The sequence below is a fragment of the Streptomyces sp. GL_140 genome (genome assembly GCF_057834465.1).
The window spans coordinates 3,095,709-3,997,954 of the sequence record NZ_CM174404.1 but is presented as its reverse complement, the minus strand read 5'-3'; the positions used below and the strand labels follow the sequence as shown (position 1 = coordinate 3,997,954).

The following is a 902,246-nucleotide window of genomic DNA, read 5'->3' as shown; positions in this document are numbered from 1 at the left end:
ATGGACTCCTCGACCTCCAGGCGGACCGGCGGGCCGAAGCGGCGCCGCATGAGCTCCTTCTCCAGGGCCTGCAGGAGGTTCTCGGCGTCGTCCTCCTCGACCTCCAGGTCCTCGTTGCGGGTCACGCGGAACATGTGGTGCGCGAGCACCTCCATGCCGGGGAACAGCTCCTCCAGGTGCGCGGCGATGACGTCCTCCAGCGGGACGTAGCGCTGCGGGGAGGCCTCGAGGAAGCGGGAGAGGAGCGGCGGGACCTTGACCCGGGCGAAGTGGCGGTGGCCGCTGACGGGGTTGCGCACGACGACGGCCAGGTTCAGGGAGAGGCCGGAGATGTACGGGAACGGGTGCGCGGGGTCCACGGCCAGCGGGGTGAGCACCGGGAAGATCTGGTTGCGGAACAGCGTGAAGAGGCGCGCCTGCTCCTTCTCGGTGAGGTCGTTCCACCGGATGAGGTGGACGCCTTCCTCGGCGAGCTGGGGGGAGATGTCCTGCTGGAAGCAGGCGGCGTGGCGGGCCATGAGCTCACGGGAGCGGGTCCAGATCTGGTCCAGCACCTCGCGGGGCTGCAGCCCCGAGGCCGAGCGGGTGGCGACGCCGGTCGCGATGCGGCGCTTGAGGCCGGCGACGCGGACCATGAAGAACTCGTCGAGGTTGCTCGCGAAGATCGCCAGGAAGTTCGCGCGCTCCAGGAGCGGCGTCGTCGGGTCCTCGGCGAGCTCCAGGACGCGCTCGTTGAAGGCCAGCCAGCTGCGTTCCCGGTCGAGGAAGCGGCCCGCGGGCAGCTCGCCGCCGTCCTTGTCGTCGTAGGCGTCCAGGTCCGCGTCGAGATCCGGTTCCAGATCGACGTGCGGGCGGTGGGCGGCTATGGAACCGAGGCGGGCGTGGGCGCCGCTGGCGGCGCGCGCGGCTACGGCCTCGGGGGTGGCGGCCGCCGCGGCCACGGAGGCGGAGACGTCCGCGGCCGTGGGTGCGGACGGTGATGCGAACGTGTGCGACGGGTGCTGGGCGGGGACGTCGGTGGGGCCTGCGCTGGGCTTGTGGCTCATGACTCCATTCTTCCGCGCACGCGGGAGGACAGGCGCGTCGGAAGTGTCGGCTGTCAGTCGGAGTCGGGGCTGCATGCGATCAGCTTCGCCAGCGCGCATTAATGCCTGGTTAATGGCGTATGGCTTCCGGGGGCCGGGCGGACGGCTGCGCGGGTCGGCTGCGCCGTGCGGGTGATGGGTGAGCCCGGGCTGCGTCCCCGGACCGGGGGCTCCGCCCGAGGACCTGGGGCTCGCCCCGGACCCCGCGCCTCAAACTCCCCCAGACTTCGTCCGGGGGGACCCCCTGACGGGGCTGGATTTTGGCGGGGCCGGAGTGCCATCAGCCCCGCCAGGGGTCAGCTCTCCGTGCGGTACATCAGGTCGATCTCGTGGGTGGTGAAGCCGAGGCCCGCGTAGACGGCCAGGGCCGCCGGGTTGTCGGCGTCCACGTAGAGCATGGCGGTGGGGAGGCCGGCGGCCGCGAGGTGGTGCAGGCCGATCGCGGTGAGGGCCTTGCCCAGGCCGCCGCCCTGCGCGCCGGGGCGCACGCCGACCACGTAGACCTCGCCGAGCTGCTGCTCGGCGTGCACCTTCGTCCAGTGGAAGCCGACGAGTTCGCCGTCGCGTTCGGCGAGGAAGAAGCCCTTGGCGTCGAACCAGGGCTGCGCGATCCGGTCGTTGAGGTCCCGCTGGGTGAGCGAGCCCTGCTCGGGGTGGTGGGCGAAGGCGGCGGCGTTGACGGCGAGCCAGGCGGCGTCGTCGGCCCCGGGCACGAAGGTGCGTACGGTCACGCCCGCGGGCAGGACCGGCTCCGGCAGCGGAGCCGCGTCCGTACCGGCCCCGCCGAGCGGGCGGCGCAGCTGGCGCAGCTCGCGGAACAGGGTCAGGCCGAGGACCTGCGCGAGGTGGCGGGCGGCGGACTTGCCGCCGTGGGCCCAGACCCGGATCCGCTTGCCGGAGGCGGCCAGCAGGGCCGTGCCCAGCGCCCGGCCGTGGCCGCGGCCGCGCATCGAGGGGTGGACGACCAGCTCGGCGGCGGGCGCCTCCACCGGGTCGGTGTCCTCCAGTTGCCCGTATCCGGCGAGCCGGCCCTTCTCGGTGAGCAGGAAGTGCCGGATCCCCTCGCGCGCTCCGCCGCGCAGCTGGAGGCGGCCCTGTTCGGACACGGCGGTGGTGGCGTCGGTGCGGGCCGCGTCCGCGATCAGGGCGAGGACGGCGTCGGCCTGCTCCTCCGTCAGCTCGTCGAGGGTCTGGATCTGCCGTCCCGGCTCCAGGGCCGTTGCTGCGTCGTCAGTCATGGGGCGAGCCTACGACTCTTGCATGTAACCAGCTCGATACCCCGTACCCCCTGTCGCGCTACGCGCGTTGACAATAGGCTGCGGCGAACCTCCCAAGTCGTATCGCTGTCCACAAAGGGGAACAAATGTCAGCGACGCCACAACGGCACCGCCGAGCCCGCCGGTTGACCCTCACCGCTCTCGCCGTCACGGCGGCGGCCGGTGCGATGGTCGCCGCCGCACTGCCGGCCGGTGCCGCGAGTGGTGGCGGTGCAGGCTCCGACCACGGCCGCACCGTCGACGTGCAGATGCTGTCCTTCAACGACCTCCACGGCACCCTGGAGCCCCCGCAGGGCTCCTCCGGCAACGTGACCGAGCGTCAGGCCGACGGCACCACCAAAGCCATACCCGCAGGCGGTGTCGAGTACCTGGCGACCGGCCTGCGCGAGGCCCGCAAGGGTCACCCGTACTCCGTCACCGCGGCGGCCGGCGACATGATCGGCGCCAGCCCGATGCTGTCCGGCCTCTTCCACGACGAGCCGACCATCGAGGCGCTCAACGACCTCAAGCTGGACGTCACCAGCGTGGGCAACCACGAGTTCGACGAGGGCAAGACCGAACTGCGCCGCATGCAGTACGGCGGCTGCCACCCGGTCGAGGGCTGCTTCGAGTACGGCAAGACCTTCGAGGGCGCCGACTTCAAGTACCTCGCCGCGAACGTGGTGGACGAGAAGACCAAGCGCCCGATGATGAACCCCACCTTCATCTGGAAGAAGGGGGACGTGAAGATCGGCTTCATCGGCGTCACCCTGGAGGGCACTCCCGACGTCGTGACCGCCGACGGGGTCAAGGGCCTCAAGTTCGGCGACGAGGTCGAGACGATCAACAAGTACGCCGAGCAGCTGAACAAGCAGGGCGTGAAGTCGATCGTGGCGCTGATCCACGAGGGCGGTCTGCCCGCGAGCGGCGCGTACAACTACGACTGCAACGTGCCGGGCGCAGGCGCCGGGATCTCCGGTGCCATCGTCGACATCGCGAAGAACGTCTCGCCGAAGGTCGACGCCCTGGTCACCGGCCACACGCACCAGGCGTACGCGTGCAACATCCCCGACCCGGCGGGCAACCCGCGCACGGTCACCTCGGCCGCCTCGTACGGCCGGCTGTTCACGGACACCACGCTCACGTACGACCGCAAGACCAAGGACATCGTCCGTACGCCGGTCACCTCGCCGAAGCCGGTGCAGAAGGTCGTCACCCGCGACCAGCCCAAGGCTCCGGACCTGACCGCGCTGATCCAGCGGTGGAACGCGCTGGCCGCGCCGATCGCGAACCGTCCGATGGGCTACATCTCCGCCGACATCCCGGGCCGCGGCTCGGAGTCCTACGAGAAGCCGCTCGGCGACGTGATCGCCGACGCGCAGCTCGAGGCGCTGTCCCCGGCCGCCAAGGGCGGTGCGCAGCTCGCCATCATGAACCCGGGCGGCATCCGTGCCGACCTCGCCTACAAGGCGGCGGGCAGTGAGGGCGACGGCGTGGTGACGTACGGCGAGTCGTACACGGTCCAGCCGTTCACCAACATGATGAACATCGTGGACCTGACCGGCGCCCAGCTGATCACCGCGCTGCAGCAGCAGGTCAGCGGCCCGGTCAACGGCCCGAACCCGAAGATCCTGCAGATCTCCAAGGGCTTCACCTACACCCTGGACACCACGAAGGCGGGCGCGGACCGCATCGTCGTGGACTCGGTGAAGCTGGGCGGTGTGCCGATCGACCCGGCGAAGACCTACCGCGTCGCGATGAACGAGTTCCTCGCGGGCGGCGGTGACGGCTTCACCGTCCTGAAGGAGCACAAGAACAAGCTGGTGGGCGCGTCCGACCTGGACTGCTTCAACGCCTACCTGGCCGGTCACTCCTCGGCGGCGGCGCCGCTGGCTCCGCCGGTGGCGGACCGGATCACCGTCATCAAGTAGGTAGTACGTCAGTACGTCAGTACGCGCGAGGGGCGGTGGGCCGTGACGGCCCACCGCCCCTTCGGCGTTCCCGGTGGCCGTCAGTGGTCGGCCAGGAACGTCCGGATGGCGCCGTGGAAGCCCGCCGGGTCGGTGAACGGCAGGAAGTGCTCGCCCTCCAGGGGCGTGTACGAGGCCCCGGGCCGCTTGGCGACCATCGCGTCGGCCTGCGCCTGCGGGAGCGAGGTGCTGCGGGTGCCGTGGATCAGCAGCGCCGGGCAGGTGCCGGCGAGCCAGGCGGCCCAGTGGTCGCCGCGGCAGGCCTCGACGGAGTCGAGCATGTCCTGCGGGTTGAACGGCAGCCGCCAGCCCCCGTCGGGGAGCGGGCGCAGGGCCTGAGCCACGAACTGGGAGCCCACCGGCCCGGCCGCGTCGAGGAGTTCCTCGCGGGTGGGCGCGGTGTAGCGCATGGCCCGGAGGAACTCCATCCACCCGCCGTCCGCGGGGTCGATCTCCACGGCGGCCTCGGCGTTGACGAGCACCGAGATCCGGTCGGGGTGGGCGGCCGCCAGGTGGACGGCGTTGAGCCCGCCGAGGGAGTAGCCGAGGAGGGCGACGGGGGCGTCCAGGCCGAGGTGGTCGAGGAGCGCGACGGCGTCGGAGACGTAGCCGGCCCGGTCGTAGTCGGCGGCGCGGTCGGAGTCCCCGTGGCCGCGCTGGTCGGGGGCGATGACCCGCCAGTCGTCGCCCAGGGCCTCGGCGAGGCCGGCGAAGGCGAGGCCTTCGGACATGCCCCCGTGCAGTGCGAGCAGGGGACGGCCGGGGCCGCCGAAGTCCAGGTACGACAGCGTGCGGCCTTCGATGGTCAGCGTGTGGCGCATGGTTCGGCTCTCCCCTGCTCGTCCTGCGGGGACTGTGTGTCCCGCGGTGTCTGATCCGAGCCTGCCAGGATTTGGGCAAGCGCGCAATACGAATGTCTTGGGCAGTTGCCCAAGAGGGGGCGCGGCTACGATCCCGGCATGGGAAATCGCGAGGACCTGCTGGCCGGAGCGCGCCGCTGCCTGGAGGAGAAGGGCTACCTGCGCACCACCGTGCGCGACATCGCCTCGGCGTCGGAGGTGAGCATGGCCGCGATCGGCTACCACTTCGGCTCGCGCGAGGCGCTGCTCAACCTCGCCCTCTTCGCCGCCATGGACGAGTGGGCCGCCGGGTCCGGGCGGCTCGCCGGCGAGGGGGACAGCACCGAGGAGCGGTACGCCGACATGTGGGACCGCAAGATCCGGGACTTCGGCGACATGCGCTGGCTCTGGATCGCCTCCGTCGAGGCCTTCGTCCACGCGCAGTCCTCGCCCGAGCTGCTCGCGATCCTCGCCGAGGGTCAGCGCCAGTCCCGGCGCATGGTGGCCGCGCAGCTGCGCGGGGTCCCCGAGAGCGAGGTCGCGGAGGAGGACGTACGGGCCCTCGGCTCGGTGCACATCGCCCTGCTGACCGGGGTGATGGTGCAGGCACTGACGGACCCGGAGCGGGCGCCGGCGGGGCGCGAACTGGCCCAAGGGCTGCGCACGATGGTGGAGTTGCTCGAGAGATAAGCGTTACCGACGGGTAGTGAACGCGGGTTCCGCACGCCATACTCCCTTCCCATCACCGGGTCGGCAAAGGGGCGGGCATGGCACTGGATCGTCGGGCATTTCTGGTCGGGGCGATGGCGGCGGGCGCGGCGGCGGGACTCGCCGCGGCGGCGGCCCCGGCCTCCGCGAGCACCCTGGGAACCCAGGACTGGATGGCGGGGATCGGCGACGGGACCGCACTGCAGCGGATGACCATCCCCGGCACCCACGACTCCGGCGCCACCCGGGGCGGGCTCTACGTCGCCTGCCAGAACACCTCGATCGCGCAGCAGCTCGACTCCGGGATCCGGTTCCTCGACGTCCGCTGCCGGGTGACCGGCGGATCGTTCGCGATCCACCACGCCGCGTACTACCAGAACCTGATGTTCGGCGACGTCCTGGTCGCCTGCTGGAACTTCCTCGCCGCGCACCCCTCCGAGACCGTGCTGATGCGGCTCAAGCAGGAGTACTCCGAGGAGAGCGACGCCACCTTCCGCGGCGTCTTCGACGACTACCTCGACAACCGGGGCTGGCGGCCACTGTTCAAGATCGCCGACTCGGTGCCCACCCTCGGACAGGCCCGCGGCAAGGTGCTGCTGCTCCCCGACAACGGCGGGCTGCCCGGCGGTCTGCGCTACGGAGACGGCAACGTCTTCGACGTCCAGGACGACTACATGGCCGAGCCCTTCGGCAAGCGGGGGAAGATCGAGGGACAGTTCCGCCGGGCGGTGTCCCAGCCGGGGAAGTTCTTCATGAACTACACCAGCACCGCCGCGGCCCTGCCGCCGCGCTGGAACTCCGACCGGCTCAATCCGCAGGTGCACTCCTTCGTGGACGGCTCGGAGCTGGCCGGCCGGACCGGGCTCGGGATCGTCCCGATGGACTTCCCCAACACCCGCTCCGGACTGGTCGCCTCACTGATCCGGCACAACTGACGGCTGCCCGGGCGGCGGGGTCGGCGCGCCCGGGATGCGGAGCACCGCCTCCGTGCCCGGCCCGCCGTCCCGCGGGGCGCGCAGCTCGGCCGTGCCGCCCGCGCGCAGCACCGTACGGGCCACGATGGACAGGCCGAGGCCGCTGCCGGGCAGGGCGCGGGCCGACGGGGAGCGCCAGAACCGCTCGAAGACGTGCGGGAGGTCGTCGGCCGGGATGCCGGGCCCGTGGTCCCGTACGGTCAGCTCGCCCGCGCACAGCGAGACCACGACCGTGCTGCCCGGCGGGCTGAACTTCACCGCGTTGTCCAGGACGTTGACGACCGCCCGCTCCAGGGCCGCCGCCTCTCCGCGTACGTACCAGGGCGCCATGTCCGAGCGGAACTCCAGCTCCGGACCGCGCAGCCGGGCCCGGGACAGCGCCGCGCCCACGATGTCGTGCAGTGCCACCACGCCCAGCGGACCGGGAGCGGCCGCATCCGGACGCGAAAGCTCCTGGAGGTCGCCGATGAGCGCGGCCAGCTCCGTCATCTGCGCCTTGACCGAGGCCAGCAGCTCCTTGCGGTCCTGGGGCGGGATGGCCCGGCCGGTCTCCTCGCTGCGCGCCAGCAGCTCGATGTTGGTGCGCAGCGAGGTGAGCGGGGTCCGCAGTTCGTGCCCGGCGTCCGCGATCAGCTGGGCCTGGCGCTCCTGGGAGGAGGCGAGGGCGGCCGTCATCGAGTTGAAGGACCGCGACAGGCGGGCGATCTCGTCGTCGCCCTCGTCGGGGATCCGTACGGTCAGGTCCTCGGTGCGGGCGATGTGCTCGACGGCGCCGGTCAGTTCGTCGACCGGGCGCAGCCCCGTACGGGCCACCCACAGGCCGGCCGCGCCCGCGCCGACGATGCCGATGCCGGAGACGAGGAGCAGCACCCAGGCCAGGGTCGACAGGGGCTTGTCGATGTCGGCGAGGGGCTTGGCGACCGAGATCCCGAAGATCGGGGCGCCCTCCCTGACCCGCGCGGGCTGGGTGTAGACGCGCATCTCCACGCCATCGGCGGTCGTCACGTCGTGCAGGGCGGCGGTGTGGAGGCCCGCGGCGATCTGCTTGTCCAGCGTGGTCACCGGCAGGGTCGCCGGACCGCTCACCCAGCAGTGGCTGCCGTCCGCCGTGACGATCTGTACGGACGCGTTGAGTTTGCTCGCGATCTCCTGGCCGGGCTGGGCGGTCTGGCCGTTCTGCGAGGGTGCCTTCTCCGGGCACGGGCGGTTGTCGCGGATGACGCTCGCCACCTGCGCCCCCGCGTCCGCGGACATCAGGGACTGGTCCAGCTGGTCGCGCAGCTGCGCCCGCACCATCACCCAGGACACGGCGGCGACGGCCGCGACGGCAAGTGCCACCGCGACCGTGACCAGCAGGGCCAGGCGCGAGCGCAGCGCCAGCCCGCGGAATCTGGCGGCGGGGCTCACTCCGGACCGCCGGGGTGGTCACCGGCTCCGGCGGCGCGCAGGACGTATCCCACCCCGCGCACGGTGTGGACCAGGCGGGGCTCGCCCCCGGCCTCGGTCTTGCGGCGCAGGTACATCACGTACACGTCCAGGGAGTTGGAGCTGGGCTCGAAGTCGAAGCCCCACACGGTCTTGAGGATCTGCTCGCGGGTCAGGACCTGGCGCGGGTGCGCGAGGAACATCTCCAGCAGGGTGAATTCGGTACGGGTCAGCTCCACCTGGCGCCCGGCGCGGGTGACCTCGCGGGTGGCGAGGTCCATGCGCAGGTCGCCGAAGGCCAGCGCGTCGGCGTCCGACGGGGAGCCGTCCCCGGCGGAGGGGGCGGCGTACGAGCTGCGGCGCAGCAGTGCGCGCACCCGCGCGAAGAGCTCGTCCAGCTCGAAGGGCTTGACCAGGTAGTCGTCGGCGCCCGCGTCGAGTCCGGTGACGCGGTCGCCGACCGTGTCGCGGGCGGTCAGCATCAGGACGGGCGTGGTGCTGCCCGCGGCGCGCAGTCGGCGGGCGGCCGTCAGACCGTCCATGCGGGGCATCTGGATGTCGAGGACGATCAGGTCCGGGGCGTACGAGGCCGCCTTGTCGAGGGCGTCGAGCCCGTCGACGGCGGTCTGCACGCCGTATCCCTCGAAGGCGAGGCTGCGGCGCAGGGCTTCGCGTACGGCCGGCTCGTCGTCGACGACGAGGATGCGCTGCGGTTCGCCTTCGGTGCTCATGTCGCTCTCCCCCGGGGGTGGTGGTCGGTCCTACCAGGCTCGCACGGGCGCCCCTAGTAGGAGGTTCCGAAGCCGTTGGCGGCGCCGCCGGAGTCGCTGTTGCCGCCGCTGTCGCCCGCGCCGCCGGAGCCGCCGTTGCGCAGGGAGGACAGGTCGGCCTTGATGGTGTTGACCGGGATGGCGAACCCGAGGCCGACGCTGCCGGCGGAGCCGCTGCCGCTGGAGGGGGAGTAGATCGCGGAGGGCATTCCGACGATCTCGCCGTTCATGTTGACGAGGGCGCCGCCGGAGTTGCCGGGGTTGAGGGAGGCGTCCGTCTGGATCGCCTTGTACGAGGTGGTGTTGGAGCCGGTGTTCCCGTTGAACTGCTGGCCGCCGTAGGAGAACGGGAAGCCGCCCTGGGGGGACTGCTGCTGCTCGGACTTCGGGACGTTCACCTCGCGGCCCAGGGCGGAGACGATGCCGCTGGTGACCGTGCCGGTGAGGCGGTCGGGGGAGCCGATGGCGACGACCTCGTCGCCGACCTTGAGGCCGTCGGAGTCGCCGAGCTTGGCGGGCTTGAGGTCCTTGGCGCCCTCGACCTTGATGAGGGCCAGGTCCTTGTCCGGGTCCGTGCCGACGACCTTGGCGCTGTACTTCTTGCCGTCGCTCATCGTCACCTGGACCTTGGTGGCGCCGTCGACGACGTGGTTGTTGGTGACGATCTCGCCGGAGGCGGTGATCACTATGCCGGAGCCGGTGCCCTGGCCGGAGGAGGTGCTGGTGTCGATGCGGACGACCGAGGGGCTGACGTTCTCGGCGACACCGGCGACGGTGCCGTTGCTCGACTGGGAGATGGTGCTGCCGTTGACGCCGCCTCCGGTGCCGTTGGTGTTGGCCAGGAACTGCTGCACGGCGGCGGCCGTTCCACCGCCGACCACGGCGGCTGCCAGGGCGACGGCGGCGAGGAGGGCGACGGGACGCTTGGCCTTCCTGCGGTCGGGACCCTGCGGGGCCGCTGCCGGCGCTTCGCCCCAGGTGGCCCAGGAGCCGTTGCCGCCGCCCGCGGCGCCGGGGCCGGGCTGGGGGTCACCGGTCCGGGGGACGGTCTCGCCCTGGATCACGGGAGGCGTGTGCGCCTCGTGCCAGCCCGGGGCGGGGGCCGGGGGGTAGACGGGCGGCGGGGGGTACGAGGCCTCCTGGGCCAGCCGGTCACGTCCGCGCTGCCAGTCCTCGCCGAAGGGGGCGGGCTGCTGGTGGCGGTCGTCCTGGGGGTACTCGCCTTCGCGGCGGATGTTCTCGGTCATGGGTACGACTCTGTCGGCGGATCATGAGAGCTTCCTGAGTCCCCGCTGAGAAGCCCGACAGAACCGCGTATGCCCGAAATAAGCCTGGGTCGCGCCCGTACCCCGGTTGTACCTCGCCCGTGCCTCGCCCGTACCCCGGCCGAGCCTCGGACGACAGGTCCTAGCGGCAGCCGCAGGACCGGCGGATGACCAGGGCCGAGGGGAACTGCTTCAGGCGCTCGCGGCGGGAGCCCGCCACGCGCAGGCCGTCGTCCAGGACGAGGTCCACCGCCGCGCGGGCCATCGCCGGGCGGTCCGAGGCGACCGTGGTCAGGGGCGGGTCCGTGAGGGCCGCCTCCTTCACGTCGTCGAAGCCGGCGACCGCGAGCTGCTCGGGGACGTCGATGCGCAGCTCGCGCGCGGCCCGCAGCACACCGATCGCCTGGTCGTCCGTGGCGCAGAAGATCGCCGTCGGCCGGTCGGGCCGGGCCAGGACCTCCAGGGCGACCTTGTACGCGTCGTAGCGGTTGTACGGGGCCTCGATGATCCGGCCCTCGGTGGAGCGGCCGGACTCCTGCATGGCCCGGCGCCAGCCCTCGACGTGGTCGGCCACCGGGTCGCCCACGGAGGGGGTGTTCTCGATGCCGCCGATGCAGGCGACGTACTCGTGCCCGTGCTCCAGGAGGTGGCGGGTGGCGAGCTGCGCTCCGCCGATGTCGTCCGTGACGACCGCGACGTCGTCGATGGCCTCGGGGCGCTCGTGGAGGAGGACGACCCGGGCGTCCCAGGCCTCGATCTCGCTGGCCGCCTGCTCGCTCATGCCCTGGCTGACCAGGATCAGTCCGGAGACCCGCATCCCGAGGAAGGCCCGCAGGTAGTGGACCTCGCGCTCGGTGCGGTAGTCGGAGTTCCCGACCAGCACCATCTTTCCGCGCTCGGCGGCGGCCTGCTCGACCGCGTGCGCCATTTCCGCGAAGAACGGCTGACGGGCATCGGGGACGATCATGCCTATGAGGTCGGTGCGCCGTGAGGCCATCGCCTGGGCGACCCGGTCCGGGCGGTAGCCCAGATCCTTGATCGCGGCGAGGACACGCTCGCGCGTGGCCGGGGCAACCGGCCGGGGTCCGTTGTTGATCACGTAGCTCACGACGGCGGTAGAAGTACCCGCAAGTCGTGCCACGTCATCCCGCGTCACCTTGGCCACGCGCGGAAGTCTACGCGGGGTGACCTACCTCTGGGCAGGGCGTCCGGAGGAGGTCATTCCCACAGGGGTTCCCACGCCCGCCCTAGTCCATCCGGGTGAGCGCGGCCGCCGCCTGTGCCGCTGCCTCCGCCGCCGCCTTCGTGGCCGCCTGGGCCGCCGCCTCCGCCGCGGCCCGCTCGACCTTCTCCGGGGTGACGAAGCGGTAGCCGACGTTGCGGACGGTACCGATCAGCGACTCGTGCTCGGGCCCGAGTTTCGCGCGCAGACGCCGTACGTGCACGTCCACGGTCCGGGTGCCGCCGAAGTAGTCGTAGCCCCAGACCTCCTGGAGCAGCTGGGCTCGGGTGAAGACCCGGCCCGGGTGCTGCGCGAGGTACTTGAGCAGCTCGAACTCCTTGAAGGTGAGGTCCAGGACCCGCCCCTTCAGCTTCGCCGAGTACGTGGCCTCGTCGACCGACAGGTCACCGTTGCGGATCTCCATCGGGGAGTCGTCCGAGCCGAGCTGCTGGCGTCCGGTGGCCAGGCGCAGCCGCGCCTCGACCTCGGCCGGTCCGGCGGTGTCGAGGAGGACGTCGTCGATGCCCCAGTCGGCGGTGACGGCCGCGAGGCCGCCCTCGGTGACGACGAGGATCAGCGGGCAGCCCGGTCCCGTGGAGCGGAGCAGCTGGCAGAGCGAGCGCACCTGCGGAAGGTCGCGCCGACCGTCCACGAGGATCACGTCGGCGCCCGGGGTGTCCACGAGGGCGGGGCCCTCCGCGGGCGCCACCCGGACGGAGTGGAGCAGCAGGCCGAGTGCGGGCAGCACCTCGGTCGACGGCTGTAGGGCATTGGTCAGGAGCAGGAGTGAGCTCATGCCCTACCACCTGCCCCGTTCTGGCGGTGGTGCGCGTGCGTGTGCGCATGCACGGTTCGCTGGTCCATCACGTCGGTTCCTCCTCGGTCCCGTCGAGGACTTTCGCGGCACTGCTTCGTACGACTTGCCGGCATCCGCCCGGTCCCCGCGCCCTGAGGCCCGGATGGGTGCCACTGTTCCCGGTTGTTCTTCTCGGTTGTTCTCGGTCCGTTCAACGTGCCGAAAGCACAAAAGGACCCGGGGGCTACGTTGCCCGGATCCTCTCGGCGTCAGAATAGCCCACTGCCCCTGGCGGGGCCGAGGCTTCGACGGTCGTCTCTTCTGTGGTTCGCGCCACCCGGGGGGCTGGATATGGGCCGGTTTCACCGGATCGGTGGACGTCCTGCGGGCTGCCTGGGCGCACGCCGGGCGCGCGGAGGCACGCCGGGATCGCGGGCGCGAGGGTTCATGATGGAGGCCTACGGCAGAGCGCCGACGAGAGGAGCGTGCAGTGGCAACCGGAACCATCCGCTACTGGGCGGCGGCGAAGTCCGCGGCCAAGACGGCGGAGGAGCCGTACTCGGCGCGGACCCTCGCCGAGGCGCTCGACGCCGTGCGGGAACGCCATCCCGGTGAACTCACCCGGGTCCTGCTGCGCTGCTCCTTCCTCGTGAACGAAGAACCGGTGGGCAAGCGCCCGCACGATTCCGTCGAGCTGACCGAGGGGGGCACCGTCGAGGTGCTCCCGCCGTTCGCGGGCGGGTGAGCGGAGTCTCATGAGCACGCCCGAAGAACAGCAGCAGCAGCAACAGCAGCAGCAGTACCAGGAGCACCACCACCAGCAGCAGGAGCCGGATCCGTACGGGACCCAGACCTGGCAGTCCCAGACGTGGGACACCTCGTACCAGCCGGTGCAGGCCCCGCTGGACGGCGTACCGGCCCAGTACCCGGTGGCCCCCGAGGGCTGGTTCCGCGAGGAGCCGCAGGCCCAGGCCGGGGCGGCGGGGGCCGAGTGGCCGCAGCAGGCCCAGCGGCAGCAGGCTCAGCCGCAGCAGCCCTACGCGGATCCCTACGCCGCTCCCGCCTACCTGCAGACGGCCGCCCCCGACCACTGGTTCCGCCCGGAGCCGCAGGTCCCCGCGGCGGCGGCGCAGCCGCTGCAGGCACAGCCGCAGCAGCAGTGGGGCGAGACCGCGTACCTGCCCCCGTACCCCGGTCCGGCCGACCCGGCGCAGGTCCAGGCGCAGCCGCATGCCCCGGCCCCGGCTCCGGAGTGGACGGACCAGACCGCGTACCTGCCGCCGCAGGCGGAAGCCGGAGCCCCGGCCCCGGATCTCGTCGTGGATCCGGCCGGAGCCCCGGCCGGCGAGGAGCCCGCCTACTCCCCGCCCACCCTGGCCGGCAATACGCTCCGCGCCGTCGACCCCGCCCAGGCCCGCGCCGAAGGCCGCTCGCCGATCATTGACCCCGGCCCGCAGGCGGCCATACTGACCGCCGCCCTGGGCCTGGTCCTCGCCGTGGCCGCCGCCTTGGGCAGGCCGGCCCTGCTCGCGCCGCTGATCGCCCTCCAGGGCCTCACCGCGGGCGGCTGGTTCCGGCTCAACGGCATGTGGCCGGCCCGCCAGGGCATCGCGCTCGCCTTCGCCGGAGCCCTGGTCGCCGACGCGGCCGTGCTCGCGGTGGACGAGGCGAACGGGCCCGGCGCGATCATCGGCACCCTCGGCGCCTGGGTGCTGCTCACGCTGGTCCTCCAGCTGCGCAGCCAGGCCGATCCGGACGAACGGATGTACGGGCTGATGGCCTCGGTGGCCTCGGCCGCGCTGGCCATCGTCTGTGCCGGATACCTCGCGGCGGGCGGGGCCGCCGCGACCGTGGGCGCGGCCGCCGTTGCGGTGGCCGTCTTCGCCCGTGCGCTCCCGCTGCCCACCGCGCCCTCGGTCGGCGTCTCACTGGCCGCCGCGGCCGGTGCGGGCATCGCGGTGGGCGGTCTGACCTCCATCGGGGCCGGCGGTGCGCTGATCGGCCTGGCGGCCGGGGTGTGCGCGCTGATCGGGCTGCGCGTGGCGGCGTACGACTACCCGTCGAAGTTCGTCCACATGACGGCCGGTGTCGCGCTGCCGCTGGCCGCGGCGGCTCCGGCGGTCTACCTGATCGGCCGGGTGGTGGGCTGACGGCGGCCTGAGGTCAGTGGCACGTCAGGCACTGGACGCACCTCACGGCTCGCTGACGGGCGGCATGGTCCACTGGGCCCCACGGACCAACTATCTGGGGGGTGGGCGCGTGCGTGTCCTGCGTGTCGTTCTGGTTGTCGGAGTGCTGCTGGGCGGGCTGTTCGTGGGGCTGGACCGGTGGGCCGCCGGCTATGCCGAGAACCGGATGGCGGAGCGGATCCAGGCCCGCGAGGGCGGGCTGCCGGGCGTGCGCGTGGACATCCAGGGGTTCCCGTTCCTGACCCAGGCGCTCGCCCACGACCTGGACGAGGTCGACCTGAAGGTGTCCGACCTCGGGGTGACCACCGCGGAGGGCCGCCGGACGAGCCTGTCGGACCTGCGGATCGCCTTCCACGGGGTGAGGCTGAACGGCGACTACAGCGGCGGCACCGCCAGGACCGCCGAGGGATCCGCGCTGCTCACCTACCAGGCCCTGACCCTGGCCGCACAGCCCGGCGTGACCCTCGCCTACGGCGGGGCGCCGGGCAAGATGAAGGTCACCGCGACGTTCGACTTCCTCGGCCGGAAGGTCACCCGCAGCGTGGTGTCGACGGTCTCCCTGGTGGACGCGAAGGACGGGAAGGGCGGCAAGACCGTCCGGGTGCGCGCGGACGAGGTGCCGGGCGAGGGGCTCCCGGGCATCGAGACGGCGGTGCGCAAGCTGACGGACTTCGACCGGCGGCTCGACAGTGGACTGACCGCCGGCATCCAGCTGACCGCGCTGACCTCCGACGAGGCCGGTGTGCACCTCACTCTGGGCGGTAAGAACCTGGCGCTGGCCGGATAGTGAGACGCGGGGGTCCGTTCCGCAGATGGGACGGGCCTTGCGGGGCTCCGCGGGGGCGTCCCGGAGGCCGCGCCGAATCATCTGATCCCACTATGCGGACGATCCTGTCTCGGAATATGACACGGCGGTGACAGGGCGGCCGATTCGTCCCTACGATCCATGGCTATGAAGCATCAGCAGGCGGACCTCACGAAGCGACGGGCAGTAGACCTGTGTCGCGTCGCCGCCATGCTCTGTCGATCCATGTGACGTGTGAGCGCATCCCGCTCCATAGCCGGACGACAGCCTTCCGATTTCCCGTGTGACCACTCCTGCCTCCCGCCCTCCTGAAGCCTCCCCGCAACAGGATGCGCTTGGGCACCCGGAAACACGCCCCAGCACCACCAGCACCACCCCGCCGCACACTGCCCCGGAGGAGAACACCATGAGCCGCAGCGACGTCCTCGTAGACGCCGACTGGGTCGAGGCCCACCTGAACGACGCCGACGTCGTCATCGTCGAGGTGGACGAGGACACGTCCGCGTACGACAAGAACCACATCACCAACGCCGTCCGGATCGACTGGAAGCGCGACCTCCAGGACCCGGTCCGCCGTGACTTCGTGGACCAGGAGGGCTTCGAGAAGCTCCTCTCCGCCAAGGGCATCTCCAACGACGACACCGTCGTCCTCTACGGCGGCAACAACAACTGGTTCGCGTCCTACGCCTACTGGTACTTCAAGCTCTACGGCCACCAGGACGTCCGCCTGCTCGACGGCGGCCGCAAGAAGTGGGAGCTCGACTCCCGCGACCTGGTCGACGGCACCGAGGTCCCGAACCGCCCGGCCACCGAGTACAAGGCCAAGGCCCAGGACACCTCGATCCGCGCCTTCCGTGACGACGCGGTCGCCGCGATCGGCACGAAGAACCTGGTCGACGTCCGCTCGCCCGACGAGTTCTCCGGCAAGCTGCTCGCGCCGGCGCACCTCCCGCAGGAGCAGTCGCAGCGTCCGGGTCACATCCCGAGCGCCCGCAACATCCCGTGGTCGAAGAACGCCAACGACGACGGCACCTTCAAGTCCGACGAGGAGCTCACCGCCCTCTACCAGGCCGAGCAGGTCGACCTGGCGAAGGACACCATCGCGTACTGCCGCATCGGTGAGCGCTCCGCGCTCACCTGGTTCGTGCTGCACGAGCTCCTGGGCCAGGAGAACGTCAAGAACTACGACGGCTCGTGGACCGAGTACGGCTCCCTGGTCGGCGTGCCGATCGAGCTCGGCGCCAACAAGTAGTTCTGGTCAACAGGCATTCCGGGCACGCGACGCCCCGTAGTCATCCCTCTCTAGGACAGGACAGAGAACATGTGTGGAGCACAGATCGGCGGGCCCGACCTCTCGACGCTCAAGCCCGGTGAGACGGCCATCCAGGGCCAGGTCACGCAGAACGGCGAGCCGGTGTCCGGCTACGTCCGCCTGCTGGACTCGACCGGCGAGTTCACCGCAGAGGTCCCGACCTCGGCGACCGGCCAGTTCCGCTTCTACGCGGCCGAGGGTTCCTGGACGCTGCGCGCCCTGATCCCCGGCGCCCAGGCGGACCGCGCCGTGGTCGTCGCCGAGACCGGCGGCGTGACGGACGTGGCGATCGCGGTCTGAACACCGCACCTGCGTGACCGCGTGACGGTACGACCGGCCGGAGGGCCGCATCCCAGGGGGTTGGACGCCACTGTGGGGATGCGGCCCTCCGTGCCGTTCCGGGGCCTTCGCAGAGTCCGACTTCGGTCCTACTCTGAAGACATGTACGCCCGGCGCCACCGTGCCTACTTCCTGCTCATGGGCGGATGCCTGTTCCTCTTCGTCTCCGCCTGGGCCTTCGTGCGCCTCTGGTCGGTCGAGGCCGCCGTGGCGATGTGCGTGGTCGCCATGGTCATTCCGCCGGTCGCCGCGATCGTCGCGAACCGGCACGGTCCGGACGACCGGTGGTGGGACGACCCCTCGGGCGATCCGAAGTCCGACGAGTGGTGGGACGAACTGGATGGAAAGCGGCATCCAGAGGACTGAAACCTCGTCGAGATAAAAATGTAATAAGCATGCGTACAACATCTCCCCACGCCAAGGTGTCCTCTGTGTGCGCGGTGAACCGATCGCGCCTCCAGTCCTGTGGGGGGACTTCTTTTGGAACATGAACAGACCCTTCCTGAGCAGCAGAAAGCGGAGGAGACCGCCCCGGAACAGGGCGCTCCGGACGCTGTCCAGGCCGGTCCCCGCCGCCGTCGAGGCGGCCGCACGGTCCTCCTGATCGCGGGCGCGGCCGTCCTCGGCGTCCTGGCGGGCACGATCGCCGGTTACGCGATCCAGTACGACCGCGAACCGACGCCGCTGGCGCCGCTGGCGCAGGCACACCTGGACTCCCCGAAGGCCCTTGCGCCGGACGACGCCACCACGAACAAGACGATCAATGCGAACCGTTGGCACAAGTCGGACGACGACCTCACGAAGCTGCTGATCGAGGCGCCGGGCGGGGCGAAGAAGGAGGGTTCGGGGTACGGAACCCTGGACGGCCTCGCACTCGACTTCAAGAAGCCGGACGGCGCGCTGCACGACTTCGCCAGGTCGAAGGTCCGCCGTGTCGCGGAGGTCTCCTGGTCGGAGGACGACAGGAACTTCGTCGACGTGCGGCTGCTCCAGTTCGACGACCGCAACGCGGCGGACGACTACCAGAAGGACCAGTCCTCCTACATGCCGTCGAAGGAGTACGCGGGCAACGCGGGCGTACCCATCGAGGGCCTGCCCGCCGACCTCGGACACCTGTGGGTGTACTCGGAGGCGACGGAGGAGCCGGGGTACCTGCCCCTTCGCAGCGCCCGGGCGATCGCCCGGCGCGGCGACATCGTGCTGGAAGTGCACTACGCGAACAACCGGGGCAAGATCGCCGAAGGCGACGTCATGGAGCTTGCCAAGCGACAGCTGGAGCGACTGTGACCGAGCCGCAGAACGACGTGAACCCGGTTCCGGCCGAGGTGCCCGCCCCGGAAACCGAGGTGGTTGCCGAGGCTCCGGCCGAGGCGACCGCCGCCGAGACCGGTCCGAAGCCCGCCCGCAAGGTCAGCCGTAAGGCGCTCGCCCTGGTCGCCGGTACGGTGGCCGCCGCCGCCCTCGTGGGCGGCGGGGTCTGGGCGTCCGCCGCGATCGCCGACGCGGACCGCAGCGCACCGACCGCCTACTGGGTCCCGGCCGGCCAGCGGGTGGAGAACCGGCCCGAGCCCGACTCCGCCCCCCCGAACGCCCTGTCCGGCAAGCTCCTGCCCGTGCCGCCCCTGTTCACCCTCGGCCCGGACCTCGGGCCCGACGGCAACAACTTCTTCGTCTCCGGGGACAACGCCGTCGAGGGCTTCAAGGAGTCCCGGGACAGCATGTCCAGCTCGGAGCGCAAGAAGCGCGACGAGATGCTCAGCGGGCTGAAGCTCAAGGGTCTGGCCGGCCGCAGCTACACCAAGCACCAGGGTGCCTGGATCGCCGAGGTCCGGATCATGCAGGCCGACCCGAAGGCCGTCGGGAGCTTCTCCGACATCACCAAGAAGTTCATGGAGTTCAGCGGCGACAAGCGCGAGGCTCCCAAGGTGGACGGGTTCCCGGACGCCAAGTGCTCGCTGCTGGCGATCGGCAAAGAGGGCGAGGAGAAGATCGACTCGATCGACTGCGTGGCCGTCGAGGGCGATGTGCTGGTCACCTTCCGCGCCTACGGGCCCAAGCCCTTCAGCACCTCCGACGCCGTCTCGTTCTTCAAGAACCAGATGGACCACCTGAAGTCCCCCGGGGAGTCCGTGTGACCGAGCAGAACATCGCCGAAGCCGTGGTGCCCACCCAGGCGGCTGCTCCGGCGGAGGAGATCCAGGACTCCGTGCCAGAGCAGTCGGCGGCCCCGGCCGACCCGGCGGCCCCGGCCGCCGAAGGCCCCGCGGACGCGGACGCGCCGGCGAATCCGTACGCCGCCCCGGCAGGGCTGCCGGCAGCGCCCAAGGACCGTCGCAAGCTGTTCGCCGCGCTGCGCTGGACCGCCGCCGTGCTCGTCTTCGCCGCCGTCGGCACGGGGGTCGCGTACGGGGTCACCCAGCCCGAGCGCACCGACATCCCGGGCCTGTCCACCAAGGACGACGGCCGTTGGGCCTACCCGACGCTGTCCAAGCCGACGCTGCCGCCGGGCGCGGGCGTGCCGTTCGCGAAGGACAACCCGGACGCCATCCACTACGCCGGGCTCACCCAGCTGCTCCTGCCCCCGCCCGCCGGTGCCGGGCCCGACTCCGATCTGAAGCTGGAGAAGGACGAGGCGGTGACGGTGGACACCTTCCTCGCGGAGTACGAGCCCTCGCTGCGCGAGGAGATGAAGACGGACTTCCAGAACGAGGGGCTGCGCCAGATCGTCGCCCGCGGCTGGATCACCCCGGACGGCACGCGTACGCGCGTCTACCTGCTGCGCTTCCACTCGTCCGGCTTCGCGAACGCCTTCAAGGGGTGCGCCGGCTCCACGAAGCTGAACGGCGTCAAGATGCTGGAGCCCGACCCGGCGTGGCGAACGGCCGAGTCCAAGGAGGGCCGGAAGCCCGTGATCTCGGACTACACCCGCGCGAACGAGCGCCCCAGCGGCGTGAAGCTCTACCAGGAGCGCAAGCCCGTGGGTGACGAGGAGACCAGGATCGGCTGCATCCTGTCCGGTGACGTCCGGGCCGTCGTCCTGCAGACCCGCAAGGGCGAAGCGGCCGTTGTCCCGTTCCACCAGACGGTGATCCTCCAGGAGCAGCTGCTCGGCTGAGCGACCCCGCGCGCGCGAGCGTGCGTACGGGCCACCTCACACTGTGCGCCGGTCCCCAGGCCAGTAGGCTTGGGGACCGGCCCCGTAATGCCGCCAACACACTCCGAGGAGCACCCCGTGCTTGAGGCAGTCTTCACTTCCCTGCTGGTCCTGGTCTGCGTCGGCGTTCTCGCCTTCTCCGGACTGGCCGTGAAGAAGCTGTACCAGGGCCAGCGCTGATCCTCTGATCGGCCGCCGCCCGCCCCGGATACCGGAACCCCTCCCAGAGATCGCCTGAGCCGCCAATGATCCAGATCCCGTCCGACCTGAACCCGAGCCTCGTCCCCCTCGCCTTCCTCCTCGGCAACTGGGAAGGCGCAGGAGTCTTCGACTTCCCCGGTGAGGAGAAGTGCAACTTCGGCCAGGAAGTGGTCTTCAGCCACGACGGCCGGGACTTCCTGGAGTACCACTCGCACAGCTGGGTCCTCGACGCCGAGGGCAACAAGGTGCGGCCGCTGGAGTCCGAGTCCGGCTACTGGCGCATCGACAGCCAGCGCAAGGTCGAGATCGTCATGGTCCGCGACCAGGGCGTGGTCGAGATCTGGTACGGCGACCTCGCCGACCAGAAGCCGCAGATCGACGTCGTCACCGACGCGGTTGCGCGTACCGCCTCCTCCCGGCCGCACAGCGGCGGCAAGCGGCTCTACGGCTACGTCAAGGGCGACCTGATGTGGGTCGGCGAGAAGGCCACCCCGGAGGTGGAGCTGCGCCCGTACAAGTCGGCCCAGCTGAAGAAGGTCGTCACCCCGGAAGAGGTCGCCGAGATGGCGCGCAACCTTCCGGACATGCCGGACGACGGCATCGCCTTCTTCCGCTAGACCGCGCTTGGACCGCGCTCGAACGGACGGGAGCCCCCGGCAGCCTTCGCTGCCGGGGGCTCCCGCGCGCGTGTGGGGTCGCGCGACGGCCGGCCGGTCAGCCGGTGATCGCGACCGGGCCGTCCCAGGCGTTGCGGTCGACGGTCAGGGTGACGCCGCCGAAGGTCTCGCGCTGGTTGACCTGGTACTGGTGGCCGCGCCGGTGGCCGGAGAAGAGGCCGCCGGAGTACGGCCAGCTCCCGGTGGTGTCGGCGGCGCCGTCGTACTTGGCGTACCAGAGGGCCTCGGGCAGATCGGCCTCGCCGCGTTCGGCCGCCTTGGCGATGCCGGCGGCGCTGGAGGAGGCGAACCCGTAGAAGCCGGGACGGTAGGCCTTCGCCTTCACGGCCCGGTCGAAGGCCTTGGTGTAGGTGAGCACCGCATCCGCGCAGGCGGTGTCGGCCGTGTTGTACGCCTCCACGTCCAGGTACAGGGTGCTGCCCGCCCGCATGCCCAGCGCGGAGGCCTTGGCGGCCGCGTCCGCGCCGTCGGCCGCGCCCAGCGACTGCGCGGTGGCCACGGTGATCTTCTCCGGGCTGGAGCCGGTCTGGCACGGCGGCTGCGCGCCGACGTAGAGCGGGATCAGCTTCCAGCCGGAGGCGCTGACCGTGCTCACCCAGGAGGCGGTGAGCTGCGGCTGCGCGCAGCCGCGGTTCTTGCCGCCGACGTAGACGGCGACGGCCCCGTACGGGGAGGTGCCGCGCCAGGCGTTCATCGTGGAGGCGGGCGGCGCGGTGCAGGTGTCGAAGGCCAGGCCGGTGAAGACGCCGCCCGAGGAGGCGCCGGCCGGGGCGCCCGCCGGGGTGTTCGCGCCCGGGGCCTTCGAGCCGCCGGGCGCGGGCGCGGAGGCGGTGCCCGACGCGGACGCGGAGGGGGAGGCCGAAGCCGAGGCCGAGGGGGAGCCGGACCCGGACGGGGAGGGGGAGGCCGAAGCCGTCCCCGGGGCGGAGGCGGCGGCCGAGGCGGCGCCGGAGGCCGGTCCGTCCGCCGCGGCGGGGGTACGGGGGTCATCGGCGGGCTTGCCGCAGCCGCTCAGCAGCAGGGCACCCGCGGCGAGGACGGGCAGGACGGTGAGGAGACGCTGACGGGGAAGGGGCACGGAGTTCCTTGCCGGGCAGGGAAAGGGAGCGGGAACAGGAACATGAAAAGAGGAGCGGGAGCAGGACCTGGAACAGGACCGGGAGCGGGGCCCCGGAAGGGCCGAGCTCCTGAAGATCGCGACGCATGCCTATCATCCGATCCGCACGCGCGGACAGTTGGGGTGACCCGGGCCGAGGCCTACACTGGGCGGGTGGCGACCACCGACAGCAGCGACAGCACGACCGGCGCGGTCGGCAAGGCCGGCGCGGCCGAATCGGACGGCATCTCCGGGGCCGAGGGCGGCGACTGGAAGAGCGATCTGCGCCAGCGCGGATACCGGCTGACCCCGCAGCGCCAGCTCGTGCTCGAAGCCGTGGACGCCCTGGAGCACGCCACCCCGGACGAGATCCTCGCCGAGGTGCGCAAGACGGCCTCCGGGGTCAACATCTCCACGGTCTACCGCACGCTGGAGCTCCTGGAGGAGCTGAAGCTGGTCTCGCACGCCCACCTGGGACACGGGGCCCCCACCTACCACCTCGCCGACCGGCACCACCACATCCACCTGGTCTGCCGCGACTGCACCGGCGTCATCGAGGCGGACGTGGACATCGCCGCCGAGTTCACGGCCAAACTCCGCGACACCTTCGGCTTCGAGACCGACATGAAGCACTTCGCGATCTTCGGCCTCTGCAAGAAGTGCGCCGCCAAGCACCACGACGCGGCTGCCTGAGGCGGTACCGGCTCCTCCGCGAGGAACGTCCCCTCCATGAGGGACGCCCCTCCGCGCAAGACGGCCTGGGAGCTCCGGCGGGCAGGGTCGTAGGCTGGTGGCATGACCAGCAGCCCCTTGCTCCATCTCCCCGGCGCCGTACAGGCCGAAGGCCGCGACGAGGGCGTCGCCGCCCACTACGGCGAGCTGTACGGCGAACAGCGCACCCTCGCCGACGGCCGCGGCTTCGTGGACCTCTCGCACCGCGGGGTCGTCACCGTCACCGGCCCGGACCGGCTCAGCTGGCTGCACCTGCTGATCACTCAGCACGTCACCGAGCTTCCGGCGGGCCAGGCCACCGAGGCCCTGATCCTCTCCGCGAACGGCCACATCGAGCACGCGCTCTACCTCGTCGACGACGGTACGACGACGTGGATGCACGTCGAGCCCGGCACCCAGGAGGCGCTCATCGGCTACCTGGAGGCGATGAAGTTCTTCTACCGCGTCGAAGTCGCCGACGCCACGGCCGAGTTCGCCGTCGTGTACCTGCCGGCCGGAGCCATTGCCGAGGTGCCCAAGGAACTGGCCGTGCGCGAGACCGCGTACGGCCGTGACGTCTTCCTGCCTCGCGCCGAGCTGGAGGCCTTCGCCGCCGCCAACGGTCCGGCCGTCGGACTGCTCGCCTACGAAGCCCTGCGCGTCGAGGCGCACCGGCCGCGGCTCGGTCTGGAGACCGACCACCGAACCATCCCGCACGAGTTGGGCTGGATCGGCACCGCCGTGCACCTCCAGAAGGGCTGCTACCGCGGCCAGGAGACGGTGGCCCGCGTCCACAACCTGGGGAAGCCGCCGCGCCGCCTGGTCTTCCTGCACCTGGACGGCTCCGAGGTGCTGCTCCCGGCGCACGGAACGCCCGTACGGCTGGCCGCGGACGGCGAGGAGGGCCGCCAGCTGGGCTTCGTGACCACCGCGGTCCGCCACCACGAGCTCGGGCCGATCGCGCTCGCGCTGGTCAAGCGGAACGTTCCGGTGGACGCGCCGCTGCTGGTCGGCAAGACGGCCGCCGCGCAGGAGGTCGTCGTAGCGCCGTAGCCCCGTAGCGCTAGATGTCGATGACGATGGTGAACGGGCCGTGGTTGGTCAGCGAGACGCGCATGTCCGCGCCGAACCGGCCCGTCTCCACCGTCGCGCCCAGCGCCCGAAGTTGAGCCACGACCTCGTCCACGAGCGGCTCGGCGACCGGGCCGGGCGCGGCCGCGTTCCAGGTGGGGCGGCGGCCCTTGCGGGCGTCTCCGTAGAGGGTGAACTGGGAGATCACCAGCAGTGGCGCGTTGACGTCGCTGCAGGATTTCTCCGCCTCCAGGATCCGCACCGACCACAGTTTGCGCGCCAGCAGCGCCGCCTTCTCCGGGGTGTCGTCATGGGTCACCCCCACCAGGACGCACAGCCCCTCTCCGACGATCTCCCCGACGGTCTCGCCGGCCACCACGACGCTCGCGCCGTCCACCCTCTGCACCACTGCTCGCATGCCACCTGTGTACCAGCCTTGCACCGTCTCTAGCGATGTCGGCTGGTATCGGCCGAATCACCGTGCGCCGGACTGGCCGGCTGTCTCCCCGAACGGTCTTGGGAGACGGGGAACAGCGCGAGCTGGTCGCCTGGGTCCCGGCAGGTGCCACCTGGCCGACGCCGGATGATCACTTACGGCCGTACTGATGTTCTTCACTGGAACTGACGTCTCTGTGAAGTCAGGCGTGCCCTGCCTGACCGCCGATCACCCGTACGAGGTATCCGAAGGCCAACCAGAGGTAGAACGAATCAACCGTTGGCCCGTCCGGGGCCGATCGGGTGGAGTGGGACTGCATCGGCACCACGGAGAGTGGCACGATGCACGCAGGCGGTGCCACCAGCACCGGTCGAGGGGACGGATACGAACGTATGAAAATCTCTGGTACCTCCGCACCTGCACCCGCTGAACCCGCTGCATCCGCTGTGCCCGCCGCGCCTGCCGTGGCCGCCGGGTCCGCGGCGGCATCCGCCGATGTGCCGGTGCCGCGCCCGCCCACGCAGCGCACGGGCGCGGGCGCGGGAACGGGCTCCGCAACGGGAACGGGCGCCGGATCCGGCCCCGGCACCGGCCCCGGCACCGGCCCCGGCTCCGGAGAGGTCGTGGCTACGCCGAACACCGCGCTCGGTCTGCCGGAGCTGCGCGCGCTGCGCCGTGACGCGCAGCGCGACGAGGCCGACCTGAGTTACGTACGGCGCCTGCTCCAGGGCCGCATCGACATCCTGCGCGCCGAGCTGGCCCGGCGTACGGATCCCGAGGCGCCGGTGGTGGACCGTCTGTCGGAGATCCTCGCGGACGCCCCGTCCAGCCGCAGCGCCTCCGCCAGGCACGTCACGCTGGGCACCCCGCACGGGGAGGAGTACCGGCTGCTGGCCGCCGAGATGCTGTCCAACATCGAGCTGTCGGACCTCGGGGCCCGCACCGACGAGGAGCTCCACGAGGGCCTGGCCCGGCTGGTGCGCTACGAACAGCAGGTCTCGCGGCGCCGCCAGCAGCTCCAGCGCACGGTCGACGACTGCAGCACGGAGATCACCCGGCGCTACCGGGACGGCGAGGCGCAGGTGGACGACCTGCTCGCCTGAGAGGGCAAGAGGGCGAGAGGGCGAGAGGGCGGAAATCCGGGCGACGCGGCCGGGTCCGCCGATTAGCGTGGCCTGTTATGAGTGCTGACGTCCGGCCCATCACCGAATCCGAAGTCTCCGACTGGCTGGGGGCGATGAACACGGGGTTCCTGCGCCCCGGTCGCCCGACCGCCGAAGATGTTGCCCAGTGCATCGCCTACGAGGACCTCGCCCGGTCCCTGGGCGCCTTCGACCCCGTGACCGGCCGGTGCGTGGCCACCTTCCGGTCCTTCCCGCAGGAACTGACGGTGCCGGGTGGGGCGTTGCTCCCGGTGAGCGCCGTCTCGAACGTGACCGTGCTGCCCACGCACCGCCGTCAGCGGCTGCTGACCCGGATGATGGCCACCGAACTGGCCGAGGCCAAGGCGCGCGGCGACGCGGCGGCGATCCTGATCGCCGCCGAGTACCCGATCTACGGGCGGTACGGGTACGGGCCCGCGACCTCCGTCTCGGAATGGGAGATCGACGTACCGCGCACCGGACTCGCGGGTGCGGGTGCGGGTGCGGGCGCGGGCGGGCGGATCGACATGGTGGACCTGGCCGAGGTACGGGAGGTGGGCCCGGCGCTGCACGAGCGGCTGCGCGCGGCCACGCCCGGCGCGATCCGCCGCGATGCGCGCTGGTGGCGGCTGGCCACGGGGGCCGAGGAGTGGTCCCACAACCCGTACAAGGCCACGTTCCACGCGGTGTACCGGACGGCGGGGGGCGAGGTGGCCGGGCTGGCCACGTACTCCACCGACGAGAACTGGACGGACGGCAAGGTCCCGCTCAACACCGTGCAGGTCAGGAACTTCCTGGCCGTCACCCCGGAGGCGGAGCGGGCGTTGTGGCACTTCCTGTGCTCCATCGACTGGGTGCTCAAGGTCCGCACCGGCTTCCGCGCCCCCGACGACCTCGTGGCCCGGCTGCTGCCCGACGTGCGCGCCGCCCGGCTGGTGACGGCCGCGGACTGGCTGTGGGTACGGCTGCTGGACGTCGAACGGGCCCTCGGCGCCAGGACCTACGCCGTGGCGGGGAGCCTCGTACTGGAGGTCACCGACCGGGCCGGCCTGGCGGACGGCCGCTACCGGTTGGACGCGGGCGCGGGGGACTGCGTACGGACCCAGGAGCCGGCCGACCTGCGCCTCGACGTGAGCACGCTGGGGGCGCTGTACCTCGGCGAGGAGTCGGCGGTGCGGCTGGCGGCGCTCGGCGAGATCACCGATCTCGGGGGGTCGGCCGGGGCGCTGGAGCTGGCGGACGCGATGTTCCGTACGCCGCGCCGTCCGTGGTGCCCGGACATCTTCTGAGCCGGCGGCGCGGGCGGGGACCGAGACTTGTGGGGGGATACGAAGCCACGGAGGCAATGGGCGAGATGGCAACACTGGTGGAACTCCTGCGCGCGGCCGGCTGCGTCTTCGCGGAGGAGGAGGCGGAGCTGCTGACGGCTGCCGCCGAGGACGAGGCGCACCTGGCCGGGCTGGTGGCCCGGCGGGTGGCGGGGGAGCCGCTGGAGCACGTCGTCGGCTGGGCGGAGTTCTGCGGGCTGCGCATGGAGGTCGGCGAGGGCGCCTTCGTACCGCGCAGGCGCAGCGAGTTCCTGGCCATGGAGGCGGTGGCGCTGGCCCGCCCCGGTGCGGTGGTCGTGGACCTGTGCTGCGGGGTCGGTGCCCTGGGCGCGGCGGTGGCCGCGCAGGTGCCGGGGGCCGAACTGCACTCGGCGGACATCGACCCGGCCGCGCTCGCCTACGCCCGCCGCAACGTGGCCCCGTACGGCGGGCAGGTCTGGGAGGGCGACCTGTACTCCCCGCTTCCCGCCTCGCTCCGGGGGCGGGTGGACATCCTGGTGGTCAACGCCCCGTACGTGCCGACCTCCGAGATCGGCCTGCTTCCGGCGGAGGCCCGCGAGCACGAACCGTCCGTCTCCCTGGACGGCGGCACGGACGGCCTGGACATCCACCGCCGGGTGGCGGCGGGCGCCCTGCCCTGGCTCGCCCCGGGCGGCCGGCTCCTGATCGAGACGAGCACCCGCCAGTCCCCGGTGACGGCGTCGGCACTGTCGGCGCAGGGCCTGTCGGTACGGGCGGTGACCTCGGAGGAGTATTACGCGACGGTGGTCATCGCGACGGCGTAGCGGGTGTCCCGCCACGGGCACGGATTCCAGGAGACGACTTGATCAGCGAGTACCAGCAGGAGCTGCGCGAGCGCTACACCGGGGCCGACGTGATGGAGGCCCCGGAGCCCTGGGAGCCGGTGCTGGACCGGAGGACCCCTGTCGGGGGGCTGCTCGGCATCGGCTTCGCGGTCCATCCCGACAGCGGGCGCGACCTCGTCATGGTCGTGTCGCGTGACGGCCACGGACTCTTCGACGCGGTCAGTGGCGAGAAGATCGCCCGTGATCGGGATCCCGACCCGGACACCAGCACCCCCGACGCCTCGCCCGACCTCACCTGCCCCGGGCTCGGCCCGGTCGAGGGCGCCCGGGTCCGCATCGCGGGGCTCTTCGGCGGCGGGTTGCACAGCACCACGCCGGACGGCTGGACCCTTGACGTCGTCAGCCCCGAGTGGCCCCACGACCGCGTGATCCTCTCCACCGACGGCAGGGCGCACCGAGGACCGGCGGGAGGCACGTGGTGGCACGTCTTCCACTCCGAGTACTCGGAACTCCGCGCCGTCGGCTTCTCCCCCTCCGGCCGCACCCTGGCGGTCGCCACCAGCAGCGACCTCACGCTCTGGACCCGCCCCGGGTTCGATCTCGACGACTCCGACGACTGAGGCGTGGGAGCTATTGCAAGCAGCTGCTTGCAATAGTTAGCAAGGTGCGGCAGGATCGTGGCATGGCATCGCTCAACGTCGGAAACCTCGGCGAATACCTGCGTGAGCAGCGGCGGCAGGCGCAGCTTTCGCTGCGGCAGCTCGCCGATGCGGCGGGGGTGTCGAATCCGTACCTCAGCCAGATCGAGCGCGGGCTGCGCAAGCCGAGCGCGGACATCCTGCAGCAGCTCGCCAAGGCGCTGCGGATCTCCGCGGAGACGCTGTACGTGCAGGCCGGGATCCTGGACGAGCGGGACCGGGACGAGGTGGAGACGAGGGCCGCGATCCTCGCCGACCCGTCGATCAACGAGCAGCAGAAGAACGTGCTGCTCCAGGTCTACGAGTCCTTCCGCAAGGAGAACGCCGCCGAGGCGGAGGCACGGACCGAGGCGCAGGCCGAGGCCGGGGCCGCTGCCGGAGCAGACGCCGACGCCGATGCCGATTCGCATGCAGAGACGCACCATACGAACTGAGACTGTGATCCGGGAGGACCAGCACATGGCCATCGCCGATGACCTGAAGAAGACCCTCACCGACCCGACCCCGCTCTACTTCGCCGCCGGCACCGCCGACCTCGCCGTGCAGCAGGCCAAAAAGGTGCCCGGTCTCATCGAGCAGCTGCGCGCCGAGGCCCCCGGCCGCATCGAGGCCGTGCGCAACACCGACCCGAAGGTCGTGCAGGAGAAGGCCAAGGAGGCCCAGGAGGCGGTCAGCGCCAAGGTCGCCGAGGTGCTCGGATCGATCGACCCGAAGAAGCTCGGGGAGACCGCCCAGGACCTGGCGCTGCGCGGTGTCGGCGTGGCCGCCGAGTACGCGGTCAAGGCCAAGGAGGCCTACGACAAGGTCGCCGAGCACGGCGAGCAGGCCGTACGGGCCTGGCGCGGCGAGGTCTCCGAGGAGATCGTCGACATCGCGGTCGTCGTGGAGCCGGAGCCGCAGACGCAGACCGCGCCGGAGGGCGAGGTGGCGGCCGAGCCGGCCGCCGCCGAGCAGCCCGCGGCGAAGAAGCCCGCCGCGCGCAAGGCCACGGCCAAGAAGGCCGCCGCCTCGGCGGACGAGAGCTGAGAACACCGTGGCGGACCGGACACCCGAGGGGTGTCCGGTCCGTCGGTGTTTGCGAAGAGGGCTCTGCCGGTAGCGTGGAGGCAAGGCGGCATCCGGCAACAGGCTGCGGCGTGCAGCGTGAGAAGGCGGTCAGGCGATGTTGATGAACGGGTTCGACAGCGGAGTGCTCCCGCTGCTCGGGTACGCCATGCTCGGGCTTGCCGTCGCGGCCTTCGTGCTCGCGCTGATGGCGCGCGAGGACGCGTACCGTGCCGCCGACAAGCAGACCAAGACCTTCTGGCTGGTCATCCTCGGCATCACCGTCGTCGTGGACTTCTTCCTCGGAATGCTCTTCCTGCAGATCGCCGGGCTCGTCGCGAGCATCGTGTTCTTCGTCGACGTGCGCCCCGCCCTCAAGCAGGTCTCGGGCGGCGGTGGCGGGCGGCGCAGCGGTGGCAGCAGCAGCGACGGGCCGTACGGGCCCTACAACGGCGGACGGTAGACGTCTCAGGCTTCGCTGCGTGAGAGCAGGACGACGGCCACGTCGTCCGTCAGTTCCCCGCCGTTGAGGCGGCGGGCCTCGGTGACCGAGGCTTCCAGCAGGCCTTCGCCGCTGAGCCCGGAGTCCAGGTGGCGGTTGATCATCTCGACCATGCCGTCCTGCCCGAGGCGTTCCTTGCCGACGCCGATCCGGCCCTCGATCAGCCCGTCGGTGTAGAGCATCAGGCTCCACGAGCCGCCCAGCTCCACCTGGCGGCGGGGCCAGCGGGCCCGGGGCAGCAGACCGAGCGCCGGGCCGCTGTCCTCGTACGGGAGCAGTCGCGCGGCCCGGCCCGGCCGGGATATCAGGGGCGCCGGATGTCCCGCCAGGCACAGGCCCGCGCGGCGGCCGTCCGGGGCAATGTCCACCGTGCACAGGGTCGCGAAGATCTCCTCGTTGGGGCGCTCGACTTCGAGCACCTCCTGGAGGGTCGCCAGCAGGTCGTCGCCGCACAGCCCGGCCAGGGTCAGCGCGCGCCAGGCGATGCGCAGCTCGACGCCGAGGGCGGCCTCGTCGGGGCCGTGGCCGCAGACGTCGCCGATCATCGCGTGGACGGTGCCGTCGGGGGTGCGGACGGTGTCGTAGAAGTCCCCGCCGAGCAGGGCGCGGCTGCGGCCGGGGCGGTAGCGGGCGGCGAAGCGGAGGTCGGAGCCCTCCAGGAGCGGGTGCGGGAGCAGGCCGCGCTCCAGGCGGGCGTTCTCCTGGGCCCGAAGTTTCGATTCTGCGAGCTTGTACTGGGCGATGTCGGCCCGCTTGCGCTCCACCGCGTACCGGATGGCGCGGCTGAGGAGCCGGCCGTCGAGCTCGTCGCGGAAGAGGAAGTCCTGGGCCCCTACGCGTACGGCCTCCGCGGCGCGCTCCGCGTCCTCCTCGGAGGTGAGGACCAGGACGGCGTGCCGGGGCGCGATGCGGAGCACCTGGCGGAGGGCGGCGAGGGGATCGACCGGGGCGCTGCCGGAGCCGGAGCCCGAGCCGGTGGCGCTGTGGGGGAGGGCGAGGTCGAGGAGGACGCAGTTCACGTCGGGCGTGAGCAGGCGGGTGGCCTCGGTGAGGTTGCGGGCGCTGCGCAGCCGGATGCGGTGGCCGTCGACGTCGAGGATCTCGGGGACGGTGAGGCCGCCGGCGGGGTCGTCCTCGATCACCAGCAGGGTGAGGGAGGCCTGGCCGTAGAGGCTGCCGGTGCCGGGGCCCGTTTCGGTGGGCGGGGTGTCCCTCTGCCGCGGCACGGGTGCGGGCGTGGGTACGGGTGCGGGCATCGTCTCCGGTTCCTTCCCGACCCTTGGGGTGCGCTCGTCCGGCGACCCTAGCGGGCGGGGTGGTGCGAGCGGAATGGCGGGCCCGGTGCGTGGCTCTGTCATATGCGGTTATCGCGGGGGAAAGTCCGCGTGGCCGAATGACCAACGTCACGGCGGCGGCGCCGGGCGTCCCGCCCAGCGAGACGGGCTCGCGGCCTCGAGCGCCGGACGAGCCGGAGACGGGCTCCGCCCGGGCTGAAGGCAGTGTCCCGGGGCCGCCCCGGCACCGCCCCGGGCCCCGGGGCGGCGGGTGGGGTTGCGGGCCCCGGTGGGGGCTACGCGTCCGGGCGGACCACGGCCTTGATGGGCATGGAGCCCGCGCCCGCCATGGTGACGTTGCGGCCGGGGCGGGGGGCGTGGATGATCGCGCCGTCGCCGATGTACATGCCCACGTGGGTCGCGTCGTCGAAGTAGATGATCAGGTCACCCGGGCGCATGTCCTTGATCGCCACCTTCGGCAGCCGCAGCTGTTCCTGCGAGGTGCGCGGGATCGCCTTGCCCGCCGCCAGCCAGGCCTGCGAGGTCAGGCCGGAGCAGTCGAAGGACTGCGGGCCCTGCGCGCCCCACACGTACGGCTTGCCGATCTGCGCGACCGCGAAGGCCACGGCCTTCTTGCCGGCCTCGGAGGTGGGTGCGCCCGTGGCGTCCTTCAGCGCGCCCGAGGACAGCCACTGCGTCTGCGCCTTGTACTGGGCTTCCATCTCCAGCTGGAGCAGCTTGGCCTTCTGTTCGGCCTCCAGCTTGCTCTCCAGCTCCTCCGCGGCCTTGATCTTCTGCTCGATCTCCTTCTTGGAGGCCTCCTGCTTGACCCGGTTGGCCTCCAGCGTCTCCCAGTGCGCGCTCGCGTCCTTCGCGTACTGCTGCAAGTCGCTCTGGGTCCGGTTCAGTTCGGAGAGCAGGTCGGAGGTGGCCTTCTCGCCCTGGCGCAGCCGGTCCGCCCCGTCCAGGAACTGCACCGGGTTGTTGCTCAGGGCCAGCTGCGCGCTCGGCGGCAGCCCGCCCGAGCGGTACTGGGCGCGGGCGGCCGCGCCCGCACGGCTCTTGAGCGTCTCGATGCGGTCGTTGCCGGCGACGACCAGCTTCGCGATCTCGACGATCTTCGCGGACTGGGTCCTGGTCTCGCTCTCCGCGAGGTTGTAGGCGTCCGTGGCGGAGCCGGCCGCGCGATAGAGGTCCTCTATCTCCTTGCGGACCTGCTCCAGGGACTTGCCCGTCTGCGGCTCAGGTGCCGCGAACGCCGTGCCGACCGCGAGGCCGGGCGCGGTCAGCAGTGCCATCGCGCACAGCAGAGTGAGGGCGATCGAACCCCGCCGCTGCTTCCTCATGGTCCCCCCAGGCACCGAATGACTAATCGTCAGTAACTTGTCACTGCCTTCGGGATGGTGCCATGAGTCGGTGAATTCCAACACCCTTGTGGATATCCACCCGATCCGTCCCCGTCATCCCCCGGACACCACGGACCCCGGCGGGACCCCCACAGGCTTCCCACACCCACCCACACGCTCTCATCCCACTGGCCTCAACGCCTCCCACCGCACCGTGAGTTCCCCCTGACGCCACCGAACCGGGCCGTCCGCGAGCGGCCAGTCCCCGGACAGCGCCCGCGCCGTGCGGATCCAGCGCTGCCGCGCCCCGTAGGAGGCGTACGGCGCGGCGGCCGCCCACGCCCGGTCGAAGTCGCGCAGGAACGCGTGCACCGGCTCGCCCGGAACGTTCCGGTGGATCAGTGCCTTCGGCAGCCGTTCCGCCAGGTCCGAGGGGCGCTCCAGGGAGCCGAGCCGGGTCGCGAAGGTCACCGTGCGCGCCCCCTCGGGCCCCAGTGCGACCCAGACGTGGCGCCGCCCGATCTCGTCACAGGTCCCCTCGACCAGCAGTCCGTCGGGGGAGAGCCGGGAACACAGTCGCTCCCAGACCTCCTCGACCTGCTGCTCGTCGTACTGGCGCAGTACGTTCGCCGCGCGGATCAGCGCCGGCCGGACCCCGCCCTCCAGCGGCACCTCGAAGCCGCCGTGCCGGAAACTCAAGCCCTCCCGCTCGTACGGCTTCGCGCCCGCGACCCGCGCCGGTTCGATCTCGATGCCGACCACCCGCACCCGCGGAGCCGCCTCCCGCAGCCGCGCCAGCAGTTCCACCGCGGTCCAGGGCGCGGCCCCGTAGCCCAGGTCCACCGCCACGGGCGCGTCCGCGCGGCGCAGTACCGCCCCGTGCGTGGCCGCGATCCAGCGGTCCATGCGGCGCAGGCGGTTGGGGTTCGTCGTGCCGCGCGTCACCGTGCCGACGGGGCGGCGCGGGGGAGGGGAAGCGGGCGGGGTGGAGCGGGAGGCCATGTGCAGAGCGTAAGCGGAGCGCTCCGGCCCGATAAATATCCGGCAAACGGAACAGGAAAAACGCCGTCCCCGGAATGCGGGACGCCGCCATCCGGGTTGCACTCCTAGAAGAGCGCCGACCGCGCTCCCCGCGTCATGCCGTCCGAGCGAGAGGAACTGCTCCCTTGAGTCAGTACGTGTCCCGCCTCGGCGGCAGCATCGGCGGCCGGCTCGCCGCGGCCGCGGGCCGCTCCGCCACCCGTCACGACCCGCCGCGCCTGCGCCTGCCGGCCGCCGTCGGCGGCCACCGCAAGCCGCGCCGCGTCGCGATGCTCAGCGTGCACACCTCGCCGCTGCACCAGCCCGGCACGGGCGACGCCGGCGGCATGAACGTGTACATCGTCGAGCTCGCCAAGCGCCTCGCCGCGATCAACATCGAGGTCGAGATCTTCACCCGGGCCACCACCGGCGGCCTGCCGCCCGTGGTCGAGCTCGCGCCCGGAGTCCTCGTACGGCACGTGGACGCGGGCCCGTACGAGGGCCTCGCCAAGGAGGAGCTGCCGGCCCAGCTGTGCGCCTTCACCCACGGCGTGATGCAGGCGTGGGCCCGCCACCGCCCCGGCTACTACGACCTCGTCCACTCCCACTACTGGCTCTCCGGCCACGTCGGCTGGCTCGCCGCCGAACGCTGGGGCGTCCCGCTCGTGCACGCCATGCACACCATGGCCAAGGTCAAGAACGCCGCGCTCGCCGAGGGCGACACCCCCGAGCCCGCCGCCCGCGTCATCGGCGAGACGCAGATCGTGTCCGCCGCAGACCGCCTCATCGCCAACACCGCGGAGGAGGCCGACGAGCTCGTCCGTTACTACGAGGCCGACCCAGGCAAGGTCGCCGTCGTCCACCCCGGCGTCAACCTCGACCGCTTCACCGTCGCCGACGGCCGCGCCGCCGCCCGCGCCCGCCTCGGGCTGCCCATGGACGCCGTCATCCCGCTCTTCGCGGGCCGCATCCAGCCGCTCAAGGCCCCCGACATCCTGCTGCGCGCCGTCGCCGAGCTGGTGGACCGGGACCCGGCCCTGCGCGGCCGGCTGTTCGTACCCGTCGTGGGCGGGCCCAGCGGCAGCGGGCTCGCGAAGCCGGAGGGGCTGCAGAAGCTCGCGGCCAAGCTCGGCATCGCCGACCTCGTGCACTTCCACCCGCCGGTGGCGCAGGACGCGCTCGCGGACTGGTTCCGGGCGGCGTCCGTGCTGGTCATGCCTTCCTACAGCGAGTCCTTCGGGCTCGTCGCCATAGAGGCCCAGGCCACCGGCACCCCGGTGCTGGCCGCCGCCGTCGGCGGGCTGCCGGTCGCCGTCAACGACGGAGTGACGGGCATCCTCGTACCCGGGCACGATCCGGTGGACTACGCCCGCGAGCTACGGCGCTTCGTGCAGGAGCCCGACCTCTCGGACCGGATGGGCGCGGCGGCGGCGCGGCACGCGCAGTTCTTCGGCTGGGACACCGCCGCGAGCGGCACGGCGGACGTCTACACCGCGGCGATGCACGATCACCGCCGTCACGTACGCTCCCACCATGGCTGACGCTGAAACCGACCCCGCCGCGATCGTCGAGGCGGCCCTGACCGGCGCGGAACTGAGCTGGGAGAGCCCCTCGCCGGGCTCCTACGTCGTCCAGCTCCCCGGCACCCGCAAGCTCAGCACGACCTGCTCGCTCAAGGTCGGCAAGCACTCCCTGTCGGTCAACGCCTTCGTGATCCGCCACCCCGACGAGAACGAGGCGGGCGTCCACCGCTGGCTGCTGGAGCGCAACCTCAAGCTCTACGGCCTGTCCTACGCGGTCGACGCGCTCGGCGACATCTACCTGACGGCCCGCCTCCCCCTGTCCGTGATCACCCCGGACGACCTGGACCGGCTGCTCGGCACCGTCCTGGAAGCGGCGGACGGCGCCTTCAACACCCTGCTGGAGCTGGGCTTCGCGAGCGCGATCCGCCGCGAGTACGAATGGCGGGTCTCGCGCGGCGAGTCCACGCGCAACCTGGACGCCTTCAAGAACCTGACGCAGCCGACGGCGTGACCGGCGCGGCGGGGGCGGCGGGCGCGGCGGGGGCCACGCCCCCGGACCCCTGCGCCTCGAACCTCGGCGGAGCCGGATGTGCCGGGAGCGCCCGCATCAGCAGCCAGTAGCCCAGCGCGGCAACGGTCCCCAGCACCGCCGTCGAGCCCCAGAGCCAGGCCGCGCCCAAGTGCTCGATCGCGAAGCCCGCCAGCAGCGGGGCGACCAGCGAGGCCACCGCCCAGGACATCGTGTACATGCCCTGGTAGCGGCCGCGCCCGTGCAGCGGGGAGAGCCGCGCGACCAGGCCCATCTGGGTCGGCGAGTTGACGATCTCGGCCAGCGTCCACACGCAGACGGTCAGGGCCAGGCTCCACACCGAACCGCCGAAGGCGGTCAGCCCGAACCCGTACCCGGCGAGCAGCGCCGAGATGACCAGCAGCTTCTGCGGATCGCGGTGCTCGATGAAACGGGTGACCGGGATCTGCAGGAGCACGATCAGCACGCCGTTGACCCCGATGACCAGGCCGTAGTCGGCGGTGGAGAAACCGGCCGCCCCCATCGCGAGCGGCAGCCCGAAGGACCCCTGCATGAAGATCAGCGAGATCAGGAACGACAGCCCGACCACGCCCATGAACCGCCCGTCGCGCAGCACCGTACCGAGCCCGACCTCCGGCTCGGCGGCGGCCTCCTCCGCGGCGGTCCGCACCGGCCGCGACTCGGGCAGCTTGACGTACACGAGCACCGCGCACACCAGGGTCAGGGCGGCCTCGCCGAGGAACCCGGCCAGGTAGCTGTACTCGGCGACGAAGCCCGCCACCATCGCGCTGACGGCGAACCCGAGGTTGATGGCCCAGTAGTTCAGCGCGAAGGCCCGTACCTGGTCCTCGGGGCGGACGATGTCCGCCATCATCGCCTGCACCGCCGGGCGCGAGGCGTTCGAGGTGACGCCGACCAGCAGGGCCACCGCCGCGATCGCCGCCGGATGCTCCATGAACCCGAGCAGCGCCACCGACAAGGCGGTCGAGGCCTGCGCCGCCATCAGCGTGGGACGGCGGCCCAGCCGGTCCGTCAGTACGCCCGCGACGAGCGAGGACACCACACCGCCGAGGCCGTGGAGCGCCACCACAAGTCCTACGAACGAGGCCGAATAGCCCCGTTCCAAGGTCAGGTACAAAGTCATGAACGTCGCGACGAAGGCCCCGAGCCGGTTGACCAGCGTGCTCGTCCACAGCCACCAGAACTCGCGTGGCAGGCCCGACACGCTCTCGCGAGCGGCCCGCCTCAAACTGGCAACGGACATAAGGAGTCCCCCCGGAAATGTAAGTGTCCCTCTGGCTATTCGGACCCTACGGATGGGTGCTCTCCAGGGCCACTGGATTGACGGCCACCGTCAATCGGGACCTTCCGCGCGCCGTACACACCGCGCGCGAGCGGCCGGGCGCGTCCATTAGGCTCGTACGCATGGCCGACGCACCGTACAAGCTCATCCTCCTCCGCCACGGCGAGAGCGAATGGAACGCGAAGAACCTGTTCACCGGCTGGGTGGACGTCAATCTCAACGAGAAGGGTGAGAAGGAGGCGGTCCGTGGCGGTGAGCTGCTCAAGGACGCCGGCCTGCTCCCCGACGTCGTGCACACCTCGCTCCAGAAGCGCGCGATCCGCACCGCGCAGATGGCGCTCGAGGCCGCCGACCGTCACTGGATCCCCGTCCACCGCTCCTGGCGCCTGAACGAGCGCCACTACGGCGCCCTGCAGGGCAAGGACAAGGCCCAGACCCTCGCCGAGTTCGGCGAGGAGCAGTTCATGCTGTGGCGCCGCTCGTACGACACCCCGCCGCCGGCGCTCGAGGACGGTACGGAGTTCTCGCAGTCCGAGGACCCGCGCTACGCCTCGATCCCGCCGGAGCTGCGCCCGCGGACCGAGTGCCTCAAGGACGTCGTCGTCCGCATGCTCCCGTACTGGTACGACGCGATCGTCCCGGACCTCCTCGACGGCCGCACCGTCCTGGTCGCCGCGCACGGCAACTCCCTGCGCGCCCTGGTCAAGCACCTCGACGGCGTCTCCGACGCGGACATCGCGGGCCTGAACATCCCGACCGGCATCCCGCTCTCCTACGAGCTGGACGCCGACTTCAAGCCCCTCAACCCGGGCGGCACCTACCTCGACCCGGACGCCGCGGCGGCCGCCATCGAGGCCGTCAAGAACCAGGGCAAGAAGAAGTAGCAAAAGCGATCACGCCCCCGACCTGCGCTCATGGCGCCGATCGGGGGCTTTTTCGTGGCCCGGGCCCACGGGGGGTGTGGCGCGGTGCAACCCCACCGGCAATGGCAGTGGTAGCGGGAACAACAACAGCGTGAGCGGGAACGACAACGGGGACATCGGGAACAACAACGGCTAGGCACGCATGGCGTTTTGCCGTCGCCAAGGGGGCTTGTGGCCGGGCCCCCGGCGTGGTCGGGTGGCGGGGTGGAAGCCATCATCGCCAGTGCGATAGCCGTCCTCGGGACGCTGCTCGGGTCGGGGGTCACCTTCGCGTTCCAGCAGCGCGTTGCCGAGCGGGGGCACGAGTTCACCCGGTCGGAGAAGCTGCGCCAGGAACGGCTCGACGCCTACACCTCGTACGCCGGGGCGCTCGTGAACTTCCGGCGCACCCTCGTCCACCTGTGGTTCTGCACGTACCAGCAGCCGTACGGGGGGTACGAGGACCCGGTCGTGGTCAACGCGCGCTCCCACGACCTGCGCTCCGAAGCCCAAGAGGCCCTGTTCCGGCTGCAGATGCTCACCGGCGACGAGGCGCTGAGCGCGCGGGCGCAGGCGCTGTTCTCCGAGATCGGGGTCGTGCACAGGACGGACAGCCGGGAGGAGTTCGAGATCCGCCGCGGCTCCACCCGAGAGGGCATCCGCGACCTCGTCGCCGCCGCCAAGCGGCAGCTCTGAGACGACCTGGCGCTCGGCGATCCTGCACGGACGGACGGATGGACGGATCGCGAAGGGCCCCGGCCGACGTGTGTCGGGCGGGGCCCATCGGGGTGCGTCGAGCCGGGCGGAGGCGGTCAGCCGCCGCACTGGCAGGGGGCGCCGGACTGGCAGCCGCAGCCGCAGCCCGAGCCGCAGCCGCAGGCCGCCAGCAGCGGGAGCCGCAGGACTTCCGTCGGCTGGGGCTGTGCTTCCGCTGCCGGCGTGATGGGGACGGGGGAATCGGGCATGGATCCTCCTCGTAGGCGTTGTGCCTTCGACCTCATTCATGCCCAGCCGACCCCGTGCGTCAACGGCGCATTGGGGGCTCGTTGTCGATCCGGCCCCCGCCGCGCCTCAGACGCCTTCGACCTGCGTCGGAGGCTGGAGCTCGTCCGCGTGCTCACCCGTCACCAGGTAGACGACGCGCTTGGCGACGGATACCGCGTGGTCCGCGAAGCGCTCGTAGTAGCGGCCCAGCAGCGTCACGTCGACCGCCGTCTCGATGCCGTGCTTCCAGCGGTCGTCCATCAGGTGCTGGAACAGCGTGCGGTGCAGCTGGTCCATCTCGTCGTCGTCCTGCTCCAGCTGGAGCGCCAGGTCGACGTCCTTCGTGATGATGACCTCGGCGGCCTTCGCCATCAGGCGCTGTGCCAGCTGCCCCATCTCCAGGATGGTGGCGTGCAGGTCGCGCGGGACCGCGGTGTCCGGGAAGCGCAGCCGGGCGAGCTTGGCCACGTGCTGCGCCAGGTCGCCGGAGCGCTCCAGGTCGGCGCTCATGCGCAGCGAGGTGACGACGATGCGCAGGTCGGTGGCGACCGGCTGCTGGCGTGCGAGCAGCGCGATGGCACGGGCCTCCAGGTCGTGCTGGAGGTCGTCGACCTTCTGGTCCGCGGCGATGACGCTCTCGGCGAGCTTCAGGTCGGCGTCGAGCATGGAGGTCGTGGCCCGCCCGATGGCGGAACCGACCAGCCGGGCCATCTCGACCAGGCCTTCTCCGATCGAGTCCAGTTCCTCGTGGTACGCGTCACGCATGTCTCGTGTCCCTCTCTCGACCTACTACTGCGGTACTGCCCGGTACTGCCCGGGGCGGCCTCTTGGCCGTTCTCTCTTCGGATCGGGCCTGACCGGCAGGATCCGACAGAGACGGCCTGGCCCCACGTTTACACGTTCACCCTCCAACGCGACCGACTCCGGCATCACAAGTGAATCAACCCCGTCGTCAGGGTGAACTCTGGGCGACGACTGTTCGAGCTGCCACCCGATCGGCTGTGGAAGTGTCGTTGTGCCTGCTTAACCTGGAGTCATGGACGTGAACGCGGCGGTCGCCGCAGCTGCAGCGATTGCCGGTCTTTGTACCGGCGTCATCGCGATGCTGGCGTTCCGCTGGAGCGAGCGCGACCAAGCCCGCCCCACCCGGAGCTCCATGCGCCCCGACATCAATGCGGTGCTCCCACCAGGTGTGGACACCGTGCTTTCCGTACTGCGCTCGTCCGCCGTGGTCCTCGACGAGGGCGACGCGGTGGTCAAGGCCAGCTCGGCGGCATACGCCCTCGGACTGGTCCGCGGCGGGAAGCTGGCCGTGGAACCCATGCTCCACATGGCCCGCGACACCCGTCGCGACGGGGAGATACGCCAGGTCGAGCTGGACCTGCCCCGGCGCGGCACCGGCCGCGGCGAAGCCCTCGCCGTCTCGGCGCGCGTCGCACCGCTCGGCTCCCGCCTGGTGCTCCTCCTGGTCGAGGACCTCACCGAGGCCCGCCGCATCGAGGCCGTGCGCCGCGACTTCGTCGCCAACGTGTCGCACGAGCTCAAGACCCCGGTGGGCGCGATCTCGCTGCTCTCCGAGGCCGTCATGGACGCCTCCGACGACCCCGAAGCGGTCCACCGCTTCGCCGGCCGCATGCAGATCGAGGCCACCCGCCTGATCAACCTCGTACAGGAGCTCATCGACCTCTCCCGGGTACAGAACGACGACCCCCTGGAGGACGCCGAGCCGGTACGGGTGGACACGCTCGTGGCCGAAGCCATAGACCGCTGCCGCCACACGGCGTCGGCCAAACAGATCACCATGGCCTCCGGCGGCACCGCCGACCTGCGGGTATGGGGAAACCGGGGGCAGCTCGCGGCCGCCCTCGGAAACCTGGTCGAGAACGCCGTCAACTACAGCCCCGCCCGCACCCGCGTCGGCATCGCCGCGCGCCGGGTCACCGCGCCGGGTGGAGACTTGATCGAGATAGCCGTGACCGACCAGGGCATCGGCATCCCGGAAAAGGACCGCGAGCGCATCTTCGAACGCTTCTACCGTGTGGACCCGGCCCGCTCCCGTGCCACGGGAGGAACCGGCCTGGGCCTCGCGATCGTGAAGCACGTAGCGGCTTCGCACGGCGGGGAGGTGTCGGTATGGAGCTCGGAGGGCCAGGGCTCCACGTTCACCCTGCGACTCCCCGAAGCGGCCGCGCCGGCCCCGGCGACGGCTCCCGCACCTGCTCACCCCCAGCTCGAACCTCAAACCGCACCAGCCATTCCTGCCCCGGAGGTCCTTCCGTGACCCGAGTGCTCGTCGTCGAGGATGAGGAATCCTTCAGCGACGCCCTGTCCTACATGCTCCGCAAGGAGGGCTTCGAGGTCGCGATCGCCGCGACCGGGCCCGACGGGCTCGACGAGTTCGAGCGCAATGGCGCCGACCTCGTCCTCCTCGACCTGATGCTCCCCGGCCTGCCCGGCACGGAGGTCTGCCGACAGCTGCGCGGCCGCTCCAACGTCCCCGTCATCATGGTGACCGCCAAGGACAGCGAGATCGACAAGGTCGTCGGTCTGGAGATAGGAGCCGACGACTACGTCACGAAGCCCTTCTCCTCGCGGGAGCTGGTCGCCCGCATCCGCGCGGTCCTGCGCCGCCGCGGCGAGCCCGAAGAGGTCACCCCGGCCGCGCTGGAGGCCGGACCCGTACGGATGGACGTCGACCGCCACGTGGTCACCGTCGCCGGCGCCAAGGTGGACCTCCCGCTCAAGGAGTTCGACCTGCTGGAGATGCTGCTGCGCAACGCGGGCCGCGTACTGACCCGCATGCAGCTCATCGACCGGGTCTGGGGCGCCGACTACGTCGGTGACACCAAGACCCTCGACGTCCACGTGAAGCGCCTGCGCGCCAAGATCGAGCCCGACCCGGGAGCCCCGCGCTACCTGGTCACGGTCCGCGGCCTCGGCTACAAGTTCGAGCCGTAAACCGCTGGGCCCCGGAAGTGACCTACGGGAACGGCCCCCGTCCGCTCGATGCGGACGGGGGCCGTTCCCGTGTTCGTTCCTGCTGCCGTTCCTCTACGTTCCTCCGCGCTCGGTCAGTGACCGGCGCTGGAGGACGGGGACCCCGACGGGGTGCCCGCGGGGGAGCCGGAGGGAGAGGGAGAGCCGGAGGCGCTGCCCGACGGGGTGGTCGAGGGCGAGCCCGAGGGGCTGCCGGACGGGGTGGTGCCCGCAGCGGGGGCCGCGGTCGGGCCGAAGCCCGCGTACATGCCGACGGCCGGGACGACGAAGGCCTGGAGCTCCACGTCACCCGCGGTGCTCAGCTGGAAGGAGACCTTCTGTACGTTGCCGTCCTCGACGGCCTCGCGGCCGCTCGTGATGGAGGCCGAGGCGTTGCCCTTGCCACCCAGGACGACGGAGCCGCCGGCCGGGACGACGACCTTGGACGCGCCGCTCGCGGGCGTCAGCACGATGGGGCTCTTGCCACCCTTGAGGGTGATGGCGTCGAGGGTCTGGTCCTTGGTGCCGCTGTTGAAGAGGGTCGCCGAGACGGCGGCCGGGCCCTTCTTGTCTTTCTTGTCCTTGTTCTCCTGGGTGATCACCAGGACGTTCTGGATCTTGATGTCGCCCTTGGTGACGGCGGCATTGTCCGGCTTGACCTGGAGAGTCTGCGCGTCGTGGCCCGCACCGCACGCGGCCAGCGAGGCGATCGAGAACACGACGGCGGTGGCGGCGAGGGCGCCGCGTCGAAGGCTGCGGCTCACGGCGGAGGCATCTCCTTGGACGTACGAAGCGGAAGGGTGGACGCTCGGAGCAGCCGAAGTAAAGCCGCTCTAAGGGTGTGTCAGCGGGCTTAGGTTACCGAGCCGCCGCCCCGCCCCCGCACCCGACCCTCCGCAGTAAGGAGGCGGCCCTGTCCGGGCGACACCCCGGCCCCGCCGCGCGCGGACGATCAGTGGCCGATCACCGGTGGATCGCCGGTGGATCATCGACCGGATCGGCGACCCGATCGCCGTGCTGATCATCGACCGGATCGTCGTGCGGATCCGTCGGGCGATCTTCCATTCGGATAAGGGCCGCCGACGCCCCGTTGATCAATTCCGGGATTCCCTCGAACAGCACTTGGTGATCAAATTGCGGATTGGGCCGGAACGGGACCGTACGGGTGGCCACCAGTCGAACGGAGTAGTTCGGTTTCCGGCCCCGGAAACCGGCAAAACAGGACGTACATCACACTGGCGGGACCCTTGGGCAGGTGTAACGTAGCCGTTTCGCCCGGTCCGCACAGACCCTCCGACCTGCGAATACCCCCTTCCGGAAGCCTCTCGCAGCACGTTCCTGTCGGTGTTGTCAAGCCCCGAGATGTGCCCTGACCTGCGAAAACGCCATTCATAACAGTCAGTTCTCGTGTTACCCTGGATAGCCACGGAAGGGGTACCTGTCACATGACGTTCAAGGTTGGCGACACCGTGGTCTATCCCCATCACGGGGCCGCGCTGATCGAGGCTATCGAAACTCGCCAGATCAAAGGCGTGGACAAGACCTACTTGGTGCTCAAGGTCGCTCAGGGTGACCTGACCGTTCGCGTACCTGCGGACAACGCGGAGTTCGTGGGCGTTCGCGACGTAGTCGGCCAGGACGGGCTGGACCGGGTCTTCGAGGTGCTTCGCGCACCGTACGCAGAAGAGCCGACGAACTGGTCCCGGCGCTACAAGGCAAATCTGGAAAAGCTCGCTTCTGGCGATGTCATCAAGGTCGCCGAAGTTGTGCGTGACCTGTGGCGTCGTGAGCGTGAGCGCGGGCTTTCCGCGGGTGAGAAGCGCATGCTCGCGAAGGCGCGTCAGATCCTGGTGAGCGAGCTCGCGCTCGCCGAGAACACCAACGAGGACAAGGCCGAGGCCCTCCTCGACGAGGTGCTCGCGTCCTGACGCGATCGCCCGTACGTGTGGTCGTACACAGTTGTGCCGCGGTGCCCGATGACAAGGTGACTTGTTGCCGGGCGCTGCGGCATGTCTGGACCCATATCGGCATCCGGACTCATACCCATACCCACAGTCATACCCACGCCCACGCCCGTCTTCGGACGCGTACCGGTACTGGTGTGCCGGGTCCGGTCGGCCGCCTCGACCGGTCGTCACGGAAGGGGCGAGGGGCGTCGCACCCGGCACCCTTGAGGCCATACCCATGTCGGCCGAAGTCACAAACCTGGCTCGGAGCTACTGATGTCTGACGAATCGCGCCCCCACCGCACCGCCGCGGTGATCCCGGCCGCCGGACGCGGGGTCCGCCTCGGCCCCGGCGCCCCCAAGGCGCTGCGGACCCTGGGCGGCATTCCCATGCTCATCCATGCGGTCCGCGCCATGGCGCGCTCCCGCGCGGTCTCCCTCGTCGTCGTCGTGGCCCCGCCCGACGGCACCGCGGAGGTGCGCCGCCTCCTGGACGAGCACGCCCTGCCCGAGCGCACCGAGATCCTGGTGGTCCCCGGCGGGGAAACCCGGCAGGAGTCCGTACGCGCCGGCCTGGAGGCCCTCCCGGCGGACGTCACCGCCGTCCTCATCCACGACGCGGCCCGCCCGCTCGTCCCCGTGGACACCGTCGACTCCGTCGTCGAGGCCGTCCGCGACGGCGCGCCCGCCGTCGTACCGGCCCTGCCGCTGGCCGACACCGTCAAGGAGGTCGAACCCGGCCCGCCGGGCGAGCCCGAGCCGGTCGTCGCCACCCCCGTCCGCGCCCGGCTGCGCGCCGTCCAGACCCCGCAGGGCTTCGACCGGGTCACCCTGGTGCGCGCGCACGAGAAGCTCGCCGCCGCCGCGGCCGACGGCCAGGGCGCCACGGACGACGCCGGGATGGTGGAGCAGCTCGGAGTCACCGTCCTGGTCGTTCCCGGCCACGAAGAGGCCTTCAAGGTCACCCGCCCGCTCGACCTGGTCCTCGCCGAGGCCGTACTCGCCCGCCGGAGGGCCACCGATGTCTACTGACCACGCCGCCCCCCTCATCCCGCTCGTCGGCATCGGCACCGATGTCCACGCCTTCGAGACCGGCCGCGAGCTGTGGTGCGCCGGCCTGCTCTGGGAGGGCGAGGACGGGCTGGCCGGGCACTCCGACGGGGACGTCGCCGCGCACGCCGCCTGCGACGCGCTCTTCTCCGCCGCCGGCGTGGGCGACCTGGGCGCGCACTTCGGCACCTCGCGCCCCGAGTGGTCCGGTGCCGCCGGGGTCACCCTGCTGGCCGAGGCCGCCCGGATCGTGCGCGCCGAGGGCTTCGAGATCGGCAACATCGCGATCCAGGTGATCGGCGTGCGCCCCAAGATCGGCAAGCGGCGCGAAGAGGCGCAGAAGGCGCTCGCCGCCGCGGCGGGCGCTCCCGTGTCGGTCTCCGGCACCACCACCGACGGACTGGGCCTCACGGGCCGCGCCGAAGGCCTGGCAGCCATCGCCACGGCCCTGGTGTACCGGACGAACCGGGCCTAGTACCCCGTACGGGGGTCGCTCCCGCGGCCCTTCCGCAAACAAAGCGGGCCCCGCGTACCGAAAGGGTCGCGGGGCACTGCTACAGGCCCACTACCCTGGATGCCGTGACTATTCGCCTGTACGACACCAGCGCCCGGCAGATCCGTGACTTCGTCCCGCTCGTTCCGGGCTGCGTCTCGATCTACCTCTGTGGCGCCACCGTGCAGGCGGCACCGCACATCGGGCACGTCCGCTCGTACCTGAACTTCGACATCGCGCGCCGCTGGTTCACCTACCGCGGCCTCGACGTCACCTTCATCCGCAACGTCACCGACATCGACGACAAGATCATCGCGAAGTCGGAGGACCAGGGTCGTCCCTGGTGGTCCATCGGCTACGAGAACGAGCGCGCCTTCAACGACGGCTACAACGCGCTGGGCTGCCTCCCGCCCACGTACGAGCCCCGCGCCACCGGCCACGTGCCCGAGATGATCGAGATGATGCGCGGCCTCGTCGAGCGCGGTCACGCGTACGAGGCCGACGGCAGCGTCTACTTCGACGTCCGTTCCTTCCCCGACTACCTGGAGCTCTCGAACCAGAACGTCGACGACCTGCGCCAGCCCGACGAGGGCGTCGCGGGCAAGCGCGACCCGCGCGACTTCGCGATGTGGAAGGCCTCCAAGCCCGGCGAGCCCGACTGGGAGACCCCGTGGGGCCGCGGCCGTCCCGGCTGGCACCTGGAGTGCTCCGCGATGGCGCACAAGTACCTCGGCAGCGCCTTCGACATCCACGGCGGCGGGCTCGACCTGATCTTCCCGCACCACGAGAACGAGATCGCCCAGGCCAAGGCCTACGGCGACGAGTTCGCGAGGTACTGGATGCACAACGCCTGGGTCACCCTCTCCGGCGAGAAGATGTCGAAGTCGCTCGGCAACTCCGTCCTGGTCTCCGAGATGCTCAAGGTCTGGCGCCCGATCGTGCTGCGCTACTACCTCGGCACCCCGCACTACCGCTCGATGATCGAGTACAGCGAGGACTCGCTGCGCGAGGCGGAATCCGGCTTCGCGCGCATCGAGGGCTTCATCCAGCGCGTCATCGAGAAGGCCGGCAAGACGGTCGAGCCGGCCGCCGAGGTGCCGCCCGCCTTCGCCGAGGCCATGGACGACGACATGGGCGTCCCGCAGGCGCTCGCGATCATCCACACCACCGTCCGTCAGGGCAACAGCGCACTCGCCGCCGACGACAAGGACGCCGCGATCGCGCGTCTGGCGGAGGTACGGGCCATGCTGGGCGTCCTCGGCCTCGACCCCCTCGACCCGCACTGGGCGGGCGAGGCGGACCGCGGGGAAGACCTCCACGGCGCCGTGGACACCCTCGTACGCCTGGTCCTGGAGCAGCGCGAGTCCGCTCGCGAGCGCAAGGACTGGGCCACCGCCGACGCCATCCGCGACCAGCTCCAGCAGTCGGGCCTGGTCATCGAGGACAGCCCCACCGGACCCCGCTGGACGCTCGGCCCCCGCTGAGCCCACGGAGCGTCCCTCTGGAGCATTCAGATTGGGCCGTCCGGCGTTCCGGGCGGCACACTCTTCATACGTACATATCGCAGCACCAACGAAACAGGTAGAGGTCATGGCCGGGAACAGCCAGCGCAGGAACCGCCGCACGTCCAATAAGAAGGGCGCGACGGTTGGCAGCGGTGGCCAGCGGCGCAGGGGCCTCGAAGGCAAGGGCCCCACGCCCAAGGCCGAGGACCGCAAGAAGCACAAGGCCAACCGCATCAGCAACGCCATGGCCCGCCAGGCTGCCAAGCGCCGTCCGGCGCCGCGCCGCGGCGGCCCCAAGGGCACCAGCGAGATGGTCGTGGGCCGCAACCCGGTCTTCGAGGCGCTGCGCGACGGCGTACCGGCCACCACCCTCTACGTCCAGCAGTTCATCGACAACGACGAGCGCGTCCGCGAGGCCCTCCAGCTCGCGGCCGAGCGCGGCAACATCAACCTGATGGAAGCCCCGCGCCCCGAGCTCGACCGCCTGACCAACGGGCTGAACCACCAGGGCCTGGTCCTCCAGGTCCCGCCGTACGAGTACGCGCTCCCGGACGAGCTCACCGCCGCCGCGTACGACAACGGCGAGGACCCGCTCATCGTCGCCCTCGACGGGATCACCGACCCGCGCAACCTGGGCGCGATCATCCGCTCCGTCTCCGCCTTCGGCGGCCACGGCGTGGTCGTCCCCGAGCGCCGCGCCGCCAGCATGACCGCCGGCGCCTGGAAGTCCTCGGCCGGCACCGCCGCCCGTACCCCGGTCTCGCGCGTCACCAACCTGACCCGTGCCATCCAGGACTACAAGAAGGAAGGCATCACCATCGTCGGCCTCGCCGCCGAAGGTACCCACGAGGTGCACGAGCTGGAGGCGCTGGGCGGCCCCGTCGTCATCGTCGTCGGCTCCGAGGGCAAGGGCCTCGGCCGCCTCGTCGGCGAGAACTGCGACTACCTGGTCCGCATCCCGATGCCGGGCGGCGCCGAGTCGCTCAACGCCGGTGTCGCCGCGGGCGTCGTCCTCTACGAGGCCGCCCGCCGCCGCGCCACTCGCGGTCGCGTCTGAGCCGCTTGATCCACTTGGCTCACAGGACGTGACCCGTGAGCGTGCCACCCCGCCCCTTCCGGGCGGGGTGGCTTGATTTGACGGGTCTCGGACACATCCCTGAAGTCAAGGCAGTGTCCTAAACACTCATCACTCGGTTAGATGAGTGTGGACACCAGAACGCCAGGGTTCGACGACCAGCCCGCGCTGAGCATGGTCAAGGTGCCGTGCGACCCCGCACAGGTCATCGTCAACCACGCCAGCTTCCGCGTGCGGCTCGCACCAAGCCCGAGCGCGCGTCCCAAGCCCGCAGGCATCCCCGGCCTCGCCCCCGCGCTCGGAGGGGCCCTCGCGGCCGTCGGAGCCGGCGCGGGACGCCGCCGCCCGGTCGTCTGGAGCGGCAAGTCCGCCCCCGGCGACGCGGCGGCCAGCGCCGCCATGGGAGGCCTGCTCCAGGCCGTACGCGAGCACGGACGCGGCCACGACGACTACGACGGCGGAGCGACCCAGGTCATCCCGCGCATCGACCTCGCCCACGACCTCGCCGAAGACACCCTCGCCACGCCGACCGTCATCGGCCAGCGCAACTACGGCGACCCGGACGAGACCCGCATCCAGCCCGCGGTCCGGGACCTCTCCCCGGAGGCCTACGAGGCCTACGGGGCCGCGCTCGCCGAAGGCTCCGGACCCGGCTCGGACACCCGCCGGGCACCGGGCGACGCACGCGCGCAGGCCCAGTACTACCCCGGCCGCCGGATGAACCTCGGTGTCGTGCTGCTCCCGCTGCGCGTCTTCCTCGGCTTCATCTCCATCTACGCGGGCATGGGCAAGCTGTGCGACCCCGTCTACTTCGACGGCGGCGAACGCGGTTCCATGGTCACCTGGCTCCAGACCCTGCACCCCTGGGCGCTGGCCGAGCCGCTGCGCGACTTCGCGCTCGCGCACCCCGTGGGCGCCGGACTCAGCGTGGCCTTCCTCCAGGTGATCGTCGGCGTCCTGACGGTCTTCGGCCTGTGGCAGCGGTTCGCGGCCTGCTTCGGCGCGCTGCTCTCCGCCGCGCTGCTGATGACCGTCAGCTGGAAGACCGTGCCCGCCTACGACGCGCCCGACATCATCTACCTCGCCGCCTGGAGCCCCCTGATCATCGCGGGGGCCCCGGTGTACTCGCTGGACGGGCGGCTCGCGGGCGAGGCCTGGCGCACGCTGGGCCCCCGTACCGAGGTCTGGCGGCTGCGGCGGCGCGTACTGCGGCGCGGGGCCGTCATGGCCACCGTGGTCTGCGGACTCACGCTGCTCGTCGGCTCGCTCCTCGGCGGAGCCGTCCGCTCCACCACCGTGGTCACCGTGCCCGGCCCCGGCCAGGCCCCGAGCAACTACCTTCCCGGGCGGCCGCTGCCGCGCACCCCGCAGCAGCAGCCGACGCAGACCGGCCCCTCGAAGCCGACCGCGAAGCCCTCGGCCGCGGCCTCCTCGCCGGCCGCCAAGCCGGGCCGCGGCGCGACCGGTTCGGCCACCCCCGGAGCCTCCGGCTCCCAGGCGCCCTCCGCGACCAAGGGCGCAGGCGGCCAGAGCAGCCCGCGGAGCACGCCCCGCCAGTCCACCCCGCAGAAGCCCCCGGCCTCCTCGGGGACGGGCAGCGGCGGATCCTCCGGCGGGGCCGGGGACACACCGCCGAAGAAGCCCGGTCTGGTCGGCGGCCTCCTCGGCTGACCGGCGGCACGGACGGCACCACGGCACCACGGCACCACGGCACCACGAGGAGGGCCCGGCACGCGAACCGCGTGCCGGGCCCTCCTGCGTACGCCCTGAGGAGACGGCCTAGAGGCCGCTCTGCGCGGCCAACTCCCTTGCGGCCTCGGTCAGGTCCTTCGCCGTGTCGATCGCCCGCCAGTAGGCCCCCTGGGGCAGCGGGAAGCCCGCCAGCCGCCGCTCCCGCGCCAGACGCGGGAACGTCGTCCGCTCGTGGTCCCCGAAGTCGGGCAGCAGCGCGGCGAATTCGGGCCCGAAGACGTACACCCCGGCATTGACCGGATACGGGGACTGCGGCGCCTCGATGAAGTCCAGGACGTGCCCGTACTCGTTGATCTCCACCACCCCCCGGGGATCTCCACAATCGGCTTGGGGCGGTCGTCCGTGTACGGCCGCAGCCGCGCCCCCTGGCCACCCGCCAGGACCACTGCCTGGGTCGGAGAAGCCGGGAACGCGGCTGCGTGCGGGCGAGCAGGGGACGCGGAGTCGACCGGATCGCTCATGTCGATGTGCGGTGCGTTGCGGTGCGGTACGCGGCTGCGTGCGGCGGCCGTCAGCCCATGGAGGCGACGCCGGACGCGTACGCGGTGTCGCACACCGGCCGCGCGAACGACTGCGCCTTCGTGGGCCCGTAGGCGTCCACGGCCGCCCGTCCCAGGGCGCGCGCGATCCCCACGCAGTGCTCGGCCAGCGAAGGCCGCCGGTCGACCTCCTGCTGGAGGTGGGTCAGTACGTCACCGGGCTGCTCGCCCTGCTGGATCTCGCTCACCAGCTTGTCGCGCAGCACGTCCTGCGCGGGACGGGGCTTCGCGGGGACGGAGACGTCCTCGGCGGACGCGGTCAGGATCTGGGAGGGGGTGTTGTCCGCCCAGGGGACCATGGTGACCGCGAGGGTCCCGGACAGGACCAGGACGACGGGCAGGACCAGGGCGAGGGATCGGCCGATACGGCGGGCAGTGTGGGTCACGAGGGCGAGAGTAGCGCTCGGTGAAGATTTGGCGACATTTAGTCACCCGGTCGGGGGATGGTTCGACGTGGCTTTTCGAATTAAGGGTTGACGCTTGGGGCCGAATGGCCCGATCTGTCGGAAGTTGCGGACCTCCGGAACCTCCGTAACTCACCCCGAAGGGGCGCCCCTTGACGGGACGCCCCTTCGGGCCGGTCCAACGGCTGGACCGGAAGGATCACTTGGAGAGGCGGGCACCGGAGGACGTCGAGAAGACGTGGATCTCGTCGGCGCGCGGGACGACGTGCAGCGTCGAGCCCTTCTCGGGCACCTGGCGGCCGTTCACGCGCACCACGATGTCCTGCGAGCCCTCGGAGTGCGAGGTCGAACCGTAGACGTACCCGTCGGCGCCGAGCTCCTCCACCACGTTCACGGTGATGACCAGGCCGCCCGTGTCGCTGAGGTCGAAGTGCTCGGGGCGCACGCCGACCGTGACCGTGCGGTCGCCCGCGTCGGCGGCGGCGGTCAGCGCCTCGCGCGACACCGGGACGACGCTGTCGCCGAACTTCACGCCGCCGTCGGTGATCGGGACCTCGACCAGGTTCATGGCCGGGGAGCCGATGAAGCCGGCGACGAAGAGGTTCGCGGGGCGGTCGTACATGTTGCGCGGGGTGTCGACCTGCTGCAGCAGACCGTCCTTGAGGACCGCGACGCGGTCGCCCATCGTCATCGCCTCGACCTGGTCGTGGGTGACGTAGACGGTGGTGATCCCCAGGTCGCGCTGGAGCGCGGCGATCTGGGTGCGCGTCGACACGCGGAGCTTGGCGTCCAGGTTCGACAGCGGCTCGTCCATGAGGAACACCTGCGGCTTGCGGACGATCGCGCGACCCATCGCGACGCGCTGGCGCTGGCCGCCGGAGAGCGCCTTCGGCTTGCGGTCGAGGTACTGGGTCAGGTCCAGCATCTTCGCCGCGTCCTCCACCTTCTTGCGGATGGTGGCCTTGTCCTCGCCGGCGATCTTGAGCGCGAAGCCCATGTTGTCGGCGACGGACATGTGCGGGTAGAGCGCGTAGTTCTGGAACACCATCGCGATGTCCCGGTCCTTGGGCGGCAGGTGCGTGACGTCGCGGTCACCGATGCGGATCGCACCGCCGTTGACGTCCTCCAGGCCGGCGAGCATGCGCAGCGAGGTGGACTTGCCGCAGCCGGAGGGGCCGACGAGGACGAGGAACTCGCCGTCCGCGATCTCCAGCTCCAGCTGGTCGACGGCGGGCTTGTCGCCGCCCGGGTACAGACGGGTCGCCTTGTCGAAAGTGACAGAAGCCATGGTGATGAATCCCTTCTACCGGCAGGAACGTGCCGGACGATCCGAGTGGAAGGTCTAGTCCAGTGGCCTGGACTCCGCCCGACGCTACCGGGCCGCGCCCCTCCTGTCAGTACCCGGACGGGGGTGACTTCCCCGACCTCCCCCCGACCGCCCCCGGATCCCCGTGGACGGCTGTCAGTGGCGGCTGCTTGGATCGCGCCCATGACCATCTACGACCTGACCCGCGCCCTGCCCGACATCGAGACCCTGCGCGACCGTTGCCGGGCGATGGCGGCCCTGGAACTGGTGATCAGCGGCAACCAGGACGGTGGCTACTTCTCCTACGACCCCGCGTGGGGCGAGGGGGAGGAGGCGGCGTTCATGGAGAACGGCTCGGGCGACGAGTACGCGATCGTCTTCACGGCGGACGGGGTCTTCGGACGCGGCTTCGCCCACGAATCGGCCATGAGTCCGTGGGGGATCGAGGAGGATGCCCTCTGGCCCGGACTGGCCGAGGGCATCCCGGAGGCCTTCCGCCCCTTCCTGACGGAGCCCTCCTTCTGCGTGGAGGAGGGACTGCTCCAGGCGACGGCCGTCTTCTGGCGCGAGACCGGGGACACCGCCTGGCGGACCGGCAAGGTCGACTTCCCGGAGGGCGACGGCTACGCGGACGGCGTGGACGAGCTCTTCGAGGTCCTCGCGGCGGGCACGCCGCAGGCCTACCGCGCCTTCGCCGAGGGCTACTACGAGTCGGACCTCCCGCTGGAGGCGATCGAGCACATCTGGTCCCTGCGGCCCCTCACCCAGGCCGTCGTCGACGCCCTCAACCCGGGCCTCCCGCTGAAAGCGGTGGCCCCGCGGCTGGCGCGGGCGGGGTATCCGGAGGCCGGCCCCTCGGCGTAGAACGAACTGACGCACGAGGAGTTCCGGGGCCGGAAAGTCTTCGCTGTGGCGTCTGGCGGCTGTGTAGAGTGAAGGCGATTCTGTGCGATGCGCAGCGTCACCTGTGCCCCCTTAGCTCAGTCCGGCCAGAGCACCGCTCTTGTAAAGCGTAGGTCGTCGGTTCGAATCCGACAGGGGGCCCCATTCCAGGTCGGAAGCTTGCCGGCCAAGGGAATTCGTACGGAAGCAGAAGGCCCCGGGTGATCGCCCGGGGCCTTTCGCGTGCCGTCAGCTACGGCCCGAGATGCGGTCTGCCAGGCGGGCCAGGGGTGTTGTGGTCGGGGTGTGGGTGGTGGATTCGCGGCGGTCGGCCTCGCGGTAGGCGGCGTAGAGGGCCTGGACGCCGAGCCAGCGGAAGGGCTCCGGCTCCCAGCGGCGGACCCGGTGGTTGACCCAGGGGAGGCCGGTGAGGTCGGTCCTGTCGCCCAGGACCAGGTCCCGGAGGGTTCGGGCCGCGAGGTTGGAGGTGGCCACGCCGGAGCCCACGTAGCCGCCGGCCCAGCCGAGGCCCGTCGTGGAGTCCAGGGTGACCGTGGCGCACCAGTCGCGGGGGACGCCCAGGACGCCCGACCAGGCGTGGGTGATCTCCACGCCCGTGAGGGCCGGGAAGAAGGACTCCAGGAGGTGGGTGAGGGCGGCGATCGTGGCGGGCTGGGTGCGGCCGTCGTTGTCGGTGCGGGAGCCGTAGCGGTACGGGACTCCGCGGCCGCCGATGGCGATGCGGTCGTCGGCGGTGCGCTGCGCGTACATGTAGGCGTGGGCCATGTCGCCGAGGGTTTCGGCGCCGGACCAGTTGAGCTGGGACCAGACCTCCGGGGGGAGGGGGGCGGTGGCGATCATCGAGGAGTTCATGGGGAGCCATGAGCGCTTCTGGCCCTTGAGGGCGGCGGTGAAGCCCTCGGTGCAGCGCAGTACGTACGGGGCGCGGACCGTGCCGTAGGGGGTGATGGCGCGGCGCGGGGCGATCTCGGTGACCGGGGTGGATTCGTGGATGACCACGCCGAGGCGTTCGCAGGCGGCCGCGAGTCCCTTGACGAGCTTCAGGGGGTGGATGCGGGCTCCGTGCGGGGTCCAGCTGGCTCCGACGGCGTCGGTGACGTTGATGCGGGCGCGGGCGTCGGTGGCGTCGTAGAGCTCGCGGTCCGTTTCGCCGAAGGCGAGTTCGGCGGCGTGGAAGGCCTTGAGGCGGGTCAGCTGGGCGGGGGTGCGGGCGACTTCGAGGACTCCGCCGCGGTGGATGTCGGCGTGGATGTCCTCCTTGGCGGCGACGTCGATGACTTCGGTGACGGTCTCGTTCATGGCGTGCTGGAGGCGCTGGGCGGCCTGGTGGCCGTGGAGGGCGGCGTAGCGGTCGCGGCCGGCGATTCCGTTGTAGAGCCAGCCGCCGTTGCGGCCGGAGGCCCCGTAGCCGCAGAACTTCTGTTCCAGGACGGTGACGCGCAGGTCGGGGGCGGCGGTCTTGAGGTAGTAGGCGGTCCACAGGCCGGTGTAGCCGCCGCCGACGATGACGACGTCGGCGGTGGCGTCCCCGGTGAGGGGGGTGCGGGGTGGGTGGTCGGTGGCGGTCTCGTCCGTCGCGTACCAGAAGGAAATTCCGCCGTTGATGGTCATGGGGGAGTTGGTACACCTCGTTTCGCAGGGGTGTCCAGGGTCGTGATGTCGGGTTTTGAGGTGCGAGGGGTGGCCGAATGGCTGATGTGGGGGAGGGGGTTCCGTCTTTAGGGTGAGGCGGGGATTTTGTTGCGGTTTGGGCGAGAGGTGCGGTTCGTATGGTGCGGGTTGTGGTGGCGGGACGCCTGGTCGCGGCGGTCGCGTCGGTGGCGCTGCTGGGCGGGGCGGTCATCGGCTGCGGGTCGGGTTCGGGGTCCGGGTCCGGCGACGGGGCGTCCGCGGTGGCCACCGACGTGCAGGTGCGGACCAGCCCGATCGCCGACCGGCTCGCGAAGCTGCCCGCCGCGGTCGACGGGAGCAAGGTCGTGGTGGGCAGGCCGGACGCGCCGTGCACCGTGCAGGTGCTGGTGGACCCGAAGTGCGGCTACTGCGCGAAGTTCGAGGAGACCGGCGGCGAATCGCTGCTGAGGCTCGCGGACGCCGGGAAGGTGAAGATCGAGTACCTGCTGGCGTCGTTCCTGGACCGGGGCGGGCAGAGCGGTTCGGTCAGGGCGGTGAACGCGCTGCGCGCGTCGGTGGATGCAGGGAAGTTCGCGGAGTACCACGCTGCGGTCTTCGCGAGCCAGCCGAAGGGGAGGTTCACCGACGAGGTGCTGTTGAAGATCGCGGACGCGGTGCCGGGCCTGCGCGGGGCGGAGTTCGACAAGGCGGTGGAGGACCAGAAGTACAAGGAGTGGGTCGGCGAGGCCGAGAAGGGCTTCGAGGCGACGGGGGCGCAGGGCACTCCGTTGGTGCTGGTGGAGGGGAAGCCGGTCGGGGCGAAGGACGGGTCGATGTTCGACGCGAAGGCGTTCGCGGAGGCGCTGAAGGGTGCCGGGGCGGGGGCTTCGTAGGCTCGGTGCATGGGCATGGGTGACGGCGGGGTCGGTGGGGTCGGCGGCGACGGCGGTCGCGGCGGGGTCGGCTTGAGCGGCCGGATTCCGGAGGGGTTGCTGCGGGCGCAGCTCGACGGCGACGGCTCGGCCGGGCGGGAGTTCGTCGACGGGCTGCCCGCGCGGGTGGCGTCGTTCCTGGAGCGGTGGGAGCTGCGGACCACGGGCCCCGGGATGCACGGGGTGACGGCGCTGGTGCTGCCGGTGGAACGGGCGGACGGGACGGCGGCCGCGCTGAAGCTGCCCGCGCTCGACGAGGAGAACGCGGGGGAGGCGCTCGCGCTGCGCGCGTGGGCCGGGGAGGGCTGCGTACGGCTGCTGGAGGCGGACGCGGCCACCGGGACCCTGTTGCTGGAACGCCTCGACGAGGGGCGGCCCCTGTCGGCGCTGGCGGTACGGGACTCACGGCGCGCGGTGGCGGTCGTCGGGGAGCTGCTGGCCCGGCTGACGGCGGTGCCGGCACCGGCCGGGCTGCGGCGGCTGGGGGACATCGCGGCCGGGATGCTGGAGGAGGTGCCGGGGGCGCTCGCGCAGGTGGCGGACGGGCGGGCGCGGAGGCTGGTCGCGGACTGCGCGGCGGCGCTCGCGGAGGTGGTGGGGGAGCCGGGGGACCGGCTGCTGCACTGGGACCTGCACTACGACAACGTGCTGGCGGGCGGCGGTGCTGGGGGCGGTGGGGACGACCGTACCGGCCGTTCGGGGTGGCTGGCGATCGATCCGAAGCCGCTGTCGGGCGATCCGGGGTTCGATCTGCTGCCCGCGCTGGTGAACAACTTCCGGGCACGGGAAGTGCGGTGGCGCTTCGATCTGCTGGCGGAAGCGGTGGGGGCCGATCGCGAACGGGCGCGGGCGTGGACGCTGGCACGGGTGCTGCAGAACTGCCTGTGGGACGTGGAGGGCGGGGACCAGCCCGCGGAGCGGCAGTTGGTGATCGCGGAGTCGCTGCGGGCGTAGAGCCGGTGGCGGGGCGGCGGCGCGGGACCGGACGAACCCTCCGGGCCGGGGCGGCTCGTAGGGTGCGGGCATGATCCGTAATGCTGTCGTCAGCGACATCCCCGTCATCCACGCCATGATCCGCGAGCTCGCGGACTACGAGAAGGTGCCGCACGAGGCGCGCGCCACCGAGGAGCAGTTGCGGGAGGCGCTGTTCGGGGAGCGGCCCGCGGCGTTCGCGCACATCGCGCAGACGCCGGAGGGCGAGGCCGTCGGTTTCTCGTTGTGGTTCCTCAGCTTCTCGACGTGGCGCGGGGTGCACGGCATCTACCTGGAGGACCTGTACGTACGCCCCGGCGTGCGCGGCGGCGGCCACGGGAAGGCGCTGCTGCGGGAGTTGGCGCGGATCTGCGTGGAGCGGGGCTACGAGCGGCTGGAGTGGTCGGTCCTGAAGTGGAACGAGCCGACGATCGCCTTCTACGAGGCCCTGGGCGCGCGGCCGCAGGACGAGTGGTCGGTGTACCGGCTGACGGACGGGGCGTTGGCCGAGCTGGGGACGCCCTAGGGATTCCCTAGGGCTCCAGGACGACCTTTCCGGTGGTGGCGCGGTTCTCCAGGTCGTGGTGGGCGGTGGCGGCCTCGGCGAGGGGGTAGCGCTGGAGGGCGGGGCGCAGGCGGCCGGCGGCGGCTTCGGCGAGGGCGCGGGTTTCGAGGGTGCGCATCGGGTCGTCGCCGCCGGCGCGCTGGAGCATGGCGGGGCCGAGGACGTTGTGCGTGGTGATGCCGCGGGCGTCCAGGGCGGCCCGGTCGGCGTCGGTGAGCGGGATCGGGCCGCCGGACCAGCCGAAGACGAGGTGGAGGGCGCTGTCGGCGAGGAGGTCGAGCGCGGTGCGGGCCACGGGTCCGCCGACGGAGTCGAAGAGGACGGTGGCGCCGCCGGGGTGGTGGGCGCGGACGGTGTCGGCCCAGTCGGGGCGGGTGTAGTCGACGGCGAGGTCGGCGCCGTTGGCGGCGGCGAGGGCGGCTTTGGCGGGGCCGCCGGCGAGGGCGACCACGGTGGCTCCGGCGTTCTTCGCGTACTGGACGAGCAGGGTGCCGATGCCGCCCGCGGCGGCGGGGACGAGGACGGTGGAGCCGGGGCCGAGGTCGGTGAACTGGAGGATCCCGAGGGTGGTGCGGCCGGTGCCGATCATGGCGACGGCGCCGGCGGGGTCGAGGCCCGCCGGGATGGCGTGGAGCCGGTCGGCGTCGGCGACGGCGTACTCGGCGTAGCCGCCGGGGGCGAATCCGAGGTGGACGACGACGGGGGCGCCGAGCCAGGCGGGGTCGGTGCCGGGGCCGAGGGCTTCCACGGTCCCGGCGACTTCGCGGCCGGGGACGGTCGGCAGCTCGGGGAGGCGGGCCATGGGAGACGCCTGGACGCCGCTCCGGAGCATGGTGTCGAGCAGGTGGACCCCGGCGGCGGCCACGGCGATGCGGACCTGGCCGGGGGCGGGGACGGGGAGCGGCGCGGGCTCGTAGGTGAGGTTCTCGGCGGGGCCGAAGGCGTGGAGCCGGACGGCGTGCATCTCGGCGGGAGCGGCGGGGGCTTCGGCGGCGGGCGCGGGGGTGGTGGTCATGCGGCCAGCCTGTTACCTCAAGTGGGGTTGAGGTCAAGGGGGTGCGGGGTGTGCGCCCGTGAGCCTGTCAGTGGGGTGGTCCAGGATGGGGGAATGGCGCGAAAAGGGCAGGAGCAGGGTGTGAAGGCGGCGCGGCGGCCGGAGGTTCGGCTGCCGGAGCTGAGCGCGTGGGAGGGCGGTGAGCTGGAGCCGGACGGGGACTACGACGGGCTGGAGCTCGTCGACGCGGACCTGGTGGGCCAGGACGGGGTCGGGGCCCGGTTCATGGACTGCGCCCTACGGCGCTGCGCGCTGGACGAGACCGGCCTGTCGAAGGCGCGGTTCCTGGACTCGGTCCTGGAGGGGGTCCGGGGCGTGGGGACCGACCTGTCGGGGGCTTCGCTGCGGGACGTGGAACTGCTGGAGGCCCGGCTGGGCGGGGTGCAGCTGCACGGGGCGGTGCTGGAGCGGGTCCTGGTGCGCGGGGGAAAGATCGACTATCTGAATCTGCGTACGGCGCGGCTCAAGGACGTGGTCTTCGAGGGGTGCGTCCTGGTGGAGCCGGACTTTGCGGGGGCGGTGCTGGAGCGGGTGGAGTTCCGGGACTGCACGCTGCGCGGGGCCGATTTCACGGGGGCGCGGCTGGCGGACGTGGACCTGCGGGGGGTGGCGGAGCTGGGCATCGCGCGGGGGGTGGAGGCGCTGGCGGGTGCGGTGATCAGCCCGACGCAGCTCTTCGAGCTGGCACCGGCGATGGCGGCGCAGCTGGGAGTGCGGGTGGTGGCGTAGGCGAGACGGGACGACACGGGGCCGGGCGGGACCGGGCGGGGCCGGGCGGGGCCGGGCGGGGCCGGGCGGGGCCGGGATCGGCCCGGCGGCTATGCCGGGACGCGGGGGAAGCGGGACTGGAGGGTCCAGATGACCGGGTTGTCGCCGAGGCCCTCGTGCATGTCGATGAGGTCCGCGATCAGGTCGTGGAGGAAATCCCGGGCTTCGCGGCGCAGCAGGCGGTGGCTGAAGGTCAGCGGGTCCTCCTCCGCCGGCATCCAGTCGGCCTCGACGTCGACCCAGCCGAAGCGGCGCTCGAAGAGCATGCGGTCGCTGGACTCGGTGAAATCGAGCTCGGCGTACTGCCGGTTGGCGGAGCGGCTGCCGCGCGGGTCCTGGTCCAGCTGCTCGACGATGTCGCAGAGCGCCCAGGCGAAGTCCAGTACGGGCACCCATCCCCAGGCTGTGGACACTTCCCGGTCCTTGACGGTGTCGGCGAGGTAGACGTCACCGCAGAACAGGTCGTGGCGCAGCGAGTGGACGTCCGCCGAGCGGTAGTCGGTCTGCGGGGGGTCGGGGAAGCGCCGGGAGAGGGAGTAGCCGATGTCGAGCACGTACCCGATGGTGTCACGCCCCCGGCGGTCCGCCGCCCCGGCGGTCCTCCGCCCCGGCGGTCCCCTCGCACCGGTGACCGGTTCGACCAGTTCGACCGGTCGTGACCGTCGGCCGGGTTGTCAGGGGAGGAGGCGCTGTTCCTTGGCCACGGCCACGGCGCCCGCGCGGGTGTCGACGCCGAGCTTGTCGTAGATGCGGCCCAGGTGGGTCTTGACCGTGGCTTCGCTGATGAACAGGGTGCGGGCGATGTCGCGGTTGCCGAGGCCCCGGGCCAGCTGGCCGAGGATGTCGAGTTCACGGTCCGTCAGGGTGGGGCGGGTCCCGCGCATGTGGGCCATCACGCGGCTGGCCACGGGCGGGGAGAGGGTGGTGCGGCCCTGCGCCGCCGAGTGGATGGCGGAGAAGAGCTCCTCGGGGCGCTCGGCCTTCAGGAGGTAGCCCGTGGCGCCCGCGCCGATGGCCCGGGTGATGTCCGCGTCCGTGTCGTAGGTGGTCAGGACCAGGACGTGGGGCGGGTTCTTTCCCGCGGTGATGCGGCGCGTGGCCTCGACCCCGTCGATGCCCTCGCCGAGCTGGAGGTCCATCAGGACCACGTCCGGGCGGAGCTTCGCCGCGAGTGCGACCGCCTCCTCGCCGCTGCCGGCCTCGCCGAGGACCTCGATGTCCGGTTCGCTGCCGAGCAGGGCGAGCAGGCCGGCGCGGACCACCACGTGGTCGTCGCACAGGAGGATCGTGGTCATGGTGTGGGCTCCAGGGGGATCGAGGCCGAGAGGACGGTGCCTTCGCCCGGGGTGGATTCGATGGTCAGGGTGCCGCCGAGCTGGCGGACGCGGGCGCGCATCGCGGGGAGGCCGTGGCCCCGGTTCTCCGCACCGGGTCCGGGCCCGGGTCCGGGTCCTGTTCCGTCTCCGATTGTGAAGCCGTGGCCGTCGTCCGCGATGTCCAGGACCACCTGGTCGCCCAGGAAGCTCAGGGTGATGGCGGCGGTACCGGCCTGCGCGTGTTCCCGTACGTTCGCCAGCGCGCCCTGCGCGATGCGCAGCAGGGCCGACTCCGCGCGGTCGGGCAGCGGTACCGGGGTGCCCTCCAGGTGGAAGCGGACCTCGATGTCGGGGCCCGCGCCCAGTGCGCGCAGGGCGTCGGCGAGGCCCGCGCCGTCGGCGAGTTCGCGGGGCGCGAGGTCGTGGACGAGCCGGCGGGCCTCGGCGAGGCCGCGGGCGGTGATGTCGGTGGCGGTACGGACGTGCGCGCGGGCGGTGGCGGGGTCCGAGTCCCAGGTGCGGTCGGCGGCCTGGAGCAGCATCTGCTGACTGGACAGGTGCTGGGCCAGGGTGTCGTGGATCTCCATGGACAGGCGCTGGCGCTCGGCGAGGGTGCCTTCGCGGCGTTCGGTGGCGGCGAGTTCCCGGCGGGTGCGGATCAGGTCGTCGATCAGCGTGCGCTGGGCCTGCGCCTGGCGCTCCATGTGGATGAACACGGCCGTCGCGAGCGCGGCGACGGCCGGCGGGGCGAGGAGCAGGTTGGGATCGAAGGGCTCACCGGCTCCGGTGCGGGCGGCCAGCTGGAGCTGGGCGGCCACGACGAACACCGTCAGCAGCGCGACGAGGACCACGGCCGCGCGGGGCGGCAGGGTGCGCAGCGCGGTGTAGAAGAGCGGCACGGCGCACCAGGCGAAGCTCGGCGCGAGGACGACGAGGACCACCCAGACGGCGACGACCAGGCCGAGCCAGATGAGTCGGCGCAGGGTGGGGGCGGCGGTGCCGAGGGCGGGGCCGAGGACGTAGAGCAGGGCCAGGGTGATGCCGAGGGCGAGGATCCAGGGGGTGCGGGGCTCGCCGGGGTGGCGCAGGAGGAAGCGGGCGACGGAGGCGCCGAGGAGGAGGAAGAAGGTGGTGTGCATGATCGTGGACAGCGCGCGGGTGTCCCGGTCCCGGTGGGGCGGGGGCCCTTGGCGTTGGCCTTGGCCTTGGGTGGGCGTGGGGGGCGCGCTGGTCACGGGGTGCTCCTGGGGGTGGTGCGGTGGTTCCATGGTGCCGGGTGCTGTGCGGCTCGGGTGGGGGCCGCTGCGCGGGGCCGCCCCCTACCTACCCTTCCACCGTTCCCAGGGCTGCGCCCTGACCCGTGAAACCCGGGCTGCGCCCCGGACCCCGGTCCTCAAACGCCGGACGGCTGGAAGGCAGGACGTCGGACCGCCTGGCCAGGAAAGCCTTCGGAGGAGCCGTGCCGCATCAGCCGATCGGTTGACCCCGGGGTCAACCGGTGCGGTGGCCGTTGGGAGCCGGTACGGGGACGGGTGGGCGGGGGTTGCGGGGAGAGGGTTGGAACACGGCAGGACACGGCAGGACCGCCCGCCGAACCGACGTTCACAGGAGCAGCAGACATGAACACCCGCACCCGCGTTCTCACCGGTACCGCTCTCGCCGTGGCGCTCGGCGCCGGCACCTTCGGAGCCGTCAGCGCCACCGCCGCGCCCGCTCCGGCGGCTGCCGCCGCGAAGAAGGACGGCGACCGCAACTTCACCACCTCCACGCACCTCACCATCGACGCCGCCACCCGCGCCGCCCAGGCCGCGCTGGAGGCCGCCGAGAAGGAGAACCAGAAGGTGACCGTCGCGGTCGTCGACCGCAACGGGAACACCATCGTGACCCTGCGCGGTGACGGCGCGGGCCCGCAGTCCTACGAGTCGGCGCAGCGCAAGGCCTTCACCGCCGTGTCCTGGAACGCCCCGACCTCCGTGCTCGCGGGCCGCCTCGCGCAGGCCCCGAACCTGAAGGACATCCCCGGCACCCTCTTCCTCGCGGGCGGCACCCCGGTGCAGGCCAAGGGCGCCCCGGTCGCGGGCATCGGCGTGGCCGGCGCCCCGAGCGGCGACCTGGACGAGAAGTTCGCCAAGGCCGGCGCCGACGCGCTCGACAAGTAGGTTCCCAATAGCCCCTCTAGTAGCGGGCAAGTAGGGTCGAGAGCGTGTATCCGCGCTCTCGCTCCCGTCTCGCCGGCTCCGCCGCCGCCGCCCTGATCGCCCTCACCGTGGGCTGTACGGGCAGCACCGTGCAGGGGAGTCCGGGTGCGTCGGGGGTGCGCGATCCGTTCTTCCCGAAGGCCGGCAACGGCGGCTACCAGGTCGATCACTACGACCTGGACTTCGACTACGACCCCGCCACCGGGAAGATGGACGCCACGGCCGTCATCACCGCGCGCGCCGAGCAGGGGCTCAGTTCCTTCAACCTCGACTTCAGCGGGCTCGACGTCGAGGGCGTCACCGTGGGCGGTGTCGGGGCCCGTTTCAACCGGACCGGCAGGGAACTGACGGTGCGCCCCGCGAAGGACGTCAAGCGGGGCGAGGTCTTCCGTACGGAGATCGACTACTCCGGCGAGCCCAAGCCCATCACCGATCCCGACGGCTCCCAGGAGGGCTGGATCCAAACCGCGGACGGGGACGGCGCGGTCGGCGTCGGCGAGCCGGTCGGGTCGATGGCCTGGTTTCCGGGCAACCACCACCCGAGCGACAAGGCCACGTACGACATCACGGTCACCGTGCCCAAGGGGTACGAGGCCGTGTCCAACGGGGAGTTGACCTCCCGGAGCGAGGACGCCGACGGGCGGACGGTGTTCGCGTGGCACAGCCCGGAGCCGATGGCGAGCTATCTGGCGACGGTGGCCGTGGGGAAGTTCGCGGTGACCACCGGCAAGACCGCCTCCGGGATCCCCGTCTACAACGCGGTGGCGCCCAAGGAGGCGGCGGCGAGTGCGCCCGTGCTCGCGCGGCTGCCGGAGATGGTGGAGTGGGGCAGCGCCAGGTTCGGCCCGTACCCCTTCTCCACGACGGGGGCGATCGTGCTGCCCAAGGGCACGCTCGGCTACGCGCTGGAGACGCAGAACCGGCCCGTCCTCTCGGGGGCGCCCGTCGGCAAGGACGGCGAGTCGCTGGTCCTGCACGAGCTGGCCCACCAGTGGTTCGGGGACTCGGTGTCCCCGAAGTCCTGGAAGGACATGTGGCTCAACGAGGGGTTCGCGACCTACGCCGAGTGGCTGTGGTCCGAGGACCACGGCGGGCCCACCGCGCAGGAGCGGTTCCAGGCCTTCGTCGACGGCGACACCGATGTGGACAAGGACGCCGACTCCGACTGGGACGCCTTCCCGCCGGCCAACCCGCCCGGAGCCAAGGAGATCTCCGAGGCTCCTGTGTACGCGCGCGGGGCGATGGTCCTGCAGCGGATCCGGCAGGAGGTCGGCGACGAGAAGTTCTTCGCCCTGGTGCGCGGCTGGGCCGCCGACCACCGGCACGCGAACGCGAACACGGCCGACTTCACGGCCTACGCGCAGGAGAAGACGGGCCACGACCTGAAGAAGGTCTGGGACGTCTGGCTGTACGGGACGGAGCGGCTCAAGGCCCGTAGGCCCGGATAGATCTGGGTAGGCCCGGAAGGCCCGGACAGGCCTCCTGGGCCGGGTGTTCTGCGGCTACGGCGCCTCGAGCGGCTTGCGCAGGACCGTGCACGGGCGGCCCGCCTCGCGGTCGACGGCCTCACGCAGGGGGACGTAGCCCTGGGCCCGCCAGAACGCGAGGCCCTTGGTGTTTCCCTCCAGTACGGCGATCCGTACGCCCGCGCGCCCGGCGGCGCGGAAGCGGTCCTCGATCAGGTCGGCCATGGCGCGCCCGTGGCCCGCGCGGTGCGCGGTGGCGTCGATGAGCAGCAGGCCGATCCACGGGTCCGGGTCCGGGTCCTCGGAGGCGGGGGCCGGGTGATGGGCCAGGGTGGCCGCGAGGCCTACGAGGCGGCCGGCCGAGCGGGCGAGGAGGACTTCGGCGCCGTCGTGGGCGAGCTCGTCGGCGAGGGAGGCCGCCACCTGTTCGACCGTGATGCGGCCGGGGTCGGGGAAGTCGCCGCTGAGCTCGAAGAACGCGTGGTTGGTCGCGTAGAGCGAGGCGATTTCGGTCAGGACCGGGCCCGGTAGGGCGCCGTCCTCGGTGGGGACGAGCGGGAGGATGATCACCCGTCGAACGGTAGCGAAGCCCCCTCCCCGGACGGCCGGGAGGGGGCTTCGGCTGCGCTGACGTCATCCGGGGCCGGACGGGGTCGGGCCGGGGCCCGACGCCGTCCTACGCGGACTCGGCGGTCGCTCGGACTCAGACGTTGACGCCGAAGTCCTGGGCGATGCCGGTCAGGCCCGAGGCGTAGCCCTGGCCCACGGCGCGGAACTTCCACTCCGCGCCGTTGCGGTAGAGCTCGCCGAAGACCATGGCGGTCTCGGTCGCCGCGTCCTCGGAGAGGTCGTAGCGGGCGATCTCGGCGCCGCCGGCCTGGTTCACGACGCGGATGTACGCGTTGCGGACCTGGCCGAAGTTCTGGCTGCGGGTCTCGGCGTCGTAGATGGAGACCGGGAAGACGATCTTGTCCACGTCGGCCGGGAGGCCGGCGAGGTTGACGTTGATCGACTCGTCGTCGCCCGAGCCCTCGCCGGTGCGGTTGTCACCGGTGTGGACGATGGTCTGGTCCGGGGTGGACTTGTTGTTGAAGAAGACGAAGTGGCCGTCGGAGACGACCTTGCCCATGGGGTTGACCGCGATGGCCGACGCGTCGAGGTCGAAGTCGACACCCGTCGTGGTGCGTACGTCCCAGCCGAGGCCGACCGTGACGGCCGCGAGGCCCGGGGCCTCCTTGCTGAGCGAGACGTTTCCGCCCTTGGAGAGGCTTACTGCCATGGTGACTGGTGTCCCTTCCTAGTCTCACGTGATGCCGCACTTGGTCCCGCTCGCCCTGCGTGCCGACGGCCGCCTTGCCGATGGCCGACTTGTCGCTTGACCGCGAGATTGCCCAAGTTACCGCTGACCTCCATAACGCCGGGAGGGGGCCGGTAGGTTCCGGATCCGCGAAATACGCGTGACGCGGGGTGGCGGGGGACGGATCATAGGGGGCATGTCCGGTCCCCATGTCATCCGCGGTTCTGTCGTGCTCCCCGAGGGCGAGCTCGCCTGGCGCTTCTCGCGGTCCTCGGGTCCGGGCGGCCAGCACGTGAACACCTCCGACTCGCGCGTCGAGCTGCTCTTCGACCTCGGGGCGACCAAGTCGCTGCCGGAGGTGTGGAAGGAGCGCGCGCTGGAGCGGCTGGCTTCGCGGCTGGTCGACGGGGTCGTGACGGTACGGGCCTCCGAGCACCGCTCGCAGCTGCGCAACCGGGAGATGGCGCTGGTCCGGCTGACCTCGCTGCTGGCGGAGGCGACGGCGCCGCCGCCGAAGGCGCGGCGGGCGACGAAGATCCCCCGGGGGATCAACGAGCGGCGGCTGCGCGAGAAGAAGGCCCGCGGCGAGACGAAGCGGGGCCGCACCGCCCGCGACTGGTAGGCACCCCCTAAGGGGCCAGGTGGCGGTAGCGCCCCCGGAAGTACGTCAGCGGCGGGGAGTCGGGCGAGGGCTGGGCCGCGGCCAGGACGCGGCCGATGACCAGGGTGTGGTCCCCGGCCTCGACGCGGTTCTCGGTACGGCACTCCAGGGTGGCCAGCGCCCCCGTCAGGAGCGGGGCTCCGGAGATCTCGCCGCGTACGTACGGCAGGTCGGCGAAGAGCAGGCGGTCGCTGATGCGGCCCTTCATCGAGAACCTGCCCGCGATCTGGAGCTGGTGGTCGGAGAGCACCGAGACCGACCACAGCGGCTGCTCCGCCAGGAGGTCGTCCATCCGGGAGCCCTCGCGCAGGCTGACCAGGACCAGCGGCGGGTCCATGGACACGGACATGAAGGCGGTCGCCGTCATGCCGACGTCCTCGCCGCGCGGGCCGCCCGCTCCCAGTGCGGGCTCGTGCGCGGTGATCAGGCACACGCCGGCGGCCAGTCGGGACATCGCGGCCCGGAATTCGTCGTTGCTCACCCCCTCAGGATGGGGTGCGGGGACGGAAAGCGTTGTCGTGGGGGTCGTGTTCGGCACGTTCCGGACGCTACTGTCGCCCTCCCGCTCGGCACATCGGGCTGTGGTCCGAGCCGCGTCCCCGCCCCGCGGCCTAGGTCCGGGCGTAGGCTTTGCTCGCGGGAACGAATCCGCGAACGAACCGGCGGGCGACCGGCGGGCGACCGGCGCACGGGCGTCGGCGGGCCGCGCCCGGACGGCGTACGGGCCCCGGCGGCGGGCGGTGACGGGGGGAGCGCTCCCAGTGCGACGAGGGTGCGGAACAGGTCATGCGGGACACCTATATTCATCTCATGTGACTTGAGTCACAGAGGGCAAGATTTGTTGACCCTGTGTACCTGCCGCACAGCTCACTGTGATTCAGTGGACGGGACACCGCAACGAAACGCCGATGACATACCTGGAGTTGCTGTCGAGGTCTCGGGGAGAGCGAGCAATGGAGACCGAGTCGGAGCCGTACGTCCGTCTTGCGACCCTGCGGCAGCTGCACCAAGTGGTGGCCGAGCTCAATACGGCCAGGAGCCTGGCTGACACCCTGCAGACCGTCGTGGACGGCATCGTCCTGGGACTCGGCTACGAACTCGCCTGCGTCAACCTCGTACGCCCCGACGGTGACCTCGTCGTCGCCGCCTTCGCGGGCGACCCCGCCGCCGAAGCCCTGATCACCGGACGGGTCGGCTCGCGCGCCTCCTGGGAACGCCGCCTGACGATGGGTGAGGACTGGGACGGGCTCCGCTTCATCCCGCACACCGAGGGCTGGGTCCTCGTCGAGGACGACGTGCCCCAGTGGCACACCGAGGGCCCCGACCCGCGGTTCGAGGACGAATGGCACCCCGAGGACCGGCTCTACGCCCCCATGTACGCCTCCGGCGGCGAGCTGCTCGGCGTGGTCTCCGTGGACCGGCCGCGCAACGGCCGGCGGCCCGGCGCGTGGGGGCGCGAGGCGCTCCAGATGTACGCCTTCCAGGCTGCGATTGCCATCAGCAACGCCCGGCTGCGCGCGAACATGCAGCGGGCGCTGGTGCGGCTGGAGCGTGAACAGCAGGCGCTGCGCGCGAGTGAAGAGTCGTTCCGCCAGGCCTTCGAGTACGCGCCCAGCGGCATGGCCATCGCCGAGATGGGCGGCGACCAGCACGGCCGGCTGCTGCGCACCAACGACGCGCTGTGCCGGCTCCTGGGGCGGCCCGCCTCCGTGCTGCGCCGGTACTCCTTCTCGGACCTGGTCCACCCCGAGGACATCGGCACCCTGCTGCGCACCTCCGCCGAGGGCGGCCGGGCGGAGCTGCGGCTCGGGCGGCGCGACGGCACCTATGTATGGGTCTCGCTGCGCAATTCCGTGGTCGCGGACGCCGCCGACGGGCCCCGGTTCCTCCTCACCCACGTCGAGGACATCGAGGAGCGCAAGCGGCACGAGCTCCAGCTCGCCCACCGGGCCAGCCACGACTCCCTGACCGGCCTGCCCAACAGTGCCGAGCTGCGCTCCCGGCTCGGGGCCCGGCTGTGCCGCCGGCCGCAGTCCGTGCGCGCCACCGCCGTGGAGGCCCTGGACGCCGCCTTCGAGGCGCGGCCCGCCGCGGACGGCGGCTCCGGCGAGCACGGCTTCCGGCCCGACGGCTTCCCCGACCCCTTCGAGTTTCCCGGCGGGCCGGGCGCTCCCGGTGGGCAGGGCGGTCCCGGTTCGGCCGGCCCGGGCCCGTACGAGCACCACGTGCACACCGTCGCGCCCGCGACCGACATCGACGACGGTACGAAGGGGCTCGCGGTGCTCTTCTGCGACCTCGACGGCTTCAAGTCGATCAACGACCGGTTCGGGCACCACACCGGCGACGCTGTGCTCATCGAGGTGGCCCGGCGCCTGACGACCGGCGTCAGGGACGGTGACACGGTCGCCCGGCTGGGTGGTGACGAATTCGTCGTCCTCGCCGACGGCCTGGGCGCGGCCGACGCCGCCGACCTCGCCGTACGGCTGCGCAACGCGATCATCCCGCCGATCCGGGTGGACGGCCGCGCGGTCCGGGTGGGGGCCAGTTTCGGGATCGGCTGGGCCAGCTGCGGGATGTCCGCGGACGAGGTCCTGCGCTCCGCCGACCAGCGGATGTACATCGAGAAGCGCTCCCGCTCGAAGGCACACCGCCGGGCCGGGTAAGCTCTCTGGCCGCTCGTGGGCGCACCTGTTCGGGGTAGGCTCCCCGGGGTCGAAAGGAGTGACCTGCGATGACGACGCCTGCCAACCACGGCTCGAACAACGGGGCGAACAAGCCCGAGGACGACGACCCGTTCGGCTACCTCTACGAGGACGGCCAGGCCGCGGGGGCCACCCCGCCCGGGCAGGGCGGCGGATACGGCTACCCGGGACCCACGGTCGGCGGGCAGCCGGGCGTGCCCCGGACCTCGTACAACCAGGTGCGCACGGTCGGTGACCGGCCCTACGGCGGCCAGCGCGGTCCCCTTCCGTACCAGCAGGGTCCTCAGCAGCCTCCGGCCTACCAGGCCCAGTACCAGTCCCCCGAGGCGCTCCAGGCGGGCGGCTACGGCGTTCCCTCGCAGGGGCAGCCGCCGCAGCAGTACACGCAGTCCGTCCCGCTGCCGGGCGAGGGCCACGGCGGCGGTCACGGCAGTGGCGGCGGGTCCAGCCGCAGGGGCATGCTCATCGCCGCCGTCGCGGTGGTCGCCGCGGTCGTGATCGGCATCGGCGCGGCCCTGGTCTTCGGCGAGAAGGGCGACAAGGACAAGGACAAGAACAACGCGAACCCCGCCCAGAGCCAGTCCCCGCCCCCGGCCAAGCCCTCGGGCCAGCCGAGCGGCTCCGCCTCCCCGGTCGCCGAGCTGCCGAAGGGCGACGCGGGCGGTGCGGGCATGGTGATCTCCGGCGGCGCGACGCTGCAGAACGCGGTGCAGGGCGCGAAGAGCGCGGGCGGCCAGTACGTCGGCAACTTCAACCAGCCGGGCGCGGCGGTGACCTGGACCCTGGACGTGCCCAAGGCGGGCACCTACCGCTTCTACGTGCAGTTCGGCATCCCCGGTGAGGACGCGAACGGCACCCTCACGGTGAACGGCAAGGCCAACAGCTCGCCGCTGAGCATGCGCAACTTCGCGGGTTCCCCGAAGGGTGACTGGGAGAAGGGCTGGCAGTCCACCTGGGGCCAGGTGACCCTCAACCAGGGCAGCAACACGATCAAGCTGTCGTGCGAGACGGGCAACAAGTGCCAGTTCAACATCGACCAGTTCTGGCTCCAGCAGGGCTGATCCGCCGACCCCGCTACGCGGACGTCACCTTCACCGACCCCCGTACCTCCTCGTAGGTGCGGGGGTCGAACTCTCCCGCCGCGGGGGCCCGGACGGTGGCCGCCGAGAGGGCGACCGCGCGGATCAGGCGGTCCGGCCAGTCCAGGCCTTCGACGAGGCCGGAGAGCAGGCCCGCGACCGCGGAGTCCCCGGCGCCGGTGGGGTTGCCCGCCAGGGTGCGGGGCGGGGCGGCCTGCCAGCTGCCGTCGGGGGTGGCGGCGAGGATTCCGGCCGGGCCGAGCGAGGTGATCACCGCGTGGGCTCCGCGGCGGCGGGCATCCCGGGTGGCGGGCAGTGCGTCCCGGGATCCGGTCAGCTCGGCGAGCTCGGCGGCGTTCGGTTTGATCATCTCGGGGCGGGCGGCGACCCCGCGGCGCAGGGCTTCGCCACTGGTGTCGAGGAGTACGGGCACCGCGGCCGCGCGGGCCGCCCGTACGAGGACGGCGTAGGCCCCGACGGGCACGCCGGGGGGCAGGCTGCCGCACAGGGCCACCGCGCGGGCGCCGCCCGCCAGCAGGGCCTCGTAGCCCTCCAGGAACGCCGACCACTCGGCGGAGGTGATCAGCGGGCCCGGTTCGTTGAACTGCGTGGTGTCGCCGGAGGCCTCGTCGGCCACCGCGAGGGTGCGCCGGGTGGTTCCGGCGCAGGGGACCAGGGCGTCGCGCACCCCGGGGGAGGCGGCGAGCAGTTCGCGCACGACGGCGCCGGTGGGGCCGCCCGCGAAGCCGGTGGCGGTCACCTCGTGGCCGAGCGCGGCGAGGACGCGGGCGACGTTGAGGCCCTTGCCGCCCGGCCGTTCGGCGACGTCGGTGACGCGGTGGGAGGTGTGCGCGTGCAGGCGCGGTACGCGGTAGGTGACGTCGAGCGCGGTGTTGAGCGTCACGGTAAGGATCATGGCAGGCCCCGGTCTCGGTGTGTGCCGACAGCTTCCAGGCCGATGCGCCTCCCGAACAAGGGAGCGGCCGGCCCGGTGTCGGGGCCGACCGCTCTTCTCAGCGCTGCGCCGCTGCGGGGCGGACGATCCATTCGCCGCGCCGCATGACGCCCTTGACGTCGAAGGCGGCGTCGAGGACGACGAGGTCCGCGTACTTGCCGGGCTCCAGCGAGCCGACCTGGTCGTAGAGGCCGATCAGCTTGGCCGGGTTGACGGAGATCGCCTGGACCACGGATTCGACGGGGAGCCCGTCGAGGGTGACGGACCGCTTGAAGGCGGTGTCCAGGGTGAGGGTGGAACCGGCGATGGAGCCGCCCTCGACCAGGCGGGCCACGCCCTGCTTGACCTCGACCTCCAGCGGGCCGAGGTGGTAGATCCCGTCGCCGAAGCCGGCCGCGTCCATCGCGTCGGTGATCAGCGCCACGCGGTGCGCGCCCGCGTGGTGGAAGGCCAGCTCCAGCATGGCCGGGTGCAGGTGGGTGCCGTCGTTGATCAGCTCGACGGTGACCCGCTCGTCCTCCAGCAGCGCCGCGATCGGGCCCGGGGCGCGGTGTTCCATGCCCGGCATCGCGTTGTAGAGGTGGGTGGCCACGGTCGCGCCCGCGTCGATGGCCTGGAGCGTCTGCTCGTAGGTGGAGTCCGTGTGGCCGATCGCGGCGATGACCCCGTGCTCGGCCAGCAGCCGTACGGAGTCCAGGCCGCCCGGGAGCTCGGTGGCCAGGGTGAACATGCGGGCGGCGCCATGGGCGGCGTCGACCAGCTTGCGGACCTCGGCCGGGTCGGGGTCGCGCAGGAGGTCCTCCTTGTGCGCGCCCTTGCGGCAGGGGTTGATGAAGGGGCCCTCGAAGTGGATGCCCGCGATGTCGCCCTGCTGGGTGAGCTCGGCGAGGAGTCCGGCGCGGCGGGCCAGTTCGTCGAGGTCGCCGGTGACGGTGGAGGCGACCAGGGTGGTGGTGCCGTGCTCGCGGTGGGTCCGTACGCCCTTGAGGACGTCCTCGGCCGTGCCGGAGGTGAAGGAGGCGCCGCCGCCGCCGTGGTTGTGCATGTCGACGAAGCCGGGGACGATCCAGTGTCCGGACAGGTCGAGGACGTCGGCGTTCTCGTGGGCGCTGCCGGCGATGCGCTCGCCGTCGACGATGACGCGCCCGCCCTTCACGGTGCCGGTGGGCAGTACCACGTCGGCGCCGGAGAGAACGGTGCTGCGGCCCACATGTGCGCTTCCGGACATCAGGCAGGTACCTCCGTGGCGAGTAGATCCCAGGCGAGCAGCCCTGCGCCCAGGCATCCGGCGGTGTCCCCGAGGGCCGCCGGAACGATGTGGGGGAGCCGCTGGAACGTCACGCGTTCCTCCACGGCCGTCCGTAGTGGTGTGAACAAGGTTTCCCCCGCCTCGGCCAGCCCGCCACCGATGATGAGCGTGCGGGGGTCCAGCAGGGTGATCGCCGTGACCAGGCCGTCGGCCAGCGCGCCGATGGCCGAGAGCCAGACCTCGCGCGCGCGGGCGTCGCCGGATTCGACGGCCTTGGCACAGTCCGCGGCGTCCGCCTCGGGGTCGCCGGAGGCGGCCGCCCAGGCCCGGCTGACGGCCGAGGCGGAGGCGAGGGTCTCCAGGCAGCCGCGCTGGCCGCAGCCGCACTCGGGGCCGCCGGGGCGGACCACGATGTGGCCGATCTCGCCCGCGTAGCCGTGCGCGCCGGCTTCGATGCGCCCGGCGATGCCGATGGCGCCGGCGATGCCGGTGCCGAGGGGGACGAACAGGAAGCGGTCGGCGCCGCGGCCCGCGCCGATGCGTCCTTCGGCGAGTCCGCCCGTGCGGACGTCGTGGCCGAGGGCCACCGGGATGCCGCCGAGGCGTCTGCCGAGGAGCTCGCGCATCGGGACGTCGCGCCAGCCCAGGTTCGCCGCGTAGACGGCGATCCCGTTCTCGGCGTCGACGATGCCGGGGACCGCGACACCGGCCGCGGAGGCGGCGGTGGCGAAGCGGCTGCGGCCGAGGTCGAGGAGCTCGGCGGCGAACTCCTGGATCGTCTCGACGACGGCTTCGGCGCCCCGCTCGCGGCCGGTGGCACGGCGCGCCTCGTGGAGCAGGGTGCCGTCCGCCGCGACGAGGGCGGCCTTCATCCCAGTGCCGCCCACATCGAGGGCGATGACGTGTTTCACGGGTTTCACGGGTGACAGTCTCGCGTGCTCGGAGGGGAAAGGTCTAGTCCACTGAGGGGGATTGTTGAGTGGCCATACAAATTCGGGACCTTGGTCGCGCACAGGGGCTCCCGCGCGGGACGTGCGCACGTTCGGGGCCGGATGCCGACGGGCCGGGAGGGTGGTGTAGACCTTTATCTGAATCGTACGGAACAACCTGGGGTGGAACGAGAACTGTGAAGGCCCGAACTGTGCAGACCCGAAAGCTGAACCTGGCCGCGTCCGGCGTCGCACTGTGCCTGACCGCCATGACGCTGACGGGCTGCGGAGCTCTGTCGGGCGTCACGGGGAACAACGAGGTCACCCTGCGGGTCGTGGCGGCCGATTACGGAGACAATCCGGCGAACTCCTCCAAGGGCTACTGGAAGGACCTCGCGGCGGCCTTCGAGAAGACCCACTCCGGCATCAAGGTCGAGGTCGACGTCCTGTCCTGGTCCGACGTGGATGCCAAGGTCGCCGAAATGGTCAAGGACGGAAAGGCCCCCGACATCGCCCAGATCGGCGCCTACGCCGACTACGCGGCCGAGGGCAAGCTCTACTCCGCCGACGAACTGCTCTCCGTCAAGACCGAGGCCGACTTCCTCGCCCCGCTCGCCGACGCGGGCAAGGTCAAGCGCGTCCAGTACGGAATGCCCTTCGTGGCCAGCACGCGGCTGATGTTCTACAACGAGAAGCTGCTCACCGACGCCGGGGTCATCGCCAAGGACGCCAAGGGCCCCTGGCAGCCCAAGAGCTGGGCGGACCTGGAAGCGGCCGCCAAGAAGCTCAAGGCGGCCGGTGTCCCGACCCCCTTCGCGCTGCCCCTGGGCCGCGAGGAGGCGCAGGCCGAGACCATGCAGTGGATGCTCGCGGGCGGCGGCGGTTACAGCGACAACGAAGAGCAGTACTCGATCGACTCCGCGGACAACATCAAGACCTTCGAGTTCCTGCGCGACAAGCTCGTCGGACAGGGCCTGACCGGCCCCGTGGCGCCGGCCAAGCTCGACCGGCAGGCCGCCTTCGACTCCTTCACGCGCGGCGAGGTCGGCATGCTCAACGGCCACCCGACGCTGATCAAGCAGGCCGCCGCCAAGGGCATCAAGTACGGCATGACCCCCATGCCGACCGCCGACGGCGCCGAGCACTCCACGATGGGCGTCGCCGACTGGGTGATGGCCTTCAAGAACGGCCACCCCAAGGAGGCCGGACGGTTCCTGGACTTCCTGTACGAGCCGAACAACCAGACCGCCTTCACCGAGAAGTACGACCTCCTCCCCGTCACCACCAGCGGCTTCCGCGAGACGGACGCCACCACGGGGGCCACGTCGGCGCAGCTGAAGACCTTCCTGCACGCGCTGCCGAACGCACGGCTCTACCCGGTGGGCAAGAAGTCCTGGTCGACGGTGAGCGAGGACATCAAGAAGAACATCGGCGCGACCGTGCAGCCGGGCGGACAGCCGGCCAAGGTGCTCGGCGACATCGCGGACGCGGGGCGCAAGGCGGACCCGCGCTGAGCGGGCGGGGTACGGGGCCGGCGCGCGGGCCGCTGTCGGTGGGCGGCGTTAATCTGGCCGTATGACGGACGAGGAGCGGCCGGCGGCCGGGCCGGCCGGTCTGAGCGCCGAGGAAGCGGCGGTGCTCGCCTACGAAGGCCGGACCTGGCCCGGACCCGGGGCCAAGGAGCGGGCCATACGGGAAGGGCTGGGAATGCCTCCGGTCCGGTACTACCAGCTGCTCAACGCGCTGATGGACGACCCCCGCGCCCTGCGGCACGCACCGGGCACCGTCAACCGGCTGCGGCGCATCCGCGAAGCCCAGCGGGCCAGGCGGTAGCGGAGGACCGAGCGGTGGTCCACGCGGCATAGCCGTGGCCCGGCGGGGCCGTTAGGGTCGAGCACATGGGGAGCCATCCGCACGACTTGCCGATGCCCGTCACCGCCGCCGGACGCGAGGGACTCGAAGCCCTCCTCCGCACACCGCGCCGCTCCGTCGTCGCCCTCGACTTCGACGGAACCCTCGCCGAGATCGTCCCCGACCCGGACCAGGCGCGGGCCCACCCCGACGCCGTCGCCGCGCTCTCCGCGCTCGCCCCCGAAGTCGGGTCGGTCGCGGTGGTCACCGGCCGGCCGGCCGGGGTCGCCGTCCGCTACGGGGGCTTCGCCGGGGTCCCCGGGCTGGAGCACCTGGTCGTCCTCGGACACTACGGAGCCGAGCGGTGGGACGCCGTGACCGGCATCGTCCACGCCCCCGCGGAGCATCCGGGAGTGGCGGCCGTACGGGCCGAGCTGCCGGGGTTCCTCGACGCGATCGGCGCCTGGCGCGGGACGTGGATCGAGGAGAAGGGCCAGGCCCTCGCCGTCCACACCCGCCGGGCGCAGGATCCCGAAGGAGCCTTCGCGGCCCTGCGCGAGCCCCTGGCGGGCCTCGCCGCCCGGCACGGACTGATGGTCGAGCCGGGGCGGGCCGTGCTCGAACTGCGGCCGCCGGGGATGGACAAGGGCGTCGCCCTGACCGAGTACCTCGCGGAGGTCGGAGCCTCGGCCGTCATGTACGCCGGGGACGACCTCGGCGATCTGGCGGCCTACTCGGCCGTGGAGAAGCTCCGGGCGGACGGCCTGCCGGGGCTGCTGGTGTGCAGTGGATCCGCGGAGGTCCCCGAACTGGCCGCCCGGGCCGACCTGATCCTGTCCGGCCCCGGAGAGGTCGTGGCCTTCCTCGCCGCCCTTGCTGCCGCCGTCGCCGCCTGACGGGTGGAGGTCCCTGCGGGGTCTGGGGCGGAGCCCCAGGGCTCGGCTCAGCCGCGCACCGCGTCCAGCTGGGCCGCGAGCCACTGCGCCGGCGGCAGCGCCGTCGCCGCCGCGGCCAGGCGCTTCGTACGGTCCGCACGCTCCGCCGCCGGCATGGACAGGGCCGTGTGCAGCGCCTCCGCCGTCTCCGTGACGTCGTACGGATTCACGGTCAGGGCATCCCCGCGGAGCTCCTCGTACGCCCCCGCCCCCGTGGACAGGACCAGCACGCAGCCGGCCTCCGAGACCACCGGGATCTCCTTCGCCACCAGGTTCATCCCGTCCCGCACCGGATTGACCAGCGCCACGTCCGCCAGCCGGTACGCCGCCAGGGAGCGTGCGAAGTCGTCCTCGACGGAGACCAGGACCGGCTGCCACCCGGCCGTCCCGAACTCCGCGTTGACCGCCGCCGCCAGCTCGCGCACCGACTCCGTGTACGCCCGGTACACCGCCAGGTCCTGCCGGGACGGATAGGCGGAGGCCAGGTGCACCACCCGCTCCCGCCACTCGGGGTGGGTCGTCAGCAGCTCCCGGTAGGCCAGGAGCCCCCGCAGGACGTTCTTCGACAGCTCCGTGCGGTCCACGCGGACGATCGTCCGCAGCCCGCCGACGTCCGCCCGCAGCGCGGCCAGCTTGTCGTCCACCTCCGGCCGGTGCGCCAGGTCCCGCAGCTCGTCGCCGTCCACCCCCAGGGGGAACACCGCCACCGGCGCCGCCGCCCCGGCCGAGTCCGTGAACTCCCGGGCCCACTCCGCGGTGTGGAAGCCCACCAGGTCCGCGCCGAGCATGCCGCCCAGCAGCTGCTCGCGGATGTCCGACGGGAGCAGGTCCAGGTACTGCTTCGAGGCCCACGGCGTGTGCGTGAAGTGGCTGATCCTCAGGTCCGGGCGCAGCTCGCGCAACTGCCCCGGGGCCAGCGCGAGATGGTAGTCCTGGATCAGGACCGCCGCCCCCTCGGCGGCCTCCTCGGCCAGGGCCTCGGCGAAGGACCGGTTGTAGGCGACGTAGGAGTCCCAGCGGCGCCGGAACTCCGCGTCGAAGACCGGCTCGCGCGGGATGTCGTACAGGTGGTGGTGGAGGAACCACAGCACCGAGTTCGCGATCCCGTTGTACGCGTCGTCGTAGACCTGCGGATCGATCGCGAGCATCCGTACGCCCGGCTCGGCCACGCCCCGCCGTACCGCCTCCCGGTCCGCTTCCGACAGCGCCGCGCAGACCCACAGCGCCTCCGGCTGCTCGGCCAGGGCCGCGGAGAGGCCGGAGACGAGACCGCCCCCGCCCCGGCGGGCACTGAGCGTGCCTTCCGGGCCGAGGGCGTACGAGAGCGGGCCGCGGTTCGCGGCGACGAGCACCTGGGAAGCCATGCGGCGAACCTAGCCCGCCCCGCCCCCGGTCAAACTTCAGATCCCGCGTGTCCGGCGAACCGAGACGAAGGCCACGGCGCCGAGGACCGTCAGGGTGGCGGCCGCGCTGCCCATCAGCCAGAGCTGACGGCCCTGCGAGCCCGTGCTCGCCAGGTTTCCGCCCCCGGAGCCGGGCCCATTCGAGCCGAGCCGGTAATCGCGATTGGGGCGGTTTCCCCGGTTACGCCACGCGACGCCGTGCGTACTCCTCGATGTCCCGCATCGGCGGCCGTTCTTCGGTGTCCACCGCGTAGGTGTGGGGCACGAATCCCTCCGGGCCGCGCTCGAACTGCGTCAGCTCCGGCCGCACGAGGTGCCCGCGCGAGAGCCTCAGCAGCGCCGTCCGGTAGATCGCCGCGGCCATCCGCCCCAGCGCCAGGCCGTCCTGGTGGCGGTGGAGCCGTACGCCCACGTCCACCTGGGCCAGCGCGTCCAGCCCGACCGTGTGCAGCGCGTCCACCAGCAGGCCCAGTTCCACGCCGTACCCGACCGGGAACGGCAGCCGCTCCAGCAGGTCGCGGCGTACCGCGTACTCGCCGCCCAGCGGCTGGACGAAGCCGGCCAGCTGCGGCCAGTGCAGGTTGAGCAGGGGGCGGGCCACCAGCTCCGTCACCCGGCCCCCCTGCTCGGCTCCGGAGGAGGGTCCGGCGTGCTGCGGGTCCAGCGGGCGGTCGTACATGGCCTTGACGAAGCACACCTCCGGATCGGTGAGCAGCGGGCCCACGATCCCGGACACGAAGGCGGAGGAGAAGTCCCGCAGGTCGGCGTCCACGAAGCAGACGACGTCCCCGCTCGTGGCCAGCAGCGAACGCCACAGCACCTCCCCCTTGCCGGGCAGGGCCGGCAGCCGCGGCAGGATCTCGTCGCGGTGCACCACGCGGGCCCCCGCCTTGGCCGCCACTTCCGCCGTCCGGTCGGTGGAGCCCGAGTCGACGACGATCAGTTCGTCGACCAGGGGCGTTCCCGGCCCGTCCATCAGATCGCGCCGGATCACCTCGACGATGGCCCCGACCGTGGCTTCCTCGTTCAGCGCGGGCAGCACCACGCTGACCGTCGTACCGGCTGCCCGTTTGGCGGAAAGCAGCTGGTCGAGCGGTCGGTCGGCGGCGGACCAGGAGCGGGCCGAAAGCCAGCGCTCCACCTCTTCCAGCACCTTCGGAACTCCTCTGTCGGTCGGCGGGGCACGAGTGGAACACCAGCGGAACACAGGCAGAACGCCGTAGCTTTCCACCGAAATGTGATCCATCTCGCCGTTCGGACGGCTGTCTCAACCGCCCGGGGCTTCGGTTACAGTCTTGAACAACGCAAAGGTCCACCGCATGCCGGGGGGCCTCGCGAACAAACGCCCGGGCGCGCCACAGAGCGTGTCGCCCGGTGCCATACCGCTCATCCAGAGGGGCAGAGGGACACGGCCCGTTGAAGCCCCGGCAACCCTCCAGTCGGTTCTCGCGATCGCTCACGCAGCGACTCAGCGAGGTCCCCGGCTAGGGAAGGTGCCAATTCCGTCTCATGACGACGTTCGTCATGGGGAAGATGAGGAGAAAGGGCCTCGCCATCATGGCTGCACAGACTGCCGACACCTCTGCCGGAACCTCCAACACCGGCGCCTCTGTCGATCTCGGTCCCGCCACCGGGCTTTCCTGCCGGGAATGCGGCACCCGCTTCGAGCTCGGCCCGATCTTCGCCTGTGTGGAGTGTTTCGGACCGCTCGAAGTCGCGTACGACCTGCCCCTCGGTGACCCTGAGGCGCTGCGCGCCGCGATCGAGGCCGGCCCCGACAACATCTGGCGCTACGCGCCGCTGCTGCCCGTCCCCGCGGACGTGGCCTCCAAGCCCAGCCTGAACCCGGGCTTCACCAAGCTCGTGGACGCGGCGAACCTGGCCAAGGAGCTGGGCTTCACCGGCAAGCTGTACGTCAAGGACGACTCCGGCAACCCGACGCACTCCTTCAAGGACCGCGTCGTGGCCATCGCCGTCGAGGCCGCCCGCGCCTTCGGCTTCACCACCCTCTCCTGCTCCTCCACGGGCAACCTGGCCGGCGCCGTGGGCGCCGCGGCCGCGCGTGCCGGTTTCCGCTCCTGCGTGTTCATCCCGCACGACCTGGAGCAGGGCAAGGTCGTCATGGCCGGCGTCTACGGTGGCGACCTGGTCGGCATCGAGGGCAACTACGACGACGTCAACCGCTTCTGCTCCGAGCTCATCGGTGACCCGCTGGGCGAGGGCTGGGGCTTCGTCAACGTCAACCTGCGCCCGTACTACGGCGAGGGTTCCAAGACCCTGGCCTACGAGATCTGCGAGCAGCTCGGCTGGCAGCTGCCCGACCAGATCGTCATCCCGATCGCGTCCGGCTCGCAGCTGACGAAGATCGACAAGGGTCTGCAGGAGCTGATCAAGCTCGGCCTCGTCGAGGACAAGCCCTACAAGATCTTCGGCGCCCAGGCCGAGGGCTGCTCGCCCGTCTCGACCGCCTTCAAGGCCGGTCACGACGTGGTCCGCCCGCAGAAGCCGAACACCATCGCCAAGTCGCTGGCCATCGGCAACCCGGCGGACGGCCCGTACGTCCTGGACATCGCGCGCCGCACCGGCGGGTACGTCGAGGACGTCAACGACGAGCAGGTCGTCGAGGCCATCAAGCTCCTGGCGCAGACCGAGGGCATCTTCGCCGAGACCGCGGGCGGCGTGACCGTCGGCGTGACGAAGAAGCTCGTCGAGAACGGGCAGCTGGACCCCTCGCTGACCACCGTGATCCTGAACACCGGAGACGGCCTCAAGACCCTTGAGGCAGTGGCCGAGGGCGGCGGCCAGACGGCCACCATCCGCCCGAGCCTGGACGCGTTCCGCGCCGCCAACCTGGCCTGATCTCTCTCCCTGTACACCGGAAAGGCAGTAGCGCCATGAGCGTCAACGTCCGCATCCCCACCATCCTGCGCACCTACACCGGCGGCAAGGCCGAGGTCTCCGCCGAGGGCGCGACCCTCGCCGAGGTCATCGAGTCCCTGGAGAAGAGCCACCCGGGCATCGCTGCGCGAGTCCTGGACGACCAGGGCAAGCTCCGCCGCTTCGTCAACGTCTACGTGAACGACGACGACGTGCGCTTCGAAGGCGGGCTGCAGGCGGCCACGCCGGACGGCGCCGGCGTTTCGATCATTCCCGCCGTCGCGGGCGGCTGCTGACCTTCCGGTCGGCGGCGTCGCCTCTCCCCGTAGAGGTGCGCAAACCCTGAATTGCCCCCTCCGCTAATAAGCGGAGGGGGCAATTCTGTTGGATTGAGCACGGTAGAGTTGGGGAAGTCCCCACCGCTGCTCTTGCCCGCCGCATATGAGCGGGCCGCGGGAGGGTTGACATTGAGTCAACATGCAAGTGCGCTATGGGTCGTTGGCGTGGTTTGTCCGGCCCGAGTTGCCCTGGAATATTCCGGGTTTTCACCCTATTTCAATCTTTTGCCGTGTCCAGATTTCTCGTCGGAATGACCTGTTGCAGACAGCAGCGGTGCGGATACATTCAGCCCCGGTCGAGGCGTTCCGGCGCAAGTTCTGACCCGGGACCGCGAAGTGCGGTCCTGCGCAAGGGCCAGTAATAGGGGAGTTAGGCATGGCTCAGGGCACCGTCAAGTGGTTCAACGCGGAGAAGGGCTACGGCTTCATCGCGGTCGACGGTGGTGCGGATGTGTTCGTCCACTACAGCGCCATCCAGATGGACGGGTACCGCACCCTTGAAGAGGGTCAGCGGGTCGAGTTCGAGATCTCGCAGGGCCAGAAGGGTCCGCAGGCGGACATGGTCAAGCTCGCCGTCGGCTAGTCCGGGCGCGACCGACCACCGACACGGCGTACGACTGCAACTGCATACATACGAGGTACGTACGAGGGGCCCACATCCTGGACACGGGATGCGGGCCCCTCGTGCGTGGGGTGCTCGTGGGCCCTGCGGTGTCCGGGTGTTCACCTGCGTTTCCTCGAAGCCGCTTGCACTCGGGGGTGCCGAGTGCTAATCATTGGCGTTAGCACTCTCCTAGTGAGAGTGCTACCTAAACGAGGACCGGGTCAGTGAGGCCCGCAGGGTCCGGCGGGAAGAAACCGCCGGGCACGCAGGCCGTCCGTCGCGGGCGCGGGCGCGGTCCGGGAGCAATCCACCGCTGTCCGGGAGGACCACTTCAGATGGCCAAGATCATTGCGTTCAACGAGGAGGCCCGGCGCGGTCTCGAGCGAGGCATGAACCAGCTCGCCGACGCCGTCAAGGTCACCCTTGGCCCCAAGGGTCGCAACGTCGTCCTTGAGAAGAAGTGGGGCGCCCCCACGATCACCAACGATGGTGTCTCCATCGCCAAGGAGATCGAGCTCGAGGACCCGTACGAGAAGATCGGCGCCGAGCTGGTCAAGGAAGTCGCCAAGAAGACGGACGACGTCGCCGGCGACGGTACGACCACCGCCACCGTTCTCGCCCAGGCGCTCGTCCGCGAGGGCCTGCGCAACGTGGCCGCCGGTGCGAACCCGATGGCCCTCAAGCGTGGTATCGAGAAGGCCGTCGAGGCCGTCTCCGCCGCCCTGCTTTCCCAGGCCAAGGATGTCGAGACCAAGGAGCAGATCGCTTCTACGGCCTCCATCTCCGCCGCTGACACCCAGATCGGCGAGCTCATCGCCGAGGCCATGGACAAGGTCGGCAAGGAAGGCGTCATCACCGTCGAGGAGTCCCAGACCTTCGGGCTGGAGCTTGAGCTCACCGAGGGCATGCGCTTCGACAAGGGCTACATCTCGGCGTACTTCGCCACCGACATGGAGCGCATGGAGTCGTCCCTCGACGACCCGTACATCCTGATCGTCAACTCCAAGATCGGCTCGGTCAAGGACCTGCTGCCGCTCCTGGAGAAGGTCATGCAGTCCGGCAAGCCGCTGCTGATCATCGCCGAGGACGTCGAGGGCGAGGCCCTGTCGACCCTGGTCGTCAACAAGATCCGCGGCACCTTCAAGTCCGTCGCCGTCAAGGCTCCGGGCTTCGGCGACCGCCGCAAGGCCATGCTCGGCGACATCGCCATCCTCACGGGCGGCACGGTCATCTCCGAGGAGGTCGGCCTCAAGCTCGAGAACGCCGGTCTCGACCTCCTGGGCCGCGCCCGCAAGGTCGTCATCACCAAGGACGAGACCACCATCGTCGACGGTGCCGGTGACAGCGACCAGGTCGCCGGTCGCGTGAACCAGATCCGCGCCGAGATCGAGAACTCCGACTCGGACTACGACCGCGAGAAGCTCCAGGAGCGCCTCGCGAAGCTGGCCGGCGGCGTGGCCGTCATCAAGGCCGGCGCCGCGACCGAGGTCGAGCTCAAGGAGCGCAAGCACCGCATCGAGGACGCCGTTCGCAACGCGAAGGCGGCCGTCGAAGAGGGCATCGTCGCCGGTGGCGGCGTGGCCCTGCTGCAGGCCTCCTCGGTCTTCGAGAAGCTCGAGCTCACGGGCGACGAGGCGACCGGCGCCAACGCCGTGCGCCTGGCGCTCGAGGCCCCGCTCAAGCAGATCGCCGTCAACGGTGGTCTCGAGGGTGGCGTCGTCGTGGAGAAGGTCCGCAACCTGCCCATCGGTCACGGCCTGAACGCCGCGACCGGCGAGTACGTCGACATGATCGCCGAGGGCATCATCGACCCGGCGAAGGTCACCCGCTCTGCCCTGCAGAACGCGGCGTCGATCGCGGCCCTCTTCCTCACCACCGAGGCCGTCATCGCCGACAAGCCCGAGAAGGCCGGCGCCGCTGCCGGCGGCGGCATGCCGGGCGGTGACATGGACTTCTGATCGACCCCGGTCGATCGGCTGTTCTCGTACCGAGGGCGGCACCCCTTCTTCGCGAAGGGGTGCCGCCCTCGGGCGTTTCACGGCGTCCCTGCCGACGGCCTCGCGCACGGCCTTGCACACGATGGCCTTCGCGGTCACCGCCCGTTGTCGAGCTCGGCGCGCCACGAGGCCGCCCTGCCGAGGGCGCCGAGCACTCCCAGCAGCGCTGCGAGCCCGACCGCGAAGAGGGCCGCGAAGCACAGCCCCCAGGCATGGAGGTCCTGGGGCCTCTGCGACTCCACCTCGCCCCGGGGGTCGTAGACCAGCCGCAGCTCCTCGCCCGCCTCCGCGATCTTCCGTTCCCTGGTCAGCTGGGCCGGAGCGCCCGGCGGGCAGTCGAGCCGGTGGTCGTACTTGGTGGTGTGGCTGAGGTTCTGGCCGTCGGGGGTGAAGGTGGAGTCCGTCTCGACGCGGGAGACCACCTCCCTGACCGTGCAGGTGACCTCGACTCCCCGCTCCCGCAGCACCAGGTCGTCCACGCCCATCAGGGCGATGAAAACGCCGACGACCGCGGGCAGCCCGGCCAGGACGGCGAGGGCGGAGCCCCCGCGCTCGCCCACGGCGAAGCAGTACAGGGCGAGGCCCGACAGGGGCAGGAGGAGCCCGAAGAGGGCCACCCACCCGTCGCCCCACCATCCGTCGCCCAGCCACCCGCTCGCCCCCGCCCACCCGGCCGCGAGCGCCGTCCCGGCGGCGAGCGACGGCACCCCCGCTGCGGTCACCACCGACCCCAGGGACCGCCACCACTCCCCTGTCGGACTCTTCGCGTCACTTGCGTCACGCATCCCCATCCCGATCCCCCCTCGTTCCCCTCTCCTGCTTCCGGGGGCTTACACGCCGGGGAGGGCCGGACGGTTGACCGCTGGCCTCGTAAGACGTTTTGTCTTACGCTGGTGCCATGGCTGACACCGTGACGATCCGCACCGACTCGGAGACCGAGCACGCCCTGGCCGTACTCACCCAGGACGGCAGTTCGCGATCCGTCGCCATAAGAGCGGCCGTGCTGGAAGCGGCGCTGCGCAAGGAGCGCGCCGCGGCCCTGCGGCGTGCGGTGCTGCGGATGCCGCTGGGTGAACCCGACGGCACCGACATTGCGGCGGAGCTCTCCCGAAGTCGGGAGGAAGAACGCTGATGATCTACCTCGACTCCGCCGCGATCGTGAAGCTGGTCCACGCGGAATCCGAGTCGCAGGCACTGCGCGACTGGCTCGACGAAAGGGCGGGGACCGGATGGATCAGTTCGGCGCTCGCGGAGGTGGAGTCCTTCCGGGCACTGGCCCGCTATGCCCCGCAAGCCGCTGTGCGGCTCCACCTCGTGCTGGATCTGATCGAACTGATTGACCTCGATCCCGGCGTCCGCATCCTGGCCCAGACAGTCCGTCCGGCCACCGTTCGAAGCCTCGACGCCATCCACGTGGCGACAGCGCTCGGCATCGGTGCGCGATTGACCTCGTTCGTCACCTACGACAAGCGGCTTGCGGACGCCGCCCGTGATGCGGGACTGCCCGTCGACACACCCGCCTGACCTGGTTGACTGGCGGTATGACTGACGGGAGCGACGTGTTCATCAAGATCTGCGGGCTGCGGACCCCGGGGGACGTCGAGGTGGCCGTGGCCGCCGGGGCCGATGCCGTCGGGTTCGTCTTCGCGCCCGGGAGCCCCCGTACCGTCGATGCCGCCACCGCGCGGGAGCTCGTCGCCGGGGTGCCGGACGGGGTGCTGACCGTCGGGGTGTTCCGGGGGCAGTCCGTGGAGGAGGTGCGGCGCCTCGCCGAGGAGAGCGGGGTGGGCTCCGTACAGCTGCACGGGGACGAGGGGCCCGAGTTCTACGAGGAGCTGCGCGCCCCCGGCCGGACGCTGATCCGGGCCACGGCCCGCGCCGTGGCCGCCGTAGGGGAGTACGGGGAGGACCTGCTCCTGATCGACGCCCCCGACCCCGGCTCCGGCAAGCCGTGGAACTGGGCTTCGCCGGAGTTCACCGCGCCCGCGGGCCGGTGGCTGCTGGCGGGCGGGCTGACCCCGGCCAGTGTGCGCGAGGCGGTCGAGGTCACCGGAGCGTGGGGCGTGGACGTGTCCAGCGGGGTGGAGCGGGAGCGGGGCGTGAAGTCCCCGGAGCTGATCAGGGCCTTCATCGAGGCCGTCAGGGGCGCCAGGGGCTGAGCGCCGGACCGGGGCGGCGCGCGGCCGCGGGTGTGGATTCGCTGCGCCGTCCGGCCGCCTGTGCGAGGTGTCGCGGCGGGTCGGGGCCGTCCGGGGTGGTCGGCTGTGCGGCGGCGGAAAACGCCACTGGTCGACATCGAAAGGTGGTACCCGGTGAAGCGAGCCCGTTTCCTCGCCGCGGTCGTCCCGTCCCTGCTGGTGGCCGCGCTCGGCGGCGCCGCCGCGACCGCGCCGGCTTCGGCCGCGCCGCTGCCGAAGCCGAAGCACGAGGTCCCGCACTGCGTCACGGACGAGGGCGACCTCAACGTGCTCTACCAGGTGAAGGAGCGGATCATCGGTCCGGCCGCCTGTCGCGAGACCTACGCGAAGGAGAAGTGGGTCAGGATCGCGCCGGGCTGGAGCACGGCGTCCAGCGGTGCGGGGGCCGTCTATCCCGACGGCTACACGCCGTCCCGTCCCAATCCGATCGACGACTTCAACTCCAAGTTCGTCAGCGCCACGTACATCCTCGACAGGGGTACGCCGCAGGAGCAGAGCTTCACGTACAAGAAGAAGCAGATCCTGCGCACCGGGCTGACCGGCCCCGACGGCCTTCCGTACTCGATCGCGATCTCGCCGCCGTTCAAGGCGCCGGAGCTCGGCACGCACACCACCACCGTCCTCTTCACCCTGAGCGCGGACCACTGCGACGGCTTCGGGACGGTCGTGGACGAGAACTGCCTGCCCGGCGGCACCTTCCCGTACACGGGCAACACCCTCTTCACGGTGGTTCCGAAGCCCGACAACTAGGAGGGCCGGGCGCGCGGGAGCGGGGCGAAGGGCGTGCCACAGGGGTCTTCGGTCCCACCGGCGATGGACGTAGGTCCCTGTCGGTGGGCCTTCCGCCCCGGCGACACTTCGAATCATGGACACTCTGGATTCGGTGATCGTCAATGTGAACGATCATCTCTGGACCTACCTGCTGATTCCGCTGGTGGTCGGTGCGGGCCTGTACTTCACGGTTCGCTCCCGGGGTGTGCAGCTGCGCCTGCTTCCGGAGATGTTCCGGGTACTGAAGGAGAAGACCCCGCAGCGTGCGGACGGCCGCAAGCAGGTCTCGTCCTTCGGGGCGTTCACCATCTCCGCCGCCGCGCGCGTGGGCACCGGCAACATCGCGGGCGTCGCCGCCGCCATCACCCTGGGCGGCGCGGGTGCCGTCTTCTGGATGTGGATGATGGCGCTGATCGGCGCGGCCTCCGCCTTCGTGGAGTCGGCCCTCGCCCAGCTCTACAAGGTGCGTAATTCCAGCGGTGCCTACCGCGGCGGCCCGGCGTACTACATGCAGCGCGCGCTGCGTAAACGGTGGCTCGGGGTGCTCTTTGCGGTGACGATCACCGTCACCTTCGGCTTCGTCTTCAACGCGGTGCAGGCCAACACCATCACCGCCGTGGCCGCCGGCTCGCTGGCGGACGCGGACGGATCGAACTGGTTCGGCCCCTCGCTCGGCGTGCTGCTGGCCGCCCTGCTGGGCCTGGCCGTGTTCGGCGGGGTCAAGCGGATCTCCTCGGTCACCACCGTCCTGGTCCCGGTGATGGCGATCGTCTACCTGCTGCTCGGCGTCGCGGTGGTCCTGCTCAACATCACCGAGTTCCCCCGGGTCGTCGCGGACATCGTCGGCGGTGCCTTCGGCTTCCGCGAGCTCGCGGCGGGCGGTATCGGCGCGGCCATCCAGCAGGGGATCCGGCGCGGCATGTTCTCCAACGAGGCGGGCCTCGGCTCGGCCCCGAACGCGGGAGCCGCCGCCGAGGTCTCGCACCCGGTCAAGCAGGGCCTCGTACAGTCCCTGGGTGTCTTCTTCGACACCCTCCTCGTGTGCACGATGACCGCCTTCATCGTCCTGGTCACCAACCCGGAGCTGTCCGGCCGCCAGGGCGCGGACCTGACGCAGACGGCGCTGAGCGACACGCTGGGCTCGTGGGCCGGGCACCTGCTCACGGTCGTGGTCTTCATGCTGGCCTTCAGCAGCATGATCGGGAACTACTACTACGGCGAGACGAACATCCAGTTCATCACCCGCAAGCGGTGGGTCCTGCCGGGATACCGGGCGCTGGTCCTGGCGGCGGTCGTGCTGGGCTCGCTCGGCTCGGTGTCGGTCGTCTGGAACCTGGCGGACGTGTTCATGGGCGTCATGGCCCTGATCAACCTCGCCGCGATCATCCCGTTGTCGGCCATCGCCTTCCGCCTCCTGGACGACTACCTCGCGCAGCGCCGGGCGGGCCTGGAGCCGGTCTTCACCCGCGACCGGATGCCGGACCTGAAGGGTGTTCAGTGCTGGGACCCGGTCCGCACGACGGTTCCGGCGGCGGCGGGGCGGCGCTGACCCGCGGCGGCCGTCCGGTGGCTACGCCGGCGGCTGGGCGGGTGAGGACCCCCGCCGGGAGGACGCGCGCTGTGCCAGCAGGAGCAGCGTCGTCGGTATGAGGCCGAGCGGGAAGCCGGAGGGTTCCAGGATCCAGGCGCCGAGGAGGACCCACGCCCCCACGGTCCAGCCCAGGTAGCGCGGGATCTCCTGGCCGGTGCGGGCCATCCGTGCCACGAGCAGTCCGAGCAGGATCAGCGGGACGGCGAAGCTGCCGGGCAGGGCCCAGAACTCGGCCATGGAGGCGGCGTTGGCGGGGTCCTTGATGGCGGCTTCGCCGTGCAGTCCGCCGCCGATCCAGTCGCCCCATCTGGGCCAGGTCTTGGCGGTGAAGGCGGCGATGTGCGCGACGCCGATCGCCACGCTGGTGCGCCCGGCCCAGATGGTCAGGGTGCGGGCGCGGGCCGTACCGGCGGATGCGGGCGCAGTTACGAGACTGATAGTTTCGATACTCATAGTTCCGTATGATGGACCCGTGCAGCCTTCGAAGCAACCCCCCGGCCGACCGCGGGACAGCCGCGTGGACGACGCGATCCGTGACGCGGTAAGGGAGTTGGTGGCCGATGTCGGATACGCCGCGCTGACCATGGACGCCGTGGCCGCCAGGGCACGCGTCGGCAAGGCCGCCATCTACCGCCGCCACGCCTCCCGCGGCGAACTGGTCTTCTCCGCGCTCGTGCACGGGAGGGAACCGCAGCCATTGGCGGACACGGGCACGCTGCGCGGGGACCTCACTGCGCTCGCCGACCTGATCCTGGGGATCTTCTCCGACCCGGTCGCCGCCGCCGCGACCCCGGGCCTGCTCGCCGACGTGAAGCAGCAGCCCGAGATCGCCGCCCGCTTCCAGGAGACCTTCATCGCCGAGGAGCGCGCCCTGGTGACGGAACTCCTGGAACGGGCCTTCGTACGCGGCGAACTGGCCGTACGGCCGGATCCCGCGCTGGTCCATGCCGCCGTGCTGGGCACCGTCTTCGCCTGGGTGTTCCTCCTGGAACAACCCCCCGGCCCGGACCTCGCACCGCGCATCGCCGCGATGGCCTTGGCGGCGTGCGAGGCGGCCCTGTAGGCGGCCTTGTGGGCGGCCCCTCGTGGGCGGCCTTGTGGCGGCCGGCTCAGAAGCCCCCGAAGCCGGCGGTCCGGCCGTCCTCCTCGACGGATTCCACCATGCCCGGCATCGCGCGCAGGGCCGCGACCTGGGCGGGGCTGAGCGGGGCGGCGAAGCCGTGCAGGGCGGTGCGGTAGACGTGGACCGGGGTGACGCCGACCAGCCGGGCCACGGCGGCCGGGTCCTGGTCCCGGCGCACGGTGACGATGTACGGGGCGTGGTCGGCGGGGACGGCGTAGGGTACGGGCTCGGGTACGGAGGTGGCCGCGGCCGCGGACGCGGGCATTACGGCGACGGCGGCGGCCAGTGCGGCGACGGCCACGGGCAGCAGGGCTCGGATCGGTCGGGTGCGCATGCAGCGAGGCCATCACGCGCGGCGCCGCAGGTCAAAGAGGTCTGCGGGTGTGGCGGGGGCACGGGGAGCGCACCGGCCGTGCGCCCCCTGAGGGGGATGTGGGCCGTACGGGTGATCTTGCCGGGGCGGCCCCGGATCGTGCGGGCCGTGCGGGCCGGGACACGGCCCTGAGGGCAGAAGGGAGTAACCCTTTCTGCAGTGTGCCGGACGTCCGTGTCGACGGTACGACCGGTTGATCGGCCGGGTTAGGACGGCGGTTCAAGATCCTTCGGGGTGGCACCGATGGAACTGAGGGCCGCCCCCGCCGAGGCCCTATCGCCGCGGGGGCGGCTCACCCATGCCGACCCTCGACCCCGTCAGGGAGTTCCTTCCATGCGCCTGTTTGCACGTGTGGCAACCGCCGCCGTCATCGCCCTCACCCCGGTGGCCGCCGGTACGGCTTCGGCCGCCGCTCCGGAGCCGACACCGGCACCGCTGCACGCCGCCGCCAACCCGGTGCCGGGCAAGTACATCGTGACCCTGGAGAAGGGGGTGGACGCGGCGAAGGCCGCTCAGAAGCTCGGCCTCTCACCGTCGTTCGTCTACGGCTCGGCCCTGAACGGCTTCGCGGTCCCGCTGACACCGCTCCAGCTGACGATCGTCCGCAACAGCCTGGGGGTGAAGTCGGTGGAGGAGGACGCCAAGGTGATGTCCGCGCCGATGCCGGCCTCCACGAGCGGGACCCGGGCCCCGTCCTCCTCCTGGGGACTGGACCGGATCAATCAGAAGCAGCTGCCGCTCGACAACCAATTCTCGACGGAGGGGAACGGCGCGGGCGTGACCGCGTACATCCTCGACACCGGCATCGACTACGCGCACGAGGAGTTCGGCGGGCGCGCCACCTTCGGCTACGACGCCGTCAGCGCCCTGGCGAAGGGGCAGGACTGCAACGGGCACGGCACGCACGTCGCCGGCACGGTCGGCGGCAAGACCTACGGGGTGGCGCGCAAGGTCAGCCTGGTCAGCGTCCGGGTGCTCGGCTGCGACGGCAGCGGGGAGATTTCGGGGATCATCGCCGGCCTGGACTGGGTGGCCAAGAACGCCAAGCAGCCCGCCGTCCTCAACGGCTCCCTGGGCGGAGACAAGTCCGAGGCCGTGAACAACGCCGCGAACGCGGTGAGCGACGCGGGTGTCCTGCCGGTCATCGCGGCGGGCAACTCTTCGATCGACGCCTGCAGGGTCTCCCCGGCCTCGGCAAGCAGGGTGCTGACGGTGGCGGCGAGCAACCAGTGGGACGAGGAGACCGACTTCTCCAACTTCGGCCGGTGCGTCTCCGTCTACGCACCCGGCCAGGCCATCGTCTCGGCGAAGCTCGGCGGGGGCTCCATCGCCCTGAACGGCACCTCCATGGCCGCCCCGCACGTGGCCGGAGTCGCCGCCCTCTACAAGGCGGCGCACCCCAAGGCCGACCCGTCTGAAATCGCCTCTTTCGTCGACACCGAAGCCACCAAGGACGTCCTGACCAACGTCAGCCCGGCCACTCCGAACCACCTCCTCTTCACCGGCGGTCTCTGACCGGTCGGAGGGTCGCGACGAAGACGGCCCGGGCCCGCACGCGGAAGACCGCGTGCGGGCCTTCGGGCCTGTCCGGGCTACCTCTCAGGGGGATCTCAGGGGTGGGTACCCGATGTGGCTCGGGGTCCCTTCGCCGTAGCGTCATCGACATGATCACCTCGCGAACCGCCTTCATCGCAGCGCCTGTTCTGATGGGTGCCTACGGCGTCATCCGCATCGTCGACGGTCTCGACGGCAGCCGCGGGCCGGGTCTCGCGTGGAGTCTGGGCCACCTGTGCTTCCTCGGTGCGATCGCCTTCTTCGTCCAGGGCTTCGTGGCGATGCGAAGAGCCGTGGCCGGCGGCCGGCTGTCGACCGTGGGCCTGTGGGCCGGCGTGGCGGGAGCGGTCGCCGTGGCCGGGCAGTTCGCCATTGACCTCGTGGTCGGCTTCCTGTCGGCGGACCGGGAGGCCATGAACGTCCTGTTCGACCGCGTCCAGGCGATACCCGGCATGCTTCCGGTGTTCTACGACTTCGGCCCGCTGCTGTTCTTCGTCGGCCAGCTGATCCTGGTCTCCCAGCTCGCCAAGCGCCGCGTCCTCAAGCCGTGGGCCCCCTTCCTGGTCCTCGTCGACACCACCCTGCCCTTCGCCGACAAGGACCTCATACCGCTCGGAGCCGTCCTCCTCCTGGTCTCCTTCGCCCCGCTCTACCGCAGCGCCCCGGACGCCGCCGTCGCCGGTACGCCTGCCGCGAAGGCGCTGGTCTAGGACTCGGTGGGGGATCGGACCGAGCCCCGCGATCCGACCGGGTGAGGGAGGAGCGATTCTGCTCGGCGCGGCGGGAGTTGGCACGCGACGGGCGCCGGTGGTTCGGGTATCCAGAAGGCTCCCACCGCCGAATCCGGAAGGCCGCGATGAGACTCACCCGCCCCGCCCTGCTGGCTGCCACCGCGCTCCTGGCCCTCTACGGGCCGACGGCCACGGCGCAGGGACAGCACGGTCCGCTCCCCGACCCCGCCGTCCCGAAGGCCGCGGAAACCGTGACCTACGTCACCGGTGACCCGGTGTACATTCCGGCCGAGTACCCCGCCGTTCTGCACACGGCCAGGGCCAATTGCCCATCCGGTCAGGTGCCCACCGGGGGAGGTATGACCACCTACGGGAACAGGTTCAGCTTCTCCATCACCAGCTCCTACGCGCAGGGAGGCAGCTGGATCGTCACCGGTAGGAGCAACGAGTCCCTGCTGAGGGACGGGAGCATCGCGGCGACGGTGGTCTGTTCGCCGGCTGCCCACCACCAGGTCTTCGGCGGCCGCGTCACGCTGGAGAGGGGGCAGGTCGTCACCCTCCACCAGCCGTGCCCCAGCGGTGAGGTGCCCACGGGAGGAGGGGGCAGGGGCGACGCGGAACGAGTGGCCATCCAGAGTTCGCTTCCCGCCCTCAACACGTGGGAGGTCAGCTATTGGAACGACACCGGGCAGACCCACACGGTGGAGCCCTTCGTCGTCTGCTCGACCGCGCCCCACCATGCGGTCGCCGGACGCGCGGGCTCGATTACGAGGGGCGGCAGCGGAACCTCTCAGGTCCAGTGCCCGGACGGACAACAGGTCACCGGTGGCGGAGGATTCAGCAAGAACGACACCGAGATCATCCTGACGAGCTTCGAGGGCAATGGCTGGCGTGCCACCAGCGCCGGCTTTTCGCCCGACGTCCAGCAGGTGACCGCCTTCGCGGTGTGCACCGGCAGCTGAGCGGTCTCGGGTAGGTTCGGCCGCCTCGTTCCCGACCGAGAGCGACTGCCATGAGTCACCTTCCCCCGGACCCGACAGTGCTCCACCCGTTTCCCGACCAGCCGCGCGTGGTCCTGTTGAAGCCGCTGGTGACCTCGCCGCTGATCGAGATCGGGGAGTACTCGTACTACGACGACCCGGATGATCCGACCGCCTTCGAGACCCGCAACGTGCTCTACCACTACGGGCCGGAGCGGTTGGTCATCGGGAAGTTCTGCGCGCTGGGCACCGGGGTGCGGTTCATCATGAACGGGGCCAACCACCGGATGGACGGCCCCTCCACGTTCCCCTTCCCCATCATGGGCGGCGCCTGGGCCGAGCACTTCGACCTGCTCACCGGCCTGCCGGGCAGGGGAGACACGGTCGTCGGCAACGACGTCTGGTTCGGCTACGGGACGATGGTCATGCCCGGAGTGCGGATCGGGCACGGCGCGATCATCGCTTCGGGTGCCGTGGTCGTGGACGACGTCCCCGACTACGGCATCGTCGGCGGCAACCCGGCCCGACTCGTCCGCACCCGCTACGACGAGGACCAGATCGCCCGCCTGCTCGCCCTCGCCTGGTGGGACTGGCCGACGGATCACCTCACGGAGCATGTCCGGGCCGTCATGTCCGGCAGCGTCGATGACCTCGAAGCGGCCGCCCCGCGGTCCTGACCCGGGCCGCCGGCTAGGGCTCTTGGCGCGGAGCGCCCGTGAGGGGCGGAGGGAACCGGTCCGGGGGGTGGGCGGTGAGCCTGCTGCATACGACGGCCTGGTGGAGCGCGTCCGCCGCGGTCCTCGGGCGATGCTGGACCACGGCGGTCCTCCAGCTGTCCGTCCTGCCGTTGTCGGCGCTCTGGATCGCCTCGTTCGACACCTATTACAAGTGATCCCGCGCAGGGGTCCGTCAGTGGCGCGTCGCAGGTCAACTGCTCCAGCGGGCCACGATGGCGTGATCGACACGGAAGAGGGCGTCGCACTCCGCGCAGTACGCACTGCCGAAGACGTAGGTCAGCTTGCTCGCGACTTCGTGCTGGCCATCGGCGAGAGCACGCGCGTGAAGCCGGTTGGCCGTTCCTTCCAAGGAGGAGGGGTCTGCGGGCCGCAACTCCCCACGGTGCCCAGCGGCCCCGTTCATGTAGAAGCCGTCGGCCGTCGAGAAGTAGCCGTACTCGCCGAACACCACGAAGTTCTCGGCCTCACACACTGGGCAGGGAACCTCGAACTCCTCACCGCTGAGACCGTGCAGCTCCTCCCCCCACACCTCGACTCCCTCGAAGGCCAGCAGGGCTTCCAGCAGTTCCACGTAGCGATCCGGACTGCCGTTCAGCGACGGATGGCGCAGTGCCCGCTCCACCAGCTCGATCAGCTCGGTGATCTCGGCGGCGTAGGCATCCTTTGGATCAGGAGTCCCGTAGGGCCGGTCGGTGGCGGCGACGATGGAAGCGGCCAGCAGCAAGGGCATGGTTTGGCCTGCGGCCGTCAACTGGCGCGCCTTCTCGGCGAGCGCGGGCAGGGCGGCGTAGCTCGCGGGGTAGACCGTTCCTTGGTGGCACAGGCGGGACCAGAGCTCGTTCCACGCGGGACCCTCCGGGTCGGGCCCTGCTGCCTCCAGGAGGCCGGGCACGTCTTCGGCGGTGCCGTAGGCATGGCTGAGTCGAGACCAGTCCGTCATGGGGCTGATCAAAGCAGACGCTTCCAGAATCAAGGACCGCGCCCGGCCACGGCCGATCGGGCCCCGCCGGTGATCCGAACGAGACTGCCTAGCCGAGGGCGGCGACGAAGGTTGTCCAGGCGGCGCCACGGAAGATGAGGTGGGGGCCGTCGGGGACCTTGGAGTCGCGGACGGGGACGAGGTCGGGGTGGCCGTCGGAGACTTCCAGGCAGTTGCCGCCGTCTCCGGCGCTGTGGGTGGACTTCCGCCAGGTGGCCATCTCCAGGCAGCTGCCGCCGCTGCCGTCGCTGTAGCTGGACTTGTGCCAAGTGGCCGCCGACAGGTCGTACTCAGGCTGGTGCGTCATGCTCGTACCCCTCCGCCACGGACTCGATCAGGGCCAGCGATTGCGCGGGAGGCAGCGCACCGGCCGTGAGGAGATCGTAAGTCAGGAAGTGACGCGAGACCGTGGCCGGATCGTCGAACAACTGGCCCGTTCCGTTGCCTTGGACGTAGGCGAGGGTGGGGGCGTCCTCGAAGGACATCAGCTGAAGAGAACCGCCCATGGCAGCGTGGGCACCCGCGCGGAACGGGATGACCTGGACGATGATTCGGTGCGCCCGGATGAGGGACGCGATGTGGCGAAGGGCCTCCGCCATCACGGCTGAGCCGCCGACCTCACAGCGCAGCACCGCTTCGCCGAACACGGCCCACAACAATGGTGTTGTTGGATCGGAGAGGAGGAACGCTCGCGCGAGCCGGTTCGTGACCAGCTCATCGATCTCCGGCTCCGGCGCAGTCGGTTGGTAGGCGCGACAGACGGTCCGCGCATAAGCCTCGGTCTGGAGCAGGCCGGGGACGGTCAACGGCGCGTACTCCCGGATGGCCTTCGCCAAGGCTTCGGCCTCGGCGGCAGCCGCGAAGTGGTCCGGGTACTTGGACTTGGCGGCCGCCTCGCAGTTGCGGACGAAGAAGCCGCCCGTGTTGAGGATTTCGTCCAGCTGGCGCGCGAAGTCGAGGTGCATGCGGCGCGTGCCCGCTTCGAGCTGGCCGATGAACGAGCCGCTGACGAAGAGCGGTTCGCCGAGTTCGGCCTGGCTGAGGCCGGCGCGCTCGCGCGCCACGCGTAGTTCGGCGCCGAGCAGGGCGCGGGGTGAGGTGGAGGGGTCGAGGTTCTTACCTGCCATGGCAACTCCCTGGCCAACACGTGCGGTTGTTGCGGTGTCCGCATTGAAAGGCTAGCCAGTCGGTCGCCACTCTGAGTGCCGAAGCTGATTACTCAGAGCGAAAGGTGACATGTCATGGTGCTCACGCCCAAGGAGCGGATGCAGGCGGCCGAGGAGGCCGTGGGGCAGCTGAAGGCGGCCCTGACGGATGTGGGGGTGGTGTTCCCCTCGCTCGGGGTGGACGGGGTCTCGGCCGCGGGGTCGTACGGGCTCCCGCTGGTCGACCTGGGGCGCTGCAACCTCGACACCGCGCTCCGGCTGGCCGCCGTGCTCCACGAGCGGGCCCACCCCTGACCGGCGGATCGAGGGCGGGCCACGGTCGGGTGGGGGTCAGACCTTCACGGCGGCGAGGCGCTTGCCGCAGAGCGCGGCGAGGTCCTCCGGGTCGGAGGTGAGGACGGTGACGGGACCGGGCGCCGCGAGTGCGGTGGCGGCGAGCATCGCGTCGATGGCGTACTTGTGCCCGTGCAGGCCGGCCTCGCGGAGCAGGGCGGTGGCGGCGAGGGCGATCTCCTCCGTGACCGGTTGGACCACCACCCGGGAAAGCGCCCACTTGAGGGTGGGCATGTTGATCTGCGGATGCACCACCTCGGCGAGGGTGACGGTGCTGGTGATGACGCGCACGTCCCGAGCGAAGGCTGCCGCCAGCCATGCCACGGTTTCGCGGTCGCGGGAGATGTATTTCGCGAGGCCCTCGCTGTCAAGGACGAGGGTGCCGGCGGGCGTGGCCTTCCGGGATGTCATGCGGCGTTCCGCCTCTTCTCGGTATTGGCCGGTGCCTCTTCCCGTGCACGCACAAGGAAGTCGGCCTTCTCCCTGATCTCCTCCGCAGTGATCGGGCCGATCTCCGCCTCTGCCACGGCGATGAGCTCGGCGAGCCTGTCCCGTTCGATCTGGCGGGCCACGGCAGCGGTGACGTAGGCGGAGAGGCCGGACGGGCCGGCCAGGGCGCGAGCGGCCTCGGCGATCTCGCGGGGCATCGAGACGGAGTACTTCTGGGTGGGCTCGCTCATGCCACCACTGTGTTCGGTGTGTGGTGCGAAGGAGTACATACGCATAGGTCTACGGCATATGCGTACACCTGGGGCGGCATCGCGCGGCAGTTAGCTCGATGGTGTGACGGTCTCTCCGCTCAGTCCGTGCGCAGCCGGGCGTGGAGGTGTTCGTCGTGCCAGCCGTCCGCGTGGAGGAGGGCTCCGCGCATGGTGCCCTCGAGGGGGTAGCCGGCCTTCAGGGCGACGCGGCAGGAGGCCGGGTTGGCCACCGAGTGGGTGATGCGGACGCGGTGCAGGCCCAGTTCGCCGAAGGCCCAGCGGGTCACCGCGGACACGCCCTCGGTCATGGCTCCGGCGCCCCGCCTGGCCGGTAGCAGCCAGTACATGATCTCGGCGCTGCCGCCGCGCAGGTCGATGTCGGCGAGGCCGATCAGGCCGACCGCCACCGCGTCCTCGGCAGGGGCCACGGCCCAGACCGCCGCCTGTTCGGTGTGCCAGCGCTCGCGCCAGCGGGCGATGCGGGTGACGGCCCGGTCCTCGGTCAGGCGGTCCGGGCGGTTCCAGTGGCGGATGTCCGGATCGGCGTACGAGGCCACGAGCGCGGGGGCGTCGTAGGGCTCCCAGGGGCGCAGCAGCAGCCCGCCGGGCAGGGCGTACGTCGGCTGGGCGAGTGCGGCCATCCGGCCCGCGGGGACGACGGCCGGTATCGAGTCGGTCATCGGTTCAGGATGCCGTCCGGTCGGCGGGGCCGTTGCGGTGACCCTCAGCGACACATATCCGGTGAAAGGTCACAGTCAGCGACAAATCGCACCCTTCTCCCTACTGTCTGGTCGGGCACCGAGTGAATGGATGAAGAGATGAGACGACGGCTTTCGGCGATCGCCGCGGCCGGTCTGGCCGCGATCCTCGCGCTGGGCTGCGGCACGACCTCCACCGCGAGCACGAACCCGGACGGAGGCAAGGGCGGCAAGGGCCTGTGCGCCCCGGGCGTCCCGATCGGTCCGGAGGGCCAGAAGTTCTACGATCCGCCGTCGCCGCTGCCCGAGGGCGATCACGGTGATCTGATCTGGGCCCGTCGCGTCGATGCTCCCGACGGTGCGCGCGCCTGCCGGATCCTCTACTTGTCGAAGCTCCAGAGCGGCACCCCCGTGGCCGTCTCCGGCATCGTGGCCTGGCCCGACGCCCCCGCGCCCAGGCACGGGCGCAACGTGGTGGCCTGGGCCCACGGGACCGTGGGCGGACCGCGCCAGTGCGCGCCCTCCGCGGTGCCGAACCCGGCCACCGACCTGGTGGGTTACTACACCTACGACAGCCCGTGGGGCATCGACGTCGGCGTGCCGGCACTGACGCAGTTCCTCGGTTCCGGCGACATCGTGGTCGGCACCGACTACCAGGGCCTGGGCACCCCGGGCGTGCACCAGTACACGGTCGCCGTCACGGAGACCAACAACGTCCTGGACTCGGTCCGCGCGGCCCGACAGATCGCCGACGCCCACGCGAACGACAAGGCGGCCGTCCTCGGCTGGTCGCAGGGCGGCGGCGCGGCGACCTTCATCGCCCAGAACTACAAGCAGTACACCCCGGAGACCAAGCTGGTCGGCATCGCGGCGCTGGCGCCCGCGGCCGACCTGGGCCCGGACTTCCGAGGCCTGGTGCTGCCCGGCCCGACGTCCCCCACCTCGCCGTCCCACAACGCGGCGCTGCGCGTCAACGTCTACCGGGGCTTCCTCGCGGCCTACCCCGGGCTGAAGGCCGAGGACGTGCTGAAGACGGCCGGTCTGGAGGCGCTGCGCGGTGACGGGGTGATGTGCATCGAGCACCTCGCCGACGTGATCCAGGAGAACGTGGGCAACGCCGGGCAGCTCGACACCCTGTTCCAGCCGCTGTCGGTGGTGCCGGAGGTCTGGCACCAGCGCTTCCACGAGAACACCCCGGGCTATGTCGCCTCGGTGGCGCCGATCCTGGTGATGCAGGGGACGGCGGACACCGTCATCAACCCGAACTCCACCGACGAGTACGTGAAGCGGGCCTGCCGCTTCAACAAGCCCGTCGTGTACACGAAGTACCAGGGCGCGACGCACCAGACGATCCCGAACGTCGCGGAGTCGGAGTACCTGAGCTGGATCGCGGACCGCTTCGCGGGCCGTCCCGCTCCGTCCAACTGCGCCTGACACGAGGCGATCCGCACAGGAAGGCTCCGGGCCGGTGGACCACACCGGCCGGGAGCCTTCCTGCGTACGGGGGCGCGTGCCCGCCGGTCAGCGGCCCACGGGCACCGGCGCCGGGCCGGCGGGCTCGGCCGAGGAGGCCGGGGGCGCGGATACGGGCTGCTCGGCGGCTGCGGCGTCGCCGTCCGGGTCGGAGTTGAAGTCGGTCAGCATCTGCTTCGTGAAGCCGAAGAAGTAGGTGGCGGCGAAGCCGACCAGGTAGCCGACGGCCAGGCCGCCCGCGTAGATGGCGATGGTCATCCCCATGCCCGACTTGCCGTCGAGGAGCGGGAACAGGGCCCAGCCCGAGGGGCCGATGGCGGTGGAGCCGAAGGCGGTGCCGAGCTGGTTGAAGAGGCCGACGAAGGCTCCGCCCGCCGCGCCGCCGATGCAGGCGGTGATGAAGGGGCGGCCCAGGGGGAGGGAGACGCCGTAGATGAGGGGCTCGCCCACGCCCAGGAAGCCGGCCGGGAGGGCGGACTTGATGGTGGCGCGGATCGAGCGGTTGCGCGGGAGCTTGCAGTAGACGGCGATGGCCGCGCCGACCTGGCCCGCGCCCGCCATGGCGAGGATGGGGAGCAGGACGGTGTAGCCGGTCTGCTCGATCAGGGTGGTGTGGATGGGGATCAGGGCCTGGTGCAGGCCCAGCATCACCAGCGGGAGGAAGAGGCCGCCGAGGACCAGGCCGGCGAAGGCGCCGCCGGTGGCGAGCAGCCAGGTGGCGAAGGTGCCGATGGCGGAGGAGACCTCACCGGCTACGAACATCAGGCCGAAGATCGTGACCAGGCCGGAGACGAGGACGGTGAGGGTGGGGGTGACCAGGACGTCCAGGGCCTCCGGGACCCACTTGCGGCACCACTTCTCCACCTGGACGGCGAGCAGGGCCGCCGCGAGGGCGCCCAGGACGCCGCCCTGGCCGGGGGAGAGGTGCTGGCCGAAGGCGTCGATCTTCGCCACGCCGGGGAAGACGATGATGGCGGCTACGGCGCCGCCGAGGATCGCCGTGCCGCCGAACTCCTTGGCCGTGTTGTAGCCGACGAAGACCGCGATCAGGGACATGAAGCCGGAGGCGATAGCGGCCAGCGCCGGGACGACGGCGGGCAGCCAGCCCATGTTGGTGATGAACCCGTTGAGGCCGGCGATGATGCCGCAGCCGATCAGGGCGGGGATCAGCGGGACGAAGATGTTCGCGATGCGGCGCAGGAACAGCTTGAAGGGGGTGGAGTTCTTCGCCTTCTGGGCGTCCTTGATCGCCGCGCCCTGGGCGGCCAGTCCGTCCGCGGTGACGGAGTGACTGGCGGGGCCGGCCGGGCCGGTGGAGGCGTCCGAGCGGCCTTCCGCGACCAGGGCCTCGAACTCGGGCGTGACGCGGGCGACGGTGCCCGGTCCCAGCACGATCTGGTAGGTGTCGTCCTCGACCACGCCCATGACGGCGGGCACGGCCTTGAGGGCCTCGTCCTGGACCAGCGAGCGGTCCCGCAGGGTGATGCGCAGGCGCGTCATGCAGTGCGCGATGGAGAGGATGTTGTCCGGACCGCCGACCAGAGGAAGGATCGCGGCGGCTGTGGCGCGGTTCTTGTCAGTGGACATCGTGGTGTTCGCCTTGCTGCTTGGGGTCAGCGGGAGGTCAGCGGGAGGTCTGGGTGAGGGCGGCCCGGAGGTGGCCCTTGGAGGCGGTGAGCAGTTCGCCGGCGGTGGGGCCGTCGACTCCGCCGAGGATGACGAGGATGGCCTGCTTGACCTCGCCGTCGGACGCGGTGAGCGCGGCCTCGATCTCCTCGTCCGGGGCGCCGGTGGCGAGGGAGACGATGCGGCGGGCGCGGGCGCGCAGCTTCTCGTTGGAGGAGCGCATGTCGACCATGAGGTTCCCGTAGGTCTTGCCCAGGCGGATCATCGTGAGGGTCGAGATGAGGTTGAGCACGAGCTTCTGCGCGGTGCCGGCCTTCAACCGGGTCGAGCCGGTGAGGAGTTCGGGGCCCACGACGACCTCGATGCCGTGGTCGGCGGCCGCGGCAAGCGCGGAACCGGCGTTGCAGGACAGGCCCACAGTGAGCGCGCCGCGTCCGCGGGCGAACTCGACGGCGCCGATCGCGTACGGGGTGCGGCCGGAGGCGGAGATGCCGATGACGGTGTCCTCGGCGGTCAGGGCCAGCGCGGTCAGGTCCTCGGCGGCCAGCTCCTTGGAGTCCTCGGCGCCTTCGACGGCCTTGACCATGGCGGAGGGGCCGCCCGCGATCAGGCCGACGACCTCGGAGGGGTCGGTGTTGAAGGTGGGCGGGCACTCGCTGGCGTCCAGGACCCCCATCCGGCCGGCGGTGCCGGCGCCCGCGTAGATCAGCCGTCCGCCGCGGGCCATCCGCTCGGCGATCCCGTCGATGGCGGCGGCGATCGTCTCCAGCTCCCCGGCGACGGCGGCGGGGACGGTCGCGTCCTCGGCGTTCATCAGGCGGGCGATCTCGAGGGTGGACAGCCGGTCGATCTCGGCCAGCTCGGGGCGGAAGGCCTCGGTGGTCAAGGTGGCGAGCTGGGCGCGGAGTTCGGCGTACGCGGTCATGAGTGGGGGCTCCTGAACTGCTAGCGGGTGGTGCTGGTGCGCTTGGAGGTGGGTACGGGGGTGTGGTGGCGGGGCGCGAGCGCCTCGTACGAGGCTGCGAGCGCGGGCGCGGCGGTCTCGTAGGTCTGCTGGGCGACGCCGACGAAGAGGCAGTCGACTACGAGCAGCTGGCTGGTGCGGCTCGACATGGCGGCCGGGCGCAGCTGGGTCTCGCGGGCGGCGGAGGTGGCCAGCACGAGGTCGGCGTAGTGGACGACGGGGGAGTTCGCCCGGGCCGTGAGAGCGAGGGTGGTGGCGCCGTGCTCGAAGGCGATCCGCAGGGGTTCGATGACGTCGCCGGTGCCGCCGGAGTGCGTGATGGCGATGGCGACGTCGCCGGGGCGCAGCAGGACGGCGGTGGTGACGGCCAGGTGCGGGTCGTTGTGCGCGTGGGCGATGAGGCCGATGCGCGACAGCTTCTGGGCGAGGTCCTGGGCGACGAGGCCCGAGGCGCCGACTCCGTAGATCTCGATGCGGCGGGCGTCCGCGAGGGCGGAGACGGCCGAGGCGAGGGCGGTGACGTCGAGGCCGGCGGCGGTGTCGGTGAGGGTCTGCGCTTCCTCGTGGGCCAGCTTGGCGACCACGTCCGCGAGGGAGTCGTCGACGGCTATGTCCACGGTGACCGCCGGGGCCGCGCCGGACTCCTGCTGGGCGGCGAGCGCGGCGAGCGCCAGGCGCAGGTCGCGGTAGCCGGGGTAGCCCAGGAGGCGGGCGGTGCGCACGACGGTGGCCTCGCTGGTGCCGGTGCGGGCGGCGAGGCCGGAGACGGTGAGCGCGGCGCACCCGGCGGGGTCTTCGGCGACGGTCTCGGCCACGGCCTGCATGGAGCGGGTCATCGAGGGGCCGAGGCTGCGGACGCGGGCCCGCAGGGCGGCGGGGACGGGGACGGGGACGGTTACGTCCGCACCCTCGCTGAAGGTTTCTTTCACGTTCTTGCTCACGCTTGAAATCTATTTTCAGCGGGGTGGGGGCGTCAAGACGCCATCAGTCACCGGCGCAAGAGGACCTTCGCCACTTGGGCCGTCCGGGTCCACAATGTCTCCATGGACCACGCGACCCCCCTGGAACAGGCGCTGCACGCCGCACGCGCCCTCGTACTCGCCGATCTCGTCGCGGGCGAGGTCGCCGAAGCCGATGTCGTCTCCCTCGTCGAGAACTCGGTCACGCATCGCCGGTGGTGGGTGGAGCAGTGGCCGGAGGGTGTCGACTACCTCGCCGGACTCGTCGCCCAGGACGTGAAGGACGCGCTGCTGCAGAAGTACGGGCGCTGGCCGCTGTGCCCGGTCTGCAACCACGGCGAGCCGCACGCGCTGGACGTCGAGCCCGAGCTCGGACCGGACCCGATGTGGGTGTGCTCGGAAGCCGGCGTGCGGGTGGCGCCGGTGGGCGGACTCGGACCCGTCTTCGCGGGCGGCTTCGCCACCGGGTACGACGAATGAGCCGCCGGGGAGCCCGGGCGCGGCGGACGAGCCGCCGGTGAGGGTGTACATCGACCCGCCCGACTGGCCGGGTCACGGCCGCATGTGGTCGCACCTGGTCAGCGATGTCTCGTACGAGGAGCTGCACGCCTTCGCGGCCTCGATCGGCTGCCCGGAGCGGGCCTTCGAGCGGGACCACTACGACGTGCCCTCGCACCGCTACGAGGACGCGGTGGGCGCGGGCGCGATCGAGATAGGCAGCAAGGAACTGGTCCGGCGGCTGACGGCGGCCGGGCTGCGCAGACCTAAGGGGCGGCCGGCGCCTTAGCGGTGCCGGGGGCCTCGGGGGTCTTCGGGGCGCAGACCAGCACGGTGATCTGTGCGACGGCGCCGATCAGGACCACGCCCTGCAGGGTCACGAGGTTGCCGAAGGCGACGGACGCCACGAAGGCGGGGACCGCGGCGGTGTGCACGGCGAGCACGGTCCGGAGCAGCCGGCCGCCCGCGTTCCATGTCCGCCGGGATTCTCCCGAGGGGCGCCACAGGGTCCAGGTGACGAAGGCGGCGACCAGGCACCCGACCGCCACCGCGGGCCACGGCAGGTGCAGCGGGGCAGTGGCCCCCGCGCCGATTCCGTATCGGGCCAGGTTCAGGGCGCCGAAGGCGGTGACGGCCGGTCCGGTCGCGCAGAAGAGGCCGCCGATCAGGCGCATCCTCTTGATCCGCACCTCCCGGGGCAGCGCGAGAGGAGACGGGGTCCGGCGGCGGCCCGACCGTTCCTGCATGTCCAGGAACTGCCCGGCCGTGCCCCGGAAGTCCGTAGCCAGGGCCAGTCCCGTCCCGCTCGCCAGGAGCCCCCACCCCAGCAGGAACAGTCCCGGGCCCTCGCCGACTCCCATGACCCCGTCTCACCTCTTCCGCGTCCGGCCCCCCGCCGGACGGGCTCACGCTAGGCCCCCGGCGGGGTCGCCCGGCATGCCGGGAACCGGCAGTCTCAGCGGTCGGCGGGCTGCCGGGTTCCGGCCACACCAGTCGTCGCGGCATCCGCCGAGGACGCCACGACGCGGGTCGCGGCCGGCCCCGTACGAGGCCTCGTGCGCCGGTCCAGGCGCAGGGCTACGAGGCCCAGGCCGATGGCGGTGACGGTCATGGCGCCGCCCGCCCAGGCGGTGGCGGAGAAGCCGTAGCCGGCGTCGATGACGGTGCCGCCGAGCCAGGGGCCGCCGGTGTTGCCGAGGTTGAACGCGGCCGTGGTCGTGGCTCCGGCCAGGGTCGGGGCGGCGCCCGCGACGTTGAACATGCGGGCGTTGAGCGCCGGGGCGGTGAAGAACGCCGAGAAGCCGAGGAGGAAGGACAGGGCGATCGCGGCCGCTGCGGTGGAGGCCAGCAGGGCGAGGGCCGCCAGGAAGACGGTGGAGGCGGTGATGCCCCACAGCATCACGCCGAAGAGGTTCGCGTCGGCGATCCGCCCGCCCAGGGTGGTGCCCAGCAGCGCGCCCACCCCGAAGAGGCCCAGGATCCACGGCACCCAGCCGGAATCCAGCCCGGCCACGTCCGTGAGCAGCGGGGACAGGTAGCTGAAGGCGCAGAAGACGCCGCCCGCGGCGAGCGCGGTGACACCGATCGACAGCCAGACCTGGCGGTCGCGGTAGATCCGCAGCTCGCGGGAGAGCGTCGGCTTCTCGTCGGGCAGCGGGATCTTCGGGATCAGGGTGAGGATGCCGGCGAGGGCGATGGCGGAGGCCGCGGCGACGGCCCAGAACGCGGAGCGCCAGCCGAACTGCTCGCCGAGGAACGCGCCGGCCGGGACGCCCAGCACGTTGGCGATGGAGAGGCCGCCGATCATGACCGCCATGGCGCGGGCGCGCTGGTGCTGCTCGACCATGGCGATGGCCACGGCCGCCCCCACGGCCCAGAAGCCGGCGCAGGCGAGCGCGGAGACGATGCGGGAGGCGAAGAGCAGCTCGTAGGAGGGGGCCAGCGCGCCCGCGACCTGCCCGAGGCCGAAGAGGCTGATGAGGGAGACCAGCGTGGTGCGGCGGGGCAGCCGCAGCGTGGCCACGGCCAGCAGCGGCGCACCGACCACCATGCCGATGGCGAAGGCCGATATGAGCAGGCCCGCCTGGGGAATGGTGACGCCCATGTCCTCGGCGATGGGTGGCAGGAGCCCAGAGAGCATGAACTCGCTGGTTCCGAGTGCGAAGACGGAGAGGCCGAGGATGTAGACGGCAACGGGCATGCGGGTGCGTTCGGCTGCTACGGGCATGAACTACACCAACCACGCAGAAACGTTTCACATTCCCTGGGCGCGCCTTGCCCCTACGCGAGCTCCGCCAGCTCGGCGGCCAGGTTCGCGCGGGCCGGGGCCTCCCAGTGCGCGGCCCCGTAGGGGGTGCGGAAGAGACGCGGCAGGTCCAGCAGCTGGCGCAGGACGCCGGCGCGGCCCTCGCGGAAGGCCTCGTCGGGGACGAAGGCGTACTCGGAGCGCACGGCCGCGGCGTACGCGGCGTAGGCGTCCGGGGCCCCGGCCAGGACCCCGAGGTCCGCGTCGCACAGCACCTCGCCGTTGGTGTCCCCGGGCGCGGGGTCGTGGGTGACGGTGAGCCGGACCAGGCGGGCCGTCTCGGCGGTGCGCGCCGCGTCGACGCCGAGCTCGGGCAGGGCGCGCTCGGCGAGGGCGGCGCTGCGCTCCTCGTTCTCGGAGCGGTCGGGGCGGTAGACCGCGTCGTGGAACCAGGCCGCGAGTTCCACGGCGGCGAGGTCCTCGGCGTGCGGGGCGAGTACGTCGATCCGTGCGAGTACGTCGGCCAGGTGCGCGGTGGTGTGGTACCTGCGCTGCGGCTCCGCCCAGGCGGCGAGGAGCCGGTCGGCGTAGGGGCCGGGATCGCGGTCGGCGCCGGCGGCGGTGGCGGTCGCGTGCCAGCGGGTGCGGAGGCCGAGGGCGCTGCCCTGCGTGTCGGAGGTCATGCGGACATTGTGGTGGTGGCGTGATTGTGCTGGTGAAGGGTGGGCGAAGGCCCGTACCCTGAATATTGGACTAGACCTATTTTCCATACTGGCCCGGAAGGGTCATACGAGCAGTTATCCGAAGGATGGGATTACATGAGCAACCGTGCGCTCCTGGAGGTGATCGCCCTCGACGTGGAGGACGCGGTCGCGGCCCAGGCCGGTGGGGCGGACCGACTCGAGCTGGTCACCGACATGGCCGCCGACGGGCTGACCCCGCCGCGCGAGACCTTCGCGGCGATCAGGGCGTCGGTCGACATCTCCCTGCGCGTGATGCTCCGCAAGGCCGACGGCTTCTCGGTGGGCACCGCCGAGGACCTGGACCGGCTGCTCACGGAGGTACGGGCGCTGCGCGCGGAGGGGGCGGACCAGTTCGTCCTCGGCTTCCTGAACCCGGACGGCAGCCCCGACCTGGCCGCCGTCGAGCCGATCGTGGCGGAGCTCGGCGGCTGCGGATGGACCTTCCACCGGGCGATCGACCGGGCGGCCGACCGCGACCAGCTCCGCAAGGCGCTGGCGGACCTGCCCGGCCTGGACACCTACCTGACGGCGGGCGCCGCGGGCGGGGTCGACGAGGGCCTGCCGGTGCTTCTGGCGGAGGCGGCGCGGTCCGCGGCCGCGGAGCCCGGCTACGAGCCGCGGATCCTGGTCGGCGGAGGGCTGGCCCTGTCCCACCTGCCGGTGCTGCGCGAAGCGGGCATCGACGCCTTCCACATCGGCGGCGCGGCCCGTCCCTCCGGGTGGGACCGTCCGGTCTCGGCTGCCGCCGTCGCGGACTGGCGTTCCGCCCTGTCCTGACCTGCGGCGCCGTTGCCGGGGCCAGCCCCCGGACCCCCGCGCCTCAAACTCCCCCAGCTACCGCTGGGAGGTGCCCCCGGGCGGGGCTGGATTGCCCGTAGGGCAATTTCAGCCCCGCCGGCGTTTGAGGCAGGGGGCACCCCCAGCGGTAGCTGGGGGAGGGTCTGGGCGGAGCCCAGGGAACGGTGGAAGGGCGGGTAGGGGACAGGCCCCGCAGGGTCAGGTCAGTGCCGCCGGCAAAGGGGCCGAGTGGAGGAGGGTCAGACCCGACACGGCTCGGGTCAGGCAGACGTACAGCCGCCGCAGCCCCGTGCGTTCGTCGGGCTCGCCCGAGACCACCGCCGCAGGCTCGTCCAGGACGACGTAGTCGTACTCCAGACCCTTCGCGAGCGACGCCGGCACCAGCGTCAGACGGGACTCCGCCGTCGTCTCCTCGCCGGGCGAGAGGTACGGCAGCCCCGCCGCCGCCAGGGCCTCCGCCAGCTCCGGGATCCGCGCGTCCGCCGCGATCAGCCCGATCGAGCCCTCGTACGCGAGCGAGGACCGGCAGGCCTCCACGGCCGCGGCCGTGGAATCCGCGACGGGCGAGACGACCAGGGAACCCGGCGTCTCACGGACCGAGGAGACCGGGGCCAGGCCCGGGGAGATCGAGGGGAGCAGGCGGGAGGCGTAGGCGATCACCTCGCGCGGTACGCGGAAGCCCGCCGTCAGCTCCTCCAGCACCGCCGCCGGCTTGCCGAGGTGTTCCAGCGCCTCGTCCCAGCTGCGCGTCGCCCACGGGGTCGTGCCCTGGGCGAGGTCGCCGAGGATCGTCGCCGAGCCCGTCGTGCAGCGGCGGCCGACCGCCCGGTACTGCATCGGCGACAGGTCCTGCGCCTCGTCGAGGACGACGTGGCCGAGCGAGTGCGTGCGCTCGACCAGGTCGCCGGCCTCGTCGATGAGGACCAGGTCGGCGGCCGACCACTTCGCCGACTTCACGCTGCGGAACGGCTTCTGCCACAGGAGGAGCTTCTGCTCGTCCTCGGAGAGGATCCCGTCTGCGTGCGCCGCCAGGAACTCCGGGTCGGAGAGGAGGCGCAGCACCAGCTTTGCCGGTTCCACCAGCGGCCAGACGGTCTTGACCAGGGCCTTCACGGCGGCGTTGCGGGCCACCGCGTCCTGGACGCGGTCGTCGGGGGCCTCGCCCGCCTGTTCCATCCGGACCAGGACGGTGTGCGCGATCCGCTGCGGGAGGGCGTCGCGGGCGGCTCCGTAGCGGATGTCGCGGTCCTGGAGCTCCGCGACGATCTCGGCGATCTCGTACGCCGGCACCCGCCAGCGCCGAGATCCGCGGACCACCATGAGGGGCTCGGCCGGCTCGGTGACGTGGGAGTGGACCGCGCGGCGCAGGACCTGCGCCATCCGGGCGTCGCCCTTGACCACGGCGGTTTCGGCGGTGTCCGTGCCGCGCACCTCCAGGTCCGGGCGGGCCACCAGGTCGTCGACGGTCGCCTGCTTGACCTCCAGCTCGCCCAGGGCGGGCAGGACCTGCTCGATGTAGTGCAGGAAGGAACGGTTCGGCCCGATCACCAGGGTGCCGGTGCGGGCCAGGCGGTCGCGGTGCGCGTAGAGGAGGTAGGCGACACGGTGCAGGCCGACGGCCGTCTTGCCGGTGCCGGGGCCGCCCTGCACGCAGACGGAACCGGACAGCCCGGACCGGACGATCTCGTCCTGCTCGGGCTGGATCGTGGCGACGATGTCGCGCATGGGGCCCACGCGCGGGCGCTCGATCTCCTGCTGGAGCAGCTTGCTCACGGTGGCGGCCGCCTCCGCCAGGTCCGAGAGGTGCTCGTCCTCGTACGCGGTCAGCTCGCCGCCCGTGTAACCGAAGCGGCGGCGCAGCGAGACGTCCTGCGGATCGGCTTTGGAGGCCCGGTAGAAGGGCTGGGAGACGGGCGCGCGCCAGTCGATCACCATCGGGTCGCCGTCGGCGTCGTGGACGTGGCGGCGGCCGATGTAGAACTGCTCGCCCTCCGCGCCTTCGGCGAGCTCGGCGCCGGGTGCGTGCAGGTAGTTGAGGCGGCCGAAGAAGAGCGGGGTGTGGGAGAGATCGGCGAGGGCCTTGATGCGGTCGTCGATCTGGGCCTGGAGCACGATGGCGTTGACCCAGTTCGCGGTGACGTCGCGGATGTCCAGGGCCTCCACGTCCTCGCGCATCGCGCGGAGCGCGGAGCGGGAGGAGGCGAGGTGGGCCCGCTCCCGGGCCAGGGGGTCGGTGGCGGCGGTGCCGTCTGCGTCGGCGCTGAGGGGATTGCTGTGGGGATCGGCCGGTACGTGGGCGTGGGCGTGCGCGGGCACGGAACTGCCTCCTGCTGCTGGCTGCTGCTGCGAGTGACTGCGTGATGCGGACGAACGGGCCCGCCGGTTTCCGTCCGGAGGGCGGCTCTCCCCGATGAGGCAGCGGGAGGCGGCAAGAGCGGAGATTGTAGTCATCGCGGAGGCGGCACGCGAATGCATAACGCGCGGCGATCCGGAACGGCCGGGAGGCGAAAGTCCCTCCGGTCCGGGCCCCCGTACGGGTGTCGACCGGGGGACGTCCTCCTTCGGACAGAGCCCTTAGGGGGAGGCATGGGCCGGGAGTATTAGGCGGCGCGCCCCGAGGTTCAGCCCCCAGGGCGATGTGGTGCGCCCGGCGAAAACGCACCATGAATACATGAGCACCGCAACCTTCACCCCGATCCAGGGCCGCCGCGCTCGCGGCGCCACCGCCACCTCCGTCACCCGTCCGCGCCACAGCGTCGGCGGCGTCTTCCGCGCCGCCAAGGTCTTCGCGGCGGCAGCCGTGAGCGTCGTCGTCCTCGGCGAGTACGCCGAGGACGCGGGCGTCATACGCCGCTGACCCGCGTCCCGGCTGCCCCGCGAGCCCGTCAGTCCGTTGCCAGCAGCTCGTCCGCGTCCATGATCCGGTAGGCGTAGCCCTGTTCGGCCAGGAAGCGCTGGCGGTGCGCGGCGAAGTCCTGATCGATGGTGTCGCGGGCGACGACCGAGTAGAAGCGGGCCTCGTGGCCGTCCGCCTTCGGGCGCAGGACGCGGCCCAGACGCTGGGCCTCCTCCTGGCGGGAGCCGAAGGTGCCGGACACCTGGATGGCGACCGTGGCCTCGGGCAGGTCGATCGAGAAGTTCGCGACCTTCGAGACGACGAGCACGCTGATCTCGCCCTCGCGGAAGGCGTTGAAGAGCTTCTCGCGCTGCGCGTTGGAGGTCTCGCCCTTGATGACCGGCGCGTTCAGGTGCTCGCCGAGCTCGTCGAGCTGGTCGATGTACTGCCCGATGACCAGGGTCTGCTCGCCCGCGTGCTTGGCGACGAGCGCCTCGGTGACCTTGCGCTTGGTCGCCGTCGTCGCGCAGAAGCGGTACTTCTCCTCCGTCTCGGCGGTCGCGTACGCGAGCCGCTCCGACTCGGTGAGGTTGACCCGGACCTCGACGCAGTCCGCCGGCGCGATGTAGCCCTGCGCCTCGATCTCCTTCCACGGGGCGTCGAACCGCTTCGGGCCGATCAGCGAGAACACGTCCGACTCGCGGCCGTCCTCGCGCACCAGCGTCGCGGTCAGGCCGAGCCGCCGCCGCGCCTGGAGGTCGGCGGTGAACTTGAACACCGGCGCCGGCAGCAGGTGCACCTCGTCGTAGAGGATCAGACCCCAGTCCCGGGAGTCGAAGAGCTCCAGGTGCGGGTAGATGCCCTTCCGCTTCGTCGTCAGGACCTGGTACGTGGCGATGGTGACGGGCCGGATCTCCTTGCGAGTGCCGGAGTACTCGCCGATCTCCTCCTCCGTCAGCGAGGTCCGCTTGATCAGCTCGTGCTTCCACTGGCGGGCGGAGACGGTGTTCGTGACCAGGATCAGCGTGGTCGCCTTGGCCTTCGCCATCGCGCCGGCGCCGACCAGGGTCTTGCCGGCGCCGCAGGGCAGCACGACCACGCCGGAGCCGCCGTGCCAGAAGCCCTCGACGGCCTGCTGCTGGTAGGGGCGCAGCGCCCAGCCGTCCTCGTTCAGATCGATCGGGTGCGCTTCGCCGTCCACGTATCCGGCGAGGTCCTCGGCGGGCCAGCCCAGCTTGAGCAGGGTCTGCTTGATCTGGCCGCGCTCGGAGGGGTGCACGGCCACGGTGTCGGCGTCGAGCCGCGCACCGACGAGCGGGGCGATCCGCTTGGACCGCAGGATCTCCTCCAGGACCGGCCGGTCGGTGCTGGTCAGGACCAGCCCGTGGACGGGGTGCTTGGAGAGGGTCAGGCGGCCGTAGCGGGCCATGGTTTCGGCGACGTCGACCAGCAGCGCGTGCGGGACGGGATACCGGGAGAACTCCACGAGCGCGTCGACGACCTGCTCGGCGTCGTGGCCGGCGGCGCGGGCGTTCCACAGGCCGAGGGGGGTGATCCGGTACGTGTGGATGTGCTCGGGAGCGCGCTCCAGCTCGGCGAAGGGCGCGATGGCCCGGCGCGCGGCTCCGGAGAGCTCGTGGTCGATCTCGAGGAGCAGCGTCTTGTCGCTCTGGACGATGAGGGGCCCGTTCACGCACGTCCCTTTCCGGCATGGGAGGACCGCCCGGACGCGGACGGCCAAACCTCCAGTCTGCCGCATCGCTCCGCTGGGTGGTGGGTTCTGGGGTGTACGGCGCTTCGGAGCCCGGTCGGCGCCGAGGGCGATCGGGTGCGGTGCCGTTGCCGGGGCTCCGCCCCGGACCCCGCGCCTCAAACGCCGGCGGGGTTGAAATCAAACGCCGGCGGGGCTGATTTCGCCGGTCGTGAAGGCGAGGATTTCAGGGGCGGCCTCGCGCAGGGTCGGGAAGTGGCGGTGGGCGCCGTCCGCAGGGGTGGGGCTGTTGACGGACCAGACCGTCATGCCGGCCCGGAGCCCAGACCGGATGCCCGACGGGGCGTCCTCGACGACCAGACACTGCTCGGGGGCGGCGCCCAGCAGTCGCGCGCCCAGCAGGTACGGGACCGGCGAGGGCTTGCCCTCGGTGACGCGGGCCGCGTCCACCAGGACCGGTGGGACCGGCAGGCCGGTGCGGTCGAAGCGGCCGCGCACGCGGTGTTCGTAGTTCGAGGTGACCAGCCCCCAGCTGCCCGCGGGCAGGGCCGCCAGCAGCTCGGCCGCGCCGTCGAAGGCCTCGTAGACCCCGGTGCGGACGTCCTCGTCCTCCAGCTCGTGGAAGGCGGCCAGGCACGCCCGGGGATCCCGGTCCGGGGCCACGGCGGCGAAGGTCTCCATCGGGCGGGTCCGCAGCGCGACCTCGTACACCGCGTCCGGGTCCAGGCCGTACCGGGCGGCCCAGGTCGCCCAGACCCGGCGCTGGTTGGCGAGGGCGTCGACGAGGGTGCCGTCCACGTCGAAGAGGACGTACCGGGTGGGGGCGGTTGCGGTGGGTGTGCCGGTGGTCATCGGTGGATCATGCCAGGCCCCCGTAGGGTCGCCGCATGAGCACTGATCAACAGGATTTCGTACCGGCGGCGGACGTCTTCGAGGTGCCTGCCCGGCTCGTGGGGGAGGGTTTCTGGCTGGAGCCCCTGGGACCTCAGCACAACGAGGGGGACCTCGCCGCCTGGAGCGGGAGCATCGCGCACGTGCGCGCGACTCCCGGATTCCTCGGGAACTGGCCTCCGCTGGAGGGGATGAGCGCGGAGGCGAACCTCGCCGACCTGGTGCGCCACGCGGGGGACTTCGCCGCCCGGCGCGGATTCACGTACAGCGTGCTGGAGGGGGAGGCGGCCGAGGTCGTCGGATGCCTCTACATCTACCCGGCGAAGGCGGATCCGGAGCGGGTGCACGTCACTTCCTGGGTGCGCGCCGACCGGGCGGCGCTGGACAAGGCCGTGTACGAGGCCGTCACGAACTGGCTCGCCGAGGTCTGGCCGTTCGCGCCGGAGCGGATCGACTACGCGGCCAGGTGAGACGGCAGCGGGGAACACGAAGGCGCGGGGGCCCGGCACATGGTGTGCCGGGCCCCCGCGCCTTCGTCGAAGGGCGGGACTAGCCGCTAGCCGCTAGCCGCGGACGGCCTTGCGGCGGCGGGCGCCGAGCCAGGCGGCAGCGCCGCCGAGGGCGACGAGGGCAGCGGCCAGGCCGGTGTACAGGCCGGTGTTGGAGTCCGAGCCGGTGTGCGCGAGGGAGCCGGTCGCGGCAGGGGTGTTGGCCTTGGTGGGGGTCGCCGTGGCCACCGGGGTGGTGGTCGCGGAGCCGGTCGGGGCCGGGGTGGTGGGCGCGGGGGAGGTGGGGGCGGGGGTGGTCGGGGCCGGCGTGGTGGTCTTCGGGGTGAAGTGGACCTTCTGCGCGGCACCGCCGAACTGGAAGGTGTTGCCCTCGGCGAGACCGATCTTCGTGGTCAGCAGGACCGAGACGGCCTTGTTGGCGGGCGTCTTCGGGCCGAGCTTGACCTGCAGGCGTACGACGCGCTCGCCGGAGGCGGCGCCGAAGCCCTTCGCGATGACCGGCAGCCGACGGTCGCCGTTGCCGCCCGTCAGGTCCTTCCACGCGCCGTCGACCTTGATGCGCGTCTGGACGTCGGCGCTGACCGGGGTTCCGTCCGGGTTGTTCACGGTGTCCACGTCGAGGTACGTGTTGAGGGCGGTGCTGAACTCGCCGTCGCCGGTGACCTGGTAGTGGACGTTCAGCTCCTTGCAGGCGGAGCCGTCGGTGCCCTGGCAGTCGGTGACGCCGTCGAACCAGTTCTTCAGCTCGCCGGGCTTGGTCTGCGGGCTCGTCTTGAAGGCCAGGGAGGAGTGGCCGTCCTTGGCGATCTCGTCCGAGAGGGCCCCTGCCTTCACGGTGAAGTCACCGTCGACGGTCGGGTAGTTCTTGTCGAGCCCGATCGTGAACTTCCAGACCATCTTGCCGCCGGCCGGGATCTCGAAGGCCCCGGCGGGCTTGCCGGCCGGGAAGAACAGGCCCTGCCAGCCGCCGTCCTGCGTCAGGACGTGGGACTCGGTCGCCGGGGCGTCCACCGCTTCGACCTTGTAGACCACGTCGGTCCGCTGGAGCGGGCTGCCGCCGGTGTGGTCGAGGAGCATCCACGGGTGGTAGGGGGCGGCCTTGCCCGTCGGGTTGCTGACCGTCAGCTCGAAGGTCTCGGTCGCACCGCCGCGGGTCAGCGGGCCGCTCGGCACCGGCGCGCTCATCGCGGTCTTCAGCACCGGCGCGCTGTCCTCGGCGGCGTGGGCCGACAGCGGCATCAGGACGGTACCGGCGATGGCGGCGACGACGACGGCGGCGGAGGTGTTGCGCAGGGCGGCGGTGCGAGCGGACATGGTGGACTCCCCCAGGAATCAACGAGATCAGACGGCAGTGGCGGCCGAGAGGGCCGGGGTTGGCCCGAGAGGGCCGAGGGATGGCCCGAGTGGGCCGAGAGGCAGAGCGGAGGCCGAGCGAGGTGGCCGGAGGCGAACTCCGGTCCGGTGGTGCGGGTTTCGCTGGCGGTCCGGTTCTTTTCCCCCCGGTCGCTGCTGCGATGAATGAATCTTCACACAGATCACATCTCTGATCCGTCGTCGGAATGTCACCGCCTTGCAACAGGCCCAGCAGCCCGTTCCGTGCGCTCTGACCTGCGATAACGGAATCATCTCGACCTGTTTCCACCCCGCGCCCCGGCCCGCCGGACGTCACGGGAACCGGCTACGCGACCGGGTGCTCCGGCGGCCCCGCCGGGTAGGGGGTTTCGGCCGGGAGCAGGGCGCGTGCCGCCTCCGTTTCGCCGGACCGGACCAGGGCGTGGATCTCCCGCGCCAGCGGGGTCACATCACGGATGGAGACGGTCCACTCGTCGGCGTAGGCCCGCGAGGCCGTTCCGGACAGCCCCAGTTGGAGCGATCGGTACGGCAGCGCGTTGAGGCGCAGATCGCGCTCCGGGTCCCACTGGACGCGGACGGGGGAGGTGCGCAGTGCCTGCTTCCAGGCCCCCTGGTCGGGGTGCACGTCCGGGTCGTAGTGGGACAGGCAGGCCTCGCGCACCGCCGCGTCGAAGCCGGCGCGGGTGATCTCGACGGCCAGCACCGTCTCCTGGTCGGCCTTGGAGGCCCAGCCGCAGCGGTACATCATCCACAGGAACGAGGGCTTGATCCACGTCATCCGCTCCCGCTTCCAGGCGGCCGGGAAGCGGCCGTCCCGGGCGGCGGGGAGCCCGAGGTGGGGGCCGTAGGCCTGGTAGACGGTGATGGTGCTGTCGGTGTGGGACGCGCGGATCTGACGCTGCGGGGTCGCTCCGGACAGGTATTCGGACATGCGCCCAGGGTGCGGGGCCCGCGTGCCCCGAAGCCAGTGGATTTGGCCCTTCACACCCTCGTGCACCCCTCAGACCTGGTCCTCCGCCAGTTCGGCGACCCCCGTGATCCGGTGCAGCGCGTACGTCCGTACCTCGTCCGCCGTGTGGTCGTACCCGGTGACGAAGCCGCCCTCCACCCGCACCGGGGCGATGACCCGCTGGCTCGCCGCCCCGTCGGCGTTGACGTAGCCGATCCAGACCGCCGAGCCGATCATCGCGGCCGCCTGCACGGTGGCCAGGGTCTCCGCCGCGCTCGTGCGCGGGAGCTCGCCCGGGCCCCCCGAGGACGCCGCGGCGGGCTCCTTGCGGACCGCAGTCGCCGCCGCGTCGCCCGCGCGGATGGCCCGTACGGCCGCCCCCAGCAGCGTCGCGTCCGGCACCGGCGGCCCGTCCGGGACCGGTACGGGCGCCGAGCGGGCCGGGGTGCGGTGGGCGTCGGCGCGCGCCACCAGGACGTCGCCGGTACGGGACTCCGCGGCCGGGGCGTACCCCATGGCCCGCAACCCGTCGAGCAGCGCGCCCGGTTCGGCCTGCGCGGCCAGCACCGTGGGGGCGAGGCGGCGCAGGCCCAGGCCCGCCGAACGCTTGTCGGCCATGATCTCGCCCAGCATGCTGTCGTCGTCGCAGCGCACGTACGAGGAGGCCGAACCGACCCGCAGGTGGCCGTGGCGCCGGGCGACGTCGTCGATGAGGTACGACAGCGGCTGCGGCACCGGGGTGCGGCTGTGCTCGGTCAGGAAGGACTGCAGGTCGACGGCGGTGTGGCCGGCGTCCAGCGCCCGGCGGACCGACCCGGGCGTGAACCGGTACACCGTGGCCCCGCCCTTGGACTCCACGTCCGCCAGGACCGCCAGGACCTCGGCGAGCGGGCGGCGCAGCGGTCCCGGGGCCACCGCCGTCAGGTCGGCCTGGAGCAGTACGTGGTCCACCGGCTCGGGCAGCAACGGAGCCAGCAGCGGCGCGGGTTCGCGGCCCTCCAGCAGGGCGCGGCCGTGCGCGGACAGCGCGCCCCGGCCGGTGACGCCGAGGACCTCGGCCTCGGTCAGGGCCCAGTTGGCGAGGCGGGCGCGCAGCTCGCTCGTACCGCGCACCGGGCGCTCCCACGCGAGGCGGGCCTGGAGCGCGGCGGTGTCCGGGGCGCCGCCTTCGGGGAGGTCGGCCAGCAGGCGCAGGACCCGGCGGCGCACCTCGGGGGCGGCGGAACGGTCCAGGTCCGAGCCCAGGACCGACAACGTACGGCCCTTCGCGTCCTGTTCGCCGGCCAGCCCCGCGGTCCGGGTCGCGGACAGCCAGGCCGCCGCCAGTACCGACCAGCGTTCGGCGGGCGGCAGATCGCACCAGCCGTCGAAGGCCGGGGTCGGGGCGTAGCGTTCGTCGGCCTCGCCGTCGCTGGCCAGCAGCCCGGCCGCGTAGGCGAGTTCGATCCAGAACGCCGCCGAGCGCTCGTCGGTGTCCAGGGCCGCCGCGGTCCGCTTCAGGTCGCGCACGGAGAGCCCGCCCGCCCGGAGCACCGCCGGGCCGGTGTACTCCCAAGACTTCACCAGTTCCTCGACGGTAGACAGCGCCGCCAGCGCCTGGCCGGCCGCGTTGGCGTCCACAAGCTGTGGACGGTGCTCGCGCAGCGCGGGAACGGCCGGCGCCTGCGGCTCCGTCAGCCGGTGCGCGAGCCCGCCGCGCAGGTACAGCGCCACCTCGCGCGGCAGCACGACCGTGCGCGCCGAGGCCGGCAGCAGCAGACCCCGGTCGCGCAGCCAGCGCACCGGAGGCGTCGGATTCGGGGTCACCTCCCCGTACGGCGGCCCCCACACGAGCCGGCCCAGCACCTGATGGGCCTCCGCCGGAGCCTCGTCGAGCAGCGCGGACATCCGCTCCGGATCCGTGAACAGGCCCGTCAGCGCGGTCACCGCCGACACCGGGTCGTGCGTGGCCGTCAGCCCGGCCGCCGCCACGATCTCCTGGACCCGGGTCGGCGACATGCCCGCGGTGGCCTCGGCGACGGTGGGACCCAGCCCGGTGGGGGAGGGGCGGGACGCCGAGGGGGCGAGCAACTCGCGGGCGGTGCGCACCAGGCGCAGCCGGTCCTCGTCGCCCCACACGAGGGCCTGGTCGCGCAAGGTGGCCAGGGCACGAGGGAGCTCGGCGCCGGCCCCGTTGTCCTGCCCGGAGGTGGTCCCCGTGTCCCCGCTGAGCAGGGCTTCCAGCACCGGGTACGGGCACGGCTCCGGAGCCACCGCGAGAGCCTCGGCCGTCTGCAGCGCGAACCGGTCCAGGCGGTCCAGGGCGCGCACCACCGAGGCGCGGGTCCCGGCCCGCGTCGCCAGCTGCGTCACGTCCCCCGGCACCGGGCTCAGCAGGTCGGGACGGGCGCGCAGCAGGGCGGCGAGCCCGTCGTCCTCGCGGGCGCGCAGTGCTTCGGCGAGGGAGCGCGGAGCGCTTCCCGCGGTGCTCGGGTCAGGCACGGTCGTCGCCTCCTGGTCGCGTCGGCCGGTCAGTCGGCCGGTCCCCATCCGGTCAACGGTATCCGCTGAGCCCTGCCCGGCTCCACGGGCGCACGCGCTACCTTCGGGGCAGTGGTCCGGGAGGAGCGCGGGAGGAGCCGGGGCGTGGGGATCGAGAGCGACCATCTGGTCTACGAATATCTGAGCCGGGTCGGGGACTTGGCGCAGCGCAGGCACCTGTCCTCGGGCGACCGGATGCGGCTGGTTTCGGGGCTGCGGGACGAAATCGACCGGCGCCGGGCGAAGTACGAACCGGAGACCCCGGCGGCGGTACGCCGCATCCTGGAGCGGATCGGCACGCCGGAGGAGGTCCTGGACACCCTGTCGCAGCGGCCGGCCGCGCCGGGGCCCGCCCCCGCCGCGGACCCCGGGCCGGCCGTCCCCACCCAGCGCGAGCCCGGCCGCCTGCGCCGCAGACAGGCGCCACCGCCCGACCCGGAGCCGGCCCGGCCCGCGCCGCCGCACCTGGCCGGCCTCGACGAGCTCGGCGCGGGCGAGAAGATGGAACCCGACTGGTGGCGGGTCGCGCCGGGCGCGCCGGGCACGTCGGTGGAGGGCTTCGCGGGCGGGATCGAGATCCCGGAGCTGTTCAAGGAGCCGGAACCGGACGAGGCGGAGAAGGACCCGGCCGCCGCCCCGGACGCGGCCCCGGGGCAGGCCGCCGAACGCCCGACCCTCGTACGGTTCCTGCGCGAGCGGCGGCGCGCCGCGAAGGCCGAGGCCGCCGCCGTGGTGGACCCCCCGGCCGCGGCGCGGCCGAAGCCGCACCTGTTCCTGCTGCTCGCCGCGATCGCGCTGGCCGCGGGCGCGGTCTCCGGCTACTGGCTGCTGCTCGCCGCGGGCTGGCTGCTCGCGTACGCCTCGCGGGTGCTGGGTCCTGCGGAGCGCAAGCTGGTCGTCTTCGGCTTGCCGGGGGCCGTGTTCGCGACGGCCGTGGTGTGGGTGTGGGGGCGGCTCGAGGGTAAGTGGGGGGCGCCGCTCGCGGACGGGGCGATGGGCGGGGCCTTCCACGACATGTGGCCGTGGCTGGCGCGGGGTGCGGCTGTCGCTTCCGCGGTGTACCTCGTCTGGCGCTCGCGGCGCCGGGGCTGACCGGGCCCGGGCTGCGCCCGGGTCAGGGGCCCGCCGACCAAGGGGCCGACGGGATGATCAAGGGGGAGCCCGTCACCGGGTCGGGGATGACGATCGAGTCGAGGCCGAAGACCTCGCGGACCAGGCTGGCGGTCACGACCTCCGCCGGGGGGCCTTCGGCGACCACGCGGCCCGATTTCATCGCCACCAGGTGGTCCGCGTACCGCGCGGCCTGGTTGAGGTCGTGCAGGACCGCGACCACCGTGCGGCCGCGGTCGTGGTTGAGGCGGCGGACCAGGTCCAGGACCTCCACCTGGTGCGCGATGTCCAGGAAGGTGGTCGGCTCGTCGAGCAGCAGGATGTCCGTGTCCTGGGCGAGGGCCATCGCGATCCAGACCCGCTGGCGCTGACCGCCCGACAGCGCGTCCACGGGGCGGTCCGCCAGGTCCGAGACCGAGGTCCGGGCCATCGCGTCCACGACGGCCTTCTCGTCCGCCTCGGACCACTGCTGCCACCAGTGCTGGTGCGGCTGGCGCCCCCGGGCCACCAGGTCGGCGACCGTGATCGCCTCGGGCGCCACCGGCGACTGCGGGAGCAGTCCGATGGTCCGGGCGATCCGCCGGGTCGGGAGGGAGGCGAGGGCCTCGCCGTCCAGGACCACCGCGCCCGCGCTCGGCCGCAGCAGGCGGCCCAGCGCCCGTAGCGTCGTCGACTTGCCGCACGCGTTCGGGCCGACGATCACCGTCACCCGGCCGTCCGGCACGGACAGCTCCAGGTCCTCCACGACGACCCGGTCCTCGTACGCGAGCGTCAGCCCGTGGGCGGACAGCCGGCTCGGATCGCGGCTCAAGACTTGCCTCCAGTGCGGCTGCGCATGATCAGCCAGATCAGGTACGGGGCCCCGACGGCGGCCGTCAGGACGCCCACCGGGAGTTCGGTCGGGGAGAGGAGCCTGCGGGCGAGCAGGTCGCCGAGGACGACGACCACCGCGCCCGTCAGGGCCGAGCAGAGCAGCGGGATCTGGGCCGTCCGGGTCATCCGGCGGGCGATCTGCGGGGCCAGGAGGGCCACGAAGTCCACGGGTCCCGCCGCGCCCGTGGCCACCGAGGCCAGGACCACGCCGAGGGCCACGAGTCCCAGGCGGACCCGGCCCAGGCGGACGCCGAGGGCCGTCGCCGTGTCGTCGTCGAGCGAGACCGTGCGCTGGGCGCGGGCCGCCCACAGGATGCCGGGCAGGAGGGCGAGCATGATCCAGGCCAGGGGAGCGGCCACGTCCCAGCCGCGGCCGTTGAGGGAGCCCGTCATCCAGATCTGCGCCTGCTGGGCCACCAGGTAGTCGCCCTTGGTCATCAGCAGGGTCGTCACCGACCGCAGGGCGATGGCGAAGCCGATGCCGATGAGGACGAACCGCGTCGCGTGCAGGCCGCCCCGCCACGCGAAGACGTACACGAGCGCGGCCGCGACGATGCCGCCGAGCACCGAGAGGTACGGGAGCACCGAGTACGAGGTGACGCCGAAGGTCAGCGCCGCCACCGTGACGGCGCTCGCGCCCTGGCTGATGCCGATGATGTCGGGTGAGGCGAGCGGGTTGCGGGCGACGGTCTGGATCAGCGCGCCCGCGACCCCGAAGGCCAGGCCCACCAGCAGGCCCACCGTCATCCGGGGCAGCCTCAGCGTGCCGACGACCAGTTCCTCGGGCGAGGACTGCCCGAGCAGCACCTTGACGACCTCCGTCGGCGCGACGAAGGACTCGCCGACGCACAGGTAGGCGACGCAAGCCCCGGCCAGCAGCGCGGCGAGGGACACCGCCACGACGGCGGCCCGGCGGTGCAGGAGGAAGGAGCCCCGGCCCGGCCGGACCAGGGAGTACCCCGCGGGGACCGTGCTCATGCCGCCACCGCCCTGCGGCGGACCAGCGCGACCAGGAAGGGCACCCCGATGAGCGCGGTCATCACCCCGGCCGGGACCTCGCCGGGCGGCATCACGATCCGCCCGAGCACGTCGGCGACGAGCAGCATCACCGGCCCGATGAGCGCCGCCATCGGCAGCACCCACCGGTGGTCGCTGCCGACGACGGCCCGCGCGATGTGCGGTACGGCCAGCCCGACGAAGGCGATCGGCCCGGCCGCCGCGACCCCGGCGCCCGTGAGGACGGTGGCCCCGAGGCCGCCGACGATCCGTACGGCGGCCACGTTCTGCCCGAGCCCCTTGGCCACGTCCTCGCCGAGCGCGAGCGCGTCCAGGCCGCGCGCCACCGACATCACGAGCACGGCGCCGACGAGGAGGAAGGGCCAGATCTGGTGCACGACGGTGAAATCGCGGCCCGCGACCGAGCCGACCTGCCAGAACCTGAACTCGTCGAGCGTCGAGGCCTTCGTCGTGAGGACGCCCATGGTGACCGACACCAGCAGGGCGTTGATCGCGGCCCCGGCCAGTGCCAGTTTCACCGGCGTCGCGCCGCCGCGTCCGCTGGAGGCGACGGCGTACACGGCGACCGAGGCGAAGGCGGCGCCCGCGAAGGCGAACCACACGTAGCCGCTCAGCGTGTGCACCCCCGCGAACGCGATGGCGCAGACGACCGCGACCCCGGCTCCCTGGCTGATGCCGAGGATGCCGGGGTCGGCGATCGGGTTGCGGGTGATGCCCTGGAGCGCGGTTCCGGCCAGCGCGAGGGCCGCGCCGACCATCAGGGCTATGAGGGTGCGCGGTACCCGCAGGGCGCGCACGACCTCGGCGTTCGGTCCGCTCGCGCCGCGGAACAGTGCGTCGAAGACCTCGCCCGGTCCGATGGCGCGGGCGCCGACCGCGAGACTGAGGAGCACCGCGCACAGCAGGGCGGCGATGCCGGCCGCCGTCCACGCGATACGACGGGCCGTCACGGCGCGCCGGGTGGCGGTGGGGGCCGCGGGGGCCGGAGCCGCGGGGCCGGGGGCCGCAGGATCGGGAGCCGCAGGGTCGGGGGCCGTTGAGACGGGGACTGACATGTCACCAAATTTCACTGTCTGGTAAGGCGAGGCTAAGTCTACGTTCCCGTCCGCTGTGCCCGTCTCGGCACAATGGACGCATGAACCCCGAGACGCAGCTGACCGTCGGATTCGACCTCGACATGACCCTCATCGACTCCCGGCCGGGCATCAAGGCCGCCTTCCAGGCGCTTTCGGCGGAGACGGGCACGTTCATCGACGCCGACGAGGTCGTCACGCGCCTCGGTCCGCCGCTGGACACGGAGCTCGCGTACTGGTTCCCGGAGGCGGAGATCCCCGCCATGGCCGACCGCTTCCGGGAGATCTATCCCACACACGCCATCGAGCCGACCCCGGCGATGCCCGGCGCCCGCGAGGCGGTCCTGGCGGTCCAGGCGCTCGGTGGCCGCGCGATCGTCGTCACCGCCAAGTACGAGCCCAACGCCCGTCTGCACCTGGAGCACCTGGGCATAGAGCCCGACGCGGTCATCGGCTGGCTGTGGGCGGAGGCCAAGGCGGGCGCCCTGCGCGAGTACAACGCCCAGGTCTACGTCGGCGACCACGTCGGCGACGTACGGGGGGCCCGCGCGGCCGGGGCGGTGTCGGTGACGGTCCCGACCGGCCCGTGCCCGGAGCCCGAACTGCGCGAGGCGGGCGCCGACGTGGTGCTGGCGGACCTCACGGAGCTCCCGGCCTGGCTGGCGGAGTACGCCCGCACGCGCACCGCGTAGCGCGGTACACGGGCAGGACGGGCAGCACGGGATTTACGGGGCCGCGTACCCCGGAGGCACTACGCCTGTGACGCTCGGGCGGCCCTGCGCTGCGCCGAGGCCGAGCGGACCACGCCCGCCGCCGAGATGGCGAAGCCGACGCCCATGAGCATGCACACGGCCCACGCGTACGAGGGGAACGGCCGGGTGTGCAGGAACAGCGGAGCCATCGTGGCGAGGGTGGCCGCGGCACCGAGGATGAAGACGATGCCGCCGGCCTTGACGAGCGCGTCGCCGGGGCGGGCCGCGTCGGGGTCGGTGTGTGCGGACCCGGGCTGAGGAGTAACAGTCACTCGACCAGGGTAGTTCCCTGGCCCGGTCGGCCCCGACGCTCACAGGAGCAATGGGAATGCGTGTCCACCGGAACCAGTGAGCGGTCCAGTGGGAGAGCACCCGAGCGAGGCGCGATCCATACCGGCCAGCGCCACTGGCCGGTATGGGTGGGGCGGCTTGACGAAGGGTAGATAGCTGGAGAGGCTTCGGGCAATGGCAGGCATGAGCAAGTGCTAGATAGCCTGACCTGCGAGAACAGTGGCTTGGCTGACTGGTGGAATGGGGTGCGTGCTTTGCCTACCGGCAAGGTCAAGTGGTTCAACAGTGAGAAGGGCTTCGGCTTTCTCTCCCGCGACGACGGCGGCGACGTCTTCGTCCACTCGTCGGTACTGCCCGACGGCGTGGACGCGCTCAAGCCCGGCCAGCGGGTCGAGTTCGGAGTCGTTGCCGGTCAACGCGGTGACCAGGCACTTTCGGTGATCGTCCTGGATCCGGCGCCCTCCGTGGCGGCCGCGCAGCGGCGCAAGCCGGACGAGCTCGCCTCCATCGTGCAGGACCTCACGACCCTGTTGGAGAACGTCACGCAGCAGCTGGAGCGGGGCCGTTACCCCGACAAGGCGTCCGGTTCGAAGATCGCCGGCATGCTGCGCGCGGTCGCCGACCAGATGGACGTCTGAGCGGCGGATACGACGGTGCCCCGCCTCCCGGAAGGGCGGCGGGGCGCTTCCATTGCTACGGGAAGGCCAGCGCGTCGGGCGCAATGGCCGGAACCAATCCCTCCGCTGCCGCCCTGGTGAGCAGCCCGCGCACCGCCGCGTACCCGGCGTCGCCGAGGTCGGCGGTGAACTCGTTGACGTACAGCCCGATGTGCTGGTCGGCGACGGCCGGGTCCAGCTCCTGCGCGTGCGCCCGTACGTACGGACGCGAGGCCTCCGGGTCGTCCCAGGCCATCCGGACCGAGGCGCGGGCCGACTCGGCGAGGGCGCGCAGGGCGTCCGCGCCCAGCGAGCGCTTGGCGATGATCGCGCCGAGCGGGATCGGCAGGCCGGTCGTGGACTCCCAGTGCTCGCCCATGTCGGCCAGACAGTGCAGCCCGTAGTCCTGATAGGTGAACCGGGCCTCGTGGATGACCAGTCCGGCGTCCACGCGGCCGTCGCGCACGGCCGGCATGATCTCGTGGAACGGCAGCACGACCACCTTGCCCACGCCCTCGGGCGGCAGCACGTCGGCGGCCCACAGCCGGAACAGCAGGTAGGCGGTGGAGCGTTCGCTGGGGACCGCGATCGTCTTGCCGGTCAGGTCCACGCCCGGCTCGCGGGTCAGGACGAGTGGTCCGCAGCCGCGTCCGAGCGCGCCGCCGCAGGGGAGTAGCGCGTACTTCTCCAGCACCCACGGCAGGACGGCGTAGGACACCTTCAGCACGTCCAGCTCGCCGCGCTCGGCCATGCCGTTGGTGATGTCGATGTCCGCGAAGGTCACGTCGAGGGCGGGCGCCCCCGGGACCCGGCCGTGGGCCCAGGCGTCGAAGACGAAGGTGTCGTTCGGGCAGGGCGAGTACGCGATCCGGACGGGGCGATCGGAGGATGAGGGGTCTACGGGGCTTGCGGGGTCTGCGGAGCTTGCGGGGTCTGCGGGGTTCACGCGGGTCCTCCCCCGGAGGTGGTGGTGAGCAGTACGGGTCCCAGTACGCGGAAGCCTTCGCCCAGGGCCGCCAGCGCGTCACCGATCCGCCAGGCGGCACGGTCGCGGGGGCCGACGGCGTTGGAGACGGCACGCACCTCCAGGACCGGCAGCCCGTGCGCGGCGGCCGCCTCCGCGACCCCGAAGCCCTCCATGGCCTCGGCCCCGGCCAGCGGGTGCGCGGCGGCGAGTTCGGCCGCGCGGGCGGCGGTGCCGGTGACGGTGGAGACGGTCAGGACGGGCGCGAGCAGCGCCCCGGTCGCCTCGGCGGCGCGGGCGGCGAGCTCTGCGGGAGGCAGGTGCACGCTGCGGCCGAAGCCCAGTTCCGAGACGGGGAGGAATCCTTGCGGGGTTTCGGCGCCCAGGTCGGCGGCGACGATCGCGTCGGCGACGACCAGGGAGCCGAGCGGGGCGGCGGGCGCGAACCCGCCGCCGATGCCGGCGGAGACGACGAGGCCGTAGCCGTCCGGGCCCGCCGCGAGCGCCAGGGCGGTCGCGGTCCCGGCGGCCGCGGCGGCCGGACCGACTCCGGCGACGAGGACGTCGAAGGCTCCCCGGTGGTGGATGAGGTAGCCACCGGGGAGAGTGCGCGGCCCCGGACCGGGGGTGTGGTCCGGACGAGGGGTGGGCCCGGACAGGCCGGCGACGACGGAGTCCGCCTCCGCCGCCACCGCGGTCACGATGAGCGCGCGCACAGTGGGTACGCGACTAGTTCTTGAGCTTGAGGCTGAACGCCCAGACGGCGAGCGGCTTGCCGTCCTCGCCGACCTGGACGATGTTCAGCTTCTTCGAGGCCGGAGCCTCGCCCTGGCCGCCCGTCGAGAAGACGTCGGCGCCGGGGAAGCTGCGGTAGGTGTTGGAGGAGGGCTCGGTGATGGGCTGCCCGTCGAGGACGGCCTGCCACTTCTTGCCGTCCTTGACGACGTCCGGCTCGACGCCGAGACGGAGGGTGTCGCCGCGCCCGTACTCGACGGTCTTGGCGCCCTTGAGGTCGGTGAAGCACTCCTGGACCTTGTCCGCCGTGAGCTCCTTGCCGTCGTGGCAGGCGGCTTCGGCGGACACCGACGAGGTGCCGACCGTCACGGTCGCCAGCGGCGTCGGCTTGTCACAGGCGGAGAGGAGGAGGAGCCCGGCGGAAACGGCTCCGAGGGCCGCGACGCTGCGGCGGGCCCTACCCGAGAAAAGCGGTGCGGTCATGAGCCGAAGGCTATCGGGCCCGTACGCTGCGCTGCTGCACGGGGTCCTACGGTGCGGCGCCGTGGCGCGAGCGGCCCCGGCTGCGCCGGGCCTTCCGGGGCTCCGCCCCGGACCCCGCGCCTCAAACGCCGGCGGGGCTGAAAGGTCGCCTCAAGCACCCCCAGCTACCGCTGGGAGGTGCCCCCGGGCGGGGCTGGATTTACGCCACCCGGGGTCGGGAGGAGCTGTGCTGGTGGCGGGGGGAGGCGAGGAAGCCACGTAGGGCCATCGTCGTGCCCAGGGCCACCACCGCCGCGGCGACGGACATGCCCAGGACGCCGTTCAGGGGGAGGGCGATGCCGATCGAGCCGCCCAGCACCCAGGCCACCTGGAGCAGGGTCTCCGAACGGGCGAAGGCCGACGTACGGACGGCCTCCGGCACGTCGCGCTGGATCATCGCGTCCAGCGAGAGCTTGGCGAGGGCCTGGCAGAAACCGGCCGTGGCGCCCAGGACGGCCATGAGGACCCCGCTGAAGAACACCGCCGCCACGATCGCGACCCCGAGGGTCAGGCACAGTACGGCGGCGATGATCGCCTCCGGCGCCCTGGCCCGCAGCCACGCGCCCACCGCGGTCCCGCACGCGTTGCCGACGCCCGCCGAGACTCCGACGATGCCGAGCGAGACCGCCGCGCTCTGCCCGGCGAGCGGGTGCTCGCGCAGCAGGAACGCCAGGAAGAAGATCAGGAATCCGGACAGGCCGCGCATCGACGCGTTCGCCAGCAGCCCGCACAGCACCGGCCGGCTCACCGTCCGCAGCCCCGGCCGCTTCGAGTGCGCCTCGTGCGTGGACAGCCGGGCACGGCGTTCGCCCTTGGCCTCGTCCACCTTGTGCGGCAGCGTGAACGCCGCGAAGGTGCCCCAGATGAAGATCGCGCACGCCCCGTAGAGCGGCCACGGTGGCCCGATCGTGTGCAGTGCGGCACCCACCGGGGCCGCCGCGCCCGTGGCCAGCAGCCCGGCCAGCGTGACCCGGGAGTTCGCCTTGACCAGGGAGAACTTGGGCGGCAGGAGCCGGGGGACCACGGCGCTGCGCACGACCCCGTACGCCTTGGAGGCGACGAGCACGCCCAGCGCCGCCGGGTACAGCTCCAGGCCGCCCGTGGCCACCGCGCCCGACATCATCACCGCCAGCAGGGCCCGGGTGAGCATCGCGCCGGCCATCGCGGCACGCCGCCCGTGCGGCAGCCTGTCCAGCAGCGGGCCGATGACCGGGGCCAGGAGAGTGAAGGGGGCCATGGTGATGGCGAGGTAGAGGGCCACCCGGCCGCGTGCCTCGTCCGTGGGAACGGAGAAGAAGACGGTGGAGGCGAGCGCGACTGTGATCATCACATCGCCGGCGCCGTTGATCGCGTGCAGCTCGATCAGCTTGCCGAGGCCCGATTCACCCGCCCCGTGCGCGTGCGTGGCCCGCCGGATCCCGCGCGCCGTACCGGTGAAGGGGAGGTGCAGGGCACGCCCCAAGGCCCGGCCGGCCCGCCTGGCCGGTCCCGAGCCGTCGTCGGACGACCGTACGGGTGCCACGGCCCCATAGTGCCCCACTTGCCTCCTCCGGACCCTTCCCGGCGCGTTGCGCGGAGATGGCCGGTAGTGGGGTTGTCCGCGAATCGGACCTTGCATGTGGGCCCAGGGCGCCGGAGGAGGTAGCGTGCGTAGCGCGCCACCGGCGGCTGCTCCTGGCCGCGCGCCTCTTCGCGATCCCGCAGAATGGATCGCAGGTAGGTGCGCCCTGGAACCCGATCGGGCGCGGACGTCGACGCGGCCCTCTGGTCCGCTCCGCCCGCGCTACGTAGGGACAGCCGACGGGTCGTTGTGGACGACAAGTACGGACGGCGCACTCGTGAGACGGCGTAGGAGAGAACGAGACCTGTGAGTGCTGCGACGACGCGAAGCCGTACCCCCGACCGCCAGTGCGTCGAGGCGGTAGACCTCGCCCGCGCGGCGGCCGAAGAGGCCGCCGCCCCCGGAGTGGTGGGCGAACACCTTGCCGCGATCTCGGAGGGTGACAGGGTCGTCACGCACTTCTTCGAGTGCAAGGACCCGGCCTACCGGGGCTGGCGCTGGGCCGTGACGGTGACACGTGCCTCCCGCGCGAAGAACGTCACCCTCGACGAAACGGTGCTGCTCCCCGGCGACGAGGCCCTGCTGGCCCCCGAGTGGGTGCCGTGGAGCGAGCGGCTGCGGCCGGGCGACATGGGTCCTGGGGACCTGCTCCCCACGGACGCCGAGGACCTGCGCCTGGAGGCGGGCTGGTCGGGCGAGGACGCCCCGCCGCCGAACTCCGTGGTCTCCTCGGAGATGGCCGAGCTCGTCGAGGCGGAGGACGCCGACGTCACGGACCGCGCGGTGGTCCCGGTACGGGGTTCCATCACCTCGGTGGCCGAAGAACTCGGCATGCGCCGTGCGCGCGTCCTGTCCCGCTACGGGCTCCACAGCGCGGCCGACCGCTGGGACGAGTCCTTCGGCGCGAAGACCCCGATGGCGCAGGCGGCGCCGGCCTCGTGCGTCTCCTGCGGCTTCCTCGTCGCGATCGGCGGCTCGCTGGGCCAGGCCTTCGGTATCTGCGCCAACGAGTTCGGCCCGGCCGACGGCCGCCTGGTCTCCCTGTCCTACGGCTGCGGCGGCCACTCGGAGGCCGCGGTCATGCCGAAGCCCCTGCGCCCCGCCCCGCCGGTCCTCGACTCCATGGCCGCGGACGAGTTCCTCCTGCGCCCCGCCCCCGACTCGGGCTCGGTCCCGCTGGCGGAGGACGACGTCCTGGCGGACCTGGGCCACTCGTAGAAGTCCGGCCCCGCCCCGATCCAGCCTCGCCCGGGGGCACCTCCCAGCGGTAGCTGGGGGAGTTTGAGGCGCGGGGTCCGGGGCGGAGCTCCGGGGAACGGGCGAAGGGCGCGAGCAGCTGGAACGGCAGCTGGAGACGGCGACGGGCTGGGGGCGCTACGGGGAGCTGTACGGGTACCTCGCGGACGGCGAGGAGTACCGGCTCGACGAGGACGCGCAGGTCCCGTAGGCCCCGTAACCTTCGTGGCCCTCGCAACGGGACCGGGCGGCCCGTACTGTCGGCACATGGGGGAATCGGACATGGTGGGATTGGACGGCCGGGTCACCGGGACGGTGGGGCCGGGGCTGGTCGGCGAGGTCATCGTGCGGATCCGGGGCGGGGCCGAGCACTTCCTCGCCTACCTCGCGCCGGGTACGGGCAGTGAGCGGCTCGCCGTGGGGACGGTGGTGACGGTGGTCGAATACCTGCCGCCGCGCACCGTGTACGTGATGGCCGCGTACGACCACTGAGGGGGCTCAGAGGGCCCCGCGACCTCCTTGTATCAAGACGGCGACAAGATTCGGCCGACCTCTTCACGCCGCCCTGACACAGGCGCACACTCGCCTGGTCGGTGGCGGACGCCACCGTGAAAAAGGGGGAGTTGCCGATGTCTGTCGGCGTATTGGCGGCCGTCGTCGTCGCCGCGATCGTGGCTGCGATCGGTCTGTTCAAGCTCATGTGGCGGGTGGCCGAGCCCAACGAGGCACTGGTCATCTCCGGCTCCACGCACAAGACGGAGGGCCTCGGGGAGGGGATGGGGTTCCGGATCGTCACCGGGCGCGGAACCTTCGTGCTCCCCGGCGTGCAGGCCGTCCGGAAGCTGTCCCTGGACCTCAACGAGACGGAACTGCTCGTCGACTGCGTGACCCACCAGGGGATCCCGCTGCGGGTCAAGGGCGTGGTCATCTTCAAGGTCGGCGACGACTTCGTGTCCATCGCGAACGCGGCGCGCCGCTTCCTGGACCAGCAGAAGATGATGCCCGAGCGGGTGCACATCGTCTTCGCGGGCCATCTGCGGTCGATCGTCGGCGGGTTGACGGTCGAGGACATGATCCGCGACCGCGAGAAGCTGACCGGGCAGACCCGGCTGGCGTGCGGCAGCGAGATGGAGAAGCTCGGCCTGATCGTCGACTCGCTGCAGATCCACGAGATCGAGGACCCGACGGGCTACATCAAGAACCTGGCGATGCCGCACGCGGCCGCCGTCCAGCGGGACGCGCGGATCGCGCAGGCCGACGCCAACCTGCGGGCCACCGAGGCCGAACAGGCCGCCTTCGCCCGGATGTCGGAGGCGACGCGGGACAGCGAGATCCTCCAGGCCGGCTACCAGGCGGAGCGCGACAAGGCGGCCGCCACCGCCCGGCAGGCGGGCCCGCTCTCCGAAGCGGCGGCGCGCCAGGAGGTCGTGGTCCAGGAGACCCGGGTCGCGGAACTGGAGGCGCACCGGCGCGAGCAGCAGCTCCAGGCGGACGTGCGCAAGCCCGCGGACGCGGCGGCGTACGAGGTCAGGACCCGGGCCGAGGCGGACCGCGACGCCCGCATCTCGGCGGCGCAGGCCCGCGCGAAGGAGACCGAGCTCGCGGCGGCCGCGGAGGCCACCCGGGTGACGACGGCGGCCACGGCCGACGCGCAGGCCACGGAGGCCCGGGGTCTGGCGGCCGCGACGGCCACCCGCGCGACCGGTGAGGCCGAGGCGGCGGCGACGCAGGCCAGGGGCCTCGCGGAGGCGGCGTCGGCGAAGGCGAAGGGCCTCGCGGAGGCGGACGCCATCAAGGCGCGGGCCGCCGCGCTGGCGGAGAACCAGGAAGCGGTGGTCGCGCAGCAGCTCGCCGAGAACTGGCCGGCGATCGTGGAAGCGGGCGCGGCGGCCTTCGGCAACGTGGAGCACATGGTCCTGCTGAACGGCGCCGAAGGCATGTCGGACATGTTCGCCAAGGCCCTGACCATGGGCGGCACCGGCCTGGGCCTGGCCCGCCAGCTCCTGTCGTCGATGTCCCCGCCGGTGCCGCAAGTCCAGCAGGCCCAGCAGGCCCCCGCGACCACCCCGGTCAACGGAGCCTCGGCGACGACCTCCCAGCAGATCCCGATCCAGGAGTCGTAGGCGTCAGCCCTTGGGCGGGCGGCGGCGCAGGATGCGCTTGGCCGCCAGGGTCAAGGCCGTGGCGGCGACCAGAACGAAGGCACCCTTCGTGAAGTCGCCGCCCCGGGAGGACGGCGGGGCGGCCGTCCCCGCGCCCGGTGCGGTCGGGGAGTCCGGGGAGGGGGACGCGGACGGCGTCTTCCCCCCGGACGGCGGCCGGGGCACCGGGACCGCCACGACGCGGCTGTTCACGCCCTCCGCGCCGAACATCAGCGTCGATCCGTCCGCCGAGTACGTGACCGACTCCGCCTGGCCCTGCCACGGCGCGGCCACCGCCTCGCCCTCTCCCGACGGGCGGCCGTCCTTCCACGGGTAGGTCTTCGCCCACAAGTAGCCCCGCAGCGTGAGGTGGCCGCCGTCCGGGGAGAAGGCGCCGTCCGTGACCCACGGGACGTCACCGATCCGGCGGAAGGTGTTCGTACCGGAGGCGGAGAGGGTTTCGGGGCCCTCGTAGAGGCCGCCCGCGCGCTCGTCCTTGCTCGCGATGTACACCCGGCCCGTGACCGGATGGACCATCAGCGCCTCCGCGTTGCGCGGCCCGTCCGCGTACTTCACCGTGAACTGCTCGGCCTTGAGGGTGACGTCCGCGAGGGTCTTCGGCTCCGGGAACCGGTAGATCCACACGTGGTCCCAGGCGCCGCCGAGGTTGTCCCCGATGTCGCCGACGTACAGCTGCCCGTCCGGTCCCAGCGAGATCGCCTCGATGTCCCGGGGCTTGCCGACGCCCGTCATCGTGACCCGCGCGACCGTCCTGCCCGTCGCCGAGTCCACGGCGTAGACGTACGGACCGTCGTCGCTGTCGTTGTGCGTCCAGTACACCCCCGGATGGATCCGGCTGGCCGCAAGCCCGCTCGACTCCTTGATCCGCGGATCGGTGATCGTGAACCCGGAGGGGGAAGGGGCGGGGGCCGGGGAGCCCGCGGCGCCCGCCGCGGGGGCGGCCAGCAGGGCGAGGGCCGCCGCCGCGGGAACCGCGGAGGCAACGGCAACGGCAACGGCGGCGGTCGAAGGCAGCAGGCGGCGCAGGCGCATGCCCCTACCCTGCCAGCCCGGCCCGGCCGCCCGGACCCGCGTGTCCGGCATCACAGGGGTCACCGCCGCGTGATCCGCGATGATGACCGGATGCGTTTCATGTTCGTCGGTGATTCCATGACCATCGGCCGCGCCGGCGACTACACCTGGCGCTACCGGATGTGGCAGCACCTGGGCGCGACCTTCGGCGGCCCGTACGAGATCGTCGGCCCGCGCAGCGAGCTGTACGACACCTTCGCCGACGCGCCCACCAGCCATGAATACGCCGACCCCGGCTTCCCGGCCGACGCCCGCCGGCACCTGGCCGGATGGGGCGAGGGCTGGCAGCACATGGCGCCGCTCATCGGGCCCGCCGTGCGCACCGCCCGGGCCGACGTGCTGCTCGTCTCCCTCGGCCTCATCGACCTCGGCTTCTACACCGGCGCCGAGGACACCGCCGCCAACGCCCGCCGCTTCATCGCCGAGGCGCGCGCCGCCCGGCCCGCCGTCCGGATGGTCCTGCTCCCCGTCATCCCCAACGTCCGGGCCCAGGACGACGTTCCCTTCGCGGCGCAGGTCGAGCTGTTCAACGAGCTCCTCGCGAAGGCGGTCGCCGACCTGTCGACCACCGCGTCGCCGATCCTGCTGGCCGCGCGACCGGACTCGTACGAGATCCACCACGACACCTACGACGGCACCCACCCCAACGCCTCCGGCGAGCACCGCCTCGCGGGCGAGTTCGCGGCGGTCCTGCACCAGGCCTGGGGCATCGGCGGCCCGTACCGGCCCCGCAGCGACACGTAACGCGCCCTTCACGAACGGGTCTTGCTTCGAGTGCACTCCAGGCAGTTGGCTAGTGCCCCATGAAGTACACGCAGCTCGGACGCACCGGTCTCAAGGTCAGCCGACTCGTCCTCGGCACGATGAACTTCGGCCCCCAGACCGGGGAGTCGGAAAGCCACGCGCTCATGGATGCGGCCCTCGACGCCGGAATCAACTACTTCGACACCGCGAATGTGTATGGGTGGGGTGAGAACAAGGGCCGTACCGAAGAGATCATCGGCACCTGGTTCGCACAGGGCGGCGGCCGTCGCGAGAAGACGGTCCTCGCCACCAAGGTCTACGGGAACATGGCCGCCGAAGGCGACCCGTGGCCCAACTACGACCGCCTGTCGGCGCTGAACATCCGGCGGGCCGTCGATGCGAGCCTCAAGCGGCTGAACACCGACTACATCGACGTCTATCAATTCCATCACGTCGACCGCCGGACGCCCTTCGAGGAGATCTGGCAGGCCATCGACGTCCTGATCCAGCAGGGCAAGATCCTCTACGCCGGGTCCTCGAACTTCCCCGGCTGGAAGATCGCCCAGGCCAACGAGGCCGCGGCGCGCAGCGGGCGGCTCGGCCTCGTCAGCGAGCAGTGCCTCTACAACCTCGCCGAGCGGCGCGCGGAGCTGGAGATCATCCCGGCCGCCGAGGAGTACGGGCTCGGGGTCATCCCGTGGTCCCCGCTGCACGGGGGGCTGCTGGGCGGGGCGATCCGCAAGTCGGCGCAGTCGGGGCGGACGGCCACGGGCCGGTCGGCGGACGCGCTCGCGAACAGTTCGGTACGGGCGCAGGTGCAGGCGTACGAGGACCTGCTGGACAAGCACGGTCTGGAGCCCGGCGAGGTCGCCCTGGCCTGGCTGCTGACCCGTCCCGGGGTCACTGGGCCGATCGTCGGGCCGCGTACGGCGGAGCAGCTCGCGTCCGCGCTGCGGGCGGTCGAGCTGGAGCTGGGCGAGGAGGTGCTGGCCGGGCTCGACGAGGTCTTCCCCGGGCCGGGACCGGCGCCGGAGGCGTTCGCCTGGTAGCCGGGGTCCAGGGCTCGGGGCCCGGGGCTGCAGGGCTTCCGGGCTACTGGCCTACGACCGCGGCCACTGCGACGACGACGAACATCAGCACGAGCACACCGGCCATGACGCGGTTTCTGGTCTTGGGATCCACCCGTCGAGCCTAACGCGACCGGGCCCGCCCTTCGGACGGAGGGGCGGGCCCGGTGGCGTTGGGGGCTCATCCGCCCAGGTCCCAGGCGCCGACGGTCTCGTAGCGGGGCTGCTCGCCGGGGACGCCGCTGGTGGGCAGGTTGCTGCGGACCAGGCTGAGGGTGGTGACCCGCCAGGGGGTGCCCTCGAAGGGGGCGAGGCGGTCCACGTACGGGCGCACGTCGTCCGTCTCCTCCCGGATCCGTCCCAGGGTGAGGTGGGGCGTGTACCGGTGGTGCTGCTCCATCGGGACCCCGGCCCGCCGGGCCGCGGCGTCGGCCCGCTCGGCGAGCATCCGCAGGGAGTCGAGGTCCCCGGCGGCCCCGGCCCACAGGGCGCGGTGGCCGAAGTGGCCGGAGCCGTGGAGCCGGAGCGTGAAGGGCCCGGAGCGGGCGGCGGCCCGGGCGAGGCGGGCGTGCAGTTCCGGTAGCAGCCCGTCCTGGACCTCGCCCATGAAGGCCAGCGTGAAGTGCCAGCCTGCTTCCGCGGTCCAGCGGAGCCGGTCGTTGCGGAGTCCGCGCACGGCCTCGGCCAGCTCCGCGACGGCCGCCTCGGGCGGGATGACGGCTGCGAACAGTCTCATGTGCCGAGCCTAGCGAGGTCGCCTGCGTGCGGCGCCGTTGCCGGGGGCCAGCCCCCGGACCCCCGCGCCTCAATCGCCGACGAGGCTGGATTTCGCCTCAGGCCGCCGCGACCAGTTCGCGCTCTCGCGCCGCCGGGACGAACGTCACGCCGTGGCGGTTCACGCTGAGGCGGAGGTTGCCGATCCGGGAGAGGACGAGGCCGATCGCGAGAGCCGCGGCCAGGGAGACCGCGCCGCCCGCGGCCATGCCGATCCGGGCTCCGTAGGTGTCCGTGATCCACCCGACCAGGGGTGCGCCGATCGGGGTGCCGCCGGTGAAGACCATCATGAAGAGCGCCATCACCCGGCCCCGCATCTCCGGGTCCGTGGCCATCTGCACGCTGGAGTTCGCGGTGACGTTGACCGTCAGCCCGAACATGCCGATCGGCACGAGCAGCGCCGCGAACAGCCAGAAGCCGGGTACGAAGGCGGTGACGAGCAGGAGCACCGAGAAGAGCGCCGCCGCCGCGACCAGGAGGCGCAGCCGGGAGTGGCCCCTGCGGGCCGCCAGCAGTGCGCCCGCCAGGGAGCCGGCCGCGATCAGGGTGTTGAACAGGCCGTAGGTCCCCGCGTCCCCGTGGAACACGTGGCTGACGAAGGCCGACAGCCAGATCGGGAAGTTGAAGCCGAAGGTGCCGATGAAGCCGACCAGCACGATCGGCCAGATCAGCTCGGGGCGGCCGGCGACGTAGCGCAGACCCTCCCGCAGCTGACCCTTGGCGCGCGGCTGGACCTCGACCGGGTGCAGTTCGTTCGTCCGCATCAGCAGCAGGCCGATGATCGGGGCGGCGAAGGACAGGCCGTTCAGCAGGAAGGCCCAGCCGGAGCCGACGGCGGTGATGAGGACACCGGCCAGTGCGGGGCCCACCAGCCGTGCGGACTGGAAGTTGGCCGAATTCAGACTGACGGCGTTGGCCACCTGGTCCTTGCCGACCATCTCGGAGACGAAGGTCTGCCGGGCCGGGTTGTCCACGACGGTGACCAGCCCGAGCAGGAAGGCGGCCAGGTAGACGTGCCAGACCTGGACGTGGCCGGCGAGGGTGAGGACGGCGAGCGCGATACCGGTGAGGCCCATCGCGGCCTGCGTGCAGAGCAGCAGCGGCCGCTTGGGGAGCCGGTCGGCGAGTACGCCTCCGTAGAGGCCGAACAGCATCATCGGCAGGAACTGCAGCGCGATGGTGATGCCCACCGCGGAGGCGGAGCCGGTCAGCGACAGGACCAGCCAGTCCTGGGCGATGCGCTGCATCCAGGTGCCGGTGTTCGAGACGACCTGGCCCGTGGCGAAGAGCCGGTAGTTGCGGATCTTCAGCGAGCTGAACATCGAGTTCCTGGCGGAGCCCGACGCGCGCGTAGTGGTGGATGTATGGCCGGGGGCGGAGTCTGCTCCGGGTCCCGTACTCAAAAGGGTTCGCCTCCTGGCGTCGTTCCTATAGGTGCGCGAGCTTGTCCAGGACGGGTGCGGCCTCGCGCAGCTTGGCCCATTCGTCCTCGGTCAGCTCGGCCGCGAGCCCGGCCAGGAAGGCGTTGCGCTTGCGACGGCTCTCTTCGAGCATCGCCTCGGCCTCCTCCGTCTGGCGGACCACCTTCTGGCGGCGGTCGTCGGGGTGCGGTTCCAGCGTGACCAGACCCTTGGCCTCCAGCAGCGCCACGATGCGGGTCATCGACGGGGGCTGCACGTGCTCGCGCCGGGCCAGCTCACCGGGGGTGGCGTGGCCGCAGCGGGCGAGGGTGCCGAGGACCGACATCTCGGTCGGGCTCAGCGATTCGTCGACGCGCTGGTGCTTGAGGCGCCGGCCCAGCCGCATGACGGCGGAGCGGAGGTCGTTCACGGCAACGGCATCGTCGCCATGGGAAAGGTCAGACATGTCTTTAGAATAACTCATTACTCTCCCTAAAGAACACTGGGTATCCCTCGCCCCACCCGTCCCCGTTCGCCCGCCCGCCCCGCCCGTCGCACGTCCGCTGCCTCGTGCGCCGCTCGACCCGCACCTTCCAGTCACTCGTAAGGGTGAGACCGTTCCGGAAAGTGACACGCGTCCGTGCCCTGTGCCCCGACCCTTTCGGCATGGGGACACATGTGTTCAGCATGCGTATAGACGGGGAGCTGCTCGACAGGCTCCGGACTCATGCCGCCAAACGCGGAATGAGCGTCCAGGACTATGTGGTCCGGACGCTCATTCGCGACGACTTCGACGAGCGCTTCAAGGCGGCCGTCGACGAGACGGAGAAGTTCTACGGGCTCACGTGAGCCCGGCTCCTCCTGGTTCCGCGTTCCGCGGGGGCTACGTGAGGCCGAGGGCCGGCATCGCGTAGTAGAAGACGAACACCGCCGACACCACGTACATGGCCACGGGGACCTCGCGGCCCCGGCCGGTGGCCAGCCGCAGGACGCAGAAGCTCACGAAGCCGATGCCGATGCCGTTGGTGATCGAGTACGTGAAGGGCATCATCACCATGGCCAGGAAGGCCGGGACGGCGATGGTGAAGTCGTTCCAGTCGATGTCCCTGATCGAGCCGGCCAGGATCAGGAAGCCGACCGCGATGAGCGCGGGGGTGGCGGCCTGGGACGGGACCATGGTGGCGATCGGGGTCAGGAAGAGCGCCACGGCGAAGAGGCTGCCCGTCACCACGTTCGCCAGGCCGGTACGGGCGCCTTCGCCGACGCCCGCCGTGGACTCCACGAAGCAGGTGGTGGCCGAGGAGGAGGTCGCGCCGCCCGCGGCGACGGCCATGCCGTCCACGAACAGCACCCGGTTGATGCCGGGGAAGGAACCGTCCGGCTTCGTCAGCTTCGCCTCGTCGCCGACGCCCAGGATGGTTCCCATGGCGTCGAAGAAGCAGGACAGCAGCACGGTGAAGACGAAGAGGATGCCGGTCAGCACGCCGACCTTGCCGAAGCCGCCGAACAGGCTGACCTGACCGACGAGCCCGAAGTCGGGCGCGGCCACCGGGTTGCCCGGCCATTCCGGGACGGTCAGGCCCCAGGCCTGGTCCGGGAGCTTGGTGATCAGCTGTACGGCCACGGCGGCGACGGTCATGGCCACGATGGAGATCAGGATCGCGCCGGGCGTCTTGCGGATGATCAGGCTCAGCGTCAGCAGCACGCCGACCACGAAGATCAGTACGGGCCAGCCGTGCAGGTGCCCGTTGCCGCCGAGCTGGAGCGGGACCGTGGTGTGCGCGAGGTCCGGGATGCGGGAGACGAAGCCCGAGTCGACCAGGCCGATCAGCATGATGAACAGGCCGATGCCGATCGCGATGCCCTTGCGCAGGCCGAGCGGGACGGCGTTCATGACCCGCTCGCGCAGACCGGTGGCGACCAGCAGCATCACCACGAAGCCGGCCAGGACCACCATGCCCATGGCGTCCGGCCAGCTCATCCGGGGGGCGAGCTGGAGGGCTACGACGGTGTTGACGCCGAGGCCGGCCGCCAGCGCGATCGGGACGTTGCCGATGACGCCCATCAGGAGGGTGGTGAAGGCGGCCGTCAGGACGGTGGCCGTGACGAGCTGGCCGCCGTCGAGCTGGTGCCCGTACATGTCCTTCGCGCTGCCCAGGATGATCGGGTTGAGCACGATGATGTAGGCCATCGCGAAGAACGTGGCGAAGCCGCCGCGGACCTCGCGGCCGATGGTCGAGCCGCGCTCGGAGATCTTGAAGTAGCGGTCCACGGGGGCGGACGTGCTCATGGGGACCTGGTTCTCGTTGGTGATTCGTACGACGAAATTGGGACATGCTCAAGCCATTTCAGTATGAACACATGAACGAAGAGGCGTCTATCTCCGCGCGTAGACCATGGGCTGAGCGGCCTAGACTTGTCCCCATGGCGAAATGGACTGCGCAGCACGAGGCCCCCGAGCCCCTGGAGGGTCCGATCGTCGGGACCGTCATGGGCGGCACGATCCTGTGGTTCGCACTCTTCGTGGTCCAGCTCCCCTTCTACGGATGGTTCGCCGACCGGGACCTGCTCTGGTGGGTCTGGACCTGCGCGGCCGGCGGGGTCCTCGGCCTGATCGGCCTCTGGTACGTACGCGGCCGCGACGCGGCGCTGAAGCGGCACGCCCTTGCGCTGGCCGCGCGGGACGAAGGCGACCAGTCGGACCCGGCCGCCCAGGCGGGCTAGCCGCCCGTCGCTCGGCCGCGGGCCGGCGGTGGCCGGTCGCGCAGTTCCCCGCGCCCCTGGCCGGGTGCGCCCCGCCCGCGCACACCCCGGCAACGGCGCCGCACGTGCCCGGTCCCGGCCGAAGGGGCTACCAGGGGACGATTCCGGTCATCCCGAAGTCGGATCTTCGGACTGCTCGGCGGGTGAACGATTGAATCGCCCTTTACCGTCGAAAGCATGACGCAGCGGGCGAACACCGAATCAGACGCACCGGAGCCGGGTGGTGGCGGCAGCGGTAGCGGCGCGGCCGCCGGGCTCGCCATCGACGCGGGGTCCGAGCTCGACCCCGTACACCCCGTCAAGCCGCCCGCGCCGCGGTTCAAGGCCGGCGGGCTGACCACCGCCGAAGTCGCCGAGCGCGTGGCGCGCGGAGCCGTCAACGACGTCCCCGTACGGTCCTCCCGCTCCCTCTCGGAGATCGTCCGGGCCAACGTCTTCACCCGGTTCAACGCCATCATCGGCGTCCTCTGGGCGATCATGCTGTTCGTCGCGCCCATCCAGGACAGCCTCTTCGGCTTCGTGATCATCGCGAACACCGGAATCGGCATCATCCAGGAGCTGCGCGCCAAGAAGACCCTCGACGGGCTCGCCGTCATCGGCGAGGCCAAACCCAGCGTCCGCCGCGACGGCAGGACCGCCGAGATCTCCACCTCCGAGATCGTCCTCGGCGACGTCATCGAGCTCGGCCCCGGCGACAAGGTCGTCGTCGACGGACTCGTGGGCGAGGCCGAAGGCCTGGAGATCGACGAGTCCCTGCTCACCGGCGAGGCCGACCCGGTCCTGAAGAAGCCCGGCGACCCGGTCATGTCCGGCTCGTTCGTCGTCGCCGGCGGCGGCGCCTTCACCGCCACCAAGGTCGGCCGCCAGGCCTACGCCGCCCAGCTGGCCGAAGAGGCCTCCCGGTTCACGCTCGTCCACTCCGAGCTGCGCACCGGCATCTCCACCATCCTCAAGTACGTCACCTGGATGATGATCCCGACCTCCATCGGCCTCATCGTCAGCCAGCTGCTCGTCAAGGACAAGAACTTCAAGGACGCCATCGCCCGGACCGTCGGCGGCATCGTCCCGATGATCCCCGAAGGCCTCGTACTCCTCACCTCCGTGGCCTTCGCCATCGGCGTCATCCGGCTCGGCCGCAAGCAGTGCCTGGTCCAGGAGCTGCCCGCCATCGAAGGCCTCGCCCGCGTCGACGTGGTCTGCCTCGACAAGACCGGCACCCTCACCGAGGGCGGCATGGACGTCACCGAGTGCCGCCCGCTCGGCGGCGCGGACGCCGAGTACGTCAAGAAGGTGCTCGGCGCGCTCGGCGAGAGCGACCCGCGCCCCAACGCCAGCCTCCAGGCGATCATCGACGCCTACCCGGACAGCGCCGAATGGCGCTGCACCGAGTCCCTCCCCTTCTCCTCCGCCCGCAAGTACAGCGGCGCCAGCTTCAGCGAGGGCGACGGCGAGAACAACACCTGGCTGCTCGGCGCCCCCGACGTGCTGCTCCCCGCCGGGGACCCGGCCCTGGACGAGATCAACGAGCTCAACGAACAGGGCCTACGGGTGCTCCTGCTGGGCCGCACCGCCCGCGAACTCGACGACGAGGCCGTGGCCACCGGGGTCAAGCCGACCGCCCTGGTCGTCCTGGAGCAGCGGCTGCGCCCCGACGCCTCCGACACGCTGCGCTACTTCGAGGAGCAGGGCGTCCAGACGAAGGTCATCTCCGGGGACAACGCGGTCTCGGTCGGCGCGGTCGCCGGGAAGCTGGGACTGCCGGGCGCGCAGAACACGGTGGATGCCCGCACGCTCCCCACCGACCAGGCCGAGATGGCCAGGGTCCTAGACGAGAACTCCGTCTTCGGCCGCGTCACCCCGCAGCAGAAGCGGGACATGGTCGCCGCCCTCCAGTCCAAGGGCCACACGGTCGCCATGACCGGCGACGGCGTCAACGACGTCCTGGCCCTGAAGGACGCCGACATCGGCGTCTCGATGGGCTCGGGCTCGGAGGCCACCCGGGCCGTGGCCCAGATCGTCCTCCTCAACAACAGCTTCTCCACCCTCCCCTCGGTGGTCGCCGAGGGCCGCCGGGTCATCGGCAACATCACCCGCGTCGCCACCCTCTTCCTCACGAAGACGGTCTACTCGGTGCTGCTGGCCATCCTGGTGGTCTGCTCCCAGGTCGAGTACCCGTTCCTGCCGCGCCACCTGACGCTGCTGTCCACCCTGACCATCGGCATCCCGGCCTTCTTCCTGGCCCTCGCGCCGAACAAGGAGCGGGCCAAGCCGCACTTCGTGAAACGCGTGATGCGGTACGCGATCCCGGGCGGCGCCATCGCGGCCGTGGCCACCTTCGTGACCTACCTCCTCGCCCGCCACCACTACACCGGCCCGGACGCCCTCAAGGCCGAGACCAGCGCGGCGACGCTGGCGCTGTTCCTGACCTCCATGTGGGTCCTGGCGATCATCGCCCGCCCGTACACGTGGTGGCGGGTCGCCCTGGTCGGCGCGATGGGCGGAGCCTTCCTGATCGTCCTCGTCGTGCCGTGGCTCCAGGACTTCTTCCAGCTCAAGCTGAAGGGCGCGGTGATGCCGTGGACCGCCGTCGGCATCGCGGCCCTCGCGTCGATGCTGATCGAATTCACCTTCCGGTGGGTGAACCGGAAGTTCCCGGCGTGAACGTGGGCCGTTCGGGTTCACCTCGGAGGGGGATGGACGCGCGGTTCACGGGGTGGCCATACTTGTTATATGGCTACGAAGAAGATCACGATCACCGTGCCTGAGGAACTCTTGGAGTCCATCCGCTCCCGGGTGGACGCGCGCGGGGTGTCGGCGTACATCACGGAAGCCGCGGTGCGGATGGATGCGGTGGACAAGCTGGGTGAGCTGTCGGCCGGCCTCCAGGAGGAGTACGGCGCCCTGACCGACGAGGAACTCCGCGCGGCGGACGAATGGCTCGCCGCCATCGACGCCAAGCACGACGAGCTCACGGCCGGAGCGAGAGCCGGAGCGGGAGTCGAGGTGAAGCACGAAGCCGGACGGGAGGCGGCATGACTCCGCGTTCCAAGGCCGGCGACCTGCTGAGGCCGAGGCTGTTCGTCTTCGACTCCGAGGCCCTGTCAAGGGCGGTACGTGGGGACCGGGCCTTCCTCGGCCTGGTGAACAAGGCCTGGGAACGACGGGCGCCGGTCGTCACCTCGGGCCTCACTACGCTGGAGGCCTGGGATCCGCGGCCGGGCAAGGCGCCGAGGCTCTGGGACTGGTCCCTCTCGCGCATCGAGATCGTCCACGCCGACGGCGAGATCGTCGACAGCGCCCGCTCCCTGCTCACCGAGGCCGGTCTGCACGGCCACAAGTACGCCATCGACGCGGTCCTGGCTGCCGTCGCGGTGGCCGGGGCCAGGCGGGGCAGCCAGGTGACCGTGTTCACCTCCGACGCGGACGGCCTGGAACGGCTCCTGGCGGGGAACCCCGTGGTGATCGAGTCCATCTGACGCCTTCACGCGGCGTCCTCACGCCGCCAGGTCGTGGGGGTCCCGCTCCGCACGGGCGGCGATGCGGGTGCGCATGCCCAGCATCGCCGCCGCCGCGAGCAGTCCGCCCAGCAGGGCGCCCCACCACAGGACCGCCGGGCCGACGGCGGTGTAGACGGTGACGCCGAGCGTCAGGGCCGCGAAGCGGGAGACGCCCCAGGTCCAGGAGAAGGCGCCCTGGTAGCGGCCGCGGGCTTCGGCCGGGGCCAGGTTCGCGACGAGCGAGGCGGCGATGCCCGCGACGACGACCTCGCCGAGCGACCAGACCGCCACCGAGACCGCGTACGTGGCGACGGAGTCGGCCACACCGGTCAGCGCCACCCCGCCGGCGATCAGCACGCCGCCCGCCGCCTGCACCCGTAGCGGCGGAAGTCCGGCCAGCCGGGCGGACACGAACGGCTGGAGGCCCACCACGAGCACGGCGTTGACCGCCGCCAGGGCTCCGTAGACGGCCGGCGAGTGGCCGCTGTCGCGGACGGCGAGGGGGAGCGCGACCTCGGTCAGCGAGTACACGAACAGCTGGACGCCGAACAGCGGGAGCAGCAGGAGCAGCAGCCGGTCGCGCAGGACGACCCCGTAGCCCATGCCCGTCTCCTTCTGCGCGGCGGTGCGGGCCGGTTCGCGCAGCCGGACCGCGACGACGGCCGCGTAGACGAGGGCCGTGCCCGCATCGACGGCGAAGAGCAGCCAGTAGCCGTGGGCGGCCAGGAACCCGCCGAGCACACCGGCGACGGCCGTGCCGATGTTGACCCCCCAGTTGAACAGGGCGTACGCCCGCTGCCGCCATCCGCTGTCCACCGCGTCGGCCAGCATCGCGAACGCGGCGGGACCCACGATCGCCCCGGCCGCGCTGAGCAGCAGCGCCGCCGCGGCCATCGTCCACACGCCCGGGGCCAGGAACAGCGCGCCCTGGGCGAAGGCCGAGCCGACCAGCCCGATCAGCATGGTGGGGCGGCGGCCGATCCGGTCGGCGAGGGATCCGCCCAGGACGGGGCCGAGCAGGTTGCCCGCTCCGAGCGCGCCGAGGACGTACGAGGTCTCGGCCCCGGTGACTCCCCGGTCGGCGAGCAGGAACACCAGGAAGGGGGTGACGAGATGGCCGAGCCGGTTGACGATCGTTCCGGCGAAGAGGGTCCAGACGGTGGACGGGAGACCGCGGAAGGTGGAGGGCATGGGTGGAGCCTGCGCCCTGGTCCCACTCGGGTCCTATTGATTAAGCTGAGGCCGAATCCAACACTGCCACGGGGGGCAAGTACGTGGAGTACGCGCTGAGTTTCACCGCGACGGACCTGGCCCAGACCCGGTTCGCGGTCTCCCCGATGTGGGAGGTCGTCACCAGCTTCCGGCTGCTGCGCGAGGAGACCGATCCGCCGCTGCACCGCCGCTGGGCCGCGCAGGTACGGCCCCGGCTGGAGCGCGCGGGCCTGGACCGCGGATGGTTGGCCGCCCTGATCCCGGGCGAGGGCTACCTCGCGGACTTCCTCAACCCGACCCCGGCCGGCCCCTTCCTCGAACTCCCCGCCGAGCTGGAGGCCATCCGCCGCAGCACCCCGGAACAGGTGCGGGCCGACCTGGCGAAGCTGGTGCAGAAGTCGACCCGTCCGGCGCCCCGCCTGCGGCTGCTCCACGAGGAACCCGAAGCGGTACTGGAGAAGGTCACCGCCGAGATCGAGACGTACTGGGAGCTCGCGCTCGCCCCGTACTGGCCGCGCATCCGCCAGGTGCTGGAGGCGGATGTGTTCCACCGGGCCCGGCAGGTCGCCGAACACGGCTCGGCGCACGTACTCAACGAGCTCCACGAGAGCGTCAGTTGGGATGCCGGGACCCTGCGCATGGTGCGCCGGCAGTGCTCGATGAGCCGCGCCGACGTCGGATCCGGGCTGCTGCTGGTGCCCTCGGCCTTCGCCTGGCCGCGCGTGCTGACCCGCTCGGTGGCACCCGACCCGCCCCAACTCGCCTACCCGGCGCGGGGGATCGGCGCCCTGTGGGAACCCCGGGCCGCCGAGGCCTCCGACGCGGTCGCCGCGGTCCTCGGCCGCTCCCGGGCCCTGCTGCTGGCCGAGCTCGACGTACCGGCCTCGACCACGCAGCTGGCCCGCCACAGCGGCCTCTCCACCGCCGCCGTCTCCCAGCACCTCGTGGCCCTGCGCAACGCGGGCCTGGTCACCGCCCACCGGAACGGCCGCTCGGTGCTGTACGCGCGCACGGCGATCGCGGACGCGCTGCTCGCGCCGGCGGGGGTCGGTACGGCTTAGGCCGACCGCTCAAATGTCAGTGCGATTCGGTAACTCTTGTGGGACATTACGGCTGGCCAACAGCCGTATTCCAGGGGGGATCCACCGCATGACACCCGTTCGCGCACTATCCGGGGCCGCTCTTGCCCTGGTGCTCGGCCTTGCGGCCGCGTCGCCGGCGGCCGCCGCCGGGGACCCGGCGGCGCCCAAGGTCACCTCGCCCCGCACGAGCCCCACTCCCGGCTTCGCCGGTGAGGACCGCTACTCCGCCTGCGACACCAACCCGTACTCCGGGGCCGGAGCGGGCTGGGTCGGCAACGGCGACATCACCTTCCGTGCCACCCCGGTTGCCGCGCAGGCCGGGTCGCTCGACATGACGTTCCAGCTCTGGGACACCTCGTACGGCGGCAAGCGGACCGACCAGGCCTCCTCGGCCGTCTCGGGCTCCGAGTCCAGCACGTACTTCCGCGGCGACCGGTTCACGGACGGCGGCCAGTACGCATGGCGTGCCCGCGCCACCAACGGGAAGCTGACCGGCGCGTACACGGCCTGGTGCTACTTCCGCGTGGACCACACCCGGCCGACCGCCGAGATCACCACGGACGATTCCCCCAAGAAGGTCGGGGAGGAGGCCACCTTCACGTTGAAGGGCACCGACGCCGGATCGGGGTTCGCCTGCGCCCGTTGGCAGACGAGCCCGGACTTCGGCGTCGGCTGGCGCTGCTCGGACGAGGCCACCGACTCCCATGTCGTGCGTCTGACGGACGGCTCGCTCGACATCAAGGTCAAGCCCGCCACCTGGGGCAGCCAGTCCGTCTACCTCCAGACGATGGACAACGCGGGCAACATCTCCGACGCCAACCTCACGTACTACGCGCAGGAGAACTCCACCCCCGCCGTCTTCGGAGACATCGACTCCGACGGCAAGCCGGACGTCCTCGTCCCGGACGCGGCCGGCAACCTCCGCAAGCCGGGCGCGAACCCGTTGGACACCGCCAACGCGCGCGCCGCTTCCGCCCCGGGCGGCAGCGGGAGCTGGGCGGGCGTCCAGTACGCCCACCGCGGCACGCTGAGCGAGCAGCGGGTGGACGACCTCCTGGCCCATGCCCCCGGCGGCAACTACCTCTATCTCTTCACCAACGACGGCTCCGGTCTGTTCACGGAGCAGAGCGCGAGGCTCGTCCGCAAGCCCAGGACCTGCCAGAACGCGGCGCTCGAGACCATCGCGTGCACGGAGTACGGCTTCGGCAGCGACTGGTCGAAGGTCACCCGGATCGCGGCGTACGGCTCGCCCGTGGGTGACAGCGCGGTCAACGGGATCCTGCCCCGCACCTCGGTACTGTTCGTCGAGAACGGCCGCCTGTGGCTGGTGAAGCGGGGCGGTGTCGGTCTGAGTTCCTCGGCCACGCTCATCTCGGGCAATGACACCCGCTGGGACGGCTACGACCTCGTCACCCCGGGCTCGGCCCAGGGCACGGACTTCCCCACCGTCTGGGCCCGTTCCCAGGCCGACGGCACGATCCGTGCCGTCACCATCGCGGGCACCCCGGACGCCCCGGACTTCTCCGCCTTCGCCGACCCGTCCGCCGGACCGGTCCTGACGACCCTGTCCCCGGCCGACCACCCGCGCGTCGGTTCCGACGGCGACCTCACCGGTGACGGCCTCCCGGACCTCTGGTCCGCCGACGCCTCCGGCAAGGTCACGGTGTTCCCGGGCACGGGCACGGCGACTCCGCACCCGACGGTCACCGGTTTCGGCCCGGCTGCCTGATCCACTCCCGGTAGTCGAGAAGCATCCTCCGGCGCCCCTCCAAAGGGGCGCCGGAGGCGTTTTCTCAGTCGAACCAGCGGTCCCGGGCCAGTTCCGCCGTGCGGGACGGGTCCTCCAGGAGGGCCGCCACCTCGAAGCGGCGGGGCCACTGGCCCGCCGCCCAGGCCAGGGCTGCCGCGACGCCCTCCAAGGTGGCGGCGTGCAGGGTGCCGTCCGGGGTGCGGCGCCAGTCGAGTTCGATGCCGCCCGCCAGGAGTTCCTCGTGCTCCACGTAGCTCGTCGGGGTGGCCGGGCCGAGGAGGCCCAGGACCGACTCGGGGACCTCGTGCTCCTCGCCGTCCGTGGTGACCTCGGCCTCCACCGTCTCCGAGAGGCGGCGCACCTGGAACAGTTCGGCCAGGTCGGCGGCGCGGGAAGGGGCCACGGGCAGCAGCGGGAGGCCGGTCGTCAGGGGGAGCAGGTCGGGGGCGTCCGCGATCACCGCGTCGGCCGCGTCCACCACGACGACCTCGCCGTCCACGACCGCGCGCAGCTCGTCGGGGAGGGTGACCTGCTCGGGATCCAGCTCGGCCAGCGCCCCGTAGAGGGCGTGCAGCTGGCGGCCGCCGACCTCGCGCTCCGGGTCGGCGAGCCGGGCCAGGAGCTCGGCCGCGCCGCCGGGCTCGGACAGGAGGGAGGCGACGGAGGTGCGTACGCCGAGTGCCCGCAGGACCTGCTCGTCCTCGAAGCCGGTGGCGTCCGCCGGGGTGTACAGGCCGGCCAGCAGCGGGTCCCCGCCCGCCGCGCGCAGACCGGCCGGGCGGCGGCCGTCGAGGACCGGGTGGTCGCGCAGCCACCAGGCGGTGTAGGAGCGCACGGAGCGCGTGGTGCCGTCCGGGAGGAGGATGCGGACGGGCTGGGTGAGGGCGTCGCGCAGCGGGGGCTGGGCCAGCATGGCCAGGGCCTGGGGCCAGCAGTCGTCGTCGACCAGGTCGAGGTCCCGTACGGCCACCAGTTCCGTGGCCACCGGCGGGACCGGGGTGTCGGGGAGCTGGTCCAGGAGGTCCTCGCACCACACGTCGACCGCGTCGAGCAGCCCGGCGTCGTCGGGTTCGGCGAAGTCCCCGTCGCGGGGCTCCAGTTCGTCCGGATCCAGGACCACGTCGGTGGCGCGGACCAGCTGGAAGGTGGCCAGGACCCCGACGGCCGTGAGGGTGTCGGCGTCCCAGCGGGCCACCAGGTCGGCGTCCACGTACGGGACTTCGTCCTCGCGGATGACGGAGGCGAGCGGGGAGCCGGGGAGCAGGAGTTCGCCGGCCGGGGTCAGTTCCCCGTCCTCGTCGGGCAGGGCGAGCGCGCCCAGCCACGGCTCGTCGCCGGGCGAGAGCTCGGCGCCCCGCACCAGCCCCAGCACGATGTCGGCGAGTTCGTCGGCGTCGAGGGCGTCCTCGTCCCAGATCTCCCCGGCGTCCAGGGAGCCCGATACGGCCGCCCGTACCTGCGGGGTCGTCAGCACGGCGCGCGGGGAGGCCGGGAGCGCGCCGAGCTTCTCCAGCAGCGGGTGCGCCGCGTCGGGGTGGGCCACCTTCAGGCCGAGCCGGGCCAGGCTCGCGGTGTCGACCCCTTCGGGGATGTCCGCGCCGGGCAGCAGGATGTGCCGGGGGCCGATGGCGGTGCGCCCGTCGGCCAGCGGCACCGGGAGGCCGGAGAGCCGGTCCGGGTCCACGCCCGCGAGGCTGTCGTAGAGCCGGTGCCACCAGTCGGGGGTCCGCTCGATGCCCGCGATCCGCTCGATGGCGTCGCCCAGCGGCAGCCGGCCCACTCCCAGGGTGCGCAGCTCGGAGCGGCGCTCCAGGCCGGCGGGGAGCAGGGTCGGGAGCACCTCGGCGAGGACCCGTACGGTGTCGGTGCCGGCGCCTTCCACCACCTCGGCCTCGAAGGGCCGCAGGGCGCTGCGCACGCCGAATTCCTCCGGGTCCTCGGCGGGGGCGGCGGGAGCGAGGAACGCAGTGCGGGGCAGCCGCTTGAGCACGGCTGCGCGCAGGGCCCCGTCGAGCTCGCCCTTGCCGAGCGGGCCGGGTACGAGGTCCACGAGCGCGGTGGTCACCGGGTCCCAGGAGCCGAGCAGTTCGGCGTAGGCGTCGGCCGCGCGTTCCACCAGGAAGTCGGTCAGGGGCCCCGGTGCGGGGTGGCGCCGGGCGGTGTCCAGCGGCAGGGTCGCGATGAGCAGGGCGGGGATGCCGAGGGGTTCGTCGGTCGGGGTCGGCGCGTGCACGACGGGCGCGGTGGCGGGGCGGACCGGGGCGCCCTCGGAGTCCACGGGGACGGCCCAGGACACGGCCCAGGCGGGCCGCAGGCGTTCCTCTACGGGGCGGTCGGCGAGCAAGGCCTTGTCGATGGGGCCGGAGTGACGGACGGTACGCCAGCGGTTCGTGCCGTCACCCGTACCGGAGCCGGTGCCGGAGCCCGTACCGGAGCCGGAGTCCTGGATGACGGTGTACGGGCCTTCGACGCGGCGCGTCAGCGTCCGTACGCCCCCGGCCGGAGTGTCCACGACGACCTCGGCCAGTCCGGGCAGGGTCAGCAGCAGGGCGTCGTCCACGGCGGCGAGCAGCCGCTGCACCAGGTCCTCGGCGGCGGCGTCGCGCAGCGGGAGGACGACGACGGTGTCGTAGCCGTCGGGAGCGGTTCCCTCGGCGGGCAACGGGAGCCGCAGCAGCGGGACGTGGCCGTCGCGGCGGCGCAGCTCGTCGCCGAGGCCGGGGCTGCCGACGGCCGCGCCGCGGGCCAGTTCGCCGGCCTCGGCCAGGGACCAGCGGACTCCGCCGTGCCGGCCGAGGACGGCGGGCTCGTCGCTGACGGCCAGGACGGCGGCGAAGCCGACACCGAAGCGGCCGACGCTGCCGGCGCTGTCGTCCCGCTTGGCGGAGGCGCGCAGGGTGGACAGCGACTCCACGCCGGTGGCGTCCAGCGGGGCACCGGTGTTGGCGGCGGCGAGCACCGCGTGGCCGCCCTCGCCGGAGTGCAGCGTGAGCCGTAGCCGGCCGGGGACGCCGGCGCGGGCGGCCGCGTCGGCGGCGTTCTGCGCGAGCTCGACCACCAGCCGGTCCCGGTAGCCGCCGAGGGCCAGGTCCTCCTCGGCGTTGGCGTCCTCGCGGAAACGGGCCGGGCCCGCACCCCAGGCGTCGAGCACCCCGCGCCGCAGCCGGGCCGTGCCGAAGGGGTCGATGCCACCCTGGGCCGCCGTCACTCGCACGTTCACGCCGCTGCCTCCAAGCCGTACCGCTCTGTCCCGCATTCACGGAATGCCGGATGCGGAGGCCCTGAAGGTATCGCGTGCGGGTGCGCCCGACGCCACGAGGCCGTTGGCGTCGCACCTCAGGCACACTTCATGGGTCGGAATCGCTCAACGTATGAGGTGCCCATGATTACGCTCACCAAGGAAGACGGCCCCGCGGACCTGGGTGGCGTGACCCATCTGTCCATCGGAGTCTCCTGGGACCCCACCGCGGGCAGCAGCGGCGGCCTGATGGGCAAGTTCAAGCGCAAGACCGGAACCGACCTCGACCTCATCGCGATCGCCATGCAGGGGGCGGACCCGGTCCGCCTGGCGGGTCTCGACTCCCTGGACCCGATGGGCAACGGTTCGCTGCTCCACAGCGGGGACAACCAGACCGGGCACGGCGAGGGCGACGACGAGACGGTGACCGTCGAGTTCGCCCGGATACCGGGCAACGTCACGTCCATCGTCTTCGTCGCCGCCGCGTACAAGAAGGGCAGTTCGTTCCAGAACGCGCGCAACATCAGCTTCAAGGTGTACGACGCGACGGGCGGCAGCAGCCAGCAGGTCGCCGACATCTGGCCGAGCCTGCTCGGCACCGACAACGGCTGCGCCGTGGCCAAGGCGATCCGGGACGGGTCCGGCTGGAAGCTGCAGGTCATCAACCAGACCGGCAAGATCAAGCCGGGCGACGAGCAGGCCCTGATGCGCTTCGCGATCAGCAAGTGACGATTCTCGCCCCATATGTTGGGGCGATTCCCTTTAGCTCGCGTGGGCGGGCGCCGGGGCTTCACGCGTCCGCCGCCGGCGGGTGGCCGGGACTCGCACCGTTCTGGTGCTGCGCGTGCTGTTGATGTCCGAGCCACCCTCCCCCACACTCCGTCCGGGAGGTGCCCCCGGGCGGGCTCGGGCCTCGATCTCGACCGAGGCGTTGTGGTCGGCGTCGTCCTCGTACCCGCAGCGAGTGCACGCGAACAGCCGACCGCATCCCTTGCGGGATTCGGGATCGACCTGACCGCACTTGGCACAGGTCTGGGAGGTGTGGAAGGGCTGGACGGCGACTAGTACGGACCCGTACATACGCGTCTTGTACTCCAGCTGCCGCCTACGTTCGCCGGGCGTGTTGTCGAGGATCGACCGGGTGAGCCCGGCCTTCGCCCGGACGTTCTTCCCCGGTGCTGCGATGGTGCCCTTCTCTGACTTGGTCATGTTCTTCACGCGCAGGTCCTCGATGCCGATCAGGCCGTGGCTCTTGGCGAGGCCGGTGGTGAGTTTGTGCGTGACGTGCCAGCCAATGCCGTCCCGGGAGACGGTGGCGTTACGGATCGTGCCCCCGATGGAGCGGGAGAGCCGGAACCGCATCCAGCCGATCTTCGGCAGACGGACCTCGGCCCACTTGCGGTTCAGTTTGCGGACCTCGACCGCCTGACCGGGAAACGGGATCGACAGGCGATGCCCGCGCTTCCTTCTTGCCGGAAAACGGGCCGGGTGTTCAATGCTCCAGAAGTTGTCGTACGCCCGGTCCAGATGACGAAGGATCTGCTGTCCCGTCTGGGCGGGCAGGTCACCGATCCAGTCGAGATCCGCACGGGCGGCCGTCAAGTGGCTGCACTGCTCGGTCGACCGGAGGGTATATCGGCGCTGCTCCCACAAATACGCCCGTTGTTCCAGCGCCACGTTCCACAGAGCACGCGCCGTATGACCCCACCTGGTCAGGGCCTCGCCCTGAACCTCGGTGGGGTAAGCACGGTATCTGCGCCCAGAGTCCGCCTTCATGCCCGCGATCGTGCCGACAGGTAACGATCGGCATGGGTCAGATCCCTAAAAATCATTGATTCTGGCTTCATTTGCGCATGCTTATGCTCTTCATGGCGAAATGTCGACCCAATGTGTACATCGATGCGGATCCCAAGCCGATGGGATTAGTTCAGGAAGAGGGAAATCTCGGGAACGAGGAACCCGTGTGCACGAAGTGGGCGGTCAAGCACGGCACATCCCGCTGGCTTCCGGGGCCGCCGGGCTATTCCTGGCCGACGAGGTGGGCGAAGACGACGACGTTGGCGTCCCAGTGGCGGTCCTTCGTGAGGCTGCCGCCGCAGGTGATGACGCGCAGCTCCGCCTTGCCGTGGGTGTCCCCGTAGACCTTGTCGGTCGGGAACTGGTCCTTCTTGAAGGTGTCGACCGAGTCCACGGCGAAGACGGCGGTGGAGCCGTCGTCGCGGTGGATCTCGATCTTCTCGTCCTTCTTCAGCTTCTTGAGGTTGTAGAAGACGGCCTCGGGTTCCTGGGGGGTGTCCATGTGCCCGACTACGGCGGCCGCGCCCTTCTCCCCGGGGGTCGGGCCGTCCTTGTACCAGGCCGCGTCCTTCGGCTTCGCGAAGTCCGGTTCCTGCATGACGCCCTGGGCGTCGAGCCCGACGGTGTCGAGCGGGGCGTCGACCTTGATGTCGGGGATCACGATGCGGTCCGGGACGGAAGGCTTGAGCACCGAGGCGGGCTTGGCGTCCGCCGGGTTGTTCTTGACCTCGCCGCCGCCGGAGGAGCAGGCGCTCACGAGGACCGCGGTGAGGACGGACGCGCCCGCCAGGGCGGCCACGCGCACGGCGCGGCCGCTCCGGCTGGGGGCGAGGTCCTGGGTGGACTGCTCAGCCATTGTCTGCGGCGTCCGAGGGGACCCAGCCGAGGGGGGCCTGGCCGGTGTTCACGGAACCCTTGGGGGTCTTGTGCTTGCTCGGGTCGAGCGGGGCGGGCTTCGGCTTCGGGTTGTCCGTGGCGTCGGTGGAGAACTTCACGGTGTCGAACTCCTTGCCGCCCGCGAAGGCGTGGACGCCGTAGTAGCCGGACTTGACGTCCTTGGAGACGACCGCGGTGCCGGTCCAGACGCCCTTGCCGTCGTTCTTCAGGCTGATCTGGCCGCCGAAGGCGTCGGACTTGATGAACGCGCTCTTCTCGTTCGGCGCCGTCTTGATGGTGACCTGGATCTTGTCGCCGGGCTTGCCGTGGTCCTTGGACAGGCTGAGGGTGGACTCGGTCGGCTTGGGGGCGTCGGCCTTGACGGTCAGCTCCGCGGTGGCCTGGAGCTTCTTGCCGTCGGGGCCCGTGCCGGTGAGGGAGACGCCGTAGTTGCCGGCGGGCACGTCGGCGACCTTGGCGGTGGCGCCGCGGCCGTCGGTCATCTTGACGTCGTTCAGGGCCTTGGAGGAGATGGACAGGTTGCTCGAGCCGTCCGGGACCTCCATCGAGAGCTGGATGGAGTCGCCCGTTTTGGCGGTGGAGGTCGAGAGCTTCAGGGCCACCGGGGCCGCCTCGGCGCCGGCAGCGGCCTTCGACGCGGTCGGGGTGGAGCCGGCGGCGAACGCGGCGGTGGGGACCGCCAGGGCCATCGACGAGGCGAGGGCGATCGCCGAGAGGGTGAGTGCCTTGCGCATGGGTTCCTCCTGAACGGGCCGGGGGTTTTTCCCGGCACACCAGACATGAGGGACATCCTGGGGTGGTTGGTCGCCGCCCTCCCGGGCGGCGGGAAGGGACCCTGCCGAAGGTCCCGGCGGATAAAACCGCAGGCCGCGACGGCGGCCGGGATATCCAATTTGCGGCATCTTTGCCCTGATTTTTGGGACCAAGGTCCCGGGATCCGGGGCCGATCGCCGCCCCGAGTCCTTCAGGGCCTCTTCAGGACCTCTTCGGGACTTCTTCAGAACCTCGCGGGCAACGCGGAAGCCCCCGGTGACGGGATGTCACCGGGGGCTTCGGAGCGTGTGGGTCGGTCGTCGGTCAGAGGTTCTCGATGACGTAGTCCACGCACGCGGTCAGCGCCTGGACGTCCGCCGGGTCGATCGCCGGGAACATCGCGATACGGAGCTGGTTGCGGCCGAGCTTGCGGTACGGCTCGGTGTCCACGATGCCGTTGGCGCGCAGCACCTTGGCGACCGCCGCCGCGTCGATGTCGTCCGAGAAGTCGATCGTGCCGATGACGGCGGAACGCTTGGCGGCGTCCGTGACGAACGGGTTCGCGTACTTCGACGCCTCCGCCCAGCCGTACAGGTTGGCCGCGCTGGCCGCCGTACGACCGGTCGTGAACTCCAGGCCGCCCTGGCTGTTCATCCACTCCAGCTGCTGGTTCAGCAGGAAGAGGGTGGAGAGCGCCGGGGTGTTGTAGGTCTGGTTCTTCAGGGAGTTGTCGATCGCCGTCGGCAGCGAGAAGAACTCCGGGATGTGCCGGCCGGAGGCGTGCACACGGGCCGCGCGCTCCAGGGCCGCCGGGGAGAACGCCGCCAGCCACAGGCCGCCTTCGGAGGCGAAGGACTTCTGCGGGGCGAAGTAGTAGACGTCGGTCTCGGTGATGTCCACTGGCAGACCGCCGGCGCCCGAGGTCGCGTCCACCAGAACGAGCGAACCCTCGTCCGCGCCCGCGACGCGCTTGATCGGCGCCGCGACACCCGTGGAGGTCTCGTTGTGCGTGTACGCGTAGACGTCCACGCCCGCCTCCGCCACCGGGTCCGGGTGCGTGCCCGGGTCCGAGGAGATCACGGACGGCGCGTCCAGCCACGGCGCGGACTTCGCGGCCGAGGCGAACTTGGAGGAGAACTCGCCGAAGGTGAGGTGCTGCGACTTCCGCTCGATGAGACCGGCGGTCGCGATGTCCCAGAAGGCGGTGGAGCCGCCGTTGCCCAGGATCACCTCGTAGCCCTCGGGGAGGGAGAAGAGGTCCCGGAGTCCCTGGCGCACCGAGCCGACCAGGTTCTTGACCGGGGCCTGGCGGTGGGAGGTTCCGAGCAGGGAGGTACCGGTGGCGGCCAGGGCGTCGAGCGCCTCGGTCCGCACCTTGGAGGGGCCCGCGCCGAAGCGTCCGTCGGCGGGCTTGATGTCAGCGGGAATCTGGATCTCAGCCACGGGCCGAGCGTATCCGGTCGGAGTCCGCGCTTTGGAGGCGCGTCCACCGGATGAGACGCGCGGGCGCGGTGGGAGGGTGTCGGGTGTGACGTCACCCGGTGAACACGTGCGAACACTCGAACGGACATTGCGGGCGAACCTGCGCGGAGAGATCGACTTCGGAGCCGCCGCGCGGGCCCTGACCACCATGGACGCATCGAACTACCGCCGGGTCCCGGTCGGGGTGGTCTCCCCGCGCGATGCCGACGACGTGGCCGCGGCCCTCGCCGTGTGCGCCGGGGCCGGCGTCCCGGTCGTCCCGCGCGGCGGCGGCACCTCCATCGCGGGCCAGGCCACGGGGGTCGGGGTGGTCCTGGACCTGACCCGCCACATGAACGCCCTCGTATCGCTGGACCCCGCCTCCCGGACCGCCGTGGTCCAGCCCGGACTGGTCCTCGACCGGCTGCGGGACGCGGCGCGCCCGCACGGGCTGACCTTCGGGCCCGACCCGTCCACGCACTCCCGCTGCACCCTCGGCGGCATGATCGGCAACAACGCCTGCGGGGCCCACTCGGTGGCCTGGGGAACCACCGCCGACAACGTGGCCGAACTGGCCGTGACGGCGTACGGGGGCGCCCGCTACCGGCTGGCCACGGGCTGGGCGGGAACCCCGCCGGGCCTGCGGGAACTGGTGGCCGGACACCTCTCCGTCCTGCGGACGGGCATGGCCGGCGGCCCGGCCGACGGCTTCTCGCGGCGGATCTCCGGCTACGGGGGCCTCGACGCGCTGCTCCCCGAGCGGGGTGTGCAGGCCGCTCGGGCGTTCTGCGGCAGCGAGGGCACGCTCGGGGTGGTGACGCAGGCGGTGGTGCGCCTCGTGGAGGCCCCGCGCGCGCCGGTGCTCGCGGTGCTCGGGTACGCCGACGAGGGCGCGGCGGCGGACGCGGCGGCGGGCCTGGTGTCCGGGGACGGCCCGTCCGGCGGACCGCTGACGGTGGAGGGCATGGCGGCCGACCTGGTGGGCCCGGCCGCGGGCGGCCTGCCCCGGGGCGGCGCGTGGCTGTTCGTGGAGATGCGGGACGAGGCCGCCGGCCGCGCGCTCCTACGGGGCGCCGACGCGCTCGACTCCCTCCTCGTCACCGACCCGGCGGGGCAGCGGGCGCTGTGGCGGATCCGCGAGGACGCGGCGGGCACTGCCACCCGGATGCCCGACGGGACGATGGCTTGGCCCGGCTGGGAGGACTGCGCCGTCCCGCCGGCCCGGCTCGGCGCCTACCTGCGGGAATTCCGCGCGCTGCTGGCGGAGCACGGGCTGCGCGGGTCCCCGTACGGCCACTTCGGGGAGGGCTGCGTCCACGTCCGGATCGACTTCGACCTGATGACGGCCCCGGGCGTGGCCCGCTTCCGGGCCTTCTCCTCGGCCCTGGCCGATCTCGTTGTCGCGCACGGCGGCTCCCTGTCGGGCGAACACGGGGACGGGCAGGCCCGCGCGGAGCTGCTGCCCCGGATGTACGACCCCTCGGTGATCTCCCTCTTCGAGGCCTACAAGGCCGTCTGGGACCCGGCGGGCGGCATGAACCCGGCGATCCTGGTCCACCCCGCCCGGCTGGACGAGAACCTCCGGTTCGCGGTGCTGGCCGGTGGTCCGGCGGGTGGTCCGGCCGGGGCGGGTCCGGACGGTGGTCCGGCCGCCGGGGGGCTGGCCGAAGGGGTGGCCGGCTGCGTGGGCGTGGCGAAGTGCCGGTCCCTGGACACCGGCGGGCCGGGGGTGATGTGCCCGTCTTACCGGGCCACGGGCGAGGAGCGGCACTCCACGCGCGGCCGGGCCCGGCTGCTGCACGAGATGCTGGCCGGGGAGATCGTGACGGACGGCTGGCGTTCGGCCGAGGTCGCCGAGGCGCTGGATCTCTGCCTGGGCTGCAAGGGCTGCCGCAGCGACTGCCCGGTGGGCGTGGACATGGCCTCGTACAAGGCGGAGTTCCTCCACCACCACTGGTCCGGCCGGCTGCGCCCGCTGTCCCACTACGCCCTGGGCGGGCTCCCGGCGTGGCTGCGCGCGATCTCCGCGGCGCGGCTGACCGGTCCGGCGAACCTCGCGGCCCGCTTCCTGCGCATCCCGGGCCTGGAACGGGCCCGGCCCCTGCCGGCGCTGGCCGCGGAGTCCTTCAGGCGAGGGTGGCGCGGGGCAGGCCGCCCGCAGGGCACCGCCCGGACCGTCACGCTGTGGCCGGACACGTTCACGGAGTACCTGACCCCCGAGGTCGGACACGCGGCCGTCCGCGTGCTGCGCGCCGCCGGACTGGAGCCCGTCCTCCCCGCCGCGCCCGTCTGCTGCGCGCTGACCTACGTCTCCACCGGCCGCCTCGACCGGGCCCGCAAGGTCCTGCGGCGGACGCTGGACGCCGTGGATGCCGCAGGTGACCCGGGCGGGCCGGTTGTGGTCCTCGAACCGAGCTGCGCGGCGGCCCTGCGGACCGACCTTCCCGCCCTCCTCCCGGACGACCCGCGCGCGCACCGCCTCGCCGCGGCCGTCCGTACCTTCGCCGAGACCCTGGAGGAGTACGCCCCGCACTGGCGGCCGCCCCGCCTCGACCGGCCGGTCGTCGGCCAGAACCACTGCCACCAGCACGCGGTCCTCGGCGACGGGCCGGACCGCCGGCTGCGCGAACGCGCCGGGCTGACGGGCGAGCTGACCGGCGGCTGCTGCGGTCTCGCGGGGAACTTCGGCTTCGAGCCGGGCCACCACGAGGTCTCGGTCGCCTGCGCCGAGGAGCAGCTCCTGCCCTCGCTGCGGGCGGCCCCGCCGGGCGCGCAGGTGCTGGCGGACGGGTTCTCCTGCCGGACCCAGATCGCGCAGCTGGCCGGCGGCCGGGCCCGGCACCTGGCGGAGGTTCTGGCGGAGGGGCTGGTGGACGGGGCCGTCGACAGTCCCGTGGACGGGCCGGTGGGGGCGGGTCCGGAAGCGGAGCCGGAGGTACCGCCGAGCCGGATGTAAGGCAAAACACGCGAGCACGGTCCTTACGAACCGCCTAATCTGGATAAATGCCCGTACCGACGTCCCCTGCCTCCCCGCCCACGGCCGCGCCCGCAACCGGCCCGACCCCCGACGCCGCCGCCACCTCCGGCTCCGGGCCCGCGCCCGGGTCGGTGCGGGCCCGTTTCGGCCCGGTCGCCCTGGTGGTCACGGCGGGCGTCTCGGTGCAGTTCGGTGCCGCCCTCGCGGTCATGATCATGCCCAGGGCGGGTGCGGCGGGCGTGGTCACCCTGCGGCTCGCGGCGGCCGCGCTGGTGCTGCTGCTCGTCTGCCGGCCCAAGGTGCGCGGCTACTCCCGCTCGGACTGGACCACCGTGTGGTGGTTCGGCGTGACCATGGCCGGCATGAACGGCCTCTTCTACCAGGCCATCGACCGCATCCCGCTCGGCCCCGCCGTGACGCTGGAGGTGCTGGGCCCGCTGGTGCTGTCCGTGGTGGTCTCCCGGCGGCTGATGAACCTGCTGTGGGCGGGGCTGGCCCTGGCCGGCGTCGTGCTCCTGTCCACCCACGGCGGAGGCGGCTTCGGCGGCCTCGACCCGCTGGGCGCGGCGTTCGCGCTCGGAGCGGGCGGCATGTGGGCGGCGTACATCGTCTTCAGCGCCCGCACGGGCCGCCGCTTCCCGCAGGCCGACGGGCTGGCCCTGGCGATGGCTGTGGCGGCCGTACTGTCCCTCCCGCTCGGAGTGATCGAGGCGGGCTCGGACCTGCTGAGGCCGAGCACGCTGGCGCTGGGGGTGGGCGTGGCGGTGCTGTCCTCCGTGCTGCCGTACACGCTGGAACTGCTGGCCCTGCGCAGGCTGCCGGCGCCGACCTTCGCGATCCTGATGAGCCTCGAACCGGCGATTGCCGCGACGGCGGGCTTCCTGGTGCTGAGCCAGGCGCTGTCGGCGCTCGACGCGGCGGCGATCGCGCTGGTCATCGCGGCGAGCATGGGCGCGGTGCGCTCGCAGGCCCGGCGGTGACGGGCGGGGCCGTCGGGGACTATCTGGCGGGGGTTCCGCAGGCCCGCCGGGAGGCGCTGACGCGGCTGCGGGAGCTGTGCGTGGCGGAGCTGACGGGCTTCGAGGAGGTCATCGCGTACGGGATGCCGGCGTATGTGCGGGGCGGCGTGGGTGCCGGTGGCGCGGAGTTCGCGTGGGCGAGTCAGAAGCAGTACATCTCGGTCTACCTGATGCGCACCGAGCTCCGCGAGGCTTTCGCGGAGCGTCTCGCGCGGCACGACATGGGCAAGAGCTGCCTGCGGTTCCGTCGGGTGGACGGCATGGACTGGGACCTCTTGCGCGACCTGGTCCGGGCCACGGCCCAACTGCCACCGGGCCCGGCCTGCGGCTGAGGCCGGTGCCGGTGCGGCTGACGTCGGTGCGGCTTGGTCGTGTCTGACGGTTCTGCGTGGGGAAGGAGCGGCGTCCGGTGCGTCGAGAGTGCGTGCCGGGCGCCGCGACGCCGCGCAGAGCCGTCAGACACGGCCTAGCCCCGGATGGCGCCGTCGGGCGCTGCGATCACGACCACGTCCGCGTGCTGGACGTTGGCCGTTGCGGGCGGCGTCTCGTCCGGGAAGTCCTGACCCCAGCCACTGGCCATGACCGCGGCCAACGCGAGCGCACTCAGCGCCGCCACGGCGAAGTACATCCGAGGTGTCGTCATGCGCGGAGCATTGCAGAGGGCTCCCGCCGGAGGGAAGGGTTCGCGCAGGCCGTTCCGCGGACCCCGGATCAGGCGTACCGCGCGCCCATCGCGGCCACCGTCGCCGCGATCCGTTCGCGCAGCGACGGCGGGGCGAGGACTTCCGCCTCCGCGCCGAGCCCGAGGAACAGCGCCTGCGCGTGCGCGTGGGACTCGATCGGCAGCACCGCCCGCGTCCACCCGGCCCGTTCGGGATCCGGAGTGCCGACGGCGGCCAGGGCCTTGGCCTGGGCGCCGGTCAGCAGGGCCGCCCCGCGCGCGGAGACCCGCACCTCCGCCTCCTGCGGATGCAGCCGCTCGTGGAACTCCTCCTGGGTCCGGCGCCAGTGCGCGGCCAGCTCGAAGCCCTCGGGGAGCTCGCACTCCTGCGCCGTCTCCCGTACCGCGAGGATCTGGTCCACCCGGTACGTGTACGGCCGCCCGGGGTCCGTGGGCTGCCCCGGGACCGCGGGCTGCCCCGGGACCGTGGATTGCGTCGGGACCTCGGATTGCGCCGTGCCCGCCACCAGGTACCAGCGCCCCGCCTTCAGGACGAGCCCGTACGGGGCCAGCCGCCGGTCCACCTCGTGGGGGGCCTTCCAGCGGCGGTAGCGGACCTCGACGACCCGTCCCCGCCACACCGCGTCGGCGATCCGCCCCAGGTGCGGGGTCTCCTCCTGTTCCGCGTACCAGCCCGGTGCGTCCAGGTGGAACCGCAGCCGCATCCGGTCGGCCTGCGCGCGCAGCTCCGTAGGGAGCGCGGCCCGGAGTTTCAGCTGGGCGGTCGACAGGGCCCGGCCGAGCCCCAGTTCGGCGGCGGGGCCCGGCATTCCGGTGAGGAAGAGGGCTTCGGCCTCGCCCGGGACCAGGCCGGTGAGGCGGGTCCGGTAGCCGTCGAGGAGCTGGTAGCCGCCGCTGTGGCCCGCGTCGCCGTAGAGCGGGACGCCGGCCGCGGCCAGGGCGTCCGCGTCGCGGTAGACCGTGCGCACGGAGACCTCCAGCTCCTCGGCGAGCTCGGCGGCGGTCATCCGGCCCCGGGTCTGGAGGAGGAGAAGGATCGAGATCAACCGGCTGGACTTCACTGACACAGGATGTCAGTGGAGTGCTCCTACGGTTCCCCCATCAGCAACGAGACGGACGACTTGGGGAGCCCGCACGTGAACGACTTCGACTTCTTCCTCGGCGACTGGGACGTCGCGAACCGCCGGCTCGCCGACTTCCTCGACCCGGACAGCGGATGGGAGGAGTTCCCGGGGACCTCCAGCGCCACCCGCCACTTCGGTGGCGCCGCGAATGTGGACGAGATTGATTTCCCCACGAAGGGCTCCGGCGGCATGACCCTGCGCCTCTACGATCCCCAGCTCGATCAGTGGACCCTCAACTGGGCGAGCCGCCGGACCGGGACGCTCTTCCCGCCCGTCGCCGGCCGGTTCGACGCGGCCACGGGCCTGGGGGTGTTCGAGGGGGAGGACACCTACGACGGCAGGGCGGTCCTGGTGCGCTTCGTGTGGTCGCGGACGGACACGGGCTCCCCGCGCTGGGAGCAGTTCTTCTCCGCCGACGAGGGCGCCGGTTGGGTCCACAACTGGACGATGGACTTCACTCGCCGGGTCGCCGGGTAGCAGCCGGATCCCACCACGTCAGAGCAGGCCGAGCACCTCGGTCAGTGCCTGCGGACGCCGGTCCACCGGCAGGTGCTCGACCGGCTGGAACCGGCAGCCCAGGGTGGTGGCCCCGGCGTCGGCGACGCGGTCGTCGCCGACCATGAGTACGTCGGCGGGTGCCAGGCCGAGCGCGTCGCAGGCGGCCCGGAACAGCCGGGAGTCGGGCTTCTGGACCCCGTGTTCGAAGGAGAGCAGGTAGGCGTCGACGAGGTGGTCGAGGCCGTGGGCGCGGAACACGGGGCGCAGGTCCCAGCCGATGTTGCTGACGACGGCGACCGGGATGCCGCGCTCGCGCAGGGCGGCGAGCGTGCGGGCCGTGTCGGGGTAGGGCCGCCAGGCCTCGGGGGTGCGGTGGCGGTCGTACAGGGCCTCGTACAGGGCTTCGTGCGAGGCCTCCTGCTGGGCTTCCTGCTGGGTCTCCTGAAGGGCGTCCCGCAGGGCCGGCTCCGCCCGGGGCAGTTCCACCTGGCGGGCGAGGGCGGTGTAGACGGCGCGGTGCTGCTCGTCGCTCAGGTCCCGCTCCTGCCACAGGGCGGCCAGGTGGGGCGGCATCCGGCGGGGATTGGCGCCGCCGGGCAGGGCTCCGGCCTCCTCCAGGCGGGCGGCGCAGGCGAGGAGTTCGGCCTCGGGCACGTCGATTGCGGCCTCCGCCAGCACGGCGCGGAGCCAGTCCTCGGTGGGTTCGATGCGGAAGAGGGTTCCGGAGAAGTCGAACATCACGCCCTTGATCATGTGCTCGATCCTCGTGCCGACGCCGCTCCCGCGCAAGGGTGCGTGGGGTGGGTCCCAAGTTGCCGCAGCGGGCAGTGGGTTGAGGCGGCCCCGGTCGGGTGGGAGTGGTTCCAGAAAATAATGCAAGCACGCTTGATTGTTTTCTCGGCTCCTGGCACGCTTCCCCCACGCCGAGAAGGGGAGCGCACCCGTGCCCGATCCGTCCGCTGTCGCCGTCTTCGTCGATCTTCGCGAGGAGGGTCGTGAACTCGACGCCCTCGTCGCGGAGTTGCCTCCGCCGGGCTGGGCGAAGCCCACGCCCGCACCCGGCTGGAGCATCGCCCACCAGATCGCCCACCTGCACTGGACCGACCGGGCCGCGCTGCTCTCCCTCACCGATGCCGCCGCCTTCTCCGGCATGGTCGAGGAGGCGCTGAAGGCCCCCGACTCCTTCGTCGACGCGGGCGCCGAGGAGGGCGCCGCACTGGCGCCCGCCGAGCTGCTGGCCCGCTGGCGGGCCGGTCGCACTGCCCTGGACGAGGCCCTCGCGGCCGCTTCGCCCGAAGCCAGGTTCCCCTGGTACGGGCCGCCGATGAAGGCCGCGTCGATGGCGAGCGCCCGCCTGATGGAGAGCTGGGCGCACGGCCAGGACGTGGCCGACGCGCTCGGCGTGCGCCGCGCCGCGACGGACCGGCTGCGGCACGTGGCACGGATCGGGGTGCGGGCGCGCGACTACGCGTACGCGGTACGGGGGCTGTCGGCGCCCGTGGGGGAGTTCCGGGTCGAGCTGACGCCCCCGGAGGGGTCGGCGTCCTCCGAGGCGTGGACGTACGGGCCCGCGGACGCGCCCCAGCGCATCACCGGCCCGGCGCTGGACTTCTGCCTGCTGGTGACCCAGCGGGCGCACCGTGCCGACCTGGCCCTGACGGCGACCGGCCCCGACGCCGACCGCTGGCTCGACATCGCCCAGGCCTTCGCGGGCCCGGCGGGTCCGGGCCGCGAGCCGGGGTCCGCCCGATGACGCAGACGCCCGGCAGCCCCAGCACCGGCCGCCCCGCCCGGCAGCCCGGCAGGCCGCTGCTGATCGGCAACGCGTCCGGCTTCTACGGGGACCGCTTCGGCGCGCTCCGCGAGATGCTGACCGGCGGCCCGCTCGACGTGGTCACCGGGGACTACCTGGCCGAGCTCACCATGCTGATCCTCGGCCGGGACCGTCTGAAGAACCCGGACCTCGGCTATGCCAAGACCTTCCTGCGCCAGTTGGAGGAGGGCCTGGGCCTCGCGCACGAGCGGGGCGTACGGATCGTCGCGAACGCGGGCGGACTGAACCCGGCGGGACTGGCCGGGGCCGTAAGGGCGCTGGCCGCGAAGCTGTCCCTGCCCGTCTCGGTCGCGCACGTGGACGGCGACGACCTGATGCGGGCGGGAGCGGGCGAAGGCGCAGGAGCGGGCGGGTACGGGGGGAGCGGCGCTCTCACCGCGAACGCCTATCTCGGCGGCGCCGGCATCGCCGCCTGCCTGCGCGCGGGCGCGGACGTGGTGGTGACCGGCCGGGTCACGGACGCGGCGCTGGTGAGCGGTCCGGCGGCCTGGTGGTTCGACTGGTCGCCGCAGGACCACGACCGGCTCGCGGGTGCGGTGGTGGCCGGCCACGTACTGGAGTGCGGGACGCAGGCGACGGGCGGGAACTACGCCTTCTTCACCCGCCACGACGTTTCCCGCCCCGGGTTCCCGCTGGCGGAGATCGCCCAGGACGGCTCTTCGGTGATCACGAAGCACCCGGGGACGGGCGGGGCCGTGACGGTCGGCACGGTCACGGCGCAACTGCTCTACGAGACCCAGGGCGTGCGCTACCTCGGCCCGGACGTGACGGCCCGCCTGGACACCGTCCGGCTGTCCGGGGCCGGTCCGGACCGGGTCGCCGTGTCGGGCGTACGGGGCGAGGCGCCGCCGGAGCACCTGAAGGTGGGTGTGACCCGGATCGGCGGCTGGCGCAACGAGGTCGTCTTCGTGCTGACGGGCCTGGACATCGAGGCCAAGGCGGCGCTGGTCCGGACCCAGCTGGAGCCGCTCCTCTCCGGCGTGGCCTCCGTCGCCTGGACCTTGTCCCGGACGGACCACGAGGACGCGCCGACGGAGGAGACGGCCAGCGCGCTGCTGCGGCTGGTGGTCCGCGACCCGGACCCCGACCGGGTGGGCCGCGGGCTCACCTCGGCGGCGATCGAGCTGGCGCTGGGCAGCTACCCGGGCTTCCACGTCACCGCCCCGCCGGGACCGGCTCAGCCCTACGGGGTCTTCGCCTCGGACCTCGTCCCCGCCGCCTCGGTCCCCCACACGGCGGTCCTCCCGGACGGCACCCGCCTGGATCTTCAAGCCCCGTCGGCCTTCGAGGCGCGGGGGCCCGGGGGCGGAGCCCCCGAAGGGGTCGGGGCGGAGCCCCGGCCCGGGGGTCCGGGGGCCGTGCCCCCGGTTTCGGGAAGGGGCGGGGTGGGGGGGAGCCCCGCAGGGCCCACCACCCGCGCCCCCCTCGGGGCACTGGCCGGGGCCCGCAGCGGCGACAAGGGCGGGGACGCCAACGTCGGAGTGTGGGTCGAGACCGACGCCGCCTGGAGCTGGCTCCGCGACACCCTCACCGTCGAGACCTTCCGGGCGCTGCTCCCCGAGACGGCCGCACTGGAAGTGACGCGGCACGTGCTGGCGAACCTCCGCGCCCTGAACTTCACAATCACCGGCGTCCTCGGCGACGGCGTCGCCTCCGGCCACCGCTTCGACCCCCAGGCCAAGGCCCTCGGCGAGTGGCTCCGAGCCCGTCACCTCGACATCCCCGTCCACCTGCTGCGCGAAGCCGCGCTTACCGAAGCCGAAGCCCCGCTCCGGGAAGCCGGGACACCGCTCCCTGAGACCGACCCGGAGGGGACCCCGTGACCCGCCTCAAGACCGCCGTCGACCCGCTCGCCCCCGAGCACGCGCAGGCCCGTAGCGCTGCCCTGGAGCGGATCGCCGAGCTCGACGCAGCACACGGGGCGGCCCTCCAGGGGGGCGGGGAGAAGTACACCGCCCGTCACAAGGGCCGGGGCAAGCTCCTGGCCCGGGAGCGGGTCGAGCTGCTGCTCGATCCGGACACCCCCTTCCTGGAGCTGTCCCCGCTGGCCGCCTGGGGCAGCGACTACCCGGTCGGCGCCTCCATGGTCACCGGCATCGGGACCGTCGAGGGCGTCGAATGCCTGGTCACCGCCAACGATCCGACCGTGCGCGGCGGGGCGAGCAACCCGTGGACGCTCAAGAAGGCCCTGCGGGCCAACGAGATCGCCCGCCAGAACAGGCTCCCCTGCATCAGCCTCGTCGAGTCCGGCGGCGCCGATCTCCCCTCCCAGAAGGAGATCTTCATCCCGGGCGGCGCGATCTTCCGCGACATCACCCGGCTCTCGGCGGAGGGCATCCCCACCGTCGCCGTGGTCTTCGGCAACTCCACCGCCGGGGGCGCGTACATCCCCGGCATGTCCGACCACACCATCATGATCAAGGACCGTTCCAAGGTGTTCCTCGGCGGTCCGCCGCTGGTCAAGATGGCCACCGGCGAGGAGAGCGACGACGAGTCCCTCGGCGGGGCCGACATGCACGCCCGGACCTCGGGCCTCGCCGACTACTACGCCCTCGACGAGTACGACGCCATCCGCCAGGCCCGCCGGGTCGTCGCCCGCCTCAACCACCGCAAGGCCCACCCCGATCCGGTCAGGGCGCAGGAGCCGTTGCACGATCCCGAGGAGCTCCTCGGCATCGTCCCGGCCGACCTGAAGACCCCCTTCGACCCCCGCGAGGTCATCGCCCGCATCGTCGACGCCTCAGACTTCGACGAGTTCAAGCCCCTCTACGGCACCAGCCTGGTCACCGGCTGGGCCACCCTCCACGGCTATCCGGTCGGCATCCTCGCCAACGCCCAGGGGGTGCTGTTCAGCGCGGAGTCGCAGAAGGCCGCCCAGTTCATCCAGCTCGCCAACCAGCGCGACATCCCGCTCCTCTTCCTCCACAACACCACCGGCTACATGGTCGGCAAGGAGTACGAGCAGGGCGGCATCATCAAGCACGGCTCGATGATGATCAACGCGGTCTCCAACTCCCGCGTCCCCCACCTGTCCGTCCTGATCGGTGCCAGCTACGGAGCCGGCCACTACGGCATGTGCGGCCGCGCCTACGAGCCCCGCTTCCTCTTCGCCTGGCCCAGCGCCAAGTCCGCCGTCATGGGGCCCGCGCAGCTTGCGGGGGTGCTGTCCATCGTCTCCCGGCAGTCCGCCGCCGCGAAGGGCCTGCCCTACGACGAGGAGGCCGACGCGGGCATGCGCGCCTTCGTGGAGGCCCAGATCGAGTCGGAGTCCCTTCCGATGTTCCTCTCCGGGCGGCTGTACGACGACGGGGTCATCGACCCGCGCGACACCCGCACGATCCTCGGCCTGTGCCTGTCGGCCGTCCACAACGCCCCCGTCGAGGGCGCCCGTGGCGGCTTCGGCGTCTTCCGGATGTGAGCCCGCACATGACCCTGCCCCTGCCCCTGACCTTGCCCCTGACCCTGAGGGCCGTCCTCGTCGCGAACCGCGGCGAGATCGCCGTCCGCGTCTTCCGCACCGCCCGCACGCTCGGCCTGGCCACCGTCGCCGTCCACTCCGACCCCGACTCCGACGCCCTGCACGTCCGCGCGGCCGACTCCGCCGTACGGCTGCCCGGCGCCGCTCCCGCCGACACCTACCTGCGCGGAGACCTGGTCATCAAGGCCGCCCTCGCGGCGGGCGCCGACGCGGTCCACCCCGGCTACGGGTTCCTCTCCGAGAACGCCGACTTCGCCCGCGAGGTCCAGGCCGCCGGGCTGGTCTGGATCGGTCCGCCACCCGCCGCCATCGAGGCCATGGCGTCCAAGACCCGGGCCAAGGAGCTGATGCGCGCCGCCGGGGTCCCGCTCCTGGACCCGGTCGACCCGCAGCAGGCCACCTCCGCCGACCTCCCGCTGCTCCTGAAGGCGGCGGCCGGCGGCGGCGGCCGCGGGATGCGGGTCGTGCGTGACCTGGACGCGCTCAAGGAGGAACTGGAGGCGGCCTCCGCCGAGGCCCGTTCCGCCTTCGGCGACGGCGAGGTCTTCGCGGAGCCCTACGTGGAGCGGGGCCGTCACGTCGAGGTGCAGATCCTCGCCGACTCCCACGGCACCGTCTGGGCGCTCGGCACCCGTGACTGTTCCCTCCAACGGCGCCACCAGAAGGTCATCGAGGAGGCCCCGGCGCCCGCCCTGCCCGAGACCCTGCGCGCGAGCCTGCACGAGGCGGCCGTGGCCGCCGCGCGCGCGGTCTCGTACCAGGGCGCGGGCACCGTGGAGTTCCTCGTCACCGCCGACGGGCGTCCGTACTTCCTGGAGATGAACACCCGCCTCCAGGTGGAACACCCCGTCACCGAAGCCGTCTTCGGGCTCGACCTCGTCGCGCTCCAGCTGCGGATCGCCGAGGGCGCGGCCCTGCCGCTGACCCCGCCGCAGGCCTCGGGCCATGCCGTCGAAGCCCGGCTGTACGCCGAGGATCCCGCCCTGGACTGGCGCCCGCAGACCGGGGTACTGCACACCCTCGCCGTCCCCGGAGAGGTCCGGGTGGACACCGGCTTCGCCGACGGGGACACCGTCTCCGTCCACTACGACCCGATGCTCGCCAAGGTCGTCGCCCACGCACCGACCCGGGCCGAGGCCGTCCGCGCCCTCGCCTCGGCCCTCGCCGGAGCCCGGATCCACGGGGTCACCACCAACCGCGAACTCCTCGTGCGGTCCCTGCGGCACCCGGAGTTCGAGGCCGCACGCCTGGACACCGGGTTCTACGAGCGTCACCTGGGCGCCCTCACCGAAGCCGACCCCGAGGACCCGGCGCCCGCCCTGTCCGCCCTGGCCGCGGCCCTCGCGGAGGCGGCCCCCGCCCCGGACGCCCAGCTCGCCCTGCGGCTCGGCGGCTGGCGCAACCTGCGCTCCCAGCCGCAGAGCCGCCGGTACGCGGTCGGCGGGACGGAGCACGAGGTCCGCTATCACCCGGCCCGCAGCGGGCCACCGGAACTCGTGGACCGGCCCGGGGTCCGGGTCCTGGCCGCCACGCCGGAGCTCGTCACCCTCGAAGTCGAGGGCGTCCGACGGATGTTCCACGTGAAACACAATTCGAACACCCCCGGGGCCTGGGTCGGGGCCGGGGCCGAGGTCTACGTGGACTCGGTGCTCGGCGCCCACACCCTGACCCCCGTACCCCGGTTCGCCGACCCCCAGGACCGCACCGAACCGGGATCCCTGCTCGCCCCCATGCCCGGCACCGTCGTCCGTGTCGCCGAGGGCCTGGCCCCCGGCAGCCCGGTCACCGCCGGGCAGCCCCTGCTCTGGCTGGAGGCGATGAAGATGGAACACCGCATCCTCGCGCCCGCCTCCGGCACGCTCACCGCGCTCCACGCCGTCACCGGCCAACAGGTCGAATTCGGCGCCCTGCTCGCCGTCGTCCAGGAGGAACCGCCCGCATGAGCAACACCGTTGTCGAATCGGAAGAGCACCAGGCCCTGCGCGCCGCCGTCGCCGCCCTCGGGCAGCGCTACGGCCGCGACTACCTCGCGCGCGTCGCCCGCGAGGGCCGCCACCCCGACGAGCTGTGGGCGGACGCCGCCAAGCTCGGCTACCTCGGGGTCAACCTCCCCGAGGAGTACGGCGGCGGAGGCGGCGGCATCGCCGAACTGTCCATCGTCCTGGAGGAGCTCGGCGCCGCCGGCTGTCCCCTCCTCATGATGGTGGTCTCGCCCGCCATCTGCGGCACGGTCATCGCCCGCTTCGGCACCGAGGACCAGAAGCAGACCTGGCTCCCCGGCCTCGCCGACGGCACCCGCACCATGGCCTTCGGCATCACCGAACCCGACGCCGGATCCAACTCCCACCGCATCACCACCACGGCCCGCCGTGACGGCGACGACTGGATCCTGACCGGCCGCAAGGTCTTCATCTCCGGCGTGGACATCGCCGACGCCACCCTCATCGTCGGCCGCACCGAAGACGCTAGAACAGGCCGGCTCAAGCCGTGCCTGTTCATCGTCCCGCGCGACGCCCCCGGCTTCTCCCGCTCCGTCATAGACATGGAGCTCCAGGCCGCGGAGAAGCAGTTCGAGCTGGTCCTGGAAGACGTACGGCTGCCCTCCTCCGCCCTGGTCGGGGACGAGGACGCGGGCCTCCTCCAGCTCTTCGCCGGCCTCAACCCCGAGCGCGTCATGACCGCCGCCTTCGCCATCGGCATGGGCCGCTACGCGCTGGCCAGGGCGGTGGACTACGCCAAGACCCGCCAGGTGTGGAAGGACCCCATCGGCGCCCACCAGGCCGTCGCCCACCCGCTCGCGGCCTCCCACATCGAGCTGGAACTCGCCCGCCTGATGATGCAGAAGGCGGCCCGCCTCTACGACGCGGGCGACGACATGGCTGCGGGCGAGGCCGCGAACATGGCGAAGTACGCCGCCGCCGAGGCCTGCGTGAAGGCGGTGGACCAGTCCGTCCACACCCTGGGCGGCAACGGCCTCACCCGCGAGTACGGCCTGGCGGCCCTGATCGTCGCCTCCAGGGTTGCCCGGATCGCCCCGGTGAGCCGCGAGATGATCCTCAACTTCGTCTCCCACCAGACCCTGGGCCTGCCGAAGTCGTACTAGCCGAGCCGGGCCCGGGCTGCGCCCGTTTCCTGGGGCTCCGCCCCGGACCCCGCGCCTCAAACTCCCCCAGCTACCGCTGGGAGGTGCCCCCGGGCGAGGCTGGATCTTTCAGCCCGTCCGGCGATTGAGGACCGGGTCCGGGCAGCGCCCGGGGAACGGTGGAAGGGCGGGTCGGGGACAAGGCCCCGCGCAGCGGCCCCCCGAAGCCCCGCCGCAGGCGACCCGCATACCCTCCCCGGAGGGGATACCGACCGACCGAACCCCCCTCCGGAGGAAACATGACCCCACTGGTCCACGCCGCGCGAGCGACCGGCACAGCCACGCTCACCCTCGACTCCCCGGCCAACCGCAACGCCCTCTCCGCCGACCTCGTCCGAGAGCTCCGCGCGGCCCTCGCGGAAGCGGCCGGCGATCCGGCCGCGGCGGCGGTGGTCCTCACCCACACCGGCAACACCTTCTGCGCCGGCGCCGACCTCAAGTCGCCCTGCGACCCGGCCGACTTCCTGGCCCTGCTCCGCGAGATCGCCGAACTCCCCAAGCCCGTCGTCGCCCGCGTCACCGGACACGTCCGCGCGGGTGGCCTCGGGCTGCTCGGGGTCTGCGACATCGCCGCCGCCGGGCACGAGTCCACGTACGCCTTCACCGAGACCCACCTCGGGGTGGTCCCGGCCGTCATCTCCGCGCCGCTGCTGCCCCGCCTGGACCCGCGCGCCGCCGCCCGCTACTTCCTGACCGCCGAGGCCTTCGACGCGGCGGAAGCCACCCGGATCGGCCTGCTCACCCTGCACGGCGAGGACGTCGACAAGGTCCTGGCCCCCGTACTCGAAGGCCTGCGCAAGGCCGGCCCCGAAGCCCTGGCCGCGACGAAGCGGCTGGTCACGGCCCCGGTGCGGGCCGCCCTGGAACGGGACGGCGCCGCGCTCGCCGAACTGTCCGCCCGTCACTTCGGCTCCGCCGAGGCCCGCGAGGGCATCACCGCCCGCTTCGAGCGCCGGGACCCGTCGTGGCTCCGGTGACCGCGGTGACCGCGGTGGGCGCCCCGAGCGGCCCCAAGCAGGCCCGCAGCCGGATCACCCGCCGCCACCTGCTGGAGGCGGCCGTCTCCTGCCTGGCCGAACAGGGCTGGGCCGGTTCCACCGTCGCCGTGGTCGCCGAGCGCGCCGGAGTCTCGCGGGGGGCCGCCCAGCACCACTTCCGTACCCGGGAAGAGCTGTTCACGGCGGCCGTCGAGTACATGGCCGAGGAACGCTCCACCGCCCTGCGGGACCTGTTCCCGCACGGCGCGGCCGAGGCCGACCGCGCCGACGTGGTCGCGGCGCTCGTCGACATGTACACCGGCCCGATGTTCCGCGCCGCCCTCCAGCTGTGGGTCGCGGCCTCCCACGAGGAGCAGCTGCGCCCCCGCGTCGCCGAGCTGGAGGCCCGGGTGGGCCGCGAGACCCACCGCATCGCCGTGGAACTCCTGGGCGCGGACGAGTCCGTACCCGGCGTACGGGAGACCGTGCAGGGCCTGCTGGACATGGCCCGCGGCCTGGGCCTGGCCAACGTCATCACCGACGACACCGCCCGCCGGGCCCGCGTGGTCGCCCAGTGGGCCCGGATCCTGGACGCGGTACTGGCCTGAGGCTCGGCCGACCCGGGAACGCGGCGGGCGCCGCACCCCGGGTGGGATGCGGCGCCCCGTGCTCGCGGCGGCCCTGTGCGGTGGCAGCCGGTGAATCGGTGAATCGGTGAATCGGCGGATCCGTCGGCCGGATCTGCCGGACCGGCCGGATCAGGCGGTCTCGGCCATGTCCGCGTAGCCCGCGATCTCGCGCGGGTTGCGCTGGGCCGGGCCGGTGTAGCGGGCCGACGGACGGACCAGGCGGCCCGTGCGCTTCTGCTCCAGGATGTGCGCCGACCAGCCGGCGGTACGGGCGCACGTGAACATCGAGGTGAACATGTGCGCCGGGACCTCCGCGAAGTCCAGCATGATCGCGGCCCAGAACTCCACGTTGGTCGCGAGCACCCGGTCGGGGCGGCGCGCGTGCAGCTCCTCCAGGGCGGCCTTCTCCAGCGCGGCGGCCACCTCGTAGCGCGGGGCGTCCAGTTCCTTGGCCGTGCGCCGCAGCACGCGGGCGCGCGGGTCCTCGGCACGGTAGACCCGGTGGCCGAAGCCCATCAGCCGCTCGCCCTTGTCGAGGGCCTTCTTCACGTAGGCCACGGCGTCGCCGGTGCGTTCGATCTCCTCGATCATGCCGAGGACGCGGGACGGTGCCCCGCCGTGCAGCGGTCCGGACATGGCGCCGACCGCGCCCGACAGGGCCGCGGCGACGTCCGCGCCGGTGGAGGCGATGACCCGCGCGGTGAAGGTGGAGGCGTTCATGCCGTGCTCGGCGGCCGAGGTCCAGTACGCGTCGACGGCCTTGACGTGCTTGGGGTCCGGCTCGCCCCGCCAGCGGATCATGAACCGCTCGACGACGGATCCGGCCTTGTCGATCTCGCTCTGCGGGACCATCGGCCGGCCCTGGCCGCGGGCGGACTGGGCCACGTAGGACAGGGCCATCACGGCCGCGCGCGCCAGGTCGTCGCGGGCGGTCTGCTCGTCGATGTCCAGCAGCGGTTTCAGACCCCACACCGGGGCGAGCATGGCGAGCGCCGACTGCACGTCCACGCGGATGTCACCGGAGTGCACAGGGATCGGGAAGGGTTCGGCGGCCGGCAGGCCGGGGTTGAAAGCACCGTCGACCAGCAGACCCCAGACGTTCCCGAAGGAGACGTGGCCCACGAGGTCTTCGATGTCGATGCCCCGGTAGCGCAGAGACCCACCTTCCTTGTCGGGTTCGGCGATCTCCGTCTCGAACGCGACGACTCCTTCGAGCCCGGGTACGAAGTCGGACATCAGGCGGCTCCTCAGATAGTGCGAACACGCGCGGCTCCCGGCGTGATTCGCGGTCCGGCGCGGTCATCCCCGTTGATGCCCGGCACGGCCGATGGTCACCCGTACGGGACCGTCGGACCGGCCCCAAGATTTTGTCCGTTCCCCATGGTGCGGGGAAGCGTGACATCCGGCACACTCCCGGCGGCCCTGCTGGTGCAGGATGGCCGCGTGACCGATCAGCACCTTGACCCCGCCGTCATGCGCAAGCAGTACCGCTCCCACCTCGTCGCCGAGGAGGGCCTCGCCGAGGACCCCATGGGCCAGTTTGCCCACTGGTTCCAGGATGCGGCCGAAGCGCACGTTTTCGAACCCAACGCGATGGTCGTGTCGACCGCGACCCCCGACGGCCGTCCCAGCTCCCGCACGGTGCTGCTGAAGCAGTTCGACGAGCGCGGCTTCGTCTTCTTCACCAACTACGGCTCCCGCAAGGGCCGCGAAATCGCCGCGAACCCCTTCGTCTCCCTGCTGTTCCCCTGGCACCCCATCGCCCGCCAGGTCATCGTGACCGGCACGGCCTCCCGCATCGGCCGCGACGAGACGGCGGCGTACTTCCGCTCCCGCCCGCACGGCTCCCAGCTGGGCGCCTGGGCGAGCGACCAGTCCCGCGTCATCGGCTCCCGCGCGGAGCTCGACCGGCGGTACGCCGAGCTGGAGGCGCGCTACCCGGAGGGCGAGCAGGTCCCGGTCCCGCCGGAGTGGGGCGGCGTGCGGGTGGTCCCCGACGCGGTGGAGTTCTGGCAGGGCCACGAGAACCGGCTGCACGACCGTCTGAAGTACGTCCTGGACGGGGAGACGTGGCGCGTGGAGCGGCTCTGTCCGTGAGGCGGTCGTGAAACGAGGCGGCCCTGAAGCGAAGCGGTCTTGAAACGCAGACGACCCGCGAGCTCGGGTTTCCCCCCTGCAGTGGGGGAAGCCGGCCGGACGTACCGGCGAGCTCGCGGGTCGGGTGACTGCTTGGGATTGGCGCCGGCGACTCCGCCTGGCACCGCACTGGGTGCGTGCGACAGCGGGCGCTTTAGCCCGCAGCCACCTCACGCGTCCGGTTTCCGTACATTGCGGCAACCACCTCCCTTCTCGTGTACGGCAGAGCCTACGACTCCCTCCCGGGGCCCTCAAGCCATTTATTCGGGGCAGTTCCGGGGCGTCCACAGCGGGACATTCCGGGACGATAGCGAGAAGCGGGTGTGGGGTGCGTCACGTTCCAGTTCAATGACGTGACGTGCCGCACACGCGAACACCTGCAGGGGGCCCAGGTGACTGCTTCCGGACGTAACGAGACCGCCGACGATCTGCTCGCAGCGCTGCTCGACGGGATGGACGCCGCCCTGTGCGCGTTCGACGCCGAGGGCGTGATCACCCACTGGAACCGCGAGGCCGAGCGGATCCTGGGGTGGTCGGCGGCGGAAGCCGTGGGGCGCAAGGGGTTCGCGGGGTGGGCCGTACGGGCCGCCGACGCGCACGACGTGCAGGACAGGCTCATGGCCGCCCAGGACGTGCCGGGCCGGCAGGTGCACGAGTTCGCCCTGCTCACCAAGGACGGCGGGCGGATCCTCGTACGCACCCAGTCCGCCGGGGTGCCCGGCGCGGACGGGAAACCGGCCGGGGTGTACTGCGCCTTCAGCGAGGTGCACGCGCAGATCGACCTGGAGCGCTCCATCGCGCTGAGCGAATCGCTGATGGACGACGCCTCCTGGGGCGTGGTCCTCGTCGACGTGGACCTGCGCCCGGCGGTCGTCAACGCGCACGCGGCCCGCGCCTTCGGCTCCGGCCGCACCGCGCTGCTCGGGCGGCCGCTGGGAGAGCTGCTGGCGCAGGGCGTGGAGGAGCTGGAAGGGGCCCTGCAGCACGTACTGGCCGAGGGCGCGCCCCCGGCCCCCGTGGAGCTGTGGGTGTCCGTACGCGGCGCCGAGGGCGAACGGCGGCGGTGCTGGCGGTGCGGGTTCCTGCGCCTCGGGTCGCCGCTCGCGGAGGAACCCGTACCGCTCGGGGTCGCCCTGCTGTTCCAGGACGTCACCGAGGCCCGGCAGGCGCAGCTGGACACCGCGCAGCTGCGGTTCCGCTCCCACCAGCTGTACCGGGCCGGGCGGGCCGCCGCGGAGTGCGAGGACCCGGCGGAGGCGGCGGCGGTACGGCTGGAGTTCGCCCTGGCGGGCTTCGCCGAGCACGCGCTGCTCGACGTACTCGAATCACCCGACGGGAGCGCACGGGCCCGGCTGCTGCGCTGGGCGGCGTCCCCGCCCGGGTTGCCGGGGCTGCCGGAGCCCGGGGTGATCCCGGTGCCCTACGAGGACGGGCACCCGGCGTTCCAGGCGCTGGACCGGGCCGGGTCGGTGCGGGCCAGCGCGCCGCGCGGGGAGGCCGACGCCGAGTGGGCGGGCGCCCGGCGCTGGCCGGAGGGCGCGGCGCACGCCCTGTGCGCGGTGCTGCGCAGCCGGGGGCGGAGCCTGGGGACCCTGACCTTCCTGCGCGGGGCTTCGCGGGCCGCCTTCGAACGGGCGGACGCGGCGTACGCGGAGGAGGTCGCGGCCCGGGTCGCGGCGGACCTGGACCTGGCGGCGGGCCGCACGGGGCACCGCCCGGCCCCGTAGCGCGCAGTGGGGCCCGGCGGGGCTCGGCGGCGCTGCGGGGCTCAGTGGTGCTTCGCGGCTCAGTGGCGGAAGAAGATCCGGTCGCCGTACTCCTGCATGACGCGGCCGTTCCACTCGTGGCCGCCGTCGACATTGCCCGAGCGCAGCAGCGGCGGCTCCACCCCGCGGGCGGCGAGCTCGCCGGCCGCGGCGGCCATGACCGCCTGCATGATCGCGCTGGTCACGACGGTGGAGGCGGGTGCGAAGGGGGCCTCGATGCCGTCGAGGGTCAGCTCGGCGTCGCCGACCGCGATCTTGCTGTCGAGGACGATGTCGCAGTGGTCCTTGAGGAAGGTGCCGGAGACGTGCCGGGACTTGGTCCCGGTCGCGTACGCCACCGAGGTCACGCCGATGACCTTGAGGCCGATCGCGCGGGCGTTCATGGCCATCTCGACCGGCAGGGCGTTGCGCCCGGAGAGGGAGATGATCACCAGGACGTCGCCGTCGGAGGCCGGGCTGCTGTCCAGGACCGCCCCGGCGAGGCCGTCGACGCGCTCCAGGGCGCTGCCGAGGGTGGCGGGCATGACGTCGATGCCGGCGGTGCCGGGGACGGCGAGGAAGTTCATCAGGGCAAGTCCGCCGGCCCGGTAGACGACGTCCTGGGCGGGGAGCGAGGAGTGCCCGGCGCCGAAGGCGAAGAGCTTGTTCCCGGCGGCCACGGCATCGGCGATGACCGTGCCGGCCTCGCCGATGCGCGCGGACTCCTCGTCCCGTACCCGCTCCAGCAGGCCGATCGCGGCGTCGAAGAACTGACCGGCCAGCTTGCTCTCGCTCATACGCCGATGGCCTTCCGGGGTGGGAGTTGGGTGAGGTTGTCGTCCGTGTCCGCCGCTCACCGTGCGGTCTGGACCAAGGGCCTGTCAATACGAGCGTCAATCCAAGGGACGAAAGGCCCGGTGGGGGGTGTAATGAGACCCGTGGGACGGCTCCGGGGAGACGTCTGGATCGGGCCTTGACCGTCGGCACGGGACGGTTGTCGGCGTGATGCGTCAGAATTGGGTGCAGGGCCAGCGCACGATATCCGAGGGGCACGAATGTCCGGACTGATCGATACCACGGAGATGTATCTCCGCACCATCCTCGAGCTGGAAGAGGAAGGTGTGGTCCCCATGCGCGCCCGCATCGCCGAGAGGCTCGACCAGAGCGGCCCGACGGTGAGCCAGACGGTGGCGCGGATGGAGCGCGACGGGCTGGTGGCCGTCGCGAGCGACCGGCACCTGGAACTGACGGAGGAGGGGCGGCGGCTGGCGACGCGCGTGATGCGCAAGCACCGGCTCGCGGAGTGTCTGCTCGTCGACGTCATCGGCCTCGAGTGGGAGCAGGTGCACGCGGAGGCCTGCCGCTGGGAGCACGTGATGAGCGAGGCGGTGGAGCGGCGGGTGCTGGAGCTGCTGCGTCACCCGACCGAGTCGCCGTACGGCAACCCGATCCCCGGGCTGGAAGAGCTGGGCGAGAAGGCCGAGGCGGACCCGTTCCTGGGGGAAGGGATGGTCAGCCTGGCCGAGCTGGACCCGGGCGTCGAGGGCAAGACCGTCGTCATCCGCCGGATCGGGGAGCCGATCCAGACGGACGCGCAGCTGATGTACACGCTGCGCCGGGCGGGCGTGCAGCCCGGCTCGGTGGTCAGCGTGACCGAGTCGCCGGGCGGCGTGCTGGTCGGCAGCGGGGGCGAGGCCGCGGAGCTGGAGGCGGACGTCGCCTCCCACGTGTTCGTGGCCAAGCGCTGACGCGCTGACGCGCTGACTTGCTGACGCTTCGGCGTACAGGAGCACCCGCGCATCCGGGGCACTGGCGCATCGACGGATTGACGCACGGGCGTTCGTTTCCATCCCCCGCAAGGGTGGGACGACTGGTGTGGAGCGGTGGTGGATAGGTATGGATGGTCCCGGCGCCTTGCGGCGCCGGGACCAGTCCTCCCCTGTTTGACCTGGAGCCCCGAGCTCTCAAGGTCATCCCCTTCGGACCGTCTTCCCCGAGCGGCCCGCCTCCCTGTTGAAAGGATCTCCATCGGCAGCGGCGGCCAATCCTTGAGCAAGGTCACTCGAAAGAGCGGTGTTGTCGGCGGGAACCCGGTTTTCGAATACGGGTTCGATACTGTGGCCGGGAGCGAAGGGGGTGCATCTGCGGTGGTACAGCGCTTCGATGTGACAGGGGCCGACGGCGTGCGCCTGGCGGCCTGGGAATTCCAGCAACCGGCCGCGGGGCCGCCCGGGGCCCGGCAGTCCGTCACGCAGCCGTCGGGCGAGCCCGCCGCGCTGTTACTCCACGGATTGATGGGCCGCGCGTTCCACTGGGCGGGCACCGCCCGCTGGCTCTCCGCGGGCCGCCGCGTCGTGGCCCTCGACCAGCGCGGCCACGGCCAGAGCGAGCACCCGCCGGCCGGCCCGGACAGCGCGACCCGCTACGGCCGCGAGGCCTTCGTGGCCGATGCCGAGGCCGTCATCGAGCAGCTCGGACTGGCCCCGGTGACCCTGATCGGCCACTCCATGGGCGCCCTCACCGCCTGGCAGGTCGCGGCCCGGAGCCCCGACCTCGTAGCGGCGCTGGTCATCTGCGACATGCGGGCTTCCGCGCTCGGGGAGGCCTCGCAGCAGGAGTGGGAGGAGTGGTTCAGCCACTGGCCGCTGCCGTTCCCGACGCAGGACGCCGCCCGCCGCTGGTTCGGCGAGGACGACCCCCGGGTGGAGCGCCCGGATCCGGGGCGCGGGCAGTTCTTCGCCGAGGTGATGCACGAGGCCGACGACGGCTGGCGCCCGGTGTTCTCGCGCCGTCAGATGCTGACCGCGCGGGAGACCTGGGTGCACGACGCGCACTGGGAGGAGCTCGCCCAGGTCCGCTGCCCGACGCTGGTGGTCCGCGGCCTGGACGGCGAGCTGGGCCGCGCGGAGGCCCAGGAGATGGTCCGCGTCCTCCCGGCGGGCCAGTACGCGGAGATCCCCGACGCCGGCCACTACCTCCACTACGACCAGCCGACGGCCTGGCGCGAGGCGGTGGAGCCGTTCCTGGAGGGCATCAAGGCGTCGGCGTAGCCGCCGGGGCCGGGGCTGCCCACCAGGGCGATGTCGTCCGCCCCCCGATGTCCCGCCCGGCTGCCGCGCGGCCCGGCAATCAACCGATCGGCCGCCGGGTCTCCTCGCGCACCTTGAGGGTGGTCTCGGCGACCTTGCCGAGATCGACCGCCCCGGGGCTCTGCCGCAAGGTCTCGGCGCTGACGACTGCGACCGCGGCGCCGGTGTTCTCGTCCGCCCAGGCGCACATCGGCACGGTGGCCCCGGAGCCGTCCTGTGTCATGGTCAGCACCTGGCAGGTCACCGTGATGCCCGAGCCGACGGGCGTGATGTCCCTGGCGGGGGCCGCCAAGGTCGCGCCTTTGCCGCCCGCGGCGCCGGCCAACAACTGGTGCCGGATCCTCTCCGGGTCCTTGAACTGGCCGTACATCCCCGAGACGGCGATGGCGCCCAGCCCTGACGTGGAGTCGGACGTGTACTGGCCGACGGCCGGCTCCGGGTTGCGGACCGTCGAGTCGTAACTGCCCTTCAGCGCTTCCTTGGCCCGGGTCTGCGACTGATCCTCGGTCAGCTCGAACTTGCCGGCCAGCATGGTCTTCGGCAGGACGAGCCGGTACTCGGCCTCGGGGAAGCCGGCTCCGGTCGTCTCGGACCCGGCCCCGATCACCCGGGACACCACGAAGAGCCCCACCAGCGAGGCGGCGACGATCCCGATCACCATGCCGGTCCGGTTCTTCTTGCGCGGCGGCTGCCCCATCGGCGGCCGGCCCCATGCTCCTTGATCCGGGTACGAGGACTGCGGCGGGTAAGACTGCTGCGGGAGGTGCGGTTGTTCCTGCGGATACGGCGAGGGCTGCGGGGCGTACTGCCGGCCGCCGTAGCGATCCGGGGGCTGCGGTGGCCCGTACGGGCCGGGGGGCTGATGAGGCGATGGCATGGTCATGACCGAAACGCTACGTCAGCCCCGCGCGGCCCCGGGGCGCTCACGCTGGCCGGGGTCCGGGAGTAGGGGGCGGTCCCCCTACTCCGTGCCGGGGAGCCAGCCGCGCTGGACCGCGCGGACGCCGAACTCGAAGCGGCTCGCGGCGCCGAGCTGTTCCATCAGGCCGTTGGCCAGGCGGCGGGCCGTGCGGGGCGAGACCGCGAGCCGCTTGGCGATCGCCTCGTCGGTCAGGCCCTGCGCCAGGAGCCGGATCACGGTGGTCTCCTGGGGGCTGAGCCCGTCCTCGTGCCGCTCCTCCGAGGTGCCGCCGAGGGGCTGCGCGGCGGACCAGACGTTCTCGAAGAGCGCGCACAGGGCCGTCAGGGTGCCCTGGCCGGTCAGGACCACCGCGCCCGCCGCGCTGTCGTCGCTGCTGACCGGGATGACGGCGGTGGTCCGGTCGAAGATCATCAGCCGGGTGGGCAGGTCGGGGGCGGTACGTACCTCGCCGCCGAGCTCGCCCAGCCAGGTCGCGTAGGCCACGGTGGTCTGGCTGTTGCGCACGCTGTCCTGGAACAGGGACCGCATCCGTACCCCGCGGTCCAGCAGCGCCAGGTCGCTCGCCTTCGAGGCCTCCAGGCTCTCGGGGCGGTGGCCCCCGCCGGGGGCGAACGTCATCAGGTCGTGCTGGACCCCGTGCGCCAGGCCGGTGATCCGGGTCCGGATCTCGTCCAGGCCCACCAGCTGCTCGATGCCCGGGCCGGAGGCGGCCGGGCTCAGGTCGGCGAACTCCGAGATCAGCTGGGCTGCGGCCGCGCGCGAAGCCTCGATGCGCAGCTGCTGGGCCGCGAGCTCCGCCTGCTGGCGGGCCATCAGGATCTCCATGCCGACCTCGGGCGGCACGGCGCGGAGCTCTCCCGCCTGTTCGTAGGACGGCCGGATCAGGGCCAGCTCGCTGAGCAGGTCCAGGCTGCGCCGGATCTCTGCTTCGGACGTGCCGATCTGGTCGGCGAGCGCGCGTACTCCGTCTCGCGGGCGCGCGAGCATGGTGCGGTAAACAGCCTCTGCGGTCGCGTCGAGGCCAAGAGTTGCCAGCACAGCGGTTCCCCCCGTGTACACCCATGGTCAAGGCACGCTGATCATCGCACGGGGTGTCCGGAACCGGGCAGGGCGTTCCCGCCTGGACGGTTCCGGCCAAGGCCCCAACCGTCCACCTTCATGCTATTTGCCCGATGTGAAGTGTTCGGAAGGGTGGCGTCCATGTATCTCATCCACGCCGCCCTCCGTGCTCCGTCGGCCGGCGCGCAACTCCCCCCGCACGCAGGGGAACTCGTCCGCGCCTTCGCCGATGCGGATGCCGAATCCCACGCCCGTGCCCATGCCGACCGCCCGGGCGGTGGGGGCGCCTGTGGTCCGGTGGAGCACGTTTCCGCGCATCCGCGCGCGCTGCCGGGTCCGACCCTCGGCGTGTATCTGATCGCGGACAGCCTTGTCGAGGCGGAACGGCGTACGGAGGCGCTCTGCCGCCGCGCCTTCGAGGAGGTACCGGCGCTACGGGGCTGGACGGTCGGGCGTGTCGGCGTACCTCTGGTGACGCCGTACTACGAGCGGCTCCTGATGGCCACTTCCGGACTCCCTGGACGGAACGGTCCAGGTCCGGTTCCGTCCACCTGAAAGCCCTTCCACCGACCGTGAGCTGCGACGAAAGTAGTGATCGCCGGAAGGGAACACCGCCCGAAGGCAACACCGGAGGAAACGTCACCGCGGGACGTGAGACCGGAAAAGGCCAGTCATCCCAGCTCTCGAAAAGGACCACTCCCATGCTTCGCACTCGCCTCGCCAAGGCCGCCGCGGTCGCTTCCCTCGCCTTCGCCGTCGCCGCCGTCGCCCCGGCAGTCGCCGCCCACACCACCGGCACCTCCGACACCCGGGTCACCGCCACCACCGTCTGGGAGACCGCCCCGGTCGGCAAGAACACCACCGTCTGGGAGACCGCCCCGGTCGGCAAGAACACCACCGTCTGGGAGTAGCCGGCCCCACCGCCGGGGGAGCAGCGCCCACAGCGCCACCCCGCAGCGGCCCACAAACTTCAGCACGACCCGCACGACCCGCACGACCCGCACGACCCGCACGACCCGCACGACCCGCACGACCCGCACCACCCGCAGGCCCCGCACCACCACAGCACCGCCTGGCTGACGTACCGCCAGAGCCCGCCCGTCGCACCACCCCGCGCGCCACATCCACGGCCCGACAGCTGCTCCTGCAGGGCAGCCGTCCACCGGCCCCGACCGGCGCGCCCCCAATCTTCGGCCCTCACCAGGCCCAGCTGCGCATCCCGCAGCGCCACCACACTTCCTTTCACGCCATCAGGAGCTTCAGCATGTCCAGCACCGTCAAGACCATCGCCATCCGCATCGCCTCCACCTCCGCCCTGGCGGCGACCGCGTTCACCATGGCGGTGGTCACCCCGGCCAGCGCCTCGCCGCTGACCGACGGAATCTCCTCCACCGCCCGTGCCGAGAACGGCAACGGAGCCTGTGCACACGGTGGTTACGACGGCGGCCCCAACCAGACCAACAGCTGCAGCGGCGGCGTCACGGCCCACGCCTGGTGTGCCGACTTCGCCGGCTGGGTCTGGTCCCGCAACGGAGTCACCGGCCTGTCGAGCCTGGACGACCGGGCGGCGAGCTTCATGGACTACGGCAAGAAGTACGGGACGGTCTCCAGCACCCCGCACGTCGGCGACGCGGTCGTCTTCAACTACAACGGCAGCAACTACGCCGACCACGTAGCCCTGGTGACCGGGATCTCCGGGAACACGGTCACCCTCACCGGCGGCAACCAGGGCAACCGGCCGGGCCACGTCAGCACCGCTTCCACCACCAGCTGGCACGTGGGTGAGAAGCCCTGGGGTTCCAACGGCCAGACGATCAGCGGCTACGTCTCCCCGGCCGGCAGCTCGACGCCGTCCCTGCCGAACCCGGCCTCGCTGGCCGACGGCACGCTCGTGAAGTCGGCGAGCGGCCCGTCCGTCAAGGTGATGATCAAGGGGGCCGGTCTCGCGGTGGCGGGCTCCGACGTCACTCCTGACAAGTACGACCTGAGCAAGGTCGTCACGGTGGACGACCAGGCCTTCCGGTCCCTGTCGAGCGCCCCGCCGGCCGGCACCGTGGTCCACGACCTCGCCGGAGGCGTGGACAAGTACGTGATCATCGGCGACGCCGCGCTGAAGATCGGTGGCGCCGACTGGGTCGCCGGCGGCTACAACACCCGTGCCGACATGGGCGTTCCGACCTCATGGCTGAAGGACGCGGCGCAGCGCACGGTGGCGACCGGCATCGTCGTGATGGACCAGTCGGGCACCGACCCGTCCCGCTACGTCATGGTCGCCGGTTCGGCGCTGCACATCTCGGGCTCCGAGTGGACGGCCGACAACTACGACGAGCAGACCCTGATGGGCGTTCCGGCCGAGTGGCTGAAGGGTGCGGTCGCCAAGCCCCTGCAGTCGGGCACGGTCGTCATGGACCAGTCGGGCACCGACCCGTCCCGCTACGTCATGGTGGGCGGCACGCCGGTGCACATCTCGGCCTCCGAGTGGACCGGTGTCGGCTTCGACAAGCTGTCCCTGATGGGTGTTCCGGGTGAGTGGCTGGGCTCGACGGTGAACAAGCAGGTCGCCAACGGCACGATCGTCAAGGACGCCTCGGGTGCCTCCGCCTCGGTCTACGTGATGGCCGGCGGCGTGGCCGCTCCGCTGACCAACGCCGACTTCATCGGCTTCGGTTACGACCAGCGTCCGATCGACGGTGCTCCCGCCGAGTGGCTGAACTCGGCCGTGACCAAGGCGGCTCCGGCCAACGGCACGATGATCAAGTCTGCGGAGAGCGCCACCGTGTGGCAGATCGTGGGCGGCAAGAAGCGGGCGATGGCGGGCTCCGAGTTCGGCGCCGGGAAGCTCAGCTTCGACGACGTGGTGAACGTCTCCAGCGCCTTCACCGCGAAGTTCCCGACCGTCTGAGACCGGTCCGCACCACCGCTGAGCGCCACTGCTGACTACCAGCACCGAGCGCCGGCGAGCGAGCTCCACCACTGAGCACCACCACTGAGCCGCCCGGCCCGAACCGGCCGGGCGGCTCGGTCCCGCCGCCCGCTCCGGCCGGCGTTCCCGGCGCTCCACCGCCGACACCCAGACCTGCTGCCCTAGGGAATCCCGATGCGCTCCGCCGCCGCCCGCAAGAAGTCCGCACTCGCCACCGCCACGGTCACCGCCGCGACCGCCCTGCTGGCCCTGGCCGCCCCGCTCCTCGCGAGCACCCCGGCCTCGGCCGCTTCCGTCGCCACGTGGGACAAGGTCGCGCAGTGCGAGGCCAGCGGCAACTGGCAGATCGTCGACTCGACCGGTCAGTACTTCGGCGGTCTCCAGATATCGATGCCGACCTGGCGTGCCTACGGCGGTACGCAGTACGCCGACCGGGCGGACCACGCCACCAAGCAGCAGCAGATCCTGATCGGTGAGAAGATCCTGGCCGGTCAGGGCCAGGGCGCCTGGCCCAACTGCGGCCCCAAGTACAACCTCGGCGCCGACCACGCGGACCCGTACCCGACCGGTCCGAGCTACCCGGCCCCCTCCACGCTGGCCAACGGCACTCTGGTGAAGTCGCCGAACGGTCCGGACGTGCGGGTGATGGTCGCCGGAGCCGGTGTCCCGGTGGCGGGTTCGGACGTGACCCCGGACCACTACGACCTGGGCAAGGTCGTGCTCATCGACAACAACGCCTTCAACGGTCTGGCCAGTGCCCCGCCGGCCGGCACGGTGGTCCACGACCAGGCCGGCGGCGCCAGCCGCTACGTGATCATCGACGGAGCCGCGCTGGCGATCTCCGGATCGGACTGGACCGAGGACGGCTACAACACCCGCACCGACTACGGGGTTCCCTCCGCCTGGCTGCAGGCCGCGGCGCAGCGGACCGTGTCGACCGGCCGCGTGGTGATGGACCAGACCGGCAACGACCCGTCCCGCTACGTGATCGTCAACGGTACGGCGCTGCACATCTCGGCCGCCGAATGGACCGCCAACGGGTACAGCCAGCAGGCCCTGATGGGAGTTCCGACCGACTGGCTGGCCTCCGCGGCCGCCAAGCAGATGCCCAACGGCTCGATCGTCAAGGAGGTCTCGGGCGCCGACTCCACCGTCTACGTGATGGCGGGCGGGGTGGCGGTCCCCCTGACCAACGCGGACTTCACCGGCTTCGGCTACGACAAGCGCGCGCTGCTCGGTACCCCGGGCGGGTGGCTGGCCGCGGCCGCCGCCAAGGCCGCACCGGCCAACGGCACGATGCTGCTCTCGCCGAACAGCAACACCGTGTGGGAGATCGTGAACGGCAAGAAGCGGGCCATGGCGGGCTCCGAGTTCGGCCCCGGCAAGCGCAGCTTCGACGACGTGGTCAGCGTCGGCAACGCCTTCACCGCGAAGTTCCCGACCCTCTGAGGCCTGCCGGCCCGAGCCCCTCGCTCCCGCTGTTCCGCTTCCTCCCCTCGCAGCCGCAGCCGCAGTAGCCGCTGCCCCCTCCTGCGTCCGAACCTCCAAGGAATCGACCATGCGCCCCTCCGCCCGTAGGAACTCCTCCCGCACCGTGACCGTCGCCGCCATGGTCGCCCTCGCCGCCCCGCTCCTGTTGACCACCAATGCTTCCGCCGCTTCCATATCGACCTGGGACAAGGTGGCCCAGTGCGAGGCCGGCGGGAACTGGTCGATCAACACCGGCAACAGCTACTACGGCGGCCTGCAGATTTCGATGTCGACCTGGAAGGCCTACGGCGGCACGCAGTACGCCGCCCGCCCCGACCAGGCGAGCAAGCAGCAGCAGATCCTGACCGGCGAGAAGATCCTGGCCGGTCAGGGCCAGGGCGCCTGGCCGACCTGCGGTCCGGCCGCCGGTCTGGGCGCCGACCACGCGAACCCGTACCCCTCCACCCCGGCCCCCGCCGTCGGCATGAAGGCCCAGGTGCTGGTCAACGGCGGCGGCGCGATCTACCACGGCCTGCGCAACTCCGACGGCACCTGGACGGGCTTCGGGAACATCGCGAGCCAGGCCGGTGACATCGGCACCGTCGGCTCCGTCGCGGACGCCGGTCTCAACGGTGACACCCATGTGGTGGCGGTCGGCGGCAACGGGCACATCTACCACACCATCCGCCTGGCGAACGGCAGTTGGGGCGCCTTCGGGGACGTGAACGCCGCCGCCGGGGCGCTGGGTCCGGTCACGAAGGTGTCGGCGGTGACGATCGGCACGGACGTGAACGTCCTCGCGGTGGCCGACGGGAAGCTGAACCATTCGGTACGTCACTTCGACGGCTCCTGGACCCCGTTCGGCGACGTCTCCGCCGAGGCGGGCACGCTGCCCGCTCCGGTGACCAGCGCCGCAGAGGCCTCGGTGAACGGGCAGCTCCAGGTGGTGGCGGTGGCCGGCGGCCGCGTCTACCACTCGATCCGCAGCTCGGGCGGTACGTGGTCCCCCTGGGGCGACGTCTACACGGCGGCCGGCAACGCAGGGACGGCCTCCGACGTCGCGGTGGCCGGCACCGGCTCGGACATGCAGATCATCGTGACCTCGAACAACGGCGCCAAGCAGTTCCACGGCGCCCGCCTCGGCGACGGCACCTGGGTGCCGCTGGCCGACCTGACCGCCACCCTGGGCAGCTTCACCGCGACCGGGGTGAGCGCCGCGGCCGTCGACGGTGAGCTGCAGGCCACCTTCGTCACCACGGACAACCGGATCCTGCACACGATCCGCCGGGTCAACGGCACCTGGACCGGCGCCGGTTCCATCAACCTCACCGGCGTCAACGGCAACCACTACGCGGCCAGCATCACCGGGACCCTGTGATGGGACGACTCCGCCTGATCGGGATGGGGCTGATCGCCGCCACCGTCCTCGCCCCGCTCGTGGGCTGCTCGAACGCGGCGGCCCCGGCAGCCGCCCCCGGAGCGGCCCGCCCCGCAGCCGCGGTGGCCTCCGTCCCCGCGAGCCCCGCATCCACGCCCGCCGCCTCTGCCCCCGCTGGGTCCGCGCCGTCCGCGCCGTCCGCGCCGTCCGCGCCGGCCGCCACGGCCGACGCGTCGCGGGCACCGCAGGAGCCGCAGGCCGCGAAGGGATCCGCCGCACCGGCCGCCGAGGTGCCCCAAGGGCCCGACACGGCACGGGCCGCGGCCGCCCTGCCCGTGGAGGCCGTGCTCACCGGACTGCCGGAGAGCCTGCGCACCGGGTCCGGAGCGACCGAGTTCAGTGTGGTCCTCACCAACCGGACCGCCACGGCCTACCCCTCGCTCGCCCCGATGCTCGTCCTCACCGACGGCTCCGGCCAGGCACTCAAGGCCACCCTCGAACGGTTCGACCCCGAGTCCGCCGGCTGGAAGGCGATCCGGGTGCCCGGCCCGGGAACCGTGCCGATCGGCTCGGCGGGCGCCACCCCGTACACCCTCCCGGCCCACGGAACCCTGACGGTCAAGTACCGGATCGCGGTTCCCGCGGGAGTCCCGAGTCTCCGGGCCGGTGCCTCGTTCTACGCGATCGGCGCCGACGGCGGCCAGATCGGCCTCACCGACGGGGTCCTGCCCGTCACCGGGGCCTGACGCCCCTCCCGGACCCGGTCCGTCGAACGGGCCGGGCCACCAGCACTTCGCACCACCCCGCCGCGGCCGGAAGTTGCCGCCCTTCTTCCTCGACAGCACTCCGAAGGATCGATTCGCCATGCCCAAGACCGCCCTGCGCGCCTCCTCCACCGCCGTCGCCGCCCTCGTACTCGGTGCGGGCCTGACCGTCCTTGCCCCCTCCGCCCAAGCCGCCACCGGTGCGGACATCGTGGCCACCATGCGGGGGCAGCTGGGCAGCGACGCCTGCGGCAACGGCGGCGCCGGCTACTACGCCCCGGGGACCAACCAGACCCGTAGCTGCTCCGGCGGCAGTGAGGCCCACGCCTGGTGCGCCGACTTCGCCGGCTGGGCCTGGTCCCGCAACGGCGTGCAGAACCTCGGCCCCCTGAACGACCTGGCCAACTCCTTCCAGACGTACGCCAAGAACAACTACGGCGGCCTGTCCTCCACCCCGCACGTCGGTGACGCGGTCTTCTTCCACCCCAAGAGCCAGGGCACGGGCTTCACCACCTACGACCACGTCGCGATCGTCAGCGCCGTCCACGCCAACGGCACGATCGACTGGATCGGCGGCAACCAGGGCGGCGACGGCGGCCGGGTCACCGAGAACAAGAACATGCCGGGCTCGGTCGGCGCCGTGGAGTGGACGGCCGGCGGCTACAACGTCAACCTCATGGGCTTCGCCAGCCCCTACGGTGCCTCGACCCCGGCCCCCGCCGAGGGCATGAAGGCCCAGGTAGTGGTCAACGGCGGCGGCGCGATCTTCCACGGCCTGCGCAAGTCGGACGGCACCTGGACGGGCTTCGGGAACATCGCGAGCCAGGCCGGTGACATCGGCACCGTCGGCTCCGTCGCGGACGCCGGTCTCAACGGTGACACCCACGTGGTTGCGGTCGGCGGCAACGGGCACGTCTACCACACCATCCGCCTGGCGAACGGGACATGGGGCGCCTTCGGCGACGTCAACGCGGCCGCCGGCACCCTCACCGACGTCACCAAGCTCTCCGCCGTGACCATCGGCACCGAGCTCAACGTCCTCGCGGTGGCCAACGGTGGCCTCTTCCACTCGGTACGCCACTTCGACGGCTCCTGGACCGCCTTCGGCGACGTCATGGCGGAGGCGGGCACCCTGCCCGCTCCGGTGACCAGTGCCTCCGAGGCCTCGGTCAACGGTCAGCTCCAGGTCGCCGTGGTCGCCGGAGGCCGGGTCTACCACTCGCTGCGCAGCAACGACGGCAACTGGACCCCGTGGGGCGACGTCTACACGGCGGCGGGCAACGCGGGTGTGGCCTCCGACGTGGCCGTGGCCGGAACCGGTACCGACATGCAGATCGTCGTGACCGCGAACAACGGCGCCAAGCAGTTCCACGCGGCCCGCATGGCGGACGGGAACTGGACGCCGCTGACCGACCTGACCAGCGTGCTGGGGAGCAGCTTCACCGCGACCGGGGTCTCCGTCGCGGCCGTGGACAACGAGCTCCAGACCACCTTCGTCACGACCGACAACCGCATCCTGCACACGATCCGCCGGGTCAACGGCACCTGGACCGGCGCCGGTGCCATCAACCTCACCGGCGTCACCGGCAACCACTACGGCGCCAGCATCACCGGCACCCTCTGACCGGTTCCGCCCCCGCACGCCGACGGCCTCCGCTCCCCACCGGGAACGGAGGCCGTCGGCCGTGGAAGTGCGGGGGTCAGCCCTTGCTGACCGCCGCCAGGATCTCCGGGAGCCTGCGGGCCACCGTCGGGGCCGCCAGGCGCAGGCCCGCCCAGGTGGCCAGCGTGCCCCAGGCCGCGCCCAGGAGGAGCAGGAGCCACCCGGCGGAGGCGTGCTCCGGACCGTGGAGGACGACGGTCAGGACGATCACCGGGGAGCAGATCAGCGCCGAGGCGAACAGGCCGCCGAAGATGCCCATCCACGCCAGGGCGCCCTGGCCCGGGGCGACGTTCTTGAAGGCGCCGTCCGTCGGGATCGAGTACGGGAAGCGGGCCGAGGCCAGGGCTCCCGTGCAGAGCATCGAGCCGAGCAGGGCCAGTGCGAGACCCAGGGCGGAGGGCAGCCCCGGCCAGTCGCCCACCAGGGCGGCCGTCACCGCCGCGACCACGGCCGTGTAGGGGACGGTGATCAGGGCGAGGGCCAGGGCGCGGGCGCGCAGCTCCTCGTACGCGTCGCGCGGGCTCGAAATGGTCTGCGCGACCATCCAGAAGGCCGAGGTGTCCTGCCCGAACTGGTTGTACATCTGGACGCCGATCATGCCCGAGCCGAAGCAGGCCAGGTACACCGAGCCGGTGCCCTGCACGGCGTTGGCGACCGGGATGATCAGGCCGATGGCCAGGGCCGAGACCCAGGCCGCCTTGGTCTTGGGATCGCGGACTATGTAGCGCAGTGAGCGCTGCATGGTGGCGCCCGTACGGTCGTCGGGGAGCAGGGACCACAGGCCGCCGCCGGCGTCCGCGCCCCGTTCCCGCTTCGGCTTGGCCGCCGCGATGGTCGAACCGTCCGGGGTGACCATGAGCTTGGTCAGGCTGCGCTCCCAGAACCGGAGCAGCAGGGCCAGGGCCGCGAGGGTGACCAGCAGCTGGCCCGCCGCGATCCCGTACGAGCCCTCGCTCGCGGAGTCCACCATGCCGATGGCGGAGGCGGGCGGCAGCCAGCGGACGATCTCCTCGGCGGGCTGGAGCTGTTCCAGTCCGCCGCTCTGGAACAGCCGCTGGCCGGCGAAGTTGGCCACCTGCGCGCCCACCGCGATCAGCAGGCCGCTGAGCAGGGCGAGGTCGCGCCCCTTGCGACTGGTCAGGAGCCGTACGTTGGCCGTGGCCACCGCTCGGGCGAGCGCGACGCAGCCGAGCAGCAGGAGCGGCACCGCCAGTACGGCGGCCACCGCGCCGGCCGCGCCGTGCGCGAGGGCGATGGCCGAGCCGACGGCCAGGCACAGGGTGAACAGCGGTCCGATCCCGACGAGGGAGGAGACCAGCAGGGCCCGTACGAGCGGACGCGGGCGCAGCGGGAGCATGACCAGCCGGCTCGGGTCGAGCGTCTCGTCCCCGGTCGGGAAGAAGAGCGGCATGAAGGTCCAGCTCAGGGCGAGGACCGCCGCCAGCAGGACGACCACGGCGCTCGCGTGCTCGTTGCCGCGCAGCAGGGCGAGGCTGAGCGTCACGAAGAAGGCCGCGACGAGGGCGAAGGCGAGGGCGCCGAAGTAGGCGGCCTTGCGCTTGGAGGAGCCCTTGAGGCCGTTCTTCAGCAGCGAGAGCTTGAGCCGGACGAAGATCGGGGTGAGGGAGACCGGCGCGGTCCCCGCGGGCGCGGGCGCGGACGGCGCGGTCGTGGCCGTGCTCATCGCCGGACCGCCCCGTTGCCGCCGCCGAGCCAGTCCAGGGACTCGCCGGTGGCCCGGCCCTGCGCCCCGACCAGTTCGAGGAACGCGGCCTGCAGCGAGGGCGCGTCGCCCCGTACGGAGGCCAGCGGGCCCGCGGCCCTGATCCGGCCGGCGGCCATGACGGCCACCCAGTCGCACAGGGACTCGACGAGCTCCATGACGTGCGAGGAGAAGACGACCGTGGCTCCGGAGGAGGTGTAACGTTCCAGCACTCCGCGGATGGTCTGCGCGGACACCGGGTCCACTCCCTCGAACGGCTCGTCGAGGAAGAGGACTTCGGGGTTGTGCAGCAGCGCCGCGGCCAGACCGATCTTCTTCCGCATGCCCGTCGAGTAGTCGACGATCAGCTTGTTCTGCGAACCGGCCAGGTCCAGGATCTCCAGCAGCTGCGTGGCGCGGCTGTCCGTCTCCTTGCCCGGCAGCCCCCGCAGCCGGCCCATGTAGCCGAGCAGTTCCCGCCCGGAGAGGCGCTCGAAGAGCCGCAGCCCCTCCGGCAGGACGCCGATGCGGGACTTGACCTCGACCGGGTCCGCCCACACGTCGTGCCCGGCGACGAACACGCGCCCCATGTCGGGGCGCAGGAGTCCGGTCACCATCGAGAGCGTCGTCGTCTTGCCCGCGCCGTTCGGGCCGACCAGCCCGATGAACTGACCGGCGGGCAGCTCCAGATCGACCCCCGCCACGGCCACCTGCTCGCCGAACCGCTTCCACAAACCCTCTACCCGCACGGCGGCCGCGGCCGGCGGCGCGGTTCGCGCGCCGCCACCCACCGCGTCCGCCCCGCCTGCCGCGTCCGCCCCACCGACTGCGTCCGCCCCGCCCGTCGCAACGCCCTGGTCCGGCATGCGCCTGCCTCTCGTTCTGTTCCCCGTGGTCCTGCTTTCCTCACGATAGGAGGAGGGGTAGAGGGCGGAGCAGTTACTTATGTCATCAGTTCCCGGTGGAAAATGTCCCGCCGGGTCCCGCCGGATCCCTCGGATGTTGCGCCGGGGTCCTTCAGGCGCCCCGCCGTGCCCGCTCCGCCGCCGCCTCGCGACCGCAGGCGTACGCCAGCGCGTCGATCAGCTCCTCCACGTCCGGCAGCCATCGGTTCGCGGCCGTCGGCGCCTGCGCCCACTGCACCGAGCCGCGCCCGCCGATGCGGGTCGGTGGCGCGGCCACGTACTCGCCCTCGCCCCGGGCGGCCAGGTCGAGTTGGGCCGGCTGCCAGCCGAGCTTGCGCAGCAGGTCGGGGACCTTCGCGCCGGCGCCGGGCAGGACGAAGAACAGCATCCGGCCGGCCGGGGTGGCGATCACCGGGCCCAGGGTGCGCTGCATGCGCTGGAGCCGGGCCAGCGCCAGGAACCCGGCCGCGTCCGGCACGTCGAGGGCGTCGAAGGTCCGGCCGGTCGGCAGCAGGATGGAGGCCTTCGCATTCCTGCCCCAGACCCGCCGCACCTGCACGGCACTGCCCGAGGCCTGCGAGGCCCAGTCCTTCCCCGCCGCGTGCGCACCCGGCGCAGGGCAGTCCGCCGCCGAGCACGAGCACTGCTCCCGCCCGTCGGCGGACTCCAGCCAGGTGCCGGCGAAGACATCCCAGTGCCGTTCTTCCGCGTACCGCACGGCATGGTCCAGCAGCGGCTCGCTGCGCTGGAGGGGGATGGGCGCGGTCTCCGTGACTCCGATGGTCTCTTCCACGTGCAACACAACTCTTGGGGTCAGCGGGGGTTACGGGCGTAAACCCGACGGGGCCCGGAGCATCGATCCTGCATGCGGGGCGCATAGGTGCATCGGAGGGGGCGCGTAGGAGACCGGGGCGCCGGAGATGGGTAGCGACAGGACGCAATGGGGAAGATTCCCCGCACATCAGGCGGGAAGTGATCATTCCAACGATCATCCGCGGCTTCTGGGGGTTTTCATGGCAGCCAGGCCTCTCGTCGCCCGCCAGCCGAACGAACGGCTGCAGGCGCTCATCCAGGAAGCCGGGTGCTCCAATGCCGGGCTCGCCCGGCGCGTCAACATGTGCGGGGCCGAGCACGGTCTCGACCTTCGCTACGACAAGACCTCCGTGGCCCGCTGGCTGCGCGGACAACAGCCGCGCGGCCGGGCCCCGGGAATCATCGCGGAGGCGCTCGGCCGCAAACTCGGCCGGACCGTCACCATCGACGAGATCGGCATGGCCAACGGCAAGAACCTCGCCTCCGGCGTAGGCCTGCAGTTCTCCCCGACCGTCATCGGCGCCATCGAGCAGGTCTGCGAGCTGTGGCGCAGCGACGTGGGCCGGCGCGACTTCCTGTCCGGGTCGAGCGTGGCCTCCTCCGCGCTCGTGGAGCCGAGCCGCGACTGGCTGATCACCGGCGCCGACGCGCAGATCGCGCGCAGCGGCGGCTCGCGGGTCGGGATGTCCGACGTGGAGGCCGTCCAGGCCACCACCGAGGCGCTGAAGGAACTGGACCACCGCTTCGGGAGCGGGCACGTGCGGCCGGTGGTCGTGCACTACCTCAACTCGGTGGTCTCCGGACTGATCGGAGGCTCGTACCGGGAACCGGTGGGGCGCGCCCTCTTCGCGGCGGTCGCCCGCCTCACCGAGCTCGCCGGCTACATGGCGGTGGACACGGGCCAGCCGGGCCTGGCCCAGCGCTACTACATCCAGGCGCTGCGCCTGGCACAGGCGGCCGGCGACCGGGCGTACGGGGGCTACGTACTGGCGGCCTCCATGAGCCACCTGGCGGCCGAGCTGGGCAATCCGCGGGAGATCGCGCAGCTGGCGAGGGCGGCGCAGGAGGGTACGCGCGGACAGGTGACGCCCCGGGTGGAGTCGATGTTCTACGCGGCCGAGGCGCGCGGGCACGCACTGCTGGGCGACAGCCGGGCGACGGCGGTGCTGTCCTCGCGGGCGGTGACCGCGCTGGAGCGGGCCGAGCCGGAATCGGGCGACGACCCGGTGTGGATCCGCCACTTCGACCAGGCGTACCTGGCCGACGAGCTGGCCCACTGCCACCGGGACCTGGGCCAGGCGGACGCGGCGGCGAAGCGGGCGGAGGAGGCCCTACGTGACCTCCCGGCGACCAAGGCGCGCCGCCGGGCCATCGGCATGCTGCTGCTCGCGGCCGCGCGGGTGCAGCAACGGGAGATCGAGGCGGCCTGTCAGACGGCCGCGCAGGCGGCGGAGGCCCTGTCGGGGCTCCGCTCGACCCGGGGGGCGGTGTACCTGGAGGACTTCAGGACCCGCGTGGAGCCGTACCGGGAGGAGCCGGCGGTACGGGAATTCGGGGCCCGGCTGGAGACGGTGTCCTGAGCCGGGGCCACCGGGGGCGGCCGACGTGATGCCGGCCGCCCCGTACGGCGTCGCCGCGGGCCCGGAGTCTCGCCCCGCGGTGACGCCCGCGTCTCAGTGGCCGAAGAAGAAGCCCTGGAACGTGTCGCGGTCCCAGCTCTTCTCCTTCTCGCTGGTGGAGCCGTAGATCGGGCCGAAGTGGGCCGGGACGCCGGCGAAGGACGAGCCCTGCGAGCGCTCGCCCCCGCGCGAACCGGTGGACTGCACGAGGGCGCCGCCGTCGTCGGCCAGCGCGGCCGAGGCGCCGCCGAGCAGGATGCCCGCGGCGAGGACGGAGGCGGTCAGGGCGGAACGCATGCGCATGAGAACTCCTATGGATTCCAGGACGACGCGACGAAAAGGTGCGCGTCGGCAAGTCCAACGCCACGCAAGATCCCGGGAAACGCAGCGTCACTCCACTGGCCCGCTGGAGACCGTTACTACGTCACGTTGAGTGAAGGGCCGGGGTGGGGGAGGGCCCCCGGCGGTGGTGCCCCCTGGGGGTCCCCCCGGACGAAGTCTGGGGGATCGGTCCGGGGATGGCCTGACGGGGAATGGGCGTGACCGGGTAGCGTGAGCCGACGTTCCGAAGGTTCGGAGAGGTCGGAGAGGGAGTCCCGGTGACGGAGAGCGGACAGGGCGGCAGCCCACAGGCAGGCGGCCCGTGGGGCCCGCCGATGCCGGCGCAGCCGCCCGCGCAGCCCGACGCGGAGCAGCCGGAGCACCCGAACGGCCGCCCGGCGCAGGACCGGACCCCGTACGGCCAGTCCCCGCAGGGGCAGTTCCCGTACGGCCAGCCCCAGCAGGGCCAGCCCGCGTACGGCCAGTCCGCGCAGGGCCAGCCCGCGTACGGCCAGCCCCAGCAGCCCCAGCCCGCGTACGGACAGCCCCAGCAGGGCGGGCCCGCCTACGGCTACCCCGCACCGGACGGTCCCGCAGCCGGGGGGCCCGGCTACGGCTACCCGCCGCAGGGGCACGTGGTGGGCCCCGGTTACGAGGGGCCCGGTGACCCGCACGGCTACGGCTATCCGCCGCTGCCCGAGGCCGTCACGCAGTACATACCGCCGGTTCCGGCCGCGCCTTCCCACGAGGAGGCCGCGACGCAGTTCATCGCACCGGTTCCGGCCGCGCCTTCCCACGAGGAGGCCGCGACGCAGTTCATCGCACCGGTTCCGGCCGCGCCCTCGCACCAGGAGGCCGCGACCCAGTACATCCCGCCCGTTCCGGCCGCCCCCGTCGATCCGGCCGCCGGGTTCGACGGGCTCTTCCGGGGCGACACCCAGCACCTGCCGCCCGTACAGGAGCCGGTGCTCCGCCAGCAGCCCCCGCCGCGGCCCTACCCGCCGCAGCAGCACCAGCCGCGCCCGCCGTACCAGCAGCACCGGCAGCCGCAGCCGCCCCAACAGGGCTATCCGCAGCAGCAGTTCCAGCAGCAGCCGCACCAGTCGTATCCGCCGCCCCAGCCGCCCCGCGAGCCCGCGCCGGCCCCGCGTCGGGTCTCGCCCGGGATCATCGCGGCCGTCGTCGTCGGTCTGGCCGTCGCCGGGCTCGGCGTCGGGGCGGTGCTCAGCGACGACAAGGCGCAGAACAACGACCCCGGTGCCACCACCACCTCCACCCCCACCGGCAAGGGCTCTCCGGCCGCGGCCGGAGAGGCACCGCTCGATCCGGCCCAGCCCCAGGCCGTACAGCTGGACAAGCTGCTCGCCGACAGCAACGACAGCCGTGCCTCGGTGATCAAGGCCGTCGACGACATCAAGGGCTGCAGCAACCTCGATCAGGCGGCCACCGACCTGCGCGACGCGGCCCGGCAGCGCGAGGAGCTGGTGACCCGGCTCCAGGAGCTCAAGGTGGACCAGCTCCCGGACAACGCGAAGCTGACGGCGGCGCTCACCCAGGCCTGGAAGTCCTCCGCGCAGGCGGACAACAGCTACGCGGCCTGGGCGGACGACCTCAAGGGCGACAGCGACAAGTGCAAGGACGGCAAGGCGAAGTCCACCGGGAACGCCGCGGACGGCAACAAGGCCAGTGGTGACGCCACCAAGGCCAAGGAGTCGGCGTCGGGCATCTGGAACGCGATCGCCGGCAAGTACAGCCTCACCAAGCGGGACAAGAGCCAGCTCTGAGCCGCCGGTCCGGGCCGGGCCGTCCCCGGCCCGGCCGCGAGGCCCCGTACCAGGGCTTAGTTCGACCGCGGGGCCTGTTCCAGGGTCGGGGTCATGTCCATGGACTGCTCGCCCTGCTGGGCCACGAGGCGGCCCTGCTGGACCACCTGGAAGGTGACCCGGCCGTTGACCATGCGGGGGAAGCCCGCGACGGCGCGCATGTCCTGGTAGCGCCAGCTGAGGTCGGGGGTGAGGCCGCCGGTCTTGATGGGCTCGGCCCCGTTGAGCTTCTGCGAGAGCTTGCGGGCGGTGATCTGCTCGTCGTCCTTGAACCGCTTCACCGCCTCGCCGAGCACGGTGTACGCGATCCACGTGGTCTGGGCGCCGCTGTCGTCGATGTCGACGGTGTCGTCGCCGAAGGCCTGCTCGGTGACCACCCGCTGCATCGGAGCCCAGAGGGGGTCGGAGGCCACCGGGTACCAACTGGTCACGTACGCGCCCTCGAAGGGGCTGTCCTTGCCTCCCGTGCGGTCCACCAGGGCCTGGCTGACCGAGCCGAGCACCGAGGAGATCTGCGGCTTGCGGTTCTGGGCGTCGGCGCGGCGGAAGGCGTCGAAGAACGTCTCGGTGCGCTCGCCGAGCACGGCCGCCACGCACCCCTTCTCCTTGCCGCCGTCCTTCGCGTTGGTGGCTCCACCCTTCGAAGGCGCGGACGGAGAGGAGTCGATCAGTGCCTCGCGGGCCTGCGGGGCGAAGTCCGCGGAGTCCTCGGCGGCCCGGATGTCGCTGGCCTCGGCCATCTGGTTGGCCTTGAGGCCGGCGTTGAGCTGGACCGGCAGGGCGTCGCCCGCGAGGGTGTCGGGGCGGACGAGGGCGACCTTGGCGCAGGCGCGGCCGAGCTGGTGGCCGGCGCCGGCGAGCAGGACGGGCTGGCCGCCGTTGACGGGGTAGGACAGCGGGGACTGGAACTCCTCGGAGGAGACCCCGTACCCGCCGATGAACGGGATGCCCTCGGTCTCCAGCGGGGCCATGAAGGCGCGTCCGTGCTGGCTGTACGAGCCGACGACGGCGACGGCCTTCTCGGCGATCGCCTTGCGGGCGCAGTCGGCGGCGCCGCTGGGGGTGTTGTGCTCGTTGCAGGTCAGGACGCGGAGCTTGTGGCCGTTGATGCCGCCCTTGGCGTTGACCCAGCGTTCGTAGGCCTTGGCCATGCCGGGCATGCCGGGCATGTTGGTCGCCTTGGTGCCCTCCGGTGCGAAGGTCATGACGGTGAGCGTGGAGCCGGTGCCCCCGGAGCCCCCCGTGCCTCCGGGGAGCACCCCGCAGCCGGCGACGAGACACGCTCCCAGCGCCGTGGTCAGAAGGGAGCGGGAGAGGGTTGCTGCGCGTCGCCGGGTGGTCATGTGCATGCACCATTCCGCGCCGCGGGTAACTGAAGAGTGAGGTGTGCACAACATCGGGTGACGCCGAGGTGAATTACGGGTAACCCCTGTACGGGGGGCCGGCGCGGGGCGCGCACAGGCGCTGCAAGATCACGCAAGACGGGAACGTACGATCGAAAGCGTGACATTCGCCCAAGGTTCGAAGAACTCTTCCCGCCGCGGTGGCCGCTCCTCCACCATGGGCGGCATGCCCCTCAACGACATGCCGTGGTGGCGCTGGCGCAGCAACGTGCGCTCGGCGCTGCACATGCTTTCCGACCCCGCCTTCCAGGAGGACACCTGGCTGGCCGGCACCGAGGGGTACGGGGACGTCACCGACGCCGTGTACCGGCTCGTCGAGGACACCTGGCTCGACAGCTGGTCCGCGGAGAAGTACGTCGGCACGATCTTCCGCGACTCGCAGGAGGCGGCTGTGGTCGACCTCGCCGTGCTGCGGGTGCTGCGGATCATGCACCAGATAGGCCCCGACGCCCCCGTCTCCGGCTACCTGGAGCACCATGCCTGGCCGGAGGCGGTACGGGCCGCGCGCGAGGCCCACGTACGGCTCGCGCTGGCGGACGGGGAGGACCCGGACGCGCGGCCGTGCTCGCTGGACGTCCTGAGGATCCTCACGCGCGCGGTGTGAGCGGCGGAATGTGAAAGGCTACGGGGTCATGAGCGATGACCTGCAGCCGCAGACCCCGGCCCCCCAGCAGTACGTACTGACCCTCTCCTGCCCCGACAAGCAGGGCATCGTCCACGCGGTGTCCAGCTACCTCTTCATGACCGGGTGCAACATCGAGGACAGCCGGCAGTTCGGCGACCGTGACACAGGTCTCTTCTTCATGCGGGTCCACTTCACCGCTGACGACCCGGTGACCGTGGAGAAGCTGCGGGCCAGCTTCGCCGCGATCGGCGACTCCTTCCGGATGGACTGGCAGATCCACCGCTCCGACGAGCGCATGCGGATCGTGCTGATGGTCTCCAAGTTCGGGCACTGCCTCAACGACCTGCTCTTCCGCACCCGGATCGGCGCCCTGCCCGTGGACATCGCCGCGGTGGTCTCGAACCACACCGAATTCGAGGAACTGGTCGGCTCGTACGGGATCCCGTTCGTGCACGTCCCGGTGACCAAGGAGACGAAGGCGGCGGCCGAGGCGCAGGTCCTGGAGCTGGTGCGCTCCGAGAAGGTCGAGCTCGTCGTCCTCGCCCGCTACATGCAGGTCCTGTCGGACACCTTCTGCAAGGAACTCAGCGGGCGGATCATCAACATCCACCACTCGTTCCTGCCGAGCTTCAAGGGCGCGAAGCCGTACCACCAGGCGCACGCGCGGGGCGTGAAGCTGATCGGCGCGACCGCGCACTACGTGACCGCGGACCTGGACGAGGGCCCGATCATCGAGCAGGAAGTGGAACGGGTGGGCCACGAGGTCACCCCGGAGCAGCTGGTGGCGATCGGCCGCGACGTGGAGTGCCAGGCGCTGGCGCGCGCGGTGAAGTGGCACAGCGAGCACCGCGTCCTCCTCAACGGCACCCGCACGGTCGTCTTCGCGTAGACGCCCCCCGGCGCCTCCCCGCGCGGGGAGGCACCGAAGCCGGGCGGGTCCTACAGCCGGCTCAGGGAGGCGGCCGCGAAGAGGACGTCGCGGATTGCCTCGCGGTCGCCGTTCTGGCCGACCGCCGCGTCCTCCGGCGAGATGTGGCCCGCCGCGAGCTGGCAGAACTCGAAGCCGTCCAGGGCGATCCGGGCCACCGTGTGGTCCGCCGAGGGCTTGGCCGCCGGGGAGTCCAGCGCGATGTCCCAGCCGCCTCCGCCCGCGCCCTCGATCTCCAGGTGCAGGGTGCGGCCCGGGGCTCCCGCCGCGACCAGTCCGCGCGCGGGCGAGGCCAGCCCCGCGCGCCGGCGTCCGGCCAGGGCCTCCGGGAGGAGGCGCGCCGCCAGGTCGATCATGCGGTGCAGGTGGGGCGCGGAGGGCAGCTCGTACGGGTAGTCCACCGCCTCCGCGATGTCCACGGCGTGGACCCAGCACTCGAAGGCCCGCTCCAGGAACGCGTCCCCGAGGGGGAGCGCGAAGGGGCCGTAGCTGACCGACAGTTCACCGACCCCGCGGCCCGCGAAGGACACCGTGCGGACCAGGGTGTGGCCCTGCTCCCGCCACGGCTCGCGGACCCGCCGGGTGGTCGGGTACGGGGACGCCTCCCAGAAGTGCTCCGTGCGGTCGGTCGGGTTGCCGCCCGGCGGTGCGTCCGGGCCCAGCGGGTCGTCGAGCCCCAGCGCGGCCGCGACCAGCCCGTCCACCGACAGGAGGTGCCCGATGACCCCGGCCACCGTGGTCCGGCGGGACTGGCGCCGTTCCTCCTCGAACCACTTGAGCCGGACCGGGGTGTGCCACTCCGAGTCCCCGAAGTCCCGCAGCAGCGCGTCGAGTCGCGCCGTCTCGGTGTCGTACGGGCTCGCCCACACCGGCACCGGGATGCGGGCCGGCCGTTTGCCGAGGCAGTCCTCCAGCACCCGCGAGCGCAGCAGCGGCTTGAGGTCGAGGCTCTCCTCCGGGTGCAGCAGGCCCACGGCGTCGCGCAGCCGCAGCGCCTCCTCGGCGCAGGGCGCGCACTCGGTGAGGTGGTCCTCCACGGCCTGGGTCTCCTCCGCGGAACACGCGGCCAGGGCCCAGGCGCCGAGCAGGGACTTCAGCACGGCGTGGGTGGGCGGGGGAGGCGCGGGCACGGCCTCGGGAGCGGGCGCCGGTGCGGGCGTGGGCTCCGAGTACGCCGTGGGCAGCGGGTACTCGGTGTGCTCGTCGTGCTCCTCGGCCTCCGGGATCTCGGTGCGGTCGGGGTGGTCATGGAGGCCGCGCAGGTCGTCGAGGTGATCGAGGTCGTCCGCCGCCTCGCGCGGGCCCGGTATGCGCGCCGGACCGTCGGCGCCCGTGGGCCGCTCGTACTCGTCTTCGGCGTCGTAGGGGCTGCTCATCAGGGCGTTCCATATCCGGAGGCGGAGGGGCCGGGTCCGTGCGGGACGGTCTCGTCCCGGGGAAGGGCATTGGCCGTCGACAGGAGTTGCAGGCCGAGCCGCAGCCGGCGCCGTGCCTCGTCCTCACTGATCTGGAGGTCGGCGGCGGCCTGTCGGTAGTCGCGGCGCTTGAAGTAGGCGAGTTCGAGCGCGGCCCGCAGCGGCGCGGGCATGGAGGTGACGATGAAGTCGGCGCGGGCGGCCGCGTTGGCGCTGCGCACCTTCTGCTCCAGCTCCTCGCGGGAGCCGCGGCCCAGCTCGGCCTGGCGCAGGCGCGCCACGGCCTGGCCCTGGGTGATGCGGGCGACCCAGGAACGCATGGAGCCCTGCTTGGGGTCGTAGGCGTCCGGGTTCTCCCAGATGTAGCCGAAGACCTCGCGGGTGATCCGGTCTGCGGCCTTCTCGTCCCCGAGGACCCGGTGGGCGAGGCTGTGCACGAGCGAGGCGAAGCGGTCGTACAGTTCCCCGAGCGCCGCGGCCTCGCCGCGTGCCAGCCGCTGTTGCATACGGCGGTCCCAGCGCGGTGGAACGTCCTTCGGCATCGTGCCCCCTGCCGGATCCCCGGAATCGCAGCCGTGTGTCGACCACTCGAATGTAGTGGGCACTCAGCCATGTGCGCCCGTTTTGAGGGAAGGTCGCCCCGGAAGTGGGACCTCCGTGGTAGAGGCGTGGCGTTTTGCGAACCGTGGTGCGCGGGGCCCCGGATGGGCACACGCGTACGCGCCCCGCCGCGCTCCTCGTGCGCTGGTTCGATGCGGCCACCTGCTTGCACGCTTCGCTTAACGCGCAGGCCACGTAGGCCGTACGCTCCTGGCTTGTCTTGATCTGAACCCACCGCACACGTGAAGGCGGAACCACGAATATGGACAGCGCAGAATACGAGCGCAAGATCGCCGCCCGATTCGCCACCTTCGACCAGGACGGGAGCGGCTATATCGACCGGGAGGACTTCAGTACCGCCGCCAAGGCGGTGCTGGCCGAATTCGCCGTGGCGGCCCGCTCCGACAAGGGGCAGGAAGTCTTCGCGGGCGCGGAGGCCTTCTGGCAGGGCATGGCCGGAATCGCGGACGTCGACGGCGACCAGCGGGTGACGCGCGAGGAGTTCATCACGGGTGCGGCGAAGCGGCTGCGGGACAACCCGCAGCGGTTCGCGGAGATCGCCCGGCCGTTCCTGCGGGCGGTGATCGCGGTGGCCCACGGCGACGGCGAGGGCATTGACGCCACCCCGGAGGCGGCGGCCCGCGTGCTGCGCGTGCTGGGCACCCCTGAGGAACTGGCGGGCCCGCTCTCCGTGGCCCTGGACGCCGACGGCGACGGCCGCATCACGGAGGACGAGATCCTGACGGCCTTCGCCGGCTACTGCGGCGTGGCGGCCCCGGACGCGTGACGCCTGCGCCGCGGGGCGCCGCGGGGCGTACGAGGCTTCGTGCGCCCCGGCGTGCCGCGTCCGGCCCGCCTACGCGGGGTCCGGGGGCGTCGGTTCGGGCTGGGCGTGGAGGATGTCGCGGGCCTGGTCGGCGGCCCGGGTGATGCTTTCGGAGACGAAGTCGACGAAGCGGGCGATGTTCTCCAGGCGGACGGCGGCCGGGGTCTCGGGGCCCAGGACGCCCACGCCCTGCCGGGCGATCTCGGCGAGCTGGGCGGTGCCCCGGGCGCTGGAGATCATCGACTGGTACCAGACGTCGTTGTCCACGACGTAGCGCTCGCGGCGGCGTTCGTCGCGTTCCCGGCGGACCAGGTCCTGGCCTTCGAGGAAGGTGATCGCCTTGGAGACGGACGCCGGGCTGACCTGGAGGCGCTGGACGAGTTCGGACGCGGTGAGGCTGCCGGAGTCGCTGGTGTAGAGGCAGGTCAGGACCCGGGCCATCATCTTGGGCGTCCCGGACTGTATGAGGACGGTGGTGAACAGTTCCTCGTACGCGCGCACCGCCTCGGCGTCGCGCCCGTGGGGCTGCGCGGGCGCCGCGGGGTTGCGGGGCGCTGCCGGAACACGGCGCTGGGCGCGGCGTTCGGTGGCGCGGTGGGCCAGGTCGGCGCGGTAGGCGGTGGGGCCGCCGTTGCGCATCACCTCGCGCGTGACGGTCGAAGTGGGGCGCTCCAGCCGCCTGGCGATCTCCGCGTAGGCGAGGCCGTCGGCCAGCCCCAGCGCGATCTGCTGGCGTTCGGGCTGGGTGAGCCTGCCTCCCGGCATCGCGATCTCCTCCGTGGTGGTTCCTTGATCCCTGACGCCTCCAGCGTAGCGTTCGCTATTGGATAAATGCAACGAAGGGCGGTCCGCCCCGCGCCCGGGGCGGGGTTACGCGTACCGCTCGCGCAGCTTGTACTTGAGGACCTTGCGCAGGGCGTCGTTGCGGGGCAGGGCCTCCACCAGCTCCAGCTGTTCCGGGAGCTTGTGGGTGGACAGGCCCTGCGCGCGCAGGTGGGCCGTCAGCTCGGGCAGGGTCAGCGGGGCGGCGCCCGCGGGCTGTTCGACCACCGCGCAGACGCGTTCGCCGCGCTCGGGGTCCGGCAGGCCGATGACCGCGACGTCGGTTATCGCGGGGAGCTCGTGGAGCAGGTCCTCGATCTCCTTGGCCGAGATGTTCTCGCCCTTGCGGATGATGACGTCCTTGCTGCGGCCGGTCAGGACCAGGTAGCCGTCCGGGGTGAGGTGGCCGAGGTCGCCGGTGATCAGGTAGCCGTCGGCGTCGAAGGTGCCGGTGTTCTGCGCGCGGTCCAGGTAGCCCTGGCAGACCGCTTCGCCGCGCAGCCGGACCTCTCCGTCCGTGCCCGCCGGCAAGGGTGTGCCCGCCGCCGTGGTGATGCGGATGGACATGCCGGCCGGGGGGCGGCCCTCGGTGGTCGCCAGGTTCTGCGCCGTGTCGTCCGGGGCGCCCATGGTGATCATCGGGACTTCGGTCATGCCGTAGCCGTGGGTGAGCTGGCAGCCCAGTTCGCGGACGACCGCGTGGTAGATCTCCGGGGGCTTGGGGGCGCCGCCGCCCGCCAGGAGGCGCAGGGACGGGATGAGGGGGGTGTCCGGGGCCTTGCGCTGTTCCGTCAGGAACATGGAGTAGAAGGCCGTGGAGCCGCCGGCCACCGTGACCCCGTGGCGGCGGTAGCCGTCCAGTGCGTCGGGCATCGCGAACTTCTCGAACAGGACCGCGGGGAACCCGTAGAGCAGCAGCATCACCGTGTAGTCGGGGCCGGCGATGTGGGCGAAGGGGAAGGCCATCGAGCCCACGTCGGCCGGGGTCAGGTGCAGGGCGTGGGCCAGGCAGGAGCCGCCCGCGATGAGGGAGCGGTCGGTGTGCAGGACGCCCTTGGGGTCCGATGTGGTGCCCGAGGTCCAGTAGATCCAGCGGACGGAGGTGCCGTCCGACGGGGGTGCGGGAAGTACGGCCGGGTCCCCGGCCGGGAGGGCGTCGTAGGCCTCGAAGACGCCCCGGGCGCCGAGGCGTTCCGCCATCGCCGTGTGGTCGAAGCCGCGCCAGGTGCCGGGCGAGGCGAAGAACTCCGCCTTCGACTCGCGGAGCGCGAAGCCGACCTCGCGGTCCCGGTAGAAGGGGATGACCGGGGTCTGGACGGCGCCGATGCGGGCCAGGGCGATCGAGAGCAGGACGGTCTCGATACGGGTGGGGAGCTGCCAGGCGACGACCGTGCCGGGGCGCACGCCCATGTCGTACAGGCCCGCCGCGACCTCCTCGGAGCGGGTGCGCAGCTCCCCGAAGGTCAGCCGGCGGTCGTGGGCGGGGTCCTCGGCGGCCTCGATGAGGACGGGGGCGTCGGGGGTCAGGGCCGCCCGGCGTTCGATCAGGTCCCAGAGGGTGGGGGAGCGGCTCAGATCGATCGCCGTGTCCGTTGCGTCCGTCGTGTCGGGCATTCCAGACCCCTCCCCTTAGCTGACGGTCAGTCAGATCCAGCGCAGAGCGTAGAGCGCGGACGCTTGTCGGTCCAGGGGTGGCGAGGCTAGCTTGGTTCCAGATTTCTGACGCACCATCAGATTCGGCGTCATCGGATTCGGCACCATCGGATTCATTCGGCTTGCGGCGAGGGGACATCATGGAACTGCCTCGGATCATCAGCGTCGACGACCACGTCATCGAACCGGCCCACCTGTTCGACGTGTGGCTGCCGGCCAAGTACCGCGACCGCGGCCCCAAGGCGCTCACCGCCGGCATCGGCGAGCTCGCCTACACCGGCGGCAAGTACCAGATCACCATGGACCCCGACGGCCCGCCCACCGACTGGTGGATCTACGAGGACCTGAAGTTCCCGTACAAGCGCAACATCGCCGCCGTCGGCTTCGACCGTGACGACATGACCCTGGAAGGCATCACCCGCGAGGAGATGCGGCGCGGCTGCTGGGACCCCAAGGCCCGGCTGCTCGACATGGACCTCAACCACGTCGAGGCCTCCCTGTGCTTCCCGACCTTCCCGCGCTTCTGCGGGCAGACCTTCGCCGAAGCCCACGACAAGGAGGTCGCCCTGGCCTGCGTGCGCGCGTACAACGACTGGATGGTCGAGGAGTGGTGCGGCGACAGCGGCGGCCGGCTGATCCCGCTGTGCATCATCCCGCTCTGGGACATCGACCTGGCCGTCGCCGAGATCCGGCGCAACGCCGCGCGCGGGGTGCGGGCGGTGACCTTCTCAGAGATCCCCACCTACCTGGGACTGCCGTCCATCCACTCCGGGTACTGGGACCCCTTCTTCGCCGTCTGCCAGGAGACCGGCACCGTCGTCAACATGCACATCGGCTCCAGCTCCCAGATGCCCGCCGCGTCCCCCGACGCGCCGCCCGCCGTCCAGGCCGCGCTCAGCTTCAACAACGCCATGGCCTCGATGATGGACTTCCTCTTCAGTGGGGTCCTGGTGAAGTTCCCGACGCTCAAACTCGCCTACAGCGAAGGCCAGATGGGCTGGATCCCCTACGCCCTGGAGCGCGCCGACGACGTGTGGCAGGAGCACCGCGCCTGGGGCGGGGTCAAGGACCTGATCCCCGAGCCGCCGTCCACCTACTACTACCGGCAGATGTTCGCCTGCTTCTTCCGCGACAAGCACGGCATCGCCTCGCTGGACGTCGTCGGACGCGACAACGCGACCTTCGAGACCGACTACCCGCACGTGGACTCGACCTTCCCGCACACCAAGGAGGTCGCCCTCGACCACGTCAAGGGACTCGACGAGGAGACCATCTACAAGCTGATGCGCGGCAACGCCATCCGGATGCTGGGCCTGGACTTCGACCGCGACCGGCGGACGGGGCGGTAGCGCCGGTGGACCTCACCTACACCGAGGAGGAACAGGAGTTCCGGGCCCGGCTGCGCGCCTGGCTCGGCAAGGTGCTCCCCGAGCTCCCCGCCAAGCCGTCCCCCGACGACTGGCCCGGCCGGCGCGCGTACGACGCGGGCTGGCAGCGCCGCCTGTACGACGCCGGGTACGCCGGGCTGCACTGGCCCGTGGACGCGGGCGGCCGCGGGGCCACCCCGACGCAGCACCTGATCTTCCTGGAGGAGACCGAACGCGCCGGAGCCCCGTACGTCGGCGCGAACTTCGTCGGGCTGCTGCACGCCGGGCCGACCATCGCCGCCGAGGGCACCGCCGAACAGCGGGCACGCTGGCTGCCGCCCGTACTGAGCGGGGACGAGGTGTGGTGCCAGGGCTTCAGCGAACCGGACGCCGGCTCCGACCTGGCCTCCCTGCGCACCCGCGCCGTCCGCGACGGCGACGAGTACGTGATCACCGGCTCCAAGATCTGGACCTCGCACGCGGAGGTCGCCGACTGGTGCGAGCTGCTGGTGCGCACCGAACCCATCGGCGCGAGCACCCCCAAGCACCGCGGGATCTCCTGGCTCGCCATGCCGATGGACGCGCCGGGGGTCAGCGTCCGGCCGCTGCGGACCCTCGCCGGGTCCACCGAGTTCGCGGAAATGTTCCTCGACGAGGTACGGGTCCCGGTCGCCAACCGGGTCGGCGCCGAGAACGACGGCTGGCGCGTCACGATGGTGACCCTGTCCTTCGAACGCGGCACGGCCTTCGTGGGCGAGGTCGTCGCCTGCCGGCGCACCCTGGGCGAGCTGGCGCGCACCGCGAGGGCCAACGGCCGCTGGGACGATCCCGTACTGCGCCGCAGGCTCGGGCGGCTCTACGGGGAGTTCGGCGCCCTGTGGCGGCTCACCCAGTGGAACGTCAGCGAGTCGGAGCGCTCCGGCGGCGTCCCCGGCATCGGCGGCAGCGTCTTCAAACTGGCCTACTCGCACGCCCGCCAGGAGCTGTACGACACCGCCGCCGAGGTACTGGGGGCCCAGTCCCTCTCCCTGGAGGAGGAATGGACCCTGGACCGGCTCTCGTCCCTGTCCTACACGATCGCCGCGGGCACCTCGCAGATCCAGCAGAACATCGTCGCCGAGCGGATCCTCGGCCTCCCGAAGGGCAGGTGAGCGTCCCGTGGACTTCCAGCCGACGCAGGACCAGCGGGACCTGCGCGCAGGCGTACGGGACCTCCTGGCGGGCCGGTACGGGCGCGAGGCGCTGCGCGCTTCGGTCGACCGGGCGGCCGCCACCGGCCGGTCCGTGGACCGCGAGCTGTGGCGGGAGCTCGGCGCGGCCGGGTTCTTCGCGCTGCGGCTGCCGGAGAGCGAGGGCGGGGTCGGCCTGGGGCTGCCGGAGGCGGTCCTCGTCTTCGAGGAGGCCGGGCGGGCGCTGCTGCCAGGCCCGCTGGTCGCCACCCACCTGGCCGCCGGGATCGTGCCGGGGGCCTCGGAGGGGGAGGCGGTGGTGACGGCCTTCGACCTCGACCTCGACAAGTGGCTGGTGACCCACTTGGACGAGGCCGACGCGGTGCTCGGGTTGCCGCCCGGACCGCGGACCGGGCAGCCGGTGCGGTCGGCGGATCCACTCACACCGCTGGCGACGGCGACCTTGGAGCTGCACATCGAGGCGAGCTACAACGTCGTGGACGACCTGGACCGCCGCCAGGAGGGGGCCCTGCTGACGGCGGCGCTCCAGCTCGGCAGTGCGCTGCGCACGGTCGAGATGGCGGTGCGCTACGCCAAGGAGCGCGAGCAGTTCGGGCAGCCGATCGGGGCGTTCCAGGCGGTCAAGCACCTGTGCGCGCAGATGCTGGTGCGCGCCGAGGTGGCCCGTACGGCGGTGTACGCGGCCGCGGTCACGGAGGATCCGTCGGAGGTGGCGGCGGCCAAGCTGCTGGCCGACGAGGCGGCCGTGCGCAACGCCCGGGACTGCCTGCAGGTGCACGGCGGGATGGGCTTCACCTGGGAGGCGGACGTGCACCTGCACCTGAAGCGGGCGTGGGTGCGGGCGCGGCAGTGGCAGACGGCCGACGACGCGGAGGAGGCGCTGGCGGAGGACCTGCTGGCCGCGGTGTAGGGCGGACGCGGGCGTACCGGGGCCGAGGGCGCAGCCGTGCGTCCGGCCCGCCCCGAGGACCGGGGCGGGCCGGAGGCGCGAGTGCGGCGGATCAGTTGTTCTGGGTGGCGTCCGAGTCCGCCTCGGCCGCCGCGCTCTCGGCGTCGTCCATCTTCTGTTGCATGTCCTTGACCGTGGCGTCGTCCGAGCCGCTCACGGAAGCCTTCTTGCCGGCCCCGGCCCCGGCCCCGGACCCGGCGCCCGGCACGCAGCCGGTGACCAGCAGGGCCGCGGCGGTGGCCAGGACGGCGAGACCGGCGGCGGCGCGGCGGGGGAGGGTCACTTGGAGGTTCCCTTGGCGCCCTGCGCGGAGCACCAGGTGCTGACGGCCTTCAGGTCCTCCTGCCGCTTCTGGAGCGTGGGCAGCAGGCTCTTGCGGTAGGTCAGGCGGTCGTTCAGATAGGTGTGGATCTCGGTGTGGCCGGCGGTCTGGGCGTTCGCGACGCGCTGCTCCAGGCGCGCGACGGAGCCGGGGACGGTGGCGTCGCCGTTCAGCCGCTTGACCGCGGCGCCGATGCGCTCCTCGGTCTTCGGCAGCCGCTTGCAGATCGACTCGGCGCCGTCGCCCTTCGGCGCGGACTTGGGAGCCTTGGCGGCCTGGGACGCGGCGGGCGCGGGCGAGGCGGAATCGGCCTGCGCGGGGACGGCGGCGAACAGGGCGCCGACCAGTGCGAGGGCGCCGATCGCGGCGGCGGTCCTACGGTTTCGGAGCATGGCTCAATCTCCTTCGGTGCGAGCGGGCCGACGCACGGGAGGCCGACCGGGCAGGACAGTAGGCCGTGTCTTTGTGGAAACTTTGTGAGTCCGCCGCAGTCCGCCGGAAGCCGGAATCCTCACGGGCGTCCGGTCGGCCGCGGCTCGGCCGCCCGGCCCTCAGCCGCCGCGGGAGATCCAGTCGCGGCGCGCGGGCAGCCGCAGGGTCGGGGCGTCCGCCTCGGGCAGGGGCAGGCGGACCTCGAAGCGGGTGCCGGCGCCGCCGGGCGGTGTGCCGATGACGACCGTGCCCCGGTGCAGCGCCACCTGCTGTGCCACCAGCGTCAGCCCGAGCCCGGACCCAGGGCTGCCGGGGCGGTGGTGGAACCGCCGGAAGACGGCCTCGCGCTCCTCGGGCGCAATGCCGGGGCCCGTGTCGTCCACGGTGAGCACCGCGTGCCCGCCCTCGGCGCTCAGCCGCACCGAGACGGAGGCCGGCCCCTCCGGCGGGCGGCCGTGCACCACCGCATTGCCGAGCAGGTTGGCGAGCAGGATGCGCAGCCCCGCATCCCAGCCGAAGACCCGTAGTTCCGCGGGCAGTTCCACCTCCATCCGGGCCTCGGGACGGCGCCGGGCGCTCTCGGCGGCCACCGCGTCCACCAGCTCGGACAGGTCGAGCGGGGCGAAGGCCGACACCTCCACCAGGTCGCCCCGGGCGAGCAGCTGCAGGGCGGTGAGCAGGTCCAGCAGCCGGGCGTGGTCCTGCTGCAGGTCCCCTACGATCTCGGCCCTCTCGGCGGCGGAGAGGCCGGGATGGGCCGCCAGGACGTCCAGGTCGGTCCGCATGCTCATCAGCGGGGTGCGGAGCTCGTGCGAGGCGGCCGAGGAGAAGGACCGGGCGGTTTCCAGCGCCTGCGCGGTGCGGGCGCCCTGCTCCTCGTAGCGGGCGAGCAACTGGGATATGGCGGAAGACAGTTCGTCCACCTCCGTGATGTTCGCCGGTGCGCTCGCGAAGGCGGCCGCGCCCGCGCCCGGGTCGAGCTCGGCGGCCCGGCGGCTGAGCCTGCGCACCGAAGCGGTGGCGCGACCGGCCAGCCCGTACGCGAGCAGCCCGGAGACCGGCGCCGCCAGCAGGGCGACGAGCAGCACCCGGCGGCGTACGGCGACCACCTGGGGGTCGGCGGCCGAGGCCGGGGCGGACAGCCGCAGCGTGCCCGGTACCGGCCCGGTCACCGGGACGGTCAGCACCCGCCATGCCCGCCCCTTGGAGCGGACCGTGAGCGGCCCGTCCGGAGTCGGCTGGGGCAGCCGTACCGTGTCGGGGGGCTGCGGGCCGCCCTCCAGGACGACGGATCCGTCCGCCGAAAGGACGCGGATACCGGCGTCGAGGGCGTCGCCGAGGACCTTGCGGTGCTGGTTCTGCTCGACCTTCGGCCTGCCGTTGCGGTCGGCCGAGAGCAGCGTCCTGACGTCCGGCAGCACGGCGGAGGCCCTGTCCTGGAGCCGGGCGTCCTGCTGCTGGTGCAGATCGCGGCTGACCAGCCCGAGCACGAGCAGGCCCGCGGCGAGCACCAGCAGCGGCACCACCACGGTCACCGAGAGCGCCATGCGGGTGGCGAGCTTCACGACCCGCCCTCCCCGGCCCCGGGGACGCGCAGGACGAAGCCGACGCCGCGCACGGTGTGGATCAGGCGCGGGCGCCCGCCCTCCTCCAGCTTCCGGCGCAGATAGCTGACGAAGGTGTCCACGGCGTCGCTGCGCACCTCGAAGTCGTACCCCCACACCCGGTCCAGCAGTTGGTCCCGGGTCAGGACGATGCCCGCGTTGCGCACGAGCTGGACGAGGAGCTCGAACTCGCGCCGGGTGAGACGGAGGTCGGCTTCCCCGTGGCGGACCTGGCGGCTGGCCTCGTCGATCACGAGCGGTCCGGCACGCAGTACGCCGGTGGGCGGAGCCTGTGCGGGCCTGCGCCGCAGGAGCGCGTGCAGGCGCAGGACCAGCTCCTCCAGGGCGAACGGTTTGACCAGGTAGTCGTCGGCCCCGGCCTGGAGTCCGGCGATCCGGTCCGCGACCTCGTCGAGGGCCGACAGGATCAGGACGGGGGTCTCGTCCCCGTGGGCGCGCAGGCCGCGGCAGACCTCGGTGCCGCTCAGGCCGGGCATCGAGACGTCCAGTACGAGGACGTCCGGGGCCGGGCGGGTCCGGTCGGCCAGCAGGGCGAGCGCGCCGGGCCCGTCCTCGGCGAGCACCACGGTGAAGCCGCTGAGCCGCAGGCCGCGCTCCAGGGAGCGGCGGATGGCGGCGTCGTCGTCGGCGACCAGGACCCGTCCGGTGGATGTGCCGTCGGTCATGGTGACTGCCCTCCTTGCGCGCGGCCCGTCGCGGGTCGGGCAGACCCTCTCACGGCTGCCCGAAGGGTCGGAAGGCGGGGGTCGGCAGGGGGTGGCGGGCGCCGTGACCCTTTGTGGCGAGAAGGCTCGCGGGGTACGGGAGGAACGACGCGGGACGCATGTCCGATTACAGAGAGTTGATATCGGTTTGTGTCCTTCGCCCGACCGAATGCGGCCCGGAGACGGGGAGCGGCTCCGGTACGCTCCCGGGAATGCGAGCGGTTGAGCGGCGCGAGCGCCGCACAGTATGCACCACGCCCGGTGCTTCACGCTGGAATATGCCCGAAGCGCTTGTTCTGGTGACTGTATGTCAACCATGCTGCTACGCACGGGGGTCACGGTCGGTGATCCCGTCCTGTCGCGAGGCGAAGTGTCCGCCGGTTCGGATGGTGTGAGCGGTGCAGGTGCTTCAGGTACAGCTGGAGGTAGGACCGGACCCCGCCGAGGTCGGCCGGGCCCGCCGATGGGCCCGCTCGCGGCTGGCGGGCTCGGGCATAGGGGATGACGAGCCGCTCGCCGAGACGCTGATCCTGCTGATCTCCGAGCTGGTCACCAACGCCGTCGTGCACACCGGCTGTCCGGCCGTGCTGCGCATGCTGTTCGGGGAGCCGGGCGTGCGGGTCGAGGTCGCCGACGCGAGCGACCGGGCGCCGGCCAGGCGGCAGGCCGCCGGGGACGACACGGGCGGCCGCGGCCTGGAGCTGGTGGACGGGCTGGCGGACCGCTGGGGCTGGCAGCCCGAGGGTGCCGGGAAGCGGATCTGGTGCGAGGTGGACCGCGCGGAGAAGGCCGAAGCCGACCGGGTCCCGGACGCGGTGCAAACTCGTGGGCCGAACCGGGAACCGCGCGTGTACCTCTAACGAGGTGTTGACGGTTCGTCAACTGTTGATCAGTCTTGTGTTGAGCGATTCGTCGCGAGGGGACGCCAAGGGTCCTTGCCTTGACGAGTGCGGGTCGTGGGGTGGCGGCTGCCGTGCCGCGCTCGGGGCGTGCACGAACGTACGCCGCCACCCGTAGTACACCTCACCCCAGCATGGCCAGGTATTCGTTCGGCGCCTGGGGACCCACCAGGTTCCGCATGCCGAGCTGGCGGAGGCAGTGGTAGGCGAGGTCGACCGAGTCGTAGACGTGGTGGGCGATCAGGGCCAGTTGCTTGAGCTGCTCGTCGGTCATGGACTCGGGGTGCCCGAAGTCGCGGACGTACACGACGTCGGCTTCGAGGAGTTGGTGCCGGGCCTGCCGGAAGTCACCGCCGAAGATCACGGGGGCGATCGGCCAGCGCTTGACCGCCGCGAAGGCGTGCGGGATGAATCCCTGATCGCGCAGTTCCCGGTCCACGTCGCCGAACACGGGCTGGTTCTCGTACAGCGGGACGAAGGAGACCTCCGCGTGCACGGCCACGGCCTCGGCCAGCTTCTGCCGGCCGCCCTGGAAGACCATCAGCTCGGATCCCTGGACGTCGATCTTCAGCAGGTCGAAGGCGTCGACCGCTTCGACGTCGTCCAGCCGCCGGGTGGCGATCTGGACCTCTTCCTTGACGTGGCCCCACTCGGTGAAGCCGTTGAAGAGCCCGAGCCTGTTCGGGTCGGGGCGGAAGAGGCTGGTCATGCCGGGGATGTCGGTGACGAAGAGGGTGTGGACGGCGCCGTCGCCGAGGGCGTCGGGCAGGTAGGTCTCGTGGGGTCCCTTGCGCCGCTGCAGCTCGTCCAGGGCCTCGGGCTGGGGCTCGAACCCCGTCACCTTGCACAAGCCCGCCTTCAGCATGCCCAGGTACGGCGGGTCCCCGTCGATCGGGTTGGCGCCGACATCGACCACATGCGTCGGCCGGACCGGTTGGATCAGGTCGAGCAGGGGTGACGCGGGGCGGGGCGATGCGGTGACGGTCATGGACGCTCTCCGGTGTTGACGTGGCGATGCTCCCCAGCCGGGCAGTCTTCCGCAGCGGGGGTCGATCGGCGCTCAGGCGCGACGCGGCGCGAAGTCGAGGTTCCCCGAGACCCGGTCGCGCTCACCGTCGGGCACCCCGCCCTCCTCGAGGAGGCGTTCGCAGCATTCCAGCGACTCCCGGTACTCGCCGACCCAGTACGCGGCGATCGCGAGTCCGTCGAGGGCGCGCCAGTCGTGCCACGCGAACTCGACGAACAGGATGTCGTCCGGGCGGGGGATCTGCACCGCCCGCCGGGTGAACAGGTACGCGAGGGGCCAGCGGCTTTCGAGGCGGCAGAGGCGGGCCAGGTCGCCGAGCGCCTCGGCGCGCGAGGGACGGCTCTCGTGTGCGCACGGATACCGGTCCAGCACCTCGGTCGGCGGCCGCCCGAGGCTCGACGCCAGCCGTGCGGCGTACACCCGGGAGCAGTACGCCTCCTCCACCCAGCCGCCCATGGCCGCCCGGCGGTCGCAGGCGGCGAGGGCCTTCTCCGGTTCTCCCGCGTCGCGCAGGTACTTCGTGCGCCGGCCGCCAGTGGACTCCGGATGGTCGGGGCCTCGTTCTTGACGATCATGTTCAGGCAGACGGTCGGCTTCACCGCGGCGCCCTCCTTCAAGCGGGTCGCCGGTGACGTTGGGGACCGCGGTGGCCGATGGAGCGGCGGCACGCCGCGGTGACGCGCAGTAGTCGTCAACGCATCCGTTGGTGGGGCTTATATAGGCCAATATGTTGATTCGGGAACCCGGGGGCTCAAGGTGCTCGGAGCGTCGTCCGTAGCTGTCAACGACGTCGTTCGTACTCGAGGCCGGGGCAGGCTGATCCGTCCCGGCTCGACCTCTGTTCCGAGGAGTGCTGCACATGAGTCGTGAGCAAAGGGCCAAATCGCGGCTTGGCCCCGTCCCCGCCAATCGGGCCTGGATCAGGGGAGGTGCCCTGGCTTCGCTCTCCCTCGTGCTCATGGGCCTGGCCTCTCCCGTGAGCGCGGCGGCCGGTCCGGCGGCCTCGCCCGTGAGCACCGTCGCCCGCCCGGGTGGCGGAGGCGGCGACTGCGGGCCGCACGGCAGTCCGCATCACGATCGGCCCTTGCACGACCGGCTGCTGGACAAGCAGCGGGGCGGGGGTGGGGGCGACGACGACGGCCGCGGTGACGACTGGGGCGACGGCGACGGGCACGACAAGTGCAAGGGCGCCACGGGTCCCACGGGCCCGACCGGCCCCACGGGTCCGCGCGGGCCGAAGGGTGACACGGGTGCCACCGGAGCTACCGGCGCCACAGGTGCTACCGGCGCCACTGGGGCCACGGGTGCTACCGGAGCCAACGGGTGTGGCAACGGCATCGGCTCGATCCTCCCCAACAGCACCGAGGAATTCTCCGTCTTCCTGATCAACGGGGTCGCCTACGCGGGTCACCGCGACGACCCGCAGACGGGGAACTACAAGCGCGAGGACCTCACCAATCCCGCGCAGAACCCCGGCTACCCCGACCCCAGCACCGTCTGCGCGGCCACCATTTCGTCCCTGGGGCGGGTGACGAACTTCAAGGTGCTGACCACGAGCGGGGACACGTACGAGCTCCAGTGCGACTCCAACGGGGTGACTCTCGACTGCGGCAGCCCCACCCCCGTGACGGCCAACAAGCCCTGGAAGGCTGTCACCATCCAGCCGGTGGCCAGCGGGCCGCTGCTGGCCAGGAACGCGAAGCCCCAGCCGCAGAGCCGCTTGACGTTGCCGAAGAAGGTCCCGTCGAAGGGCAACAAGCACGGCCCCCAGCATCCGAAGGGGTAACCCCGTCGGAAGCGACACCGTGACCCGACAGTGAACCAAGCGGCCCGGAGCGCCGCCGGACTCCAGTCCGGCCGGCGCCCCGGGCCGCCGCTGTTCGGGGCCGGGCCGCATCAGGGTGAGGGACGGATACCCGACGGCGCGTACCCGCACCATCGCGGTCAGAGGATGGCGACCGGGGCCACCGGGGTGCCCACCGCGCCCACGAAGGGCTCGGGCATGGCGGAGAGGAGGAATGAGTAGCGGGATTCTTCTGCACAGGCTGTGGACAACTTTTCGAGATTCCAGTTCTGGCCCTGGTGCATGCCCATCTCCACCAGGTCCAGCGCGTGCACCGGAAGCCACAGGTTCTCGATCTCCGGCGGGAAGATCTCGAAGGTCAGCGTGTCGTTCGCGACGGCCGCCACGTCCCGGGCGTGGAACCACTCGGGGGTGCGGACGGACAGGCCGGGCGACGGATAACCGTAGCCGTGTTTGTCGCCCGCCAGGTACACCTGCACCTGTCCGGTGCGCACCAGCACGATGTCGCCCGCCCGGACGGTGACCCCGCCGAACTCCTCCGCCTCCGCCAGGTCCTCAGGCGTCACCGCGTGGCCGCCGGGGAGCCGGTCCAGGCCCTTCGCGCGGGCCACGTCCAGCAGGACGCCGCGCGAGACGATGTGCCCGGCCTTGTCGATGCCGCTGAACTCGGCGCGGCCGTGGGCGGTGATCGAGGACGCCGGACGGCCGTTGTAGATCCTGCCCGAGTGCGAGACGTGCGTGAGGGCGTCCCAGTGGGTGCCGGCCTGGAGGCCGAAGGTCACCGCGTCGTCGCTGCATGCCACCGTGCCCGGCCCGAAGAGCTCCTGGTTGATCTGCACCATCGTGTGCAGCGGGTTGATCCGGCCCGGGATCATCCCGGACTGCACCCCGTCCTCCTTGAGGGGGAGCGCCAGCGCGATGCGGCGCCCGGTGCGTATCTCGGCCGCGGCGGCCCGTACGACCTCGTCGGTGACGAGGTTGAGGGTGCCGATCTCGTCGTCGGCGCCCCAGCGGCCCCAGTTGTTGATGCGCTTGGCGATGTCGTGGAACTCGGCCGGCATGCCCATGGATCTGATCAGCTCCTCGCGTTGAGAGAGACGTTGGGAGAGACGTTCGCGACAGTCCCCGGAGTGAACTAGGGCTTGTGCTCCTGCATCTGACTGCCCATAGAATCTAACGGTCCGTCAGAAAACGCGGGAAGGGGCCGGACATGGGGAACTTCTTGACAGGCAAAGTCGTCGCCGTCACGGGCGCCGGCCGGGGCATCGGAAGGGCCGTGGCACTCGCCGCGGCCGCCGAGGGTGCCAAGGTCGTCGTCAACGACTACGGCGTGGGCATCGCGGGCGGGGAACCGACCAGCGAGATCGCCGAATCCGTGGTGAAGGAGATCATCGCGGCGGGCGGCGAAGCGGTCGCCGTCGCCGACGACATCTCGACCATGGCGGGCGGCCAGCGCATCGTGGACACCGCGCTCGCCCAGTACGGGCGCATCGACGGAGTCGTGTGCGTCGCGGGCAACCTGCGCGAGCGGATGCTGTTCAACATGTCCGAGGAGGAGTGGGACCCGGTGATCGCCACCCACCTCAAGGGCACCTTCACCGTCTTCCGGGCCGCCTCGGCCGTCATGCGGCGGCAGGGCTCCGGCACGCTGATCGGTTTCACCAGCGGCAACCACCAGGGCTCGGTGGCCCAGGCCAACTACAGCGCGGCCAAGGGCGGGATCATCTCGCTCGTACGGTCGGCTGCGCTCGGCCTGGCCAAGTACGGGGTCACCTCCAACGCCGTGGCGCCCGTCGCCCGGACCCGGATGTCGGCCAACGTGCCCATGGAGCTCAAGGAGATCGGCGAGCCCGAGGACGTGGCGGCCCTCGTCACCTACCTGCTCTCCGACCGGGCCGTCGCCGTCGGCGGGGAGAAGATCACCGGGCAGGTCTACACGATCGCAGGCCCGAAGATCGCCGTCTGGGCCCAGCCGCGCGAACTGCGCGCCGGGTACGCCGAGGGCTCCTGGACCCCCGAGAAGATCGCCGACTTCCTGCCCGGGACGGTCGGCACCGACCCGATGCCGATGCTCGCCCAGCTGGAGGCCATGGCCAAGGCGGCGGCCGCCAAGGACCGCCCCAACGCGTAATCCCTGGCCGGGCGTTCTGGCCGCGCGTTCTGGTTGGGGATCGGCACGTACGCGTGCCAAGGCGCGAGAGACCGGCCGCAGCGGCCGGACAGGACCCGAAGGGGGTACCGACCGTGGACTTCAGCTTCGGCGAGGAGGACGAGGAGCTGCGCGGCCAGGCCCGTTCCTGGCTGGCGGAGCACCTCGTGGGTCCGTACGGGGCAGCCATCGGCCTCGGCGGGCCCGGCAGCGAGCACGAGGGGGTCGAGGTCCGGCGCGCCTGGGAGCGCGAGCTGGGCGCCGGCGGCTGGATCGGCCAGGGCTGGGCGACGGAGGGGACCGGCGGGACCGGCGGGAGCCGCGGGGCGTACGGCAACCGGCGGCTCTCCCTCACCGGCCAGGTGGTGTGGGCCGAGGAGTACGCGGCCGCCCGCGCCCCGGCCCGGGTCGGCCACATCGGCGAGAACCTCCTCGCGCCGACGCTGATCGCCTACGGCACCCCGGAGCAGCAGGCCCGCTTCCTCCCCGGCATCGCCCGCGGCGAGGAACTGTGGTGCCAGGGGTACTCCGAACCCGGCGCCGGATCCGACCTGGCGGGGATCCGCACGACCGCGGTGCGGGACCCGGCCGACGGGCTCCACCGGGTCACCGGACAGAAGATCTGGACCTCCCTGGCCCAGGACGCCGACTGGTGCTTCGTCCTGGCCCGCACCGAGCCCGGCTCCCGGCGCCACCGGGGGTTGTCCTTCCTGCTCGTACGGATGGACCAGCCGGGGAAGGCCGAAGTCAGGCCGATCCGGCAGATGTCGGGGACCTCCGAGTTCAACGAGGTCTTCTTCGACGGGGCCGTCGCCGCCGAGGTCGTGGGCGGTGAGGGCAGCGGCTGGTCCGTGGCCATGGGCCTGCTCGCGCTGGAGCGGGGCGTCTCCACGCTCGTCCAGCAGATCGGCTTCGCGGCGGAGCTGGAGCGGGTGGTCGCGGCGTACGCGGCCAGGTGTGGAGCAGGGGCCGGAGCAGGGGCCGGGACCGCGGGCGACCCCGTCCTGCGCGAACGCCTCGTACGGCAGTGGGCCGAGCTGCGCACCATGCGGTGGAACGCGCTGCGCACGCTCGGCTCCACCGGTGACCCGGGCGCGCCCAGCGTGGCGAAGCTGCTGTGGGGCGGCTGGCACCGGCGGCTCGGCGAGCTGGCGGTGGAGGTCCGTGGCGCCGTGGCCACGGCAGGGCCGGGGGACTGGGAGCAGGGGACCCCGTACGAACTCGGACTCGACGAGGAGCAGCGGCTGTTCCTGTTCACCCGCGCCGACACGATCTACGGCGGCTCGGACGAGATCCAGCGCAACATCATCGCCGAGCGCGTGCTCGGCCTGCCTAAGGAGTCCAGGTGAGAGGCGTCGTATTCGACGGCAAGCAGGCCCAGGTGGTCGACGATCTGGAGATCCGGGACCCGGGGCCGGGAGAGGTGCTGGTCGCGATAGCGGCGGCCGGCCTGTGCCACAGCGACCTTTCGGTGATCGACGGGACGATCCCCTTCCCGCCGCCGGTGGTTCTCGGGCACGAGGGCGCGGGCGTGGTCGAGGCGGTCGGGTCCGGGGTCACGCACGTGGTGGCGGGGGACCACGTATCGCTGTCGACGCTCGCCAACTGCGGCGCGTGCGCGGACTGCGACAGGGGCCGCCCGACCATGTGCCGCAAGGCGATCGGGATGCCGGGGCAGCCGTTCTCGCGGGGCGGGAAGCCGCTCTACCAGTTCGCCTCGAACTCGGCCTTCGCCGAGCGGACCATCGTCAAGGCCGTGCAGGCGGTGAAGATCCCCAAGGACATCCCGCTGACCTCGGCGGCGCTGATCGGCTGCGGGGTGCTCACGGGTGTGGGCGCCGTGCTGAACCGGGCGAAGGTGGACCGCGGCGAGACGGTGGTCGTCATCGGCACGGGCGGCATCGGGCTGAACGTCCTGCAGGGCGCGCGGATCGCGGGCGCGACCACCATCGTGGCCATCGACGCGAACCCGGCGAAGGAGGCGGTGGCCCGGCAGTTCGGCGCCACGCACTTCATCGACGCCTCGGCGGTGGCGGACTCCTCGGCGGCAGTGAAGGAGATCCTGCCCACGGGCGCGGACCACGCCTTCGAGTGCGTCGGCAGCGTCAAGCTGATCCGCCAGGCCATCGACCTGTTGGACCGGCACGGGCAGGCGATCCTGCTCGGCGTGCCCGGCTTCAAGGAGGAGGCCTCCTTCCAGGTCTCGTCCATGTACCTGGACAAGACGATCATGGGCTGCCGGTACGGGTCCTCGCGTCCGCAGCGGGACATCGCCCTCTACGCGGAGCTCTACCGGCAGGGCAGGCTGCTGCTCGACGAGCTGGTGACGGAGCTCTACCCGGTCGAGGACTTCGCCAAGGCCGTGGACGACGCGCACCACGGGCGCGTGGCGCGAGGAGTGCTCACGTTCTGACGCCGGAGCGGAGCGGAATGCGGGAGGGCCCCGGCCGCATCGGCCGGGGCCCTCCCGTGTCTGGCGCGGGCGGTACGGGGCGCGCCCTGCCCCGCCCCGCCGCGTCCCGGCGTCAGTCGGCGAAGCGGCCGAAGCGGCCCTTGTGGAAGAGGAGCGGGTCGCCCTCGCCGGCCGCGCCCATGGCCTCGACCTTGCCCACGACGATGAGGTGGTCCCCGCCCGTGTGCACGGCGTGGATCCGGCAGTCGATCCACGCGGGCACCGCGTCGAGCTGGGGCGATCCGGTCGCGGGGGCGGGCGAGTGGGCCACTCCGGCGAACTTGTCGGCGCCGCTGATGGCGAACGAGCGGCACAGCTCGCCCTGTTCGGCGCCCAGGACGTTGACGCAGAACACCCCGGCGCGCGCGATGCGGGGCCAGGTGGTCGACGTACGGGCCACCATGAAGGTGACCAGCGGCGGGTCCAGGGAGAGCGAGGCGAAGGACTGGCAGGCGAAGCCGGCCGGACCGTCCTCGCCCTCGCCGGGCGGTGCGGTGATGATCGTGACCCCGCTGGCGAAGTTCCCCAGTACGGCCCGGAATTCGGCTGGGCTGACGGGCGCGCGTTCGTCCTCGCCCACGGCCCGCAGATCGGGGCGCGGCAATGCGTCGACGGACTCGGCCCCGGGCTCCGCGGCGGCCGCGGAGGTGGGGGAGCCGACTGACCTGAGGTATCGGACGACGGTGGCCGCCATCCCTGCGTGTCCCATCACATCAACGATTGAAGCTGACGGTGCGTCAGATGGGAAGAGCGGTGTAGGGTCCGCATCAATTGAACGTGTTCAGGAACGCTCGGGGGGCTTGCTGTGTGGAACCGCATGCGCAAAACGGGGCAGGTGAGCCCCGGGGGGCCGCGGCGGCTCAGGCCACCGGACGGCTGGATCTCCCTCGCGCCCGGCGCCGAAACGGCCTTCGCGGCGCAGTGCGCGATCGGCGGGCTCCTCTGGATGGTCACCATCGACCTCCGCGACGACTACGACGCGGGCTACGGCGGCGGGCTCGCCATCGTCGGGCTGCTCTGCATGCTCGTCTTCACTCCGCCCATCCTGTTCCTGTACGGATGGCTGCACGCCTGGCTGTTCGCCGTGCCGGTGATGCTGCTGTCCGACGCCCTGGGCGTACGCACCCGGGTCCCCGCGCCCAGGTGGGCCCTGCCCGCGCTCGTCCTGCTCTCCGCCGCGTACGCGGCGCCGCCGGCCGCACTCGGAGCCCCGTACGTCGCCACGTGCGTCTCGATCGCCGTCATCGGGGCGATCCCGACCGGCGTGGCGGTGTGCGCGCGCATGCGGCAGTGGCCAAAGGCCAAGGTGCGCAAGCGGGTGCTGATCGCGACGGGAGTCGCGGTTCCGCTCATCATCGGCGGTGCCGTCGCCGGCTCCGCGACCGGTCTGATACCCGGATACCGCCCGCCGGTCCTGGAACGGGCCGACCTGGTCGGCGAGTGGACCGGCGACGGCACCCGGCTGGTGCTCGGCGAGGACGGCAAGGTGACGGCGCGGGAGCTGCCCGTGGAGATCTGGGGCAAGCCGGAGGCGGGTAGCTGTACGGGCACCGGTACGTGGAAGGAGCTGGCCGCGGTCGGCTCCTACCGGGCCGGAGTCTCCCTCACGATCCCCGACTGCAAGGGCGCCGAGATGAACTGGTCCGTGGCGGGGACGGACCAGGACCCGGAACTCTTCGTCCTCATGGGGGACCCGGACAGCGGGGACCTGCGGATCCTGCACAAGCGGTGACGGCGTACGCGGCCGGGTGCCCGCGCCCCCGGCGGGCCCTGCTGCTGTCCAGGCCGCTGCCGCTATCGGCCCAGGTACTTGGGGGTGCGGCGCTCCACGAAGCTCGCGACTCCCTCGTTCGCGTCGGCCGTGGTCATGTTGATCTCCTGGGCGGTGGCCTCGGCGGCGAACGCGGACGCCCGGCCGCCGTCCAGGGAGGCGTTGACCAGCTGCTTCGTCATCGCGATGGCCCGGGTCGGGCCCTGCGCGAGTCGCTCGGCCCACTCCCGGGCGGTGTCCTCCAACGCCTCCGCCGCAACCACCTTGTTGACCAGGCCGAGGCGTTCGGCCTCCGCCGCGGGGACGGCGTCGCCGAAGAACATCAGCTCCTTCGCCTTCTGCGGACCGACCAGGCGGGGCAGCAGGTACGCGCCGCCGCCGTCCGGGACCAGCCCCCGTCGGACGAACACCTCGATGAAACGGGCCGGTTCGGCGGCGATGACCAGATCGCAGGCCAGCGCGAGGTGCGCGCCGATCCCGGCGGCCGTGCCGTTCACGGCGGCGATGACCGGCTTCTCGCAGTCGAGCACGGCGGTGATCAGGCGCTGCGCGCCCAGCCGGATCATGCGGGCCACGTCTCCGGCGACGCGCTCCCCTGTTGCCGGTGCCCCGCGCAGGTCGGCGCCCGCGCAGAACCCCTTGCCGGTGGCGGTGATGACGACCGCCCGCACGGCGGGGTCGGCGGTGGCCTGGCCGAGCAGGGCGATGACGCGCTCGCGCTGGTCCCAGGTGACGGCGTTCATCGCCTCGGGGCGGTTGAGGGTGATCCAGGAGACGCCGTTGTCGGTGCGGTGGAGGACTTCGTCCTCGGGGACGCTGGGCATGGGCTGAACTCCCCTTCGGGGTTGGGGTGGGCGTGCGGGTGCGTGGCCGGGCGCGGCGCCCGTTCCCGGGGGCGCCGCCCCCGGACCCCCGCGCCTCAAACGCCGGCGGGGCTGGATTCGGGCAATTTCAGCCCCGCCGGCGTTTGAGGCGCGGGGTCTGGGGCGGAGCCCCAGGGAACGGGCTGCGGTCAGCGACAAATGGCCAGCGCGTCCAGGGCAACCGCGCCCTGACCCCTCGGGAGGACCATCAAGGGGTTGATGTCCAGCTCGGAGAGCTCGTCGCCCAGTTCCATCGCCATCCGCTGGACCCGGAGGATGACCTCCACCAGCGCGTCGACGTCGGCCGGGGGCGCACCCCGTACGCCCTCCAGCAGCGGATGCCCGCGCAGCTCCGTCAGCATCGCCCGCGCCTGGTCCTCGCCGAACGGCGGGACCCGGACCGCCGCGTCGTGGAGCACCTCCACGAGTACGCCGCCCAGCCCGACCGTCACCGTCGGTCCGAAGAGTTCGTCCTGGGTGACCCCGACGACCATTTCGACGCCCTTCTCCACCATCTGGCACACGAGGATCCCGTCCAGCGGGACGTTCTCGTAGCGCGCGATGTCGGTCAGCTCCCGGTAGGCGTCGCGGATCTGGCTCGCCGAGGTCAGGCCGATCTTGACCAGCCCGAGCTCCGTCTTGTGCGCGAGCTGCGGGCCCGAGGCCTTCATGACCACGGGGTAGCCCACCAGCCCGGCCGCCCGTACGGCGGCTGCCGCGCTGGTCACCAGCTGCTCCCGGGGCACCCGTATCCCGTAGGCCCGCAGGAGCTGCTTCGCCGAGTGCTCGCTGAGCTGCTGGCCGGGGCGCATGAGCGCCTGGGCCTTGCGGAAGGACGGGGACAGGGTGCGCGGGGCCTCCTCGAAGGGGGAGCGGTAGGCGGCGGTGAAGCGGTGGTGGCCGAGGTAGGCGCGGACGGCGGTGATGCAGTTGCCGAAGGTGCGGAAGGTCGCCACGCGCGAGGATCCGAGGAGGGTGGTGCGGTAGGCCTCCTCGGTGCCGACCGGGGAGCCCCAGATGACGCAGATCAGCTTGTCGCTCTGCTCGGCCGCGTCCACCAGGTCCTGCGCGAGCTTGTCGCTCATGGGCGGGAAGGGGCCGGTGATCGGGCAGATCAGGACGCCTACGGAGGGGTCGGCGAGGATCGCGTCGATGATCTTGCGGCCGCGCCAGTCGCCGACGGGGTGGCCGCCGTTGTCGATGGGGTTGGAGACGCCCAGGTACTCCGGGATCCACTGGTGCAGCTCGTCCTGCTTGGCCTGGGAGAGGGCGGGGAGGGTGAGGCCCGCCTCCGTCGCCAGGTCGGAGAAGTGGGCGCCGGTGCCGCCGGAGATGGAGTAGACGACGACCCCGTCGGCGAGCGGCTTGCGGGCCCGCGCGAGGAGGGCGGCGGTGTCCTGGAGCTCGTCGAGCCCGTCCACCCGGATGACGCCGAACTGGCGCATGGCGGCGTCGACGACGGTGTCCGCGCCGGTCAGCTTCCCGGTGTGGGAGGCGGCCATCCGGGCGCCGGTCTCGGTGCGGCCGACCTTGACGGCGACGACGGGGACGCCGTTGCGCGCGGCCCGGTCGGCGGCCAGGAGGAACTGGCGGCCGTCCTTGAGGCCTTCGACGTAGCAGGCGATGGCTCCGACCTCGGGCTGCTCGGCGAAGTAGGAGATGAAGTCGGAGGTTTCGAGGTCGGCCTCGTTGCCCGTCGGAGCCCAGTGGGAGAGGCGGATGCCGAGCTCCTGGAGGGTGTAGACGGGCCGGCCCTGATGGCCGGACTGGGTGATCAGGGCGATGGCCGGGCCGTCGAGGTCGTCCCGGAACTTCTCGAAGGCGTTGAGGTTCGTGTTGGGGCCGAGCAGGCGCAGCCCCGAGCGCCGGACGGCCGCGCCGAGGCGGGCCTGCGCGGCGGCGCCCTCGTCGCCGGTCTCGGCGAAGCCGGAGGCGAAGGCGACGGCGAACTTCACCTTGGCCTCGGCCAGTTGCTCGATGACGGGCAGCGGGTCGGCGATGAGGAGGACGGCGAGGTCCACCTGCTCGGGCAGGTCGGCGACGGAGGCGACGCACGGCAGTCCGAACACGGTGGCGCGGGTGGGGTGGACGGGGTGGAGCCGGGCACCGACGCGCTCCGCCCAGGCGATGAGCTGCCGGGTGATCCCGGTGTTCGGCCGCCCCTCGGCGTCCGAGGCCCCGATGACGGCCACGGACTCGGGCCGGAAGAACCGGTCCAGGTCGGGGGCGTCGGAGTGCAGGGGCCGACCACTGACGTCCAGCGCGACCGTGTCCTCGGCGGAGGGGGCCGCCGTGGAGTGGACAGCCGTCCTGGGGCTCTCCCCACAGGCCTCGACACGTGCGCGGAAGTCGGTGGTGAGGGTGCCGTGAGTAGATCCAAGCATCGTTCCGCCCGCCTCCTGCTCGATGAACCTCGATGAATCTCGAAGGGTCCCAATAACTGACGTGTAGTCAGATTACTGAACTGACGCGCCGTCAGGAACAGGGATGCGCAGGAAAGGTCGTGGAGGTGGTGTGTGGAACGGTCATGGAGGGATGGTGGAGGGGTCGTGGAGCGCTCCGGGGAGCGCCCCCGGGGCCGTCAGCGAACGGTCTCAGATGCCCCCGGGCCCGGTCCAGACCAGTATCGGCCGAGGCTGGGAGCCCGCCCGCGCCCGCCCGCGCACTGCGGATGTGCGGACCGGCTCGGCCCGTGGGCGCCGAGCCCTGCCGGGTCCGGCGGTTGCCGGACGGGCCCCCGCCGGGTCTAGGCGCGCTGGGCGCGGGCCACGGCCTTCGCGATCTTCTCGGCGTCCAGTGCCAGTTCGCGGAACATGCCGCTGATGGGGTTGGTGAAGCCGGTGAAGTAGAGCCCCGGGGCGTGGGGAGCGGTGCGGGCGCCGTGGGTGCGGGGGCGGCCGCGGTCGTCCAGTACGTCGAGGTGGCCGACCAGGCCCTCCAGGGACCGGCGGTAGCCGGTGGCGGCGATCACCGCGTCCGGGGTGATGCGGGAGCCGTCCGCGAGGACCACCTCGGCGCCGTCGAATGAGGCGACCGCGGCGACCGGCTCCACCCGCCCGGTGCGCACCGCGTCGATCAGGCCGACGTCCTGGACCGGGATCGAGCCCTGCTTGACCCGGCTGTACAGGCCGGCGGTGGGGCGCGGGAGCCCGTACGAGGACAGGTCCGGGACCGAGGCCTTGCCGACGATCGCGCCGAGCCGGTCGACGAGCCCGACGGGAAGCCTCCGTACGAGGATCCCGGTGCGCTGGGCCGGCCAGCCGGCGGTGGAGCGGCGCAGGATGTGCGGGGCCGTGCGCACGGCGAGCCGGACCCGGGCGGCGCCGCCGTCCGCGAGGTCGACGGCTATCTCGGCGCCGGTGTTGCCGACGCCGACGACGAGTACGTCCCGCCCGGCGTAGGGGGCGGGGTTGCGGTAGTCGGCGGCGTGCGCGAGCGCGCCCCCGTGCGTGTCCCCGTACGCGTCCCGGCCGGGCCAGTCCGGGATCACGGGCGTGTGGTTGAACCCGGTGGCGATCACGACGGCCCCGGCGGTCATGACGCGGCCGCCGGTGGCGTGCAGGGTCCAGCCGGTCGCCTGGGGGCCCTGGGTAGCCTCGGCGCCCGTGGCGCCCTCGGCGGGGCCGGCCGGCTCGATGCGGGTCACCTCGACGCCGGTGACGAGTTCCAGGTCGTGGAACTCGGCGTACTTCTCCAGGTACCGCACCACGTTCTCGCGCGCGACCCAGCGTCCGAACCGGCGCGGCATGGCCAGGCCGGGCAGGGCGGAGAGGCGGCGCGTGGTGTGCAGGTGCAGCCGGTCGTAGTGCCGCCGCCAGGAAGCGCCGACCGATTCGGACTTCTCCACGATCACCACGCGGACCCCGCGGGCGCGCAGCGCGGCGGCGACGGCGAGGCCGCCGGGGCCGGCGCCGATCACGTAGACCGGGCGGGGCTGGGTGGACATGTCGGGTGCTGTGGGGACTCCGGGCATGAAGTGTGAGCGTATCGCCGTGGGCGGTCGGTGGGTCTCGGACGAGGAGGGAATCGATTGCGGATCGATCACGGAGGCCTTGTGCGATGGGGCGCGATCCGCTGAACTGACGGAGTGTCAGGTGTGGGGCGGAGTGCGCGTGCGCGTCCGGCGCCCCGTCGGGTGCGGTGCGAAGGAGCTGTGTTGTGGGTACGGGTTCGGGTACGGGTGCTGCGGCCACGGGTGGTGCGGTGCGTTACGACTTGCCGGAGATCGATGACTTCACCCGGCCCTACTGGGACGCGGCGGCGGAGGGCCGGCTGCTGCTGAGGCGCTGCGGGGAGTGCGGGAAGGCGCACCACTACCCGCGGGAGTTCTGCCCGGCCTGCTGGGCGGGCGAGGACCGGGTGGCCTGGGAGACGGCGAGCGGCCGGGCCACGCTCTACACCTGGTCGGTGATCCACCGCAACGACCTGCCGCCGTTCGGGGAACGGACCCCGTACGTGGCGGCGGTGGTGGACCTGGCGGAGGGGCCCCGGATGATGACCGAGGTCGTGGGCGCGCAGGGCGACGACCTGCGGGTGGGCATGGACCTGGGGGTGACATTCCGCGAGGCCGCGGAGGGGGTCTGGGTGGCGGTGTTCGAGGTGGCGGAGCCGGCCGGGGCGGGCGCGGGGTCGGCGGCCTGACGGCTCTCCGCCGAGGCCGGGGCCGGGGCCGGGATCGCCCCCGCCCCCGCCCCCGGCCCCGCCTCCGACCCCCGGGTCGCCCTAAGGCCAGAGCAGGTGGCGGGTCCAGGGGGACCCCGGGGTGCGGACGTAGTGCAGGCGGGTGTGGCGGCGGGTCGCGTCTCCCTGGAAGAACTCGATCCCGATGGGGCGCAGGACGTACCGGGTCCAGGTCGGAGCCGGGGCGTCCGGCTCCGCGCCCGCCCGGTCCCAGGCCGCCGCCGAGGCCGTGGCCAGTTCCTCCGGGGAGGACAGCACCTCGCTCTGCCGGCCCGTCAGGGCCGCCGCCAGTGCTCCGCGCGAGCGGACGGCGAGGTCGGCCCGGCTCTCCACCGCGTCGCATGCGGTGACCCGCCCCCGGATGCGGATCTGCCGGGCCACGGCCGGCCAGTAGAACCCCAGCGCGGCCTCCGGCTGCGCGGCCAGCTGCCTGCCCTTGGCGCTGGTGGAGTGCGAGGCGAAGTGCCAGCCGCGCTCGTCGGCTTCGTGGAGCATCAGCGTGCGCACGTCGGGCCGCCCGTCGGCGTCCACCGTCGCCAGGCTCATCGTGTGCGGCTCGGGCTGCCCCGCCTTCGCGGCGTGCGTGAACCACTCCCGGAAGAGCGCCAGCGGCTCCTCCGGCGCAGTGGTCGTGTCGAAGGCGGGCAGCGGACCGTCCCAGACGCGCAGCGAGTGCAGCGTCGCGTGGAACTCGTCGGAGGGGCCTGCGGTTTCGTCATTACCCAATGTGCTCGTCATGGGCCAATCGAACACCAACCGCGTACTTCGTTTTTCAGGTGTCGCCCAGCCCGATGCACTTGGACCGCTGGGGGATGTCCCGCACGGCCCTGTCGATGACGACCAGCGCGTCCCCGGCGAGGAGGTCGCCCTCCACCACGACAGGCCGCGCTCCGTCCACGACGACTGCCCGATCATCCCGCAGTGCGGCCGCGCCCGTTCGCGGAGGCCTCAGTCGCGGCCCAGGATGATCGTGCCCGAGGAGCAGAACCAGCCGCCGGTGCCCGAGGCGAGGGCGACTCGGGGGAGTGCGCCACCGGGTTTGCGGACCTGGCCCGCGCCCGCCTCGCCGCGGAGTTGGCGTACGGCTTCGACCAGCAGGAACAGGCCGCGCATGCCGGGGTGGCAGGCGGACAGGCCGCCGCCGTCGGTGTTGACCGGGAGTTCGCCGTCCCGGAGCAGGCGGCCCTTCTCCACGAAGGCGCCGCCCTCGCCCTTGGCACAGAAGCCCAGGTCCTCCAGGGTCACCAGCGTCATGTAGGTGAAGGCGTCGTAGATCTCGGCCAGGTCCACGTCCGCCGGAGTCAGGCCGGCGCGGGCGAAGGCCCGGCGGCCGGAAACCGCCGCCGGGGAGACCGTGAAGTCCTCCCACTCCGACATCGTGGTGTGGGAGACGGAGGTCCCCGAGCCCAGGATCCAGACCGGCTCCTTCGCCGTGTCCGGTACGTAGTCCTCCGCGGCGAGCAGCACCGCGCAGCCCCCGTCCGAGCGGATGCAGCAGTTCAGCTTGGTGAAGGGGTCCGCGATCATGTCGGAGGACAGGACGTCGTCGACCGTGATGGGGTCGCGGAACATCGCGTCCGGGTTGGTGGCGGCGTTCGCCCGCGCCTGGACGGCCACTTCGGCGAGCTGCTCCAGCGTCGTGCCGTACTCGTGCATGTGGCGGCGTGCGGCCATCGCGTACTTGGAGACCAGCGTGTGCCCGTACGGGACCTCGAACTGCAGCGGTCCCCGTGCGCCGAAGGAGAGGTTCGAGGTCCGGCGGCGGGCCTTGATGTCGGCGCGCGCGGTGGACCCGTAGACGAGCAGGACCGCGTTGGCGTGGCCGGCCGCGATCGCGTCGGCGGCGTGGGCGGCCATGACCTCCCAGGTGGAGCCGCCGACCGAGGTGGAGTCGACCCAGGTGGGGCGCAGGCCGAGGTACTCGGAGACCTCGACGGGGGCGAGGATGCCGAGCCCGGCCGAGGCGACCCCGTCGATCACCGAGCGGTCGAGGCCGGAGTCGGCCAGGGCGCGGCGCGCGGCCTGCGCGTGCAGTGCGTACGGGGTGGGGCCGTCGACCCGGCCGCAGTCCGAGAGGGCGACGCCGACGACGGCGACCCGGCGGCGGGGCCGGGCCTGAGGGCCGGCGGCGACGGAGTTGGTGGCGGAGGCGGCGGCTGAGACGGAGAGGGGTCCAGGCATGGAGCTGACGGTACAGCTGACGTACCGTCAGATGCTAGAGGTGCCCTCAGGTGCCCTCAGGTGCCCTCAGGTGCCCTCAGGTCCCTCAGGTGTCGTCGGTCCGTGGTTGCCGCCCGGCTTTCGACTCTGCCAGCCCCTGTCCATCTGTCCCGGTGGCACCTAACATGACGGCCCGTCAGATACGGGGAGGAGCCCGACGATGGATGCCGCCTTCACCGCGGAGCAGGACGAGATGCGCCGCACCCTGCGCGAGATCCTGGGCAAGCGCTGTGGCCCGGACGAGGTCAAGGTCGCCGTCCGCACCGCCGCCGGACACGACCACGAGCTGTGGCAGCAGCTCGCCCGGCAGCTCGGACTGCCCGGGATCGCCGTGGCCGAAGAGTACGGGGGAGTCGGCTGCACCCCCGCCGACCTGGCCCTGGCCTGCGAGGAGACCGGACGGGTGCTGCTGCCCTCGCCGCTCCTGGCCACCGCCGTGCTCGCCGCGCCGCTGGTCACCGCCCTGGGCAGCGCCGCCCAGCGCTCCGCCCTGCTGCCGCCGCTCGCGGCCGGCGGGCTCACCGCCACCCTCGCCGTACCCGGCCCGGCCCTGGCCACCGCCCTCGCGCTCACGGGTGACAACGCCCAGGGCGAGTGGGCCGGCGGCGGCCGCGCCGGCGGGGTGCAGGCCCGCGCGGTCGACGGCGGCTGGCGGCTGTACGGGGAGGTCACCCAGGTGCTCGACGGGCACAGCGCCTCGCTGCTGCTGGTCGCCGCGCACACGGGAGGGTTCGCCCGCAGCCGCACCCTGCTGTTCCTCGTACGGGAGGACGCACCCGGACTCGTCCGCTCGCGCCAGACCACCCTCGACGAGACCCGCCCGCAGGGGCGGATCCAACTGAGGGAGGTCGAAGCCGAGTTGCTTGGGGAGGGCGACGGCAGCGGCGACGTGCTCGCCGCGCTCGCCGCCGCCGGGCGCGGCGCCGCCACCGTACTGGCCGCCGAGGCCGTCGGCGCGGCCGGGCAGGCGCTGGCGCGCACCGTGGACTACGTACGGCAGCGCGAGCAGTTCGGCCGGGCCATCGGCTCGTTCCAGGCGGTCAAGCACCGCCTCGCCGACCTCTACGTACAGGTCCAGGCGGCCAGGTCCGCCGCCTACTACGCCGCCTGGGACCCGGAGCAGGGACCGCTAGCCCTCGCGCAGGCCCTGGAGGCCCTGCGGACCACCGCGGGCGAGGCGATCCAGCTGCACGGCGGCATCGGCTTCACCTGGGAACACGACGCCCACCTCTACTTCAAGCGGGCGGCCGCCGACGAACTGCTCTTCGGCCCCGTCCACCGGCTGCGCGCCCACGCCGCGGACGCCGCCGGACTGTTCGCCCCCGCCCCGCGCAACGAAGAGAAGAAGGTGGCCGTCTGATGGCTGCGACTCCCGGCGTCGGCGTCAAGCTGATGCAGAAGGTCTCCTCGACCATGCTGTTCGCCAAGATCGCACCGCACTTCATCCCCGCCATGGACAAGGCGGTGCACAAACTGACCCGTGGCAAGGTCATCCTCAGCGCCCAGATGCTCCCCGGCGTGATCCTGACCGCCAAGGGGGCCAAGACGGGCGAACCACGGGTCACCCCGCTCGCGTGCATGCCCGAGCAGGACGGCGTGACCTGGCTGCTGATCGGCTCCAATTTCGGGCGCCCCGGACACCCGGCATGGACCGGGAACCTGCTCAAGAATCCGGACGCGGACGTGAGCTGGAAGGGGCAGGACATTGCCGTACGCGCCCGCCTGCTGGCAGGTGAGGAGCGCGAGGCGGCATGGCGGGCGGCGCTGAAGTTCTGGCCGCCGTACGCGACGTACCAGGCGCGCATCGAGCGCGAGATCCGGTTGTTCCGCCTGGAGCGTCGCTGATCGCGGCGGAGGACCGGTGGAGCCACGGGCCGGTTGGGCACGAGGCGTGGTGAAGACGGCGGGCCCTGTGGTCAGGGTCCGCCGTTACTTCGTCGGCTTCTTGCCCGTGATGCCGAGGTGGACCAGGAGGGCCAGGTTCGGCCGCAGTTCGGCCTGCTTGACGCCCCAGGTCTGGAAGCCCTTCTGGTGCGAGGCGACCGCGGCCAGCATGGCGACCAGTGAACCGGCCATCGCGGCGGGGCTGACGTCCTTGTCGACCTTGCCCTTGGCCTGGAGCTCCTTCATCGACTCCGTGAGGGAGTTGGTGACGGAATTGAGGATCTTCATGCGGATCTTGTAGAACCGCTTGTCGCCCTCGGCCGCGCCCAGGTCGACGACCCGCAGGATGGCGTCGTTGCGCCGCCAGAAGTCCAGGAAGCCCTCGACGAGTTCCTCGGCCGCCGCCCAGCCCGCCTTGCCGACCCACGCCCGGCCCTCGACCAACGAGGTGAGCTGCGCACCCTCGTTGGCCATGTGCTCGGCGATCTCCAGGACGGCGCCCTCGACGTCCGGGAAGTACTGGTAGAAGGTCGCGGGGGAGGTACCGGCCTTGCGGGCGACGTCGATCACTTTGACGTCGCGGTACGGCGAGGAGCTGAGCATCTCGCTGAGGCAGTCGAGCAGCTTCTGCCTCGTCGCCTGACCGCGCCGGCCGGCAACGCGGCCGTCGACGGTACGTACTTGTCCTGTCATGCCGTCAGCTTACCGAGGGGTGATCGGCGCGCGATTCGGCCGCCTGCAAATGGGGTTACGGGGCTCCTGGCCTGGGCGTACGTACATCCTGTCGCGGCCGGGCAGTGGATTTCGGCCGGTCGGGCCCTCCGGGCGCGGCGTCCGACTTCAGGCCCTATCCCCCGAATAGTCTTATCAACAGGCTGTGGACAAGTTTTCGGGCACATCATGATCCGGAGGACATGGCTGGCGAGTACGGCGGAGGGCACACACCCTCGCACAACGGAAGGAACCGGGCTCATGGCCGCATTCGCGGAAGGCGCACCCTGCTGGGTCGACGCCTCCCTGCCGGACGTCGAGGCGGGCAAGCGCTTCTACGGTGAGCTCTTCGGGTGGACCTTCGCCGACAGTGCGGGAGCCGAGTACGGCCACTACACCCAGGCCTACAGCCGCGGCCGCAACGTCGCCGCCCTCGCGCCCAAGCCCGACGGCCGGATGCCGACCGTCTGGGGGGTCTACCTCTACACGACCGACGCGTACGCCTGCGCGCAGCGCATCCGCGCCGCCGGCGGCCAGATGGTGATGGACCCGATGCCGGTCGGCCCCTACGGGACCGCCGCGCTGGCCGCAGACCCCGGCGGGGCCGTCTTCGGGCTGTGGCAGGCCGGCACCCACCACGGTTTCGAGGCCCAGCAGGAGCCGTACACGTACTGCTGGACCGAGGTCTACACCCGCGCCCGCGACGCCGTCGACGTGTTCTACGCCAAGGTCTTCGGCTACGTCCCGCAGGACGAGGGCGGCGCGGACGGCGCCGAGGAGCCCGGCGGCTCCGAGTACCGCCTCTGGTCCCCGCCCGGCAGCCCGCCCGGGCCCGCCGGCGCCGTGCTGGGCCGCAGCCTCATCACCGACGCCTTCCCCGCCATCATGCCCGCGCACTACCTCGCGTACTTCGCCGTCCCGGACTGCGACCAGTCCGTCGCCATGGTCCAGCGCCTCGGCGGCCGGGTCACCGCGGACCCCTTCGACACCCCGTACGGGCGGATCGCCGTCGTCGCGGACAACCAGGGGGCGGTCTTCGGCCTGCTGTCGGAGCAGCGGACCCGACCGGGGGCGTAGGCCCGTCCCTTTCGGCCGCGCGGCGGCCCGCGCAGCCCCGTACTCCTTCCCGCGCAGTCCCCTACGCCTTCCCGCCCGGCCCCCTGCCCCCTCCCCCCCCGTGACCCCGTACCGCGCCGCGCGCGCGAACCAGTGCACGTGCCCGGGGCCGGACCAGGCTCGGGCCTGACAGAATCGGGGTTGCGCGACCGCGGGCGGCGCCCGTGGCGGGACGCTGCACGGGCCGACCGCCGCGTGCTGGCAGGAAGCGGGCCCGAGAGGGAGCCCGTACGGGGATGGGTGTGGAGGCGAGTGGTGGAGCAGCTGACGCAGCACGACCCGAGACGGATCGGCCCCTTCGAGGTGCTGGGACGGCTCGGCGCCGGCGGCATGGGGCTGGTCTATCTCGCCCGGTCGGCGTCCGGACGGCGGGTCGCGATCAAGACGGTCCGCACCGAGCTCGCCGAGGACCAGCTGTTCCGCGTGCGCTTCACCCGCGAGGTGGAGGCCGCCCGCGCCGTCTCCGGCTTCTACACCGCGGCCGTGGTCGACGCCGACCCGCGCGCGGCGGTGCCGTGGCTGGCGACCGCGTACGTACCGGCGCCCTCGCTGGAGGAGATCGTCCACGAGTGCGGGCCCATGCCCGCCCAGGCCGTACGGTGGCTCGCCGCCGGCATCGCCGAGGCCCTGCAGTCCATTCACGGTGCCGGCCTGGTCCACCGCGACCTGAAGCCTTCGAACGTGCTCGTCGTCGAGGACGGCCCGCGCGTGATCGACTTCGGCATCGCCAGCGGGGTCTCCAACACCCGCCTGACCATGACGAACGTCGCCGTCGGCACACCCGCCTACATGTCGCCCGAGCAGGCCAAGGACTCGCGCAGCGTCAAGGGCGCCAGCGACGTCTTCTCGCTCGGCTCGACGCTGGTCTTCGCCGCCACCGGGCACCCGCCGTACCACGGGGCGAACCCGGTGGAGACGGTGTTCATGCTGCTGCGCGAGGGCCCCAACCTGGAGGGCCTGCCCGAGGAGCTGCGCCCGCTCATCGAGTCCTGCATGCAGATGGACGCGACCCTGCGGCCCACCCCGGCCGACCTCCAGGCGCAGCTGGCCCCGCACCTCTTCGAGGGCGGCGACGAGAGCGGCACCGCCTCGGCATGGCTGCCCCCCAGGGCCGTCGCGATGATCGAGGCCCGCCGGGCGGGCCACCGCAACGCCGCAGCCGCGGCGGCTGCGGCCGCCGCTGCGGCGGCTTCGGCGGCGGCCTCCGCGGCCTCCGCCGTCTCCTCCGCGCCGGTGGTGCCCGGTCCCGCCCAGGCCCCCGCCTTCGCGCCCGCCGCCGGTCACGCGGCCGGTCACGCCGCCGGGCCCGTCACGCACCGCCGTGAGCGCGGCGCCGACGCCTGGACGGACCCGCGGACCGGCCAGGCCGTCCCGCAGCGGCCCGAACACCCCCCGATGCCCGCCTCCGGCGAGTCCGTGCGCCTGGGCGGCTCCCCGGTACCGATCGGCCCCGGCCCCCACGCCTCCGTCTCCGCACCCGCGGCCCACGCCGCCGCGGCGGACTCGGCGACCGGCTGGATCCGCCCGCCCGGCGGCGGCTCGGCGGTCGGCCCGGCGCCCGTACCGCCCCTGCCGTCGTCGGCGGGGTCCGCGGGAGCCGCTTCCGTGCCCGGTCCCGGACCGGCCCCGGACAGCGGCCGCTGGCGGCCCTGGCGGTTCCGCATGTCCAACGAGGTCTGGGGCACCCCGACCGTCGCCGGCGAGCTGCTCTACGTCACCTCCTTCGAGGTCCACGCCCTGGACGTGGCCAGCGGCCGCCGCCAGTTCAAGACCCGTGACGTCGCCTGGTCCATGGCCGTCGCCGACGGCCGCATCCACGCCTCCGACGGCCCCTCCCTCTACGCCCTGGACGCCGTCGACGGCTCCGAACGGTGGCGGCTGTCCACCGACGCCTGGGTGTACGCGCTGCGCGCCGAACGGGGCACCGTGGTCACCGCCACGCGCGGAGGCGGCGTACAGGCCTGGGAGGCCTCGAGCGGGCAGAAGCTGTGGGAGCTCACGGGCGCCCAGATCGACTTCGAGACCACCGAGGCGGCCCCCGTCCTGCACGACGGCACGGTCTACGTGTGGCAGGACGCCCGGCTGCGCGCCCTGGACGCCCGCTCCGGCCGCGAGTCCTGGTCGTACCCGATCGGCGACGCGGGCTCCTGCGGAAGCGTGCCCGTACGCGTCACCCCGGCGCCCGACGGCAACGTCTACGTCTGCGCCGGCACCCGGGTCCTGTCCATCGACCGGGCGTCCGGCCGGGTCCGCTGGCACTTCGAGGCCCCCGCGGTCTTCCTGGCGCCCCCGGCCTTCGCCCCCGGCGCGGCCGTCACGGGCGGCGGCGTCTACCTCGCCGACTACCTGGGCACCGTCTACGCCCTCGACGCGGCCACCGGCACCGACCGCTGGCGCATCACCACCGAGCCCCGCCAGTCGGCCGACCCGGTCCTGGTCGCGGCGGGCAACGTCCACCTGGGCGCGGGCAGCGCGCTGTACACGCTCGACGCAGTCACCGGCACCCCGAAGTGGCGGTTCGCCGCGGGCGGCGAGATCACCGGCGCCCCGGCGGTCGCGGACGGCCGGGTCCACTTCGGCTCCGCCGACCACTGCCTGTACACCCTGGACGCGGCGGGCGGCCAGCTCCGCTGGAAGCTGGCCACCGGCGGGGAGATCACCGGAGCCCCGGTGGCGGAGGCGGGCGTGGTCTACGCGTGCAGCAAGGACCGCTGCGTCTACGCCCTCGACGCCGCCAAGGGCACGGGCACCCGTACGGGCGGCTGAGCTGCGGCGGGGCCGCCCTTACGGCCCCGCTGGGGCGTGCGGCGCACCGGGAGTGACAGGATGGACCCCATGAGCAACGTTTACTTCGACATCACCATCGACGGCGAGGCCGCTGGCCGCATCGTCTTCAACCTCTTCGACGAGGTCGTCCCGAAGACCGCCGACAACTTCCGTCAGCTGGCCACCGGCCAGAACGGCTTCGGCTACGCGGGCTCCGGCTTCCACCGCGTCATCCCGCAGTTCATGCTGCAGGGCGGTGACTTCACCAACCACAACGGCACGGGTGGCAAGAGCATCTACGGCGAGAAGTTCGCCGACGAGAACTTCCAGCTGAAGCACGACCGCCCGTTCCTGCTGTCGATGGCGAACGCCGGCCGCAACACCAACGGCTCGCAGTTCTTCATCACCACCGTCCTGACCCCGTGGCTCGACGGCAAGCACGTCGTCTTCGGCGAGGTCGTCGAGGGCACGGACCTGGTCCAGAAGATCGAGGCCCTGGGCAGCCAGTCCGGCGCCACCCGCGCCAAGATCGAGATCGCCGCTTCCGGCGTCGTCGAGGCCTGATCCCCACACCGCCCAACGGCTGGCCGGCCCCGCCCCCTCAGGGGGGCCGGGGCCGCCGTCATGTCCGGCGTCTCGTCGCCGTGAGCCCTCACCGGTGTTTGTAGGATGACCTGCGAATTTGGGCAATCGGGATCAGGGCCACGGGGGCACTACGGCATGACGACCTTTGACACGGAGTGGGCGGCGCTCAAACAGCAGACCGCGCTCGGGGCGCAGATGCACCTGGCGAGCGCGGCCGCCACGCCCGACGGCGGTGGCGGCGGTGACCTGACCTCCGACAAGGCGGTCTGGAACCGCGCGAGCCAGGACCTCGCAGGTCTGGCCGGGAACATCAGGACGGCCCTGACCGCACTGGAGGAGGGGCAGAAGGGCGCCGCACTCTCCGGCGTGCAGAGCGCCGCGGCCCAGCAGGAGCTCCACCAGTCCTGGAAGACGTACCTCGACGGCCTGGCGGGCAAGTGCACCGGGCTCCAGGGGCCGCTGGAGAAGGCCGGCCAGGGCCAGTACGCCAACGACGAGGCCATCAAGGGCGGCTTCGCCCAGATCGGCGCCCAGTACAAGGACACGCCCGCCACCGGGGGCCGGTGAGCCTGAACCATGGACTACGCAGCACTGGCGGCGCTCAAGCCGTCCGAATTCACCGAAGCTGCCGACGGCTACAAGGCCGTCGGCAGCATGGCCGACCAGGCCTACGGAGACACCGAAGGACAGATATCGGCGAGACTGCGGGCCGGCCTCTCGGGGGAGGCCGTGGACGCGGCGCTGGGATCGCTCCGGGACCTGGCGAAGAACTTCCACTACACGCAGGTCGAATGCGGCCTCGTGGCCACGGCGCTCAGGGCGCTCGCCGCCGCGCTGACCGAGGCGAAGAAGAAGCTGGAAGCCGCCCTGGAGGACGCCGAGCACGCCAAGTTCTCGGTGGGGGCGGACGGGTCGGTGAGCTTCCCGCCCGGCGGAACGGAGAAGGACGGCAGGCTCCCGGACGGCGGGACGGTCTCCGGCAGCGCGAAGGGCAAGCCCTCCGGCCAGGTGATCGACCCCACGCGTGACGCCAACGACCTGTCCGCCGCCCTGGAACGGCAGGCGGCGAACATCCACCCCAACCCGAACTTCGGCAGGGCGGTGGAGATCGCCGACCGCATCGCCCAGGCCGTCGCCGAGGCCACCGAGGCCGACAACCTGTGGGCGCCCAAGCTTCGGGGGCTCAAGGCGGACGACGACCTGGTCGTCTCCGACCAGGACTGGACCGACGCGCAGGGCGACACCGCCGATGTCCGCAGCGGCGCGAAGGACTACCTGGACCACATCAAGGCCCCGCCGAAGGGCGACGACCCCAAGGCGAACGCCGACTGGTGGAACGGCCTGTCGGCGGACGACAAGTCCGCCTACCTCTCCTTGAACGCGGCGCAGGTGGGCGCCCTGGACGGGCTGCCCTCCGTCATCCGTGACGAGGCCAACCGCAACGTGCTGTCGGAGACGCAGGCCGAGTACCGGATCCGGCTGAACGGCATACCGCCGCAACCGCAGAAGTACCTCCCCTCGGGACAGACCTACCCGGCGGCGACGCTCAACCCCGCCTGGTCGGAGTGGGACAAGAAGTACGCCAAGGACAAGGAGTCCCTGGAGAAGAACCTCAAGGGCATGGACGCCATCCAGGCCCGCTTCGACTCGACGGGCAAGGAAGGGCTGCCGGAGGCCTACCTGCTCGGCTTCGACACCAAGGGCGGCGGCCGGGCCATCGTGGCCAACGGAAACCCGGACACGGCGGCCCACACGGCGGTGTTCGTCCCGGGCACGTTCACCAACATCACGAAGTCCGAGGACTACATCCACCACATGGGCGAGCTGTGGAAGGAGACCCACGCCAAGATCCCCGGCCAGAACGTCTCCACCATCACCTGGATCGGGTACGAGGCCCCGCAGAGCCTCGTACCGGAGGCGATGGAGAAGCACTTCGCCGAGGAAGCGGCGCCCGACCTGAACCGGTTCATGCAGGGCCTGGAGAACGTCCAGGGCGGCGACGCCGCCAGCCACACCACGATCATCGGCCACAGCTACGGCAGCACCGTCCTCGGCGCGGCCTCCAACGCGGGCGACCTGAGAGCCGACGACATCATCGCGGTGGGCAGCCCCGGCATGCTCGTCGAGCACGCCAAGGACCTCGACGCCGGCGAGGGCCACGTATGGTCCCAGGCTGCCGGCACGATCCAGGACCAGGTGCCGTTCGCCGGCAAGGTCGCAGGCCTCGGCGGCGACACCGACTGGTGGGAGGAAATGCTGCCGTTCGGAACGGTGTGGGGGTCGAACGTGCCCTCCGACGAGGATTTCGGAGCCAATATCATGGCAAATGACGCCGATAGTCATACCGACTATTGGAGGGACCACTCCTTGAGCATCCAGAACCAGGCGAGCGTGGTCGCCGGCGAATACGGCCAGGTCCAGAGTGGCTGAGGCGCGGGGTGCGGCCGGTAGCCGCAGGGTCTCCGGAATCAGGGCGCTGGCCCTGGCTGTCGTCATCGCGTCGCTGTCGGTGCTGTCTGTGGGGTGTTCGAACATGAAGGAAATCAATTACACGCCGGTCCGGATGGACCCCGACCCGGCACGCAAGAAGGCGAAGATGGTGGCCAGCCGCCTTCTGGAGATGACCGGGGTCAAGGGCAAGGTGACCGAGCCGGGCCCGAGCATCTCGCGGTGCAGGGAGTACGGAGACGACCTGTTCTCCACGTCGCACCCGTGGTCGGTGTACGGCCTCACCGGTGAGCAGGTTGACACCGGCATGGCGAACCTGCGCAAGGGGCTCAACGAGAACGGCTGGAAGATCACCAAGGACGGCAAGGCCAACAGCAAGGCCCAGGATCCGGAGATCTACGCCGAGAACAACGACGAGCAGTTCGCCGTGCACGTCACCGGCATCAAGCAGACGGCGCACGGAGACACCATGCTCCTCTTCTCGGTCGTCTCGAAGTGCTACCGCGCGTCCTCCGCCGCCTCCCTCGACGGCGAGTACTGAGCCGAGCGGGCTACGAGTGGTCCCCGGGCGGGGCCGGGGGCCAGGGCTCGGGTTCCTCGGTGACCAGCGGCGCCGGCTCCGGCTCCGGGGCCGGCGTGCGGTCGCGGCGGCGGGGGCGGCCGCTCATGACGACCGCCGCCAGCAGCAGGAGCGCGCCCGCGCCGAAGGCGCTGGCGAGGCCGTCGCCGAGGCCGAGGCCGTCGCCGCCGACCGAGAGGCTGCCCGCTTCCTGGGCCTGGCGGACCATCCAGAGCACGGCGAAGCCGAGGACGACGACCCCCGAGAGGGCCATCAGCAGCCTTGAGCGCAGCAGGATCGCGCCGAGGGTGAGCAGGGCGGCGAAGACGAACGGAAGCAGCAGCGAGCCCAGCAGGTCGGCCTTGGTGTCGGTGATCCCGGCGGCGGTGAAGAGCTCCTGGACGCGGTAGTCGCGTCCGTGGCGGCCGTCGTACCAGGCGCGGAAGGGGCTCCAGACGGCGGCCGTCGCCCCGACCAGACCCATCAGTGATCCGAGTGCGTTGCGGAACATGCCCGGCCCTCCGACGTGGGGATCTGCGGATCTGGTCTTGATCCCGACGCTACGCCCGGCTCCCGCGGCCCGCGATCCGGAAGAGGCGCTCCGGAGGGTCCGGCGAGGGTGCTCTAGACGGCCGGGAACACCCGCACCACCGGGGGCTCCGCCAGCAGGGACGCCGTGCGGGACAGGGCCTGTTCGAGGTGGGGGGAGGCGAGGTGGGTCTGCCAGGACTCCGGGTCCGCCCATTCCTCCAGGATCAGCCAGGCGCCGGGCGCCGCCGGGTCCTCGTAGGGCCGGTAGGAGATGTTGCCCGGTTCGGCACGGGTCGGGGCGACCAGGGCCAGGGCCTGGGCGCGGACCGCCGCCTCCAGGCCCGGGCGGGCCTGGAGGCGGGCGATCGCCGTCACGGACACGTCCGACGCCACCCCCGTAGCCGACGGGGCGGTGTCCGCTCCGGAGCTCATCGCGAGGCCGCCGCGGTGGCCGCCGCCGCCTTTGCCTTCAGGGCGCTCAGCAGGTTCCGTACGAGGTCGACGGTGGTCTCGTCGGTGAGGTTGCCGCTTTCGTCGAAGCGCTCGTAGGAGCGGAACACCTGCACCTCGGGCTTGACGACCACGTCGCTGTCCGTCCACACGAACACCTGGCGCAGGGCCAGCTGCGCCCGCACGGTGCCGAAGTTGGTCGGCGCCGCGCCCAGGATCGCGACGGGCTTGCGGTGCAGCGGCAGGCCCTCCTGCTTGGTCCAGTCGGTGCTGACCCAGTCGATGGCGTTCTTGAGGGTGCCGGGGATCGAGTAGTTGAACTCCGGGGTGGCGATGAGCAGGCCGTCGGCCTCGGTGATGCGCCGGCGCAGTTCGGTGACGGCGGCCGGGCGGTCCTGCGGGTTGTCGAGGTCCTGGTCGTACGGGGGGATGTCGCGCAGGCCCTCGTAGATCTCGATGTCGAGTCCGCCGGGCTGGTGCTTGCGGGCGGCGTGCAGCAGGGCGGTGTTGTGCGAGTCGGCGCGCAGGCTGCCGGAGATGGCCAGGATCTTGAAGTCCGCGGATTCCACGGACGTTTCGGCGGAAATTTCGGCAGACATGGGTCCCCCCTCGGGACGTGGTGCCGGCTGCCGCCCGGTGCGGCTTCCGACGAGCATCACACTAAACCGTGTAGTTCAGTTACCGCAACTACACCGTTTGGTTTAGTTCGGGGCTAGGGTGGTCCGCATGCCCATTCCGGCCCCTCCCAAGCGGCGCGCCATCGCCGACGCCGCCTACGCCGAGTTCCTCGCCGGCGGCTACAGCGCCGCCTCCGTGGACGCCATCGCCGCCCGCGCGGGCGTCTCCAAGCCGACCGTGTACAAGCACTTCGGCAGCAAGGAGCGGCTCTTCCTCGAAGTCGTCGGCGCGATCCTCGGCGCCGCCTACGCCGACCTGGAACCCTGCCCCGCGACCCTGGCCGCCGCCCCCGACCTGCGGTCCGCCCTCGTGGAGGTGCAGTACCGCTGGGCGCGCCGGCTCGTCTCCGCCGAGCTGATGTCGCTGCGCCGCCTCGTCATCGGAGAGGTCGAGCGCTTCCCGCAGCTGGGCCGGCTCTGGTACGAGCGCAGTCGCGCGGCCATCGACACCCCGCTGGCGGCCGCCGTCGAGGCGCTCGGCGCCCGCGGAGCGCTCGTCGTGCCGGACGTGGAGCTCGCCGTCCGGCAGCTCGTCGCGCTGACGGTGTCGGTGCCGCAGCTGGCCCGGACCTTCAACCCCGACCCCGATCCCGGCCGCGCGCCCACGGAAGCGGAGCTGCGGGCCGTCGTGGCCGGGGGAGTCGAGGTGTTCCTCGCCCACTACGGGGCCGAGGGCGCCCGGCCGGCCCCCTGACACGGCCCTGATAGCGTGCCGCAGTTGTTCCACGGGGGAGGGAGTGGCCATGCGGGTCACAGCGCGGCGTGTCCGGTTCACGGCGGTTTTGGCGGGAGTGGTGCTCGCACTGACCGGCTTCTCGTCTTCGGGCGGCAGTCACGGCAAGAGCAACAGCGGCGGCGGGGGCGGCTGTTCCAGCTCGAAGTCGAAGGGCACCCACAGCACGCGGACGAACTACGGCAGCACCAATGGCAGTACCAGCGGCACCACCGGTGGCGGAAGCGGTGGCGGCACCGCGACGCCGACCGCCACCCCCTCGCCGACGGCCGTGCCCGCCCGGGGCCGGATCATCGGCTGCGCGGGGCCGGACAAGCCGTACGCCGTCGTCGAGGTCACCTCGCTGCTGACCACTGACCGGCTGATCTCCGTATCGGTGACCTTCAAGAACGCAGGGGGATCCCGCGTGGAGCAGACCATCGCGCCGACCAACCTCAAGAAGGGCGGGACCGTCCAGGTCAAGGTCCTGATGACGAACCCGGCACGGGCCGCCGACGTACGGGACTGCGAGCTCGGCCCCATTTCCTAGGTCGGGCGGGCGGCCGGAAACCGCGCGGCCCGCCCGCCCCAACGCGGACCTCACCGCACCCGCGGCTCCGCCGCCGTCCCGCGGCGCCCCGCGAACAGCTCCGCCTGTCGCTCCGGGGTGAGGTTCCCCAGCGCCACCAGGCCCGGGGCCTGCGACAGGGCCTGCTGGAGTGCGGCCTGCTTCGCAGCCCACAGGGACCGTACGGTGCCCTGCACGGCCTCCGTCGGGAAGCCTGCCAGGGTCTCGGCGGCGCGCAGGGCCGCCGGGAGCAGTGCGTCCGGTCCGGCCAGCTCGGAGACCAGGCCGATCTCGTACGCCCGCCGGGCCGAGAGGCGTTCCGCCGTGCCCATCAGGGACATCCGGGCGGCCTCGCCGAAGGGCATGCGCTGGGCCATGTAGATGGCCTCGTAGGCGCTGACCATGCCGTAGCTGGTGTGCGGGTCGAAGTACGTCGCCGTGTCCGAGGAGACGATGAACTCCGACTCGCCCAGCAGGTAGAACGCCCCGCCGCAGGCCATGCCGTTGACGGCGGCGACCACGGGCTTCCACAGGTCGTTCGCCTTGGGGCCGATGGCGACGAGGGGGTCGTCCATCGAGAAGGGCGAGGACGGCTGCGGCACCGAGACGCCCCGGTCGATGCCGGTGCAGAAGGCCGCCCGCCCCGCGCCCGTCAGCACGATCGCCCGGACCTCGTCCTCGAAGCGGAACTCCCGCCACACCGAAGCCAGTTCGGCGGCAGTCTCCAGGTCGATCGCGTTGTGCTTGCGCTCCCGGTCGAGCGTGACGACGGCGACCCCGGTGGCCTTGTCCCGCTCCACCCGCAGTCCCGGGGCCCGGTCGGCCGTCACGACTTCTCCAGGATCCAGCGCGGGACGGCCACCCCGCCCGTCTCGGTGAAGACCACCTGGACCCGGGCGCCGATGCGCAGCCGCGCCGGGTCCACGGAGTCCAGCGGGGCGTCGGCCGAGGCCACGAGGTTTCCGACGAGCCGGATGTGGGGGGCGTCGGCGAGCTCCACGAGGATCACGTTGTACGGGGCCTGCGCGGCGTAGGCGGGCAGCAGGGGCGGGTGGGGCCGCACGTAGGACCAGATGCGGCCCCGGCCGCTCATGAGCCGCCACTCGGACTCGAAGGACTTGCAGTGCGGGCAGCAGGGGCGGGGCGGGAAGCGGAGTTTGCCGCAGGCGGGCTCGGCGCAGGCCTGGACGCGGAGTTCGCCCTGCGCGGCGTACTCCCAGAAGGGGGCGCCGTCCTCGTCGGGGACGGGGATGAGGAGTTCGTCCGTGGTCGCGGTGGTCGTCGTCATGGTCGGCAGCTCCTCAGGCTCGCAGCAGGATCGCGGACGTCGGGACGCCTTCGCCCGCCGTCACCAGGCAGGTCGAGGCGTCGGGCACCTGGGCGGTGGAGACGCCGCGCAGCTGCTTGACCCCCTCGTTGATCAGGTTGAAGCCGTGGACGTAGGCCTCGCTGAGGCCGCCGCCGCCGGTGTTGATGGGCAGTCGGCCGCCCATCTCCAGGGCTCCGCCCTCGGTGAAGGCGGCGCCCTCGCCGCGCCCGCAGAAGCCGTAGCCCTCCAGGGAGAGCGGGATCAGGGGGGTGAAGGCGTCGTAGATCTGGGCGACGTCCACGTCCTCGGGGCCGAAGTCGGCCTGCTTCCACAGGTGTCGGGCGGCGGTCCAGGCCGGTCCCGACAGCGGGTCGTCGTTCCAGTAGTTGACCATGCCGTGGTGCTGGGAGGGCAGGCCCTGGGCGACGGAGTGGACGTAGACGGGCTTCTGGCGGCAGTCGCGGGCGCGCTCGGCGCTGACGATGACGCAGGCCAGCGCCCCGTCGGTCTCCAGGCAGTTGTCGAAGAGGCAGAGCGGGTCGCTGATCATGCGCGAGGTCATGTACATCTCGCGGGTCAGCGGCCGGTCGTACATCATGGCGGCCGGGTTCTCGTTGGCCCGGTTGCGGCAGGCCATCGCGACGTTGAAGAGGTGGTCGCGGGTGGCCCCGTACTCGTGCATGTAGCGGCGGGCCAGCATCCCGATCTCGTCGGCGGGGCGCAGCAGCCCGAAGGGGCGCGTCCACTGGCCGGGGGTGGGGAGCTGGACGGCCGTGTTCTTCCACGGGCGGGGGCCGGAGCCGCGCTTGCGCGAGCGCCAGGCGACGCCGACGCTCGCCTGGCCGGTGGCTATGGCCGCGGCCAGGTGGCCGACGGTGGCGCAGGAACCGCCGCCGCCGTAGCCGATCTTGGAGAAGAAGGTGACGTCGCCCGCGCCGATGGCTTTGGCGACCTCGACCTCGTCGGTCTCCTCCATCGTGTAGGAGGAGAAGGCATCGACCTCTGAGGGTTCGATGCCGGCGTCGGCGAGCGCCGACAATATGGCCCGGCAGGCCAATTCCTTTTCGGACTGCGGCAGTTGTTTGGCAAAGGCGGTCTGCCCGATGCCGACTATCGCCGTAGCGTCCTTGAGCGTTGCCGCCATCGCCACCTCCGGGGTGCACCAGTACTGACAGCCGCGAAGGCTACAGCTAATCTGACGGATAGTCAGCTACTGGTGTTGCAGGGAGGGGCGGGCGATGGACGAGGTCGAGGGCGCGGTCGTGGTCACAGGTGCTGTCGGTTACGGGGCCGAGGGCCTGGACGGGCACCGGGCCGAGGGCCCGGGGGCCGGCGCCGAATCCGGCGAAGGCGGCCCTGGCGGGCTGCCGTGGTCCAGCATCGGCGCCCTCGTACGCGATGCCGCCGTCCGCCACGCCACCCGCGAAGCCGTGGTCGACGGCCGCGTCCGCATCGACTACGCGCAGCTCGGCGAGCGCGTCGAGCGGGCCGCCGCCGCCTGCATGGCCGCCGGGATCGAACCGGGGGACCGGGTCGCCGTCTGGGCGCCCAACACCCTCGACTGGATCGTCTCCGCCCTCGGCGCGGTCTCCGCGGGGGCCGTGCTCGTGCCCCTCAACACGCGTTTCAAGGGCACCGAGGCCGCATACGTCCTCCAGCGCAGCCGCGCCCGGCTCCTCTTCGTCACCGGCACCTTCCTCGGCACCTCCTACGTGGCCTCCCTGCGCCGCGCCGCCGCCGAAGGCCCCGGCACCGGGCCGCTGCCCGGCCTGCCCCACCTGGAACAGGTGGTCGTCCTGTCCGAGGACGCCCCGGACTCCTTCCGCACCTGGAAGGAGTTCCTGACCGCCGGGGACTCCGTACCGGCCGAGGCCGTCCGCGCCCGCACGCAGGCCGTTCCCGCCACCGCGCCCTCGGACATCATCTTCACCTCGGGCACCACCGGCAGCCCCAAGGGCGCCGTGATCACCCACGCCCAGTCCCTGCGCTGCTACGACGTGTGGAGCGAGCTCGCCGGCCTGCGCGAGGGCGACCGCTACCTGATCGTGAACCCCTTCTTCCACACCTTCGGCTACAAGGCCGGCATCATCGCCTGCCTGATGCGCGGGGCCACGATGGTCCCCCAGCCCGTCTTCAACGTGGACACCGTCCTCGCCAACGTCGCCGCCGAGCGGATCTCCGTGCTCCCCGGCCCGCCCACCCTCCACCAGTCCCTCCTGGACCACCCCCAGCGCGACAACCACGACCTCTCCGCCCTGCGCCTGGTCGTCACCGGCGCCGCCGTCGTCCCGCTCCAGCTCGTCGAACGGCTCCGCAGCGAACTGCACATCGCCACCGTGCTCACCGCCTACGGGCTCTCCGAGGCCAGTGGAGTCGTCACCATGTGCCGCCGCGGCGACCCGGCGGAGGTCATCTCGGCCACCTCCGGGCGGGCCATCCCCGGCACGGAGCTCCGTATCGCCGGACCCGACGGGGAAGCCCTGGCCACGGGCCGGGCCGGCGAGGTGTGGGTGCGCGGCTACAACGTCATGCAGGGCTACTTCGAGGACCCCGCCGAGACCGCCGAGGCCGTCACCCCCGAGGGCTGGCTGCGCACGGGGGACGTCGGGGTCCTCGACACCGCCGGGAACCTGCGGATCACCGACCGGATCAAGGACATGTTCATCGTCGGCGGCTTCAACGCCTACCCCGCCGAGATCGAGCAGCTCATCGGCCTCCACCCGGACATCGCCGACATCGCGGTGGTCGGCATCCCCGACGCCCGCCTCGGCGAGGTCGGCAAGGCCTACGCGGTCCGCCGCCCGGGCGCGGTCCTCACCGCCGACGACCTGATCGCGTGGTCGCGCCGCGAGATGGCCAACTACAAGGTCCCGCGCGAGGTGGAGTTCGTCACCGAACTCCCGCGCAACGCCAGCGGCAAGATCCTCAAACGCGAACTCCGGGCCCGCTGAGGCCTAGCCGCAGCCCTTGCAAGTGCCCGCGGTGGGGCTGCGGAAGGCGCGATCGCATTTCGTGCAGGTCTGGAAAGGATCCGGCGTTCTCGCCTAGGACGGGCCCAGCCGGGGCGCCTTCTCGATCGCCATGCCGTCGGTTCCTCGGAAGTTCCTGATGTGACACCCGCCGCGCGGAAGTCGGTGGGCGTGGGGTAGAACAGCGCTCCATGCGGCAGAGCGGGGGGAGTTCCGTGGCGGGACGGGCGGAGAAGGACCGGGCGGGCGGCGGACCGGCGGGGCGCGGGGCCGGCGACGGGGAGTCGGAGAGGGGGCTGCCGGGGATCCTGCGGATCGGGCTGGGGCTGGTCGCCGCCTTGTGCTGCGGGCTGGTGTTCGCCGTGTGGCTGCCGGCCGACGCCCGGCGCGAGGCGGACTTCGCGGCGGCCCGGCCGTGCGCCGCCGGGATGGAGGCCGGGGTCGCGGCCGGGGAGCGGGCGGACTGTCTGCTCGGGCTTCCCGCCACCGTCGAGGGGGTGACGGCCAGGAAGACCGCGGGTTCGCGCGCCTGGGTGACCCTGCCCGCCACTCCCGGCCGGACCCTCGGGCTCGATTTCAAGGATTCGGGGCCGCTGCTCTACCGGCTGCGGCCCGGGGACCGGGTGACCGTCACCTTCTGGCGGGGCGAGGCCGTGGGGCTGGAGCGGGACGGGTCGCGGCTGAGGAGCGCTGCCGCGCCCCGCCGAGAGGGGCAGATCACGGCGGGCATCGGCACGCTCGCGGGTCTGATGGCCGTCCTGGGGCTGGGCACGGGGATCTCGGTCCTGCGGTCGGCCGGGCGTCGCCGGGACGGCCGTCCCGACCCGCTGCTGTCGGCGGCGAAGCCGCTGAGCCTGATCGCGATGCTGGTCTGCGCGGCCGTGGCGGCCGTCGCCCTCCAGCTGGGCGCCCCGTCGTGGATCGTGCCCGCCGCCGCCGTGCCGGTCGTGGCGGCGGCGGCCCAGGCGTTGCGCTGGAGGTGCCTGCGCGAAGGGTGGAGGGGGTGACGGCCTCAGGAGGTCGCCCGCCCCGCCTCCCCGCGCCGCGCCAGGACCAGGCGCCAGCGGGGGCTGCCGTCCGGGCGGTGGCCGAAGTGGGGGAGGGGGACGGTTTCCACGGTGAAGCCGGCCGCCCGCAGGTCGGTGCGGACCCCGCCCAGCGGGAAGGTCCGGTAGTACATGACGAACGTCGGCCGCCGGACGGCGTTGCGCACCCGCATCGCCGCGTCGAAGCCCGTCACCGCCCACCAGGCCGGGTGGCTGGGCGGGATCGGGGCGCCGATGGGGAAGGCGAAGACCCCGCCGGGGCGCAGGGACCCGTGGATCCCGGAGAAGAGGGCCGGCCGCTCGGCCGGGAGGAAGTGGCCGAAGGCGCCGAAGCTGACCGCCAGGTCGTACGAGTTCCCGAGCGCGGCCGGGAGCGCCCGCGCGTCGGCCCGTAGGAAGTCGACGTCGGGGTGGGCGCGGCCGGCCTCCGCCAGCATCCCCGTGCTCAGGTCCACCCCGGTCACCCGGTCCCGGCACAGCCGCCGCAGCATCCCGATCCCGGCACCCGTGCCGCAGCACACGTCGAGCCCGGAGCCGAAGGGGCCCTCGCGGCCCGCGAGGGTCTCCTCGACCGCGTCGAGCATCCGGTCGGGGGTCCGGAAGGGGGTCCGGTCGAACTTGGGTGCCAGCAGGTCGTAGCCCCGCTCGATCGAGGACAGGGCCTGTACGGCCAGTTCGCGGAGGGTCGGGCCCTGGGAGGTGAACACACGGGCAGCCTAGTAAGCGGGAGGTGTTGTGGCGGGCATTTCGGGACCTTCAGCCCCGGGCAAAAAGGGCATCGCGTGACGTATGCTTCAGTGAGACATTTTGCTAATCCATGAGGAAGTCGTGACGAGTGCCATAGGGAACGAGGTGCCGGTCCAGCGCGTCGGCAGGAGCTCTACGGCCGGAAGCGCACTGGAGAAGACCTTGAGGGTCACGGAGGCGCTGACCGCCTTCGGAGGGCCCCACCGGCTCGCCGAACTGGCCGCGGCCTCCGGAGTACCCAAGTCCAGCACCTACCGGATCCTGGTCTCCCTCGTCGAGCAGGGCTACGCCGTCACCGACGGAGAAGGCAGCTACGGCATCGGCCTGCGCCTGCGCACCCTCGCCTCCCGGATCTCCGCCGACCGGTCCGAGGGCATCGTCGAACTGCTGGAGTTCCTCCAGAAGTGCACCGGCCAGGCCGTCCACCTGGCGCTGCGCAGCGACAACGCGCTCACCTACATCCGCAAGGTGGACAGCGGGCAGCCCTTCCGGAGCTCCTCGCGCGTCGGCACGCGGGCCCCCCTGCACGCCACCGCCATCGGCAAGGCCGTCCTCGCCCACCTGCCGCCCGCGGAGGTCGAAGGGATCGTCCGGGCCACCGGCATGCCCGCGGTGACCCGGCACACACTCACCGAGCGGGAGCTCCTCGCGGACGAACTGGCGGCGGTCCGGGCACGCGGCTACGCCGTCGACGACGAGGAGAGCGAGCGCTCCGTACGCTGCCTCGGCGTGGCGGTCTTCAACCGCGCCGGAGTGCCGGTGGGCGGGGTCAGTCTGACCACCGCCACGTTCCTGACCTCGCGGGAGGAGCTGGAGCGGTTCCTGCCGGCGCTGCTGGAGGCCGCACGGGGCGTGGAACGACTGCTCAGGCTGGGTTGATCGGGCCGGACCGATCCGGCCCGCCGATCCGGGCCCGCTGATCCAGGCATGGAAATGCGGCGGCCGCGGTGGTCCCCCTCCTGGCCACCGCGGCCGCCGTCCCCCGTACCCCCCCATTGGGTCCCCCGGTACCCCCGTACCCCCCTGGGTCCCCCGTGGTCATGTGCCGCCGTTAAGGCAGCGTGCCGGTCGCGTGGTTGTCGAGCGTCACGATCTGCTCGTCCGCCGAGGAGACGGCCGCGTCCGGTGCCGCCGCGAGCGGTTCGCCCGTGGCGTGGTTGTCCAGCGGCTTCATTTCGATGCCGGTGGCGTGGTTGTCCATCGGCTTGAGGTCGCCGTCGTTCGGCAGGACGTTCTCGTTCGTCGTCATCACGCGCTCCTGAAGGTGGATTGGACCCGTTCGGCGATTCCCCCGCGGACCGCCGAACGGGCGGTCCAGACGACCCGCTCGCCTCCCCCGACGCGACGAGTCGATGCACTTACTCTGAACCGGGGCGATAAACGAACGATGAACGCCTCATTCAGCGGCCGGCCGAGCCGGACTCAGGCCGCGATCTCGGCCGCCAGCAGCGCCCGTACCTCGGCCAGTTCGGACGAGCCCAGCTGCACGAAGACCACCTCGGCGTCCCGCCAGCACACCCGCGCCCGGTCCCGCTGCCCCAGCCGCCGCAGCGCCCGGCCCAGGACCATCAGCACGCACGCCCGCCGCCACTCGCCGCCCATCACGCGCAGCGCGACGGCCTGTTCGGCGTGCGCGGCCGCCAGCGTGGCCCGGCCGGCCAACAGGTGGACCTCCGCCAGTCTGAAGTGGGTGATGCCCTCCCACAGCGGCTGGCGGTTGTCGTGGAACAGCGCCAGCGCGGCCGTCAGCTGTACGAGCGCCTCGGTGGTCAGGCCCGCCTGGGTGAGGGCGATGCCCAGCGCGTAGCGGCCGTTGGCCAGGCGCAGGGTGAGCCCCATCCGGTCGTAGATGGCGATGCCCTGCTGGGCGAGGTCGATGGCGCTGGTGAGCCGGCCCAGCTCCACGTGGATGCGGGAGAGGTTGCACAGGGCGCTGGCCTCGCCCACGTAGTTGGCGTCGGCCCGGAAGTTGGCGATGGCCTCCAGCAGGTAGCGCTCGCCGTCCTTGTAGCGGCCCTCGTAGAGGGCGATGATCCCGCGGTCGTTGGGCGCCCAGCAGCTGGGCAGCGGGTCCCCGGCGGCCCGGGCGAGCAGCGTGGCCTGGCGGGCCTCGTCGTCGGCCTCGGCGAACCGGCCCGCGACCAGGTGGGTGTTGGTGAGCGTGGTCCGGGCCCGGCCCTCGGCGTGCGGGTCCTTCGCGGCCTGCGCGGCCTCGCACAGGGCGCTCGCGGCCCACTCGTACTGTTTGGAGTTGGCGCCCGACTCGGCGAGGTCCTTGGCCGCCCACAGCAGGTCCACGGCCCGGCGCAGTACGTCCGCCCGCCCGGTGGTGCGCACGGCGGCCTGCCGGACGCACGCGAGCAGCGGGTCGGCTTCGGCGTACAGCCAGTCCTGGGCGGCGTGCGGCTCGGTGAAGACCAGCCCGGGGTAGCGGGTGGCGGCCAGGTGGGCGACGAGCCGGTCGCCGGGGCGCTCCAGGCCGTACACCCCGCCCGCGGTGGCGAGGTAGAAGTCGAGCAGCCGGTCGAGGGCGGCCTCGCGCTCGCTCGGGGGCTGCTCGTCGCGTTCGGCGCACGCACGCGCGTAGAGGCGTACGAGGTCGTGGAAGCGGTAGCGGCCGGGCGCGGCCGATTCGAGGAGGGAGCAGTCGACGAGGGCCTCCAGGAGGTCCTCGGTCTCGTGCTCCGGCAGGCCCGTGACGGCGGCGGCCGCCGCGAGGGAGATGTCCGGCCCGTCGGCGAGCCCCAGGAGGCGGAAGGCGCGCTGCTGCGCGGGCTCCAGCTGCCCGTAGCCGAGCTCGAAGGTGGCCTTGACGGCGAGGTCACCGGCCTGGAGCTCGTCCAGGCGGCGCCGCTCGTCGGCCAGCTTGGCGGCGAGGACCGAGACGGTCCAGGTGCGGCGGGCGGCGAGGCGGGACGCGGCGATGCGGATGGCGAGCGGCAGGAACCCGCAGGCGCCGACCACGTCGAAGGCGGCCTGGCGCTCGGCGCCGACCCGCTCGGCCCCGACGATCCGGGTGAACAGCTGCAGGGCCTCCTCGGGGCTCATCACGTCGAGGTCGACGAGATGGGCGCCGGCCAGACCGGCCATGCGGACCCGGCTGGTGACGAGTGCGGCGCAGCCGGCGGTGCCGGGCAACAGCGGGCGGACCTGGGCGGCGTCGCGGGCGTTGTCGAGGAGGACCAGCACGCGGCGGCCGTCGAGGGTGGAGCGGTAGAGCGCGGCCCTCTCGGCGGGCGAGTCGGGGATCGCGGTGTCGGGGGTGCCGAGCGCCCGCAGGAAGGCGCCGAGGACGGCCTCGGGCTCGGCGGGGCGGGCCTCGGTGCCCTGGAGGTCGACGTAGAGCTGCCCGTCGGGGAAGTGCGGGCGCGCGGCGTGCGCGACGTGCACGGCAAGGGTGGTCTTGCCGACCCCGCCGATGCCCGCGAGCGCGGAGACGGCCATGACCTGGCCGTCGACGCTGGAGAGGATCTCGCCGAGTTCCTGGACGAAGCTGGCACGGCCGGTGAAGTCGGCGACGGTGGCGGGCAATTGAGCGGGCCTTACATGTACGGGTGCGGCCGCCGGGGCCGGATCCCCGGCGTGGGCGAGTTCGGCGTCGGCGCGCAGGATGCGCTGCTGGAGGGCGGCGAGTTCGGGGCAGGGGTCGACGCCGAGCTCGTCCGCGAGGAGCCGGCGGGTGTCGGCGTAGACGGCGAGGGCCTCGGCCTGGCGTCCGCTGCGGTACAGGGCGAGCATCAGCAGTTCGCGCAGCCGCTCGCGCAGCGGGTGCGCGGCGGTGAGGGCGGTCAGCTCGGAGACGGCCTCGGCGTGGTGGCCGAGCTCCAGGTCGAGGTCCAGGCGGGTCTCCAGCAGCTGGAGGCGCCACTCGGCGAGCCGGGTGCGCTCGGTGTCGGCATGCGGTCCGGGTACGCCGGCCAGCGGTTCCCCGTCCCACAGGTTCAGCGCGCGGGCCAGCAGCGTACGGGCGAGCGCGCGGTCCCCCTTCTCACCGCGCGCGGCCTCGGCGTCGGCGGCCAGCGCGCGGGCGATGCCCAGGTCGAGGGACTCGGGGTGGGGCAGGCGGATCGCGTAGCCGCCGGCGTCGCTGACGAGGAGGCCGGGGTCGAGGATCTTGCGCAGGCGGGAGGCGTAGGTACGGATGGTGGCGAGCGCCTGCTGCGGCGGGTCCTCGCCCCAGATGGCGTCGATCAGCTCGGGCGCGGTGGCGGTGCGCCCGTCCCGGAGCAGCAGCACGGCGAGCAGCGCCCGCTGCTGCGGGGTCCCGGAGGGCAGCACCTCGGGCCCGCGCCAGGCGCGGATGGGCCCGAGCACGGCGAAGCGGTTGCCGCCGGGGGCGGCGGCGGGGTCGTCCCCCGGTGCGGGCGGTGCGGGCTGCGCGGGGGCTTCGGCGGCGGATCCCGCTCCGGATCGCGCGGGGGCTCCGGATTCCGTGGTGGTGGCACCCGCTCCGGCCTGCGCGGCGGCAGCTCCGGACCCGGTCGAGGCCTCGGATCCGGCCTCGGATCCGGTCGTGGCCCCGGCGCCGGTCCCGGCTCCGGTTCCGGCCTCGACTCCCGCTCCCGCAGCTGCGGTTGCGGCCACGGGGCGGTTCCGCTGGTGCGGGATGGCCGGTATGCCGTCCATCTGGCGTCCCCCCTGCCTTCCGTAGGTGTAATGGTCAGTCTGCCCTGTGTAGCGCGTACACGTCAGTCCGAAGTGGACCCAGTCCGGTCGGATCCGGATCCAGACGTCGCACACAGCGCGTCCAACTAGCTGACGGTTCGTCAGATTGGCGCTACCGTGTGGGCATGGAGACCTTCCCGAAGATCATCTCGGTGGACGACCACACGGTTGAGCCCCCCAACGTCTGGCGGGACCGGCTCCCGTCCAAGTACCACGACGTCGGCCCCCGCGTCGTCCGCGCCCCCCTGAAGGAAATGACCTTCCTCGGCGGCAAGTTCGCACCCGTCATGGGCGCCAAGGGCGACGACGGCCCCATAGGCGACTGGTGGGTGTACGAGGACCTGCACCGACCCCTCACCCGCCTCGACACGGCCGTCGGCTACGACCGCGACGAGATCAAGCTCGAAGTCATCACGTACGAGCAGATGCGCCCGGGATCCTTCTCGGTTCCCGACCGGCTCGCCGACATGGACGTCAACCACGTCCAGTCGGCCCTGTGCTTCCCGACCTTCCCGCGCTTCTGCGGCCAGACCTTCACCGAGGCCAAGGACCGCGAGCTCGGCCTGCTCGGCGTGCGCGCGTACAACGACTGGATGGTGGAGGAGTGGTGCGGGCCCGAGGCGAACGGCCGCCTCATCCCGCTCACCCTGATCCCGCTCTGGGACGCCCGGCTCGCCGCGGCCGAGGTCCGCCGCAACGCGGCCCGCGGCGTACGCGCCGTCGCCTTCTCCGAGATCCCGCCCCACCTGGGGCTCCCGTCCATCCACACGGACGAGTGGGACCCCTTCCTGGAGGCGTGCAACGAGACCGGCACGGTCATCGCCATGCACATCGGCTCCTCCTCGCGGATGCCGTCCACCTCGGCCGACGCCCCGCCGGCCGTCGGCTCCACCATCACCTTCGCCAACTGCTGCTTCTCGATGGTGGACTGGCTGATGAGCGGCAAGTTCGAGAGGTTCCCCAACCTCAAGATCATGTACGCGGAGGGCCAGATCGGCTGGATCCCGTACATCCTGGAGCGCGCCAACGTGGTCTGGGAGGAGAACCGCGGCTGGGGCGGCGTCGCCGACAAGGTGCTGCGCCCGCCGTCGGAGCTCTTCGCGGAGCACGTCTTCGGCTGCTTCTTCGACGACGCCTTCGGCCTGAAGAACCTGGACTCGATCGGCGTGGCCAACGTCCTCTACGAGACCGACTACCCCCACTCGGACTCCACGTGGCCCAAGTCCCGCGAGGTCGGCGAGTCCCAGATGGGCCACCTGGCCCCGGACGTGGTGGACCGCATCGTGCGCGGCAACGCGATCGACCTGCTGGGCCTGACCCCGGAAGGCCTCTGGCCGGGGGCGTAGCCGGTACGCGCGTCAGCCCCGGCCGGCCGGCCGGGGCTGACGGGTGCGACTGCCGCCGTGTTCCGGGTTCCGGGTTCCGGCACGGATCTTGGTTCAGCAGGAGATCGCGGATCCGTCCAGCGCGGATTCCACGGTCACGGTGAACTCCCTCGGCCCGCCGGCCCCCACCCGGAGCAGAGCGGGCTCGCCGGCTATCTCCTTGTGGAAGCACATGCCGAGGCGGGTCCGGAACCTGTCCGGGGCTTCCGCCCGGGTGCCGGCCGCTTTCCATCCGTCCTGCGTCGCGATGTCCCAGTAGTGGGTGGCCAGCGTCCGGGCGTCCACGTCGTGGGTGTACACGCTGTCCGCGGAGACCCATGCATCGCCGCTGTCGTCCATGCACTCCACCCCGGTTCGTTCCGCCACGGGCGTCGTACCGGCCGCGACGGGCGCCGCGGCCGAGACCTGAGCCATGCGCTCAACCGCCTTGTTCTCCCCGCACGAGCCTTCCGCCCCGTAGAAGAGCACGTACACGGACCCGGCCACCAGGGCGAGGCCGGTCAGGCAGCCGATGGTGACGGCCAGACCCAGAAACAGCCCGCGATGCGGGGAATGCGCCGTAGTCAAGGGTTACCTTCCTCTTCCGTCCGCAGGTAGCCCTTGATGATGCAGGGATGTACGGAGGAGTAGAGGTTCGCCCGGAACCGGCCCGAGCGGTACCACCTCGGCCGGGTCGGCCGGGATGCGTCTTGCGGTGGCCGCCGCGCGCAAGGCATGCTTCGCCACAGCAAAGTGGGGGAGGGGTGTCTGTGGTGGACAAGCGGACCGTGGTGACCGCGGTGTTGTGCGGGATAGCGGCGCTGGGTGCGTCAGCGGCGATGACGAAGGTGGTGCCCGCGGCGGACGACAAGGCCGCCGTGCATGCGAAAGCGGCACCCCCGACCACGTCTTCCACCGCCCGCCCGTCGCAATCGCAATCGTCGAAGCGGCCTCAGTTGTCCGGCACTCCGAGTCCGCGACCGACCGCTTCCCAGCCCAAGCCGGGCGACCCCGTGTCCTTCGCCGGGGCGCTGTTCGAGGGCGAAGTGACCGGGGATCACTTCTGTACGGCCACCGTCGTGCACAGCCCCGGACGGAATCTGATCGTCACCGCGGGCCACTGCCTGCTCGCGGGCCGGGTCGGCGCAGGCGGTGCGATCTTCGCACCCGCGTACGCCGACGGAAAGGCCCCCTACGGCACCTGGAAGATCGAGGAGGTCTTCGAGGACACCCAGTGGGCCGACGACACGAACGACGACTACGACCTGGCCTTCGCCCGCCTCGCCCCCGACGCCTCGGGCCGCAACATCGAGGACGTCACCGGCGCCGCCGTCCTCGACACCTCCGGCCGCTCCGGCGAGGAGGTCACGGTGACCGGCTACCCGGCCGACCGCAAGGTCGCGCGCACCTGCACGTCCCGCGCGATCCGCGACACCCCGACGGAACAGCGCTTCGACTGCGCGGACTTCCCCGGCGGCACGAGCGGCAGCGCGTGGATCGCCGCCGACGGGAAGATCATCGGCATCCTGACGGGCGGCGACACGGACGACGTCTCGACGAGCACGATCCTGAACGACTACGCGGCCAAGCTGTACGCACGGGCCACGGGCGCGGCCGGCGGGCCGCCCGCCCGGTGACCACCGTGCTCGTACTCGCGGAGCTGGCGGGGGTCCAGGTGCGCATGCCGGAGCCGACCGACTCGCTGGAGGGACGCCGGGACCTCCAGGTCCCGCTCCTCGACCCCTACGGGTCCCAGTGCGAGGACCGGCTGCGCACGGCCGCCCGGGAGCTGTCCCGCGCGATGCCCCGCTGAGCGGGTGCTCCGGCAGGGTCCCGCCCCCTGTCCCGTAGGGCGGCAGTTCAGGCGAGCAGCCCCAAGTGCACGGGTTCGGCGGGGGCTTCGTCGAGCAGCTGGGCCAGCCGCGGGGGCCACAGGGGCTCGCCCAGCGTGGCGAGGTTCCGCCGGGAGAGCCAGCGCCAGTGGGCCTCGGGGTACTCCGGGACGGGGTCGCGCAGCGGCCCGGTGGTGACGTAGATGTGCTCGTGCTGCCGCACGGGAGTGCCCTGGTACGTGAAGTCGTGCTCCCAGGTGCACAGCAGCCGCTGCGGTTCCAGATCGGTCCACCCGGTCTCTTCCCGCAACTCCCGCCGCACGCACTCCTCGGGAGTCTCCCCGGGGTCGATCCCCCCGCCCGGCGGCAACCAGTGGATGCCGACCTCTACGTTGTTCTCCCGGAACAGAAACACCGACCCGGCGGGATTGACGACGACAATTCTTGCGGCCTGCCGTGGAGTTCGCATCAGACCAGCGTACGACGGGGGCTGCGGCGACGGGAGTGGTTTGGAGGGGGGTGGGGGTGGTGCGGTCGGGCGGGGGCTGCGTTCGTGGGTGGGGTCGGGAGTTGGCTCGGGCTGCGGGTGGTTCGGTGGCTTCGGCAGTCCCTGGGGGCGTCCCTCCAGTCCAGTGTCGTTCCGGGCCGGGCCGGTCCCTCAAGGGCGCTCCCTTCGGTCGCGTCGCTGCGCGATGGCCTGCGGCCACCCTTGACCGACCGTCCCGTCCCGGAATGCCACAAGACTTCCGGGATCCCCCCGGGGGATGGCCGGGGGGTGTGAGGGGGAGGGACGGCCGTGGTCAGGGAGGTGCGGGGGCGGTCCCGCCGGTCAGCCGACGTCCGGACGGCCGGGAGGGGCCGCCTGGACAGGGTTGGGGGCGCCGGGGAGTTCGGGACATCCACCCGACACCGATCGAGGACCCTTCCCGAGGCCGTCGCCCGCCAACCCGCACGTGAGGACGATCAGATGACCCTCCCATGCCCTGAGGCGCGACAGATCGCTACGCACTGCCGCTCGGCATAGCGACCGGCCGCCGTCTGGGGCTGGACATAGGCCGCCAACGGTCTTGGGGGCGGCTGACGTCGAATAGCGACGATCAGACCGTCCGCAGGAGCGGCGACGACCAGATGTCCGTGGGGGACGACGATCGGACCGTCCGTGGGGACAATCGGTGGCCTTCCGTGTGTCGAGGGACACGATATGGGGGGCTCACGAGGGCCTGCTGCTCGGAGAGCAGGGGCGGGGGGACGGGACTTCTCAGGTCAGCGGTTGTCGGTGGGGCTCAGCAGTGTGGCGGCTGCGGTGACGAAGGCCACGGATGCTTCCTTGGCCTCGTGGCGCCGGGCGTCCAACTCCGCGCGGTCGGTGGCCTTGCGCAGCGCGTATGTGGCATCGGCGGCCAGTTGGGCAGGCCCGGTCAGTCCGGGGACCAGGACCCGAAGACGGACGTGGGGAGCAGTGATCGCCGCCCGAGTGTCGTGGGACCTCGTCTGGGCCTCCAACTGATGCTCGGCACCTGCCTCGGTCAAAGCCAGACGCTCCCGGTGGAACATCGCCGAGCGGTGCGCGTCCAGGGCAGCCGCGAAGGCGGTGACGGCGCCGAGCTGGTCCTCACGGTGACGGTCGGCGCGCTCCTCAACACGTGTGGTCCGCGCCATCCGGTGCTGCAGGAGTCTGGCGGTCAGGGCGCCGGCGAGCGTGCCGAGCACGGCAACGATCGAAGGCCATATGGACGTCAACTGTCCTGTCCTCTCCGGTGGTCGGTATCAAGACCCATGGTCACCCACAGCGGCCCGACCCACACCCGTGAGACCCCAGACGTCCCGCAGTCGCTATGCCGAGTGGCAGTGCGTAGCGATCTGTCGCGCCTCAGGGCATGGGAGGGTCATCTGATCGTCCTCACGTGCGGGTTGGCGGGCGACGGCCTCGGGAAGGGTCCTCGATCGGTGTCGGGTGGATGTCCCGAACTCCCCGGCGCCCCCAACCCTGTCCAGGCGGCCCCTCCCGGCCGTCCGGGCGTCGGCTGACCGGCGGGACCGCCCCCGCACCTCCCTGACCACGGCCGTCCCTCCCCCTCACACCCCCCGGCCATCCCCCGGGGGGATCCCGGAAGTCTTGTGGCATTCCGGGACGGGACGGTCGGTCAAGGGTGGCCGCAGGCCATCGCGTAGCGACGCGACCGAAGGGAGCGCCCTTGAGGGACCGGCCCGGCCCGGAACGACACTGGACTGGAGGGACGCCCCCAGGGACTGCCGAAGCCACCGAACCACCCGCAGCCCAAGCCAACCCCACACCCCCACACCCCCGCCCCCTACCCCGCCTGCAGCGCCAGCGTCGGCGACAGCCTCGCCGCGCGCACCGCCGGGTAGAGGCCTGCCACCGTGCCGATGGCCAGGGTGGCGGCGAAGCCGCCTGTGACGGCCCAGACGGGGACCACCCAGGGGAGGTCGCCGGCCTGGGCGTAGACCGCCGTGGCTGCGCCGCCGAGGACGATTCCGGCCAGGCCGCCGAGGCCGGACAGGAGGAGGGACTCCGTGACGAACTGGATGCGGATCTGTCCCTTGGTCGCGCCGAGGGAGCGGCGCAGGCCGATCTCGTGGCGGCGTTCCAGGACCGAGATGATCATCGTGTTGGCCACTCCGACCCCGCCGACCAGCAGCGCGATGCCGCCCAGGCCGAGCAGGAGGGTGCTGAAGGCGCCCTCGGTGGCCGCCTTGGCCTGCAGAGCCGCCGACGGGTCCGTCACCGAGACCGCGCTCGGGTTCTGGGGGTTGGCCGTCTGGGCGATGAGGTCGCGTACCGCCTTCACGCGGTCGTCGGCCGAACGCTCGTAGACGGACGTCGGGTGGCCGTCGAAGCCCAGGAGGCTCTGCGCGGCCTCCCATCCGATCAGCGCCGAGCGCTCGATCTCCGGGGCCAGCGGGATGGGGTCCAGGATGCCGATGACCGTGAAGTACTGGCCGCCTATGAAGACCTGTCCGCCCGGCTCCGTGATGCCGAGGCGCTCGGCGGAGACGTGCCCGAGCACCACGGACGGGTAGCGGCCCGTCGCGTCGTTGAGCCAGCCGCCGCTGCGCATCTGTGCGCGCAGGGTCTTCAGCAGGTCGCCCTGGGCCGCCTTGAGGGCGATGCCGCCGGTTTCCGCCTTGGGGATGTTCTCGGAGCGGCGGACCGACTCCTTGACGTCTCCCGTCACGCCGACCGATTCCACCCCGTCGATCCGGGCGATCATGCCGGGGGCGTCCTTCGGCAGCTTGGTGTCCTGTCCCGAGAACATGCTCTGGCCGGGCGTCGCGACCATCATGTTCGTGCCGAGCTTGTCCAGTTCCTGGAGCAGCTTGGCCTGGCTGGACGAGGAGATCCCGACCACCGCGATCATCGTCGCGATGCCGATCGCGATCCCGAGCGCCGACAGGAACACCCGCATGGGGCGCGAGCGCAGCCCGGCCGAGCCGACGTGGAACACGTCGCGGGGGGTGAGCCGGGGCGGGACCAGCTTGAGGGCGCGCAGCTTCGTACGCGTGCGGGTGCCCATCAGGCGGCTCCCGCCGTGTTCCACACGTCCGCCACGATCTCGCCGTCGCGGATGCGGACCTGGCGGGGCAGGCCGGCCGCGATCTCGATGTCGTGGGTGATCACGGCGATGGTGGCCCCGTCCTGGTTGAGCTCGTGCAGCAGTTCCATCACCGATTCGCCGGACGCCGTGTCCAGCGCGCCCGTCGGTTCGTCGGCGAGCAGCAGGTCCGGTTCGCCCGCGACCGCGCGGGCGATCGCCACGCGCTGCTTCTGTCCTCCGGACAGTTCGTGCGGCCGGTGGTCCATGCGGTCGCCGAGACCGACCCGTTCCAGCGCCCGCTCCGCCCGGCGGCCGCGCTCGGCGCGGGAGAGGCCGGAGTAGAGCAGGCCCTCGGCGACGTTGGCCCGGGCGCTGATGCCCGGTACCAGGTGGAAGGACTGGAAGACGAAGCCGACGTGGCGGGAGCGCAGGGCCGACAGGGCGCGGTCGGAAAGGCTTGCGATCTCGTACCCGGCGATGGCCACGCGGCCGGCGGTGGGGCGGTCCAGCGTCCCGACGATGTGCAGCAGGGTGGACTTTCCCGATCCCGACGGGCCGACGATGGCGAGGAGTTCGCCGTTCATGACGGTGAGGTCCACGCCGCGCAGGGCCGCGACCCCGCCGGGGTACTCCTTGGTGACGCCGGTCAGTTCGACCACCGCGCGGGCGTACCGGGCTTCGCGGGGCTCGGGGGGTTCCGGCACTGCCGGGAACTGCTCGGTGTCGCTCATGACTTGGGGACTCCCACGTGCATGCCCTCCTTGAGGGCATCCCCCTTCACCTCGACCCGGCCGTTGCCGAACATGCCCAGCTCGACCTTGACCTCGCGCACCTTGCCGTCCTCGACGACCTGTACGCCGAATCCGCCGCCGGCCAGCGCGAGGAGCGCGTTGACCGGTACGGAGAGCACGCCCTTGCGGGTCTCGCCCGTCAGGTTCACCGAGACCGGGGACTGGTCGGGGCCCTTGGCGGCGGTGGCGTTGTCGAGGGTGACCTCGACCTCCACCTTCGGCTTCTTGCCGTCGCCACCGCCACCGCCACCGCCACCGCCCGCGGTCGGGTCGTCGGTGGTGGCGGTACTGCCCACCGATTCGATCTTGCCGTTGGCGGTGGCGCCGCCCGGCAGGCTCACGGTCACCGGGTCACCGGTCTTGACGGTGCCCGCCTTGGCCACGTCAAGCTGGAAGCGGACCGTGCGCTCGGTGCCGGTCAGCGTCAGTACGGGCTTGCCCGCGGCCGCCTCGTCGCCGACCGCCATGTCGTTCTTCTGCACCCGCTGCGGTCCGGAGGCGAAGGCGATGTCCTCCTTGCCGATCTCGCCGGTTTCCTTCATCTTGTGGGACTTCTGCCAGCGCTTGACCCCGGTGGCGGTGCCTTCGGTGAAGTTGCCGTCGGAGGGGTCCAGGCCGACGCCGAAGCCGAGGGCCTGGAGGTTGCGCTTGAGCTGCTTGACGTCCTCGCCCTTGTCCCCGGTCTTCAGGGTCCGGTACATGGGGGTGGTGCCGTACATGAGGTGCACCGGCTTGCCGTTGATCTCGTAGAGCTTGCCGTCGCGCTCGACGGCGGAGCCCGAGGGGGCGACCCAGGTCAGGGTCGCGGAGCCGGATCCGGAGCCCGCGCCCGTCCCCGCCGTGCCCGTGCCCGCTGCATTGAGCTTGTGTTCCTGCGCGTACCCGAGTGTCCCCTCCACCTTGAGCCCGGAGCTCAGGTCACCGCGCGTGACCGGCGCCGTCGCGTCCGGCAGACCGCCCGCGTGCTGCTTCCCGGTGTCCTTGCCGTCCGTCCCGGCCTGCGCAACGACCACGTACCCGCTGCCGGTGACGGCGAGGACGGCGGCCAGCGAGCTCAGGAGCCATTTCCCACGCTTGTTCACTGGTCAGCGCTGCACTTGTTCAGCTGCTTCTCGAAGGCGTCCTTGTCGACGCCCTTGGGTATCGACGTCGCGCCCCGCATGGGCCCGTTGACGTCCGGGTCCGGGACGTCGAAGCCGTGCTCACGCATGCACTTCGCCGACTTCAGGATCGCGTCCTTGGCCGCCTGCGAGATCCCGCCGCCGGAGCCCGGCCCCTTCATCCCGCACTTTTCCATGGCCTTCTTCAGCACCTCCTGGTCCGCGCCGTCGCCCAGGGTCATGCCGCGAGGGTCCTCGCCGGGCTTCGGGTCGGGGGCGTCGACGCCGTTGTCGCGCAGGCATTTACGCATCTTGAGGGCGTTGTCTGCGTCCGCACCACTGCCGCCGCCGTTGTTGCCCGCCGAGTTCGAGGAGTCCTTCTTCTCGTCCTTCTTTCCGTCCGAGCCGCCGGCACCGTCCGTGCACGCGGTGACGAAGAGGGTCAGGCCCGTGAGGAGCGCGGCCGTGGTCATAGTCGTGGTTCGCTTCATGCGACAGAGGTTGAGGGAGAAGGGGATTTCGCCTCTCTAAGCCCCCGCGCTTACGACGAGGAAATGTCCCCTTCCGGTAAAGAGGAGGGCATGCGAGTTCTGGTGGTGGAGGACGAGGAGTTCCTCCGGGAGATGATCGCCGAGGGGCTGCGCCGCGACGCGCTGGCCGTCGACGAGGCGAGCGACGGCCTGGAGGCCTTGCAGCGCCTGCGCCTGGGGGCCTACGACGTCCTCGTCATCGACCGTGACCTGCCGGGCCTGCACGGGGACGAGGTCTGCCGCCAGGTGGTGCGCGAGCGGCTCCTGACCCGCGTCCTGATGCTGACGGCGTCCGGGTCCGTACGGGAACGGGTGGAGGGCCTGGGCCTCGGCGCCGACGACTACCTCACCAAACCCTTCGCCTACGACGAGCTCCTCGCCCGTGTCCTGGCGCTGGGGCGGCGCGCCCAGCCGGCCCTGCCGCCCGTCCTGGAGGGGGCCGGGGTGGCCGTGGACACCGCGCGGCGCAGCGCGACCCGCGACGGGCGGCGGCTCGCGCTCTCGCGCAAGGAGTTCGCGGTGCTGGAGGCGCTGCTGCGGGCCGAGGGCGCGGTGCTGAGCAGCGACGACCTGATCGAGCAGGTGTGGGAGGAGGACACCTCCTACAGCACCAACGCGGTGCGGGTGACCCTCAGCAAGTTGCGCGCCAAGCTGGGCGAGCCGGCGCTGATCGAGACGGTGCCGGGGGCCGGGTACCGGATCGGCCGGAGTGGGAGCGGAAGCGGAAGCGGGAGCGGTGGTCCGCGATGAGAGCAGTGCTCCACTCCGAGCGCGCCCGTCTCACCGTCGTCTACGGCTCGCTGCTCCTCCTGGCAGGCGGCGGCCTCATCACCGTCATCAACATCCTCCTCCGCAGGGGCCTCTACCCCCGCATCAACGGCGCCGTCGCGACCACTGTCCTCGACACAGGTGTCACCGGGGCCGAGGGCGAGAGGTTGGCCGTCCCCGCCCTGCCGGCCGCCGTCGAGCGCGGCGCCGCGACCCGCGACCAGATCGCCAAGTGGCAGGCCACCAAGCAGCTCTCCGCCGCCGTCCAGGAGGCCACTTACCACGAGCTGCTCACCGTCTCCCTGGTCGCCCTCGCCATCTTCGCCGTCCTGTCCATGTGGCTGGCCTGGTGGATGGCGGGCCGCGTGCTGCGCCCCGTCGGCGTGATCACCGAGACCGCCCGCCGTCTCTCCGGCGCCAACCTCCACGAGCGGATCGACCTCAAGGCCCCGCCCGGCGAACTCAAGCGCCTCGCCGACACCTTCGACGGGATGCTCGACCGGATGGAGGGCCTGGTCGGGGCGCAGCGCCGGTTCGCCGCCAATGCAGCCCACGAGCTGCGCACCCCGCTCGCCGTCCAGCGCGCCGCCGCCGAGATCGGGCTGGCCGGGGACCCACCGCCGGAGAAGGTGGCCCGGATCCGGGACAAGCTCATCGGCGTCGCGGAGTCCAGCGAGCACCTCATCGAGTCCCTGCTGCTGCTGGCCGTCTCCGAAGAGGGCCTGGAGTCGGCGGAGCCGGTGGACCTGGCGGACCTGGCGGGGGCCGAGGCGTCCGCGGCCGAAGAGTCCGCCAGCGGGGAGTCCGTGGGAGGGGAGTCCGTCCACGGGGAGGACGGTCCCGCCTCCGCCCCCGCCCTGACCGTCGTACGGGAGCTCGCGCCGGTGACCGTCACCGGCGACCGGACCCTGCTCGGCCACCTGGTGCGGAACCTGCTCGCCAATGCAGTACGTCACAACCGCGCGGGCGGCAGCCTGTTCGTGGCGACCTCCGCCGACCGGGTGCTGACGGTCTCCAACACCGGCCCGGTGATCGAGCCGACGGAGGTTCCGCAGCTGCTGGAGCCGTTCCGGCGGCGGGGCGAAAGGCTCCACACCGCAGGTGAGGGCGCCGGGTTGGGGCTTTCGATCGTCGCCTCCATCGCGCGGGCGCACGGTGCGGAGCTGGCCGCCGAGGCCAATCCCGGGCCGGGCGGCGGGCTGACGGTCCGGGTCCGTTTTCCCGAGGTGCTGCGGGTCGGGGAAACGCCAGGGAGGCGGACCAGCTGATCAAAGTGAAGATCGGCTGTGTACGGTCGGGACAATGAGCAAGCACGCCCGAGCCCGCTCCCATTCGCCCCGACAGGACGGCCAGGACCGCCCGGACCGCCAGGAGCGTCCGTCCCGCATCGCCGGACGGTCCCGCCCCACCGGCACGCGACGCGCCCCCCGGGGCTCCCGCGCCACCTCCGGCGACGCCCGCGCACCGCGTTCGACGCGCCCCCTCGCGGCGGTGGCCGCGCTGGGCCTGCTCGGCTTCGGCGCGGGCTGGGTGTACATCGCCCAGGAGCCCCCGGCCAACGCCGCGGCGGCCCGGGTCGGCGCCGCCGACGCCGACGCCCGCCCGTCGGGCACCGACCGCGCGGCGCGCGGAGCCGAGCGCGACGGCCTCCAGGGCCTGACCGGGATAAGCGAGCAGACCCGGGCGAAGATCCCCGCCGACGCCCGCCAGCTCATCCTGGTCACGGGCAAGGCGAAGGACTCCTCGGAATCCACGGCTGCCCTGTACACGCGGGCTTCAGCCGGGGCCGACTGGGCGAAGAGCGCGAGCTGGCCCGCGCGCAACGGCGCCAAGGGCTGGTCCACGGAGCGCACGTACGGGGACCTGACCTCCCCGCAGGGAGTGTTCGCGCTCACCGACGCGGGCGGGCTGCTGCCGAAGCCGCCGGGCACGAAGTTCCCGTACGACCAGGACGAATCCTTCGTGGCGACGGGCCGCGGAGTGAACGGCGAGTCCCTGCGGGGTTCCTTCGACTATGTCGTCGCCGTCGACTTCAACCGCCGCACGGGGGTGACCCCGCTCGACCCGACGAAGCCGGAGGGCGAGACGAAGGGCGGCAACATCTGGCTCCACGTGGACCACGACGGCCCTTCCCAGGGCTGCGTGGGCATCCCGAAGGAAGCGATGAAGAAGGTCCTGGAGACCCTCGACCCGGCGGCGAAGCCGGTCATAGTGATGGGCCCGCAGGGCTTCTGAGGGCGCCGGAATCCACAGCACCGTCCGCCCGGCCCGCCGGGTCGCGGGCCAGCAGGGCGACGTACGCGAGGTCGAAGACGGCGCACAGCAGGCCCAGGCCGAGGATGAACGGCGCGTCCTCCAGGACTCCGAAGAGGAAGGTCGGCGCGAGCGTGCCGAGCCATTTGGCGACGGCGATGACCAGGGACTGTCCGCGCCGGCCGCGCCGGCCCGCGTAGAGGGCGATGAACAGCCCGGACATCAGCAGGTTCTGCAGGAACGCCGAGTAGCGGCTCGCCTCGTGGGTGCCGAAGTGGGCGACGAAGAGCCACTGCACGGCGAAGGCGCTCGCGAACACGAGCACGCTCCAGACGGCGAACGCCGGCCGGGTCACGAAGCCCGGCAGCTCGGCCCGCCCGTAGCGCAGGTACGTGTACACGATGACGACGTCGGCGACGGCCCACACCACGTTCACGACGGCCTGGGCCGTGACTCCGGAGTTGTGGAACTCGTAGAAGGCGTAGGTGGTTTCCCACGCGAAGTTCAGCGCGAGCGCCGCGACCGGCATCGCGTACGTCCGGTCCCGCAACCCCACCCGGATCGCCTCGACGTACACGACCGTCCAAGCCAACCCGCTGACCAGCGTCAAAAAGAGATCCACGCGCGCACCCTAGCGGCCGGCCCCGCGCTCGCACAGAGGACGAGGAACAACAGGTGTGCGAGCCAAAACTCGCCGGGGCTATGATCCGCTGATTCGAATCCGTGTTTCAGAGGGGCGCAGTCTTCCGCGGGCCCTTTGAGAACGCGGGTGTTCCGCACACATCCGGGGGGATTCTTTGAACTTTTCCGTTCCGCGCGCCCTTCGCGGCGCGCTCGTCGCCGCCGCCACGGCGCTCGCCACCACCGCCGGCCTGCTCGGCGGTGCCTCGTCCGCCCAGGCGGCGGGCGGGTACGAACGCTGCGCCTGGGGCTCGGTCTGCGTGTTCAGCGGGCCCGTCGGCACCGGGGACATGATGGTCGTCACGAGCAGCATGCCCAGCCTCGGTGCCTGGGACAACCGCATCAGCTCGCTCGCCAACTACAGCGACTACACGGTCTGCGTCAGCCCGGATCCCGACTTCGGCTGGCTCGGCGCCGTCCACTACTACACCGGCAGGGTGTCCTTCGACGAGAGCACGCGTCCGGACCTGGACAAGGCCGTCAGCTCGATCCAACTCCTGCCGAACGCGGAGGACTGCGGCACCTTCTCCACCTACCCGAACTGGTGGTCCGGCCAGGAACCGGCTGCGCGCCCCGCGTCCTCGGACGCCGAGGCCGCCTTCGGTGACTTCGACGGCCTCGGCCGCACCGACGTGCTCGGCCGCAACCGGTACGGCATGTTGTGGGCCGTGATCGGGGAGGACCGGGCCAAGACCCACCGCATCGGCACCGGCTGGGACGAGATGACCCAGCTCGTGCGCCACGGCGACTACAACGGGGACGGCAAGGAGGACGTGTTCGCCCGGGACAAGGGCGGCGCCCTGTGGTTCTACCCGGGTACCGGCTCGGGCCTCGGCGATCGGGTCGGCCTCGGTGGCGGCTGGAACGGGATGCGGGACCTGGCCGCGGCCGGGGACCTCACCGGTGACGGCAAGCGGGACCTGCTCGCCGTCGACACCGCCGGTGTGCTGTGGATGTACCCGGGCAACGGCAAGGGGTCCTTCGGTGAGCGTGCGAGCCTCGGCGGCGGCTGGGGCGTGATGAACGAGCTCGTGGGTGCCGGCGACCTGAACTCCGACCATCTCTCCGACCTCGTGGTCCGTGACACCTCCGGGCGGCTGTGGCTCTACCCGGGCAACGGCCGCGGCGCCTTCGGCGACCGCCTCCTGATCGGAACCGGCGGCTGGAACGGCCTCGCGGAACTGGCGGGGGTCGGCGACTACGACGGCGACGGTCACCCCGACCTCCTGGCGCACTCGCCCCGGGACAACTACCTGCTCCTGTACCCCGGGACGGGTGCGAAGGACGGCCACCTCGGCGATTCGAGGGTCATCGGCGGCGCCTCGGACGCGCACCTCGTCTTCTGAGCCCGCGGCCCGTGCCGAGGTCCCGGCTCCTTGCGGGCCGGGGCCCGGCCGTCCGGTTCTCACCCAACCCATCCAGTCCTCGGACTCCTCGGACTTCAGTACAGAACGGAACTCCTTCCCCATGACGCGACCCGGTTCCCGAACCCGACCGCGCGCCCTGCGGCGCGCCCTCGCCACGGCCGTCGCCACGGCCGCCTCGCTGGCCGCCCTGGTCACCGCCGCGCCCACCGCCGCCGCGGTCGACAACTCCCAGCGCTGCCCGGCGAACACGTTCTGCGTCTTCGAGGGCGGCAACTTCACGGGCGAGATGCGGACCTACTCGACCCCGCAGGCCGGGCTCGGCTCCTTCGACAACAAGATCTCGTCGCTGGTCAACAACAGCGGCCTGTACGCGACCGCGAACCTGGACGCGGACTACGGCGGCGGCTACCTCCTGGTGACCCCGCACAACGGGGCCATCGACCTGTCGGGCTCCATCCTGGACACGTACCAAAACTCGATCAGTTCCATCCGGATCGCCACCACCTACCAGGAGGCCGTCCAGGGCATTGCGTACATGGAATGGGTGGCGTGGCCCGAACGGCCGCGGCCCGCGCCGGTCCCGGCCGTCGCGGACTTCGCCGACCTCAACAACGACCGGATCGCCGACCTCCTCGAGCGTGCCGAGGACGGCCGCCTGTGGTTCCTGCCCGGGATCAGGGACGCCCAGGGGCATGCGCCGGGCAGGCTGCTCGGCGGCGGCTGGGACGCCATGACCCAGCTGGTGCGCCACGGCGACTACAACGGGGACGGCAAGGAGGACCTCTACGCCCGCGACACGGCCGGCCAGCTGTGGTTCTACCCGGGTCTCGGCACCGGCGGCTTCGGCAATCGGCTGGGTCTGGGCGGCGGCTGGAACACCATGCGCGAGATCAGCGCGGCCGGTGACCTGACGGGCGACGGGCGCGGCGATCTGCTGGCCCGCGACACGGGCGGCACGCTGTGGATGTACCCGGGTCTCGCCAACGGCGCCTTCGGCAACCGGTTGAACCTGGGCGGCGGCTGGAACAGCATGACCCAGCTCGTCTCGCCCGGTGACCTGAACGGCGACGGCCGGGCCGACCTGCTGGCCCGGGACGACTCGCGGCAGCTGTGGCTCTACCCGGGCAACGGCTCGGGCAGCTTCGGCGACCGCAAGCTGCTGCCCTACGCCTGGCCGTCGGACTCCCAGATCGTGGCCACCGGCGACGCCAACAGCGACGGCATCGTCGACCTGATGCGGCCCATCGGCTTCCAGGCCTTCGTGTACCCGGGCACCGGAACCGGCGGCCTGCGCGCCCCGGAGGCCAACATGGGCTGGGACACGTCCGCCGGCGTTTACGTCTTCTGACCCTCCCCCGGGGCTGCGGCCCCGACCGTTGCGACCCCGCGCCCTGGGCGCGGGGTCGCACGTCTTTCCGGCCCCCCTCTCGGTGACGGGAACCAGAACGGCTCCGACCGTCGCGGGCCCTGCCCTCGGTAGCCCCCCCGCAACACTCGGCCGGGTGAACCGCGCCCACCCCTTGCCTGACGACCCGTCAGCTACGACGATGGCCCCCGGCACCGGTATGACGAATCGGCAGACGAGGACGAGGCGGGTACGGCCCATGGCGCGCGTGTTTCCGGAGGGACGACTGGTCTACGGGATGCAGCTCCCTATCCAGTCGCAGAGCACCATCTACGCCGAGCCCTGGGAGGCGACCGCCGGGGCGGCCGATCTCGCGGCCGTCGCGCGGGCGGCCGACCGGGCCGGTTTCGGCTACGTCGCCACCTGCGACCACGTCGCGATCCCGCGGCGGATGGCCGGCCCGATGAGCACCATCTGGTACGACCCGGTGGCCACCCTCTCCTTCCTGGCCGGGATCACCGAGAACGTCCGGCTGCTGAGCCACGTCGCGATCCTCGGCCTGCGCCACCCGCTGCTCAGCGCCAAGCAGTACGCCACCGTCGACCACCTCTCCGGCGGCCGGCTGATCCTTGGCGTCGGGGCCGGTCACGTGCAGGAGGAGTTCGAGGTCCTCGGCGTGGACTTCGCGCGCCGCGGGGCCGTCCTCGACGAGACCCTCGACGCCCTGCGCGCGGCCCTCGGGCCGGAGGAGTACCCGGAGTTCGAGGGCGAGTTGTTCTCCTTCAAGGACCTCGGTCAGCTGCCCCGGCCCACCCAGGCCCGGATCCCCGTCTGGGTCGGCGGCTCCTCGCCGGCCGCCGTCCGCCGGGCGGCCCGGCGGGGCGACGGCTGGCTCCCGCAGGGGGACCCCCGGGACAGGCTCCCGGCGCAGATCGCCCGCATCAAGGAGCTGCGCGCCGAGGCCGGGGTCACCGACCCCATCGAGTTCGGCGCGATCACCGAGGCGCTCTACGTCGGCGAGCCCGGCTGGGACACCGGCCGCCGGACCCTGACCGGCAAGGCGGAGGCGCTCGCCGAGTCGCTGCGCGAGTACAAGGCGCTCGGCATCGACCAGATCCAGGTGCGCTTCCGCAACCGCGACCGGGCCGAACTCATCGACCAGATCACCGCTTTCGGGTCCGAAGTGGGACCCCTCCTCAACGACTAGGAGCTACGGGTATGGGCAAGCTGGACGGGCGCGTCGTCATCATCACCGGTGCGGCGCGCGGCCAGGGCGAACAGGAGGCCCGGCTCTTCGCGACCGAGGGCGCCAAGGTGCTCCTGGGTGACGTGCTGGACGAGCAGGGGGCGGCGGTCGCCAAGGACATCGGCGAGGACCGGGCCCGGTACGTTCGGATGGACGTGAGCCGGGAGGAGGACTGGGCGGCCGCCGTAGCGGCGGCGAAGGAGGCCTTCGGTCCCGTCAACGGTCTGGTCAACAACGCGGGGATCCTGCGCTTCAACGAGCTGACCGCGACCCCGCTGGAGGAGTTCCAGCAGGTGATCCAGGTCAACCAGGTCGGCGCCTTCCTCGGCATCAAGTCGGTGGCCCCCGAGATCGAGGCGGCCGGCGGCGGCACCATCGTCAACACCTCCTCGTACACGGGCCTGACGGGCATGGCGTACGTGGGCACGTACGCGGCGACCAAGGCGGCGATCCTGGGCCTGACCCGGGTGGCCGCGCTGGAGCTGGCCGCGAAGAACATCCGGGTCAACGCGATGTGCCCGGGGGCCGTGGACACCGCGATGGCGACCCCCGGGAACACGAATCCGGCGGAACTGCCCCAGGAGGCGCGCGACGCCATGGCGGAGCTCTACCAGCGCGTCGTGCCGATGGGCCGGGTGGGGCAGCCGGAGGAGATCGCGAAGCTGGCGCTGTTCCTGACCAGCGAGGACTCCTCGTACATCACGGGTCAGCCCTTCGTGATCGACGGCGGCTGGATGGCCGGCGTCAGCATCCTCTAGCCCGACTCCGCCGTATCTGATGGAGCGTCAGGTATTGACGCTCCCGCCCCCGCGATGGAACAGTCGTGACATCGAATCTGACGCAACGTCAGAAACAGAAGGACGGTGAACCCCCTTGGAATTCGGGCTCTTTGTGCAGGGATACGTGCCTGAGGCGCGGTCCAAGGTCGACCCCGAGGCAGAGCACAAGGCGCTGATCGAGGAGACCGAGTACGTCATTCAGGCGGACAAGTCCAACTTCAAGTACGCCTGGGCCTCCGAGCACCACTTCCTGGAGGAGTACTCGCACCTTTCGGCGAACGAGGTGTTCCTCGGGTACCTCGCTCACGCCACCGAGCGCATCCACCTCGGCTCCGGCATCTTCAACCCCCTCGCCCCGGTCAACCACCCGGTCAAGGTGGCCGAGAAGGTCGCCATGCTCGACCACCTCTCCAAGGGGCGCTTCGAGTTCGGCACCGGCCGCGGAGCCGGCAGCCACGAGATCCTCGGCTTCCTTCCCGGCATCGAGGACATGAACGGCACCAAGGAGATCTGGGAAGAGACCATCGCCGAGTTCCCCAAGATGTTCCTCCAGGAGGAGTACGAGGGGTTCCAGGGCAAGCACTGGTCGCTTCCGCCGCGGAAGATCTTCCCCAAGCCGTACGGCAAGGCCCACCCGGCCATGTGGTACGCCGCCGGCTCCCCGGCCTCGTACGCCATGGCGGCCAAGAAGGGCCTGGGCGTCCTCGGCTTCAGCGTCCAGAAGGTCTCCGACATGGCCTGGGTGCTGGACCAGTACAAGACCGCGATCCAGGAGGCGAAGGCCATCGGCGCCTTCGTCAACGACAACGTCATGGTCACCTCGACCGCGATCTGCGCCGAGACCCACGACAAGGCCGTCGAGATCGCCGTCAACGCCAACATGAACCGCTTCCAGTCGCTGGTCTTCCGCTACCACGACACCTTCCCGCGGCCCGAGATCATCCCCGAGTGGCCCGAGATCCTCCCCGAGTACAACGCGGAGATCGTTGAGCTCCTGATCGAGGAAGAGCTGCTCATCTGCGGCGACCCCTCCGAAGTCCGCGCCCAGTGCAAGCGGTGGGAGGAGGCCGGCGCCGACCAGCTCTCCTTCGGCCTGCCGACCGGGGTCAGCTACGAGGACACGATGACCACCATCAAGCTCATCGGTGAGCACGTGATCCCGCACATCGACACCGACCCGGTGCACCGCACCACGCGTTTCCGTGAGGCGTCGGGCTCCTGAGGAACGGGGGCGGCGTCTTCCCGGACCGCCGCCCCGCACCGGCCCCGGCCGGAGTCACGCCGTGGCTGCGGCCAGCCCGGCGGGCTCCGGCCCGGGCATGCGGGGGCTCCGCCCCCGCACCCCCGCGCCTCAAACGCCGGCGGGGCTGGAATTTCCAGCCCACCGGCGTTTACGCGCGGGCTGACGCCGGCCAAGTCCAGCCCCGCCGGCGATTGAGGCGCGGGGTCTGGGGTGACGCCCCAGGACGCGGCGCGCAACTCGAACCACCGGCAGAAGGGACGTCATGCTCGACCACCTGATCAAGGGCGCCACCGTCGTGGACGGGACAGGAGCCGCGGCCCGCGTGGCCGACGTGGGGATACGCGACGGCCGGATAGCCGTCATAGCCCCGCCGGGAACCGTCACCGAAGAGGCCATGAGCAGCGAGGACGCCACCGGCCTCGTACTCACCCCCGGCTTCATCGACCCCCACACGCACTACGACGCCCAGCTGTTCTGGGACCCGTACGCGACCCCCTCCATGAACCACGGCGTGACCACCGTCGCGGGCGGCAACTGCGGATTCACCCTGGCCCCCCTCAACCCGGCCCGCCCCGAGGACGCCGACTACACCCGCCGGATGATGAGCAAGGTCGAGGGCATGGCCCTCAAGGCGCTGGAGGAAGGCGTCGACTGGACCTGGTCCACCTTCGGCGAGTACCTCGACGCGCTCGACGGCCGCATCGCCGTCAACGCCGGCTTCATGGTCGGCCACTGCGCCCTGCGCCGGCACGTGATGGGCGAGGACGCCGTCGGCGGCCAACCCAGCGAAGAGCAGATGCAGCAGATGCTCGACCTCTTCCACGACGCCATGAACGCCGGCGCCTGGGGCCTGTCGACCACCCAGTCCTCCACCCACTCCGACGGCGCCGGAGCCCCCGTGGCCTCCCGGCACGCCGAGCCCGCCGAGCTCCTCGCCCTCTCCAAGGCGGTCTCCGAACACGAGGGCACCCAGCTCGAAGCCATCGTCGCGGGCTGCCTCGACCAGTTCGCGGACGAGGAGATCGACCTCTTCGTCGAGATGAGCGCGGCCGCCGGCCGCCCCCTGAACTGGAACGTGCTCACCATCGACGCCTCCGTCCCCGAGCGCGTGCCGCGCCAGCTCGTCCCGAGCGAGCGCGCCCGCAAGGCCGGCGGCCGCATCGTCGCGCTGACCATGCCGATCCTGACCCCCATGAACATGTCGCTGGGCACGTTCTGCGCGCTCAACCTCATCCCCGGCTGGGGCGACGTCCTCGGACTGCCCGTCCCGGAGCGGATCGCGAAACTGCGCGACGCCGACGTACGGGCCGAGATGCTGCGCCGCGCCGACAGCAAGGAGGCCGGGGTCTTCCGGCGCCTCGCCAACTTCGGGCGCTACGTCATCGGCGACACCTACAGCGAGGCGAACGAGGGCCTCTCGGGCCGCGTGGTCAACGACATCGCAGCCGAGCGCGGCCAGGACGCCTTCCACTGCCTGGTCGAGATCTGCGCCAACGACGACCTGCGCACGGTGCTCTGGCCCATGCCCACCGACAACGACCCGGCCAGCTGGGAGCTGCGCGCCGAAACCTGGCAGCACGAGGACGTCATGCTCGGCGGCTCCGACGCGGGCGCGCACCTGGACCGCATGTGCGGGGCCCCGTACACGACCCGCTTCCTCGGCGACTGCCTGCGCGGCCGCAAGCTGGTGCCGCTGGAGCAGGCGGTACGGATGCTCACGGACGACCCGGCCCAGCTGTTCGGGCTGCGCGAGCGCGGCCGGATCACCGAGGGGTACCACGCGGACCTGGTGCTCTTCGACCCGGAGCGGATCGAGGCCGGGCCGGCGACGCTCGTGCACGACCTGCCCGGGGACAGCCCGAGGCTGGACGCGCGGGCGATCGGCATGGTGTCCGTACGCGTCAACGGCGTGGAGACCATCCGCGACGACGAGATCACGGGGGCGATCCCCGGGATCGTGCTCCGTTCGGGCCGGGACACGAGGACGGTGAGCACCAGGTGACCACTCAGGACGATCCGCAGAAGCTCTACATCGGCGGCGAGTGGGTCGAGCCGGCCGGCGGGCACTACGAGGTGGTCAACCCGGCCGACGAGTCCGTGGTCGGCCTGGCCCCCGAGGCCACGCGCGGCCAGGTCGAGGACGCGGCGCGCGCCGCGGCCCAGGCCTTCGAGAGCTGGTCCCGTACGAAGCCGGAGGAGCGGGCCGCGATCCTGGACCGGGCCGCGGACATCATCCAGCGCGAGTACGAGCCGTGGGCGGCGCTCGCCCAGGCCGAGACGGGCGCCACGACGGGGATCGCCCGCGGCATGCAGGTCGGTGTCGGGGTGACCCGCTTCCGGCGGTACGCGAAGGGCGCGCTGGAGCCGGTCGAGCGCGGGCTGCCGCCCCAGGTCACCGACGCGGGCCCGATGGGCGCGGCGAGCGTGCTGGGCGCCCTGGAGATCCGCCAGCCGGTCGGGGTCGTCACCTGCATCACCTCGTACAACAACCCGTGGGCGAATCCGGCGGGCAAGGTGGCCCCGGCGCTGGCCATGGGCAACACGGTGGTGGTCAAGCCGGCCCCGCAGGACCCGCTGTCGGTGTTCAGGATGGCCGAGGCCCTGCACGAGGCCGGGGTCCCGGCAGGCGTGGTCAACGTGGTCTCCGGCACCTCGGTGGAGGTCGGCGAGGCGGCCGTGGACTCACCCGACGTGGACATGGTGTCCTTCACCGGCTCCACGGGCGTCGGGCAGCGCATCGCCGAGGTCTGCGGCCGGACGATGAAGCGGCAGCTGATGGAGCTCGGCGGCAAGGGTGCGGCGATCGTCCTCGCGGACGCCGACCTGGACGCGGCGGTGATGGGGATCGGCACCACCTTCTCCTTCTACTCCGGGCAGATCTGCACGGCTCCGACCCGGGTGATCGTGCACCGCTCGGTGTACGAGCAGCTGGTGGAGAAGCTGACGGGCTACCTGGCCTTCATGAAGGTCGGCGACCCGACGGTGCGCGGCACGGTGGTGGGCCCCGTCATCTCGGCGGCGCACCGGGACCGCGTGGAGTCGTACGTCGAGCTGGGGAAGAAGGAGGGCGCGCGGATCGCCTTCGGCGGCGAGCGCCCGGTGGTCGGTACGGAGGGGAAGGGCTTCTACGTGGCCCCCACGCTCCTTGTCGACTGCACGAACGACATGCGGGTGGTCCGGGAGGAGATCTTCGGCCCGGTCGTCGTGGTGGTCCCCTTCGACGGAGCCGCCGGAGACGACGAGGAGGCGGTGGCGCTGGCCAATGACAGCGACTTCGGCCTGCTCAGCTACGTCTGGTCCGGGGACGCGGCGCGCGCCTTCCGGGTGGCGCGGCGGCTGCGGGCCGGCGGGGTGGGCGTGAACACCATCGGGCGCAACATGGAGGCGCCGTTCGGCGGCTTCAAGCGCTCGGGGGTGGGGCGGGACGTGGGGTCGTACGCGCTGCATGCCTACAGCGAGATGCAGTCGATCGTCTGGACCGGCTGACACGGCCAAAGTCACACGGGAAAGTTTTTAAACGCCCAAAACGGGCAAGGCTGCGGTTTCCGCATACCGGAATGGAATGTCCGATCCCGTATGAACAGTGGGTCGATGCCCGAGGAAACCTTTCATTGCGAGTTCGTGAAGTCTCTCGACCTCAAGATGTGAAGGTCATCCGGGTTGTGGATATTCGGACTTAGGTCCTCCGGATGTGGAAACCGCAGCATCTAACGTCCTGACTCATGACACAGCTGGACGTTCGGCCCGAGGTCGGAGACACGGTAGGCGGCGGGACCCCCGAGGGCGACGTCCGCGGCAAGGGGCTCGGCAAGGGCTCCGTCGGCCTGGTGGGAAGCGCCGTCATCGGCATCTCCACCGTCGCCCCCGTCTACTGCCTGACCTCGACGCTGGGCTCCACCGCCGGCGAGGTCGGCGTCCAGATGCCGGCCGTCTTCCTGGCCGGCTTCCTGCCGATGCTGCTGGTCGCCTTCGCGTACCGCGAGCTCAACAAGGCCGTGCCGGACTGCGGCACCTCCTTCACCTGGACCGTGAAGGCCTTCGGCCCGCGGATCGGCTGGATGTGCGGCTGGGGCCTGGTGATCGCCACGATCATCGTGCTCTCCAACCTGGCCGGCGTCGCCACCTCCTACTTCTGGCTGCTGGCCGGCGAGATCACGAGCAACCCGGCGATCTCCGCCCTGGACGACAACAAGCTCGTCCACATCGCCACCTGCCTCACCCTCATCGCGGCCGCGACCGCCATCAGCTACCGCGGCATGACGGCCACCAAGGGCGTCCAGTACACCCTGGTCGGCCTCCAGCTCGCCGTCCTCGCCATCTTCGTCACCATGGCCTTCCAGAAGGCCTCGGCGGGCACCTTCGACACCGGCCTGGACTTCTCCTGGCAGTGGATGAACCCCTTCGCGGTCGAGTCGATGGCGGCCTTCACCGCCGGACTCTCGCTGTCGATCTTCATGTACTGGGGCTGGGACGCCTGCCTCGCCACCAACGAGGAGACCACCGGCTCCGCCAAGACCCCCGGCCGCGCCTCGCTCATCGCGATGGTCGTCCTCGTCGGCTCCTACCTGGCCACCGGCATCGCCGCCCAGATGGCCGTCGGCTCCGGCACGGCCGGCTTCGGCCTCGGCAACCCGGAGACCTCCGGCAACGTCTTCGCCGCCCTCGCCGGCCCCGTGATGGGCCCGATGCTCGGCATCCTGCTCTTCGTCGCCGTCCTCGCCTCGGCCACGGCCTCCCTGCAGACCACCTTCATCCCGGTGGCGCGCACCGTCCTGGCCATGTCCACCTACGAGGCGCTGCCGCCCTCGTACGCGAAGGTCCACCCGAAGTTCAAGACCCCCGGCCGGGCCACCGTCATGGCGGGCGTCGCCACCGGAGCCTTCTACACCGTGATGACCCTGGTCAGCGAGAACGTCCTGACCGACACGATCTTCGCGCTCGGCCTGATGATCTGCTTCTACTACTCGCTGACGGCCTTCGCCTGCGCCTGGTTCTTCCGCGGCGACCTGCGCAAGTCCACCCGCGACCTGTTCTTCAAGGGCGTCTTCCCCGTCCTGGGCGGCCTGCTCCTGGCCTCGGTCTTCTTCAAGACCCTCTACGACGCCTGGAACCCGGCCTACGGCTCCGGCTCCACCATCCCCGGCCTCGGCGTCGGCAGCGTCTTCGTCATCGGCGTCGGCCTCCTCGCCCTCGGCGTGGTCGTCATGTTCGTCACCGAACGCCGCAACCCGGCCTTCTTCCGCGGCGAGGTCCTCACGAAGTCCACCCCGGCCCTGGTGGTCGAGGACTGACACCGGACGCTCCACGCACCCCCGCCGTGTCATCCCCGCGGCGGAGGCGGTGACCGGGACGCGGCGGGGTCGTTGGGTCGGGCATGAACGCCATCAAGCGCAGCCTTGCCGCTCTGGTCCTGACCGGGGGAGCGGCCCTGGCCCTGACTCCCGCCGTCGCGTACGCCGCCGACGAGCCCGACATCCAGGGGCCCCCGATCACCCAGCGCGTCAGCGACATCGTGGACCACCCCGGGGGCGCCGTGAAGGACGCGAAGACGGCGGTGGAGGTCACCGCCACGGCCGCCGGGACCGCCTCGAAGGCGACCGACGCCTCGCTCTCCGGAGCCGGTACGGCGATCACCGCCGGGCTGCCGAAGGCCCCGAAGGTGCGCGGGGCCTGAGGCGGGACGGGGCCCGAGGCGGAACGGGGCCCGAGGCCGTCCGGGGCTGGAGTCGGACGGGGCTCCGGCCGCCCCGGCCGGGGGTTCGCGCTGATCTACGGGAGGGCCGTCCGGGCGGTGCGGTCGTTGATCAGCTCATGATCCTCTGGCTGCTCAATCACCTCAGCACCTTTCTGCTCGGCGTCGTCCTCGTCGGCGGCTTCGTCTCCCTCGCGATCCTCGGCAGCCTGGCCGCCCGCCGCCGCTTCCCGCACCTGGCGGGCGGCGAGCACAACGAGATGGTCGGAGTCGCCCTCGGCATGTTCGGCGCGATCTACGGCATCATCCTGGCCTTCGTCGTCGTCACCCTGTGGACCCAGCTGGAGAACACCCAGACCATCGTCGCCACCGAGGCCACCGACCTGGCCCTGGTGGTCCGCAGCGCCGATGCCTTCCCGTCGGCCGACCGCGACCGCATGGACCGCGCGGTGGGCGACTACGTCCATGCCGTCGTCGAAATCCAGTGGCCCCTCATGCGCGAGGGGCGGCCCAGCTACGAGGCCACTGCCGAGCAGACGCACGCCCTGTACACGGCCCTGCAGTCCTTCGAGCCCGCCGGTCCTCGGAGCGAGACCTTCTACGGGGAGGCCGCCGGCCGCCTGAACGACGTCGCGGCGCAGCGCCGGGCGCGGGTGACGATGGCCGAGTCCTCGCTGCCGATGCTGCTCCAAGTGCTCGTCTACGGCGGCGCGCTGGTGATCCTCCCGCTCACCTTCCTCTTCGGCCTGCGGAGCCTGAGGATGCAGCTGCTGTTCGTCTCGGCGGTGGCCGGACTGATCGGCTTCAGCCTGCTGCTGGTGATGGCGCTCGACCGCCCCTTCGCGGGCGACCTGGCCGTGAGCCCGGCCCCGTACAAGGAGGCGGCCCTGGCGCAGTTCTGGCGCTGAGGCCTCGCGGGGGCGGCGCGGGGCGGGCGGGTGGTCCCCCGCGCGAAAATGGGTTTCCGTACCCGTCGGGGCGCGGGGACCATGGGTGGATGGTGTCCACTGACCGCTTGCTCGCCTTCGCCGCCATGTCGCTGCTGCTCATCGTGATCCCCGGGCCCAGCGTGCTCTTCGTCATCGGACGGGCACTGTCCCAGGGGCGCCGGGCCGTCCTGACCACGGTGGCGGGCAATACCGCCGGGGCGTACGTGCTGGTCGTCGCCGTGGCCTTCGGGGTGGGCGCGGTGGTGGAACGTTCCCTCCTCGTCTTCACCGCGCTGAAGCTCGCGGGCGCCGCGTACCTGGTCTACCTGGGCTTCAAGGCGTTCCGCGCACGCCACTCCCTGCGGGCCGAGTTCGGCGGGGAGGGGGCCTCGTACGGGACCTGGCGGTCGCTGTGGGAGGGGTTCGCCGTCGGGGTGGCCAACCCCAAGACCATCGTGTTCTTCGCCGCGGTCCTCCCGCAGTTCGTGGAGCGCGACAAGGGGCACGTCACGGCGCAGATGCTCCTCCTGGGGCTGGTCTTCAACGCCATCGCTGTGGTCTGCGACAGCACCTGGGGCCTGGTAGCCGCGACCGCCCGCGGCTGGTTCGCGCGCTCGCCGCGACGACTGGCCATGGTCGGCGGCGCGGGCGGACTGGCGATGATCGGTCTCGGCGTCACGGTGGCGGCGACGGGGCGCAAGGACTGAGACTGGGGGCGTGCGGGCCTGGTTTCCGTAAGGCCTGAAGGTCTGAACGACCGGTTGAAACAGGGGGATTCATGCACGCCCGCCTACTTCGTTTATGTGCCGCGACGGTGGCTGTCAGCGCCGTCACGGCCTTCCTCACCGGCTGTTCCGCCCAGCCCGAATCCTCCGCGCCGAAGACGCACGTGAGCTTCAAACCCGCGCCGAGCGCCCCGGCGACGCCGGAACCCACGAGCACCGGCAGCGCCGTGATCCAGTGGTACGGGACCGGCGGCGTCGACCTGCTCAACAGCCTGATCACCTCGACGCGGCACGTCCACGGCGCCCACGAGGAGCACGCGGTGTTCATCGACTTCGCGGACGTGTCCAAGGACCTCAAGGCCGCCCGCGCCCACGGTCCCGTCCCCGACGCGCAGGCACAGAAGGCCTGGTGGGGCGCGCTCGACCGGATCGACGCGGCCACGACCGCGATCCTGGTGCACTCGGGTCTGAGCCTCCAGGACGTTCCGGCGGGCACGGCGGTCCAGTCGGAGGACGAAGCCTGGGAGGGCCTCGGCCTGGCCCTGAAGGACCTCAAGGACACCGAGACCCGCCTGCACGAACTGGGCTGCCTCCCCAAGGGGAAGCCCTGGGGGTAGGGCGGAGTGGGCGGGGTGGGCGGACTGGGCGGGGTGGCGGAGTGGAGCCGGGCCTAGGCGGCTTCGGCGGCCCGTTCCGCGAGGAAGTCCTCCCAGGTCCGCTTGGCGACCAGGGCACCTTCGAGGGTGAGGTTGTCGGCGGCGCGGTAGGCGCGGCCGACCTTGCCCGGAATGCGTACGGGGAGCCTGGGGCGGCGCTTGCCCGCGGCCCTGAGGTGCTCGCGGCTCAGGTCGCCCAACGCGAAGACCTCGGGCCCGACGAGGTCGGGCACGCGGCCCTGCGGCGCGCCGAGGGCCAGCTCGACGAGGCGCGCGGCCACGTCGCGGGAGTCGACGGGCTGGAACCGCAGACCGCCCGGGACGGGGACGACGGGCAGCTTGGCCATCGTCGACACGGCGGTCAGGACGAACTCGTGGAACTGGGCGGCGCGCAGCGTCGTCCACGGCACCCCCGACTCGGCCACTGCCAGTTCGGCGCCGTACTTCGCCTTGAAGTACCCGATGGGCAGCCGGTCCGCCGCGACGACCGAGATGTACACGAGGTGGCGGACACCCGCCCGCGCGGCGGCCCGCGCCAGGTTCCCGGTCGCGACGTCGTCGCCCTTCGCTGCGCCCGCGAGGTGCAGGACCACCTCCACGCCCTCCAGGGCGGGGGCGATCCCTTCCTCTTCGCGCAGGTCGCAGGCCACGTACTCGATGCCCGGCTCGGACTCACGGGCGTGGCGGGTGAGCACCCGCACCTGGTGGCCGGCCCGGCGCAGGAGGGGGACGACCTGGCTGCCGAGGGTGCCGGTGCCGCCGGTGACGAGGATCGGGGTGGTGGGGGTGGTGGGGGTGTTGGGGGTGGTCGGGGTGGCCGGCGTGGTCATGACTGCTCCCTCATCCGTTCGGATATTCGTTCGCGTGCGTGCGATCGGTGATCTACTTCCTTGACCCTTGGGGAGGAAGGAACGTGACAGTGGACGACCAAGATCTTCTGGCTGCCCGGTTCGAGGAGCACCGATCGCACCTGCGGGCCGTCGCCTACCGCATGCTCGGCTCCCTCGGCGAGGCCGAGGACGCGGTCCAGGAGGGTTGGCTGCGCCTGAGCCGCACCGACGTCGGTGAGGTGGAGAACCTCGGCGGCTGGCTGACGACCGTCGTGGCCCGCCTGTGCCTGAATGTGCTGCGCTCGCGCGAGACGCGGCGCGAGGATCCCCTCGACATCCGGATGCCCGACCCGGTCATCGCGCGCGAGGACGCCATCGACCCCGAGCAGGAGGTCATGCTGGCCGACTCGGTCGGCCTCGCGCTCCTGGTCGTACTCGAATCCCTCGCACCGGCGGAGCGCCTGGCGTTCGTCCTGCACGACATGTTCGCCGTGCCCTTCGACGAGATCGCCCCGATGATCGACAAGACCCCCGTGGCCACCCGCCAGCTCGCCAGCCGGGCCCGCCGCAGGGTCCAGGGCCAGGCCACGGCTCCGGACCCCGACCTCACCCGCCAGCGGGAGGCCGTCAACGCCTTCTTCGCGGCCACGCGCGAGGGGGACTTCGGCGCCCTGGTCGCCATCCTCCACCCGGACGTCGTCCTGCGCGCCGACGGCCGCCTCGGACAAACCCGCCGGACGGTCGTCCTCAACGGCGCCCAGTCCGTGGCCTCCCAGGCCGCCGGCTACCGCAGCATGGCCCCGTTCGTGGTCCCCGCGCTCATCAACGGCGCGGCGGGTGTGGTGGTGATCGTCAAGGGCAAGCTGATGTCGGTCATGGCGTTCACGGTCACGGGCGGCTGCGTGGTGGCCATCGACGTCATCACGGACCCGGAGCGCCTGGCGGGGTACGACGTGTCGGGGGTGGTGGGGGGAGTGTGAGGGTGATCGGGGGTGGGGTCGGGGGTGGGGTCGGGCTGCGGGTGGGTGTGTGGCTTCGACGGTCCCTGGGGGCGTCCCTCACGCGGTCGCCGAAGGCCTCGTAGCGGGTTTGGACGAGTTCCTGGGCTGCGTTCAGGCCCAGGCCGTGTGCGCGGCCGGCCTGCCAGAGCGTGTGGACCGCGTACATCCGGCGGCCCTGGAGGACGTACCCGTCGACCTGGCGGTGGATGTCCTCGGGGAGGCTCTCCCACCAGCCGGTCCAGTCGATGGTGCTGTCGGGCTTGTGGGTCATGCCGTGGCCTCCGGGACGAAGAGGCTGACCCGGTAGGTGGTGGGGGCGACCAGGCGCCCGCAGAACATGTCTATCCGCAGCCGGTTCAGGTCGGTGACGGCGCCCTCGGCCTGCAGGCGGAGGACGTGTGCCTTCAGTTCCGCGTGGTTCTCCGTGGAGAAGAGCGGTTCCCAGCGGCCCGGCGTGTCCGCCAGCCGTCGGTGGGCCCGTTCCCTGCTGCGTTTGCGCTTGCGCTGTCCCGGCATGGGGGGATTCTCGGGGGGCGGGCAGCCCCGTAGCCACTGAGTTTCTCTGGGTGGCGCTCGGGGCGTGTGCATTTGGTGGTCCGGGTTGGATGGATTTGCCACCCAGCCCGGACCGTGAATTCAATTGTTGTCTTTTGTATTAGTGTCAGTGGTTGTGGTGATGGTGGTGATGGTGGTGGTAGCTGTAGCAGTAGTCCCAGCTGTAGTAGCAGTAGTCCCAGTCGTAGTCGTGATGGTGGTGCCCGTCATGACTGGGGGCCATCGTGCTGATGGTGCTGGTGGGCGCTACCGCCGGTGCGGCGAAGGCGTTGGAGGGCAGTAGTGCGCCTGCTGCGGCTAGACCGGCCGAGGCCGTGAGGACGGCGAGGCGCCGTGTGAGGGATGAATAAGTCATTTGAATTCGCCTCCAGCGGGAAAGGAGAAAGAAGGAAGGACGTCGGATCGCTTGCTCTGTGTGATCCGATACCTCAATTAGGCCCGCTGGAGCGCAGTGCGTCATGCCCCTGATATTCGGGACTTGACAAATCCCGAGTGTCGTCGTCAGAGGTACTGCGCGAAGTCGTCCAGGACGCGGAGGATCTCCGGTTCGGTCTCCGAGGGGAGCTGGAGGACGACCTCCTCGATGCCCAGGTCCGCGTAGTGGGTCATCTTGCCCGGGGTGGGCTGGACGGCGTACGGGACCACCTGGAGGGACTTGGGGTCGCGGCCCGCCGCCTCCCAGACCTGGCGCAGGGCGGGCATGGATTCCGTCAGGCCGCCGCCGCCGATCGGGAGCCAGCCGTCGGTGTGGTCGGCGATCGCGGCGAAGAGCTTCGGGCCGGCCTGGCCGCCGATCAGGGTGCGGGGGCCGTACAGGGGGGCGCCCGGGGCGAGTTCGCGCGGGGACTGGACCGGCTTGGGGTGGGCCGAGCTGGCCTGGACCGAGGAGAACTGGCCCACGTACGCCGTGGGTTCGGGGGCCCACAGGGCGCGCATCAGCGCCATGCGGTCGCGGACCAGTTCGCGACGGGTGCGCCACTCGACCCCGTGGTCGGCGGCCTCCTCGACGTTCCAGCCGTAGCCGATGCCGAGGGTGACGCGGCCGCCGGACAGGTGGTCGAGGGTCGCGACCTGCTTCGCGAGGCCGATGGGGTCGTGCTGGGCGACGAGGGTGATGCCGGTGCCGAGCTGGAGCCGCTCGGTCACGGCGGAGGCCTGGCCCAGGGCCACGAAGGGGTCCAGCGTGCGCCCGTACATCTCGGGGAGTTCGCCGCCCATGGGCGCGGCCGTGGCGCGGCTGACCGGGATGTGGGTGTGCTCCGGGAGGTAGAGGCCGGAGAAGCCGCGCTCTTCGAGGGCGCGGGCGAGACGTACGGGAGAGATGGTGCGATCGGTGAGGAAGACGGTCGTGGCGATCCGCATGTGTGCTGACACCTCCGTGACGTGGGACGGCCAAGGTACGGCCTCGCGCGTGCGGAGGGCAGGGGCGTGCGTCGGCCATGGCGGGGCCGGCCGTCACCCCCGCGGGTAGCGCGCCAGCCAGCCCGGGGAGGAGAGTGCCGGGCCGTGCAGGGCGGGGCCCTGGGTCATCTCCAGGGCGAAGTCGTCGGCGAGTTCCAGGATGGTGGCGCGGCCTTCGAGCTCCGCGAGCCAGGCCGCCGGGAGGGCGGTCTCGCCGTGCTGGGCGCCGAGCAGGGCACCGCACAGGGCGCCCGTGGCGGTGGAGGCCCCGCCGTGGTTCACGGCGAGGCGCAGGCCGTGTGCCAGGTTCTCGGCGACCAGGGCGCAGTACACGGCGACCGCGAGGGCGTCCTCGGCGCCGTGCCCGTCACCGGTGGACAGGGCCTCGACGGTCATCGGCGACGGGGCGCCGAGGGTGACGGCCCCCACCGCGCGCTGCAGGGCGTCGGTGACGGCCTGGTGGCCGGGGCGGGTGCCGAGCAGGCCGAGGGCGCGCTGGACGGCGGTGTCGAGGGATTCGCCGCGGGTCAGGCCGTGGACGATGACGGCGAGGGCCCCGGCGGAGAGGTATGCGGTGGGGTGCCCGTGGCTCTGCGCGGCGCATTCGACGGAGAGCTGGAGGACGAGGGACGGTTCCCAGCCGACCAGCAGCCCGAAGGGTGCGGAGCGGGCCGCGGCGGCCGCGTCCCGGGCGGCGGGGTTCTTGGGCTGTTCCAGGGTTCCGAGGACCCCGTCGGCGAATCCGGTGAGGCAGGAGCGGTCGGGGGCGCGGCGGGCGTAGAGCCATTCCTCCTGCGCGAGCCAGCCGTTGTCCTTGCGGCGCTCGTCGGGACCCCAGTCGTGCTGGGTGGCCGCCCAGCGCAGGTACGCGCGGTGGACGTCGGTCGGCGGGTGCCAGGCGCCGGTGTCCCGGCGCACGTGGGCCCTTATCAGCCCGTCCACGGTGAACAGGGCGAGCTGGGTGGCGGCGGTGACCCTGCCGGGGCGGCCGTCGTCGGGGCCGTGGCCGGGGGCGGAGGCAGGGGTCGGCGCGGGCTCGGTGAGGCCGGCCGGGCCGTAGGCCTCCCGGATGGCATCGAGGGAGAGTCCGGCCGCGGGTGCTCCGAGTGCGTCGCCCAGGGCGGAGCCCAGGAGGGCGCCGCGGACGCGGCTGCGGAAGTCCTGCTGCTCGGCGCGGCCCCACAGCGCGGCGGTGACGGAGGCGCCGGGGGCGGGGGCGGCGCTGCGCGGTGGGATCGGCGCCGGAGAGGGGGTCTCCGAGGGGGGTCCGGGCATGGCCGTGAGCGGCTCGGCCGCCTCACCGGCCAGGCTCTGCTGTTCCCCGGACGTGTCCGTCGCCGTGTCCATCGATCCCCCTGGCCTGCCCGCGCATGCTCTGGCGCGCACTGTAGTGGACAGGCTTGATCGGATCCGGAAGTAGTCGGTCATGCGGCCCGTATGTGCGCCCACAACGGCCGGAATCCGACTGGACGGCCAGGCCGTCTTCAGATCACCTTCGGGTCGCGCCGGCGGTGCGACCGGCGGCGAGACGGGCTGGTGGCACGTTTTGCCACTCGCCTTGTGGTCGGTCGGTCTCGGCCATGCCGTGTTCACGTTGCGTTATCCGTGGGCCAACAGCCTCATGGACATGAAGAAGGCACTGCTCGCCGCGACCGTCGTCGCCTCCACGCTCACCGCCGCCCTGGTCGCGGCCCCCGCCGCCAACGCCGCCTCCGGGTGGGACCTCCCCTGGGCCGGGCAGCACCACGGCAACTCCTCCGTCCCCTTCACCGAGGCCACCGTCACCGCGGGCGCCGACGGTTCGTACACGCTGAAGTGGAGCGCCAAGGGCACCAAGCGCGTCGAGATCAAGGCGAACGGCAAGGTCGTCGCCAAGGGCGGCGCCCAGGGTCAGGCCGTGGTCACGGGGCTGCCCGCCGCCGACCGTCAGTGGTTCGACTTCAAGCCCCAGCGCGGCGAGGGACTGCGCCTGGCCGACCGGCTGATCAAGCTGGAGGGCACCGCCAACTTCCGTGACGCGGGCGGCTACCGCACCACCAACGGCCAGTGGGTCAAGATGGGCGAGATCTACCGCTCCGACGCCCTCAACAAGCTGACCGACAACGACCTCGCCAAGCTCCAGCGCCTGCGGGTCAAGACGATCTTCGACCTCCGCATGGAGAGCGAGCGCACCAAGGACGCCGACAAGGTCCCGGCGGGCGCCAAGTACGTCGTCGCCGACGTCTTCGCGGGCTCCGGGTCCTTCCAGGCCATGCCGAAGTCGCCCGACGAGGCCGTCAAGGCCATGGTCGACGCCGAGAAGGCCATGGTCTCCGGCGAGGGCGGCAAGAAGGCCTATACCCAGGTCTTCGAGGGCATGGAGCGAGACCGCGACCGCGCCGTCCTCTTCCACTGCACCGCGGGCAAGGACCGCACCGGCTGGGCCAACGCCTCCCTGCTGACCGCCCTCGGCGTGCCGAACGAGACCGTGATGGCCGACTACCTGGCCAGCAACGACTACCGCAAGGCCGCCAACGACGCGATCCTCTCGCACCTGCCGGCCGCCCAGGCAGCCGTCTACAAGCCGATGCTCGACGTCCGCCCCGAGTACCTCAACGCCGGGTACGACGAGGTCAAGGCCAAGTACGGCACCTTCGACAACTACCTCAAGACCGGTCTGGGCATCGACGCCCGCGAGCTGAAGCAGCTGAAGAAGGACCTGCTGGTCGGCTGAGCCCGACCCGTGAACGCGTGAGCCCGGCCGGTGAGTTCCCCGGCCGGGCTCACGCACGCGCCTCAGTCCAGGACCGGCAGCAGCTCCGGCAGGTGTCCGTCCGAGGCGCGTGCCGCGTCCTGCCGCTCCTGCGGGACCTCCCGGTAGAGCGTCGTACGGGCCTTCGCGGGCCGGCCGGCCGCCTCGGCGACTGCGATCAGGTCCCGCACCGACTTGTACGAGCCGTAACTGGAGCCCGCCATCCGCGAGATGGTCTCCTCCATCAGCGTCCCGCCCAGGTCGTTGGCGCCCGAGCGCAGCATCTCGGCCGCGCCCTCCGAGCCCAGCTTCACCCAGCTGGTCTGGATGTTGGTGATGTGCGGGTGCAGGAGGATCCGGGCCATCGCAGTGACCGCCCGGTTGTCGCGCACGGTCGGGCCGGGGCGGGCGATGCCCGCCAGGTACACGGGTGCGTTGGTGTGGATGAACGGGAGCGTCACGAACTCCGTGAAGCCCTCCACGCCCTTCTCCCGCGCCGCCCGCTGCATGCCGGCCAGCGTGCGGAAGTGGCCCAGCCAGTGCCGGGGCTGGTCCACGTGCCCGTACATCATGGTCGAGGAGGACCGGATGCCCAGCTCGTGCGCCGTCGAGACCACGTCGATCCAGTCGGCCGTCGGCAGCTTGCCCTTGGTCAGCACCCAGCGGACCTCGTCGTCCAGGATCTCCGCCGCCGTGCCCGGAATGGAGTCCAGGCCGGCCTCCTTGGCCGCCGTCAGCCAGTCCCGTACCGACATCCCGGTGCGCGTGGCGCCGTTGACCACCTCCATCGGGGAGAAGGCGTGCACGTGCATGCCGGGCACCCGCTCCTTGACCGCGCGCGCGATGTCGAAGTAGGCCGTCCCGGGCAGGTCCGGGTGGATGCCGCCCTGCATGCACACCTCCACCGCGCCCACGTCCCAGGCCTGCGCGGCCCGGTCCGCGACCTGGTCGAGGGAGAGGGTGTACGCGTCCGCGTCCGTGCGGCGCTGCGCGAAGGCGCAGAAACGGCAGCCGGTGTAGCAGACGTTGGTGAAGTTGATGTTGCGCGTGACGATGTAGGTGACGTCCTCGCCGACCACCGATTTGCGCAGGTCGTCGGCGACCTTGCAGAGCGCGTCCAGCGCCGGGCCGTCCGCGTGCAGCAGGGCCAGGGCCTGGTCGTCGGTGAGCTTCGTCGGATCGTCGGCGGCCTGCGCCAGCGCCTCCCGTACGTCCGTGTCGATGCGCTGCGGCACCATCCCGGGCGCAGCGGCCTCGCGCAGGGCCTCCCAGTCGCCGTAGACCTCGTCGAAGTCCTCGCGGCGGTCGCCGGTACGGCCCTGCGTGTCGATGGTGGTGTGCAGGTCGGTGCGCCCGTACGCGGTGAACCCCTCGTCCGGTTCCTGCCAGGGCCGGCCCTGCACGGTCGCGGACTCGTCCGCCAGGCCCGTCTCCCCGTCGGCCAGCGCGCGCACGTGCGGCAGCAGCCGGGGGTCCAGCCAGGGCTCGCCTCGGCGCAGGAACTCCGGGTAGATCGTCAGGCGTTCGCGCAGCTCGAACCCGGCGGCGGCGGTCCGCGCGGCCAGTTCCTCGATGTGCGGCCAGGGGCGCTCGGGGTTCACGTGGTCGGGGGTGAGCGGGGAGACCCCGCCCCAGTCGTCGATGCCGGCGCCGACGATCAGCGCGTACTCGGAGTCCACGAGGTTCGGCGGAGCCTGGATGCGGGCCGAGGGGCCGAGGAGGTGGCGGGCCACCGCGATGGCCGCCGCCAGCTCCTCCAGCTCGGCATCGGGCATCGCGCGCATGGCCGTGTCCGGCTTGGCGCGGAAGTTCTGGACGATGACTTCCTGGATGCCGTGGTAGCTGCGCTGGATCCGGCGCAGCTCGAAGAAGGCGTCCGCGCGCTCCTCGTAGGACTCGCCGATGCCGATCAGCACCCCGGTGGTGAAGGGGACGTTGGAGCGGCCCGCGTCCTCCAGGACGCGCAGCCGGACCGCCGGCTCCTTGTCGGGGGAGCCGTGGTGCGGGCCGCCGGGCTCGGACCACAGGCGGGTGGCGGTGGTCTCCAGCATCATCCCCATGGACGGGGCCACGGGCTTGAGGCGCTGGAGATCCGACCAGGACAGCACGCCGGGGTTGAGGTGGGGGAGCAGGCCCGTCTCCTCCAGGACGCGGATGGCCATGGCGCGCACGTAGGCGAGGGTGTCGTCGTAGCCGTGCGCGTCGAGCCACTCGCGGGCCTCGGGCCAGCGGTCCTCGGGCCGGTCCCCGAGCGTGAACAGGGCTTCCTTGCAGCCCATCGCCGCGCCCTTGCGGGCGATGTCGAGGACCTCGTCGGGGGAGAGGTACATCCCGTGGCCGTCGCGGCGGAGCTTGCCCGGGACGGTGACGAAGGTGCAGTAGTGGCACTTGTCGCGGCAGAGCCGGGTGAGGGGGATGAAGACCTTGCGCGAGTACGTGATGACGCCGGGGCGGCCGGCGGCTTCGAGTCCGGAGTCCCGCACCCGGGCGGCGGAGGCGGCGAGGTCCCTCAGGTCCTGGCCGCGCGCCTGCAGGAGTACGGCCGCCTCGGTCGCGTCGAGCGCGACGCCGTCGCGGGCGCGGCGGAGCGCGCGGCGCATCGAGTTCTCGGTCGGAGCGTCACTCGGAGTGGTCATGGGCCGAGCATACGATCCGCCCGGCAGGGCACGGAGGGGCTCATCGCATCAGCTCACCGGCGTTGACCAGCAGGGACTGGCCGGTTATCGCCCGCGCCCGGTCGGAGGCGAGGAACACGGCGGCGTCGGCGACGTCCCCGTCGGTGGCCAGGTCCGGCAGCGCCATGCGGTCGGTGAGCCGCGCGTGGACCTCGGCTTCGGGGACGCCCTCGGTGTGCGCGGTGAAGGTGACGAAGGCCTGCACCGGGGGCCCCCACATCCAGCCGGGGAGCACGGTGTTGACGCGGATGCGGTGCGGGCCGAGTTCGCGGGCCATGGAGTACATCGCGGAGGTCAGGGCGCCCTTGGAGGCGGCGTAGGCGGCCTGCTGGACCTCGTTGGGCGAGGCGATGGCGGACTGCGTGCCGATGATGACGACGGAGCCGCCGGCGGCCTTGAGGGCGGGCAGGCAGGCGCGGGTCATGCGCAGGGTGCCGAGCAGGTTGACGTCGAGGATCTGCTGCCAGGTGCCGAAGTCGGCGTCTTCGAGGCCGCCGAAGTACGAGTCCCAGGCGGCGACGTGGACGACGGCGTCGACCCCGCCGAAGCGCTCCTGCGCGAGGGCGGCGAGGGCCTCGCACTGGCGCTCGTCGGAGATGTCGGTCGGCAGGTACGCGGTGTGCGTGCCGTCGGGGTCGATCTCGGCGGCGGACTTGGCGAGGTTCGCCTCGGTCCGCGCCCCGAGCACGGCGTTGCCGCCGTCGCGGACGACGGTGGCGGCCACCTGGTGGCCGAGCCCGGCGCCTACTCCCGAGACGATGACGGTCTTGCCTTGCAGCAGCGGCGACATGGGCTGGCCTCCCGACGACTCTGATCTGACGGGGCGTCAGGCTACGGGCCGGGGCGCGGGGAGGGAAGGGGCGGGACCGGGTGCGTGGCCGGGCGCGTGGCCGGGCGCGGCGCCGTTGCCGGGGACCAGCCCCCGGACCCCCGCGCCTCAACCTCCCCCAGCTACCGCTGGGAGGGGCCCCCGGGCGGGGCTGGATTTCCCAACCCCCGGCGGCCACGTGCAGGCCGACGTCGGCCAAATCCGGCCCCCGCAGGGTCGCCTACCCCGCCAGGCGGGAAAGGCCCTCCGCGATCTCCTCCGGGGTGTGCGTCGTGAACGACAGGCGCAGGGTGCGGGGGTCCGGGGTTCCGGCGTAGAAGGGGGCTCCGGGGACGAAGGCGACGCCTCGGGCGGTCGCCTCGCGGAGCAGGGTCGTCGCGTCGTGGCCTTCCGGCAGCCGGGCCCAGATGAACATGCCGCCCTCCGGGTGGTTCCACGTGGAGCCCGGCGGGAGGGCGGAGCCCAGGCCCGTCAGGAGTGCGTCCCGCCGTATCCGGTACGCGTCCCGGACCCGGGTCACGTGCGCGTCCAGGTCGGCCGTCCGCAGGTACTGCGCCGCCGCCAGCTGGTCCACCGTCGAGGTGTGCAGGTCCGCCGCCTGCTTCGCGAGCACCGCCGCACGCAGCAGGGCCGCCGGGGCGCGCAGCCAGCCCAGCCGCAGCCCGGGGGCCATCACCTTGGAGAAGCTGCCGAGCAGGGCCGTGCGGTCCTCCGCTCCCGGGTGCGCGGCGAGCCAGGGGACGTCGGAGCCCTCGTAGCGCAGGTCCCCGTACGGGTCGTCCTCCAGGAGCCACAGTCCGAGGCGGGCGGCCGTCTCCGCGACCGCCTTGCGGCGGGCGGCGGGGAGGGTGCGGCCGGTCGGGTTCTGGAAGGTGGGAACGGTGTAGAGCAGCTTGGGGCGTTCGCGCGCGACGAGTTCCTCCAGCGCGTCCGGGAGGATGCCCTCGTCGTCGCACGGCACGGGGACCAGACGGGCGCCGGCGAGGGTGAACCCCTGGAGCGCGGCCAGGTAGGTCGGGTTCTCGACCAGCACGGTGTCGCCCGGCTCGATCAGCGCGGTGGTGATCAGGCCGAGCCCCTGTTGCGAGCCGGTGGTGATCAGGAGCTCGTCCGCGCCGGTGACGAGCCCGCGCCGGGTGAGCCGGGCCGCCACCGTGGCGCGCAGTTCGGGGGAGCCCTCGGTGGTGGAGTACTGGAGCGCGCGGTCGGCGGAGTGCGCGAAGGCGGCGTCGAACGCGGCGCGCAGGCCCTCGCCGTCGAAGAGCTCGGGCGCGGGCAGGCCGCCGGCGAAGGAGATCATGCCGGGCCGGGAGGTGACGGCCAGGATCTCGCGGATGGCGGAGGGGGCGGTCGTGCGGACCCGGGCGGCGAGGGCGGGCGGCGGGGCGCATGCGGGCGCGGAGACGGGGACGGGGACGGAGGGGGGCAGGGGCACGGGGGCTCCTTCGGGAGGCGGATGCGCGCATCGTAGTACCAGGAAGATGTAGACGGCACCTATGTATCGGATGCTGAACTGCCGGACGGGCAAAGGTCGATCGACCGCCGTCCGGGGGCTCCCCATCTGACGTCTCCTCAGCTAGACCGTTCCCATGACAGCAGACGAGCGGAACACCCGGGCCGACGACTACGCCGAGCTCGCCTCGGTCGGCCCCTACGGAGTCCACCCCGGCCATGCGCTGATCACCATGGTCGAACCGCACCCGGGGCACGAGTTCGCGTACAACCGCTGGTACGAGGACGACCACTACTACGCCGGCGCCATGGCCATGCCCTGGATGTACGCGGGCCGCCGCTGGGTCGCGACCCGGGACCTCCAGGAGCTGCGCTATCCGGAGAAGTCGGCGGTGGCCCAGCCGGTCGGTGCCGGGTGCTACATCTCCACGTACTGGGTCACCGAGGGCCGCTACGACGAGCACATGAAGTGGACCGTCGGCATCAACAAGCGGCTCAACCGCGACGGCCGGGTCTACCAGGACCGCACCCACGTCTTCACCGCGTTCCAGGACCACGAGGCCACCGTCTACCGCGACGGCGCCGCGGGCCCCCGCGACTTCCACGCCCTCGACCACCCCTACGGCGGGCTCGTGGTCCAGGTCGTCGACGCGGACGGGCCCGAGCAGCGGGCCGAGCTGCTGGAGTGGCTGCGCTCGCGCGCCCTGCCGAAGCGGCTGGCCGGCTCCCCGGCCGCGATGGTCACGGTCTTCCGGCCGACGCCACTGCCGGGCGACCGGATGACGTACGTGAAGCAGGTCGAGGGGGTCGACACCCGGCTGACGCTGCTGTGGTTCCTGGAGGCCGATCCGCGCACCTGCTGGGACCGGTTCCGGGGGCTGGACACGGAGGTCGCGGAGGCAGGGCTGGGGCGGGTGGAGCTGGTGGCGCCGTTCATCCCGACGGTGCCGGGGACCGATCGGTACGTGGACCAGCTGCGGTAGCCGGCGGTTCGTGGCCTGTGGTCCGTGGCCCGTGCGCCGACGTCGTCCGTCCTCGCTGATGCGAGGGCGCGAGGGCGTGAGGTGTGCGGGCATGGCCGAGCCCCCTCGGCCAGGACGGCGGGCCAGTCGAGAGGGCTCCAGTCAGTACTGCGTTTGGTGCTTGTGGCGCTTTTCGTCGTCTGTCGGCTGGGAACTTCGCTTCGACGTTCAGACGAGGCGACCCAGTCGGCCCTCGGTCACATCCGTGACGAAGGAGGTCCAGGAGCCGGGCGCGAAGGTGAGGGACGGGCCGTCCTGCACCTTCGAGTCGCGGACCGCGATGGCCTCCATGACGGGGGACTTGACCTCGACGCAGGCGCCGTTGGCGGAGTACGAGGACTTGGTCCAGTTTTCCGTAGCACCCTGACGAATAGCCATGTTTCTCTCCGGTTCAGCGAGTAGTTCAGCTGTCTGCCAGCCAATTTTCCGGCTGACGTGATCGACGCTACCCGCAGCGCCCCAAGTGCGTTGGGGGCGTTCACCCGACCGAGTGGCATATCCCAGTCAGGTCTTTTGTGGCCGGGGAGTGACGGTGTACCGTGCCGCCCCTTTGTGGAACCTCACTTCCTCTTGCCCGCGAACTCCTCGATGATCTCCGAGATGAACTGCCGGGTCTGTTCCACATTGAGGGCCTGAGCACGCAGATGTTCGTACATCACGCTGTATTTCTGGACGTCGTTGGCCTTTTCCAGGTACAGGTCGCTCGTCACGCCCTCGATGTACACCACGGTCGAGTCCGACGCGTCCGGGAATTCCAGAATGGCGTACTGGCCGTTGACGCCCGGATGGGCACCCATCGAGAACGGCATCACCTGCACCGTGACGTGAGGCTTCTCCGACTGGTCTATCAAGTACTCGAGCTGATGCATCATGAGCTGCGGATCGCCCACCTGCCGCTGCAGGGCCGCCTGGTCGATGACCGCCCACAGGCGCAGCGGCCCGAGGTCGGGGTTGTTGTTCTCGGTCTCGGAGAGCCGCTTCTGGCGGTGCATCCGGACCTGGACCCGCTTGTCCACGTCGGCCGGAGTGGTCTCCGGCCAGGCGCCGCGGACGAGGGCCTGGGCGTACTCCGGGGTCTGGAGCAGTCCCGGGATCACCAGGGGCTCGTAGGTGCGCAGGCTGGCGGCGTCGGTCTCCAGGCCGATGTAGACGCTGTACGGGATGTCGCCGAAGGCGTGCCACCAGCCCTGCTGGCGCGAATCCTTGGCCATCTGCATCAGGGAGTCGACGAGCCGCCGGTCCTCGACCTCGTAGACGTCGCACAGGTCGCGGACGTCACGCTGGCTGATGGAACGCCGGCCGTTCTCCAGCCGACTGATCTTCGACTGGGAGACGAGCAGGCGTTCGGCGACCTGCTCGGCCGTCATGCCCTTGTCCTCGCGGAGTTTGCGCAACTCCATGCCCAGTCGGCGGCGTCGGACGGTGGGATTGACATTGGACGCCACGTGAACGGCACCTCCGCCTTCTTCTTTCGCTGTCTCTCTGCGTGTCTGATGGTGAGCAGACTGCCACCGAAGCGTGCGACCTCGCTGGGGAACGCCGGGAAAGCAAACGCGCGGGGCGGCGGAGCCGGTATTCCGGCTCCGCCGCCCCGCGCGTTGTGCCCTGCTTGTCCAGCCCGTAGAGCGCGTTCCGACCGGTGGATCAGTGCGCGGCCGCGCGGGCCATCGCACCGGTCCGGCGCGGCTGCAGCGGAACGGCTGCCGCCGTGGCCCGAGCGGGCTGGGCCGGTGCGCGGTCACGGCGTGGCTGTGCGGCCACACCGTTCTGGACGTCCATGACGGCATGCGCCACCAGTCCGCCCATCGGGTCGTGCCGGATCAGGTCCCGCAGTCGGGACCTGGACGACCGCCCCTCGTTGCCGGGGTACAGGTGCTTGCCGAGTCCGACCGCGTGGGCCAGTGCGGCAAGCGCCGCGGTCCGCGGGTCCGGCGGTACACCGGTGCGGATCGCACTGTCCAGCCGGCCACGGATCTCCCGGCTGATTGCCGTGTCGGTCGCCTGGTAGCGAGTCGTCGGCAACACCCCGCACATCTGGCCCGCGACGGCATGGACCATGCCGCAGCGCTCCAAATGAGCGAGGTAAATCTGACGGAGCCCCAGTCGGGGTCCGCCAATCCAGTGGACGGCCCGAACCGGGCTGCCGCGCCTGCGCAGCAACTCCAGTGCGGAGTCCAGTGTCGGATCTCCTGTCGGCCGTGGCATCACCACGGCGATACGATCCCCATCAGGGGCTATCCGTCCTGCCAGAGCCAGCTCCACTAGCTGTGCCCCGGCCAGGCCGAGGTCGAGCGACTGCGGCTGCGCCGTGGTACCCGTGGCCGGGTCCAAGGCGAGCAGCAAAAGCTCCTCCGGAATCGTTCTGCGGCTCTTGCCCATCCATGCCTCCCCGCGTGGATGAGTGACAGGGTGACGCCTCTCACATTCATCTGTCGAGAGCGCCTGGCCGCTTTGTGGGGGAACCATCAGCTATGTCGTTCTCGTCTAGCACGTGGGCGATGCCCCCGAGACGGGACACTGTTAGACATTCGGACAGCCGGACGTGATGGCGATCGAGGAGGAACTGGTGGCGGGCGAGTCCCCCGACAAGTCGGTTGATGAAGGAACGTCGGGGGCGACGGAGTCCTCAAACGGGCATGACCCGAGGGTGTCGGTGTTCCGGCCCAGGGATCCCGAGGACGGGTCCGCGGCGCGCCGCGGCGACGGCCGCGGGGGCGACTCCGACGCCGAATCCGGTTCGGATTCTGGTTCGGATTCCGACTCGGGCTCCGACTCGGGCTCCGGCGCCGACTCCCGCTCCGGCCGGGATCCGCTGAGGGAGGCCGTCGCCGCGTGGGTCGCCACCGCGGAACCTTCCGAGGGCGAGCCGGACGAGGTCGCGCCGGGAGGGGAGACCGAGGTCTTCAAGGCCCTGCCGGAGGAAGCCGCGATCGAGGGCGGGGCTTCGGCCGCTGCCGCCGCGGGTTCGGGCTCGGGTACGGATTCCGCTTCGCGTCGTGAGGGCGGCCGGTCGGCTGCTTCGGACGAGGCGTCGGTGGCCCGCTCGGCCGCGTCCGCCCCGGGTGGGTCCGCCGCCTCGGATGCCGGTCCGCGGGCCGCGGCCGCCGAGCCCGCGGCCCGGCCGTCGGCTGCTCCGGCTGCGGATTCCGCTTCGGGGGACGGCGACCGTACGGCCGTGTTCCGTGCCGTGGCGCGTCCTGCTGCTGCGGCCACTGCTGCCGCGGGTTCCGATTCCGCCGCTGATTCCGCTTCTGCTGCCGCGCCCGCCCCGGCTTCGGGGACCCGGGGCGCGGGTTCCGCCGTGCGTTCCGGTGCGGGCTCCGAAGCTTCGGACGCCGGGTCGGACGACAGCGACCGCACCGCGGTGTTCCGCACCGTGAAGCCTCCGACTGCCGGTTCCGCTTCGGTACGCGAGGGCGGTCAGGGTGGTCAGGACGGCGAATCCGCTTCCCGGTCCGCGGCCCCGTCGAAGCCCGCGGCCACCCCGAGCGCCCCCGAGTCCTCGGGCTCCGCTGCCGCGAAGGCGGCCTCGGCTGCCCCCGCGGCCCCGGCCGAAGCCGCCGAGCCCGCCGACAGTGAGCGGACCGCCGTGTTCCGCGCTGTGAAGCCTCCGGTTCCGGCTCCGGCTGCCGATGGGCCGGCCGACAGTGACCGGACCGCCGCGTTCCGGGCCGTGAAGCCCGCCGCCCCGGCTGCTCCGGCTGCTCCGGCTGCTCCGGCCGAGCCCGCCGACAGTGAGCGCACTGCCGTGTTCCGGGCCGTGAAGCCTCCGGCTCCCGCCCCGGCCCCCGCGGCCGACGAGCCCGTCGACAGCGAGCGGACCGCCGTGTTCCGCGCGATCAAGCCCGGCGCCGCCAGGCCCGGTACCTCGAAGGAGGTTCCGCCCGGCGCCGTCGGCGGGGAGCGCGCGAGCAAGTTCGTACCGCTGCGGACCGACGAGGGGGCGGAGCGCTCCGCCACCGGGCAGGCGTCGAAGACGGCGCCCCCCGCCACCCCGGCCGCATCAGCGGCCCCTGTTCCGGCACCGGCACCGGCGGCCCCCCGGGCCTCCGCTCCAGCCCCGGCTCCCGCCCCGGCCCCCGCCCCCGCCGCGAAGATGTCGCCCGAGCGGACCACGCAGCAGCCGCTGCCGCCCAAGCCGCCGCTCGACATGCTGGCGGACCTCACCAACAACCCGCCCCCGCCGCCGAGCGCGGCCCGGACCGCCCTGCGGCGGTTCAAGATCTATGCCCCGGTCGTCCTGCTCCTGGCGGTCGTCCTCGCCGTCGTGCAGCTGGTGCGCCCGCTGCCCCAGCCGACGCTGAAGATGACCGCGAAGAACTCGTACACCTTCGAGGGCGCGGCCCCGGCCCTGCCGTGGCCCAAGGAGGGCCAGGCCTACATGGCCGCGGCCGGTCTCGGGCCCGTCGGCTCCTTCGGGGACCAGAAGCCCGTCGCGATCGGCAGTGTCGCGAAGGCCATGACGGCGTACGTCATCCTCAAGGACTTCCCCATGAAGAAGGGGGAGAAGGGCGAGATGATCCCCGTCGACAAGACGGCGGTCGACGACGGCAAGAAGGAGACCGAGGGCGAGTCCACGGTCAACAACTTGAAGGAGGGCGACAAGATCTCGCAGTACGACGCCCTCGCCGCGATCATGATCCCGTCCGCCAACAACGTCGCGCGGCTGCTCGCGCGCTGGGACGGCGGGCCGGAGGCGTTCGTCAAGAAGATGAACGACACCGCCAGGGACCTCGGGATGACCAATACGACGTACACGGACCCCTCGGGACTGGACGCCACCACGGTCAGCACCGCCGAGGACCAGGTCAAGCTCGGCCTCAAGCTCGTCGAGATGCCGGAACTGATCGCGATCACCAAGCTGCCGAACTGGGTCGACCCCTCGGGCAAGTCCTGGCGGAACTACAACACCCTCGTCCCCTTCAACGGCGCGATCGGCCTCAAGACCGGTTCGACCACGAAGGCAGGCGGCAACCTGCTCTTCGCCGCCGAGAAGAAGGTCGGCAAGACCAACCAGCTGATCGTCGGCGCGGTGCTCGGCCAGCACGGCGTGCCCATCCTCGACACGGCGATCGGGGCGAGCAAGGACGTCATGCTCGCCACGCAGAAGGCGCTGACGGCCGCGACCGTGGTCAAGAAGGGCGATGTCGTCGGCTACGTGGACGACGGGCTCGGCGGCCGCGTCCCGGTCGTGGCCACCGCCGACGTGGAGGCGGTCGGCTGGCCGGCGCTCAACGTCGCGATCAAGATGGGCGACGACGCCGCCAAGATCCCGCAGACCGCGAAGGCGGGTTCGGAGATCGGCGTGCTGACGGTCGGCGAGGGCGCCAGCCAGGTGAAGGTGCCGGTGGCCCTCCAGAGCGACCTCAGCGCGCCCGGCATCGGCAAGAAGCTGACGCGCGTCGGCTGACCCGTCCGTGCCCACCCGCCCGCCGCCACCGGGCGCGCGTCCGGGTGCGTGCGCGGGATTCGGGTGCGGAGTGATCCGGCGTCCCGGGGCAACCCCGGGACGCCGGACCGCGTCTACGGACCGAAGAGCGGACCGCAGACTCATCGTGTTGGGGAGTACGTCGGCGTGACCATCGCTGAGCGGCCGGAACAGGGCCGGGAGCAGGGCCGGGACGGCCATGGCGACAGCCAGGGCCAGGATCAGGGACGGGCCGAGAGCCCGGGCCCCGGCGACGGCCCGCTCCGCCGCGCCCTCTCCCTGGCGCGCCGGCATCCCGTCGCCGTGGCCACCGGGCTGGCCGCGCTGCTGCACGTGGTCTGGTTCTTCGCCATCGCCAACAGCGGCGGCGACCTCGCCGCGCAGGACGCCTGGGCCGAGTTCGTGGGCCGTCATCCCGACTCGGCGTACAACCTCGCCTGGTACGGCGGCATGCACCCGGTCTCGTACAGCGTGGTCTCGCCGTACGTGATGCACGTGCTCGGCGTCCGGACCACGATGATGATCGCCGGCACGGTCTCGGCCGGGCTGCTGGCGCTGATCCTGACCCGCTGCCGCCGGGCCGTGCGCGAGCCGCTGTGGCCCGCCCTGGCCGGGGTGTACGGGCTGTTCTGCAACGCCCTGTCGGGCCGCGTCACCTTCGGGCTCGGCGTGATGTTCGCACTCGGGGCCGTCGCCGCCGTCTTCTGCTGGCCCCGAAAATGGGCCGCGCGGCGCTGGGCGAAGGCCGCCGTGGCGGCTCCGCTGGCGGGGATCGCCACCGCCTCCAGCCCGGTCGCCGGGCTCTTCCTCGGGGTGATCGCGGCCGCGCTGTTCCTGAACAAGAGGCGCCCGGGCGCGTACGCGCTGGGGCTGGCCCCGGCGGCGGTGGTCGGGCTGTCGGCGTGGCTGTTCCCGTTCTCCGGGACGCAGCCGATGAAGCTGCTCTCGGCGGCGCTGCCGTTCGGGTGCGCGCTGGCCGCGCTGTTCCTCGTACCGAAGGGCTGGAGGACGGTGCGCACCGCCTCCGCGATCTACGCCCTCGGCGTGGCGCTGACCTGGGCGATCGACTCCCAGGTCGGCTCGAACGTGACCCGGCTGGCGATGCTGTTCGGCGGGGCGGTGCTGCTCGCCGCGCTCCCGTACGCCGGTGCTCCGCGCTCGCGCCACTGGTACGGGGTGCTGCTGGCCCTCACCGGAGTCACCGCCTGGATCACCGTCAACAGCGTCACCGACATCGTCCGCACCACCCCGCAGGCCTCCTGGAGCCGCGAGCTGGCCCCGCTGGTGGACCAGCTCCAGAAGGCGGGCGCCGACCGGGGCCGGGTGGAGGTGGTCCCGGCGAGCAGCCACCGCGAGTCCTCCGCCTTCCCGGCGTACGTGAACCTCGCGCGCGGCTGGAACCGCCAGGCCGACCTGGAGCGCAATCCGCTCTTCTACGACGACACCCTGGACGCCGACAGCTACCGCGACTGGCTGGAGCGCTGGGCCGTGCACTACGTGGTGCTGCCCAGCGACAAACCCGATGAGGGCGGCAAGGACGAGGAGAAGCTCGTGCGCGAGGGGCTCCCGTACCTCCAGCAGGTGTGGGGCGACGCGAACTGGCAGCTCTTCAAGGTCATGAACCCGACGGACCTGGTCGCCGGACCGGCGACGGTGGTACGGGCGAGCGCGGACCAGCTGGTCATCGACGTGAAGCAGCCCGGCCGGGTGCTGGTGCGGATTCCGCACTCGCCGTGGCTGGGGCTGGTGGACGCCGCGGGCAAGCCGGTGGAGCCGCCGCAGGAGACGGAGGCGTCGAAGGAGGCGGCCAAGGCGGCGAAGACGGCGAAGGAGACCAAGGGGGCGAAGGAAGGATCCGCCTCTCCCGCGGCCTCGTCCGCGGCCTCGTCCGGGTCCGCCGGGTCTTCCGGGTCTTCCGGGTCCTCCTCCGAACCGAAGCAGGGGGTGCCGAAGGTGTTCGCGAACACGGCCGGGTGCCTGTTCAAGGCGCCGCCGGACGCCACCGGGGACGTGTGGACGGAGCTGCTGGCGCCGGCGCCGGGGGAGTACCGGGTGGCGGCGAAGTACCAGCTGCCGCGGGGGACGCCGTGCCCCGAAGAACTGATCTACGAGGTGCTGGGCCCGGCGGAGCGACCGACTCCGCCTCGACCTTGATCAAGACATCTTTTACATACGGTCCGGGTGCGTTGGTCCGTATTTCTGCATACGATCCCAGTAGTCCGATCGAGTGTCCCGAGTCTTTTAGGGAGTTGACGGCGGGATGAGCAAAGAGCAGAAGCAGGACGTCCGGGCGGTTTTGGCGAAGGCCCTTGATGCACCCAGCCCGCCGCGCGGGCAGGCGCACGGGTTCGACCGCGAGCTCCGGAGCAAGGTCAAGGGCGGAGCGCACACGAAGGCGGCGCTCAAGCGCGCCGGGACCCCACAGGGTGACCGCATCGGCGAGCGCAGCCGGGGCCTGAGCTAGACCAGCCGTCGTCAGTCGTCAGTCGAAAGCCCTTCCGGCCTGGGCCGGAAGGGCTTTCGCGTGTGCGGGAGAAGGCGGAATTGATTGCACTTTCATTCAAATGAGGGCCCTTAACGGCTTCGCGGGAAAGCGTCCCGATAGCCGTTACATTGCCGAGTGATTACCTAAACATGACCCTCGTAACGTCTTGTTCGTCGCCGGGACTGACCACCCGACCGGGTGGTCAGTCCGGACCGAGACCGCAGGCGACGCCGACCCGAGGGGAACCACCCATGCGCGCAACCTTCCGCACCGCCGCCGTCGCCGCAGGTGCCATCACCGCCCTGGCACTGCCGACCGCCCAGGCCTTCGCGGCCGACGCCCCGACTCCGACCAGCCCCTCCACGGACACGGCGAAGCCGGCGGAGGACAAGCCGGAGACGAAGCCGGAGACGAAGCCGGAGGTCGAGTCGGAGACCAAGCGGGAGGACGCGGGGACGCAGCAGCTGAGCGACGGCTGGTACGCCAAGGTCTTCAAGCACGTCAGCAACGGCCTGACGGCGGACCTGAAGATCAAGGGCTACGAGGCGGAGATCCACCCCGCCAAGGGCGCCCTCCAGGCCACCCTCAAGGCCTTCGGCAAGGCGGACTCCGCGAAGGTGGGCGAGTACGCCTTCACCCTGTCGGCGGACGGCAAGGTCACCTCCAAGAAGGACGCGCCGAAGCCGAAGCCGACGCCGACGCCGGTGGACAACAAGGTCTCGGGCATCTCCGTAGGCGGTGGCACGATGGCCGATCTGACGAACAAGGCCGGCGAGGGCCCCAAGGCTGTACTGAAGGTCGGTCCCAAGGACGCCGCGGACGGCACCAAGGCCGGCACGGTCATGGCCACCCTGACCGCGAAGAGCCCGCGTGCCGAGAACAACGGTCAGAAGTTCGAGATCGTGAAGGCCGGCAGCGCCAAGCCGCAGCTGAAGGTCACGCTGGAGGGCAAGGCCAAGTACTACGACTTCCCGGCGGTCAACAAGGGCACCGGGAACAAGCCCACCACGCCCACCACGCCCACCACGCCGGCCAAGCCCACGACGCCCACCACCCCCGCCAAGCCCACCATCCCCAAGGGCGGCGTCCGCGCCGGCGCCGAGGGCGTCGAGTCCAACGGCGGCGAGGGCACGCTCCTGATCGCGGGCGGCGCCGGCCTGGCGGCCACGGGCGCGGCCGGCCTCGGCTTCGCGATGCTCCGCCGCCACCGCACGGACGGCTGAGGCCGCCGCCGCGCCGGACGGCGTACATCCCGAATCCCCTCCAGTCGCCCACCTCTGCGCCTCTGCACCTCTCTGCCCCGGAGTACGACATGACCCGCACCGCCACTCCCCCCGCCCGCCGCAGGGTCGTCGCCTCCACCGTCCTCACGCTCGCCGTCACCGGCTTCGGCGTCGGCTCGCTCACCGCCTGCGGCGGTGGCCCGAAGCTGGCCCCGGACCCCGAGGTCGGCAGCACGGCGACCGCCCGTGCGCCCGCCGCGGACACGACGCCCACCCTGCCGAAGTCGAAGCCGACCGGTATGAAGATCGACTCGGCGGGTGTGGACGCGAAGAAGATGGTGGACCTCAAGGTGGACCCGGCGAGCGGTGAGCTCGGCGTGCCGGACGCCGAAACGGACGCGAACAACCCCGGCTGGTGGACCGAGGGCGTCACCCCGGGCGAGAAGGGCACGGCCGTCCTCGTCGCGCACTTCGACACGAAGTACGGCCCGGCCCTGATGAAGAACGTCAAGAAGATCAAGCTCGGCGATGTCATCGAGGTGTCGCGGGAGGACGGGAAGACGGCGAAGTTCAAGATCCGCGAGATCGAGGACGTCGACAAGAAGAAATTCCCGACGGACAAGGTCTACGGGGATACGAACCGCTCCGAGCTGCGCCTGCTGACCTGCGGCGGCGAGCTGAAGGACGGCCACCGCACCAACAACGTCATCTTCTACGCCGACCTGGCGGCGTGAGCCCCGGGGACGGTGCGGCGGCGGGCCGGCGGGCTCCTCGGCGGAGCCCGCCGCCCGCCCCTCTCGGATGGCGCATTACGGTGATCTGACCGGAAGGCGACCGGGACGAGCCGATCGAGCTGCGCGTCCGCCGGATCCGGGACGGCCGCATTCAGGGGATCATGAACGACACCCACCGCACCATCAGCGCCGAGCCCGCAGGGGCACAGGAGGGACGAGACAAGGGACGAGGCAAGGGACTGGGCAAGGGACGAGGCAAGGGTCGAGTCCAGGCCGGGCACCCCCGCCGACTGGGCCTCCCGGCCTGGACCGCCACGCTCACCTGGAAGGCCGCGGTCTTCATCACCCTCATGTGCTGCGGCCTGGCGGCGCTGCTCGGCACCCTCGTCCACGACGCGATGACCCGCCAGACCGTCGGCGTCGCGCGCGAGCGCGCGCTGGCCAAACTCGACCGGGTCACCGACCTCTACGAGAGCGGCGCGAGCACCCCGCGGGGCGAGGGCGTCCGCGCGGACGGCGTGCCGCCGGAGCTGCGCGCGCTGGCGGCGACCGGCAAGCGCGGCACCGCCGTCGGCGAGCACCGCGGCCGGGCCGCGATGTGGGCCGCGGGCCCCGCCGACCGGAACCAGGTCATCGCGGCGGCCGTGGACTACAGCGGCAGCGAGAGGACCATCGCCGACCTGAACCGGGCCATCCTCGGCTCCTCGGCGCTGGCCATCGGCGGCACCCTGCTGATCGGCGCGTTCGGCGTCACCCGGATCACGCGGCGCCTGCACCAGACAGCGCAGGTGGCCCGCCGGATCAGCGCGGGCGACCTGGACGCCCGCGTGAACGGTTCCCCGCGCGGCAAGGACGAGGTCGCGGCCGTCTCGAGCGCCCTGGACACCATGGCCGCCTCCCTCCAGCGCAAGCTGGAGTCGGAGCGACGCTTCACGGCGGACGTGGCCCACGAGCTGCGCACCCCGCTGACCGGCCTGAACGCGGCCGCCGAACTCCTGCCGCCGGGCCGCCCGGCCGAGCTGGTACGCGACCGGGTGCAGGCGATGCGCTCGCTGACGGAGGATCTGCTGGAGATCTCCCGGCTGGATACGCGCAGCGAGCGGGTGGAACTGGACTCGTACGACCTGCCCGCCCTGGCGGCCCGGGCGATCAGCGCGGCATCGCCCGCCGACCGGACCCCTCCCACCTCACTGGTCATAGCGTCCACGGCCCTCCGGGTGGAGACGGACAGGCGCCGCCTGGAACGCATCCTCGGCAACCTGATCGCGAACGCCCACAAACACGGCGCGGCGCCGGTCACGGTAACGGTGGACGGCCGCACCCTCACCGTCACGGACGCCGGTCCGGGCTACCCGGAGTACCTCCTGACGAGCGGCCCGCAACGCTTCCGCACGGAGGGCATGAACAAGGGCCACGGCCTGGGCCTGACCATCGCCGAGGGCCAGGCCCGCACCCTGGGCGCGACCCTCACCTTCACCAACCCACCCCCGGGCGGCGCCCAGGCCCGCCTCACCCTCCCGGACTCCCCGACCCACCCCGCGAACCCGTAGCGACCCGCCCCAACACGGCCGGTCCTGCCACCAAACAAAACCGCACCCCCGGGGAAACCCCAGGGGTGCGGTGCGTTCTGTGCCCTCGGCAGGATTCGAACCTGCGACACCCGCTTTAGGAGAGCCGTGCTCTATCCCCTGAGCTACGAAGGCGGGAGTTTGGTCTGCGTCGGCAATCACCTTACCCGATAGGCCTGGTGAGCATCTACGGGCTGCATTCCCCCAGGTCAGGGCGCGTGTGATGGGTGTGAGCGGGAGCCTTCGCCTTCCTGTTCCTGCCCTCGCCTTCCCTGTCTTTCCTTGATCTTCCTTCCCCTTCTGTCCCCCTTCTGTCCCCCGCCGTCCCCCGGTTCTGTCCCCCATCTGTCCCCCCGGTTCTTGTCCAGCATGGCTGTTCACCGTGGCTCTGGGCGACGTATCCGCAGGTGGGAGGCAATTCTCCACAGTGCTGACGACCGCAATCAGTTCCCGATCCTGAGGCGATGAGCAGGCGATGTGCATCTCAGGCGGGGAGGATCATGCGCTGGAGGCGTACGTCCCACGTGCACTCGCGGTAGAGCCGGTTCAGGTCGTACGCCGCGTCTTCGTCGTCGGCGTTGCAGGGCTCGGAGCCGTTGGTGCCGTCGCGGTAGTAGAAGCCGTACTCCTCGCACTCCTCATCGCCGGGCCAGCGTCCAGACCAGAGCGTGAGGCAGCCGGTCCCAGGGTGGTTGCAGTCTCGGCGCTGGCGTCCGGTGAGGGCGCATTGCGCGAGGGTGCACCGGTCGGTGTGGAGGTGGCCGGGGTGTGCGTGGCACTTCGGGCAGGTGTTGCTCTGGGGGTTGGTGGACGGCTCGGGCTCGGGCGTCGGGTCGAGCTGGAGCCGGCCGAGCCAGAGTGCTTGGAGGTGCTGGTCGAGTTCGCGGCCGTCGGCGACGGAGTGGATGTCGAGGGTGCGGTGGAGGAGTTCGCGGAGGTGGATGGCGGGGAGTTGGCTGAGGGCCCAGTGGAGGGTGAGGCTTCCGTCCTTGTGGCGGGTGATCCATCGGGTGCGGGCGCGCCAGGACACCTTGAGTTCGATGTCGGGTTTCGTGGTGAGTTGCGTGATCCGGGGGCCGTGATTTTTCAGCCATTCTCGGGTCTCGTTGGCGTAGAGGTTGATGAGGGTTCGGCGGGCATCGTCCTCGTTTGTCGCGGCGTGGTGGCGGAGGTCGAGGGTGGGGCCGAGGTCGGGGTGGGTGTAGGCGATGGCGGCGCTGGCTCCGGGCTCCTGCCGGGTGATGCGGAGGGTGTGGGGACGGCCGAAGAAGGGGAAGGTTTCGCCGTTCTTGATGGTCTTGGTCGGGTTGTCGGGTGTGGTCTCGCAGAGGTGGGTGAGCTGGCGGTATATCCAGCGGCGTCGGCGGTTGACGAGCTCGTGGGCTTCTTCGTCGGTGGTGGTGTCGGGGCCTCGGACGATGATGTTGCCGGTGCTGGCTACGTCGAGTTCGAGGGTGGTTCGGTTGCTGGTGCGGATGGTGACGGAGACGCCGTTGATGTTGATGGTGCGTTCCTTCAAATAGGTCATTGCGCATCTTCCGGTTGCGGTGGGTTTTGGTGAGGGTTTGTGGTGGCGCCCCTCCCGTTCATATCTGAATTCTACTATGAATGGGAGGGGGGTCAACTGGGCTTGAGGAACGCCTTCCCCTACCTGCTTCTCGCCGTTGCTTCGGCTTCGGCGAGGCGCGCACGCGCCGCCTTCAGTGCACGTCGGGTCTCCGCGAGCTTGGCTGCCCTCCGTATCTCGAGGTCCCGGAGTCTGGCCACCTGCCTCTCGCAGTGCTCCAGGTGCGCCGCGTCGATGACGGCGCCGGGCCTGTGCGGCGAAGGGGCCCTCCGCGGGTTGACAGTCGAACCCCTCAGCTCCGCGAACTCCATGAACTCGACCTCCACCACGTACTTGGTTCGGCGGGTCCTTGGACCTGTCTCCAGGACGAGCTTGGGGAAGTCGGAGTGCCGGGCGGCCCAGTTGCTGACTGCCGACCGGGTCACCCCGGCGAGCTTGGCGCCGGCCGCGAGGTGGATGAGTTCCTTCTCCCTGCCCTGGAACTCAGGCCGGTGCCAGGTCGTGGGCATGGTGCTGTCCGTGGTGTTCGGGTTCTCGTTCACGGTCTGCCTTCGGGTGTGCGCCCGGCGGCGGCCTCGATGAGGCCGCCGCCGGGGATGTGGGGGAGGGGTTCTACTTGGACTTCTTCGGGCGGGGCTTGTACTTCTCGATGCCCTCCGCCAGGACCTCGGTCTCGACCTCGCTCAGCTTGTAGCCCTGCTCCTTGAGGAAGGACAGCCAGGTCACCGTGTCCTGATCGATGTGGCGCCACGCACCGTCGTGCATGACCTCGCTCTCGAACATCGCTGCCACCTGGGCCAGCAGCAGGCGCCAGCGCCGCGTCTTCGCCGTGGTGGCGATCACCGGCCCGTACGGGTTGGCCACACGGTCCCAGTGGCTGAGCCCTTCGTTCGGGTCCGCCATGTTGAGGAAGGAGCTGATCAGATCCGTCTTCGGGCGGGATGCCGCCCGGCCGTAGTTGGCGGAGGTCCCCGTGATCGTGGACAGGATCAGCACCCACGTCGCGTCGTTGGCCTCGCCGCCGGCCGCGCAGAGCTGGCCGATGTACTCGCGGCGCACGTCGCGGGCCGTCCTCCACGCCTTGTTGTAGCGCCGCACCCTGCGGACGGCCTCCAGCATCTCCGGCGTCGACTTGGGGGCCTTCGCCGCTGCGGACTCGGAGTCGGTGAGTTCGTGGTCGTACCGCTTCCAGTCCGTGCACAGCCACTCCACCTCGGTGTCGCCGGGGACCAAGGCGACCGCGTGGCCGGGGCACTCCTGGTGCAGTTCGGCCGTCATGGTGTTGCCGATGTCGCTGACGAGGTCGCTGAGGCGGCGCGAGGTGCCGTGCTCGCGGTTCGCGTTCCAGGCGACGATCGGGATGCCCTGGGCCTTGAAGTCCTCGACGAGGCGGGCCCGCTCCTCCTCGTCCTTCTGCTTCTGGCGGAGCTCGGCGAGGGCGTGTGCCCAGTGGCCGCGTGAGGAGTCACCTGCCTCCGTGTCCTTCCTCTTGGCGCCCTTGAGGGTGGTCAGGGCTCCCCCGAGGGTCTCGACGGAGTGGTAGTCGGCCATCTCCACCAGGTCGAAGGCGGCGGCGTTGGCTTCGCGCAGCGCGCGGTCGCTGAGCTTGGCGGCCTGCGGGGCGGCGGCGACCTCCTCGGGCTTGATGCCCAGGGCGCGGGCGGCACGCTTCTTGCGCAGCTTGCCGACCGGCATGAGGGACAGCTGTTCTGCGGCGTCGAGGACATCGAGGGCGGTCGCCTGGCGGCGGTGGACGTTCTCGATGACGGACAGGGCCAGGGCCTCGTCGTCCACGTCGCGCAGGTCCTCGCGGACGATGGCCGGCACGAGGCGGATCGGCTGTCCCGCTTCTATGGCTCGCTCGGCGGCGATGATCGCAGCCTTCATGCGGCGCTGGCCGAAGACGACGCCGAGGGCGCCGTCCTGCGCGCCGGTCTGCGGGCGCAGCAGCAGGGGGGCGTTGACGCCGAACTCCACGATGGAGTCGATGAGTGCCTGGTCGGGCTCGGTGCCGTTGTCGTCCTCGCCTCGGGTCTTGCGGTGGTTGAAGGGGTCGATCACCAGCTCGCGGGGGTCGTACCAGCCGAAGTGGCCTTCGTAGGCGGCGATGGTGGTCGGGGTGGTGGGCTCGATCGCGGTAGCGGTCATGGTCTTCGTCCTTACGGGTGGGGGTGCGGGCGGGGTCGCCGCCCGCACCGGTGGGGTCTTGTCAGGCGCTGGTGGTCGTCGTGCGGGTCGTGGCGCGCTTGGTGACCCTGGGGGCCCCGGCGGCCTTGGCCGTGCGGCGCACGGTGGTGGGCTTCGCTGCTGTGGCTGCCTTCTTCGGCTTGGCCGCGGGGGCCTTCCTGGGCTTCGCGGCGGGCGGGGCCGTGGGCGTGGTGTCGGCGGGCGGGTCGCTCGGTTCGGCGGTCTCGTCGACGGTCGGGGTGTCCTGCGCGGGCTCGCTGCCGGCCGGGGCCTGTTCGGTGTCCGCGTCCGGCGGCGGGTGGGGGGTTCCGCTCTGCTGGAGCTTGGGGCGGTGGCCGTCGAGGGCGGGGAGCAGGCGGTTCTCGATGGCCTTGAGGAGGGTGTCGCTGGTGGCTTCGGAGTCGCTGAAGACGGCTCCCGCGTTGTAGGTGGGCTGGCCTTCCATGTGCAGGGAGGTCTGGGCGCCGACGCCGTCCCACAGCCGTCGGACGCTGATGGTGTGGCCTGCGGTGTGGTCGAAGCTGATGGCTTCGGCGTCGGTGGTGTCGTCGGACTTCGACCAGGTGTCGCCGAGCCGGGTGGCGATCAGGTCGCCCAGGATGTAGAGGTCGACGAGGGACAGGCGGGGTGCGGTGTCGGTGCTCATGTGGGCTTCTCCAAAGGGTGGTTGGTCTAGTGGGGCTGGCAGGCTGCGCGGATGGTCTCGGCGGCGCCGTGGGGCAGGCCGATGAGGGCCCCGGCGGCCGTGTATCCGGCGAAGACGACCTCGCCCTGTATCAAGTGCGGGAGCGGTGCGGCGAGTTCGTCCACGGCGCGGGCGGCGTGGAGGTTGGGTTCCTGCCAGTCGCGGTGGGCGCGGGCCAGGATCACGATGTCGGGGGCGGTGGGCTGGCGGATGAAGTCGACGGCCTGGATGTTGTCCAGGAGGGCGCGGCCGATGATCCGGATCTGCTGGCTGTGTACGGTGCCGATGTCCAGCTCGCGGATGTTGCCGTTGAGGTCGATCCGCAGTGCGATCTCCGGTCCGGTCACGGTGTGCTCCTCCTGGTTGTGGCTGGTGGCTTCCCCCTCAGCTCATACCTAAATTCTACTATGTGTAAGGGGGGTGTCAACCACATCACCGCAGGTCAGAGGTGGGGTGGCTAGGTCATGCACCAGCCGGAATCGCAGCCGACATCCATCGGCAGCTCCTCCTGCGCCGCCGTCACCGCCTCCGCCAGAGGGCGGCCGGTCCGCGTCAGGAACACCGGATCGCGATCCAGGGCGGCCCGCCGGGCGATCAGCGTCTCCTCCAGCTCGCAGGCGCGCTCGAACAGCACCGGCCGGTCCCGGAGCAGCTCCGACCAGCCCGCCAGAGACTTCAGCGGACAGAACCAGCACGCCGACTTCGACGGAAGTTCGAGACCCTCGTCGGCAATGACGGACAGGCAGTCCACCCGGCGCATCCGCAGGTCCAGCAGGGGGTAGGTGATCCGCTCGTACTTCTCGACGTGCCGGTTCGAAGCCCGGCTGATCTCGTCCAGGGAGATCCCGATCCCCACCTCCGCGGGCGTACCCGGGCCGGCGCCGCGCTCGCGCAGCCACCTGCCCGTCACCGAGATCTTGAAATCCTTGGTGCACGAGCGAGTGCCCGGGGCCCCGTTCGACATCCGCACGGGGATCGGCAGGGACCGCGAGCCCGGCCGCATCAGCCGCCCCCACAACGTCTCACGCCGCCCCGAACGCGCGACCCGATCCAGGACATGCAGGTCGAGGCCGTGCGCACGGGCGTACGGGGCGGCGACCCTCTCCACGTAGTCGAGCGTGCGCGGGTCCTCGCTGTCCGCGCCGACGTTGGCGAAGAGGAAGGTGCGGTGCGGGATCTGACGGCGGGCCGCAAGGACCATCAGCCCCATGCTTTGGGCGCCTCCACCGAAGCTGATCGCCTTCACGCTGCCACGACCTGCTCGAACAGCTGCTGCGTCCGCCGGATCCCGGCGATGATGCGGGCCTTGCCCAGTATCTCGTCTCGGTGGGATATCACGGCGCGGGCCTGGGCCTGGGCGTCCTCGACGGCGCGCGGGTTCACCAGAGCGTCATCGCAGGCCACGGTCACCCGCATGCCCATGCCCCAGACGATCATGTTGACGGCCGCGCAGGCGGCGGCGATCTTGTCGATGTCGACCATCGACCACTGGAAGTCGGCCGGGTCGAAGCCGAGGCGGCGAAGCCGCTGGGCGGCCGCGCGCAGCAGGCCGCCACTCCCGCCGGCCGGGTCGTGGATGTGCTGGCCCGTCTCCGGCTTCTTCGACTCCATCGACACCGACACCACCACCTCGGCCAGCCCGTCGGCCACCGTCGGTGGGGTGTGGTACTCGCCGAGGCCCTGCTGGGCGCTGTTGCTGCGCAGCAGCATCATCACGTGCGACAGGGTGTCGGTGTGGGTCCGCTCGTACGGGTCGGCATGCCCGGTCAGATCGAGGATGCCACCCTTCAGGGCGGCTTGCGTGACGGCCCGGACGGCGTAGATGCGGTGTTCGTCGACCGCCCTTCCGTCGTTGAGCCACTCGTGGAGGATGCGGGCCCGCTCGATGAGATCGGGCCGGTGTGCCCAGTGCTGCGCCCAGATCTGGCGGTACATCTCGACCAGCTCGCCGCCGTTCAGGGCGAGGATCTGCGCCTTGAGGTCCGGTCCGGCGGAGTCCTTCTGCCGTACAAGGGCGAGAGCGGCCACGAGCCCGATCGGAACGGCGATGTCCGGGCCGCCGTGTGCCCGGTTCCACGCCCCGGTGACGGCCTCACCGAGCGCGAACGCCTTGGCGTGGAGATCGTGCGTCCCCGCGGGCCTCGGCCTGCGCTCGGACCGAAGTGGCGGAGTCGCGACCGAGGTTGCGGCGGGAGCGGGCCGCGGAGCCGGGGCCGGTCTGGCCGCGAAGGTTCGGGGTACCGGCGAGGGCTCGGGCTCAGCGTTCGCGAAGAGATCCAGTTGCAGGGACACGGCTTCTCCTTGGTGAGGGGGTGCTGAAACGGGGCGACCCGCCCCGCCGGGGAGGCGGGGCGGGTCGGGAGCCGGAAGGGGGTCCCTCCAACCCATATCTAAATTCTACTATGAATGAGGGGAGGGTCAACCTCCCCGAAATGGGCTCGGGCAGGTCAGCCCTCGTCGACCCAGACCATTCCGTACGGGGTCTGCCGCAGCATCGACATCGCCGCCTTGTGGATGTCCTCCTGCATGGCCACCCAGTTCACCGCGCCGAAGGTGTCGCGGTACGCCTCGACCTCCCACTGCTGCGGGGAGCCGTTGAGGCTGGCCATGATCTCCGGGAGGCCATCGCCGTGTCCGATCAGCCGCTCACGGAACTCCGCGTGCGCGTCCGTCAGTAGCTCCCTCCATGCCTCGTCACGGGGGCCGCGCCCGAGGTCGGCGCCGGAGGTCCAGCCTTGGAAGGCTGATACCGCACCGACCTCCCGCAGGGCCGCCCACGCAACCGCCCTCTCCTTCGAGCGGAGGACCGGCACGTACGTCAGCTCGTACAGCTGCGCCTGCGGCCAGTCGTCGCCGGGCGAGGTCGTGCTCGCGGCGTCGTGCGGCGCCGCCGCCTCCGAGCGCGCCCAGCCGCGGGCGCCCATGCGGCGAGCGGGCACGATGCTGCGCCACTCCAGAGAGGTGTCCGGCTTGCGGAAGCGGGCGCGCCATACGCCTCCCGTCGGCGCAGTGTCCCGGCCGGCGCCGCTCACCGCCCACCCTCCAGGAGGGTGATCTTCGCGTCGAGCTGCGTCTTCCACCGCTGGAACGCTGCCGGGTCGCAGGTGCGCAGCTGCTCCATCAGTAGCACGGCCCTGGCGGCGTGGGTGCTGCGCTCCCGTGGGGTCGCCGGCACGTGAACCACTTCACCCTGGCGTCCGGAGGGCCACGAGGGGACCTCGGAGTCCGGAGCGGCCATGGCCACACGCCAGTTCAGGTTGGCCTCCAGGAGCCCAGGTGTCTGGGAGGTGATCGGCTCTGCCTCCATCGCGTTGAGGAAGTCCGAGTGCGCGGGCATCTCGAGGACGGGTCCGCCCGCGCAGTTGCCGGGCATCTCCACCCACACGCGCTGGCCGTATGCCGGATCCGGCGCGACCTCCAGTACGTATCGGTTGTAGGCCAGCCACGTGCCGCAGGTGGTGGACAGGTACAGGACGCTCACGCGGTCGCCCATCTTGTACGGGGTCATGTGATTGCTCTCGGGTCGGGGCGGGTCAGGAGCGGGGGAAGGCCCTCAGCGCGGCACGGCCGCGCCGGGCTGTGGCCGGGCAGGGGCCGAGCAGGGGCCGAGCAGGTGTTCCGTGAGCGCGACGGCCTTCGCCTGCTCGCCGTCGTTGTGGGCGAGGAGCAGCAGGTGGGCGGCAGCGAAGAACTCCTGCGCGGTGGTGGCGTGGCGGACGCGGCAGGTGCAGGAGCCGCTGTCAGTCGAGGTGAGGGCTTCCAGGAGGCGAGGGAACTCGGTCCTCGGGGCGCACCCGGAGTGCCTGCCCGGCGGCTGGGCTCGCCGCAGGTGGCTGTAGAAGCGGACGCCCTGCCAGCCGCACAGCATGCATGCCACGGGCCAGTTCACGTCGGACCCTGGGTATCCCCCCAGCGGGGCCCATCCCAGGGCGTCGATACGGGCAAGGGCCAGCGCGGCGGAGGTCACGTTGCGCGGGCTGGGCGGGAGTTCGAAGAGGTGGGCGTTCAGGTAGTCGGTATCGGGCATGCGCGTCTCCCCGGAGTGGATGTATGGAGGGCGGCGAGGGGGTGGTTGAAGGGCCACCCCCTTGCCTTATATCGGAATTCTACTATGCATGGGGTGAGGGTCAAGCCAGCTCAACCCACCGGGCAGCCCCCTACGTGACCGGCTGCTCCGCGGCCGCCGGGGCGGGCTCGATGGCCCGCACGATGCCGCCGCCCCGGTAGACGGCCCAACTGCTCCGGAAGGCGTATCCGTGCTCGATCAGCAGCTCGGCGATCTGGGATTGCAGCGTTCCCGACCACTCGGGTGCGATGCACGCCGGGTCCACCGGTCCCGGGATGGTCACCGGCGGATGATCCTTGTGCGGCTGGCCACGGCCGTTGAGCCACGTGACCGTCCCCACGCGCGAACCCGGCCTGCATTCGAGCTTGATCCGCTTCGGGGCCGCCGGGCCACTGCGCTGCTTCGGCTTCTTCGCCTTCGCCGCCGCCTGCGCCTCGCGGATGAGGCCGGCCGGGGCCGCCTCCGAGGCTTCGCGGGCGGACTTCGTGCCCGGCACCACGCCGTCCGCGAGGAAGGCGCGCATCGCCTCGCCTGGGCATCGCCCCCGCACCTGCGTGTAGTCCGCCGAATGCGACCCGACCCGACCGCCGTCGAACGTGGCGTCCTCCAAGGTCATCACCCGCTTGGGGGCCAGCCGCAAGTTCCAGGCGACCGACAGGGTCTTCGGGTTGACCCTCTTCACCTCGTACCAGGAGTTGAGGTAGAGCACGAAGTCACCGGGCGCGAAGTCGTCGGGCTCCCAGAGCTTCACCCCGTCGGCCTTCGCCTTCTCGATCACCTCTTCCCAGTGGGCGATCTCCTCCTTCAGGTCCCGGACGTACCGGGAGTGCCGGTCGCCCGAGTCCCACCCCTTCTCGGCGGCTTCCGTGTGGTGCCGAGCCTGCTGGCGCAGGTCGGCACGCAGCTTCTCCAGCCGCCGCAGGGTGCGCTGCGGGTTGTTCCGGTGCGCCTTGAAACTCTCGGCCGCCCGGGTGCGGTCGGCCCAGTAGCCGGCCCGGTCGGCCTCGGCTATCCCGGCCCGCATGTTGCTGTCGATCCGCGCAGCGTCCCGGCGGGCGGGACCCTCCCCGGAGTAGCCGACGGGGATGGGCTGGCCGAATGGGATCCGCCTTGCGATCTGGCGGGCCGCATCGAGTCGGGCTTCAGCGGAGAGGCTGGCGCGGTCCGCGCGGTCACCGAACCTGTCGGCGCGTTCATCGGCGCGGTCCTCGCGGTCGGCCTCGGCCTCCTTGAAGGTGCGCCGCGTGTCCTCGTCGATCTCGACCGTGACCTCGTGACCGGCCTCGCGGAGCGCGGCGGCCGCGCCGTTGATGCGCCAGGTGTCGGCCTCCTTGTCCCGGGAGTGGCGGATGTAGAGGCTGCCGAGGGAACGGGAGAACCAGAAGCCGTGGGGCCTGACGATCTCGAAGATGCCGTCTCCCTTCCGAGAACCACTGAGGAGCACGCCCTTCGCGGCGTGTATGAGAGATCGTGATGGTCACGATGAAGTTCCTTCCGATCGGATCTGGGTGAGTCGGCCGACGGGGTGCCAGCCGGCGTAGAGGATGTGGATGACGGGGTCGTCCGCGGCGAGCTCGCACAGAGTTCCCCAGTGGTGGGTCTGGACCTCGGTCACGAAGAAGGCCACGGTGTCCCCGGCCTGGTCACGGACGTTCTCACCGTCCTCTTGGCGCAGCCACACGCGGGACCCGGCGTTCATACTGGCCACCCGTCGGACATGTGGACCGCGAGGGTCAGGGTTGCGACGAGCGATATCTCCAAGTCGTCCCGGTCGAAGGCGAGTGACTGGGCGACCAGGAAGTGCGGGCCAATGTGGTGCGCGAAGTGGGCCCGCTCGGTCATGCCGGCCCGAGCTGCTGCGTCCGCGGCCTCTGCCAGGTATGAGGCGTAGCGCAGGGCATCGTCCTCGGCCTCACCGAGGAACGCACCGCGGGCCTCCCACGCTGCCTGGAGGAGCAGCGTCCGGCGCGTCTCCGGCCCGGCGTGCTGCCACAGCTCCAGCAGCCCGCCGTCCTTCGCGAGCTCAAGAGGCGTACGGCGTTCGGCGGGTACGCGCAGGAGCGTAGCGGCCGTGATCAAGGCGGTGCGGGTCACGTAGAGGTCGAACATCTCTGGCTCCATCCGGGGTTGTAGGTGCGGGCGGCCCGCAGGCATCGCGCCGGTCACTGATCGAAGGGGATGAGTGCGGTCATCGCCAGGGACAGCTGGTGGGAGACCTCGAGGTCGGGGCCGAAGGCGAGGAGATGAGCCAGGAACATGGCCTCGTGCTTCGTCTCTACGAAGTCCTCGGCGCTTCCGTCCGGGTTGGCTGCGGCCCAGGCCCGTGCGGCGGAGGTCAGGGCGTCCGCGAGAAGGGACTCATCGGTGCCGTCCTGCATGATTTCGGCGGAACGGGCCGACCAGCTGATCAGGAGCAGGACGGTCTGGCGATCCTCCGGGGACAGCCCCCACCAGGCCATCCGCATCTGCGGAACCTCGGCGAGCAGCCGGTGGGCGTTGGGGTGCGGGCTGGCTGCCAGGTTCCGGGCCGTGTTGCGGAGCTGTTCAAGGAGTACGGCGGTCATGGGGCTACTCGATTCCGGGAGTGACGGGCGTGGTGTCGGCGAGCTGGCCCTTCGGTGGCCCAGCGGGGTGAGGATCATCGGCGGGCGCCGCCGCGTGCGCGGGACGGGTGTACGAGGCGGGCCGCGGCCATCAGGTTTTCGGCCTCGCACCGACGGCCGAGCTGGAGGAGCGCGCCGACTTCGAACATCGTCAGCCAGCTGCAGGCCGGTATCGCGGCGGCGAACTCCTCGTAGTCCTGGCCGTGCTTGCGGCCCGGCCGGCGTGACCAGGCGCGGCGGGCGACGGTGTGCGCCAGGGAGGCGGCGCTCTGGGTCTGCGCGTTGCTCAGGTTCAGCGTTGCGATGATCTCCGCCGTCCCGAGGAGCGGCAGGTGCTTGAAGGACATGTGGTTCTTCCGAGTCCGAGAGGTGTGGGCGGCGCGCCCGTGCGGGCGCGCCGAGGGGTTCAGTCGTTGGCCCAGCCGAAGAACAGCCAGCCGTTCTCGGCGCTGGACGTGGTGACCGGCAGAGCTCCCGCCGGTCCCCACTTGTCGTCGATGCGGGGGTCGTTGGCGGAGATGAGTTCCATCGCCCAGCCGATGGCGTAGGCCTCGGAGCGGCGGACGTCATCGATGACGACGTAGTGGTCCTTCTCGGCGATGGAACCGCTACAGCCCCCGGAGCCGTGCTCGTGCAGGGCTTCGTTGCGGGTCTTCATGAAGGCCTTGGCTACGTCGTCTCCGGTGACGACGTCGAAGAAGGTGATGGCGCCCATCGGGGTCTCCAGGTGGTGTGGCGGGTGGCGGCATGGCGCGGCCCGCCCCGGTGGCGGGGCGGGCCGGGGAGAGGTGCGCTCAGCGGATACGGACGCGGCTGCGGTTGGTGCGCATCGGGCTCGCCGGGCGGCACAGGGCCGGGGCAGGAGCGCGGCGGACCTCGGCCAGCAGCCGATCGACCGGGTTCAGGACGGGTGCCGGGGCCCGCGACTGCTTCGTCGAGCACCTCGATGCGGATGGTCGGGAACTGCTGGCTCCAGCGGCTCATCGCCTCGCCGTCGGCTTCGTCCAGCCCGGCGGCCACGGCGAACTCCGCCCACTGGACCGCCATGTTGACCGAGGCCCAGGTGAGCGCGATTTCCGCCTGCTGCTCGGTGATGGCGTAGTTGTGGGCGACGTGCAGGACGGCGATCGGGTCGGGGATCGGGATGCTGTTCACGGGTTTCCTTCCGGCTGGTCTTCGGACGGGGCTTCCCCCCTCCTTATATCTGAATTCTACTATCTCTAGAGAGGGTGTCAACACAAAGCCGCAGGTCACAGGCCCGATGTGTCGACGCTAGGCTGCGGCTGGCGCTACCTTGCGGGCGCTGAGTGCGCCCCGCTTGCGGATCGTGGCGGCCCCCGCCGCGCGGGACTCTGCACGCTGCGCTGTGACGCGGCACTGCCCGCAGAGCGGCTCGCCGTTGCGCCGGTGCCCCTTGACGCCGCTGCTCTCCCCGCACACGCCGGCCCGCGAGGGCAGCCCCTTCGGGAGCGCCGGCGCCGACGCCGCCGAGGCGACGACCCTTCCGTTGATCCACACCCGCGCGGAGCACACGCCATCGAACTGCGATCCCTGCGGCCGAACCCGGTCGTAGCACTCGGCCAGTACCGGGCAGCCCAAGCAGGTGCGCACCAGGGGCTCGGTGAGCTCGCCCAGCTCCTTGGCGGACTTGCGGGTGGCGGGAGGGTCGAAGACGAACTCCTCGACGCCGACGCACGGCGCCAGTTCCATCCAGGACGTCGTGGCGGTCGAATTGATCACGGCTGGCACCTTCTCGGCGGGCGGGCGGGGCGGGTGGGTCAGAACAGGGCGGGCTGGGGGTGCGGCGCGGGCGTAATGGCCTCCCTGGCCGCCGACGCCCTCAGGGCCAGGCGGGCGGCGGTGCGCGACCACGGCTGGTAGGCGAGGGCCCGCCACACCTCCGCGTCCCGGAAGGGGACCGGCCCGCGGTGGTAGGCCCGCTCGTGCGCTGCCTCGTCGTCCACGGCCTGGCGCAGTGCTCCGTAGCGCACGGGAGTCAGGCGCTGGTCGATCAGCTCGGAGACGTCGACCCAGGCCACGAGGCCCGACCTGATCCCCGCGGGCGCCTCGACCTCGTAGGTGAAGCCGCGCGGCGCCCGGGTCCAGGTGCACAGGGCTCCCGCCTCCGGCTCGCCGGGCACGCGGCGCATCCGTAGCCGCCGGCCGGGGTCCAGGAGCTGCTGCTCACCCCACTGGGCGCGCTGGTAGTTGTACGGCAGGTCCACGAACGCGGCGAGCTGTGCCGGAGTGAAGAAGTCCCGGACTGCCATCCGGATGTCGTCACCGGTGAGCGCCGTGCCGACAGCCGGGGCGGCGACGGGAGGCTTCATGAAACTACTCCAAGTGATGTGTAGTGGCCTATTTTTAGGCCACTACACGCGGTTGAAAGGTCAGGCGTACTGGAGCAGGCGGGAATCGGCGAACTCCTGCTCCCGTACCTGCTCAAGCACGGCCGTCAGTGCGAAACTGACCTGCCAGGGCATCGCGGTCATCGACAGTCCGAGTCGGGGCCGGCGGTCGGTGAACTCCTGCACGGAGACCAGCGTCCACCCCTGCGCCCCCTGCTGCTTCTGTGCTGTGACCTGGAAGTGGTCGACGTAGAGGTGGATCGTCGGCCGCCGGGTGGAGCTCTTGACGTGGATCTCCCAAGAGCGGGTCAGGGCGTCCACCAGGTACTCCGGTGCCACGGTGGCGCGGCCCTGGCTGATCTGAGGCTGGTTCATGCGTTCTCTCCAAGAGGTATCGCGGGCCCCTCCCGCGTTATCTAAATTCTACTATGCGGGGTAGGGGTGTCAATCAGGCGACGGCGTCAGGATACAGAAAGATCGTGGCCTATTTCTTGTTCCGGGGGTTCACCGAAGCCGAGGCCTCCTTCGCTGCCCGCGACCGCACACGGATCTCCGCGATCGCATCCCTGGCCACCGACGACAACGGCGCCCCGTCGGAACGGACTTCGTTCAGCACCTTCTCGTCCCGGGCCCGCTCCCGCGCACGAGCAGCCTCCTTCTTCGCCCGCTCCTCATCCGCCCGCTGCTGACGAGGGCTCGTCCCGCAGCCACGGCAGGACCGCCCCCCGCCCTCCGGATGCGCCGAGCACCGCCCCGGCTCCTGCGGCGCTGCCGGGGTCTCTTCTGCTGCGGCAGCGGGCTCCCCAGCAGCGCCAGCTGCGGGGGTTGGGGGGTTCTTCTTTGAGTACTTGCTCTGGTTACTACCTATAACCCCGGGCGAACCAGCGGCCGAAGAACCAGACCCCGGGGAACCGAACCCCGAAAACCCGGTTTCGGTGCCGACCTCGCCCCCAGCCCCCGGCCCGGCCGGACTCGGCCCCGCCGGAGCAGGGCCCCCGGCCTTCCGCCGGCGTGCCGCCCGCCGCTGCTCCGCCTCCCGGAACTCCTCCGCGGCCCACTCCTGCGCCTGGTCGTAGACCTCGGTGACCCGATGGAACGTGCCGTCCGCCAGGCGCTCGGTCACCACCCGGTAGTACCCGGCATCCCGCAACTCCCGCAGCGCCGTCCTGACCGCCTCGATGCCCTCCTTGCCAGCCTTCGAGATCCGATCGGCGGCAACCTTCCAAGAGTCCGGCTTGGCCAGCAGGTACGCCAGGATGCCCCGGGCCCGGAAACTCAACCGCGCATCCTCGAGCGTGGCCGTCGGCAGCACGGTGTACCCGGTGCTGAGGTGGCGGCGAAGAATGGTCACGGGGAGCCTCCAAGGGCATATGAGCGGTGTAGCTGGGTGCGTTGGGGTCATCGGCCGCCCCGCACGCGCGAGGCAGCCAGGGGTGCCATCAGGCGGCCGGACGGGCCTTGGAGACCTTGATCGACCGGGGCGACTTCTTGCCCGGCGCCTTGCGCATCGGCACCGTCATGCCGGCGCGGCGCATGATCCGGACCATCGCCTCCTGGTCGGGGACCATGGGCACGGCAAGGTCGGCGTCCTCGAACGCGCCGACCATCGCCTCGACGTCGGCCTCTTCCTTGTCCTTGCCGCCCTCCCACCCGAGATGGTTGGGCCCGTAGTTGCCCTCCGGCGAGTCGTCGACCATCGCGCGGACGAGCTTCTTCACCTTCTCCGCCTCCCTGCCGCGCTCGCGGGCACGGACGTAGCGGTCCAGGGCCTTCGCCCGGTCCTCGTCGTCGTGAATGAGCAGGGTCTGCGCTGGAGTCCCCGGGGCCGCGTCGGGCCAGCACGCGGAGAGGAACGCGCAGTTGTCGCAGATCGCGGACAGCTGAGGCCCGTCATGGTCACGGCGCAGCTCCTCCGGAGCCGGGGCCTCGATCACCCGGTCCACCCACCAGCGCGCCTCCGCCGCCAACCACTGGTCGAACGGGAACTCCTCGACGTGCTCCTCGCCCGTGTCCCGGTTGACGAACCGGAAGCGGATCCGCTCGACCTGTACCGGCCCGAGCCGGTGCAGGTACCGCTGACCGGGGATGTCCGCGAAGCCCACCGTGCACAGCAGGCTCGCGTACAGCAGGACCTGCCGCATCTCGGCGGCCGTCGGCCCGAACCGCACCACCCGGTCCCAGATCCGGCCCGACTTCGTCTTCACGTCCTCGACCGTCAGTTCCGCGGCGGCAACCCTCGGCCGGTGCCGCTTCGGCAGGCGCCCGGCGGTCGCCGCGTCCAGCTGCACGACGTCGATGTGCCCGCGGATCGTGTCGTCCTGGACCGTCCGCTCCACCAGCCACCCGTACTCACGCCGCGCGTCCTCCAGTAGGCCCGTGTGGATGTACGTGCCGAGGATCGCGGTCTTCTTGTCGGGGGTGTTGGTCCGGGCAGTGCCCGCCAGGATGTAGCCGGCCCGCCGCATGCAGATCGTGTCCGACGCCCCCAGCTGGGTCTGTACCGACCGGGGCCGGCGTGCATCGGCGGCGTGCGCGGCCTCCCAGATGGAAACCTGCGAGCGGGCGCGGGGCCTTATGGCCGTTGTGGTCATGAAAGAGCTCCAAGAGGTGCGCCGGGCCCGCCCATCGAGGCGGGCCCGGCGAAGCGAGGTAGGGGAGGGGATCAGGCGGCTTCGTGTTCGTCGAAGGCCGTTCCCGGCGGCGGCTCCTCGCCGTCCTCGGCTGCGGCAGCCCGCAGGCGCGCGGCATCGCTCGTCGGGTCCACGAGGGGCTTCGGGTTCTGCAACGCGACGGCCTTCTGCTCGATGGAGGCCCGGATCACCAAGACCTCTTCGCGGCTGAGGTTCTCGTTCCCCTCGATCTGCTTCCACAGCTTCTTCAGCTCGCCCACGCCGGCAGCGGCCGCCTCGTTGACCTTCGGCAGCCACGCCTGCGCGAGGTCACCCGTCAGTTCGGGTGTCGCCCTCGGCTGGTTGTGGATCGCGCAGCCCATCCACCCGAACACCAGCTGCTCGATGGTCAGGTCCGGCGCGTTCTTCGGCTCCCCGCCTCGCGGCACCTCGAACTTCAGGGAGCGAGCGCCGATGATCTGGGGGTCCTCGTTGCGGCGCAGCCGAACCCAGACCGTCGAGTCGAAGGCGAGGGACTTGTGGCCCTCGACCCGCCAGTCCTTGGTACGGGGGATCGGGTCGCCGTTGCCGTCGACGGCAGTGACCTCCTTGCCGCGTGCCAGAAGGATCACAATGCCCGGCATGGTGCGGACGAGGTACATCACCTTGTTCCACCGCTCGGCGGCGTCGTTCCACAGGTTCATGGACGGCTTGACCTCGGCGTCCGGGTCCTTCCGCAGCTTGTTCTGGCCCGAGATCGAGCGCCTGGCCCGCTCGTTGGTCCAGTTCACGAGCATCCGCCACAGCATCGACACCGAGTCGATGACGAGGACCACCGGCTTCTCCTTCGCGGCGGCCGCCCGCTTCGCCTCGGCGTGCACGGCCTCGATCTGGCCGAGGATGTCGCGGTAGCTGCCGTTGTGGTCGATGAGCAGGTAGTCCGCGCCGGGCACGTTCACGTACTCGTCGGCGGTGTCCTCGCCGAGCTCCAGCCAGTACGCCTGTCCGGTCTTCTTGGATCCGGTGAACGTGGCGGCCGTGTGGCTCTTGCCTGCCTTCTCCTCGCCTTCGAGGAGGATCACCGGCCAGGGGATGACACCGGTGGGCTTTCGGGTGCGGAGCTTGGGGACGGGCTGGGTGGGCATGAACTACTCCAAGAGATGTTATGTGTAGTGGCCTATTTCAGGCGCTGCGCAGGCCTCGGGTCTCGAAGACCGACGACCATTCGGGGTGCCGCTCAAGCAGCAGGCGGGCGTAGCGGGACCGGAAGTCGTTGTTCAGCTTCCAGACGTCGCCCCTGGTAGCCCTGCCGTACTCGTAACGCAGGACCTCGAAGAGCATTCCGATACCGACCCGCCTCAGGCCTCGGTCGACGCAGTCGGCGGTCATGGCTTCCAGCTTCCCGAGGATCCAGGGGTTGAGCTGGTGGAACGCCTCGAAGCGGTCCTGGATGCTCAGCGGTTCGCCGGCCCGGTCCGGGTGGCGCAGCGGCGCCATCGGCAATTCGAGCTGCATGGAAGTCATGAACTTTCCCCCTCTTGTAAGTAGTGGCCTATTTCTACGTCACTCCGGCGTGGTGGATCAACCGCATCGCCCTGCCTATATCGCAATTCTACTACTCGTGAGGGGGGTGTCAATCAACACCCGGAGAGCCGAGACGCCCGGCCGCCAGCGCAGGCTGAGCGGCAGCCTGCGGATGCGAGCCCGAACAAATGCCGCAATGCTGGATCCGCCGATATCCGTAAGGAGAGCCGCCATGTCGATGCTCGACAAGCTCAAGGGCCTGCTCAAGGGCCACGAGGACACAGCCCGGCAGGGCGTAGAGAAGGCTGGAGACGCCTTCGACGCGAAGACCCAGAACAAGTACCAGGGTCAGACCGACATGGTTCAGCAGAAACTCAACGAGCAGCTCGGCACGGACAAGCCCGAAGGGCGCCCGCCGCAGGCGTAAGGCAACGAGAACCGCCCTCGCCGGTCCCGCAGGACGCGACGAGGGCGGCCGGCCGCGACGACGGCGAGACGCCTACGCCTCGGAGTCCTCCGCCACGGCCTTCTTCCCGCGCGCCTTGAACGACGACCCCGGACCTTCGTACGTGCCGGTCCGCAGCCGCTCCGCGACCGACTCGTTCAACTTCCACTCCCCAGGGCTGCGGCGGGCCTCCGCGGAAACCTTCACCGTGTGCTCCGCGCCGGCGAGCACCGTGTCCAGCAGCCACAGCGACGACCCCGACAGCGAGTAGTCCGCCGCCGGCAACTGGCCGCGCGCACTCGTCCGCGCCGCCTGGCTCACCTTGACCTGGCTCACGCCGAACAGCTCCGCGTACTCCTGCGCGCCGACCAGAGGCGGCAGCTCCGCAGCCTTCATCGGCTTCGACGTCGCACCCTGCTCCTCGATGAGCTTCTCCAGCAGGCCCTGATCCAGCTGCCGGCCACGGCTCCCCGGCGGAAGCGCCAGGTCGATCACCAGGCCGCCCGGCCAGTACGGCTTGCCCGAGACGATCACCGCGTCCTCATACGAGAGCACCCCGCCAGGAACCCACCGGTCACTCACGGCCGTAGGGGCGATGCCGTACACCTTGGCGATCTCCTTGCGGCCCAATACCAGCGGCTTCGCCACGACAACCCCACCTCTCTCCCGAATCTTCCATAGCAGAATACGGGTAAAGAGGTCGGGCTGCACACGGGCCCCGGAAGCGTCCCCGCCGGGCCGTTAGACTGGGGATCACACTTTCCAAGAGGTGTACGGAAACGCCCCCGCCAATCAGCCGATGCTCGGGGGTTTTTCCGTATCCGGCGCCACGAGCCGCGCGACCGGGACGCCCAGGCACTGGACGTATCCTCTTCTGCCCGTTTCCATCGAGCGGCAGCGACCCGCTACGACACCTCATGCTCCAGGTAACAGGCCGTCCCCGTCCGCCGGGCATAGGCCACCGCGCACAGCCGCCGGTAGCCGGCCGAACCCATGGCACGCCCCCAGCCCGACAGAGGGAGAACCTTCAACTCGCTGTGCTCGTCGGGGTCGAGCACGATGCTGCCGATCTGCTCATCAGTGAGCCGCCCGCCATCGAAGACGAACCCGATCTTGTTGAGGGTCCAGTCGCCCAGCGGGGGAAGGAAATGCACCGCCAGGAGCTTCGGATCACCGCCGAAGGTGAGACCGGTCTCCTCCAGTGCCTCGCGCTGGGCACACTGCCAGGGGGTCTCCCCTTCATCCTGGTTGCCACCCGGCCATTGCCAGACCTCAGGATTCCGGGCCGCACGTAACTGGATCGGCCGGTCCCGCTCGTCGGTCACGAAGAAACAGGCGTACGCGGTCGCCTTCGGGAGCGTGGCGATGTACTCCTCCGGCGGGAGCCAGACGCCGCTCACGGCGCCTCCACAGAGACCGCGTCATCGAAGGTCGGCTGCTGAGGCAGGAACCGGCTCGACTTCTCCGCGATCTGACCGGCGAAGTAGTCAGCCGCGTCCGGGCGCATCCGTGCGAGCGCGACCAACGCCGTGATCGCCGTGTCCGCCACCTCGGCCTGCACGTCCTCCCACGAATGCGACTGCCCCTTGCACGGATTGGTCCCCCGAACACCTACGACGGCCTGGGCCGCCTCCCCGAACTCCTCCCCGATCTTGAGGACCTGCAAAGTCCACTGCTCCTCGATGGGCAAGGACCGCCCGGAGTCACTGGCCTCGAAGGTGGCGGCCAGCTCGGTGATCGTCTTCCACAGATCCTGCATGCGTTCCTCGTCTCGTTCGGGGTGGGACAGAGTCAGGTGCGGCGGTGCCGGCCGCGTCCAGCGCGCAGCGGCAGCGGGCTGTAGCCGGGGACGACGACAGCATCGGCTGGAGCGGTCGGGTCGACGACCCGTCGCGCAGCGGCGTAGTCGGGGGCGATCGTGACCGGCTCCCAGGCGAACCCATCCCAGCATTCGATGGCCCTCGGAGCCTCGGGCTGAACGTGGCCACCGCGGGCCGGACCATCGGTCAGGGAAACCGCTCGCAGCTCGCCGACCTTGCGTCTGCGGCCCTCTCGGCGGGCTGCCCACACCTCCAGCGGTTCATCGGCCGGATCGGGGAAGTCGAAGGCCATTGCGGTGCTCCTTACTCAGTGCGCTCTGCTGTTCTGGCTGGTCAGAATGTAGGAACGGGCCATGGCGAAGGGCTCGCCCGGCCGGATTCCACCCGATCGAGGCCGAGGCCTTCCGACGCGCCGCTATATGAGGCTGGGGAGAACTCCGGGCGCCCACCGGCCGAGCCAGAATGCGGCGACGGATGACGAGGAGAGACCCTCGGTCGATCCGTCATGGGGGATGAGCTCGGTGGGGGCGATGTACCCCTCGCCTGGATCGAGACGTATACGGAAACACCGCATCGCGCCCCCTGAGGCCATGAGCGCGCGCACGTCATCGGTGTGGGGATAGCGGTTGCGGTAGTCGGTGTGGACCGCCCGGCATACCTCCTGGGCGTCGAGGTCCCCGAGCAGGATGTACCGGGGGCCGGGCCCGAGGTTCAGGCAGAGCCGCCGCCGGCCAGTGGCCTTGTCGGCGTAGGAGAGCCTGTCCCAGTTGTCGAGGTGAATGCCGATGAGACGGCCCACTTCGTAGTTGTCCGTGGTGGTGACCATGTCCGGCCACGCCGGGGCCTGGCCCAAGTGCAGGGCCTCCGGATCACCCAGCGGACCCGCAAGATCCTCCAGGGCGCTGCCGCCGTCGAGGTGTGGTGGACGGACGATCTCCACGATCCTCTCCGGAGCCGTCGAGGCATCCACGGACAAGGCGCGAGTGAGGTCATCCGTGAGGGGGCTCCATGCCCCGTCTGGAACGACGGCACCGTCCTCGTAGCGTGCATCCGCGCGCGCGATGCGGACCTGCGCGTGCTGGCACCGTGCGCGTAGGGCAACGGGATCACGGAACGCGATATTCAGGGGCATGGTGTGGGTCCTTCAGAGCAACGGGTCACAGGTCGCCGCGGATCGGATCGCCGTAACTGACCTCTAGGTCGGCCATGAGAGCCCGGGTGAGTTCGTCGGCTTGGGCAGGCGTGATGAGGACCTTGTTCAGGTGGGCGGCCCCCGCGACCTGGGAGAGGTCGCTGCCACGAAGATCCAGACCGGTATAGCGGCCCTTCCCGAAATCGGTCGATCGCAGCGAGCAGCTGTGGATTGCTGCCCGCGTCAGGTCGCACTCCGTGAAGGTGGCCTCATCGAGGCTGCACTCGGAGAACGCGACAGGGCCCGCCGCGCGAACCTTCTCGAAGGTGCCGTAGTCGAGCCGGCACTTCTCGAACACGACGTTCTCAAGGCTCAGCCCGCCAAGCATCCCGCCCATGATCTTGCAGTCACGGAACACGACGCGGCTGAGCTTGCTGTCCCGCCACTGGAGCGAGGACAGGTCGCATCCGACGAACTCGACTCCGTTGACCCGAACATCGTCGAAGACGACCCGCTCCGCGCGTAGCCCGCTGATACGGCCGGTGATCAGCTGTGTCGACGCCAGCTCCAGGGAACGGACGTTGACGCCCATGTACTGGAAGTCCTGGACGATGCCGCGGCCGGCTTCCAGAGCGGCCACGTTGGTCAGGTACAGGCCGGGCTCTTCGAGATTGGGCAAGGTCACCGTGGTGTGACCGAAGGTGCGGCTCTCCATCGGGATGCTCCGTTCGTTCGGGCTGGGTGGGCCGCCAGACGGTGGCCCACCCAGTCGGTTCTACTTCTTGTTCCAGTTGTCCCAGGTCGCCTTGTTGTCGAAGGCCGGCGTGTTGTTCACCCAGGTCGGCCTGTTGTCGAACTTCGCGCAGGGCGGGAGCGGAGCCAGGGATATGAGCTCAAGGAAGCCCTCGGAGAGCTCGGTGACGCGGTCAGTGAGTGAGGGCGCGGGAGCGGACATGACGGGTGATCCCTTCGAAGAGTGCGATCTTGGAAGACGTGCAGTACCGGGTGCGACCGCCGTCGAGGCGGTGATCGTGTTCGAAGTACCGGTTCGCCGCGTGGCCTCCACCGCAGAACGCGAAGTACGGGCAGGCTGCGCGGCAGGAGTCGACCCCTGCCCACAACTCCATCAACCAAGGCGTACGAGCCTCGGCTTCGGCCAGCAGCACGTGCAGTGGATCGCTCAGGACGTTGCCGGTGGTGAAGTCACCGAAGCGTGCGTCCTGGTAGCCGGCGAGTTCCGGCGACAGGAGTACGACACCGCCGTCATAGGCCACGGTTGGGAGGGGGTCCCACACCACGGTGGTGCTGCCGGCGTGGTCGCCACGGTTCAGTACCGTGCGGGCGAAGTCCAGAACCCGGGTCACCTCCCTCACCGGAATGCTCGGGCTGGCCTGCCAGGCGGAGGCCAGTGCTTCCCAGAACCGGACCACCTCCTCGGCGTCCCGCTCCTCCGTGAGGTTGGCGCCCTCCTGCTCCTCGATATTGACACCGACGGACGTGCAGCCCAGGTCCGCGAAGAACTCGTAGAACTCTCCGGCAAGGGCAGCGTCAGGCTCGGAGACGACCGCGATGGCCGAGAAGGGGATGCCGTGGCGCTGCAGCCGCTCGATGCCCCGCATGATCACGTTGAAAGCGGGGTGTCCGGCACTGGTGACCCGCTGGGTGTTCATGTGGGCGGGGCCGTCGATGCTCACGCCGACGCTCATGTCGTGCTCGATCAGGAACTCGCACCAGGCGTCATCGATCAGGGCGCCGTTGGTCTGAACGGTGTGCTTCACCCCCTGGAATGGAGCCATGAGCGCGGCCAGATGATCGCGGCCCGCCGCCAGGGGTTCCCCGCCGTGCCAGACCACCTCGAAGGCAGCGTTCGATCCCGCCCACGGGTTCACGGACCGGGCGACGGACTCCGCCACCGAGACGGGCATGAGGTGCTTGGTCTTCCGGAATGGCAGATAGCAGTAGGAGCAGTCGAGGGGAAGGCACTGGGTTGTGGGCTGCATGATCACCGCGCCCGGCGTCGCGGCCAGCCGCGTCACTGGTGGTCCTGGATCCAGTGGGCCAGCTGGTACGCGACCGCGGGCGAGCAGCTGCCCAGGTCGACGTAGAGCCGGCCCTCGGTGCTGCGTGTGCTGTGGATCGAGGGCAAGTCGATGCCGATTGAACTCAACGCTTCTGTCAGGGAGTCGGCCGCGTTGCCGGAGATGGTGTCTTCCAACGACGAGGGGGCGTCCTTCGTGCCCACGCGATCACCACCGATCTTGATGGGAGCTGTTTGGGGTGGTGACAGCATGGTGAGGTGGGGGCCGCGGGCTCAAGAAATTTGCAGGGGCTTGCAGCCGGTCATTCAAGTGCGTTGATCGCCTCGGTGATCAACGCGCGAGCTGCCTTGCCGTAGACGGCGATCCGGGCGAGCTCCGAGAAGATCCTGGCGTAGGTGGCCACTTCGGTCGGCTGGACCAACGTCACCTCGGCGGAGGCCAGTTCAATGACGACGCGCTCCCCGTCGTACACCCAGAATCCCTCGTTGGGCCACATCACCCGCTGCGCGCCCATCGGGATCACGCCCAGGCTGACCTGCTGCCACAGCGAGACGGTCATCAGGTGCCCGAGCTGGGCGGCCATGGTCTCTGTGTCCCCGAAGCGGGCTCGGAGCGCGGTCTCCTCCACCACGATGCCGAACTGGCGCCCGGCATCCCGAAGGACGGCGGCCTTGCGGACAGCACGCACCTCGGCGGCTTGCTCGGCATCATCAGGGATGTTCCAGAAATCGATGATCCGGCCCATGAGGGCCCGCGCGTAGGCGGGTGTCTGGAGAAGGCCAGGCACCACGCCCGGCTCGTAGATACGGAAGTGACGGGTGCGCTCGTAGCGTGGCAGAGCAGCCTCCTGCACCGGGGCGAGACCGTCACCGAAGACGCGCCGCCACTCCACGTACATCTCTTCAATGCTGCTCGCTGTCGCCAGCAGATCCGCGTAGTCCTCCGGGGCTCCGCAGTACTCCGCGTAGGTGAGCAGGTCTTCCTCGGTCGGCGACGACACAGCGGTCTCGAGTCGGGAGACCTTCGACTCGCTCCAGCCGGCACGGGCCGCGAAGGCCCGTGCCGTCTTGAAGCCGCCCGCTCGGCGCAACTCGCGCAGGCGCGCCCCCAGGCTCCGACGGGCCTCATCTACTGCGGGGAATGGGGACGCGGCCATGGGAGGAGGGCTAGCTGGGCTTGTAGTCGGCGTGCGGGACCGCACGCTCCCACACGGCTTCGAACGAGCGGCGGCAGAGGTCCAAGACCACAGGATCGGTGGTCAGCTCCCGCCACTCCGGCTTGATCGTCCCGTCGCCGGCGAAGTGCTGAACGAGGACCTGGGAATCGTCGAAGATCCAGAAGTCGTTGCCCGGGAAGCCGATGCCCGTGGTGTTGCGGCGCGACAACCACCGAATGTCCTCACCCGCGGACACGTTGGCGTCGGAGATGAAGTGCTCCCAGCGGATGTAGTCGCTCTCGGGGGTGCAGAACAAGCGGGCTCTTCGGATAGCCACCCCACGAGCGGTGGTCTCCCGCACCAAGCTCAGCCAGGCCTGAAAGTCTTCGTCATCGGCAAGGAGATCTTCCCGCGAGCCGTCCCGCCACGCATCGAATGCGGGATCGGGCATGTAGGCATCCCGCATCTCCAGATGGACGGCGGAGTGCTGAGCGGAGGCCAGGAGCTCCCTAAACGTCGGCGGCGCCACGATCCTCCTTCTCGAAGAAGGCCACCATCCTGCGGGGCAGCTCGATCACGTCCTCGTGATCGGGAAGGGAGAGCTGGGCACGCCTCTCGGTGTCCAGGACCTTCCGGCCCTGCACCATGTAGGTGTCGCGCTCTTTGTCCAGGTAGATCGTGGGGCTGTCGCTCGCCTCGGGGCTCTTGCCACGGTCTTCCTGCTCGAAGAAGGCCACCATCCTGCGGGGTAGCTCGATCACGTCCTCCTGGTCGGGCAGCCCGAACTGGGCCCGCCATTCGGTGTCCAGGACCTTCCAGCCCTGCACCACGTAGGTGTCGCGCTCGTCGTCCAGGTAGATCGTGGGGCTGTCGCCCGTCTTGCTCTCGGGGTCCTTGCCAAGCATGCGCAGAGCCATGGTGCCCTCCTCGCTCGGGGTGCTGCCGGGTCACTCGGGTGAAATCCTTGCACTGAACTCACCTGTAACGCACGAAAATTGCGCCAGTTTGCAGGCGGCGGCATTTCGCCGAAAACGGACACGACTGGGCCCCGCTGCAGAACAAGCGCAGCGGGGCCCAGTCGGACGGCTCCTACATCGCAGAGGCGCCGGCGAGCTCCCGAGCTACCGCTTCGAGCCCGAGCGAGTTGGCACCCTTGACCAGGACCACGTCACCGGGCCGCAGCAGACGCTGGATCTCCTCGACCAGCGGCACACCCTGGTCGGCCTTCGAGGCGGTGAGTCCCGCGGCCTGCATCGCAGCCAGCATCCGATCCATGTGGGTGCGGCCGATGCCGATCACCTCGGCCGGACCGAGACGGACCACGTGCTCGGCCACCTTGTCGTGCCAGGCGTCCGCCTCGTCGCCCAGCTCCGCCATCTCCCCAAGGACCGCGACTTTCCGGCGAGTCGGCCCGGCGATGTCCCCGAGGGCGACGAGCGCGGCGACAACGGATTCCGGGCTGGCGTTGAAGGCGTCGTTGATGACGGTGACCCCGTCCGCCCGCGTGGTGACCTCCATGCGGCCGCCGCTGGAGATCTCCGCTTCGCGGAGCCCCTGGGCGATACGGTCCGCAGGGATTCCGGCTGCGATGGCGGTGGCAGCGGCAGCCAGGGCGTTCAGCACGTTGTGCCGGCCGTGGACCCGCAGGTCGATCCGACGCCGCGTACCTCCGTGGACGAGCACGAAGTGCGGGCGCCCGTCGAGCTGGACACCGACCTGCTCCGCGCGGACATCGCAGTCCTCACCGAACCCGAAGGTGATGACCGTAGCCTCGGTGTCCCCAGCCATTCCGAGTACGAGGGGGTCATCCCCGTTGAGGACGGCGATCCCGTGCGCGGGCAGGGCCCGGACGATCTCGGCCTTCGCGTCGGCGATGACCTCGCGGGAACCGAACTCCCCGATGTGCGCGGAGCCCACCCCGAGCACGGTGGCGATGGACGGCCGGGCGACATCGCACAGGCTGTCGATGTGTCCGAGGCCGCGAGCGCCCATCTCCAGCAGGAGGTACCGGCTGTCCTTCTCGACCCTGGAGACGGTGATGGGGAAGCCGATCTCGTTGTTGAACGAACGAGGCGTCGCCACGGTGGGGCCGTCCAGCTCCAGGATGGACTTCAGCAGGTCCTTGGTGCTGGTCTTGCCCGCCGACCCGGTCAGCCCGATAACCGTGCCGGTGTAGGCGTCGGCCACACGCTTGGCGATCTGGGACATCGCGGCCAGTACATCCGGTACCACGAGGGCAGGAGCGCCGACGGGGCGGTCCGCGAGGACGGCGACAGCGCCGGCCTTCACAGCCTGCGCGGCGAAGTCGTGCCCGTCGAGCGTCTTGCCCTTGAGGCAGCAGAACAGGCTGCCGGGCGTGATCTCGCGGGAGTCGAATACCAGCGGCCCGGTGATGTGACTGCTGTGATCGTCAACGACGTCGAGGTGCCCGTTGGTGACGAGGGCGGCGATTTCCAGAGAGAGGGGGATCACGGGTGCTCCTACTGTGCGGGGCCCAGGACGACCCCCCGTCCGGCGAAGAACCGGCCGAGGTCCCTCCTCGGGACCTGGTGGAACTGCTGTGACTGCTCCGGGAACCCGGAGGGGTTGTGGATCGCGATGTGGTCGGGACCGGCGCCGACGGCGAGCACCAGGTGTCCGCCGCGCTGTGCCGGGCTGGGGTCGAGGGTTCGGATGGTCTTGTGCACGGAGAGCAGCACCAGGCGCCCGCGGGATACCTCGGCGTCCACCTCCTCGACCGACAGCTGGGGCCTGGCCTCGGCGAACAGGCCCCAGCGGGAGGCCACCCACGCGGCGAACGGTGCGTAGATCAGCCCGTGCACCTGATCGCCGTCGCGTACGTACGCTCCGGCATCAAGGGCCTCACGGACCAGCGGCACCGACGCGGGCACAGGCTGCCCGAAGTGCCCGAGCGCCATCCGTAGGCACGCCATGCCGCACATCCGAGGCGCCCAGAAGGCGTACTCCTCGGCCGTGTCGGCGCCGGATGACTCCCACAGTGGATCATCGGCAGCCGAAGTGGTGCCCGAGACGAACTCGGGCACCAGGGCCGACGACTCCCACTGGGAGAAGTAGGGGACATGGTGGGTCGTGGCAGCGGTCATGCCCCCACTCTGCCGCCGTCAGGGAACGTACGAGACCTTCGTGAACGCCGTGTCCAGCACTGCCTTGATCAGCTGGACGTACGAGACGCCGGCCGCAGCGGCCATCGTGGCCAGGTTCCCGGCCTCGCTGAGCCCCGGAACGGTGTTCACCTCCAGCACCGGGCAGCGGCCGTCCTCGCCGATCAGGAAGTCCACCCTGCTCACCCCGTGCGCCCCGATCAGCCGGTGTACCTGCAGCGCGGTCTCCACCACCCGCTGCTCCACTTGCTCCGGCAGCTCGGCCGGGCACGTCTCGTGGCGAAGGCCCCGGTCGTGCTTGGCCTCGTAGTCGTAGAACGCTCGATCCGTCTCGCAGGTCAGCAGAGGCAGCACGACGGGGCCGCCCTGGTCGAGGATGCCGACCGTGCACGGGATGCCGTCGATGTACTCCTCGACCATGTACTCGGCGTACGGCTGGTCGCGCCGCGCCCGCAGCAGCTCCGCCAGCTCCTCCGCGGTGCGGGCGATGCCGGCGCCGAGGCTTCCCCCGCCGCCCGCGGGCTTCACGAACACCGGATAGCCGAGGTTCAGCTCGACCGTCGTCAGGGTGGTCTCCACAGAGTGCTCCGTCAGCACCGTGATGGACTTGGGGGTGTCGATGTTCCGGGCCGCGAGCAGGGTCTTGAACGTCGGCTTGTGCATGCCGAGCGCGGAGGCCAGGACACCCGAGCCGGTGTACGGGATACCGAGCTGTTCCAGGAGGCCCTGAATCTTGCCGTCCTCACCGCCGAGCCCGTGGCAGGCGAGCAAGGCGACGTCGATGCGTTCCCGCAGACCTGCGCCGAGCTCGCGAACGTCGCCCAGGTCGATCATCTCGGCCCTCATGCCGGCGCCCGACAGCGCCTTGAACACGGCCTCGGCGCTCGCGATGGACCCGGGCCGCTCGGGAGAGTCTCCGCCGTACAGGACACCGATCCGGCCCCCGTAGTGGGAATGGTCAGACATGTACGCTCCTCGTGATTGGGGTGCTGCTCCGATCGGAGGCGTCCCGGCCCGGTGCCGTGCCCGCGTACGCGGTGGAAGGCTGAGCGGGCCGCATACCCGCGCCGGGACGCCGTGGATGCCCCTTACGGGGCTGACTGCTGGACGGTCTGTTCGTAGGCCGTGAGGTGCCCCATCGCCCACGCACGCTTGATCGCGTACGCAGGCCTGCCCGTAGCGTCCAGGGCGGCCAGAAGATCGCCGTACGTCTCGCGCAGGCGCCACTCCGTCCATCTCACCTGCGCCTGCATGTCCACGACCGTCAGCCCCTCCGCCAGGTAGCCAAGTACGAGGACCTGCTCCTCGGACAGCGGCACGGGCGGTTCGGGGTTGGGCCTGGACAGCTGACCCGACGCATAGGCCTGGTGGACCAAAGCGGTGGTGCGCACCGAGCCCGTCTTGAGCCGGGCGAACTTCAACCGGGACTGGACCGTCCCGGGCCTGACGGACAGGCGACGGGCTATCGCCTGGATCTTCAGTCCCTCGGCCGCCAGACTCACCGTCTGGACTTCGCGCTCGGTCAACCCGAACTGTGTAGAAGGACGCGCTGTGCCCGTCATGCCGCCCCGTCCAGAACGACACGTTTCGGCGAGGCGATGATCTGTCCGTCGGGCAGAAGCATCGCGGCGTCGTCGTCGAATTTCACGACGCCGTTGCACAGAAGGTTCCAGCCCTGTTCGGGGTGCGCGGACACGATCTGCGCCTCTCCCCGGTTGCTGTCCTCAGCCCGCGGACACGGGGGAGAGTGAGGACAGGCCGGGGGTGGGAGCTGATCCACAAGAACGCCTTTCTGGCTGAAGGCTGCCCTGGGGCAGCGGGGGATGAGGGTGTCGGCGCAGGTCCGTCGCACCCGTGCTGCCGGTCTCAGGGGGCGAGGGTCAGCAGACGCAGGGCAACCCAGACGACGACGTACCCCGAGTAGAGGGCCATCGCGCATGAGGTGCCCGGTCCGAAGCCCGAGCGGTCCAGAATCCGAAAGGGATGTCGGACCGCGACCCGGAGCCGGGGAAGCCTCTTCGTTGGTGAGCGCCGGGCTCCCTGAAGAAGGGCAGCACCGTCAGAAGTTGGGCTGTGGCGTAAGGACACGTCAGGCGTCCGGCGTCGGGCTGGCTTCCGACCGCGGGCGTCGCTTGTACGTGGACCACGGGCCGGGCTCACTGGCCGGCCGCATCTGTCCTGTCTGGGGTTGCTCATCAGCCTGTGCGAAATGCGGCATGGGCTGGAGATCCTGCGCTCTGGCCCATGCGGTTCGTGGGCTACGGACCTCTAATCGTCCGGAGTGCGCGGAGGGCCGTAAGTCGTCGTCGTCAACCTCAAACACTCTGTCTCTCCTTGGAGATGGGGAAGGTGCACCAGGTGGTGGTGCCGTCTTGGCTGAACCCGAGCTTGCCGCCGGTGCTGCGGACCGTCTGAAGCACGATCCGCATTCCCCGTCCCCTCTCGGACGAGGGGTCTGCCGTGCGGACACGGGGGAGCTCCGAACTCCCGTCGCCGACGGCCAGCCGGAGGAGATCACTCTCGACACCGAGGCGGAACGTGATGACGGGGCCGCATCCGTAGCGCAGAGCGTTCGTCACCAGCTCGGAGGTCACCAGCTCCAGCGAGTCGATCAGGTCCTCCTGGCTGGCCAGCCGGAGCCACGCCTTGCACAGGAGGCGGGCGCGTCGGGGGAACATCGCGTCCACGTCGTCCACGGCGCCGGAACCCGCCCGTCTGCCACGGACCTTGAACTCAAGGTCAATGGCGCTCGGGAACAGGCGTCCTGTGCTCGTCGCCGGGTTCTCGTCGGGGGTATTGCGAAACGGCATGCCGCACCTCGTCTTGGTCGGTCGCGGTTCCGGGCAGCACGCGGCCCTGAGCTGCTGGAGGGCGCGCCACACACCGAGGTCACGCTGAGTCGATTCACTCGAACCCAACGTGCTCAACGGGGAACAGCATGGCAGCGCAACGGCTACGGTGGAAGCCTCTTCGCAGAATTCTGTGAGACTCCTTTCGTCTTCGAACTTCCGTGCACACACAGGCAGTTGCAGCTAATCGCGGAACATTCCGCGAAATGGCGGAAGGCGCGTTGCGCAGCTCGAATGTCCGCCGTCAGACTGTGAGGCGACACGTAGGGGAGGGTGATCGTGAACGACCTCAGCTCGACGGCTGGTACAGGGGCTTCAGAGGGGCCCGTCATCGAGTCCGCTTCGCCCGCGCTCTGCCGAGTGCAGCTGGGCGTGGAACTGCGGGCCGCACGTACATCGGCTGGGAAGTCCGCATCCGAAGTGGCCCGCCACTTCTCCTGGGCGCCCTCGAAGCTCACACGGCTCGAAACGGCGGACAACGGGATAGTCGAGCCCGCCGATGTCGCCGCCCTGTGCGCGCTGTACGCAGTCCCGCCGGAGAAGGCCGCCGAGCTCGGCGGCTACGCAACGGTGACCAAGACCAAAAAGGACTGGTGGCAGCGCCAGGACGTGCGGGACGTCATCCAGCCCGGATTCAAGGCGTACTTGGGGCTGGAAGCCATCGCCGATCGTCTGATCAGCTACGAGTCCGAATACGTGCCCGGCCTGCTCCAGACCAAGGAGTACGTCCGGGCGATCATGGGACGGGCCAACGAGGGGCAGCCGGCCGATCAGCTTGATCTCAAGATCGCAGTCCGCATCACCCGGCAGGAAGTCCTCCGTCGCCAGGCCTCGCCGCCCGAGTTCACCGCGATCATCAACGAGGCTGTCCTCCGGCGACGGGTCGGCGGCCGGGACGTCATGCGGGCCCAACTTGCGTACATCGCCGAGGTCGCTGAGAGCATGCCTCACGTGAAGGTCCAAGTCATCCCGTTCGAACTCGGGGCTCACCCGGGGATGAACGGCAGCTTCACGTTCATGAAGTTCAGACAGCCGCTCAAGTCGATTGTCTACATGGAGAGTCTGGCCGGCGCCGGGGTATCCCGGCGTGACCAGGACGTACGCAAGTACGAAGCCGCAGTCCGTGACCTGCAAGCCATCGCCCCAGGGTATGAGGACTCCCTGGGCATGATCAGAAACGCCTGTAAGGAGTACTGATGTCCATCCGTGCCGACGAGCTGTCCGTCGACTGGTTCTCGTCCAGCTACAGCAACGACCAGGGGGGCAACTGCGTGCAGGGAGGCCGCTGCAACAACGGCGACATGGCCGTCCGGGACTCCAAGGTGCCGAACGGAGACGCCTTCCGCTTCCAGCCCGCGGCCTGGCTGCCCTTCATCGAGCACGTGAAGCGCGCCGGCTAACCCACAGCGTCCACGCCTACGACTGGGCCGCCCTCCTCAAAACAGGTGGGGAGGGCGGCCCCGGTCAACTCTGGACTGCGTTCCAGCCTGCGGCAACCGTTCACGACGTCCCGGCCGTGGTGTCGGGTAGACCGCCGAGGTGACCCTTGAAGATCGCGCTCATCGACTCCGGAATCGGCCTTCTCGCGGCAGCAGCTGCTGTAAGGCGCTTACGGCCCGACGCCGACCTGATCCTCTCCTCCGACCCGGACGGCATGCCCTGGGGGCCACGGACCGCCTCCGACCTCCGGCAGAGGGTCCTGGAAGCCGCCCATGCAGCCGCAGCCCATAGCCCAGATGCTCTGGTCATCGCCTGCAACACCGCCACGGTGCACGCGCTGTCCGCCGTGAAGGCGGCACTCGAACCGGCGATCCCCGTCATCGGGACGGTACCCGCGGTGAAGACCGCGGTCGCGACTGGTGGACCCGTCGCGATCTGGGCCACACCAGCAACCACCGGCAGCAGATACCAAACCGCCCTGATCCACCTGCACGCAGCTGGAGTTCAGGTCACCCAGATCGCCTGCCCGGGACTCGCGGACGCAGTCCAGCACGCCGACTCGTCCGCCATCCAGGAGGCGGTAGCCGACGCCTCCCGGCGAACACCAGCCGGTGTCACCGACGTGGTCCTCGGCTGCACCCACTACCAGCTCGTCGCCAACCAGATCCGAGCATCCCTACGGCGCCCCTCCCTCGTCACCCCGATCCTGCGCGGCTCTGCCGACGCGGTCGCCGCCCAGGCCCTGCGCCGCCTGAACGGGCGACCCGGCTCGGCCGCCGCCGGAGCAGGCCGCCTGACCGTGCTGCTCAGCGGCCGCCAGTCGCCGCTTCCCGCCGCCGCCCTCGCCTACCCCGCCGGCGCCTACATCTCGACACCGGCCCACGCCTGAGGAAGCGGCGAGGCCCCCGGAATCCCGAGGGCCTCGCCTTGATCAGTCGTCCACGACGGTCAGCTGTCCGCCGCCCGGACTGGTGCTCGTGGGCGGATCACTGCGGTACAGCCAGTTCGGCAGCAGGTTGTGCACGACGGGCAGCGCCATCACCCGGGTGACGGCACCGGCCACCGCGAGGGCGACAGCGACGCCCGCAGCGGTCTGAGGAATGCCCGCTGCGTCCACGATCAGCGGGAAGCCCGCCGCCAGACCCAGAAAGGTCTGGAACACCGTACGGATCGTTCTCTGGTTCGCATCGAACGCGGTGCGCGACTTGGTCACTTCGGTACCTTCAGCTTCTGGCCGGGGTGGATCACGTAGGGGGAGAGAATGTCGTTCTCGCGCGCCAGGGCGAGCCAGTTCACGCCGAGCTGCTGTCCGATGCCGGACAGGGTGTCACCGCTGCGAACGGTGTAGAGGTCGGAGCCCCCACCGGGCGACCCCGCGAGGCGTCCGGCGATGCGCTGGCGCAGGCCCGACATGGCGAAGCCCTTCGGGTCGACCTTGCCGGGCTGCCACTCCTTGTGCCCGATCACGCTGGCCGCTCCCCACTTGTGGGCACGGCAGATCGCGGCGGAGACCTTCTCGATGGCCTCCAGCTGCGCCCCCGGCCAGGGATCCGCGCCGTCGCCGAGGTTCTCGCACTCGAAGCCGTAGAAGGCGGTGTTGCCATCGGCGTCTGCTTCGTTCGCCGCCGGCAGTGCCCGTTCCGCGATCACTGCGGCCAAAACGTCGGAGTCGCCGGCCCCGGCATGATTCGCCCGGCCGTTGCCGACCAGGTAGACGGTGCCGTCCTTGGCGATGACACCGTGGCAGAGCGGACCCGGGAGGCCCGAGTAGCCGTTCTCGCAGATGCTGACCGTGTTCGCGGTGCCGGACGTCACCGTGTGGTGGATCATGACGCCGCGGACGGGCCCCCAAGGCCCCTTGTGGTTCCGGTTGTGGGTGCGCCAACCGGGGCGCTCGACGACGCGCACGCCCTCAGCGCGCAGTGCCGCCACGAGTGCATCAGCACTCAGAGGTGTAGCCATGTTCGAATCTCGGATTCTCCCGCGCCCAAGATCAAAGAAGGTAGGCGGAGCCCGCGTCAGCGAGCCGTGCCCTGCGTGACCAGCCACAGCTGGAGCACCATCAGCAGCAGCGGCGCCACGAACGACGAGAGCACCAGGCGGCGAGTTGCCGCCGCCTGCGCCTGGTCCTCGCGGCGCTGCTGCTCCGCCCGCTCGGCAACCTGGTCGTGCTCGCCGCGGAGTCCAGCAAGAGCCGCCTCGACGGCTCCGATGCGCTGCTCTGTCGCCCGCTGGTCAGCCCGGTACACGTCCTGGGTAACCACCTGGTCGAGCCGTGCCGCCAGATGGGCAAGGTCTCCACGCAGGTCCTCACGGAGCTGCGAGACCGCGCGGTGCAGCTCCCACAGCGTCGGTTCTGCGCTCGGCGGCACGGACACGGACATCACTCCTGACGGCCCCGCGCGCCTGAAGTCGATCGTACGTGCGCCGGCAGGACGCCCCTGGCGCTGACGCCCAGGGGCGGGCCCAGAGATGCTCCTGCGGCCCGCACCGCCGCTACTTCACGTACGTGACCTTCAGCTGCGGCGGGTACCCCTGGCCGACGCCGTGAGCACGTCCGTAGTACGTGCTGTCCGTGCTGTTCGGGTCCAGAGCGATCCCTCTCCACTTCGTCTCGTCGAAGACGGCCGTGATGTCGATCCACCGGCCTTCGTTGCGGCGAAACGACACGCTCATCGCCTCGCCGTCGCTGCTGAAGCTCCCCGGCCGCGCGCCGTGGCTGTGTGCCTTGATGACCGCCGTACCGCCGTCCGCGTAGTACCAGTGCTCGAAGTACACGTACAGCTGGACCTTCTCGATCTTGGCGCCGCTCAGGTCGGTGCTCAGCGATGCCGGGAAACCGACGAGCGAGGCGGTCAGACCGTTGGTGCTCGAGTAGTAACCCTGGAGCATCTGGCTCCCGTGATAGCTGCTGTACCCGCCCCGGTTGGTGTAAGTACCCGACCATGCCGCGCTGTACGTCTTCTCGTACCGCTGGGTCGCGGGCTTCGTCGGCTCCGTTCCGCCACCGGCACCACCGCGGTTGAATTCGCCGGTGTTCGCGATGGCCCGGCCGACGTCCTCGACGTACATCGTCGCCGGGAACCCGCCGCCCCCGAAGAGGGCGACGGTCCCGCCCGTCGCTCCCCACCGCCACATGAAGGTGCTGAGGAGACGGTGAACACCGGCACCCAGGGCGGCACCGGAGGCCATCAGCTCAAGGCGTAGCCGCTGCCATCCGCCACCTGCCGGGACCACGTTGCTCTGGAGCTGCTTCGAGGTGACGGTCGGGGCCGCAGTCCCGCCGTCACGGAGGAGCAGCAACAGCTCGCCTCCGCCAGCGGAAGGATCCGCGTAGGCGTCGACGACGATGCGGTACTGCCGGTCCGCTTGGAGACGGACGGGCAGCTCGATGTAGCCGGTCTCCGTATCCATGGCAGCTTGCACCCCGGCGGTCGTCGTGTGCACGGCGATGATGCCGCGCGCCAAGTCGGAGAGCTGCGTCTCCAGCTTCTCGCCGTTGACGGAGAGCACGCCAGCAACGGACAAGTCGTTGAACGCACCGTGCCCGTCCTGGTTGATCGTGGCCACGGGGACGCCGTCGTTGGCGATCGTGAGGTACTGCGGCCTCCCAGTGACCAGCGAGATCGATTCCTCACCGTCCTGGTCGTACAGCCGCAGCCCTTCGGGGCTGATCTCGGCACGGGCACCGGAGCTCGTGGACGACAGCACCAGCCGGATCACCACGTTGTCGAACGTGACCGTGCCAGCCGTCGCATCGTTGACCGCGACCCGCATACGGCCCGTGACGGTCTGAGCTGGGGCAACCAAGTTGGCGTTGCCGGACATGAACAGCCAGCCCTTGCCCGCCGCACCGCTCGCGCTGCCCACCGTGCTGTAGCCCAGCGTCGCGCCGGCCGCATCCTCCCAGCGGACGTACACCGTCGCGTTCCTGCCCACCCAGTCCGCGCTGATCTGGTAGTCGGCGGCCGCCCAGATCCGCATGCCGGGCATCGCGGCGAACTGCCCCAGGGTGTGCGGGCGGTCCGTCGGCGTGGCCGCCGTGCAGTCGACGCGCAGAGCCTTCGGGGTGTCCCGGCCGGGGGTAACGATGCTCCAGAAGGCGGTGGTGCCGACCCGCTTCAACGCGACGTCGCCCTCGAAGCTGGCATCCGCCACCAGGTTGCCGTCGACACCCAGCGCGATCTTGTCGGCCGAGATCGACCCTGCCTTGACGTGGATGGCCTCAACCGCTCCGGCGGCGATGGCCGATGCCGTCACCGAGTTCACGGCCAGCTTCTCCGCCGTAATAGCCAGCGCGGCCACCTTGTCCGCAGTGATGGAGGAGGCGGCGATCTTCTCCGCCGTCACCGTCAACGCCGCGAGCTTGTCCGTGGTGATCGAACCCGAGAACACCTTCGGCGAGGTGATCGCCCCGTCCGCGATCTGCACGCCGGCCACGATCGGCCGGACGCAGGCGTTGTCCCACCACAACGTTCCCGCCGTGCTGGCGCCGGACTCGACCCGCGCACGAGCACGGACCGCGCCGTCCGGTGCCGTGACGGTGGCTGACAAACGGGCCCACTGCCCGCGCACCGGGCTTGTCGTGCGGGCCTTGCTGTAGCTGAGGATCTTCCCGTCCGCGGCCTCCCACCGCATGTGGAAACTGACCTCCGCTCCCGCCCAGTCCTCGGAGGCGAAGTAGTCGCTGGCCAGGTAGAGCTGATCTCCAGGGGTGGCCGGGAGCAGAGTGAGGTCCACCGCGCGGTACACGGCTGTCGCGGACACGGCGTCGATGCGCAGCGACGCAGAGGACCCGTTCCCGCGGGTCTTGTCCTGGGTCGCGTAGGGGATGGCCGCCGTCAGGGCCACGGTCGGGGCGCCCTCGAAGGATGGGTCCGCGAGGATGTTCGCGGTGCCGACCACGGTCAGCTTGTCCGTGGTGATCGCGCCAGCGACGACGTGCCCGGCAGAAACCGTGGCGGCCTGGAGCTCCCGGCCGCTGATCGTGTCCGCGGCGACCTTGCCCGCCGTCACCGAATCCGTCGCGAGGGCGCCCGTCGTCACCGATCCGGCAACGAGGTTGCTGCTGTCGACGATGCCCGTCTTGAGGATCTCGACAGTGACCGCGTCCACCTGCATGATCCCGGTCGAGCTGTTCGAACCCGTCGGGGTGGACTCGTAGTTGAGGAAGAGGAGCGGCACGAGGAAGCGCACCTGGTCGTGGAGCTTGCCCGGGGCCCGCGGGTCCGGGCAAACCCCTGCCGTTCCGGTCACCCCGGCCGGCGCACGGCCGCGCAGATAGCCGGTGAACACCTGCCACCCCGAACCGGCGTCCAAGGGCGTCCGGGATGCCGCGCAGTAGTAGTGGGTGCCCGTCGAGTTGGCTCCGGTCCGGTTCACCATCGTGGTGCCGTCCGCTGCGAACCCCATCACGCCCACGTACAGGTCGTCGGTCCCCGACGCGGATGGACTGGTCGTCCGTACTCGCGCTGACACCCGGTAGAGGGTGTCGGGGTCGTACGGGATCGGAGTGGTCCCGCGCACCACGGCGTAGCCGCTGGCCTGCCCGACAGTCCGCCCGGTCGGGGCATCCGGGACACCCGTCAAGAACTCCCACTTGGCCCCGGCCCCCACCGCGACCTGAGCCCACGCGGCCGGGTCACCGAGCGCATCCACGTAGTGCTGGGTGATGCCGTCGGCCAAGGTGCCACCGATCGCGTTCAGGGTGACGGCGCCCGAGCCGATCTTGTCGCCGGTCACCGACGCCTTCGCGAGCTTCGCCGCCAACACAGCACCGTCCGCGAGCGCGGCCGTCTTCACCGCACCGACCGCGATCTTCGTGTCGGTCACGGCCTTCTCGGCGAGCTTGACCTCCGACACGATCCCGTCGAGGAGGTCCTGCCCCACGGCCTGGCGTGCCTCCGCGATCCGCGCAGCGGAGACCGGGCCGGGAATGCCGGCGGTCGTGAGCGCCACGAGCCGGACATGGCGGGGCACGTAGTCGCTGACCGCGACCGTCACCGTCGCCCCCGACGCGCCCTCGATCGTCGCCGCCGGATTCCGGACATCTACCTGCTCGTCGGCCGACAGCAGGAGATGCACCTGGACCCGGCCCAAGTTCAGCGGCGGGGCCGTCGCATCGGTGAACCCGCCATCCCAGCCGATCCGCAGTCCACCCAGCACGGGTACGACCTGCGGGACGGTGGGAGTCGGCGGAGGAGGACCGTTGAACGTTGCGACGCCGGTCGTCCCGTCGAACTGCACGCCGACCGTCCCCGTCAGGACACCTTCCTCGTCGTACACCTCGATCGCACCCGCCTCCAACGAGGAGTACGCCAGGCTCGACGTGCGGGCCTGCCCGGTGAGCCTGCGCTCAACATCCGCGAGCCGGGCGGCGATCTGTTCCAGATGGTTCGCCACATCAGCCCCCGTAGACGAATCGGTCAGCGCGAGCCAGCGACAGCGTGACCCGCTCTCCGTCGTCCCCCTGGGGAGGCCGGATCCGCCAGCCGGTGATCCGGCACCAGCCGACCCAGTTCACCCACTGGTCATGGATCCGGACCCGTACGTCGTCGCCGACCTGCCACGACCCGACGGGCGCCGACGGATGGTCGACGATCTGGATCTCGTGGACCTCGCCGAGAGCCTGCCGGGCGATGCGCTCACGGCGGGCCCGCGTAGCGAGACGGTCGTTGCCCTTCTCCGCGGGTATCTCGAGGATCCGTTCCATGCGCAGGCGCCCGTTACGCACGGCGTCGATGGCACGCCGACGCCCCCGGCCCTCGCCGGCACCGAGCGCGATGATCACCTGCGCGTACTCGTCCCCGTCGTACGTCACCGGCGCGACCGCAGAGATGTTCGCCCCGGTCGCGAACATGATGTCGGTACGCCGGGTCCCCAGGCGCGGCCACCCAAGACGGATCTGCCCGGCCGGACGGCCCTCCGAGAAGACGGTGTCCTCCGTCCACTCCGGGCCGCCCTCGATCTTCGTCATGTCCTCCACGACATCGCCCAGCACAGGGGCCTCCCACCAATCGACCTTGTACGGCTCCGCGGGCGTGCCCACCTTCGTGCGGCTCGTCGACGGGTCGACCAGCACGTTGAGATCGCCATCCGGCTGGCTCTGCGCGTAGGCCCACACATCGCGGATGACCTGGCAGGCATCCGCGTGGACGTAGGGGCCGCGCCCGTCGAGCTGCCCGTGCACGTCATGCCGGCGGTGAAGGTAGGAGCCCCAGCCGCCCGCCTCGATAGGGAACTTGTCGCCCTCCGGCTCGGCCCTCCAGATCAGCCCGCCCCACAGCACGGTGTCGTCGCGCTCCACCGTCAGCACGGTGTTCGCGGGGCTGATGGTGGAGCCCACCAGGTTCTGGAACGGAACGGGGACCTCGCCCGACAGGTCACCGGGCTCCGACAGGCCGGGCCCGAACTCGACACCGGACAGCGGAAGATCATGGACGAGCACAGCGCCGCTCAGGGCATCGTGGACTCGGTAGCGGTAGGCGGGCATGGTCAGATGCCTTCCTCGAACTCCAGGTCAGCGATGACCGTGGTGACGACGTCGGCCTGTAGGGAGCCCGCGTTGTCCTTCGTGAGGAAGACCAGGCCCTGGAGCCGCTGGGTGGTGCCCCGGATGTCGGCGGGGATGTCGATGGTGTCCGCGGCGATGGCGTTGATGCGGACGGATCCGTCCCCGTGGGTACTGCCGTCGTCGATCATGATCGACTGGCCCTGGATACCGCCTAGCCGGAACGCGGTGGAGCCCCAGATGCTCCCCATGACCTGGAGGCCGGAGATCGTCATGACGATGCGGGCGCGTCGGGCCCACGTGGGGACGCGTATGTCGAAGCGGGAGGCCGGCGGCCAGTCGGCCCAGGTGCCCGAGTTCCCCTGCCAGTTCTGATCCGCGCCCGGCGAAGCGGTGTGCAGCTGCCGCTCCCGCCTCGGGTTCGCGATGGTGCGCACATCCTTGATCATCGAGTCGGTGACGACCTTGGCGTTCGCCGGGAGGTCGATCCTGGCGAGCGCGACGGCCGTCATCCCGGCCGGCGGCTTCACCGTGTTCGCCGCCACGTTGGAGATCACGTGGAAGTACCCGATGTCGTCCTTCTCCGGGTTCCGCACTCCCTCGTACTCGGGGTCCTCGACGCGCAGCACGAGAAGGTCCGAGCGGCCCGAGACCCCGGTCGGCGCGATCGGCACGCTCTGGGAGCCCACGTTGTACTGCGTGTAGCTGCCCTGCCCCCACGCCATGGCGCCGCGGATGACCGCCGAGCCGTCACCGACGCGGACACCGATACCCGGCGTCGCGAGCTGGGTGACGCGCAGGTCGTCCGTCTCGGTGATGCCCTGAGCGCCGTGACTCAGGTCCCTCACCATCATGCGGAAAGCGCGGGCCGCGTGCGTGCCGCCGTGGACGAGGAGAGGGGGGTTGATCAGTGTCATGAGCAGGGAGTCCTTCAGGAGGTGGTTACAGGGATTTGAAGGCGGCCCGCCACGTCACCGACAGGCGGGAGGCCGAGGAGTAGCCGCGCGCGGTCCACCACAGCTCGGTGGAGCCCACCGGGATCTGGAAGCGGTCCAGCCGGGAGTCCGTCGACATGCCCACGGCGACGTTCTCGGTGCCGTTGCGCAGCGCCCATCGCGTCCCGGGCCGGGTCTCGATGTCGATGTACTCGCCGGTGGTCAGCGACACGGACAGCTGGAGGAGCTGGCTCGTCTTCGGTATGTAGATGCGGGGGTCGATGCACGGGCCGGTGATCCGCAGGGTCGGCCACGCCGGGAGGGTCCCGTCGTTACGGACCCAGCCGCGCCGCTCGTCCGGCAGCGAGATACCCGTGTTCAGCGGAGCGACCAGCGGCGCCTTCAGCCCGCCGAGGTCCTGCCGGGACAGCGACAGCCTCAGCGCGGACGTCGTATCCGCGTAGAAGCGGGGGTCGACGGCCACAAACTCGATATCCAGGGGGATCCAGCCGACAGCCGCGTTCTCCCACGACGGATCCACCCGGCGCAGTCGGCCGAAAAGGACGCGCGTCTCACGACCAGGCCACTTGATCCGCAGCGGCATCACGGCGCCCGGCGCCGTACGGGCAGCGGCAGCATCCGCGAGTTCTTGCAGGTCGGAGAGGATCTCCACGCCGGCCGCCGGGTCCCCGGGCGTCTTGATGCCGCAGTCGATACGGATCGTCCGGGCCTCGTACCAGTCGGTGCCCGCCCACGCCCCGTCCGCGCCCGGCCGTGGCACGACATCACCACGTACCGGGGCCCGGCCCAGGCCCTCGATCTCCGCCATGGGCACGCGCGTGCCGTACCCGATGACGACACCACCCAGCTCCACCTGGAAGTCTTTCAGCACGGCGGTCATCGCAGCCCCCCGCGCTGCGCCCGCCGCAGCTGGTACGCCATGGACGCAGCGATGTCGTTCGCGGAGGCCGGGCTGTTCGCTACGTGGATGGTCTGCGTACCGATCGCGGGCGACTGCTGCACCACGACGATCTGCGCGCGGCCACTTCCTGCATCCACGAGCTTGCGCGGTACCAGCCCATAGCCGAACTTCCCTGCGGTCGCACCGAGTACGGCTGTAGCTCTGCCTCGCTTCGCCGCAGCAAGCGGGATGTACGACTCGCCACCGGTCTCGGGCTCCGCGAACTTGATCAGCCCCCGGGACGCCCCGGCGCCGCCGTAGACACCCGGCTCCCAGATACCGCCGTTCGCGTAGGCCAGTCCCCGGTTCGCCTTCACCAGGTCCGAGAGGAACCGCTCGCCTCGAGCCCCTGTGCTCCGCAGCTGGGACGACGCCAGGTTCGCGACCTCGATCAGACGGTCCTCACCGAGCCCGGTCACGTCCGCGACATCGTGAATGCCACGGCCGGCACCGAGCGCACCGATCAGCTTCACCAGGTCGGTCAGCTGCTCCCCGTCCAGAGACTTGCCCGCAGCCTTCGCCGCCTCGTTCGCCTTCTCCGCCTTGCCGTGGTCGCGTACCGCCTCCTGCGCGAGGGCTTCCGCGCTCGCATCGTTCTGCTGCGCCAGCCGCTCCGCGAGCGCACCGAAGCCGTTCGTCGCCAGCTGGGTCAGGGCGCTCTGGAAGGAGGCGTTGTCCTTCGCCGCGTTCTTGAGCTGCGCCGTGTAGTCGGCCAGGCTCCCGCGGGCCGTCGCCGACAGCTGCTTGAGCTGTTCAGCCATGTCCTGCACGTAGGCGGTCGAGCCGGTGGCCATCTTCCGGGTCAGCTCAACGCCATCAGCCCCCATGTCCTCCAACGCCTTGGCCACGTCCGTGCCGGCCCGCTGGGCGACGGTGGTCAGGTTGGAGCGCCACGCCTGCGCCGTTGACACCGAGCTCCGCAGGTTCGACTCGAACAGGCCGAGGTCGAAGACTTCCTTGTCGCCCTTCTTCTTCTGCGACTTGGACACCACATCGCTGATGGAGAACCCGCCCCCGCCGAGAGGCTGGTACGACCAGTCGGACAGCCCGCCGGACGCGTTGTAGGTGACCTCACCGCCGAACCGGCGCGCCACCTGGTCGAGGATCGCCTTCGAGCGGGCCCGCTTACCGGACGCGAAGGGGATGTACGCCTCGCCCTGGGTCTCGTCTTCCGCCCACACCCGCCACTCACCGCCGCGAGCGATCTGCGCGACGTGGTTCTCCCGGACACCACCGGAGGCGTACGTGAGGATGCCGCCGCTCGCAAACTGGTAGCCATCGATGTACGGGCCCGGCTGCCGCGAGGTCCTCCAGATGTCGTTGTGGACGGTGGTCACGGTCACGGTGCGCCCGTAGATGCCGTTGATGGCGCCCTGGATGGTCGCGGCCCCGCTCGTCGCCGACCCGGTCGGCACGGTCACCGACACGTTCTTGCTGCCCGGCACCGCCTCGATGGAGAAACCGAGGTTCAGCAGCTCCTGGCGTGCGACGTCGGTCGGCGCGCTCACGATGACGGACTTGCCGCCGGGGACACCCGCGATGGCCGTCTTGACGTTCTCCAGGCTCGCGATCGTCTCCGCCGTCGACGACGACACCGCGACATGCTTCGCCCCGGGCGTCTGGCTGATCTTGGAGATCAGCGCGTCCAGGTCGGTGCGCGCCAAGTCGGTCGGCGCGGTCACCTGCACCCGCCGGTCCTTCAGGTCGGTGATGGAGAACCCGAGCTTCTTCAGGTCCTCGCGCGCCTCGTTCGACAGCGTCGCGATGGTCACCGTCTTGTTGTCGGGTGTCGCCTTCAGCGCCTGCTGCACGGCGATCAGCTCCGCCATCGACGCATCCATGCCGGCGGTCTGGAGGAGGATCGACACCTGCTCGGGCACCAGGCCCGCCGCATCGGCCAGCTTCCCCGCCTGCTCGGCCGACAGCCCGAAGCCCTTAGCCGTCGAGATCGCAGAATCACGCGCGGACTGCATCTGCTTCTGCGCCGCCTGGAGGGCTTCCGGGACGCTCTTCCCGTTGGCCTCCGCGAACTGGTACGCCGCCAGGGCCGCGTCCGCCGAGTTCGTCGACAGCCCTTGCAGTACATCGAACAGCTTCTGCCCGTTGCGCGTCACCGTGGACAGCGAACCGTCCATGTTCAGCAGGACCTTGCCGTACCCCTCAGCGTGGTCGACGCCGCCCTTCAGCGCATCGGACGCGTCCAGGACGCTGCGGTTCAGGCGGGCTTCGGCCGCCGACAGGTTCACCGACCCGCCGGCCAGGATGTTCAAGGCGTCGTGCAGGGCTCGGGCCCGGGTATCCGCATCGGCCGTACTGTCCGAGAGGCGGCGCATCGCGTCGGAGAACTTCCCGAACGGGCCCACGCTGTCGGCGGCGGACTTGGCGCCCGAGCCGGTCGCGTCCGCGAGGTTCTTGGCGTCCTTCACGGCCTGCGACATCTCGCCCTTGACCGACCCCAACGCCTCGGCGGCCTTCGCGTAGGCGACACCCTGCTGCGTGTAGGTGTACTGACCGCCACCAGAGGTGACGATCAACTCGCGGTTGGCGTCGGCGGTGCTCTGCAAGCTCTTCTGGAGGGCGTTGAGTCCGCCGTCCTGCCCGAGGTAGGCGTTGGTGAGCTGCCGGGCGTTGACCCCGGCCTTCTCCATCACGTCGACCAGGCGTGCCTTGCCGTCGAAGACCTTCGCGTCCATGACAGCCTGCGCGGCGGCCCCGCGGACGCTGTCGGTGATCGCACCGTTGGACTCCCGCAGTGCCTGGGACAGGCCGCTGATCCGCTGCTGGTGATCGGCGGCAGCCTGCGCGGCCTTCTGCTGGGAGGAGGCCAGCATGGACAAGCCGATACCGGCTGCGGCGATGGCGACACCCCACGGGCCGCCGAGCGCACCCATCAGCCCGCGGGCGGCGCCGCCCAGCCCGACGCCGATCGACCTGGCCAGACCGGATGCCGGACCCTCGGCGGCCCGGAACGCGGCGCTCATCTGCCCGACGATCGGGATGCGGGTCTGGAGCACGGCGAGGGCCGAGCCGATACGGCCCACGGACTGGCCTTGGGCGGCGGCGAGCGTGGACTGCACGCGCATCTGTTCGCCCCACGACCGGTACGCGCCGACAACCGGCCCCGACACCGTTCCAGCGAGGCGGGTCATCGTCGGAGCGACCCGGCTGGCCATCATCATCGCGATGATCGCGGTCTGTACCGGGCCCGGTAGCGCGGAGAACCCGCGCACCAGCCAGGCCACCACCTCACCGATCGGCTTGAGCGCACCGGACACGTACGAGGCCGCGCTGCTCGTCAGGTTCAGGGCGGTGACGATGATGTCCAGGGCGGTCGCCCCGGCCCCGCTCTCGCTCGCCACGTCGGACAGCGCGTCCGCGACTGGTTCGAGGCCCTGGCCCAGGTTCCTGAAGATGTCGAGAGCGGCCCGGCCGGCGTTGACCACCACGTTGATCGCCGAAGCGAGCGCGTCGAAGGCCAGGTTCTTCACCGGAGCCCCGAGGCTGCCGAGAACATCACGGACCTCGGCCAGCCCGCTCGCGGCAGCCTTCGACGCGGACGGCCTCGCCAGGGTGTAGAGGTCGTGGAGGTAGTCCAAGGCACCGGCGACGGCCGGAGTGCCCGAGCCGAGAACCTTCGTCGTCAGGCGGGTCAGCTTCTCCAGCGCGGGCGCGGCCGCCGTGTAGAGGACCTGCCCGCTGTTCTTCGCCTGGCTCTTCAACTGGTTGAGGGCACCGGCGAGGCCCTTGGTCTGGGAGGCGGCGATCTCACCGGCCGCACCGGTACGGCCGATCGCCGTCCGCATCTGGTCGAAGCTCTCGACACCCTGATGGGCGAGGGCCATCGCACCCTGGAGTGCAGGCTTACCCACGACCTTCGAGAGGGAGGCTGCGAAGTCCTTTGGGCTAAGCCGGTGCTGAGCCTTCTCGAACCCGTCGACGACGTCCCGCAGGCCCTTGAAGTTGCCCTGCGCGTCCCAGGCCTCGATACCCAGCTCGGACAGGCCCTCCTTCATCCGCTTGGTCGGCGCCGCCAAGTTCGTGAAGATGCCCCGCAGGGACGTTCCTGCCTTCGAGCCGAGGATGCCCGACCTGGCGAGCATCGCGACTGCCGACGCGGTGTCTTCCAGCGAGACCCCCAACTGCGCAGCAATGGGGCCCGTGTACGACATCGCGTAGTAGATGTCCTGGAGCCCACCGGAGGCCGCGTTCGCGCCGGCCGCAAGGACGTCAGCGGCTCGGCCCGCGTTGTTCGAGCTGAGACCGAATTGGTCCATGACGTCACCGAGATACCGGGCGGCGTCGGCAGCGGACAGATTGTCGGCTGCGGCGAGCTGCATCGCCGCCCGAGCGTTCGCGATGGACGACGTGGAGGTCTGGCCCGCCTTCGCGAGCTCCAGCATCGCGTCCGCGGCCTTCGAGGCCGAAGTGCCGGGGATCTTGAGGTCGGAGCCAAGCTCACGGGCCTTGGCCGCGGCCATGACCATCTCCTGGCCGGAGGCGTTCGTGACCGCGCCCCACTTCTGGATGGCGCGCTGGTACTCGTTGCCCTCCCGGGCGATCTCCGCGAGACCGGCGACGATGCCGCCACCGGCCACCAGGCTCCGCAGGTGGTGCGCCTCCTGCCGGGCCCCGATGAGCCCCCGCCGCAGCTGGCGCATCGACGCGTCGCCATCCGAACCGGCCTGCCGAAGAGCACGCCGTGCACCATCGGCATCGGTGGAGATCCCGCGCAGCCCGGCGGAGCCGGAGCCGACACGGCCAAGGGTGCGGTGGAGCGAATCGACATCACGGCCGAGGGACCGCAGCGCGCCGGAGGCGCCACGGATGCTGGACAGCAGTTGCGCCGCGTCGGCGCGCATCTGCACGCTGAGCGTGTAGCTCGACACCTGGCCGGTGCCCTTACTCCCCGCGCGCCTACCTCGTGCGCCCCACCGCCCCCAAGCGGTGCGTGCGGGCCGCTAACGGCCCGCACGTCCAACTCAGTCCACCGTAGTGCTCCCGGCCGCACGGTCCCCGGCCTGCGCCTCGGCAGCAGCGCGGGGGATCAGCCCGATCCGTACGCCGTACCCGTCCGGCCCGTCCGGTACCTGCTGCTGCTCCGTGGCGATCAGCTCACAGCCCACGCACCGGACCGTCGTGCTCACGTACGCGTGCCGGTCACCACCCGCCTCCTCGTCCCACTCCGCGCCCCGCGTGCCGCACTGCTCGCACACGCTGCGCCGGTACGCCTCATAGGCCAGCGCCTTCGCCCGATCGCCCTCCGACCAGCGGCCGTCTCCGGCGCCGAGGAAGAACGAGTGCGAGATCCGGTACCGGTCGCACACCTCCAGCTCGGCCCGGAGCTGACCGTCAGCGATCAGCCTTTTCCCAGCTCCGTGACCGTCGACCGGTTGATCTGCTGCGCCTGCCAGGCCGCCGCGAACAGGGCGTTGGACTCCGCGATCGGCCAGCTGTCCAGGAGCTCCCGGGCGTCCTCCACGGTCAGGCCCTCCACCACCTGGCCGTCCTCATCCCGCTCGATGTGCGCGGCGGCCACCAGCGCCGGCGGGAAGCTCTCCGGGTTCCAGGCATCACCGGTCTCCGCCTGGTCCTCCGTCGGAGGGTTCTGCCGGATCAGCCCGTCGAGGACCGGACGCGGCAGAGCCCTGAACACGAGCCGATCCGACACCTCGTCGTAAGCGGCCTGCGCCGCGACCAGCTCGGCCTGCGCCGCCTCAAGTTCGGCCTGCTCACCGCCCGTCTCCGCATCAGCCATGCGCAGACGGGCCAGGTTCAGCTTCGCCTGGTCGAGACGCTTCTGCGCGGCCACGTCGTCGCACAGCTGGAGGACCTGCTCCGGGAGCTGTCGGGCGCGGAGACGGGCGAGCTTGCTGGCCCAGTGGGCGTCACGGGCAACAGCGGGCTCGGGCGGAGCGGGGGACGTGGTGGTGCCAGACATCAGAGGTGTCTCCAAGGAGAGAAGGGGAGAGGGGCCCGGCCGGGCCTGCGTCGAGCGCACGCCAACAACGGATGGGGCGCAGGGACGCGGCAGGCCCGGCCGGGAGGTCACGGGGTACCGGGCAGCGTCTTCGGGCCGGCGGGCGGCACCACGGCGTCCTGGAGCGGCTTCTCCGTGATCGAGAACGCGACCGTGAACTTGGCGGCCTCGTTGTCGACGGAGTACTGCGGGGACCGGGAGCCGATCCGCACCGGGAAGACGTCCATGGACCGGCTGCCGGGGATGTCGCCCTTGCGGAGGATCACCACCCAGCCGGTCGAGTCCTTCGTCAGGAGCTGCTCGACCTCGTCGGCGACCTTGTCCTCGTAGAACCCGAGGGAGGAGTCGTCCGCCTGATCAGTGCCGGGGATCTTCGACTCGAACGTCGAGCCCAGATCTGGAGTCTCGATCGCCTGGTTCGACAGCGACCAGCCGTCGATCGCCGCGATGGCGTTCGTCAGGTCGGTACCGGCGGTCAGCTCCGCCCGAGTAGGAAGGTTGCCAAGGTCTTTGACGGCCTTAAGCCACAGGATGCGCGTGATGCCGCGCCGCGAGTATTTCTGGATCTGCAAGGGTCTGCTGTCCGATTCCGGGACGGCAGCCGGACACGAGGGAGGCCCCGTCCCTCGACGTCTGCCGGGGAACCGACCCACCCCGAGAGGGGGGTGGGCGTCCGCGCGGGGACCTCCGCGGTGAGGAAAGAGCCAGACTCAGCCGAACTCGGCGAGCCGAAGCCACTGCACGTAGATCAACATACCGTCGTCAAGAGCCGGGGGTAGTGGCGCGCTTCGGCGCCAACGTCATGAACGCTTCATTTGTGTCGGCGACGGCTGAACGAATCTGGTTCACAAGCGGGGCGGAATCCATCCGAGGTAAACCAGGCGGCGATGGCTCCCGGGATCCTTTAGGACCCGGGAGCCATCGCCGCCTGGGTGTTGGTACGTGTTCGCATGCAACTAGAAGGAGCGGAGCCGGAGCTGAAGCTGGCAGCCGCCGAAGCGGTCGTCGGTGTCGATGTCAATCGTCACTGCGCGGTCGTTGCCCACAGGACTGGGGAAGCCAGGGGAGGGGAGGGCATTTCCGCACTGGCCGCGGTTGCCATCTGAGGAGTAATCGACGTCGATTCCCATGCCGATGGGGCTCGACAGGGCGAAGGTGAGATGGCATCCGCCCGGTCGGTTGTCGGTGTCGATCCGGATGCTCGGGCCGAAGGCCCGGGATGTCCGCTGGATCGGCATTTGGTGTGTGCCCTGGTTTCCGCACTGGGCGGCGTTCCCGCCGGGGCTGGACTGGAAGCGGTAAGTGATGGACGTGCCCGCGAAATAGTTGTCCGGGTCGTAGATACCGAAGGCGAGTCGGCAACCGCCCGGGCGCGAGTCGGTGTCGAAGCGGATCGCTTCGGTCCAGTCCCGATCGAATACCCACTGCTCCCCTGTTCTTCCACCGCACTGGCCGGCGTTGCCGTCGGCGTTGAACTGGATGCCGATCTGCGCGGGGTGGACGAGGAGCTGTGTGCCGGCCTGCGCGTGAGGCGCTGGGAGAATGGTGACCGCCGCTGCCGTTGCGACAACTGCGGAAAGCCCCATCACCTTTCGCGTGATGCGCTTCATGTGATCGATTCCTTTCGGCGTGGGGGCAAGATCCGCCCGAAGCGCAGGATTCCGGTGATGTGGACACTCCAAACCCAAACACGTAAGCAAAGACGGGCATCCCACCTGGATGGTCCAGTAGTCAGACTTCTCCCTCGGCCCCTACATCTGAGCCGTCCGCACCCGATTCAGCACCCCAAAAAATCGTGTACGCCCGCGCGTGCCGCTGCTCAACCTCACGCCGTCCATGTTCGGCGGTCCCGACGGATGTCGAGGGTGGCGCAGTGGAAGGAGCCCCCCAGGGCCTGGACGTTGCGGAAGGGGGAGGGCAGGGGTGTGAAGCCGAGCGAGGTCAGCAGGTTCTGGAGCTTCTCGTCCTGGGCTTCGACGAGGACGTGCTGGTCGTCGACGACGAGGAGGTTGATGCTCAGCCACGCGCTCGTCATGTATCGCGGCGGGGGTCCGGTGTTCGGTTCGGGCCGTGGCGCGGGTACCAGTTCCCACCCCTCCAGCGGCGTGCCGCGCATCGTGTCCGGGGTGATGCGGTCCGGGTTGTAGAGGGCGAGTCCCTCGCGCAGTGGGCACAGGGTCGCGTCGATGTGCATGGCGTGGGGATCGTCGGGCTGCAGCAGATGCACGCGGGTGTCGGGTCCGAGCCGCGCGCGCAGGTGGTCGATGCCGGAGCGGTTGGTGACGTGGCTGAGCTGGCCCACGATGGTGCTGGGTCCCAGGCGCAGGAAGTCGGCGGCGTCCCATGCGGGTCTGCCTTCACCGATCACCCATCGTGACCCGGGTTCGCGCGGTCCGGTCTCCAGGAGGTCCATGCCGAGGTCGACGTCGGCCGGCAGCCAGCGTGCGCCTGCCTGCCGCCACCGCTGGATCAGCGGCCAGTAGGCGAGCAGTTCGTGCTGGCGGCTGCGCCAGGCCATGGGGGCTTCGATGATGCGGTCGCCCATCACGAGCAGGCTGTCGCGGGGCATGGTCGCGCAGTACCCGCCGAGCCCCTCCCAGGGGACGCGCTGCGGGCGGTGGACGCGGCAGTCCATGGACTCCAGTAGTTCCGCCAGCGACTGGAGTTCCTGCTCCGCGGCTTCGGTGATCCATACCGGGAACGGGTGCCCGGGCCGGAACTCGTCCCAGTGCTCGCGCGGCATGGTGGCCTCGATCATGCGGCGGTCCTCGTCGGGGAACATCGCCCCGTACGCGGTGCCGACCACCACCTCCCGCAGAGGACTCCATTCATCGCACGCGTCCACCACCGCCACGGGCACTCCCGTCCACTCAGCCCCTTGCGAAGGACCGTACGTAGACCCCGGGTGCGGCAGGTCAGGACACGCCGCGGCGGCCGACCCTGACCGCGAAGGAAGTCGGCGTAGCACCGTACCCGCCTCCGCGGGCACACAGCGGCGTTGTCACAGGAATTGTGCTGATGGGGGCAGGGTCTGGGTGACGCGCCACAGACTGCGGGGCAGGTCGCCTTCCTCGAAGGGATGGACCTCCTCCAGGGTCCAGGCATCGGCGAGCGCGTCGACCAGGTGGCGGGGGAAGAAGTGCACGGCGAACCCGCCGCGCTCGTAGATGTCGTCGCCGCGGGCGATGCCGGTGCCGTAGTGGGCGTCGCCGGTGTGCCGGACGGTGTAGACGAACATGCCGCCCGGCCGCAGCACGCGGCGGACCTCGTTCACCAGTCTGATGATCTCCTGGGTGGACAGGGCCATGCACAGCAGCATGTGCGCGAAGACCGCGTCCACGCACTCGTCCGGGAACGGGAGGGGCCCGCGCGCATCGTGGACGGCTGTGGTGACCCGTGCGGCGACGCCCTGCTCCCGGGCGGCCTTCTCCAGTTGCTCCAGGCCGGTGGCGCTGAAGTCGGTGGCCAGGACGGTGAACCCCGCACCGGCGAAGTGGAGAGCGTCACGGCCGTGGCCGGCGCCGAGTTCCAAGATGTCCTTCGCCCCAGCCGCCCGGAAGAGCGCGGTGGCGTGGAGCGCGGGCGCTGAGGGTTGTCCGCCATACATACCGGGATGGGCGGTATAGGTGCTCTGCCAGTGGCGGCGCTGTGCGTCCGCCAGATCCTGGTCGCTGTCCTTCATGGACCCTGCTTCCCTTCGTGGTCCCGGGCGGGTTCCGGTGTCGCCGCAGGTCTGGCCGGTGGTGCGGGTCAGTGCCTGCCGCAGCTGCTCTGGGCTGGGGAGACCGCGGAAGCCGTCGGGTGTCCGGTACACCCGGCACACCAGCCCCGCCGGACGGCCGGGCTCGGCGAACGGATCGTGCCCGTCGATGAGGAAGGTCGGAGAGCCGGTGAAGCCGGTCCTCTCCGCCTGATCCTGGTCGGTGATCACACGCGTGGTGGCCTCGACGCCGTCCAGGCCGAGTCCGGCGAGCACCTGGCGCATGAGGACTATGGCGGGCCCGGCGTGGGGGCAGTCCGGTACGACCAAGACCTCGACGTTCATGTCTCCAGGATCCCGCACATCGGACCCTCCGGGCGCCGCCTACTGCCGGGCCAGGGCTTCAACGTGTCGGCAGGGGTGCCGCGCACGCCCAAGCGCACGCGCTCGACATGGTAGCGGGCCCGGTCGAGGAGTCCGGCGACGTGATGGTCGTAGAGGGTGTACGGATAGGCGTGGATGGCCGGGGTGGTGGATGGACGAGCCCGGCCGACCAGGCCACCATCACTGGCGATCCGCTGCCGGTTGCCAGGGAGGCGGGCGACGAGGTGTTCGTCGGCACGCTGAACGGCACCGGAACCCTGCGGGTGCGGGTCGAGGGGGACCCTTCCGATTCGGTCATCGCCCGGACCGTGGCGATGGTTGCCGCGGCGTCCGAGACGAGTGATCAGCCCCGCCCGCAGCTGGCTCGATGTCGACGGGCCGTCCATGAATAGGGTCCGGCAGGGGATTTCCCCGGACAGGGAATGCGACCGAAGCGTGAGGTTGGAGTCCTGTACCTCCTGTCGGTGACCGCGGTGCCTCCGCGGCCCCGTTCAGGCCCTACGGGTGGCCGACGGCTCGAGGGTGAACGACCCGCCGGTGTGGAAGAGGTCCAGCAGCCGGGCCAGAACGGATGGGACGGCGCGCAGCCGCAGGTCGGCGCCGTGCGTCTTGGCGAGGCGGGCTGCGGCCAGCAGCGCGCCGAGTCCGGCGCAGTCGCAGAACGTCATACAGGAGAGGTCGACGGTCGTCCGCGTGTAGGTGGTGAGGGCCTGGTGGAGGGCGTCGCACAGGTCCGGGGCGGTGGCCACGTCCAGCTCCCCGGCCACTGTCACTTCGCAGACGCCGGGCCCGCGGCGGCGGACCTCGACGTGGAACGCGTCGGACACGGGCGCCCCCTCACTGTGATGGTGCGCCTTTGCTTCAAGGAAACCGCGGGGAGTGGCGCGATGTCCACCATGGCGGCCGAGCGACCTGTGGGCCGGGGCGGGTGTCGTCGGGCGGTCATACGGGTACCACCCACGCGGCGCCGGCAGTGAAGGAGGCGGGCTCATGGCTCATATGGTGACGGAAGCCGAGCGGGCGGCCCAGCGCCGCGTCGTCGGTGTCGTGCGGATCTCCGGTGTGCTGTCACGCGGCGGCCTCGCAGTGTGGCGCGAGTACGACGCCGGGGAGTCGAAGACCTCCGCGGCGGAGCTGTCGCAGGACCTGGACCTGCTGGGCGTGGAGTACGAGACCGTGATCGCCTTTCAGCCACCGCGCCCCGGTGAAGTCAGCCGCCGCAAGGGCCACGAAGTACGGGTCCCGTTCGCCGAGCTGCGCAAGCTGGTGCGCTGGGTGCCCTCCCTCCAGCAGCCGATCGACGAGCTGCCCGCCGAGACGCCGGGCTTCACCTTCACCTACTTCGAACCCGCGGTGTCGGGGATGGCTCTGATGGTGCTGTCTTCCCTCGCCGCCGGATGGTCGGCCTGGACGGCCCGGCAGGCCGATGCGATGGGCCTGCTGTGCGCGCGGTGCGGCTTCGACCTCCGCACACGCGGCACCGGCCATCGCCTCGCGTACAACATCCCCGACCGGCCGGAGAGCATGCGTCTGCTGTGCGGGACCTGCTGCGGCGACGGGCTGGGAGACCTGGAGTGACTCGCCGGGATCGGGAGGCCGACCTGAGCGGCCACATCCGGCCGCGGCAACGCTCGCGCCGGAGTCGCCTTGCCTGCCGAACGACAGGGGACTCCATCGACTCCGCCCCTGACGGACGGCCGTCCTCATGTGGAGCGACGTACTCGTACGTAGGCAGCGCATCGCGTGGCGAGGGGAACTCACCATGCGGTGAGGAGGCCGAGGTAGGGGAAGGTGAGCAGCAAGTCGGTGCAGGGGCCACTCTTTCTCGGATCATGTTCGCCGTGTCGGCGACGGATGAACTCGGCCGACGCCGACACGCCGAGCCGGATCCAGATTGCGAGTGTCGCGAGGGAAACGGTGCCGAGGCGTAGGCGCGTAGAAAGATTGGTGTCTGTCGTGCCTGCGGCTGCCTCTACTTGTATTCGACTGCTTCGGCGAGTTCGAAGATGACGCCGTGGGGGTCGAAGACAAGGGATACCTTCTGGCCCCACGGCCGGACGGTCGGCGCCTTGGCGCTGGTGGCACCGGCCTTGATGGCCTTGTGGTAGGCCGCTTCGGCATCATCGACCTCCAGGCCGATGCGGAAGCCGTTGGGCTGGCCCGGGGCCGTGAAGTCCTCGATCTTGCTCCAGTGCTCGATGCTCAGGAGCACCCCGGTCTCCAACGAGCCTGTCGCACCATCGCTCAGCACGGTAAAGGTGCCGTCCGGGTCCGAGAACGCCTCGCCCAGTCCGAAGGCTTCCTTGTAGAACTTCACCGCCGCGCCGACATCGTCAACCATGATCGTCGTACCTGCGTATCGCATGCGCGTCCTCACTCGGGGAGTGTTTGCTCTCAGCTGATGCCATCAAAACCTCTAGCGGCTGTGAGGGGTGCGCGACACTCCGCGCGATTGCGGCGGGGACCAGGCGCGGCGCGTCCGGCGCGTGAGCGGCTCCGAGTGCCGCCGTACGTGGGATTGTGGCGGGATGTTCGAGACGACCAGCACGCTGCCCGGGCAGATGCGACTGATCTGGATTGGTGACGCCCAGGACGGGAGCGGGCGCCGCCAGATCTTCGCTGACACCGTCAGCCGCTGCACCTGGACCAGTCCCGCCACCTGGGACACCTCCGGCCACCTCCTCGTGCGCAGCACCCTGGGCCAAGAAGCCCAAGCCGACCGGCCTCTCATCTCCGGGGTCATCTCCCGGGACACGGACGGCAGCGAAACCCTGCGCAGCGTCAGCGGCCACACCGTCCACCTCGATGGTGCCGGCGGTGTACGCGTCGACACCCCCGACGGGATGCGTGACGTCCCCCTCGTCGGCGTGTTCTTCATCCACGACCCCGAAGGCACCGCCAGCCACCGCACCGCCCCCTGACTGACCCGCCCAGCACAGTCGCTGTGGCCAGATGAGCGGCTCCCGAGGGTGTGCGTCTCGCGAAGTCGCGGGCCGTGCAGGGATCGCGTACGAGGTCGCGCCGTAGAGCGGGTTGGGGGATGCCGGATCTCAGCAGTCGAGCGACCCGGTCATTCACCCTGTGGGATGAATCCCGGGCAAAGCGGGGCCCCCGGGCGGAAGGCGCCGGAGATGCCCGGGGAGTCGGGCACGGATACGGCGGTGGTTACTCCGCTTCGGAGCTTGTCCCGCAGCGACCTCGGACCCGTGCCTGCGCAGACGATCTGTTCATGCGCAGGGGAAGGTGCGGGCGGCGGAGTCCGCCGTGTTGCGGTAGGTGCGGTATTGATCTCGTACGAGGGCGATGGCGGTTTTGAGGGGGAAGATGTCGTGGGTGACGAGTTGTTCGTCGTTGTCGGCTCCGACGGGGTGCCAGTAGACGCCGTCGGCGGTGATGGTGACCTCGGGGATCAGGGTTTCCACGGTGAGTTCCAGGCCCTCGTCGGCGGCGCCCTGGTGGGCGAGGGGGCGGACGACTTGGTTGTCGCGGTCGATGCCGAGTGCGTCGAGGAAGGATCTGAGCTCAGTCTCCTCGGACCGGTCGTCGGTGGTGAGGGTGGCGGCCACCCGTACGGTGAAGCCCTCGCCGAGGGCGGTGCGGATGCCGGCGACGGCTTTGGTCCAGGTGCCTTTGCCGCGGTGGGAGTCGTGCAGGGCGGGGGTGGCGGAGTCGAGGCTGATCTGGAGGGTGAGCCGGTCGCGGGGCATGGCCTGGAGGATCTGGAGGCGGCGTCCGCGGAAGAGCATGCCGTTGGTGAGGAGGGTGGTGGGCAGTGCGGCGGTGCAGGCGGTGACGATCTCGTCGAGGTCCGGCAGGATGAAGGGTTCGCCGCCGGTGAGGAGGATTTCGGTGACTCCGGCGGCCGGGGCGGCCTTCGCGATCGCCTTCACCCGGTCCACGCCCAGGGCCCGCCGGTCGGCCCGGGGTGAGGAGCGGGCGCAGCAGTAGTCGCAGGCGAGGTTGCAGTCGAAGTTGGTGTAGAGCCACAGGCGGGCTCCGGGGCGGCGGGCCGGGGGCAGGATGGCGATCGGGTCGGGTGGGCGGCCCCTGCGGACGGTGATGGTGGTTTCGTCGGCGGTGATGAGGGTGTTGCCGGTGCGTTCGCACCAGGTGGCGGCGACTGCCACCTGGTCGGGTGTGGTGATGGGGAGCGTGACGGTGTCGCCTTCCGCTGTGGCGGAGAGCTTCTCGACCAGGTCGAGGATCACCATCGCGATGCGATCTCCTGTTCTTTGACCGCCTGGAAGAGGTCGGTGTAGCCGTCGAGTTGGGGGCGTACCCAGCGGTGGAGGCCTTCCAGTTCCAGGATCCTGCGGTGCTCGGGATCGTTCCAGTCCATGGCCAGCAGGTGGGAGGTCCAGGCCTCGGCCCGTCCGGCGTCGAGGGTGTCGAGTGCGGTGAAGTTGCAATGACAGTAGGCGGGGCTGGTCCAGAACGCTTCCAGGGCGCCCGGCATCAGCTCGTCCCGCCCGATGGAATCCCAGGTGGTGATGCCGATCGCGGCGGCATCCGCGTCACCGTCGAGGACGGCCCGGATGGCGTCGAGTTCACTGCGTCCGGTGTCGCCGTGTTTCCCGAGGTCGGAATCGATGCGCAGGAGCTCCACGTCCCCCTCGGCGATGCCTTCGCGTCGCAGGTAGTGCAGGGGCAGGATCGCCGCCTGGGCGGAGTCGCGGCTGCCCAGGGCGAGGGTTTGGCCTTTGAGGTCGCCGGGGCCGCGCAGCCCGGCCCCGGCCCGGCAGACGAGGTAGCTGCGGAAGGCGAGGTCGGTGTCACGCATGGCCAGCGCGCGGGCGTGGCCGTCGGTCTGCAGGACGGTCCGTACCCAGGCCAGGTTGGTGTTCCACGCGATGTCGATGCTTCCGGCGAGCAGTGCGTCGACCTGACGGCCGTAGTTGGAGAACAGCACGAAGTCCATGCCGGCCGGGGCCGCGCGGTAGTAGTCGCGGATGCCTTCCCAGATGGGAACGACGTTGGGGGTGTAGGCCACCGCTCCTACCACCAGCGGTTCCATGGCGGTCTCCTCACTGGTTCAGCAGTGGTTCAGCCGAATACCGGCTGGCCGGTGATGGCCTTTCCGTAGAAGTCGTACAGGACGTCCGCGGTGGGGGCCATGACGTGGCCGGCGCGGGCGTCACGGAAGTGTCGTTCGATGGCCAGGTGCTGGGAGAACGCGGCGCCGCCGCACACCCGCATGGCGTCGTCGGTGACGGTCAGGGCGGTGTCGTTGGCCAGTGCCTTGACGCCCAGGACGTAGAGCGGGGTCTGCTCGTCGGGTGCGGCGATGCTGGCCGCCGCGGCGTTCAGGTAGGCGTTCGCGGCTTCCAGCTGGAGCGACATGCGGGCCAGGCGGGCACGGATGGTGGGCAGCTCGGCGAGGGTCTGGCCGGTGTGCTGGAGCCTCGCGCCGCTGGTGTGGTGGACGGCCGCGTTCAGGGCGGCCCGCGCCATGCCCAGGGAGACCGCGGCGTTGCCCAGATTGAACCAGGGCATGACCGTCTCCGTCATCAGGGCGAGCCCGGCGCCGGGCTCGCCGAGGCGCGCGGTGTCAGGGACTGTCATGTCGAACCGCATCGGCGCTGAGGCGTTGCCGCGTAGGCCCAGGCCGTGGAACGAACCGGTGACCGCCACGCCCGGGGCGCCCGCTTCGATGGCGTACAAGTCGACGGTTCCCGCCTCGTCGGCCGACAGCACCGACGCGATGTACACCTGCGCGTGCCCGGCGGAGGTCACCCAGCTCTTGTCGGCGGTGAACCGGGCCTCCTGGCCGCCGTTGCGCTTGGCCTGGGAGATCGGCGCCCAGAAGTGCGAGCGGGAGCCGGGCTCGCTGAACGCCAGCGTGGCCAACACCCCGCCCGTGGCCAGGTCGCGCGGCAGTTCGGGCAGTCCGGGCGGAGGTGCCGCCAGTACCGTCATGGCACCACTGACATGCATCAGGTAGACCATGGCCGTCGATCCGCAGACGCCCGCCAGCTCGGCCGTGACCTGGGCGAACTCCGCAGGGCCGGCTCCCAGCCCGCCCTCCTGCTCGGGCAGGGTCAGACCCAGCAGGCCGGACGTGCCGAGCGCCTCAACGGCTTCCGTGGGGAACCGGGCGTCGGAGTCGACGGCCGACGCGTGCTCCGAGGCGGTGGCAAGGACGGGCTGCAACAGACCGTCGACGTTCATACGCGATCGCCCCTTCCAGCGGGCAGGTGCGGGGTGGCGCGGCTGGCAGGCGCCTCCGTGAGGCCGAGGGCGAGCAGGCCCACGGCGAAACCGAGCATCAGGGCCACGGTGGAACCGTCGCCCCCGAGCAGGTTCGCACCGGTCCAGGAGATCTGCACCAGCACCAGGGCAGCGGCCGCCAGGAAACCCGCCCCGGCCAGGACAATCAGCGACCGCACCCCCGAGAGCCCGGCCGACACGGCCACGGCGGCCAGGAGGAGCAGCACCAGTACCCCCGTCCCGCCCAGGGCAACGAGCCCCCAGGGCGGGCCATCGGCGATGGCCAGGACACTGCTCGCCGCTGCGCCCACGCCCAGGCCGGCGGCCGTCCCTCCGATCGCGGAGCGCGCAGTCCGCATGGCAACCTCTTCCCTCGTTCAGGATGCCGTGAGCAGCAGCCGCGACAGTTTTCCGCCGCGCTGGCGCCACACGGGACGCAGGGCGCCGTCCACGCCGTATGCGCGTCCGGCCGCGGTGGCCAGCAGCGCCAGGTGGGCGACGTACATGAGGAAGTACGACCAGAACCATTCATTCGGGGTGTTCAGCACGGAGAACGTGATGGCGGTCGTCTGGACCAGACCGACCAGCGCCCAGAAGCGGGTGGCCAGGCCCACCAGCAGGAACGCGCCCAGGCAGGCCTCGATCGCGAAGGCGCCCCAGGCGAACACCGCGAAATTCGGAATGATCACATGCTCGACCAGCCACGCCCACGGGGCGAAAACCTCGTGGTCGACCCCTTTGAGGGTCCACGCGTACAGATCTTGCGGAGGGGAGGAATTGTTCCCGAAGCCCGGCGGGTGCTTCCACGTAAGGTTCTGGATCCACAGCAGAGCGACCGCGACCCGGCATACAGCCAGCAGCACGCGCGAGAGGCGGGACGAGCCCAGTGGCTCCGGCCCCGGCGGTGAGGACCTGTTCGTGACGGCCATGCGCAACGACCTCTGATCTTGCTCCACGAAGTCAAGGAATCATCTGCCGTACATCCATCCACTCACGCCGGCACGAGCACGGCAAGCCGCAAGATATTACACACCTCGAACAGTACGAGTTTGACCAGCTCGGAGCCGCGGAGGGCATGGCGCCTACGCACCCCATGTCGGGTTCGGTGCGTACGGTGAGGACGTGACCGACTCGAACCCAGCGGCGGTGGACGTCGTGCTGCCCTGCCTGGACGAAGCCCGCGCCCTGCCCTGGGTGCTGGAGCGCATCCCGCCCACCTGGCGCGCCATCGTCGTCGACAACGGCTCCCGTGACGGCTCTGCTGCCATCGCCTCCGCGCTCGGCGCTATCGTCGTACACGAGCCGGAGCGAGGGTTCGGCGCCGCCTGCCACGCGGGGCTGCTCGCGGCGCAGGCGGAGTTCGTCTGCTTCTGCGACTGCGACGCCTCACTGGACCCCGCACTGCTACCCGCCCTCGTGCAAGCTGTGTCGGACGGAGGGGCGGACCTGGTGCTGGGGCGCCGCCGTCCGCAGGGGCATCGGGCGTGGCCTGTTCACGCGCGGGCCGCGAACCTGGTCCTTTCCCGGATGCTGCGCCGGCGTACCGGGCTGCGGCTGCACGATCTGGGGCCGATGCGCGCCGCCCGTCGTGAGCTGCTGCTCGGCCTGGGCCTCACCGACCGGCGCAGCGGCTATCCGCTCCAGATGGTCGTACGCGCGGCCGACGCGGGCTGGCGGGTCAGTGAGGTCGATGTCCCGTATCGGCCGCGGGCCGGGAAGTCGAAGGTCACCGGGACCTGGCGGGGTACCTGGCACGCGGTGCACGACATGCGCGCGGTGCTCTCGCAGCCCGCGCTGACCGTCCCGGCACCTGGCGGAGCGGGTGGTGCGCGGTGACCACGATGCTCATCCTGGCCAAGGAACCGGTACCCGGGCGGGTCAAGACCCGACTCACCCCGCGATACACGCCCCAGCAGGCGGCGGTCTTGGCCCAGGCGATGCTCACCGACTCCCTCGAAGCCATGCTCGCGGCACCCGTGCGGAGGCGTCTGCTGGTCCTGGAAGGCAGGTCGGGCCCCTGGCTGCCGCCCGGCATCGAGGTGGTGCCACAGGGCCAGGGCCGACTGGACGAACGGCTGGCCGCCGCCTTCGGACTCTGCACCGGTCCGGCCGTGCTCATCGGCATGGACACCCCGCAGGTCACCCCCGCCATCCTCGCCCCCGCGCTCGCCGAGAACGCATGGCAGGGCTGCGACGCGTGGTTCGGCCCAGCGATGGACGGCGGCTTCTGGGCGCTGGGCCTCGCCGAACCCGATCCGGCACTGCTGCGCGGGGTGCCGATGGACGTCCCCGACACCGGCGCCCTGCAATGCCGACGGCTCACCGAGGCCGGTCTGACCGTGCGCGATCTATGCGTACTGCGGGATGTCGACACCGCCGCCGACGCACAGGCGGTGGCCGCGGAAGCGCCACACACCCACTTCGCCGCGGCCATGAGACGGCTGGCGCGGGATGCGCGGTGATGCTGGGCCGGTGATCGGAGCGCGTACCGTCCGTACTTCTGGCCGGGATGGACTCTGCGACGCGCCGCTTGAACCACCATCTGCGGAAAGTGCGACCCCGGCTTGGCGGCCGGACTTTGCTGGACCAGAACGCTCCGACGACCTGGCCAGAACCCTCGCGGACCAGGTGCGATATGTCAGCTGCTTGCCGTCGGCGGCGTCAACGTGCTTGAAACGCGTGCTGCTCACCTGCCGCACCGTAGCCCCCAGCCGCCTACCCCTGAAGCCCTCGCGCCGGGCACCCGTGCCACCGAATGGGGGCCGCCTTGATCCCTTTCGGGGGAACCTGCCGGACATTATCAAGCTGTACGGGCAGATGTGCCGAGACTGGGAATGAAGGGATCGTGCGGCGCTGGGCACACTAGTGCGTCAACCAGTGGATGACCCGATACGCCGGGTCGCCCTGCTCAGCGGCATGAGCGGGGCGGCCCGGTTCCGCCTTGGCCCAGACGGGCTTCCTGACGAGTACCCGTCATGTCCACGGTCGCGGCTGGAAACCGGTGTGGTGCCGTGTTTGGGGGACGGCACCACACCACCACCGGTACGACGCCCGGCTCCGCTCTACGCTCCGGTGCGATCGGGGTCGTGGACGAAGAAGACTCCGACCAGGGGTACGTCCCTCATTCCGTCCGGGGTGTCAATGCGAGTACCACCGGCGCCGTCCAGGTGCATGTGACCGCAGATGGTGCGTAGCCTCTCCCGGCCGTGGTCGAAGACCACACCCTTCGCCAGCGGCTCGGCGCCGTCGGCCCAATGACCAGCCGCGTCGCAAACCAGCTGCCGCTCGGAGCCGTCGCCGGGATCCGGGTGCGTCCAGATGCGCGTGCTGACCATGTCGTGGAACACGTGCCGCCGCCCGCTACAGTCTTCCGCGTCACCAATCTCAGACTAGGCGCATCCGCCCGGACAGGGCACCGTGCAGGCCAAATGGCCCCACCTCGGCCGCACTGCGCGCTCAGCTGCATGGCACCACCCTTCATCCTCACCGCGGACCTGGTCAGAGCAGGTGCCGCGTGATAGTGAAGCGCCCGGTCGTGACGCTCGGCGTTCAAAGGAGCGTGGCCACCTGGTCGTGGTAATCACGGGCCGCTGCCGTGTCGCGGTACGGGCCGAGGCGGCGTTCGAAGGCGTGGACATAGTCCACAGCCCGTGCGGACCGCATCTCGGCCGCCTGCCGGGCAGCCGTCGCGCCCAGAGCGCAGGCCTGCTCCAGATCTCCCAGGCCCAGGCGGGCGGTGGCGAGAACCAACCGTGACAGGAGGCGGCTTCGTGCGTATCCCGGGGCCCGTAGTCGCAGGGAACGTTCCGCCTGCTGGACGCAGGCCCGGTACTGGTGCAGATCTCGGTGGCAGTGCGCGAACTCTCCTGCGAGCTGACCCTCGTCGTAGAAGCGGGCCCAGTACGGTACTTCGTCCCCTGGCCGCACCGCACTCAGCGCCCGTTCCGCCCGCACCATCGACGCCGCGCAAGCCCGGGCATCGCCGCAGGCAGCATGCCCGCGGGCCTCGGCCGAATGCCACATGGCCTGCACAACAGGCTGCGCGCCGGCGCCGGCACCGACGCCCTGCTGGGCTACACGGGCCAGCTGCACCGCCTCGCGGCCGTGACCAAGGTACGTAGCCTGACTGCTCATCGTCACCAGGACGTAGCAGCCGTATACCCGGTCACCGGCCGCCTGCGCGAAACGCAGCGCCTGGACGAAGTACCTTTGTGCGAGGCCATGGGCGGCCGTGTCGTAAGCAGTCCAGCCCGCCAGACGAGTCAGATCGGCCACGGCGCCGAACAGCCGCCTGCCCGTCACCTCACCGTAGGTGCCGCGCAGCAGCGGCTCGGCCTCATGGGCCAGATAACTCACCAGCGCCTGCCGCGCGTGCCCACCTCCATAGGCCTGGTCGAGTGCATGGAAGAGGTCACCGGCCGAGCGCAGCGCCGTGACGTCCCCGCCCATGACCCTCGGCCACGCTGCGCGGCCGGAATGCTGCTGAACGGGGACGGAAGGCTTCCCCTGGGCGGGAACCTGGAGTCCTGCGGGCCGGGCCGGGTCTCCGCGGCCCACGGGCTCGTTGGCCCGGCCGATCAGCCAGTCCCGGCTGGGCACCACCAGCCCGGCCGGCGTGAAAGCGATCTTCGCCAGCGCGGTGTTGCCGCCCGAGTCCTTGCTCCACAATCCGCTCGCGATGTCGATGGCCTGCTCATGAGTCTCCGCGAACTCCAAGCCTGCATATACGGGAGAACACACGCCAAAGCCCAAGGCCTGGGCCGACACGCTCCGGCCCAGGCGCCGAGTGAGCACCTCCACGATCAAGGCCGGGGTGGCACCACGCGGCTGCTGCCCACGCAGCCACCTGGTGACCGAGGTCTTGTCGTACCGCAGATCCAGACCATGCTCCCGGCCAAGCTGACCGACCCGGCGAGCAAGCTCGGCGTTGGAGAATCCAGCTTCCCCGATCAGCCCCGCGAGAAGCCAGTTGACCACACGCTCCGCAGGCCCTTCCGCCATCAGCTCCGCTCCACGGTCTCCTGCCTGAGAGGACCGGAGTCCCAGCCCCTGTGAACGGTGCGAATGTAGCGGCCGACACCCTCTCAATGCACCCATTGCCCGGGGTTCACCCCATCGTGCGAAGCATCCCCACACCGGACGCAGTTGGGGCTTCGTCCACCGCATCCTTGCCCAATCCGGGATCACCCTGCGCGGACGTGGCGGCGCCACCCGCATGCAGCCCGGCGCGTGAGCCGCCTCAGGGCACCAGCACGTGGGATCGTGATGGCATGTTCGAGACGACCAACCCCTTGCCCGGGCATCTGCGACTGATCTGGGTCGGTAACGCCGACGACGACAGCGGGCGCCGCCAGGTTTTCTCCGACACGATCAGCCGCTGCACCTGGACGAATCCTGCCACTTGGGACACCTCCGGCCGGCTCCTAGTACGCAGCGCCCTCGGACAGCAAGCCCATGTATCGGCACCGCTGGAGTCCGGGGTTGTCTCCCGCAACGGCGACGGCAGCGAGAGTTTGCGCAGCACCTGCGGCCACCTCCTGCACCTCGACGGCCGCGGCTCCGCCATCGTCGACACCCCCGACGGCATCCAGGACGCCCCCGTCACCGGCGTCTTCTTCATCCACGACCCCGAACGCACCGCCGCCCGCCGCACCGGCGTACGCGGCTAACGGCAGACCTCGGGCCCCCGCTCGCGCTCGGCGCGATGGCTACCCCCTTGCCGTGGCGGCGGCGATGCAAAGAGCCGACTACCCTCCCTTGATGCCTCGAACCACCGAATAAATCGAATCGGTCCATGACCCGTTTCGAATCTTCCGACCAAGGGCCAGGGTTAGGGCGGCAAGGCACAGAGCGTCCGGCTGCGCGATCAGCCCGCTACCCCGGCTTGGCTGTGAGGGCGTCGACCTCACCGACCAGGTCTTGCCCTAGCGATATATGCACAGGAAGCCTGGTTCAGCTTGGCCTCGGTGTAGGACAAGCTGCATGCGGGCGTCGTCTCGCTGTTCAGGATCTCCTACTTGTGGATCAGTCGGCTCGATGCACTGAGCTGGTACCGATGCACCTGTGTCACTATGTCGCCGGCAGCTGCCGGATCGACACCACCATCGAAAGTAAGCAACCGAGCCCATACTGCGACTCCCGGCACATCTAGGGGCTGTTCCCACCCGCCGACCAAGGTGCGTCTGAGGAACGCTCGTCGTATCCGGTCGGCCAGCCACTCGACCTGGTCGGTGCGGGCGGCGACGATCGTCACCTGGTAGGTGAGGTGGGCGTCCTCGGAGGCGTCGGAGAACGGCGCGCCGTCCACGACCCCGCCCAGTGGGTAGAGGACGCTGTACGGGAGCGGCGCCGGTTTGCCGTCCATTAGCGGAAGTCCCCCGACTCCGCAGGGCCGACCGGTCGCCGCGGCGAGCATCGTGCGGACGGCGGCCGTCATGGGGGCGCGGTCGATCACTCGGTGTCCCGGGTGAAGTAGGCGGCGGCCGGCCCCTCGATGCTGAGGACTCCGTACCGGCACAGCCCGAGCGCGTCCCACTCGCTCAGGCCCGGGGTGGTGATGACCGACAGGGAGCGTTCGCCGTCCACGTCCAGGACCTCGGCAACGACGATGGCGCGGGACAGGATGCCCCGCTCGTGTCCGCCCAGAACCTCGGTCAGCACCATCTCCACGTCGGCGGCCAGATCGGTCACAGGGCACGCTCCACCGCAGCACCCAGGATTCGGGCTACGACCGGCCCGGACGCTTCGACAGCAGGACCGACGTGAGGGAACGGGGGCTGTGAGTACCGGCGGCCGAGGCTGTCCGTCCCGACGAACCCGTACTCCAGCCTCCGCGCCTGCGGAGCACCCGAGCCGATCTGCGCGACGAACACGGCGCCGGCCGCCGTCACCTCGGACTGCCACGAAGCCCGGTACCGGCCGGTGATCACCCTCGGACCGGGACGGCCGGACGCGCGCTGCCGGATCGACGCCACCAGCAGCGCCGCACTCACGCGGGCCGCAGCCTCCGACTCCGACCGCAGAGCCAGCCCCTTCTGATCGAAGAGGGCCGCGAGCGCCGCCGGATGGTTGAACGAACCCTTCCCCCGACTCACTGGGCACCCCGGTTGCGCTGCTCGAGCCACACGGTCCGCAGGACCGGGAACGACGACACCTCTCCGAGGGTGGTCACCTCGTACGTACGGCCCTCCGCCTGCCGGTCACGAGCCTGGACCACCAGCACTACGTCGTGGTCCTCCAGCTCCGGCGCCGACAGCGGCAGCAGCAGCTTGTACCCGGCCCGGATCTCCTCGACCCACGCCCCGTCCCGGCCCTGGCTGCGGATCTTCTCTTGCTGCGGATACAGCCCGGCGTTCCCGTCGTAGACCACCAGTGGCGGCCTGTCGATCAGCTGGCCGGTCTTCGGGTCGAGGACCTGCTCACCGACATCACGCGTCACCTTCACCGTGTCCGGCATCAGGTGCCGCTCCGCGAAGCGGGCAACCCCAGCCTGATCAAGCACTGAGGGCCCACTCCCGGAGCTGTGCCAGCAGCCCGCGGGTCAGCTCACCAGGCCGGCCATCAAGGTCATCGCGGTTCAGCACGGCCTCGTCGAGCTTCTGCGAGTCCACGGCGTCGAGGAAGCCGATCACGACGTGCCTCAGGTCGGACGGCTCGGCCATCACCTCCGCCAGACCGTCGAAGCCCATGCCCTCCCAGCCCGGAGTCAGGTACAGCGTGATCTCGGGACCCTCGTCCACGGTCTGCGTGATCCGGTAGGCCTCCACCGCCCCCGCCACGTCCTGCCCATCGACCTCGATGACGGCCGACTCATCAGGACGGGCAGCTATTCGGACACGGCGGGGCTCATCGAAAACGCTCATGATTTGGAGCGTAGGTGTGCGAACGGGGCGCCCGCGGTCCCCTCTCCAGGCGGTCTCGCTGACCTCGTGGACCGTCTCGTTCGGTGCCGTAGCGTGAGGCACGTCCATTAATCAAAGCTGGCTGCTGTGCTTATCGGACCCGAGTGTCCCGCCCCTCTTCAGGGGGTGGGACACCGCCGTTTTCGCCCCGGGGGGCCGTGGACGCCCTGCCCGTTTCCTCTTCTGCCCGTTACGCCGTCTCGGCGGACCGGACGGCGTTCAGGATGCGGTGGGCCCCAGCGTCAGCGAGCTCCGTTGCAAGGGCCTTGCCGAGGGATTCCGGGTCCGAGGCCGGACCGCGACGCCAGAGGTCGACTTGATCCGTTCCATCAAGAGATGTGACCTGCCCGTGGAGCAGCAGGGACCGGTCTGGTTGGGTCTCTGCGTATGCGCCAACGGGGACGTTGCACCCTCCGTGCAGCTCTGCGAGGAGCGCCCGTTCCGCCCGGACCTCCGCGTCCACGTCCGGATTGCCCACGGTCCGGAGAGCGTCCTGCAGCGCGGTGCTGTCCGCACGCACCTGAATGCCAAGGGCACCTTGCCCAGGGCTCGGTGGGCACAGGTCGAGGGGGAGCAGCTCCGTGATCTCGTGTTCCAGCCCGAGCCGGTTCAGGCCGGCGGCCGCAAGCACCACGGCGTCCAGGGCCATGGTGCGAAGCATCCGGAGGCGGGGCGGCACGTTCCCCCGGATCGGGACGATCAGAGCAGGCCGTAGGGCGAGGAGCTGGCCTTGTCGCCGAGGCGATCCGGTCCCGACGCGTGCGCCCACGGGCAGCCCAGCCAGCGTCGATCCGCACAGGGCATCCCGCGGGTCTTCGCGCCCCGGCGGTGGCAGGAGCATCAGGCCCGGAGCCATGATGGTGGGCACGTCCTTGAGGGAGTGGACGACGAAGTCGACCTCGCCGCGGGCAAGGGCGGCCTCCTGGTGGGAGCTGAACGCCGAGCCTCCGCTCTGCGCGGAGACCTCGGGCAGCGGGGACTTCCTGTCGTGGTCGCCGTCCTCGGTGATCACCCGCTGTACGAACTCGATGTCGGGGAACCGGGTCCGCAGCAGGCCGATGTATCCGCGTACCTGGGCCTTCGCCAGGGCACTGCCGCGCGATCCAACGATGTAGGTCACCACCGTGTCCACCAACTTCCGATGCTGGAGCGAAGGTTCACCAGGCTATGAGCGGCCGCGTAGTGCCTATGCAGACAGCTGGTCGGGAAGGGGCCCAAGGCTCCCGCTGCGGGGCTCTTGCTCGGGCCGTGGCCGGTCAGCGACGGGGGCGCGCGACGAGCGGGATGCTCAGGATCACGTCCGCCACCCCCACCGGTCCGTCGTCGGGTGCGGTCTGTGAGCTGAGCTGGGCAAGGCGGCGCTCCAACGCGGCCACGTTCGAGGCGTGGTCGATGGTCGCGACCCCGTTCACGGTCACCCGTAGGGGTTCTGCGAGCAGCGCGGCGATCCGTGCGTGAAGCACCTCGTCGGCGACGGCACGTGCCGAGCCGAGGCGCTCGTACCGTTGGGCCAGGTCGACGGGATCGGTGTCGGGGCCGAGCTGGGCCGTCAGCCAGTGAAGGACATCGGTGTGCACGAAGCTCCTGTCCGTACGTAGGAGGCGGGGAGGAGCGGTGTGCTCCTCCCCGCCGGGGTCAGGCTGAGGGCGCGCCCTTACGGGCGGGCTTCGCCTTCGGTGGCTCGCCGTTCTCCCAGCAGCTCGGGTTGGTGATCTGCTCGGCGATGTCCGGGTCCGTGACCTCCGTGCCGGCGGTCAGTACGAGCGGGACGCGCTCCACTGGGTCCAGGACGTGCACGGTCGCGGTCAGGACCCCGAGGGCGTGGACGGCCGCGCTCACAGGACGGTCGCGGTGATGTGGCAGTCCGGTGCGGCCAGTACCGGCATGGCGACGGCGGCGCCCTTCGTCCAGATCTGCACGGGGTCGTCCTGAGCACCGCGGGTGATGATGATGCCGGGGGCCTCCTCCCGTTCGATCTGCGCGCCGGTGCCGCGGGACAGGGCCAGGGATTCGGCGGTCGTGCCGTACTGGGTCTGTCCCCACTTGGCACGATCCGGCGGAAGCAGAATCCACTTGTCCTCGGGCAGCACGCGCTTGGACACGTCGTCCTGCCAGACCTGTGCCTTGTAGAGGGTGATCGGCGGGAGCCCGTATGTGCCGCGCACGCTGTTGACCTGCTCGGGGGTCAGGACCGACGTCGGGGTCTGCGTGCCGGACGGGGTGCCGTGGTACGCGGCCCGGTAGGAGCCGTTCCCCGCGAGGTGGGACCACGCCCTTCGGGAAGTGAGGACCATCTCCGGGGCCGGGGCGCCGATCGAGTCGAGGTAGTCGATCCAGCGCAGCTCGTCCGCGAGCGGGTCGGACGTCGGATCGCTCCAGGGCTTGGGCGCGGTCGGCATGTTCGCTGCCGGGACTCCGTAGTCGACTTCGACGGTCAGTCCGTTCTCGCCGGCGAGGGAGAACTTGCCGTCGAGGAGCACGTCACCGGCGGCCAGCTCCAGGCGGGAACGGATAGCTTCGACATGCCGTTCAACATCGTCGTAGAGCAGCTCGACAAGCCGGTCTTCGTCGGCGCCGCGCGCCGCGTCCAGGAGGAGCTGTTCCATCTCGCCGACCAGGAGCTTCTGGCCGAGCGCGGGCAGGGTGCCCTCAGTCTGCGTGGCTTCGGCCTGGCGCTTCGCGAACGGGACGCTCGTGTCGTACGCCCGGTAGGAGGCGGTGTTGACGCGGCGCTTGGAGTTCCGGATACGCCACTTCACGTCCTGGACCTGCGTCTCCGCGAACACGGTCTGCGTCAGGAGGAAGTCGCCCGGGTTGGGGATTGAGCGCGCGTACACGGTGAGGTCCGCGACGGACACGCCCTTGAGGAGGTCGCTGATGCTCATCAGTTCACCGCCAGGAAGCGGAGCTGAGCGCCTGCCGGGTTCGCGGCGATCTTCGACGGATCAATGCCGCCGGGGATCTTCGCTGTCTTCACCGTGCCGTGCCAGAGCAGGGCGGCCGGGACCTTCACGGTGCCCGGGGTGAACGCGGCCTCCGCGTAGACGAGGCCGGCGAGGACCTGACGGCCGTCGGTGGCCGCAGGGTCGTAGGCGCCGTACAGGCCGGACGCGGTGATCCGGCCGACGGGCACGCCGGACCGCACGAAGCCGTGCGGGGCCGTCGCGGTCGGCTCGGAGTAGTGGGTGCTCTTGGTGAGCTTGGCCAGGTCGAGGGTGATCGTCTCGGTGGAGTCGGTGCCGTGACGGGATGCAAGCCAGTCCCGGTCAGCGGTCACGGTCACAGAGGTCGTGTACGGCTGTATCAAGCCGCTGTCTCCTGTAATGCTGGAGGCGACACGCACACACCGGAGTTGGCGGAGCGGTCCACGAGGAGAGAGCGGGGCGTGGTCCCCGCAGCGGGCAGCTGTCGCTGCGCGCGGGCTACGAAGCCGGGGGCAGGATGCCGCGGCGCCGTGCCATCGCGAGACCGGCAGAACCGGGCTTGCTGGTCTGGCCACCCGGGCGGGGCGGCGGCACGGACGCGGGAGATCCGCCCGGCGCCGGCGGGATCGCCCCGGGGGTCTTCGGGACGGTGGTGAACAGCTCGGGGCGCCGGTCGCGAAGGTCGCTCGCGGCCTGGGCCACGGCCGTGTCGTCCGCGTCGTCCGAGACGCGCAGCAGGGCCACGGCGTCGTTGAGGTCTTCGCCCGTCGCACCGAGTCCGGCCAGGGTGGCCCGGCGTGCGGCGTCCCGCTCGCGGGTGCTCGCTGCCGCCTCACGCTGGATGGCGGCTGCCTCGCGGGCGTCGAGGTCCTGCTCGCGGCGCTGGGCTTCGGTGAGCTGCGCCTGTTCGGCTTCGCGCTGCTGGGCGATGAACCGCTCCAGCTCGCCGGCCGAGGTGAAGCCCAGCTTCTCGACGAGTGCACGGGCGCCGGATCGCTGCCCCTGGTCCTTCTCGCGGGCCATCAGCTGCTGAAGCTGCTGCTGGTCGAAGGACACCTTCACCGCCGCGTTGGACGGGTCTTCGGAGGAGGCACCAAGGATCGGGAAGATGGGGCGGCCGTTGCGGCGGTAGCCGAGGACGGCACCGGGATTGGGCATGGTGCGGGACATCAGGACGTGCAGCTCCTCGACGTCCCCGCGCCATCAGCGAGTCTACGGATGCCAGCGGGACGCCCTGCGGCTTCCTCGATACCCCTCACCTGGAATGATCAACACGACTATCCAGGTGGGGGGCATCGTGGAAGAGATCGACGGCGTATCGCTCGAGAAGACGACGGCGGTCGACCGGCGGCCGAAGAAGGCGTGGTTGGCCGCCGGGGCCGTAGTGGTCCTGGTGGTGGGCGGGGGCCTGTGGCTGTGGCAGCCGTGGGTGGACCGCACACCGTTCACCGCGTATACGGCCGCGCTGCAAGAGGCCCAGTACACAGTCCCCGGGTCCTCGCCCGGGTCCTGTGTACGGACGGCTGCATCCGAGGAAGAGCGCATCATCTTCGACGAGGACGGCAAACGTCTCGCAGTCGGGCGGGACCCGAGGGAAGGCCGGCTGCTGGGGCCGGAGTTCGGTGAGTTCGCGGGCGACTGCCTGTTCGTCTCCCGCATCGACAACGTCCCCGGTGGGAAGGGGACCTACGTGACGCAGTGGGGCGGAGGCACGAAGCATGAGGTCTCCGAAGAGGACATGCGCGAGTCGGCGGAAGCCCAGACGGAGCGGTTCAAGACGAAGCGGAAGTCGGACTTCAAGACCCCTCCGGAGAACTAGAGTCCTCGTCGTCGTCCCCCGGTTGGGCCGATCGGGATCCGGCTGGTGGCGTCTTCTCCCGCCGTACGGTGATCCGTTCCACCTCCTCGCGGGCATCCTCGATCGGGTAGCCGGCGTCCTGCAACATCCGTACGCCGGTCTCCAGGCTCAGCACACTGGCTCCGACACCGCGCACCACCTCGTCCAGGACGGCACTGCGGTCCGTAGGCGTGTGCGGCCCGAAGGCCAGGCGCACCGGCAGGCTTTCACCGGCGGGCCAGCCCTCCGCCTGCCCGGCCTGGTGGAGCCTCTGCACCATCTTGAACAGCAGCCCGTACTTGTGCGCGCGGGCCAGGCGCATCGCGTCGACCAAGGAGTCCAGTGGACCCAGGGACAACTGGAGGGCGTACCCACTGGGGACGTCGGAAGGGTCGACCGTGCCCAGGCTGACGGCGGGGAGACGTGCGTTGACGGCCGCCCTCTCCCGGATTTCCTCCACGCGGGCCCGGAGTTCCGCCAGCTGCCCGGAGGTGTCCAGGACATCCATGCGCCCGCCGTCGGCCAACTGGAAGATCGTGCCCGGCTCCACCGACAACGGGCGGGGCCTGCCCGTGACCCGGTCCACCTCGGCGCGCGCGCCGGCCAGACCGATGATCGGGGCGCCGGTCGTCGCCGAAGCGCGCGCCGAGTCGGTGTCCGTTTCCGCGAGTTCGTCCAGCACCTGCATCACGGGGGCCAGCGACGACTGCCCGAAGTGCTCCCCGTCGGCCACGGTGTTACTGATGTGGATGATCGGCAGGAAGTCCAAGCGCAGGTCTAGACGGTGCAGGACCTCCCCGTCCGAGCGGGTCCGGAACCGGGCCTTGTCCAACGGCAGGTCATCGAGGCTCTGCCCGTGGCGCAGGTCATCGAGGTCCCACTCTGCGTCGGTGAGGAAGCAGGCGGTGCTGGAGGGCCGCTCCGCCCACGGGTAGGTCCGCTCGATGATCCCGCTGTCCGCACGGAACACGTCACCGGTCTCCAGCAGCCACCCGCCCGCCCCATCGGCTACCAGGTCACGGCCGGTCCGCCCGGCGTCCGGTGGCGTGCTGCGCGTCGCCGCCGTGATCGGCCCCAGCTCATAGGTGATGCGCCGGATCCGCGCGTTCACCCCGTGCTCGGCGTCCTCGGGTATCTCCCAGGCCAGATGGACCCGCCGCGGGTAGTCGCCCGGATCCGCGTCCTCATCCAGCACGGGGAAGTAGAACCCGGGGTCGAAGGTCCGCAGCCGCACCCTCCCCTTGTCCGGGTCCCAGGCCAGCAGGTACACCGCGTCCCCGAGCAGCACCGCCTTGCGCTCAGCGGCCTGCATGCGCAGCGGCAGGAGCTCCTTCTCCGCCCAGCCCCGCAACAGCAGCTGCACGGCGGCCGCGGACTGCGCCTGCGGGTCGGGCTCGTCGGTCCCGGCGTGCTCGGCGCCCGCGACCACGATCTGCTGGGACTTGCCGAGGAGGTGGGCGAGCGCGGTATCGACGAACACGGCGGCGTCACCGAACTCGCGCCGCTCGGCGCCGGCCTCGTTGCCGGTGAGGACGGCCAGCTCCCCAGCCTGATTCGCGTCGTACGCCGCGAGGATCTTGTACGCGGCCAGCCGACGCAGAGCATCACGGGGAACCCATGTCGCCTGTACCTGAGGTGCGAGGGACCGATGAGGGTGGCCGCCGCTGGCGGCCGTCATCATCGGCTTGTAGTTCAGCCACGACCAGGCATCGGACACGAAAGTGCGCAGGCCCACGAGAAGATCACCCTCGACAGCCCCACGCCGCCTTCAGCGTAGGGGAGCGAACAGCGCGCACCTGATCCGCTCGCCTCGCCCCGAGACCTGCTGTGTGACGGCGGCCCGGGACGAGGGTGCGGTGGACCTGTCGGGCGCAGGGTAGATGTCAGTGAGTTGCAGAGATATGGCAGTGGCCGGATGGTCCAGGGTGGGCGCAGCCTCGGCCGCTCTGCACCGTCCCGGAAACGAGGGCGATTCCGGGACGGCTGCCCGCCACGTCGCTCGGAGCGCGGAAGCCGTCCCGGAACCGGCCGACACGACGGAGAAGCGGAACGGGTAGGCGGGACGTGCCGCTCCGAGCAGACAGGCTCCGACGTCATCGACATCGACGATTTCGATCCCCACTGACACCCGTCATGCCGCCGACTGCTGACCCGCCACCTCCGACCGGCTCGCCCGGGCTCTACTGCGTCGCGCGCTCTGGAGAACCGCCGGTCAGATCCCGAAGAGCCAGACTGGCGCCACGATAGGACCCCAGCAGACCCAGGAACGCGATGACGGCGTATATCCAAGGCCAGGCACCGTCGAATTGATTGATGATCACGATGGTTGTGAACACCTGGGCAACCGCGATTGCGATGTTGCCCAGCAGCCGCAGCAGCGGATGCACCTTCATACCTAGACCCCCCACTCCCACACCAATGACATTGGCACAGTAGACGGTCCCTCGCGGACCTCAACGGGTGGCAGACCCCACTGACATCGCTCTGTCATCCGACAGGACCACGGCCGCTGTGTCCGGGTGGCCGGGCCCTACCACTCCACACCACCGCCTTCGTGTCGGCTCGCGCCACACCGCCCACAGTCCGGGTGGCCACCCTTTCGGGCGGCCCCTTGGGCGGCACCAGCTCATCGGCGCCCGGTGAGCCTTCCGTCCTGGTAGCCGGATGATGTGGCGCCGCTGCGCTGCGGGTCAGCGAGCTCGGTCATGGCGTGCACGGCGGCGTCCATCCGGTCGGGGGAGTCCATGCCGGCGACCCAGGTCACCATCTGCTGCTCCAGCTGCGGCCACTGCCCGACGTGGTGGACGCGTCCCTGCTCGTACAGCTGGGCGATGGGCTCGGCCCTCAACCTTTTGCCGTGCTTCGCGGTGACCGGGAGCACGGCGGGCATCAGCATGTTCTCCGTGCGCTGCTCGCGCTGAAGTTCCTGCCACGCCTGGTGGAGGATCTGTTTCGACATGTCGCCGCCGTAGTTGGCCTCCACCACGATCGCGTCCGCCCGCAGCTCGATCGCGAGGACGCACGCCTCCCGGCCCCAGGCGTCGGCTCCACGGTTCCCGGACCGGTCGTCCAGGAGATACATGTGGCCCTCGGCGTCGCGGGCCGCCGCGACGATGCCGGTCTCGTCGCCCACGGCGGACTCGCCCCCGGCAGGGTCGACTGCCACAACGATTCTGCTGAGGTCGATGCCGCGTAGCTGCGCGGCGCTGATCCGGTTGCCGGTGATCCACGCCCAGTCCCAGACTCCGCCGTCCTGCGGCCGGGGCTGCTGCTGGTAGAGGCTCCACCAGACGCGTTCACCGACAGAGCGTCGGATCTCCGCGAGCGCGGCTTCGTCATACCGCTCCGGCCAGAGCGGGCCGCCGACCCGGCGCCCGAGGGCGTCGTCATCGGACAGAGCGAGCGCGGGCAGGTCGATGACGGTCCAGCGGTTGCCTTCGTCGGCCAGGACCCGCCCGGCGAGGTCGTCCTCGTCCCAGCGGGTCTGGATGAGGATGACGGAGCCGCCAGGCTCGATACGGGTCAGGAGGACGGCCTGCCACCACTCCCACAACCGGCGGCGCATCGTCGGGCTCGACGCCTCCGCGGCGTCCTTGATCGGGTCGTCGACCACCGCCAGGTGGGCGCCCTTACCGGTCAGGCCACCGCCGACGCCGGCCATGACGGCGCCGCCCTCGGTCCCCAGCAGGTCGAAGCGGTTCGCCGCCGAGGAGCCCGGCCGCAGCGAGATGCCGATCTGCGGCCCGTAGGTGAGGATCGCGTCACGGATCCACCGGCCGTGGTCGTCGGCCAGGTCGGAGGAGTAGGACGCGATCATCACCCGGTGCTCCGGACGCCGCCGCAGGTACCACAGCGGCGCCCACCGGGCGGCCCTTCGGCTCTTGCCGTGCCGGGGAGGCATCGTGAGGAGCAGCTTCGTCGGGACGCCGGCCGCGACCCGTTCGAAGGCAGCGTCGATCAGCCCCAGGTGCGGGGCTTGCATCTCCCGCCCCTCGGTGAGGACGGAAGCCATCGCCCCCGGGGAGCGATCCATCGCCATGTCCCGCTCGATACGGGCGAGCTGGGCACGGAGCTGTGGTGTGGAGGCGGCGGCTATCTCACGGCGGCGCGGCGCGGGAAGCGACCGGTACAGCTGGAGGACCGCAGCCTCATCAGCCCTGGCCACCATCGCCCGGGTCGCCCGCCAGAGCAATTAGCCGCTGAAGCTCTTCCAGCCCCGCGGTCTCCACCTGCACCGCACCGCCGTCCGGTCCCGACACCTCAGTGCGCACCGGCCGGTTGAGGCCCAAGAGGTGGCTGCTGCGCTCGATAATCCGCACGGCGCGGTCGACGGCCTGGAGGTCGCCGTTACGGATCGCGGACCGGTAGACGCCGAAGAACAGCCGCTCCAGCCGTTCCACCATCAGCTTGCGGAGCTCGTCCGCGCTGTCGTCCAGCGCGGTGCTGCGTTCGGTCAGCGCCCTGGACACGTCCTTGCAGGCGAGCTCGATCAGTCGGGAGTCGGTAGGGGGCTCGTCGCCCCGCTTGTACGTGTCGATGCCGTACCCCTGCGGGTAGGCGACGCCATCGGAGTTGATCGACGGATCGGCGGCGAGTTTCCGCCCAATGGTCAGCCAGTCGACGCCGGCCAGTTTCAAATCAATGGCGTCCGCGCGGCGTTGAGTGATTGCAGCACGCACGGCCCGAGTGGGGCGGCCCATGAACACAACTCCAGGGCCCCGCGCCACCCTCCCATGATCCTGTAGCGAAGGGTGCCGCCCAGCGGTGTGGCGCGGCCCGCCCCGCGTCCAGGTGCTTGTGGCGGACGCGGGGCCGGGCTCGGAAGGGCTAGCCCTGGGCCAGGGTCCACTTCGTGAGGCGGTCCACGATGTCGAGAAGGGAGCGGCGCGGTCCGTCCGCGATGAAGGCGAACACGAAGAAGGAGGGGATGAGGGCGATCACGACGAACAGGGCCGGGATGATGCGTACGACGATCGTCAGGAAGTCGACGACGGCGCGGAGCGTCTTGGCCTGGGCGAGTACGTCAACAAGGCGGTCGAACAAGGTGTCTCCTCAGTTACGAGTCGGGGCGAGCAACCTGGCTTCCGTCCTGAGGGCATACTTCTCCCTCAGTTCGGGGACTGCCGTCTCCGGCAGAACGTCCAAGTCCCTAACCGCCCCGCTGACCCGAACTGCGTGAGTCAGCGGCAGGCTAGAAATCGCCCGCGTCGAGGCACCTGCGCCACCCTTCCTGACCGCCGTGGCCCTGAGGCTTGTTTCATCGCCAGACATGCGTCTGGCGGCCCGGGAACGATAGCGGGCCGCCAGACTGCTAGACAAGAGGTCGATCAAGCCACTGGCTGAACAGTGTCGGTTGAATCACTGGAAGGCGAGCTGCTCGGAGCCGTCTCCCGGCTCCGGCCGGGGCGGCTTCTCGGGAGCGTCGGGGACCTCCCTGTGCTGTCGAAGCCACCAGCCAAATTGCCAATTCCGACACGTCCTATACAGCCGCGCATGCCTCATCGGCGCGGTGCCAGGGATGGACTGTTCACCCCATCCAGTAATAGGCCTGGCATTGGTCAGCTGCACGCCCAGACCCGGAACGAGTGCGTCACCCTCCCAAGACGCGCCGGGTGCGTACTCGAAGGCCAGGTGAGCGTTGCGGCTCCAGTCCCACGGGAGGGGCAGCGCACACAGGTACCAGGCGACCGGAGGTGAATCCGCCGGCAGCAGCAGGGTCTGCCGCTCCAGCCGGCGATCCACCTTCGGCCTGTCGCACTCGGCGAACGTCTTCAGGCAGTGCTGCGTGAGGTCGAGCTGACGTATCCCGGCCAGCCACATAATGCCGTACTTGTCGCGTGATTCTATTTCTACGCGAACCCTCTTGAGGTCCGCCCCCGATTTCATCTACTACCCCTCCATTTGGCTATTCCTATCCTTGATCAATTCTATCAGAATTTCCACGATTCCCTCATGTTTATCGTGCCGGAAGTCGTTGGGGTAGGGCATATTGAATTCATTCCGAAATGCCTCCTCGTATTCCTCGATGGGGAACGGGCGCGGCTTGCGGCAGACGGCCTTGACCGTGGCCCGCGTGGTGTCGCTCAGCTCCACCTCCTCGAAATATCGGGACAGGAGGCCCCGCAGCGACTCCGGGGTGTGGTACCGGATCCGCTGCCACTTCCCGCGCACGAACCGCATGTCAACGCTGTGCTCGTCCAGGAACGCGAGACGTGTGGAATCCCGGCTGATGGAGTGCTCGGAGTTCTCGTACGCCTTCTCCCGCTCCAGGTTTCGGGTGCCGATGCACACCTGCCCGTCGGCCGCGCAGAGCGCGTTCACGGTGAGCAGCACCCAGTGCTGGTATTCGAGGCTGGTGGTCGCGTTGATCACCGAGTCCAGAACGACGACCTCGTACAACCCGCCCTCTCGAAGCTCCCGTTCGATCCCGCGGATCATGGACACGATCCCGCGGACGTCCAGGCTGTACTTGCCCTTGAGCGTCCGGTACGGCTCGTAGTCCTGGACCCGGTAGCCCTGTGCGCGCAGGTGCTTCGCGTAGTCACCGTGCCCGGCCCCGAAGTCCACGACCCGATGCGAGGTTGTGAGCCACGGCAGGACCAGCCTCTCCCAGACCTCCGACTTGTAGCGGACCTTGTCCGCCTTCGCCTTCGAGGAGTGCTCGCGGAGCCGGTTCGGCTGAACGATGTGCTGATTCCAGACGGGGGCCTGCTCCTCCAGCCCCGTCCAGTCGTAGACGCCGTACTCGCCCGTCAGGTCCTCGACCAGCTGGCCGGCATCGAAGGAGGCCACGGTCCACGCGAGGATGTCGAACCGCTGCGCCTTCGCGACCGCCGCATACTCCGCGTTCAGCACGACACGACCCTGGTCATCGATGACGACAGACCCCCACGGGCCGTGAGCGGCGGTCATGAAGCCGATGGCCTGCTGGAACGGGAGGTTGCGGGAGGCGATGACCTCGATGCTCTGCCACGGAATCCAGCACCACTGGCCGATCGGTCCGGCCTCCGCGTAGACGACGCTGCTCTCGGTCTCGACGCGGTTGTGCAGGAGGTTGAACTTGATCTCGTCCTGGAGGCGGACTTTCTGGGGAAGAATCATCGCGGGCACGGTGGTCTGCCCGATCGCCTTCAGCCCCTTGGTTCTCTGGTGACCAGCGACCAGTGTCCCGTCGGCGTTGAGGATGACCGGCTTGACCACGCCGTGGCGGCGCAGTGACCCCTGGAGTCGGACGAACGAACTCTCCGAGAGACGGCGCGGGTTGTAGTCGGCCGGGCGGAGCTTATCCAGCGGGTAGGCGGGATCGAACCGTACGTCGAGGGGATTCACGCGGCGTTCTCCTCGCTGGCGTGGTGCTCCTCGTTGAGGACGTGCCAGCCGAACCCGAGGTCGGAGTCCTGCTCGTCCACGTACCGCTTGTAGATCGCGTTGAGGAACTCCACCTCGTCCTGCGTGATCCGCACACGGGTGGATGACCACTGGAGGTACCCCCACTGGAGGTAGTCGACGGTCGCGGCGGCCCCCGTGCCGGCGCCGTCGCTCGGCAGCTCGATCGGCGCGGGCAGCGAGGTGTCGTCCAAGAGGTCGTCCAGCTGCTCCTGGTCGTAGCCAGTCCCCTCCAAGTCCGGGAGGTCGGTGAGGATGTCCGCGAGGAGGGCGGTGTCGTACCCGGCCAGGTCACTGGTCCGGTTGTCGACGATGACGATCTTCGCGGCCGTGGCCTCGTCTACGTCCAGCCAGGTGACCGCGATGTCATCCCAGCCGAGCTTCCGGGCGGCCTTCGCCGTGTGGTTGCCCGCGAGGATCTCGTTCGGGCGCCCGGTGTGTGTACCGCGGTTGACCACGATCGGCTTGTACTGGCCGTGAGTGGACAGGGACTTCCCGATGGCGTCCAGATCGCCGGTGCGCGGGTTGCGGTAGTAGGGGGCCAGGTCCGCGAGGGGGACGGCTAGCGTCGCGAGCGAGTCGGGGATGCGGGGTGCAGCAGGGGACACGAGGGCTCCAGCCCCCGCGCCCTCCTACGAGCGTAAGTGATCAGAGGCGGCGCGGCCGTAGAGCTGTCGCCTACCCGTCGTGGCTCGGCTCACCCGGGCACGTGGGACGGGGTTCTGTACCAATGCTCTGCTCCGTGGGAACCTGGGGCAACGTTCCTCCCTCCCTGCCAGGAGATTCATCCCATGACCCGCGCTTCCCGGACCGGGCCGATTTCGCCGCTCTTCGCCTTCGGCGCCGTCCTGACTGCGGCCGGAGCGGCGATGTACGTGCTGCCCGGTCCAGGCACGCCGCTGCTGGCTGTCGGGGCGCTCGTACTGGCGGCAGCGGCTGCTGCGTGGGTTTCTGCCCGGCACCGGTGATCATGCGGTCCGTGACGCAGATGCCGACCTGCTGCACGCTCCAGACTGCGGCGATCGGCGTCTGCATGCTGGGCTGGCCGGACTCCGAAATCTGAGCGCGGTCCTCAGCGGGTTGTGGAGGTGCGGGCTGCACGTCGTTCGCGGATGCGGCGGCGCAGCCAGTGGGCTGCTTCGCCGAGGGATATGAGGAGGGCGGCGCTGGCGGCGCATGCCACCAGGGAGGCTGGTGTGTCCCGGATTTTGCCTCCGCCCCACAGGAGGATGGTGAGCCCCGCCCACCACAGGGCGAGCGAGATCGCTTCTGTACGCCAGTTCGGCATCTGAAGGGTGCTCCATTCTCAGTCCGAAGGCAGGGGCGGGGCTGTTAGGCGAAGGCGAAGTAGCGCAGCCACAGGTAGAGAGCCGAGACCCCGATCGTGACGGCGGTGACGACGAGCCCGTACTTGGTGAACTGCCAGAAGGTGATCGGGGTCCGGTTGCGTTCGGCGATGCCGAGGACGACGACGTTGGCGGAGGCGCCGATGGCGGTGGCGTTGCCGCCGAGGTCGGCGCCGAGGGCCAGTGCCCACCACATGACGTGGTCGGGGTCGCCGCCCATGCTGGTGACGAGCTCGCTGGTGATGGGGGCCATAGTGGCGACGTAGGGGATGTTGTCGACTATCCCCGACAGGACGGCGGAGCCGCCCAGCAGCAGCATGGAGCCGCCCAGCTCGGCGCCGCCGATGGCGTCCGCGAGGGCGCTGGCGAGATCGCCGATGACGCCGACCTCGATCAGCGCGCCGACCATGACGAACAGGCCCGCGAAGAACGCGAGGGTGGGCCACTCCACCTCGCCCAGCACCTCGCCCGTCTCGACCTTGGAGATCGCGATGAGCAGGCCGGCGCCGAGCAGGGCGACGACGCTGGGTTCGTAGTGCAGGACGGGGTGGAGGACGAATCCGGCGACGACGAGGGCGAGGACGCCCAGGCCCTGGGCGAGGAGTCGCGGCTCGGTGATGGCCTCGCGTTCGCGGAGCTCCATGATGTCGGCGGCGCGCTTCTCGTCGTAGACGAAGTACTTGGCGAACATGACCCGGCACAGCAGCACCAGGACTGCGGTGAGGACCGCGGCCAGCGGGGCGAGGTGGACCAGGAAGTCGTTGAAGGTGAGGCCGGCCCGGCTGGCGATGATGATGTTGGGCGGGTCGCCGACGAGGGTGGCGGTGCCGCCGATGTTCGAGGCGAACACCTCGGCGAGCAGGAACGGCATCGCTGGCAGCTTCAGCCGGTCGCACACCAGCAGGGTGACGGGGGCGACCAGCAGCACGGTGGTGACGTTGTCCAGCAGGGCGGAGGCGACCGCGGTGATGATGACCAGCATGGCCATGACGCGGAAGGGGCGGGCTTTGGCCTTCTTCACCGACCAGATGGCCAGGTACTCGAAGAGCCCGGTGCGCTTGAGGACGCCGACGATCATCATCATGCCGAGGAGCAGGAAGATGACGTTCCAGTCGATGCCGGTCTTGTCGGAGTGGAAGGCGGCGATGTCGTCGGTGGCGCCGATGGCCAGCATCAAGGCGGCGCCGCCCAAGGCGGCGGCGACGCGGTGGACCCACTCGGTGATGATCAGGACGTAGACGCCGGCGAAGACGGCGATCGCGGCCCAGCTCTGCCAGCCGCTCACGCCTGACCGCCCACTGCGAGAAGGTGCCGCATCAGCCCGGCCGCCGAAACCACCCCGAGGAGCCGGCCCCTGTCGCCGTCGTGTTCGACGACCGCGACCAGCGGGACGTGGGTGCGGGCCATGGCGGCCGCGATCTGCATCGTCCCCGCGTCCGGACCGACGTACGGCGGCTTGAACGTACGGGCGGGCAGCCACTGGGCGACCGTCTTGCCCGCGAGGGCCTCGGTCATCGCTTCGGCGTGCCGCTCGTCGATGACCGCGGCGAGCAGCGGGTCCTCCATCACGTACTCGGGGACGAGCTGGCGGACCAGCTGGGAGCCGGGGACGGCCGCGTACGGAGTGCCGTCGGTGTCCAGGACCAGCAGCGCGGGCAGATTCTGTTCGGCCAGCAGACGGATGGCGTCCACAGCCGGGGCGTCGGTCGTCACGTGCGGGTAGGGCTCGGCAAGATCACGGGCGGGCATGACGCTTCTCCTGGTCGGGTGCACTGCTCGGGGCGGGAAGAGTGGACGGCGTCGGTGCAGGCTCCTCGCTCGGGATGCCGGCGAGGTCGTCGACGCGGAAGAGCCGGGCGATCGGCACGTCGGTGCTGGAGTGGGCGATGATCGAGAAGGCGATGCAGACGGCGATCAGCGTGTACGCCGCCTCGCCCTGGGGAATCCCGGCCTGGAGCACGAGCAGGCCGTAGACGACGGACGCGAAACCCTTGGGCCCGAACCAGGCGGCGACCAGCTTCTCCCGCCGCTCGATCCGCGCCCCCAGCAGCGACACCAAGAACGAGGCCGGGCGGATCAGAACGATCGCCAGCACCACCGCCACGTACCCGCCCACCGGCAGATCCCCGAAGAGCGCCGGGGTCAGCAGCGCGCCGAAGACGAGGAGGGCGGCGAACTTGGCCAGCTCCGTGAGCATCTCGCCGAGCGGTTCGAAGTGGGTCTTCGCCTCGGGCGAGATGGAGGCGAGGACGGCGCCTGCGGAGAACGCGGCCAGGTAGGGGTTGGCGTGGGTGAGGTGGCACAGCCCGTACAGGATGATCCCGGTCGCCAGTGGCAGCAGCGGCTGGAGCTTCGGCTCCGCGCCGAGCAGTCGCAGCCGCACCAGTCCCGCGACTGCCAGTGGCAGCACGATCCCGAAAACCAGCCCCAGGCCGAGCTCCAGGGCGATCGTGCCGATGGATGCCTGCGCGTGTCCGGAGGTGGGTCGGGCGGCGGCGATCAGGATCAGTACGACCGGGAGGGCGAGGCCGTCGTTGATTCCGCTCTCCACGTTCAGCAGCTGCCGCAGCTTCGCGGGAACTTCCCGCCGTCCCACGATGGCGGAGGCGAACACCGGGTCGGTGGGTGCGAGGACCGCGCCGACGAGGAAAGAGGTCGTCCAGTCCAGGCCGACGAGGTAGTGAGTGATCAGCGCCATGCCGGCCATCGCGAGGGGCATACCCAGCCCGAGCGCGCGGGCCGGGTTCTTCCAGTTCTGCCGCAGTTTCGGGAAGGAGACGTGCATGCCGTCGGTGAAGAGCACGGCGAAGAGGGCCAGATCGGCGGTGACCGAAACGATCTCGCTGTCCGCTGTGATGTGGATCAGCCCGAGGAACCCGTCACTGACCAGGGCCCCTCCGAGCAGGAAGAGGAGGGAGGTCGAAAGGACGGTGCGGGCGGCGAGCCCGGACAGCAGCACGGCGACCAACAAGGCCACACCGAAGACAGCGACGAGCACCATGGCAGAATCCCCGATCCGCGAAGAGAGTTATCCCCTGTTCGCCGACCAGGCTTCCCGGCACACCGCCAGCTACTTTATACATTCCTTACGCGTCTTTGACAGATCTCTGACGGCAGTCCCACAGGCCCAGATCTTGCCGGACTCCGGCATGAACCCGTCAGACGGGCGGGGTCTATCGTGGGCGTTCGCACTAGAGAGGTACCAGTGAACGGAAACCCGGCCTACCACGCCATCGCCCTCGCAGCGGCCACCCTGCTTATCCTTCCCGTCCCCGCGGCAATCCTCGCCGGCTGGACGCCGTCCAAGTGGCCGACGCGAGCCGCCGCCCTGCCGTACGCCTGGGCCCTGCTGTGCATCTACGCCCTCGCACCCCTGAACGCCATCCCCAGGATGCTGGACGCTCCCTACCCGGCGGTGACGGCCTGCACCGCGGCCGGCATGGTGTTCAGCGCGGCAGCGGTTGCCTGCCTCCTGCGGGCGGCATGGGTCTCCCGGCGCGCGACACCGATGGGCGGCTGATCGCGATGCCCGCAGTCAGAGCCGCCACCTGGGTGCGACACCAGGTCACCGAGTTCCGCATCGCGTGCGCCCTGTCCATGGTCGGCATTCTCACCACGCTGGTGGGACTCGCTCTGTACTCCATCCCCCGCGCCGGATTCCCGCCGGTTGTCATCGGTCTCTCGTGCCTCACCACGGGCCTGGTGATGCTGGGCTCGGGTGCCAGAGACCGCTGACCGCGGTAGGCGGGACGGCCTGTTCAAAGACCGGCCTCCACGGGGGCAATGCGCCTTGCGACGCTGCTCCGCACCCACCTCAGTCGCACATCTAGTGCCACCGTGACCCTGGCCGGCCGTCGTCTGACCGAAGTCCCCCGGCGTCCTCCTCTTCGTCGGCCCCGACCGGCCAGCAGGAGAGTGCTCTGAATGCCCGCCAGCGGCGCTCTTCGCGTCCTAGTCTGGAGGCATGATTCCTGATTTTGTGTCAGATCTACGGAATGTAGTCGGCTCCGACTGGCCGTTGTGGCTGCCAGGGGTGGTCGGAGTGGTCATCGACGAGGAGCAGAGGGTGCTCCTGCAACAGCGGTCTGCCGCGGGGCTGTGGACACCGTTGAGCGGGATCCTGGAGCCCGGCGAAGATCCGGCCGCCGCGGTAGTGCGTGAGGCGGCGGAGGAGACCGGTGTGCGGGTGGTGGTGGAGCGCCTGGTGGCGGTGACATCATCCCCGCAGGTGCGGCACAGCAACGGTCACGTGGCGCAATACTTCGAGGTCGTGTTCGCCTGCCGTCCGGTAGAGGCGGGCCAGGCGCCCAGAGTTGGTGATGACGAGTCCTACAAGGTCGCCTGGTGGCCGTTGGACGCCTTGCCGCCGATGTCCGATCGGATGCGGGAACTCATCGAGCTGGTCGGCAAGAATGAGCCTCATGCCTGGTTCGCTCCGGCACCGTGACCACGCACCGAAGCTCCACGACGGCGGGACGGAGCTGGGCCGGTCAGGCGGGAACGGCTCCCGTGCGGACGGCGAACTCGCGCAGGCCCTGCACACGTGCCGGGCTGTAGAGCAGGCTCGACGTCAGCGCCCGCAGCGCCGGACGGCATACCTCCTGGGCCGCCTCCTCCTCGACGCGGCGCAGAGCGGCGAATGCGTCCTCACCGTTGCCGAGCGCGTGCCACATGCGGGCCGTGTCCGTCCACGCGCGGGCGCGGCGTTCGGCGGTCGGCATGAGGTCGATGTTCAGGTCCCACGCGATCTCCACGCCCTCGTCCGGGGTGCCGAGGGTGGTGTGAACGCCGATGCGGTAGACGGCGGCTTGGGTCTTGGTGGCATCGACGGTGAAGAGACCGCTGGGAGCCGCCTGCGGGCGGCGCTCGACGGTCTCATCGGCCTCGTCGAGCAGAGCGAGCGCGGTTGTCCGGTCGCCTCCAGCGGCTGCCGAGTACGCCGCGGTCAGCAGCAAAGTGGTCCGTACGGCTCCGGTGCGCCCTTCGGCAGGGTCGAGCACGGCTGCTTCGGTGGTGAGGAAGCGGACGGCGGAGGAGCAGCTCCCGGAGCGGCGCATGGTGATCGCGAGGACGCGGGCGGCTTCCCCGACGGGGACGGGCATCCCGCTAGCCCGGGCAGCGGCCAGAGCGCGATCGGCAGCGACCCATGCGGCGTCGGAATGCTGCTTCGCGGCGAGTTCGGAGGCCAGGACGTAGGCGCGGGCGAGGATGGCGTTGGCCTGTTGACGGGCCCGGCCGGCGGACGCGTCCCTAGTCGCCTCCGCGGCGGAGAGCAGGCCGGGCAGCGAGTTGCCAAGGTCGTTGTAGCGGGCGGCGGTGAACGCCTCGCGCGCGGAGGCTGTCTGGTCGGCCAGCACCCGCAGCGGCGCGGGGCCGGCGGGCGGGAGCCGGAACAGCACGTCGTCGAGGTCCGGGACTGCGGTGGGCGAGGCAGCCGCCGTGCCCGTGCCGACGACGGCGGCCGACGCTCCGGCAGCGAGCGCCCCCAGCAGGTTCCTGCGACGCATCGCGTCCTCCTCGTCCGACATCGGTAGGGTCCCCACGGTAGCGATCACCGGGCCCGTGGGGGCATGGAACCCGCTGACCTGCTCAGGTGGGATATGGAGCACCCGGGCTAAGAGCAGGCAGGTGTCGAGGTCCACGCGCATCCGGTTGCCCTCGATCCGCGAGATGGCCGACGCCGAGTAGCCGACGGCCCGGGCGACATCAACCTGCTTCAGCCGTAAGGCATGGCGGGCGCTGCGAAAGACGGCGCCCAGGTCGTTCGCGTTGGGGCCCATTGGTACCTCCTGCGCACCGGCGGCGACGCACGAGCGTAGCGCCTTGCACGGCACGGCAACAGGGCGTCTGAGTAGACCCGTTCCTTCTCGCACATGGTGTGCGGATGACGCTCCCCGTGTGCGGGAGAGCCCGGAGTCGCTCCCGGACGGCCCGGTGAGCGGGACGGTTGCGGCAGCAGACAGACGGCACAGGGACCGTTTCGCTGCTCACCTCCGCGGAGGCATCGTTGAAGGTCTTGATCACCGGCGGCGCCGGCTTCATCGGCTCAGCCCTCACCCAGGCCCTGCGCAGCGCCGGGCACACGGTCACCCCGCTCGACAACCTGTCGGTCATCTCCCGGCGCACGAACCCGCAGGGCCTCGAGATCCGGGACGTACGGTCGCTGACCGCACAGGACCTGGACCGTGTGGACACGGTCGTACACCTGGCCGCGCTCAAGTCCGTCCCGGCCTCGTTCGAGGTCGGCGGGTTCGAGCACAACGTGTCCACCGACCGGCACCTGCTCCACACCTTCACCCAGTCGGCCGCGAGGCGGCTACTGCTGGCCTCCTCCTGCGAGGTCTACGGCGAGCAGGCCGGCCCGCTCGCCGAGACCGCGCCGTATGCCCCCCGTTCCCCGTACGCGGCGGGCAAGGTGGCCACCGAGCAGCTGGCCGACATCTACCGGCCGATCCTGGGGGAGGGCCGCCAGGTCGGCGTGGTGAGGTTCTTCAACACCTACGGCCCGGACGAGGGCCCCGACGCCGTTGTCCCCGCCTTCCTCGATGCCGTCGCCGAGGACCGTCCGCTGACGATCGAAGGTGACGGCACGCAGGCCCGGGACCTGACGCACATCGACGACGCGGTCACCATGCTCACCCGCATCCTGGACGCCCCCGAGCTGCTGCCCGTCGTCAACTGCGGCTCCGGCGAATCCGTTTCCGTCCTCGACCTCGCCCGCGCGATCATCCATGGCGTCGGCCACGGCACCATCACCCACACCGCCCCGCGCATCAACGAGATCGCCTCGTTTGCCTCCGACCAGACCTTGTTCACCCGCACCTACGGGCCCGTCTCCCGCAGGCCCCTGAACGAGGCCCTGACCCTCACCGCCGAGAGCCGCTCGCGCACCCTGACGGCGGCCGCAGGCGCCCGGTGAACACCACTGGCTAGTCCGCACTGCCCGGGGCCCGGCCCGCTCGCCGGGCCGGGCCCCGGTGCCCCTCCGCCCACACCCACGGGAAGGGAATCCGTGAACGATCAGACCGTCCTGCCGCCCCCGCCCCGCACCGACGCCCGCGCCATCCGCATCACCGGCGGCCACCGCCTGGAGGGCAACGTCTCCGTCCAGGGCAGCAAGAACGTCGCCCTCCACCTGTACGCCACCAGCCAGCTCACCGACGAACCGCTGGTTCTGACCGGGATCCCGCACATCCTGGACACCCAGGTCTGCGCGGAGATCCTCACCCGCACCGGCACCACGGCCCAGATCATCGGCGACCGCTTCGAGGTCACTCCAGCCGCCGCCTGGCACCCCGTCATCCCGGACCAGTTGGGCGGGCGCATCCGCACGACCGCCATCATGGCCGCCGGTCTCCTCGCCCAGGCCGGCGAGGTTCGTTTCCCCCTGCCGGGCGGTGACGCCTTCTGCCACCGCCTCATCGACCGGCACCTGGCCGCCATGAAGGCCGCCGGGGCCATCCTGGACGTCACCCGCACCCACGTAGAGGCCCGCCTGCCCGGCCGGGGCCCGGCCCCGTTCACCACCGACGTGATGACGGAGAAGTGGGGACCGAGCCTGGGGGCCACGGTCACCGCGATGCTGCTGGCCGCCCGCGCCCGCGGTACCTCCACCATCCTCAACCACAACGCCGAACCAGAAGTCCAGGCGACCGCCGCGCTGCTCGCGGCCGGCGGAGTCGGCATCACGTGGGAGGGCACCACCGCCCTCCGCGTCACCGGCACCGACCGCATCACCGGCGGCACCGTCGAGGTCCCGCCGGACAGGCTGGAGGCCGCCACGCTCGCCCTGGCCGCAGCCATCACCGGGGGAACCGTCCACCTCGACAACATCCCCGTCGCCGCGTTTCCCGCTGCCTTGGTGTCCATGCTTGCCGCGGCCGGAATCGAGCTGGTCCCGTCGCACGGCGGCACCCTCGCCCGGTGCCCCGCCGGCCCCCAACCCGTGCAGACGGTCACCGCCTCCGCCACCGCCTCCGACGTCCAGCCCCAGCTGACCGCATTCCTCACCCAGGCCTGCGGCACCTCCCGCATCGAGGAACGGATCTACACCTCACGGGCCACCCACGTCAGCCCGCTGCGCGCGTTCGGCGCCGCCGTCACCGCCGACGGTCCGACCATCACCGTGCACGGCCCGTCTCCCCTCACCGCAGCCCGCGTGGCCGGCCAGGACATCCGGGCCGCCGCCGCCCTCGTGATCGCCGCCCTCGCGGCCAAAGGCACCTCGACCCTCGGCGGCATCTACCATCTGGACCGCGGTTACGGTGACCTGCTGCCCAAGCTCGTGGTGCTCGGAGCCACGTTGGAGGTTGTACTGGAGTAGGAAGGCGAGGCAGCTGAATTTCGCCGCGCACTCCGGCGCCTTCAGGATGCGGACCACTGCCCCGCCCTGGGTATGAGCGTGCCCCGCCGACGGGGGGCTTGGCGGGGCACAGACCGATCGTATCGGGCGAGTCCGACTCTTCCCGTTTCTGGTCTGATTACGGTCTATCTGTGGCCCCGAGTTCCGTGGGGTGACGGTCCCCGTGGCCATCGACAGCTCGACTGGCCGTCGCCGACACAGGGATCACGGTCCGGAAGCGGTCTCTTCCCGTGACTCCTCGGGAGGCGGTGCCACTCCCGGGCCGCCGGGCGTCGGGTTCAAGCGGAGCCACGCCGCCAGCGCGGCCTGGAGGTCCGTGACCTCGCGATGGGTGAGAGCTTCGCCGCTGGGGCCCACATGAAGGCGTACGCCTTGAGCGGTGATCTTCCACCCGACGGTGCGCCGAGCCGGTGAGCTGATGGCAGAACCGCGGGCAAGTACTCGCAGCGCCTCACTGGCTCGGGACGGGAGAGGCGGCAACGCCGGTCCTCCAGGAACCAGATGCAGGGGGCGTGAGGGAATGCCGACGGCCGTGTAGAAGGCGCGGAGCGCGTCATCGAGTGAGTTTGGGGCTGAGGGAGCGAGGCCGACGAACTCTTGCACCAGCTCCGGGTGCGCGGGCGGTGCGTTCGGCCCGTACGGATAGGAGTGCAGGGGGTATTCGTTGCTCTCCAACTGCACGCAGGCGGGTGAGACGAGTACGCGGCTGTAGCCCTGACTGACCAGGGTTCTGTGGATCTTTCGCAGCTTCTTGGCCTGCGAGGGCACCGGATGAGGGTCCACGTAGGGAGGCGCGTCGGGCCTGGTGGGCTTGGGCGCCAGGCCCATCGGTCCGTTGCAGCGGTGCAGGACGCCGGCCTCGGTCAGCACGACGGTCGCCTGTCGACCTCGCTCGTCGCAGCCGAGACGGAATCCGACCACGGTCGTGCCCATGGGCTCTCCCTTGATGGTGCTCGCGGTGGATCCGAGTCTGCCAGCCGCAAGCTGAGCGGGCGAGGCATTCCGCTCACCCGTCGACCCAGGCCACGTACAGGGGTTGGCCAGGTGAGCGAGCTCCTGCTCCTCACGGCCTAGCCACGGTGGAGTGGCCCCGCGGTCAGAGCGGAAGGCTGCGGGCCTGTGTGTTGGAGAGGCTTCTCACGCCGCGACGACCCATGCCAGGGCGCGGGCTTCTCGCCGAAGCTCGACCAAGGCGGCGTAGGAGTGGCCGGGCTCGGTCCAGTAGGGGTGGGAGTACAGGTCGCGGAGCGCCTGGACGAGCTCGTGCCGTAGGGCGGTGGCTCCGCGGATCGGAGGCTGCTGGGCCAGGGCCGCGTAGGTCCGGATCACGTGGATCTGGGCCGCTAGAAGATCATCGGGAAAGGTGGTTCGCGCCATGCCGAAATTAGGCCACCTGTTCGATTTCACGCGCAAGTCGATCTCGGGCTTCACGGCCTGGAGCATTTGTTCGGGCGGACGCCCATGCGGGGTGTCGGCCATGGTGCGACGCCGGGGAGGGCCCGAGTTGCCCGGCCGTCACAGCTTAGGCGCGACGCGGCCGGTGCGGCGTCGTTGTTCCGCTGTGAACATCGACTCGAATCAGGAGGGTCTCATCCGCATTGAGATCACTGCGGCGGACTTCGACGCCGCCCAGGCGGCAGCGGAGCGGATCTCCACGCTCTGGCTCTCCAGCTCGACTCCGCCCCGGAGGGTCCCGGGCGAGGAGGGAGTCCACGTGACCGTCCACGCGGACATGGAGCGCAGCGCGGCGGAGGGCGGCTACCTTGAGCCACCCCCCGCCGGGGACTACGTCATGGGTTGAGTGCCCACCCCGGGGATCGAACCCGGAACTCTGCGGCCGATATCCCTGGGGCCGGTACCGCGCACCTCTGCCAGTTGGGTCAGGTGGGCCTGAACGATGGATCTAGGTTGCCGTGGCGTGGGGGCCGACGTATCGCGCCCAGACGTCCGTGCCCTGCGACCGTGCTTCGTAGGCGCCCGCCGGGCGGAACGAGGAGTGCAGGCCGGCGCGGATGCGGTAGGCGAGGTTCGCCGCCCGGCTGGTCGAGTCGCGTGCGTCCACGTGTGCCCACTCGCCGTGGCGGTCTCGCAGCGACTTCGCGGCGGTGTCGGCGTCCGAGTTCCGGGAGGGCATGGGCTCGAAGCGGGCGTGCATCAGCGGGTAGCTCCGTTCACGTAGGGCGCCTCGGCGAGCTGGCGAATGCGGGCGGCCGTAGCCCACTGGCTGTCGGAGAGGTCCTCGCACAGCCGGTTGGCGAGTGCCGCGATCTCCGAGAGGGCCTGCTCCATGGCGGGGGCAAGGGCGGGGACCGGCCGGCTGTGGATGGAGCCTCGGGAGGCCGCGGGGGTGTAGGGCATCAGGCGGTCCATCAGCGGTTGTTGCAGCGGCAGGTGTTGGTGATGACGTTGAACCAGCTGTCGCAGGAGTTGCACCAGGTCGAGCCGGGGGCCGGGGCGGAATCGGGGTCGTGGTCCATGGTGCTCTTCCTGGTCAGAACGTGTCGGGGAGGGTGGCGCGCGGGCCGTTGGGCGCCAGGGTGGTGACGATGAGCGCGAGGTCGCGTGGTCGCCACAGGGCGGCTTCGAAGCCGCAGGCCGCCAGGTGTGTCAGCCACTCGCGTTGGGCCGGGCGAACCTTGCCGGTGTCGGTCTTCAGCTCGACGAACAGAGTGCGTCGGGTCAGTGGGTGTCCGTACACCTCGTCGGGCCAACCAGCATCGCTTCGCCGCGAGTTGTGCGTGTGGTAGGCGAGGGCCCAGCCGCGGAGCTGAGCCAGCTCCCTCACGCGGCGGCGGAACTGTTCTTCGGTCACAGCGTGCTCGGGGTTGGCCGGTAGGTCCAGTTCGATATCGCTGCCTCGAGGACGGCGCAGTGCTCGGCGGCCTTCGGGTCCGGCTGCGGCGTGTAGACGAGTGCCGGCGGCCGGGGGTTGGTCCGGCGGTGCCGGTCCTTGAGGACCGCTTCGACGGTGTACCGCTCGCTGACGAGTTCTGCGAGGGGGTGCCCGTACTGCTCCATGGCCTGTGCCTCTTCGAGGTCGTCGTAGGTCGTGGTCGTAGGCATCTGCTTCTCCGTGGGTGTGGCCGGGACCCGCAGTGGGGGCGGGTCCCGGCCGGAGGGGGTGGCTCGTATCTGACGAGCCGGTCCGGGCGGGCTGGGCGCGGGGTGTCGCTGCCCGTCCGGAGGTGGGTGGGTATCGGGCCGTGCCTGTGGCCTGATGTGCAGGACCGTAACACGATTTTGTGTAGTGGCCTATTTTCTGCGCGTCAGTCGACTTCGATCACGTCGCCCGGGTCGTAGAACTGTGGCTTGCTCAGGCCGCTCCAGGTGACGGCCACCAGGCGCTCGCCGGTGAAGGGATCCGTGGCGTGACCGGAGACCTCGCCGAGCAGGTGGGAGAGGCCGTTGGGCCCGGTGCGGGCCGGGGTGACGACGGTGCCGACTTCGTACTCCACGTGGTTCACCCCTTCTGTTCGCGGGTGTTGGCGATGAGGTCCAGGCCGCGGCCCCATTCGGCGGTGACGGGCTCCTGGAAGGAGAAGCCGCCTCCCTGCCCTTCGAGGTCGGTGGCGGTCCAGTCGCCGGGGCCGCCGGCGCCGGGCCGTTCGAAGTGCTGGACATCGCCCGAGCCGAGTGTGATGGCCAGGCGCAGGCCGCCGGATCCGGTCGGTGTGACGCCGAACCGACTGCCGGTCGTGAGGGCTTCCTGCGTGAGGGTGTCGCCCAGTTTCATGGAAATCTCCTGAATGGGTAGTGGCCTATTTTGCGGTCAGTGGAGGGCGCCGAAGCCGTCGCAGAGGCTGCACGTGTCGTCGGTGGCGGGGTTTACGCCGTCGTCGCATGCCGGGCAGTCGAGGCGGCGTCCGATGCCGTGGCACTCGGCGCACTCGCGGTCGACCTCGTGGGGTCCGTGCAGGTAGGTCTCTGTGCCTGACCCTTCGCAGCTGTCGCACTCGGGTGCGTCCCTGTCGTAGACGTCGGCGCAGCTGATCGGGGTGTACGCGGGCACGAAGGGCTCCTCTCTGCGTGAGGCGCTCACCGCCTCCCTGATACCTATATTCTACTATCTATCTGGGGGGTGTCCAGCTTCATCACCGCCCAAGCCGCATACCGGCGCACGTACTTCAGCAGTGCCGAGCCCACGCCGTCGACCCGCTCGCTAGTCCACTGCGATCCGGACAGGCCCAGGCGAACCACATGTGCGCGTTGAGGCTCAGCCGCCGGAACGCTCACGGGTTTGGGTAGCGGCGTGCGGCTGGGGCCTACGGCTGTGCGGGGGTGAGGATGGTGCAGATGTCGTCCGCGTCGCAGACGGCGGGGTCGGTGGCGGCGGCGCGGTCCGCCAGGGTCCGCAGTGCGTCGCGGGTGGCGGCGAGGTCGGCCATGCGCCGGTCGATGTCGTCCAGGTGCTCGTGGATGAGGCCGGTGACGTGGGCGCAGGGGGCGTGGCCGTCGTCGCGCAGGGCGAGGACCGAGCGGATCTCGGCGAGGGTGAGGCCGGCGCGCTGGGCGTCGCGAACGAACCCGAGCCGGGTCACCGTGTGCTCGGGGTAGTCGCGGTATCCGCCCGGGGTGCGCGGGGGTGCGGGCAGGAGGCCGCTGTCCTCGTAGAAGCGGAGGGTTTTGGTCGTCAGCCCGGTGCGGGCGGCGAGGTCGCCGATGCGCATACCTCCAGGGTAGCCCTTGACCTTCCAGCGCACTGGAAGGTCTAGCCTCGGGGTGCAGACAACGAACAGCGGTACGGAGGTCCGGTCAGTATGAAGATCACGGTGTTGACGGTGGCGGACTGCCCTAACGCCCAGCCCGCGCTGGATCTGGTCACCGCCGTGCTGGGTGGGCGAGAAGCTCAGATCGAACTGGTCGAGGTGGCTGATGAGGCCGAGGCCGCCCGGCTGGGTATGTGCGGGTCGCCGACGATCCTGATCGACGGTGCGGACCCGTTCGCGCAGCCCGGGGCGACACCGAGCCTGTCCTGCCGCCTCTATCGGGATGCCGACGGCACCGTATCCGGCGTACCCGGCCAGGCCGCCCTGCACCAGGCCCTCGCCGGCACCGCCGCACCCGGCCAGGAGGCTGAGGCCTCGGACTGCTGCACGCCCAAGACGCCAGCGGCTCTGGATGTGGTCGGCCGGGCCGGCCGCGGGCGCCGGGCGCCCGCCGAGCGCGGTCTTCGCGCGGTCCACCAGCAGATCCTGCGCCACTTCGCAGCCACCGGAACCGCCCCCGGCACGCGGACGCTCCAGCCGGTGGCGGCCGAGGCCGGACGGAGCGCGACCGACGTGCTCGCCGAGCTTGCGGCGGAGGACTTCCTCACCCTGGACGAGGCCGGGAACATCCGTGCCGCGTACCCCTTCTCCGCCACCCCCACCCGTCACCGGGTCCGCCTCGAAGACGGCACGGAGGTGTGGTCGATGTGCGCCATCGACGCCCTGGGCATCCCCGCGATGCTCGGCCAGGACGCGACCATCTCCTCCACCGACCCGGTGACCGGCGACCCGATCACCGTGACCAGCACCGACGGCCTCATCCAGTGGGAACCGGCGAGCACCGTGGTCTTCGTCGGGCAGCGCCCCGGAGGCGGCCCCGCGGCCTCCGCATGCTGCGACGCCCTGAACTTCTTCACCAGCGCCGGCAACGCCGGGACCTGGACCAGCCAGCACGCAGACGTCCCCGGCCACGTTGTCGACCAGCCGGAAGCCGAGCACATCGGCAAGCAGACCTTCGGCCCGCTCCTCACCCCCTGAACACCGCCAACAGCGTGGGTCTCAGGACAGAGATTCAGGGTGCCTGCCGTTCTCGTGAACATCGACCTCGGCCCATCACGAGTGCCTCCCGTAGACGTGAACAACCGCCGTCGTCGTCACTCGTGAACAAAGCCAGGGGGCGGGCAGAAAGATCGGCATCAGAACAGTTTCTCCTGTCCTTCGGTCTCCCCCGGATTCGACCGGGTCGGCCGTGCTGCTCTCGTCGGGGGCTCCTCACCGAAAAGGGCCTGTGTCCCGTGCCGGTCCGGCGCGGCATAGATCCGTCCGGGCCCGGTGCCGACCGGCAACGTGATCGGGGCTCCGGCGTCGAAGTCGCCATGGTTCATGGCCGTCCAGTCCTGGCCTGCGGCCGGCTGCATGGTCAAGGTAGTCTCCTTCGCTTCCCTGGCGGCGCATGCCGCTGAAGAGGACGGTGGGCTACGAGGTCTTCGGGCGGTGGGTGAAGGGCTGGAGGCCCGAAGCGACGGTGAGCACGACGCACACGTACTCCTCGCGCCGATGGAACAGGGCGGCGATCGGTGCGGGCGACCAGCCCTCTGAGGCGAGGCTGAGGATCATCCCGGAGGCGGCGCGCGACGACATGACCGGAGGGCGGAGGCAGGCGTCCGTGTCGACCTGTGCGAGGCGGCTGGTCAGCTGCGGGCTCCAGCCCTGCCGGGTCAGGCGCTCCAGCATGGCGGCGGCTCCGGCCGGCTGCGGGTGAGGCGGGAACATCGTCTTGTCTCCCAAGGGGTCGGTGGTTCGAGGTGCGGGTGCTGATCGGCTGGGGGAGGCGGGGCGGGGCCCGCAGGCCCCGCCCCTGCTCGCCATCAGGCGGCGGCCGTCTCCGGCTCGCCGGTCTCCGTGGCCTCGGGGTTGACCGCGATCAGCTCAGCGGCCTCGGCGTGCGCCTTGGCCTGCTTGAGCTGCCAGCGGGCCTTCGTCAGGGAGTCGGCCACCCGGTCGAGCTGGTCCAGGCGGGCGCCGACCTGACCCTCAAGGGCCTGCGCCAGCTTGATCGGGTCGGTCTTGGCGATCTCGTCGAGCATCGCGCGGACCTGCTCGATCTTGTCGAGCGTGCCCTTGGTCTTCTTCTGGGTGGCGGCGCGCTGCTCGCGCTGCTCGTCGGTCAGGTCCTCCGTGATCATCAGGACGGCCTGGTCCTGCTGCTGCTTCATGGCGAAGGCGAAGTGCACGATCTCGTTGTCCGCCTTGAACTCCCCGCGAGTGAACTTGCCGAGGAGTGCCCCCTGGTTGGCGAGGCTGAGCGCGGCGATCTGTACGGCGGCTGCCGTGCCGATCGCGCCGTCCTGTACGAGCTTCTGGAACTCGATGCGCAGGTCCAGCAGTGCGAGGCGGAGCTTGACGTAGGCGGTGGTCTTGCCGAAGTCGGCGGCCACCGTGGCGATGGTGGCGCCGTCTTCCTCGTCCAGGATTCGCTGGTAGCCGTTGGCCTCCTCGAAGGGGGTCATGTCCTCGCGGTTGACGTTCTCCGACATGGACCGCTTGAAGCGGCGCAGCTCGTTCTTCTCCGAGATGATGCTGACCTTGACGGTGGACTTGCCGAGCGAGGTCAGGGCGCGGAAGCGGCGCTCGCCCGAGATGATCTGGTAGCCGCCCTTCTCGTTGTCGGGGGCGACCTCGATCGGGGAGATCTGGCCGTAGGCCTCGATGGAGGTGGCGAGCTCGCGGATGGCCTCCTCGTTGAAGTACTCGCGGGGCTGGTTCGGGTTGGGGCGGACCTGGGTCATCTTCACGGTGCGGTAGGTCATTTCGGGCTCCAAGAGGTGTTTGGCTTTGGGCTTCCCTACCCTTGCTTATACCTGAATTCTACTATGTCCGAGGGAGGTGTCCAGCCCCCGAAGGTCAGGGTGGAGTGACCTAGGCCACATCGGAGGGGGCTCGTGAGCTGGGAAAACGCCGAGGGGCGCCGGATCTCTCCGGCGCCCCTCGGTTTCCCTCCTCATGCCGCGAGCGCGCGACCCCCGTCCACGCGCTCACGCCACTGCCGCACCTCAGGCGGCGCACCCGCCATCAGTGCGGAGGCGCACTGAACGTGCAGCGGGCAGGCGGAGCACAGGGCTTTCGCGGCCCGGCCGGCTCCCGCCCTGCGCCCCACGTCACGGCAGGCAGCTTCACTCCAGGCGATCGGCATCGCCAGGAGGTCGTCCTCGTAGTCGAGATGGCCCAGCAGGCGCAGCGCGTCCGAGGCGTTGCCCAGTGGGCCGTCGGCCCCGCCCGGTCGCGGCTGCTGCGACAGCGCGATGATGCGCTGTACGTCGATCACGAGTCCCCCAAAGTCGTTCGAGGCGCGCGAGGTTTCGCCTCGGCCGCCCCGTGCCCCAGCGCGCCATGTCCCCGGCGTGCCGTTGATCGTGTGCTGCCCGCAGCCCGGCGGGATCTGCCGCCGGCCAGCAGGCGAATGCGCGTTCCGGCCCGCCCGTGCGGGCTGCTTGTGGCGGCCGCGGTGCACAGGTGTGGGCAGGAGTCGAAGAAGAAGTTGCGGCGCGAGGCCCCGGAGGCACGGGGCCGCGGATGCCGCCTTTGGCCTCAGTCCCGTAAAGCGGCGTCGGGCGTTGGTTCCTGCACGTTCTCTCCGGGGTCGAGTCCAGGCCCGAGGCCCGGACGAGTGCGGTTTCACCCCTGGTCAGTGGAGCGCCGCACGGTGGAGCGTACGAAGCGGAAGCCCCTGGGCGAGGTCGTCAGAACATACGCAGTCCACTCCCAGGCATGTCAAATCAACAAGACATGGACTGGGGGCGGGCTGGTCAGCCGCGTAAAGCGGACGAGATAGGATCTCGGTTTCCGGTAAGCGACAGCCCCGAGGGGCGAGGAGTAGTGATAGAAGCCATGGGCGACCGCGCTCACATTGGCGAAGGCTTCATGGCCCGGAGGCTCGCTCACCTGATCGCGGAGCTGCACCCAGCCGGGCGGGGCCCGTATACGCCCCGGGAGATCGAGGACCTCATCAAGAAGTCGGCCGGGCCGGGCGATCCGACGGTGACGCACGCCACCATCGCGAACATCCGCACCGGCAAGGTCACCAACCCCAGCCTCGACTCGATGCGGGCGCTCGCGAAGTTCTTCGGTGTCTCGACCAGCTACTTCGTGGACGAAGAAGTGGCGGAGGCCACCGACCGCCGGATGCGCGAGATCAAGGAAGGCGTCGAGCTCGCGAAGGCCAGCGACGACCTCGCCGAGGTCCTGGAAGACGGCCACGTCCGGGCCATCGCATTCCGCCTGCGAGGCCTGTCGGCCAAGACCCTCAAGGGGATTCAGGGGATGGTCGAGGGCGCCCGCGATCTTGAAGGACTCCCCGTTGTCGACGAGAAGCCCGGCCGCAGGCGCAAGAAGTGATCTTGCCTGAAGGGCTCGCCGTCTCACCGTCTATTTCACCCAGTGAAATACGTTCAGTGGTCCAGTCCAATGGCGATATCCTTGCGCACGACGCCGAGGAAATTCCCGGCTCTGTCAGCAGGCGCCCGGGGAGGTCCGGCCAGTGCAGGCCGGAAAGCGGGGGCGCGAACCATGTGGTGGAAGCGGCTGGAGAGCGCGACGGGTGACCCGCTCAAGAAGCTCGTTGCCCGCCTGAGCATCCCCACCCCCTTCGACCTCGAAGCGTTCTGCGAAGCCGTCGCCGAAGACCGCGGCCGCCCCCTGTTCCTCCAGCAGCTCGACGATTCGAACCCGGACCTGCCGTGCGGCCTGTGGATGAGCCTCGACGCCTTCGACCTGGTCTTCTACCAGCCGGCGGCCAGCGCCATCCTTCGCAGGCAGATCGTCCTCCACGAGATTTCACACATGCTGCTCGGCCACGTCGGCCCGCACTTCGACACGCTGAGCGGCCTCGAAGGCGACGGTGAACTGCCCGCCGGATTCCCTGCGAACCCGTTCGCCGCCCACACGGAGAAGTTCGGACGCAGCGAACCCGACCTGCCGGTCTCCGAGTTCATGCGCGCCCATGCTGCCCGTGTACGCGCCCAGCTCGCCGAGACAACGGCACAGGACGAGGAATTGGGGATTTCCCCCAGCGCAATGGCCGCCCTCCTCGGCCGAACGAAATACTCCGGGCCGCAGGAATCAGATGCGGAGACCTTGGCCACTCTCATTCACGAGAAGGCCAGCCGCACCGAGGCGCGGTCACGGACGACCGAAGGCGCAGACGTTCTCGAACGTCTCAGCGACGCCTTCGGACACCCCACCCAGTAAGAAAGTCTGACCCATCAAAACCGCAGTTGTCCTAGCCCTTTGGCTTGTTGCCGCCTGGCGCCTGCCCGCCGCCATCCGAGTCCAGCGACAGCGGCCCCTGTGGGCCGCGTTCACGTCCGTCGCCGTCGCCTGCACCATCGCCCGCCCCGCGGTGAAGCGGGTCGTCATCGAACCCCTCGGGATCACCAACCTGGCCACGCTGCTGCAACACGCAGTCGGCATAGCCGGGTCGACGTTCGTCCTCATCTTCGTCATCGCGATGGCCAGACCAGCCGCTCTGGCCCGAGGCCGGTGGCCCCTGTACGGGATCGCCGCCGCGAGCATCGTGCTGCTCGCCACCCTCTTCACCCTCACCCCGAGGCCGGAAGAGGTCCACAACTTCTTCGAGGCCAACCTCGGACACCCCACCGGAACCGCCTACTGCATGGTCTTCCTCGGCTATCTGGCCGTCGCGATGTCCATCTCCAGCTGGCTCTTCTGGTCCTACAGCCGCCACGCAGCCGGCGCACCCCTGCGCACGGGCCTGCGCCTCCTGGGCGCCGGTACCGCGTTCGGAGCCCTCTACACGCTGTGGCGCATCGCGCACATGGCCACCCGGCTCGCCGGCACCGAGTTCGTCACCGACGACGACACCACCCAAACGATCGCGGACCTCGTCGAGTACCTCGCGATCCTGCTGATCGTCCTCGGCAACTCCGTCCCCGCTGCCGGAGTCCTGTGGAGGTCGGTCACCTACCGCCGGGCACTGCGCCAGGTCGAACCGCTGTGGACAGCCCTAACCGAGGTCGTCCCCGACGTCGTTCTCAACGACCCCGTCGGCCGGAGCCCTCGTCTGCGCCTTCACCGCCGACTCATCGAGATCTGGGACGTGGTCCTGGTCCTGCGTGCCTACGTGCCAGCACAGACCCTCGACGCCGCACAGACGGCGACGGCCGGCGTCCCCGCCCCGAGGCGCGATGCCTACGCCGATGGCCTGTGGGTGCGAGCAGCGTGGGCGGCGAAGCTCCGCGGCGCCAGCCCCGTCTGCGAGTCGGTCCCCAAGGTGAACCACATGGACGACGAAGACACCGACTTCGACGCCGAGGTCCGCTCGATGCTCGTCATGGCCGCCGCGTACCGCAGCCCCGCAGCTGCGGAGTTCGCCCGCAACCACCAGGAGATCCCTGCATGACCACCACCACCGCACCCGGCGCGGAGGCATCAGTCGCGAAGCAGGTCACCGATGTCCTGGAACCGCGCACCTGGATTCTGGCCGTCACCGTCCTGATGGGCTGGTACGCCGACCGGCTTGCGGGAATCGGCTGGGGCCTGGTCGCGGGCTTCTTCTGCGGCGTTGTCCCCATCCTGTGGATCAAGTGGGGGGAGCGGCGCGGTCACTGGGGCGACCGGCATGTCCGGCGCCGCCAGGACCGCCTCGTCGTCATCCCCGGGATCATCGTCTCGGTGATCGTCTGCATCTCCGGGATGCTCGTCCTGAACGCGCCGGAGGAGATGACCGCGCTCATCTTCGCGATGCTCGCCACGCTCGTGGCGATCCTCGCCATCACGACCGTGTGGAAGATCAGCGTGCACACGGCCGTATCCAGCGGGGCCGTCGTCATGCTGGCACTGGCCTACGGTCCGTGGACGCTGTCCGCGTTCGCCTTGGTGGTCCTCGTCGGCTGGTCGCGCGTCCGTCTCCGCGATCACACCCTCGCCCAAGTGCTGGCCGGCGCGGCCCTGGGCGCCGCTGTTGCTGGGCCGGTCTTCGCGGCTATGAGCTGACGCAGCGCGTGCAGAGGGGCCCCGATCAGCCCAGGTTGGGGCCCCTCTGTACGTAGTGGCCGCAGTCAGCTGGTGGACGTCCGCCAGTCGATCCGGATGCGGCTGTGCGGGTCGTGGTTGCGGCCGCCGCCGGAAGCCAGCACGTGCACCTTCGTCACCGACAGCATCACCAGACCGCGCTGCGAAGCGCGCGGCGCCGAATTCCACCAGGCCACGATGTCGTTCACGTCGGAGAGCGGAACCTTGGTGAGCTGCCCCAGGAACCGAACGCGAACGAGGCTGGCCTTGAGGTCTTCCTTCGTAGCCTGCTCCGCGGCCTTGTACGCCTGGGGGACCATGGACTTCCGCATGGACTTGAGCGCCGCAAAACGATCCTCGGCTCCGTCGATGTGCTCGCGGAGGCGGGCCAGTTCCTCGCGGGCATCTTCCTGGAGACGCAGGAGCTTCGCGTGGACTCCTGGCCGCAGGAGGTCCGCGAGGACCTGCTCAGCCACGGCGGGCTCGAGGCGGTCCGCGTTCATGCGGACCTTGCCGCAGGAGGGACGGGTCCCGGTGGGGGGCAGGCAGCGGTATCCCGGTCCTGCGTCGGCGTTGACCCGGGCCCCCGACATGTCGTAGCCGCATTCGCCGCAGTCCGAGAGCCCATGGGTGAGCAGGTACTCGTAGGAGTCCCGGCGCGGTGCCGGCTGGGCCTGACGCTCCTTGAAGCGCGCCATGAGGCGGTGGTATTCGCCCGGGGCCAGCACGGTTTCCCCGAAGCCTTCGATGGGGTTCCCGTCCGCGTCCAGCCCTGCCATCTTCGGGTGGGACAGCGTGCGGACTAGGGTCTCGCCGCGCCAGAGCCCACCGGTAGAGGTGCGCCCTCCCTGGTCGTTGACCCAGGTGGCGATGGAGTTCTGCGACATCTGCGGGTCGGTCGGGAAGAACCGGGAAGCCGCCTGCCGCAGGTACGCCGCTTCGTCGGAGTTGAGCCCCCCGCCGCTGGCGTAGCCGGACAGCCGTCCCATATGTCTCAATCCCTCGCGTGATGATCGCGTGCAGATGAGTAGCCGCTCACCTGTCTAATAGGCCAATGTACGTGTTGCTTAACGTTCGAACAGTCCGTTGTCGGGCCTGTTCATGGGCGGTACACGAAAGCCACAGGTAGAAGGGTCGAAAGGTTGCCCTGCTGTGGCGTACCTCACAATGTTTCACCAGTGTGAACGTACAGCAGGCGAATTATTCGAACACGCAGGTCGGAACTGCCGACACCACGAAGCCCGCCACCTCGACACGAGGGGCGGGCTTCGGGGAAATAGGTCAACGCACAGAGATCAGTGGCGAACGCCAAGCAGCTCCCACAGCGAGGCGGTCGCCACCTTCGAGGTCGACCCCAGCGCGATGACCTGAACAGGGAACTCCCCGGACTTGATCAGCTTGTACGCCGTGTCCTTGCCGATCGACAAGGCGCGGGCCGCAGTAGTCACGTTCACCATCGGCGGCAGCTCCAGCAGCTCCGCCATGGTCATCGCCCCGCGCCGCTCCCGGCCCCCCGGAAGCTCCTGCGCGACAGATGCAGATGAGGACATAGGTGGTCACATCCCTCTTCCCCGCGCCACCTGACCGGAAGCATACGGTGCCCAAGGAGGCGTCCCCTTCGGTACAGAAAGATCAGGACACGTAAGGACAGCCCAGCTCAGAGGGGGAACCGTGTTCAAGGGGAGCACCTACAAGCGGTGCAAGTGCACCGAGCCCAAGCTCGACGCCGTCGGCGAGCCGATGTTCAAGGCGAACGGCGAACCCGCCACGCGCGAGATGGGATCCGACTGTCCCGACCTCAAGAAGAAGGACCACGGCTCCTGGTACTACTACGTCAACCTCTCCGAGTTCCCCGGCACGGGTAACCGCCGGCCGCGCAAGGGCGGCTACCTCACGAGCAAGGCCGCCGCGAAGGATGCCCAGAAGCTGTGGGATGAGGCCAGCGACGGCATAGACATCGAGTCCAAGGAGACCGCGCAGCAGTTCCTGCTCCGCTGGCACGAGACCCGGGTCGACCTCAAGGAGAGCACCCGGGAGGACCACCACGACTTCATCCACCGCCTTTACATCCCCGCCTTCGGTGATGTGCCCATGCGCGACCTGCGCACCAGACACATCCAGGCGATGTTCAAGGGCATTTGGGACTTCAACGAGGTCAAGGCAGCCAACCGCGTGGCCGCCATCCTCGCGAAGTCCGAGGTCGACGAAGCACACCAGGCCTGGAAGCAGGCCCCCAAGCCTCGACCGCCCCACCTGCGTGAGCGGTGGGATGCCGCCCGTACCGCCCTCAAGGAGGCGTACGCGAAGCCCCGTCAGGACACCGGGCCCGGCCGGCAGGAGAAGTTCCTCCAGTGCCTCTCCGGTGCGATGGCGTCTGCCGTCCGCGAGAAGCTGATCACGGAGAACTGGTGTGACGCGGTCATCATCCCCACGTACGAGAAGCCCGACCCGCTCGTGTGGACACCCGAACGGGTCGCACGCTGGCGGGAGACCGGGGAAGTTCCCGGCCCCGTCATGGTCTGGACGCCGGAGCTGACCGGCGAATTCCTCGACCTGGCCGTCGACCACACCATGTACGTCATGTGGCACTGGATGACGTTCCGAGGCCCCCGCCGCGGCGAAGCCGCCGGCCTGCCCTGGACGGAAGTGGACCTCGACCAGGGCTACGCCAACCTGGTCGAGACGCTGGCCGTTCGCTCCTCGTACGAGACCTACGCCGAGACCCCCAAGAGCCGAGCCAGCCGCCGTACGGTCACCTTCGACTCCATCACCCTGACGCTCCTCGCCGCCTGGCGCGAAGTGCAGAAGGGCCAGCGCGAGCGGTGGGAACTCAAGCGCGCGCAGTGGAAGGCCGACAACCCCGACAAGCCCCAGAAGTACGGCCCGTTCTTCGACTCGGGGAAGGTCTTCACCATGGAGGACGGCCGGCCCTGGAACCCCAAGCACGTGAGCCAGACCTTCGAACGGTTCCTTGAGCGCCACGACCTGCCGCCTATCCGGCTGCACGACCTTCGGCACTGCGCCGCGTCCCTCTCGCTGATCGCAGGCCTGAGTATGAAGGCGATCCAGCTGCTCCTGGGGCACGCCAGCTTCAGCCTCACCGCGGACACGTACACCTCGCTCATGCCGCAATTCGACAAGGCGAACGCCGACGCCACGGTGTCCGTCGTCCCGCGTGCCCAGACCTCAGCTGCGGCGAGCCCCGGCGGGGGAGAGCCCCAGCCCGAGACCCCGCCCCAGGAAGAGCCGTCCGCCGACCCGACGCCCCACCTGGTGCTCATCACCAGCTCATCGGACGTAGAGGGCCAGGAGATCGCCGCCTAGCGCGCTGTCCCCCATCTGTCCCCCGGGAAGGCCGAAGGGCCCTTGGATTCAAGATCCAAGGGCCCTTCTCGGCACTCAAACGCCTGTGACCAGGCGTTTCTCTGTGCCCTCGGCAGGATTCGAACCTGCGACACCCGCTTTAGGAGAGCGGTGCTCTATCCCCTGAGCTACGAAGGCGGGGGCTTGTCGGAGGCGTTGTCGGAAATCCCAGGGGGATCGCGCGAGCTGCCTCGACAAACATGCTGGTCAGATGACGTGCGCACACCCGGGTAGAGATGCCCTCGCGGACACTTTTCCGGGCACACGCCTGGTAGTCGTCTGACCGCTGACAGCCTAGCGGATCGTGCTGGGAGTGGTCGCATGGATTGCCGTGGGAGCGGGTCCGAGGTGAAGGTGTGGTCGTGACCTGGTGTTTCTGGGTGTCTGGGGTGGTGGGTGAGGAAGTCGTGGGCGCCGCGCGGGTGTGGGAGGGCTGCTGGGGGTCCTGAAGCGCCGCCCGGCCGCTGCGAGCGGCAGGTGACATCGTCGAACGATCGTTTCCGTGAGTTGCGCGAGCTCCTGCGCTCCTATGCGGTGACCGGCTACGTCTTCGATGACGCGGAGGACCGGCGCAGGGTTGCGCTCAGCGCCCACCTCAGGCAAGCCGCGCTCGATCCCGCGCGTGCGGCCGAGGCGGCGGCGGAGGTCGACGACCTTCTCGGGACAGGCCTGTTCAACGGTGGGATCGCGGATGACGTCGACCTCTTGCCGCACATCAACCCGCCTCACGGGGAGACGGTGGAGAGCTGTCTTGCCGTGATCGGCAGGCACCTCCGGCAGTTCCTCGCGGAGCCGGAGGCCCCCGCCCAGTCGCCCCCTCGAACCGCGCGGGAATGGAGAGAGCGGTTTCCCGGACTCCGGCACCTGCTGGCGGCGGACTCCATCAGGACTTCTCGTTGGAGTACTCCTCGCACAGGGAGGCTCTGGACGACTACGTCTCGGACGCTTCGGCAGGTGAGCAGCGGGTCGCCCGTTGTGCGAGGGACTCGCGCACCCCCGGTCGGTTCCGGGGGTGCGGGGGTCTCAGTGGTGGGACTGGGCGGCCTCGCGCAGGGAGGTTGGGCGCATGTCGGTCCAGGTGGCCTCGACGTGGTCAAGGCACTCCTGTCGGGAGGCGTCGGACAGGGTGGCGTTCCACCCGGCCGGGATCTCGGCGAACGCGGGCCAGATGGAGTGCTGGCCCTCCGCGTTGACCAGGACCGAGAAGGTGCCGTCGGCGTCCTCGAAGGGGTTCGTAGCCATGTCGGGCTGCCTCTGCAATCTGTATGGAGCGGGTGTGCCGGACGGCGTGGAGGACAACTCTCCGGGACCGCTCCATGTTTCTTGTGTGATGGCCCTATACACGCTGATTGAACGCACGCGGCAGGATGTCGCGTGCACTTGCACGGTTGCGAACGCGTTGTGGATCTTCGTTGATTCTGGGTGGCCGGAAGCTCACAATGGATAGTCTGCTCCGGGGGGGAGCCGCGGGGGGAGCGGGGAATCGACGTGCGCCAGATCGACTTCAGGCTGCTCGGTCCACTGGACGTGCAGGTGGAGGGCCAGCCGGTCCAGCTCGGCGGCGGCCGTCGGCGCACGGTGCTGGCCATGCTCCTGATCACCCCGGGGCGGATCGTCTCCGTCGATTCGCTCATCGAAGCCGTGTGGGGCGAGGAGCCCCCGGCGACCGCGCGCAACCAGATCGCGATCTGCGTCACCGCACTGCGCAAGATCTTCCGTGCCTCGGCCGGCGCCGACGACCTGATCGTCACCTCCCACCCCGGCTACATCCTCGACCCCGACGGCCACCGTATCGACCTCCTGGAAATGGAGGCGAGCGTGCAGAAGGCCCGCGAACTGGCCCGGGCGGGCGAGGCAGTCGAGGCGAATGCCCTCTACAAGGAAGTGCTCGCCACCTGGCGCGGACCCGCTCTGGAAGGGGTCGGGGGCGGGCTCGTCGACCACGAGGCGGCCCGGCTGGAGGAGCTCCGGCTGGAACTGCGCGAGGAGCGGGGCGGACTCCAACTCCAGAGCGGCCAGCACAGGTCGCTGATCGCGGATCTGACGGCGCTGGTGCGCGAGCACCCCCTGCGCGAGCGGGCCCGGGCCCACCTGATGCTCGCCCAGTACCGGGCGGGCCGCCGGGCCGAGGCCCTGGAGGTCTTCCGCGAAGGCCGTCAGGCGCTCGTCTCGGAACTGGGCATCGAGCCCAGCGCCGAGCTGCGGGAACTGCACGAGCTCGTCCTGCGGGATTCCGGCGATTCCGCCCCGGCCGCGGAGCCACCGCAGGCACCGGCCCCGGCAGCGCGGTCGATTCCCAGCCAGCTGCCCGCGGGGGTCGCCGCCTTCACTGGTCGCATAGGCGAACTCGCACTCCTCGACGGTCTGCTGGATCGCTGCGGTCCGGGCGAGGAGGACAGCCCGCTCGCCGTCGCGGCCATGTCGGGCATCGGCGGGGTCGGCAAGAGCGCGCTCGCCGTGCACTGGGCCAACGAGGTCTCGTCCCGTTTCCCCGACGGCCAGCTCTTCGCGGACCTGCGCGGCTACGACGAGTCGGATTCGCCCCTCGCTCCGGCGGCGGTCCTCGACCGGTTCCTGCGCGCGCTCGGCGTCCCGGGGCCGCAGATTCCCGCCGACCAGCAGGAACGGGCCGCGCTGTACCGCTCGCTGCTGGACGGTCGGCGGATGCTGATCGTCCTGGACAACGCGAGGACGTTCGCACAGGTCAAGCCCCTCCTGCCGGGCCGCGGCCGGTCCTGCGTGCTGATCACCAGCCGGGACACCGTCGACGACGTCACCGGCCACTACCGCGTACGGCGCATCGACCTGAACGTCCTCACGCAGGACGAGGCCACCGCCATGCTGGGCGCGATCGCCGGCCAGGAGCGGATCACGGCCGACCCCGAGGCGGCCGCCCAGCTCGGGACCCTGTGCGACCGACTGCCCCTGGCCCTGCGGATCGCGGGCGCCCGCCTCGCCGCGAAGCCCCATTGGTCGCTGCGCCGCCTGATCAAACGCCTGGAGGACCAGCGCCGGCGCCTCGACGAACTCAGCCCCGCCGAGGGCGGCGTCCGCGCCAGCTTCCACCTCAGCTACCGCGACCTGCCCACGGCCACGGCCACGATGTACCGGAGACTCGGCCTGCTGGCCGTCCCCGACTTCGCCGCCTGGGTCGGGGCGGTCGTACTGGACACCGACCCCCTGGAGGCCGAGGACCTCATCGAGGAACTCGTCGACGCGCAACTGCTCGAGGTGGCCTCCGCCCGGCCCGGCGAACCGCCCCGCTACCGCTTCCAGGCCCTCCTGAGGCTCTTCGCCTGGGAACGGGCCCAGGAGGAGGACACTGCCGAGGAGCGGCACAGTGTCCTGGACCGCGCGCTCGACGGTTGGCTCTCGTTGTCCTGGGCCGCGTACCAGCGCCTGTATGGCGGTGAGTTCGCCTCGCTGGACGGTGTTCCGGAGCCGAGCCTTCCGCAACTCCTGGTCGAGGAGCTCCTGACCGATCCGATGGAGTGGATGAAGTCGGAGCACAGCGCGATCCTCGACGTGGTCCGGCAGGCCTCCGAGGCGGACTTCCCGCGGCAGGTGTGGCAGCTGGCGCTCCTGGCCGCCTCGCTCCAGGAGTCCCACAGCTACCTGGAGGAGTGGGAGGAGTCCTCCGGACGGGCCCTGGCCGCGGCCCGGCGGGCAGGGGACCGTCAGGGCGAAGCGGCGATGCGGCGCTCGCTCGGCTCGCTCGCCATGTACCAGCGCCGCCACGAGGACGCGGACGGGCAGCTCGCGTCCGCCGCGGAGATCTTCGAGGAGATCGGCGACACGGCCGGACTGGCCCTGACCCGGCGGCAGATCGCCCGACGCGCGCTGCTCCAGGGAGATCTGGAGCAGGCCGTCTGGAACGGCGAGGCCGCGCTGGCCGGTTTCCGCGAGGTGGGCGACATGGCGGGCGAGGCGCACAGCCTGGGGACGCTCGGCCAGATCGAACTGGCACGCGGCGCCCTCGACCGCAGCCTGGACCTGTCCGCGCAGGCACTGGAGTGCAGCCGCAGGGCCGGGCTCGTGCGCGGGCTGGCCCAGAGCGCGCACCGGCTCGCCGACACCCTGATGCATGCGGGACGCCTCGAGGACGCGTCGCACGCCGGGCACGAGGCGCTGGCCATCGTCAAGGAGCACGGCGACCGCAACGGGGAGGCGCACATCCTGCTCCTGCTGGGTGAGGTCCTCTGGCGTCAGGGAGTCCCGGACGAGGCCGAGCGGGTGCTCCTGGAGGCGGAGGATCTGGCCGACGACCTCGACGACACGTTTCTGCATGCGAAGGTCGAGGCCGCCCTCGGCTGCGCCTACCTGCTGGCCGGGCGGAGCGGCGCGCCGGAGCTGTTCCGGCGGGCGATCGCCGTGTTCGCCGAATTCCAGGCGCGACAGCAGTGGGAGCGTGCCGAACGGCTGCTCGGCGCGCTGTCGACGGACGCCCCGCCTTACGGTCTCGACCCGGCCGAACTCCAGAGGCTGGCCGCCCTCCACTGAGCCCCGCGCCCTCCACTGACCCCGCGCTCTCCACGCGTGCCTCGCCCGTAACGCGGCGTCCCCGTAACGCGGCGTTCCCGTAACGCGGCGTTCCCGTAACGCGGCGTTCCCCGCACCCTGGCGCGGGTGCGGGGAACGGGGCCGTGCGGGGCCGCCTGCCGGGTCCGGGCAGGCGGGCGGGTCCGGCAGGCGAGCGGGTCCGGTCAGCCCCAGGTCTCGCTGGCGGGGGTGACCGGGGCGACGGTCACCGTCGGGGCCGGCGTCCCGTCGGCCTGAGCGGTGTGGCCCGGGGTCGTTCCCGTGCCGGCGGTCAGCAGGACGACGCCCAGGGCGAGGGTGCTGAGGGCAGCGGCAAGGAAAGTGCGGGTGTTGCTGAGCATTGTGGTTCCCCCTGTGTAAAGCTGCATTCGCATATTACTTGTGAGTCACTTATTCGGTTCGGGTGACTCCGCTGATCGGCGGTCCGTCCCGGGGTGACGAGTAGAACGTTAGGGAGCGCCCCTGTCGACCCGATGTTGTTTCGATTTCCCTCCCGGGGAAATCGGATCGAAAAGGCGCCAAAAGATGGCCGAACTACGCTCCTGAGTGCGTTCGTCATGGAACTCACAACGGGGGACAACATGGAATTCCGGCTGCTAGGTCCGGTCGAAGCGAGGCGGGAGGGCGTCGCGGCGGCGCTCTCCGGGTCGAAGATCCACACCGTGCTCGCGGCGCTGCTCCTGGCCCGTGGCCGGGTGGTCTCCGATGCGCGACTGAGCCAGTTGCTGTGGGGCTGGTCGCCGCCGGCCACGCTGAACTCGCAGATTTACACCTACGTGTCCCGGTTGCGCAAGCTCCTCGGACCCGAAATCGAGATCGAGCGGCAGCAGCCCGGATACGTCCTGCGGGCCGGGAGCAGCCGACTGGACTTCATCGAATTCGAGCGCCTCGACGAGCTCGGCCGCGACGCCCTGCGCCGGCAGAACTACGAGGCCGCCGGAGCCTTTCTGCGGGAGGCACTGGACCTCTGGCGGGGCCCCGCTCTGGCGAACGTTACGGAATTCCTCTCGGAAGTCGAGATTCCGCAATTGGAGGCCGCCCGTGCGACCGCGCTGGAGAACCGGATCGAGGCCGACCTCGCGCTCGGCCGGCACCAGGAGGTCAGTGCCGAACTGACCGGCCTGGTGACCCGCCACCCGGAGCGCGAGAGGCTCCGCGCCCACCTGATGCTGGCGCTCTACCGCTCGGGCCGCCAGTCCGACGCCCTGCGCGTCTACCACCAGGGCCGCAAGGTCCTCGCAGACGAGCTGGGCGTCGACCCGGGCGCCGAGCTCGAAGCCGCCTACCAGATCGTGCTGTGCGGCGAGCGGGCCCCGGCGCCCGCCGCCCCGGCACCCGCCATGCTGCCGTCCGACACCGCCGTCTTCACCGGGCGCGACGCCGAACTGGAGGCTTTCCACGCCCTGTTGCGCCCCGCCACGGCCCGTGATGCCTGGCGCCCCCGCCGCTTCCTGATCACCGGCATGGCCGGCGTCGGCAAGAGCGCCCTGGCCGTCCGTGCCGCGCACGCCGGCGCCGCGTACTTCCCCGACGGCCAGCTCTACGCCGACCTGCGCGCGACGGACGGCACCCCCAAGGACCCCTGCGACATCCTGCTGCGGCTGCTGCGCGCCCTCGGCGAGACCGGCCTCGACCGGGAGAGCCCGATCGCCGACGACCTCGACGAACTGGTGCGCCTCTACCGCACCCGCACCGCGGGCAAGCGCCTGCTGCTGGTCCTCGACAACGCCTCCGGGGACCTCCAGCTCGCCCCGCTCCTGCCCGGAAGCCCCGACATCGTGGTCCTCATCACCGCGCAGACCCCTCTGACGGAAGCGGCGGGCGCGCACACCACCACGCTCGCCCCCCTCGACGAGGACACCGCCGGGCAACTGCTGTCCAACACGGCCGGCCCCGATCGGACCGCCTCCGACCTGGAGGCCGTCCGGGAGATCGCCGCGTACTGCGGCGGCCTGCCGCTCGCACTGCGCGTCGCGGGTGCCTGGCTCGCCGCCCGCCCGCACTGGTCGCCGGGCCGCCTGGCCCGCCGGCTCTCCGACCCCCGCACCCGGCTCCTCGAACTGCGCTTCGCGGACCTCGACGTACGCAGCTCCCTGCACCGGTCCGTCGACCGGATCGACCCGGAGACCCGCGGCTTCCTCGGACGGCTCTCGCTCCTCGGCCCCGGGCCCTTCGACGCCGCCACCGTCGCGGCGGCCGTCGGGCTGAGCGAAGGGGCCGCCGAGGAGCGGCTGGAGCGCCTGGTGGACGCCTCGCTCCTCGACCTGTGCGGCGTCGGCCGGCAGGGACTGCCTGCGTACGGGCTGCACCCCCTGGTACGGCTGCTCCTGCTGAACCCCTTCGCGGAAGCCCCCGTACAGCCGGGCCTGCCCCAGGCCGCCTGAGTCCCCTCAACCCCGTCCCGCGCACCGAACCGCTTCTCGCAAAGGCGAGCCCACCATGCTCACGCGCCAATCCGCCGCAGTGGCCGCTCCCGTCCGGCCGTTCGCCGACGGCGCGGCCGAACTGTGGCTCGGCACCGCCGGCCCCCGTCTCGACCCGGCCGACCTCGCCATCCTGTCCGCCTCCGAACGCAACCGCGTGCACCTGCTGCGCGACCAGGCGGCGCTCTCGTACGCCTCCGCACACGCAGGTGCCCGCCGGATCCTCGCCGGGCACCTGGGCACCCACCCGGCCGACATCCGCTTCGGCCGGACCCTGTGCCCGGATTGCGCGGACCCCGCGCACGGGCCGCCGAGCGTGACGTGGCCGACGACCCGGCTGACCTTCAACCTGTCGCGCTGCGACGGCTACTGGCTGCTCGGGATCGGCGAGGGCCGGCCGGTCGGCGTCGACCTGGAGGCCAACCCCCGGGTCGACCCCGACCTGACCGCGCCGCTCGCCTTCACCGCCCGCGAGCTGGCCCACCTGCGCAGCAGCCCCGACCCGCTCACCCGGCGCGAGGTGTTCCTGCGCTGCTGGACCCGGAAGGAGGCCGTCGTGAAGGCGGTCGGCATCGGACTCGCCGCCGACCTGACCCGCATCGAGGTCCACCCCGGCACCCCCGGCCCGGTGCTCGTCCGCTACGGACTGCCACCGGGGCCCGATCACTGGCTCTTGCAGGAACCCGACTTCGGAACCGGCGTGTACGCGGCCATCGCCCGCACCGCCTCCTCCACCGGCCCCGTCCGGGCCCTGCGCTACGGACTCGACCCGCTGCCCGGCGCCGATGCGCCCCATGGACTTGGAGCGACACCATGACCCCCGCCCCGCCGACGGCCGCCCGTGACGGCCGCCAGGACAGCGGCCCGGCCCCCGCCTCGATCAGTTCGCTGATCGCCCGAAACGCCGCCCTCACCCCGGACGCGGTGGCCGTCGTCGACGGCGCGCGCACCCTTGGCTACGCGGCCCTCGACGCCCACGCCAACCGGCTCGCCCACCACCTCATCGCCTGCGGGGTACGGCCCGACGACCCCGTCGGCGTCTGCCTCTACCGGGGAGCCGACCTGGTGGTGGCCCTGCTCGCCGTGTGGCGGGCCGGTGCCTGCTACGTGCCCCACGACCCGGACCTGCCGCCGCGCCGGCTCGCCCGCCAGCTGCGGGCCACCGGTACCCGTGTGGTGCTCGCCGAGACCGCGGCCGCCGGGGCCGTGGCCGCGGCGGGCGCCCGGGCGGTCGTCCCGGACGCCATCCGCGCCGTCCTGGACATGCTGCCCGGCACCCCGCCCGACCGGACCTGCGACCCGGCCGGGGCGGCGTACGTCGTGCACACCTCGGGGCGGGACCGGGAACCGCGCAACGTCGTCGTCAGCCACGCCGGCATCACCAACCGGGTCGCCTGGTCGGTGGACACCTTCAGGCTGGGCCCCGCCGACCGGATGCTCCAGAAGACCACCACCACCTTCGACGCGCACTGCTGGGAGGTGTTCGCGCCGCTGGTCTCCGGCGGTGTCCTGGTGCTCGCGCCCATCGGTGTCGAGAGCGACCCGGCCGCCCTCGCGGCCGCCGTGCGCGCCCACCGGATCACCGTCCTCCAAGTCGTCCCGCCCGTACTGCGGCTGCTGGTCGAGGAACCCGCCCTGGCCGGCTGCGAGGCGCTGCGCCTGGTGCTCTCGGCGGGCGAACCGCTCCACGCCGAGCTGGTCCAGCGGCTCCTGGGAAGGGTGCGGGCCGAGGTGTGGAACGCGTACGGCACCGCGGCCTGCTCGATCGATGTGACCGCCCACCGGGTCGACCCGGCCCAGCGCACCGGTCCGGTGCCCATAGGGCGGCCGTTGCCCGGCGTACGGACCGTGGTGACGGGGGCCGACGGCCGCCCGGTCACCGCCGGCGAGCCCGGCGAACTGCTCGTCGGAGGCGTCGGGGTGGCCCGCGGATACCTCGGCGAACCGGCCCTGACCGCAGCCTCGTTCGTACCCGACCCGCAGGCCCTCGACGGTTCGCGTCTCTACCGGACCGGGGACCGGGTGAGGCTGCGGCCCGACGGCGCCCTGGAGTTCCTCGGGCGGATCGCCGAGCACGTCACCGTGGACGGGACGCGCATCGACCCGGCCTGCGTGGAGCAGGCGCTGCTCGCGCACCCCGGTGTCGGGAACGCCGCCGTCACCACCTACGAGGCACCGGACGGGGAGATCCGGCTCGCGGCGCACGTGGCGGCCCGGCCCGGACTGCGGCTGCCCGAGCTCCAGGCCTTCCTGGCGGAACGGCTGCGGCCGCAGGAGGCGCCGAGCGCGTTCATGCTGCTCGACAGCCTTCCGCTGTCCCCGACCGGCAAGGTGGACCGGCGCGCCCTTCCGTTGCCCGGTTCCCCGGGCGCCGACGGCCGGCCCGCGCACCGGGCACCGCTCACGCCGGCGGAACGCGCGGTGGCGGCGGCCTGGCACGAGGTGCTGCCGGTGGACACGGTCGGACTGGACGACGACTTCTTCGGTCTGGGTGGCAGCTCGCTCCAGCTCACGAAGCTGGTGTCGCGCCTCCAGCCGCTGGCCGGGCGCGAGATCCGGCTGCGCGACTTCATCCGCGCGACCACCCTCGCCGCACAGGCGGAACTGCTGGTGTGAACGTCCGCGCACGCCGTCGGCCGGGTGCACCTCCCCGAAGGGGGGCACCCGGCCGGGAGTGCGGGCGCGGCGGGCCGCGACGGTTCAGACCGCTACGGGCGCGGGGGTGGCCACCGGTGCCACGAACGGCTGCGCCAGCGCCAGGTAGTGCGCGGACGACACCGCCACCGAAAGGTCCAGCCGGGCCGCGTTGAAGAAGATCTCCTCGTGCTCCAGCAGGCCGACGTCCACGACGAGTTCGAGGTCCGGATGGAAACTGAACGGCACGATCGATCCGCTGACGCACCCGGAGAGGCTCTCGGCGATCTCCCGGGACGCGAAGGCGGCTTCCGTGCCCTCGAACAGCTCCTGGACCGAGGCCATGTCGACCCGCCGGTCGCCGGGCACCACGACGAGGACGTACCGGCGTCTTCGGCGGCCCGTCCCCACCCTGACCACCAGGCACTTGGCGGCCTGTTCGAGGGGGTGGCCGCGGAGCTCGGAGGCGAGGTCGGTACGGCCCTCGGGGGCGTGCCGGATCAGCCGGTAGGGAATGCGGGCGCCTTCGAGCAGGGCCAGGAGCCGGCGCGAGGTGTCGGCGGGGGCCACGGTGTCGTGCGTCATCATCGGCCCGTCCGTTCCGCGGCCGCGGTGGCCGAGCGGACGGTCCAGCTCCGGTCGGCGCCGACCGAGGCGGCGGCGCGGCCCAGCGCGGACGGCGGTACCGGGGAGTCCACGCACAGCCCGGCGAGCGCGGTGGTGCCCGTGGCGTCCCGGGCGACCTGCATGGCGGCGATGTTCACGCCCTCGTCCGCGAACTCGCCGCCGATCAGGCCGACGGCGCCCGGCCGGTCCGGGTAGCGCAGGAAGGCCAGGTCCCCGGCGAGGGGCAGCTCCAGGTCGTAGCCGAGGACTTCGATCAGCTTCTCCTGGCGGCGTACGCCCGCCAGGGTGCCCGAGACGGTGACCACGCGCCCGTCGGGGAAGACCCCGCGCAGGGTGACGGCCGAGCGGTGGCTGTCGCCGCCCGCGTGGGTGGTGAGCTTCGAGGTCAGACCGCGTTCCAGCGCGATCAGCGGGGCGTTGACCTGGCTGACGGGACCGCCGAGCACCTCCAGCACCCCCTTGAGCGCCGAGAGTTCCAGTGCGGCGGCCTCCTGCGTGGCGATCTCGCCGTGCAGCTGGACCTCCAGCTGGGCGGGAACCCCGTCGGCTGCCCGGGTGAAGAGGCGGCCGAGCCGTTCGGTCAGGGGCAGCCAGGGGCGTACCTCCTCGGAGACCCGGCCGCCGCGCACGTTCACGGCGTCGGGGACGTGCCGGCCTTCCAGCGCCAGGCGCACCGAGTGGGCCGCGGCGATGCCCGCCTTCTCCTGCGCCTCGTCGGTCGAAGCCCCCAGGTGCGGGGTGACCACGACGTTGTCGAGGGTGAACAGCGGCGAGTCGACGCACGGTTCGGTGGCGTACACGTCGAGGCCGGCGCCCGCGACGCGGCCCTCCTTCAGGGCCGCGTACAGCTCGTTCTCGTCGACGATGCCGCCGCGCGCGGCGTTGACGATCCGTACGCCCGGCTTGACCTTGCGCAGAGCCTCGAAGCCGATCAGGCCGGTGGTCTCCGGGGTGCGCGGCAGGTGGACGGTGAGGAAGTCGGCCTGGACGAGGAGCTCGTCGAGGGTGAGCAGGCGGACGCCGACGGCGGCGGCGCCCGCGGCGGTCACGTACGGGTCGTAGGCGGCGACGTCCATGCCGAAGGCGGCCATCCGCTGGGCGACCAGGGTGCCGATGCGGCCGAGGCCGACCACGCCGAGGACCTTGCCGTTGAGTTCGACGCCGGACCAGCGGTTGCGCTGCCAGGAGCCGGTCTTCAGGGCCGCGTCGGCCTGCGGGATGTTGCGGGCGACGGCGAGCAGCAGGCCGACGGCCAGTTCGGCGGCGCTGGTGATGTTCGAGGTGGGGGCGTTGGCCACCAGGACACCGGCCTCGGTGGCGGCCTGGATGTCGACGTTGTCGAGGCCCACGCCGGCGCGGGCGATGACCTTCAGACGGGGTGCGGCTGCCAGGGCCTCGCGGTTCATCAGGGTGGCGCTGCGCACCAGGACGGCGTCGGCGTCGGCGAGCGCGGGCAGCAGGGCTGCGCGGTCGGCGCCGTCGACCCGGCGGATCTCGACGTCCCAGCCGAGGGCTTCCACGGTGGCCGGGGAGAGCTCTTCGGCGAGCAGGACGACGGGGCGCGGGGTGCGTGCGGCGGGGGCGGGGGAACGGGTCACGGTTCTGGCCTCTCGGATGGGTGGGGTGGGGGAGTACGGAGCCTGCTGCCGGGTTGGGCCCGGGCGGTCAGTAGCCGCCCCACTGGACGAGGAGCTGGGATCGCTCCGCCTCGTCCATCAGGTCGACGCGGTGCACGGGGGTCGTCGGGTCGTCGGCGAAGGCCCGTAGGACCGTGGCGGTGCGGTCGAGGTACTTCTTCGCCTCGTCGGGCCCGTGGGTGTCGGGGCGGTGTCCGAGGCGCAGGGTGAGCCCGCCGCCGGAGGCCGGTACGGCCACCAGGCGCAGCGGGTAGTGCGTGGCGTCGTCGACCCCGATCCCGGCGAGCCGGGGAGAGGCGAGGCCGCCGGAAAGGGCGTCGAGGTCGAGCGGGTAGTTGACGAGCATCGTGGTGGTGTCGAACAGCTGGGTGCCGGTGGCGAGCTGCTGGATCCGGCCGAGCCCGGTGTGGTGGTGGTCGATGAGTTCGACCTGCTCGTCCTGGAGCCGTGTCATCAGGTCGAGGAGGGTCCCCTGGCCGGGAACCCGGACCCGTACGGGCAGGGTGTTGACGAAGAGCCCCACCATGCGGTCCATGCCGGGGAGTCCGGTGGGCCGGCCGGACACCGTGGTGCCGAACACGACGTCGTCGCGGCCGGTGGCGCGGGACAGGACGACGGCCCAGGCCCCCTGCACCAGGGTGTTGAGGGTGAGGCCGTGGCGCCGGGCCGCCCCGTCGAGGCGGCCGAGCAGGCTCGGGGAGAGTTCCTCGGTGACGGTCTCCTGGAGGACCGCGGCGCGGTCGACGGCGTCGGGGGCGACGAGCAGCGGCCCGGGGGATCCGTCGAGGTGTGCGGCCCACGCGGCCTCGGCGGCGGTCGTGTCCTGTTCGGCGAGCCATTCCAGGTGTGCCGAGTGCGGTACGGGCCGGGGCAGGGCGCTTTCGTCGCCGCGGGCCCAGAGCGTGAACAGTTCCTCGACGAGGACCGGTGTCGACCAGCCGTCCCAGGCGATGTGGTGCCCGGTGAGGATCAGCCGGTGGTGGCCGGGGCCGAACCGCAGCAGGGTGAGGCGGAGCAGCGGCGGACGGGTGAGGTCGAACCGGCGGGCCCGCTCGTGGGCGGCCAGCGCGTCGGCGGCCGCCTCCCGCTCCTCCTCGGGGAGCGCGCCGAGGTCCGACTCCGACCAGGGCAGGGCGACTTCGCGGTGGACCACCTGGGCGGGGGCGCTCAGTCCCTCGTGGTGGAATCCGGCCCGCAGCCCGGTGTGCCGTGCGACCAGGCGTTCCCCGGCCCGCAGCAGCGCGGCCGCGTCGAGCGGTCCTTCGAGGTCGATGCGGACCTGGGTGGTGTAGACGTCGAGGCCGTCCGCGGCCTCGGCGGCGTGGAAGAGGAAGCCCTCCTGGAGGGGGGTGACGGGCAGGATGTCCGCGGGGTGCGGTGCGGCCGCTTCCAGCTTCTCGATGTCGGCCTGGGTGAGGGCGACGAGCGGCAGGTCGCTGGGGGTGCGTCCGCCGGCTCCGGGCTGCCCGGCGAGTGCGGCGAGGGACTTCAGTTCGGCGGTCCACAGCCGGGTGAACCGGTCGGTCTCCTCCTCGGTGAAGAGCCCTTCGGGGGTGGTCCACACCGCGTGCAGTTCGGGTCCGGCGGCGGTGTCCTGGGCGAGCACGTGCAGTTCGACCGCGTACGGGGTGACCATGGCGGGGTCGGCACCGTGCGGCAGTGCCCCGGCGGGCAGGACCCGCCATCCGGCGCCCGGCGCCGCGGAGTCGTCGCCGATGCGCCCCAGGTAGTTGAAGAGCACCTCGGCGTGCGGTGCGGGACCGGAGCCGGCGGGGGCGCGCAGCCGCTCCTTGACGTGCTTGAGGGTGTCGGGCAGGGTTCCGGCGGCCGGGTCGAGGACTACGGGGCGGACGTCGGTGAACCAGCCGACGGTACGGGAGAGGTCCTGGGTCTCCGCGGTGTCGCGGCCGTGGCCCTCGACGTCGATGACGACCGGGCCCCGGTGCCCGCCCTGGTGCCCGCCGCGGTGGCCGCGCCAGGCGTCGACGGCCCGGGCGAGGGCGGTGACCAGGAGGTCGTCGGGGCGTCCGTGGAAGGCTGCCGGCACGGTGCCGAGCAGGTCCTCGGCGAGGGCGGAGGGCACGACCAGCCGGGTGTGCCGGGCGGTGGCGAAGGTGTCCCGGGCGGGGTCCGGGTGGCGGGCGCCGAGCGGGGATCCGTCCCCGGGCCTGGCGCGGGGGTGCTCCGGGGCGGGGCCTTCGGCCCGGCTGCGGGCCCAGGTGCGGTACGAGGTCGGAACCGGGCGGAGCGCTGCCGGACGGCCCTCGGCCAGGGCGGCGGCGGCCTCCGCCAGGTCGGGCAGGAGGATCCGCCACGACACTCCGTCGACCACCAGGTGGTGGGCCGCGAGGAGGAGTTCGTCGGGTTCGCCGTCCGGGGTGACCAGGCGTACGGCGCACAGCATCGCGCCCCGCTCCGGGTCCAGGCGGGACCGGGCGGCCTCGGCCGCGGCCGTGACGACCTGCGTGCGGCGTGCCGCGTCACGGGCCGGGACCTCGGCGCGCAGGAGCAGGGCCGGGGCCGCTTGGGGGGATCCGGCGGCGGGGACCGTGAAGTGCGCCCCGTCCTGGCCGCGCACCAGGGTGGCGCGCAGCAGGTCGTGCCGGTCGAGGACGGCCGCGAGGGCCGCGGTGAGGGTGCGGTCGTCGATTCCGGCGGGCAGTTCCACCAGGACGGCCTGGTGGAATCCGGCGATCTCCGTTCCGGTTCCGAGGAGTTCCCGGCCGAGGGGGCTCAGGGGGGCACGGCCGAGCCCGGCGTCGGGAGCCTCCCGCGGGGCTTCGGAGGAGGCCTCCCGGGCGGCTGCGGCGAGGGCCGCGGCGGTGCGCAGCCGGAACACCTCGCGGGCGCTGACGACGAGGCCCGCGGCACGGGCCCGGGAGACGACCTCCATCGCGAGGATGGAGTCGCCGCCCAGGGCGAAGAAGGAGTCCTCCGCGCCGACGGCGGTGAGTCCGAGCACTTCGGCGAAAGCGGTCGTGAAGACCTGTTCGCGCCCGGTGGCGGCGGTGCGTCCGGTGGCGGCGGCCGGCGTCCCGGGGGCGGGCAGGGCCTTGCGGTCGGCCTTGCCGTTCGGGGTGAGCGGCAGCGCGTCGAGCACGACGATCGCCGAGGGCACCATGAACTCGGGCAGCAGGTCGGCCAGTTCGGCGCGGGCGGCTTCGACGTCCAGGGCCGCCCCGCCCACGACGTAGCCCACCAGCCGCTGGGTTCCGGGACGGTCCTCGCGGACCACGACGACCGCCTGCTCCACGCCGGCCAGGCCCGTCAGTGCGGTTTCGACCTCGCCCAGTTCGATGCGCAGGCCCCGCAGCTTGACCTGGTGGTCGGTGCGTCCCACGTAGTCCAGGACACCGTCCTCCCGCCACCGTACGAGGTCACCGGTGCGGTACATGGGCGTCCCGGGCGCTCCGAAGGGGTCGGCGACGAAGCGCTCGGCCGTCAGCCCGGGCCGGCCCACGTAGCCGCGTGCCAGGCCGGTGCCGGCCAGATACAGCTCGCCCGCCACTCCCACCGGCACGGGACGCAGACCGCCGTCCAGCACGTAGACCCGGGTGTTGGTGATCGGGGCGCCGATCGGCACGGACCGGGCGCCCGGCTCGGGACGGCATTCCCAGGCGGTGACGTCGACGGACGCCTCGGTGGGCCCGTACAGGTTGTGCAGCCCGACCCCGGGCAGTACGTCGTGGAAGCGCAGCTGCTGGTCGAGGGGGAGTGCCTCGCCGCTGCACACCACGCGCCGCAGTCCGGTGCAGCGGCTCGCGGCGGGATCGCGGAGGAAGGCGGCGAGCATCGACGGGACGAAGTGCACGGTGGTGATGCGGTGGTGCTCGATCAGGGCGGCGAGATGCTCGGCGTCCTTGTGGGCCTCCGGCGGAGCGACGACCAGGGCGGCGCCTTCGAGGAGCGGCCAGAAGAACTCCCACACGGAGACGTCGAAGCCGGCCGGGGTCTTCTGGAGCACCCGGTCGGCCGCCGTGAGCCGGTAGCGGTCCTGCATCCACGTGAGCCGGTTGACGATGCCGCGGTGCGGGACGGCGACGCCCTTGGGGCGTCCGGTGGACCCGGACGTGAAGATCACGTACGCGGTGTCGTCGAGGGTGGCCGCGGGAAGGCCGTCCGCCGCGGGCCGGGTCCGGGACGGTCCCGTCGGCCCGGCCAGGTCGAGGGTGTCGAGGTGGCGGACCGGCAGGCCGGTGACGGGCAGCCGGCCGGCGACGGCGCCGGTGGTGAGGACCGCGACCGGGCGGCCGTCCTCGAGCAGCTGGGCGATGCGCCCGGCCGGATAGTCCGGGTCGACGGGCAGGTAGGCGGCCCCGGCCTTGAGGACGGCGTACAGGGCGACGACGAGCTCGGCGCACCGCGGCACCGCGACCGCCACGGTCCGGTCGGGTCCGGCTCCGTCGGCGATCAGGATCCTGGCGAGCCGGTTGGCCCGGAGGTCGAGTTCGCGGTAGGTGAGGGTGGTGTCGCCGAAGACGACGGCGGTGGCGTCGGGGGTCCGGTCGGCCTGCTCCTCGAAGCGGGCGATGAGCGTGGCGGTCGGTTGGGGCCCCGCGGTGTCGTTCCACCCGGAGAGCACACGGCCGCGTTCATCGTCGGAGAGGACCTCGATGCGGCCCGTGGGGCGGTCGGGGTCGGCGGCGACGGCTTCCAGGATCCGTACGAGCCGCTCCAGGAGGGTGGCGGCCTCGGCGGCGCCGATCACGTCGGTGCGGTGGCCCAGGCGGAGTTCGAGACCGTCGCCGGGGGTCACGGCGAGCCTCAGCGGGTAGTGCGTGGAGTCGGCGATGCCATGGCCGGTGAGGCGCAGGCCGGCGCGCGAGAGGAGGCCGTCGAAGGCCGTGTGGTCGAGGGGGAAGTTCTGGAAGACGGTGGTGGTGTCGAAGAGGGTGTCGTGCCCGGCGGCCCGCTGGACGTGTGTGAGGCCGAGGTGATGGTGGTCGAGGAGGTCGGCCTGTTCGGCCTGGACCCGGGCGAGCGCGGCGAGCACGGGCTCGTCCTCGTGGATCCGGATCCGGACCGGGAGGGTGTTCAGGAGCATCCCGATGATCCGCTCCGAGCCCGGGAGCCCGGCGGGACGGCCCGAGACCGTTCCGCCGAAGACGACGTCGTCGCGGCCGGTGAGCCGGGCGAGGAGCAGCCCCCAGGCGAACTGGACCACGGTGTTGGCGGTGATCCCGTGCGGGCGGCCGTGCGCGGCGATCCGGTCGGCGACGGCCGCGGGGAGCACCGCGCGGACCTCTTCCTGCGGGGCGGGCGGCAGGTCGGCCGCCTGCGGGGCGTAGCGGGTGGGCTCCGGAAGCCCTTCCAGGGCGGTGGCCCACGCCTTCTCGGCGCCGTGCCGGTCCTGGGCGCGCTGCCAGGCGAGGAAGGCGCGGTAGGGGACGGGCGGGAGCAGGGCCGCCGCGGGGCCGTCGGCGTACAGCGCGAACAGTTCGCCGAGCAGCAGCGGGACCGACCAGCCGTCCCACAGGATGTGGTGGGCGGTCAGCACCAGCCGGTGGCGTCCGCCACCGAATCCGAGCAGGGCGAAGCGCAGCAGCGGGGGCCGGGCGAGGTCGAAGCCCCGGGAGCGCTGCACGGCGGCGATCCGGACCGCTTCGTCCTCACCGCCGGCGCGTTCGGTGAGGTCGAACTCCTCCCAGGCGAGCGGGACGTGCCGGTGGACCAGCTGTACGGGGCGCTTGAGGCCCTTGTGCCGGAACGCGGCGCGCAGGCCGCTGTGGCGGGCGGTCAGCCGTTCGGCGGCGGCGCGCAGCCGGGCCGGGTCCAGGGGGCCTTCGAGGTCGAGGCGTATCTGGGTGGCGTACACGTCCACCGAACCGGTGGCCTCGGCGTCGGCGGCGTTGAGGAGGAAGCCCTCCTGGAGCGGGGAGAGCGGGAGCAGCTCCTCGACACCGGGTGGCAGGGAGCGGGTGGCGCGGGGCGCGGGCGAGGCGGTGGACGTGGCGGTGGGCGGGGTCGGTGTCATGTCAGCGGCCCGCTTCCAGGGCGAAGCCCCCGGCGATGTCGTCGGTGAGGCCCTCGGCGAGGCCGTCGGTGTGCTCGTCGGCGAACTCGTCGGCGAACTCGGCTTCCAGGAGTGCCAGTTCGTCGTCGTCGAGTTCGATGAGGGGCTCGTCGGAGAGCGGCAGCTCCTCGGTGACCTCCAGCGCGGAGTCGGCGAGCGCGGCGACGGTGCGCAGCAGGAAGACGTCCCGGGCGCTGATCACCAGCCCGGCCTCGCGGACCCGGGCCACCAGCTGCAGGGCCGTGATGGAGTCTCCGCCCAGGTTGAAGAAGGATTCCTCGGCGTCGGACGCGGTGATGCCGAGGACCTGCCGGAAGGCGTCCGCCAGGATCTCCTCGCGGGGTCCGTCGGGGGCCCGGCCCGCGGCGGACGGGACGATCTCGGGAGCGGGCAGCGCGTTGCGGTCGACCTTGCCGTTCGGGGTGAGCGGCAGCTCGTCGAGGACCACGATCGCGGACGGGACCATGAACTCCGGCAGGCCGACGGCCAGTCGGCCGCGCAGCTCCTCGCCGCTGACTCCGCGGGCGGCGACGTAGCCGACCAGCCGGCGGGCGCCGGGACGGTCCTCGCGGACGACGACGATGGTCTGCGCGACGCCGTCGAGGGCCATCAGCGCGGCCTCGATCTCACCGGGTTCGATGCGGAAGCCGCGCACCTTGACCTGGTGGTCGGTGCGTCCCACGTACTCCAGGGCCCCGTCGCTGCGGCGACGCACCAGGTCACCGGTCCGGTACATGCGCGTACCGGGCGTCCCGAAGGGGTCGGCGACGAACCGCTCGGCCGTCAGACCGGGACGGCGTACGTAGCCGCGCGCCAGACCGGCGCCCGCCAGGTACAGCTCGCCGGCGACACCGACGGGGACGGGCCGCAGCACACCGTCGAGGACGTAGGCCCGCATGTTGTCGAGGGGGGTGCCGATCGGCGGGACGTCGTCGACGGTGTCGAGCGGGAAGTGGGTGGCGTACGTGGTGGTCTCGGTCGGTCCGTAGACGTGCGCGAGGGCGAGCGAGGGGCAGGCTTCGCGCACGCGCCGCATGGCGGCCGGGGTGGCGGCTTCGCCGCCGGTCAGGACGGTGCGCAGGGGCGCGAACGCGGCGGGATCCTCCATCGCGATGAGGTTGAACAGGGCGGTGGTGAGGAAGACGCCGGTCAGGCCGTGGCGGGTGGCGAGTGCGCGCAGGCCGGACGCGTCCAGTCCGGCCGCCGGTGCGACGACGACCTGTCCGCCGGAGAGCAGGGGGACCCAGATCTCGTAGGTGGACGCGTCGAAGGCGTGCGGGGAGTGCATCAGCAGGCGCTCGTGGGCGCCGCCGAGCCAGCGGCGGTCCGCGGCGAACGCGGCGACGTCGCGGTGGGAGACGGCGACGCCCTTGGGCACTCCGGTCGAACCGGAGGTGTAGATCACGTACGCCAGCTGGGCCGGTTCTACGGGGATGCCGGGGTTGCCGGGGTCGGCGTCGGCGGCGGTGTCGCCCACCCGCAGGACGACGGCTCCCGCCGCGAAGCCCAGTGCGTCGTCGTCCCGGTCGGTGAGCAGGACGGGAGCCGCGGTGTCCTGGAGGACCAGGGCCATGCGCTCCGGCGGGTAGCCGGCGTGCAGGGGTACGTAGGCGCCGCCGGACTTGACGACGGCGAGGGTCGCCACGACGACGTCGGGGGAGCGTTCCAGGAGCATCGCGACGGGGGTCTCCGCGCGGACGCCCAGGGCGGTCAGCCGGTGGGCGAGGGCGTTGGCCCGGGCGTTGAGCTCGCGGTAGGTGAGCGTGGTGTCCCCGGCGGCGACGGCCACGGCGTCGGGGGTGGTGGCGGCCCGGCGCTCGAAGAGGACGGCGAGGTTCTCGTCCGGGACCGGGTGGGCGGTGTCGTTGCAGCCGTCGACGAGCCCGGCCAGCGTGGTGGCGGACATCAGGTCGATCCCGGCGATCGGGCGCTCGGGGTCGGCGGTGACCTCCTGCAGGAAGTGCAGGAACCACTCCTGGCACGCGGCGACGTCGGCGTCGGTGTAGCGCTCCGGATTCCCGTCGAAGTCGATCTTGAGGCCGGTGCCGTCGCCCCGGTCGTACAGGGCTATGGACAGGTCGTCGACCGGGCCGAGGCCGAGGTTGGTTATGTCGGCGCGGCTTCCCGCGAAGGTCAGCTCGTAGTCGAACGCCATGATGTTGACGACCGGACCCATCAGGCTGCCCTCGCTGCCGGTCAGGCCGAGGTCGCGGCGCAGGTCCTCGTAGCGGGCCCGCTGGTGCTTGAGGGCCGCACGGGCCTCCGCGGTGACCCGGGGCATCAGCTCGCGCATGGACTCGCCGGGAGCCACTTCGATGCGCAGCGGCACCACGTTCGAGGCGAGCTGCGGGGTGCGGCGGATCGCGGGGGTGGTGCGACCGGTGACGGGCAGGCCGACGACGACCTCGCGCCGGCCGGTGGCGCGGTGCAGGAAGGCGGCGGTGGCGGCGACGGCGAACAGCGGCCAGCGGGTGCGGCAGCTGCGCGCCGCGGCGGCGAGGCGGTCGGCGTGGTCCTGGGACAGCCTGCTGGTGCGGCGCACCCGTACGGCGCGCGGCGCGGTGGCGGGACCGCCGGAGAGCAGGTCGCTCAGGAGGGCGGGGGCCGGCATCCCGGCGAGCCGCTCCATCCAGAACTCTCGGTCGGTGGCGGCGAGTTCGTCCGCACGGTAGGCGGCGTCCTCGGCGAGGGTCTCGGTGAGCGGCGCGAACGGCTCCAGGCCGTCCGCGACCGGGGTCCCGGTGACGAGCTCGGTGTAGGTGGCGGCGAGTCTGCGGGAGATCTGCGCTCCGCCGAAGCCGTCGATGAGGATGTGGTGGACGCGCTGGTAGTAGACGAAGCGGGCGTCGGCGACGCGGAAGAGCGCGAAGGTGCTGATGCCGCCGGCGGCCAGGTCGATGGGCCGCTCCATGTCGTCGTCGATCCACGCGCGGGCGGAACCGAAGGGGTCGGCCTCGGTGCGCAGGTCGAAGTAGGGGAGCGGGGGCAGCGGACCGTCGTCGACGAACTGCCAGAGGGTGCCGTCGGCGTCGGGGGCGACGCGCCGGACCCGCAGGGTCTCGGTCTCGGTGAGCAGCAGGTGCCAGGCGGCTTCCATCAGCCGGGGGTCGATCCCGCCGGCGATGTCGAAGAACTCGGCGATGTTGTAGGCGAAGCCGGTGCGGTCGAGTCCGTGCGCGAACCAGACGCCGGTCTGCGGCACCGACAGCGGAAGCCGCCGGAAGGGGGCGGACGGGGCGGAAGGAAGGCGGTTCACGGGCGGGTCCCCCTGTCGGCGGGTGCGGTGCGGGCCGTCGCGGCGACGGTCCCGGGAATTCGGTCGGCGAGCCGGCCGCTGAGCAGGTCCATGAGCGGCCCGGCGGCGGACTCCAGGTAGAAGTGGCCTCCCGGCAGGGTGCGGACCTCGTGTCCGGCGACCGTGTGCCGGGCCCATTGCGCGGCGTCCTCGGTGGTGCAGGAGGGGTCGCTGTCGCCGGTGATGACGGTGACCGGGCAGGTCAGCGGCGCGCGCTCGACGAAGCGGTACTCCTCGATCATCCGGAAGTCCCCGCGCAGCACGGGCAGGGTCAGCTCGCGCAGCGCCGGGTCCTCCAGCAGCGTGGCGCCCACGCCGCCGAGGGCCCGTACGTACTCCAGTGCGTCCTCGTCGCCGCGGAAGCGCAGCACCCGGCTCATGTCCACGTGCGGGGCCTTGCGGGCCGACACGAACAGCCGGACGGGCAGCCCCGGGTGGGTGGCGCGCAACCGGCGCGCGGTCTCGAATGCGACGGTGCCGCCCATGCTGTGGCCGAAGAACGCCGCGGGCTTGTCGAGGCGGGGCAGGAGGGCCCGGGTGATGTCGGCGGCGAGCGCGTCGAGGCCGTCGGGGAGCGGCTCGGCGTAGCGGTCCTGGCGGCCGGGGTACTGGACGGCGACCAGTTCGATCTCCGGCGGGGCGAGCCGGGCCAACTCGCGGAAGGTGCTGGCCGCGCCGCCCGCGTGCGGGAAGCAGAACAGCCGCAGCCCGGCGGCCGGCCGAGGTGCGAACACCCGGAACCAGTCGGCGCCGGTGGCGGTCTGGACAACAGTCATGAGCGCGGCAACTCCCTGCACGTGAGCGGTGGTTCGGAGGGGCAGATCCGCCGCCGGTGGACAGTGCCCGGCGCAACGGCGAAGCCCCGGACGGGATTCCGTCCGGGGCTTCACTCTGCCGGGAGTGCCTATATTTTTCCGTTACGCACCCCGCGGGGGGATTGGGGGGACGTACGGTACGGGCCTTCCCGGAGTCTCGATGAACCGCCGTGCGAGCACGGCCGGTTGCTACGCGCCGGTGACCGTGACGTCGCCGCCCTCGCTGTGCGCCTTGACCTTGTTGGCGGAGGCGTCGTCGACGGTGACGTCGACCTTGCGGTTGCCGCCGGCCGTGCTGGCGTCGACGGCGTACGGGCCCTTGGGGAGCTTGACGGTCACGTTGCCGCCGGCGCTCTCGGCGTTGACGCTGAGGGGCGCCGAGCCGAACGACACGTCGACGTTGCCGCCGCCGGTCCTGGCCAGGACGGTGCCGCCGAGGCCGGTGCCGGTGACGTTGCCGCCGCCCGTGCTGGCGTCGACCTGGACACCGGCGGGCACCTCGACGCGGTAGACGACGGAGCACTTGGAGGCGGAGCCCCCGCAGGCGCTCCCCTTGAGGACGAGCTTCCCGCCCGAGACGGAGTGCTCGGTCTTCGGCTTGGCGTCGCTGTACTCCAGCGTCTCGGTCACCTTGACCGCGGTGCCGGAGCCGCTGACGATCTCGATGTCGCCGCCGCGGTTGTCGATGGTGACGGCGGTGACCTTCTCGGTCACCTCGTACGACTGCTTGGTGCTGTCGGCGGAGCCGCCGACGCCCCCCGACCCGTCGCAGCCGGTGGTCACGACCGCCGCGGCCGCCACGGCCACCGCGCACACGACGAACTTCTTGAGGCTCCTGCTGTAAGTACTCACGAGGATCTACCTTTCATCCTTGCTGCGGGTGACCGGCTGTGCGGGCGACCGACTGTGCGGGGGACTTGCCGGGTGCGTGATCGACTAGCTGCGTACGGAGGCGAGTGCGGTGGGCGCCGCCTGCTCCGGGGTCTGCTGCCCGGCGGTGGGGGCCTGCGTCGGGACGGCGCCCGCGGGCCGCTTGCCCCAGGCGCGGTCGCCCAGGAGGGTCAGCGCGGCCGGCAGGAGCAGGCCGCGGACGATGGTCGCGTCGATGGCGATGGCGGCGGCCATGCCGACGCCGAGCATCTTGTACTCGATGCCGGACATCGTGGCGAAGAGCGCGAAGACCGAGATCATGACGACCGCGGCGCTGGTGACGACACCGGCGCTGGAGCCCACCCCGCTGACCACGGCGTCCTTGGCGCTGTCACCGCGCTGCCACAGCTCGCGGACCCGGCTGAGGATGAAGACGTGGTAGTCCATGCTCAGGCCGAAGAGGATCACGAACATGAAGAGCGGGAGCCAGCTGACGATGCCGCCGTAGGAGTCGAAGCCCAGCAGGCCGCCGAGGCCGCCGTTCTGGAAGCCGAGGACCACCAGGCCGTACGCCGCCCCGATGGACAGCAGGTTCAGCAGGATGGAGACGACCGCGACGGCCGGGGCGCGGAAGGCCAGGGTGAGCACGATCAGGGCGAGGACCAGGACGAAGCCGAACACCCAGGGGGCGCGGCCGCTGAGCACCGACGCGAAGTCGTGCTGTCCGGCGATCTGGCCCGTCACGGCGTAGTGGAGGCCGTCGGTGCCCTTGAAGGCCTTGGGCAGGGCGTCGTCGCGGAGGGTCTTGAGCGCGTCGGTGGAGACCTTGTCGGTGCCCGAACCGGCCAGCGGGACCTTGATGACCAGGGCCTCTCCCACCTTGTGGGTGGAGATCTGCTCACCGAGGGAGGGGCTGGCGGCGGCCTGGCGGCGCAGTTCGGCGACGGCCGAGTCGGCCCGGCCGGTGGTGGCGCCCTCGCCCCAGACGACGACCGAGGCGGGGGCGGGGCCGCCGGGGAACGCCTCCTGGATGCGGACGCCGGCGTCGACGGCTTCGATGGAGCGGGGCAGGGAGCGGGTCTGGCCCGGGTCGGAGAGCTTCATGCCGAGGGCGGGGGCGGCCAGTGCGAGCAGCAGGACCACGGCGGTCCCGCCCATCAGCAGCGGCCTGCGCACCACGCCGCGGGCGATGGAGGTCCAGGTGCGGGACTCGGTGGCGGTGGTGCGGCGGCGGCCGAGGAAGGGGATGCGCAGGGAGTCGATGCGGTGGCCGAGCAGGGCGATGGTGGCGGGCAGCACCGTGACCGAGCCGAGCACGGCGAGGCCGACCACCAGGACGGTGCCGACGGCCATGCCGTTGAAGACGTCGATCCCGGTGATGAAGAGGCCCGCGACGGAGAGCATCACGGTGAGGCCGGAGATGACGACCGCGTGGCCCGAGGTGCGGGCGCTGGCTTCCAGGGCTTCCAGGGCGCTGCGGCCGGCCGCCCGCTCCTCGCGCTCACGGCGCAGGTAGAAGAGCGAGTAGTCGACGCCGACGGCCATGCCGATGAGCAGCACCACGGAGGAGACCGTGCTGTTGGCGGGGATGACGTTGCCCACGACGCCGAGCAGGCCGAGGGCGGCGAGCACCGAGGTGACCGCGAGCAGCACCGGGATGCCGGCGGCGACCAGGGCGCCGAACACCACGAGCAGGATGATCAGGGTGACCGGGAGCGAGGTGATCTCGGCCTTGGCCAGGTCGCTGTCGGCGGCGTCGTTGACGGCCGTCTGCAGCGAGAGGTCGCCGGCCTCGGCGATCCGTACCTCCGGGTGGGCGGCCTTGGTCTTCGCGACGGCGGCGAGGGCCGACTCGAAGTGCGCGTCGACCGAGTCCTCGGGACCGGCGACGGTGAAGCCGACGAGCGCCGAGTGGCCGTCCTTGGAGACCTGCTCCGCACCCTCGGCGCCGAGCGGCGAAGCCACGTCCGTGACGGCCGTGCCGGCTGCCTTCAGGTTGTCGACGAGGTCCTGCGCGGCCTTCTGGAGCGCGGGGTCGTCGGCGAACTTGGCGGAGGTCCGGTCGAGCGCCTCGATGAGGACGGACTCCTGGTAGGGCTCCTCGACGTTCTGCTCGCGGATGACCTTCTGGGCCCGGCCGGACTCGCCCGGGTCCGAGGTCTGGGCGCCGGATCCGGCGGCGCCGCCGATCAGTACGGAGAGCACCACCAGCAGGAGCCACCCCCCGATGGTCTTCTTGGCGTTGCGGGCGGACCAGCCCGCGACGCGCACGGTCAGTGGCTTACGGGCCTCCCCCCGGGACGGTGTGGGGGGTGTGGTGCTCGGCATGAGATGGTCTCCTATGCATGGGAGTGCATTTGCGGTGGCGACCGCACGCCGCCCGGGTCACGGCCTTCGGTTCCTAGGCCTTGCCGTGACGCGGAAGCAGCTGTGCGGGACTGCGTGGATTCCCTTGCCCGGGCCGTGCCGCGGGGCGGATGTCCGTCCGTCGGTGGCACGGCCCCGGCACGCAGGGGGTCGGGAAGGGTCCGGAGGGACCTATTCGATCTCGCGCATCATCTTTTCCATCGAGGCGATGGAGCGACGCGCCTGGGTGAGTTCCTCGGACATGTGGCGGTGCAGGCCCACGTTCTCCTCGAGGAGCTGGGCGTACTTCGCCGCGAGACGGCGGTACTCGTCCTCGCGGGCGGCCAGCATGCGAGCCCGCCAGGTGGCGGCGATCTGCCAGACGATCACGATCAGCAGCAGGAAGACGCCTCCTGCGGCGATGAGCCCCGTCGCGTCGCCGCTCCAGGGGTCCGCAGCCAGCGTCACCGTCTCGTGCCCGTTCACTTCGCTCCCTCGGTGGTGTTCTTGGACTCGTCCCGGTCGGTCAGGGTCCGGGCCGCTTCGGCCAGGGTCTGGGGGGTCAGGTGCAGGACGAAGGGGGTGACTTCGAAGTACTTCACGGCCTTACCGCTTTCCGACAGTTCGAGCACGCCGGCCACGAGTCCTGCGGCTTCGAGGCGTTGCAGGTGCATGTGGAGCAGCGGGCGGCTCATCCCCATCTCGCGGGCGAGCCGGCTGACGTAGTTGCGTCCCTCGGACAGTGCTCCGATGACACGCATCCGATGTGGATTTCCGAGCGCCGCCAGCATCTGCAACACCTCATCACCCGTCAGGGTCGGGAATGATTCCATCGCGACCTCTTTCATGTGTAAGAGAATCATGACAGGTGCCGGAGCTACCTGTCAATCATTCCTTACACATGTCAGTTCTCTTCTGGCCGTCACCCTTCTGTCCCCATGCCGAAGCACCGGACGGCTGAGGAATCGTCCGGTGCTCCGACTGTGCCGAGGGGGTCTATATCGCTTCGATATTCGCCCGGGCCCGGGCCCGGGCCGGGCCCGGGCCGGGATCAGGCCGGGGACCCCTTCTCCTCGACCCGCCCCATGCCGCGCACCGCGGGTGCCGCGAAGGCGGCCAGGGCCAGCAGGGCCATGCCGGCGGCCGCGGCCAGCACGCTCCAGTACGTGCCCACCACCGCGAGCAGGAAGCCGCCGGCGAGCGCGCCGAGCGAGTTCATGCCGGAGCCGAAGAGCCCGAAGACGCTCATGGCGCGTCCCTGCATCTCGTCCGGGGTGATCCTGACCTGGTGCACCCCGGCGGCCACGTTCAGCAGGGCCCCCGCCCAGCTCGTGCCGGCGCACAGCGCGCCCAGCACCACGGGGCTCCCGGTCAGCGCGATCCCGGCCATCAGGCCCGCCCACACCATCAGCGCTCCGATCAACAGCGCCGGGAGCGGCAGCCGCTTCATGAACCAGGACGCGGTCAGCGCCCCCGCGATCCCGCCGACACCTTCGATCACACCGATCACCGCCATGTACGCCGGGGGATACCCGCCCTCCTTGACGATCAGCACCAGCGCCAGGTTCAGCACCTGGAAGAGCAGGTTGCTGCCGCCCACGATGACGATCGCGACCCGCATGAAGCGCTGGCGCCACACCCAGGCGATGCCCTCGCCGATCTCCGCCCGCACCGACCGCCGTTCCTGCGCCTCCCTGGCGTCCTGGAACGACTTGGGGATCAGCAGCAGGGTCACCAGCGCGAAGAGGTGGGTGAGGGCGGCGACGCCGAACGGCAGCCAGCGGAAGGCCTGGAACAGCACCGCCCCGGTCGGCTGCCCCAGCAGTCCGGCCGCCTGGCCGCGCGCCTCGTTCTGCGACAGCGCCGCCGACAGGTGGTCCTCGTGCACGACGTGGCGCACCGCGGCCCGCTCGGCGAGCTTGTAGAAGATTACCGCGGCGCCCTCCAGGAACGCCGCGGCCATCACGTGGGGCACCGACAGCATCCCGAACCAGAGCGCGACCGCGAGGCTGCCCATCGAGGCCAGGCCGACCGCGTCGCACACCACCATCAGCCGCCGCCGGTCCCAGCGGTCCACCAGCGCACCCGCGGGCAGCAGCAGGAACAACTGCGGCAGCAGGGCCGCGGAGCCGACCAGGCCCGCGCTCGCGGGCGAGCCGGTGTACCAGAGCATCAGCAGGGGGTACGCGGAGACCGCGGCCCGCACACCGAACTGGGACAGTCCGGCGCCCGTCCACAGCAGCAGGAAGTCGCGGTTGCGCCGCAGCGGCGGGGGCCGCTCCTCGGCCGGAGCGGCAGCGGAAGCGGCCTCGGGCTGGTCCAGGAGGGTCATCGGGACGCCACCGCGGTGAGGGCGTGGGCATCCGGGACGCTGTCGGCGGGGCCCGTGCGGCACCACTCCAGGACGGCCATCGCGCTGTGCATCTTGTTCTCCGCCTGGTCGAAGGCGATGCTGTGCGGCCCGTCGAGGACCTCGGCGGTCACCTCCTCGCCACGGTGCGCGGGCAGGTCGTGGAGGAACACCGCACCCGGGTTGGTCCTCCACAGGTCGGCCCCGACCCGGAAGGGCAGGAACGCCTCGCGCCACCGCGGGTCCTCCTTGGAGGTGCCCGTGGTCTGCCAGCGCGAGGTGTAGACGACGTCGAAGCCCTCCGCCGGATCGGCGGTGTCGTGCCGCTCGGTCACCGACGAGCCCGTGCGCGCCGCCTGGTCCTGAGCCCGGCGCAGGACGGAGGGCTCCAGCCCGTATCCCCGGGGGGTCCGCAGTTCCAGCGTCGTGCCGGTGTAGCGGCTCAGGCCGAGGGCGAGCGCGGCGGCCGTGTTGTTGCCCTCGCCTAGGTAGAGCACCCGAAGACCGTCGACGCGGCCGAACCTGACCAGCAGTGTCGTCAGGTCGGTGAGCCCCTGGGTGGGGTGCTCGTCCGCGCTCATCGCGTTGATCACCGACATCCGCTGCTGCGCCGCCCAGCCGCGCAGTTCGGCGGGGTCGCCCGCGGTCCGGGCGACGAGCACGTCCAGCATCCGGGAGAACACCCGGCCGGTGTCCTCGGTGGTCTCGCCGGTGTTGAGCTGGAGGTCGTCGGGCCCGTAGGAGACGATCTGGCCGCCGAGGCGCAGCGCACCCGCCGAGAAGGCGGTACGGGTACGGGTGGAGGTCTTGCGGAAGTGAATGCCGGTGACGGTGCCGGCCAGCGGGCTGCCGTGGGCGGTGCCGGTGCTGAACGCGGCGCCGCGCGCGACGATCGCGCGGAGCTCGGCGTCGGAGAGGTCGTCGAGGGAGATGAGGTGCCGAGGGGTCACGGTGTGCTCCTGGGTGCGTCGAGGGGCGCCGGGCCCGGCAGGCGCGGCCATGCCGGGCCCGGCGTCGAGTAGGAAGGGCGTACGGGCGGGAACCGCCGGGTCAGTCGGCGTCCACGGCGGCGGCGAGCGCCTTGACGACGTGCTCGCCCGCGTCCCCGTTGGTCAGGACGACCAGGCCGGAGCCCGAGGCGAGCCGGGTCACGGAGACCCCGTGGAAGCCGGTCGGGGTGCCACCGTGGCCGAACTCGGTCCCGGAAGCGGTGGTGTCGACGACCGTGCCCAGGCCGTAGAAGGAGTCCCGGAACGGCGTGAGGAGTTCGGCCGCCGTCTCCCGGCGCAGCAGGGCGAGCGGCCTGCCGAGCGCCGAGCGGCGGATCTCCAGGGCGAGCCGGGCGAGGTCGGGCGCCGTGGACCAGAGCCCGGCGGCCGCCGCGTCGGGGCGGATCCGGCGGCCGCCCTCGATCGGCCGTCCTTCGGAGTCGTGGCCGGTCGCGAAGGTGGTCGTGCGGCCCGAACCGGACGGGAAGTCCTGGTCGAAGCTGCTGTCCCGCATGCCGACCGGGTCGAGCACCAGGGTCCGCATCAGCTGGTGGAACGGCTCGCCGGTGACGTCCACCATGGCCTGCTGGAGCACCGAGTAGTGCACGTTGGCCTTCCGGAAGACCGTGCCGGGGACCAGGTCGCGGTCCACCGGGGAGGTCGTCGCGGGCCCGCTGCCATGCAGCAGGTCGAGCAGGCTCGGCACCGCAGCCCCGGGCACGAAGCCCTTGCCGGGCGTCGGCGTGAGTCCGGCGAGGTGTCCGAGCAACTGCCGGACCGTCACCGCGCCTTCGCCCTCGGGCACCCGCCAGCCGCGCAGGTAGGCGTTGACGTCCTCGTCGAGGGCGAGCACCCCGTCCTCGACGAGCCGCAGCACACCGACGGCGGTGACGTGCTTGCTCAGCGAGCCGACCTGGAAGGCGGTGTCCGGCCTGACCGCGACACCCTGCCCCGCATCGCCGTACGCCTCGGCGGCGATCAACTCGCCGCCGCTCAGGACGGCGACGCTGACCCCGGGAACCCGGTACCGCTCCATCACGTCCGTCGGCGCCACGAGCCGGCCCACCGGGGCGGCCGGAGCGGTGGCGGTCACCGGGGCCGCCACGGCCGGCGGGGCGGCGGCGAGCGCCTCGTCGACGGCGGCCGAGAGCTCGGCCAGCGTCTCGTGCTGGTAGAGCATGAACAGCGAGACCGGCAGCCCGGCCGCGCGGGCGGCGGCGACCACCTGGATCACCAGGATGGAGTGCCCTCCCCGGACGAAGAAGCTGTCCGTGGCACTGATCCGCTCCACGCCGAGCACCTTCGCCCAGATGCCCGCGAGCACCGACTCGGTCCCGTCGGCCGGGGCGACGAACTCGCCCTCGCCGTCGGTCTCCTCCGGATCCGGCAGGGCCTTGCGGTCGACCTTGCCGTTCGCGTTCAGCGGCATCGAGTCGAGGACCGTGAAGGTCGCCGGGACCATGTACTCGGGCAGCCCGGCCGCGCAGTACCGCTCCAGCGCCGAGGTCTCGAGCGCCGTGTCCAGCACGACGTAAGCGGCGAGCCGTACGTCGCCCGGGGCGTGCACGCGGCCGGTGACGTACGCGGCGCGGACCTCCGGGTGGGACAGCAGCACGGCCTGGACCTCCCCGGTCTCGACCCGGTAGCCGCGGATCTTGACCTGGTCGTCGATGCGGCCGAGGAACTCGACCGTCCCGTCGGCCAGCCACCGCGCCAGGTCGCCGGTGCGGTAGATCCGGGCGCCCGCCGGCCCGTACGGGTCCGGCAGGAACTTCTCCGCGGTCAGGCCGGGCTGGCGGACGTAGCCGCGGGCCACGCCCGTACCGCCCACGTACAGCTCTCCGAGGACCCCGACCGGCACCCGGCTCATCTGCGGATCGAGGACCCGCAGCACCATGCCGGGCAGCGGGCGCCCGATCGGCACCACCTCGGCGGTGACCGGCCCGGTCAGCGGCAGGATGCTGGCGCCGACCGAAGTCTCGGTCGGGCCGTACTCGTTGACGAGCCGGTCCGCACCGAGCATCGCGGCCCAGCGCTCGGCGAGCTCGCCCGGCAGGGCCTCCCCCGCGACGACCACCACCGAGGCCAGCGAGCGGGCCTGCTCCTCGTCGATCTGGTGCGAAAGGACCTGCAGGTGCCCCGGCGTGAGCTTGAGGAAGCCGAACGGGGCGTACTCGACCAGCCGCGCCCCCAGCTCCGACAGGTCCAGGTCCTGCGGCAGCAGCACCACCCGCTCGCCGGCCAGCAGCGGAGCCCACAGGTTCGGCACCACCAGGTCGAAGGCGACCGAGGAGAACACCGCGCCACCGCCGGCGCCCGCGCCCACCAGCTCGGCCACGGCCCAGCCCAGGTGGTTGGCCAGCCCCCGGTGCGGGACGGCGACGCCCTTGGGGCGGCCCGTCGAACCGGAGGTGTAGATCACGTACGCGATCCGGTCGGGGTCTCCCGGCACGCCGGACGGCGCGTCCGGGCGGGCGGCGACGGCGTCGGCGTCGGCCGCCAGGTCCACCACCGTGACACCGGCTGCGAACCGGTCGGCGTGGGCGGTGGTGGTGACGGCGACGGTGGCACCCGCGTCGTCGAGCATCGCGGCGACCCGGGCCTCGGGGAATCCGGGGTCGAGCGGGATGTAGGCCGCTCCCGCCTTCCACACGCCGAGCAGAGCGGCGTGCAGGTCGGGACCCCGGTCCAGGAGGACGGCGACCGGCGACTCGGGTCGGACCCCGGCGGCGAGGAGGTGGTGCGCGATCCGGTTGGCACGCGCCTCCAGCTCGGCGTAGGTCAGGGTGAACCCGTCCCCGGTGACCGCGACGGCGTCCGGGGTACGGGCGGCCTGGGCGGTGAACGCCTCGTGCACGGGGCCGTCGGCGGTGGCGCCCCGGGGAGCGTTCTCCCCGGCCGCGACCAGGGCGGTCTCGGCGGGCGGCAGGCAGCCTCCGCGGGCGTCGCCGTCCGCACCGCCCGCCATCTCCACCAGGACCTGGCGGTACAGGGCGGCGATCCGACCGGCGGCGGCCCGCCCGACGACGCGGGGGGCGCAGCGCAGCTGGAGCCGCCCGGGAGCGGTGCCGACGGAGAAACCGAACTCGTTGGAGCTGGCCCCGGTGCTGGCGTCCGCGTCCACGGACGTCCCGGTGGACTCCTGTCCGGCGGAGGCCGCCGTGAAGTCCTGGTAGCTGAAGTAGACCTCGATCAGTCGGCCGCCGTCCCCGAACTCCCGCTGGATGGCCGGCATCGGGAAGTGCCGGTGCGGCCAGCCCGCGAGTTCGGCGGCGAAGGTCTGCTCGACGAGCTCGCGCCAGGTGCGGGCTCCGGCCGTGTGTCCGAGCGGCTGGATGTTGAGGTACATGCCGGCCAGCCGGTCGGCTCCCACGGCCTCGGGCCGCGTGTGGGCGGTGAGACCGGTGAGGAAGGAACGCTCGGGGGTGAGCAGGCTGAGGGCCTTGAGGTGGGCGGCCAGCAGCACCGACTTCAGCGGTACCCGGGCCTGCTCGGCGAGCCGCTCCAGGCCGTCCGCCAGGTCGGCGTGGACGACGTCGACGAGGTACATCCCCCCGTCGGCGTCCGGGCCGGTCTCGCCCCAGCCGGTCGGCAGGGCGAACCGCTCGTGCCCGGCGACGACGGCCTGCCAGTGGGCACGGTCCTCGGCCGAACCGAGGGCCCGGACCTCCTCGGCGACGGTGTCGGCGAAGCGGACGGCGGGGGCGTCGTACGGGGGAAGGTTCCCGGCCAGGGCCCCGTCGTACAGCGCGAGCAGCTCGGTGAGCAGGGCGCCCAGGCTCCAGCCGTCCAGGATCACGTGGGAGTTCACGGCGGTGAGCTGTCGGCTGCCGTCCGCGCACAGGTGGACGGTCAGGTCGAGCAGCGGCGCCGCGTGCGGGTCCAGGGCGCGACGGTGGCGCTCGTCGACGTACGCCCCGATGGCGGCGGTCGTCTCCTCCTCGGTGGCTCCGGTCAGGTCGACCGTCCGCACCGGCAGTGCGGCCGTCGCGTGAACCAGTTGCAGCGGCACCCCGTACGTCTCGATGTCGACGCCGGTGCGCAGCACCTCGTGACGGGCGACGAGCTCGTCCAGGGCCCGCTGGAACGCGGCCCGGTCGAAGTCCCGGCCGTCACGCACCCGCAGGCTGGTGACGAGGTGGTAGTCGGGGTACTCGGCCGCCGACATCATCTCGATCTGCATGCCGAGCTGGTTCTGGGTGAGCGGGTAGGCGTCCACCACCCCCGCGGGCAGTAGGGCCCGGTCCTCGTCCGTGATCTGGGCGAACCGTGCGACGGGCGCCGGAGCCCCGGCGGACGCGCCGCCGGCCCGTCCGGTCAGCAGCGCGGCGAGGTCCGCGAGGACCGGCCGCTCCATCAGGTCGCGCACGCTCAGTTCGTGTCCGGCGTCCCGCAGGGTACCGACGACGAGCACGGCACGGATGGAGTCGCCGCCGAGGTCGAAGAAGTTGTCGCCGGTCCCGGCCCGGTCGACGCCGAGGACGGACCGGTAGACGGCCGCGACCTCGTGCTCGACCGGGGTACGGGGTGCGGTGTACGCGGCCGCCGCGCGGAGGGCACCGCCCTCCTCCGGGGTGGGCAGGGCGCGCTTGTCGAGCTTGCCGTTGGTGGTGAGGGGGATCTTGTCCAGGGGTACGAAGGCGGCGGGGACCATGTAGTCGGGCAGGGCGAGGGCGAGTGAGGTGCGGATTTCGGTGACGGGGAGGTCGGTCGTGGTTTCGGTGGGTACGAGGTAGGCGACGAGGCGTTTGTCGCCGGGGGTGTCCTCGCGGACGATGACGACGGCCTGGGCGATGGAGGGTTCGGCGGCGAGTGCGGTGGCGATTTCGCCGAGTTCGATGCGGTAGCCGCGGATCTTGACCTGGTCGTCGATGCGGCCGATGAATTCGAGGCTGCCGTCTTCGCGGCGTCGGGCGAGGTCGCCGCTGCGGTACATGCGGCTGCCGGCGGGTCCGTAGGGGTTGGGTACGAAGCGTTCGGCGGTCAGGTCCGGGCGTCCCAGGTAGCCTCGGGCCACTGCCGGGCCCGCCACGTGGATCTCACCCTCGGTCCCCACGGGCACTTCCCGGCCGTCCTGGTCGAGCAGGTGGACGGTGAGGTCGGAGAGCGGACGGCCGACGGGGTTGCCCGCGCCGGGCGCGAAGTCCCGCTTGGTGAGCCGGTGGTAGGTGGTGTGGACGGTGGTCTCGGTGATCCCGTACATGTTGACCAGAGAGGTGCGGCCGAGACCGAGCTTGTCGGTCCACGGCTTGAGGTCGGCGACCTCCAGCTTCTCGCCGGCGAAGACGACGGCGCGCAGGCTCAGTTGCTTGATGCGGGGGTCGCCGTCGGCGGCGGCCGTGACGAGGGAGCGGAAGGCGGTCGGTGTCTGGGAGAGCACCGACACCTCTTCCTCGACGAGGAGGTCGAGGAACTCTTCGGGGCTGCGGGTGACGGCCTGGGGGACGACGACCAGGCGGCCGCCGTGGGCGAGGGCGCCCCACATTTCGAAGACGGACACGTCGAAGGCGTAGGAGTGGGCCATCGACCAGACGTCGGAGTCGTCGAATCCGTAGTGTTCCTGGGCGGTTTCCAGCAGGCGCACGACGTTGGTGTGGGTGAGGACGACGCCCTTGGGCTTTCCGGTGGAGCCCGAGGTGTAGATCGTGTAGATCACGTTGTCCGGGTCGCCGGTGCGGACCGGGTTGTCGGTGGGGGCCGTGGCCAGTGCGGTCAGCGTCCGGGTGTCGTCGAGGACGATCACCGGTCCGGTGTGGACCGTGGAGAGCTCCGGCAGGAGTGCGGAGGTCGTCACGACCGTCTTTGCGCCGGCGTCGCCGATGACGAAGCCCAGGCGTTCCATCGGGTTGGCCGGGTCGAGCGGCAGGTAGCCCGCGCCGGACTTGAGGACGCCCAGCAGGGTGGGGATCAGGTCTCCGCCACGCTCCAGGTGTACGCCCACCAGGTCTTCGGGGCCCACGCCGGCCGCACGCAGTACGTGCGCCAGGCGGTTGGCCCGCTCGTTGACCTCCGCGTACGACAGCGTCACGTCACCCGCGACCACCGCCACCGTGTCCGGCGTCTCGGTCACCCGTGCCTCGAACAACTCGTGCGCGAGGGAACCGGGGGAGAGCTCGTCCTGGGGCGTGGCCCCGGTCGTGAGCTCGGTGTCCAGGCCTGCCGCGAGGGACTCCAGGACCTCGCGGTACATCGCCGCCAGCCGCTCCCCGTTCTCGCGGGTGATCAGGCCGGTGTCGCTGTGGATGCCGATCTTGCGGTCGCCGTGGGCGTGGACGGACAGCCCGAACTCCGTGGGTGCCTCGCTGATCCCGGTCGTGGTGTCGACCAGGTCGGCGTCGGTCTGGTGGAAGTCGATGTAGTTGAAGTGGACGTCGAGCAGACGCTGCCGTCCGCCCCAGGCCCGCTGGATGGCGGGCAGCGGGTACCGGCGGTGGGCCCAGGTCTCGGTCTCCCGGCGGAACACCGCGCCGATCACCTCGCGCCAGGTACGGGCTCCCTTGGTGTGCGGGAACGGCAGCGTGTTGAGGTGCATGCCGATCACGCGGTCCGCGCCGACCGCCTCGGGCCGCGCGTGGAAGACGACGCCGGTGTGGAAGGCGGTGGCCTCGGTGAGCCGGCCCATGACCTCCAGGTGGGCGGCGAGCAGGAGGGTCTTCAGCGGTACGTCCGCCTCGGCGGCCCGTTCCCGCAGCGGGCCGGCCAGCGCGTCCAGCGGGACGTCGATCCCGTACGGCTCCGGGGAGCCGGCCGGGTCGCCGGCCCAGTCGGCGGGCGGGGCCAGGCGTGCGTGCTCCTTGACGACCCGCTCCCAGTGGGCGCGGTCGGCCGTGCTGTCCAGCGAGTCGAGCTCGCCGGCGACGAAGTCGGCGAAGCGGACCGGCGGGGCCTGGTAGGGAGCGGACTCGCCCGAGTCGCGCAGTTCCCGGTAGGCGTTCACAAGCTCCATCTCCAGGGTGTGCTGGCTCCAGCCCTCCACGATCACGTGGGACTGGGTCAGGGTCAGCCACCACGCCTCGTCGCTCTCCAGGTGGACGGAGAGGCGAAGCAGTGGGGCGGTGCGGAAGTCGAACAGGTCGGCGCGTTCGGCGGCGACGTGGGCGAGCAGTTCCCGCTCGCCGTCCACCTGGCCGATGCCCCGCAGATCGTGGATCCGGACGGGTACCTCGGCCGTCGCGTGGACCACCTGCATCGGTACCGCGTAGCCCGTGATGTGCACCGAGGTGCGCAGTACGTCGTGGCGGCCGGTGACGGTGCGGACGGCGGCCCGCAGTGCGTCGGCGTCGAAGGGGCGGTCGTCGCGGATCCTCTTGGAGACCACCGTGTGGTAGCTGTTGCGGCCGTTCTCCGAGAGCAGCTCGGCGACCATGCCGAGCTGGACCTGGCCGAGCGGGTAGGCGTCGACGGCGTCGGCGGGCAACAGCGCCCGGTCCGCGTCACCGATCAGGGCGAACGGGCGGACGGCAGCCGTCGGTGTCGTCAACGGCGCCCTCGAGGAGGCGAGTGCGGCCAGTGCCGCGACCGTGCGGTGCTCGAACACGTCGCGCACCGAGACGTCGTAGCCGCGGCCGCGCAGGGCGCCGACGACGGTGACGGCCCGGATCGAGTCGCCGCCCCGGTCGAAGAAGCCGTCCCGGGAACCGATCCGGCGTACGGCCAGGGCCTGTTCCCAGACCTCGGCGACGGCACGCTCGGCGTCGGTGGCGGGCTCGACGTACGCCGCGTCGGCGTCCGCGTCCGCTTCGGGGGCGGGCAGGCCGCGCCGGTCGACCTTGCCGTTCGGGGTGAGCGGCAGGGCCTCCAGGGTCACGTAGGCCCCGGGGACCATGGCGGGCGGCAGCTGGTCGGCGAGCTCCGCGCGGAGCGCGGACACGTCCAGGGCCCCGCCCTCGGCGGGCACCAGGTAGGCGACCAGGAGCTGGCTTCCGGGGACGTCCTCGCGGACGATCGCGGCGGCGTCGGCGACCTCGGGCCGGTCGACGAGGACGGCCTCGATCTCGCCGAGCTCGATGCGCTGGCCACGGATCTTGACCTGGTGGTCGACGCGGCCGAGGAACTCGACGTCGCCCCCGCGGCTCCAGGCGACGACGTCGCCGGTCCGGTAGAGGCGGGAGCCCGCGGGACCGTACGGGTCGGGTACGAACCGCTCGGCGGTGAGGCCCGGCCGGCCTCCGTAGCCGCGGGCCACGCCGACACCGCCCGCGTACAGCTCGCCGGGCACGCCGACCGGCACCGGGGCGAGGTGCTCGTCCAGGACGTAGAGGCGGAAGTTGCGGACCGGCTTGCCGATGGTGACGCGGGTGTCGCCGATCTCGTCCCCGATGCGGATCAGCGCGTGGGTGATGTCGTCGGAGCACTCGGTCGGGCCGTAGGCGTTGACCATCGGGACGTGCGGGAAGCGGTCGAACCAGCGGCGGCACAGGTCCGGCGGAAGTGCCTCGCCCGTCACCACCATCCAGCGCAGGCAGGGGAGTTCGACGTCCAGCGCGCCCGCGTCCATCGCGTCGAGCGCGGCGCGCAGCAGGGACGGCACGACCTCCAGGACGGTGATCCGCTCCTCGGCGGTCCGAGGGAACAGCGACAGCGGGTCGAGCGAGGTGTCCGCGTCGGTCACCCTCACCAGGCCGCCGACGACGAACGCGGCGAGCATCTGCCACACCGAGATGTCGAAGGCCATCGACGCGTTCTGCACGATGCTGTCGGAGCCGGTGAGCTCCAGGTCCTCGACCTTGGCGAGCAGGTGGTTGGCCATGCCGTGCCGGTGGACGTGGACGCCCTTGGGGCGGCCCGTGGAGCCCGAGGTGTAGATGACGTACGCGAGGTCGTCGGGGTGGGCGGTCTCCGGGAGGTTGTCGCCACCCTGCGCGGCCCACGCGGCCGGTTCGTCCAGCAGCACCGCCGGGGCGTCGATCCCGGCGAGGCCCTCGGCGAGCGAGCGCTGGGTCAGCAGGACCTTCACGTCCGCGTCGGCGGCCATGAAGGCGAGCCGCGACGCCGGGTAGGCCGGGTCGAGCGGCAGGTAGGCGCCGCCCGCCTTGAGCACCGCGAGGACCGCGAGGACCGTGGTCGGGGAGCGGTCGGCGCTGATGCCGACCACGGTGTCCGGACCCACGCCGAGGTCGCGCAGGTGCCGGGCCAGCCGGTTGGCCTCCGCGTTGGCGGCGGCGTACCCGAGCACCGTGGTGCCGTCGGAGAGCGCCGGACGACCGGGCTGCTCGGCGGCGAACCGCTCGAACTCCCGCTCGACGCTGATCCACGAAGGGGTCCGGGCCGTGTCCGTCCAGGAGTCGAGGAGGGCGGTGTCCTCCTCGGCGAGGAGGGTGGCGCGGGCGTCGCCCTCGGCATCGGCCGCCATGGCTTCCAGGACGGCGCGGTACATCGCGGCCAGCCGACCGGCCGCGTCACGGGCCAGCACGCTGGTGCTGGTCTTCAGGGTGAGGCCGCCCCCGGAGGTCGAGACCTCCAGGGCGAACTCGGTGGAGCCCGAACCGAGCCCGGCGGCCAGGTCCAGCTGCTCGCCGTCCAGGTTGTGGAAGTCCTGGTAGTTGAAGATCACCTCGACGAGGCGGCCCGCCGTTCCGGCGGTGCGCTGGATCTCGGGGAGCGGGAACCGGCGGTGCGGCCAGAGCGCGACCTCGCGGTCGAAGACCTGGCGCACCAGCTCCCGCCAGGTGCGGGCGGTACGGGAGTGCGGGAACGGCAGGGTGTTGACGTACATGCCGTACACCCGGTCGGAGCCCAGGACTTCGGTGCGGGTGTCGCAGATCAGCCCGGTGTGGAAGGCGGGTTCGTCGGTGAGCTGGCCGAGCACCTTCAGGTGTGCGGCGAGCAGCACGCTCTTGACGGAGACGCCGGCCCTGGTCGCGAAGGCCCGCAGGGGCGCCTCCAGGTCCATGAGCGGCACGGTGACGGCGAAGTCCTCGGGGGCACCCGTACGGTCCGCCCAGTCGGCGGGCAGCACGAACGGCGTGTGGCCGTGCACCACGTCCTGCCAGTGGGCCCGGTCCTCGGCGGACTCCAGCGAGGCCAGTTCCGCGGCGACGCTGTCGGCGAAGCGGACCTCGGGCGCCTGGTGCGCCTCGGGCTCGCGGCCCTCGGCGTACGCCCGGTAGCAGGCGAGGAGCTCCATCAGCATCGCGTGCTGGGACCAGCCCTCGGTGATCATGTGGGACTGGGTGAGCCCCAGCCACCAGCCGTCGGCCGTGACGTGCGCCGCGACCCGCAGCTGCGGGGCGACCGCCGGGTCGAGCAGCTCGGCCCGCTCGGCCGCCTGGTGGGCGCGCAGCGCCGCGTCGACGCCGGCCCCGTCCAGCGTGCCCCAGTCGTGGACGCTGACGGGGGCATCGACGACGGAGTGCACCAGCTGGAGCGGCCTGGAGGCGGTGGACAGGTCGAAGGAGGTCCGCAGCACCTCGTGCCGCGAGGTGACGGTACGGACCGCCGAGCGCAGGGCATCCGCGTCGAAGGGCCGCTCGTCGCGGACCTTGTAGCTCGCGGTGGAGTGGTAGGCGGCGTCGGTGGTCGCCGTCATCTCCACGAGCATGCCGGTCTGCACCTGCGTCAGCGGGTACGCGTCGACGACACCGGCGGGCAGCAGCGCCCGGTCGGACTCGCCGATCAGCGCGAACGGCGCGGTCGCGCGGAACGCCTCGACAGGGGTGGTCCGGCCGCTGACCAGCTCGGCGACCGAGGCGATGGTGCGGCGCTCGAAGACGTCCCGGACGGTGACGTCCAGACCGGCCGCACGGATCGCGCCGACCAGCGCGACCGCCCGGATGGAGTCGCCGCCGAGGTCGAAGAACGCGTCGTCGACGCCCACGGAGTCCAGGCCGAGGACATCGGCCCAGATCAGTGCGAGCTGCTGCTCCTGCGGGGTGCGGGGGGCCACCGATCCGGCGGCCGCCGAGAGGTCGCCCCGGTCGGGGGCGGGCAGGGCGCGCTTGTCGAGCTTGCCGTTGGTGGTGAGCGGGATCCGGTCCAGGGTCACGAAGGCGGCCGGGACCATGTAGTCGGGCAGGCTGAGGCCGAGGCTGCCGCGCAGCGCGCGCGGCTCGGCGAGGCCGGTCTCGGCGGGCACCACGTAGGCGACGAGGCGCTTGTCGCCGGGGGTGTCCTCGCGGACCACGACGACGGCCTGGGCGACAGAAGGCTCGGCGGCGAGTGCGGTGGCGATTTCGCCGAGTTCGATGCGGTAGCCGCGGATCTTGACCTGGTCGTCGATGCGGCCCAGGACCTCCAGGCTGCCGTCCGCGAGCCGCTTGGCGACGTCGCCGCTGCGGTACATGCGGCTGCCGGCGGGTCCGAAGGGATTCGGTACGAACCGCTCCGCGGTCAGGTCCGGGCGTCCCAGGTAGCCCCGTGCCACTCCCGGGCCCGCCACGTGGATCTCACCGGGTACACCGACCGGGACCGGCTGGCCCTCGGAATCGAGCAGGAGCACCGCGAGATCGGCGAGGGGGTGCCCGACCCGGCTGGCGGCCGGGCGGGCCAGGTCCTCCTGGTCCAGGGGGTGGTAGGTGGTGTGGACGGTGGTCTCGGTGATCCCGTACATGTTGACGAGGACCGGGGAGTCGACACCCATGAGGTCGGTCCACGGCTTGAGGTCGGCGACCTCCAGCTTCTCGCCGGCGAAGACGACGGCGCGCAGAGCGAGTTCACGCATGCGCGGGTCCTCGGCAGCGGCGAACGCGACCAGGGGCCGGAAGGCGGTCGGTGTCTGGGAGAGCACCGACACCTCCTGCTCGACGAGGAGGTCGAGGAACTCTTCGGGGCTGCGGGTGACGGCCTGGGGGACGACGACCAGGCGGCCGCCGTGGGCGAGGGCGCCCCACATTTCGAAGACGGACACGTCGAAGGCGTAGGAGTGGGCCATCGACCAGACGTCGGAGTCGTCGAATCCGTAGTGTTCCTGGGCGGTTTCCAGCAGGCGCACGACGTTGGTGTGGGTGAGGACGACGCCCTTGGGCTTTCCGGTGGAGCCCGAGGTGTAGATCGTGTAGATCACGTTGTCCGGGTCGCCGGTGCGGACCGGGTTGTCGGTGGGGGCCGTGGCCAGTGCGGTCAGCGTCCGGGTGTCGTCGAGGACGATCACCGGTCCGGTGTGGACCGTGGAGAGCTCCGGCAGGAGTGCGGAGGTCGTCACGACCGTCTTTGCGCCGGCGTCGCCGATGACGAAGCCCAGGCGTTCCATCGGGTTGGCCGGGTCGAGCGGCAGGTAGCCCGCGCCGGACTTGAGGACGCCCAGCAGGGTGGGGATCAGGTCTCCGCCACGCTCCAGGTGCACACCCACCAGGTCTTCGGGGCCCACGTCGGCCGCACGCAGTACGTGCGCCAGGCGGTTGGCCCGCTCGTTGACCTCCGCGTACGACAGCGTCACGTCACCCGAGACCACCGCTACGGCGTCCGGCGTCTCGGTCACCCGTGCCTCGAACAACTCGTGGGCGAGGGAGGTCGCTTCGGGGCCCTGGGTGCGGGCGCCGGACACGACCAGGTCGTACTCGCCGGCCGGCAGGCGCACCCGGTGGGCGTCGCCGCCGATGCCTTCGATGGCCATGGCCTCCAGGACCGCGCGGTACATGCCGGAGATCCGCTCGGCGTGCCGGGCCGACAGGACGTGCGAACTCGCCCGGAGGCTGAGGAAGCCCCCGATGGTGGTGACGCCGAGGCCGAATTCGGTGGAGCTGCTGTTGATTCCGTTGCCCTCGTCGACCACCTGGTCGTCGCCGACCAGGTGGAAGTCCAGGTAGACGAAGTAGACGTCGATCAGGCGGCGCCCGGCGGACTGGATGGCCGGCAGCGGGAAGTTGCGGTGCTGCCAGGCGGCCACCTCACCGGCGAACGCCTGCTTGGCCAGGCCGCCCCAGGTCCCGGCGGACCGGTCGTGGCCGTGCGGCATGGTGTTGAGGTACATGCCCAGCAGCCGGTCGGAGCCCGGCACCTCGGGCCGCGAGTGGCCCACGAGCCCGGTGAAGAAGCGCTCCTCGTCGGTCAGCTGCGACATCACCTTCAGATGGGCGGCGTGCAGCACCGCCTTCAGCGGCACTCCCGCCTTCGCGGCGAGCCCGCGCAGTGCGGGCTCCAGGTCGCGGAAGGAGAACCCCGCGCCCACGGTCCGGGCGGGTGCGGTGCGGTCGCCGTGCCAGTCGGCGGGCAGTACGAACGGGGCGTGGGTGTCCACGACGCCCTGCCAGTACGCGCGGTCGTCCGCGTCCTCCAGGGACGCCAGCTCGGCCGCGATGGTGTCGGCGAACCGCACGGCCGGCGCCGTGTACGGGGCCGGCTCCTCGCCGGCGCGCAGCGCCCGGTACACCTCGACCAGCTCGTTGAGCAGGGTGTGGTAGCTCCAACCCTCCAGCATGGCATGGCTCTTGGTGAAGGTGATGCGCCAGGCGTCGTCGCTCTGGACGTGGGCGAAGATCCGCAGCAACGGCGCGGGCGAGGCCATGTCGAAGAGCGTGGCCCGCTCCACGGCGGCGAACTCGGTCAGCTCGCCTTCCAGCTGTTCCGGGGAGAGGTGGCGTACGTCGGACCAGGCGAGCGGGATCGCGACCTCGGCGTGCACCAGCTGGAGCGGCAGGCTGTAGCCCGTCAGGTCCACCGAGGTGCGCAGTATGTCGTGGCGGGCGCCCACGATGCGGACCGCCGCCTCCAGGGCGGTGGGGTCGAAGGGCGCGTCGTCGCGGACGAGGAACGACGTCAGGTCGTGGTAGTTGTTGCGGCCGTCGGAGGCCAGGGTCTCGACGAGCATGCCGGTCTGGTTCTGCGACAGCGGGTAGGCGTCGTGGAGCCCGGCCGGGAGCAGCTCCAGATCGGCTTCGCCGAGCAGCGAGAACGGGGCGACGGCGCTGATCGCGGTGGTGGGCGCGGGGCGCCCGGTGCCGGACTCGCAGAGCGCGGCGACGGTGGCCTTCTCGAACACCTCGCGCACCCCGACCTCGAACCCGGCCTGGCGCAGCGCGCCGACCAGGGCGACGGCACGGATGGAGTCGCCGCCCAGCTGGAAGAAGCTGTCGAGGACGCCGACCCGCTCCAGACCCAGCTGCTCGGCCCACACCGCCGCCATGCGCTCCTCGGCGGGGGTCCGCGGGGCGACGTGGGTGGCGGCCGCGAGGGCGTTCGCGTCGGGAGCGGGCAGGGCGCGGACATCGAGCTTGCCGTTGGCGGTGAGCGGGATGTGCTCCAGGGCCAGGTAGGAGGCGGGCAGCAGGTACGGCGGCAGCCGGTGGGCGGCGTAGGCCTCCAGTTCGGCGTGCGGCGGCAGGGCGCCGTCGGAGACGACGTAGGCGACGAGCTGCTTGCCGGTGGGGGCCTCGTGGACGATCACCCGGGCCTCGAGGACCGCCGGGTGGCCGGTGAGCACGGCTTCGATCTCACCGGGTTCGACGCGGTAGCCGCGGATCTTGACCTGGCCGTCGATGCGGCCGAGGAAGTCGACCGCACCGTCGTCGAGGACCCTGGCCAGGTCGCCCGTGCGGTACAGACGGGCGCCGGACGGGCCGAACGGGTCGGGAAGGAAGACCGACGCGGTCAGGGCGGGACGGCCGGCGTAGCCCCGGGCCACGCCGGGGCCGCCCACGTACAGCTCGCCGGTGCCACCGGCCGGGACGGGCTGGAGGTTCTCGTCCAGGACGTACATGGTGGTGCCCGGGAGCGGGCGGCCGACGGGGACGATCTCGGAGGGCTGCGGGCCGGTGACGTCGTGGACGCAGTTGCCGACCGTGATCTCGGTCGGGCCGTACTCGTTGACGACGCGGCCGCCGCGGACCAGATCGACCCAGTGCTCGGCGACCCGGCTGCGCAGGGACTCGCCGCCGACGACGAGGACCGGCGCGAGACCGTGCGCACGGTCCCCCTCGAACTGCCTGCCGAGCATCTCCAGGTGACCGGGGGTCAGCTTGAGGAAGCCGAACGGGCCGGAATCGACCAGCCAGTCGCCGAGCTCGGACAGGTCGCGTTCGGAGCCGAACAGGTGCAGGGCTCCACCGGTGGCCAGCGGCGCGTACAGGGTGGGAACGACGAGGTCGAAGGCGACGGAGGAGAACAGCGCGGTGTCACCGGATCCACCGCCGAGGTAGTCGGCCACCGCGAAGTCCAGGTAGCCGGCGAGCGAGCGGTGGGTGATCTGGACGCCCTTGGGGCGGCCCGTCGAACCCGAGGTGTAGATGACGTACGCGAGCCGGTCCGGATCGGCCCCGGGCAGCTCGGTGCCCGCGGCGTCCGGAGCACCGTCGGCGTCGATGTCGGCGTCGGTGCCCTCGGCGAGGAGGATCCGGCCGCCGAAGTCCGTGACGAGGCCTGCGTGCCCGGCCTGAGTGACGACCGCGGGGCAGCCCGCGTCGGCCACGACGGTCGCGATGCGATCGGCCGGCCAGGAGGGGTCCATCGGGAGGTAGGCGGCGCCCGCCCGCCAGATGGCGAGGAGGGTCACCGGCAGATCGGCCGTCCGGTCCAGGAGTACGCCGACGACGGACTCGGGACCCGCACCGGCCGCGCGGATGCGGCGGGCGAGCGCCTCCGAACGGGACCACAGCCCCGCGTAGTCCAGGGCTCCGTTGGTGTCCCGTACGGCGACGGACCCGGGGGTACGGGCCGCGGTGGCCGCGACCGCGTCGAGGGCCGTGCGGAAGGCCGGCACGGTGGCCGGGCCCCGAGCGGCGCCGAGCAGGGCGGCCCGCTCTCCCTCGGGCAGGAAGGTGCGTACGGCGTCGCCGTCCGGGTCGGCCGCCATGGCTTCCAGGACCGCGCGGTACATCGCGGCGAGACGCTCGGCGTTCGCCGGGGTGACGGCGCGGGTGTCGGCGGTGAGGATGACGTGCCCGGCGCGCGAGGAGACGCTGAGCGGGAACTCGGTGGGGCTGTCGTCGATACCGGCGAGCTCGTCGACCAGGTCGGTGTCGATCTGCCGGAAGTCCTGGTAGTTGAAGTAGACGTCCATCAGGCGTCCGGAGCCGCCCCATTCGCGCTGCACGGCGGGCAGCGGGAACCGGCGGTGGCCCCACAGTCCGACCTCGGCCGCGAAGGTGCGGCCTACCAGCTCGCGCCAGGTGCGGGAGCCCTTGGTGTGCGGGAACGGCAGGGTGTTGAGGTACATGCCGTAGACGCGGTCGGCGCCGGTCTCCTCCGGGCGGGCGTCGCAGACCAGACCGGTGTGGAAGGACGGCTCGTGGGTGAGCTGGCCCAGCACCTTGAGGTGGGCGGCGATCATCACGCTCTTGAGGGAGGCGTCGGCGGCCGCGGCGAGGGCGCGCAGGCCGGGCTCCAGGTCCTGCCAGGAGATCCCGGTCTGGAAGGTGATGTGGGCGGCCTCGGGATCGCCCCAGGTGGCGGGCAGGGTGAACTTGGCATGGTCGGCGGTGACCCCGGCCCAGTAGGCGCGGTCGGACTCCGAGCCGAGTGCGGTGAGTTCGCCCGCGATGAAGTCGGCGAAGCGCAGCGTGGGCAGTGCTTCCAGCGCCGGGTCGCGTCCGTCCCGTACGGCCTGGTAGGTCGTGAGGAGCTCCATGAGGAGCGAGTGGTGGCTCCAGCCCTCCAGGATCGGGTGGCATTCGGTGACCGAGATCCACCAGCCGCCGTCGTCCGTGGGGTGGGCGTGGAAGCGCATGAGCGACGGCACGGCCAGGTCGAAGAGACGGGCCCGCTCGGCGACGGTGAACGCGCGCAGCGCGGCCTGCACCTCCTCGGCTGTGCGCCCCGTCAGATCGGTGCTGGTGATGGGGAGTTCGGCCGTCGTGTGCACCAGCTGAAGGGGCTGCGAGTAGGACGACAGGTCGATGGAGGTGCGCAGCACCTCGTGACGGGCCGTGACGATGCGGCCGGCCTCGGCGAGCGCCTCCGGGGAGAAGGCGTGCTCGTCGCGGATCCGGAAGGTGGAGACGTTGTGGTAGTGGTTGCGGCCGTCGTCCATCAGCATCTCGATGACCATGCCGAGCTGGTTCTGACCCAGCGGGTAGGCGTCAGCGACACCCTGGGGCAGCAGCGCCCGGTCCTCCTCGCCGATCAGCTCGAAGGGCGCGACACGGTGTTCGGCGTCGGCCGCGACGGCGGGCCGTCCGGTGGCCAGCTCGGTCAGGCGGGCGACGGTACGGCAGTCGAAGACGTCGCGGACCGCGACCTCGAAGCCGGCCTCGCGCAACTCTCCGACCAGGGCCACGGCACGGATGGAGTCGCCGCCCAGCACGAAGAAGCTGTCGTGGACGCCGACCTGCGCGACACCGAGTACGGAACGCCAGACGGCGGCGACGGACTCCTCCTCGGCGGTGCGCGGCGCGGTGTACTCACCCGCGGCGCGCAGCTGTGCGTTGCCGTCCGGGGTGGGCAGGGCGCGCTTGTCGAGCTTGCCGTTGGTGGTGAGGGGGATCTTGTCCAGGGGTACGAAGGCGGCGGGGACCATGTAGTCGGGCAGGGCGAGGGCGAGTGAGGTGCGGATTTCGGTGACGGGGAGGTCGGTCGTGGTTTCGGTGGGTACGAGGTAGGCGACGAGGCGTTTGTCGCCGGGGGTGTCCTCGCGGACGATGACGACGGCCTGGGCGATGGAGGGTTCGGCGGCGAGTGCGGTGGCGATTTCGCCGAGTTCGATGCGGTAGCCGCGGATCTTGACCTGGTCGTCGATGCGGCCGATGAATTCGAGGCTGCCGTCTTCGCGGCGTCGGGCGAGGTCGCCGCTGCGGTACATGCGGCTGCCGGCGGGTCCGTAGGGGTTGGGTACGAAGCGTTCGGCGGTCAGGTCCGGGCGTCCCAGGTAGCCTCGGGCCACTCCCGGGCCCGCCACGTGGATCTCACCGGGTACGCCGACCGGCGCGAGCGAACCGGACGGGTCCAGCAGATAGACCGAAAGGTCGCTGAGCGGGTAGCCCACGCGATTCGCAGCCAGACCGTCAACGTCCTGCTCCTCGACCTCGTAGTAGGTGGTGTGGACGGTGGTCTCGGTGATCCCGTACATGTTGACGAGGACCGGGGCGTCGACACCCATGAGGTCGGTCCACGGCTTGAGGTCGGCGACCTCCAGCTTCTCGCCGGCGAAGACGACGGCGCGCAGAGCGAGTTCACGCATGCGCGGGTCCTCGGCAGCGGCGAACGCGACCAGGGGCCGGAAGGCGGTCGGTGTCTGGGAGAGCACCGACACCTCCTGCTCGACGAGGAGGTCGAGGAACTCTTCGGGGCTGCGGGTGACGGCCTGGGGGACGACGACCAGGCGGCCGCCGTGGGCGAGGGCGCCCCACATTTCGAAGACGGACACGTCGAAGGCGTAGGAGTGGGCCATCGACCAGACGTCGGAGTCGTCGAATCCGTAGTGTTCCTGGGCGGTTTCCAGCAGGCGCACGACGTTGGTGTGGGTGAGGACGACGCCCTTGGGCTTTCCGGTGGAGCCCGAGGTGTAGATCGTGTAGATCACGTTGTCCGGGACGCTGACCCGGACCGGGTTGTCGGTGGGGGCCGTGGCCAGTGCGGTCAGCGTCTGGGCGTCGTCGAGTACGACGACTGGGCCCGAGTGGACCGTGGAGAGCTCCGGCAGGAGTGCGGAGGTCGTCACGACCGTCTTTGCGCCGGCGTCGCCGATGACGAAGCCCAGGCGTTCCATCGGGTTGGCCGGGTCGAGCGGCAGGTAGCCCGCGCCGGACTTGAGGACGCCCAGCAGGGTGGGGATCAGGTCTCCGCCACGCTCCAGGTGCACACCCACGAGGTCTTCGGGGCCCACGCCGGCCGCACGCAGTACGTGCGCCAGGCGGTTGGCGCGCTCGTTGACCTCCGCGTACGACAGCGAGATGTCACCCGCGACCACCGCCACCGTGTCCGGCGCCTCGGTCACCCGTGCCTCGAACAACTCGTGCGCGAGGGAGGCGACGGGTGCGACCGGGCGGTGACCGTCGAGGGCTCCGGTGACGATCGCGCGCTCGGCGTCGTCCAGGATGTCGAGGGTCGCGAGGGGGATCCGGGGGGTGTTCAGCGCCTGGTCGAGGAGGCGTACGAAGTTGCCCGCCATGCGACGGACGGTGGTCCGGTCGAAGAGGGCGGTGGCGTACTGGAAGCCCGCCTTGAAGGAGCCGTCGGGCAGTTCCTGCACCTGGAGGGTGAGGTCGCACTTGGCGATGCCGTCGCTCTCGCCGAAGGGCTCGGCGCGCAGGCCGGGCAGCGCGAAGGAGTCCAGCCTCCACTCGTGGAGCGTGAAGGCGACCTGGTAGAGGGGGGTACGGGACTGGTCGCGCTCCGGCTGCAGATCGTCGACCAGCTGGGCGAACGGCACCTGCTGGTGGTCGAACGCGTCGAGGATGTGCCGGCGTCCGGCCTCCAGAAGTCCGCCGAAGGTGGCCTTCTCGTCCCAGTCGGCCCGCATCACCAGGGTGTTGATGCCGTAGCCGATGAGCTGCTGGAGTTCGGGGCGGGTCCGGCCGGAGACGACGGTGCCGACGGGCACGTCCCGCTTGCCGGTGTAGCGGCCGATCAGCACCTGGAAGGCCGTGAGCAGCACGGTGAACGGGGTGGTGTCGTGGCTCAGGGCGGCCTCGCGCACCCGGTCGGCGAAGCCGTCGGGCAGCTCGAAGTACAGGTCGGCGCCCGCGTGGTCGCGGACGGCCGGGCGGGGCCGGTCGGTGGGCAGGTCGGTGGCCTCGACGCCGGTGAGGCGCTCGCGCCAGTAGGCGAGGTGCGTTTCGGCGGCGGGGCCCGCGAGTTCGCGGCGCTGCCAGGCGGCGTAGTCGGCGTACTGGAGGGTGAGCGGAGCCTGGACGGCCTCGTCTCCGGCGGTGAACGACGCGTAGAGGGCGCTCAGTTCGCCGCCGAAGACGCGCGTGGACCAGGCGTCGCAGGCGATGTGGTGGAAGACGAAGGCCAGGACGTGGTCGTCGTCGGCGAGTCGCAGCAGGGTGGCGCGGACCGGCCACTCGGTAGCCAGGTCGAACCCGGTGGCGAGCTGTTCGCGCAGCACCTCGGTGGCCCGCTGCTCGCGCCGGTCGGCGGGCACGTCGGTCAGCGAGAACAGCGGCAGCGGCACGGGGCGGGAGCCGGGCGCGTCCACGACCTGGACCGGGCGGCCCTGCTCGAAGGCGTAGCGGGTGCGCAGGATCTCGTGGCGGGCGGTGATCCGCTCGAAGGCCCGCTCGAGGGCGGCGGCGTCGAGGGTGCCGCGCAGTCGCAGGACGAGCGGTACGAGGTATTCGGTGGACTCCGGCTCCAGCCGGTTCAGGAACCACATCTGCTGCTGGCCGTGGCTGAGCTCCAGCGGGGCCGTGCGGTCGGCGCGGGGGACGTCGTCGCGGCGGGCGGTACGACGGCCGGCCAGGCGGCTGCGCAGCAGCTCTTCGCGGAGCGAGGCGCCCGCGGACGTCTGCGGGGCCTGGGGGGTGGTGGTTGCTTCCTCGGTGCTCATGCGTTCTGCTCCTTCAGCAGCAGCGGGTCCGCCATCACTTCGGAGTCGGACATCTCGTCGATCTCCGCGCGGATCGAGTCCTCGATCGTCTGTGCCAGGTCGGCGACGGTCGGGCCCTCGAACACGGCGCGTACGGGCAGGGTGATGTCGAAGTCGGTCTGGATCGCCGCGATCAGCCGGATCGCGAGGATGGAGTTGCCGCCGGCGTGGAAGAAGCTCTCGTCCAGTCCGGCCTCGATCCCGCACGCGTCGCGCCAGATCTCCTGGATCCGTTCCTCCACGGCGCTCGCCGGGCGGGTGCGCGGGGCGGGTACGGACGCGGCGGGGTCGGGCAGGGCGCGCCGGTCGACCTTGCCGTTGGGGTTGAGGGGGATGCGTTCCAGCTCGGTGAAGGTGCCCGGAACCATGTACGGGGGCAGCAGCAGCGAGCTGTGGGCGGCGAGCGAGGCCGCGTCGGCCTTCGCGGCCGCGGACGCGGGGGTGAAGTACGCGGCGAGCCGGACCTGGGCGCCGGTGCCGACGGCGACGACCACGGCGTCCGCGACGCCCGGGTGGTCCAGGAGGGCGGCACGGATCTCGCCGGTCTCGACCCGGTAGCCGCGGATCTTGACCTGGTCATCGGTGCGGCCGAGGAACTCGACGGCGCCGCCGTGGAGCCAGCGCGCCACGTCACCGGTCCGGTACAGGCGGCTTCCGGCGGGGCCGTCCGGGTCCGGCAGGAACTTCTCGGCAGTGAGCGCGGGCCGGCCCACGTAGCCGCGGGCGACACCGGTGCCGCCGACGTACAGCTCTCCGACCGCGCCGACGGGAACGGGGCGCATCCGCTCGTCGAGGACCCGCATGACCATGCCGGGCAGGGGGTTGCCGATCGGAACGATGCCGGGACCGGTGGTGGTGGGCACGGGGTGGGTGCTGGTGCCCACGGACGCTTCGGTGGGGCCGTACTCGTTGATCAGCCGTCCGCCGTCGCCGAGCAGCGCGGCCCAGTTGGCGGCCAGTGAACCGTCGAGGGCCTCGCCCGCGACGACCACGACCGGTGCCAGGGTGGCGGCCTGCCGTTCGCTCAGCTGCTGGGCCAGTACGTCGAGGTGGCCGGGGGTCAGCTTGAGGAAGGCGAACGGGGCGTGCGCGGCGAGGTGCGCGCCGAGCTCCGAGAGGTCGAGGTCCTGCGGCAGGAGCAGGACCCGCCGGCCCGTGAGCAGCGGCGCCCACAGGTTGGGGACGACGAGGTCGAAGGCGACCGAGGAGAAGACCGCGCTGCCGCCGGGGCCGGCGGTCGCCAGCTCGGCCACCGCCCAGTTCAGGTGGTTGACGAGACCGCCGTGGGTGACGGCGACGCCCTTGGGACGGCCGGTGGAGCCGGAGGTGTAGATGATGTAGGCGAGGTCGTCGAGGTGGGGGTCGAGCGGCGGGGTCCAGGGTTCCTGGGCCTCGATGGCCGCGGCCTCCGCTCCGTCGATCAGGACGGTCGTACCGTCGAAGCCCTCCACGGCGCGGGCGCTGTGGGTGACGAGCACCCGGGCGTCGGCGTCGGCGAGCATGCCGGTGACCCGGTCCGACGGGAAGGCCGGATCGATCGGTACGTAGGCCGCGCCCGTCTGCCAGACGGCGAGCAGGGTGGCGTGCAGGTCCGCGCCCCGGTCGAGCAGGACGCCGACGGTGGCGCCCCGGCGGACGCCGACGGAGGCCAGGTAGCGGGCGGTCCGGGCGGCGCGGGCGGCCAGTTCGCGGTAGGTGAGCGCGAAGCCTTCGCCCTCGACGGCGACCGCGTGCGGGGTGCGCACGGCCTGCGCGGCGAACAGCTGCGGGGTGGACATGAAGGGCGCGGGGCCTTCGTTGGTGCCCCAGCGCGTCAGTTCGGCGCGCTCCGCGGGGGTGAGCAGGTCGAGGGCGCCGAGCGCGGTGCGAGGGGCGGCCGCGGCGGCGGCGAGCAGGGTGGTCAGCCCGGAGGCGAGGCGGGCCGCGGTGGCCTCCTCGTACAGGCTGGTCGCGTACTCGAGGCCGCCGACCAGGGTGCCGTCCCCGGCGGGGCGCAGCAGCAGCGTGAGGTCGGTGTGGGTGATCCGCCACAGCTTGCGGACCGTCTCGGTGTCGCCGTCGACGGTGCCGTTGAAGTCCTCGCCGTGCAGGTCGAAGGCGGCCTGGTAGAGCGGGGTGCGGGAGAGGTCGCGGTCGGGGACCAGCTCGTCGACCAGCAGGTCGAACGGCAGGTCCTGGTGGGCGAAGGCCTCGCGGGCGGCGGCGGCGACGCGGGCGACCGCGTCGCGGAAGGCGAGGCCGGCGTCCAGGGAGCAGCGCAGCACCACGTTGTTGAGGAAGAAGCCGACGACTCCGTCGAGTTCGGGCCGGTCGCGGCCCGCCACGGGGGTGCCGACCGGCAGGTCCCACTGGCCGCTGTGCCGGGCGAGGACGGTGGCGTAGGCCGTGAGCAGGACGGTGAAGCGGGTCGTGCCGTGGTCCCGGGCGATGGCGTCGACGGCGCGCAGGGTCGGGGCGTCGACGGTGATCGGGGTGATGCCGCCGCGGCCGTCGCGGACGGCGGGGCGCGGGTGGTCGGTGGGCAGGGCCAGGGGCTGGTGTCCGTCGAGGACGGCCCGCCAGTGGTCGAGTTCGCGGCGCACCACGGCGTCGGTGAGCTGCTCGCGCTGCCAGACCGCGAAGTCGGCGTACTGGACTGCCAGTTGGGGCAGGCTCGGGGTGTCGCCGGCCCGCAGGGCGGTGAGGATCCGGTGGAACTCCTGCTCCAGGACGGCGGTCGACCAGCCGTCGGTGGTGATGTGGTGCATGGCGACGGCGAGCAGGCGGGTGCCGTCGTCGAGAGTGACGAGGGCCGCGCGCAGCAGGGTGCCGCCGGCGAGGTCGAAGCCGGTGCCGAGCAACTCGGCCAGTACGGCGGGCAGTCCGTCGCGGTCGGTGGAGATCTCCCGGACCGCCACGGTCGTGGGGGCCTCGATGAACTGGCGGGGCTCGCCGTCGGTCTCCGCGTAGCGGGTGCGCAGGGCCTCGTGGCGGGCGACCAGGGTGTCGAGGGCCGTGCCGACGAGGGCGGGGGCGGTACCGGCCGGGATCTTCAGCAGGAGGCCGGCGACCCATTCGGGGCTGGCCGTGTGCATCCGGTCCATGAACCACAGGCGGCGCTGCCCGAACGAGAGCGGCAGACCGCCGTCGCGCCGGACCGGCCTGATCGGCGCGGCGTCCGTACCGGCGGACGCGGTGACCAGGGCCGCGTGGTCGGCGAGGGTGGGGGCGCCGAGCAGGGCGCGCAGCGGGATGTCGTGGCCCGTCGCGGCGCGCAGCCGGGCGGCGACGCGGGTGAGCTGGAGCGAGGTTCCGCCGAGGCGGAAGAAGTCGGCGGAGGTGGTGAACGGGCCGGAGCCCAGGACGTCCTGCCAGATCTCGGCGACCAGCAGCTCGGTGTCGCCGGCGGGGGTCCGGCCACCGGGCTCGGCGACCGCGTCGGGGGAGGGCAGGGCCCGGCGGTCGATCTTGCCGGTCGGGCCGAGCGGGAAGGCGTCCAGCGCGACGAGGGCGGCCGGGACGTGGGTGCTGGGCAGCCGCTCCAGGAGGTGGCCCCGCAGCTCGGTCTCGGTGAGGGGGCCGCGGGTCACGTAGTAGCCGGCGAGGCGCTTGGTGCCGTCCGCGGCGGTATACGCGCGGACCACGGCGCCGGCGACGGCCGGGTGCGCGGACAGCTGCGCCTCGACCTCGGCGGGCTCGATGCGCACGCCGTTGACCTTGACCTGGTCGTCGATGCGGCCGAGGTACTCCAGGACTCCGTCGGCCCGCCAGCTGACGCGGTCGCCGGTGCGGTAGAGGCGGCTGCCGTCCTTGGCGTACGGGTCGGGCACGAAGGACGCGGCGGTCTGGCCGGGGCGCCCGAGGTAGCCGCGGGCCACGCCGACGCCGCCCGCGAGGAGCTCACCGGGCACGCCGATGCCGACCGGGCTGCCGGAGGCGTCGACGACGAGGACGCGCATCTTCTCGATGGGGCGGCCGATCGGCACCGGGCCGGTCAGCTGGGCGGGGTCGAAGCGGTGCGCGGTGACGTCGATGGAGCACTCGGTGGGCCCGTAGGTGTTCCACAGTTCGGCCCCGGTCAGCGCGCGCAGCTGCTGGGCCAGTTCGGCGTGCAGGGGCTCGCCCGCGCAGAAGACGAGGCGCAGGGCGCCGCACTCCTGCCAGCCGTCCTCGGCGACGAGCAGCCGCAGGACGGACGGCACCACCTGGAGGACGGTGATCCGGTCCTCGCCGACGGCGCGGACCAGGGCGGCGGGGTCGCGCTCGGCGCCGACGGGGGCGAGGACCACGGTCGCGCCGGCGACGAGGGGGGCGAAGACCTCCCAGACGTGCGCGTCGAAGACCAGGGCGGTCTTCTGCAGCACCCGGTCGGCGGCGGACAGGCCGTGCAGGCGGACGGTCCAGCCGACGCGGTTGGCGATGCCGGCGTGGCTGACCACGACGCCCTTGGGGGTGCCGGTGGAGCCGGAGGTGTGGATGACGTAGGCGGCGTCGGCGCCATCGGTGCCGGTGACGGGGGCCGTGGCGGGCTGCCCGGCGAGTTCGGCGGTGAGGTCCTCGGCGACGACGGGGTGGGCTCCCGCGGCGGTGACGGCCTCGGCGCCCGCGGACCCGGTGAGCACCAGGCGGGTGCCGGAGGCGGCGATCAGCGCGGCCGTCCGGGAGTCCGGCGCTTCGGTGTCCAGGGGCAAGTAGGCGGCACCGGCCCGCCAGACGGCCAGGAGGCCGACCACCAGGTCGAGGCCGCGGGCGAGCCGGACGCCGACCGGGAGGTCGGGTCCGGCGCCCTGCGCCCTCAGCAGGTGGGCGAGCCGGTTGCTGCGGGCGTCGAGCTCCGCGTACGTCATCCGCTGCCGACCGTGCTCCACGGCGATCGCTTCCGGAGTCTGCGAAGCCCGACGGCCGACGAGCACGGGAATGAGCTGGGCGGCATCGGCCGATGCGTCCGTCCGTGACTCGGGAAACATGGAGGGTGTGCTCCTCGTGTGTGAGTGAGTGATCGACAGGCGGTGTGGCGGGCGGAGCCCGGTGGTGCTCGGTGCTGCTCGGTACCGGTGCGGACCGACGGTCAGGCGGTGGCCATACGGCGGCGCAGGCTGGCCGGGCGGAGGTCCGTCCAGACCTCCTCGATGTGGGCCAGGCACTCCTCGCGGGTGCCCTCGGTGCCCTCGGCGTGCCAGCCGGCGGGCAGGTCGCGGTCGGCCCACCAGATCGAGTACTGCTCCTCGTCGTTGAGCACGACGCGGTAGGTGGTGGCGGATTCGTGCTGCTCGGACACGCGGTTCTCCTGGTCTCGGGTGTGGGGCGCCGCTACGTGGCGCTATGCGTTGGCCAGTTTTCGATCCGGGCCCATACCGGCCCTATACGACGGCGGAACGTGGGCAGCGGGGCCCGCCGGATGGAGGTCTTCCACCGGGTGGGCCCCGCTGAGGGGGTACTGGCTGTGAGGTTGTCGCGGGCTCCGGCGGGCCGGTGCGGGCGTCAGTCGGACATCGCGACCAGGATCCGGCGCGGCCCGGTGAAGGGGCGTCGGCCGTGGCCGACGAGCAGGTTGTCGATCAGCATGAGGTCGCCCTCCTGCCAGTCGCAGTTCACCGCGTGCTCCAGGCCGCGGTCGCGGACCTGCAGGACGTACTCGTCGGGGATGGGGCTGCCGTCCGCGAAGGTCACGGACTGCGGGAGCTCGTCGGCCGGCATGATCTGGGCCAGTGCCTTGGCCGTCTCGTCGCCCAGGGATGCCGGGTGCCACTGGTCGGACTGGTTGAACCAGACCTCGGTTCCGGTCACGGGGTGGCGGACCGTGGAGTGCTGGAGCTGGCTGATCTTCAGGCTGTCGCCCGGTCCCCAGCTCCAGTCCGCGCCGGCCTCCTTCAGGAAGACGTCGACCTCGCCGCGGTCCTCGGTCTCGAAGGTGTCCTGCCAGCTCTTGCCCAGCCCACGGCCGCCGTGCAGGTTCTGCGTGTAGCGCACGCCGTCCCTGAACGCCTCGCGGACCTCGGGGTCGAGGGACTCCAGCCACAGGGCGGCGTCGACGACCGGAGTGGCTCCGCCGGTCTCGGGTGCGACCGCGCAGTAGAAGGCGAGGCGGGTCGGCCAGGCGTGGGCGTAGGACATCTCGTTGTGCATCGAGATGGTGTACTCCTGCGGGTACTCCGTGGAGGTGTACACGTTCGCGCCGACCTTGGTGCGCGGCGAGTTGCCGTGCACGTAGGCGAGGCGGCGGGGCAGCAGCCGGTCGAGGACCGGGTCGAGCCCGTCGGCCGGGACGTGGAACCCGCGGAAGACCACGGCCTTCTCGCGGACCAGCAGCGCGGCCAGGTCGATGGAGTCGAGGTACTCCGCGAGCGCCTCGGCGGTGGCGGCGACGCCCGCGTCGGCCGGGGTCACTTCAAACGGGGACCAGCCGTTTCGGTCGGTCATGATGGTGGTTCCTGTGCCTCTCGGTTGCGTATGGTCAGGGATGCCGGGCGGCTCCGGGCCGGCGGACGGCTCCGGCTCAGCGGGCGGCGGGTGCGGCCAGGCGCTGCTGGTAGTAGAGGCTCCCGAAGAAGCTGCTCCAGTAGCCGCTGAGGTAGAGGGACCCGTCGGCGGTGGTCTTGAGCGAGCTCACGTAGGCGATCGAGGAGTCGAACCCCGTGACGGTCTCCCACGCGGTACCGGTCCAGCGGAGCAGCTTGGGGGTGAAGGTTCCGCCGGCGTAGACCTTCCCGTCGTACGTGGCGAAGGTGCTGACCCAGCCCTCGGTGGAGGGCAGGTCCCGGTGGGTCCACTTCGTGCCGTCCCAGTGGATGACGTAGGCACCCTTGGTGACGGTCTGCTGCTTGTCGTTCAGGGCCCGGCCGGCCACCCAGACGTCGTTGGGACCGTTGCTGTGGACGGTGTCGAGGAAGGTCTTGGCGTTGACGGTCGCCGGTACGGGCACCTCGGTCCAGGCGGTGCCGTCGTAGTGCAGCGCGAGCCCCTGGGTCTGCGAGCCCGTGTTCTTGTTGCCCACGGCCCAGATGTCACTGTCCGAACGGACGCTCAGGCCGGAGAGCATGCCGTCGAACTGGGTGAACTTGGTGGTCTTCCAGGCCGTGCCGTCCCAGTGGGTCACCGTGGGGTACCAGCCGGTCGTGGTGTCCGACCTGGTCTGGCCGACGCCCCACACGCTGGTGCGGCTGACGGCCTTGGCGTCGAAGACGTCGAGGTTCTGGCCCGGGCTGAGGTTCCCCGACCAGGTGGTGCCGTCGTAGTGGTTGGTCTGGAAGGCACCCGAGGACTTGCGCCCCATGGTCCACAGGTCGCCGGGGCCGGTGCCCGCCTGGACCCCCAGGGCCGCGTCGGCGGGCGGGGTCAGCTGCTTCCAGGTGGTGCCGGTCCTCTGCCAGAGCTTCGTCGAGGAGTTGCAGTCGTCGCAGCCCTGCTGGAAGGTCCTGGCGAAGGCGTTCTGGGCGTCGAACGGCAGGATCGACGCGGTCTTCTGGTCGATCGGCTGGGACAGCGTCTCCCAGGCCGGCGCGGTCGCGGCGTTCGCCGGGGCGACGGCCAGGGCGACGCCGGTCACGGCGATGAGCGCGGTCGTCCGCAGCGCGCGGACGGCATTCTTGATCATGTGTTCTCCGTTGTCGTGGTACGGGACTGAAGGCGCCGGCCCCGCGTCGTGCCCCGGCCGACCCGCCGGGGCACGAACGGGCTCACGGCAGGAACCCCTCGATCTCCACGCCGAGGCCCTTTTCGCGGGCTGTGGTCAGCACGTCGTCGGCGAGCGCGATGTCCAGGACCCCGAGGCCGAACGGTGCGTAGACGACCGTGCGTCCGGGGACGGGCGTGAACGCCTCCTCGTCCAGGAGGATTTCGCCGATCGTGGGGTCCACGAAGGCGCGGTGACCCGCGAGCTGTTCGGCCAGGTGCAGAGAGGTGCGCTCGCGCAGGGCGTGGTCGATGTCGTCGACGATGTTGTGCACGTCGAGGAGCGACTCGGGCAACAGGTCGCGCAGCGAGATGTGCAGGACGACGGTGCCCGGCGTTGCGGCCCGTACGTCCAGGTGCGGTTCGATCGCCGAGGTGGCCACCGACACCAGGCCGTGCGCGGCGAGGGCTTCCTGCGCGGTGGCGGCGGTGGCCACCGAGAGTTCCGGTGCGACCTCGGCGACCTGGGCCGTGAACTGGGCGGTCCGTTCGGGCGAACTGTCGTGGAGGGTCACGGTCTTCAGCCCGGGGATTGCGGCGCGTACGTGGCGCAGGATCTCCAGGTTGATGACGCCGCAGCCGATGAGTGCCAGGCCGTCGGGGCGGTGGTCGCGGGTGAGGAGTTCGGCGGCGAGGGCCGCGCTGGCCGCGGTGCGTGCGGCGGAGATGAGTGAGCCCTCCACCAGTGCTTCGGGGCGGCCGGTCTCGAGGGAGTTGAGGATGATCGCGGCGTTGGCGCGCTGGATGCCGCGGTCGATGTTGGCGGGGAAGGACGAGATCCATTTCATGCCCGCGGCCGGCTTCGCTCCGCCCCGGTAGGCCGGCAGGCCGATGATGCGGTTGCGGGGCTGCCCGGGGAAGCGCAGGAATATGGAGTGCGGCACGGCGGTGTCGCCCTGCGCGTGAATGCGGTAGGCGTCCGCGACGGCTGCGATGTTCTCGAGTTCGCGGCCGTCGAGGATTTCCCCGACTTCGGAGTGCCGGATGATGAGCATGACGGGGTTCAGTCCTTCCAGAGGTGCGCGATCTCACCGAAATTTCGGTGGACCCACGCGTCGGAATAGATCGTGTCGAGGTAGCGGTCGCCTCCGTCGGGGAAGACGAGCGCCACGTTCGAGCCGGCCGGGATCTCGTCCTTGAACCGGGTCAGGGCGGCGACGGTCGCGCCCGAGGAGCCGCCGGCCAGGACCGCCTCGCGGTGGACGAGGCGGCGGCAGGCCACCACGCAGTCCAGGTCGGAGACGTGGACGACCCGGTCCGCGGCGGTCGGGTCCATCAGGGCGGGCACCACGGAGGCCCCGTGTCCGGGAATGAGCCGACGGGTCGACTCCAGGCCGAAGATGGCGCTGCCCTCGGCGTCCACCGCCACGACGACGGTGTCCATGCCCTGCTTGCGAATGTGGTCGGCGCAACCGCGCAGCGTCCCGAAGGTGCTGACCGAGCAGAACAGGTAGTCCACCCGGCCGTCCAGGGCGCGTGCTATCTCGCCCATGGTGTTCTCGTGCGCACGCGGATTGAGCAGGTTGGCGTACTGATTGGGCCAGAACGCGTTCGGCGTCTGTGCGACGAGCTCCCGGACCCGGCGCAGCCGCACCGGCAGGTACTCGCCGGTCAGCTCGTCGCGTTCGGTCACCACTTCGATCTCGGCGCCGTAGGCGCGCAGGATCGCGAGGTTCTGCTCCGTGGTCTTCCCGTCGACCACGCACACGAACCGGAACCCGAAGTAGCGGCACATCTGGGCGAGCCCGACCGCCAGGTTCCCCGAGCTGGACTCGACGACCACGGAACGGCCGGGCACCAGTTCACCGCTCTTGATGGCACTGCTCAGCATGCTGAGACCCGAACGGTCCTTGATACTGCCGCCCGGATTGAATCTCTCAACTTTAGCGAAAACCCGGGACTCAAAACCCGGAAGGAGCCTCTCCAATTCTATGAGCGGGGTGTTTCCCACGGTCGACAGAATTCCTGAGAAAGGTGGCTCCGACACGACTGTCACCTCCGAACATTAATCTCGTCGAATGCTCGACGTACTAACGTGGATTCTGAATGCACTGACTATCCGGCAGCTATATTGCAAGAGTTTCCTGGTCGTTTTTACCGGCTATCGGCCGGATATCGCGCCGATGAACCCCTGACGTGTCCGATGCGCTCCAGGGTGCCGTCGGCCCGCCACCGGGCCAGGTCGCCCGTGCGGTACATCCGGGACCCGGGACGCGGCGCGTGGGGATCGGCGAGGAACCGCTCGGCCGTGAGCCCCGGCCGGTTGGCGTACCCGTCCGCGAGGCCGCCGCCCGCCAGGTACAGCTCGCCCGTCGAACCGGGCGGTACGGGCCTCAGCCACCGGTCGAGCACGTAACAGCGGGCATTGCTGACGGGCTGCCCGATCGGCAGCGGTCCTCCGTCCCGCCCGTCCTGGGGCCCGACCGGGTGACAGGTGGCCGTCATGGTCGACTCGACGGGCCCGTACTGGTTCACCAGTTGCCAGTCCGAGCCGACCGAGGCGGCCTGCCCCACCTGCGCGGAGGTCAGCTCCCCGCCGCTGACCACGCCGGTCCGCAGCCATGTGGAGGGGACGCCGTCCTCGCCGGCCGCGTCGCGTGCGGCGCCGGCGAGTGCGTTCAGCGTCGTCGGATCCAGCGCGGGCAGCACGGTCACCCGGTGCTGTCGCAGCAGCGCGAACAGCGCGGCCGGATCGTGGGCGTGCTCCGCCTCCGGGACGACGAGGGCGGCTCCCGCCGTCAACGGCCCGAACAGGTCCCGCACGGAGGCGTCCGAGGAGAGGGGGGCCAGGCTGAGCACCGTGTCGTCGGCGCCGAGCCCCGTCAGGTCGTGCAGGTGCGACAGGTATCCCGTGACCGCCTCGTGCCGGACGCTCACGCACTGCGGGCGACCGGCGGCCCCCGGGACCGGGATGACGAACGCGGGACGGCGCGGGGCGTCCCCCGGTCCGACGGGGTTGGTCCCGGGCAGCCCTGCCGTGTCCCCGACGTCCCCGGCCGTCTCCAGGTGCAGCACGCAGGCGACGTCCGTCGGCTCGGACGCGGTGCGCCCGGCCGGGTCCCGGGGATCGGCCGGCAGGCAGGCGGCCCCCGACTTCAGGACCGCGAGCAGCGCCACGACCCGCTCCACCGAGCGGGGCAGTGACACCGCGACGACGGTGTGCGCTCCGGCGCCCCGGTCGATGAGCCGGTGCGCGAGGCGGTTGGCCCGCGCGTTCAGCTCGGCGTAGGTGACGCGTTCGTCCCCGTGGATCAGTGCGATCCGGTTGGGCGTGGTGACGCTCTGGCTCTCGAAGAGTCCGTGCACGGTCGCCGGGACCAGATCGACGGCGGTGTCGTTCCACTCCTCCAGCACCGTGCGCCGCTCGTCGCCGCCCATCAGTTCGTGGGTGTGGAGCGGGAGTCCGGGACGCTCGACCACGGCTTCGAGGAGACGGACGAGGCGTGCCCCGAGGAGGTCGGCGCCGACCTGGTCGAGGAGGTCGCCGCTGTACTCGAGGGTCCCGTCCAGACCGCCGTCGGCGGATTCGCGGACGACGAACGCCAGGCCGGACGCCGCCGCCGGCCTGGGCAGGGGCTCCGCCGACGAGGACACGTGCGGAAGGTCGAGGACCGGGTCCGCGTCGTGCGGGAAGTCCAACGTCGCCCGGAACAAGGGGGGACGGCCCGACGGGCCGTCCGGACAGAGCGCCTCCACCAGCCGCTCGAACGGCACGTCCTGATGCGCGAGCGCCCTCAGGTCCGTCTCCCGTACCCGGCCCAGCAGTTCCCGGAACGAAGGGTCCCCCGACAGGTCGTTGCGCAGGACGAGCGTGTTCTCGAAGAGCCCCACCAGGCCGTCCAGCGCCACGTCGGTGCGCCCCGCGACCCGGGTACCGATCAGGACGTCCTCACCCGCACCGAGCCGGGAGAGCAGCCCCGCCAACGCGGCCTGCACCACCATGAACAGGGTCGTGTCCGACTCCCGGGCCAGCCCCCGCAGCCCCCGGAGCAGCCCCGCGGGGACCCACCAGGAGGAGGACCCCACCACCTGGTCGGCCACGGCGGACCGGGGCCGGTCGGCAGGCAGCACCGGCCCGGCCGGGATGCCGGTCAGGGCGGAGGTCCAGTGGCCGAGCTGCCGGGAGATCAGGCTGTCCGGGTCCGCTTCGTCGCCCAGCAGCTCGCGCTGCCACAGCACGTAGTCCGCGTACTGGACACGCAGCGGCTCCCACCGCGGCGCCTCACGCTCCACACGGCTGCGGTAGGCGGTCGACAGGTCGGCGCAGAGGGGGACCAACGACCGGCCGTCGCACGCGAAGCGGTGGACCGTGAGCAGCAGGACGTGTTCGGTCGGCGCGATCACGAACAACACGGCCCCCAGCGGGAGACGGTCCTCCGGGCCGAAAGGACGGGAGACGGCGGCGAGCAGGCGTTGCGCGAGATCCTCCTCGGTGGCCGACGCCCGGGTCAGCCCCGGCCGGGCCCCGGCCAGCACCCGCTGCGCCGGCTCCCCGTCACGGACATCGAGCACGGTGCGCAGGCTCTCGTGGCGGGCGACCACGTCGGCGAGCGCCGCCTCCAGCGCGTGCACGTCGAGGAGTCCGCTCAGCCGGACCGCGAGCGGCGTGCGGGACGCCGCCCCGGCGCCCTCCGTGCGGTCCGGGGACCACAGGTGCCGCTGGGCGCGGGACAGCGGGAGCGCCCGCGGCCGGTCGTACGCGGTGAGCTCGGGCCGGTCCTCGGCGGCGGCCCCCCGGATGCGCCCGGCCAGCGCGGCGACCGTGGGCGCCTCGAAGACGGCGCCGAGGGGGAGTTCGTTGCCGAGCACGGACCGGATGCGGCTGACGAGCCGGGTCGCGTGGAGGGAGTGTCCCCCGAGGGCGAAGAAGTCCTCGTCGATGCCGAGGGGTCCGTCGATGCCGAGGACCTGGGCGAACAGACCGCACAGGAGCTCCTCGTCCGGGGTGCGGGGGCCGCGCCCCGGACCCCGCGCCGCGTCCGGCGCGGGCAGCGCCTCCCGGTCCAGCTCGCCGTTCGGGGTCAGCGGCAGCGCTTCCACCCGGACGACGGCCGAGGGCACCATGTGCTCGGGCAGTCGTTCGCCGAGCCCGGACGTGTCCGGGACGGCGCCCGCCCCGGCGACCACGTAGCCCACCAGCCGGCCCTCCCGGGCCACCACCGCGGCCTGGGCCACGCCCGGAGACGCTGCCAGCACGGCCTGCACTTCGGCGGGCTCCACCCGTCGGCCGCGGATCTTCACCTGGTCGTCGAGCCTCCCCAGGAACACCAGCTCACCGAGGGTGTCCCAGGCGGCCACGTCACCCGTGCGGTACATCCGCGTACCGGCCGGGCCGTAGGGGTCGGGCAGGAAGGCGGAGGCCGTGAGGCCGGGCCGCCCGGCGTACCCGTGCGCCAGTTGCGCGCCCGCGAGGTAGAGCTCGCCCGGCGTTCCGGGCGGTACGGGGCGCAGGCCGGAGTCGAGGACGTAGACCCGGGTGTTCCAGACGGGACGGCCGATCGGCACCACGGGGGAGCCCGGCCAGCACTCGGCGTGGGTGACGTCGACGGACGCCTCGGTCGGGCCGTACAGGTTGTGCAGCGCGACGCCCGGCAGCACCTCGAAGAACGCGTCCCGCACCTCCACCGGCAGCGCTTCGCCGGAACAGATCACCCGCCGCAGCGATCCGCAGCCGAGGGCGTCGGGCCCGCGCAGGAACATCCGCAGCGCCGAGGGCGCGAAGTGCGCGGTCGTCACCCCGTACCGCTGGACGACCCGCGCCAGGTGTGCCGGATCCTCGTGGCGCCCCGGCTCGGCCACCACCAGGACCGCGCCCTGCCCCAGCGTCCAGAACAGTTCCCACACCGACACGTCGACATCGGCCGGCGCCTTGTGCAGCACCCGGTCGTCGGACGTGAGCCGGTACGCGTGCTGCATCCAGGCCAGCCGGTTCACCACGCCCGAATGCGGGATGACCACGCCCTTCGGCCGTCCCGTCGACCCCGACGTGTAGATCACGTACGCGGCGGTCTGCGGGTCCACCAGCGCCTCGGGATCGGATCCCGGCAGGCCGGCCGCCACGGAGGCGACCGTCGAGGCGTCCACGGTGAACGCGGCGTGCGCGTCCTCCCGGATGAACTCCCGGCGCCGCGCCGGATGGTCCGGATCCATCGGCAGGCAGGCGGCCCCCGCCTTCAGCACGCCCAGCAACGCCGCGACCATCTCGACCGACCGCGGCAGCACCACTGCCACCACGTCACCCGGCCCGACCCCCGCGGCGATCAATCCGTGCGCGATCCGGTTCGCCCACGTGTTCAGCTCCCCGTACGGGACCACGCTCTCCCCGAACACCACCGCGTCCGCCTGCGGCGTCCGGGCCGCTTGGTCCTCGAACAGGCCGTGCACCGTCCCCGGGGCCACCTCGACCCCGGTGTCGTTCCACTCCTCCAGCAGCCGGACCCGCTCACCGGGCAGGAGGACGGGGACGTCGGCGACGGGTGCCTCGGGGTCGGCGGCGAAGGCCGTGAGGAAGGCCGCGAACCGGCCCAGGTGGCTGTCCACGTCGGCCTGGGCGTAGCGGGACGGGTTGGCGGTGAGGCGGAGTTGGAGACCGCCGGGCACCGGGTGCGCCGCGAACTCCATGTCTTCGACGGGGCCCGAGGCCAACCGGTGGGCGATGCCCGTGGTGCCGGCGAAGGAGATGTCCGGGCCGGAGCCCATGACGTCGACCACCGGCCCGAACTGCCGGCCCGCGGGGTCCGCGCCGGTGGCCCGGAGGTCGCGCAGGAGATCCTCGCAGCGATACCGCTGGTGGTGCAGCGCCTGCCGGGTCTCGTCCCGGACGTGCTGGACGAGGGAGCGGACGGTCGTAGCGCGCCCCGTCCGCACGCGCAGCGGCAGGATGTTCGCGGTCGTGCCCGGAGTCCGCTCCTCGGCAGCCGTGGCCCGGTTGGCCACGGGCAGGCTGAGCAGGATGTCGTCCCGGCCGGTCATCCGGTGCAGGTAGGCGGCGACCGCGGCGACGAGCACCGTGGACCACTCGGCGCGGGCCGCCCGGGCGGTGAACCGGAGCCGGTCCAGGCACTCCTGGGGAATGTGCCGGGCGCCGCGTACGAGGTCGCGGGGGCCCGGAGCACGGGAGGCCGGGACCGTTCCCGCGGGGCCGTGGGCGGCGGTGAGGGCTCCGGAGAGGGTGACGGGCCTGGGGCGGTCCGCGAGGTACGCGGTCCAGTGCGCGCGGTCGGCGGTGTGCTGGGCGGAGGAGGAGTAGGCCTGCTCGGCCGCGTGGAGTGCGGCGAGCGGCAACAGGGTTCCCGCGGTGGGGTCTTGGCCTTCGCGAAGTGCGGTGTAGAGCTCGGCGGTACGGCGCAGCAGGAGGGCGGTGCCGTGGCCGTCGAGGACCAGGTGGTGGGCGCGCTGGTAGTAGAAGTGCCGGTCGGGCGCGACGCGGAGCAGCGCGAAGGCGAAGAGGGGGTCCCGGACCGCGTCCGTGGCGAGCGCGAGATCGGCCCGCATCCAGGCACGGGCAGCCGCCTCGTCGGCGACGTCCACGACCGGCAGGGTCCAGTCGGCGGGCGGGCCGAGACGTTGCCAGGGCCCGGCCCCCGGTCCCGTGGCCGGATCCTCTTCCGGCGCGGCCTGCGCTGCCGTCGGAGCCGGGAACCGCAGCCGCAGGGCCTCGGTCTCGGCGACGGTGCGGCGGGCGGCTTCCCGGAAGTCGGGGAGGTCGAGCGGGCCCCGCAGATCGGTGCAGAGGCCGACGTTGCAGTGCTGTCCCGGTGTGCCGAGCTGGAGACCGAACCAGATGCCGGACTGGCCCGCCAGGAGCGGGAGCCGGCCGGGGTGGGTCGGGATGGGGCGGGGCATCGATGACTCCGTCTCGGAACGGCGCGCGCGGGGAGGAGGGGAGGCCGGGCACGGTCGTGGGACCGTGCCCGCGCACCCGTGGCGGGGCGGCCCCGGAACGGGCCCGAGGGCCGTTCCGGAGCCGCCCCGGAGCCGTCCGTCAGCCGGCGGCAGGCGCCGCGAGCTTGGCGGCGTAGGTGGAGTAGCCGAAGAGGTCCATGGTGCGACCCGCCAGCCACAGGGTGCCGTTGGTCGCGGTGGTCAGCCGGACACCGTCCGCCGCGTAGTCGACGGGGCCGGTGACCTTCTCCCAGGCCGTCCCGTTGAAGCGGACGAGGCCCCCGTCGACGCTGGAGTTCACCCCGGCGTGCACCTTGCCCCCGTAGAAGGCCAGGTCGTTCACCTGCTCGGTGCCGGAAACGGTGATGTCCTGACGGGTCCACTTGACGCCGTCCCAGTGCAGGGCCGTGGTACCGCCCGCGACCCACACGTCACCGGAGCCCCGGGCGACGATGCTGGTGAAGCTCCCGGTCAGACCGGCGGGGGTGGCGACCTCCTTCCAGGTGGCGCCGTCGTACTTGACGACGTACGGACGGCACTTGGTGCCGGCCGCGTCGGTGCAGGTCTTTCCGGCCGCCCAGATGTCGGTGGCGGAGTTGACGTGCAGGGTGTTCAGCCGGGAACTGCCACCGGCGGCCTGCGGAAGCGCGGTGGTCGTCCACGCGGACCCGTTCCAGTGCCCGACGACGGCCGGGTTGGACGTGGCGGTTGCGGTGCGCGACTCACCGACGGCCCATGCGTCGTTGGCCGAAAGGGCCTGGATGTCGGCGAAGTCGACGCTGGCGTCGGCCGGGTTGCGCTTCTCCCAGGCGGTGCCGTTCCAGTGGCTGACGGACAGGGGCGCCTGGTACGGCTTGCCGAGCACCCAGAAGTCACTGGCGGACGTGGCGGCCCAGCCGTTGTTGTCCGGGCGGTCCTTCTCGTAGGGCAGCTGCTTCCAGGTGGTGCCCTGGCGCACCCAGTAACGGGCGACCTCCGCGTCACCGCTCTGGCGGCCCCAGATGGTCTTGCCGAAGGCGACGGTGCCGTCGCCGACCGGCAGCACGTCGTAGAGGGCGCCCTCCGTGACGGGCGCGCCCACCTGCTCCCAGGTGGGCGCGGCCTGCGCCAGGCCGGCCGTGAGCGCGAGGGCGGCCGCGCCGGAGACGGTTACGACGGCTGCCCTGCTGCGCAGCCCGAGACTTCCGTACGTGAACGTACGCTTCACAAGAACTCCTGGTGTCAAAAGAGAAGGGCCGGAGCGGTTTGGCCCCGGCCTCAATACGGCTCGCACGCGCACCGCCGCGCCGTGGGGGGGCGTAGCGGTGGCGCCGGAACGCTTGGAACACGTCGGTCATTTCCGACGCACCGCCCCAGACTCCGGGGCGCCCATATATTCCTTCTCTAGGTCCGCGGCCGATGGCCGCGGCGCCAGGCTGCGCAAGCGGATCGGGCCGGCGCGTCGGGCGGTTCGGGGGAGCTGTCGGCGGTCAGCCGGGCAGCCGGTCAGCTCAGCAGGCGGGCCCGAAGGGCGGTCGTCGTGGCCGGGGTGATGCCGACGCGGTGCGCGAGGTAGGCCTCGACCGAGCCGTGGAGGGTGGTGAGGTCCGCGAGGGTCAGGCGGAGGATTTCGGCCGGGGCGCGGCCGTAGGCGGGCCAGCGCATGGTGCGGCCGGGGTTGGCGGCGTGCCAGTCGGCCGTCAGGCGGGCGGTGGCCAGCTCGGTCAGGGCGAAGTCGTCGAGCACCTGCTGCTCGTCGACGCCGAGCAGGGTCAGGACGAGGGCGGCGATCAGGCCGGTGCGGTCCTTGCCGGAGGTGCAGTGGAAGACCGCCGGTCCGGGGCCTTCGGCGATCAGCTCGATCGCGGCGCGGATCTCCTCCACCCCGTCCTCGGCGACCTCGGCGAACCGGTCGGCGAGGAACCGCCAGGGGTCCAGGTCCGGGTCGATCTCGGCCTGGTCATAAGGCCGGTGCTCGATGCTCAGGTTGGCGTACGTGAACCGCTCGGGCTCCGGTATCCGGCCCTTGGCCTCGATCTCCCACGGGTAGCGCAGGTCGATGACGGTACGGATGCCGAGGCCGAGGAAGCGGTCCCAGTCGGAGCCCTCCAGCTTGCCGAGCGAGTCCGCCCGGTAGAGGACGCCCCGGGCGACGGTGGCGCCCTCGGCCGTGCGATAGCCCCCGAGATCACGGAAGTTGTGGAGCCGGTCGAACTCGATGTGCCGGGTCATGGGCGGATCCCCCTTGGCTTGAACCGATGTGCTGTGGTGATCCACATTCAATACATCGCGCCGGATCCAGGCCAGGACCGGCCACGATCGGCCGGAAGCCTCCCCTCCGAGCGGTCCCGCTGGGACACTGCGCCGGGTGGACTCGTACGCGGGCTCGGGCCCGGACTCGGTGAACAACAGCATCTCCGGCGGGAACTTCTACGGCCCGGTCATCATGGGCCGCGACACCCATGTGCCCGAGCATGGCCTCATGGCCGCGCCCGTACCCCGCATGCTGCCCTTCGGCCCCGACGGGTTCGTCGACCGCGAGGTTCCGCGCGCCCGCCTGGACGAGCTGCTCGCCGGGAGCGCCGGCCGGTCCGCCCCGCTGCTGGTGCTGCTGCACGGCACGCTGGGCGTCGGCAAGACCGGGCTGGCGCTGCACTGGGGCCAGGAGCGCCGGGAGGACTTCCCCGGCGGGGTCTTCTACGCCGACCTGACCCCGCAGGGGCTCGGCCGCCCGGTGGAAGCGGACGCCGTGCTGGAGACTTTACTCGGGCAACTGCGCATCCCCGTCGCCGAGATGCCCGCCTCGGAGGCGGCGCTGGCGGCCCGGTTCCGCAGCCTCACCGCGGAGCGGCCCGCCCTGGTGGTCCTCGACGGGGTCCCCAGCGCCGCCGCCGTCCGGCACCTGCTGCCCGGACATCCCGCGAGCATGGTGCTGATGACCAGCCAGTTCCGCCTCGGAGCCTTCGGCAGGGACTTCGAGGGCCGGCTGCCGGTGCGGCTGCCCGTCCCGGCGCTGGACGAGGAGGCGTGCGCCGCGCTGTTCCGTGCCGTCGTGGGGGAGGACGTGGCCTCCTCGGACGCACTGCGTACGGTGCTGCGCGCCTCGGCCGGGCTGCCGTACGTGGTCCGCATCGCGGCCGCGCACGCGGCGGACCCGGTGAGCGGCGGAGTCGAGGAACTGGCCGCCCGGATCGGGCGGGAGAACATCCTGGAGGTGCTCGACGTGCCGGGACACCAGGACGGGACCGGGGACGGGGACCCGTACGGGGACGCGGACCCGGACCGCGGCCAGGAGTCCGCCCGCCGGGTCTTCGACCTGGCCCACGAGCACCTGGACCCGCGGCTGCGCGCCGGGTTCCGGCTGCTCGGGCTGCACCCCACCCCGGAGTTCCCGGCCGCCTTCCTCGAAGCCCTGGCTCCCGGGACCCTGCGCGGACTCCACGACGCCGGGCTGCTGGACCCCGCCGCGCCCGGCCGGTTCCGGATGAACGGGGTCCTGCACGGCCGTGCCGGGACCCTGGCCGCGGCCGACCCCGCAGCACGCGGCGAGGATCTGGAGCGGGTGATCGACTGGTACCTGCGCCGGGCGGCCGCCGCGGAACGGATGATCTCCCCGCGCTGGCGGGCCGGCGAGCTGTTCCCCGACCCGGACCCCGACCGCGGCTCCGGCCCCGACGGAGCCCCCGGCCCCTTCGCCACCAGGGCCGCGGCGATCAGCGCCCTGGAGGCCGACCGGCACACCCTGGCCGCCCTCGCCGAGCTCCGCGAGACCGGCCCCGCCCGGCTCTGCCTGCTGGCCCAGGCCGTCCACGCGATGTTCCTCGACCGGGGCCACCACACCCTGTGGATCCGCATCGCCCGCCTCGCGCAGGAGGCCGCCGCCGACACCGGGGACGGGCTGATGCTCGCCCGGATGCACTACGAGTTGGCCTTCGCCCTGGGCGACCGCGGCGCGGCCGAGGACCTGGAGGAGGCGCGGCTGCACTACGACGCCGCCCGCGAGAGCGCCCGCCGGATCGGCCACGAGCGCACCGAGTCCTCCGCGCTGGAGGGCCTCGGCCGGATCGCGGTCGCCCAGGGCCGGCCGCGGGCCGCCGCGGAACTGTACGCGCAGGCCCTCACCGCCCTCGGCGCGGTGGAACATCCGCGCGGCCGGGCCCTGTTGGAGTATCACCAGGGCAACGCGGCGGCGGCCGCAGGACAGTACGACCGGGCCGCCCGCCACCTCGCTACGGCACTGCGCGCGTTCGAGGCGTTGAAGGACGAGGCCAACGTGGCCAAGACCCGGCTGCGCTCGGCCGCGGCCCTCCTCGCCGCGGGCCGCCCCCAGGAGGCGGCCGGCCCCCTGGATCAGGCGCTGGAGGCCTTCGCCGAGGGGACCATCAACCGGGCCGACGCCGTCCTCGTACGAGGAGACCTGCGCGCGGCCCTCGGCGACCCGGAAGCCGCCCGGGCCGACTGGCAGGCGGCCCTGGCCGCCTACGAGTCACTGCGGAGCATCCGGGCCGAGGAGGCCCGGATCCGCCTGGCCCGCATCCCGGACCAGGGCGAGCCGCGCCACTGAGACCACCCCGCCGACCCGGATCCCGAACTCGCCCTCCACATCAATGCCTTCGCCGAGCAGCGCGACCAGCACCGACCCGGCCAGCGCGGGCTCCGCGCCGCCCGACACCGTGAACTCCCGCCCGTCGCGCAGCCGCAGCCGCCCGCCGGACACCACCAGTGCGCAGTGGGAGTTCCGGGCGAACACCGCCGCCGGATCCGCACCCGGCCGCGCGATCAGCACGTCGGCGAGCCCACGCAGCCGGGCATCGGGCTCGGCGGCATCGGCGGTGACGTGCGCGTCGGGGCCGAGGTGGGCGGTCATCCGGCCCTGGAGCTCGGCCGGATGGCGGCGGACCCGGACCTCCTGATCCCCGTTGGCCCGGTCCCCGATGGCGGTGGAGACGTAGGACGCCGGGACCAGCGGGCTCGGCAGGCCGGCGGGCCCGGGCAGCGGCACCGGCCGGGCCACGACGGGGAACTCCGGTTCGGGCAGCCCCAGATGGCGGTAGCAGAGGGTGCGCAGCAGGGCGGCCGCCCGCCCGGCCCGCGAGGTCAGGCGGGCCGCGGCCCCAGGCAGGGCGCGGGCCCCGGCGAGCTGCGCGGCCAGCGGCCGGCCCGGATCGAGGCGCGGCAGGGCGCCGCCGAGCCAGGCCATGGCGGACCCGGCGGCGACGGCGGAGTCGTCGAAGGCGGCCAGCACTCCGGGGATCCCGCGCGCGGCGGCGTACAGGCTCAGCGACCCGTGGTCGCCGAGGTAGACGTCGGCGGCGCACAGCGCGGCCTTCCAGCCCTGCCCGGCGGGCGGCGGCAGGATCAGCCCGGCCCGCAGGGCGCGCGCCAGCCACCTGCGGATCTGGTTCTCCCCGTGGACGTACCAGGCATTGGGGTGGACGGCGGCGACGACGCGGAATTCATCGGAGGGCAATTCGGCGAGGGCGCGTTCGACGAGCGCGATATCGGTGCCGATGAGGGAATGCGGGCCCCAGGTGGAGGCGGCCAGCAGGAGTTTCTGCTCGGGCCCGATTCCGAAGGCCGCCCGGTAATCGGCGCGGAAGGGGTCGGAGGCGTCGAGTTCGTCGGCCACCGGATCGCCCACGACGTGGGCGTACGGGAGCGCTTCGGGGCAGTCGCGGCCCAGGCGGGAGAGCTGTTCCTCGTGCGAGAGGACGATGACGGACGGGACGACCTCACCGTCGTGGAGCAGCCACTCGGCAGTCAGCCCGAAAGCCCCGGCTCCGACCCCTGCCCCGGATTCCGGATTCCGGATTCCGGATTCCGGATTCTTGCTGAGCTTTTTATTGTATCCAGCCCCGTGCGGGGCGCCAATGAGCGGTGCGGAAATGTCCTCCAGATTCCCGCCGCGGCTGGTGCTCACCGCCAGATCGAACCGCTCCTTCAGGGCGCTCTCCCACGGCAGGAAGAACAGCCCGTGCGCGGAGACGAATTCCGCGATCCCGTCCTCGAAGGCCGAGGACCCGGTGCACGTGAACACCACCCGCACCCGGGGGTCCGCCTCGAAGACCTGGAGCACGTCGAGGAGCCGGGTCGCGGAAGTGACGTTGTGGATGACGCCGAGGACCGTGCGTTCGGCCGGCACCGTGAGCCACCGCCGGGCCGGAAGGCCGCGCTCCGTCCGCACCCGCACCACCACTGCCTTCCCGATCCGCTCGCGCCGCACGCCAGCCTACGGCTAGCGTGCGGACATGGATGTTGCGGCACTGGTGACGGCGGGTGCGACCACGATCGTCGGGTTGATGGTCTCGGACGCGTGGAGTTACGCGGGCGGCCGCTTCGCCCGCCTCCTCGGGCGGACGGACGACACGGCGCGGACCGAGGCGGACAGGGGTCTGCGGACCTCCCGCGCCGAGCTCCTGCTGGCCCGCGCGGACGGCGACGAGGCGGCGCTCGCCCAGGTCGAGGAGGGCTGGCGGGACCGGCTGCGGCTGGCCCTGGAGGCCGACCCGGAGGCCGTGCGCGAGCTCACCGAGCTGCTCGACGAGGTGAACCCGGGCTGGCGCGAGGGGGCTTCGGGTTCCGTGGTCCAGAACACCATCACCGGCGGGACCTTCAACGGCACGGTCGTCCAGGGCGGGGACTTCGGGTCCGTCAACCTCGGCTGAGGCTCACGCCCCCATCGGTGCGTGCGGCTCCACGACGATCCCGACCTCCACGGAGGCGGCCGGCGGCAGCGCTATTGCGGCCGGGGGAAGAGGATGACCGGCTTGATCATGCCCGGCTCCCCGGCGGCGAGCCGGGCGAAGGCCTCCCCGACACGGTGGAAGGGGAATTCGTGGGTGGTGATCACCGTCGGGTCCACCAGCCCGTCCTCGATCAGGTGCAGCGCCCGCGCCAGCCGCGCACCACTGCTCCGGGGCGGCCGGCAGCGGGCGTACGTGATCCTCCCGCCCTCGGCTAGGCCCTCGCGGGCCGCCGACGCGGCGGCGGGCGCGGGGCTCGCCATGATCGCGCGGTCGGCGCCGCGGCCGCCCGTCAGTTCCAGGATCCGCTCGGCGGTGTCCTCGTAGGCCGGGTCGATCACCACGTCCGCCCCGAACCGCAGGGCGAGCCGCTGCCGCTTCATCTCCGGCTCGACCGCGATGACCCGGGCGCCGCGCAGCCGGCCGGCCGCGATGGTCGCGCTGAGCCCTACGGCGCCCTGCCCGAAGACGACGACGGTGCCTCCGGCGGGCGGCCCGGCCTCTTCGGCGGCGGCGAAGCCGGTGGGGAGCGCGCCGGCCGCGTAGAGGGCCTGGTGGTCGGTGACGGTGCGGGGGAGCGGGACCAGTCCGGCTCCGGCCGCCGGGGCGCGGAAGAACTCGGCGAGCCTGCCGTGGCCCTCCACGCCGACGCGCCGGTCGACGAAGGAGGGGCAGACCCCGGGGCCCACCGCCGCGACGACGCCGACGGCCTCGTGGCCGAGCCCGATGGGGGCCGCGGCGGCGGTGTGCCCGTCCCAGGCGCAGATGAGTGCGGCCGTGGTGCGCACGAGGACCTCGCCCGGCCCCGGCTCGGGGACGGGCCGCTCGACGACGGCGGGTGGTACGCCGGTCCGGGGCAGCGCGAAGGCCTTCAAGGGGTCTCCTGTACTTCGTGACGCGGCTGGTCCTGCAAGCTTCACCGGACGACCGCGGTCCCGCGGGGGGCCGTAGGTCGCGAGACGCCGGGCCGAGCGACTCGAACTGACGCCGCTTCGGTCCCGGGGCGCCCCTTTGCGGCGGGACGCCCTGTCACAGAGCGGCGGGGCGCCCCGTCACGGGCGGGTGACCCGGACCTGGTAGCCGCCGTTGCGCAGTTCGCCGACGACGGAGATGCTGATGCCCGCCTTCTCGTCGTTGAAGGTCTCGCCCGGCTTGAACGGCGCGTCGGAGAGTTCCGCGTGGACGTTGGGCCGCCGGGTGCAGCCGCCGCTGGCGGCGGCGCTGTCGGAGACGGTGACCGGTCCGCGGCCGGTGTCCACCTCGGAGTCGACCTTGTATATGAGGACGCCGGGCTTGCAGACGGCCTCGTCGTTCCCGGCCCGGGTGCGCACCTCCACCGCGTAGCCCGCGCTGTCCGAGACGGGGACGAACGCCAGCTTGGTGCCGCCCTCGGTGGCGAGCGGGGACAGTATGTGGTCGCTGACCCCGGACTTCCCGGCGCAGCTGATCTGGGAGCTGTCGAGCCAGCCCAGCTTCCACTTGTGCCAGCCGAGCAGGTCGTTGTTGGCGCCCCAGTCCTCGCTCATGACGTCCCAGTGCCCGACGGTGCCCCCGCCGTCGGCGGTGTACAGGTCGGGCAGGCCGAAGACGTGCCCGTTCTCGTGGGGGAGCACGCGGTAGCCCGTCTCGCGGAAGGAGCCGGAGCCGTCGTCCTGGCGGCTGTAGATGAAGGAGGTGTTGGCGAGCGGAACGCCGTCGGCCATCGGGGCCTCGCTGTTGCCCGAGAAGGTGACGGAGAGGACGGTGTCGAGGGCGGAGGGCCCGGCGTTCGGCGTGACCAGAATGTTGATCAAGTCATACTTGGAGAAATCGACCTCGGCGTCGGCGGCCTTCACTATGTGTTCGACGAGCTGGCGGTAGCCGGACTCGTACGCGGACCCGCGCTCTATCCCGTACGACGCGAACGGCATCGGCATCCGCAGCCAGTTCCGGATCGGAGCCTCGGCCCGGTAGGTGAGCCGCCCGTAGGAGCTGGTGCGGAACCAGTCCGAGGTCTGCGGGAAGAATTCCGCCAGCCGGTCCACGGCCGCACCCTCGCCCTTGGCGTCGGGGAAGTCGATCATCAGGTTCAGCGCCCGGACCTCGCCGGTCGAGCGCGCGTAGCCGGGCGGGGTCGGCAGCCCCTCGGACATCTGGACACCCATCGCACCGGCGATCCGGCAGGGCGCGAGCGCCGACTCGACGCTCGTCGCGGCCACCGGGCCGGCGGCGGAGTTGCCGCGGTTGGCTATGCCGGTGCTGGCGGTCGCCGTGACCCCGAGGGCCAGCGCGGTGATGCCGATGTAGACGCCGGCTCGGTTCGGCTTGCGTATCCGGTGGCGCGTCTGCGGCATGGCGATCGGCCTTCGGGTCCGCGGCAGCCGGCCGGGTCCGGTCTGCGCTCTGTTCGATCACCCTCCGACGGCTGGGGCGTACTCGCGCGTCGGAAGAGGCCAAACGGGAGTGATGGGCCTGGGGTGATGTGACTCAGGTCACACTGGAGAGTGAAATAACCGGGGACGTTCTCCCCGTTTGAACGAGAGTCCCCACGAACCGGGGAGCTGCTCCCCGTTTCGAGCAGGCTTACGCGTCACCGTGCCGAGGAGGCCCCGGATGAAGAGCCCCGCCACCACCGCTCCGGCGGCCCTGCCCGTGCCGGGACCGGAGGCGGCTCTGGACCTCTCGGCACCCGTGTCCTGCGGGGGGTCCCCGGCGCTCCCCGCGCACCCGGTCCCGCGGCCGCGCGCCGATGCGGTCCGCAACCGGGAGCGCATCCTGGCCGCCGCGCGCGAGGTGCTCGTGGAATTCGGCCCGACCGCCCCCCTCGACGAGATCGCCCGCCGGGCCGGCGTCGGCAATGCCACGCTCTACCGGCACTTCCCCGACCGGCCCGCGCTCATCCACCACGTCGTGGTCTTCGTGATGGACCGGGTCACGGAGCTGGCCAACGATTCGCTGGCCGAGGAGCCGGACGCCTTCGCCGCGCTCTGCCGCTTCACGCACGGGGCGGCGGACGAGCGGATCGGCGCCCTGTGCCCCATGCTCTCCAGCGACTTCGACCGGGAGCACCCCGAACTGCTCGCCTCCCGCAGTGCTTTGGAGGAGGCGGTGGAAACCCTGATGGCCGTCGGCCAGTCCACCGGGCTGCTGCGCGCCGACATAGGCGTGGGCGATCTGATGATCGCACTGTCCCAGCTCAGCCGCCCCCTGCCCGGCACCGCCTGCTTCGACACGGACGTCTTCGTCCACCGTCATCTGCAGCTGTTCCTGGACGGGTTGAGGGCCCCGGCCCGCTCCGTCCTGCCGGGTACCGCGACCACGCTGGCCGACCTGAGGCGGAAAACCATGTGACGCCCCGGGTCGCACCCGCTAGCGTCGAAAACCCGGCTCAAAGCCGCACAGACTTCGCTTCCTTCTTGATTTAAATACATTTCAGGCTTTTTCAGTCATCTCGTACCACGAAGTGGGTATCCCCATGTCAAAAACAGCCGCGAATCCGCCGCTGGCTGGCGCTGCCGACCCCAGTCGCTGGAAGGCCCTGGTCTTCATCGCCCTGGCGCAGCTGATGGTCGTCCTCGACGCCACCATCGTGAACATCGCCCTGCCGTCCGCCCAGGCCGACCTCGGCATCTCGGACGGCAACCGCCAGTGGGTCATCACCGCGTACGCGCTGGCCTTCGGCGGACTGCTCCTCTTCGGCGGCCGCATCGCCGACAAGTGGGGCCGCAAGAACGCCTTCATCGTCGGCCTGATCGGTTTCGCCCTGGCCTCCGCGCTGGGCGGCGCCGCCCAGGGTGAGGCCATGATGCTCGGCGCCCGCGCCCTGCAGGGTGCCTTCGGCGCGCTGCTCGCGCCCGCCGCGCTCTCGCTGCTGGCCGTCATGTTCACCGACGCCAAGGAGCGGGCCAAGGCCTTCGGCATCTACGGTGCGATCGCCGGTGGCGGTGGCGCCGTGGGTCTGATCCTCGGCGGGTTCCTCACCGAATACCTCAACTGGCGCTGGACGTTCTTCGTCAACATCCCGTTCGCGATCATCGCCGCCGTCGGCGCCTGGATGATCATTCGCGAGCCGGCCGGCGGCCGCAACCGCGCGCCGCTCGACATCCCCGGCGTGGTCCTGTCCACGACCGGCCTGGTCGCCCTGGTCTACGGGTTCACCCGCGCCGAGTCGGCCGGCTGGTCGGACGGCCTGACCGTCGGCATGTTCATCGCCTCGGTGGTGCTGCTCGCCTCGTTCGTCTTCGTCGAGTCCCGTACGGCCTCCCCGCTGCTGCCGCTGCGCGTCCTGCTGGAGCGCAACCGCGGCGGTGTCTACCTCTCGCTGGGCCTCGCCGTCATCTCGATGTTCGGCCTGTTCCTCTTCCTCACCTACTACCTCCAGGTCGTGAAGGGCTTCTCGCCCGTCAAGACCGGCTTCGCCTTCCTCCCGATGATCGCGGGCATGATCACCGGCTCCACGCAGATCGGCGCCCGCCTGATGACGCGGGTTCCCCCGCGCCTGCTGATGGGTCCCGGCTTCATGGTCGCCGCCGCCGGCATGCTGCTGCTGACGCAGCTGGAGGTCGGCTCCTCCTACCCGGCGCTGATCCTGCCGGCGCAGCTGCTGCTGGGTCTCGGCATGGGTACGGCGTTCATGCCCGCCATGTCCCTGGCCACGTACGGGGTCAACCCGGCCGACGCGGGTGTCGCCTCCGCGATGGTCAACACCTCGCAGCAGGTGGGCGGCGCGATCGGCACCGCCCTGCTGAACACGATCGCCGCCTCGGCGACGACTGCGTACCTGACCGACCACGCGGCCGAGGCCGCGGCGGGCGGTCCGGCGGCGAAGCTGATCCAGGCCCAGGCCATGGTCGAGGGCTACGCCTCGGCGATCTGGTGGGCGGTCGGCATCCTGGTCGCCAGCTCCCTCATCGCCCTGACCTTGATCACCACGGGCCGTCCCGGCGCGGGTGGCCCGGTCGCCAAGGGCGAGGGCGCGGAAGCCGACGTACCGGTTCCGGTGATCGCCCACTGACCCGCGGGGCCCCGGCTCCGGGGTAGCGGGAATGACTGACGACCCCGCATTGTTCAAATTTGAACGATGCGGGGTTAGTCTTTGTGTGGCGGCCCGCCGTGACGATCCAGGAGCCCCTGATGACGACCTCTGAACCCCGGACCCCCGCACCCGGTGCCTCCGGTGGATCCACGGCCCGGATGCCCGCGCTCTACCTGAGCCACGGAGCCCCGCCCCTGGCCGACGACCCGGTCTGGCCCGGTGAACTGGCCGCCTGGTCCGCCACCCTGCCCCGCCCCCGTGCCGTCCTGATGGTCTCCGCGCACTGGGAAGAGGCCCCGCTCGCCCTCGGCGCCACGCGGCAGGTCCCGCTGGTCCACGACTTCTGGGGCTTCCCCGAGCACTACTACCGGGTCCGCTACGAGGCTCCGGGCGCCCCCGAGCTGGCAGCGGCCGTGCGGGGGCTGCTGAAGGCCCCGGGCACCCCGGTCCAGGACATCCCCGACCGGGGGCTCGACCACGGCGCGTACGTCCCGCTCGTGGAGATGTTCCCGGAGGCCGACGTCCCGGTCCTCCAGATATCCATGCCGACGCTGGACCCCCGCCGCCTGATGGAGATCGGCCGCAGGCTCGCGCCGCTGCGCGACGAAGGGGTCCTGATCGTGGGCAGCGGCTTCTTCACCCACAACCTGGCCGCCCTGCGTCACACCGGGCCGGGCGTGCCCGCCTGGTCGGCGGAGTTCGACGACTGGGGCCGCGAAGCGCTGGCCGGCGCCGACGTCGACGCCCTGCTCGACTTCGAGACCAAGTCCCCGGCCGGCCGCCTGGCGCACCCGCGCACGGAGCACTTCGCGCCGCTGTTCGTCACCCTGGGGGCCGCGGAATCCGAGCTGGCCACGGCCGCCACCCCGGTGGAGGGCTTCTGGATGGGCCTCTCGAAGCGGTCTCTGCAATTTGGTTAGGGGGGCTACGGGGCCTGCGGAGCCCGGGGACGCGGACGCGGGTCGGCTGTGGTGCCCGAGCGGATCGGCGTACGCGCCCGAGTCGGTGGTCCTTGCCGTCCGCGACGGCCTCGACGGCCCCCCGGCCTACCTCCCGGCCCCGCGCCCGGCGGCCGAAGCCCTGGCCGGGCTGGAGCCCGGGGTCGAACCGCGCCGCCTGCTGCGCCTGGCCTCCCACTGCGTCCCGCACTGCCTCAACCGCGAGGCCGACACCTGCACCCTGGCCACCCGCCTGACCTCGCCCCCGCCGCAGGTCGCCGCGGTCCCCGCCTGCCACCTGCGCCCGTCCTGCAAATGGTGGACCCAGTCGGGCCCACCCGCCTGCCACGCCTGCCCCCAGGTCGCTACCCGCCACCCCGCCCCGGCCCGGTGACGTCCTCCCCGATGGCGAAGCCCTTGGCGGGACCGGTCGGGATGGTGACGGTGGTGCCGTAGGCCGTCCGGACCTCGTCGTCGTAGACGGCCTGATCCGTATCGGGGGCGGTGAGCACGGTCACGATGCCGTGGTCGTCGTAGTCGTCGATCAGGATGTAGACCGGGATTCCGGCGCGGGCGTACGCCCGCCGCTTGCGGACCCGGTCACGGGAGGTGCTCTTGTGACCGGGGGAGACGACCTCGACGACAAGCTCTACGGCCGAGGCCTTGACGCCGATGCCGTCGTCGGTGACGTGCTCCGGGGTGGCCTTCGGCGTTACGAACACGTCCGGAATCCAGACATTGCGACCATGGATGACGTTCATGTCCTGCCGGGCTACGTACCCGCTCCCAGCTAGGAAGACCACAAGGCTGTCACGCAGCTCGTTCGCGGTCTCGCCGTGTGAATGGCGACCGGTCGGCGACACTTCGATGGACCCCTCGATGATCTCGGCACGGAAGCCCTCGGGGAGTCGCTCGACTGCAGCTTGCCATGCGAGCCACAGGGCCTCGTCCAGATCGGAATCGGGTGTGTCGGCCTCTGTGGCCTCGTGGGCGAGAGCGGTCATGGGTGCAGCACCTCCTCCTCAAGTGTGGGCGTCACCGACCAGGTGGCACAAGCGACGCTCCGACGCTAAGCGGCGCGGCCCATGCCGCGGGGATATGCCTCAGCTTCACCCGGACGGGTGGCCGCCGGGCGTCGCGAATGCCCTAGTCGTGACGAATCCGGCGGTTCGATCGCCAGTTCAGGCAACCAGAAGTCGGCTCGGGCCGTCTTCATGGTGGGAGTGCAGCCATGGGCGGCGCTGTTCCGGAGTGAAAGCGGCCGTGCCGAATGTGACGGCGGTCTCACGGACGTAGTCGTCGCACCGGTCCGAGAGGTCCTCCGGATCGGCCTTGATTCCGGGCCTGACCTGCACCTCTTCGAGCTCTGACGGCATCGCGGATCCTCACGGATCGGTTGGTGGCGGCGCAGGATACTGCAAGATCTCGAAAACGAGGAGGCGGTGTGGGAATTCTGTCCCGATTCCAGTCGTTGTTTCCTTCGGAAGCGGGCACTCGGGAGAGTGTCCAGGCAGCCGCACCACCGCGACAGAACTCATCGCAAGGGAGCACGCATGGCAACCCGCGCCGTCGCCCGTCGTCAGTCCACGAGCAGCGCTCGCGCAGTGGGCGGGGAGATCGCCGACCGCGACCTGGTCGGCATGTACCTCGACGAGATAGCGCGCACCCCGCTGCTCGACGCCGCCAAGGAAGTCGAGCTCTCGCAGATCATCGAGGCGGGCGTGTACGCCCAGCAGATCCTCGACGGAGCGATTGAGCGCAAGGGCCGTACGCCCTCCCGGGAAGAGCTGGAAGCACTGGCCGCCGAAGGTGAGCGCGCCAAGGAAGTCTTCATCCGCTCCAACCTCCGCCTGGTCGTCGCCGTCGCCCGCCGCTACCCGCGCAGCGGCCTGCCGCTCCTCGACCTCATCCAGGAGGGCAACGCCGGCCTGGTGCGCGCGGTCGAGAAGTTCGACTACGCCAAGGGCTTCAAGTTCTCCACGTACGCCACGTGGTGGATCCGCCAGGCCATCACCCGCTCGATCGCCGACCAGTCCCGCACCATCCGGCTCCCCGTCCACCTGGTGGAGGAGCTCGGCCGGATCCGCCGGGTGCAGCGCGAGTTCAACCGCGAGAAGGGCCGGGACCCGGAGCACGCGGAGATCGCCGCCGAGCTGGACTCGACGGAGAAGCGCGTGGGCGACGTCCTGGACTGGGCGCGCGACCCGGTCAGCCTGAACATGTCGGTGGACGAAGACGGCGACACGCAGTTCGGCGACCTGCTGGAAGACACCTCGGCCATCTCCCCCGAGCAGTCGGTCATGTCCTTGCTGCGCAGCGAGGAGCTGGAGGACCTGCTGGGGAAGCTCGACCAGAGAACCGCCTCGATCATCAAGATGCGTTACGGCATCGAGGACGGCCGGGAGCGTACCCTGACAGAGGTGGGCAAGCAGCACGGCCTGACGCGTGAGCGGATCCGCCAGATCGAGAAGCACGCCCTGCTGGAACTCAAGCGGATGGCGCGCGACACCGGCTTCGACGCGGTGGCCTGACCGGCCCCCGACGCAGCCCCGCATACGAGCCCCCGGCGCCTATCCCCCCCAGGCGCCGGGGGCTCCCTCGTGCCGCAGGGCACCCGCTACGGGCCCGCCGCCCCCGTCAGCCGCGCACCCAGCACCCGCGCCGCCTCCGCCAGGACCGCCGGCCCGTGCACGGTGAACGCCACCCCCGTCAGCGCCAGCCGCGCCGCCAGCCACTCGGGAGCATCCGAGGACTCGAACCGTATCCGCACCCCGGCCCCGGGCTCCGTCCTCGGGCCGGACGGCACCGCGTGCTCCCGCAGCCATTCCGGCAGCGCCTCGTGGGGCTCGGCGAAGGTGACGTCCACCCGGTGGGTCTCCCGGCCGCGCAGGCCCCGGCGGACGAACTCCGCCGCGTCCATCGGAAGCTCCCGCCCCGTGAACCTCGTCCCGGTCCCGGTCGGCTCCCCGACCCGGTCCACCCGGAAGGTCCGCCAGTCCTCGCGCTCCATGTCGTACGCCACGAGGTACCAGCGGCTCCCAGTGCTGACCAGCCGGTACGGCTCGACCAGCCGGCGCGAGGCCGCACCGTCCCGCGCCCGGTAGGCGAACCGCAGCCGTTCCGGACCCGCCACCGCCGACGCGATCGCCGTCAGCGTCCGGGGGTCCACGCTCGCGCCGTCCCCCCGGGTCACGGCGACCGTCGCCGACTGCAGCGCGCTCACCCGGTGCCGAAGCCGCCCCGGCAGGACTTGTTCCAGCTTCGCGAGGGCCCGTACGGACGCCTCCTCCACGCCCTCGATCGCATGCCCGGCCCCCGCCCGCAGGCCCACCGCGATCGCCACCGCCTCCTCGTCGTCCAGCAGCAGCGGAGGCATCGCGGCTCCCGCGACCAGGCGGTAGCCGCCCTCCGCGCCGAGCGTGGCCTCCACCGGGTATCCCAGTTCCCGCAGCCGGTCGATGTCGCGCCGGATGGTGCGGGCGCTCACCCGCAGCCGCTGCGCCAGCTCGCTCCCCGGCCACTCGCGCGGGGTCTGGAGGAGGGAGAGCAGGCTGAGCAGCCGGGCCGGGGTGTCGGTCATGGATTCAAGGTTGCCAGCCAAATAGGACACCAACTGACCTAGATGCCGTCTAAGTTTGTACTCATGAGCACCGAGACGACCCAGTCATCGCCCGAAGGAAAGAACGGGCCCGCACAAGAAGAGCGGACCGACACCCCCGCAGAGACCAGCTCTCCCGCCGACCGCCGCCGCTGGCTGGCGCTCGCCATCGTGATGACCGCGTCCTTCATGGACCTGGTCGACGTCACGATCGTCAACATCGCGATACCCAGCATGCGCCAGGACTTCGGCGCCTCGACCAGCGCGATCCAGTGGATCACCGCGGGCTACGCGCTCGCCTTCGCCGCCGGCCTGATCACGGGCGGCCGTCTCGGTGACATCTACGGCCGCAAGCGCCTCTTCCTCGTCGGCGTCGCCGGCTTCACCATCGCCTCGCTGCTCTGCGGCATCGCGGCCGACCCCGCGATGCTCGTCGCCTCCCGCCTCCTCCAGGGCGGCATGGCGGCCATGATGGTCCCGCAGGTGCTCGCGATCATCCACGTCACCTTCCCGCCGCACGAGCGCGGCAAGGTCTTCGGCATGTTCGGTGCGATCGTCGGCCTCGGCGCGGTCTCGGGTCCGATGCTCGGCGCGCTGCTCACCGAGTGGAACCTCTTCGGCCTCGAATGGCGCACGATCTTCCTGATCAACCTGCCCGTCGGCATCGCGGCCGTGATCCTGGGCCGCAAGTTCATCTCCGAGTCCAAGGCCCCCAAGGCCCTGCGACTGGACCTGGTCGGTGTCGTGCTCGCCACCCTCGCCCTGGTGATGCTGATCTTCCCGCTCACCAACGGTCGCGAGAACGACTGGCCCGTGTGGGGCTTCGTGAGCATGATCGCCTCGCCCGTGGTCTTCGCCGTCTTCATCGCCTACGAGAAGCACAAGATCCGCAAGGACGGTTCCCCGCTCGTCGAGCTCTCCCTCTTCGAGATCAAGAGCTTCGCCGGCGGCATCACGGTCCAGCTGGCCTTCGGCCTGGCGACCGGCATCTTCTTCCTGGTCTGGACGCTGTACATGCAGATGGGCCTCGGCTGGACGCCGCTGCACGCCGGCAGTACCGGCATCCCCTTTTCCATCGCCGTCTCCGTCGCCGCCGGCCTCTCGGTCGAGAAGCTCGTCCCGCGCTTCGGCCGCAAGGTGCTCCAGGCCGGTGCGCTGGTCATGGCCGCGGGCGTACTCCTCTACATCTGGGAGGCCCAGCGCTACGGCATGGAGATCGTCTCCTGGCAGATGGCCGCCCCGCTGGTGGTCATGGGCGTCGGCATGGGTCTGATCGTCGCCCCGCTGAACGACACCATCCTGTCCGAGGTGCCGCGCGAGCACGCCGGTTCGGCGTCCGGCCTGATCAACACCACCGGCCAGATGGGCAACGCACTGGGCCTGGCCCTCACCTCCGTGGTCTTCTTCGGGCTGATCGACGACGACATGGTCCTCGGGCTGCCGTACGTCGAGGCCTTCCACAGCGCGCTGTGGTGGGTCGTGGCCGTCCTGGTCGTGATCTTCGCCGTGATGTTCGTGCTGCCGCGCAGGGCGATCCCGATCGATGAGCGCGAGGGCGGCCGGGCGCACAACGCGGAGTCCGCCGGCGGGTCCCCGGAGCGGGCCCCGGTCGGGTAGTCGATCCTCCGCGCTCCTGACGGGCATGTCCGCTTCTGTTGGCGGACATGCCCGTTTGTTTTGTTTCTGGGCCGAAACGGGCGTACGGTGGGGGGCAATCCACAGAGTCGGGCATTGAACGGATCTGAAACCACATGTACGCACCGGAGCGCCAGCAGGAGATCCTCCGCCTCGCCCGCGAGGCGGGCCGGGTCGACGTCCTGTCCCTGGCCGACCAGTTCCAGGTCACCGCCGAGACCGTGCGCCGCGACCTCAAGGCCCTGGACCGGGCCGGGCTCGTCCGCCGGGTGCACGGCGGTGCCATACCGGCCGGACGCCTCGACTTCGAGCCGGACCTCACCGAGCGCGAGGCCACCGCCGCCGACGAGAAGGACCGCATCGCGGCCGCCGCCCTCGCCGAACTCCCCGACGGCGGCAGCATCGTCCTCGACGCGGGCAGCACCGTGGCCCGCCTCGCGGCCGCGATCCCGGTGGACACCGCCCTCACCGTCGTCACCCACGCCCTGCCCGTCGCCGCCCGGCTCGCCGACCACACCGGCATCGACCTCCACCTCGTCGGAGGCCGGGTCCGCCACCGCACCCGGGCCGCCGTCGACGCCTGGGCGCTGCGCGCGTACGCCGAGATCCGCGCCGACGTCCTCTTCCTCGCGACCAACGGATTCAGCGCCGAGGGCGGTCTGACCACCCCCGACCTCGCCGAGGCCGCCGTCAAGCGGGCCGCGATCGCCGCCGCCCGCCGGGTCGTGCTCCTCGCCGACTCCGCGAAGGCCGGCCAGGAGCACTTCGCCCGCTTCGGCACCTTCTCGGACGTGGACCTCCTCATCACGGACCCGGGGCTCGACCCCGCTCAGAAGGCGGCGATCGAGGCCGCCGGTACGGAAGTTGTGCTCGTATGATCCTCACCGTCACCCCCAACCCCTCCCTCGACCGGACCTACGAGGTCCCCTCGCTCGACCGCGGTGAGGTACTGCGCGCCACCGGCGACCGGGTCGACCCCGGGGGCAAGGGGGTCAACGTCTCCCGGGCGGTGGCCGCCGCGGGCGTCCGTACGACGGCGGTCCTGCCCCTCGGCGGTGCGCCGGGCTCGCTGATCGCCGAACTCCTCGCCGCCCAGGGCGTGGACGTCACGGCGGTCTCCGTCGCCGGCCAGACCCGTTCCAACATCTCGCTCGCCGAACCGGACGGCACCCTCACCAAGATCAACGCGGCCGGCCCGGAACTGACCCCCGAGGAATCGGCGCTCCTCCTGGAGACGGTCCGCACCTGCTCGGGCGGCGCCGCCTGGATCGCCTGCTGCGGCAGCCTCCCGCGCGGCCTGCGGCCCGAGTGGTACGCCGAACTCGTCGCCCGCGCCCACGAAGCGGGCGCCCGGATCGCCCTGGACACCTCCGGCCCGGCGCTGCTCGCGGCGCTGCCGGCCCGCCCGGACGTGATCAAGCCGAACGCCTCGGAACTCGCGGCGGCGGTGGGGCGGCCCCTGGCCACCCTCGGCGACGTGCTCAAGGCCGCGGAGGAACTGCGCGAGCTGGGCGCGGGCGCGGTCCTGGCCTCCCTCGGCGCGGACGGCCAGCTCCTGGTCTGCGCGGAGGGCGCGTACTACGGCACGGCGGCCGTCTCCTCGGTCCGCAGCAACGTCGGCGCGGGCGACGCCTCCCTCGCCGGCTTCCTGATCGCGGGAGGTACGGGGCCCGAGGCCCTCGCCTCCGCCCTGGCCCACGGCGCGGCCGCGGTCCAGCTCCCCGGCAGCGCGATGCCGGCCCCCTCGGATCTGCGGCCCGAAGCGGTCCGCATCACCCAGGACCTGCCCCTGGACCTCCCTCTGTCCGAAATGAGCGATGAGCGATGAGCGAGATGATGCAGTGCCCTCTGCTGGCCGAACTGGTCGACCTCGATCTGTCCGCCGATTCCAAGGAGGGGGCGGCACGTGCCCTCGCCGAACGGATGGTGACCCTCGGCCGGGTCACGGACCTGGACGGCTTCCTGGCGGACGTCGCGGCGCGTGAGGCCCAGATGCCGACCGGCCTGGAGGGCGGGATAGGCATCCCGCACTGCCGCAGCGCCCATGTCTCGGCCCCCACCCTGGCCTTCGGCCGGGCCCCCGCCGGGGTGGACTTCGGCGCCCCGGACGGCCCGGCGGACCTGATCTTCCTGATCGCGGCCCCCGCGGGCGCGGACGACGCCCACCTGTCGATCCTGTCCTCCCTGGCCCGCCGCCTGATGCGGGCCGACTTCGTCGAAGCCCTGCGTTCTGTTGAAACCCCGGCCGAGGCCGCCGCCCTCGTCGCGGGCGAGCCCAAGGCTGCTGCCGCAGCACCTCATGCCGGGTCCGAGGCCGCTGCGCGGGGCTCTTCCCCCACCCCGCCCCTTCCCGAAACCGGGGCTGCGCCCCGGACCCCGACAGCTTCAGCCTCGTCGGCGATTGAGGCGCGGGTCCGGGCGGAGCCCGGTTCGGGAAGGGGCGGGGTGGGGGACAGCCCCGCAGGGCAGCCGTTCCGGGTGGTCGCCGTCACCTCCTGCCCCACCGGGATCGCCCACACCTACATGGCCGCCGAGGCGCTCACGCAGGCCGCGCAAGCCGAGGGAATCGAGCTCACGGTCGAGACCCAGGGCTCCGCAGGCTTCACCCGCCTGACGGCAGAAGCCATCGCCACCGCCGACGCCGTCGTCTTCGCCCACGACGTCCCGGTCAGGGAACGGGCCCGCTTCGCCGGGAAGCCCACCGTGGACGTCGGCGTCAAGGCGGGCATCAACCGCCCCGCCGAACTCCTGGCGGAGGCCCGCGACAAGGCCGCCCGCGGGGACGTCTCCGATCACGCGCAGACCCCCGTCGAGGCGGCCGGGGAGGAGAGCGACGGCTACGGCGCCAAGCTCCGTACCTGGCTGATGTCCGGCGTCAGCTACATGGTCCCCTTCGTGGCCGCCGGCGGGCTCCTCATCGCCCTCGCCTTCGCCATCGGCGGGTACGAGATCAACACCGCACCCTCCGTCGCCGACCACTTCGTCTGGACCGAGGCGGCCAGCTGGGCCGCGTTGCTCTTCCAGACCGGCGGTCTCGCCTTCGGCTTCCTCGTCCCCGTCCTGGCCGGCTACATCGCCTACGGCATGGCCGACCGGCCGGGCCTGGTCCCCGGATTCGTCGGCGGCGCCGTAGCCCTCACCATCAACGCCGGGTTCCTCGGCGGCCTGATCGCCGGTCTCATCGCGGGCGGCACCGTCCTCGCCGTCCAGAAGCTGAAGATCCCCACAGCCCTGCGCGGCATCATGCCCGTGGTCGTGCTGCCGCTCATCGGCTCCGCCGTCACCGGCTTCCTGATGTTCCTGGTGGTCGGCAAGCCCATCGCCTCGCTCCAGCAGGCCCTCACCGACTGGCTGTCCGGGCTCTCCGGCGCCAACGCGATCATCCTCGGCGTCATCCTCGGACTGATGATGTGCTTCGACCTCGGCGGCCCGCTCAACAAGGTCGCGTACGCCTTCGCCATCGGCGGCCTCGCCACCCCCAACGAGGGCAGCCTCAAGGTCATGGCCGCCGTGATGGCCGCCGGCATGGTGCCGCCGCTCGCGATGGCGCTGGCCACCACCGTCCGCGGCCGGCTCTTCTCCAGGACCGAGCGCGAGAACGGCAAGGCCGCCTGGTTCCTCGGGGCCTCCTTCATCAGCGAGGGCGCCATCCCGTTCGCCGCGGCCGACCCGCTGCGCGTGATCCCCGCCTCCATGGTCGGCGGCGCGGTCACCGGAGCCCTCTCGATGGCCTTCGAGTGCACCCTGCGGGCCCCGCACGGCGGCATCTTCGTGATCCCGCTGATCGGGAACCCGCTCCTCTACCTGATCGCCATCGCCGCCGGTACGGCCACCACCGCCGGTCTGGTCATCCTCCTCAAGGGCATGCGCAGGCAGGCCGAGACCGCCGACCCCGCCCCGCAGACCCCGGCCGAGGAGCCCGCGAAGGTGGCCGTAGCCGCCTAGTAGGACCCGGGTCGTCTCACCGAAGCGGCTGCGCGCGGAGCTTCATCGCTCCGCGCGCGGCCGCTTCGGTCTCGTACACCTCGCACATGTGCCGCCCGTCCGGGGTCGCCGTGTGCTCCACCTCCCACAGGCTGAACTCGCCTCCGTCCAGCAGGATGAAGGCGTGCTCGTACAGGCTGAAGCCGGCGTCCCGCCCGTCCGCCAGGTACTGCCGGGTGCCGAACGCCTGGGTGATCCGGTGCGCGTAGGCCGTCCGCAGCAGCAGCGCCACCGCGGCTCCCGGCCGGTCCGGGTTCTCCGCGCGGCGCAGGACCCGGCGGGCGTGGTCCGCGGACTCCTCCACCGCGTACTCGCGGTGCCGCTGGGCCGGGGTCGGGTTCGCGAACAGGGCGCTGAGCACCGCGATGTCGCTCTCCGGCTCCTCCTCGGCGAGCGCATCCGTCAGGCCCCACGCCACCGCCGAGGGAGCCTCGTCGAACAGCCGGGCCACGGCCAGGCATATCTCGGCCCGGCTCGCGAAGAGTTCGTAGCGGACCGCCCGGCTGCCCTCGGGGCGGTGCGCAAGCTCCCACAGAGCCACTGAATCGCCGTCGGCCAGCAGATAGGTGTACCGCCGGATCTCCCGCCACTGTCCCGCCGCCGCCGGGCCGTTGCGGGTGGTGTGGAGCGAGGAGCTGTGCGCGAGCGCGGTGGTGAGGCGCTCGGCCAACCGGTCGGGAAGGTCGAAGGAGTTGAGGGCGCGGCCCAGGAGTCGATCGAGGTGGGCCTCGGTTGTCTCGTACGGATCGCTCAAGGTGGGTCTCCAGGCCGTCGCAGCTTGTCACTTCGAGGGAGCTCAACGTAGCCCCTGGGTCTGACATCACGTCCGGGGTTCGGTAAAACGTCCGGGAAGCATCAGGGGTTCCCGCCACCCCTTGGGGTCAACCTCCGTGCAGATGGGCATGGTTGGAGCCGGTATCGGGTGGAAGGCGGGACTATGGGCCGCATGGCAACGAATACCGTAGGCGTCCCCCGTCAGCAAGGGCAGCCGCATCGCAACGACGCCGGACCGCCCGCCGCCCCCCGCGCGCTGGCCTGGCTGCTGGTGCTCACCGGGGCCGCAGGGGTGCTGGCCTCCTGGGTCATCACCCTCGACAAGTTCCTGCTGCTGGAGAACCCGGACTTCAAGCCGGCCTGCAGCCTCAATCCCGTCGTCTCCTGCGGCAGCGTGATGAAGAGCGCCCAGGCGGCGGCCTTCGGCTTCCCCAACCCGATGCTGGGGCTGGCCACCTACGGGGCGGTCGTCTGCATCGGCGCGGGCCTGCTGGCCGGCGCCCGCCACCACGGCTGGTTCTGGCTGGGACTGAACGCCGGCACCCTCTTCGGAGTCGGCTTCTGCTCCTGGCTGATGGTCCAGTCGCTCTACGAGATCAACGCGCTCTGCCTGTGGTGCTGCCTGACCTGGGTGGCCACCCTGGTGATGTTCTGGGCGGTCACCGCGTACACGGTCCGTACGGGCATCCTCCCCGCACCCGCCCCCGTACGGGCCTTCTTCGCCGAGTTCGGCTGGGCCCCGCCCGCCCTGCACACCGGAGTGATCGGGATGCTGATCCTGACCCGGTGGTGGGAGTTCTGGACGGGCTGAGGGCGCCGGAGGCACCGGCGGACGCGCGAGGGCCCCGGCAGCTGGAAGCTGCCGGGGCCCTCGTCACATCTCACCGCGTTCTTCGACCGCGTCGCTCCACGGGCGCCAGGTGCCCGGACCTCAAAAGGGGAGCGGAGATCAGCTGCCCGCGGAGGCGTTGCCGGACAGGACCGGGATGTTGTCCAGGATGTGCGAGAGCGGCTCGTCGCCCTTGGCCTGGGTGGAGTTCTCGGTGCACTGCTGGTTCTGCGGGTTGGACAGGACGCTGATGTCCTGGACGCCCACGTTGGCGATGACGGCGAGGATCGACTGGGCGTTGATCTTGGCCGGCAGGCCGATGCAGGGCTTGTTCAGGGTGCCCTGGACGACGCCGAGCTGCGGGCTCATGTCGCCGTGGGTCTTCTGGTTGCCGTAGATCTGCTGGGCACCGTTTCCGTTGACGGTGTTGATCCCGTTGTCGTTGCCGATGGCCATGGCCGGGGCCGCGACAGCAGCGCCCGCGCCGACGGCGGCGGCGGTGACCGCGGCAGCAGTCATGATCTTCTTAAGCATCTTGATCCTTTTCTCGCACGAGTGCCCGCTAGTGGAGCGCCCTGATCAACTGCCCGCACGGAGGGTTGGTTCCGCTGCTTCACTCAAACGGCCTGCGGGCCGCCGGGTTTTCCCCGGGCCGGGCGGGCCGCCCCCGGACAGGTGCGCGAAGCCCGTACGCAGCCCGGAACGGGGCCCGGAAGCGGGCGCTCCTGTTGCGGTGCGTAGAACGTGTTCGCACGGTGGGTAAGGAGGCGGATCGCTCGGGTCCGTTTTCGCACGACCACCGAAGGAACACCCATGCACCGCACCAAGGCCTCCCGCATCCGCGTCCTCGTCCCGTCGGCCCTCGCGGTCGTCATACTCACCGGCGCGGCCGCCCCCGCGGGCGCCGCCGAAGGTGCCGGTGCCGCCACGGAACGAGTGGCGGCCGCCGAGGAACTGATCAGCGAGAAGGTGGCGGCCGCCGGCCCCATCGACGACATCCTCGCGCAGGTGAGCAAGATCCTGGCGGACCTGACCAAGAGCCTGGGCACCCTGCTCCCGGGGATCAAGATCCCCGAGATCAAGCTGCCCGCCCTGCCCGCCCTGCCCGCCCTGCCGGCCCTGCCGGGGATCCCGGACATCAAGTTGCCGGAGATCCCCGCGATCCCCGGGCTTCCGGACATCCCCAAGATCCCCGACATCCCCAGCATCCCGGCCCTCCCGGTCTCCGATCCGGTCGGAGCGGTGCCGGCGGTGCCTGCCGTACCGGCTGTGCCTGCCGTACCGGCGGTGCCGGGCGTGTCCAAGGTTCCGGCGGCGGCTCCGGCCGTGCCGGGGGCCCAGGTCAAGCTGCCGATGGGCATGGTGCCCAAGCTCCCCGACTTCCGCTGGTAGGAGGCGGGGAATCGAATACGGACCCGCACGTGGTTACGACTATTGGGCTGAACAGGTCTGATCGCGTGCGGAACCGTGTCGTCTGGGGAGGTGGACCGTTTCGCTCGATGTGAGCCTCGGAACCGGGGCGGAACATCGAAGAGAAGGTGCACTTCCCATGAACACTGCCAAGAAGGCCGCCCTGGTCCTGGCCACCGCTGGTCTCGCCGCGGCCGGTGCCGCCGGCTCCGCTATGGCCGACTCGTCGGCCGAGGGCGCGGCCGTGGGTTCCCCCGGTGTCCTCTCGGGCAACCTGGCTCAGGTCCCGGTCCACGTCCCGATCAACGTCTGCGGCAACTCCGTCAACGTGATCGGTGCGCTGAACCCGGCGTTCGGCAACACCTGCGTCAACGACTGACGTCAGACGCGTCAAGCGACTGTGGGCGCCCCGGCCTTCGCCGGTGGCGCCCACAGTCGTTTCCGCGGTTCGCGCGGCCCTCCCCGTTCTCACGGGGAGTCGGAGCCGCCCCGTCAGTGGCCGTTGGCGCCGCCGTTGAGCTTCACGCCGCCCAGCAGCGGGGACGCCTGGGTGGCCCCGTTCGCGAGGTGCATGACCTCGCCCGGTGCGTTGTTGCGGACCTCGTTGACCTTCTGGACGGTGGACACGACCTTCTGGACGCTCTCGCCCTGCTCCGCCATCCCGTTGGCCAGGGTGTTGGGGAGCGACTCCGAGACGGGGTTCACCGCGCCCAGCACCTCGGTCAGCCCGCTCGTCGCGCTCATGGGGACGGCCGGCGCCTCCGAGGCGAACGCGGGGGCGGCGCCGAGGGCGGCGACGGAGCCGACGACTGCAGCGGCGACCTTCGAGAGCTTCATTATCAAGTCCTTTATCCGGGGGCGGCCAGTGGCGACCGTCGCGCCACTTTCGCCCTGGTTAACGATTCCCCGCCGCTACGGAAACGCGGAACCGAACACGGCAACGGCCGGAGAGTCCGACAAGGGACTTTCCGGCCGATATTTATTCCGATTACCAGTATTGCCGTCAGGCGATACGGGACCTCCGGTAGAGAATGGCGCCGCCCAGGATCAGGGCCGAGGCGAGAGCCGCCGCGGCGCCGGACTGCCCGGCGCCGGTCGCGGCCAGCTGCGCCGTTTCCCGCGCGGTGGCGTGGACCGGCGCCGGCTGCGCCGCGGCAGACGGGGTCACGGGTGCCGGAGCCGGTGCAGGGGCCGGTGCGACGGGTGCCGGAGCCGGGAGCAGGTGGACGGGCAGGTCACCCGCCGGGGCTGCCGGGGGCTGGTCGGCGGGCGGGACCTCCTGCTGGGCGGGCGCCGGGTGCTCCATGACCTGGCTTCCGTGCGGCGGCATCGGCGCGGGCGCCTCCTGCGTGACGGGGGCCGGGGCGGGGAGCGTGTGCGGCGCCTCCGCCACGGGGGCGGGCGCGGGCGCGGGGGCCGGGACCGGGGCGGGAGCCGGGAGCGGCTGGGGAGCCTCCTGAACCGGTGCCGGGACGGGCGCCGGAGCGGGGGCCGGTGCCGGAGCAGGCTGCGGTGCGGGCGCCTCCTGTACGGGGGCGGGCGCCGGTGCCGGCTGTGGCGCGGGCTGCGGCCTGGGCAGCGGCTTGGGAGCCGAGTGCTCCGCCGGGTGCTCCGCCTCGGGCTTCGGCTTCGGCGCCGGGGGCGCGTGGTGCGGAGCCGGCGCGGGGCCGGCGGGTGCTCGGCGTGCTGCTGCGGCCGGGGCGCCGGGTGCTCCGGCGCGGGGTGGTCGTCGCACTCCTCCTCGCCGCCCTGCGTGCCCGATTCGCCGTAGCCACCGCTGTCGTGCCGCGGGGCCCGCTCCTCGGGGCCACGGTCGCCGTAGCCGCCCTGCGCGTGCTGTTCTTCGGGGCCGCGCTCTCCGTAGCCGCCCTCGTCGCGGTGGCGCCCGGGCCCGCGCGACTCGCGCTCGTCGCGCTCGTCGAGGTAACGCTCGAATTCCTCCGCCTGCTCAGGGCTGAGGTAGCGCCCGTAGTCGTACCCGGCGTCGGAGCCGGTCGTGGTGGCGCAGTTGTTGCCCATCGCGGGGTTGAGGCCCGCTCCGGCGTCCACGGTGTTGCCGCACACGTTGGGTGCGAAGGTGATCGGTACCGAGACGCTGTTGCCGGCCAGCACACCCGGTGAATGCGAAGCCTCGGCCATGGCTCCGGGGTGCGCGTAGGCCGCGCCGGTCGCGATCGACAGCAGGCTCGACGCCGCGGCTGCGGTGAGCACCCCCTTGCCCAGTACCTGTCGGCTCAGTACCTGTCGCATGGGTCCTTCCCTGTCTACCGGCTCAGCCGCCGGTGCTGAATCGAAGGTGGCCCCGGAGTGCACCGCCGTGCACTCCGAGGCCACCCCGAGGAGGTCTGCCCTTTCGGGCAAAAGCGCTTCGTCAGTTGTTGACGCAGGTGTTGCCGAACGCGGGGTTCAGCAGCGCGATCACGTTGACGGTGTTGCCGCAGACGTTGACCGGGACGTGCACCGGGACCTGGAGCAGGTTGCCCGACAGGACACCCGGGGAGCCGACGGCCTTGCCGTCGGCCACGGAGTCGGCCATGGCGGGGGAGGCGGCACCGGCGGCCATCAGAATGCCGGCGGCCAGCACCACTGCCTTCTTGTACGTCATTTGTTTTCGATTCCTTCCCGCAGAGGCGTATCCACTGCAGAAATAACAACGAGTGGATCCGGAAAAAGAAACCGGGTGTTTTTGCGGGCCGCGCGCCAATTCACTCAGATGCTCGCGCGTCCTGAATTCTGACCCGATTTCGACGGATCTCCATTCGGGCCCCGGCATGCGGCGAGGCCGCCGCGACCCGAAGGTGCGACGGCCTCGCTGGCGCGGTGCGCGGGGTGCTGTCAGCTGCCCGCGGAGGCGTTGCCGGACAGGACCGGGATGTTGTCCAGGATGTGCGAGAGGGCCTCGTCGCCCTTGGCCTGGGTGGAGTTCTCGGTGCACTGCTGGTTCTGCGGGCTGGACAGGACCGGGATGTCCTGGATGCCGACGTTGACCGCGGACAGGACGGACTGGACGTTGGCCTTGGCCGGCAGGGCGATGCAGGGCTTGTTGAGGGAGCCCTGGATGAGCGCCATCTGCGGGCTCATGTTGCCGTACGTGGCCTGGTTGCCGTAGATCTGCGAGGCGCCGTTGCCGTTCACGGTGTTGATGCCGTTGTCGTTGCCGACGGCCATGGCCTGCGGGGCCATGGCGGCACCCAGTCCGACGAACGAGGCGGCAACCGCTGCGCCGGCCGCAAACTTCTTGATCATGATGGTCCCTTTTTTGCAGGATTGCCCGGTACTCAAGCACCCGGATCAACGGTCCAACCGCACTTCGGGTTGCGTCTCTTCACTCGGATGCCGAAGTTTCGGGCGGCACGGTTGACGTCAGTGGTTGACGCAGGTGTTGCCGAACGCGGGGTTCAGCAGGGCGATCACGTTGACCGTGTTGCCGCAGACGTTCACCGGGACGTCGACCGGGACCTGGAGCAGGTTGCCGCTCAGGACGCCGGGGGACTCCCCGGTGAAGCCGTTCGCCGTCGCGCCGTCACCGCCGTGCGCGGAGGCGAGGCCCGCGCCGCCCATCAGCATCGCGGCACTTGCGACCGCCATGGTGGTGCCGCGCACCAGCCTCTTCTTCATCTCTGTTTTTCCTTTCGATCTCGAACAGTCTTGCAAGCCATAACGACCTCCCTGCTCAGAGGGTGCGTGCTTTCGCCCAAAAGGCCGTATGCGCGAGTCCGGCGTGATTTCCCGCCTGAGTTCTGACAAAGTTCACTCCTGTTTTGTCCCCCTGATCGAAAATGGAGACAGGGTCATGGGTTCCTCCCGCAGAATCCTCGGCACGCTCGGTCTGCTGTCCTGCCTCACGCTTTCGGTGAACGTGCCCGTGGCGGGAGCCGCGGCCCCGCCGGGGGTGCGAGCTCCGCTGGTCAAGGAATCACCGAGGCTCGCTTTCACTCAGCGTTACCAGGCGGTGCAGCACGGCGGCCTGGTGCGGGCCTCCAACTCCTCCATCGGCTGCCGCAAGGAGGAGAGCCCGCAGGCCGAGCCCTGCGCCGAGATCAACAAGGGCGCCGCCGGGACCAACGGCGACTTCGAGATGTTCTACGACGAGGTCGACAAGGACCCGGACACCTACAACTCGACCCGGGCCGAGCTCAAGATCCCGCAGGGCGCGAAGGTCTCGTACGCGCGTCTGTACTGGGGCGGGAACCTGCGCGTCGGCGAGCAGAAGCCGCCGGAGGACAACGGCCGGGTGCTCGTCGCCGAGCCGGGCGGCGCGTACCGGGAAGTGCTGGCCGACACGGTCATCGGGCACCACACCGACGAGGGCAGCGACGCCTACCAGGCCTCCGCCGATGTGACCCCGCAGGTCCGCAAGGGCGGGGCCGGGATGTGGACGGTGGCCCAGCTGAACATCGCCATGGGGCACTCGCAGACGGGTGCCTGGGGCGGCTGGACGCTGGTGGTCGCCTACGAGCACCCGCGGGAGCCGGTACGGAGGGTCTCGGTCTGGGACGGCTTCGAGCAGCTGACCGCGGGCGCCGGCGAGGCGGCGGGCGAGACGGTGGAGGTCGCCGGTCTCAACGCCGCGCCCGGGGCTTCGGGGCGGGTCGGGGTGGTCGGGTACGACGGGGACCGCGGGGCCCTGGGGGACTCACTCACGGTGACCGCCGACAGTGGCCGCCGGATCAGCCTCAGCGATGGTGAAAATCCTTTTAATGATGTTATGAATTCCACGATCACGGAATTTGGGCATCACTCGTTCGTGCGACAGCCCGAACATATGAATAATCTCGGATATGACGCGGACGTGTTCGATCTGAGTCCCGCCCTGTCCGGTGGCGCCCGCAGCCTGACCTTCGGGTTCACGGGCGAAAGCCAGGGTCATTTCCTCGGTGTGCTCTTCGTTCAGACAGACGCGCGCCGCTGAACGCAGGAGACCGCTCCACGTGCCGAAACAGCCTTCTTCTCCCTCACCTTCCCCCTCAGCTTCACCGTCCCCTTCACCGTCCTCCTCCCCTTCACCGTCCTCCGGCCGGGCGGTGACCGTGCTGCACCTCGTCCAGCCCGTGGACGGCGGGGTCGCCCGCGTCGTGGTCGACCTCGTCCGCGCCCAGTCCGCCGCCGGGCTGCGGACCGTCGTGGGCTGCCCGCGCGGCGGACAGCTCGCCGAAGCCGCCCGCGCCGCCGGGGCCGAGGTGCTCACCTGGCGCGCCGGACGGGCCCCCGGGCCGGGGCTCGCCGCCGAAGTGCTCGGCGCCCGACGGGTGATCGGCCGGGTCCGGCCCGACATCCTGCACGCCCACAGCGCCAAGGCCGGGCTCGCGGGGCGGCTCGCCGTGCGCGGCGCCGTCCCGACCGTGTTCCAGCCGCACGCCTGGTCCTTCGACGCCGTAGGCGGGGCCACCGCCGCGCTCGCCCTGCGCTGGGAGCGGTTCGGGGCCCGCTGGGCCGACCGGGTGCTCTGCGTCAGCGAGGCCGAACGCCGGACCGGGGAGTCCGAGGGGATCGCCGCCCGCTGGTCGGTGATCCGCAACGGCGTCGACCTCGACCACTTCCGGCCCGGCGGCCCGGACCCGGTGCGCGACAGGGCCGGGGCGCGCGCCGAACTGCCTTGGCCCGCAGCCTTCCAGGGCGACGGGCCGCTCGCCGTCTGCGTCGGCCGGATCTGCCTGCAGAAGGGCCAGGACATCCTGCTGCGGGCCTGGCCGGAGCTGCTCGGAGCCGTCCCCGGAGCCCGTCTCGCACTGGTCGGGGACGGCCCCGACATGGAACGGCTGCGCCGCGCGGCCCCGCCCGGAGTGCACTTCGCGGGAGCCGCCCGCGACATCCGACCGTGGCTTCGGGCCGCCGATCTCGTTGTACTGCCGTCGCGGTGGGAAGGCATGGCGCTCGCCCCGCTCGAAGCCATGGCCTGTGGCCGCCCGGTCCTGGTCTCCGACGTCAGCGGTGCCCGGGAGAGCCTGCCCCCGGGGCAGGGGCGGTTGTGCCTGGTGGAGCCGGAGGACCCGACGGCGCTGGCCAAGGCCCTCGTGGGGCTGCTGGCCGAGCCGCGGCTGCTCGCCGAACTCGGCGAGCAGGCACAGCGGCACGCGCGGATGGAATTCGACGTGCGGCGGACCACGGACGCGGTCACCGGTCTGTACCACGAACTGCTGGGCAGGCCCCGGCCCTTGAACCAGGAGCGCATCAGCCGATGACGATGGACAGCGCACCCGCCCGGCACACCGGGCAGGGCGGCCCGGGGCCCGCCGGAAGCAGTACCGGCACCAGCACGGCCGGCACCACCAAGGCCGGCACCACCCTGGCCGACACCACCGCGGGCATCACCCCGGCGAGCATCACCTCCGCGAGCGCCGCCACGGTCGGCGCGGGTTCCGGCGCCACCGCCGGATCGGGCGCCACCGCCGTCCGCCGCACCGTGACCGCCATCCACCCGCCGCGCGGGCCCCAGGCCGACCAGGCCCGGACGGCCGTCCGGTCGCGGCGGGTCCGCCGCCGCGACGGGGTCCTGCCGCCGCTGACCGCCGACGCCCTGGCGGTCCTGGCGACCGCCGCCGCCCTCCCCGGGCTGGAGCCGGCCCGGGCGGCAGCCGGGCCGGCCGCCGCCCCGCTGCTCGCCCTGCTGCCCGTACTGCTGGCCGCGCTGCACGCGCAGGCCGGCCTGTACCGGCCGCGGTTCGCCCCCTCCGCGTTCCTCGAACTGCCCGCGCTGGCCGGGCGGGCCGCCGTCCTGTGGTGCGGGGCCGCCGCCGCGCTCGCCGCCTTCGCCCCGCGCGCCGCCCTGAGCTGGGCGGCGCTGCTCGCGGCGGTCTGCCTCCAGGCCGTACTGGCCTGCGCGGGACGCGGGTTCGTCAACCAGCTCCGCCGCCGCTCCCGCATCCGCCGGCCCGCCTCCACGCTCGTGGTCGGACCCGTCGCCGGAGCCGGAGCGGTCGCCGCGGCCCTGCACGGCCGCCCCGAGTACGGGCTGCGCCCCGTGGGGCTCGCCGACACCGGACCCGCCGAGGACGGGGGCGCGGGCGTCCACGTACTCGACACCCACGAGGACATCCGCCGGGCCGTCATCCAGAACTCCGTGCGCCACGCGGTCTTCACCCGCCCGCCCGAGGCCGACGAACGCACCGCCTCCCTGGTCCGGCTCTTCCACGACCACGGCTGCCGTCTCTGGCTCGCCGACCCGGCCGGCACCGCCAAGGTCACCGGCATGCGCGTCGCACAACCGGCCGACCAGCTGTGGGGGTACGCCGTCCAGCCGCTGCTGCCGCGTCCCGCCCGGCCGGTGGAGCGGTACGCGAAGCGGGTCATCGACTCCTCGCTGGCCGCGCTCGCGCTGCTGGCCGCGGCGCCCGTGATGGGCGTCTGCGCACTGGCCGTACGGATTTCCGACGGCCCGGGGGTGATCTTCCGGCAGGAGCGGGTCGGCCTCTACGGGCGCCCCTTCACCCTGCTGAAGTTCCGTACCCTGCGCGCCGACGCGCACGAGTCCGCCACCCGCTGGACGGTGGCCGGCGACTGCCGGATGAGCCCGATCGGATCCTTCCTGCGCAAGTCCTCGCTGGACGAGCTGCCACAGCTGTGGAACGTGGTCCGGGGTGACATGAGCCTGGTCGGCCCGCGCCCCGAACGGCCTTTCTTCGTCGCCAAGTTCAGCACCGTCCACCCCGGATACGAGGCCCGTCACCGGATGCCGGTCGGCATCACCGGCCTCGCCCAGATCAACGGCCTGCGCGGAGACACCTCCATCGAGGACCGGGCCCGCTTCGACAACCACTACATCGACACCTGGTCGCTGTGGCAGGACCTGTGGATCCTGACCCGCACCGCGGCCTCCTTCTTCCGCTTCCGGCTTGGGGGCAGCTGAGCATGAGCCTTGCCGTGCACCACTCATGGGGACGCCCGGACCTCGGGACCCTGCTGCGCCGCCACTGGCCGCTGCTGCCGCTGGCCGGGACCGTACTGGCCCTGCTCGTTCCGGTGCCGGCGGGTGACGCGACCGCCTCCGGGAAGGTCGGCCCGGCCGACGCCGCCTCGCTGCTGCTCGTGCTCGTCTGCGCGATCCAGGTCCTACGGGGCCGGGTGCGGCCCCTGACCCCGCTCGGGGTGCTGGTCCTGGGCCTGCCCGCCGTCGGGCTCGCCGTCTCGACCGTGACCGCCGGGGACCCCTACGCGGCCCTGCCCGGCTTCGTGCGCTACCTCCAGGTGTTCGTGCTGGTCCCGGCGGCGATCGTGCTGCTGGTGCGCGACGCGGGGGAGTTCCGGCTGGCCTCCGGGTGCTTCGTGGTGCTGGGGCTGATGCAGGGCGCGGTCGGCGTGGTGCAGTTCGCCACCCACACCGGGGCCTCGTACCAGGGCGAGGACATCCGCGCCGTGGGCACCTTCGGCCCCGGTGACGTGATGGGCATGGCCACGGTCGTCGCCTACGGACTGGTCGTCGCCACGGCCGCGGCGCTCGCCCCGGGGCTCCCGGCGCGGGTGCGCAGGCTCTCCGGCGCGGCCGCGCTCGCGCTGGCACTGCCGCTGGTGCTCTCGTTCAGCCGGGGCGCGTGGATCGCGACCTTCGCCGCTGCCGTCCTGGTGATGGGGCTGGCAGGGATCCGGCGGGCCCTGAAGGTGCTGCTCGCGCTGGCCGCGGTGGGCGTGGTGCTGGTGGGCGGGCTCGGGGTCGGCTCCGAGATGGTCGCGGAGCGGCTGACCTCGATCACCCAGGTCTCCGACGCCCCCGACCAGTCGGTGACCGACCGCTACACGATGTGGGCCGCCGCCGAGTCGATGTGGCGCGAGCGGCCTGCGGTGGGCGTCGGCCTGAAGGGCTTCCCGGCCAACCGGGACGCCCACTCCGGTCTGGCGCTCTCCTCGGGCAGCGACACCGCCGGCGCCGGCCAGGCCTTCATCCGCCAGCCGCTGCTGTCCCCGCACAACATGTACCTGCTGGTGCTGAGCGAGCAGGGGCTGATCGGACTGCTCGCGCTGGCCGGCGGCTGGGTGGCGCTGCTGGTGGCGGGCCTGCGCAGGTGCGTGGCCGGCGGACCGGCCCTGCGGGACTGCGGACTGGTGGCCACCGGCCTCCTCGTGTGGCAGCTGACCGACTTCCTCTACGCGGACATCGGCGGCCCGTCGACCGTCCTGACCGGAGTGATCATCGGCCTGGCCGCCTGGTGGGCACTGTCCTCCGGCACCGCCGGGGACGTGGTCGAGCCCGCCCCGGGCTCCGGACCGGGGCGCCGCGCCCCTGAGGGTGCGGCCGGCCGGTGACGGACACGACGCCCTGGCGGCGGCCCGCAGCCGCGGCGACCGAGGTCGCCGCGGCTGCGGGCCGTCCGCCGCACCCGCCGGCTCCGACCCTTCCGGCCCCCGCCCCGCCGCCGGCCGGCCCCGCCGATGCCGCCGCGGGCCCCGCGCCGACCCGCTCGGCGATCGGCGGCGCGGGGAGCGGACTGGCCAAGGCGGCCGCAGTCACCGCCGGACTGACCGCCGCCGGGGCGGTGTTCGGACTGGTGCGGGACCAGACCATCGCGCACCTCTTCGGCGCCGGGCACGACAGCGACGCCTTCCTGATCTCCTGGACCGTCCCCGAGATGGCCTCGACGCTGCTGATCGAGGACGCCATGGCGCTGCTGATGGTGCCCGCCTTCAGCCACGCCCTGGCCCGCCGGGCCGCCAGCCGGGCCGGGCTCACCCGCAAGGAGGCCCGCGCGCAGGACCCCGTACGGCTGCTCGTCGGGGCGACCCTGCCCCGGCTGGCCGTGCTGCTGGCCGCCGTGGCCTCCGTGCTCATCGTCGCCGCGCCCCTCGTCGTGGGGATCCTCGCACCCGGGCTGCCCGATCCCGATCTCGCCGTCGAATGCACCCGGATGACCGCCCTGACCGTGCTGTCCTTCGGGGTCGCCGGATACTTCAGCGCCGCCCTGCGGGCGCACCGGTCCTTCGTGCCGCCCGCCGCGATCTACGTGTCGTACAACGTGGGGATCATCGGCACCATGGTCGCCCTGCACGCCCTGTGGGGGGTGCGCGCCGCCGCCGCGGGGGTGGCCGTCGGCGGGATGCTGATGGCGCTGGTCCAACTGCCCGCCTTCATCCGCAACGTGGGCTTCGGCCCGCCCCGCGCCAAGGGCGCCCCGCGCAGCCAGCGGGACCGTGACCGGCCGACGCTGATCGCCTTCGGGGTCATCGCCCCGGTCATCTTCTTCGCCGTCTTCCGGCAGTCGCAGGTCCTGGTCGAGCGGTTCCTCGCCGCCTCGCTGCCCCCCGGCGCCATCTCGCACCTGAACTACGCGCAGAAGGTCGCGCAGATGCCGATGGTGCTGTCCCTGATGATCTGCACCGTCACCTTCCCCGTCGTCGCCCAGGCCATGGCCGGCGGGGAGCGGGAGAAGGCCCGGCGGCGGGTCGAACAGGACCTGGCGCTGGCCTCGCTCGCCGTGCTCATGGGGACCGCGCTCGTCATCGGGTACGCGCCCCAGATCATCCAGGTGCTCTTCGAGCGCGGGGCCTTCAGCCACCAGGACACCCTCGCCACCGCTTCCGTCATGCGGGTCTACGGCCTCGGGTTGCTCGGCCACTGCCTCGTCGGGGCGCTGTCCCGGCCCTTCTTCTCGACCGCCCGGCCCACCTGGTTCCCGGCGCTCGCGATGGGCGCCGGCCTCCTCGTCAACATCGTCGCCGGAGCCTTCGCCGTCAGCTGGTGGGGCACCTACGGGATCGCCGCCGCCAACGCGGCCGGGATCTCCACCACCGCCGTGCTCCTGCTCACCGGACTCGGTACGCGGATCATCGCCATCCAGGTCCGCCGGGTCGCCATCAGCATCGGACGGCTCTCCGTCGCGGCCTTCGCGGCCTGCGCCACCGGCTGGATCGCCGGGCCGATGATCCCCGACCCGCTGGTCAGCGCCGTGCTCGGCTGCCTGCTCGTCCCTGCCATGTTCGGGGCCACCGGCATGGCCATACGGGCTCTGGAAGTCACCGCCCTGCCCGGCCAGATCGCCCAGCTCACCGCTCAGCTCACCTCCCAGCTCACCCAGAGGTTCCGCAATGTCCGCTGACACCGAAACGGCGCCCCCCGCCGCAGTGGTCCCCCCGCGCCGGGCCGCGTCCCCGTGGGTCCTGATGTACCACTCCGTCGCCGAGTTCACCGATCCCGCCGAGGACCCGTACGGCATCACCGTCACCCCGCACGCACTGGAGGTCCAGCTGCTGTGGCTGCGCGCCCGCGGCCTGCGCGGGGTGTCCGTCGGCGAGCTGCTCCGGGCCCGCTCGGCCGGGCACGGCGCCGGGCTGGTCGGCCTGACCTTCGACGACGGCTACACCGACTTCCTGACCCGCGCGCTGCCGCTGCTGCGCCGCTACGACTGCACCGCCACCCTCTTCGTCCTGCCGGGGCGGCTCGGCGTCGACAACGTGTGGGACCCGCTCGGCCCCCGCAAGTCCCTGCTCACCGCCGAGGGCATCCGCGAAGTCGCCGCCGCCGGCCAGGAGATCGGCTCGCACGGGCTGCTGCACCAGGACCTCACCGCCGCCCCGGACGACGTGCTCCACCAGGAGCTGCGCGGCAGCCGCGAGCTGATCCGGGAGCTCACCGGAACCATGCCCGCCGGGTTCTGCTACCCGTACGGGCACCTCGACGCCCGGGTCGTCGCCGCCACCCGGGACGCCGGGTACGGGTACGCCTGCGCGATCTCCCCCGGACGGCTGGCCGGGCCGCACGCGATGCCCCGTACGCACATCAGCCAGGCCGACGGCGGCCCGCGGCTGCGCGTCAAGCAGGCCCGCCACCAGGTCCGCGAGCTGCGGCGGGCGGTGCACTGGTGAGCCCGCGCAAGATGCTGCACATCATCACGGGCCTGGGCGTCGGCGGGGCCGAACAGCAACTGCGCCTGCTGCTGCGGCACATGCCGATGCAGTGCGACGTCCTGACGCTGACCAACCCGGGTCCGGTGGCGGAAGGGCTGCGCGCCGACGGGGTCCGGGTCGTCCACCTCGGGATGCGCGGCAACCGTGACCTCGGGGCGCTGCCGAGGATGGCCAGGTTCATCCGGCGGGGCCACTACGACCTCGTGCACACCCACCTCTACCGGGCCTGCGTGTACGGGCGCTTCGCGGCCCGCCTCGCGGGCGTGGGCCGCACGGTGGCCACCGAACACTCCCTGGGGGACGGCGAGATCGAGGGCCGCCCGCTGTCGCCCGGGGTCCGGGCGCTGTACCTGGCGAGCGAACGGCTCGGTGCGGCCACGGTGGCCGTGTCGGACACGGTGGCGGCCCGGCTGGAGGCCTGGGGCGTACCGGCCGCGCGGGTCCACGTGGTGCCGAACGGGATCGAAGCGGTGCGGTTCCGCTTCGACGAGGGCGTACGCCGGGCCGCCCGGGCCCGGACCGGGCTGCCCGAGCGGGCGTTCGTCGTCGGCGGGGTCGGGCGGCTGGTTCCCGGCAAGCGCTTCGACGTCCTGGTCCGCGCGGTGGCGGCGCTGCCGGGCGCACACCTGCTGCTCGCCGGGGACGGGCCGGAGCGGGCGACGCTGCGCCGGCTGGCCGCGGACCTGGGGGCGCAGAGCCGGATCCACCTGCTGGGGGAGCGGGATCCGCTGGGCGACAGCACGGACGGGCGCACGCCCGGGATCCCGGCGCTGCTCGCCGCGATGGACGTCTTCGTGTCCCCGTCGCGGGAGGAGGCGTTCGGGCTGGCCGTCGTGGAAGCCCTGGCGGCCGGCCTGCCCGTCCTACACGTCACCTGCCCGGCGATCGACGACCTCCCGGCGGCGCAGGCGCCGGGGGCGCGGCGGATCGGCACGGGCACCGAGGAACTCGTCGCGGCGCTGCGGGGGCACATGGAGGCGGGCGTGCGCAGGCTGCCGCCGCCCGCGGTGGTGCGGCGGTACGACATCGCACGGAGCGCGGCGCAGCTGCTGTCCGTGTACGAGCTCGCGATGGCCGCTCCGCCGTCCAAGGCGCCGGCCTCCGCGCTCCGGACTCCCCCGGCCGCCGCCGGGAGGGACCCCCTGGCGGGTTCCGTGCAACAGGGGAGGCCCGCGCAGCCGGGGCGGCCCGCCGGGTCCGGTTGATCCACCCACGTCGCTCCACCCGCGTCGGTCCGCCCACGTTGGTCCACCCACCCCGAAGGGCCCCCGCAGCGGGGGTCCCAGAGCACTCCCACCCCTTCAGGAAGGCACGCACATGGCCGACACCGCCGATCAGAAGAAGTCCACCCGCCGTCGCCGGGCACGGCTGGCGCCGCCGCCCGCCTGGTGGCCCTTGCCGGCCGCCGCGCTGCTGGGGCTGGCCGCGGGCGGGGCGTACGGGGTCCTCAAGGCGCCCGAGTACGCCGCCACCAGCTACGTCGTCGCCGTCCCGAACGAGACCACCGAGCCGGCCACCGCGCTGGGCTTCGCCCAGGCCTACGCCCGCATCGCCACCAGCAGCTCGACCCTCGCCTACGCGCAGCCCCGTGCGGGCATCGGCGTGCAGCAGCTGCGCACGCAGGTCCGCGCCGAAACCTCCCCCGAGTCCCCGATGATCGCCATCACGGGGACCTCGAAGAGCGCGAGCGGGGCCGCCGACATCGCGAACGCGGTCGCCGACGCCCTGTCGCTGAGCAGCAACCAGGCCGCCAAGAACACCGGTGTGCAGCTGCTGCTGTTCAGCCAGGCCGTCGCGCCGTCCGACCCGGCCTCCGCGTCCGCCCCCCTCAGCGGAGCCGTCGGGCTGTGCGCGGGCGGGCTGCTGGGCGGGCTGTGGCTGCTGGCCCGGCCGGCGCGGCGCAGGACGCGGGAAGAGGCGGCGGACGCCGTGGTCCCCGTCGTCTCGGGGGAGTTCGCCTCGCTGCCCGCGCAGGGTGACCACAGCGAGACCAAGGAGAAGGAGTCCGTCCGATGACGTCGGGCTCCGCGGGTGCCCTGTCGGTGACGCTCTGCCGCGATCCCCGGCAGTTCGCCGCGCTGGAAGAGCCGTGGAACCGGCTCGTGCGCAGCTGTCCCACCGCCACCCCGTTCCAGAGCCACGCCTGGCTCCACTCCTGGTGGCTTTCCTACGGCAAGGACGGCCGGCTGCGGATCGTGCTCGTGCGGCGCGGGGAGGAGCTGGTCGGCGCGGCCGCGCTGATGCTCGTACACCGGCCGCTGCCGCTGCTGGTCCCGCTCGGCGGGGGCATCACCGACTACTTCGACGTGCTCGTGGCCGCGGAACACCGCGACCAGGTCGTCCCGGCGCTGGCCAACGGCCTGCACCGGGCCGCCCGGGGCGCGGTCGTCGACCTGCGCGAGGTGCGGCCCGGGGCGGCCGCCGAGGCGCTCTGCGAGGCCTGGCCCGGGGTCACCGCCAAGCTCGCCGACTCCACCTGCATGGAGCTGCCGGCCATGCCGTTCGACGAGCTCGTCAAGCGGATGCCGGCCTCCAGCGCGCAGCGGGTGCGGGCCAAGCTCCGCAAGACCGACGCGGCCGGGATCGAGGAGCACGAGGTCTCCGAGCAGGAGGTACCGCGTGCCGTACGGACGCTGCTGCGGCTGCACGAGAAGCAGTGGCGCGGCCGTGGGGTGACCCCCGAGCACCTCAAGCCGCGGTTCGCCGAGCACCTGACCCGGGCGACCCGGCGGATGGTGCGGGCCGGGGAAGGGCGGCTGGCCGAGTTCCGGCTCGACGGAAAGGTGGTGGCCGCCAACCTCACCCTGCTGTCGGGTGCGTTGAGCGGCGGCTACCTCTACGGGGCCGACCCGGACCTGCGGGACCGCAAGGTCGACGTGGCCACGCTGCTGCTGCGCTACGAGACCGGCCGGGCGCACGCCGAAGGCCGCCCGGTGGTGAGCTTCCTGCGCGGCGACGAACCGTACAAGAACCACTGGCGGCCGACGACGGTGGTCAACCAGCGCTTCCTGCTGGCCACCTCGGCGCTCGCGCCCCTGCTGCGACTGCACGAGTCGCAGCTGACGGGGCGCGAGCGGGCGGTGGACGCGCTGCGGGAGGCGTTGCCGGCCGCCAGGGACTGGCGGGCGCGGCTCAACGAACTGCGGGTCCGATGACCCGACCGCCTCGTCTAGAAGGGCCAGTAGCCGGAGTCCTTGCCCCAGTCGAGCTTGACGCAGACCGACTGCTTGCCGACCAGCTTGGAGAGCCATTCGCCGAAGTTGAGCGGCACGCACCACTGCTTGCTGTTGACGGGCGGCTTCGTCGGAACGGTCGGCTGGGGCTTCGGCACGACCGGCGACGGCACCGGGGACGGGACGACGGGGTCGGGCTTGGGCACCACGGGAGCGGGGCTGGCGCTGGGGCTCGGCTCCACCGGGGCCTGCGGACTCGGGACGACCGGGCTGACCTCGGGGGCCGGGACGACCGGGCTCGGCACGACGGGGCCGGGGACGACCGGGCCCGGGTCCACCGGGCTCGGCGCGACGGGGCTCGGTACGACGGGGCTGGGGCTCGGTACGACCGGGACCGGGATCTCCGGGCTGGGTACGACCGGGCTGGGTACGACCGGGCTCGGGGCGACCGGGCCCGGCACCTCGGGCGACGGGACCAGCGGGCTCGGGAGGACGACCGGCGGCGGGGTGACGACCGGCGGGGTAACGACCGGCGGGGTGACGACCGGGGTCGGGACCTCCGGCGTGGGGATCTGCGGGGTCGGGATCTGCGGGGTCGGCACCACGGGCGTGGGGACCACCGGGGTCGGCACGACCGGGGTCGGGACCACGGGTGTCGGGATCACCGGCGTCGGGATCACCGGGCCGGGCTTCTGCGGGGTCAGCGCCTCACGGAAGGCCTTGGTCGACTCCGGGTTCTGCTTGCACTGCCAGACGCCGTGCGGGCAGTAGTCGGTGATGGTGTGGTAGAGCGGCTTCTGCTGCTCGATCCACTTGAGCATGCGCCGCACGTACTCCGGGTTGTCCCCGTTGCGGTACAGGCCCCACTCCGGGTACGAGATCTGCTTGCCGTGTGCTTTCGCGAAGTCGACGTGCTGCTGGAGCCCGTACGGCTGGCTGATCTGGTCGTCGAAGGTGCGGCCGGGAGCCTGGTCGTACGAATCCATCCCGACGATGTCGACCACGTCGTCGCCCGGGTAGCACTTGGTCCAGCCGATCGCGTCCGTGCCGCGGTTCGGGGTGAAATCGAACTTGAACTCCTGGCCGGGCACGGAGCGCATCGCGTTGACGACCCGCTTCCAGTACGCCTTCCAGTTCTCCGGGTCGGGCCCGCACCGGTGGGTGTACGTGGTGCCGTTCATCTCCCAGCCGAGCACGATCACCGTGTCCGGGACGCCCAGCGACACCAGCCGCTCGGCCAGCTTCTTGAAGTGCCGGTCGTACTGGCCGTCCGCGCCGGCCCGGATCAGCTGGGCCACCTGGTAGTCCGGGAGCCGGGCCTCGTTGCGCTCCTGCATGGGCACGTTGAGGACGAACATCCGGTCGTCCTTGGCCTGGCGCCATTCGGCCCAGTCCGTCAGGAAACTGACGTTGCCTTCGATGCCGGCCCACTGGTCACCGGGCAGATAGGTGTGCCCGACCCGGATCTCCTTGCCGCCCAGCCAGTGCGACAGGAACGGGATCCGGGCCACTCCCGGCGGCCCGTAGTCGAGATAGGCGCCCATGGCGATGTCGGAGCCCGTGCTCTGGTCATCGGGGGCCGCGAGGCCGGCCCCGGTGGCCAGCAGCCCGGCCGTGACAGTACCGATGCAGGTGCTCGCCAGTCGGCGGCGTGGTCTGGGCATGGCGTCTCCCGAGCTTTCCTGAACCGGTGTGCTTACCAAAGACGTTAGACATCAGATCTGACGAATGGCCTGTCCGGTGACGTCCGCATAGGCCATTCGCAGCTGCGCACCCTCCCCGCTTGGTCCGACTAGGTGAAAGACACCGTTTCCATGCACGCGCATCCCAACCAAGTGCCCGCAGTTCTGCTCAGACTCGATCGGAATCCGTTCCACCACGGAACCCTCGGCGCCGTCAGATCCCTCGGGCGCAAGGGCGTGGAGGTCCATGCCGTCGTCGAAGCCGGGGGAGGTCCCATGGGGCGTTCGCGCTATCTGCACGCCGTGCACGCCGGGCCGTCCGAGGGCCTGGACCCCGAGGCGCCCGAAGCGCTGCTGGAGTGCCTGACCGGGGTGTCCGAGCGGATCGGCCGCCCGGCGGTGCTCTTCGCGATGGACGATCTGAGCGCGATCGCGGTGTCCCGGGCCGCCCCGATGCTGATGGACCGTTTCCGGATTCCCCATCAGCCGGACAACCTGCCCGCACGGGTGGCGGACAAGGCCGAGCTGTCCCGGCTGTGCGCCCGCTGGGACATCCCGCACCCCGAGACGGTGATCCCGGCGAGCGGGGCCGAGGCGGCGGAGGCGGCGTGGCGGCTGGGGCTGCCGGTGATCGCCAAGTGGAGCCGGCCCTGGCTGCTGCCCTCGGGCACCGACCTGCGCAGCACCACCCTGGTCCACGCGGCCGCCGAGGCCCGGCGGCTCTACGAGCGCTCGGACGAGGCGGGCAGCCGGCTGTTGCTCCAGCGGTTCCTGCCGGCCGGTCCGGACACCGACTGGTTCTTCCACGGCGCGTTCGGCCGGGGCGGGCACCCGCTGATCACCGGGTCCGGCCGCAAGGAGATGTCCTGGCCGGTGCGGACGGGGCTGACGGCGGTCGGGCGGTGGCTGCCGGATCCGGCGGTCGAGGAGGCGGGGCTGCGGCTCGCCGAGCGGCTGGCCTACCAGGGAATCCTGGACCTGGACTTCCGCCGGGACGAGCGGGGCGTCTTCCGGCTGGTGGACTTCAACCCCCGGCCGGGGGCGCAGTTCAGGCTGTTCACGGACTCGGCCGGGCTGGACGTGGTGCAGGCGATGTACCTGGACCTGACGGGGCAGCGGGTCCCGGAGCCCTCAGGCGGCCCGGGCCGGATCTTCGTGGCGGAGAACTACGCCCTGCTGTCGGCCGTCCGTTCCCGCTCGCTCCCGCGCCGCCCGCCGGCCGCGCCCGCCGCCGTGCCCGCGGCCGTCGCCACGTCCGGTACCGGGTCCGCGGACTGCGCCGCGGCGGAGCCGGGCCGGGCCGTACGGGCGCTGCCGCGCCGGGAGCGGGTCCGGGTGGAGGCGGCCTGGTTCGCCGCCGACGACATGAGGCCCTTCCTCGCGATGCTCGCCGCGTTCCTTGGGCGGGGCGCGGGCAAGGCCGCGCGGGTGCTGCGCGGGGTCCCCGAGCAGGGGCGCCGCCGGGCCAGGGAGGTGGTCCGGGCACCGCGCCAGCGCGCCCGCGGCCTGCCCCCGGCCGCGTCCGGCGGACCGGGGACCTCCCGGCCCGCCCCGCCCGAGGCCTCGGCGGAGCCGGACGAGCTGGTGACGCGGTGAGGGGATGACGGTGAGGGGATGACGGGGTGACGGGGTGACGGGGTGACGGGGTGACGGGGTGACCCTCCCGGGACCGGATCCCCGGATCCCGGGGCGCAGGAGGTGGTGGACGAACGATGGGACTGGAGGGACAGCGTTGAATCCTCCCCGCCCTAAAGGGTGGGGATTCCTGGCTCACGTCGGCTGTGGACCTGCGGTCCGTCAGCTCTTGCACGATCGGCACCAGCCGGGTTGAGACCAGCCCGGACCAGCATCACGTGTGCGGAGTTCTTGTCCCTCGGGGACACGGTTCTGCACGCGGTGCAGGTGTAGGTACGTTCTGAGAGAGGTAGTGCGTGCTTGGTTCTCGCTCCGCACTGCGCGCAGTCCATGGTGGTGTGCGCGGGGTGGACAAGGTGCACGATGCGCCCGTGCTTGCGCGCCATGGCGATCAGTTCGCGCTTCGCCGCACCGATTGCGGCGTCGGCGGCCTTGCGGGCCATGGTCGACTTGGTGAGGAACTTCGGGCGGAAGTCCTCCACCGCGACAGCGTCATGATCGCGGACCACGGCTTTGGCCCACTTGCGGGCGGCGTCCTGGCGTTGCCGGGCCACCTTCTTGTGCAGCTTGGCCGTCAGCTTCTGCGCCGCCCGGTATCCCCTCGATCCAGGCTTGCCCTTCGCCGGTTTCCGCCGGGCCATCATCCGCTGATAGTGGGTAAGCCCGGTAGCGGCCTTCTTCCCGTGCTCGGCGTGCGGGAGGTCGTGGGCGTCGCTGGTGGTGGTCGTGGTCTCCTTCACACCCCAGTCGATCCCGATCACCGCGCCCGTCTCCGGGAGGGGCTGGGGTTTGGTGGGGGCCTCGGTCAGCATCTTGTCCAGCCGGGCCGGACCGCACTTCTCCTCCTCGACGTGAGCCTTCTTCGACCGAGCGGCGCATTCGTTCCAGACCCACCGGCACCGTGCCCACTCACCCAGCAACTCGGTCCGGGCGGTAGACGACATGCGAAGCCGGTAAGTGAACCGGGCATGCCCGGTCTCTTCCTTCTCCTGAGATGTCGTCATGCGAGCAACCTAACCGAGCCCACTGACAACGCCAGAAAGCACAGGTCACCACAGATGCGCAGAGAACTCCGGCGCTCCGCACCTACGTTGACGGGACCGATTCCTCCCCGGTCTGACGCCCGGAGCATCCTTGGAGAGATCAGGTGACACGGCTGGACGACCTCGTGGTGATCGGAGCGGGCCCGTACGGGCTGTCGATCGCCGCCCACGCCGCGGGCGCGGGGCTCGGGGTGCGGGTGCTCGGGCGGCCCATGGCCTCCTGGCGGGATCACATGCCCGAGGGCATGTACCTGAAGTCGGAGCCGTGGTCCTCCAACCTGTCGGCGCCCGGCGGGCGTTACACCCTCGCCGAGTACTGCGAAGGCCGCGGGATCGCCGCCGAACACGGAACTCCGCTGCCCATCGGGACGTTCAGTGCGTACGGGCTCTGGTTCGCCCGGCACGCCGCACCCCCGGTGGAGGAGGCGACCGTCACCGAAGTCACCCCGCAGGGCGACGGGTTCCGCGTCCGTACCGCCGAGGGTCCGCCCCTGCTCGCCCGGACGGTGGTGCTGGCCGTGGGGGTCATGCCGTTCGTCCGGTACCCCGAGGCGCTGCGGGACCTGCCCGCCACCCACTACTCCCACAGCAGCGGCCACCGCGACCTGACCCGCTTCGCCGGCCGCGAGGTCGCCGTGCTCGGCGCCGGGCAGGCGGCCCTGGAGACCGCCGCGCTGCTCGCCGAGAGCGGAGCCCGGCCGTGCCTGGTGGCCCGGCGGCCCCGGCTGAACTGGAACGCCGTGCCGCAGCCACTGCGCCGGCCCCCGCTGCGGTCCCTGCGGTCTCCGCACAGCGGCCTGGGCACCGGCTGGCGCAGCTGGGCCTGGGCGGAGCTGCCCGGGGCGGTGCGCAGGCTGCCCGCGCCCACCCGGGAGCGGATCGCGGCCACCGCGCTGGGTCCGGCCGGAGCCTGGTGGCTGCGCGAGCGCTTCGAGCGGCGGGTCCCCGTACTCCTGGGGCACCACCTGCACCGGGCGGTCCCCGCCGGGGAGCGGACCCGGCTGGGGCTGACCACGGAGGCCGGGGAGTCCGTCGTGCTGGACACCGCCCACGTGATCGCGGCGACCGGATTCGCCCCGGCCCTGGACCGCCTGGAGCTGCTCGACGCGGGGCTGCGGGCCGCGCTGGCCACCGTGGGGGAGAGCGGGACCCCGGAGCTGAGCGCCGGTTTCGAGTCCTCGTGGCCCGGCCTGTTCTTCGCGGGGCTGCTGACGGCTCCCTCATTCGGCCCTTCCATGCGATTCGTACACGGCGCCGGGTTCACGGCGGGGAGACTGGTGGCAGGAGTCCGCAAGCGCTTGGGCACCCGGGGCCCGCTGGCGGGTTCCACCGGTGCGCCGAGAACCGACCGGGCTCCGGCTGCCGGGCACAGAGCGTGAGAGCCAGTCACACAAAGCGAGAGGTGTCGCGATGGGCGCTGAGCGAGCACAGGGCCGCGGCTGGGTGAGGATTCCCGCCAGCCGCGGGGAACAGCCCGCCGCGCCGAGGCCGGCGCCCCCGCGGCCTGCGTACGGGCAGCCCCCGTACGGGCAGGCCGCGCACGGGCCGCAGCCGCCTTCCGGGTACGCGCAGGCCCCGTACCCGGGCGCCCCGCACCCGCAGGCCCCGTACGACCCCACGACGATCTACCTCTCGCTCGTCAAGCGCTGGCGGGAGGCCGGACGGACCCTTCCGGGGCATCCTGACGAGGAGTGGGAGCGGCTCATTTCACAGCCGTGCTGGCCCGGCCGTTAGGTGGTGTGAGTCTCGTGGCAGCGGCGGAGCGACGTGATCGCAGACCGGGCGGGAAGAGCCCGGGAAGCCCCCGTACCGGGCCGGGCGAACGGCTCGCGCTCAACGGCATGGGCAGTTTCGAATGGGACCTCACCGACGGGACCCTGGTGCTGGACGAGGCCGGGATGACGGTCTTCGACCTGGAACCGGCGGAGTTCGACAACACCCCCGAGGGCCTGGGGCTGCGGATCCCGGCCGACGACGCCGCGCGGCTGGGGGACACCGTGCTGGCGGTGCTGGACGCCGGCGAGGAGTCGTACGGCCAGTACTTCACGGTGCAGCGGCGCGACGGCCGCGACCAGTGGACGCACACCCAGGGCCGGGTGATCCGGGACGAGGACGGGCGGCCCCTGCGGATCCTCGGCATCGTCCGGGACGCGACGGCCGAGCTGGCCCACCTGAACACGCTGCGGAAGCTGGAATCGGCCCGCGCCCAGCAGGCCACCATCGTGCAGCGGACCACCGAGGCCCTGTCGCGGGCGGTGACGGTCGACGACGTGACGGCCACCCTGACGGGCGCGGGCGCCCTTGAACGGCTCGGCGCGGAGGGTCTCGCGCTCGGGCTGGTCGAGGGCGGCACCATGAAGATCATCGCGCTGAGCGGGGAGTCCCTGGAGATCCTCAGCGAGCGCAAGTTCACCCGACTGGACGGTTCGCTGCCGCTGTCCCAGGCGGTGCTCACCAGGAAGGCACGTTTCGTCACCTCGCTCACCGAGCTCTCCGAAGAGTTCCCGCTGCTCTCCGACTACCTGCGCCGCATCCACTACGACGCGGCCGCCTACCTGCCGCTCATCGCGCAGGCCAAGGCCATCGGCGGGCTGGTGCTCTTCTACCGGCGGCGCACCGAGTTCAGCCCCGAGGAAAAGAACCTCTGCCTCGGCCTGGCCGGCATCGTCGCCCAGTCGCTCCAGCGGGCGCTCCTCTTCGACCAGGAGCGCGAGTTCGCCACCATGCTCCAGGCCGCCATGCTGCCCCGCCGGATCCCCGAGATCAGCGGCGGGGAGATCGCCGTGCGCTACCACTCCGCCTGGAGCGGGCGCGAGGTCGGCGGGGACTGGTACGACGTGATCGCGCTGCCCCGCGACCGCGTCGGGATCGTGGTGGGCGACGTACAGGGCCACGACACGCACGCCGCCGCCATCATGGGTCAGCTCCGCATCGCGCTGCGCGCGTACGCGGGCGAGGGCCATCCGCCGTCCACGGTGCTGGCGCGGGCCTCGCGGTTCCTCGCCGAGCTGGACACCGAACGGTTCGCCACCTGCATGTACGCGCAGGTGGACCTGGAGACCGGCGGGGTACGAGCAGTCCGCGCGGGCCACCTCGGACCGCTGATCCGGCACACGGACGGGCGAACCGGCTGGCCCAACGTGCGCGGCGGCCTGCCGCTCGGTCTGGCCACGATCTTCGAGCAGGAGGAGTTCCCCGAGACCCGGCTCGACCTGGTCCCCGGAGAGACGCTCGTGCTGTGCACCGACGGGCTCGTGGAGGAGCCAGGCACTGCGATCACCCAGGGCATGGAAGCCCTCGCCCACGCGGTCCGCAGCGGCCCCCAGGGCGCCGGGGCGCTCGCCGACCACCTCTCCGACCGGCTCTGGGAGCGCTGGGGCTCCGGCGACGACGTGGCCCTGCTGGTGCTGCGCCGGGCGCCCGACCCGGGCACCCACCGGGCCCCGCGCATCCACCAGTACGTCCACCAGGCGGACCCCGAAGGGCTCTCGGAGGCCCGCTACGCCCTGCGGCAGGCGCTGCGCGACTGGGGCATGCCCGAACTCGCCGACGACGTGGAGCTGGCGGCGGGAGAGCTGCTGGTCAACGCCCTGCTGCACACCGACGGCGGGGCGGTGCTGACGATGGAGGTACTGCCCGAACCGGTCCGGCGGATCCGGCTCTGGGTCAAGGACCGCTCCAGCGTCTGGCCGCGCCGGCGCACCCCGGGCGAGTCGGCGACCACGGGGCGCGGGCTGCTCCTGGTGGACGCGCTGGCCACGCACTGGGGAGTGGAGTCCCGGGGCGACGGCAAGGCCGTGTGGTGCGAGTTCGACGTCGCGGGTCGCGCCGCCCGCAGCGCGTCGTGACCGGGCACACACGCCGAGTTGTGGAGCCCGCGGAGCGGGGTGATGATGCGGACCATGGAACGGATTCTGTGGATTTCGCCGTGCGCCGTCTGAGCAAGGGCGCGGTGACGGGCGCTCTGGCGCTGCTGCTGTTCGCCGCCGGGGCGCCGAAGGTGGTGGACTGGACGACCGGGCGTCCGCACGCGGACCCCGGGTGCCAGACGGTGGCCTTCATGTCGATGACGGGCGAGGCGCCCGCCTGCCGCTGACGCCCGGGTCCGGGTAGCGGCGGCTACCGGACGGGGCGTCCTCGCGCACTCGGGCGGCTACCGGTGGTCGATCACCGTGACCGGGTGGCTGTCCCGCGCGATCGTGTCGATCGACCGCGGCAGCAGTCCGCCGCCGAAGTGGAGCTCCTGCAGCTGGGCTTCGGCCATCGCCTCGCCCGCGTGCACGTTCGGGGTGAACCGGAGAGTGCCGTCGGCGGCCCACTCGTGCTCGACGCCGTCGCACACGGCGTCGCCGGCGCCGATGCTCAGACGGACGTCGTCCTGGACCACGGTCGCCTTGATCTGAACCGCTCCGGAGAGTGACGGGTCGGTGCAGTGGTAGGCCCCGAAAAGGTGGATCGTTCCGTCCTCGGCGATGTGAGCTTCCGAAGATACGTAAATTCCATTGCCGAACTGAGCGGCATTTGCCGGGGCGGTGAATACCGCCGTGGCGCCCAGTGCGGCGAGTGCGGCCAAGGCCATGCGGGGGCCGGTCGCGGCCATCGTTCCTCCAGTTGGACGGGGGTTGCAAGGGGTTGCGGAATTCCGACGGAACGCATTGTGCTGGCATATGGGGCGCCATGTGTTCCGCGTGCTCGTGTCGGTGTGTGCAATTCCCCGCTCGGGCGCGTGAGACTGGCCGGAATACGTCCCCGAAGATCCCCGAAGGGATCCCGCATGCGTCAGCCCGCCCCGCGCTCCGCCCGCACCGCCGGCTCCGCCCGGCGCCACTCGCGACCCGCCGCCCCCTCCACGGCCGGCCCCGCCGCCCGCCCCGTCCGCGGGCTCGCCGCCGCCCTCCTCCCGCTCCTGCTGTTCGGCGCCACGGGCTGCTCCGGCACCTCCGAGGGCGGTGCGCTGGCCCCGGCCGCGGTGTCCGCCGTGCCGGTGGACGACGGAGCGCCCGGCATCGGGGAGGATCCCGGGGCGGAACGCGAAGGAGTGGCGAGGGCTGCCACGAAGGACGCCCATGTGGGTGACTCCGTACGGGTCGACGGGCGACAGGTCGGCCGTCACCTCCAGGCGGTCCTCAACGCCTACGTGGACCCGGCGGTCACCGTCGAGAAGAACTTCGCCCCGGCGGCCGGCAAGCGCTGGGTGGCCGCCTCGATGTCGTTCGTCAACGTGGGCGGGGCCTCGTACGGGGCCCTCGGGCGCATGTGGGCGCTCGACAGCGCAGGTAGGCGCCACAAGGTGGTGCCGACCGGGGAGCTCACCACCGGCAAACCGCTCGTCTTCGATTCCCTGGAGGTGGGTGAGCGGGCCGAAGGATGGGTGGTGTTCGAAATCCCGGAAAACGCTCGGATCGTGCGGCTCCAGTACCAGGACGCGAACATCCAGGCGAATTCCGGAGGTGGATTCTGGGCGGTCTAGCCCGGCCGGGTGAAACGCGGTGAAAAGGGCGGCTGGGAGACCACTAAGGTGCGGCGCATGACTTCTACCCAAGCCGAAATCGACCGCTCCCAGCTCGGCACCCTTTCGGTGCTGGCGTGGATCGGCGATCCCTCCGAAGGCCACGACCTCCCCTACCTCATCGCCTACACCCTCGGTGACGGTCCCGGAGGACGCGAGGCGAGCGAGGCCGCCGCGCGCGGGCTGCTGGAGGAGGGCGGCCTGCCCATCGGCGACGTGGTCCTGGACGGCCGTGACCCGGTCCGGAAGTTCCCCGTGCAGGTCCTGCTGGAGGGGAACCAGGTCGCGCTCACGCTGCCCGGGATGAATGCCCGGTGCACCGCCCCGGACGAGTGGGTCGCCGCAGCCGACGAGGGCGGCCAGGTCTACTTCCTCTTCGCCACGCGCGCCTGGCCCGAGGCGGCGCCCGGCGCCCCCGTCGCACCGGAGGTGCTCCAGGCGTTCGCGGGCGACCCCGAAGTGCTCAACAGCTGCGCCCACTTCCTGCTCCAGGTGACCCGCCTGAAGCGGTAGTGGCGCACCCCGACCCGGCCGCCGGGCTCCCAGCCTGCCCGGTGGCCGGTCCGCGCCTTCGGACCTAGGGCCGTTCGAAGGCGAAGCGCAGGGAGCGGACCCGGTTGTCGAAGTTGGATCCGGCCAGGTCCGGCAGTCCGACCGCGCGCAGTGCGACGGGACGGGTCAGCAGCTCGCGGAAGAGTGCCTTCATCTCCACCCGGGCCAGGTGCGCGCCCAGGCAGAAGTGCGGCCCGCCGCCGCCGAAGCCCAGGTGGGGGTTGGGGGAGCGGGTGAGGTCGAAGGCGTCCGGGTCGGGGAAGACGGCCTCGTCGCGGTTGGCGGAGGCGTAGTACAGCACCACCTTGTCGCCGGAGGTGAACAGGTGCCCGCCCAGGGTGTGTTCGGCGGCGACCGTCCGGCGGAACTGGATGATGGGCGTGGAGTGGCGGATCATCTCGTCCACCGCGCCGTCCGCGTACTTCTCGAAGTCGCCCAGCAGCAGGTCGCGTTGGTCCGGGTGGTCGGTCAGCAGGGTCAGCCCGTGGGTGATGGCGTTGCGGGTGGTCTCCACCCCGGCGACCATCAACAGGGAGAAGAAGGCGCCGAGCTGGCGCGCTCCGAGCGCCTGTCCGTCCACGTTGGCCGTGACCAGGGCCGAGATCAGGTCGTCCGTCGGGTTCTTGCGCCTCTCCCGCCCGATGCCCGCCACCATCCGCTGCATCCGGGCCAGCGCCCGCAGCCCGCGTCCGGGCATCCGCAGCCGGGCCGCGATGCCCCGCTCCACGCCGATGTTCTCGGAGGCGTGGTTGACGCGGTCGGCGATCTCGGCGCGGTAGCGCTCCGGGATGCCCATCATGTTGCAGATGACCTCCAGGGGCAGCCGGGAGGCCACCGCCGAGACGAACTCGTCGGGCGAGCCTTCCAGTACGTCGTCCACGATGCGGGCCGCCACCGCGTGGATGTCCTCCTCGGCCGCCGCCAGCAGCCGGGGCGTGAAGGCCCGCTGCACGATCTTGCGCAGCTGCGCGTGGTCGGCGCCGTCCAGGTTGACCATCGAGTCCCCGAACAGCGCCCGCACCCACCGGGCCGGCTCGGGCGTGGTCACCCCGGGCGCGCTGGCGAACACCTTGGGCAGCCGGCTCGCCTCCTGGACGTCCGCGTGGCGCACCAGGGCCCAGTGCCCGGTGTTCTTCCCCTCGGGGACGAACACCGGGGAGTCGAGGGCCCGTAGGCGGGCGAAGGCGGCCAGGCGGTGGGCGGGGGGCGCCTGCCAGAACGCCGGATCGGCCAGTTCCCTGCCGGGGTCGTGGCCGGGGCGTTGTGCGGGGAGTGTCATGGCCTGGAAACGGTCCCGGGGGCGGCGGAGTGACGGTTCGGTGCGGCACCGTTGCCGGGGGCCGGCCCCCGGACCCCCGCGCCTCAAACGCCGGCGGGGCTGGATTTCGCTGCGGCCAGGGTCATGCCGACCGCCACCGTCGCCGCCGCCAGCAGGCCCGCGTACAGGACGGCGTAGGAGCCGGCCCAGGTGCAGGCGAGCACCACGAGGGCGGAGACCGGCAGGGTCAGTTGCTGGGCGAGGCCCCGCTTGAAGTGGCGGGAGTGCAGCAGCCAGACCATCAGCAGGAAGAGCGCCGACGGGACGGTGACGGCCGCGTTCGCGGCGAGCTGCGAGACGTGCGCCTTGCCCACCGCGTGCTCGACCGCGACCTCGATGCCCGCGCCGATCGCCGCACCCGAGCCGAAGATCAGCAGGTGCCCGTAGCCCCAGGGGATCGCCTCGCGGTTGGAGGTCAGCCGCTCGTGCATGGGCACGGCGAAGTAGATCCACCAGGCGGCGAAGACGATCAGCAGCCCGCCGGCGGCGATGGGCAGCAGTTGGCCCAGGGCCTCGTGCTCGTCGATGGCGGACTTCACTGCCACGGTGCTCGCGGAGATCGTCTCGCCGAGCACGATGATCGTGAACAGGCCGTAGCGCTCCACGATGTGGTGGGCGTGCCACGGCGTCTGGTGACCCCGCTCGGCCACCACCGGTACGAGCAGTTCCGCGGCGGCCACGATCAGGAACAGCCAACGCTTGGCGTCGTCCGGGGCGAACAGCAGCGCCACCCAGCCGGCCTGGCAGACGACCAGCCCGGCCGCGTACTTCAGGGCCGCGGTGCGGGCCTCGCCGCTCTCGCCGGATGCGGCCCGGAGCCACTGGGCGGTGAGCGCGACGCGCATGATCAGGTAGCCGATGACGGCCACCGTCCAGTCGTTCTTGTCGAACGCGGAGCCCACGCCCGCCGCGTAGACGAGCACGCCGGCGATCTGGACGAGCGTCGCGATCCGGTACGGCACGTCGTCGCAGTCGTAGGCGGAGGCGAACCACGTGAAGTTCATCCACGCCCACCACACGCCGAAGAAGACGAAGAAGTAGCCGATCACACCGGTGCCGGGATGTCCCTCGGCCAGGGCGTGCACGAGCCGGGCGCCCGCCTGCGCGATCGCGACGACGAAACACAGGTCGAAGAACAGCTCCAGCGGGGTCGAGGCGCGATGGCCCTCGTCCCGGCTGCGGGCGGTCATGGGTACGTAAGCCAGAGCCATACCGCCCAGGACAGCAGCCCTCCGGGGCTCAGCAGGCGAGGCGCGCGGCCCTCAGCGCCCGTGTGCCCCGGGCGGACTCGTAGCGGCTCAGCACCAGCCGGGCCAGGCGCGGATGGTCGGCCAGCGGCTCCGAGACCGTCCAGGCGCCCGAGCCGTTCAGGGCGTGCGTGAAGCGGCCCGGGGCCAGCAGGTGCGCCGCGACCGCGATCCGGCGGTGCCCGGCGGCCTGGAGGAGGGCCAGCGCCTCGGCGACGGTGGGACCGGCCGAGGTGAGGTAGGCGGGGAGAACCGGGACGGGGTCGGGGCCGCTGTCGTACTCCAGCAGGGCGGCCAGCTGGGCCGCGCAGGCCTGCGTACCCGCATTGCCGCCGGGTCGGGAGGAGCCGGCGCTGGCCACGACCACCGCGTCGGCCCGGGTGTAGGGGCCGCGTCGGCGCTCGGCGTCGCGCAGGCGGCTGTGCAGGGCGCGGGCGACGTCGCGCTCTCCGCTGAGGCCCTCGGTGAGCACGCAGCCGGTGCCCTCCAGGACGGCGGGGATGTCGACGCGGCGGTGGAAGCCGTCGCCGAGGAGCAGCGGGACGACCACCGAGCGCGGGTGTTCCCGTACGACCTCGGCGAGGGAAGGGCGCTGCACGTCGAGGTGGCCGACGAGCGCGTGGACCCCGCTGACGGCCTCGATGGCGGCGGTCAGGCGGGCGATGGTCGCGGCGGCGGCCGGGGCCGCGCTGCCGTGGACGGCGAGTACGAGCATGTGGTCTGCCTCCCTGGTCCCTCGTTCCACGCTAGGCGGGCCGCGGGCCGCGGGGACCCCGGCCAAGGGCCCCTGTCGCAGGTCGGAGGTCCTGTGCGAAAGAGGCCCGTCTCCCCGGCCCGAGGGGCCCTTTTCGGTCGTCCGGAGCTGTGGGGCGGACCTACCGTCGAAAGGTCGGAATGTATGTACGCGTGACCTCCTTGCCCGGCCTTTCCGGGCGCCGAGGAGCGCGCGGCGCAGGGACACGGAGTGAGACCCATGGGGCAGACGCTGGTTGTCATCGGCCACGGCATGGTGGGACACCGCCTGCTGGAGGCGCTCGCCGAGCGCGACGCGCTCGCCGACCCCGCCGGCCCGGAGCGCGGTGGCTGGCAGGTCACGGTCCTCGCGGAGGAGGAGCGCCCGGCCTACGACCGTGTGCACCTGTCCGCGGCGTTCACCGGCTCCACCGGCGCGGAGCTCTCCCTGGTCGAGCCCGGCTTCCTGGAGAAGTACGGCATCGACCTGCGGCTCGGCGACCCGGCCGAACTGGTCGACACCGCCGCCCGCACCGTCACCGCCCGCTCCGGGCAGGTCTTCTCCTACGACGCACTGGTGCTGGCGACCGGCTCCTACCCCTTCGTGCCTCCCATCGACGGCGCCGACGCTGAAGGCTGCTTCACGTACCGCACGCTCGACGACGTCGAAGCCCTGACCGCCTACGCCGCCGACGGCGCGGCCCGCACCGGTGTGGTCATCGGCGGCGGGCTCCTCGGCCTGGAGGCGGCGGGCGCGCTGCGCACGCTCGGACTGACCACGCACGTCGTGGAGTTCGCTCCGCGGCTGATGCCGCTCCAGGTCGACGACGGCGGCGCGGCCGCCCTGCGGGCCACCATCGAGTCCATGGGCGTGGCCGTGCACACCGGCGTCGGCGCGGCCGGGGTGCAGATCCACCCCGACGGGCGGGCGCAGGCGCTGCGGCTGACCAACGGCGAGGAGATCAGCTCCGACGTCGTGGTCTTCTCCGCCGGTGTGCGCCCGCGCGACCGCCTCGCCCGCGAGTGCGGCCTGGCGGTCGGCGACCGCGGCGGGGTCGTCGTGGACGGCCACTGCCGTACCAGCGACCCCTACGTCTACGCGATCGGCGAGTGCGCGCAGACCGTCGACGGCAAGGTGTACGGGCTGGTCGCGCCCGGCTACCAGATGGCCGAGACGGTCGCCGAGGCCCTCGCGGGAGCCGGCGAGCTGACCTTCACCGGAGCCGACACCTCCACCAAGCTCAAGCTGATGGGCGCCGACGTGGCCTCCTTCGGCGACCCGTTCGCCCCCGAGGGCCGCGACGGGGCCGTCTCGGTGGTCTTCTCCGACGCCCGCGAAGGCGTGTACAAGAAGCTGCTGCTCGGCCCCGACGGCTCCCTCCTCGGCGGGATCCTGGTCGGCGACGCGGAGGCGTACGGCTCGCTGAAGCCGCACGCGGGCCGCCGGCTGCCGGCTCCGCCGGAGGCCTTCATCCTTCCGTCGACCGAAGGCGTGGCACTGCCCGGCGCGGACGCGCTGCCCGACGAAGCGGTGGTGTGCAGCTGCCACAACATCACCAAGGGGCGGGTGCGCGAAGCGGTCGTCGCGGAGTCCCTCACCGACATCGGCGGCATCAAGAAGTGCACCAAGGCGGGCACGGGCTGCGGCGGCTGCATCGGCACGCTGCAGGCGGTCCTGGACGCCGAACTGGCCGCGGCCGGCATCGAGAAGCCGCGCGGGCTGTGCGAGCACTTCACCCTGACCCGGGCGGAGATCTACGAGAAGATCCGCACCGAGCGCATCCGCAGCTTCAGCGAGCTGCTGGAGACCTACGGCGAGGGCGGCGAGGGCTGCGCCGTCTGCAAGCCGGTCGTCGCGAACGTGCTCGGCACCCTCGCCCCGGACCTCGGCCTCGGGCACATCCTGGCGGGCGAGCAGGCGGCCCTGCAGGACTCCAACGACCTCTTCCTCGCCAACCTCCAGAAGGACGGCACCTACTCGGTGATCCCGCGCGTCGCGGGCGGGGAGATCACGGCCGAGCAGGTCATCGCGCTGGGCGAGGTGGCCCGGGACTACGGCCTCTACACGAAGATCACCGGCGCGCAGCGGATCGGCCTCTTCGGGGTCCACAAGGAGCAGCTGCCCGACATCTGGCGGCGGCTCGGCGGGGCCGGCTTCGAATCCGGACAGGCCTACGGCAAGTCCCTGCGCGCGGTGAAGTCCTGCGTGGGAGCCCGCTTCTGCCGCTTCGGGCAGGGCGACTCGATCCAGCTCGCCATCGACCTGGAGCTGCGCTACCGGGGTCTGCGCACCCCGCACAAGTTCAAGGGCGGCGTCTCCGGCTGCCTGCGCGAGTGCGCGGAGGCGCGGGGCAAGGACATCGGCGTCATCGCCACCGCCAACGGCTGGAACCTGTACGTCGGCGGCAACGGCGGCGCGACCCCGCGCCACGCCGACCTGCTGGCCTCGGACCTGAACACGGCCGAACTCTTCGCGCTGCTCGACCGGTTCCTCATGTACTACATCCGCACGGGCGAGCGCCTGGAGCGCAGCGCGGCCTGGCTGGAGCGGCTCGGTGGCGCCGCGGCCGGGATGGAGCACCTCAGGGAGGTGCTGATCGAGGACTCGCTCGGGATCTGCGCGGAACTGGAGGCGCAGATGGAGCGCCACGTAACGGCGTACGAGGACGAGTGGGCGGCGGTCCTGGAGGACCCGGCGGCGCTGGAGCGCTTCGGGACCGTGGACTTCGGGGCGTCCGGGGCCGTGGGCGCGTCGGTCGCGGACTCGCTGGAGCCGGGCCGCGGGCGCACGGCGGTGCTGCCCGACGGCACGCAGGCCGCGGTCTTCAAGGACCGAGCCGGCGAGGTCTACGCGGTGGGCAACCGGGACCCCTTCTCGGGCGCCGATGTCATCGCCAACGGGATCATGGGCTCGCGCGACGGAGTGCCGGTCGTGGCCTCGCCGATGCACAAGCAGGTCTTCGACCTGCGGACGGGCGTCTGCCTGGACGACCCCGAGGTGTCCCTGCCGCTGGTGGAGCTCGCGCCTTAAGGCTCTGCGGGCACCGTACCAACGTCGTGTGGGCGGCGGGACTTTGTCCTGTCGTCCACACGACGTTGTCCCCTGACGGGAGGCGCCCCCGCAGGCGGACCCTAAGAAGGTCAGGACTCGCAGCTTCATTCTTCTCAACTCCTCCGAACGTTCAGGACATGTCATGAGTTCCGCCAAGCAGGACGTGCGCTCGGCGACCAGCCGAGTGCAGGCGCCCGATCCGGCGCAGTACCGCCCCGGCCGCACCATCACGGAGTGGACGCCCGAGGATCCGTCCTTCTGGCAGTCCACCGGCAAGAAGGTCGCCACCCGCAACCTGTGGATCGCGGTGCCGGCCCTGCTGGTGGCCTTCGTGGTCTGGCAGGTCTGGAGCATCACGGCGACCAACCTGAAGGACGTCGGCTTCGGCTTCTCGCAGTCGCAGCTGTTCTGGCTGACGGCCGTCCCCGGCATCACCGGCGGAACCGCCCGCATCTTCTACACCTTCATCGGCCCGATGATCGGCCAGCGCCGCTTCACGGCGGTCTCCACCGTCGTGCTGATCGTGCCGCTGCTGTGGCTGGGCTTCGCGGTGCAGAACCCGGACACCTCCTACGGCACGATGGTCGCCATCGCCGCGCTCTGCGGCATCGGCGGCGCCAACTTCTCCTCCTCCCTGGCCAACATCGGCTTCTTCTACCCGAAGCAGGAGAAGGGCAACGCGACCGGCATCAACGGCGGCCTGGGCAACCTGGGCGTCTCGGTGGTCCAGCTGCTCACCCCGATCCTGATCACCACCTCGGTCCTGGCGATCGGCGCGGGCCAGAAGAAGGCCAACGGCTCGGAGATCTACCTCCAGAACGCCGCCTTCGTCTGGGTCCCGGTCCTGATCGTGCTGGCCGCCGTCGCGTGGTTCGGCCAGAACGACCTGAAGGTCGCCTCCACCCCCTTCAGCCAGCAGAAGATCATCTTCAAGCGCAAGCACAACTGGCTGATGACCTGGCTCTACGTCGGCACCTTCGGCTCCTTCATCGGTTTCGCGGCGGCGCTCCCGCTGCTGATCAAGACCACCTTCCCGGCGTACTCCGTGGCCACCTACGCCTGGATGGGCCCGGCGCTCGGCGCGCTTTCCCGCTGGGCCGGCGGCTGGATCGCGGACAAGTTCGGCGGAGCGCGGGTGACGATCCTGTCCTTCGTGGGCATGGCTGCCTCGATCATCGGTGTCATCACCTTCCTCCCAGCCGGTTCCGACCAGGGTTCTTTCCAGGGCTTCTTCCTCTGCTTCCTGTCGGCGTTCTTCTTCTCGGGCATCGGCAACGGCTCGACCTTCCGCCAGATCCCGGTCATCTTCCGCGGCCAGCACCTGGCCGGTCTGACGGAGGGCACCCCGGAGTACGCGAAGGGCCTCAAGCAGGCCGAGATCGAGTCCGGCGCGGTGACCGGCTTCACCGCGGCCATTGCCGCCTACGGTTTCTTCTTCATCCCGGCGATGTTCGCCAACTTCGCCGTGACCAGCGCGATGTGGGGCTTCGTCGCCTTCTACGCCAGCTGTGTCGTCGTGGCCTGGTGGTTCTACGCCCGCCCCGGCGCGGAGGCGCCCAGCTAGTCGGTAGCCCTGGCCGGGCCGGCCCGGGTGTGGTTCGGGACCTCCGCTCCAGCGGAACCCGACCCCGCCCGGGCTTCTCGGGGCCCGGCCCCCTTGGGGGCTGCGCCCCGCCCCCGACCCGGCCCGGCCGCGGCTCCCTCCCCAACCTCCCGCAGATTCTTGTGAAAGTTTTCACAAGCACACGAAGGACCTTTGACCTGCTCAAAGTGCCAGGTCAGCGGGGATGGGGGAGGGTTGGGTCCGGGGATCGCGGGACCTTCGGGCTCCAGCTCGGGACCAACGCGGCGCCAAATGATCGATCAAAAGGCGTGCAATGGATACAAGCAATGAGGCGACTGAAGAAGGTGCGGGCGATGACTGCCACCCCTGCGGAAACCACGAAGAACGGCGAGGCCTGGAACGGCTTCAAGGGCGGTCTGTGGCGTGACGCCATCGACGTCCGCGACTTCATCCAGCAGAACTACACGCCGTACGAGGGTGACGACACCTTCCTCGCCGGCCCCACCGAGCGCACCACCGCCGTGTGGAAGGCGATCACGGACAAGTTCCCGGAGGAGCGCGAGAAGGGCGTCTACGACGTCGCGTACGACATCCCGTCGACGATCACCGCGCACGGCCCCGGTTACATCGACCGCGACAAGGACCTGATCGTCGGCCTCCAGACGGACGCCCCGCTCAAGCGCGCGATCATGCCCTACGGCGGCTGGCGCATGGTCGCCGGCGCCCTGGAGACCTACGGCTACCCGGTCTCCGACGACCTGGAGAAGGTCTTCACGGAGTACCGCAAGACCCACAACGCCGGTGTCTTCGACGCGTACACCCCCGACATCCGCGCAGCCCGCAAGGCAGGCATCGTGACCGGTCTGCCGGACGCGTACGGCCGCGGCCGCATCATCGGCGACTACCGCCGCGTGTCCCTCTACGGTGTGGACCGCCTCATCGCCTTCAAGAAGGAGGAGAAGGAGGAGATCAACTCCCTTCCCGCGGGCAACCGCTCGCTGGAGGAGACGATCCGCCTGCGCGAGGAGCTCTCCGAGCAGATCCGCGCCCTCGCCGAGCTCAAGGCGATGGCCGCCTCCTACGGCTACGACATCTCCGGCCCGGCCACCACCGGCCGCGAGGCCATCCAGTGGCTGTACTTCGCGTACCTGGCCGCCGTGAAGGAGCAGAACGGCGCGGCCATGTCGCTGGGCCGCACCTCCACCTTCATCGACGTCTACCTCCAGCGCGACATCGAGGCCGGCATCCTCACCGAGGAGCAGGCCCAGGAGCTGGTCGACGACTTCATCATCAAGCTCCGCATCGTGCGCTTCCTGCGCACCCCGGAGTACGACGAGCTCTTCTCCGGCGACCCCACCTGGGTCACCGAGTCGATCGCCGGCATGGGTGAGGACGGCCGTCCGCTGGTCACCAAGACCTCGTTCCGCTACCTCCACACCCTCTACAACCTCGGCCCGGCCCCCGAGCCGAACATGACGGTCTTCTGGTCGCCCCAGCTGCCGCAGGGCTTCAAGGAGTTCTGCGCCCGGGTCTCGATCGACACCTCCTCGGTGCAGTACGAGTCCGACGAGCTGATGCGCCCGCGCTTCGGTGACGACACGGCCATCGCCTGCTGCGTCTCGGCGATGCCCGTCGGCAAGCAGATGCAGTACTTCGGCGCCCGCGTGAACGTCGCCAAGACCCTGCTCTACGGGATCAACGGCGGTCGGGACGAGAAGTCCAGCGCCCAGGTCGGCCCCTCGACCGGTGCGATCACCTCCGACGTGCTGGACTACGACGAGGTCATGGTCAAGTTCGACGAGCAGATGGAGTGGCTCGCCGACACGTACGTCCACGCGCTGAACGTCATCCACTACATGCACGACAAGTACGCGTACGAGCGCATTGAGATGGCGCTCCACGACCGCGACGTGCGCCGCACCATGGCCTGTGGCATCGCCGGCCTCTCGGTCGCCGCCGACTCGCTGTCCGCCATCAAGTACGCCAAGGTCACCGCCGTGCGCGACGAGACCGGACTCGTCACCGACTACACCATCGAGGGCGACTACCCGGCCTACGGCAACAACGACGACCGGGTCGACTCGATCGCCGTCTGGCTGGTCGAGGAGTTCATGAAGAAGGTGCGCAAGCACCCGACCTACCGCAACTCCGAGCACACCCAGTCCGTGCTGACCATCACCTCGAACGTGGTCTACGGCAAGAAGACCGGCAACACGCCGGACGGACGCCGCGCCGGCGAGCCGTTCTCCCCGGGTGCCAACCCGATGAACGGCCGCGACACCCACGGCTACGTCACCTCGGCGCTGTCGGTCGCCAAGCTCCCCTACGAGGACGCCGAGGACGGCATCTCGCTGACCAACACCGTCACCCCCGACGGCCTGGGCCGCACCCCCGAGGAGCGGATCAAGAACCTGGCGGGCGTCCTCGACGGCTACATGGCGGTCGACGGTTTCCACATGAACGTGAACGTGCTCAACCGCGACACGCTCATGGACGCCATGGAGCACCCGGAGAACTACCCGCAGCTGACCATCCGGGTCAGCGGTTACGCGGTCAACTTCGTCCGCCTCACGCGCGCTCAGCAGCTCGACGTGCTGAACCGCACCTTCCACGGCTCTCTCTGACCTTCGGGAGAGCCCCACGAACCGCGCGGCCCGGGGCCGGCCCTCACCCGGCCCCGGGACCGCGCGTCACCAGATCAGTCAGCGGAATCTGGAAGCTGGAGCACCTGCCATGACCGTCCTCTTCGGTACGAGCCTTCCCATCGGCCACGCCAACGCCATCAGCGTGAGCGCGGGCCAGACTCCCGCCGCCGCCGCGACCCAGCGGCCGAGCGAGGGCACGGTGCACTCCTGGGACCTGTCGACCGGGGTCGACGGCCCGGGGACCCGGTTCGTGACCTTCCTGTCCGGCTGCCCGCTGACCTGCCTGTACTGCCACAACCCCGACACCATGCGGATGCGCAACGGGAAGCGCACCTCGGCCGACGACGTCATCGCCGAGGCCCGCAAGTACACCAAGTTCATCTCCGCCTCCGGGGGCGGCGCCACCATCTCGGGCGGCGAGCCGCTGCTCCAGCCGGTGTTCGCGGGCGAGCTGCTGCACCGGATGAAGAACGACCTCGGGCTGCACACCGCCCTGGACACCTCGGGCTTCCTGGGGGCCCGCGCCACCGACGCGCTGCTGCGCGACGTGGACCTGGTCCTGCTGGACATCAAGTCCTGGGACCGGGAGACGTACAAGAAGGTGACCAGCCGGCCCCTGGAGCCCACCCTGGACTTCGCCCGCCGTCTCGCCGACCTCGGCAAGGAGGTGCACCTGCGCTTCGTGCTGGTGCCGGGGCTGACCGACGCCCGGGAGAACATCGAGGGCGTCGCCGCCTTCGCGGGCACCCTCGGCAACGTCTCCCGGGTGGACGTACTGCCCTTCCACAAGCTGGGCGAGAGCAAGTGGGAGGCGCTGGACATGAAGTTCACCCTCCACGACACGCCGTCGCCGACTGCCGGACAGGTCGCCGAAGCGAAGGCGATCTTCGCCGCGCAGGGGCTGAACGCGGTCTGAGCCGTCGGGGCGGAAGGGGCGCAAGGGGCCCTCTGCCACCCGTAGGGGCCCGCGCCCGTACGGTGCACCCGAAAGCCCGACAAAACGGGCTAAAACTGTACAGGCCACCTAGCGTGGTGCTGTGCCCGAGCCCTCAGATGTCATCGATGCCGCGCCGCCTCCCTCGGTGCCCGAGACCCCGCCGCCGGCCGGGCGGTCCGTGACCGCACGGGCCACCCTGGCCGGCACCGTCGTCTCGCTCCTGCTCATCCTCGCGATCGTGCTTGGCAGCCGGCTGCTGCGCGACTTCGACTCCGCACTGCTGCCCTACGCCGTGGCCACCGTCTTCCTGGCCTTCGGCGTGGCCTACCGCTACACCGTGTGGGTCTCGGCTCCCGGGGCGCGCCGCCTCTTCAAGAAGGGCTTCGGCAGCTTCTTCTCGGTCGAGAACTTCCGCAAGGCACCCACCGCCCTGCCGAAGATGATCGCCACCTACCTCGGATTCCAGAAGTTCCTCGGTGCCCGCTCGCGGCCCCGCTGGATCGCCCACCAGCTCATGTTCTGGGGCTGCCTGCTCGCAGCGGCGATCACCTTCCCGCTGACCTGGGGCTGGTTCACCTTCACCGGGGACAGCGCCACGGGGCCCGGATACGAGATGCGGATCTGGGGCATCAAGGTCCTCGGCTTCAACTCGCTGAACATCCTGGGCTGGCTGATGTTCCACGGCCTGGACATCGCGGCCGTCCTCGTCATCCCCGGCGCCACGTACTTCCTGTGGCGGCGGATGAAGGACCGCGGCGCCATCACCGGCCAGCGCTTCGCCTATGACCTGCTGCCGCTGATCTGCCTGATCGTGATCTCCGTGACCGGTCTGCTGCTGACCTTCTCGTCGATCTTCCTGCACGGCGGCGGATACGAGTTCCTCGCGATCCTGCACATGGTGTCGGTGGTGTTCACCCTCATCTACATCCCGTTCGGGAAGTTCTTCCACATCGTGCAGCGCCCGGCCGCCGTCGGCATGCAGGTCTTCAAGTACACCTCCCGGCAGGGCGAGGAGCCCTTCGCCTGCAAGCGCTGCGGAGAGGCCATCGACACGGCCCCGTACGTGGAGAACCTGCGCGGCACCATGAAGGACCTGAAGCTCGACTTCGACGCCTTCGTCGAATACTGCCCGCGCTGCAAGAGGTTGCTGCGCGGCAGCGTCTACCTGGCCCATGTCAAGAAGGGCTTCAATTGAAACCTCCCGCTCCCGGAGGAGGGGATTCCTGGCTCACGTCGCCTGGTCGGACCAGCGGCCCGTCAGGTCTTCCACGATCAGCGCCAGCCGGGTTGAGACCAGCCCGGGGAGCAGCAATGCAAAGGGTGATCCGCGTGCTTGGTTCTCGCTACGCACCGCCCGCAAACCAAGCTACCCGCTTCTGTCGTGGCGCGAGCCCGTTTCCTGAAGACGGCGCAATTCTCCGGAGGCCCAAGTGACCGCGACGGACCCCGACAAGGCCGCGTCCCGGCCCGTACCCATCTCCATCGACCCCTCCATCGCCCCGCCCGGCACCCGCAACTTCCGCGACGCAGGCGGCATCCCGGCCGACAAGTGGCACGCCGACCAGAACGGCGAGACCCTCGTCCCCACCCACTGCTGCTTCTGCGGAGTGCAGTGCGGGATGTACCTGCGCGTCGACAAGGGCGGCAAGGTCTTCGGCGTGGAGCCGCGCAACCACGACATCAACCGGATGCGGCTGTGCCCCAAGGGCATCAACGCCTACCAGCAGGTCAACCACCCCGACCGGCTGACCGCTCCGCTGATGCGGCGCTCGCGCGACGAGGAGTTCAAGGAGTGCTCCTGGGACGAGGCGCTGGACTTCACCGTCTCCGAGGTCCGCCGCATCCAGGCCGAGTACGGCAACGACGCCTTCGGGCTGCTCGGCGGGGCCAGCCTCTTCTCCGAGAAGACCTACCTGGTCGGCAAGTTCGCCCGGGTCGCGCTGAAGACCAAGCACGTCGACTACAACGGCCGCCTGTGCATGGTCAGCGCCGCCGGGGCCAACAAGCTGGCCTTCGGCATCGACCGGGCCGGCAACCCCTTCTCCGACATCCTCCTCTCCGACTGCCTGCTCATCGCCGGGTCCAACGTGGGGGAGTGCTTCCCCGTGATGACCCAGTACCTGTGGGGCGCACGGGACCGGGGAGCCACCCTGATCGTGATCGACCCGCGCGAGACGGCCGTCGCCCGCACCGCCGACATCCATGTCGCGCTCAAGCCCGGCACCGACTCGGCCTTCTTCAACGCCGTGCTCAACGTGGTCATCGACCAGGGGCTCACCGACGAGGCCTACCTCGCCGCCAACACCACCGGCTGGGAAGAGGTCAAGAAGACCGTCGCCGAGTACCCGCCCTCCCGCTCCGCCGAGATCTGCGGGATCCCGGCCTCCCAGATCGTCCAGGTGGCACGCGTCTTCGCGGGCGCGGACAGGGCCATGGCCTGGCACGCCCGGGGCATCGAGCACCACTCCCAGGGCGTCGAGAACTGCCTGTCCGTCATCAACCTGTGCGTGGCCACCGGCAACATCGGCAAGCCCGGCGCCGGCTACGGCACCATCACCGGCCAGGGCAACGGTCAGGGCGGCCGCGAACACGGCCAGAAGTCCGACCTCCTGCCCGGCGGCCGCTCCATCACCAACCCGGAGCACCGCAAGCAGATCTGCCAGATCTGGGGCATCGAGGAGTCCGAACTCCCCGGCGCCGGCACCTCCATGATGGAGATGGTCTGGCAGATGCAGCGCAAGGAGATCCGCGGGCTCATCGGCATCTGCAACAACCCCTTCGTCTCGCTCCCCAACTACGCGGTGGTCAAGGACGGCTACGACACCGCCGAGTTCCACGCCCAGTTCGACTTCTTCCTCTCCGAGACCGCGGCCAACGCGCACGTGGTCTTCCCCGTCACCACCTGGGCCGAGGACGAGGGCGTGATGGCCAACGCCGAGGCCCGCGTGGTCAAGCACAACAAGGCCCAGGAACCCCCGGCCGGGGTGCGCACCGACACCTGGGTCATCTGCGAGCTCGCCCGCCGGCTCGGCGCCGGGCAGCACTTCGACTTCCCCGGCTCCCGCGAGGTGTTCGAGGAGCTGCGCATCGCCTCCGCCGGAACGGTCAACGACTACTACGGCATCACCTACGACCGCCTGGACGAGACCGGCGGGATCGTCTGGCCCTGCCCGTCCACCGAGCACCCCGGCACGCCCCGGCTGTTCGAGGACGGCAAGAGCTACCACGCCGACGGCAAGATCCACATGCAGGTCGTGGAATGGCATCCGCCCATGGACGCCTACACCGAGGAGTTCCCCCTCTCCCTCACCACCGGCCGCACCGTCGCGCACTTCCTCTCGGGCAACCAGACCCGGCGCCTGGGCGCCCTCGTCGAGCAGACCCCCCGACCCTGGGTGGAGGTCCACCCCTCGCACGGGTTCAGGAACGGAGACCCGGTCCGGGTGGTCACCCGCCGCGGCAGCGAGGTCTTCCCGGCCCTGGTCACCGAGGCCATCCGCCCCGACACGGTCTTCATCCCGTACCACTGGCCCGTCCCGACGGCCGCGAACGCCTTGACCATCGACGCCCTCGACCCCCGCTCGAAGATCCCCGAGTACAAGGTCTGCGCCGCCCGGATCGAGGCCGCCGAGCGGGTGGACGAGGTCCCCGCGCCGCCCACCGCACCGGGCCACGAGGCCTATCCGGAGGCCCAGGTCTCCCGCACCGACCCCCTGCCCCCCACGTCCCCGCAGGGCCGTGGCACGGCGGAGAGGAGCTGACCCGCCATGATGGGCCGCACGATCTTCATCGACCCGGGTCGCTGCATCGGCTGCCAGGCCTGCGTCTCGGCCTGCCGGGAGTGCGATTCGCACCGCGGCAAGTCGATGATCCATCTGGACTACACCGACCCCGGCATCTCCGTCGCCTCCCTTCCGTCCGTCTGCATGCACTGCGAGGACCCGGTTGCGCCCTGCGCCGAGGTCTGTCCCGCCGACGCGATCCTGGTGACCGCCGACGGAGTGGTCCAGCAGGCCGACACCACCCGCTGCATCGGCTGCTCCAACTGCGTCAACGCCTGCCCCTTCGGCATCCCGAAGATCGACCTCCAGGCGAAGCTGCAGATGAAGTGCAACCTCTGCTACGACCGCACCGCCTACGGCCTCGCCCCCATGTGCGCGACCGTCTGCCCGACCGGCGCCCTCTTCTACGGAACCCTCGAAGAGCTCCAGGCGGAGCGCCCCGGGGTCCAGGTCGCCGACTCCTTCGTCTTCGGCGACGTGGTCGTCCAGACCGGCGTGGCCATGGTCGTGCCGGCCGACAAGGTCCAGTGGCCCGTGCCCGGCGGCCTGCCCGTCGTCGAGATCAACGGAAGGGACGTCCGATGAGCGTCACCGAACAGCCCCCTCCGCATCCAGGCTCGGGCCCCGACGACGGCGCCGCTGCCGACGCGGCGGTCGCGCAGCTGCGAGACCGGATCAGCGCGGACTCCCTCACCACCCGCCGCGACTACCTGCGGATCGTCGCCACCGTCTCCGGTGGCCTGGCCATCGGCGGTGTCGGGGTCGCGGCCGGCATCCTGCACCGGCACGGCGACAGCGAGCACCTGCCCAACCCGAAGAAGGTCACCGACCAGCTGGCACCCGGCCAGTCCGTGGCCTTCCGCTTCCCCGGCGAGGACGACCGGGCGCTGGCCGTGCGGCTCGCGGACGGCTCCCTCGTGGGCTACTCCGCCGTCTGCACCCACCTGGCCTGCGGCGTGCTGTGGCGCGAGGACCGGGGCGCCGACGGGGAGCTGTACTGCCCCTGCCACGAGGGCGTCTTCGATGCCCGCACCGGCGAGGTGACGGCCGGCCCGCCACCTCGTCCGCTGCCCAGGATCTTCCTGACCGAGCAGGCCGACGGCAGCGTCTGGGCCGTCGCCACCGCCCGGTCGGGAGAGCCGGCCAAGGAAGCACTGTGCCGGCAGTTCAGCGAATCCCGCCCGGACGAGGCCGCCCGCCTGGGCTGCCCCGGGGCGGGCCGCGCCGGAGCCCCCGAGAGGCGGCCCACATGAGTGATGCACGCCTGCCGCCCCGGCCGGAGTACCACCCGGGCAGCGCCCAACCACGGCTCAACCGGCCGGTGCACGAGCGGTACCCCCAGATCCGCTCCACCAGCGGGTACGGGGACCCCCGGATCCGGCACACGGGCCCGGGCCCGGGAGCGGGCACCGAGCAGGAGCCCGAGCGCTCCTCGAAGCTCAACGCGCGTCTGGCACTGGCCCTCACCGTCGTGATCGGCCAGCTCTGGGCGCTGACGGTGACCGTCAACGAGTGGATGAAGGGAAACACCGGCACGGCCTGGTGGGGGGCGGGATTCCTGATCCTGTCCTTCCTCGCCGTGATCGGACTGTGGCTCCTCGACCCGAAGGACCGATGACCATGTCGATACCCACGCCGACCCCGTCGCCTCCGCGCAGCCACCGGGCGGAGACCTACAAACCCGGGGCCACCATCGCCGACTGGCGGCCCGAGGACGAGAGCTTCTGGCAGTCCACGGGCCACCGGGTCGCCCAGCGCAACCTCTGGGTCTCGATCCCCGCGCTGATGCTGGGATTCGTGGTCTGGCAGGTCTGGTCCGTGACCGTGGTCAAGCTGAACGACGTCGGCTTCGACTTCTCGAAGTCGCAGCTGTTCTGGCTGACCGCCATCCCCGGCATCACGGGCGGCACCTTCCGGATCCTGTACACCTTCATCGGGCCGATCTTCGGCGAACGGAAGTTCACCGCGTTCAGCACGATCATCCTGGTCGTGCCGATGCTGTGGCTGGGCTTCGCGCTCCAGAAGAGCAGCACCCCGTACTGGGAGCTGGCGCTGATCGCGGCCGTCTGCGGAATCGGCGGCGCGAACTTCGCCTCCTCGATGGCCAACATCGGCTTCTTCTTCCCCAAGCGGGAGAAGGGCAGCGCCAACGGCCTCAACGGCGGCCTCGGCAACCTCGGCGTGAGCGTGGTCCAGCTGGTCGCCCCGCTGGTGATCACCGCCGCCGTCCTGGGCGCCCCCGCGGGCGGCCCGCAGCACGACGGGAAGAAGAACACCGACATCTGGCTGCAGAACGGCGCCTTCCTCTGGGTGCCGCTGCTGGTCATCATGGCGCTGGCCGCCTGGTTTCTGATGAACGACCTCAAGGTGGCGGCGGCCCCCTTCAGCCAGCAGAAGATCATCTTCAAGCGCAAGCACAACTGGCTGATGACCTGGCTCTACGTGGGCACCTTCGGGTCCTTCATCGGCTTCGCCGCCGGTCTGCCCCTGCTGATCAAGAACAACTTCGAGGCGCAGGGCTACCAGGCCACCACCTACGCCTGGATCGGCCCGTTCATCGGGGCGCTCACGCGCTGGGGCGGCGGCTGGCTCTCGGACAAGATCGGCGGGGCCAGGGTCACGATCCTGTCCTTCGTCGGTATGGCGGCGGCCCTGGTCGTGGTGATCTTCGCGCTGCCGGCCGGCGGCCAGGAGGGCAACTTCTGGGCCTTCTACGTCGGCTTCCTGGTGGCCTTCGCCTTCTCCGGCCTGGGCAACGGCTCGACCTTCCGGCAGATCCCGGTCATCTTCCGGGACCACCACATGAAGGCGGCCGAGGGCCAGGGCCCCGAGGTACAGGCCGCGGCGCTGAAGCAGTCGGAGATGGAGGCGGGCGCCGTCACAGGCTTCTCCTCGGCCATCGCCGCCTACGGCTTCTTCTTCATCCCCGCGATGTTCGCGGCCATGGCCGTCACCAACGCCCTGTGGATCTTCATCGGCTTCTACGTCACCTGCCTGGTGGTGTGCTGGTGGTTCTACGCCCGCAAGGGCGCCGAGGCCCCGAGCTGATCGGGACCGGTGGCGGGGGCGGCCGTACCCTGGAGGCATGAGTGACGCCCCCGCCACCGACCCGCAGGATTCCCCGGCCGCGCAGGATGCACCGGCCCCGCAGGGCCCGAAGCCCACCAAGCCGAAGCCGCGGCTGGTCTTCGACGACCCGCTGGACCAGCAGTCCTCGGACGACACCGACCGCGGCTGGGGCGAGCGGCCCCCCGCCGGCGGGAGCGCGGCCGACCTGGCCCGCTTCCTCGACGAGAAGCCGCCGCACCACGTCTGATCCGTCCGGCCCGCTAGACCCGCGGCCCGTAGCCGCCGGGGACGTTGGTGCCACCGCCCGCGCCGCGCTGGGCGACCAGCTCGTCCCGGATCTCCTTGAGGACCACCAGCTCGGTGATCTCCATGGTCTCCTGGATGCCTTCCTTCGCCCGGCGGCGCTGCTCCACCTTGGCGAGGTACTTCGCCATCGGCAGCACCATAAGGAAGTAGACGACCGCGGCGGTGATCAGGAAGCTGAGCGTCGCGTTCAGCACCGAGCCCCACATGATGTTGACGCCGATGGGGTCCCCCTTCGGGTCGACGCCGCAAGGGCCCTTCAGGCACGAGGAGTAGACATCCAGGTTCTTCGTCCCGATGGCGCCCACCAGCGGGCTGATGATCCCCTTCACCACGGAGTTCACGATGTTCGTGAACGCGGCACCGATGACCACGGCGACCGCCAGGTCGACCACGTTGCCGCGCATCAGGAAGGCCTTGAAGCCTGCCAGGACGCTCTCCTTCTTCTTCTCGCTCACCGCTGAGCCTTTCTTCGAGTGTGCCGAACATGGAGCCAACGGTTCCGAAAGCTACGGCAGTCCGGGCCAGGCATGTCCAATCGACGCCCACCTTTAGGTGACTTGACAGTGCATTTGTGCGATTCAACACAGAGTCACCGCCAGTCGGGATACAGTGCCCGCCCCCACCAGGTCCCGCGCGGTCTCCCGGGGCACGGACAGGACCACCAGGGCCCCGTCGTCCCCAACGCCCTTCTCGGGGGCGGGCACTTCGGCCACTCGGGCCCCTGCGGCCACCACTCGGGGCGGTCCGCCGCGCTCCGCCGCGACCACGTCCACGTGGTCGCCGGGCCGCAGCAGTCGCACCGTCGCCGCGTCGGCGATCCGCACCGGCGCCGACACCATCCGCACCGGCGCCCGGGGCGCCGCCTGCCGGGAGGCCCGCACCTCGGGCGGCGCGGAGCCCCGCGAGGCCTGGGCATCGGTTCCGCCCACCGCCAGCGCGGCCGCGGCGACGGCCAGCCCGGCCGCGGCGCCACGCCGCCGACGCCGCACGGCCCTGCGCAACCGGTCTCCGCCCCGACCCACCCGGAGCGGAGGGAAGGGCGGTACGGAGCGCGCGGGGGGACACATAGCGGAAAGGGGGCGGGAAGGGCTCGGGGACGGGGTGCGGGAGGGATCGGGGGACGGGGTACGGGACTTCGCGGTCATGACGCCACCACCAGACGCAGTGAGATCCGATGCCCGGACCCGGCGCCCGGACACCCCTCACGATCCACCGCCCCGCCGGATCCCGCTCCGCCCTGTGCACGGTCCCCAGCTTGTGGATATCGCCGTCACCCACAGGAGTTGTGCACAGGGGTTACGCACAGGTCGCAGGACCTACCCGCCGCCGCGATCCGCCGCAGCGCCGCCACCGGATCCGGGGCCCGCGTCACCGACCGCCCCACCACGACGTGCGAGGCCCCGGCCGCAAAGGCGCCCCATGGCGTCCCGGCACGGACCTCGCCGTCGGCCTTCCCGCCCGGCCGCCCTCCACGGCAGCCATTGTGCGGGCCCGCGGCGAGGCCCATGGGCCCGTGGTGCGGCCCGCGGTGTGGCCCGTGGTGCGGGTCAGCGCCCCGCCGGCACCTGGCAGGACTCGGAGAAGCCCTGGCTGGTCAGGCCGAAGGCGCTGTTGACGCGCGAGCGCAGATTCTCGAGCGCGACCATGGCGGTCAGCTCGACGAAGGCGGCCTCGCCGAGGCGGGAGACGAGTTCGGCGGCGAGCTCGTCGGTGACGGTGGGCTCGGTCTCGGTCATGGCCTCGGCATACTCCATGACCAGCAGCTCGAGATCCGTGTACACCTCCCGGGACTCGCGCCACACCGGGACCTTCTCGGCCTTCTCGGGAGCCAGCCCGATCTTGCCGCCCTCCCAGTAGCCGAAGTCCATGCACCACGAGCAGTTGATCCGGGAGGCCGTGGCCATCACCGCGAGGTGCTTCAGCCCGGCGTCGAGGGCGTTCCACTTCGCCACGCGCTGTTCGAGGAGGGCGTAGGAGAGGAGGACGCGGGGGTTGTGCCCGTACGCCTGGCCGGGCTCCAGCACCTTGCCGTAGGTGCGGCGCGAGTACCAGGAGCCGAAGCGGTTGAAGAGGGTGCTGGGCGGGGTGAGGGAGATGCGGGCCATGGCTGGTGCCTCCTGGATCGGACGGTCGGTCTCGGCGGTTGGTCGCCCTTCACCAGCTGAGACCGGACAGCCCCGCGGAATGTGACACCAGCCGACGACCGACTTGCCGAAGCCGACCGCCCGCCCCGCCTACGGCAGCTCGATGCCCAGGTCCCAGCCGTCGTGCGCGTGCGTGCACAGGCAGTCGCGGGATTCCGTCGGGGGCAGGGCGGCCACCGCGTCGAAGAGGACCTCGCGCAGCCGGCCGACGTTCTCGCCGAAGACCTTCAGGACCTCCGTGTGGGAGACCCCCTCGCCCGTCTCGGCGCCCGCGTCGAGGTCCGTGACCAGGGCCATCGAGGTGTAGCAGAGCCCCATCTCGCGCGCGAGCACCGCCTCCGGGTGGCCGGTCATACCGACGACCGACCAGCCGGCCGCCGCATGCCACTGCGATTCGGCGCGGGTGGAGAAGCGGGGGCCCTCGATGACGACCATGGTGCCGCCGTCCACCGGCTCCCAGGAGCGGCCGCGCGCGGCCGCCAGGGCCACGGACCGGCCGACCGGGCAGTAGGGGTCGGCGAAGGTGGTGTGCACGACGTTGGGGACGGATCCGCCGGGGAGAGGCTCGCCGTCGAAGAAGGTCTGCGCACGGGACTTCGTACGGTCGACCAGCTGGTCGGGGACGAGCAGCGTGCCCGGACCGTACTCGGGGCGCAGGCCGCCGACCGCGCACGGGCCCAGCACCTGGCGGACGCCGACCGAGCGCAGGGCCCACAGGTTGGCCCGGTAGTTGATCTTGTGCGGGGGCACTGTGTGGCTGCGCCCGTGCCGGGGCAGGAACGCCACGGTCCGGCCCGCCAGCTCGCCCAGGTACAAGGAGTCGCTCGGGGGTCCGTAGGGGGTCTCGACCTGGATCTCGGAGACGTCCTCCAGGAAGGAGTAGAAGCCCGACCCGCCGATGACACCGATCTCTGCATTCGCCATGCGACCCACCCTAAAGGGGGACAGCGGGACGGGTCCCGTCCCGGGGGACCCGGGCGGGCATGCCGAAGGCCCCGGGTCCGGAAGGACGACGGGGCCTCGGGTGAAGCGCGTGAAGCCGTGGTCAGGCGGCCGAGGTGCTCGACGACGAGGAAGAACTCGACGAGGAGGACGAGGACGAGCTCGCCGAGGACGAGGGCGAGGACGTCGACGAGGACGCGGCCGGGGTGGCGGCCGACGTCGACGCGGGCTTCGAGGCAGGGGTGCTGCTCGACGAGGCGCCGCGGCTGTCGTTCCGGTAGAAACCGGAGCCCTTGAAGACGATGCCGACCGCGGAGAACACCTTCTTCAGGCGTCCGTCACAGCTCGGGCACACGGTCAGTGCGTCATCGGTGAACTTCTGCACGGCCTCAAGGCCCTCACCGCACTCGGTGCACTGGTACTGGTAGGTCGGCACGAATTTCCTCCTGGCACTCTGACTCAATGAGTGCTAACGACGCTCCATGGTGACGTATTCCGGCGGATCAGTCCACCGTCACCGGCACGCGGTGACCCAGACCACGCTCGTTCACACCCGCGGAGGGTGCCTTCGAGGCGGCCGGGGCGGCTGCCTGGGCGGCAGCCGGCCTGGACGAGCTGACGATCCGGCTCGGGGCCTTCGGAGCCAGCTTCGCACGCAGCGTCAACAGGATGGTCAGCGCGAGTGCGGTGGCCACCAGCGGCACGAGGAAGCCGTACGAGGACCCGTGGGCGTCCGTCAGGCGCCCGGCCAGGGTCACGGCGCCGGCCTGCCCGAAGGCGACCGCTCCGGTGAGCCAGGTGAAGGCCTCGGTGCGCGAGGTGGCCGGGATCAGCTGCTCGATCATGGTGTAGCCGGTGATCAGCGCGGGGGCGATGCACAGTCCGACGACCAGGCCGAGCGCGCCGAGCAGGATCATCGAGTGGGCGGCCCACAGGACCGAGGCGGCCGCGGTGAGGCCGATGTAGCCGAGGATCAGGCGGCGGCGCGGGCCGATCTTCCAGGAGATCGCACCGCAGGCGATGCCCGCGATCATGTTGCCCGTGGCGAAGACGCCGTAGAGCAGGCCGTTGGCGCCGGGGTTGCCGATCTCCTCGGAGAAGGCGGCGAGCGACACCTGCATGCCGCCGAAGACGGCGCCGATGCCGATGAAGGCGATGATCAGGACGCGCAGCCCGTGGAAGGACAGGGCCGAGGCGTGCTTCTCGCCGTTCGCCGGACGGGCGACGGGCTTGGGCTGCGTGGCGCGCCGGGCGGCGAAGAGCAGGCCGCCGATCAGGGTCAGCGCGGCCTCGGTGACCAGGCCCGCGGCCGGGTTGATGCCGGTGCACAGCGCGGTGGCGAGCACCGGGCCGACGACGAAGGTGAACTCGTCGGTGACGGACTCGAACGCGGCGGCCGTGGGCAGCAGCGGGGAGCCCTCGAGCTTGGCCGCCCAGCGGGACCGGACCATGGGGCCGACCTGCGGAACGGAGGCACCGGCGGGGACGGCCGCCAGTGCGAGCGCCCAGACGGGCGCACCCAGCAGCGCGAACGCCGCCAGGGAGCTGACTGCGGTGGCGTGCGCGAGGGCCACCGGGACCAGTACGGCGCTCTGGCCGTGGCGGTCGATGAGCTTGCCCATGACGGGAGCGAAGAGCGCCATGGAGATGCCGGTCACGGCGGCGACGATGCCGGCGCTGCCGTAGGAGCCGGTGGTGTGCTGGACGAGCAGCAGGATGCTGATCGTCAGCATGCCGAAGGGGAGACGCGCGGCGAATCCCGGGAGAACGAAGCCGAGGGCGCCGGGCGTGCGCAGGAGCTGCCCGTAGCCGGGTCGGGTGGGCTTGGCGGACTTGTCGGTCGTGACCGCGGATGTCACGGCCTGGCCTTTCCGCTGCCTGGTAGAACTCCCCGTCTGCGGACGATGCACCGCCTTGTGAGCGATCGCACCCGTACATGTGGGAGCCCCGAGAGCTGTCCTCTTGCGCCGAACCGAGTGATACCTGGGCACCCACTGCGGGAGGGAGCCACGGCCGCTTTGCGGTCGCGCCAGCTCTGCGTCAGGCAGAGTTGGTTCGATGTGTTGTGCCTTTATCGTACAGGTAGATCGGCTTCCACGCCCTGTGATTCGGGCTACAGGGCGTGTCTTCACCTGCGATTAACTGGAACTTCGCATTCAAGCCATGGTTAAAGCGGGGTAAATCCAGACATAGAGCGTCGAAGATGGCCGAATTAGAGTGTTGCTCTAACTTTTGGTGCCGTCCCCGCCGGTCCCCAGCCACCCCGCCAGCTTGCCGCCGCGGGCCACCGCCCGAAGCCGCGCCTCCGCCGCGTCCCGTACCGGATCCGTGGCCACCACCAGCAGCTCGTCCCCGCGCCGCAGCACGGTCGACGGAGCCGGTACGAAGCTCTTCGCGTCCCGTACGACCAGCGTGACCGAGGCCCCCGGCGGCAGCCGCAGCTCGCTCACCTCCACGCCGTGCATGCGCGAGGCCGGCGGGATCGCGAAGGACAGCAGGTGCCCGCGCAGCTTCTCCAGCGGCGCCGATTCGATCCCCAGGTCGGAGGCGGTCTCGTCGCTGTCGCCGAGCTTCAGCTTGCCCGCCAGCCAGGGCAGGGTCGGGCCCTGGATCAGGGTGTAGACGACGACCAGGATGAAGACGATGTTGAAGACGCGCTCGCTGCCCTCGATCCCGGTCACCATCGGGATGGTCGCCAGGATGATGGGTACGGCGCCGCGCAGGCCGGCCCACGACATCAGGGCCTGCTCCTGCCAGGGGAGCCGGAACGGCAGCAGCGAGACGAAGACCTCCAGCGGCCGCGCCACCATGGTCAGGACCAGCCCGATGGTGACCGCCGGCCAGAAGTCCCCGGCCAGCTCGTGCGGGGTGACCAGCAGGCCGAGCAGGACGAACATGCCGATCTGGGCGATCCAGCCGAGCCCGTCCGCGAAGCCGCGGGTGGCCGGCCAGTGCGGCAGCTTGGCGTTGCCGAGGACCATCGCCGCCAGGTACACGGCGAGGAAGCCGGAGCCGTGGGCCATCGCGCCGGCCGCGTAGGCCGTGATGGCGATCGCCATGACCGCGATCGGGTAGAGACCGGAGGCGGGCAGGGCCACGTGCCGCAGCCCGTAGGAGCCCAGGAAGCCCACGGTCAGGCCGATGGCCGCGCCGATCGTCAGCTCCAGGGCGATCTTGCCGATGAGGACGTACCACTCGTCGACCGGACCGACGGTGGCGAAGGCCACGACCAGGATGACCACGGGTGCGTCGTTGAAGCCGGACTCGGCCTCCAGGACGCCCGTCACCCGGGAGGGGAGCGGGACCTTGCGCAGGACCGAGAAGACGGCCGCCGCGTCGGTCGAGGAGACGACCGCGCCGATCAGCAGGGCCTGGCGCCATTCGAGTCCGACCAGGTAGTGCGCGCCCGCCGCGGTCACGCTCACGCTGACGGCGACGCCGACCAGCGACAGCACGATCGCGGCCGGCAGGGCCGGCTTGATCTCTTTCCACTTGGTGCCCAGACCACCCTCGGCGAGGATCACGACGAGTGCGGCGTAGCCGATCACCTGGGTCAGCTCGGCGTTGTCGAATACGACGTTGCCTATGCCGTCCTGGCCTATCGCTATGCCTATGCCGAGGTAGATGAGCAGGCTGGGGAGGCCGCTGCGCGAAGAGATGCGTACCGCCGCGACGGCGACGAGCAGCACGAGCGAGCAGACCAGCAGTAGCTCGTTGAGCGTGTGGACAGTCAGCGGGCGGCCCTTTCCTCGACGTGCCTGGCGATGGCGGACCAACGATCGCGTCGGATGGATCGACGGATCGTTCCGGCACGGGCACGGACGGCAAGTACTTCGTTACCTTACCTAATCTTTGACGCGCCCTTTACTCGATAACCACATTGTGAAACGTCGAGGGGGCCCTGTCCTCATGACCTTGACCCCTGGCGGATCAACGCACCCGGTCCTGCGCCTATGGTTGCTCCCAGCACTCCCAGGACCACCCTGCCCCTCGAAGGACAGCGATGCCCGCCAACGAAACCGCCCCTTCCGCCAAGAAGAAGGGACGACGCGCCCGTCTGATCGTGCTCGTCCTGGTCCTGGGGCTCCTCGCGGGCTTCGGCTACGGGGGGTACTGGACCCTGGACAGCGTGCGTGGCTCGTTCCCGCAGACCACCGGCTCCCTCAAGGTCCCCGGCCTTGCCGCGGCCGTGGACGTCAAGCGCGACTCCCACGGAATCCCGCAGCTCTACGCCGACTCCGACGAGGACCTCTTCCGTGCGCAGGGCTTCGTGCACGCGCAGGACCGGTTCTGGGAGATGGACGTACGCCGCCACATGACCTCGGGCCGGCTCTCCGAGATGTTCGGCGCCGGACAGGTCGAGACCGACGCCTTCCTGCGCACGCTCGGCTGGCGCCAGGTCGCGCAGCAGGAGTACGACACCAAGCTCTCGCCTGAGACGAAGAAGAACCTCCAGGCCTACGCCGACGGGGTCAACTCGTACCTCAAGGGGAAGTCCGGCAAGGACCTCTCCGTCGAGCACGCCGCCCTCAAGCTGAGCGACGACTACCAGCCCGAGCAGTGGACCCCGGTCGACTCGGTGGCCTGGCTCAAGGCGATGGCGTGGGACCTGCGCGGCAACATGCAGGACGAGATCGACCGCGCGCTGATGACGGGCAAGCTCTCGCCGGCGCAGATCGACGACCTCTACCCGCCGTACCCCTTCGACCGGAACAAGCCGATCGTCGAGGGCGGCTCGGTCACGGGCGGGAAGTACGCACCCGGGACGGGCTCCAGCAGCTCCACGGGCTCCGGCGGCCAGGGCAGCGCCGTCGGCTCACAGGCCTCCGCCCGGTCCGGCGCGGACGCCACCGGCGCGGACGCCACCGCCGAGCCGACCGGCCTGACGGGCAACGCCTCCGCCCAGGGCGCGACCGTGGGTCTGCGCACCCACCTGAGCGCGCTGGCCGACACCCTCGACCAGATCCCCGCGATCCTCGGCCCGGCCGGCAGCGGCATCGGATCGAACTCCTGGGTCGTCTCGGGCAAGTACACGACCACCGGCAAGCCGCTGCTCGCGAACGACCCGCACCTGTCCCCGCAGCTTCCCTCGGTCTGGTACCAGATGGGTCTGCACTGCCGCACGGTCTCGGCCTCCTGCCAGTACGACGTGGCCGGCTACACCTTCTCCGGCATGCCCGGCGTGGTCATCGGCCACAACGCCGACATCGCCTGGGGCATGACGAACCTCGGCGCCGACGTCACCGACCTCTACCTGGAGCAGGTCCGGCCCGAGGGCTACGTCTACGACAACAAGGTGCTCCCCTTCACCACCCGCGAAGAGGTCATCAAGATCGCGGGCGGCGGTGAGAAGAAGATCACGGTCCGCAGCACCAACAACGGTCCGCTGATCTCCGACCGCAGCAGCGAGATCGCCTCGGTCGGCGTCCGGGCCCCCGTCGCCAGTGCCGCCCCCGACCGCGGCAACGGCTACGGGGTCGCCCTGCGCTGGACCGCGCTGGACCCCGGCAAGTCGATGGACGCGGTCTTCAAGCTCGACCGGGCCAAGGACTTCGCGGGCTTCCGCGCCGCGGCCCGCGACTTCGAGGTCCCGTCCCAGAACCTGATCTACGCCGACAACAAGGGCGCCACCGGCAACATCGGCTACCAGGCACCCGGCCGCGTCCCGGTCCGCGGTGCGGGCGACGGCCGCATGCCGGCGCCCGGCTGGGACTCGAAGTACGCCTGGAAGAGCTTCATCCCGCAGGACGAGATGCCGTACGACTCCAACCCGGCCCGCGGATTCATCGTGACCGCGAACCAGGCCGTGGTCGAGACCGGCACCGGCGCGGGCAAGTACCCGAACCTGCTGACCACCGACTGGGGCTACGGCGCCCGCAGCCAGCGGATCAACGACCTCATCGAGGCGAAGATCAAGGACAGCGGCAAGATCTCCACCGATGACATGCGCACCATGCAGATGGACAACAGCAGCGAGATCGCCGCGCTGCTGACCCCGATGCTGGCCAAGATCAACGTCTCGGACCCGGACGTCCGTTCCGCGCAGAAGCTCCTGGAGGGCTGGAACTACACCCAGGAGAACGACTCGGCGGCCGCCGCCTACTTCAACGCGGTCTGGCGCAACATCCTCAAGCTGGCCTTCGGCGACAAGATGCCCAAGGAGCTGCGCGTCGAGGGCAGCTGCATGAACGTTCCCGAGCAGACGACCGGGCCGGCCGACGACCTCGCCAAGATGGTCCGCGAGTGCGGTACGCGCGGCGCCGACTCGGCGCAGCCGGACGGTGGCGACCGCTGGTTCGAGGTGGTCCGCCGACTGGTCAAGGACGAGAACTCCAAGTGGTGGCAGGCGCCCGCCGTCGGCCGCAACGTGGCGGCCACCACCAACCGCGACCAGCTCTTTGCGCGGGCCATGAAGGACGCCCGCTGGGAGCTCACCGCCAAGCTCGGCAAGGACCAGTCCACCTGGAGCTGGGGCCGGCTGCACCAGCTGATGCTGAAGAACCAGACGATCGGCTCCGAGGGCCCCGGCTACATGCAGTGGCTCCTCAACCGGGGCCCGTGGAACCTGGGCGGCGGCGAGGCCACCGTCAACGCGACCGGCTGGAACGCCTCCAGCGGGTACGGGGTCACCTGGGTGCCCTCGATGCGGATGGTCGTGAACCTCAACGACCTCGACAAGTCCCGCTGGATCAACCTGACGGGCGCCTCGGGGCACGCCTACCACTCCCACTACACGGACCAGACGACCATGTGGGCCAAGGGCGAACTGCTGGACTGGCCCTTCGGCAAGGAGGCCGTGGACAAGGCCACGGTCGAGACGCTGCAGCTGACGCCGTAGCCGATGCCGTAGCTCAAAAGCGCACCACCCCCGACGGGGTGGCCACCGCCCGCACGGGGTGGTCGTGCGGTTCCTCCGGGACCCGCGCGACCACCTCGTTGTCGTAGAGGAGCACCACCAGCGCGGGATGCGCCCCGGCGCGCTCCAGCCGCTCCAGCACGCGGTCGTACGAGCCTCCGCCCCGCCCGAGGCGCATTCCGCGCCGGTCCACGGCCAGTCCGGGGAGCAGCACGGCGTCGGCGCCGGTCACCGCGTCGGGCCCCAGGCGCGGACCGGCGGGCTCCAGGAGGGTCATCTTCCCCGGGTTCGCGGCCTCGGCCAGGCTCCCGGGGCCCTCGTACAGGGCCCAGTCGAGGTCGTTGCCGGGCAGCAGGACGGGCAGCAGCACCCGCTTTCCGGCCGTGCGCAGCGCGTCGAGCAGTTCGCGGGTGCCGGGTTCGGTTCCGATGGAGACGTACGCCGCCACCGTGTGCGCGTCGGACAGTTCGGGCAGTTCACGGGCGGAGCGGGAGAGCGCGCGTGCCGACGTACGAAGACTGTCGGGGGACAAGGCGCGGCGGGCGGCGAGGAGTTCCCGGCGCAGGGCCGATTTGGCGGCCGACGGTGCGGGCCGGGGCTCGGGCGACGGTGCGGGCGGCTGGTTCTCTACCACGCTGGCTTGTACCTCTCTCTGTTGGTACATACCTGATCATGTTCACCTGAATCTCATCTCCGGCAATCCGTTACCGACTATCGTTCGGCCATGACTCTGTTGCCCCCCGTGATCAAAAAGGCCGTCATTCCGGCCGCGGGACTCGGTACTCGATTCCTCCCCGCAACCAAGGCGACGCCCAAGGAAATGCTCCCGGTGGTGGACAAGCCGGCGATCCAGTACGTGGTCGAGGAAGCCGTTTCGGCAGGCCTGGACGACGTGCTGATGATCACGGGGCGTAACAAGCGTGCTCTGGAAGACCACTTCGACCGGAACTACGAGCTGGAGTCCGCGCTCATCGCCAAGGGCGACGACGACCGGCTGAAGAAGGTCCAGGAATCCAGCGACCTGGCCACCATGCACTACGTCCGCCAGGGCGACCCGCGCGGCCTCGGCCACGCCGTGCTGTGCGCCGAGCCGCACGTGGGCACCGAGCCCTTCGCCGTCCTCCTGGGCGACGACCTCATCGACCCGCGCGACCCGCTGCTGCGTCAGATGGTGGAGATCCAGCAGCGCACCGGCGGCACCGTCATCGCGCTGATGGAGGTCGAGCGGTCCCAGGTGCACCTCTACGGCTGCGCCGCCGTCGAGCCCACCGACGAGGACGGGGTGGTCCGCGTCACGGGTCTCGTGGAGAAGCCGGACGCGGCGGACGCGCCCAGCAACTTCGCCGTGATCGGACGCTACGTCCTCAATCCGGCGATCTTCGGCATACTGCGGGAGACCGAGCCGGGCCGCGGCGGAGAGATCCAGCTCACCGACGCCCTGCAGAAGCTGGCCGCCGACGAGAGCGTCGGGGGCCCGGTGCACGGCGTGGTCTTCCGGGGCCGCCGCTACGACACCGGGGACCGCGGGGACTACCTGCGGGCCATCGTCCGACTCGCCTGCGAGCGCGAGGACCTGGGCCCGGAGTTCCGCACCTGGCTTCACCATTACGTCACGGAGGAGATGTAGCACCTTGAGCAAGCCCGACGCACCGCAGGATCCTCGACCGGCCGGCGAGCACCAGCGCCTCTGGTCGGTGGACGAGCACCTCGCGGACGTCCTCGCCACCGTCCGGCCGCTGGAGCCCATCGAGCTCCAGCTGCTGGACGCCCAGGGCTGTGTCCTGGTCGAGGACGTCACCGTGCCCGTCGCCCTCCCGCCCTTCGACAACAGCTCGATGGACGGCTACGCCGTCCGGACCGCCGACGTCCAGGGCGCGAGCGAGGAGTTCCCCGCGGTGCTGACGGTCATCGGGGACGTGGCGGCCGGCAGCGGAGACCTGCCGACCGTCGGCCCAGGCCAGGCGGCCCGCATCATGACCGGCGCCCCGCTGCCGCCCGGCGCCGAAGCCGTCGTACCGGTCGAGTGGACGGATGGCGGTACGGGCGGGGGCGCGGCCTCGGGGATGACCCCGGCCAGCGAGTCGCCCGAGGGCGCCGCCGGCGAGGTACGGGTCCACCGCGCCGCCGAGGCGCGGGCGCACGTCCGCTCGTGCGGAAGCGACGTACAGGCCGGGGACCTCGCGCTCGCCGCGGGCACCGTGCTCGGCCCGCCGCAGATCGCCCTGCTGGCCGCCATCGGGCGGGCCACCGTACGGGTGCGCCCGCGCCCGCGCGTCGTCGTGATGTCCACCGGCAGCGAACTGGTCCAGCCCGGCGAGGCGCTGACGTCCGGCACGATCTACGACTCCAACAGCTTCGCGCTGGCCGCCGCCGCGCGGGACGCCGGTGCCATCGCCTACCGCGTCGGCGCGGTCGCCGACGACGCCGAGACCCTGCGCTCCACGATCGAGGACCAGCTCATCCGGGCCGACCTCCTGGTCACCACGGGCGGGGTCAGCGTCGGCGCGTACGACGTGGTCAAGGAGGCGCTCACGGAGCTCTCCACCGGGGACGAGGGCGTGGACGGCGCCGGAATCGACTTCCGCAAGCTCGCCATGCAGCCCGGCAAGCCGCAGGGGTTCGGCACCATCGGCCCCGACCACACCCCCCTTCTGGCCCTGCCCGGAAACCCGGTGTCCTCGTACGTCTCCTTCGAGCTGTTCGTGCGCCCCGCGATCCGCGCCCTGATGGGCCTGCCCGCCTCCGAGGTCAGCCGGCCGAGCGTGCGCGCGGTCCTGAAGGCCGACAAGGCGCTCGGCTCCCCGGCCGGCCGCCGGCAGTTCCTGCGCGGCAAGTACGACGCCGCGAGCGGCACGGTCAGCCCGGTCGGCGGATCGGGCTCGCACCTGATCGCCGCGCTGGCGCACGCCGACTCCCTGATGGTCGTACCGGAGGACGTCACTTCGGTGGAGCCCGGGTCCGAGCTCGAAGTGGTCCTGCTCGGCTGAGGTCCGGTGGATGCGGGTAGCGTGTTGCACCACACAGGCCCTTGCGGGGCCCGGACGGGAGCGGCACGCACTTATGGCAGCGATCTCCCGGGGGGAAACCCCCGGACCCCCTGAGCAGAGCGGCGCCGGCGGCGCCGGTGGCACCAAGCTGACGCACATCGACGAGGCCGGTGCGGCGCGGATGGTCGACGTCTCGGAGAAGGCCGTCACGACGCGGACGGCACGGGCCAGCGGACGCGTGCTCGTCTCCCCGCGGGTGATCGAGCTGCTGCGCGGTGAGGGCGTTCCCAAGGGCGACGCCCTCGCCACCGCGCGGATCGCCGGAATCATGGGCGCGAAGAGGACCCCCGACCTGATTCCGCTGTGCCACCCGCTGGCGGTCTCCGGCGTGAAGGTGGACCTGACGGTCGCCGACGACGCCGTCGAGATCCTCGCGACCGTCAAGACGGCCGACCGTACGGGCGTCGAGATGGAGGCGCTGACCGCCGTCGCGGTTGCCGGGCTCACCGTCATCGACATGGTGAAGGCCGTCGACAAGGGCGCGGTCATCACCGACGTGCGGGTCGAGGAGAAGACGGGCGGCAAGTCCGGCGACTGGGCGCGCTCGTGAACCCCCCGCGCGGCGGCGAGGTCCACAGCCACAGCCACGGGCCCGAGTCTGCTTCCGTCTCGGCGGCGTCGGCACCGGCACCGGCGGCAGGGCCCGAGCTGCGCGCGCTGGTGGTCACCGCCTCCAATCGGGCCTCGGCCGGCGTGTACGAGGACAGGGGCGGCCCGGTGCTCGCCGAGGGGCTGCGCTCGCTCGGCTTCGCCGTGGACGGCCCGCGCGTGGTGCCCGACGGGGATCCCGTCGAGGCGGCCCTGCGCGAGGGCGTGGCCGCCGGGTACGACGTCATCCTCACCACCGGCGGAACAGGCATCTCGCCGACCGACCGGACCCCGGACGCCACCGCCCGGGTGCTGGACTACGAGATCCCGGGCATCCCGCAGGCCGTGCGGGCCGAGTCCCTGGCGAAGGTGCCGACCGCGGCGCTGTCGCGGGGCCTGGCGGGCGTGGCGGGCCGCACCCTGATCGTGAACCTGCCGGGTTCCACGGGCGGGGTCCGCGACGGGATCGCGGTGCTGTCCCGGGTGCTGCTCCACGCCGTCGACCAGATCCGGGGCGGCGACCATCAGGCGCCCCCCGGCAGACCCTCCGGGAGCACGAGCTGAACGGCCCCACCTGGCCGGTGGTGCTGGCGGACGGCGATGTCACGCTCCGGCCGATAAAGCTGCGGGACCAGGCCGCATGGCGCGAGGTCAACCGGCGCAACCGCGACTGGCTGCGCCCGTGGGAGGCCACGATCCCGCCGCCCGCGCCCTGGGGCCCGGTGGTCCAGCGGCCGACGTACCGCCAGATGGTCCGCCATCTGCGGGCGGAGGCGAACGCGGGGCGCATGCTGCCGTTCGTCATCGAGTACCAGGGGCGCCTGGTGGGCCAGCTGACGGTCGCCGGGATCACCTGGGGCTCTATGTGCGCGGGCCACGTCGGCTACTGGGTGGACCGCGAGGTGGCGGGCCGCGGGGTGATGCCCACGGCGGTCGCGCTCGCGGTGGACCACTGCTTCGCGAAGGTCGGGCTGCACCGGATCGAGGTCTGCATCCGGCCGGAGAACGGTCCCAGCCGTCGGGTGGTGGAGAAGCTCGGTTTTCGCGAGGAGGGGCTGAGGCCGCGCTATCTGCACATCGACGGCGCGTGGCGGGACCACCTCGTCTACGCGCTGACGGTGGAGGAGGTGCGGGAGGGGCTGCTGCACCGCTGGCACCGGGAGCGCCATCCGCACGGCCAGGGCCACGGTCCTGGGGCGCAGCCCTAATGGCGTAATCCTGGGAATCCGATATTTGTTCGAATTCCTTCACTCGGTGACCGATTCGCCCATAACCTGATCCGAAGAATCACAAAAAAAGTCCGTGATATCAGTGAGATCGCGCGACACGCCGTCCCAATTGGCGGATCCCCCCGGCCGTACCCCTCTACGGTGTGGGGTGTGAGCAGCAGCGGCCTCATCTACGCAGTCATTGTCGGGGCCTGGGCCGCCTACTTGGTGCCCATGTGGCTCCGGAGGCAGGACGAGCTGAACGAAGCCCGTCCGACGGAACGCTTCTCCACCGCCATCCGGCTGCTTTCCGGCCGGGCGGGAATGGAGCGCCGTTACGTCAAGGGCCTGCGTGAGCGCGGTGACGAGGAGGCGGGACCCCAGCCCCCCGCGGACCCGGACGCAGCGACGGAAACGGTGAATTCCGTGGACGCCGACGACGTCCGGGCCGTCGTCGTGCCCCCGCCGACCCGCGTCGAGCCGAAAGTGACCGCCTCCGAGCGGGCCGACCGTGCGGAGCGGGCCCGCCGCGAGCAGCGACTCGTCGTCCTGGCCCGCCGTCGGCGCACCACGGCGCTCCTCTTCCTGATCTTCACCCTCGGCGCGGTCGTCGCCGCCGTCGGCGGACTCCAGTACCTGTGGGCCCCTGCCGTCCCCGCCCTGCTGCTGAGCACGTACATCGTGCACCTGCGGGTCCAGGAGCGACGGCGCTACGAGTTCACCATGGACCGGCGGCGCGCCGAAGCGGCCGCCCGCCGGCTCTGCGAGAACCGGCAGCGGCGCCGGCCCGCCGAGGACGCTTCCGCGGCGGGCTCCGACCCGGACCCCGCGCCACCCGTCTCCCCGCAGGAGGCCGGCCGGCGCGCCCTGGTCGAGCAGACGGACCACGCCGAGTGGGTGGACCAGCAGCGCGAGCGCGGCCCGGCCCGCGGTGACAGCTGGGAGCCCGTACCGGTCCCGCTGCCGACGTACGTGACGGCTCCCGTCGCCCCCCGCGCCACCGGCGGCCCCGCGACCCCGGACCCCTGGAGCGCGACCCGCTCCAGCACGGCCGAGCCGACGGAACCCCGCCTGCGCGCCCAGCCCGCCGCCCCCCAGCAGTCCCGCCCGCGAGCCCGCGACGCGGCGCGCACTCCGCTGTTCGACCAGTACGAGGGCGACGAGCGCCCGCGCGCCGCGAACGAATGATCGATGACCTGCGCGGACGCTCCCCGATACCGGTTTTGGAGCACCCGCGCGGGGATGCTAATGTTTCACACGTCGCAAGGGCCTGTGGCGCAGTCTGGTAGCGCACCTCGTTCGCATCGAGGGGGTCTGGGGTTCAAATCCCCACAGGTCCACAAACGACAGTTCACGGGTTGCTCCCGAGAACGTCATGAGATCCCGCTCAGCCGAAAGGCTGGGCGGGATCTCGGCGTTTGGGGGAGCGTCCGAGCAACTGCGCGTGGGCCGCGCCCACCTGACGCAGAAGAGTCCGCCGCCGTCGCCGGTGACCGCGTTCGTGGGGTGCGGAAGGCCCGGTGGGCCGGCCGGGTGGGCCGGTAGGGCCTGCCCGGCCGGATGGATGCGGTCAGGCGGGGAGGAGGGGCTTGGTCATGCAGCGGCTGGAGTCGTGGAAGCGGTAGTGACCGAACTTCTCCGACAGGGCGTAGCCCGAGGACAGGTACAGGGCGATGGCCTCCGGCTGTTGGTCGCCCGTCTCCAGGGCCATGCGGGTCCGGCCGGCCGCGCGGGCGTCGGCTTCCAGCTCGGCGAGGATGCGGCGGGCCAGGCCGAGGCCGCGGGCCTCCGGGACCACGTACATGCGCTTGAGCTCGGCGTCGCCGTCCGCGTAGCCCTCGTCGTTCGCGTCCTGGCTGCGCCAGCCGCCGCTGGCCACCGGTGTGCCCTTTGCGTCGTAAGCGAGGAGGTAGAGACCCCTCGGTGGAGTGAACATCGCCGGGTCGAGGTATGTGACATCGCCCTCGCCGTCGTAGCGCTCCTGGTACTCGGCCTGCACTTGGTCGTTGAGCTTGACCGCGTCCGGGTGGTCGTACGACACGGCGCGGAGCTGGATCCCCTGAGACATTCGAACATCGTACGGAACCCTCCCGCTATGGTGCAGGGATGCTCACTGTGACCTCCGTGAATGTGAATGGGATCCGCGCCGCCGCCAAGAAGGGGTTCTCCCCGTGGCTCGCCGGATCGGACGCCGACGTCGTCTGCCTGCAGGAAGTGCGGGCCGAGGAGGGGCAGATTCCGGAGGAGGTGCGGGCGCCCGAGGGGTGGCACACCGTGTTCGCGCCGGCCGCCGCCAAGGGACGGGCCGGGGTCGCGCTGTACACGCGCCGGGAGCCCGAGCGGGTGCAGGTCGGATTCGGGAGCGAGGAGTTCGACGACTCCGGGCGGTACCTGGAGATCGACCTGCCCGGTGTGACCGTGGCCAGCCTCTACCTGCCCTCCGGCGAGGCCGGGACCGAGAAGCAGGACGAGAAGTACCGGTTCATGGGTGAATTCCTCACCTACCTGCGGGAGCTCAAGGTGCGGGCCGCCGCGGACGGCCGCGAGGTCGTGGTCTGCGGTGACTGGAACATCTGCCACCAGGAAGCCGACCTGAAGAACTGGAAGACCAACCGCAAGAACGCCGGCTTCCTGCCCGAGGAGCGCGAGTGGCTCGGCGAGGTCTACGACTCCGCGGGGTACGTGGACGTCGTGCGCGCCCTGCACCCCGACACCGAGGGACCGTACTCCTGGTGGTCCTACCGCGGGCGGGCCTTCGACAACGACGCCGGCTGGCGCATCGACCTCCAGGTCGCGACGCCGGGGCTGGCGGCCAAGGCCGTGAAGGCCTTCGTGGAGCGGGCCGAGACGCACCCCGAGCGCTGGTCCGACCACGCGCCGGTGACCGTGGTCTACGAACTCGGTTCCTGAGCCGGGCCGGGGCCCTGGGCCCGCTGCTGTGACGGCGGGCGCAGACGGTCCATCGCCATCGTGAGCTCGGCCTCGACCACGCTCTTCGCCAGGGGGCGCAGGCGCACGACCGCCTCCTCGGAGATGTGCGTGGAGATGAGCTCGGTGAACAGGGCCGCCATCGCGTCCGCGTGCTCGCGCACCCGGCGGCCCGTCTCCAGGACGGCGGACAGCGGTACGCCCTCGCTGACCAGTGCCGAGGAGACGTCCAGCAGTCGGCGGCTGACGTGGACGATCTCCTCGCCGTCGGCGGCCAGGTAGCCGAGGTCGAGCGCGGCCGCCAGGTTCTCCGGGGTGACCTCGCCCTCGAAGTAGTCGGCGAGGGTCTCGGGCGAGAGCCGGACCGGGGTCTCCTCCGACCAGCCGATGCCGAGCAGCTCGCCGAGCTGGCCGACGTCGCGGCCGTTCTCGAAGGCGACGGTCAGCTCGGCTATGCCGCCGAGGGTGTGGCCGCGTTCCAGCAGGGCGGAGATGGTGCGCAGCCGGGCCAGGTGGTGGTCGTCGTACCAGGCGAGGCGGCCCTCGCGGCGGGGCGGCGGCAGGAGCTTGCGCTCCCGGTAGAAGCGCAGGGTGCGTACGGGTATGCCGGCGGCCTCGGCCAGCTCCTCGGTGCGGTATTCGCGCACTGTGTTCCTTGCTTCCGTCGTACGTGCTGTGTCCTGCGTCGCGTTGTCCGGCACGTGCGCAGCCTAGGGCGTACCCGCAGTAACTTTCCTGGCGCGACCCCTACCCATGAGTACGGGGCTGCTCTACTCTCCCGATTGTGCCAGTGATTGCTGGCAGCGTTGGCATCCGAAGGCGGCGGGCATGGGCGGTGGCATGGACGGGCGCGAGCACGTACGAGTGGCGGTGATCGGCTCCGGGTTCGGCGGGCTGGGCGCCGCCGTGCGGCTTCGGCGGGAGGGGATCACCGACTTCGTCGTCCTGGAGCGCGCGGACTCCGTCGGCGGCACCTGGCGCGACAACAACTACCCCGGGTGCGCCTGCGACGTGCCCTCCCACCTCTACTCCTTCTCCTTCGCGCCCAACCCCGACTGGCCGCGGACCTTCTCCGGGCAGCCCGCCATCCGGGAGTACCTGGAGCACGTGGCCGACACCTTCGGACTGCGCCGCCACATCCGGCTGAACCACGAAGTCCGGATGATGCGCTGGGACGCCGAGGAGATGCGCTGGGACATCGAGACCTCGGGCGGGGAGTTCACCGCCGACGTGGTCGTCTCCGCCACCGGGCCGCTGTCCGACCCGAAGATGCCGGAGATCCCCGGGCTCTCCGGCTTCCCCGGCAAGGTCTTCCACTCCGCCCGCTGGGACCACGACTACGACCTGCGCGGCAAGCGCGTCGCCATGATCGGTACGGGCGCCTCCGCCATCCAGATCGTCCCCGCCATCGCGCCCGACGTGGAGCGGCTCACCCTGTTCCAGCGGACCCCGCCGTGGGTGATGCCGCGCACCGACCGGGCGATCACCGCCGTCGAGCGCTGGCTCCACCGCCAGCTGCCCTTCACCCGGGCGGCGCGCCGCGGGCTGCTGTGGGGGATCCGCGAGCTCCAGGTCAGCGCCTTCACCAAGCGGCCGAACCAGCTCGGGCTGATCGAGTCCCTGGCCAAGGCCAACATGGCGCGCTCCATCAAGGACCCGGAGCTGCGGGCCAAGCTGACGCCCTCGTACCGGATCGGCTGCAAGCGGATCCTGCTCTCCAGCGAGTACTACCCGGCGCTCGCCCGGCCCAATGTGGACGTGGTCGCCTCCGGGCTCAAGGAGATCCGGGGCTCCGTGCTGGTCGCCGCGGACGGGACCGAGACAGAGGCCGACGCGATCGTCTTCGGCACCGGCTTCCACGTCACGGACATGCCGATCGCCGACCGGGTGGTGGGCGCGGACGGCAAGACCCTCGCGGAGGTCTGGAAGGACGGGATGCAGTCGCTGCGCGGGGCCACCGCGGCGGGCTTCCCGAACTGGATGACGATCATCGGGCCGAACACCGGGCTCGGGAACAGCTCGATGATCCTGATGATCGAGTCGCAGCTCAACTACATGGCGGACTACATGCGGCAGCTCGACGTCCTCGGTGGAAGCAGCCTGGGGGGACGGGTCGCCCTCGCCGCCAGGCCGTCGGCCGTGAACGCGTGGAACCGGCAGGTGCAGGCCCGCATGGAACGGACGGTGTGGAACACCGGCGGCTGCACCAGCTGGTACCTGGACGCGCAGGGTCGCAACACGACCGTCTGGCCGGGGACCACCGGGGCGTTCCGCCGGGAGACGCTGGGCGTGGACCTGGCGGAGTACGAGGTCGTGCGCCATCGGGAGCGCGTGCCGGTGGTTGCCGCCGGCGGGGCGAAGCGGGGTCGCGCCAAGTCGGCGGGTGCGGCACCGCTGCCGGGGGCTCTGCCCCCGGGCCCCCGCGCCTCAAACGCCGGTGAGGCTGGAATTGCCGAGGCCGGCGTGACCGAAGGGGGTGTCGCGTGAGTCGGCTGACGCATGTGGTCGCCGGGCCCTACGCTCCGCCCGTCGCCCGTCGGGAGCTGGTCGCCACCTCCGACGACGGCTCGCGGCTGCACGTGGAGGTGCACGGGGAGGACGGGGCTCCGGCCGTCGTGTTCGCGCACGGGTGGACCTGTTCCACCGCCTTCTGGGCCGCGCAGATACGGGCCCTGGCGGGCGGCCACCGGGTCATCGCCTACGACCAGCGCGGCCACGGGCGCAGCCCCGCCGCCGCCCGGTACTCCACCACCGCCCTCGCCGACGACCTGGTCGCCGTCCTGCGGGCCACCCTCGCCCCCGGTGAGAAGGCCGTCGTCGCGGGCCACTCCATGGGCGGAATGACCGTGATGGCGGCCGCCGGCCGGCCGGAGTTCGCCGAGCACGCCGCGGCCGCGCTGCTGTGCAGCACCGGCAGCGGCCGTCTCGTCGAGGAATCGCTGGTCCTGCCGCTGCGGCCCGGCCGCGCGAGGACCCGTATCACCGGGGCGGTCCTCGGATCCCGGGCGCCGCTCGGGCCCGTCACCCCCGTGGCCCGCAAGGTGCTGAAGTACGCCACGATGGGCCCCGGCTCGGCGCCCGGGAAGGTCGAGGCCTGCGCCCGCATCGTCCACGCCTGCCCCACGAAGGTGCGCCACGCCTGGTCCGAGGTGCTGGCCGGGCTGGACCTCGACGCGAACCTGGCCGCGCTGACCGTGCCCACGGCCGTCATCGGCGGCAAGAGCGACCGGCTGACGCCGATCGTGCACGCCCGGGGGCTGGCGGCCGCGCTGCCGAACTGCGTGGGGCTGACCGAGCTGACCGGGATGGGGCACATGACCCCGATCGAGGCGCCGGAAGCCGTCACCGAGGCCGTGCGCGAGCTGGCCGCCCTGTACCTGCCCACCCCGCAGAAGGAGAAGACGCCGTGAGCGCTCGCAGGAGTCTGGAAGGCCAGGTCGCCGTCGTCACCGGCGCGGCCCGGGGAGTCGGCGAGCTGCTGGCCCGCAAGCTGTCGGCGCGCGGTGCGAAGGTGGCCCTCGTCGGTCTGGAGCCGGAGGCCCTCAAGGAGGTCTCCGAGCGGCTGCACACCGACAGCGACCACTGGTACGCCGACGTCACCGACCACGAGGCCATGGCCCGGGTCGCGCAGGAGGTCAAGCAGCGCTTCGGCAAGGTGGACATCGTCGTCGCCAACGCGGGCGTGGCCTCCGGCGGGCCGTTCGCGGACTCCGACCCCGACGCCTGGCGCCGGGTCATCGAGGTCAACCTCATCGGCGGCGCCGTCACCGCCCGCGCCTTCCTGCCGGTGCTGATGGAGAGCCGCGGCTACTTCCTCCAGATCGCCTCGCTCGCCGCGATCACCCCGGCGCCCATGATGACCGCCTACTGTGCCTCCAAGTCGGGGGTCGAGGCCTTCGCCCACTGCCTGCGCGCCGAGGTCGGCTACAAGGGGGTCAAGGTCGGCGTCGGCTACCTGTCCTGGACCGACACCGACATGGTCCGCGGCGCCGACCGGGACGAGGTCATGCGCGAGCTGCGCCAGCGGCTGCCGTGGCCCTCGAACCAGACCTATCCGCTGGGGCCGGCCGTCGACCGGATCGTGGCGGGCATCGAGCGGCGCTCAGCGCACGTGTACGCGCAGTGGTGGCTTCGCGGCATGCAGGGGGTCCGCGGCTACCTGCCCGGGATCATCTCGTCAGTCGGACAGCGCGAGATGAAGCGGTTCGAACCGCGACTGGCCAGTGTTTCCAAGGGGCTTGTGGGGGCCGGCGGGGCGGCGGACGAGCAGGAGCGCACTCGGAGCCGCTGATCGTAATGCGAGGAATGTCCGGTTGTGTAAGCCTGGTCGAGGCCTCATACCCGCACACCCCTTCAGGAGTGAACAAGCATGGGCATCAAGGACCAGTTCCAGGACAAGGCGAACCAGCTCGCGGAGAAGGCGAAGGCCGCGGCGGCCGGTCGGCAGGACGAGGCGTCCGAGCGCGCCGCGCAGGCTGCCGATCAGGTCGAGGACAAGGCCCGCGACACGTTCGACGAGAATTTCGACAAGTAGGTCCTACCGAAATATCGAAGCACCGAAGCACCGAATTGCCGGATTTGCTGAAGCGCTGAGGGGCGCGACCCGCCGTTCCCGGGTCGCGCCCCTTCCGCACGTCCTGCGCAATCACCGCTACGGGATCACCGCGGCGGCAGCTTCGGCCGCCGCCGGTCCGGTACGTCCGTGTAGCCGGGGGGCACCGCCGCCGGGTCCTGTTCCAGCAGCTCCAGCGCCAGGTGCACGGCGTCGTCCAGCTGCGCGTGCCGTCCCTCCGCCCAGTCGAGCGGGGTGCGCAGGACCGGCAGGTCCGGTTCCACGCCCTGGTTCTCGACCGACCAGCCGTACTCGGGGAACCAGGCCGCGTTCATCGGCACCGTGATCACCGTGCCGTCGCCGAGGGTGTGCCGGCCGGTCATGCCGACCACCCCGCCCCAGGTGCGCTGGCCGACGACCGGGCCGAGCCCCAGTAGCTTGAAGGCCGCGGTGATCATGTCCCCGTCGGAGGAGGTCGCCTCGTCGGCCAGCGCCACGATCGGGCCCCGGGGCGCGTTGGAGGCGTAGGAGACCGGCTGCGCGTTGCGGGTCAGGTCCCAGCCGAGGATCGAGCGGGTCAGCTTCTCGATCACCAGCTCGCTGATGTGCCCGCCCGCGTTGCCGCGTACGTCCACGATCAGGGCCGGCTTCGACATCTCGGCCCGCAGGTCGCGGTTGAACTGCGCCCAGCCGGAGCCGCCCATGTCGGGGATGTGCAGGTAGCCGCACTTGCCCTCGCTGACCTTGCGGACGACCGCGCGGCGCTTGGCCACCCAGTCCTGGTAGCGCAGCGGCCGTTCGTCGATCAGCGGCACGATCGCGACCCGGCGGGAGCGGCCCTGCCCCTCGGCGGGTTCGAAGGTGAGCTCCACGGTGGTGCCGCCCGCCGCCGACAGCAGCGGGTACGGGCCGGCCACCGGGTCCACGGGCCGGCCGTCGACGTGGGTGAGGACGGCGCCCTCCCGGATGCCGGTGCCCGCGAGCGGGGAGCGGGCCTTGGAGTCGGAGGACTCGCCGGGCAGGATCCGGGCGACGACCCAGGTCCCGTCGCGGGGGACGAGGTTGACGCCGAGGAGGCCGATGGCCCGCTGGTAGTGCGGCGGCCCCTCGTTGCGGCGCGCGGGGGAGACGTAGGCGTGCGAGGTGCCGAGCTCGCCGAGGACCTCGCGCATCAGGTCGGCGAACTCGTCGGGGGAGGCGACCCGTTCGACGAGGGAGCGGTACTGGCGCAGCACCCCGTCCCAGTCGATCCCGCACATCCCGGGCTCCCAGAAGTACGCGCGGATGAGCCGCCCGGCCTCCTCGAAGGCCTGGCGCCATTCGGCCGCCGGATCCACCTCGTGCAGGATCCGCCGCAGGTCCAGGTAGACGGTGGAGTCGCTGTCGCCGGACTCGGTGGCGGGGACCGCCCGCAGGTCCCCGTCGTCGTTGACGACGAGCCGGGTGCCGTCCCCGCTGACGGCGAACCAGTCCAGCCCGGAGGCCAGTTCCGTCTTACGGGCCTTCGTGATGTCGAAGTGCTCCAGCGTGGGCTTGCCGCTGGTGTCGGCCGGGTTGGCGAAGGTCTCGCCGAGCGCGCCCGAGATCGGCCAGCGCAGCCACACCAGCCCGCCGCCGCTCACCGGGTACAGGGCCGAGTACTTGGACGCCGCCACCGGGAAGGGGGTCACCCGGCTCTCCAGACCCTCCACCTCCACGGTGACCGTGCCGTCGCCCGAATCGCCCTCGGTCGGGTCGAGTCCGCCCGCCGCCGGGCGGCCGTCGGGGGTGAACGCGAAGGGAGAGGGGGTCGCCGAGGAGAGCGGCACCAGGTACGGGCGGCAGCCCAGTGGGAAGGACAGGTCGCCGGTGTGCACGTCGTAGACAGGGTCGAAACCGCGCCAGGAGAGAAAGGCGAGGTAGCGGCCGTCCCGGGTGAAGACCGGGTTCTCGTCGTCGAAGCGGCCGTTGGTGACGTCCACGATCGTGTGCTCGCCCGGTCCCGTGATCCGGGCCATCTTGATCTGGCGCAGGGAGCGTCCGATGCCCGGGTGCGACCAGGTCAGCCAGCAGCCGTCGGGGGAGAAGGCGAGGTCGGTGACGGGCCCGTTGTCGGACCGGATCAGCTCGCTGGCCTCCCCGTTGGACTCTTCGGTCGCGTCGATGAGCAGCAGTCGTCCGTCGTTGGAGGCGATCGCGAGCCGTTCCCCGTCCGGATCGGAGAGCAGCTCCAGTACGCGGCCCAGCTCGCCCGAGGCCAGCCGGCGCGGCTCCCGGTCCCCGGAGGCCCGGGGCAGGTAGGCGATCTCGATCGCGTCCTCGCCCTCGGCGTCCGTCACGTACGCCACCTGCCCGCCGCTGCCCAGCATCTCGGGCAGCCGGACCCGTACGCCCGGGGTGTCGGCGATGGTGCGGGCGGGGCCGTCGCGGTGCGTGAGCCAGTACAGGCTGCCGCGGACGACGACGGCGCTGGCCCGCCCGGTGGCGTCCACGGAGAGCGAGTCGACGTGGCTGGCGGCCGGGACCTGGTAGGTGCGGCGTCCGGCGCGGGGGCCGCCCAGGCGGACCTCCAGCTTGCGCGGGGAGGCGTCCGGCGCCAGGGAGTCGACGATCCACAGGTCGCCCGCGCACTGGTAGACGATCCGGGAGCCGTCGCTGGAGGCGTGCCGGGCGTAGAACTGCTCGTGGTCGGTGTGCCGGCGCAGGTCGGTGCCGTCGGGCAGGCAGGAGTAGAGGTTGCCGATGCCCTCGTGGTCGGAGAGGAAGGCGATCCGGCCCGCCACGAACATCGGGGAGTCCAGGTGTCCCTCGATGCCCTCCAGCAGCCGCTCGCCGTGCAGCCACAGCCGCCCGGTGGCGCCGCCGCGGTAGCGCTTCCAGGCGGCCGGCTCGTGCGGGGGCTTGCCGGTCAGCAGCAGGGTGCGCCGCTCTCCCGCCCCCTCCCCGTCGCGGGCGTCCTCGTGGACCGCGATGTCGGAGACGGGCCCCCAGGGGAGCCGGCCGCCGGGGCTGCCGTCGGTGGGCAGGCTGTAGGCCCAGGAGTAGTAGGAGAAGGGCTGGGCGTGGGAGGAGACGGCCAGGATGTCGCTGCGGCCGTCCTTGTCGGGCGGGGTCCAGCCGCAGACCCGGGTGTCGGTGGAGCCCCAGTAGCTGAGCCGGCGGGCCGGGCCGCCCTCGACGGGGGCGAGGTGGATCTCGGGGTCCAGGCTGCGCCAGGTGGTGAAGGCGATGTGCTTGCCGTCGGGGGAGAACCGGGGGTGGCCCACCCGGGTCCGGTCGACGGTGATCCGCCAGGCCCGGCCGGCGGGCTCTCCGGGAGGAACCAGGGGCGCCACCCAGAGGTCGTCCTCGGTGGCGAAGCACAGCAGATCGTCGTGGATATGGGGGAACCGGAGGTACGCCGCGTCGTGACTCACCCCCCAATGCTTTCCGCGGGGAGGGGGGCTGGCAACTCGTACAGGTGATCCATGGGGGTGTCGGGGCGGCTCCCGGAGTGACCGACACCACTGCCGAAGCGAAACGGAACGGTTTCGTTTCGCTTGCCTCGGGGGTATCGTCTTACGAGTACGAAACGGTTTCGTTCGGATGGGCAAGGTCGGGAGGAGACGCCGAGATGGTCGAAGAGGTCATGTCGCGCCGCAGCCGGATCACCCCCGAGCGGGAAGCCGAACTCCACGGGGCGGTCCTCGACCTCCTGCGCGAGGTCGGCTACGAGGCGCTGACCATGGACGCGGTCGCCGCCCGTACGAAGTCCAGCAAGGCCACCCTCTACCGCCAGTGGGGGAGCAAGCCCGAGCTGGTCGCCAAGGCCCTGCGCTGCACCCAGCCGGTCTCCCTCCGGGAGATCGACACGGGCAGCATCCGCGGGGACTTCGCCGTCATGGTCGAGAACTCCGACGACGCCCAGATGGCGAAGGACACCGCGCTGATGCGGGGTCTGACCCATGCGGTCCACGAGAGCCCGGAGCTCCACAAGGCGCTGCGGGAACTGCTGGTCGACCCGGAGATCACCGGTCTTCACGCGATGCTCCAGCGGGCGGTGGACCGGGGAGAGATCGCCGCGGGCTGTCCGGCCCTGGCGTTCGTACCGCACATGCTCATCGGGGCGTTCATCGCGCTCCCGCTCATCGAGGACCGGTCCGTCGACCGGCGTTTCCTCGGTGACTTCATCGACGCCGTGGTCTTCCCCGCTCTCGGCGTCTGATCTCCCCACACCGTCCGGTCCCCACACCGTCCGGCCGAGCTGTCCCCGCGCTCGATTCCTGCTGCCTCTGACACGCCGCTCTCGTCGTCGGACCGGCATTCCATGCCCTGATCCATCCCACGACCCGAACGGGAGAACCACCGACGTGGCCACCTTCCTCTACCGACTCGGCAGGGGTGCCTTCCGGCGCCGCCGATTCGTCGCCCTCGTCTGGGTGGCGCTGCTGTTCGTCGCCGGTTTCGGCGCGGCTTCGGCTTCCGCACCCACCTCAGGCTCGTTCTCGATACCCGGCACGGAGGCCCAGAAGGCCTTCGACCTGCTGGACCAGCGCTTCCCGGGGATGTCCGCCGACGGCGCCACCGCCCGCATCGTCATCAAGGCCCCGGCGGGCGAGAAGATCGACTCACCGGCCCCCAAGGCCCAGGTCGAGAAGATCGTCACCGACCTGAAGGACGGTGCCGGCAAGGACCAGGTCTCCTCGGTCGCCGACCCGTACGAGGCGAAGGCCGTGAGCCAGGACGGCTCCACCGCCTACATCAGCGTCAAGTACAAGGTCAGCGGCATGGAGCTGACCGACCCGACCCGCGAAGCCCTCAAGGGATCCGGTACCGAGGCCAAGGCCGCCGGGCTGAACGTCCAGATCGGCGGAGACGCCCTGATGACGGCCCCCGAGACGGGATCCGGCGAGATCGTCGGCATCGTCATCGCCGCGATCGTCCTCGTCATCACCTTCGGCTCGCTGATCGCGGCCGGACTGCCGCTGCTGACCGCGCTGATCGGCGTGGGCATCGGCGTCTCCACCGTCACCGCGCTCGCCAACGTGCTGGACCTCGGCTCCACCACCTCCACCCTCGCGATGATGATCGGCCTCGCGGTCGGCATCGACTACGCGCTCTTCATCGTCTCCCGCTACCGCGCGGAGCTCGCCGAGGGCCGTGAGCGCGAGGAGGCCGCCGGCCGTGCCGCCGGAACTGCCGGTTCCGCCGTGGTCTTCGCCGGTCTGACCGTGGTCATCGCCCTCGTGGGCCTGGCCGTCGTCAACATCCCGATGCTGACCAAGATGGGCTTCGCCGCCGCCGGCACCGTGGTCATCGCCGTCCTCGTCGCCCTGACGCTGGTCCCGGCCATCCTCGGGTTCGCGGGCAAGAAGGTCCTGCCCGCCGGCGCGAAGAGCAAGCTGTTCGGCAAGGGCCGACCGGCCCCCGCCGAGGGCTCCGAGGCCAAGCCCAACGGTGGCACCCGCTGGGCCCGCTTCATCCTGCGCCGCCCCGTCATGGTGCTCCTGGCCGGTGTGATCGGCCTGGGCGTCATCGCGATCCCGGCGAGCAAGCTGGAGATGGGGCTGCCGGACGACGGCGCGCAGCCGGTGTCCACCTCGCAGCGCCAGGCGTACGACATGCTCTCCGACGGCTTCGGTCCCGGCTTCAACGGCCCGCTGATGGTGGTCGTGGACGGGGACAAGGCGCTCGCCGACAGGACGGTCGACCGGATCAAGGGTCTGGACGGCGTGGTCGCGGTGACCCCGCCGCAGCTCAACAAGGCCGGGGACGCCGCCGTCATCACGGTCATCCCGAAGGACCGTCCGTCCTCCGTGGAGACCGAGAACCTGGTCCACGAGATCCGCGCGGGCAGCGGCGACGACGTCCTCGTCACCGGCGCTACCGCGATGAACATCGACTTCTCGCAGAAGATGAACGACGCGCTGGTGCCCTACCTGGCACTCGTCGTCGGCCTCGCCTTCCTGCTCCTGATGCTCGTCTTCCGCTCGATCCTGGTTCCGCTCAAGGCGGCCCTCGGCTTCCTGCTCTCGGTGGTCGCCGCCCTCGGCGCCGTCGTAGCGGTCTTCCAGTGGGGCTGGCTCGGCTCGCTCTTCGGGGTGGAGCAGACCGGTCCGATCATGTCGATGATGCCGATCTTCATGGTGGGCGTCGTCTTCGGTCTGGCCATGGACTACGAGGTCTTCCTGGTCACCCGCATGCGTGAGGCGTACGTCCACGGCGAGCGGCCGGGTCAGGCCGTCGTGACCGGGTTCCAGTACAGCGCCCGGGTGGTCGTGGCGGCGGCCGTCATCATGATCGCGGTGTTCTCGGGCTTCATCGGGGCCAGCGAGCAGATGATCAAGATGATCGGCTTCGGTCTGGCCGTCGCGGTCTTCTTCGACGCCTTCGTCGTCCGGATGACCATCGTCCCGGCCGTCCTGGCACTGCTCGGCCACAAGGCCTGGTGGCTGCCGAAGTGGCTCGACCGGATCCTGCCGAACGTGGACGTAGAGGGCGAGAGCCTGCGCAAGCACCTCGGGGAGTCCTCCGACGGCTCCGACGGCTCCGACGGCTCGGGCAAGGACCGCGAGCTGGTCAACGTCTGACCCACCCGCACACAGGACCGGCCCCGCACCCGAGAGGTGCGGGGCCGGTCCCGTTCGGGCGGGTTGGGCCTAACGGGTGGCCGAGGCCGTGGCGGTGGGCACCGCCTCGGGCGCGGGGGCGTACGTGCGGCGCAGGAAGCGGCGCAGTGCGGCGATGTCGAACTGCACCACCGCGACGCCCTCGGGGGAGTGGAACTCGACCACGGCCTGGACCCGCCCGCAGGGCCAGACGCGTACGTCGCCGGTCCCGGTCGGAGCCTGCAGGCCGGCCTCCAGGAGGGCGCGGGGGAAGACCCACTCGTTGTCGGTGCCCTCGGGGGAGAGGTCGGCGGGGAACACGATCCGCACGGCCAGGGGTTCGGCGGGGACGAAGCGCAGCGCGACCGGGATGGTCCGGTAGAGCGGATCGTCGGTGATCACGCGGGCCCGCACCCGCTCCTCCACGAAGGTCGCGGTCGCGGGCGGATTCTCGGCGGTGGCTGACATCGACAAGACTCCTCGAATCGGAACATATGCGTCCGTATTTCCCCCCAAGCCTCGCACATTCCCACGAATCCGCGCGGACCTATTTGTGGCGCCACCGCTCTTGCCAACGATTCGCAATTGGGCACTATCCTTGAACGGTTAAAGATTTTGCCGGTTCAAGATCGGGTTCAAGATCGGTTCAGGAACCGCCGGACCGCAGGAAGCGGAGCAAAACCATGCATGTGCCCGACGGCTTCATCGATGCCCCCGTCTCCGTAGCCGCAGGTGTCGTCGCCGCCGGAGCCGTGGCGGTCAGCCTCCGCGGCGCCCGCCGCGAACTCGACGACCGGACCGCTCCGCTCGCGGGCCTCGTCGCCGCGTTCATCTTCGCCGTGCAGATGCTGAACTTCCCCGTCGCCGGCGGCACCAGCGGCCACCTCCTGGGAGGCGCGCTCGCCGCGATCCTCGTCGGCCCCTACACGGGCGTGCTGTGCGTGTCCGTGGTCCTGCTCATGCAGGGCGTTCTCTTCGCCGACGGCGGCCTGACCGCCCTCGGCGTCAACGTCACGAACATGGGCGTCGTGACCGTGGTCGTCGCCTACGCCGTCTTCCGCGGGCTCCTGAAGCTGCTGCCCGACACCCGCCGCTCGGTGACCGTCGCCGCCTTCGCCGGAGCCCTGCTCTCGGTCCCCGGCGCCGCCGCCATGTTCACCCTCTTCTACGCCCTCGGCGGCACCGCCGACGTGCCCACCAGCAAGGTCTTCGGCGCCATGGTCGGCGTCCACGTCCTCATCGGCATCGGAGAGGCCGTCATCACCGCCGCCACCGTCGGCGCCGTGATCGCCGTGCGCCCCGACCTGGTCCACGGCGCCCGCGGCCTGTCCGCTCCGCTGAAGCTGCGCATCGGCGGCGAACTGGTCGACGCGCCGGTCGCCGCCGCGCCGGCCGCCCCCGTCGGCCTGGCCGCCCGCTCCACGAAGCCCGTGTGGATCACCGGCCTGGTCACCGCCCTGGTCCTGGCCGGCTTCGTCTCCTTCTACGCCTCCTCCAGCCCCGACGGACTGGAGAAGGTCGCCGCCGACAAGGGCATCGACCGCAACGCCACCGAGCACGCCTCCGCCGACTCCCCGCTCGCCGACTACAGCGTCAAGGACGTCTCCGACGCCCGACTCTCCGGCGGCCTCGCCGGAGTCATCGGCGTCGGCGCCACCGTCCTCGTCGGCACCGGGATCTTCTGGACCGTGCGGCGCCGCCGCAGCGCCGACCTGACGGCCGCCTCCACCTCCGTACCGGTCGCCTGACATGGGCGCGGGCCACGCCCACAAGCTCTACCGGGCCGGGCACTCGCCGGTCCACGACCTGCCGCCGCACTGCAAGCTGGCCGCGACCTTCGCCTTCGTGGTGGTCGTCGTCTCCACCCCGCGCGAGGCGATGTGGGCCTTCGGGGTGTACGCCGTCCTCATCGCGGCCGTCGCGGCCGCGGCCCGGATCCCGGCCGGCTTCATGCTGCGCCGGCTCCTGATCGAGGTGCCCTTCGTCGCCTTCGCCGTCCTGATGCCCTTCGTGGCCCAGGGCGAGCGGGTGCAGTTCCTCGGCATGTCGCTCAGCGTCTCCGGCCTCTGGGGCGCCTGGAACGTCCTGGCCAAGGGCACCCTCGGCGTGGCCGCCTCGGTACTCCTGGCCTCCACCACCGAACTGCGGGCCCTGCTGCTGGGCCTGCAGCGGCTCAAGCTGCCGCCGCTGCTCGTCCAGATCGCCTCCTTCATGATCCGGTACGGCGACGTGATCACCGACGAGCTGCGCCGGATGTCCATCGCGCGGCGCTCCCGCGGATTCGAGGCGCGCGGGATCCGGCACTGGGGGGTCCTCGCCAAGACGGCCGGAGCCCTGTTCATCCGCTCCTACGAGCGCGGCGAGCGGGTCTACCTCGCGATGGTCAGCCGCGGCTACGCCGGATCCATGCCGGTGATCGACGAACTCGCGGCCACCCGCGCCCAGTGGGCGTGCGCGGCCGTGCTCCCGGTGACGGCGCTCGCCGTCTGCCTGATGGGCTGGACCCTGTGAACGTGTCTGATGGGATGGACCCCGTGAACGCACCCTCTCTGCACGTCTCCGGCCTCGCCTACGCCTACCCCGACGGCCACCAGGCCCTCTTCGGGGTGGACCTGACCGTCGGACAGGGCGAGCGGGTGGCGCTGCTCGGACCCAACGGCGCCGGCAAGACCACCCTCGTGCTGCACCTCAACGGCATCCTGAGCGGTGGCGTCGGCACCGTGTCCGTGGCGGGGCTGCCCGTGGAGAAGCGCAACCTCGCGGAGATCCGCCGCCGGGTCGGGATCGTCTTCCAGGACCCCGACGACCAGCTCTTCATGCCGACCGTCCGGGAGGACGTGGCATTCGGCCCGGCCGCCGCCGGGATGCGCGGCGCCGAGCTGGAGGAGCGGGTGCGCGAGGCCCTGGACCTGGTCGGCATGGCCGCCTTCGCGGACCGGCCCCCGCACCACCTGTCCTTCGGACAGCGCCGCCGGGTCGCGGTGGCGACCGTACTGGCCATGCGGCCCGAGATCCTGGTCCTGGACGAGCCGTCCTCCAACCTCGACCCGGCCTCGCGGCGGGAGCTCGCGGACATCCTGCGCTCCCTCGAAGTGACGGTGCTGATGGTCACGCACGACCTGCCGTACGCGCTGGAGCTCTGCCCGCGCGCGGTCATCCTCAGCGAGGGCACCCTCGTGGCGGACGGCCGGACGCAGGACCTGTTGTGCGACGAGAAGCTGATGCACGCGCACCGGCTGGAGCTGCCCTTCGGCTTCGACCCGCGCACGCCCCTCTTGACGCGCCCCTCGCACTGATCGGCGCCGGCGCGCCTCTCAGGCTTCGGGGGACCCGGGAAGCAGGGCCGTCCGGTGGACGTTGCATCCTGACGTAGGCGCCGCCGGGGCGTCGCGTGCAGGGTGCTGGGAGTCAGACGTGGAAGTCCACGGGACGGTGGCGGAGGGCTTCGAGCCCGTCAGGGACGCGTTCGTGCGCAACTTCCAGGTGCTCGGGGACCGGGGCGCGGCCGTGTCCGTGTACCGGGACGGGCGCAAGGTCGTGGACCTGTGGGGCGGTACCAAGGACGCGAACGGCACGGAGCCGTGGGCCGAGGACACCGCGCAGATCGTCCGCTCCGCGACCAAGGGCGTGGCCGCCGCCGTACCGCTGCTGCTCCAGCAGCGCGGACTGCTCGACCTGGACGCGCCGGTGGGTGCGTACTGGCCGGAGTTCAAGGCCGGCGGCAAGGAGCGGGCCCGGGTCCGGGACCTGCTCGCGCACCGGGCGGGGGTTCCGGCCCTGGACCGCGGACTGACGGTGGCCGAGGCCGCCGACGGGGTCTCGGGACCGCGCGCGGTCGCGGCCCAGCAGGCCTTCTGGGAGCCCGGCACCGAGCACGGCTACCACGCGCAGACCTTCAGCTGGCTGCTGAACGAGCTCGTGCTGCGGGCGACCGGCCGCTCCCTGGCGGGCATCCTGGCCGAGGAGATCGCGGAACCGCTGGGCCTGGACTTCTGGATCGGCCTGCCGGAGACGGAGGCCCACCGGGTGGGCCGGGTGGCACCCGTCGATCCGCCGGAGGGCGCCGGCACGTTCAGGACCAGGCCGAGGCGAAACGTTTCCGAGGCCTACGCCGATCCGGACTCCCTCACCCGCCGCGCCTTCGCGGCCATCGACCCCCTGCCCGACGAGAACGACCCCGCCTACCGCGGGGCCGAGCTGCCGGCCTCGGCAGGCATCGGCACGGCCCGCGCGCTGGCCCGCTTCTACGCCGCCACCATCGGGGTGGTGGAGGACGGTGCGCGGATCTTCACCCCGGCCACCACCGCACTCGCCGCCAAGGAGTTCTCCTCCGGCCCGGACCGGGTGCTGGTGGTCAACACGCGCTTCGGACCCGGCTACATGCTGCACGGCCCCGCCTCGCCCCTGCTGTCCCCGGCCTCCTTCGGGCACCCCGGGCGCGGCGGCTCGCTCGCCTTCGCGGACCCGGAGGCCGGCATCGGCTTCGGCTACGTCACCAACGCCCACGCGAAGTCGGTCACCGCCGACCCGCGCGCCCAGGCCCTGGTCCGCGCCCTGCGCACGGCGCTGTAGCCGGGCAAATGCCTCGCCCGGGCCGGGGCGCCGCGCTAGCGTGCCCGCATGACCACGACCATGCACCCGCGTTTCGCCGAAGCCCTCGCCGAGCTGGGGCTCGAACCGGACGTACGCACCTTCCCCGACGGCACCCGGACCGCCGCCGACGCGGCGGCCGCGATCGGCTGCGAGCTCAGCCAGATCGTGAAGTCGCTGATCTTCGCGGCGGACGGGGTCCCCGTGCTGGTGCTGATGGACGGGGCCTCGCGGGTGGACGTGGAGGCGGTCCGCAAGGAGCTCGGCGCGACCGCGGTGACCAGGGCCGACGCGGCGCTGGTCCGGGAGACCACCGGCTACGCCATCGGCGGCGTACCGCCCTTCGGGCACCGCACCCGCACCCGGGTCCTGGCCGACCGGTCCCTGCTGGCCCACACGCAGGTGTGGGCGGCCGCCGGGACCCCGCACACGGTGTTCCCGATGGCCCCGCGCGAGCTGATCGCGCACGCGGGGGCCGTACTGGCCGACGTACGGGAAGGCTGACGAGGGCGGCCTGCGCGTCGCCGCGTCGACCGGCCGCCGCGTCGACCCGCCTCCGCGTCAGCCCGCGTTCAGGACCGTCGCCACGATCGGGCCCGCCGCGTCGCCGCCGTGGCCGCCGCCCTCGACCATCGCGGCGGCCGCCAGGTCACCGCTGAACCCGGTGAACCAGCTGTCCGGGTTCTGTGCGCCGTCGACCTCCGCCGAGCCGGTCTTGGCCCCCTTGTCGGAGCCGCCGACCGCGGACATCGCGCCCCGCGCCGTACCGCTGGTCGCCGTCAGCTTCATCATCCGCACGAGCTGGGCCGTCACCGACGGCTTCATCGCCCGGGAGGCCTTGGCGAGCTCGCGGTCGTCCATGGAGGCCCTGACGACCACCGGCTGACGGAACACCCCGGTCCGGGCGGTCGCCGTGATCGAGGCCATGGTCAGCGGGTTCATCTGGATCTGGCCCTGGCCGATGTACGCGGCGGCCGCGGCCGCACCGGTGGCGTCCGGGACCTTGCCGTCCACGGTGGCCACCCCGACCTTCCATTCGACGCCGATGCCGAAGACCTCCCGGGCCTCCTTCGGCAGCGCGCCGTCGTCGTTGACGGGCTTGATCTGCTTGATGAAGGCGGTGTTGCAGGACTGGGCGAAGCTCGTCGCGAAGGTCTCGTTGTCGAGCTTGAAGCCGTTCAGGTTCTTGAAGGTCCGGCCTCCCCACGACACCTCGGCCGGGCATTCGGCGACCTTGTCCGCCGAGACCAGGCCCCGGTCCAGCAGCATCGCCGAGGTCACGATCTTCATCGTGGAGCCGGGTGCCCGGCCGCCGCTGATGGAGGCGGAGAAGCCGTCCGACCGGTGGTCGGCGATGGCCAGGACGTTCCCGGTGCTGGGCTGGACGGCGACCACCGAGGCCTGCGGGAACTTCAGGACGGCCTTCTCGGCCGCCGCCTGCACATCGGCGTCCAGGACGGTCTCGATCCGCCCCGGGGTGCCTTCGACCAGCGTCAGCAGGGACCGGCGGGGTGCGTCCGCGGCGGCCGGCTGGATCCACAGCTCGGCGCCGCCCTTGCCGCCCAGCTTCGCCCCGTACTTCTGGCGCAGGTCGTCCAGGACCTTGCGCAGCGAGGGGTACTTCTCGGCCGTCAGCTCCTTGCCGTTGCGGTCGACGGCCTGGACGGGCGGGCTCGCCGGGGCACCCGCGCGCAGCTTCTCGTCCTTCTGGAGCTGCGGGTGGAGCACCGAGGGCTGCCAGTCGACCAGCGGCTTGCCGCTGGTGTTGCCCCGTACGACGGTGAGCTTGGACTCGTAGGCGAGGGGCTTGGTGACCCCCTCGTACGTCACCTCGGCGGCGACGGAGTACGCGATCGTGGTCCCGGTCTGGGCGCCGGGGGTGACCGCGACCTTGGACACGTAGGCCGCGGTCCTGAACTCGCCCAGGGCTCCCTGGGCGACCGCCGGGTTGTTCGTCAGGTCGGCGCCCGCCCTGGCGTCCCCGGCCGACCAGGCGGCGAAGAAGGCCTTGGCCGTCTCCGCCGCCTCCTTGTCCGTGATCGGCCCGGTGCCCTTCCCGGGCACCGGGGCTCCGGACGCGCTCGTGCTCTTCGCTTCGTCCGCGCCGTCGCCCCCGACCAGCGCGTACATCCCGTATCCGGCTCCGCCCACCATCGCGAGGAACACCCCGCCGACGATGGCCCCCTTCGCCGCCCCGTTCATTGCCGCATCCCCGTCCCCCATGCCCCGTACCTCGGTCCCAGGTCGCTGAACGCGTTCAAGGAACCTTTGGTTCGGACCTTACTCGGAGGCACTGACAGTTCGCCGGGCCGTTATCGGACCGGAACACCCGCCGGGACGGAGCCGGACCCGCGGATTCAGACCCAGGTGTCCAGCCACATCCGGTTTCTCCAGGAGTCCATCGGGATGGACTGGCCGGTGTAGATCGGCCAGAAATAGATGAAGTTCCAGATGATCAGGAGCACCAGGACCCCCGCACCCACCGCGCCCAGGGCGCGGCGGCGTTCCGAGGAGCCGGCCGGGCCCAGGAGGGCGCCGATCATCATGGCCACCGCCAGGCAGAGGTAGGGGACGAAGAGCACCGCGTAGAAGAAGAAGATGGTCCGCTCCTGGTAGTTGAACCAGGGCAGCAGGCCCGCGCCGAGGGCGCACGCGATCGCGCCCGCCCGCCAGTCGCGGCGGAAGATCCACCGCCACAGCACGTACAGCAGCGCGAAGCAGCCGGCCCACCACAGCAGCGGGGTGCCCAGCGCCAGGACCTCGCGGGCGCACTTGGCGGTCTCCGTGGCCGGGCAGCCGTCCGTGCCCGGGGCGGGGGACTCGTAGAAGAAGGAGACGGGGCGGCCGAGGACCAGCCAGCTCCACGGGTTGGACTCGTAGGTGTGGCCGGAGGTCAGGCCCACGTGGAACTTGTAGACCTCGGTCTCGTAGTGCCACAGGCTCCGCAGCCACTCCGGGACGAAGGACCACGAGCTGTGCTGGTCGTTCTTGGCGGCCCAGTCGCGGAAGTAGCCGCCCTTGCCGTTGTCGGGGGAGAGGATCCAGCCGAGCCACGAGGCCAGGTAGACGGCGATCGCCACCGGGACCGTGGAGAGGAAGCCGGGCAGCGCGTCGCGGCGCAGCATCGCCGTGTACGGGGCCCCCGCGCCCGCGGTGCGGCGCGCGGCCGCGTCCCACAGGACGGTCAGGACCCCGAAGAAGGCCAGCACGATCAGGCCGTTCCACTTGGTGCCGAAGGCCAGTCCCAGGCAGACCCCGGCCAGCAGCCGGTACGGGCGCCAGCCCAGCCGCAGCGTCCGCGCGATCCCCGCGTCGGGGCGGATCCGCCCTTCCTCGTCCACCGGGAGCGCCGCCGCGAGCCGGGCCCGCGCCTTGTCCCGGTCGACGAGCAGCGAACCGAAGGCCGCCAGCACGAAGAAGCTCAGGACCAGGTCGAGCAGCGCGTTGCGGCTCATCACCAGGTGCAGGCCGTCCACCGCGAGGAGGAGGCCGGCCAGGCAGCCGAGGAAGGTGGAGCGGAACAGCCGCCGGCCGATCCGGCAGAGCAGCAGCACGGACAGGGTGCCGAGCAGGGCGGTCATGAACCGCCAGCCGAAGGGGTCGAAGCCGAACATCCACTCGCCGAGACCGATCACCCACTTGCCGACCGGCGGGTGCACGACGTACCCCGGGTCCAGGGGCAGGGGCACCCCGTCCGGGTTGGCGAGGATCGACTTGTCGATGTCCTTGGGCCAGTTGGCCTCGTAGCCCTGCTGGATCGTGGCCCAGGCGTCCTTGGCGTAGTACGTCTCGTCGAATATCACCGCCTTCGGGCTCCCCAGGTGGGCGAACCGCAGCGCCCCGGCGACCAGCGCCACCAGCACCGGCCCGGCCCACGCCAGCACCCTCTGCCAGATCGCGGCGGCGGCCGGGGAGACGCCCAGGGTCGCCCACAGCTGGGCGGACGGCCGGGCGTACGTGGGCACCAGCCGGGTGCCCACGTCCGAGCGCTCGGCCGCCCCGGCGGGAGGCACGTACCCGAAGCCGCGCAGCCGGCGCAGCCAGGCGGACGGCCGGTCGGAGGGTCCTGATCCCGGGTCGGGGTCGGACCCCGCCGGTGAGGCGGGCGGGGCCCCCGCGGGGCTGGGCGGCGGCGTCGCGGTACTGGTCACCGGGTCATCGTAGGGAACGAGGCTGTGCCAGACCCAGGGGGACGGGAGCGTCGGGGTGAGCCGGGTGGGACGGCTGAGAGGATGGGGCGGTGACCACTGACCTGCCCCGCGCCTCCGAAGCCCGCTCCGAACCCCTTTCCGGGGCTCCTTCCGAAGCCTCCGCCGAAGCGGACCGGGCGGCCCTTGCGGCGGCTGCCGGGGCCGAGGCCGTTCCCGCGGCGGGCCGGACGGTCGCCTCCGGTGTGCCCGGGGCCGGTGTGCTCGTCCTCGCCGGGACGCCCATCGGAGACCTCGCCGACGCCCCGCCGCGGCTCGCCACCGAGCTGCTGGCGGCCGACGTGATCGCCGCCGAGGACACCCGGCGGCTGCGCAGGCTGACCCAGGGGCTCGGTGTGTACACCACCGGGCGCGTCCTTTCCTACTTCGAGGGCAACGAGTCCGCGCGCACGCCCGAGCTCGTCGAGGCCCTGGAGGCCGGCAAGCGCGTCGTGCTGGTGACCGACGCCGGCATGCCCTCGGTCTCCGACCCCGGCTACCGGCTGGTGGCCGCCGCCGTGGAGAAGGACATCAAGGTCACGGCCGTGCCCGGCCCCTCCGCCGTTCTCACCGCGCTCGCCCTGTCCGGGCTGCCGGTCGACCGCTTCTGCTTCGAGGGCTTCCTGCCGCGCAAGGCCGGCGAACGCCTGAGCCGCCTCCGCGAGGTCGGGGCGGAGCGCCGCACCCTCGTCTACTTCGAGGCACCGCACCGGCTCGACGACACCCTGGCCGCGATGGCCGAGGTCTTCGGCGCCGAGCGCCGCGCCGCCGTCTGCCGCGAGCTGACCAAGACGTACGAGGAGGTCAAGCGCGGCGGCCTCGGCGAGCTGGCCGCCTGGGCCGCCGAAGGGGTGCGCGGGGAAATCACCGTGGTCGTCGAGGGCGCGCCGGAGGCGGCCCCCGGAGACGTGGACGCCGAGGAGCTGGTGAACCGGGTGCGGGTGCGCGAGGAGGCGGGCGAGCGACGCAAGGAGGCCATCGCGGCGGTCGCCCTGGAGGCTGGAGTACCCAAGCGCGAGGTCTTCGACGCGGTGGTCGCGGCAAAGAATGCGGCTCAAAAGGTGCCGTAGGTCGGTAAAGAGCTAACCTGAAAAGCAAAGCTCAGACCGCGCACCGGGCACTTTTGGCATGAGTCGCCCAAAGACCGTCCAACAGTCGACAGGGCCTGATGCGCTCCCGCCCGAAGAGGCGTCCACTGGCTATGCACCAGTGGAACAAGAGGAGCTGGCATGAGTGAGATCGCCGAACCCCCGGTACCCGTCGCCGCACCCACCGCAACCGCCGTACCCACCGCGACCTCTTCCGCCGTGACGACCGTGCACGAGGCGTACGCCTTCGCCTGCATGAAGTGCGGATACGGCTGGGAGCAGGGGTACGAGATAGAGCACCACGTCGACGGCCTGGGACACCCGTTCATCGTCTACACCGTGAACGGGGAGCGGGTTCCGTCACCGCTGTCCAACCCGACCTGCATGAACTGCGGCGGACACGTCGTGCGGATCATGCGGGAGGGACAGGTCAAGTCGGTGCTCGGCATGATCGACAAGCTCTACCACCACCATGCCGCCCCCGGCATCGCCGGACCGGTGCCCGCGGGCTACGAGTCCCCCAAGGCCCCGAAGCAGCGCAAGGCCGCCCCGGCGCACGCGAGCCCCGGACCGGTCCCGATGGAACGGCACGGGCTGATGGCCCGGCTCCTCGGACTCTTCCGCCGCTCCGGCGCGGGCTCGTAGGACCGGGCGCCCGGAGGGGCCGAGCCCCGCGGCCGCGGCCGGTCATAAGATCGGCCGTATGAGCCGTAGTACGTCGAACGACGCGCCGCCCCCGCTGCCCGAACCGCTCCGGGTGGCGGTCGCCGACTCCCACACCCACCTGGACATGCAGTCCGGCACCGTCGAGGAAGGCCTGGCCAAGGCCGCCTCCGTCGGCGTGACCACCGTCGTGCAGGTCGGCTGCGACGTGAAGGGCTCCCGCTGGGCGGCCGAGACCGCCGCCGCCCACGAGAACGTCCACGCGGCCGTGGCCCTGCACCCCAACGAAGCCCCCCGCATCGTCCACGGGGACCCGGACGGCTGGTCCCGCCAGGGCGCCCGGCAGGGCGGCGGGGAGGCCACCCTCGACGAGGCGCTCGCCGAGATCGAGGCCCTCGCGCAGCTGGCGCACGTGAAGGCGGTCGGCGAGACCGGGCTCGACTTCTTCCGGACCGGACCGGAGGGAATGGCCGCGCAGGAGCGCTCCTTCCGCGCCCACATCGAGATCGCCAAGCGCCGGGGCAAGGCCCTGGTCATCCACGACCGCGAGGCCCACGCGGACGTGCTGCGCGTGCTGCGCGAGGAGGGCGCGCCCGAGCGGACCGTCTTCCACTGCTACTCCGGGGACGCCGAGATGGCCCGCGAATGCGCGGCCGCCGGGTACTACATGTCCTTCGCGGGAACCGTCACCTTCAAGAACGCCCAGCCGCTGCGCGACGCCCTCGCGGTCGCCCCGCTGGAGCTGGTCCTCGTGGAGACCGACGCCCCCTACCTGACCCCGGCCCCCTACCGCGGACGGCCCAACGCCCCGTACCTCATTCCGCTGACGGTCCGGGCGATGGCCGAGGTACGCGGCCTCGACGAGGACGCCATGGCCACGGCCCTGGCCTCGAACACGGCACGCGCTTTCGACTACTGAGCCCGCTTCCGGACCCGCCCCGACCCCCTCACCCGTTCGCCACAGTGCGTAGCTGTCCCGCTTTGTTGCGTGACATCCGCTCCGCTAGGGTGCCGTGCCCGAAGCAGCGGGACGGACCAGGGGAGCGAGCGTCATGAGCGATACCCGAGAGGCCTGGCCGGCCGGCGGACGCGATCCCTGGGCTCCGGATCCGGACCAGGACCCGGGAGCCGACGGCGTCGTCGGCTGGGCCGACGCGATGGCCGCCCAGGCCGGGACCGCGCCGCTCGCGCAGCCGGGCACGGCCGAACCCTCCCTGGCCTGGGCGCCGGACCAGCACTCGGACCGGTACGTCGACCGGTACGTCGACCCGTACGGGAATCCCTACGCGGAGGCGGCCCCGGACCCGCACCCCGAACCCCGCCCGGGGTCCGCGCCGGAGCCCGGGGTGCCCGCCCCGCGGGGAGGCTCGCGGCGGCGCAGGACGCCCGGGGCCGGTCCCGGGACCGGAGCCGACGCCGGGGCGGGCGGCGGCTCCGCGACCCCCGGAGCCACCGGCCGACGACGGCGCGCCGGAGCCGCGGCCCCGCGGACCGCCCCCGAAGCCGCCGCATCCACCGCACCCGTGCCGGGAATCGCCCCACCCCCGGAGCCCGCCACCGGGCCCGGCCCGGGACCAGTACCGGGATCCGGACCTGGACCAGTACCGGGTCCCGGCACCGGGCGACGCAGGGGCGGACTCGACACGGTGCCCGCCCCGGCGGGACCCGGACCCGGACCCGGACCCGGCACCGGTGGCGGACCGGGTCCCGGCAGCGGGCGGCGCCGGGCCGCCGGCGAAGCGGTGATCGCCCCGGCGGGCCCCGGACGGCGGCGGGGAACGGACCGCGACCGGCGGCGACGGCAGGCCGGCACGGTCGGGGCCTCCCGCGAGAGCTGGCGGCGGATCGTGCCACAGGCCCTGGTCGTGGCCTTCCTGGCGGGCGGCACCACCGCCTTCGTCGCCGCCGACAAGGAGGTGCGCCTCACCGTGGACGGGGTCCCGCAGACCCTGCACACCTTCGCCGGCGACGTGGACACGCTGCTCGCCGCCCAACGCCTCGGCGTCGGCCCCCACGACCTCGTAGCCCCGGCCGGGAGAACGGCCCTCGACGACGGGGACGAGATCGTCGTCCGCTACGGCCGCCCGCTGCGGCTCACCCTCGACGGGCAGCGCCGCGAGGTGTGGACCACCGCCCGCACCGTCGACGGCGCCCTGCACCAGCTCGGGGTCCGCGCCGAAGGCGCCTACCTCTCGGCCCCCCGCACCGCCCCCGTCCCCCGCGCGGGCCTGGACCTCGCCGTCCGCACCGAACGCAGCATCACCTTCATGGCCGACGGCCGCGAGAACACCATCCGCACCAACGCCGCCACCATCCAGGAAGCCCTGGACCAGGCCGGGATCACCCTCCACGGCGAGGACACCACCTCCGTGCCCCCCGGCGCCTACCCCCGCGACGGCCAGACCGTCACCGTGCTCCGCATCACCGGCACCCGCGAAGTCCGCGAGGAACGCATCCCTTACGAGACCGAGACGGTCAAGGACCCCACCCTCTTCGCCGGCACCGAAGTCGTCGAACGCGCCGGGCGGCCCGGGGCGCGCAGGGTCACGTACGGCCTGCGCACCGTCAACGGCGTCCGCCAGAAGCCCCGCAGGCTCGCCGAGGAGACCGTCCGCGAGCCCGTCACCCAGCTCGTCAAGGTCGGCACCAAGCAGCTGCCGGACTCCGTCCAGGGCGCGGACGGCCTCGACTGGGGCGCGCTGGCCCAGTGCGAATCCGGCGGCCGGCCAGGCGCCACCGACGCGTCGGGGACCTACGGGGGGCTGTACCAGTTCGACGTCCAGACCTGGCAGTCCCTCGGCGGCAGCGGCCGCCCCCAGGACGCCACCGGCCAGGAACAGACGTACCGCGCGAAGAAGCTCTACGTGCAGCGGGGGGCGAGTCCGTGGCCTGCTTGCGGCCGTACCCTTTATCGGTGAGCACCGCAGAGCAGCAGCCCGAGCCCGACCAGCCCGAGACCCCCACCGCCCTCCTCGGTGCGGCCGACATCCGGGAGCTGGCCGCCGTACTCGGCGTACGGCCGACGAAGCAGAAGGGCCAGAACTTCGTCATCGACGCCAACACGGTGCGCCGCATCGTGCGCACCGCCGGGGTGCGGCCCGACGACGTGGTCGTCGAGGTCGGTCCCGGCCTCGGCTCGCTGACGCTCGCGCTGCTGGAGGCCGCCGACCGGGTGGTCGCCGTGGAGATCGACGACATCCTGGCCGCCGCGCTGCCCGCCACCATCGAAGCGCGCATGCCCGAGCGCAAGGACCGCTTCGCACTGGTCCACTCCGACGCGATGCTGGTGAAGGAACTGCCCGGCCCGGCGCCCACCGCGCTCGTCGCGAACCTCCCCTACAACGTGGCCGTGCCGGTGCTGCTCACCATGCTCGACCGCTTCCCGAGCATCGAGCGGACGCTGGTGATGGTGCAGGCGGAGGTCGCCGACCGGCTCGCCGCCAAGCCCGGCAACAAGGTCTACGGAGTCCCCTCGGTCAAGGCCAACTGGTACGCCGACGTCAAGCGGGCCGGGTCCATCGGCCGCAACGTCTTCTGGCCCGCGCCGAACGTCGACTCCGGTCTCGTCTCGCTGGTGCGCCGTGCCGAGCCGGTCAAGACCACCGCCACCAAGTCCGAGGTCTTCGCCGTGGTCGACGCGGCCTTCGCACAGCGCCGCAAGGGCCTGCGCGCCGCGCTGGCCGGCTGGGCCGGCTCCGCGGCGGGCGCCGAGGCCGCACTCATCGCGGCCGGGATCGCCCCGCTGGCGCGCGGCGAGTCCCTGACCGTCGAGGAGTTCGCGGCGATCGCCGAGCACAAGCCGCCGGCGGAGAGGCCGGCCCTGTGAGCAGCACGGTCACCGTACGGGTCCCCGCGAAGGTCAACGTCCAGCTGGCGGTGGGCGCGGCGCGGCCCGACGGCTTCCACGACCTGGCCAACGTCTTCCTCGCGGTGTCGCTGTACGACGAGGTGACGGCGGCCCCGGCCGCCGCGCTGACGGTGAGCTGCGCGGGCCCGGACGCGGACCAGGTCCCGTTGGACCGCACCAACCTCGCGGCCCGGGCGGCGGAGATCCTGGCGGCGAGGAACGGCCTGGCCCCGGACGTCCACCTGCACATCGAGAAGCGGATCCCGGTCGCGGGCGGCATGGCGGGCGGCAGTGCGGACGGGGCGGCCGCCCTCCTCGCCTGCGACGCGCTCTGGGGTCTCAAGACCCCGGCCGAGGAGCTCCTGGCCATCTGCGCGGAGCTCGGCAGCGACGTGCCGTTCAGCCTGGTCGGCGGGGCGGCGCTGGGCACCGGGCGCGGGGAGATCCTGACCCCGGTGGCGGCCGGCGCCTTCCACTGGGTGTTCGCGGTCGCCGACGGCGGTCTCTCCACCCCGGCGGTGTTCCGCGAGTTCGACCGTCTCACCGCCGGTACGCAGGTCCCCGCCCCCGAAGCCTCCCCGGCCCTCCTCGCGGCCCTGGCCGGGGGCGACCCGGACGCGCTGGCCGCCACCCTGGCCAACGGCCTCCAGGCCGCGGCCCTTTCGCTGCGCCCGCAGCTGGCCGACACCCTGGCCGCGGGCACGGACGCGGGAGCCCTGGCCGGCCTGGTCTCCGGCTCGGGCCCCACGACGGCCTTCCTGGTCCGCGACGCGGAGTCGGCGGCGAAGGTGGCGGCGGCCCTCGAAGCCTCCGGCACCTGCCGCAGCACGCACGCGGCGAGCAGCCCGGCCCCGGGCGCGACCCTGCTCTGAGCATTCTCAGCCCCGCCGCGCCCTTCCCGCCCCGCCGGCGTTTGAGGCGCGGGTCCGGGGCGGAGCCCCGGGGAACGGCGGAAGGGTGGGGAGGGGGGGGCAGGCCCGCGCAGCGGCACCCCGCGGCCCGGGCAGGGAGAAAGGCCCGGCTACTCACCTCGGAGTGAGTAGCAGCACCCTGTCGCCGCCGCGGCCCAAGCGGGACCGTAGGCCCCATGGGAGCCAGCGCAAGCGAAATCGCCGCAGCCACGCCCGCCGCACGGGACCGGTACGTCGACCTGCTCAGGGTCGCCTCGCTCGGGACCGTGATCGCCGGGCACTGGCTGATGGCCGCCGTCGCCACGGACGGCATGGGCAACCTGCTCGCGATCGTGCCGCCGCTCCAGGTGCTCACCTGGGGGCTGCAGGTCATGCCGGTCTTCTTCTTCGTCGGAGGGTTCTCGCACGCCCTCTCCTACCGCTCCCTCGCCCGCCGCACCGAAGGGCCCGTCTACGCCGCCTTCCTGCGGGCCCGGCTCCGCCGGCTGCTGCGCCCCACCCTCGTCTTCGTCGCCGCCTGGACGGCGTTCGCGCTCGCCGTGCAGCTGCTGGGCGGCGGCACCGGGCGGCTGTCGGGGGCCGCGCTGCGACTGGTCACGCAGCCGTTGTGGTTCATCGGGATCTACCTCGCGATGGTCGCCTTCACCCCGCCCCTGCTCACGCTCCACCAGAAGTACGGGTGGGGTGCGTTCGGCGCCCTGGCCGGGGCCGCCGCCCTCGTCGACCTGCTGCGGTTCGCGGGCGGGGTCCCGTACGCGGAGTTCCTGAACTTCGCCTTCGTCTGGCTCGCCGTCCACCAGCTCGGCTTCCTGCGCGCCGACGGCCGCATCCGCCGCCCCGGCGCCCTCGCCGCCGCCGGACTGGCCGGGGCCGTCGCGCTCGTGGCGTACGGGCCCTACCCGCTCTCCATGGTCGGGATGCCCGGCGAGAAGGTCTCCAACATGGCCCCGCCCACCCTCGCCCTGCTCGCGCACGGGATCTGGCTCGTGGGGGCGGTGGAACTGCTCAAGGCCCCCGCGAGCGCCTGGCTGGCCCGGCCCCGCGTCTGGCGCCGGGTGGTCGCCGCCAACGGGGTCGCCATGACCGCCTTCCTCTGGCACCTCACCGCGATGCTCGCCGTCTACGCGGCCCAGCTCGGCCTCGGGCTCCGGCTGCCCGAGCCCGCCGGAGCCCTCTGGTGGGCCGAGGTCCCGGTGCGGTTCGCGGCCGCCGCCGCGCTGACCGGCGTACTCGTGGCCCTCTTCCGCCGCTTCGAAGCCCCGCCCGCGAGCCCCGGCCCGGACACCGCCACCGCCACCACCACCGGCAGCGGTACGGGCAGGCCCGCCACCGGCTCCGGCCCCCGCGCCGCCCTGGGGACCGCCCTCTGCCTGCTCGGGATCCTGGGCCTGTCCTCGACCGGCCTCGGCGGGCTCCTGCACGGCCACAGCGCCACACTGATCGCGGTCCCCGTCACCGCCCCGGCGGCGATCGCGATGGCACTCGGCGGCTGGCTCCTGGTCGAACGTTCCGGCACTTCCCGGAAGGTTAGGCTGGGGGGCTGATCCACCCCCCTTCCCTGGAGCGCTCCTGATGGCCGTCAACCTGGTCAATGTCGAGGCAGTCAGCAAGGTGTACGGAACCCGTACCCTGCTCGACGGCATCTCCCTCGGCGTATCCGAGGGGGACCGGATCGGTGTCGTCGGCCGCAACGGCGACGGCAAGACCACCCTCATCCGGATGCTCGCCAAACTGGAGGAACCGGACACCGGCCGGGTCACCCAGTCGGGCGGACTGCGCATGGGCGTCCTCACCCAGCACGACTCCCTGGACCCCAAGGCCACCGTCCGGCACGAGATCATCGGGGACATGGCCGACCACGAGTGGGCCGGCAACGCCAAGATCCGCGACGTGCTGACCGGGCTCTTCGGCGGGCTGGACCTGCCCGGCTTCGGCCAGGGCCTCGACACCGTCATCGGCCCGCTCTCCGGTGGCGAGCGCCGCCGCATCGCGCTGGCCCAGCTGCTCATCGCCGACCAGGACCTCCTCGTACTCGACGAGCCCACCAACCACCTGGACGTCGAGGGCATCTCCTGGCTGGCCAAGCACCTCCAGGAACGCCGCTCCGCGCTCGTCTGCGTCACCCACGACCGGTGGTTCCTCGACCAGGTCTGCACCCGCATGTGGGACGTGCAGCGCGGTGACGTCCACGAGTACGAGGGCGGCTACAGCGACTACGTCTTCGCCCGCGCCGAGCGGGACCGCATCGCCGCGACCGAGGAGTCCAAGCGGCAGAACCTGATGCGCAAGGAGCTGGCCTGGCTGCGCCGCGGTGCCCCGGCCCGGACCTCCAAGCCGCGCTACCGCATCGAGGCCGCCAACGAGCTGATCGCCGACGTGCCGCCGCCGCGCGACAAGTCCGCGCTGATGAAGTTCGCCAACGCCCGCCTCGGCAAGACGGTGTTCGACCTGGAGGACGTGACCGTCCAGGCCGGCCCCAAGACCCTGCTCAAGCACCTCACCTGGCACCTCGGCCCCGGCGACCGCGTGGGTCTCGTCGGCGTCAACGGAGCCGGCAAGACCTCCCTGCTGCGCGCCCTCGGCGAGGCCGCCCGCACCCAGGGCGACGTCCAGCCCGCCGCCGGCACCGTGACCGTCGGCAAGACGGTCAAGCTGGCCTACCTCTCCCAGGAGGTCGGCGAACTCGACCCGTCCCTGCGGGTCCTGGAGGCCGTGCAGCGCGTGCGTGACCGGGTCGACCTCGGCCAGGGCCGCGAGATGACGGCGGGCCAGCTGTGCGAGCAGTTCGGTTTCACCAAGGAGAAGCAGTGGACCCCGGTCGGCGACCTCTCCGGTGGTGAGCGGCGCCGGCTGCAGATCCTGCGGCTGCTGATGGACGAGCCCAACGTCCTCTTCCTCGACGAGCCCACCAACGACCTCGACATCGAGACCCTGACCCAGCTGGAGGACCTCCTCGACGGCTGGCCCGGGTCGATGATCGTGATCTCGCACGACCGGTTCTTCATCGAGCGCACCACCGACACGGTGATGGCCCTGCTCGGCGACGCGAGCCTGCGGATGCTGCCGCGCGGCCTCGACGAGTACCTGGAGCGCCGTCAGAAGATGATCGAGGCGGCCTCCCCGGCTCCCGCCGCGGGTTCCGCCGCCAAGTCCTCCTCCTCCGGGGACTCCCGCGCCGCGAAGAAGGAACTGCAGAAGATCGAGCGGCAGCTCAACAAGATGTCGGACCGCGAGAGCAGCCTGCACGCCCAGATCGCGGAGAACTCCACCGACTTCGACAAGGTGGCCAAGCTCGACGCGGAACTGCGGGAACTCATCTCGAACCGGGACGAGTTGGAGATGCGCTGGCTGGAGCTCGCCGAGGAGGCGTAGATTCCGCCCCCGCACGCCCCAACTGGCCGGATAACGGCGGCATCACGGGCCGGTCCTCCCTTGGGAACGGGGGGTGACCGGCCCGGCGCTTTTCTCGCCGTCAGTGATAGAAAGGTCATCCTCCGACCACCCGAAGCCGAAGGTATGCGCTGATGACCGAGCCGCCCCAGCCGCCGAACCAGCCGCCGACACCTTCCGGTTACGGGCACCTGCCCGGACCGCCGCAGCCCGGTTACGGATATCCGCCTCAGCAGGGCGAGAACCCCTACGCCCAGCAGGCGCCGCAGGGCCCGTACGGCCAGCAGCCGCCCCAGCCGCCGCAGGGCCCGTACGGCGCGCAGCCCCCCGGCGGCCACGGCTTTCCGCCGCCGCCCCCCGGCATGCCTCCGATGCCGCCCGCCCAGCCGGGCCCGCCCTCCGCGCAGCACAAGAAGCGCAACGCGGTGATCGCGGCGGCCGTGGCAGGCGTGCTCCTCCTGGGCGCCGGCGGCTGGTTCGTCCTCAAGGGCGACGGCAAGAGCAAGGACCACCCCGTCGCGCAGGACACCACGGCGCCCGCCGACGACAAGGCCTCGCCGTCCCCCTCCGTGGACAAGGGCGACGGCAGCGGCAACGGCAGCGGCGAGCAGGACCTCAACGCCGGGCGCAAGCCGGGCGAGGACAAGGTCCTCTGGCTCAAGACCAGCAAGATCGACGGTCCGGGTGCCGGCGTGGACGCCAAGGGCCAGTGGATCGTCGGCGACACCGTCGTCAAGACCGTCTGGAAGACGGTCACCGGCTACTCGGTCGCGGACGGCAAGGAGAAGTGGAGCCTGACCCTGCCCACCGCGATCTGCGCGGTCACCGACGGCATGACCGCGGAGGGCAGGACCGTCGTCATGTACAAGGACGGCGAGTCCAGCAGCGCCACCTGCAACCAGATGCGGATGATCGACCTGAAGGCCGGCAAGGAGGGGTGGTCGCACGAGGTTCCCAAGGAGGGCCTCTTCGACATCTTCACCACCCCCGACCTCGCCCTCACCGGGGACGCCCTCGTGGTCAACCGGATGGGCATGAGCAGTGTCTTCAAGGTCAGCACCGGGGACAAGCTCTTCGACAACAAGCGTGACGAGGGCTGCCAGCCCGGCGACTTCGTCGCCGCCAACGGCAAGATGCTCGCCGTCGCCACCTGCCAGGACGCCGACAAGACCGTCGAGGTCATGGACGCGAGCCCGGCCACCGGCAAGAACAGCTGGATCTACAAGCTCCCCAAGGGCTTCGACGTCAAGACCGTCTACTCGCTCGACCCGATCGTCCTGGACATCGGCAACAGCGCGAAGGAACGCTCCATCGTGGTCCTGGGACCCGACGGGAAGCAGCGCGCCACCGTCGCCGGCGACGGCAGCTTCCCGGTCGGCTGCGGTGGCCTCTTCGGCGGTGCCTTCGGCCGCGGCCTGCAGAGCTGCGGTTCCTCCTACGTGGACGCGAACACCCTCTACCTGCCGACCTCGTCGGATCCGGGCAAGGCGAACGAGATCGTCGCCTTCGACCTGACCAGCGGCAAGGAGAAGTGGCGCACCCCGGCCGGTGAGGGCCGCACCATCACCCCGCTCAAGGCCGCGGACGGCCAGGTGGTCGTCTACCGCAAGGCGGAGAGCGAGAAGGGCGGCGAGGTCCTCACGATCCCGGCCGCCGGCGGCACCCCCAAGGTGGTCCTGCGCAACCCCTCCGGGGCCTCCGCCCCCGTCGAGAGCTCCTTCTTCGCCCCCAAGGTGGCCTACGCGGACGGACGGCTCTTCCTCTCCGTCGACCACCTCACGGCACAGAACAAGGACGAGAAGTTCCTGATGGTCTTCGGCAAGTGAGCGATTCCCCAGCGAACTAGTCCGCCGAGACGCCCACCGAGAGGCAGTAGACCCCCCGATGAGTACCCCGAGTACCCCGCCGCCCCCCAACCAGCCGCCGTCCGGCGGTTTCGGCGCGCCCCAGGACCCCCGGCAGGGCGGCTTCGGGGCCACCCCGCCGGTGCCCCCCGTACCGCCGGCCGCGCCTGCGGCGCCCCCGCAGCCGCCGACGGTCCCGGCCGGGCAGTCCACCGTCCCGGCCGGGCAGCCCGCGTCTCCCGCCGAGCCCGCGTACGGGTATCCGCAGGCGGCCTACGGCTACCCGCAGGAGCAGCAGCAGCCCGCCACGGCGCCCATGTACGCGGCCCAGCCCGCGGCCGGATCCGGCGCGGGCCCCGGCGGCGGCAACGAGGTCCGGACCCAGCTGATGATCGTCGGCGCGGCCGTCCTGGCCATCGTCCTCATCGTCGCGGGCGGCTTCTGGTACTCCTCCGACGACGGCAAGGACAGTGGCCCGACGCCCACCGCCGACGGCACGGCCAGTCCCGGTAGCGACAAGCCGGGCGCCGGCGGCAGCGAGAAGGTGCCCGCCAGTCCCAAGTCCAAGACGCTGGTCAACCTCCCGATGCCGGCCTCGGACGACATCGTGGAGATCCCGGGCTCATGGGTGACCGACTCCACGTACGTCAAATCGGACGTGGCCAAGGTGGTCGGCTACAACCTCACCGACGGCGCCAAGAAGTGGGAGACCCCGCTCAAGGGGAACGTCTGCGGCGCCAGCCGCTTCGCCTCCGAGGACAAGGCCGCGATCCTCTTCGACGAGGCCCTGCCGACGGCGGACAAGAAGTACCAGCCCTGCAACCAGATCGGCGTCGTCGACCTGATCAGCGGCAAGCTCGTGTGGTCCGCCACCGCCAAGTCCCAGACCGGCGGCGACAAGCCCCTCAAATTCAACGAGATCACCGTCAGTGGCCAGACCGTGGCCGCGGGCGGCACGGACGGCGGCGCCGCCTGGAACCTCGCCGACGGCAAGCCCCTGTGGGCGCCCAAGCCCGACTCCGAAGGCTGCGAGGACCTCGGCTACGGCGGCGGCCCCGCCCTCGCCGTGATCCGCCGGTGCGGCCAGTACCCGAACTACACGATGTACGCCCAGGCCCTCGACGCGGCCACGGGCGCGCAGAAGTCCTCGTACAAGCTCTCCGCCGGCATCGAGTACGCCCAGATCGTCTCCACCAAGCCGCTGGTCGTCGCCGCGAACATCAACAACACCGCCAAGAACGCCTCGGGCGTCAGCGACCTCTTCGTCGTCGACGACGGGGGCCAGCTGAAGTCGCACATCGCGCTCACCTCGGGCAACTACGCACCCAAGTGCGGCCCCACAGAGGTCGAGGTCTGCAGCCACATGATCGTCGGCAACGGGAAGCTCTACCTGCCGACCGAGGACCACAAGGGCAAGGCCGAATACGGCGACACCAACGAGATCGTCTCGTTCGACCTCGACACCGGCAAGCAGACCGCCGACCGCGCCGACGCGGGCGAGCGCTACTCGATGATCCCGCTGCGCATGGACGGGTCGAACCTCATCGCCTACAAGGTCCCGCCCTACGACGGCGGCGGCCAGATCGTCTCGATCGACGGCAAGACGATGAAGGAGACCCTCCTCCTGCAGAATCCGGCCACCAAGGAATCGCAGCGCGCCGAGACCCAGTACGTGCCGGACAGCGCCGAGTACCGCTACCACAACGGCAAGCTCTTCATCGCCCGCACGGCCGTGATGAGCAAGTCCACGAGCAGCACCGACCCGTACTACTCCTTCGTCTCCTTCACCGCGAGCTGACCGGGCGACACCACCCCGTCGAACGCTTCGGAAGCCCCCGGAAGGTCCGTCCTTCCGGGGGCTTCTGTGCGGTATCCGCACCACACCGTCGAACAAGCGTGTAGCTTGCCGGGTCAGAAGGGTCGGGGGTGGGTGCCTCAATGGGCGTACGGGTCATGGTGGTCGACGAGCACCGGCTACTGGCCGAGGCGCTCGCCTCGGCCCTGAAACTGCGCGGCCACCGGGTCCTGGCGGCAGCCGCCCCGGCGGCGGGCGCCGCCGAACTGGTCATCAGCCGGGCTCCGGAGGTCTGCCTGCTGGGCACCGCCACCCCCGCCGAGCCGGGGGTCTTCGAGCCGATCGTGCGGATCAAGCGGGAGCGTCCGCAGATCGCCGTGGTCGTCCTCGGGCCGGTGCCGAGCCCGCGCGGCATCGCGGCGGCCTTCGCCGCGGGCGCCTCCGGGTACGTGCGCCACGACGAGCGCATCGAGGGCGTGGAGCGGGCCCTGGCCAAGGCCAGGGCGGGTGAAGTGGCCATCGCCCCGCAGCTGTTGCAGGGGGCGTTCGCCGAACTCCTCAACCCCTCGGCCCAGCCCGACGACGAGGGCGGCAGGCTGCTGCGGCTGCTCACCCCGCGGGAGGTGGAGGTCCTGGTCCGGGTCGCGGAGGGCGAGGACACCCGGCTCATCGCCGCGGGCATGGCCATCGCGCCGAGCACCGCGCGCACGCACGTACAGCGGGTGCTGATGAAGCTGGGCGTGGGCTCGCGGCTGGAGGCGGCCGCGCTGGCCGCCCGTACCGGGCTGCTGGACCGGGCCGTACTGCCGCGCCCCGGGGCCGCTTCGCTCTGATGCGGTCCGCGGATTTCCCCGGCGGGGCGCGATCGGGTATGCCGGTACCCAGCATGCGCACGGTGCATGCGGTCCCCGGCGAGAGGCAGTAGGCACGTGAGCGAGACGGCGTCTTCCAAGTACCTGGTCACCGGCGGAGCCGGATACGTGGGCGGCGTGGTCGCCGCCCACCTCCTGGAGGCGGGCCACGAGGTCACGGTCCTCGACGACCTGTCCACCGGATTCCGCGAAGGGGTGCCGGCAGGCGCCGCGTTCATCGAGGGCCGGGTCCAGGACGCGGCCGAGTACCTGGACCCCTCCTACGACGCGGTGCTGCACTTCGCGGCCTCCTCGCAGGTCGGCGAGTCGGTGGTGAACCCCGGCAAGTACTGGGCGAACAACGTCGGCGGCACCATGGCCCTGCTGGCCGCGATGCGCGATGCGGGCGTGGCCAGGCTGGTGTTCTCCTCCACCGCCGCGACCTACGGGGAGCCGGGCGGCGACGGCCCCCTGACCGAGTCCTCGGTCACCGCGCCGACCAACCCGTACGGGGCTTCGAAGCTGGCCGTCGACCACATGATCGCGGGGGAGTGCGTGGCCCACGGCCTCGCGGCGGTGTCCCTGCGCTACTTCAACGTGGCCGGGGCCTACGGGGAGTTCGGCGAGCGCCACGACCCCGAGTCGCACCTGATCCCGCTGGTCCTGCAAGTGGCCCTGGGCGAGCGGGAGGCGATCTCGGTGTTCGGGGACGACTACCCGACCCCCGACGGCACCTGTGTGCGCGACTACATCCACGTCGCCGACCTGGCGGAGGCCCACCTGGCCGCCCTGCGGGTCGCGGCCTCCGGGGAGCACCTGGTGTGCAACCTCGGCAACGGCAGCGGGTTTTCGGTCCGCGAGGTCGTCGAGACCGTCCGCAAGGTCACCGGCAAGGAGATCCCCGAGGTCCTGGCCCCGCGCCGGGCCGGCGACCCGGCGGTGCTCGTCGCCTCCGCCAGGACGGCCCACGAGCGCCTCGGATGGACCCCGAGCCGCTCGGACCTCACCGGGATCGTGACGGACGCCTGGGACTTCCTGCGCGCCCACCGCTCCCGAACCAGCTGACCCCGTACGAGGCTTCGGGCACCCGTTGCCCGCACGCCCCCGTGCCTGCGCTTCTTCCGGCGTGGGCGCGGGGGCGTGCACATGTTCGTGGTGCGCCGTGGGCGGGCGCTCTGCGCGGGCGCCCGGCGTGCACACGCCGGGTGAAATGCTCCCCGTGCAACTGCCCGTGGCACACCCCGGTCCGGAATGCCTCTTACGGGCTCCGGAGGCAGTCGATTTCAAGCCACCGCAAAGCCCCCCTGGGGATGCCCCGCAGGAAAATCCCTTGGAAAACTTCTGCAATTCGGCCAACTGCGAGCCACCCCGGGCCTACGCTGATGCGTGACACCGGTGGGGGCCGGTGTTGATTCAGGGGTCGAGACAAGTCGGGTACGACGTCCGGTCCGGGGTAGTGCAGATATGTCACGGCGGCGGCCGCGGCGACTGCGGATCACCCGGTCCGGGCGCCGTACCCGCAGCTGTCCGTTCCCCGACCCTTGGGGGTTTTATGGTCCGTATCCGGGTACTCGTGGTCGACGATCACCGCATCTTCGCCGAATCTCTCGCCGCCGCACTCGCGGCCGAGCCGGACGTGGACGTGTCCGCGGCCGGCAGTGGCCCTGCCGCGCTGCGCTGCCTCGAACGCGCCGTCACCGAGGGCCGCCGCTTCGACGTGGTCCTGGTCGACGCAGACCTCGCCGCCGTCGCCGGAGCCGTCCCGAGCCAGCGGGAGGCCGGTTCCGGGCCGCCACCCGGCGCCGACGGGATCGCGCTGGTGGCGGGCGTGCGGGTCTCGCACCCCGGGGTCCGGGCGGTGGTCCTCGCCGAGCGCGACGACCCCCGCCGGGCCGCCCTCGCACTCCAGGCAGGGGCCTCCGGGTGGGTGGCGAAGGACTGCTCGCTCTCGCGGCTCCTCGCCGTTATCCGCGGAGTCCTGCGCGAGGAGACGCACCTTCCGCCCGCGCTGCTCACCGGAGTGCTCCGTGAACTGACGGCCGCACGAAAGCACCGTACGGACAGCGAGCGGCTCGTGGAGTCCCTGACTCCGCGGGAGCACGAGGTGCTGCGCTGCATGGTGGCGGGGCTGGGCCGCAAGGACGTGGCCGCGCGGCTGTTCCTCTCCCCCCACACCGTCCGCACCCACATGCAGAACGTGCTGGGAAAGCTCGGTGTCCACTCCACGCTCGCGGCGGTGGCCCTGGCCAGACGGGCCGGCGTACGCCCCGCGGACCTGCCGGGACTGCCCGCTCTGCCGGGACCGGCGCTAGCCGGGGAGGTTGTCGAACGGAGCGGTCAACTGGCGTAGCAGCGCGGCGAGATCGCCGCGCTGGGTACGCGAGAGCTGGGCCAGGATCGCCCGCTCCTGGGCCAGCAGCCCGGCGAGCGCCTGGTCGGCGCGGTCGCGGCCCTCGGGGGTGAGGCGGACCAGGACCCCGCGCCGGTCGCTGGGGTCGGGCAGCCGCTCGACGAGGCCCTTCTTGGCCAGCCGGTCGATGCGGTTGGTCATGGTGCCGGAGGTGACCAGGGTTTGGGTCAGCAGCTGGCCGGGCGAGAGCTGGTAGGGCGCGCCCGCGCGCCGCAGCGAGGTCAAGACATCGAACTCCCACGGCTCCAGGCCGTGCTCGGAGAAAGCCAGCCTGCGGGCGCGGTCGAGGTGGCGCGCGAGCCTGCTGACGCGGCTGAGCACCTCGAGTGGTTCCACGTCGAGGTCAGGGCGTTCCCGCCGCCATGCCGCGACCAGTCGGTCGACCTCGTCCTCCATGCCGATCAGTGTAAAGGGTCTGTCGACATGAAGTCTCTTCAAATCGAGTATCTCGATATCATGTATCTTGACGTCAAGATATATTCTCGGCGACCATGGGGCATGGAGGGGGCCGGAGCGGCTTCCGCATCCGACCGCATTGCCAGCAAGGAGGCTCGAACATGCATTCCGACACCGCAGCCACCGGCGTGCCCACGGCACCCACAGCACCCACGTGGGACCCACAGCAATACCTCCGGCACGCCGGCCACCGGGCCCGCCCCTTCCTCGATCTCCTGAACCGCATACCGGAGCTCCCCTCGAAGCCCGCCCGGATCGCCGACCTCGGCTGCGGCCCCGGCAACGTCACCGCGCTCATCGCCGACCGCTGGCCCGAAGCCCACATCACCGGATACGACCTCTCTCCTGAGATGCTCCACCGCGCGAGTGCCGAGTACGCGGGCCCCACCGGCGGAGGCGGCGTCCTCGACTTCCGCCACGGAGACCTGGCCGACTGGCTCCCCGAGGAGCCCTACGACCTGATCGTCTCCAACGCCGCCCTCCAGTGGGTCCCGGGCCACCCGGGATCCTTCGCCGCCTGGACCAACGGACTGCGCCCCGGAGGCACCTTCGCCTTCCAGATCCCCGGCAACTTCACCGCCCCCAGCCACCGGATCCTCGCCGAGCTGTGCGACACCCCGCGCTGGCGGGCCCGGCTCGCCGGACACGGGGCCCGCTACATCCACATCCTCGAACCGGCCGGATACCTGGAGCGGTTCACCGAACTCGGCTGCACCGCCGACGTCTGGGAAACCACCTACCACCAGCTGCTCGAAGGCACCGACCCGGTACTGGACTGGGTCAAGGGCACCGCGCTGCGGCCCGTGCTGACCGCACTGGGCGACGACCGCGAAGCGGTGGACGCCTTCCTGGAGGAGTACCGCACCCTGCTGCGCCACGCCTACCCGCCGGGCCCGCGCGGCACCGTCTTCCCGTTCCGGCGCATCTTCGCCGTAGCCCGCAAGGGGGCCTGACCATGCTCGCCGCAGTGGACCACGTACAGCTCGCCGCGCCGCCCGGCTCGGAGGACCGGCTGCGCGCCTACTACACCGACGTGCTCGGCATGACCGAGCTGCCCAAGCCGCCGGCGCTCGCGGCCCGTGGCGGCTGCTGGTTCGCCGCCGGGCCCGTCCAGCTCCACCTCGGCGTGGAGGAGGACTTCCGCCCCGCCCGCAAGGCCCACCCGGGCCTCAGGGTCACCGGCATCGAGGCGTACGCGAGCAGACTGGAGGAACGCGGCGCCGAGGTCGTCTGGGACCACGACCTCCCGGGCCACCGCCGCTTCTACTCCGAGGACCCGGTCGGGAACAGGCTGGAGTTCCTCGAACCGCACAGCCCGGAGCCCCGCGCGGGCTGAACCCCCGCACCTACGACGGCGCCCCGCCACCGGAGATCCGGTGACGGGGCGCCGTCGTAGGTGCGGGACCGACTAGTGCAGTTCCACGTAGGCGTTCCAGCCGCCACCGAGGGCGATGCGGCTCCCGAAGGTGTTCATGCCCTTCAGGCCCGACGCCTTGTACAGGTACGCGCTGCCGGAGGAGTCGACGGCCACGATGTCGGTGAGACCGTCACCGGTGATGTCGCCGACCGCGGCCAGCTTGCCCATGCCGTTCCAGCCGGTGCCGGCCTTGATGCGGTCACCGAAGCTGTTGCTGCCGTTGCCCGGGTAGACCCACAGCGTGCCGTCGTTGCCGCGGGCGATCAGGTCGGCGCGGCCGTCGCCGGTCACGTCGCCGGCGCCGAAGAGCTTGTTGTAGATGTCCCAGCCGCCGCCGAGGCGGATGCGGTCGCGGAACTGGTAGCCGTTGCCGATGCTCGGGTAGAGCCACAGCACGTTCGACTTGTCGCGGGCCAGCAGGTCACCGAGGCCGTCGCCGTTGATGTCGCCCACGCCGACGAGGGAGTTGTAGATGTCCCAGCCGCCACCGACGAGGTTGTTGTCGCTGTAGAGCTGGCCACCACCCCAGAAGAGCCAGTTGCCGGTGTTCTGGCGGCCGAAGGAGGACGCCACGGCCATGCCGACCTGGTCCACCGGCGCTTCGCCGCTCGACAGGATGTTCTGTCGGTCGGAGAAGCCGCCGTCCATCTTGCCGAAGTAGGCGAAGACGGCGCCGTCGCCGGTGCGGGCGAGGAGCTCGGAGCGGCCGTGCGCGGGCACGCCGCCCTGGCCGGCGAACAGGTTGGTGTACTGCCAGCCGGTGCCCATCGCGAAGCGGTCACCGAAGCCGTTGGCGCCGTTCGCGGCGTAGGCCCACATCTTGCCGGTGGAGTCGCGGCCCGTGAGCCAGGTGGCGCCCTGGGTGGAGGTGAGCAGCTGGAACTGGTTGTACATGTTCCAGCCGCCGCCGAGGGAGACGCGGTCGCCGAAGCTGTTGCTGCCGTTGCCCGGGTAGACGAACAGGCCGCCCTCCGCGGAGGTCACCAGGAGGTCGGGCTTGCCGTCGGCGTTGAAGTCGCCGCCGCCGAGGATCTGGGAGTAGATGTCCCAGCCGCTGCCGAGGGAGATCCGGTCGCCGTAGGGGCTGCGCGAATCGGCCGTGCCGTTGCCCGGGTACAGGTACATGGCGCCGTTGGGCGTGCGGGCCAGCAGGTCCGCGTTGCCGTCGCCGGTCACATCGCCGACACCGGTGACCTTGTTGTAGATGTTCCAGCCGCCGCCGAACCAGCCGGTGCGCGAGGCGCTGTACTTGCCCGCCGTCAGCAGCGCCAGCTGGCCGTCGACGGAGAGCGTCAGGAGCTCCGGGTGCCCGTCGTGGTCGAGGTCGCCGGGCGTGATGACGTCCTTGAAGTCCTCGTCGTACTTGGAGCCGGCGGCGGCGCCCGCGACGACGAACTCCGGGTCCGTGGCGTCGTTGAAGGTCTTCAGGTACGTCTTGCCGTTGAGACCGCGGTACAGGATGTCCTGATTGCCGTCCATGTCGACGTCGAGCAGCGGCGTGATCGCGGCGGCCGCCGCGCCCGCCACGCCCTCGGCGCTGCGCTGCAGGTTCTTGGCCTTGGGCGCGGGGGCCTTCGGCCGGACGCCCGTCGGGCGTTCGATGGTCGCCGGCCGCTCGGCCTTCGGGGCGGGGACCGGCTTTTCGGCGGCCGAGACCGGACCGGAAAGGATCATGCCCGCCGCAAGGGCGAGGGCGGTGCAGGCCGCGATGCGGCCGGAGCGCGTGGAGCGCATGAAAGACAAGAGGTCTCCCTGGTAAAAATTCAGGCGAAACCGGGCTGAACGCACTCGTCACGGCGCGCGGAGGTACTGCGCTGCACGTGGGACGGCATTCCCCCCCGGGAAGTAAACGAAGACTACCTGTGTGGCGCGTGTTGCCCTAGCGATTAAGGACGCGATTTTGATCGCGTTCAGAACGCAGTGGTGCCCGGGTCTCCCGACCCGGGCACCAGGTGCACCGTCCCTGCTCACGCAGCGCGAGCGGGCGAGTGGGTTCAGCTCTTGCGGTGGCCCACCAGCCGGGGCTTCGCCTCCAGGTTCTCCAGCCCGTGCCAGGCCAGGTTCACCAGGTGCGCCGCCACCTCCGCCTTCTTCGGCCGACGCGTCTCCAGCCACCACTGCCCGGTCAGCGCCACCATCCCGACCAGCGCCTGCGCGTACAGCGGGGCCAGCTTCGGGTCGAAGCCGCGGGCCTTGAACTCCAGGCCCAGGATGTCCTCGACCTGGGTGGCGATATCGCTGATCAGCGAGGCGAACGTACCCGTCGACTGGGCCACCGGGGAGTCCCGGACCAGGATCCGGAAACCGTCCGTGTAGTTCTCGATGTAGTCCAGCAGGGCGAATGCCGCCTGCTCCAGGAGCTCCCGCGGATGCCCGGCCGTCAGCGCACCCGTCACCCCGTCCAGCAGCTGGCGCATCTCCCGGTCCACGACGACCGCGTAGAGGCCCTCCTTGCCGCCGAAGTGCTCGTAGACCACCGGCTTGGACACCCCGGCCTTGGCCGCGATCTCCTCCACCGACGTGCCCTCGAAGCCCTTCTCGGCGAACAGGATGCGGCCGATGTCCAGCAGTTGCTGGCGCCGCTCCGCGCCCGTCATCCGGACCCGGCGGGACCGCCTGGGCTTGTCGCTGCTGGAACTGCTGCCGTCGATCGCCACGCCCCCCATCATGCCGCGTTCGACGTCTCTTCCTTGCGCCGGGCGTCGATGCGCTCCTCGGACGGCCAGCGCACGTCGGACGCCCAGCCCAGCTGTTCGAACCAACGGATCAGCCGCGCGCTGGAGTCGACCTGGCCGCGCAGCACACCGTGCCGGGCCGAGGTCGGGTCGGCGTGGTGCAGGTTGTGCCAGGACTCGCCGCAGGACAGCACCGCCAGCCACCAGACGTTCCCGGAGCGGTCACGGGACTTGAACGGGCGCTTGCCCACGGCGTGGCAGATCGAGTTGATCGACCACGTCACGTGGTGCAGCAGGGCGACCCGCACCAGGGAGCCCCAGAAGAACGCGGTGAAGGCGCCCCACCAGGACATCGTCACCAGGCCGCCCACGACCGGCGGGATCGCCAGCGAGAAGATCGTCCACCAGACGAAGTCGCGCGAGATGCGGCGGATCGCCGGGTCCTTGATCAGGTCCGGGGCGTACTTCTGCTGGTTGGTCTGCTCCTCGTCGAAGAGCCACCCGATGTGCGCCCACCACAGGCCCTTCATCAGGGCCGGCACCGTCTCGCCGAAGCGCCACGGCGAATGCGGGTCGCCCTCGTGGTCGGAGTACTTGTGGTGCTTGCGGTGATCGGCCACCCAGCGCACCAGCGGACCCTCCACCGCCATCGAGCCCATGACCGCCAGCGCGATCCGCAGCGGCCGCTTCGCCTTGAAGGAGCCGTGCGTGAAGTAGCGGTGGAAGCCGATGGTGATGCCGTGGCAGGCCAGGAAGTACATGAAGACCATCAGGCCCACGTCCAGCCAGCTCACCCCCCAGCCCCAGGCCAGCGGGATCGCGCCGAGCAGGGCGACGAAGGGAACGGTGATGAACAGCAGCAGCGCCAGCTGCTCGACGGACCTCTTGCTCTCACCGCCCAGGGTCGCGGAGGGCGCGGACGCGTCGGAGGGCGCCGAGGCACCCTCGATCACGTCGGGACTGATGGTCATGGGGTCCCCTGAGGGTGAGGAGTCGGGAGGCGCGCCGCCCGGCCACGATCCCTACGGACCCGTAACCTACGGCAACGTAAGTATGGCAAAGGTCCTGCCCGCGGCAAGAGGAGCGCGCCCGCCGCCGTGTCCCGCGGCCCGGGCGCCACGGGGCCCCCGGGCCCGTCGCCGCGGGCCCTTCGGCCCCACCTGCCCCACCCGCACCGCGGTGCCGTCCCGCCTGATGACACATATACCGAGGCACGAGGACCGGACACCTATCCTGGTGTCGTCGGACAGCGCGGTCCGCACGGGCAGCCCGAGCTGCGCATCAGGAGCGGCGATGCCGCGCACAGCCCCGGAGCCCACCTCCCAGTAGCGCTCGAAAACACTGCAAGGAGCCGCACCTGTGAGCAGTGCCGACCAGGCCCCCTCCACCGAGGCCCTCTCGAACACCGCCGTCGCAGCCGCCAACGCCGAGCTGCGCGCCGACATCCGCCGCCTCGGCGACCTCCTCGGCGAGACCATCGTCCGCCAGGAGGGCCAAGACCTCCTCGACCTGGTCGAACGCGTCCGGGCCCTCACCCGCACCGACGGCATCGCCGCGGCCGCGCTGCTCGGCGACACCGACCTGCAGACCGCCGCCAAGCTGGTGCGCGCCTTCTCCACCTACTTCCACCTCGCCAACGTCACCGAGCAGGTGCACCGCGGCAAGGAGCTGCGCGCCCACCGCGCCGCCGAAGGCGGCCTGCTGGCCCGCACGGCCGACATGCTCAAGGACGCCGACCCCGACCACCTGCGCGAGACGGTCAAGAACCTCAACGTCCGCCCGGTCTTCACCGCGCACCCCACCGAGGCGGCCCGCCGCAGCGTCCTGAACAAGCTGCGCCGCATCGCCGCGCTGCTGGAGGAGCCCGTCGCGGGCGCCGGCGAACGCCGCCGCCACGACCTGCGCCTCGCCGAGAACATCGACCTCGTCTGGCAGACCGACGAGCTGCGCGTGGTCCGCCCCGAGCCCGCCGACGAGGCCCGCAACGCCATCTACTACCTCGACGAGCTGCATGCCGGCGCCGTCGGCGACGTACTCGAGGACCTCGCCGCGGAGCTCCAGCGGGTCGGCATCGAGATCCCCGCCGGCACCCGCCCGCTCACCTTCGGCACCTGGATCGGCGGCGACCGCGACGGCAACCCCAACGTCACCCCCGAGGTGACCCGGGACGTCCTGATCCTCCAGCACGAGCACGGCATCACCGACGCGCTGGAACTCATCGACTTCCTGCGCGGACTGCTGTCGAACTCCATCCGCTACACCGGCGCCACCGAGGAACTCCTCACCTCCCTCCAGGCCGACCTGGAGCGCCTCCCCGAGATCAGCCCGCGCTACAAGCGGCTGAACGCCGAGGAGCCGTACCGCCTCAAGGCCACCTGCATCCGCCAGAAGCTCGTCAACACCCGCGAGCGCCTCGCCAAGGGCACCCCGCACGAGGAAGGCCGCGACTACCTCGGCACCGCCGAGCTGCTCACCGACCTCACCCTCATCCAGACCTCCCTGCGCGAACACCGCGGCGCTCTCTTCGCCGACGGCCGCATGGACCGCACCATCCGCACGCTGGCCGCCTTCGGCCTCCAGCTCGCCACCATGGACGTGCGCGAGCACGCGGACGCCCACCACCACGCGCTCGGCCAGCTCTTCGACCGGCTCGGCGAGGAGTCCTGGCGCTACGCCGACATGCCCCGCGACTACCGCGGCAAGCTGCTCGCCAAGGAGCTGCGCTCGCGCCGCCCGCTGGCGCCCACCCCGGCACCGCTCGACGCCGCCGGGCAGAAGACCCTCGGCGTCTTCGGCGCCATCAAGGACGCCTTCGAGAAGTTCGGCCCCGAGGTCATCGAGTCCTACATCATCTCGATGTGCCAGGGCGCCGACGACGTCTTCGCCGCGGCCGTCCTGGCCCGCGAGGCCGGCCTCATCGACCTGCACGGCGGCTGGGCCAAGATCGGCATCGTCCCGCTCCTGGAGACCACCGACGAGCTCAAGGCCGCCGACGTCATCCTCGACGAGATGCTTGCCGACCCCTCCTACCGGCGCCTCGTCTCGCTGCGCGGCGACGTCCAGGAGGTCATGCTCGGCTACTCCGACTCCTCCAAGTTCGGCGGCATCACCACCTCCCAGTGGGAGATCCACCGCGCCCAGCGCCGACTGCGCGACGTGGCCCACCGCTACGGCGTGCGCTTGCGCCTCTTCCACGGCCGCGGCGGCACCGTCGGCCGCGGTGGCGGCCCCTCGCACGACGCGATCCTCGCGCAGCCCTGGGGCACCCTGGAGGGCGAGATCAAGGTCACCGAGCAGGGCGAGGTCATCTCCGACAAGTACCTCGTGCCCTCGCTGGCCCGCGAGAACCTGGAGCTGACCGTCGCGGCGACCCTCCAGGCCTCCGCCCTGCACACCGCGCCCCGGCAGTCCGACGAGGACCTGGCCCGCTGGGACGAGGCCATGGACACCGTCTCGGACGCGGCGCACAACGCGTACCGCGCGCTCGTCGAGGACCCGGACCTGCCGGCGTACTTCTTCGCCGCCACCCCGGTGGACCAGCTCGCCGACCTGCACCTGGGCTCCCGCCCCTCGCGCCGCCCCGACTCGGGCGCGGGCCTCGACGGCCTGCGCGCCATCCCGTGGGTCTTCGGCTGGACCCAGTCCCGCCAGATCGTCCCCGGCTGGTACGGGGTCGGGTCGGGCCTCAAGGCCCTGCGCGAGGCGGGCCGGGGCGACGCGCTGGCCGAGATGGGCGAGCGCTGGCACTTCTTCCGCAACTTCCTCTCCAACGTCGAGATGACGCTGGCCAAGACGGATCTGCGGATCGCCCGCCACTACGTCGACACCCTCGTGCCCGAGGAGCTCAAGCACGTCTTCGCCCGCATCGAGGCCGAGCACGAGCTCACCGTCCGCGAGGTCCTGCGGATCACCGGGGGCGAGAAGCTCCTCGACTCCAACCCGGTGCTCCAGCAGACCTTCTCGGTCCGCGACGCCTACCTGGACCCGATCTCCTACCTCCAGGTCTCCCTGCTGGCCCGCCAGCGGGCGGCCGCCGAGCGCGGCGAGGAAGCGGACCCGATCCTGTCGCGGGCCCTGCTCCTGACCGTCAACGGTGTCGCGGCGGGCCTGCGCAACACCGGCTGACGTCCGGACGTACATGAGTGAGGGGCCCGTGCACCATCCGGTGCACGGGCCCCTCACTCATTCGCCCACGGATCAGCTGTTGTAGGTGGACTGGGCGCGCTCCAGGCCCTCCTGGATCAGGCACTCCACGGCGTCCGCCGACCGGTCCACGAACCAGTCCAGTTCCTTGCGCTCCGTGGAGGAGAAGTCCTTCAGCACGAAGTCCGCGACCTGCATGCGGCCGGGCGGGCGGCCGATGCCGCAGCGGACCCGGTGGTAGTCCGGGCCCATGGACTTCGTCATCGACTTCAGACCGTTGTGGCCGTTGTCCCCGCCGCCCAGCTTCAGGCGCAGCGTCGGGTAGTCGATGTCCAGCTCGTCGTGGACGGCGATGATCCGGTCGAGCGGAACCTTGTAGAAGTCCCGCAGCGCCGTCACCGGGCCGCCGGACAGGTTCATGAACGACATGGGCTTGGCCAGCACCACCCGCCGGTTCAGGGGTCCCGGCGGGCCCATGCGGCCCTCCACCACCTGTGCGCGGGCCTTGTGCGCCTTGAACTTCCCGCGCATCCGCTCCGCCAGCAGGTCGGCCACCATGAAACCGATGTTGTGGCGGTTGCCTGCGTACTCCGCACCCGGGTTCCCGAGCCCCACGATCAGCCAGGGCGCCGCGTCGTCCGACATCAAAAGCTCCTTATACGAAGACGACCGCCGTCCCGCTCCAGTGGAGCCGGACGGCGGTCGTTCAGCAAGTGCTGAGGGGGAGAGGCGAGACTCAGGCCTCGGAACCCTCGGCGGCCGGCTCCTCGCCCTGCGGGGCGACGACCTGGAGGACGGCGAGCTCGCCGTCGACGGCCAGCGTGGTGCCGACCGGGAGGACCAGGTCCTTGGCGTGCACGGTGGCGCCGGCCTCGAGGCCCGCGATGGAGACGGTGACCTCGGTCGGGATGTTGGTGGCCTCGGCCTCGACCGAGATCGTGTTCTGGAGGGTCTCCAGCATGTTGTTGCCCGCGGCCAGGTCGCCCTCGGTGACGATCGCGACGTCGACGGTGACCTTCTCGCCCTTCTTGACGATCAGGTAGTCGACGTGGGAGATCGAGCGCTTCAGCGGGTGCTTCTGAACGGCCTTCGGGATGACCAGCTCGGTGCCGCCGTCCACGATGTCCAGGGAGATCAGGACGTTGGCGGTGCGGAGCGCCAGCTGCAGGCCGTGGCCCTCGACGTCGACGTGCTTCGGCTCGGTGCCGTGGCCGTAGATGACGCCGGGAACCATGCCGTCGCGGCGGGCCTGGCGGGCGGCGCCCTTGCCGAACTGGGTGCGGGTCTTCGCGGAAAGCTTGATCTCGGACATGCTCACTCCTCGTGGGGTGACGGAAATGGACGATAGTCACCCGGCCGGAACACGGCCTGCTACGAAGAGCGCGTCGATAACGGAGCACCGGAACCCGTTCGAAAACAGGTACGGCCTCCCTCGCCGAGCAACTCAAGGAGTGTACCCGGCGGGGAGGCCGTACCCAAAAAGGATCTAGCGAGGAGCGGCTGCTCCCACCGCTGTTCCTACTGCTGCTCTTCGAACAGGCTGGTGACCGAGCCGTCCTCGAAGACCTCGCGCACCGCGCGGGCGATCATCGGGGCGATGGACAGCACCGTGATCTTGTCGAGCTCCAGGTCGGACGGGTCCGGCAGGGTGTTCGTGAACACGAACTCGCTGACCTTGGAGTTCTTCAGGCGGTCGGCGGCCGGGCCCGACAGGATGCCGTGCGTGGCCGTCACGATGACGTCCTCCGCGCCGTGCGCGAAGAGCGCGTCGGCCGCGGCGCAGATGGTGCCACCCGTGTCGATCATGTCGTCGACCAGGACGCAGACGCGGCCCTTGACCTCACCGACGACCTCGTGGACGGTCACCTGGTTGGCGACGTCCTTGTCGCGGCGCTTGTGGACGATCGCCAGCGGCGCGTCCAGGCGGTCGCACCAGCGGTCGGCCACGCGCACGCGGCCGGCGTCCGGGGAGACGATCGTCAGCTTGGCGCGGTCGACCTTGGCACCGACGTAGTCCGCGAGGACCGACAGGGCCGAAAGGTGGTCGACCGGGCCGTCGAAGAAGCCCTGGATCTGGTCCGTGTGCAGGTCGACCGTCAGGATGCGGTCGGCGCCCGCGGTCTTGAGCAGGTCGGCGACCAGACGGGCCGAGATCGGCTCGCGGCCCTTGTGCTTCTTGTCCTGGCGGGCGTACCCGTAGGACGGGACGATCACGGTGATGGAGCGTGCCGACGCGCGCTTGAGCGCGTCGATCATGATCAGCTGCTCCATGATCCACTTGTTGATCGGAGCCGTGTGGCTCTGGATCAGGAAGCAGTCCGCGCCGCGAGCCGACTCCTGGAAGCGTACGTAGATCTCGCCGTTCGCGAAGTCGAAAGCCTTGGTCGGCACGAGGCCGACACCGAGCTGGTGCGCGACCTCCTCGGCCAGCTCGGGGTGGGCGCGGCCGGAGAAGAGCATCAGCTTCTTCTCGCCGGTCGTCTTGATCCCGGTCACAGCACTGTCTCCTCAGACGTGGGAAAGCTGCTCGCCCCCGTGTGCGTCCGTCCCGCACACGGTGAGCCAGCCGAATTGCGTGCACCTATCACGGTACGCCGTCTCGGGCGTAGCCGTTTCCGGTCAGTTCACCTCAGCGTTCGTCGGAGTCCTCGTGGACCGCCGACTGAGCCGCTGTCGCGGCGGCACTTCCCGGACGCTTGCGGGCCACCCAGCCCTCGATATTCCGCTGCTGGCCACGGGCCACGGCCAGTGCGCCGGGCGGCACATCCTTGGTGATCACGGACCCGGCGGCCGTGTAGGCGCCGTCCCCGATCGTGACGGGAGCCACAAACATGTTGTCCGAACCCGTCTTGCAGTGTGAGCCGACGGTCGTGTGGTGCTTGTGTTCACCGTCGTAATTCACGAAGACGCTGGCCGCGCCGATGTTCGTGTACTCGCCGATCGTCGCGTCGCCGACGTAACTGAGGTGCGGGACCTTGGTGCCCTCGCCGATCGTGGCGTTCTTCATCTCCACGTACGTACCGGCCTTGGCCTTCGCGCCGAGGTTCGTGCCCGGACGCAGGTACGCGAAGGGACCCACGGTCGCCGACTCGCCGACGACGGCGGTGTCGGCCACCGTGTTGTCCACACGGGCCCGCGGGCCGACGCGCGTGTCCGTCAGGCGGCTGTTCGGGCCGACCTCGGCCTCTTCGGCGACGTGGGTGGTGCCCAGGAGCTGGGTGCCCGGGTGGACGACGGCGTCGCGGCCGAAGGTCACGGTCACGTCGACGAGCGTGCTGGCCGGGTCGACGATCGTCACGCCGGCGAGCATCGCGCGCTCCAGCAGGCGGGCGTTGAGCAGCGCGCGGGCCTCGGCGAGCTGGACCCGGTTGTTGATCCCCAGGATCTGCCGGTGGTCCGCGCCCACGGCGGCGCCGACGCGGTGGCCGGCCTCGCGCAGGATGCCGAGCACGTCGGTGAGGTACTCCTCGCCCTGGCTGTTGTCGGTGCGGACCTTGCCGAGGGCGTCCGCGAGGAGGGTGCCGTCGAAGGCGAAGACCCCGGAGTTGATCTCGCGGATCGCCCGCTGGGCGTCGGTGGCGTCCTTGTGCTCGACGATGGCGGTGACCGCGCCGTCCGCGCCGCGGACGATGCGGCCGTAACCGGTGGAGTCCGGGACCTCGGCGGTCAGCACGGTGACGGCGTTGCCGTCGGCCTCGTGCGTCGCCGTCAGTGCGGCCAGGGTCTCGCCGGTCAGCAGCGGGGTGTCGCCGCAGACGACGACCACGGTGCCGGCGGGCTCGCCGCCCAGCTCTTCGAGGGCCATCCGGACTGCGTGCCCGGTGCCGTTCTGCTCGTACTGGACCGCGGTGCGGACGTCGGCGTCGATGGCGGCGAGGTGCGCGGTGACCTGCTCGCGGGCGTGGCCGACGACCACGACGAGGTGGGTGGGGTCCAGTTCGCGGGAGGCGGCGACTACGTGACCGACGAGCGAGCGCCCGCTGATCTCGTGCAGAACCTTGGGTGTGGCCGACTTCATGCGGGTGCCTTCACCCGCTGCGAGTACGACGACGGCTGCCGGGCGGTTGGCGCTCACGGGTGTGCCCTTCGGCTTCGGGTGGTGGACCCGTGAAGGATACCGGTGGGTCAGGACCCGGAAACGAGGCCGGGTCCCGACTGGAGCAGTCGGGACCCGTACCGGCCAAGCTCCCCCGTCAGGACTCGAACCCGAACTTAAGGCACCAAAAGCCTCAGTGCTGCCAATTACACCACAGGGGAGTGCTATTTCAACCAAATAGGACATTAAGTCCTCGTGGTTGGTTTTGACGGCTCCTACTATGCCGCACTGGACGCCATCAGTGCGACGGTACAAATCAGAGCCCTCGAGGACACGCACCGAGAGGCAACCACGTTGCGTGTCGCCCATGTTCCCCCGGTCCGGGGAAGGCGTCCGGGCCGGGCGGCCGGCCGGACGATCGTACGTGCGAGCGCCGGCGGCGCGCTGGAATTTCGGTCGCCGGTGTGGTGGGGGCCCTGCGTACGCTGGACCGCATGACCAGTACGGGGGATGCAGTGGAAGGCCGCGCTGGGCCGCCTTTGTGGTGGGCGCGGCGGCGGGATGCCGTGGAGGACGTGCTGCTCGGCGGGGTGTCCGCCGTCGAGTGCGCCTGGGAAGGGGTCGGGTTCGCGCACGAGGCGGGGATCCCGGTCTTCGCCGGGGTGCTGTTCGGGTTCGGGGTCGGGGCCACGCTCGTACTGCGGCGGCGCTGGCCGATCGCCGTGGTGCTGGTCGGGATCGCCGTGTCGCCCGCGGCCATGGGGTTCCTGCTCGGCGTGGTCGGGCTGTACACGCTCGCCACCTCCGAGGTGCCCCGGCGGATCACCGCGATCCTGGCGTCGATGTCGCTGGCCGCGATCTTCGTGGTGATGTACATGCGGACCCGCGGGGACGAGGGGGCCGGTCACACCCTGGTCATCGTGCTGTCCGTGTTCGTGGCGGTGGCGCTGACCGTGCCGCCGGCGCTGCTCGGGCTGTACACGGCGGCCCGCAGGCGGCTGATGGAGAGCCTGCACGAGCGCGCGGACTCGCTGGAGCGGGAGCTGTCGCTGCTCGCGGACCGGGCGGAGGAGCGGGCCGAGTGGGCCCGTACGGAGGAGCGGACGCGGATCGCCCGGGAGATGCACGACGTGGTCGCGCACCGGGTGTCGCTGATGGTGGTGCACGCGGCGGCGCTGCAGGCGATCGCGCTCAAGGACCCGGCGAAGGCCGTGAAGAACGCCGCGCTGGTCGGGGACATGGGCCGCCAGGCGCTGACCGAGCTGCGGGAGATGCTCGGCGTGCTGCGGGCGGAGGCGCCGAAGCCGGTGGCCGTGACCGCGCCGGTGGCCCTGGTGGGGAGTTTTGACGACGGGCCGACGCTGGCGGAGCTGGAAGCGCTGGTCGGTCAGTCGCGGGCGGCCGGGATGGCCGTGGAGCTGGATGTACGGGGCGAGTGCGCGGCCGCGTACGCGGCGGAGGTGGAGCAGACGGCGTACCGGGTGGTCCAGGAGGCGCTGACCAACTGCCACAAGCACGCTCCGGGCGCCCGGGTCGTCGTACGGCTGGCGCACCGGGAGGGCGAGGTCGCCATGCAGGTGGAGAACGGGCCGTGCGACGGCAAGGCCGACGAGCCGGGGCTGCCGAGCGGCGGCAACGGACTGGTCGGGATGCGGGAGCGGGTCCTCGGCCTGGGCGGGGTCTTCGTGTCCGGCCCGACGGACGGCGGCGGCTTCAAGGTCTCGGCGGTCCTGCCGAGCGACAGGGGGTAGCGGGGAGGGCCCGGGATCCGGTGGCGCAGCCGATCCCGTCGGGGACCACTGCTGCGACGGGGATCCGAGGGGGACCTCTTCCGGATGGAGGAGGGGCGGTATCCGGAAGCCGGGGAGCGGCTTCCGGAGCTGGGGGGTCAGGCCGTCGTCAGGCGGGTCGGCTGGAGGCCGGTCAGGAGGAGCGTGAGGGCCTCGTCGAGGCCGGCTCCGAGGTACCAGTCGCCGGTGTGGTCCACGCAGTAGACCCGGCCCTCGCGGTCGATGGCGAGGTGTGACCCCCCTCCGGTCAGGTGCGTGTCGGCCTCGACGCCGAGCGGGCAGAGCTGGGTGGAGAGGGCGCGGCCGAGGTCCGCGAAGGTGCGGGCCATGTGGAGGCCCGTGAGGGGGTCCAGCCGTATCGCGGTGGGAGCGATCTGGCGGCCGGGGCCCGGGGCGGTGACGGTGAGGTTCCCGAACTCCGCCCAGGCTTCGACGGCCGCCGGGAAGACCGTGTGGCGGTGCCCGGCGGGGGTGGTGTGGTCGCGCAGGGCGTCGGCCCAGTACTCGGCCTGCTTGATGTCCCAGCGGCCCGGCTCCCAGCCGGCCGAGCGCAGGGCGGAGTCCACGGCGACCGGGAAGCGGGCGGCCGAGGAGCGGTCGTAGGAAGCGGAGGTGGCGGTCATGGTGGCTACTCGGGGTGGGTGAGGTCGACGGGGCGTACGCCGAAGTGGGCGAGGAGGGCCTCGCAGGAGCGGCAGGGAGGTGCGTAGCTGCCGTGGAGCGGGTCGCCGTCCTCGCGGATGCGGCGGGCGGTGATCTTGGAGTGCTTGAGGGAGCGGCGGGCCTCGCTCGGGGTGAGCGGCTTGCGCGAGGCGCGCTTGCTGCGGGAGCCCTCGACGGCGGCGAGGTGGCGGGAGAGCAGGATCGCCTCCGGACATCGGCCGGTGAAGCGTTCGCGCTGGCCGCTGGTGAGGGTGTCGAGGAAGTCCTGGACGAGGGCGTGCAGTACGGGGGGCAGGTCGGCCTTGCCGGCGGTGCCGGTGAGGGTCTCGCCGCGTACGGACAGGGCGGCGGCCACGGTGGGCAGGATGCCGTCGCGGCGGAAGCGGAGCGAGGGCACGACGGGACGGCCGTCGCCGCCGCCCCAGCGAAGGCGGGGGTCGCCGGGGCCCTGGGCGGACCCGGTGACAGGCCCGGCGGCGGGCCCGCTGCCGCTGCCGGTTCCGGTGCCGTGGCCGGTGGTGGCTCCGGCCGGGTGGCCGGTGGGGTTGCCCTGTGTCGGTATGGACAGGGGGTCGACGGTGCCCTTGGGGCCAACGGTTCCCGGGTGTCCGGGGGTTCCCGTGGCTCCCGATCCGGCGTCGGACGGTTCTGTGCGTGTTGCCGTGTTCTGCATGGTTGCGCTTTCCCTCCCGTGGCCGCGGTGGTGGCCGCTGTCGCGCACGCCCCCGTGCCGTGGGGACAGCCTGTCAAATGTCACCTGACATGTGGAAGCGGGGTCGAATATTCGTATCAATTCGGATCTTCCCGGCTGCCTGGCCGGTGCCCCGCTCGCGGGCGGTTGATGCCCTTGCCGGAGCACATAGGCTGTGGTGAACCAGCCAGATCCAGCAGGGGGCTACCGCCATGACGACAGGTCGGCTCGGGCATCAGGCCGCGCCACCCAACGCCGCTTATTCGGGGCAGGTCGTGCATTTCCCGGACCCCGTCCGGGCCGCTCGCCATCCCCACGGAGTCCGCATCGACGCGAACGGGCATCCCGACTTCGCGCCCTACGCGCGTGCGGCGGTGGAGATCGCCGATCCGCCCGAGGGCTTCGGCGTGGACGAGCTCCGCCTGACGGACTGCGTGTCCGCGAACGCCGCGATGCGGGCGACCGGCCACGAACTGTGGGACACGGTCGGCCCGGTGGCGACCCCGCACGGCTGGACCTGGCACCACGTGTCCGGCACCCGCCGGATGGAACTGGTTCCGGTGGAGGTCAAGGCGCTGCTGCGGCACCACGCTGGCCTGGCCACGGCCGCGGTGGACCACGAGAAGCGCGGCACACGGCCGTTGCAGGAGGTCCGCCCGGTGCACCTGGGGCTGCCCAAGACGGTGGTCTCGGTCTCCGAGCAGCAGGTGCAGGGGGTCGAGGAGGACCTCGGCTACCGGCTTCCGGAGGCCTACCGCTCGTTCCTGAAGGCGGCAGGCGGCTGCGCGCCCGTGGGTGCGGGGCTGGACGTGGAGCTCGGCCTGCTGGTGGACCAGCCGTTCTTCACGGTGCGCGAGGAGGCGGCGGTCAACGACCTCGTCTACGTCAACAAGTGCCTGCGGGACCACCTCACGAAGGACTACCTCTGCGTGGCCTTCGCGCAGGGCGGGCTCGTCGCGGTGAAGGTGCGTGACGGGAGCTCGGCGGGTGCCGTCGGTTCGGTGTGGTTCTCCCCGTACGACGACGCCCGCGACCAGGACGGCTGGTCGGTCCAGGAGCGCGTGGAGCGATTGCTGCTGCCGTGCGGTACGGATTTCGACGCCTTTCTGGAGCGGCTGGCGGGCAATCCGCCGGAGCTGGAAACGGTGGCCGGTCTGATGGTGGACGGCGGATTCGCACGCTCGGTTCCCGTGGCCGGATCGGTTCCGGCGGCGGGTTCCGCGCCGGAAGAGGGGTGACGGCGCGATGGTGACGTTTGCGCAGGCGCAGGAGCGCGCCGAGGAGTGGATCAACGGGGACGTTCCCGCGTACCAGCACCGCGAGGTGCGGGTGCGGGAGTTCGGGCTCGGTTTCGTGGTGTGGGCGGAGGACCGCCCGGCCGGTCCCGTGTCCGGCGGCGGCCGGCAGCGGCTGGTCATCGCGCGGGACAGCGGGGAGGTGACCCTCTGGCCGGGACTGCCGGTGGGTGAGGTGATCCGCCGCTACGAGGAGGAGTACGGGGCTTCGGCCGCGCCGGCCGAGGCTTCGGTTCCGGTGCCGCGGATCGACTCGGAGCAGACCTCGTTCATGCTGAGCCCGCCGGAGTGGCTCCAGGAGGCCGCGGACCGGGCGGGCATCCCGCCGGCGGCCCCTGCGGCCCCTGCGGCTCCGGCGACCCCTGCGGCGCCGGCCGCTCCGGCCGCGCCGGTCGGTTCCGGGGCCGCCGCGGAGCCGGTGCCGTTGCGGCGCGGGGGCGAGGTCCCCTACGAGCCGACCGCCAACGAAGGGGTGCCGGCCGGTGCCACGCCCTGGGCCGGGACCGACGTGAACGCCGACGACTCGGTGTCCGTGCCGCTGCCCGCGACGGTGTTCGCGCCGCCGCTGTCCGGGTCGGACCTGGAGGACGCCCCGCCGTCCTCCGGGGTGGGCCCGGAGGCCAGGACCACGCTGATGCCCCGGGGCAGCGAGCTGCCCAAGACGGCCGTGGCCACGCCCGCGCTGGACCTGGGGGCGGGTGCGCCGGCCGCGGGGCCGGGACCGGTTCCGCCGTCGAATCAGGCTCCGGCTCAGGCTCCCGCTCAGGCGCAGGCCCAGGCCCAGGCGCAGCCTCCGGCTCCCGGTTCGCCGTCCGGTGACATCGCCGACGCGCCGACGAGCAAGGCCCGGATCAACCGGTCCGCGGCCGCGCCCGTGACGCCGCCGGGTCCGCCCGGTGCGCCGGGTGGCGGGTCCGAGCAGCCTTCGTACGCCGCCACCATGCTCGCGGGCCCGAACGGCCCGCAGCAGCCGACGCCCCCGGGTCCGCCCGGTGCTCCCGGTGCTCCGGGTGCGTCCGGTGCCGGGCTGGACCATGCCGCGACGATGCTGGCCGGTCCGGCCGTGACCGGCCGGCCGCCCGCGCCTCCCGGCCCGCCCGGTGCTCCCGGTGGGTCCGGCGGGGGCGGAGCCTCGTACGCCGCCACCATGCTGGCGGCCCCCGGTGGCCCGCAGCAGCCCGGCCCGCCCGGTCCTCCCGGGGCGCCCGGCGCCGGTCAGCCGCCCGCGCCCCCCGGCCCGCCCGGTGCTCCGGGTGCCGGGCTGGACCATGCCGCGACGATGCTGGCCGGTCCCGCCGTGACCGGTCAGCCGCCCGCGGCTCCCGGCCCGCCGGGGGTTCCCGGTGCTCCCGGTGGCGGAGCGCACCACGCCGCGACCATGCTCGCGGGTCCCGGCGTACCCCAGCCGCCCGGCCCGCCCGGTCCCGCACCGCAGGCCCCCGTGGCGCAGGCGTCCGCCCCGGCCCCCGGGGTGCCCACGGTCGGTCCCGGCTACCAGGCCGTACTGCGCTACCGCGCGCCCGACGGCTCCGAGCAGCAGCTCATCCGCCGCTCCGCGCCCGGTACCCCGCACCCGGAGTGGCAGATCCTGTACGAGCTGCGCGCGATGAACGTGCCTCCGCAGCAGGTGCTGGAGCTGCACACCGAGCTGGCCTCGTGCGAGCTGCCCGGCGGTTACTGCGCCCGCATGATCCGGGAGACCTGGCCGCAGGTCCGGATCACGAGCGTGGCCCCGTACGGGACCGACCACGCGGGCCGGCAGCAGGGCATGCGGCACCTGCTGACCCATCAGGGCGAACTGCACCAGGTGGCGGACGGTCCGGCGCGTCCCGCGCCGGTCCGCGCGCCGCTGCCGCAGGTGCCGTTGCAGCCGGCGATCCCGCTGGACGCGATCGCGCAGGAGCTGACGGGGGCCTTCGGGCCGCAGGGCGTCTTCCGCTTCGAGCAGCGCGCGGTGTCCCGCCAGGGTGTGCCGGAGATCGTGGCGCAGACGCTGATGTGGTCCGGACTGCCGGTCGATTTCGGGCCGTTCTTCTGGGCGCAGGCCGTACCGGGTGCCCCGCTGCCGACGCTGGCCGAAATGGCGGCGCAGCGGCAGGTGCAGCCGGCCTCGGACGCGGGCTCCTACCTCGTGGTCGGCAGCGACTTCGGCAAGGCGCTGTGCGTGCAGTACGGGACCGCGCACATCGTCGCGGTGCCGGTGGAGGCCGGTCCGGGCGGTGCGCCGGTGCCGCCGCAGTTCGTGAACTCCTCGCTGCCGCAGTTCGTGCGCTCGCTGGCGATGCTCGGCCACATGTGGCGGCTGCGCCAGCACCTGACGCCGGAGCAGGCGGGCCGCTGGACCGTTGATTTCCAGGCGAATCTGGCCGGGCTCGACAGTGCCGCGCTGGCTTCCCCGGAGAACTGGTGGTCGGTCCTGCTGGAGCAGATGTGGGACGGACTTCTCTAATCGTCTCCCGCTGCCGCTGATCGCGCGGTGATCACTCGCTGATCCGGATGGCCGGGTTGGGACCCTCGAACAGGGTCCCGGCCCGGCCATTCGGGCTTCTGCCACCAAATGACGCATCCTTGACAGGAACCCCCGCGAGAGAGGCGCTTCCAGGATGAGTGCACCCTTTACGACCGTGCGCGGTCGCGGCTACCGCATGGAAGAGGTGGACCGGTACCTCGCGCGGCTGTCGGGGAGCCGGGACGAGGCCTGGGAGCGGGTGGCCCGGCTGACCGTGCTGGCCCGGCAGATGGAGGCGGAGGCGGAGCGGCTGGGCGCCGAGGTGGCCGCGCTGGCCCCGCAGACGTACGACGAGCTCAGCGAGCGCGCCCGCCGGATCCTGCTGCTGGCCGAGGAGGAGTCCGAGACGCTGCGGCTGGACGCGCGCGCGGACGCGCTGGCCGCGGCCGGAGCCGCCGAGGCGCATGCCGACCGGGTGGCCGAGCTGGCGCGCACGGACGCGGACGCGGTGCGCGAGCAGACCGAGGTCCGGGCCCGGCAGGGACTGCTGCGCGCGGGGCGCGAGGCGGACGACGCGCGGGCGGAGGCCCGGGACGACGCGGCGGCGTGGCGGGCGGACGCGCAGGCGGGGCTGGCCGAGATGCGGCGCCGGTCGGACGCGCTGCTCGCGGAGCGCGAGCAGGAACACACGGAGCGGTGGGACGCGGCGGAACGGGAACTGGCGGCTCGGGAGGCGGAGCTGGAGGCCCGGCACGCGGAGCTGGAGCGCTACGCGGAGTCCCGGCTGGCGGAGGCGAAGCGCGGGTTCGCGCAGACGCAGGAGGCCGCGCGGCACGGTCAGGAGGACGCGGAGGCCAGGGGCCGGGAGCTGATCGCCGAGGCCCGGGTGCAGGAGGAGCGGGTCGGCCGGGAGACGGACCGGATCCTGCGCGAGCACGCGGAGTCCCAGGAGGAGATGCGGGCCCACATGAACCACGTCCGCTCCAGCCTCGCGGCCCTGACGGGCCGGGCTCCGGCCGAGGGCTGAGCCACCCAGGTCACCCCGGTCGTCCCGGTCGCTCCGCCCAGGTCCCCCCGACCGGTTCCGCGCGGCTACGGGGCGGGCTTGTGGCGGGCGTAGTAGCGGGCCACCCGGGCGCGGTTTCCGCAGATCGAGGCCACGCACCAGCGGCGTCGCGGATGTGCCGGAAGGAACAGCAGCACGCACTCCGCGCCCTCGCACTGGCGGACCTCCCCGATCCGCCCTCCGAGCAGCAGCTCCGCCACCGACTCCGCCAGCTCCGCCGCGAGCCTGCGGGCGGCGGGCACCCCGGGCGCGCGGACGGCGGTGGCCGTCAGCCCGGCCTCGGGGGTCCAGGCGAGCTCCCGGTGCGAGGGGGCGGCGGCCAGCGCGGAGTTCAGGGTGCGCATCGCCCCCGCCGGGGGCTCGGCGCCGGCGCGGGCCGCGGTCAGGGCCGCGCGCGCCGCCTCCCGTACGGAGTGGACGGCGGCGACCTCCGCCGCGCCCACCGGCGCGAGCCCGCTCAGACGGCCCCGCTGGGTCTCCAGCCAGTCCGCCAGCCCCGCCGGGTCCGCGACGAGGTCCCCGATCGCGGTGTCGGTGTTGAGGAGGTCCAGGGCGAGGGGTTCGCCGGTGAGGGGGAAAGTCGCTGTCATGGTTCCACTCTAGCTCCGACTAATGGGTGAGACGACTCTTGACCCGTTAGCGATCTCCAGTGACACTAATGGAAACAACGCCCCTGGAGGAATGTGATGACTGTCGTGCCCGCCATCCGCCACCGCATCGCCGACGTTGCCGGAGTCCAGGTCGCCTACCGCGAGAGCGGACCGGCGGACGGCCCCGTCCTGCTCCTCCTGCACGGCTTCCCGACCTCCTCGCACCAGTTCGCCCGGCTGATGGACGCCCTCGGCTCCACCCCGTACCGGCTCATAGCCCCGGACTACCCCGGCTTCGGCCGCACCCGGGCCCCGGACGGGTTCACGTACACCTTCGACCGGCTCGCGGACATCGTCGAGGGCTTCACCGACGCCCTCGCCCTGGAGAGCTACGCCCTCTACGTCTTCGACTTCGGCGCCCCCGTCGGCCTGCGCCTCGCCGAGCGCCGGCCGGACCGGGTGACAGGCCTGATCGTGCAGAACGGCAACGCGTACGAGGAGGGCCTCTCCGACATGGCCCGGGAGTTCTCCGGGCTGCGCCGCGACGTGCCGGGCAACGAGGAGCAGGTGCGGGGGCTGTTCGGCGAGGACGGCACCCGGTTCCAGTACGAGGCGGGCGTCGCCGACACCTCCCTGATCAACCCGGACAACTGGACGCTCGACGTCCACTACCTGAGCCTGCCCGGCCGCGCCGACGCCCAGGCCGACCTCGCCTTCGACTACCACTCGAACTTCGCCCACTACCCGGCCTGGCAGGCCTGGCTCCGGACGGCGGGCGTCGCGGTCCTCGTGGTCTGGGGCGAGGGTGACCCCTTCTTCCTGCCCGCGGGGGCGAAGGCGTACCAGCAGGACGTGCCGGACGCCGAGGTGCACCTCTTCGAGGGCGCCGGGCACTTCGCGCTGGAGACGCACCTCGCGGAGATCGCCCCGCTGATCGAGGGCTTCCTGGCGAAGCTGGGCTGAGCCCCGCCCGCGGTGGGCGGCCGGCTCGGCGTGTGGGCGGCCGCCTCAGCCGGCGCCGGCCGCCTCGTGCCGGAAGGGGTCGCTGCGCAGCCCCCTGGCGGTGCTCACCACCACGGTGAAGGCGGTCGGCGGCGGGGTCGGCAGGGAGGCCGTCAGGGCGGCGCCGGACGCGTCGACGGAGGTGTCGGCAGCCGGGAGCGGTACGGAGTCCAGTTCAACGCGCGGATCGCCGCCGAAGCCGCCGCCCCCGACGAGCAACTGCCCGTCGGCGACCGTGACGCGGGTGATGACGGGATTGGCCCGGGTCGCCATCTTGTTGACCAGGTAGGCCCCGGCCGGGGCTCCCGTCAGCGCCCACATCTGCTCCGGGAGCCTGGGCAGTCCGCCGCCGACGTCCGTCACGAAGAACGCCACCACGTAGAGCATCGTGACCGCGCTCAGGGCGACGTACTGCAGGTCGACCAGGTCGGTGCGCCCGCCGTCGTTCGAGATCAGGTCGTGCAGCGGGCGCCGCCCGGCGTCCTTGGGCGCGGGCTTGGCCATGCTGCCGTTCTCCACGCGCACGCCGACCACCGCCTTCGCCCCGATCATGGCGGCGTACGGGCCCCCGAGCAGCGGGAGGTAGACGCTCGTCAGCGAGGACAGGGGGCCTTCGGGGCCCTGGAACCAGCCGACTCCGCCGCCCGCGGTGAGCCCGTAGGCGAGGATCGCCAGGAGCAGCCAGACCAGGATCACCGTCCAGGCCAGGGCCAGGGTGGTCGAGGTGGACAGGCGGCCGTCGCGGCCGGTGACGAAACCGGGGTGCCGGACCAGCCGCAGGGTGACGGGGCCGGTGACGGCGGCGAGTAACGCGAGGGCGAAGAGCGCGGAAAACAAGGTGTCCCCCCAGGGAGTGTGTCTCCGCAGAGGGTTACCCGTTCGGTCGGTTCATGACAAGTCATCCACGCGTCCCCGCGCCGCGCACCCGCCCGTCCTCCTCCCGCCCGCTCCCGTCCTACTCGCGGAGTTCCGGCAGGACCGGGAACCTGCGCGGCGCCAGCAGCAGCAGCACCAGCGCCGAGGCGACCGCCGCCAGTGACGCGCCGAGGAAGATGTGGTCCCCGGCGGCGTCCACCGCTCGCCGCAGGTAGTCGGTGGCGTCCGCGGGGATCAGGCCCGGCTGGGCCAGGGCCTTGGACACGTCGTCCAGGTGCGAGGGGAGTCCGGCCACCGGGGCGTCCGTCAGCCGGCCGGTGATGGTGGCGTTGGCGACGGCCCCGAGCAGGGCCGCTCCGATGCTCTGGCCGACGTTGCGGCAGAACAGCACCGAAGCGGTGGTGGTTCCGCGCTCCGCCCAGCCCACCGTGGACTGGACCCCGACGATCAGCGGGAGCTGGAAGAGGCCGAGGGCCCCGCCCAGCAGGAACATGATCAGCGCGGGCTGCCAGGGGGCGGCGGGGTAGGGGAGCAGGGTGAAGGAGAAGAGTATGACGGCGGCCAGCGAGACCCCGACGGCGGCGCTGTTGCGGAAGCCGATCCGACGGTAGACGTGCTGGGCGAAGGCGGCGCTGATGGGCCAGCTCAGGGTCATCGCGGAGGTGACCAGGCCGGCGCTGGTGGGGCCGAGGCCGAGCACGGTCTGCGCGTACGTCGGCATGAACACCATCGGGGCGACCATCAGCAGGCCGAGCGCCGCCATGGCGAGGTTGACGGCGGCGATGGTGCGCCGGCGCCACACCCAGCCGGGCAGGATCGGTTCTGCGGCCCGCCGTTCGATCCGGACGACCAGTGCGCCGAGGGCCGCGCTCGCCCCCAGCAGCCCCAGCGAGGGCGCGGACAGCCAGGGCCAGGCGACGCCGCCCTGGACGAGGGCGAAGAGCAGCAGCCCGCCGCAGGCGAAGACGCCGAGGGCGCCGGCCCAGTCGACGGGGCCCCGGCGGCCCGGGGCGCGGTGGGGCTCGGCCAGGTGACGGCTGATGATCCACAGGGCGGCGGCCGCCGGCGGGAGGTTGATCAGGAAGATCCAGCGCCAGTCGGCGTACGAGGCGATGAGCCCGCCGAGCGCCGGGCCGGCCAGTGCGGAGGTGGCCCACACCACGGACATCCGGGCCTGGATGCGCGGGCGGTCCTTGAGCGGGTAGAGGTCGGCGGCCAGGGTCTGGACGGTCCCTTGCAGGGCGCCGCCGCCGAGGCCCTGGAGGATCCGGAAGGCGATGAGGGCGGCCATGTTCCAGGCGCCCGCGCACAGCAGCGAGCCGAGGAGGAACAGGCTGATGCCGAAGAGCAGGACGGGCTTGCGGCCGTAGGTGTCGGAGAACTTGCCGTAGACGGGCAGGGTGACGGTTCCGGCGAGGATGTAGCCGGAGAAGATCCAGGAGAAGACGGCGAAGCCGCCGAGGTCGCCGACGATCTGCGGGACGGCGGTGGAGACGATGGCCCCGTCCAGGGCGACGAGCCCCATCGTCAGCATGAGCGCGGCGACGACGGCGGTACGGGGCCGAGCGGGCGCCCGGCCCTCGGACGCGCCGGCCCCGGCCCGGGGTATGCCGTCGGCCGGGCCGTCGACGCCGCCGTCGGTACTCGCGCCCGTGCTCTCCCCTGAGGCCATGACCTGTCCTTCCCCCGTACGTACCTGCGCAGATACCTTCTCACCGCCCCGCGACGGGCCGGCATCCCCCAGGCCGCGTCCTCCGGAAGGCCGAGAACCCCTAGGGGTTGCTCCTCACAAGGAGCCAGGGACGCTTCGTCCCGGCGGATGAGGAAGTCCGGCGCACGCGGCCTTTAACTGGTTTCTACGGGGACGGGGAGTCCGGGGGGTAGGGCTAGCACCCCTATCAATACGGCGCTTGGCACCAGCGCGCCAGAGCCCCCCGCCCGGACAGACTTCAAGAGCAAAGAATCGCAACGATCGAGGGGGACACACCGTGACAACGGCTATGACCGAAACCAGGCACGGGGGCACTGGAGGGCATGGAGCCGTCGCGGCGCGGGCGCGGCAGGTCGTCAAGGCCTACGGCTCCGGCGAGACCCGGGTGACCGCCCTCGATTGTGTGGACGTGGACATCCAGGCGGGCCAGTTCACCGCGATCATGGGGCCCTCGGGCTCCGGCAAGTCCACGCTGATGCACTGCCTCGCCGGCCTGGACACGGTGACCAGCGGCCAGATCTTCCTGGACGAAACCGAGATCACCGGCCTCAAGGACAAGAAGCTCACGCAGCTGCGCCGCGACCGGATCGGCTTCATCTTCCAGGCCTTCAACCTGCTGCCGACGCTCAACGCCCTGGAGAACATCACGCTCCCCATGGACATCGCGGGCCGCAAGGCCGATGCGGAGTGGCTGAACCGGGTCGTGGAGACGGTGGGCCTGGCGGGGCGCCTCAAGCACCGGCCGACCGAGCTGTCCGGCGGTCAGCAGCAGCGCGTGGCCGTCGCCCGTGCCCTGGCCGCCCGCCCGCAGATCATCTTCGGTGACGAGCCGACCGGAAACCTGGACTCCCGGGCCGGCGCCGAGGTGCTCGGCTTCCTGCGCCGCTCGGTCGACGAGCTGGGCCAGACCATCGTGATGGTCACCCACGACCCGGTCGCCGCCTCCTACGCCGACCGCGTCATCTTCCTCGCCGACGGCCGGATCGTGGACGAGCTGCTCGCACCCACCGCCGACCAGGTCCTGGACCGCATGAAGGACTTCGACGCGCGCGGGCGGACGTCATGACCGTCATGAAGACCGCGCGACGCAACTTCTTCGCGCACAAGGGGCGGATGGCGCTCTCCGCCGTCGCCGTCATGCTCTCCGTCGCCTTCGTCTGCGGCACCCTGGTGTTCACCGACACCATGAACACCACCTTCGACAAGCTGTTCGCGGTCACCGGGTCCGATGTCACGGTGACTCCGAAGAAGGTCGAGACCAGCGGTGAGACCGCGAACACCGGCCGGCCCGAGACGCTGTCCGCCTCGGTCGTCGCGCAGGTGAAGAAGGCCGAAGGCGTGAAGTCCGTCGAGGGCGGCGTCACGTCGATGGCCGTCACCGTCGTCAACTCCAAGAACGAGAACCTCGGTTCCACCACCGGCGCCCCGACCTTCGCGGGCAACTGGACCGAGAACGAACTGAAGTCGATGAAGATCATCGAAGGGCAGGCCCCGCGCGGCCCCACCGACGTGATGATCGACGGCGACACCGCGAAGAAGCACCACCTCAAGCTGGGTGACGACATCCGCACCATCGCCGTCACCGGCGACATCCGCTCCAAGATCACCGGCATTGCCGCCTTCGCCGTGACCAACCCGGGTGCGACCGTCGTCTACTTCGACACCGCCACCGCTCAGCAGAAGCTGCTCGGTTCCCCCGACGCCTTCTCGCTCGTCAACGTCACCGCCAAGGACGGGGTGAGCGACGAGCAGCTCAAGCAGAACATCGCTTCGGCCGTCGGGGCGGACACGTACAAACTGCAGACCGCCAAGGAAGCCGCGGACGCCAACCGCAAGGACATGTCCTTCCTCGACATCATGAAGTGGGTGATGCTCGGCTTCGCCGGGATCGCCTTCCTCGTCGGCATCTTCCTGATCTTCAACACCTTCTCGATGCTGGTCGCCCAGCGCACCCGTGAGATCGGCCTGATGCGCGCCATCGGGGCCGACAGCGGCCAGGTGCTCAAGTCCGTGGTCGTCGAAGCCCTTCTGCTCGGGATCGTCGGTTCGGCCCTCGGGGTCGGGGCAGGCATCGGCCTGGCCGTCGGCCTGATGAAGCTGATGGGCCAGATGGGCATGAACCTGTCCACCGACGACCTGACCATCGCCTGGACCACCCCGGTCGCCGGCATGGTCCTCGGCGTCATCGTGACGGTGGTCTCCGCCTACATCCCGGCCCGCCGGGCCGGCAAGGTCTCCCCGATGGCCGCCCTGCGCGAGGTCGGCACCCCCGGGGACAGGAAGGCCGGCCGGGTCCGGGCCGCCCTCGGTCTGGTGCTCACCGGCATCGGCGCCGCCGGCCTGTTCCTCGCCGCGACCGCCGACAAGGCGGGCACCGGCGCCCTGTGGCTCGCCCTGGGCGTCCTGTTCACCCTCATCGGCTTCATCGTGATCGGCCCGCTCCTCGCGGGTGTCGTGGTCCGGGCCCTGTCGGCCCCGGTGCTGCGGCCCTTCGGGTCCATCGGCCGGCTCGCCGAGCGCAACGCCCTGCGCAACCCGCGCCGTACCGGCGCCACCGCCGCCGCGCTGATGATCGGCCTCGCACTGGTCGCCTGCCTGTCGGTGGTCGGGTCCTCGATGGTGGCCTCCGCCACCGAGGAGCTCGACAAGTCGGTCGGCGCGGACTACATCGTCCAGTCGCAGGCCCAGCAGCCGGTCGTACCGCAGGCAGAGGAGGCCATCCGCAAGACCCAGGGGCTGGACCACGTCACGGCCTACCGGGAGGTGGACGTCAAGATCACGGCCCCCGACGGCACCACCGCGCAGGACGGACTCGGCGTCCAGGAGGCGACGTACGCCAAGGACATCCGGCGCAAGATGATCGCCGGGGAGCACGCGGCGGCGTACGGGCCGGGCGCGATGTCGGTCGGCTCGGAGTACGCCACCCAGCACCACGTCAAGCTCGGTGACGAGCTGACGGTCGCCTTCACCGGCGGCAAGACCGCCAAGCTCAAGGTCGCGGCGATCACCAGCGACGAGGGCGGCATCGACAAGGGCATGAAGTACACCAGCCTCGCCGTCGCCGAGGCGAACCTCCCGGCCGACAAGATGCCGATGCCGTTCATGCTGCTGGCCAGCGCGAAGGACGGCCAGCAGGACGCCGCGTACAAGGCGGTCAAGGCGGCGCTGGCCGAGTACCCCCAGTACACGGCGCAGAACCAGACCGACTACAAGCAGGCCCTGAAGGACCAGGTCGGCCAGTTGCTGAACGTGGTCTACGCACTCCTCGCCCTCGCGATCATCGTCGCGATCCTCGGAGTCGTGAACACCCTGGCCCTCTCGGTGGTCGAGCGGACCCGCGAGATCGGCCTGATGCGCGCCATCGGCCTCTCCCGCCGCCAGCTGCGCCGCATGATCCGCCTGGAGTCGGTGGTCATCGCCCTCTTCGGAGCGCTGCTGGGCCTCGGCCTGGGCATGGGCTGGGGCGCCACCGCCCACCAGCTCCTCGCGCTCCAGGGCATGAAGGTCCTGGAAATCCCCTGGCCGACGATCCTCGGAGTCTTCGCGGGCTCCGCCCTGGTCGGCCTGCTCGCCGCGCTCTTCCCGGCCTTCCGGGCGGGCCGGATGAACGTCCTGAACGCGATCGCCAGCGAGTAGCAGTGAGTAGCTAGGCGGTCGTACGGGGGAAACGCACCGGCCCCGGTCCACCCATTCGGGCGGACCGGGGCCGGTGTCGTGAGGCCGATCCCTCGCGCGAGTGACACACCCGCGTCGTAGGGTGGGAACCCCCGGCCCGTGAGACGTGTCGGGTCCTTCGCGTTGCCGCTCCACGGCACCTCACCGGATGGAAAGCCGCCTTCATGAGCCTGCACGGACTGCTCGACGCCGTCACCCGGGACCCCGCACTCGCCGAGGCGGTCACCGCGGCCGGGGACGGCAACCGCATGCACGTGGACCTTGTCGGCCCGGCCGCCGCGCGGCCCTTCGTCATCGCCGCGCTGGCCGCCCGTACCGAGCGCACCGTCCTCGCGGTCACCGCCACCGGCCGGGAGGCCGAGGACCTGGCGGCCGCGCTGCGCAGTCTTCTGCCGCCGGACGAGGTGGCGGAGTACCCCTCCTGGGAGACGCTGCCCCACGAACGGCTCTCGCCGCGCAGCGACACCGTGGGCCGCCGCATCGCCGTACTGCGCCGGCTCGCGCACCCGAGCAAGGACGATCCGGCGGCGGGCCCCGTCTCGGTGGTCGTCGCGCCGATCCGCTCAGTACTCCAGCCGCAGGTCAAGGGGTTGGGCGACCTGGTTCCGGTGAGCCTGCGGCAGGGCGAGAGCGTGGACCTGGGCGAGGTGACGCACGCGCTGGCCGCGGCCGCGTACGCCCGCGTCGAGCTCGTCGAGAAGCGCGGCGAGTTCGCCGTGCGCGGCGGGATCCTCGACGTGTTCCCGCCCACCGAGGAGCACCCGCTGCGCGTGGAGTTCTGGGGCGACGAGGTCGAGGAGATCCGCTACTTCAAGGTCGCCGACCAGCGGTCCCTGGAGATCGCCCAGCACGGCCTGTGGGCCCCGCCCTGCCGCGAGCTGCTCCTGACCGACGAGGTGCGGGAGCGGGCCGCGGCCCTCGCCGAGCGCCACCCCGAGCTCGGCGAACTGCTCAACAAGATCGCCGAGGGGATCGCGGTCGAGGGCATGGAATCCCTCGCGCCGGTCCTGGTCGACGACATGGAGCTGCTGATCGACGTCCTGCCCGCCGGGTCGATGGCCGTGGTGTGCGACCCCGAGCGGGTCCGCACGCGCGCTTCCGACCTGGTGGCCACGAGCCAGGAGTTCCTGATGGCCTCCTGGGCGGCCACCGCCGGCGGCGGCGAGGCCCCCATCGACGTGGGCGCGGCCTCGCTGCGCGGGATCGCCGACGTACGGGAGCACGCGCGCGAGCTCGGCATGATGTGGTGGTCGGTGTCCCCGTTCGCCGCCGACGCGCAGGGGTTGGTCGGCAGCGACACCCTCACCCTGGGCATGCGCGCCCCGGAGGCCTACCGCGGCGACACCGCCCGCGCCCTCGCCGACACCAAGGCCTGGATCGCCGACGGCTGGCACACCGTCTACCTCACCGAGGGCCACGGCCCGGCCGCCCGTACCGTCGAGGTGCTCGGCGGAGAGGGGATCGCGGCCAGGCTGGAGGCGAACCTGGACGCCCTGGAGCCCTCCCTGGTCCACGTCTCGTGCGGCTCCCTCGACAACGGCTTCGTGGCCCCGGACCTCAAGCTCGCCGTCCTCACCGAGACCGATCTGACCGGCCAGCGCACCGCCACCAAGGACCTCGGCCGGATGCCGACCCGGCGCCGCAAGACGATCGACCCCCTCACCCTGGAGGTCGGCGACTACATCGTCCACGAGCAGCACGGCGTCGGCCGGTACGTGGAGATGGTGCAGCGCACCGTGCAGGGCGCCACCCGCGAGTACCTCCTGGTGGAGTACGCCCCGGCCAAGCGCGGGCAGCCCGGGGACCGCCTCTACATCCCCACCGACCAGCTGGAGCAGGTCACCAAGTACGTCGGCGGCGAGGCCCCGACCCTGCACCGGCTCGGCGGCGCCGACTGGACCAAGACCAAGGCGCGCGCGAAGAAGGCCGTCAAGGAGATCGCCGCCGACCTGATCAAGCTCTACAGCGCCCGGATGGCCGCCCCCGGCCACACCTTCGGCCCCGACACCCCCTGGCAGCGGGAGCTGGAGGACGCCTTCCCGTACGCGGAGACGCCCGACCAGCTCACCACCATCGCCGAGGTCAAGGAGGACATGGAGAAGTCGGTCCCCATGGACCGCCTGATCTGCGGCGACGTCGGCTACGGAAAGACGGAGATCGCGGTCCGCGCCGCCTTCAAGGCCGTCCAGGACGGCAAGCAGGTCGCCGTCCTCGTCCCCACCACCCTGCTGGTGCAGCAGCACTTCGGGACCTTCTCCGAGCGGTACGCGCAGTTCCCCGTCAAGGTGAAGGCGCTGTCCCGCTTCCAGAGCGACAGCGAGTCCAAGGCGACCCTGGAGGGGCTGCGCGAGGGCTCCGTCGACATCGTCATCGGTACGCACCGGCTGTTCTCGCAGGAGACCAAGTTCAAGGACCTGGGTCTGGTCATCGTCGACGAGGAGCAGCGGTTCGGCGTGGAGCACAAGGAGCAGCTGAAGAAGCTGCGTGCCAACGTCGACGTCCTGACCATGTCGGCGACCCCGATCCCGCGCACCCTGGAGATGGCGGTCACCGGCATCCGCGAGATGTCCACGATCACCACTCCGCCCGAGGAGCGCCACCCGGTCCTGACCTTCGTCGGCCCCTACGAGGAGAAGCAGATCGGCGCCGCGATCCGCCGCGAGCTGCTCCGCGAGGGCCAGTGCTTCTACATCCACAACCGGGTCGAGTCCATCGACCGGGCGGCCGCCAAGCTGCGTGAGATCGTGCCCGAGGCGCGGATCGCGACGGCGCACGGCCAGATGTCCGAACAGGCCCTGGAACAGGTCGTGGTGGACTTCTGGGAGAAGAAGTTCGACGTCCTCGTCTCGACGACGATCGTCGAGTCGGGCATCGACATCTCCAACGCCAACACCCTCATCGTCGAGCGCGGCGACAACTTCGGCCTCTCCCAGCTCCACCAGCTGCGCGGCCGCGTGGGCCGGGGCCGCGAGCGCGGGTACGCATACTTCCTCTACCCGCCGGAGAAGCCGCTGACCGAGACCGCCCACGAGCGGCTCGCGACGATCGCCCAGCACACCGAGATGGGCGCCGGCATGTACGTGGCGATGAAGGACCTGGAGATCCGCGGCGCGGGCAATCTGCTCGGCGGCGAGCAGTCCGGCCACATCGCGGGCGTCGGCTTCGACCTGTACATCCGCATGGTCGGCGAGGCCGTGGCCGACTACCGGGCGGCGATCGAGGGCGGGCCGGAGGAGGAGCCGCCGCTCGAGGTCAAGATCGAGCTGCCGGTCGACGCGCACGTCCCGCACGACTACGCGCCGGGCGAGCGGCTGCGGCTGCAGGCGTACCGCTCCATCGCGGCGGCCAACTCCGAAGAGGACGTCAAGGCGGTGCGCGAGGAGCTCACCGACCGCTACGGCAAGCTGCCGGAGCCGGTGGAGAACCTGCTGCTGGTGGCCGGGCTGCGGATGCTCGCCCGCGCCTGCGGGGTCGGCGACATCACCCTCCAGGGCCCCAATATCCGCTTCGGGCCGGTGGAGTTGCGCGAATCCCAGGAGCTGCGCCTGAAGCGGCTCTACCCGGGCTCCGTGCTCAAGCCGGCCGCCTCGCAGGTGCTGATCCCGCGGCCGAAGACGGCGCGGGTGGGCGGGAAGCCGCTGGTCGGGCGGGAACTGCTGGGCTGGACCGGGGAGTTCCTCGCCACGATCCTCGGCTCCTAGCCCCGTGTGCGGCGGCGGCCGCGGCGGGGGGCCTCTACTGGTCCCCGGCCGCGGCCGTTCGCGTTCCCGCCGGGCCTACTTGTTCGGGTCGTCGTCGATGCCGAGCTTGCCCTCCATCTGCTGCTGGGCCTTGTCGACCTGGTCGGCGTACTTGTTGCCGGTCTTCTCGTTGACCTCGGCTTCGAGGTTGTCCGAGACTTCCTTGGCCTTCGCCTTGCCCTGGTCCTTGAACCTGTCGAAAATCCCCATGCGGAGGGCTCCTTCCGTGATCCCTTTTTGCGACGCTACGCGCCCTTTGCGCCATTCGCGCGCCGAGGGACCGCGGCAGGGACCGGAGCCCGTGGGGCGACTGGGGTCAGGGGCCGGCTACGAGCCTTCTCCGGCACCGGCCTTCGAGAGGTCCAGGACGTCCGCGCCGGCCGGGGGAGCGGGTTACGCCTTCTTCCAGTCCTGGCAGTCCTGGGTCTTGAAGTAGCCGTCGCCGGGTGCGATCGTCACGATGGCCTGGCCGGTGGGGTTCTCGTTCGCGATGATCGAGTCGGCGCTGCCCGAGGCGTCCTTGGTGCGCTCCCAGTAGCAGCCGGTGCCGCCCTCGGTGGAGCCGGCGGACTTGTAGGTGCCCGGGGCGATGTCCACGCCGACCTTGAGCATCCCGGCCTTGCCCGCGGCCTCGGCCTTGGGGGTTCCGGTGGCCTTGGGGTCCACGGCCTTCCAGTCCTGGCAGTCCTGGGTCTTGAAGATCTTGTCGCTGGCCTCGATGGTGACGTACGTGGACCCGACCGCGTTCTCGTTGTCGAGGATCGAGTCGGCCTCGCCCGAGGCGTCCTTGGCCCGCTCCCAGTAGCAGTTGGCCTGCTCGCCGTTGCCGGTGGAGCGGTAGGTGCCGGGCTGGATGTCGGAGCCGACCTTGTAGGTGCCGCCGCCGCGGACGGTCGTCTTGTCGGCCGGGGCCGCGGGGGCGCTGCTCGCGCCGGCCGGCTTCGACGGGGCGGCGTCACCGGACTTGGCGGTGTCGGCGCCGTTGCAGGCGGTGAGCGTCACGAGCGCGAGGACCGCGCCGAGGCCCGTCAGCGCCTTGTGCCGGGCGGTCCAACTCGTGCGCGAGGTTTGGGACATGGGTGGCTCCTGCCTTCGTCGGGGCGGCTCTGGCTGTGCGGTGTGATCATCAGAACAGAGCTTGTGAACCGAGTCAACGAGTTTGTGAGAGATTGCTAAATTCACACTGTGAAGGAGGCTGTCGTGGATGTGGCGCCGGTAGGCTCGCGCGCATGCCGGAACAGACCCCCACCTCCCCGGATTCCACCGCCCCGGAAATCACCGCCGCCGAGATCGCCCGCCTCGCCGGAGTCGGTCGCGCCGCCGTGAGCAACTGGCGCCGTCGGCACACCGACTTCCCCAAGCCCGTCGGCGGCACCGAGACCAGCCCCTCCTTCGCCCTCACCGAAGTGACGGACTGGCTGCGGGCGCAGGGCAAGCTCGCCGAGGTCCCGCTGCGCGAGCGCGTCTGGCAGCACGTGGTCGCCCACTCCGGCGGCTCCGTCGCCGCGCTCGTCAAAGCGGGGGGCGCGCTGCTCCTCGTACGCGAGCGGCCCCGGGAATGGCTGGAGCTGACGGCCGTCTCCGACGAGCGGATGGCCGCCCTGCTGCCGGCCGCCCTCGACCGGGTGCTCGGCCTGCGGCTCGGCACCGGGCACCCGCTCGGCCAGGACCACCCGCTCGGCCAGGACCGCCCCCTCGGTGCCGAAGGCGCGCCCGGCGCCGGGCACCCGCTCGGTGCCACCGGTCCGCTGCGGCCCGAGGCGATGCCCTTCCTGCGGGCCGCCGGGGAGCTGGCCGCCGAACTCGGAGCGCGCGGAGCCTTCGAGTTCCTGCTCGGCCGCCACCTCGAAGCCAACCCCCGCCAGTACACGCTCACCCCGGACGGCCTCGCCGGGCTGATGGCCGCCCTCGCCGGGCCGGCCTCCCGGACCGTCCTCGACCCGGCCTGCGGCACCGGCACCCTGCTGCGGGCCGTCCCCGGAGCCACCGCCCGCTACGCGCAGGACAGTTCGCCCGAACTCGCAGCCCTCGCCGCGCTGCGCCTCGCCCTGCACGGCGACGCCCTGGTCCGGGCGGCCGCCGCCGACAGCCTGCGCGCCGACGCCTTCGCACGCCCCGCCGCGGAACCGGTCGACGCCGTGCTCTGCCATCCCCCGTTCAACGAACGCAACTGGGGGCACGAGGAACTCGCCTACGACCCCCGCTGGGAGTACGGCTTCCCGGCCCGCGCCGAATCCGAACTCGCCTGGATCCAGCACGCCCTGTCCCACCTGCGCGAGGGCGGCACCGCCGTACTGCTCATGCCGCCCGCCGTCGCCGCCCGCCGCTCCGGCCGCCGCATCCGCGCCGACCTGCTGCGCCGGGGCGCGCTGCGGGCGGTCGTGGCACTCCCGGCGGGCGCCGCACCGCCGTACGGGATCCCGCTCCACCTGTGGGTCCTGCGGCGGCCCTCCCCGTACGGGGCGCCACCCTCGGGCCTGCTCCTCGTGGACACCGCCGGGCTCGCCGCCGAGGGGCAGGGCCGGGCCGACTGGCCCGCCGTGCACGGGGTCGTGGAGGAGACCTGGACGGCGTACGACCGCGGCGGCGAGACCCCGGACGTCCCCGGCGTCAGCCGCGTCGTCCCCGTGATCGACCTCCTCGACGACGACGTGGACCTGACCCCGGCCCGCCACCTGCCGCCGCCGACGGCCGGCACCGGCGTGGCCGAACTGGCCGCCGTACGCGAGCGGCTCGACGAGACGCTCGGCCGCGCGGCCCGGCTCACCCCGCCGCCCCCGCCCCCCGCCGTACCCGCCCGGCCGGGCGGGCCCACGGCCCGGCTGCCGCTCACCACCGTCGGCGAACTCGCCCGCGCCGGAGCCCTGGTGCTGCACGCGGGCACCGGCAGCGGATCCGGACCGGCCCCCGTGCTCACCGAGCACGACGTGGCCACGGGGACCGGGCCCTCCGGGATCCTGGTGGTCGCCGCGGACGAGCCGCTGCTCACCGCCGCCGGCGACGTGGTCGTCCCGCTCACCGGCGGGGCGGGCGCGGCCCGCGTCGTCGAAGCGGCCACCGCGGGCGCGGCGCTCGGCCGGGGCCTGCACCTGCTGCGGCCCGATCCGGCCGCGCTCGACCCCTGGTTCCTGGCCGGATTCCTGCGCGGCACCGCCAACAACCGCCGCGCCAGCAGCCACGCCTCCACCACGACACGGCTCGACGTGCGCAGGCTCCAACTGCCCCGGCTGCCCCTGGCCGAGCAGGAGGTCTACGGGGCGCGGTTCCGGGCGCTCGCCGAGTTCGAGGACGCGCTGCGGCTGGCGGCGAGGCTCGGGGAGCAGCTCGTACAGGGTTTGTACGACGGGCTGTCGGACGGCACGGTGCGGCCCGGGTAAGGGCCCGGCCGCGACCGTGCAACGGTTGGGTGCATCAGCTCACTTCCGGCCGGAAACGCTGTATACGCTCAGACCCGGAACACATCCCCGCACGGCTCGTCAGGAGTATCGATGCACGGCCCCGGCATCCCGCCGCAGCACAGTCAGCAGCCCGGCACCGACTCCACGGTGGTGCTGCGCGTGCTGTTCGCGCTGCTGCCCGTCCTGAGCTGCGGGTTCCTCGCGTGGGGCACGATGCTGCGGCTCGCGCTGATCACCCGCAGGCCCCGGGACTGGTGGCTGATGGGCGGCTCCCTGGCGGCCGAGTTCCTCTGGGTGCTGCTGAGCGGGCTCGACCAGACCCCCGACAACAGCGGCTGGCAGGCCAACCTGGGCGCCGCCGGCACGATCGTGACCGGCGTCGGCGTCGCGGTGTACTTCCTCGTGGCCGACATCCGTCACCACGCGGAGGCCCGCACGGCGCCGCCCGCGCCCTGGTACCCGGCGCCGCCCGCGCAGTACGCACCGCCGCAGCAGCAGGGTCCGGCGTACGGGTACCCGCCCGCGCCCCGGCAGGCCCCGGCGCCCGCCGCGCAGCCGGCCCCCGAGCCCGCCCCGGCTCCGGCCCCCGCCCCGCCGCGCATCGGGCAGGTCCGCGCCGAACTCGACGAGCTCAGCGAACTGCTCCGCAAGCAGCCGCCGCAGCCGGGAGGTCCGCAGCCGGGCACCCCGTATCCGGGCGCCCCGCGCCACGAGGACCCCCGCGACGACCGCGGCCCGCGCCCGTGACGGACCGCCTCATCGGAGACCGCTACCAGCTCGCCACCATCCTGGGCCAGGGCGGCATGGGCCAGGTCTGGACCGCCTACGACCGCCGCCTGGACCGCCGCGTCGCGGTCAAACTGCTGCGCCCCGACAAGGTGGCGGGCCCCGGTTCCGTGGCCGATGAGCTGCGCCGCCGCTTCGTGCGCGAATGCCGGGTCACGGCGCAGGTGGACCACCCCGGGCTGGTCACCGTGCACGACGCGGGCAGCGACGGCGACGAGCTGTACCTGGTCATGGGGTACGTGGAGGGCTCCGACCTCGCCGACCACCTGGCCGAGCACGATCCGTACCCGTGGCCGTGGGCGGTCTCGGTGATCGCGCAGCTGTGCTCGGTGCTGTCGGCCGTGCACGCGGTGCCGATCGTGCACCGGGACCTCAAGCCGCGCAACGTGATGATCCGCCCGGACGGGACCGTACTCGTCCTGGACCTGGGCGTCGCCTCGGTCATGGACACCGACACCACCCGCCTCACCAGCACCGGGTCCCCGATCGGCAGCCCCGCCTACATGGCCCCCGAGCAGGCCATGGGCGGAGCCGTCGGCCCGCACACCGACCTCTACGCCCTCGGCGTGGTGCTCTACGAGCTCCTGTCCGGCAACGTGCCCTTCGCCGGGTCCACCGCCCTCGGGGTGCTCCACCGCCACCTGTACGAACCCCCGCTCCCGGTGCGCCGACTGCGCCCCGAGGTCCCGCAACAGCTCGAAGCGGTCCTGCTGCGCCTCCTGGCGAAGGATCCGCAGGACCGGCCCGCCTCCGCGCAGGAGGTGTACGCGGCCCTCGCGCCGCTGCTGCCCCACCACGGCTCGGGCGCCCCCAGCGGCCCGCTCGACCCGACCCGCCCCTTCCTGCGCCCGCAGGCCCCTTGGCCCGACCGCGCCACGGTGATCCCTCCGCGGCCCTCCACCCCGCCCGCGCCGGTGCGGCCCGATGTCCCGGCCGCCGTGGAGGAGGCGAAGAAGCTCCTCGACCAGGGGCGGCTCACCCAGGCCGTGGACATCCTCGGCGGCATCCTCCCGGCGGCGGCCGAGCAGCACGGCGAACACTCGACGGTGGTCCGCTCCCTGCGCAAGCAGTACGCGGCCACGTTGATGGACGACGGCCAGTACCGCCGGGCCCTGCCCGAACTGCGCCGCCTCGCGGAGGAGTTCCCGGGCGGGGACCCGCGCTCACTGCGCTTCCGCTACGACGCGGCCCAGTGCCTGGAACAGCTCGGCGAACCGGCGGCGGCCCTCGCCGAGTACCGCTCGCTGCTCCCGCTCTTCGAGAACCACTACGCGAACCCGGACCCGGGCCTGCCCCTGGAGGTCCGCCGCCGGATAGCGCACCTGTTGCTCTCCCTCGGTGACCGCCCGGGTGCCCACGACACCCTGTCCCGCCTCCTCTTCGACGCGGAGCGCCTCCACGGCCCGTCCCACCCCTTCCCCGTGGAGGTCCGCCGGACCCTCCAGTGGCTGGGTCAGGTCCGCTGACGCGCGAGGGACGCCCCCGCCCGGCGCCGTGAGACCAGGAACAGGCCCGCCAGGGTCAGCAGCGCGACAGCCGCCGCCATAGCGCCCGGCACCAGCCCCGGGGGCCGGAACGAGCAGGTCAGGGTGGTGGTTCCGGGGGTCACCGGGGCCGCGACCAGGCCCAGGTACGAGGTGGCCGGGCGGCCGTCGCAGGTCCAGCCGGCGATGGCGGGTGCGGCGAGGACCGCCGTGCCCGTGGTGCCCGGCGGGAGCGTGGCGCGGATCCCCGAGGAGCCGACCCGGACGGATGCGGCCCCCGAGGTGCGCAGGGCGGCGACCGCCTCGCGTAGGCGGGTGCGGTCCAGGCAGGACAGCTGCCGGCGGGCCGGGGCGGCCCCGTCGAAGACCAGCTCCGAGGAGCGGCCGTGCGAGACGCCCATCGGCTGCAGGGCGGCCCGGTTGCGCGGCGGGTTCGCGTTCAGCCGGAAGGCCGGGCCGTCCGCCAGACGGGCCTTCGCGTTGTACTCCGGAGCCCACAGGAAGGCCTCCGTGCCCGCGCGGCAGACACCGGGGGAGAGCGGGTCCTCGTAGACCCGGGCGCCCAGCAGCAGTTCCTGGTTGGCGAAGGGCGAGGCCCCGTAGGACGGGAGCGGGCCCGGCGGGCGGACCGTGACCAGCGGCGGGACCTCCTCGCGCACGATCGTGCCGTCCGGCCGCAGCCGGGCGCCGACCGCGAAGACGGCGTCCGTCACCGGGTTGTCGAGGCTCTGCACGTTGCGGCCGCGCGAGGTCCAGCCGGCCCCGAGGGCCACCATGGTCCGGGTGAACAGGTCCGGCGTGTGGCTGCTGTAGTACGCCCCGCCCTCGCCGCCCAGCAGCATCGGGTCGTTGCCCGTCAGCGCGGGCCGTCCCGCGTCGGTGCGGTACGCCGGCCAGCCCTCGGCACCCGCCAGGGCGTCGGCGCGGGCGGTGTGGGCCCGGCCCCAGGACGGGTAGTCGTCCAGGCCCGCCAGCTTGCCCTTCTCCCCGTACGCGGTGGTCGCGGCCGCCTGGGCGAGCAGGATCAGCACCAGCGCACCCGCCGCGGGCACGGCGAGGCGGGGCCTGCGCAGCGCCCACCAGGCGGTCGCCGCCAGAGCCAGCCCGCCGCCGAACAGGCCGAGCCCCCAGGCCGTGGCCAGCGCGCTGCCGCTCGCCGCCAGGGCCACGCAGGCCAGGACGGCCGCGCCGCTCGCCAGGGCCCGGGGCCCCGGCACTCCCGCCGAGAGCCCCGCCCAGGCGGCGATCACCACGATCCCGGCCAGGACGAAGGTCTGCCGGTACGCGCTGCCGTTCGGCGTCGCGAACAGGTGCCAGGCCAGGTGCGTCGGCTTCCACTGCATCGACAGCAGCACCAGGAGCACCAGCCCCGCCCACCACAGCCGGGTCCGCCCCGCCACGGCCCGGTGGAACGGCAGGGCCGCCACCAGCAGCAGAGTCCCCGTACCGACGAACAGGGCGGGGGAGGAGAAGGAATAGGTCGCGGGCAGCAGCCGGGCCAGCAGGTCCTCGGTCGACACCGGCCGGAACGGCTTGAACCATCCCGGATAGGCCTGCTTCGAACTGAGGAAGAGGGGAAGGAGGACCGGCGCGGACAGGGCGACGCCCAGCACGGTGGCCAGAGCGGCCCGCGCGAGGACCCGTAGCCGGTCCCCGAACCCCTCCCGGACGAGCACCACCCGCACCAGCAGCACCAGGACCGCGCCCAGCGTCGCCATGTAGGCGGTGTAGAAGTTCGCCGTCCAGCAGACCGCGACGACGAGCGCCGCCGCCGTCGGGCGGCGCGAGCGCAGCGCCCATTCACCCGTCAGACACAGGAGCGGGAAGGCGATCAGCCCGTCCAGCCACATCGGGTTGTACGAGGCCTCGATCACCGACCAGCCGCACAGCGCGTACGAGGCCCCGAGCAGCCCCGCCGCCCACCACGGGCCGCGCCGCTGGGTGCGCAGCAGCCAGGCCATCGCCGCCCCCGCGGCCATCGTCTTGAGCACGACGACCACGTACACCGCGAGGTCGATGTCCTGGCGCGGGAAGAGCGCCACCAGCGGCGCGAAGGGACTGGCCAGATAGGTCCCGAAATCGGGCAGGAAGCTGGTCCCGTACCCGGACTGCCAGTTCAGCAGCAGTCCGCCCCCGGCGCGCCCGTGCAGCAGGTCCCACAGATGGGCGTGGAAGGGGACGAACTGGTTGCCGAGGTCGTTGATGCTGCGATGGCGCGGCCCGTACGGGAAGACGCGCGCGACGGCGTCCCCGGCGCACACGGCCACCGCCGGGATCAGGGCGGCGAGCGCCGAGCCCAGCAGACTCGCGCGGCGCGGCGAACGGTGCGATGAGCGGTTCGGTGAGCGGTGCGGTGTCGACATGGTGGGCCGACCTTGACAGCGCTGGAGGACCGAAGGATGACCGCCGGGTGAACGCGAACCCCAACACCCCCGGAATCGTTGGTCGAACCGGTGGCTCTGACCACCCGGACTGCATAACATCGATCACCGCACGGCCCTTGTGCACCGACGCACAATCTCCCGGCCCTGGAGGCTCCTTTGCACCGTCGCACAGCGCTCTCCGTCTCCGCCGCCCTGCTCCTGGCGGCCCCACTGCTGTCCGCGTGCTCGGGCCAAGCCCGTCCCGGCACCGCGGCCGTGATCGGCGGCGAACGGATCACCACCTCCGCGGTCCAGGCCCAGGTGAACGACGTCCGCGCCGCACAGAACCGTTCCGAACACACCTCCGAGCTCATCGCGGCCGTCCCGCAGCTGGACCGGGTCAAGCTCAGCGGGATGCTCCAGAGCCGGATCCTCGACCGGATGGCCGAGGACGCCGGGATCACCGTCACCCCCAAGGAGCTCCAGGAGGAGCGCAGGACGTTCGAGAACGACAAGGGCGTCGAGGCGTTCGAGTCGACGCTCCTCCAGAAGTTCGCCATCGCCCCGGACCAGATCGACCGCTGGGCCACCGACCAGGTGCTCTTCACCAAGCTCAACGCCAAGTACGGGCAGGGCAACCTCGCCGAGCCCGCCTCCAAGGCCGCGAGCAAGCTGGGCATCGTGGTCAACCCGCGCTACGGGGTCTGGGACCCGCAGAAGGTCTCGATCGGCGACTCCGTGACCCCGTGGATCACCCAGGTCACCCGGCCCGAGCAGCCCCCGGCCGGCGCCTAGGCGGTTCTCCCGGGAAGGTAGGTTCGGAGGGTGACTGACGACGTACCCTCCGAGCCGGCCGATCCCACCGCCGACACCAGCGCCGAGACCGGGTCCACCGGTCGCATCGTGCTGCTGACCACCAGCCACCGGGTCGCCCCCGGCGTGCTGTCCTGGCCGGCCTGGCAGACCCTGCACGCCGCGAACCGGGTGCTGTGCGCCGACCCGGATCACGTACAGCTGCCCTACCTGCGCGAAGCGGGCGTCGAGGTCGAGCACGGGACCCCGGACGCGCAGTCGCTGATCGAGGACTGCGCCGGCGGGCGCACCGTCGTCGTGGTCCTGAGCGGCGAGGGCGACCGGCGGCTCACCGACGGGCTGGCCCGCTTCGCCGGGTCGGGCCGGGTGGCCATGCCGGACCTGGAACTGCTGCCGGGCTCGTACGATCTGCCCGGCGCGCGGCTGCTCGACCTCGTCCAGGTCATGGACCGGGTCCGCCGCGAATGCCCCTGGACCTCCCAGCAGACCCACGAGGGACTGGTGAAGTACGCCATCGAGGAGGCGTACGAGCTGGTCGAGGCCATCGAGGACGGGGACCGCGAGGAGCTGCGCGAGGAGCTCGGCGACGTCCTGCTCCAGGTGGTCTTCCACGCGCGCATCGCGGAGGAGGGCGGTCCGGGCGAGGAGGACGAGCCGTTCTCCATCGACGACGTGGCCGGAGCCCTGGTGGAGAAGCTGATCCACCGCCACCCGCACGTCTTCGCGGACGCCGAGGCGAAGACCGCGGAGGACGTCAACGCGCACTGGCAGCGCACCAAGCAGGTGGAGAAGCAGCGGGAGTCGGTGACCGACGGGATCCCGCTGGGGCAGCCCGGTCTCGCGCTCGCGGCCAAGCTCGCCGGCCGGGTCCGGGCCAACGGTGTGGACGTGGAACTCCCCCGCGGCGAGGGCATCGGGTACGAGCTGCTCGAACTGGCGGCGCGCGCCGAGGCGGCGGGCACCGACCCCGAGACCGCGCTGCGCGCGGCGGCCCGGGCCTACCGGGACGCGATCCGGGCCGCCGAGGGCGTCGGCGAGTAGCCCTCGGCAGGAACGGCCGCGCTCGGCCCGATCGGGACCTGCGCTCAGTAGGTTCGGGGCGCACGGCCCGAGGGGTTGTGCCAGTGCGGGTCGGGCCGGTTCAGGAACCACTCCCCGAAGCCCATCGGCCGGCCCCCGTTGCCGTGGCCCTTGCCGCCGGCGGGTACGGAGTCGTAGAAGATCCGGTCGGTGCGGGCGCCGAGCTCCTCCAGGAGGTACGAGGTCTCGTCGATGAACTGCGCGGGACCACTGAGGTAGACGTCCTGGTCGGGCCAGAGCCCCCGGTTGCTCAGCGCGGTCGCGAGCCGGTCGGTGGCCTGGTTGCGGTGCTGCCCGGGGGCGGGGGTGATGTAGGTGACGCTCAGCCAGTCGCGGACGGCCGCGTACTCGTCGATGAGGGGGCGGTCGTAGAGGTGCGCGGCGTCCCGGGCGACGACGAAGAGCCGCGCGTCCTGATCGGGGGGATGCTCCGCCAGGTCCTCCAGCATGGCGCGGACCGGCGCCCAGCCGGTGCCGGCCGCTATGAAGCTCACCGGGCGGTCCTCGCGGCGGAAGGTCAGCTGCCCGCCGGCCGCGCCCAGCCTCAGCATGTCGCCGGGCTGCGCCTCGTGGACCAGGGAGGTACTGAGGCGGCCGCCCTCGATCCGGCTGACGTGCAGGTCGACCGTCCCGTCGGGGCGGGGCGCGTTGCCGATGGAGTACGTGCGCCAGGTCGTCGGGACCCGGTCGCTGCTCACGCTCACGTACTGGCCCGGCAGATAGGGGAGCCGGGCGTGCGGGCGCAGCGTCAGGACGGCTATGTCCTGCCCGTACTGCAGGTGGCGCACGATCTCGGCGTCCCACCAGGGCGGATCCTCGCTGGAGGCGGCGCCGGCCATCATCGCGTCGGCGATGACCTGGTAGGCCTCGCTCCAGGCCTTTTCGACCGGCGGGGTCCAGGCCTCGCCGGAGGTTTCGGCGAGCGCGGCGAGCAGGCTGGCGCCCACGGCCGCGTAGTGCTCGGGGCCCGCCAGGAACTTGCGGTGGTCGCGGCCGAGGTCGCGTAGATAGGGGAGGAGTGTTTCGTCCTCCAGGTGCGCGATCACATGGGTGAGCGCGGCGAAGAGCCGGTCCCGCTGACGCTCCATGTCCTCGAAGGAGGCCGGGAAGAGCTCACGGACTCCGGGGTTGTGCCAGAACAGGTGGGAGTAGAAGAACTTGACCGCGTGCTCGGCCCGTCTCTCCACCACCGCAAAGCTGCTTTTCAAGATCCTCACATCCACAAAACCGAAAGTAGGAATGCCGGAGAACGTGAGGTCAAGCCAAGGCCGATCTGCGGACAGCCGCGACGAATAACCCATATGGGGTGATGGGCGGCGGGCGGGATACGGTCTTCGGGTGCACGAGCAGACCCCAGAAGCCCCTGCGGCCCCCGCCGCCCCCTCTGATTCCCAGACCGGACCGACGGGACCGACCGGACCGACCGGACCGACCCTGTTCGACTGGGAGTTCGCGACCGACCCGTACCCGGCCTACGCCTGGCTGCGCGAGCACGCTCCCGTGCACCGCACCAAACTCCCCAGCGGGGTCGAGGCATGGCTGGTCACCCGGTACGCCGACGCCCGCCAGGCCCTCGCCGACCAGCGGCTCAGCAAGAACCCGTCCCACCACGAGGGATCGGCCCACGCCAAGGGCAGGACCGGGATCCCGGGGGAGCGCAAGGCGGAGCTGATGACGCACCTGCTCAACATCGACCCGCCGGACCACACCCGACTGCGGCGCCTGGTGTCCAAGGCGTTCACCCCGCGCAGGGTCGCCGAGTTCGCGCCGAGGGTCCAGGAGATCACCGACCAGCTCATCGAGCGGTTCGCGGAGAAGGGGGAGGCCGACCTCATCCACGAGTTCGCCTTCCCGCTCCCCATCTACGCCATCTGCGAGATGCTCGGCGTGCCGCGCGAGGACCAGGACGACTTCCGCGACTGGGCCGGGATGATGATCCGGCACGGCGGTGGTCCGCGCGGCGGGGTCGCGCGCTCGGTGAAGCAGATGCGGACCTACCTCGGCGAGCTCATCCACCGCAAGCGCGACGACCTCGGCGACGATCTGATCTCCGATCTGATCCGCGCCAGCGACCACGGGGACCACCTGACGGAGTCCGAGGCCACTGCCATGGCTTTCATCCTCTTGTTCGCAGGTTTTGAAACTACGGTCAATCTGATCGGCAACGGTGTCCACTCCCTCTTCATGAACCCGGACCAGCGCGAGCGCCTCCAGGCCTCCCTCGCGGCCGGTGAGAGCGCCCTGCTGGCCACCGGGGTCGAGGAACTGCTCCGCTACGACGGTCCCGTGGAGCTGGCCACCTGGCGGTTCGCCACCGAGTCCTTCGTCCTCGGCGGTCAGGACATCGCGGCGGGCGATCCGGTGCTGGTGGTCCTCGCGGCCGCCGACCGCGACCCCGAGCGCTTCGCCGAGCCGGACGCCCTCGACCTGTCGCGGACCGACAACCAGCACCTCGGATACGGGCACGGGATCCACTACTGCGTCGGCGCGCCGCTCGCCCGACTCGAAGGCCAGACCGCGCTCGCGACGCTGCTGACACGTCTGCCCGATCTGGAACTCGCCGTGCCTGCCGGTGAGCTGCGGTGGCGCGGGGGGCTCATCATGCGCGGGCTGCGCACGCTTCCGGTCCGGTTCACCCCCCAAAACGCCTGAAACCCCCATGACCGGAAGTCAGTAGCCGTCTGAACTTGTGACAGGCGTTCGAAGGCCGCTAGGTTCTGCCGTTACCCCGCCGTTATGCGAAAGGTGCAGCCTCATGCGTTCCGGGAACGGCCGCCACAGACGCCCCCGACAGGTGCCCGCACTTGTCGTCACCGCCGGAGTCGCCGGCTCCGCGCTCGCCCTGCCGCTGCTTGCGGCCACCGGTGCGAGTGCCGCCGAGACCTCCACCTGGGACAAGGTCGCCGAGTGCGAGAGCGGTGGCACCTGGAGCGCGAACTTCGGCAGCGGCGCTTACGGCGGGCTGCAGTTCACCCAGGAGCAGTGGAAGAACGCCGGCGGGCTCGACTTCGCCGAGCGCCCCGACCTCGCCAGCCGGTCCCAGCAGATCGCGGTGGGCGAGCGGGTCCTGGCCTCCCAGGGCCCGCAGGCGTGGCCCCTGTGCGCGGCGCCGGCCGGGCTCTCGCAGCAGGGTCCCGCGGCCGAGGTGGACCCGGGCCTGCCCGGAGGCGGTGACGCCGCCTCGCACTCCGTGTCCCGCCCGGACGGCAAGATCCCGTACCTCGGGACGCCCCGGCCCTCCACGGACTTCGGGGCCCCGACCCCCGCGGCCCCGACTCCGACCCCCTCCCCTTCGGGCACGCCGTCCTTCCTGCTGCCCGACTACCCGCTGCCCGTCATGCCGCTGCCGGAGCCGCCGACGACGACTCCGGGGCTCCCGGGCGACCCGACGGCGCCCGTGACGCCCACGGACCCGACGGCCCCCACCGTCCCGACCTCGCCGTCCACGGACCCGACCGCACCCGTGACGCCCACGGATCCGACGTCTCCCGCGCACCCGGCCGACCCGGCGGCGCCCACGACGCCGGCCGTCCCCGCCGATCCGGCGGCGCCCGCCCCGACCGCCGACCCGACCGTCCCGGCGACCCCGGGAGCCACCACGGACCCGGCCGCCCCGGCTGCCGGTGCCGGTAAGCACCGCGGCCCGGCCGCGGTTGAGGCGCCCGTCACGTCTGATGCCGCGTCGGACCCCGCGTACACGGTGAAGGAGGGCGACAGCCTTGCCACCATCGCGGACGCCAACGGAGTGAAGGGCGGCTGGAACGCGCTCTACAAGGCCAACGAGCAGGTCATCGGCGAGGACGCCAACCTGATCAAGCCCGGCCAGAACCTGGATCTAACGCACGAATAGCGACACTTGGGGCGCCCGGAACCACCTGATTGTCCGTTTTCCGTAAGTGAGACATGTGTCTCTTCCGGTCAACTGGCGTGTCCGGTCCGGAGGGTTCCGCAAACCCCGTCCTCACCTGCGCAAACGCCCCTGTGGAGAGCGCAAGTAGGCACCGTTTCTCCCCGATGTCCCTCGTTGAACATCGGGGGGAGACCTGTCTACCTTCTGAATCGCTCGCCACCGCGGGCTCCTTCGACCGCATCGCCGAATCCTGCCGGCGGACGGAGGGAACACTCGTCGCGCAAGCGCCGAAGGCAGGAGCGGGGGAACCAAGGTAGGCGCCGGAACCGGCCGTTGAGAGACGGTCACGGAACCGGCTAGGGGTTAAGACAGGCGCTAGGTCGCCTGGCCGGGCACTCACTCGCCCGAACCCGACAGCTCACCTCGAAGGCGTCGGTGAGGAGAACTCCATGCTGCTTTCCGCCAAGGGCAAGCACCGCCGCGGCTCCAAGGCCGTTCGGCTCGTCACGCTGGCCGGCGTCGCCGGTGTCGCCGTCGCGGCTCCGCTGATGGCCGCGGGCACCGCTTCCGCCGCGACCGCTTCCGAGTGGGACCGCGTCGCTTCCTGTGAGTCCGGTGGCAACTGGGCCATCAACACGGGCAACGGCTACTACGGCGGCCTGCAGTTCTCGTCGTCCACGTGGGCCGCGTACGGCGGCAAGGCGTACGCCGCGCAGGCCAACCAGGCTTCCAAGTCCCAGCAGATAGCCATCGCCGAGAAGGTCCTCAAGGGCCAGGGCAAGGGCGCCTGGCCGTCCTGCGGCGTCGGCCTGTCGAACGGCGCCTACACCGGTGGCGGCTCGACCGAGACCGCCCCGAAGAAGACCGAGACGAAGAAGCAGGAGAAGAAGGCCGAGCCGAAGAAGGAGACCAAGCGCTCCGAGGCCTCGACCACCAACCGCTCCGAGCGTCCGGCCGCCACCTCCAAGCCGAAGACCGAGGCCCCCAAGACCGGCAACGGCTCCTACGAGGTCAAGTCCGGCGACACGCTGGGCACCATCGCCGAGGCGAACAACGTCTCCGGCGGCTGGGAGAAGCTCTTCGAGCTCAACAAGGACATCGTCTCGGACGCCGACCTGATCTTCCCGGGTCAGAAGCTGAAGCTCAGCTGAACCTTGCGGCAACAGCCGCGGTAGCGTCCGCAACACGCAGAATTCCCACCGCCCGGCGCGTACCCCCCACGCGCCGGGCGGTGCTGCGTGCCGGGCCCATCGCCCGGCGGCAGGCCCGGCGCGCCCCCCGAGGAAGAGCCCTATGTCCTGTAAGGGGGGTATTCGGGCCCTTTTTCGTCCCACAGCCCGGTTGATCGGGTCGCCGACCGCCCGGAGCCGGTTAGGCTCTAGGCGGCAAGGCCATCCCACGGCCTGACATGCCACCGCACACTCAGCGTCACATCCCAGAAGGAGATGCTCGTGCCGTCCATCGACGTCGTCGTAGCCCGGGAAATCCTGGACTCCCGAGGCAACCCCACGGTCGAGGTCGAGGTGGGCCTCGACGATGGCAGCACCGGCCGTGCTGCTGTTCCGTCCGGCGCCTCCACCGGAGCGTTCGAAGCCGTAGAGCTCCGTGACGGTGACCCCAACCGCTACATGGGCAAGGGTGTCGAGAAGGCCGTCCTCGCCGTCATCGAGCAGCTCGGCCCGGAGCTCGTCGGCTACGACGCCACCGAGCAGCGCCTGATCGACCAGGCGATGATCGACCTGGACGCCACCGAGAACAAGGGCTCCCTCGGCGCCAACGCCATCCTCGGTGTCTCCCTCGCCGTCGCGCACGCCGCGTCCGAGGCCTCCGACCTCCCGCTCTTCCGCTACCTGGGCGGTCCGAACGCGCACCTGCTGCCCGTTCCGATGATGAACATCCTCAACGGTGGGTCGCACGCCGACTCCAACGTCGACATCCAGGAGTTCATGATCGCCCCGATCGGCGCGGAGTCCTTCTCCGAGGCCCTTCGCTGGGGTGCCGAGGTCTACCACACCCTCAAGAAGGTCCTGCACACCAAGGGCCTCTCCACGGGTCTGGGCGACGAGGGCGGCTTCGCGCCGAACCTGGAGTCCAACCGCGCCGCGCTCGACCTCATCGTCGAGGCCATCAAGCAGGCCGGTTACGTCCCGGGCACCCAGATCGCGCTCGCGCTCGACGTGGCCGCGTCCGAGTTCTACAAGGACGGCAACTACGAGTTCGAGGGCAAGTCCCGCTCGGCCGCCGAGATGACCGACTACTACGCCGAGCTCGTCGAGGCGTACCCGCTCGTGTCCATCGAGGACCCGCTGTTCGAGGACGACTGGGCCGGCTGGAAGACCCTCACCGACCGCCTGGGCTCCAAGGTCCAGATCGTCGGCGACGACCTCTTCGTCACCAACCCGGAGCGCCTCGCCCGTGGTATCGAAGAGGGCTCGGCCAACGCCCTGCTCGTCAAGGTGAACCAGATCGGCTCGCTCACCGAGACGCTGGACGCCGTCGAGATGGCCCAGCGCAACGGCTTCAAGTGCATGATGTCGCACCGCTCCGGCGAGACCGAGGACGTCACCATCGCCGACCTCGCGGTCGCCGTGAACTGCGGCCAGATCAAGACCGGCGCCCCGGCCCGCTCGGACCGCGTCGCCAAGTACAACCAGCTGCTGCGTATCGAGGAGATCCTCGACGACGCCGCGGTGTACGCGGGCCGCAGCGCGTTCCCGCGCTTCAAGGGCTGAACGGTCCTTTAGGGGCGCAAGCCTCCCTACGTCCCCGCACTCGGTCCCGTACCGTGTGCGGGGACGTATTGCGTAGTGCGTATATAGGGGAGGCGGATCAATGGCCGAGAACCGGGACCGGTTCGCCACGTTCTCGACCGCGACCAGGCTCAAGCAGCTGGGCGAGCGGACCGCGGCGCACGTCTACCGCTCGCAGTCCCGCCGCCAGGTCCGCCGCAGCCGGCTCACCGGCCGGGCCGCCCTGCTCGTCCTGGTCCTCTGTACCCTGGTCGTCGCCCTCGCGTATCCGATGCGCCAGTACGTGTCCCAGCGCTCGGAGATCGCGGAGCAGCAGAAGGCCGCCGTCTCCGCGCGGGACCGGCTGGAGAGGCTGCGCGACGAGAAGGCCCGCTGGCAGGACAACGCGTACGCGGAACAGCAGGCGCGCAAGCACCTGCACTTCGTCCGGCCGGGCGAGATCAGCTACATCATGAACGACCCCGCGGCCGAGGCGGCCGAGCACCGCCGCAGCGGACAGGCCGCCACCGACCGGCCCTGGTACTCCAACGTCTGGGACGGCGTCGACAAGGCCGACCGCCCGGGCGACTGAGTCCCACCCATCCACGATTACGAAAAGACTTCCTCCAGGCATGCAGACCCCCCCGCCCCAGACCGACCGGACCGAGCCGACCGCCGCCGACATCGAGGCGTTCCAGCAGCAGCTCGGCCGCCCGCCGCGCGGGCTGCGCGCCATCGCGCACCGCTGCCCCTGCGGGCAGCCGGACGTGGTGGAGACCGCCCCCCGGCTCCCCGACGGCACGCCCTTCCCGACGCTGTACTACTTGACCTGCCCGCGCGCCGCCGGTGCGATCGGCACGCTGGAAGCCAACGGCGTGATGAAGCAGATGCAGGCCAGGCTGGCCGAGGACCCGGAGCTGGCCGCCGCCTACCGGGCCGCCCACGAGGACTACATCACCCGCCGCGACGCCATCGAGGTGCTCGAGGGCTTCCCGAGCGCCGGCGGCATGCCGGACCGGGTGAAGTGCCTGCACGTCCTGGTCGGCCACTCGCTGGCCGCGGGTCCGGGCGTGAACCCGTTCGGCGACGAGGCCCTGGCGATGCTGCCCGAGTGGTGGGCCAAGGGTGCCTGCGTCACCCCGTGCGCCGAGAAGTCGGAGCCGCAGGCGTGAGGCGCGTCGCGGCCGTCGACTGCGGTACGAACTCCATCCGCCTCCTCGTCGCCGACCTGGACCCCGCGACCGGGGAGTTCACCGAACTGGACCGCCGGATGACCGTCGTCCGCCTCGGCCAGGGCGTGGACAAGACGGGCCGGCTGGCCCCTGAGGCGCTGGAGCGCACCTTCGCTGCCTGCCGCGAGTACGCGGCGGTCATCAAGGAGCTCGGTGCCGAGCGCGTGCGCTTCGTGGCCACCTCGGCCTCCCGGGACGCCGAGAACCGGGACGAGTTCGTGCGGGGCGTGCTGGACATCCTGGGCGTGGAGCCCGAGGTGATCTCCGGTGACCAGGAGGCCGAGTTCTCCTTCACCGGCGCCACGAAGGAGCTGAAGGGCACCGACCACCTGGAGAAGCCCTTCCTGGTGGTGGACATCGGCGGCGGCTCCACCGAGTTCGTGGTCGGCGAGGAGCACGTCCGGGCCGCCCGGTCCGTGGACGTCGGCTGCGTGCGGATGACCGAGCGCCACCTGGTGGCCGCCGACGGCACGGTCACCGACCCGCCGTCCGAGGCGCAGGTCGCCGCCATACGGTCCGACATCGAGGCGGCGCTGGACCTGGCCGCCCAGAGCGTTCCGCTGGCCGAGGCGCGCACCCTGGTCGGCCTGGCCGGTTCGGTGACCACGGTCGCCGCGATCGCGCTGGGACTGTCGGAGTACGACTCCGCGGCGATCCACCACGCGCGGATCTCCTACGGGACGGTCCGCGAGGTCAGCGAGCGGATGCTGAGCCTGACGCACGCCGAGCGCGCTGCGATCCCGGTGATGCACCCGGGCCGCGTGGACGTGATCGGGGCGGGCGCCCTGGTCCTCCTGGCCGTCATGGAGCGGATCGGCGCCACGGAGGTCGTGGTCTCGGAGCACGACATCCTCGACGGCATCGCCTGGTCGGTCGGCTGACGGGAGTGCCCGAGGGCCCTTTCGGGGGCCTTGCGGAGGCCTTTGGTCCCGTCGTCCACATGAACTTCGTGAAGTTCTTCACAAGGAAAAGATGCCCGCGAGGGCTCTTGAGGCGCCTTTTGGGTGACCCGGGGGCCCTCCGGGCCTTCTTTTTGTGAGCGTTCGTGTGAATGGCGGCCGCCGCGGGGGTCCGTCGGTAGGTATCGACGAACCCGGTGGTCTACTCCGCTTAAGGGGCTGGAGGCCAGTTCAGGCCTGGTGTTCAACGACTCCCGTTACGCCCTGGTTCCCGCCGCACGCCATGACCTCGGTCACGTGGGCGGCGGAGTGTAGCAGAGGGTCTCCAGGCCCTTGTGAAGGGGCTCACGAGCGTCACCCCTTGGGGTGCTGGATACTCGTTCCATGAGCACCACGGAGCGTCCCAGGATCCTCGTTGTAGGAGGTGGGTACGTAGGCCTGTACGCAGCCAAGCGCATCATGAAGAAGATGCGCTACGGCGAGGCGACCGTCACGGTCGTCGACCCGCGCTCGTACATGACCTACCAGCCCTTCCTCCCCGAAGTGGCCGCAGGCAGCATCTCGCCTCGGCACGTAGTCGTCCCGTTGCGACGCGTGCTTCCCAAGGCTGAGGTTCTCACCGGCCGGGTCACCAGCATCGACCAGGACCGCAAGGTCGCCGTCGTCACGCCGCTCGTCGGCGAGGCGTACGAGCTGCCTTTCGACTACCTGGTGATCGCGCTCGGCGCCATCTCCCGCACCTTCCCGATCCCCGGCCTCGCCGAACAGGGCATCGGCATGAAGGGCGTCGAAGAGGGCATCGGCCTGCGCAACCACGTCCTTGAGCAGCTGGACAAGGCCGAGTCCACGACGGACGAGGACGTCCGCCGCAAGGCCCTCACCTTCGTCTTCGTCGGCGGCGGCTTCGCCGGCGCGGAGACCATAGGCGAGGTCGAGGACATGGCCCGCGACGCCGCGAAGTACTACACCAGCATCAAGCGCGAGGACATGCGCTTCATCCTGGTCGACGCGGCCGACAAGATCCTTCCCGAGGTCGGGCCCAAGCTCGGCACCTGGGGCAAGGAGCACCTCGAGTCCCGCGGCATCGAGATCTACCTCAACACCTCCATGGACTCCTGCGTGGACGGCCACGTGGTGCTGAAGAACGGCCTCGAGGTCGACTCCAACACCCTGGTGTGGACCGCGGGCGTCAAGCCCAACCCGGTGCTGGCCCGCTACGGCCTGCCGCTGGGCCCGCGCGGTCACGTGGACGCCGAGCCGACCCTCCAGGTCAAGGGCACGGACTACATCTGGACCGCCGGCGACAACGCCCAGGTGCCGGACCTCGCCGCCCGCAAGGCCGGCGTGGAGAACGCCTGGTGCCCGCCGAACGCCCAGCACGCGCTGCGCCAGGCCAAGGTCCTCGGCGACAACGTCATCTCGGGCATGCGGGGCTTCCCGCAGGCCGAGTACTCGCACTCCAACAAGGGTGCGGTGGCGGGCCTCGGCCTCCACAAGGGCGTCGCGATGATCGTCATGGGCAAGATGAAGATCAAGCTCAAGGGCCGGCTCGCCTGGTACATGCACCGTGGCTACCACGGCATGGCCATGCCGACCTGGAACCGCAAGATCCGCGTCTTCGCCGACTGGACCCTCGGCATGTTCCTCAAGCGCGAAGTCGTCTCCCTCGGTGCCCTGGAGACCCCCCGCGAGGAGTTCTACGAGGCCGCCAAGCCGGCTCCGGCCGCCGCCGCTGCCCCGGCCGAGAAGGCCAAGGCCTCCTGACCGGGTTCGGCCGAACTCCCCCAGCGTGACCCCGAAGGGGCCGCCCGCCATCCGTGGTGCGGGCGGCCCCTTCGGCGTGTCCGGCGGATTGTCCGGACCCGAGGTGGGGTAGAGCCTTGGGTCGGACCGTTTTCGGAGGTGTGTGCCATGACCGACGCCGCGCCGCGGCTGGCCGCTGTGGCCGAGACCCTGCTCGGCGCCCCCCTGCCCGTGCGCGTCAGGGCCTGGGACGGCAGTGAAGCGGGGTCGCCCGCCGGCCCCGTACTCGTCTTCCACCGTCGCCGCGCCCTGCGCCGCCTGCTGTGGAAGCCGGGCGAACTGGGGCTGGCCCGGGCCTGGGTGTCCGGGGACATGACGGTGGAGGGCGATCTGTTCGCCCTCCTGGACCGGGTGGCGCCGCTGCTGTGGGAGCGCAGCCGCCCCCCGGGCGAGGAACCGCGGCCCGAGGCCTCCGCCGGGAGGCTCGCGCTGCTGCGCGATCCCGCGGCGCGCGCCGCCGTACGGGACCTCGTGGGTCTCGCGCGGCCGTGGCGGGCACCCGCCCCGCCGCCCGAGGAGGCGCTCCGGCGCGGCGGGCCGCGCCACACCAAGGTCCGCGACCGTGCGGCCATCAGCCACCACTACGACGTGGGCAACGAGTTCTACGCCCACGTCCTGGGCCCCTCGATGGTGTACTCCTGCGCCTACTGGAGCCCCGGCGGCACCCTGGAGGAGGCCCAGCGCGACAAGCTCGACCTGGTCTGCCGCAAGCTCGCCCTCAAGCCGGGGGACCGGCTCCTGGACGTCGGCTGCGGCTGGGGCTCGATGGCCCTGCACGCGGCCCGCGAGTACGGGGCCAGGGTCACCGGGATCACGCTCTCGCGCGAGCAGGCCGCGTTCGCCCGCAAGCGGGTCGCCGAGGAGGGGCTGGCGGACCTGATCGACATCCGGGTCCAGGACTACCGCGACGTCAAGGACGGCCCGTACGAGGCCATTTCCTCCATCGGCATGGCCGAGCACGTGGGTTCCGACCGCTACCGGGCCTACGCCCGCACCCTGTACGGGCTGCTGCGGCCCGGCGGACGGCTGCTGAACCACCAGATCGCCCGCCGCCCGGAGCAGGACGAAGAGGCCTACCGGATCAACGAGTTCATAGACGCCTACGTTTTCCCCGACGGGGAGCTCTCCCCGCTCGGCACCACCGTCGGCGAACTGGAGCGGGCCGGCTTCGAGGTCCGCGACGTGGAGGCGCTGCGCGAGCACTACGCGCTCACCCTGCGGGCCTGGGTGACACGGCTGGAGGAGCACTGGGAGGAGGCGGTCCGGCTCACCTCGCCGGGCCGGGCCCGGGTCTGGAAGCTCTACATGGCCGCTTCGGCCCTCGGCTTCGAGCACAACCGGCTCGGGGTCAACCAGGTGCTCGCCGTGCGCACCGAGGGGCCGGGCCGGGCGGACTCCGGGATGCCGCTGCGCGCCCGCGAGTGGCCGGCGCAGCCGGGCCCGTGACGACGAAGGGCCCCGCGGCCGCCTCTCGGCGGCCGCGGGGCCCTTCGTTCGTGCCCTGTGCTACTCGGTCTTGATGGCGGTCAGCATGTTCAGCCGGGCCGCGCTGCGGGCGGGCCACATGGCCGCCAGGGCACCGACGATGCCGGCCAGCAGCATGAAGATCGCGATCCGGTCGAAGGGGATGACCAGGGCGTAGTGCGGGATCGAGGTCTTGATGGCCTCGCCGACGGCCCAGGCGATGAAGGTGCCGAGGGCCACGCCGATCACCGCACCGAAGAGCGAGATCACGATGGCCTCCAGGCGGATCATGTTCTTGACCCGGCCCCGGTCCAGGCCGATCGCCCGCAGCATGCCGATCTCCTGGGTCCGCTCGTAGACGGACATCGCCAGGGTGTTGACCACGCCGAGCACCGAGATGATCAGCGCCATGGCGAGCAGGCCGTACATGATGTTCAGGGCGGTGTTGATCATGCCGCCCATGTCGTTGCGGATGTCCTGCTGGGTGGCGAAGGTGATCGCCGGGTTCTTGCCGAGGGCGTCGACGAGGGTCTGCTGGGCCTTGGCGGAGGCGCCGGCGTCCATCTTGACGTAGACCTCGCGCAGGTCCGGCTTCTCGCTGTGCTGGGAGAGGACCTTGTAGTCGATCACGTAGGGGAAGAGCATGCCCTCCATGTCCTTGTAGATCGCGCCGACCTTCAGGTCCGCCTTCTTGTTGTCCGTGAAGGTGGCCTTCAGGGTGGAGCCGACGGAAAGGCCCTGCTTTTTCGCGGTCTTCTCGGAGACCAGCAGTTCGCCCTTGGCAAGGCTGCTGAGCTGCCCGCTGAGCACGTCGACGTTGAGGAGTTCGCCGATGGTGGCCGGGTTGACGCCGGAGACGGTGAGGTAGTCCCTGCCGTCACCGATCCGGATGTCGCCGAGCTGCTGCGGGGAGGCCGCCTTGACGCCCGGGGTCTTCTCCAGGGCCGGGAGCACGGAGGGGTCCAGGCCGCCGAAGCTCTCGCCCATGGCGATCTTGTAGTCGGCCTTGAGGTTGTCCGTGGTCCCGCGGTCGACGGACTTGCCCATCGTGATGCCGAGCACCGACAGAGCGGTGACCAGGCTCAGGCCGATGGCCAGCGAAGCGGCGGTGACGGCGGTGCGGCGCGGGTTGCGGACCGCGTTCTGCGCGGCCAGCTTGCCGGCCACGCCGAACACCTTCGTCAGCATCGGGCGGACGGCCGCGATGACCGGGCGCGAGAGGGCCGGCAGCAGGATGATGATGCCGATCATCGTGAAGAAGGCGCCGGCACCGATCAGCACCTTGCCGTTCTCGCCGGCCAGGGCGCCGCCCAGGATGCCGAGCAGGCCGAGCAGGGTGCTCCCGCCGCCGATGCTGTTGCGCAGCACCAGGGACTTCGCGGTGGCCGGGAGGTGGGCGCTGCCCATGGCGGCGACCGGGGCGATCCGGGAGGTGCGGATGGCCGGGACCAGGGCGGCGATCACCGTGACGAAGACGCCGATGGCGATCGCGGCGAGGATGGTGGTGGGGGCGACGACGAGCGGACCGGCCGGGATCTTGGCGCCGAAGGCGCCGATCGCGGAGCGCATGCCGACGGCCAGACCGATGCCGGCCACCAGGCCGATGGCGGAGGAGATCACGCCGACGACCAGGGCCTCGGCCAGGACCGAGTTCTGGACCTGACCGCGGTTGGCACCGATGGCGCGCAGCAGGGCCAGTTCCTTCGTGCGCTGGGCGACCAGCATGGTGAAGGTGTTGTAGATCAGGAACACGCCGACGAAGAGCGAGATCAGCGCGAAGACCATGAGCATCTGGTTCATGTTGCTCATGCCGCGCTCGATGTTCTTGGCCTGCTCGGCCGCGAGCACCGCGCCGGTCTGGGCCTTGGCGTCCTTGCCGACGAGCGGCTTGATATCGGCGAGCAGCTGGTCGGCACTGGTGCCGGCCTTGGCGCTGACCGACAGCTCGCTGTAGAAGCCGGGCTCCAGGTAGAGCTGCTGGGCGGTCGGGGTGTCGAACAGGACGAGCGAGCCGCCCGCGTTGACCGCGCCGTCCTCGGTGGTGAAGACGCCGGTGAGGGTGTACTCCTTGGCCGGGCGGTTGTCGGCCACCCGGACCTTGTCGCCGACCTGGTACTTGCCGCGCTTGGCCGTCTCCTTGTCGAGGGCGATCTCGCCGGCCTTGGCCGGGCCGTTGCCCTCGGTGAAGGTGTAGCGGGGGTCCTTGCCGTCCTTGAGCGGGACGAAGTTGGCGCCGGTGTTGGACCAGCCGTTGCCGATCAGCTTGCCGTCCTGGTCGCCCACGGCGGCGAAGCCGTGCACGCGGCCGGAGGCGATGTCGACCCCGCCCAGGGCCTTGACCTTGTCGAGGGTCTGCTGGCTGATGCCCGGCTCGCCCTCCTTGTCGCCCTCGTCGTTGCGGGGGGCGCCGTAGGGGGTGACCGAGACGGCCACGCCGGCGAAGCTCTTGGCGGACTGGTCCGACATCGCCTTGCCGACGGTGTCGGTGAAGACGAGGGTGCCGGAGACGAAGGAGACGCCGAGGACGACGGCGAGCACCGTCATCAGCAGTCGGGCCTTGTGCGCGAGCACGTTGCGCAGGGCGGTACGGAACATGGTGGAGGAGTCCAGGGGTAAGGGGTCAGCGGGACGGACGTCTGCGAGGGGGAGACGTCCCTCAGCTGGTGCGGCCCTTGGCGTCGAAGGCCTTCATGCGGTCGAGCACGCCGTCGGCGGTCGGGTGCAGCATCTCGTCGACGATGCGGCCGTCGGCCAGGAAGATGACGCGGTCCGCGTAGGAGGCGGCGGCCGGGTCGTGGGTGACCATCACGACGGTCTGGCCGAGTTCGCGTACGGAGTTGCGCAGGAAGCCGAGGACCTCTGCGCCCGAGCGGGAGTCGAGGTTTCCGGTCGGCTCGTCACCGAAGATGATCTCCGGGCGCGAGGCCAGGGCGCGGGCCACCGCCACGCGCTGCTGCTGGCCGCCGGAGAGCTGGGTGGGCCGGTGGCTCAGGCGCTCGGAGAGGCCGATCATGCTGATCACCGAGTCCAGCCACTGCCGGTCGGGCTTGCGGCCCGCGATGTCCATGGGGAGCGTGATGTTCTCCAGGGCGGTCAGCGTCGGCAGCAGGTTGAAGGCCTGGAAGATGAAGCCGATCTTGTCCCGGCGCAGCTGCGTGAGCTGCTTGTCCTTGAGGGTGGACAGCTCGGTCTCGCCGATCCGCACGGACCCTGCGGAGAAGGTGTCCAGGCCGGCCACGCAGTGCATCAGCGTGGACTTGCCGGAGCCCGATGGGCCCATGATCGCGGTGAACTGTCCTTGGGCGAAGTCGACCGAGACGTTGTCCAGGGCGACCACCTGGGTCTCGCCCTGGCCGTACACCTTGGAGAGGCCGGTGGCGCGCGCGGCGACGGCCTGGGAGGTGTGCGGGGCGTAGTTCATGGTGGTCACGGGGGCGACTCCTGACGGGAACTGGGCCTGCGGACCGGGCTCACGGTCCGCGGTTCTGCGGGACCCTTCCATCGTCGTGGCGGCCATTGCGTTCCGGATCAGCCGTGATGCCCGTTCTACGGCCCACTGGAGTCTGACCGCGCGGGGGCCGGTCTCCTCCTCTGGTATGACGGCCGACTGCCCGGAGTAGGGGGGAGGGGTCCGGTGGCGGCCGCGGGCGAGGGGGGGTGGCGCACGGGGTGGCGCGGGCCGACGAAATCCCGTCAATCCCACGGCGGGCATGATCGACGCGGAGAGGGTGTCGACCGTGCGTTCTGTGCGCTGACGCCCCATCAATCACCAATAAAATCAGACAACATCGTCCGAACTCCCAGGTGGGGGCCCAAGTGCTCCGGATAGACTCGCCGGCAGGGTTTCAGGGCTGTTCCCAGGGGGGCCGCTACGCCCTGCCCGGATGGTGGAATGCAGACACGGCGAGCTTAAACCTCGCTGACCTTCGGGTCGTGCCGGTTCAAGTCCGGCTTCGGGCACGAGGACGTACCGCGGGGTGCGGACATGCGGACGGCGGGGGCGCCCGATGGCCCCCGCCGTTCTGTTTCCTGGCCCCGCAGGCTCTCGCCGGGTCCGACCGTGGCCCGGACCGGACCCCGTTTCCGGATCCGCCTCGTGTTCCGCTCACCGCGCGCTCACCCGTGCGTTTCCCGGGCCCGTGACGAGGGCGTCCCGGAAAATCCTCCTAGAGCAGTAGGGCGATTCCTTTGCTACCGCATTACTCTTGAGACCAAGGCCGCGCACGGTGGCCACGGAGGAGTGAGATGAGGAGCAGCAACCCGGTCTTCTCGCGACGGGGGTTCAGCCGCGACAACGGTGCTTATGCGGGCTTCGGCACGCAGCAGCCCCAGGCCGGGACCACGACCAACCCGTACGCGACCAACCCCTACGCGACCGACCCGTCCACGGGTATGCCGCAGGCGCCGGTCCGCGGAAACGCGATGACCATCGACGACGTCGTGAGCCGTACGGCCATGACGCTCGGCACGGTCATCCTGACGGCGGTCATCTCCTGGATCGCGCTGCCCGTCGACCAGGCCAACCTGAAGACCTCGTACGGCATCGCCATCGGCGCCGCCCTCATCGCCTTCGTCTTCGCGATGGTCCAGTCGTTCAAGGCCAAGCCCGTCCCGGCGCTGATCCTGGCCTACGCGGCGTTCGAGGGTGTCTTCCTCGGCGTCATCAGCTCGGCCACCAGCACCTACCTCGGCCCGGGCACGGTCATCCAGGCCGTGATGGGCACGATGTGCGTCTTCGCCGGCGTGCTGATCGCCTACAAGATGCGCTGGATCAACGTGAACCGGCGCTTCGTCGGCTTCGTGATGGCCGCCGCCATGGGCTTCATGCTCCTGATGGCCGTCAACCTGCTGTTCTCGATCTTCGGTGGCGGCGACGGCCTCGGCTTCCGCAGCGGTGGCCTCGGCATCCTCTTCGGTGTCATCGGCATCATCCTCGGTGCCTGCTTCCTCGCCCTGGACTTCAAGCAGGTCGAGGACGGCGTGACCTACGGCGCCCCGCGCGAGGAGTCCTGGCTGGCGGCCTTCGGCCTCACCATGACCCTGGTGTGGATCTACATGGAGATGCTGCGCCTGATCTCCATCCTCAAGGGCGACTGACCCCGTACCCGTTGAGCTGAGGAAGGCCCCGCGAGCACACGCTCGCGGGGCCTTCCCGCATGTCGGGGGTCAGGGGTAGGAGACAAAGGGGGTCGGAGACCGGGACAGGGGCAGGGGCTCGCTCAGCCGAATCTGCGGGCGGCCCTGCGCAGGTCGTACTCGTGGATGATCGCCTTGGCCTGGCCGTACGAGAGTTCGTGCGCGCCGCGCAGCCAGCTGACCTTCTCCTCGAACCGGATGAGGGAGGGGCCCTCGTCCACGGTACGGAGCCAGTCGGAGAGTTCACGACCGGTGGTCTCGGGAATTCTGTCGATCATGTTGCGGTGTGTCTGCTCGGAGAACTCTACGGACATGGGCGCCTCCGGAGGTATCGCCGTGCTGCTCTCTTCACGCCACCGTGCCGGAGAGTTCGCCCGTTGGCAATGGTGCCGGGGCGGCGCGTAAGGTCGGCCGGGTGCTCGATACCTCACCCCTGACCGCCGCCGTGGAGCGCTTCGCCGACCGGCTCCGGGCCGCACCGCAGAGCCGGCTGCGGCAGGGAGCCGCCGAGGCGGCCCTGGAACTGGCCCGGGAGCTCTCCGTACGGGCCCAACGGCTGGAGCACGCCGCCGCGGGCGGCGGGGAGGCCGTGGGGGCGGCTCCGGCGCGTCTGATGCCGGACGCCGGGATGTTCGTCGTGGGCGACCAGGTGGCCGTGGCCGGACTGGACCTCGCCGAGGCGCTGCGCGCCGTGGGAGCGGTGTCGGGCCCGGACGGCGCGAAGGCCCCGTCCGGGATGCTGGACGAGGCCGTGCGACTGGTGGAGCAGGCGGAAGTCAGAGCGATGCGATGACGCGGTCCGCGAGGATGTAGACGTTGCTGTCCGGGTCCTCGGAGTCACCGCAGGAGAAGGTCAGGGCGTAGGCGCCGGAGATGCCCGAACCGCCCAGCAGGACCGGAGCGCTGCCCGAGCGCAGGGCGTCGGCCAGGCGCTCCGCGGTCTCCCGGTGTCCGGGGGTCATGCAGAGCGTGGTGCCGTCGGTGAAGACGTACACGTCCAGGGTGCCCAGCGGGCCGGGGCGGACGTCCGCGAGGGCCGTACGGGCCTGCGCGAGCTCCTCCAGGCGGCTGACGGTGCGCTCGTGGTCGGCGCCGGGGTACGAGGCCTGGACCGGCACGAAGTCGGGGTGCGAGGGGTGGCGTCGGCGGGCTGCGGCCAGCTCGGGCGAATCCTCCGGGTACTCTCCCCCAGTCTCCGACTGGGAGGTGCCCCCTACGAGGTCCTCGCCGAGGAGCGGCTCCAGACCGACCATGTCCACCTGCCGGGGCAGGAACACGGGGCTGTCGTCGCCGAGGCCGCTCAGCCCGCCCAGCAGGGAGGGTGCGTCGGCCGCGTCACGGGCCTCCTGGGCGGCCCAGAAGGCGCGTGCCTCGGCGAGCTCGCGCTCGCGCTCCTCGGCAAGGGCCTCGGCGACGGCGGCTCGTATCTCGGCTGCGGGGGACTCCACGGCGCTGCGGGCGTGCGGGACGGTGGCACTGCGGGGGTGGGCCGAGACGACCAGCTCACCGCGCAGGGCCGTGACCTGCTTGCGCAGGCCGTGGACGGCGTGCAGCGCAGCAGCGCCGACGGCCGTGGCAGCGGCCGTGGTCAGCAGTAGGGCAAGAGACATGGCGCTCACTGACTAACTCCTGATTGATTCGATCCCCCGACTTCCTACATCAGCTTGTCCTGACCTGGGAATGGCTGGCAGTGCATTACGTCATGAATTGGACAGGTCTTTCGTCCCGGTGTACCTACGGGAACCAGCTCTGACCTGCGGAAACAATGATCCCCCAGGAGTAAGGTCACATCCTGGGGGACATTTGGTCACAGAATGGCCGCGACAGGATTAGATTCGGTGTCAGTACGGCGTATGGGATCAAGCGGATCCCGTACGGCGCCTGGCATCGGACCTTGATCCCCGTCGTTGCCGGTCAGCTCAGGCGCTCGATGACCATCGCCATGCCCTGGCCGCCGCCGACGCACATCGTTTCCAGGCCGAACTGCTTGTCGTGGAACTGCAGGCTGTTGATCAGCGTGCCGGTGATGCGCGCGCCGGTCATCCCGAAGGGGTGACCCACGGCGATGGCCCCGCCGTTGACGTTCACCTTGTCGAGGGGGATCTCCAGATCCCGGTAGGACGGGATGACCTGGGCCGCGAAGGCCTCGTTGATCTCGAACAGGTCGATGTCGCCGACGGTCAGGCCCGCACGCTTCAGCGCCTGCCTGGAGGCCTCGACCGGGCCCAGGCCCATGATCTCGGGGGAGAGGCCGGTGACGCCGGTGGAGACGATCCGGGCCAGCGGGGTCAGGCCCAGCTCGCGGGCCTTGGTGTCGCTCATGATGACCAGCGCGGCCGCGCCGTCGTTGAGCGGGCAGCAGTTGCCGGCGGTGACCAGGCCGTCGGGGCGGAAGACGGGCTTGAGGCCCTCGACGCCCTCGAGCGTGACCCCGGCGCGCGGGCCGTCGTCCGTGGAGACGACCGTGCCGTCCGGGGTGGTGATCGGGGTGATCTCGCGGGCCCAGAAGCCGTTCTTGATGGCTTCCTCGGCCAGGTTCTGCGAGCGGACGCCGAACTCGTCCATGTCGCGCCGGGTCACGCCCTTGAGGCGGGCCAGGTTCTCGGCGGTCTGGCCCATCGAGATGTAGGCGTCGGGTACCAGGCCGTCCTCGCGCGGGTCGCGCCAGGAAGAGCCCTCGGTCCCGGCGACGGCGGCCGTACGGGCCTCCGCGTCGGCGAAGAGCGGGTTGTGGGTGTCGGGCCAGGAGTCGGAGTTGCCCTTGGTGAACCGCGAGACCGTCTCGACGCCGGCCGAGATGAAGACGTCGCCCTCGCCCGCCTTGATGGCGTGCAGCGCCATGCGGGAGGTCTGGAGGGAGGAGGAGCAGTAGCGGGTGATCGTGGTGCCGGGCAGGAAGTCCATGCCCATCTGCACGGCCACGATGCGGGCGAGGTTGTTGCCCTGCTCGCCGCCGGGCAGGCCGCAGCCCAGCATCAGGTCCTCGATCAGACGCGGGTCCAGCTCGGGGATCTTGGCCAGGGCGGCCTGGATGACCGTGGCGGTCAGGTCGTCGGGCCGGACGTCCTTGAGGGATCCCTTGAAGGCACGGCCGATCGGCGACCGGGCGGTGGAAACGATGACTGCTTCGGGCATCGGGGCTCCAAGGGAGGTGGTGTCGTACCGGGACCGCATGCGAAGTTACCGCCCCGTACCGTCGAGGTCACTGCCCTTGCGATGTGACTCCGGTCGCTCTGGCCGTGCCCCCGGCCACCTCGCCCGTCCCTCCAGTCTGCTCCCCGTGCCCCGTCGGCCGCCCGCTCGGCTCCGTGAGGTCCTCGCCCGGCACCTGACGCCTGCGGCGGTGCTTGAGCAGGGCCCAGGGCCCGCGAGCGCCCGTCACTTCCGTACCGGCCTGTCCCGCGGCGGCCGAGGCGGCCTTGGCCACCGGGAGCATGTCCTCGTTGCGCGACACGTCCAGGCGGTCCGACTCGGGCCAGACGCCCAGCGCCGCGCACAGGGTGGGCAGCACGGCCATCGCGGCGGTCGCGTACCCCTCCGCCGACGGGTGGTAGGAGTCCGGTCCGAACATCTCGCGCGGGTTCGCGGCGAACTCCGCCCCCATCAGGTCGCCGATCGAGACGGTACGGGCGCCCAGCGCGAGGACGCCGATCGTCTGGGCGGCGGCCAGCTGGCGCGAGACCCGGCGGGCCAGCCACCGCAGCGGCTGGTAGACCGGCTCGATGGTGCCGAGGTCCGGACAGGTGCCGACCACGACCTCGGAGCCCGCGAGCCGCAGCCGGCGGACGGCCGAGGTCAGGAGCCGCACCGACTGGGTCGGCGGCATCCGCCGGGTCACGTCGTTGGCGCCGATGATGATCACGCACACGTCGGGGTCCGGCCCGTCGCCGTCCAGCAGCAGCCCCACCTGCCGGTCGAGGTCGTCGGACATGGCACCGGACAGCGCCACGTTGCGCAGCTCCACGGGCCGCTCGGCCACCGCCGCCAGTCCCGAGGCCAGCAGGGCGCCCGGAGTCTGTCTCGCCCGCCGCACGCCCAGGCCGGCGGCCGTGGAGTCGCCCAGGATGCCGAGCAGCAGCGGGCCCGGACTCAGCTCGGGGCCGCCGAACTCGCCCCCGTACAGTCCGTCCGCGCGCGGCGGATCGGGCAGTCCGGTGCCGACCGTCCGCTTCGCGAACTGCATTTCCGCCACGACCAGACCCACGGCGGCAACCCCGACGAGCCCGAGCCCGCCGCCGCCGTACGCCGCGCCCGCCGCGATCCGGCGGGCCGTCCTCGCCCTTGACACCCTCAGGCCACCTCCTCGGCACCCGGTCCTGTTGACCTTCCTGCCCCGTACGCGAGGTCGGCCAATCCCTTTCCGCATACTCTGGCCGAGCCTCCCGGAGAACCCGTGGAGTCCCCTCCTTGGAGAACATGGTGCAATTCCACGACTCGATGATCAGCCTCGTCGGCAACACCCCGCTGGTGAAGCTCAACCGTGTGACAGAAGGCCTGCAGGCCACAGTCCTTGCCAAGGTCGAGTACTTCAATCCCGGCGGATCCGTGAAGGACCGGATCGCCGTCAGGATGATCGAAGCCGCCGAGAAGAGCGGAGCACTCAAGCCCGGCGGGACCATCGTGGAGCCGACGAGCGGCAACACGGGTGTAGGACTCGCCATCGTGGCCCAGCAGAAGGGCTACAAGTGCATCTTCGTCTGTCCTGACAAGGTCTCGACCGACAAGATCAACGTGATGCGCGCGTACGGCGCCGAGGTCGTGGTCTGCCCGACCGCCGTCGACCCCGAGCACCCGGACTCGTACTACAACGTGTCCGACCGTCTCGCGCGCGAGCCCGGCGCCTGGAAGCCCGACCAGTACAGCAACCCGAACAACCCGCGTTCCCACTACGAGACCACCGGTCCCGAGCTGTGGGAGCAGACGGACGGGAAGATCACCCACTTCGTGGCCGGCGTCGGCACGGGCGGCACGATCTCGGGCACCGGCGGCTACCTCAAGGAGGTGTCCGGCGGCAAGGTCAAGGTCATCGGCGCCGACCCCGAGGGCTCGGTCTACTCCGGCGGCTCGGGCCGCCCGTACCTCGTCGAGGGTGTCGGCGAGGACTTCTGGCCGACCGCCTACGACCGCAACGTGACGGACGAGATCATCGCGGTGTCCGACAAGGACTCCTTCCAGATGACCCGTCGCCTGGCGAAGGAGGAGGGCCTCCTCGTCGGCGGTTCCTGCGGCATGGCGGTCGTCGCCGCGCTGCGGGCGGCCGAGAGCCTGGGCCCGGACGACGTGGTCGTCGTCCTGCTCCCGGACAGCGGTCGCGGATACATCAGCAAGATCTTCAACGACGAGTGGATGGCCGGGCACGGCTTCCTGGAGGACGCGGGCCCGTCGGCCCGCATCCGTGACGTCCTCGCGGACAAGGCGGGCGGCATCCCGTCCCTCGTCCACATGCACCCCGAGGAGACCGTCGGCGAGGCCATCGAGGTGCTGCGCGAGTACGGCGTCTCGCAGATGCCGATCGTCAAGCCGGGCGCCGGTCACCCCGACGTGATGGCGGCCGAGGTCATCGGCTCGGTGGTCGAGAAGGAGTTGCTGGCGGCGCTGTTCGCCCAGCGCGCCTCCCTCGGCGACCCGCTGGAGAAGCACATGTCCCCGCCGCTCCCGCAGGTCGGCTCCGGCGAGCCGGTCTCCGAACTGATGGCGGTCCTCGGCGAGGCCGACGCGGCGATCGTGCTGGTCGAGGGCAAGCCGACGGGTGTGGTGAGCCGTCAGGACCTGCTGGCCTTCCTCGCGAAGTCCGCGAAGTAGCGCGAAGCGGTACGGGGGCCCGTGCCTTGGCGGACGCACAAACGGTACGGGCCCGACACGTAGCGGCAGCACCGGCTTAACACGGCTGGGGCACAGTGGTGGTTGTCGGCAGGGAAGCCCGGGGAACCGGGACCCGGCCGGTGCCACGAACGGCGTTGGCGCACTTCCGGAGCGGCTCCCGGACCGCGTGGACGCCACGGACGCGGACGGCCCTGACCCGGCCGTGTCCTTCGCGGGGACCGCCGTCGTCCCGCCCCCGGGCGACCGGGGTGCGGCGGTCCCCGCGACAAACTCAGTCCTGCGGGTCCGGCCCGCGCCGCCCCAGGGGCTTCGAGGCGTGGACGAAGTTGACTCCCACGATGCCGAGCCAGGTCACGATCAGGCCGGGCAGGTGGGCCTGGACCGCGCCGATCGCCGAGAGCGGGATCGCCAGCACCAGGGTGACGATCGCGAACCCGAAGCGTTCCCCGAAGCCGCCCGCCTGCGACTGCGCCGGGTGCCGGGGACCACGGGCAGCGGCCAGGCGGTCTTCCGCCAGCCGCCGCCGGACCTGGGTGTCGACCTTCTCCACGAACGAATCCACCAGCGCGGCCTCGTACTCGGGCCCGAGCTCACGTCGGGCCTCCAAGGTGGCGGCGAGTTCCTTCTTCAGCTCCTGGGACTCCATGCGCCCACGGTAGGAACCCGCGCCCTCGGGGGCACTGGGGCTAGCCCCCGTATTCGGATCGGCCGACCGGGCACCGGGCGGTCAGCCGACCGGGCCCTGCGCCCGCCGCAGGGCGCGCACCGGGCGCACCACGAGCAGCGCGAGCGCGCAGCCGAGGCCGATCACCGAACCGGCCAGCAGGAAGCGGTGGAGGCCGAAGAGCTGCGCCGCGGGCCCCGCGAGGACCTGGCCGAGGGGGATGGCGAGGATCGAGCCGGCGATCTCGTAGGCCGTCACCCGGTTGAGCCGGTCCTCGGGTATCTGCGTCTGCACGGTGGTGGCCCACTGGACCCCCCAGAACGCCCAGCCGACGCCGCTCACCGCGTACATGAGCATGAGCACCGGCAGGGCGGGCACCAGCGCCGCGGCCAGGGGCATCATCGGGAAGAGGCACATCGCGATCCCGCCGCCGAACAGCGGCCGGGCCGGCCGGACGCGGATCGCGACGAGCCCGCCGAGCATGCAGCCGGCCCCGAACGCGCCCTCCGCGTACCCGAAGGCCGCCTTGCCGTGCTCGGCGATGACGGAGGCCGCGCCGAGCGGGGTGAGCGGGCCCCATACGAACACTCCGAGCACCCACCAGATCAGGATGACCGTCCACAGCCAGGACCGGGAGCGGAACTCCACCCAGCCGGTGCGCAGGTTCGCGAGCGTGGAAGCCGACCGGTCCACCTCGTAGGGCGGCAGCCGCAGCGCCAGCAGGCACAGCCCGCTGACCGCGAAGGTGGCCGCGTCGACCGCGAACACCCAGGCAGTCGAGGTGACCGAGACGAGGATTCCGGCGAGCGCCGGCCCGGCCATCGTGGACATCCCCTCGCTGACCCGCAGGACCCCGTTGGCCTTCTGCGGATCGGCGGCGACCTGGGGGACCAGGCCGTTGACCCCCGGCTGGAACATCGCGGTCGCGATCCCGCCGAGCGCCGAGCCGCCGATGACGAACCACAGGGTGGGGTGGCCGAGCCAGAGGTACCCGGCGAACGAGCCCTGGATCAGGAAGCGGGCCGCGTCCGCGCCGATCATCAGCGGCTTGGGGTGGAACCGGTCCGCGAACACCCCGCCGAAGACGACGAAGAGCGCGAAGGCCCCCATCCACGCGCCGAGCACGTACCCGAGGCCGCTGACTCCGTAGCCGAGCGAGAGCATCGCGACCGCCATGGCGACGGGCATCATCGTGTCGCCCGCCATGGACACGATGCGGGCGGTGAAGTAGAGGCCGAAGTTCCTGGTCCACAAGTGGCCGCGGGGGGTGGGTGGAGCGGAGACGGACGAGAGCATGGGGGCAGCCAATTCGGTTGGATTGATGGGCTGTTGACCGAATGGGACCTCTTGTGCGCCGCCCCCGCCGGCCTCTCAGGACTACGGCTTCGCGCGGCGGCCGGTCAAACGATTTGATCCCGGCCCCGGGGGCTGTCCGGGCGCCCGCCCCGGTGGTCTCGGATCGCGGGCGCGGGTTGCCGTCCTGCATAACCGCATGCAGAGTGCTCCGTGACTGAATATCTCGCCGGGGACGTACGGGACGGAGGGGAACGGGATGAGTGAGAGCCCTGCAGCGCGGCTGCAGAAGCTGTTCGAGGGGCACCGGCTGACGCCGACCCAGCGGCGCATCGCGCACTGCATGGTGCGCGGGGCCGCGGAGGTGCCGTTCCTGTCGAGCGTGGAGCTCGCCGAGCTGGCCGGCGTGAGTCAGCCGTCGGTGACCCGGTTCGCGGTGGCCCTCGGCTTCGACGGCTACCCCGCGCTGCGCAGGCACCTGCGGGAGGTGGCCCCCGCGGGGCGGGCCGGGGGCGGGCCCGAGGACACGTACAACGAGTACCAGCAGGCGGTCCAGGGCGAGATCGAGAACCTGCGGCAGCTGTCGGCGATGCTCGCCGACCCGGCGCCGGTCCAGGAGGCGGGGCGGCTGCTGGCCGCGTCGAGCCCGCTGCCCGTACTGGGGCTGCGGGCGGCGTCCTCGCAGGCGCGCGGGTTCGCGTACTTCGCCGCGAAGGTCCATCCGGACGTGCGGCTGCTCGACGAGGGCGGCTCGATGCTCGCCGACCGGATCGACGCGGCCCGCGCCGCCGGCGCCTCGGCCCTCCTGTGCTTCGCGCTGCCCCGCCACCCCAAGGAGGTCGCGGAGGCCCTGGAGCACGGGCGGGCGGCCGGGCTGACGGTGGTGACGGTGGCCGATTCGGCCTTCGCTCCGGTGGCCGGGCATTCGGACCTGCTGATCCCGGCGCCGGTGGGGACCGGGCTGGCCTTCGACACCGCGTGCGCGCCGATGCTGCTGGGGCGGGTGCTGCTGGAGGCGATGGCCGACGCGCTGCCCGACGCACAGGCGCGGCTGGAGGCCTTCGACGCGAGGGCCGCGGCGCGGGGCCTGTTCGTGGAGTAGCCCGGCGGGCCGTCCGCCGGGGTCAGAGCAGGGCGTCCGGGGTGGCCGCGCCGGCTTCGGCGGCGATCGCCGACAGGGGCTGCGCGGCCCGCACCGGGGCGAAGCGGACCCCGCCCGGCTCGCTCACCGTGAATCCGAAGACCGCCGGGCGCGGCAGGCTGTTGTAGCCGTAGTGCGCCGTGAAGGCGTACGCGCCCGTGTCGGGAACGGCGATCAGGTCGCCGGGGGACAGCAGGGGGAGCTCCCGGGCGGTGGCCAGGAGGTCGCCCGCGAAGCAGGCGGGTCCGGCGATGTCCTGGGGGACCGGGGGGCCCGTCAGGGGGGCGCCCTTGGCGTCGTAGGGCAGGATCCGCAGCGGCCAGGCCGCCGGGGCGTAGACCGTACGGGTGGCCACCTGGACCCCGGCGTGGGTCAGGGCGATGGCGCGGCCGCCGGTGGTCTTCGTGTACTCCACGCGCGACAGCACCAGCCCGTGCTTCGCCACCAGCGACCGCCCGAACTCCGTGACCAGGCCGTACGCGCCCGAGAAGAGCCCGGGGACGGCGGCGCGCAGGGCGCTCACGTAGTCGGCGTGGCTCGGCGTGACCTCGTCCGAGCCGAAGTTCACCGGCAGGCCGCCGCCGATGTCCAGGGTGTCCACCTGCCGCCGTCCGGCGGTGGCGTTGATCTCCTCGGCCAGGGCGTGCAGCTCCCGTACGCCTTCGGCGATCAGCGCGAGGGGGACGCCCTGGGAGCCCGAGTGGATGTGCAGCCGGGTGAGCCAGGGCCGGTCCGCGAAGGCCCCTAGGAGCCATTGCCGCGCGCCCGGATCGCGCAGGGCGATGCCGAACTTCGAGGTGGTCGTGGCGGTGGAGAGGGCGTCGATGGCGCCCGCGCCGGTCTGCGGGTTGATCCGGATTCCGAGGGGGGAGCGGGTCGGCGCCGCGGCCACCAGCGCGTCCAGGCGGTGCAGCTCCTGGGGGTTGTCCGCGTTGACGGCGATGCCGAGGGAGAGGGCCTCGCGCAGCTCGGCGGGGGTCTTGGCGGGTGAGTCCAGGACGGTGCGCTCCGGCGGGACCCCGGCGGCGCGGGCCAGGGCCAGCTCGCCGGCGCTGGCGACCTCGCAGCCGATCCCGGCGTCGTCGAGCAGCCGCAGGACGGGGACGAGCGGGGCGGCTTTGACGGCGAAGGCGTGCAGGACCGGGGTGCCGGGGGCGACGGCGGCCGCGAAGGCCTCCTTCAGGGCGGCGGCGGAGTCGCGGATGCCGGCGGTGTCCAGCAGGCAGACGAGGGAGGGGTCGGGGCCGAGGTCCGGAGCGGGCCCGATCAGGCCCTGTTCCACGGCGGCCCTGACGGCCTGGTTCCGCCGTGCGGCAGCTGTCGAGGGGGTCGGGGTCGTGTGGTGCGTACGCGGGGCGTCGGCCATGTTCTTCATCCCATCACCCGGCGCGGCGGGCCGCAGCTGTTGACTGAATCTATTCAGGGAGTGAGACTGTGAATGGATTGACCAACACCGGAGGAGGCACCGCCATGTCAGGACCCCGCCCCGTACGTGCCGCACGAGGTACCGACCTGAGCACCCTGGGATGGCAGCAGGAGGCCGCGCTGCGGATGCTCCAGAACAACCTCGATCCCGAGGTCGCCGAGCACCCCGACAAGCTCGTCGTCTACGGCGGCACCGGCAAGGCCGCCCGCGACTGGCGCTCGTACGACGCGATGGTGCGCACCCTGCAGACGCTCAAGCAGGACGAGACGATGCTCGTCCAGTCCGGCCGTCCGGTCGGCGTGATGCAGACGCACGAGTGGGCGCCGCGCGTGCTGCTCGCCAATTCCAACCTGGTCGGCGACTGGGCGAACTGGGAGGAGTTCCGCCGTCTGGAGAACCTGGGCCTGACCATGTACGGCCAGATGACGGCCGGTTCGTGGATCTACATCGGCACCCAGGGCATCCTCCAGGGCACCTACGAGACCTTCGCGGCCGTCGCGGCCAAGAAGTTCAACGGGACCCTGGCCGGCACCATCACCCTCACCGCCGGCCTCGGCGGCATGGGCGGCGCCCAGCCGCTGGCCGTCACGATGAACGACGGCGTCGCGATCTGCATCGACGTCGACCCGCGCGCCATCGACCGCCGCATCGAGCACCGCTACCTCGACGTCAAGGCCAACGACCTGCGCCACGCGCTGCAGCTCGCCGTCGAGGCGCGCGACGCCCGCAAGCCGCTCTCCATCGGCCTCCTCGGCAACGCCGCCGACCTGCTCCCGCAGATGCTGGCCGAGGGCGCGCCGATCGACATCGTGACGGACCAGACCTCCGCGCACGACCCCCTCGCGTACCTGCCGACCGGCGTCGACTTCGACGACATGGCGGACTACGCGGCCAAGGACCCGGCCGGGTTCACCACCCGCGCCCGCGAGTCGATGGCCAGGCACGTCGAGGCCATGGTCGGCTTCATGGACGCGGGCGCCGAGGTCTTCGACTACGGCAACTCCATCCGCGGCGAGGCCCAGCTCGCGGGCTACGAGCGCGCGTTCGCCTTCCCCGGCTTCGTCCCGGCCTACATCCGCCCGCTGTTCTGCGAGGGCAAGGGCCCCTTCCGCTGGGCGGCGCTCTCCGGCGAGGCCTCGGACATCCACAAGACCGACAAGGCGATGCTGGAGCTGTTCCCGGAGAACGAGTCCCTGCACCGCTGGATCAAGATGGCCGGCGAGCGCGTCCACTTCCAGGGCCTGCCGGCGCGCATCTGCTGGCTGGGCTACGGCGAGCGCGACAAGGCCGGCGAGCGCTTCAACGAGATGGTGGCCGACGGCACCCTCGCCGCGCCGCTGGTCATCGGCCGCGACCACCTCGACTGCGGCTCGGTGGCCTCCCCGTACCGCGAGACCGAGGCCATGCTGGACGGCTCCGACGCGATCGCCGACTGGCCGCTGCTCAACGCCATGGTCAACGTGGCCTCCGGCGCCTCCTGGGTCTCCATCCACCACGGCGGCGGCGTCGGCATGGGCCGCTCGATCCACGCCGGCCAGGTCACCGTCGCCGACGGCACCAAGCTCGCGGGCGAGAAGATCCGCCGCGTGCTGACCAACGACCCGGGCATGGGCGTCATCCGCCACGTCGACGCCGGCTACGACATCGCCGAGACGGTCGCGGACGAGCGCGGCGTGCGCATCCCGATGCGCGAGGGTGACCAGGCGTGACACCTTCAGCCTTGCCAGGGGGTCCCCCCGGACGAAGTCTGGGGGAGTTTGAGGCGCGGGGGTCCGGGGGCGGAGCCCCCGGGAACGGCGGAAGGGAGGGGCGGGGAGAAAGCAGCTCGTTCCACAGCATGTGGGCCGACCTCGCGCCCATCGGCCGCAACACCGACTCCGGCGGGTACCGCCGCTACGCCTGGACCGGCGCAGACGCCGACTGCCGGACCTGGTTCCAGGCGGAAGCCGAAAGGCGCGGGCTCGCGTACGAGGTCGACCGCAACGGCAACCAGTGGGCCTGGCTCGGCGACCCCCTCGCGGGGGACGCCGTGGTCACCGGCTCCCACCTGGACTCCGTACCCGACGGCGGGGCCTTCGACGGCCCCCTCGGAGTGGTGTCCTCCTTCGCGGCCCTGGACGAACTCCGCGGGAGGGGAGCGGAGTTCTCCAGGCCGCTGGCCATCACCAACTTCGGTGACGAGGAAGGGGCCCGCTTCGGGCTGGCCTGCGTCGGCTCCCGGCTGGCCGCCGGGCAGCTGACCAAGGAGAAGGCGTACGAGCTCCGCGACGCCGACGGCATCGGGCTGCCCGAGGCCATGGAGTCCGCCGGGTACGACCCCGAGACCATCGGCGCCGACCCCGAACGCCTCGCCCGCATCGGCGCCTTCGTCGAACTGCACGTGGAACAGGGCCGCGCCCTGGACCTGTCCGGGGACCGCGTCGGCATCGCCTCCGCGATCTGGCCGCACGGCCGCTGGCGCTTCGACTTCCACGGCGAGGCCAACCACGCGGGCACCACCCGCCTGGTGGACCGCCGCGACCCGATGATCACCTACGCGCAGACCGTGCTCGCGGCCCGCGCCGAGGCGGCCCTCGCCGGGGCCGTGGCCACCTTCGGGAAGATCTCCGTGGAGCCCAACGGGGTCAACGCCATCCCCTCGCTCGTCCGCGGCTGGCTCGACTCCCGCGCGGCCGACCAGGCCACCCTCGACACGGTCGTGACCGCCGTCGAGAAGGCCGCCCGCGAGAGCGCCGACCGGGACGGGATCGACCTGGACATCGTCCGGGAGTCCTTCACCCCGGTCGTCGAGTTCGAGCACGCCCTGCGCGACGAGATGAACCGGATCCTGGGCGGGGCCGTCCCGGTCCTGGGCACCGGCGCCGGACACGACGCGGGAATCCTCTCCGCGGCCGTCCCGACGGCGATGCTGTTCGTGCGCAACCCCACCGGCGTCTCCCACTCCCCGCGGGAGTTCGCCGCCGAGGACGACTGCGTGGCTGGTGTGCTCGCGCTGGCCGACGTACTGGAAGGACTGGCCTGCCGGTGAAGACGTACTGGTTGGAACACGCCTGGCTCGGCACGCACGTCGAGCCGGGCGTAGCCCTGGACGTTTCGGCGGACGGGCGGATCGCCGCCCTGCGCACCGGGGCCGAGGCCCCGCCCCCGGGCGCGGAGATCCTGCGCGGACTCACCGTCCCCGGCCTGGCCAACGCGCACAGCCACGCCTTCCACCGGGCCCTGCGCTCCCTGGTCCAGGTGGGCTCGGGCACCTTCTGGACCTGGCGCGAGTTCATGTACCAGGTCGCCCAGAACCTCACCCCCGAGCGCTACTTCGCGCTCGCCCGCGCCGTCTACGCGGAGATGGCGCTGGCCGGCATCACGGCCGTCGGCGAGTTCCACTACGTCCACCACGCCCCCGGCGGAACCCCCTACGCCGACCCCAACGCCATGGGCGAGGCGCTGATCGAGGCCGCCGCCGAGGCCGGCATCCGGATCACTCTCCTGGACACCGCGTACCTCTCGGCGGGCTTCGGACAGGCCCCCAACGCCCACCAGCTCCGCTTCTCCGACGGGACCGCGGACGCCTGGGCCGACCGGGTCTCGGCTCTCAAGCCCCGCGAACACGCCCTGATCGGCGCCGCGATCCACTCGGTCCGCGCCGTGCCGGCCGGGCAGCTCGCCACCGTGGCCCGCTGGGCCGAGGAGCGCCGCGCCCCGCTGCACGTCCACCTCTCGGAGCAGACCGCCGAGAACGAGGCCTGCCTGGCCGCCCACGGCCGCACCCCGACGCAGCTGCTCGCCGACCACGGAGTGCTCGGCCCGCGCACCACGGGCGTCCACAACACCCACCTCACGGACGCGGACATCTCCCTCCTGGGCGGCACCACCACCGGCACCTGCATGTGCCCCACCACCGAACGCGACCTCGCCGACGGCATCGGCCCGGCCGTACGCCTCCAGCGCGCGGGCAGCCCGCTCTCGCTCGGCAGCGACAGCCACGCCGTGATCGACCTGCTCGAAGAGGCCCGCGCGATGGAGCTGAACGAGCGGCTCAGCAGCCGCACGCGCGGGCACTGGACGGCCAACGCGCTGCTCACGGCCGCCACGGCCGACGGCCACGCGGCGCTCGGATGGTCCGCCGCGGGCCGCCTGGAGACGGGCGCGCTCGCGGACTTCACCACGGTCGCACTGGACTCCGTACGCACGGTCGGCCCGGTGCCGCGGCTGGGCGCGGAGACCGCCGTCTTCGCCGCGACGGCCTCCGACATCCGGCACACGGTGGTCGGCGGCCGCCACATCGTCCGCGACGGTGCCCACACCCTGGTCGCCGACGTCCCGTCGGCCCTGGCCGAGTCCATCGCCGCCCTCCGCTCCTGACCGTGCCGCCTGCGGCGGGCCACTCGACCACCCGAGGAACCATGACCACCACCGTCATCACCAACATCGGCAGCCTCGTCACCAACGACCCCGCCCTCGGCGACGGCACCCCCCTCGGCCTCGTCGAGAACGCGGCCGTGGTCATCGACGGCGAGACCATCGCCTGGGTCGGCCCGGCCGACAAGGCCCCGGCCGCGGACGAGATCTACGACGCGCACGGCCGCGCCGTGATCCCCGGCTTCGTCGACTCCCACTCCCACCTGGTCTTCGCGGGCGACCGCACGGCCGAGTTCAACGCCCGGATGTCCGGCCGCAGCTACTCCGCCGGAGGCATCCGCACCACGGTCGCCGCCACCCGCGCCGCCTCCGACGCCGAGCTCGAGGCCAATCTGCTGCGCCACCTCGACGAGGCCCGCCGCCAGGGCACCACCACCTTCGAGACCAAGTCCGGCTACGGACTCACCGTCGCCGACGAGGCCCGCGCGCTGCGGATCGCCGCCGCGCACACCGAGGAGGTCACCTACCTCGGCGCGCACATCGTCTCCCCGGACTACGCCGCGGACCCGGCCGCCTACGTATCGCTCGTCACCGGCGAGATGCTGACCGCCTGCGCCCCGTACGCCCGCTGGGTGGACGTCTTCTGCGAGAAGGGCGCCTTCGACGGGGACCAGGCCCGCGCCATCCTGACCGCCGGCGCGGCCGCCGGGCTCATCCCGCGCATCCACGCCAACCAGCTCTCCCACGGCCCCGGCGTACAGCTCGCCGTCGAGCTCGAGGCCGCCTCCGCCGACCACTGCACCCACCTCACCGACGCCGACGTGGACGCACTGGGCCAGGCCTCGGCCACCACCGTCGCCACCCTGCTGCCCGGCGCCGAGTTCTCCACGCGCGCCCAGTGGCCCGACGCCCGCCGCCTGCTCGCCGCGGGCGCCACCGTCGCGCTGTCCACGGACTGCAACCCGGGTTCCTCCTACACGAGTTCCATGCCGTTCTGCATCGCCCTCGCCGTCCGCGACATGGGGATGACCCCGGACGAGGCCCTGTGGTCCGCCACCGCCGGCGGCGCCCGCGCCCTGCGCCGCGGCGACATCGGGACCGTGACCCCCGGCGCCCGCGCGGACCTGGCGCTGCTCGACGCCCCCAGCCACGTCCACCTCGCCTACCGGCCGGGTGTTCCGCTGGTCTCCGGGGTCTGGCAGAAGGGCCGCAAGTTGGCTTGAACCAGCCTGAATCAGGACGGCGTCGGCGCGGCTTCAGGGCCGTTGATCCGGCGCCGTCCTTTGTCTTCCCTCCGTAAGGCCCCCGGCGTACCTTGAGCCACCAATCTGATGTGCCGTCAGTAACTTATGGCCATGGTTCGAGGGGAAGACGAAGGTGTCCGACCGGAAACGCTCCACCGCGCTAGCGCTTGCCTCCGCGCTGGCGGGAACGGCGGTACTGCTCGCCGCCCCCACCGCGCAAGCGGCAGTGATAGACGTCAACTACAACTGCGAGACCCCCATCGGCCCGAAGTCGGCGGTCTCGCCCATCGACATCAAGGCCGTCAAGGAAGGAAACGGCTACAAGCTGACGATGTCCTTCCAGAAGGGCGTCTCCTCCAGCCCCGTCGAACTGGGCAAGGGCGCGATGACCCCCAGCGCCGTGATCCTCGTGGGCGGGGCCGAAAAAGTCTCCGTGCCGGTCTCCGGCGCACCCAACTCCGAGGCCCTTCCGCCCAACACGCCCATCAAGATCAGTGACCTCTCGGGCACCTACACGCCCAAGAAGTCGGGCAAGGTCACCTTCACGGCCGGTGTCCTCACCATCAAGGCGATGGGCACGACCACCACCTGCACGCCCGGAAACAGCCCGGGGCCCTCCCTCGAACTCGACGTGACGGCCCCCGGCGGCGACGCCTCGTCCACCACCACCGGTGGCGGCAGCGGCGGGGCCTCCCTCCCGCAGACCGGCCCCGAGGACTCCGCCATCGCGCTGGGCACCCTCGGAGCCACCGTCCTGCTCTCCGGCGCCGCCGGCGTGCTCTGGCTGACCCGGCGCGGCCAGCGGGCCCGGTCCTGAACGGAGCACCCCCGGTCATGCCCGTGCTCCACACCCTGAGAAGGGCCGGCGTGCTCCTCCTCGCCGCCGCCGCGCTCCACGGCGCGGCGGCGGTGGCGGCGCCCCCGGCCGCCGCCGACGAGCCCGGCTGGACCGCCGAGCCCGTCACGGGCACCGGAGCCGCACCGAAGGCGGCCGGTGCGGCGAGCGCACCGGCCGCACGCCCGTACTTCTACCTCGCGGGCACCTCCGGCACGGTGCTGGAGGACCGCCTCAGCCTGGCCAACACCAGCGACCAGGAGCACACCGTCACCTTGCGCGGGGCCGACGCCTACAACACGGCGGGCGGCGCCTTCGCCGTGCGCCCGGCCCTGGAGTCGACCGGCGCGGGCTCCTGGATCAGCTTCGGCGCGAGCGCCACGGTCAAGATCCCCGCGCACACCCGCGCCGTGGTCCCCTTCGCCGTCACCGTGCCGCCCGGCGCACCGCCCGGCGACCACCCGGCCGCCGTGGTCGCCACCGAGGCCGGCCACGAAGTGGGCGTACGGGTCCACCTGCGGGTCGGCGGACCGGCGCTCGCGGCGCTGACCGTGGAGGACGTCTCCGTACGGGGCGAGGGCGCGGCCTCCACCATCGCCTACACCCTGGTCAACCGCGGCAACGTGACGCTCACCCCCGAGCTCTCCATCGACGCGGCGGGCACCTTCGGCAAGGTCGCGGGCCGCAGCGCCCACACCCTGCCCGTCGAGGTGCTGCCCGGCCAGCGGGTCGAGCTGAGCGAACCCTGGCCCGGAGCACCGGTCTTCGACCGGGTCGCCCTCACCGTCACCGTCACCGCCCCCGGTGGCGCCCGCGCCACGGGCCGCGCCTCGGCGTGGTTCCTGCCCTGGGGGATCGCGGGCCGGACCGGCCTCGGTCTGCTCGGCCTCGGCGGGACCACCGCGGCCGCGCTGCTCCTCGTACGCAAGCGGCGGATCCGGGGCGGGAGCGGCGCCGCGGCGCCGCACGGGAGCGCCGTACCCGACCAGTCCTCAGCACCGGAACACGAGTTGACGGGAGCAACCAGGTGAGAGCCAAGGCCGGCGGGACGCACGGCGGGAGGATCAGGGCCCTCGCCGCGGCGGGGCTCGGAGGGCTGTTGGGACTGTCGGTGTGCGCACTGACGCTGTTCCCGGCGGCCGCGGCCGTCGCGGACGACGCGCCCAAGCCCGCGGTGGCGCTCTCGCTCAAGGAGGTCGCCAAGGGCACCCAGATATCGGTGACGGGCACCGGCTGGCGGGCCAAGACCATGGTGATGCTGCTGGTCTGCGGGCAGAACATGATCGGCGGCACCAACAGCTGCGCCAACGCCGACGGCATCGCCGTCTCGGTCGCCGACGACGGGCACTTCTCCGCGCAGCTCCCGGTGACGGCCCCGCCCAAGCCCTGCCCGTGCGTGGTCAACGTGACCTCGGTCAACGGCGACCAGTCCACCGTCGCCGCCCCCTTGAAGATCACCGACCACCCGGTGGCCGACCTGCCCGCCGAGGGCGGCACCGCCCGCCTCGCCATGCTCACCGGGGTCCAGCTCAAGGGCGAGGACGGGGTCCTGACCTGGTTCGGAGCCCCGCCCAGCCGCAAGTTCACGGTCACCGTCGGCAATCTGGGGTCCGCCCCGGTCAAGGACCCGGTCTTCCAACTCGGCACCGCCCACGGGGTCTTCGCACCCCTGTGGGAGGAAGTCCGCTGGAAGGGCACCATCCCGCCCGGCGGCAAGGCGGAAGTCTCCCTGAACACCTCCCTGTCGGCGGGCGCCCACGGCGACTACACGGTCTCCCTCAAGTACGGGGAGACGGTCCTGGCCACGCAGCCCTGGGGAGTGGACCGCCCGTACGGGGTGCTGCTGTTCTGGGGCCTGCTGCTGATCGTGATCCCCGGCGGGATCTTCCGCATCGGCATGGCCGTCGTCGACAGGGCTCGCCCCCGCGACTCCTCCGGCGGCCGACACCGCGGCCGGCGCCTGCCCGACCCGGGCGCGGCCGTGACCGCCCGGCTGCCGCGGATCCCGGCGGTACGGGGGCCCGCGCGAGGCCCCGTACGGGGTTCCGCGCCGCTGCGCCCCGAACCGGCGGCCGAACCCCCCGAGACCACCACGGCGGCACTGCCGTGGTTCACCCCGGACGAAGCACCGGGGACACCGGCACCACAGCCAACCGCACCACCGACAACCGCACCACAGACGTCCGCACCGTCTGAGAACCGTTCGACGACGAAGGGACAAGCGTGAAGACCCAACGGAGGGTGAGCGCGGCCGCGGTCGCGCTGCTGCTCGGCGGCGCGGGCATCGCCATGGGGGCCACGCCCGCCCAGGCGGACGTGATCGACGTCCAGTACAAGTGCAAGACGCCCATCGGGGACAAGGAGGCGGTGTCGCCGATCGACATCAAGGGCGTCAAGGAGGGCAGCGGCTACAAGCTGACGATGTCCTTCCAGAAGGGCGTCTCCTCCAGCCCCATCGAGCTCGGCACGGGCGCGATGACGCCCAGCGCCGTGATCGTCCTGGGCGGCGCCGAGACCGGTTCCGTGGCGGTCTCCGGCCCGGCCAACTCCGCACCGATCCCCGCCAACACCCCCATCAAGATCAGTGACCTCTCGGGCACCTACACGCCCAAGAAGTCGGGCAAGGTCACCTTCACGGCCGGTGTCCTGACGATCAAGGCGATGGGCACGACCACCACCTGCACCCCGGGCAACAACCCCGGACCCTCCCTCTCGCTCGACGTGACGGCGGGCGGCGGCACCACCCCGCCGCCGACCAGCCCGCCGCCGACCTCGGCGCCGCCCACGAGCCCGCCGCCCACCTCGGCTCCGCCGACCTCGCCGCCGCCCACCAGTTCCTCGCCCTCGCCCTCGGCCTCGCCCACCGGCAGCGGCCAGACGGACTTCCCGGGCCAGACCGTCGACGTCTCCTTCGACTGCGGGGCCTACATGCCCAACGGTCCCCTCAAGGGCAAGGTGACGATCAACGCGAAGAAGAGCGGGGGCAGCTTCGCACTGACCGTCACGACCGCCAAGGGCGTGATGAACAGCCCCGCGGACCTGCCGGCCGGGGCCCTGAAGCCCTCGATGGACATCAAGCTGGGAGGCGCCGACAGCGGCACGGTCAAGGTCGCGGGTCCCGGCAACGCCGAGGCCGTCAAGGCCGGCAGCCCGGTCAGCCTCAGTGACATGACGGGCACCTACAAGCCCGGCAAGACCGGAAAGACCACGCTGACCCCTGACAAGCTGACGATCGACGTGGTCATGGCCCCGGGTGCGACGCCGATCGTGGTGCCCTGCGTCGCGAGCGGCAGCTCCGTCTCGCTCACCCTCGACACCACGGCGCAGGAGGGCGGCTCCGGGACCTCGGGAACCTCCGGGACTTCGGGCAGCACCTCGGGCGGCCTCGCCCAGACCGGCGCCGAGGACAGCGGCATCAAGGCCCTGGGCCTGGTCGCCGGCACGGTGATCCTGCTCGGTGCCGCGGTGTTCACGTTCACCCCGTGGCGCCGCCTGCGCGGGCACCGCTGACCGACCGGAGGTCGTGAGCACGGCGCACAGGGCGGTGTGCGTTCCGCTCCCGAGAGGGGCGGGACGCACACCGTCTTTGTGTGAGAAAGATCGACATCAAGTCAATTGTGGCGTGAAACGGCGCATGTCGCATTAATTTCTTGTCGCCGATCCGCACGGTGGATAGATTTCCCTATGTCGATCAAGCGCGGGTTCTGACTAAACCCGAGTATTCCGGATCGGCTTTTTGTAAAATCGGGGAATTGGGAAATCGTATGAAGCTGAAATTTGCGGTTGCGGCCCTGGCCGCCGCCTCGGCCCTGAGCGTGCTCGGCGCGCCGGCGGCCTTCGCGGCTCCCGCCGGCGGGATCGACGGTGGTTGCAAGGCGACCGCAGACATGGACGGCCTGGGTCGCCCGAACGTCACGTCCAGGTGCTCCGGGCGCTTCGTCCCCGGTGCCCAGCACCGCGCGAAGATCATCTGTGACACGGTGCAGGGCGCCCGCGAGCACGTCGTGCGCCGGACCTACTACAGCGGCTGGACCTCCACCGGCGGGGCCGCCAAGGTCGGTTGCGGATTCAAGTCCTTCCTCGTCGGATTCGATTCCGAGGTGCGGGGCACCTGATTTGCCGGTGAACCTCCGGAGGTCGGCGCGATGTCGCAATTCCGGGGTCCGGTGACAGGTCGATATGCGTGCGGCCGGGTGTACGCGGAATTTCGTGCGGGCCGCGGGGAAAAGGGACGGCCCGGCACGCCGAATGGCGTGCCGGGCCGTCGCCCTGTGAGGGGGTGCGTCAGTGCACGCCGCCCATGAGGGGCTGGACCTTCCGGCGGTACATGTAGATCGCGACACCCGCGAGCACGGCGAGCGCGCCCTGGCTGGCGAACCAGCCCTGGGAATCGGTCGGGGCACCGAGCAGCTGGAGCAGCGCGATGGTGGAGTCGCCGGCGGTGACGGCGAGGAAGAAGACGCCCATCATCTGGGAGCCGTACTTCTGCGGCGCCAGCTTGGTGGTCAGCGACAGGCCGACGGGGGAGAGGGTGAGCTCGCCGACGGTCTGGATGAAGTAGACGCCGACCAGCCACATCGGGCTGACCTTGGTGTCACCGGTGGCCACACCCTGGGCCAGCATCATGACACCGAAGGAGACGCCGATCATGACCAGGGCGAAGGAGAACTTCGACAGCGTGGTCGGCTCCTTGGAGCGGCGGGCGAGGGCCACCCACAGCATGGCGAACACCGGGGCGAGGGCCATCACGAACAGCGGGTTGAGCGACTGGTACCAGCTCTCCGGGAAGTTGAAGCCGAACAGCGTGCTGTCCGTCTTGTCCTTCGCGAACAGGGCCAGCGTGGAGCCGGTCTGGTCGTAGATCGCCCAGAAGATCGCGGCGGCGGCGAAGAACCACACGTACGCCGACATGCGGGAGCGCTCGACGGTGGTGAGGTCCTTGTCGCGCTTGATCCGCAGGATCGCCCAGGCCGGAAGAACCAGGCCGGCGATGGTCAGCGGCCACAGGGCGTAGTTGATCGTGAAGATGCCGGCCAGGCCGATGATCGCGTAGGCGGCGGCGGCGACGCCGAGCCAGATCAGGCCCTTCTTGACGACCGAGGACTTCTCGGCGGCGCTCAGCGGGCTCGGAACCTGGTTCGAGATCGGGTTCAGGTGGCGGAAGCCGAAGAAGTAGAAGGCGAGGCCCAGGGCCATGCCGACACCGGCCATGGCGAAGCCGATGTGCCAGTTGACCTCCTGGCCGACCCAGCCGATGGTCAGCGGGGCGACGAAGGCACCGAGGTTGATGCCCATGTAGAAGATCGTGAAGCCACCGTCGCGGCGCGGGTCGTTCTTGTCCTTGTACAGCTGGCCGACCATCGTGGAGATGTTGGCCTTGAGCACGCCGGAACCGGCGGCGATGAGCGCCAGACCGATGAAGAACGAGATGGTCGAGGGCACCGCCAGCAGGAAGTGACCCGTCATGATCACGACACCCGCGACGGCCACGGCCTTGCGGGCACCCCACACGCGGTCGCCGAGCCAGCCGCCCGGGAGGGCGAGCAGGTAGACCATCGCGTTGTAGACGGAGTAGATCGCGACCGCGGTCGCGTCGTTCATTCCGAGGCCACCGTCGGCGACGTTGGTGGCGAGGAAGAGCACGAGCAGCGCGCGCATGCCGTAGAAGCTGTAGCGCTCCCACATCTCCGTCATGAAGAGGAAGGCGAGGCCGCTGGGGTGGCCGAGGAAGGTCTTCTCGGTGGCGGTACCGGCCGAGTCCTTCGTCAGGCTGGAAGCCATGGTCGATCCTTGCTTGCTCGGGACGCGTGGCTTCTTGAGCTCATCAGCGCCCGGTGAGGGGTGGCCGGTACCGGCAGCGGGTGTCCCGCCCCCCACGCCCGGGGGGTCTCGCTCCGCGGGGGCGAAGGCGAAGGAACATCCGTAACCGGGATCCACGCCCCGCCGCGCTTCATCGCGCGGGGGGCCCGGCCCATAGGTCATTCACTGTCATCTGGCCCGGAACGGGCAGTGCGACAACAATGCCTGCCCGATCAGGGCAGAAATAGATACCTTCGGCTGGTTTTGGCTCGAAAGTCTCTGAGGTAGTGCATCAGGCGTCTCGACACCATACGACACGACAGTGGCGCATATGAAAGTACTTGAGATATGGATCACAGGTTACGGCGGAACCAACTGGGTACATTCGAAGGCCGTTAGTAGTCGATAAGGCCAGATCGGCAGGGGTGTTCGGGCGGGCCCCTGCTTTCCCCCGCCGCGGACTACCATCACCCACATGACGCGTGTACTGCTCGCCGAGGACGACGCATCCATCTCGGAACCCCTGGCCCGCGCCCTGCGCCGGGAAGGGTACGAGGTCGAGGTCCGGGAGGACGGCCCCACCGCCCTGGACGCGGGACTGCAGGGCGGCGTCGATCTCGTCGTCCTCGATCTCGGTCTGCCGGGAATGGACGGCCTGGAGGTCGCCCGCCGGCTGCGCGCCGAGGGCCACGGCTTCCCCATCCTGGTCCTGACCGCCCGTGCCGACGAGGTCGACACGGTCGTCGGCCTGGACGCCGGCGCCGACGACTACGTGACCAAACCCTTCCGCCTGGCCGAGCTGCTCGCCCGGGTGCGGGCCCTGCTGCGGCGCGGCGCCAACGAGGCCTCCCAGCCCCCCGCCACCCACGGCGTGCGCATCGACGTCGAATCGCACCGCGCGTGGATGGGGGAGGAGGAGCTCCAGCTCACGGCCAAGGAGTTCGACCTGCTGCGGGTCCTGGTCCGCGACGCCGGCCGGGTCGTCACCCGCGACCAGCTGATGCGCGAGGTCTGGGACACCACCTGGTGGTCCTCCACCAAGACCCTCGACATGCACATCTCCTGGCTGCGCAAGAAGCTCGGAGACGACGCCGCCAACCCCCGCTACATCGCCACCGTCCGGGGAGTCGGCTTCCGCTTCGAGAAGAGCTGAGCGGCTTCCCGGCCACGGCGGCGGCGGCTTCGCGCACCCGGGTTAGGGCATGCTTTTCGGCATGCGCCGCCGCCTGATCAACTCCACGCTCGCCGTGGTGCTCGTCGTCATCGCCGTCTTCGGCATCTCCCTCGTCATCGTGGAGACCCGGACCATCACCAGCAGCGCCCAGGACCGCATCGAGTCCGAGGCGCTGCGGATGGTCGGCATGGTCGGAACCGACGTCCTGGAGAAGAAGCCGGTCGACGCCGACGCGCTCGCCGCACAGCTCGACGCCGGCCGGTACGCCCGGATCACGATCCCGGGCCGGCCGGTCCTCGAGGTCGGCCAGCGCCCCGCCGACAGCGTCATCCGGGGCACCGCCCGCGGGGACCAGGGCGAGGTGGTCGTCGTCGAGGAGTCCCGCTCCACGGTCACCAAGGAGGTCGGGCGGACCCTGGCCGTGGTGGGAGCCGTGGCCCTGCTCGCCGTCGTGGCGGCCGTCCTGCTCGCCGTGCGCCAGGCCAACCGGCTGGCCTCCCCGCTCACCGACCTCGCCGAGACGGCCGAGCGCCTCGGATCGGGCGACCCGCGCCCCCGGCACAAGCGCTACGGGGTCCCCGAGCTGGACCGGGTCGCGGACGTACTGGACTCCAGCGCCGAGCGGATCGGGCGGATGCTGACCGCCGAGCGGCGCCTGGCCGCGGACGCCTCGCACCAGCTGAGGACCCCGCTGACGGCCCTGTCGATGCGGCTGGAGGAGATCACCGTCACCGACGACCTGGAGACCGTGCGGGAGGAGGCGACGATCGCCCTGACCCAGGTGGAGCGGCTCACGGACGTGGTGGAGCGGCTGCTGACGAACTCCAGGGACCCCCGTACCGGCTCCGCGGTCCCCTTCGACCTCGACGAGGTCGTCAAACAGCAGGTGGAGGAGTGGCGCCCGGCCTACCGCAGTGCCGGACGGGCCATCGTGCGCTCCGGGAAGACCGGCATGCGGGCCGTGGGCACCCCGGGCGCGGTCTCGCAGGTCCTGGCGACCCTGGTCGAGAACTCCCTCATGCACGGAGGCGGCACCGTGGCCCTGCGGACCCGCGTGATCGGTAACCAGGCGGTCCTGGAGGTCACGGACGAGGGACCGGGGGTTCCGCCGGACCTCGGCAACCGGATCTTCGAGCGGGCCATCAGCGGCCGCAACTCCACCGGGATCGGCCTCGCGGTGGCCCGGGACCTCGCGGAGGCGGACGGCGGCCGCCTGGAGCTGCTCCAGACCCAGCCGCCGGTGTTCGCACTGTTCCTCAGCCGCACCGCGCCGGAACGCACCGAACCGCCGCAGACGGTCCGCTGAGGGACGCGGGACGGGGGACTGGGTCCGCGGTCCGGGACCTCAGTTCGCGGCGGTCTCCGGCGTCCGCGCCGGCACCTCGACCTGGCTGTCGCGCTGCTCGACCACCAGCGAGGCGGGCGCGGCCGCGGGCAGGGCCTGGAAGACCCAGGTCCGGTAGGACCAGAAGCGGAACACGGTGCCGAGTCCGATGCCCGCGAACTTGAAGAAGTTCGAGGCCAGCGGCCCGTCCCAGCCGAAGCCGTAGGTGGCCGCGAACAGGATGCCGTTCTCTATGACCAGGCCGATCGCGCTGAACGCGACGAACAGGCCCAGCTCCCGGGTGCGCCCGGGTCCGGTCCGGTCGGCGCGGTCCCGGTAGGCGAAGTAGCGGAAGCCCAGGTAGTTCGTGCCGATGGCCACCAGCGTGGCTATCACGCTCGCGCGCACGACCTGGAGGTCGGTGAGGTGGCGGATCAGGTTGAAGACACCCAGGTTGACCAGGACGCCGAGCCCGCCGACGGCCCCGAACCGGGCGACCTCGCGTACGAGCGAGCGCACGCGGCCGAGCGCGGAACTGTTCTCCGGCTTGCTCATATGAGGCTTCAGTCCTGTCCCTCGGGCCCCCCGTATGAGGCATCAAGCTTTCTCGACGGCCCCCATGCTAAGTGTCGCCCCACTGGCCCGTCTGCGCCTTCGGGCACCGTGCGACACACGGCACACCCGGCCCGCCCACCGGCGTGTACCGGCCGGGGTCACGTCCATATGGCGGAATACCGCCGGATACTCTGGAGGGGTGACGTTCCCGGTAGTCGGTATGGTCGGCGGCGGACAGCTCGCCCGCATGACCCACGAGGCGGGCATCCCCCTCGGCATCAGATTCAAGATCCTCAGTGACACCCCACAGGACTCGGCGGCCCAGGTCGTGAGCGATGTCGTCATCGGCGACTATCGCGACCTGGAGACGTTGCGCGCCTTCGCGCGCGGCTGTGACGTGATCACTTTCGACCACGAACACGTACCCATCGAGCACCTGCGGGCCCTGGAAGCGGACGGCATCCCCGTCCGACCGGGGCCCGACGCATTGGTGCACGCGGCGGACAAGGGGGTGATGCGTGCCCGCCTCGACGAGATCGGCGCGCCGAGCCCCCGCCACCGGATCGTGAGCGATCCGGCGGACGCGGCGGCCTTCGCGCAGGAGGTCGGCGGTTTCCCCGTCATCCTCAAGACGGTGCGCGGCGGGTACGACGGCAAGGGCGTGTGGTTCGTCCGCACGCAGGAGGACGCCGAGGCCCCGTTCAAGGCGGGCGTCCCGGTCCTGGCCGAGGAGAAGGTGGACTACGTCCGCGAGCTCGCGGCCAACATCGTCCGCTCCCCGCACGGCCAGGCGGTGGCCTATCCGGTCGTGGAGTCCGTCCAGGTGGACGGGGTCTGCGACACGGTGATCGCCCCGGCTCCCAACCTCTCCGAGGAACTGGCCGGCGAGGCCCAGGCCCTGGCCCTGCGGATCGCCAAGGAGCTCGGGGTCACCGGGCACCTGGCCGTGGAGCTCTTCGAGACCTCCGACGGCCGGATCCTGGTCAACGAACTGGCCATGCGCCCGCACAACAGCGGCCACTGGACCCAGGACGGTGCCATCACCTCCCAGTTCGCCAACCACGTCCGCGCCGTCCTGGACCTCCCCCTCGGCGACCCGCGCCCGCGCGCCCGCTGGACGGTCATGGCGAACGTGCTCGGCGGGGACTACCCCGACATGTACGCGGCGTACCTGCACTGCATGGCGCACGACCCCCAGCTGAAGATCCACATGTACGGCAAGGACGTGAAACAAGGCCGCAAGGTCGGCCACGTCAACACCTACGGCGACGACCTTGACGATGTGCTGGAGCGCGCACGTCACGCAGCCGGCTACCTCAGAGGAACCATCCAAGAATGAGCACCTCCGCAGCAGCTCCCGTCATCGGCATCGTCATGGGGTCGGACTCCGACTGGCCCGTCATGGAGGCCGCCGCCCAGGCCCTCGACGAGTTCGAGATCCCCTACGAGGTGGACGTGGTCTCGGCCCACCGGATGCCGCGCGAGATGATCGCGTACGGGGACCGGGCCGCCGAGCGCGGGCTGAAGGCGATCATCGCGGGTGCGGGCGGCGCCGCGCACCTGCCCGGGATGCTCGCCTCCGTCACCCCGCTGCCGGTCATCGGCGTGCCCGTCCCGCTGAAGTACCTGGACGGCATGGACTCGCTCATGTCGATCGTCCAGATGCCCGCCGGGATCCCCGTCGCCACCGTCTCCATCGCCGGTGCCCGCAACGCCGGCCTGCTGGCCGTGCGCATGCTGGCCGCCCACGACCCGGAGCTGCAGGGCCGCATGCGCGAGTTCCTGCAGGACCTCAACGACCAGGCCACCGAGAAGGGCAAGCGGCTGCGTACGAAGATCGCGGGCCAGGAGTCCTTCGGGTTCGGACGGTGAGCCCGGTCAACGCGACGGACCGGCTCGCGCAGGCGCGCGAGCTGCTCAGCGCGTACCCGGTCGTCGACGGGCACAACGACCTGCCGTGGGCGCTGCGCAACCAGGTCCGCTACGACCTGGACCGCCGCGACATCGCGGCCGACCAGTCCGCGTTCCTGCACACCGACATCCCCCGGCTGCGGGCCGGCGGGGTCGGCGCGCAGTTCTGGTCCGTCTACGTGCGCTCCGACTACGCGGGCGACGAGGCGGTCAGCGCCACCCTGGAGCAGATCGACGTCGTCGACCAGCTGATCGCGCGTTACCCGCGGGATCTGGTGCGGGCGCTGACGGCCGACGACATGGAGGCGGCCCGCGCCGACGGCCGGATCGCCTCGCTGATGGGCGCCGAGGGCGGGCACTCCATCAACAACTCGCTCGCCACTCTGCGCGCCCTGCACCGGCTGGGCGTGCGGTACATGACGCTCACGCACAACGACACCATCGACTGGGCGGATTCGGCGACCGACGAGCCCCGGCACGGCGGCCTGAGCGAGTTCGGCCGCGAGGTCGTCCGCGAGATGAACCGCGTGGGCATGCTCGTCGACCTCTCGCACGTCGCCGCGACGACGATGCGCGACGCCGTCGAAGTCTCGGTGGCGCCCGTGGTGTTCTCGCACTCCTCCGCGCGCGCGATCTGCGACCACGTGCGCAACGTCCCCGACGACGTGCTGGCGCTGCTGCCCGCCAACGGCGGGGTCGCGATGGCCACCTTCGTGCCCAAGTTCATCCTCCCGGCGGCCGTCGAGTGGACCCTGGCCGCGGACGAGAACCTGCGCGCGCACGGGTTCCACGCCCTCGACACCACCCCCGAGGCGATGACCGTGCACCGGGCCTTCGAGGAGGCGCGCCCGCGCCCGGTGGCCACGGCCGCCACGGTCGCCGACCACCTGGACCACATGCGCGAGGTGGCCGGGGTCGACCACGTCGGCATCGGCGGGGACTACGACGGCACCGCCTTCACCCCGGCCGGGCTCGACGACGTGGCCGGGTACCCGAACCTGATCGCCGAGCTGCTGACCCGCGGCTGGTCCAAGGCCGACCTGGCCAAGCTGACCTGGTCGAACGCGGTACGGGTGCTGCGCGACGCCGAAGCGGTGGCGCGCGAGCAGTCGGCCTCCCGCGGGCCGTCCAACGCGGTGCTCACGGCTCCGTAGCCCCTCGCGGCGACCGGGCTTCGAGCCCGCCCGACGGATGCGGCGACCTGGTGCGACCTGCCGGTTACACCCGAACGCCACATCCGTCGGGCGCCCGCGGCGTCCCACGTGTCACGGTGGCACCATCTCCCTGCTTCTCTCCCCGCTGCTTTCCGTACGAGCACAGCCGCCGAGACCGGAGCGACCGCCATGGCCGACCTGCAGGATGAACCGCACGCGAGCCCGGTGACCCCCGTGGGTCCGGGCTCCCTCGGAGCCGAGGACACCCCCGCCGCGCTGATGCTCAGCGCCCTGGACCGGGCCGCCGCGCTGTTGTCCGTCCACCCCGTCGCGGACGGGTGCAACACCCTCGTCTGGACCTTGCGCCAGAGCCCGTACCACGACATCGAAACCTCCGACACGGGCGTGGACACCGACATCCCGCGGCTGCGCGCCGGGGGCGTGGGCGCCCAGTTCTGGTCGCTGCTCGTGCCGCCGGGCAAGGAGCGCGGGGCGCGCGGGTCGGAGGCCGCCGACCAGGTGGTGTCCGACACCCTCGAACAGATCGACGTGGCGCTCGCCCTGATGCGCCGCTATCCCGACAGCCTCTGCCTCGCGCTGAACGCCGACGACCTGGCCGACGCCCGCAACCGCGGCCGCATCGCCTCGTTCCTGGGCCCCGTGCCCGGCAGTACGCTGACGGACTCGCTCGGTGCGCTGCGCGCCTTCCACGCGCTGGGCGTACGGATCCTCGCGCCGGCCGGAGCGCCCTGGGCCGTGGAGGGGCTGACCGCCTTCGGCCACGAGGTGGTCAAGGAGACGAACCGGCTGGCGATGCTGCTGGACCTCACCGGCTGCCCGCCGGCCGCGGCCTGCCAGCTCGCAGCGGCCTCCAAATCGCCGGTGATCATCTCGCACACGGCGGCGGCCGCGCTCAATCCGCACCCGGACAACGTGACCGACGAGGTGCTGCTCGCGCTGCGCGCGGCGAACGGCCTGGCGATGGTCACCTTCGACACCGCGCTGACCGGGGACTCCCTGCACGCGGTGGCGGACCACGTCGAGCACGTACGAGCCGTCGCGGGCCCGCACTGCGTGGGCCTGGGCGCCGGCTTCGGCGCCGAGCCGGGCATCCCCCGGCCGACGGGCCTGACGGATCCCTCGGGCTATCCGCGGCTGATCGCGGAGCTGCTGGAGCGGGGCTGGCCCGAGACCGACCTGGCGCTGCTGACCTGGGGCAATGCCCAGCGGGTGGTGCGCGACGCGGAGTTCACCGCCCGCGCCGCGCAGCACCGTAGAACGCCCTAGGCGGGGCCACCGTCCTAGACCCGCGCCGGAACCCCGGGCTTGGCTGCGGCCGGGGCCGGGGTCACGGCCGTCGGCCCGGGTTCCGGGAGGCGGGTGACGGAGGCCTTCCACAGCCGGACGCAGGACAGGACGGCGGCCCAGGCCAGCAGTCCGTTGCGCAGGCACAGCAGGACGGTGCCGACGAGGGTGCCCGGCAGGATCTGCGAGCCGTAGGTCAGCGGGTAGATCACCGTGCTGAGCGCGGTGGCGGCGACGATCAGCCAGGCGACCGGGCGCTGCGTGGTGTGCCGGCAGGTCAGGCAGACCGCGGCGAGCCCGACGAGCCAGATCAGGTACTGCGGGCTGAGGACCCGGCTGGTGATGGTGAACACGAGGATGGCGCAGAGCGCGGCGTCCAGCGGGGTCGCGGTCGACCAGCGGCGGGCCTTGACCCGCCACAGCAGCAGCCAGCCGAAGCCGGTGACGGTCAGCGCCACGGAGAACAGGGCCACGCTGGAGACGTACGGGCCCAGGTACTCGTAGGCGCCGTAGCGGATCTCGGTCTTCCCCGACCAGGCGCCGACGAGCTTGCCGAACATCAGGGCGGAGCCGCCGAGGGACTCGACCTGGATGCCGCGGTTGCCCTGGTTGTCCAGGAAGCCGAGGGTGTCGCGGAAGAACAGCGCGAGGACGGCGAGCAGCGCGGCCGCGGCCGCCACGGCGGCGACGACCGCGTCGCGGGTGGTGCGTCCGCGCGGGGTGCCGATCAGGGTGAGCAGCGGCCACACCTTCACGAGGGCGCCGATGCCGGCCAGGACGCCGCCGAGCTTGCGGCGGAAGCGCAGGCACAGCAGCGAGCCGACGGCGAGCAGGGTGACCTGGAGGTCGTAGCGCCCGAAGGGCAGTGAGAGCAGCAGCGGCAGCGAGGCCAGCCAGAGCACGGCGCCGGCCATGCTGCCGTCGGAGCGGCGGGCGGCGCGGACCAGTCCGACGGCGATCAGGGCGTCGCAGACGACCGTCAGTGCGACGAAGGCCTGGAAGTAGCTGAGGAAGGGGAGCAGGTCGGGCGAGAGGAAGACGGCCGCCGCGGCCGGCGGGTACTGCCACATGACGTCGTTGTGCGGCATCGTCCCCGTGACGAGGACGTCGTACCAGTTGTTGTAGGTCCGGGTGATCTCCACGCGCACCGAGGAGGTGCCGTGCAGGTTCACCACCAGCAGGACCACCATCAGGGTCCGGGTGGCCAGCCAGAATCCCGCCATGGCCAGGTGGCCCCGGCGGGTCCGGAGGACTGAGTCGATGTGTCCCCGACCGGCACGCGGGGCCGCCCCCGGCGCGCCTGCCGTTGGGCGGACAGGGCTTCTCGTGCTCGTACTGGTCATCGGCGGTGAGTCTAGCGACGCATCCCGTGAGCCCCGGGTGGGTCGTGCCAACAATCAGGTGACGGGATGTGAAACCGCGCATTCCACAATGAAGTGGATCAAGCGCGGGGGCGTCCCATGGCCCGGTAGGTCCAGCCGGCCGCGCGCCAGAGCTCGGGGTCCAGCGCGTTGCGGCCGTCGAGGATGAGGCGGTCGGTGACGGCCTCGCCCAGGGCGGCGGGGTCGAGGTCGCGGAACTCGCGCCATTCGGTGAGGTGGAGGACGACCTCGGCGCCCCGGGCGGCGGCGATCGCGGAGTCGGCGTAGCCGAGGGTGGGGAAGACCCGGCGGGCGTTGTCCATGCCCTTGGGGTCGTAGACGGTGACCTGTCCGCCCTGGAGGTGGATCTGCCCGGCCACGTTGAGGGCGGGGGAGTCGCGGACGTCGTCGGAGTCCGGCTTGAAGGTGGCGCCGAGCACCGCGACCCGCTTGCCGAGGAACGAGCCGCCGACGGCTTCGCGGGCCAGCTCGACCATGTGCCCGCGGCGGCGCATGTTGATGGAGTCGACCTCGCGCAGGAAGGTCAGGGCCTGGTCGGCGCCGAGTTCTCCGGCGCGTGCCATGAACGCCCGGATGTCCTTGGGCAGGCAGCCGCCGCCGAAGCCGATGCCGGCGCGCAGGAACTTCTTCCCGATGCGCTCGTCGTGGCCGATGGCCTCGGCCAGCTTCACGACGTCGCCGCCGGCCGCCTCGCAGACCTCGGCCATGGCGTTGATGAAGGAGATCTTCGTGGCGAGGAAGGAGTTGGCGGCCGTCTTGACGAGTTCGGAGGTGGGGAAGTCGGTGACGACCAGGGGGGTGCCCTCGCCCATGGGGGTCGCGTAGACCTCCCGCAGGAGCTTCTCGGCGCGCTCGCCGTGGACGCCGATGACGATCCGGTCGGGGTGCAGGGTGTCCTGCACGGCGTAGCCCTCGCGCAGGAACTCCGGGTTCCAGGCGAGTTCGATCTCCTCGCCGGCCGGGGCGAGCGCGGCGAGCTTCGCGGCGAGCCGCTCGGCGGAGCCGACGGGCACGGTGGACTTGCCGACGACCAGGGCGGGCCGGGTCAGGTGCGGGGCGAGCGATTCCACGGCGGCGTCGACGTAACTCATGTCGCAGGCGTACTCGCCGTGCTTCTGCGGGGTGTTCACGCAGACGAAGTGGACGTCGCCGTCGAAGGCGCCGAGCTCCTCCCACGAGGTGGTGAAGTGCAGCCGGCCCGTGGAGCCCGGCAGTCCGGCCACGTGCGCGGCCAGCAGCTCCTCCAGTCCCGGTTCGTACATCGGTACGCGGCCCGCGGCCAGCATCTCGATCTTCTCCGGCAACACGTCCAGCCCGAGTACCTCGAAGCCCAGCTCCGCCATCGCCGCGGCGTGGGTCGCGCCGAGGTATCCGGTGCCGATCACTGTGATCTTCAGGGGGGCCATGCGTGCTCCTGGTGGTGCGGGGCCGTATGCGGCAACCGAGCATAGTCGGGCCCGTGACCGGGGATGCATTCCGCCGACGGACCTCCGTCGTCCCAGCTGTCACGCAACTCACGTGCGACGCCCATGTCGCGCTCGAGGGCCGGACACTAAGCTTGGGTTACTTAACGGTAGTTAGCATCACGCACCACCTGGGGAGTGAGAGATCTTGGCGGGTTCTGCCGACTTCGACCTGTACCGCCCGGCCGAGGAGCACGACATGCTCCGCGAGTCCGTCCGCGCGCTCGCCGAGGCGAAGATCATGCCCTTCGCAGCGGCGGTCGACGAGGAGTCCCGTTTCCCGCAGGAAGCCCTCGACGCCCTCGTGGCCAGCGACCTGCACGCCGTGCACGTGCCCGAGAGCTACGGCGGCGCGGGCGCCGACGCCCTCGCGACCGTGATCGTGATCGAGGAAGTGGCCCGCGTCTGCGCCTCCTCCTCCCTCATCCCGGCCGTCAACAAGCTCGGCTCGCTCCCGGTGATCCTCTCCGGTTCCGAAGAGCTGAAGGCCAAGTACCTCGGCCCGCTGGCCAAGGGCGACGCGATGTTCTCCTACGCGCTCTCCGAGCCCGACGCGGGCTCCGACGCGGCCGGCATGAAGACCCGCGCGGTGCGCGACGGGGACTTCTGGGTCCTCAACGGCGTCAAGCGCTGGATCACCAACGCGGGCGTCTCCGAGTACTACACGGTCATGGCCGTCACGGACCCGGAGAAGCGCTCCAAGGGCATCTCCGCCTTCGTGGTCGAGAAGTCGGACGAGGGCGTCTCCTTCGGCGCCCCCGAGAAGAAGCTCGGCATCAAGGGCTCCCCGACGCGCGAGGTCTACCTCGACAACGTGCGCATCCCGGCGGACCGCATGATCGGCGCCGAGGGCACCGGCTTCGCCACCGCGATGAAGACCCTGGACCACACCCGCATCACCATCGCGGCCCAGGCGCTCGGCATCGCCCAGGGCGCCCTGGACTACGCCAAGGGGTACGTCCAGGAGCGCAAGCAGTTCGGCAAGCCGATCGGCGACTTCCAGGGCGTGCAGTTCATGCTCGCGGACATGGCCATGAAGATCGAGGCCGCCCGCCAGCTGACCTACGCGGCCGCCGCCCGCTCGGAGCGCGTCTCCGGCGGAGGCCCCCACGAGGACCTCACCTTCTTCGGCGCCGCCGCCAAGTGCTTCGCCTCGGACGTGGCCATGGAGGTCACCACCGACGCGGTCCAGCTGCTCGGCGGCTACGGCTACACGCGGGACTACCCGGTGGAGCGCATGATGCGCGACGCGAAGATCACGCAGATCTACGAGGGCACCAACCAGGTCCAGCGGATCGTAATGGCACGGAACCTGCCGTAACCGACCCAGTCGCAGAAGGCGGTCCCGAATGGGGCCGCCTCCTGCCGCTCCGGGTCCCGGTGATGGGCTAGCTTGGGACCTCGTACGCCCGGAACCGGTTGGGGAGAATGTTCATGACGGAAGCGATCCTGCTGGTCGGCGGGCAGGGCACGCGACTGCGCCCCGTCACGGTGAACACGCCGAAGCCGATGGTCCCCACCGCAGGCGTTCCCTTCCTCGCCCACCAGATCGCACGCGCGGCCGCCGCCGGTGTCACCCACATCGTGATGGCGACCTGCTACCTCGCCGAGGTCTTCGAGCCCTACTTCGGCGACGGATCCGACTTCGGCGTCCACCTGGAATACGTGGTCGAGGACGAGCCCCTGGGCACCGGCGGCGCCATCCGCAACGCGGCCCGGCTGCTCACCGGCGGACCGGACTCCCCGGTCCTCGTCTTCAACGGCGACATCCTCACCGGCCTGGACATCGCCGGTCTCGTCGAATCCCACAAGGCGGCCGACGCCGACGTCTCCCTGCACCTGGTGCGGGTCGAGGACCCGCGCGCCTTCGGTCTGGTCCCCACCGACGCCCACGGGCGGGTGCTGGCCTTCACCGAGAAGCCGCAGACCCCCGAAGAGATCATCACCGACCAGATCAACGCCGGCTGCTACGTCTTCCGCCGCAGCGTCATCGATTCCATCCCGGCCGACCGGGCCGTCTCCGTGGAGCGCGAGACCTTCCCCGGCCTGCTGGCCTCCGGGGCCAATTTGCACGGGGTCACCGAGAACTCGTACTGGATGGACCTCGGCAAGCCGGAGGCGATCATCCAGGCCTCCGCCGACCTGGTCCGCGGAGTCGTCTCCTCCCCGGCCGTCCCCGGACGGCGCGGCGAGTTCCTCGTGCTGCCCGGAGCGCAGGTCGCGGCCGGGGCCAAGCTGTCGGGAGGCACCGTCGTGGGCGCCGGCGCCCGCGTCGGGGCGGGTGCGGTCCTCCAGGGCTGCATCCTGCTGGAGGACGCGGTCGTGGGCCCCGACGCGCAGCTGAGCGCCAGCCTGATCGGCGCCGGCGCCTCGGTGGGCGCGCGGACCGTGCTGGACGCGGTCGTCATCGGCGACGGCGCCGTCGTGGGGGCCGACAACGAGCTCCGCGCGGGCGCCCGGGTCTGGTGCGGGGCGCAGCTGCCCGATGCCGCGATCCGCTTCTCCCCGGACGCCTGATCCCGGGTCCGGGGAGCCGGTGGGCGGGCCCGTCCGCGGTCAGTTGCCGCGGACGGTGACCTTCTCGTCCTTCTGGATCTGCTGCACCAGCTGCTGCACCTTCGCTTTGTCCCAGACGAGGTTGCCGCCGCGCTGCCCGGAGATCGGCATGTTCATGGAGACGCCGTCACCGCTGCTGATGCCCTTCATGGCGAAGAACATCTGACCCATGTCCCACAGCGACATGTCCTTGTCCACGATCAGCGTGTCCAGGCCTGCGCCCAGCACCGGGTACAGCGTGAACGGGTTGAGGACCGTGGAGGGGGTCGCCGCCTGGCTCGCCAGCGCCGACAGGAACTTCTGCTGGTTCTTCGTCCGCTGCAGGTCCGACTCGGCGAAGGCGTAGCGGGTGCGCACGTAGGCCAGCGACTGCTCGCCGTTGAGCGTCTGGGTGCCCTCCTTGAAGTCGGCCCCCGACTTCTCGTCCTTGAACCCCTTCTCGATGTTCAGCTCCACCCCGCCCAGCGCGTCCACGATGTTCGCGAAGCCGGCGAAGCCGATCTCCGCGTAGTGGTCGATGCGCAGGCCGGTGTTGAACTCCACCGTCCGCACCAGCAACTCCGGGCCGTCCTCGGCGTACGCCGCGTTCAGCTTGGTCCGCTTGCCCGTGCCCGCGAACTTCTTGCCCGACTCCGAGCCGACGAAGGAGGGGATCTCCACGTCCGAGTCGCGCGGCAGGGAGACCATCGTGTTCCCGCTGGAGCACTTCGCCAGGATCATCATCGAGTCGGTCCGCTTGCCCTCGGCCGAGCCCGTGTGGAGCTTCTTCTTCTCCTCGTCGGACATGCCCTCGCGGCTGTCGGAGCCCACGATCAGGTAGGTCGTGCAGTCGCCCTCCTTCGGGCGCTCGATGACCTTGGAGAGGTCCACCTCGCGGCGCACGTTGGAGTCGGCCCAGAAGTAGGTGCCGATGCCCGTCACGAGCAGGCCCGAGACCAGCACGATCGAGCCGATCTTGATCCGCTTGCGCCAGTCGGGAGCCGTTCCCGCCGGACCGCCGGAGCCGCCCGGACCGCCGGTGCGTCTGCGCGGCCCGGTGGGCGGCTGCTGGCCGCTGCCGCCGCCGTAGACCTGCCCGGTGTTGTAACCGCTGTCGTAGCCGTCGCTGCCGCTGCCGTACGAGCCGTCCTGCTGCGCGGGGACGTACGGGGGCCGGGCCGGGCCGCCGGGTCCGGCGGGCGGGGGTACGGGAGGCTGCGCCGGGCGGCGCGGCGGCTGCTGGCCCCGCTGGGCCTGCGGTGCCTGCTGCCCGGCGGGCCGGGGCTGCTGGGCAGGCCGCTGGACGTGCCGCATCCGCTGCGGACCTTCCGGCTGCGCCTGTCCGCTGCCGCGCCCGTACCCGTCATCGCGGCGGCCGCGCTGGTCCTGCTCGCCGCTCCACCCGTCCCAGTCACTCATGTGCCCAAGAATGCCTGGCCGGGCGTGTCGCCGAACAGTCCGGGAGGGTGTTCGTACCGGTGCTGTTGCAGAGCTGATGCCTCGGCGGCGCACTTAAGGTGGCTGTATGACAGAGATACCGGGCGAGTCGGCGGGCAAGCCGATCTCGGCTTCCCGCACCACCCTCAGCCACATCATGACCGCCAACGACACCAACCTCCTCGGTACCGTGCACGGCGGTGTGATCATGAAGCTGGTGGACGATGCCGCCGGCGCCGTGGCCGGCCGCCATTCCGGCGGCCCGGCGGTCACCGCGTCCATGGACGAGATGGCCTTCCTCGCCCCCGTCCGGGTCGGCGACCTGGTCCACGTGAAGGCGCAGTGCAACTGGACGGGCCGCTCCTCCATGGAGATCGGCGTACGCGTCCTCGCCGAGCGGTGGAACGAGTCCACCCCCGCCACCCAGGTCGGCAGCGCCTACCTGGTCTTCACCGCCGTCGACTCCGAGGGCAAGCCCCGCCAGGTCCCGCCGGTCCTCCCGGAGACCGAGCAGGACGAGCGCCGCTACCAGGAGGCCCAGATCCGCCGCACCCACCGCCTGGCCCGACGCCAGGCGATCATGGAACTGCGCGAGCAGCGCGCGGCCCAGGGCTTCGACGAACTCTGACGCACCCGCGGCGGGCGGATCCCGCCACCGCCTCCGCCCGCCCTACTTCGCGCAGACGACCTGGTCGCCGGTGACCACGCCGAACTCGCCCTGGTACGGGTCCTCCGCGCGCACCGCAACCACCTTGCGGTAGTCCGCGCCCGCGATGACCACCACGGTCTTGCCCTGGCCGGGAACGGCCCGCAGCTCGCTGCCGGGGAGCGCGGTGGCCACCGAACGGGCCGTGCGGTCCCAGCGCGGGTCGTACGTGATCACCGTGCGCTTGACCTCGCGGCTCGCGCCGGTCCCCGGAGCTCCGGTGGTGTCGAAACCGGTGGCGCGCAGCGCCGAGTCCACCCGGGTGCCCAGCCCGTCGATCCGGGTGCCGTTCTCCACCTGCACCCGGACCTGCTGCGGAGCCACGTCCACCGGTACTGCCGGCTGCTGGCGGACGGGCCGGCCCGGGGCCGGGGCCGGGGCCAGCGGCCGGTCCTCGCGCAGCGCCTCGAAGAGCTTCGCGGCCTTCGCCTCGTCCCACTTCACGGTGGAGCCGAGTCCCTTGACCGGGAAGGAGGCGTCGCCGACGGGTACCGAGGCGAACTCCGAGGAGGAGGGCGTGAAGTCGCGCATCGCCTGCCCGAGCGCCAGCATCTGCTCCGATCCGAAGCCCTTGTCGGCCCGCACCGACCCGAGCAGGGTGGAGCTGACCTCCTTGAACTTGACCGGGTTGAGCAGCACCCCGCCGTGGGTGGCCTGCTTGATCAGGGCGGCGATGAACCGCTGCTGGCGCTGCATGCGGCCGAGGTCCGAGGCCCCGTCCACATGGCGCGAGCGCACGTACTGCAGTGCCTGGCCGCCGCTCAGCCGGTGGGTGCCGGGGAGCAGGTCGAGGCCGGTGTTGGGGTCGTGCATGGTCTTGACGGTGCAGATCTCCACGCCGCCCATGGCGTCGACCGTCTTCATGAAGCTGGTGAAGTCCACCTCCAGGTAGTGGTCGATCTTCACCCGGGTCATGTTTTCGACGGTGCGCACGGTCAGGTTGGGACCGCCCTCGGCGTAGGCGGCGTTGAGCTTCACGGGGTGCGGCCCGTGCTGCTTCCCGCTGGACTCGTCCCGGTGCGCGGGCAGCTCCACGTAGCTGTCGCGGGGGAGGCTGATGACGCTGGCCCGGGTCCGGTCCGCCGAGAGGTGGACCAGCATGACGGTGTCCGTGCAGTGGCAGGGCGCCCCGCCCAGGCGGTACTCGCGCTTCTCGTCCGCGGTGATCTTCTCGCGGCCGTCGGTGCCGACGAGCAGGAAGTTCACCCCGTGCCCGGCCTGGGGGCGGTTCTTCATGTCCTTGAAGGGGTCCACCCGCTGGATGCCGGTGTCCAGCCCGGTCATCACGGCGTGCCCGAGCGCGCCGGAGCCCAGCACCACCACCGACAGCCCGGCCGCGAGCCGGACCCCCCAGCGGGGCTTGTCCGCCCGGCGGGGCTCCCGCCGCGCGCGCTGCGTCGGCCGGGCGGGCCGGGTGGGACGGTGCGGCTCGGGCACGGGGGAAACCTCCGCGGGGTCAGCGGTTCGGGTCGATCCGGAAGCTCACATTCGGCTGATTCGTCAGAACAGTAGGCCCATACGATCAACCTCTGTCCTTACCGCTCATCCGCCGCGCACCCGTTTCCCCCGTACGCGGTAACGTGACACCGATACCCGACCTTGAAGGACCACATGCCCGTCCAGCAGCCCGCAGTTTCGGTGATCATGCCGGTGCTCAACGAGGAGCGTCACCTGCGCGACTCGGTCCGCCACATCCTCGGCCAGGAGTACGCCGGGGAGATGGAGGTGGTGATCGCGCTGGGGCCGTCCACGGACCGCACCGACGAGATCGCGGCCGAGCTCGTACGGGAGACGGCGTCCAATGCGCGCGCCCGTGTCCACACCGTGCCGAACCCCACCGGCCGGACCCCCGCGGCTCTGAACGCCGCGATCAAGGCCTCGCGCCACCCGATCGTGGTGCGCGTGGACGGCCACGGCATGCTCTCCCCGAACTACATCGCCACCGCGGTCCGCCTCCTGGAGGAGACCGGCGCGCAGAACGTCGGCGGCATCATGCACGCCGAGGGCGAGAACCCCTGGGAGGACGCCGTCGCCGCCGCGATGACTTCGAAGATCGGCGTCGGCAACGCGGCCTTCCACACCGGGGGCGCCGCCGGCCCCGCCGACACGGTCTACCTCGGCGTCTTCCGCCGCGAGGCCCTGGAGCGCGCGGGCGGCTACAACGAGGAGTTCATCCGCGCCCAGGACTGGGAGCTGAACTTCCGGATCCGCGAGGCCGGCGGGCTCATCTGGTTCTCGCCCGAGCTCAAGGTCCAGTACCGGCCGAGGCCCTCCGTGCGGGCGCTGGCCAAGCAGTACAAGGACTACGGGCGCTGGCGGCACGTGGTGGCCCGCTACCACTCGGGCTCCATCAACCTGCGCTACCTCGCCCCGCCGACCGCCGTCTGCGCGATCGCGGCCGGAGTGGTCGTGGGCGCGGCCGTCACCCCGTGGGCCTTCGTGATCCCGGCCGGCTACCTCGCGGCGATCACCGCAGGATCCGTCCCGGCAGGCAAGGGGCTCTCGCTCAAGGCCCGCGCGCAGATCCCCGCCGCCCTGGCGACCATGCACCTGTGCTGGGGCTTCGGCTTCCTGACCAGCCCGCGCTCGCTCGCCGCCAAGGTGATCGCGAGCCGTCGGCCGTCGGTGAGCCGGGACCCCAGCGAGGTCTGAGCCCTCCGTACACGAGAAAGGGGTGACCCGGTCCGCCCGGACCGGGTCACCCCTTTCGCATGACGCGCGGCGTCTCAGCTCACCAGCGGTAGGGCTTGTAGATGTCCATGCAGCTGGTGTCCGTGCCGTTGAGGACCTCGGCCGACTCCGGGACCGCTCCGGCATCGGGCGCCGCCTGCTGCGGGTAGACGTTGCCCTCCCGCCAGTCCGCGCCCACCACGACGGTGATCCTGGTGGTCCCGGCGGCCTTCTGCACCGAGCTCGCCGGAATCCCGAGGGCAGCCGCCACGCCCTGCGCGTCGGCCTCCTGGGCGTCCGTGGCGTAGCGGACGATCGTGGTCTTCTCCGGGCTGAGCGCGCTGTCCGCCTTGGCCAGCGCGAACCCCTTGGTCGCGAGCTGTCCGGCGACGACCGTGGCCCGCCTGGGCGCCGGGGCGGCTCCGACTCCGGTGCCGTTGACCACCTGCACGGCGACCTTCGACGGGTCGGTGGCCGGGGCCTTGGAGGGCTCGGGGGACGGGGAGGCGCTCGCACCGGGCTTGGCGCCCTCGGCCGGGTCGCCGTTGGAGTCCATGGCGACGTCCTTGCGGAGCATCGTCCACATCTTCTCGGCGTCGGCGGGGTTCACGACCAGACGGTTCTTGTCCGAGGGGGCCTCCAGCACCGGGATCGTGGCCATCGTGATGCGGTTGACCGGTACGTCCTTGAGCAGCAGGGCGAGGTCGAGGAGCTTCTTGACCGACCCGATCTCCTCCGACACCTTCAGCGACTTCGTCGCCGCCTCCGCCAGGCCGGTGAGGCGGGGGATGTCGGTGAAGGCGTTCTGGCTCTTGAGCCCGCGCATCATCGAGTTCATGTACATGTGCTGGGCCTTGGCCCGGCCCATGTCGCTGCCGAAGGCGTGCCGGGTGCGCAGCCACTGGAGCGCCTGCTCGCCCTGGATCTTGGTGGTGCCCGCCTTCAGCTTGAGGCCGGAACCGCCGGTCCCCGACCCCGGCTCCGACTGGTCGAAGACGTTCTGGTTGACGCAGACGTCGACGCCGCCGATCGCGTCGGCCATCTTCACGACACCGGCGAAGTCGATCATCATCCAGTGGTCGATGTAGACGTTGGTCAACTTCTCCCAGGTGGCCAGGGTGCAGCCGGGACCCCCGCGCGCGAGGCTCTCGTTGATCATCATCTTGGTGGCTTTGTACTTGTCGCCCGTCTTGGGGTCGGTGCACTCCGGGATGTCAACGAGGGTGTCGCGCGGAACGGAGGTGACCGAGGCGTTCTTCCGGTCCGCGGAGACGTGGATCAGCATCTGCACGTCGGCCCGCGCGGGGCCGCCGATGTTGTCCCAGCCCCCGCCGAGCTTCGCGTTCTCCTCGTCGCGGATGTCGGAGCCGAGCATCAGGATGTTGATCGGGCGCCGGCCCGCCGCGTCGGCCTCGCCCCTGGCGACCCCGCTGTCACCGCTCAGGCGCTGGCCGCTGCGGATGTTCGCGTTGAGGTGGCGGTAGTAGAGGTAACCGCCCGCCGCCGTGCCGAGTATGAGCAGCGCCACGACGGAGGCCACCCAGCGCAGCACGCGACGCTTGCCGCGCCGGGTCGAACGCTTCCCGCCGCCGCGGTGGCGGCGGGAAGACCCGTTCCGCGGTGGGGGCACGGATCCGCTCGCGGCCGGACGGCCGCCGGATATGCCTTCGTCGGCCTGGGCCGACGACCCCTCCCCTTGCACGCTGCTGTGCCTCACACGTCCCCCCTCAAGATCAGTCTGTGTCGGCGTTACTGTCCGGTACGACAGTCCCGAAATGCTATGTGGTGCTCGGGGGCGGCCCGGTGGCCGCCCCCGCCGGTCACTTGGCGCAGACCGACTTGTCCGCCTCGACCCGCTGGATGTCCTCGGGCGCCTTCTGCGGAGCCGTCATGGAAACACCCGGCCCCTTGAAGTCCGCGCCGAGGGTCAGCTTCATCGGAGTTTTGGCCGCGGCATCGGCCGTGCCCATCTTCAGCGCCGTCGCGGGAAGCCCCATCATGTCGGCCAACGCACGGGCCTGGTCGGCCTGGTTGGGCGCGTACTCCAGCTGCGTGGTGTCCACCTTGGCGGGCGCGTTGCCCAGGTTGGCGGACTTCAGGACCTTCTTGGTGTTCTGCAGCCAGGTCAGCGTGGAGGAAGCGGAACCGGCCGGCCCGCCGCCGTTGTAGACGTCCACCCGGACGTCCTTGGCCTCGGCCCGGGGCCCCTGCATGAGCGCGTCCAGCTTGGCCTTCGCCTCCGTGCCGGCCGCGTCCTGCGCCGCCTGCTCCTTCTTCTCGACCTCCGTCAGCGAGACGTCCCCCCGGATCATCTGCAGCAGCGGCTCGGCCTGCCCCTGATTGACCACCACGGTGGCCTTCTCGTTGGCCGGCTCCGCCGGGTTGTCGAGAACCGGAAGGGTGGTGAAGGTGATGTTCTTGAGGTCGATGTCCTTCAACTCACCCGCAAGATCGGTGAGTTTGCCGATCGACCCTATTCCCGAGTCGACGCTCAGGGATTTGGTGGCCGCCTCGGCGAGGGAGAAGAACTTCTGCGGACTGGTCAGCGTCTGCTTCGACTTCATTTCCCGCATCATCGAACTCAGGAACTGCTGCTGGGTCTTGATGCGGTCGAGGTCGCTCCGCTGGCCGAAGGCGTGCCGGGTCCGTACGAAGGCCAGCGCGTCCTCGCCCGCCAGCCGGTGCTCGCCCGCCGACAGCTTGAGCTTGGAGTCCTTGTCGTCCACGGCCTTGTCCAGGCAGACCGGCACTCCACCGACCGCGGTGCTCAGGTTCTTCACCGCGTTGAAGTCGGCCATCATGAAGTGGTCGACCTGGATTCCGGTGAGCTCCCTGACCGTGCGCATCGTGCAGCCCGGGTCGCGGCCGTCCTGCCCGAGGCTGGTGTTGAAGCGGGCGCCGCGCGCACCGGCGATGTTCTTCGTCGAGCCGTCCGGCTGCTTCGTGGGACAGGTCGGCACGGTGGTGATCAGGTCGCGCGGAATGGACAGCGCCGTGGCGTTGGAGCGGTCCTTCGAGACGTGGAAGAGGATCGTGGTGTCGGCATGGCCGACGCTGCCCGCGTCCCCGTACCCCTCGTTGCCCGCGCCGCTGCGCTTGTCGGTGCCGATGACCAGGATGTTGATCGGCTGGTCCTTCTTGAAGCCGCCGCTCGTGCCGGCGCTGCCGACGTCGGTGACCTTGAGGTTGCCGTTCAGGTGGTCGTAGTAGAGGTACCCGGCGATCGAACCGGCGACCAGCACGAACGCCAGGGTCCCGCCGGCGATGACCAGGATCTTCTTGTGCCGTCCGCCGCCGCCGCCCTTGCGGGGCCGTCCGCCGCGTCGGCCTCCGCCGGGCGGGAGGTCACCGCGGCGCGGTCCGGGAACCGCGGGGGAGGCGGGGGCGCCGGGGGTTCTGCGCGGTGTGGAGCCGGGCGCGCGCCGCTGCCCGGGCGCTTGCGGAGCGGATTGCTCCAGTCGCAGCTCGTAGTTGCCGGTGCGGGGGTTGAGCACCCACTGGTCTGCGGGGTCGATCTCTTCGGCCCGGCCACGGCTTTGCGCATCCACGGTTTGCTCGAATCCTCCGTCGGTGCTTCGCGACGCGCCTCCCCTTGGGCGCCCGGTCAACGGTCCGGCTGCTGGTGCGCGGCCTCTGCACTGGCCGGGCACCGGATCGCTCACCTTATCCGGACAGCTCCGTCGCAAACCATGCTGGTGATGAATTCCACGCCCTTACAACGGGGCAATCGCCCCAACAAGCTCGGCCTCGCCACCGGCTTTTGGGATTGCTTTACCGGCAGTCGGCCACGCCCGCGGTGGTTCCCGTGAAGGTGGGGACGGGCGTGGGGGTGTCCGTGGTTCCCTCGCCTTCGGCCTTTGCGGAAGCATCCGGGATCGCCTTCCCGTCCGTTCCGCTCTCCGCGGCCCGGTCGCTCCCAGGAGTGGACTCCGGTGTTGACGGGGACGTCGGCCGGGGCGTGGGCTCGGGCGGCGCGATGCTCAGCGGCTCGTCCGCCCGCAGCCGCTTGAACAGCTGGCTCGCGTCGGGCTGGCGCAGTTCGTCCCGGTTCGCGTCGGCGTAGTACGGCCTGCGCGGCACGGTGAGGAACTTGATCTGCTCGGTCGGGATGTCACGCACGCCCCGTACGAGTTCGTACAGTCCGCGCAGCGAGGCCAGCCCCGGGTCCGTGGTCACCGAGGAGGTGGCGGCGTCCAGCAGCGGATAGAGCCTCCCGGGATTGAGCAGCACCCCGTTGCTCTGCACCTTCTTCACGAGGGAGCCGAGGAACAGCTGCTGGCGCTCCATGCGCTCGGTGTCGCTGCCGTTGCCCAGGCTGTAGCGGGCCCGTACGAAGCCCAGGGCCTGGTCGCCCTCCAGGGTCTGCCGTCCGGCCGGCAGCTTCAGTTCGGCCTCCGGGTCGTCCACCGGCCGTTTCAGGCAGACCTCCACCCCGCCGACGGCGTCGACCATCTTCGTGAACCCGCTGAAGTCCACCACAATGTGGTGATCGACCCGGATTCCCGTCATGGCCTCTACCGTGCGGATCGTGCAGGCCGCCCCGCCCCACTCGAACGCCCAGTTGAACTGGGCGAACTGCTCCGTCGTACGGTTCCCGTCCGGCTTCAGGCAGCCGGGCACCTCCGCCATCAGGTCCCGCGGTATCGACACCGCCGTCAGGCTTTTGCGGTCCGCCGCCAGGTGCAGCAGGATCGTGGTGTCCGAGCGCTGGGTCCCCTCGTCCTGCCCGTAGCGGGAGTTGCCCTTGCCGGAGCGCGAGTCCGAGCCGATCAGCAGGATGTTCTGCGCGCCGCCCGCCACGTGGACCGGACGCTCCCGGTCGTAGCGCCGCAGTTCGGCAGCGGCGGAGGTGTCCTCGGTGATGTTCCCGTCGAGCTTGGAGTAGATCCACCAGCCGCCGACGGCCCCGGCGAGGACGAACAGGGACGCCCCGATCCCGGTCCAGCGCAGCAGCCGGCGCCTGCGGCCGTTCGGAGGCTTCGCACTGCCTCCGGCCGCTTCGGTGCCGTCCGGTATGCCCGCGCTGTCCGTCACTCGCGTCCGTCCCCTCACCCGTCCCGGGAGGCCGTACGGGTGAGTACGGCCTGTGCCGATCCTGCCCCCGGGTAGCCGAAGCGGCCCGGGGACAGGGCCCTGTACAGGGCCATGTGGGTGACAAATTGCCCGCTGGAGCCGTTGGGCGGTGTGGGTGACGGGGTGCGGCCGTACCGGTGGGACGGGTCGGGACGGCCCGAAACTTCCGTCGGTCAGACGGTGTGGGTGACGCGCTCGCTCTCGATCCGCTGCGCCAGCCCCTCGGCCGCCAGCCGGTCCAGGTTCCGGCACAGCACCACGGAGGCGCCGGCGGCCAGAGCCGTGTAGAGCCCGGCGGAGAGCCCCTCCCAGCCGTCGTAGCCGAGCCCGGTCAGCACCCGCGAACCCTCCCCGAGGCCGAGCTTCGCCGCGTCCTCGCGGGCCCGCTCGCAGATCCGGGCGTACGAGAGCTCCTCGCCGCCGACCACCAGGCCGGGCCCGTCCGCGTCCACCGGCTGGAACGGCGCGAACCGGTCGCCCTGTCCCGGCACCTCCACGGCGTAGTCCGCGAACCCGGCCGGCGGCTGCGGGAAGCGCCCGCCCAGCGGCCGCAGCGCGAGCGCGACCCGCTCGCCGGAGCAGGCCAGGGCCGCGTCGAGGGTGTCCGGCCCCGAGACGACGAGGTCCGCGTCGGCCGGATCCCCGCCCACCTCGGCGACAACCCCGACCGAGGCGCAGGCGAGCAGCCACACCGCGCTCTGCCAGTGCGCCGGCAGCAGCAGGGCCAGCCGGTCGCCGGGCTCCGCGCCCAGGTCGCCCTGGAGCAGATTGGCGGTCTTGGCCACCCAATTGGCGAAGGTGGCGACGGACAATTCGACGCGCTCGCCCGTGGCATCGTCGTAGAAGGTGACGAGCGGGCGTCCGGGATCGGCGGCGAGCGCGGATCGCAGCAGGTCGGCAGGGGTGCGGTCAGTGGCGTTCACGTCCCAGAGCCTACGCGGCACCGGGCCGCCGCATCCTCCGTACGGAGGCGGCAAGGTCGCCCGTACGGAGGAGCGGTACGGGGCCTTCATCAGACGGAGCGTCAGTTCTCGGATGGCGAGCGCCGCCGGGAGTCCCCAGCATCCTTTTCATGCGTGGATTCCTTGCTTCCTCGATCGGCGTCGCGACCGCTGCCGTACTGGCCCTGCCGCTCGCGCTCCCCACTACGGCCCTTGCGGCCGCGGCGGTGCCCCCGGCCGCCCAGGCCGCCGCCGGGTCCACCCAGTCGGTGCCGCTCGTCCCCCTGGGACCCGCGGCGGACCGCACCCCCGGCGTCCCCGGAATGAGCGCCTCGCCCCGCCTGCCCGAGACGCAGGGCCTGGCCGCCCGTGACGCCAGGAACTTCTCGCTCGTCGGCGTGGTCTGGAACGACGCGAGCACCCGGCTCGAAGGCAGCGTCCAGGTCCGTACCCGCTCCGCGACCACCGCGGCCTGGTCCGACTGGCAGGACGTCGAGACCCACAACGACGAACACGCCGCCGACCCGGGCACGGTCGAACACGGCTCCGGCCGCGTCCGCGGCAGCACCGCCCCGCTCTGGGTCGGCGCCTCGGACGGCATCCAGGTCCGGGTCCAGGCGCCGAGCGGCACCCTGACCAAGCTTCCGCGGGGCATGCGGATCGAACTCGTCAACCCCGGGGACACCTCCGGCCGACCGGCGACGGACGCCAAGAACGGCGCGGCACCCGAGTCGGCGCCCGCGCCGGCCCCGGCGGCGGGCCCGGCGCCGGGCCCGGCGGGAGAAGGCGACGGCAAGGGCGAGCTGCCGCTGCTCCCCGGCATGACCATGGAGATGACGGAGTCCTCCTCCGCCAACGTCCCCATGGCCCCCCTCGGCGCCAACGAGATCGCCGCCCTCAACAAGGCCGACTCCACCGCCGACGCAGTCCTCGCCGACAGCTCCCTGAACGCCGCCGCGCGCCCCTTCATCGGCCCGCGCCCGCGCATCGTCACCCGCAAGGGCTGGGGCGCGGACGAGAGCCTGCGCGAACGGGGCTTCGTCTACACCAACACGGTCAAGGCCGCCTTCGTCCACCACACCGCCTCCGGCAACGGCTACGCCTGCAAGGACGCACCGGCGGTGCTGCGCAGCCTCTACCGCTACCACGTGGTCAGCGAGGGCTGGCGGGACATCGGCTACAACTTCGCCGTCGACAAGTGCGGCACGGTCTACGAGGGCCGGGCAGGCGGAGTCGCCAAGGCGGTGATGGGCGCCCACACCATGGGGTTCAACACGGACAGCATGGGCGTCGCGGTGATCGGCACCTTCACCGACACGGCCCCGCCGAAGGCGGCCGTCAACGCGGTGGCCCGCCTCACCGCCTGGAAGCTCGGCCTCTTCGGAGCGGACCCCCGCGGGAAGACCACCCTGCGCTCGGGCGGCGGCAACCGCTACCCGAAGGGCACCAACGTCCGCCTCAACGTCATCTCCGGCCACCGCGACGGCTTCGCCACGGAATGCCCGGGCCGCCTGCTCTACGGCCAACTCCCGCCGACCCGCGCCTCGTCGGCGAAGCTCCAGGGCCGCTAGGGCCTTCAGAGCCTGCCGATGTCCCCCCGGGGCATCCGGGGGGTGCGCCGGGCCGGGACAACGGACGGGCCGGCCAGGAGGATCAGGCGGGCCGCCCGGTGGCGCTGGCCGGCGTACGGGGCGAGAAGCTCCAGCATGACGGCGTCGTCGGCGTCCCGGTCCCCGGCCAGGGCGTAGCCGACGATGCCCGGCAGGTGCAGGTCGCCGGTGGTGACGGCGTCGGCGTGGCCGTTGCTGCGCTGGAGGGTCTCGGCGGAGGTCCACGGCCCGATGCCGGGAACGGCCTGGAGCCGCGCGGTGGCGGCGGGCAGGTCCATGGCGGCGGCCTCTTCGAGGCGGGCGGCGACGCGGGCGGCGCGCACGATCGTGGCGGAACGCTTGGAGTCCACGCCGGCCTTGTGCCAGTCCCAGGAGGGGATCATCGCCCAGGTGCGGGGCGTCGGCGGGACGTGGAGGCCGTGGCCCGGGCCGTGGTCCGGGCCGGGGGCGGGTTCGCCGTACTGGAGGACCAGGCGCCGCCAGGCGCGGTACGCCTCGTCGGTGGTGACCTTCTGCTCCAGGATCACCGGGATCAGGGACTCCAGGACCAGCCCGGTCCGGGTCAGCCGCAGACCCGGGCGGCGGCGGTGACTGGCGTGCAGGAGCTTGTGGCGGGGTACGAAGGCGGCCGGATCGTCGGCGGCGCCGAGCAGCTCGGGAAGCCGGTCGAGCACCCAGTCGGCGCCCGGCCCCCAGGCCTCGGCGAGCACCTCCCCGCCCTGCGCGGCCACCCGGAGGGTCGCGGGACCGGCGGGGGTGCGGGTGGCCCGCCAGATCGCGCCGGGCGCGGTCCGGAAGGTCGGGTCGGCGGGCCCCCGCCGGAGCGGCCCGAGGACGAGCCCCAGATCGACGGGCCCGGGCGGACTCCACACCCGGCTCCTGGCCGTGCCGGTGCCCGTGCCGGTGCCCGTGCCCGTGCCGGTAGCCGGGTCCTGCTCCTGCTGCTGTCCGGCGGCCGGGGGTACGTCAGTGCGGCCGCCGCGGATCGCGGTGCGGTCAAGGGGATCGAAGCGGCCGGCCATGCCTCGAGCGTAGCCCTGCGGGGCTGGTCCCCTACCCATCCCCCAGACTCCGTCCGGGGGGACCCCCAGTTCCACCGTTCCCCGGGCTCTGCCCGGACCCGTCCTCCGGGCTGCGCCCGGCCCACACGGAGCGCCCGGCTCACGACCTGCCGGGGCCGCGCCCCGAGGCCCGGCGAAGGCCCGCAGCAGCGGGGCAGAGGTCAGCGGACTTCGATGAAGTCCGCCGTCCGGCGGTCGGCGCGCTCCGGTGCGGGTGACGCGGGGTGGCCTACCGCCACCGCGCCCATCGGGTCCCAGTCCTCCGGCAGGCCCAGGACCTTGCGCACCACGTCGCGGCAGAACATCGTCGAGGACACCCACGCCGAGCCCAGCCGTTCCCCGGCCAGCGCGACGAGGAAGTTCTGCACGCCCGCGCCCATGGCCACGACGAACATCTCCCGCTCCGCCGCGTCCCGCCGCGCGTGCCCGTAGTCGTGCGCGCCGTCCGTCACCATGCACGGCACCACCAGGTACGGCGCGGCCCGCAGGACGTCGCCCCGCCGGACCCGCTTGGCGATGGACTCCTCGGACCGGCCGTCGCGCCGCAGGTCCGCGATCCACGCGTCCCGCATCGCGTCGAGGAGCTCCAGCCTGGACCTCTCGGACTCCAGCAGGACGAAACGCCACGGCGTCGTGTGGTGCGGAGCCGGGGCCGTCACGGCCGCCGCGACCGCCCGGCGGACCGCGCCCGGGTCCACCGGCTCGGACGTGAAGGCCCTTACGGTGCGGCGCTGGGTCACGGCCTCGCGCACCGCCTCCGAGGTGCCCAGCCGGAACATGTCGTCCGCGGGGGAGCGGACCAGGTCCGCCGCCGAGGTGCCCTCGCCGAGCACGTGCGCGAGGCCCCGTACGACTGCGACCGGCAGCCCCTCGGACTTCCCCTTGACCAGGTCGCCCGCGGCGGCCAGCTCGTCGGCGGTGGCCACGATCGTCGCGCTCAGCGGGTTCCCGTGGGCGTCGGTGCCCCCGCGCAGGTCGTCGAGGACCCGTACGCCCGCCGCGCCGATCGCCACGTCCGTGAGTCCGGTGCGCCACGGCCGCCCGAAGGTGTCCGTCACGATCACGCCCACGTCCACGCCGAGCGACTCCCGCAGCCCGGCCCGGATCGCGGCGGCCGAGGCGTCGGGGTCCTCGGGCAGCAGCAGGACGGTGCCGGAGGGGGTGTTCGAGGCGTCGACCCCGGCCGCGGCCATGACCAGGCCCTGCCGGTTCTCCACGATCCGCAGGGGGCCCCGGCGCGCGACGACCCGTACGGTCTCGGCGTCGATCGCGGCCTCGCGCGAATCGGCGCGGACGATCCGGCCCTCCGCCTTGGAGACGATCTTCGAGGTGACGAGCAGGACGTCCCCGTCGCGCAGGGCGGGCCCGGCGGTCGCGATCAGCTCCGCCAGGTCGTCGCCGGGCCGCACCTCCGGGATCCCGCCGAGCGCCCGCACCTCGTACGAGGGACCGTGCGTGCGGGGAGCGTGCGGGGCGGTCACCGGGAGGCCTCCGCCAGTTCCAGCGCGGCCCGCGCCATGGCGGCCGTGGCCTCCAGGTCGGTCATCATCAGCGGAACCGCCCGGCAGGTGATGCCGGCCGCCTCCACCTCCGCGACGGCGTCCGCGTCGGCGGTGTCCACGAGCCAGGCGTCGAGCAGCCCGGTGCCGTAGTGCAGGGCGACGGCGGCGGCGGTGGACTCGACGCCGACGGCGGCGAGCACCTTGTCGGCCATCCCGCGCACGGGAGCGCCCCCGACGATGGGGGAGAGGCCCACGACGGGCGCCTCGGCGGCGGCCACGGCCTCGCGGATCCCGGGCACGGCGAGGATGGTGCCGACCGAGACCACGGGGTTGGACGGCGGGAAGACGATCACGTCGGCGGCCGCGATGGCCTCCAGTACGCCGGGTGCGGGCTTGGCCTGCTCGGCGCCCACGGGGACGACGGCCTCGGCGTCCACGGCCGCGCGCATCCGCACCCAGTACTCCTGGAAGTGGATGACCCTGCGCTCGCCGGTGTCGGCGTCGGTGATCGCGACGTGGGTCTCGACCCGGTCGTCGGACATGGGGAGCAGCCGGACGCCGGGCTGCCAGCGGTCGCACAGGGCTTCGGTGACGGCGCTGAGCGGGTAGCCCGCGCCGAGCATCTGCGTGCGGACGATGTGGGTGGCGAAGTCCCGGTCGCCGAGGCCGAACCAGCTGGGGCCGACCCCGTACGCCGCGAGTTCCTCCTTGACGGTGAAGGACTCCTCGGTACGGCCCCAGCCCTGGTCCTCGTTGATGCCACCGCCGAGGGTGTACATCACCGTGTCCAGATCGGGGCACACCTTGAGCCCGAACAGGTGAATGTCGTCACCGGTGTTGCCGATGACCGTGATGTCCGCGTCGGGAACCGCCGACTTGAGTCCGCGGAGGAAACGGGCGCCGCCGATGCCGCCGGCCAGAACAACAATGCGCATGCAACGCAGTCTGTCAGGCCGCTCCGAGCGGGCCGCGCTCCGGTCAGACCGAGACGGTCTGCGGCCGGGCCTGGGAGCAGTTGTGCATCGGCATTTGGGTCAGACCGGGGAAGTACACGTGCAGGCTGACCGCGCCTTCGAGGCCGTCGTTGGCGACCTCGTGGGCGTAGCCGGGGGCGAAGACGCGCTGGGAGCCGGCGCGCAGGGTGAGCGGACCGCGGGCGGTGTGCTCGGTGAGCTCCCCGTCCAGGACGGTCAGCACGCCGGAGGACGGGCCGTGGTCGTGCAGGCCGCTGCCCTGGCCGGGGACCCAGCTGAGCAGCCAGACCTCGTAGCCGGGGCCCGTGCGCAGCCGGTGGTACCAGCGGGTGGTGGCGTCGTAGCGGACCAGGTGCTCCCACTGGGAGCGGTCCTCGGCGATGGAGCGGGCGAGGCCCACGAACTCGGCGACGGTCGCCGGGTGCTCGGGGGCGGGTCGCAGGAGGTGCTGGACGGAGAGGATGTCGCCGGCGATCTGGAGGTCGCTCTCGACCATCGCGGGAGCGGCGGGAGCGGTGGGGGTGGCCGTGCGGGGAGCCGTGGTGGGGGCGTGGCTCAGGGTGCTGGTGGAGTTCATCGGGGGGTTCCTCGACGGATGTCAGGCGCGCGGGCAGTTGCTGTGGGGGGCTGGGCTGGAGCTCAGCGGAGCCGGAGCTCCGTGGGCATCAACAGCTGCAACAGCAACAGCGAACCTGGGCAGCGCACAGGAACCCACGAATGGGGGTCCGGGTGGCGGCTGCGGGCGCTGACATGGCAACTAGGAGACCGGCTGGAGGGTCGGACTGTCAACCCAATGTCCGATTTGGTAGAAAAGTTTCACCTCATCCGGTTACCGTGCCCGGAGAAAGGTTTGTGCACTCCCCATCAGGGGATGTGGCGCTGCAAGTCGTGCCGTGCATGACGTGGCCGTCTCAAACCTGTCAAGAGGTGTGATGTCGCCCTGTGGCTGAAATGTGATCTACGCCGCGTCTTCGGCTGGATCGGAACCACACCACAGGGTGACGCGTCGACTACGGGGGAGGAGGTGCCGCGCGTGATGCATGTGGCAAGTGTCACGATTTTTGGCGATATGAACACTTTCTGCATAGGCTTGGTTCCGCAGAGTGAATAAGGGGCCCAATAGCAGATCTCGGCTTGACTGCGCCGGAGCCCCACACTTGTAATTTCACTCGTGTCGTTACGTAGCGATGAGTAACGGCAACACCACGGGGACGCACAGACAGAGCGAGGGGCGCACATGACCGAGCTGGTTCAGGAACTGCTGGTCGAGGAGGCGGACGAAGAGCTCGGATGGCAGGAGCGAGCTCTCTGCGCCCAGACCGACCCCGAGTCCTTCTTTCCGGAGAAGGGCGGCTCGACCCGCGAGGCGAAGAAGGTCTGCCTCGCGTGCGAAGTCCGCTCCGAATGCCTTGAGTACGCACTCGCCAACGACGAGCGATTCGGCATCTGGGGCGGCCTGTCCGAGCGCGAGCGCCGGCGTCTGAAGAAGGCCGCCGTCTGAAACGCCCTCGGCGCGCGGCGATCGGCGCCCACGGCACCACGTACGACATATCCGACGACCCGAACGACGGCATATCGACCGGCACCTCCACCGGCATGGCCGACCGTGCACGCGGCAGTACGCACCGCCGTACGCATAGCGGCACAAATGGCAGTACAACGAACAGCACGGCAAGCAGTACGACGAGCAGAGCAAACGGTCCGCCTCCCGCACCTTCCCCGCAGGAGGCGGACCGACTTGTTCCCAGCCGTTAGTGTGGGGCGCTGTCCAGCAGCCTCCGAGGGCACTACACCCCCGGACCCCCGGCCGGAGGGCCCGTACCGCGATGTCCCTGCACAGCCAGTCGAGCGCCTCCCACCAGGCTGCCGCCGCACCAGAGTTCCCCCGGCACGTCGTCACCGCGGTCCTCGTCGCCCACGACGGCTCCCGCTGGCTGCCCCGGACCCTCGCGGGCCTCCTCGGTCAGGAGCGCCCCGCCCAGAACCACATCGCCGCGGACACCGGCAGCGCCGACGACTCCGCGCGCCTGCTCGGCGAGGCCTTCGGCGACGAACGCGTCCTGCACCTCGCCCGCCGCACCGGCTTCGGCGCCGCGGTCGAGGAAGCGGCCCGCACCGCCGGCACCCTGAGCCCCGAGGACCTCCCGTACCTCAAGCGCCCCTCCGGCTGGGATCCCGTCAGCCGCACCTGGCGCGACGACAACTACGACCTCCCCGAACTGCCCCACGGCGAACCCGTCCAGTGGCTCTGGCTGCTCCACGACGACTGCGCACCCGAGCCCGACGCCCTCGCCGAACTCCTGCGCGTCGCCGAGGAGAACCCCGACGCCGCCGTCATCGGCCCCAAACTGCGCGGCTGGTACGACAAGAAGCAGCTCCTCGAAGTCGGCGTCACCATCGCCCGAAGCGGCCGCCGCTGGACCGGCCTCGACCGCCGCGAACAGGACCAGGGCCAGCACGACCAGGTCCAGCCCGTCCTCTCCGTCTCCACCGCCGGCATGCTGGTGCGCCGCGACGTGTACGACGCCCTCGGCGGCTTCGACCGCCGACTGCCCCTCATGCGCGACGACGTCGACCTGTGCTGGCGGGCCCAGAGCGCCGGCCACGCCGTCCTCATCGCCCCCGACGCCGTCGTCCGGCACGCCGAGGCCTCCGCCCGCGAACGCCGCACCGTCGACTGCGCGGGACGCACCACCGCCAGCCCGCACCGCGTGGACAAGGCCGGCGCCGTCTACACGATGCTGGCCAACAGCTCCGGCCGCGCCCTCCCGTACGTCCTGCTCCGCGTCCTCGTCGGCACCCTCCTGCGCGCCCTCGCCTACCTCGTGGGCAAGGCACCCGGACAGGCCGTCGACGAGATCACCGGCCTCCTCGCCACCCTGCTCCGCCCCGGCCGCATCCTCGCCGCCCGCAAGGCCCGGCGCCGTCCCGCCGTCCCCGCCAAGGAACTTCGCCCCCTCTTCCCGCCGCCCGGCGCCACCCTGCGCGCCAACGCCGAACAGCTCGCGGGCTACTTCGGCGCCGACCGCGACACCGACAGCAGCAACGCGGGCCGGCACGGCGGAGCCGTCGAATCCGGACCCGGCGGGGACGACGCCGACTACCTGGAGATCGAACAGTTCGCGCGCATCAAGCGGATCGCCCGCAAGCCCGCGCCCGTCCTCTTCGGCCTCCTCCTGCTCGTCTCCGTCGTCGCCTGCCGCTCCCTCCTGGGCAGCGGCTCCCTCATGGGCGGCGCCCTGCTCCCCGCCCCCGGCAGCGGATTCGCCCTCTGGCACGTCTACGCCGACGACTGGCAGCCCGTCGGCATCGGCACCACCACCGGCGCACCCCCCTACCTCGCGGTCCTCGGAGCCCTCTCCATCCTGCTCCTAGGCTCCACCAACGCCGCCCTGACGCTGCTCCTGGTCTGCTCCGTCCCGCTCGCCGGACTCAGCGCCTACTTCGCCTCCCGGCCCCTCGTGGAATCCCGGCTGCTGCGCGCCTGGGCCGCCGTCGCCTACGCCTTCCTGCCCGCCGTCACCGGAGCCCTCGCGGGCGGCCGCCTGGGCACCGCAGTCCTGGCGATCCTGCTCCCGCTCATCGCCCGCTCCGCCGTCTCCGCCTTCGGGTTCGCCGGCGCGACCGGTGGCGACGGCCCCGGCGGCAGCTGGCGTTCGGCCTGGACCTACACCCTCCTGCTGACCCTGGCCACCGCCTTCACCCCCGTCGTCTGGCCGCTCGCCGCCGTACTCGGAGCAGTCGGCCTGGTCCTGCGCCGCGCGCACTGGAAGACGTACGGACCGCGCCTCCTCGCGATGCTCGCCGTCCCGATCCTGGCCCTCGCGCCCTGGTCGCTGGGCCTGTTCCTGCACCCCACCCGCTTCCTGGACGAGGCCGGACTGTCCTACGGAGCCGGCTCGGCCACCGCCCTGGACCTGCTCGGCATCAGCCCCGGCGGACCCCGCACCGCCGGCGGGCTGATCCTCATCGGCATCGTGCTCGCCGCCCTGGGCGCCCTGCTGCGCACCGACCGGCAGTTCGCCGTCCGCACCGCCTGGGCCACCGCGCTCGCCGCGCTGGTCCTGGCCGTCCTCGTCAACCGCACCACCTGGGCCGGCCCCGCCACCCTCGTCTACGGACTCGCCCTGCTGGCCGCCGCCGCCGTCGGCGCCGACGGAGCCAAGGAACGCGTCGCCGCCCGCAGCTTCGGCTGGCGCCAGCCGCTCGCCGCCCTCATCGCGCTCGCCGCCGCCGCCGGACCCCTGATCGGCGCGGCCGGCTGGATGCTCAGCGGCGCCGCCGGACCGCTGGAGCGCCGCGACCCCGTACAGGTCCCCGCCTTCGTCGCCGAAGAGAGCGGCACCCGCGACCAGGCCCGCACCCTGGTCATCGGCGCCACCTCGCCCGCCGCCCTCTCCTACAGCCTCGTCCGCGGCTCCGGCGGCCGCCTGGGCGACGCCGAACTCGCCGCCCGGGCGGGCAGCGACCCCCGCCTCGACAAGGTCGTCTCCAGCCTCGTCGCCGGATCCGGCGCCGACCAGAGCGACCAGCTCGGCGGCTTCGCCATCCGCTACGTCCTGGTCCGCGACGGAGCGCCGCAGGAGATCGGCCGCGTCCTCGACGCCACCCCCGGCCTCAGTCGCCTCAGCAAGCTCGAAGGCAGCGCCCTGTGGCGCGTGGACCGGCAGGTCGCCAGGGCCGTCATCGTGTCCGCCAAGCCCGGCGAGGCGCCGATCCCCGTCGCCTCCGGCCCCGTCGAAGCCCACACCAAGATCCCGGCGGGCGAGGCCGGCCGCACCCTGCGCATCGCCGACGAGGCGGCCCCCGGCTGGGAGGCCACCCTCGACGGCAAGCCCCTCAAGGCCAAGACGCTGGACGGCTGGGCCCAGGGCTTCGAACTCCCCGCCTCCGGCGGCCGTCTCGACCTCGTCCACCAGGACGCCCTCACCCGGACCGCCTGGCACTGGGCGCAGGGCCTGCTCGCCCTCGTGCTCCTGGTCATGGCCCTCCCGGGCCGCCGCACCAGCCTCGACGACGACCTCCCCGAGGAGGAGACCGCGCCGGCCGAGGAGGCCGGCGAGGGCCGCCGCGCCCGCCGGCTGCGCGAGCAGTCCGAGGCGGAGGCCGAAGCCCCCGCCGAGGCGGCCGTCGCGGCCGACCCGTACGTGCAGATCCCGCAGCAGCAGGCCTACGGGGACGACGCGTACGCCTACCAGCAGGCCTACGGGGACCAGGACGGCTACGCCTACGGCCGCCAGGAACCGGAGCAGCAGGCCCCGCACCAGCCCCCGCACCAGCCCCAGTACGAGCAGTACGGCCAGCCGTACCCGTACCAGCAGCATCCCCAGCAGTACGGGGACCAGCCGCAGTACGGGGACCAGCAGCCCTACCAGGAACCGCAGCAGCAGCAGTACGAGCAGTACCCGTACGAGCCGTACGACACCTATGGACAGCAGCACGACGGACAGCACGACGGACAGCACGTCCCGCGTCCGGACGGGAGCCCCCAGCAGTGAAGCAGCGCGTACCCCTGACGCTCGCCGCCGTGACGGCCGCGCTGGCCGCCGTCACCGGCCTGGCCACCCTCGTCGCGCCCGCCGCGGACGGCGCCCCGGCCGCTTCCGGCAAGGCCCCGGCCAGGATGCCGGTGGAGCGCTCCCTGCTGGTGTGCCCCGCACCCAGCACCTCCGACATCGCCGAGACCGTGTACACCTCGATCACCCCGGGCGCGGCCGCCGCCGGCGGCAAGGGCACCGCCCGGCTGCTCGGCGCCACCAAGGACGCCAAGCCGGTACTGGAGCTCAAGGAGCCCGGAAAGCCCGTCGGTGCCAAGGCCTCCGGCGCCGAGGCCCCCGCGCTCACCGGCACCGCCGACGGCTACCTGGCCCCGGGCTGGACCGCGCAGCAGACCACCGTGGTCTCCGTGGGCCGTACCCGCGGACTCCTCGGCACCGGCTGCACCGTGCCCGCCACCGACTTCTGGTTCCCCGCGGTGAGCACCGCCAAGGGGCGCGAGGACTACGTGCACCTCACCAACCCCGACGACAACGCCGCCGTGGTGGACATCAAGCTCTACGGCCCCGACGGCGTGGTCAAGGCCGAGGCGGGCACCAGCGAGAACATCCGGATCGACCCCAAGTCCAGCAAGGCCATCTCGCTGGCCTCCCTCGCCCCCGGCGTACAGCTCGCGGACGTCACCGCGCACGTGACCACCCGCGCAGGCCGGGTCGGGGCCACCACCCAGGTGGGCGAGGAGGGCGTCGGCTCCGACTGGCTGCCCGCCTCCGTCGACCCGGCGGGCACGCTGGTCATGCCGGGCATCCCGGCGGACGCCACCGACGTGCGGCTGGTCGTCTTCGCCCCCGGCGAGGAGGACGCGGACCTCAGGATCCGGCTCGCCGGAGCCACCGGCTCCATCAGCCCGGCGGGCAACGAGGAGATCCACGTCAAGGCCGGGATGACCGCGAGCGTGGACCTCAAGGACGTCACTCGCGGCGAACCGGGCTCCCTCGTGCTGTCCCCGTCCGAAGGCAAGAAGCCCGTCCCCGTGGTGGCGGCGCTGCGAGTGGTCCGCGGCAGCGGCGCCAAGCAGGACCTCGGCTTCATCCAGGCCGCCGCCCCGGTGGGCGCCCGGGCGACCGTGGCCGACAATCGCACCGACGAGAACGCGACGGTGCTCTCGCTGACGGCGACCGGATCCGACGCGAAGGTCAAGGTGACGGCCTCGCCGGGTACGGAGGGCGGCGAGCCGGCCGCCCAGGAGGTCACCGTCAAGGCGGGCACGACCCAGAAGGTGACGCTCGCCCCGGCGGGCGGCAAGGGCTCCTATGCGCTGACGGTGGAGACCGTCTCCGGCGGCCCGGTCCACGCGTCCCGCACCCTGACGCTGACGCGCGACGGGACCCCGATGTTCACCGTCCAGACCGCCTCGGACGACCATGCGACGGTCTCGGTCCCCAAGGCCCGGCAGGACCTGTCGGTCCTCACGGACTGAGCGGCTCCGCAAGGCCCGCCCGCGGCCCCGTACCGTGGAGGGCATGAGCTTCGAAGACATACTCGGCGACGTCATGTCCACCAGCGACCGGTTCGGACACCGCCAGCACGTGCACCTCACCTGGCTGGCCGTCCGCCGCCACGGCGTACCCGCGGCGGCCGGGCTCGTCGCAGAGGGCATCCAGCGCACGGCCACCGCGGCCGGCGCCCCGCAGAAGTACCACGCGACGATGACCCGCGCCTGGGTCGAGCTCGTCGGCCACGCGGCCCGGGACGCGCGGACCACCGACGCGACCGACGCCACCGGTTTCGACGCCTTCGCCGACCGCCACCCCGACCTGCTCGACAAGGACCTGCTGTCCCGGTACTACCGCCCCGAGACCCTGGCGGCCGGCAAGGAGACCTGGGTGGAGCCCGACCTGGCACCCTTCCCCGGCCGGAACAGCCCGACGGCAGAGATGGTTTAGTCCTGCCCGTACCTCGGGTCCACCGTCTCGGGGGACAGGCCCAGCAGCTCCGCCACCTGCTCCACCACGATCTCGTGCACGAGCATCGCCTTCTCGTCCCGCGTCTTCGTGCGGATCTCCACCGGCCTCCGGAACACCACGATGCGCGCCGGCCGCCCGTCGCCCGCCTCGGCCAGGCCCCCCAGCGGCACCGCCTCGTCGTTCCAGCCGACGTCCGCGCCGCCCGGCGGGCCGGGGACGTCACCGACCATGAACTCCACGTCCGCCAGCTGAGGCCAGCGCCGCTCCAGCCGCTCCACGGAGTCCCGTACGAGGTCTCCGAAGAGCTCCGCCCGGCTCGCCGACAGCGGCACCTGCGGAGGGGCCACCGGCCCGCGCATCCCGCGCCCGTGCCGGTCGCGCCGCCGCACCCGCGGTTCGCCACCGGCGGCCCGGGCGTCGGGAAGGGGCGGGGGAAGGGGAGGCAGGGTGCTGTCCGTCACCCCCGCAGGGTAGCCCGCACACCCCCGCCGGAGCGGGGGTGATCAGCCGACACGGGGGAGCGGCCGGGGGGAGAGTCGTCGCGGCCCGGTCAAGAGTGCGGTACCGTCCAACGTCGTGAGCCTTGTACGTCGCTGTTCGCGCACTGCGTGCGGCCGCCCTGCCGTCGCGACACTGACGTACGTCTACGCCGATTCGACCGCAGTTCTCGGCCCGCTCGCCACCTACGCCGAACCCCACTGCTACGACCTGTGCGCCGAGCATTCGGAGCGCATGACCGCCCCCCGCGGCTGGGACGTCGTACGTCTCACCGACGGATCCCCGCCCTCGCGCCCCACCGGCGACGACCTCGAAGCGCTCGCCAACGCCGTACGCGAAGCCGCCCGCCCTCCGGAGCGCGCGGCCGAATCCCGGGGCGGCACGGGCCAGGGCGGATCCACGACGGGCGAGACCCGACGAGGACACCTGCGGGTCCTGCGCTCGCCCGACTCCTGAGCCCCTCCCGCGACTGTTCGGATCGTCCGACTGGCGGCCAGGTGTCCACGGTAGGTTTGCCCCACCGCACATCACCCCCTCAGGAGGGCAGGCAGTGGCCACCGATCTATCGAACATCGTCAAGGCGTACGACGTACGAGGCGTCGTGCCGGACGAGTGGGACGAGCCCCTGGCCGAGCTGTTCGGTGCCGCGTTCGTCGAGGTCACCGGCGCGACCGCGATCGTCATCGGCCACGACATGCGGCCCTCCTCGCCCGCCCTGTCAGCCGCCTTCGCCCGCGGCGCCGCCGCCCGCGGCGTGGACGTCACCCTGATCGGGCTGTGCTCCACCGACCAGCTGTACTACGCCTCCGGCAAGCTGAACCTGCCCGGCGCGATGTTCACGGCCTCCCACAACCCGGCCCGGTACAACGGCATCAAGCTCTGCCGCGCCGGCGCCGCCCCGGTCGGCCAGGACACCGGCCTCTCCACCATCCGCGAGCTCGCGGAGAAGTGGAGCGACGAAGGCGCCCCCGCCGTGCCCGCCGGAACCGTCCCGGGCACCGTCACCGAGCAGGACACCCTCACCGGCTACGCCGAGCACCTCAAGGGCCTGGTGGACCTCTCCGCCATCCGCCCCCTCAAGGTCGTGGTCGACGCGGGCAACGGCATGGGCGGCCACACCGTCCCCACCGTCTTCGAGGGCCTCCCGCTGGACCTCGTCCCCATGTACTTCGAACTGGACGGGACCTTCCCCAACCACGAGGCCAACCCCCTCGACCCGAAGAACATCGTCGACCTCCAGGCCCGCGTGAAGGCCGAGGGCGCCGACCTCGGCATCGCCTTCGACGGCGACGCCGACCGCTGCTTCATCGTCGACGAGCGCGGCGAGGGCGTCTCCCCGTCCGCCGTCACCGCCCTGGTCGCCGCCCGCGAGCTGGCCCGCAACGGCGGCACGGGCACCGTGATCCACAACCTGATCACCTCCTGGTCCGTGCCCGAGGTCGTCCGCGAACACGGCGGCACCCCGGTCCGCACCCGCGTCGGCCACTCCTTCATCAAGGAGGAGATGGCCAAGAGCGGCGCCATCTTCGGCGGCGAGCACTCCGCGCACTACTACTTCAAGGACTTCTGGAACGCGGACACCGGCATGCTCGCCGCGCTCCACGTCCTCGCGGCCCTCGGCGGCCAGGACGGCTCCCTCTCCGCCCTGGTCTCCTCCTACGACCGCTACGCGGGCTCGGGCGAGATCAACTCCACCGTCGCCGACCAGGCGGGCCGCCTGGCCGCCGTCAAGCAGACGTACGGGGGCCACCAGGACGTCACCCTGGACGAACTGGACGGCCTTACGGTGACCAGCACCGACTGGTGGTTCAACGTGCGCGCCTCCAACACCGAGCCGCTGCTGCGTCTGAACGTCGAAGCCCGCGACTCCGCCACCCTCGCCAAGGTCCGCGACGAGGTCCTGGCCCTCATCCGCGCCTGAAAACCCCACGAAGGGCCCAAAGTCCGGGCCCGAAGGCCGTACCGCCGGGCCGCGCGCAGCGCGCCCCGGCGGTACGCTGACCTGGCCCAATCCACGTGTTCGAAGGGAAGCCCCCGATGCCGCTCGAAGCCGGCCTGCTGGAGATCCTCGCCTGCCCCGCCTGCCACTCGCCCCTCGAGGACAAGTCGGCCGACGCGGAGGCCCCCGAGCTGATCTGCACCGGAGGCCGGGAATGCGGCCTCGCCTACCCGGTCCGCGACGGCATTCCGGTGCTCCTGGTCGACGAGGCGCGCCGACCGGCCTGAGGCTGCCACAGCCATCCCGCGCAAACGCTGAGACTGGTTCCGTCACCACCCTGGTTCCATCACCACTGGTCACGTCACAGACATAGCCGGAGGCCGCCAATGCTCGACGAGTCGCTCCTCGACGCACCGGACGATCTCGCCCGCGCCGACCGCCGCGGTCTGCTCCGCGGCGCCGCCGACGCCGGCGCCCGGGTGCGCACCGCGGCCCGGCACGCCAGCGAGGCGGGCCTCGCCGACCTGCGCCCCGACGGCCGCCCCCGCGCGGTCCTCATCGCCGGGTCCGGCACCGCCGCCACCGGGGTCGCCGACCTGCTCGGAGCGCTCGCCGGAGCCTCCGCGCCCGTCATCAGGCTCCACCCCACCGGCGTCGCCCACGCCGCCGGGGCCCTGCGCTGGACCCTGCCCGGCTGGGCCGGTCCCGTCGACCTGCTGCTCATCGCCACCACCGACGGGACCGAGCCCGGCCTCGCCGTCCTCGCGGAGCAGGCCTACCGGCGCGGCTCCACCGTCGTCGCCGTGGCCCCCGAGCGCTCCCCGCTCAGCGAAGCGGTGGACGGCGCGCACGGGCTCCTCGTACCGATGGCGAAGGCCCCGTACCAGGAGTACGACGAGTCCGCCGCGGCCGGACCCGGCGCCCTGTGGGCCCTGCTCACCCCGCTGCTGGTGCTCCTGGACCGGGTCGGCCTGATCGCCGCCGCCCCCGGCACCCTGGAGGCCGTCGCCGACCGGCTCGACCGCACCGCCGCCCGGTGCGGCCCCGCCATCGCCACCTACTCCAACCCGGCCAAGACCCTCGCCTCCGAGCTCGCCGACTCCCTCCCGCTCATCTGGAGCGAGGGCATCGGAGCCGGACCGGCGGGACGCCGGTTCGCCGCCACCCTCGCCGAGCTCGCCGGCCGCCCCGCACTGGCCGCCGACCTCCCCGAGGCCCTGCCGGCCCACGGAGTCCTGCTCGCCGGCTCCTTCGCCGCCGGCGCCGATCCCGAAGACTTCTTCCGCGACCGAGTGGAAGAACCGCAGGCCCTTCGCGCACGCATCGTCCTGCTGCGCGACCGGCCCGCAGGCGGACTGACAGCCGCCCCTGCCGCACGAGAGCTCGCCCTCAGCCACGACACGGCCATCAGCGAGCTCGAACCGGAGGAGGGCACCGAGCTGGAACAGCTCGCCGAACTCCTCGCCGTCACGGATTTCGCCACCGCCTACCTGGCGCTGGCCTCCGGGGGACACAGCTGAGGCACGCCCGCGTGCCTCTCTCACCCAGGAAAGACGACCGATGGACCGCCTCACGAACACGATCCGCCCCTACGCCTGGGGATCCACCACCGCGATCCCGCGGCTCCTCGGAGTCGAGCCGACCGGTGAGCCCCAGGCCGAGATGTGGATGGGCGCCCACCCCGGCGCACCCTCCCGCCTCGACCGGGGCGCCGGCGAGACCACCCTTTCGGACGTCATCGCTGCCGACCCCGAGCGCGAGCTGGGAGCCGCGGCCGTGGCCAAGTTCGGCCCTCGGCTGCCCTTCCTCCTCAAGCTCCTCGCGGCGGGCGCCCCGCTCTCCCTCCAGGTCCACCCCGACCTGGCACAGGCCAAGGCGGGCTACGAGGACGAGGAGCGGCGTGGCGTCCCGATCGACGCCGGCCACCGCAACTACAAGGACCCCAACCACAAGCCCGAGATGATCTGCGCGATCACCCCCTTCGACGGGCTCTGCGGGTTCCGCCCGCCACTGGAGGCCGCCGCCCTCCTGGAGGGCCTGGGAGTCGACTCCCTGAAGCCCTACGCCGACCTCCTGCGGGCCCACCCCGAGGAGGCGGCCCTGCGCGAGGTGCTCACCGCCATACTGACCGCCGACCGCACCGAGATGGCCCGTACGGTCACCGAGACGGCGGCCGCTGCGGCCCGGCTCGCGGGCCCGTACGCCCCGTACGCCACACTCGTCCACGACTACCCGGGCGACCCGGGCGTGATCGCGGCAATGCTGCTCAACCACGTCCGACTCCAGCCCGGCGAAGCCATGTTCCTCGGCGCCGGAGTCCCGCACGCCTACATCGACGGCCTCGGCGTCGAACTGCTCGCCAACTCCGACAACGTGCTGCGCGCCGGGCTCACCCCCAAGCACGTGGACGTTCCGGAGCTGCTGAAGGTGGTCGTCTTCGAGCCCAGCGACCCGGGAGTGATGCGCCCCGAGGGCAACGGCGAAGAGGTCTACGAGACCCCCATCGACGAGTTCCGCCTCTCCCGCTTCGTCCTGGCACCCGGCGGCACCCCCCGGGTGCTCCCCGACACCGCCCCGCAGATCCTGCTGTGCACGGCCGGCTCCCCGAAGGTCACCTCCCCGATGTCCGGCGAACTGACGCTGGCCCCGGGGGAGTCGGTGTTCGTCCCGGCGGGCGAAAAGGCCGAACTGTCCCAAACCGGTACCGTCTTCCGTGCCACAGTGGTGGTCTGACGTACCGTCCCTCTCGGTGGCTGTGAGAATCTGCGGCCGTAGCGCGGCGTCCCGGACCGGGGCGCCGCACCGAGGAAGGGACACATCGCAACCATGAGCGCGTCGGGCGGTACCAAGGCGATCGTGGCGGCACTCGCCGCCAACCTCGCCATCGCTGTAGCCAAGTTCGTGGCCTGGTTCTTCAGCGGCTCCTCGTCGATGCTCGCGGAAGGCGTCCACTCGCTCGCGGACTCCGGCAACCAGGGCCTGCTGCTGCTCGGCGGCAAGAAGGCCCAGCGCGAGGCGACGCCGGAACACCCCTTCGGGTACGGGCGCGAGCGCTACATCTACGCCTTCCTCGTCTCCATCGTGCTGTTCACCGTCGGTGGCATGTTCGCCATCTACGAGGGCTACGAGAAGATCCACGACCCGCACGAGATCACGCACTGGTACTGGCCGGTCGGCGTCCTCGTCTTCGCGATCGTCGCGGAGTCCTTCTCCTTCCGCACCGCGATCAAGGAGTCGAACGAGATCCGCGGCAGCCTCTCGTGGAGCCAGTTCATCAAGCGCGCCAAGGCCCCCGAGCTCCCCGTAGTCCTCCTGGAGGACTTCGGCGCCCTCATCGGCCTGATCCTCGCCCTCGCGGGCGTCGGCCTCGCCCTGGCGACCGGCAACGGCGTCTGGGACGGCATCGGCACCCTGTGCATCGGCGTGCTGCTCATCGCCATCGCCATCGTGCTCGCCGCCGAGACCAAGTCCCTGCTGCTCGGCGAGGCCGCCGGCACCGAGGAGATCGACAAGATCAAAGCCGCCGTCGTCGACGGCGACGTCGTGACCGCCGTCATCCACATGCGCACCCTGCACCTGGGTCCCGAGGAGCTCCTCGTCGCCGCGAAGATCGCCGTCCAGAGCGACGACACGGCGACCGAGGTGGCCAACGCCATCAACGCCGCCGAGGCCCGCATCCGCGCGGCGGTCCCGATCGCCCGCGTGATCTACCTGGAGCCGGACATCTACAACGCCGAGGCCGCGGCGAAGGGCACCAACCCGGGCAACTGAACCCGCGCCGGCCCGCGCCGGATACGACGAGGCCCCCCGCGAAGGCGCAGGGGGCCTCGTCGTGCGCTGTACTGGCCCGGTCAGTCGTTCGCGGCCTCGTGCGATCAGGCCATCCGTACGGGCCCGGCGCCCACTGCGGCCTCCGCCGCCCGCCGCCGCGCCACCAGCGAGCCGACTCCGAGACCGCCCCCCACGAGGAGGACCACGAACCCCAGGACGGCCGTCACCGGGGCCACCGACACCATCGCCGGGGCCCTGGCGGCGACTCCCCGCACGGCTGAAACGGGCAGGGTTCCGTGGTCCCCGTCGTAGACCATCAGGGAGGAGTCGAGGCTGTTCGCCCGGTTGTCGCCCATCACGAAGATCCGTCCCTCGGGCACCGTGACGTCGAAGGCCGCGATCGCCGGTACGGCCGGGTCGTTGAGGTACGGCTCGACGAGCGGCTCTGCGTTCAGCTTCAGTGCGGCATCGCCCTTGGCCCAGGAGACGTGGTCGCCGCCCACCGCGATCACCCGTTTGAGGAGGTCCCCGTCGGCCTGCCACCCCGGCGGCGCCGTGACGAGCACGGGGTCCCCGCGCCACACCTTCTCCGGGACGACCGGCGCGATCCACAAGGTGTCACCGCGGTGATAGGCCGGTGCCATTGCCTCCGAGGGGATCGTCCCCCTCGTGTACCCGTCGCCCCCGAAGTACACGATCATGACGCTGGCGCCCGCGTAGAGCACCGGGCCGAGCACCATCAGGACCACGGCCCAGATCCCTCTTCGCCGCCCCGGCCCGCCCCGATTCCGCCCCATGTCCGTGCCCCTCGCTCAAAGCCCTGTCCGGCCGGCGAAGCGTACGCACAGCCGTCGGGCCCCGTACCACCGAGGTTGGGGTACGGGGCCCGACGGCTCGTGCGAGGGTGCCGGGCGGCTACTGGATCTCGCGCAGCACGTCCAGGATCGCGGCCTCGTCGGGCGCGGACTGCAGGCGCTCCCGGAAGCCGGTGTCCATCAGCTTGCGCGACAGCAGCGCCAGGATCCGCAGGTGCTCGTCCCCGGCGGCCGCCTCCGGCACCGAGATCATGAACACCAGCCGGGCCTTCGTCCCGTCGAGCGCGCCCCACTCGATGCCCTCGTCGGACCGGGCGAAGCCCACGGTCGGGCGGGTCACCGCGTCCGTCTTGGCGTGCGGGATCGCGATCGATTCACCGAGACCCGTCGTGCCCTGCGCCTCCCGGGCGAGCGCGACGCGTACGAGCTCGTCCACGTCGCGGACGTTGCCGGTGGTGGCCAGCATCTCCGCCATCTCGCGGATCGCGGCGCCCTTGGAGCCGGAGGCCAGCTCGGTCTTGACGGTCTGCTCGGTCAGGTACCCGGACAGCACCTCCGGCTTCCCGGCCCCGGGAGCGGTGGCCGCGGCCGGGGCCCGGCCCCGTACGGCCGTACCGGCGCCCGCACCCGTACCGGCGCCCACTGCGGCCCCGACCAGGGCCGGCTCCGGCGCGAGCACCGACGGACCGGCCGAGGCGGTTTCCCGGCGCTGCTTGAACTCGATCAGCGCGTTGGTGGTCAGCGCCGTCACGACGGCACCGGCGGCGATGGCGACGAAGAACATCGCGACTCCGCTGATCGCACCGAAAAGCGACACGATCGGACCACCGTGCGGCACGGAGTCCTGGACCCCGGCCACACCGGCGATCGCACCGGCCACCGCGCCACCGAGCATGTTCGCCGGGATGACCTGGGCCGGCCTGGCGGCCGCGAAGGGGATCGCTCCCTCGGAGATTCCGAAGAAGCCCATGAACAGGGCGGCGAGGCCGGTCTCCCGCTCCTCGTCGCTGTAGAGCTTGCGGCGCAGCAGCGTGGCCAGGCCCTGGCCGAGCGGCATGACCGGGATGGCCGCCGCGGCCATGCCCATGACGTGGTTGTTGGTCCCGATGAGGCCGACCGCGACGAGGAACGCGGTCTTGTTGACCGGACCGCCCATGTCGAAGGCGATCATCAGGCCGATGATGGTGCCGAGCACGATCGCGCTGGACCCGGTCATCCCGTTCAGCCAGCTGGTCAGGTGCGTGAACAGCCAGGAGATGGGCTGCCCGATCACGTAGATGTAGACCAGGCCCAGGGCCAGCGTCGACAGGATCGGGATCACGATGATCGGCATGATCGGCTGGATGACCTTGGGGACCTTGACCTTCTTGATCCACACGACCAGATAGCCGGCGAGGAAGCCCGTCGCGATCGCGCCCAGGAAGCCCGCGTTCGCCTCGGCCCCGTAGATGTTCACGGCGTCGGCGGCGAGGAAGCCGCCGATCATGCCGGGTACGAGGGCCGGCCGGTCACCCAGCGCGTAGGCGATGTAGCCGGAGAAGATCGGCAGCATCAGCTTGAAGCCGGTCACGCCCAGGGCGTTCACGTAGAACCAGAAGGTTCCCGGGGGAATGACCAGTCCGCCCTTGGCGTCCGCGTGCCCGCCCAGGGACAGCGACACGGCGAGCAGCAGACCGCCCACGACCACGAAGGGGATCATGTGGGAGACGCCGTTCATCAGCGCCTTGTAAGCCTGGCTGCGCTGCCTGCCGCCACCGGCCCCGCCACCGCCCGGCGCCGCCGAGCTCCCGGCCTGCACCGGTGCGCTGCGCACGCGCTCGAAGAGTTCCTCCGGCTTGTGGATGCCGTCGGCCACGCCCGTGGACAGGACCCGCTTGCCCGCGAAACGCGCGAGGTCCACTTCCTTGTCGGCTGCGATGATGACGCCGTCCGCCTCCCTGACATCGTTGTCAGTGAGTACGTTCTCGGCCCCGATCGAGCCCTGCGTCTCCACCTTCATGGAGATGCCGAGGCGGTCGGCGGCCTGCTGGAGCTTCTCAGCGGCCATGTAGGTGTGCGCGATCCCCGTGGGGCACGCGGTAACGGCCACCAACTTCACGGGCTCGCGCCCGCTCGTGCCCCCGTTGCCAGGAGGGCCTGCCGGACTGGTCACTGAAATCTCCTCACGCCATCGTGCTGCGGACCGTGCTCACGACCCGGCCCACCGGCATCGTCCAACACCGCTGGGGTGGAGTAAAAGTCCGAAAGGCCCTGAAGTGCTCCGCTGGAAGGCCTGAACCCGGGACACTGCACGGAGCAAGATTCCATAAGCCTTGCTCCGCCGATCGGTGTAGATTCGTCATCAGTGTCAGGCGTCGCTGCTGATGGCGGTCGGGCGGTCCTTCGGGGCCGGCCGAGGGGAGAGAGGACCCCCGACGGACTGAGCGCCGTGTACGTCGTCCCCCACGGACGGTGTACTGCTCAGCCGTACCCACCCTCTCGACTCCCCAGGAGCAGCTTCCACATGACTGCCGCACCCACCGACTTCAAGGTCGCCGATCTCTCCCTCGCCGTTTTCGGCCGCAAGGAGATCACCCTCGCCGAGCACGAGATGCCCGGCCTGATGTCGATCCGCGCCGAGTACGCCAAGACCCAGCCCCTGGCCGGCGCCCGCATCACCGGCTCGCTGCACATGACCGTGCAGACCGCAGTCCTCATCGAGACCCTCGTCGCCCTCGGCGCCGACGTCCGCTGGGCCTCCTGCAACATCTTCTCCACCCAGGACCACGCGGCCGCCGCCATCGCCGTCGGCCCGAACGGCACCGTGGACAACCCGCAGGGCGTCCCCGTCTTCGCCTGGAAGGGCGAGACGCTGGAAGAGTACTGGTGGTGCACCGAGCAGGCGCTGACCTGGCCGAACACCCCCACCGGCGGCCCGAACATGATCCTCGACGACGGTGGCGACGCCACCCTCCTGGTCCACAAGGGCGTCGAGTTCGAGAAGGTCGGCGCGGCCCCGGACCCGGCCACGGCCGACTCCGAGGAGTACGCCCACATCCTCACGCTCCTCAACCGCACCCTGGGCGAGTCCCCGCAGAAGTGGACGCAGCTCGCGTCCGAGATCCGCGGCGTGACCGAGGAGACCACCACCGGTGTCCACCGTCTCTACGAGATGATGGCCGAGGGTTCCCTGCTCTTCCCGGCGATCAACGTGAACGACGCCGTGACCAAGTCGAAGTTCGACAACAAGTACGGCTGCCGCCACTCCCTGATCGACGGCATCAACCGCGCCACTGACGTCCTCATCGGCGGCAAGACCGCCGTGGTCTGCGGTTACGGCGACGTCGGCAAGGGTTCCGCCGAGTCCCTGCGCGGCCAGGGCGCCCGCGTGATCATCACCGAGATCGACCCGATCTGCGCGCTCCAGGCGGCCATGGACGGCTACCAGGTCGCCACGCTCGACGACGTCGTGGAGACCGCGGACATCTTCATCACGACCACGGGCAACAAGGACATCATCATGGCCTCCGACATGGCCAAGATGAAGCACCAAGCGATCGTGGGCAACATCGGCCACTTCGACAACGAGATCGACATGGCCGGTCTCGCGAAGATCGAGGGCATCGTCAAGGACGAGGTCAAGCCGCAGGTCCACACCTGGAAGTTCCCCGACGGCAAGGTCCTGATCGTGCTCTCCGAGGGCCGTCTGCTGAACCTGGGCAACGCGACGGGTCACCCGTCCTTCGTGATGTCGAACTCCTTCGCGGACCAGACCCTGGCCCAGATCGAGCTCTTCACCAAGCAGGCCGAGTACCCGACCGACGTCTACGTGCTCCCCAAGCACCTCGACGAGAAGGTCGCCCGACTCCACCTCGACGCCCTCGGCGTCAAGCTCACCACCCTGCGCCCCGAGCAGGCCGCCTACATCGGCGTCCCGGTCGAGGGCCCGTACAAGGCCGACCACTACCGCTACTGAGCCCACCGGATCCCCGAGGATCCCGAGCGGCACACCGCGCGAAGCAGGCCCCCGGCACCACGCCGGGGGCCTGCCCCGTACCCGCTCCGAACACCAAGGAACCCGCCCCGATGCCCCGCGGCCGCTACTCGCTCCACGACACCCACGACCACACCCCCCTCGGCGAGGAGCACTTCCACTGCGCCCCGGGCCCCTCCGGCTGGCGCTACGTGTCCCAGCTCACCGCGCCCGACGGCGCCCACCGGGGCTCCGTGGACCTGGCCATCGACGAACTCGGCCGCCCCATCCGCCTCGAAGCCAACGCATCGAGCTGGCAGGTCCGCGGCGCCGCCATCGACGGCGTCACCTGGGTCCGCACCGACCCCCTGGGCGCCGAAGCCACCGAAGGCAACGTCCGGGCCCCCGGATTCACCGGCACCTCCCCGGCCTTCCTCATCGCCACGACCCGGCTGCTGCGCCTCACCCCGGGCGCCCCCGCCACCCGGGTCCGCCTCGTCGCCCTGACCGACCCCGTCCTGGCACCCCGTACGGTCGACCAGGCCTGGGCCCTGCTGCGCCGCGCCGAGCACGCCACCGACAGCGGACCGCTCCTGGTCGACGAATACCAGGTCAGCGCCCTGGACACCGGCGAGGTCCACACCGTCCACATCGCCGGGGACGTGGTCCTCTCGGCCCCTGGCATCGAACTCGAACACCTGGAAACCCCGCCCTCGACCTTCGAGGACTAGTTCCGCATCGGCTCAGGCGGGCGGCGCGAACCCGGTGGCACGCGGCGGCTGTGCCCCTACGGGTGCCACCGCGGCCACGACGGGCGCCGACGGCGCCGCCACGGGCACGCCGGGTGCGACCGGCATCCCGCCGTATGGCGCGGGAGCGACCGCCGGCGCAGGCGCGTACACCGGGACCTGCGGCTGCGCCCGGACACCGGCGGCGGAGAAGGCCCGCGCCGCATCCCGCGACTGCCGCTCGTGCACCACCGCCATCAGGAACGCGGCGGCCGGCACCCCGACGGGCGCGGGCGCCCCCGTACGCGCCACGAGATCGTCCGCCAGCCGCGCCGCCATCGCCGCGCCCATCTGCGGATCCAGCTGGTTCATCCGCGTCAGGTACTGCCGGATCGCCAGCCACAGACCGTCCGGCACCCCCGACAGGTCCAGCCCGCCGAACCGCCCGGCCAGCCACGGCGGCGGCGGAGGCACCGGCATCACCCGGGCCCCGGGCACCCGCTCCCGGATGACCAGGGTTCCCGCGAAGACGTCGCCGAGGCGCCGCCCCCGCGCGGAGCACAGCGAGGCGATGCAGGCCACGGCCCCGAAGAACATGTACAGCTCGACGACCCCCATGGCACCGCGCACCAGCGCGTGCCGGAAGCGGATCGGCCCGCCGTCATCGCGCACCACGCGCAGCCCGCAGGCGAGCTTGCCCAGCGAGCGCCCGTGGCTCAGTGTCTCCACCGCGATCGGCACGCCGACGAGGACGAGGATGAACGAGGACACGGCCACGGCCGCCTGGGCCGCGTCGTCCAGCGAGGCGGTGGCGAAGGCCAGCCCGACGGTGATCAGCAGGTAGCCGACGACGTAGACGGCCATGTCCAACATGATCGCCAGCGCCCGACTCGGCAGCCTCGCGGGCCGAAGCCCCAGGACAACCGCGTCCCCCGTCACCAGATTGCTCACCGGTACACACACCCTTCACCCGACCTGCCCCGCCCCTTTGGCATCCAGTCTGCCAAGCTGACGAAGGAAGAAGTAGGAAAATCAGGGGCCGTCCATCAGAGCACCAGGGGCAGGGGAGCGCCAACCGCATGGATCTCGACGTCTTCGTGGCAGCGCACCAGGCCGAGTGGGCCCGTCTGGAGCAGCTCCTGGGCCGGGGCCGCCGCCTCACGGGCGAGGAGGCGGACGAGCTCGTCGCGCTCTACCAGCGGACCTCCACCCACCTCTCCCTGATCCAGTCCAGCACCCCGGACCCCATGCTCACGGGCCGCCTGACCCAGCTCGTGGCCCGTGCCCGCGCCACGGTGACGGGCGCCCGCCGGGGAGGCTGGCGCGACGCGGCCCGCTTCTTCACAGCCGGCTTCCCGGCCGCCGTCTACGTCAGCCGCCGCTGGTGGATACCCACGGCACTGATCTCCACGGTGGTCGGTGTCCTGGTCGGCTGGTGGATCGCCACCCACCCGGAGATCCAGAGCGCCATCGGCGCCCCCGAGGACCTCAAGGTCATGACGAAGCCGGGCGGCGAGTACGAGACGTACTACTCCAGCCACCCCGCGGCCTCCTTCGCGGCCCAGGTCTGGACGAACAACGCGCAGGCAGCGGCGATGTGCCTGGTCTTCGGAGCCTTCCTGGGCCTGCCCGTGCTCTTCATCCTGTGGCAGAACATGGTGAACCTCGGGGTGGGCATCGGCCTGATGTCCTCCGCCGACCGCCTCGACGTCTTCCTCGGGCTGATCCTCCCGCACGGCCTGCTGGAGCTGACCGCGGTCTTCGTCGCGGCCGGTACGGGCCTGCGCCTGGGCTGGACGGTCATCGACCCGGGCCTGCGCACCCGCCGGGTGGCCCTGGCGGAACAGGGCCGCGCCGCTCTGGGCATGGCCATGGGCCTGACGGTGGTCCTGTTCGTCTCGGGCCTGATCGAAGGCTTCGTCACCCCCTCCGGCCTGCCCACCTGGGCCCGCATCGCCATCGGCGTGGCGGCCGAGGCGGCCTTCCTGCTCTACGTCTACGTCCTGGGCGGCCGCGCGGCCCGCGCGGGCGAGGTGGGAGACGTGGAGCTCGCCGACCGGGCGGCGACTCTCCCCACCGCGGCGTGATGTGCGTTCGACCCCTCTGAGCTGCTAGTCTCTCCCCCTGTCCCGCAAAGACCGTTGACACGGACCGCGCGGGGAGGTAGATTCGAACGGTTGCCTCGAACTGGACAAGTTCGGCAGCGATGGTTTAAAGTCTTTCTCGCCCCCCGGAATTGAATTCCAAGAGGGCACACTCGACTCTCCTTTCAGGAAATCGAAGCCGGGAAATCCGGTGGAAAGCTTCTGATAGAGTCGGACTCGCCGGAAAGGGAAAAAGCGCGAAAGCGCAAAACCTGGAGGGCGGAAAACAAGCGAGACTGACTCTGATAGAGTCGGAAACGCAAGAACAACGAAGGAAGCGCCCGGAGGAAAGCCCGAGAGGGTGAGTACAAAGGAAGCGTCCGTTCCTTGAGAACTCAACAGCGTGCCAAAAATCAACGCCAAAAAGTTGATACCCCGTCCACCTCGGTGGATGAGGTTCCTTTGAAAAAGACCTGTGAGGTCGCGGTTCTGCCGTGATGCTTGCAGGCAATTACACAGCGAGGACGCAGTGGACGGTCGGTCTTATTCCGACATGACTGTCCCGCTCTAAGTGCGTGTGCACCCGATTACGGGTAAACATTCATGGAGAGTTTGATCCTGGCTCAGGACGAACGCTGGCGGCGTGCTTAACACATGCAAGTCGAACGATGAAGCCCTTCGGGGTGGATTAGTGGCGAACGGGTGAGTAACACGTGGGCAATCTGCCCTTCACTCTGGGACAAGCCCTGGAAACGGGGTCTAATACCGGATAACACTCCTGCCTGCATGGGCGGGGGTTAAAAGCTCCGGCGGTGAAGGATGAGCCCGCGGCCTATCAGCTTGTTGGTGGGGTAATGGCCCACCAAGGCGACGACGGGTAGCCGGCCTGAGAGGGCGACCGGCCACACTGGGACTGAGACACGGCCCAGACTCCTACGGGAGGCAGCAGTGGGGAATATTGCACAATGGGCGAAAGCCTGATGCAGCGACGCCGCGTGAGGGATGACGGCCTTCGGGTTGTAAACCTCTTTCAGCAGGGAAGAAGCGAAAGTGACGGTACCTGCAGAAGAAGCGCCGGCTAACTACGTGCCAGCAGCCGCGGTAATACGTAGGGCGCAAGCGTTGTCCGGAATTATTGGGCGTAAAGAGCTCGTAGGCGGCTTGTCACGTCGGATGTGAAAGCCCGAGGCTTAACCTCGGGTCTGCATTCGATACGGGCTAGCTAGAGTGTGGTAGGGGAGATCGGAATTCCTGGTGTAGCGGTGAAATGCGCAGATATCAGGAGGAACACCGGTGGCGAAGGCGGATCTCTGGGCCATTACTGACGCTGAGGAGCGAAAGCGTGGGGAGCGAACAGGATTAGATACCCTGGTAGTCCACGCCGTAAACGTTGGGAACTAGGTGTTGGCGACATTCCACGTCGTCGGTGCCGCAGCTAACGCATTAAGTTCCCCGCCTGGGGAGTACGGCCGCAAGGCTAAAACTCAAAGGAATTGACGGGGGCCCGCACAAGCAGCGGAGCATGTGGCTTAATTCGACGCAACGCGAAGAACCTTACCAAGGCTTGACATATACCGGAAAGCATTAGAGATAGTGCCCCCCTTGTGGTCGGTATACAGGTGGTGCATGGCTGTCGTCAGCTCGTGTCGTGAGATGTTGGGTTAAGTCCCGCAACGAGCGCAACCCTTGTCCTGTGTTGCCAGCATGCCCTTCGGGGTGATGGGGACTCACAGGAGACCGCCGGGGTCAACTCGGAGGAAGGTGGGGACGACGTCAAGTCATCATGCCCCTTATGTCTTGGGCTGCACACGTGCTACAATGGCCGGTACAATGAGCTGCGATACCGTGAGGTGGAGCGAATCTCAAAAAGCCGGTCTCAGTTCGGATTGGGGTCTGCAACTCGACCCCATGAAGTCGGAGTTGCTAGTAATCGCAGATCAGCATTGCTGCGGTGAATACGTTCCCGGGCCTTGTACACACCGCCCGTCACGTCACGAAAGTCGGTAACACCCGAAGCCGGTGGCCCAACCCGTAAGGGAGGGAGCTGTCGAAGGTGGGACTGGCGATTGGGACGAAGTCGTAACAAGGTAGCCGTACCGGAAGGTGCGGCTGGATCACCTCCTTTCTAAGGAGCACAGTACCGATTGCAGACAAACGTTCTGCACGGTCAGCTCAGGGTGGAACGTTGATTAGTTGGCACCAGATGATCTGATGGTTCTCAAGTACTGCTTCGGCGTGGAAAGAGGATTCGGAAGAGGTCTGGTGCTTGGCACGTTGTTGGGTATCTGAGGGTACGGCCGTAAGGTCTTATCTTCTGCGATGCCGGCCCCAGTGAACTCGTCAGCTTGTCTGGCGGGGTGGTGGGTGGCTGGTCGTTGCTTGAGAACTACACAGTGGACGCGAGCATCTGTGGCCAAGTTTTTAAGGGCGCACGGTGGATGCCTTGGCACCAGGAACCGATGAAGGACGTGAGAGGCCGCGATAGGCCCCGGGGAGCTGCCAACTGAGCTTTGATCCGGGGGTGTCCGAATGGGGAAACCCGGCAGTCGTCATGGGCTGTCACCCACTGCTGAACACATAGGCAGTGTGGAGGGAACGCGGGGAAGTGAAACATCTCAGTACCCGCAGGAAGAGAAAACAACCGTGATTCCGGGAGTAGTGGCGAGCGAAACCGGATCAGGCCAAACCGTATGCGTGTGATACCCGGCAGGGGTTGCGCATGCGGGGTTGTGGGAATTCTTTTGATCGGTCTGCCGGCCGGTCGGCGAGTCAGAAACCGTTGATGTAGTCGAAGGACATGCGAAAGGTCCGGCGTAGAGGGTAAGACCCCCGTAGACGAAACATCAGCGGCTTGCTTAAGAATCTCCCAAGTAGCACGGGGCCCGAGAAATCCCGTGTGAATCTGGCGGGACCACCCGCTAAGCCTAAATATTCCCTGGTGACCGATAGCGGATAGTACCGTGAGGGAATGGTGAAAAGTACCGCGGGAGCGGAGTGAAATAGTACCTGAAACCGTGTGCCTACAAGCCGTGGGAGCGTCGCCGTTATTCTTCGGAATAACGGTCGTGACTGCGTGCCTTTTGAAGAATGAGCCTGCGAGTTAGCGGTGTGTAGCGAGGTTAACCCGTGTGGGGAAGCCGTAGCGAAAGCGAGTCCGAATAGGGCGATTGAGTTGCACGCTCTAGACCCGAAGCGGAGTGATCTAGCCATGGGCAGGTTGAAGCGGAGGTAAGACTTCGTGGAGGACCGAACCCACCAGGGTTGAAAACCTGGGGGATGACCTGTGGTTAGGGGTGAAAGGCCAATCAAACTCCGTGATAGCTGGTTCTCCCCGAAATGCATTTAGGTGCAGCGTCACGTGTTTCTTGCCGGAGGTAGAGCACTGGATAGGCGATGGGCCCTACCGGGTTACTGACCTTAGCCAAACTCCGAATGCCGGTAAGTGAGAGCGTGGCAGTGAGACTGTGGGGGATAAGCTCCATGGTCGAGAGGGAAACAGCCCAGAGCATCGACTAAGGCCCCTAAGCGTACGCTAAGTGGGAAAGGATGTGGAGTCGCAGAGACAACCAGGAGGTTGGCTTAGAAGCAGCCACCCTTGAAAGAGTGCGTAATAGCTCACTGGTCAAGTGATTCCGCGCCGACAATGTAGCGGGGCTCAAGCGTACCGCCGAAGTCGTGTCATTGCAGCAATAGGGCCAACGCCCGCTGTGATGGGTAGGGGAGCGTCGTGTGCCGGGTGAAGCAGCAGCGGAAGCTAGTTGTGGACGGTTCACGAGTGAGAATGCAGGCATGAGTAGCGATACACACGTGAGAAACGTGTGCGCCGATTGACTAAGGGTTCCTGGGTCAAGCTGATCTGCCCAGGGTAAGTCGGGACCTAAGGCGAGGCCGACAGGCGTAGTCGATGGACAACCGGTTGATATTCCGGTACCCGCTTTGAAACGCCCAATATCGAATCAGGCGATGCTAAGTCCGTGAAGCCGTTCCGGACCCTTCGGGGAAAGGAAAGTGGTGGAGCCGACGAACCAGACTTGTAGTAGGTAAGCGATGGGGTGACGCAGGAAGGTAGTCCAGCCCGGGCGGTGGTAGTCCCGGGGTAAGGGTGTAGGCCGAGGGGTAGGCAAATCCGTCCCTCATATAAGGCTGAGACCTGATGCCGAGCCGATTGTGGTGAAGTGGATGATCCTATGCTGTCGAGAAAAGCCTCTAGCGAGTTTCATGGCGGCCCGTACCCTAAACCGACTCAGGTGGTCAGGTAGAGAATACCGAGGCGTTCGGGTGAACTATGGTTAAGGAACTCGGCAAAATGCCCCCGTAACTTCGGGAGAAGGGGGGCCATCACTGGTGAAGGAACTTGCTTCCTGAGCTGGGGGTGGCCGCAGAGACCAGCGAGAAGCGACTGTTTACTAAAAACACAGGTCCGTGCGAAGCCGTAAGGCGATGTATACGGACTGACGCCTGCCCGGTGCTGGAACGTTAAGGGGACCGGTTAGTCACATTTCGGTGTGGCGAAGCTGAGAACTTAAGCGCCAGTAAACGGCGGTGGTAACTATAACCATCCTAAGGTAGCGAAATTCCTTGTCGGGTAAGTTCCGACCTGCACGAATGGCGTAACGACTTCTCGACTGTCTCAACCATAGGCCCGGTGAAATTGCACTACGAGTAAAGATGCTCGTTTCGCGCAGCAGGACGGAAAGACCCCGGGACCTTTACTATAGTTTGATATTGGTGTTCGGTTCGGCTTGTGTAGGATAGGTGGGAGACTTTGAAGCTGTGACGCCAGTCATGGTGGAGTCGCCGTTGAAATACCACTCTGGTCGTGCTGGATGTCTAACCTCGGTCCGTGATCCGGATCAGGGACAGTGTCTGATGGGTAGTTTAACTGGGGCGGTTGCCTCCCAAAAAGTAACGGAGGCGCCCAAAGGTTCCCTCAGCCTGGTTGGCAATCAGGTGTTGAGTGTAAGTGCACAAGGGAGCTTGACTGTGAGACCGACGGGTCGAGCAGGGACGAAAGTCGGGACTAGTGATCCGGCGGTGGCTTGTGGAAGCGCCGTCGCTCAACGGATAAAAGGTACCCCGGGGATAACAGGCTGATCTTCCCCAAGAGTCCATATCGACGGGATGGTTTGGCACCTCGATGTCGGCTCGTCGCATCCTGGGGCTGGAGTCGGTCCCAAGGGTTGGGCTGTTCGCCCATTAAAGCGGTACGCGAGCTGGGTTTAGAACGTCGTGAGACAGTTCGGTCCCTATCCGCTGTGCGCGTAGGAATATTGAGAAGGGCTGTCCCTAGTACGAGAGGACCGGGACGGACGAACCTCTGGTGTGCCAGTTGTCCTGCCAAGGGCATGGCTGGTTGGCTACGTTCGGGAGGGATAACCGCTGAAAGCATCTAAGCGGGAAGCCTGCTTCAAGATGAGTATTCCCACCTCCTTGAGAGGGTAAGGCTCCCAGTAGACGACTGGGTTGATAGGCCAGATGTGGAAGCCCGGTAACGGGTGGAGCTGACTGGTACTAATAGGCCGAGGGCTTGTCCTCAGTTGCTCGCGTCCACTGTGTTAGTTCTGAAGTAACGAACTGTGTTCATATCCGGTTGGTTAACTTCATAGTGTTTCGGTGGTCATAGCGTTAGGGAAACGCCCGGTTTACATTCCGAACCCGGAAGCTAAGCCTTTCAGCGCCGATGGTACTGCAGGGGGGACCCTGTGGGAGAGTAGGACGCCGCCGAACAATCATTGTAGAAAGCCCCGTACCAGGGAACTGGTACGGGGCTTTTCTGCGTTTACGGGGCCGGTCCGTTGAGGACTGGGCCGGGGCCTACCAGTCGGCGGGGTAGCTCTTGAGGCTGCTCGTGTCGAGCGTCCACTGGCCGGCGACGACGGTGTCCCCGAAGGAGTACGGGACCTTCTTGCGGTAACGGATGCCGTCGGGCCCTTCCGAGGGGTCGCTGTGCACGGTGGCGCTCCTCTTGTCCTTGCGGGGGTCCACCACTACGTAGAGCGGGACACCCATCCTCGGACAGTCGTGAAGCTTGTCTCGGATGTCGGTGAGGGAATTCGTACGCGAGACGACCTCGACCACCGTCAGGACATCACGTGAGTTGACAACCTTCGCCGTGTCGTCGGTGTCTTCCTCGGCGATGACCATGAGGTCGGGGACCTTGGTCAGGCCTGTCACCGGATCGCCCATGTTCGTGTCGTTGAGGGCCACGACCTCGGGTGTCTGGGCCTCGATCTGGCGGCGTAGCCGCACCACGTTCAGCCCGTGGGGAGCCGTGGGGCTCATCATCGTGAGGAAGATCTGGCCGTCGGTGGTCTGCACCTTCCAGTGGTCTTCCTGGTGCTCGGCCAGCTCCGCGAGCTGCTCCGCGAAGTCGTGCATGCGGCGCATCTGCTCCGCGGTGAGGTCAGCCATGGTGTCCTCCTGGTGGGTACCCGACCAGCGTATCCAGTCGGGCACCCGCTAGAGGCGGCCCGCGGCCTTGAGGGCCAGGTAGGCGTCGGCCAGGGCGGGGGCCAGGGTTTCCGGGGTGGCGTCGACCACGTGGACGCCGTGGCGGGAGAGCTGGTCCGCCGTGCGGCGGCGGGCCGACTGGGACTGGGTGGCGGCGGCCGCTTCGTAGACCGCTTCGATCGTGCCGCGGGACGTGCTCATCCCCGCGATGTGCGGGTCGGCGACCGAGGCCAGCAGGACGGTGTGGCGCTGCGTGAGGCGGGGGAGGACCGGCAGGAGGCCCTCTTCCACGGCGGCCGCGTCCAGGCTCGTCAGGAGGACCACCAGGGAGCGGCGCGGGGCGCTGCGCAGGATGGTGGAGACCAGGTTGCGGGAGTCGGTCTCGACGAGCTCCGGTTCCAGGGTGGCCATGGCGTTGACGAAAGCCGGGAGGGTGTCGGCGGCCGAGCGGGCCTGGATCTGGGCGCGGGTGCGGCGGTCGTGGGCCAGCAGGTCCACGCGGTCGCCGGCGCGGGTGGCCAGGGCCGTCAGGAGCAGGGCCGCGTCCATCGCCGAGTCCAGGCGGGGGGCGTCGCCGACGCGGCCGGCCGAGGTGCGGCCGGTGTCGAGGCAGATGAGGATGTGGCGGTCCCGTTCGGGACGCCAGGTGCGGACGGCCACCTTCTGCTGGCGGGCGGTGGCCCGCCAGTCGATGGAACGGGTGTCGTCGCCGGGTACGTAGTCGCGCAGGCTGTCGAACTCCGTGCCCTCACCGCGCGTCAGGACGCTGGTACGGCCGTCGAGTTCGCGCAGTCGGGCGAGGCGGGACGGGAGGTGCTTGCGGCTCGCGAAGGGCGGCAGGACGCGGACCGTCCACGGGACGGTGTGGTTGCCCTGGCGGGCCAGGAGGCCGAGCGGGCCGTACGAGCGGATCGTGACGCGGTCGGCCGTGCGGTCGCCGCGGCGGGTGGGCCGCAGGCGGGTGGTCAGGCGGCGGCGTTCGCCCGCGGGGATCGTCAACGCGTGGCGCGAGGCGTCGACTTCGGTGCCGGGCACCCAGCTGCTGGGGGGCCAGGCGTCGCGGATCCGGGCGCGCAGGAGGCGCGGGGAGGGGTTGGTGATGGTCAGGTGGACGTCGGCGGACTCGCCGAGGCGCACGGAGGTGTCGCCGGAACGGGCCGGCCGGAGTGTGCGGACGGGCGCCGCGAGGGCGTAGTCGACCGCGCAGGCCAGGGCGAGGGGGGCGTTGACCGCCAGGATCCCCGTCCAGCTCGGTTCGAGGAGGCCGACGGGGAGGCTGCCGAGGGCCGCCAGGAGGGCGGCGCGTCCGGTGAAGGCCATCAGCGCGGTACGGGGACGTGGGAGAGGATCGCGGTGATGACCGCGTCGGCAGTGACGCCCTCCATCTCGGCCTCGGGGCGCAGCTGGACGCGGTGGCGCAGGGTGGGCAGGGCCAGGGCCTTGACGTCGTCGGGGGTGACGTAGTCGCGTCCCACCAGCCAGGCCCAGGCGCGGGCGGTGGCCAGCAGGGCGGTCGCGCCGCGGGGGGAGACGCCGAGGGTGAGGGACGGCGAATCGCGGGTGGCGCGGCAGATGTCGACGACGTACGCGGTGATCTCGGGGGAGACGCTGGTGGCCTCGACGGCCTTGCGGGCGGCTTCGAGTTCGGCGACGCCCGCGACGGGGCGGATGCCGGCGGAGTGCAGGTCGCGCGGGTTGAACCCGGCGGCGTGGCGGGTCAGTACGCCGATCTCGTCCTCGCGGGAGGGCAGGGGGACGGTGAGCTTCAGGAGGAAGCGGTCCAGCTGGGCCTCGGGGAGGGGGTACGTGCCCTCGTACTCGACCGGGTTCATCGTGGCGGCGACGAGGAACGGCTCGGGGAGCTTGCGGGGGGTGCCGTCGACGGTGACCTGGCGCTCCTCCATCGCTTCGAGGAGGGAGGACTGGGTCTTCGGGGGCGTGCGGTTGATCTCGTCCGCGAGGAGGAGGTTGGTGAAGACCGGGCCGTTCTGGAAGGAGAACTCGGCGGTGCGGGCGTCGTAGACCAGCGACCCGGTGACGTCGCTCGGCATCAGGTCGGGGGTGAACTGGACGCGCTTGGTGTCCAGTTCGAGGGAGGCGGCGAGGGCCCGCACGAGGAGGGTCTTCGCCACGCCGGGGACGCCTTCGAGGAGGACGTGGCCGCGGCACAGGAGCGCTACGACGAGACCGGTGACGGCGGAGTCCTGGCCGACCACGGCCTTTCCGATCTCGGTGCGGAGCGACTCCAGAGCGGAGCGGGCGCTGTCCGTGGTGGCCGTCATGAGGTGCGGACCTCTCTTTCGAGGGCGTCGAGTTGGTCGGCGAGCGCGATGAGCGCCGCGTCGGTGGTGGGGGTGGTGCCGAAGAGCAGGGAGTCGAGCTCGTGCGAGCCGTCGGTGAGGCGGGCGGAGACGGCGGGCACCAGGGAGAGGGGGGCGTGCGCCTGGGACGCCGGTACGCCGACCAGCGCGGCCAGGCGTTCGCGGGTGGCGGCGCGCAGCACGGTGGCGGCCCGGTCGCGGGCTCCGGCCTTGTGGTAGAGGCGGGCGCGGCCCTGGGTGGCCTCGGATGCGGGGACGAGGACGGGCAGCCGTTCGGTGACGAGCGGGCCGAGGCGGCGGGCGCGCCAGAGGCCGGCGACGGCGGCGGCCAGGAAGAGCTGGAGCAGGGCCCAGCTCCAGCCGGCGGGGATCAGGTCGAGGAAGCTCTTGTCCTGGGCCCCGGCGTCGTCCGGGTCGGAGTCGGCGAGCGAGGGCATGTACCAGACCAGGTGGGGCCGGGTGCCGAGGAGTTGGAGGGCGAGGGAGGCGTTGCCCTCCTTGGCCAGGGTGTTGTTGAGGAGGATGCGCTCGGAGCCGATGAGGACGGTGTCCCCGCCGCTGGTGGCGGTGGGCAGGACCAGGAGCGTGGGGTGGCCGTCGACGGGGTAACAGGCGGTGGCCTTGGGGGTGTCGGTGGTGTAGCGGTAGCCGCCGCCGGTGGTGGCGCGGCCCGCGGAGACGGCGGCGGGCAGTGCGCAGCCCGGTACGAGGTCGGTTGCCTTGTCCGGCCCGCCGGACCGGGAGCGGGTGCCGGGCGCCAGGGCGGGGAGGCTGAGGGTGCTCGGGGCGAGCAGTACGGTGCGGCCGCCCGAGAGGTCCATGGCGGACCGGATGACGCGGAGCCGGCTGTCTTCGAGCAGGTCGGGGTCAGTGACCAGCAGGGTGGTGTCGGGTCCGGCCGCGTCGGCGGCCTCGTCGGCGGTGGTCACGACGCGGGTGTCGATTCCGCGGTCCCGCAGCAGCTCGGCCACGGCCTGGCTGCCGAAGGGGTCGGGGGAGCGGGGGTCGAGGTACCCGTGCCGGGCGCCGGAGTTCAGGGCGGCCAGGACCAGCCCGGCGGTGAGCAGCACGGCGAGCGCGATGAGGAAGCCGCGGGCGCGGGTCCACGCGATGCCGGGGGTGAGGGCCGGGGCGGCGGTCGTCGCGTCCTTCGCCGCGGCCTCGGCGGCCGTGCCCGTAGGGGCTGCGGCCGGGTCGGGGGCGGCTGCGGAGGCTTCGGCCCAGGGGGTCGCGGCGGGCGGGACGCTGGGGTCCTGGGGGCGGGTCATGGGGTGGGGCCTGTCAGGAGCGGCTTCGTGCGGATCAGGTCCAGGTCCAGGTCGCGCAGCGTGGCGTACATGGTTTCGTTGGCCGGGCGTGCGCCGTAGGTGACCTCGTCGAACGTGCGGGCCGCGGCGCGCAGGGCGGCTTCGTGGGCCGGGAGGGACACGGCGGCTTCGGCGGCCGCCTCGTCGGCCGTGCGGCCCGGCCGGGGGTCCAGGAGTGTGCGCTCCTCCAGGGAGCGGACGACGGCGCGCATGCGCTCCTGGACGGCTTCGTTCCAGCGGCCCTCGGAGGCCAGTGCGTCGGCGGTCGTGCGGTGGTCGGCCGAGCTGCGGATGCCTTCGTCGAAGAGGGCGCCCGCGGCGGTGGCGGCCCGCTTCGGGGCGCCGAGCCGCCACCACAGTGCGGCGACGACGAGGACGGCGAACACGGCGACGGCCACCAGGCCCAGGGTTCCGCCCGGGGTCGAGGCCGAGGCGTGGTCGAAGAGGCTCCCGACGCGGTCCCAGAACCAGTCCAGGGCGCGCTGGAACAGCCCCGGGTCGTTCTGGTGGTACATCGGCTTGGACAGCTCCTGTGCGGCCGCCTCGCGGGCGGCGTCACGGCCGGCCGTGACCGGTGGCGCTGTCGGTGCCGATGGTGATGCGGCCGCCGTCGTGGCCGTTGTCGTCGCTGCGAGCAGGCCCCCCGTGCCCCTCATCCCCGGTCAGCCCCCGGTGGGCGGCGCCGCGGCGCCCGTGCCGTAGTTCTCGATGCCGGCCGCCCGTGCGAGCTCCAGGTCGAGGGCTTCGCGCCGGATGCGCTGGTCGACGTAGAGCAGGACGGTGACGCCCGATTGCATCGGCAGGGTGATCGTCAGGGCGATGAGCCCGCCGATGCCGGTGAGGATCAGGTAGCCCCAGCTCATGACGCCGGTGCCGTTGGAGAGGCCTTCGAGGCCGCCGCCGAACAGGCCCGCGCCCAGCAGCGTCAGCGGCAGGACGATGATCCCCGCGACGATGCTCGTGATGATGGAGGTGACGATGGTGATGCCGAGGACGCGCCACCAGGAGCCCTTGACCAGCTTCGAGGAGCGGGTCAGCGACTTGAGGATCGTGGTCTTCTCCAGCATCAGCGCGGGCGAGGCCAGGGTGAAGCGGATCCCCAGCCATACCGCCAGCCCGAGGGCCACGAGGGCGCCGAGGACGCCGAAGCCCCAGCTCTGGGCGAGGACGCCGGGCAGGATCAGTACGGCGAACAGGAGTGCGCCGCCGACACCCAGGAGCAGGGTCAGGCCCAGCAGCCTCGGCAGCTGGGAGCGGGACTCGCGCCAGGCGGTGCCCACCGAGGAGGACTGGCCCAGTACGGCGCGGCTGTAGACCATCGTGAGCATCGCGGTGGCGAGGATGGTCCCGACGAGCTGGAGGAAGCCGTTCGCGAGGCTCACCGCCATGCCGGAGCCGATCGCGTTGAGCTGGTCGCGCAGGGGCGCTGCGCTCGACGGGTCGAGGTTGACCCCGCTGAACGCGAACTTCTGTGTGAGAACGGTGGCGACCTGTACGACGACGGCCACGACCAGGGTGATCGGAAGCACCGCACGCCAGTGCTTGCGCATGGTGGTGACGGCGCCGTCCAGGATCTCGCCCAGGCCCAGCGGGCGCAGCGGGATCACACCGGGCTTCGCCGCCGGGACGTGGTTGCCCCAGTGGCCGGGGTGACCGCCGGGGGCGGGCGGCGGGTAGCCGCCGCCGGGACCACTGCCGTACGAGCCCCAGCCCTGCTGGGGCTGCGGCGGTACGGGCGGCTGCTGACCGGGCTGCGGTGGCGGGTTCTGGCCTGCGGCCGGGCTCGACCACTGGCCGGGCGGCGGCTGCTCGGCGGACCACTTGGGGTCGCCACCGGAAGGCTGCGCGGGTGGCTGCGTACCGTGGGAGCCCTCACCGTCGGACGGGGAGGATCCGGGCGTAGCCCAGCCCGGAGAGTCGTTCATCGTCGCTCCTTCACGTGCACTGCATGGTGCGGGGCGCTTGGTCCGGCTGCCATCGTGCCATGTGACAACCTCGAACGGACCAGGTGTCCCCTGGATCCCGGGCCGTCCGCACCTTCTGTTGTCGTGCGGATCCGGGGCACACTGGGCGCCTTGATCTCCAAGCAGAACCCCACGTGGACACCCGCGTGGAAGTCCATGCGGAAACGCACGCAGGTCCGAGGGGCGATTTCCAGCCCCTTTGGCTGTGGGACAGCTCACCGCCAGGTAACGATTAGCTAATGGGATGATGTCAACCATGAAGGGACGCGTCCTTGTCGTCGACGACGACACCGCGCTGGCCGAGATGCTCGGCATTGTGCTGCGGGGAGAAGGTTTCGAGCCGTCGTTCGTAGCGGACGGTGACAAGGCACTGGCTGCCTTCCGGGAGGCGAAGCCGGATCTGGTCCTGCTCGACCTCATGCTGCCCGGACGGGACGGCATAGAGGTGTGCAGGCTGATCCGCGCCGAGTCCGGCGTACCGATCGTCATGCTCACCGCCAAGAGCGACACCGTGGACGTGGTGGTGGGCCTGGAATCCGGGGCCGACGACTACATCGTCAAGCCGTTCAAGCCGAAGGAGCTGGTGGCCCGCATCCGTGCCCGCCTGCGCCGCTCGGAAGAGCCGGCCCCCGAGCAGCTGGCCATCGGTGACCTGGTCATCGACGTGGCCGGGCACTCGGTCAAGCGGGAGGGCGCCTCCATCGCGCTGACCCCGCTCGAATTCGACCTGCTGGTCGCGCTCGCCCGCAAGCCCTGGCAGGTCTTCACCCGCGAGGTGCTGCTGGAACAGGTCTGGGGCTACCGCCACGCGGCGGACACCCGCCTGGTCAACGTGCACGTCCAGCGACTGCGCTCCAAGGTCGAGAAGGACCCGGAGCGCCCCGAGATCGTCGTGACGGTGCGCGGTGTCGGCTACAAGGCCGGACCCAGCTGAGATGCAGCCCGGCAAGCCCCGGGGCGGCTCCCGCTGGGGAGCGCTGCGGGGCGGCCGGCAGCTCCGTCCCGACGCGGTCGCAGCGCCCGGCAGCCCCGTGCTGCGGCTGTTCGTACGACTCGTACGCCGGCCGCTGCTCCCGGCTGTCCGGCTCTGGCGGCGCAACATCCAGCTCCGGGTGGTCGCCGCCACCCTCCTGATCTCGCTCGCCGTGGTCCTCGCCCTCGGCTTCGTCGTCATCGCCCAGGTCAGCAAGGGTCTCCTCGACGCGAAGGAGGAGGCCGCGCAGAGCCAGGCCGCGGGCGGGTTCGCGGTCGCACAGGAGAAGGCGAACACGCCCTACACGGTGGACGGAACCGACGCTTCCGACAACAAGGTCGGCCGTGACGCCAGCACCTGGATGAACTCCCTCGTCAAACAGCTCGCCAGCGGCGGGCAGAGCGCCTTCGAGGTCGCGGCCCTCGGCGCGGGCACCGGCACCGGCGAGGAGCAGCCCCCCGGCCGCGGCGCGCTCGGCGTCCGCGGAGCCCGTGCCTCCGGCAACGTGGACCCGTCCGCCAGCGTCCCCGCGGACCTGCGCCGGGCCGTCAACCACGCCACCGGCGCCTTCAAGACCTTCTCCCAGGTCCGCTACACCCCCGGAGCCGGCTCCAAGGCCCCCGAGCCCGCGCTCGTGGTGGGCAAGCGCCTCACCGACATCAACGGCGACCCGTACGACCTGTACTACCTGTTCCCGCTGACCCAGGAGGAGGAGTCCCTCAACCTGGTCAAGGTCACCATCGCCACCGCCGGGCTCTTCGTCGTGGTCCTCCTCGGCGGCATCGCCTGGCTCGTCGTGCGCCAGGTCGTCACCCCCGTCCGGATGGCCGCCGGAATCGCCGAGCGGCTCTCCGCCGGGCGGCTCCAGGAGCGGATGAAGGTCACCGGCGAGGACGACATCGCCCGACTGGGTGAAGCCTTCAACAAGATGGCCCAGAACCTCCAGAACAAAATCCAGCAGCTGGAGGACCTCTCCCGGCTGCAGCGCCGCTTCGTCTCCGACGTCTCCCACGAGCTGCGCACCCCGCTGACCACGGTCCGGATGGCCGCGGACGTCATCCACGACGCCCGCGTCGACTTCGACCCGATCACGGCGCGCTCCGCCGAACTGCTCGCCGGACAGCTCGACCGCTTCGAGTCGCTCCTCGCCGACCTGCTGGAGATCAGCCGCTTCGACGCGGGCGCCGCCGCCCTGGAGGCGGAGCCGATCGACCTGCGCGACGTCGTGCGCCGCGTCATCGACGCCGCCGAACCCCTCGCCGAACACAAGAACACCCGGATCCGCGTCCTCGGCGACACCCAGCCGGTGATAGCCGAGGCCGACGCCCGGCGCGTGGAGCGGGTCCTGCGCAACCTCGTCGTCAACGCCGTCGAGCACGGCGAGGGCCGCGACGTGGTGATCCGGCTCGCCTCGGCGGGCGGGGCCGTTGCCGTGGCCGTACGGGACTACGGAGTCGGGCTCAAGCCCGGCGAGGCCACCCGCGTCTTCAACCGCTTCTGGCGGGCCGACCCGGCGCGGGCGCGCACGACCGGCGGTACGGGCCTGGGCCTGTCCATCGCCGTCGAGGACGCCAGGCTGCACGGAGGCTGGCTCCAGGCGTGGGGCGAGCCCGGCGGCGGCTCCCAGTTCCGCCTGACCCTGCCGCGCACCGCCGACGAGCCGCTGCGCGGATCGCCGATCCCGCTGGAACCCGAGGACTCCAGGGCCAACCGGGCCAGGGCCGCCGCGGAGGGCTCGCTGGCCCCCGAGGCGTCCCGGGAACCCGCGGGCCGGCCCGACCGGTCCTCGATCCCGCCGCGCTCCCCGGTGGCCGGAGCCGTGCCGGTGCCGGCCGATCCGACGGCGCTGCCGGGCAACGGGGCGCGGGTCGTGACCCGGCCCGCAGAGCAGCAGCCGTCGGCGGGCGGAGCGCGGGGCGGGACGCCGGGAGCAGCAGACCGAGAGGGTGGATCGCGTGGAGCCGGTGGGTCGAATGGGCGCTGAACCGGGGACCCGGGCGGACCGGACGGGCAGCGGCCCGACGGGCAGTGCCCGGACGGGCAGGGGCGTGCCGCGCTCGCTGCGGGCCTACGCCTTCGCCACCGCCGGGCTGCTGCTGGCCGGCTGCGCCTCGATGCCCGACCACGGCGAGATCCGGCCCGTGCAGGTCTCGCAGGGCGTCGACTCGCAGGTCCGCGTCTTCGGCGTGCCGCCGGCCGACCGGGCCAGCTCGCAGGAGATCGTCGACGGCTTCCTGGAGGCCATGACCAGCGACGATCCGCAGCTCCAGACCGCCCGCAAGTACCTCACCGAGGAAGCCGCGAAGAACTGGAAGCCCGGCGCGGCCATCACCGTGCTCTCGGCCGGCCTCGACCGGTTCTCCGTACAGGGCGAGAAGGACCCCGCCGCGACCCGGTTCAAGGTCACCGGCAAGATGCTGGCCACCGTGGACGAGCGCAGCGCGTACCAGCCCGAGACCGGCGGCAAGCGCTACGAGGAGTTCCTCCAGCTCACGCAGGAGAACAAGCAGTGGCGGATCGCGACCCCGCCCAGCAGCCTGGTCCTGAGCGAGTCCGACTTCCAGCGCATCTACATGCCGGTCAACAAGTACTACTTCGCGGGCGGCACGCTCGTCGCCGACCCCGTCTACGTGCGTCAGCGCAGCGACCCCGACTCCCGGATGGACCCCACCACCCAGACCGTCAAATCGCTGCTCGCCGGCCCGTCCAAGTGGCTCGGGCCCGTGGTCACCTCCAGCTTCCCCACCGGTACGGAGCTGCGCGAAGGCACCAAGTCCCTTTCGTACGACGGCCAGAACACGCTGCGCGTACCGCTGAACGGCAAGGCCGACAACGTCGCGCAGCCGCAGTGCCAGAAGATGGCCACCCAACTCCTGTACACCGTCAAGGATCTGACGGGTTCGAGGGTCGACCGGGTCGAACTGCTGCGCTCCGACGGGAAGTCCTCGCTGTGCGGGGTCACCGAGGCCGCGGCCGCCGTGGTCGCCAACCGGCCGCTCTCGCCGGGTCACCAGTACTACGTGGACAACGAGGGCCGGCTCCAGCGGATGAGCCTGGACCCCAACCGGGAGGAGCAGCAGGACCCGCCGGCCCCGGTCCCCGGTCCGCTCTCCGGGAACCCGCCCTTCAAGGTCGGTTCCGCCGCCATCACCTACGACGAGAAGCGCGCCGCGGTCGTCTCCGAGGACGCGCACGGGCTGTACGTGGTCAACCTGACCACCGCAGGCCCCATGCCGCAGCCGCTGCTGACCGCCAAGGGCTCCAAGCCGGCCGGGTTCACCGCGCCCTCGTGGGACGCGGCCGGGGATCTGTGGATCGCCGACCAGGACGACCAGAACCCGACGCTGTGGCGGCTGCCCGGCGGCTCCGGGACCCCGGAGAAGGTGGCGGTGTCGGGGCTCGACGGCGGCCGGATCACCGCGCTGAAGACCTCGCCCGACGGGGTGCGGATCGCTCTGCTGGTGCAGAAGGAGAGCCGCAAGACCCTCTTCATCGGGCGGATCGAACGGCCCGACGGCAAGAGCGACGGTTCGGCGGTCTCGGTGCGCGAGCTGCGCCCGGCCGCCCCGCAGCTGGCCGACGTGACGGCGATGAGCTGGGCGCCGCGCGGCCGGCTGCTGGTGGTGGGCCGCGAGAGCGGCGGGGTCGTGCAGGCGCGGTACATGCTGGCCGACGGCTCGATGGTCGGGGCCGGTCTGCCGGGTGCGACCGGGCTGGAGGCGGTCGCGGCGAGCGAGGACGAGAAGAAGCCGGTGGTCGCGTTCTCGGGCGAGGACGGGATCGTGTGGCTGCCGCCGGGGGCGCAGTGGCGCACGGTGGCGGCGGGCGGCAAGGCCCCGGTCTACCCGGGCTGACCTGCCCTTTCCCCCGGATGTGACGGTGCCGCCCCCAGTTGTCCACAGGGGTGGCTCCGTGCTGCCCCCGCCCGGCAGAGTGGACCCATGCGGCAGCGGTGGCGGGCACTGACCGGAGGGCCGGCGGTGGAGCCGGTGGCAGGCCGCGCGGCGGGTCTCGCGGTAGGCCTCGCGCGGGGACTCGTGTCGGAGCTGGCCGGGCTGGTCCTGCCGGTCGACTGCGCGGGCTGCGGCGCCGTCCGGGTGGCGCTGTGCGGAGCCTGCCTCTCGGCGCTCAGCGGGGCCGGGACGGGCCCCGTACGCCCGTCTCCCAGCCCCGCCGGGCTGCCCGTGGTGCATGGGGCAGCCGTGTACGAGGGGGCCGTACGGGCCGTCGTGCTGGCCCACAAGGAGCGCGGCGCGCTCCCGCTGGCCGCCGCCCTGGGCACGGCCCTGGCGTCGGCGGTACGGGCGGGCGGGGCGGGGACGGGCGGGCCGGGGGAAGTGGCCCTGGTTCCCGTGCCCTCCGCGCGGCACCGGATCCGGGCGCGCGGCCACGATCCGGCGCACCGGATCGCGCTGGCCGCCTCGGCGCGGCTGCGGCGGGCGGGGGTGCCCGCGCGCGTGGCCCCCGTACTGCGGTTGCGGCGGGCCGTGGCCGACCAGGCGGGCCTGGGGGCACTGGAACGCCGGGAGAACCTCGCGGGGGCCCTGGAGGCCCGGCACGGCGCCGGACGGGTGACGGCCGGGGCGGCCCGGATCGTCGTCGTGGACGACCTCGTGACCACCGGAGCCACCCTGGCGGAGGCGGCGCGTGCGCTGCGCGCGGCCGGGATCGGCCCCCTGGGCGGGGCCGCGGTGGTGGCCGCCGGGGCGGACGCCTTCGTACGCGCGGGCCCCTGGAGGCCCGGCCGGGCGGGGCCGGACGAGGTGGGACAGGAGCGGGCGAATCGGGTCCGCAACTCGGACAGAGCAAAAAACTTGTGAATAGATTTGGAACTGGCGGGGAAGGCGCATCGTTGCAGGTAGTAAGAGGGAACGGCCACCTGAACGGAGGTACGTTCCGGTAGCGGGTGCCGACAACCGGCATAGAGGGATATGTTCGGTTGTAAGGAATTGGCGAGCCTGGGGCCCCACGCATCGGAGTGCACGTTCCGAGCGTTCGTACGTTTCGGAACCTTTCGTGTCAGAGGTTGTCCCTCGACTCCGAAGTCGGTGGGGTGTAGACCTTGCCGATGGGGGAGGAGGAGGTGGAAGTCGCCAAGTCCGAGGCTCCGGTGTTCACCGGAGTCTGGTGCGAAAGGGAGACGCTTCGCCCCTGGGGCGGAGCTATCCGGGAACGGAGTTCTGCGTGGACATCGTCGTCAAGGGCCGTAAGACCGAGGTGCCCGACCGGTTCCGCAAGCACGTGGCCGAGAAGCTGAATCCGGAGCGGATCCAGAAGCTCGACGCCAAGGTGATCAGCTTGGACGTCGAGGTGTCCAAGGAGCACAACCCGCGCCAGGCCGACCGTTCCGACCGCGTGGAGATCACCCTGCGTTCGCGGGGCCCGGTGATTCGTGCCGAGGCCGCCGCCGCCGACCCGTACGCGGCGCTCGACCTCGCTCAGGACAAGCTGGAGGCCCGGCTGCGCAAGCAGCACGACAAGCGCCACACCCGTCGCGGCAGCGGACGGCTCTCGGCGGCCGAAGTGGCCGACGTGGTGCCGAACGCCGCGACCCTGAACGGCAACGGCGAGCCGGTCAACGGCGAGAAGGCGGACGCGATCCCGACCACCCGGATCGGATCGCTGGAGGTGCAGGGCGAAGGCCCGCTCATCGTCCGCGAGAAGACCCACTCGGCCGCACCCATGTCGCTCGACCAGGCCCTGTACGAGATGGAACTGGTCGGCCACGACTTCTACCTGTTCGTCGACTCCGACACCAAGATGCCCAGCGTCGTCTACCGGCGCCACGGCTACGACTACGGCGTGATCCACCTCGACTCCTCCGACGCCGCCTCCAGCTCCGGTGAGCTCAACGGCGCGGGAGCGGGCGGCGCGCTCGGCGGCTGACGCCGCGTACTTACGGATGTCCGTGCGGTGCCCCCGCGTTCGCTTCGGCGGGCCCGGGGGCACCCGTCTGAGCGGATGGCCGGGAATCACCGGCCTGTAATCGTCTGCCCCCACCCGGTTACCTGGGCATGGAATCATGTCGGGCAGTCAGCCGACGGCCGCTCCCGTCGGATTGACCCAGCAGCTCAGCACATGCGGTGCAGGGGGAGGAACGATGGCGGACAGCTTCGGGCCGGGGCGCGTCGACGACGGTGCGGGCTGCCGTGAGGAAGACCGGGCCAAAGAGCCGATCCGGGTGCTCGTGGTCGACGACCACGCGCTGTTCCGGCGAGGGCTGGAGATCGTCCTCGCGCAGGAGGAGGACATCCAGGTCGTCGGCGAGGCCGGCGACGGCGCGGAGGCGGTGGACAAGGCCGCGGACCTGCTGCCGGACATCGTGCTGATGGACGTGCGGATGCCGCGGCGCGGCGGGATCGAGGCGTGCACTTCGATCAAGGAGGTGGCGCCCTCCGCGAAGATCATCATGCTGACGATCAGCGACGAGGAGGCGGACCTCTACGACGCGATCAAGGCCGGCGCGACGGGGTACCTCCTGAAGGAGATCTCCACGGACGAGGTCGCCACGGCGATCCGGGCGGTGGCCGACGGGCAGTCGCAGATCAGCCCGTCGATGGCGTCGAAGCTGCTGACGGAGTTCAAGTCGATGATCCAGCGGACCGACGAGCGGCGGCTGGTGCCGGCGCCGAGGCTGACGGACCGGGAGCTGGAAGTCCTCAAGCTCGTCGCCACCGGAATGAACAACCGTGACATCGCCAAGGAGTTGTTCATCTCCGAGAACACGGTGAAGAACCACGTGCGCAACATCCTGGAGAAGCTTCAGCTGCACTCCAGGATGGAGGCCGTGGTCTACGCGATGCGGGAGAAGATCCTGGAGATCCGGTAGCGGACCCCGCCCGGTCCCCGGGCCGTCCCGGTCAGAGGGAGGCCAGCTCCGAGGAGACGGCCGCGGCCTGCGCGGGAGTCTGCGCCCGGTCGATGCGGACCGCGTCGCACCCGACCCAGGACGCCGCCTCCCGGAGGGCTTCCGCCATGGGGCGGGCAGCCTTCGGGCCGGTCAGGGAGAGCTGGCGGGCCACCAGAGTGGTGCCCTCGCGGGCCGGGTCCACCCGGCCCTGGAGACGGCCGCCGGCCAGCAGCGGCATCGCGAAGTAGCCGTGGATCCGCTTCGGCTTGGGGACGTACGCCTCCAGCCGGTGCGTGAAGTCGAAGATCCGCTCCGTGCGCGGCCGGTCCCACACCAGGGAGTCGAAGGGGGAGAGCAGGGTCGTGCGGTGGCGGCCGCGCGGCGCCGAGGAGAGGGCCGCGGGGTCGGCCCAGGCCGGCTTCCCCCAGCCCTCCACCTCCACCGGGACCAGACCGGAATCGGCGACGACCTCGTCGAACTGCGCGCCCGACAGCCGGTGGTAGTCCGCGATGTCGGAGCGCGTGCCGACGCCCAGGGACTGTCCCGCCAGGGCCACCAGGCGGCGCATGCACTCGCGGTCGTCCAGGTCGTCGTGGAGGAGGTGGTCGGGGACGGCGCGCTCCGGGAGGTCGTAGACCCGCTTCCAGCCCCGCCGTTCGGTGCAGACGACCTCACCGATGTCGAGGAGCCATTCGACCGCGATCTTCGTCTCGGACCATTCGAACCACTCGCCGCCGTTCTTGGCGCCGCCCAGCTCGGTGGAGGTGAGCGGGCCCTCGGCGGCGAGACGGTCCAGGACGGTCTTCGTCGAGCGGTCCTTGTCCTCCAGGACGTGCCAGCGGCGGCCGCGCGCCTTGCGGGCCCGGCGGCGGAAGGCGAAGTGCGGCCATTCCTCGATGGGCAGGATGCAGGCCGCGTGCGACCAGTACTCGAAGGCGTGCTGGTCCGACCAGTACGCGGCTTCGACGGCGGAGCGGCCGACCGCGCCCAGGCGCGCGTACGGGATGAGCTCGTGGGAGCGGGCCAGTACGGAGATCGTGTCGAGCTGGACGGCGCCGAGGTGCCGCAGGACCCCGCGCACCCCGCCGCGCCGGTCGGGCGCCCCCATGAACCCCTGTGCGCGCAGCGCGATCCGGCGGGCCTCGTCGGCGGAGAGCGGCAGGGGCGAAGGTGTGGCGGTCGTCATGACCGCACCCTAGACGCGCCCACTGACAGCCGACGGCGACGGCGAGGGGGACGGCGACGGCTGTGCCGACGGGTGCGGCAGGTACGGCAGGCGGCCCGGCAGGGACAGGTCCGAGGGCAGCAGGGCGCCCGTCCAGCAGTCCCGCAGGGTCCCGCGGTGCTCCATGCCCGCGCGCGTGACGCCTTCGACGACGAAGCCGGCCCTCTCCGCGACCGCGCGGGAGGCCTGGTTGCCGACGGCGGCCCGCCAGATCATCCGGACGCAGCCGACCTCGGTGAAGGCCCAGCGCGCGACGGCGGGCAGGGCCTCGCGCAGGTAGCCGCGGCCGCGGTGTTCCGCGACGGCCCAGTAGCCGACCTCGTGGGCGTACGGGCCGTTCGGGGCGAGGCCGATGGTTGCGACGAGCGGGCCGTCGGCGCCGAGGCGGACCGCGAAGTTGTACTCGGAGTCGTCCTGCCACCCGCCCGGGACCCTGGTCACGTAGGCCTCGGCGTCGGTGCGCCCGTACGGGACCGGTACGGAGATGTAGCGCTGGATGAGCGGGTCCTGGCACGCCGCGTGGACCTCGTCGATGTCCGAGGGGACGTGCGGGCGAAGTATCAGGCGGTCCGTGGTCAGGGTGATCGGGTCCATGCGAGGGATTCTTCCGCCGCGCGACACCCCCGGCGAACGGTTTTCGGCAAGAGGGGCGGGCAAGAGGGGCTGCTCACACCGGCACCTTCGGAGCCCCCCGCACGTTCTCATTCCGGGCAGTCCTGCCCCGCGCAGAGTGCGGGCCTCCCGACGCGACCGCGTCCTCGCTTACGATGGCCGTTGCGGTGGGGCCCACCCTCCGTGCCCGTGTACGAACCAGTGCCAGGCCCGACCGGCAAGGAGACAAACCTCGGTGTCCGTCTTCAACAAGCTCATGCGTGCAGGCGAAGGCAAGATCCTCAAAAAACTGCACCGCATTGCGGACCAGGTCAACTCCATCGAAGAGGACTTCGTCAACCTCTCCGACGCCGACTTGCGTGCGCTCACGGACGAGTACAAGCAGCGTTACCAGGACGGCGAGAGCCTGGACGACCTGCTGCCCGAGGCCTTCGCTACGGTCCGCGAGGCCGCCAAGCGCGTCCTCGGCCAGCGCCACTACGACGTCCAGATCATGGGCGGCGCCGCCCTGCACCTCGGCTACGTGGCCGAGATGAAGACCGGTGAGGGCAAGACCCTCGTCGGTACCCTCCCGGCGTACCTGAACGCGCTGTCCGGCAAGGGCGTCCACCTGATCACGGTGAACGACTACCTCGCCGAGCGCGACTCCGAGATGATGGGCCGGGTCCACAAGTTCCTCGGCCTCGAGGTCGGCTGCATCCTGGCGAACATGTCTCCGGCCCAGCGCCGTGAGCAGTACGCCAACGACATCACGTACGGAACGAACAACGAGTTCGGCTTCGACTACCTCCGCGACAACATGGCGTGGTCCCAGGACGAGCTCGTCCAGCGCGGCCACAACTTCGCCGTGGTCGACGAGGTCGACTCGATCCTCGTCGACGAGGCCCGTACCCCGCTGATCATCTCGGGCCCGGCCGACCAGGCCACGAAGTGGTACGCCGACTTCGCGAAGCTGGTCACCCGCCTGACCAAGGGCGAGGCCGGCCAGCCGCTCAAGGGCATCGAGGAGACCGGCGACTACGAGGTCGACGAGAAGAAGCGCACCGTCGCCATCCACGAGACCGGTGTCGCCAAGGTCGAGGACTGGCTCGGCATCGAGAACCTCTACGAGTCGGTGAACACCCCGCTCGTCGGCTACCTGAACAACGCCATCAAGGCGAAGGAACTGTTCAAGGCAGACAAGGACTACGTCGTCATCGACGGCGAGGTCATGATCGTCGACGAGCACACCGGCCGCATCCTCGCCGGCCGCCGCTACAACGAGGGCATGCACCAGGCGATCGAGGCGAAGGAAGGGGTGGACATCAAGGACGAGAACCAGACCCTCGCCACGATCACCCTCCAGAACTTCTTCCGCCTGTACTCGAAGCTCTCGGGCATGACCGGTACGGCCATGACCGAGGCCGCGGAGTTCCACCAGATCTACAAGCTCGGCGTCGTCCCGATCCCGACCAACCGCGACATGGTCCGCAAGGACCAGGCGGACCTGATCTACCGCACCGAGGTCGCGAAGTTCTCCGCCGTCGTCGACGACATCGCGGAGAAGCACGAGAAGGGCCAGCCGATCCTGGTCGGCACCACCTCGGTCGAGAAGTCCGAGTACCTCTCGCAGCAGCTCTCCAAGCGGGGCATCCCGCACGAGGTGCTGAACGCGAAGCAGCACGAGCGCGAGGCCTCGATCGTCGCCCAGGCCGGCCGCCGCGGCGCCGTCACGGTCGCCACGAACATGGCCGGCCGCGGTACCGACATCAAGCTCGGCGGCAACCCGGACGACCTCGCCGAGGCGGAGCTGCGCCAGCGCGGCCTGGACCCGGAGGAGCACATCGAGGAGTGGGCGCACGCCCTTCCCGAGGCGCTCACGCGGGCCGAGGCGGCCGTGAAGGCGGAGTTCGAGGAGGTCAAGGAGCTCGGCGGGCTGTACGTGCTGGGCACCGAGCGCCACGAGTCCCGCCGCATCGACAACCAGCTGCGCGGCCGCTCCGGCCGTCAGGGCGACCCGGGCGAGTCCCGCTTCTACCTGTCGCTGGGCGACGACCTGATGCGTCTGTTCAAGGCGCAGATGGTCGAGCGCGTCATGTCGATGGCGAACGTGCCGGATGACGTGCCGATCGAGAACAAGATGGTCACCCGTGCCATCGCCTCGGCCCAGTCGCAGGTGGAGACCCAGAACTTCGAGACGCGCAAGAACGTCCTGAAGTACGACGAGGTCCTCAACAACCAGCGCACGGTCATCTACGCCGAGCGGCGCCGGGTGCTGGAGGGCGAGGACCTCCAGGACCAGATCCGTCACATGATGGACGACACGATCGACGCCTACATCACGGCCGAGACGGTCGAGGGCTTCGCCGAGGAGTGGGACCTGGACCGGCTGTGGAGCGCCTTCGGGCAGCTCTACCCGATCAAGGTCACCGTCGAGGAGCTGGAGGACGCGGCGGGCGACCGCGCGGGCATCACCGCCGAGTTCATCGCGGAGTCCGTCAAGGACGACATCCACGAGCAGTACGCGGCGCGCGAGAGCACGCTCGGCTCCGACATCATGCGCGAGCTGGAGCGCCGCGTGGTGCTGTCGGTGCTGGACCGCAAGTGGCGTGAGCACCTCTACGAGATGGACTACCTGCAGGAGGGCATCGGCCTGCGGGCGATGGCCCAGAAGGACCCGCTGGTCGAGTACCAGCGCGAGGGCTTCGACATGTTCAACGCCATGCAGGAAGGCATCAAGGAGGAGTCCGTCGGCTACCTGTTCAACCTGGAGGTCCAGGTCGAGCAGCAGGTCGAGGAGGTCCCGGTGGCGGACGCCGCGGGTCCGTCCCTGGCCAAGCCGGAGATCCGGGCGAAGGGCCTGGACGCTCCGCAGCGGCCGGACCGGCTGCACTTCTCCGCTCCATCGGTGGACGGGGAGGGCGGGGTCGTCGAGGGTGACTTCGAGTCGGAGGCCGGGGACGACGAGGCCGGGATGACGCGGGCGGAGCGCCGCAAGGCGGCGAAGGCCGCGGGCGGCCGCCGCCGCAAGAAGTAACTCGCGCAGTGACCGCCCCGCCGTTCGCGGCGGGCCGGCCGGGGCCGGGCACCACGTCTTCGTACGTGGGGTCCGGCCCCGGCCGTTTTCGGCGGCGCACCGCCGCACGGGCGGCGGCCCCGGGCGCGGCCTCACGGGCGCGGGCCGCGCAGCTCGACGGCCGCGCAGCGCCAGCGCAGGTCGGGTCCCTGTTCCAGGCGGAAGGCCAGCGCGGTGAGACGGTCGCCCGTCGCGATGCGGGCGAAGGCCTCGATGACCCCGGGGCCGGGGGTGAAGCGGCCGCACTGGCGGACCACGGGGCGCGGGCGGCCCCGGAGGGGGCCCGCGGAGGCCGCGGCAGCTGCGGGGTCCGGGGCGGCCGACGGGTCCGACAGGGCAGATGCGTCCGCGGTGTCCGCGGCGGCCGGGGAAGCCAGGGTGATCAGCTGGTCGTAGGCGGGGCCGACGGTGTGGCCCATGAGCGAGTGGACCGGGCGGAGCCCGCTGAGCACCGCGAGCAGCCGGTCGGCGAACCAGTGGTGCGGGCCCCGGTGGATCGCCGCGGGCGGCCGTCGCTGATCGTGCCTGCCGGGCGGTCGGCCGGGGTTCCTGCCGGTGGCGTTCCTCCCGGGCCTGTCGGGCTTGCCGGGCTTTGCGGTCCCGCTGGTCCTGGCGCTCATGAAGGCCGTCCCCGAGGTGTCCGGGCCCGGTGCGGTACCGGGCGGTAACTTGGTAGGGAGACTTCTACGGTCCCGCGAACACGTTCCGCAACGGCCCCGCTCCGCCGGCGCGGACCCGGGCCGCCTTCACCTATCCGTGGTGCGCGGCCGCCGCCCCCGTGCTCCCCGGGCCGCCCCGCGGGGAGCGAAGCTGACGGCCCCCGCCCGCGCCCCGGCACCCCGAAGGGGGACGGACCCGTCACCGGACGGAGTCCCGTCGGGGAGCGGCCGTATCCTGAAGGCGTTTTCCGACTACCGAAAGCAGCCGGCCATGCGCGTGTACGTCCCCCTGACCCTTCCCGGGCTCGCCGAGGCGCACGAGGCGGGTGAGCTTGGTCCGGCTCCGTTGCGGGCGTACGCCGTCACCCCCGGCCTGCGCGAGTGGTACGTGTCGGACGACATCGAGGAGCTGGAGTACGCCGCCCTGGGCCGGGCCGCCGCCGCCAGCCTGCGGATGCTCGCCGAGGACGGGACCGCGCCGCGCAAGCGGGTCGTGGTCGCCGTGGACGTGGACGACAAGGCCGCCACCGCGACCCCCGGGGTCGACGAGGCCACCCTCGGTCAGGTGGCCCTCGCCGGGGCCGTACGGCTCGCCGTGGCCGCCGCCGTGCATGTGGACGCCCCGGAGGCCCTGGAGGACGTGACGGCGGCCGCGCAGGCCCTCGCGGCCGCCGACCTGGGCGACGAGGACGCACAGTTCACCGTGGACGGCGCCGAGGACCACGAGCTGCTCTGGTTCGGGGTCCAGGAGATCGCGGGGCTGCTGAAGTGAGAGGGCAGACCCCCCACATCGTCTGGGACTGGAACGGCACCCTCCTCCACGACATCGACGCCGTCATAGGGGCGACCAACGCCTCCTTCGCCGAGTTCGGCTTCGAGCCGATCACCTTGGAGACGTACCGCGAGCTGTACGTCGTACCGGTCCCGAAGTTCTACGAGCGCATCATGGGACGGCTCCCCACGGACGACGAGTGGGCCGTCATGGACGAGACCTTCCACCGCCACTACTGGGCCGCCGCCGATGCCGCCGGGCTCGCCGAAGGGGCCGGGGAGCTGCTGCGCGACTGGCAGGCCGAGGGACTCACGCAGTCCCTGCTGTCCCTCGCGCCCCACGACAAGCTCGTCCCGCTCGTCCGGGCGCACGGCATCGACCGGCACTTCCTGCGCGTCGACGGCCGCATCGGGCCCTCCCACACCACCAAGGCGGGACACCTCGTACGCCACCTTCAGGCCCTGGAGGGGACGGGGGTGACGGCCGGGCGTACGGTGCTCATCGGAGACGCCGTGGACGACGCGCTGGCCGCCGCGCACGTGGGCGCGCGGGCCGTTCTGTACACGGGCGGTTCGCACAGCCGCAGCAGTCTGGAATCAGCCGGTGTGCCCGTCGTGGACACCCTGGCGGAGGCCGTACGGGCTGCTCGCGAGTCGGCTGATTAGCCACTTGCACGCACGGATGGGCGCGTCGCTGTCCAGAGTGTCAAAGTTCCACCCCCGGATTTGTACACATACAGCTCATGACGAGTTGGGGGTGGGGCGAGATAGCCTGGTACCCGTGATCAGCGCGATAGTCCTCGGAGGCACTGAAGCCTCCGGCCAGCGCCCGGCGCACGACCGTGCCCGGGCCATCGCTGATCCCCGCTGCCGGGACCTCCTGCCGATCATGGCCGATTCTCTCCCAGGCGGTTTTCTCGACGACATAGCGTCGATCCCGAACGGACCACGACACCCCGCCTCGCGGCGCTATGTCATTCCTTCCTTCACCTACGTCACGCAATGGCGCGCGACAGGAGCCAGAGGACATGCAGACCAAGCTGGACGAAGCAAAGGCCGAGCTGCTCGTGCGGGCGGCCCGGGTAGCTGAGAACAGCCCGGCCGGGGGGCTACTTCCGACTGGGTCCGAGCAAGGGGAGCGTCCTGACCGTCCTGATCAGGACACGATGCTCGCGTACCTCCAGCGCTACTACCTGCACACCGCCCCCGAGGACCTTCTGGACCGGGATCCGGTCGATGTGTTCGGGGCGGCGCTCTCGCACTACCGGATCGCGGAGATCCGCCCGCAGGGCACCGCGAACGTGCGGGTGCACACGCCCACGGTGGAGGAGAACGGCTGGACCTCCAGCCACTCCGTCGTCGAGGTGGTCACCGACGACATGCCGTTCCTGGTCGACAGCGTCACCAACGAGCTGTCCCGCCAGGGCCGCGGCATCCACGTCGTGATCCACCCGCAGGTGGTCGTCCGCCGCGACGTCACCGGCAAGCTGATCGAGATCCTCGGCCCCGACTGCGACGCGCACGGCCCGCGCACCGCGCGCCCCCACGACTCCCTCGTCGAGTCCTGGATCCACGTGGAGATCGACCGCGAGACCGACCGCGCGGACCTGAAGCAGATCACCGGCGATCTGCTGCGCGTCCTGTCCGACGTGCGCGAGTCCGTCGAGGACTGGGAGAAGATGCGCGACGCCGCGCTGCGCGTCGCGGAGGAGCTGCCCGACGAGCCGACCGCGCCCGACCTGCGCGAGTACGAGCTCGAAGAGGCCCGCGAGCTGCTGCGCTGGCTGGCCGACGACCACTTCACCTTCCTCGGCTACCGCGAGTACAACCTCGTCGACGGCGACTCCCTGTCCGCGGTGCCCGGCACCGGCCTCGGCATCCTGCGCTCCGACCCGCTGCACAGCGGCAAGGAGGACGGCCACCCCGTCTCGCCCTCCTTCAACCGGCTGCCGGCCGATGCCCGCGCCAAGGCCCGCGAGCACCGCCTGCTGGTGCTGACCAAGGCCAACAGCCGCTCCACCGTGCACCGTCCCTCGTACCTCGACTACGTGGGCGTGAAGAAGTTCGACGCCGAGGGCAACGTCGTCGGCGAGCGCCGCTTCCTCGGCCTGTTCTCCTCCGCCGCGTACACCGAGTCGGTGCGCCGCGTCCCGGTCATCCGCCGCAAGGTCGCCGAGGTCCTCGCGGGCGCCGGCTTCGCGCCGTCCAGCCACGACGGCCGCGACCTGCTGCAGATCCTGGAGACCTACCCGCGCGACGAGCTGTTCCAGACCCCGGTCGACCAGCTCCAGGCCATCGCCACCTCGGTCCTGTACCTCCAGGAACGTCGCCGGCTGCGGCTGTACCTGCGCCAGGACGAGTACGGGCGCTACTACTCCGCGCTCGTCTACCTGCCCCGCGACCGCTACACCACCGGTGTGCGGCTGCGCCTGATCGCGATCCTGCAGGAGGAGCTCGACGGCATCAGCGTCGACTTCACCGCCTGGAACACCGAGTCGATCCTCTCCCGCATCCACTTCGTCGTCCGCGTCCCGCAGGGCACGGAACTGCCGGTGCTCACCGACGCCGACGTCGACCGCATCGAGGGCCGTCTGGTCGAGGCCGCCCGCTCCTGGGCGGACGGGTTCGGCGAGGCCCTGGTGGCCGAGCTGGGCGAGGAGCGCGCCGCCGAGCTGCTGCGCAAGTACGGCACCTCCTTCCCCGAGGGCTACAAGGCCGACCACTCGCCGCGCGCGGCCGTGGCCGACCTGTGCCACCTGGAGCGGCTGTCCGCGAGCGACCGCGAGTTCGCGCTGTCGCTGTACGAGCCGGTCGGCGCGGGCCCCGGCGAGCGCCGTTTCAAGATCTACCGCACGGGTGAGCAGGTCTCCCTGTCCGCGGTCCTGCCGGTCCTGCAGCGCCTGGGCGTCGAGGTCACCGACGAGCGGCCGTACGAGCTGCGCTGCACCGACCGTACGAACGCGTGGATCTACGACTTCGGCCTGCGGATGCCGCTCTCGAACGGCAACGGGGACTCCTACCTCGGCGACGACGCCCGCGAGCGGTTCCAGGACGCCTTCGCGGCGGTCTGGCAGGGCGACGCCGAGAACGACAACTTCAACACCCTGGTGCTGGGCGCCGGACTCACCTGGCGCCAGGCCGTCGTGCTGCGCGCGTACGCCAAGTACCTGCGCCAGGCCGGTGCCACCTTCAGCCAGGACTACATGGAGGACACCCTCCGCAACAACGTCCACACCACCCGGCTGCTGGTCTCGCTCTTCGAGGCGCGGATGTCGCCCGGCCGCCAGTCGGCGGGCAGCGAGCTCGTGGACGCGATGCTGGAGGAGCTGGACGGGGCCCTGGACCAGGTCGCCTCGCTGGACGAGGACCGGATCCTGCGGTCCTTCCTCACCCTCATCAAGGCGACGCTGCGCACCAACTTCTTCCAGTTGAACGACGCGGGCGAGCAGCACAGCTACGTGTCGATGAAGTTCGACCCGCAGGCCATCCCGGACCTGCCGGCGCCGCGCCCGGCCTTCGAGATCTGGGTGTACTCCCCGCGCGTCGAGGGCGTCCACCTGCGCTTCGGCAAGGTCGCCCGAGGCGGCCTGCGCTGGTCCGACCGGCGCGAGGACTTCCGTACGGAGATCCTCGGCCTGGTCAAGGCGCAGATGGTCAAGAACACCGTGATCGTGCCGGTCGGCGCCAAGGGCGGCTTCGTCGCCAAGAACCTGCCGGACCCCTCGGTGGACCGCGACGCGTGGCTGGCCGAGGGCATCGCCTCGTACAAGATCTTCATCTCGGCGCTGCTGGACATCACCGACAACATGGTCGGCGGCGAGGTCGTGCCGCCCAAGGGCGTGGTCCGCCACGACGAGGACGACACCTACCTCGTCGTCGCCGCGGACAAGGGCACCGCCACCTTCTCCGACATCGCCAACGGTGTCGCGGAGGACTACGGGTTCTGGCTGGGCGACGCCTTCGCCTCCGGCGGCAGCGCCGGCTACGACCACAAGGGCATGGGCATCACCGCCCGCGGCGCCTGGGAGTCCGTCAAGCGGCACTTCCGCGAGCTCGGGCACGACACCCAGACGCAGGACTTCACGGTCGTCGGCGTCGGCGACATGTCCGGTGACGTCTTCGGCAACGGCATGCTGCTCTCCGAGCACATCCGCCTGGTCGCCGCCTTCGACCACCGGCACATCTTCATCGACCCGAACCCGGACGCGGCGACCTCGTACGCCGAGCGCCGGCGCCTGTTCGAGCTGCCGCGCTCCTCGTGGGCGGACTACGACACCGCGCTGCTCTCGCAGGGCGGCGGGATCCACCCGCGCAGCGCGAAGGCCATCCCGATCAACGCGCAGATCCGCGCGGCCCTCGGCATCGAGTCGGGCATCAACAAGATGACCCCGGCCGATCTGATGCAGGCCATCCTCAAGGCCCCCGTGGACCTGCTGTGGAACGGCGGCATCGGTACGTACGTCAAGGCGACGGCCGAGACGCACGCGGACGTCGGCGACAAGGCCAACGACGCCATCCGCGTCAACGGCTCCGACGTGTGGGCCAAGGTCATCGGCGAGGGCGGCAACCTGGGTCTGACCCAGCTCGGCCGCATCGAGTTCGCCCGCAGCGGCGCCGGCGGCGAGGGCGGCAAGATCAACACCGACGCCATCGACAACAGTGCGGGCGTGGACACCTCCGACCACGAGGTGAACATCAAGATCCTGCTGAACTCGGTCGTCGCCGACGGGGACCTGACCGTCAAGCAGCGCAACAAGTTCCTCGCCGAGATGACCGACGAGGTCGGCCGGCTGGTCCTGCGCAACAACTACGCGCAGAACGTGGCCCTGGCCAACGGCGCGGCCCAGGCGCCCAGCCTGCTCCACGCCCAGCAGCGCTTCATGCGCCGCCTGGGCAAGGACGGACTGCTCGACCGGGCGCTGGAGTTCCTGCCCAACGACCGGCAGATCCGCGAGCTGCTCAACAACGGCCGGGGCCTGACCCAGCCCGAGCTCGCCGTCCTGTTCGCCTACACCAAGATCACGGTGGCGGACGAGCTCATCCACACCGAGCTGCCGGACGACCCGTACCTCGCCCGCCTGCTGCACGCCTACTTCCCCGCCGCACTGCTCGGGAAATTCCCGGACCAGGTCGACGGGCACGCGCTGCGCCGCGAGATCATCACCACCGTGCTGGTCAACGACACCGTCAACAGCGGTGGCTCGACCTTCCTGCACCGCCTGCGCGAGGAGACCGGAGCCTCCCTGGAGGAGATCGTCCGGGCGCAGCTCGCGGCCCGCGAGATCTTCGGCCTGGCCGGGGTGTGGGACGCGGTCGAGGCCCTCGACAACGAGGTCGCCGCCGATGTCCAGACCCGGGTGCGACTGCACTCGCGGCGCCTGGTCGAGCGCGGTACCCGCTGGCTGCTGAACAACCGGCCGCAGCCGCTCCAGATCACCGAGACCATCGAGTTCTTCGCCGAGCGGGTGGAGAAGGTCTGGTCGGAGCTGCCGAAGCTGGTGCGCGGCGCGGACCTGGAGTGGTACGAGGCGGTCCGGGCCGAGCTGATCGGCGAGGGCGTGCCGGAGGAGCTGGCGGCCAAGGTGGCCGGCTTCTCGTCCGCCTTCCCGACGCTGGACATCGTCGCGATCTCGGACCGTACGGGCGTGGAGCCGCTGGCCGTGGCCGAGGTGTACTACGACCTCGCCGACCGCCTGGACATCACCCAACTGATGGACCGGATCATCGACCTGCCGCGGGCCGACCGCTGGCAGTCCATGGCCCGCGCCTCCATCCGCGAGGACCTGTTCTCGGCGCACGCGTCGCTGACCGCCGACGTGCTGTCGGTGGGCAACGGCACTTCGACTCCCGAGGAGCGCTTCAAGGCGTGGGAGGAGAAGAACGCGGCGATCATCGGGCGGGCCCGGACGACCCTGGACGAGATCCAGGGCTCGGACGACTTCGACCTGGCGAACCTGTCGGTGGCGATGCGGACGATGCGGTCGCTGCTGCGGGCGCACACGTAGCCCTGGTTCTGCTGAACGGGCCGGGCCCGGGACCTTCGTGGTCCCGGGCCCGGCCCGTTCGTGTTGTGGCGCGGCGCCGTTGCCGGGGCTCTGCCCCCGGACCCCTGCGCCTCAAACTCCCCCAGCTACCGCTGGGAGGGGCCCCCGGGCGGGGCTGGATCTTGTCAGCGCTTGTTGGTGAATTCCTCGTACGCGTCGCAGACCTCTTCCGAGGGGCCGTCCATGCGCAGGACGCCGGACTCCAGCCAGATGGCCCGGTCGCAGGTCTCGCGGACCGTGCCGATGCCGTGGGAGACGAGGAAGACCGTGCCGGCGTGTTCGCGCAGCTCCTCGATGCGGGCCTTGCTGCGCCGCTGGAAGGCGGCGTCGCCGGTGGCCAGGGCCTCGTCGATCATCAGGACGTCGTGGTCCTTGGCGGCGGCGATGGAGAACCGCAGCCGGGCGCCCATGCCCGAGGAGTACGTGCGCATGGGCAGCGAGATGAACTCGCCCTTCTCGTTGATCCCGGAGAAGTCGACGATGTCCTGGTAGCGCTCGCGGATCTGTTGCTTGGACATGCCCATCGCGAGTCCGCCGAGGACCACGTTGCGCTCGCCGGTCAGGTCGTTCATCAGGGCGGCGTTCACGCCGAGCAGCGACGGCTGGCCGTGCGAGAAGATCCGGCCGGAGGCCACCGGCTGGAGGCCGGCGATGGCGGACAGCAGGGTGGACTTGCCGGAGCCGTTGGTGCCGATCAGGCCGATGGCCTCGCCCTTGTACGCGGTGAAGCTGACGCCCTTGACGGCGTGGACCTCCTTGATGCCCGGGGCGGACTTGCGGGAGAAGATCCGGCTCAGGGCCGCGGTGGCCCCGCCCTTGCGGCCGCCCGAGCCCTGCACCTTGTAGATCACGTGGACCTCGTCGGCGATGACGGTCGGGATGCGTGGGCCGGGGGTCCGCGGGGTGCGGGTCGGGGTGGTGCGGATTGCGGTTGCGGTGTCAGCCACGGCCGTACTCCTCCTCAGCCTTCCAGAAGAAAATGAACCCGCCGACGCCGACGACCAGGGCCCAGCCGAGCGCGATCAGCCACACGTGGTGCGGGAGCTGGTTCGACTTGTAGGTGTCGATGAACGCGAAGCGCATCAGGTCGATGTAGACGGCCGCGGGGTTGGTCTTCAGGGCCGTGGAGACCCAGTGCGGCAGGTGGTCGGTGCGGAGCATCGCGTCGATGGACCACATGACGCCCGAGGCGTACATCCAGGTCCGAAGGATGAACGGCATCAGCTGGCTGACGTCGGGGCTCTTCGCGCCGATCCTCGCCATGATCATGGCGCAGCCCGCGCAGAAGCAGGCCATGAGGAAGAGGGCCGGGAGGGCCAGCAGCCAGTGCGGGGAGGGGGTCTGGCCGAAGATCATCAGCAGGATGACCAGTGCGCCCATCGTCACGAGCAGCTGTTGGAAGAGCTGCACGACGGTGGACAGGGGCAGGGAGGCGCGCGGGAAGTGCAGGGCGCGCACCAGGCCGAGGTTGCTCTGGACGGCGCGGGTGGAGGCGTTGACGCAGCTGCCGATGAAGTCCCAGACGAAGACGCCGGTGATCAGGAACGGCAGGTAGTTCGGCACGCCGTGGCTGGCGTGCATGACGATGCCGAAGATGAAGTAGTAGACGGCCGCGTTCAGCAGCGGGGTCATCAGGTGCCAGAGCTGGCCCATGCTGGCCTGGCTGTACGTGGCGTGCATCCGGGCCGTGGCGAGCGCGGTCACGAAGTGGCGCCGGCCCCAGAGCTGCCCGACGTAGGAGGAGAGCGGGGGGCGGGCGCCGCTGAGGGTCAGGTCGTGGGCCGCCGCCAGTTCGGCGATCGGGTCCGGGGCCTGGGCCTTGTTCCTGGTCTGCCTGCTCTTGGGCGGGGCCGGGGGCGCGGTGGTCACAGTCACGTGGGTCGCTTTCGACGGGGTCGGGGCGTCGCTGGCGATGGGACGTTGCGATGGGACGGGTCCGTATCGTCGCTACGCCGAGGTTAGGACGTGGACCGTCGAAACGCAACCGTATCGTCGTCGAGGGTTATGCTCTGCACATGACCAATGAGCCTGCTGCCCCCGCCCCCCGCAGAGCCCCCGCCGGGGCCGCCGTTCTGCGCGAGGACGTGACGGAGGCGATCCGGGCGGCCGTGGTCGAGGAACTGGCGACGGTCGGCTTCGCCCGGATGTCGATCGAGGGCATCGCGCGGCGGGCGGGCGTGGGGAAGACGGCCGTCTACCGCCGCTGGAAGTCCAAGCTGCACCTGGTCCTGGACCTGGTGGGGGCGTTCGCGGTGGACGGACTTCCGGTGCCGTCGACGGGAACGCTCTACGGGGACGTACGGGCGCTGCTGGAAGTGATGTCCCACGTGCTGCGGCACCCGGTGGCCTCGGCGGTCATCCCCGACCTGCTGGTGGAGGCGGCGCGCAACCCCGAGATCGCCGACGCGGTACGGGGGGCGCTGCTGGAGGGGCAGCGGCGGATGGCCGAGGGGATCATCTCGGAGGCGGTCTCGCGGGGCGAGCTGCCGGTGGGGGTGGATTCGGGGAGGGCGCTGGATCTGGCGATCGGGCCGCTGTACTGGCGGCTGGTGGTTGTGCGGGACGGGGTCCCGGGGGGGTATCTCGACGACCTGGCCAGGTCGGTGGTCGCGGGCCTGACGGCGGGGCCCGCCTGATCGCCTGCGGCGCCGTTGCCGGGGGCCAGCCCCCGGACCCCCGCTCCTCAAACGCCGGAGGGGCTGGATTTGGTCGGCGTTTGAGGGTCTGGGCAGAGCCCAGGGAACGGTGGAAGGGCGGGGCGGGGACAAGCCCCGCAGGGCAGGGGTTACGGCCAGCGGCCCGAGGTCAGGTGGGCCAGGGTGGGTTCCGGGGCGGGGGAGGGAGCTGCGGGGGTCGGGCGGCGGTCTTCCAGGGGGACGATGGGGGACGCGGGCTGGCTCAGGAAGACGCGCCGCACCACGCGTTCCGCCGCGTGGCCGTCGTCGTGCGTGCAGAACCTGGTCCGGAACGACGCGCGCAGCTGCGCGGAGCGCGAGCCCTGCCAGTGGCCCGTCGCGAAGATGTCCACCAGCTCGTCCTCGGTGCGGGCGATCGCGCCCGGCGGGAAGGCCCGGAGGTCGAAGTACGTGCCGCGCGAGGCCTCGTACGCCTCCCAGTCGTCCGCGTGGATCACGATCGGGCGGTCCAGCGAGGCGTAGTCGAACATCAGCGACGAGTAGTCCGTCACCAACGCGTCCGAGGCCAGGCAGAGTTCCTCCACCGAAGGGTGGGAGGAGACGTCCAGCAGGCGGGGGTGGGGCTCGGGGGAAGGCGCGCCCGCGTACGTCAGGTGGGTGCGGGTCAGGATCGTGTAGCGCGGGCCCAGGTCGCGCAGGATCCGCTCGAAGTCCAGGTGGTCGGGGCGGCTGCGGCGGTAGTCGCGGTGCGTGGGCGCGTACAGGATGGCCGTCGAGCCCGGCGGGATGCCGAGGCGTTCGCGCAGTTCGAGGACGTCCGCCTGGGTGGCCCGCTGGAAGACGTCGTTGCGCGGGTAGCCGTATTCGAGCGTGGTGTACGAGGACGGGACCGCCTTCTCCCAGACGAGGGTGGAGTGGCGGTTCGCGGAGAGCAGGTAGTCCCACTGGTCCGCGCCCCGGAGGAGGCCCGCGAAGTCCGTGGTCGGGGTGGCGGCCGGGCGGTCCTGGAGGTCGAGGCCGACCCGCTTGAGCGGGGTGCCGTGCTGCGTCTGGAGGAGGATCTGGCCGGGGCGCTTGACCAGCGTGCGCTCGAAGTTGACGTTCGTGACCAGGTACGTGGCGCGGGCCAGCGCCGTCCAGTACGCCCTCGAACCCGGACGCAGGGGGACGGTTTCGCGGGGCAGGGTCGAGGCGTGCGCCGGATCGCAGATCCAGGCCGTCCGCATGCGCGGGGCGAGTTCGCGCAGCTTGGCCTCGATGGCCGCCGGGTTGCAGGCGTAACCGCCGTGCCAGTACGCGGAGAAGACCGCCAGCTCCGGGCGCAGCGGCAGCAGGCGCTGGGCCCTGTAGTGGAGGCGCAGCGCGGATTCGCGCAGGCCCCGGCCCAGCGTGACGCCCGCGCCGGCCGCCGCGAGCGAGGCGGCGCGCAGCGAGGACAGCAGGCGGTACGTGCGCCGCGCGCCCGCCCGCATCAGGAGGTGGCGGACCCGGTCGGTGCGGCTCAGGGACAGCGGGCGCGGCCCGGGGACCCGGTAGCGGCGCAGCAGGGCGCTCGCCCTGGTGAAGAACTCGGCGCGGGCGGCGCGCGGGAGCCGGCGCGGGTCCGCGTACAGGGTGCAGAAGTGCTCGGCCATCCGCCGGTGCACGGCGGGCCGCCAGCGCTCCAGTTCGGGGCGGGTGGCGAGATAGCCGAAGACGCGGTCGTACTGGTCGAAGATGTCGAGGTGGCGGCGGGTGGACGTGGTCAGGATCGAGCCCGTGCGGCGCTGGCGGTAGTGCACGCAGACCCGGTCCAGGACGGCGACGGACTCCGCCGCGAGGAGCGCGGGGTAGGTCCAGGGGGTGTCCTCGTAGAAGCCGGGCGGGAAGGCGAGGCCCTCGCGCTCCGCGTACTCGCGGCGGTAGGTCTTGTTCCAGACCACCATCAGCATGCCGAGCAGCGCCGGGCGGTCGGCGAGGCGGAAGCTGGCCGGGCCCTCCTCGGAGAGGCGGTGGGAGAGGCTGTTGCGGACCAGCTCGCCCGTCCAGAAGGTGCGCGCGTAGTCGTAGACCAGGACGTCCGGGGAGCCGGTGGCCTTGAGCCGGTCGGTGATGGCCTGCAGGGCGCCGGGGGCGAGGGTGTCGTCGCCGTCGAGGAAGACCAGGTAGTCGCCGGTGGCCCGGGCCAGGCCCGCGTTGCGGGCCGGCCCGAGGCCGAGGTTGTGCGCCAGGTGCACGGCGGTGACCCGGGGGTCCCGGGCCGCGTAGTCGTCGATGATCGAACCGCAGGCGTCCGGGGAGGCGTCGTCGACCGCGATCAGTTCGAGATCCGGGTACGACTGGGTCAGGACCGAGTCCAGACTCTCCTGGAGGTACGCCTGGACCTTGTACGCGGGCACGATGACGCTGAACCGGGGCACGGCACATCCAGGGGTCGGCGCGGGCATATTGCCCAGGAACCCCTGGCGTGGCGATCGGGTTACGCGGGGTGTGGCATTCGGGTTACGCAGCGTCAACCGGGCACGTCAGCATCATGATCCAGGGGGGAGTGCGGGGCTATTTGACCGCTCCGGCCATCACCCCCGAGGTGAACTGCCGCTGGAAGGCGAAGAAGACGAGGAGCGGCACCACCATCGACAGGAACGCGCCGGGCGCGAGCACGTCGATGTTGTTGCCGAACTGCCGGACCTGTTGCTGGAGGGCGACCGTGACCGGCGGGTGCTCGGAGTCGGCGAAGACCAGCGCGACCAGCATGTCGTTCCACACCCACAGGAACTGGAAGATGCCCAGCGAGGCGATCGCCGGACCGCCCAGCGGCAGCACCACCCGTGCGAACAGCCGCAGTTCGCCCGCCCCGTCGAGCCGGGCCGCCTCCAGCAGCTCGCGCGGGATCTCCGCGAAGAAGTTGCGCAGAAGGAACACCGCGAACGGCAGCCCGAAGGCGGTGTGGAAGAGCACCACCCCGGCGGTGGTCTCGAACAGCCCGATGGAGCCGAAGAGTTCGGAGACCGGGATCAGCGCCACCTGGACGGGTACGACGAGCAGCCCGACCACGATCAGGAACAGCCAGTCCCGGCCGGGGAACTCCAGCCAGGCGAAGGCGTATCCGGCGAGCGCCCCCAGCGTCAGGACCAGCAAGGTCGCCGGGACGGCGATGGACGCGGTGCTGAGCAGGGAGCCGGTGATGGTCTCGTTGGCCAGCAGCCGCTCGTAGTTCCCGGCCGTCAGCCGGGAAGGCGCGGTCAGCGCCTGCCACCAGCCGCCGCGGTTCAGTTCGGCGGGGGAGAGGAAGGAGGAGATCAGCAGGCCGAGTGTGGGCAGTAGCCAGAACAGGGCCGTCAGGACGAGGAAGACGCGCAGCGCGCCGCCGGCCGCGCGGGCCGCGATGCGGGACGTGGTACTGGGCGTGGTGCGGGACCTGGCGCGGGACGTGGTGCTGGGACGGCTTCGGCTTCGGAGAGTGCTCATCGGCGGGCCTCCCGGCGGATCCTGCGGATGTTGTAGGCCATGACGGGAAGCACCAGCACCAGCAGCAGGACCGCGATCGCGGAACCGAGTCCCGGATCCGCGTCGGTGCCGAAGGAGGTCCGGTACAGCTGGAGCGCGAGGACGTCGGCGTCGTCCTGCACCGCGCCCGGCGCGATCACGAACACCAGGTCGAAGACCTTCATGACGTTGATGACCAGCGTGACGAGTACCACCGCCAGGACGGGCCCCAGCAGCGGCACGGTGATCCGCCGGAACACCTGCCACTCGCTCGCCCCGTCCACCCGCGCCGCCTCCAGCAGCTCGCGCGGCAGGGCGGCCAGCCCCGCCCCGATGAGCACCATCGCGAACCCGGCCCACATCCACACGTAGGCCCCGATGACCGCCGGGGTCACCAGCGTCGGGCCGAGCCACTCCACGCCCCCGTACGCCTCCCGGAAGTTCGAGGCGGGCAGCCGCAGAAGCGCCCCGTCGGCCCGCGCGGACAGGGTGAAGGTGCCGTCGGTCCGGGCCGTCGCCGTGTCGACCACCCGGCCGTCCTTGACCGCCTCGATCCGCAGCCCGGCGAGCGCGGACTCGGTGGGATCGACGGTGTTCGTCGTCCCGCCGCCGCCCCGGGTGAAGTCCTGCCAGGCGGTACCGGTGACCTTTCCGGGCTCGGCCGCGGGTGCCTTCGCCGGGCCCGTGCCCTTGGGCAGGGCCTCCGGGGCGATCCCGACCAGCGGGAGCAGCACGGGCACGCCCGCCCGTACCGGATCGCGGGTCACGTACGCGCCCCCGTCCGCCGGGAGCAGCGGGGAGTCCCGGCCGGGGCGGGCCTTGGGGAAGGCGGAGGACTCGGCGAAGGTGTCGTGGACGCCGACCCAGACGGCGTTGGCGACGCCCCGGTCGGGATCGTGGTCGTAGACGAGCCGGAAGATGATGCCCGCCGCGAGCATGGAGATGGCCATCGGCATGAAGACGATCAGCTTGAACGCCGTTCCCCAGCGCACCCGTTCGGTCAGCACCGCGAAGACCAGGCCGAGCGCGGTGGCGGTGACCGGGGCCAGCACCACCCACACCGCCGTGTTCTTCAGGGCGGTGCGGATGGTGGAGTCGTGGAGGATCTCCCGGTAGTTGCCGCCGCCCACGAAGGTGTCCCCGGAGCGGTCGAAGAAGCTGCGGTAGAGCGAGTAGCCGATGGGGTGCACGACGAGCGCGCCGAGCAGGACCAGGGCGGGCAGGAGGAACGCCACCGCCGTCAGGCGGCGGCGCCGGGCCTCCCCCGACCTGGTGGGGGCGGAGGCGGGGGCCGGGGTCACGGGCTCAGTTCCCGTAGGCCTTGGCCGCGTCCGCCTCCAGCCTCGCCTGGGTTCCCGCCACGTCCGACGGGTTCGCCAGGAAGTCCTGGAGCGCCTTCCACTCGCCCGCGCCCGGGGTCCCGCCGAAGGCCGCCGGAGCCTGGTCCGACATGTCGAAGCGGAAGTCGTCGCCCGCCGCGATCAGGGCCTTGGCGATGCCGCGCTGGATGTCGTTCGGGTAGGCGCTCGGCTCCACCGACTTGTTCGGGGACAGGAATCCGCCCTCGCCCGCCTGGATCCGCGCCGAATCCGCCGAGGCCAGGAAGGTCAGCAGTGCCTGCGCGCCCTTCGAGGGCTTCAGTGCGACCGCCACGTCGCCGCCGGAGACCACCGGGGCCTTGGCGCCGACGCTGGGGAAGGGGAAGACCAGGGCGTCCTTGCCCACCTTCGCGTCCGTCTGGGCAATGTTCACCGCCACGAAGTCGCCCTCGTAGACCATCGCGGCCGCCGGCCGGTCGCCGCCGGTGAAGGTCTGCGTCACCGACTTCGGGAACTCCGTCGCGAGCGCCCCGCTCTGGCCGCCCGCCAGGAAGTCCTTGCGGCCGAACAGCTCGCCGAGCGCGGAAAGCGCCTGCTTGACGCTGTCGTCCGTCCACTTGATCCGGTGCTTGGCGAGCTGGTCGTACTTCTCCGGGCCAGCCTGGGAGAGGTACACGTTCTCGAACCAGTCGGTCAGGGTCCAGCCGTCGGCGCCGGCCACCGAGACCGCCGGGGTACCGGACGCGGACAGGGTGTCGGCCGCCGTCAGGAGTTCCTTCCAGGTCTTCGGGGGCTGGACGCCCGCCGCCTCGAAGGCCTTCGCGTTGTACCAGATCAGGGACTTGTTGGCGGCCTTGTAGTACACGCCGTACTGGGTTCCGTCCACCGCTCCCAGCGTCTTCCAGCCGTTCGAGTAGTTCTTGTCCAGCTGGGCCTGGGCCTCGGCGCCGACCGGCTGGACCCACTTGTTCCTGACCGCCGAGACCAGCGCCCCGACCTGGGGGAGCAGCGCCACGTCCGGCGGGGAGCCGCCCGCGATCTTCGTACCGAGGAAGGTGACGATCGGGTCCTGCGCGGGCACGAAGGTGACGGTGGCGCCGGTGCGGTTCTCGAACTCCTTGAGCACCTTGGTGAAGTTGGCTTGTTCGGGGCCCGTCCAGACCGCCGCGACCTCCAGCTTCTCGCCGTCCAGCCGGGGTAAGGCGACGGCGGGCCCGGCGGGCGTCGCACTGGCGCCCTGGGGCCCGGTCTCCTTGCCGTCGCCGTCACTGCCGCACGCGGTGAGCGCGAGGGCGCCCGTCGCGATCAGCGCGGCCCAGGCGCGGGCTCTCGTACGGGTCCTCCTACGGATCCTCGCGCCGGTCCCGGTCTTCGTGCGGTTCGCTCCGTGCGGTGTGCGCATGGCTCTGCCCCCGATGCCTGTGTGGCCGTGGTGTGTCCCGTGCCACAAGGTCTACGCCGCCCCGCGCACCCCCGCAATACCGCCTTGGGCCGACAGGCCCTCGGTGGAGCGCGACCCGTGAGGGGCGGTCAGGGGGCGGGAGGGAACAGCACCGGTATCGCCGAGACCAGGTGCGAGGCCCGGTCCAGGGCACTGGCCAGCAGCGCGAGATCGGTCGGGCCGTTGCCCAGTTCGCGGACCGGACGGCGGGTCGGCGGATCACCCATCCGCTCCCACTCCACGGGCACCACGGTCGGCCGCTGCGTCGCCGTCCGGGGGATCCGGCCGGTGACCCGGCCGCCCTGGAAGGGGACGGCGCGGCCGTCGGCGTACCGGAGCAGACCGCGGCCGGGCCCCGGCTGGTCGGGGGCGTCGAGTTCGACCCGCAGGGTGGCCAGCCGGGCCAGCTCGGTGTCGGAGGTCCGGTCCGGGCGGGCGCTGGTGGCCACCAGGTGCACCCCGAGCCGGGCACCCTCGCGGGCCACCGCCTCCAGCGCGCGGACCACCGAACCGGCGGCGGGCCGGCCCGTACTGCCCAGGCCCGGTGCGACCAGCGCGTCGAAGTCGTCCACCAGCACGACCAGGCGCGGCAGCGGGCTCGGCCCCGCGGCCGGGTCGGTGCGGGTGGCGGAGGAGCGCAGCCGCAGGGTGCCGGAGCGCTGGGGTTCCAGATCGCCGCGCAGTTCGCCCGCGGTGGGCTGGCGGGGCGAGACCATCCGGTCGGAGACCTCGCGCAGCGCGTGCCACTCGGCGAACGGCACCCCGTCCAGGAGCTCCGCCCGCCGCTTGAGCTCGGCGCCCAGCGCCTGCGCGAATTCCCTCATCCGCAGCGGATCGGAGGCCACGAGGTGCGCCGAGACGTGCGGCAGCTCGGTACAGGGCAGCAGCCCGTCGCCGCGTTCGCCGCCGGCCCCGTCGAGCAGCACCAGGCCGAGCCGGTCGGGCCGGGAGGCGGCCGACAGGGAGGCGGCGACGGTACGCAGCACTTCGGTGCGGCCGCTGCCGGCGGGCCCCTCGATCAGTACGTGCGGGCCTTCGGTGACGAGCTCGACGCCGACGGGCCCGCGCCGGCCGGAGCCGAGCACGATCTCGGCGAGGCCGCCGACGCGCTGGCCCTGGTCGGTGGCGGCGGCCCAACGGGCCATCAGGGACGCCGGGGTGGCCCTCGCCAGCCCCAGCTCGTCGAGCAGCCGGGAGGTCGGGGGGAGGGTGGCGGCGGTCGGCCGGTAGCCCTCCGTGGCGGGGGAGTCGGCCTTCAGCGGGGCCAGGGCTCGGGCGAACCGCTCCGCCCAGGCCACCGAGACCGCGTCGGCCGTGGCGGTCTCGCCGGGCGGGACCGGCTTGCCGTGGGAGACCGCGAAGGTCCGTACCGCCGTGGCCACGTCCCCGCTGAGCAGGGCGACGGCGCCGCAGTCCCGGAACGCGGGGGCGACGGCGCAGGCGGCCTCGTAGGTCTCGATGACGGGGGAGGCGGGGGTCGCGGCGGGGGACTCGGCGAGCGCCAGCACGTGGATCCCGGCGGCCGGCCCGTGCGAGGCGAGCCGGCCGGTGATGTCGCGCAGGGCGCCGGCGCCGGGATCGCCGTCGAGGACGAGGAGGGTGTAGGGGCCCCGGTAGCCGTACGAGGCCTCGCGGACCGCCTCCGCGGAGGCGCCGGCCCAATGGACGCCGAGGGGGCCGTCGTCGAGGCGGCGGGTCAGCTCGCCGGTGCGGGCGGCCGCCTGGTCGCGGTCGTACGCGAGCAGCAGCCGGCAGTCCTGCCCGTGCGCGGGCCGTACGTGGGGCAGCCAGCCGAGCCAGCCCCAGTCGCGGCGGCGTTCGGCGAGCGGCCGGGCCCGGTCCGCGGAGACCAGCACGATCTCCAGCCGCTGGCCGGGCGCGTGCAGGGCGGCGAGCTGGGCGATCACGGACCGCGCGACGCCGGTCAGGCGGGCCCGGGGCCCGGCGATGCCGAGCGCGCCCGTCTCCAGCAGCGCGACCTTGCTGCCGACGCCGAGCGTGACGTCGAGCCCGGCGGGCCCGGACCACAGCCGCGGGGCCGGACCCAGGGCGGCGAGCAGCAGCGCGGCGGGGTCGTCGACCCCGGGCCGTGCGCGGGAGAAACCGGTCGCGGCGGCCTCGGCCACCGCCTCGCCGTCGGCCGCGCCGGAGACCTCGTCCCCGCGCACCCACTTGCGGGCCCAGGCTCCGAGCCCGCGCCGGGCGGCCCGGCGGGGTGCGGGCACGGAGGCCCCGCCCGGCCCGGTACCGGTCCCGGAGCCCTGGCCGTCGCCACCGGCGGCTTCGGGGTCCCGCCCGTGGCCCTGCGGGCCCTGGGCCGCGCCGGAGGGGGCGCCCCAGCCGGCTTCGCCGTACTGCTCCACACCGGTGCGGCCGGGGAATCCCGCGCCGGAGCCACCGTCCCGGCCGTGCTGCCCGGGGTCGGGGGTGCTTCGGTTCGCGCCGGAGGTGTCGGAGCCCTCCCAGCCGGATGCGCCGTGCTGCTCCGGGCCCGGGGTGCCGGATCCGGGCCGGGCCGCGTCGGGCGTGCCGGGGGCGGTGGCAGAGGCGGGGCCGGGGTCGGCGGGGTCGGGGTGGTGGTCGGGGAACCGGCCCTGCGGGTCCCCGACCGGCAGGGCGAGGGACAGGTGCCCCTCCAGATCGGGGGCCAGGGCCAGGGGCGCCGTCGCCGGGCCCGTCGCCAGGCGGAGGGTGGATTCGCCGACCCGCAGCAGCGCCCCCGGCACCAGCGCCACCGGATCCGGCCCGACCGCGGCCCCGTCGAGCGCGGTGCCGTTCGTCGAGCCGAGGTCGGCCACGGCCACCCGACCGTCCGGGAGCACGGTGACGGTGCAGTGCAGTCGGGAGACGTCGGGATCGTCGAGCGGGACGTCCGCGTCGGCCGAGCGACCGATCCGGATCGCCCCCGGGTGCAGCAGGTGCACCCCGCCCGCGTCGGGACCGGCCACCACGTGCAGCTGGGGGCCGTCCCCGGTCTCGGCGTCGGCCAGGACGTCGGGGCCGGGCACGTGCAGGGAGAGGACCGCCCCGTCCACGAGCGGCGGCTCGCCGAGCACGCAGCGCGCGGGATCGAGCCGCTCCGTACCGGCGTAGAGCACGACCGTGCCCCCGGTGTCGGGCCCGCCGACGGTGGCGGCGAGCCCGGAGGCCACCGCGGACAGCGCGGTGCCGACCGGCGCGGTGACGAGCACGTCACAGCTGGCCGGACCGGCGCCGCCGGTGGAAGAGGAGGAGGTGTGGGCGGTCGTGGCCTGGTGGTGGCCGCTGCGCGACCCCGACCCAAGGACGGTCAGCCGGATCTGCATCGCTGTCAGCGGTCCCTTCTGCGCGGTGCGCGGTGTTAGCGCCCGGCAGGGATCCACGGGACACGGCATGGGATGGATCCCAATGCGCGCCCGACCGCCCCCACCCGGCACGGACGCGTCGTCCGGTCAGGTCTGCCCGGAGCGGCGGGGCTCCCGTCCCGGCCGTTCCGTACGGGTGCATCCTCGCACCTGTCGTGCACAACACGCCCGTCACCCACCGACAAGTGATCTTGATCGGTCGCGGACCGACACCGGACCTACGGCCGGGCCGATCGCATATGGACATCCGGGCGCGGAAAATCGCCCCCGGCATACGACGCAAACATCACCCTTCGTGCATATGTGCGGCAACCAACCCTCGGGACCCGGCGTCTTCCCAGGAGACACCCCCTAGAGTGGGCCGGAAAACCCATCGCCGGAACCGACGAACCCATCGCCGGAACCGACGGGATCGACGACGAACAAGGAGCGCGCGACGTGCGGCCTGTCGGCAGCAAGTACCTCCTCGTGGAGCCGCTCGGGCGCGGCGCCACGGGCACCGTCTGGCGCGCCAGCCAGCGGGAGGCGGCCGGCGCCGAAGCGGCTGTCACCGGCCACGCCGGCGAGACCGTGGCCATCAAGGTCCTCAAAGAGGAGCTGGCCCAGGACGCCGACATCGTCATGCGCTTCCTGCGCGAGCGCTCCGTCCTGCTGCGCCTGACCCACCCCAACATCGTCCGCACCCGCGACCTCGTCGTCGAAGGCGATCTCCTCGCGCTCGTCATGGACCTCATCGAGGGTCCCGACCTGCACAAGTACCTCCGCGAGAACGGCCCCTTCACCCCGGTCGCCGCGAGCCTGCTGACCGCCCAGATCGCGGACGCGCTCGCCGCCAGCCACGCCGACGGCGTGGTCCACCGCGACCTGAAGCCCGCCAACGTCCTGCTCGACGAGCGCGACGGCCGGATGAAGCCGATGCTCACCGACTTCGGCATCGCGCGCCTGGCCGACTCCCCGGGCCTGACCCGCACCCACGAGTTCGTCGGTACCCCGGCCTACGTCGCCCCCGAGTCCGCCGAGGGCCGCCCGCAGACCTCCGCCGTCGACATCTACGGCGCCGGCATCCTGCTCTACGAGCTCCTCACCGGCCGCCCGCCCTTCGCCGGCGGCACCGCGCTGGAGGTCCTGCACCGCCACCTCAGCGAGGACCCGCAGCGCCCGGCGAACGTGCCCGAGCCGCTGTGGACGGTCATCGAACGCTGCCTGCGCAAGGAGCCCTACGAGCGCCCCAGCGCGCAGAGCCTGGCGCGCGGCCTGCGCGTCGTGGCCTCCGGCATCGGCGTGCACTCCACGGCCGCCGAGGTCGAGGCCGCGCTCGGCGTCGGCGCCCTGCTCGCCCCGGACACCTCGCCCGCGCCGGTCCCCGCGACCCCGGGTGCCCACGGCCCCGCGGACGCGACCCAGGTGCTGCCCGGAGGCGCCGGGGCCTCCGCCGGGGTCTCCCCGATGGGGGCGTACGACCCCAACGGCATGACCAGCGTGCTGCCGCCGGTCGGCGCGGCCGACGCCACGTCCGTGCTGCCCAGCACGGGCGGCCAGGGCGGTCAGGGCGGCGCGGATCCGACCTCGGTGATGCCGCCCGTGCAGCGGCCGGACCAGCCGCACCCGTGGCAGTCGCAGATGCAGGCGGCCCGCGACCGCAACGAGCAGACGCAGATGCAGTACCTCGACCCGGCCGAGGACCCGCTGCGCCGTCGGCCGCAGCGGCAGGCACCCCCGCCGCCGCAGCAGCAGCCGCCCCAGTACCGCCAGCCGCAGCAGCCCCCGCAGCAGCCGTACCGGCAGGGCCCGCCGCAGCAGCAGTACCCGCAGCAGCAGAGGCCCCCGCAGCAGCAGCCCCCGCAGCAGCAGCCCCCGCAGCAGCCGTACCGGCAGGGCCCGCCGCCGCAGCAGTATGCGCCGCAGCACTACCAGCCGCAGCAGCAGCACCCCCAGCAGTACCAGCAGCCGCAGGGGCAGCCCCAGTACCGTCAGCCCCAGCAGCAGCCCCCGCAGGGCCCGCCGCAGCGGCAGCGCCCGCCCGAGCGGGAACCTGCAGAGCCGCGCCGCCGCAGTGCGAACCCGGTGAAGATCCCCGGTCTGGGCTGCCTGAAGGGCTGCCTGGTGCTCATCCTGGTCTTCTTCGTCGCGGGCTGGCTGGTCTGGGAGCTGACCCCGCTCCAGGAGTGGGTCGGCACCGGCAAGGGCTGGTGGGACCAGGTGTGGACCTGGGGCTCGGACGCAGTGGACTGGGTCAGCACGATCGGCGACGCCACGGGAGGCGGCTCGGCCCCCTGATCCGGAGTCGAAGGGGCTTCCGGTTTCGGCCCGGAAGCCGGAACCGGAGCCGAAACCGGAACCAGAACCGGCCCGATGTTGGCGCGAAATGGCTCCTGAATCCGGCCCCATAGTGCCGACTTCATGGATTTGTCGACTTCTGGGACGTGATTTCGCCCGCAGAAGTGAAGGTCGCCGCGATCCGTGGACTCCAACCCCCACCCGGCCGCGTAGCTTTGGTGCGTACGCCAGCCGCTGAGGGAGCAGTCGTGGCACGGAAGATCGGCAGCCGGTACACCGCGCACCAGATCCTTGGGCGCGGCAGCGCGGGCACGGTATGGCTGGGTGAGGGGCCGGAAGGCCCCGTCGCCGTCAAACTGCTGCGCGAAGACCTCGCGTCCGACCAGGAACTGGTCGGACGGTTCGTCCAGGAGCGCAGCGCACTGCTCGGGTTGGAGCACCCGCACGTCGTCTGCGTCCGCGACCTCGTCGTGGACGGCAACGACCTCGCCCTCGTCATGGACCTCGTACGCGGTACGGACCTGCGCACGCGCCTCGACCGCGAGCGGCGGCTCGCCCCCGAGGCGGCCGTCGCGATCGTCGCGGACGTCGCGGACGCGCTGGCGGCCGCGCACGCGGCCGGGGTGGTGCACCGGGACGTCAAGCCGGAGAACGTCCTGCTCGACATGCAGGGCCCGCTCGGGCCGGGCGGCGCGCATCCGGCGCTGCTCACCGACTTCGGCGTGGCCAAGCTCATCGATTCGCCGAGGCGGGCCTCCGGCGGCCGGGTCCCGTCCCCGACCACCCGGATCATCGGGACCCCGGACTATCTGGCTCCCGAGATAGTGGAGGGCCTGCCCCCGCGCGCGGCGGTGGACATCTACGCCCTCGCCACCGTTCTGTACGAGCTGCTGGCGGGTTTCACCCCGTTCGGCGGCGGTCATCCCGGGGCGGTCCTACGACGCCACGTGACCGAGACCGTCGTCCCGCTGCCCGGGATCCCCGACGAGCTGTGGCAGCTGATCGTCCAGTGCCTGGCGAAGGCCCCGGCTTCGCGGCTGCGCGCCTCGGAGCTCTCCCTGCGGCTGCGGGACCTGCAGCCGCTGCTGGCGGGGATGCCGCCGCTGGACGTGGACGAGCCGGACGAGCCGGAGCCGGCGGACGCACCGGAACCGGAGGCCCTGGCGACGGACCCGGTCCGACGCCGCGGCGTGGTCCCGCTGGTTCCGGGATCGGGCTCCTCCACCGACTCCAACCGCGACACCCACACCTCGATGCGGGTGCCGGGGCCGGACGAGCTGGCGGGCGGCGCGCTGGGCACCGCCCGGGTCCCGCGCCCCGCGGGCGGCCACCGGCCTGGCTCCGCGCGGCACCGGGCGGAGACGGTCCGCAAGCGCCGCCTGGCGCTGTCCGCCGCCGCGGTGGCGCTGGCCGCCGCGGTGGGGGTCGGCAGCTGGCTGGCGGTGTCCTCGGACTCGCCGCCGCCGCAGGACAGCAAGCAGTCGGGCTCGACGGGTCCCTGACCCGCGGAGCCGGGCGGAGCCGCTGGGCTCCGCCCGGACCCCGCGGCGGTGGCTATGCGTCGACCAGTTCCGGGTGCCAGCGCCGCGCCACCCCCGGGTGGGCGCGGACCCAGCCCTTCAGCTCGTTGCGGCCGTACTCGGCGTGCAGCGGGTTCGACGCGTCGTGCGCGACCCCCGGGGCGGAGCGCAGGTAGTCGCCCGGGACCGTCTCGACCACGGCGTCCAGGCGCGGGTTGTAGAAGAACGGCACTGAGTACCGCTCCACCTCGCCGGCCGGGCTGACCACCCGGTGGTCCGTCGCCGTCAGGTACCCCTCCGTCGCGATCTCCAGCAGCTCGCCGAGGTTGACCACGAACGCTCCCGGCATCGGGGGAACGTCCAGGAAGGCCCCGTCCCGGACCACCTGCAGCCCGCCCACGGAGTCCTGGAGCAGCAGGGTCAGGAATCCGTAGTCCTTGTGGGCCCCGACCCCCTGGTCCGCGCCGGAGGGGGCCGATCCCGGGTAGCGGATGAGCTTCGTGTGCAGGTGCGGGCGGTCCGCGAAGGCGGCGTCGAAGAAGTCGGCGGGGGCGCCGATCGAGGCCAGCAGCTCCTGGAGCAGGCGGTGGGCGACCGCCGCCAGCCGGGCCTGCCACTGCAGCACCACGTCCCGTAGCTCCGGAAGGGCCTCGGGCCACTGGTTGGGGCCCTCCAGCCACAGATAGGCCGGGTCGTCCGGCCCCACCGCGGGCGCGGGCCGCTCCGCCCCCACGTCCAGCTGGTCCCGCCAGTCGGAGGCTCCGCCCGTCAGCTCGTGGCCGATGCGGGTGTAGCCGCGGAAGTGCGGGGAGTTCAGATTGCTCACGGCCAGCCGGTCGGCCTCCGGGAGCGCGAAGAAGGCCCTGGTCAGCTCGAGGATGCGGGAGGTTTCGGCGGCGGTGACGCCGTGCCCGGTGAGGTGCAGGAAACCGCTGTCCCGGGCGGCCGCGTGGAGGTCCTTGCGGAAGGAGTCGCGCAGGGCCGGATCATCGGCGCGGGAGAGGTCGAGGACGGGAAGGGATTCGGAAGAGTGCGCGGACGGCATGACGGCTCCGTTTCGGATGTCACGGGGTCCTGTTCCCCGGGGATGGCGGGGGGCCGTGGCCGGTGAGGGGCAGGCCGGCAGGGGTTGGCGCCGGGAGCGCGAGGCCACGTACAGGACCAAGTCGGATCGGGGTTGATCAGGCTTGGTGCAGGTCCGGCGGCAGACAGCTCGTCGTAGTGACGCGCATGTGATCCACATGGCGCCGCTTGACGAGGAGAAGAACGGTCATACGGTGAGCGTACGCCCGTGCGATCGGCCGCCAATACGAGGGATTCGGCCTGGCCGGAGAGGTGCCTCCCGGGACCGGCTACGCTGGACCCGTGGCAGTCGTCGATGTTTCCGAAGAGCTGAAGTCCCTCTCCTCGACCATGGGGTCGATCGAGGCCGTCCTGGACCTCGACAAGCTGAGGGCAGATATCGCCGTGCTCGAGGAGCAGGCCGCCGCGCCGTCCCTGTGGGACGACCCGGACGCCGCCCAGAAGATCACGAGCAAGCTTTCGCACCTCCAGGCCGAGGTCCGCAAGACGGAGAGCCTGCGCGGGCGCATCGACGACCTCGCGGTGCTCTTCGAGCTCGCCGTGGAGATGGAAGACGCGGACACCCTCGCGGAGGCGGAGACCGAGCTGGTCTCCGTGCGCAAGGCGCTGGACGAGATGGAGGTCCGCACCCTGCTCTCCGGCGAGTACGCCGAGCGCGAGGCGCTGGTCAACATCCGTGCCGAGGCGGGCGGCGTGGACGCCTCCGACTTCGCCGAGCGCCTGCAGCGCATGTACCTGCGCTGGGCCGAGCGCCACGGCTACCCGACCGAGATCTACGAGACCTCCTACGCGGAAGAGGCCGGCATCAAGTCGACCACCTTCGTGGTCAAGGCCCCGTACGCGTACGGCACCCTCTCCGTCGAGCAGGGCACCCACCGCCTCGTCCGGATCTCGCCCTTCGACAACCAGGGCCGCCGCCAGACGTCCTTCGCGGGCGTCGAGGTGCTGCCGGTCGTCGAGACCAGCGACCACGTCGAGATCGACGAGGCCGAGCTGCGCGTGGACGTGTACCGCGCCTCGGGCCCCGGTGGGCAGGGCGTCAACACGACCGACTCGGCGGTGCGCATCACGCACCTGCCGACCGGGATCGTGGTCTCCTGCCAGAACGAGCGTTCGCAGATCCAGAACAAGGCCAGCGCCATGAACGTCCTCCAGGCCAAGCTGCTCGAGCGGCGCCGCCAGGAGGAGAAGGACAAGATGGACGCGCTCAAGGACGGCGGAAGCTCCTGGGGCAACCAGATGCGGTCCTACGTCCTGCACCCGTACCAGATGGTCAAGGACCTCCGGACGGAGTTCGAGGTCGGCAACCCGCAGGCGGTGCTCGACGGCGAGATCGACGGCTTCCTGGAGGCCGGAATCCGCTGGCGCAAGCAGCAGGAGCAGACCGCGTAAGCAGCTCGTCGCGCAAGCGCACGCACGAGGGCCCGGACACCTGAGAGGTGTCCGGGCCCTCGCGTCGTACGTGCGATCGGTACGTGGCGGCTGAAGAGCTACGCCGTCTGCTGGGCCACCAGTGCGAGCGCGGCCACCAGGATCACGAGCAGCGCGATCAGCGCCATCGGGTTCAGGCCGCCGGAGAAGGGGCCCTCCTGCTGGAGGCGCTGGCGGTTCGCCCGGCACACCGGGCAGCGGCCCTGGTTCACGGGTGCGGCGCAGTTCGCGCACACGAGCCGGTCATATGTCATGCGCTCCTCCTTTCGTCCCCTCGGGTACAACGGCAGCGGGAACGACTCCGTTCCCCTACCACTGTGCCAGCTCTGGAGACATTAGGCGCGGCCCGTCCGGGCAATCGCGGTCGCGCACGCCCGGGACCAGGGGATATATCGGGCAACTCCGGACGCCGGGTCCCCACCTCGCGCCCGTTCGCGTATGGTCACGCACACCTACTCCCGGCGACCGTGGTGCACCCGTGATCCGATTCGACAACGTCTCCAAGTCCTACCCGAAGCAGAGCCGTCCCGCACTCAGAGATGTCTCCCTGGACATCGCGAAGGGCGAGTTCGTCTTCCTGGTCGGCTCCTCCGGCTCCGGCAAGTCCACCTTCATGCGGCTCATCCTGCGCGAGGAGCGGGCGAGCCACGGCCAGGTGCACGTCCTGGGCAAGGACCTCGCCAGGCTCTCCAACTGGAAGGTTCCGCACATGCGGCGCCAGCTGGGGACCGTGTTCCAGGACTTCCGGCTCCTGCCCAACAAGTCGGTGGCCGACAACGTGGCCTTCGCCCAGGAGGTCATCGGCAGACCCCGCGGCGAGATCAAGAAGGCCGTCCCGCAGGTCCTCGAACTCGTCGGCCTCGGCGGCAAGGAGGACCGGATGCCCGGCGAGCTCTCCGGTGGTGAGCAGCAGCGCGTGGCCATCGCCCGCGCCTTCGTCAACCGCCCGGCCCTGCTGATCGCGGACGAGCCCACCGGCAACCTGGACCCCCAGACCTCCGTCGGGATCATGAAGCTGCTGGACCGGATCAACCGGACCGGCACCACCGTGATCATGGCGACCCACGACCAGCAGATCGTCGACCAGATGCGCAAGCGCGTCATCGAACTCGAGCAGGGCCGTCTCGTCCGCGACCAGTCGCGCGGCGTCTACGGCTACCAGCACTGAAAGGCTCCTGAGACGCGATGCGCGCCCAGTTCGTCATGTCGGAGATCGGGGTCGGTCTCCGCCGCAATCTGACCATGACCTTCGCGGTCATCATTTCCGTATCCCTTTCGCTGGCCCTGTTCGGCGGTTCACTGCTCATGCGCGACCAGGTGAGCAAGATGAAGGGCTACTGGTACGACAAGGCCAACGTCACGGTCTACCTCTGCAACAAGAACGACGCGGAGGGCACCGGCGGGGTCTGCTCGAAGGGTGCGGTCACCCCCGAGCAGAAGCAGGCCATCCAGACCGAGCTCGAGAAGATGGAGCTGGTGGACAAGGTCACCTACGAGTCCGCCGACGAGGCCTTCAAGCACTACCAGGAGCAGTACGGGCACACCGCCCTGGCCGCTTCCATCACCCCGGACCAGATGCAGGAGTCCCTGCGGGTCAAGCTCAAGGACCCGGAGAAGTACAAGGTCATCACCACCTCGTTCTCCGGCCGCGACGGGGTCCAGTCGGTCGAGGACCAGCGCAACGTGCTGGACAGCCTCTTCAAGCTGCTCGGCGCGCTCAACTGGGCCGCCCTCGGCATCATGCTGATCATGCTGGTCGTGGCGCTGCTGCTGATCGTCAACACCGTGCGCGTCTCCGCCTTCAGCCGTCGGCGCGAGACCGGGATCATGCGGCTGGTGGGTGCCTCCAGCTTCTACATCCAGGTGCCGTTCATCATGGAGGCCGCCTTCGCCGGCCTCATCGGCGCCTTCTTCGCCTGCGGCATGCTCGGCGCCGGCCAGTACTTCGTGATCGACCACGGCTTCGGGCTGCGCGCCAGGATGGAGCTCATCAACTTCATCGGCTGGGACTCGGTCCTGACCAAGCTGCCGCTGGTGCTCGTCATCGGCGTCCTGATGCCCTCGCTCGCCGCGTTCATCGCGTTGCGCAAGTACCTGAAGGTGTGACAAGCGCCCCGCGGGCGGTCCGGTCAACCAGCCGTACCGCCGCGGGGCTTGTCCTAGACTCGGCGCCATGCCGCGTCTGCCGCGTATCCCCGCCTTCTGTCTCCGGCCCCGCGACCTGCGTCGCGGGGCCGCTTTGACGTTGGCCTTCTGTGCGGCCGTCGGTGCCGGTTCGTGCACGGGCAGTTGGGACCGGGAGGGCGACCGCAGGGATCCCGCCGCGGCCCCGTCCGCCCTGGTGGCCCGTACGGGTCCTGCCGCGCCGGTGCGGCCCGGGGGGTCCGCGACGCCCCGCGGGACCGCCACCGCCGACCGCGACGCGGTGGCAGGGGCGGCCGCCGAGGCCGTCGCCGAGGGCAAGTCCGCCAAGAAGGCCGCCGAGGACGTGGTGAGCCGCAGCGGGGACCGCTGGGGCATGGTCTACGACCAGAGCGAGTACGAGGCCTTCTCCGACGACCTGGACGGCCACTGGACCGGGGTCGGCCTGTGGGCCGGACGCTCGCGCGACGGCCGCATCGAGGTCGACCGGGTCCAGCCGGGCGGCCCCGCCGCCCGGGCCGGGCTGCGCGCGGGGGACCGGCTGCTGAGCATCGATGGGCAGGGCGTGACCGGGCTGCGCGTCGCCGAGGTGGTGGCCCTGCTGCGCGGCGCCGCCGGCACCCAGGTCGTCCTGAACCTGACCCGCGACGGCGTGGACCTCACCGAGACCGTGCGGCGCGAGGAACTGCGTGCCGAGCCGGTGACCGTACGGGAGATCCCCGGCGGGATCACCGTCATCAAGGTGGCCTCCTTCACCCGGGGTTCCGGCGACAGCGTCCGGGCCGCCGTCCGCGCCGCCCCGCCCGGCCGCGGGGTCATGCTCGACCTGCGCGGCAACACGGGCGGGCTGGTCACCGAGGCGGTGACGGCCGCATCCGCCTTCCTGGACGGCGGGCTCGTGGCCACGTACGACGTGCGCGGCGCCCAGCACGCCCTCTACGCGACCCCGGGCGGGGACACGGCGCGGCCGCTGGTGGCGCTGATCGACGGCGGCACGATGAGCGCGGCCGAGCTGGTGACCGGCGCCCTCCAGGACCGCGGCCGCGCGGTGGCCGTGGGCACCCGGACCTTCGGCAAGGGCTCGGTGCAGATGCCGACGGAGCTCCCGGACGGGTCGGTGGCGGAGCTGACGGTGGGTACGTACCGCACTCCGGCGGGCCGCAGCCTGGACGGCGGCGGCATCGCCCCGGACCTGGCGGTGGCGGACGGGGTGGAGGATCGGGCCCGCACGGTATTGAGTGGCATCGGTGTGGGTCCGTAGTGCGAAAATGACCGCACTATGGCAAAGGAAACAGGGCGCAAGCTGATCGCCCAGAACAAGAAGGCGCGGCACGACTACACGATCATCGACACCTACGAGTGCGGTCTCGTGCTCACCGGTACCGAGGTCAAGTCCCTGCGCCAGGGCCGTGCCTCGCTGGTCGACGGCTTCGTGTCGGTGGAGAGCGGCGAGGCCTGGCTCTACAACGTGCACGTGCCGGAGTACAGCCAGGGCACCTGGACGAACCACAGCGCGCGGCGCAAGCGCAAGCTCCTCCTGCACCGCGAGGAGATCGACAAGCTGGAGTCGAAGACGGGGGAGACGGGCAACACGATCGTGCCGCTCGCCCTGTACTTCAAGGACGGCCGGGCGAAGATCGAGATCGCGCTGGCGAAGGGCAAGAAGGAGTACGACAAGCGGCAGTCGCTGCGCGAGAAGCAGGACACGCGCGAGACGAACCGGGTGATCTCGGCCGTCAAGCGCAAGGAGCGCGGCCAGCTTTAACCTTCTGGCACACGGTGGTCCACTTCGCGTACGATGGCGTCAGCACCACGCGCTTGCGGGTGGTGGCTGGGAGAACAGGCCTGACGAGACCGGTACGACCGGTGGAGCCGCCAGGACCTGTTGCCTAACTGAATAGCGTGAAACATGGGGATGATCGGTTTCGACAGCGGATGTCGATGTAGGGGAAGCGAGCCGAGAAAGCGGCAATGATCTCGTTAACCATATGTCGCAAACAATAATCGCCAACTCCAAGAGCGATAACTCCCGCTTCACCCTCGCTGCCTAATAACAGTGAGCTGAAGCCTCTGTGAGGAGCGTCAGCCCGGAAGTGGTCCCGGTCCGGATCCTGGCGTCAACAAGGGATCTAAACCTCTAGCTCCGGTCGCGGGAGCTTGAGGGAAATCAAACAGTGACTGAGCCCGTCGGAGACTTGTCCGTGTGATCTCCGGGGCTGAGAAAAGCGCAGCGGAATGCGCTCGGAGAAGCCCTACTTCTGCACCGTTGGACGCGGGTTCGATTCCCGCCATCTCCACAACCCCATGTTGTACAAAGGCCCCGCGGCCATCAGGCTGCGGGGCCTTTGTCGTGTCGAGTCAGTAGTGGTAGCGGGCCTTGAGGATCTTCACTTCCTTCTCGTCCGCCCGGTAGACGAGACGGTGTTCGTCATCGATCCGGCGGGACCAGTAGCCCGACAGCTCGCCCTTCAGCGGCTCGGGCTTGCCGATCCCGCTGAACGGGTCGCGCTGGATCTCGCCGATCAGGCGGGTGATCCTGCGGGCCATCTTCCGGTCCGACGAGAGCCAGAAGAGGAAGTCGTCCCAGGCGGCGGGGTCGAAGTGGATGCTCCTCACTCCTCGCCCCCGGCCATCTCCCTCAGGTCGTCAAGGGTCTTGGCAACCGTGGTCGCGCCTTCCCGGTCGCGGGCGACTGCTTCCATCAGGCGCTTCGCGTTCTCCGGGGATCGGAGCAGGTAGACGGTTTCCTGCCAGGAGTCGTAGTCGTCGGCGGCCATGAGGACGGCGTCGCCACTCTTGGAGGTGATGCGTACCGGAGTGTGGTCGGTGTTGACGCGTTCGATGAGCGGGAACAGGGTCGCCCTGGCTTCACTGGCGCTTATGGACATGGCGTCACTCCATTCTCGACGGTACCTATTTACGGTACCAGATTTGTACCTAAAACTTGTACCGTCGCCCTGCCGTGCCGATGAGGAGGGCCAGTAGGGCCGCCGCCGCCGGGAGGGCGTACGGGGCTGTCGTGCCCAGGTGGTCGATCGCGGCGCCGGCGCCGGCGGAGCCGGTCGCTATGCCGGCGAAGAGTGCAGTGACGGCCAGGGTCATGCCCTCGTTGAGGCGGCCCGGCGGGGTCACCCGGTGGATCCGGGACATCGCGGTGACCATGACCGGGGCCGTGGCCATGCCGGCCAGCAGCAGTGCCAGGGCCAGGGGGAGCACCGAGCCGGTGGCCGCGGCCACCCAGGGGAGCGTCATGGCCCCGGCCAGGGCGGCCAGGCAGGTGGTCAGTCCGCGCGGGCGGAGGGTTCCGTAGAGCAGACCGGCCGCGCAGGAGCCCGCCGCCTGGAGGCCGAGGACCGGGCCCGAGAGCGCGCCGAGGCCGTGGGCGCCGAGGTGGGCGACGGAAGTGATCTCCAGCGAGCCGAACATCGCGCCGAGGGCCAGGAAGAGGGGCAGGAGGGGGAACAGGCCGCGCAGGCGGGCGCCGGAGCGGGAGGGCGGAGACGGCGGCGGCTCGGTGCCCCGGTGCGCGGTGAAGACCAGCATGCCGGCCAGGAGCAGCGCGGCGCCCGTGAGCGTGCCCGCCTCCGGGAAGACGGCGGTGCACAGGAAGGCGGCGGCCACCGGGCCGAGCATGTACGCCAGCTCGTCGGCGGCCTGCTCGAAGGACATCGCCGTGTGGTGCGCGGCGCGGTCGCCCCCCAGCAGGTGGGTCCAGCGGGCCCGGGACATGCCGCCGATGTTGGGGGTGGTCGCGGTGGCGGCGTAGGCGGCGAACAGGGTCCAGGCGGGGGCCTGGGTACGGACGCACACGATCAGGGAGACGGAGCCGAGGACCGCGATCAGGGTGGCGGGGACGGCGACGCGCGCCTGCCCGTGCCGGTCCACCAGCCGGGCCGTCCACGGCGCCACGACCGCGGTGGCGGCCAGGCCGGCCGCGACCACGGCGCCGGCGAGGGCGTACGAGCCGCGCTGGCCCGCGATCATCATGACGGCGCTGATGCCGAACATGCCCATGGGCAGGCGGGCGATGAGGTTCCCGGTGGTGAACCCGCGGGTGCCCGGGAGGGTGAACAGCCGCCGGTAGGGGCCGGGAACGCGGGCCGGTCGAGCCCGGGTGGCCGGGGAGGCGGCGAGGACCAGGGTGGTCCCGGTGACGGTCATCAGCGGGCCGGAGGAGCCGGGGGAAGCGGCCGTGGTCGTGGTGGGCATGGCACAAGGCTCGGGGTGCGGGCCGCCGCCGGTCCAACACCTGTTCGGGCGCGATTCACCGGTTCTCGTTGTCAATCGCCGTTAGTCTCCTGGGGTGACGCCCCGAGACCTCGACCCCCGGCTGCTGCGCGCCTTCCTCGCGGTGGCCGAGGAACTGCACTTCACCCGCGCCGCCGCCCGCCTGTACGTCGCCCAGCAGGCCCTGAGCCGGGACGTGCGGCGCCTCGAACAAGGCCTGGGGTCACCCCTGTTCGTCCGCACCACCCGCGCCGTCGAGCTGACCGCGGACGGGGAGCGGCTGCTGCCGCTGGCCCGCCGGGTGCTGGCCGCCCACGAGGAGCTGGCCGCCGCCTTCGCCGGGGACGGCGGGTACCGGCCGCTGCTCGTCGACCTCAACACCGACGGCCCCGGCACCGCCCGCACCGTCCTGGACCGGGCCCGCGAACTCGCCCCCGACTGCGAGCTGATGGCCCGCTTCGAATCCGGGCTCACGCACGCCGCCGCCGAGATCGCCGCCGGCCGCCTCGACGTCTCCTTCGGGTACGCCGACGGCCTCGCCCCGGCACTGCGGGCCCGCCTTGCGCAGGCGCCCGTACGGTACGAGCCGCTCGCGGTGCTGCTGCCCGACTCCCACGCGCTGGCCGCGCTGGAACACGTACCGCTGGAGGCGCTCGCGGGGGAGACCGTGTACGCCGGGGCCGGCAATCCGCGGACCCTGGAGTGGACCGGGCTGGCCCGCGAGCTGTTCGCCGGGCGGGGGATCGAGGCGGCGCCGCCCGCGCCGGTGGCGGTCGGCAAGGACGAGTTCCGCCGGGTCATGGCCAAGACCGGGAACCCGGTCCTGGCCACGGTCGGCTTCGTCGACCTGCCCGGCTGCGTGAAGCGGCCGCTGACCGGCCCGGTGCCCCTGTCGCCGCTGTCGATGGTGTGGCGCAAGGGCTTCGCCCACCCCGGGCTGGACGCCCTGCACGCCGCCGCGGCGGAGCTCGCCGCGGGGCACGGCTGGCTGGAGGTGCCCCCGGACAGCTGGCTGCCCGCACCCGCCGGCGCGGCGGCGGCCACGCTCACACCGGGCCCCGGCGGCGGGTGAGAGCAAGGTTTCCCGGCGGTCATCCGGCGGGGACCGGGGCCGAAACGAGCCGTTTCTACGGTCGTCACCACGGACGAGATGCGACGCGACGATACGAGGCGCGCCGCGATGCGACGTGATCGCAGCAGCTGTGGAGGCGTGTGATGACCAGTACGACCGCTACGACCGCACCGCGCAAGGGGAGCCGCTGGATCGAGCGGTGGGATCCCGAGGACGAGACCTTCTGGAGGGAGACGGGGGAGAAGACCGCCCGGCGCAACCTGGTCTACTCCGTGTTCTCCGAACACATCGGGTTCTCGATCTGGTCCCTGTGGTCGGTGATGGTCCTCTTCATGGGACCCAAGTACGGGATCGACCCCGCCGGCAAGTTCTTCCTCATCGCCACCGCCACCTGCGTCGGCGCCCTGGTCCGCATTCCCTACACCTTCGCCGTGGCCCGCTTCGGCGGCCGGAACTGGACGGTCGTCAGCGCTGTGCTGCTGCTCGCGCCGACCACGGCCGCCTGGCTGGTCATGGAGCCCGGGACCTCGTACGGCACCTTCCTGCTGGTGGCCGCGCTGACCGGGGTCGGCGGCGGCAACTTCGCCTCGTCGATGACGAACATCAACGCCTTCTTCCCGCTGCGCAAGAAGGGCTGGGCGCTCGGCCTCAACGCGGGCGGCGGCAACATCGGCGTACCCGTGGTCCAGCTCGCCGCACTCCTGGTCATCGCCGTGGCCGGGGCCGGCCACCCGAGGCTGCTGCTCGGCGCCTACATCCCGCTCATCGTGATCGCGGCCGCGCTCGCCGTGCTGCGGATGGACAACCTGGCACCGGTGCGCAACGACACGGGCGCCGTACTGGAGGCGGTCCGCGAACCCCACACCTGGATCATGGCGTTCCTCTACATCGGCACCTTCGGGTCCTTCATCGGCTACAGCTTCGCCTTCGGACTGGTCCTCCAGACGCAGTTCGGCCGCACCCCGCTCCAGGCGGCCTCGCTCACCTTCATCGGGCCGCTGCTCGGCTCGCTGATCCGGCCGGTCGGCGGGGCCCTCGCGGACCGGTTCGGCGGGGCGCGCATCACCCTCGGGACGTTCGTGGGGATGGCGGCGGCCACCGGAGTGGTGATCCTGGCCTCCGTACGGGAGTCCCTGCCGGTGTTCCTCGTCGGCTTCGTGGCACTGTTCGTCCTCAGCGGGCTCGGCAACGGCTCCACCTACAAGATGATCCCCGGCATCTTCCAGGTGAAGGCACTGGTGCGCGGCATGGGCGGCGAGGACGCGGCCGCGTACGGGCGGCGGCTGTCCGGTGCCTCCATGGGACTCATCGGCGCGGTCGGAGCCCTCGGCGGGCTCGGCATCAACCTGGTCTTCCGGGCCGCGTTCCTCGGCTCCGGCTCGGGCACGGCGGCCTTCGTGACCTTCCTCGGCTTCTACGCGGTGTGCTGCGCCGTCACGTGGGCGGTATACCTTCGCCGGCCCGCCCGGGTCATGATCCCCGCACCGGGCGCCGAGGCGAAGCCGCAGCTCACCTCGGTGTAACGGCCGCCACACCCTGGTTAACGGCACCGAAATACGCGTGAACCGAGCCTGATACGCCCCCAGGGCAGGCTCGGTTCACGCGAACGCGATACCGGAGCCCGGAACGGATCCGATACCGGCCCGGATGCCGGACCCGACCACTGCGCGAGGCAGGTCACCATGTACGACACCCCCACCGGGCCGGTCCCGGCCGCCGGGCCGCTCGCGGGCTTCACCATCGGAGTCACCGCGGCCCGCCGGGCCGACGACCTCATCGCCCTGCTGCGCCGCCGGGGGGCCACGGTGCTGCACGCGCCCGCCCTGCGGATCGTGCCGCTCGCCGACGACACCGAACTGCTGTCCGCGACCAAGGAACTGATCGGCTGCGCGCCCGACGTGGTCGTGGCCACCACCGCCATCGGCTTCCGGGGCTGGATCGAGGCCGCCGACGGGTGGGGGCTCGGCGAGGAACTGCTCGGGCGGCTGCGGGAGACCGAGCTGCTGGCGCGCGGGCCGAAGGTCAAGGGTGCGATCCGGGCCGCCGGGCTCGTGGAGACCTGGTCCCCGGGGTCGGAATCGCTCGCCGAGGTACTGGACCGGCTGCTGACGGCCGGGGTGGCCGGCCGGCGCATCGCCCTCCAGCTGCACGGCGAGCCGCTGCCCGGGTTCATCGAGGCGCTGCGGGCGGGCGGGGCCGAGGTGGTCGGCGTACCGGTGTACCGCTGGATGCCCCCCGAGGACCTCGGTCCGCTGGACCGGCTGCTCGACGCGGTGGTCGCAGGCGGGGTCGACGCGATCGGCTTCACCTCGGCGCCGGCGGCCGCCTCGATGCTGTCGCGGGCCCAGGAGCGGGGCGTACGGGAACCCGTGCTCGCGGCGCTGACCGGCGGGGCGGTGCTGTCGGCGTGCGTGGGCCCGGTGACGGCCCTGCCGTTGCAGGCGGAAGGGGTGGCCACGGTCCAGCCCGAACGCTTCCGGCTCGGCCCCCTCGTACAGCTCCTCTGTCAGGAACTCCCCGGCCGGGCCCGGGTGCTTCCGGTGGCCGGCCACCGGCTGGAGCTGCGCGGCCACGCGGTCCTCCTGGACGACGAGCTCCGCCCGGTCCCACCGGCCGGCATGGCCCTGCTGCGCGCCCTGGCCCGCCGGCCGGGCTGGGTGGTGGCCCGCTCGGAGCTGCTGCGCACCCTCCCGGGCGCGGGCCGGGACGAGCACGCGGTGGAAACGGCGATGGCCCGACTGCGGGTGGCCCTCGGGGTGCCCAACCTGATCCAGACCGTCGTCAAGCGGGGCTACCGGCTGTCGCTGGACGCGGGCGCCTGCGCGGACTGACGGGGGTCCGTTAGCGTGCCCGGATGATCGTTGATGGTGTGGAGATGCGGGAGATCCGGACGGCGGACGCCGCCGGGCTCGCCGACGTACTGGACCGGAACCGGGCCTACATGGCCCCCTACGAGCCCCGGCGGGACGAGGGGTTCTACACCGAGGCCGGGCAGCGGGGGCGGATCGAGAGCCTCCTCCAGGACCGGGACGGGGGGCGGGCGCGGCCGTTCGTGCTCGTGGCCGTCGCGACCGGCGAACGGATCGGGGCGATCAACCTCGGTTCCATCGCGCTCGGGCCGCTGCGCAGCGGAGGCGTCGGCTACTGGATCGCCCAGGAGTGGGCCGGGAAGGGGCTGGCCACCGCCGCGCTGGAGGAGGTATGCCGGATCGCCCGTGACGAGGTCGGACTGCACCGGATCGAAGCCGGGACCCTCGTCGACAACTTCGCCTCGCAGCGGGTGCTGGCGAAGGCGGGCTTCGAGCAGTACGGGCTCGCGCCGAAGTTCCTGCACATCGACGGGGCCTGGCGCGACCACCGGCTCTTCCAGCGGCTGCTGCACGACGACCCGCCCGCTCTCTGATCCCGCCGCGCCGCGCCAGGCCCCGCCGCTCCCCCGCCCCGCCCGTCTTCCCGCCGTTCGCCCTCTAGCCGCCCGCCCGCGGGGCGGGCACTCTGGGGGCACGCCCAACAGTGAGGCGGTGACGGGCATGTGGTTCGACTCCGGGCGGGTCTGCCTGGACCTGGTGGCCACCTTCGGGACCGACCGGTACGCCGAGCGGGCCGAGGGGATCCGGGACGGGGACGAGCTGCGGCTGTGGCTCGCCGGAGCCGGGCTGGTGCCCGACCGGACCCCGCTCGCCCGGGTGGGAGCCGACTGGGTACAGGCCTTCCAGGTGCTGCGCGCCGACGTCGAGAGCCTCGTACGGGCCGAGCTCGCGGGGGCCCCGCCGCCCGGGGCCGCGCTGGCCCGGGTCAACGCGGCGGCCGCCGGTCCACCCCCGGGACTGTGTGCCGTACAGGACCAAGAAGGTCACCTCGTCCGGGAGTTGTGCGGCGGGGTCGAATGCGCCGGACTGCTCGCCGCCGTCGCCCGGGACGCGGTGGAGCTGCTCACCGACCCCGGGGACCGGGCGCTGCTGCGGGTCTGCGAGGGGGACGGGTGCGCCCGGGTCTACCTCGACACCTCCCGCGGACACCGGCGCCGCTGGTGCTCCAGCGAGCTGTGCGGGAACCGCGAACGCGTGGCCCGGCACCGGCGCCGCGTGCTCGAATCCAGGCCCGGATGACCCCGCCAGGGGTGCCCGTCCGGCGTCCCTCCGGCACCCGCCGGACGTGATCTTCGTCTTGATCCGCGAGCCGTCCCGGAACGGGCGTGCGCGCGGGGGCCCCTTCGCGTACGGTTGACGGTCGCCCATGCACGACCGAAAGGGGCCTTGGTGGCCGCGCAGAATGCCGCTGTCGACAGCACGGCGGATTCCGTCCGCGATCGGGAGATCGCGGTCGAGCAGACGCATCTCGATCACGTGTACCGACGCCTTGAGGAGAAGATCCACGAGGCCGAGTTCCTGATGAACGACGCCGCCAAGCGTGGCCAGGTCGGCACGCCCGGCGCCCTCGCGGAGAGGGACGCACAGGTCTTCCGAGCCGGAATCCACCTCAACCGTCTCAACAACGAGTTCGAGGACTTCCTCTTCGGCCGGATCGACCTGGTCCTCGGCAAGGACGGGGAGCGCGGGCCGGACGGCGCGTTCACCTCCGTCGAGCCCGCCGACGACGCGATCCGCGCCGATCTCACGGCGGACATCGCCGAGACGCTCCACATCGGCCGCATCGGGGTCCTCGACTCCGACTACGCGCCGCTCGTCATCGACTGGCGGGCCCCCGCGGCTGCGCCCTTCTACCGTTCCACGCCCAAGGAGCCCGGCCGCGTCGTACGCCGTCGCGTGATCCGCTCCAAGGGCCGCAAGGTGCTCGGCGTCGAGGACGACCTGATGCGTCCCGAGGTCACGGCCTTCCTCGGCGGGAGCGAACTGCCCGCCATCGGCGACGGCGCCCTGATGGCCGCTCTCGGGCGGGCCCGTACGCACTCGATGCGCGACATCGTCTCCTCCATCCAGGCCGAGCAGGATCTCGTCATCCGGGCGCCCGCCGCCTCGGTCGCCGAGGTCGCGGGCGGACCGGGCACCGGCAAGACCGCCGTCGCCCTGCACCGCGCCGCCTACCTGCTCTACCAGGACCGGCGCCGCTACTCGGGCGGCATCCTCATCGTCTCCCCGACCCCGCTGCTCGTCGCGTACACCGAGGGCGTCCTGCCCTCCCTCGGCGAAGAGGGCCAGGTCGCCATCCGCGCGCTCGGCTCGCTCGTCGACGGGGCCGAGGCGACCACGTACGACGATCCCACCGTGGCCCGGATCAAGGGCTCGTCGCGGATGCTGAAGGTGCTGCGCAAGGCCGTACGCGGAGCCCTGGAGCTCGGCGGTCCCGGCGGCACCGCTCCCGACCGGCTGCGGGTGGTGGCCTTCGGGCGCCGCCAGGAGCTGGAGGCCGCCGATCTCGACAGGATCCGGCAGAACGTGCTGTCCGGCACGGCCCCGGTGAACCTGCTGCGCCCGCGCGCCCGCAAGCTGCTCCTGGACGCGCTGTACTCGAAGTCCGGCGGCGCCGGCCGGCACAGCGATCCGGAGCTCGCCGCCGAGCTTCGGTCCGCCTTCGACGAGGACATCTCGACGGAGGACGCCTTCATCGAGTTCCTGAACGCCTGGTGGCCCGAGCTGACCCCGCGCACGGTGCTGGCCTCCATGGCCGACGAGCGGCGCCTGGGCCGCTGGTCGCGCCGGGACCTGAACCCGCGCGAGACCCGCCAGTTGGCCCGTTCCCTGCGTCGGGTGGGCCCGGACGGCAAGGGCCCGCTGTCGGTGCACGACGTGGCGCTGCTGGACGAGCTCCTGCAGCTGATCGGCGCGCCCGCGCGGCCCAAGCGCAAGCGGGAGCTGAACCCGCTGGACCAGCTGACCGGGCTGGAGGAGCTGATGCCGACCCGCGAGGAGACCCAGTGGGAGCGGGCCGAGCGGCTCGCGGCGGAGCGCACCGAGTACGCGCACGTGATCGTCGACGAGGCGCAGGACCTGACGCCGATGCAGTGGCGGATGGTCGGCCGGCGCGGCCGGATGGGCACCTGGACGGTGGTCGGGGACCCGGCGCAGTCCTCGTGGACGGACCCGGAGGAGGCCGCGGCCGCGCGCGACGAGGCGCTGGGCTCGCGGCCGCGGCGGCGGTTCACCCTGACCGTGAACTACCGCAACCCGGCCGAGGTCGCGGAGGTCGCCTCCCGGGTGCTGAAACTGGCCGCGCCGGGCATGGAGCCGCCGACGGCGGTGCGCTCCACGGGCCTGGAGCCGCGGTTCACGGCGGTCGCCGAGGACCTGGCGGACACCGTCCGGGAGGAGACCCGGCGGCTGCTGGAGCAGGTGGACGGCACGGTCGGCGTGGTCGTGGCCATGGACCGGCGGGTGGAGGCCGCCCAGTGGCTCGCCGACCTGGGGGAGCGGGCGGTCGCGCTGGGCAGCCTGGAGGCGAAGGGCCTGGAGTACGACGCCACGGTGGTCGTCTCCCCGGCGGAGATCGCGGACGAGTCCCCGGCGGGCCTGAGGGTGCTCTACGTGGCCCTGACCCGTGCGACGCAGCAGCTGACGGTGATCTCCACGGCGCAGGACACCCCGGACGCGCAGGGCGTCGCGGCGCTGCTCCAGCCGTAGCGGGGGCGGGCGGTCCGGGGCCGGGTGGCTGTTCACTCGTGGTCCTCCGGGCCGCTCAGGGCCTCGTACGCCCGGTCCGTGGGGGTGGTCGGCCGGACGGTACGGCTGGTTGGTCGGCGCCCACTCGCGTGGTCGGCGGAACCTTCTGCCGGTAGGGGGATCACTTCCGGCGAACCTTTGTTAGCCTGGTGAAGGCACCGACTCGATCCAAGCCCCCGGGCCCAACCTTCGTCGCCTAGAGCGACCACTTGCCGCGAGGCGAGCATGGCGGGTCGGTGTCATTGACGTACGAAGCACCAGGTCCGCGTCCTCCACCCAGTGGGGGGCGCGGACCTTTTTGTATGGGCCACCCATTCCGAAGACCCCGATTATCTCGTATGGTGGAAGTGTCTTTCCGAAATTTGTAGCTGGTTACCTTGTACCGGCTGGTAGGTGGGACGATCGGACAACAGGTCCTGCCGCACCTGCCGTGTTCTGGGGGCGCGCCGTAGGACCCTGCGTGTACAGAAGAACCAGGGACAGAAGAGGAACACGGCCATGGCAACGGCGCCCAGCGTCTCGTACTCGATGACGGTCCGCCTGGAAGTGCCCGCGAGCGGAACCGCGGTCTCCCAGCTCACCACCGCCGTGGAGTCCTCCGGTGGCTCCGTCACCGGCCTCGATGTGACCGCCTCCGGCCACGAAAAGCTCCGCATCGACGTCACCATCGCAGCCACCTCCACGGCGCACGCGGACGAGATCGTCGGCAAGCTGCGGGGGATCGACGGGGTCACGCTCGGGAAGGTCTCCGACCGTACCTTCCTGATGCACCTCGGCGGCAAGATCGAGATGGCCTCCAAGCACCCCATCCGCAACCGCGACGACCTCTCGATGATCTACACCCCGGGCGTGGCCCGCGTGTGCATGGCGATCGCCGAGAACCCCGAGGACGCCCGGCGTCTGACCATCAAGCGCAACTCCGTCGCAGTCGTGACGGACGGCAGCGCCGTGCTGGGCCTCGGCAACATCGGCCCGATGGCCGCGCTGCCCGTCATGGAGGGCAAGGCGGCCCTCTTCAAGCGCTTCGCGGGCATCGACGCGTGGCCGATCTGCCTGGACACCCAGGACTCCGACGAGATCGTCGCGATCGTCAAGGCGATCGCCCCGGGCTTCGCCGGCATCAACCTCGAGGACATCTCCGCGCCGCGCTGCTTCGAGATCGAAGCCCGGCTGCGCGAGGCCCTGGACATCCCCGTCTTCCACGACGACCAGCACGGCACCGCCATCGTGGTCCTGGCCGCCCTCACCAACGCACTGCGCGTGGTGGGCAAGACAGTTGGCGACGTCAAGGTGGTCATGTCGGGCGCCGGGGCGGCCGGTACCGCCATCCTCAAGCTGCTCCTCGCAGCGGGCGTCAAGAACGTCGTCAGCGCCGACATCCACGGTGTCGTGCACGCGGACCGCCCCGACCTCGTCGACGCGGCCGCGGACTCCCCGCTGCGCTGGATCGCCGACAACACCAACCCCGAGGGCTACACGGGCACCCTGAAGGAGGCCGTGGTCGGCGCCGACGTGTTCATCGGCGTCTCGGCCCCGAACGTGCTGTCCGGCGACGACGTGGCCGCCATGGCCGAAGGTGCGATCGTGTTCGCGCTCGCGAACCCGGACCCCGAGGTGGACCCGGCCGTCGCCCGCCAGACCGCCGCCGTCGTGGCCACCGGCCGCTCCGACTTCCCGAACCAGATCAACAACGTCCTGGTCTTCCCGGGCGTCTTCCGCGGCCTGCTCGACGCCCAGTCGCGCACGGTCAACACCGAGATGATGCTGGCCGCCGCGAGCGCCCTTGCCGACGTGGTCGGCGAGGACGAGCTCAACGCGAACTACATCATCCCGTCGGTCTTCAACGACAAGGTCGCGGGCGCGGTCGCCGGAGCCGTCCGCAAGGCCGCCTCGGCCGCTGTGGTGCCCCCCACCTCGGCCTGATCCCCGGCGCGTCGCGGGATGCGGGCCCCCCGGGCCGCCTCTAGGGTTGCGGGGATGCCCGCGTGGCCCGCGGTCCGCTTCTTCCGGACACCGTCCGGTACGCCTTCTGGTGCGGACGGAGCGTCACCGCGGCGTGACTGTGGCGCTTTTCGTGTGACCCCGGCGGGTGCCGGATTGGCTTTCCCGCCGCTGGTGGGGGCAGGATGCGTAACCGGGCGAGAGGGTCTGACGTCAGACCCGGGTCCGGGGACTGTCCTAGGGCCCTGGCAGCATCGGCTTCGATCTCACGCCTCTAAGGCACGTTGAACACGGGAGTACAACATGAACCGCAGTGAGCTGGTGGCCGCTCTGTCCGAGCGCGCCGAGGTGACCCGCAAGGACGCCGACGCCGTTCTGGCCGCGCTCGCCGAGACCGTCGGCGAGATTGTCGCCAAGGGCGACGAGAAGGTCACCATCCCCGGCTTCCTGACCTTCGAGCGCACCCACCGTGCCGCTCGCACCGCGCGCAACCCGCAGACCGGCGACCCCATCCAGATCCCGGCCGGCTACAGCGTGAAGGTCTCCGCGGGCTCCAAGCTCAAGGAAGCCGCCAAGGGCAAGTAGTCCGCCCTTGTGCCGAGGGCCGCAGCGGCCCTCGGGACGGCAGTAGTACGTAGTACGCGAGAGGCGGCCACCCGGCACCGGGTGGCCGCCTCTCTGCCGTCCCGGCGCACCTCCGGGGTCCCGGAACGCCAGAACGCCCCCACAGGCCCTGTACGGGGCCTCTGGGGGCGTTCTGGGGCGGTCTGTGGCGATCTACGGGGTCTGCGGGGTCTACGGGGCTCCGCCGTGCGGCGGAGCCCCGTTAGACGAGGTCGCCGCCCGGCAGCTCGACCTTGGCGCCCAGTTCCACGAGCTTCTCCATGAAGTTCTCGTAGCCGCGGTTGATCAGGTCGATGCCGTGGACCCGCGAGGTGCCCTCGGCCGCGAGCGCCGCGATCAGGTACGAGAACCCGCCGCGAAGGTCGGGGATGACCAGGTCGGCGCCCTGGAGCTTGGTGGGCCCGGAGACGACCGCCGAGTGCAGGAAGTTGCGCTGGCCGAAGCGGCAGGCGCTGCCGCCCAGGCACTCCCGGTAGAGCTGGATGTGCGCGCCCATCTGGTTGAGCGCCGAGGTGAAGCCGAGGCGGGACTCGTAGACCGTCTCGTGGACGATCGAGAGGCCGGTGGCCTGCGTCAGCGCCACGACCAGCGGCTGCTGCCAGTCGGTCTGGAAGCCGGGGTGGACGTCGGTCTCCAGCGCGATGGCGTTGAGCGGGCCGCCCGGGTGCCAGAAGCGGATGCCCTCGTCGTCGATCTCGAAGGCGCCGCCGACCCGGCGGAAGGTGTTCAGGAAGGTCATCATCGAACGCTGCTGGGCGCCGCGCACGTAGATGTTGCCGCCGGTCGCCAGCGCCGCGGACGCCCAGGAGGCGGCCTCCAGCCGGTCCGGGAGCGCCTTGTGGTTGTAGCCGCCGAGGCGGTCGACACCGGTGATCCGGATGGTCCGGTCGGTGTCCATGGAGATGATCGCGCCCATCTTCTGCAGTACGCAGATGAGGTCCTCGATCTCCGGCTCCACGGCGGCGTTGCTGAGCTCGGTGACGCCCTCGGCCAGGACGGCCGTCAGCAGCACCTGCTCGGTCGAGCCGACCGAGGGGTAGGGCAGGCGGATCTTGCAGCCGCGGAGGCGCTGCGGGGCCTCCAGGTACTGACCGCCCTCGCGCTTCTCGATGGTCGCGCCGAACTGGCGGAGCACCTCGAAGTGGAAGTCGATCGGCCGGCCGCCGATGTCGCAGCCGCCCAGGCCCGGGATGAAGGCGTGGCCGAGGCGGTGCAGCAGCGGGCCGCAGAACAGGATCGGGATGCGCGAGGAGCCCGCGTGCGCGTCGATGTCGGCGACGTTGGCGCTCTCGACGTGCGAGGGGTCGAGCACCAGCTCGCCCGGCTCGTCGCCGGGGCGCACGGTCACGCCGTGCAGCTGGAGCAGCCCGCGCACGACCCGGACGTCACGGATGTCCGGAACGTTGCGCAGTCTGCTGGGTTCGCTGCCCAGCAGGGCCGCCACCATCGCCTTGGGTACGAGGTTCTTCGCGCCGCGGACACGGATCTCGCCCTCGAGCGGGGTTCCACCGTGAACAAGCAGTACATCGTCGCTGATGCCGGTCATGAATCTCGCGTTCCGGGAGGGATGGGCAGGGGGCCAGTGAAAAGGGTAAGGGGCAGCACCCCCCTGTTTGTATGGCTGACGGGGCCCTGGGACTGTCATGAATTCGCCACAACACCCTGGGTGCCCGCCAGGTGGCGGAGCGTCTCCTTCCATGCGGGGTCCTTCCGGGCCGCGCGTGCGCCCTCCCCGCTGCTGCCGTGCGCCCTGAGCTGCGTGCGCTCCGAACGCGCCGCCCACTCCCCCTCACGGGCGAATGTGCGAGATCATGTCGGCATGACCGAGGTGTCCTCCCTCACAGGGCGGCTGCTCGTGGCCACCCCCGCCCTCGCGGACCCGAACTTCGATCGAGCGGTCGTGCTGCTGCTCGACCACGACGAGCAGGGTTCGCTCGGCGTCGTCCTCAACCGGCCCACCCCGGTGGGTGTCGGCGACGTCCTGCTGCCCTGGGCCGCGCTGGCCGGCGCCCCCGGAGTGGTCTTCCAGGGCGGCCCGGTGGGGCTGGACTCCGCGCTGGGGGTCGCAGTCATCCCGGGTGAGGAGGGGCCGCTCGGGTGGCGCCGGGTGCACGGGGCGATCGGCCTGGTGGACCTGGAGGCTCCGCCGGAGCTGCTGGCCGCGGCGCTGGGAGGGCTGCGCATCTTCGCCGGTTACTCGGGCTGGGGCCCGGGCCAGCTGGAAGCGGAACTGGGCGACGGGGCCTGGTACGTCGTGGACTCGGAGCCGGGCGACGTCTCCTTCCCGGATCCGGAACGGCTGTGGCGGGCGGTGCTGCGGCGCCAGCGCAGCGAGCTCGCGATGGTGGCCACGTACCCGGACGACCCGTCGCTGAACTGACCCTGCCCGGGATCGGTACCCTGGCTCCATGAGCACTCTTGAGCCCGATCGCGGGACTGGTACGGGGACCCTCGTAGAGCCGACGCCGCAGGTGTCCCACGGTGACGGAGACCACGAGCGCTTCGCCCACTACGTCCAGAAGGACAAGATCATGGAGAGCGCGCTCGGGGGCACCCCCGTCGTCGCGCTCTGCGGCAAGGTCTGGGTACCGGGCCGGGACCCGAAGAAGTACCCGGTCTGTCCCATGTGCAAGGAGATCTACGAGTCCATGGGCCCCGGCGGGGACAAGGACAAGGGCGGCAAGGGCGAGTAGTCCAGCCCCCCTTTTGCAGGACCAAGGCCCTTGGGTGCGCTGTGGTGCGCCCGGGGGCCTTTGCCGTGCGCGGGGGGCGGGTTAGGGTCGCCGCGTAAGCGTCCTGTGCGTCCTGTGAAACGTGCGTTGTGCATGCTGCAACCGTGGAGGTCGAAACATGCCCGAGTTGATTCCCGAACCCCGGTACGCGCGGTTCAAGCCGGGCATCGGCGTGCTGGAGCTCACCGACCCGCTGCTCGCCGCCGCAGCCGGCACCGAGGGCGCGGCCCGCTGGCTGCGCCGGGAGCTCGGCGCGGCCACCGGCTGGGCGCTGCCGGCCGCGGTGGCGGGGGATGAGGGCGTCGAGGCGGGGGAGCGCGGCGGCGGGCGCCCGGTGATCCGGCTCGCGCTGCGGCCCGCGATCGCGCGGGGCGCCGGCGCCGAGTCCTACGAACTCCACGTCGCGCCAGGCTTCGTACTCCTCGAAGGGGCCGACGAGGCGGGCCTCTTCTACGCGGCGCAGACGCTGCGTCAGCTGCTCGGGCCCGACGCCTACCGGCGGGCCCCGCTGCCGGGGGCGGTGTGGCGGCTGCCGTACGGGGACATCCTGGACGGCCCGCGCTTCGGCTGGCGCGGGATGATGCTCGACGTCGCGCGGCACTTCATGCCCAAGGACGGGGTGCTGCGCTACATCGACCTGCTCGCCGCCCACAAGCTCAACGTGCTGCACCTGCACCTGACGGACGACCAGGGCTGGCGGGTCGAGATCAAGCGCTGGCCCCGGCTCACCGAGGTCGGCGCGTGGCGGGCCCGCAGCCGCTGGGGCCACCGGGCCTCGCCGCTGTGGAACGAGACCCCGCACGGCGGCTTCTACACCCAGGACGACATCCGCGAGATCGTCGCCTACGCCGCGGAGCGGCACGTGCGGGTGGTCCCCGAGATCGACGTACCGGGGCACTCGCAGGCGGCGATCGCCGCGTACCCGGAGCTGGGGAACACCGACGTGGTGGACACTGCCGCGCTGGAGGTGTGGGACGACTGGGGGATCAACGAGAACGTGCTCGCGCCCACCGAGGCCGTCCTGCGGTTCTACGAGGGGGTCTTCGAGGAGCTGCTGGAGCTGTTCCCGGCGGAGGTCTCGCCCTTCGTGCACGTGGGCGGAGACGAATGCCCCAAGGCGCAGTGGAAGGCCTCCGCGGCCGCCCAGGAGCGGATCCGCGAGCTGGGGGTGGACGGGGAGGACGGGCTGCAGTCCTGGTTCATCCGGCACTTCGACGGCTGGCTCGCGGAGCGCGGCCGCCGGCTCATCGGATGGGACGAGATCCTGGAGGGCGGACTGGCCCCCGGGGCGGCGGTGTCCTCCTGGCGCGGGTACGCGGGCGGGATCGCCGCGGCGGAGGCCGGCCACGACGTGGTGATGTGCCCTGAGCAGCAGGTGTACCTGGACCACCGTCAGGCGGGCGGCGAGGACGAGCCGATGCCGATCGGGTACGTGCGGACATTGGAGGATGTGTACCGGTTCGAGCCGGTTCCGCCAAAGCTGTCCGAGGAGGCCGCCGCCCACGTGCTGGGCGCGCAGGCCAATGTGTGGACTGAGGTGATGGAGAACCAGAGCCGGGTCGACTACCAGGTGTTCCCGCGCCTCGCGGCCTTCGCCGAAGTGGTGTGGTCGCAGCTGCCCGAACCCGCGGAACGGGACTACGAGGGCTTCGAGGCGCGGATGGCCGCGCACTACCGGCGCCTGAACGTGCTCGGGGTCGACTACCGGGCCCCCGGCGGCCCGTTGCCCTGGCAGCGCAGGCCCGGGGTGCTCGGACGCCCGATCGAGGGAGCGCCCCCGAACGTGTGACGAGCCCCCCGTGGGGATGAGGCGGGTCGGGGCCGGAGCAGGGGCGATGCGGGGGAATGTGCGGGGGCGGCACGTGGGTGGCGCACGGGTGGCGCACGGGTGGCCGACCCTCGCGTCCGGCCGTTCGGAAGATGTGCCAGAGTTGCCACCTCCCGGCGGTGAGCACGTACCGTACGGCGGACAGGCGTGAGCGCCGGGACCGGGACATCGGGAAGGGGCAGCTGGGTTGACCACGCACGCACCGCACGCACCGCAGGCACGGGATTCGTCCCAGGGCCCCCAGGACGACCCGCAGGCGGGCAACGCGACGGGGAACGCGGCGCAGTCCGCGACACAGTCAGTGACGCTGCCGACCTCGCTCGACGAGGCAGTGGCGGCGCTCGCCGCCATGCCCGCCGCCGTCCCCGTGGCGGGCGGCACCGACCTGATGGCCGCCGTCAACGCCGGGCTGCTGCGGCCCGCCGCCCTGGTGGGCCTCGGCCGCATCAACGAGATCCGCGGCTGGCAGTACCAGGACGGCCACGCGCTCCTGGGCGCCGGCCTCACACACGCACGGATGGGGCGGCCGGACTTCGCCGCCCTGATCCCGGCCCTGGCCGCCGCCGCGCGCGCCGCCGGGCCCCCGCAGATCCGCAACGCCGGCACGCTGGGCGGCAACATCGCCACGGCCGCGCCCACGGGTGACACGCTGCCCGTGCTGGCCGCCCTGGAAGCCGTACTCGTCATCGTCGGGCCGGGCGGTTCGCGCCGGGAGATCCCGGTCTCCTACCTGCTGGCCGGGCGGGAGATGCTGCGCCCCGGCGAGCTGATCGGTTTCGTGCGGGTGCCCCTGCTGCACGCGCCGCAGGTTTTCCTGAAGGCCACGGGACGTACGGGGCCGGGGCGCGCTGTGGCGTCCGTGGGGCTCGTGCTGGATCCCGCGCGCCGGGGTGTCCGCTGCGCGATCGGCGCGGTCGCCCCGATGCCGCTGCGGCCGCTCGAAGCCGAGCAGTGGGTGGCTTCTTTGATCGACTGGGACGGGGACCGCAGCCTGGCCCCCGAGGCACTGGACGCCTTCGGCGAGTACGTCGCCGCCGCGTGCGTGCCCGACCAGGGGGAACCGGTGGCTCCCGGAGTACTGCATTTGCGGCGGACGGTGGCCGTACTGGCACGGAGGGCCCTGGGGAGGGCGCTGAGCTCATGAGTGAGAACGAGAACACGGGTCCCGCGGGCCCCGCTTGGGGCTGGGAGCCGGTGCCGCACGGCGGCGAGTACGACTCCGAGGCGACGGCTTTCGTGAAGCTGCCGCAGGACATGCTGGACGCGCTCGGCACCGGGGAGCCCCTCGCGGCACCCGGGCACGGGTACGTGCCGCCGCCGATGATCGTGCCGCTGGGCACGGCCAGTACGGACCCTTCGGCCACGGGGACGTGGACGATTCCGGTGCAGTGGCCCGAGGCGGGCGCGGCGGGTCCGGTGGATTCGGGTGCGGGGGGCGGGGCTGGCGGTTCCGGTTCCGGCCTGGGTTCCGGTTCCGGCCTCGGTTCCGGTTCCGGTTCCGGTTCTGCCGGGGCCGGGGTGCGGGCGCCGATCCCGGCTTCGGTGCCGATTCCGGCTTCGGTGGCGGCGGCCTTCGCCGAGCCGTTCGCGGAGCCCGCGGCCGAGGCGTATGCCGAGCCGTATTCCGAGTCCTATCCCGGGGGCTATCCCGGTTCGTACGCGCAGCCGGGTGCGCAGCCGTTCGCGGAGCCTTCCGGTGAGTCCTTCGCGGAGCCCGTCGCCGAGCCGTTCGCCGGGTCCCACGACGGGCCCGTCGTGGACGGGGAGCGGTCCGGGCACGATGCGGGGGAGACCGCCGAGTGGCGGTTCCCCGGGGCGGCCGCCTCCGATGTGTGGGTACCGGGCGGCACGGGTGACACCGGAAGCTTCGGGCAGCTCGCGCCCTCGGCCGACTGGAGCCAGGCCCCCGCGACGCTGCCGGGCGGGGCCCAGGCCCCGTGGGCGGCGCATCCCGACTTCGAGGGCGCGCGCGGGTACGTGGCGCAGCAGCCGGGTCCGGACTCGGTTCTGAGCTCAGGGGTGCTTCCGGGGGCTACGGCCGCCGGTGGCGCCGCCGCCGGCGGACCGGTCGGCGGAACCCTGGGCCGGGGGCCCCGGGTGCTCGGTGGCCCGGGGGTCGGCAGCCCGCTCGCGGCGGGGTTCGCCGAACCGGAGGGGGAGCCGGCGCATCCGGCTCCGCACGACATCGAAGCCGCCCACGGCCCTGCGCGGATCCCGGTGACGGGTGAGCGGCCGCATCCGGGGGCGGCGGAGCCCGAGCCGGCGCCCGCGCAGGCGGAGCCGGAAGGGGCCGCGCCGACCTCGGGCGGAGCGGGGGCCGAGCCCGTCCCGAGCGAGGACGCCTCGGACCCGACCGTGACCGCGGGGCCGGCGGAACCGGGCGAAGGGACACCGGCCGGGGAAGCGGCGTACGAAGAAGGAACGGACTCCGACGGGGCGCAGGCCGAGGCCGTCGCCGCCGACGCCACGGTCCCCGACGCCGCTGTCGACGAGCAGCAGGCGCCGGTCGAGAACCACGAGCACCCGCCGGCCTCCTACGTCCTGCGCGTCAACGGCGCCGATCGGCCCGTGACCGGCGCGTGGATCGGCGAGTCCCTCCTCTACGTGCTGCGCGAGCGCCTCGGCCTCGCCGGCGCCAAGGACGGCTGCTCGCAGGGAGAGTGCGGCGCGTGCGCCGTGCAGGTCGACGGCCGGCTCGTCGCCTCCTGCCTCGTACCGGCGGCCACGGCGGCGGGCAGCGAGGTCCGCACGGTCGAAGGTCTCGCGACCGACGGGGAACTTTCGGACGTGCAAGAGGCGTTGTGCAGGTCGGGTGCGGTGCAGTGCGGGTTCTGCGTACCCGGCATGGCCATGACCATTCACGACCTGCTGGAAGGCAACCACGCCCCCAGCGAGCTGGAGACCCGCCAGGCCCTGTGCGGCAACCTCTGCCGCTGCTCGGGCTACGCGGGCGTCATCGAGGCGGTGCGCGAGGTCGCCGCCGAGCGCGAGGCGGCGTCCGAAGCGGCCGCCGCGGCCTCGGCCGAGGCGCGCATCCCGCACCAGGCCCCGCCCGGCGAGGGCGGCATCCACGGGATGCAGGGCACGTACGAGGGCTCGCGGGACGGCACGAACGACGGCTCGCACGGCGACCACCAGGGAGGCACGGCGTGAGCGCGCACGACGCGGCGACGGTACCGACGGGCCCGGCAGGCCTGACGGGCACCGCGGGTTCGGCCGGCTCCACGGCCCTCTCCGAGGGCCCGGACCAGGCGGAGGGCGCCGGGCGGGAAGTCCCGCGCGGCATCGGAGCCTCCGTCCCGGCCGCCGACACGCGGGCCAAGACCGAGGGCACCTTCCCCTACGCCGCCGACCTGTGGGCCGAGGGCCTCCTGTGGGCCGCCGTGCTGCGCTCCCCGCACGCCCACGCCCGCATCCTCTCCATCGACACCTCCGCCGCCGCCGAAATGCCCGGCGTACGCGCCGTCGTCACCCACGCCGACGTCCCCGGCGCCACCACCCACGGCCGCCGGATCGCCGACCGGCCGGTGTTCGCGCACGACGTGGTGCGCCACCACGGCGAACCCATCGCCGCCGTCGCCGCCGACCACCCGGACACCGCGCGCCTCGCGGCCGCCGCTATCGCCGTGGAGTACGAGCTCCTCGACCCGGTCACCGACCCCGAACAGGCCTTCGGCGCCCCCGCCCTGCACCCCGACGGCAACCTGATCCGTCACATCCCGCTGCGCTACGGCGACCCGGAGGCCACCGGCGAGGTCGTCGTGGAGGGCCTCTACCGCATCGGCCGCCAGGACCCCGCGCCCATCGGTGCCGAGGCCGGGCTGGCCGTGCCGCGGCCCGACGGCGGAGTCGAGATCTACACCGCCTCCACCGACCCGCACACCGACCGCGACCTGGCCGCCGCCTGCTTCGGGCTCGACCCGGACCGGGTGCGGGTCGTGGTCACCGGAGTCCCCGGCGCCATGGCCGACCGCGAGGACGCCGCCTTCCAGCTCCCGCTCGGGCTCCTCGCCCTGCGCACCGGCTGCCCGGTCAAACTCGTCGCCACCCGCGAGGAGTCCTTCCTCGGCCACACCCACCGCCACCCCACCCTGCTGCGCTACCGCCACCACGCGGACGCGGAAGGCCGCCTGATCAAGGTCGAGGCCCAGATCCTGATGGACGCCGGCGCCTACGCCGACGCCTCCTCGGAATCCCTCGCCGCCGCGGTGGCCTTCGCGTGCGGCCCGTACGTGGTCCCGCACGCCTTCGTGGAGGGCTGGGCGGTGCGCACCAACAACCCCCCGTCCGGCCATGTGCGCGGCGAAGGCGCCATGCAGGTCTGCGCGGCCTACGAGGGCCAGATGGACAAGCTCGCGGCCGCCCTCGGCATCGACGGCGCCGAACTGCGCCTGCGCAACGTCCTGGCCACCGGCGACCTCCTGCCCACGGGCCAGACGGTGACCTGCCCGGCCCCCGTCGCGGAACTCCTGCGCGCGGTCCGCGACCACGAACTCCCCGCGCTCCCGAAGGACGCGCCGGAGGAGGACTGGCTGCTCCCGGGCGGCCTGGAGGGCGCGGGCGAACCGGGCGCGGTGCGGCGCGGGGTCGGGTACGGGGTCGGCATGGTCCACATGCTCGGCGCCGAAGGCACCGACGAGGTGTCGACGGCCACGGTCAAGGTGGTCGACGGCGCCGCAACAGTCATCTGCGCGGCGGTCGACACCGGCCAGGGCTTCTCCACCCTCGCCCGCCAGATCGTCCAGGAGATCCTGGGCGTGGACGAGGTCGTCATGGCCCCGGTCGACACCGACCAGCCGCCGGCGGGCCCCTCGGCGCACGGGCGCCACACGTGGGTCTCGGGCGGCGCGGTCGAGCGGGCCGCGAAGATGGTCCGCACCCAGCTCCTCCAGCCGATGGCCCACAAGCTCGGCATGTCCACGGAACTCCTTCAGATCGCGGATGGCCGGATCACGTCGTACGACGGTGCGTTCTCCACGACGGTCGCGGAGGCCATAGACGGCAAGGAACTCTGGGCGACGGCCCAGTGCCGCCCCCACCCCACGGAGCCCCTGGACGCGGACGGCCAGGGCGACGCCTTCGTGGGCCTCGCCTTCTGCGCGATCCGCGCGGTGGTGGACGTGGACATCGAGCTGGGCTCGGTGCGCGTCGTCGAACTCGCCGTCGCCCAGGACGTGGGCCGCATCCTCAACCCCCGCCAGCTGGCGGCCCGCATCGAAGCGGGCGTCATCCAGGGCGTGGGCGCGTCCCTGACCGAAAACCTCCGCACGGCCTCCGGCCTGATCCGCCACCCCGACCTGACGGGCTACGCCCTCCCCACGTCCCTGGACGCCCCCACGGTCCGCATCGTCAAACTGGTCGAGGAACGCGACGTGGTGGCCCCCTTCGGCGCCAAACCGGCCAGCGCCGTCCCGGTGGTCACCTCCCCGGCAGCAGTCGCCTCGGCAGTCCGCGCGGCCACGGGCCGCCCGGTGAACAGGCTCCCGATCCGGCCATCGGCGGCGGTGGCGGCGCCCAACTCATGACCTTGTGACCCTGATTGCACCTGCAACCCGAAACTTGGGGCTGTCGGCCTCTGTCGCTAGAGTGATTGGGGACACTGGCGACGTGCGTGTGCGAACGCGGGCGAACCGGGTGTGAACGGGGACGGGGAGCGGGGAGAGCCACTGTGGCAATTGACTATGGACCGGGCGTGCTCGGACGGGACTTCGGCGTGGGCGTAGCCTCGCCGGCGGTTGTTGGTGCGCTGCAGGTCGAGTACGAATCGCTGTCGGACTACAAGAAGCGGGTCGACGGGCTGCTGTCGAAGCTGGTCGAGTCCCCGGCGAGCGACAAGAAGTTGGCGGACGGGACGCTTCCGTCTGGCTCCCTGGGTGAGGGTTTCGACGAGGCCAAGCGGCTGTTCACGGCGTACACGAACGTCCACACGCAGCTTCTGGCGCTGTCGAAGGGGCTGGCCGACCAGATCGAGGGGCTGGGCATCGCGATCCAGACAGCGGGCAAGAGCTTCGACGACGTCGACGAAGACACGAGGCGGCGGATGCTGGCGATCAGTGACCAGGCGAAGGCGAACTACGTCCCCGAACGGGACCCGATGGCGCCGCCGCCTCCGCACAGTTCGGCCTCACAGGGATCCGGGCCGGGAACTGCACAGGTGGAGGGGCTCTGATGGCGACGAATTTCGAGGGCCACACTCACCAGCAGCTACTGGCCATGATCGCCTCGGCCGACGCCGCGACCCTCACGGCTCGGGGCACCGAACTGACGAAGGCCGCTGAGGCCATCAAGGAGATCGGCGAAAGCCTCAAGGACCACCGGGTGACCGGCTGGGAGGGCGAGTCCGCCCAGGTGTTCCAGGACTGGGTCAACCAGGCCGGCAACGCGACGCTCCGCCTCAGCGAGTACGCCGATGCGGGCGGCAAGCAAATGACCCATGCCAGCCAGGTGGTCGTCGAGGTCAAGGCCAACATGCCGCCGTACGACAGTGCGGCGGCCGACAACCTCGCGGCGGCCCGCAAGTTCCACAATGACCCGGACTCGCAGCAGATCGGTCAGCAGGCGAACTCCAAGCTGAACGGTGACCACCAGCAGGCGGTCCAGCAGATGACGAAGCTGGCGCAGGGGTACGAGGCTTCGGCTACCGGGATGGAGATGGCGGAGGCTCCGACGTTTCCTAAGTTGCCGCCGAGGTTCGTTCCGCCGAAGGTCAACGCGTCTGAAGATGTGGCACGCTCCGGGGGCGGCGCCGGAGGGACCGGATCGGGCGGCTCGTCGTACGTGGCCGCGGCTCCCAGCGGATCGTCATACACATCCGGTTCCACGTCCGGACCGCAGCCGTTGCCAGGCGGCACGGCGCACCCCCCGACGGGTTCTACGGCGGGCCCTGCCTCCGTACTCCCGGACCGCAACGTCGGCGTAGGCCTCGACACCGTCAGCACCCTGCCTGACAGGACCTTGCCCCCGACCACGGGCCTGCCCGGAGGCGTGAGCCCGGTGGGACCGGGCGGCGGCAACATTGGTGGGGGCCCTGGTGGTTTCGTTCCGCCAGTGACGGTTCTGCCTGTCGGCGGTATGTCGAAGCCTGGCGGCGGGTTCGGCCCTGGCAGCGTCGTCCCCGGTGTGGGCGGTTCCGGCGGGAAGGTCGGCGGCATCGCGGGGCTGCCTCCGCGGGATAGTGGGATCGTAGGCGGTCGGCCGGTGACGTCCGGTGGGCCGAGTTCGAGCATTCCCCGGGGCACGGTCATCGGCGGTGAGAGTGCCCAGGCAGCCGGCCGCGGCATGGGTGGCATGGGTGGCGGTACGGGCGCGGGAGGCGGTGGCGCGCACGGCGGTGGCGGCGGTTCCATGGCCGGTCGTCGTCTCGCCATGGAACCGGGCGGTGTCGTCGGTGGGCGCCAGGCTGGTGCGGGCAGTCGCTCGGTCGCCGGTGGGCAGCCGTTCACCCATGGTGGATCAGGGCTCGTTCGCGGTGGATCGGGTGCCGGTCCGGTGGGCGGTCCGATGGGCCACGGTGGCGCGGGCGCCCATGCTCCGGGCAGGCGGGGTGCGGGTCAGAGCGGCGAACGTCCTGACTATCTGGCCGAAGACGAAGAGACGTGGCAGGGCGACCGTAGCGTCGTTCCGCCGGTGATCGACTGAGTGGAGCGGACGTTGCACGGGATGCGTATGCGTAAGGCGACCGCGGCCTTGGCGGGTTTTCTGCTGGCCGGGGTCGCCGCGACCCCGGCTCATGCGGAGACCATCCGGTCGCAGCAGTGGCATCTCACGTCGATGAAGGCCGATGAGATCTGGAAGATCAGCACCGGCAAGGGCGTCACGGTCGCCGTTATCGACGGCGGTGTCAATCGCATCCCTGAACTGGAGGGTCAGGTAGTCCCTGGAAAGGATTTCGCTACGACGTCCAAAGGGGACGAGCGAACGGACACGAATGAGCACGGCACGGCGATGGCTGCGTTGATCGCCGGAACCGGTAAACATCCCAGTGGTGATGGGTCTTTTGGCCTCGCTCCCGGGGCAAAGATTCTCCCGATCCGCGTGCCAGCAGGTGTCGATGTAAAGAATGCAGCCTGGACTGCGGCGATTCGGTATGCAGCGGACTCGGAAGCGAAGGTCATAAACATTTCCTTGGCTTCGTCTGACGAAGACCCGGCTCGCCTTGAGGCGGTGAAGTACGCCCTCTCCAAGGGCAAGTTGATCTTCGCTGGTGTCGGTAATGATGGGGACTCAACGAACGAAGTCATGTATCCGGCAGCGACCCCCGGCGTGGTGGGTGTCGCTGCAGTCGACCCGGCTGGCAAAGCGACTGCGGAGTCACAGCATGGCTCCCAGGTGGATCTGTCGGCCCCGGGCGTCGACATCATCTCGGCCTGTTCCGGTAAGACCAGCTTGTGTAAAAGCCACGGCACGAGTGACGCAACCGCCCTTGCCTCCGCTTCAGCGGCACTGATCTGGTCGGCTCACCCCGAATGGACTAATAATCAGGTGCTTCGGGTCATGCTGAATACAGCGGGCAAGCCCGTCGACGGCGCCGAGCGGAGCGACTTCGTTGGCTACGGGGCTGTCCGCCCCCGCATCGCGGTGCCCACCCCCGGCGACCCCGGCCCCGCTGACGTCTACCCGCTTCCCGACCTGGCAGCAGCCGGCGGCGGAACGGGTACGAAGACCTCCCCGACCCCCTCCACAGACGGCAAGGCCCCCCAGCCGGGGAGCTCCACCCCCGCCCCCCAGGCGGCGGACGCGGCAAAGAGCGACGGCAGCAGCCTCCCCTGGCTCGCCCTCGGCCTTGGTGCCTGCGTGCTCATCGGCGGGGCCGTCACCGCGGTCGTCATACGCCGTCGGAACGGCTGATCCGGGTACGGCTCGCAGAACACACCGAGGCAGAAGGAGCAGGGCGCACCATGTCGTTCGACGAGGAATGGGCCGCGGCCCGGACCACCGCCGCCGCCAACGTATCCATGCGGCTCAACCACGTCCCAGCCGCGCCCGGCCCCGGCGGAGGCGGTGGCGGTGACCTCGAACTGAACCAGGACCACATCGGCGAGATCGGCTCCGAGGCCTACAAGCTCCACACGCGGCTCTCGACGGACGGCAAGCACGCCAACGCCTCCACCGCCGAGGCGGCCGGCGCGCTCACGCGCGAGCACTTCGCCAGCGGCGCCGCCCTACTGAAGGTCAACACCCGCTGGGAGAGCCAGCTCAAGACCCTCATCGCCGCCTGCGCGAACATCTCCAACGGCCTGAACTACTCCCTCGCCTCCCACGCCAAGGACGAGCAACAGCTGCACGCCGATTTCACCTCCTCCAAGATCGACGAGCTCCTCAAGTAAGGCGGCGCGCACGTGCTGACGTACGAGAACGTGATGAACGCGCCCCTGGGCCCGCTCCAGACCGCGATCACCGACTGGGCCGCGATGGTCACGAAGCTGAACGAGCTGGCGGAGTCGGCGAGAAGCGGCATGAAGGCCAAGTCGGACAAGGCCCAGTGGAACGGCGTCACGGCAGGCGTCGGCCGCTCCTTCATCGACAAGACGGCCAAGGAGTTCGACGATGCGGCCCAGGAGGCCAAGGGCATCCACCTCCTCCTCGCCGACGGCCACGCCACCATCAAGGCCGCCCAGGACCAGCTCAAGAAGCTGGCCGAAGAGGCCCCGGCGGCCGGCTTCCGCATCGACGAGAGCGGCCGAGTCTCCAGCATCCCCTTCACCGACCCGCAGGACCAGCAGGCGGCCCGGCACGACCCGGACTACCAGGCGAGCCTCCGCAAGAACCACGACCTGTGGCAGGAACGGGTCAACAGGGCCGTCGAGGATGCCCAGGACGCCGACGATTCCCTTGCACGCGCGCTCCAGGCCAACGTCACGGACGACAACAACTTCAGCGGGCCGAAGTACAGCTCCCTGGACGCCGAACAGGTCGACCGCGCGGCCGCGCGGACGCCGAACAGGTCGACCGCGCGGCCGCGCTGATGAAGAAGGTCACCGGGGAAGGCGGCACGGCTCGCAACCCCGAGGCCCTGCGCGAGCTGGAAGACCTGCTCGACGACAACCGGGAGGACCCCGAGTTCGCGACGGGCTTCTACCGCACGATGGGCCCCGAGGGCACGCTCCAGGCGTACTCGAAGATGTCCCTGGACTCCACCGGCCTGGGCCCGGCCGGCGCGGACCGTGCGCTCATGGTGGGCAACATCCAGAGCGACCTCGGCGCGATGCTGGGCCTGGCCACGCACAAGGACGTCCCGAACCACCTGGACGCCGCCTGGACGAACCAGTTGATGAAGGCGGGCCACAAGCAGCTGGACGTCGGTCTGACGACGAACGTCTACGGGTACCAGGCGCTGGGCTCGCTGATGCGCGAGGGCACGTACGACACGGAGTTCCTGACCTCGGTCGGTCGGGACATGGTGGCGATGGACCGCAAGAACCCTGGGATCTGGGAGAGCAGCACCCCCATCGACCTGCGGATGAGCCTCAACCCCGGGGGCGAGGACGGTCGTGGTTTCTATCCGCTGACGGGCTTGATGGAGGCCCTCGGCAACAACCCGGACGCGGCCACGGCCTTCTTCAACGAGCCGGTCCGCGAGGACAGCAACCACGACGGGATCGTCACCAAGGACGACAAGCCGGTCAAGGGCCAGCACGGACAGGCGCAGGGCATGGTCGACTACATGCTCGACAAGAAGCCGTACGCGGACAGCTTCGACGCCACCCGGACGGGAGACCAGCACCCGGCCCAGGAAGCGCTCGGCGGAGCCCTGGAGGCCGCGGTGTCGGGCCGCGTGACGGGCGACGACGACGCGAAGCCGGTGCCGCACACCGCGGCGATGACGGACGTCATGGAGCGGGTCGTCGCGAAGATCGGTGACAAGCCGGAACTGGTCGCCGGGGAGGACGGTCCCCTCAACGGCCTGTCCGGTCATTTCGGGCAGATGGCCGCCGAGTACATGCCGGACCTGCAGGCTTCCGCCGCGAACCATCCCGGACACATCAAGGTCGCCGGCGAGATGGCGGAGTTCAACAAGGCAGACACGGCGCGCTTCCTGGGGGCGGTCGGCCAGGACCCGGGAGCGTACGGCGCGATCACCAACGCCAACCAGGCCTTTACCGGGGTTCTCGTCAACGACGCCATTGCGCACCGTGGTGAGAACGGGGACCTGGGTTCGGCGATCGATAGCGCGGTTCATCCGGGCGGTCGGATCACAGGGATGCTGACCGAGGCCCGGGCCCAGAACCTGCACTCCGAGACGGCGCACAGCAACGAGGAATACACGAAGGGCGTCGAAGACGGCGCGAAATGGATCAATCGTGGCATCAATGCAGCCGGCGTCAAATACATCGAGTTGGTCCCGCTGGCCGGAGACGTCGTGGAGTGGATCCAGGAGGACGTGACCGAGCACTTCACGGAGGACGCGGAGAAGAGGGCGGAGGACAAGACCGCCGCCACGGAGAAGAAGGTGGCGGTGATGTATGCCGCGGCCGAGGACGGTTCGAGCAGGGCGGCGGAGGCCGCCGTGAAGCACGCGGCTTCCGGGACGGATCTGCCGGCGGCGTACGTCCAGACCTTGGCGACGTCCGCTTCCAAGGAGTCGGCCAACGGCCACTCCGTCGGCCGGGACCTGGTGGCGACGGCCGCCGGCCGGTCATGAGCGGAGAGGTGCACGGATGACGTGGGTCAGGACGGCGCGCATCGCGGTGCTCATCGCGGGCGCCGTGCTCGCGGCCGGGTGCGGAGGCTCGGACAACGGGGCGAAAGCCCCTGTGGTGAAGAATCCCGAGGTCGAGGCGAAGGAGGCCTGTCCCGGATTGCTCGATGCGGCGGCCGCGGAAGCTCTGATGCGGGTGCTCGACTCCGGCTATCTGGTTCCGGACGATGACCAGGCTGTAGGAGCTGCTGCCATGCGCAAGGCCCTGGACGAGGTGCGCCCCATTCCGGTGTGTCTGGCGACGGGACGGGTGGGGTCGGGCAGCAGGGTCGGTGAGATCCGGTTGAGACCAGGACCCGTTGGGGATGGCGGCGTCGGAGTCCGAGTTGTGCGTAGGGAGAACGCGAGGGGTGTGTCCTTCGACTGCACGAGCTCCCGGTTCGGGTCCGGAGGTACCTTGCGGGTCACCACCACCTTCGAGGACCAGTGGGAGCGCGGTTCCTGGGATCCCAAACTCGGCAACGACTACCTCGTCATCGCGCACTCCGCCGCCCGCGGCATCGCCAAGGAACTGGGCTGCCGGGACGGGGGCGGACTGCCGGAGCAGCCTGCGGGACTGCCCGCGGCTCCGTAAGTCTCCGGACATGGCGAAGGCCGCTCGGGGGAGCGCCTGCCCCCGAGCGGCCTGCCGCGAAGCCGTGACCGGAATCGAACCGGCGTAACTCGCTTTGCAGGCGAGTCCCTCAACCACTCGGGCACACGGCTGGGTGGTGGTGATGGGTATGACCGTACGAGGGTGCGTGCGGGTGGGGAAGGGATGCGCCGGGGGTGCAATGTGACTGCCATGTCGCGTTCACAGTTCGGGGTGAGCGGCGGCGGGGTCCGTCCTTTGGCCTAGGGCCCACGGCCGAGGGAGGATCCATCGCAGGGACAGGGTCGAAAGTGGGTCATGCCCCTTACCCTGAGGCGATGAGCGTCCTTCCGCAGCGAGCCACCACCTCCGTCCCCGTGCCGACCCGCCCCCAGGGCGGGATTCTCGGGCCCGCGTACCGGACGCTCAGCATCGGGATCATCTCCGTTATTTTCTTGATCGCATTCGAGGCCACCGCCGTCGGGACCGCCATGCCCGTGGCCGCCCGGGAGCTGGACGGGATCGGGCTCTACGCCTTCGCCTTCTCGGCCTATTTCACGACCAGCCTCTTCGGGATGGTGCTCTCCGGGCAGTGGGCCGACCGGCAGGGGCCGCTGCGGCCGCTGACCGTGGGGATCGTGGCATTCGCCGCCGGGCTGGTGTGCTCCGGGACCGCCGGGACGATGCTGGTCTTCGTGCTCGGGCGGGCCGTGCAGGGGTTCGGTGGCGGGCTCGTCATCGTGGCGCTCTACGTGGTCGTCAGCCGGGCCTACGAGGAGCGGTTGCGGCCCGCGATCATGGCGGCCTTCGCGGCGAGCTGGGTCGTGCCCTCGATCGTCGGACCGCTCGCCGCGGGCACGGTGACCGAGCACCTCGGGTGGCGCTGGGTCTTCCTCGGGATACCCGCGCTGGTCTTCGTACCGCTGGCCGTGGCGCTGCCCGCGATCCGGCGGAGCGCGTCGGGGCCGGTGGATCCCGAGGCGCCGCCCGTCGCGTTCGACCGGCGGCGGATCCGGCTCGCCCTCGGGATCTCGGCCGGTGCGGGGCTGCTGCAGTACGCCGCCCAGGATCTGAGGTGGCTGTCGCTGGTGCCGGCTCTGGCCGGTGCGGCCCTGCTGGTGCCCGCGGTGCTGGGGCTGCTGCCGCGCGGGACCTACCGGGCGCGGCGGGGGCTGCCGTCGGTGGTGCTGCTGCGTGGCGTGGCGGCGGGGTCGTTCATCGCGGCGGAGAGCTTCGTACCGCTGATGCTGGTCACCCAGCGGGGGCTGAGCCCGACGCTGGCCGGGTTCTCGCTCGCGCTGGGCGGGGTGACCTGGGCGCTCGGCTCTTGGGTGCAGTCGAAGGGGCGGCTGGCGCCGTACCGGGTGCGGCTGATGGTGTTCGGGATGGTGCTTGTCGCGGCGGCCATCGCCGGGGCGCCGGCGGTGCTCGTGGAGTGGGTGCCGGTGTGGACGCTGGCGCTCGTGTGGGCGCTGGGGTGCCTGGGGATGGGGCTGGTGATCGGCTCCACGAGCGTGCTGCTGCTGAAGCTGTCGGCACCGGAGGAGGCTGGGGCGAACTCCGCCGCGCTGCAGATCTCGGACGCGCTGGCGAACGTGGTGCTGCTGGCGGCCGGCGGGGCGGCCTTCGCGGCGCTGGGCGGGGGCGCGGTGGGTGCGGCGCACTCCGTGGCCGAGGGGGGCGGGGGATCGCACCCCGCCGCCTTCGTCGTGGTCTTCCTCCCGATGGCCTGCGTGGCCCTGATCGGCGCCTGGGTGGCCACTCGCCTGGATGCGAACCCGCCGGCCAAGGTCTGACGGGCCAGCCCCTAATTGAGGTGCTGCCGCGGGGACCGCGTCGCTAGCATCCGCGGATGAAAGAGCTGATCATCGAAGTGCCCGGGCAGGAGTGGGCGGAGCTGGCCGATCTCGCCGATGCCACCGGGCAGAGCGTCGAGGAGGCCGCGCTGGCCGCCGTACGGGCCTGGGTGCGCGGGGAGCGCGAACGGGTCGGGGGCGAGTCCGCGCGGCTCGCCGGACGCCACGGCGCCCTGCTGCGGAGGCTCGGGGAATGAGCACGCGCCACCTCACCCTCGGCGAGGTCCTCGACCTCGCCCGGCACGCCTGCCTCGCCCAGGACCAGCCTGTCGAGCTGCGCGCCCCCGGGCTCCTGGAGTCGGCGGTGCACCGGCCGCGGGCCCGCATGTTCGGCACCCCGGCGTACGCGGACACCTACGAGCAGGCGGCCGCGCTGCTCCACGGCATCGCCACGAACCACCCCCTCGTCGACGGGAACAAGCGCACCGCCTGGCTCGCCGCGGCGACGTTCCTCGCCGTCAACGGCATCGACCTCGCGGACGCCGACCAGGACACCGCGTACGACCTGGTCATCGACGTTGCGGCCGGCTCGGAGGGCGACATCGGGCGGATCGCGGAGCGGCTGCGCGCCCTGGCATGACGATGTGACGCTCACCGCACGCGCCGAGGTCACGGGCCTGTCCCTCCGCAGGGGGCGGGCCCGTGCCGGTAAGGTGGCCCGGTTGTCCTACGTACGACTGCCCGTGCCAGTAGGTACGCCGAGAGCCCGAACCGGAGACCGTGACTACTACCGCCTCCCACCACCTCTCACCCGCTTTCCCCGGCCGCGCGCCGTGGGGTACCGCCAGCGCCCTGCGAGCTTGGCAGCAGGGTGCGCTGGACCGGTACCTGGAGACCCAGCCCCGCGATTTCCTCGCCGTCGCCACCCCCGGCGCGGGCAAGACCACCTTCGCGCTGACGCTCGCCTCGTGGCTGCTGCACCACCACGTGGTGCAGCAGGTGACCGTCGTGGCGCCGACCGAGCACCTCAAGAAGCAGTGGGCGGAAGCCGCTGCCCGGATAGGCATCCGGCTGGACCCGGACTACTCCGCCGGGCCGCTCAGCAAGGACTACCACGGGGTCGCGATCACGTACGCGGGTGTGGGCGTGCGGCCGATGCTGCACCGCAACCGCTGCGAGCAGCGCAAGACCCTGGTGATCCTCGACGAGATCCACCACGCTGGTGACTCCAAGTCCTGGGGCGAGGCCTGCCTCGAAGCCTTCGACCCGGCGACCCGGCGGCTCGCGCTGACCGGCACGCCCTTCCGGTCCGACACGAACCCGATTCCCTTCGTGGCGTACGAGGAGGGGAACGACGGGATCCGGCGGTCCTCCGCCGACTACACCTACGGCTACGGGAACGCGCTCGGCGACGGCGTCGTCCGGCCGGTCATCTTCCTCTCCTACAGCGGCAACATGCGCTGGCGCACCAAGGCGGGCGACGAGATCGCCGCGCGCCTCGGCGAGCCGATGACCAAGGACGCCATCTCCCAGGCCTGGCGCACGGCGCTCGACGCGCGCGGCGACTGGATGCCGAACGTGCTGCGCGCCGCCGACCAGCGGCTGACCGAGGTCAGGAAGGGCATCCCGGACGCGGGCGGGCTCGTCATCGCCGCCGACCAGGACTCGGCGCGCGCCTACGCCAAGCTGATCCGCGAGATCACGGGGACCAAGGCCACCGTCGTGCTGTCCGACGACACGGGCGCCTCGAAGCGGATCGACGAGTTCGCCGCGAGCAACGACCGGTGGATGGTCGCCGTCCGCATGGTGTCGGAGGGCGTCGACGTACCGAGGCTCGCGGTGGGCGTGTACGCCACCACCATCTCGACCCCGTTGTTCTTCGCGCAGGCCGTCGGGCGCTTCGTGCGCTCGCGCAGGCGCGGCGAGACGGCATCGGTGTTCCTGCCGACCATTCCCTACCTGCTGGGCTTCGCGAACGAGATGGAAGTCGAGCGCGACCACGTCCTCGACAAGCCGAAGAAGCAGGGCGAGGAAGACCCGTACGCCGACTCCGAGAAGGAGATGGAGGAGGCGAACAAGCTGGAGGACGAGGACACCGGCGACGAGGAGCAGATGTCCTTCGAAGCGCTGGAGTCCGACGCGGTCTTCGACCGGGTCCTCTACGACGGCGCCGAATTCGGCATGCAGGCGCACCCGGGCAGCGAGGAGGAGCAGGACTACCTCGGCATCCCGGGACTGCTGGAACCGGACCAGGTGCAGATGCTGCTCCAGAAGCGGCAGTCGCGGCAGATCGCGCACAGCAAGCGCAAGCCGGACTCGGAGGCGGACCTGCTGGAGCTGCCGGCCGACCGGCGGCCGGTGGTCTCGCACAAGGAACTGCTGGAGCTGAGGAAGTCGCTGAACACGATGGTGGGCGCGTACGTCCACCAGAGCGGCAAACCGCACGGGGTGATCCACACGGAGCTGCGCCGCGTGTGCGGCGGCCCGCCGAGCGCGGAGGCCACGGCGGGACAGCTGCGGGAGCGCATCAAGAAGGTCCAGGAGTGGGCCACCCGCATGCGGTGATTTCCTACGGAATGTGCGGCGGGGGCCGGGCGGAGGTTCGTACGGTCCCCCGCCAGCCCCGGCCTCGGAACGGCATCGGATCACCCGTGGTGGGGCCACCCGGGAGCCCGTCGCGGCGAGTACGGCCCGTGGGGAGCCGTCGAGGCCCGGAGGTCACGAAATGACAGCGACCCGGGTTCACAACCGGCATAAATGGGCAGTAGGCGCCCGGATTCTGGACGAGCCCTTCCGCTGAGCGGACCAGCTCGCTACTGTCCCCGCATCGAACGCCCCGTGGCAACGCCGCTGCGGGAGCGCAGCCGGTGCCATGGCCGCTACCGGCGGCCTCTCCGTGCGTCGCCGAGGGACCGGCGGCGCTATACCCAGAGAGTCACCGCCGCCCACCGAAAGAGGGAGAGGCGTCGTGACCGCGGAAACCTCCCAGACTCTCGACCGAGGACTCCGAGTTCTCAAACTGCTCGCCGACACCGACCACGGTCTGACCGTCACCGAGCTCTCCAACCGCCTCGGTGTGAACCGCACCGTGGTCTACCGCCTCCTGGCCACCCTCGAACAGCACGCCCTGGTCCGCCGCGACCTCGGCGGCCGCGCCCGCGTCGGGCTCGGCGTGCTGCGCCTGGGCCGGCAGGTGCACCCGCTGGTGCGCGAGGCGGCACTGCCCGCGCTGCGCTCCCTCGCCGAGGACATAGGGGCAACCGCGCACCTGACCCTCGTGGACGGGACCGAAGCGCTCGCCGTGGCCGTCGTGGAGCCGACCTGGACCGACTACCACGTCGCGTACCGGCCCGGCTTCCGTCACCCGCTCGATCGCGGGGCCGCCGGCCGGGCCATCCTGGCCGCCCGTCAGGGCACGCTCATCGAGCCCGGGTACACGCTCACCCACGGGGAGCTCGAAGCGGGCGCCAGCGGGGCCGCAGCGCCCCTCGTCGGCATCACGGGGCTGGAGGGCAGCGTGGGCGTGGTCATGCTGGCCGACGCCGTGCCCGAGCGGGTCGGCCCGCGCGTGGTCGACGCCGCCCGCGAGGTGGCCGACGCCCTGCGCTGAGCCGCGCGGGACCCGCATGCCACACCGGAACACCGAGCCGCGCCCCCGTCCGCCGGGGGCGCGGCTCGACCCGTTGCCGGGGGGCCGCGCTAGATTGGCCCGGTGCTCTCTCGCCTCACACGTCTGCCGCGTCCCGCCGCCCTCGCCGTCTGCGCCGTGCCCGTGCTCGCGCTGTTCGCCGTCGCGGCCGTCGCACCGCTGCCCTTCGTGATCGCGCAGCCCGGCCTGACGGCCGACGTGCTCGGCTCCCGCGACGGCAAGCAGGTCATCGTCGTCACGGGGGCGCCCACCCGGGAGACCACGGGCCAGCTGCGGATGACCACCATCCAGGCCACCGGGCCCTCCACCTCCGTGGCCCTGCCCGAGCTGGTCGGCGACTGGTTCGACACCACCCGCGCGGTCATGCCCCGGGAGGCCGTGTACCCGTCGGGTGGAAGCGACAAGCAGATCGAGGAACACAACCTGGAGGAGATGACCAAGTCGCAGTCGTCGGCCTCCGAGGCCGCGCTCGGCTATCTCAACAAGGACCCCAAGGACGTCAAGGTCGAGCTGAACCTCGCCGACGTCGGCGGCCCGAGCGCCGGGCTGCTCTTCTCCCTCGGCATCGTCGACAAGCTCGACGGGAACGGCAGCGGCGGAGCCCTCACCGGCGGCCGCAACATCGCCGGTACCGGCACCATCAGCGCGGACGGCAAGGTCGGTGCGGTCGGCGGGGTGGCCCTGAAGACTCAGGCCGCCCGGCGCGACGGGGCGAGCGTGTTCCTCGTACCGGCGGCGGAGTGCTCGGACGCGCAGTCCGAACTCCCCGAGGGGCTCCGGCTGATCCCCGTCACTTCGCTGACGGATGCGGTGAACGCGCTGCGGGCTCTGCAGAAGGGCGAGTCGGTTCCGTCCTGCTGACCCGCGTCGCGTCCATGGCGCGCCAGGCCGGGAACACCAGCGGGGAGAGCGTGGTGATCAGGTAGAGGCCGCCGAACACCAGCAGCGCCCGCGTCCCGCCGAAGCCGTCGACGAGCAGACCCGCGGCCAGCCCGCCCAGCGGCATCGTCAGCTCGCAGCCGGCCGTGGTCACCCCGGCGACCCGGCTGCGCAGCGCCTCCGGCACCTTCTCCAGCATCACCGTGGTCAGGATCGGGTTGAGGACGCCCGCGCCCAGCCCCGACAGCGCCATGGTCACCGCGAGCGGCAGAGGGGTGTCGGTGAGGGCGGCGACGACGTAGCGCGGGGCCCCGGATATGAGGAAGGCCGCCGCGAACACGGTCCTACGGGAGAACCGTGCTCCCCACACTCCGTAGAGCAGGGCCCCCAGCAGTGCGAAGCCGCCGAACAGGGAGATCATCAGCCCCAGCGCGGTGGCGTCGCCGAGGGCTTCGCGGCCGTGCACGGGCAGCAGCACCGAGGACCAGCCCTGGTCGAGGCCGTTGGTCATCATCACCATCGCGGTGATGCCGAGCAGCAGCCGCGTACGGGTCAGGAACCGCCAGCCTTCGCCGAGTTCGACCCGGTACCCGGCGAGCGAGACCTTCCCGGCGGTGCGCTGCGGCTCGGCGGCCGGAACCCCGCGCAGGAACACGGCGACCAGCAGCGCCGATATCCCGAAGGTGGCCGCGTCGAGCAGCAGGACCGACTCGGCGCCGAGCGTGGTGATCAGGAGACCGGCCAGCGCGGCCCCGGTCATCCGGGCTCCGCGCGAGACGGCGTCGTAGAGGCTGGCGGCGCGGGCGACGGTGGTGCCCGCGTGCTCGGCGAGGTGGGGGAGCAGGACGTAGCGCGCGGTCAGTCCGGGGGTGTGCACGAGCCCGCCGGCGGCCATCAGCGCGCACAGCATCCAGAACTCCAGGAGCCCGGCGTAGTGCAGCAGGGGTATCGCGCCGACGGTCAGGGCGCAGATCAGGTCGGAGGCGGCGGAGACCCGGCGGCGGCCGAGCCGGTCGATGACCGGACCGCCGACGAGCGCGGCCACGATCACGGGCAGGGTGGCGCAGAAGGCGACGATCCCGGCCCGTCCGGCGCTGCCCGTGGTCTGGAGCACGAACCACGGGACGCCGATCAGGGTGAGCGAACTGCCCGCGATGGAAATGGCGTTGGCGGCGAGGACGGCGGTGAAGGGAAGGCGGCTCATGCCGCCCCGCCGTACGGGTACGGGTGCGGGGCGCGGGCGATGCGGGCGTGCAGGTGGGCGGGGCGTATGAGGCGGATGCCGGCGGCGATCAGGGCCTCACCGACCCGGTCGCGCAGGGCGGGCGCCGAAGGGGCGGCCGGGGCCGCCAGGGCCGCTGCCCGTCCGAGGCGCCAGGCGTCGGCCTCGGCGGTGCGGGTGGTGTGGAGCTCGGAATGGATCTCGTGGTGGGTGAAGGCGTACATGGCAGGACTCCCTCGGGTGCGGTTCGGTCACTCGCCGGCGTGGCGGGGGAAGGCGTGCGTGTGGAGGCGGACCGTCTCCATGCCCTCTTCCAGCGGCAGGTCGCGGTAGCTGTTGATCAGGTCGTGGATCTTGAAGATCAGCTCGTGGCTCTGCCCGGGAGTGAGCTGCAGGGTGAAGTCGCTGAGGTCGGAGCCCCGGCGCCAGTCCACCGACCAGTTGTGCGCCTGGCCCAGCCAGTTGCCCATCTCCTGGGTGTGGATCTTCAGGATCTCGGCCAGGAAGACCTCGGCCGCGCCGCGGGTGGTCGGGTCCTCGCTGAAGACCAGCGTTTCGTCGAACCTCGTTCCGTCGTGGGCGGCCTGCCACCAGCGCTCGCGGCCCTTGCCGTGTTCGGGCGCGTCCTCGACGAATCCGTGCGCGGCCAGCTGGCGCAGGTGGTAGCTGGTGGCCCCGCTGGACTCGCCGAGCCGCTCCGCGAGCTGGGAGGCCGTGGCCGGGCCGTCCTGGCGCAGGGCGCCGAGCAGGCGGATGCGCAGTGGATGGGCCAGACCGCGCAGGGACTGGGCGTCGAGGGTGCGGACCTGTGGTTCGGAAGGGTTGGAGGGTTTGGGGGCTTCGGCGCTCTTCTCGGGCATGCCTCAACGATAGAGTTGCAAAGAAGTCTATGCAAGGGTTTCTTTGCATAGACTTCTTTGCAACTCCGGGAGGCCCGTCAGTCTCAGCCTCAGCCTCAGCCTCGACCTCAGCCCGCCCTGATGAAGCCCTCCCCGATCAGCCACTCCTTCGCCACGTCGTGCGGGTCCCGCCCCTCCACGTCCACCAGTGCGTTGAGCCGCTGCGCCGTCTCTGTCGTCAGCCGCTTCGTCACCGGGTCCAGCAACCCAGCGATCGCCGGGTGTTCGGCCAGTGTCCTGGCGTGCAGCTCGGGCGCCGCGTTGTAGTTGGGGAAGAAGTGCCGGTCGTCCACGAGGGTGTCCAGGTCCATGGCCTTGATCCGGCCGTCCGTGGTGAACGCCTCGCCCAGCAGGCAGGAGTCGGACTTCGAGACCTGGGTGTAGATGATCCCGGCGTCCATCTTCATGACGTTGCCCGCCGGGATCCTCATCCCGTACGCCTTCTCCATCCCCGGCAGCCCGTCCTCGCGCGAGGCGAACTCGTTCTCCACGCAGACGGTCACCGCCGTGGGGTTCTCCACGGAGAGCTTCGCCACGTCGGACATCGTCTTCAGCCCGTACTTGCCGTTGTTCTTCTTGCTGATGGCCAGCGTGTACGTGTTGTTGAGCGTGGACGGCGCCAGCCACGCCACCCCGTTCTTCACGTCCGCGTCCCGTACGGCCTCCCACTGCTTGTAAGGGTCCTCGACCGGCTTGTCGTGGCCCAGGTAGGTGATCCAGGCCGTGCCCGTGTACTCGTACATCGCGTCCGCGTCGCCCTGCCGGACGGCCTCGCGCGCGCTGATCGAGCCGGGCAGGTTGGTCCGGTCGAGCACCTCCGCCCCGGCGGCCTTGAACACCAGGCCGATCATCTGGCCGAGGACGATGTTCTCGCTGAAGTTCTTCGAAGTGACCGTGAGCGAGGCGCCCTTGAGGGGCAGCCCCTGGCCGACCGAGCCCGGTACGACGTCGTCCACCATCGGCGATCCGCTCTTGAGGCCGCAGCCCCCGAGCGTCACCGCCAGCAGCGGCAGCAGGGCCGCCGAGACCGCGGCCGTCCGCACGGCGGCCGTCCGTACCGCGGCCGTCCGTACCGCGGATGCCCGTACTGCCCTGAGCCCATGCATCTACGCCTCCAGCCCGCGCGGCGTTAGGACCGTCTCGGCGAGCGAGGCCAGCCAGTCCACGAACAGCGCGAGGGCCACCGTCAGCACCGAGCCCAGCACCAGCACGGGCATCCGCTGCGTCTGGATCCCGGAAGTGATCAGGTCGCCCAGGCCGCCGCCACCGCCGAAGGTGGCCAGGGTCGCGGTGCCGACGTTGAGGACGAGGGCGGTCCGCACGCCCGCCAGGATCAGCGGGACGGCCAGCGGCAGTTCCACCTTGGCCAGCGTCCCCATGGAGGACATCCCGATCCCGCGCGCGGCCTCCACCAGCTGCGGATCGATGGCCCGCAGCCCGGCGACGGTGTTGGACAGCACCGGCAGGACGGCGTAGGCGACCATGCCGATGATCGCGGTCGACGGGCCGATGCCGAGCCAGATGACCAGCAGGGCCAGCAGCCCGATGGCGGGCGTGGCCTGCCCGATGTTGGCGATCGCGGTGACCAGCGGGGCCGCCCCGCGCAGGCCGCGCCGGGTGAGGGCGATGCCGAGCGGGATCGCGATGACCAGCACCCAGAAGGTGGAGACGGCGGTGAGCTGCACGTGCTGCCACAGCCGGAGCTGGACGTTGCCGTTGGCGAGGGAGTTCTCGGCGATCGTGTCGAGGGTGGCGTTGGTGATCCACAGGTAGGTGGCCAGCAGCACCAGCGCCAGGACGACGGGCAGGGTGACGAGCTTGGCCCAGGTGAGCCGGCGCGGGGCGCGGACCGGCGGGGCGGGCGCCTGCGCGGCCGCCTCCGTCAGCTCCTCGTCGCGGAAGACGACGCCCTTGACCTCGTGTTCGCCCGGCGGGCGCTCGGGGGTGACGGGATTCCGGGGACTCATGATCCGCCCGAACCGTCCTCGATGCCCTCCAGGTCCCGCTCCGTGCGGTGGTGGCGCAGTTCCTCCAGGTCGTGAGCGTGCTCGGCGGCCGTCAGCCGGTCGGCCTCCAGCATTTCGTGGACGGAGTTCATCAGCGTCTCCATGTCCACGACCCCGATGTACTCGCCGCGCCGCCCGGTGACCGCGACCCGGCCGCCGCTGTCGATGAGGACTGCCTCCAGGGCGTCGTGCAGGGTCGCGTCCCGGGTCACCGTGTCGTGCACGAGCTGGCCGGCCCGTGCGAGGGATCCCTTGGCGCGCATGAGGTCGCCGCGGCGCAGCCATTTGTACGGGCGCCCGCGCCGGTCCAGCATCAGCAGTTCGTTGCCCTGGCCGGTGCGCAGGGTGTTGAAGATCTGCTGGAGCGGGTCGTCCACGGAGACGGTCGGGAAGTCGGCGATCTCCACGTCCCGTACGCGGGTCAGGTTGAGCCGTTTGAGAGCGGCGCCGGCCCCGACGAATCCGGAGACGAAGTCGTCGGCGGGGTTGGTGAGGATGGCCTCGGGGGTGTCGAACTGCGCGATGTGCGAGCGCTCGCGCAGTACGGCGATCCGGTCGCCGAGCTTGATGGCCTCGTCGAAGTCGTGGGTGACGAAGACGATCGTCTTGTGCAGTTCGTGCTGGAGCCGGATCAGTTCGTCCTGGAGGTGGTCGCGGGTGATGGGGTCGACGGCGCCGAAGGGCTCGTCCATCAGCAGGACGGGCGGATCGGCGGCCAGTGCCCGCGCCACGCCCACGCGCTGCTGCTGGCCGCCGGAGAGCTGGCGCGGATAGCGGCCGTGGAACTCGCGGGGGTCCAGGCCGACCAGGTCGAGCATCTCCTCGACCCGGTCCTTGACCCTCGATTTGGACCAGCCGGTCATCTTCGGGACCAGGGCGATGTTCTCGGCGACCGTCATGTGCGGGAAGAGCCCGGAGGACTGGATCGCGTACCCGATCTTGCGGCGCAGCTTGACCGGGTCCATGTCGGTGACGTCCTCGTCGCCGATCCGGATTCGGCCGGAGGTGGGCTCGATCAGCCGGTTGATCATCTTGAGGGTGGTGGACTTCCCGCAGCCGGAGGGGCCGACGAAGACCACCGTCTCGCCCGCCTTGATCTCCATCGAGACCTCGTCGACGGAGGGGTTCGGATTGCCCGGGTAGCGCTTGGTGAGGTTCTCCAGCCGGATGGCGGCGCCGGAGGTCGCAGCGGCAGTCATCGCCGGATCGGTCGGCCCCGTCGGCCCGGTCGTCTTCGTCGGCTCAGACACGGATGCCCCTAGGGATGGTGAGACGGCCGAGCAGGACGTACGCGGCGTCGAAGAGCAGCGCGAGGACGACGACGCCCAGCGTCCCGGCCAGGACCTGGTTGATGGCGTTGGCGCTGCCGAGCGAGGCGATCCCGCGGAAGATCTCGTTGCCCAGGCCGGGCCCGGAGGCGTAGGCCGCGATGGCGGCGATGCCCATCAGCATCTGCGTGGAGACCCGGATCCCGGTCAGGATCGGCGGCCAGGCGAGCGGCAGCTCCACCTTCAGGAGCCGGGCGGCGCGGGACATCCCGATGCCCTTGGCGGCGTCGACCAGGGCCGGATCCACCCCGCGCAGCCCCACGATGGAGTTGCGGACGATGGGCAGCAGTCCGTACAGGGTCAGGGCGATCACGGTGGGTGCGACGCCGAGGCCCACCAGCGGGATCAGCAGGCCGATCATGGCGAGGGACGGGACGGTCAGCACCGTGGAGGTGGAGGTGACGGCGAGGTTCCCGGCCCAGCCGCTGCGGTAGGTCAGGACTCCGATCCCGATGCCGAGCACGGTCGCGATCAGCATGCACTGGAACACGGCGCTGGCGTGCTGGAAGGCGTCGGTGAGCAGCTGCTGGTGGCGGTTGGACAGGTAGCTCCAGAAGCTCACGCCGCCTCACCGCTCCCTTCGCCTGGGTCAGTCGTCCTCGGCCGCCTGTTCGACCAGGGGGATGATCCGCAAAGGTACGGGATTTTCCATGACAATCGCGGTTGAAGCCCTAACAATGCCATCAAACCCGACAACTCGGTCAATCACCCGCTGGAGGTCAGCGTTGGAGCGGGCCACGAGCCGGCACAGCATGTCCCCCTGCCCGGTCGTGGTGTGCAGTTCCAGGACCTCCGGCACCCCGTCCAAGTGCGCCCGTACGTCGGCCCCTTGCCCCTGCTTGATCTCCAGCGTGGCGAAGGCGGTCACCGGGTATCCCAGGGCCGCCGGATCCACCTGCGGGCCGAAGCCGCGGATGACTCCATTCGACTGAAGCCGGTCCAGCCGGGCCTGGGCGGTGCCGCGGGCCACTCCGAGCCGCCGCGAGACCTCCAGGACCCCGATCCGGGGCTCCCGGGCGAGCAGCACGATGAGCCGGCCGTCGAGTTCATCGATTCCCACGGGCACCTCCGGGGTGGTCATAGTGCGCAGATATTCCAGCCATCCTCCGCTCAAGCTGTGCAGCTTGTACAGCAGAAATGGAAACTATTGCGCATCTTGTGGAACGGCGGGACTCTGCGCTCATGACTGAGACCCAGCCTCTCGACACCGTCCCGCACACCGCGCGCAAGGCCGACCCCTTCCCGGTCAAGGGCATGGACGCGGTCGTCTTCGCCGTGGGCAACGCCAAACAGGCCGCGCACTACTACTCGACGGCCTTCGGCATGAAGCTCGTGGCCTACTCCGGACCGGAGAACGGCAGCCGCGAGACGGCAAGCTACGTCCTGACCAACGGCGCCGCGCGCTTCGTCCTCACCTCGGTCATCAAGGCGTCCACCGACCGTGGCCGCTTCCTCGCCGAGCACGTCGCCGACCACGGCGACGGGGTCGTCGACCTCGCGATCGAGGTGCCGGACGCACGGGCGGCGTACGCGTACGCCGTCGAGCACGGCGCCCGCGGTCTGGACGAGCCGTACGAGGTCAAGGACGAGCACGGCACGGTGGTGCTCGCCGCCATCGCCACCTACGGCCAGACCCGCCACACGCTGGTCGAGCGCGTCGACTACACCGGCCCGTACCTGCCGGGCTACGTGGCCGTCGCGCCGATGGTGGAGCCCCCGGCCAAGCGGATCTTCCAGGCCATCGACCACTGCGTGGGCAACGTCGAGCTGGGCCGGATGAACGAGTGGGTGGCCTTCTACAACAAGGTCATGGGCTTCACGAACATGAAGGAATTCGTGGGCGACGACATCGCGACCGAGTACTCGGCGCTGATGTCGAAGGTCGTCGCGGACGGCACGCTCAAGGTGAAGTTCCCGATCAACGAGCCGGCGATCGCGAAGAAGAAGTCGCAGATCGACGAGTACCTGGAGTTCTACGGCGGGGCCGGCGTCCAGCACATCGCCCTCGCGACGAACGACATCGTCGCCAGCGTACGCGCGATGCGCGCGGCGGGCGTGACCTTCCTGGACACCCCCGACTCGTACTACGACACGCTCGGCGAGTGGGCGGGCGAGACCCGGGTGCCGGTCGAGACCCTGCGCGAGCTGAAGATCCTCGTCGACCGCGACGAGGACGGCTACCTGCTCCAGATCTTCACGAAGCCGGTGCAGGACCGCCCGACGGTCTTCTTCGAGATGATCGAGCGCCACGGCTCGATGGGCTTCGGCAAGGGCAACTTCAAGGCCCTGTTCGAGGCGATCGAGCGCGAGCAGGAGAAGCGCGGCAACCTCTAGCCCGCACCGCGGGGCCCGCACCGCCGACCCGCACCACCGACCCGCGCCGCCCGGTGGCGCCGGGCCCGCCGACGGGCCCCGCTCCACCGGGCACGGACCCCCCACGGGGCCCGTCCGGGCCCGAGCTCAGTGCCCTGAGGGGCTGGGGCTCGGGCCCGGCTTCGCTCCCGGCTTCGGCTTCGCCTTCGGGAGCTCCGGGGCCACCCACGGGGTGGTGGGCTGCATGTTCTCCGGACCGCCCGCCGGGGGCTGGCCGATCGAGGCCAGGGCGTCCTTCGCCAGCGGCCCCCGCACCGGTGAGAACCGCGGGTTGGTCCGCAGCGCCTCCTGGAGGTGGCGCCGCGCCCCTGCCTCGTCCCCCAGGCCCCGCTCGATCATCGCCCGGTGGTACGAGAACTCCGCGAGCCGCAGCCCCTTGTCGGTGGCCTGCTTCGCGTACTCCAGCGCCGCCGTGTCGTCGCCCGCCTTGTGCAGCGCCCAGCCCAGCGCGTCCGCCACCTGCAGGTTCTTGTGCTGTGCCCACTCGGCCGTCAGGCGTCGCACCGCCGCCGCCGGTTCGCCGTGGTCCGCCTCGAACTGGCCCAGGACCAGCGCCTCGTTGACCCCGCCGCCCGTGCCGGCGCCCGCGCCACCGCCAGTGCTGGCGCCCGCGCCGCTGCCCGCGCCGCCCCGGCCGGCCAGCGCGGAGAGGCCCTCGTACACCGTCCGCGCCTCGTCGCCCCGCCCCAGCGACTCCAGCAGCTCGCCCAGCTCCAGCGACAGCCTCGGCAGCGGCGCCCGGCCCAGTGCCAGCCGGTAGTCCCGTACCGCCTCCCCGCCCCGCCCCAGCGCGGCCAGCACCCGGGCCCGCCCGCCCAGCGCGTCCGCCTGCGCCGGATCGGTGCGCAGCGCCGCCTCGTACTGCCGCAGCGCCTCCGTCTCGTCGCCGCGCTCCCAGGCCAGCTCCCCGAGCCGGAACAGCACGTAGGCCTTCTCCGCCGGGGCCTTGGCCGCGCCGCCCGCGTGCTCCATCGACATGGTGGCGTCCTCGCGCCAGCCGCGGTCCCGGTAGACCTGCGAGGCACGGACGAACGCCGCCAGCCCCGGCCGCATGTCCACCAGGCGCTCCATGGCCTTCTCGGCCGCCTTGTAGTCGCCGAGCCCGGCGTAGGAGTCCACGAGCACCGGGTACGCCGTCCACCGCTTCGGCGCCTGCGCCCGTACGAGCTCGCCCCAGCGCTTCCCGGTCCCGTAGTCCCGCCGGGCGTTGGCCAGCGCGCCCATGCCCGTCATCGCGTCGAAGTTCCCCTTCTCGACCGGGCGCACCTCCAGCGACCGCTTCAGGGCCTGCTCCGCCTTCGGGTACCAGGCCGGATCGGCCGTCCGGCGCGCCTGCTCCAGGTACGCCGACCCGAGGACCGCCCACGAGGCGTCGTCGTCGGCGTGGCCCGCGAGCCACTTCTCCCGGTCCGCGACCAGCGCCGACAGGTCCACCGCCGCCGCGGGCGCGCCCATCCCGACCGCCGAGCGGGCCCGCTCGCCGGGTCCCGGCGGACGGGCGTCGTCGCCCCCGCGGGCCGGGCGGATCAGCAGGGCTCCGGCGATCAGGACCACCGCGACCGCCGCCGCCACCAGGGTCTTGCGGCCGGTCAGGTTCACGGACGGGGCAGGCTGGCGGAACTCCGCCCGCCGCGGCTGCGGCTCCTCGAGGAGCCGCTCCTCGGCCGACGCCTTCTCGGGCGGCGCTTTCTTGGGCTGCACAGCCTGACGCATGGGATCCATGGGGTCACTGTGCGTCAATATGATGAGTTCGCGGAGGTGTCCGAAGAGCGTCGTGGGCGTGTTCACACCGATGGCCCCGACTGTCACGCTGGCCCCATGGATGAGGAAGATTCCACCCGGCTCCACACGTCGTCCCACGCGTCGTCCCACGAGCGGCTCCACGCGATGCTCCTCGAAGGCCTCCCCGCCGGGGCCCTGCTCACCGACCCCCAGGTGACCGCCTCCTACGCCACCGACATGGCCAGCTTCTGCGCCGCCGGCACCCCGGCCGCGGTCGTCCTGCCCCGCACCGCCGAACAGGTCCAGCACGTCATGCGCACCGCCTACGCGCTGCGCGTCCCCGTGGTCCCACAGGGTGCCCGCACGGGCCTGTCGGGCGCGGCCAACGCCTCCGACGGCTGCATCGTGCTGTCCCTCGTGAAGATGGACCGGATCCTGGAGATCGACACCGTCGACCGGATCGCCGTCGTGGAGCCCGGAGTCGTCAACGCGGTCCTCTCCCGCGCCGTCGCCGAGCGGGGCCTGTACTACCCGCCGGACCCCTCCAGCTGGGAGCAGTGCACCATCGGCGGGAACATCGGCACCGCCTCCGGAGGCCTGTGCTGCGTCAAGTACGGGGTCACCGCCGAGTACGTGCTCGGCCTCGACGTGGTCCTCGCCGACGGCAGGCTCATGCGCACCGGCCGGCGGACCGCGAAGGGGGTCGCCGGGTACGACCTCACCCGTCTGTTCGTCGGCTCCGAAGGCAGCCTCGGCGTGGTCGTCAGTGCCGTCCTGGCGCTGCGCCCCGCACCGCCCCGCCAGCTCGCGCTCGCCGCCGAGTTCCCCTCGGTCGCGGCCGCCTGCGAAGCCGTCTGCGCCGTCATGGAGGCGGGTCTGACGCCCTCGCTGCTGGAGCTGATGGACCGTACGACCGTCCGCGCCGTCAACGCGCTGGGTCGGATGGGCCTGCCCGAAACCACCGAGGCGCTGCTCCTCGCCGCCTTCGACACCCCGCACGCGCCGGCCGATCTGGCGGCCGTGGGCGAGCTGTGCACCGCCGCCGGGGCGAGCGCCGTCGTACCGGCCGAGGACGAGGCCGAGTCCGAACTGCTGCTCCAGGCCCGGCGGATGTCCCTGACCGCGCTGGAGGCCCTGCGGCCCGCGACGATGATCGACGACGTGTGCGTACCGCGCACCCGGCTCGCCGAGATGCTCGACGGCACCGCGGCCATCGCGCGCGAGCACGACCTGCTCATCGGGGTCTGCGCGCACGCGGGCGACGGCAACACCCACCCCGTCGTCTGCTTCGATCCGGCGGACGAGGACGAGGCCCGGCGGGCCCGCGCGTCCTTCGACGAGATCATGGCGCTGGGCCTCGCGCTGGGCGGGACCATCACGGGGGAGCACGGGGTCGGCGTCCTGAAGAAGGAATGGCTCGCCCGCGAACTGGGCCCGGTGGGCCTGGAGATGCAGCGCGCCGTCAAGCACGCCTTCGACCCGGAGGGGCTGCTCAACCCGGGCAAGCTGTTCTGACGGGGTCACTCCCCGTCCGCGGACTCGTCCGACGGCCACGGGTCGCGCATCCACAGTTCGTCGGCCGGAGTCGGGGTGAGCAGCTCCGCCAGCGCGTCGTCGAGGCCGAGCCGCTCGGCCTCGGTGCCGGGCGGCACGATCCGCAGGGTGCGCTCCAGCCAGGTGGACACGGACGCGGCGGGGGCCTCCAGCAGGGCGTCCCCGTCGGGGGAGCTGAGCGCCATGCACAGCACGGCCTTGTTCTCGACCTTCGTGGGCCAGATCCGGACGTCTCCGTGGCCGCACGGTCGGAACACCCCCTCGACCAGCAGTTCGCGGGCGAAGGTCCAGTTGACCGGGGTGCTGGAACCGGTGTGGAAGGTGATGTGGACGGCGTACGGGTCGTCCGTGAGGTAGAGGAGCCGGGCGGCGACGGGGATGCTGCGCTCGGGGGAGAGGACCAGCTTCAGTTCCAGCTCGCGTTCGACGACGGGGTGGTGCATGACGGCCTCACTTCGGTGCGGTGTACGTACTTCTGCCGGTGAGCGGGGCCGGTGAGCGGTCCCACACCCGCAGAGAGCGCCGAAGTGCCCGGGCATGACGCGACTTCTCGGGGCAATCTCAGGATTGGCCGAATTCTGTCGGGTGACCGGAATCGTGCGTACGAGACCGCGTTCGCTCAAAGGCTTGGATTCTCCCGTTACCGGACCTGTCGGGGGGCGGTTCTTGGCTATGGTCCACCCCTGCACAAGCCTCAAGCCACGATCGGAGTTGGGGACATTGACGGCCTCCCCTGGTGACGGCGAGCACGCGGCCCGCGAGGGCTACTACCCCGATCCGTCCATCCCCGGGTACGTCAGGTTCTGGAACGGCCTGAACTGGGTTCCCGGTACGAGCCGCCCCGCGGTCGCGGCGGACGAGACGGGTCCGGTGTTCCTCGACGAGACCGGTGTCACGGAGGCGCTGCGCGAGCCCGAACGCGAACCCGAGCCCGAACGCGAGCCCGAACGCTGGCCCGAACCGGAGCCGGAAGCCGGGCCCGAGCCCGTGGTGTGGCAGGCCGACCCCCTCCACCAGTCCGGCTTCGGCGGGCCGCGCGACCACCGGGTGTCCTGGGGCAACGAACCCGCCGCCCGCCCGGCGGGGATCTCCCTGGCCCGTACGCCGGTCCCGGTCCCCGGCCCCGCCCAGACGGCCGTGGCCGCGCCCGTACCCGCGCCGCAGCCGGTGCCCGCGCGGGTCTCCGGCTCCGCGGCTCCCGAGGGCATCGGGATCCTGTCGGCCCGCTCCCCGGTCAGCGCGGCCGCCCCCGCCGCCCCCGCCCCCGCCGCCCCCGTCCCCGCCGCCCCCGTCCACGCCGCCCCCGTCCACGCCGCCCCGGCCCACGCCGCCCCGGCGCCGGCCCCGGTCCCGGCTCCCGCCCAGGCCTGGCCCCCCGCCCCGGTCCCGCCCGCCGAGCCGGCGGTGCGCTCCCGGCCCGTGGCGCAGCCCGTGGAGCGCGAGGCGCCCGTAGCGCCGGTGAGGTCCGCGGAGCGGGCCGCGCCCGCCGCCGTGCCCGCCGCACCGAGGCCGGTCACCCAGCGGGCCGTGTTCGAGCGGATGGCGGAACGGGCCGTGCGCCCGGCCGGGTTCGGGCGCCGCGCCGCGGCCCGGCTGCTGGACACCCTCGTCTACGCGGGCGTCGCGACCGGGGTGGCGCTGCCCCTCGTGCCCGGGGCGACCGCACACCTCCAGGCCAAGGTGGACGCCGCCCGGGCGACCGGACGGACCACCACCGTGTGGCTGTTCGACGGCACCATCGCGGGCTCGCTGGGACTCGTGCTCGGCGCCGTCCTCGTCTTCGGCGTCCTCTACGAGGCCCTGCCCACCGCCCGTTGGGGCTGCACCCCGGGCAAGAAGCTCTTCGGCGTGCGCGTCCTGGCCGCCGCCACCCTGCGTCCGCCCCGCTTCGGCACGGCCCTGCGGCGCTGGCTCGTGTACGCCTTCCTGGGGCTCCCGGGGGCCGTGTGGGCCCTCGGGGACCGCCCGCGGCGCCGGACCCTCCACGACCGGCTGGCACGCACGTACGTGGCCCGCTAGGGCCTCGCCCGGGGCCGCCCGTACGGGCGCGTCCCCCGAATGGCCACGTCCCCGTTGCGGGTCGGGCCGGGCCGGGTTCGACTCGGGCCATGAGCACCGACCAGCCGCCGCCCGGCCAGCCGCCCGAGGACGACCCGTTCCTCAAGAAGCCCCAGGAACCGACGCCCCCGTCGGGTGGTTCGCCGTACGGCTCACCGCCCACCGGCGGGTCCGGCCATCCCCCTCCGCCCCCGCCCGGAGGTGGAGGAGGGTTCCCGCCGCCCCCGTACGGCGGCGGTGGCGACCCGTACGGCGGTGGCCCGTACGGCGGCGGCATGCCCGACCCGCTGGCCGGGATGCCCCCGCTCGCCGACTTCGGCAAGCGGCTCGCCGCCCGCATCATCGACGTGGTGATCGTGGCCGTCCCGCTGTTCCTGATCCAGCTGGCCTTCGGGACGAACCGCTACACGGTGGACACGAACAACGGCGAGGACGTCTCCGAGGTCATCACCAAGTCCTACAGCGGCAGCGGTCTGGTCATGACTTTGATCTCAATCGCCGCCTACGTCGGCTACGACTGGTGGTTCACCAAGAAGAACGGTCAGACCTTCGGCAAGAAGTGGATGGGCCTGCGCGTCGCGATGCTCAACGACGGCAGCGTCCCGCAGTCCAACGCCGCGCTGTCCCGTGCGGCCGTGCTCTGGCTGCCGACGCTGATCTGCTGCTTCTGCCTGTGGCCGATCGCACTCGCCATCTCGATGCTCGTGGACAAGCCCTACAAGCAGGGTCTGCACGACAAGGTGGGCAAGACGGTGGTGGTCCGGTCCGGCTGACCGGTCCGGCGGTCGGCAGGCGTACGCAGCTCAGCGCGCGGGCGGTCTCCCCAGTGGGAGGCCGCCCGCGCCGCGCTGTGCCCGAACGGTCAGTGGTGGACGGGGTGTTCGGAGGCGGTGGCGGCCGCCTCCACGTCCTGCGGGACGGTGTCGGGCACCGGTGAGGCGGTCCTCGTACGGGCCGTCGCCGCGTGCCGGCCGCGCCGGCGCGGGATCGGCACGGTGAGTGCGACGAGGAGCCCGAGGGCGAGGGCGGCGGCGGAGATGACCGCGACGCCGAGTCCCGTGCTCGTCTGCGAGAGCAGCAGCATGGCGATCGTCGAGACGATGACGGTGGCGGACCCGTAGGCGAGCTGTGCGGCAGTCGGACGCGGCATGGCGATATCCGTCCTCGAAGCGGGAGGGGGAGTCGGCTCAACCTGGTCGGGCGTCAAGTGACTCTACGACGGTGGATGCCCGAGCTGCACTGCCGGTAAGCGCGACCTAACCCACAGCTGCGGAGCACAGGGGGCGCACGGGGCTCATTCTCCGGCCGGACTCGAGGCGGGGAAGCGTCGTTCGTCCCATATGGCCGGGGTACGTCCGCATAGCGGAACTCCGAACCCGCATAGTGCAGTTGTAAGGATCAAGTCAAGGTCTGTCTTTTCTTGAGACTCTCCGGTCAAATGTCGTCACTTGAGACGCGCGCCGCACGGAACCCCCCGCTCCTATGGAGACGTTCCGCACTTAGTCGCGGCCGCGGGAGGGGAACGACGTCAAGTGACCAGCAATTCCGCGAGGCGGCGAGCGCTCCGCGCCGCCGCAGTCGGCGCGACCCTGGCCGTCACAGCGGCCACCGGCGCAGCCTTCTCGATCGCCCAGGCGGACCCGGGCCCGACCGCCCGTGCCGCCGACCGTCAGGACCCGACCTCCTCCGCCAAGGAGCAGGTCGACCACAACCTGAAGGGTCCGTTCAGCGACCAGCAGGCGCAGGCCCGCAAGGCCGCCCTGGAGCAGGTGCTCTCGGGCAAGAAGCAGGTCGAACAGCGCGGCGCCTCCAAGGTGGTCAAGCTCGACGACAAGAAGTACGTCGAGCTCGGCCGCGAGAAGACCGACAAGATCTTCACGATCCTCGTCGACTTCGGCGACCAGGTGGACAACACCACCATGTTCGACCCGGACGGTCCGGGCGGCCCCAAGCCCCCGGTCGTCAAGTACGGCGGCACCCCGGGGCCGGCGCACAACCAGATCGCCCAGCCCGACCGCGCGACGAACAACAGCACCGCGTGGCGCAAGGACTTCAGCCGTGACTACTTCCAGGACCTGTACTTCGGTACCGGCCAGGGCAAGAACTCGCTGAAGACCTACTACGAGAAGACCTCCTCGGGCCGCTACTCGGTCGACGGCGTGGTCACCGACTGGGTCAAGATCCCGTACAACGAGGCCCGTTACGGCTCGAACTACTGCGGCCAGAAGAACTGCAACAACGTCTGGGACACCGTCAGGGACGGCGTGAACGCCTGGGCCGACGCGCAGAAGAAGGCCGGCAAGACCGACGCCGAGATCAAGGCGATCCTGTCCCAGTACGACCAGTGGGACCGCAACGACTACAACAACAACGGCAACTTCAACGAGCCCGACGGCTACATCGACCACTTCCAGATCGTCCACGCGGGCGAGGACGAGTCGGCCGGCGGCGGCGTGCAGGGCGCGGACGCCCTGTGGGCGCACCGCTGGTACGCCTACGGCACCGACGCGGGCAAGACCGGCCCGGCGAACAACAAGGCCGGCGGCACCCAGATCGGCAACACCGGCATCTGGGTCGGCGACTACACGATGCAGCCCGAGAACGGCGGCCTCGGCGTCTTCGCGCACGAGTACGGCCACGACCTCGGCCTCCCGGACCTCTACGACACCACCGGTGGCGGCGAGAACTCGGTCGGTTTCTGGTCCCTGATGTCGGCCGGCTCCTGGCTCGGCGACGGCAAGGACTCCATAGGCAACCTCCCGGGCGACATGACCGCCTGGGACAAGCTCCAGCTGGGCTGGCTGAACTACGACACGGCCAAGGCCGCGACGAAGTCCACCCACAAGCTGGGTGTCTCGGCGTACAACACCAAGGACAAGCAGGCGCTCCTCGTCGAGCTGCCGAAGAAGCAGGTCAAGACCGACGTCGTCGCTCCCGCCGAGGGTTCCTCGCAGTGGTGGAGCAACATGGGTGACGACCTCAAGAACACCCTGACCCGCTCCGTGGACCTGACCGGCAAGAAGTCCGCCGCCCTGTCCCTCAAGGGCTGGTGGGACATCGAGCAGGACTACGACTTCCTGTACACCGAGGTGTCCACCGACGGCGGCGCCACCTGGAACGCCCTGCACGGCACCGCCGACGGCGCGGAGATCCCGGCCGACGCCTCCGGCAGCCCGTCCCTCACCGGTGTCTCGGGCGCCTGGAAGAACCTGGCCTTCCCGCTCGACGCCTACGCGGGCAAGAAGGTCGACCTCCGCTTCCGCTACCAGACGGACGGCGGCGCGGGCGGCAAGGGCTTCACGGCCGATGCCGTCAACATCACCGCGGACGGCTCCACCCTGTTCGCCGACGGCGCCGAGAACGGCGACAACGGCTGGGCCGGCAAGGGCTTCTCGCGCATCGGCGCCGGCTTCACCAAGGAGTACGCGCAGTACTACCTGGCGGAGAACCGTCGCTACGTCTCGTACGACTCCACCCTCAAGGTGGGCCCGTACAACTTCGGCTTCGCCAACACGAAGCCGAACTGGGTCGAGCACTACTCGTACCAGGACGGTCTGCTGATCTGGCTCTGGGACACCTCCCAGAAGGACAACAACACCAGCGTCCACCCGGGCTCCGGTCTGATCCTGCCGATCGACGCCAACGCCAAGCCGATGAAGTGGTCGGACGGCACCCTGCTGCGGAACAAGATCCAGCCGTACGACGCGCCGTTCAGCGCGTACTCGACGGACGCCTTCACCCTGCACAAGAACGGTGAGGCGCTGTTCCTGAAGCCGAAGCCGGCCAACCTGGTCTTCGACGACCACAAGGGCAAGTACTACTACGACGAGAACCCGACCGGTTCGGTGAAGACCACTGACACCAACACCAAGATCAAGATCGTCAAGGAGCCGTACGACGGTCTCCAGATGACGGTCGAGGTCGGCCCCGCCGTTAAGTAATTCGGTAAAACTGCAGGTCATAGCATGATCGGCCGTCGCCCCTCTAGCGGGCGGCGGCCGATCGCGTTTAGATGCCTGTTGCGAGTTTCTTATTGACGGGGGAGATGAAGGCATGCCCGGTGGAGGTTTTGTCAGATTGCCCGGCGGCAGCGTGGTCGTCGCGCTCACGCTGCCCAGACCGTCCGGAGAGGGCGGAAACGTCCGGGTGCTGGTGCACGCGGCGAACCGGGCCCGCGCCCTGACCAGGCTGCGTAACCTCGGAATGCGCGCCGTCTACCTGCGGGGCAACGCCCACCCCCCGACCCCGGACGAGGTCACCGCCGTCCTGCACCACCCCGACGGCCTGCTCTGGCGCGGCGCGCCCGACCGGGCGCAGGAGCTGTGGCACCCGATCAGGGCGCTGCTGGGCTGACCACCAGGGCCCTGCCGGGCCGCGGGGGGCCGGAGGGCCGCCCCGGGTCCGCGAGAGGGCTGACAGGGGCCGACACGGGCCGACGGGGGCCGGGCGGCGGTGTGCGCCGCCCGGCCCCCGCTCAGCCGGCCACCACGGGCGTGCCGCTCAGCTCGACCCCGGCCTCGCGGAGCTCGGCCAGGGCGCGGGTGGTGGTGTGCGGGGCCACGCCCGCCGTCAGGTCCAGCAGGACGTGCGTACGGAATCCCGCGCGGGCCGCGTCCAGGGCGGTGGCCTTGACGCAGTGGTCGGTGGCGATGCCCACCACGTCGACCTCGGTGACCTGGCGGTCGCGCAGCCACTCCGTGAGCCCGTGGCCGTTCTCGTCCGCCCCCTCGAAACCGCTGTACGCGGCCTCGTACGCCCCCTTGTCGAACACGGCGGCCACGGCCCCCGAGGCGACGGCCGGCGCGAAGTTCGGGTGGAAGCCCACGCCCTCGGTCCCGGCGACGCAGTGGACGGGCCAGGAGGTCTCGAAGTCCGGCTGCGCCGGGGGGCGGGCGAAGTGCGACCCGGGGTCGATGTGGTGGTCCCGGGTGGCGACGACGTGCCGGTATCCGGCGGTGGCCTGCCCGATGAGCTCGGTGATGGCGGCGGCCACGTCGGCCCCGCCGGTGACCGCGAGGCTGCCGCCTTCGCAGAAGTCGTTCTGTACGTCGACGACGATCAGTGCGCGGTGCATGTCGCGTGTCCTTCGGTTGATGTGATTGCCGCTGCGCGGGCTTCTTCCCCCGACCCGCGAAGGGCTACGCGTACTCGGTCGGGATCACGGCCTCGCCGCGCGAGAGCTGCGTGGCGGAGAGCGGGAGGCCCGCCAGGGCCTCGCGGTGGCGGTCGCGGGCGGCCTCCAGGGGTTCGCGGGCCACCACCTCGCCCGCCTTCACCAGCTGGACCAGCAGCTGCGAGTCGGCCAGCGCGGCCGGCACCGGCCCGGTGCCGACGACCTCGGCCTCCGCGACGCCCTCGGAGTCGGTCCGCCGGGCCGCCCACTTGCGGCCCCCGACGGAGGTCTTGCCGCCCGAGGACTTCTTCGCGACCGACACCAGCGGCGCCTTCACGTCCGCGGAGGCGGCCCGCGCCACCAGCTTGTAGACCATCGAGCAGGTCGGGTGCCCGCTGCCGGTCACCAGCTGGGTGCCGACCCCGTAGGCGTCCACGGGGGCCGCCGCCAGGGAGGCGATCGCGTACTCGTCCAGGTCCGAGGTGACCACGATCTTCGTCGCCGTCGCGCCCAGCTCGTCCAGCTGCTGGCGCACCCGGTGCGCGACGAGGAGCAGGTCCCCGGAGTCGATCCGGACCGCGCCCAGCCCGGTCCCGGCGACCTCCACGGCCGTGCGGACCGCTTCGGCGACGTCGTAGGTGTCCACCAGCAGGGTGGTCCCGTTGCCCAGCGAGGCGACCTGCGCCGTGAAGGCGCCGCGCTCGTCGTCGTGGAGCAGGGTGAAGGCGTGTGCGCTGGTGCCGACGGTGGGGATCCCGTAGCGGAAGCCGGCCGCCAGGTCCGAGGTCGAGGTGAAGCCGCCGACGTACGCGGCCCGCGCGGAGGCGACGGCCGCCAGCTCGTGCGTGCGCCTGGCGCCCATCTCGATCAGCGGCCGGCCGCCGGCGGCCGAGGACATCCGGGAGGCGGCCGCGGCGATCGCCGAGTCGTGGTTGAGGATCGAGAGGATCACCGTCTCCAGCAGCACGCACTCGGCGAAGCTGCCCTCGACGCGCAGGACCGGGGAGCCGGGGAAGTAGACCTCGCCCTCCGGGTAGCCCCAGATGTCGCCCGAGAAGCGGTACGAGGCCAGCCAGTCGAGGGTCCGGGCGTCGACGACGGCCCGCTCGCGCAGGAACTCCAGTACGGCGCCGTCGAAGCGGAAGTTCTCCACCGCGTCGAGCACCCGGCCGGTTCCCGCGAGCACTCCGTAGCGCCGCCCCTCGGGCAGTCGCCGGGTGAAGACCTCGAAGACCGAGCGCCGGTCGGCGGTGCCGCTGGCCAGCGCGGCCTGCAACATCGTGAGCTCGTAATGGTCCGTGAAGAGCGCTGTCGACGGCACGTCCACCGGCAGGCCCAGGTCCGCAGGGTTCATGCGACGGATGCTAGCGCACATCTCGTCAGATTGACGAGATGTAGGGGCCCGTTTGTGCGACGGGCCCCCGGCAGTGGCAGCATGGGACAAGTGAGTGTTGCTCCTGTTGAGATCGAACGCACCGAATCGGCCGAAGAGACCTTCGCGGTCCCGGAACCCGACGTCCCCTGGGTGACCCTGGTGCACAACGACCCGGTGAACCTCATGAGCTACGTGACGTACGTGTTCCAGGCGTACTTCGGATACTCCAAGGACAAGGCGAACAAGCTGATGCTCGACGTCCACCACAAGGGCCGGGCGGTGGTCTCCAGCGGCACCCGCGAGGAGATGGAACGGGACGTGCAGGCCCTGCACGGCTACGGCCTCTGGGCGACCATGTCCCAGGACCGCAACTGATGGGCGGCGTGTTCGAGGCCCTGGAGGGCGGCGGCGCCGCCATCGCGCTGGACGAGATCGAGATCTCGATCCTGCGCTCCCTCGCCGTGCAGCTCCTGGAGCTCATCGGCCCCGGCGACCCGGAGCCCGAGCCGGACGCCGATCCGCTCGCCGTGCTCTTCGCGGCCTCCGACGGCCCCACCGAGCCCCCGTCCGACCCGGCCCTGGCCCGGCTCTTCCCCGACGCCTACGGCGGCCCGGACACCCGGCCCGACGCCGACGCGGAGGAGCTGCGGGCCCACTCGGCCGAATTCCGCCGCTTCACCGAGAACGACCTGCGCACCCGCAAGCGGGAGGACGCACTGGCCGTCGTACGCAGCCTCGACGGGCTCACCCCGGCCGGCGACGGGGCGGCCGTCCTGGAGCTGACCGGCGAGTCGCGGCTGCGCTGGCTCGGCGCCCTCAACGACCTGCGGCTCACCATCGCGGCCCGCCTCGACATCACCGAGGACGACGAGAGCGCCGTCCTCTTCCGGCTCCCGGACGACGATCCGCGCAAGCCGATGGTGATGGCGTACCTGTGGCTCGGCGGTCTCCAGGAGACCCTCATCGAAACCCTCGCCGACAACCTCTGAGGTTCCTCAAGCGGCATTCGCCGCACGGAGTGGTTCGCTCAGCGGACGCTCAAATCCGGATAACGATCAGATCACCGCCATGCGGTGATCTGATCTGTTTCAGGACGTTTGTCCCGATTTTTTTGCGCCTTGAGTCACATTTTCGTCCCTCGGTCACCCATGGGCACGTGATAGATCTTCACGACCGCCGACGGGGCGCCACCCATGCCCCCCGGCCCGCTTGAACCGGCAGACCGCCGGCGTGCAACTCCATCCGTATCCGGGGGGATCGAGGACCCGATCCGCAGCCAGTGAAGGCGCGGACCGGCGTGGAGAAAGGCGCACCAATTCATGACCTCCGTACAGGTCGACGAGCAGCAGCACGACAAGACGCCCGCACAGGGCGGCGGGGCCGAGGGCGGCGGTGAGGGATACCACCGCGCACTGGGCGCCCGCCAGATCCAGATGATCGCGATCGGCGGCGCCATCGGCACCGGCCTCTTCCTGGGCGCCGGCAAGGCCATCTCCAAGGCCGGACCGAGCCTGATCCTGGCCTACGCCATCGCGGGCCTGGTCATCTTCTTCATCATGCGGGCCCTGGGCGAGCTGCTCATGTACCGCCCGGTCTCCGGCTCCTTCTCGGACTACGCCCGGGAGTTCCTCGGCCCCTTCTGGGGTTATGTGACCGGCTGGACCTACTGGCTCTTCTGGGTGGTCACCGGCATCGTCGAGGTCACCGCCGCCGCGCAGTACATGGCGTACTGGACCCACGACAGCTTCCCGCAGTGGGCGTACGCGCTGATCTTCACCTTCGTCCTCTACGGCGCCAACCTGATCTCCGTGAAGCTCTTCGGCGAGCTGGAGTTCTGGTTCTCCATGGTCAAGGTCACCGCCATCGTCGGCATGATCCTGATCTGCGCCGGCATCCTCACCATCGGCTTCTCCGACGCCGCCGACACGGCGAGCGTCTCGAACCTGTGGAACGACGGCGGCTTCTTCCCCAAGGGCCTCGGCGGCACGCTGATGACCCTGCAGATCGTGATGTTCGCCTTCCTGGCGGTCGAGCTGGTCGGCGTCACCGCCGGCGAGTCCAAGGACCCCGAGAAGACCCTGCCCAAGGCCATCAACACCGTGCCGTGGCGGATCGCCGTCTTCTACATCGGCGCGCTGGTCATGATCCTGTCGGTCGTCCCGTGGCACGAGTTCCAGCCGGGCGTCAGCCCCTTCGTCGCCGCCTTCGAGAAGATGGGCCTGGGCGTCGGCGCGGCGATCGTCAACTTCGTCGTCCTCACCGCCGCCCTGTCCTCCTGCAACTCGGGCATGTACTCCACCGGCCGCATGCTGCGCGACCTCGCGCTCAACGGCCAGGGCCCGAAGGTCTTCACCAAGCTCACCAGGAGCGGCACCCCGCTCGCCGGCACCACCTTCTCCGCCGCACTGATGCTGGTCGGCGTCTGGATCAACTACGTCGCCCCCGGCAAGGCCTTCGACTACGTCGTCTCCTTCGCCACCATCTCGGGCATGTGGGCCTGGATCATGATCCTGGTCTGCCAGATCCGCTACCGGGCCGCCTCCGACCGCGGCGACCTCCCCAAGTCGCCGTTCCGGGCGCCCGGAGCCCCGTACACCAGCTGGTTCGCCCTGGCCTTCATCGGCATGGTCATCGTGATGATGGGCATCGACAAGGACGCCCGCGTCTCGCTCTACTGCGCCCCGCTGTGGGGTCTGCTGCTGGGCGTCTCCTACCTGGTCCTGAAGTCCCGCAACCCGCGCTCCGAGGCCTTCACGAAGGTCTCGTAGCCAGCCGGGGCCGCCCCCGGAACTGTGAGTCCCGGCCGCCTGTCACGGCCGGGAACCACGCCCCCTCGGGCCTCGTGTCCACCATGCGGGCCCTCCCGTACCACTCCTCGGTACGGGAGGGCCCGTCTGCTTATCCTGTCGAACATGCTGACCCTCACCCAGGCCCTGTACGACCAGATCGTCGCGCACGCCCGTCAGGACCACCCCGACGAGGCGTGCGGAGTGGTGGCCGGACCGGCGGGCGCGGACCGCCCGGAGCGGTTCGTCCCGATGCTGAACGCGGCCCGGTCGCCCACGTTCTACGAGTTCGACTCGAAGGACCTGCTGAAGCTCTACCGCGAGCTCGACGACCGGGACGAGGAGCCCGTCATCGTCTACCACTCGCACACCGCGACCGAGGCCTACCCCTCGCGCACGGACGTCACCTACGCGAACGAGCCCGGCGCGCACTACGTGCTGGTCTCCACGGCGGACAAGGACGGCCTCGGGGAGTTCCAGTTCCGGTCGTACCGGATCGTCGAAGGTGTGATCACGGAGGAGGAAGTACAGGTCGTCGAGGCCTACTGACGGCCTACTGTCCAGTATGTGAGCGGGATCCGTCCACGATGCGGAATCACACTCCAAACCAGGGGCCGGGAATCGTTAACATGACCGCATGGTTTCCCACGACGTGAGCATCGAGACGCCCAGCAGGCTGCTGCTTGTGGCGCGGCTGCACGTCGACCTGTGCCGCCTCGCCAGCGCCATCTGTCCCGCCGCCTGAGCACGGCGCCCCCGTGCAGGGGCCCGCACGCTCACGCCCGCGCGCCGCTCGACCCCACGACTTCCCTCTTCCCTCACCATCCTGACTGGAGCCTGCCATGGCCATCGAGGTCCGCATCCCCACCATCCTCCGCACCTACACCGGCGGCGAGAAGGCCGTCTCGGGTGAGGGCGCGACCCTGTCCGAGCTGCTCTCGGACCTGGAGACCCGTCACAAGGGCATCCAGGAGCGCATCGTCGACGAGGCGAAGGGCGGCGAACTGCGCCGCTTCGTCAACGTCTACCTCAACGACGAGGACGTCCGCTTCCTCGACGGCATCTCCACCGCGCTCAAGGACGGCGACAACGTCACCATCCTCCCGGCCGTAGCCGGCGGATCGAAGTAATGCGCTACGACTCCCCACTGGCCGCGGTCGGCAACACGCCGCTCGTGCGGCTGCCCCGGCTCTCGCCCTCCGACGACGTGCGGATCTGGGCGAAGCTGGAGGACCGCAACCCGACCGGCTCGATCAAGGACCGCCCGGCGCTCCACATGGTCGAGCAGGCCGAGAAGGACGGCAGGCTGTTCCCCGGCTGCACGATCCTGGAGCCCACCTCCGGCAACACCGGCATCTCCCTGGCGATGGCGGCGAAGCTCAAGGGCTACCGGATCGTGTGCGTGATGCCGGAGAACACCTCGCAGGAGCGGCGCGACCTGCTGGCCATGTGGGGAGCCGAGATCATCCCTTCGCCGGCGGCGGGCGGCTCGAACACCGCCGTCCGCGTCGCGAAGGAACTGGCGGCGGAGCACCCGGACTGGGTGATGCTCTACCAGTACGGCAACCCGGACAACGCGGGCGCCCACTACGCGACGACCGGCCCGGAGATCCTCGCCGACCTCCCCTCCATCACCCACTTCGTCGCGGGCCTCGGCACCACGGGCACGCTGATGGGCGTCGGCCGCTACCTGCGCGAGCAGGTGCCGGGCATCAAGATCGTGGCCGCGGAACCCCGCTACGACGACCTCGTCTATGGCCTGCGCAACCTCGACGAGGGCTTCGTCCCCGAGCTGTACGACCCCTCGATCCTGACGACCCGCTTCTCGGTGGGCTCGGCGGACGCGGTGACCCGCACTCGTGAGCTCCTCCAGCAGGAGGGCATCTTCGCGGGCGTCTCCACCGGCGCCGCCCTGCACGCGGCGATCGGCGTCGGCCGCAAGGCGGTGGCGGCGGGCGAAGCGGCCGACATCGTCTTCGTCGTGGCCGACGGCGGCTGGAAGTACCTCTCGACGGGCGTCTACACGGCCGCCACCACCGAGGAAGCCATCGAGGTCCTCCAGGGCCAGCTCTGGGCGTAGCCCGACCGCGCCGGCGGGGCTGGGAAATCCAGCCTCGCCGGCGTTTGAGGCGCGGGGTCCGGGGCGGAGCCCCGGGGAACGCTGGAAGGGCGGGTAGGGGACAGGCCCCGCGCAGCGGCACCACCCGCAGCCGGGGACCGGCCGGCCCGGCTCAGACCAACAGTGCGGCCAGCACCCCCGCATGGCTCGACGCCGGATCCTTGACCGCCGTCAGCAGCGTGACCGGCCCGGCCAGTACAACCCCCCGCAGCCGCTCCAGCTCGGCCACGGCCCCCTCCGAGGACAGCTCCGCCGCGTACCGCTCCCGGAACTCCTCCGCGGACCCACCCCCGTGGAACCACTTCCGCAGCTCCGTCGACGGGGCGACAGCCCTCGCCCACTCGTCGACCCCCGCGGCCTCCTTCGACAGCCCCCGCGGCCACAGCCGGTCCACGAGCACCCGGACCCCGTCCACCGCCGGCTCGGGGGGATCGTAGACGCGCTTCAGTCGGACGACCCCAGCCCCCCGAGCCCCTTCAGCTCGTCCCACACGGCCGGATCCACCGTGCCCAGCCGCCGCGCCCGCTTGAACTCCCATACCGAAACCTCCAGCACCCGGTCCGCCTCCACGAACGCGCCCCGCGACCCCACCACACCCGGCGGCAGCGGGATCACCCCGGCGCGCCGGTCGTCGTACTTCCCGGTGATCCGCGCGATCCGCGCCCGGTGGCCCCGTACGCCCAGCACCAGGCAGCGCCGCCCGTCCGCCAGGGACCACAGCTCTCCGGCCTCCGGCCGGGGCGGCGGCCCGGGCCCGTGCCGCGGGTCCGCGGGCCGCCGCGCCCGCCGGGGTATCAGTACCAGCAGGATCACGGCCACCACCGCGGCGGCCGCCGGCCACCAGGACGTGTCCATACTCCGACCGTAGCCGCGCGGGGACACCGCGGCACGGCAGCCGCGGCGCCCTCCGCACGGCAACCCGCATCCGCCCCGTCGCTCCCCCGGGTGACAGCACAGGTGATTCCCCCCACAACGGCCCGCCGCGGAGGAGCGACCGGAGGTTTCGCGCCTTACGCTCGACCCACGCACGGCCCGCATTCCGTCCACGGACCGTCCACGGAGGTTCACGCTCCATGAAGCTCACCGTCGTCGGCTGTTCGGGTTCGTTCCCGTCCGCGGAATCGGCCTGCTCGAGCTACCTCGTCGAGGCCGACGGCTTCCGGCTGCTCCTCGACATGGGCAACGGTGCCCTCGGGGACCTCCAGCGGCACATCGGGCTCTACGACCTCGACGCGATCTTCCTGAGCCATCTGCACGCCGACCACTGCATCGACATGTGCGCGTACTTCGTCGCCCGTTTCTACCGGCACGAGGGCGGCCGCTGCGGCACCATCCCCGTCTACGGCCCCGAGGGCACCGAGAAACGGCTGTCCACGGCCTACGAGGACGTCCCCGACGAGCGCTCAATGAGCGAGGTCTTCGACTTCCGGACCCTGAAGTCCGGCAGCTTCGAGATCGGCCCGTTCCAGGTCCGCACCGAGAAGGTCTGCCACCCGGTCGAGTCCTACGGGATCCGCGTCGAGCACGGCGGCCGCTCGCTCACGTACTCCGGTGACACCGGTGCCTGCCCCGAGCTGGGGCTGCTCACCGAGGACACCGACCTCTTCCTGTGCGAGGCCTCCTTCACGCACGGCAAGGAGGACATCCCGGACCTCCACCTCAACGGCCGCGAGGCCGGCGAGTTCGCCCGTGGCGGCCGGGTCGGCCGACTGGTCCTGACCCACATCCCGCCGTGGACGGACGCGCAGCAGAACCTGGCCGACGCCCGCGCGGTCTACGACGGCCCGGTGGACCTGGCGTACGCGGGCGCGGTCTACGAGGTCTGACCCCCGCCGCCCGCCCCCGACCGCGCACGACGAAGCCCCCGCCCTCCCTTCCGGGAGAGCGGGGGCTTCGTCGTGGCGTCAGAGCCGCCGTACGTACTCGCTTACTTGGCCTCGGCCTTGAGCAGCTCGGCCAGTTCCTCGTCGGACTCGCGGCCCGGGGTGGGCAGGTTCCACTTGGTGATGGCGAAGCGGAAGACGAAGTAGTAGACGACAGCGAAGCAGAGGCCGATGCCGACCAGGCCCCACGGGTTGTTCGCGATGCCGAGGTTCAGGAAGAAGTCGACCGCACCGGCGGAGAAGCCGAAGCCGTCCCGCATGCCCAGGGCCCAGGTCAGCGCCAGGGAGACACCGGTCAGGACCGCGTGGATCGCGTAGAGGACCGGGGCGATGAACATGAAGGTGAACTCGATGGGCTCGGTCACGCCGGTCACGAAGGCGGTGAGCGCGAGGGAGAGCATCATGCCGCCGACGACCTTGCGGCGCTCGGGGCGGGCGCAGTGGACGATCGCGAGGCAGGCCGCCGGGAGGGCGAACATCATGATCGGGAAGAAGCCGGTCATGAACTGTCCGGCGCTCGGGTCACCGGCGAGGAAGCGGGAGATGTCGCCGTGGACGGCACCGGTCGGGGTGTCGAAGGAGCCGGCCTGGAACCACGGGAAGGAGTTCAGCAGGTGGTGCATGCCGATCGGGATCAGCGCGCGGTTGGCGACACCGAAGATGCCCGCGCCGACGGCGCCGGAACCGGTCAGCCACTCACCGAAGTTGTGCAGACCCGTGCCGAGCACCGGCCAGATGAGACCGAAGACGACGCCGGTGACCAGACCCGCGAAGGCGGAGAGGATCGGGACGAGGCGGCGGCCGCCGAAGAAGCCCGCCCAGTCCGGCAGCTTGGTCCGGTAGAACTTCTGGTAGAGCAGCGCGGTGATGACACCCATCACGACACCGCCGAGGACACCGGCGTTGACCGCGGCGTCGACGTGGATGATCTTGTCGCCGTCGACCTTGGCGACCTTCGGCAGGTTGCTGTCCGTGAAGGTGGCGAGCACCTTCTGGAAGACCAGGTAACCGGTGACGGCCGCGAGGGCGGTCGAACCGTCCGACTTCTTGGCGAAGCCGATCGCGATGCCGACGGCGAACAGCAGCGCCATGTTGTCGAGGATCGCGCCACCACCGGCGGCCATGTAGCCGGCGATCTTGTTCACGAAGGTCGGGAAGGTGTCCTTCCCGAGCATGTCGCCCGCGCCCAGGCGCAGCAGGAGTGCGCCGGCCGGCAGCACCGCGACGGGGAGCATGAGGCTCCGGCCGATGCGCTGCATGACGGCCATCACGCCAGCGCCCTTCTTGCTTTCCGCAGCGGTAGCTGTGGACATGGTCATCCTCCAGTGGACAAGGCGCTGCCAAGGCATGGAAAAGGGGGTTTGGCGGCGTCTCGGAACGGGGGACCGCGGGGCCGAAAGGCCTACGTGGTCTACACCACTCAGTGGTGTAGACCAGTTGTAGCACGGTGAGGTCCGCGTAAGGAACCCACCATTTCCGTGGTGGAGGACACAGTCGGGCATACACGACAAAGGCCTTCGGACCCTGTGGGTCCGAAGGCCTTGTGTGCCGAAATGCCGCTCCGGGCAGTACTTATGGCGTCCCGGGGCAGTGCGTTCGACATGTCCCGGAGGGGCGTTCGCCCGAGCTCCTGACGGGTCTCACGCCCTGTCCGGGGAGCCGCGCTCCACGCGTCACGCCTTGGTGTTCTCCGCCTCCATCGCCGCGATCTCCTCGTCGGACTCGCGGCCGGGAGTCTTGATGTCCCACTTGGTGATCGCGAAGCGGAAGATCACGTAATAGACGACCGCGAAGGCGAGTCCGATCGGAATGATCATCCAGGGCTTCGTCGCCAGGCTCCAGTTGATGACGTAGTCGATCAGGCCCGCTGAGAAGCTGAAGCCGTCCTTGACCCCGAACGCCCAGGTCACCGCCATCGACACGCCCGTCAGCGCCGCGTGCACCGCGTACAGCAGTGGCGCCAGGAAGAGGAAGGAGTACTCCAGCGGCTCGGTGATGCCGGTGACGAACGAGGTCAGGCCGACCGACAGCATCAGACCGCCGACCGCCTTGCGCCGCGCCGGCTTCGCGCAGTGCGTGATCGCCAGCGCTGCCGCCGGCAGCGCGAACATCATGATCGGGAAGAAGCCGGTGGTGAACTGACCGGCGTTCGGGTCGCCCGCGAGGAACATCGGGATGTCGCCGTGCACGGTCGACCCGTCCGGCTTGGTGTAGCTGCCGAACTGGAACCACACGGGCACGTTCAGGAACTGGTGCAGGCCGATCACCAGCAGCGCGCGGTTGGCGACGCCGAAGATGCCGGCGCCCAGCGACCCCAGACCGATCAGCCAGTCGGAGAAGCTCTCCAGCGCGTTGCCGATCGGCGGCCAGATCCACAGGCAGACCACGGCGAAGGCGATCGCCACGAAGGTCATGATGATCGGGACCAGGCGCCGGCCGTTGAAGAAGCCGAGCCAGTCGACCAGCTTGACCCGGTGGTAGCGCTGCCAGAACCAGGAGGCCAGCAGGCCCATGATGATGCCGCCGAACACCCCCGGGTTCTGGTAGGTGTACTCGACGAAGGCGTCGCCGGCCCCCAGGCAGGCGCCCTTGATGTCCTTGGTCCCCTCCGGGCAGGACTTGGGGAAGGCGTGCAGCACGCTGCGGTAGACGAGGAAGCCGACCGCCGCCGCGAGGGCGGTCGAGCCGTCCGCCTTCTTGGCCATGCCGATCGAGACGCCGATGCAGAACAGCAGCGGCAGGCCGATGTCGGCGTTGAGCAGGGCCCCGCCCGCGGACGCCATGACCTTGGCGACGTTCGTCCAGCCCAGGCCGTCCTTGCCGAACACGTCGTCCTGGCCCAGCCGGTTCAGGATGCCCGCCGCGGGGAGTACGGCGATCGGCAGCTGAAGGCTCCGGCCCATCTTCTGCAGCCCTTGGAACAAGCCGTTCCACCACTTCTGCTGCGGCACTGCTGCGGCGCTGCTCGCGCTCATCCGCGTCCTCCCTGACCGGCCCGTTTTTGGCAGCCGCCCCACTTGCGGCACACTGGTGTAGACCACTTGTGGTGCGGTCGCATTTCACCTGCCCGGAGGGCAGGTTGATGCTGATCGTCATCATTGGACAGATGGCGGGCGTTCGCTCGTGTAGCTGGGCCAATCGTGGGTTACCGTGACAAAGCGGACTACGCTGGCTGGTCAGCCACACCATTCGCCGGCCCACAGGCAACGGTGGCCGCCGAGACTCGTTCTTCGTAGAACTCAGGGAGAAACACATGGTCACCAAGGCTGAGAAGATCGTCGCCGGGCTCGGCGGTATCGAGAACATCGAAGAGGTCGAGGGCTGCATCACCCGCCTGCGCACCGAGGTCAAGGACCCCGGCCTGGTCGACGAGGCCGCGCTGAAGGCCGCCGGCGCCCACGGCGTCGTCAAGATGGGCACCGCGATCCAGGTCGTCATCGGCACCGACGCCGACCCGATCGCCGCCGACATCGAAGACATGATGTGAGCTGAGCCCACCGGCTCGCACACACGCCCCCGCGCACGACGAGACCCCGACCGGATGCACCCGGACGGGGTCTTTTCGCACCCTCGCACCGACTAGGCTCGGTGCCATGTCTCGTATCGACGGCCGTACGCCCGAACAGCTCCGCCCGGTCACCATCGAACGCGGATGGAGCAAGCACGCAGAGGGCTCCGTCCTCGTCTCCTTCGGCGACACCAAGGTCTTCTGCACCGCCTCCTTCACCGAAGGCGTCCCGCGCTGGCGCAAGGGCAGCGGCGAAGGCTGGGTCACCTCCGAGTACTCGATGCTGCCCCGCGCCACCAACACGCGCGGCGACCGGGAATCCGTCCGAGGCAAGATCGGCGGCCGCACCCACGAGATCTCCCGCCTGATCGGCCGCTCGCTGCGCGCCGTCATCGACTACAAGGCGCTGGGCGAGAACACCATCGTCCTGGACTGCGACGTCCTCCAGGCCGACGGCGGCACCCGCACCGCCGCCATCACCGGGGCCTACGTGGCCCTGGCCGACGCGATCGCCTGGGGCCAGGGCAAGAAGCTCATCAAGGCCGGCCGCAAGCCCCTGACCGGCACCGTCGCCGCCGTCAGCGTGGGCATCGTCGACGGCGTCCCCCTCCTCGACCTCTGCTACGAGGAGGACGTCCGGGCCGAGACCGACATGAACGTGGTCTGCACCGGCGACGGCCGCTTCGTCGAGGTCCAGGGCACGGCCGAAGGCGAGCCCTTCGACCGCAAGGAACTCAACGCCCTGCTCGACCTGGCCGCCGGCGGCTGCGCCGACCTCCAGGCCCTCCAGCTGAGCGCCCTGGAACTCACGCTCTGAACTCACGCTCCGACCGCACCTCGACGGCAACCGTGCGGAGCCCGCGCGCGTCTCTCGCTGTACGGGCGCACGGTGTCAAAGCCGTGCGCCCGTCCACGCATCCGAATCTCCTGGGGGCCGAAGTGAAGCCGAAGTACCGCCTTGCAGCCATTGCCCTGACCGCGGCCCTCGCCGTACCCGCGATCACCTCCTGCGACGCGATCTCGACGGCGATGGACTGCGCGAACACGGCGGTCGCCATCACGGACGGCGCCAACGACCTCCAACAGGCCGTCTCGCAGGCCGGCAACAGCCCGCAGGACGCCCAGAACGCGCTCAACTCGATCGAGGCGAACCTCAAGAAGGTCGGCGACCAGACGGACAACGCCGACCTGAGCAAGGCCATCACCTCGATGAACACGGCCGTAGGGAACGTCCGTACCTCGCTGAAGAACGGCAACTCCACCCCGGACATCACGCCGGTCGCGGACGCGGCGAAGGAGATCTCGAAGGTCTGCACCCCGGGATAGCACGCGGACAGTGGGGTGGGACCGGGAGGGCCGACGGCGGCCCACCCCACCCCGGGATAATGGCGCCATGACCTCGACGCCCACTCCCACGCCCACCCGGCTCATCCTCGCCACGCGCAACGCGGGCAAGGTCACCGAGTTGCGCGCCATCCTCTCCGCCGCCGGCCTGCCGCACGAGCTCGTCGGCGCGGACGCGTACCCGCAGATCCCGGACGTCAAGGAAACCGGCGTCACCTTCGCCGAGAACGCCCTCCTCAAGGCCCACGCCCTGGCCCGGGCCACGGGCCTGCCGGCGGTCGCCGACGACTCCGGCCTCTGTGTGGACGTCCTCAACGGCGCGCCCGGCATCTTCTCGGCCCGCTGGGCCGGCACCCACGGCGACGACCGGGCCAACCTGGACCTCCTGCTGGCCCAGCTCTCGGACATCGACGACACCCACCGCGGCGCCCACTTCTTCTGCGCGGCCGCCCTCGCCCTCCCGGACGGCACGGAACGCGTGGTCGAAGGCCGCCTCCTCGGCACCCTGCGCCACACCCCGTCGGGCACGGGCGGCTTCGGCTACGACCCGGTCCTCCAGCCCCTGGACGACACCCGCACCTGCGCGGAACTCACCCCGTCGGAAAAGAACGCCATCTCCCACCGGGGCCAGGCCTTCCGAGCCCTGGTCCCGGCGATCCGCGAGCTGCTGGGCTGACGCTTTCCGATGCGACGAAGGCCCCGTACGCGACTGCGTACGGGGCCTTCGGTGTGACGTGCGGTTGGGGGGACTCGAACCCCCACGGGTTTTACCCCACTTGGACCTAAACCAAGCGTGACTGCCAATTCCACCACAACCGCGACATTGAGCCTAATTCGGACATTACTCCCGACTGGGCTGTGCCTAGTCTACGGGGCGGAGGTCGGGGAGGCGAAGGACTTGGGCCTGCCCTTGCGGCACCACGTGTCGGTCAGGCTGTGGCAATTGGGGCACAGGTAGCGGAGGTTTTCGCGTCGATTGTCGAGCCAGTCCCCGCTGACGTGGTCGATCTGGAGGGTGATCGGTTGGCCCAGCCACTCGCCGGGGTTCCCGCAGTTCGCGCAGGCGTACGGGACGGCGACCTCTTGGAGCGCCCGGTGAAGGCGGGAACGGTTGAGTCGGGCGGACCCCTCCGGGAGGACGGTGAGGGTGTCGGGGGCGGCGAGTCTGGGCGGTGCCGCCGTCTGGGATGCCCAGGGGCGTCGTTTGAAGTGGCTTACATCGAGTCCGAGTTGGGTGATGAGGCGGCGTAGCCGGCGGTGGTTGACGTCGTTCACCTCGAGGCCGAGGGTGCGCATGAGATCCGCGTAGCTGGTCACCTCCGGAGCGGTGGAGCGCAGGAGATCCTCGGGGATGGCCGGCCGGGAGTTGCGGAAGTGTGCGGTGTCGATGCCGTGTTTCCTGAGCATCGCCCCAAGGGCGGCGCGGGACCGGCTGTCGTCGGACATTTCCAGAGCGCGAGCCGTACCGCGGATGCTGTCGGCGGTGGCCGCTGCGGCGGCGAGTTCTGCAGGGGTGAACGGCAGCTCGATCCGCTCTCGGTCCATCCCCGGGAAGTGGCTGATGTCGATGCCCGCCGCTGCGATTCGCCGGGCGATGTGTGACAGGGCGCCGGTGGCCGGGCGTACGCCGAGCTTTAGGGCCACCTCGCGCAGCGTGGTCGATGACGAGGCCGCCGCCGCTATGACCTCGTCCGGGTACTTGCGCCACGGACTGCGTTTCGCGAAGTGACTGCTGTCGATCCCGTAGGAGGCGACCTTCTCCTGGAGGATGCGCCGTTGCCCGCCGCTCTCCTTGAGGTGGAGGCGTCGCATCAGGTCGGCCCAGCCCCTTGAGTCGGCGACGGCCGCTGTCAGCGTGCTTCGTTCGTATGGCTCGGTCATCGGTCCCCTCCGTTCCGGCCGCGTGTGCGGCCCTCGTACGGAGTAACGGACCGATAGTCGGACGGTTACGGGCGATGTCGTCCGATAAGCAGCGCGGCCCGCGCCCCGGGTGGGGTGCGGGCCGCCGCGGTGGGGAGGGGGCGGGTCAGATGCCCAGGTCCTTGATGATCTTGGCTACGTGGCCCGTGGCCTTGACGTTGTAGAAGGCGTGCTCGATCTTGCCCTCCTCGTCGACGACGACCGTGGAGCGGATGACCCCGGTGACCGTCTTGCCGTACAGCTTCTTCTCGCCGAACGCCCCGTAGGCCGTCAGGACCTCCTTCGAGGGGTCGCCGACCAGGGTGACCTTCAGGTGCTCCTGCTCGCGGAACTTCGCCAGCTTCTCCGGCTTGTCCGGGGAGACGCCGATGACGTCGTAGCCCGCCGTGGCCAGTACCGCCAGGTTGTCCGTGAAGTCGCACGCCTGCTTCGTGCAGCCCGGCGTCAGCGCGGCCGGGTAGAAGTACACGATGACCTTGCGGCCCTTGTGGTCGGCGAGCGAGACCTCGTTGCCGTCCGCGTCGGGCAGGGTGAAGGCGGGGGCGATGTCGCCCGGCTCAAGTCGCTCGCTCATGTAATCAGTCTCCTCGGGAGGTATCGGTACGGTCACGAGACTAAGCTGCTGACAGACTGTTCATGGTGGGCAACGCCCCTCCATATGACCGACCCGGTCACGACCACGACGATGGAGGCAGCGCGGTGCCGGAAGCCAGGACCCCCGCACAGATCGAGGCGGACATCGTCCGCCGCCGCGAGCAGCTCGCCGAGACGCTCGACGAGATCGGAGTTCGCATGCATCCCAAGACGATCGTCGGGGACGCGAAGGCCAAGGCCGTCGGCCTGGTGGACCACACCGCCGGGCGCGCCGTGGCGACGGTGAACCGCCTCGTCACCGATGCCCGCGACGGGCTGCGGCACGAGGACGGAGCCCCGCGCGTCGAGCGGATCGTCCCGGTCGCGCTGCTCGCGATCGGTGTCGTGGGGCTGCTCGTGGTGTCGGCGCGCCGCAAGCGCTGATGGCAGTGCTCATGGCAGCGGTCACGACCCGGCGGCGCGTGGTGCGGGTGCGGGCGGGTAGGTTCGGGGCGTGAGCGAGAACACCACCACCCACGACAAGCTGCCCATCCGCATGCTCCACGACCGCGTGCTCGTGAAGTCCGACTCGCCGGAGGGCGAGCGGCGTTCCGGCGGCGGCATCCTGATCCCCGCGACGGCCGCGGTGGGCAAGCGGCTGGCCTGGGCGGTCGTGGTCGCGATCGGTCAGAACGTACGGTCCGTCGAGCCGGGGGACCGGGTGCTCTACGACCCCGAGGACCGGGCCGAGGTGGAGGTGCGCGGGGCGACGTACGTGCTGATGCGCGAGCGGGACCTGCACGCCGTGGCCGCCGAGCGGCTGGAGGGGTCCGAGGACTCCACGGGGCTGTACCTCTAGGTCCGGATCGACACGGCAAACGGGCCGGTGACCACCGTCACCGGCCGTTTTCGTGGGCTTTTGCTACGGTGGTGGGGAACCCCCGACGAGACGCGCCGTACCGGGTAGCCGCCAGCGATGGCGGATGACAAGACGACGCACCCCCCGTTCCGCTCTCGTCCCGGAGGTGCCTGTCATGGCCTGGGTTCTGCTTCTCGTCGCCGGTCTGCTCGAAGTCGGCTGGTCGATCGGCATGAAGTTCACCGAAGGATTCACCCGTCTGTGGCCGAGCGTCTTCACGGGCGCCGGCATCGTGGCGAGCATGGTGCTGCTGTCGTACGCGGCCAAGACCCTGCCCATCGGTACGGCGTACGGCGTATGGGTCGGCATCGGTGCGGCCGGGGCCGCGGTGCTCGGCATGGCGGTGCTGGGGGAGCCCGTCACCGCTGCCCGGATCTTCTTCATCTGTCTGCTGCTGGTCGCCGTCGTGGGGCTGAAGGCGACCTCCGGTCACTGACCGGGCGAGTCGCTCCGGGGTGGCATCCGTCCGTCCGTCGGCGGGTGCCACCCCGGAGCGCGCTATTCCAGGAGGTCCGCCGGCGGGCGGCGCAGGCCGCCGGTGGTGGCGCCCTGGTCGCCGGCCGTGGCGCCGCCGTCCGTCTGGCCGCCCGTGGTCTGGCCTCCGGTGGTCTGTCCGCCGTCCGTCTGGCCTCCGGTGGTTTGGCCGCCCGTGGTCTGGCCTCCGGTGGTTTGGCCACCCGTGGTCTGACCTCCGTTCGTCTGACCCCCGTTCGTCTGACCGCCGTTGGTCTGGCCCCCGTTGGTCTGGCCGCCCGTCGACGGGGTCCGCGTGGGGCGGGCCGGCGGGCCCGAGGGGCGCTCGCCCGGGGTTTCCTCCTGCGACTGGTTCGGGTTCGGGTTCACGGGCGGGGGCGGCTGGTTGGCGCCCTGCATGAGATCCAGGTCGAAGTCCTGGGGATCGCTGTCCGACAGGGCGGTCTTCGTGTACTGCGCCCAGATCCGGGCCGGGTAGCCGCCGCCTCCGATGCGGGCCTCGCCCAGGGCCCCGTAGAGGGATTCCAGGGTTCCGGTGTCCGGGTCCTGGCCCATCATCGAGACGACGGTGACCAGGCCCGGGGTGTACGCGGCGAACCAGGCCGAGCGGTCCAGTTCCCCGGTGCCCGTCTTGCCTGCGGCGGGGTGGCCGGCGGCCAGCGCCGCCGTGCCGGTGCCGTTGTCCACGACGCTGACCAGCATGGACGTGGTCGTGTCGGCGGCTTCGCGGCTGACGGCCTGGGTCTGGTTGCGGTGCGGTAGGGGGACGGTGTCCCCCGCCTTGGTGATCTTCTCCACGAAGGTGTACGGGGTGCGGCGGCCGTGGTCGGCGAGGGTCGCGTAGGCCTGGGTCATGTCCAGGACGCTGGCCTGCATGGTGCCGAGCGCCATGGCCGGACCCGCGTCGAAGTTGGGGGTGTTCTCGGGGATGCCGAGGGCGATGGCGGTCTGCTTGACCTTGTCGGTGCCCACGTCGACGACCATCTGGGCGAAGACGGCGTTGACGGAGAGGTCGGTGGCGGTGTTGACGGTGATGTTGCCGTAGCTGACCTGCCCCTCGTTCTCCGGGGCGTAGGGGATCCGGGTGCCCACGACCCGGCGCTTGTTGTCGCCGTTGTAGATCGTGTACGGGGTGATCGTGCGGCCGTCCTGTGCGCGGGAGTTGTTCTGCACGGCGGCGGCGAACACGAACGGCTTGAAGGTGGAGGCCACTTGGTAGTCGTGCCGGGTGGCGTTGTTGACGAACTGCTTGGTGTAGTCGATGCCCCCGTACATGGCGACGACCTTGCCGGTGGCGGGGTCGATGGAGACGGCGCCGGTGCGCACCAGGCGGTCGGCCTTGCGCTGGTCGGGTTCGAGCTTGCTGACCATCTTGTCGTTGACGGCGTCGACGACGGCGGTCTGGCGGCGCTTGTCGATGGTGGTGGTGATGCGGTAGCCGCCCTCGGCGAGGGTTTTGTCGGAGAGGATCTTGTTCTCGACGATGTAGTCCTTGATGGCTTCGACGAGGTAGCCGCGCTGTCCGGAGAGGCCCGCGGCGGGGCGGACCTTGCCGGGCTCGGGGAACCGGGTGGTCGCGCGTTCGGCGGCCGTCAGCCAGTCCTTCTTGACCATGCCGTCGAGTACGTAGTTCCAGCGGGCGAGGGCGCGGGGGCGGCCCTGGGGGTGGGCGACGACGTCGAAGGCGCTGGGGGAGTTGAGGAGGGTGGCGAGGTAGGCGCCCTCGGCGGTGGTGAGCTTGTTGACGTCCTTGCCGTAGTAGGCCTGGGAGGCGGCCTGGATGCCGTAGGCGTTGCGGCCGAAGTAACTGGTGTTCAGGTACCCCTCGAGGATGTAGTCCTTCGACTTCTCGCGACCGAGTTTGATCGCGATGAAGAACTCCTTCACCTTGCGCTTGATCGTCTGTTCCTGGCCCAGGTAGTAGTTCTTGACGTACTGCTGGGTGATGGTGGAACCGGACTGGGTGCCCTTGCCGGTCGCCGTGTTCCAGGCGGCGCGGAGCATGGCGGCGGGGTCCACCGCCCGTTCGGAGTAGAAGTCGCGGTCCTCGGCGGCCAGCGCGGCTTCCTGGACGGTCCGGGGGATCTGGGAGAGCGGCACGTTGACGCGGTTGACCTCGCCGTCGCGGGCGAGCTGGGAACCGTCCGCGTAGAGGTAGACGTTGGACTGCGCGGTGGCCGCCGCGTTGGCGGGCGGGATGTCGACCAGCAGGTAGCCGGCGACGAGGGCGCCGCCGAGGAGCAGTGCGAGCAGCAGGAAGCCGCCCAGCACCATGCGCCAGGTCGGCAGGGCGCGGCGCCAGCCGGTGCGCTTGCGCTTGGCCTTCTTGACCTGTTTGGCCGCGGCCGCCTGTGCCCCGGCCCGTTCCTTCGCCGCCCGCTTGGCTTCCTTGGCGGTCATTTCAGGCCCGGGGGGTGAGGCCGCGCCCGCACCGGTGGCCTGCGGTTCTCCGGGGGTGTCCGGGTCGCGAGGGGTCCATCCGGGTGGTGGTGACGGGTCGCTCATCTCCGGGACTCCTCGGCGCCGTACGAAATATCCACGTCTGTACCTCATGGTGTCTACCCGATGGCCGCCGATTCCGCTTCGGGCGGGCGTAAACCGTTCGCATGGATCGCCCCTCCGCACTAAGCTCGCGCGCTTTGGCCGACGTAGGAACGACGCAGCAACGACGTGGGAAACGGAGGGATACGGTGCGTCAGGGAGCGATTCGCACAGCGGGGCTCTACGGGGCGGTCGCGGCCGGGGGTTTCCGCCGGTACGCCACCTACGGAACGGCCACCGCGGCCGGGGTGTTCACCAACAGTGTGTTCGGTTTCATCCTCGCCTGTACGTACGTCGCACTCTGGGACGAACGCCCCGGACTCGGCGGCTACGACCAGTCGCAGGCCCTGACCTTCATCTGGGTCAGTCAGGGGCTGCTCGCCGCCGTCGCGCTGATGGGCGGCGGCTTCCAGGAGGAGATCCAGGAGCGCGTCCGTACGGGTGACATCGCCGTCGACCTGTACCGCCCGGCCGATCTCCAGATGTGGTGGCTCGCGGGAGATATGGGCCGGGCGGGGTTTCAACTCGTGGGCCGCGGCGTAGTACCGCTGGTGGCCGGGGCGCTCGTCTTCGACCTGGCGCTGCCCGCCGACCCGCTGCGCTGGCTGCTGTTCCTGGTCTCGGTGTTCCTCGGGCTGCTGGTGAGCTTCGCGTTGCGCTACTTGCTGGGGCTGGCGGCGTTCTGGCTGATGGACGGGGCCGGGATCAACATGATCGCCACGGTCGTCGCGATGTTCTTCTCCGGGATGCTGCTGCCGCTGAGCGTGTTCCCGGGCGGCTTCGGGGAGTTCGTCCGCGTCCTGCCCTGGGCGGCGATGCTCCAGGTGCCCCTGGACGTCCTGCTCGCCAAGGGCTCCGGGGCCGGTACGGCGGCCGGGGCGTTCGGCTTCCAGCTGGCGTGGGCGCTGGCCCTGCTGGGACTGGGCCGCCTGCTGCAGTCGGCCGCCACGCGGAAGGTGGTGGTCCAGGGTGGCTGAGCGGGCGGCAGAGACGGCGCTGGTGCCGGGTGGACCGGGTGGACCGGCGGAAGCGGCGGGGGAACCGGCGGCGCCCGCGACGCGGAAAGGGAGAGGGGAAGGGCTGCTCTTCGTACCGGAGCGGAACCGGGCCCTGGAAGGGCTGCGCGGCTACGGGCTGATCGCGGCGATGTGGATCCGTTCGACGATGACGTACCGCACGTCCTTCGTCCTCGCCACCTTCGGGAACGCGGCGATCACCCTCCTCGACTTCGTCGCGATCTACATCATGTTCTCGCACGTGGACGAGCTGGGCGGCTTCACCCTCGCCGAGATCGCCCTGCTCTACGGCTCCTGCTCGGCCTCCCTGGGCCTGGCCGACCTGCTGCTCGGCAACACCGACCGGGTCGGCGTCCGGATCCGGGACGGTTCCCTCGACACCATGCTCGTACGCCCGATCCCGGTGCTGGCCCAGGTCGCGGCCGACCGCTTCGCGCTGCGCCGGCTGGGGCGGATCGGGCAGGGGCTCGTGGTGATGGGGTGGGCGATCTCGGACCTGGGGCCGCAGCTGGACTGGACGGTCGGCAAGGTGCTGCTGGTGCCCGTGATGATCACGGCCGGTGCGGCGATCTTCGGGGCGGTGATGGTGGCCGGCGCCGCGTTCCAGTTCGTCGCCGGGGACGCGGCGGAGGTGCAGAACTCCTTCACCTACGGCGGCTGCACGATGCTCCAGTACCCGCCGACGGTGTTCGCGAAGGAGCTGCTGCGCGGGGTGACCTTCATCGTGCCGCTGGCCTTCGTCAACTGGCTGCCGGCGCTCCACATCCTGGGTCGGCCCGACCCGCTGGGGCTGCCCGTGTGGGCGGCGTACGCGAGCCCGCTGGTGGCGTTCGCGGTGTTTGTGCCCGCGTCGCTGGCTTGGCGCGCAGGGGTTCGTTCGTACCGGAGCACGGGGAGCTGAGCGGCTGTGACAGACGGGGCCGATAGGGCAGGCGCGTTGATCGAGCTGGACGGGGTCGAGAAGGTCTTCGACGTACGACGCCGGACGGGCCTGATGCGCCGGGAGAAACGACAGGTCAGAGCCGTGGACGGGATCAGCTTCCAGGTCAGGCGGGGGGAGGTGGTCGGCTACATCGGGCCCAACGGGGCCGGCAAGTCGACCACGATCAAGATGCTGACCGGCATCCTCACCCCGAGCGGCGGCCGGCTGCGGGTGGCCGGCATCGACCCGTCGCGGGAGCGGATGCGCCTCGCGCACCGCATCGGGGTGGTGTTCGGGCAGCGCACGACGCTGTGGTGGGACCTGCCGCTGAAGGACTCGTACGGGCTGATGCGGCGGATGTACCGGATCCCGGCAGCGCGGTTCGCGGAGAACCTGGAGCGCTGCGTGGACCGGCTCGACCTGGCCGAGCTGCTCGACGTACCGGTGCGCCAGCTCTCGCTGGGGCAGCGGATGCGCGGGGACATCGCGGCGGCGCTGCTGCACGACCCGGACGTGCTGTACCTGGACGAGCCGACGATCGGGCTCGACGTGGTGAGCAAGGCGAAGGTACGGGGCTTCCTGCGGCAGTTGAACGAGGAGCTCGGGACCACGGTGCTGCTGACCACGCACGACCTCCAGGACATCGAGCAGTTGTGCGAGCGGGTGATGGTGATCGACCACGGGCGGCTGATGTACGACGGTCCGCTGGGCGGGCTGCACACGGCGGGCGGTGCGGGGGAGAGCGAGCGGACGCTGGTGGTGGATCTGGAACGGGAGCTCCCGCCGATCGAGGTGGCGGGGGCACGGGTGGTGAAGGTGGAGGGGCCGCGGCAGTGGCTGGCGTTCCCGGCCCGGGCCTCGGCGGCCCCGCTGGTGGCGGCGGTGGCCGCGGAGTACCCGTTGCTGGACCTGTCGGTGCGGGAACCGGACATCGAGGACGTGATCGCGCGGATGTACGCGGGGCGGGGATAAATCAGGGACAACCCTGAGCCGGAGGCGGGGTGAAGTCATACAACTCTCATGGATGACTGCATAGGCTGCTCCTCATGAGTGACGAGCCGCCGGAGAAGTCGTTGTCGGGTAATCCGCCTGGGAGTCCGTCGCCGGGGAATCCCCTGCCGGAGCTGAGGGCGTCGGACGCCGACCGGGACCGGGTGGTGGAGCGGCTGCGGGACGCCGTTGCCGAGGGCCGGCTCGACATGGACGAATTCGAGGAGCGGCTGGAGGCGGCGTACAAGTCCCGTACGTACGCGGAGCTGGAACCCCTGACCCGGGACCTGCCGGCGGCCGGGGTCGCAGCCCCGGTGGCCTCCGCCCCGGTAGGTCTGACCAAGAGCGTGCCCGCCGGGTCGGACTCCGCCTGGCCGGACCGGATCGGCGGCGGCGGCCCGGCCGGCGGCGGGCCCGCCATGGCCGTCGCGGTCATGTCGGGCTTCCAGCGCAAGGGCAACTGGACCGTGCCCGCCCGGTTCCACGCGGTGGCGTTCTGGGGCGGCGGCGAGATCGACCTGCGCGAGGCGAACTTCGCGGAGCGCGAGGTCGTCATCAACTGTGTGGCCATCATGGGCGGCATCCAGATCACCGTGCCGCCGGGCGTGGAGGTCGACGTACGGGGCATCGGCATCATGGGCGCCTTCGACCAGCGCGACCCCGGGCCGCCGGCCCCGGGGGCTCCGCGGGTGATCGTGACGGGCCTCGCCTTCTGGGGCGGGGTGGAGATCAAGGTCAAGCCGCCGAAGAACGGCAAGTCGCTCGGGAAGCCGAAGCCGCGCAAGGAGCTGTAGGGGGTGCGGTCCTCGCAGCCCTCGCGTCCCTCGCAGCCCTCGCGTCCCTCGCAGGCCTCGTAGGGCCCCATAAGGGTTCGTGGCCCTCGTCGGGGTCGTAGGGCTCTGGAAGTGGCACGGCGCGCCGGGAACTCCCGGGGCGCCCCGGGAGTCGGATGCTATGCAGACAAAACCGGCGCCCGGGGGAAGGCAGGAGCACGTGGAGCAGGGCAGCAGTACGAAGAGGACGGCGACCGCTCGAGGCGGGTTCGTCTTCAGCGAGGCGGACGAGGAGCGCCGCCGCGGGGTCCGGCAGATGAAGCGGATCGCCACCGGTCTGCTGGTCCTGGTGGCGCTGGTCTACGTGGCGGCGAAGTGGGCGCAGCACGCCGGTGCGGGCGGCTGGGTGGGGTACGTCGCGGCCGCGGCGGAGGCGGGCATGGTCGGCGCGCTCGCGGACTGGTTCGCCGTCACCGCGCTGTTCCGGCGCCCGCTGGGGCTGCCGATCCCGCACACCGCGATCATTCCGACCAAGAAGGACCAGCTGGGCGTCTCCCTCGGCGAATTCGTCGGGGAGAACTTCCTCTCCGCCGACGTGGTGCGTACGAGGCTGCACGCCCTCGGCATCGGCGGCCGCCTCGGCGCCTGGCTGGCCGAGCCAGCGCACGCGGACCGGGTCACGGCCGAGCTGGCCACCGCGCTGCGCGGGGCGCTGACGGTCCTGCGGGACTCCGATGTGCAGGCCGTCGTGGGCGAGGCGATCACGCGGCGCGCGGAGACGGCGGAGATCGCGCCGGGGATCGGCAAGACCTTGGAGAAGATCGTCGCGGACGGCGGGCACCACCGGGTCGTGGACCTGCTCTGCTCCCGGGGCCACGACTGGCTGGTCACGCACGCCGACTCGGTGGAGGCGGCGGTCCAGGGCGGGGCGCCGGGATGGACCCCGCGGTTCGTGGACCGCAAGATCGGCGACCGGGTCTACAAGGAGCTGTTGCGCTTCGTCCAGGAGATGCGGGACATGCCGGAGCACCCGGCGCGGGGGGCGGTGGACCGTTTCCTCAAGGACTTCGCGGCCGACCTCCAGTCGGACACGGAGACCCGGGCCCGGGTCGAGCGCCTGAAGTCGGAGATCCTGGCGCGGGGCGAGGTGCAGGACGTGATCGCCTCCGCGTGGACCGCGGTGCGCTCGATGATCATCTCGGCGGCGGAGGACGAGCGCAGCGAGCTGCGGCTGCGCGTGCGGTCCTCGCTGATGGCCCTGGGGGCCCGGCTGGCCACCGACGGCCGGCTCCAGGACAAGGTGGAGGGCTGGATCGAGGGGGCGGTGGTGTACGTGGTCACCACCTACCGGACCGAGATCACCTCGCTGATCACGGACACGGTGGCGGGCTGGGACGCGGAGCACACCTCGCGCAAGATCGAGGCCCACATCGGCCGCGACCTCCAGTTCATCCGCATCAACGGCACGGTGGTCGGCGCGCTGGCCGGACTGCTGATCTACAGCGTGTCGCGCGCGTTCGGGGCGTAGCCGGGGCCGGGGCCGGGGGCGGGCGTGGGCGGGGGCCGGGCGGGGCCGACCCTTTCGGCTCCGGCTCCGGCCCCAGCTTTGGCCCCAACCCCGGCCGCAGCGTCGGTTCAGCGGTGCTCGGCGGTGCTCCGTCGTGCTCAGCCCCGGTCGGCGACGGCCCAGGACGCCGCGGCCACGACTCCGGCGGCTCCGAAGACGGCCGGCCACGCGCCGACCTTCTTCGCCAGCGGGTGCGCCCCCGCGAACCCGGCGAGGTACAGCGCGCCGAGCCCGGCCGCGGCGGGGACCCCGCCGCGCTTGCGCCACTCCCGCCCGGCGGCGATCCCGGCGGCGCCGAGCACGACACCGCCGAGCGGCCGCTTCTTGGTCCACCGGGCGACGGCGTACCCGCCGACCAGACCGGCGGCCGCCACTACGGAACTCGGTACCCGTGCCATGCCCAACTCCTTCACGTCATCAGCCAGTACGCTCATCGACTCGCATGCTCATCAGGTCACCCGTTCACATGCTCATCGGCTCGCGCGCTCGTCCTACGAGGCTAACGCGAGGCCTTGGCGGCACGACGGGCGCCCAGCGCCCCCAGCACGAGAACGGCACCGCCGATCACCACGTTCGGTACCGCGTCCCGCACGCCGCGCGGCAGCATCGCCACCACGCCCAGGACGAGAAGGAACGCGAGTCCGCACCCGCCGGCGACCCGAAGCAGTCTGTCCACGCGTTGCTCAACGCGACCGCCCGGCTGCCGACACGGAGCGCGGGGAGGGGATTTGTCGCACACTCGCCGGATCCGTGCGATGTCTGCCCGGGGAACCTGATGGGCATAAATTCAATCTCCCAACCAAAGGGGCAAACCACCTCGGTCCCCAGCGCCCCTTCCGGCCCCGCCGCCCCACCCCCACAACAACATCAGGAGCAAGGACATCGTGATCTGCTACGGACAGGCCGTCCTCGACCTCGCGGACGAACTGGTCGACGCCTACGCCGACGTCTTCTCCGCCCCACCGTGGAACGAAGACGAAGAAACCATTCGCCAGTTTGCCGCCCGCCTCCCGGCCGACGCCCGGCGCCGTGGTTTCCGTACGGCCCTCGCCCAGTCCTCCACCGGCATCGACGGGTTCGCGACCGGCTGGATCACGCCGGTGGCCTTCCCGAAGGACCGTGCGTACGCCCAGGTCGCGGCGCAGCTCGGGTCGGCCCGGGTGAAGGAGCTGCTCACCGGAGCCCTGGAGATAGACGAACTCGCCGTACGCCCCTACGCCCGCGGCCTCGGCACCGGCCGGACCCTCCTCACGGAGATCACCACCGACGCACCGGACCGCCGCGCCTGGCTGCTGACCTCGCGGCTGGCCAAGGAGACGGTGGCCACGTACCGCCGCCTGGGCTGGCACGAGGTCTCGGCCCTGCCCGGCACGGAGACGGGTGTCATCGTCTTCCTCTCCCCGGAACACCCGAACCGGGCGGCGTAGCCGCGCCCTCCCGGCCCGGGGCCGGGCCGGGAGGGCGCGGAACCCGGCCGGACGGGCGGGGGCGGCCGGGCTGGTTCCCGCCGGAGGCGGCACGCGCCGGCCGCTGCCCCCCGCCCCGCCCTGCCCCGCACCGGGCGCCCGGCCGAGAGGCCGTGCCCCGCACCGGGGGACCGGCGACCGGCGTCCTGCTGGGAGGACCCGAAGGGGCCCGGCCGCCCCGCCCCCGCGCCCCGCAGGAGTGCCCCGCGTCCCATGCACCCGGATCCCGCGCATCCCACACCCCCGCGACGGCCGGCCGGGGACGATCCCCAAGGGCACGCGCAGAACAAGACCGCCCCGGCGGGGCATCCGAGCCACCGGGGCGGGGCATACCGCGCCCATGAACCCCACCACGCGAACCACCCGCCCCACCCGGGCCCCCCACTCCACCCACCCCGACCAAGCCACCCGAACGACCCGCACAACAACCCGCGCCACCACGACCACGACAACCCCCACCACCCGTCGGCAGCTCAACCTCGCCACGCGCCACCAACTCACCACCACGGCGGGCATCCCACCCGGCACGATCACCTCCCGCACCCGCCCAGGCGGGCCCTGGCAGCGCCTGCTGCCCCGGGTCTACCTCCTCCAGACCGGCCCCCCGGACCACCGGCAGCGCGCCCTCGCGGCCGTCCTCTACGCCGCCGAGCCCGGCTCCGACCCGCTCTCCGGCGACACGGCCGCCCTCACCGGCGGCGCCGCCCTCGCCCTCCTGGGCATCCGCGAAGCGCCGTACACCCCTGCCGACGTCCTGATCCATGCCTCGCGCCGGCTCGCCGGATCGGCGCAGGTGCGCCCCTTCCCGACCGCCCGCTGGCCCCGCACGATCACCGTCTCGGGCATCCCGTGCACCCGCCCGGTCCGCGCGGCCGCCGACTTCGCGGCCCGGACCGACCAGCCCGCGGACCGGATCAGGTCGGTCCTGGCCCAAGTCGTCCAGTCGGGCTGGTGCCACCCGCACGACCTGCACACCGAACTCCGCGCTGCCCGCCTGATGACCCGCCCGGCCATCCGCGCCGCCGCGGCGGAACTCCTCGTCGGAGTCCGCTCGGTGGCCGAGGCCCAGGCCCGGGACACCCTCTCGGCCACGGACCTCCCGACCCCCCTGTGGAACGCCCGCCTCCACACCCCGGACGGCACTTTCCTGGCAAGCCCGGACGCCTACTGGCCCGACGAGGGCGTGGCCCTGGAGATCGACTCTGCGGAGTACCACTACACCCGAGACTCCTGGCACGCCACCCTCCGCCGCCGCCTCCGCCTGGAATCCCACGGCATCCTCGTGGTCAGCGCGACCCCGTCGATGATCCGAGACACCCCGACGGAAGTAGTCACAGCCCTCCGAGCCCTCCTCACCCTGGCCACCACCCGCCCCACCCCACCCAAAGCCCAGGCCCGCGGCCACCAACAGCTCCCGCTCCCGTTCGGCCATTGAGCAGCCAGGGGCAGCAGGTACCCCGTCTCTGGTGTCAACCGGGGACGGCCATCACCGTGGCGAGTAGTCGCTCGGTGGTGGTCCAGCCGCCTGAATCGGACACCGCGTGAGCTTGGCGCTGTCACGGGGATCGCGCGGCTATGGCTGTGGAGGCCCCGAGACCTGGCTGATCTCCGCCTGCAACTCGCCGGGCGTCCGCCATGACGCTCCGCGGTGGCTGCGATGACACATGCGGTGGCAATTGGCGCAGAGCAGGGCGAGGTCATCCAGCTTGGTCTCGCGCGGGCCCGAAATGTGCAGTGGCAGGACATGATGCACTTCGATGTAGCCGTCGCCAAGCGGTCCGTATGCCGATCCGAAGTCGAAGGTGCAGACGGCGCACTGAAGGGGCAGCCCAAGTTTGCGAGCCTGGCTGATCTTGCGCCTTCGCAATGCAGGGTTCCGCTCGCGCGAGAGAGCCCACCGGGCCAGCAGCCGACCTTCAGTGGCGGTCGTCCCGTCCTCATCCGCTTCATCGGGCTGCTCGGGGATCAGGGCGAGCTGGCCGGACCCGATGCCGGCCTCGATTCCCTGGGCGGCCTGAAGCATCTGGGCCTCACGGGTGAGGAACGCCTCGATGATCAGTTTGTCCAGGCTCCCGCCCTTGGTGGGTCTGCCCGCGTAGCCGGGATGGTTAGAGGCAAGATCCGTGGTCTTGCGGGAGACGCTCCCGACCGACCGGTACTCAGGAAGCTGCTCGGCCAGGCCAGCGCGCTCAGGCAGAGGCAGGGACCGGAGCAGCTCAGAGAGCTCGGTCACAGCGGGGTTGCCGACCCGCAGCTCCCTCCAGCCGTTCTTCACGACGAGCGCGCAGGCCAGCAGTAGTTCATCCCATGTCCAGGCAGGGCTTCGCATAGCGAATATCGTATAAGTGTTCGTTGGGGTGCGTGGAGAGTACCGAGCAAGCTGATTCGTGTCGCACACTTGGGGAGGTCGTTGTCAGTGGGGTCTGTCACCCTCTGTGAGGACGGATTGCAAGGTGTGTCCGTCGCGCAAGTCTGGAAGGAGGGTGCATGACCAGCACTGAGGAGAAGTTCACCTCGTTTGAGATCTGCGCCGGGGCAGGTGGGCAGGCCCTGGGGCTTGAGCGTGCAGGTTTCGATCATGCACTCCTCATCGAGATGGACGAGAACGCTTGCAACACCCTGACGGCCAACCGGCCCTCTTGGGATGTGCACCGAGGGGACCTGCGCGACTACGTCGACAGTGAGGCCGCCCTCGCCTTCAAGGGCAAGATCGACCTGCTTGCCGGTGGCGTGCCGTGTCCGCCTTTCTCTCTGGCCGGCAAGCAGCTGGGCAAGGACGACGAGCGTGATCTCTTTCCCACGATGATCCGGCTGGCCAGTCAGCTGGAGCCCTCGGCGGTGATGATCGAAAATGTTCGTGGCCTCATGCAGTCCAAGTTCGACGGCTACCGCAAGGAGATCGTCGCGGAGCTCGAAGAGCTGGGCTACCGGTGTTCCTGGCAGGAACTTCAGGCTAGCGACTTCGGAGTCACGCAGCTCCGCCCTCGCAGCGTGCTCGTAGCGCTGAAGCCTGAGTACTGGAAGCACTTCAACGAGGACGGCTGGCATCTGCCTGCGCCTGATCAGGAGAAGCCGCTTTCGGTCGGGGAGCTCCTCAAGCCCTCGATGCAGAAGCGCGGGCTAAAGGGCAAGGCACTCAAGGACTGGTACGGGCTTGCCTCCAAGGGAATCGCCCCAACGCTCGTAGGCGGCTCCAAGAAGCATGGTGGGGCAGATCTAGGACCCACGCGGGCCAAGAAGGCCTGGGCAGACCTTGGCGTTTCGGGTCTTGGTGTAGCCGATGAGCCCGACAAGAAGACTGGGACGACGAAGCACCCCGCTCGTGATCTCGGCGAGCAGGGGAAGACTCTCCCCATGATCACTGTCAAGCAGGCTGCATTGATCCAGGGCTTTGGCCCCGAAGACGGGGAGCCGGCCTGGGAGTTCACGGGGCGCAAGACTGCGGCGTATCGGCAGGTAGGGAATGCCTTTCCGCCTCCCGTGGCGAAGGCGGTGGGCCTGCAGATCAGAGCGGCGCTGGAGGCGTACAGGCGGCAGGAAGCTAACGATTCATCAGCTTAGGTCCCCGGTCCGGCGGAGTCGGCTGACGGTGTCGACGATCTGCCTGACACTCGTCTCTGGTGATTCGTGCTCCCAGAACCGGAGCACGGTCCAGCCGGCCTCACGCAGCCGGGAGTCGGTGTCCCGGTCACGGGCCACATTCCGGGTCACCTTCTCCGACCAGTAGCCGCTGTTGGTCTTTGGCGGCACATAGTGCTCCGGGCAGCCATGCCAGTAGCAGCCATCGATGAAGACGGCTAGTTTCGCCGGACGGAAGACCATGTCCGCCGTCCGGCGAAGATCAGGCAGGGGCTTCGCTGCGACCCGGTATCGGAGTCCTTGAGCGTGCACCAAGCGGCGCACCAGCTGTTCAGGCTTGGTGTCCCTGCTGCGGATCGCCTGCATGTTCCTGCGCCGCGCGGCTGAGGAAGCCCATGAGCCGGCCGGAGGCGTCCAGTCTTCAGTCATTCTCCCTGGCCCCGCTTCCTCCGGTTCTGCTCTTTGATCGCGGCGCGGATAGATCCTTCGGGCCACGGTTTCCAGTCTATGAGGCGGTACTCGGAGAGTGCACGCCTACCGTCTGGTGGCCGGAAAGGGTTCGGAGACTTCTGGGGAACCCGGGCTGGGAAGGGCGGTCAGGGGCTGCGGGCCTGGTCAGCTGTCGTCGTTCTCTGTGTGCTTGGGAAGGAAGGGTGCGGTTTCCACGGGATCGTCGGCGTCGGCGAGCACCCAGGTCCGTCCGTCCAGACTGACGCGAGGCCGGTCACCGTGGTGGGGCTGTGCTTGTGCGACCCGGAAACTGACGAGCTCGCCAGGGCTGGGCACTTCCGCGCCGAGGGCTCGGGCGACGTACTGGTGACTGCTGTAATGGCCCGGAACGAGTATGCCCTCTTCGCGGAGCACGGTGCGTGCTCGCCCTTTGGCCTCCCGGACGCGGGCCATGTAATCACTCTGTTGTGCCACAGTGCGCACAACACCGCGGCCGATCCTTCGGTTCTGTACCCGGCGGAATAGCTCGTTGATCCGCTTCTGCCCAGACGACAGACTCAGGATGGCGTCACGTGTGGCTGCCGGGAGGTGGAGCAGTACATTCTCTGGGAGTTCCGCCTGATGCGAGAGCCAGAGGATCTTGTTCCGGTGTTCCGCCTTCACGGTCAGTTTCATGTCCCGGTTGTTGCCGCGGTTCAGCCACTCTTCTTCTATGCGTAGCAGGCCTGCGCTCCAGCGGCTCTTGTAGTCATCCGCCCAGACGAGCAGGCACAGGTGTCCCACAGCTTCGGGCGGGATCATCCAGCCACCGAACTGCTGGGAGTATTTGCAATCGACATCGACGTCCGCGATCTTGTAGTCCATGTCGACGCCGTCATCGAAGGTGAACGCTCGCTGAAGGTTGATTTCGACGAGCGTCCCCGCATGAGTCTTCTCTGTCTTGAAGAGACTCTTCCAGTCGTAACGGCCGGTGACTTCGCCGTTGAGCAGCTGGTCGATAGTGTCGCGGAGAACGGCAGCGAATCGATGGCCTGCCGGGTCAAGGCGGTGCAGGTGTTCATGCACCCTTGCCAGCTCCGGATCGGCTTCCAGGAGCGACTGGGACTGGATATTGATCGCGGCTGAGACATCCATAGGCAGCAAGAGGATGTTCCTTGTCTGAAGATGTGTACGTCGGGGCTGCGTATGACGCACACGGGGCAGCCCCGATGCTGGTCGGGGCTGCCCGTTCCGGTTACGTCAGTTACCTGACCTCATCGCCTGATAGCGGAGCAGGCGACGTGAAGAATCGTTGGCTGAGGTGGGCGAGACTGCTGTGAACGCCATGATGACGCGCCTAGGGTCTGCTGTCCCATCCGTGACGGCAGACAAGAGCCCAGCGTCATTGGATGCTTCTACCACCGGATAGAGCAGGACGATGCCCGTGCGGGGGCCCACGCCTATCGCGCGTGTTCGCGAACTCTCACTGCCCGAGCCTGCCTCTTTGACCATTGACTCGGCCCATCTCCGGTGCTCCATTCCGGAGATACGGCCGAATGCTGCCTTATCGAGCTGGCGCGAACGTCGGACCAGCGACGTCGGAGCGGATCGCAGCACACTCGCCTCTATTCGTCGGCTCGGCGTCATCTGCGGTGCGACAAGAAGCCAGTCGTCCACCTTGGCGAGTTCGCCGTTGAGCTTGGAGAGGTAGTTGAGGTGGGGCTCGAAGTGGTTGTCGCCTTCCCACTCCAGCTGGCGCAAGACGCTGACGAGGTCGGCATGCGGGATCAGGGAGGTCCTCGCCTCGAACTTCCGGATGAGGGGGCTTGTCTCGTCCGGAGGCAGGTCCAGTGTCTGACCAGTACCGCCGAACACATGGAGGAGCGGCTTCCAGCGCTTCGCGTTGGCCTCGATCTTTGACGGGTCCCGGGGGTAGGCGGCAGGCTCGATGGGTCGCCCAGGCGAACGGATCTCCGTCAGTTCGGCGTTGAACATCTTGTTGCGCGCCGTCGGCTTGACGAGGCCGAGATGCTGGGAGACCAACGGCAGCACCTTCTGAGGCGTCAGCTGCGGCTCGCCGTCGATCATCTGCGCGTACTGGGCGAGCTCCGAGCGGAATGCTTCCTCGTCCTGACAGATCGCCTCGAAGGCTTCGTACAGGTCGAGTGTCTTGTCCTTGCCGTGCGGTTCTTCGCGGCCGATGTAGAGGCGGACGAGATCCCGGTAGCCGGCGCGGAACCCGAACCAGCGGCCCATCTGCATCAGAGTGTCCGCCTGCTGTGTCTTCCGGCGGTAGTACGTGACCGTCAGGCCTTCTACGGTGAAGCCACGGGACAGCTTGGTGCCGCCGACGAGGATCTTCCAGACGTTCGGGGAGCGATCGAAGTCGAGACCGGGCTGTGAGTAGTCCTTCTCATTCACGCCATTGACGATGATGACAGGATTCCCGCCGGATCCGATGAGCTGCCGGGCGCGGCTGACGTGGGCGCGCAGTTCCTCGTACGAGCTGGGGCTAGGCAGTTCGTCGCCCCGGGCGTTGCACACCGGCTTGTAGTCCGAGTCGAAGAGCGCTGCCAGGCGGACGTGAGACTCAGTGCTCATGTAGGAGGAGTCCCAGAGGGCCTTGATGCGGCCGGCTAGTGCCGCGTGGTCCGCCACACGCACTGACTCGTGAACCAGCATTGTGTGGTGCCGGAACGGGCCGTCGGGAACCCCGTTCGCTGCCCGGTAGAGCTTCAAAGAGCCGGCCAGAACGAAGGCGTCCATCGCTTCCAGGAGGCGGTCGCCCGTGCTGCTGTCGATGCCGCGTACGTGGGCTTCCTCTTGGGAGTTGGCGGCCGTGCGCTCGCTGACGGGCAGATCTGAGTCCAGGTCGTGGAAGTCCTCTACACCCATGTACCCAACAGGGCGCGGGAGTGATACGAGGAAGTCGCGGGGGAAGAGGTCCGCGGAGTCATCAGGGTCGACGAATACGTTCGCGAAGGGAGTAGCCGTGTAGCCGATGTACTGGGCGCGGGGCATCAGGCCTAGGAGTTGGCATACCAGGCTGTTGATCGCAGACCGGTTTTCCTTGCCCTCTTCCCACTTGCTCGGGTCTGTGGTGTTGACCGACGCCTGATCGGATTCGTCATCGATGATGAGCGCCGGGATCTCGCCGAGGATAGGGCCGATCTTCTTGAGATCGTTGACGAGCTTCGTCAGGACTGATTTGTTCTTCTTGACGACCATGACGCGGGCCGCTGCATGGTGCAGGTTCGCAGGGTCATAGAGCGGGAGGGCTTTCTCCAGCTTTTCGATGTCCAGTGCGCGGATTCCCCGCTCCAAGGACTGGTAATCCTTGTCCTTCGTCGTCAGGCGCTCCATGTCGAATGCGCCGAGATGTGAGGGCCTGCCTCCGTGTGAGACGAACTTCGCGGGCCAGTCCTCGTCGTCCTGGTAGTCAACACCAACCAGCGCATCGATATCATCAGGGTCGGCGCCGCGGAGAATGTTCTCCCGGCCTATCAGCTCCATGTCGAGCCGTCGCTGAGTCTGGCCGCGCAGTAGATTGAGCGTGCCGCCGAGAACAATGACGAGGCGGTACCCGGCGTCCACTGCTTTGGCGATGACACCGGTGAAGTTGGCGGTCTTGCCGGACTGAACGTAGCCGACGACTAGGCCGCGGGCCGCATATGCTTCCGGCCGGGCTGGGTCGGCCAGGCGTTCGACGACGTTATGGGCCGCCTCCCCGAGGCTGGTGATCGCCGGCTCGCTCCATCCCTTGGTGCGAAGCAGGTTCTCGTACGCCGGCCAGTAGAAGGCCCGGGACAGTGCCTTGTCCCGGGTGTACCAAGCCTGGTTGCTCTCACTGATCACGACAGGCTGGGGGCCCTTGTCGACAGGAGCCGCAGCATCAAGGGACTTCGCCAGGTCGGCATCGAAACCCAGGAGCGCATACGCGTCGGCTCGCCGTTCGTCCGAGCACGGTGGAGAGGCGGACCAGTCAGCGGTCAGGGCGGCGTCCCACTGGGAAAGGGCGCGACTCCAAAGAGTCGTCAGCCCAGCGTCGCCCTCAGCGATACGAGCCTGGAATATCGCCAGATCGGTATCACGGCCGTCATCCGTCTCCGACAGTCCGGCCGCGAGACGGCTGAATTTCTTGGGGGCGCGTCGCATGGCGCCGAGTGCGTCGGCGTGGAGATTGAGCAGGTGATCAGTCACAGGGGGTACGTCTCCAGTCAGCGGGACAGTTCACAACGAGCGGCCGAAAGGAGCACGCTGTTCCACAGGGCCATCTCATCGTTGCGCTGGGCACTGGAACGTCCCAGCCTGAAGTTCTTTTCGAGCATGAGGTAGAGCAGCCCCTTCAGCACCGGAGCGTCGTTGGCGCCAGCACGTCGCCCGCTGTTAAAGGCCGATCGGTATTCCTTGTTGAGTCGGACGACGTGCTCTTCGCGATCGATATCGAAGAAGATCTCGGAGGGAAGCGCCTCCCAGCGGAAGGTGATTGGATCTTCGCCCTCGATCTGCGGTAGTTCATCACGGAGCGCGCGCTTGAGTTTGGGGTCGATGCCCTTGCCGGGCGGAACGGCACTAGGCCGCTGCACGTCTGCTGAGCGCCTGGCTGCTTCGCGGTAGACGGTCTCCGCCTCCGTGAGATACGCGGAGAAACAGTGGCCGTCGGCGTCAACTGCCTTCTCAATTCCGCGGGCGAACGCCGGTGTGACGCCGACGCCGTCCTTCTTCACTGTCAGGCTGAACACGTCGTTCGGGGAAGGGGGGAGATCGAGCGAGATCCGTGCCAGGTTGTGGTGCGTTTCAGCGCCACGGATCCCGTTCCAGCCGCCGGCCTGGACAAGGCGGTCGTTGCGGTAGACGTAGAAGCCCTGCCGGTCCGCCAAGGGGCCGATGCCGCGGTAGGACACCAGCTGAGAGCGTGGCGGCCAGACATGAGCCTCGAGCGCGACTTCGCCCACACCTTCGACGGGGGCCGTGTATATCCGCGGGTAGCCTGCGCGTCCCGGTACCCGGTAGCCGAAGGGATCGATCGGCTCTACACCCCGGTGATCGAGCTCTTCCTGCGTCCGGACATCTTCGACGACGAGATCGATATGGAAGCCGTCCCGGGCGAGGAATCTGTGCAGATACAGGCCGAGGTGAGTCTCCAGCTTTTCGATCTGCTCATTGAGGAAGCGGTCCGTCTGACCGGAAAGCACCGTGTCAAAGGCGCGGACGCTGTCCCAGCGCACGATGGTGCCATGCCAGCCGATCACCCCGTCGTATCGGTCTACCAGTACCTGGCAGTACTGCGGGTCCACGATGTCGCAGCTGAAGTTCTGTTGTGCCTGAACGGTCAGCCAGCGCCGCCCGGCAGCGGGACTGCGCTTGGTGCGGCTGACGACCGTAAGAGACCCGGCGTGCGAGAGCGAGGCGGCCTTCAGGCCGGCTCCGAAATGGCCCAGCGCCCCGTCTGCGTAGCCCTCGCGTCCCCCTACGACCATCGCGACGTCGAGAGCGGCGTCGTCCATTCCGCCGCCGTCGTCGATGACCAGCAGACTGACGAGGCGGTCGCCGTCGCGCAGAAAACTGATGACGACGTTGCGGGCGCCCGCGTCGATGGAGTTATCCACGAGGTCGGCGATGGCGGCCTCGAACCCGTACCCCTGATGCGCCAGCGATTCGATGTAGCGAGCAGCCGGCGGAAGCTGTTTGCTGCCCAGCGTGGGTATATCGAACTGCCAGTCGCCGGACGGTGAATAAGGCATATGGGGAGCAGACCTTTAGCGCGCAGGGGTGGGTGTATCCGGCAGTGGAGGACCTTCCAGCCCATACCGGTGGATCTCAGACGACGCTAACGCATAGCAGGCAGCCTTATGGCATCACTGTCCGGGATGCGATACGGGCGGCCGGGTGCCTGGGCAGGTCACCTCTGCGTGGTGCCGTGGCACTCCGCGTACGGCTTGCCCGACTGGCACCAGCACGGGTTGGCACCGGTCGGCGGCCAGGGGGTGGCCTTGCCTCGGGCGGCCAGGGTGGTGGCGTACTCCGCCAGGAGGGACGGGGAGGACGGGGAGGTCTTCTCCGAGGCTGCGAAGGCTTCGTACGAGGGGACGCTTGCCGTGACGATGCCCAGGTTCGTCGTGCCCGAGGCGGCCAGGGCGCGCAGCGAGGCTTCGACCTCGGCCAGGTGGGCGTCGTGGGAGGGGTACTCCGCCGCCAGGGTGGGGTACGAGGTGAGGAGCTCCGCGAGTTCCCGCGCGGGCCAGTGGAGGATCGCCACCGGGAACGGGCGGGAGAGGGCCGCGCGGCGGTCGCCGAGTTCGGCGCGCAGGCGGGCGATCTCGGCGCGCAGTTCGGCGGGGTCGTCGGAGCCGAGGGCCCAGATGCGCTTGGGGTCGTGGAGTTCGTCCAGCGGGATCGGGCCGACGTGGCGGGTGTCCGCGACCATGTCCCAGTCGTCGTGCGGGAGCCCCAGGAGGCGGCGTACGCGGTGGCGGCCGGTGAGGAGCGCGGTCGTGGCGGGGGTGAGGGGGGTGTTGTCCGGGGCCAGGAGGGTCGCGGCCTCGGTGAAGCACTCGTGGGAGGCCTCGAGTTCGTCGTGGGCCTCCAGGGCTTCGGCGATGACTTCCCAGGGGGCGGGGTCCGAGGGGGCGGCCGCGCGGATGCCCTGGATGAGGGCGCGGGCCTCGGGCTCGTGACCGTACTCCCAGAGGTTGGCCGCCTGCAGGGCCTTGACCAGATGCGGGTTGGCCGGGGGCGCGGAGAGGAGTTGGTCGTACAGCGCGCTGGCACGGTCGCGGGCGTCGGCCAGTTCGAGGTGGGCGGCGGCCTGGAGGAGCAGCGGCTCCTGGTCCTCGGGGTAGCGGGTCGCCGTGCGGATGAGGCGCTCGGCTTCGGCGATGTGCTCGGCAGGCGTGTCGGGGCGCATGGTTCACACCGTACTGCCGCTGGTCAGTTGACGGGGGAGGACTTAAGGTGCCGCCCGTGCGAGATCGCGTGCGGGTCGTGGTGCAGGGAAAGGGCCGGCGGGCGTGGCATGTGCGCCGGGTCGGTCTCGCCGCGGTGCTGTGGGCGGCGGGTGAACTGGCCGTCACCGTAGGCGTGGTGGTGTTGTTGCTGGTGGTGCACCAGGTGTGGTGGACCAACCGGCAGGCCCTCGCCGCCGCGCACGAGCGGGTCGCGGAGTTGGAGGGGGAGTGGGGTGCCCCCGGGGCGGGTTCCGGGTCCGCTTCCAACGCCACGTCGGACGATCCGGTGTCCGACCCCGCGACCGCCCCCGGCGAGGATTCGGCTGCGTCGGAGGGGAGCGACGGGGGCGACGGGGCCGCCCGCGCGTCCGGTTCCGGCTCCCGGTCCGGTTCCGGTTCCGTCGGGAAGTCGCCGCCGCAGGAGGGTGCGTACGGGGTCCTGCGGATTCCGCGTCTCGGTGTCGTCGTGCCCGTGGCCCAGGGGGTCGACAAGCGGTCCGTCCTGGACAAGGGGTACGCCGGGCACTACGCGGGGACCGCGCAGCCCGGGGCGGAGGGGAACTTCGCGCTCGCCGGGCACCGCAATACGCACGGGGAGCCCTTCCTCTACATCAACCGGCTGAAGGCCGGCGACGAGCTGATCGTCGATGTGAAGGGGCGAAGGTACGTGTACGTCGTGGGCAAGACCCTGGGGCAGACGACCGAGCACGACACCGGGGTCATCGCGCCCGTCCCGCGCAGCACCGTCGATCCGGAGGCCGGCTACAGCGAACCCGGCGCGTACATCACGCTCACCACCTGCACGCCCGAGTACACCTCCAAGTACCGGCTCGTGGTGTGGGGGACGCTCAAGCGCTGATGAGCGCGTGCGTGTGCGTCCGCGCCTTAGTGTGGGGCGGTGCGTGTGAAATGGGTGAAACGTCCTCAGTTGCTCTGGCTTGCCGTGCCGTTCGTGCTGTTCGCCGGGGCGCTGCCCTTCGTGAACCGGGTGGAGCCCGCGCCCGGCGGCGTACCGTTCCTGTTCCTCTGGTTCATCGGGTCGACCCTGGTGACCCCGCTCGCCGTCTGGCTGACCTGGCGCGGTGATCACCGGTGAGCGCGGCGGCCGTTGCGACCTCCGTCTTCGCCGTTTTCATGGTGGCGACCGTCGCGCTGGGACTGCTCGCGGTGCGCGGGCGCGGCGGGGGCGGTGGCGGGCTCGCCGAGTGGTCGGTGGGCGGACGCTCGCTGGGGACCGTCTTCATCTGGGTCCTGATGGCGGGGGAGGGGTACACGAGCTTCAGCTACCTCGGTGCGGCGGGCTGGGGATACAACTACGGCGCCCCCGTGATGTACGTGGTCGCGTACATGTCCTGCGGGTACGCGATCGGGTACGTCGTCGGGCCCATGCTGTGGGACTACGCGCGCCGCCACGGTCTCGTCGGCATCACCGACATGGTGGCCCACCGCTACGGGCGCCCCTGGCTCGGCGCGGCCGTCGCGGTCCTCGCCACCGTCTTCCTGCTCCCCTACATCCAGCTGCAGATCACCGGAATGGGCGTGGTGGTCTCGACCGTGACGTACGGGACGGTGTCCCTGGAGTGGGCCTACTTCATCGCCTTCGCCGTCACCACCGGCTTCGTAGTCGTCAGCGGACTGCGCGGCAGCGCTTGGGTGTCGGTGCTCAAGGACGTGCTGGTCATCGGCACGCTCGCCTTCCTCGCGGTGTACGTGCCCCTGCACTACTTCGGCGGCTACGGGGAACTCTTCGACCGGCTCGCGGCGCAGCGGCCGCAGTGGCTGACGCTTCCGGGCGCCGGGAGCGGCGAGGGCGGGCGCGGGGAGCTGGGGGTGGCGTGGTTCGCGTCCACCTCGGTACTGAACGCGCTGACCGTGGTCATCTTCCCGACCACCGTGGCGGGATACCTGGGCGCGCGCAACGCCGACGCGCTGCGTCGCAACGCGATCCTGCTGCCCGCCTACAACGTGCTGCTGTTCGTGCCGATGCTGCTGGGGATGGCCGCGCTGTTCGTCGTACCGGGACTGGCGGGCGCCGATTCCAACCTCGCGCTGTTCAAGCTGGTCGTGGACTCGCTGCCGGCGTGGGCGGTTGGCGTGATCGGGGTGGCGGCGGCCCTGTCGTCGATCGTGCCGATGGCGGTGTTCATGCTGGTCATCGGCACGATGTGGGGGCGCAGCGTGCTCTCGCTCGTGCCGCGTTGGAGCTCGGGCGAGAGGCAGAAGCTGGCCTCGCAGCTGGTGGTGGTGGCGGCCGGGACGATCGCGCTGGTCATGACGTACACCGCGCCGAACACTCTGGTGAGGCTCTCGCTCATCTCCTACGAGGGCATGGCGCAACTGGTGCCGATGCTGCTGTTGGGGCTGGTGTGGCGCAGGTTCACACTGACCGCCGCGGTGAGCGGGCTGGTCGCGGGCGTCGCGGTCGTCTGCGGGCTGGTCTTCACGGGCAACGACCCGGCGTGGGGCGTGAATGCGGGCATGGTCGCGCTCGGTGTGAACCTGGCGGTGGCGATGACGGTGGTGCTGGGGGTGGTGCCGACGGCGGGGCGCCGCGGACCGGAGGGCGCGGGGAGGCCCGGGGAGGCCTGGGGAGTAGGGGAGTTGGGGGACCGGCGGCCGGACGAGGAGGTGCTCGCCCGTGATCCGGCCCGTGATTCGGCCCGTGATCCACAGCCCCGGCGGCCTGTGGGCGGGCGGGGTTAGTATCGGTATCGAATACCGAATGTCGTACGGGAGTTCGTGCGCGGGAGGGTGAGGGGGGTGGTTCGCATGGCCGGTCGCAGCAGTCTTCGCCGCATGCTGTTGCCGCTGCCCGCCCGCCTCGTGCCCGCCCGCCTCGTTGCCGCGCTGCTGCCGCTCCTGCTGCTCGGCGGGTTCCTCGGGCTGTTCGCCGGTGAGGGCGGGCTCGGAGCGGTGGTGGTCGCTCTCGCCGCCACCCTGGCCGTGGGAGCTTCCGCTCTGGCCGCCCGGCTGGTCCGGGCCGTGCCGCCGAACCGAATACGCACCGCGATCCGTGATCGCGAGCAGCGCACGGCCTTCCTGCCGCAGCGCGATCCCGACGCCTCGGGCCGGTCGCGGCCCAGGGCACCGGGCCGTCTCCTTCCGACGGCCGCGTAGGGGCGCAGCTCCTTCCGATCACTGATCGTCGATCACTGGTCGCCGATCACCGTTGTCGCCCCTCGCGGGTCGTCACGCCGAAATGCATTTCTTTCGACGTTCGACGAGACCCCTCGGAGGGCCCACGTGTCCGTATTCACCCATCTTGTTGCCCTGCTGGGCCGGCTCCTGGAGCCGGTGCTGGCCGAGTCCGCGACCGCTGCCGCGATCGTGCTGTTCACCGTGCTCGTGCGGCTCGCGCTGCACCCGCTCAGCCGGGCCGCCTTCCGCGGGGCGACCCCGGTGGCCGGCTGCCTGCCGGTCCTGCTCCAGCTGCCGGTGTTCTTCGTGATGTACCGGGCCTTCTCCTCGGCGGAGATCGGCGGGGCCGCCAATGAGCTGCTCGGCCACCGGCTGCTCGCCGCCCCGCTCGGCGGCCGGTGGAGGGATGCCCTCGGGGAGGGAGGCCCGTTCGGGGCGCAGGGGCTGGTGTTCCTCGGGCTGTTCGCCGCCATCGCGGCGGTGGCCGCGTGGAGCGCGGTCCGCGGGCGCCGGGCCGCGGCGCTGACGGCGGCAGCGGCAGCGGCGTCGGACGCCACCGAGGCCGGGGCCGGTGTGAAGAGCGGGCGCAAGGCCGCGGGCGCGGGCCTGGGCAAGGGTCCGGGTGCGGTCGCCGGGAAGGGCGGGGCGGTCGCCGGGGTGAGCGCCGAGCAGCAGGAGGTCATGCGCAAGCTGGGCGGCGTACTGCCCCTGCTGTCATTCGGCACGCTGATCACGGCTGCCGTGGTGCCACTGGCCGCAGGGCTCTACCTGGTCACCACCACCGCCTGGTCGGTGGCCGAGCGGGCCTGGCTCCAGCACCGCAAGGAGTGGGCCGGACAGGAGATCACCGGAGGGGGCCGTTCCAGTCTGTGAACAGGGTCTTGCGGATTGGGTCGACATCTTGGAGGATCGACCAATCCTCCGATGGCCGCAACCCATCGTCCGGCCCGGGGCATGCCCATGGGTCGACCACCCACGACCACGGGAGAATGCCCATGAAGCTGCTGCGTGTAGGACCCGTCGGGTCGGAGCGCCCCGCGCTGCTCGACCAGGACGGGACCCTGCGGGGCCTGTCCGGCCTGATCACGGATGTGGACGGCGCGCTGCTCGCCGACGACTCCGTGCTGTCGCGAGTACGTGAGGCGGCCGCGGCCGGGGACCTCCCCGTGCTCGACGCCGAAGGTCTGCGCATCGGGTCCGCGGTCGGCCGCATAGGCAAGGTCGTGGGCATCGGCCTGAACTACCACGGGCACGCGGCCGAGGTGGGCGCCGAGGCGCCGGCCGAGCCGATCCTGTTCCTGAAGGCCCCCGACACCGTGGTCGGCCCGGACGACACCGTGCTGATCCCGCGCGAGAGCGTCAAGACCGACTGGGAAGCCGAGCTCGGCGTCGTCATCGGCAGCACCGCCCGCTACCTGGCCTCGGCCGAGGAGGGCCTCGCCCACGTCGGCGGGTACGTGCTGGTCAACGACGTGACGGAGCGCGCGTTCCAGACCGAGCGCGGCGGCACCTGGGACAAGGGCAAGAACTGCGAGACCTTCACCCCGCTCGGCCCCTGGCTGGTCACGGCCGACGAGATCCCGGACCCGCAGGTCCTGGACGTGAAGCTGTGGGTCAACGGCGAGCTCAAGCAGGACGGCCACACCTCGGACCAGATCTTCCCGGTCGGCGAGGTCGTCCGCTACGTCAGCCAGTTCATGACCCTGTACCCGGGCGATGTCCTCGTCACCGGCACCCCGGCCGGTGTGGCCGCGGGCCAGCCGGAGCCGAAGCCGTTCCTGCGGGCCGGTGACGTGGTCGAGGTGGAGATCGAGGGCCTCGGCCGTCAGCGCCAGGAGTTCAAGGACGCGTAGCCCGCGCGGTTGGGGTGCGCGCGGTTCGAGTCCGCGCGGTTCAAGGGGGAGGGGCGGTGCCGTCGACGGCGCCGCCCCTTTTCCTTATGCTCCGGGGCCCCCGCCTCCGGTTTCCCCCGTCAGAGCTCCACGGTCAGTCCGTCCCTCGACGACCTGCGCGCCGCCTCCAGCACGTCCAGGCAGTGCGCCGCCTCGTGCGCCGTCACCGGGGCCGGTCCGCCGTCGCGCAGCGCCGCGGCCACGGCCGCGTAGTACGCCGGGTAGTCGCCCGGGACGGTGGTGACGGGGATCCCGCCGCCGGTCAGCGGCGACTCCCCGGAGCCGAGCCGGCCCCACAGGTGCTCCGGCTCCTCGCCCCACGTCCGGTCGGGGTCTCCGGGGCGCAGCCCCTCGCGCAGGGCGCCCTCCTGCGGGTCCAGGCCGTACTTGACGTAGCCCGCGCTGGAGCCGAGGACGCGGAACCGCGGCCCCAACTGCGCAGCGGTCGCGCTGACGTACAGGTGGGAGCGGACCCCGCTCGCGTGGGTGAGGGCGATGAAGGTGTCGTCGTCCGCCTCGGCGCCGGGTCGGCGCACGTCGGCCTCCGCGTAGACCCGTACGGCCGGGCCGAACAGCACCAGCGCCTGGTCCACGACATGGCTGCCGAGGTCGTACAGCAGGCCGCCGATCTCCTCCGGGGCGCCGGACTCCCGCCAGCCGCCCTTGAGCTGCGGGCGCCAGCGCTCGTAGCGGGACTCGAAGCGCTGGATCTCGCCCAGTTCGCCGTCGGCGAGCAGGCGGCGCAGGGTGAGGAAGTCGTTGTCCCAGCGCCGGTTCTGGAAGACCGACAGGAAGGTCCCGGTCCGGTCTGCGAGCGCGGCCAGCTCGCGGGCCTCGGCGGCGGTGGCGGCGAGCGGCTTGTCCACGACCACCGGGATCCCGGCGGTGAGGGCGGCGGTGGCCAGCGGAACGTGCGTCTTGTTCGGGGAGGCGATGACGACGAGGTCCGGGGCGGGGCTCTGTTCGAGCAGCTCGTCGGCGGTGCCGGCGATCCGGACGCCCGGGTAGGCCTCGCGCGCCTGGGCCGCGCGGCCCGGGTCGGAGGTCACGACGGTGTCGAGGACGAGGCCGTCGGTCGCGGAGACGAGCGGGGCGTGGAAGACGGAACCGGCCAGTCCGTAGCCGACGAGTCCGACGCGGAGGGGGGTGGTGGAAGTGACGGGGGAGGTGTCGTTCATACCCAATACTTTGGCAACAGTGTTTCCTAAGTGCAAGGAGGGTGGACAATGGGCAGGTGGACAGGGGTAGCAGGGGCAATGGGAGCGGCGTGAATCTGCCGGTGCTGCGCGGGCACAACGACGCGCTGGTACTGCACCTGCTGCGCGGAGCCGGCCCCGCCGGGCTCGGCCGCGGCGACCTCGCCGACCGTACGGGGCTCACCCCGCAGGCCGTCGGCAAGATCACGGCGCGGCTCCGGGGCGAGGGCCTGGTGGCCGACGCGGGGCGCGAAGCCTCCACGGGCGGCAAACCGCGCACGTTGCTGAGGCTGGTCCGGGAGGCGCGCCACGCGGTCGGGGTGCACCTGGACCGCGACGAGGCCACGGCGGTACGGGTGGACCTGGCGGGCCGCGTGGTCGCCCGGTGGCAGGGTCCGCTGGACTTCGGGGCGGAGCCGCGCGCGGTGGTGGAGGAGGCGGTACGGGCGGTCGCGCGGGTGTGCGGCGATCGGCCGGTCCTCGGCGTCGGCGTGGCCGCGCCCGGGCCGCTGGACTGGCGGAGCGGGGTGCTGGGGCGGGTGACGGGGTACCCGCAATGGGAGGGGTTCCCGTTGCGGGAGGAGCTGGAGCGGCGCCTCGGAATCCCGGTGCGGGTGGACAAGGACACCAACGCGGGTGTGGCGGGAGCCGCCCTCCCGGGGGCCGGGCCCGCGGGGATCGACTCCGGCTCCGACTCCGAAGGAGCCGTGGCTTACGTACACGTCGGCACCGGACTCGGGGCCGGGCTCCGGCTGCTCGGGGGCGGCGAGGTGTACCGGGGGCGGCGCTCGGCGGCGGGGGAGTTCGGACACCAGGTGCTGCGTCTGGACGGCCCGCCGTGCCGGTGCGGCGGGTACGGCTGCGCGGAGGTGCTCTGCCTGGACGCGGTGGCGGCCGGCCGGCTGGAGGAGGCGGCCCGGATCGTGGGGGAGGCCGCGGCGAACCTGGTGGCGCTGCTCGACGTGGACCGGGTGCTGCTAGGGGGACGGGTGGTGGCGGCCGCGCCGGGGGTGTTCGTGGAGGGGGTCCGGACGGTGCTGGCGGCGAGGTCCGTCGCGCTGGCGGGGGGCGAGGGCGTACGGGTGGACCTCGCGGGGGTCGGTGTGGCGGAGGGGGCGGCGGAGCTGGTGCTTGCGCCGTTGTTCGGGCGCGGGGGCTGAGCGGGTCGTCGCGTGGCTGCGGCTGGCCGGCCCTGCGGGGCGTGTCCCCTACCCACCCTTCCCCGGGCTCCGCCCGAGAACCCCACCCATCGGCCAAACGGGCGGAAAGCAGAACGACTCGGGAGTGGTGCTGGACACGGAGTCGCGGGTGCGTGGGAAGGTGCGGGCAGGGCCGGGGTGATTGTCGCCTCGTCCGACTATCGTCCTGTCCGTCGGTGAACAGCGAGGGTCTCCCATGCGACTGCGCAAAGCCCTTGCCCTCTCCGCCGTCCTAGTCGCCGTCGCCGCACCCACGGCGACCACCGCGGCCGCGGACATTGGCACCGGCGGCGGTGCCCGCCCCGCCCCCGCGCTGCCCTCGCGCGTGGAGGCCAGCTGCGGCGACGGGAAGAGCACGCAGTTCCCCATCGGCGCGCGGATCCGTGGCGGTCCGGCCGTGTACCGCACCGGCGGCGACGCACAGACCTGGTACCTCGACCTCACCAACACCACCGGCAGCGAGTGCACGGCCATCCACCCCATCGTCGTGTTCACCGACAAGGCCCGCGCCCTGCGACCGGCCCATTTCCGGATGGAGTTCGACGCCCCCGGCGCGCCCGTCGGAACCTTCCCCGTCAGCCTGGAGCACACCGACCGGGACGAGGTCATCGCGGTCTTCGACGGCGGCGACGCCTTCTCCGGCTTCACCGTCGGCCCCGGCGGATCCGTCACCGTCACCGTCCGCCTCGCCTTCGCCCCCAACGCCCCGCACGGCGAGGCCCTCGCCGACGCGGCCCTGGTCCAGCGCAAGGGCGACGACGGTGACTGGGTCGGCGAGGCCGACGGCTACCACTTCGACGTCCAGGGGCCGGACGCCGAGACCGGCGAAGCCGGAGCGCTGGCGCAGACCGGCCGCAGCCGCGAGGCCTGGACGTACGGCGCGGGCGCTGCCGCCGCCCTCGCCGCGGGCGGCGGACTCCTCCTGGGCGCCCGCCGCCTGCGCGGACAGTCCGGATCCACCCCTTCCTGAAGCCCCCGGAGCCCGTGGCCCGGGCCTTCCCACCGCCCCCGCGCGCAGTCCACGTAGAGTCCGAGGGTGGAAGAACCCATCCAGTACGCGCACCACCACCAGCCCGGCCTGCCCGTCCGCTCCGGGATCCCGGAGCACGGGCGCATCCCCAAGTACTACGCAGTCAAGGCCCGCATCGCCGGGCTGCTCGACGAGCTGGGCGAGGGCGGGCTGCTGCCCACCGAGCGGGATCTCGCCGAGCAGTACGAGGTCTCCCGCGAGACCGTCCGTCAGGCCCTGCGCGAGCTGCTCCTGGAAGGGCGGCTGCGCCGTTCCGGCCGGGGCACCGTCGTCGCCGGGGCAAAGCTCGAACAGCCGCTGTCGCTGGCGAGTTACACCGAGGGCGTGCGCCGCCAGGGCCGCCGGCCCGGCCGGAACCTGATCGGGCTGGAGCGGTTCCCCTGCCCGCCCGACGTCGCCGCCGGAATCGGCGCCGAACCCGGTGAGCCGGTCTGGCACCTGGAGCGGGTGCTGCTGGCCGACGACGAGCGGGTCGGGCTGGAGAGCACGTACCTCCGGGTCGCCCGCGCGCCCCGCCTCGACGTCGATTTCCAGCCGGACTCCTCCTTCTACGGATACCTCCGCGACAGCCTCGGCATCTCCTTCGGCGATGCGGACGAGAAGCTGGAAACGGTCCTCGCCACCCCCCGCGAGGCCCTGCTGATCGGTACTCCGCCCGCGCTCCCGATGCTGCTCATCCACCGTTTCTCGCGGGACCAGGACGGCCGGCCGCTGGAGCGGGTGCGTTCGCTCTACCGTGGCGACCGGTTCAGCTTCACGACCCACCTGCGGCCCCAGTAGCCCTCGGTAACCGCCGCCAAACGCTCCAAAAAGGGCGCGCGAGGATCACGAAACGGTAACGGGTCTAGTCCAAGCGTCGGAGGCTGTTCACCGGGACGTCGTTCGCCGGATCCTCCCGGGTCACGCTCCGCCGACACCGTGGACGACGTGAGAGTCATAGTCGTCGGAGGCGGCGTGGTAGGCACCATGCACGCCTGGCAAGCAGTCGAACGCGGCCACGAGGTCGTCCAGATCGAGCGAGAGGCCGAGGCCCGCGGCGCATCACTGCGCAATTTCGGCCAGATATGGGTCAGCGGAAGGGCCGGGGGAGAGGAGCTCGACACCGCCCTGCGGGCCCGCGAGCTGTGGGAGGGGATCGGTGAGCGGGTGCCCGGCCTGGGCTTCCGCGCCATCGGGTCGCTGACCCCCGTGCGCAACGCCCGCGAGTACGCGGTCGCCGAGGCGGCCGTCGCCCGCCCGGACGCCGCCGCCCGCGGCTACAAGCTGGTCACCGCCGCCGAGGCCCGGTCGATCAACCCCGCCCTGCGCGGTGCGTTCGAGGCCGCCCTGTGGTGCGAGCGGGACGCGGCCGTGGAACCGCGCACCGCCCAGCTCCACCTGCGGGAAGCCCTCAAGGCGTCCGGCCGCTACGCCTTCCTCCCCGGACGGGAGGTCCGCGAGGTGCTCGACAGCGGAACCGGCGGAACCGGCGGAACCGGCGGAACCGGCCCCACCGGCCCCGCCGTCCGCGACGACCACGGCGACGTCCACCGGGGCGACGCCGTCGTCCTCGCCACCGGCGCGTGGCTGTCCGGCCTGGTCCGCGAGCTGGCCCCCGAACTGCCCGTGCGCCGCGTCCGGCTGCAGATGATGCAGACCGCCCCGCTCGGCGAGTCCCTGACCACCTCGGTCGCCGACGCCGACAGCTTCCGCTACTACCCCGCGTACCGGAGCGCGGCCCTCGACGAGCTCAACGCCGAGCAGGCCCAGGCGCCGATCGCCGCCGCGCACAAGATGCAGCTGCTGATGGTCCAGCGCCAGGACGGCGGACTGACCATCGGCGACACCCACGAGTACGAGCACCCCTTCGCGTTCGACACCCTCGAAGACCCCTACGAGCACCTCACCGAGGTGGTCGAGTCCTTCCTGGGCCGCCCGCTGCCGAAGATCCAGCACCGCTGGGCGGGCGTGTACGCGCAGTGCACCGACACCACCCGCGTCGTCCACCGCCAGCAGGTGCGGGACGGCGTCTGGCTGGTGACGGGACCCGGCGGCCGGGGCATGACCTGCTCGCCCGCCATAGCCGAGACCACCGCGAACGAACTGGGCTGGTAAGCACCATGACCGACAACACCCCCCACACGGACGCCCGGACCCACCGGCTCGTCGTCCTCGACATGGCCGGCACCACCGTCGCCGACGGCGGCCTCGTGGAGCGCGCCTTCGAGCGCGCCGCCGAGCGCCTCGGAGTCGAGCCCGGCAGCGCCGACCACCTCGTGAAGCTCCAGTACGTGCGCGACACCATGGGCGAGTCGAAGATCTCCGTCTTCCGCCACCTCTTCGGCAGCGAAGAGCTCGCCCAGCGCGCCAACTCGGCCTTCGAGGAGGCCTACGGGGAACTCGTGGACGGCGGCCTCATCGCCCCGATCCCCGGAGCCCGCGAGGCCATCGAGGAGCTCCGCGCGCAGGGCCGCACCGTCGTCCTGACCACCGGGTTCGCCCGCGTCACCCAGGACGCCATCCTCGACGCCCTCGGCTGGCAGGGCCTCGCCGACCTCACCCTGTGCCCCGCCGACGCGGGCGGCCGTGGCCGGCCCTACCCGGACATGGTGCTGGCCGCCTTCCTGCGCACGGGCGCCGTGGACGGCGTGCGCCAGGTCGTGGTCGCGGGCGACACCGCGTACGACATGCTCAGCGGCGTCCGCTCCGGCGCCGGGATCGTGGCCGGCGTCCTCACCGGCGCCCACGACAGCGCGGCCCTGACCGGGCACGGCGCGACCCACGTCCTCGGCTCCATCGCCGAACTCCCCGCGGTCCTGGAGCACGCCGCCGAGGAGTCCGGCGCGTGAGCGGCATCCGCTTCGACGCGGTCTCGGTCGCCTACGGGGGCAACACGGTCCTGGACCGGCTCGACCTGACCGTCGAGCCCGGCGAGGTCATGGCCCTGCTCGGCCCCTCCGGCTCGGGCAAGACCACGGCGCTGCGCGCGGTCGCCGGTTTCGTGCGGCCCGCCTCGGGCCGGGTGCTCATCGGAGGCCGCGACGTCACCGCGCTGCCGCCCCACAAGCGCGGCATCGGCATGGTCGTCCAGCAGTACGCGCTCTTCCCGCACATGCGGGTCGCCGACAACGTCGCCTTCGGCCTGCGGGCGCAGAAGGCGCCCAAGGCCGAGATCCCCGGCCGGGTCGCCGAGGCCCTGGAGATGACCGGGATGGCGGCCTACGCCGGGCGCTACCCGCGCGAGCTCTCCGGAGGCCAGCAGCAGCGCGTGGCCATCGCCCGCGCGCTCGCCATCCGCCCCGGGGTGCTCCTCCTCGACGAGCCGCTGTCCGCGCTCGACGCGCAGCTGCGCTCGGGGATGCTCGCCGAACTGGCCCGGCTCCACCGCGAACTGCCCGAAGTATCGATTCTCTACGTCACCCACGACCAGGTCGAAGCCCTCACCCTGGCCGACCGGATCGCCGTCATGGACCGGGCCCGGCTCCAGGACTGCGGCACCCCGCAGGAGCTGTACCGGGCCCCGCGCACCGAGTTCACCGCCTCCTTCGTCGGCAACGCCAACCTGCTGCCGGTCACCGTGGCCGACGGCGGGGCGCTGTTCGCCGGGCACCCGCTCGCCCTCGACCCCGGCCGCGCGGCCGTGGGCGCGAGCGCGACCCTGTGCGTACGCCCGCACCTGCTCGGCCTCGGCGCCGGACCCAACGCCCTGTCCGGCACGATCACCGAGGTCCAGTGGCGCGGCTCCACGCACCGCCTCTACGTCGACATCGAGGGCCACCGCGTCAAGGCGGACCTGCCCGAACTCCGCGAGACCCCGGCCCTGGGCGACCACGTCACCCTGCACTTCGAACCACGGGACGCCGTCCTGCTGTCCGCGGGGGTCTCCGATGGCTGACCGTCCGGCAACAGCCCACCGCCCCCCGGATCCGACGCGGGACCCCGAGCCCGCCGCCATCCCCCACCAGCCGGTACGAAGCCCTGCCCAGGGCGAGCCCGCCCCCGCGTCCGAAGCCCCCGGCGGCTTCGCGGCGCAGGCCGCACGAACGCCCCGTACCGTGCCCGGCTGGCTGTGGGCCGTGCCTCCCGTGGCCGTGCTCGCCGCCGTCTTCCTCTACCCGCTCGCGCTGGTCGTCCAGCAGTCGCTCAGCCCCGAGAACGGCGGCGGGGCCTTCGACGCCTACGCCTCCGTCTTCGCCTCGCACTCCTTCCGCGAAGCCCTCGGCACCACGGTGTGGCTGGCCGTCGGCGCCACCGTCGGCTGCCTGGTCCTCGGCTTCGCGCTGGCGCTGGTCATCGCCTTCGTCCCCTTCCCCGGGGCGCGCGCCGTGGCCAAGTTCATCGACGTCTTCCTCTCCTTCCCCTCCTTCCTCATCACCCTCGCCCTCCTCTTCGTCTACGGCACGGTGGGCATGGCCAACGGGCTGTGGACCGACGTCCTCGGAGTCGCGGACGGGCCCTTCCACTTCCTGGCCACCCCGTGGGGGGTCCTCCTCGCGGAGATCACCTACTTCACCCCCTTCGTGATGCGCCCGCTGCTCGCCGCCTTCTCCCAACTGGACACCGCCCAGCTGGAGGTGGCCTCCTCGCTCGGCGCGAAGCCCGCCCGCATCGTCCGGCGGGTGATCCTGCCCGAGTCCCTCCCGGCGCTCGCCGCCGGCGGCAGCCTCGTCCTGGTCATGTGCCTCAACGAGTTCGGGATCGTCCTGTTCACCGGAGCCAAGGACGTCACCACGCTCCCGATGCTCATCTACGGCAAGGCGATCCTCGAATCCGACTACTCGGCCGCCTGCGTCGTGGCCGTCGTCAACATCGCGATCTCCGTCGGCCTGTTCGGCCTCTACCGGGTGGTGAGCAAGCGTGCTGGTGCATAGCCGGGGCGGCCGCTGGGCCGCCTGGAGCCTCTTCGGCCTCCTCTTCCTGCCGCTCTTCGCGCTGCCGCTGCTCGTGGTGGTGGCCGCCTCCTTCTCGACCCACTGGTCCGGGGCCTTCCCCTCAGGCCCGACCACCGGGAACTACGCCGCCGCCGTCCAGGGCGAATCCCTCCAGGCCCTGACCACCTCGCTGGTCACCGCCCTGACCGCGAGCCTGCTCGCGCTCACCGTCGGAACCTGGGCGGCGCTCGCCGCCGCGGGGCTGCGACGGCGCGGGAAGCGGTCCCTGGACGCGCTGTTCATGCTGCCCGTCGCCGTACCGTCCGTGGTCGTCGGCCTCGCCGTGCTCGTCGCCTTCAGCAAGCCCCCGCTGCTGCTCAACGGCACCAGCTCGATCGTGATCCTGGCGCACACGATTCTTGTCACGGCGTTCGCCTACCAGTCGGTTTCGGCTGCCATCGTGCGTCTGGATCCCGCGTACGAACAGGCGGCCGCCTCCCTGGGAGCCCGCCCCGCGTACGTGCTGTGGCGGGTCAAGCTCCCCCTCCTGCTGCCGTCGCTCACCGCGGCGGCCGGACTCTGCTTCGCCCTGTCCATGGGCGAGCTGAGCGCCACGATGATGCTCTACCCGCCGGACTGGATGCCCCTCCCGGTCCGGATCTTCACCGCCACCGACCGCGGTTCGCTCTTCAGCGGCTCCGCCGTCGCCGTGGTCCTGATGGCCGCCACCCTGCTGGTCCTCCTGGCCGTCTCGCGTGTCCGCACCAAGGCCACGTACCGCTGAGCACCACTCGGCACCACCGCCGCACAACCTGCTGAATCCCCGCTGACTCCCTTTCCCCGTGAGGAAGTTCCATGCCCAGCAATAAGCCCCGCCCGATGTACCGCGTCCGCATCACCGCCGCCGTCACCGGCAGCCTCGCCCTCGCCGCCGGCCTCACCGCCTGCGGCGGCTCCTCCGCCGCCGACTCCAAGGACGGCGGCGAGAAGATCGTCACCGTCTACAGCGCGGACGGCCTCAAGAGCGAGAAGGGCGACGGCTGGTACGACAAGGTCTTCGCCGAGTTCACGAAGAAGACCGGCATCGAGGTCAAGTACGTGGAGGGCGGCTCGGGCGAGATGGTGCAGCGCGCCGTCCGCGAGAAGACCAACACGCAGGCCGACCTGCTGATCACCCTGCCCCCCTTCATCCAGCAGGCCGACGGCAAGGGCCTGCTCCAGGCCTACAAGCCGCAGGGCTCCGACAAGATCAACGGTGGTGACAAGGCCGCCGACGGCAAGTGGACCTCGGTCGTCAACAGCTACTTCGGCTTCGTCTACAACAAGAAGGAGCTCGCCGAGGCCCCCAAGACCTGGGAAGAGCTGCTGGACCCCAAGTACAAGGGCAAGCTCCAGTACTCCACCCCCGGCGTCGCGGGCGACGGCACCGCCGTGCTCATCAAGGCGATGCACGACTTCGGCGGCAAGGAGCCGGCGAACGAGTACCTGAAGAAGCTCCAGGCCAACAACGTCGGCCCGTCCTCCTCCACCAGCAAGCTCGCGCCCAAGACCGACAAGGGCGAGCTGCTCGTCGCCAACGGCGACGTCCAGATGAACTTCGCGCAGTCCAAGTCCATGCCGAACCTGGGCATCTGGTTCCCCGCCAAGGCCGGCGGCAAGCCCACCACCTTCGCCCTGCCGTACGCGGCCGGCCTGCTCGACAAGGCCCCGCACACCGAGAACGGCAAGAAGCTCCTCGACTACATGCTGAGCGAGGACGCCCAGAAGCTGGTCAGCTCGGTGGGCGGCGGCTTCCCGGCCCGCACCGACGTAAAGCCCACCGACGCCAACGCGGTCGAACTCACCAAGATCCTGACCGGTGTCGAGATCTTCGAGCCGGACTGGACCGACATCGACAAGAACCTCACCGGTTACGTCGACGCGTGGAAGTCGGCGACCGGAAGCTGACCGGCAGCCGCCTGGTCGCCTCCCGGTCACCCACGACCGCAATAGTGACGCTTGCATAACGGGTCTGGACCGAAGGCCGCACCTTCGGTCCGGGCCCCACGCATGTCCCCCTGAGTCCTCTCCCACGATTACTCCCGGAGGAGTACGTGCCCACTGTCCTGTCCGGACGCGCCCTCGCCGTGGCTGCCACCGCCACGGCCCTGCTCGCCACCACCCTCGGCGCCGCGGCCACCGCCGCACCCGCCGCCGCTGAGGCCGCCGTCACCAACAAGGTCCTCGTCATCGGCATCGACGGAACGGTCCTGGACCGCGTCAAGGCCGCCGACGCACCCAACCTGAACGGCCTGATGGCCCAGGGCCTGACCGCCCGCAGCACCCTGTACGCGAACCCGATGGCCGCCACCTCCTCGGGCCCCGGCTGGTCGACCATCGCCACCGGCGTGTGGCCCGACAAGCACGGGGTGAAGGACAACTCCTTCACGGGCAAGAACTACACGGCCTACCCCGACTTCCTGACCCGCATCGAGAACGCGAAGCCGGAACTCAACACGTACGCGGCCGCCGACTGGGAGCCCATCACCTCCACCGACCAGAACGGCCCGATCTTCTCGGCCAAGGTCGACAAGCGGCTCAGCCTCAAGGGCGACCGCGACGGCTACGGCAGCGAGGACCCGAAGATCGCCGCCGCGGCTTCCGCCGAACTGCGGGACCAGAACCCCGACGCCGCGTTCGTCTACTTCGGCGAGATCGACCACGCGGGCCACGCGTCCGGCGCCGCCAGCCAGGAGTACCTGAACACGATCGGCCGCGTCGACAAGCTGATCGGCCAGCTCCTCACCGCCGTCCAGGCGCGCCCGACGTACGGGCAGGAGAACTGGAAGATCCTGGTCACCACCGACCACGGCCACACCGACGCGGGCGGCCACGGCGGCTCCACCATCCAGGAGCGCGGCACCTTCGTCATCGCCAAGGGCGCGGGCATTCCCGCCGGTTCGGTGCGCGGCGACGTGAAGCTGGTCGACGTCGCGGCGACCGCACTCGCCCAGGTCGGGGTCAACCCCGGCTCCGCCATCGACGGCCTTCCTCTCGATGCCCCGGACGACGACCCCTTCGACACCCTGCGCCCGAGCCTCCAGGCGCGCGTGGACGAGACAGGCATCCCGGCCGCGACCAAGGGGTTCACGCACACCCCGCCGGCCGGCTGGTCCATCGACAACTCCAAGATGGGCACGGGCGGTGTCACGGAGTGGGCCGGATGGGCCTTCGCCACCGACGAGTTCTGGAGCCAGTCGCAGCGCGATCAGTGGCGCGAGCTGAACGTCCGCTCCCGTGACGTGTTCGCCGTCGCCGACTCCGACGAGTGGGACGACAAGAGCCACACCGGCTCCTACGACTCCACCCTGATCACCCCCAAGTGGCCTGTGACCGGCGGCTCGGTGAAGAACCTGACCTTCCAGACGCACTACCGCCACGAGGCCGGCCAGACCGCCCAGGTCCTGGTCTCCTACAACGGCGGTACCCCGTCGGTCGTCAAGAGCTACACCGCCGACGCGGTCGCCAAGTCCGAGTCGATCGCGCTCCAGGTCCCGGCCGGAGCCACCGACGTCCAGGTCCGTTTCCGCTACAGCGGCAGCAACAACTGGTACTGGACCGTCGACAACGTCCGTCTGGGCTGACGGGACCTTCGCAGCCGTCCGTTCCACCCGGTGGTCCGGGCCGTGGACGCCCCACGCGTCCGCGGCCCGGCCCCGATAAGGTGGTAGAGACCAGAGGTCACCGTGGTCAGACGCCACCGAGAGCGGAGAACAGTCCAGTGGCAGAGCGCAAGCCGATCGAATCCTGGCTCACCGACATGGACGGGGTCCTCATCCACGAGGGCACTCCGATTCCCGGCGCCGACGCCTTCATCAACCGGCTGCGCGAGTCCGGCAAGCCCTTCCTGGTGCTGACCAACAACTCCATCTACACCCCGCGCGACCTCCAGGCCCGCCTCAGCCGGATGGGCCTGGAAGTCCCCGTCGAGAACATCTGGACCTCGGCGCTGGCCACCGCGAAGTTCCTCGACGACCAGCGTCCGGGCGGCACCGCGTACGTCATCGGCGAGGCGGGTCTGACCACCGCCCTGCACGACATCGGCTACGTGCTGACCGACCACGAGCCGGACTACGTGGTCCTGGGCGAGACCCGTACGTACAGCTTCGAGGCGATGACCAAGGCGGTCCGCCTGATCAACGCGGGTGCCCGCTTCATCTGCACCAACCCCGACGAGACCGGCCCCTCCACCGAGGGCCCGCTGCCCGCCACGGGCGCGGTCGCCGCGCTGATCACCAAGGCGACCGGCAAGAAGCCGTACTTCGCCGGCAAGCCCAACCCGCTGATGATGCGGACGGGTCTGAATGCCATCGGCGCGCACTCGCACAGCAGCGCGATGATCGGCGACCGGATGGACACCGACATCCTGGCCGGGCTGGAAGCGGGCATGCAGACCTTCCTGGTCCTCACCGGTCTGACGTCCGCCGAGGACACCGAGAAGTACCCGTACCGCCCGACCAAGACGGTCAAGTCGATCGCGGACCTCGTCGACCTGGTCTGAGTCCCGCGCGACCCCTCGCGGCCCCCTTCGGCCTCGCCCGACCGGCCCAGCTATTAGGGCGTACGGCTGACACGTACGGGCCAAGAGAGCGCCGCTCCGGATGCGGAGCGGCGCGTCGCGCGTGAATCTCCTTATTGAGGAGGTTCACCATGCGCAGTGATCTGATCGCTCTCCGTGTCGCCGGGTTGGCCGTCGCCCTGACGGCCCTCTCCGCCGCGACCGCGCCCATCGCCTTCGCGGAGGAGTGGAACCGCGGCAGCGTCTCGGCCGACCCGAATCCGGCCGAACCGGGGGCGCAGGTCAAGCTGCGCGTCCGCGGCTGCGACGACGACTGGGCCATCGCCCAGTCACCCGTCTTCGTCTCCGAAGTCCGGCTCTCCAGCGGCCGCGACGACCGGCACACCCTGTGGGGCGACGCGATGATCCGCTCCTGGGCCGACCCCGGGCGGCACCCCATCCGGGTCAAGTGCGGGGGCCGCGGCGACGAGAAGGAGTTCGGCTCCATCGAGATCGAGCGCCGCCGCGAGCACCACCCCGACCCACACCACACGCCGGTCTGGCCGGTCCACGCGGGCGGCGGCGGCATGTCCGAGGAGATCGCCGCGAAGGCGAAGAAGGACGCGGGCGCGGCGGAGCAGGCCAAGGCCGCGGACTCCGCCCAGCTGGCCGCGGCGGCCAAGAAGAGCCACACGGGCGACGGCCCGGGCCTGCCGCACACGGTGATCGGAGCGGTGCTCGCCGCCGTGGCCACCCTGGCGGTCGCCGGCCGGGCGCTGAGCCTGCGCCGCCGTCGCAGCGGCCAGTGAGCGCGGGGTGAGCGGGGAGCCGAGGAGCTCCGGCGGCTCCCGGCTGCTGACCTTCGCCGCCTGGTCGGTGCTGGTCCTCGGCCTGTGGCTGTGGGGCCGCGAGATCACCGGGGTGCCGAGCCCGCTCCCCGGCCAGGCCGGTGGACCGGCGGCCCCGGGGCTGCCGGCGGCGCACGTCCCGCTGGGGCCGGCGCCGCCCGCACGGGTCGACGTACCGTCCATAGGCATCCAGGCCCCGGTGATCACCCGGGACCTGGACGCGCAGGGAGCGATCGAGCCGCCCCCGTACGAGAACCCGGGCGCGGTCGGCTGGTGGCGCGGCGGTGCCCAGCCCGGCACGGCCGGGACCGCGCTGATGGTCGGACACGTGGACACGCAGTCGAAGCCGGCGGTGTTCTACGGGCTGAGCTCGGCGAAGCCGGGCGACAAGATCCGCGTGGTGCGGTCCGACGGCTCGGTTGCCGAGTTCACCATCGAGGACGTGCAGGTCCACGAGCGCGAGGGCTTCGACCCGGCCAAGGCCTACGGCCCGCGGGTCAAGGGCAGGGCCGAGCTGAGGCTGGTGACCTGCGGCGGCGCGTACGACAAGGCGGCCAAGCAGTACACGGCGAACGTGGTGGTGTCGGCGTACCTGACGGGCGCCGGAATCCGCTCGGGAGCGGAGGCGTAGGCCGCTCCGACACGCCGAGAACGAAGAAGACCCCGCAGCTTTCGCTGCGGGGTCTTCTTCCGTCTGTGCGCCGCCAGGGACTCGAACCCCGGACCCGCTGATTAAGAGTCAGCTGCTCTAACCAACTGAGCTAGCGGCGCTTGGTGACAGGGAAAACTCTACCCCACCCGCACCCGTGCTCGTGACAGGCCGCGCCCACACTGTCCGATTAACCCATGTTTGGGGGTTTTGTCGTGCACGATATGTCTGGGCCAGGCCGATTCTGATGCCCCGTCAGAGGCGGTCCCGGCCGACCAGAGGACGAGCAGGGGAGTGACGGAACCGCATGACGATGCAGCCTCCGACGCATGCGTACGAACCGAAGCGCACAGCGACCGAGACGATGACGGGGGCATCGGCCCCGATGCCGCCACCCGCGCTCGCGCCGGCCACGGCGATGCCGGTGCCCGCCTTCGAGGAGTACGAACCCGCCGGCGACTGCCCGTGCCGGGGCTGCGCACAGCGCAGGCGCACGCTCGCCCGCGCCCGAGCCATACCGCTGCGGGACGGCGGTCACCCCGCCGCGCGCGGAGCACGCCGCGCACTGGTCCTGGCCACCGCCGCGGGGGTGGTCCTCGGCGGCGGCACGGGAGCGGCCTTGGCGGTGACCACCCCGAGCCCCGGCGGCACCGTGTCATTGGACGACCCGGGCTCGCCGCAGGGCGGCTGGGCCCCGCTGCACGGGCCGAAGGGCAAACCGGCGAAACCGCTCGGCCTGCCGGGAGCCCCCTCGGCGGTCAAGCGCATCGACCGGGCGACGATCATCAACCGGGCGAAGCTGTGGCTGGACGCGCAGGTCCCGTACAGCATGTCCGAGTACTGGTCGGACGGATACCGGCAGGACTGCTCCGGCTTCGTCTCCATGGCGTGGAACCTCGGTACGAACGAGTGGACCGGCAGTCTCGACAAGTTCGCGACCCGGATCACGAAGGACGAACTGCTGCCGGGGGACATGCTGCTCTTCCACAACCCCGCCGACCCCAACAAGGGCTCGCACGTCGTGATCTTCGGCGGATGGGTGGACGAATCGCGGACGTACTACACCGCCTACGAGCAGACGCGGCCCACGACGCGGCGCCAGGCCACGCCCTACGGCTACTGGAGCAACGACACGAAGTACCTCCCGTACCGGTTCAACGGGGTGGCGGGCGGGGTGGTCGTCCCCGATCCGCCGACGCCGGGCGGCCCGCCGGTGGTCTCGGCGACCTACCCGGGAGCGTCGAAGTTCGGGCCCGGCGCCAACAACCCCTACATCACCCAGCTCGGCCGGATGCTGACCGAACGCGGTGGCGCGCGCTTCTACCCGCAGGGCATCGGCCCGCAGTGGACCGACTCCGACCGGCAGGCGACCCAGGCCTTCCAGCGCGCCCAGGGCTGGACGGGCGCGGACGCCGACGGCATCCCGGGTGAGCACACCTGGCGCCTGCTCGCCCGGCACCAGGGCAAGGACATCGCGCCGACGACGGGCGGCGCACATGGCTCGTCGGGCAGGCCCGCCTTCCCGGGTGCCTGGGTCTTCCGCCCGGGGGTGTCCGACCCGTCCATCACCGCCCTTGGCCGCAAGCTGGTGAAAAAGGGCTTCGGCAAGTACTACCTGTCCGGGCCGGGCCCCCGCTGGGGCGAGGCCGACCGCCGCAACGTCGAGGCCTTCCAGCGAGCCCAGGGCTGGCGCGGAGCCGAGGCCGACGGCTATCCGGGCCCGGAAACCTGGCGCCGGCTGTTCGCATGACGGAGGCAACGATGTACCCCACGCGCACGACATCGACCACGGGCAGCTTCCACGTCCCCCCGGTCCCGGAACCCGAACCCGAGCCCGCGCCGGCCGCCTCGGCCGCCACCACGAGTGGCTGGGCCGCGCAGATGGGCTGGGCGGCGGCCCGGACACCGGAGCCGGAGCTGGAGCCGGAGCATGAGCCGCTGCCCGTGGCGGCGGCCGCCCCGGCCCCGGCCCCGTCGCCGGTGCGGGCCGAGGAGCCGTACGCCCCGGCGCCGCGGACCCGGACCGAAGCGGGCCCGCAGCCGGCACGCCTCCCGCATCCCCAGTCGGAGGCGGGGCCGCACCTCCCGCATCCGCAGCCGGAGGCCGCCCCCGAGTTCGCGCGTGCCCAGGCCGAAGCCGACGCCGGACGCTCGCACCCGCAGGACGAGGCGTGGCCGGTCCCTTCGCCGGTCCGGGGCGAGCCCCTGGCGGCGGCGGGTTCCGTGCCCGAGGGCGAAGCCGCCCGCAGGAGCGGGACGTTGATCGGGGCGCCCGCGCCGGAAGCCGATCCGGTCGGACGGGAGCCCTCCCATTGCGGAGCCGCGCCCGCCGCCGCCGGACGGGCCGGCGGCGAGGGCGGCGGGATGCCCGCGCGGGGCGAGTACGGGCACACCGCCCTGGCCGAAGCCGACCGGCAGGGCGGCGCGGTCGGGCACGGCGCCCCGGTCGCAGCGGATCCGGTGGCTGCCCCTGCCGTGCGGGAGCCGTCCCGGTCGGTGCCGGCGCCCGCCGGCGCGGAAGCGGTCCCGGCCGGCGCCGTGATGGACCGGGTGGCGCCGAGCGGCGAAGCCGGGCGTTCGCACCCGCAGGACGACGTGTGGCCGGTCCATTCGCCGGTCCGGGGCGAGCCCTCGGCGGCGGCTGACTCCCTCGCGGAGGGCGAAGCCGCGCGCCAGGGCAGCCCGCTGATCGGAGCGCCCGCGGCGGAAGCGGAGCCCGCCGCGCGGGAGCTGTCCTGGTCGGTGCCCGCGCCCGCCGGGGAGGCCGCCGCGCACGCGGAGCCCCGTACCCCCGCCCCGGGCGACGCGGGCGGATCCGATGCGTACGACGACATCTACGACGACATCTATGACGACACCTACATCTATATCTACGGCGAAGCCGGGGATCCGGCGGAACCGGAGCCCGCGCACACCACCCCTGCCGAGCAGTCCGGCGAGGCCTCCGCAGCGGAGGCCGAAGCCGAAGTGCCGGACCCCTCCGGGTCCGTGCCCGTCCCCGGGCCGGGGGTCGTGGAGGTGGTCGCGCGGGCCGTGGCGCGGATGGAGGACGACACGCAGGATCTGCCGCCGGTCGCAGCGGTGCGCGGGGTGGCGGTGAGCGAGGTGCCGGTCCACCTCCCGTTCCGGGGCGCGGCCCGGCCCCCGGCCCGCAGCGAAGCCCGGGCCGATTCCCACTCTCACCCCCACTCGCACGCCCCGGCCGAGGAGAAGCCGAAGCCCCCCGCGCGCCCGGCGCCCGGCCGCCGCGTGCCCCGTGGTGACGACCGGCTGCGCGAGCACCGCGGACCCGTGCTGCCCGGCTGGATCGGCGTGGCCGTCGGCGGGCTCGCGCTCGCCGGCTGCGCGGTCGTGCTCTGGCGGGCCGGGGCCGTCCCCGACGCCCTCGCCGTGGCGTTCGGCGCGGAGCCGCGCCCCTACCGCGGGCTCCAGGCCCGGTTCTGGCCCCCGCTCGCCTTCCTCGGGATCGTCGCCCTCCTCGCCCTCGGCGGTCTCGGCCGCGGCCGGGCCGGGCACGCCTGGGTGCTGACCCTCTTCGGCCGCTACCGGGGCACCGTCCGACGCTCCGGCCTGACCTGGATCAGCCCCCTGCTGCTGCGCCGCCGGGTCGACGTCCGGCTCCGGCACTGGCGCAGTGACCCGATGTCCGCCGTCGACTCCGGCGGCCTCGCCCTCCAGGTGGTCGTCCAGGTCGTCTGGCAGGTCAAGGACCCCGCCCGCGCGACCCTGGCCGTCGCCGATCACGTGGAATACCTCACCGAGCAGGTCGAATCGGCCATGGCCCGCGTCCTGTCCCAGCTCCCGGCCGACGCCTTCCACGAGGACGCCCCGACCCTGCGCGACGCCGAGGCCGTGGGCGATGCGCTGACCCGGATGCTGGCTGCCGAGACCGAGGCGGTGGGCGTGGAGGTGTTCTCGGCCCAGCCGACCCGGATCGAGTACGCCCCCGAGGTCGCGCAGGCGATGCGGCGGCGCCGGGTCGCGGCGATCGACGCCAAGCACCGGGACACCATCCTGACCTCGGTGGTCGACGCGGTCGACGACACCGTCCACCAGCTGACCTCGCGCGGGATCGTGGACCTCGACGACTACGAGCGCAAGGCGCTGGTGAAGGACCTGACGGTGGCCTTCTACACGGGCCGCCCGGAGTAGCGCGACCACGCGAGGACACGGACGCGGCGGCCGCGCCCCGGCCGCGCTGGAGGACGGGTGGATCCGGAGGGCCCGGACCACCCGTTCTTCCATTGGTCTGGACATGGCCAACTCCCGTCAATACTGTGGGACTTGGTCTAGACCTAAAGAATCGAGAACGGGCCGTGCCGGTGGCAGCGCCGGCGCGGCCCATCCCCACGCGTGCGCACGCTCTCGTCGAACCTCCCCCCACGTTCAAGGAGCATCATGCGTTCCTTCCGCATGCCCAGAGCCCAGCAGGCCGCGGCCGCCGTCGCGGGCCTCGGCGTCGCCGCGGCCCTCGCGCTGGTCACGGCCCCCACCGCGAGCAGCCACGGCTACACCGACACCCCCATCAGCCGCCAGAAGCTCTGCGCCAACAAGACCGTCGCCGACTGCGGCCCCATCCAGTGGGAGCCCCAGAGCGTCGAAGGCCTCAAGGGCTTCCCCGCGGCCGGTCCCGCCGACGGCCACATATGTTCGGCCAACCACTCCGAGTTCGCCCAGCTCGACGACCCGCGCGGCGGCGCCTGGCCGGCCACCCCGGTGACCAGCGGGCAGAGCTACAGCTTCCGCTGGCAGTTCACCGCGAACCACTCCACCACCGACTTCCGGTACTACGTCACCAAGAACGGCTGGGACCCGAAGAAGCCCCTCACCCGCGCCGACCTCGACCCGCAGCCCTTCCTGACCGTCGCCTACAACGGCGCCCGCCCCGACATGACCACCGTCCACCAGGGCAGGATGCCGAGCGGCAAGAGCGGCCGGCACCTGATCCTCGCCGTGTGGACGGTCAACGACACGACGAACGCGTTCTACTCCTGCTCCGACGTCCAGTTCTGACGCCCGGACCGTCCCGGCGAGCCGCCGGACAGGTCCGGACCGCTGCTCCGGCGTTCATTTCTGACGGGACGTCAGCTATCCTCCGGCGGCATGCGGCCAACGAGGACACCCGAAACCGTCGCGGAGCTCATCGCGAGCCAATGGGGCGATCACCGGCCCGGTCTGAAGTACGCCGAAGGCGTCCTCAGTCACCACCGGACCGCCCTGGAAGCCGCGGCGCGCGCCGCGCTCCTCGTCGACCTGCTGCCGCCGGGGGCGGAGCCGCACATCGGGGTGCTGCTCGACAACACCCCCGAGTTCCCGTTCTGGCTCGGCGCGGCGGCCCTCGCGGGGGCCGCCGTGGCCGGGATCAACCCCACCCGGCGCGGCCCCGAGCTGGCCCGCGACATCCTGCACACCGACTGCCGGATCCTGGTCACCGAGCGGGCCCACCTGCCGCTCCTGCGCGGACTCGACCTGCCCGGCGTACGCCTCCTGGTCACGGACACGCCGGAGTACGAGGCCCTGCTCGCCCCGTACGCGGGCGCCAAGCCCGGCGACGCCACGCTCGGGGACGGCCCCGGACCGTCCTCCCGGCTGCTCCTGTACTTCACCTCCGGCTCCACCGGCGCCCCCAAGGCCGCCATCTGCACGCAGGGCCGCCTCGCCGCCGCGGGCGATTCCCTCGCCCGGCACTTCTCGGTGACCCCGGACGACGTCCACTACATCTGCATGCCCCTCTTCCACGGCAACGCCGTCATCGCCGACTGGCTCCCGGCCCTCGCGGCCGGCGCCGCGGTGGCCCTGCGCCGACGCTTTTCGGCCTCCGCGTTCCTGGACGACGTACGGGGCTACGGGGCGACCTACTTCACCTACGTCGGCCGGGCCGTCCAGTACCTCCTCGCCACCCCGCCCGGCCCCGACGACCGCGCCCACGCGCTGCGCCTCGGCTTCGGCACCGAGGCGGGCGCCGTCGACGCGGCGCGCTTCGCGGAACGGTTCGGGGTCCGCCTGGTCGAGGGCTACGGGGCCACCGAGGGCGGCGCCTCGATCCAGCGCACCCCCGAGACCCCGCCGGGGGCCCTGGGCCGCGCGGGCGCGGGCGACGATCTGGCCGTCATCGACCCGGAGACCGGCCGGGAGTGCCCGCCGGCCGTCCTCGACCCGCAGGGCCGCCTCCTCAACGGCGCGGAGGCCATCGGCGAGCTGGTCAACAAGGGCCGCAGCCTCTTCGAGGGCTACTGGCGCAACCCCGAGGCGGAAGCCGCGCGCACCCGCGAGGGCTGGTACTGGACCGGGGACCTCTTCTTCCGCGACGCCGAGGGGTTCCTGTACTTCGCGGGCCGCACCGACGACCGGCTGCGCGTCGACAGCGAGAACCTGGCGGCGGCCGTGATCGAGAACATCCTGGCCCGCTGGTCCAGGGCGGCCGCCGTCGCGGTGTACGCCGTGCCGGACGAGGTGGCGGGCGACCAGGTCATGGCGGCCCTCGCCCTGCGCGAGGGTGCCGTCTTCTCCCCGCAGGGCTTCGAGGCCTTCCTCGCCACGCAGCCGGACCTCGGTACGAAGATGGCCCCGCGCTACGTCCGGATCGTCCGGGCCATGCCCGTCACGGCGACGAACAAGGTCCACCGGGTGTCCCTGCGCCGCGCGGCCTTTCTCCCCGAGCCGCTGCCGGGAGCCTCCTCGGGCCCCGACCCGGTCTGGTGGCGCCCGCCGGGCGAGGCCTCGTACCGGCTGCTGGACCGGGCGGCCCTGGCCGCCCTCACGGCCTCCTACGAGGCCCAGGGGCGGGCCGATCTGCTGGGCCGCTGAATGCGGTTTTGAGCACCCCGGATGACCAGGTAGTATTTTCTCTGTCAGCAGGCGCCGCTAGCTCAGTTGGTTAGAGCAGCTGACTCTTAATCAGCGGGTCCGGGGTTCGAGTCCCTGGCGGCGCACCTGTCCTTCGGGCGGTTTCCGGTTCACCGGGAACCGCCCGAAGTGTTTTCCGGGCCACTGCGGGCCACTGCGGGCCCCTTCCGGGGCCCCGGCCGCTCACAAGGTGAGCGACAGCAGCAGTGGCGCGGCCTTCCGGTTCAGCGCGTCGGCCGCGGCCCGCAGCCGGTGGGCGTGCTCGACCGGCATCGACAGGGCCAGGCAGCCCACCGAGGCGCCGGCGGTGATCGGGACGGCCGCGCAGACCGTGCCGACGGCGTATTCCTGCAGGTCGAGCATGGGCACCGTGGCGGGCTGGCTGTCCAGCTTCGAGAACAGGATCCGCTCGTTCACGATCGTCTTCGACGTCAGCCGCGCGATCTTGTGCCGGGACAGGTGGTCGCGGCGCCCGTTCTGGTCGAGCTGGGTCAGCAGGCACTTGCCGACCGCGCTGGCGTGCGCGGCCGAGCGGAAGTCGACCCACTCGTGCACCTTGGGGGTGCGCGGGCTGTCCGCGAACTGGGTGATCCGGACCTCGCCGTCCACGTACCGGCTGATGTAGACCGCCGCGCCGACCGAGTCCCGCAACCGGTCCAGGGTGTCCTGCAGCTTGTTCTGCAGGGCCTGCTGGCGGTCGACCCCGGAGCCCAGGAGGACGAGGGAGTCCCCTATGGCGTAGGCGCCGTCGGACACCTGCAGCACGTACCCCTCGCGGCGCAGCATGAGGAGCATCGGGGCGAGATGGACCGCGGGCAGGCCGGTCTCACGCGCGATCTGTACGTCGGTCACGCCGCCGGTATGGCGGGCGACCGTTTCTAGTACGCGCAGGGCGTACTGCACCGAGTGGAACGGCGCGGTCGGCTCGGGCTTCAGCGCCACGGTTTCCCCCTAGCAGGTTGTTACCGCTTGCCCTATCACGATAGCCATCAAGAGGCCCATGTGGAGCGCCTGTTGAGGAGATTGATGGCTCGATCACATCCCTCTGCCTGGATCTACTCCCATGGCATATGCCAAGGTCATGAGCCTGCCCCGGTGTGCCGGGAATGCCCGACCGGCGGGCCGGGGTTGCCCCCTGCGTAAGGACGACCGAGCGGAGCGGGGAGCACGATGAGTGACACGGCCGAAGGCACGGGGACCACTGGCGGTGCGGGCGCCGGCGAGATCAGAGGAGCCGCCCTCGGGTCGGCCCCCGCGCCGCTCTCGGTACTGGACCTCGCCTTCGTCGGCGCCGGCGGCACGGCCCACGGAGCCCTGCGCACCAGTGTGGAGATAGCCAGGCTCGCCGAGTCCCGCGGCTACCACCGGCACTGGGTCGCCGAGCACCACTCCCACCCCGGTGTGGCGAGCTCCTCCCCGGCCGTGATCCTGGCGCACCTCGCCGCCCACACCTCCCGGATCAGGCTCGGCTCGGGCGGGATCATGCTGCCCAACCACGCCCCGCTGGCGATCGCCGAGCAGTTCGGCACCCTGGAGGCCCTCGCCCCGGGCCGGATCGACCTGGGCCTGGGCCGGGCGCCCGGGACCGACGGGCAGACCGCCGCCGCGCTGCGCGGACCGGGGCGCCGCGACGAGTCGGTGGACGAGTTCCCCCGGCAGCTCGCGGAGCTGATCCGCTTCCTGGACGACGACTTCCCCGACGGGCACCCGTACGCCCGCGTGCGCGCGGTGCCCGGCCCGGCGCAGGGCGCCGCCGGGCGGCCGCCGGTGTGGCTGCTGGGCTCCTCCGGGTTCAGCGCGAGCCTCTCGGGGCGGCTCGGACTGCCCTTCGCCTACGCGCACCACTTCTCCGCGCCCGGCACCCTTCCCGCGCTGGAGCTCTACCGGCGCTCCTTCCGGCCCTCGGCCGTCCTGGACGCCCCGTACGCCATGGTCGCGGTCGGAGCGCTCGCCGCCGGCACCGCGGAGGAGGCCCGCGCCCAGGTGCTGGCGGGCGCGCTGTGGGGGCTGCGGCTGCGCACCGGGAACCTGGGGCCGGTCCCGACGCCCGAGGAGGCGGCGGCGTACGCGTACTCGCCGATGGAGCGGGAGATCGTGGACGAACGGCTCTCGAGCGTGGTCCACGGCACCCCCGACGAGGTGCGCGACGGGCTCGACGCGCTGGCCAAGCTGACCGGCGCCGACGAGCTGATGCTGACCTCGAACGCCCATTCCGGGGAGGCGCGGTTGCGCTCGTACGGTCTCATCGCAGATGCGTACGGGATGCCGGGGGAGGACCCCGCACGGCTCTGACCGCAGACGAACGGGGTTTGGCTGGTTTGTTGCCGAAACCTTGCGCGCGGATGGCATAAGAGGTCCTTAAACTGCTCGTCACCCGGGGTGGCGGGCAGTTCTTGGTATGCAGTCACGCCTCTGACTAGGGGGTTTGCCCCGCGAGTGGTCTAGTCCTTCTTTGGTCCAAACCATTGACGCGGACGGCGCGTGATCGCTATCACTTCTCCCACCTGATGTTCTCGCTCTCCCCTCCCACCCCCCGGAGGCAGTTCATGCACATCCGTAAACCCCTCATCGCGGCCGCCGCCACGGCAGCGCTGGCAGCCGGAGCGCTGGCCACCTTCGCGGGGCTCGGTACGGCCGCGGCCGCCGAATCCTCGACCACCGCGACGGCCGGCAACGTCAAGATCGCTTACTACGACCAGTGGAGCGTGTACGGGAACGCCTTTTATCCCAAGCACCTCGATACCCGTGGCATAGCGAGCAAACTGGACGTCATCAACTACTCGTTCGGCAACATCCACCCCACCGACCTCACCTGTTTCGAGGCGAACAAGGCAGCGGGCGACGACAACAACGCCAGCGCGGGTGACGGGGCGGGCGACTCGTACGCGGACTACCAGAAGTCCTTCAGCGCGGCCGACAGCGTCAGCGGCGTCGCGGACAAGTGGGACCAGCCGATCGTAGGCGTCTTCAACCAGTTCAAGCAGCTCAAGGCCAAGTACCCGAACCTGAAGATCAACATCTCGGTCGGCGGCTGGTCCTACTCGAAGTACTTCAGCGACGCGGCCAAGACCGACGCTTCCCGCAAGAAGCTCGTCTCCTCCTGCATCGACCAGTACATCAAGGGCAACCTGCCCGTCGAGGGCGGCTACGGCGGTGTGGGCAGCGCGGCCGGCATCTTCGACGGCATCGACATCGACTGGGAGTACCCGGGCTCGGCAGGCGGCCACCTCGGCAACCACTACGCCCCCGAGGACAAGCAGAACTTCACGCTCCTGCTCAAGGAGTTCCGCACGCAGCTCGACGCCTACGGCGCGGCCAACGGCGGCAAGCACTACATGCTGACCTCGGCCCTGCCGGCCGGCCAGGACAAGATCAAGAACGTCGAGACGGACAAGATCGGCGCGTACCTCGACTACGCGAACATCATGACGTACGACATGCACGGCGCCTGGGACGCGGACGGTCCGACGTACCACCAGTCCCCGCTGCTGAACTCGGCGTCCGACCCGACCGACGCGATCGCCCCGGGCACCCAGAAGTACAGCATCAAGAACGCCATCGACTCCTGGATCGACGGCAACGCGGCCTACGGGATCACCGGCGGCTTCCCCGCCAACAAGCTGACCCTGGGCTACGAGTTCTACTACCGCGGCTGGAAGGGCGTGCAGCCCGGCACCACCAACGGCCTCGCCCAGCCCGCCACCTTGGCCTCCGCGGCGCGTCCGACCAGCCAGCAGGCCGGCATCGCGCTCTACAAGGAGCTCGGCGGCATCGTCGACAACCCGGCGACCACCTTCTGGGACGACCAGGCCAAGGCCTCGTACTTCTTCAAGGACGGCGAGTTCTTCACCGGCCTGAACCAGAAGTCCATCCAGGCCCGGGTCGACTACGGCAAGCAGCGCGGTCTGGCCGGCGCGATGATGTACTCCCTCCTCGGCCTGGACAACAACGCCACGCTGCTCAACCAGATCTCGGACTCCCTCGGCGGCACCACCCAGCCGCCGACCACCCCGCCGACCACCCCGCCCACGACGCCCCCGACCACTCCGCCGACCACGCCTCCGACGACGCCGCCCAGCACGGGCTGCACCGCTCCGGCCTACGTCGCGGGAACCGTCTACACCGGCGGCAGCGAGGTCTCCTACAACGGCCGCAAGTACAAGGCCCAGTGGTGGACGCAGAACGAGGTGCCCGGCACCACCGGTGAATGGGGTGTCTGGAAGGACCTCGGCGCCTGCTGATTCCCCCCACCCCGCGCCGAGCGACACCCCGCCCCGCACCCGGATCTCCCGGTGCGGGGCGGAGGTGCGCCGGCATCGCGGTACCGCTAGCGGCCGGCCGTCAGGAAGTGCCGCAACTCCTCCGGGGTACCGAAGCCCCCTGCGATCGAAGGGCGGCCGGCTGTCCCGCGCCGACGAGAGCATCGTCCCAGGGGGCGTCCCCGGGCGCACTGCCGGGAACCGGCAGCCTTCCGGGCCGGGCTCCTTCCGATGCGTGGCGGGGGCGGCCGTGCCGCCCGTGTCCTTGCCGGACCCCGCTCAGGCAGTGCTGCCGGCCCCCGGCCGGGCGGCGATCATCTCGGCGATCAGCTCCGGGGCCACCGCCCGGGAGTACAGCCAGCCCTGGCCGGTGTCGCAGCCGACGCGGCGCAGCCGGGCCGCCTGGCCGGCCGTCTCCACGCACTCCGCCGTCACCGTCAGGCCCAGCCGGTGCGCGAGCTGGACCATGGCCTCGACGATGGTCTCGTCGGCCGGGTTGGGGTGGGTGCCCTCCTCGTAGCGGAAGCCCCGTACGAAGGAGCCGTCCAGTTTCAGCACCGAGACCGGCAGCCGGCTGAGGTAGGCGAGGTTGGAGTACCCGGTGCCGAAGTCGTCGATGGCGATCCGCACCCCCATGTCGCTGAGCGCCTGCAGGGCCTGGAGCGGACGGCCCGCCGAACCCATCACGGCGGACTCGGTCAGCTCCAGCTGGAGCAGCTGCGGGGCCAGTCCGGTCTCGGCGAGGATATCCGCGACGTCGCCGACCAGGTCGGAGTCCCAGACCTGGCGCACCGCGACGTTGACGGACACGAAGACGGGGGAGTCGCTGGGCTGCTCGATCTGCCAGCGGCGCGCCTGGCGGCAAGCCGTGCGCAGCACCCAGCTCCCCAACTGGACGATGGAGCCGTCCTCTTCGGCGATCCCGATGAACCGATTCGGCGTCAGTGTGCCGAACTGCGGATGGTTCCAGCGCACCAGGGCCTCCACCCCGCGCACCACCCCGCTCTCCAGGTCCACCAGCGGCTGGTACTCCAGCACGAACTCTCCGCGCTCCACGGCCGGCCGCAGGGTGGAGGACAGGGCCTGGCGGGTCATCCGGTGCGCGTTGCGCTCCGGGTCGAAGAGGGTCCAGCGGGCCTTGCCGTCCGCCTTGGCCCAGTACAGCGTGGTGTCCGCGGCCTGCATCAGCCCGGTCGCCGAGGTCCCCTCGGCTGCCCGTTCCACCACCCCGATCGAGGCGGAGACCGACAGTCGCTGCCCGGCCAGGTCGAACGGCTCCTGTACGGCGGCCAGTACGTTCCGCGCCAGGTCGGCGAGCTGCTCGGTGCCGGTGGAGTCCTCGACCAGCAGGGCGAACTCGTCGCCGCCGAGCCGCGCCACCAGGTGGCCGCCGGTGCGCCCGTAGCCGGACTGGTCGGCGCATTGGGTCAGCCGCTTGGCGACGGCGGCCAGCAGCCGGTCGCCCACCCGGTGGCCGAGGGTGTCGTTGACGGCCTTGAACCCGTCGAGGTCCAGGTAGCACAGCCCGATCCGGCCGGTGCCGCCGTGCTCGTACGAGGACGCCTCCAGGGCGGCGGAGAGCCGCTCGAAGAACAGCGCCCGGTTGGGCAGCCGGGTGACCGGATCGTGCATCTGGAGGTGGCGCAGCCGGGCCTGGAGGTCGCGCCGGTCGCTGATGTCGGCTACGGACAGCAGTACGTCGTTGCGGTCGCTCCCGGGGACGGGCCCGATGGTGACCTCGGTCCACAGCGAGTGCCCGTCGGGGTGCTTGATCCGGCGGGTGCAGCGCAGCCGGGCCTGGCGTCCGCGCAGGACCTCCTGGTACGCCTGCCAGGTCCGGGCCTCGGAGGCCAGGTCCACCAGGTCGGCGGCGGCCCGCCCGGTGAGGGCGTCCGGTTCGGCGCCGAGGAGCGCGGCGAAGGCCTCGTTGGCGCCGACGACGTGACCGGTGCGGTCGACGAGGGCCATGGCGAGGTGGGCCGCCTCGAAGGCGGACCGGTAGTCGGCCGGGCGTTCGGCGGGTTCCGCCGCCGGCGTGTGACGCTGCGTCATGGCCGGTCGGATGCCGTCGGCCGCCGAACCGATTCCTTCTGAGGTTCCGCTCACCGTTGGCTCCCGCAGTGCGTGTGAGTGTCCGTGCAGGAAAGTGTGCCGATCATAGAGGCTGCCGTACGGCCCTATCCAGCGGCGTCGCCGTGTGGGGCGCGGGAGTTCAGTGGGATGACGGATCGTCGGCCCGGGGCAGCGTGATCGTTTCCGCACACCTGTGAGCATGCGACGCCCGCCAGTGACCTCACCTGACCGGTCGTGACGTTCTGTAGGCGGGCGCGTAAAGCCCCGGGGTCACCGGCTTGCCCTAGTGCTCACTCGTGTGGGGCAGCGGAACAGGGCATTAGTAAGACAATCGCCCCAAGGTGGATGAAGAGGTATGAATCCACCACCGGAGGTCGATGTGCCGCGACAGCAGACACCCGGGGGAGTGGACCGCTCCCACTTGCGAACCACGGCGGCGGCGCTCACTTCCCTGACGGCGCTCGCCGCCATGTCGCTCGTCGCGGGTCCCGCGGTCGCCGCCCCCGGAGCCGGACCCTGCGCGCTGACCCGTACCGCGGCCCACCACTCCCTGGGCCTGGACACCTGGAACGCCGCCTACCCCAAGCCGGTGCGCACGCTCAACGCGGTCATGGTCTTCCTCTCCTTCCCGGACCACCGCACCAAGCTGACGACCGAACAGCTCACCGGCGACTACTTCCCGGCCACCAGCGAGTTCTTCGAGCGGGCCTCCTACGGCCGCTTCCGCCTGGTCCCGCACCCGCAGAAGCAGTGGATCAGGATGCCGAAGCCGTCCACCGCGTACGGGATACAGCGCGACTGGGCCCCGGCCGACCGCGCGGCGTACCTGCGCGACGCCGTCGCCGCCGCCGACCCCGAGGTGGACTTCTCCCAGTACGACGTCGTCTACTTCGTCGCCGACCCGGAGGCCCCCGGCGTCGACTCGGACGCCACGAAGGTGGTCAACTTCGACCGCCCGCTCGTCGCGGACGGTACGGAGCTGCGCCGCATCGTCACGGTGTTCGAGAAGCACCCGCCGGACCGCAACGTCCTCGCCCACGAGACCGGGCACGTCTTCGACCTGCCCGACC

At 71.5% G+C, this 902,246-nt stretch carries 816 protein-coding genes, 10 tRNA genes, 3 rRNA genes, 1 other RNA gene, 4 pseudogenes and 3 riboswitches (2 of these 837 cut by a window edge); of the genes and pseudogenes, 435 read left to right on the top strand and 399 right to left on the bottom strand.

Annotated features, from left to right (window positions below):
- Both AC3IYJ_RS18595 and mshD read right to left on the bottom strand, forming a co-directional pair.
- A protein-coding gene (locus AC3IYJ_RS18595) for an RNA degradosome polyphosphate kinase (RefSeq protein WP_489402416.1) crosses the window boundary here: on the bottom strand, window positions 1-1,046 show its start. Its footprint begins 1,285 nt before the window's first position; the window shows 1,046 of its 2,331 coding nt (coding positions 1-1,046); the start codon lies at window positions 1,044-1,046; the stop codon falls past the left edge of the window.
- A gap of 335 nt (window positions 1,047-1,381) precedes the next feature.
- A complete protein-coding gene (gene mshD, locus AC3IYJ_RS18590) occupies window positions 1,382-2,323 on the bottom strand; it encodes a mycothiol synthase (RefSeq protein ID WP_489402415.1) in 942 nt (313 codons plus the stop codon).
- A 125-nt stretch (window positions 2,324-2,448) separates the two neighbouring features.
- Between mshD and AC3IYJ_RS18585 the strand changes: the two genes are divergently transcribed.
- On the top strand, window positions 2,449-4,272 hold the full coding sequence (locus AC3IYJ_RS18585; protein ID WP_489402414.1) for a bifunctional metallophosphatase/5'-nucleotidase: 1,824 nt from the start codon (window positions 2,449-2,451) through the stop codon (window positions 4,270-4,272).
- 80 nt (window positions 4,273-4,352) lie between these two features.
- Here the strand turns inward: AC3IYJ_RS18585 and AC3IYJ_RS18580 are convergent, their stop codons facing one another.
- Entirely contained in the window at window positions 4,353-5,132 is a 780-nt protein-coding gene (locus AC3IYJ_RS18580) for an alpha/beta fold hydrolase (protein ID WP_489402413.1), read from the bottom strand.
- 138 nt (window positions 5,133-5,270) lie between these two features.
- On the opposite strand from AC3IYJ_RS18580, the gene AC3IYJ_RS18575 reads away from it, so the two are divergent.
- Both AC3IYJ_RS18575 and AC3IYJ_RS18570 read left to right on the top strand, forming a co-directional pair.
- A complete protein-coding gene (locus AC3IYJ_RS18575) occupies window positions 5,271-5,840 on the top strand; it encodes a TetR/AcrR family transcriptional regulator (protein ID WP_489402412.1) in 570 nt (189 codons plus the stop codon).
- Window positions 5,841-5,917: 77 nt separating this feature from the next.
- Entirely contained in the window at window positions 5,918-6,793 is an 876-nt protein-coding gene (locus AC3IYJ_RS18570; protein WP_489402411.1) for a phosphatidylinositol-specific phospholipase C, read from the top strand.
- Here the strand turns inward: AC3IYJ_RS18570 and AC3IYJ_RS18565 are convergent.
- The 5 genes from AC3IYJ_RS18565 to AC3IYJ_RS18545 form a co-directional block, all read right to left on the bottom strand.
- The gene (locus tag AC3IYJ_RS18565) at window positions 6,773-8,212 is read right to left on the bottom strand and encodes a HAMP domain-containing sensor histidine kinase (protein WP_489402854.1); all 1,440 of its coding nucleotides are present in this window, start codon (window positions 8,210-8,212) and stop codon (window positions 6,773-6,775) included. The genes AC3IYJ_RS18570 and AC3IYJ_RS18565 overlap by 21 nt on opposite strands.
- A 23-nt stretch (window positions 8,213-8,235) precedes the next feature.
- Window positions 8,236-8,988 (bottom strand): response regulator transcription factor, encoded by a 753-nt coding sequence (locus tag AC3IYJ_RS18560; RefSeq protein ID WP_489402410.1) that lies wholly within the window; start codon window positions 8,986-8,988, stop codon window positions 8,236-8,238.
- Between the two features lie 53 nt (window positions 8,989-9,041).
- Window positions 9,042-10,274, bottom strand: coding sequence for a S1C family serine protease (locus tag AC3IYJ_RS18555; protein ID WP_489402409.1), 1,233 nt, complete (start codon window positions 10,272-10,274; stop codon window positions 9,042-9,044).
- Window positions 10,275-10,434: 160 nt separating this feature from the next.
- Window positions 10,435-11,457, bottom strand: coding sequence for a LacI family DNA-binding transcriptional regulator (locus tag AC3IYJ_RS18550; RefSeq protein ID WP_489402408.1), 1,023 nt, complete (start codon window positions 11,455-11,457; stop codon window positions 10,435-10,437).
- 82 nt (window positions 11,458-11,539) lie between these two features.
- A complete protein-coding gene (locus AC3IYJ_RS18545; protein WP_384655081.1) occupies window positions 11,540-12,310 on the bottom strand; it encodes a response regulator transcription factor in 771 nt (256 codons plus the stop codon).
- A 490-nt stretch (window positions 12,311-12,800) separates the two neighbouring features.
- Here AC3IYJ_RS18545 and AC3IYJ_RS18540 point away from each other — a divergent pair, with 490 nt between their 5' ends.
- The 11 genes from AC3IYJ_RS18540 (at window position 12,801) to AC3IYJ_RS18490 (ending at window position 20,927) form a co-directional block, all read left to right on the top strand.
- Window positions 12,801-13,055 carry a MoaD/ThiS family protein gene (locus tag AC3IYJ_RS18540; RefSeq protein WP_489402407.1) on the top strand — a complete coding sequence of 85 codons (255 nt, stop codon included), beginning with the start codon at window positions 12,801-12,803 and terminating at the stop codon, window positions 13,053-13,055.
- Between the two features lie 10 nt (window positions 13,056-13,065).
- Window positions 13,066-14,460 (top strand): hypothetical protein, encoded by a 1,395-nt coding sequence (locus AC3IYJ_RS18535; protein WP_489402406.1) that lies wholly within the window; start codon window positions 13,066-13,068, stop codon window positions 14,458-14,460.
- Between the two features lie 109 nt (window positions 14,461-14,569).
- On the top strand, window positions 14,570-15,286 hold the full coding sequence (locus tag AC3IYJ_RS18530) for an LmeA family phospholipid-binding protein (RefSeq protein WP_489402405.1): 717 nt from the start codon (window positions 14,570-14,572) through the stop codon (window positions 15,284-15,286).
- Between the two features lie 159 nt (window positions 15,287-15,445).
- Entirely contained in the window at window positions 15,446-15,535 is a 90-nt protein-coding gene (locus tag AC3IYJ_RS18525) for an Ms5788A family Cys-rich leader peptide (protein ID WP_350875872.1), read from the top strand.
- Between the two features lie 175 nt (window positions 15,536-15,710).
- Window positions 15,711-16,556, top strand: a complete 846-nt coding sequence (locus AC3IYJ_RS18520) for a sulfurtransferase (protein WP_489402404.1) — start codon at window positions 15,711-15,713, stop codon at window positions 16,554-16,556.
- A 69-nt stretch (window positions 16,557-16,625) separates the two neighbouring features.
- Window positions 16,626-16,916 carry a DUF1416 domain-containing protein gene (locus AC3IYJ_RS18515; RefSeq protein ID WP_489402403.1) on the top strand — a complete coding sequence of 97 codons (291 nt, stop codon included), beginning with the start codon at window positions 16,626-16,628 and terminating at the stop codon, window positions 16,914-16,916.
- Window positions 16,917-17,057: 141 nt separating this feature from the next.
- Complete coding sequence (locus tag AC3IYJ_RS18510; RefSeq protein ID WP_489402402.1) at window positions 17,058-17,321, top strand: DUF3099 domain-containing protein; 264 nt, start codon at window positions 17,058-17,060, stop codon at window positions 17,319-17,321.
- 114 nt (window positions 17,322-17,435) lie between these two features.
- Complete coding sequence (locus AC3IYJ_RS18505) at window positions 17,436-18,242, top strand: hypothetical protein (RefSeq protein ID WP_489402401.1); 807 nt, start codon at window positions 17,436-17,438, stop codon at window positions 18,240-18,242.
- The gene (locus AC3IYJ_RS18500; protein WP_489402400.1) at window positions 18,239-19,090 is read left to right on the top strand and encodes a hypothetical protein; all 852 of its coding nucleotides are present in this window, start codon (window positions 18,239-18,241) and stop codon (window positions 19,088-19,090) included. The genes AC3IYJ_RS18505 and AC3IYJ_RS18500 overlap by 4 nt, the downstream gene beginning before the upstream one ends.
- The gene (locus AC3IYJ_RS18495; RefSeq protein ID WP_489402399.1) at window positions 19,087-20,070 is read left to right on the top strand and encodes a hypothetical protein; all 984 of its coding nucleotides are present in this window, start codon (window positions 19,087-19,089) and stop codon (window positions 20,068-20,070) included. The genes AC3IYJ_RS18500 and AC3IYJ_RS18495 overlap by 4 nt, the downstream gene beginning before the upstream one ends.
- Before the next feature lie 284 nt (window positions 20,071-20,354).
- Window positions 20,355-20,927, top strand: a complete 573-nt coding sequence (locus tag AC3IYJ_RS18490) for a heme-binding beta-barrel domain-containing protein (protein ID WP_371616622.1) — start codon at window positions 20,355-20,357, stop codon at window positions 20,925-20,927.
- Window positions 20,928-21,024: 97 nt separating this feature from the next.
- Here AC3IYJ_RS18490 and AC3IYJ_RS18485 read toward each other — a convergent pair whose 3' ends face one another.
- Entirely contained in the window at window positions 21,025-21,720 is a 696-nt protein-coding gene (locus tag AC3IYJ_RS18485; RefSeq protein ID WP_489402853.1) for a glycoside hydrolase domain-containing protein, read from the bottom strand.
- A gap of 609 nt (window positions 21,721-22,329) precedes the next feature.
- On the opposite strand from AC3IYJ_RS18485, the gene AC3IYJ_RS18480 reads away from it, so the two are divergent.
- Complete coding sequence (locus AC3IYJ_RS18480) at window positions 22,330-22,776, top strand: Fur family transcriptional regulator (RefSeq protein WP_489402852.1); 447 nt, start codon at window positions 22,330-22,332, stop codon at window positions 22,774-22,776.
- Window positions 22,777-22,878: 102 nt separating this feature from the next.
- Window positions 22,879-23,847, top strand: a complete 969-nt coding sequence (ygfZ, locus tag AC3IYJ_RS18475) for a CAF17-like 4Fe-4S cluster assembly/insertion protein YgfZ (RefSeq protein WP_489402398.1) — start codon at window positions 22,879-22,881, stop codon at window positions 23,845-23,847.
- 10 nt (window positions 23,848-23,857) lie between these two features.
- On the opposite strand, the gene dtd is transcribed toward ygfZ, so the two are convergent.
- Window positions 23,858-24,283 (bottom strand): D-aminoacyl-tRNA deacylase, encoded by a 426-nt coding sequence (gene dtd, locus AC3IYJ_RS18470; protein ID WP_136213713.1) that lies wholly within the window; start codon window positions 24,281-24,283, stop codon window positions 23,858-23,860.
- Between the two features lie 410 nt (window positions 24,284-24,693).
- Here dtd and AC3IYJ_RS18465 point away from each other — a divergent pair, with 410 nt between their 5' ends.
- The 7 genes from AC3IYJ_RS18465 to AC3IYJ_RS18435 all read left to right on the top strand — a co-directional run bounded on the left by AC3IYJ_RS18465 (window position 24,694) and on the right by AC3IYJ_RS18435 (window position 29,782).
- The gene (locus AC3IYJ_RS18465; protein ID WP_489402397.1) at window positions 24,694-25,404 is read left to right on the top strand and encodes an RsiG family protein; all 711 of its coding nucleotides are present in this window, start codon (window positions 24,694-24,696) and stop codon (window positions 25,402-25,404) included.
- Between the two features lie 77 nt (window positions 25,405-25,481).
- Window positions 25,482-26,732, top strand: a complete 1,251-nt coding sequence (locus tag AC3IYJ_RS18460; protein WP_489402396.1) for a GNAT family N-acetyltransferase — start codon at window positions 25,482-25,484, stop codon at window positions 26,730-26,732.
- A gap of 65 nt (window positions 26,733-26,797) precedes the next feature.
- Entirely contained in the window at window positions 26,798-27,556 is a 759-nt protein-coding gene (locus tag AC3IYJ_RS18455) for a putative protein N(5)-glutamine methyltransferase (protein WP_489402395.1), read from the top strand.
- Between the two features lie 38 nt (window positions 27,557-27,594).
- Entirely contained in the window at window positions 27,595-28,197 is a 603-nt protein-coding gene (locus AC3IYJ_RS18450; RefSeq protein ID WP_489402394.1) for a hypothetical protein, read from the top strand.
- A gap of 62 nt (window positions 28,198-28,259) precedes the next feature.
- Window positions 28,260-28,709, top strand: a complete 450-nt coding sequence (locus tag AC3IYJ_RS18445; protein ID WP_489402393.1) for a helix-turn-helix domain-containing protein — start codon at window positions 28,260-28,262, stop codon at window positions 28,707-28,709.
- Window positions 28,710-28,734: 25 nt separating this feature from the next.
- Window positions 28,735-29,301, top strand: a complete 567-nt coding sequence (locus AC3IYJ_RS18440) for a hypothetical protein (RefSeq protein WP_489402392.1) — start codon at window positions 28,735-28,737, stop codon at window positions 29,299-29,301.
- Between the two features lie 136 nt (window positions 29,302-29,437).
- Window positions 29,438-29,782, top strand: coding sequence for a DUF2516 family protein (locus tag AC3IYJ_RS18435; protein WP_489402391.1), 345 nt, complete (start codon window positions 29,438-29,440; stop codon window positions 29,780-29,782).
- A gap of 5 nt (window positions 29,783-29,787) precedes the next feature.
- Here the strand turns inward: AC3IYJ_RS18435 and AC3IYJ_RS18430 are convergent, their stop codons facing one another.
- The 3 genes from AC3IYJ_RS18430 to AC3IYJ_RS18420 form a co-directional block, all read right to left on the bottom strand.
- Complete coding sequence (locus AC3IYJ_RS18430) at window positions 29,788-31,077, bottom strand: PP2C family protein-serine/threonine phosphatase (RefSeq protein ID WP_489402390.1); 1,290 nt, start codon at window positions 31,075-31,077, stop codon at window positions 29,788-29,790.
- A gap of 314 nt (window positions 31,078-31,391) precedes the next feature.
- Entirely contained in the window at window positions 31,392-32,441 is a 1,050-nt protein-coding gene (locus AC3IYJ_RS18425) for a C40 family peptidase (protein ID WP_489402389.1), read from the bottom strand.
- Between the two features lie 180 nt (window positions 32,442-32,621).
- Window positions 32,622-33,443 (bottom strand): class I SAM-dependent methyltransferase, encoded by an 822-nt coding sequence (locus tag AC3IYJ_RS18420; protein WP_489402388.1) that lies wholly within the window; start codon window positions 33,441-33,443, stop codon window positions 32,622-32,624.
- A 164-nt stretch (window positions 33,444-33,607) separates the two neighbouring features.
- On the opposite strand from AC3IYJ_RS18420, the gene mshA reads away from it, so the two are divergent.
- Window positions 33,608-35,002: a D-inositol-3-phosphate glycosyltransferase gene (gene mshA / locus AC3IYJ_RS18415; RefSeq protein WP_489402387.1), complete on the top strand. Its 1,395-nt coding sequence runs from the start codon at window positions 33,608-33,610 to the stop codon at window positions 35,000-35,002.
- Window positions 34,995-35,495 (top strand): type III secretion system chaperone family protein, encoded by a 501-nt coding sequence (locus AC3IYJ_RS18410; protein WP_489402386.1) that lies wholly within the window; start codon window positions 34,995-34,997, stop codon window positions 35,493-35,495. Before mshA ends, AC3IYJ_RS18410 begins: the two co-directional genes overlap by 8 nt.
- Here AC3IYJ_RS18410 and AC3IYJ_RS18405 read toward each other — a convergent pair.
- Window positions 35,467-36,777, bottom strand: coding sequence for an MDR family MFS transporter (locus tag AC3IYJ_RS18405; RefSeq protein WP_489402385.1), 1,311 nt, complete (start codon window positions 36,775-36,777; stop codon window positions 35,467-35,469). The two genes, AC3IYJ_RS18410 and AC3IYJ_RS18405, sit on opposite strands and share 29 nt — an antisense overlap.
- A 161-nt stretch (window positions 36,778-36,938) precedes the next feature.
- Here AC3IYJ_RS18405 and AC3IYJ_RS18400 point away from each other — a divergent pair, with 161 nt between their 5' ends.
- Both AC3IYJ_RS18400 and AC3IYJ_RS18395 read left to right on the top strand, forming a co-directional pair.
- Complete coding sequence (locus AC3IYJ_RS18400) at window positions 36,939-37,700, top strand: phosphoglyceromutase (RefSeq protein WP_449482791.1); 762 nt, start codon at window positions 36,939-36,941, stop codon at window positions 37,698-37,700.
- A gap of 243 nt (window positions 37,701-37,943) precedes the next feature.
- Window positions 37,944-38,414: a hypothetical protein gene (locus AC3IYJ_RS18395; protein ID WP_489402384.1), complete on the top strand. Its 471-nt coding sequence runs from the start codon at window positions 37,944-37,946 to the stop codon at window positions 38,412-38,414.
- 116 nt (window positions 38,415-38,530) lie between these two features.
- On the opposite strand, the gene AC3IYJ_RS18390 is transcribed toward AC3IYJ_RS18395, so the two are convergent.
- Complete coding sequence (locus tag AC3IYJ_RS18390; protein WP_489402383.1) at window positions 38,531-38,683, bottom strand: hypothetical protein; 153 nt, start codon at window positions 38,681-38,683, stop codon at window positions 38,531-38,533.
- A gap of 106 nt (window positions 38,684-38,789) precedes the next feature.
- The gene (gene phoU / locus AC3IYJ_RS18385) at window positions 38,790-39,467 is read right to left on the bottom strand and encodes a phosphate signaling complex protein PhoU (RefSeq protein WP_112449136.1); all 678 of its coding nucleotides are present in this window, start codon (window positions 39,465-39,467) and stop codon (window positions 38,790-38,792) included.
- 271 nt (window positions 39,468-39,738) lie between these two features.
- On the opposite strand from phoU, the gene phoR reads away from it, so the two are divergent.
- Entirely contained in the window at window positions 39,739-40,983 is a 1,245-nt protein-coding gene (gene phoR, locus AC3IYJ_RS18380) for a two-component system sensor histidine kinase PhoR (protein ID WP_489402382.1), read from the top strand.
- A gap of 5 nt (window positions 40,984-40,988) precedes the next feature.
- Window positions 40,989-41,660, top strand: a complete 672-nt coding sequence (phoP, locus tag AC3IYJ_RS18375) for a two-component system response regulator PhoP (RefSeq protein WP_466527820.1) — start codon at window positions 40,989-40,991, stop codon at window positions 41,658-41,660.
- 113 nt (window positions 41,661-41,773) lie between these two features.
- Here the strand turns inward: phoP and AC3IYJ_RS18370 are convergent, their stop codons facing one another.
- Window positions 41,774-42,442, bottom strand: a complete 669-nt coding sequence (locus AC3IYJ_RS18370) for a DUF461 domain-containing protein (RefSeq protein WP_489402381.1) — start codon at window positions 42,440-42,442, stop codon at window positions 41,774-41,776.
- Between the two features lie 199 nt (window positions 42,443-42,641).
- Complete coding sequence (locus tag AC3IYJ_RS18365; protein WP_489402380.1) at window positions 42,642-42,851, bottom strand: hypothetical protein; 210 nt, start codon at window positions 42,849-42,851, stop codon at window positions 42,642-42,644.
- Window positions 42,852-43,123: 272 nt separating this feature from the next.
- On the opposite strand from AC3IYJ_RS18365, the gene AC3IYJ_RS18360 reads away from it, so the two are divergent.
- The 6 genes from AC3IYJ_RS18360 to AC3IYJ_RS18335 all read left to right on the top strand — a co-directional run bounded on the left by AC3IYJ_RS18360 (window position 43,124) and on the right by AC3IYJ_RS18335 (window position 49,418).
- A complete protein-coding gene (locus tag AC3IYJ_RS18360; RefSeq protein WP_003953493.1) occupies window positions 43,124-43,606 on the top strand; it encodes a CarD family transcriptional regulator in 483 nt (160 codons plus the stop codon).
- 294 nt (window positions 43,607-43,900) lie between these two features.
- Window positions 43,901-44,656, top strand: a complete 756-nt coding sequence (gene ispD / locus AC3IYJ_RS18355; RefSeq protein ID WP_489402379.1) for a 2-C-methyl-D-erythritol 4-phosphate cytidylyltransferase — start codon at window positions 43,901-43,903, stop codon at window positions 44,654-44,656.
- Window positions 44,646-45,149, top strand: a complete 504-nt coding sequence (gene ispF, locus AC3IYJ_RS18350) for a 2-C-methyl-D-erythritol 2,4-cyclodiphosphate synthase (RefSeq protein WP_489402378.1) — start codon at window positions 44,646-44,648, stop codon at window positions 45,147-45,149. The genes ispD and ispF overlap by 11 nt, the downstream gene beginning before the upstream one ends.
- Window positions 45,150-45,253: 104 nt before the next feature.
- Entirely contained in the window at window positions 45,254-46,651 is a 1,398-nt protein-coding gene (cysS, locus tag AC3IYJ_RS18345) for a cysteine--tRNA ligase (protein ID WP_489402377.1), read from the top strand.
- Between the two features lie 106 nt (window positions 46,652-46,757).
- Window positions 46,758-47,729, top strand: coding sequence for a 23S rRNA (guanosine(2251)-2'-O)-methyltransferase RlmB (rlmB, locus tag AC3IYJ_RS18340; protein WP_489402376.1), 972 nt, complete (start codon window positions 46,758-46,760; stop codon window positions 47,727-47,729).
- A gap of 141 nt (window positions 47,730-47,870) precedes the next feature.
- Window positions 47,871-49,418 carry a DoxX family protein gene (locus tag AC3IYJ_RS18335; protein WP_489402375.1) on the top strand — a complete coding sequence of 516 codons (1,548 nt, stop codon included), beginning with the start codon at window positions 47,871-47,873 and terminating at the stop codon, window positions 49,416-49,418.
- Window positions 49,419-49,526: 108 nt separating this feature from the next.
- Here the strand turns inward: AC3IYJ_RS18335 and AC3IYJ_RS18330 are convergent.
- The 3 genes and pseudogenes from AC3IYJ_RS18330 to AC3IYJ_RS18320 all read right to left on the bottom strand — a co-directional run bounded on the left by AC3IYJ_RS18330 (window position 49,527) and on the right by AC3IYJ_RS18320 (window position 51,730).
- Window positions 49,527-49,960, bottom strand: a pseudogene (locus AC3IYJ_RS18330) (nucleotidyltransferase family protein).
- Window positions 49,961-50,010: 50 nt separating this feature from the next.
- A complete protein-coding gene (locus AC3IYJ_RS18325; protein WP_384663129.1) occupies window positions 50,011-50,424 on the bottom strand; it encodes a hypothetical protein in 414 nt (137 codons plus the stop codon).
- Between the two features lie 217 nt (window positions 50,425-50,641).
- Window positions 50,642-51,730 (bottom strand): ABC transporter ATP-binding protein, encoded by a 1,089-nt coding sequence (locus AC3IYJ_RS18320; protein ID WP_489402374.1) that lies wholly within the window; start codon window positions 51,728-51,730, stop codon window positions 50,642-50,644.
- A 201-nt stretch (window positions 51,731-51,931) separates the two neighbouring features.
- On the opposite strand from AC3IYJ_RS18320, the gene AC3IYJ_RS18315 reads away from it, so the two are divergent.
- The gene (locus AC3IYJ_RS18315) at window positions 51,932-52,612 is read left to right on the top strand and encodes a hypothetical protein (RefSeq protein ID WP_489402373.1); all 681 of its coding nucleotides are present in this window, start codon (window positions 51,932-51,934) and stop codon (window positions 52,610-52,612) included.
- Window positions 52,613-52,717: 105 nt separating this feature from the next.
- Window positions 52,718-52,795 (top strand) — tRNA-Thr (locus AC3IYJ_RS18310).
- An 84-nt stretch (window positions 52,796-52,879) separates the two neighbouring features.
- Here AC3IYJ_RS18310 and AC3IYJ_RS18305 read toward each other — a convergent pair.
- The gene (locus AC3IYJ_RS18305) at window positions 52,880-54,262 is read right to left on the bottom strand and encodes an NAD(P)/FAD-dependent oxidoreductase (RefSeq protein WP_489402372.1); all 1,383 of its coding nucleotides are present in this window, start codon (window positions 54,260-54,262) and stop codon (window positions 52,880-52,882) included.
- Window positions 54,263-54,420: 158 nt separating this feature from the next.
- Here AC3IYJ_RS18305 and AC3IYJ_RS18300 point away from each other — a divergent pair, with 158 nt between their 5' ends.
- From AC3IYJ_RS18300 to AC3IYJ_RS18290, 3 genes are all read left to right on the top strand, one after another.
- Window positions 54,421-55,155: a DsbA family protein gene (locus AC3IYJ_RS18300; RefSeq protein WP_489402371.1), complete on the top strand. Its 735-nt coding sequence runs from the start codon at window positions 54,421-54,423 to the stop codon at window positions 55,153-55,155.
- A 15-nt stretch (window positions 55,156-55,170) separates the two neighbouring features.
- Window positions 55,171-56,148 (top strand): aminoglycoside phosphotransferase family protein, encoded by a 978-nt coding sequence (locus AC3IYJ_RS18295; protein WP_489402851.1) that lies wholly within the window; start codon window positions 55,171-55,173, stop codon window positions 56,146-56,148.
- Between the two features lie 70 nt (window positions 56,149-56,218).
- Complete coding sequence (locus AC3IYJ_RS18290) at window positions 56,219-56,692, top strand: GNAT family N-acetyltransferase (protein ID WP_489402370.1); 474 nt, start codon at window positions 56,219-56,221, stop codon at window positions 56,690-56,692.
- Between the two features lie 7 nt (window positions 56,693-56,699).
- On the opposite strand, the gene AC3IYJ_RS18285 is transcribed toward AC3IYJ_RS18290, so the two are convergent.
- Window positions 56,700-57,695 carry a zinc-binding dehydrogenase gene (locus AC3IYJ_RS18285; protein WP_489402850.1) on the bottom strand — a complete coding sequence of 332 codons (996 nt, stop codon included), beginning with the start codon at window positions 57,693-57,695 and terminating at the stop codon, window positions 56,700-56,702.
- Between the two features lie 144 nt (window positions 57,696-57,839).
- Between AC3IYJ_RS18285 and AC3IYJ_RS18280 the strand changes: the two genes are divergently transcribed.
- Complete coding sequence (locus tag AC3IYJ_RS18280; protein WP_489402369.1) at window positions 57,840-58,514, top strand: pentapeptide repeat-containing protein; 675 nt, start codon at window positions 57,840-57,842, stop codon at window positions 58,512-58,514.
- An 89-nt stretch (window positions 58,515-58,603) separates the two neighbouring features.
- Here the strand turns inward: AC3IYJ_RS18280 and AC3IYJ_RS18275 are convergent, their stop codons facing one another.
- The 3 genes from AC3IYJ_RS18275 to AC3IYJ_RS18265 all read right to left on the bottom strand — a co-directional run bounded on the left by AC3IYJ_RS18275 (window position 58,604) and on the right by AC3IYJ_RS18265 (window position 61,137).
- The gene (locus AC3IYJ_RS18275) at window positions 58,604-59,107 is read right to left on the bottom strand and encodes a hypothetical protein (RefSeq protein WP_489402368.1); all 504 of its coding nucleotides are present in this window, start codon (window positions 59,105-59,107) and stop codon (window positions 58,604-58,606) included.
- A gap of 120 nt (window positions 59,108-59,227) precedes the next feature.
- Window positions 59,228-59,848 carry a response regulator gene (locus AC3IYJ_RS18270; protein WP_489402367.1) on the bottom strand — a complete coding sequence of 207 codons (621 nt, stop codon included), beginning with the start codon at window positions 59,846-59,848 and terminating at the stop codon, window positions 59,228-59,230.
- The gene (locus AC3IYJ_RS18265) at window positions 59,845-61,137 is read right to left on the bottom strand and encodes a sensor histidine kinase (RefSeq protein WP_489402366.1); all 1,293 of its coding nucleotides are present in this window, start codon (window positions 61,135-61,137) and stop codon (window positions 59,845-59,847) included. Before AC3IYJ_RS18265 ends, AC3IYJ_RS18270 begins: the two co-directional genes overlap by 4 nt.
- A 351-nt stretch (window positions 61,138-61,488) precedes the next feature.
- Here AC3IYJ_RS18265 and AC3IYJ_RS18260 point away from each other — a divergent pair, with 351 nt between their 5' ends.
- Both AC3IYJ_RS18260 and AC3IYJ_RS18255 read left to right on the top strand, forming a co-directional pair.
- A complete protein-coding gene (locus tag AC3IYJ_RS18260; protein WP_489402365.1) occupies window positions 61,489-62,028 on the top strand; it encodes a GlcG/HbpS family heme-binding protein in 540 nt (179 codons plus the stop codon).
- 44 nt (window positions 62,029-62,072) lie between these two features.
- Window positions 62,073-63,515: a M1 family metallopeptidase gene (locus tag AC3IYJ_RS18255; RefSeq protein ID WP_489402364.1), complete on the top strand. Its 1,443-nt coding sequence runs from the start codon at window positions 62,073-62,075 to the stop codon at window positions 63,513-63,515.
- A 54-nt stretch (window positions 63,516-63,569) separates the two neighbouring features.
- Here the strand turns inward: AC3IYJ_RS18255 and AC3IYJ_RS18250 are convergent, their stop codons facing one another.
- The gene (locus AC3IYJ_RS18250) at window positions 63,570-64,103 is read right to left on the bottom strand and encodes a GNAT family N-acetyltransferase (protein WP_489402363.1); all 534 of its coding nucleotides are present in this window, start codon (window positions 64,101-64,103) and stop codon (window positions 63,570-63,572) included.
- A 133-nt stretch (window positions 64,104-64,236) separates the two neighbouring features.
- The gene (locus tag AC3IYJ_RS18245; RefSeq protein ID WP_489402362.1) at window positions 64,237-64,812 is read right to left on the bottom strand and encodes a TerD family protein; all 576 of its coding nucleotides are present in this window, start codon (window positions 64,810-64,812) and stop codon (window positions 64,237-64,239) included.
- A gap of 214 nt (window positions 64,813-65,026) precedes the next feature.
- Here AC3IYJ_RS18245 and arfB point away from each other — a divergent pair, with 214 nt between their 5' ends.
- Window positions 65,027-65,452 carry an alternative ribosome rescue aminoacyl-tRNA hydrolase ArfB gene (gene arfB, locus AC3IYJ_RS18240; RefSeq protein ID WP_489402361.1) on the top strand — a complete coding sequence of 142 codons (426 nt, stop codon included), beginning with the start codon at window positions 65,027-65,029 and terminating at the stop codon, window positions 65,450-65,452.
- Between the two features lie 7 nt (window positions 65,453-65,459).
- Here the strand turns inward: arfB and AC3IYJ_RS18235 are convergent, their stop codons facing one another.
- On the bottom strand, window positions 65,460-66,029 hold the full coding sequence (locus AC3IYJ_RS18235) for a flavin reductase family protein (protein WP_489402360.1): 570 nt from the start codon (window positions 66,027-66,029) through the stop codon (window positions 65,460-65,462).
- Between the two features lie 415 nt (window positions 66,030-66,444).
- Here AC3IYJ_RS18235 and cdgB point away from each other — a divergent pair, with 415 nt between their 5' ends.
- On the top strand, window positions 66,445-68,154 hold the full coding sequence (gene cdgB / locus AC3IYJ_RS18230; RefSeq protein WP_489402359.1) for a diguanylate cyclase CdgB: 1,710 nt from the start codon (window positions 66,445-66,447) through the stop codon (window positions 68,152-68,154).
- Between the two features lie 68 nt (window positions 68,155-68,222).
- The gene (locus tag AC3IYJ_RS18225; RefSeq protein ID WP_489402358.1) at window positions 68,223-69,254 is read left to right on the top strand and encodes a CBM35 domain-containing protein; all 1,032 of its coding nucleotides are present in this window, start codon (window positions 68,223-68,225) and stop codon (window positions 69,252-69,254) included.
- A gap of 13 nt (window positions 69,255-69,267) precedes the next feature.
- On the opposite strand, the gene AC3IYJ_RS18220 is transcribed toward AC3IYJ_RS18225, so the two are convergent.
- The 3 genes from AC3IYJ_RS18220 to AC3IYJ_RS18210 form a co-directional block, all read right to left on the bottom strand.
- Complete coding sequence (locus tag AC3IYJ_RS18220) at window positions 69,268-70,188, bottom strand: 1-phosphofructokinase family hexose kinase (protein ID WP_489402357.1); 921 nt, start codon at window positions 70,186-70,188, stop codon at window positions 69,268-69,270.
- A gap of 97 nt (window positions 70,189-70,285) precedes the next feature.
- Window positions 70,286-71,455, bottom strand: a complete 1,170-nt coding sequence (gene nagA / locus AC3IYJ_RS18215; RefSeq protein WP_489402356.1) for an N-acetylglucosamine-6-phosphate deacetylase — start codon at window positions 71,453-71,455, stop codon at window positions 70,286-70,288.
- Window positions 71,455-72,348: an ROK family protein gene (locus tag AC3IYJ_RS18210; RefSeq protein ID WP_489402849.1), complete on the bottom strand. Its 894-nt coding sequence runs from the start codon at window positions 72,346-72,348 to the stop codon at window positions 71,455-71,457. The genes nagA and AC3IYJ_RS18210 overlap by 1 nt, the downstream gene beginning before the upstream one ends.
- Window positions 72,349-72,617: 269 nt before the next feature.
- On the opposite strand from AC3IYJ_RS18210, the gene AC3IYJ_RS18205 reads away from it, so the two are divergent.
- From AC3IYJ_RS18205 to otsB, 3 genes are all read left to right on the top strand, one after another.
- Window positions 72,618-73,919 carry an extracellular solute-binding protein gene (locus tag AC3IYJ_RS18205; RefSeq protein WP_489402355.1) on the top strand — a complete coding sequence of 434 codons (1,302 nt, stop codon included), beginning with the start codon at window positions 72,618-72,620 and terminating at the stop codon, window positions 73,917-73,919.
- Between the two features lie 61 nt (window positions 73,920-73,980).
- On the top strand, window positions 73,981-74,238 hold the full coding sequence (locus tag AC3IYJ_RS18200) for a DUF3263 domain-containing protein (RefSeq protein WP_330297146.1): 258 nt from the start codon (window positions 73,981-73,983) through the stop codon (window positions 74,236-74,238).
- 65 nt (window positions 74,239-74,303) lie between these two features.
- Window positions 74,304-75,152, top strand: a complete 849-nt coding sequence (otsB, locus tag AC3IYJ_RS18195) for a trehalose-phosphatase (protein ID WP_489402354.1) — start codon at window positions 74,304-74,306, stop codon at window positions 75,150-75,152.
- A gap of 47 nt (window positions 75,153-75,199) precedes the next feature.
- Here otsB and AC3IYJ_RS18190 read toward each other — a convergent pair whose 3' ends face one another.
- Both AC3IYJ_RS18190 and AC3IYJ_RS18185 read right to left on the bottom strand, forming a co-directional pair.
- The gene (locus tag AC3IYJ_RS18190; RefSeq protein WP_489402353.1) at window positions 75,200-76,555 is read right to left on the bottom strand and encodes an alpha,alpha-trehalose-phosphate synthase (UDP-forming); all 1,356 of its coding nucleotides are present in this window, start codon (window positions 76,553-76,555) and stop codon (window positions 75,200-75,202) included.
- A gap of 220 nt (window positions 76,556-76,775) precedes the next feature.
- The gene (locus AC3IYJ_RS18185; protein WP_489402352.1) at window positions 76,776-77,747 is read right to left on the bottom strand and encodes a glucosyl-3-phosphoglycerate synthase; all 972 of its coding nucleotides are present in this window, start codon (window positions 77,745-77,747) and stop codon (window positions 76,776-76,778) included.
- 230 nt (window positions 77,748-77,977) lie between these two features.
- Window positions 77,978-78,134, top strand: a riboswitch (SAM riboswitch).
- A 17-nt stretch (window positions 78,135-78,151) separates the two neighbouring features.
- On the opposite strand from AC3IYJ_RS18185, the gene thrC reads away from it, so the two are divergent.
- From thrC to groL, 4 genes are all read left to right on the top strand, one after another.
- Entirely contained in the window at window positions 78,152-79,453 is a 1,302-nt protein-coding gene (gene thrC / locus AC3IYJ_RS18180; protein WP_489402351.1) for a threonine synthase, read from the top strand.
- A gap of 35 nt (window positions 79,454-79,488) precedes the next feature.
- Window positions 79,489-79,767, top strand: a complete 279-nt coding sequence (locus AC3IYJ_RS18175; RefSeq protein ID WP_489402350.1) for a MoaD/ThiS family protein — start codon at window positions 79,489-79,491, stop codon at window positions 79,765-79,767.
- Between the two features lie 418 nt (window positions 79,768-80,185).
- Window positions 80,186-80,392 (top strand): cold-shock protein, encoded by a 207-nt coding sequence (locus AC3IYJ_RS18170; protein WP_003967346.1) that lies wholly within the window; start codon window positions 80,186-80,188, stop codon window positions 80,390-80,392.
- Window positions 80,393-80,748: 356 nt separating this feature from the next.
- On the top strand, window positions 80,749-82,371 hold the full coding sequence (gene groL / locus AC3IYJ_RS18165) for a chaperonin GroEL (protein WP_489402349.1): 1,623 nt from the start codon (window positions 80,749-80,751) through the stop codon (window positions 82,369-82,371).
- Window positions 82,372-82,505: 134 nt separating this feature from the next.
- On the opposite strand, the gene AC3IYJ_RS18160 is transcribed toward groL, so the two are convergent.
- Window positions 82,506-83,135: a hypothetical protein gene (locus AC3IYJ_RS18160; protein ID WP_489402348.1), complete on the bottom strand. Its 630-nt coding sequence runs from the start codon at window positions 83,133-83,135 to the stop codon at window positions 82,506-82,508.
- A 173-nt stretch (window positions 83,136-83,308) separates the two neighbouring features.
- On the opposite strand from AC3IYJ_RS18160, the gene AC3IYJ_RS18155 reads away from it, so the two are divergent.
- From AC3IYJ_RS18155 to AC3IYJ_RS18135, 5 genes are all read left to right on the top strand, one after another.
- Complete coding sequence (locus tag AC3IYJ_RS18155) at window positions 83,309-83,542, top strand: hypothetical protein (protein WP_489402347.1); 234 nt, start codon at window positions 83,309-83,311, stop codon at window positions 83,540-83,542.
- The gene (locus AC3IYJ_RS18150; RefSeq protein ID WP_489402346.1) at window positions 83,542-83,934 is read left to right on the top strand and encodes a type II toxin-antitoxin system VapC family toxin; all 393 of its coding nucleotides are present in this window, start codon (window positions 83,542-83,544) and stop codon (window positions 83,932-83,934) included. The genes AC3IYJ_RS18155 and AC3IYJ_RS18150 overlap by 1 nt, the downstream gene beginning before the upstream one ends.
- 17 nt (window positions 83,935-83,951) lie before the next feature.
- On the top strand, window positions 83,952-84,569 hold the full coding sequence (locus tag AC3IYJ_RS18145; protein WP_489402345.1) for a phosphoribosylanthranilate isomerase: 618 nt from the start codon (window positions 83,952-83,954) through the stop codon (window positions 84,567-84,569).
- 153 nt (window positions 84,570-84,722) lie between these two features.
- A complete protein-coding gene (locus AC3IYJ_RS18140; protein ID WP_489402344.1) occupies window positions 84,723-85,358 on the top strand; it encodes a hypothetical protein in 636 nt (211 codons plus the stop codon).
- A 115-nt stretch (window positions 85,359-85,473) separates the two neighbouring features.
- Window positions 85,474-86,928 (top strand): alanine/glycine:cation symporter family protein, encoded by a 1,455-nt coding sequence (locus AC3IYJ_RS18135; protein ID WP_489402343.1) that lies wholly within the window; start codon window positions 85,474-85,476, stop codon window positions 86,926-86,928.
- 21 nt (window positions 86,929-86,949) lie between these two features.
- Here AC3IYJ_RS18135 and AC3IYJ_RS18130 read toward each other — a convergent pair whose 3' ends face one another.
- Window positions 86,950-87,423 carry a DUF6463 family protein gene (locus tag AC3IYJ_RS18130; RefSeq protein WP_489402342.1) on the bottom strand — a complete coding sequence of 158 codons (474 nt, stop codon included), beginning with the start codon at window positions 87,421-87,423 and terminating at the stop codon, window positions 86,950-86,952.
- A gap of 64 nt (window positions 87,424-87,487) precedes the next feature.
- On the opposite strand from AC3IYJ_RS18130, the gene AC3IYJ_RS18125 reads away from it, so the two are divergent.
- Window positions 87,488-88,033 carry a TetR/AcrR family transcriptional regulator gene (locus AC3IYJ_RS18125; protein WP_489402341.1) on the top strand — a complete coding sequence of 182 codons (546 nt, stop codon included), beginning with the start codon at window positions 87,488-87,490 and terminating at the stop codon, window positions 88,031-88,033.
- Window positions 88,034-88,079: 46 nt separating this feature from the next.
- Here AC3IYJ_RS18125 and AC3IYJ_RS18120 read toward each other — a convergent pair whose 3' ends face one another.
- Window positions 88,080-88,427 (bottom strand): protease inhibitor I9 family protein, encoded by a 348-nt coding sequence (locus AC3IYJ_RS18120; RefSeq protein WP_489402340.1) that lies wholly within the window; start codon window positions 88,425-88,427, stop codon window positions 88,080-88,082.
- A gap of 372 nt (window positions 88,428-88,799) precedes the next feature.
- Between AC3IYJ_RS18120 and AC3IYJ_RS18115 the strand changes: the two genes are divergently transcribed.
- From AC3IYJ_RS18115 to AC3IYJ_RS18095, 5 genes are all read left to right on the top strand, one after another.
- Window positions 88,800-89,981, top strand: a complete 1,182-nt coding sequence (locus AC3IYJ_RS18115) for a S8 family peptidase (RefSeq protein ID WP_489402339.1) — start codon at window positions 88,800-88,802, stop codon at window positions 89,979-89,981.
- 149 nt (window positions 89,982-90,130) lie between these two features.
- On the top strand, window positions 90,131-90,730 hold the full coding sequence (locus tag AC3IYJ_RS18110) for a hypothetical protein (protein ID WP_489402338.1): 600 nt from the start codon (window positions 90,131-90,133) through the stop codon (window positions 90,728-90,730).
- A 146-nt stretch (window positions 90,731-90,876) separates the two neighbouring features.
- A complete protein-coding gene (locus AC3IYJ_RS18105; RefSeq protein ID WP_489402337.1) occupies window positions 90,877-91,713 on the top strand; it encodes a hypothetical protein in 837 nt (278 codons plus the stop codon).
- Between the two features lie 50 nt (window positions 91,714-91,763).
- On the top strand, window positions 91,764-92,408 hold the full coding sequence (locus AC3IYJ_RS18100) for a CatB-related O-acetyltransferase (protein WP_489402336.1): 645 nt from the start codon (window positions 91,764-91,766) through the stop codon (window positions 92,406-92,408).
- A gap of 74 nt (window positions 92,409-92,482) precedes the next feature.
- Complete coding sequence (locus AC3IYJ_RS18095; RefSeq protein WP_489402335.1) at window positions 92,483-92,623, top strand: hypothetical protein; 141 nt, start codon at window positions 92,483-92,485, stop codon at window positions 92,621-92,623.
- 35 nt (window positions 92,624-92,658) lie between these two features.
- On the opposite strand, the gene AC3IYJ_RS18090 is transcribed toward AC3IYJ_RS18095, so the two are convergent.
- The 3 genes from AC3IYJ_RS18090 to AC3IYJ_RS18080 form a co-directional block, all read right to left on the bottom strand.
- A complete protein-coding gene (locus tag AC3IYJ_RS18090; protein WP_489402334.1) occupies window positions 92,659-93,408 on the bottom strand; it encodes a hypothetical protein in 750 nt (249 codons plus the stop codon).
- A gap of 88 nt (window positions 93,409-93,496) precedes the next feature.
- A complete protein-coding gene (locus AC3IYJ_RS18085; protein WP_489402333.1) occupies window positions 93,497-93,754 on the bottom strand; it encodes a DUF397 domain-containing protein in 258 nt (85 codons plus the stop codon).
- The gene (locus tag AC3IYJ_RS18080) at window positions 93,738-94,574 is read right to left on the bottom strand and encodes a helix-turn-helix domain-containing protein (protein ID WP_489402332.1); all 837 of its coding nucleotides are present in this window, start codon (window positions 94,572-94,574) and stop codon (window positions 93,738-93,740) included. Before AC3IYJ_RS18080 ends, AC3IYJ_RS18085 begins: the two co-directional genes overlap by 17 nt.
- A gap of 114 nt (window positions 94,575-94,688) precedes the next feature.
- Between AC3IYJ_RS18080 and AC3IYJ_RS18075 the strand changes: the two genes are divergently transcribed.
- A complete protein-coding gene (locus AC3IYJ_RS18075; protein ID WP_112450969.1) occupies window positions 94,689-94,907 on the top strand; it encodes a hypothetical protein in 219 nt (72 codons plus the stop codon).
- Between the two features lie 36 nt (window positions 94,908-94,943).
- Here the strand turns inward: AC3IYJ_RS18075 and AC3IYJ_RS18070 are convergent, their stop codons facing one another.
- The 3 genes from AC3IYJ_RS18070 to AC3IYJ_RS18060 form a co-directional block, all read right to left on the bottom strand.
- Window positions 94,944-95,357, bottom strand: coding sequence for a PIN domain-containing protein (locus tag AC3IYJ_RS18070; RefSeq protein WP_489402331.1), 414 nt, complete (start codon window positions 95,355-95,357; stop codon window positions 94,944-94,946).
- Window positions 95,354-95,626: a CopG family transcriptional regulator gene (locus tag AC3IYJ_RS18065; protein ID WP_489402330.1), complete on the bottom strand. Its 273-nt coding sequence runs from the start codon at window positions 95,624-95,626 to the stop codon at window positions 95,354-95,356. Before AC3IYJ_RS18065 ends, AC3IYJ_RS18070 begins: the two co-directional genes overlap by 4 nt.
- 119 nt (window positions 95,627-95,745) lie before the next feature.
- Window positions 95,746-96,327: a GNAT family N-acetyltransferase gene (locus AC3IYJ_RS18060; RefSeq protein WP_489402329.1), complete on the bottom strand. Its 582-nt coding sequence runs from the start codon at window positions 96,325-96,327 to the stop codon at window positions 95,746-95,748.
- 138 nt (window positions 96,328-96,465) lie between these two features.
- On the opposite strand from AC3IYJ_RS18060, the gene AC3IYJ_RS18055 reads away from it, so the two are divergent.
- Entirely contained in the window at window positions 96,466-97,779 is a 1,314-nt protein-coding gene (locus AC3IYJ_RS18055) for a lipase family protein (RefSeq protein ID WP_489402328.1), read from the top strand.
- Between the two features lie 87 nt (window positions 97,780-97,866).
- On the opposite strand, the gene AC3IYJ_RS18050 is transcribed toward AC3IYJ_RS18055, so the two are convergent.
- The 3 genes from AC3IYJ_RS18050 to AC3IYJ_RS18040 are packed head-to-tail and all read right to left on the bottom strand — an operon-like array spanning window position 97,867 to window position 101,349.
- On the bottom strand, window positions 97,867-99,405 hold the full coding sequence (locus tag AC3IYJ_RS18050; protein WP_489402327.1) for a PTS transporter subunit EIIC: 1,539 nt from the start codon (window positions 99,403-99,405) through the stop codon (window positions 97,867-97,869).
- Between the two features lie 37 nt (window positions 99,406-99,442).
- Window positions 99,443-100,369, bottom strand: coding sequence for an N-acetylmuramic acid 6-phosphate etherase (gene murQ / locus AC3IYJ_RS18045; RefSeq protein ID WP_489402326.1), 927 nt, complete (start codon window positions 100,367-100,369; stop codon window positions 99,443-99,445).
- Window positions 100,370-100,389: 20 nt separating this feature from the next.
- The gene (locus tag AC3IYJ_RS18040) at window positions 100,390-101,349 is read right to left on the bottom strand and encodes a MurR/RpiR family transcriptional regulator (RefSeq protein ID WP_489402325.1); all 960 of its coding nucleotides are present in this window, start codon (window positions 101,347-101,349) and stop codon (window positions 100,390-100,392) included.
- A gap of 102 nt (window positions 101,350-101,451) precedes the next feature.
- Between AC3IYJ_RS18040 and AC3IYJ_RS18035 the strand changes: the two genes are divergently transcribed.
- Both AC3IYJ_RS18035 and AC3IYJ_RS18030 read left to right on the top strand, forming a co-directional pair.
- The gene (locus AC3IYJ_RS18035) at window positions 101,452-101,847 is read left to right on the top strand and encodes a DUF8819 family protein (protein ID WP_489402324.1); all 396 of its coding nucleotides are present in this window, start codon (window positions 101,452-101,454) and stop codon (window positions 101,845-101,847) included.
- A gap of 37 nt (window positions 101,848-101,884) precedes the next feature.
- On the top strand, window positions 101,885-102,154 hold the full coding sequence (locus AC3IYJ_RS18030; RefSeq protein ID WP_489402323.1) for a DUF4031 domain-containing protein: 270 nt from the start codon (window positions 101,885-101,887) through the stop codon (window positions 102,152-102,154).
- Here the strand turns inward: AC3IYJ_RS18030 and AC3IYJ_RS18025 are convergent.
- The 3 genes from AC3IYJ_RS18025 to AC3IYJ_RS18015 form a co-directional block, all read right to left on the bottom strand.
- Complete coding sequence (locus AC3IYJ_RS18025) at window positions 102,132-102,725, bottom strand: hypothetical protein (protein WP_489402322.1); 594 nt, start codon at window positions 102,723-102,725, stop codon at window positions 102,132-102,134. The genes AC3IYJ_RS18030 and AC3IYJ_RS18025 overlap by 23 nt on opposite strands.
- 95 nt (window positions 102,726-102,820) lie before the next feature.
- A complete protein-coding gene (locus tag AC3IYJ_RS18020; protein ID WP_489402848.1) occupies window positions 102,821-104,065 on the bottom strand; it encodes a Cmx/CmrA family chloramphenicol efflux MFS transporter in 1,245 nt (414 codons plus the stop codon).
- Between the two features lie 80 nt (window positions 104,066-104,145).
- Complete coding sequence (locus AC3IYJ_RS18015) at window positions 104,146-104,793, bottom strand: HD domain-containing protein (protein ID WP_489402321.1); 648 nt, start codon at window positions 104,791-104,793, stop codon at window positions 104,146-104,148.
- A gap of 135 nt (window positions 104,794-104,928) precedes the next feature.
- Here AC3IYJ_RS18015 and AC3IYJ_RS18010 point away from each other — a divergent pair, with 135 nt between their 5' ends.
- Entirely contained in the window at window positions 104,929-105,630 is a 702-nt protein-coding gene (locus AC3IYJ_RS18010; RefSeq protein WP_489402320.1) for a copper homeostasis protein CutC, read from the top strand.
- 219 nt (window positions 105,631-105,849) lie between these two features.
- Here AC3IYJ_RS18010 and AC3IYJ_RS18005 read toward each other — a convergent pair whose 3' ends face one another.
- Window positions 105,850-107,967, bottom strand: a complete 2,118-nt coding sequence (locus AC3IYJ_RS18005) for a HelD family protein (RefSeq protein ID WP_489402319.1) — start codon at window positions 107,965-107,967, stop codon at window positions 105,850-105,852.
- A 355-nt stretch (window positions 107,968-108,322) separates the two neighbouring features.
- Here AC3IYJ_RS18005 and AC3IYJ_RS18000 point away from each other — a divergent pair, with 355 nt between their 5' ends.
- Window positions 108,323-108,508 carry a hypothetical protein gene (locus AC3IYJ_RS18000; RefSeq protein WP_330297120.1) on the top strand — a complete coding sequence of 62 codons (186 nt, stop codon included), beginning with the start codon at window positions 108,323-108,325 and terminating at the stop codon, window positions 108,506-108,508.
- A 28-nt stretch (window positions 108,509-108,536) separates the two neighbouring features.
- Here AC3IYJ_RS18000 and AC3IYJ_RS17995 read toward each other — a convergent pair whose 3' ends face one another.
- Window positions 108,537-110,180 (bottom strand): DNA repair helicase XPB, encoded by a 1,644-nt coding sequence (locus AC3IYJ_RS17995; protein ID WP_489402318.1) that lies wholly within the window; start codon window positions 110,178-110,180, stop codon window positions 108,537-108,539.
- 198 nt (window positions 110,181-110,378) lie between these two features.
- A complete protein-coding gene (locus tag AC3IYJ_RS17990; RefSeq protein ID WP_489402317.1) occupies window positions 110,379-111,050 on the bottom strand; it encodes an HAD family hydrolase in 672 nt (223 codons plus the stop codon).
- A gap of 35 nt (window positions 111,051-111,085) precedes the next feature.
- Here AC3IYJ_RS17990 and AC3IYJ_RS17985 point away from each other — a divergent pair, with 35 nt between their 5' ends.
- Window positions 111,086-111,559 (top strand): N-acetyltransferase, encoded by a 474-nt coding sequence (locus tag AC3IYJ_RS17985; RefSeq protein ID WP_489402316.1) that lies wholly within the window; start codon window positions 111,086-111,088, stop codon window positions 111,557-111,559.
- 93 nt (window positions 111,560-111,652) lie between these two features.
- On the opposite strand, the gene AC3IYJ_RS17980 is transcribed toward AC3IYJ_RS17985, so the two are convergent.
- The 3 genes from AC3IYJ_RS17980 to AC3IYJ_RS17970 all read right to left on the bottom strand — a co-directional run bounded on the left by AC3IYJ_RS17980 (window position 111,653) and on the right by AC3IYJ_RS17970 (window position 116,429).
- Entirely contained in the window at window positions 111,653-112,912 is a 1,260-nt protein-coding gene (locus AC3IYJ_RS17980; protein ID WP_489402315.1) for an LPXTG cell wall anchor domain-containing protein, read from the bottom strand.
- Window positions 112,913-113,276: 364 nt separating this feature from the next.
- On the bottom strand, window positions 113,277-113,882 hold the full coding sequence (locus tag AC3IYJ_RS17975) for a DUF4291 domain-containing protein (protein ID WP_489402314.1): 606 nt from the start codon (window positions 113,880-113,882) through the stop codon (window positions 113,277-113,279).
- A gap of 69 nt (window positions 113,883-113,951) precedes the next feature.
- The gene (locus tag AC3IYJ_RS17970; protein WP_489402313.1) at window positions 113,952-116,429 is read right to left on the bottom strand and encodes a helicase-associated domain-containing protein; all 2,478 of its coding nucleotides are present in this window, start codon (window positions 116,427-116,429) and stop codon (window positions 113,952-113,954) included.
- Window positions 116,430-116,525: 96 nt separating this feature from the next.
- Here AC3IYJ_RS17970 and AC3IYJ_RS17965 point away from each other — a divergent pair, with 96 nt between their 5' ends.
- A complete protein-coding gene (locus AC3IYJ_RS17965) occupies window positions 116,526-117,512 on the top strand; it encodes a hypothetical protein (protein ID WP_489402312.1) in 987 nt (328 codons plus the stop codon).
- Window positions 117,513-117,534: 22 nt separating this feature from the next.
- Here AC3IYJ_RS17965 and AC3IYJ_RS17960 read toward each other — a convergent pair whose 3' ends face one another.
- The 3 genes from AC3IYJ_RS17960 to AC3IYJ_RS17950 are packed head-to-tail and all read right to left on the bottom strand — an operon-like array spanning window position 117,535 to window position 120,475.
- A complete protein-coding gene (locus AC3IYJ_RS17960; RefSeq protein WP_489402311.1) occupies window positions 117,535-118,341 on the bottom strand; it encodes an ABC transporter ATP-binding protein in 807 nt (268 codons plus the stop codon).
- Window positions 118,338-119,381, bottom strand: a complete 1,044-nt coding sequence (locus tag AC3IYJ_RS17955) for a FecCD family ABC transporter permease (protein WP_489402310.1) — start codon at window positions 119,379-119,381, stop codon at window positions 118,338-118,340. Before AC3IYJ_RS17955 ends, AC3IYJ_RS17960 begins: the two co-directional genes overlap by 4 nt.
- Window positions 119,378-120,475, bottom strand: a complete 1,098-nt coding sequence (locus tag AC3IYJ_RS17950) for a FecCD family ABC transporter permease (RefSeq protein WP_489402309.1) — start codon at window positions 120,473-120,475, stop codon at window positions 119,378-119,380. The genes AC3IYJ_RS17955 and AC3IYJ_RS17950 overlap by 4 nt, the downstream gene beginning before the upstream one ends.
- 80 nt (window positions 120,476-120,555) lie before the next feature.
- On the opposite strand from AC3IYJ_RS17950, the gene AC3IYJ_RS17945 reads away from it, so the two are divergent.
- Entirely contained in the window at window positions 120,556-121,185 is a 630-nt protein-coding gene (locus AC3IYJ_RS17945) for an HAD family hydrolase (protein ID WP_489402308.1), read from the top strand.
- A gap of 59 nt (window positions 121,186-121,244) precedes the next feature.
- On the opposite strand, the gene AC3IYJ_RS17940 is transcribed toward AC3IYJ_RS17945, so the two are convergent.
- On the bottom strand, window positions 121,245-121,517 hold the full coding sequence (locus AC3IYJ_RS17940; RefSeq protein WP_489402307.1) for a hypothetical protein: 273 nt from the start codon (window positions 121,515-121,517) through the stop codon (window positions 121,245-121,247).
- A gap of 273 nt (window positions 121,518-121,790) precedes the next feature.
- On the opposite strand from AC3IYJ_RS17940, the gene AC3IYJ_RS17935 reads away from it, so the two are divergent.
- On the top strand, window positions 121,791-122,174 hold the full coding sequence (locus AC3IYJ_RS17935) for a cold-shock protein (protein WP_371616538.1): 384 nt from the start codon (window positions 121,791-121,793) through the stop codon (window positions 122,172-122,174).
- A gap of 55 nt (window positions 122,175-122,229) precedes the next feature.
- Here the strand turns inward: AC3IYJ_RS17935 and AC3IYJ_RS17930 are convergent, their stop codons facing one another.
- From AC3IYJ_RS17930 to AC3IYJ_RS17915, 4 genes are all read right to left on the bottom strand, one after another.
- Complete coding sequence (locus AC3IYJ_RS17930) at window positions 122,230-123,060, bottom strand: 1,4-dihydroxy-6-naphtoate synthase (protein ID WP_489402847.1); 831 nt, start codon at window positions 123,058-123,060, stop codon at window positions 122,230-122,232.
- 74 nt (window positions 123,061-123,134) lie between these two features.
- Window positions 123,135-123,872, bottom strand: a complete 738-nt coding sequence (locus AC3IYJ_RS17925) for a futalosine hydrolase (protein ID WP_489402306.1) — start codon at window positions 123,870-123,872, stop codon at window positions 123,135-123,137.
- Window positions 123,873-123,885: 13 nt separating this feature from the next.
- Window positions 123,886-124,374 carry a DUF2771 domain-containing protein gene (locus AC3IYJ_RS17920; RefSeq protein WP_489402305.1) on the bottom strand — a complete coding sequence of 163 codons (489 nt, stop codon included), beginning with the start codon at window positions 124,372-124,374 and terminating at the stop codon, window positions 123,886-123,888.
- Window positions 124,375-124,573: 199 nt separating this feature from the next.
- On the bottom strand, window positions 124,574-125,953 hold the full coding sequence (locus AC3IYJ_RS17915) for an MFS transporter (protein ID WP_489402304.1): 1,380 nt from the start codon (window positions 125,951-125,953) through the stop codon (window positions 124,574-124,576).
- Between the two features lie 327 nt (window positions 125,954-126,280).
- Here AC3IYJ_RS17915 and AC3IYJ_RS17910 point away from each other — a divergent pair, with 327 nt between their 5' ends.
- The 3 genes from AC3IYJ_RS17910 to AC3IYJ_RS17900 all read left to right on the top strand — a co-directional run bounded on the left by AC3IYJ_RS17910 (window position 126,281) and on the right by AC3IYJ_RS17900 (window position 129,333).
- Window positions 126,281-127,192 (top strand): DUF3027 domain-containing protein, encoded by a 912-nt coding sequence (locus AC3IYJ_RS17910; protein ID WP_489402303.1) that lies wholly within the window; start codon window positions 126,281-126,283, stop codon window positions 127,190-127,192.
- A gap of 300 nt (window positions 127,193-127,492) precedes the next feature.
- Complete coding sequence (locus AC3IYJ_RS17905; protein WP_489402302.1) at window positions 127,493-127,702, top strand: hypothetical protein; 210 nt, start codon at window positions 127,493-127,495, stop codon at window positions 127,700-127,702.
- A 137-nt stretch (window positions 127,703-127,839) separates the two neighbouring features.
- Entirely contained in the window at window positions 127,840-129,333 is a 1,494-nt protein-coding gene (locus AC3IYJ_RS17900) for an SPFH domain-containing protein (RefSeq protein ID WP_489402301.1), read from the top strand.
- A 3-nt stretch (window positions 129,334-129,336) separates the two neighbouring features.
- On the opposite strand, the gene AC3IYJ_RS17895 is transcribed toward AC3IYJ_RS17900, so the two are convergent.
- The gene (locus AC3IYJ_RS17895) at window positions 129,337-130,404 is read right to left on the bottom strand and encodes a WD40 repeat domain-containing protein (RefSeq protein ID WP_489402300.1); all 1,068 of its coding nucleotides are present in this window, start codon (window positions 130,402-130,404) and stop codon (window positions 129,337-129,339) included.
- Between the two features lie 90 nt (window positions 130,405-130,494).
- Between AC3IYJ_RS17895 and AC3IYJ_RS17890 the strand changes: the two genes are divergently transcribed.
- Together AC3IYJ_RS17890 and AC3IYJ_RS17885 are read left to right on the top strand one after the other, a co-directional pair.
- Window positions 130,495-131,187 carry a GDSL-type esterase/lipase family protein gene (locus AC3IYJ_RS17890; RefSeq protein ID WP_489402299.1) on the top strand — a complete coding sequence of 231 codons (693 nt, stop codon included), beginning with the start codon at window positions 130,495-130,497 and terminating at the stop codon, window positions 131,185-131,187.
- A gap of 59 nt (window positions 131,188-131,246) precedes the next feature.
- On the top strand, window positions 131,247-132,236 hold the full coding sequence (locus tag AC3IYJ_RS17885; protein WP_489402298.1) for an aldo/keto reductase: 990 nt from the start codon (window positions 131,247-131,249) through the stop codon (window positions 132,234-132,236).
- A 199-nt stretch (window positions 132,237-132,435) separates the two neighbouring features.
- Here the strand turns inward: AC3IYJ_RS17885 and thpR are convergent, their stop codons facing one another.
- From thpR to AC3IYJ_RS17870, 3 genes are all read right to left on the bottom strand, one after another.
- Window positions 132,436-132,990, bottom strand: coding sequence for an RNA 2',3'-cyclic phosphodiesterase (thpR, locus tag AC3IYJ_RS17880; RefSeq protein WP_489402297.1), 555 nt, complete (start codon window positions 132,988-132,990; stop codon window positions 132,436-132,438).
- Between the two features lie 97 nt (window positions 132,991-133,087).
- A complete protein-coding gene (locus AC3IYJ_RS17875; protein ID WP_489402296.1) occupies window positions 133,088-134,431 on the bottom strand; it encodes an MFS transporter in 1,344 nt (447 codons plus the stop codon).
- A gap of 25 nt (window positions 134,432-134,456) precedes the next feature.
- A complete protein-coding gene (locus AC3IYJ_RS17870) occupies window positions 134,457-134,894 on the bottom strand; it encodes a MarR family winged helix-turn-helix transcriptional regulator (protein ID WP_330297094.1) in 438 nt (145 codons plus the stop codon).
- Window positions 134,895-135,094: 200 nt separating this feature from the next.
- Between AC3IYJ_RS17870 and AC3IYJ_RS17865 the strand changes: the two genes are divergently transcribed.
- Window positions 135,095-135,277, top strand: coding sequence for a ribbon-helix-helix protein, CopG family (locus tag AC3IYJ_RS17865; protein ID WP_330297093.1), 183 nt, complete (start codon window positions 135,095-135,097; stop codon window positions 135,275-135,277).
- Between the two features lie 34 nt (window positions 135,278-135,311).
- Here the strand turns inward: AC3IYJ_RS17865 and AC3IYJ_RS17860 are convergent, their stop codons facing one another.
- A complete protein-coding gene (locus AC3IYJ_RS17860) occupies window positions 135,312-136,718 on the bottom strand; it encodes an NCS2 family permease (protein ID WP_489402295.1) in 1,407 nt (468 codons plus the stop codon).
- Window positions 136,719-136,852: 134 nt separating this feature from the next.
- Here AC3IYJ_RS17860 and AC3IYJ_RS17855 point away from each other — a divergent pair, with 134 nt between their 5' ends.
- The 4 genes from AC3IYJ_RS17855 (at window position 136,853) to AC3IYJ_RS17840 (ending at window position 140,667) form a co-directional block, all read left to right on the top strand.
- A complete protein-coding gene (locus AC3IYJ_RS17855) occupies window positions 136,853-137,152 on the top strand; it encodes a DUF2530 domain-containing protein (protein WP_489402294.1) in 300 nt (99 codons plus the stop codon).
- A 216-nt stretch (window positions 137,153-137,368) separates the two neighbouring features.
- On the top strand, window positions 137,369-139,852 hold the full coding sequence (locus AC3IYJ_RS17850) for a cation-translocating P-type ATPase (RefSeq protein WP_489402293.1): 2,484 nt from the start codon (window positions 137,369-137,371) through the stop codon (window positions 139,850-139,852).
- Between the two features lie 69 nt (window positions 139,853-139,921).
- Window positions 139,922-140,227: a hypothetical protein gene (locus AC3IYJ_RS17845; RefSeq protein ID WP_489402292.1), complete on the top strand. Its 306-nt coding sequence runs from the start codon at window positions 139,922-139,924 to the stop codon at window positions 140,225-140,227.
- The gene (locus tag AC3IYJ_RS17840; protein WP_489402291.1) at window positions 140,224-140,667 is read left to right on the top strand and encodes a hypothetical protein; all 444 of its coding nucleotides are present in this window, start codon (window positions 140,224-140,226) and stop codon (window positions 140,665-140,667) included. The genes AC3IYJ_RS17845 and AC3IYJ_RS17840 overlap by 4 nt, the downstream gene beginning before the upstream one ends.
- 18 nt (window positions 140,668-140,685) lie before the next feature.
- On the opposite strand, the gene AC3IYJ_RS17835 is transcribed toward AC3IYJ_RS17840, so the two are convergent.
- A complete protein-coding gene (locus AC3IYJ_RS17835) occupies window positions 140,686-141,879 on the bottom strand; it encodes an MFS transporter (RefSeq protein ID WP_489402290.1) in 1,194 nt (397 codons plus the stop codon).
- A gap of 83 nt (window positions 141,880-141,962) precedes the next feature.
- On the opposite strand from AC3IYJ_RS17835, the gene AC3IYJ_RS17830 reads away from it, so the two are divergent.
- Together AC3IYJ_RS17830 and AC3IYJ_RS17825 are read left to right on the top strand one after the other, a co-directional pair.
- A complete protein-coding gene (locus tag AC3IYJ_RS17830) occupies window positions 141,963-142,961 on the top strand; it encodes a DUF5937 family protein (protein WP_489402289.1) in 999 nt (332 codons plus the stop codon).
- A gap of 88 nt (window positions 142,962-143,049) precedes the next feature.
- Window positions 143,050-144,711 (top strand): FG-GAP repeat domain-containing protein, encoded by a 1,662-nt coding sequence (locus AC3IYJ_RS17825; RefSeq protein ID WP_489402288.1) that lies wholly within the window; start codon window positions 143,050-143,052, stop codon window positions 144,709-144,711.
- Between the two features lie 64 nt (window positions 144,712-144,775).
- On the opposite strand, the gene AC3IYJ_RS17820 is transcribed toward AC3IYJ_RS17825, so the two are convergent.
- Entirely contained in the window at window positions 144,776-147,952 is a 3,177-nt protein-coding gene (locus AC3IYJ_RS17820) for a sacsin N-terminal ATP-binding-like domain-containing protein (RefSeq protein ID WP_489402287.1), read from the bottom strand.
- A 162-nt stretch (window positions 147,953-148,114) separates the two neighbouring features.
- Here AC3IYJ_RS17820 and AC3IYJ_RS17815 point away from each other — a divergent pair, with 162 nt between their 5' ends.
- Window positions 148,115-148,699, top strand: a complete 585-nt coding sequence (locus tag AC3IYJ_RS17815) for a TerD family protein (RefSeq protein WP_489402286.1) — start codon at window positions 148,115-148,117, stop codon at window positions 148,697-148,699.
- A 33-nt stretch (window positions 148,700-148,732) separates the two neighbouring features.
- On the opposite strand, the gene AC3IYJ_RS17810 is transcribed toward AC3IYJ_RS17815, so the two are convergent.
- From AC3IYJ_RS17810 to serC, 4 genes are all read right to left on the bottom strand, one after another.
- Window positions 148,733-149,746 (bottom strand): RNA-guided endonuclease InsQ/TnpB family protein, encoded by a 1,014-nt coding sequence (locus AC3IYJ_RS17810; protein WP_489402285.1) that lies wholly within the window; start codon window positions 149,744-149,746, stop codon window positions 148,733-148,735.
- 244 nt (window positions 149,747-149,990) lie between these two features.
- Complete coding sequence (locus AC3IYJ_RS17805; protein WP_489402284.1) at window positions 149,991-150,623, bottom strand: class F sortase; 633 nt, start codon at window positions 150,621-150,623, stop codon at window positions 149,991-149,993.
- On the bottom strand, window positions 150,616-151,398 hold the full coding sequence (locus AC3IYJ_RS17800; protein WP_489402283.1) for a hypothetical protein: 783 nt from the start codon (window positions 151,396-151,398) through the stop codon (window positions 150,616-150,618). The genes AC3IYJ_RS17805 and AC3IYJ_RS17800 overlap by 8 nt, the downstream gene beginning before the upstream one ends.
- A gap of 343 nt (window positions 151,399-151,741) precedes the next feature.
- Window positions 151,742-152,860: a phosphoserine transaminase gene (gene serC / locus AC3IYJ_RS17795; RefSeq protein WP_489402282.1), complete on the bottom strand. Its 1,119-nt coding sequence runs from the start codon at window positions 152,858-152,860 to the stop codon at window positions 151,742-151,744.
- Window positions 152,861-152,966: 106 nt separating this feature from the next.
- Between serC and AC3IYJ_RS17790 the strand changes: the two genes are divergently transcribed.
- From AC3IYJ_RS17790 to AC3IYJ_RS17780, 3 genes are read left to right on the top strand one after another with little or no spacing between them, the layout of a single operon-like run.
- A complete protein-coding gene (locus AC3IYJ_RS17790) occupies window positions 152,967-155,834 on the top strand; it encodes an FAD-binding and (Fe-S)-binding domain-containing protein (RefSeq protein WP_489402281.1) in 2,868 nt (955 codons plus the stop codon).
- Between the two features lie 47 nt (window positions 155,835-155,881).
- Window positions 155,882-156,835: an EamA family transporter gene (locus tag AC3IYJ_RS17785; protein ID WP_489402280.1), complete on the top strand. Its 954-nt coding sequence runs from the start codon at window positions 155,882-155,884 to the stop codon at window positions 156,833-156,835.
- Complete coding sequence (locus tag AC3IYJ_RS17780; RefSeq protein WP_489402279.1) at window positions 156,832-157,206, top strand: DUF1801 domain-containing protein; 375 nt, start codon at window positions 156,832-156,834, stop codon at window positions 157,204-157,206. The genes AC3IYJ_RS17785 and AC3IYJ_RS17780 overlap by 4 nt, the downstream gene beginning before the upstream one ends.
- 134 nt (window positions 157,207-157,340) lie before the next feature.
- Here the strand turns inward: AC3IYJ_RS17780 and AC3IYJ_RS17775 are convergent, their stop codons facing one another.
- On the bottom strand, window positions 157,341-157,517 hold the full coding sequence (locus AC3IYJ_RS17775; RefSeq protein WP_489402278.1) for a hypothetical protein: 177 nt from the start codon (window positions 157,515-157,517) through the stop codon (window positions 157,341-157,343).
- Window positions 157,518-157,585: 68 nt separating this feature from the next.
- Complete coding sequence (locus AC3IYJ_RS17770; RefSeq protein ID WP_489402277.1) at window positions 157,586-158,617, bottom strand: helix-turn-helix transcriptional regulator; 1,032 nt, start codon at window positions 158,615-158,617, stop codon at window positions 157,586-157,588.
- Between the two features lie 75 nt (window positions 158,618-158,692).
- On the opposite strand from AC3IYJ_RS17770, the gene AC3IYJ_RS17765 reads away from it, so the two are divergent.
- Window positions 158,693-159,157: a hypothetical protein gene (locus AC3IYJ_RS17765; RefSeq protein WP_489402276.1), complete on the top strand. Its 465-nt coding sequence runs from the start codon at window positions 158,693-158,695 to the stop codon at window positions 159,155-159,157.
- Window positions 159,158-159,175: 18 nt separating this feature from the next.
- Here the strand turns inward: AC3IYJ_RS17765 and AC3IYJ_RS17760 are convergent, their stop codons facing one another.
- Window positions 159,176-159,931, bottom strand: coding sequence for an HAD family hydrolase (locus tag AC3IYJ_RS17760; RefSeq protein ID WP_489402275.1), 756 nt, complete (start codon window positions 159,929-159,931; stop codon window positions 159,176-159,178).
- Between the two features lie 190 nt (window positions 159,932-160,121).
- Between AC3IYJ_RS17760 and AC3IYJ_RS17755 the strand changes: the two genes are divergently transcribed.
- The 7 genes from AC3IYJ_RS17755 to AC3IYJ_RS17725 all read left to right on the top strand — a co-directional run bounded on the left by AC3IYJ_RS17755 (window position 160,122) and on the right by AC3IYJ_RS17725 (window position 169,217).
- Window positions 160,122-160,931, top strand: a complete 810-nt coding sequence (locus AC3IYJ_RS17755) for a TIGR03084 family metal-binding protein (protein ID WP_489402274.1) — start codon at window positions 160,122-160,124, stop codon at window positions 160,929-160,931.
- Window positions 160,928-162,835 (top strand): acyclic terpene utilization AtuA family protein, encoded by a 1,908-nt coding sequence (locus AC3IYJ_RS17750; protein ID WP_489402273.1) that lies wholly within the window; start codon window positions 160,928-160,930, stop codon window positions 162,833-162,835. The genes AC3IYJ_RS17755 and AC3IYJ_RS17750 overlap by 4 nt, the downstream gene beginning before the upstream one ends.
- Complete coding sequence (locus AC3IYJ_RS17745; RefSeq protein ID WP_489402272.1) at window positions 162,832-164,430, top strand: acyl-CoA carboxylase subunit beta; 1,599 nt, start codon at window positions 162,832-162,834, stop codon at window positions 164,428-164,430. Before AC3IYJ_RS17750 ends, AC3IYJ_RS17745 begins: the two co-directional genes overlap by 4 nt.
- 8 nt (window positions 164,431-164,438) lie before the next feature.
- On the top strand, window positions 164,439-166,433 hold the full coding sequence (locus AC3IYJ_RS17740; protein WP_489402271.1) for an acetyl/propionyl/methylcrotonyl-CoA carboxylase subunit alpha: 1,995 nt from the start codon (window positions 164,439-164,441) through the stop codon (window positions 166,431-166,433).
- Complete coding sequence (locus AC3IYJ_RS17735) at window positions 166,430-167,593, top strand: acyl-CoA dehydrogenase family protein (protein ID WP_489402270.1); 1,164 nt, start codon at window positions 166,430-166,432, stop codon at window positions 167,591-167,593. Before AC3IYJ_RS17740 ends, AC3IYJ_RS17735 begins: the two co-directional genes overlap by 4 nt.
- A 278-nt stretch (window positions 167,594-167,871) precedes the next feature.
- The gene (locus tag AC3IYJ_RS17730; RefSeq protein ID WP_489402269.1) at window positions 167,872-168,609 is read left to right on the top strand and encodes an enoyl-CoA hydratase family protein; all 738 of its coding nucleotides are present in this window, start codon (window positions 167,872-167,874) and stop codon (window positions 168,607-168,609) included.
- Window positions 168,597-169,217 (top strand): TetR/AcrR family transcriptional regulator, encoded by a 621-nt coding sequence (locus AC3IYJ_RS17725; protein WP_489402268.1) that lies wholly within the window; start codon window positions 168,597-168,599, stop codon window positions 169,215-169,217. Before AC3IYJ_RS17730 ends, AC3IYJ_RS17725 begins: the two co-directional genes overlap by 13 nt.
- A gap of 150 nt (window positions 169,218-169,367) precedes the next feature.
- On the opposite strand, the gene AC3IYJ_RS17720 is transcribed toward AC3IYJ_RS17725, so the two are convergent.
- Window positions 169,368-170,474, bottom strand: a complete 1,107-nt coding sequence (locus AC3IYJ_RS17720; protein ID WP_489402267.1) for a citrate synthase 2 — start codon at window positions 170,472-170,474, stop codon at window positions 169,368-169,370.
- A 237-nt stretch (window positions 170,475-170,711) separates the two neighbouring features.
- Between AC3IYJ_RS17720 and pdxH the strand changes: the two genes are divergently transcribed.
- Both pdxH and AC3IYJ_RS17710 read left to right on the top strand, forming a co-directional pair.
- Complete coding sequence (gene pdxH, locus AC3IYJ_RS17715) at window positions 170,712-171,335, top strand: pyridoxamine 5'-phosphate oxidase (protein WP_489402846.1); 624 nt, start codon at window positions 170,712-170,714, stop codon at window positions 171,333-171,335.
- Between the two features lie 431 nt (window positions 171,336-171,766).
- Entirely contained in the window at window positions 171,767-173,101 is a 1,335-nt protein-coding gene (locus AC3IYJ_RS17710) for a PAS domain-containing protein (protein WP_489402266.1), read from the top strand.
- A 59-nt stretch (window positions 173,102-173,160) separates the two neighbouring features.
- Here the strand turns inward: AC3IYJ_RS17710 and AC3IYJ_RS17705 are convergent, their stop codons facing one another.
- Window positions 173,161-173,916, bottom strand: coding sequence for an SIS domain-containing protein (locus tag AC3IYJ_RS17705; RefSeq protein ID WP_489402265.1), 756 nt, complete (start codon window positions 173,914-173,916; stop codon window positions 173,161-173,163).
- A gap of 258 nt (window positions 173,917-174,174) precedes the next feature.
- Between AC3IYJ_RS17705 and AC3IYJ_RS17700 the strand changes: the two genes are divergently transcribed.
- Window positions 174,175-174,867 (top strand): iron-dependent transcriptional repressor DtxR, encoded by a 693-nt coding sequence (locus tag AC3IYJ_RS17700; RefSeq protein WP_489402264.1) that lies wholly within the window; start codon window positions 174,175-174,177, stop codon window positions 174,865-174,867.
- A gap of 399 nt (window positions 174,868-175,266) precedes the next feature.
- A complete protein-coding gene (locus AC3IYJ_RS17695) occupies window positions 175,267-176,169 on the top strand; it encodes an alpha/beta fold hydrolase (RefSeq protein ID WP_489402263.1) in 903 nt (300 codons plus the stop codon).
- Window positions 176,170-176,248: 79 nt separating this feature from the next.
- Here AC3IYJ_RS17695 and AC3IYJ_RS17690 read toward each other — a convergent pair whose 3' ends face one another.
- The gene (locus AC3IYJ_RS17690) at window positions 176,249-176,905 is read right to left on the bottom strand and encodes a hypothetical protein (RefSeq protein ID WP_489402262.1); all 657 of its coding nucleotides are present in this window, start codon (window positions 176,903-176,905) and stop codon (window positions 176,249-176,251) included.
- Between the two features lie 264 nt (window positions 176,906-177,169).
- Window positions 177,170-178,168, bottom strand: a complete 999-nt coding sequence (locus AC3IYJ_RS17685; RefSeq protein ID WP_489402261.1) for a helix-turn-helix transcriptional regulator — start codon at window positions 178,166-178,168, stop codon at window positions 177,170-177,172.
- Between the two features lie 162 nt (window positions 178,169-178,330).
- Here AC3IYJ_RS17685 and AC3IYJ_RS17680 point away from each other — a divergent pair, with 162 nt between their 5' ends.
- The 7 genes from AC3IYJ_RS17680 (at window position 178,331) to AC3IYJ_RS17650 (ending at window position 186,348) form a co-directional block, all read left to right on the top strand.
- The gene (locus AC3IYJ_RS17680) at window positions 178,331-178,744 is read left to right on the top strand and encodes a hypothetical protein (RefSeq protein ID WP_489402260.1); all 414 of its coding nucleotides are present in this window, start codon (window positions 178,331-178,333) and stop codon (window positions 178,742-178,744) included.
- 146 nt (window positions 178,745-178,890) lie between these two features.
- Window positions 178,891-179,100 carry a hypothetical protein gene (locus tag AC3IYJ_RS17675; RefSeq protein ID WP_489402259.1) on the top strand — a complete coding sequence of 70 codons (210 nt, stop codon included), beginning with the start codon at window positions 178,891-178,893 and terminating at the stop codon, window positions 179,098-179,100.
- A gap of 353 nt (window positions 179,101-179,453) precedes the next feature.
- On the top strand, window positions 179,454-181,091 hold the full coding sequence (locus tag AC3IYJ_RS17670) for a CHAP domain-containing protein (RefSeq protein WP_489402258.1): 1,638 nt from the start codon (window positions 179,454-179,456) through the stop codon (window positions 181,089-181,091).
- A gap of 195 nt (window positions 181,092-181,286) precedes the next feature.
- Window positions 181,287-182,561, top strand: coding sequence for a transglycosylase family protein (locus AC3IYJ_RS17665; RefSeq protein WP_489402257.1), 1,275 nt, complete (start codon window positions 181,287-181,289; stop codon window positions 182,559-182,561).
- 109 nt (window positions 182,562-182,670) lie between these two features.
- Window positions 182,671-183,960 carry a transglycosylase family protein gene (locus AC3IYJ_RS17660; protein ID WP_489402256.1) on the top strand — a complete coding sequence of 430 codons (1,290 nt, stop codon included), beginning with the start codon at window positions 182,671-182,673 and terminating at the stop codon, window positions 183,958-183,960.
- Window positions 183,960-184,706, top strand: coding sequence for a hypothetical protein (locus tag AC3IYJ_RS17655; RefSeq protein ID WP_489402255.1), 747 nt, complete (start codon window positions 183,960-183,962; stop codon window positions 184,704-184,706). Before AC3IYJ_RS17660 ends, AC3IYJ_RS17655 begins: the two co-directional genes overlap by 1 nt.
- Window positions 184,707-184,824: 118 nt before the next feature.
- Window positions 184,825-186,348 carry a CHAP domain-containing protein gene (locus AC3IYJ_RS17650; RefSeq protein ID WP_489402254.1) on the top strand — a complete coding sequence of 508 codons (1,524 nt, stop codon included), beginning with the start codon at window positions 184,825-184,827 and terminating at the stop codon, window positions 186,346-186,348.
- Window positions 186,349-186,424: 76 nt separating this feature from the next.
- Here AC3IYJ_RS17650 and AC3IYJ_RS17645 read toward each other — a convergent pair whose 3' ends face one another.
- From AC3IYJ_RS17645 to AC3IYJ_RS17635, 3 genes are all read right to left on the bottom strand, one after another.
- The gene (locus tag AC3IYJ_RS17645; protein WP_489402253.1) at window positions 186,425-188,071 is read right to left on the bottom strand and encodes a transporter; all 1,647 of its coding nucleotides are present in this window, start codon (window positions 188,069-188,071) and stop codon (window positions 186,425-186,427) included.
- Window positions 188,068-188,955 (bottom strand): ABC transporter ATP-binding protein, encoded by an 888-nt coding sequence (locus AC3IYJ_RS17640; RefSeq protein ID WP_489402252.1) that lies wholly within the window; start codon window positions 188,953-188,955, stop codon window positions 188,068-188,070. Before AC3IYJ_RS17640 ends, AC3IYJ_RS17645 begins: the two co-directional genes overlap by 4 nt.
- A 151-nt stretch (window positions 188,956-189,106) precedes the next feature.
- Window positions 189,107-189,787 carry a bifunctional DNA primase/polymerase gene (locus tag AC3IYJ_RS17635; RefSeq protein ID WP_489402251.1) on the bottom strand — a complete coding sequence of 227 codons (681 nt, stop codon included), beginning with the start codon at window positions 189,785-189,787 and terminating at the stop codon, window positions 189,107-189,109.
- A gap of 220 nt (window positions 189,788-190,007) precedes the next feature.
- Here AC3IYJ_RS17635 and AC3IYJ_RS17630 point away from each other — a divergent pair, with 220 nt between their 5' ends.
- Window positions 190,008-191,387, top strand: coding sequence for an NsdA family TPR-like regulatory protein (locus AC3IYJ_RS17630; RefSeq protein WP_489402250.1), 1,380 nt, complete (start codon window positions 190,008-190,010; stop codon window positions 191,385-191,387).
- A 93-nt stretch (window positions 191,388-191,480) separates the two neighbouring features.
- Here AC3IYJ_RS17630 and AC3IYJ_RS17625 read toward each other — a convergent pair whose 3' ends face one another.
- A complete protein-coding gene (locus tag AC3IYJ_RS17625) occupies window positions 191,481-191,729 on the bottom strand; it encodes a hypothetical protein (protein WP_489402249.1) in 249 nt (82 codons plus the stop codon).
- A 296-nt stretch (window positions 191,730-192,025) separates the two neighbouring features.
- Between AC3IYJ_RS17625 and AC3IYJ_RS17620 the strand changes: the two genes are divergently transcribed.
- Window positions 192,026-193,531: a hypothetical protein gene (locus tag AC3IYJ_RS17620; RefSeq protein WP_489402248.1), complete on the top strand. Its 1,506-nt coding sequence runs from the start codon at window positions 192,026-192,028 to the stop codon at window positions 193,529-193,531.
- A gap of 56 nt (window positions 193,532-193,587) precedes the next feature.
- On the opposite strand, the gene AC3IYJ_RS17615 is transcribed toward AC3IYJ_RS17620, so the two are convergent.
- Window positions 193,588-194,913, bottom strand: a complete 1,326-nt coding sequence (locus AC3IYJ_RS17615) for an ABC transporter substrate-binding protein (protein ID WP_489402247.1) — start codon at window positions 194,911-194,913, stop codon at window positions 193,588-193,590.
- A gap of 217 nt (window positions 194,914-195,130) precedes the next feature.
- Here AC3IYJ_RS17615 and AC3IYJ_RS17610 point away from each other — a divergent pair, with 217 nt between their 5' ends.
- The gene (locus AC3IYJ_RS17610) at window positions 195,131-195,577 is read left to right on the top strand and encodes an SCO4402 family protein (RefSeq protein ID WP_489402845.1); all 447 of its coding nucleotides are present in this window, start codon (window positions 195,131-195,133) and stop codon (window positions 195,575-195,577) included.
- 28 nt (window positions 195,578-195,605) lie between these two features.
- Window positions 195,606-196,487 carry a formyltetrahydrofolate deformylase gene (gene purU / locus AC3IYJ_RS17605; protein ID WP_489402246.1) on the top strand — a complete coding sequence of 294 codons (882 nt, stop codon included), beginning with the start codon at window positions 195,606-195,608 and terminating at the stop codon, window positions 196,485-196,487.
- Window positions 196,488-196,537: 50 nt separating this feature from the next.
- On the opposite strand, the gene AC3IYJ_RS17600 is transcribed toward purU, so the two are convergent.
- Complete coding sequence (locus AC3IYJ_RS17600; RefSeq protein ID WP_489402245.1) at window positions 196,538-197,902, bottom strand: maleylpyruvate isomerase N-terminal domain-containing protein; 1,365 nt, start codon at window positions 197,900-197,902, stop codon at window positions 196,538-196,540.
- Window positions 197,902-198,483 carry a sigma-70 family RNA polymerase sigma factor gene (locus AC3IYJ_RS17595; protein ID WP_489402244.1) on the bottom strand — a complete coding sequence of 194 codons (582 nt, stop codon included), beginning with the start codon at window positions 198,481-198,483 and terminating at the stop codon, window positions 197,902-197,904. The genes AC3IYJ_RS17600 and AC3IYJ_RS17595 overlap by 1 nt, the downstream gene beginning before the upstream one ends.
- Window positions 198,484-198,803: 320 nt before the next feature.
- On the opposite strand from AC3IYJ_RS17595, the gene AC3IYJ_RS17590 reads away from it, so the two are divergent.
- Window positions 198,804-199,328: an EF-hand domain-containing protein gene (locus tag AC3IYJ_RS17590; RefSeq protein WP_489402243.1), complete on the top strand. Its 525-nt coding sequence runs from the start codon at window positions 198,804-198,806 to the stop codon at window positions 199,326-199,328.
- 69 nt (window positions 199,329-199,397) lie between these two features.
- Here the strand turns inward: AC3IYJ_RS17590 and AC3IYJ_RS17585 are convergent, their stop codons facing one another.
- The gene (locus AC3IYJ_RS17585) at window positions 199,398-200,132 is read right to left on the bottom strand and encodes a helix-turn-helix domain-containing protein (protein ID WP_489402242.1); all 735 of its coding nucleotides are present in this window, start codon (window positions 200,130-200,132) and stop codon (window positions 199,398-199,400) included.
- A gap of 105 nt (window positions 200,133-200,237) precedes the next feature.
- Window positions 200,238-201,803, bottom strand: coding sequence for an AMP-binding protein (locus tag AC3IYJ_RS17580; RefSeq protein WP_489402241.1), 1,566 nt, complete (start codon window positions 201,801-201,803; stop codon window positions 200,238-200,240).
- Between the two features lie 176 nt (window positions 201,804-201,979).
- Here AC3IYJ_RS17580 and AC3IYJ_RS17575 point away from each other — a divergent pair, with 176 nt between their 5' ends.
- Genes AC3IYJ_RS17575 through AC3IYJ_RS17565 form a run of 3 tightly spaced genes read left to right on the top strand, consistent with a single transcriptional unit; the run spans window position 201,980 to window position 205,309 of the window.
- Window positions 201,980-203,191, top strand: a complete 1,212-nt coding sequence (locus AC3IYJ_RS17575; protein WP_489402844.1) for an amidohydrolase family protein — start codon at window positions 201,980-201,982, stop codon at window positions 203,189-203,191.
- Window positions 203,192-203,196: 5 nt separating this feature from the next.
- The gene (locus tag AC3IYJ_RS17570) at window positions 203,197-204,360 is read left to right on the top strand and encodes an acyl-CoA dehydrogenase (protein WP_489402240.1); all 1,164 of its coding nucleotides are present in this window, start codon (window positions 203,197-203,199) and stop codon (window positions 204,358-204,360) included.
- A gap of 7 nt (window positions 204,361-204,367) precedes the next feature.
- Window positions 204,368-205,309: an acyl-CoA dehydrogenase family protein gene (locus tag AC3IYJ_RS17565; protein WP_489402239.1), complete on the top strand. Its 942-nt coding sequence runs from the start codon at window positions 204,368-204,370 to the stop codon at window positions 205,307-205,309.
- A gap of 91 nt (window positions 205,310-205,400) precedes the next feature.
- Here AC3IYJ_RS17565 and AC3IYJ_RS17560 read toward each other — a convergent pair whose 3' ends face one another.
- The 4 genes from AC3IYJ_RS17560 to AC3IYJ_RS17545 all read right to left on the bottom strand — a co-directional run bounded on the left by AC3IYJ_RS17560 (window position 205,401) and on the right by AC3IYJ_RS17545 (window position 208,392).
- A complete protein-coding gene (locus AC3IYJ_RS17560; RefSeq protein WP_489402238.1) occupies window positions 205,401-205,631 on the bottom strand; it encodes a hypothetical protein in 231 nt (76 codons plus the stop codon).
- Window positions 205,628-206,062, bottom strand: a complete 435-nt coding sequence (locus AC3IYJ_RS17555) for a hypothetical protein (protein WP_489402237.1) — start codon at window positions 206,060-206,062, stop codon at window positions 205,628-205,630. The genes AC3IYJ_RS17560 and AC3IYJ_RS17555 overlap by 4 nt, the downstream gene beginning before the upstream one ends.
- 159 nt (window positions 206,063-206,221) lie before the next feature.
- Complete coding sequence (locus AC3IYJ_RS17550) at window positions 206,222-207,667, bottom strand: sensor histidine kinase (protein ID WP_489402236.1); 1,446 nt, start codon at window positions 207,665-207,667, stop codon at window positions 206,222-206,224.
- Complete coding sequence (locus tag AC3IYJ_RS17545) at window positions 207,664-208,392, bottom strand: response regulator transcription factor (protein WP_489402235.1); 729 nt, start codon at window positions 208,390-208,392, stop codon at window positions 207,664-207,666. The genes AC3IYJ_RS17550 and AC3IYJ_RS17545 overlap by 4 nt, the downstream gene beginning before the upstream one ends.
- A gap of 437 nt (window positions 208,393-208,829) precedes the next feature.
- Between AC3IYJ_RS17545 and AC3IYJ_RS17540 the strand changes: the two genes are divergently transcribed.
- On the top strand, window positions 208,830-209,291 hold the full coding sequence (locus AC3IYJ_RS17540) for an ATP-binding protein (protein WP_489402234.1): 462 nt from the start codon (window positions 208,830-208,832) through the stop codon (window positions 209,289-209,291).
- A gap of 163 nt (window positions 209,292-209,454) precedes the next feature.
- Here AC3IYJ_RS17540 and AC3IYJ_RS17535 read toward each other — a convergent pair whose 3' ends face one another.
- Both AC3IYJ_RS17535 and AC3IYJ_RS17530 read right to left on the bottom strand, forming a co-directional pair.
- Window positions 209,455-210,318: an FkbM family methyltransferase gene (locus AC3IYJ_RS17535; protein WP_489402233.1), complete on the bottom strand. Its 864-nt coding sequence runs from the start codon at window positions 210,316-210,318 to the stop codon at window positions 209,455-209,457.
- A 72-nt stretch (window positions 210,319-210,390) separates the two neighbouring features.
- Window positions 210,391-210,813: a hypothetical protein gene (locus AC3IYJ_RS17530; RefSeq protein WP_489402232.1), complete on the bottom strand. Its 423-nt coding sequence runs from the start codon at window positions 210,811-210,813 to the stop codon at window positions 210,391-210,393.
- A 403-nt stretch (window positions 210,814-211,216) separates the two neighbouring features.
- Between AC3IYJ_RS17530 and AC3IYJ_RS17525 the strand changes: the two genes are divergently transcribed.
- Window positions 211,217-212,143: a hypothetical protein gene (locus AC3IYJ_RS17525; protein WP_489402231.1), complete on the top strand. Its 927-nt coding sequence runs from the start codon at window positions 211,217-211,219 to the stop codon at window positions 212,141-212,143.
- 158 nt (window positions 212,144-212,301) lie between these two features.
- Here the strand turns inward: AC3IYJ_RS17525 and AC3IYJ_RS17520 are convergent, their stop codons facing one another.
- Entirely contained in the window at window positions 212,302-213,228 is a 927-nt protein-coding gene (locus AC3IYJ_RS17520) for a cyclase family protein (RefSeq protein ID WP_489402230.1), read from the bottom strand.
- A 143-nt stretch (window positions 213,229-213,371) separates the two neighbouring features.
- Between AC3IYJ_RS17520 and AC3IYJ_RS17515 the strand changes: the two genes are divergently transcribed.
- From AC3IYJ_RS17515 to AC3IYJ_RS17505, 3 genes are all read left to right on the top strand, one after another.
- Window positions 213,372-214,292, top strand: coding sequence for an SDR family oxidoreductase (locus AC3IYJ_RS17515; protein WP_489402229.1), 921 nt, complete (start codon window positions 213,372-213,374; stop codon window positions 214,290-214,292).
- A 113-nt stretch (window positions 214,293-214,405) separates the two neighbouring features.
- Complete coding sequence (locus tag AC3IYJ_RS17510; protein ID WP_489402228.1) at window positions 214,406-215,659, top strand: acyl-CoA dehydrogenase family protein; 1,254 nt, start codon at window positions 214,406-214,408, stop codon at window positions 215,657-215,659.
- Window positions 215,656-216,723 (top strand): Zn-dependent alcohol dehydrogenase, encoded by a 1,068-nt coding sequence (locus AC3IYJ_RS17505; RefSeq protein WP_489402227.1) that lies wholly within the window; start codon window positions 215,656-215,658, stop codon window positions 216,721-216,723. The genes AC3IYJ_RS17510 and AC3IYJ_RS17505 overlap by 4 nt, the downstream gene beginning before the upstream one ends.
- 112 nt (window positions 216,724-216,835) lie before the next feature.
- Here the strand turns inward: AC3IYJ_RS17505 and AC3IYJ_RS17500 are convergent, their stop codons facing one another.
- A complete protein-coding gene (locus AC3IYJ_RS17500; RefSeq protein WP_489402843.1) occupies window positions 216,836-217,456 on the bottom strand; it encodes a flavin reductase family protein in 621 nt (206 codons plus the stop codon).
- 123 nt (window positions 217,457-217,579) lie between these two features.
- Between AC3IYJ_RS17500 and AC3IYJ_RS17495 the strand changes: the two genes are divergently transcribed.
- Window positions 217,580-218,494, top strand: a complete 915-nt coding sequence (locus tag AC3IYJ_RS17495; protein ID WP_489402226.1) for a hypothetical protein — start codon at window positions 217,580-217,582, stop codon at window positions 218,492-218,494.
- Window positions 218,495-218,556: 62 nt separating this feature from the next.
- Here the strand turns inward: AC3IYJ_RS17495 and AC3IYJ_RS17490 are convergent, their stop codons facing one another.
- From AC3IYJ_RS17490 to AC3IYJ_RS17480, 3 genes are all read right to left on the bottom strand, one after another.
- The gene (locus AC3IYJ_RS17490; protein WP_489402225.1) at window positions 218,557-219,357 is read right to left on the bottom strand and encodes an enoyl-CoA hydratase/isomerase family protein; all 801 of its coding nucleotides are present in this window, start codon (window positions 219,355-219,357) and stop codon (window positions 218,557-218,559) included.
- A 188-nt stretch (window positions 219,358-219,545) separates the two neighbouring features.
- On the bottom strand, window positions 219,546-221,780 hold the full coding sequence (locus AC3IYJ_RS17485) for an acetate--CoA ligase family protein (RefSeq protein ID WP_489402224.1): 2,235 nt from the start codon (window positions 221,778-221,780) through the stop codon (window positions 219,546-219,548).
- Window positions 221,781-222,142: 362 nt separating this feature from the next.
- Window positions 222,143-223,342 (bottom strand): flavin-containing monooxygenase, encoded by a 1,200-nt coding sequence (locus tag AC3IYJ_RS17480; RefSeq protein ID WP_489402223.1) that lies wholly within the window; start codon window positions 223,340-223,342, stop codon window positions 222,143-222,145.
- A 212-nt stretch (window positions 223,343-223,554) separates the two neighbouring features.
- Here AC3IYJ_RS17480 and AC3IYJ_RS17475 point away from each other — a divergent pair, with 212 nt between their 5' ends.
- A complete protein-coding gene (locus AC3IYJ_RS17475; protein ID WP_489402222.1) occupies window positions 223,555-224,037 on the top strand; it encodes a Zn-ribbon domain-containing OB-fold protein in 483 nt (160 codons plus the stop codon).
- A gap of 81 nt (window positions 224,038-224,118) precedes the next feature.
- Here AC3IYJ_RS17475 and AC3IYJ_RS17470 read toward each other — a convergent pair whose 3' ends face one another.
- Window positions 224,119-224,814, bottom strand: a complete 696-nt coding sequence (locus tag AC3IYJ_RS17470) for a pyridoxine/pyridoxamine 5'-phosphate oxidase (protein ID WP_489402221.1) — start codon at window positions 224,812-224,814, stop codon at window positions 224,119-224,121.
- Between the two features lie 210 nt (window positions 224,815-225,024).
- Window positions 225,025-226,257, bottom strand: a complete 1,233-nt coding sequence (locus AC3IYJ_RS17465) for an acetyl-CoA acetyltransferase (protein WP_489402220.1) — start codon at window positions 226,255-226,257, stop codon at window positions 225,025-225,027.
- A gap of 199 nt (window positions 226,258-226,456) precedes the next feature.
- Between AC3IYJ_RS17465 and AC3IYJ_RS17460 the strand changes: the two genes are divergently transcribed.
- Complete coding sequence (locus tag AC3IYJ_RS17460; protein WP_489402219.1) at window positions 226,457-227,656, top strand: acyl-CoA dehydrogenase family protein; 1,200 nt, start codon at window positions 226,457-226,459, stop codon at window positions 227,654-227,656.
- The gene (locus AC3IYJ_RS17455) at window positions 227,656-228,141 is read left to right on the top strand and encodes a nitroreductase family deazaflavin-dependent oxidoreductase (protein ID WP_489402218.1); all 486 of its coding nucleotides are present in this window, start codon (window positions 227,656-227,658) and stop codon (window positions 228,139-228,141) included. Before AC3IYJ_RS17460 ends, AC3IYJ_RS17455 begins: the two co-directional genes overlap by 1 nt.
- A gap of 84 nt (window positions 228,142-228,225) precedes the next feature.
- Here AC3IYJ_RS17455 and AC3IYJ_RS17450 read toward each other — a convergent pair whose 3' ends face one another.
- Entirely contained in the window at window positions 228,226-228,873 is a 648-nt protein-coding gene (locus AC3IYJ_RS17450) for a TetR family transcriptional regulator (protein WP_489402217.1), read from the bottom strand.
- A 279-nt stretch (window positions 228,874-229,152) separates the two neighbouring features.
- Here AC3IYJ_RS17450 and AC3IYJ_RS17445 point away from each other — a divergent pair, with 279 nt between their 5' ends.
- The 6 genes from AC3IYJ_RS17445 to AC3IYJ_RS17420 all read left to right on the top strand — a co-directional run bounded on the left by AC3IYJ_RS17445 (window position 229,153) and on the right by AC3IYJ_RS17420 (window position 236,347).
- On the top strand, window positions 229,153-229,968 hold the full coding sequence (locus tag AC3IYJ_RS17445; RefSeq protein WP_489402216.1) for a VOC family protein: 816 nt from the start codon (window positions 229,153-229,155) through the stop codon (window positions 229,966-229,968).
- A gap of 294 nt (window positions 229,969-230,262) precedes the next feature.
- Window positions 230,263-232,773, top strand: a complete 2,511-nt coding sequence (gene afsK / locus AC3IYJ_RS17440) for a protein serine/threonine kinase AfsK (RefSeq protein ID WP_489402215.1) — start codon at window positions 230,263-230,265, stop codon at window positions 232,771-232,773.
- A gap of 69 nt (window positions 232,774-232,842) precedes the next feature.
- Complete coding sequence (locus AC3IYJ_RS17435; protein ID WP_489402214.1) at window positions 232,843-233,337, top strand: peptidylprolyl isomerase; 495 nt, start codon at window positions 232,843-232,845, stop codon at window positions 233,335-233,337.
- Between the two features lie 156 nt (window positions 233,338-233,493).
- The gene (locus AC3IYJ_RS17430) at window positions 233,494-233,925 is read left to right on the top strand and encodes a hypothetical protein (protein ID WP_489402213.1); all 432 of its coding nucleotides are present in this window, start codon (window positions 233,494-233,496) and stop codon (window positions 233,923-233,925) included.
- Between the two features lie 9 nt (window positions 233,926-233,934).
- Complete coding sequence (locus AC3IYJ_RS17425; RefSeq protein ID WP_489402212.1) at window positions 233,935-235,788, top strand: alpha/beta hydrolase; 1,854 nt, start codon at window positions 233,935-233,937, stop codon at window positions 235,786-235,788.
- A gap of 103 nt (window positions 235,789-235,891) precedes the next feature.
- Window positions 235,892-236,347, top strand: coding sequence for a hypothetical protein (locus tag AC3IYJ_RS17420; RefSeq protein WP_489402211.1), 456 nt, complete (start codon window positions 235,892-235,894; stop codon window positions 236,345-236,347).
- A gap of 10 nt (window positions 236,348-236,357) precedes the next feature.
- Here the strand turns inward: AC3IYJ_RS17420 and AC3IYJ_RS17415 are convergent, their stop codons facing one another.
- The 3 genes from AC3IYJ_RS17415 to AC3IYJ_RS17405 all read right to left on the bottom strand — a co-directional run bounded on the left by AC3IYJ_RS17415 (window position 236,358) and on the right by AC3IYJ_RS17405 (window position 237,945).
- On the bottom strand, window positions 236,358-236,876 hold the full coding sequence (locus AC3IYJ_RS17415; protein WP_489402210.1) for a hypothetical protein: 519 nt from the start codon (window positions 236,874-236,876) through the stop codon (window positions 236,358-236,360).
- 113 nt (window positions 236,877-236,989) lie between these two features.
- Window positions 236,990-237,328 carry a putative quinol monooxygenase gene (locus AC3IYJ_RS17410; protein WP_489402209.1) on the bottom strand — a complete coding sequence of 113 codons (339 nt, stop codon included), beginning with the start codon at window positions 237,326-237,328 and terminating at the stop codon, window positions 236,990-236,992.
- Complete coding sequence (locus AC3IYJ_RS17405) at window positions 237,325-237,945, bottom strand: NADPH-dependent FMN reductase (RefSeq protein ID WP_489402208.1); 621 nt, start codon at window positions 237,943-237,945, stop codon at window positions 237,325-237,327. Before AC3IYJ_RS17405 ends, AC3IYJ_RS17410 begins: the two co-directional genes overlap by 4 nt.
- A gap of 127 nt (window positions 237,946-238,072) precedes the next feature.
- Between AC3IYJ_RS17405 and AC3IYJ_RS17400 the strand changes: the two genes are divergently transcribed.
- Entirely contained in the window at window positions 238,073-238,717 is a 645-nt protein-coding gene (locus AC3IYJ_RS17400; RefSeq protein WP_489402207.1) for a TetR/AcrR family transcriptional regulator, read from the top strand.
- A gap of 49 nt (window positions 238,718-238,766) precedes the next feature.
- Window positions 238,767-239,285 (top strand): hypothetical protein, encoded by a 519-nt coding sequence (locus tag AC3IYJ_RS17395; protein WP_489402206.1) that lies wholly within the window; start codon window positions 238,767-238,769, stop codon window positions 239,283-239,285.
- A gap of 50 nt (window positions 239,286-239,335) precedes the next feature.
- Here the strand turns inward: AC3IYJ_RS17395 and AC3IYJ_RS17390 are convergent, their stop codons facing one another.
- From AC3IYJ_RS17390 to AC3IYJ_RS17380, 3 genes are read right to left on the bottom strand one after another with little or no spacing between them, the layout of a single operon-like run.
- Window positions 239,336-240,133: an enoyl-CoA hydratase/isomerase family protein gene (locus AC3IYJ_RS17390; RefSeq protein WP_489402205.1), complete on the bottom strand. Its 798-nt coding sequence runs from the start codon at window positions 240,131-240,133 to the stop codon at window positions 239,336-239,338.
- A complete protein-coding gene (locus tag AC3IYJ_RS17385; RefSeq protein ID WP_489402204.1) occupies window positions 240,130-240,591 on the bottom strand; it encodes a Zn-ribbon domain-containing OB-fold protein in 462 nt (153 codons plus the stop codon). The genes AC3IYJ_RS17390 and AC3IYJ_RS17385 overlap by 4 nt, the downstream gene beginning before the upstream one ends.
- Window positions 240,592-240,604: 13 nt before the next feature.
- Window positions 240,605-241,756 carry a lipid-transfer protein gene (locus AC3IYJ_RS17380; protein WP_489402203.1) on the bottom strand — a complete coding sequence of 384 codons (1,152 nt, stop codon included), beginning with the start codon at window positions 241,754-241,756 and terminating at the stop codon, window positions 240,605-240,607.
- Between the two features lie 94 nt (window positions 241,757-241,850).
- Here AC3IYJ_RS17380 and AC3IYJ_RS17375 point away from each other — a divergent pair, with 94 nt between their 5' ends.
- Together AC3IYJ_RS17375 and AC3IYJ_RS17370 are read left to right on the top strand one after the other, a co-directional pair.
- On the top strand, window positions 241,851-243,563 hold the full coding sequence (locus AC3IYJ_RS17375) for a FadD3 family acyl-CoA ligase (protein ID WP_489402202.1): 1,713 nt from the start codon (window positions 241,851-241,853) through the stop codon (window positions 243,561-243,563).
- 233 nt (window positions 243,564-243,796) lie between these two features.
- Window positions 243,797-244,588 carry a hypothetical protein gene (locus AC3IYJ_RS17370; RefSeq protein WP_489402201.1) on the top strand — a complete coding sequence of 264 codons (792 nt, stop codon included), beginning with the start codon at window positions 243,797-243,799 and terminating at the stop codon, window positions 244,586-244,588.
- A gap of 5 nt (window positions 244,589-244,593) precedes the next feature.
- On the opposite strand, the gene AC3IYJ_RS17365 is transcribed toward AC3IYJ_RS17370, so the two are convergent.
- Window positions 244,594-245,334, bottom strand: coding sequence for a class I SAM-dependent methyltransferase (locus AC3IYJ_RS17365; protein ID WP_489402200.1), 741 nt, complete (start codon window positions 245,332-245,334; stop codon window positions 244,594-244,596).
- 121 nt (window positions 245,335-245,455) lie between these two features.
- Between AC3IYJ_RS17365 and AC3IYJ_RS17360 the strand changes: the two genes are divergently transcribed.
- Window positions 245,456-246,253, top strand: coding sequence for an IclR family transcriptional regulator (locus AC3IYJ_RS17360; RefSeq protein WP_489402199.1), 798 nt, complete (start codon window positions 245,456-245,458; stop codon window positions 246,251-246,253).
- Between the two features lie 172 nt (window positions 246,254-246,425).
- On the opposite strand, the gene AC3IYJ_RS17355 is transcribed toward AC3IYJ_RS17360, so the two are convergent.
- Together AC3IYJ_RS17355 and afsR are read right to left on the bottom strand one after the other, a co-directional pair.
- Entirely contained in the window at window positions 246,426-246,623 is a 198-nt protein-coding gene (locus AC3IYJ_RS17355) for a hypothetical protein (protein WP_489402198.1), read from the bottom strand.
- A 173-nt stretch (window positions 246,624-246,796) separates the two neighbouring features.
- Window positions 246,797-250,000, bottom strand: coding sequence for an SARP-family global regulator AfsR (gene afsR, locus AC3IYJ_RS17350; RefSeq protein ID WP_489402197.1), 3,204 nt, complete (start codon window positions 249,998-250,000; stop codon window positions 246,797-246,799).
- Between the two features lie 164 nt (window positions 250,001-250,164).
- Here afsR and AC3IYJ_RS17345 point away from each other — a divergent pair, with 164 nt between their 5' ends.
- A complete protein-coding gene (locus tag AC3IYJ_RS17345) occupies window positions 250,165-251,385 on the top strand; it encodes an amidohydrolase family protein (RefSeq protein WP_371616417.1) in 1,221 nt (406 codons plus the stop codon).
- 93 nt (window positions 251,386-251,478) lie between these two features.
- Here AC3IYJ_RS17345 and AC3IYJ_RS17340 read toward each other — a convergent pair whose 3' ends face one another.
- Window positions 251,479-251,991 (bottom strand): hypothetical protein, encoded by a 513-nt coding sequence (locus AC3IYJ_RS17340; protein ID WP_489402196.1) that lies wholly within the window; start codon window positions 251,989-251,991, stop codon window positions 251,479-251,481.
- Window positions 251,992-252,416: 425 nt separating this feature from the next.
- Between AC3IYJ_RS17340 and AC3IYJ_RS17335 the strand changes: the two genes are divergently transcribed.
- Window positions 252,417-253,040 (top strand): trypsin-like serine peptidase, encoded by a 624-nt coding sequence (locus AC3IYJ_RS17335; protein ID WP_489402195.1) that lies wholly within the window; start codon window positions 252,417-252,419, stop codon window positions 253,038-253,040.
- 5 nt (window positions 253,041-253,045) lie between these two features.
- A complete protein-coding gene (locus AC3IYJ_RS17330) occupies window positions 253,046-253,216 on the top strand; it encodes a hypothetical protein (RefSeq protein ID WP_489402194.1) in 171 nt (56 codons plus the stop codon).
- Window positions 253,217-253,263: 47 nt separating this feature from the next.
- Here the strand turns inward: AC3IYJ_RS17330 and AC3IYJ_RS17325 are convergent, their stop codons facing one another.
- The 6 genes from AC3IYJ_RS17325 to AC3IYJ_RS17300 all read right to left on the bottom strand — a co-directional run bounded on the left by AC3IYJ_RS17325 (window position 253,264) and on the right by AC3IYJ_RS17300 (window position 259,174).
- Window positions 253,264-253,704, bottom strand: coding sequence for an NUDIX hydrolase (locus AC3IYJ_RS17325; RefSeq protein ID WP_489402193.1), 441 nt, complete (start codon window positions 253,702-253,704; stop codon window positions 253,264-253,266).
- A 794-nt stretch (window positions 253,705-254,498) separates the two neighbouring features.
- Window positions 254,499-254,975, bottom strand: coding sequence for a protein kilB (locus AC3IYJ_RS17320; RefSeq protein ID WP_489402192.1), 477 nt, complete (start codon window positions 254,973-254,975; stop codon window positions 254,499-254,501).
- 572 nt (window positions 254,976-255,547) lie between these two features.
- Window positions 255,548-256,771, bottom strand: a complete 1,224-nt coding sequence (locus AC3IYJ_RS17315; protein WP_489402191.1) for an ABC transporter permease — start codon at window positions 256,769-256,771, stop codon at window positions 255,548-255,550.
- Window positions 256,771-257,451: an ABC transporter ATP-binding protein gene (locus tag AC3IYJ_RS17310; protein ID WP_489402842.1), complete on the bottom strand. Its 681-nt coding sequence runs from the start codon at window positions 257,449-257,451 to the stop codon at window positions 256,771-256,773. Before AC3IYJ_RS17310 ends, AC3IYJ_RS17315 begins: the two co-directional genes overlap by 1 nt.
- Before the next feature lie 68 nt (window positions 257,452-257,519).
- Entirely contained in the window at window positions 257,520-258,665 is a 1,146-nt protein-coding gene (locus AC3IYJ_RS17305) for a peptidoglycan-binding protein (RefSeq protein ID WP_489402190.1), read from the bottom strand.
- A complete protein-coding gene (locus tag AC3IYJ_RS17300; RefSeq protein ID WP_489402189.1) occupies window positions 258,662-259,174 on the bottom strand; it encodes a hypothetical protein in 513 nt (170 codons plus the stop codon). Before AC3IYJ_RS17300 ends, AC3IYJ_RS17305 begins: the two co-directional genes overlap by 4 nt.
- 90 nt (window positions 259,175-259,264) lie before the next feature.
- Between AC3IYJ_RS17300 and AC3IYJ_RS17295 the strand changes: the two genes are divergently transcribed.
- Genes AC3IYJ_RS17295 through AC3IYJ_RS17285 form a run of 3 tightly spaced genes read left to right on the top strand, consistent with a single transcriptional unit; the run spans window position 259,265 to window position 262,216 of the window.
- Window positions 259,265-259,963, top strand: coding sequence for a response regulator transcription factor (locus tag AC3IYJ_RS17295; RefSeq protein WP_489402188.1), 699 nt, complete (start codon window positions 259,265-259,267; stop codon window positions 259,961-259,963).
- Window positions 259,960-261,249, top strand: a complete 1,290-nt coding sequence (locus AC3IYJ_RS17290; RefSeq protein WP_489402187.1) for a sensor histidine kinase — start codon at window positions 259,960-259,962, stop codon at window positions 261,247-261,249. The genes AC3IYJ_RS17295 and AC3IYJ_RS17290 overlap by 4 nt, the downstream gene beginning before the upstream one ends.
- A gap of 34 nt (window positions 261,250-261,283) precedes the next feature.
- The gene (locus AC3IYJ_RS17285) at window positions 261,284-262,216 is read left to right on the top strand and encodes a L,D-transpeptidase family protein (protein ID WP_489402186.1); all 933 of its coding nucleotides are present in this window, start codon (window positions 261,284-261,286) and stop codon (window positions 262,214-262,216) included.
- On the opposite strand, the gene AC3IYJ_RS17280 is transcribed toward AC3IYJ_RS17285, so the two are convergent.
- Window positions 262,188-262,856 (bottom strand): transmembrane-type terpene cyclase, encoded by a 669-nt coding sequence (locus AC3IYJ_RS17280; protein ID WP_489402185.1) that lies wholly within the window; start codon window positions 262,854-262,856, stop codon window positions 262,188-262,190. The genes AC3IYJ_RS17285 and AC3IYJ_RS17280 overlap by 29 nt on opposite strands.
- Window positions 262,857-263,031: 175 nt before the next feature.
- Here AC3IYJ_RS17280 and AC3IYJ_RS17275 point away from each other — a divergent pair, with 175 nt between their 5' ends.
- The 12 genes from AC3IYJ_RS17275 to AC3IYJ_RS17220 all read left to right on the top strand — a co-directional run bounded on the left by AC3IYJ_RS17275 (window position 263,032) and on the right by AC3IYJ_RS17220 (window position 276,858).
- The gene (locus AC3IYJ_RS17275) at window positions 263,032-264,261 is read left to right on the top strand and encodes an FG-GAP-like repeat-containing protein (RefSeq protein ID WP_489402184.1); all 1,230 of its coding nucleotides are present in this window, start codon (window positions 263,032-263,034) and stop codon (window positions 264,259-264,261) included.
- Window positions 264,262-264,382: 121 nt separating this feature from the next.
- The gene (locus AC3IYJ_RS17270; RefSeq protein WP_489402183.1) at window positions 264,383-265,630 is read left to right on the top strand and encodes an FG-GAP-like repeat-containing protein; all 1,248 of its coding nucleotides are present in this window, start codon (window positions 264,383-264,385) and stop codon (window positions 265,628-265,630) included.
- Between the two features lie 256 nt (window positions 265,631-265,886).
- The gene (locus tag AC3IYJ_RS17265; RefSeq protein WP_489402182.1) at window positions 265,887-266,834 is read left to right on the top strand and encodes a TIGR03619 family F420-dependent LLM class oxidoreductase; all 948 of its coding nucleotides are present in this window, start codon (window positions 265,887-265,889) and stop codon (window positions 266,832-266,834) included.
- 11 nt (window positions 266,835-266,845) lie between these two features.
- The gene (locus tag AC3IYJ_RS17260; protein WP_489402181.1) at window positions 266,846-267,631 is read left to right on the top strand and encodes an SDR family NAD(P)-dependent oxidoreductase; all 786 of its coding nucleotides are present in this window, start codon (window positions 266,846-266,848) and stop codon (window positions 267,629-267,631) included.
- A gap of 115 nt (window positions 267,632-267,746) precedes the next feature.
- Window positions 267,747-268,874, top strand: coding sequence for an LLM class flavin-dependent oxidoreductase (locus AC3IYJ_RS17255; protein ID WP_371616405.1), 1,128 nt, complete (start codon window positions 267,747-267,749; stop codon window positions 268,872-268,874).
- 283 nt (window positions 268,875-269,157) lie between these two features.
- Window positions 269,158-270,897 (top strand): N-acyl-D-amino-acid deacylase family protein, encoded by a 1,740-nt coding sequence (locus tag AC3IYJ_RS17250; RefSeq protein WP_489402180.1) that lies wholly within the window; start codon window positions 269,158-269,160, stop codon window positions 270,895-270,897.
- Window positions 270,894-272,381: an aldehyde dehydrogenase family protein gene (locus tag AC3IYJ_RS17245; RefSeq protein ID WP_489402179.1), complete on the top strand. Its 1,488-nt coding sequence runs from the start codon at window positions 270,894-270,896 to the stop codon at window positions 272,379-272,381. The genes AC3IYJ_RS17250 and AC3IYJ_RS17245 overlap by 4 nt, the downstream gene beginning before the upstream one ends.
- 236 nt (window positions 272,382-272,617) lie before the next feature.
- Window positions 272,618-274,186 carry an APC family permease gene (locus tag AC3IYJ_RS17240; protein ID WP_489402178.1) on the top strand — a complete coding sequence of 523 codons (1,569 nt, stop codon included), beginning with the start codon at window positions 272,618-272,620 and terminating at the stop codon, window positions 274,184-274,186.
- Window positions 274,187-274,269: 83 nt separating this feature from the next.
- Window positions 274,270-274,569: a hypothetical protein gene (locus tag AC3IYJ_RS17235; protein WP_489402177.1), complete on the top strand. Its 300-nt coding sequence runs from the start codon at window positions 274,270-274,272 to the stop codon at window positions 274,567-274,569.
- A gap of 137 nt (window positions 274,570-274,706) precedes the next feature.
- Window positions 274,707-275,495 (top strand): bestrophin-like domain, encoded by a 789-nt coding sequence (locus AC3IYJ_RS17230; protein ID WP_489402176.1) that lies wholly within the window; start codon window positions 274,707-274,709, stop codon window positions 275,493-275,495.
- Window positions 275,496-275,584: 89 nt separating this feature from the next.
- Window positions 275,585-276,223 (top strand): LysE family translocator, encoded by a 639-nt coding sequence (locus AC3IYJ_RS17225; protein WP_489402175.1) that lies wholly within the window; start codon window positions 275,585-275,587, stop codon window positions 276,221-276,223.
- Window positions 276,224-276,330: 107 nt separating this feature from the next.
- Complete coding sequence (locus AC3IYJ_RS17220; RefSeq protein WP_489402174.1) at window positions 276,331-276,858, top strand: hypothetical protein; 528 nt, start codon at window positions 276,331-276,333, stop codon at window positions 276,856-276,858.
- A 53-nt stretch (window positions 276,859-276,911) separates the two neighbouring features.
- Here AC3IYJ_RS17220 and AC3IYJ_RS17215 read toward each other — a convergent pair whose 3' ends face one another.
- Window positions 276,912-277,727: an SDR family oxidoreductase gene (locus tag AC3IYJ_RS17215; RefSeq protein ID WP_489402173.1), complete on the bottom strand. Its 816-nt coding sequence runs from the start codon at window positions 277,725-277,727 to the stop codon at window positions 276,912-276,914.
- Window positions 277,728-277,816: 89 nt separating this feature from the next.
- Here AC3IYJ_RS17215 and AC3IYJ_RS17210 point away from each other — a divergent pair, with 89 nt between their 5' ends.
- Entirely contained in the window at window positions 277,817-278,707 is an 891-nt protein-coding gene (locus AC3IYJ_RS17210) for a sigma-70 family RNA polymerase sigma factor (RefSeq protein ID WP_489402841.1), read from the top strand.
- Here the strand turns inward: AC3IYJ_RS17210 and AC3IYJ_RS17205 are convergent.
- The 5 genes from AC3IYJ_RS17205 to AC3IYJ_RS17185 form a co-directional block, all read right to left on the bottom strand.
- Window positions 278,649-278,999, bottom strand: coding sequence for a hypothetical protein (locus AC3IYJ_RS17205; protein WP_489402172.1), 351 nt, complete (start codon window positions 278,997-278,999; stop codon window positions 278,649-278,651). The two genes, AC3IYJ_RS17210 and AC3IYJ_RS17205, sit on opposite strands and share 59 nt — an antisense overlap.
- Complete coding sequence (locus AC3IYJ_RS17200) at window positions 278,996-279,244, bottom strand: hypothetical protein (RefSeq protein ID WP_489402171.1); 249 nt, start codon at window positions 279,242-279,244, stop codon at window positions 278,996-278,998. The genes AC3IYJ_RS17205 and AC3IYJ_RS17200 overlap by 4 nt, the downstream gene beginning before the upstream one ends.
- Window positions 279,245-279,389: 145 nt before the next feature.
- Window positions 279,390-279,638: a hypothetical protein gene (locus AC3IYJ_RS17195; RefSeq protein ID WP_489402170.1), complete on the bottom strand. Its 249-nt coding sequence runs from the start codon at window positions 279,636-279,638 to the stop codon at window positions 279,390-279,392.
- 146 nt (window positions 279,639-279,784) lie between these two features.
- A complete protein-coding gene (locus tag AC3IYJ_RS17190; protein WP_489402169.1) occupies window positions 279,785-280,645 on the bottom strand; it encodes a TIGR03619 family F420-dependent LLM class oxidoreductase in 861 nt (286 codons plus the stop codon).
- A gap of 93 nt (window positions 280,646-280,738) precedes the next feature.
- Window positions 280,739-282,031, bottom strand: coding sequence for an ADP-ribosylglycohydrolase family protein (locus AC3IYJ_RS17185; RefSeq protein ID WP_489402168.1), 1,293 nt, complete (start codon window positions 282,029-282,031; stop codon window positions 280,739-280,741).
- Window positions 282,032-282,311: 280 nt separating this feature from the next.
- Here AC3IYJ_RS17185 and AC3IYJ_RS17180 point away from each other — a divergent pair, with 280 nt between their 5' ends.
- Window positions 282,312-283,397, top strand: coding sequence for a tyrosine-protein phosphatase (locus tag AC3IYJ_RS17180; RefSeq protein WP_489402167.1), 1,086 nt, complete (start codon window positions 282,312-282,314; stop codon window positions 283,395-283,397).
- 62 nt (window positions 283,398-283,459) lie between these two features.
- Here the strand turns inward: AC3IYJ_RS17180 and AC3IYJ_RS17175 are convergent, their stop codons facing one another.
- The 3 genes from AC3IYJ_RS17175 to AC3IYJ_RS17165 form a co-directional block, all read right to left on the bottom strand.
- The gene (locus tag AC3IYJ_RS17175; protein ID WP_489402166.1) at window positions 283,460-286,051 is read right to left on the bottom strand and encodes a bifunctional FO biosynthesis protein CofGH; all 2,592 of its coding nucleotides are present in this window, start codon (window positions 286,049-286,051) and stop codon (window positions 283,460-283,462) included.
- Window positions 286,052-286,091: 40 nt separating this feature from the next.
- Complete coding sequence (locus AC3IYJ_RS17170) at window positions 286,092-286,880, bottom strand: SDR family oxidoreductase (protein ID WP_489402165.1); 789 nt, start codon at window positions 286,878-286,880, stop codon at window positions 286,092-286,094.
- A 259-nt stretch (window positions 286,881-287,139) separates the two neighbouring features.
- Window positions 287,140-288,354, bottom strand: a complete 1,215-nt coding sequence (locus AC3IYJ_RS17165) for an aminotransferase-like domain-containing protein (protein WP_489402164.1) — start codon at window positions 288,352-288,354, stop codon at window positions 287,140-287,142.
- A gap of 154 nt (window positions 288,355-288,508) precedes the next feature.
- Here AC3IYJ_RS17165 and AC3IYJ_RS17160 point away from each other — a divergent pair, with 154 nt between their 5' ends.
- A complete protein-coding gene (locus AC3IYJ_RS17160) occupies window positions 288,509-289,354 on the top strand; it encodes a hypothetical protein (protein WP_489402163.1) in 846 nt (281 codons plus the stop codon).
- 207 nt (window positions 289,355-289,561) lie between these two features.
- On the opposite strand, the gene AC3IYJ_RS17155 is transcribed toward AC3IYJ_RS17160, so the two are convergent.
- From AC3IYJ_RS17155 to AC3IYJ_RS17145, 3 genes are all read right to left on the bottom strand, one after another.
- Window positions 289,562-289,771 carry a DUF397 domain-containing protein gene (locus AC3IYJ_RS17155; RefSeq protein WP_489402162.1) on the bottom strand — a complete coding sequence of 70 codons (210 nt, stop codon included), beginning with the start codon at window positions 289,769-289,771 and terminating at the stop codon, window positions 289,562-289,564.
- A gap of 182 nt (window positions 289,772-289,953) precedes the next feature.
- Window positions 289,954-290,838: a helix-turn-helix domain-containing protein gene (locus AC3IYJ_RS17150; RefSeq protein WP_489402161.1), complete on the bottom strand. Its 885-nt coding sequence runs from the start codon at window positions 290,836-290,838 to the stop codon at window positions 289,954-289,956.
- 199 nt (window positions 290,839-291,037) lie between these two features.
- On the bottom strand, window positions 291,038-291,772 hold the full coding sequence (locus AC3IYJ_RS17145) for a GOLPH3/VPS74 family protein (protein WP_250742596.1): 735 nt from the start codon (window positions 291,770-291,772) through the stop codon (window positions 291,038-291,040).
- A gap of 166 nt (window positions 291,773-291,938) precedes the next feature.
- On the opposite strand from AC3IYJ_RS17145, the gene AC3IYJ_RS17140 reads away from it, so the two are divergent.
- The 6 genes from AC3IYJ_RS17140 to AC3IYJ_RS17115 all read left to right on the top strand — a co-directional run bounded on the left by AC3IYJ_RS17140 (window position 291,939) and on the right by AC3IYJ_RS17115 (window position 300,813).
- Window positions 291,939-294,803 (top strand): D-alanyl-D-alanine carboxypeptidase family protein, encoded by a 2,865-nt coding sequence (locus AC3IYJ_RS17140; protein WP_489402160.1) that lies wholly within the window; start codon window positions 291,939-291,941, stop codon window positions 294,801-294,803.
- Window positions 294,804-294,968: 165 nt separating this feature from the next.
- Window positions 294,969-296,975, top strand: coding sequence for a DUF8823 domain-containing protein (locus AC3IYJ_RS17135; protein ID WP_489402159.1), 2,007 nt, complete (start codon window positions 294,969-294,971; stop codon window positions 296,973-296,975).
- A 106-nt stretch (window positions 296,976-297,081) separates the two neighbouring features.
- Window positions 297,082-297,285 (top strand): hypothetical protein, encoded by a 204-nt coding sequence (locus tag AC3IYJ_RS17130; protein ID WP_489402158.1) that lies wholly within the window; start codon window positions 297,082-297,084, stop codon window positions 297,283-297,285.
- 272 nt (window positions 297,286-297,557) lie between these two features.
- Entirely contained in the window at window positions 297,558-298,529 is a 972-nt protein-coding gene (locus tag AC3IYJ_RS17125; RefSeq protein WP_489402157.1) for a hypothetical protein, read from the top strand.
- Between the two features lie 89 nt (window positions 298,530-298,618).
- Window positions 298,619-299,263: a sortase domain-containing protein gene (locus AC3IYJ_RS17120; RefSeq protein ID WP_489402156.1), complete on the top strand. Its 645-nt coding sequence runs from the start codon at window positions 298,619-298,621 to the stop codon at window positions 299,261-299,263.
- Between the two features lie 161 nt (window positions 299,264-299,424).
- On the top strand, window positions 299,425-300,813 hold the full coding sequence (locus tag AC3IYJ_RS17115) for an ATP-binding protein (RefSeq protein ID WP_489402155.1): 1,389 nt from the start codon (window positions 299,425-299,427) through the stop codon (window positions 300,811-300,813).
- 80 nt (window positions 300,814-300,893) lie between these two features.
- Here the strand turns inward: AC3IYJ_RS17115 and AC3IYJ_RS17110 are convergent.
- The 25 genes from AC3IYJ_RS17110 to AC3IYJ_RS16990 form a co-directional block, all read right to left on the bottom strand.
- Window positions 300,894-300,966 (bottom strand) — tRNA-Arg (locus AC3IYJ_RS17110).
- 349 nt (window positions 300,967-301,315) lie between these two features.
- Entirely contained in the window at window positions 301,316-302,359 is a 1,044-nt protein-coding gene (locus AC3IYJ_RS17105; RefSeq protein ID WP_489402154.1) for a YgjP-like metallopeptidase domain-containing protein, read from the bottom strand.
- Between the two features lie 119 nt (window positions 302,360-302,478).
- Window positions 302,479-302,940, bottom strand: a complete 462-nt coding sequence (locus AC3IYJ_RS17100) for a hypothetical protein (RefSeq protein WP_489402153.1) — start codon at window positions 302,938-302,940, stop codon at window positions 302,479-302,481.
- 70 nt (window positions 302,941-303,010) lie between these two features.
- Window positions 303,011-304,546, bottom strand: a complete 1,536-nt coding sequence (locus tag AC3IYJ_RS17095) for a ParB/RepB/Spo0J family partition protein (protein ID WP_489402152.1) — start codon at window positions 304,544-304,546, stop codon at window positions 303,011-303,013.
- Between the two features lie 61 nt (window positions 304,547-304,607).
- Entirely contained in the window at window positions 304,608-305,231 is a 624-nt protein-coding gene (locus AC3IYJ_RS17090) for a hypothetical protein (protein ID WP_489402151.1), read from the bottom strand.
- A 26-nt stretch (window positions 305,232-305,257) separates the two neighbouring features.
- Entirely contained in the window at window positions 305,258-305,617 is a 360-nt protein-coding gene (locus AC3IYJ_RS17085) for a hypothetical protein (protein WP_489402150.1), read from the bottom strand.
- Between the two features lie 110 nt (window positions 305,618-305,727).
- Window positions 305,728-306,480, bottom strand: a complete 753-nt coding sequence (locus AC3IYJ_RS17080; protein WP_489402149.1) for an adenine nucleotide alpha hydrolase family protein — start codon at window positions 306,478-306,480, stop codon at window positions 305,728-305,730.
- Window positions 306,481-306,512: 32 nt separating this feature from the next.
- Window positions 306,513-307,562 (bottom strand): N-6 DNA methylase, encoded by a 1,050-nt coding sequence (locus tag AC3IYJ_RS17075; RefSeq protein ID WP_489402148.1) that lies wholly within the window; start codon window positions 307,560-307,562, stop codon window positions 306,513-306,515.
- 155 nt (window positions 307,563-307,717) lie between these two features.
- On the bottom strand, window positions 307,718-308,302 hold the full coding sequence (locus AC3IYJ_RS17070) for a hypothetical protein (protein WP_489402147.1): 585 nt from the start codon (window positions 308,300-308,302) through the stop codon (window positions 307,718-307,720).
- Complete coding sequence (locus AC3IYJ_RS17065; protein WP_489402146.1) at window positions 308,299-308,778, bottom strand: hypothetical protein; 480 nt, start codon at window positions 308,776-308,778, stop codon at window positions 308,299-308,301. Before AC3IYJ_RS17065 ends, AC3IYJ_RS17070 begins: the two co-directional genes overlap by 4 nt.
- 45 nt (window positions 308,779-308,823) lie before the next feature.
- The gene (locus AC3IYJ_RS17060; protein WP_489402145.1) at window positions 308,824-309,297 is read right to left on the bottom strand and encodes a hypothetical protein; all 474 of its coding nucleotides are present in this window, start codon (window positions 309,295-309,297) and stop codon (window positions 308,824-308,826) included.
- A gap of 130 nt (window positions 309,298-309,427) precedes the next feature.
- Entirely contained in the window at window positions 309,428-310,780 is a 1,353-nt protein-coding gene (locus tag AC3IYJ_RS17055; protein ID WP_489402144.1) for a DUF3560 domain-containing protein, read from the bottom strand.
- A gap of 33 nt (window positions 310,781-310,813) precedes the next feature.
- A complete protein-coding gene (locus AC3IYJ_RS17050; protein ID WP_489402143.1) occupies window positions 310,814-311,035 on the bottom strand; it encodes a hypothetical protein in 222 nt (73 codons plus the stop codon).
- Complete coding sequence (locus AC3IYJ_RS17045; protein WP_489402142.1) at window positions 311,032-311,445, bottom strand: hypothetical protein; 414 nt, start codon at window positions 311,443-311,445, stop codon at window positions 311,032-311,034. The genes AC3IYJ_RS17050 and AC3IYJ_RS17045 overlap by 4 nt, the downstream gene beginning before the upstream one ends.
- 53 nt (window positions 311,446-311,498) lie before the next feature.
- On the bottom strand, window positions 311,499-311,900 hold the full coding sequence (locus tag AC3IYJ_RS17040) for a hypothetical protein (RefSeq protein ID WP_489402141.1): 402 nt from the start codon (window positions 311,898-311,900) through the stop codon (window positions 311,499-311,501).
- A gap of 74 nt (window positions 311,901-311,974) precedes the next feature.
- Window positions 311,975-312,286 (bottom strand): hypothetical protein, encoded by a 312-nt coding sequence (locus tag AC3IYJ_RS17035; RefSeq protein ID WP_489402140.1) that lies wholly within the window; start codon window positions 312,284-312,286, stop codon window positions 311,975-311,977.
- 59 nt (window positions 312,287-312,345) lie between these two features.
- Window positions 312,346-312,654, bottom strand: coding sequence for a hypothetical protein (locus AC3IYJ_RS17030; RefSeq protein ID WP_489402139.1), 309 nt, complete (start codon window positions 312,652-312,654; stop codon window positions 312,346-312,348).
- On the bottom strand, window positions 312,609-313,094 hold the full coding sequence (locus AC3IYJ_RS17025) for a hypothetical protein (RefSeq protein ID WP_489402138.1): 486 nt from the start codon (window positions 313,092-313,094) through the stop codon (window positions 312,609-312,611). The genes AC3IYJ_RS17030 and AC3IYJ_RS17025 overlap by 46 nt, the downstream gene beginning before the upstream one ends.
- Window positions 313,095-313,211: 117 nt before the next feature.
- The gene (locus AC3IYJ_RS17020; protein WP_489402137.1) at window positions 313,212-313,679 is read right to left on the bottom strand and encodes a hypothetical protein; all 468 of its coding nucleotides are present in this window, start codon (window positions 313,677-313,679) and stop codon (window positions 313,212-313,214) included.
- A 38-nt stretch (window positions 313,680-313,717) separates the two neighbouring features.
- Window positions 313,718-314,269 carry a hypothetical protein gene (locus AC3IYJ_RS17015; protein ID WP_489402136.1) on the bottom strand — a complete coding sequence of 184 codons (552 nt, stop codon included), beginning with the start codon at window positions 314,267-314,269 and terminating at the stop codon, window positions 313,718-313,720.
- Between the two features lie 60 nt (window positions 314,270-314,329).
- A complete protein-coding gene (locus tag AC3IYJ_RS17010) occupies window positions 314,330-314,662 on the bottom strand; it encodes a hypothetical protein (protein WP_489402135.1) in 333 nt (110 codons plus the stop codon).
- A 109-nt stretch (window positions 314,663-314,771) separates the two neighbouring features.
- Window positions 314,772-315,638, bottom strand: a complete 867-nt coding sequence (locus AC3IYJ_RS17005; RefSeq protein ID WP_489402134.1) for a hypothetical protein — start codon at window positions 315,636-315,638, stop codon at window positions 314,772-314,774.
- 88 nt (window positions 315,639-315,726) lie between these two features.
- Window positions 315,727-316,878 carry a PD-(D/E)XK nuclease family protein gene (locus tag AC3IYJ_RS17000; RefSeq protein WP_489402133.1) on the bottom strand — a complete coding sequence of 384 codons (1,152 nt, stop codon included), beginning with the start codon at window positions 316,876-316,878 and terminating at the stop codon, window positions 315,727-315,729.
- Between the two features lie 71 nt (window positions 316,879-316,949).
- Window positions 316,950-318,041: an AAA family ATPase gene (locus AC3IYJ_RS16995; RefSeq protein ID WP_327303022.1), complete on the bottom strand. Its 1,092-nt coding sequence runs from the start codon at window positions 318,039-318,041 to the stop codon at window positions 316,950-316,952.
- Window positions 318,042-318,078: 37 nt separating this feature from the next.
- A complete protein-coding gene (locus tag AC3IYJ_RS16990; RefSeq protein WP_489402132.1) occupies window positions 318,079-318,420 on the bottom strand; it encodes a hypothetical protein in 342 nt (113 codons plus the stop codon).
- Window positions 318,421-318,652: 232 nt separating this feature from the next.
- On the opposite strand from AC3IYJ_RS16990, the gene AC3IYJ_RS16985 reads away from it, so the two are divergent.
- Window positions 318,653-318,847 carry an antitoxin gene (locus AC3IYJ_RS16985; protein WP_327303020.1) on the top strand — a complete coding sequence of 65 codons (195 nt, stop codon included), beginning with the start codon at window positions 318,653-318,655 and terminating at the stop codon, window positions 318,845-318,847.
- 72 nt (window positions 318,848-318,919) lie between these two features.
- Here AC3IYJ_RS16985 and AC3IYJ_RS16980 read toward each other — a convergent pair whose 3' ends face one another.
- From AC3IYJ_RS16980 to AC3IYJ_RS16895, 18 genes are all read right to left on the bottom strand, one after another.
- Window positions 318,920-319,513, bottom strand: a complete 594-nt coding sequence (locus tag AC3IYJ_RS16980) for a hypothetical protein (protein WP_489402131.1) — start codon at window positions 319,511-319,513, stop codon at window positions 318,920-318,922.
- 257 nt (window positions 319,514-319,770) lie between these two features.
- Window positions 319,771-320,265 (bottom strand): NUDIX domain-containing protein, encoded by a 495-nt coding sequence (locus AC3IYJ_RS16975; protein WP_489402130.1) that lies wholly within the window; start codon window positions 320,263-320,265, stop codon window positions 319,771-319,773.
- The gene (locus AC3IYJ_RS16970) at window positions 320,262-320,624 is read right to left on the bottom strand and encodes a MazG-like family protein (RefSeq protein ID WP_489402129.1); all 363 of its coding nucleotides are present in this window, start codon (window positions 320,622-320,624) and stop codon (window positions 320,262-320,264) included. The genes AC3IYJ_RS16975 and AC3IYJ_RS16970 overlap by 4 nt, the downstream gene beginning before the upstream one ends.
- 32 nt (window positions 320,625-320,656) lie before the next feature.
- Window positions 320,657-320,977 (bottom strand): DUF6087 family protein, encoded by a 321-nt coding sequence (locus AC3IYJ_RS16965; protein ID WP_489402128.1) that lies wholly within the window; start codon window positions 320,975-320,977, stop codon window positions 320,657-320,659.
- A gap of 123 nt (window positions 320,978-321,100) precedes the next feature.
- A complete protein-coding gene (locus AC3IYJ_RS16960; RefSeq protein WP_489402127.1) occupies window positions 321,101-321,817 on the bottom strand; it encodes a hypothetical protein in 717 nt (238 codons plus the stop codon).
- A gap of 25 nt (window positions 321,818-321,842) precedes the next feature.
- Complete coding sequence (locus tag AC3IYJ_RS16955; RefSeq protein ID WP_489402126.1) at window positions 321,843-322,532, bottom strand: pentapeptide repeat-containing protein; 690 nt, start codon at window positions 322,530-322,532, stop codon at window positions 321,843-321,845.
- Window positions 322,533-322,592: 60 nt separating this feature from the next.
- Entirely contained in the window at window positions 322,593-322,772 is a 180-nt protein-coding gene (amcA, locus tag AC3IYJ_RS16950) for a multiple cyclophane-containing RiPP AmcA (protein WP_422518430.1), read from the bottom strand.
- Window positions 322,744-323,853, bottom strand: coding sequence for a cyclophane-forming radical SAM peptide maturase AmcB (amcB, locus tag AC3IYJ_RS16945; RefSeq protein WP_489402125.1), 1,110 nt, complete (start codon window positions 323,851-323,853; stop codon window positions 322,744-322,746). The genes amcA and amcB overlap by 29 nt, the downstream gene beginning before the upstream one ends.
- Entirely contained in the window at window positions 323,850-324,032 is a 183-nt protein-coding gene (locus tag AC3IYJ_RS16940) for a hypothetical protein (protein ID WP_489402124.1), read from the bottom strand. The genes amcB and AC3IYJ_RS16940 overlap by 4 nt, the downstream gene beginning before the upstream one ends.
- 125 nt (window positions 324,033-324,157) lie before the next feature.
- Window positions 324,158-325,012, bottom strand: coding sequence for a helix-turn-helix domain-containing protein (locus AC3IYJ_RS16935; protein ID WP_489402123.1), 855 nt, complete (start codon window positions 325,010-325,012; stop codon window positions 324,158-324,160).
- Between the two features lie 10 nt (window positions 325,013-325,022).
- Window positions 325,023-325,541: a DUF6879 family protein gene (locus tag AC3IYJ_RS16930; RefSeq protein ID WP_489402122.1), complete on the bottom strand. Its 519-nt coding sequence runs from the start codon at window positions 325,539-325,541 to the stop codon at window positions 325,023-325,025.
- Window positions 325,522-325,929, bottom strand: coding sequence for a hypothetical protein (locus tag AC3IYJ_RS16925; RefSeq protein ID WP_489402121.1), 408 nt, complete (start codon window positions 325,927-325,929; stop codon window positions 325,522-325,524). The genes AC3IYJ_RS16930 and AC3IYJ_RS16925 overlap by 20 nt, the downstream gene beginning before the upstream one ends.
- 172 nt (window positions 325,930-326,101) lie before the next feature.
- The gene (locus AC3IYJ_RS16920) at window positions 326,102-327,484 is read right to left on the bottom strand and encodes a UDP-N-acetylmuramoyl-tripeptide--D-alanyl-D-alanine ligase (RefSeq protein ID WP_489402120.1); all 1,383 of its coding nucleotides are present in this window, start codon (window positions 327,482-327,484) and stop codon (window positions 326,102-326,104) included.
- Window positions 327,485-327,492: 8 nt separating this feature from the next.
- On the bottom strand, window positions 327,493-328,116 hold the full coding sequence (locus AC3IYJ_RS16915; RefSeq protein ID WP_489402119.1) for a cysteine peptidase family C39 domain-containing protein: 624 nt from the start codon (window positions 328,114-328,116) through the stop codon (window positions 327,493-327,495).
- Window positions 328,117-328,134: 18 nt separating this feature from the next.
- A complete protein-coding gene (locus tag AC3IYJ_RS16910; protein ID WP_489402118.1) occupies window positions 328,135-329,100 on the bottom strand; it encodes a D-alanine--D-alanine ligase family protein in 966 nt (321 codons plus the stop codon).
- 122 nt (window positions 329,101-329,222) lie between these two features.
- A complete protein-coding gene (locus tag AC3IYJ_RS16905; RefSeq protein WP_489402117.1) occupies window positions 329,223-329,660 on the bottom strand; it encodes a helix-turn-helix domain-containing protein in 438 nt (145 codons plus the stop codon).
- A gap of 32 nt (window positions 329,661-329,692) precedes the next feature.
- Window positions 329,693-329,914 carry a DUF5999 family protein gene (locus AC3IYJ_RS16900; RefSeq protein WP_489402116.1) on the bottom strand — a complete coding sequence of 74 codons (222 nt, stop codon included), beginning with the start codon at window positions 329,912-329,914 and terminating at the stop codon, window positions 329,693-329,695.
- Window positions 329,915-330,449: 535 nt separating this feature from the next.
- Window positions 330,450-330,944 carry an ATP-binding protein gene (locus AC3IYJ_RS16895; protein ID WP_489402115.1) on the bottom strand — a complete coding sequence of 165 codons (495 nt, stop codon included), beginning with the start codon at window positions 330,942-330,944 and terminating at the stop codon, window positions 330,450-330,452.
- A gap of 318 nt (window positions 330,945-331,262) precedes the next feature.
- Here AC3IYJ_RS16895 and AC3IYJ_RS16890 point away from each other — a divergent pair, with 318 nt between their 5' ends.
- From AC3IYJ_RS16890 to AC3IYJ_RS16880, 3 genes are all read left to right on the top strand, one after another.
- Entirely contained in the window at window positions 331,263-332,180 is a 918-nt protein-coding gene (locus AC3IYJ_RS16890) for a helix-turn-helix domain-containing protein (protein ID WP_489402114.1), read from the top strand.
- Window positions 332,180-332,383: a DUF397 domain-containing protein gene (locus AC3IYJ_RS16885; RefSeq protein ID WP_489402113.1), complete on the top strand. Its 204-nt coding sequence runs from the start codon at window positions 332,180-332,182 to the stop codon at window positions 332,381-332,383. Before AC3IYJ_RS16890 ends, AC3IYJ_RS16885 begins: the two co-directional genes overlap by 1 nt.
- A 146-nt stretch (window positions 332,384-332,529) precedes the next feature.
- Complete coding sequence (locus AC3IYJ_RS16880) at window positions 332,530-333,312, top strand: glutamate racemase (RefSeq protein WP_489402112.1); 783 nt, start codon at window positions 332,530-332,532, stop codon at window positions 333,310-333,312.
- A 42-nt stretch (window positions 333,313-333,354) separates the two neighbouring features.
- On the opposite strand, the gene AC3IYJ_RS16875 is transcribed toward AC3IYJ_RS16880, so the two are convergent.
- The 14 genes from AC3IYJ_RS16875 to AC3IYJ_RS16810 form a co-directional block, all read right to left on the bottom strand.
- Window positions 333,355-333,636: a hypothetical protein gene (locus tag AC3IYJ_RS16875; RefSeq protein WP_489402111.1), complete on the bottom strand. Its 282-nt coding sequence runs from the start codon at window positions 333,634-333,636 to the stop codon at window positions 333,355-333,357.
- Window positions 333,633-334,385 carry an N-acetylmuramoyl-L-alanine amidase gene (locus AC3IYJ_RS16870; RefSeq protein ID WP_489402110.1) on the bottom strand — a complete coding sequence of 251 codons (753 nt, stop codon included), beginning with the start codon at window positions 334,383-334,385 and terminating at the stop codon, window positions 333,633-333,635. The genes AC3IYJ_RS16875 and AC3IYJ_RS16870 overlap by 4 nt, the downstream gene beginning before the upstream one ends.
- Before the next feature lie 56 nt (window positions 334,386-334,441).
- Window positions 334,442-334,801, bottom strand: coding sequence for a hypothetical protein (locus AC3IYJ_RS16865; RefSeq protein WP_254386827.1), 360 nt, complete (start codon window positions 334,799-334,801; stop codon window positions 334,442-334,444).
- A gap of 118 nt (window positions 334,802-334,919) precedes the next feature.
- On the bottom strand, window positions 334,920-338,825 hold the full coding sequence (locus AC3IYJ_RS16860) for a hypothetical protein (RefSeq protein ID WP_489402109.1): 3,906 nt from the start codon (window positions 338,823-338,825) through the stop codon (window positions 334,920-334,922).
- A 1-nt stretch (window position 338,826) separates the two neighbouring features.
- Entirely contained in the window at window positions 338,827-339,915 is a 1,089-nt protein-coding gene (locus AC3IYJ_RS16855; protein WP_489402108.1) for a hypothetical protein, read from the bottom strand.
- A 2-nt stretch (window positions 339,916-339,917) separates the two neighbouring features.
- Window positions 339,918-340,850, bottom strand: a complete 933-nt coding sequence (locus AC3IYJ_RS16850; protein WP_489402107.1) for a hypothetical protein — start codon at window positions 340,848-340,850, stop codon at window positions 339,918-339,920.
- A gap of 25 nt (window positions 340,851-340,875) precedes the next feature.
- The gene (locus AC3IYJ_RS16845; protein WP_489402106.1) at window positions 340,876-341,769 is read right to left on the bottom strand and encodes a phage tail family protein; all 894 of its coding nucleotides are present in this window, start codon (window positions 341,767-341,769) and stop codon (window positions 340,876-340,878) included.
- The gene (locus AC3IYJ_RS16840; protein ID WP_489402105.1) at window positions 341,766-346,715 is read right to left on the bottom strand and encodes a phage tail tape measure protein; all 4,950 of its coding nucleotides are present in this window, start codon (window positions 346,713-346,715) and stop codon (window positions 341,766-341,768) included. Before AC3IYJ_RS16840 ends, AC3IYJ_RS16845 begins: the two co-directional genes overlap by 4 nt.
- 93 nt (window positions 346,716-346,808) lie before the next feature.
- The gene (locus AC3IYJ_RS16835; protein ID WP_489402104.1) at window positions 346,809-347,153 is read right to left on the bottom strand and encodes a hypothetical protein; all 345 of its coding nucleotides are present in this window, start codon (window positions 347,151-347,153) and stop codon (window positions 346,809-346,811) included.
- Between the two features lie 32 nt (window positions 347,154-347,185).
- A complete protein-coding gene (locus tag AC3IYJ_RS16830; protein WP_489402103.1) occupies window positions 347,186-347,767 on the bottom strand; it encodes a hypothetical protein in 582 nt (193 codons plus the stop codon).
- A 107-nt stretch (window positions 347,768-347,874) separates the two neighbouring features.
- Window positions 347,875-348,378, bottom strand: a complete 504-nt coding sequence (locus AC3IYJ_RS16825) for a phage tail tube protein (protein WP_489402102.1) — start codon at window positions 348,376-348,378, stop codon at window positions 347,875-347,877.
- A 384-nt stretch (window positions 348,379-348,762) separates the two neighbouring features.
- On the bottom strand, window positions 348,763-349,416 hold the full coding sequence (locus tag AC3IYJ_RS16820; RefSeq protein WP_489402101.1) for a hypothetical protein: 654 nt from the start codon (window positions 349,414-349,416) through the stop codon (window positions 348,763-348,765).
- 215 nt (window positions 349,417-349,631) lie between these two features.
- Complete coding sequence (locus AC3IYJ_RS16815; RefSeq protein WP_489402100.1) at window positions 349,632-350,660, bottom strand: amidinotransferase; 1,029 nt, start codon at window positions 350,658-350,660, stop codon at window positions 349,632-349,634.
- A gap of 147 nt (window positions 350,661-350,807) precedes the next feature.
- A complete protein-coding gene (locus AC3IYJ_RS16810) occupies window positions 350,808-351,851 on the bottom strand; it encodes a class I SAM-dependent methyltransferase (RefSeq protein WP_489402099.1) in 1,044 nt (347 codons plus the stop codon).
- Between the two features lie 134 nt (window positions 351,852-351,985).
- Between AC3IYJ_RS16810 and AC3IYJ_RS16805 the strand changes: the two are divergent.
- Window positions 351,986-352,228: pseudogene (locus tag AC3IYJ_RS16805) on the top strand (P-type ATPase actuator domain-containing protein); the annotation flags it as partial.
- A 153-nt stretch (window positions 352,229-352,381) separates the two neighbouring features.
- Here AC3IYJ_RS16805 and AC3IYJ_RS16800 read toward each other — a convergent pair.
- Window positions 352,382-352,717, bottom strand: a complete 336-nt coding sequence (locus tag AC3IYJ_RS16800; RefSeq protein WP_489402098.1) for an STAS domain-containing protein — start codon at window positions 352,715-352,717, stop codon at window positions 352,382-352,384.
- Between the two features lie 163 nt (window positions 352,718-352,880).
- Here AC3IYJ_RS16800 and AC3IYJ_RS16795 point away from each other — a divergent pair, with 163 nt between their 5' ends.
- Complete coding sequence (locus AC3IYJ_RS16795) at window positions 352,881-353,468, top strand: hypothetical protein (RefSeq protein ID WP_489402097.1); 588 nt, start codon at window positions 352,881-352,883, stop codon at window positions 353,466-353,468.
- Window positions 353,469-353,862: 394 nt separating this feature from the next.
- On the opposite strand, the gene AC3IYJ_RS16790 is transcribed toward AC3IYJ_RS16795, so the two are convergent.
- Window positions 353,863-354,255, bottom strand: a complete 393-nt coding sequence (locus AC3IYJ_RS16790) for a VOC family protein (RefSeq protein WP_489402096.1) — start codon at window positions 354,253-354,255, stop codon at window positions 353,863-353,865.
- A 163-nt stretch (window positions 354,256-354,418) separates the two neighbouring features.
- Here AC3IYJ_RS16790 and AC3IYJ_RS16785 point away from each other — a divergent pair, with 163 nt between their 5' ends.
- Window positions 354,419-354,811, top strand: a complete 393-nt coding sequence (locus AC3IYJ_RS16785; protein ID WP_489402095.1) for a hypothetical protein — start codon at window positions 354,419-354,421, stop codon at window positions 354,809-354,811.
- A 306-nt stretch (window positions 354,812-355,117) separates the two neighbouring features.
- Here AC3IYJ_RS16785 and AC3IYJ_RS16780 read toward each other — a convergent pair whose 3' ends face one another.
- The 5 genes from AC3IYJ_RS16780 to AC3IYJ_RS16760 are packed head-to-tail and all read right to left on the bottom strand — an operon-like array spanning window position 355,118 to window position 359,026.
- Window positions 355,118-356,101: an Rv1681 family radical SAM protein gene (locus AC3IYJ_RS16780; RefSeq protein ID WP_489402094.1), complete on the bottom strand. Its 984-nt coding sequence runs from the start codon at window positions 356,099-356,101 to the stop codon at window positions 355,118-355,120.
- Entirely contained in the window at window positions 356,095-356,904 is an 810-nt protein-coding gene (locus AC3IYJ_RS16775; RefSeq protein WP_489402093.1) for an Rv1680 family SBP-like protein, read from the bottom strand. The genes AC3IYJ_RS16780 and AC3IYJ_RS16775 overlap by 7 nt, the downstream gene beginning before the upstream one ends.
- A gap of 29 nt (window positions 356,905-356,933) precedes the next feature.
- Window positions 356,934-358,058 (bottom strand): Rv1679 family acyl-CoA dehydrogenase, encoded by a 1,125-nt coding sequence (gene fadE16 / locus AC3IYJ_RS16770; RefSeq protein ID WP_489402092.1) that lies wholly within the window; start codon window positions 358,056-358,058, stop codon window positions 356,934-356,936.
- Complete coding sequence (locus tag AC3IYJ_RS16765) at window positions 358,055-358,456, bottom strand: Rv1678 family membrane protein (RefSeq protein WP_489402091.1); 402 nt, start codon at window positions 358,454-358,456, stop codon at window positions 358,055-358,057. Before AC3IYJ_RS16765 ends, fadE16 begins: the two co-directional genes overlap by 4 nt.
- 18 nt (window positions 358,457-358,474) lie before the next feature.
- Window positions 358,475-359,026, bottom strand: coding sequence for a DoxX family membrane protein (locus tag AC3IYJ_RS16760; protein WP_489402090.1), 552 nt, complete (start codon window positions 359,024-359,026; stop codon window positions 358,475-358,477).
- A 193-nt stretch (window positions 359,027-359,219) separates the two neighbouring features.
- Here AC3IYJ_RS16760 and AC3IYJ_RS16755 point away from each other — a divergent pair, with 193 nt between their 5' ends.
- A complete protein-coding gene (locus tag AC3IYJ_RS16755; protein WP_489402089.1) occupies window positions 359,220-359,933 on the top strand; it encodes a glycosyltransferase family 2 protein in 714 nt (237 codons plus the stop codon).
- A 5-nt stretch (window positions 359,934-359,938) separates the two neighbouring features.
- Window positions 359,939-360,559 carry a TIGR04282 family arsenosugar biosynthesis glycosyltransferase gene (locus tag AC3IYJ_RS16750; protein WP_489402840.1) on the top strand — a complete coding sequence of 207 codons (621 nt, stop codon included), beginning with the start codon at window positions 359,939-359,941 and terminating at the stop codon, window positions 360,557-360,559.
- Window positions 360,560-361,159: 600 nt separating this feature from the next.
- On the opposite strand, the gene AC3IYJ_RS16745 is transcribed toward AC3IYJ_RS16750, so the two are convergent.
- A complete protein-coding gene (locus tag AC3IYJ_RS16745) occupies window positions 361,160-361,432 on the bottom strand; it encodes a hypothetical protein (RefSeq protein ID WP_489402088.1) in 273 nt (90 codons plus the stop codon).
- A 214-nt stretch (window positions 361,433-361,646) separates the two neighbouring features.
- Entirely contained in the window at window positions 361,647-363,098 is a 1,452-nt protein-coding gene (locus AC3IYJ_RS16740; RefSeq protein ID WP_489402087.1) for an NsdA family TPR-like regulatory protein, read from the bottom strand.
- A gap of 103 nt (window positions 363,099-363,201) precedes the next feature.
- Here AC3IYJ_RS16740 and AC3IYJ_RS16735 point away from each other — a divergent pair.
- Both AC3IYJ_RS16735 and AC3IYJ_RS16730 read left to right on the top strand, forming a co-directional pair.
- Window positions 363,202-363,330: pseudogene (locus AC3IYJ_RS16735) on the top strand (helix-turn-helix domain-containing protein); the annotation flags it as partial.
- A 37-nt stretch (window positions 363,331-363,367) separates the two neighbouring features.
- Window positions 363,368-363,766 carry a hypothetical protein gene (locus AC3IYJ_RS16730; RefSeq protein WP_489402086.1) on the top strand — a complete coding sequence of 133 codons (399 nt, stop codon included), beginning with the start codon at window positions 363,368-363,370 and terminating at the stop codon, window positions 363,764-363,766.
- Window positions 363,767-364,110: 344 nt separating this feature from the next.
- Here the strand turns inward: AC3IYJ_RS16730 and AC3IYJ_RS16725 are convergent, their stop codons facing one another.
- The 11 genes from AC3IYJ_RS16725 to AC3IYJ_RS16675 form a co-directional block, all read right to left on the bottom strand.
- Window positions 364,111-364,551, bottom strand: coding sequence for a hypothetical protein (locus AC3IYJ_RS16725; RefSeq protein ID WP_489402085.1), 441 nt, complete (start codon window positions 364,549-364,551; stop codon window positions 364,111-364,113).
- Window positions 364,548-364,787, bottom strand: coding sequence for a hypothetical protein (locus AC3IYJ_RS16720; protein ID WP_489402084.1), 240 nt, complete (start codon window positions 364,785-364,787; stop codon window positions 364,548-364,550). The genes AC3IYJ_RS16725 and AC3IYJ_RS16720 overlap by 4 nt, the downstream gene beginning before the upstream one ends.
- Window positions 364,784-365,191 (bottom strand): HK97 gp10 family phage protein, encoded by a 408-nt coding sequence (locus tag AC3IYJ_RS16715; protein ID WP_489402083.1) that lies wholly within the window; start codon window positions 365,189-365,191, stop codon window positions 364,784-364,786. The genes AC3IYJ_RS16720 and AC3IYJ_RS16715 overlap by 4 nt, the downstream gene beginning before the upstream one ends.
- Entirely contained in the window at window positions 365,188-365,598 is a 411-nt protein-coding gene (locus tag AC3IYJ_RS16710; RefSeq protein ID WP_489402082.1) for a DUF6093 family protein, read from the bottom strand. The genes AC3IYJ_RS16715 and AC3IYJ_RS16710 overlap by 4 nt, the downstream gene beginning before the upstream one ends.
- Complete coding sequence (locus AC3IYJ_RS16705) at window positions 365,591-365,959, bottom strand: hypothetical protein (RefSeq protein ID WP_489402081.1); 369 nt, start codon at window positions 365,957-365,959, stop codon at window positions 365,591-365,593. The genes AC3IYJ_RS16710 and AC3IYJ_RS16705 overlap by 8 nt, the downstream gene beginning before the upstream one ends.
- A gap of 229 nt (window positions 365,960-366,188) precedes the next feature.
- A complete protein-coding gene (gene hemC, locus AC3IYJ_RS16700) occupies window positions 366,189-367,121 on the bottom strand; it encodes a hydroxymethylbilane synthase (protein WP_489402839.1) in 933 nt (310 codons plus the stop codon).
- A 133-nt stretch (window positions 367,122-367,254) separates the two neighbouring features.
- Complete coding sequence (locus tag AC3IYJ_RS16695; protein ID WP_489402080.1) at window positions 367,255-367,575, bottom strand: hypothetical protein; 321 nt, start codon at window positions 367,573-367,575, stop codon at window positions 367,255-367,257.
- 58 nt (window positions 367,576-367,633) lie between these two features.
- Window positions 367,634-367,837 (bottom strand): hypothetical protein, encoded by a 204-nt coding sequence (locus AC3IYJ_RS16690; RefSeq protein WP_489402079.1) that lies wholly within the window; start codon window positions 367,835-367,837, stop codon window positions 367,634-367,636.
- Window positions 367,834-368,883 (bottom strand): major capsid protein, encoded by a 1,050-nt coding sequence (locus AC3IYJ_RS16685; protein ID WP_489402078.1) that lies wholly within the window; start codon window positions 368,881-368,883, stop codon window positions 367,834-367,836. Before AC3IYJ_RS16685 ends, AC3IYJ_RS16690 begins: the two co-directional genes overlap by 4 nt.
- Complete coding sequence (locus AC3IYJ_RS16680; RefSeq protein WP_489402077.1) at window positions 368,883-369,281, bottom strand: head decoration protein; 399 nt, start codon at window positions 369,279-369,281, stop codon at window positions 368,883-368,885. The genes AC3IYJ_RS16685 and AC3IYJ_RS16680 overlap by 1 nt, the downstream gene beginning before the upstream one ends.
- A gap of 139 nt (window positions 369,282-369,420) precedes the next feature.
- The gene (locus AC3IYJ_RS16675; RefSeq protein ID WP_489402076.1) at window positions 369,421-370,092 is read right to left on the bottom strand and encodes a hypothetical protein; all 672 of its coding nucleotides are present in this window, start codon (window positions 370,090-370,092) and stop codon (window positions 369,421-369,423) included.
- Between the two features lie 94 nt (window positions 370,093-370,186).
- Between AC3IYJ_RS16675 and AC3IYJ_RS16670 the strand changes: the two genes are divergently transcribed.
- A complete protein-coding gene (locus AC3IYJ_RS16670; RefSeq protein WP_489402075.1) occupies window positions 370,187-370,741 on the top strand; it encodes a hypothetical protein in 555 nt (184 codons plus the stop codon).
- Here the strand turns inward: AC3IYJ_RS16670 and AC3IYJ_RS16665 are convergent.
- The 8 genes from AC3IYJ_RS16665 to AC3IYJ_RS16630 all read right to left on the bottom strand — a co-directional run bounded on the left by AC3IYJ_RS16665 (window position 370,719) and on the right by AC3IYJ_RS16630 (window position 378,753).
- Window positions 370,719-372,494 carry a hypothetical protein gene (locus AC3IYJ_RS16665; RefSeq protein ID WP_489402074.1) on the bottom strand — a complete coding sequence of 592 codons (1,776 nt, stop codon included), beginning with the start codon at window positions 372,492-372,494 and terminating at the stop codon, window positions 370,719-370,721. The two genes, AC3IYJ_RS16670 and AC3IYJ_RS16665, sit on opposite strands and share 23 nt — an antisense overlap.
- Before the next feature lie 445 nt (window positions 372,495-372,939).
- The gene (locus AC3IYJ_RS16660) at window positions 372,940-373,152 is read right to left on the bottom strand and encodes a hypothetical protein (RefSeq protein WP_489402073.1); all 213 of its coding nucleotides are present in this window, start codon (window positions 373,150-373,152) and stop codon (window positions 372,940-372,942) included.
- A 233-nt stretch (window positions 373,153-373,385) separates the two neighbouring features.
- On the bottom strand, window positions 373,386-374,927 hold the full coding sequence (locus tag AC3IYJ_RS16655; RefSeq protein WP_489402072.1) for a phage terminase large subunit family protein: 1,542 nt from the start codon (window positions 374,925-374,927) through the stop codon (window positions 373,386-373,388).
- Window positions 374,911-375,438 (bottom strand): hypothetical protein, encoded by a 528-nt coding sequence (locus AC3IYJ_RS16650; RefSeq protein ID WP_489402071.1) that lies wholly within the window; start codon window positions 375,436-375,438, stop codon window positions 374,911-374,913. The genes AC3IYJ_RS16655 and AC3IYJ_RS16650 overlap by 17 nt, the downstream gene beginning before the upstream one ends.
- Window positions 375,439-375,586: 148 nt before the next feature.
- Window positions 375,587-375,802 carry a hypothetical protein gene (locus tag AC3IYJ_RS16645; RefSeq protein WP_327308496.1) on the bottom strand — a complete coding sequence of 72 codons (216 nt, stop codon included), beginning with the start codon at window positions 375,800-375,802 and terminating at the stop codon, window positions 375,587-375,589.
- A 315-nt stretch (window positions 375,803-376,117) separates the two neighbouring features.
- Entirely contained in the window at window positions 376,118-376,645 is a 528-nt protein-coding gene (locus AC3IYJ_RS16640) for a hypothetical protein (protein ID WP_489402070.1), read from the bottom strand.
- A gap of 3 nt (window positions 376,646-376,648) precedes the next feature.
- Entirely contained in the window at window positions 376,649-378,088 is a 1,440-nt protein-coding gene (locus tag AC3IYJ_RS16635; protein ID WP_489402069.1) for a methyltransferase domain-containing protein, read from the bottom strand.
- On the bottom strand, window positions 378,085-378,753 hold the full coding sequence (locus tag AC3IYJ_RS16630) for a ParB/RepB/Spo0J family partition protein (RefSeq protein WP_489402068.1): 669 nt from the start codon (window positions 378,751-378,753) through the stop codon (window positions 378,085-378,087). Before AC3IYJ_RS16630 ends, AC3IYJ_RS16635 begins: the two co-directional genes overlap by 4 nt.
- Before the next feature lie 183 nt (window positions 378,754-378,936).
- Here AC3IYJ_RS16630 and AC3IYJ_RS16625 point away from each other — a divergent pair, with 183 nt between their 5' ends.
- Complete coding sequence (locus tag AC3IYJ_RS16625) at window positions 378,937-379,113, top strand: hypothetical protein (RefSeq protein ID WP_489402067.1); 177 nt, start codon at window positions 378,937-378,939, stop codon at window positions 379,111-379,113.
- Between the two features lie 104 nt (window positions 379,114-379,217).
- Here AC3IYJ_RS16625 and AC3IYJ_RS16620 read toward each other — a convergent pair whose 3' ends face one another.
- From AC3IYJ_RS16620 to AC3IYJ_RS16605, 4 genes are read right to left on the bottom strand one after another with little or no spacing between them, the layout of a single operon-like run.
- Window positions 379,218-379,433, bottom strand: coding sequence for a hypothetical protein (locus tag AC3IYJ_RS16620; RefSeq protein WP_489402066.1), 216 nt, complete (start codon window positions 379,431-379,433; stop codon window positions 379,218-379,220).
- Between the two features lie 44 nt (window positions 379,434-379,477).
- On the bottom strand, window positions 379,478-380,776 hold the full coding sequence (locus AC3IYJ_RS16615) for an ArsB/NhaD family transporter (protein ID WP_489402065.1): 1,299 nt from the start codon (window positions 380,774-380,776) through the stop codon (window positions 379,478-379,480).
- Entirely contained in the window at window positions 380,773-381,240 is a 468-nt protein-coding gene (locus tag AC3IYJ_RS16610; protein ID WP_489402064.1) for a CBS domain-containing protein, read from the bottom strand. Before AC3IYJ_RS16610 ends, AC3IYJ_RS16615 begins: the two co-directional genes overlap by 4 nt.
- Window positions 381,227-382,492 (bottom strand): cation:proton antiporter, encoded by a 1,266-nt coding sequence (locus AC3IYJ_RS16605; protein ID WP_489402063.1) that lies wholly within the window; start codon window positions 382,490-382,492, stop codon window positions 381,227-381,229. The genes AC3IYJ_RS16610 and AC3IYJ_RS16605 overlap by 14 nt, the downstream gene beginning before the upstream one ends.
- A gap of 204 nt (window positions 382,493-382,696) precedes the next feature.
- Here AC3IYJ_RS16605 and AC3IYJ_RS16600 point away from each other — a divergent pair, with 204 nt between their 5' ends.
- The 3 genes from AC3IYJ_RS16600 (at window position 382,697) to AC3IYJ_RS16590 (ending at window position 383,938) form a co-directional block, all read left to right on the top strand.
- Window positions 382,697-383,011, top strand: a complete 315-nt coding sequence (locus AC3IYJ_RS16600; RefSeq protein WP_489402062.1) for a hypothetical protein — start codon at window positions 382,697-382,699, stop codon at window positions 383,009-383,011.
- 5 nt (window positions 383,012-383,016) lie between these two features.
- Window positions 383,017-383,226 carry a hypothetical protein gene (locus AC3IYJ_RS16595; protein WP_489402061.1) on the top strand — a complete coding sequence of 70 codons (210 nt, stop codon included), beginning with the start codon at window positions 383,017-383,019 and terminating at the stop codon, window positions 383,224-383,226.
- 229 nt (window positions 383,227-383,455) lie between these two features.
- Window positions 383,456-383,938, top strand: coding sequence for an NUDIX domain-containing protein (locus tag AC3IYJ_RS16590; protein ID WP_489402060.1), 483 nt, complete (start codon window positions 383,456-383,458; stop codon window positions 383,936-383,938).
- A 43-nt stretch (window positions 383,939-383,981) separates the two neighbouring features.
- On the opposite strand, the gene AC3IYJ_RS16585 is transcribed toward AC3IYJ_RS16590, so the two are convergent.
- The gene (locus AC3IYJ_RS16585; protein WP_489402059.1) at window positions 383,982-385,271 is read right to left on the bottom strand and encodes a helix-turn-helix domain-containing protein; all 1,290 of its coding nucleotides are present in this window, start codon (window positions 385,269-385,271) and stop codon (window positions 383,982-383,984) included.
- Between the two features lie 227 nt (window positions 385,272-385,498).
- On the opposite strand from AC3IYJ_RS16585, the gene AC3IYJ_RS16580 reads away from it, so the two are divergent.
- Both AC3IYJ_RS16580 and AC3IYJ_RS16575 read left to right on the top strand, forming a co-directional pair.
- Window positions 385,499-386,410, top strand: coding sequence for an NAD-dependent epimerase/dehydratase family protein (locus AC3IYJ_RS16580; RefSeq protein WP_489402058.1), 912 nt, complete (start codon window positions 385,499-385,501; stop codon window positions 386,408-386,410).
- Window positions 386,411-386,503: 93 nt separating this feature from the next.
- A complete protein-coding gene (locus AC3IYJ_RS16575; RefSeq protein WP_489402057.1) occupies window positions 386,504-387,814 on the top strand; it encodes a UDP-N-acetylglucosamine 1-carboxyvinyltransferase in 1,311 nt (436 codons plus the stop codon).
- A gap of 243 nt (window positions 387,815-388,057) precedes the next feature.
- Here the strand turns inward: AC3IYJ_RS16575 and AC3IYJ_RS16570 are convergent, their stop codons facing one another.
- Together AC3IYJ_RS16570 and AC3IYJ_RS16565 are read right to left on the bottom strand one after the other, a co-directional pair.
- Window positions 388,058-388,786: a hypothetical protein gene (locus AC3IYJ_RS16570; RefSeq protein WP_489402056.1), complete on the bottom strand. Its 729-nt coding sequence runs from the start codon at window positions 388,784-388,786 to the stop codon at window positions 388,058-388,060.
- Between the two features lie 204 nt (window positions 388,787-388,990).
- Window positions 388,991-389,230: a hypothetical protein gene (locus tag AC3IYJ_RS16565; protein WP_489402055.1), complete on the bottom strand. Its 240-nt coding sequence runs from the start codon at window positions 389,228-389,230 to the stop codon at window positions 388,991-388,993.
- A 184-nt stretch (window positions 389,231-389,414) separates the two neighbouring features.
- Between AC3IYJ_RS16565 and AC3IYJ_RS16560 the strand changes: the two genes are divergently transcribed.
- Entirely contained in the window at window positions 389,415-389,654 is a 240-nt protein-coding gene (locus AC3IYJ_RS16560) for a DUF6207 family protein (RefSeq protein ID WP_489402054.1), read from the top strand.
- Window positions 389,655-389,756: 102 nt separating this feature from the next.
- Here the strand turns inward: AC3IYJ_RS16560 and AC3IYJ_RS16555 are convergent, their stop codons facing one another.
- From AC3IYJ_RS16555 to AC3IYJ_RS16520, 8 genes are all read right to left on the bottom strand, one after another.
- On the bottom strand, window positions 389,757-390,008 hold the full coding sequence (locus tag AC3IYJ_RS16555; RefSeq protein ID WP_489402053.1) for a hypothetical protein: 252 nt from the start codon (window positions 390,006-390,008) through the stop codon (window positions 389,757-389,759).
- A complete protein-coding gene (locus AC3IYJ_RS16550; RefSeq protein ID WP_489402052.1) occupies window positions 390,008-390,211 on the bottom strand; it encodes a hypothetical protein in 204 nt (67 codons plus the stop codon). Before AC3IYJ_RS16550 ends, AC3IYJ_RS16555 begins: the two co-directional genes overlap by 1 nt.
- Window positions 390,212-390,344: 133 nt before the next feature.
- Window positions 390,345-390,638 (bottom strand): VRR-NUC domain-containing protein, encoded by a 294-nt coding sequence (locus AC3IYJ_RS16545; RefSeq protein ID WP_489402051.1) that lies wholly within the window; start codon window positions 390,636-390,638, stop codon window positions 390,345-390,347.
- Between the two features lie 23 nt (window positions 390,639-390,661).
- Window positions 390,662-390,916, bottom strand: a complete 255-nt coding sequence (locus AC3IYJ_RS16540) for a hypothetical protein (RefSeq protein ID WP_489402050.1) — start codon at window positions 390,914-390,916, stop codon at window positions 390,662-390,664.
- Between the two features lie 203 nt (window positions 390,917-391,119).
- The gene (locus AC3IYJ_RS16535; protein ID WP_489402049.1) at window positions 391,120-391,308 is read right to left on the bottom strand and encodes a hypothetical protein; all 189 of its coding nucleotides are present in this window, start codon (window positions 391,306-391,308) and stop codon (window positions 391,120-391,122) included.
- A 5-nt stretch (window positions 391,309-391,313) separates the two neighbouring features.
- A complete protein-coding gene (locus AC3IYJ_RS16530) occupies window positions 391,314-391,586 on the bottom strand; it encodes a hypothetical protein (RefSeq protein WP_489402048.1) in 273 nt (90 codons plus the stop codon).
- A gap of 36 nt (window positions 391,587-391,622) precedes the next feature.
- A complete protein-coding gene (locus AC3IYJ_RS16525) occupies window positions 391,623-391,862 on the bottom strand; it encodes a hypothetical protein (RefSeq protein WP_489402047.1) in 240 nt (79 codons plus the stop codon).
- Window positions 391,863-392,115: 253 nt separating this feature from the next.
- Window positions 392,116-392,520 carry a heavy metal-responsive transcriptional regulator gene (locus AC3IYJ_RS16520; protein ID WP_489402046.1) on the bottom strand — a complete coding sequence of 135 codons (405 nt, stop codon included), beginning with the start codon at window positions 392,518-392,520 and terminating at the stop codon, window positions 392,116-392,118.
- A 111-nt stretch (window positions 392,521-392,631) separates the two neighbouring features.
- On the opposite strand from AC3IYJ_RS16520, the gene AC3IYJ_RS16515 reads away from it, so the two are divergent.
- Window positions 392,632-393,597, top strand: coding sequence for an alkylmercury lyase family protein (locus tag AC3IYJ_RS16515; protein WP_489402045.1), 966 nt, complete (start codon window positions 392,632-392,634; stop codon window positions 393,595-393,597).
- Between the two features lie 158 nt (window positions 393,598-393,755).
- Here the strand turns inward: AC3IYJ_RS16515 and AC3IYJ_RS16510 are convergent, their stop codons facing one another.
- From AC3IYJ_RS16510 to AC3IYJ_RS16495, 4 genes are all read right to left on the bottom strand, one after another.
- Window positions 393,756-393,983: a hypothetical protein gene (locus AC3IYJ_RS16510; protein ID WP_489402044.1), complete on the bottom strand. Its 228-nt coding sequence runs from the start codon at window positions 393,981-393,983 to the stop codon at window positions 393,756-393,758.
- A gap of 52 nt (window positions 393,984-394,035) precedes the next feature.
- The gene (locus tag AC3IYJ_RS16505; protein ID WP_489402043.1) at window positions 394,036-394,332 is read right to left on the bottom strand and encodes a hypothetical protein; all 297 of its coding nucleotides are present in this window, start codon (window positions 394,330-394,332) and stop codon (window positions 394,036-394,038) included.
- A gap of 95 nt (window positions 394,333-394,427) precedes the next feature.
- The gene (locus AC3IYJ_RS16500) at window positions 394,428-395,369 is read right to left on the bottom strand and encodes a ParB/RepB/Spo0J family partition protein (RefSeq protein ID WP_489402042.1); all 942 of its coding nucleotides are present in this window, start codon (window positions 395,367-395,369) and stop codon (window positions 394,428-394,430) included.
- Between the two features lie 191 nt (window positions 395,370-395,560).
- Entirely contained in the window at window positions 395,561-395,884 is a 324-nt protein-coding gene (locus AC3IYJ_RS16495) for a hypothetical protein (protein WP_489402041.1), read from the bottom strand.
- A 563-nt stretch (window positions 395,885-396,447) separates the two neighbouring features.
- Here AC3IYJ_RS16495 and AC3IYJ_RS16490 point away from each other — a divergent pair.
- From AC3IYJ_RS16490 to AC3IYJ_RS16475, 4 genes are all read left to right on the top strand, one after another.
- Complete coding sequence (locus AC3IYJ_RS16490) at window positions 396,448-396,954, top strand: helix-turn-helix domain-containing protein (protein WP_489402040.1); 507 nt, start codon at window positions 396,448-396,450, stop codon at window positions 396,952-396,954.
- A 171-nt stretch (window positions 396,955-397,125) separates the two neighbouring features.
- Window positions 397,126-397,806 carry a hypothetical protein gene (locus tag AC3IYJ_RS16485; RefSeq protein ID WP_489402039.1) on the top strand — a complete coding sequence of 227 codons (681 nt, stop codon included), beginning with the start codon at window positions 397,126-397,128 and terminating at the stop codon, window positions 397,804-397,806.
- A gap of 13 nt (window positions 397,807-397,819) precedes the next feature.
- Entirely contained in the window at window positions 397,820-398,977 is a 1,158-nt protein-coding gene (locus tag AC3IYJ_RS16480) for an MAB_1171c family putative transporter (RefSeq protein ID WP_489402838.1), read from the top strand.
- Entirely contained in the window at window positions 398,974-399,570 is a 597-nt protein-coding gene (locus AC3IYJ_RS16475; RefSeq protein ID WP_489402038.1) for a hypothetical protein, read from the top strand. Before AC3IYJ_RS16480 ends, AC3IYJ_RS16475 begins: the two co-directional genes overlap by 4 nt.
- 65 nt (window positions 399,571-399,635) lie before the next feature.
- On the opposite strand, the gene AC3IYJ_RS16470 is transcribed toward AC3IYJ_RS16475, so the two are convergent.
- Both AC3IYJ_RS16470 and AC3IYJ_RS16465 read right to left on the bottom strand, forming a co-directional pair.
- Window positions 399,636-400,577: a recombinase family protein gene (locus tag AC3IYJ_RS16470; protein ID WP_489402037.1), complete on the bottom strand. Its 942-nt coding sequence runs from the start codon at window positions 400,575-400,577 to the stop codon at window positions 399,636-399,638.
- Between the two features lie 306 nt (window positions 400,578-400,883).
- The gene (locus tag AC3IYJ_RS16465) at window positions 400,884-401,138 is read right to left on the bottom strand and encodes a DNA-binding protein (RefSeq protein ID WP_489402036.1); all 255 of its coding nucleotides are present in this window, start codon (window positions 401,136-401,138) and stop codon (window positions 400,884-400,886) included.
- A 121-nt stretch (window positions 401,139-401,259) separates the two neighbouring features.
- Between AC3IYJ_RS16465 and AC3IYJ_RS16460 the strand changes: the two genes are divergently transcribed.
- Window positions 401,260-402,912, top strand: a complete 1,653-nt coding sequence (locus AC3IYJ_RS16460) for a tyrosine-type recombinase/integrase (RefSeq protein ID WP_489402035.1) — start codon at window positions 401,260-401,262, stop codon at window positions 402,910-402,912.
- A gap of 104 nt (window positions 402,913-403,016) precedes the next feature.
- Here the strand turns inward: AC3IYJ_RS16460 and AC3IYJ_RS16455 are convergent.
- Together AC3IYJ_RS16455 and AC3IYJ_RS16450 are read right to left on the bottom strand one after the other, a co-directional pair.
- Window positions 403,017-403,089: transfer RNA gene (locus AC3IYJ_RS16455), tRNA-Arg, on the bottom strand.
- 885 nt (window positions 403,090-403,974) lie between these two features.
- On the bottom strand, window positions 403,975-404,193 hold the full coding sequence (locus AC3IYJ_RS16450; protein ID WP_489402034.1) for an MbtH family protein: 219 nt from the start codon (window positions 404,191-404,193) through the stop codon (window positions 403,975-403,977).
- Between the two features lie 246 nt (window positions 404,194-404,439).
- Between AC3IYJ_RS16450 and AC3IYJ_RS16445 the strand changes: the two genes are divergently transcribed.
- Entirely contained in the window at window positions 404,440-407,451 is a 3,012-nt protein-coding gene (locus tag AC3IYJ_RS16445; RefSeq protein WP_489402033.1) for an AfsR/SARP family transcriptional regulator, read from the top strand.
- Window positions 407,452-407,654: 203 nt separating this feature from the next.
- On the opposite strand, the gene AC3IYJ_RS16440 is transcribed toward AC3IYJ_RS16445, so the two are convergent.
- Window positions 407,655-407,831, bottom strand: a complete 177-nt coding sequence (locus AC3IYJ_RS16440) for a hypothetical protein (protein WP_489402032.1) — start codon at window positions 407,829-407,831, stop codon at window positions 407,655-407,657.
- A 216-nt stretch (window positions 407,832-408,047) separates the two neighbouring features.
- Between AC3IYJ_RS16440 and AC3IYJ_RS16435 the strand changes: the two genes are divergently transcribed.
- From AC3IYJ_RS16435 to AC3IYJ_RS16425, 3 genes are read left to right on the top strand one after another with little or no spacing between them, the layout of a single operon-like run.
- Complete coding sequence (locus AC3IYJ_RS16435) at window positions 408,048-409,874, top strand: AfsR/SARP family transcriptional regulator (protein ID WP_489402031.1); 1,827 nt, start codon at window positions 408,048-408,050, stop codon at window positions 409,872-409,874.
- 55 nt (window positions 409,875-409,929) lie between these two features.
- Entirely contained in the window at window positions 409,930-410,730 is an 801-nt protein-coding gene (locus AC3IYJ_RS16430; protein ID WP_489402030.1) for a 4'-phosphopantetheinyl transferase family protein, read from the top strand.
- Entirely contained in the window at window positions 410,727-412,529 is a 1,803-nt protein-coding gene (locus tag AC3IYJ_RS16425; protein ID WP_489402029.1) for a non-ribosomal peptide synthetase, read from the top strand. Before AC3IYJ_RS16430 ends, AC3IYJ_RS16425 begins: the two co-directional genes overlap by 4 nt.
- Before the next feature lie 84 nt (window positions 412,530-412,613).
- On the opposite strand, the gene AC3IYJ_RS16420 is transcribed toward AC3IYJ_RS16425, so the two are convergent.
- The 21 genes from AC3IYJ_RS16420 to AC3IYJ_RS16320 form a co-directional block, all read right to left on the bottom strand.
- Complete coding sequence (locus AC3IYJ_RS16420) at window positions 412,614-413,135, bottom strand: YbaK/EbsC family protein (protein WP_489402028.1); 522 nt, start codon at window positions 413,133-413,135, stop codon at window positions 412,614-412,616.
- Window positions 413,132-414,772: a phosphoglycerate dehydrogenase gene (gene serA / locus AC3IYJ_RS16415; RefSeq protein WP_489402027.1), complete on the bottom strand. Its 1,641-nt coding sequence runs from the start codon at window positions 414,770-414,772 to the stop codon at window positions 413,132-413,134. Before serA ends, AC3IYJ_RS16420 begins: the two co-directional genes overlap by 4 nt.
- A gap of 67 nt (window positions 414,773-414,839) precedes the next feature.
- Window positions 414,840-420,785: an amino acid adenylation domain-containing protein gene (locus tag AC3IYJ_RS16410; protein WP_489402026.1), complete on the bottom strand. Its 5,946-nt coding sequence runs from the start codon at window positions 420,783-420,785 to the stop codon at window positions 414,840-414,842.
- A 1-nt stretch (window position 420,786) separates the two neighbouring features.
- The gene (locus AC3IYJ_RS16405) at window positions 420,787-424,080 is read right to left on the bottom strand and encodes an amino acid adenylation domain-containing protein (protein ID WP_489402025.1); all 3,294 of its coding nucleotides are present in this window, start codon (window positions 424,078-424,080) and stop codon (window positions 420,787-420,789) included.
- Window positions 424,077-424,895, bottom strand: coding sequence for a thioesterase II family protein (locus tag AC3IYJ_RS16400; protein ID WP_489402024.1), 819 nt, complete (start codon window positions 424,893-424,895; stop codon window positions 424,077-424,079). Before AC3IYJ_RS16400 ends, AC3IYJ_RS16405 begins: the two co-directional genes overlap by 4 nt.
- Before the next feature lie 228 nt (window positions 424,896-425,123).
- On the bottom strand, window positions 425,124-425,786 hold the full coding sequence (locus AC3IYJ_RS16395) for a DUF4097 family beta strand repeat-containing protein (protein ID WP_489402023.1): 663 nt from the start codon (window positions 425,784-425,786) through the stop codon (window positions 425,124-425,126).
- An 84-nt stretch (window positions 425,787-425,870) separates the two neighbouring features.
- Window positions 425,871-428,132, bottom strand: coding sequence for an MMPL family transporter (locus AC3IYJ_RS16390; protein ID WP_489402022.1), 2,262 nt, complete (start codon window positions 428,130-428,132; stop codon window positions 425,871-425,873).
- A 210-nt stretch (window positions 428,133-428,342) separates the two neighbouring features.
- Window positions 428,343-428,636: a hypothetical protein gene (locus tag AC3IYJ_RS16385; protein ID WP_489402021.1), complete on the bottom strand. Its 294-nt coding sequence runs from the start codon at window positions 428,634-428,636 to the stop codon at window positions 428,343-428,345.
- The gene (locus AC3IYJ_RS16380; protein ID WP_489402020.1) at window positions 428,633-428,983 is read right to left on the bottom strand and encodes an ArsR/SmtB family transcription factor; all 351 of its coding nucleotides are present in this window, start codon (window positions 428,981-428,983) and stop codon (window positions 428,633-428,635) included. The genes AC3IYJ_RS16385 and AC3IYJ_RS16380 overlap by 4 nt, the downstream gene beginning before the upstream one ends.
- Window positions 428,984-429,201: 218 nt before the next feature.
- Entirely contained in the window at window positions 429,202-430,482 is a 1,281-nt protein-coding gene (locus tag AC3IYJ_RS16375) for an MFS transporter (RefSeq protein ID WP_489402019.1), read from the bottom strand.
- Entirely contained in the window at window positions 430,479-431,501 is a 1,023-nt protein-coding gene (locus tag AC3IYJ_RS16370; protein ID WP_489402018.1) for an ornithine carbamoyltransferase, read from the bottom strand. The genes AC3IYJ_RS16375 and AC3IYJ_RS16370 overlap by 4 nt, the downstream gene beginning before the upstream one ends.
- A 49-nt stretch (window positions 431,502-431,550) precedes the next feature.
- Complete coding sequence (locus tag AC3IYJ_RS16365; protein WP_489402017.1) at window positions 431,551-451,848, bottom strand: amino acid adenylation domain-containing protein; 20,298 nt, start codon at window positions 451,846-451,848, stop codon at window positions 431,551-431,553.
- Window positions 451,845-456,833, bottom strand: a complete 4,989-nt coding sequence (locus tag AC3IYJ_RS16360; protein WP_489402016.1) for an amino acid adenylation domain-containing protein — start codon at window positions 456,831-456,833, stop codon at window positions 451,845-451,847. Before AC3IYJ_RS16360 ends, AC3IYJ_RS16365 begins: the two co-directional genes overlap by 4 nt.
- Before the next feature lie 101 nt (window positions 456,834-456,934).
- A complete protein-coding gene (locus tag AC3IYJ_RS16355) occupies window positions 456,935-457,144 on the bottom strand; it encodes an MbtH family protein (RefSeq protein WP_489402015.1) in 210 nt (69 codons plus the stop codon).
- Window positions 457,145-457,347: 203 nt separating this feature from the next.
- Window positions 457,348-458,286: a TauD/TfdA family dioxygenase gene (locus tag AC3IYJ_RS16350; protein ID WP_489402014.1), complete on the bottom strand. Its 939-nt coding sequence runs from the start codon at window positions 458,284-458,286 to the stop codon at window positions 457,348-457,350.
- Window positions 458,287-458,362: 76 nt separating this feature from the next.
- Window positions 458,363-459,460 carry a hypothetical protein gene (locus tag AC3IYJ_RS16345; RefSeq protein ID WP_489402013.1) on the bottom strand — a complete coding sequence of 366 codons (1,098 nt, stop codon included), beginning with the start codon at window positions 459,458-459,460 and terminating at the stop codon, window positions 458,363-458,365.
- A gap of 82 nt (window positions 459,461-459,542) precedes the next feature.
- Window positions 459,543-460,532, bottom strand: a complete 990-nt coding sequence (gene sbnB / locus AC3IYJ_RS16340) for a 2,3-diaminopropionate biosynthesis protein SbnB (protein ID WP_489402012.1) — start codon at window positions 460,530-460,532, stop codon at window positions 459,543-459,545.
- Window positions 460,533-460,540: 8 nt separating this feature from the next.
- A complete protein-coding gene (gene sbnA, locus AC3IYJ_RS16335) occupies window positions 460,541-461,488 on the bottom strand; it encodes a 2,3-diaminopropionate biosynthesis protein SbnA (protein WP_489402011.1) in 948 nt (315 codons plus the stop codon).
- Window positions 461,489-461,631: 143 nt separating this feature from the next.
- Window positions 461,632-467,382: an amino acid adenylation domain-containing protein gene (locus tag AC3IYJ_RS16330; protein ID WP_489402010.1), complete on the bottom strand. Its 5,751-nt coding sequence runs from the start codon at window positions 467,380-467,382 to the stop codon at window positions 461,632-461,634.
- A 139-nt stretch (window positions 467,383-467,521) separates the two neighbouring features.
- On the bottom strand, window positions 467,522-468,628 hold the full coding sequence (locus AC3IYJ_RS16325) for a hypothetical protein (RefSeq protein ID WP_489402009.1): 1,107 nt from the start codon (window positions 468,626-468,628) through the stop codon (window positions 467,522-467,524).
- 278 nt (window positions 468,629-468,906) lie between these two features.
- Window positions 468,907-469,632: a tyrosine-protein phosphatase gene (locus AC3IYJ_RS16320; RefSeq protein ID WP_489402008.1), complete on the bottom strand. Its 726-nt coding sequence runs from the start codon at window positions 469,630-469,632 to the stop codon at window positions 468,907-468,909.
- 136 nt (window positions 469,633-469,768) lie between these two features.
- Between AC3IYJ_RS16320 and AC3IYJ_RS16315 the strand changes: the two genes are divergently transcribed.
- Complete coding sequence (locus tag AC3IYJ_RS16315; RefSeq protein ID WP_489402007.1) at window positions 469,769-471,964, top strand: hypothetical protein; 2,196 nt, start codon at window positions 469,769-469,771, stop codon at window positions 471,962-471,964.
- Here the strand turns inward: AC3IYJ_RS16315 and AC3IYJ_RS16310 are convergent.
- A complete protein-coding gene (locus AC3IYJ_RS16310; RefSeq protein WP_489402006.1) occupies window positions 471,887-473,623 on the bottom strand; it encodes a hypothetical protein in 1,737 nt (578 codons plus the stop codon). The two genes, AC3IYJ_RS16315 and AC3IYJ_RS16310, sit on opposite strands and share 78 nt — an antisense overlap.
- 25 nt (window positions 473,624-473,648) lie before the next feature.
- Here AC3IYJ_RS16310 and AC3IYJ_RS16305 point away from each other — a divergent pair, with 25 nt between their 5' ends.
- The gene (locus tag AC3IYJ_RS16305) at window positions 473,649-474,065 is read left to right on the top strand and encodes a hypothetical protein (RefSeq protein WP_489402005.1); all 417 of its coding nucleotides are present in this window, start codon (window positions 473,649-473,651) and stop codon (window positions 474,063-474,065) included.
- A 71-nt stretch (window positions 474,066-474,136) separates the two neighbouring features.
- Here the strand turns inward: AC3IYJ_RS16305 and AC3IYJ_RS16300 are convergent, their stop codons facing one another.
- Window positions 474,137-475,018: a zinc-binding dehydrogenase gene (locus AC3IYJ_RS16300; RefSeq protein WP_489402004.1), complete on the bottom strand. Its 882-nt coding sequence runs from the start codon at window positions 475,016-475,018 to the stop codon at window positions 474,137-474,139.
- Window positions 475,019-475,195: 177 nt separating this feature from the next.
- Entirely contained in the window at window positions 475,196-476,476 is a 1,281-nt protein-coding gene (locus tag AC3IYJ_RS16295; protein ID WP_489402003.1) for a M6 family metalloprotease domain-containing protein, read from the bottom strand.
- A 259-nt stretch (window positions 476,477-476,735) separates the two neighbouring features.
- Between AC3IYJ_RS16295 and AC3IYJ_RS16290 the strand changes: the two genes are divergently transcribed.
- The 4 genes from AC3IYJ_RS16290 to AC3IYJ_RS16275 all read left to right on the top strand — a co-directional run bounded on the left by AC3IYJ_RS16290 (window position 476,736) and on the right by AC3IYJ_RS16275 (window position 480,489).
- Complete coding sequence (locus tag AC3IYJ_RS16290) at window positions 476,736-477,473, top strand: TetR/AcrR family transcriptional regulator (RefSeq protein ID WP_489402002.1); 738 nt, start codon at window positions 476,736-476,738, stop codon at window positions 477,471-477,473.
- 124 nt (window positions 477,474-477,597) lie between these two features.
- Window positions 477,598-479,136: an MFS transporter gene (locus AC3IYJ_RS16285; protein ID WP_489402001.1), complete on the top strand. Its 1,539-nt coding sequence runs from the start codon at window positions 477,598-477,600 to the stop codon at window positions 479,134-479,136.
- Between the two features lie 119 nt (window positions 479,137-479,255).
- Window positions 479,256-480,077: a dioxygenase family protein gene (locus tag AC3IYJ_RS16280; RefSeq protein WP_489402000.1), complete on the top strand. Its 822-nt coding sequence runs from the start codon at window positions 479,256-479,258 to the stop codon at window positions 480,075-480,077.
- Window positions 480,078-480,162: 85 nt separating this feature from the next.
- Window positions 480,163-480,489: a hypothetical protein gene (locus tag AC3IYJ_RS16275; protein WP_489401999.1), complete on the top strand. Its 327-nt coding sequence runs from the start codon at window positions 480,163-480,165 to the stop codon at window positions 480,487-480,489.
- Here AC3IYJ_RS16275 and AC3IYJ_RS16270 read toward each other — a convergent pair.
- Window positions 480,461-481,099, bottom strand: coding sequence for a Uma2 family endonuclease (locus tag AC3IYJ_RS16270; RefSeq protein WP_489401998.1), 639 nt, complete (start codon window positions 481,097-481,099; stop codon window positions 480,461-480,463). The genes AC3IYJ_RS16275 and AC3IYJ_RS16270 overlap by 29 nt on opposite strands.
- A 180-nt stretch (window positions 481,100-481,279) precedes the next feature.
- Window positions 481,280-481,471, bottom strand: a pseudogene (locus AC3IYJ_RS16265) (GNAT family N-acetyltransferase); the annotation flags it as partial.
- A gap of 177 nt (window positions 481,472-481,648) precedes the next feature.
- On the opposite strand from AC3IYJ_RS16265, the gene AC3IYJ_RS16260 reads away from it, so the two are divergent.
- The gene (locus tag AC3IYJ_RS16260; protein ID WP_489401997.1) at window positions 481,649-482,626 is read left to right on the top strand and encodes a sigma-70 family RNA polymerase sigma factor; all 978 of its coding nucleotides are present in this window, start codon (window positions 481,649-481,651) and stop codon (window positions 482,624-482,626) included.
- Between the two features lie 86 nt (window positions 482,627-482,712).
- On the opposite strand, the gene AC3IYJ_RS16255 is transcribed toward AC3IYJ_RS16260, so the two are convergent.
- A complete protein-coding gene (locus AC3IYJ_RS16255) occupies window positions 482,713-483,675 on the bottom strand; it encodes a helix-turn-helix transcriptional regulator (RefSeq protein WP_489401996.1) in 963 nt (320 codons plus the stop codon).
- 63 nt (window positions 483,676-483,738) lie between these two features.
- On the opposite strand from AC3IYJ_RS16255, the gene AC3IYJ_RS16250 reads away from it, so the two are divergent.
- From AC3IYJ_RS16250 to AC3IYJ_RS16235, 4 genes are all read left to right on the top strand, one after another.
- A complete protein-coding gene (locus AC3IYJ_RS16250; protein WP_489401995.1) occupies window positions 483,739-485,310 on the top strand; it encodes an MFS transporter in 1,572 nt (523 codons plus the stop codon).
- A gap of 134 nt (window positions 485,311-485,444) precedes the next feature.
- Window positions 485,445-486,206, top strand: coding sequence for a DeoR/GlpR family DNA-binding transcription regulator (locus AC3IYJ_RS16245; protein WP_489401994.1), 762 nt, complete (start codon window positions 485,445-485,447; stop codon window positions 486,204-486,206).
- On the top strand, window positions 486,203-487,156 hold the full coding sequence (pfkB, locus tag AC3IYJ_RS16240) for a 1-phosphofructokinase (protein WP_489401993.1): 954 nt from the start codon (window positions 486,203-486,205) through the stop codon (window positions 487,154-487,156). The genes AC3IYJ_RS16245 and pfkB overlap by 4 nt, the downstream gene beginning before the upstream one ends.
- On the top strand, window positions 487,153-489,273 hold the full coding sequence (locus AC3IYJ_RS16235) for a PTS fructose transporter subunit IIABC (protein WP_489401992.1): 2,121 nt from the start codon (window positions 487,153-487,155) through the stop codon (window positions 489,271-489,273). Before pfkB ends, AC3IYJ_RS16235 begins: the two co-directional genes overlap by 4 nt.
- 16 nt (window positions 489,274-489,289) lie before the next feature.
- Here AC3IYJ_RS16235 and AC3IYJ_RS16230 read toward each other — a convergent pair whose 3' ends face one another.
- Window positions 489,290-490,066 carry a DUF6227 family protein gene (locus AC3IYJ_RS16230; RefSeq protein ID WP_489401991.1) on the bottom strand — a complete coding sequence of 259 codons (777 nt, stop codon included), beginning with the start codon at window positions 490,064-490,066 and terminating at the stop codon, window positions 489,290-489,292.
- A 192-nt stretch (window positions 490,067-490,258) separates the two neighbouring features.
- On the opposite strand from AC3IYJ_RS16230, the gene AC3IYJ_RS16225 reads away from it, so the two are divergent.
- Window positions 490,259-490,897: a vitamin K epoxide reductase family protein gene (locus AC3IYJ_RS16225; protein WP_489401990.1), complete on the top strand. Its 639-nt coding sequence runs from the start codon at window positions 490,259-490,261 to the stop codon at window positions 490,895-490,897.
- 138 nt (window positions 490,898-491,035) lie between these two features.
- Here AC3IYJ_RS16225 and AC3IYJ_RS16220 read toward each other — a convergent pair whose 3' ends face one another.
- Complete coding sequence (locus AC3IYJ_RS16220; RefSeq protein ID WP_384654280.1) at window positions 491,036-491,449, bottom strand: rodlin; 414 nt, start codon at window positions 491,447-491,449, stop codon at window positions 491,036-491,038.
- A 279-nt stretch (window positions 491,450-491,728) separates the two neighbouring features.
- Here AC3IYJ_RS16220 and AC3IYJ_RS16215 point away from each other — a divergent pair, with 279 nt between their 5' ends.
- On the top strand, window positions 491,729-492,307 hold the full coding sequence (locus tag AC3IYJ_RS16215; RefSeq protein WP_489401989.1) for a hypothetical protein: 579 nt from the start codon (window positions 491,729-491,731) through the stop codon (window positions 492,305-492,307).
- A gap of 157 nt (window positions 492,308-492,464) precedes the next feature.
- Window positions 492,465-492,704, top strand: a complete 240-nt coding sequence (locus AC3IYJ_RS16210) for a chaplin (RefSeq protein WP_112450817.1) — start codon at window positions 492,465-492,467, stop codon at window positions 492,702-492,704.
- 113 nt (window positions 492,705-492,817) lie between these two features.
- On the opposite strand, the gene AC3IYJ_RS16205 is transcribed toward AC3IYJ_RS16210, so the two are convergent.
- The 6 genes from AC3IYJ_RS16205 to AC3IYJ_RS16180 all read right to left on the bottom strand — a co-directional run bounded on the left by AC3IYJ_RS16205 (window position 492,818) and on the right by AC3IYJ_RS16180 (window position 495,943).
- The gene (locus AC3IYJ_RS16205; RefSeq protein ID WP_489401988.1) at window positions 492,818-493,162 is read right to left on the bottom strand and encodes a hypothetical protein; all 345 of its coding nucleotides are present in this window, start codon (window positions 493,160-493,162) and stop codon (window positions 492,818-492,820) included.
- Between the two features lie 166 nt (window positions 493,163-493,328).
- Window positions 493,329-493,493: an LPXTG cell wall anchor domain-containing protein gene (locus AC3IYJ_RS16200; RefSeq protein ID WP_489401987.1), complete on the bottom strand. Its 165-nt coding sequence runs from the start codon at window positions 493,491-493,493 to the stop codon at window positions 493,329-493,331.
- Window positions 493,490-494,575 carry a chaplin gene (locus tag AC3IYJ_RS16195; RefSeq protein WP_489401986.1) on the bottom strand — a complete coding sequence of 362 codons (1,086 nt, stop codon included), beginning with the start codon at window positions 494,573-494,575 and terminating at the stop codon, window positions 493,490-493,492. The genes AC3IYJ_RS16200 and AC3IYJ_RS16195 overlap by 4 nt, the downstream gene beginning before the upstream one ends.
- A 121-nt stretch (window positions 494,576-494,696) precedes the next feature.
- On the bottom strand, window positions 494,697-494,930 hold the full coding sequence (locus AC3IYJ_RS16190; RefSeq protein WP_384653780.1) for a chaplin: 234 nt from the start codon (window positions 494,928-494,930) through the stop codon (window positions 494,697-494,699).
- A 230-nt stretch (window positions 494,931-495,160) separates the two neighbouring features.
- Window positions 495,161-495,571: a rodlin gene (locus AC3IYJ_RS16185; protein ID WP_489401985.1), complete on the bottom strand. Its 411-nt coding sequence runs from the start codon at window positions 495,569-495,571 to the stop codon at window positions 495,161-495,163.
- 117 nt (window positions 495,572-495,688) lie between these two features.
- Window positions 495,689-495,943, bottom strand: coding sequence for a chaplin (locus AC3IYJ_RS16180; RefSeq protein WP_489401984.1), 255 nt, complete (start codon window positions 495,941-495,943; stop codon window positions 495,689-495,691).
- Window positions 495,944-496,046: 103 nt separating this feature from the next.
- Between AC3IYJ_RS16180 and AC3IYJ_RS16175 the strand changes: the two genes are divergently transcribed.
- The 9 genes from AC3IYJ_RS16175 (at window position 496,047) to AC3IYJ_RS16135 (ending at window position 507,312) form a co-directional block, all read left to right on the top strand.
- Window positions 496,047-497,237: a DUF3344 domain-containing protein gene (locus AC3IYJ_RS16175; protein ID WP_489402837.1), complete on the top strand. Its 1,191-nt coding sequence runs from the start codon at window positions 496,047-496,049 to the stop codon at window positions 497,235-497,237.
- Between the two features lie 112 nt (window positions 497,238-497,349).
- Window positions 497,350-498,507: a glycosyltransferase family 4 protein gene (locus tag AC3IYJ_RS16170; RefSeq protein ID WP_489401983.1), complete on the top strand. Its 1,158-nt coding sequence runs from the start codon at window positions 497,350-497,352 to the stop codon at window positions 498,505-498,507.
- Window positions 498,504-500,171, top strand: a complete 1,668-nt coding sequence (locus AC3IYJ_RS16165) for an exopolysaccharide biosynthesis polyprenyl glycosylphosphotransferase (RefSeq protein ID WP_489401982.1) — start codon at window positions 498,504-498,506, stop codon at window positions 500,169-500,171. The genes AC3IYJ_RS16170 and AC3IYJ_RS16165 overlap by 4 nt, the downstream gene beginning before the upstream one ends.
- Before the next feature lie 2 nt (window positions 500,172-500,173).
- Entirely contained in the window at window positions 500,174-501,562 is a 1,389-nt protein-coding gene (locus tag AC3IYJ_RS16160; RefSeq protein WP_489401981.1) for an O-antigen ligase family protein, read from the top strand.
- Entirely contained in the window at window positions 501,559-503,349 is a 1,791-nt protein-coding gene (gene murJ, locus AC3IYJ_RS16155) for a murein biosynthesis integral membrane protein MurJ (RefSeq protein ID WP_489401980.1), read from the top strand. Before AC3IYJ_RS16160 ends, murJ begins: the two co-directional genes overlap by 4 nt.
- A complete protein-coding gene (locus AC3IYJ_RS16150; RefSeq protein ID WP_489401979.1) occupies window positions 503,339-504,115 on the top strand; it encodes a polysaccharide deacetylase family protein in 777 nt (258 codons plus the stop codon). The genes murJ and AC3IYJ_RS16150 overlap by 11 nt, the downstream gene beginning before the upstream one ends.
- Window positions 504,116-504,126: 11 nt before the next feature.
- Entirely contained in the window at window positions 504,127-505,362 is a 1,236-nt protein-coding gene (locus tag AC3IYJ_RS16145; protein ID WP_489402836.1) for a glycosyltransferase, read from the top strand.
- Window positions 505,363-505,474: 112 nt separating this feature from the next.
- The gene (locus AC3IYJ_RS16140; protein ID WP_489401978.1) at window positions 505,475-506,173 is read left to right on the top strand and encodes a YveK family protein; all 699 of its coding nucleotides are present in this window, start codon (window positions 505,475-505,477) and stop codon (window positions 506,171-506,173) included.
- Window positions 506,170-507,312: a GNAT family N-acetyltransferase gene (locus tag AC3IYJ_RS16135; protein WP_489401977.1), complete on the top strand. Its 1,143-nt coding sequence runs from the start codon at window positions 506,170-506,172 to the stop codon at window positions 507,310-507,312. The genes AC3IYJ_RS16140 and AC3IYJ_RS16135 overlap by 4 nt, the downstream gene beginning before the upstream one ends.
- Before the next feature lie 14 nt (window positions 507,313-507,326).
- Here the strand turns inward: AC3IYJ_RS16135 and AC3IYJ_RS16130 are convergent, their stop codons facing one another.
- A complete protein-coding gene (locus AC3IYJ_RS16130) occupies window positions 507,327-508,994 on the bottom strand; it encodes a glycoside hydrolase family 26 protein (protein ID WP_489401976.1) in 1,668 nt (555 codons plus the stop codon).
- 294 nt (window positions 508,995-509,288) lie between these two features.
- Here AC3IYJ_RS16130 and AC3IYJ_RS16125 point away from each other — a divergent pair, with 294 nt between their 5' ends.
- Window positions 509,289-510,608 carry a carboxylate--amine ligase gene (locus AC3IYJ_RS16125; RefSeq protein WP_489401975.1) on the top strand — a complete coding sequence of 440 codons (1,320 nt, stop codon included), beginning with the start codon at window positions 509,289-509,291 and terminating at the stop codon, window positions 510,606-510,608.
- Between the two features lie 152 nt (window positions 510,609-510,760).
- Here AC3IYJ_RS16125 and AC3IYJ_RS16120 read toward each other — a convergent pair whose 3' ends face one another.
- Window positions 510,761-511,651 (bottom strand): RNA-guided endonuclease InsQ/TnpB family protein, encoded by an 891-nt coding sequence (locus AC3IYJ_RS16120; protein WP_489401974.1) that lies wholly within the window; start codon window positions 511,649-511,651, stop codon window positions 510,761-510,763.
- A gap of 152 nt (window positions 511,652-511,803) precedes the next feature.
- Between AC3IYJ_RS16120 and AC3IYJ_RS16115 the strand changes: the two genes are divergently transcribed.
- From AC3IYJ_RS16115 to AC3IYJ_RS16100, 4 genes are all read left to right on the top strand, one after another.
- Window positions 511,804-513,069 carry an NAD(P)-binding domain-containing protein gene (locus tag AC3IYJ_RS16115; RefSeq protein ID WP_489402835.1) on the top strand — a complete coding sequence of 422 codons (1,266 nt, stop codon included), beginning with the start codon at window positions 511,804-511,806 and terminating at the stop codon, window positions 513,067-513,069.
- Between the two features lie 31 nt (window positions 513,070-513,100).
- The gene (locus AC3IYJ_RS16110) at window positions 513,101-513,424 is read left to right on the top strand and encodes a hypothetical protein (RefSeq protein ID WP_489401973.1); all 324 of its coding nucleotides are present in this window, start codon (window positions 513,101-513,103) and stop codon (window positions 513,422-513,424) included.
- 107 nt (window positions 513,425-513,531) lie between these two features.
- Window positions 513,532-515,538 (top strand): SpoIIE family protein phosphatase, encoded by a 2,007-nt coding sequence (locus AC3IYJ_RS16105; protein ID WP_489401972.1) that lies wholly within the window; start codon window positions 513,532-513,534, stop codon window positions 515,536-515,538.
- An 80-nt stretch (window positions 515,539-515,618) separates the two neighbouring features.
- On the top strand, window positions 515,619-515,786 hold the full coding sequence (locus AC3IYJ_RS16100) for a hypothetical protein (protein WP_489401971.1): 168 nt from the start codon (window positions 515,619-515,621) through the stop codon (window positions 515,784-515,786).
- 57 nt (window positions 515,787-515,843) lie between these two features.
- Here AC3IYJ_RS16100 and AC3IYJ_RS16095 read toward each other — a convergent pair whose 3' ends face one another.
- A complete protein-coding gene (locus AC3IYJ_RS16095) occupies window positions 515,844-516,290 on the bottom strand; it encodes a DUF6299 family protein (protein ID WP_489401970.1) in 447 nt (148 codons plus the stop codon).
- A 174-nt stretch (window positions 516,291-516,464) separates the two neighbouring features.
- Here AC3IYJ_RS16095 and AC3IYJ_RS16090 point away from each other — a divergent pair, with 174 nt between their 5' ends.
- Window positions 516,465-517,160 carry a DUF4352 domain-containing protein gene (locus AC3IYJ_RS16090; RefSeq protein ID WP_489401969.1) on the top strand — a complete coding sequence of 232 codons (696 nt, stop codon included), beginning with the start codon at window positions 516,465-516,467 and terminating at the stop codon, window positions 517,158-517,160.
- Window positions 517,161-517,217: 57 nt separating this feature from the next.
- Complete coding sequence (locus AC3IYJ_RS16085; RefSeq protein ID WP_489401968.1) at window positions 517,218-517,712, top strand: DUF5949 family protein; 495 nt, start codon at window positions 517,218-517,220, stop codon at window positions 517,710-517,712.
- 64 nt (window positions 517,713-517,776) lie between these two features.
- Here the strand turns inward: AC3IYJ_RS16085 and AC3IYJ_RS16080 are convergent, their stop codons facing one another.
- From AC3IYJ_RS16080 to AC3IYJ_RS16070, 3 genes are all read right to left on the bottom strand, one after another.
- A complete protein-coding gene (locus tag AC3IYJ_RS16080; protein WP_489401967.1) occupies window positions 517,777-519,030 on the bottom strand; it encodes a cytochrome P450 in 1,254 nt (417 codons plus the stop codon).
- Between the two features lie 83 nt (window positions 519,031-519,113).
- Complete coding sequence (locus tag AC3IYJ_RS16075) at window positions 519,114-520,280, bottom strand: low temperature requirement protein A (protein WP_489401966.1); 1,167 nt, start codon at window positions 520,278-520,280, stop codon at window positions 519,114-519,116.
- A 28-nt stretch (window positions 520,281-520,308) separates the two neighbouring features.
- Window positions 520,309-521,031, bottom strand: a complete 723-nt coding sequence (locus AC3IYJ_RS16070) for a sirohydrochlorin chelatase (RefSeq protein ID WP_489401965.1) — start codon at window positions 521,029-521,031, stop codon at window positions 520,309-520,311.
- 258 nt (window positions 521,032-521,289) lie between these two features.
- Between AC3IYJ_RS16070 and nirB the strand changes: the two genes are divergently transcribed.
- The 11 genes from nirB (at window position 521,290) to AC3IYJ_RS16015 (ending at window position 536,344) form a co-directional block, all read left to right on the top strand.
- A complete protein-coding gene (gene nirB / locus AC3IYJ_RS16065; protein ID WP_489401964.1) occupies window positions 521,290-524,079 on the top strand; it encodes a nitrite reductase large subunit NirB in 2,790 nt (929 codons plus the stop codon).
- Window positions 524,080-524,242: 163 nt separating this feature from the next.
- Window positions 524,243-525,664 carry an MFS transporter gene (locus AC3IYJ_RS16060; protein ID WP_489401963.1) on the top strand — a complete coding sequence of 474 codons (1,422 nt, stop codon included), beginning with the start codon at window positions 524,243-524,245 and terminating at the stop codon, window positions 525,662-525,664.
- A gap of 353 nt (window positions 525,665-526,017) precedes the next feature.
- Entirely contained in the window at window positions 526,018-528,288 is a 2,271-nt protein-coding gene (gene pflB / locus AC3IYJ_RS16055) for a formate C-acetyltransferase (protein WP_489401962.1), read from the top strand.
- A gap of 109 nt (window positions 528,289-528,397) precedes the next feature.
- A complete protein-coding gene (gene pflA, locus AC3IYJ_RS16050; RefSeq protein WP_489401961.1) occupies window positions 528,398-529,225 on the top strand; it encodes a pyruvate formate-lyase-activating protein in 828 nt (275 codons plus the stop codon).
- A gap of 121 nt (window positions 529,226-529,346) precedes the next feature.
- A complete protein-coding gene (locus tag AC3IYJ_RS16045) occupies window positions 529,347-530,441 on the top strand; it encodes an MFS transporter (protein WP_489401960.1) in 1,095 nt (364 codons plus the stop codon).
- Between the two features lie 235 nt (window positions 530,442-530,676).
- Complete coding sequence (locus tag AC3IYJ_RS16040) at window positions 530,677-533,007, top strand: molybdopterin oxidoreductase family protein (protein WP_489401959.1); 2,331 nt, start codon at window positions 530,677-530,679, stop codon at window positions 533,005-533,007.
- Between the two features lie 6 nt (window positions 533,008-533,013).
- On the top strand, window positions 533,014-533,613 hold the full coding sequence (locus AC3IYJ_RS16035) for a 4Fe-4S dicluster domain-containing protein (RefSeq protein ID WP_453388265.1): 600 nt from the start codon (window positions 533,014-533,016) through the stop codon (window positions 533,611-533,613).
- Window positions 533,610-534,281, top strand: a complete 672-nt coding sequence (locus AC3IYJ_RS16030) for a QcrA and Rieske domain-containing protein (RefSeq protein WP_489401958.1) — start codon at window positions 533,610-533,612, stop codon at window positions 534,279-534,281. The genes AC3IYJ_RS16035 and AC3IYJ_RS16030 overlap by 4 nt, the downstream gene beginning before the upstream one ends.
- Window positions 534,278-534,646, top strand: a complete 369-nt coding sequence (locus AC3IYJ_RS16025) for a DUF6755 family protein (protein WP_489401957.1) — start codon at window positions 534,278-534,280, stop codon at window positions 534,644-534,646. Before AC3IYJ_RS16030 ends, AC3IYJ_RS16025 begins: the two co-directional genes overlap by 4 nt.
- Window positions 534,647-534,648: 2 nt before the next feature.
- Window positions 534,649-536,076, top strand: coding sequence for a NarK family nitrate/nitrite MFS transporter (locus AC3IYJ_RS16020; protein WP_489401956.1), 1,428 nt, complete (start codon window positions 534,649-534,651; stop codon window positions 536,074-536,076).
- 37 nt (window positions 536,077-536,113) lie between these two features.
- A complete protein-coding gene (locus tag AC3IYJ_RS16015) occupies window positions 536,114-536,344 on the top strand; it encodes a hypothetical protein (protein ID WP_489401955.1) in 231 nt (76 codons plus the stop codon).
- A 13-nt stretch (window positions 536,345-536,357) separates the two neighbouring features.
- Here AC3IYJ_RS16015 and mscL read toward each other — a convergent pair whose 3' ends face one another.
- The 8 genes from mscL to AC3IYJ_RS15975 form a co-directional block, all read right to left on the bottom strand.
- Window positions 536,358-536,858 (bottom strand): large conductance mechanosensitive channel protein MscL, encoded by a 501-nt coding sequence (gene mscL, locus AC3IYJ_RS16010; RefSeq protein ID WP_489401954.1) that lies wholly within the window; start codon window positions 536,856-536,858, stop codon window positions 536,358-536,360.
- A 123-nt stretch (window positions 536,859-536,981) separates the two neighbouring features.
- Complete coding sequence (locus AC3IYJ_RS16005) at window positions 536,982-537,548, bottom strand: hypothetical protein (protein WP_489401953.1); 567 nt, start codon at window positions 537,546-537,548, stop codon at window positions 536,982-536,984.
- Window positions 537,549-537,673: 125 nt separating this feature from the next.
- Window positions 537,674-537,910: an orotidine 5'-phosphate decarboxylase / HUMPS family protein gene (locus tag AC3IYJ_RS16000; protein ID WP_489401952.1), complete on the bottom strand. Its 237-nt coding sequence runs from the start codon at window positions 537,908-537,910 to the stop codon at window positions 537,674-537,676.
- A gap of 40 nt (window positions 537,911-537,950) precedes the next feature.
- Window positions 537,951-538,508, bottom strand: coding sequence for a carboxymuconolactone decarboxylase family protein (locus AC3IYJ_RS15995; protein ID WP_489401951.1), 558 nt, complete (start codon window positions 538,506-538,508; stop codon window positions 537,951-537,953).
- A 129-nt stretch (window positions 538,509-538,637) separates the two neighbouring features.
- Complete coding sequence (locus tag AC3IYJ_RS15990) at window positions 538,638-539,471, bottom strand: S-methyl-5'-thioadenosine phosphorylase (protein WP_489401950.1); 834 nt, start codon at window positions 539,469-539,471, stop codon at window positions 538,638-538,640.
- Window positions 539,472-539,592: 121 nt separating this feature from the next.
- Entirely contained in the window at window positions 539,593-539,925 is a 333-nt protein-coding gene (locus tag AC3IYJ_RS15985; protein WP_489401949.1) for an FmdB family zinc ribbon protein, read from the bottom strand.
- Between the two features lie 67 nt (window positions 539,926-539,992).
- Window positions 539,993-541,348: an MFS transporter gene (locus AC3IYJ_RS15980; RefSeq protein ID WP_489401948.1), complete on the bottom strand. Its 1,356-nt coding sequence runs from the start codon at window positions 541,346-541,348 to the stop codon at window positions 539,993-539,995.
- A gap of 366 nt (window positions 541,349-541,714) precedes the next feature.
- The gene (locus AC3IYJ_RS15975) at window positions 541,715-543,265 is read right to left on the bottom strand and encodes a potassium/proton antiporter (protein ID WP_489401947.1); all 1,551 of its coding nucleotides are present in this window, start codon (window positions 543,263-543,265) and stop codon (window positions 541,715-541,717) included.
- A gap of 227 nt (window positions 543,266-543,492) precedes the next feature.
- On the opposite strand from AC3IYJ_RS15975, the gene AC3IYJ_RS15970 reads away from it, so the two are divergent.
- Window positions 543,493-546,327: a penicillin acylase family protein gene (locus AC3IYJ_RS15970; RefSeq protein WP_489401946.1), complete on the top strand. Its 2,835-nt coding sequence runs from the start codon at window positions 543,493-543,495 to the stop codon at window positions 546,325-546,327.
- A gap of 13 nt (window positions 546,328-546,340) precedes the next feature.
- Here AC3IYJ_RS15970 and AC3IYJ_RS15965 read toward each other — a convergent pair whose 3' ends face one another.
- Window positions 546,341-546,979, bottom strand: a complete 639-nt coding sequence (locus tag AC3IYJ_RS15965; protein WP_489401945.1) for a 5-formyltetrahydrofolate cyclo-ligase — start codon at window positions 546,977-546,979, stop codon at window positions 546,341-546,343.
- Between the two features lie 90 nt (window positions 546,980-547,069).
- Between AC3IYJ_RS15965 and galU the strand changes: the two genes are divergently transcribed.
- From galU to AC3IYJ_RS15930, 7 genes are all read left to right on the top strand, one after another.
- Window positions 547,070-547,972: a UTP--glucose-1-phosphate uridylyltransferase GalU gene (galU, locus tag AC3IYJ_RS15960; RefSeq protein ID WP_489401944.1), complete on the top strand. Its 903-nt coding sequence runs from the start codon at window positions 547,070-547,072 to the stop codon at window positions 547,970-547,972.
- Between the two features lie 4 nt (window positions 547,973-547,976).
- Window positions 547,977-549,332 carry a molybdotransferase-like divisome protein Glp gene (gene glp / locus AC3IYJ_RS15955; RefSeq protein WP_489401943.1) on the top strand — a complete coding sequence of 452 codons (1,356 nt, stop codon included), beginning with the start codon at window positions 547,977-547,979 and terminating at the stop codon, window positions 549,330-549,332.
- Window positions 549,333-549,405: 73 nt separating this feature from the next.
- The gene (gene moaC, locus AC3IYJ_RS15950; protein WP_371616267.1) at window positions 549,406-549,942 is read left to right on the top strand and encodes a cyclic pyranopterin monophosphate synthase MoaC; all 537 of its coding nucleotides are present in this window, start codon (window positions 549,406-549,408) and stop codon (window positions 549,940-549,942) included.
- Window positions 549,939-550,544: a MogA/MoaB family molybdenum cofactor biosynthesis protein gene (locus tag AC3IYJ_RS15945; RefSeq protein WP_489401942.1), complete on the top strand. Its 606-nt coding sequence runs from the start codon at window positions 549,939-549,941 to the stop codon at window positions 550,542-550,544. Before moaC ends, AC3IYJ_RS15945 begins: the two co-directional genes overlap by 4 nt.
- Window positions 550,545-550,561: 17 nt before the next feature.
- A complete protein-coding gene (locus AC3IYJ_RS15940) occupies window positions 550,562-551,188 on the top strand; it encodes a GNAT family N-acetyltransferase (RefSeq protein WP_489401941.1) in 627 nt (208 codons plus the stop codon).
- Between the two features lie 171 nt (window positions 551,189-551,359).
- Window positions 551,360-552,376, top strand: a complete 1,017-nt coding sequence (gene sepX, locus AC3IYJ_RS15935; RefSeq protein WP_489401940.1) for a divisome protein SepX/GlpR — start codon at window positions 551,360-551,362, stop codon at window positions 552,374-552,376.
- A gap of 78 nt (window positions 552,377-552,454) precedes the next feature.
- Window positions 552,455-552,528: transfer RNA gene (locus tag AC3IYJ_RS15930), tRNA-Ala, on the top strand.
- A gap of 230 nt (window positions 552,529-552,758) precedes the next feature.
- Here the strand turns inward: AC3IYJ_RS15930 and AC3IYJ_RS15925 are convergent.
- Entirely contained in the window at window positions 552,759-553,256 is a 498-nt protein-coding gene (locus tag AC3IYJ_RS15925; RefSeq protein ID WP_489401939.1) for a GNAT family N-acetyltransferase, read from the bottom strand.
- Between the two features lie 38 nt (window positions 553,257-553,294).
- On the opposite strand from AC3IYJ_RS15925, the gene AC3IYJ_RS15920 reads away from it, so the two are divergent.
- On the top strand, window positions 553,295-554,098 hold the full coding sequence (locus AC3IYJ_RS15920) for an exodeoxyribonuclease III (RefSeq protein WP_489401938.1): 804 nt from the start codon (window positions 553,295-553,297) through the stop codon (window positions 554,096-554,098).
- Here the strand turns inward: AC3IYJ_RS15920 and AC3IYJ_RS15915 are convergent.
- A complete protein-coding gene (locus AC3IYJ_RS15915) occupies window positions 554,080-554,763 on the bottom strand; it encodes a MerR family transcriptional regulator (RefSeq protein WP_489401937.1) in 684 nt (227 codons plus the stop codon). The two genes, AC3IYJ_RS15920 and AC3IYJ_RS15915, sit on opposite strands and share 19 nt — an antisense overlap.
- Window positions 554,764-554,956: 193 nt before the next feature.
- On the opposite strand from AC3IYJ_RS15915, the gene AC3IYJ_RS15910 reads away from it, so the two are divergent.
- The 4 genes from AC3IYJ_RS15910 (at window position 554,957) to AC3IYJ_RS15895 (ending at window position 558,650) form a co-directional block, all read left to right on the top strand.
- Window positions 554,957-556,603, top strand: coding sequence for a flavin-containing monooxygenase (locus AC3IYJ_RS15910; protein ID WP_489402834.1), 1,647 nt, complete (start codon window positions 554,957-554,959; stop codon window positions 556,601-556,603).
- Window positions 556,600-557,526, top strand: coding sequence for an alpha/beta fold hydrolase (locus tag AC3IYJ_RS15905; RefSeq protein ID WP_489401936.1), 927 nt, complete (start codon window positions 556,600-556,602; stop codon window positions 557,524-557,526). Before AC3IYJ_RS15910 ends, AC3IYJ_RS15905 begins: the two co-directional genes overlap by 4 nt.
- The gene (locus AC3IYJ_RS15900; RefSeq protein WP_489401935.1) at window positions 557,523-558,407 is read left to right on the top strand and encodes an SDR family oxidoreductase; all 885 of its coding nucleotides are present in this window, start codon (window positions 557,523-557,525) and stop codon (window positions 558,405-558,407) included. Before AC3IYJ_RS15905 ends, AC3IYJ_RS15900 begins: the two co-directional genes overlap by 4 nt.
- A 78-nt stretch (window positions 558,408-558,485) precedes the next feature.
- Window positions 558,486-558,650, top strand: coding sequence for a hypothetical protein (locus AC3IYJ_RS15895; protein WP_489401934.1), 165 nt, complete (start codon window positions 558,486-558,488; stop codon window positions 558,648-558,650).
- Between the two features lie 125 nt (window positions 558,651-558,775).
- On the opposite strand, the gene AC3IYJ_RS15890 is transcribed toward AC3IYJ_RS15895, so the two are convergent.
- Window positions 558,776-562,063: a S41 family peptidase gene (locus AC3IYJ_RS15890; RefSeq protein WP_489401933.1), complete on the bottom strand. Its 3,288-nt coding sequence runs from the start codon at window positions 562,061-562,063 to the stop codon at window positions 558,776-558,778.
- A gap of 197 nt (window positions 562,064-562,260) precedes the next feature.
- On the opposite strand from AC3IYJ_RS15890, the gene AC3IYJ_RS15885 reads away from it, so the two are divergent.
- Both AC3IYJ_RS15885 and AC3IYJ_RS15880 read left to right on the top strand, forming a co-directional pair.
- Window positions 562,261-562,851: a TetR/AcrR family transcriptional regulator gene (locus tag AC3IYJ_RS15885; protein ID WP_489401932.1), complete on the top strand. Its 591-nt coding sequence runs from the start codon at window positions 562,261-562,263 to the stop codon at window positions 562,849-562,851.
- Between the two features lie 145 nt (window positions 562,852-562,996).
- Complete coding sequence (locus AC3IYJ_RS15880; protein WP_489401931.1) at window positions 562,997-565,216, top strand: MMPL family transporter; 2,220 nt, start codon at window positions 562,997-562,999, stop codon at window positions 565,214-565,216.
- A 69-nt stretch (window positions 565,217-565,285) separates the two neighbouring features.
- On the opposite strand, the gene AC3IYJ_RS15875 is transcribed toward AC3IYJ_RS15880, so the two are convergent.
- Window positions 565,286-565,702, bottom strand: a complete 417-nt coding sequence (locus tag AC3IYJ_RS15875; protein ID WP_489401930.1) for an SsgA family sporulation/cell division regulator — start codon at window positions 565,700-565,702, stop codon at window positions 565,286-565,288.
- A 215-nt stretch (window positions 565,703-565,917) separates the two neighbouring features.
- On the opposite strand from AC3IYJ_RS15875, the gene AC3IYJ_RS15870 reads away from it, so the two are divergent.
- From AC3IYJ_RS15870 to AC3IYJ_RS15850, 5 genes are all read left to right on the top strand, one after another.
- Entirely contained in the window at window positions 565,918-566,982 is a 1,065-nt protein-coding gene (locus AC3IYJ_RS15870) for an energy-coupling factor ABC transporter permease (RefSeq protein ID WP_489401929.1), read from the top strand.
- 1 nt (window position 566,983) lies between these two features.
- Window positions 566,984-567,745 carry a cobalt ECF transporter T component CbiQ gene (gene cbiQ / locus AC3IYJ_RS15865; RefSeq protein ID WP_489401928.1) on the top strand — a complete coding sequence of 254 codons (762 nt, stop codon included), beginning with the start codon at window positions 566,984-566,986 and terminating at the stop codon, window positions 567,743-567,745.
- Between the two features lie 14 nt (window positions 567,746-567,759).
- Complete coding sequence (locus tag AC3IYJ_RS15860; protein ID WP_489402833.1) at window positions 567,760-568,530, top strand: energy-coupling factor ABC transporter ATP-binding protein; 771 nt, start codon at window positions 567,760-567,762, stop codon at window positions 568,528-568,530.
- A gap of 118 nt (window positions 568,531-568,648) precedes the next feature.
- Window positions 568,649-569,806, top strand: coding sequence for a serine hydrolase domain-containing protein (locus tag AC3IYJ_RS15855; protein WP_489401927.1), 1,158 nt, complete (start codon window positions 568,649-568,651; stop codon window positions 569,804-569,806).
- Window positions 569,807-569,854: 48 nt separating this feature from the next.
- The gene (locus AC3IYJ_RS15850) at window positions 569,855-570,328 is read left to right on the top strand and encodes a YbaK/EbsC family protein (RefSeq protein ID WP_489401926.1); all 474 of its coding nucleotides are present in this window, start codon (window positions 569,855-569,857) and stop codon (window positions 570,326-570,328) included.
- A 57-nt stretch (window positions 570,329-570,385) separates the two neighbouring features.
- Here the strand turns inward: AC3IYJ_RS15850 and AC3IYJ_RS15845 are convergent, their stop codons facing one another.
- Both AC3IYJ_RS15845 and AC3IYJ_RS15840 read right to left on the bottom strand, forming a co-directional pair.
- Entirely contained in the window at window positions 570,386-572,026 is a 1,641-nt protein-coding gene (locus AC3IYJ_RS15845; protein ID WP_489401925.1) for a penicillin-binding transpeptidase domain-containing protein, read from the bottom strand.
- 155 nt (window positions 572,027-572,181) lie between these two features.
- Window positions 572,182-573,975, bottom strand: coding sequence for a dolichyl-phosphate-mannose--protein mannosyltransferase (locus AC3IYJ_RS15840; protein WP_489401924.1), 1,794 nt, complete (start codon window positions 573,973-573,975; stop codon window positions 572,182-572,184).
- Between the two features lie 242 nt (window positions 573,976-574,217).
- Between AC3IYJ_RS15840 and rsmI the strand changes: the two genes are divergently transcribed.
- The 13 genes from rsmI to AC3IYJ_RS15775 all read left to right on the top strand — a co-directional run bounded on the left by rsmI (window position 574,218) and on the right by AC3IYJ_RS15775 (window position 590,750).
- Window positions 574,218-575,081: a 16S rRNA (cytidine(1402)-2'-O)-methyltransferase gene (gene rsmI / locus AC3IYJ_RS15835; protein WP_489402832.1), complete on the top strand. Its 864-nt coding sequence runs from the start codon at window positions 574,218-574,220 to the stop codon at window positions 575,079-575,081.
- A gap of 273 nt (window positions 575,082-575,354) precedes the next feature.
- Complete coding sequence (locus AC3IYJ_RS15830) at window positions 575,355-575,744, top strand: hypothetical protein (protein WP_489402831.1); 390 nt, start codon at window positions 575,355-575,357, stop codon at window positions 575,742-575,744.
- Window positions 575,745-575,802: 58 nt separating this feature from the next.
- Entirely contained in the window at window positions 575,803-576,681 is an 879-nt protein-coding gene (locus AC3IYJ_RS15825) for a TatD family hydrolase (RefSeq protein WP_489401923.1), read from the top strand.
- Between the two features lie 727 nt (window positions 576,682-577,408).
- Window positions 577,409-578,680 carry a resuscitation-promoting factor gene (locus AC3IYJ_RS15820; RefSeq protein ID WP_489402830.1) on the top strand — a complete coding sequence of 424 codons (1,272 nt, stop codon included), beginning with the start codon at window positions 577,409-577,411 and terminating at the stop codon, window positions 578,678-578,680.
- Window positions 578,677-579,588, top strand: coding sequence for a 16S rRNA (adenine(1518)-N(6)/adenine(1519)-N(6))-dimethyltransferase RsmA (rsmA, locus tag AC3IYJ_RS15815; protein WP_330296769.1), 912 nt, complete (start codon window positions 578,677-578,679; stop codon window positions 579,586-579,588). The genes AC3IYJ_RS15820 and rsmA overlap by 4 nt, the downstream gene beginning before the upstream one ends.
- On the top strand, window positions 579,585-580,481 hold the full coding sequence (locus tag AC3IYJ_RS15810; RefSeq protein ID WP_489401922.1) for a 4-(cytidine 5'-diphospho)-2-C-methyl-D-erythritol kinase: 897 nt from the start codon (window positions 579,585-579,587) through the stop codon (window positions 580,479-580,481). Before rsmA ends, AC3IYJ_RS15810 begins: the two co-directional genes overlap by 4 nt.
- 215 nt (window positions 580,482-580,696) lie before the next feature.
- Window positions 580,697-582,064 (top strand): acyltransferase family protein, encoded by a 1,368-nt coding sequence (locus tag AC3IYJ_RS15805; protein ID WP_489401921.1) that lies wholly within the window; start codon window positions 580,697-580,699, stop codon window positions 582,062-582,064.
- 28 nt (window positions 582,065-582,092) lie between these two features.
- Window positions 582,093-583,892, top strand: coding sequence for an ABC-F family ATP-binding cassette domain-containing protein (locus AC3IYJ_RS15800; protein ID WP_489401920.1), 1,800 nt, complete (start codon window positions 582,093-582,095; stop codon window positions 583,890-583,892).
- A gap of 152 nt (window positions 583,893-584,044) precedes the next feature.
- Window positions 584,045-585,736 (top strand): outer membrane protein assembly factor BamB family protein, encoded by a 1,692-nt coding sequence (locus AC3IYJ_RS15795; RefSeq protein ID WP_489401919.1) that lies wholly within the window; start codon window positions 584,045-584,047, stop codon window positions 585,734-585,736.
- 58 nt (window positions 585,737-585,794) lie between these two features.
- Window positions 585,795-587,552 carry an outer membrane protein assembly factor BamB family protein gene (locus AC3IYJ_RS15790; RefSeq protein WP_489401918.1) on the top strand — a complete coding sequence of 586 codons (1,758 nt, stop codon included), beginning with the start codon at window positions 585,795-585,797 and terminating at the stop codon, window positions 587,550-587,552.
- 140 nt (window positions 587,553-587,692) lie between these two features.
- Entirely contained in the window at window positions 587,693-588,382 is a 690-nt protein-coding gene (locus tag AC3IYJ_RS15785; RefSeq protein ID WP_330300932.1) for a response regulator transcription factor, read from the top strand.
- A gap of 96 nt (window positions 588,383-588,478) precedes the next feature.
- Entirely contained in the window at window positions 588,479-589,465 is a 987-nt protein-coding gene (galE, locus tag AC3IYJ_RS15780) for a UDP-glucose 4-epimerase GalE (protein ID WP_489401917.1), read from the top strand.
- A 487-nt stretch (window positions 589,466-589,952) separates the two neighbouring features.
- A complete protein-coding gene (locus AC3IYJ_RS15775) occupies window positions 589,953-590,750 on the top strand; it encodes a LuxR C-terminal-related transcriptional regulator (protein ID WP_489401916.1) in 798 nt (265 codons plus the stop codon).
- Here AC3IYJ_RS15775 and AC3IYJ_RS15770 read toward each other — a convergent pair.
- Window positions 590,709-591,206: a MarR family winged helix-turn-helix transcriptional regulator gene (locus AC3IYJ_RS15770; RefSeq protein ID WP_330296761.1), complete on the bottom strand. Its 498-nt coding sequence runs from the start codon at window positions 591,204-591,206 to the stop codon at window positions 590,709-590,711. The two genes, AC3IYJ_RS15775 and AC3IYJ_RS15770, sit on opposite strands and share 42 nt — an antisense overlap.
- A 161-nt stretch (window positions 591,207-591,367) precedes the next feature.
- Between AC3IYJ_RS15770 and AC3IYJ_RS15765 the strand changes: the two genes are divergently transcribed.
- Window positions 591,368-592,219: a trans-aconitate 2-methyltransferase gene (locus tag AC3IYJ_RS15765; protein WP_489401915.1), complete on the top strand. Its 852-nt coding sequence runs from the start codon at window positions 591,368-591,370 to the stop codon at window positions 592,217-592,219.
- 2 nt (window positions 592,220-592,221) lie between these two features.
- Window positions 592,222-592,602 (top strand): VOC family protein, encoded by a 381-nt coding sequence (locus AC3IYJ_RS15760; RefSeq protein WP_489401914.1) that lies wholly within the window; start codon window positions 592,222-592,224, stop codon window positions 592,600-592,602.
- Between the two features lie 72 nt (window positions 592,603-592,674).
- On the opposite strand, the gene AC3IYJ_RS15755 is transcribed toward AC3IYJ_RS15760, so the two are convergent.
- The 3 genes from AC3IYJ_RS15755 to AC3IYJ_RS15745 form a co-directional block, all read right to left on the bottom strand.
- Complete coding sequence (locus AC3IYJ_RS15755) at window positions 592,675-594,417, bottom strand: FG-GAP repeat domain-containing protein (protein WP_489401913.1); 1,743 nt, start codon at window positions 594,415-594,417, stop codon at window positions 592,675-592,677.
- 260 nt (window positions 594,418-594,677) lie between these two features.
- Complete coding sequence (locus tag AC3IYJ_RS15750) at window positions 594,678-595,352, bottom strand: TetR family transcriptional regulator (protein ID WP_371616233.1); 675 nt, start codon at window positions 595,350-595,352, stop codon at window positions 594,678-594,680.
- Window positions 595,349-596,329 carry an acyl-CoA desaturase gene (locus AC3IYJ_RS15745; protein WP_489401912.1) on the bottom strand — a complete coding sequence of 327 codons (981 nt, stop codon included), beginning with the start codon at window positions 596,327-596,329 and terminating at the stop codon, window positions 595,349-595,351. The genes AC3IYJ_RS15750 and AC3IYJ_RS15745 overlap by 4 nt, the downstream gene beginning before the upstream one ends.
- Before the next feature lie 388 nt (window positions 596,330-596,717).
- Here AC3IYJ_RS15745 and ppc point away from each other — a divergent pair, with 388 nt between their 5' ends.
- Window positions 596,718-599,483 (top strand): phosphoenolpyruvate carboxylase, encoded by a 2,766-nt coding sequence (gene ppc, locus AC3IYJ_RS15740; RefSeq protein ID WP_489401911.1) that lies wholly within the window; start codon window positions 596,718-596,720, stop codon window positions 599,481-599,483.
- Between the two features lie 72 nt (window positions 599,484-599,555).
- Here the strand turns inward: ppc and pth are convergent, their stop codons facing one another.
- The 5 genes from pth to AC3IYJ_RS15715 all read right to left on the bottom strand — a co-directional run bounded on the left by pth (window position 599,556) and on the right by AC3IYJ_RS15715 (window position 603,758).
- Window positions 599,556-600,146, bottom strand: coding sequence for an aminoacyl-tRNA hydrolase (gene pth / locus AC3IYJ_RS15735; RefSeq protein ID WP_327253105.1), 591 nt, complete (start codon window positions 600,144-600,146; stop codon window positions 599,556-599,558).
- A gap of 91 nt (window positions 600,147-600,237) precedes the next feature.
- Window positions 600,238-600,813, bottom strand: a complete 576-nt coding sequence (locus AC3IYJ_RS15730; protein WP_489401910.1) for a 50S ribosomal protein L25/general stress protein Ctc — start codon at window positions 600,811-600,813, stop codon at window positions 600,238-600,240.
- Window positions 600,814-601,019: 206 nt separating this feature from the next.
- Window positions 601,020-601,997, bottom strand: coding sequence for a ribose-phosphate diphosphokinase (locus AC3IYJ_RS15725; protein WP_215025702.1), 978 nt, complete (start codon window positions 601,995-601,997; stop codon window positions 601,020-601,022).
- 133 nt (window positions 601,998-602,130) lie between these two features.
- Entirely contained in the window at window positions 602,131-603,576 is a 1,446-nt protein-coding gene (glmU, locus tag AC3IYJ_RS15720) for a bifunctional UDP-N-acetylglucosamine diphosphorylase/glucosamine-1-phosphate N-acetyltransferase GlmU (protein WP_489401909.1), read from the bottom strand.
- Window positions 603,577-603,686: 110 nt separating this feature from the next.
- Window positions 603,687-603,758, bottom strand: a tRNA-Gln gene (locus AC3IYJ_RS15715).
- 273 nt (window positions 603,759-604,031) lie between these two features.
- On the opposite strand from AC3IYJ_RS15715, the gene AC3IYJ_RS15710 reads away from it, so the two are divergent.
- Window positions 604,032-605,288, top strand: coding sequence for a sensor histidine kinase (locus AC3IYJ_RS15710; RefSeq protein WP_489401908.1), 1,257 nt, complete (start codon window positions 604,032-604,034; stop codon window positions 605,286-605,288).
- Window positions 605,289-605,425: 137 nt separating this feature from the next.
- On the opposite strand, the gene AC3IYJ_RS15705 is transcribed toward AC3IYJ_RS15710, so the two are convergent.
- Window positions 605,426-605,950: an SUKH-3 domain-containing protein gene (locus AC3IYJ_RS15705; RefSeq protein ID WP_489401907.1), complete on the bottom strand. Its 525-nt coding sequence runs from the start codon at window positions 605,948-605,950 to the stop codon at window positions 605,426-605,428.
- Window positions 605,951-605,955: 5 nt separating this feature from the next.
- On the bottom strand, window positions 605,956-606,558 hold the full coding sequence (locus tag AC3IYJ_RS15700; protein ID WP_489402829.1) for a YwqJ-related putative deaminase: 603 nt from the start codon (window positions 606,556-606,558) through the stop codon (window positions 605,956-605,958).
- A gap of 335 nt (window positions 606,559-606,893) precedes the next feature.
- Between AC3IYJ_RS15700 and AC3IYJ_RS15695 the strand changes: the two genes are divergently transcribed.
- The 3 genes from AC3IYJ_RS15695 to AC3IYJ_RS15685 all read left to right on the top strand — a co-directional run bounded on the left by AC3IYJ_RS15695 (window position 606,894) and on the right by AC3IYJ_RS15685 (window position 611,452).
- Window positions 606,894-607,919: an SMI1/KNR4 family protein gene (locus tag AC3IYJ_RS15695; protein WP_489401906.1), complete on the top strand. Its 1,026-nt coding sequence runs from the start codon at window positions 606,894-606,896 to the stop codon at window positions 607,917-607,919.
- Between the two features lie 7 nt (window positions 607,920-607,926).
- Window positions 607,927-610,425 (top strand): SUKH-4 family immunity protein, encoded by a 2,499-nt coding sequence (locus tag AC3IYJ_RS15690; protein ID WP_489401905.1) that lies wholly within the window; start codon window positions 607,927-607,929, stop codon window positions 610,423-610,425.
- 154 nt (window positions 610,426-610,579) lie between these two features.
- Window positions 610,580-611,452, top strand: a complete 873-nt coding sequence (locus tag AC3IYJ_RS15685; RefSeq protein WP_489401904.1) for a DivIVA domain-containing protein — start codon at window positions 610,580-610,582, stop codon at window positions 611,450-611,452.
- A gap of 65 nt (window positions 611,453-611,517) precedes the next feature.
- On the opposite strand, the gene AC3IYJ_RS15680 is transcribed toward AC3IYJ_RS15685, so the two are convergent.
- The gene (locus tag AC3IYJ_RS15680) at window positions 611,518-612,081 is read right to left on the bottom strand and encodes a CGNR zinc finger domain-containing protein (protein WP_489401903.1); all 564 of its coding nucleotides are present in this window, start codon (window positions 612,079-612,081) and stop codon (window positions 611,518-611,520) included.
- 96 nt (window positions 612,082-612,177) lie between these two features.
- Between AC3IYJ_RS15680 and AC3IYJ_RS15675 the strand changes: the two genes are divergently transcribed.
- Window positions 612,178-613,044, top strand: a complete 867-nt coding sequence (locus AC3IYJ_RS15675) for an alpha/beta fold hydrolase (RefSeq protein ID WP_489401902.1) — start codon at window positions 612,178-612,180, stop codon at window positions 613,042-613,044.
- A 45-nt stretch (window positions 613,045-613,089) separates the two neighbouring features.
- On the opposite strand, the gene AC3IYJ_RS15670 is transcribed toward AC3IYJ_RS15675, so the two are convergent.
- Window positions 613,090-613,920: a hypothetical protein gene (locus AC3IYJ_RS15670; protein ID WP_489401901.1), complete on the bottom strand. Its 831-nt coding sequence runs from the start codon at window positions 613,918-613,920 to the stop codon at window positions 613,090-613,092.
- A gap of 118 nt (window positions 613,921-614,038) precedes the next feature.
- Window positions 614,039-615,631, bottom strand: a complete 1,593-nt coding sequence (locus AC3IYJ_RS15665) for an MFS transporter (protein WP_489401900.1) — start codon at window positions 615,629-615,631, stop codon at window positions 614,039-614,041.
- Between the two features lie 328 nt (window positions 615,632-615,959).
- Here AC3IYJ_RS15665 and AC3IYJ_RS15660 point away from each other — a divergent pair, with 328 nt between their 5' ends.
- From AC3IYJ_RS15660 to mfd, 3 genes are all read left to right on the top strand, one after another.
- Window positions 615,960-616,736 carry an ABC transporter ATP-binding protein gene (locus AC3IYJ_RS15660; RefSeq protein ID WP_489401899.1) on the top strand — a complete coding sequence of 259 codons (777 nt, stop codon included), beginning with the start codon at window positions 615,960-615,962 and terminating at the stop codon, window positions 616,734-616,736.
- Entirely contained in the window at window positions 616,733-619,306 is a 2,574-nt protein-coding gene (locus tag AC3IYJ_RS15655; protein WP_489401898.1) for an ABC transporter permease, read from the top strand. Before AC3IYJ_RS15660 ends, AC3IYJ_RS15655 begins: the two co-directional genes overlap by 4 nt.
- Window positions 619,307-619,509: 203 nt before the next feature.
- Window positions 619,510-623,046, top strand: coding sequence for a transcription-repair coupling factor (gene mfd, locus AC3IYJ_RS15650; protein ID WP_489401897.1), 3,537 nt, complete (start codon window positions 619,510-619,512; stop codon window positions 623,044-623,046).
- 75 nt (window positions 623,047-623,121) lie between these two features.
- Here the strand turns inward: mfd and AC3IYJ_RS15645 are convergent, their stop codons facing one another.
- Both AC3IYJ_RS15645 and AC3IYJ_RS15640 read right to left on the bottom strand, forming a co-directional pair.
- On the bottom strand, window positions 623,122-623,295 hold the full coding sequence (locus tag AC3IYJ_RS15645) for an Rv0909 family putative TA system antitoxin (protein ID WP_489401896.1): 174 nt from the start codon (window positions 623,293-623,295) through the stop codon (window positions 623,122-623,124).
- A gap of 183 nt (window positions 623,296-623,478) precedes the next feature.
- Window positions 623,479-624,162, bottom strand: coding sequence for an Rv1352/Rv1906c domain-containing protein (locus AC3IYJ_RS15640; RefSeq protein ID WP_489401895.1), 684 nt, complete (start codon window positions 624,160-624,162; stop codon window positions 623,479-623,481).
- A gap of 152 nt (window positions 624,163-624,314) precedes the next feature.
- Here AC3IYJ_RS15640 and AC3IYJ_RS15635 point away from each other — a divergent pair, with 152 nt between their 5' ends.
- The 3 genes from AC3IYJ_RS15635 (at window position 624,315) to AC3IYJ_RS15625 (ending at window position 628,735) form a co-directional block, all read left to right on the top strand.
- Entirely contained in the window at window positions 624,315-626,462 is a 2,148-nt protein-coding gene (locus AC3IYJ_RS15635; protein WP_489401894.1) for an N-6 DNA methylase, read from the top strand.
- Between the two features lie 111 nt (window positions 626,463-626,573).
- The gene (locus AC3IYJ_RS15630; protein WP_489401893.1) at window positions 626,574-627,230 is read left to right on the top strand and encodes a hypothetical protein; all 657 of its coding nucleotides are present in this window, start codon (window positions 626,574-626,576) and stop codon (window positions 627,228-627,230) included.
- Window positions 627,227-628,735: a protein kinase domain-containing protein gene (locus AC3IYJ_RS15625; protein WP_489401892.1), complete on the top strand. Its 1,509-nt coding sequence runs from the start codon at window positions 627,227-627,229 to the stop codon at window positions 628,733-628,735. The genes AC3IYJ_RS15630 and AC3IYJ_RS15625 overlap by 4 nt, the downstream gene beginning before the upstream one ends.
- Here the strand turns inward: AC3IYJ_RS15625 and AC3IYJ_RS15620 are convergent.
- Entirely contained in the window at window positions 628,723-631,116 is a 2,394-nt protein-coding gene (locus tag AC3IYJ_RS15620) for a YfhO family protein (protein ID WP_489401891.1), read from the bottom strand. The genes AC3IYJ_RS15625 and AC3IYJ_RS15620 overlap by 13 nt on opposite strands.
- 177 nt (window positions 631,117-631,293) lie before the next feature.
- Here AC3IYJ_RS15620 and AC3IYJ_RS15615 point away from each other — a divergent pair, with 177 nt between their 5' ends.
- Together AC3IYJ_RS15615 and AC3IYJ_RS15610 are read left to right on the top strand one after the other, a co-directional pair.
- A complete protein-coding gene (locus AC3IYJ_RS15615) occupies window positions 631,294-631,911 on the top strand; it encodes a SurA N-terminal domain-containing protein (RefSeq protein WP_489401890.1) in 618 nt (205 codons plus the stop codon).
- A 30-nt stretch (window positions 631,912-631,941) separates the two neighbouring features.
- Window positions 631,942-632,970 (top strand): nucleoside triphosphate pyrophosphohydrolase, encoded by a 1,029-nt coding sequence (locus tag AC3IYJ_RS15610; protein ID WP_489401889.1) that lies wholly within the window; start codon window positions 631,942-631,944, stop codon window positions 632,968-632,970.
- A gap of 44 nt (window positions 632,971-633,014) precedes the next feature.
- Here the strand turns inward: AC3IYJ_RS15610 and AC3IYJ_RS15605 are convergent, their stop codons facing one another.
- Window positions 633,015-634,199 (bottom strand): globin domain-containing protein, encoded by a 1,185-nt coding sequence (locus AC3IYJ_RS15605; protein ID WP_489401888.1) that lies wholly within the window; start codon window positions 634,197-634,199, stop codon window positions 633,015-633,017.
- A 148-nt stretch (window positions 634,200-634,347) separates the two neighbouring features.
- On the opposite strand from AC3IYJ_RS15605, the gene AC3IYJ_RS15600 reads away from it, so the two are divergent.
- From AC3IYJ_RS15600 to AC3IYJ_RS15560, 9 genes are all read left to right on the top strand, one after another.
- The gene (locus AC3IYJ_RS15600; RefSeq protein WP_489401887.1) at window positions 634,348-635,661 is read left to right on the top strand and encodes a cytochrome P450 family protein; all 1,314 of its coding nucleotides are present in this window, start codon (window positions 634,348-634,350) and stop codon (window positions 635,659-635,661) included.
- A gap of 103 nt (window positions 635,662-635,764) precedes the next feature.
- The gene (locus AC3IYJ_RS15595) at window positions 635,765-636,859 is read left to right on the top strand and encodes a transglycosylase family protein (RefSeq protein ID WP_489401886.1); all 1,095 of its coding nucleotides are present in this window, start codon (window positions 635,765-635,767) and stop codon (window positions 636,857-636,859) included.
- Window positions 636,860-637,134: 275 nt separating this feature from the next.
- Window positions 637,135-637,306: riboswitch (cyclic di-AMP (ydaO/yuaA leader) on the top strand.
- Between the two features lie 2 nt (window positions 637,307-637,308).
- Window positions 637,309-638,010 carry a transglycosylase family protein gene (locus AC3IYJ_RS15590; RefSeq protein ID WP_489401885.1) on the top strand — a complete coding sequence of 234 codons (702 nt, stop codon included), beginning with the start codon at window positions 637,309-637,311 and terminating at the stop codon, window positions 638,008-638,010.
- Between the two features lie 294 nt (window positions 638,011-638,304).
- A complete protein-coding gene (gene eno / locus AC3IYJ_RS15585) occupies window positions 638,305-639,591 on the top strand; it encodes a phosphopyruvate hydratase (protein ID WP_243335222.1) in 1,287 nt (428 codons plus the stop codon).
- Between the two features lie 100 nt (window positions 639,592-639,691).
- Window positions 639,692-640,180 (top strand): FtsB family cell division protein, encoded by a 489-nt coding sequence (locus AC3IYJ_RS15580; RefSeq protein ID WP_489401884.1) that lies wholly within the window; start codon window positions 639,692-639,694, stop codon window positions 640,178-640,180.
- 40 nt (window positions 640,181-640,220) lie between these two features.
- Window positions 640,221-640,760: a DUF501 domain-containing protein gene (locus AC3IYJ_RS15575; RefSeq protein WP_489401883.1), complete on the top strand. Its 540-nt coding sequence runs from the start codon at window positions 640,221-640,223 to the stop codon at window positions 640,758-640,760.
- Window positions 640,757-641,701 (top strand): Ppx/GppA phosphatase family protein, encoded by a 945-nt coding sequence (locus tag AC3IYJ_RS15570; RefSeq protein WP_489401882.1) that lies wholly within the window; start codon window positions 640,757-640,759, stop codon window positions 641,699-641,701. Before AC3IYJ_RS15575 ends, AC3IYJ_RS15570 begins: the two co-directional genes overlap by 4 nt.
- Before the next feature lie 402 nt (window positions 641,702-642,103).
- Window positions 642,104-643,483 carry an NAD(P)/FAD-dependent oxidoreductase gene (locus AC3IYJ_RS15565; protein WP_489401881.1) on the top strand — a complete coding sequence of 460 codons (1,380 nt, stop codon included), beginning with the start codon at window positions 642,104-642,106 and terminating at the stop codon, window positions 643,481-643,483.
- 147 nt (window positions 643,484-643,630) lie between these two features.
- On the top strand, window positions 643,631-644,968 hold the full coding sequence (locus AC3IYJ_RS15560) for a class I SAM-dependent methyltransferase (RefSeq protein ID WP_489401880.1): 1,338 nt from the start codon (window positions 643,631-643,633) through the stop codon (window positions 644,966-644,968).
- 60 nt (window positions 644,969-645,028) lie between these two features.
- Here the strand turns inward: AC3IYJ_RS15560 and AC3IYJ_RS15555 are convergent, their stop codons facing one another.
- Complete coding sequence (locus AC3IYJ_RS15555) at window positions 645,029-647,581, bottom strand: ABC transporter permease (protein WP_489401879.1); 2,553 nt, start codon at window positions 647,579-647,581, stop codon at window positions 645,029-645,031.
- Window positions 647,582-647,642: 61 nt separating this feature from the next.
- Window positions 647,643-648,407 (bottom strand): ABC transporter ATP-binding protein, encoded by a 765-nt coding sequence (locus AC3IYJ_RS15550; protein ID WP_489402828.1) that lies wholly within the window; start codon window positions 648,405-648,407, stop codon window positions 647,643-647,645.
- A 457-nt stretch (window positions 648,408-648,864) separates the two neighbouring features.
- On the opposite strand from AC3IYJ_RS15550, the gene AC3IYJ_RS15545 reads away from it, so the two are divergent.
- A tRNA-Leu gene (locus tag AC3IYJ_RS15545) sits at window positions 648,865-648,946 on the top strand.
- A 285-nt stretch (window positions 648,947-649,231) separates the two neighbouring features.
- A complete protein-coding gene (locus AC3IYJ_RS15540; protein ID WP_489401878.1) occupies window positions 649,232-650,083 on the top strand; it encodes a Bax inhibitor-1/YccA family protein in 852 nt (283 codons plus the stop codon).
- Window positions 650,084-650,205: 122 nt separating this feature from the next.
- Here AC3IYJ_RS15540 and AC3IYJ_RS15535 read toward each other — a convergent pair whose 3' ends face one another.
- On the bottom strand, window positions 650,206-650,436 hold the full coding sequence (locus tag AC3IYJ_RS15535) for a DUF4287 domain-containing protein (protein WP_384650905.1): 231 nt from the start codon (window positions 650,434-650,436) through the stop codon (window positions 650,206-650,208).
- Between the two features lie 101 nt (window positions 650,437-650,537).
- Here AC3IYJ_RS15535 and AC3IYJ_RS15530 point away from each other — a divergent pair, with 101 nt between their 5' ends.
- Window positions 650,538-650,915, top strand: coding sequence for a hypothetical protein (locus tag AC3IYJ_RS15530; protein WP_489401877.1), 378 nt, complete (start codon window positions 650,538-650,540; stop codon window positions 650,913-650,915).
- On the opposite strand, the gene AC3IYJ_RS15525 is transcribed toward AC3IYJ_RS15530, so the two are convergent.
- From AC3IYJ_RS15525 to AC3IYJ_RS15515, 3 genes are all read right to left on the bottom strand, one after another.
- Window positions 650,899-651,732 (bottom strand): hypothetical protein, encoded by an 834-nt coding sequence (locus tag AC3IYJ_RS15525; RefSeq protein WP_489401876.1) that lies wholly within the window; start codon window positions 651,730-651,732, stop codon window positions 650,899-650,901. The genes AC3IYJ_RS15530 and AC3IYJ_RS15525 overlap by 17 nt on opposite strands.
- A gap of 304 nt (window positions 651,733-652,036) precedes the next feature.
- On the bottom strand, window positions 652,037-653,257 hold the full coding sequence (locus AC3IYJ_RS15520; RefSeq protein WP_489401875.1) for an acetyl-CoA C-acetyltransferase: 1,221 nt from the start codon (window positions 653,255-653,257) through the stop codon (window positions 652,037-652,039).
- A gap of 67 nt (window positions 653,258-653,324) precedes the next feature.
- A complete protein-coding gene (locus AC3IYJ_RS15515; protein ID WP_489401874.1) occupies window positions 653,325-654,410 on the bottom strand; it encodes an SGNH/GDSL hydrolase family protein in 1,086 nt (361 codons plus the stop codon).
- A gap of 131 nt (window positions 654,411-654,541) precedes the next feature.
- Here AC3IYJ_RS15515 and AC3IYJ_RS15510 point away from each other — a divergent pair, with 131 nt between their 5' ends.
- Complete coding sequence (locus tag AC3IYJ_RS15510) at window positions 654,542-655,924, top strand: cystathionine beta-synthase (protein WP_489402827.1); 1,383 nt, start codon at window positions 654,542-654,544, stop codon at window positions 655,922-655,924.
- Window positions 655,925-656,216: 292 nt separating this feature from the next.
- On the opposite strand, the gene AC3IYJ_RS15505 is transcribed toward AC3IYJ_RS15510, so the two are convergent.
- Together AC3IYJ_RS15505 and AC3IYJ_RS15500 are read right to left on the bottom strand one after the other, a co-directional pair.
- Window positions 656,217-656,591: a hypothetical protein gene (locus tag AC3IYJ_RS15505; protein ID WP_489401873.1), complete on the bottom strand. Its 375-nt coding sequence runs from the start codon at window positions 656,589-656,591 to the stop codon at window positions 656,217-656,219.
- Between the two features lie 81 nt (window positions 656,592-656,672).
- On the bottom strand, window positions 656,673-657,905 hold the full coding sequence (locus AC3IYJ_RS15500; protein WP_489401872.1) for an MFS transporter: 1,233 nt from the start codon (window positions 657,903-657,905) through the stop codon (window positions 656,673-656,675).
- Between the two features lie 256 nt (window positions 657,906-658,161).
- Here AC3IYJ_RS15500 and AC3IYJ_RS15495 point away from each other — a divergent pair, with 256 nt between their 5' ends.
- A complete protein-coding gene (locus tag AC3IYJ_RS15495; RefSeq protein ID WP_489401871.1) occupies window positions 658,162-659,004 on the top strand; it encodes a MurR/RpiR family transcriptional regulator in 843 nt (280 codons plus the stop codon).
- A 22-nt stretch (window positions 659,005-659,026) separates the two neighbouring features.
- Here the strand turns inward: AC3IYJ_RS15495 and AC3IYJ_RS15490 are convergent, their stop codons facing one another.
- A complete protein-coding gene (locus AC3IYJ_RS15490) occupies window positions 659,027-660,418 on the bottom strand; it encodes a type III PLP-dependent enzyme domain-containing protein (protein WP_489401870.1) in 1,392 nt (463 codons plus the stop codon).
- Window positions 660,419-660,513: 95 nt separating this feature from the next.
- On the opposite strand from AC3IYJ_RS15490, the gene hutU reads away from it, so the two are divergent.
- The 9 genes from hutU to AC3IYJ_RS15445 all read left to right on the top strand — a co-directional run bounded on the left by hutU (window position 660,514) and on the right by AC3IYJ_RS15445 (window position 671,019).
- A complete protein-coding gene (gene hutU, locus AC3IYJ_RS15485; protein WP_489401869.1) occupies window positions 660,514-662,178 on the top strand; it encodes a urocanate hydratase in 1,665 nt (554 codons plus the stop codon).
- A 128-nt stretch (window positions 662,179-662,306) separates the two neighbouring features.
- Window positions 662,307-663,497 (top strand): allantoate amidohydrolase, encoded by a 1,191-nt coding sequence (locus tag AC3IYJ_RS15480; protein WP_489401868.1) that lies wholly within the window; start codon window positions 662,307-662,309, stop codon window positions 663,495-663,497.
- A complete protein-coding gene (locus AC3IYJ_RS15475; RefSeq protein WP_489402826.1) occupies window positions 663,488-664,828 on the top strand; it encodes a formimidoylglutamate deiminase in 1,341 nt (446 codons plus the stop codon). Before AC3IYJ_RS15480 ends, AC3IYJ_RS15475 begins: the two co-directional genes overlap by 10 nt.
- A 41-nt stretch (window positions 664,829-664,869) precedes the next feature.
- Window positions 664,870-666,048: an imidazolonepropionase gene (hutI, locus tag AC3IYJ_RS15470; RefSeq protein WP_489401867.1), complete on the top strand. Its 1,179-nt coding sequence runs from the start codon at window positions 664,870-664,872 to the stop codon at window positions 666,046-666,048.
- A 154-nt stretch (window positions 666,049-666,202) separates the two neighbouring features.
- Window positions 666,203-666,886 (top strand): LPXTG cell wall anchor domain-containing protein, encoded by a 684-nt coding sequence (locus tag AC3IYJ_RS15465; RefSeq protein WP_489401866.1) that lies wholly within the window; start codon window positions 666,203-666,205, stop codon window positions 666,884-666,886.
- 17 nt (window positions 666,887-666,903) lie between these two features.
- Complete coding sequence (locus AC3IYJ_RS15460) at window positions 666,904-667,935, top strand: hypothetical protein (protein ID WP_489401865.1); 1,032 nt, start codon at window positions 666,904-666,906, stop codon at window positions 667,933-667,935.
- Window positions 667,932-669,131, top strand: a complete 1,200-nt coding sequence (locus tag AC3IYJ_RS15455; RefSeq protein ID WP_489401864.1) for a neocarzinostatin apoprotein domain-containing protein — start codon at window positions 667,932-667,934, stop codon at window positions 669,129-669,131. The genes AC3IYJ_RS15460 and AC3IYJ_RS15455 overlap by 4 nt, the downstream gene beginning before the upstream one ends.
- A complete protein-coding gene (locus tag AC3IYJ_RS15450; protein ID WP_489401863.1) occupies window positions 669,128-670,414 on the top strand; it encodes a hypothetical protein in 1,287 nt (428 codons plus the stop codon). Before AC3IYJ_RS15455 ends, AC3IYJ_RS15450 begins: the two co-directional genes overlap by 4 nt.
- Window positions 670,415-670,668: 254 nt before the next feature.
- Entirely contained in the window at window positions 670,669-671,019 is a 351-nt protein-coding gene (locus tag AC3IYJ_RS15445; RefSeq protein ID WP_489401862.1) for a hypothetical protein, read from the top strand.
- A gap of 169 nt (window positions 671,020-671,188) precedes the next feature.
- Here the strand turns inward: AC3IYJ_RS15445 and AC3IYJ_RS15440 are convergent, their stop codons facing one another.
- Window positions 671,189-672,685 carry a peptide MFS transporter gene (locus tag AC3IYJ_RS15440; RefSeq protein WP_489401861.1) on the bottom strand — a complete coding sequence of 499 codons (1,497 nt, stop codon included), beginning with the start codon at window positions 672,683-672,685 and terminating at the stop codon, window positions 671,189-671,191.
- A gap of 493 nt (window positions 672,686-673,178) precedes the next feature.
- On the opposite strand from AC3IYJ_RS15440, the gene AC3IYJ_RS15435 reads away from it, so the two are divergent.
- Both AC3IYJ_RS15435 and AC3IYJ_RS15430 read left to right on the top strand, forming a co-directional pair.
- On the top strand, window positions 673,179-673,856 hold the full coding sequence (locus AC3IYJ_RS15435) for a response regulator transcription factor (RefSeq protein ID WP_215035026.1): 678 nt from the start codon (window positions 673,179-673,181) through the stop codon (window positions 673,854-673,856).
- Between the two features lie 61 nt (window positions 673,857-673,917).
- Window positions 673,918-675,183, top strand: a complete 1,266-nt coding sequence (locus AC3IYJ_RS15430; protein WP_489401860.1) for an ATP-binding protein — start codon at window positions 673,918-673,920, stop codon at window positions 675,181-675,183.
- A gap of 39 nt (window positions 675,184-675,222) precedes the next feature.
- Here the strand turns inward: AC3IYJ_RS15430 and AC3IYJ_RS15425 are convergent, their stop codons facing one another.
- Entirely contained in the window at window positions 675,223-675,756 is a 534-nt protein-coding gene (locus AC3IYJ_RS15425; protein ID WP_489401859.1) for a GtrA family protein, read from the bottom strand.
- A 220-nt stretch (window positions 675,757-675,976) separates the two neighbouring features.
- On the opposite strand from AC3IYJ_RS15425, the gene AC3IYJ_RS15420 reads away from it, so the two are divergent.
- The 4 genes from AC3IYJ_RS15420 to AC3IYJ_RS15405 all read left to right on the top strand — a co-directional run bounded on the left by AC3IYJ_RS15420 (window position 675,977) and on the right by AC3IYJ_RS15405 (window position 680,108).
- Window positions 675,977-677,095: a 5-(carboxyamino)imidazole ribonucleotide synthase gene (locus tag AC3IYJ_RS15420; RefSeq protein ID WP_489402825.1), complete on the top strand. Its 1,119-nt coding sequence runs from the start codon at window positions 675,977-675,979 to the stop codon at window positions 677,093-677,095.
- Window positions 677,092-677,628, top strand: coding sequence for a 5-(carboxyamino)imidazole ribonucleotide mutase (purE, locus tag AC3IYJ_RS15415; protein ID WP_489401858.1), 537 nt, complete (start codon window positions 677,092-677,094; stop codon window positions 677,626-677,628). Before AC3IYJ_RS15420 ends, purE begins: the two co-directional genes overlap by 4 nt.
- A complete protein-coding gene (locus AC3IYJ_RS15410) occupies window positions 677,625-678,821 on the top strand; it encodes a dipeptidase (protein WP_489401857.1) in 1,197 nt (398 codons plus the stop codon). The genes purE and AC3IYJ_RS15410 overlap by 4 nt, the downstream gene beginning before the upstream one ends.
- Window positions 678,822-679,010: 189 nt before the next feature.
- Window positions 679,011-680,108: a membrane dipeptidase gene (locus AC3IYJ_RS15405; RefSeq protein WP_489401856.1), complete on the top strand. Its 1,098-nt coding sequence runs from the start codon at window positions 679,011-679,013 to the stop codon at window positions 680,106-680,108.
- Between the two features lie 14 nt (window positions 680,109-680,122).
- On the opposite strand, the gene AC3IYJ_RS15400 is transcribed toward AC3IYJ_RS15405, so the two are convergent.
- A complete protein-coding gene (locus tag AC3IYJ_RS15400; RefSeq protein WP_489401855.1) occupies window positions 680,123-681,349 on the bottom strand; it encodes a glycosyltransferase 87 family protein in 1,227 nt (408 codons plus the stop codon).
- A gap of 218 nt (window positions 681,350-681,567) precedes the next feature.
- Entirely contained in the window at window positions 681,568-682,914 is a 1,347-nt protein-coding gene (locus AC3IYJ_RS15395; protein ID WP_489401854.1) for a UDP-glucose dehydrogenase family protein, read from the bottom strand.
- 205 nt (window positions 682,915-683,119) lie between these two features.
- Between AC3IYJ_RS15395 and AC3IYJ_RS15390 the strand changes: the two genes are divergently transcribed.
- Window positions 683,120-684,292: an acyl-CoA dehydrogenase family protein gene (locus AC3IYJ_RS15390; RefSeq protein ID WP_327253049.1), complete on the top strand. Its 1,173-nt coding sequence runs from the start codon at window positions 683,120-683,122 to the stop codon at window positions 684,290-684,292.
- Window positions 684,293-684,405: 113 nt separating this feature from the next.
- Entirely contained in the window at window positions 684,406-685,488 is a 1,083-nt protein-coding gene (gene manB, locus AC3IYJ_RS15385) for a mannose-1-phosphate guanylyltransferase (RefSeq protein ID WP_489401853.1), read from the top strand.
- A gap of 39 nt (window positions 685,489-685,527) precedes the next feature.
- On the opposite strand, the gene AC3IYJ_RS15380 is transcribed toward manB, so the two are convergent.
- On the bottom strand, window positions 685,528-686,925 hold the full coding sequence (locus tag AC3IYJ_RS15380) for an LCP family protein (RefSeq protein ID WP_489401852.1): 1,398 nt from the start codon (window positions 686,923-686,925) through the stop codon (window positions 685,528-685,530).
- Between the two features lie 106 nt (window positions 686,926-687,031).
- Here AC3IYJ_RS15380 and AC3IYJ_RS15375 point away from each other — a divergent pair, with 106 nt between their 5' ends.
- Window positions 687,032-687,571, top strand: coding sequence for an acyl-CoA thioesterase (locus AC3IYJ_RS15375; RefSeq protein WP_489401851.1), 540 nt, complete (start codon window positions 687,032-687,034; stop codon window positions 687,569-687,571).
- A gap of 42 nt (window positions 687,572-687,613) precedes the next feature.
- Here AC3IYJ_RS15375 and AC3IYJ_RS15370 read toward each other — a convergent pair whose 3' ends face one another.
- Window positions 687,614-689,086: an LCP family protein gene (locus AC3IYJ_RS15370; RefSeq protein ID WP_489401850.1), complete on the bottom strand. Its 1,473-nt coding sequence runs from the start codon at window positions 689,084-689,086 to the stop codon at window positions 687,614-687,616.
- 174 nt (window positions 689,087-689,260) lie between these two features.
- Between AC3IYJ_RS15370 and AC3IYJ_RS15365 the strand changes: the two genes are divergently transcribed.
- Complete coding sequence (locus AC3IYJ_RS15365; protein WP_489401849.1) at window positions 689,261-690,301, top strand: glycosyltransferase family 2 protein; 1,041 nt, start codon at window positions 689,261-689,263, stop codon at window positions 690,299-690,301.
- A gap of 79 nt (window positions 690,302-690,380) precedes the next feature.
- On the opposite strand, the gene AC3IYJ_RS15360 is transcribed toward AC3IYJ_RS15365, so the two are convergent.
- From AC3IYJ_RS15360 to AC3IYJ_RS15345, 4 genes are all read right to left on the bottom strand, one after another.
- Window positions 690,381-691,949, bottom strand: a complete 1,569-nt coding sequence (locus AC3IYJ_RS15360) for an LCP family protein (protein ID WP_489401848.1) — start codon at window positions 691,947-691,949, stop codon at window positions 690,381-690,383.
- Window positions 691,950-692,139: 190 nt separating this feature from the next.
- Complete coding sequence (locus tag AC3IYJ_RS15355) at window positions 692,140-693,867, bottom strand: LCP family protein (protein ID WP_489401847.1); 1,728 nt, start codon at window positions 693,865-693,867, stop codon at window positions 692,140-692,142.
- A gap of 223 nt (window positions 693,868-694,090) precedes the next feature.
- The gene (locus AC3IYJ_RS15350; RefSeq protein ID WP_489401846.1) at window positions 694,091-695,353 is read right to left on the bottom strand and encodes an LCP family protein; all 1,263 of its coding nucleotides are present in this window, start codon (window positions 695,351-695,353) and stop codon (window positions 694,091-694,093) included.
- Window positions 695,354-695,565: 212 nt separating this feature from the next.
- Window positions 695,566-696,315 carry a TIGR03089 family protein gene (locus AC3IYJ_RS15345; protein WP_489401845.1) on the bottom strand — a complete coding sequence of 250 codons (750 nt, stop codon included), beginning with the start codon at window positions 696,313-696,315 and terminating at the stop codon, window positions 695,566-695,568.
- 149 nt (window positions 696,316-696,464) lie between these two features.
- Here AC3IYJ_RS15345 and AC3IYJ_RS15340 point away from each other — a divergent pair, with 149 nt between their 5' ends.
- Complete coding sequence (locus tag AC3IYJ_RS15340; protein WP_489401844.1) at window positions 696,465-697,904, top strand: peptidoglycan recognition protein family protein; 1,440 nt, start codon at window positions 696,465-696,467, stop codon at window positions 697,902-697,904.
- Between the two features lie 5 nt (window positions 697,905-697,909).
- Here the strand turns inward: AC3IYJ_RS15340 and AC3IYJ_RS15335 are convergent, their stop codons facing one another.
- The 4 genes from AC3IYJ_RS15335 to AC3IYJ_RS15320 all read right to left on the bottom strand — a co-directional run bounded on the left by AC3IYJ_RS15335 (window position 697,910) and on the right by AC3IYJ_RS15320 (window position 701,976).
- Window positions 697,910-698,965, bottom strand: coding sequence for a DNA-3-methyladenine glycosylase family protein (locus AC3IYJ_RS15335; RefSeq protein WP_489401843.1), 1,056 nt, complete (start codon window positions 698,963-698,965; stop codon window positions 697,910-697,912).
- Window positions 698,966-699,165: 200 nt separating this feature from the next.
- Window positions 699,166-700,485, bottom strand: a complete 1,320-nt coding sequence (locus AC3IYJ_RS15330; protein ID WP_489401842.1) for a coenzyme F420-0:L-glutamate ligase — start codon at window positions 700,483-700,485, stop codon at window positions 699,166-699,168.
- On the bottom strand, window positions 700,482-701,441 hold the full coding sequence (gene cofD / locus AC3IYJ_RS15325) for a 2-phospho-L-lactate transferase (RefSeq protein ID WP_489401841.1): 960 nt from the start codon (window positions 701,439-701,441) through the stop codon (window positions 700,482-700,484). Before cofD ends, AC3IYJ_RS15330 begins: the two co-directional genes overlap by 4 nt.
- A 43-nt stretch (window positions 701,442-701,484) precedes the next feature.
- Window positions 701,485-701,976: a cysteine dioxygenase gene (locus AC3IYJ_RS15320; RefSeq protein WP_489402824.1), complete on the bottom strand. Its 492-nt coding sequence runs from the start codon at window positions 701,974-701,976 to the stop codon at window positions 701,485-701,487.
- 741 nt (window positions 701,977-702,717) lie between these two features.
- On the opposite strand from AC3IYJ_RS15320, the gene AC3IYJ_RS15315 reads away from it, so the two are divergent.
- The 4 genes from AC3IYJ_RS15315 (at window position 702,718) to AC3IYJ_RS15300 (ending at window position 708,922) form a co-directional block, all read left to right on the top strand.
- Window positions 702,718-702,981 carry a WhiB family transcriptional regulator gene (locus AC3IYJ_RS15315; protein ID WP_112450237.1) on the top strand — a complete coding sequence of 88 codons (264 nt, stop codon included), beginning with the start codon at window positions 702,718-702,720 and terminating at the stop codon, window positions 702,979-702,981.
- A gap of 325 nt (window positions 702,982-703,306) precedes the next feature.
- A complete protein-coding gene (locus AC3IYJ_RS15310; protein WP_489401840.1) occupies window positions 703,307-706,978 on the top strand; it encodes a glycosyltransferase family 2 protein in 3,672 nt (1,223 codons plus the stop codon).
- Window positions 706,975-708,456, top strand: a complete 1,482-nt coding sequence (locus AC3IYJ_RS15305) for a DUF5719 family protein (RefSeq protein ID WP_489401839.1) — start codon at window positions 706,975-706,977, stop codon at window positions 708,454-708,456. The genes AC3IYJ_RS15310 and AC3IYJ_RS15305 overlap by 4 nt, the downstream gene beginning before the upstream one ends.
- Before the next feature lie 43 nt (window positions 708,457-708,499).
- Window positions 708,500-708,922, top strand: a complete 423-nt coding sequence (locus AC3IYJ_RS15300; protein ID WP_489401838.1) for a hypothetical protein — start codon at window positions 708,500-708,502, stop codon at window positions 708,920-708,922.
- Here AC3IYJ_RS15300 and AC3IYJ_RS15295 read toward each other — a convergent pair.
- On the bottom strand, window positions 708,919-709,404 hold the full coding sequence (locus AC3IYJ_RS15295) for a metallopeptidase family protein (RefSeq protein ID WP_489401837.1): 486 nt from the start codon (window positions 709,402-709,404) through the stop codon (window positions 708,919-708,921). The genes AC3IYJ_RS15300 and AC3IYJ_RS15295 overlap by 4 nt on opposite strands.
- A gap of 115 nt (window positions 709,405-709,519) precedes the next feature.
- Between AC3IYJ_RS15295 and AC3IYJ_RS15290 the strand changes: the two genes are divergently transcribed.
- The 6 genes from AC3IYJ_RS15290 to AC3IYJ_RS15265 all read left to right on the top strand — a co-directional run bounded on the left by AC3IYJ_RS15290 (window position 709,520) and on the right by AC3IYJ_RS15265 (window position 715,151).
- On the top strand, window positions 709,520-709,897 hold the full coding sequence (locus tag AC3IYJ_RS15290; protein ID WP_489401836.1) for a DUF3499 domain-containing protein: 378 nt from the start codon (window positions 709,520-709,522) through the stop codon (window positions 709,895-709,897).
- Between the two features lie 94 nt (window positions 709,898-709,991).
- On the top strand, window positions 709,992-711,362 hold the full coding sequence (locus AC3IYJ_RS15285; protein ID WP_489401835.1) for a phosphomannomutase/phosphoglucomutase: 1,371 nt from the start codon (window positions 709,992-709,994) through the stop codon (window positions 711,360-711,362).
- Between the two features lie 116 nt (window positions 711,363-711,478).
- Window positions 711,479-711,667 carry a Trm112 family protein gene (locus AC3IYJ_RS15280; RefSeq protein ID WP_489401834.1) on the top strand — a complete coding sequence of 63 codons (189 nt, stop codon included), beginning with the start codon at window positions 711,479-711,481 and terminating at the stop codon, window positions 711,665-711,667.
- Between the two features lie 99 nt (window positions 711,668-711,766).
- Complete coding sequence (locus AC3IYJ_RS15275) at window positions 711,767-712,900, top strand: SIS domain-containing protein (RefSeq protein WP_489401833.1); 1,134 nt, start codon at window positions 711,767-711,769, stop codon at window positions 712,898-712,900.
- Between the two features lie 40 nt (window positions 712,901-712,940).
- Window positions 712,941-714,113, top strand: a complete 1,173-nt coding sequence (gene manA / locus AC3IYJ_RS15270) for a mannose-6-phosphate isomerase, class I (protein WP_489401832.1) — start codon at window positions 712,941-712,943, stop codon at window positions 714,111-714,113.
- A gap of 93 nt (window positions 714,114-714,206) precedes the next feature.
- Window positions 714,207-715,151, top strand: coding sequence for a cation diffusion facilitator family transporter (locus tag AC3IYJ_RS15265; protein ID WP_489401831.1), 945 nt, complete (start codon window positions 714,207-714,209; stop codon window positions 715,149-715,151).
- 104 nt (window positions 715,152-715,255) lie between these two features.
- Here the strand turns inward: AC3IYJ_RS15265 and lepB are convergent, their stop codons facing one another.
- Window positions 715,256-715,891, bottom strand: a complete 636-nt coding sequence (gene lepB, locus AC3IYJ_RS15260) for a signal peptidase I (RefSeq protein ID WP_489402823.1) — start codon at window positions 715,889-715,891, stop codon at window positions 715,256-715,258.
- Between the two features lie 175 nt (window positions 715,892-716,066).
- Window positions 716,067-718,118 (bottom strand): fructose-specific PTS transporter subunit EIIC, encoded by a 2,052-nt coding sequence (locus AC3IYJ_RS15255; RefSeq protein ID WP_489401830.1) that lies wholly within the window; start codon window positions 718,116-718,118, stop codon window positions 716,067-716,069.
- Window positions 718,119-718,469: 351 nt separating this feature from the next.
- On the opposite strand from AC3IYJ_RS15255, the gene ahcY reads away from it, so the two are divergent.
- Together ahcY and AC3IYJ_RS15245 are read left to right on the top strand one after the other, a co-directional pair.
- Window positions 718,470-719,921 (top strand): adenosylhomocysteinase, encoded by a 1,452-nt coding sequence (gene ahcY / locus AC3IYJ_RS15250; protein ID WP_489401829.1) that lies wholly within the window; start codon window positions 718,470-718,472, stop codon window positions 719,919-719,921.
- Window positions 719,922-720,031: 110 nt separating this feature from the next.
- Window positions 720,032-720,649, top strand: a complete 618-nt coding sequence (locus AC3IYJ_RS15245; RefSeq protein ID WP_489401828.1) for a hypothetical protein — start codon at window positions 720,032-720,034, stop codon at window positions 720,647-720,649.
- A 12-nt stretch (window positions 720,650-720,661) separates the two neighbouring features.
- Here AC3IYJ_RS15245 and AC3IYJ_RS15240 read toward each other — a convergent pair whose 3' ends face one another.
- Window positions 720,662-721,597: an RDD family protein gene (locus AC3IYJ_RS15240; RefSeq protein WP_489401827.1), complete on the bottom strand. Its 936-nt coding sequence runs from the start codon at window positions 721,595-721,597 to the stop codon at window positions 720,662-720,664.
- A gap of 128 nt (window positions 721,598-721,725) precedes the next feature.
- Here AC3IYJ_RS15240 and AC3IYJ_RS15235 point away from each other — a divergent pair, with 128 nt between their 5' ends.
- The 4 genes from AC3IYJ_RS15235 (at window position 721,726) to rrf (ending at window position 728,457) form a co-directional block, all read left to right on the top strand.
- Window positions 721,726-722,733 (top strand): stage II sporulation protein M, encoded by a 1,008-nt coding sequence (locus AC3IYJ_RS15235; RefSeq protein WP_489401826.1) that lies wholly within the window; start codon window positions 721,726-721,728, stop codon window positions 722,731-722,733.
- Window positions 722,734-723,330: 597 nt separating this feature from the next.
- Window positions 723,331-724,855 (top strand): 16S ribosomal RNA (locus tag AC3IYJ_RS15230).
- Window positions 724,856-725,141: 286 nt separating this feature from the next.
- Window positions 725,142-728,265, top strand: a 23S ribosomal RNA gene (locus tag AC3IYJ_RS15225).
- A gap of 74 nt (window positions 728,266-728,339) precedes the next feature.
- A 5S ribosomal RNA gene (gene rrf / locus AC3IYJ_RS15220) occupies window positions 728,340-728,457 on the top strand.
- Together the 16S, 23S and 5S rRNA genes form the textbook arrangement of a ribosomal RNA operon.
- Window positions 728,458-728,544: 87 nt before the next feature.
- On the opposite strand, the gene AC3IYJ_RS15215 is transcribed toward rrf, so the two are convergent.
- The 6 genes from AC3IYJ_RS15215 to AC3IYJ_RS15190 form a co-directional block, all read right to left on the bottom strand.
- Window positions 728,545-729,141: a Uma2 family endonuclease gene (locus AC3IYJ_RS15215; protein WP_489401825.1), complete on the bottom strand. Its 597-nt coding sequence runs from the start codon at window positions 729,139-729,141 to the stop codon at window positions 728,545-728,547.
- 48 nt (window positions 729,142-729,189) lie between these two features.
- Complete coding sequence (locus tag AC3IYJ_RS15210; protein ID WP_489401824.1) at window positions 729,190-730,500, bottom strand: DUF58 domain-containing protein; 1,311 nt, start codon at window positions 730,498-730,500, stop codon at window positions 729,190-729,192.
- On the bottom strand, window positions 730,500-731,462 hold the full coding sequence (locus AC3IYJ_RS15205) for an AAA family ATPase (RefSeq protein WP_489401823.1): 963 nt from the start codon (window positions 731,460-731,462) through the stop codon (window positions 730,500-730,502). The genes AC3IYJ_RS15210 and AC3IYJ_RS15205 overlap by 1 nt, the downstream gene beginning before the upstream one ends.
- Entirely contained in the window at window positions 731,459-732,769 is a 1,311-nt protein-coding gene (locus AC3IYJ_RS15200) for a DUF4350 domain-containing protein (protein WP_489401822.1), read from the bottom strand. The genes AC3IYJ_RS15205 and AC3IYJ_RS15200 overlap by 4 nt, the downstream gene beginning before the upstream one ends.
- Complete coding sequence (locus AC3IYJ_RS15195; RefSeq protein ID WP_489401821.1) at window positions 732,766-733,323, bottom strand: DUF4129 domain-containing protein; 558 nt, start codon at window positions 733,321-733,323, stop codon at window positions 732,766-732,768. Before AC3IYJ_RS15195 ends, AC3IYJ_RS15200 begins: the two co-directional genes overlap by 4 nt.
- Before the next feature lie 147 nt (window positions 733,324-733,470).
- Window positions 733,471-734,733 (bottom strand): glycerophosphoryl diester phosphodiesterase membrane domain-containing protein, encoded by a 1,263-nt coding sequence (locus tag AC3IYJ_RS15190; protein ID WP_489401820.1) that lies wholly within the window; start codon window positions 734,731-734,733, stop codon window positions 733,471-733,473.
- 283 nt (window positions 734,734-735,016) lie between these two features.
- Here AC3IYJ_RS15190 and mtrA point away from each other — a divergent pair, with 283 nt between their 5' ends.
- The 6 genes from mtrA (at window position 735,017) to AC3IYJ_RS15160 (ending at window position 742,574) form a co-directional block, all read left to right on the top strand.
- Complete coding sequence (mtrA, locus tag AC3IYJ_RS15185) at window positions 735,017-735,706, top strand: two-component system response regulator MtrA (RefSeq protein ID WP_189828951.1); 690 nt, start codon at window positions 735,017-735,019, stop codon at window positions 735,704-735,706.
- Window position 735,707: 1 nt separating this feature from the next.
- A complete protein-coding gene (mtrB, locus tag AC3IYJ_RS15180; RefSeq protein ID WP_489401819.1) occupies window positions 735,708-737,729 on the top strand; it encodes an MtrAB system histidine kinase MtrB in 2,022 nt (673 codons plus the stop codon).
- Window positions 737,719-739,599, top strand: a complete 1,881-nt coding sequence (locus AC3IYJ_RS15175) for an LpqB family beta-propeller domain-containing protein (RefSeq protein WP_489401818.1) — start codon at window positions 737,719-737,721, stop codon at window positions 739,597-739,599. The genes mtrB and AC3IYJ_RS15175 overlap by 11 nt, the downstream gene beginning before the upstream one ends.
- 87 nt (window positions 739,600-739,686) lie before the next feature.
- The gene (locus AC3IYJ_RS15170; RefSeq protein ID WP_489401817.1) at window positions 739,687-740,565 is read left to right on the top strand and encodes a ComF family protein; all 879 of its coding nucleotides are present in this window, start codon (window positions 739,687-739,689) and stop codon (window positions 740,563-740,565) included.
- 364 nt (window positions 740,566-740,929) lie between these two features.
- The gene (gene hpf, locus AC3IYJ_RS15165) at window positions 740,930-741,631 is read left to right on the top strand and encodes a ribosome hibernation-promoting factor, HPF/YfiA family (RefSeq protein ID WP_489401816.1); all 702 of its coding nucleotides are present in this window, start codon (window positions 740,930-740,932) and stop codon (window positions 741,629-741,631) included.
- A gap of 214 nt (window positions 741,632-741,845) precedes the next feature.
- On the top strand, window positions 741,846-742,574 hold the full coding sequence (locus AC3IYJ_RS15160) for a response regulator (RefSeq protein WP_489401815.1): 729 nt from the start codon (window positions 741,846-741,848) through the stop codon (window positions 742,572-742,574).
- 31 nt (window positions 742,575-742,605) lie between these two features.
- Here the strand turns inward: AC3IYJ_RS15160 and AC3IYJ_RS15155 are convergent, their stop codons facing one another.
- Window positions 742,606-743,781 carry a winged helix-turn-helix domain-containing protein gene (locus tag AC3IYJ_RS15155; RefSeq protein ID WP_489401814.1) on the bottom strand — a complete coding sequence of 392 codons (1,176 nt, stop codon included), beginning with the start codon at window positions 743,779-743,781 and terminating at the stop codon, window positions 742,606-742,608.
- 9 nt (window positions 743,782-743,790) lie between these two features.
- The gene (locus tag AC3IYJ_RS15150; RefSeq protein ID WP_489401813.1) at window positions 743,791-744,414 is read right to left on the bottom strand and encodes a GNAT family N-acetyltransferase; all 624 of its coding nucleotides are present in this window, start codon (window positions 744,412-744,414) and stop codon (window positions 743,791-743,793) included.
- A gap of 253 nt (window positions 744,415-744,667) precedes the next feature.
- Here AC3IYJ_RS15150 and secA point away from each other — a divergent pair, with 253 nt between their 5' ends.
- Window positions 744,668-747,448, top strand: coding sequence for a preprotein translocase subunit SecA (gene secA, locus AC3IYJ_RS15145; RefSeq protein WP_489401812.1), 2,781 nt, complete (start codon window positions 744,668-744,670; stop codon window positions 747,446-747,448).
- Between the two features lie 131 nt (window positions 747,449-747,579).
- On the opposite strand, the gene AC3IYJ_RS15140 is transcribed toward secA, so the two are convergent.
- Complete coding sequence (locus AC3IYJ_RS15140; RefSeq protein WP_489401811.1) at window positions 747,580-748,107, bottom strand: Rv3235 family protein; 528 nt, start codon at window positions 748,105-748,107, stop codon at window positions 747,580-747,582.
- A 310-nt stretch (window positions 748,108-748,417) separates the two neighbouring features.
- Between AC3IYJ_RS15140 and AC3IYJ_RS15135 the strand changes: the two genes are divergently transcribed.
- The 3 genes from AC3IYJ_RS15135 to AC3IYJ_RS15125 all read left to right on the top strand — a co-directional run bounded on the left by AC3IYJ_RS15135 (window position 748,418) and on the right by AC3IYJ_RS15125 (window position 754,922).
- Window positions 748,418-748,918, top strand: a complete 501-nt coding sequence (locus AC3IYJ_RS15135) for a DUF6912 family protein (protein ID WP_489401810.1) — start codon at window positions 748,418-748,420, stop codon at window positions 748,916-748,918.
- Window positions 748,915-749,583: an HAD family hydrolase gene (locus AC3IYJ_RS15130; RefSeq protein WP_489401809.1), complete on the top strand. Its 669-nt coding sequence runs from the start codon at window positions 748,915-748,917 to the stop codon at window positions 749,581-749,583. The genes AC3IYJ_RS15135 and AC3IYJ_RS15130 overlap by 4 nt, the downstream gene beginning before the upstream one ends.
- 362 nt (window positions 749,584-749,945) lie before the next feature.
- Entirely contained in the window at window positions 749,946-754,922 is a 4,977-nt protein-coding gene (locus tag AC3IYJ_RS15125) for an NAD-glutamate dehydrogenase (protein WP_489401808.1), read from the top strand.
- 164 nt (window positions 754,923-755,086) lie between these two features.
- Here the strand turns inward: AC3IYJ_RS15125 and AC3IYJ_RS15120 are convergent, their stop codons facing one another.
- Window positions 755,087-755,887 carry an ABC transporter ATP-binding protein gene (locus tag AC3IYJ_RS15120; protein ID WP_489402822.1) on the bottom strand — a complete coding sequence of 267 codons (801 nt, stop codon included), beginning with the start codon at window positions 755,885-755,887 and terminating at the stop codon, window positions 755,087-755,089.
- 13 nt (window positions 755,888-755,900) lie between these two features.
- Complete coding sequence (locus tag AC3IYJ_RS15115; RefSeq protein WP_489402821.1) at window positions 755,901-756,830, bottom strand: ABC transporter permease; 930 nt, start codon at window positions 756,828-756,830, stop codon at window positions 755,901-755,903.
- Between the two features lie 146 nt (window positions 756,831-756,976).
- Here AC3IYJ_RS15115 and AC3IYJ_RS15110 point away from each other — a divergent pair, with 146 nt between their 5' ends.
- The gene (locus AC3IYJ_RS15110; RefSeq protein ID WP_489401807.1) at window positions 756,977-757,597 is read left to right on the top strand and encodes a TetR/AcrR family transcriptional regulator; all 621 of its coding nucleotides are present in this window, start codon (window positions 756,977-756,979) and stop codon (window positions 757,595-757,597) included.
- A 149-nt stretch (window positions 757,598-757,746) separates the two neighbouring features.
- On the opposite strand, the gene AC3IYJ_RS15105 is transcribed toward AC3IYJ_RS15110, so the two are convergent.
- The 5 genes from AC3IYJ_RS15105 to AC3IYJ_RS15085 all read right to left on the bottom strand — a co-directional run bounded on the left by AC3IYJ_RS15105 (window position 757,747) and on the right by AC3IYJ_RS15085 (window position 767,127).
- Window positions 757,747-759,996, bottom strand: coding sequence for a bifunctional glycosyltransferase/CDP-glycerol:glycerophosphate glycerophosphotransferase (locus tag AC3IYJ_RS15105; protein WP_489401806.1), 2,250 nt, complete (start codon window positions 759,994-759,996; stop codon window positions 757,747-757,749).
- 136 nt (window positions 759,997-760,132) lie between these two features.
- Window positions 760,133-761,044, bottom strand: coding sequence for a carbohydrate ABC transporter permease (locus AC3IYJ_RS15100; RefSeq protein ID WP_489401805.1), 912 nt, complete (start codon window positions 761,042-761,044; stop codon window positions 760,133-760,135).
- On the bottom strand, window positions 761,041-762,363 hold the full coding sequence (locus tag AC3IYJ_RS15095; protein WP_489401804.1) for a carbohydrate ABC transporter permease: 1,323 nt from the start codon (window positions 762,361-762,363) through the stop codon (window positions 761,041-761,043). The genes AC3IYJ_RS15100 and AC3IYJ_RS15095 overlap by 4 nt, the downstream gene beginning before the upstream one ends.
- A gap of 4 nt (window positions 762,364-762,367) precedes the next feature.
- Window positions 762,368-763,783 (bottom strand): ABC transporter substrate-binding protein, encoded by a 1,416-nt coding sequence (locus tag AC3IYJ_RS15090; RefSeq protein ID WP_489401803.1) that lies wholly within the window; start codon window positions 763,781-763,783, stop codon window positions 762,368-762,370.
- 128 nt (window positions 763,784-763,911) lie between these two features.
- Window positions 763,912-767,127, bottom strand: coding sequence for an FHA domain-containing protein (locus AC3IYJ_RS15085; RefSeq protein WP_489401802.1), 3,216 nt, complete (start codon window positions 767,125-767,127; stop codon window positions 763,912-763,914).
- A 477-nt stretch (window positions 767,128-767,604) separates the two neighbouring features.
- Here AC3IYJ_RS15085 and AC3IYJ_RS15080 point away from each other — a divergent pair, with 477 nt between their 5' ends.
- Window positions 767,605-769,443, top strand: coding sequence for a serine/threonine-protein kinase (locus AC3IYJ_RS15080; protein WP_489401801.1), 1,839 nt, complete (start codon window positions 767,605-767,607; stop codon window positions 769,441-769,443).
- 248 nt (window positions 769,444-769,691) lie between these two features.
- Window positions 769,692-770,945, top strand: coding sequence for a serine/threonine-protein kinase (locus AC3IYJ_RS15075; RefSeq protein ID WP_489401800.1), 1,254 nt, complete (start codon window positions 769,692-769,694; stop codon window positions 770,943-770,945).
- A 52-nt stretch (window positions 770,946-770,997) separates the two neighbouring features.
- Here AC3IYJ_RS15075 and AC3IYJ_RS15070 read toward each other — a convergent pair whose 3' ends face one another.
- Window positions 770,998-772,008: an isopenicillin N synthase family dioxygenase gene (locus AC3IYJ_RS15070; protein ID WP_489401799.1), complete on the bottom strand. Its 1,011-nt coding sequence runs from the start codon at window positions 772,006-772,008 to the stop codon at window positions 770,998-771,000.
- A gap of 320 nt (window positions 772,009-772,328) precedes the next feature.
- Between AC3IYJ_RS15070 and prfB the strand changes: the two genes are divergently transcribed.
- Window positions 772,329-773,438: a peptide chain release factor 2 gene (prfB, locus tag AC3IYJ_RS15065; RefSeq protein ID WP_489401798.1), complete on the top strand. Its 1,110-nt coding sequence runs from the start codon at window positions 772,329-772,331 to the stop codon at window positions 773,436-773,438.
- 98 nt (window positions 773,439-773,536) lie between these two features.
- Here prfB and AC3IYJ_RS15060 read toward each other — a convergent pair whose 3' ends face one another.
- On the bottom strand, window positions 773,537-773,731 hold the full coding sequence (locus tag AC3IYJ_RS15060) for a hypothetical protein (RefSeq protein ID WP_330296638.1): 195 nt from the start codon (window positions 773,729-773,731) through the stop codon (window positions 773,537-773,539).
- Between the two features lie 224 nt (window positions 773,732-773,955).
- On the opposite strand from AC3IYJ_RS15060, the gene ftsE reads away from it, so the two are divergent.
- The 5 genes from ftsE to ssrA all read left to right on the top strand — a co-directional run bounded on the left by ftsE (window position 773,956) and on the right by ssrA (window position 777,919).
- Window positions 773,956-774,645: a cell division ATP-binding protein FtsE gene (ftsE, locus tag AC3IYJ_RS15055; protein WP_214953925.1), complete on the top strand. Its 690-nt coding sequence runs from the start codon at window positions 773,956-773,958 to the stop codon at window positions 774,643-774,645.
- A 17-nt stretch (window positions 774,646-774,662) separates the two neighbouring features.
- Window positions 774,663-775,583: a permease-like cell division protein FtsX gene (gene ftsX, locus AC3IYJ_RS15050; protein WP_489401797.1), complete on the top strand. Its 921-nt coding sequence runs from the start codon at window positions 774,663-774,665 to the stop codon at window positions 775,581-775,583.
- 67 nt (window positions 775,584-775,650) lie between these two features.
- On the top strand, window positions 775,651-776,880 hold the full coding sequence (locus AC3IYJ_RS15045) for a S41 family peptidase (protein WP_489401796.1): 1,230 nt from the start codon (window positions 775,651-775,653) through the stop codon (window positions 776,878-776,880).
- Between the two features lie 18 nt (window positions 776,881-776,898).
- Window positions 776,899-777,384, top strand: coding sequence for an SsrA-binding protein SmpB (gene smpB, locus AC3IYJ_RS15040; RefSeq protein WP_489364398.1), 486 nt, complete (start codon window positions 776,899-776,901; stop codon window positions 777,382-777,384).
- Window positions 777,385-777,530: 146 nt separating this feature from the next.
- Window positions 777,531-777,919: a transfer-messenger RNA gene (gene ssrA / locus AC3IYJ_RS15035) on the top strand.
- A gap of 58 nt (window positions 777,920-777,977) precedes the next feature.
- Here ssrA and AC3IYJ_RS15030 read toward each other — a convergent pair.
- The 3 genes from AC3IYJ_RS15030 to AC3IYJ_RS15020 are packed head-to-tail and all read right to left on the bottom strand — an operon-like array spanning window position 777,978 to window position 779,828.
- Window positions 777,978-778,235: a Txe/YoeB family addiction module toxin gene (locus tag AC3IYJ_RS15030; RefSeq protein WP_489401795.1), complete on the bottom strand. Its 258-nt coding sequence runs from the start codon at window positions 778,233-778,235 to the stop codon at window positions 777,978-777,980.
- Window positions 778,232-778,507 (bottom strand): type II toxin-antitoxin system Phd/YefM family antitoxin, encoded by a 276-nt coding sequence (locus AC3IYJ_RS15025; RefSeq protein ID WP_489401794.1) that lies wholly within the window; start codon window positions 778,505-778,507, stop codon window positions 778,232-778,234. The genes AC3IYJ_RS15030 and AC3IYJ_RS15025 overlap by 4 nt, the downstream gene beginning before the upstream one ends.
- Before the next feature lie 49 nt (window positions 778,508-778,556).
- The gene (locus AC3IYJ_RS15020) at window positions 778,557-779,828 is read right to left on the bottom strand and encodes an MFS transporter (protein ID WP_489401793.1); all 1,272 of its coding nucleotides are present in this window, start codon (window positions 779,826-779,828) and stop codon (window positions 778,557-778,559) included.
- Between the two features lie 94 nt (window positions 779,829-779,922).
- Between AC3IYJ_RS15020 and AC3IYJ_RS15015 the strand changes: the two genes are divergently transcribed.
- The 8 genes from AC3IYJ_RS15015 (at window position 779,923) to AC3IYJ_RS14980 (ending at window position 790,061) form a co-directional block, all read left to right on the top strand.
- Window positions 779,923-780,918 carry a LysR family transcriptional regulator gene (locus tag AC3IYJ_RS15015; RefSeq protein WP_489401792.1) on the top strand — a complete coding sequence of 332 codons (996 nt, stop codon included), beginning with the start codon at window positions 779,923-779,925 and terminating at the stop codon, window positions 780,916-780,918.
- Window positions 780,919-781,061: 143 nt separating this feature from the next.
- Window positions 781,062-782,441, top strand: coding sequence for a nitrate/nitrite transporter (locus AC3IYJ_RS15010; protein WP_489401791.1), 1,380 nt, complete (start codon window positions 781,062-781,064; stop codon window positions 782,439-782,441).
- A 159-nt stretch (window positions 782,442-782,600) separates the two neighbouring features.
- Window positions 782,601-783,749, top strand: coding sequence for a uroporphyrinogen-III synthase (locus AC3IYJ_RS15005; RefSeq protein WP_489401790.1), 1,149 nt, complete (start codon window positions 782,601-782,603; stop codon window positions 783,747-783,749).
- Window positions 783,750-783,772: 23 nt separating this feature from the next.
- Window positions 783,773-784,321 carry a GNAT family N-acetyltransferase gene (locus AC3IYJ_RS15000; RefSeq protein WP_489401789.1) on the top strand — a complete coding sequence of 183 codons (549 nt, stop codon included), beginning with the start codon at window positions 783,773-783,775 and terminating at the stop codon, window positions 784,319-784,321.
- Between the two features lie 127 nt (window positions 784,322-784,448).
- Window positions 784,449-785,027 (top strand): CGNR zinc finger domain-containing protein, encoded by a 579-nt coding sequence (locus tag AC3IYJ_RS14995; RefSeq protein WP_489402820.1) that lies wholly within the window; start codon window positions 784,449-784,451, stop codon window positions 785,025-785,027.
- Between the two features lie 150 nt (window positions 785,028-785,177).
- Window positions 785,178-787,496 carry a HelD family protein gene (locus AC3IYJ_RS14990; RefSeq protein ID WP_489401788.1) on the top strand — a complete coding sequence of 773 codons (2,319 nt, stop codon included), beginning with the start codon at window positions 785,178-785,180 and terminating at the stop codon, window positions 787,494-787,496.
- A 537-nt stretch (window positions 787,497-788,033) separates the two neighbouring features.
- Window positions 788,034-789,458 carry an NAD-dependent malic enzyme gene (locus tag AC3IYJ_RS14985; RefSeq protein ID WP_489401787.1) on the top strand — a complete coding sequence of 475 codons (1,425 nt, stop codon included), beginning with the start codon at window positions 788,034-788,036 and terminating at the stop codon, window positions 789,456-789,458.
- Between the two features lie 321 nt (window positions 789,459-789,779).
- Window positions 789,780-790,061: an HU family DNA-binding protein gene (locus tag AC3IYJ_RS14980; protein WP_007264399.1), complete on the top strand. Its 282-nt coding sequence runs from the start codon at window positions 789,780-789,782 to the stop codon at window positions 790,059-790,061.
- A 241-nt stretch (window positions 790,062-790,302) separates the two neighbouring features.
- Here AC3IYJ_RS14980 and murA read toward each other — a convergent pair whose 3' ends face one another.
- Entirely contained in the window at window positions 790,303-791,646 is a 1,344-nt protein-coding gene (gene murA, locus AC3IYJ_RS14975; protein ID WP_489401786.1) for a UDP-N-acetylglucosamine 1-carboxyvinyltransferase, read from the bottom strand.
- Window positions 791,647-791,919: 273 nt separating this feature from the next.
- Between murA and AC3IYJ_RS14970 the strand changes: the two genes are divergently transcribed.
- The 13 genes from AC3IYJ_RS14970 (at window position 791,920) to AC3IYJ_RS14910 (ending at window position 806,932) form a co-directional block, all read left to right on the top strand.
- Window positions 791,920-792,480, top strand: a complete 561-nt coding sequence (locus AC3IYJ_RS14970) for a YqgE/AlgH family protein (protein WP_489401785.1) — start codon at window positions 791,920-791,922, stop codon at window positions 792,478-792,480.
- A 28-nt stretch (window positions 792,481-792,508) separates the two neighbouring features.
- Entirely contained in the window at window positions 792,509-792,793 is a 285-nt protein-coding gene (locus AC3IYJ_RS14965; RefSeq protein ID WP_267758818.1) for a DUF3039 domain-containing protein, read from the top strand.
- 157 nt (window positions 792,794-792,950) lie between these two features.
- Window positions 792,951-794,621 (top strand): beta-N-acetylhexosaminidase, encoded by a 1,671-nt coding sequence (locus tag AC3IYJ_RS14960; protein ID WP_489401784.1) that lies wholly within the window; start codon window positions 792,951-792,953, stop codon window positions 794,619-794,621.
- Window positions 794,622-794,961: 340 nt separating this feature from the next.
- A complete protein-coding gene (locus AC3IYJ_RS14955) occupies window positions 794,962-795,804 on the top strand; it encodes an FAD binding domain-containing protein (RefSeq protein ID WP_489402819.1) in 843 nt (280 codons plus the stop codon).
- Window positions 795,801-797,813 carry a (2Fe-2S)-binding protein gene (locus AC3IYJ_RS14950; RefSeq protein ID WP_489401783.1) on the top strand — a complete coding sequence of 671 codons (2,013 nt, stop codon included), beginning with the start codon at window positions 795,801-795,803 and terminating at the stop codon, window positions 797,811-797,813. Before AC3IYJ_RS14955 ends, AC3IYJ_RS14950 begins: the two co-directional genes overlap by 4 nt.
- On the top strand, window positions 797,810-800,185 hold the full coding sequence (locus AC3IYJ_RS14945; protein ID WP_489401782.1) for a xanthine dehydrogenase family protein molybdopterin-binding subunit: 2,376 nt from the start codon (window positions 797,810-797,812) through the stop codon (window positions 800,183-800,185). The genes AC3IYJ_RS14950 and AC3IYJ_RS14945 overlap by 4 nt, the downstream gene beginning before the upstream one ends.
- Before the next feature lie 167 nt (window positions 800,186-800,352).
- Window positions 800,353-800,829 (top strand): DUF2563 family protein, encoded by a 477-nt coding sequence (locus AC3IYJ_RS14940; RefSeq protein WP_489401781.1) that lies wholly within the window; start codon window positions 800,353-800,355, stop codon window positions 800,827-800,829.
- A 44-nt stretch (window positions 800,830-800,873) separates the two neighbouring features.
- The gene (locus AC3IYJ_RS14935; RefSeq protein WP_489401780.1) at window positions 800,874-802,298 is read left to right on the top strand and encodes a WXG100 family type VII secretion target; all 1,425 of its coding nucleotides are present in this window, start codon (window positions 800,874-800,876) and stop codon (window positions 802,296-802,298) included.
- Between the two features lie 21 nt (window positions 802,299-802,319).
- Complete coding sequence (gene mycP, locus AC3IYJ_RS14930; RefSeq protein WP_489401779.1) at window positions 802,320-803,507, top strand: type VII secretion-associated serine protease mycosin; 1,188 nt, start codon at window positions 802,320-802,322, stop codon at window positions 803,505-803,507.
- A gap of 50 nt (window positions 803,508-803,557) precedes the next feature.
- Entirely contained in the window at window positions 803,558-803,986 is a 429-nt protein-coding gene (locus tag AC3IYJ_RS14925; protein WP_489401778.1) for a hypothetical protein, read from the top strand.
- A 12-nt stretch (window positions 803,987-803,998) separates the two neighbouring features.
- A complete protein-coding gene (locus AC3IYJ_RS14920; RefSeq protein ID WP_489401777.1) occupies window positions 803,999-804,625 on the top strand; it encodes a hypothetical protein in 627 nt (208 codons plus the stop codon).
- Window positions 804,625-806,301, top strand: a complete 1,677-nt coding sequence (locus AC3IYJ_RS14915; RefSeq protein WP_489401776.1) for a hypothetical protein — start codon at window positions 804,625-804,627, stop codon at window positions 806,299-806,301. Before AC3IYJ_RS14920 ends, AC3IYJ_RS14915 begins: the two co-directional genes overlap by 1 nt.
- A 16-nt stretch (window positions 806,302-806,317) precedes the next feature.
- Window positions 806,318-806,932, top strand: coding sequence for a hypothetical protein (locus tag AC3IYJ_RS14910; RefSeq protein ID WP_489401775.1), 615 nt, complete (start codon window positions 806,318-806,320; stop codon window positions 806,930-806,932).
- A 59-nt stretch (window positions 806,933-806,991) separates the two neighbouring features.
- On the opposite strand, the gene AC3IYJ_RS14905 is transcribed toward AC3IYJ_RS14910, so the two are convergent.
- Window positions 806,992-807,063, bottom strand: a tRNA-Cys gene (locus tag AC3IYJ_RS14905).
- 204 nt (window positions 807,064-807,267) lie between these two features.
- Here AC3IYJ_RS14905 and AC3IYJ_RS14900 point away from each other — a divergent pair.
- The 6 genes from AC3IYJ_RS14900 to AC3IYJ_RS14875 all read left to right on the top strand — a co-directional run bounded on the left by AC3IYJ_RS14900 (window position 807,268) and on the right by AC3IYJ_RS14875 (window position 813,235).
- Complete coding sequence (locus AC3IYJ_RS14900) at window positions 807,268-808,725, top strand: MFS transporter (protein ID WP_489401774.1); 1,458 nt, start codon at window positions 807,268-807,270, stop codon at window positions 808,723-808,725.
- A gap of 56 nt (window positions 808,726-808,781) precedes the next feature.
- A complete protein-coding gene (locus AC3IYJ_RS14895; protein WP_489401773.1) occupies window positions 808,782-808,982 on the top strand; it encodes a hypothetical protein in 201 nt (66 codons plus the stop codon).
- A complete protein-coding gene (locus AC3IYJ_RS14890; RefSeq protein WP_489401772.1) occupies window positions 808,979-809,365 on the top strand; it encodes a type II toxin-antitoxin system death-on-curing family toxin in 387 nt (128 codons plus the stop codon). The genes AC3IYJ_RS14895 and AC3IYJ_RS14890 overlap by 4 nt, the downstream gene beginning before the upstream one ends.
- Window positions 809,366-809,505: 140 nt before the next feature.
- Window positions 809,506-811,290: a DEAD/DEAH box helicase gene (locus tag AC3IYJ_RS14885; protein ID WP_489401771.1), complete on the top strand. Its 1,785-nt coding sequence runs from the start codon at window positions 809,506-809,508 to the stop codon at window positions 811,288-811,290.
- Window positions 811,291-811,693: 403 nt separating this feature from the next.
- A complete protein-coding gene (locus tag AC3IYJ_RS14880) occupies window positions 811,694-812,335 on the top strand; it encodes an IclR family transcriptional regulator (RefSeq protein WP_054222485.1) in 642 nt (213 codons plus the stop codon).
- Between the two features lie 102 nt (window positions 812,336-812,437).
- Complete coding sequence (locus tag AC3IYJ_RS14875; protein WP_489401770.1) at window positions 812,438-813,235, top strand: S16 family serine protease; 798 nt, start codon at window positions 812,438-812,440, stop codon at window positions 813,233-813,235.
- Here AC3IYJ_RS14875 and AC3IYJ_RS14870 read toward each other — a convergent pair.
- From AC3IYJ_RS14870 to AC3IYJ_RS14835, 8 genes are all read right to left on the bottom strand, one after another.
- The gene (locus AC3IYJ_RS14870; RefSeq protein ID WP_489401769.1) at window positions 813,165-814,457 is read right to left on the bottom strand and encodes an MFS transporter; all 1,293 of its coding nucleotides are present in this window, start codon (window positions 814,455-814,457) and stop codon (window positions 813,165-813,167) included. The two genes, AC3IYJ_RS14875 and AC3IYJ_RS14870, sit on opposite strands and share 71 nt — an antisense overlap.
- On the bottom strand, window positions 814,454-814,699 hold the full coding sequence (locus AC3IYJ_RS14865) for a hypothetical protein (RefSeq protein WP_489401768.1): 246 nt from the start codon (window positions 814,697-814,699) through the stop codon (window positions 814,454-814,456). Before AC3IYJ_RS14865 ends, AC3IYJ_RS14870 begins: the two co-directional genes overlap by 4 nt.
- 27 nt (window positions 814,700-814,726) lie before the next feature.
- Window positions 814,727-815,335, bottom strand: a complete 609-nt coding sequence (locus AC3IYJ_RS14860) for an ArsR/SmtB family transcription factor (protein WP_489401767.1) — start codon at window positions 815,333-815,335, stop codon at window positions 814,727-814,729.
- A 107-nt stretch (window positions 815,336-815,442) separates the two neighbouring features.
- Window positions 815,443-816,480 carry a glycine betaine ABC transporter substrate-binding protein gene (locus AC3IYJ_RS14855; RefSeq protein ID WP_489401766.1) on the bottom strand — a complete coding sequence of 346 codons (1,038 nt, stop codon included), beginning with the start codon at window positions 816,478-816,480 and terminating at the stop codon, window positions 815,443-815,445.
- A complete protein-coding gene (locus tag AC3IYJ_RS14850) occupies window positions 816,481-817,341 on the bottom strand; it encodes an ABC transporter permease (protein WP_489401765.1) in 861 nt (286 codons plus the stop codon).
- The gene (locus AC3IYJ_RS14845; protein ID WP_489402818.1) at window positions 817,338-818,579 is read right to left on the bottom strand and encodes a betaine/proline/choline family ABC transporter ATP-binding protein; all 1,242 of its coding nucleotides are present in this window, start codon (window positions 818,577-818,579) and stop codon (window positions 817,338-817,340) included. The genes AC3IYJ_RS14850 and AC3IYJ_RS14845 overlap by 4 nt, the downstream gene beginning before the upstream one ends.
- 43 nt (window positions 818,580-818,622) lie before the next feature.
- Window positions 818,623-819,270: an ABC transporter permease gene (locus tag AC3IYJ_RS14840; protein WP_489401764.1), complete on the bottom strand. Its 648-nt coding sequence runs from the start codon at window positions 819,268-819,270 to the stop codon at window positions 818,623-818,625.
- 27 nt (window positions 819,271-819,297) lie between these two features.
- A complete protein-coding gene (locus tag AC3IYJ_RS14835) occupies window positions 819,298-819,768 on the bottom strand; it encodes an Lrp/AsnC family transcriptional regulator (protein ID WP_489402817.1) in 471 nt (156 codons plus the stop codon).
- 122 nt (window positions 819,769-819,890) lie between these two features.
- On the opposite strand from AC3IYJ_RS14835, the gene hppD reads away from it, so the two are divergent.
- Window positions 819,891-821,042: a 4-hydroxyphenylpyruvate dioxygenase gene (gene hppD / locus AC3IYJ_RS14830; RefSeq protein WP_489401763.1), complete on the top strand. Its 1,152-nt coding sequence runs from the start codon at window positions 819,891-819,893 to the stop codon at window positions 821,040-821,042.
- Between the two features lie 126 nt (window positions 821,043-821,168).
- Here the strand turns inward: hppD and AC3IYJ_RS14825 are convergent, their stop codons facing one another.
- Window positions 821,169-822,803, bottom strand: a complete 1,635-nt coding sequence (locus tag AC3IYJ_RS14825) for a tetratricopeptide repeat protein (protein WP_489401762.1) — start codon at window positions 822,801-822,803, stop codon at window positions 821,169-821,171.
- A 165-nt stretch (window positions 822,804-822,968) separates the two neighbouring features.
- On the opposite strand from AC3IYJ_RS14825, the gene AC3IYJ_RS14820 reads away from it, so the two are divergent.
- A complete protein-coding gene (locus AC3IYJ_RS14820) occupies window positions 822,969-824,318 on the top strand; it encodes an FAD-binding oxidoreductase (RefSeq protein WP_489402816.1) in 1,350 nt (449 codons plus the stop codon).
- A 5-nt stretch (window positions 824,319-824,323) separates the two neighbouring features.
- Here AC3IYJ_RS14820 and AC3IYJ_RS14815 read toward each other — a convergent pair whose 3' ends face one another.
- Window positions 824,324-824,800 carry an SsgA family sporulation/cell division regulator gene (locus AC3IYJ_RS14815; RefSeq protein ID WP_489401761.1) on the bottom strand — a complete coding sequence of 159 codons (477 nt, stop codon included), beginning with the start codon at window positions 824,798-824,800 and terminating at the stop codon, window positions 824,324-824,326.
- A gap of 277 nt (window positions 824,801-825,077) precedes the next feature.
- On the opposite strand from AC3IYJ_RS14815, the gene AC3IYJ_RS14810 reads away from it, so the two are divergent.
- On the top strand, window positions 825,078-826,376 hold the full coding sequence (locus tag AC3IYJ_RS14810) for an RDD family protein (RefSeq protein ID WP_489401760.1): 1,299 nt from the start codon (window positions 825,078-825,080) through the stop codon (window positions 826,374-826,376).
- Window positions 826,377-826,465: 89 nt separating this feature from the next.
- Window positions 826,466-827,188 (top strand): RDD family protein, encoded by a 723-nt coding sequence (locus AC3IYJ_RS14805; protein WP_489401759.1) that lies wholly within the window; start codon window positions 826,466-826,468, stop codon window positions 827,186-827,188.
- Window positions 827,189-827,277: 89 nt separating this feature from the next.
- On the opposite strand, the gene AC3IYJ_RS14800 is transcribed toward AC3IYJ_RS14805, so the two are convergent.
- A complete protein-coding gene (locus tag AC3IYJ_RS14800) occupies window positions 827,278-827,565 on the bottom strand; it encodes a hypothetical protein (protein WP_489401758.1) in 288 nt (95 codons plus the stop codon).
- Window positions 827,566-827,947: 382 nt separating this feature from the next.
- Here AC3IYJ_RS14800 and AC3IYJ_RS14795 point away from each other — a divergent pair, with 382 nt between their 5' ends.
- Window positions 827,948-830,356, top strand: coding sequence for an immune inhibitor A domain-containing protein (locus AC3IYJ_RS14795; protein WP_489401757.1), 2,409 nt, complete (start codon window positions 827,948-827,950; stop codon window positions 830,354-830,356).
- 112 nt (window positions 830,357-830,468) lie between these two features.
- Entirely contained in the window at window positions 830,469-830,768 is a 300-nt protein-coding gene (locus AC3IYJ_RS14790) for a hypothetical protein (RefSeq protein ID WP_489401756.1), read from the top strand.
- A 121-nt stretch (window positions 830,769-830,889) separates the two neighbouring features.
- Here AC3IYJ_RS14790 and AC3IYJ_RS14785 read toward each other — a convergent pair whose 3' ends face one another.
- Together AC3IYJ_RS14785 and AC3IYJ_RS14780 are read right to left on the bottom strand one after the other, a co-directional pair.
- A complete protein-coding gene (locus tag AC3IYJ_RS14785) occupies window positions 830,890-831,489 on the bottom strand; it encodes a nicotinamidase (RefSeq protein ID WP_489401755.1) in 600 nt (199 codons plus the stop codon).
- A 64-nt stretch (window positions 831,490-831,553) separates the two neighbouring features.
- Complete coding sequence (locus AC3IYJ_RS14780; RefSeq protein ID WP_489401754.1) at window positions 831,554-832,882, bottom strand: nicotinate phosphoribosyltransferase; 1,329 nt, start codon at window positions 832,880-832,882, stop codon at window positions 831,554-831,556.
- Window positions 832,883-832,963: 81 nt separating this feature from the next.
- Here AC3IYJ_RS14780 and clpS point away from each other — a divergent pair, with 81 nt between their 5' ends.
- From clpS to AC3IYJ_RS14745, 7 genes are all read left to right on the top strand, one after another.
- Window positions 832,964-833,278: an ATP-dependent Clp protease adapter ClpS gene (gene clpS / locus AC3IYJ_RS14775; protein WP_330296593.1), complete on the top strand. Its 315-nt coding sequence runs from the start codon at window positions 832,964-832,966 to the stop codon at window positions 833,276-833,278.
- Window positions 833,278-833,892 carry a DUF2017 domain-containing protein gene (locus AC3IYJ_RS14770; protein ID WP_489401753.1) on the top strand — a complete coding sequence of 205 codons (615 nt, stop codon included), beginning with the start codon at window positions 833,278-833,280 and terminating at the stop codon, window positions 833,890-833,892. The genes clpS and AC3IYJ_RS14770 overlap by 1 nt, the downstream gene beginning before the upstream one ends.
- A 330-nt stretch (window positions 833,893-834,222) precedes the next feature.
- Window positions 834,223-835,671 carry an amino acid permease gene (locus AC3IYJ_RS14765; RefSeq protein WP_489401752.1) on the top strand — a complete coding sequence of 483 codons (1,449 nt, stop codon included), beginning with the start codon at window positions 834,223-834,225 and terminating at the stop codon, window positions 835,669-835,671.
- A 144-nt stretch (window positions 835,672-835,815) separates the two neighbouring features.
- The gene (locus AC3IYJ_RS14760; RefSeq protein ID WP_489401751.1) at window positions 835,816-836,238 is read left to right on the top strand and encodes a M67 family metallopeptidase; all 423 of its coding nucleotides are present in this window, start codon (window positions 835,816-835,818) and stop codon (window positions 836,236-836,238) included.
- Window positions 836,239-836,326: 88 nt separating this feature from the next.
- On the top strand, window positions 836,327-836,434 hold the full coding sequence (locus AC3IYJ_RS14755) for a putative leader peptide (RefSeq protein ID WP_489401750.1): 108 nt from the start codon (window positions 836,327-836,329) through the stop codon (window positions 836,432-836,434).
- Between the two features lie 97 nt (window positions 836,435-836,531).
- Entirely contained in the window at window positions 836,532-836,819 is a 288-nt protein-coding gene (locus AC3IYJ_RS14750) for a MoaD/ThiS family protein (protein WP_489401749.1), read from the top strand.
- Complete coding sequence (locus AC3IYJ_RS14745) at window positions 836,819-837,769, top strand: PLP-dependent cysteine synthase family protein (protein WP_489401748.1); 951 nt, start codon at window positions 836,819-836,821, stop codon at window positions 837,767-837,769. The genes AC3IYJ_RS14750 and AC3IYJ_RS14745 overlap by 1 nt, the downstream gene beginning before the upstream one ends.
- Before the next feature lie 151 nt (window positions 837,770-837,920).
- On the opposite strand, the gene AC3IYJ_RS14740 is transcribed toward AC3IYJ_RS14745, so the two are convergent.
- Together AC3IYJ_RS14740 and AC3IYJ_RS14735 are read right to left on the bottom strand one after the other, a co-directional pair.
- Window positions 837,921-838,223 carry a DUF488 domain-containing protein gene (locus AC3IYJ_RS14740; protein WP_489401747.1) on the bottom strand — a complete coding sequence of 101 codons (303 nt, stop codon included), beginning with the start codon at window positions 838,221-838,223 and terminating at the stop codon, window positions 837,921-837,923.
- A 29-nt stretch (window positions 838,224-838,252) separates the two neighbouring features.
- On the bottom strand, window positions 838,253-838,663 hold the full coding sequence (locus tag AC3IYJ_RS14735) for a hypothetical protein (RefSeq protein WP_489401746.1): 411 nt from the start codon (window positions 838,661-838,663) through the stop codon (window positions 838,253-838,255).
- A 218-nt stretch (window positions 838,664-838,881) separates the two neighbouring features.
- Here AC3IYJ_RS14735 and AC3IYJ_RS14730 point away from each other — a divergent pair, with 218 nt between their 5' ends.
- Window positions 838,882-839,634: an MBL fold metallo-hydrolase gene (locus AC3IYJ_RS14730; protein WP_489401745.1), complete on the top strand. Its 753-nt coding sequence runs from the start codon at window positions 838,882-838,884 to the stop codon at window positions 839,632-839,634.
- 101 nt (window positions 839,635-839,735) lie between these two features.
- Here the strand turns inward: AC3IYJ_RS14730 and AC3IYJ_RS14725 are convergent, their stop codons facing one another.
- Together AC3IYJ_RS14725 and AC3IYJ_RS14720 are read right to left on the bottom strand one after the other, a co-directional pair.
- On the bottom strand, window positions 839,736-841,004 hold the full coding sequence (locus AC3IYJ_RS14725; RefSeq protein ID WP_489401744.1) for a PTS transporter subunit EIIC: 1,269 nt from the start codon (window positions 841,002-841,004) through the stop codon (window positions 839,736-839,738).
- A 360-nt stretch (window positions 841,005-841,364) separates the two neighbouring features.
- Complete coding sequence (locus tag AC3IYJ_RS14720; RefSeq protein WP_489401743.1) at window positions 841,365-842,666, bottom strand: PTS transporter subunit EIIC; 1,302 nt, start codon at window positions 842,664-842,666, stop codon at window positions 841,365-841,367.
- A gap of 197 nt (window positions 842,667-842,863) precedes the next feature.
- Between AC3IYJ_RS14720 and AC3IYJ_RS14715 the strand changes: the two genes are divergently transcribed.
- From AC3IYJ_RS14715 to rdgB, 4 genes are all read left to right on the top strand, one after another.
- Window positions 842,864-843,178 (top strand): PTS sugar transporter subunit IIB, encoded by a 315-nt coding sequence (locus AC3IYJ_RS14715; RefSeq protein WP_489402815.1) that lies wholly within the window; start codon window positions 842,864-842,866, stop codon window positions 843,176-843,178.
- 106 nt (window positions 843,179-843,284) lie between these two features.
- Window positions 843,285-844,016: a ribonuclease PH gene (rph, locus tag AC3IYJ_RS14710; protein WP_489401742.1), complete on the top strand. Its 732-nt coding sequence runs from the start codon at window positions 843,285-843,287 to the stop codon at window positions 844,014-844,016.
- Window positions 844,017-844,138: 122 nt separating this feature from the next.
- On the top strand, window positions 844,139-844,525 hold the full coding sequence (locus AC3IYJ_RS14705; RefSeq protein WP_489401741.1) for a hypothetical protein: 387 nt from the start codon (window positions 844,139-844,141) through the stop codon (window positions 844,523-844,525).
- 67 nt (window positions 844,526-844,592) lie between these two features.
- Window positions 844,593-845,219, top strand: coding sequence for an RdgB/HAM1 family non-canonical purine NTP pyrophosphatase (gene rdgB, locus AC3IYJ_RS14700; RefSeq protein ID WP_489401740.1), 627 nt, complete (start codon window positions 844,593-844,595; stop codon window positions 845,217-845,219).
- Between the two features lie 59 nt (window positions 845,220-845,278).
- On the opposite strand, the gene AC3IYJ_RS14695 is transcribed toward rdgB, so the two are convergent.
- The 3 genes from AC3IYJ_RS14695 to bcp all read right to left on the bottom strand — a co-directional run bounded on the left by AC3IYJ_RS14695 (window position 845,279) and on the right by bcp (window position 847,037).
- Window positions 845,279-845,362 (bottom strand) — tRNA-Leu (locus AC3IYJ_RS14695).
- Between the two features lie 48 nt (window positions 845,363-845,410).
- Window positions 845,411-846,424, bottom strand: coding sequence for an HNH endonuclease signature motif containing protein (locus AC3IYJ_RS14690; protein WP_489401739.1), 1,014 nt, complete (start codon window positions 846,422-846,424; stop codon window positions 845,411-845,413).
- A 145-nt stretch (window positions 846,425-846,569) separates the two neighbouring features.
- The gene (bcp, locus tag AC3IYJ_RS14685) at window positions 846,570-847,037 is read right to left on the bottom strand and encodes a thioredoxin-dependent thiol peroxidase (protein WP_489401738.1); all 468 of its coding nucleotides are present in this window, start codon (window positions 847,035-847,037) and stop codon (window positions 846,570-846,572) included.
- A 125-nt stretch (window positions 847,038-847,162) separates the two neighbouring features.
- On the opposite strand from bcp, the gene AC3IYJ_RS14680 reads away from it, so the two are divergent.
- The 3 genes from AC3IYJ_RS14680 (at window position 847,163) to AC3IYJ_RS14670 (ending at window position 848,391) form a co-directional block, all read left to right on the top strand.
- Window positions 847,163-847,480, top strand: a complete 318-nt coding sequence (locus AC3IYJ_RS14680) for a DUF3618 domain-containing protein (RefSeq protein ID WP_489401737.1) — start codon at window positions 847,163-847,165, stop codon at window positions 847,478-847,480.
- A gap of 70 nt (window positions 847,481-847,550) precedes the next feature.
- Window positions 847,551-847,895 (top strand): GroES family chaperonin, encoded by a 345-nt coding sequence (locus AC3IYJ_RS14675; RefSeq protein WP_371616059.1) that lies wholly within the window; start codon window positions 847,551-847,553, stop codon window positions 847,893-847,895.
- A gap of 65 nt (window positions 847,896-847,960) precedes the next feature.
- Window positions 847,961-848,037, top strand: a riboswitch (guanidine-III (ykkC-III) riboswitch).
- A gap of 33 nt (window positions 848,038-848,070) precedes the next feature.
- Entirely contained in the window at window positions 848,071-848,391 is a 321-nt protein-coding gene (locus AC3IYJ_RS14670; protein WP_030158619.1) for a DMT family transporter, read from the top strand.
- A gap of 62 nt (window positions 848,392-848,453) precedes the next feature.
- On the opposite strand, the gene AC3IYJ_RS14665 is transcribed toward AC3IYJ_RS14670, so the two are convergent.
- Window positions 848,454-850,934 (bottom strand): transglycosylase domain-containing protein, encoded by a 2,481-nt coding sequence (locus AC3IYJ_RS14665; RefSeq protein ID WP_489401736.1) that lies wholly within the window; start codon window positions 850,932-850,934, stop codon window positions 848,454-848,456.
- Window positions 850,935-851,119: 185 nt separating this feature from the next.
- On the opposite strand from AC3IYJ_RS14665, the gene AC3IYJ_RS14660 reads away from it, so the two are divergent.
- From AC3IYJ_RS14660 to AC3IYJ_RS14640, 5 genes are all read left to right on the top strand, one after another.
- Entirely contained in the window at window positions 851,120-851,947 is an 828-nt protein-coding gene (locus AC3IYJ_RS14660; protein WP_489401735.1) for an ABC transporter permease, read from the top strand.
- Window positions 851,948-852,116: 169 nt separating this feature from the next.
- Window positions 852,117-852,887, top strand: a complete 771-nt coding sequence (locus AC3IYJ_RS14655) for an ABC transporter permease (protein WP_489402814.1) — start codon at window positions 852,117-852,119, stop codon at window positions 852,885-852,887.
- A gap of 6 nt (window positions 852,888-852,893) precedes the next feature.
- Entirely contained in the window at window positions 852,894-853,880 is a 987-nt protein-coding gene (locus AC3IYJ_RS14650; RefSeq protein WP_489401734.1) for an ABC transporter ATP-binding protein, read from the top strand.
- Window positions 853,881-853,954: 74 nt separating this feature from the next.
- A complete protein-coding gene (locus tag AC3IYJ_RS14645) occupies window positions 853,955-854,692 on the top strand; it encodes a DUF1707 SHOCT-like domain-containing protein (protein ID WP_489401733.1) in 738 nt (245 codons plus the stop codon).
- A gap of 160 nt (window positions 854,693-854,852) precedes the next feature.
- Window positions 854,853-856,199: a DUF445 domain-containing protein gene (locus AC3IYJ_RS14640; RefSeq protein WP_489401732.1), complete on the top strand. Its 1,347-nt coding sequence runs from the start codon at window positions 854,853-854,855 to the stop codon at window positions 856,197-856,199.
- A gap of 137 nt (window positions 856,200-856,336) precedes the next feature.
- Here AC3IYJ_RS14640 and AC3IYJ_RS14635 read toward each other — a convergent pair whose 3' ends face one another.
- Window positions 856,337-856,636, bottom strand: coding sequence for a hypothetical protein (locus AC3IYJ_RS14635; RefSeq protein ID WP_489401731.1), 300 nt, complete (start codon window positions 856,634-856,636; stop codon window positions 856,337-856,339).
- Between the two features lie 101 nt (window positions 856,637-856,737).
- Entirely contained in the window at window positions 856,738-856,914 is a 177-nt protein-coding gene (locus AC3IYJ_RS14630) for a hypothetical protein (protein ID WP_489401730.1), read from the bottom strand.
- Between the two features lie 208 nt (window positions 856,915-857,122).
- Between AC3IYJ_RS14630 and AC3IYJ_RS14625 the strand changes: the two genes are divergently transcribed.
- Together AC3IYJ_RS14625 and AC3IYJ_RS14620 are read left to right on the top strand one after the other, a co-directional pair.
- A complete protein-coding gene (locus tag AC3IYJ_RS14625) occupies window positions 857,123-857,665 on the top strand; it encodes a GNAT family N-acetyltransferase (protein WP_489401729.1) in 543 nt (180 codons plus the stop codon).
- Window positions 857,666-858,044: 379 nt separating this feature from the next.
- Window positions 858,045-859,139 carry a hypothetical protein gene (locus tag AC3IYJ_RS14620; protein WP_489401728.1) on the top strand — a complete coding sequence of 365 codons (1,095 nt, stop codon included), beginning with the start codon at window positions 858,045-858,047 and terminating at the stop codon, window positions 859,137-859,139.
- 138 nt (window positions 859,140-859,277) lie between these two features.
- On the opposite strand, the gene AC3IYJ_RS14615 is transcribed toward AC3IYJ_RS14620, so the two are convergent.
- On the bottom strand, window positions 859,278-860,033 hold the full coding sequence (locus AC3IYJ_RS14615; protein ID WP_489401727.1) for an HNH endonuclease: 756 nt from the start codon (window positions 860,031-860,033) through the stop codon (window positions 859,278-859,280).
- Between the two features lie 158 nt (window positions 860,034-860,191).
- Here AC3IYJ_RS14615 and AC3IYJ_RS14610 point away from each other — a divergent pair, with 158 nt between their 5' ends.
- Window positions 860,192-861,265 carry a DNA cytosine methyltransferase gene (locus AC3IYJ_RS14610; RefSeq protein WP_489401726.1) on the top strand — a complete coding sequence of 358 codons (1,074 nt, stop codon included), beginning with the start codon at window positions 860,192-860,194 and terminating at the stop codon, window positions 861,263-861,265.
- Here AC3IYJ_RS14610 and AC3IYJ_RS14605 read toward each other — a convergent pair.
- The 5 genes from AC3IYJ_RS14605 to AC3IYJ_RS14585 form a co-directional block, all read right to left on the bottom strand.
- The gene (locus tag AC3IYJ_RS14605; RefSeq protein WP_489401725.1) at window positions 861,257-861,712 is read right to left on the bottom strand and encodes a very short patch repair endonuclease; all 456 of its coding nucleotides are present in this window, start codon (window positions 861,710-861,712) and stop codon (window positions 861,257-861,259) included. The two genes, AC3IYJ_RS14610 and AC3IYJ_RS14605, sit on opposite strands and share 9 nt — an antisense overlap.
- 186 nt (window positions 861,713-861,898) lie before the next feature.
- The gene (locus tag AC3IYJ_RS14600; protein WP_489401724.1) at window positions 861,899-862,867 is read right to left on the bottom strand and encodes a NaeI family type II restriction endonuclease; all 969 of its coding nucleotides are present in this window, start codon (window positions 862,865-862,867) and stop codon (window positions 861,899-861,901) included.
- A 105-nt stretch (window positions 862,868-862,972) separates the two neighbouring features.
- A complete protein-coding gene (locus tag AC3IYJ_RS14595; RefSeq protein ID WP_489401723.1) occupies window positions 862,973-865,912 on the bottom strand; it encodes a Z1 domain-containing protein in 2,940 nt (979 codons plus the stop codon).
- Window positions 865,913-865,929: 17 nt separating this feature from the next.
- Window positions 865,930-867,456, bottom strand: a complete 1,527-nt coding sequence (locus AC3IYJ_RS14590) for an ATP-binding protein (protein ID WP_489401722.1) — start codon at window positions 867,454-867,456, stop codon at window positions 865,930-865,932.
- A gap of 158 nt (window positions 867,457-867,614) precedes the next feature.
- A complete protein-coding gene (locus AC3IYJ_RS14585) occupies window positions 867,615-868,619 on the bottom strand; it encodes a DUF8829 domain-containing protein (RefSeq protein WP_489401721.1) in 1,005 nt (334 codons plus the stop codon).
- Window positions 868,620-868,675: 56 nt separating this feature from the next.
- Between AC3IYJ_RS14585 and AC3IYJ_RS14580 the strand changes: the two genes are divergently transcribed.
- From AC3IYJ_RS14580 to AC3IYJ_RS14555, 6 genes are all read left to right on the top strand, one after another.
- The gene (locus AC3IYJ_RS14580) at window positions 868,676-869,518 is read left to right on the top strand and encodes a class E sortase (protein WP_489401720.1); all 843 of its coding nucleotides are present in this window, start codon (window positions 868,676-868,678) and stop codon (window positions 869,516-869,518) included.
- Window positions 869,519-869,587: 69 nt separating this feature from the next.
- Window positions 869,588-869,755, top strand: coding sequence for a DUF3311 domain-containing protein (locus AC3IYJ_RS14575; RefSeq protein WP_489401719.1), 168 nt, complete (start codon window positions 869,588-869,590; stop codon window positions 869,753-869,755).
- A 38-nt stretch (window positions 869,756-869,793) separates the two neighbouring features.
- Window positions 869,794-871,362 (top strand): sodium:solute symporter family protein, encoded by a 1,569-nt coding sequence (locus tag AC3IYJ_RS14570; protein WP_489402813.1) that lies wholly within the window; start codon window positions 869,794-869,796, stop codon window positions 871,360-871,362.
- A 66-nt stretch (window positions 871,363-871,428) separates the two neighbouring features.
- On the top strand, window positions 871,429-871,776 hold the full coding sequence (locus AC3IYJ_RS14565; RefSeq protein ID WP_489401718.1) for a DUF6412 domain-containing protein: 348 nt from the start codon (window positions 871,429-871,431) through the stop codon (window positions 871,774-871,776).
- A gap of 126 nt (window positions 871,777-871,902) precedes the next feature.
- Window positions 871,903-872,670 carry a hypothetical protein gene (locus AC3IYJ_RS14560; protein WP_489401717.1) on the top strand — a complete coding sequence of 256 codons (768 nt, stop codon included), beginning with the start codon at window positions 871,903-871,905 and terminating at the stop codon, window positions 872,668-872,670.
- Window positions 872,671-872,792: 122 nt separating this feature from the next.
- Window positions 872,793-873,650, top strand: coding sequence for a fumarylacetoacetate hydrolase family protein (locus AC3IYJ_RS14555; RefSeq protein ID WP_489401716.1), 858 nt, complete (start codon window positions 872,793-872,795; stop codon window positions 873,648-873,650).
- Window positions 873,651-873,769: 119 nt separating this feature from the next.
- Here the strand turns inward: AC3IYJ_RS14555 and AC3IYJ_RS14550 are convergent, their stop codons facing one another.
- Window positions 873,770-874,867, bottom strand: a complete 1,098-nt coding sequence (locus tag AC3IYJ_RS14550) for a Gfo/Idh/MocA family oxidoreductase (RefSeq protein ID WP_489401715.1) — start codon at window positions 874,865-874,867, stop codon at window positions 873,770-873,772.
- Between the two features lie 89 nt (window positions 874,868-874,956).
- Here AC3IYJ_RS14550 and AC3IYJ_RS14545 point away from each other — a divergent pair, with 89 nt between their 5' ends.
- From AC3IYJ_RS14545 to AC3IYJ_RS14485, 13 genes are all read left to right on the top strand, one after another.
- Window positions 874,957-876,045, top strand: coding sequence for an ROK family transcriptional regulator (locus AC3IYJ_RS14545; RefSeq protein ID WP_489401714.1), 1,089 nt, complete (start codon window positions 874,957-874,959; stop codon window positions 876,043-876,045).
- A gap of 235 nt (window positions 876,046-876,280) precedes the next feature.
- Window positions 876,281-877,054 (top strand): hypothetical protein, encoded by a 774-nt coding sequence (locus AC3IYJ_RS14540; protein WP_489401713.1) that lies wholly within the window; start codon window positions 876,281-876,283, stop codon window positions 877,052-877,054.
- A 66-nt stretch (window positions 877,055-877,120) separates the two neighbouring features.
- Complete coding sequence (locus AC3IYJ_RS14535) at window positions 877,121-877,894, top strand: GntR family transcriptional regulator (protein WP_489401712.1); 774 nt, start codon at window positions 877,121-877,123, stop codon at window positions 877,892-877,894.
- A gap of 147 nt (window positions 877,895-878,041) precedes the next feature.
- Window positions 878,042-879,208, top strand: a complete 1,167-nt coding sequence (locus tag AC3IYJ_RS14530) for a TIGR03364 family FAD-dependent oxidoreductase (protein ID WP_489401711.1) — start codon at window positions 878,042-878,044, stop codon at window positions 879,206-879,208.
- A gap of 5 nt (window positions 879,209-879,213) precedes the next feature.
- The gene (locus AC3IYJ_RS14525; protein ID WP_489401710.1) at window positions 879,214-879,942 is read left to right on the top strand and encodes a phosphonatase-like hydrolase; all 729 of its coding nucleotides are present in this window, start codon (window positions 879,214-879,216) and stop codon (window positions 879,940-879,942) included.
- A complete protein-coding gene (locus AC3IYJ_RS14520; protein ID WP_489401709.1) occupies window positions 879,939-880,988 on the top strand; it encodes an ABC transporter ATP-binding protein in 1,050 nt (349 codons plus the stop codon). Before AC3IYJ_RS14525 ends, AC3IYJ_RS14520 begins: the two co-directional genes overlap by 4 nt.
- On the top strand, window positions 880,981-881,964 hold the full coding sequence (locus AC3IYJ_RS14515) for a 2-aminoethylphosphonate ABC transporter permease subunit (RefSeq protein WP_489401708.1): 984 nt from the start codon (window positions 880,981-880,983) through the stop codon (window positions 881,962-881,964). The genes AC3IYJ_RS14520 and AC3IYJ_RS14515 overlap by 8 nt, the downstream gene beginning before the upstream one ends.
- The gene (locus AC3IYJ_RS14510; protein WP_489401707.1) at window positions 881,951-882,748 is read left to right on the top strand and encodes an ABC transporter permease; all 798 of its coding nucleotides are present in this window, start codon (window positions 881,951-881,953) and stop codon (window positions 882,746-882,748) included. The genes AC3IYJ_RS14515 and AC3IYJ_RS14510 overlap by 14 nt, the downstream gene beginning before the upstream one ends.
- A gap of 95 nt (window positions 882,749-882,843) precedes the next feature.
- Complete coding sequence (locus tag AC3IYJ_RS14505) at window positions 882,844-883,911, top strand: 2-aminoethylphosphonate ABC transporter substrate-binding protein (protein ID WP_489402812.1); 1,068 nt, start codon at window positions 882,844-882,846, stop codon at window positions 883,909-883,911.
- A 146-nt stretch (window positions 883,912-884,057) separates the two neighbouring features.
- Complete coding sequence (locus tag AC3IYJ_RS14500; protein WP_489401706.1) at window positions 884,058-885,587, top strand: alkaline phosphatase family protein; 1,530 nt, start codon at window positions 884,058-884,060, stop codon at window positions 885,585-885,587.
- Between the two features lie 137 nt (window positions 885,588-885,724).
- Window positions 885,725-886,504: an HAD-IIA family hydrolase gene (locus AC3IYJ_RS14495; protein WP_489401705.1), complete on the top strand. Its 780-nt coding sequence runs from the start codon at window positions 885,725-885,727 to the stop codon at window positions 886,502-886,504.
- A 149-nt stretch (window positions 886,505-886,653) separates the two neighbouring features.
- Entirely contained in the window at window positions 886,654-887,310 is a 657-nt protein-coding gene (locus tag AC3IYJ_RS14490; protein WP_489401704.1) for a hypothetical protein, read from the top strand.
- Window positions 887,311-887,317: 7 nt separating this feature from the next.
- Complete coding sequence (locus AC3IYJ_RS14485; RefSeq protein ID WP_489401703.1) at window positions 887,318-887,980, top strand: class F sortase; 663 nt, start codon at window positions 887,318-887,320, stop codon at window positions 887,978-887,980.
- Between the two features lie 66 nt (window positions 887,981-888,046).
- Here AC3IYJ_RS14485 and AC3IYJ_RS14480 read toward each other — a convergent pair.
- Window positions 888,047-888,120: transfer RNA gene (locus AC3IYJ_RS14480), tRNA-Lys, on the bottom strand.
- 296 nt (window positions 888,121-888,416) lie between these two features.
- Here AC3IYJ_RS14480 and AC3IYJ_RS14475 point away from each other — a divergent pair.
- From AC3IYJ_RS14475 to AC3IYJ_RS14455, 5 genes are all read left to right on the top strand, one after another.
- Complete coding sequence (locus AC3IYJ_RS14475) at window positions 888,417-889,748, top strand: peptidoglycan-binding protein (RefSeq protein WP_489402811.1); 1,332 nt, start codon at window positions 888,417-888,419, stop codon at window positions 889,746-889,748.
- Between the two features lie 11 nt (window positions 889,749-889,759).
- Window positions 889,760-892,150, top strand: coding sequence for an SPFH domain-containing protein (locus tag AC3IYJ_RS14470; RefSeq protein WP_489401702.1), 2,391 nt, complete (start codon window positions 889,760-889,762; stop codon window positions 892,148-892,150).
- Between the two features lie 246 nt (window positions 892,151-892,396).
- Window positions 892,397-893,011, top strand: coding sequence for a lytic polysaccharide monooxygenase auxiliary activity family 9 protein (locus AC3IYJ_RS14465; RefSeq protein WP_489401701.1), 615 nt, complete (start codon window positions 892,397-892,399; stop codon window positions 893,009-893,011).
- A gap of 90 nt (window positions 893,012-893,101) precedes the next feature.
- On the top strand, window positions 893,102-894,805 hold the full coding sequence (locus AC3IYJ_RS14460) for an AMP-binding protein (RefSeq protein ID WP_489401700.1): 1,704 nt from the start codon (window positions 893,102-893,104) through the stop codon (window positions 894,803-894,805).
- Between the two features lie 51 nt (window positions 894,806-894,856).
- Window positions 894,857-894,930, top strand: a tRNA-Lys gene (locus AC3IYJ_RS14455).
- 97 nt (window positions 894,931-895,027) lie between these two features.
- Here AC3IYJ_RS14455 and AC3IYJ_RS14450 read toward each other — a convergent pair.
- The gene (locus tag AC3IYJ_RS14450) at window positions 895,028-895,786 is read right to left on the bottom strand and encodes an IclR family transcriptional regulator (protein WP_489401699.1); all 759 of its coding nucleotides are present in this window, start codon (window positions 895,784-895,786) and stop codon (window positions 895,028-895,030) included.
- A gap of 228 nt (window positions 895,787-896,014) precedes the next feature.
- Between AC3IYJ_RS14450 and AC3IYJ_RS14445 the strand changes: the two genes are divergently transcribed.
- Window positions 896,015-897,136, top strand: coding sequence for an LLM class flavin-dependent oxidoreductase (locus AC3IYJ_RS14445; protein ID WP_489401698.1), 1,122 nt, complete (start codon window positions 896,015-896,017; stop codon window positions 897,134-897,136).
- Window positions 897,137-897,390: 254 nt separating this feature from the next.
- Window positions 897,391-899,085, top strand: a complete 1,695-nt coding sequence (locus AC3IYJ_RS14440) for a glycosyl hydrolase family 18 protein (protein WP_489401697.1) — start codon at window positions 897,391-897,393, stop codon at window positions 899,083-899,085.
- 297 nt (window positions 899,086-899,382) lie between these two features.
- Here AC3IYJ_RS14440 and AC3IYJ_RS14435 read toward each other — a convergent pair whose 3' ends face one another.
- Entirely contained in the window at window positions 899,383-901,155 is a 1,773-nt protein-coding gene (locus AC3IYJ_RS14435) for a putative bifunctional diguanylate cyclase/phosphodiesterase (RefSeq protein WP_489401696.1), read from the bottom strand.
- 376 nt (window positions 901,156-901,531) lie between these two features.
- Between AC3IYJ_RS14435 and AC3IYJ_RS14430 the strand changes: the two genes are divergently transcribed.
- A protein-coding gene (locus tag AC3IYJ_RS14430; RefSeq protein ID WP_489401695.1) for a M6 family metalloprotease domain-containing protein crosses the window boundary here: on the top strand, window positions 901,532-902,246 show its 5' portion. Its footprint extends 545 nt past the window's final position; only the first 715 of its 1,260 coding nucleotides appear in the window; its start codon is at window positions 901,532-901,534; its stop codon lies off the right edge, out of view.

What these genes read in the sequence shown, in the direction of transcription:
- mshD (WP_489402415.1), bottom strand. Translation starts at nt 2,323, where the DNA reads ATGACTGACGACGCAGCAACGGCCCTGGAGCCGGGACGGCAGATCCAG.
- AC3IYJ_RS18585 (WP_489402414.1), top strand. Translation starts at nt 2,449, where the DNA reads ATGTCAGCGACGCCACAACGGCACCGCCGAGCCCGCCGGTTGACCCTC.
- AC3IYJ_RS18580 (WP_489402413.1), bottom strand. Translation starts at nt 5,132, where the DNA reads ATGCGCCACACGCTGACCATCGAAGGCCGCACGCTGTCGTACCTGGAC.
- AC3IYJ_RS18575 (WP_489402412.1), top strand. Translation starts at nt 5,271, where the DNA reads ATGGGAAATCGCGAGGACCTGCTGGCCGGAGCGCGCCGCTGCCTGGAG.
- AC3IYJ_RS18570 (WP_489402411.1), top strand. Translation starts at nt 5,918, where the DNA reads ATGGCACTGGATCGTCGGGCATTTCTGGTCGGGGCGATGGCGGCGGGC.
- AC3IYJ_RS18560 (WP_489402410.1), bottom strand. Translation starts at nt 8,988, where the DNA reads ATGAGCACCGAAGGCGAACCGCAGCGCATCCTCGTCGTCGACGACGAG.
- AC3IYJ_RS18555 (WP_489402409.1), bottom strand. Translation starts at nt 10,274, where the DNA reads ATGACCGAGAACATCCGCCGCGAAGGCGAGTACCCCCAGGACGACCGC.
- AC3IYJ_RS18545 (WP_384655081.1), bottom strand. Translation starts at nt 12,310, where the DNA reads ATGAGCTCACTCCTGCTCCTGACCAATGCCCTACAGCCGTCGACCGAG.
- AC3IYJ_RS18535 (WP_489402406.1), top strand. Translation starts at nt 13,066, where the DNA reads ATGAGCACGCCCGAAGAACAGCAGCAGCAGCAACAGCAGCAGCAGTAC.
- AC3IYJ_RS18525 (WP_350875872.1), top strand. Translation starts at nt 15,446, where the DNA reads ATGGCTATGAAGCATCAGCAGGCGGACCTCACGAAGCGACGGGCAGTA.
- AC3IYJ_RS18520 (WP_489402404.1), top strand. Translation starts at nt 15,711, where the DNA reads ATGAGCCGCAGCGACGTCCTCGTAGACGCCGACTGGGTCGAGGCCCAC.
- AC3IYJ_RS18515 (WP_489402403.1), top strand. Translation starts at nt 16,626, where the DNA reads ATGTGTGGAGCACAGATCGGCGGGCCCGACCTCTCGACGCTCAAGCCC.
- AC3IYJ_RS18510 (WP_489402402.1), top strand. Translation starts at nt 17,058, where the DNA reads ATGTACGCCCGGCGCCACCGTGCCTACTTCCTGCTCATGGGCGGATGC.
- AC3IYJ_RS18490 (WP_371616622.1), top strand. Translation starts at nt 20,355, where the DNA reads ATGATCCAGATCCCGTCCGACCTGAACCCGAGCCTCGTCCCCCTCGCC.
- ygfZ (WP_489402398.1), top strand. Translation starts at nt 22,879, where the DNA reads ATGACCAGCAGCCCCTTGCTCCATCTCCCCGGCGCCGTACAGGCCGAA.
- dtd (WP_136213713.1), bottom strand. Translation starts at nt 24,283, where the DNA reads ATGCGAGCAGTGGTGCAGAGGGTGGACGGCGCGAGCGTCGTGGTGGCC.
- AC3IYJ_RS18465 (WP_489402397.1), top strand. Translation starts at nt 24,694, where the DNA reads ATGAAAATCTCTGGTACCTCCGCACCTGCACCCGCTGAACCCGCTGCA.
- AC3IYJ_RS18460 (WP_489402396.1), top strand. Translation starts at nt 25,482, where the DNA reads ATGAGTGCTGACGTCCGGCCCATCACCGAATCCGAAGTCTCCGACTGG.
- AC3IYJ_RS18455 (WP_489402395.1), top strand. Translation starts at nt 26,798, where the DNA reads ATGGCAACACTGGTGGAACTCCTGCGCGCGGCCGGCTGCGTCTTCGCG.
- AC3IYJ_RS18445 (WP_489402393.1), top strand. Translation starts at nt 28,260, where the DNA reads ATGGCATCGCTCAACGTCGGAAACCTCGGCGAATACCTGCGTGAGCAG.
- AC3IYJ_RS18440 (WP_489402392.1), top strand. Translation starts at nt 28,735, where the DNA reads ATGGCCATCGCCGATGACCTGAAGAAGACCCTCACCGACCCGACCCCG.
- AC3IYJ_RS18435 (WP_489402391.1), top strand. Translation starts at nt 29,438, where the DNA reads ATGTTGATGAACGGGTTCGACAGCGGAGTGCTCCCGCTGCTCGGGTAC.
- AC3IYJ_RS18430 (WP_489402390.1), bottom strand. Translation starts at nt 31,077, where the DNA reads ATGCCCGCACCCGTACCCACGCCCGCACCCGTGCCGCGGCAGAGGGAC.
- AC3IYJ_RS18425 (WP_489402389.1), bottom strand. Translation starts at nt 32,441, where the DNA reads ATGAGGAAGCAGCGGCGGGGTTCGATCGCCCTCACTCTGCTGTGCGCG.
- AC3IYJ_RS18420 (WP_489402388.1), bottom strand. Translation starts at nt 33,443, where the DNA reads ATGGCCTCCCGCTCCACCCCGCCCGCTTCCCCTCCCCCGCGCCGCCCC.
- AC3IYJ_RS18410 (WP_489402386.1), top strand. Translation starts at nt 34,995, where the DNA reads ATGGCTGACGCTGAAACCGACCCCGCCGCGATCGTCGAGGCGGCCCTG.
- AC3IYJ_RS18405 (WP_489402385.1), bottom strand. Translation starts at nt 36,777, where the DNA reads ATGTCCGTTGCCAGTTTGAGGCGGGCCGCTCGCGAGAGCGTGTCGGGC.
- AC3IYJ_RS18400 (WP_449482791.1), top strand. Translation starts at nt 36,939, where the DNA reads ATGGCCGACGCACCGTACAAGCTCATCCTCCTCCGCCACGGCGAGAGC.
- AC3IYJ_RS18390 (WP_489402383.1), bottom strand. Translation starts at nt 38,683, where the DNA reads ATGCCCGATTCCCCCGTCCCCATCACGCCGGCAGCGGAAGCACAGCCC.
- phoU (WP_112449136.1), bottom strand. Translation starts at nt 39,467, where the DNA reads ATGCGTGACGCGTACCACGAGGAACTGGACTCGATCGGAGAAGGCCTG.
- phoR (WP_489402382.1), top strand. Translation starts at nt 39,739, where the DNA reads ATGGACGTGAACGCGGCGGTCGCCGCAGCTGCAGCGATTGCCGGTCTT.
- AC3IYJ_RS18360 (WP_003953493.1), top strand. Translation starts at nt 43,124, where the DNA reads ATGACGTTCAAGGTTGGCGACACCGTGGTCTATCCCCATCACGGGGCC.
- ispD (WP_489402379.1), top strand. Translation starts at nt 43,901, where the DNA reads ATGTCTGACGAATCGCGCCCCCACCGCACCGCCGCGGTGATCCCGGCC.
- ispF (WP_489402378.1), top strand. Translation starts at nt 44,646, where the DNA reads ATGTCTACTGACCACGCCGCCCCCCTCATCCCGCTCGTCGGCATCGGC.
- rlmB (WP_489402376.1), top strand. Translation starts at nt 46,758, where the DNA reads ATGGCCGGGAACAGCCAGCGCAGGAACCGCCGCACGTCCAATAAGAAG.
- AC3IYJ_RS18335 (WP_489402375.1), top strand. Translation starts at nt 47,871, where the DNA reads ATGAGTGTGGACACCAGAACGCCAGGGTTCGACGACCAGCCCGCGCTG.
- AC3IYJ_RS18320 (WP_489402374.1), bottom strand. Translation starts at nt 51,730, where the DNA reads ATGGCTTCTGTCACTTTCGACAAGGCGACCCGTCTGTACCCGGGCGGC.
- AC3IYJ_RS18315 (WP_489402373.1), top strand. Translation starts at nt 51,932, where the DNA reads ATGACCATCTACGACCTGACCCGCGCCCTGCCCGACATCGAGACCCTG.
- AC3IYJ_RS18305 (WP_489402372.1), bottom strand. Translation starts at nt 54,262, where the DNA reads ATGACCATCAACGGCGGAATTTCCTTCTGGTACGCGACGGACGAGACC.
- AC3IYJ_RS18300 (WP_489402371.1), top strand. Translation starts at nt 54,421, where the DNA reads ATGGTGCGGGTTGTGGTGGCGGGACGCCTGGTCGCGGCGGTCGCGTCG.
- AC3IYJ_RS18295 (WP_489402851.1), top strand. Translation starts at nt 55,171, where the DNA reads ATGGGTGACGGCGGGGTCGGTGGGGTCGGCGGCGACGGCGGTCGCGGC.
- AC3IYJ_RS18290 (WP_489402370.1), top strand. Translation starts at nt 56,219, where the DNA reads ATGATCCGTAATGCTGTCGTCAGCGACATCCCCGTCATCCACGCCATG.
- AC3IYJ_RS18285 (WP_489402850.1), bottom strand. Translation starts at nt 57,695, where the DNA reads ATGCACGCCGTCCGGCTCCACGCCTTCGGCCCCGCCGAGAACCTCACC.
- AC3IYJ_RS18280 (WP_489402369.1), top strand. Translation starts at nt 57,840, where the DNA reads ATGGCGCGAAAAGGGCAGGAGCAGGGTGTGAAGGCGGCGCGGCGGCCG.
- AC3IYJ_RS18270 (WP_489402367.1), bottom strand. Translation starts at nt 59,848, where the DNA reads ATGACCACGATCCTCCTGTGCGACGACCACGTGGTGGTCCGCGCCGGC.
- AC3IYJ_RS18265 (WP_489402366.1), bottom strand. Translation starts at nt 61,137, where the DNA reads ATGGAACCACCGCACCACCCCCAGGAGCACCCCGTGACCAGCGCGCCC.
- AC3IYJ_RS18260 (WP_489402365.1), top strand. Translation starts at nt 61,489, where the DNA reads ATGAACACCCGCACCCGCGTTCTCACCGGTACCGCTCTCGCCGTGGCG.
- AC3IYJ_RS18245 (WP_489402362.1), bottom strand. Translation starts at nt 64,812, where the DNA reads ATGGCAGTAAGCCTCTCCAAGGGCGGAAACGTCTCGCTCAGCAAGGAG.
- arfB (WP_489402361.1), top strand. Translation starts at nt 65,027, where the DNA reads ATGTCCGGTCCCCATGTCATCCGCGGTTCTGTCGTGCTCCCCGAGGGC.
- cdgB (WP_489402359.1), top strand. Translation starts at nt 66,445, where the DNA reads ATGGAGACCGAGTCGGAGCCGTACGTCCGTCTTGCGACCCTGCGGCAG.
- AC3IYJ_RS18225 (WP_489402358.1), top strand. Translation starts at nt 68,223, where the DNA reads ATGACGACGCCTGCCAACCACGGCTCGAACAACGGGGCGAACAAGCCC.
- AC3IYJ_RS18220 (WP_489402357.1), bottom strand. Translation starts at nt 70,188, where the DNA reads ATGATCCTTACCGTGACGCTCAACACCGCGCTCGACGTCACCTACCGC.
- nagA (WP_489402356.1), bottom strand. Translation starts at nt 71,455, where the DNA reads ATGTCCGGAAGCGCACATGTGGGCCGCAGCACCGTTCTCTCCGGCGCC.
- AC3IYJ_RS18210 (WP_489402849.1), bottom strand. Translation starts at nt 72,348, where the DNA reads ATGAAGGCCGCCCTCGTCGCGGCGGACGGCACCCTGCTCCACGAGGCG.
- AC3IYJ_RS18200 (WP_330297146.1), top strand. Translation starts at nt 73,981, where the DNA reads ATGACGGACGAGGAGCGGCCGGCGGCCGGGCCGGCCGGTCTGAGCGCC.
- otsB (WP_489402354.1), top strand. Translation starts at nt 74,304, where the DNA reads ATGGGGAGCCATCCGCACGACTTGCCGATGCCCGTCACCGCCGCCGGA.
- AC3IYJ_RS18190 (WP_489402353.1), bottom strand. Translation starts at nt 76,555, where the DNA reads ATGGCTTCCCAGGTGCTCGTCGCCGCGAACCGCGGCCCGCTCTCGTAC.
- thrC (WP_489402351.1), top strand. Translation starts at nt 78,152, where the DNA reads ATGGCTGCACAGACTGCCGACACCTCTGCCGGAACCTCCAACACCGGC.
- AC3IYJ_RS18175 (WP_489402350.1), top strand. Translation starts at nt 79,489, where the DNA reads ATGAGCGTCAACGTCCGCATCCCCACCATCCTGCGCACCTACACCGGC.
- AC3IYJ_RS18170 (WP_003967346.1), top strand. Translation starts at nt 80,186, where the DNA reads ATGGCTCAGGGCACCGTCAAGTGGTTCAACGCGGAGAAGGGCTACGGC.
- groL (WP_489402349.1), top strand. Translation starts at nt 80,749, where the DNA reads ATGGCCAAGATCATTGCGTTCAACGAGGAGGCCCGGCGCGGTCTCGAG.
- AC3IYJ_RS18155 (WP_489402347.1), top strand. Translation starts at nt 83,309, where the DNA reads ATGGCTGACACCGTGACGATCCGCACCGACTCGGAGACCGAGCACGCC.
- AC3IYJ_RS18150 (WP_489402346.1), top strand. Translation starts at nt 83,542, where the DNA reads ATGATCTACCTCGACTCCGCCGCGATCGTGAAGCTGGTCCACGCGGAA.
- AC3IYJ_RS18145 (WP_489402345.1), top strand. Translation starts at nt 83,952, where the DNA reads ATGACTGACGGGAGCGACGTGTTCATCAAGATCTGCGGGCTGCGGACC.
- AC3IYJ_RS18135 (WP_489402343.1), top strand. Translation starts at nt 85,474, where the DNA reads ATGGACACTCTGGATTCGGTGATCGTCAATGTGAACGATCATCTCTGG.
- AC3IYJ_RS18130 (WP_489402342.1), bottom strand. Translation starts at nt 87,423, where the DNA reads ATGAGTATCGAAACTATCAGTCTCGTAACTGCGCCCGCATCCGCCGGT.
- AC3IYJ_RS18120 (WP_489402340.1), bottom strand. Translation starts at nt 88,427, where the DNA reads ATGCGCACCCGACCGATCCGAGCCCTGCTGCCCGTGGCCGTCGCCGCA.
- AC3IYJ_RS18115 (WP_489402339.1), top strand. Translation starts at nt 88,800, where the DNA reads ATGCGCCTGTTTGCACGTGTGGCAACCGCCGCCGTCATCGCCCTCACC.
- AC3IYJ_RS18110 (WP_489402338.1), top strand. Translation starts at nt 90,131, where the DNA reads ATGATCACCTCGCGAACCGCCTTCATCGCAGCGCCTGTTCTGATGGGT.
- AC3IYJ_RS18105 (WP_489402337.1), top strand. Translation starts at nt 90,877, where the DNA reads ATGAGACTCACCCGCCCCGCCCTGCTGGCTGCCACCGCGCTCCTGGCC.
- AC3IYJ_RS18100 (WP_489402336.1), top strand. Translation starts at nt 91,764, where the DNA reads ATGAGTCACCTTCCCCCGGACCCGACAGTGCTCCACCCGTTTCCCGAC.
- AC3IYJ_RS18090 (WP_489402334.1), bottom strand. Translation starts at nt 93,408, where the DNA reads ATGACGGACTGGTCTCGACTCAGCCATGCCTACGGCACCGCCGAAGAC.
- AC3IYJ_RS18085 (WP_489402333.1), bottom strand. Translation starts at nt 93,754, where the DNA reads ATGACGCACCAGCCTGAGTACGACCTGTCGGCGGCCACTTGGCACAAG.
- AC3IYJ_RS18080 (WP_489402332.1), bottom strand. Translation starts at nt 94,574, where the DNA reads ATGGCAGGTAAGAACCTCGACCCCTCCACCTCACCCCGCGCCCTGCTC.
- AC3IYJ_RS18075 (WP_112450969.1), top strand. Translation starts at nt 94,689, where the DNA reads ATGGTGCTCACGCCCAAGGAGCGGATGCAGGCGGCCGAGGAGGCCGTG.
- AC3IYJ_RS18070 (WP_489402331.1), bottom strand. Translation starts at nt 95,357, where the DNA reads ATGACATCCCGGAAGGCCACGCCCGCCGGCACCCTCGTCCTTGACAGC.
- AC3IYJ_RS18065 (WP_489402330.1), bottom strand. Translation starts at nt 95,626, where the DNA reads ATGAGCGAGCCCACCCAGAAGTACTCCGTCTCGATGCCCCGCGAGATC.
- AC3IYJ_RS18060 (WP_489402329.1), bottom strand. Translation starts at nt 96,327, where the DNA reads ATGACCGACTCGATACCGGCCGTCGTCCCCGCGGGCCGGATGGCCGCA.
- AC3IYJ_RS18055 (WP_489402328.1), top strand. Translation starts at nt 96,466, where the DNA reads ATGAGACGACGGCTTTCGGCGATCGCCGCGGCCGGTCTGGCCGCGATC.
- AC3IYJ_RS18050 (WP_489402327.1), bottom strand. Translation starts at nt 99,405, where the DNA reads ATGTCCACTGACAAGAACCGCGCCACAGCCGCCGCGATCCTTCCTCTG.
- murQ (WP_489402326.1), bottom strand. Translation starts at nt 100,369, where the DNA reads ATGACCGCGTACGCCGAACTCCGCGCCCAGCTCGCCACCTTGACCACC.
- AC3IYJ_RS18035 (WP_489402324.1), top strand. Translation starts at nt 101,452, where the DNA reads ATGGACCACGCGACCCCCCTGGAACAGGCGCTGCACGCCGCACGCGCC.
- AC3IYJ_RS18025 (WP_489402322.1), bottom strand. Translation starts at nt 102,725, where the DNA reads ATGGGAGTCGGCGAGGGCCCGGGACTGTTCCTGCTGGGGTGGGGGCTC.
- AC3IYJ_RS18020 (WP_489402848.1), bottom strand. Translation starts at nt 104,065, where the DNA reads ATGCCCGTTGCCGTCTACATCCTCGGCCTCTCCGTCTTCGCACTCGGA.
- AC3IYJ_RS18015 (WP_489402321.1), bottom strand. Translation starts at nt 104,793, where the DNA reads ATGACCTCCGACACGCAGGGCAGCGCCCTCGGCCTCCGCACCCGCTGG.
- AC3IYJ_RS18010 (WP_489402320.1), top strand. Translation starts at nt 104,929, where the DNA reads ATGAGCAACCGTGCGCTCCTGGAGGTGATCGCCCTCGACGTGGAGGAC.
- AC3IYJ_RS18000 (WP_330297120.1), top strand. Translation starts at nt 108,323, where the DNA reads ATGAGCACCGCAACCTTCACCCCGATCCAGGGCCGCCGCGCTCGCGGC.
- AC3IYJ_RS17990 (WP_489402317.1), bottom strand. Translation starts at nt 111,050, where the DNA reads ATGACCACCGGCACACCCACCGCAACCGCCCCCACCCGGTACGTCCTC.
- AC3IYJ_RS17985 (WP_489402316.1), top strand. Translation starts at nt 111,086, where the DNA reads ATGAGCACTGATCAACAGGATTTCGTACCGGCGGCGGACGTCTTCGAG.
- AC3IYJ_RS17980 (WP_489402315.1), bottom strand. Translation starts at nt 112,912, where the DNA reads ATGTCCGCTCGCACCGCCGCCCTGCGCAACACCTCCGCCGCCGTCGTC.
- AC3IYJ_RS17975 (WP_489402314.1), bottom strand. Translation starts at nt 113,882, where the DNA reads ATGTCCGAATACCTGTCCGGAGCGACCCCGCAGCGTCAGATCCGCGCG.
- AC3IYJ_RS17970 (WP_489402313.1), bottom strand. Translation starts at nt 116,429, where the DNA reads ATGGGGACCGGCCGACTGACCGGCCGACGCGACCAGGAGGCGACGACC.
- AC3IYJ_RS17955 (WP_489402310.1), bottom strand. Translation starts at nt 119,381, where the DNA reads ATGAGCACGGTCCCCGCGGGGTACTCCCTGGTCCGGCCGGGCCGGGGC.
- AC3IYJ_RS17950 (WP_489402309.1), bottom strand. Translation starts at nt 120,475, where the DNA reads ATGTCAGTCCCCGTCTCAACGGCCCCCGACCCTGCGGCTCCCGATCCT.
- AC3IYJ_RS17945 (WP_489402308.1), top strand. Translation starts at nt 120,556, where the DNA reads ATGAACCCCGAGACGCAGCTGACCGTCGGATTCGACCTCGACATGACC.
- AC3IYJ_RS17920 (WP_489402305.1), bottom strand. Translation starts at nt 124,374, where the DNA reads ATGACCGCACCGCTTTTCTCGGGTAGGGCCCGCCGCAGCGTCGCGGCC.
- AC3IYJ_RS17905 (WP_489402302.1), top strand. Translation starts at nt 127,493, where the DNA reads ATGGTGGGATTGGACGGCCGGGTCACCGGGACGGTGGGGCCGGGGCTG.
- AC3IYJ_RS17900 (WP_489402301.1), top strand. Translation starts at nt 127,840, where the DNA reads ATGTCTGTCGGCGTATTGGCGGCCGTCGTCGTCGCCGCGATCGTGGCT.
- AC3IYJ_RS17895 (WP_489402300.1), bottom strand. Translation starts at nt 130,404, where the DNA reads ATGCGCCTGCGCCGCCTGCTGCCTTCGACCGCCGCCGTTGCCGTTGCC.
- AC3IYJ_RS17890 (WP_489402299.1), top strand. Translation starts at nt 130,495, where the DNA reads ATGCGTTTCATGTTCGTCGGTGATTCCATGACCATCGGCCGCGCCGGC.
- AC3IYJ_RS17885 (WP_489402298.1), top strand. Translation starts at nt 131,247, where the DNA reads ATGAAGTACACGCAGCTCGGACGCACCGGTCTCAAGGTCAGCCGACTC.
- thpR (WP_489402297.1), bottom strand. Translation starts at nt 132,990, where the DNA reads ATGAGACTGTTCGCAGCCGTCATCCCGCCCGAGGCGGCCGTCGCGGAG.
- AC3IYJ_RS17870 (WP_330297094.1), bottom strand. Translation starts at nt 134,894, where the DNA reads ATGTCTGACCTTTCCCATGGCGACGATGCCGTTGCCGTGAACGACCTC.
- AC3IYJ_RS17865 (WP_330297093.1), top strand. Translation starts at nt 135,095, where the DNA reads ATGGGGACACATGTGTTCAGCATGCGTATAGACGGGGAGCTGCTCGAC.
- AC3IYJ_RS17860 (WP_489402295.1), bottom strand. Translation starts at nt 136,718, where the DNA reads ATGAGCACGTCCGCCCCCGTGGACCGCTACTTCAAGATCTCCGAGCGC.
- AC3IYJ_RS17855 (WP_489402294.1), top strand. Translation starts at nt 136,853, where the DNA reads ATGGCGAAATGGACTGCGCAGCACGAGGCCCCCGAGCCCCTGGAGGGT.
- AC3IYJ_RS17850 (WP_489402293.1), top strand. Translation starts at nt 137,369, where the DNA reads ATGACGCAGCGGGCGAACACCGAATCAGACGCACCGGAGCCGGGTGGT.
- AC3IYJ_RS17845 (WP_489402292.1), top strand. Translation starts at nt 139,922, where the DNA reads ATGGCTACGAAGAAGATCACGATCACCGTGCCTGAGGAACTCTTGGAG.
- AC3IYJ_RS17840 (WP_489402291.1), top strand. Translation starts at nt 140,224, where the DNA reads ATGACTCCGCGTTCCAAGGCCGGCGACCTGCTGAGGCCGAGGCTGTTC.
- AC3IYJ_RS17835 (WP_489402290.1), bottom strand. Translation starts at nt 141,879, where the DNA reads ATGCCCTCCACCTTCCGCGGTCTCCCGTCCACCGTCTGGACCCTCTTC.
- AC3IYJ_RS17825 (WP_489402288.1), top strand. Translation starts at nt 143,050, where the DNA reads ATGACACCCGTTCGCGCACTATCCGGGGCCGCTCTTGCCCTGGTGCTC.
- AC3IYJ_RS17815 (WP_489402286.1), top strand. Translation starts at nt 148,115, where the DNA reads ATGATTACGCTCACCAAGGAAGACGGCCCCGCGGACCTGGGTGGCGTG.
- AC3IYJ_RS17810 (WP_489402285.1), bottom strand. Translation starts at nt 149,746, where the DNA reads ATGAAGGCGGACTCTGGGCGCAGATACCGTGCTTACCCCACCGAGGTT.
- AC3IYJ_RS17805 (WP_489402284.1), bottom strand. Translation starts at nt 150,623, where the DNA reads ATGGCTGAGCAGTCCACCCAGGACCTCGCCCCCAGCCGGAGCGGCCGC.
- AC3IYJ_RS17800 (WP_489402283.1), bottom strand. Translation starts at nt 151,398, where the DNA reads ATGCGCAAGGCACTCACCCTCTCGGCGATCGCCCTCGCCTCGTCGATG.
- AC3IYJ_RS17785 (WP_489402280.1), top strand. Translation starts at nt 155,882, where the DNA reads ATGCCCGTACCGACGTCCCCTGCCTCCCCGCCCACGGCCGCGCCCGCA.
- AC3IYJ_RS17775 (WP_489402278.1), bottom strand. Translation starts at nt 157,517, where the DNA reads ATGACGACACCTCGGATGTACTTCGCCGTGGCGGCGCTGAGTGCGCTC.
- AC3IYJ_RS17760 (WP_489402275.1), bottom strand. Translation starts at nt 159,931, where the DNA reads ATGATCAAGGGCGTGATGTTCGACTTCTCCGGAACCCTCTTCCGCATC.
- AC3IYJ_RS17750 (WP_489402273.1), top strand. Translation starts at nt 160,928, where the DNA reads ATGACGCAGACGCCCGGCAGCCCCAGCACCGGCCGCCCCGCCCGGCAG.
- AC3IYJ_RS17740 (WP_489402271.1), top strand. Translation starts at nt 164,439, where the DNA reads ATGACCCTGCCCCTGCCCCTGACCTTGCCCCTGACCCTGAGGGCCGTC.
- AC3IYJ_RS17735 (WP_489402270.1), top strand. Translation starts at nt 166,430, where the DNA reads ATGAGCAACACCGTTGTCGAATCGGAAGAGCACCAGGCCCTGCGCGCC.
- AC3IYJ_RS17730 (WP_489402269.1), top strand. Translation starts at nt 167,872, where the DNA reads ATGACCCCACTGGTCCACGCCGCGCGAGCGACCGGCACAGCCACGCTC.
- AC3IYJ_RS17720 (WP_489402267.1), bottom strand. Translation starts at nt 170,474, where the DNA reads ATGTCCGACTTCGTACCCGGGCTCGAAGGAGTCGTCGCGTTCGAGACG.
- pdxH (WP_489402846.1), top strand. Translation starts at nt 170,712, where the DNA reads ATGCGCAAGCAGTACCGCTCCCACCTCGTCGCCGAGGAGGGCCTCGCC.
- AC3IYJ_RS17705 (WP_489402265.1), bottom strand. Translation starts at nt 173,916, where the DNA reads ATGAGCGAGAGCAAGCTGGCCGGTCAGTTCTTCGACGCCGCGATCGGC.
- AC3IYJ_RS17700 (WP_489402264.1), top strand. Translation starts at nt 174,175, where the DNA reads ATGTCCGGACTGATCGATACCACGGAGATGTATCTCCGCACCATCCTC.
- AC3IYJ_RS17690 (WP_489402262.1), bottom strand. Translation starts at nt 176,905, where the DNA reads ATGGGGCAGCCGCCGCGCAAGAAGAACCGGACCGGCATGGTGATCGGG.
- AC3IYJ_RS17680 (WP_489402260.1), top strand. Translation starts at nt 178,331, where the DNA reads ATGTATCTCATCCACGCCGCCCTCCGTGCTCCGTCGGCCGGCGCGCAA.
- AC3IYJ_RS17675 (WP_489402259.1), top strand. Translation starts at nt 178,891, where the DNA reads ATGCTTCGCACTCGCCTCGCCAAGGCCGCCGCGGTCGCTTCCCTCGCC.
- AC3IYJ_RS17670 (WP_489402258.1), top strand. Translation starts at nt 179,454, where the DNA reads ATGTCCAGCACCGTCAAGACCATCGCCATCCGCATCGCCTCCACCTCC.
- AC3IYJ_RS17665 (WP_489402257.1), top strand. Translation starts at nt 181,287, where the DNA reads ATGCGCTCCGCCGCCGCCCGCAAGAAGTCCGCACTCGCCACCGCCACG.
- AC3IYJ_RS17660 (WP_489402256.1), top strand. Translation starts at nt 182,671, where the DNA reads ATGCGCCCCTCCGCCCGTAGGAACTCCTCCCGCACCGTGACCGTCGCC.
- AC3IYJ_RS17655 (WP_489402255.1), top strand. Translation starts at nt 183,960, where the DNA reads ATGGGACGACTCCGCCTGATCGGGATGGGGCTGATCGCCGCCACCGTC.
- AC3IYJ_RS17650 (WP_489402254.1), top strand. Translation starts at nt 184,825, where the DNA reads ATGCCCAAGACCGCCCTGCGCGCCTCCTCCACCGCCGTCGCCGCCCTC.
- AC3IYJ_RS17645 (WP_489402253.1), bottom strand. Translation starts at nt 188,071, where the DNA reads ATGAGCACGGCCACGACCGCGCCGTCCGCGCCCGCGCCCGCGGGGACC.
- AC3IYJ_RS17640 (WP_489402252.1), bottom strand. Translation starts at nt 188,955, where the DNA reads ATGCCGGACCAGGGCGTTGCGACGGGCGGGGCGGACGCAGTCGGTGGG.
- AC3IYJ_RS17630 (WP_489402250.1), top strand. Translation starts at nt 190,008, where the DNA reads ATGGCAGCCAGGCCTCTCGTCGCCCGCCAGCCGAACGAACGGCTGCAG.
- AC3IYJ_RS17625 (WP_489402249.1), bottom strand. Translation starts at nt 191,729, where the DNA reads ATGCGCATGCGTTCCGCCCTGACCGCCTCCGTCCTCGCCGCGGGCATC.
- AC3IYJ_RS17615 (WP_489402247.1), bottom strand. Translation starts at nt 194,913, where the DNA reads ATGACCACCCGGCGACGCGCAGCAACCCTCTCCCGCTCCCTTCTGACC.
- AC3IYJ_RS17610 (WP_489402845.1), top strand. Translation starts at nt 195,131, where the DNA reads ATGGGCGGCATGCCCCTCAACGACATGCCGTGGTGGCGCTGGCGCAGC.
- purU (WP_489402246.1), top strand. Translation starts at nt 195,606, where the DNA reads ATGAGCGATGACCTGCAGCCGCAGACCCCGGCCCCCCAGCAGTACGTA.
- AC3IYJ_RS17600 (WP_489402245.1), bottom strand. Translation starts at nt 197,902, where the DNA reads ATGAGCAGCCCCTACGACGCCGAAGACGAGTACGAGCGGCCCACGGGC.
- AC3IYJ_RS17595 (WP_489402244.1), bottom strand. Translation starts at nt 198,483, where the DNA reads ATGCCGAAGGACGTTCCACCGCGCTGGGACCGCCGTATGCAACAGCGG.
- AC3IYJ_RS17590 (WP_489402243.1), top strand. Translation starts at nt 198,804, where the DNA reads ATGGACAGCGCAGAATACGAGCGCAAGATCGCCGCCCGATTCGCCACC.
- AC3IYJ_RS17585 (WP_489402242.1), bottom strand. Translation starts at nt 200,132, where the DNA reads ATGCCGGGAGGCAGGCTCACCCAGCCCGAACGCCAGCAGATCGCGCTG.
- AC3IYJ_RS17580 (WP_489402241.1), bottom strand. Translation starts at nt 201,803, where the DNA reads ATGCCCGACACGACGGACGCAACGGACACGGCGATCGATCTGAGCCGC.
- AC3IYJ_RS17555 (WP_489402237.1), bottom strand. Translation starts at nt 206,062, where the DNA reads ATGCTCCGAAACCGTAGGACCGCCGCCGCGATCGGCGCCCTCGCACTG.
- AC3IYJ_RS17545 (WP_489402235.1), bottom strand. Translation starts at nt 208,392, where the DNA reads ATGACCGACGGCACATCCACCGGACGGGTCCTGGTCGCCGACGACGAC.
- AC3IYJ_RS17535 (WP_489402233.1), bottom strand. Translation starts at nt 210,318, where the DNA reads ATGACCGTCACCGCATCGCCCCGCCCCGCGTCACCCCTGCTCGACCTG.
- AC3IYJ_RS17530 (WP_489402232.1), bottom strand. Translation starts at nt 210,813, where the DNA reads ATGGGCGGCTGGGTGGAGGAGGCGTACTGCTCCCGGGTGTACGCCGCA.
- AC3IYJ_RS17525 (WP_489402231.1), top strand. Translation starts at nt 211,217, where the DNA reads ATGAGTCGTGAGCAAAGGGCCAAATCGCGGCTTGGCCCCGTCCCCGCC.
- AC3IYJ_RS17520 (WP_489402230.1), bottom strand. Translation starts at nt 213,228, where the DNA reads ATGGGCATGCCGGCCGAGTTCCACGACATCGCCAAGCGCATCAACAAC.
- AC3IYJ_RS17515 (WP_489402229.1), top strand. Translation starts at nt 213,372, where the DNA reads ATGGGGAACTTCTTGACAGGCAAAGTCGTCGCCGTCACGGGCGCCGGC.
- AC3IYJ_RS17500 (WP_489402843.1), bottom strand. Translation starts at nt 217,456, where the DNA reads ATGGCGGCCACCGTCGTCCGATACCTCAGGTCAGTCGGCTCCCCCACC.
- AC3IYJ_RS17495 (WP_489402226.1), top strand. Translation starts at nt 217,580, where the DNA reads ATGCGCAAAACGGGGCAGGTGAGCCCCGGGGGGCCGCGGCGGCTCAGG.
- AC3IYJ_RS17490 (WP_489402225.1), bottom strand. Translation starts at nt 219,357, where the DNA reads ATGCCCAGCGTCCCCGAGGACGAAGTCCTCCACCGCACCGACAACGGC.
- AC3IYJ_RS17485 (WP_489402224.1), bottom strand. Translation starts at nt 221,780, where the DNA reads ATGCTTGGATCTACTCACGGCACCCTCACCACCGACTTCCGCGCACGT.
- AC3IYJ_RS17480 (WP_489402223.1), bottom strand. Translation starts at nt 223,342, where the DNA reads ATGTCCACCCAGCCCCGCCCGGTCTACGTGATCGGCGCCGGCCCCGGC.
- AC3IYJ_RS17470 (WP_489402221.1), bottom strand. Translation starts at nt 224,814, where the DNA reads ATGACGAGCACATTGGGTAATGACGAAACCGCAGGCCCCTCCGACGAG.
- AC3IYJ_RS17465 (WP_489402220.1), bottom strand. Translation starts at nt 226,257, where the DNA reads ATGCCTGGACCCCTCTCCGTCTCAGCCGCCGCCTCCGCCACCAACTCC.
- AC3IYJ_RS17460 (WP_489402219.1), top strand. Translation starts at nt 226,457, where the DNA reads ATGGATGCCGCCTTCACCGCGGAGCAGGACGAGATGCGCCGCACCCTG.
- AC3IYJ_RS17455 (WP_489402218.1), top strand. Translation starts at nt 227,656, where the DNA reads ATGGCTGCGACTCCCGGCGTCGGCGTCAAGCTGATGCAGAAGGTCTCC.
- AC3IYJ_RS17450 (WP_489402217.1), bottom strand. Translation starts at nt 228,873, where the DNA reads ATGACAGGACAAGTACGTACCGTCGACGGCCGCGTTGCCGGCCGGCGC.
- AC3IYJ_RS17445 (WP_489402216.1), top strand. Translation starts at nt 229,153, where the DNA reads ATGGCCGCATTCGCGGAAGGCGCACCCTGCTGGGTCGACGCCTCCCTG.
- AC3IYJ_RS17435 (WP_489402214.1), top strand. Translation starts at nt 232,843, where the DNA reads ATGAGCAACGTTTACTTCGACATCACCATCGACGGCGAGGCCGCTGGC.
- AC3IYJ_RS17430 (WP_489402213.1), top strand. Translation starts at nt 233,494, where the DNA reads ATGACGACCTTTGACACGGAGTGGGCGGCGCTCAAACAGCAGACCGCG.
- AC3IYJ_RS17425 (WP_489402212.1), top strand. Translation starts at nt 233,935, where the DNA reads ATGGACTACGCAGCACTGGCGGCGCTCAAGCCGTCCGAATTCACCGAA.
- AC3IYJ_RS17420 (WP_489402211.1), top strand. Translation starts at nt 235,892, where the DNA reads ATGAAGGAAATCAATTACACGCCGGTCCGGATGGACCCCGACCCGGCA.
- AC3IYJ_RS17415 (WP_489402210.1), bottom strand. Translation starts at nt 236,876, where the DNA reads ATGTTCCGCAACGCACTCGGATCACTGATGGGTCTGGTCGGGGCGACG.
- AC3IYJ_RS17410 (WP_489402209.1), bottom strand. Translation starts at nt 237,328, where the DNA reads ATGAGCTCCGGAGCGGACACCGCCCCGTCGGCTACGGGGGTGGCGTCG.
- AC3IYJ_RS17405 (WP_489402208.1), bottom strand. Translation starts at nt 237,945, where the DNA reads ATGTCTGCCGAAATTTCCGCCGAAACGTCCGTGGAATCCGCGGACTTC.
- AC3IYJ_RS17400 (WP_489402207.1), top strand. Translation starts at nt 238,073, where the DNA reads ATGCCCATTCCGGCCCCTCCCAAGCGGCGCGCCATCGCCGACGCCGCC.
- AC3IYJ_RS17395 (WP_489402206.1), top strand. Translation starts at nt 238,767, where the DNA reads ATGCGGGTCACAGCGCGGCGTGTCCGGTTCACGGCGGTTTTGGCGGGA.
- AC3IYJ_RS17385 (WP_489402204.1), bottom strand. Translation starts at nt 240,591, where the DNA reads ATGACGACGACCACCGCGACCACGGACGAACTCCTCATCCCCGTCCCC.
- AC3IYJ_RS17380 (WP_489402203.1), bottom strand. Translation starts at nt 241,756, where the DNA reads ATGGCGGCAACGCTCAAGGACGCTACGGCGATAGTCGGCATCGGGCAG.
- AC3IYJ_RS17375 (WP_489402202.1), top strand. Translation starts at nt 241,851, where the DNA reads ATGGACGAGGTCGAGGGCGCGGTCGTGGTCACAGGTGCTGTCGGTTAC.
- AC3IYJ_RS17355 (WP_489402198.1), bottom strand. Translation starts at nt 246,623, where the DNA reads ATGACGACGAACGAGAACGTCCTGCCGAACGACGGCGACCTCAAGCCG.
- afsR (WP_489402197.1), bottom strand. Translation starts at nt 250,000, where the DNA reads ATGGACGGCATACCGGCCATCCCGCACCAGCGGAACCGCCCCGTGGCC.
- AC3IYJ_RS17345 (WP_371616417.1), top strand. Translation starts at nt 250,165, where the DNA reads ATGGAGACCTTCCCGAAGATCATCTCGGTGGACGACCACACGGTTGAG.
- AC3IYJ_RS17325 (WP_489402193.1), bottom strand. Translation starts at nt 253,704, where the DNA reads ATGCGAACTCCACGGCAGGCCGCAAGAATTGTCGTCGTCAATCCCGCC.
- AC3IYJ_RS17315 (WP_489402191.1), bottom strand. Translation starts at nt 256,771, where the DNA reads ATGGGCACCCGCACGCGTACGAAGCTGCGCGCCCTCAAGCTGGTCCCG.
- AC3IYJ_RS17300 (WP_489402189.1), bottom strand. Translation starts at nt 259,174, where the DNA reads ATGAAGCGAACCACGACTATGACCACGGCCGCGCTCCTCACGGGCCTG.
- AC3IYJ_RS17295 (WP_489402188.1), top strand. Translation starts at nt 259,265, where the DNA reads ATGCGAGTTCTGGTGGTGGAGGACGAGGAGTTCCTCCGGGAGATGATC.
- AC3IYJ_RS17290 (WP_489402187.1), top strand. Translation starts at nt 259,960, where the DNA reads ATGAGAGCAGTGCTCCACTCCGAGCGCGCCCGTCTCACCGTCGTCTAC.
- AC3IYJ_RS17285 (WP_489402186.1), top strand. Translation starts at nt 261,284, where the DNA reads ATGAGCAAGCACGCCCGAGCCCGCTCCCATTCGCCCCGACAGGACGGC.
- AC3IYJ_RS17270 (WP_489402183.1), top strand. Translation starts at nt 264,383, where the DNA reads ATGACGCGACCCGGTTCCCGAACCCGACCGCGCGCCCTGCGGCGCGCC.
- AC3IYJ_RS17265 (WP_489402182.1), top strand. Translation starts at nt 265,887, where the DNA reads ATGGCGCGCGTGTTTCCGGAGGGACGACTGGTCTACGGGATGCAGCTC.
- AC3IYJ_RS17260 (WP_489402181.1), top strand. Translation starts at nt 266,846, where the DNA reads ATGGGCAAGCTGGACGGGCGCGTCGTCATCATCACCGGTGCGGCGCGC.
- AC3IYJ_RS17250 (WP_489402180.1), top strand. Translation starts at nt 269,158, where the DNA reads ATGCTCGACCACCTGATCAAGGGCGCCACCGTCGTGGACGGGACAGGA.
- AC3IYJ_RS17240 (WP_489402178.1), top strand. Translation starts at nt 272,618, where the DNA reads ATGACACAGCTGGACGTTCGGCCCGAGGTCGGAGACACGGTAGGCGGC.
- AC3IYJ_RS17235 (WP_489402177.1), top strand. Translation starts at nt 274,270, where the DNA reads ATGAACGCCATCAAGCGCAGCCTTGCCGCTCTGGTCCTGACCGGGGGA.
- AC3IYJ_RS17230 (WP_489402176.1), top strand. Translation starts at nt 274,707, where the DNA reads ATGATCCTCTGGCTGCTCAATCACCTCAGCACCTTTCTGCTCGGCGTC.
- AC3IYJ_RS17225 (WP_489402175.1), top strand. Translation starts at nt 275,585, where the DNA reads ATGGTGTCCACTGACCGCTTGCTCGCCTTCGCCGCCATGTCGCTGCTG.
- AC3IYJ_RS17215 (WP_489402173.1), bottom strand. Translation starts at nt 277,727, where the DNA reads ATGACCACGCCGGCCACCCCGACCACCCCCAACACCCCCACCACCCCC.
- AC3IYJ_RS17205 (WP_489402172.1), bottom strand. Translation starts at nt 278,999, where the DNA reads ATGACCCACAAGCCCGACAGCACCATCGACTGGACCGGCTGGTGGGAG.
- AC3IYJ_RS17200 (WP_489402171.1), bottom strand. Translation starts at nt 279,244, where the DNA reads ATGCCGGGACAGCGCAAGCGCAAACGCAGCAGGGAACGGGCCCACCGA.
- AC3IYJ_RS17195 (WP_489402170.1), bottom strand. Translation starts at nt 279,638, where the DNA reads ATGACTTATTCATCCCTCACACGGCGCCTCGCCGTCCTCACGGCCTCG.
- AC3IYJ_RS17190 (WP_489402169.1), bottom strand. Translation starts at nt 280,645, where the DNA reads ATGCGGATCGCCACGACCGTCTTCCTCACCGATCGCACCATCTCTCCC.
- AC3IYJ_RS17185 (WP_489402168.1), bottom strand. Translation starts at nt 282,031, where the DNA reads ATGGACACGGCGACGGACACGTCCGGGGAACAGCAGAGCCTGGCCGGT.
- AC3IYJ_RS17180 (WP_489402167.1), top strand. Translation starts at nt 282,312, where the DNA reads ATGAAGAAGGCACTGCTCGCCGCGACCGTCGTCGCCTCCACGCTCACC.
- AC3IYJ_RS17175 (WP_489402166.1), bottom strand. Translation starts at nt 286,051, where the DNA reads ATGACCACTCCGAGTGACGCTCCGACCGAGAACTCGATGCGCCGCGCG.
- AC3IYJ_RS17170 (WP_489402165.1), bottom strand. Translation starts at nt 286,880, where the DNA reads ATGTCGCCGCTGCTGCAAGGCAAGACCGTCATCGTCTCGGGAGTAGGC.
- AC3IYJ_RS17160 (WP_489402163.1), top strand. Translation starts at nt 288,509, where the DNA reads ATGACAGCAGACGAGCGGAACACCCGGGCCGACGACTACGCCGAGCTC.
- AC3IYJ_RS17155 (WP_489402162.1), bottom strand. Translation starts at nt 289,771, where the DNA reads ATGGCTATTCGTCAGGGTGCTACGGAAAACTGGACCAAGTCCTCGTAC.
- AC3IYJ_RS17145 (WP_250742596.1), bottom strand. Translation starts at nt 291,772, where the DNA reads ATGGGCAAGAGCCGCAGAACGATTCCGGAGGAGCTTTTGCTGCTCGCC.
- AC3IYJ_RS17140 (WP_489402160.1), top strand. Translation starts at nt 291,939, where the DNA reads ATGGCGATCGAGGAGGAACTGGTGGCGGGCGAGTCCCCCGACAAGTCG.
- AC3IYJ_RS17130 (WP_489402158.1), top strand. Translation starts at nt 297,082, where the DNA reads ATGAGCAAAGAGCAGAAGCAGGACGTCCGGGCGGTTTTGGCGAAGGCC.
- AC3IYJ_RS17125 (WP_489402157.1), top strand. Translation starts at nt 297,558, where the DNA reads ATGCGCGCAACCTTCCGCACCGCCGCCGTCGCCGCAGGTGCCATCACC.
- AC3IYJ_RS17120 (WP_489402156.1), top strand. Translation starts at nt 298,619, where the DNA reads ATGACCCGCACCGCCACTCCCCCCGCCCGCCGCAGGGTCGTCGCCTCC.
- AC3IYJ_RS17115 (WP_489402155.1), top strand. Translation starts at nt 299,425, where the DNA reads ATGAACGACACCCACCGCACCATCAGCGCCGAGCCCGCAGGGGCACAG.
- AC3IYJ_RS17105 (WP_489402154.1), bottom strand. Translation starts at nt 302,359, where the DNA reads ATGACCTATTTGAAGGAACGCACCATCAACATCAACGGCGTCTCCGTC.
- AC3IYJ_RS17095 (WP_489402152.1), bottom strand. Translation starts at nt 304,546, where the DNA reads ATGACCGCTACCGCGATCGAGCCCACCACCCCGACCACCATCGCCGCC.
- AC3IYJ_RS17090 (WP_489402151.1), bottom strand. Translation starts at nt 305,231, where the DNA reads ATGAGCACCGACACCGCACCCCGCCTGTCCCTCGTCGACCTCTACATC.
- AC3IYJ_RS17080 (WP_489402149.1), bottom strand. Translation starts at nt 306,480, where the DNA reads ATGGGGCTGATGGTCCTTGCGGCCCGCCGTCAGATCCCGCACCGCACC.
- AC3IYJ_RS17065 (WP_489402146.1), bottom strand. Translation starts at nt 308,778, where the DNA reads ATGACCCCGTACAAGATGGGCGACCGCGTGAGCGTCCTGTACCTGTCC.
- AC3IYJ_RS17060 (WP_489402145.1), bottom strand. Translation starts at nt 309,297, where the DNA reads ATGCCCGATACCGACTACCTGAACGCCCACCTCTTCGAACTCCCGCCC.
- AC3IYJ_RS17050 (WP_489402143.1), bottom strand. Translation starts at nt 311,035, where the DNA reads ATGAACGCCGGGTCCCGCGTGTGGCTGCGCCAAGAGGACGGTGAGAAC.
- AC3IYJ_RS17045 (WP_489402142.1), bottom strand. Translation starts at nt 311,445, where the DNA reads ATGTTCGACCTCTACGTGACCCGCACCGCCTTGATCACGGCCGCTACG.
- AC3IYJ_RS17040 (WP_489402141.1), bottom strand. Translation starts at nt 311,900, where the DNA reads ATGACCGCCGTACTCCTTGAACAGCTCCGCAACACGGCCCGGAACCTG.
- AC3IYJ_RS17035 (WP_489402140.1), bottom strand. Translation starts at nt 312,286, where the DNA reads ATGTCCTTCAAGCACCTGCCGCTCCTCGGGACGGCGGAGATCATCGCA.
- AC3IYJ_RS17030 (WP_489402139.1), bottom strand. Translation starts at nt 312,654, where the DNA reads ATGGGCGCCATCACCTTCTTCGACGTCGTCACCGGAGACGACGTAGCC.
- AC3IYJ_RS17015 (WP_489402136.1), bottom strand. Translation starts at nt 314,269, where the DNA reads ATGAAGCCTCCCGTCGCCGCCCCGGCTGTCGGCACGGCGCTCACCGGT.
- AC3IYJ_RS17010 (WP_489402135.1), bottom strand. Translation starts at nt 314,662, where the DNA reads ATGAACCAGCCTCAGATCAGCCAGGGCCGCGCCACCGTGGCACCGGAG.
- AC3IYJ_RS17000 (WP_489402133.1), bottom strand. Translation starts at nt 316,878, where the DNA reads ATGACCACAACGGCCATAAGGCCCCGCGCCCGCTCGCAGGTTTCCATC.
- AC3IYJ_RS16995 (WP_327303022.1), bottom strand. Translation starts at nt 318,041, where the DNA reads ATGCCCACCCAGCCCGTCCCCAAGCTCCGCACCCGAAAGCCCACCGGT.
- AC3IYJ_RS16990 (WP_489402132.1), bottom strand. Translation starts at nt 318,420, where the DNA reads ATGACTTCCATGCAGCTCGAATTGCCGATGGCGCCGCTGCGCCACCCG.
- AC3IYJ_RS16985 (WP_327303020.1), top strand. Translation starts at nt 318,653, where the DNA reads ATGTCGATGCTCGACAAGCTCAAGGGCCTGCTCAAGGGCCACGAGGAC.
- AC3IYJ_RS16970 (WP_489402129.1), bottom strand. Translation starts at nt 320,624, where the DNA reads ATGCAGGATCTGTGGAAGACGATCACCGAGCTGGCCGCCACCTTCGAG.
- AC3IYJ_RS16965 (WP_489402128.1), bottom strand. Translation starts at nt 320,977, where the DNA reads ATGGCCTTCGACTTCCCCGATCCGGCCGATGAACCGCTGGAGGTGTGG.
- AC3IYJ_RS16960 (WP_489402127.1), bottom strand. Translation starts at nt 321,817, where the DNA reads ATGCCCCTGAATATCGCGTTCCGTGATCCCGTTGCCCTACGCGCACGG.
- AC3IYJ_RS16955 (WP_489402126.1), bottom strand. Translation starts at nt 322,532, where the DNA reads ATGGAGAGCCGCACCTTCGGTCACACCACGGTGACCTTGCCCAATCTC.
- amcA (WP_422518430.1), bottom strand. Translation starts at nt 322,772, where the DNA reads ATGTCCGCTCCCGCGCCCTCACTCACTGACCGCGTCACCGAGCTCTCC.
- AC3IYJ_RS16935 (WP_489402123.1), bottom strand. Translation starts at nt 325,012, where the DNA reads ATGGCCGCGTCCCCATTCCCCGCAGTAGATGAGGCCCGTCGGAGCCTG.
- AC3IYJ_RS16925 (WP_489402121.1), bottom strand. Translation starts at nt 325,929, where the DNA reads ATGGCTCTGCGCATGCTTGGCAAGGACCCCGAGAGCAAGACGGGCGAC.
- AC3IYJ_RS16915 (WP_489402119.1), bottom strand. Translation starts at nt 328,116, where the DNA reads ATGACCGCTGCCACGACCCACCATGTCCCCTACTTCTCCCAGTGGGAG.
- AC3IYJ_RS16910 (WP_489402118.1), bottom strand. Translation starts at nt 329,100, where the DNA reads ATGTCTGACCATTCCCACTACGGGGGCCGGATCGGTGTCCTGTACGGC.
- AC3IYJ_RS16895 (WP_489402115.1), bottom strand. Translation starts at nt 330,944, where the DNA reads ATGCCGTTTCGCAATACCCCCGACGAGAACCCGGCGACGAGCACAGGA.
- AC3IYJ_RS16885 (WP_489402113.1), top strand. Translation starts at nt 332,180, where the DNA reads ATGTCCATCCGTGCCGACGAGCTGTCCGTCGACTGGTTCTCGTCCAGC.
- AC3IYJ_RS16870 (WP_489402110.1), bottom strand. Translation starts at nt 334,385, where the DNA reads ATGGCTACACCTCTGAGTGCTGATGCACTCGTGGCGGCACTGCGCGCT.
- AC3IYJ_RS16855 (WP_489402108.1), bottom strand. Translation starts at nt 339,915, where the DNA reads ATGCCCGCCTACCGCTACCGAGTCCACGATGCCCTGAGCGGCGCTGTG.
- AC3IYJ_RS16850 (WP_489402107.1), bottom strand. Translation starts at nt 340,850, where the DNA reads ATGACACTGATCAACCCCCCTCTCCTCGTCCACGGCGGCACGCACGCG.
- AC3IYJ_RS16845 (WP_489402106.1), bottom strand. Translation starts at nt 341,769, where the DNA reads ATGACCGCCGTGCTGAAAGACTTCCAGGTGGAGCTGGGTGGTGTCGTC.
- AC3IYJ_RS16830 (WP_489402103.1), bottom strand. Translation starts at nt 347,767, where the DNA reads ATGTCTGGCACCACCACGTCCCCCGCTCCGCCCGAGCCCGCTGTTGCC.
- AC3IYJ_RS16820 (WP_489402101.1), bottom strand. Translation starts at nt 349,416, where the DNA reads ATGAAGCGCATCACGCGAAAGGTGATGGGGCTTTCCGCAGTTGTCGCA.
- AC3IYJ_RS16810 (WP_489402099.1), bottom strand. Translation starts at nt 351,851, where the DNA reads ATGAACGTCGAGGTCTTGGTCGTACCGGACTGCCCCCACGCCGGGCCC.
- AC3IYJ_RS16795 (WP_489402097.1), top strand. Translation starts at nt 352,881, where the DNA reads ATGGCTCATATGGTGACGGAAGCCGAGCGGGCGGCCCAGCGCCGCGTC.
- AC3IYJ_RS16790 (WP_489402096.1), bottom strand. Translation starts at nt 354,255, where the DNA reads ATGCGATACGCAGGTACGACGATCATGGTTGACGATGTCGGCGCGGCG.
- AC3IYJ_RS16785 (WP_489402095.1), top strand. Translation starts at nt 354,419, where the DNA reads ATGTTCGAGACGACCAGCACGCTGCCCGGGCAGATGCGACTGATCTGG.
- AC3IYJ_RS16780 (WP_489402094.1), bottom strand. Translation starts at nt 356,101, where the DNA reads ATGGTGATCCTCGACCTGGTCGAGAAGCTCTCCGCCACAGCGGAAGGC.
- AC3IYJ_RS16775 (WP_489402093.1), bottom strand. Translation starts at nt 356,904, where the DNA reads ATGGAACCGCTGGTGGTAGGAGCGGTGGCCTACACCCCCAACGTCGTT.
- fadE16 (WP_489402092.1), bottom strand. Translation starts at nt 358,058, where the DNA reads ATGAACGTCGACGGTCTGTTGCAGCCCGTCCTTGCCACCGCCTCGGAG.
- AC3IYJ_RS16765 (WP_489402091.1), bottom strand. Translation starts at nt 358,456, where the DNA reads ATGCGGACTGCGCGCTCCGCGATCGGAGGGACGGCCGCCGGCCTGGGC.
- AC3IYJ_RS16760 (WP_489402090.1), bottom strand. Translation starts at nt 359,026, where the DNA reads ATGGCCGTCACGAACAGGTCCTCACCGCCGGGGCCGGAGCCACTGGGC.
- AC3IYJ_RS16750 (WP_489402840.1), top strand. Translation starts at nt 359,939, where the DNA reads ATGCTCATCCTGGCCAAGGAACCGGTACCCGGGCGGGTCAAGACCCGA.
- AC3IYJ_RS16745 (WP_489402088.1), bottom strand. Translation starts at nt 361,432, where the DNA reads ATGGTCAGCACGCGCATCTGGACGCACCCGGATCCCGGCGACGGCTCC.
- AC3IYJ_RS16740 (WP_489402087.1), bottom strand. Translation starts at nt 363,098, where the DNA reads ATGGCGGAAGGGCCTGCGGAGCGTGTGGTCAACTGGCTTCTCGCGGGG.
- AC3IYJ_RS16730 (WP_489402086.1), top strand. Translation starts at nt 363,368, where the DNA reads ATGTTCGAGACGACCAACCCCTTGCCCGGGCATCTGCGACTGATCTGG.
- AC3IYJ_RS16705 (WP_489402081.1), bottom strand. Translation starts at nt 365,959, where the DNA reads ATGAGCGTTTTCGATGAGCCCCGCCGTGTCCGAATAGCTGCCCGTCCT.
- AC3IYJ_RS16685 (WP_489402078.1), bottom strand. Translation starts at nt 368,883, where the DNA reads ATGAGCATCAGCGACCTCCTCAAGGGCGTGTCCGTCGCGGACCTCACC.
- AC3IYJ_RS16675 (WP_489402076.1), bottom strand. Translation starts at nt 370,092, where the DNA reads ATGTCCCGCACCATGCCCAATCCCGGTGCCGTCCTCGGCTACCGCCGC.
- AC3IYJ_RS16670 (WP_489402075.1), top strand. Translation starts at nt 370,187, where the DNA reads ATGATCAACACGACTATCCAGGTGGGGGGCATCGTGGAAGAGATCGAC.
- AC3IYJ_RS16660 (WP_489402073.1), bottom strand. Translation starts at nt 373,152, where the DNA reads ATGAAGGTGCATCCGCTGCTGCGGCTGCTGGGCAACATCGCAATCGCG.
- AC3IYJ_RS16655 (WP_489402072.1), bottom strand. Translation starts at nt 374,927, where the DNA reads ATGGTGGCCAGGGCTGATGAGGCTGCGGTCCTCCAGCTGTACCGGTCG.
- AC3IYJ_RS16640 (WP_489402070.1), bottom strand. Translation starts at nt 376,645, where the DNA reads ATGAAATCGGGGGCGGACCTCAAGAGGGTTCGCGTAGAAATAGAATCA.
- AC3IYJ_RS16625 (WP_489402067.1), top strand. Translation starts at nt 378,937, where the DNA reads ATGACCCGCGCTTCCCGGACCGGGCCGATTTCGCCGCTCTTCGCCTTC.
- AC3IYJ_RS16620 (WP_489402066.1), bottom strand. Translation starts at nt 379,433, where the DNA reads ATGCCGAACTGGCGTACAGAAGCGATCTCGCTCGCCCTGTGGTGGGCG.
- AC3IYJ_RS16610 (WP_489402064.1), bottom strand. Translation starts at nt 381,240, where the DNA reads ATGCCCGCCCGTGATCTTGCCGAGCCCTACCCGCACGTGACGACCGAC.
- AC3IYJ_RS16605 (WP_489402063.1), bottom strand. Translation starts at nt 382,492, where the DNA reads ATGGTGCTCGTCGCTGTCTTCGGTGTGGCCTTGTTGGTCGCCGTGCTG.
- AC3IYJ_RS16595 (WP_489402061.1), top strand. Translation starts at nt 383,017, where the DNA reads ATGCCCGCAGTCAGAGCCGCCACCTGGGTGCGACACCAGGTCACCGAG.
- AC3IYJ_RS16590 (WP_489402060.1), top strand. Translation starts at nt 383,456, where the DNA reads ATGATTCCTGATTTTGTGTCAGATCTACGGAATGTAGTCGGCTCCGAC.
- AC3IYJ_RS16585 (WP_489402059.1), bottom strand. Translation starts at nt 385,271, where the DNA reads ATGGGCCCCAACGCGAACGACCTGGGCGCCGTCTTTCGCAGCGCCCGC.
- AC3IYJ_RS16570 (WP_489402056.1), bottom strand. Translation starts at nt 388,786, where the DNA reads ATGGGCACGACCGTGGTCGGATTCCGTCTCGGCTGCGACGAGCGAGGT.
- AC3IYJ_RS16565 (WP_489402055.1), bottom strand. Translation starts at nt 389,230, where the DNA reads ATGGCGCGAACCACCTTTCCCGATGATCTTCTAGCGGCCCAGATCCAC.
- AC3IYJ_RS16555 (WP_489402053.1), bottom strand. Translation starts at nt 390,008, where the DNA reads ATGCACGCCCGCTTCGAGCCCATGCCCTCCCGGAACTCGGACGCCGAC.
- AC3IYJ_RS16550 (WP_489402052.1), bottom strand. Translation starts at nt 390,211, where the DNA reads ATGCCCTACACCCCCGCGGCCTCCCGAGGCTCCATCCACAGCCGGCCG.
- AC3IYJ_RS16540 (WP_489402050.1), bottom strand. Translation starts at nt 390,916, where the DNA reads ATGCCTACGACCACGACCTACGACGACCTCGAAGAGGCACAGGCCATG.
- AC3IYJ_RS16530 (WP_489402048.1), bottom strand. Translation starts at nt 391,586, where the DNA reads ATGAAACTGGGCGACACCCTCACGCAGGAAGCCCTCACGACCGGCAGT.
- AC3IYJ_RS16520 (WP_489402046.1), bottom strand. Translation starts at nt 392,520, where the DNA reads ATGCGCATCGGCGACCTCGCCGCCCGCACCGGGCTGACGACCAAAACC.
- AC3IYJ_RS16505 (WP_489402043.1), bottom strand. Translation starts at nt 394,332, where the DNA reads ATGTTCCCGCCTCACCCGCAGCCGGCCGGAGCCGCCGCCATGCTGGAG.
- AC3IYJ_RS16500 (WP_489402042.1), bottom strand. Translation starts at nt 395,369, where the DNA reads ATGACCTACCGCACCGTGAAGATGACCCAGGTCCGCCCCAACCCGAAC.
- AC3IYJ_RS16490 (WP_489402040.1), top strand. Translation starts at nt 396,448, where the DNA reads ATGGGCGACCGCGCTCACATTGGCGAAGGCTTCATGGCCCGGAGGCTC.
- AC3IYJ_RS16485 (WP_489402039.1), top strand. Translation starts at nt 397,126, where the DNA reads ATGTGGTGGAAGCGGCTGGAGAGCGCGACGGGTGACCCGCTCAAGAAG.
- AC3IYJ_RS16475 (WP_489402038.1), top strand. Translation starts at nt 398,974, where the DNA reads ATGACCACCACCACCGCACCCGGCGCGGAGGCATCAGTCGCGAAGCAG.
- AC3IYJ_RS16470 (WP_489402037.1), bottom strand. Translation starts at nt 400,577, where the DNA reads ATGGGACGGCTGTCCGGCTACGCCAGCGGCGGGGGGCTCAACTCCGAC.
- AC3IYJ_RS16465 (WP_489402036.1), bottom strand. Translation starts at nt 401,138, where the DNA reads ATGTCCTCATCTGCATCTGTCGCGCAGGAGCTTCCGGGGGGCCGGGAG.
- AC3IYJ_RS16450 (WP_489402034.1), bottom strand. Translation starts at nt 404,193, where the DNA reads ATGGCTACGAACCCCTTCGAGGACGCCGACGGCACCTTCTCGGTCCTG.
- AC3IYJ_RS16440 (WP_489402032.1), bottom strand. Translation starts at nt 407,831, where the DNA reads ATGCTCAGCAACACCCGCACTTTCCTTGCCGCTGCCCTCAGCACCCTC.
- AC3IYJ_RS16435 (WP_489402031.1), top strand. Translation starts at nt 408,048, where the DNA reads ATGGAACTCACAACGGGGGACAACATGGAATTCCGGCTGCTAGGTCCG.
- AC3IYJ_RS16430 (WP_489402030.1), top strand. Translation starts at nt 409,930, where the DNA reads ATGCTCACGCGCCAATCCGCCGCAGTGGCCGCTCCCGTCCGGCCGTTC.
- AC3IYJ_RS16425 (WP_489402029.1), top strand. Translation starts at nt 410,727, where the DNA reads ATGACCCCCGCCCCGCCGACGGCCGCCCGTGACGGCCGCCAGGACAGC.
- AC3IYJ_RS16420 (WP_489402028.1), bottom strand. Translation starts at nt 413,135, where the DNA reads ATGATGACGCACGACACCGTGGCCCCCGCCGACACCTCGCGCCGGCTC.
- AC3IYJ_RS16410 (WP_489402026.1), bottom strand. Translation starts at nt 420,785, where the DNA reads ATGACACCGACCCCGCCCACCGCCACGTCCACCGCCTCGCCCGCGCCC.
- AC3IYJ_RS16400 (WP_489402024.1), bottom strand. Translation starts at nt 424,895, where the DNA reads ATGACTGTTGTCCAGACCGCCACCGGCGCCGACTGGTTCCGGGTGTTC.
- AC3IYJ_RS16390 (WP_489402022.1), bottom strand. Translation starts at nt 428,132, where the DNA reads ATGCCGAGCACCACACCCCCCACACCGTCCCGGGGGGAGGCCCGTAAG.
- AC3IYJ_RS16380 (WP_489402020.1), bottom strand. Translation starts at nt 428,983, where the DNA reads ATGGAATCATTCCCGACCCTGACGGGTGATGAGGTGTTGCAGATGCTG.
- AC3IYJ_RS16375 (WP_489402019.1), bottom strand. Translation starts at nt 430,482, where the DNA reads ATGACCCTCCTGGACCAGCCCGAGGCCGCTTCCGCTGCCGCTCCGGCC.
- AC3IYJ_RS16370 (WP_489402018.1), bottom strand. Translation starts at nt 431,501, where the DNA reads ATGGCCGCGCCTGCCGGGCCCGGCGCCCCTCGACGCACCCAGGAGCAC.
- AC3IYJ_RS16365 (WP_489402017.1), bottom strand. Translation starts at nt 451,848, where the DNA reads ATGAGCACCGAGGAAGCAACCACCACCCCCCAGGCCCCGCAGACGTCC.
- AC3IYJ_RS16360 (WP_489402016.1), bottom strand. Translation starts at nt 456,833, where the DNA reads ATGTTTCCCGAGTCACGGACGGACGCATCGGCCGATGCCGCCCAGCTC.
- AC3IYJ_RS16350 (WP_489402014.1), bottom strand. Translation starts at nt 458,286, where the DNA reads ATGACCGACCGAAACGGCTGGTCCCCGTTTGAAGTGACCCCGGCCGAC.
- AC3IYJ_RS16345 (WP_489402013.1), bottom strand. Translation starts at nt 459,460, where the DNA reads ATGATCAAGAATGCCGTCCGCGCGCTGCGGACGACCGCGCTCATCGCC.
- sbnB (WP_489402012.1), bottom strand. Translation starts at nt 460,532, where the DNA reads ATGCTCATCATCCGGCACTCCGAAGTCGGGGAAATCCTCGACGGCCGC.
- AC3IYJ_RS16330 (WP_489402010.1), bottom strand. Translation starts at nt 467,382, where the DNA reads ATGCCCCGCCCCATCCCGACCCACCCCGGCCGGCTCCCGCTCCTGGCG.
- AC3IYJ_RS16320 (WP_489402008.1), bottom strand. Translation starts at nt 469,632, where the DNA reads ATGACCCGGCACATCGAGTTCGACCGGCTCCACAACTTCCGTGATCTC.
- AC3IYJ_RS16305 (WP_489402005.1), top strand. Translation starts at nt 473,649, where the DNA reads ATGGATGTTGCGGCACTGGTGACGGCGGGTGCGACCACGATCGTCGGG.
- AC3IYJ_RS16295 (WP_489402003.1), bottom strand. Translation starts at nt 476,476, where the DNA reads ATGCCGCAGACGCGCCACCGGATACGCAAGCCGAACCGAGCCGGCGTC.
- AC3IYJ_RS16290 (WP_489402002.1), top strand. Translation starts at nt 476,736, where the DNA reads ATGAAGAGCCCCGCCACCACCGCTCCGGCGGCCCTGCCCGTGCCGGGA.
- AC3IYJ_RS16285 (WP_489402001.1), top strand. Translation starts at nt 477,598, where the DNA reads ATGTCAAAAACAGCCGCGAATCCGCCGCTGGCTGGCGCTGCCGACCCC.
- AC3IYJ_RS16280 (WP_489402000.1), top strand. Translation starts at nt 479,256, where the DNA reads ATGACGACCTCTGAACCCCGGACCCCCGCACCCGGTGCCTCCGGTGGA.
- AC3IYJ_RS16270 (WP_489401998.1), bottom strand. Translation starts at nt 481,099, where the DNA reads ATGACCGCTCTCGCCCACGAGGCCACAGAGGCCGACACACCCGATTCC.
- AC3IYJ_RS16260 (WP_489401997.1), top strand. Translation starts at nt 481,649, where the DNA reads ATGGCAACCCGCGCCGTCGCCCGTCGTCAGTCCACGAGCAGCGCTCGC.
- AC3IYJ_RS16255 (WP_489401996.1), bottom strand. Translation starts at nt 483,675, where the DNA reads ATGACCGACACCCCGGCCCGGCTGCTCAGCCTGCTCTCCCTCCTCCAG.
- AC3IYJ_RS16250 (WP_489401995.1), top strand. Translation starts at nt 483,739, where the DNA reads ATGAGCACCGAGACGACCCAGTCATCGCCCGAAGGAAAGAACGGGCCC.
- AC3IYJ_RS16245 (WP_489401994.1), top strand. Translation starts at nt 485,445, where the DNA reads ATGTACGCACCGGAGCGCCAGCAGGAGATCCTCCGCCTCGCCCGCGAG.
- pfkB (WP_489401993.1), top strand. Translation starts at nt 486,203, where the DNA reads ATGATCCTCACCGTCACCCCCAACCCCTCCCTCGACCGGACCTACGAG.
- AC3IYJ_RS16235 (WP_489401992.1), top strand. Translation starts at nt 487,153, where the DNA reads ATGAGCGAGATGATGCAGTGCCCTCTGCTGGCCGAACTGGTCGACCTC.
- AC3IYJ_RS16225 (WP_489401990.1), top strand. Translation starts at nt 490,259, where the DNA reads ATGGCAACGAATACCGTAGGCGTCCCCCGTCAGCAAGGGCAGCCGCAT.
- AC3IYJ_RS16220 (WP_384654280.1), bottom strand. Translation starts at nt 491,449, where the DNA reads ATGCTTAAGAAGATCATGACTGCTGCCGCGGTCACCGCCGCCGCCGTC.
- AC3IYJ_RS16215 (WP_489401989.1), top strand. Translation starts at nt 491,729, where the DNA reads ATGCACCGCACCAAGGCCTCCCGCATCCGCGTCCTCGTCCCGTCGGCC.
- AC3IYJ_RS16210 (WP_112450817.1), top strand. Translation starts at nt 492,465, where the DNA reads ATGAACACTGCCAAGAAGGCCGCCCTGGTCCTGGCCACCGCTGGTCTC.
- AC3IYJ_RS16205 (WP_489401988.1), bottom strand. Translation starts at nt 493,162, where the DNA reads ATGAAGCTCTCGAAGGTCGCCGCTGCAGTCGTCGGCTCCGTCGCCGCC.
- AC3IYJ_RS16195 (WP_489401986.1), bottom strand. Translation starts at nt 494,575, where the DNA reads ATGCGACAGGTACTGAGCCGACAGGTACTGGGCAAGGGGGTGCTCACC.
- AC3IYJ_RS16190 (WP_384653780.1), bottom strand. Translation starts at nt 494,930, where the DNA reads ATGACGTACAAGAAGGCAGTGGTGCTGGCCGCCGGCATTCTGATGGCC.
- AC3IYJ_RS16185 (WP_489401985.1), bottom strand. Translation starts at nt 495,571, where the DNA reads ATGATCAAGAAGTTTGCGGCCGGCGCAGCGGTTGCCGCCTCGTTCGTC.
- AC3IYJ_RS16180 (WP_489401984.1), bottom strand. Translation starts at nt 495,943, where the DNA reads ATGAAGAAGAGGCTGGTGCGCGGCACCACCATGGCGGTCGCAAGTGCC.
- AC3IYJ_RS16165 (WP_489401982.1), top strand. Translation starts at nt 498,504, where the DNA reads ATGACGATGGACAGCGCACCCGCCCGGCACACCGGGCAGGGCGGCCCG.
- AC3IYJ_RS16160 (WP_489401981.1), top strand. Translation starts at nt 500,174, where the DNA reads ATGAGCCTTGCCGTGCACCACTCATGGGGACGCCCGGACCTCGGGACC.
- AC3IYJ_RS16150 (WP_489401979.1), top strand. Translation starts at nt 503,339, where the DNA reads ATGTCCGCTGACACCGAAACGGCGCCCCCCGCCGCAGTGGTCCCCCCG.
- AC3IYJ_RS16145 (WP_489402836.1), top strand. Translation starts at nt 504,127, where the DNA reads ATGCTGCACATCATCACGGGCCTGGGCGTCGGCGGGGCCGAACAGCAA.
- AC3IYJ_RS16140 (WP_489401978.1), top strand. Translation starts at nt 505,475, where the DNA reads ATGGCCGACACCGCCGATCAGAAGAAGTCCACCCGCCGTCGCCGGGCA.
- AC3IYJ_RS16135 (WP_489401977.1), top strand. Translation starts at nt 506,170, where the DNA reads ATGACGTCGGGCTCCGCGGGTGCCCTGTCGGTGACGCTCTGCCGCGAT.
- AC3IYJ_RS16130 (WP_489401976.1), bottom strand. Translation starts at nt 508,994, where the DNA reads ATGCCCAGACCACGCCGCCGACTGGCGAGCACCTGCATCGGTACTGTC.
- AC3IYJ_RS16125 (WP_489401975.1), top strand. Translation starts at nt 509,289, where the DNA reads ATGGGGCGTTCGCGCTATCTGCACGCCGTGCACGCCGGGCCGTCCGAG.
- AC3IYJ_RS16120 (WP_489401974.1), bottom strand. Translation starts at nt 511,651, where the DNA reads ATGACGACATCTCAGGAGAAGGAAGAGACCGGGCATGCCCGGTTCACT.
- AC3IYJ_RS16110 (WP_489401973.1), top strand. Translation starts at nt 513,101, where the DNA reads ATGGGCGCTGAGCGAGCACAGGGCCGCGGCTGGGTGAGGATTCCCGCC.
- AC3IYJ_RS16105 (WP_489401972.1), top strand. Translation starts at nt 513,532, where the DNA reads ATGGGCAGTTTCGAATGGGACCTCACCGACGGGACCCTGGTGCTGGAC.
- AC3IYJ_RS16095 (WP_489401970.1), bottom strand. Translation starts at nt 516,290, where the DNA reads ATGGCCGCGACCGGCCCCCGCATGGCCTTGGCCGCACTCGCCGCACTG.
- AC3IYJ_RS16090 (WP_489401969.1), top strand. Translation starts at nt 516,465, where the DNA reads ATGCGTCAGCCCGCCCCGCGCTCCGCCCGCACCGCCGGCTCCGCCCGG.
- AC3IYJ_RS16085 (WP_489401968.1), top strand. Translation starts at nt 517,218, where the DNA reads ATGACTTCTACCCAAGCCGAAATCGACCGCTCCCAGCTCGGCACCCTT.
- AC3IYJ_RS16080 (WP_489401967.1), bottom strand. Translation starts at nt 519,030, where the DNA reads ATGACACTCCCCGCACAACGCCCCGGCCACGACCCCGGCAGGGAACTG.
- AC3IYJ_RS16075 (WP_489401966.1), bottom strand. Translation starts at nt 520,280, where the DNA reads ATGGCTCTGGCTTACGTACCCATGACCGCCCGCAGCCGGGACGAGGGC.
- AC3IYJ_RS16070 (WP_489401965.1), bottom strand. Translation starts at nt 521,031, where the DNA reads ATGCTCGTACTCGCCGTCCACGGCAGCGCGGCCCCGGCCGCCGCCGCG.
- nirB (WP_489401964.1), top strand. Translation starts at nt 521,290, where the DNA reads ATGGGGCAGACGCTGGTTGTCATCGGCCACGGCATGGTGGGACACCGC.
- AC3IYJ_RS16060 (WP_489401963.1), top strand. Translation starts at nt 524,243, where the DNA reads ATGAGTTCCGCCAAGCAGGACGTGCGCTCGGCGACCAGCCGAGTGCAG.
- pflB (WP_489401962.1), top strand. Translation starts at nt 526,018, where the DNA reads ATGACTGCCACCCCTGCGGAAACCACGAAGAACGGCGAGGCCTGGAAC.
- pflA (WP_489401961.1), top strand. Translation starts at nt 528,398, where the DNA reads ATGACCGTCCTCTTCGGTACGAGCCTTCCCATCGGCCACGCCAACGCC.
- AC3IYJ_RS16035 (WP_453388265.1), top strand. Translation starts at nt 533,014, where the DNA reads ATGATGGGCCGCACGATCTTCATCGACCCGGGTCGCTGCATCGGCTGC.
- AC3IYJ_RS16030 (WP_489401958.1), top strand. Translation starts at nt 533,610, where the DNA reads ATGAGCGTCACCGAACAGCCCCCTCCGCATCCAGGCTCGGGCCCCGAC.
- AC3IYJ_RS16025 (WP_489401957.1), top strand. Translation starts at nt 534,278, where the DNA reads ATGAGTGATGCACGCCTGCCGCCCCGGCCGGAGTACCACCCGGGCAGC.
- AC3IYJ_RS16020 (WP_489401956.1), top strand. Translation starts at nt 534,649, where the DNA reads ATGTCGATACCCACGCCGACCCCGTCGCCTCCGCGCAGCCACCGGGCG.
- AC3IYJ_RS16015 (WP_489401955.1), top strand. Translation starts at nt 536,114, where the DNA reads ATGAGTGACGCCCCCGCCACCGACCCGCAGGATTCCCCGGCCGCGCAG.
- AC3IYJ_RS16005 (WP_489401953.1), bottom strand. Translation starts at nt 537,548, where the DNA reads ATGACCGCGAAGTCCCGTACCCCGTCCCCCGATCCCTCCCGCACCCCG.
- AC3IYJ_RS16000 (WP_489401952.1), bottom strand. Translation starts at nt 537,910, where the DNA reads ATGGGCCTCGCCGCGGGCCCGCACAATGGCTGCCGTGGAGGGCGGCCG.
- AC3IYJ_RS15995 (WP_489401951.1), bottom strand. Translation starts at nt 538,508, where the DNA reads ATGGCCCGCATCTCCCTCACCCCGCCCAGCACCCTCTTCAACCGCTTC.
- AC3IYJ_RS15990 (WP_489401950.1), bottom strand. Translation starts at nt 539,471, where the DNA reads ATGGCGAATGCAGAGATCGGTGTCATCGGCGGGTCGGGCTTCTACTCC.
- AC3IYJ_RS15970 (WP_489401946.1), top strand. Translation starts at nt 543,493, where the DNA reads ATGCCCGCCAACGAAACCGCCCCTTCCGCCAAGAAGAAGGGACGACGC.
- galU (WP_489401944.1), top strand. Translation starts at nt 547,070, where the DNA reads ATGACTCTGTTGCCCCCCGTGATCAAAAAGGCCGTCATTCCGGCCGCG.
- moaC (WP_371616267.1), top strand. Translation starts at nt 549,406, where the DNA reads ATGGCAGCGATCTCCCGGGGGGAAACCCCCGGACCCCCTGAGCAGAGC.
- AC3IYJ_RS15925 (WP_489401939.1), bottom strand. Translation starts at nt 553,256, where the DNA reads ATGTCTCAGGGGATCCAGCTCCGCGCCGTGTCGTACGACCACCCGGAC.
- AC3IYJ_RS15920 (WP_489401938.1), top strand. Translation starts at nt 553,295, where the DNA reads ATGCTCACTGTGACCTCCGTGAATGTGAATGGGATCCGCGCCGCCGCC.
- AC3IYJ_RS15910 (WP_489402834.1), top strand. Translation starts at nt 554,957, where the DNA reads ATGGACGGGCGCGAGCACGTACGAGTGGCGGTGATCGGCTCCGGGTTC.
- AC3IYJ_RS15895 (WP_489401934.1), top strand. Translation starts at nt 558,486, where the DNA reads ATGGGCATCAAGGACCAGTTCCAGGACAAGGCGAACCAGCTCGCGGAG.
- AC3IYJ_RS15885 (WP_489401932.1), top strand. Translation starts at nt 562,261, where the DNA reads ATGGTCGAAGAGGTCATGTCGCGCCGCAGCCGGATCACCCCCGAGCGG.
- AC3IYJ_RS15875 (WP_489401930.1), bottom strand. Translation starts at nt 565,702, where the DNA reads ATGTCAGCCACCGCCGAGAATCCGCCCGCGACCGCGACCTTCGTGGAG.
- AC3IYJ_RS15870 (WP_489401929.1), top strand. Translation starts at nt 565,918, where the DNA reads ATGCATGTGCCCGACGGCTTCATCGATGCCCCCGTCTCCGTAGCCGCA.
- cbiQ (WP_489401928.1), top strand. Translation starts at nt 566,984, where the DNA reads ATGGGCGCGGGCCACGCCCACAAGCTCTACCGGGCCGGGCACTCGCCG.
- AC3IYJ_RS15860 (WP_489402833.1), top strand. Translation starts at nt 567,760, where the DNA reads ATGGACCCCGTGAACGCACCCTCTCTGCACGTCTCCGGCCTCGCCTAC.
- AC3IYJ_RS15850 (WP_489401926.1), top strand. Translation starts at nt 569,855, where the DNA reads ATGACCACGACCATGCACCCGCGTTTCGCCGAAGCCCTCGCCGAGCTG.
- AC3IYJ_RS15845 (WP_489401925.1), bottom strand. Translation starts at nt 572,026, where the DNA reads ATGAACGGGGCGGCGAAGGGGGCCATCGTCGGCGGGGTGTTCCTCGCG.
- AC3IYJ_RS15830 (WP_489402831.1), top strand. Translation starts at nt 575,355, where the DNA reads ATGAAGTGCGGATACGGCTGGGAGCAGGGGTACGAGATAGAGCACCAC.
- AC3IYJ_RS15825 (WP_489401923.1), top strand. Translation starts at nt 575,803, where the DNA reads ATGAGCCGTAGTACGTCGAACGACGCGCCGCCCCCGCTGCCCGAACCG.
- AC3IYJ_RS15805 (WP_489401921.1), top strand. Translation starts at nt 580,697, where the DNA reads ATGGGAGCCAGCGCAAGCGAAATCGCCGCAGCCACGCCCGCCGCACGG.
- AC3IYJ_RS15800 (WP_489401920.1), top strand. Translation starts at nt 582,093, where the DNA reads ATGGCCGTCAACCTGGTCAATGTCGAGGCAGTCAGCAAGGTGTACGGA.
- AC3IYJ_RS15795 (WP_489401919.1), top strand. Translation starts at nt 584,045, where the DNA reads ATGACCGAGCCGCCCCAGCCGCCGAACCAGCCGCCGACACCTTCCGGT.
- AC3IYJ_RS15790 (WP_489401918.1), top strand. Translation starts at nt 585,795, where the DNA reads ATGAGTACCCCGAGTACCCCGCCGCCCCCCAACCAGCCGCCGTCCGGC.
- AC3IYJ_RS15785 (WP_330300932.1), top strand. Translation starts at nt 587,693, where the DNA reads ATGGGCGTACGGGTCATGGTGGTCGACGAGCACCGGCTACTGGCCGAG.
- AC3IYJ_RS15775 (WP_489401916.1), top strand. Translation starts at nt 589,953, where the DNA reads ATGGTCCGTATCCGGGTACTCGTGGTCGACGATCACCGCATCTTCGCC.
- AC3IYJ_RS15770 (WP_330296761.1), bottom strand. Translation starts at nt 591,206, where the DNA reads ATGGAGGACGAGGTCGACCGACTGGTCGCGGCATGGCGGCGGGAACGC.
- AC3IYJ_RS15765 (WP_489401915.1), top strand. Translation starts at nt 591,368, where the DNA reads ATGCATTCCGACACCGCAGCCACCGGCGTGCCCACGGCACCCACAGCA.
- AC3IYJ_RS15760 (WP_489401914.1), top strand. Translation starts at nt 592,222, where the DNA reads ATGCTCGCCGCAGTGGACCACGTACAGCTCGCCGCGCCGCCCGGCTCG.
- AC3IYJ_RS15755 (WP_489401913.1), bottom strand. Translation starts at nt 594,417, where the DNA reads ATGCGCTCCACGCGCTCCGGCCGCATCGCGGCCTGCACCGCCCTCGCC.
- AC3IYJ_RS15750 (WP_371616233.1), bottom strand. Translation starts at nt 595,352, where the DNA reads ATGATGGGGGGCGTGGCGATCGACGGCAGCAGTTCCAGCAGCGACAAG.
- AC3IYJ_RS15745 (WP_489401912.1), bottom strand. Translation starts at nt 596,329, where the DNA reads ATGACCATCAGTCCCGACGTGATCGAGGGTGCCTCGGCGCCCTCCGAC.
- pth (WP_327253105.1), bottom strand. Translation starts at nt 600,146, where the DNA reads ATGTCGGACGACGCGGCGCCCTGGCTGATCGTGGGGCTCGGGAACCCG.
- AC3IYJ_RS15730 (WP_489401910.1), bottom strand. Translation starts at nt 600,813, where the DNA reads ATGTCCGAGATCAAGCTTTCCGCGAAGACCCGCACCCAGTTCGGCAAG.
- AC3IYJ_RS15710 (WP_489401908.1), top strand. Translation starts at nt 604,032, where the DNA reads ATGACCAGTACGGGGGATGCAGTGGAAGGCCGCGCTGGGCCGCCTTTG.
- AC3IYJ_RS15705 (WP_489401907.1), bottom strand. Translation starts at nt 605,950, where the DNA reads ATGACCGCCACCTCCGCTTCCTACGACCGCTCCTCGGCCGCCCGCTTC.
- AC3IYJ_RS15695 (WP_489401906.1), top strand. Translation starts at nt 606,894, where the DNA reads ATGACGACAGGTCGGCTCGGGCATCAGGCCGCGCCACCCAACGCCGCT.
- AC3IYJ_RS15690 (WP_489401905.1), top strand. Translation starts at nt 607,927, where the DNA reads ATGGTGACGTTTGCGCAGGCGCAGGAGCGCGCCGAGGAGTGGATCAAC.
- AC3IYJ_RS15685 (WP_489401904.1), top strand. Translation starts at nt 610,580, where the DNA reads ATGAGTGCACCCTTTACGACCGTGCGCGGTCGCGGCTACCGCATGGAA.
- AC3IYJ_RS15680 (WP_489401903.1), bottom strand. Translation starts at nt 612,081, where the DNA reads ATGACAGCGACTTTCCCCCTCACCGGCGAACCCCTCGCCCTGGACCTC.
- AC3IYJ_RS15675 (WP_489401902.1), top strand. Translation starts at nt 612,178, where the DNA reads ATGACTGTCGTGCCCGCCATCCGCCACCGCATCGCCGACGTTGCCGGA.
- AC3IYJ_RS15665 (WP_489401900.1), bottom strand. Translation starts at nt 615,631, where the DNA reads ATGGCCTCAGGGGAGAGCACGGGCGCGAGTACCGACGGCGGCGTCGAC.
- AC3IYJ_RS15660 (WP_489401899.1), top strand. Translation starts at nt 615,960, where the DNA reads ATGACCGAAACCAGGCACGGGGGCACTGGAGGGCATGGAGCCGTCGCG.
- AC3IYJ_RS15655 (WP_489401898.1), top strand. Translation starts at nt 616,733, where the DNA reads ATGACCGTCATGAAGACCGCGCGACGCAACTTCTTCGCGCACAAGGGG.
- mfd (WP_489401897.1), top strand. Translation starts at nt 619,510, where the DNA reads ATGAGCCTGCACGGACTGCTCGACGCCGTCACCCGGGACCCCGCACTC.
- AC3IYJ_RS15645 (WP_489401896.1), bottom strand. Translation starts at nt 623,295, where the DNA reads ATGGGGATTTTCGACAGGTTCAAGGACCAGGGCAAGGCGAAGGCCAAG.
- AC3IYJ_RS15640 (WP_489401895.1), bottom strand. Translation starts at nt 624,162, where the DNA reads ATGTCCCAAACCTCGCGCACGAGTTGGACCGCCCGGCACAAGGCGCTG.
- AC3IYJ_RS15635 (WP_489401894.1), top strand. Translation starts at nt 624,315, where the DNA reads ATGCCGGAACAGACCCCCACCTCCCCGGATTCCACCGCCCCGGAAATC.
- AC3IYJ_RS15630 (WP_489401893.1), top strand. Translation starts at nt 626,574, where the DNA reads ATGCACGGCCCCGGCATCCCGCCGCAGCACAGTCAGCAGCCCGGCACC.
- AC3IYJ_RS15620 (WP_489401891.1), bottom strand. Translation starts at nt 631,116, where the DNA reads ATGTCGACACCGCACCGCTCACCGAACCGCTCATCGCACCGTTCGCCG.
- AC3IYJ_RS15595 (WP_489401886.1), top strand. Translation starts at nt 635,765, where the DNA reads ATGCGTTCCGGGAACGGCCGCCACAGACGCCCCCGACAGGTGCCCGCA.
- AC3IYJ_RS15590 (WP_489401885.1), top strand. Translation starts at nt 637,309, where the DNA reads ATGCTGCTTTCCGCCAAGGGCAAGCACCGCCGCGGCTCCAAGGCCGTT.
- eno (WP_243335222.1), top strand. Translation starts at nt 638,305, where the DNA reads ATGCTCGTGCCGTCCATCGACGTCGTCGTAGCCCGGGAAATCCTGGAC.
- AC3IYJ_RS15580 (WP_489401884.1), top strand. Translation starts at nt 639,692, where the DNA reads ATGGCCGAGAACCGGGACCGGTTCGCCACGTTCTCGACCGCGACCAGG.
- AC3IYJ_RS15575 (WP_489401883.1), top strand. Translation starts at nt 640,221, where the DNA reads ATGCAGACCCCCCCGCCCCAGACCGACCGGACCGAGCCGACCGCCGCC.
- AC3IYJ_RS15565 (WP_489401881.1), top strand. Translation starts at nt 642,104, where the DNA reads ATGAGCACCACGGAGCGTCCCAGGATCCTCGTTGTAGGAGGTGGGTAC.
- AC3IYJ_RS15560 (WP_489401880.1), top strand. Translation starts at nt 643,631, where the DNA reads ATGACCGACGCCGCGCCGCGGCTGGCCGCTGTGGCCGAGACCCTGCTC.
- AC3IYJ_RS15555 (WP_489401879.1), bottom strand. Translation starts at nt 647,581, where the DNA reads ATGTTCCGTACCGCCCTGCGCAACGTGCTCGCGCACAAGGCCCGACTG.
- AC3IYJ_RS15550 (WP_489402828.1), bottom strand. Translation starts at nt 648,407, where the DNA reads ATGAACTACGCCCCGCACACCTCCCAGGCCGTCGCCGCGCGCGCCACC.
- AC3IYJ_RS15540 (WP_489401878.1), top strand. Translation starts at nt 649,232, where the DNA reads ATGAGGAGCAGCAACCCGGTCTTCTCGCGACGGGGGTTCAGCCGCGAC.
- AC3IYJ_RS15535 (WP_384650905.1), bottom strand. Translation starts at nt 650,436, where the DNA reads ATGTCCGTAGAGTTCTCCGAGCAGACACACCGCAACATGATCGACAGA.
- AC3IYJ_RS15525 (WP_489401876.1), bottom strand. Translation starts at nt 651,732, where the DNA reads ATGTCTCTTGCCCTACTGCTGACCACGGCCGCTGCCACGGCCGTCGGC.
- AC3IYJ_RS15520 (WP_489401875.1), bottom strand. Translation starts at nt 653,257, where the DNA reads ATGCCCGAAGCAGTCATCGTTTCCACCGCCCGGTCGCCGATCGGCCGT.
- AC3IYJ_RS15505 (WP_489401873.1), bottom strand. Translation starts at nt 656,591, where the DNA reads ATGGAGTCCCAGGAGCTGAAGAAGGAACTCGCCGCCACCTTGGAGGCC.
- AC3IYJ_RS15500 (WP_489401872.1), bottom strand. Translation starts at nt 657,905, where the DNA reads ATGCTCTCGTCCGTCTCCGCTCCACCCACCCCCCGCGGCCACTTGTGG.
- AC3IYJ_RS15495 (WP_489401871.1), top strand. Translation starts at nt 658,162, where the DNA reads ATGAGTGAGAGCCCTGCAGCGCGGCTGCAGAAGCTGTTCGAGGGGCAC.
- AC3IYJ_RS15490 (WP_489401870.1), bottom strand. Translation starts at nt 660,418, where the DNA reads ATGAAGAACATGGCCGACGCCCCGCGTACGCACCACACGACCCCGACC.
- hutU (WP_489401869.1), top strand. Translation starts at nt 660,514, where the DNA reads ATGTCAGGACCCCGCCCCGTACGTGCCGCACGAGGTACCGACCTGAGC.
- AC3IYJ_RS15480 (WP_489401868.1), top strand. Translation starts at nt 662,307, where the DNA reads ATGTGGGCCGACCTCGCGCCCATCGGCCGCAACACCGACTCCGGCGGG.
- hutI (WP_489401867.1), top strand. Translation starts at nt 664,870, where the DNA reads ATGACCACCACCGTCATCACCAACATCGGCAGCCTCGTCACCAACGAC.
- AC3IYJ_RS15460 (WP_489401865.1), top strand. Translation starts at nt 666,904, where the DNA reads ATGCCCGTGCTCCACACCCTGAGAAGGGCCGGCGTGCTCCTCCTCGCC.
- AC3IYJ_RS15445 (WP_489401862.1), top strand. Translation starts at nt 670,669, where the DNA reads ATGAAGCTGAAATTTGCGGTTGCGGCCCTGGCCGCCGCCTCGGCCCTG.
- AC3IYJ_RS15440 (WP_489401861.1), bottom strand. Translation starts at nt 672,685, where the DNA reads ATGGCTTCCAGCCTGACGAAGGACTCGGCCGGTACCGCCACCGAGAAG.
- AC3IYJ_RS15435 (WP_215035026.1), top strand. Translation starts at nt 673,179, where the DNA reads ATGACGCGTGTACTGCTCGCCGAGGACGACGCATCCATCTCGGAACCC.
- AC3IYJ_RS15430 (WP_489401860.1), top strand. Translation starts at nt 673,918, where the DNA reads ATGCGCCGCCGCCTGATCAACTCCACGCTCGCCGTGGTGCTCGTCGTC.
- AC3IYJ_RS15425 (WP_489401859.1), bottom strand. Translation starts at nt 675,756, where the DNA reads ATGAGCAAGCCGGAGAACAGTTCCGCGCTCGGCCGCGTGCGCTCGCTC.
- AC3IYJ_RS15420 (WP_489402825.1), top strand. Translation starts at nt 675,977, where the DNA reads ATGGTCGGCGGCGGACAGCTCGCCCGCATGACCCACGAGGCGGGCATC.
- purE (WP_489401858.1), top strand. Translation starts at nt 677,092, where the DNA reads ATGAGCACCTCCGCAGCAGCTCCCGTCATCGGCATCGTCATGGGGTCG.
- AC3IYJ_RS15405 (WP_489401856.1), top strand. Translation starts at nt 679,011, where the DNA reads ATGGCCGACCTGCAGGATGAACCGCACGCGAGCCCGGTGACCCCCGTG.
- AC3IYJ_RS15400 (WP_489401855.1), bottom strand. Translation starts at nt 681,349, where the DNA reads ATGGCGGGATTCTGGCTGGCCACCCGGACCCTGATGGTGGTCCTGCTG.
- AC3IYJ_RS15395 (WP_489401854.1), bottom strand. Translation starts at nt 682,914, where the DNA reads ATGGCCCCCCTGAAGATCACAGTGATCGGCACCGGATACCTCGGCGCG.
- manB (WP_489401853.1), top strand. Translation starts at nt 684,406, where the DNA reads ATGACGGAAGCGATCCTGCTGGTCGGCGGGCAGGGCACGCGACTGCGC.
- AC3IYJ_RS15380 (WP_489401852.1), bottom strand. Translation starts at nt 686,925, where the DNA reads ATGAGTGACTGGGACGGGTGGAGCGGCGAGCAGGACCAGCGCGGCCGC.
- AC3IYJ_RS15375 (WP_489401851.1), top strand. Translation starts at nt 687,032, where the DNA reads ATGACAGAGATACCGGGCGAGTCGGCGGGCAAGCCGATCTCGGCTTCC.
- AC3IYJ_RS15365 (WP_489401849.1), top strand. Translation starts at nt 689,261, where the DNA reads ATGCCCGTCCAGCAGCCCGCAGTTTCGGTGATCATGCCGGTGCTCAAC.
- AC3IYJ_RS15340 (WP_489401844.1), top strand. Translation starts at nt 696,465, where the DNA reads ATGCGTGGATTCCTTGCTTCCTCGATCGGCGTCGCGACCGCTGCCGTA.
- AC3IYJ_RS15335 (WP_489401843.1), bottom strand. Translation starts at nt 698,965, where the DNA reads ATGGCCGGCCGCTTCGATCCCCTTGACCGCACCGCGATCCGCGGCGGC.
- cofD (WP_489401841.1), bottom strand. Translation starts at nt 701,441, where the DNA reads ATGCGCATTGTTGTTCTGGCCGGCGGCATCGGCGGCGCCCGTTTCCTC.
- AC3IYJ_RS15320 (WP_489402824.1), bottom strand. Translation starts at nt 701,976, where the DNA reads ATGGTCGAGAGCGACCTCCAGATCGCCGGCGACATCCTCTCCGTCCAG.
- AC3IYJ_RS15315 (WP_112450237.1), top strand. Translation starts at nt 702,718, where the DNA reads ATGACCGAGCTGGTTCAGGAACTGCTGGTCGAGGAGGCGGACGAAGAG.
- AC3IYJ_RS15310 (WP_489401840.1), top strand. Translation starts at nt 703,307, where the DNA reads ATGTCCCTGCACAGCCAGTCGAGCGCCTCCCACCAGGCTGCCGCCGCA.
- AC3IYJ_RS15300 (WP_489401838.1), top strand. Translation starts at nt 708,500, where the DNA reads ATGAGCTTCGAAGACATACTCGGCGACGTCATGTCCACCAGCGACCGG.
- AC3IYJ_RS15280 (WP_489401834.1), top strand. Translation starts at nt 711,479, where the DNA reads ATGCCGCTCGAAGCCGGCCTGCTGGAGATCCTCGCCTGCCCCGCCTGC.
- AC3IYJ_RS15275 (WP_489401833.1), top strand. Translation starts at nt 711,767, where the DNA reads ATGCTCGACGAGTCGCTCCTCGACGCACCGGACGATCTCGCCCGCGCC.
- manA (WP_489401832.1), top strand. Translation starts at nt 712,941, where the DNA reads ATGGACCGCCTCACGAACACGATCCGCCCCTACGCCTGGGGATCCACC.
- AC3IYJ_RS15265 (WP_489401831.1), top strand. Translation starts at nt 714,207, where the DNA reads ATGAGCGCGTCGGGCGGTACCAAGGCGATCGTGGCGGCACTCGCCGCC.
- lepB (WP_489402823.1), bottom strand. Translation starts at nt 715,891, where the DNA reads ATGGTGCTCGGCCCGGTGCTCTACGCGGGCGCCAGCGTCATGATCGTG.
- ahcY (WP_489401829.1), top strand. Translation starts at nt 718,470, where the DNA reads ATGACTGCCGCACCCACCGACTTCAAGGTCGCCGATCTCTCCCTCGCC.
- AC3IYJ_RS15245 (WP_489401828.1), top strand. Translation starts at nt 720,032, where the DNA reads ATGCCCCGCGGCCGCTACTCGCTCCACGACACCCACGACCACACCCCC.
- AC3IYJ_RS15235 (WP_489401826.1), top strand. Translation starts at nt 721,726, where the DNA reads ATGGATCTCGACGTCTTCGTGGCAGCGCACCAGGCCGAGTGGGCCCGT.
- AC3IYJ_RS15215 (WP_489401825.1), bottom strand. Translation starts at nt 729,141, where the DNA reads ATGGCTGACCTCACCGCGGAGCAGATGCGCCGCATGCACGACTTCGCG.
- AC3IYJ_RS15210 (WP_489401824.1), bottom strand. Translation starts at nt 730,500, where the DNA reads ATGGCCTTCACCGGACGCGCCGCCCTCCTGGCGGCCCTCGGCAGCCTC.
- AC3IYJ_RS15205 (WP_489401823.1), bottom strand. Translation starts at nt 731,462, where the DNA reads ATGACGGCCACCACGGACAGCGCCCGCTCCGCTCTGGAGTCGCTCCGC.
- AC3IYJ_RS15200 (WP_489401822.1), bottom strand. Translation starts at nt 732,769, where the DNA reads ATGACCCGCCCCCAGGACCCCAGCGTCCCGCCCGCCGCGACCCCCTGG.
- AC3IYJ_RS15195 (WP_489401821.1), bottom strand. Translation starts at nt 733,323, where the DNA reads ATGTACCACCAGAACGACCCGGGGCTGTTCCAGCGCGCCCTGGACTGG.
- AC3IYJ_RS15190 (WP_489401820.1), bottom strand. Translation starts at nt 734,733, where the DNA reads ATGAACGACTCTCCGGGCTGGGCTACGCCCGGATCCTCCCCGTCCGAC.
- mtrA (WP_189828951.1), top strand. Translation starts at nt 735,017, where the DNA reads ATGATGTCAACCATGAAGGGACGCGTCCTTGTCGTCGACGACGACACC.
- mtrB (WP_489401819.1), top strand. Translation starts at nt 735,708, where the DNA reads ATGCAGCCCGGCAAGCCCCGGGGCGGCTCCCGCTGGGGAGCGCTGCGG.
- AC3IYJ_RS15175 (WP_489401818.1), top strand. Translation starts at nt 737,719, where the DNA reads ATGGGCGCTGAACCGGGGACCCGGGCGGACCGGACGGGCAGCGGCCCG.
- AC3IYJ_RS15170 (WP_489401817.1), top strand. Translation starts at nt 739,687, where the DNA reads ATGCGGCAGCGGTGGCGGGCACTGACCGGAGGGCCGGCGGTGGAGCCG.
- AC3IYJ_RS15160 (WP_489401815.1), top strand. Translation starts at nt 741,846, where the DNA reads ATGGCGGACAGCTTCGGGCCGGGGCGCGTCGACGACGGTGCGGGCTGC.
- AC3IYJ_RS15155 (WP_489401814.1), bottom strand. Translation starts at nt 743,781, where the DNA reads ATGACGACCGCCACACCTTCGCCCCTGCCGCTCTCCGCCGACGAGGCC.
- AC3IYJ_RS15150 (WP_489401813.1), bottom strand. Translation starts at nt 744,414, where the DNA reads ATGGACCCGATCACCCTGACCACGGACCGCCTGATACTTCGCCCGCAC.
- AC3IYJ_RS15140 (WP_489401811.1), bottom strand. Translation starts at nt 748,107, where the DNA reads ATGAGCGCCAGGACCAGCGGGACCGCAAAGCCCGGCAAGCCCGACAGG.
- AC3IYJ_RS15135 (WP_489401810.1), top strand. Translation starts at nt 748,418, where the DNA reads ATGCGCGTGTACGTCCCCCTGACCCTTCCCGGGCTCGCCGAGGCGCAC.
- AC3IYJ_RS15125 (WP_489401808.1), top strand. Translation starts at nt 749,946, where the DNA reads ATGCAGACCAAGCTGGACGAAGCAAAGGCCGAGCTGCTCGTGCGGGCG.
- AC3IYJ_RS15110 (WP_489401807.1), top strand. Translation starts at nt 756,977, where the DNA reads ATGACCAATGAGCCTGCTGCCCCCGCCCCCCGCAGAGCCCCCGCCGGG.
- AC3IYJ_RS15100 (WP_489401805.1), bottom strand. Translation starts at nt 761,044, where the DNA reads ATGAGCACTCTCCGAAGCCGAAGCCGTCCCAGCACCACGTCCCGCGCC.
- AC3IYJ_RS15090 (WP_489401803.1), bottom strand. Translation starts at nt 763,783, where the DNA reads ATGCGCACACCGCACGGAGCGAACCGCACGAAGACCGGGACCGGCGCG.
- AC3IYJ_RS15085 (WP_489401802.1), bottom strand. Translation starts at nt 767,127, where the DNA reads ATGCAGATCCGGCTGACCGTCCTTGGGTCGGGGTCGCGCAGCGGCCAC.
- AC3IYJ_RS15070 (WP_489401799.1), bottom strand. Translation starts at nt 772,008, where the DNA reads ATGCCGTCCGCGCACTCTTCCGAATCCCTTCCCGTCCTCGACCTCTCC.
- AC3IYJ_RS15060 (WP_330296638.1), bottom strand. Translation starts at nt 773,731, where the DNA reads ATGACATATGACCGGCTCGTGTGCGCGAACTGCGCCGCACCCGTGAAC.
- ftsX (WP_489401797.1), top strand. Translation starts at nt 774,663, where the DNA reads ATGCGCGCCCAGTTCGTCATGTCGGAGATCGGGGTCGGTCTCCGCCGC.
- AC3IYJ_RS15045 (WP_489401796.1), top strand. Translation starts at nt 775,651, where the DNA reads ATGCCGCGTCTGCCGCGTATCCCCGCCTTCTGTCTCCGGCCCCGCGAC.
- smpB (WP_489364398.1), top strand. Translation starts at nt 776,899, where the DNA reads ATGGCAAAGGAAACAGGGCGCAAGCTGATCGCCCAGAACAAGAAGGCG.
- AC3IYJ_RS15025 (WP_489401794.1), bottom strand. Translation starts at nt 778,507, where the DNA reads ATGTCCATAAGCGCCAGTGAAGCCAGGGCGACCCTGTTCCCGCTCATC.
- AC3IYJ_RS15020 (WP_489401793.1), bottom strand. Translation starts at nt 779,828, where the DNA reads ATGCCCACCACGACCACGGCCGCTTCCCCCGGCTCCTCCGGCCCGCTG.
- AC3IYJ_RS15010 (WP_489401791.1), top strand. Translation starts at nt 781,062, where the DNA reads ATGACCAGTACGACCGCTACGACCGCACCGCGCAAGGGGAGCCGCTGG.
- AC3IYJ_RS15005 (WP_489401790.1), top strand. Translation starts at nt 782,601, where the DNA reads ATGTACGACACCCCCACCGGGCCGGTCCCGGCCGCCGGGCCGCTCGCG.
- AC3IYJ_RS15000 (WP_489401789.1), top strand. Translation starts at nt 783,773, where the DNA reads ATGATCGTTGATGGTGTGGAGATGCGGGAGATCCGGACGGCGGACGCC.
- AC3IYJ_RS14995 (WP_489402820.1), top strand. Translation starts at nt 784,449, where the DNA reads ATGTGGTTCGACTCCGGGCGGGTCTGCCTGGACCTGGTGGCCACCTTC.
- AC3IYJ_RS14985 (WP_489401787.1), top strand. Translation starts at nt 788,034, where the DNA reads ATGGCAACGGCGCCCAGCGTCTCGTACTCGATGACGGTCCGCCTGGAA.
- AC3IYJ_RS14980 (WP_007264399.1), top strand. Translation starts at nt 789,780, where the DNA reads ATGAACCGCAGTGAGCTGGTGGCCGCTCTGTCCGAGCGCGCCGAGGTG.
- murA (WP_489401786.1), bottom strand. Translation starts at nt 791,646, where the DNA reads ATGACCGGCATCAGCGACGATGTACTGCTTGTTCACGGTGGAACCCCG.
- AC3IYJ_RS14970 (WP_489401785.1), top strand. Translation starts at nt 791,920, where the DNA reads ATGACCGAGGTGTCCTCCCTCACAGGGCGGCTGCTCGTGGCCACCCCC.
- AC3IYJ_RS14965 (WP_267758818.1), top strand. Translation starts at nt 792,509, where the DNA reads ATGAGCACTCTTGAGCCCGATCGCGGGACTGGTACGGGGACCCTCGTA.
- AC3IYJ_RS14960 (WP_489401784.1), top strand. Translation starts at nt 792,951, where the DNA reads ATGCCCGAGTTGATTCCCGAACCCCGGTACGCGCGGTTCAAGCCGGGC.
- AC3IYJ_RS14950 (WP_489401783.1), top strand. Translation starts at nt 795,801, where the DNA reads ATGAGTGAGAACGAGAACACGGGTCCCGCGGGCCCCGCTTGGGGCTGG.
- AC3IYJ_RS14935 (WP_489401780.1), top strand. Translation starts at nt 800,874, where the DNA reads ATGATCGCCTCGGCCGACGCCGCGACCCTCACGGCTCGGGGCACCGAA.
- mycP (WP_489401779.1), top strand. Translation starts at nt 802,320, where the DNA reads ATGCGTATGCGTAAGGCGACCGCGGCCTTGGCGGGTTTTCTGCTGGCC.
- AC3IYJ_RS14925 (WP_489401778.1), top strand. Translation starts at nt 803,558, where the DNA reads ATGTCGTTCGACGAGGAATGGGCCGCGGCCCGGACCACCGCCGCCGCC.
- AC3IYJ_RS14915 (WP_489401776.1), top strand. Translation starts at nt 804,625, where the DNA reads ATGAAGAAGGTCACCGGGGAAGGCGGCACGGCTCGCAACCCCGAGGCC.
- AC3IYJ_RS14910 (WP_489401775.1), top strand. Translation starts at nt 806,318, where the DNA reads ATGACGTGGGTCAGGACGGCGCGCATCGCGGTGCTCATCGCGGGCGCC.
- AC3IYJ_RS14900 (WP_489401774.1), top strand. Translation starts at nt 807,268, where the DNA reads ATGAGCGTCCTTCCGCAGCGAGCCACCACCTCCGTCCCCGTGCCGACC.
- AC3IYJ_RS14895 (WP_489401773.1), top strand. Translation starts at nt 808,782, where the DNA reads ATGAAAGAGCTGATCATCGAAGTGCCCGGGCAGGAGTGGGCGGAGCTG.
- AC3IYJ_RS14890 (WP_489401772.1), top strand. Translation starts at nt 808,979, where the DNA reads ATGAGCACGCGCCACCTCACCCTCGGCGAGGTCCTCGACCTCGCCCGG.
- AC3IYJ_RS14870 (WP_489401769.1), bottom strand. Translation starts at nt 814,457, where the DNA reads ATGAGCCGCCTTCCCTTCACCGCCGTCCTCGCCGCCAACGCCATTTCC.
- AC3IYJ_RS14865 (WP_489401768.1), bottom strand. Translation starts at nt 814,699, where the DNA reads ATGTACGCCTTCACCCACCACGAGATCCATTCCGAGCTCCACACCACC.
- AC3IYJ_RS14860 (WP_489401767.1), bottom strand. Translation starts at nt 815,335, where the DNA reads ATGCCCGAGAAGAGCGCCGAAGCCCCCAAACCCTCCAACCCTTCCGAA.
- AC3IYJ_RS14855 (WP_489401766.1), bottom strand. Translation starts at nt 816,480, where the DNA reads ATGCATGGGCTCAGGGCAGTACGGGCATCCGCGGTACGGACGGCCGCG.
- AC3IYJ_RS14850 (WP_489401765.1), bottom strand. Translation starts at nt 817,341, where the DNA reads ATGAGTCCCCGGAATCCCGTCACCCCCGAGCGCCCGCCGGGCGAACAC.
- AC3IYJ_RS14845 (WP_489402818.1), bottom strand. Translation starts at nt 818,579, where the DNA reads ATGACTGCCGCTGCGACCTCCGGCGCCGCCATCCGGCTGGAGAACCTC.
- hppD (WP_489401763.1), top strand. Translation starts at nt 819,891, where the DNA reads ATGACTGAGACCCAGCCTCTCGACACCGTCCCGCACACCGCGCGCAAG.
- AC3IYJ_RS14825 (WP_489401762.1), bottom strand. Translation starts at nt 822,803, where the DNA reads ATGGATCCCATGCGTCAGGCTGTGCAGCCCAAGAAAGCGCCGCCCGAG.
- AC3IYJ_RS14820 (WP_489402816.1), top strand. Translation starts at nt 822,969, where the DNA reads ATGCTCCTCGAAGGCCTCCCCGCCGGGGCCCTGCTCACCGACCCCCAG.
- AC3IYJ_RS14815 (WP_489401761.1), bottom strand. Translation starts at nt 824,800, where the DNA reads ATGCACCACCCCGTCGTCGAACGCGAGCTGGAACTGAAGCTGGTCCTC.
- AC3IYJ_RS14805 (WP_489401759.1), top strand. Translation starts at nt 826,466, where the DNA reads ATGAGCACCGACCAGCCGCCGCCCGGCCAGCCGCCCGAGGACGACCCG.
- AC3IYJ_RS14800 (WP_489401758.1), bottom strand. Translation starts at nt 827,565, where the DNA reads ATGCCGCGTCCGACTGCCGCACAGCTCGCCTACGGGTCCGCCACCGTC.
- AC3IYJ_RS14790 (WP_489401756.1), top strand. Translation starts at nt 830,469, where the DNA reads ATGCCCGGTGGAGGTTTTGTCAGATTGCCCGGCGGCAGCGTGGTCGTC.
- AC3IYJ_RS14785 (WP_489401755.1), bottom strand. Translation starts at nt 831,489, where the DNA reads ATGCACCGCGCACTGATCGTCGTCGACGTACAGAACGACTTCTGCGAA.
- AC3IYJ_RS14780 (WP_489401754.1), bottom strand. Translation starts at nt 832,882, where the DNA reads ATGAACCCTGCGGACCTGGGCCTGCCGGTGGACGTGCCGTCGACAGCG.
- clpS (WP_330296593.1), top strand. Translation starts at nt 832,964, where the DNA reads ATGGGACAAGTGAGTGTTGCTCCTGTTGAGATCGAACGCACCGAATCG.
- AC3IYJ_RS14770 (WP_489401753.1), top strand. Translation starts at nt 833,278, where the DNA reads ATGGGCGGCGTGTTCGAGGCCCTGGAGGGCGGCGGCGCCGCCATCGCG.
- AC3IYJ_RS14765 (WP_489401752.1), top strand. Translation starts at nt 834,223, where the DNA reads ATGACCTCCGTACAGGTCGACGAGCAGCAGCACGACAAGACGCCCGCA.
- AC3IYJ_RS14760 (WP_489401751.1), top strand. Translation starts at nt 835,816, where the DNA reads ATGCTGACCCTCACCCAGGCCCTGTACGACCAGATCGTCGCGCACGCC.
- AC3IYJ_RS14755 (WP_489401750.1), top strand. Translation starts at nt 836,327, where the DNA reads ATGGTTTCCCACGACGTGAGCATCGAGACGCCCAGCAGGCTGCTGCTT.
- AC3IYJ_RS14750 (WP_489401749.1), top strand. Translation starts at nt 836,532, where the DNA reads ATGGCCATCGAGGTCCGCATCCCCACCATCCTCCGCACCTACACCGGC.
- AC3IYJ_RS14745 (WP_489401748.1), top strand. Translation starts at nt 836,819, where the DNA reads ATGCGCTACGACTCCCCACTGGCCGCGGTCGGCAACACGCCGCTCGTG.
- AC3IYJ_RS14735 (WP_489401746.1), bottom strand. Translation starts at nt 838,663, where the DNA reads ATGGACACGTCCTGGTGGCCGGCGGCCGCCGCGGTGGTGGCCGTGATC.
- AC3IYJ_RS14730 (WP_489401745.1), top strand. Translation starts at nt 838,882, where the DNA reads ATGAAGCTCACCGTCGTCGGCTGTTCGGGTTCGTTCCCGTCCGCGGAA.
- AC3IYJ_RS14725 (WP_489401744.1), bottom strand. Translation starts at nt 841,004, where the DNA reads ATGTCCACAGCTACCGCTGCGGAAAGCAAGAAGGGCGCTGGCGTGATG.
- AC3IYJ_RS14720 (WP_489401743.1), bottom strand. Translation starts at nt 842,666, where the DNA reads ATGAGCGCGAGCAGCGCCGCAGCAGTGCCGCAGCAGAAGTGGTGGAAC.
- rph (WP_489401742.1), top strand. Translation starts at nt 843,285, where the DNA reads ATGTCTCGTATCGACGGCCGTACGCCCGAACAGCTCCGCCCGGTCACC.
- rdgB (WP_489401740.1), top strand. Translation starts at nt 844,593, where the DNA reads ATGACCTCGACGCCCACTCCCACGCCCACCCGGCTCATCCTCGCCACG.
- AC3IYJ_RS14690 (WP_489401739.1), bottom strand. Translation starts at nt 846,424, where the DNA reads ATGACCGAGCCATACGAACGAAGCACGCTGACAGCGGCCGTCGCCGAC.
- bcp (WP_489401738.1), bottom strand. Translation starts at nt 847,037, where the DNA reads ATGAGCGAGCGACTTGAGCCGGGCGACATCGCCCCCGCCTTCACCCTG.
- AC3IYJ_RS14670 (WP_030158619.1), top strand. Translation starts at nt 848,071, where the DNA reads ATGGCCTGGGTTCTGCTTCTCGTCGCCGGTCTGCTCGAAGTCGGCTGG.
- AC3IYJ_RS14665 (WP_489401736.1), bottom strand. Translation starts at nt 850,934, where the DNA reads ATGAGCGACCCGTCACCACCACCCGGATGGACCCCTCGCGACCCGGAC.
- AC3IYJ_RS14655 (WP_489402814.1), top strand. Translation starts at nt 852,117, where the DNA reads ATGTGGATCCGTTCGACGATGACGTACCGCACGTCCTTCGTCCTCGCC.
- AC3IYJ_RS14645 (WP_489401733.1), top strand. Translation starts at nt 853,955, where the DNA reads ATGAGTGACGAGCCGCCGGAGAAGTCGTTGTCGGGTAATCCGCCTGGG.
- AC3IYJ_RS14640 (WP_489401732.1), top strand. Translation starts at nt 854,853, where the DNA reads ATGCAGACAAAACCGGCGCCCGGGGGAAGGCAGGAGCACGTGGAGCAG.
- AC3IYJ_RS14635 (WP_489401731.1), bottom strand. Translation starts at nt 856,636, where the DNA reads ATGGCACGGGTACCGAGTTCCGTAGTGGCGGCCGCCGGTCTGGTCGGC.
- AC3IYJ_RS14620 (WP_489401728.1), top strand. Translation starts at nt 858,045, where the DNA reads ATGAACCCCACCACGCGAACCACCCGCCCCACCCGGGCCCCCCACTCC.
- AC3IYJ_RS14615 (WP_489401727.1), bottom strand. Translation starts at nt 860,033, where the DNA reads ATGCGAAGCCCTGCCTGGACATGGGATGAACTACTGCTGGCCTGCGCG.
- AC3IYJ_RS14610 (WP_489401726.1), top strand. Translation starts at nt 860,192, where the DNA reads ATGACCAGCACTGAGGAGAAGTTCACCTCGTTTGAGATCTGCGCCGGG.
- AC3IYJ_RS14605 (WP_489401725.1), bottom strand. Translation starts at nt 861,712, where the DNA reads ATGACTGAAGACTGGACGCCTCCGGCCGGCTCATGGGCTTCCTCAGCC.
- AC3IYJ_RS14600 (WP_489401724.1), bottom strand. Translation starts at nt 862,867, where the DNA reads ATGGATGTCTCAGCCGCGATCAATATCCAGTCCCAGTCGCTCCTGGAA.
- AC3IYJ_RS14590 (WP_489401722.1), bottom strand. Translation starts at nt 867,456, where the DNA reads ATGCCTTATTCACCGTCCGGCGACTGGCAGTTCGATATACCCACGCTG.
- AC3IYJ_RS14585 (WP_489401721.1), bottom strand. Translation starts at nt 868,619, where the DNA reads ATGCGCCCCGACACGCCTGCCGAGCACATCGCCGAAGCCGAGCGCCTC.
- AC3IYJ_RS14570 (WP_489402813.1), top strand. Translation starts at nt 869,794, where the DNA reads ATGGTGGCGACCGTCGCGCTGGGACTGCTCGCGGTGCGCGGGCGCGGC.
- AC3IYJ_RS14565 (WP_489401718.1), top strand. Translation starts at nt 871,429, where the DNA reads ATGGCCGGTCGCAGCAGTCTTCGCCGCATGCTGTTGCCGCTGCCCGCC.
- AC3IYJ_RS14555 (WP_489401716.1), top strand. Translation starts at nt 872,793, where the DNA reads ATGAAGCTGCTGCGTGTAGGACCCGTCGGGTCGGAGCGCCCCGCGCTG.
- AC3IYJ_RS14550 (WP_489401715.1), bottom strand. Translation starts at nt 874,867, where the DNA reads ATGAACGACACCTCCCCCGTCACTTCCACCACCCCCCTCCGCGTCGGA.
- AC3IYJ_RS14540 (WP_489401713.1), top strand. Translation starts at nt 876,281, where the DNA reads ATGCGACTGCGCAAAGCCCTTGCCCTCTCCGCCGTCCTAGTCGCCGTC.
- AC3IYJ_RS14525 (WP_489401710.1), top strand. Translation starts at nt 879,214, where the DNA reads ATGACCGACAACACCCCCCACACGGACGCCCGGACCCACCGGCTCGTC.
- AC3IYJ_RS14515 (WP_489401708.1), top strand. Translation starts at nt 880,981, where the DNA reads ATGGCTGACCGTCCGGCAACAGCCCACCGCCCCCCGGATCCGACGCGG.
- AC3IYJ_RS14505 (WP_489402812.1), top strand. Translation starts at nt 882,844, where the DNA reads ATGTACCGCGTCCGCATCACCGCCGCCGTCACCGGCAGCCTCGCCCTC.
- AC3IYJ_RS14490 (WP_489401704.1), top strand. Translation starts at nt 886,654, where the DNA reads ATGCGCAGTGATCTGATCGCTCTCCGTGTCGCCGGGTTGGCCGTCGCC.
- AC3IYJ_RS14475 (WP_489402811.1), top strand. Translation starts at nt 888,417, where the DNA reads ATGCCGGTGCCCGCCTTCGAGGAGTACGAACCCGCCGGCGACTGCCCG.
- AC3IYJ_RS14470 (WP_489401702.1), top strand. Translation starts at nt 889,760, where the DNA reads ATGTACCCCACGCGCACGACATCGACCACGGGCAGCTTCCACGTCCCC.
- AC3IYJ_RS14465 (WP_489401701.1), top strand. Translation starts at nt 892,397, where the DNA reads ATGCGTTCCTTCCGCATGCCCAGAGCCCAGCAGGCCGCGGCCGCCGTC.
- AC3IYJ_RS14460 (WP_489401700.1), top strand. Translation starts at nt 893,102, where the DNA reads ATGCGGCCAACGAGGACACCCGAAACCGTCGCGGAGCTCATCGCGAGC.
- AC3IYJ_RS14445 (WP_489401698.1), top strand. Translation starts at nt 896,015, where the DNA reads ATGAGTGACACGGCCGAAGGCACGGGGACCACTGGCGGTGCGGGCGCC.
- AC3IYJ_RS14440 (WP_489401697.1), top strand. Translation starts at nt 897,391, where the DNA reads ATGCACATCCGTAAACCCCTCATCGCGGCCGCCGCCACGGCAGCGCTG.
- AC3IYJ_RS14435 (WP_489401696.1), bottom strand. Translation starts at nt 901,155, where the DNA reads ATGACGCAGCGTCACACGCCGGCGGCGGAACCCGCCGAACGCCCGGCC.